The following is an 876,211-nucleotide window of genomic DNA, read 5'->3' as shown; positions in this document are numbered from 1 at the left end:
GCCGGCACCCTCATGGCCGAGGATCGCCGGGAACAGGCCTTCCGGATCGGCCCCCGACAGCGTGAAGTCGTCGGTATGGCAGATCCCCGTCGCCTTAACCTCGATCAGAACCTCGCCGGCACGTGGGCCTTCGAGCTGTACGGTCATGATTTCAAGCGGTTTTCCAGCCTGCACGGCTACGGCGGCGCGAACGTCCATGGTGTCTTCTCCGGGGTTTGTAATTTGAGCGTTTGGAATGTGGCACGAGGGGCAAGGCTGCCTCAAGAGACGGCCATCACCTGAGACAGGTCGATTGGATCACGAAAAGATGAGCGCCGCGGGTCTCACCGCGGCAGGATCAGCGGCACATGCGGCGAAGCGTCTGCGCGCATCTCGCCGGTGAGCCGCGGATCGTCGATCACCTCGACGAGGAAGGCATAGGGTTTGAAGCCCGACCGCTGGTAGAATCCGACCGCACCGGGATGGTCGAAATGGCAGGTGTGAACCCAGAACCGCCGGATCGGTTTCGACCAGGCATTGTCGATCGCCGCATTCATCATGATCCGGCCGGCGCCCTGGCCGATGGCGTCCGGAACGAGGCCGAAGAATACGAGTTCGCACTCGCCGTCCTTGCGGAAGTCGAGCTCCATCAGGCCGACACGCCGATCGCCGTCCCGCACGGTGTAGACCTCGACGGCCGGGTCATGGAGGATGGCGCGCAGTTCCTCGTCCGGCATGACGAGCCGCGACAGCCACATCCAGTCCTCGCCGATCGCGCGGAAAAGTGCGCGATATTCGCCAAGATCCGCATCCGTCCACCGTTCGAGGCGAAGAGCGGAATCCTCCGCGCGCACCGGCTTGGACGCCGGTCTTGTCAGCATTTCGAGGCAGGTGACGACATTGGCGAGCTTGCCGGCGGGCACGGCCGAATAGCCGAGGGGGAGGGGCGGGTTCACGGTATCCATGGCGGTCTTTGGAGCCGTTCCGCCTGCCTTAGTCAAGGGCCAAAGGCGCCTCAGGCGGCCCCGAAAAGCCTGTCGCAGGCATAGATCACGCCGCAGATGTGGATAGAAAGAGCGGCATAAAGCCCGAAACCGGTCATCATCCGTTCGGGACCGCTCATCGCATCCAGTTTTTCGCGTGGCTTGATGTTGGTGGTGCGGATGAGGCTCAGCAGCGTGAACACCGCAAGCGCCCCCAGCATGGCGGGAGCGGGCAGCCCGATTCGCCATCCCGTCGCCGCGACGACGAGTGCGATCCCGAAGCTTGCGAGGGTCAGCAGGGTACGGCTTGGAAAGAGCTGCCTGAGCACCTGGCCGCCGTCGAAGCGATGCATCGGCAGGAGGTTGAGCAGGTTGAAGGCGGAAAGGATCAACAGGAAGACGAGCAGCGGTCCGCTGCTCGTCGGCGCCATGATGCCGCCGTCGGCGGCCTGGTGTCCGGCAATCAGGATCGGCACGGCGAAGGCCGAGACGCCGGCGCCCATCAGCGCGCAGGTCGCGACTTCGAACAGGCTCGCATAGGGGCGGCCGCCGATCGCGATCCCGCCGAGCAGCGGCACAAAGATCATTCTCGCCTGGGCGTGTCCGAACGCTCGGTAGGCAACCATGTGGCCGAGTTCGTGAAAGACGATGACCAGGGTAAGGAAGACCGAGATCATCAGTCCGTTCCGGTCGAAGCCGAAGAAGGGCCAGAGCAGCAGGGTCGACAGCGTGGCGAGCGCCACCTGGCTCAAAGGATGTTCGAGACGTCCGGCAGCGGAGGGACTGCGGCCCTCGAGATGGTCCTCGAGCGCCTTCACCTCGCGCTTCAGCATGATGTAGCGGAAAAGCAGGAAGCCGAGGCCGTGATAACGGTCGGTTTGCTCGATCGCGACGGTCGATCCGTCTTCGGCCGGGCCGATCGTGCGAACCTCGCGATAGTTCGACCAGAAGCTCGCGTCGAGCGCGCTGTCCGCAACGATCCGAAGCTCGCAACGGAACTCGCCGTCGGCCTTCACGCCGGTCCGGTCGATGGCCATCGTGCGGGTGATCGGTCGGCCCGTCCGGTCGGGTTGCCGGTAGCTCAGCTCCAGCCTGTCGGGCGTGCCCTGGAGCGTGCGCACCGACAGCACCGACGGATGCCAGTCGGCAAGCCCGCCGCCCGGGCGGGTCATGTCCCAGATTTCTTCCGGGCGCTTGTCGAGGTGGCGCCTCACCGTGATGGTGCGGCGACCGAGCGGTGCGGCGAGCATCAGCCAGATCAGGCCGAGATTGATGCCGAGGAGAATGAAGGCTGCCTGGAATGTCGTCACGGGTGCACTCCCTTCTGCCACGGCTCTCCGGCGCTGCTCGCGTCGCTACGCGACCTTGTTTTCGTCCAGGAAGAGAGCGTCCGGCACCTGCAGCCACCGTCGCGGCGGCTCGACCGGCGTACCCTTGTCCGTTTCGCTCCGGCGGATGCCGTTCATCAGCGCGGTCCATTCCGGGTGACTGGAGCGCGAGGACGCGATCCGGTCGATTTCCTCGAGCGCCGCGATCTCGATCGGATAGAGGTCTATCCTACCCCGGTCGAACGCACTGCGCAGAATGCGATGGACATAGGCGAGTTCCGTCTCGCCGATCCCGCCATGCGGCAGACGATCGGCTGCAAGCGCGCCCCGTCCTTCGCTCAGCGCTACGCGCAATTGGTCGAGCGCCAGCACCTTGAGCGTCGGCGGCACATGGCGCGACACGTCCATGACATGCAGCACCACCGCCAGCTCGAGTTCGTCATGCACGACGCCATCGACCGAGAAGACCCGTTTCATCCAGTCCACGTTGAGGTCGTCCATCGAGCCGATCGGATAACAGCGGTCGACGATGAAACGCGTCAGCGACTCGACGAAGAAATCACGCCACTCCGGGCACTTTTCCGGACAGGAATTGTTGAGGGCAAGGAGGGTGACGACATCGTCGGGTGTCTGGATACCTTCGGGGAAGGTAAACTTGCGTAATAAGAATATGTCCTCGGCGGACAGCCTGTTCTTCCCGGCGACAACACATGCCGGAAAAGAGAGACGAAACTCGCTCATCTTTTTATCCCTGTTTCATCATGAAACTGGGACGAGTGTTATCCGACAAAGATTGCGTTTGTGCCAATTTTCCCGGTTAGCGTCGTGTAACGGGAAAGCATTGCATTTTAGCGTTCCTGGGCGCGACGATGCTCTCGCCAGAGAATGAAGAGGCCGGAGCCGACGATGATGCAGATTCCGACCCATTTCGACACGGTCGGGAAGTCGTCGAACAGCGCATATCCGAGAATGGTGGCGGCGATGATCTCGAAATACTGGAACGGCGCCAGAACCGACAGCGGCGCCAGGCGGAAAGCGCGCACCACCAGGAGGTGGGCATAACCGGAAATCGAGCCCAGGATCATCAGCAGCGCCAACGCGAACCAGGAAGAGGGAAGTGAAACAGCGAAATCGGTCTGGCCGGCGGCATTGCCGCCGAGGAGTACCGCGCCCATGAACAGCGTGCCACCGATCCCGGACATGGTCTGCATGGTGACCGGGGAGTCGGCTTCACCTATGGCGCGGTTGAGGAACATGTAGAGTGCGTAGAGGAAAGCGCAGGCGACGGGAAGGAGGGATGTCAGGCCGAACACCTCGTAGCTCGGCTGGATGACGATCATCGCGCCTCCGAAGCCGACGACGATGGCCGTCCAGCGGCGCCAGCCGACCTTTTCGCCGAGAAAGATCGCCGAAAGCGCGGTGAGTATGAAGGGCTCGACGAAGTAGATCGCGAAGACGTCGGCGAGCGGCATGTATTTGACGGCGGTGAAGAACATCAAGCTCGCCGCGCCGTGCAGCACCCCGCGCAACAGGTTTAGCCCCGGACGTTTTGCCGAAAGCGCCGAGCGCCCCTGCACGACGAGCAGGAACGGTACGATGCAGGCCACCTGGAAAAAGAATCGGTAGAAGTTCACCTGCCCCGGCGACATGCCCTCGACATTCGCCATGTACTTGGCGATCGCGTCCATCAACGGCAGGAACAGCATGCAGCCCGCCATCAGGGCCATGCCCTGCATCGGGTTTTCGGCGGTCGGTGCGCGGTGCTGGGTCATGCTGGGTGCCTTTAAACGGGAGGCTTCATGAAGCATAGGCGATGACAGCTATCAAGGGCCTCGGCGTCCCGGACGGTACGCCAGATCGGGAGGCGGGGAAGGCCGCGCCGGGCGTTGTCGTGAATCGAGAAGATACGATATATTTCCGCCGCTTCGGCGGCGTCATGCCATGGCGCGCGAAGGAGAGTCTCTGCCTCGCCTTCGCCATATGATCCGCCTAATCGCAAGGGTCTCGGCCACGCCGGACCCGCTGTCAGGTTTGGTTTTCGCGCGGTCGATGCGGAAGAATGGAGCAACCGGCATGGATACAGGCGATAGGAGCGGTCACACCTTGCGGCCCGATCTGGCGCGTCGAATGATCGACGCCAGTGATGACACGCTCGGTGGGCGATTGTCGGCCGCACGCGACGCGAGCGGCATCAGTCAGGCCGATCTGGCGAATCGTCTCGGCGTAAGGCGCGAGACGCTGACCGCCTGGGAGGCTGACCGCGCCGAACCACGTTCCTCGCGTCTCATCGATATCGCCGGCATCCTGGGCGTGTCGCCGATGTGGCTGATGACCGGCAACGGTCTCGGTCCGGCCGTCGAGGATGATTCGCTCCTGCTGGAGGCGATGCGGGTCGAGCTTGCCCGCCTCAGCGAACTGCACCATGAAACCGGCCGGCTGATCGACGGCCTGGCCCGCCAGATCGAGCGGTTCGAATCGGTGCGACTGCGGCGCTGACCGTTGCCGCCCGTTCTCAGGTTCCCGACACCGTTTCTTCGCGAACGGTCGGTCCGAAGACTTCCTCAAAGGATTCCCGAAGCCGAACATCCACATCCGGCATCATCACCAGCAGGCCGAGATCCACCAGGCTGGTGACGCCATAGGCACTGATTCCGCACGGCACGATTCCGGAAAAATGCGAAAGGTCCGGATCGACATTGATCGACAACCCGTGAAAGCTCACCCACCGCCGGAGCCGGATGCCGAGGGCGGCGATCTTTTCCTCTGCCAGGGAGCCGTCGGCGAGCAGCGGCTTTTCCGGTCGCCGCACCCAGACGCCGACGCGGTCTTCGCGCCGCTCGCCCTTGACGTTCATCTTCTCAAGGGTGCGGATCACCACCTCTTCGAGCGCGGCGACATAGGCGCGCACATCCTGCCGCCGCCGCTTGAGGTCGAGCATCACATAGGCAACCCTTTGGCCCGGGCCGTGATAGGTGTATTCGCCGCCCCGGCCGGTGGAAAACACCGGGAACCGATCGGGCTCGATCAGGTCCTTGGCTTCCGCGCTGGTGCCGGCGGTATAGAGCGGCGGATGCTCGAGCAGCCAGACCAGTTCGTCCGCCGTGCCGTCGGCGATCGCCGCCACCTCGCGTTCCATTTCTGCGACCGCTTCCTCATAGGGAACAAGGCCTTCGGATATCCGCCAGCGCACGGGCGGAGAGCCGGCAGAGGCAAACATTTCGGTAGTGAGGTCGGTGCGTTGCATGGGGAAAAGCCTTCTTTTCCCTCTACTTGGCAAGAAACTGGGGCCACTTCAAGGGGCGGGAATCCTTGGGCGTCAGGGCCTTCCGTAAACCTGGTGCGGGAAATCTCAAAAAACTGTCATCTTGGCCTTGTGCACCCGGAATGCTTTTGCTACATGCAGCCCCGCCGGAGCAATTCGGCGCTACCAAGATGCGGTCGTGGCGGAATTGGTAGACGCGCAGCGTTGAGGTCGCTGTGTCGCAAGACGTGGAAGTTCGAGTCTTCTCGACCGCACCATTCTTCCCTAGAGGAAGAATACGAAAGCCGGCTCGCCGAAAGGCAGCCGGCTTTGTCGTTTCTGGGATTCCCCGTTGTTGGACTTTACTCCGTATCCTTTGGAATATGCGCGTCGGCGCCGATCGTGTTGATCAGATTGCGCACGGTCGTCACTCCGCCAACGCCCAGCACCTTCAGCTCGATCATCCGCCGCTCTTCGGGCGTATCCACAGCGCCTCTCAAGGTCACGATATGACCGACGACGTGGAGGTCCATCGCCGAAAGCGTGGTTTCGGGGAAGGTCTCGAGCGCGGCATGGATATCCGCCTCGAGCTGGTCGCTAAGCTCGCGGTGGTCGGTCTCCGGCAGGACCGGGGAGGCGAGGGGAGCCTCGCTCCCGTCAGGTTCGGCCTTGGTCACGCGAAAGCCGCGATTGCGCTCGCGATCGAAATTGGCGTGAGTCTCGCCGTAGGCCGCGTTGGCAACAGGTTTTGCGCCAGCACCGGCGCCGTCGTCATAGGGCCAGCCGCCGTCGATGTCCCGCTGTTCAAAATCTCGGTAGTCCTCCTCTCGGGAAAACTCGTCTCGGTCGCGTGCGCCGTTGGTCATCATTGCTCCCTTCTGACACTGTTGCGTCGAAGGAAACGCGCAGGATCGGGTTTGGGTCCGAAAGCCTGCCGACGCGACGCTATTTGCGGCTCTTTTCCCATTTGCGGATCAGCCGGTCGCGTTTCAGCTTCGAAAGGCGCTGCAGCCAGAACATCCCATCCAACTGGTCGATCTCGTGCTGCATGCAGATCGCGGCAAACCCTTCGAGCTTTTCTTCATGGACTACGCCGTCGAGATCGCGGAAGCGGATGTCGACGGCGCGCGGCCGTGTAACGGTCTCCGTGGCGCCGGGCATCGAGACGGAGCCTTCCGTGTGCTCAATCGTCTCCTGCGACAGATTGAGGATTTCCGGATTGGCGTAGTCGCGCCGCCCTCCGTGTTCGGGCAGGTCGAGCACCACGAGACGGAGCGGCACCCCGATATGCGGCGCGGTAATGCCGACGCCGGGTGCCGCCCTGATCGTGTCGTGGAGGTCGTCGGCAAGGGCGCGCAGGGCGCCGTCGAACTGTTCCACCGGCTCTGCCGGAACCTTGAGGGCGGGGTCGGGGTAAAGAACGATCGGACGGACGCTCAAGGAGACCTCTTTCATGCTGTGGAGCGGGCAGGCGAAGCGATGGCGCAATCGAGGCTGGACCCGGCTTCGCCGATACGTTAGCAGGAAGCGTTCGTAATTGCATATCGATCGCTGCGTTGCGCTAGGCGGTTGTTGACAATGCGTTTTCCGGCGCCATTCTCGCTTGGGCGAAAGAGGCCGGCCAGAGATTTGATTTGGGCGAGGGCGCACGTATGACCGAGACCGGCGAAGACATCCGCGTTCGCGCTTCCCAGGAAGACGCCCCGGCGGACATCTATGCCGAGGACGGCTCGATTCGGTCAGACTTCCTTGCCCTTGTCGGTGCCGCGATCGCCGACCGCGATCTGCTTTTCCTCCGCCAGAACGTGGCGCGCCTGCACGAATCGGAGATCGGCGACCTGATCGAGGCGATCCTGCCCGACCAGCGTATCGCCATGGTCCGCCTGCTCGGCGACGACTTCGATCTGACCGCGCTGACCGAGGTCGACGAGGGGATCCGTCTGCAGATCGTCGAGCATCTGCCGAACGACCGGATCGCCGCCGCCATCGGCGATCTCGATTCGGACGATGCCGTCTACATTCTCGAGGACCTCGACCAGGAGGACCGGGACGAGATTCTCGCCCAGCTGCCGTTCACCGAACGGGTCCGCCTGCGCCGCGCCCTCGACTATCCGGAAAGCTCGGCTGGCCGCCGCATGCAGACCGAATTCGTCGCCGTTCCGCCCTTCTGGACGGTCGGCCAGACGATCGACTACATGCGCGACGAGGAAGACCTGCCGGAGACCTTTACCCAGATCTTCGTCATCGACCCGACCTTCAAGCTGCTCGGCACCGTCGATCTCGACCGCATCCTGCGCACCAAACGCCAGGTCAAGGTCGAGACCATCATGCGCGAGATGAATCATCCGATCCCGGCCGAGATGGACCAGGAAGAGGCCGCCCAGCTCTTCGAGCAGTACGACCTACTCTCCGCCGCCGTCGTGGACGAGAACGAGCGCCTGGTCGGCGTGTTGACCATCGACGACGTGGTCGACGTCATCCAGGAAGAGGCCGAGGAAGACCTGATGCGCCTCGGCGGCGTCGGCGATGAAGAACTGTCGGACAGCGTGGTGGAAACGTCGCGCTCGCGTGTGCCTTGGCTCGCGGTCAACCTGTTCACCGCCTTCGTGTCCGCCTCCGTCATCTCGCTGTTCGAGGCGACAATCGAGCAGGTCGTGGCGCTTGCCATCCTGATGCCGATCGTCGCCGGAATGGGCGGCAATGCCGGCTCGCAGACCATGACCGTGACCGTTCGGGCGCTCGCGACCCGCAATCTCGACATTCACAATGCCTGGCGCGTCGCCCGGCGCGAGGCAGGCGTCGGCCTGATCAACGGTGTGCTGTTCGGCTGTATGGTCGGCACGGTCGCCGGGTTCTGGTTTCACGACGTCTCGATCGGCGGCCTGATCACCACCGCCATGCTGATCAACATGTTTGCCGCCGCCATGGCCGGCATCATGATTCCGTTGCTGCTGCACCGGGCGGGCGCCGATCCGGCCGTATCCTCGGCCGTCTTCGTCACCGCGATCACCGACACGACGGGGTTTTTCAGCTTCCTCGGCCTGGCCACCTGGTGGTTCATGTCTGGCTGATGTGCGAAAAATTGACTTATACGTAAAAGTCAATATTATACCGTTTCCTAAATGAATCGGAACGGTTGTGAAGAAATATTACAGCATCACGGAACTGACGCGTGAATTTGGGGTGTCGACCCGGACGCTTCGTTTCTATGAAGACGAGGGCCTGCTCCATCCTGAACGCCGGGGTCGCACTCGACTTTACCGCGCCGCCGACCGGCGACTGCTGCAGGAAATCCTGCGCGGCCGCAGGATCGGTTTCACGGTAGCGGAAATCCGTGAGATCGTCCATGTCTACAAGGAACCGCCCGGCGAGATCGGTCAGTTGAAGCTGATGATGAAGCGCATCGACGAGAAGCGCGAGGAGCTTCGCCAGAAGCGCCGCGACATCGACGAGACCTTGACCGAGCTCGATCAGGCCGAAGAGGCCTGCCTGACCCGCCTGGTGGAAATCGGCGTCGGAACCTGATCCTGCTTCGTCTCAGAGCCAGCGCCGGGTGCGCTGGCAGTACTGCTCGAAATCGATCCCGAAACGGGCCAGCAGGTGCATTTCCTCGTTGCGGATGGCAATGTAGGTAGTGACCACTGCGGCCGCCAGCGCGGCGACGAAGAACCAGGCATTGCCGGTCAGGAAGCCGAAGGCGGCGGTCGCCAGCGTGTAACCCAGATAGATCGGATTGCGGCTGTAGCGGAACGGCCCGCAGGTGACCAGTCGCTGCGCGCCGCGATACGGCATGACCGTCGTACGGCACTCGATCAGCGTTTTCACTGCCCAGAGATCAAGCAGCACCGCGGCGGCGATCATCGTACCGCCGATGCCGAGGAACAGGTAGCTGCCCGGCATCATCGAGGGAAAAAGGCCGACGAAGCGGCCGGCGATGAGCGCGAACAGGATGGCCAGTCCGTAGAGAACGGGCGGCCAGGGGAAACTCAAGGGTTTCAACCGATAGGCATTCATGATCAGGTCCTGTCATTGACTGGTGGCCGAACACGCACGCGCAAGCTCTAGTACGCGCTCATCCTTATCCGGCAAGATTGCGCCAGACTGGAGAGGCGTCAGTAGCGACTGTTCCTGCAGGCGTTCGAGCGTGCAGGCGCAGAACCGGTTGCAGAGTGTCGTGTCCGACCCCTCGGCCAGGCAAGCTGCTTCGCAGCTTGTCAGGTAGGACTGCATAGGATCAGGTTTTTGTGGCGGTGCGATGATCGAGATCAACGCGACGATGCCGATCAGCACTGGCTGGTGGACAAGATAGACGAGAAGACTGTTGCGTCCGCCCCAGCGCAGCCAACGGGGACCGGCGGGAAGCCTGGCCAGCACATGCAGCCAGCCGCGAGAAAAGGCGAAGCGAGCGACGGCGACGCCCGCCAGCAGCGCTCCTGTCCAGGGTAGCAGCGGCACGTAGTCGTTGGAGCGCGGCAGGTTCTCCGACAACCCGACGAAGAGCAGCGGAGGAATGTCGAACAGGGGCGCATGGTAGACACTCGGCAGCGCCGCGGCGACGGCCGCGACGATCAGTGTCAACACTGGTGGTAGGCGGAGAAAGGCAAGACCGATCAGGCTTGCGGCCGCGATGCAGTGCAGGATCCCGAAGAAGATCCACCCGTCGCGTACGAAGAAGAAGGTTGCCGCACTGATCGCAAGCGCCGCCGCGACGATCACTCCGAAACGCTTGAAGAAGGCCTCGAAGCGGATCGTTGGAAAATGGGCGAGCACCAGGCTGAATCCGGCGAGGAAAAGGAAGCTCGAGGCGATCGATCGCGCATAGAGCTTCAGCCAGCCATGGGTCGCGGTGCCCGGGTCGAGGTAGCCGAAGAACTCGAAGTCCCATGTCAGATGGTAGGTCGCCATGGCGATGAGCGCGATGCCGCGCGCCGCGTCGAGCGCCCCGATCCGGGGCATCTTTGCTGTGCTCTCGCTGCTGTCGGGATGCGCCGCCACGCTTCTTCCTTCCGCTGTCCGTCTCGTCGTCGGTCCTGAATTCCGCCCCGTGCCAGACCGCGCAAAGGTGACCATTTCAAGGCGCGGTGGGGGGCGATTCGATCAGCGCCAGCCGGGCCTCGGAAAAGAACTGCCGGCGCAGCAGCACAATGAACACGGTCAGTGACGTTGCCATGAAAAGGTAAGGGCTGGCGAACCAGCCGAGATAGCCGATCGACATGAAGAGGGCGCGCAGTCCCGAATTGAAATGGCTCGCCGCGATGATGTTCATGCGGATGGCGAGTTCCGCGGCCCGGGCAGCCCCTTCCGGATCGCGCCGCGCCTCGTCCGCCATCGGCAAGGCACCGAAGAGGATGGTGCAGTAGTTGAACAGGCGATAGGACCAGCCGAACTTGAAGAAGGAGTAGCCGAAGATCGCGGTCAGAACGAAGACCTTGAGCTCGAAGGTCGTGCGGCCGCCCTGCACGATGAAGGGCAGGTCCTTGAATACGGCATCTACCTGGTCTGTGGCGCCCAGAAGCGCAAAACAGCCGCCGATCGCGAGAATGGAGGTCGAGGCGAAGAAGGCTGTTCCGTTCTGCAGGCCGGACATGATCTGCGTGTCGATCATCTTCAGGTCGCGGCCGAGCGAATTCATGATCCACTGGCGCCGCCGCTCTGCCATTGCCTGGGTCAGGCTGGTGCGGGCAAAAATGCGGCTTCGGCCGGTGATCCAGGCGAAGGCGAACCAGAGAACACCGAAGAGGCAGAGTGCGATGTAGTCGAGAATGGTCATGAATCGTCCCGGCGTTGCATCCGCATTTTTATGATGCGTCCTCGGTTTGCTCACAAGCGAATTAACCAAGACACAAGAGATTGGCCCAAAATGAGGCAGCGCTCCTCCGGCACCCCGTAAGTCTCGTCATCTTAAGTCATTGAAATTTCGAATATGTATGCGCGCATTGCATGGCTGATCGCCGGAATTGGCCACTCTTTTGCCATTTTTGCAGTTGCGAACCCGCGGCGATTTTAATAGATCGATGACACGAAGGCGGTCGGGGGACGGCTTTCTGCCAACAACGCTCAAACGGAGTCTTCATGGAAGACAGCATCCAGAAATCCTGCTGGAACGTGACTTTTCGTGCATTGATCGGTTTCGCCGGCATCCTCTGCCTGGCATACCTCATTGGCAGCATGTGATACGGGACGAACAGTCCTGACTTCCGACAGCGCGGGTCTTTACGGATCCGCGCTGTCGCCGTTTTGGGAGCGACGACGAATGTCGCGGCGATGAAAGCGGATGTCGGTTCGCCGCCGCATTCATGATACATGATAATTTAGCCTCGCGGCGAACAGGCGACACAAGGCGGATTTCATGTTCCTTTCGGTTTTCGACGTATTCAAGATCGGCGTAGGCCCTTCGAGCTCCCACACGATGGGACCGATGACGGCAGCGAACCGCTTTCTCGACCTCATTGCCTCCGACAGCTGGCCGCGTCCCCAGGGCGCCCATGTCGCGGCGCTCAAGGCCAGCCTTCATGGCTCGCTCGCTTATACCGGCATTGGCCATGGGACGGGCAGGGCGGTCATCATCGGTCTGACCGGCGAGGCGCCGGACCGCATCGATCCGGACAAGATGGACGCCATCATCGACGAGGTCCAGCGCACCCACCGCGTGGCACCTCCCGGTCATCCGGCCTATCACTTCAATCCGAAGGAAGACCTCGTCTTCGACAAGAAGGAGCCCTTGAAAGGCCATGCCAACGGCATGCGTCTGTCTGCCCTCGACAAGGACGGCCGTGTCCTCCTGACGACGATCTACTATTCGATTGGCGGCGGTTTCGTCGTCACCGACACCGAACTCCTCGCCATGCAGAAGAGCAAGAAGGCCACGAGCGCCACCAAGGTGCCCTATCCCTTCTCGTCGGCGAAGGAGATGCTCGACATGGCCCGCCGCTCCGGCCTGACGATCGCCCAGATGAAGCGGGCGAACGAGGAGGTCGTGATGGATCGCGACGCGCTCGACGCCGGCCTCGACCGGATCTGGGAGGCGATGAGCGGCTGCATCGATCGTGGCCTTAAGCAGGATGGCCGGCTGCCCGGCGGCTTGAACGTCCGCCGCCGCGCCCGCTCCATCCATGACCAGTTGCAGGAGGAATGGCGCTCCAATCGCCAGAACCCGCTCCTCGCCAATGACTGGCTGTCGGTTTATGCCATGGCGGTCAACGAGGAGAATGCGGCCGGCGGGCGCGTCGTGACCGCCCCGACCAACGGGGCCGCGGGCGTCGTGCCGGCAACCATCCGCTACTACCTGCACTTCCATCCCGACGCCGATCAGCAAGGCATTCGCGACTACCTGCTGACGGCCGCGGCCGTTGGCGGCATCATCAAGCACAATGCCTCGATTTCCGGCGCCGAAGTCGGCTGTCAGGGCGAGGTGGGCTCCGCCTCCGCCATGGCGGCAGCAGGCCTTGCGGCGGTGATGGGCGGCAGCCCCGAGCAGATCGAGAACGCCGCCGAGATCGCGCTGGAGCATCACCTCGGCATGACCTGCGACCCGGTCGCCGGCCTCGTCCAGGTACCCTGCATCGAGCGCAACGCGCTCGGCGCCGTCAAGGCGGTGACGGCCGCCTCGCTGGCGCTGAAGGGCGACGGCGAACACTTCGTCCCGCTTGATGCCTGCATCGAGACCATGCGCCAGACCGGCAACGACATGAGCGAGAAATACAAGGAAACCTCGCTCGGCGGTCTCGCCGTCAACGTCGTCGAATGTTGATGGCCAAGCCGCTATCGGCGCTTTGTCCTTGACGCCGGCGCCTCGCGGGCTATCACCAGAGCCATGACACTCAATCTGATCAAGCTCTGCGTTGGCGCCGACAGTCTCGACGATCTTCGCGAATGGGTGGCCGAACGCGCGCTGGTCGCGGTCGCTGCCGGCCTGCCGCCGCAGTCGAGCCATGTCACCCGCATGGTGCCGAAGCGGGCCGACGAACTGCTCGACGGCGGTTCGCTCTACTGGATCATCAAGGGTCAGGTCGCCGCCCGGCAGAAGCTTCTCGACATCAAGACCTTTACCGGCGGCGACGGGATCTCCCGCTGCGAGCTGATCCTCGGGCCGGAAGTGATCGAGGTGACGCCGGCACCGCGCCGCCCCTTCCAGGGCTGGCGCTACCTGGAACCCGATGCCGCCCCCCGCGACCTCGGCGCCTCCGGCGCCAATCTCGAGGAAATGCCGGAAGACCTCAAACGCGAACTCGCGGAACTGGGGCTGTTGTAGGGGCTGCGGCGGAGGCCGGCGAGGAACAGGGAAGAGGCATCCCGGAAGACGAGGATGGAGATCTCTCCCTGCTGCGAATGGTGTTGGGGCGGTCGATCGTCATCCTGACTGTACTGTTCTTGGCGTTCCATTCAGACGAGACACTCAAGAGTATGATCGTCATGATTGTCATTTCGCTGTGTTATGCAGGCTTTGCGCTCATGTGCAGGTGCGGCAAGAAGATCGGCATTCCGCCGCCTCAGGGCGGATATTTCTGGTTCAATATTCTCGTCGATTGGTTTTGGCGTGGGTTCCGGTCCCGGCCCAATTGAGCGCGCAACATTGTGCCTCAGCTGCCCGCAGGAGGACCTTGCTTCCAGCGTCACGGAATTCAGAGAGCCAGCCGGAAAACCCGAACCCTTGCAGATTGCCGCCCGTGCAGCTATCTGACCGCCCATGACGCTAGCACCGCTTTACACGCCGGGGACGAAGATCTTCGCCGTCGCCCCGATGATCGACTGGACCGATCGCCATTGCCGTTTCTTTCACCGGCAGCTAACGGGCCGCGCGCTGCTCTATACCGAGATGGTGGTCGCCAATGCAGTAATCCACGGCCAGCGCGACAAGCTGCTGGGGTTTGATGCGGCCGAGCATCCGGTGGCATTGCAACTCGGCGGATCGGATCCGCAAAAGCTCGCCGAGGCGGTGAAGATCGCCGCCGACTACGGCTATGACGAGATCAACCTCAATGTCGGCTGCCCCTCCGACCGCGTGCAGTCCGGCACGTTTGGCGCCTGCCTGATGCGCGAGCCGGAGACGGTGGCGGCCTGCGTGGCTGCGATGAAGGCGGTCGCGACCGTGCCGGTCACCGTCAAGTGCCGGATCGGCGTCGACGACCAGCAGCCGGAGACGGTGCTGCCGGACTTCCTCGCCCGGATGGTGGCCGCCGGTGCCGGCGCAATCTGGATCCACGCCCGCAAAGCATGGCTCCAGGGCCTGAGCCCCAAGGAAAACCGCGACATTCCGCCCCTTGATTACGGGCTTGTCCACCGGATGAAGCGCGAGAACCCGGACGTCTTTCTCGGCATCAACGGCGGAATCGATACGATCGAGACGGCCCTGGCCCATCTCGAGGTGATGGACGGCGTCATGCTCGGCCGCGCCGCCTATCACAATGCGACGCTGCTGACCGAGGTGGACGAGAAGATTTATGGCGCCGAAGCGAGCGAGCCCGACTGGGATGCGGTGCGCGACGCGATGATGGCCCATGCCGAGGCGCATATCGCATCCGGCGGACGGCTGATCCATGTCACCCGCCACATGGTCGGCCTGTTCCAGGGCTTTGCCGGGGCGCGGCGCTACCGGCAAATCCTCTCCTCCGATGCGACCCGCCGCGACGCCGGCCCGCAGGTGATTGCCGAAGCCTTCGCCGCCGTCGACATCGCGGGCGGCCCGAAGCTCGTGCCCGAAACCCGCCAGGCGGCGGTCTGACGGCCGGGCAGGGAGCCTGACACGGAGCCACGCCCGCCGGGACCTGGCGCGGGTTTCCTCCTCGCGACCATGGTGCCGCAGAATTCAGGGCCGGGGACAAGAAAATCTGTCTCCCATACGTCAGATGCATTCCGTAACGTCATGCCAAAAAAAGGCCGGAATGCAAAACGGCGCCCCGAGGGACGCCGTTCGAAAAATCATCGCCTTGGGGCGAACAGGCTCAGAAAGCCTGGATGTTGACGGCCTTCGGGCCCTTGCCCATGCGGTCCGGCTCGGTGTCGAACGAAACCTGCTGGCCGTCCTTCAGGGTCTGGATGCCCGAAGCCTGGAGAGCGGAGATGTGGACGAATACGTCCTTTGCGCCGCCTTCCGGCGTGATAAAGCCGAAGCCCTTGTCCTGGTTGAAGAATTTTACGGTGCCTTTGGTGGCCATGGGAGAGTTCCTTTTTCCCTTTTGTCGTTTGGTCCCCACGCCCGGCAGGCCGGAAGAGGGGGCGGCATGCCCTTCGCATAAAGGGCCAGTCGGAAGTCGCGATATCGGGGAAAGAACGTCTACAAGCGGGAGTAAGCCCCCAGAACCACAGCGCGTGGTCGATACAGTCGGTCCAGTCTCCGGGATCATTAGTGCCCGAACGGAAGAATCGGTAGAGCCTTTTTCCGAAAAAGGCAAGAGCCAAAGCCGGGTGAGTCGCGCTGGACCTGCAAGCAACCGGTTGAATCCCTTAAGATTTGGGGGCTGGCGTTTGGTTGCGGCGCAGCATGGGCTGGCGGGTCGTATACTGCGTGCCTCTCCTGTGGACGACGGCGAAAGCATGGCGGCCGTCATGTTTTGGACAAGTCCGCTTGTCACTTGAAGCGCGCCGCGCGACACTCTAGGACCGTTGCGGGGGCCCGTTTTGACATGCCGAGGATGACTGCCGCCGTGATCGATCCCTATCAACTGCTCGGGCTGGACCGTGATGCGGACGCCGCCGCGATCAAGGCCGCCTATCGCCGGATGGCCAAGACCGCCCATCCGGACGCCGGAGGCGATCTCGACGGCTTTGCCCGGGTGACGGCTTCCTACGAGCTGCTGAAGGACCCGGTGCGCCGCAAGGTCTATGACGACACCGGCTATGATCCGGCACTCGCCGACGCCGCCGACCTCAAGGGCCTGATGATGCTCGAGACGCTGGTCAACGACATGATCCTCGACGAGCGCGAGCCGGGCAGTTTCGACCCGGTCGCGGGGCTTCGCCGCAAGCTGACAGACGACCTATTGAAGGCCCGCTTCCACATTCTCGAGCTGGAGCGCCACCGCACCCGGGTCCGTCAGCATGCCGATCGCATCGGGCGGCGGCCGGAAAACGATGTGCTCGGCTCGATGCTGCGGGCCCGGGCGCAGTCGATCACCGATGCGATCCGCACCGCCGAGACACAGATCGAGGCGATCGAGCGCGCCTATGCCATGCTGGAAGGCTATTCCTACGAGCTCGAACCGCTCGCCGCGCCGAAGCCGGAAGCCGAGGCCGCCGAATAGGGCCGGGCCGGAACGGACGGGGCGCCGAAGCTGCCTCGTAAGTTTAAGTTTATGTGGCACCTTGCGGCGCCCCGTTCGGCTGTCTTTGCCCGCGAGGTTCGGTCTCTCTGCGGCGCCGGATCCTGCCGGGGATTTCTTGAGGCGGACCCGGTCTCTCGACCGGCGGACGCCCGCATACCCCCAACGATCCGGTCTTTGCCCATGTGACGCCTTCAAGACGCACCCGGCGCGCTGTCAGGGCCGGCGGGGGTTTTGGCCGTCGAGGCCTCGACCCATGCCCCAACGTCGCCAGGGGAAGACCATGTCTCGCGGACCCCGAAGGAGCCGGTCTGCGATCGCTCGAACCCCTCAGCGCCGATCCCGCCTTGCCGGGCACGATCTTACGGTTTACGGCCGCAACTGTTATGGCAATCTCGTTCCGAATACTGCCACACAACCTGAACTGGTTTCCTTGTTCGAACTATGGCTAGTTTCAGCGGCAAATGTCTGCACCAACGCGCACCATATTGGAGGCAGAAGCGTGAGCGACCAAAATAGGGCGGTCTAGATAGCTTGAAGGCCGGCCACGAGCGCATCGACCTGCCGTTGGATCTGTACCCGTGTAATCTGACGTCGTGTAACGATCATGCCCCAATAGAGGGATGCGGGTATCATATCCATCGCAAGGTCTCGGTCGATACCGACGGGCAGTTCGCCGCGGCCAATGGCCCGCTCGATCAAGCTCATTCCGCCGCGCCGACGCGATACGGACAGATCCTTCAATAGGGGCAGGAGCTCCGAGCCACGAGATGCTTCAGCATAAAGATCAGGAAGTATCTTGCGCACGAGGCGATGGCGCAGGGCACGCCTCAACATTAGCAGGTATGCTTGTAAGTCGTTCCTAAGTGTCCCGTAGTCGGCGACATCGGTCAGCACCATCCCGAACTTCTGCACCGCTTCGGCCGCAATCGCAACTTTGGAGGGCCACCGGCGATAGATGGCGGCCTTACCGGCTCCCGCACGCGCGGCCACTCTCTCCAAGCTCAGTGCGGCATAACCGTGAACGGCCCATTCCTCGAGAAATGCGCGCAGGAGGGAATCCGTTACTTCGTCACGCATAACGGCCGCGCCGCTCGGACGCCGTCTACTTTTTTCGTCGATACGCTTGCGTTCCATTCATTTCGCCCCATATTCGTCGAAACGGTATCGTTCCATCGATAAGGAGTAAAGCGGAATGTCCAGTTCTATCGATCAGTTTCCCAGTCTATCGGCGCTGTTGCGGCAAGCTCTGGGAGATGCCCTGGCGCCAGATGCGAAAACGCTTCTCGACATGTGTGCGGAGGACGTCGTGTTCGAATTCCCCTACCACCCACCTGGTTTCACGGGGCGTCTGGAAGGGCGAGCGGCACTCGAGGCCTATCTCCCGACAGTGTCGAAACTCATTTCGATTGAGTCCATTGCGCACCATCTGGCGTTCATTTCGGCAAGCGGCGACATGGCGGCCATCGAGTTCAGCTGCAAGGGTCACTCGCCCGAGACCGGTGCCCGCTATGATCAGCATTATGTGTCAATCCTCGAGCTTAGGGACGGTCGAATTGCTCGCTATCGAGACTACTGGAACCCGCTGATCGTTCTCTCTGCAATCGAGAGCGCGCCTTCGGCCGACACGCAGTGAGGGGACTTGATCATGTCAACGCAGATCCTCGTCATTGGCGGCAAGGGAAAGACGGGAAGGCTCGTCAGTCAGGAACTCCTCACCAGAGGCGCACGCACGAGAATTGCCACTCGTTCACCCTCAGGGGGCGATGATGTCGCCTTCAACTGGCAAGACCCTCGTTCAGCGGACGCAGCCTTCGACGGCGTAACTGCCGTCTATATTGTTGCGCCCACCAACAACAGCGACCACGGCACGATCGTGCCTCCCATTCTCGAGATCGCGCGAAAGCGTGGCGTCCAGCGTTTCGTCCTGCTCAGTGCGTCATCCCTTGAAGCGGGCGGGCCGATGATGGGGCAGATCCACGCCTATTTGCGCGATGAGGTTCCGGAATGGACCGTGTTGAGGCCCACATGGTTCATGCAAAACTTCTCGGAACAGCAGCATCTCGAGACGATCCTGAACGAAGACGCGATCTACTCCGCAACGGGTGCAGGTCGGATCGGTTTTATCGATGCGGCTGATATCGCGAAGGCGGCGGTCAGTGCTCTCCTGGCAGAAACTTCGTGGAACCGGGACTTTATTTTGACGGGCCCGGAAACCCTTTCGTATGCGGATGTTGCGGACAAGATCAGCGATGTGGTCGGCCGGGAAATCAAGCATATCATCCTGACCACATCCGAACTGGCTGAACGGTATGTAAGGGGTGGGCTAGACGAAGCCTATGCCAGAATACTCGCGGAAATGGATGCCCGAATTAGCGAAGGCAGTGAGGACCGGCTCAGCGATGGCGTGTTCGCTCTGACGGGTCAATCTCCTACATCTGCTTCTGAATTCATCCGCGCGCACAAAAACGCCTGGGCTCGCAAGCCAGAGCAGATTTGATGGAGGTGCACGATCTTTCCGTCACCCTCGCGCAGATCGATACGCCTCCTCAAGTCGAACAGATGCGTCAACCAGTGCGCCCAGCAGGAAGGATCTGAACCTATTGGGCGCGCTTGCTTCAGTCTTTGAGCTTTCAAGGTGAAACCCGCGTCGACTGGGATTGTCACCCGCTGGCCTATCGCGTCAATAACACGCCGAGCGAGACCGGCGAAAATACAATTGCCTACAATGCTCCATCTCTTTGTTTTCACGCAATTCCAGCAAAGCCGTTTCGCACTTTTATTGGAATCGCTTGTCTTACAAACTTCTTGCTTCTTCGTGAGATAAAGAAGCGCCGGAGAGGGTCGCCGCCTTCTTCCGGCGATGGGGGACGGATCGTGAAATGCGTGGCCGCCATTCTTGCGAATACCGGGCCGAGCTATAAGTGCTAGATTCTGTGGGTGAGGGGGTGTTTGGCCGCAGCCGATGCCCCCTCACCAAGTTCGCCAAGCCAATCGGCTTCGCCTCTTGGTGCGAACTATCCTCTCCCTCAAGGGGAGAGGAGGATGCCGCGCCGGCGGCGCTAGGCTTACTTCACCGGCTTCAGCGAACTGATGATCGCGCCGAGGTCGGCGGCGTGTTTTTCCTGTTCGCCCTTGGTGCCCCAATAGGTGATGACGAGCAGTTTGTCGGGCTTGGCCTGGACGATCGACAGACCGATCGAGACCGGGCCGTCGGCGTCGGTGCCGTCCCAGTCGAGATTGGCCATTTCCATGCCGTTCAGCGTGTCGTGGCTTTCCTTGAGCGACTTCTGGTCGACGGTCACGCCGTTTTCGCCGAGGAAGGCGGCGGCGTCCTCGATGACGGCCTCGGTGGTCTTGGCGTCGGCGACGTCGATGAAGAAGTAGACGGCGTCGTCCGGCGAGGTAACCTCGATGCCGGTATCGGTCTCACCGAGCTCCCAGCCGTCCGGAACGGCGATCTCGGCGACGGGCGCGTCGGACGGGAACTTGAGTGCGCCGGCTTCGGCTGCGGTGGCAAGTATCAGCGCGGCAAAGGCGGCGGTCAGCATGGACTTCATGATATTCTCCTGGATGGGGCCGAAACGGCCGTGAAACTGCGGCGGCAAGATTAGCCGCGAAGTTTTAAGGCGCGATTGCCGTAACGCTGGCGCGGAGAGAAAATCCAGTGCGATTTCTGGGGGAATCACGACGCGCGAGGAGCAGCGGCCTGACGACCCGGCGCGGTCCGGCAGGCCCGGGTCCCGACGGCGATCGCACGGTGAAGGCGACGATGCCGGAGGCACCCACGGAGATCCGGCACCGGCGCCTGAACGGGCATGCGCTTTCGCGCCGTTCTCAGGTCGCCGTCAGGAACAGCGACCAGGCGAGGAGTGTCAGGCTGAGGCCGGCAAGCCCGCCATAGAGCGCGCCCGGGCCCCGGCGGCTGCGATGCAGCAGCGCACCGCCGAAAGCGCCCAGCACGAGGCCGGGAAGGGAAGCGACCAGCACCATCATGGCGATGTCGGCGGCGGTAAACGGCGATCCGATATCCGACATCAGCGACCCGGCCGTCCGGTCTTGCCCTTGGTGCGGCCCTTGCGTTTCTCGTCGCCCGGATCCTCGTAGGAACCGGCGCCGGCCCGGGCGCGGATGATGGGGCGGGGATCGTCGGACGGCCCTGAGCGCGCGGTACCGCCCTCTGTCTTGCCGGCATCGCTGGCGGGGACCCCGGGCGGCTTCTCCGGGATCCGGCCGGTGACCGGTTTTTCGGTCCGTCCGACGGTCATCTCGTCCAGGCTATTTTTACGGAACAGCGAGGCGCGGGCCTCGGCGGCCTCCGCATCCTGTGGGGCGGGCGGGCGGCCCTCGAAGCGCGACCGGCCGGTCTTGGAACGGCTGGACAGCGACACGCGGGGCTCGCCCTCTCGCAAGGGGCGCACCATGTCGGTGCCCGGTCCCATGTCGTCGCGGGAGGGCTTTGCGAAGTAGGAGGCCTGGTCCGCCACTCTCCCCCCTTGAGGGGGAGATGTCGAGGCAGCCGACAAAGCGGGGTGATCTTCAGGTGTGTCGCCCTCAAGCGGGGAACCCGACCCGCGGCGCCCGGTCGGTTTGCCGTTGCCGCCTTCGATGGCCTTGGCCTCTTGCCTCGCCATCGGGTCGTCCATGGCTGCGAGCTCGACCGCCTTCAGGCGCTTGATTTCGTCGCGCAGGCGTGCGGCGGCCTCGAAGTCGAGGTCGGCGGCGGCGTCGCGCATCTGCTTTTCCAGCGCATTGAGATGGGCCTGGAGATTGCCGCCGACCAGATGGCCGCCATCGGCAAAACCCTTGCCGGCGACGCCGGAAATGTCGGCGCGCACATGGTCGCGTTCGTAGACCGAATCGAGGATGTCGGAGATCTTCGCCTTGACCGATTCCGGCGTGATGCCGTGTTCGGTGTTGTAGGCCATCTGCTTCTCGCGGCGGCGCGACGTCTCGTCCATCGCCCGCTGCATCGAGCCGGTGATCTGGTCGGCATAGAGGATGACCTTGCCGTCGACGTTTCGCGCCGCACGCCCGATGGTCTGAATAAGCGACGTCTCCGAGCGCAAGAAGCCTTCCTTGTCGGCGTCGAGGATGGCGACGAAACCGCATTCCGGAATATCGAGGCCTTCGCGCAGAAGGTTGATGCCGACCAGCACGTCGAAGGCGCCGAGGCGCAGATCGCGGATGATCTCGATGCGCTCCAGCGTATCGATGTCGGAATGCATGTAGCGGACCCGGACGCCCTGCTCGTGCAGGTATTCGGTAAGGTCCTCGGCCATGCGCTTGGTGAGCACCGTGACCAGAGTGCGGTAGCCCTTGAGCGCGGTTTCGCGGATCTCGCCGAGCACGTCGTCGACCTGGGTCTTTGCCGAGCGCACCTCGACCGGCGGATCGATCAGGCCGGTCGGGCGGATGACCTGTTCGGCGAAGACGCCGCCGGCCTGCTCCATCTCCCAGTTGCCGGGGGTGGCGGAGACGGCGACGGTCTGCGGCCGCATGGCGTCCCATTCCTCGAAGCGTAAGGGGCGGTTGTCCATGCAGGACGGCAGGCGAAAACCGTATTCGGCGAGCGTCGCCTTGCGGCGGAAGTCGCCGCGATACATGCCGCCGATCTGCGGGATGGTGACGTGGCTTTCATCGATGAAGATCAGCGCGTTATCCGGGATGTATTCGAACAGCGTCGGCGGCGGCTCGCCCGGCTTGCGGCCGGTGAGGTAGCGCGAATAGTTCTCGATGCCGGCGCACGAGCCGGTCGCCTCCAGCATCTCGACGTCGTAGCGGGTGCGCTGTTCGAGGCGCTGGGCCTCGAGCAGGCGTCCGGCCTTTTCGAGTTCGGCCAGGCGGGCCTTCAACTCGTCCTTGATCGACTTGATCGCGCCGTTCAGCGTCGGGCGCGGCGTGACGTAGTGCGAGTTGGCGTAGATCTTCACCGACTTCATGTCGCCGGTCTTCTTGCCGGTCAGCGGGTCGAATTCGGTGATCGCGTCGATCTCGTCGCCGAACATCGAGATGCGCCAGGCGGCATCTTCAAGGTGGGCCGGGAAGATTTCAATGGTATCGCCGCGCACCCGGAACGAGCCGCGGACGAAATTGATCTCCTGCCGTTTGTACTGCTGGGCGACCAGGTCGGCGAGAAGCTGGCGCTGGTCCAGCCTGTCCCCGACATTCATCTGGAAGGTCATGGCGGTATAGGTCTCGACCGAACCGATACCGTAGATGCAGGATACAGAGGCGACGATGATGCAGTCGTCGCGCTCAAGGATGGCGCGGGTGGCGGCGTGGCGCATCCGGTCGATCTGTTCGTTGATCGACGATTCCTTCTCGATGAAGGTGTCGGAGCGCGGGACATAGGCTTCCGGCTGGTAGTAGTCGTAGTAGGAAACGAAATACTCGACCGCGTTGTCGGGGAAGAAGTTCTTGAACTCGGAATAGAGCTGGGCGGCGAGCGTCTTGTTCGGTGCAAGGATGACCGCGGGGCGCTGCGTCTCCTCGATCACCTTGGCCATGGTGAAGGTCTTGCCCGAGCCGGTGACGCCGAGCAGGACCTGGCTGCGGTCGCCGGCATTCAGCCCCTCGACGAGATCCTTGATGGCGGTCGGCTGGTCGCCGGCCGGCTGGTAGTCGGACTGCATGCGGATGGCGATGCCGCCTTCCGACTTTTCCGGCCGGGCCGGGCGGTGGGGCGTCCAGATCTTGCCGTCCTTGAACAGCGGATTGCCGCTCTCGATCAGCTTCGACAGCGCGTCCACGGTCGCGGTAACCGCGCCGGGCGCCAGACTGGCGGCCTCCTCCAGCGAGACGTCCATACCGGCGACCGGGTTGAGGCCGGCGGCCGCACGGGTCTTCGGGTCGCTCGACGCGCCCATCGAGGTGCCGCGCGCCGACCGCGTCGCCGCGACCTTCTCTGCGTGCTTGCGGGCCTCGATCTCGATCTTCTTGCGGTGCTTGCCGGCCTTCGAGGCGATCTCGCGCTGGGTCTCGACGCTCGATGCCTCTGCCTCCGCCTCGAGCTGCTTCACCCAGTCGGCCACCGATCCCGACAGCGGCGCGCCGTCGAACGATGCCTGGGGAGCCTCCTCGAAACCGGGGGCGGCGGATGAATTTTTCGGTGCTTTGGCCATGCGGCGAATATGGAGAATCCGCTCTGCAAAGGAAAGGGGGCGCGGCCGGAAAACCGGAACGAAAAAGCAACGGGCCAGGGGTCAACTGACAGGATGGTGGCAGGAGGAGGACGGCCGGACGAGGCGGCGCGGGCTCAGGCGACCGCCTTGCGTTCGCCGGCTTCCTGGCGGTGACGGCCGATCCAGGCGATCAGGGCTTCGACGGGCATGGGGCGGGCAAAGAAATAGCCCTGGGCGACGCGGCAGCCGAGCATCTTGAGGATGGCCGCATCCTCTGCGGTTTCCACCCCTTCCACGACGATGTCGAGCGACAGGGCGTAGCCGAGCCCGACCAGCGCGGCGATGAGGTCCTGGTTGGGGCGCGAGGCCGCCACGTTGCGGGCAAAGCTGCGGTCGATCTTCAGGCGGTCGATCTTCAGGCTGATCAGGTAGGCAAGAGAGGAATGGCCCATGCCGAAATCGTCGACGGCGAGCTTATGGCCCGCGGTTTCGAGCCGTTTGAGCTGTTCGCCCGCGCCATCGGAGTCGAGAATGGCCTCCTCCGTGATCTCGATTTCCAGGCGTGCGGGGTTGACGCCGTGCTGGCAGGTGACCAGTTCGAGCATGTCGGCGACCGAATAGAGGGCGAATTCGCGCGGCGAGATGTTGAGCGCGACGGTGACGTCCGGCAGTTCGAGCGACGGCAGGCGGGTCAGCAGTTTGCAGACGGAGGCAGCGATGTGCGCCGTCAGCGTTTCGGCCAGATGCAGGGACTGCGCGGCGGTGATGATTTCCGGCGGCGACACGAAGCCGAGCCGCGGATGATGCCAGCGAACCAGGGCTTCGAACCCGGCAATCCCGTTGCTTTCGAGGTCGACCTGCGGCTGGAACCATGTCTCGATCGCGCCGCTACGGATCGCGGCTTCGAGATCCTGCTCGATCAGCCGCTGGCGTTCGGCGACTGCCTTGAGGTCCGGATCGAATTCCTGGATCTGGCGACGCCCCTTGCCCTTGGCTTCGTAGAGCGCCATGTCGGCGCTGGCGAGCAGGTCCTCGGCGCTGCCGGCATGATCCGGGAAGGTGGCCAGCCCGATGCTGACGCCGACGACCGATTGTGCGCCGCCGTAGGCGATCGGCTGGCGGCTGGCTTCGAGCATGGCGGCGGAATGGACGAGGGCACGTTCGCGGGCGTCGGTGCCGGACAGGATGACGGCGAACTCGTCCCCGCCGAGGCGGGCGGTCACGCCGTCGTCGCCGATGATGCGGCTGAGCCTCCGGCCCACTTCTGCGAGAACTGCATCGCCTGCGCTGTGACCGAGCGCGTCGTTGATCTGCTTGAAGCGGTCGAGGTCGAGGAGGAGGAGTGCGACATTGCCGCCATTTACCTGCGCGCCGGCAATCTCTCCGAGTAGACGCCCGTTGAAGTGCATGCGGTTGGCGAGCCCGGTGATCGGGTCGCGATTGGCGAGCACTTCGAGGCGGCTGTTCTTCTGCAGGATGTCGTCATTGGCGGTTGCGAGCGAATCGGCCAGGGCCGTCGCTTCCAGCTTGGCAAGTTCGTTGCTGACGAAGACCCGTTCAGCGGATAGGTTGCTGCGGACCATGACCATCATGAGACCGATGACGTTCAACACCATCACCGCCGCCGAGGGCCCACCCATGTCCGTGAGTGTGAAGATAACCGAAATCAGCACGGGCAGCGCGAACGCCATGGAAATCTGGGCAAAGCCCATGCCGCGGACCATCGATCCGGCCGAAATGCCGATCATCACCAGCGAGATGGTCGCGTCGCGTCCTGTCGCCTCGAAATCCGGAATGCAGAAGGGCAGGGCTGCCCAGGTAATGCCAGTCAGAAATGCCCCGAAGGAAACCAGGCGTAATGCGTAGTCAGGATGGCTCTCGACATAATTGAAGCGTCGAAGGCGGGCCGCGCTGAACACGCGGTAGGCCAATACGAGCGCGATCGTCGCGCTCCATGCGAGAAGGCCAGTCTGGAGGCCCCTGCTGATGGCAACGATGATCGAGGCGGAAAGCGAGATGGCGGCGTTGAAGACCAGGGTCGAACTCAGTCCTTGCAAGATGTGGCTCGCCTGCGCACGCCGGATCGCGGGCAGGAATTTCGAGTTGATCGGCAGGTCGTGTTGGTTCAACTGCAATATCCGATTGAAAATTGATTTGTCTGAAAGTGCAGGCTACTCCCATGCGTGAGGCTGTCATGATTATGATAAAATTCATTTAACGGCGCGGGAGGCGGCAAGAAATTGCCTCCTTGCCATGCAACTGCCTGCACCGGTGGTTGTGCAGAACGGTATCGAGCCGGTGCAGGACCACCGGGCGGGATTGGACGAGCGGGGCCGAATCCGGCATTGTCCGACCATTGTCAGCGGATTCGCCGCGGCTTCGGGCATGAGGTCCCGGTGTCGTCGGACCGCTTCGAGCTCAGGATATCTCCATGCCCACTTTCAGTCCCGCCGCGATCTGGCCGATCGTGCTTCTGTCCCTGTCCAACGTCTTCATGACCTTTGCCTGGTACGGGCATCTGAAGTTCAAGGGCTCGGCGATCTTCCTCGCGATCCTCGTGAGCTGGGGCATCGCCTTCTTCGAATACTGCCTGGCCGTACCTGCCAACCGCATCGGCGCGGAGGTCTATTCGGCCGCGCAGCTGAAGACGATCCAGGAGGTCATCACGCTGTTGGTGTTTTCCGGATTTTCGATCTTCTGGCTGAAGGAGTCGCTGACCATCAACCACTTCCTCGGGTTTGCCCTGATTGCCGGTGGTGCCGCACTCATCTTCAGGGCATGACCTGAAGTCGAGCGGACGCAGCTAGAGCGTATCAGCCGGCTTCTGCAGCAACGGCGTATGCCCGGGCCTGCCGTTCGAAGATGGCGAGCGGCACCGGCCTGCCGAAGAGGTAGCCCTGGAACTCGGCACATCCCGCCTCGCGCAGGAAGGCGAACTGCTGATCGTTTTCCACGCCCTCGGCCAAGACCCGAAGGTCGAGGTCCAGGCCGATCTGGATGATGCTCCTGATAAGGGATGCGCCACGGCCCTCGTCCAGGCATTCCTGAACGAAGCTGCGGTCGACCTTCAACTGGTCCAGCGGCAGGCGCCGGAGATAGCTGAGAGACGAGTAGCCGGTGCCGAAATCGTCAAGCGCAAAGCCGACACCGGCGGCGCGGAGCGCCGTCATCTTGCCGATGATTGGCTCCAGTCCCGAAATCACAACGCTTTCCGTGAGTTCGAGCTTGAGCTTGCGTGCATCGATACGGTTCTCACTGATGGCGTCGAGCACGGTGCGTTCAAAGCCGTCGAGCATGAACTGGCTGGCGCTGACATTGATGGCGAGAGTGAGCGAGGCGAGGGACGGCTCGTCGCGCCAGCTCGCCAGCGTGCGGCAGGCGTTCTTCAGTACCCATGATCCGAGTTCCGGCATCAGCCCGGCTTCTTCCGCCACCGGAATGAAGGCTGCCGGCGAGATGGTGCCGTGTTCCGGATGTTTCCAGCGCAGAAGCGCCTCCGCGCCGAGAAGCTTGCCGTCGGCCCCAACCTGCGGCTGGTAGAACAGTTCGAGCTCCTGATTTCGCAAGGCGGTCCGCAGATCCTGCACCATTCCCTGCTGACGCGCGAACTCTCGCTGCATCACGTAGATGCTGCCGCAGCAGAGAAGGGTTGCGACGGTCGCATTGATCCAGGTGCCGATGCCGCGCATTTCTTCGGGGATCGGCGAGGCGAACGGCAGGGCGAGGTGCGCGCTCGAAAAGGCGACGAAGGTCGCGAGGCATGCTACGACGAAGACGAGGTGCACCCGGGAGCGCTGTCGCATGTAGTTGATGTAGCCCAGGATGGCCAGCGAGGGCAGATAGAGGTGCGAGACGCGGGGCGAAACCTCGGTCGGGATGTCGAAGGTCGCGCAGAACCCGACGGCGAAGGCAAGGAAACCGAATTCGCAGACGAGAATTGCACCGGTTAGCCGGCCTGCCCGGGTAAGCATCCAGCCCGTCAGCCCGAGCAGGGCGAAAAGCACTTCTGCGAAGGCAAGTGGCCAAAGATGAAGCCAGGCAAAAAGGCCCGTCCAGAATACTCCGATGGTAAATCCGGCAACCGACACGACCTTGTAGGCATAGATCACCCGTTGATCATCGGCGTCCGTGCCAAGATCACCTGTTTTCTGTGGTCCGCCTTCCGTCAAGCTTTATCTCGCGCGCTCGGTCTTCGACTATTCTTGAAGGCTATATTAGAGTTGTGAGCTTAAAAAAATCCAACCACCCGAAAGAGGTAGACCTTGGTGCGCGCGACAGGCCGTTCAGGAGGAATGAGGTCGCCGGTCGCGCGACTGCGTCACTCGGCCGGCACCGGTGTCGGCTTGCCGTCGTGATCGAGCGCCACCATGACGAAGGTCGCTGCCGTGACCTTTTCCATGGTGTGGGTCAGGTAGCGCTGCGCCCAGACCTCGACGGACAGCGTCATGGAGGTGCGGCCGACCTTTGATATGTCGGTATAGACGCACAAAGTGTCGCCGATCTTGACCGGCATCGCGAAGGCCATCTCCTGGACCGCGGCTGTGACGACGCGGCCGCGTGCCCGTTCGGCGGCGCGGATGCCGCAGGCGAGGTCCATTTGCGCCATGACCCAGCCGCCGAAAATGTCTCCGGCGGCATTGGCATCGCCCGGCATGGCAAGGGTGCGCAGCGTCAGTTCACCCTTGGGTGTCGGCTTGTCGTTCATCTGCAATTTCGCTCGCTCGCTGTGGCTCTCGGGATTCGTCTGCCGGCGAGGCTAGGCAATTCAAGGCGGCGAGGCAACGGCCCCGGCGGGCGGCGGTCTCATCCTTCTGACTACCCAAAATTAGGGTATCGGTCTTTATCGATTTCGTAATGTATCAAATAGACCATTCCCCTCATAATTATCGGGGATTTTACGCCGTGAAGAATGTTGGCATCTCAATTCGTCTCTACCTGCTGGTGGCGCTGGCACTCTGCGTCCTTGTGGCGACACTCACCTTCAGCCTGTTCTACTCCTACAATTCGCTCGCTCAGGAGCGGCGGGCCGGGTTGGCGGCGATCGACCAGACGGCGCTTGCAGTCTTCGCCAGGTACCACAAGATGGAGCAGGACGGGGCGCTGACCCGCGATGAGGCGCAGGCCAAGGCCCTCGAAGTGGTCGGCGCCATGCGCTACGGCAAGGACGGCTATCTCTGGGTCAACGACATGACGCCGGTGATGGTCATGCACCCGATCAAGCCGGAACTGATCGGCAAGGACCTGAGCGGCAACAAAGATCCGAACGGCAAGCACATCTTCATGGAATTCGTGAAGACCGTGAAGGAAAGCAAGGAAGGCTTCGTCGACTATTACTGGCCGAAGCCGGGTTTCGAGGCGCCGGTCCTGAAATTCTCCCACGTCGTTGGTTTCGAACCCTGGGGCTGGATCGTCGGCACCGGCGTCTATGCGGATGACCTGGCTGCCATGTTCTACAGCAATGCCCTGTGGTTCGGTGCGATCATCGCCGCGAGCGTCGTGGTCATCCTCTTCTGCGCCTATGCGGTCGTCCGCAGCGTCGTGCAGCCGGTCAACCGTCTGAAATCGGCCATGGGCCGCATCGCCGAGGAAAAGGTGGACACGGAAATCGTCGACGCCGGCCGCCGCGACGAGATTGGCGGCATGGCCAATGCCCTCATCGTGCTGCGCGATTCCGTGCGTGACCGCATCACGATGCGGGGCCGTGAAGCCGAACAGCAGCAGCGCCTCGACGCCGAGCGCGAAAACAACGAGACCGTTCTGCGCAGCGCTTCCGAGCGGCAGAACTACGCCATCCACGAAATCGGCGATGCATTGGAGCGGCTTGCCCAGGGCGACCTGACGGTCCATGTCGGCGAGATCGGCGCGGAATACGAAAAGCTCCGTCGCGATTTCAACTCCGCGGTCGCCGCCTTGAGCAGCGTCATAGGCTCCATCCGCCAGACCAGCGATGTCGTCAGCGACAGCGCCGGCAATATCAGCGAGGCGACCAACAACCTGTCGCGGCGCACCGAGCAGCAGGCCGCGGCCCTCGAGGAAACGGCTGCCGCCCTCGATGAGATCACCGCGACTGTTCGCACCGCCTCGGAGCGTGCCAACGAGGCCCGCGACATGGTTGCCGCGACGAAGAAGAGCGCAAATCGTTCCGGCGACATTGTCCGCAACGCGGTGGACGCCATGGGGCGGATCGAAAGCTCGTCGAACCGCATCAACCAGATCATCTCGGTAATCGATGAAATCGCCTTCCAGACCAACCTTCTGGCCCTCAATGCCGGCGTCGAGGCGGCTCGTGCGGGTGAGGCCGGTCGCGGTTTCGCTGTCGTTGCCCAGGAAGTCCGCGAACTCGCCCAGCGTTCCGCCAATGCGGCCAAGGAGATCAAGACGCTGATCAGCGACTCCGCGGCCGAGGTCGGCAACGGCGTGGCGCTGGTGCGTTCGACCGGCGAGGCACTCGTCGAGATCGAGAAGCTGGTCAACCAGGTCAACGATCACGTCGACACGATCGCCACCGCCGCGCGCGAACAGGCGACCGGCCTGCACGAGATCAACACCTCGGTCAACCACATGGATCAGATGACCCAGCAGAACGCCGCCATGGTCGAGGAAACCTCGGCCGCCGGCCAGACGCTGGCAGAGGAAAGCCGGCACCTGCGCGAACTGCTGTCGCGGCTGCGTGTCGAATCGACGGCAGATGGGCAAGCGGGCCGTCGCGCCGCCTGAGGCGTAGGGCCGCCTAACGAGCAATGAAAAGGGCGCCGGCGGAGATCTCGGCCGGCGCCCTTTTCTGTCGGTCAGTCGTCGGGGAACGCCGTCAGCGGCAGGTCTTTGCCAGTGTCGCGATCGCTGCGCTCGACCCTTTCAAGGGGAAAGTGCGGGTTTTGTAGTTGTCGATCGGCGGTGCGATGGTGATCTGGTCGCCGCCCTTCAGCAACGCTGCGAGCGGGCCGGAGAGCGGCACCGGTGCGTAGAGGACGCCGTCCATAGCCTCATATTGAAAACGGGTGACGATCTTTGTCTCGCCGCCGCCGATGGTGAAATCGGCGCCCCATTCCGGATTGCCGTCGGGCGGATTGCCTTCCCCACCATCGTCGAAGCGCATCGCCAGCACGTCCTTGTCCTGGCATTGCAGGTAGAGCATCGGCTGGCGATCGTCGCCGGTGGCCGGATTGCAGATATGTGCAGTCATCGCTTTACCGCCCTCGACGTCCCAGATCTCCGCCTTCCAGGCGTCGCATTCGGCAGCAAGGGCCGGCGCCAGGGTCAAGAGGGAAAACAGGCTTGTCGCAAGGCATGTCCCGAAACGCATGACCATCTCCTTTTGCCGGGGCGTTTGACTTCGATCCAATCTAGGCGCGTCCGAACATGCTAGACAAGAGTGCACGCGGTCCCATCCGGCCGTGAAGTGACGGACAACACAGGAGCCAGACTATGCGCCGCATTCTGATCATTCAGGGGCATCCCGATGCCACGGAGCCGCATTTCTGTCATGCGCTGGCAGACGCCTATGCTGCCGGCGCGCTGGAGGCCGGACATTCCGTCGAGCGGCTGGATCTGGCAAAGATCAACATCGACTTCCTCGGCTCCCAACGGGAACAGGAACGCGGTGCCGTAGGCCCCGATATCGCAAGGGGGCAGGAAAGCATTTCAAGGGCCGAACACGTGGTGCTCGTTTTCCCGCTGTGGCTCGGCGGAGCGCCGGCGCTCGTCAAGGCTTTCCTGGAGCAGGTGCTGCGGCCGGGCTTTGCCTATGCAAGCGACGGCGGCCCTTTCAAGGGCAAGCTTCTGAAAGGCCGGTCGCTGAGGATCGTGATCACCATGGGCATGCCGGTCTGGTACTACCGTCTTATCTATGGTGCCCATAGCCTCAAGGCGATGAAGGTCGGGATCTTCGGCTTCGTGGGTTTCCGTCCGATCGCCGCGAGCCTCATTGGCAACGTCGAAGGCAAGAACCCGGCGCCGCGCAAGGACTGGCTCGCCCGCATGCGGGCGCTCGGTGCTGCGGCCGTCTAGGGTCAAAACTCAATCAGGACAGGTGTTCTGTTGGCCCGGATGGGATTGAAGGGAAGGGAACAAGCTCAAGGCAAGGCCGTGTGGCCTTGCCGAGCATTGTTCGCAATCAGGCTGCCCATCCGGGCCAACCCTTCGAGCACGCCACATATTGGGCCTGCGGGCGTCGGGAAGGTTTGAAAATGATCCGCATTTCCCGCACCTTTCCTTCTACTCAGACCCAAGATGCGGCGCGCAGAACGCCTATCCTGATTGAGTTTTGGCCCTAGGGCGGTGCGCCTGTCAGTAAAATCCAAACGAAGACTTAACGGCTTCACCCTAGTGTGATCGGGACGGGCGACGCGCGGCGGGCCCGCGGCGGAGTTTTTCGTATGGCGTCTTCAAACTTCCTGCAGCGTTCCGCGCTGGTGATCGTGCCGGCGGCAAGTCTCGTCTCCTGCGTTGGCGATGGGCTCGCCCCGCCTGCCGATGTCGGGTCTGCGCGTCCGGAGGTCACCTCGAGCCGCCAGTTGGAGGCGAGGGGGGACGAGATCGAAATCCTCGGCAGGGTCGGCGAGCCAGTCGCCTATGCTCCCGAGCCGGTCCGCAGAAGCGGAGCGGCAGTGGCGATCGACTATCTCGACACGCCCAATCTCGCAGGGCTGAACAGCCATCCCGACGCGGTCCAACCCTCAATGGTTCAGACGGACGCAGCATATGGCGACGCGGCACCGGCGACCGAGGCGGCCACGGCCGCTGCTCCGTTGTCCGCGACCGGTGTCTCCGAAATCCCGCCTGAAGGCGTGAACATGGATGCGGAGCTCGGGGTCTCCACGGAAAACGAGCTTGGCGTCGGATCGGCCGCGCCGCAGCAGACGGGCAAGCATGTGGCGCCGCAAATTCTCGTGCCGCAGGGTGCCATGGCGATTGCCGAAGGCGCCACCAGCCAGCCTGTGGTGGATGGGATCGGCACTGACAATCCCGTGCCGATCCTGCCGATGCCGGGCCAGGCGACCGATTCCGCCTACTGAGCATCCTCGGAAATGAAGCCTCCGAAATGAACAAAGCCGGCGCGAGCGCCGGCTTTGTCGACCGTATTGCGGTTGGACGGGGGTCGCCGCTGGCCGGAAAAGTGATGATAAAAAAGGGCTGCCTGAAAATCCTTGGATCCTGCGGCAGACGGGAGGAAAGCACCCGCCAGATCGCGAACGGGAGCGTACCGTAACGGCGCCCGCCATCCTTGTCTGGTCGGCACCATAGTCTAGAAACGTCATGGTTTGATGACAGCCGACCGGGACAAGCGTCCGCGGCCGCGAAGACCCAAGGACGAGCGAGCATGCCGCCGATTTCCGAACTCATGATGTTTGCCGGCCTGCTGGTGGTTGCCGGCGCTGTCGCCGGATTGCTGGCCGGCGTCTTCGGCATCGGCGGCGGAGCGGTGCTCGTGCCGGTCTTCTACCAGGTCTTCGGCGTGGCGGGCGTCGATCCCGCGGTCATCATGCATCTGGCGGTCGGTACCTCCACCGCGATCATCGTGCCCACCTCGATCCGCTCGTTCACCGCGCACAGAAAGCGGGGGGCGGTCGACACGGATCTCCTCAAGGGCTGGATCGTCGCCGTGCCGCTCGGCGCCGTGCTGGCGGCGGTGGTCGCCTCTCACGCGTCGAGCGAGATGCTGCGGCTGATCTTTGCGGTGATCGCACTGGTGCTTGCCGCGCGCATGGCCTTTCTCAGCAACCGCTTTCACCTCGGCAGCGAACTGCCCGGCGAGCCGGCGCGCTTCGTCGTCGGCACCGTGTTCGGGCTGATTTCGGGGCTAATGGGGATCGGCGGTGGGGTGCTGAACAACACCTTCATGACGCTCTACGGGCGCCCCATCCACCAGGCGGTCGCCACGTCGGCCGGCGTTGGCGTCCTGATCTCGATCCCCGGGCTGCTCGGTTATATCTGGGCGGGCTGGGGCGACAAGGGCCTGCCGGTCGCATCGACCGGTTTCGTCAACTGGATCGCTTTCGCATTGATCATTCCGATCGCCATGGTGGTGACGCCCTACGGCGCCAAGCTCGCCCACGCAATGAGCAAGCGCCAGCTGGAAACCGGTTTCTCGCTCTTTCTGCTGTTTGTTTCGCTGCGGTTTTTCTACAGCCTGTATGGGTGAGGGCGCGGCGAACCGGTGCCGGCCGCGGACCGGCGAACGAGCGGTCGAAGCCTCGCAGGGATCGATGCCGGGTTGCTGGGGATGGGTTTCGAGAGTTGACAGTTGCCGGAACTATCTTCGTGAAGCATTCTGTGCATTCACCGTCCAAAGGTCCTCGGATTCTGTAGGGTTGAGGGGATCTATCGCAAACCGTTGACGCAATTGCGATTTTTCAACGGGATAACAAACGAGTATCGGATCGTCGATCATGGAAACATCTCAACTGCATCGTGGGCGCCTCATCGACCACATCCAGCTCGTGGTGCGCGACCTCAAGGCCAGTCATGACTTCTATGCGGCCGTCCTGGGTGTGCTGGAGATACCTGTCGTCGGCACGGCGGATGACTTCTTCTGGGCTGACGAACTTGTCGTCTCTTCGGCAGAAAGTCCTGCGGCACTCGGTGTATTGACTGGGCGACACCACCTGGCCTTTCAGGCCAAGGATTGCTCGACGGTGGATGCTTTCTATCGCGTGGCGATGGAGCATGGTGGTCGAGACAACGGCGCCCCCGGCGAGCGGGCCTATCACCCCGGTTACTACGCGGCCTTCGTGCTCGACCCGGACGGCAACAACATCGAGGCGGTATATCATGGCGAGGCGCGGCGCAGTGCGCCTTCGGTGGTGATCGACTTCTAGCTCTTGCCCTGACGCGCCGCCCGAAAGCCGTGGAGGAGCCACCGGGCTGGTCGGATCGGGTTGCTCTTCTGCAGGGCCTTTGGCTTGGCGACCTGCCTCCGTCTTGCTTCGCGCCCTCGGGTTGTTCAGCCCGAAATCAATATGCCAGACTGGAAAGCCACTCGTGTCCTCGGCGAGGCCCCGAGCGCATCTTCTCGGGCACGAATCGGCGTCAGACGACGACGCCGGTCCGGTTGGTGGACATCGTCAGCTTGCGCTCGGCGCGTTCCTGCTGGGGCGAGCGGTTGTAGAGCTCGCGGTAGCACTTGGAGAAGTGCGAGGCGGAGACGAAGCCGCACGCAACGGCCACCTCGACCACCGGCATCGACGACTGGACCAGAAGGTGGCGCGCGCGGTCGAGACGGATCTCGAGATAATAGCGAGCAGGCGAGCGGCCCATTTCCTGCCGGAACAGACGCTCGATCTGGCGTCGCGACAGGCCTGCGTCGTCGGCGATCTCGAGCAGCGACAGCGGCTCGGCGAGATTGCTTTCCATGAGCTCGATGATCGACAGGACCTTGGAATTCTGCACGCCGAGACGGGCGCGCAGCGGCAGGCGCTGGCGATCATGCGGGCTGCGCACGCGGTCGGTCAGGTGCTGTTCGCAGACCCGGTTGACGAGGCCTTCGCCAAAATCCTGGCCGATGAGGTTGAGCATCATGTCGAGCGAGGCCGTGCCGCCTGCGCAGGTGTAGAGATTGCCGTCCACCTCATAGAGGTCGGCATAGACCTCCGCCTGCGGGAAGGCCTCGGAGAATCCGGGCAGGTTCTCCCAATGGATGGCGCAACGCTTGCCGTTCAGCAAGCCGGCCTGGGCGAGCACATGGGCGCCCGTACAGAGGCTGCCGACGGCGGCGCCGCGATTATGCGCCTCACGCAGCCAAGCATTCACCGACTTGTTGTGAAACTCTTCCACATAGATGCCGGAACAGACGATCACCATGTTGGGGCGGTTTTCGCCCGACAGGTAGCGGCGCTCGTCGGCCAGCGAGGAGTTGACCTCCATGCCGATGCCGCTCGACGAATAGACCTTCTGGCCGTCCGCCGAGGCGAGGCGCCATTCATAGGCCTGGTAGCCGAGCATACGGTTGGCGATGCGAAGCGTTTCGATGGCGCCTGCGAAGGGCAGGAGTGTGAAATGCGGTACAAGGAAGAATACCAGCGATCGTTTCTTGGTCGGCGCCTTGTTCATGTGCGATGCCTCGTGTTCCCGTGTTTGTGCTATTCCTTGCGTGGCAGGCGTCACTTGGATGTTCCTAATGCGACGCGATAATCCACATACACGGCAAGAAAAACACTTCGACAGCAAAAACGCGACGTTTTGAGGGCGCTTTCCTTATTGCGACCCGGACGAGAACGTCGGGGTCGCAATTGTTCCTTCATGGGATTGAAACCCATAAGGATTCTGTAACGATCGATACATACCGCTAAAATGCGGTAGCTCGTCGGTTTGCGACGCGGCCGCTGGGGCCGTGTCGCAAACGTGGTCAAAGGATATGCGGATTGCGGTCGGCGGAGGGCCAGCCGAGATCCTTGCGCAGGTCGAAGGGAAGGGCTTCGAGGGCGCGGGCATCGGCGCGGCGGGTGCGCCAGCGGCTAACCGCGTGGGCCGCGGTCATCAGGATGCCGAGCGGGTTGGCGACCCGCGGCATCCGGGGGGCATGCGAACTGATCCGGGTGTCAAATCCAACGAGTGTCATGGTTTCATCCTCTTGTCTTGCCCTTCGGGGCGCTTTCTATATGCGCCTCCCGAAATCATCATTCAAACGAATGTTTATGATGTTATTCATCAAGGATTGTGAATTGATGCGCAGCGCGCGGGTGTTCGCCGCTATCGAGTTGCGGCCAGCCGAGGTCGCGCTGGAGTGCAAGCGGCAGCGCGGACATTTCACGCTGCGTCCGAATGCGGGCACGGATGAGGCGTGCCCGCCTGAGCGGCTCGCGCATGGAGTGGAATGGTCTCAGTATCGCTGTGAACGGCATTGGTACCTCCCTGGTTGATCTGTTTGAAGATCGTCAGGGTGCGCTCGCATTGACATTCAATCAATCGAAATGATATCGTGCTTAAGTTCAATTTATCTGAATAGGCACGACGATGACCCTGACGATCCGCCAGCCTTTGCCGCTGCTCGACAACGACATTCTGCGGACTTTCGTGGCGATTGCCGAGACGGGCAGTTTCACGACGGCGGCCGACCGCGTCTTCCGCACGCCCTCGGCGGTTTCCATGCAGATCAAGAAGCTCGAGGAGCAACTGAACGCCACGCTCTTCCTGCGCGATGCGCGCTCCGTGTCGCTGACCGAGAGCGGCGAGACGCTGCTGCCCTATGCGCGTCGGATGCTGGCGCTGTCCAACGAGGCGGTCGGCCGTTTCCGCATGCCGGAAATGAAGGGCGTCGTGCGGCTGGGCGCACCCGACGACATCGGCGAACGCTTCATGCCGACGATCCTGCGGCGTTTCGCCGAGGTCTACCCCGCGATCATGGTGGACCTGACGGTCGACACATCGGGCCAGCTTCGCCGCCGGCTGCAGGAGCAGCGGCTCGACCTGACGCTCGTCAACTGCGCACCGGGCATGGTGAGCCACGAGGGTGAGGTGATCCATACCGAGCAGCTCGTCTGGGCCGGCGCCAAGTGCGGGACCGCCCATCTGCGCGATCCGCTTCCGGTGTCGATTTGGGAGGACGGCTGCTGCTGGCGGGCGGATGCACTGGCGCGGCTCGACAAGGAGAAGCGTCCCTATCGGATCGCCTATCTCTCCGCCCATACCATGGCGCAGCGCGCGGCGGTGATCGCCGATCTCGCTGTGGCGCCTCTACCGCGCAGCTACCTCACCGACGACATGACCGCGCTCGGCTCCAGGCAGGGCCTGCCGGATCTCGGCTCCTTCGAGGTGCGCCTGCTGACGGGAGCCGAAACCAGCGATACCATCCAGGCCGTCGCCGACAGCGTGCGCTTCGCTTTTTCCGAAATGATCGGCATCGCGGCCTGACACAGGCGGGAAGGGGAGCGGCGAGCCGCTCCCTTTGCCGGTTCAGCCGCCGAGTGTCTCGTAAAGCGCCTGGGTTTCTCCAAGCACCTCGTCGAGGGCCCGGCCTTCGCCATAGGCGGCGAGGTGAGCGGGCATTGCGACGCCTTCGGGCACATGCGGGCTGATCTCCGGCCGGCCGAGCACGGTCTTCACCGGGATCACACCCGCCCAGACCGGCAGTCCATAGTCCTCCTCATCGTCGCCGACGCCCTTGGCGCGCGCCTTGGCCGAGGCATCCTCGATCTGCATGCCGATCACCATGGTTGCCTTGATTTCCTGTGCGCGGTCGGGCCGCAGTTCCGCGCTGCGCCCGGGATAGAAGCGGTCGACGATGGCTTTCAGTGCCCGGGTCTTTTCTTCCGGCTGGTCGATGATGCGCGCGGTGCCGAAGCACATCGCCGAGCGGTAGTTGGCCGAGTGGTTGAATCCGCAACGTGCCAGGACGAGGCCGTCCAGGTGCGAGACGGTCAGGCAGACCGGTGCGCCCTTTTCCAGCTGCCGGAGCATGCGGCTCGCTGAGGAGCCGTGCCAGTAGAGCCAGTCGCCCTCGCGCCAATGGATGGTCGGCGTGCAGAAGGGCTGGCCGTCGATCACATACGAGACGTGACAGAGAAAGGCGCTGTCGAGGATGCCGTACACGGCATCGCGGTCATAGGTGCCGCGCTCATGCAGGCGCTTCACGCGGTTGCGGGGCGTGGTGGGGAAGGATTTTTCAGGCGTCTGGATCGTCATGCTTGCCTCCTTGGACGGGTTGAGGCAGAGCTACGCAGTTCGATTGGTTTTCAGAAGATCCAATTCCATGAAGAAAATACGGACCAATTATCCGGATTGGTCGGCCTCGGTTCCGATACTGCCGAAAGCCGGTCCGCGCCGGCTGGCGCTCTACCGCGAGCTCAGGCGGCTGATCGAGGCGGGGTCCATGCCGCCGGGTTCGAAGCTGCCGACGACGCGGGATCTCGCCGCCCGCTTCGGCCTGTCGCGCGGCGCGGCCGTCGCGGCTTACGAAATGCTGATCGCCGACGGATTTGCCGAGGCGCGCGTCGGTGCCGGCACCTATGTGGCAAACGAGGTGCCGGTTCTTGCAGCACCGGCGGCACCGGCGCTGCGCAACACGGCGGAGGAGGCGGGGCCGCTTCCCGGCGCGCTCGGTTGTTCGGCCGCCGACGAGCGAACCATCCAGGTCTTCCGGTCGCTCCTCAACCGGCACCTGATGCAGCCATCCTCCCGGCATTTCCACTATAACGAGCCGGCCGGCGATCGCGAGCTTCGTGAGGAGGTCGCCGCCTATCTGCGCGCGGCGCGCGGCGTCAACTGCTCGGCCGACCAGGTGGTGATGACCTCTGGCACCCAGCAGGCCCTCGATCTGGTGATCCGCTCGGTGCTGAAGCCCGGCGACCCCGTCTGGATCGAGGATCCCTGCTATCCGATGGCCCGGTTCGCCTTCTCCGCAGCCGGCATGCGGCTGGTCGGCGTGCCGGTCGACGAGGAAGGGATCGATCCGGAAAAGGGCATTGCCCGGGAGCCACGGGCCCGCGCCGTCTATGTTTCGCCGTCGCATCAGTTCCCGCTCGGCGTGACGCTCTCCATGCGCCGCCGCCTGGCGCTCATCGAATGGGCCAAGCGCAACGACGCCTTCATCATCGAGGACGACTACGACAGCGAATATCGCTTTGCCGGGCCGCCGCTCTCGTCAATGCAGGGCATCGATGCCGAGGGTCGGGTGATCTATGTCGGCACCTTCTCCAAAGTGCTGATGCCGGGCCTGCGGATCGGTTACCTGGTGCTCCCCTGGTCGCTGCGCGACACTGTCCTCGACGTGCGCCGGCGCACCGACCGCTTTCCCTCGACCCTTGCCGAGGGTGCGCTTGCCGAATTCCTGCGCGATGGGCATTTTGCCGCCCATGTGAAGCGGGCCAGGCGCCGCGTGAAACGCGCCCGTGACATGCTGGTGGAGGCGCTGGACGGCTCGGGACTGGATGTTACGACGCCGGAGCAGGGCCTGCATCTGGTCGCCGGCCTGCCGGCGGACGTGATCGACACGGAGTTTGCCACCGAGGCGGCGCGCGCAGGCTTCGGGGTGAGGGCGCTGTCGCCGATGTATGTGGAGGCCACGCCCCGCCGCGGCCTGGTGATCGGCTTTTCCGGATTTCCCGCCGAGGAGCTGGCCCGGGCGGCCAGCCGTTGGGTGAAGACACTGCGGCTTTAAGACAAGCCGCGGCCCTTAATCCCGGCTTCTGCGGCGCCGTCGGCCGCCGCCTTCGCCCCCGTCGCCATCCGCAAGGATCTTGCGCTCGGGGAGCGTCACCACGGCTGACAGCTTCGGGAAGGGATCGACCTTGTTCGGCATCGCCATCGCGTCGATGAATAGCTGCTGGAAGTTAGGTTCGAGCGCCGTCTCGATCTTTTCGATGACCCGTACCGTCTCCTCGATTTCCCGCCGGTGGCCGCGGTTTAAGAGCGCCATCAGCGCGCCGGTCCCCGCCGCGTTGCCCACCGCCTTGACCTCGGCGAGATCGCAATCCGGGATGAGGCCGAGCACCATGGCGTATTTCGGATCGATGAAGGAGCCGAAGGCGCCGGCAAAACGGATGGTGTCGACGCTTTCGACGCCAAGCTTTTCCATGAGCAGCTTGATGCCGGCATAAAGGGCCGCCTTGGCGAGCTGGATGGCGCGCACGTCGTTCTGCGTCACGGTGATCTTCTGCGCGCCGTCATGCAGCAGATAGGAGAAGGTGCGGCCATTCGGCAGGATGCGCGGGCTGCGCTCGGCCATGTTGCCGTCGACCACGCCGTCGGCCGAGATGACACCGGAGAGATACATTTCTGCCACGACCTCGATGATTGCCGAACCGCAGATGCCTGTGATGCCGGTCTTTTCGGCCGCCTCGGCAAAGCCCGCCTCGTCCGACCAGGGTTCGACCCCGATCACCTTGAAGCGCGGCTCAAGGGTGACTGCATCGATCCGGACGCGCTCGATGGCACCGGGTGCGGCGCGCTGGCCGCAGGAAATCTCCGCTCCTTCGAAGGCGGGGCCCGTCGGGGAGGATGCGGCGACCGTGCGGGCAGAATTGCCAAGCACGATCTCGGCATTGGTGCCGACATCGACGAGCAGCATCATGCGATCCTGGCGATGCGGACCTTCTGCCAGGGTGGCGCCGGCGGCATCCGCGCCGACATGGCCGGCGATGCAGGGCAGGAGATAGGTCCGCGCGCCGGGATTGAGGGCGAGCTCGATATCCTTCGCCTCGCAGGACACGGCACCCGACACGGCGAGCGCAAACGGCGCCTGGCCGAGTTCTGTCGGGTCGATGCCGAGGAACAGGTGGTGCATGATCGGATTGGCGACGAAGACCGAATCGAGAATGTCCGTGCGCGCGACGCCGCCCTCGGCGCAGACCTTGTCGGTCAGCTCCGAAACCGCCTGCCGAACCGCCTTCGTCATAGCCTCCCGACCGTCGGGGTTCATCATCACATAGGAGACGCGGCTCATCAGATCTTCGCCGAAGCGGATCTGGGGATTGGACGTGCCGGAGGATGCAACGACCCGGCCGGACAGAAGAGAGACGAGATGCATGGCGATCGTCGTCGATCCGATGTCGCAGGCAAGGCCATAGGCCTCGTTGTGCAGGCCGGGCCAGAGCGCGATGATGGTCGGACGCGAGGTCGGGCTGTCGCGGTGGATGGCGGCGGTCACCGACCAGTTGCCCTTGCGCAGGATCTTCTGGACCTCTGGTAGAAGGTGGGGTTCCACCTGAAGGTCGCCGTAGCCCCAGTCCTTTTCCAGCATGACCTTCATGCGATCGAGATCGCCGAGCGGCTTGTGCATGTCGGGTTCGTCGACCTCGACATAGCAGAGGTGGACGGCGGGATTGCGCTCGATCACACGGTCGCTGGCGGCCTTGCGCACCACCTGGGCGTTGACGACCGTATCCTGCGGCACGTCGACGACGAGATCGCCCTGGATCGAGGCCGAACAGGAGAGCCGTCGTCCTTCAGGGAGCGTGCGCACCTCGGCATAGCGCTTCTCCTTCGGGCCGACCGGGGAGATGTGGTCATTGGAGGAAACGATGCCATGCTTGGCGAAGTTGCCTTCCTGCACCTCGATCTGACAGCGGCCGCAGGTGGCGCGGCCACCGCAGACGCTCTCTACATAGACGCCGAGCTGGCGCGCGGCCTCGAGTACCGGCGTGCCGACCGGGAACCGGCCGCGTTTGCCGGAAGGCATGAAGAGGACGAGGGGATCTTTTTCGAAGGCGTCTGTCATGATCGATCTTTCCGGCGTCTTCAAGGAACGCAATCCAGATGTTGAAGGAGGTCGGCGGAACCCGTTTGGAGCGCCATGCGCCGGCGGGACCCGGGACGAAAGAGTGTTCCCGACGTGAAAAGATCACCCGTGAAACGTCAGCGGGTGATCCGTTGTCTAGCAAGGGGCAGCGGTCGCCGTCACTCCGTCGCAGCGCCGGTGCCGACGCGGGCGGCACGGCCGCCACGACGGCCACCACCGGCTGCGGCCGCGGCCGGAGCGGGCGCTGCGGCATGACCGCCTTCGGCCGGCTTGTAGTCGCGATAGGTCTTGATCCAGTTGTAGCAGTTCTCGTCGGTACCGTTCAGCACGTTGGCGGCGCGCACGGCCTCCATTTCCTGCGGACGGCAGGGGTTCATGATGGCGGACGTCATGCCGGCGCCGATGACCATCGGGATGAAGCCGGCATTGATGCCGTGGCGGTGCGGCAGGCCGAAGGAAATGTTGGAGAGGCCGCAAGTGGTGTTGACCTTGAGCTCCTCGCGCAGGCGACGCACCAGCGCGAAGACCTGCAGGCCGGCAGAGCCGACAGCACCGATCGGCATAACCAGCGGGTCGACCACGATGTCATACGGCTTGATGCCGTAGTCGGCGGCGCGTTCGACGATCTTCTTGGCAACCGCGAAGCGCACGTCCGGGTCCTGGCTGATGCCGGTCTCGTCGTTGGAGATGGCAACGACCGGGACGTTGTACTTGGCGCAGAGCGGCAGGATGGCTTCGAGCTTTTCTTCCTCACCGGTGACCGAGTTGATCAGCGGGCGGCCCTTGGCGACCTTGAGGCCGGCCTCGATGGCGGCGGTCACCGAACTGTCGATGGCGAGCGGGATGTCGACGAGGCCCTGGACGATCTCAAGCGTCTGCACGAGCAGGCCCGGCTCGGTCTCGTTCGGATTGACGGAGGTGACCCCGGCATTGATGTCGAGCATGGTGGCGCCTGCAGCGACCTGTTCGAGTGCATCCTTGATGACGGTTTCGAAATTGCCGGCCTGCATTTCGGCGGCGAGCTTCTTGCGCCCCGTCGGGTTGATGCGTTCGCCGATGACGCAGAACGGCTGGTCGAAGCCGATGATGATTTCCTTGGTGGCGGATGCGACGATGGTGCGGGTCATGGATGGTCTCCGGTCGGGCGCGAGGACAGAAGGTCTAACGCGCGGCAATATGGGTTACAAGTCTCGCTGGGCCTGCCGGGCCGAAGCCGGTCGGCTCTGCGTCGGCAAGTCTCGGGTCTCAATGCGGGTGCTGGGCGGCGATCCCGGCGAGCTGCTGCTGGTCTTCGACCTTTTCCTCGCGGATCTGCTCGAGACGCTCCGCAACCAGCTGGTCGACGGGGTTCGCCTCCCGCTTCCACGGCTTGCGGCCCTTGAGCACGCCGGATTCATGGACGATCTCGGCGACATACTCTTCCTGGCGGTAGGCCATGACGTGCATGCCGGAAACGCCCTCGATCTCCTTCACCTCGTTGATGATGTCGATGCAGAGCTGCTTGCCTTCCTTCTTCTGGTCCTCCGCGCCTTCGAGGCGCTTGATGACCGCGTCGGGAATATGGATGCCGGGCACGTTTGAGCGGATCCACTTGGCCGTCTTCGCGGACGCAAGCGGCCCGACGCCGACGAGGATGAAGCACTTTTCGTGCAGGCCGAGATCGCGAACCTTCTTCATGTATTCGCGGAACATCGGCACGTCGAAGCAGTATTGGCTCTGGACGAACTGCGCGCCGGCCTGGATCTTCTTGGCAAGTCGATAGGGACGGAAATCGTAAGGGGGCGCGAACGGATTGATCGCTGCACCGAGGAAGACCTGCGGCGGCGAGGTCAGCTTGCGGCCCGACCGGAATTTTGATTCGTCGCGCATGCTGCGCACGGTTTCGAGAAGCGACATGCAGTCGAGATCGAAGACCGGCTTGGCGCCCGGCTGATCGCCGGCCTGAACGCCGTCGCCGGTCAGGCACATGATGTTCTGCACGCCCATCGCCGAGGCGCCGAGCACGTCGCCCTGGATGGCGATGCGGTTCTTGTCACGGCAGGCGATCTGCATGATCGGCGCATAGCCCATGCGCGTCAGCAGCGCACAGATTCCCACCGACGACATGTGGCAGTTGGCACCCGAGGCATCGACAGCATTGATCCCGTCGACCCAGCCGTCGAAGATCGCCGCACGCTCGTACACGTCATGCGGATTGGCGCTGTCCGGCGGGTTGAGCTCGGCGGTGACGGCGAACTCGCCGCGGCGAAGCACGCGCTCGAGCCGGCCACGCGAGGAATGACCCGGAAGCGGATCGAGGGGCGCGCCGGGATCGTGGGGGTTGATATCGGGGCTCATGCTTTCGCGTCCTTAGAGAGAGTATCGCGGGCGGCAGCGGCTTCGGCCGTCACACGCAGCCAGGAAGAGGTTTCGCGCAGCGACTGGTTGACCGGCTTCTGCACCTTGAGGATCGCATCGCCGTTGGTCATGTTGCGCGATCCTGCCCAGGCCTGCACCCAGACGCAGGGCATGTCGGGCTCGACCTCGCAATGGCCGTTGGCGCGGACCCCGCCGCAGGGACCGTTCCTGAGCTGCTTCGGGCAGTTCATCGGGCAGGACATGCCGGTCGAAGACAGCACGCACTGTCCGCACATGCGACAGTCGAAAAGCAGGCCCTTGACGTTTCGCTCGACGAAGGTGACCGGCTTCTCCACGCGGTTGTAACCGAGCTTCTTCCACAGCGGATGCAGAACCAGGAAGGCACTGGCGAAGCGGTTGTAGAACCATTCGAGAAAGCGCGAATGGCGCACCGACCAGAGCCGGATCGTGTAGGAACGGCGGGCGCGGCGGTTTGGCGAGACGCCGGCGGGCGTGAAGGCGCCGGTCGCGGCCTTCTTTGCCGGAGCCGCATTGCCCGGACCGGGCTTTCCATCAACCATTTTCGCGACCTCCAGCGTGTACCAGCGCGACCAGCCGCGCCTTGTCGTAAGCGGATTCGAGTTCAGACGCCGCCTTGTCGGCTTCCGCCTCCAGGTCGTCGCCGACCGGTTCCGGATCGCCCTTACGCCACTCGGCCAGATAGTCGTCCGTCTCAGCCGCGCCCGAACGCATCGCGCACATGTCGATCGCTTCGGTGAAGCGCAGCGACAGTTCGCGCTTTGCGGATTTCCGGCCCTGCTTGATGATGACCTGAGCGGGTATATCCCGCCAGTAGACGATGATCCTGTCGGCCATCTGCTCACTCTCCCTTTTTAGTCACAATGCACATGGCGCAAGCGGCGGACTGCGCTTGTCACGACGTCGCACAGAGCAAAAAGCGACGTGGCCGAGATTTACCAGATGCGGCGGCGGATGCCGTTGGCAAGCCATGTCCAGATGCCAGGCGGAAAGCGCAGCGCGGACGGGCCTTCCGGCTGATACGGGGCAAGCCGGCCATGGACGGCGTCATCGACTGCCTGCAAGGTGATGTCGATCGCTGACACGGTCAGAAGCAGCGGATATGTCGCAATGAAGTCGCCGCGGTCGGGGAGTGTCCGCACCTCGTAGAGCGTGCCGCCCGTATCGGTGCCTTCGTCCACCAGATGAACGGTTGCACCGAAATTGGCGGCATCGTCCTCGATCAGCGACCAGTATCCGCCCATCTGTCCGCGATAGGCCGGGTTGATGCCGGCATGCAGGTTGAGAACGGGGCAGGGCATGGCCGCCAGTGTGGCACGATTCATGAGGCGGGTGCTGACAAGAAGAATAGCAGCCGGCTCGAGCCGCGCCACGAGAGCAGCGCAATCGGGATCGTTGAGGGAAGTGACTGGATGAACGGGCACGCCTGGGTTAACGACCGCCGACAGGCCGGCGGTTCGAAGGATCGCTGCTGTTCGCCGGCGGGCGAGCGGCCTCAGAAGCTTCGCCGCCGTCATCGTCGCCAGTTGGCCACAAGCGTTCACCCATCCGAGACGGCGGGCCCGGCGACGGAGGATCTCCGATTTCGATTCAGGTTCTTCCTGGATGACCTGGAGACCTGGATAGCGACGGGACAGCGCGTTGATGATGACCGCAGGATTGGGGCCGCCTGCGGTCATGACGACCACGGTTGCGGAGCTGGACGTCGCATCGGCCATCGGGGAAGTGCCTCCGGTCGTCATGGGGCGTCAGAAAACCATCAGCAGCACGGCGCTCGCGGTGTAAACCACGAAACCGGCCACAACGAGGGAGAGCAGCCCGAATGCGCAGCCGAGCACCACGCCGAGGCCGTCGCGCTGGGAATGGGCAAAGCCGATGACGGCCAGCGCCACGGCCGGGGGCCAGTTGCCGAGCGGTATCGGCAGGAAGATGACGAAGGCGAGGACTAGGGCCAGGAAGCCGATCACGCGTTCGGAGAACCGGCTGTCGAGGAACCAGAAGCGCGGCAGAAGCACGCGTTCGGCGCGGCGCAACCAGGGAACAAGCCGCTTGACGATTAGGTCGAAGGTCTGGTTTTCGACCCCATAATCGCCGATACGGCGGGGAAAGGAGACCCGGCCCTCGGCCGAGGCAAACATTTGCCAGGCGATGAAGATCAGCGGTAGGCCGAGGAAGAAGGTCGCGCCCGGCGGCAGGGGCACGAGGTTGGGAAGTGCGAAGACCAGCAGGAATGCCCCGAAGGAGCGGTCCTGCAGCGCGATCGCGATGTCGCGGATGGTCACCTTGCCGTCACCGGCGCGCGAGAGCTGAACGAGCAGATCGGAAAGCCGTTCGGGCCGCGCCCTGTCCTCGGCGATCGCGAAATTGTTGAGAACTGTCCCCATCCCATCGGTCATTGTCTTGAACCTTGTTCTTATGCCTCGACCTCATGCCCATCCTGCAGGTGGGGCATTGCGGAGGCATTAAAGAGGGTGGGCAAGCAAACGGAATTGAGAAGGCATGCTGAATGGCAGGTTAAGGGGACGCAGCGACGCCATGCCTGGCGTTTCCGCCGTTCGGCAGAGAGGGCGGCTGGAACGAAACGTCTGCCTTGTTTTCACCCCAAGCCGGTGCAATGGACGAAGACGTCTGATTTGTTCCATCGGGGAGATTCCACGTGCCTGCAAGACCTGTCCTGACGATCGCTGCCATGGGCCTCGCCCTGATCGCGCTTACCGCCTGCGGCAACACGATCCGCGGAATTGGCCGCGACATGGGCAATGCCGTCGACGCGACCCAGGATGCGGGCCGCAGCGTCGCCAATTCCGTGAATTAAGGAGCAGGGCGGGAAAGTGACCCGCTCGGGTTCGGCCTAGCCGAGTGCCTTCAACGCGTGATCGAGATCGCCGTAGCCGGTAAAGCGGTATTCGTAGTCGAGGCCGAGATAGTCGGCCGCCCATTTCGCCTTGTCCTGCAGCGCCTTGTCTTCGGTCTGGGCGAGGTAGACGATCTTCGTGTAGTTGCCGAAGACCATGTCACGCAGTTCGGGATGCTTGTCGAGCTTCAGCGGCTCGATGACGAAGGCTTCGAACTGGCGGGTGATGAGGTCGGTCAGGTAGAAGGCGGTGAACTCGGTCTCGCATTCGGCGAGAAACTTTTCCGTTCCCGTGAAGAACGCATAGCAGTGCGGCCCTGCGATCCGCTCTATGCCCTCTTCCTCGCAGATCTTGTCGATCTGTCCCTGGGTGCCGCATTCGGCATAGCCGATGAAGATTCGGCCATAGCCGGCGGCCCGGGCGGCGGCGATCTTTTCGTGCAGCGCCGGCGCGATCTTTTCCGGATAGACATGCCAGATGGCGGGAAGGCACTCGAGATCGATATGGTCGAGTCTGTTCGCGTCCCGGACGGCCAGGATCTCGCGGGCGATGGCCCCGCAGGCGATGATCTGAACCTTTTCGCTGTTCACGCGTTTCATCGTCGCATTCCCGACACGTTCCACGATCCCCGAGCCAAAACGGAGTTCTCAAGCATGACCACCCGGAAACTTTCCTTCGCCGTCGCGGTCCTCGGTTGCGCCTTCGCGCTCGCCTCCTGCGGCAACACGATCCGCGGCATGGGCAAGGACACCGCAAATGCGGTCGATGCGACGCAACAGGCCGGCCAGGACGTCGAGAACGCCGCCAACTGACGGTCGGCGTCGTCCACACCGTCGTGCTCCGTCGCCGGCCGGCGCATAGGTTCCGCCGAAATCTCTGCGGCGGACGTCTTTTCAGAAATTCACCGCCGGTCGCTTGAAGCGGCCGGCGGTGTCGTGACTAGGGCGTCAGGCGCGGGCCGCGAGGCTGTTGTGCTTGCGGGAGATGTATTCCTTCGCCGTTTCGACGGCGACGGCGGCATCGCGGCAATAGGCGTCGGCGCCGACGGCCTTGCCGAACTCTTCGTTGAGCGGCGCGCCGCCGACGAGAACGATGTACTCGTCACGAATGCCCTTTTCCTTCATCGTATCGATCACGACCTTCATATAGGGCATGGTCGTCGTCAGCAGGGCGGACATGCCGAGAATGTCCGGCTTTTCGCGCTCGATGGCTTCGAGATAGTTTTCGACCGGGTTGTTGATGCCGAGGTCGATGACGTCGAATCCGGCGCCTTCCATCATCATGCCGACGAGGTTCTTGCCGATGTCGTGGATGTCGCCCTTGACGGTGCCGATGACCATCTTGCCCTGCTTCGGTGCGCCGGTAGCGGCGAGCAGCGGACGCAGGATCGTCATGCCGGCCTTCATCGCATTGGCCGAAAGCAGAACTTCCGGCACGAACAGGATGCCGTCGCGGAAGTCGACGCCGACGATGCGCATGCCTTCGACGAGGGCTTGCGTCAGCACGTCGTAAGGAGCCCAGCCGCGGTCGAGCAGGATGCGGGTCGCTTCCTCGATTTCTTCCTTGAGGCCGTCATAGAGGTCGTCGTGCATCTGCTGCACGAGTTCGTCGTCAGAGAGTTCCGAGAGAATGATTTCGTCGTCTGACATTGGATGCTTCCCGCTAGCTGTTTTTTGCGATTCATGTCGCAGCCGACAAAGACTGCCTGATACGCAGTTAAACCTCAATATCGCTAAAATCTCTTTTCGAAAGCGACGTTGCCGTCGTGAAAAGCGACGGTGATGCGACAGTCGCAGATTGGCTCAATGTCTGTGTGGCGCAAGTGGTTGGCGCATTAAGGAATGTTTCACATCGGAATTCGAATAGCATATTGAGAATGAAGCAGCGCTCGACGCGCCGAAATTGAGGAAACGCACATGGACGACATCACAGCAGAATCGGGCGCAGGCGCAGGCCGTCGGGCACGCGGCGAGGGCAGGGGCGCGGCAGCTCGCAGGGCATCGCGCACGGGCGGCGGCGCCGGCCCGTCGATGCCTTACATCCAGCGCAAGATCAAGGTCTACGAAGTCCTCGACGAAGAAGGCCTCGAGATCATCGAGCGCAATGCCGACACCGTACTCGAGGAAATCGGCATCGAGTTCCGTGATGACGCCGAAGCGCTCGACATGTGGAGAAAGGCCGGCGCCGACGTCAAGGGCGAGCGCGTGCACTTCCCCAAGGGCCTTTGCCGCGAACTCCTGAAGACCGCGCCTTCGGAATTCACCTGGCATGCCCGCAATCCGGAACGCAGCGTGCGGATTGGCGGTAATGCCACCGTCTTCGCACCGGTCTACGGTTCGCCCTTCGTCCGCGACCTCGACGGCAACCGTCGCTATGCGACGCTCGAGGACTTCCGCAACTTCGTCAAGCTCGCCTACATGGCGCCTTCGGTCCATTCTTCGGGCGGCACGGTCTGCGAACCGGTCGACATCCCGGTGAACAAGCGTCACCTGGACATGGTCTATAGCCACATCAAATATTCCGACAAGCCGTTCATGGGCTCGGTCACCGCGCCGGAACGCGCAGAGGATTCGGTCGCACTCGCCAAGATCGTCTTCGGTGACGATTTCGTCGAGAACAACACGGTGATGCTGAACCTAATCAACGCGAACTCGCCGATGGTCTTCGACGAGACCATGCTCGGTGCCGCCAAGGTCTATGCCCGCCACAACCAGGCTTGCGTTCTCTCGCCCTTCATCCTGTCTGGCGCTATGAGCCCGGTGACGGTCGCCGGCACGCTGACGCAGATCCTGGCCGAAGTTCTGGCCGGCGCGTCCTTCACCCAGCTCGTGCGCCCTGGCGCTCCGGTTCTGTTCGGCACCTTCGCCGCCTCGATCTCGATGCAGTCGGGCGCCCCGACCTTCGGTACGCCGGAGCCTGCACTCGTGTCCTATGGTGCCGCCCAGCTCGCCCGCCGTCTCGGCCTGCCGTTCCGTACTGGTGGCTCGCTCTGCGCTTCCAAGGTTCCGGATGCCCAGGCAGCCCATGAAAGCGCCAACACGCTCAACATGACCCTGCTCGCCGGCACCAACTTCGTGCTGCACGCCGCAGGCTGGCTCGAAGGCGGCCTCGCAGCCTGCTACGAGAAGTTCATGATCGACCAGGACCAGCTCGGCATGATGCAGAAGATGGCCATGGGCGTGGATCTGACCGAAGACGGCCAGGCGATGGACGCCATCCGCGAAGTCGGCCCCGGCGCCCACTATCTCGGTTGCGCGCACACCCAGGCGAACTTCCAGACGGCCTTCTATCGTTCGGCCCTGGCCGACAACAACTCCTTCGAACAGTGGGAGATCGAAGGCAAGAAGCGCATCGAGGACCGCGCCAACACGCTCTGCCGTTCGTGGCTCGACAACTACGAAGCGCCCGCCCTCGACCCGGCAATCGACGAAGCGCTGCTCGCCTACATTGCGCAGCGCAAGGACTCCATGCCGGACGCCTTCTCCTGAAGGCATCCCGGTCCCGCCAGGGAGCAAGGCGGAGCGGACCAGGTGGCGGACATGATCCAGGAGTCGGTCTGGCGACCGCATTACAAATACGAGGGGCCGCGATGAGCGGCCCTTTGCACGTCGCGCACTGGCTTCAAGCCGAACTGGAACGGCACGGCCTGCATCTGCGCGGTATCGTCGATTTCGTCGACGGCGACGACGCGCCGAGGCTTGCCGACGGAGGCATGGCCCGACAGGTCCTGCTGATCGGCAATATCGGCGGCTCGCTCTGGGAGCCTTTCCGCGCATGGCGGTCGAAGCAGGCAGACCGGGGCGGCGAACATCCGCTGGACGCCTGGTCGAAAGAAGTGATCGGCGCCGTTGCCGGCACGTGCGGGGCGACGCCCTATTTCCCGTCCGACTCGCCCTACCAGCCCTTCCAGACCTGGGCGATGAAGGCGGAGGGCTTGCGCGCCTCACCGCTCGGAATTCTGATCCACCCGCAATATGGCCTCTGGCACGGCTACCGGGGCGCGCTCGGGTTCCCCGAGCCGCTGCCGTTCGATCGAACGGCGCCGGCGGCGTCTCACCCATGTGAGACCTGTGCCGAAAAACCCTGTCTGAAAACCTGTCCCGCCGGAGCTGTGACGACGGAGACATTCGACGTGGTTACCTGCCGCCGCCATCTGGCGACGAACGAGGGGCGGGACGGCTGCAGGGCGAAGGGATGCCTTGCCCGTGCCGCCTGTCCCGTCGGCTCTTCCTTTCGCTATCCGGAAGACCAGTTGCGCTTCCACATGGAAGCTCTTGGTCTTCCGTCCGGATAGCTATCGTCAGGCCGCCTTGGCGACTGGCGCCTTGCGTGCGGCAGCCGGGCGGACCGCCTTCTGCGGCATCAGCGCGACGATTTCGTCGGCAAGCCGCGCGGTATTTTCCAGAGCCTTCGACAGGTTCGAGACTTCGGCCGGGTTCATTGACTGCAGGAGACCGCCCTTGTCGAAGACGTCGCGATAGGCGGCGCGCTCGGCAATGGCCGTCGACAGGGTGGCAATGCCGCGGGCGGCGAGGAAATCCTTTGCGGCCTGCAGGGCGCGGGTGGTGACGGCGGCGTTGACGCGGGTGAGAACGATCGAGTGCGGAATGCGTACGTCGCACTTCTCGTCCAGTTCCTTCAGCAGTTCGAGCACTTCGGCGCCGCCATGGGCGTCCATGGCGCAGCCCTGGACTGGGATCATCACGTGGTCCGCAAGTCCGATGGCCTTGGCGAGCAGCGCATCATGGCTCGACGGGAGATCGACCAGAATGTAGCCGCCGCGCTTCTTGGCCTTGGCCGTCGCGGTTTCGATCGTCTCCTCGTTGACAGCGACGACGGAAATCAGGCTGCCTGCGCCGGCAATCGCGTGCCAGCGGCTGATCCAGCCGCGCGGGTCGGCATCGAGGATGGTGACGCGGTTGCCGCGACGGGAAAGCTCGCCGGCGAGGATGAGAGCTGCCGTGGTCTTGCCGGCACCGCCCTTGGTATTTGCAAACGTAATTACTGGCATAGCATGTCCTTCATGAAAAAAAGGTCTTGAGCCAAGTCATCGCTCTGCAGATGAAAGCGGCGAAGCATGCCGCGTGAGATGCATCCTTTGCAGTCGTGATTAACGAACGGTAAACAGAGTGTGCGAGCGTTAATGAATCGGCGTCCAAAACCGGTAGTTTAGCAAAGGTCGGTGATGCCGGCCGACTTCGTGACACTCATCACAGCGATGCCCTCATGCCCCTGCTTCCCCTGCTAATTTCTTTGATTTTCAGTGTCCTGCCATTGTCCATGGCTGTTGCGGCCGAGGCTTGCAGGGACGAGATCGTGGATGGTGCTCGTTACGCGATCTGCAGTTTCGAACCCGGTCCGGCGTTAAGAATCTACCATTCCGATTCGGAGGGAAAGCCGTTCGGCGGCTTCGATTCGCTCGCCCGGCAGCTCTGGAAAGAGCACCACACGCTGACCTTCGCGATGAACGGCGGCATGTATCATGACGACCTGTCGCCAGTCGGGCTTCACATCGAATACGGACGCGAGCAGGCACCGGTCAGTACGAAAGCCGGCTGGGGAAACTTCCACCTGCTGCCGAACGGGGTCTTCTACGTGAAGGACGGTCGCGCCGCGGTCGCCGAGACCACTCGCTACCTGAAACGTAATCCCGCGCCGGACTTCGCGACGCAATCCGGCCCGATGCTTGTCATCGGCGGCAAGCTGCACCCGAAATTCCTCCCCGACAGCGACAGCTTGAAGATCCGCAACGGGGTCGGCGTCGATGCAGAGGGCAGGGTGCATTTCGTCATCAGCCGGGATTGGGTGAACTTTCACCAGTTCGCCCGCCTGTTCCGAGACCGGCTGGGATGCGCCAACGCGCTCTATCTGGATGGCACCATTTCCAGCATGTTTGCCCCGGAACTCGGACGCAACGACCGCTGGATGCCGCTCGGGCCGATCATTGCGGTGATCGGCACCCGGCCGTGACCCACCCTCAGACGGCGGCCTTCGGATAGGCGCGGTCGAGACCGCCGGAGCGGGCGAGGCCGGCGCGGAAGGCCACATAGGCGGGATGCTGGCTTGAGCGGGCGGATTCCATCAGCCGGATCTGCAGACGCGAGGGCGCCACGCCGCCGAGCCACTCGCCGCAGCGTTCGAGCTTCAGCGAGTTGAGGAACCGCGCCTCCGATGCCCGGTCGAGATAAAGGTGCAGGCCTTCGAGCAGCGCGTCGTCCTGCATCGGATTTTCGAACATCAGCGAAAAGAAGCTCTGCTCGGCGGGGCCGAGAGCGGAGAGTTTGTCGGCGACGGTGTTCCGATCGGGAAATTGGGTCTGTGGCGCGGCCATGCTTTGATGCTCCCGTAGGCTTGAGCCACGGCAACGGGCCGCGGCGTTACTCAAAGCCGAAAAAGCAGGACAAGATTGCCTGAGCCTTGCCGTCTGGCAGAAGGCCGGCGCTGCGGACAGCGCCGGCTACGTCCGTGTATGTCAGCCGCGACGGCGCGTGCGGCGACCGCCTTCCTGGCTGCCGGATTCCGAGGCCGTCTTGTTGCGCAGCGGGCCGATGCGCTCGACGATCGTCTCGATGGTCGGGCGCGGGCCGGGCGTATAGCCGTCGATCGCCGAGCGCATGGCGGCGAGGTGGCCGCAAGACGTGCCGCAGCAGCCGCCGATGATCTTGGCGCCCGCATCGCGCGCCAGCCTGGCATAGTCGGCCATCAGCGGCGGCGTGCCGGAATAGTAGATTTCCGAGCCGCGGAATTCCGGGATGCCGCAATTGCCCTTGACGATGACCGTGGCTGCCGGATCGGCAGCGGTCATGTCGAGCAGGCTCGCCAGAATGTCGGAGGCCCCGACGCCGCAATTGGCGCCGACGGCGATCGGGCCGTTGCCGATGTCCTTCGCGACACCGTGAATGTCCTTGGGGTCGAGACCCATCATCGTCTTGCCGGCGGTGTCGAAGGATCCGGTATAGGTGTAAGGCATGCCGACCTTGACGGCCGCTTCGGCGGCCGCGCGAATTTCCTCCGGCGACGACATGGTCTCGATCCAGGCAACGTCGGCGCCACCGGCCTTGAGGCCTTCCATCTGCTCGACGAAGGCGGCAACCGCATCCTCGTAGCTCATGGCGCCGAGCGGCAGGAGAAGCTCGCCGGTCGGGCCGACGGAGCCGCCGACGATCACCTTGCGAGGCGCCTTGTCGGCGACGGCACGGGCGATCTCTGCCGCCTTCTTGTTGAGTGCGAAGACCCGGTCCTGCGCCTGGTGCAGCTTCAGACGATGGCGGGTGCCGCCGAACGAGTTGGTGAGGATGATGTCGGCGCCGGCATCGACGAAGTCCTGGTGGAGCTTGGTTATCTTTTCCGGCTGGCTTTCGTTCCAGAGCTCCGGTGCCTCGCCGGCCTCGAGCCCGACAGCAAAGAGATTGGTGCCGGTTGCGCCGTCGGCGAGCAGCACGCCCTTTTCGGCCAGGAGTTGGGAAAGCGGATTGGATGCAGTCGCCATGGTTCTGTCCTCGAATGATGTTCGAAGAGGGATATAAAGAATTCTTTATATGACCGCAACGGTTAAACACGACCATCGGCGCCGCTCACGCGCGTCGCCGATGGACAGATGTGGGGGAGGGGTGGGGCCGTCAGGCCGCCGCCACCGCCTCTTCATGGCTGGCGGGCGTCACCATGGCGGCGATGATCGTGGCGATGTCGACCCGCCCGACCGGCCGTCCCGCATCGTCCACGGCATGCGCCACCGTCTGGCGGGCTTCCGTCATCAGGCGTGCGGCCTGTTCGAGCACGCAGTCGGCGGGCAGTGCCATGCCTTCAGGGGCCGCTGCAATCGGCTTCATGATCGTGTCGACGCGGATCACGCGGCCGCGATTGACCTCCTTGACGAAGGCGGAGATGTAGTCGTCGGCGGGCGACAGCACGATCTCCTGGCCGGTGCCCTGCTGGATCACTTCACCGTCCCGCAGGATCGCAATCTTGTCGCCGAGCCTCAAAGCCTCGTCGAGGTCATGGGTGATGAAGACGACGGTCTTCTTCAGTTCCTGCTGCAGTTCCAGCAACACCGACTGCATGTCGACGCGGATCAGCGGATCGAGCGCCGAATAGGCCTCGTCCATCAGCAGGATGTCGGCGTCGTTGGTAAGTGCACGGGCAAGCCCGACGCGCTGCTGCATGCCGCCCGACAGCTGGTTCGGATAATGTCGTTCGAAGCCGGAAAGGCCGACGCGGTCGATCCAGTAGCGGCCCTTCTTCTCGCTCTCGGCACGGTCCACTCCCTGGATGTCGAGGCCGTAGACCGTGTTCTCCAGCACCGTGCGATGCGGCAGCAGCGCGAACTTCTGGAACACCATCGCCGTCTTGTGGCGGCGGAATTCCCGCAGTTCATCAGAAGACATGCGGCAGACATCGACGCCGTCGTAGAGCACCTGGCCGGCGGTCGGCTCGATCAGCCGGTTGATGTGGCGGATCAGTGTCGACTTGCCGGAACCCGACAGGCCCATGACCACGGTAATGCCGCCGGCCGGCATCGAGATATTGATGTTCTTGAGGCCGAGGACATGGCCATATTTGCCGTTGAGTTCGGACTTCGAAATGCCGCCCTTGACGGCGTCGATGAAGTCTTCGCCCCGCGGTCCGAAGATCTTGTAGAGTTCCTTGATCTCGATCCCGTGACTAGCCATGGATCACCTCCGTATGCTTCTGAAGTCGCTTGCCGTAGGCCTGGCTGGTCCGGTCGAAGATGATCGCGATCGCCACGAGTGCGAAGCCGTTCAGGAAGCCGATGGTGAAGAACTGATTGGTAATCGCCTGCAGCACGTTCTTGCCGAGGCCGCCGACGCCGATCATCGAGGCGACGACCACCATGGCGAGCGACATCATGATTGTCTGGTTGATGCCTGCCATGATGGTGGGCAGCGCGAGCGGGATCTGCACGTTGACGAGCTTCTGCCGCGGCGAGGATCCGAAGGCATCGGCCGCTTCGAGCACTTCACGGTCAACCAGCCGGATGCCGAGATTGGTGAGGCGGATCATTGGCGGAACGGCATAGATGACGACGGCGATCAGGCCCGGCACCTTTCCGATGCCGAAGATCATCACGACAGGGATCAGATAGACGAAGCTCGGCATGGTCTGCATGACGTCAAGTGCCGGATTAACTGTCGCCTGGACCCGGTCCGACCGGGCCATCAGGATGCCGATCGGAATGCCGATGACGATGGAGATGAGCGTGCAGACGGTGACCATGGCAAGCGTCACCATGGTGTCTTCCCAGAGCCCGACCGCGCCGATCAACGCCATGGAGACGGCCGTGCCGATCGTGATGCGCAGATTGCGGCTGGCAAAATAGACGACCGCCGTCAGGACGATCAGGAAGAGGATCCAGGGCGTATCGACGAAAAGGTCTTGCAGCCAGTTGAGGAACCATTGCAGCGGCTGGAGCGCCGTGTCCAGAATGTCGCCATAACTGCGCACGAAGGCCTTGAAGCCAGCGTCCACGGTCTTCTTGAAATCGCGCATGAGATTCTCGTCGATCGACGGAAACTCGCACAGCAATTGCGGCAGATAACCGCAAATGACAGAAGCCATCTCTATCCCCTTTGTTGAGCCCTGGTTCCGGCGCCGGCTTCACTTCAACGGGAGCCTTGCTCGCCGGAGGCATGTCTTGCCTGTCCGTCGGAAAAAAGAAGGCGGCGGGCACGAGCCCGCCGCCGTCCGGGGATCAGAGGCCTGCCTTTACCTTTTCGGCCACTTCCGGCGAGACCCAGGTGGTCCACATGTCGGCATAGTCCTTCAGGAAGTGCTCGGCGGCATCCTCGTTCGTGCCCTGGTTCTCGTCCATCCAGGCGAGAACCTTGCCGACCGTCTGGTTGTCCCACTTGCGGGTCTTCAGGTAGTCCATGGCGACCGCGTTGTTTTCGGAGAACTTCTTCGTGACCACGGTGAAGACGTCGGAGACCGGATAGGAGTTGACCTTCGGGTCGGCGCAATCCGGAACGGCCGTGCACTTGTCCCACTCGGCCTTGTCATGCTCGACGCCGAAGGACAGCTTGACCATCTCGTATTTGCCGAGGATGGCGGTCGGTGCCCAGTAGTAACCGAGCCAGCCGGTCTTCTTTTCGAAGGCGTTGGCGATCGAGCCGTCGAGGCCTGCGGCCGAGCCGGTGTCGATCAGTTCGAAGCCCTTTTCCTTGGCGCCGAGCGCCTTGTAGAGGTTGGCGGTCGAGATCTGGCAGTTCCAGCCCGACGGGCAGTTGGTGACAGCCGCCTTGGACGGATCTTCCGGAGCCGGGAACAGTTCCGGATGGGAAAGGGCGTCCTGTACCGTCTTGATGTCCGGATGCGCGTCGGAGAGGAACTTGGGGATCCACCAGCCTTCGACACCGCCGTCGCTGAGCAGCGGCGCAAGCTGGATCAGGCGGCCTTCGGCGATTGCGGCGTCGAGCGGCGTGCGCACGGCGTTGACCCACAGTTCGGGTGCGATGTCCGGCTCGCCCTTCTCGTTCATCGAGGTGAAGGTCGGCATGGTGTCGCCGGTGACCAGTGTCACCTTGCAGCCGTAACCGCTTTCGAGAATGATCTTGTCGACATAGGCGGCGACGCCGGCCGATGCCCAATTCATTTCGGCAATCGAAACGTCACCGCAATCGGCGGCCTGGGCGGAGCCGGCGACGGCGTAAAGGCCGGCGGCGAGGAAGGTGGATGCGAGAAGCTTCTTCATGTCTTTAAGACCTCCCAGTCTTAATTTGGCAGCGTTCTGGAATGGGCACGGCCGGGTTACTGCTGATCCCTGCCGCACCTATGGCGAAATTCGCTGGTTGCTCGTCGCATGCCCTTGCTCCGACTGAGCTTCCAAATGTCGATCGACTCTTGTCATTGAAGCAGCAAATCCCTGTGCGCCGCTCGCCCCTTATCGTGCCGATCGAAGATCAGCCTAAGGGTTCCGGCGGAGAAATCAACCTCCGGAACTGGGGCGGGCGTCGCGTGGAAGCGGTCGCAACCCTTTGTAACGCCTCATTTTGCTGCATTCGGGCCGTGAATGGACCGGGCCGGCGCCCAAAGCATGGGCGTTTGCTCTGGTGAGAAGGAGCCGGCCGGAAAATACCACTCCCGTACGAGACAAGCGCTGTCCCGTCCGCGCCATTTGGAGCGGTTCGCAACAGCGAGGCCACAATCTCGGATTTCGATGAATTTTTTTTGACGGGGAGAGCCGGAATAACACTCCGGTAAGAACTGACGGGCTAGAAAAGCCCCAACGGCGCGTAATTGCCGTCAGCGTTCCCGGGTTTGGTATTGCGTACCGGGGCGCTGTGTATTTCGCCCGAATGGGCATTCCATCCAGAACGATCGACGTCGGTCGGCGAGCCGCATCGGGCTCGCCACGAAAGGTCGCGGCCTTATTCGCCGATGCGGCGCAGGCGTTCCAGCACGGTGCTGCCGCGGCGAGGCATGAGCACTTCCCAGCGAGCAGTGGTTTGGGTTTTTGGCGCATTGCCGTTCCAGGCGATGTCGAGCCTATTGTGATTGCGAAGAATATACAGCATGGATTTGGCCTTCTGATCCCGGACACCCGTTTGCGCCGGTCGTTCGGCGGTTCAAATAGACCCGGCCGCGGTCCGCTGCAATGGGGCAAGTCGTCACGTTATGTCGCAAATGGACAAATAGTGCGAGGCGTTGCCGGGCAGGCTTGCGCAGGTGCCGGTTTGTGGCGAAAAAAGGGCGGAAATCGCGCGCCTGCAACGGTTTGACGCAGGTAAATTTGGAATGGGAACGACAATGACGAAAGCCGTGATGCTGCAGGGGACGGGCTCCGATGTCGGAAAGACGATACTCGTCGCAGGCCTTTGTCGGCTGGCGGCCAATCGTGGCCTGAGCGTTCGGCCCTTCAAGCCACAGAACATGTCGAACAATGCCGCGGTGGCTGATGACGGTGGCGAGATCGGCCGGGCGCAATGGCTCCAGTCGCTGGCCTGTCGGGTTCCGTCGTCCGTTCACATGAACCCGGTGCTCCTGAAGCCACAATCCGAGACGGGCAGCCAGATCATTCTGCAGGGCAAGGTGTTCGGACAGGCGAAGGGGCGGGACTACCAGAAGCTCAAGCCCCAATTGCTGTCCGCGGTCCTGGAAAGTTTTGAGACGGTCGGGAAGGGGGCTGATCTCGTCATCGTCGAAGGGGCCGGATCGCCGGCGGAAATCAACCTGAGGCCAGGTGATATCGCGAACATGGGTTTCGCCACGCGTGCCGGTGTGCCGGTAGTGCTGGTGGGCGACATCGACCGGGGCGGCGTGATTGCCTCGCTGGTCGGCACCCATACGATCCTTCCCGAGGAGGATCGCCGGCAGATCGTCGGCTACATCATCAACAAGTTCCGCGGCGATGCCAGTCTGTTCAATGACGGAATTGACGCGATCGGCGCCTTTACCGGCTGGCCCTGTTTCGGCGTCGTGCCGTGGCTGAAGGCTGCCGGACGACTGCCGGCGGAGGATTCCGTCGTGCTCGAGCGGCTGGCGAGCGGCGGAACGGGGGCCTTAAAGGTCGCAGTACCCGTCCTGTCGCGGATCGCCAACTTCGACGATTTCGATCCGCTCGCCGCCGAGCCGCAGGTGGAACTCGTCTATGTGCGTGCCGGAGAGAGTTTGCCCCCAGACGCCGGCCTGGTGATCCTGCCCGGGTCCAAGTCGACGATCGGCGATCTGCAGGATCTGCGCGCCAATGGCTGGGATGCAGACATTTCCGCCCATGTGCGCCGTGGCGGGCGGGTGATCGGCATCTGCGGCGGTTACCAGATGCTCGGCCGGACCGTTTCCGATCCGCTCGGGCTGGAGGGCGAGAGCCGTAGCGTGCCCGGCCTGGGCCTGCTTGAGGTGGATACCGTGATGGCGCCGGAAAAGACGGTGCGCAACAGCGTTGCGCGTTCCCTCGAATATGAATCCGGGCTTTCCGGCTACGAGATCCATCTTGGCGTGACGAGCGGGCCTGACTGCGAGAGGGCACCGGTGACGATTGATGGGAGGCCGGACGGCGCCCGATCGCTGGATGGCAAGGTAATGGGCACCTATCTGCACGGACTTTTCACCAGCGACGCCTATCGGGGGCGGCTGCTCGAAAGCTTCGGGATCGAGGGAGGGGGAGGTGACTATCGCCGGAGTGTCGAGGATTCCCTCGACGAGGTGGCGGCGGAGCTGGAGAAACGCCTGTCGTCGGATTGGCTGAAGGGGCTGTTGGGCTAGGGCGACATGAAGGGACGCGCCACTGCACGGCAGGGGCGATTTGGCGAAATCTTACCTCTGCGTCGCGACGTCGACCGGAGACGCCATCAGTTCGTTTTGGCCAAGCGAATTGTCGTTATACTTGAAAGCCAGGATGCTGAGCACCGAAGCGATGATGAGAATGAATATGGCGCGCATTGCTTTCTTGCTCCCGAAGCTCGCTGCTAGAACGAGATTACGGCAAAACTGGTTCCGCTTCGCCTAAACCATTCGGTAAAATCTGAACCGATCCCGTTTTATTTCACCGGGAACTGTCATCTTCAAGACGTATCGAGTTCTCTCGAAGAACAAAATCCGCCGTTTGTTGCATGATCGCTATAGAAGATGGTATTTCGGTACGCCGGCCGCAATAGGCGGCTGCAAAAGAAAGTTTCGTGCCGTCGGAGCGCGGAGGGCGCAACGCGGGTCCCGCTCCTGACGTGGAAGCGCACGTTGCTCGACGCGGTGCGCGACCCTTGCGTATCAGCTGGAAGGGGAACCGGCACCTGTCATCGGCAGAGGCGTTACCGGAGCGAACGAACCGGTTCCGACGCTTTCCGTTCCGTTACCGCTGATGAATAGGACCGAGAGCCCGATGGTGCGGGCGAAGGTGAGACCGCGTTCCTGGCCAAGAACCATCATCGCCGTTGCCCAGGCGTCGGCCGTCATGCAGTTGCCGGCAAGGACAGTCACCGAGGCCGGCGACGCGGCAAGCGGCATACCGCGGCGCGGGTCCATTGTATGGCCGAGGCGGCGGGTGCCGACCTGGACCCAGTGGCGGTAGTCTCCCGACGTCGCGACCGCGGTGTCGCTGAGTTCCAGGATGGAGTGCGGTGCCCGGCGGTCGGGGTCCGGCGCTTCCACCGCGACCGTCCAGGCGGTGCCGTCCGGCTGGCTGCCGAGCGCGCGCAATTCCCCGTCGATCGCCAGGAGGGCATCGTTGATGCCGAAGGACCTGGCGACGCGGGCAAGACGATCGACGCCATATCCCTTGGCAATGCCGCTCAGGTCGAAAACCATCGGTTCGCTCTTGCGGGCGCGGCCGCCTGCGCGGTCGAGTTCGAGGCACTCGTGGGCCGGCAGCCGCGGCTTTTCACGCGCGGCACGGATGCGATCTTCGTCGGCCGGATCCGCGCCGAAGCCCCAGGCGGTGACGGCATCGCCCATGCCGATGTCGAAGGCGCCGCCGGTTGCCCGCCCGACGTCTAGGCCGGCGGACAGCACCTCCATCAGCGGTGCCGGCAGTAAAACCCATTCGCCGGGGTCGGCCGCGCTCAGGCGGTTGAGGTCACTGTCCGGCTTCCACGTCGACATCTGGGCGTCGACTTCGGCGACGGCCGCCGCCATGGCGGCCCTTGCCGGTTCGGGATCGAACGCGGGCGGTGCATGGAAGAGGGCGGACCAGCGGGTGCCCATGGTCGGGCCGCTCAAAGTGTGACGGACGAGGTCAGTAAACGTCTTCGGCATAGCGTCCCTCCGCCTTCAGGGTGGCAAGGTTGGGGCCTTGTCCTGCCAGGATGTCGGTTAGTGCCGAGGCGACACCTGCGGCCATGTCGCGCCCGCCGCAGACCATGATCTGTGCGCCTTCCGAGACAAGGCGCGCGACGCGGGCGGCATCCCGGCGCAACACATCCTGCACATAGATCGGCGTTGCGCCACGGGAATAGGCCATGGTGACGGAGGCCAGCCGACCTTCGCTCTGCCAATTGGCCAGTTCTTCGGCATAGAGCGCGTCGCTCGACGGGTGGCGGGCGCCGAAGAAGAGGTGCATCGGCCGAGCAGCCCGGTTGTTTCGCGCAAAGCCGGCCAGCGGCCCGATCCCCGTCCCGGCACCGATCAGCAGAACGGGGCTCTTGCCCCGCACCGGCCGGAAACCCGGATTCGGACGCAGGAAGGCGTGAACGCTGTCACCGGGCTCCAGCATGGCGAGCCGTGTCGAGCATAATCCGCCCGGCTGCTTGCGGACGCAGATCTCGATGAAGCCGTCACTACTGCCGGAGGCGAGCGAGTAGAAGCGCGGCACGGTGGAGCCTTCGGGCACGATGCCGAGCAGGTCGCCCGCCTCGAAGGCCGGGAACGCCCGACGCGTCAGGCGCTGCCAGAACGAGGCCGCGGGCAGGGCGAAGCGCAAGATGGCCGTCGGTGCCTGGACTTCCGCGCCGTAGTCGCGGCGGGAGATGAGACGCAGTTCACGAGTCGAGGGTGCCTTGGGCTGATGGTTGAGCTCGAAGTCTGCCCCGAGAGCCTGGGAAAGCGTCCGGCCCCAGCGGGCGAAATCCTGCGGCGACTGGCGGTCGACAGTGTCCATCGCCAGGAACTGCTTCCAGCCCTTGGCCTCCGCTGCCCGTGCGACCTCGGCGGCAAAGCCGCAGAAGGCGGGGAAGTTGCGATCGCCGAAGCCGAGGATCGCCAATGAGGCGGCGGGCGCCTCGGGAAGAGCGGTGAGGCGATCGACAAAGCCCCTTGCGGAAGCCGGTGCCTCTCCCTCTCCATAGGTCGCGGCCAGCACGAGGATGCGGCGGGCCTTCGGCCACTGGTCGGGGGCAAAGGCGGCCATGGCGGCGCTGTGGACCCTGGCACCGTTCGCGGTCAGGGTTGCCTGAAGCGTATCTGCGAAACCCCACGTGCTGCCGCCCTCGCTGCCGACGAGGATGATTGTGTCGGCCTGATCGGCGGGAACGCGGCCGCTCGCCTGCTTGCGCCGGCCGGTGAGCCACAGGCGTATCCCGGTCCAGCCCATGACCGGAACGCCGAGGGCCGACAGTCCGAGAACAAGCCCGAGGATCGAGGCGCCCTGACCGGTGTGAAGGAGAGTGATTACGTCGCTCGCCCGCTGCCATGCGTCCGCATCGTTCCAGGCAATCAGCGCGCCGGTTCCCTGATCGATATAGCCCTCACCCCCGGTTGTCTTCAGCGTGAAGGCGTCGGTCTTGTCGCCGGCGACGGGGAAGGTCAGCGAGCGCAACGCGTTGACGGGGGTCTCCTGCAGGACTTCGATGTTCGCCGGCGGCTGACCGGTCCGGCCGCTCACATTGGTAGGGAAGGCGGGGGCGCCGGAACCCTCCGGCAGGAGGCCGAAGGTGCCGGCCGTCATCCAGAGCGCGGTGATCGAGGAGAGGGCAAGGCCCCACACCGAGAACCGCGCGAGGGCGGCGTGACGGCGCCCTTCGCCCTGGCCGCGAAGTGGAGAGAACAGCCGCTTCCAGCCTCCGGCGCGGCGCGCCAGAAGCGAGAGGCCGGAAAGACAGAGCACCAGCATCGCGGCGGCGCCCGCGGCAGTCACCATGCGCCCGCTGTCGCCGAGGAAGAGCGAACGGTGCAGGTTGGTCAGCCAGCGTTGCAGGGCCGGCGTGTCGGCGCTGCCGATCATGACGCCGGTCGCGGGGTCGATCGCGGCCGCGGTGGGCTGGTCACCCTCGTAGAAATAGGCCGTGATCTTGCCGGAGGGCGCCCGCCGGATCTGCTCCACCGTTGGCTGCTGCGCCTGCACGCGTGTGGCAAGCTCTGCCACGTTCATGCCGGCCGAACTCGGCGCGTTGATGGCCTCGTAGGCGGGATAGACCGACAGGACCGTTCCGCTCAGGGCGACGGCGCAAAGAAGGATTGCGCCGATCAGCCCCGGCCAACGATGAAGCGACCGGATCATGGTTGGTACCCTTCTCTGCTCAGAGGCCGTAGGTGAAGTCGGCGATGTAACGACTGCCCGAAACGGGCTTGCCCGCGCCGTCGGACGTCAAAGGAACGACGATTTCCGAGGGGCTGTCGCGCATGTCCTCGACGGCGGCGTCGATATGAAGTTCATAGCCGGCATCGAACAGCGCGTCGGCCAGGTCAAGCGTGATGGCGAGGCTGCGCCCGGCGCCGACGCTTGCACCGGTGATCCCGCTGATGTCCGACGTATTACCGCCAGAAGCCCGATACCAGCCGCTCAGGTGCTCGTAGTATTTGGCCTTGCCGCCGGCCATCCAGAGGCTGCCGGCATAGGCGCCGTTGGCATCGGTGACATAGTAGGCGAGATAGGCGCCGTCGCCCCCGTAGTTCTTGAGATTGGTCGTGAGCGTGACCTGCCGGGCAAACGCCATGCCCGGGAGGGTGAGCGCGGTCGTGACGGCGAGGGCTGCGAGAAGGGATTTCATTGTCTGGTTCCTTTTGTCGGATGAGTAGGATCAGTTGACCACGACCTTGGGCGTCGACCCTTTCAGGATCAGGCCGTTGTCCGGCGGCGTCACGGTGCCGGCGGGCGCCGGCGAATGCTGCTTGCCGCCACCCATCCCGAAATCGTCGTCGTCATCCTCGTCTTCATCTTCATCTTCATCTTCATGATCGTCGTCGTCATCGTGGTGGTCTCTCCGGTAGTTCGCACCTTCGAACTCGTCATCCTCGTCGGCGTCCACCGGGTGGACGAGAGTTCCGTTCGCCTGGATATCCAGTGCCGGAGAAACCAGCGATGAAAGGGGGGCGGCCCACGTTCCGAAGGCCGTGAGCATGGTGCCGGCGGTGAGGGTCGCCAGCAGAAGTCTGCGATGCTTTGTCATGATCTGGTTCCTTGTATTGGTGGTAGTCAAATGCCGGCCCTGGTTGATCGCTTGCTGACGGCCGGCGCCGATCTGCTTCAGCTTCCCGTCAGCCCGGACGAGGACGACAGGTTCAGCGATGGCCGTGTTCCGGTTCGTGCTCGATCTCGATGATCTGAAGCGTGGCGGGATCGATCTTTGCCTCGAAGCGCTGGCCGTTCGCGTCGAGGGCGTGAATCTCGTAACAGCCGTCGTCGATCTTGATGCGCTGCAGCCGCCAGCCGCGGGCTTCCGCCATGGCACGGACGGCCTCGCGCGGCTGCCAGGTCGCCATCGGAATGTTGCAGTCGTCCTCGGCCAGTGCCGTGCCTGTCAGAAGCGCGATCATCGTCGCCGTGAGAACCGTTCGCATCGCCATTGTCATTCCTCCATTCCGGATGACGTGAAGATAGAAACCCGAGGCTGACCGTTTCCTGACAATCGGTGCGACGTGGCTTCAGCTTCCCGTAAGGTGGCGGATCGACTAATGCTGACCAAGGAACACCGGGAGAAGCCGATGAGGGTATTGTTGGTCGAAGACGACAACGTGCTGGGCGCAGCCGTCCGCGACCAGATCGCCGGTGACGGACATTCGGTCGATTGGGTGACGCGGCTCGACCGCGCCGGCGATGCGCTGGCGGCTGCAGTCTATGACCTTGTGCTTCTTGACCTGATGCTGCCCGACGGGCGCGGCATTCCTTTTCTCAAGGCATTGCGTGGCCGGGGTGACGTCACCCCCGTCATCATTCTGACGGCGCTCGACCAGGTGTCGGATCGGATCGATGGGCTAAACGCCGGCGCCGACGATTATCTGGTGAAGCCGTTCGACCTCGACGAACTCTCGGCACGCATCGGCTCGGTCGCCCGGCGTTATGTCGGCAATCCCAACCCCTTGGTCACGCTCGGACCGCTGGAGGTCGATCTCGCGGCGCGCAGCATCCTCAACAATGGCAGGCCCGTTGTCCTGACCGCCAGGGAATGGGTGTTGTTCGAGGCATTCCTTCAGCGCCCGGGCCAGTTGCTGTCCAAGGCGCAACTCGAGGAGAGGCTCTATTCCTTCGGCACGGAAATCGACAGCAATGCGATAGAGGTGCATGTCAGCCGCCTGCGCAAGAAACTCGGCGCGCATGTGATCGAGACGGAGCGGGGTCTTGGCTACCGCCTGGGGCGACCATGAACTGGCCGCGCTCGCTCCAGGCGCGACTGGCGCTGGTGGTCGGTCTTTCGGTCACCGTCCTCTGGCTCGCCGCCGCCAGTATCACGGCAAACCGTCTAGGGCGGGAGATGGAGGAGGTCTTCGACAAGGAACTGGCCGCGACCGCGCAGCGCATCCTGCCGCTGGCGCTCCGCGACCTTCGTTTCCGCCGCGGTGATCACGGCGATGACGACGACGAGCGGGAAGAGCATGTCGGCCGGCTTCGCCCGTATGACGAGGCGGTGACCTATGTCGTGCGAGACGGAAGCGACCATGTCCTTCTTCAGTCGCAGGGCGCGGAAGACGTGAGCTTCCCGGCCTATGAAGCGCCGGGCTTTCGGCAGACGGCGACACATCGTCTCTATTTCGATGCCGCGCATGACGGTGACGTCACGATTGCCGTGGCGGAGCCGCTTGACCATCGCGCCGAGGTGTCGCGCAATATGATGCTCGGCCTTTCCCTACCGCTGGCCCTGGTCATTCCGATCAGCCTTGCCGCCATCGGATTCGCGACAAGGAGCGGGTTTCGGCCGGTGCGTCGGCTGAAGCAGGCGCTGGAAGCTCGGGGGCGGCAGGACCTTTCGCCCTTGCCTGATACCGGGTTGCCGCGCGAGCTCGAACCCATCACGGGTGCGATCAACCAACTGCTCGATCGGCTGAGGGCGGCCTTCGAGGCGGAGCGTAGCTTCGCAGCCAACGCTGCTCACGAACTGCGCACTCCGGTGGCCGGCGCGATCGCTCAGGCACAGCGCCTGCGGGCGGAGACGCAGGATACCGCCGCCGCTCGACGCGCCACCGAGATCGAGACGACGCTGAAGCGCCTGATGCGGATGTCGGAAAAGCTGATGCAGCTTGCCCGGGCCGAGGGCAGCCGCCTGCGGCTCGAGGCACCGTCCGACTTGCGGCCCGTCCTCGAATTGATCGTCGCGGATTTCTGCCGTTATGAGGCCGGAGCCGGAGCACGGCGAATCGATCTCTCGATGCCTCCAGAACCGGTTCTTTCTGATCTGGATCCGGATGCTTTCGGTATCCTGTGCCGGAACCTGATCGAAAACGCCTTGCGTCACGGCAGTTCGGGCTGCCCGGTCGAGGTGAGCCTCGATCGCGATGCCACCCTGGCCGTGAGCAATGACGGCGCCGCACTGCCGCCGGGGACCATCGAGAAGCTGACGCAGCGCTTCGAACGTGGAACGCAAAGCACGGAAGGCAGCGGGCTTGGCCTTGCCATCGTTAAGGCAATTACCGAGCGGGCCGGAGGACATCTCGCGATCACGTCGCCGGTGCCTGGAAACGAGGGCGGCGTTCGGGTGACTGTGCTCCTGCCCCGGGCTTCCTCGGGGCAGGCCTGACGTCTGCCGATATCGGTTTCGGCAAAGCGGTGAAAAGGCGGGTGCGTTATCGCGCGTGGGAATCGAAGATGGGCGGGACCTCGATCAAGGGCAGCGCCGTGCCGCCATCGTCGATGATCCTGAAGACGGACTGGAGCATTCCGCTGACGTCCTGGCGCACCATCTCGATGTTGTCGGCGAGCAGCGCGACGAATGGGTCCCAGTCGAAGCAGCCGATGACCGGTGGGTCGTCGCTGAAGTGATGCGAGCCCTTGATCCAGCGCATCACGCCTTCCAGCGAGATTGTCGAGTTGACAAACATGCCGCGGGGCAGGGCGCCTTCCCTGTCTGCAAGGGCCTGAAGCGCATTGACCGCCTTTTCCGGCGCATAACCGCAGGCGAGGATATGGCTCTCATCGACGGCGACGCCGAGCTCCTCGTGAGCCGTTCTGAACAGGCCCTAGAATTGTAGACGCCTTCTTCCCTAAATTTGAGGCAGGAAGAGCATCATGGGCAAAGCCAATTTCACCGAAGATTTCAAGCGAGACGCGGTGCGCCAGATCACGGAGCGAGGCTATTCGGTTGCTGAGGTTTCGCAGCGTCTCGGCGTCAGCCAGCATTCGCTCTACGAATGGAAGAAGAAGTTTGCCGCGCCGAACGCCAAGGGGATTGAAGAGGCCGAGGAGATCAGGCGGCTGAAGAAGGAGCCGGCTCGCGTGACCGAGGAGCGTGACATCCTAAATTGAAGCCGGACAAGCAATCGATCCAGTGAATCGATTGCCCGGCGGAACGCGTCCGCGTATTTCGCCAGGGATGCAAAGTGAAGTACGCGTTCATTGTTCTGCATCGGCAGCAGTTTTCGGTGCGGACGATGTGTGGCCTTTTGCGGGTTCATCCCAGTGGGTCTTATGCCTGGCTGAAGAACCCGTTGAGCAAACGGGCCAACGAGGACAAGCGATAGACTAATCTTCTTCTGAAGGCGTGGGAAGAGAGCGACAAGGTCTACGGTTATCGCAAGCTGCACGACGACCTTCTCGATCAGGGCGAGATGTGCTGCCCGAACCGGATCGCGCGTCTGACACGTCTCGCCGGGATCAAGGCTGAGATCGGCTATAAACGCCGTCCCGGCATCTATGGCGGCAGGCCTGCCGTCGCTATCGACAACACGCTCGACCGGCAATTTGAGGTCGCGGCTCCGGGCAGGGCCTGGGTCACGGACATCATCGACATCCGAACCTGCGAGGGCTTCGCTTACCTTGCGGTCGTCATCGACCTCTATTCCCACCGGGTCATCGGCTGGGCGATGCAGAGCCGACAAACCACCGACGTCGCGTTGCAGGCTCTGCTCATGGCGGTGTGGAGGCGAAAGCCGAAGGACAAGGTGCTGATTCCTTCGGCCCAGGGCTCGCAATTCACCAGCATCGACTGGGCCTCGTTCCTCAAGCACCACAATCTGGTTCACTCGATGAGCCGACGCGGCAACTGCCGTGACAATGCGGTGGCCGCGAACTTCTTCGATCTTCTGAAGCGAGAGCGAATACGCCGCAGGGTCTACCGCTCACGCGATGAAGTTCGCAAGGACGTGCTCGATTACATCGAAATGTTCTAAAACCCGAAACGTAAGAACGCCAGGAACGGGATGCTGTCGCCCTTAGACTTCGAGAAGCAGCAGAAAACCTAACCCGAGGCTGTCTGCGAAACTCGGGGCTATTCATGTGCTGAGTATTTGGCCAATCGCCAGATTGTTTGCTTCTGCACCCGATAGCGTTTGGCGACATCGCGATCCGTGAGGAACTGATCGGAGGATGTCAGGTCGCTATCTGGAGATGGCACGGATCGAACGCGGGAAGCCTGCTCGGTTACTGCAAGGGCAGCCCCCTCGGCGAAGGCAAACAAGTCTCCTTCGGCTTCAGTGCACCCCGACCTGGCGCGGGCATATGACCATTGCTATTGAGGCTTTTGAGGTATGTGGGGCCGCAGTTCTCTCATGCCGAGACATAGCTACACTCTTTCTCCGTCTCGCGGATTCAAAGTAGGTAGCATGTCTTGCGCTTCGCTCAGCTATTGCCGAGCCCTAACGTCCAATTGATGTTCGCATCAAACGCGAACAAATCAGAAACAGCAACATGCGGGAGCGAACGATTTCTCACCATCGCAAAATAATGACACGATGGGCCAGGTGATGGTCTGACCGCAGAATTAGGAGGAAATTTATCTAATTTCAGGGTGTTGTGAACGGATATGGCGGAAGAGGTGGGATTCGAACCCACGGTACGGTTTCCCGCACGCCGGTTTTCAAGACCGGTTCCTTAAACCGCTCGGACACTCTTCCGGTGTCCGCCTTATGCGCAATGCGCCGGCGCTTTGCAAGACGCATTTCGTTTGTGCGAGCAATGGGCAGGTGGCCGGATCGGACTGGCGAGTGCGTGGTGGTTACCTTGTTTCGCGCCTCAAGTTGAAGGCCCGGGCGCTCTTCGGTCTTTAGTTGTTTGTTAACCATGCCGCAAAGTAACCCAGATAGTTTGAGGCAAATGTTCGCAATTCTGCCATGTTGTGACCGCGTTGTTGCTTCGTAACAGGACGGTTGGTTGGTTGGGTCATGGGCTCGGTCGACGACGGCAGGGGAGCCGTGACCGACAGCATCGGCAGTGGGACTTATGAATTTCAAGGCAGGCGGCAGCACTCTGATCAACGGAGCCAAGTGGGTCGCATTGACGTTTTTGTGCGCGAGCCTGGCATCCTGCGCGACGACCGGCGGCAAGCCGGAAAAGAAGAAGCGTTCCAAGGAGTATTTTGCCGAATCCGAATACGGCGTGAAGGCGAGCCCGCGGCTGGTGGCGAGCGGTCCCGTGCCGAAGGGCGGCGGCCGCTACATGGTCGGCAAGCCCTATACCGTGAAAGGTAAGGTCTACGTCCCGAAGGACAATCCGGACTATGACAAGGTCGGCGTCGCCTCCTGGTATGGTTCGGCCTTCCATGGCCGGCAGACCGCCAATGGCGAACTCTACGACCAGCATTACCTCTCCGCCGCCCACCCGACCCTGCCGCTGCCGAGCTATGCGCGTGTGACCAACCTGACCAATGGCAGCTCGGTCATCGTTCGCGTCAACGACCGCGGACCGTTCCATTCCGATCGCATCATCGACCTTTCCAACAAGACCGCCGACATGCTCGACATGGCCCACAGCGGCACCGGGAAGGTCCGTGTGCAATATGTCGGTCCCGCCCGGATGGACGGCCACGACATGCCGTATCTGATGGCGTCTTACATCCGCAAGGGCGACCGTTCGCCGGTTGTTGATCCCGGCGGCCAGATTGCATCCGGCGTGATGGTGGCTTCCGCCGACAACAAGAGCCTGCCGGCTTCGCCAGACTACGCCCCGGCGACGATGACGAGCCTTGCCGGTCCGACGCCTTCCGCGGCCTATCCCTCGGCCGACAACGGTGTTGCCGCGACGGCTGCCGCCGCCTTCGACGGCATGGTGATCCTGCCGGAATTCGGCCCCTGGCCGACCGAGCGCCCGCTCGACGGCCACTATCTGCGCGTTCCGGCTGGCAGCGCCGTCTCTGCTTTTTCGGCAGAGCCGGTCGAGGCTCCCGCCACGCTTGCCTTTGACGCGATTATGGTGCGCAATGACGGCCTGACGGAGGCGTCGATTCTGTCCTCGGTCGCGCGCGGTGCCACCAAGCTGTCCGCGCGCCGATAGTATTCCGGACGATCGATCCGCCCGCGGCGGCAGCCGGTCACGCGGCGAGGAACCGAAATAGACCATGCGACATAGCCTTGCCCTTGCCGTCCTGTTCCTTTCCGTCATCTTTTCCCTTCCTGCCTTCGCCCAGAAGGCGCCTTCCGGTCTTTTCGAGACGAAGGCGCCACAGGTCCTGCTGATCGAAGCCTCGACCGGCACGGTCCTGCTCGCCAAGGGCGAAGAAAGGCCCTTTCCCCCGGCCTCTCTCGCCAAGCTGATGACGCTGGAAATCGTCTTCGACGCCTTGAAACGGCAGGAAATCAGCCTGGACACCGTCTATCGCGTCAGCGAGCACGCCTGGCGGACCGGTGGCGCCCCTTCGCGCACGGCGACCATGTTCGCTGCCCTGAATTCCGAGATCCGTGTCGAGGATCTGGTCAAGGGGATCGCTGTGCAGATGGCCAATGACAGCTGCATCATCCTCGCCGAGGGCATGGATGGCACTGAGGCGAAGTTTGCTGCCCGCATGAACGACCGTGCTAGGGCGCTCGGACTTGGCGGAAGTGCCTTTGCCAATCCGACGGGTCTTCCCGATCCCGGCAACAAGACGACACTCGCCGACATGATTGCACTCGCCCGGCATATTCAGTCGACCTATCCGGACTTCTACCGGCTCTTCGCCATTCCCGAGTTCGAATGGAACAAGATTGCCCAGCGCAACCGCAATCCGATGCTCGGCCGCAGCGCCGGTGTCGATGGCCTTGGGTCCGGCTTTGCAGAGGAGAGCGGCTTTTCCCTCGTCACCTCGGCGGAGCGCGACGGTCGTCGGCTGTTTCTCGCGATCAGCGGTTTGCCGTCGGACAAGGAGCGGACCGAGGAGGCGGTGCGGCTTCTCGACTGGGGTTTCAGCGCCTTCGAGATGCGGCACCTCTATGATGCGGGCCAGGCGATCGGGGCAGCCAGCGTCTACGGCGGTGACGCCGCGAAGGTCGATCTCGTCGCGGCTGGGCCCGTCGACATCTTCGTTCCGATCGATAATCCCGACAGGATCCAGGCGCGCATCGTCTATCGCTGGCCGCTGCGGGCACCGGTCGCCGCCGACGCCGAAATCGGCGTCCTCCAGGTCTCTTCGGGGGAAAGGCTGCTGCGCGAGGTCAAGCTGAAGAGTGCCGCGCCGGTCGGCGAGGGCACGCTGAGCCAGAAAGCGGGCGACGCGCTGTTCGAACTGCTGTTCTTCTGGCTGTGAACACCCCGATAGCGGTTTCGCGGGCGCGGTGAATAGGTTAAACAGGTCGAAAGACGTGGGTACAGTCGAAAAGGCGGGAAGACCAGGGTGTCGACGGGTGCGGGAATGTTCGTGACTTTCGAGGGAGGCGAGGGGGCAGGCAAGTCCACCCAGATTCGCCGTCTCGCCGACAGCCTGCGTCGCCAGGGCCTCGACGTGATCACCACCCGAGAACCGGGCGGTTCGGCGGGTGCAGAGGCGCTGCGCCATGTCCTGCTTTCCGGTGCGGCCGAGGACTACGGTATCCGCATGGAGGCCATCCTGTTTGCCGCCGCCCGTAACGACCATGTTGAGAGCGTGATTCGCCCGGCGCTTGCCAAGGGTTTCGTCGTACTCTGCGACCGATTCATGGATTCCTCGCGCGTCTATCAGGGCGCAACCGGCAATCTCGAACCGGAATTCATCGATGCGCTGGAGCGCGTGGCGGTCAACGGGGTCGTGCCGGACCTGACCCTGATCCTCGATCTTCCCGCGACGCTCGGGCTAGAGCGCGCCCGTGGTCGGTTGAGCGCGGAAGCGAACGGGCAGGGCGCTCCGGATCGCTTTGAGAAGGAAGAGCTCGATACACACGAGAAGCGCCGGCAGGCCTTTCTCGATATCGCATCTGCCGACCCGAAGCGTTGCCGCGTGATCGATGCACGCCGATCGGTCGGCGAGATCGCCGACGACATCCTCGACGCGGTTCTGCCGGTCCTGGCCGGCCGGAAAACGGCGGGCATTCCCAAAGCGGTCGGCGTGGAATGAGCGACGAACGACACGGAGTGCTGGACGGCGCGATCGCGCCTGCCTTGAACACACGCCTTTTCGGACACGAGGCGGCCGAGGATTTTCTCGCCCGCACCTATCGGTCAGGCAAGGGGCATCACGCGGTCCTGATTGAAGGACCCGAAGGGATCGGCAAGGCGACGCTTGCCTTCCGCTTTGCCAACCACGTCCTTTCGCACCCGGACCCGGCGAGCGCTCCCGACGTCATCGCCGACCCCGACCCGGCGTCGGCCGTCAGCCGTCAGATCGCCTCCGGGGCCAGTCACAACCTGCTCTACCTGTCCCGTCCGGTCGACGAGAAGACCGGAAAGGTGCGGACCGCGATAACCATCGACGAAGTCCGCCGCGCCGGCCACTTCTTCTCGCAGACCTCGGGCACCGGCAACTGGCGCATCGTCATCATCGACCCGGCCGACGACCTCAACCGCAACGCGGCGAATGCCATCCTCAAGATCCTCGAGGAACCGCCGAAGCGCGCCATGTTCCTGGTTCTCTCGCATGCACCCGGCAAGCTGCTGCCGACCATTCGCTCGCGCTGCCTGCCGCTGAAGCTTTCGGCGCTGTCCGACGACGCAATGCGCCAGGCACTGGCGCAGCTTGGCCTCTCGATTGCCGAGGCCCAGGCCGAAACGATCCTGTCTCTCTCGAAGGGCAGCGTCGCGCAGGCGCTGAAACTTGCGAACTACGGCGGCGCCGACATCATCGAGGCCTTCGGCAAGCTGCTCGGCGAGAGCGGGCCGTCGGCGCGCAAGACGATGTACAAGCTCGCCGATGCCTTGAGTGCCAAGGATAGCGACGTCGCCTTCGGCTTTTTCACCGAGCATCTGGCCGAGTTCCTGATGGAGCAGGCCCGGACGGCAGCACTTTCGGGTAATCTCCGCGCTGCCGATCACTATGCTCGGCTCTCTTCATCGATCACCGAGCAGCTCTCGGTGGCTGCCGCCTACAATCTCGACCGCAAGCAGACGATCCTCGACATCCTGACCGCTGTCACGGCATAGCATGTGGGCTTTCGAGGCGATGTTCGCCATCCGCGGGGCGCAAGGCAGGCTTCGAGAAAACGGCTGTTTCTAAAGACGCAAGAATGCTCTAAGAGCGGCATGACTTCATAAATGCGCAATCGACGCGGATCATAAGACCGACCATGAACGATACCTACTACATCACCACAGCCATCGCCTATCCGAACGGCAAGCCGCATATCGGCCACGCCTACGAACTGCTCGCGACCGATGCCATGGCGCGTTTCCAGCGGCTCGACGGCAAGGACGTCTTTTTCCTCACCGGAACGGACGAGCATGGCCAGAAGATGCAGCAGACCGCGCGCGCCGAAGGCATTGCCGTCGAGGATCTTGCCAAGCGCAATTCCGACGAGTTCCGCGAGATGGGCCGGCTGCTCAATTCGTCGAACGACGATTTCATCCGCACGACCGAGCCGCGCCACCACCAGACGGTGCAGGAAGTCTGGCGTCGCATGGCGGCGAATGGCGACATCTACAAGGACAGCTATGCCGGCTGGTATTCGGTCCGAGACGAAGCCTATTACCAGGAAGAGGAAACGGAGCTGCGCGCCGACGGCGTTCGCTACGGGCCGCAAGGCACGCCGGTCGAATGGGTCGAGGAGGAAAGCTACTTCTTCAGGCTCTCGGCCTATGAGGACAAGCTTCTGAAGCTCTACGAGGACCAGCCCGACTTCATTGGTCCGAACGAGCGCCGCAACGAGGTCATCTCCTTCGTCAAGTCGGGGCTCAAGGACCTGTCGATCTCGCGCACCACGTTCGACTGGGGCATCAAGGTGCCGGATGATCCGAAGCACGTGATGTATGTCTGGGTCGACGCGCTGACCAACTACATTACCGCGACCGGCTATGTTGAAGACGAGAACGGCCCGCGTGCCAAATACTGGCCGGCCGACGTCCACATCATCGGCAAGGACATCATCCGCTTCCACGCCGTCTATTGGCCGGCCTTCCTGATGTCCGCGGGCCTGCCGCTTCCCAAGCGCGTCTTCGCCCACGGCTTCCTGCTCAACAAGGGCGAGAAGATGTCGAAGTCGCTCGGCAACGTCGTCGACCCGGTCAATCTGGTCAACCATTTCGGCCTCGACCAAGTGCGCTATTTTTTCCTCCGCGAAGTCTCCTTCGGCCACGACGGCAGCTATTCGGAAGAGGGCATCGCGACCCGCATCAATGCCGATCTTGCCAACGGCATCGGCAACCTGGCGAGCCGCTCGCTGTCGATGATCAACAAGAACTGCGAGGGCAGGGTACCGACACCCGGTCCGCTGACAGCGGAAGACGAAGCGATCCTGAAGATCGCCGACGAGGCGATCGACATCTGCCGCGAGGAGATGGGCAAGCAGCAGATCCACAAGGCAGTTGCCGCGATCATCAACATCGTCAACGAGGCGGACCGCTATTTCGCCGCGCAGGCGCCGTGGGTGCTGAAGAAGACCGATGAGGCGCGCATGGGTACGGTGCTCTACGTGACGGCGGAAGTCGTGCGCCAGATCGCCACCCTCTTCCTGCCGATCATGCCCGCATCGTCGGCCAAGATCCTCGATCTCGTCGCCGTGGCCGAGGAAGACCGCGTGTTCGCCAAGCTCGGTGCCGCCGGGCGTCTGAAGGCCGGAACGGAGCTGCCTGCGCCGTCGCCGGTCTATCCACGCTACGTCGCTCCGGACGCGGCCAAGGCGTGACCGGCATGCTGATCGACACCCATTGCCATCTCGACTTCGCCGACTTCGACGCGGAGCGCGACGATCTGGTCGCCCGTGCCCACGGAGCCGGCGTTTCTCAGATGGTGACGATCTCGACGCGGGTGCGAAAGCTCGACACGCTGCTCGCGCTGACGGAGCGTTATCCCTCGGTCTTCTGCTCGGTCGGTACCCATCCGAACAATGCCAACGAGGAGCTGGACGTTACCGCAGACGACCTCGTTCGGCTGGCCGAGACCCACGACAAGGTGGTGGCGATCGGCGAGGCCGGCCTCGACTATTTCTACGACACGCAGACGCCCGAGGACCAGAAGACGGGCTTCCTGCGCCACATCGAAGCGTCACGGCGCACCCAGTTGCCGCTGGTCATCCACAGCCGCAGCGCCGACGAGGACATGGCGGCAATCCTGACGGAAGAAACGGGGAAGGGGCCCTTCCCCTTCATCCTGCATTGTTTCTCTTCCGGAGAGGCACTGGCAAAGACCGGCGTCGAACTCGGCGGTTATGTCTCCTTCTCGGGCATCCTGACCTTCCCGAAGTCCAGCGAACTGCGCGATATCGCCAAGGGGTTGCCGCTCGACCGGCTTCTCGTCGAGACCGACGCGCCTTACCTGGCGCCGAAGCGCTGGCGCGGGAAGCGCAACGAGCCGTCCTATGTGGTGAACACGGCCGAGATCCTGGCCGAGACCATGGGTGTCAGTTTCGACGAGATGGCGCGCATCACGACCGAAAATGCATTCAGGCTCTTTTCCAAGATGCCGAGGCTTTCTGCATGAGTTACCGGCAGCGCTTCACCATCCTCGGCTGCGCATCGTCTCCGGGCGTACCGCGCATCAATGGGGACTGGGGCGACTGCGATCCGAACAATCCCCGCAACCGCCGCACCCGGGCATCCTTCCTCGTGCAGCAGATCGCGCCTGACGGCGGTGTGACCACCGTCGTTGTCGATACCGGACCGGATTTTCGCGAGCAGATGATTGCGGCGCGTGTCGATCATGTCGATGCCGTCGTCTATACCCATGCCCATGCCGATCACCTGCACGGGATCGATGACCTGCGCGGCTATTTCGTCATGCAGAAGCACCGGATCCCGATCCATGCGGAACCGGCGACCATGGCCCGCATCCGGCAGGGTTTTGCCTATTGCCTCGAGACGCCGCCGGGCAGCAACTATCCGCCGATCGTCCAGCCCGTAGTGATCGAGGACCTGACGCGTCCGGTCGAGGTGACAGGGAAGGGCGGTATGATCCGCCTGCAGCCCCTGCTCCAGCAGCACGGCGACATCATCTCTTTGGGGCTCCGGATCGGCGATGTCGCCTATTGCTGCGACGTCAGCAATTTTCCCGAGGAGACCGTTGCGCGGCTTGGTGGACTCGACACGCTGGTGATTGACGCCTTGCAATACCGGCATCATCCGAGCCATCTTTCGCTCGAGCAGGCGCTCGGCTGGATAGACCGGCTGAAGCCACGCCATGCGATCCTGACGCATATGCATATTCCGCTCGACTACGAGACCGTGATGGCCGAGACGCCGCCGCATGTCGAGCCGGCTTACGACCAGCTGTCGTTCGAAGTTGTCGTTGGCGAAAATTAGTTCGAAGAAAACATCAAGAAACAATGGCAAGCCATTGTTTTATATAAAATTCGAGGAGAGGTGCCATGAACTGCATTTTCATCCAGGTACGCTGCCGTCCGGGCCGGACCTATGAGGTCGCGGACCGCATCTATGAAAAGGAAGTGGTTTCGGAACTCTATTCCACGAGCGGCGAATACGATCTGCTGGCCAAGATCTACGTTCCGGAAGACCAGGACGTCGGCAAGTACGTCAACGCGATCTTCTCCGACATTCCGGACGTCGACCGGACGCTGACAACGCTGACGTTCCACGCATTCTGATCCGGACCGTTGCGACGCCCAAGCCGGCATTCCTTCGAATGCCAGTGAATATCGAGCATGAAACGCCATCCGTCCGAAGCTTGATCGGAAACTCGAAATACAAAGTATCAGGGAGCATCCGCGAGTCCGTAGGTCTCCCCGTATATGTTCAAGTTCCATAATCTATATTATGCGATAATTGGATAAGCGTCCGGGCTTGGGGTCGCGGCAGCGCCCGGCCTCCGCACAGCGCTCCCCCACGACATCAGACGAGCCTCTGATCGTTGAGCAGATCCTCGGCCGTCTCCCGGTCCATCTCCATCACCTTGCGGCCGATCTCGAAGCTGAACCCGTTTCGCGCGAAGGCGGAAAACTCCTTGGCGTGGCGTTTCTCGTCGAATGCGACGTCAAGGCGTCGGAACGGTCCGAAAGCCCGCTTGCGGGAAAAGATCAGCGCCGCGATGAAATCGTCCGCCTCGGCCAGCGCACCGTCGATGATCTCGCGATCGATGCCCTTGTCCTTCAGCTTCCGGGCGATCACCCGCTTCGACTTTCCGCTGCGGGCCGACGACCGTGTGCGTATCTCCGCATAAGCCACGTCGTCGAGCGCTCGCATCTGTCTGCCGAACTCGACGGCTGCAGCGGAAAGCGCGACAATCTGTGCCTCGCTGATGTCCTCGAATTTCTCGCGCGCCTTTTTCGCGATGGCCTCGCCGAGCTCGCGCTCGCTCATCAACTTGCGCGCCAGACGGTATGCGGCGGAATTCCTGACCCAGCTTAGCATGCGCGGCGTCGGCTGGTCGGTGGCCGGCAGCAGGTCCTGTTCGTCTTCGGTCAAAGCGTCGTGGCCCTCGGTTCGACGGCGAGTCATCGGTCTTCACCTACCATGAAAGAAGGCGGGCTTTCCAATGGCATGCAAGGGCGTTCGGGCTGGCAAGTCTCTCCGCGGGAAATTATAATCGCAGTTGTAACCTGTGCTGCATAGCGACAGCTATACATTCTGATATTCTATATAAGCGAATCGACGACGCGAATGAAACGCGTAAAGGCGGAACCGAGTTCATGTATGAGCGAGAACAACTTGAAGTATGGGCCTTGCGTCGAGCTGAAGAGATAGTATTACGGGAAGGCGTCGGCCTGATGCAGGCGGCCCAATGGCTCGACAAGAAGATGACGGTCAGAACGTCGAAGCAACTCCGCAATGCGATCTGCAATTCACTACTCGAGGCCATGGCCCTGCCAAAGTTGCCCTCGCCTCCCGAGCAGAATTTTTCGCAACCCCGGATCGATATCGGCGCATAGAACCAGGCAGTCCTGCTAATCTTGCTTGGTGCCGATCAGGCCGCTGCCCTCAGACACCGGCGCCATGGCGAAAGCCAGCGCGGTGAACGGCAGGATGACCGCAAAGCTTGCGGCAATCCCGTGGAATTCCGCGATGGTGCCGAGCAGCGGAGGAATGCCGATCGTTGCGACAAGCATCACCAGGGACAGTGCGGCCAGGTTCTCGGCCGGCGTATTGGTGCTGCGCATGGACACGACCGTCGACACGGCCAGCGGATAGTTGAAGGCGACCCCGCTGCCGATCAGCGCGAGCGCGATCGCTGCGACCCATTGCTGCTCGAAATTGAGGATCAGCGCGAGGCCGGCTGCCACGGCGAGAGCCGAGGCCCGCAACAGCAATGACGGTCGAAAGAGCTCGCGCAGCCAGTCGCCGATCAGCCGGGTGATGCCCATTCCGATGGTGAAGAATGCAAACAGCAGCCCTGCCCGCGCCGGATCGGTTGTGATCCTGTCGCGGATCAAAAACATCCCCCAGTCGTAGATCGCGCCCTCGATGATGGCGAGGCCGAAGAGCATCAGTGCGACGAGCAGGATGGCGCGCGTCGGCCGCACGACGATGCGCGCGCGGGCCGCCGACAGGCCCAGACTGTCGTTTGGGACGTCGGGCGTGATCCGCAGCACGATTAGAGCAGACACGATGACGAAGATTGCGACGCCGCACAGGTGCTGGAAGGGCGTTGCCCCCTGCCCGGCCGCCCAGCCGGACGCCATCGTCCCGAACAACAAGCCGACCGACCAGAATCCGTGGCTGCGCGACAGCACCTTGACGCCCGTCGATTGCTCGATCCCGGTCGAGATCATGTTCTGCGCGACCTCGAGCATGGTGCGGATGAAGGCGAAGAAGATGAAGCCGCCGACGAAGCCGATATAGGGTATTACTGAGAGCAGCGGCGTGACGACCGCCAGGATTATCAGGCTGAAGGCAGCCGTCCGCCGCGGCGACAGCCAGTTGTTGACCTTGCCGGCGATCGGGAGTGCCAGCACCGTTCCGAGCGCACCGCCGAGCAAGGCGAGACCGAGCGTCGCCTTGTTGACCTGCATCGCGGTCTGGATGGCCGGAAGCCGCGTGAAGAGCGAGATGAACAGGATCGAATTGCAGAAGAATATCAACGCCGGAGGCGCGAGGATGGGCATATCGGGGGAACCGTTGAAAACTGGGAGACGGCAATCGGTGAATGTCTATTGCGTCGCACAAAGCTGATTGTCAGACAAGTCGACCTGCACGCTGCCCGGGTAGAAATCGAACACGTTTTGAGCGCTGGCTCGTTGACGATCTAGTCGTGATTGTTCGCAAAATGATGACGATTTGTAAGCATCCTGCGGGATTTCACAAACCGTGGCACTGAACTATGTGTTGGCCATCAGATTTGGAAAGGCCAGGACATGCTCGTCAATGGAAAATGGACTGCCGACTGGCAGCCGGTGCAGGCGACCGACGCCAAGGGCGGTTTCGTCCGTCAGACCTCGGGCTTCCGCAACTGGGTGACCGCCGACGGAGAGGCTGGCCCGACAGGAGCGGCAGGTTACAAGGCCGAACCCGGCCGCTATCATCTCTACGTGGCGCTGATCTGTCCTTGGGCTTCCCGCACCCTGATCGGCCGAAAGCTGAAGGGGCTGGAGGACGTGATCTCGGTCTCAGTGGTCCAGCCCGCGCTGACCGATTTCGGCTGGAGCTTTGGCGATTTTCCCGGCGCCGATCGCGATACCGTCAACGGCGCGACCTACCTGCACGAGATCTACACGAAGGCCGATCCGACCTACACCGGCCGCGCCACGGTCCCTGTGCTGTGGGACAAAAAGACCGGCACCATGGTCAACAACGAGTCCGCCGACATTCTGCGCATGATGAACTCGGGCTTCGGCAGCCTCGCCAGGAACGACATCGACCTCTATCCGGAGGCGCTGCGCGACGAGATCGAGGCGCTGAATGCCGAGATCTATCCGGCGCTCAACAACGGTGTCTACCGGGCCGGTTTTGCCACGACACAGGTTGCCTACGAGGAAGCGTTTGGCGACGTGTTCCGGATGCTCGACACGCTCGAGGCGCGGCTTTCCGACGGCCGGGACTATCTGAGTGGCGATCGCCTGACCGAGGCGGACATCCGTCTCTTCGTCACGCTGGTGCGGTTCGATGCGGCCTATCACGGGCTGTTCAAGTGCAACCTGCGCCGCCTCGCCGATTATGCGGCGCTTTCCCGCTACATGCTGCGCATCCTTGACCTGCCGGGCGTTCGCGAGACAGTCAGCATCCCGCACATCAAGCATGGCTATTACTCGATCAAGGCGTTGAACCCGACGCGCATCGTCCCCGTGGGCCCGGATCTGCCGGGCCTCTTCCCCGTCGAACTGAAGAGGGCATGACAATGGCCAATGCCACACGTCTCGTCATCTTTCTACATGGCGTGGGGAGCAGCGGAGCGGACCTGCTGCCGCTCTCCAACCTCTGGCGCGATGCCCTGCCCGGCACGGTCTTCGCGGCTCCCGATGCGCCGTTCCCCTTCCCGTATGGCATGGGTCATCAATGGTTCAGCATTGCCGGCGTGACGGAGGAAAACCGGCCTGAACGGATCGTGGCGGCCCGTCCCGAATTCGACCGCGTCATCAATGACATCGTCGCCGCGCATGGCTTTGCCGATCGGCTCGACCGGGTTGTTTTCGTCGGTTTTTCGCAAGGGACTATCATGGCGCTCGACGCACTGGTCTCCGGCCGCTGGCCCGTCGGCGCGATCGTCGGCTTTTCGGGCCGCCTCGCCTCGCCACCGCCCTATGCACCCCATGCTTCGACCGCATTGCTCTTGGTGCATGGCGAGGCAGATACGGTCATTGACGCTGGAGAGACGGCAAAGGCCGCAACCGCGCTGGAGGATACCGGTTTGGTCGTGGAACAGCACATGCTGCCCGGCCTCGGTCACACGATATCCGCCGAGGGCGCGCAGATCGCCGCAGAATTTCTGGCGCGCCAAGTCGGCTGACGCGCCACCCGGGCGCGTGGCCGGATCCTCAGATGGGATCGATGTCGCCGCGCGCCCACATTTCCATGGTTTCCGCCTTGAAGTCCTCGAAGCGACCTTCCTCGATTGACTTGCGGATACCCTGCATCAGCTCCTGATAGTAGGAGAGGTTGTTCCACGACAAGAGCATGCCGCCGAGTGCCTCGTTGGAGCGGACGAGGTGGTGCAGGTAGGCGCGCGAATAGTCGCGACTTGCCGGGCAGTTCGACTGCTCGTCGAGCGGCCGCATGTCTTCGGCATGGCGGGCGTTGCGGATATTGACCTTGCCGCGGCGGGTGAAGGCCAGCCCGTGCCGGCCGGAACGGGTCGGCATCACGCAGTCGAACATGTCGATGCCCTCTGCGACGGACTTCAGGATGTCGTCGGGCGTGCCCACACCCATCAGGTAGCGAGGCTTTGCGGTCGGAAGCACCGGCAGCGTGACGCCCAGCATCTTCAGCATGACCTCTTGCGGTTCGCCGACGGCGAGCCCGCCGACGGCATAGCCCTTGAGGTCCAGCTGCTTTAGCCCTTCGGCGGAACGGATGCGCAGGTCGGGAATGTCCCCCCCCTGGACGATGCCGAACATCGCCTTGCCGGGTTGCTCGCCGAAGGCGACGCGGCAGCGCTCGGCCCAGCGCAGCGACATTTCCATGGCGCGCTCAATCTCCTTGGGTTCGGCCGGAAGCGCGACGCATTCATCGAGCTGCATCTGGATGTCAGAGTCGAGCAGCCCCTGGATCTCGATCGAGCGTTCCGGCGACATGTGGTGCAGCGAGCCGTCCACATGGCTCTTGAACGTGACCCCCTGCTCGTCGAGCTTGCGAAGGCCGGAAAGCGACATGACCTGGAAACCGCCGCTGTCGGTCAGGATCGGATGCGGCCAGCGGATGAGTTCGTGCAGGCCGCCGAGGCGTGCAACGCGCTCGGGACCGGGGCGCAGCATCAGATGGTAGGTGTTGCCGAGGATGATGTCGGCGCCGCCTTCCCGCACCTGGTCGAGATACATCGCCTTGACCGTGCCGACCGTGCCGACCGGCATGAAGGCCGGGGTTCGGATCACGCCCCGCGGCATCGAGATTTCGCCGAGGCGGGCCTTGCCGGAAGTGGCTTTCAGGGTGAACTGGAACGTGTCATGCATCGGTTCAGATGTCTTTCCGGAACAACAGGCTGGAATCGCCATAGGAATAGAAACGATAGCCGTCGGCGATCGCGTGCTGATAGGCCGCGCGCATGGTGTCGAGGCCGGCAAAAGCCGACACCAGCATGAAGAGCGTCGATTTCGGCAGGTGGAAATTGGTCATCAACACGTCGACCGCCTTGAAGCGGTAACCGGGTGTGATGAAGATGTCGGTAGCGCCCGACCAGGCGAGGATTTCCCCCGTCTCTGAGGCAGCGCTTTCGAGCAGGCGCAGCGATGTCGTGCCGACCGAGACGATGCGCCCGCCCCGCGCCCTGACCGCGTTGAGTGCAGCCGCCGTTGCGGCCGAGACATGACCGATCTCGTGATGCATCTTGTGGTCGGCAGTGTCTTCTGCCTTGACCGGCAGGAAGGTGCCGGCGCCTACATGTAGGGTGACGAAATGGCGTTCGATGCCGGCCGCATCGAGCCGACCGAAGAGCTCGGGCGTGAAATGCAACCCGGCGGTCGGGGCGGCAACCGCTCCCTCCTCTCGTGCATACATGGTCTGGTAGTCGGATCGGTCCTTCTCGTCCTCGTCGCGCTTGGAGGCGATATAGGGCGGCAGCGGGATATGGCCGACCGTGGCGATCGCCTCGTCGAGGGCCGCGCCGGAAAAGTCGAAGCGCAGCGTTACTTCGCCGGCATCGCCCTTGTCCTCGACCACTGCCCCGAGCGTCCCGAGCAGGCAGGCATTGCCCGAATGCCCGAACTCGATGCGGTCGCCGACCTTGATGCGCTTGCCCGGTCGGGCAAACGCCTTCCAGCGGCTTGCGTCGGCCCGCATGTGCAATGTCGCGGAAACCGGCGTCCGTTCGGCGCCGTCGCGCAAGCGCACGCCCTCGAGCTGGGCGGGAATGACCTTGGTGTCGTTGAACACCAGGGCGTCACCCGCCCTGAGGAAAGAAGCGAGATCGTAGACGTGGCGGTCCTCGAACCGCGGGTCCGCGTCCGGCCGTACGACGAGCAGGCGCGAATGATCGCGCGGGCTCACCGGCCGCAGCGCGATGTTCTCGTCGGGAAGGTCGAAATCGAACTGGTCGACACGCATGGCTTCAGAGAACCCGGATCATGACGGCGCCGCTAATGAGGAGAACCGCGCCCGCGATCCGCCCGAGGCTCAGTTCGCGCACGGCGACGCCGAGAAAGCCGACGCGGTCGATCAGGAGCCCCGCCATCAACTGGCCGGTCACGGCAAACGCCATGACGGCCGCCGCACCGATGCGCGGGGTCAGCAGGATGGCGGTGGTGACATAAAGCGTGCCGAGCGCGCCACCGGCGACGTAGAGCCAGGGCGCCGGCGTCGCGAAACTCGGCATCCGGCCTTCGGCGCGTGCCATGACGACCGAAACGATCGCCAGGATGATCGCGCCGGCGAGGAAGGAAATGCAGGCGGCGGCGACCGGCAGGCCGAGGCCCCGGGCGAGTAGCGTGTTGATCGGTGCCTGGATGGCGATCGCCGCACCCGCCGCGATTCCGAGCAGTGCCCACAAGAAGGATGCCATGGTCATGTCCCTGCCAGATGGCCAAAAACGGAAAAGCCGCCAGCCCCTTTGCCGGGGCCGGCGGCATGGTGACGTAACCGTCGATCAGGCGTCGGCTGCGACCTTCATCGAGACGATCGAATCGGGATCGCGAACCGGCTCGCCCTTCTTGATCTGGTCGATGACGTCCATGCCTTCGATGACCTGGCCCCATACCGAGTACTGCTTGTTGAGCCACGGTGCATCGGTGAAGCAGATGAAGAACTGCGAGTTGGCGGAGTTCGGGTTCTGCGAACGGGCCATGGAGCAGGTGCCGCGCACGTGGGGCGTGGCCGAGAATTCAGCCTTCAGGTCCGGCTTCTGCGAACCGCCCATGCCGGCACGACCCGGGTTGAAGCTGTCCGAACCCTGCTTGCCGAACTGCACGTCGCCGGTCTGCGCCATGAAGTCCTCGATGACGCGGTGGAACACGACGCCGTCATAAGCACCTTCGCGCGACAGTTCCTTGATGCGGGCGACATGGCCGGGGGCCAGATCCGGGAAGAGCGCGATGACGACCTTGCCCTTGGTGGTTTCCATGATGACGGTGTTTTCCGGATCCTTGATCTCGGCCATGTTCTTGTCTCCTCTTTGGGGCAAAGGCCCGTTTCTTACTTCTTGCCGACGCTGACCTTGATCATGCGGTCCGGGTCGGAAACTTCGCCGTTGCCGCCTTCGCCACGCTTGATCTTGTCGACATATTCCATGCCTGCGACGACCTTGCCGACGACCGTGTATTGGCCGTTCAGGAAACCGCCATCGGCGAACATGATGAAAAACTGCGAATTGGCGGAGTTCGGGTCCTGCGAACGTGCCATGCCGATCGTGCCGCGTTCGAACGGCACGTTGGAAAACTCGGCCGGAAGATCCGGCAGGCTGGAACCACCGGTTCCGGCCGCGCTCGCATCAAAGCCGTTCTCCATGTCGCCATACTGAACGTCGCCGGTCTGGGCCATGAAGCCCTCGATGACGCGATGGAAGGCGACGTTGTCGTATTCGCCCTTGGTGGCCAGTTCCTTGATCTGGGCGACGTGCTTCGGCGCAACATCCGGCAGAAGCTCGATGACGACCGGACCGTCCTTCAGCTGGATGGTCAGATAGTTGTCGTCTGAAGCGGCGTTGGCCGCACCTGCGGTCGCGACGGCAAGGAAAAAGGCAGCGGCAATTTGAAAGAGTTTCATGATCGCTCCAAAGGCATCGGTGATGGTCAGCGTGAAAGCTTGGATTTCAGCGCCTGAAAGACGACGGGCGGCACGAAGGCACTGACGTCGCCGCCCATGGAGGCGATCTGGCGCACCAATGTGGCGGTAATGGGCCGCGAGGCCGTACCGGCCGGCAGGAAGATGGTCTGCAGGTCCGGTGCCATCTGGTAGTTCATGCCGGCCATCTGCATTTCGTAGTCAAGATCGGTGCCGTCGCGCAGACCTCGCACAAGGAGCGTTGCGCCGTTCCGCCGGGCCGCGTCGACTGCGAGGCCGTCAAAGGAGACAACCGAAACGTCGCCGGCGCGGTCAGGCAGGGTTTCGGCGATCGCCTTCTGGATCAACTCGGACCGTTCATCATAGCTGAACATCGGCGTCTTGCCCGGATGAATGCCGATCGCCACGATCACCTTGGAGACGACGTTCAGCGATTGAACGAGAACGTCGAGATGACCGTTGGTCATCGGATCGAATGAGCCGGGATAGAATGCGATCGTCATGGCAGCCCGATGGTTGTTTCGACGCCTTTTGTCATGGAAGAGCCGCTACCGCAAGTGATTTGGGCAGCTGCCGCCCCCCTCCCCGAAGATGAACGATGAATGAATGCGCCATTCAAGGCGGCTTCAGCGGCGTTGTTCCATAAGGGTGTCATCGGGGCAGGCAAAGATGCCGCCCCGTGGATGCAAGGGGATGATAATGCTCGCACTTCTCGCCATTTTCGCCGTCGGCGCCGCGCTCTTCACCGAGTTCGCGCTGCTTCTCGTTCGCGCCTACATCGAAACTGGCGAGCCGAACCGGCGCGAAGATGAACGCCAGATGAACGGAACGTTAAGGCGCGTTTCAGCTCGCCCCTATTAAAAACGATTTAATGACGCTGGAACGAATTCTCGTTCCGCGCATTCTGACGGCAGTGCCTGCCGTATTCCGAAAGGACGACTTCCATGCACGACAAGGTTACGATGATCAATCTGGTTTGGGTGGCGATGATGACGGCAATGCTTGCCACATCTGCGACCTTCTACATGAACGACAAGGCTGCAGCGAACTCTTACGGTCCTCCGCTGACTGCCCACTATCACACCTTCGGGCATTAATCGGACTTAAAAACTCTGACGCTATAAGACGTTCAACCGCTGGAGAAAGGAAGGAAGATCATGTTCATCACTTTGACGGTTCTCGCCGCCCTGATCAGCGGCATGTTTGTCGCTTCGGTTGCCTCGACGATCAGCGCGCTGCGGCGCGAGAGCGAGGATTTCAAGGCCCTGATGGAACGCCACAAGGTCTTCTGATGTGCGGCGGGTCGTATGGCCCGCTGAGATGGCTGCCTTCCGGCTCCTGATCGGGCCACCTGCCGCTCGTCTCGCCGATCAACGCCTGCATGCGACCGAAGATCGACAGGATCGTCCATTAAGAAACCCGCCGTTTCCGGCGGGCTTTTTTTATTCCAGTCTTCAGTCTTGCGAGGGGGCAGCGCTTTCGCCGCCATTGGTCGGGACGTCCTCGTCCGCCGGAGCCTCGGCATCGTCCTCGCCGTCCGGCTCGCTGATGCGTTCGACCGACACGACCTTCTCGTCCTTGGCGGTTGAAAAGATCGTGACACCCTTGGTGGCGCGGCTGGCGATGCGGATGCCGTCGACCGGAACGCGGATCAGCTGGCCACCGTCGGAGACAAGCATGATTTGGTCCTTCTCCTCGACCGGGAAGGCGGCGACCAGTTCGCCAATCTCCGCCGTCTTGGAGGTGTCGGTGGCGCGGATACCCTTGCCGCCGCGACCCGAGATGCGGAAGTCGTAGGACGACGAACGCTTGCCGTAGCCCCGCTCGGAAACCGTGAGCACGAACTGCTCGCGTGCCTTGAGCTCTTCGTAGAACTGGTCGTCGAGCTGACCTTCCTCGGTCACTTCCTCGCCGACAAGCGCGATGTCCTCCTCGTCGACGCCGCTGGCGCGGCGTTCGGCGGCCGAACGCTTGAGATAGGCGGCGCGCTGCCACGGCTCGGCATCGACATGGCCAAGGATGGTCATGGAGATGATCCGGTCGCCATCGGCGAGCGAGATGCCGCGAACGCCGATCGAGTTGCGGCCGGCGAAGACGCGGACGTCATCGACCGAGAAGCGGATCGCCTGGCCGAGCGCCGTCGTCATCAGCACGTCATCGCGTTCGGTGCAGGTCTCGACCGAGAGGATCTCGTCGCCCTCGTCCTCAAGCTTCATCGCGATCTTGCCGTTGCGGTTCACCTGGACGAAATCGGAGAGCTTGTTGCGTCGAACCGTGCCGCGGGTCGTCGCGAACATCACGTCGAGATTGTCCCAGCTCTTTTCGTCCTCCGGCAGCGGCATGATCGTCGTGATGCGTTCGCCGGGCTCCAGCGGCAGCATGTTGATCAGCGCCTTGCCGCGCGAGGTCGGCGTGCCGATCGGCAGGCGCCAGACCTTTTCCTTGTACACGATGCCGCGCGAGGAGAAGAACAGCACCGGCGTGTGCGTGTTGGCGACGAACAGGCGGGTCGCGAAATCCTCGTCCTTCATCGCCATGCCGGACCGGCCCTTGCCGCCGCGGCGCTGGGCCCGGTAGGTGGCGAGCGGTACGCGCTTGATGTAGCCCGCATGCGAGACGGTGACGACCATGTCCTCGCGGGCGATCAGATCCTCGTCGTCCATGTCCGGACCGCCTTCGACGATCTGGGTGCGGCGCGGGGTGCCGAATTCGTCGCGAATGGCGGTGAGTTCGTCCTTGACGATGGTCTGGATGCGCAGCCGCGACGACAGGATGTCGAGATAGTCGCTGATCTCGGCACCGATCTTGTTCAGTTCCTCGTCGATTTCATCGCGGCCAAGCGCGGTCAGGCGCGCGAGACGCAGTTCGAGGATGGCGCGTGCCTGCTCTTCCGAGAGGTTGTACGTCATGTCCTCGTTGATGCGATGGCGCGGATCGTCGATCAGGCGGATCAGCGCCTCGACGTCGTGCGCCGGCCAGCGGCGCTCCATCAGCTGCTCGCGTGCGGTCGCCGGATCGGGCGCACGGCGGATCAGGTTGATGACCTCGTCGATATTGGCGACTGCAATTGCAAGGCCAACCAACACGTGGGCACGGTCGCGCGCCTTGCGCAGCAGGTACTTGGTACGGCGGCTGACCACTTCCTCGCGGAAGGTGACGAAGGCGCGCAGCATGTCGAGCAGGCTGAGCTGTTCGGGCTTGCCCCCATTCAGCGCCACCATGTTGCAGCCGAACGAGGTCTGAAGCGGTGTGTAGCGATAGAGCTGGTTCAGGATGACGTCGGCATTGGCGTCGCGCTTCAGCTCGATCACCACGCGATAGCCTTCGCGGTCGGACTCGTCGCGCAGGTCGGAAATGCCCTCGATGCGCTTCTCGCGCACGAGTTCCGCCATCTTCTCGATCATCGTCGCCTTGTTCACCTGATAGGGGATCTCGGAGATGATGATCTGTTCGCGGTCGCCGCGCATCGGCTCGATACGGGCAACGCCGCGCATGATCACAGAGCCGCGGCCGGTCTCGTAGGCGGACCTGATACCGGAGCGGCCGAGGATCATGGCGCCGGTCGGGAAGTCCGGCCCCGGAATGATCTCCATCAGTTCCGGAAGCTCGATTGCCGGATTGTCGATCAGCGCGATGCAGCCGTCGATCACCTCGGTCAGGTTGTGCGGCGGGATGTTGGTCGCCATGCCGACCGCGATGCCGCCCGCTCCGTTGACGAGAAGGTTCGGGAACTTGGCGGGAACAACGACCGGCTCCTGCATGGTGCCGTCATAGTTCTCGCGGAAATCGATGGTTTCCTTGTCGAGGTCGTCGAGTAGCGAATGTGCGGCCTTCTGCAGGCGGCACTCCGTGTAACGCTGGGCGGCGGGCGGGTCGCCGTCGACCGAGCCGAAATTGCCCTGGCCGTCGATCAGCGGCAGGCGCAGCGACCAGTCCTGGGCCATGCGGGCGAGCGCGTCGTAAATCGCGGCGTCACCGTGCGGGTGATACTTACCCATCACGTCGCCGGTCACGCGGGCCGACTTCACATATTTCTTGTTCCAGTCGATCCCCATCTCACTCATCGAGAAGAGAATGCGTCGGTGAACAGGCTTCAGACCGTCGCGGACGTCGGGAAGCGCGCGGCTCACGATGACGCTCATCGCGTAATCGAGATACGACCGCTGCATTTCCTCCATGATGGAAATCGGCTCGATGCCTTGGGGGAACTTGCCGCCGGGAGTGTTTTGCTCAGTCAAATCAGGTCACGATCTTGGTTCGGAATCACTCGTCAGTTTATAGCCGAAAGGGGGAGAATGCGCCAATTTCGCGCCCCCTCGCGCAACGGTTATAAACAGCTCTTTTGCGGCGCTGGAAAGGCAAGCAGATCAAGAACTTGCAAAGGCGAAGCCGCTGGCATTTAAATATCGGCTGAATTGGGGGGAAGCCATGGCCGGCACCGATGTGATGATCAATGCCTTCACGACGCTACTCGTGACCGTCGACCCGCCGGGTCTCGCCCCGCTCTTCCTCGGACTGACCCAGGGAATGACCCGTGGCGAGCGCAAGCAGGTCGCCGTCCGTGGTTCTCTGATCGCCTTCGCCATCCTCGCCGTCTTCGCCCTGTTCGGCGCCGCGATCCTCGGCGCGCTCGGCATTTCGATGGGCGCCTTCCGCATTGCCGGCGGCCTGATGCTGTTTGCCATCTCGTTCGAGATGATTTTCGAGAAGCGCAACGAGCGTAAGGAAAAGACCACCGACGCGGCGATCACCAAGGACCACATCCACAATCTCGCGGTCTTCCCGCTGGCGATCCCGCTGATCGCCGGACCCGGTGCGATCTCGGCGACCGTGCTCATCGCCGGCACGATGGATGACGTGGTCGGCAAGGTGCAGTTGATCCTCGTCATCGGCGCCTGCGTCGCACTGGTTTTCTTGGCATTGACGCTCGCCGAACGGCTCAACCGGTTCCTCGGCGTAACCGGCCGGGCGCTGCTCACCCGGCTGCTCGGCGTGCTTCTGTCGGCGCTGTCGGTGCAGTTCGTGGTCGATGGGGTGAAGTCCGCCTTCGGCGGATGAGACCCGGCCGAATCTGGTTCGGCCGGATCGGTGGTTGTCAGTCTTCGAGGAAGGAAAGGAGCGTCGCATCGAAGCGATCGCTTTCTTCGAATTGCGGCGTGTGGGCGCTTCGGTCAAACATCCGCACGGTGAGCGCCGCAAAATCGTGCTTGAACGGTCGCCAGGCCTCTGGCGGCGCGATCAGATAGTCATGACTACCTAGGGCGAGAAGGACCGGCGCCTTCACGGCCCTGGCCAGCGCGTGCATGTCGAGATCGCGAAACACTTCGCCCCAGAGGTGATCGAAGCCGATGTCGTTGACGACGACATCCTGCCAAAGAGGGCTTGCGTCGAAGGCTGCATCGAACCAGCTGCGGGCACCCAGCCGGATCAGCAGATGCTTGAAGCGTTCGTTCGGCCGGGCCGCCATGTCAGTGCCGAGGCGTCCCATGTCGCGGGTGAAGACCGCCTTCCGCTCCGGTGGAGCCCGTTCTTCGAAGCGACGGTCGGCTAAGGCGGCCATTGCCGCGCTCTGGTTGGGCCCGGTTGCGACCATGACGACATGCGTGACACGTTCGGGATGGCGGCGGGCATATTCGAGCGCCATATAGCCGTGACCGGAATGGCCGAGGATGGCAAAGCGCTCAAGGCCAAAGGCGATGCGCGCCCGCTCGATGTCAGCGATGATCGTGTCGAACGCAAAGTCGCCTGGTTCGACCGCTCCATCGGCCGTGGCAAAGCAGCGGTGATCGACGAAATATAGGCGCAACGAACGCCGCAACGCCGGCGAGAAAGTGCGGGCATAATAGAGGCTGCTGCCGATCACCAGCAGGGACGGCCCCTCGCCTTCGATCTGGTAAGAAAGCGAAAACGCGCCCGAACGGATGGTGCCGCGTTCCACGCGGTCCGAGAAATGGTGTTCCATGATTGTCTTCCGTATGCGCCGGCCGGCGGACGCCTTCTGCGATCCGCATAATCCGGTCGTTGATCCTGGACATGCACCCGCCGTCGCAGCCGGAGAAGGCAGCGTCGTCTGCGGGCGGTTTCAAGGTCAACGTCGCTAACGGATCAGGCGCATGGCGGTCCCGGAAGTTGCTGTGAACGGCCCCGGCCCCAATGGCCGAGCGGACGGCAAGCCGACATGGATCAATATTAGCGTCGGAAGCAGACGCCGACAAGGTGGTCGCACGACTACACCACCGTGCAAGAGATCCAGCAAGGATGGTCATAGGAACACAGCCGCGCCCGGCTAGATCCGGTCGGGGCGAGCATCGCCCCTCGCCCTGGCTTCAACGCTGCGCCTTCAGGATGCGCTTCCAGATCGTGCCGCCGAGGAAGCGGTTGAAGACGATGAAATAGGCGATGATCAGGCCGAAGAGGACCACGGCGGGGAGCCCGTTCAGCTGGAAGCCGCCTTCGGTACGATCGCCCGTCACCGAGGCCACGGCAAAGCCCAGCACCAGAAAGGCGGTGACGAGATCGAGCAGGAAGGCCAGGATGATCCGCCAGCTAGCAGGGCCCGCCGTTTGCGTGGTGTCATTCATGGTTCATCTCCCCCTTTGTTCCCTTGCCCCCACCGACTGCCCGAACCGGCCTTGCCGCCCCGGAAACGCAAAAGCGGCGCCGCAGCGCCGCTGTCGATCAAAACGGGATGTCGTCATCCAGATCGCGCGAGAATCCGCCCGAAGGAGGGGCACTTGCGCCACCGCGCTGCGAACCGCCGCGCGAGGGAGTCGGCGCGCCATAGTCGTCACCGCCGCCAAAACCGCCGCCGAAGTCGTTGCCGCGCGATGCGCCGCCGCCCTCGCCGCGACCGCCCAGCATGGTCAGGTTGCCATTGAAACCCTGCAGGACCACTTCGGTCGAATACCGGTCCTGGCCGCTCTGGTCCTGCCACTTGCGGGTCTGCAGCTGGCCCTCGACATAGACCGTCGAGCCCTTCTTCAGATACTGCTCGGCCACCTTGCACAGACCTTCGTTGAAGATCACCACGGTGTGCCACTCGGTCTTTTCCTTGCGCTCGCCGGTGTTGCGGTCGCGCCAGCTTTCCGAGGTGGCAATACGCAGGTTGGCGATCGGTCGACCATCCTGGGTTCGGCGGATTTCCGGGTCGGCGCCCAGATTGCCGATCAAAATTACCTTGTTGACGCTGCCAGCCATAACTCTCACCCTGCCGTCGCCGGTCCGGCGACTTCCAAAATCACGATCGCGACACTTTAAACCAAGACTTCACCATGGTGCGCGGTTTATCCACGCCATCCACAGCGAAAAATGTTCTTTATTTGTTCTAGTGTTTCGCTAGGATGCTGTCAATAGAATCGAATTCATCCCCGAGAAACGGCTGAGGCGGCTCGACAGGGCGGTCGCCGTGACTAAATAAGGAGAGCTCTCCTCCCGAGCGCCCTTCCCTGAGAGCTTTGTCCAGTCGAGACCTGTCCATGAGTGAACTGAAGACCATTTCCATCCGCGGTGCGCGCGAGCACAATCTGAAGGGCATCGACCTCGATCTGCCGCGCAACGCGCTCATCGTCATGACCGGGCTTTCGGGTTCGGGAAAATCGTCGCTCGCCTTCGACACGATCTATGCGGAAGGTCAGCGGCGCTACGTCGAGAGCCTTTCGGCCTATGCGCGTCAGTTCCTCGAGATGATGCAGAAGCCGGATGTCGACCAGATCGAAGGCCTTTCGCCGGCGATCTCGATCGAGCAGAAGACGACCTCGCGCAACCCACGCTCGACGGTCGGTACGGTCACCGAGATCTACGACTACATGCGCCTGCTCTTTGCCCGCGTCGGCGTGCCCTATTCGCCGGCGACCGGCCTGCCGATCGAGAGCCAGACGGTCTCCCAGATCGTCGACCGCATCATCGCCTACGAGGAGGGAACGCGCCTCTACATCCTGGCGCCGATGATCCGCGGACGAAAGGGCGAGTACAAGAAGGAACTTGCCGAGCTGATGAAGAAAGGCTTCCAGCGCGTCAAGATCGACGGGCAGTTCTACGAGATCGCCGAGGCGCCGACGCTCGACAAGAAGTACAAGCACGACATCGACGTGGTGGTCGACCGCGTCGTGGTGCGTCCGGACATCGCCTCGCGCCTCGCCGACAGCCTCGAGACCTGCCTGCGGCTCGCCGATGGTCTGGCCGTCGCGGAATTCGCCGACAAGCCGCTGCCGATCGAGGAGACCGCCGCCGGTGGCTCGGCCAACAAGTCGTTGAACGAAACCCACGAGCGGGTGCTGTTTTCCGAAAAATTCGCCTGCCCGGTTTCCGGTTTCACCATTCCGGAGATCGAGCCGCGTCTCTTCTCCTTCAACAACCCTTTCGGCGCCTGCCCGACCTGTGACGGCCTCGGCTCGCAGCAGAAGATCGACGAGGCGCTGATCGTGCCTGAGATGCATCGGCGCCTGAATGACGGGGCGATCGCGCCCTGGGCGAAGTCGGCTTCGCCCTATTACAACCAGACGCTCGAGGCGCTCGGCAAGGCCTATGGCTTCAAGCTCTCGAACAAGTGGTCAGAACTGAACGAGGCCGCCCAGAAGGCGATCCTCCACGGAACCGACGAGAAGATCGACTTCCATTACGCCGACGGTGCGCGATCCTACACCACGACCAAGACCTTCGAGGGCATCGTCCCGAACCTCGAACGCCGCTGGAAGGAAACCGACAGCGCTTGGGCGCGCGAGGAAATCGAGCGCTACATGTCGGCGGCCCCCTGCCCGTCCTGCGCCGGCTTCCGTTTGAAGCCCGAGGCGCTGGCCGTGAAGGTGAACGGCCTTCATATCGGCGAAGTCACCGAGATGTCGATCCGCGTTGCTGGCGCCTGGTTCAAGGACCTGCCGGCAAAGCTGACCTCCAAGCAGAATGAGATCGCCGTCCGTATCCTGAAGGAGATCCGTGAGCGCCTGCAGTTCCTTAACGACGTCGGTCTCGACTATCTGTCAATGTCGCGCAATTCCGGCACCCTATCGGGCGGCGAGAGCCAGCGCATCCGGCTTGCGTCCCAGATCGGCTCGGGCCTCACGGGCGTGCTTTATGTTCTCGACGAGCCGTCGATCGGCCTGCACCAGCGCGACAATGCCCGCCTGCTCGACACACTGAAACACCTGCGTGACATCGGCAACACGGTGATCGTCGTCGAACACGACGAGGATGCGATCCTGACTGCCGACTATGTAGTCGATATCGGGCCGGCGGCCGGCATTCACGGCGGCCAGGTCATCGCGCAGGGCACGCCGCAGGACATCATGGCGAACCCGAATTCGCTGACCGGCAAATATCTGACCGGCGAACTCGGCGTCGGCGTGCCCGACAAACGCCGCAAGCCCAAGAAGGGCCAGCAGATCAAGGTGGTCGGCGCCAGGGGCAACAACCTGAAAAACGTGACGGCGGCGATCCCGCTGGGCGTGTTCACCGCCGTGACCGGTGTGTCGGGCGGCGGCAAGTCGACCTTCCTGATCGAGACGCTCTACAAGGCGGCCGCCCGCCGCGTCATGGGCGCGCGCGAAAACCCTGCAGAGCACGAGCGGATCGACGGCTTCGAATTCATCGACAAGGTGATCGACATCGACCAGTCGCCCATCGGCCGGACACCGCGCTCCAACCCGGCGACCTATACCGGTGCCTTCACGCCGATCCGCGATTGGTATGCCGGCCTGCCGGAGGCCAAGGCCCGCGGCTATCAGCCGGGGCGCTTCTCCTTCAACGTCAAGGGTGGGCGCTGCGAGGCCTGCCAGGGCGACGGCGTCATCAAGATCGAGATGCACTTCCTGCCGGACGTCTACGTCACCTGTGACGTCTGTCACGGCCAACGCTACAATCGCGAAACCCTCGACGTGACCTTCAAGGGCAAGTCGATCGCCGATGTCCTCGACATGACCGTCGAGGAAGGCGTCGACTTCTTCTCGGCGGTGCCGGCCGTGCGCGACAAGCTGCAATCGCTCTTCGATGTAGGCCTCGGTTACATCAAGGTCGGCCAGCAGGCCAACACGCTTTCCGGCGGCGAGGCACAGCGCGTCAAGCTCGCCAAGGAACTGTCGAAGAAGTCGACCGGTCGCACCCTCTACATCCTCGACGAGCCGACCACCGGCCTGCATTTCCACGATGTGGCGAAACTTCTGGAAATGCTCCAGGAACTCGTCAACCAGGGCAACTCCGTGGTCGTCATCGAGCACAATCTCGAGGTCATCAAGACCGCCGACTGGATCCTCGACTTTGGTCCCGAAGGCGGCGACGGCGGCGGCGAGATCGTCGCCTCCGGTACACCCGAGGACATCGTCAAGGAAGAACGCTCCTATACCGGCCAGTTCCTGAAGGAACTGCTGGAACGCCGGCCGGTGAAGAAGACCCAGGCCGCGGAGTAAGCGGCAACTATTTGGAGGGGAGTATGGCTGCAGGCACAATCCGCACCGGTATTGGCGGCTGGACCTTTGATCCCTGGGAGGGGACCTTCTATCCGGAGAAGCTGGCGAAGAAGCGGCAGCTCGAATTCGCCAGCCGCGAGCTGACGGCGATCGAGGTCAACGGCACCTATTATTCGAGCCAGAAGCCGGAGACCTTTGCCAAATGGGCGGCGGACGTACCGGAGGGCTTCGTCTTCTCGCTCAAGGCCAGCCGTTTTTGCACCAATCGCAAGGTGCTCGCGGAGGCCGGGCCGTCGATCGACAAGTTCCTCGGCCAGGGCATCGCAGAGCTCAAAGACCATCTCGGGCCGATTCTCTGGCAGTTCATGGCGACCAAGAAATTCGACCCTGCGGATTTCGAGGCCTTCTTGGCCCTGCTGCCCCGTGAACTCGACGGTCGCCCGCTGCGCCACGTGGTCGAGCCACGGCACGAGTCTTTCCAGGTCCCCGAATTCATCGACATGCTTTCCAGATACGGCGTGGCTGCGGTATGCGCCGATCATCACGACTATCCGATGTTCGCCGAGCCGACGGCCGATTTCGTCTATGCGCGGCTGCAGAAGGGGTCGGATGACGTGGCGACCTGCTATCCCGAACCTGCGATCGCGGAATGGGCGGGACGCCTCAAGACCTATGCCGAAGGCGCGCTGCCGCCGGACCTGCCCCGGATCGCGGGGGAGCGGTCCATCGAGGCCAAGCCGCGCGACGTGTTCGCCTTCTTCATCACCGGGGGCAAGGTCAATGCGCCAAACGGCGCACGGTTGCTGCAATCGAAGGTCGCCTGACGGGCTGGTCACAGCCAATCGGCGGTAAATTGTGACAATGGCGAATCTGGACTAGGTTTAGTCGCAGAGTCGACCACGTCCGCTGCCAAAGGATTGAAACTCGACCTCTTTTACCGGACCGGCGCAACTGCGCCGGTCGCATCGTCCGTCGTCGAGGTGTCATGTCAGGAATCGCTGTCTTCATCAATCTGGCCGGGGCGGTCGCGCTGCTCTTGTGGGCGACGCGCATGGTGCGGACAGGGATCGAGCGCGCCTATGGCAATGTCCTGAAAGAGCGCCTCCGCTCGGCGGTCAGCAATCGCTTCACGGCGGCGATAGCCGGGTTCTTCTTCGCCATCGCTTTGCAGAGTGCGACGGCGGTTGCGCTGATTGTCGCGTCCTTCGTCGCCGGCGGCTATGTATCGGCGGCAATCGGCGTTGCTACGCTGCTCGGAGCCGATGTCGGCTCAGCCTTCGTGGTCCGCATCCTGCGCTACGATCTGTCGATCCTCATTCCGGTCTTCATGCTGATGGGCACGATTGCCTTTCGCGCCTCGGAATCCCGCAACTGGCGCCAAGCCGGCCGCATTTTCTTCGGCCTCGGTCTCCTGCTTTTGTCGCTCAGGATGATCGGCCAGGCGTCCGACCCGCTCCGATCGAGCGAGATCCTGCCGCTCGTCTTCAACTATCTCTCGCGCGACTGGATTTCGGCCTTTCTGCTGTCCGCCCTGCTCGCCTGGGCCTTCCATTCGAGCGTCGCGACGATCCTGCTTTTTGCCTCGCTGGCCGACCGTCACCTCCTGCCGCCGAGCCTCATCATACCGCTCGTGCTTGGCGCCAATTTCGGGGCGGCCGTGATCGGCGCGATCCTCACCAAGAATGCCGAGGCCGGCGCCCGCATCGTGCCGCTCGGCAATGTCGTGATCCGTGGACTGGGCACGCTGGTCGCGCTCGCCCTGCAGTTCGTGTTTGCCGTCGATCCGCACCTCTTCGCCGCGGGGCCTGGCGATTCCGTGGTGATGATCCACTTGGCGATCAATGCCGCGGTCTTGGTCTTCGGCCTCCCCTTCAGCGGTGTCGTCTCCTCGATCCTCGAGAAGATCCTCGCGGACCCGCCCGTGGAACAGGAGAGCAGGAACAGGCTCTCCGCGCTCAACCCCGCCGACCTCGCCAATCCGCGCCAGGCAATCAGCAATGCGACGCGTGAGGTGCTGACCGTCTGCGAGAAGACGGAGGTCATGTTGAGTTGGATCTTCGAACTCTACGAAAAATGGGATCCGAAGAAGATGCAGCGGATCGCGGCGCTCGACGACGAGATCGACGAAATCCACCGCGACATCAAGTTCTATCTGGCGCGCATTTCCGGCAGCGAACTTGATCCCGCCTCTGCGGCCCAGTGTCAGAACCTCCTCGGAACGACGATCAAGATCGAACAGGCGGCCGACATCATCTCGCAGAACATGCTGACGCGCGCCCGTAAGAAACATGACCGCAATACCGCGTTCTCGCCCGAGGGCTGGGCGGAACTGACCGCCATGCACCACGAGGTGGTCAAGAATGCGAGGCTTGCCTTCAATCTGCTGGTCAACCGCGATGTCGAGCATGCCCGCCAACTGGTGGCCTGCAAGGAAGAGGTACGCAATCTCGTGCGGGTGAGCGAGGAACAGCATTTGCAGCGGCTGCGTAACGGCAATGCAGCGAGTTTCGAGTCGAGCTCGCTGCACATCGACACGATTCGGGATCTGAAAGAGATCAACTCGCTCTTCGCCTCAATCGGCTATCCGCTGCTGGAGAACGAGGGCATGCTGCGCGGCAGCCGTCTCCTCTGACGGTCCGTCAGGCTGTAGCTGCCTTTCGGCTCAGCCATTGCGGGTTGAAGACGTTCATCACCAGACCGGCGACGATCAGGGCGGCGGCCACCATGCGCAGCGGCCCGAACGCCTCACCGAGGAAGAGCGCCGAGGACGACATTCCGAAGACCGGGACCAGAAGCGAGAAGGGCGCAACGGTCGAGACCCCGTAGCGGCTGATCATCGCGCCCCAGATGGCGAATCCGAAGATCGTCGCGACATAGGCGACGAACAGCACGGCGGCTGCCCCCGTCAGACTGATATGGGCGATCGCCGCAAGGTCGCGATCCAGGCCTTCGAACAGAACTGATATGACGAGAAGCGGGATCGGCGGCACGAGGCTGACCCAGACCATCAGGTTGAGCATCGGCACGTTGCCGGCCTTCTTCATCAGCATGTTGGAAAAGGCCCAGGCGATTGCCGCGGCAATGGCGAGCGCAAGGCCCGTCAGCGTGAAGCTGCCGTCGATCGACGAGCCGATCAGTGCGATCCCGGAAAAGGCGATGGCCATTCCCCCGATCTGAAGCGGGCGCGGCCGGGCGCCGAAGACCAGAAAGGCGAGTAGCACGGTGAAGAAGGCCTGGGACTGCAGAAGCAGCGAAGCGAGTCCCGGCGGCACGCCGACCTTGATGCCGATGAACAGGAACGAGAATTTCACCACGCCAAGCACCAGCCCGATGCCGATGATGATGCGCCAGGAGACATCGGGTTTCGGGATGAAGAAGACTAGTGGTACGGCCGCAAACAGAAACCGCAGGGCCGAAAAGAGCAAAGGCGGGAAGTTGTCAAGGCCGAGCTTTATGACCACGAAGTTGAAGCCCCAGAGGGCCGCCACCAGAACAAGAAGTAGAATATGGACAGGCTTCACGACTCTCTCTCCAGCGTTGTGCTGCCTTGCGATACACCACCCCGGCCCGTTACGGGGAACGCATAGTTATGCACTAACGTTCAATACTTGTGATGAGATGCTCGGCCGTCAGTCCTCTGCCTGCGGCAAGGCCTGCCTTGCCGTGCAGGAAGACCCCGGCCGCGGCGGCCTCGAAGGCCGGCATGCCCTGGGCGAGCAATCCGCCGATCATGCCTGCGAGCACGTCGCCTGATCCTGCGGTGGCCAGCCAGGCGGGTGCGTTGTCATTGACGAGCGCCCGGCCGTCCGGCGCGGCGATGACGGTGTCAGCCCCCTTGTAGACGATGACGGCATGGGCGCGCACCGCAGCGGCCAGTGCCCGCTCGATCTTGCTTTGACGCTCATCCTCGGCAAGATCGGGGAAGAGCCGGGCGAACTCGCCCTCGTGGGGCGTCAGCACCAGCCGGACATCGCCGCCCGAGAAGGCGTCGAACAAGGCGTTCGGTTCATCACGAAAAGAGGTGATGGCATCGGCGTCCAGCACGGCCAGCCGGTCCTTCAATGCAAGCGCGAAGGCGCGCGCCGTTTCGCCGATGCCGAAACCCGGACCGAGCACGAAGGCGTTGTGCCGGCGGTCGTCGAGATAGACGGCAAGGTCGGAGGGATTGTCGATCGCCTTCAGCATCACGGCGGTCAATTGGGCCGCGTTTGTCTCAAGCGCTGCGGTCGGCGACGCGAGCGTGACGAGGCCGGCGCCGATGCGCAGTCCGGCAGCCGCCGAGAGCCGCGCCGCGCCGGTCGCGGTCGCCGGGCCGGAAAACACGGTCAGATGACCCCGGCGGAACTTGTGGCTCTCCAGCCCCTCGGACGGAAGTCCGCGCTGCCATTCGGACGGCGAGTTGGCCCGGACACATCCGGCCTCGCCGGCGACGATGCGCATGGGGATGCCGATGTCGTATACCTCGACGGAACCGCAGAGTTTCCGGCCCGGCAGCAGCACATGGGCCGGCTTGCGGGTCATGAAGGTGACAGTGTGGACGGCCGTGAAGGCGGCCCCGAGCACCCTGCCCGTTCGCCCGTCGAGGCCGGAAGGCAGGTCGACGGCGACCACTGGGATGCAGGCCCCGTTCACCCGCTCGATCACGTGACGGACGGCATCCGGAACTGGGCGGTCGAGGCCCGCGCCGAAGATGGCATCGACAACCACGTCGCCCGGCTGTGGCTGATAGGTGTCAAGATCAGCACCCTTAAGAGGACAATGCGCGAAGGCGGTTGCCGCATCGCCCTTCAGTCGCGACGGATCGCCGAGGCGGAAGACCGAAACAGCGGCGCCCGCCTCGCTGAGCGCCCGGGCCGCCACGTAACCGTCGCCGCCATTGTTGCCCGGCCCGCTGAGGACGACGAAGCGGCGGGCACCGGGAAAGAGACGCAATGCGGAGGCGCTGACGGCCCGGCCGGCCTTCTCCATCAGGCCATAGGAATTGATGCCCGACTGGGCCGCCGCATCATCGACCCGCCCCATCGCGGCGGGTGTGAGCAACCAGTTTTCGCAATCTTTGTTCATGGCCGCATCAAAGCAGATTCCGCCCTGTTGGGAAACGGAGGAGCATGCCTAAACGGCATGTGCACAAATGGTGTGCATTTGCACAAATTGGGCCCATCTATCGCCGACTAAATAATCGGCACAGATAAATCCGGCCGATTGCCTGCGACGAAAGAACCGAGCAAAAAAATCACAAAATCGATGAAATGGGCTGGAGTTTTGCCCGGTATTGCGCGAGATTTGCCTCGGCGGCTCGATTTTTTCCGATTTTCTTCCAAGTTCGGCGAGAAATTGGCACGTTACGTGCATCGGGGGAGCGAGCGGAATAACCGCCACAATGAGGGAAGCGGAGAGAAATTTTCTCATGAAAAAGATCGAAGCGATCATAAAGCCTTTCAAGCTCGACGAAGTGAAGGAGGCTCTTCAGGAAGTCGGCCTGCAGGGTATCACGGTCACGGAAGCCAAGGGTTTTGGTCGGCAGAAGGGGCACACGGAACTGTATCGCGGCGCAGAATACGTCGTGGACTTCCTCCCCAAGGTCAAGGTCGAGGTCGTCCTGGCGGATGAAAACGTCGAGGCCGTCATCGACGCCATCCGCAATGCCGCCCAAACGGGCCGCATCGGCGACGGCAAGATTTTCGTGTCTAACGTGGAAGAAGTCGTCCGCATCCGTGCCGGCGAAACCGGCGTCGACGCCATCTAATCGGCCCGCCCCCGTCGAGGGCCGGGACCTATAATCATCATCTCACTCAAGGAATTCGACAATGCCGACCGCAAACGACATTCTCAAGCAAATCAAGGATAACGACGTCAAGTTCGTCGACCTGCGCTTCACCGACCCCAAGGGCAAGCTGCAGCACGTCACCATGGACATCGCCTGCGTCGACGAAGACATGTTCGCCGACGGCGTGATGTTCGACGGCTCCTCGATTGGTGGCTGGAAGGCGATCAATGAGTCCGACATGGTTCTCATGCCGGATACCGACACGGTCCACATGGACCCGTTCTTCGCCCAGTCGACGATGGTCATCATCTGCGACATTCTCGACCCGGTCTCGGGGGAAGCCTACAACCGTGACCCGCGCGGCACTGCCAAGAAGGCCGAAGCCTACCTCAAGGCCTCCGGCATCGGCGACACCGTCTTCGTCGGTCCCGAAGCCGAATTCTTCGTCTTCGACGACGTGAAGTACAAGGCTGACCCCTACAACACCGGCTTCAAGCTCGACTCTTCCGAACTGCCGTCCAACGACGACACCGACTACGAGACCGGCAACCTTGGCCACCGTCCGCGCGTCAAGGGCGGCTACTTCCCGGTCCCGCCGATCGACAGCCTGCAGGACATGCGCTCCGAAATGCTGACCGTACTCGCCGAGATGGGCGTCGTGGTCGAAAAGCATCACCACGAAGTGGCGGCAGCCCAGCACGAACTTGGCATCAAGTTCGACGCGCTCGTCCGCAACGCCGACAAGATGCAGATCTACAAGTACGTCGTGCACCAGGTCGCCAATGCCTACGGCAAGACGGCAACCTTCATGCCGAAGCCGATCTTCGGCGACAACGGCTCGGGCATGCACGTTCACATGTCGATCTGGAAGGACGGTAAGCCGACCTTCGCTGGAGACGAATATGCCGGCCTTTCGGAAAACTGCCTCTACTTCATCGGCGGCATCATCAAGCATGCCAAGGCCCTGAACGCCTTCACCAACCCGTCGACCAACTCCTACAAGCGTCTGGTCCCGGGCTATGAAGCTCCGGTTCTGCTCGCCTACTCGGCCCGCAACCGCTCGGCATCGTGCCGCATTCCGTTCGGCTCCAACCCGAAGGCCAAGCGTGTCGAAGTCCGCTTCCCCGACCCGACCGCCAACCCCTACCTCGCCTTCGCTGCCATGCTGATGGCCGGCCTCGATGGCATCAAGAACAAGATCCATCCGGGCAAGGCCATGGACAAGGATCTCTATGACCTGCCGCCGAAGGAGCTTAAGAAGATCCCGACGGTCTGCGGTTCGCTGCGCGAAGCGCTGGAAAGCGTCGACAAGGATCGCAAGTTCCTCACCGCCGGCGGCGTCTTCGACGACGACCAGATCGACTCGTTCATCGAACTCAAGATGGCCGAAGTGATGCGTTTCGAAATGACCCCGCATCCGGTCGAATTCGACATGTACTACTCCGTCTAAGGGATTGGTTCGGTTCGCATATCGCGGATCGGCGATCTGAATGAAAGCCGGCGGTATCCCTTCGGGTGCCGCCGGCTTTCTCTTTCTGCCTATAATGAACTAGAAATAGCTATTTGTGAGTAATCAAAATTAGTTATGGCTGCTTCTTGAGGCGTTGCTTGAGCAGATTGAGGTATTCCTCGTTCGCATCCGCTTCTGCGGGCGGCTTGGCGGCGGTGCAGGACGGCTTGTAGTCGAGCGCCATGCCCGCCTTGACGCAGGTGCCGACCTGCCAGCCGGGCGGCAGGGCCGTCAGGTCGACCGACTTCCACTTCGGATGGCCCTTTTCCTCAAGTGTCGGCATGCCGTTGAGGATCAGACTGGAAAAGTCGGAGACCGAGCGGCAACTGTCGCGATGATAGGCATTCTTCTTCGGATCGTAGTCGTAGGTCATCAGCACGGCCTTCACGGCGACCAGGTCGACCGGTTCCTGCTGGAAGCTATAAGTCGTTCCGGCAACTGTTGCGGGCGTATAGGTCGCGAGCAGCGGTGCATCCTTGATCGGCAGCAGATGGAACTTCGAACCGTCGATCTTTGCATTGGCAAAGAGCGCCGCGGGCGCGCCGGCGACATAGAAGAACGCGTCGATCTCGCCTGCCATGAGCTTCGGCAGCGCCTCGTCCGGATTGATCGTCAGCCGCTCGGCGGCCTTGATCTGCAGGATGTCGAGCATCAGGGTGGCGGTGAGATAGGTCCCACTGTCGGCCTTGCCGATGGCGATCTTCTTGCCCGCCAGATCCTTGAGTTCGCTGATGTCCTTGCCGGCAAGAACGTGGACTTCCTCGTTGTAGAGCGGGAACATTATCCGGACCCCGCGCACCGCCTGCTGCACCTCGGGATCGTTCGCCTCAAAGGTCTTCAGATATTCGAGCACGTCGCTCTGCACGATGCCGAACTGGGTGTTGCGGCGGTTGCGCACGCCGACGAAATTCTCGAGAGAGCCCGCGCTTTCGACGACATTGAGGCCGAGGCCGCATTCCGCGCCAAGTGCTGCGATGTCCCGGCCGATGCGGATATAGGTACCGCTTGGGCCGCCGGTCATGATGTTCCGCTCGAAGCTGTCGGCGACTGCGGTGCCGGCAACGAGCAGCGTGCCGAGGACGCCGGCGAGGAGTTTCAGTCTGGTGGACATGGCGAGTTTCCTTTCGCTCAACAGCCGCTTTTCAAGTCGCGCATCAGGTTCCGCAGCGTCACGACCGGAACCGAACGGAACACCGCCTTGAGGCTCGTGGTCACGCATTGGCCGGAGACCAGCATCTCCTGCAGGCGGTCGCGGTCGGTCGCCGACAACCGGTCGATGCCGGGTGTCCGGTCAAGCGCACCGGCGACAAGATCGGCCTCACGGCTGGCGGTGTTCGCAGCCGGTGGGGTATCGGCACCCGTCGGGTTTTCATCGCTGCCGGCCTTTGGGCTCTGGCTCTCTCTGCTCTCCTTCTGCATCCGGTTCAGCTGGGTCTGAAGGTCAACAACCCGGGAGCGTTCGAGCGCAAGCGCCTTCTCCGCTTCCGTTTGAGCGTCCCTTGCAGCATCGCGTTGCCTGGAGAGTTCTTCGACGGAAGCCTTTTCCGACCTTAGCTGTCTCTGGGACTCCGCCAGGCGTTGCATCAATGACCCGATCTGGGCCTCTAGCCGTGGGATCTTCACCTGCCTCAGTTCAGCCAGTTCGGCCAACTCGTCTCTCGCAGCCATCTTTCGAAACGCGTCGCTCGCCGCGCGTCCCCGCTCGTCAGCCGCCCAACGAACCGCCTCGATCTCGGCTTCGAGTTCCCCAACCCGCTGCTTCTCGTTCGCGAGCTCAGCACTTGCCTGGGCCAGCTTCTCGGTCATTGCATCGAGTTCAGCGCTGCCGGCATCGTATGCGCCCTCAACAGGTGCCTGCTGCCGTGCCGTTTCGAGCGCTTGCTGCAACTGCCGCTCGCTTTCGGCAAGGCGGGCGTTGAGCTCGGTCACGCGCTGTTCGGCCGCGTCGAGCTGTCCGGTGTTCGTGCCGCCACCATAGAACAAGGCGCCGTAACCGGCCGCAGCCCCGATTCCGAGGCTCAGCAGCACCGCAATCAGTGTGCCGATCGGCGCTCCCCGGCTCCGCGTTATGCTCTGCGTATCCCTGCCCCACTGATTGCTCACGGCATCTCCCGTCCGGCGTGTGACCTTATGGGTTGGGTAGCGTGAATTCCGGGGGCGTGCAAGTTTACACCCGGCCGTACCGGGGAGAGGTTTTGCGGCTTTTCACGACGGGCTCGGCTTTGTAGTGTCGCGGTTACGGAATTCCCGCGATAGGCTCGCTCCACCCCTTGATCCGGCAGGTCGATATCCCTCCATGAAAGACAGCAATGCCACCGGTGCAGCCCCACGCACACTCGACTGGGTTCTCTTCCTGCTGGCGCCGGTGTTCTTCTCCTCGAACCTGATCTTTGGCCGTGGCATCACCGGCGATATCGCGCCCTTCACGACCGCCTTCATCCGCTGGGCGGGATCGGCGCTGGTGATCTTCCCTTTCGTCTATGCAGAGCGCGCGCTCTGCCTCGCCTTCGTCCGGGCGAACACGATGATCTGGCTGGTGCTCGGTATTCTCGGTATGGGGATCTGCGGTGGATTCGTCTATTGGGCGCTGACCATGACCACCGCTTCGAATGCCACGCTGATCTACACAACGTCCTCGCTGTTCATCATCCTGCTGCAGTGGATGTTTCAGGGACGCCGCATCGGCGCCGGGGAACTGGTCGGCATGCTGATCGCGTTCGCGGGCGTGACGGTGATCGTGCTGAAGGGCGAGCCGCAGGCGCTTCTCCACCTGCGTTTCAATCTCGGCGACTTCGGAATTCTCGCGGCGGCGGTTGCCTTTGCGCTCTATTCGCTGCTGCTGCGGCATCCAGCTGTCAAGGCGATGCCACCCATGCCGCTCTTCGGTCTTCTCTCCCTCTCCGGCGCGCTGGTCCTGCTGCCTCCGGCGCTGTACGAGGTGCTGACCGGCGGGCTCCTGCCCGATACACAAGACGACTGGGTGAAGCTGGCGGGCATCATCGCCTTCGCCTCGCTCGCAGCCTTCTACTGCTTCCAGCACGCCGTCCGTGTCTTCGGTCCGGCGATGGCCGGCGTGACGCTTTATCTGATGCCGCCGATGTCGATTGTCATGGCTGTTCTCTTCCTCGGCGAACGGTTCGAGACCTATCACGCGGTCGGGATCGTGCTCGTCATTGGCGGGCTTGTGCTTGCGACCGGACCCGGCCGAAAGGTCGCCGCTTCCACGGGTTGAGGCCTCTGCCTCTTGATGTTTCACGCCATCCTCCCCAGATTTATAGGGAAAGGAAGTGAAGCCATGAAACAACGCAACGCAAAATTTGGTATCGGGGAAGTCGTCAGACACAAGGTCTTTCCGTTCCGCGGCGTCGTGTTCGACGTGGATCCGGAATTCGCCAACAGCGAGGAATGGTGGAACGCCATTCCGGCCGAAGTGAGACCGGCCAAGGACCAGCCCTTCTATCATCTGCTCGCCGAAAATGCGGAAACCGAATACGTGGCTTACGTATCGGAGCAGAACCTGGAGAAGGACGAAAGTGACGAGCCGCTGCGCAATCCCCAGGTGCAGCAGATCTTCGTGCTAGAGCAGGCCGGCCACTACAAGCCGAAGGTCAACTTCGCGCACTGAAGACCGGCCGCCCGCCCCTGATCAACCGAAACGAAAAAGGCCCGCGTCGAACGCGGGCCTTCTTTCATTCCGAAACCTGCAGGGATCAGTTGCCCTGCTTGGCAGCGTTCTGGGCGTCGTTGATCGCCTTGTTGCGCTCTTCCTGTTTCTTCTGCATGGCTTCCTGCAGCAGGCGCTGGCGCTCTTCGGCCTGCGACTGGGACATCGCCTCGCCGTCATAAGCGCCGGTGAAGCCTTCCAGCGGGATCTTGATCGGGTTCGGAGCGCGGCGGAAGTTGATCGAGGTGAAAACGACCTCGTTGCCCTTCTTCAGGCTGGCGATCATGGCGTCGGTGAGCGGGATTTCAGCCGTGCAACGGTCGGGCAGGCAGACTGCGTAGTCGAGCTTGGTGCCCTTGGCGCCGTCGATCTGCATCATGATGCCCGGCGGGATGAGGCGAGCCGACGGAACGGTAACCTGCAGGATCTTGCGGTTGATCTTGCCTTCGACCGAGATCAGGCCGACGGCGGTGATCAGCTGGCCGTTCTGGGCAAGCTGCTGGTTCTGAACCACGCAGACATCGGCCTCTTCCTGCTTGCTGCAGGTCTTGAACCACTTGGCAGGACCGGGAGCGCCCGCTGCCGGGGCGGCTTCCTGCGCGCTTGCGACCACCGGGGCCGAAGCCGCGCCAAGGGTCAGAACGAGAGCAGACAGTGCAGTCCGCGTAGCTTTGGTTGCTTTGAACATCATAACCTAATCCGTCTCCTGAAAACCGATATCGAGGCAATTCCTGGCCGCGACATTTGCCGGTCGTGCTGGCCGTCAACTGTCGTTCAATTGAGGCAAATACATGACCTTGGTCACCCGGATCCCCTGTTACATCGCGAAGTCTGGAATATCCAGTCTTTCTTTGGGCGCAGCCGGAAGACGGTTACGTTTTTCCGCTCGCGATGTGTTGGTTTTATGGTGTTCATGATAGTTTCCGCCAGATTCTTCGGTAACCCCGGAAAGGAAACACCGTGCGACGTATCGCCCTCAGCCTCTTCTTCCTTGCCCAGTGCGGCCTGGCCTTCGCAGAACCGCTGCATGGCATCGCAATGCATGGAGAGCCGGCGCTTGGCGCGGATTTCAAGCATTTCCCCTATGTGAACCCGGCGGTGAAAAAGGGCGGCAAGATCAACTACGGTGTCGTCGGAACGTTCGACAGCCTGAACTCCTTCGTATTGAAGGGCATGCGCACCACGGCGCGCGGTGTCTGGGACCCGGAATACGGCAATCTGCTCTACGAATCGCTGATGACGCGCTCGAGCGACGAGCCTTTTTCCCTCTACGGTCTTCTCGCCGAGACGGTCGAATGGGATGAGGACCGCACCTTCATCCAGTTCAACCTCAATCCGAAGGCGCATTGGCAGGACGGCAAGCCGGTCACGCCGGAAGACGTGATCTTTTCCTTCAACCTGCTCCAGGAAAAGGGCCGGCCGCCCTACAACCGCCGCCTGACGGTGGTCGACAAGATGGAGAAGGTCGGGGAGCACAGCGTACGCTTCACCTTCAACGACAAGGCAAACCGCGAAACCCCGCTGATCATCGCCATGTCGCCGATCCTGCCTCAGCATGCGACCGACGCATCGACCTTCGAGCAGACCTCGCTCAAGATCCCGGTCGGTTCCGGCCCCTACAAGATCAAGTCGATCAAGGCGGGCGAGAAGATTATCTGGCAGCGTGACCCCAACTATTGGGGCAAGGATATTCCCGCCAAGGTCGGTTTCGACAATTACGACGAGATCTCGGTCACCTATTTCCTCCAGGATTCGACCCTGTTCGAGGCCTTCAAGAAGGGTGACGTCGACGTCTATCCGGAGGGAGATTCCGGACACTGGACGCGCGCCTATGATTTCCCGGCCGCCCAGAACGGCGATGTCGTTAAGGAGGTGTTCCAGCCCGGCCTGCCCTCCGGAATGCTTGGCTTCGTCTTCAATACCCGCCGTCCGCTCTTTGCCAATGACAAAGTCCGCGAGGCGATCTCGCTCGCCTTCGATTTCGAATGGGCCAACAAGAACCTCTATGGTGGTGCCTTCAAGCGCAGCCAGAGCTACTGGCAGAATTCCGCCCTCGGTGCCTTCGGCAATGCCGCGGACGAGCGCGAACTCGCCCTGCTCGGTGCGGCCAGGGACCGGATCGATCCGGCGATCCTTGCCGGGACCTATGCCATGCCGGTTTCGGACGGATCGGGTGCCGACCGCAAGATCCTGCGCGAGGCCGTTACGCTGCTGAAGTCTGCCGGCTACACGATCAACGGCCGCAAGATGGTCGACACGTCGGGCAAGCCGCTTGCCTTCGAGGTCATGACGCAGAACGAGAGCCAGGAGAAGATGGCGATCGCCTATCAGCGCGCGCTTGCCCTGATCGGCATCGACATGTCGATCCGCACCGTGGACGACGCCCAGTACCAGGCCCGCTCCAACAGCTTCGACTACGACATGATCATCAAGGCCTACACCTCCTCGCTTTCGCCCGGCGCCGAGCAGCTCAACCGCTGGGGCTCGTCCTCGCGCGACGCGCAGGGCAGCTTCAACTATGCGGGCGTCGCCGATCCGGACATCGACAGGATGATCGATGCGCTTTCCAATGCCCGTAGCATCGAGGATTTCCGGGCCGCGGTGCGCGCCTATGATCGCTTGCTCGTCGATGGCCACTATGTCGTGCCGCTCTACCATATCGGTGAGCAATGGGTCGCCCGCTGGAAGCACATCGGCCGGCCGGAGAGGTCGCCGCTCTATGGTTACCAGCTTCCGGTCTGGTGGGATGCCCGCACACAGTAAGGGCGGTCGCGGGGCGGTTCAGCAGGTAGTTACCTTAGCGTAACCGGTTGAAATCCGCCGCGATTGGCCCTACCTCGCAGCGCAACGCATCTCGGCGACCGGCCGACCGGAAAGGACAAGCACCATGGAACGCATCACCATCGACATCGTCTCGGACGTCGTCTGTCCCTGGTGCTATCTCGGCAAGGCGCGTCTCGATCTCGCCATCGCCGAAGTGCAGGACGAGGTGGGTGTCGACGTTAACTGGCGCCCATACCAGCTCAATCCCGACTACCCTGCCGAAGGCGTCGACCACCAGAAGGCGCTGGCCGAAAAGCTCGGCGGCAAGGACAACATGGACCGCGCCCATGCGCAGTTGCGCGAGATGGGTGTTGCCGTCGGCATTGCCTTCGACTTCGACGCGATCAAGGTCGGGCCCAACACGCTGGACGCCCACCGGCTGATCCACTGGGCCGGCGTCGAGGATCGAGAAATGCAGAACCGCGTGGTCTCCGCGCTCTTCAAGGCCAATTTCGAGGAAGGTCGCAATGTCGGCGACCGCACCGTCATTCTCGACATCGCCGAGGCAGCCGGTCTGGACCGGGCCCTGACGGATGCCCTTTTGACCGGCGATGCCGACAAGGCCCATGTCACCGCCGAAATCGAGGCGGCGAAGCAGATGGGCGTCAACGGCGTGCCGTTCTTCATCTTCGACCAGCAATATGCGGTAAGCGGCGCCCAGACGCCGGACGTGCTGGCCGGCGCTCTGCGCGACATTGCCCGCATGAAGGCGGAAGCGCGCTCGAAACTCAATTGACGTTGCGGCGCAACGCACCTAAGCACGAAAGATCCTTCCTCCCGGGATTCTCTTCTCATGCGCTCCGACCTCGTTCTTCGAGGCATCCTCATCGCCTTCACGGCCTTCGCCGCCTATGCCGTCTCGGATGCCTGCGTCAAACTCATCGAGGGGCGTGTCAGCCCCTATGAATCTGGCTTCTTCGGCGCCGTCTTCGGCATCGCCGCCCTGCCCTTCCTGATGAAGCGCGGCGATCGCTGGCAGGACATGTTCGCCACGACCAATCGCCCGCTCTGGCTGCTCCGCTTCTTTTCCGCTGGCGCCGGGATCATTGGCAGCGTGACGGCCTTCACCCATCTGTCGATGGCCGAAGCCTTCTGCCTGATCTTCCTGCTGCCCTCCTTCGTCACCATCATGTCGGTGGTTTTCCTCAAGGAACAGGTCGGCATCCGACGCTGGAGCGCCGTGATCGTCGGCTTTCTCGGTGTCCTCGTCGTGCTCCGGCCTGGTTTTCGCGAGCTCTCGATCGGTCATGTCGGCGCGATCTTCGCCGGGGTCAGCGGTGCGGTTTCCATCGTCATCTATCGCGCCATCGGGCCGAAGGAGAAGAACATTTCTCTCTATGGCGCCGGTTTGCTTGGAGGCCTCGTCATCTGCGGCCTCTTCATGCTTGGCGATTTCCGCCTGCCAAGCGGCGAGGAATGGCTGCTGCTCGCCGGTTATGGCCTGCTCGGAGCGCTGGGCAACGTATTACTGATGTATGCAGCCTTCTATGCGCCGGCCGCCGTGGTCGGGCCGATCCAGTACAGCCAGATGCTCTGGGGCATCCTCTTCGGCTACCTGATCTTCGGCGACCGCGTCGATCTGCCGATGGTCGCTGGCATCGTGCTGATCATCGGTTCGGGTCTGCTGACCATCGCCCGCGAGCGGACAAAGGGCGTGGCGCTCCCGCCGCCTGTCGCCGGGAAGGATGAGGCGGCACTGGCGATCAAGCCGGAAGACGAGGACCGGGACGACTGATCCGGGCACGGCTTTCAGGTCTGAGGGGCGCCGACCCCAGGATGACGCGCGATCCTACTTCGCCAGTTCCGCCAGCTGCGTCATCACCACCGCCGCGCCCTGCAGGCGCTTTTCGGCCGTCGGCAGATCGCGGGTCAGGAACACGCTCTGGTCGGGGCGGATCTTGGCCATGGTGCCCTGCTTGGCGATATAGCCGACGAGTGCCGCGGGATTGGGGAATTCCTTGTTGCGGAACTGCACGACGACACCCTTCGGCCCGGCCTCCAGCTTGTCGACATTGGCCTTGCGGCAGAGCGCCTTGATGTAGACCACCTTGAGGAGATGCTGCACCTCGATCGGCAGCGGGCCGAAGCGGTCGATCATCTCCGCGCCAAAGCCGTCGATGTCCTCGACCTCGGTGATTTCGCCGAGGCGACGATAGAGGCCGAGCCTGAGGTGCAGGTCCGGCACGTATTGATCCGGGATCATCACCGACGTACCGACCGAAATCTGCGGCGACCAGCCGGTATCGACGATCTCGTCGACGCCCTTCACCTCCGCCACGGCCTCCTCCAGCATGTGCTGGTAAAGCTCGAAGCCGACTTCCTTGATATGGCCGGACTGCTCCTCGCCGAGCAGGTTGCCGGCGCCGCGGATGTCGAGGTCGTGGCTCGCCAGCTGGAAACCAGCGCCCAGGGTATCCAGCGACTGAAGCACCTTGAGGCGCCGTTCGGCGGTGGTGGTGAGCACCTTGTTGACCGGAAGAGTGAGCAGCGCAAAGGCGCGCACCTTGGACCGGCCAACGCGGCCGCGCAACTGGTAGAGCTGTGCGAGACCAAACATGTCGGCGCGGTGCACGATCAGGGTGTTGGCGGTCGGAACGTCGAGGCCCGATTCGACGATGGTGGTGGAAAGCAGAACGTCATAACGCCCGTCATAGAAGGCGTTCATGATGTCTTCGAGTTCGCCGGCCGGCATCTGGCCGTGGGCGACGGCGACCTTCAGTTCGGGCACGTCCGACTGGAGGAAGGCCTGGATGTCGGCGAGGTCGGCAAGCCGGGGGCAGACATAGAAGCTCTGGCCACCGCGATAGTGTTCGCGCATGAGAGTCTCGCGGATGACCAGCGGATCGAACGGCGAAATGAAGGTGCGGACCGCCATGCGGTCAACCGGCGGCGTGGTGATCAGCGACAGCTCGCGCACGCCCGTCATGGCGAGCTGCAGGGTGCGCGGGATCGGTGTCGCCGAAAGCGTCAGCACATGCACGTCGCTTTTCAGCTCTTTCAGCCGCTCCTTGTGCTTCACCCCGAAATGCTGCTCCTCATCGATGATGAGCAGGCCGAGATTGGCAAAGGTGATGCCGGCGCCGAGAAGGGCATGGGTTCCGACCACGATGTCGGTCTTGCCTTCCGCGACTTCCTTCTTGACGAGGTTCAGCTCCTTGGTGCCGACGAGGCGCGAGGCCTGCTGAACCCGGATCGGCAGGCCCCGGAAGCGCTCGGAGAAGGTCTTGAAATGCTGGCGCGCCAGAAGCGTGGTCGGAACGACCACGGCAACCTGGATGCCGTTCATCGCCGCGACGAAGGCGGCGCGCAGCGCCACCTCGGTCTTGCCGAAACCGACGTCACCGCAGACGAGCCGGTCCATCGGCCGGCCGGCGCCGAGATCGCCGCGCACCGCCTCGATGGCGTTCATCTGGTCTTCGGTCTCGTCATAGGGGAAGCGGGCGGCGAATTCGTCGTAGAGCCCTTCCTGAGTGGTCAACACCGGCGCCGTGCGGGTCATGCGTTCGGCGGCGACCCGGATCAGCGCACCCGCCATGTCGAGCAGGCGCTTCTTGAGCTTTGCCTTGCGCATCTGCCAAGCGCCACCGCCCAGCTTGTCGAGTTGCGCGTCGGACGCCTCCGAGCCGTATCGCGACAGGAGGTCGATGTTTTCGACCGGCAGGAAGAGTTTCGCATCGTCGGCGTAGAGCAGTTCGAGGCAGGCATGCGGCGCGCCGGCGGCCTCGATGGTGCGCAGGCCCACGAAGCGGCCGATGCCGTGTTCGGCATGCACGACGATCGATCCCTCGTCGAGACCAGCGACTTCGGAGATGAAGTCGGCCGCGCGCTTGCGGCGTTTCGAGCGGCGGACCATACGGTCGCCGAGGATGTCCTGTTCGCCGACGATAACGAGGTCACCGGCCTCGAAGCCACCCTCGAGGCTGAGCACGGCAGTGGCCGCCTCGCCCTTCTTCAGGCTGTCGAGATCCTTGAGCGCGGAAACCGCCTTGAGGTTGGCAAGCCCGTGTTCCTCCAGCACCTGCAGCAACCGGTCGAGCGAGCCTTCGGACCAGCCCGTGACGAGCACTTTGGAACCCGATGCCCGCTTGTCGGCGATGTACTTGACGGCCTGGTCGAAAACGTTGACGCGGGTATTTCCCTCGCCCGTCTCCATCGCGGCCTTTGCCCAGCGCGGGCTCGGACGCGCAGAAACGTCGATCACCCTTCTGCTCTCGCCCTCGTGTTCGGCGAACGGGGTCAGCCGGACCGGCGCGCGTTCATCCAGCGCACGGCCGAATTCGCCGGAACCGAGATAGAGGCGTTCCGGCGGAACCGGCTTGTAAGGCGTACCCTGGGCGAGATGGCCCTTGCCGGGCGTTCCACTGTTGAGGCGCGCCTCGTAATAGTCGCGGATGAGCTTGGACCGCTCCTCGGCCGCTTCGCGCACCGTGTGGTCGGTGACGATCCGGAAACCGGCGAGATAATCGAAGGCCGTCGAAAGATGGTCGTGGAACAGCGGCAGCCAGTGCTCCATGCCGGCATAGCGCCGGCCCTCGGACACCGCCGAATAGAGTGCGTCGTCGCGGGTCGCGGCGCCGAACAGCGACAGGTAGTTCTTGCGGAACCGGCTGATCGTCTCGGGCGTCAGCGTCACCTCGCTCATCGGATTGAGATCGAGCGAACGCGCCTGGCCGGTCGTGCGCTGCGAGGCCGGATCGAAGCTGCGGATGCTCTCCAGCGTATCGCCGAAGAAATCGAGGCGGACCGGCTCCTCGGAGCCCGGCACGAAGACGTCGAGGATACCGCCGCGCACCGCGAATTCACCGACTTCGCGCACTGTCGCCACCCGTTCGAAGCCGTTGCGCTCCAGCCGTGCGGCAATGTCGTCCATGCGGACCTGATTGCCGGGTCTCGCGGAAAAGGCGAGGCTTTCGATGACCTCCGCCGGGGCAAGCCGCTGCAGCATCGCGTTGACGGTCACGAGTACGATCGCCGCATGCGGCTTGCGGGCATGGGCGATCAGCCCGGAAAGCGCGGCAAGCCGGCGGGCCGAAACGTCGGCCGACGGTGACACGCGGTCATAGGGAAGGCAGTCCCAGGCCGGCAGGGTGAGAACCGGGATTTCGGGTGCGGCGAAGGACAGGATCTGCTCGATGTCGGTCATGCGTTGACCATCCGACATCACATAGGCAACCGGCTGCCCCTCACGGGCGAGTTCGGCCAGCAGGAAGGCATCCATGCCGTCCGGCACCTGGCTGAGCGTCAGCGGGCTCGCCGATTGGCCGATCTTCCTGGCATCGAATAGCGAGATCATTCCGGACGTCCGAGGCTTTCCACGGTGACGGGCGAGAAGTCAGGGCGACAGGCGGCGATGCGCTCGAAAAGCGGCGTCTTCAGGTGATCCGGAACGGGTGCCGCGTCGGTGATCCACTTGATCAGGTCCTGATCCTCTTCGCTCATGATCCGCTCGAGTTCGTCGAGGGTTTCCGCGTCCATGGTCCCGATTTCAGCCTCGGCAAACTGGCCGAGGATCAGGTCCATCTCGCGAATGCCGCGATGCCAGCAGCGGAACAGGATGCGCCGGCGGCGCGGGTCGAGTTCTGCACTGCTGAGGGTCAAACCGGTCATGACGAAACACCTTCCTGTTGATGCGCCTCTATAGCCCCTCGATCGGGAAATGTCAGCCTTGCCAAGGCGGTAATTCTCGGGGCATTTTGCCAGCCATCATGCGGCCGACCGTTCTCGATCCCCTGTTCGCCTCCGTCGCTTCGCTTTCCGGCGTCGGGCCGAAGCTTGCCCAGTTGCTGGCAAGCCTGCTCGGCCGGGAGGATGTGGAGGATGCCCGCGTCGTCGATCTCCTGTTCCTTGCGCCTTTCCGGCTGATCGATCGCCGCAACCAGCCGGGGATCGCGCTTGCCCAGCAGGGGGCGACAGTAACGATCACCGGCCGCGTCGACCGACACCAGCCGCCGCCGCGCGGCAAGTTCAACCTGCCCTACCGCGTCTTCATCCACGACGAGACCGGCGAGCTGGCGCTGACCTTCTTCCGCGTCAAGGGCAACTGGTTGGAGAAGGCGCTTCCCATCGATGAGGAGGTCATCGTCTCCGGCAAGGTCGACTGGTTCAACGGCCGCGCCTCGATGGTCCATCCCGATCTAATGGTGAGGGCGAGTGAGGCGGAGAACCTGCCGCTGGTCGAGCCGGTCTATCCCCTGACGGCGGGGCTGTCCTCGAAGGTGCTGCGCAAGGCGGTCGAACACGCCGTCGAGCGTGTGCCGGAGCTTCCCGAATGGGCCGATCCCGCGCTTGCCACGCGCCAGGGCTTCCCGAGCATCCGCCAGAGTTTCCTCGACCTCCACCATCCGCGGGACGAAAAGGACATCGATCCGCAAGCGCCGGCCCGTCGCCGCCTAGCCTATGACGAGTTTCTGGCCGGACAGGTGTCGCTGGCGCTCGTCCGGCAGAAACTGCGCAAGGTACCGGGGACCCCGGTCAGGGCGACAGGCGAGGTCTCGGCAAAGATCCTTGCCGCCCTTCCCTTCACGCCGACGGCGAGCCAAACACAGGCGATCGCCGATATTCTGCAGGATATGGGTTCCGACACCCGCATGCTGCGTCTGCTCCAGGGCGACGTCGGCGCCGGCAAGACGCTAGTGGCCCTGCTCGCCATGGCCGCTGTGGTGGAAAGTGGCGGCCAGGCGGTGCTGATGGCGCCAACCGAGATTCTCGCGCGCCAGCATTACGCGACGATTTCGAAATTCGCCGCCTCCGCCGGCCTCCGTGTCGAGGTACTGACCGGCCGTACCAAGGGCAAGGAGCGCGACGCGATCACCGAGCGGATCGCTTCGGGCGAAGCGCAGATCGTGATCGGCACCCATGCCCTGTTCCAGGATACGGTCAACTACCGCAACCTGATGCTGGCCGTCGTCGACGAACAGCATCGCTTCGGCGTGCACCAGCGCCTCAGACTGACAGCCAAGGGGATTTCGCCGCACATGCTGGTGATGACGGCCACCCCGATCCCGCGCACGCTGGTCCTCGCCGCCTTCGGTGACATGGACGTCTCGAAGCTCACCGAGAAACCGGCCGGAAGAAAGCCGATCCAGACGGTGACGGTTCCGAGCGAACGGACTGGCGAAATCGTCGACCGGCTGCGTTCGGCGGTCGCCGAGGGCAAGAAGGCCTACTGGATCTGCCCGCTGGTCGAAGAATCCGATGTGTCAGACTTGATGTCGGCCGAAGAGCGTTTTGCCGTTCTTGAGAAGGCGATTGGTGCACCGATTGGCCTCGTTCATGGCCGCATGAGCGGTCCGGAAAAGGATGCCGCCATGCTCGCCTTCAAGAACGGCGAGACGCGCCTGCTGGTGGCCACCACCGTGGTCGAGGTCGGCGTCGACGTGCCCGACGCGACGATCATGGTGATCGAGCATGCCGAGCGTTTCGGCCTCGCCCAGCTACATCAGTTGCGCGGCCGCGTCGGACGCGGCGACGAGGCGTCGAGTTGCATCCTGCTCTACAGGGGACCGCTCGGCGAAACCGGAAGGGCGCGTCTCTCAATTCTTCGCGACAGCGAGGACGGCTTCCTGATCGCCGAAGAGGATCTGAAACTGCGCGGCGAAGGCGAACTGTTGGGAACTCGCCAGTCGGGCACGCCGGGTTTCAGGATCGCCAGCCTCGAGGCCCATGCGGATCTCCTGGAGATTGCTCGCAAGGATGCCGGCTATCTTCTCGAACGTGATCCGGATCTGACAAGCGAACGCGGCGAGGCCGTGCGCACTCTGCTCTACCTGCACCGCCGAGACGAGGCGATCAGGTTCCTGCGGGCGGGTTGACGGCCGCTTCGGCCTCTTCCGTTGCAGCTGTCTTATACTCCGGCGATACCAGACCCGCGGATATCAAAAGTTTCACGCCCTCTTCCGGCGACATGTCGAGCAGCTTGAGCTTGCTGCGCGGCACGAACATCAGGAAACCGGCCGTCGGGACCGGCGTCGGTGCGAGGAACACGGCGACCATTTCTTCGCCGTCCTCGCCGAGCTTCGCGGCGATTTCGCCCTTGGCATCGGTCGACACGAAGACCAGCGCCCAGGTGCCGGGGGACGGAAACTCGATCAGCCCCACCTTCTTGAAGGAGCTGGACTGCTCCTTGAGCACGGTTTCGAAGATCTGCTTGGTGCTCTTGTAGACCGTGCGCACCAGCGGCATGCGGTGCAGGATGGATTCGCTGTAAGAGACGATCGAGCGGCCGATCAGGTTCTTGCCGAGAAAACCGATCAGCGTAATGACGACGAGCGCGATCAGCAGCCCGAAACCCGGAATGGCGAACTGGAGATAGCTTTCCGGGTTGTAGCGGTTCGGAATGTAGGGTTTCACCCAGCTGTCGGCCCAGTGGATGAAGGTCCAGGTCAGCCAGATCGTGATCGCAATCGGCGCGCAGATGATCAATCCGGTCAGGAAGTTGTTTCGAAGCCGCGTCGCCAGGGAGAGCCGGTCGGGGTTATCGTCGTTCATTGCTCGCCGTCTATGTTGCGTCGCCGTAAAAACCCGGATGGAAGGCGACAATGCCGGACGGGGCCTTGCCGTGCAAGGGTAGAACCAGGAAAAACTCCGGCGGCACATCGGCGACCGAAAGCGAGGGATCGGCCACAAAGCCGAAGCGATTGTAGTAGGCCGGATCACCGACCAGGGCGACCCCGCTCGCGCCTCTGGCGGTGAGAACGGAAAGGCCTTCACGGATCAGCGACGAACCGATGCCGCCCCGCTGGCGCCCGGGCTTCACCGAGACAGGCCCGAGCCCGTACCAGCCCGTTTCGCCACCCGAGAGCGTCAGCGGCGAAAAGGCGACGTGGCCGACGATCTCGTTTTCGTCCTCCGCGACCAGCGAAAGCGTCAGAACACCGGCCTGCCGGAGACGCTCGATGATGCGCGGTTCCGACCCGTCGCTATAGGGATGGCCGGCAAAGGCGGCCGCGGTGATCGCGCCGATTGCGGCTTCGTCTCCGGGCGCTTCCGGCCGGATCCTCATTCCACGGTGACCGATTTCGCCAGATTGCGCGGCTGGTCGACGTCAGTGCCCATGAAGACTGCGGTGTGGTAGGCCAAGAGCTGGATCGGCAGCGAGAAGACCATCGGCGATATGATTTCGGCGACGTTCGGAAGCACAATGGTTGCCATGGTCTCGAGCTTGGAGGCGGCAGCTCCCTTCTCGTCCGTGATGAAGATGATCCTGCCGCCGCGGGCCGCCACTTCCTGCATGTTCGACACGGTCTTGTCGAAGAAGCGGTCATGGGGGGCGATCACGATGACCGGCATGTTTTCGTCGATCAGCGCGATCGGGCCGTGCTTCAGCTCGCCGGCGGCATAGCCTTCGGCATGGATATAGGAGATTTCCTTGAGCTTCAGCGCACCTTCCAGGGCGAGCGGATAGCTGGTGCCGCGGCCAAGATAGAGCACGTCCTTGAACTTCGAGAGGTCGCGCGCCAGCGCTTCCATCTGCGGCTGGATCGCATTGAGCACCTGGCTCATGATGCGCGGCATTTCAGCGAGGTTCTTCACCAGCTGCTTTTCTTCTTCCGCCGAGATCGTGCCGCGCGCCTTGCCGGCAGCGATCGACAGCGATGCCAAGACGGCGAGCTGGCAGGTGAACGCCTTGGTCGATGCGACACCAATCTCCGGACCGGCGAGGATCGGGAAGACGGCATCCGCCTCGCGGGCGATGGTCGACTCCTTGACGTTGACGATCGCGCCGATTTTCAGGCCCGCGTCATGGCAGTAGCGCAGCGAGGCGAGCGTGTCCGCGGTCTCCCCGGACTGCGAGATGAAGAGAGCGGCCTGATCCTTGGAGAGCGGCATTTCCCGGTAGCGGAACTCGGACGCCACGTCGATCTCGACCGGCAGCCGGGCATAGCGCTCGAACCAATACTTGCCGACGAGTCCGGAGAGATAGGCCGTACCGCAGGCGGAAACCGCCAGTCCGCGCAGGGATTTGAAATCGATGGCCGCGTCGACCGGTTTCACCTCATGGCTGTGGAAATCGACATAGTGCGACAGCGCATGGGAGATGACTTCCGGCTGCTCGTAGATTTCCTTTTCCATGAAGTGGCGGTGGTTGCCCTTGTCTACGACGAAGGCGGTCGCCTGCGAGATCTGATGAGGACGCTCCACGGGGTTGCCCGCATAGTCCATGATCTCGGCACCGCCTTTATGGATGATCGCGCAGTCGCCGTCCACGAGATAGGCGATCTCGTTGGTGAACGGAGCAAGCGCGATCGCATCCGAGCCGAGGAACATCTCGCCCTTGCCGAAGCCGACGGCGAGCGGCGGCCCGAAGCGGGCGGCCATGATCGTGTCGGGATCGTCGGCGAACATGACGACGAGCGCATAGGCGCCGGTCACGTCGTTGAGCATGGCGAGCATCGCAGCGCGGTTGTCGAGGCCCTGGCGGCGATACTTGGCGAGTAGCTGTGCGACGATCTCGGTGTCGGTCTGGGTGGTAAAGACCGCGCCTTCGGCCGTCAGCTTGTCGCGCAGTTCGGAAAAGTTCTCGATGATGCCGTTGTGAACGACGGCAACACCCTCGACAAAATGCGGATGGGCATTGGTTTCGTTCGGCACGCCGTGGGTCGCCCAGCGGGTGTGGGCGATGCCGATGGTGCCGGACAGCGGTTCGGAATCGAGCTTCTTCTCGAGATTGAACAGCTTGCCCTCGGCACGCCGGCGATCCATCACGCCGTCGTGGATCGTCGCGACGCCGGCGGAATCATAGCCGCGATACTCGAGCCGCTTCAGGGCTTCGACCAGACGGCCAGCCACCGGTTGATTACCGACAATACCGACAATACCGCACATAGAGTTCTCCGTCTGGCTTGGGTCTTCGGCGCCAGTCCTAATGGTTTTCGTGAGTTACGCAATCCGGGCCGCGGTCACATTCGATTTCTGAACGTTACGCAGTTGCAGCAAGTTTCACTTTGCGCTGCGGGACGCCTTGATTGCCTGGTTGCGGGCGCGAACATCCCTGGCCCGTCCGGCCTTGACCTCCTGGCGTGCGCGACCGAAGGCGAGTGCGTCGTCCGGCACGTCAGCGGTGATCACGCTGCCCGACGCAACGATTGCTCCGTCGCCGACCGCAACCGGCGCAACGAGCGAGGTGTTGGAGCCGATGAAGGCCCCCTCGCCGATTCGCGTCTCGTGCTTGTTCACGCCGTCATAGTTGCAGGTGATCGTGCCCGCGCCGATATTGGCATGGGCGCCGATGAAGGCGTCGCCGATATAGGTCAGGTGGTTGACCTTGGCGCCCTCGCCGATCTCCGCCTTCTTCACCTCGCAGAAATTGCCGACCTTGGCACCCGTCGCCAGGTTGGCGCCGGGGCGCAGCCGCGCGAAGGGACCGACGGTGGCACCGGCGGCGACATGGGCGCCTTCAAGGTGCGAGAAAGCGTGAATGACCGCACCGCCCTCGACGGTGACGCCCGGGCCGAACACGACATTCGGTTCGATCAGGGCATCCTGTCCGATCACCGTGTCGTGGCTGAGGAAGACGGTTTCCGGCGCGATCATCGAGACACCGGACACCATCAGTTCGTGGCGCCGCCGTTCCTGCCAGAGCCGCTCGATGAAGGCGAGTTCGGCGCGGTTGTTGCAGCCGGTCAGTTCTTCTTCCGGTGCGTCGACCGCAACGGTCCGGCCGCCGAGCGAACGCGCGATCTCGACGAGATCGGTCAGATAGTATTCGCCCTTGGCATTGGCATTGCCGATGCGTGACAGAAGATCGAGCGCCTTGCGGCCGTCGATCGCCATCAGGCCGCTGTTGCACCATGTCACCGCGCGTTCGGCGTCGGTCGCATCCTTCTCCTCGCGGATGGCGATAAGCTCGCCGTCCTTGACCAGCAGTCGGCCGTAACCGGTCGGCTTGTCGGTGTGAAAGCCAATGACGACGATGTCGTTGCCCTCGGCAAGCGCTGCGCGGGCAGACAGCAACGGACCCGAGGTGATCAGCGGCACGTCACCATAGGCAACGAGGATGTCGTCGTAGCCACGAGCGATCGCCTCGCGCGCCGCAAGCACGGCATGGCCGGTCCCGAGCCGCTCCGTCTGGACGAAGGGCGAAACGTTGAGGCCCTCGATGCTGCCGGCCTTGGTCACCTTCTCCGCATCACGACCGACGACCAGTGCGACGTCGGTGATGTCGGATGCCGCGATCGACGACATGACATGCGCGATCATCGGGCGCCCGGCGACCGGGTGCAGGACCTTCGACATCGAGGACTTCATACGGGTGCTTTCGCCAGCGGCGAGGATGACGGCGAGGCAGCTGCGGCTCATGGAGTCTCCGGAGATGAAATGGTGGTTCTTGAAATGTCGCTGTCTCTTATCAGCAAGATGAACGACGCCCAACAGCAAAAGACCGCCCGGAACGGTGCTCCATTTCAAAAAACATTGCAGGCGGAATTATTGTGATAACAGGTATTTGCCCGTTCGCGGCCGTAAAGGCCGACGAGACGCCGCGTTCCTACTTGTGCTGGGTGGCAAAGTTGGAGCGCGCCCGTTCACGGCCGACGAGAATGACCTTTTCCATGGCGGCGCGCGCAGCCGGCTGATCGCGTTTCTCGATCGCCTCGACGATCGCCAGATGGGTGGTCTTGACGTCCCGCGAGCGGCCCATGTCGACGGGGGCCGAAGAGAGCTTGAACGCCCCGACGAGCGCCGCCTTGATCAGGCTTCCAAGGGTGCTCATGAAGGGGTTCCCAGACGCATCGGCGAGCGCCATGTGAAAGCGCAGGTCGGCCATGGCCAGGCTCTCGACCGTATGATCCGGATTGCCGAGGTCTTCCGCCAGATGGCGCAGCCGCGCGATCTCCTGGGGCGTGGCTTTTTCCGCCGCGAGTGCCGCAGCGGCCGGTTCGAAAGCCAGACGAACCTCGTAGAGGCTGAGCAGGAAGTCTTCGCTCACACCGCATTCGAAGTGCCAGTTGAGCACATCGCCGTCGAACATGTTCCAGAATTGCCGGCTGGTGACACGGGTGCCTATCCGCGCCTTTGCCACCACCAGCCCCTTGGCCGCCAGGGTCTTCATCGCCTCGCGCAATACCGTTCGCGACACCTGGAACCGCTGGGCGAGTTCTACGTCCCCCGGAAGAACGCTGCCGACCGGGAATTCCCCGCAGACGATCGCCATGCCGATCTCGTCGACAACCTGCCCGTGGCTGGTCCTGGAGCCGGTAATCGTCACGGGTCGGAGCAGTTCGTTGGGCAAGATCGGTTCCCCTTCAATGCGTTATCCTGCGCCCCGGCGAGACAGGGCGAGAATGCCCTTTTGCAACAGGATGAAGGCAAACAACAGTAGCCCGATGAGGATTTTCGTCCACCAACTGGAAAGGGTTCCGTCGAAGGTGATGTAGGTCTGGATCAATCCCTGGATGAGAATGCCGATGAAGGTACCGGCAATGAACCCGGAGCCGCCCGTCAGCAGTGTGCCGCCGATCACCACGGCGGCGATGGCGTCGAGCTCGACGCCGACCGCCGAAAGCGGATAGCCGGCGGAGGTGTAGAGCGAGAACACGATACCGGCGAGGCCAGCAAGAAGGCCGGACAAGGCATAGGTCTGAATGGTTGTGCGCGCGACCGGAACCCCCATCAGCCGGGCCGTCTGTGCGCCCCCGCCGAGCGCATAGACATTCGCGCCGAAGCGGGTCCGATGGGCGATCAGGATGCCGATCAGGAAGATCGCGATCATGATCCCGCCGATCAGCGTAAGCCGCCCGCCGCCCGGCAGCTTGTAGAAGGTCTTGCGCATCGCCGCGTAGAACGGATGGTCGATCGGAATGCTGTCGATCGACAAGACGAAGGCCATGCCGCGTGCAAGGAACATGCCGGCCAAAGTCACGATGAAAGACGGCATTTCGAGATAGTGGATCACCGCTCCCATCAGCGCACCGAAAGCCGTCGTGATCACAAGGAGCAGAACGAAGGCCACCATCGGGTGAACGCCGGTGTTCTGGAGAAGTACGGCAAGGAAGACTCCGGCAAAGGCGATCACCGCCCCGACGGAGAGATCGATCCCACCGGACAGGATCACGAAGGTCATGCCCACAGCGGCGATCCCGAGGAAGGCGTTGTCGGTCAGGAGATTGCTGATGACCCGGGCCGAGAGCATGGCCGGAAACTGAAGCGTGCATATGGCGTAAGCGACGACAAAGATCGCCATCGTCGCCAGAAACGGCAGATAACGTGCGTTGAACCTCATGCCCTATTCTCCCGCACCGGTCGGTGCGCGACGCACGAAGCTCGCCACCTGCTGCAAGGCAGGCGACTGGATGACGAGGATGATCACGATAATGGCTGCCTTGATGATCAGGTTGAATTCCGGAGGGAAACCGGAGAGCAGGATGCCGGTGTTGATCGACTGGATGATAAGAGCCCCGAGCAACGAGCCGGCGATGCTGAAGCGACCGCCGAGCAGCGAATTACCGCCGACGACCACCGCGAGGATGGCGTCGAGCTCGAGCCAGAGGCCGGCATTGTTGGCATCCGCCCCCTTGATGTCGGCTGCGACGATGAGCCCGGCGATGGTCGCCGAGAGGCTGCAGAGCAGGTAGACGACGAGCAGTAGAACCGACGTCCCGACACCCGAAAGAGTCGCCGCCCGGCGATTGACCCCGACCGCCTCGACGAGCAGTCCGAGCGCCGTGCCACGAACCAGGATCGCAACGAGAGCGGCGAAGGCGATGAAGATCAGCGCCGGCATCGGCAAGAGGAACAGCGACCCGCTACCGATGAAGATGAAGCCTGGATCGGTGAAGGTGAGGATGGTCCCCTCAGTAATGAGCTGCGCGATCCCGCGGCCCGCTACCATAAGGACCAGCGTGGCGATGATCGGCTGGATGCCGAGAATGGCGACGAGAATACCGTTCCACAGACCGCATGCAAGGCCGACGCCAAGAACAAGCGCTATCGTGATGGGAAGCGAAAACCCTGCCGCAATCGCGGCCGCTCCCGCCGCTCCGGTGATCGCGATGACTGCACCGACCGAGAGGTCGATGCCCTTTGTCGCAATCACCAGCGTCATGCCGACCGCCAGCAGCGCCACCGGAGCGCCGCGGTTCAACACGTCGATCAGGCTGCCATAGAGACGGCCGTTCTGGATCTCGATATCGAAGAAGCCCGGAAAAGCGAGCACGTTGAGCAGGAGAATGACCGCGAGCGCGATCAGTTGCGGCGTAAGCCGGAGAAGAAGGGATCTGATCTTCTGCATCATGCCGGCTGTCCTTCGCCGCCCTGGCTGGCGATTGCCTCGACGATATGCGCGGTGGTCATGTCCGCGCCGCTCAGTTCCGCCACGTGCCGCCGGTCGCGCAGGACCACGACCCTGGAGCTGTAGGCCAGCAGTTCCTCCAATTCGGACGATATGACGAGGAGCGAGAGCCCCTGCGCGCAAAGTTGTTCGATCAGGCGGATGATCTCGGCATGGGCACCGACATCGATCCCACGCGTCGGTTCGTCGAGGATCAGGAATTGCGGATTGGTGGCGAGCCAGCGGGCGAGGATCACCTTCTGCTGGTTCCCGCCAGAAAGCAGGCGTATCGGCTTTTCACGATCGGTCGTGCGAATGTCGAGAGCGGCGATATAGCGGTCCGCGAGCTCTGCCTGTTCCCGTGCCGATATAGGACGAAGCCAGCCGCGCCGCGCCTGCAGCGCCAGCGCAATGTTTTCCCGGATCGACAGATCGCCCACGATACCGTCGGTCTTGCGGTCCTCAGGACAGAAGCCGAAACCCAGCCGGATCGCTTCGCGTGGACTGCCGATCTTGACGGCCTTCCCGTCGACTTCCGCCGTCCCGCTGTCGGAAGGGTGCACCCCGAACAGCGTCTCGGCGGTCTCCGTGCGGCCGGAACCGAGCAGCCCCGCCATGCCGACCACCTCCCCCGCCCGCACCGAGAGATCGAAGGGTTGCACGCGGCCTCGCCTACCGAATGCATCGAAATGGTAGCGAACCGCACCTTCGGACCGGTCTTTGCCGCTGTGGTTCTTCTCGACGGCCTCGAGCTCCCGCCCAAGCATCATCGAGATCAATGCCTTGCGTTCGAGCGACGCGGTTTCTCGCGTACCGACGAGGCAACCGTTGCGCAGGACGGTGACGCGGTCGGCCACTTCGTAAACCTGGCCAAGGAAATGTGTGATGAAGACGATCCCGAGCCCTTTGGCCTTCAGGTCTCGCATGATGCGGAAGAGCATGGCCACTTCCTGCGCGTCGAGGCTCGCGGTCGGCTCATCGAGAATCAGCACCTTGCCGGACAGATCGACCGCGCGGGCGATCGCCACGACCTGCTGGATCGCGACGGAAAATCCGGCGAGTTCCTGGCGGACATCAATGTCGATGCCATAACCGAGCAGCAGATCCCGGGCGTCCGCATTCATGCGCCGCGTGTCGATCATGCCGAGCCGTCGCGGCTGGCGGCCGAGATAGAGGTTTTCGGCGACGGTCAAGTTCCCGAGCAGGTTCACCTCCTGGTAGACCGTGCCGATCCCGAGCGTTTGCGCGGCACCCGTGTCCTTAGGATCGATCTCCCGTCCGTCCAGAAGGATCCTGCCCCCGTCCCGGCGATAGGCGCCAGTCAGACACTTCACGAGGGTCGATTTTCCGGCACCGTTTTCGCCAAGCAAGGCCAGGATCTCGCCTCGTCTCAGATCGAAATCCACGTGGTCGAGTGCTGTCGCGCCGGGGAAATACTTGCAGATCCCCGAGGCGGCCAGAATGGAATTGGATTGCTCCGTCATGCGCGCTCCCGCCTTCATCGCAACGCTTCTGCCGGGACCGCAGGCGCGGCTCCGGCAGGTCTCTGCAGCCCGGCCGCCCAACCGCCGAGGCGGTCAGGACAGCCGGGTCGAGGTGGTGCAAATCAGTAGCCGAGGCCCTTCTTCTCCTCGTAGACCTTCTGCGGATCGTCGGCCTGGGTATAGAGCTTCGATTCCGTCTGGATCCACTTCGGCGGCATGGTGCCGTCCTTCTTGAAGGCCTCCAGCGCATCGAATGCCGGACCGGCCATGTTCGGGGTCAGTTCAACCGTTGCATTCGCCTCGCCTGCTGCCATGGCGAGGAAGATGTCCGGAACCGCGTCGATCGAGACGATCAGGATGTCGGTGCCCGGCTTCAGGCCGGCTTCCTTGATCGCCTGGATGGCGCCGACGGCCATGTCGTCATTGTGGGCATAGAGCGCGCAGATGTTCTTGCCGCCGTCCTCGGCCTTGAGGAAGCTTTCCATGACTTCCTTGCCCTTCGTACGGGTGAAGTCGCCGGTCTGGCTGCGGACGATCTTGAGATTCGCCTTGCCGGCAATGCCTTCCTCAAAACCCTTCTTGCGGTCGATGGCCGGCGAGGAACCGGTCGTGCCCTGGAGTTCGACGATGTTGCAGGGCTTGTCGCCCACGGTCTTGGCGAGCCATTCGCCGGCAACCTTGCCTTCATGCACGAGGTCCGAGGTGACCGCCGTCATGTAGAGTTCCTTGTCCGAATCGACGGTCCGGTCGAGCAGGATGACGGGGATTTCGGCGTCCTTGGCTTCTTCGAGGACCTCATCCCAACCGGTAGCGACCACCGGGGCAACCAGGATCGCGTCGACGCCTTGCGCGATGAACGAACGCAGTGCCTTGATCTGGTTTTCCTGCTTCTGCTGGGCATCAGCGAACTTCAGATCGATGCCGCGCTTTTCGGCCTGCTGCTTGGTCAGCGTGGTTTCAGCGGCGCGCCACCCGGATTCCGAACCGATCTGTGAAAAACCGACGACGAGGCCCTCTGCATGGGCCGTAGCGAACATGCAGCCAGCAAGAATCGTGGCGCTGGCAAGCGCTTTAAAAGACTTCATGATTTCCTCCCTTGGTGTCACCTCCCGTGACAAAGATCATTAATCATACTATATGACTTTTGTAAACGCGGCTGCCGCGAGTTTCCGCGAAACAAACGGCAAAAAGAAAGGGCGCCCGAGGCGCCCTTTGCAGTACTTGAAGCTTCAGCTCTGATGGAATTATTGCGGCAGCTTGTCGTCGACGCCGGCGACATAGAAGTTCATGCCGAGCAGCGTGCCGTCGTCGGCCTTCTCGCCGTCCTTCAGCCAGTCCGAACCGTCCTGCTTCTTGATCGGGCCGGTGAACGGATGCAGTTCGCCCGACTTGATCTTGGCTTCGGTGTCCTGCGCAAGCGCCTTCACGTCATCCGGCATGTTGGTATAGGGCGCCATGGTCAGGATGCCGTCCTTAAGGCCGTCCCAGATCTGCTCGGACTTCCAGGTGCCGTCGAGCAGAGCCTGGGTACGCTTGATGTAGTAGGCGCCCCAGGTGTCGGTGATGGCGGTCAGCTGGGTTTCGGGGCCGGCCTTGATCATGTCGGAAGCCTGGCCGAAGGCCTTGATGCCGCGTTCCTGTGCAACCTGCATCGGTGCCGTGGTGTCGGTGTGCTGGGTAAGGATGTCGACGCCCTGGTCGATCAGCGCCTTTGCGGCGTCGGCTTCCTTGCCCGGGTCGAACCAGGTGTTGGCCCAGACGACCTTGACCTTGAAGTCCGGATTGACCGACTGGGCGCCGTGCATGAAGGCGTTGATGCCCATGACGACTTCCGGGATCGGGAACGAGGCGATGTAGCCCGCGACGCCCTTCTGGGACATCTTGGCGGCGATCACGCCCTGGATGTAACGGCCTTCATAAAAACGCGAATTGTAGGTCGCGACGTTGTCGGCAGCCTTGAAGCCGGTTGCGTGTTCGAACTTCACATCCGGGAACTTGGCAGCGACCTTGACGGTGGCGTCCATGAAGCCGAACGAAGTGGTGAAGATCAGCTTGCAGTCGGAACGGGCCAGACGCTCGATGGCGCGCTCGGCATCCGGACCTTCCGGAACGCTTTCGAGATACGGGGTTTCGATCTTGTCGCCGAAATGCGCCTGCAACTGCTGGCGGCCGATGTCGTGGGCCTGGGTCCAGCCGCCGTCGGTCGTGGTGCCAACATAGACGAAGCAGACCTTCGTCTTGTCTTCGGCATGCGCCGAGGCCGCGAAGCTGCCGAGGGCAGCGGCGCTTGCAGCAAGTGCAATGAGCATTTTCTTCATGGGAAACCCCTGTCTGGTTGTTGAACTGATTTTTGACTTCACCGGTCAGGCACGAACGGCTTGCCGAGCGAGGCCGGAGTATTGATGAGCGTCGTGCGGCGATTATGGGAAATAATCACGAGAACGACAATGGTTGCCGCATATGGCAAAGCCGAAAGGAACTGCGACGGCAGTCCGATGCCGAAAGCCTGCGCGTGGAGCTGGCCGATGGTCACGGCACCGAACAGGTAGCCGCCCGCCAGCACCCGCCACGGTCGCCAGGAGGCGAAGACGACGAGCGCAAGCGCGATCCAGCCGCGGCCGGCCGACATGTTTTCCACCCATTGCGGCGTGTAGACGAGCGAAAGCTGCGCACCCGCAAGCCCCGCGCAGGCGCCGCCGAACAGCACGGCCAGATAACGCGTCCGCACCACATGGATGCCGAGTGTGTGGGCAGAACCGTGATTGTCGCCGATCGCACGCAGCCTGAGGCCTGACCGGGTGCGGAACAGGTACCAGTTGACGCCGACGACCAGCAGGATCGACAGGTAAAAGACGAGGTCCTGGTGGAACAAGAGCTTGCCGACCACAGGAATGTCGGAGAGCAGCGGCACGTTGATCGGTTGCAGCTTGACGCCGGGAACGCCCACGAAGCTTTCGCCCATCATCCCGGAGACGCCGAGCCCGAGAAGCGTCAGTGCGAGGCCAGTTGCCACCTGGTTGGCGACCAGGGTCAGCGTCAGGAAGGCAAAGAGCAGGGAGAAGGCAGCACCGGCCAGGATCCCGGCCAGAACGCCGATGAACGGCGATCCGGTGATCTGCGACGTGGCGAAGGCACAGACGGCCCCGATGATCATCATGCCCTCGACGCCCAGGTTCAGCACGCCGGAACGTTCCGTGACGAGTTCCCCCATCGCAGCGATGACCAGCGGCGTGGACGCCGTGATGATGGTAAGAAGGATGGCCTCGATAATCATCGCCCGGCTCCTCCGAACAGAATGCGCCCCTTCCCGACCAGCACTCTCACTTTGTAGTGGATGAGCGTGTCGCAGGAGAGCACGAAGAACAGCAGCAGGCCCTGGAAGACGCGCGTCACCTTGTCGGAGACGCCGATCGACAGCTGAGCCCCTTCACCGCCGAGATAGGTCAGCGCCAGCACCAGGCCGGAACCGATGATTCCGAGCGGGTTGAGACGCCCGAGGAACGCCACGATGATCGCGGTGAACCCGTAGCCGGGCGAGATCGACGGTTGCAGGTGGCCGATGGAGCCGGAGACTTCGGAAATGCCGGCGAGACCGGCAAGCGCTCCCGAAAACAGCATGGAGAACCACACCATACCGCGCGAAGAAAAGCCGGCGAAGCGCCCTGCCCGTTCCGACTGGCCGAGCACGACAACCTGGAATCCCTTGAGCGTGTAACGCATCATGAACCAGACGCCAACGGCGGCAAGGATGGCGAAGGCAAAGCCCCAGTGCGCCCGGCCCGACGACAGCATTTCCGGCAGCACGCCCTCGGTGACGAAGGAGCGACTCTGCGGAAAGTTGTAACCTGCCGGGTCACGCCACGCCCCGCGGATCAGCCAGTCGAGGAAGAGCTGGGCGATATAGACGAGCATCAGGCTCGTCAGGATCTCGTTGGTGTTGAAGCGCGTCTTCAAGAGCGCCGGGATGGCCGCATAGAGCGCGCCGCCAACCATGCCCATGACGAGCATCAGCGGCAGCAGCAGCGGCGAATGCCATTCGTAGAACACGACCGGCAGGATCGAGCCTGTGATCGCTCCGACGGTGAACTGCCCTTCCGCGCCGATGTTCCAGTTGTTCGACCGATAGGCGACCGAAAGACCGACGCCGATCAGGATGAGCGGGGCCGCCTTGATCGCCAGCTCGTGCAGCGACCAGACCTCGAGCAGCGGCTCGATGAAGAAGCTGTAGAGGGCCTCGACCGGATCCTTGCCGAGCAGCGCGAACATGATGCCGCCGAAGATCACCGTCAGCGCCAGGGCGAGCAGCGGCGACACGACGGCGAAAAGGCCCGACATGCGCGGACGGCGTTCGAGTTCAATGCGCATCGGCAGTCTCCAGGCCATGCATGCCGCCCATCAGCAGCCCGATCTTTTCCCGTGTCATCGTCGACGCCGGATAGCTCGGCGACAGACGCCCCTCCGAGATCGCCGCGATGCTGGTTGCAACCTCGAAAATCTCGTCGAGATCCTGGCTGATGACCACCACCGCCGATCCCGCCCGTGCGAGGTTCACCAGCGCCTGCCGGATGCGGCTTGCGGCGCCTGCGTCCACGCCCCAGGTCGGTTGGTTGACGACGAGCACCGTCGGCTGCCGGTCGAGCTCGCGACCAACGATAAATTTCTGAAGATTGCCGCCGGAAAGCGAGCCCGCGGCCGGATCGAGACCGCTCTTTCGCACGTCCATCGCCTCGCAGATCCGCTGGGTCGCGGACCGCACGGTGTCGTGCCGGATGAGCTTCAGCCAGCCGCCGGCGAGGAAGGCCCGCTTGTCGGACTGGTTCCGCGCGAGCAGCAGGTTTTCCGAGAGCGGCAAAGCGGCGACCGCGCCATGACCATTGCGCTCCTCAGGCACGAAACCACCACCGAGCAGCCGCCGGGCGGTGATCCCGAGCGATCCGACCGCCTTGCCACGAATCTGCACCGCTTCATTGTCGTCGGCCGGATACTCGCCGGAGAGCGCATCGAAAAGCTCTCCCTGCCCGTTGCCGGCGACACCGGCGATCGCCAGCACCTCCCCGGCCCGCACCGTAAGTGAAAGGTCCTTGAGCGCGATGGCGAAGGGCGTGCGTGCCTTGAGGTCCAGCTTGCGCACCTCAAGCTGGATGTCGCCGAGCCCGGTCTCATCGTCACGCATGACGGATGCGACGTCCGAACCGACCATCATGCGGGCGAGCGATGCCGGCGTCTCGCCGCGCGGATCGCAGGCACCGGTGACCTTGCCATGGCGGAGCACGGTGGCGCGGTCGCAGATCCGCTGCACTTCCTCCAGCCTGTGGCTGATATAGAGGACCGAACGTCCTTCGGCCTTCAATTGGAACAGGGTCTCGAACAGGCGGTCGGCTTCCTGCGGTGTTAGCACCGAGGTCGGCTCGTCGAGGATGATCAGTTTCGGGTTCTGCAACAGCGCCCGCACGATCTCGATGCGCTGGCGCTCGCCGACCGAGAGATCCGCCACGTGCGCCGCCGGATCGAGCGGCAGGCCATAGGCTTTCGAAAGCTCCGCCGCCTTGGTCGCGATCTCGTCGATGGAGATATCTTCATCGAGCGCGAGCGCGATATTCTCCGCGACCGTCAGCGCCTCGAACAGCGAAAAATGCTGGAACACCATGCCGATTCCGAGACGGCGGGCGGCGGCTGGAGATACGATGTCGCGGACGCTGCCTTCCCAGGCGATCTCGCCGGAGGACGGCGCAAGAATCCCGAACAGCATCTTGACCAGGGTCGACTTGCCGGCACCGTTCTCGCCGAGCAGGGCGTGGATCTCGCCATGGCCGATCTCCAGATCGATCCCGTCGCAGGCGGCAAAGCTGCCGAACAGCTTGGTCAGGCCACGCACGGACAGGAGTGGCTTGTCACTCTCTGGTGTCACGTTCGGCACGGGTCCCCCTTTGCATCGCCGTCAAGGCGGCCGGGTCTTGAGCCCGGTCGAAAGCACAATTCATAACCCGTTTGCGGCATCGCACAATATATAGGCAAAGGTTTTTTTTGGTTTTGCGCAGCAAAGCGCAGGCCGTCAATCCCGTCGACCGAGTGCCGGGAGGAACTGCAGGACAGCGCCGATCGCATAGAGGTAGATACCGGTCAGGATAAAACCGATCGTCACCCAGAAAGGTGTCTGGAAATGCAGGAGCAGAGCATAGCCGCCGAAGCCGCACCACAGGAAGAAGACCGCGAGATTGAGGAGGCGCAGCCGCTTGACGCGCACCGGATGAAGAAAATGGATCGGCAGGAAGGTGAGCACGACCGATACCGTCACCACTGTCAACGCGGTCACGGCATCGGCATCGATGACGAACAGCGTGAACACGACCATGTTCCACACGACCGGGAAACCGGAGAAGAAATACTCGTCCGTCTTCATGCCCATGTCGGCATAATAGATGGCGCTCGACACCACGATCATACCCGCCGCGACGAAGGACCAGGGCTCGCCGATCATGCCGCTCTGGTAGAGTGCAAAGGCCGGCAGAAGCACGTACGTGACGTAGTCGATGATGTTGTCGAGCGTATCGCCCGACCAGTTCGGCAACACTTCCTTGACGCGCACCTTGCGGGCGATCGGACCGTCGATCCCATCCACGAGGAGTGCGAGCCCCAACCACCAGAACATGTCGACGAATCGACGCTCGGCGGCGGCGACGACGCCGAGAAAGGCCAGGAAGGACCCCGAGGCCGTCAGGATATGAACGGAAAAGGCGCGCATTTCCGCGTAAGGCACACGCCGATAATTGAAGATCTTCATGTCCCGATCGCGCCCCATTCGCAGCCTCGGCATTCGTATCGACCGAAACGGCGGTTTTTGCAACCGCCTCTTCGGTCGCCGAGCGATTTCGCCGCAACCATCGAGGTCATGGCTCAAGCCACCCCGCGCCAAATCGCCTTATGGATTTCGCCCGCCAACGGAACTAAATAGAGCCCAAACAGCATCGGGTGGTTGGCATGAAACATTTCGACATCGCGGTCATCGGCGGCGGCCTTGCAGGGTCCATTGCGGCGATTGCCCTTGCGCGCGGCGGGCGGCGCGTCGCCTTCGTCGCGCCACCGCTCCCCGGAACGGACCGTCGCACCACGGCCCTCATGGACCAGTCGATCGGAATGATGGAGCGGCTCGGTCTCTGGCAGGCGATCCAGCCTTCGGCGGCCGCTCTGTCGACCATGCAGATCATCGACGGCACGAACCGTCTTGTCCGCGCGCCGGTGGTACCGTTCCGCAGCGCGGAAATCGGGCTTGAGGCCTTCGGATATAACTTCCTCAACAGCGCCTTGAACGAGGCCCTGTCCGTCGCCGTCAAAGCCGAGCCGAACATTACGGCCTTTCCCGCGCTTGCCAGCGCGATCACGATATCGGCGGAGCAGGTCTCGGTCGCGCTCGCGGACGGGCAGACCATCGAGGCTGACTTCGTCGTCGGAGCCGATGGCCGAAAATCATCGGTCAGGGAAAGCGCCGGCGTGGGCGTCAAGACCTGGTCCTATCCGCAGACCGCCGTCGTCCTCAATTTTTCCCACACCATACCGCATCGGAACACCTCCACCGAATTTCACGGGGAAAGCGGTCCCTTCACCCAGGTGCCCCTGCCCGGCCTGCGCTCGAGCCTCGTCTGGGTGGTCGAACCGAAGGAGGCCGAGCGCCTTCTGGCGCTCACCACCGAGGAACTCTCCGCGGCAGTCGAAACCCGCATGCAGTCGATGCTTGGGAAGGTGACGGTCGAGGACGGCGTTCAGGCCTGGCCGCTCTCCGGCATGACCGCCGAACGATACGGCAAGGGTCGCGCCGCCTTCATCGGCGAGGCAGGCCATGCCTTTCCGCCCATCGGCGCCCAGGGCCTCAATCTCAGCCTGCGGGACATTTCCGCACTTGAGGAGATCCTGTGTGATCGCGAAGGCCGAGCGATCCCGGCCGACGCCGGCGATCGCTTCGACCGGATGCGGCGTGCCGACATCATCAGCCGCACCGCAAGCGTCGACCTCCTCAATCGCTCGCTGCTCTCCGGACTTCTGCCCGTGCAGATGCTGCGGGCCGCGGGTCTGCAACTGCTGTCCGCGGTTGCGCCGCTTCGCCATCTCGTCATGCAGGAGGGCGTTGCGCCCGGCCGGGCGCTGAAATCCTTCCCCGGTTTCTTACGGGAAAAGATCCGGCGGTAGGATGCCATTGGTGATCGCGTAGAGCAGGCCGGAAACCGAGAGCACCGAAAGGACCGTGGTGATCAGGATCGTCGCCGAGGCGCGTTCCTGCCAGACGCCGTATTGCTGGCCGATCACGAAGACATTGGTGGCTGTCGGCAGCGAGGCGAGCAGCACCGCGGTATAGATCCATAGCGGATCGAAATTGCCGACGAACCCCAGCACGACATAGACCAGCACCGGATGGGCCACGAGCTTGATCGGCACGATATAGCCGATCTCCACGGGGATGCGCTTCAATGGCCGGAGCGCCAGCGTGACGCCCATGGCGAACAGAGCACAGGGCGCCGCGGCCTGGGCGAGATAGTCGATGAGACGCTGCAGCGCGACAGGCGGCTCGAAATGCAATCCGGCCGCGAGGAAGCCGACGGCGGTCGCGATGATGAACGGGTGGTAGGTGATCTTCTTCAGCACATCGAGCGCGACGCGGCCGCGCGGCCGCTCTTCGCCGCCGGCAAAGGCCATCAGCGCAGGCGCCGCGATGAAGTGGGCGGCATTTTCGAAGCAGAAGATCAGTGCAACCGGAACCGCGGCAGCCTCGCCGAAAGCGAGAAGAGCAAGCCCCGGCCCCATGTAGCCGATATTGCCGTAGGCACCGGCCAGCGCTTGGATCGTGCAGTCCGCGATCGAGTTCTTGCGGATGAGCCGGCCGATCAGGAAGACCAGGAGGAAGATCGCGTAGGTCGCCGCGAGCGCCGCGGCGATGAAATCGATGCGTGTCAGCTCCTCGATCGGTGTGCGGGAGACCAGCTTGAAGAACAGCGACGGCAGCGTGACGTAGATCACGAAGAAGTTCAGCCAACCGAGCGCGCCCGCCGGCTGATGGGTGATGCGCCCGGAAATATAGCCGATCAGGATCAGGCCGAAGAACGGCAGGACCAGCGCGATGATGTCTCCCAAACCGCCTCTCCTCGATCCGCGGGGCGGGTCGTATGCGACCCTTTGCCTCCGGGCTTAGCCGATTTGGGAGAGGATTGGAAAGGTCTGCTGGAACCAAATCGCCATGTCGGCGACGAAACCGAACATGAACGCAAGGCCGGTCAACACAAGGAGGCCGCCCATCACCTTCTCGACCAGTCCCAGATGGCGCCGGAAGCGCGCGAGGAACCGCATGAATGCGCCGGAAAAGGCGGCGGCGATCCAGAAGGGAACCGCAAGACCAAGCGAGTAGACGGCAAGCAACATGGCGCCGTCGCCCACCGTGTCGCGCGAAGCCGCGACGCCCAGGATAGCGCCGAGGACCGGGCCGATGCAGGGCGTCCAGCCGAAGGCGAAGGCGAGCCCCATGACATAGGCGCCCGACAGCGTCGCCGGCTTTCCGCCACCGGAGATGCGCATTTCACGCGAGAGTAAGCCGATCCGGAAGACGCCGAGGAAATTCAGCCCCATCACGATGATGATCAAACCGCCGATCTTCGACAACAGGTCGAGATGCTGCCGCAGCAAAGTGCCGATGGTGGATGCGCCCGCGCCGAGCGCGACGAAGACAGTTGCAAATCCGAGCGTGAAGGCCAGCGCCGAGAGCATCACCGCCCGGCGGGCCCGATCGTCCTGCGTGGCGCCTGCCCCACCACCCCGGAACTGCTCGACCGAAATTCCCGCCATGTAACAGAGATAAGGCGGAACGAGCGGCAGGACGCAAGGCGACAGGAAGGACAGCGCCCCGGCGAGAAGCGCACTGATCAGGGAAATCTCGGCGATCGACACCAGTCTGCTCCTGTAACGGCGAATTGCCGCTTCTCTATCGCCTGCAAGCCATGCTTGCCAATCACCTTTCCGTAGCCTGCGACAAATGCGCAGACGCTGACATGCGGCACTGAATTTTTCGGTTGACCGGCCGAAGGCTCCTGCCTATGTAACGCTCACTTCCGCGGGCACCTCAAGGTTCCGCCTGGGAGAGCGTAGCTCAGCCGGTAGAGCAACTGACTTTTAATCAGTAGGTCCAGGGTTCGAATCCCTGCGCTCTCACCACCGACCCCCAATGTTTTCAGATATTTCCGGCCAATCCCTCACATGATTGTTGTGCGACTTGCGACTAGAAAAAGTCGCACGTGCGACTTTCGTTCGCTGCTTGTTCAAGAGCAGGTTTCCGAATACGCCTAGTCTGCTTGAGGAGGGAATCATGCTCGAAGCCATAATCGACTGGCCAGCCAGGCAGATAGGAAGCTTGATTCCGCTGGCGTACATCGTCGCGTCCATGACGGCATCAATCGGGACTGGGGCAATGATCGCGCGTAGGGTACCTCCCAAGGAGCTCCCGCAGTTCGGCGCTGCAATTGGCATTGCCGTCGGGGTCTATATCGCGGCCGTCCTGTGGCGTTCCCAGCACTGGGCCGCCATCGCCCTTCTAAGCAGCATGAAAGATTGACACTGCTATTGCCGTAAAGAGGTCAACGCCTCTGAACGGTTTACGCGGTCTTGCCATTGCCCATGTCATGATCAAAGCCATTGCCGTGGCCGTGAACCGACGATTTCTGCACTGCAAGCGCGACCGCTGCCTTAGCGGGAAGCAAAAGCAGTTCCGAGACAAAAATCGCAAAAAAGAACACAATCAGCGCCATTGGGCTGTTCGAGAGAACAACCATGACCGTGACGCGTGTGTATTCCAGAATCTCTCGACGATGAGGACCTGACACAGCTTTCGGCTCTTTCGATCCAGAAAGCAGGCTTCTTGCGCGCATCAAGATGGCCAGCGGCAAAATGAGCAAGGCGAGCGTCCATGCGGCCTTGGCGCTGAAGACCAGATCCAAAGAGTATTCGATCCAACGACGATCGCCGGCCGGCAGGTCTTTGTGCTGAAGAAGTCTCTCCGCGCGATCAATCAACTCCATCCGTGCCGGTTGAACAAACGCCGACAATCGGACACGCGCATATGCGTAGAGAGCAACGAAGGCTATCGTGACAAGGATGATGGAACTCGCACTCATTTCCTCTTCCCTTTCCCCAGCTTCTTTTGGCGGCGGCTTTCAAACTCGTGTTTCTGCTGTCCTATCGACTTGTCCTGCAGAAATCCAATCACAATCACTGCGACGACCCCGAATAAGAGCACACCGTCCGGATGATTAACCAGAACGTGCAAAAGAAACCTTAACAATCTGGATGCAAACAACAGAAGCACCCCGACGGCAGGCTCCTCTGCCAGCTCCGGAATGTCGGCGGCAAGCCCTCCCAGCAACCCCAGAAGGGTGAGAAAGCCCAGACACCAACCGAGCAATTTAAAGAGCACTCTAATATATGGCACTATTTCACCGAGAATCCATGGTTGCGGCCACAGATTCTACAATTGCGACAGTTGTGCAAGATGAACCTAGCGCGAAACTTGCAGTCGCGCCGTTTGTTCCACAAGCCTAAACCGCCAGCTCGGCATTGCCGCCGGCTTCGTACCACTCGACGAGTTTGCCGATCGCCGTCGTCGCCATTTCGGGATGGAGCGCCAGGTAGTGGCGCAGGATCAGTGTCGCACCCTGCAGGGAGTGACCGGAGACGGCGCAGATCTCGGGGAGCGTCAGGCCCGACATTGCCATCCAGGTGACGCCGGTCGAGCGGAAATCCTTCTCCTGGACGGTCGCGACCGTCGGAACCTGCTTGGCAGCTTCCGTGCGGATCTCGGCGAAGAGGTTGCGATAGGTGTAGTGGTTCCAGGGCGCCCACATCGCTTCGTTGAGATGGACAAACACCGACTTCAGATCCTTCGAGCGCCGACGCTCGGCCGCCTGGTCCCAGCGCTTTTTCAGCTCGGGCGCCACCGGCGCATTGACGATTGCGCCGGTCTTCTGCTGGCGGACCACGAAGCGGCCGTTGCGGATGGCGGACAGCTTCAGGGCCAGCCGGTCGGCCTGACGCTGGGCAGTCCAGACTCCGGTGTAGAAGACATCGGCCATGTCGGGCCGGCCGAGGCGCTCGGCGGCGTCGACCAAAGCGAGGAATTCGGATTTGGTCAGGAAGCGGGCCCGGGGCGGCGGTTGCTGCATGTCGAGATCGCGGGCGGGATTGAAGACCAGGCCGCGGATCTTGCCGGAGTTCAGACCCCACTTGATGGCAATGCCCATGACCGTCAGCACGCCGCGGGCCGTGGCAAGCCCCCTCTCCTTCCAGAGCTCCTCATAGAGCCCATAGCAGATCGGCCGATCGAGGGCGGCCACCTCGCAGGCCCAGAGATCCGGATCGTGCGTTTCGATGACGCGGCTCTTCTGGCGATAGTCCTTGATGGTCGCCGGCGCCTTGGCCTGCACGCGCGGGCTCTGCAGCCAGTCCTCGAAAAGGCGCGACAGCGGATAGACCGCACGGCGCACGGCCGCCGCAGCCTGGATCGGCGCATTGCTCGCCGATCCTTCCGGCTTCCTCGCCACGGATTTGACCGCCGGGCCGCGTTTGACCTCGTCCTGGGCAAGCGACAGGCAAAAGGCGTTGGACCAGTCCAGCGCCTCGCCCTGACTGAACCAGCGGCCATCGTCGTGGCGCAGGTCCTTGCCCTTGAACCCCTGTTCCCGCAATCCCGAACCGGGCTGGAAACGCGGACGGCCTTCACGCCATGCGACGTGCCGTATTTTCGGGGTGTTGGCCTTTGACATGGTTTCAACCTCAACAATCCATGAACCAATGCCGTCGCTTCTCATCGCGCTCGCAGACGCAGCCGTTCGGCTCTCCAGTCTTGAAACCGTCCGGCGAGATCCGCCAGCCGTGCTCGGTGCCGCAGAGGGCAGCCATATTGACTGCCTCCTCCACTTCTTCGCAAGCGAATGATGCTGGGACACATACCGACATGCTCAGCGCGCCCCGTTTCAGGAATACGACCTGGTCAGTTTTGCTCATGCCGTTCCCCACACCACCTCGCCGACACCCTGCTCTTTTCGTGGCGTGTCGATCTCAGTCCCTCCGCCAGATGTCAGCGCCTCGACCAGGCCGAGAATGTGGCGGCGCTGGATGGGATCTTCGATCCTGTCGAAGGCCTCGACCAGGCGTCGGGCCTGGGAAGAGAGCACCGGCAGCTGCGGCATGGGCAGGCCGTCGGTAAGCGCGCTGCCGGTACCGACGAACAGTGCCTCGAGCGGCACGGCAAGCGCCTTGGAGACGGCGACCAGCTTCGACCCGGAAACGCGGTTGGTGCCCTTCTCGTATTTCTGCACCTGCTGAAACGTTATCCCGAGAGCTTCGCCCAGCTTCTCCTGGCTCAGGCCGCGACGCTGGCGGAGGTTGCGGATGTTGGTGCCGATCGCCACGTCGTCGGGGTTCGGCTTCTTCGGGTTCTTGGCAAACTGCATGGGGTTTCTCCTCTTGGCGTGGTTGACATGAAGACAAAAAGGCCCGGCGGCGCGAACGCAATACATGCGCCGCCGGGCAGGTCGCGGGCCGACAGGGAGGTCATGGGCCCGGGGGATGGGGTTGCTGTCTCTCCAGCTGTCACGCCAGTTTCAGAACCGAGTTACCTGCGGTCGACGTCCACCGAACTGAGGCGGGCCGGAGATCCGCCGCGGCGTCTAACCGCCGTCCGGCCCGCCCTTCTGGCGCCGTGAAGACGTGCGCCGAAGCAGAAGGGGTTCACCCGCGAAAGCGAGCAGGAAGACCAGCGTCTGCGCCGCGATCAGCGGGACGACGATCACGACGAACTGGGACATGGTGACCGGCGGGACGGCGTCGATCCAGTCGAGGAGCGGTTTCAATTGAGCAGCTCCTTTTCGCGGGCAGGCCGCAGCGGAAAGCCGCGGAGCGTGTGCTCGGTGTCGCGTTCGCGGCAGAACATCGCGGCCTCGACGATCAAGCCGCAGCGCTCGGCCCGGAGATCGGCCGCACGGCTCAGCAGGTTTTCGAAATCGGCGGCGACATCTTCCGAGGCGGCGGCATAGGATTTCAGCGCGGCGAGAAGGCGGGCCGTCAGCTGGTCCTGGACCTCGCCGTCGGCCTCGATCTGCCGGATCAGTTCGCGGGGTGTCATCGAATGCGCTCCTTGAGCTTGTCCAGCGCCAGCTTGCCGGCCTGGGTGAGATTGAGCTTGCGGCCGTTTTCGGCAATGAGGCCCTTGGCACGCAGTCCCTGGATGGTTTCGAACTTGAACTGCTCGCTGCCGACCGCCCAGCCGCCGCGCCGCAGGGGCTTCTGGAAACGGAAATGGTCGATCGCGAGCACGGCTTCGCGCTGGCGAGGGGTCAGCGCCTTGAAGGGATCGGCGAGAGCGGGATTGTCAGAGAGGCTGGTCATCCCTCTGCCCTCGCATAGCGGGCGCGCAGGCGCTGGTTCTGGTTGGCGATCATGGTCGGAACGCGGGCGGCGGGCGCGGCGTCCTCGTCGAGGGCGCGGCCGTAGGTTCCGTCGATCCACTCTTCCATGCGCTTGCGCGGCCAGACCCAGCCGAGTGAAGACTTTTCCGGCATGCCTTCATCGCGTGAGAGCCGACGATGATGGCGCATGAACCAGGACGGGGTGCGGCCGGTCGCGGTGCTAAGCTCCTCGAGCGTTACGAATTTTTCAGATATGGACACGGATGCGTCTCCTGCGTGCAAATCAGATGCAGGATCACCATTGCCTTTTTTCATGTGATTTGCAAATGAAAATGTGCATACATGAAATTCGCTGTGACCAAATGCATTCGCTAAGTCGCTAAACGACTGTGGATAATGCGCAAATGGACATGGTGGCGATGCGGCCGTCCGGCCATCGGTCAAGGCAAGAAGTGGTTATGTGCCAAAAAAGGTCGTTTCAGTGACGAAGGTGGCAGCCGCCAACCACGACGCCCTTGATCACCACACTCTCGTCGTCGACGATTTCGGGCATGCCTGGCTCTCCGGAAAGCGCGGCGGTCAACAGGTAGGGCGTGCGATAGACGCGGAAGATCGTCTCGGCCGTGCCGCGCCGCCAGTCGTACTTCTGGGCACATACGGCGTCGCCGGATCGCGGCACCGCTTCCCGATCGACGACGACGATATCGCCCGGGTCATATCCGACGCCGGCAAGCGATCCGGTCTTCAAAACCCATAGATCTACGGCGTTCGAGCGGGCCACGACGGCGCGCAGCGCCTCAACCAGAAGGTCTTGAGTTGCTTCGGCGAATTCGAAAGGGGTGGCTTCACCTTCGCTGAAGATCGGAGCTTCCCTGGGGCGGGTGCGAACCTCGTAGGCCGGAACGCCGGTGGCGTCCTCGATCTTTTTCACGGTCCGGGAGGTCAGCGTGTGTCCGCCATCATCACGCGCACGGAAGCGGGTCAGAGTCGACGGGTTGAGCCGCGCCCTGCGAGCGATGTCCGTCAATGTGAGGCCGCTGGAAGACAGGATGTTCTCCAGCCAGGCCAACTGCTGTTCGCGCAGATCCGTCATGGGCGCGAATATCGCAGTCGCCGCCAAGATGTTCAAAACGCAATACTCCACTTGACTATGTGCAGCAAATCACATCTGCATGTGAAAACACAAGTGCCATGTGAAAATATGGATAGGAAAGATGCAGGTATCCCTCGAAAAAATCGACACCATGCGGGAGCGCCTCGGCGTTGCGCAGGTCGATCTTTGCCGCCGGGCTGACGTCTCGGAGAGCACTCTATCGCGTGCACGAAAGACCGGCCGGCCGCCGACCGGGCGCATTCTCCGCAAGCTTTCATCTGCGCTCGAGGCGATCCAGCGCGAGCGCGGCATCGCCATCGTCGACGAGGCCGGCCAATGAGACGCCCTGCCCTCGCGACCGCCGACGAAGCGGAAAAGATCATGGAGCTCTGGCGATCGCACGCCTTCGATACGCATGACATCGGCCGGATCCTCGACCTGCATGAAAGCGTGGTCGCCCGGACGATCCAGGCGGTGCGCGACATGGCCCGGATGATGGCGGGAGGGCGGACATGACCGCCATTGTTTCCATCGTCCTCTACGGCGTGGCATCGCTTTTCGCGTTCCTCCTTGGCTGGATGCTCCACGAAGCCGGTAAGCGTCATCTGGACAGAGCGGAGGCAATGATCATCGGCGCGACCTTCGCGATGTCCGTTCTGCTGTTCCTCCTCGCTCAGTTGCTGCAGGTGCGGCCATGAGCGAGGCCTATCTGATCGCGATCGGCGGCAGGGTTCCCGCCGACAAGGACGCCGCCCAGGCGCTTTATGCGGAGCTCATTGCCGACATCAACAGCGCCGCCACACGGTACGGCTGGGAGGGCGCGGACTTCGCCGCCTACCGGCTCGCAGACGGCCGCGTCTATCTCGAGGCCGTGCCCGGCCCGGCGCCGCTGACGCTGGAGCGGCTGAAGATCTTTCGTGACGAACAGCGGCAGCGCCGCGACGAGGAAGAAAGGCAGGTGGCGTGATGAATGCAGCAGCAAGACCTCCGATCAAGCTTGGCATCGGCGAGCCGCCGGAGCTCGCCATGATCGCGCTCGACGAGATCCGCGTCGATCAGAGTTACCAGCGGCCTTTGAAGCCGAAGCGCGTTGCGCAGATACTGCGCGACTTCACCTGGGCGCAGTTCGGCGCGTTGATGCTCGTGCGCCAGGCCGACGGCACCTATACCGTCTATGACGGGCAGCACCGCTTCGAGGCGGCGAGCAAGCACCCGCAGATCAAGGCCGTTCCGGCCGTCGTCGTCGAGATCGAACAAGGTTTCGAGGAAGCCGAGCACTTCCTCGGCGTCAACATCAACCGCAGCGCCATCTCCACCGTCGAGAAATACTGGGCGGGGATCGAGGCCGGCGACGGCGCGATGATGCGGATCTGCGCCGTTCTCGAGGAGGCCGGCTGCGAGGTGGTGCCGGCGGGCACCAAGTCGCCGGCGCCGAACCGGACGAGCTCGATCGGCGCGATCGGGCGGGCGCTGGACAGCTACGGCGACGAGGCAGTGACGGCGGCATGCCGCACGCTGACGACGGCCTGGTCGAAGGACAACGGCGCGCTCAACGGCACGATGATCCAGGCGCTGGCCCGGCTCTACCGCAACAACAAGGCGATCATTTCCGAGGAGCGGATGACGCAAAAGCTGACGTCGAAGGATCGCAAGATCCTGACGGCCGACGCCGAGGCGCTGCGCAAGATGGGCGGCGGCGATGCGCCCCTCGCTTTAGCGAAGGCCCTGGTCGAGATCTACAACAAGGGCCTGCAGACCAACCAGATCACGATCGGGGTGAAGGCATGAGCCCGGACCTCGACCGCATCGCCGACCTCGAGCGGCTGATCAGTGTCATCGACGAAGAGCTGGCGCATGCGCCGGCTTTCCCCGACTGGCACAACGGAGACACCTTCGACCAGCGCGACGCCGATCGCCGGGCCTATCACCAGGCCATGGACGCGATCGTCGAGCGGATCGTGAAGGGACACGGCGCCCGCTTCAATCCATCGGCGCATGGCGCCTCGACGCTCCGGATCGCCGGCATTCAATCGAGCTGCACGTCGGGGACTTCTGGCCTTCTGCGCAACTGGCAGGGCGCCGCACGCCGGCGGATCGAGAAACTGAAAGGCGGTGGGAAATGATGGAAACCCGCACCGCAGTGGCGAGGTTCTTTGTGCTGCTCGCCATCATCACGATCCCGGCCGGCATGATGCACCGCTACAGCGAGCTCTTCCGCGTGGAAGAGAAGCTAAAGGCTGATCGCGATCGGCAGAAAAACAGGAGCGCGACATGAGCAATGGCGTAGAAACCCGCTGGTGCCCCGAGCATTGGCTCGACGAAATCGTGCCGGCCCTTGTCGACGATCCGGCCGAGCTCGTCCATCTCATGCCGGACGGTCGATGGATCATGGTCGACGATGCGCTGTCCCTCGACGACACCGGGCACTTCTGCCGGGAGGAACTGACGCCCGGCCAGATCGTCACCTTCTGCGCTCACAGGAACTATGGCGACGCCACATTGACCATCGGGGCGGACCGCAGCCTTTCCGTCTCGCCAGCTGCTCCGGAAGACGCAACGCATTTTGCGCTCGCCGAGGGCCGCTGGGACGGCGGCATGTTCGACAGCGCGGCCGAGCTTGCCGAACGCGGCGGCGACGACTCGATCGACGGCATACCGCTTCCGGCGGGCGCTCATGAAATCACGATCTGGCACTGGTCGAACGGAACGCCTTTCCGCTTCGATCCGGTGGAAGGCAAGCCCGTCTTCCATGTCTCGGCGGGTGCATCATGACCGCCGCCGAGCGCGAAGAGCTGCGCCGGAAGGTGGCGGAGAGCCCGCGGCCCTTCGTGGCGGCTGGTGAAGTGATTGGCGCCATGGTCGCGGTCATGGAGGCGATCGGCGGGCCGATCGTGACGGCCGAGTTTCTGGCGCGCATGCACGACCATGTTCTCGCCCCCCAGGGGCCGGATCACAGCCTGACAGAAATCTGAGCATTCGGCCGGCCCTTGTCCGTTGTACCGGCCCCCTTCGACCACAGAGATGAGCATGCCGAAACGGACCTATCGCAAGGACGCCTGCGCCGAGCTCGCCCGCATCGAAACGAGGCGGGTCGAGCTGAAGATCTCCCATGAGGAGCTCTATCTCGCCGCCGGCATCGCGCGGGCGACCTATTATGCGATGCGGGCCGAGCGGCTCGCCTTTCCCCGCAAGCTTGCGGCTCTCCGCTACGGACTGAGGACGATCGAGCAGCGCCAGCGCAATGCCGAGCGGATCCTCGAGGCGGGTGAAGCATGAGCCGGGACAAGACACGGGCGGCCGCCCGCATCGCGCTTGCCGGGATCCGCGCGGCCGTTTCCGCCTCGATGATCCGGCCCGCCGATCGGCGCGCGGCCGAGCTCTACCTGCTGGTCACCACCTGCAACGTCAACCAGGTGCTCGCGGCCTCCGTCGCGGCCTGCACAAAACAGAACGTGTCGAAGCTTCTCGCCGCGGCCGAGGAACGCCGCGACGTCAAGGAATTCGACGATGCCATCAGCGCGATCGAGCGCGCGATCCTGGGAGAGTGAGATGGGCCAGAACAGATCTCCGGCCGTGATGGCCCAGCGCAGCGAGGCCCATGACAGCCTCGACGATTTTCCGACGCCGCCCTGGGCGACGCGGGCGCTGATCGAACATGTGCTGATCCCGGCCGGCCCGCGCACGATGCTGGCGCGATCGGTCGCCTGGGACCCGGCCTGCAATCGCGGCTTCATGGCGCGGCCGCTGGCTGAGTATTTCCGGGACGTCCGGGCGTCCGATATCGAGGACTACGGCTTTTCCGGCCACCAGGCGACGGTCGACTTCCTGTGGCCCGGCTCGTCGAATGATGTCGGCGGCGATATCGACTGGGTGATCACCAATCCGCCCTTCCGTCTTGCAGAACAGTTCATCGAGCGCGCTTTCGACCTCAACCTCGAGGGCTTTGCCTTCCTGATGCGGACGTCGTTTCTCGAAAGCGAGGGCCGTCATGCCAAGCTGTTTTGCCGCTTTGCGCCGACGATCGTCGCGCAGTTCTCCGAGCGGGTGGTGATGCACAAGGGCAAGGTCGTCGATCCGAACTTTGCCGTTCAGGTCCTGGACAAGAAGACAGGCAAGATGGTGTGGCGCAAGCCAAGCACCGCGACTTCCTACATGTGGTTCGCCTGGTTGAACGGTCGCACGCGGAACACGGAATCGAAGCTCGTCTGGATACCGCCCTGCCGCGAGCAGCTCGAGCGCGGCCGCGACTACCGTCCGGGAGCGATCGAATGAGAAAAACGACGCTCCGAAAATGTATTCTATGGCTGCTGCCTAATCTCGTGGGCGCTATCGCACCAGATCTGGCAGCGCGCGCGGAGAGCGCAGCCGGGGCGGCACTTGCAGCCTTTGGTCTTCCCTTCGTCGGAACGTTGATCTTCTTAGCCCTCCTGGACCTCTGGAGGCCGGAGAAATGAGCCGATTTTCCGTCGCAAAGGATCGCGTCGTCAGCGACCTCGAGGCGATCGTCGAGGACCTGCTGCAGGCCAGCCGAAAGTACCTGAAGGGCGGCACGTGGAACGTGCGCAATCCCTATCGGGCGAAATCCAAGGAAAGCCAGATGGTCGTCTGGACGCGCGGCGCGCGGCGCGGCGCCTGGAAGGATTTCGTGTCCGGTGAACAGGGCGACGCGATCGACCTCGTCGCCTTCGCGCTCACCGGTTTTGTCTCCGCCGACAGCCGCATGACGGCCGTCGCCTGGGTCGAGGACCGCTATGGCCTGAAGAGCATGGACCCGAAGCTGCGGGAAAAGGCGGCGGCCGAGGCGAAGAGCCGGAAACTCGCCTCCGAGGCCCGAGACGAGAAGCGCCGGACGGCGGCGCGCGACCGGTCGCGGAAATTCTTCTTTTCCTGCCGCGAGACGATCCTCGGCACTCCGGTCGACACCTATCTCGCCGGCCGCGGGATCGCCCTTGCCAGGGTGCCGGCGCTCGGCCGGTCGATCCGATTTCATCCGGCGGCCGAATATTGGCGCGACGAGGCGCGGCCGACCTTTCCGGCGATGATCTCCGCCATGGTCGACGAACACGGGAAGCCGGGCGCCAACCACTACACGTTTCTCAGCCATGACGGCCGAGCCAAGGCGCCGGTCGAAAAAGCGAAGATGATGTTTCCGGAAACGTCCGGCCTAGTCATCCGCCTCACCAACGGACCGAGCGGACTTTCGCCCGAAAAGGCGGCCGAGGCGGGGATCCGCGGGCCGGTCGGCATCACGGAAGGCATCGAGGACGGCCTGACCGGCGCGATCGCCGAGCCGGCGCTCAGGATGTGGGCCGCCGGATCGCTTTCCGGGCTGCTGACGGTGCCCGACCATGCGGCGATCTCCGCCTTCATCGTCTTCAAGGACAACGACTGGGGCAAGCCCCAGGCGACCGCGCTCTTTGACCGCGCGATCGCCAGACTGAAGAGCTTCGGGAAGCCGGTGGAAGTGATCGCGGTGCCGGCCGCCTGGGGAAAGGACCTCAACGACGCGATCAATTCAGGAGAATGGTGATGAATTCCGAACATGCCGCGCTGCTGCAGGACTACCTGCGTATGATGGAGCGCACACGCAGCGAGATAAAGGAGCTCCGCGCGACCATCGATCGCCTGGCTCCGAAAGCGGGCGCCTACGACCTCATCGCCCAGATCTTGGGACTTCTGCCTCGTCAGTCGCAGGGCTACGGCGAAGATTTGGTGTGGAAGCTCGATCAGAAGATCAAAGACGTCGAGGTTCTGATCAACCAGACCAAGGACGGTACGCTCGCCGGCGACGGCGCGCTCGGCGTCAAGACCACCGAAGGAGCTGCAGCATGAATATCGAGGACATCAACGCCGTGGAATTCGCGGCAGCCGTCGGTCACGTCACCGCCGGCCAGGCCTTCGGCATCCTTCAGCAGGGCGGCTGCTGGATCGGTCCGGACGTTGACGACGACGACCAGGAGGCGATCATCAAGGCCGCCATGGTGCTCGGCGAATATGTCTGCACGCGGACGCTCGTGCCCGGCCAGCTGATGACCTATGCCGCGATCGAGCGGTTGCGGACCGACGACGACGACGTCGACGTCCATCGCAACCGAGCGGGGGCCTATGAGCTCTTCACCGTGACGGCTGCCCATGCCTTCACGCTGATCACGAGAGAACAGCAGCGGCTCGCCGAGGAGAAGGCGCGGCAAGCGAACCTCGAGGCGGTGAAACCGATCCCGATCAAGGACACGATCTTCGCTCCTTACGGCACGCTCGACGAGATGGAGGACTACCAGAAGCAGTTCCTCGCCGACACCGAACGGGAACAGCAGCGTCTCCTCGAGGAGCAGCAGCGCGTCACGTCGATGGAAACGGACGACGGCAGGATCCTGATATCCGGCGGCCCGGTACCTGAACCGACCATGCCGGCAATGACGCTCGGCCAGGCCATCCCGACCACCAACGAGAGCGAGGACCAGCATGAAGAAGAAACTGCAGATCCGGGACAGGAAACTGGCAGCACGGGCACGACAGCTGAGGAGACACCGGAGGCTGTTCGCCCTGCAGGTGACGCGGGATCTGAACGAGCTGATCCGGAAGGGCTTCCGGCAGCAGACGTTTCGCCGGCTGGCGAAGCAGGGTCGCCGGCGGCGCTGCCGGGCGATGACGGCGCTGGCGAAGAAGGCGAGCGCAAGCCCGTGGAACAGGCACCGGTGACGGCCGAGGGCGGCGAAAAGCCGGCCAAGGGCAAATCAGCGAACTGAAATCGGTATCCGAAATGTCAACCGGAAGGCGGGTTTTGACCCGCTTTCCGGCAGGGGATGAAAAAAAATATGGTCAGCGAACAACAGCAGGACGGAGCGCGCAAGGTCGGCGGCCTGATCACCGGCGCCGTGAACCGCGTCCGTCTCGCCGAAAAGCGCCGTGCGGCGCCCTACCCATCCCCCGGCCAGGCGCTCGAGGGAATTCCGCCCGGAGAATGGCGCGAGGCCGGCCGTGTCGATTCGACGGGCTATCTGCCGGAAAACTGCCCGGTGCGCCCGCTCGGCTATGACGGGGAAAACTTCTTCTTCGAAGACACGATGGGCCAGGTGTTCAATACCGGCGACGGCGCGCTCGGCGTCGAGCGGATCCAGAAGCTCTTCGCCGGCCACGAGGATTTTCTGTATTGGGCCTGGCCGGCGAAGGAGCCGAAGAAGATGCGGGTCGATCCGAGCTTCAAGGCCGAGCGCGTGCGGCGCGATCTGTTTTCGGCCTGCCGGGAGCGCGGCGCCTGGACAATGACCGACATGGTGCGCGGCCGCGGCGCCTGGCGCAACGTCCAGGGCAAGCTGATCCTGCATTGCGGCGATCACCTGTGGGTCGACGGCGACATCGACGACACCGGCGAGCGCGACGGCTATTTCTACGCAAGGCGCCCGCCGAGCCTTGCGCCCTGGGCGCATCCGGTCGAGGACCAGGACAACCCCGTCCCGGAGATCTTCAGAATCCTGCGCACCTGGAATTTCGAGCGTGGGGATCTCGACGCGATGATCCTGCTCGGCTGGATCGGCATCGCCATGCTGGGCGGGGCGCTCGACTGGCGGCCGTCGATCTTCATCACCGGCGACGCCGGCACGGGAAAATCGGAGCTCATCGGCCGCCATGGCCTGTTCCGCGCCATCCTTGGACGCATGATGATCTCGACCACCAATGCCAGCGAGGCCGGCCTCTATCAGCTGGTCGGTCATGACAGCCTGCCGATCGCCATCGACGAGATGGAGGGCGACGAGGCTCCCGAGCAAACGCAGAAGATCATCAAGATGGCCCGCGACGCGGCGAGCGGCTCGGTCAGGATCCGCGGCGGCCAGAACCACAAGGGCGTCGAGTTCGAGGCACAGTCGAGCTTCCTGTTTTCAGGGATCAATCCGCCGCCCCTGCCCCCGGCCTCGCTGACGCGCATGGCGATCATCCAGCTCAGGCCGCTGAAGGTGACCAGCAACAAGGCGCCGACGATGAAAGCGGCCGAGACGGTCGGGCCCCGGATCCTGCGCATCCTCGCTGATCGCTGGGAGGATCTCGACTACCGGCTGGACGACTACTACGCGATCTTGCGGGAGGCGGGCCACAACAGCCGCGGCCAGAAGACGTTCGGTGCCTTCCTGGCGATGGCCGACGTGATGATCGGCGATCGCGGGCTCAAGGAACTGGGATTGCCGTGCGAGGAACGCGCCCAGTGGGGCGCATTGCTGAAGCCGCAGGACCTGCAGGAGCTCGAGGGCGCAGAGCCCGCCTGGAAACAGGCGCTGGATGCCATCATGACCAGCCAGATCGAGGCCTTCAGCGGCGGACAGCGGCGCACGGTCGCCCAGGAACTCGCCCGCATCAAGTCGAGCATGCCCGACGAGGAAATCAAGGAAGCGCGCAGCAAGCTCGCTGCGGCGGATCTCGGCATCATGGGCACGGATGATGATCCGATCCTCTGCATACCCAATGCCAGCCGTGTCATCGGCAAGGCGCTGCTAGACACGCCCTTCGGTGCCCGCAATGGCAATGGGCCGTGGAAGTTTGCCCTTCGACGAGGGCCGCCCGAGATCATCCTGCAGCCGGAGCAGGTCAAGCAGGGCATGACCGACAACAGGGTCAGCGTCGCCGGCCGGCAGACGCGCTGCATCTTCGTGAACCTCAAGGCCTATCGCGACTGGACCGCCTGACATGAGCGCAACTCACACGAGCCGAGGACCGCCATTTTGCGCGCTTTTGCGGCCGAGAACCCACACCCTGACCCTTCGCGCTGCGCGGAACCGCGTGGTTGACGTTTTGCGGCCTGGTGTAGGGTTTACCCATGGTCGCAAAGCCTGTGTCGCGTCTGTCTATTTGTCTAGGGAAGTGTCTAGGGCGAGTGGCAAGGCAAGTGACTGTAAACCTTCAGCAAATCAGCCTCCCTAGACGGATAGACAGTTAGACAGGCGAAAGCCTCACATATGCAGAGGCGTGCGCACGTATACGAGGGATGTAATTGTCTAATTGTCTAATCGTCTAAATGAATATGTAAGTCACTGAAATATAACAGTCTTTCACTTAGACGGTCGCTAGACAGCACCTAGACAGGTTCAAGCCGGAGCAAGGAATTAAATATTGGCGAACGGGTCGGAAAAGGATTTCCAGGAGCGCGCCGGCGGCGGATCCGGCGAGGCCTCAAGCGGCGGGTTCGACTGGCGATCGGACGCAGAGGCAAGCCTCGAGCGGCACGATCCGGGCAAGGCCGAGCGGCGGCGGGGACGGCCGAAGGGCGCGGGCAACCGCAAGACGGCCGCCTTCGCGGACTGGTACCAGGAGAAGGGCTTCAAGGATCCGCTCGAGGCGCAGGCCGAGTTCCTCTCCGCCGATCCCGTGGCGCTGCAGGCATGGTTCGCCGAGCACGAGCGGACGCTCAAGGCGATCGGCAAGGCGACCGGCCTCGCCGTCCCTGCCCTGGTCGACATCGTGAAAGAGCAGATGGCCTGCGCCCGCGATCTCGCGCCCTACCTGCACGGCAAGGCCAAGGTGCGCGAGGATGATCCGGACCAGCGCCTGCCGGTGCTGATCGTCAACCTGGGCACCAACCAGCTGGACCAGGCGCAGCAGGTCGCCCAGGCACGCGGCCTTTCGCTGGGACAGCCGCTCACGATCGATGCAAGCAATATCAATGGGTTAGCGATCATGCCGGGCGAAAGTCGCACGGCAGGAAGTCGCACGGAAGACAAAGGCGAGTGATTACAATGTCTTATGGATCGTTCCCGCTGATTGGATATCAGTCACTTAAACCCCCGGCTTGCGAGGGGGACCGGCCATTTTCGAGCGATCGACCTGGGCACTCCCAGCCCCAGGCGGCAGCCATGCCCCCCCGGCATAGCTCGCCCCCTGCCCCCCGGGCGGCCGGCCTTCCCCCGAAGGGGGGTGCCCCCCTCCCGGAGGGGCGGGCGCACGCGCACCGATCCGATTTCCGGCAAGGGGCCTATGCCCCGGATGGGATGCCCGTTTTGGGGCAGGATGCGCCGGACTTGCTCCACCTCCCAGGGGTCGGGGTTTGGGTGAATGAGCTCGCCGCGGTCCTCCCCGCCGGTTCCGGGTCGGGGTCCGGGACTTGTCAAATCGTGCGGCGTGTGATTCTGTCGGACGACTGCGGAGGCGAAAGCCCAGCCGGGGAACCCGGCCATACCGATGCTGCCCCACAAGCGTTGCGATGCGATACGAGGCGGTCCGCAGCTCTTCTCAGCCTTTCGAACGCACAACAGAAGCGGACACCTTCCGCCCTGCGGGCTCCAGGTGACATCAGCGGAGCCGGCGCGCCTGCGCTGATGCGCGCGCCGGCACTTCCGCGCGGCAAGAGGGCCGCGCGATGACCCAGCACCTGGTCGATATCGTCAACCGCGACGACATCAAGACGTACAACGACGCGGAGATGCGGGATCTCGTCGCCAAGCTCGAGCGATTCGAGGATTTCAACCCGTTCAACTACACGCCACCCGGGCCGGTCGCCCAGGAGTTTATCCTGTCGCCGCTCACCACGGCCTTCCTGATGGGCCCGCTGGGTGGTGGGAAAACCACGGCATGCGCTTTCAAGCGCATCTATGCCGCCACGCTCGCGCCGATCGCCTGGCACCCGGAAACCGGCAAGCCGACCCGCATGTGCCGCTGGATCGTTCTGCGTGACACCTTCCGATCGGCGGAAAAGACCGTTCTCGAGAGCTGGAAACAGTGGTTCCCCAAGACCTATCCGGGCTCGTCCTGGTCGGGCGGCAATGATCGGCCGGCGATCCACACGCTGCGCTTCATGGGCGAGGACGGGATCACGATCGAGGTCGTGACGGAGTTCGCCGGCCTCGGCGAGAATTCAATCGAAACCCTGATGAAAGGCCGCGAATATTCCGGCGCCTGGCTCAACGAAGCCGACACCCACGCCGCCGGCGCCCTCGACGATGCCGAGCAGCGCGTCGGGCGCTATCCCTCGGCCAAAATCCTGCTTTCCGAAGACGAGCTCCTCGAGCTCGAGCGCGTCATGGGCCGCAAGCTGGTCAACGGCCGCCGGCGTGCCCAGGTCATCGGCGACCTGAACGCCCCGACGCTGGACAATCACGTCTATGAAAAGTTCATCAAGAAGCCCACGCCCGATCGCCATCTCTTCCGGCAGCCTTCGGGCCGCTCGGCGGAGGCCGAGAACCGTTTCAACCTCGAGCCTGACTATTACGACAAGATCATTCGGAACCAGGAGGAGCACTTCATCAAGCGAATGGTCGACAACGAGTTCGGCTATTCCCGCCACGGAAAACCGGTCTTTGAGAGCTACCGGCGCGATCGCCATGTCGCCCGCTCGAGGCTGATCGTCAATGCCCGCCAGCAGCTGGGCATCGGCGTCGATACGTCCATGCATAGCCTTTCGCCCGCAGCCGTCTTCGGCCAGGTGCACAACCCCGGGCGCATCGCAGTGCTTCGCGAACTCTACATGGGGCACGGGGTCGGAACAGCGCGATTCGGCGAAGGCATCAAGGGCGTACTGTCGGAACATTTCTCGAATGTCGGTGCGATCCGTATCTGGATCGACCCGGCCGCCGAGTATGGCGCCGACAAGGAGGGCGGCCAGCTGACGGCGATCGAGATGCTCTCCGTGATCCTAGGCCTGCCGATCCTGATCCCGTTCAACGGATCAAACGAGCTCGGCATGCGCCTGGATGGCGTGAAGACCGAGCTTCGCGGCTACCTCGAGGCCGATACGCACCTGACCATTTGCCCGGAAGGCTGCCCGCTGCTGATCGAAGGTTTCGATGGAAAATACCGCTACAAGAAGCGGCCGGAGCATGCGTCGAACGAATATGACGAGACGCCGGAAAAGAAGCACCCCTGGTCTGACGTACACGACGGCCTGCAGTATCTGGTCGGCGGGATCCGCGGGCGTACCGCGATCATCCGCGCAGCCGGCGACGTCGATCGCCGGGAGGAGCGCGAGCCAAGATCGCGCCGCGACCGAAGCTCTCCGTGGGGTTCGGGGTCCTTCGATCCTCACAAGGCCGGCTGGTGATGGCCGCTATCACCGTCGGCAGCCCCGCGACAATCCTCGACATGGCTGAAATCCATGGGCCAATGTCGCCGCTGATGTGGGATGTCTGCCGAGAGATGCACCGCAACGGCCGAACCTGGTCGCTGACGATCGACGGCGCTCTTGCTGGTGTTTTCGGCACATACGAGGCCGATGGCGTTGCCGAGGCCTGGTTCAACATCCGGCCGGTCGCACGCGGCCATATGCTTTTCGTCTGCCGGCAGATCCGGTTGACCCTAGACGCCCTTGATTACCCTGAAATCGTGGTGTTCTGCGAGACGGAAGCCGGCCGGCGTATCGCCGCGCTCACGGGTTTCCACTTCGCCACCCATTTCGAGCAAAGGGAAATCTGGCGATATGGGAAATCTATTCGGCGGCGGCCAGCAGAAGAAGGCCCTGGCACTGCAAAAGCAGACGGCGGAACAGCAGCAGCGCCGGCAACTCGCGGATCTCGCGCGGCAGCAGGCCGAGACTGACCAGGCCGCGGCCGGAAAGACCGGCCGGCGCGCAATCGGCGGCCAGATGCTGACGTTCCTTTCCGGCGAAGGCGTCGACAAGCTCGGCGGCGCCTGATGTCATCCATCCCCGCCCTTACTGCACGTCGCAACGTCGCCAGACGCGAACGCGACAGCTTCAAGCCGCTGCTCGACGACGTCTATCGCTACGCAATCCCCTTCCGGAAATCGACGAGGGAAACAGGTCCGGCTGAAAAACGCGTCGACCAGGTCTTTGACCACACCGCAATCGACAGTGCCTTTCGCTTCGCCGGAAAGATGCAGCAGGACTTCTGGCCAGCGGGACAGGACAACTTCTCGATCGAGCCCGGTCCGATCGTGCCGCTCGAGCAACGCGACAATCTCAAGATACAGCTCGAACCGATCTCGAAGGTCTGCTCGGCCTTCTTCGAGGATGGTGACTGGGATCTCGCATTCCATGAGATGGCACTCGATCTTTGTGCGGGCACGGGCGCCATCCTGATGAACCCGTCGATCGAGCCGGAAGTCCTATGGGAACCGATCTCGGTTCCGACCGAGGAACTGCTCCTCGAGAGCGGCCCGAACAACAAGATCAGCGGCATCTTCTGGGATCGCAAGATGTCCGTTCAGGTGATGATGGACACCTGGCCGGAGGGAAAATACGCCCAGACACTCAAGGATCTCCAGAAGCAGAAGCCCGATACCGAGGTCGAGGTCCATGTCGACACCATCTGGGTCAGCAAGGAACGCCGCTGGCATATGATCGTCTGGTGCGACAAGCAGGACAAGATCGTCTTCCAGACGAAGAGCCGGACATGTCCCTGGCTTACTCCGCGCTATTTCCGCGTGCCAGGCGAAACCTATGGCCGCGGGCCTGCCATGCTGGCAATGCCGACCACGAAGACACTCAACACGGCAGCCCGGCTGCAGCTGCAGGCCGCGGCGATCGCCATGCTCGGGATCTACACTGCGGTAGACGATGGCGTCTTCAATCCGGATCTCGCCGAGGTGAGGCCCGGAAAGTTCTGGAAAGTCGCGCGGAACGGCGGTGCGATGGGGCCTTCCATCACGCGCTTTCCGGATCCCCGCCTGGACCTCTCCAACATGGTCCTCAACGAACTGCGCATGGGCGTCAAGGCGACGATGATGGACCAGAGCCTGCCCCCGGACGGCGCCGCCGTCCGATCGGCGACGGAAATCCTCGAGCGCGTCAAGCGCCTGGCATCCGATCACCTGGGAGCCTACGGCCGCCTGGTCAAAGAGGTAACGATCCCGGCCGTCAAACGTGTTCTCGAGATCGCCTACAACAAGGGCCTGATCAAGGACGACATACCGATCGACCAGCTGCTGGTGAAAATCCAGATCAAAAGCCCGCTTGCGATCGCACGAGAGGCTCAGCGCATCGAGAAGATCGTCCAGTGGCTGCAGATGGTCATCATGATCATGGCCGAACGATCGAACCGCGTCGCCCATATCGAGACAGCGCTCGCCGATATCGGCAGCCAGCTCGGCGTTCCGCGCAATTACATCGTCACGGCCGAAGAGCGCAAGACGATGGACCAGCGGGAACAGGACATGATGACCGCCCAGGCCTTGGCAACTGCCGCCGGCGCAACTCCAGGAGCCATCTGATGCAAGCCCAAAGCCTCGAGAGCATCATTTCCGGAGCCGCCGGCGGCGGTCATGAATGGTTCGACCAGGTCGATGCACGGCTCGGCTCGAAACTGGACCTGCAGCAGGCGAAAGAAAGCGAAGATGCCCGCGTCATTTCTGCCGCCTGGGCCCGTTTCGCCGACAGCGCCGACGGTCGCAAGGCACTGGAGCGCCTCTTCGACACAACGCTGCGCAGGACCGTCTTCTTCGTGCAGCTCGGGCTCGACGCCCAGTCGATGGCGGTGTTCGGCGCCTTTCGTGAAGGACAGAACGCGGTCGCATACGAGATTGCCCGGCAGATCGGCCTCGGCAATGCGGAGGCCGTGACGCCCCGCGAAACCTGAAGAAAGGCGTGAACGATGCATGAATTCCTGATGCGCCGCTTTGAGCGGCTTCTCGACGAGGGCGGCCTTGGTGGCGGCGGTGACGCCGGTACGCCCGATCCGAACGGCGGTACCGGTGGCGCCCAGGGGGGCGATGGCCCGAGCTGGAAAGCCCCCGACGGGATCCCGCCGGAACTGATCGGCGGAACGGCCGACGAAACGCTCACCAAGCTGGTCGGAGCCTATAGCGACCTGGACAAGAGGGCCAGCGGCCTGCGCGAGAAACTCTCAAAGCTCCCCTCCGCTCCGGCAAAACCCGACGAATATGCGTTCGCTCCGGGCGACGACCTCAAGGACTATTTCGGCGATCTGACAAAAGATCCCGTCTTCAACCAGGCAAAGCAGGCGGCCCACAAATACGGCATGAGCCAGGAGCAGTTTGCCGGCTTCATCAACGAAACCTTCGGTCCGCTGGCCAAGGAAGGCCTGCTGATCAAGCCCTATGACCCCCAGACGGAGGTCAAGGGCTACATGACCGCGACCGGCCTGGACGCAAAGGCCGCGACCGCCGCGCTCGATGCCAATCTCGTCTTCGCCAAAGGAATTTCCGAGCAGCTGCAGCTGCCCGAAACCCTCAAGGCGGACGCGCAAGCACAGCTGATTGCGATGACCGATACCGCCGTCGGCAATGCGCTCCTTTCGGCAATCTCGGCGCGCTTCAACGACATCGGGATCCGGGTCGGTGGAGAAGGCGGAGCCGCCGGGGAACTCACCGAAGCGGATCTGCGAAAGCTCGACGTCGACCCGCGCATCGATCCGCGCAACCGCGGGCACAAGGATCCCAATCAGCGCTATGACGAGGCACTGCGCACCCGATACGACGCTGCCTATCAGAAACTCGCCGCGCGCAAGTAGTTCTTTCGTGGTGATCAGAAGGGCCGGACCAGGTGTCCGGCCCTTCGCCCGTTTGGTTGACCCGATCCGCACGCGATTATCGTCGAGGCTAGCAACGGGTGGACCTGCAAACGCCCCGGCCTCTCCGGCCCGACCGGACCCGGGTGCTCCGAGCGGCCTCTCCTCCCCGGTGTCTTTCCCCAAATTCATCGGAGCTCACCATGACGCTTGAAGCAAACAACTGGTTTACCACCCAGTACGCCAACCGTGCGATGCACATCTACCAGGCCGAGGGCAATCGCCTCCGTCCGACCGTCACTCCGGCCGTCAAGTTCATCGGTTCGGAAAAGGCGGTGTTCTGGCTTGCCGGCAAGTCCAAGGCTGTCAGGAAGGACCGCCGCCAGCGCAACACCCCGTCCAATTCGCAGCGGAAGAAGTTCGAAGTAAACCTCGAGACCTGGACGGCGTTCGACGAAATCGAGGAATTCGACCTCGACCGCATGACCGTCGACGAAAAGGAAGTCGTTTATCAGTCCGGCGCCATGGCGCTGGGTCGCGCGACCGACATCGAAATCTATCAGAAGATGGCGGCCGCAAAGACCGTCGCCGATGTCGACTTCTCGGCCGCCGCCTTCAGCGCCGCCAATGCGCTGACGCTGTGCTCCATGCTGCAGAACGACAAGGTACCGTGGGACGGAAACGTCTATTGCGGGCTGCCGTCCCTGCAGTGGAACCAGTTCATTGCCAACAAGGTCGTGAACGATTCCGATCACGTCGGACCGGACATTCCCTTCGTCAAGGCGACCTCGACCCGCTTCTGGAACGGGGTCAACTGGTTCCTCTTCGTCGAGGAGGATGCCCAGGATCTCTACCCGGTCCCGGCAGCCAACAAGCAGGACCTCTTCATCTGGCACAAGTCTGCCATGGGCTGGGGTGCGCACACCGATCTGCAGGTCCGTGTCGACTGGGACAACCGCGAGGACGTCTGGACCGTCAACATGAAGGCCAAGGGCGCTTCCACCGCCCTCCAGGAAGGCAAGGGCGTCAAGCGATTCACGACGTCCAGCAACTCGGCGATCGCGATCGTCTGATCGATCAGGCCGGCGGACGGAAACGCCCGCCTCTCTCTTTCCGCTCAACAGGAGAATGAGCCAATGGCTTTTGACATCAAAGGCTTCCGCACCACGGATTGGATGCCGAACCCGTCCGGCGAGGCCGGCGCAAATCTCAATGTTCACCAGTATGTGACCAACGACGACACCGCGGCGGTCATCACGGCCGGATACTTCAACTCGATCTGGCGCCGCCTCAAGAAGGGCGATCATATCAACATGACGCTCGACCTCGACGGAACCGTCATGCGCCGCGATTACATCGTCACCGCATCTGCTTCCACCGGCGTCACGATCGCGGCGCAGAACGTCGCCTGACGTCCCTGCCCCGCGCAGCCGCCGCCGGATCACGCCCCGGCGGCGGCATGTCTTCTGGAGATCCCCGACATGGCGCTCATGACTATGGCCGATATCATCAATGCCGCCTGTGCCCGCATCGGTGAGGAGCCCGTGCAGGACTTCGCCGACGATCTCGGCGGCGGACAAAGCTCCCTGCTGATCTACGAGGAAACCGTCGATTTCAATCTCGGCCTGCAACCGTCCGGCTTCTTTTTTGCCCGCGAGGTGCGCCAGCTCTCCAAGATCGATGGCGCCACGCCGTTCACGGGCTACGAACATGTCTTCGACATCCCGCAGCCGGCTATCGGACCACCGGTTTTCCTGACAGACGATCCGAGCGACCCAGATCGCCGCTACGTCGACTTCATCCTTACCAACAACCAGGTGCATGCGGCCGACAACCCGCTTTACGCCATGGTCAAGTTCCGACCCGACCCGCATCGTTGGTCGCCAACCTTCCGCAGCGCAACCATTACCGCCATCGCCGGCCATCTCGCATTCGCCATCACATCCGACCGCAACCAGCGCTCGGATCTCTTGACCCTTGCCTATGGCACCTCCCAGGAGAACTATCGCGGCGGGATGATGCGCGCGGCCCTGAGCGAGGACGGCTTTGCCAATCCGAGCCGTTCGATCAAGGTCGACAATAATCCGCTCACCGGCGCCTGGAGAAGCTGATGTCCGCCCGTCCCGGTCGCACACAAGCTGCTTTCACCGCCGGCGAGCTGGACCCGCTCCTGCATGACCGCACCCAGCTCAAGTATTTCTCCACCGGCCTGAAGCACGCCGAAAACGTGGTCATCACGCCGCAAGGCGGCATGCGCCTGTCCGACGGGCTGCGGCATGTCGGCGACCTTGCGCCAGATGCCGACCGGATCTTTCCCTTCGACGCTTCCAACGGGGCGAGCTTCGACATGGTTTTCGGCGGTACCAATTGCCAAGCCTGGGATGCAACCGGCCTCTCCGCGAGCTTCACGGTCGCCGGCATCGCCAGCCTCCTTCCGGAGATGACCTATGCGCAGCGTTTTGACACGATGCTGTTGTTCCATCGGGACCTCGAGTCGAAACGGATCCGCCTGACGACGGGCGGATGGGTGGTCGACAACCTGCCCTATGCGAACCTGCCGCGCTACGACTACGGTGCGACCTACACTAATGGCGTGCCGGCGATCTGGCGGCTGGAATTCGTCGGTCTCGATACCGGATCTTCGATCTTCCAGCTCAAGGTTTCTCAGCAGGAGACCTTTTCCATCACGTACAACAGCACCATGTCGACGCTGGTCTCGTCGATCACGGCCGCACTCACTGACCTGCCGAACGTGGAGCCGGGCTTTTCCGTGGCCTCACCGTCTGGCAACGTCATCACCATCACGTTTAGCGGAACCGGAAACGAAGGCGACGGCTGGGCCGTGTCAGGCGAGGTTGTCAACAAGGCAGATGCGGCAATCGTGGCGTCGAAGACGCAAGTCGGGGTGCCGCCGGGTGAGGCCGTCATCTCGGCAACCCGCGGCTGGCCCCAATGCGGCGCGTTCTGGCAGCAGCGTTTGCTGGTCGGCGGCATGAAGGGGCTTCCCAATGCCTGGCTGATGTCGAAGACCGGCGACTACTTCGAGTTCAACGAGCGCTTTACCGAGGCGAACGGCCCCGCCCTGGTGCCAATGGACAGCGCCGGCGGCGAGACGATCGAGGCGATCGTGCCCTCCCTCAACCTTCTGATCTTCACCTCCCAGGCAGAATACTGGATCGCCGAGCGCGCGCTTTCGCGAACAGAGGCGCCGAACCACGTCCAGGCTAGCCGGCATGGAAGCAATCGTGGTCTGCCGGTCACAGAAAACGAGGGGGCCGCGATCTGGTGCCACAAGAACCGGTCGACGATCGGGGAATTGCGCTACACCGACGTCGAGGGAAACTTCGTCGCAACCGATATCTCGCTTCTGGCACCGCACCTGCTGCGCAACGTCCGCGACATGGCGGTCCGCCGCACCACGGAGAACATCAGCTGCAACCTGCAGGCCATCATTCTCGAAAGCGGCGAGGCACGCCTGGTCTCACTCCTGCGTGAGCAGGAGGTTACCGCCTATGCGCGCAGGACGAGCCACGGCCATTTCAAGCGCGTTTCGCGGAACGGCCGCAACGAACTCTCCTTCATCATGGACCGCGACGGCACGCGAACGCTCGAGCGCATGGAAACCGGCCTGCTGCTGGACGAGGCGATCGACATCACGATTCCGTCGCCCTCCAAAGAGGTCACCGGCCTTTCAAGGTTCAACGGCCGCGAGATCTGGCTGATCGGTGACGGCGACGTCTTCGGGCCCTACACCGTTTCCGGCGGAACCGTCACGCTGCCGAAGAGTGTTTCCGCGGTGACGGCCGGCACATGGAAGCCCCCGATCGTCGAGACCCTGCCGCCGCCACGGGACATCGGTCCCAACACCGTCCTCAAGCGGAAGGCGAGAATCCACACGGTGCATCTCGCCCTCGACGACACGACCAGTCTTGCGATCTCGACCAACGGCGGCGCACTGAAAGAGGTTGACCTCTTCCGCTACGGCGTTCTCGCGGATGTTCCGGAGTTGTCGCAGGGATACACCGGCGTCATCAAGATCAGCGGCCTGCGCGGCTATAGCGACGAACCTTTCGTCCGGATCTCCCAGCTGCGGCCCGGTAGACTGAACATCCGATCGATTACCGTCGAGACTGCACTCTAGGGAGATCCGAACATGGAACTGGCCGTCGCCGCGATCGGCAAGGTACTCGGAGGCCTTGGCCTCAGCGCCGGCGCCGCAGCCGGTGCAGGCGCCCCCCCCGCCGCCGCGGCGGCGACCGGAGCAGCGACCGGCGTGGCGAGCGTCGCGTCTTCCGGCGCACTCACCGCATTGCAGGGGCTTGGTGGTATCCTGAAAGTCCTGGGAACACTCGGCGCCGGCGCTGCCGCCGCCGCCGAAAGCCGCCAGCTGGCGGTCGAGGCGGACCTACAGGCCGGCCAGGAGGAAATCGAAGGCAAGCAACGGCAGAACCGGATTGGCCGCGAACTGGCACGCGTGCTCGGCCAGAACGATGTCACCTATGCCGCCGCCGGCATCGATCTTTCCGGCGGCATCGCCCAGAGCCAGGCGCAGACCGCCAAGGAGCGCGCGGCCTCGGAAATCACGATCGACCAGCGGGACACCGACTTCCGGCGAGCGCAGTATCGCCAGCGCGCCAGCGGCTATCGCCAGCGAGCGAAATCGCAAACGGGCGGCGCCCTGATCAGCGCGCTCGGCACGGCGGCAGAATTCGGCATGGGCTTGGCGGAGCGAGGCTGATGGTCAACAAGCAAGTGAGAAGCCCCGGCGCGATCCTGCGTTTCGAGCCGGAAGCACGCATTTCCCGCGATGTTCCCTCCTCGGCGGTCTACACCGGCCAGGCCTGGGAGGCCCTTGCCAGCGTGGCCGGCGGCCTCTCCCAGAAGCTCGGCCAGATGGCGGATCGGGCAGCCCAGCGCGAAGGACAAATGGCGGGCCTCACCGCCGGCCAGGAGGCGGGCGCGGCCTACCTGCAAGCGACGGCCGACACAGCGGCTGCAGCCGGTACCGCCGGGAAAGGCCCCTGGATAGAACAGGCGAAGGCGCTGCTTCGAAAAGAGGAAAGCTTTCGCGATTCGCCATACTGGGATGTGAACGCCCACCGTGTCGGCTATGGATCAGACACGACAGTCACTGCCGACGGCAAGGTCGTTCGCGTCACCCCGGGATTGAAAATCACCCGCGAAGATGCCGAGCGAGATCTCGAGTATCGACTGATGAAGCGCGAGGGCGCACAGGTGCAAAAGCAGCTGGGCGAGACCTGGAACAAGCTTAGTGACAGCGCTCGGGCAGGCCTTGCGAGTGTCGGTTACAATTATGGGTCGCTCCCAGATACAGTCGTTTCCGCCGCCAAGACTGGCGATCCTATGGCGATCGCGGATGCGGTTGCAGCGCTTCCTGCCAACAGGAAGCGCCGGCAGCGCGAGGCCGCACTCATCCGAGGCGGTGGCATGCCGTCCGGCGTCTCGGCAGAGATGACGGCTTCCATCACTCCCAACCAGCCGGCAACCGCGCCGGTTCAGGTCGCCGAGGTGCTGCCGACGGCGCCGCTGGCGCTTCGTCGCGATGGCACGATCCGCGGTGAGGCTTACGACGACGCCTACGCCAGCTCGTATTCCTGGCGCATGCAGCAGGGGATCTCGACCGAGCTCTTCAACGCTCACCAGCAGTTTTCCGAGGATCCGGATCAGTTCGCCGCGGCCGTCTCTGATATTCGCGCGAAATACGCCGCCGATCCAAATCTCTCCGACCCGCAGCTGCGCGAGGTGTTCGACAAGAGCTTCACCGAACGCTCGGAAGCCTATGCCCGCGACGTAGCGGCCAAGCGCGATCGACGGCTGCGGGAAGAGCAGCTCGTCACATTTGCCGAAGGCTATGACGCTCAGCGCATCGACATCGAGCGACAGGCGCAGGTGCTCGGCGCCAATCAGCAGGGCGACCATATCATCACCAGGCAGGTTGCACAGGCTGCAGCCCAGATCGACCGAGCAGCCGAACTCGGCACGATCACGCCGGCGCAGGCGGCCAAATACAAGGCCGAGATTGCCGAGACCGCTGCACGTGGTCGCGTCCAGGGTGTCTTCGAGGCCCTGCCGACGCCGGAGCAGAAAGAGCAGTTTGCGTTGACGCTCCTCGAGGAGTGGCGCGATGGCGAAGGCCCGCTCGCTGCCCTGCCCTTCGACACAGTTCGCGCCATGTCGGACACCTTCCGCCGCGATGCTCGCGAGCAGATCAACCAGCAGCGAGCGGCCAACAAAGCCGAAGTCTCGCGCCTGGCTGCACTCGTGGACGACGACGTCGCCTCCATCCAGGAGACAGGCAAGGGCCTTGACCCCTCCGCTGGCCTGACGCCCGAGCGTGTGCTCGAGCTTTCCGGGGAAGAAGGCCTGTCCAGCTGGCAGGCCGCGCGCGAAAAGGCCGGCCGGATCTTCGACGCTACCAACGGCATGGAGAAGCAATCAGCCGAGGATATCCTCGAGCGGCTGAACATCATCAAGCCGAAGCCCGGCACAGCGGGATATGCCGAGGCCGTCGAGGTCTATCAGCTTGCCCAGAAGAAGGCTCAAGATGTCCTCAAAGAGCGCCAGACGGACCCCCTTGGCCAGGCCGCGCGCGCCGGCGTGGTCGAGATCACCGCCATTGATCCGACGAGTGCGGACAGCCTCACCGCGACGCTGACGGAACGGCGCCAGGCGCAGACGGCGGTGGCCGGGCTCTATGGCCAGTCCGTTCCGGTCTTTCGTCCCGGCGAAAAGGAGATGCTCACCTCGGCGCTGGCCACCAATCCCGAAGCCCTGCCCGCCTTCGCCTTCACCGTCCGAAAGGTCTATGGCAAGGATGCGCCGCGCGTCATTGCCGAGATTTCAGAGGACGCGCCCGTCATCGCCCACGCCGCGGGCCTGTCGCTCGCTACCGGCGACAACAGCGTGGCGGCGGACGTCGCCAACGCGCTCGGCATGAAACGGGAGAAGCTCTTTACCGCCAAGATGCCGAGCCAGGGCGAGATCACCGCGTTTGCCTCGAGCCGTATCGGCGGCGCCTTCATGGCCGATCCACGCACCCAGAATGCCGTCATCCAGACGGCAGCGATCCTCTTCGAGCATGCCGCCAATTCGCAAGGGTTCGATCCCTCCGAACTCAAGACGGAAGGCAGCGTTGCACAGGCCGCGTTTTCGCGTGCGCTTGATCGCGCCGCCGGCGCCCGCTCGATCGGTGGCGTTACCTATGGCGGGATCGCCGAGGTCAATGGCGGATCGGTCATCGTGCCCGCCGACATGCCGAAGGACCGGCCGCAGGAACTCATGCGCAATCTGACCGACGAGCAGCTCGCAAAATTGCCGCCGATCGACAGCGGAGACTTCGACATCGATATCGCCGATATCCGCGGCGCTCACCTCGTTTCCGACGGCGACGGCATCTATCGCGTGGCGCTCGGGGATCCGCTTTCGGAGGATCCCCGCTACCTGGCGACGGCCGACGGCAACTACTGGCGGCTCGATATCCGGCAGCTCGAAATGATCTCGGCGCAGACCCCGGGCAATCCGCTCGGCTTCAGCGGATCGAATTTCAACCCGTTTGGATGGCAGCCCGGCCGATGAGCTTCTGGTACAGCGACACCAGCAACCAACGGCCAACGTCGATCGCACGCGGAAAGGCGACGCTCGAGGACATCTATGACGCCGCATCCGAACAGATGCGGCTGGTCGATAACCAGAACTCCGCCATCGAAGCCCTGACGCGCGCCTATGACGAGAGGATCAAGGCGATCCAGGCGGCCACCGGCGAAAGCCTCACCAACCCGATGCGCGAGGCGACCTCGAGCGCTGATCGCCAATACACCGAGCTTACCGCCGGCAGCACCGTCTTCATGCGTGACGCAGCGCCCGAGCTCGCCCAGCAGAAGGCCGCGCAGTTCAACACCCGCCTTGCGGAAATCGCCAGACGGTTTCCGGAAAAGGCCGCGATCATCGGCGCCGATCGACCGGTCGAACGGGACGCCGAGGCCCTTTCCCGGCATGCCGACGAGCGCCTCGGCAAAGCACTCGCCAGCCGCGACGGCATTGCGAAATGGATCCCGATGCTTGCCGGCGGCATGGTCGGTTCGGGCTATGATCCGATGCAGGTCGGCACCTGGTTCGTCGGCGGCGGCGCCGGTGGTGCGCGGACCGCAGCCGGCCGGATCCTGCAGGCGACGCTCTCCGAAGCGGTCGTCAACGGCCTCACGGAGGCGGTGCAGCAGCCACAGATCCAGGCCTGGCGACAGCAGGCAGGCCTGCCAAACGGGCCGGCCGAAGCCATAAAGAATGTGGCGATCGCCAGCCTGCTCGGCGGAACGCTTGGCGGCGGCTTCCAGACAGCCGGCGAAGGGCTCGCCAAGGTCATGCGCGCGATCGACCCGCCAACCGCAGTGCGCGCGATCGCTGACGCACCCGCGACGCGTCCCGAACTGCGTAGCGCGCTCAGCGGTGATGGTCGCGCCGCCGCCGAGCTTCTCGCCCCCGTCCGCGCGGACCTGCCGCCGGAGGCCCGCGGTGCGCTCACGGCGATCGAGCTCGACCGCATCACGGCGGACGCCCGGCCGGCATCCGCCTCGCCTTCCCTGCATGACAGCGCGAGCGCCCGTGCGATTGCCGCCGCCCAGGCGAACGCGCCCTTCTTCCATGACCCGGCGCCCGAGCAGATCGCCAGAATCGTCGACCAGCTCGTGCCCGAAACAACAAGGCCCTCCCGTTCCGCGCCAACCCAGGACACGCTCGAGCGCTTCCTGATGCGTGCCGGCGGCGTCAAGGACTTCAAGGGAGAGCTTGAGGCGATCGGCATGTCCAACCGTTCCGAGCGTTTTGTCGGAAAACTGGTGCGTGAGGACGGCATGCCTCTCGACCAGGCCCGCTTGCGCGCGGCCGAGGCCGGATATTTCGACAATCTCTACGGCACCCCTGAAGCCGCAATGGAAAAGTCGACGATCGCGGACCTCCTCGACGCGCTCGACAGCGGCGCTCGCGAGACGGCGCCCGTTCGCGACCCCGGCGACGGGCGCGCCTATGCCGAGAGCCTGGTGCACGAAATCGCCGCACGTGCGGGCCCGGCCGTTGACGATCACCTCATCCTTCAGGCAGCCGAACTCGCAAACGCGGAAGGTATCGCGCCGGCCGAGGCGCTGGACCGTGTTCTCATCGCCGACGACGCCAGGCGTTTCGCCGCGGAGAACGGCGGTGGATCCCAGAGCTGGTCGCCGTCGGATCGTACCGGCGGGCTCGACGATCCGCTCGGCTTTCCCGACGAGATGAGTTTCAGCCGCCAGGATCTCGCCGACCTCGAGGACGATATCGACATCCCCTTCTTCGATGACGAGCGCGCAGTCACCGGCGCGGAGCTCATCGAAGAAATCGAGCGACTGGACCATCTTTCGACCGTTGTGGAGGCCTGCCGCCTATGAGTTTCGCCGATTGCCTGCGCACTGCCGTCGAGGGCGGTGAACTGAAAGCCGAAGACGCAAAACGCCTCGAGCGCGACTTCAGACGTTTTCGCGACCGCTTCGCCAACAACAGCGAGACGATGGCCGATGCGGAGGCGAAAAAGGCGCTTGCCGAACTGCTGAAGGCGGAGAGTGCCCACCAGAAGCGCAAGGCGAAACTGTCGCTCCAGTCGATCAAACGGATCTCGGCCGACCTGTCGTCATACAAGAACCCCAAGGGTGAAGCCGACATCGCGGCCGCGGCGGTCGACCTGCTCGAGCATTTCGGGACCGCCCCCTTTGCTTCGGTCGAAGGGCGCCGCAAGGCGATTGTGGGGATGGCGCATGCCCGCATGGAAGATGCGCTCTATCACTTCCGGCGATCGGCGCTCGCCGGCGACCTGGCACGCCACAACAAGGCGGATCTCGACAACGTCTTGCGCGAAGCCTTCGGCGAATCGACGGGCGACACCAGCGCCAGACACTTCGCAAAGGTATGGGAGGACACCCACGAATGGCTTCGCCAGCGCTTCAACGCCGCCGGCGGCGCGATCGGCAAGCTCGAGCGTTGGGGACTGCCGCAGCACCATGACGCCCGCGCGTTGCGCAAGGCAGGGCTCCAGACCTGGAAAGACGCGATCAGGCCCCTGCTCGACGTTTCCCGGATGAAGCACCCGCTGACCGGCAGGGCGGTCGATCCCGGCGAGCTCGACGACATCCTCACCGAAATCTGGACCAATGTCGCAACGGAAGGCTGGGCCAAGAAGCAGCCCGCCCGACAGGCCTTCGGCCGTGGCTCGCTTGCCAATCAGCGCGCCGATCACCGATTCCTGATCTTCCGCGATGCCGACAGCTGGCTCGCCTATCAGCGCGACTTCGGCGGCGGCGGCGACGTCTTCGCCTCGATGATGGGGCACATCAACGCCATGTCCAAGGACATCGCCGCCATGGAGGTGCTCGGCCCCAATCCATCCGGAACGATCGAATGGATGAAACAGGCAGTCCGCAAACAAGCCATGCAGAAGGCAGCAGGCCAGAAGAGCTTGCTCGCCGGCAGTCCCGAAAGGGCCAACGACCTGGCGAACGCTGCGGAACGCAAACTCGACAGCCTCTGGGGCAGCATTCGCGGCACGCTCGAAACACCCGTCAACAGCAGTTGGGCTTCCGGCTTTGCTGCCGTCCGCTCGCTCATCACGGCGTCGGTTCTCGGCTCGGCCGCACTCTCGTCGCTTTCCGACATCGGCACGACGATGGTGGCCCGCTCCTTTGCCGGCATCGATGCAAAGGGCGCCGTCAAGGATATCGTCCAGGCGATGGGTTCCGTGACACGGAGAGAGGCTGTTGCCGCTGGCCTCATCCTCGACAATGCCATGCATGTGTTCCATGCCCAGGCCCGCTATGTCGGCACGCTTGACGGCCCCGGTTGGTCGAGCTTCATCGCCGATCGCGTACTCACTCTTTCGGGGCTCACGCCCTGGACGCAAAGCGCTCGCCACGCCTTCGGGCTGGCCTTCATGCGCACCGCAGCCGAGAACATCGACAAAAGCTTCGATCAGCTTCCCGCAGCCTTCCGCTCGACCTTCTCCCGATATGGTATCCGCGCGGGCGACTGGGACAGGATGCGCCGCATGCCGATGCACGACATGGGCAACGGCGTCAGAATCCTGCGCCCCCAGGAAATCGGAGAACGGCTCGACGAACGCCTCGCCGAGCGGTTCCTCGAGATGATCCAGTCGGAAACCGAATATGCAATCCCGAACGGCTCGCAGCGATCCAAGATCGCACTCGTCGACCAGAACCGCCCGGGCACGTTTCTCGGCGAGGTCGTCCGCAGCTTCGCCCAGTTCAAGAGCTTCGGCGCGGTCTTTCTCATCCTGCACGGCAGGCGCATTCATGGTCTCCTGCAGGGCAGCAATCCTGCCAAGGGTGCAGCCTATGCCGGATCGCTGTTGATCTCGACGACGCTGTTCGGCGCGATGTCGCTGCAGCTGAAGGGCCTGGCCCAAGGGCGCGATCCACAGAAGATGGATGCGACCTTCGGCGCGGCTGCCATCCTGCAGGGCGGCGGGCTCGGCATCTATGGCGACTTCCTGTTTTCGAACATCAACCGCCAGGGCGGCGGCTTTGCAACGACCTTCGGTGGCCCGGTTGTACAGCGCGCCAACGATCTGTGGAATCTGACGGCCGGCAATGTCGCCCAGCTGGCAAGCGGTGAGAAAACCCATTTCGGCCGCGAACTGGTGAAGTTCATGAAGGGCAACACGCCCGGCGGGACGATCTGGTACACACGCCTTGCCTGGGAACGGATCCTGATGGATCAGCTGCAGTTCCTCGTCGACCCGGAGGCCGACAAGGCGTTCAAGCAACGCCAGCGCTTTTTCCAGAAGGAATTCGGCCAGCACTTCTGGTGGCAACCCGGCCGCGTGACACCGCAGCGGGCGCCAAATCTCGGCGCCGCCATTGGCATCGGCGGCGGTTGACCCTACCAACCCCATGAAAAACTGACCCCGGATCAAATCATCATCCGGGGTTTTTCATGAGCGTCGTGCTCCCGATCGAAGACGACCCGCGCTTTCGGATCTACACCGCTTCCGAGGGCCAGAAGACATTCGCGATCCCGTTCCCCTTCCAGGACGATATCGATGTCGGGGTCTATGCCGACGTCGGTGGCGCCTGGGCGCCAATGCCACTATCAGATTATTCGATGACGGGCGCCGGCCAGCCCACGGGTGGAACGGTCACCCTGAACACTGGTCGTGCCAACGGCGACAAGATCCTCGTGCTGGGTGAGGCCGCCCTGGAAAGGCTGACCAGCATCGTCATTAACGGCCGGTTTTCCAGCAAGGCCAACGACGACGAGCTCGACCGCAATCGCATCATCCAGCAGGAAATCCGCCGCGATGTCGATCGTGCTCTCCGCGTCAAAATCGGCGGCGCACCTCTCGAACTCGTTGATGATTTCGAAGATGGTGACAGCCTCGCCTATTCGAACGGCCGCATTGGCAAGGGTCCCAACGTCCTTGCCGTCATCGGTGTAGAGCAAGCCGCCGCAGCATCGGCTTCGGCGGCGGCGGAATCCGCAGCGGCTGCGCTCACTAGCCAGAATACCGCTGCCATCTCCGCAGCTTCTGCGCAGGCATCCGTCAACAGCGCCGATGCAACTCTCATGTCTGCACAAGCACTCGTGGCCGCTGCGAGTGCCGGTTTCACTGGCTTCGATGACGGTATCGCCTATGACTTCGGCTCGATCGCAACTCCTATTACCTATTTTGACCAAGACTGGGGAAATCTCTGATGTCAACGCAGATCCAGCATCGTCGCGGCACCACCGTACAACATGCCTCTTTTACAGGTGCTGTTGGTGAAGTGACCGTAGACACGACGAAGAAGACCGTCGTCGTGCATGACGGCGCCACCCTGGGAGGAACACCACTCGCAAAGGAAGCAGATGTTGCGGCAAAGGCAGACGCCACGGCGACCGCTACGGCACTGGCGTCGAAAGCAGACGCGGCGGCAGTCGCCACGGCTCTCACGGGAAAAGCCGATGCCACTCCCACCGCGTCCGCACTGGCAGCTCGCGTCCGCACCGATACCAGTCAAGGCCTCACGGCTGCGGAGCAGGGGCAGGCCAGAGCCAACATCGGCGCGGACTTCATGGGAGGACTTCGCGACAAGCTGATCAATGGTAATGGGGCAATCAGCCAGCGTTCCTACGGCACGGTTGCCGACGACACCTACTGGTGCGATAGACACTACGTCCTTACCCAGACGGCGCCCATTACTCCTACACTAGTCGTCGACGTCGCAAACGGGCTTCCGAGCATGATGCGGCTCACGCAGTCGCAGGCGGCGGCCCAGCGCATGGGAAACGCCCAAATCGTCGAGGCATCGGTTTCAAAACCCATGCGCGGACAAACTGTCACCCTTGGAGGCAAGCTTCGTTGCTCGGCCGGGCAAGCCATCCGCTTCGCTGTTCTCGAATGGACTGGCGCTGCTGACGCGGTGACTTCGGACGTCATCAATAGCTGGACCAGCGGAACCTATACGGCCGGCAACTTCTTTCTTGCCAGCAACCTGGTCGTGGCCGCGGTTGGCGCCATTACGCCGACTGCCAATGCCATCGCCAAATTCGCTTTGACGGCTGCCATCAGTGCGGCATGCAACAACATCATCGTGCTCTACTGGACCGAAGGGACAGCCGCGCAGAATGTCACACTTGACATGGCCTGGGGGCTCGTCGAAGGCGACGCCAGCGTAGAGGACAACCCCTTCCGTCCGCGCCATCCGCAGCAGGAGCTGGCCTTGTGTCAGCGCTACTTCGAAAAATCTTACGATCCGCCGGTAGGTCCCGGAACGGCGACAACCACCGGGCAGAAGGTCGCAGTTCCTCCCGCCGGCGGCGTGTCGGCGCTGCGGATCCCGATAGAGTTCAAGGTGACGAAGAGAACATCGTCTCCAACGATTGTTGCCTATTCACCGTTCAATGGGGCCTCTGGCTTTGTCTACGACGTGGCAGGAGCGGCCAATCGCACCGCGGCGATCGACAGCATCGGTGCATCGTCTGCCAGCATCATGAACAATGTCACTACCACTTCCCAGGGCACACACAGCGTGCACTGGACAGCAGATTCGGAGCTTTGACCATGATCGTCCATGGATACACCGCAACCGGCGCAGTCGACGCGACAATTGATGGGCTGCGCATGGCTATACCCGACGACCCGTCAAACCGGCATCGCCGCATGATTGCGTCATGGGAAGCCGATGGAAATATCATCCCGCCCTACGTGCTACCGGCCGCCGTCTCCACCGATGTCAACGCCGAACGCGACCGCCGCATCCAGGCGGGCACGACGATCACCGTGACCGGCTACGGGCCGATCCCCCTCACCGGCCGCGAGCGCGACCAGATCAACCTGATCACGCTTGCGAGCCGTGCCCAGGCGATGAAAGCTGCTGGCCTGACCGCTGCTGGCATCGTGATCCGAGATCGCGACAACATCAACCATACCCTCACTCCGGATCAGATGATCGAGCTCGTTTCCGCCGGCACGGGTTGGATCGAGGCGACGATGAAAGTCTCGTGGGACATGAAGGACAGCGCCGGTGCCTTCCCTGACGGCATCCCGCCTAACTACACCGACGATTTGTATTGGCCGTAACGCCTCGCATTTGACGGCATCGGCAACCCTTTAGACTCGGCTCCAGTTCAACCACGGCTGGAGCCTTTTTCATGGCACGACTTCCGACGACAATTCCCGCGGCCGCCAAACACCTGCTGGCCTTCATCGGTGGAATCGAGGCGCCGCAGGGCCATGACACCATCTATGGCAACAACCAGCACAAGCTTCCCCGGCCGCTCACGACGATGACGATCGGCGAGATCGTCGACGCCCAGAAGTCCTGGACGCGGCGCTTCAAGAGCTCGGCCGCCGGACATTACCAGTTCATGCGCGCCACACTGCAGGGCCTCGCGAAGGAATATTCAGCGGACATCGACGGCAGCACGGTCTTCACCGCCGACATTCAGGACCGGCTCGGCTATGCGCTCCTTCTGCGTCGCGGCTTCGACGAGTTCATCTCCCGTCGCATTGGTCGCGTGGAATTCGCCAAGCGCCTTGCCCAGGAATGGGCAAGCCTGCCGGTGCTCGCCGACTGTCAGGGATCCGAGCGCCAGGTCACGCGCGGGCAGAGCTACTATGCCGGAGACGGCCTCAACAAGTCGCTCGTCAAGCCGGCTGCTGTCGAGGCCGCGCTCGAGCGCGCGCTCTTTCTCGCCTCACAGGACGACGTCCAGGCGGCCCCGACGCCGGCCAAGGTAGAGCCTGCAGCGCCAGCGCCGTCCTCTGCTCCGGTCACGCTGGAGCGCAAGCCCGTGACGGGTAACTGGCGCGATGTCCTTGTGACCGTTCTTTCGAAACTGTTCGGAGGAAAATCATGAGGATCCTGAAAGGCTTTCGGACCTACCTGTTCAACGCCATCGCCGCGATCCCGCCGCTCATCGTCGAATTCGCGCCCCTCCTCAACGCACCGGAGCTCCGCGCCGTGCTGCCTCCCCACTGGCTGCCCTGGTATTCGCTCGCCATCGTCGCGGTCAACATCGTGCTGCGCAGCGTCACGACCACGCCGCCGGGGAAGCGGCTGTGATCCGGGTCTACGCAGCGATCGGGATCCTGATCGGCGCCGGGCTCCTGCTCGGCGCCATCTATCAAATGGGCCGCGCCGATGAGAAGGCCAAAGTTGCGGCCCGCGACAACCGCGAGCTCGTCGAGCAGATCAAGGACAGGAGCCTCATCGATGACCAGGTCAACCGCATGTCTCCTGCTGATCTTTGCCGCGGCCTTGGCGGGTTGTACGTCGACGGGCAGTGTCAATGACGGCGCGGGCTATGCCCGCCTAACACCCAGCACGCAGACCCGCACCTTCATCGTCGCAAACGACCAGTCCTTTGCGCGTCAGGTCCTCGCTCACAATCTGCAATGCGATCGCGACGAAGCGTGCCGGAAGGGTCGATGATGGACGGAACCGCGATCATCCTCGAGCAGCTCAGGAACGTGCACGAACGCCTCGAGAAGATCGACCAGGCTGGATCGGAGCGGGGCCGCAGATTGTGGGAGAAGCTCAACGAACAGGACCGCGAACTGGTGCTGCTGGGGCATCGCTTCAGCAAACTCGAGGAGAGCGTCAACGGACAAGCTTCGACACTCGAGCAGTACCAGGACCTCAAGAAGCGAGCGGAAGGTGCCGGATGGCTGGGCCAGAAGCTGATTTGGATTGGCGCTTTCGTGCTCAGTGCGGCCGGCTGGATATACAGCAGCTGGAACACGATCGCGAGCGCTCTCAAATGGCTTGCAGGAAAGTGAGAGTATCTGTAAGAAACGGCGACTAAGTGGAAAAGTCGCACAAAGCTTTCCACTTAAGATCATGCAATGATTAGATGTTGAAATAACTTTTAATCAGTAGGTCCAGGGTTCGAATCCCTGCGCTCTCACCATTCTTGCCTCACAACTGGGATTCGAGCGGCAGCAAGCCGGTGACGGCGGCGACGAACCGACGCCACAGACTGGCATCGGGATCATGATCGCCAACCTGTCTGCCATGCTCTTCCGTCCAGACGATCCGGCCCGATTCGAGGGCGAGCCGATAGCTGTGCTTCGGGTCCGTATGGGTCGCGAACTCCCGTTCGAGCGCCGACGCAAGCGGTAGGTCGCGAAAGATCAGTCCCATCTCGGTATTGAGCGAAATCGATCGAGGATCGAAATTGAATGACCCGACAAACCCGGCGATGCCGTCGACCGTAAACGCCTTTGTATGCAGACTGGCACTACTGGACCCGAATAAAGAGAACCGGCGTGGCCCGCCATAGGGCCTGAGCTCGAACAGGTAGACACCGGCCGCGAGAAGATCCGGTCGATAAGGGGCGTAAGCGCCATGCACTGCCGCAACGTCGGTGGCCGCGAGGGAGTTTGTGAGGACCGAGACGGAAACGTGCCGCTCGGTCAGGCCCTTCAGCATAGCCATCCCTTCGTCTCCGGGGATGAAATACGGCGAGATCAACTCCACCGTCTGCGTCGCCGATGCAATCGTCGGCAGTATGGCTGTGTCGAGCCACCCCTGCTGGCCGACGCCCAGGACCTTTTCCGGCGGATCCGATACGATCTCAGCCTCGGCCGTCCAGTGAAAAGCAAATCGATCCGCCGAGGCGCGGGCCGCAGCCTCGTCATCTTCGAGTTGGGAAAGATAGGCATCCGCTTGCCGGCTGTGCGCAAGAAGATCGAGCCGGGCGCGCAGTCGCAACAGCCCCTCGCCGCGGCCGTCTGAAAGGCGCGCCACCGGAAGGACCACCGGGCTGTTCCAGAACCTGTCGAAGATCGACGCAGTCGACGTGACAACCGTGCCCACCATCAGGACGTCGAGATCACGAAAATTGGCGTCACGCGCGGCTCCGAAATAGGCATCGCCGATATTGCGTCCTCCGACGATGGCCAACCGGCCGTCTGCGATCCACGCCTTGTTGTGCATTCGGCGCGTGACGGTGACGAAACGCAACAGCATCTCTGCGCCTCGTCCAAGGGCTCCCTCCCGGTTGATGGCCGGATTGAACAATCGAACCTCGATGCGGGGATGGCTGTCGAGTGCGGCGAGCAGCGAATCGTCGCCACGAGTATTGATATCATCGAGCAATATGCGGACCCGGACGCCACGATCGGCGGCCGCCAATACCTCCCGCGTCAGGAGGCCGCCAGTCAGGTCGTCACGCCAGTAATAGTACTGTAGGTCGAGGCTGCGACCCGCCGCGCGGGCGGCATGCGCCCTGGCCGCGAAGGCTCCGACATCTTCGGCGATCAGCGCAAGTCCGTTCTGATCGGGGCGATCGTCTGCCATCCGACCGAAGACCCGATCGAGCGCCGTAACATCCGCGACCGGTGGAATTGACTCTGAGGGGCGCCCCCGGGCGTGCGCTGCAAATCGACCATAGGCATAGACGGATAGCCACGAAACGACTGCAATTAGGACGATGACGACAAGAAGGTATTTCGCGATCCGCAAGCGTGCATCTCCCCGTGATGTGGAACAACATCCCATGAACGCTGCTGGATGCCGACGGGTTCAGTGCGCACTTGAAAGAGGCCGGACAATCGCCCCGGATCAGCGGATTCCTCGGAGCGCGGCCGACGGTGTCGCACGCGTGACCCGCCATGCCGGATAGAGCGCGGCAAGCGGCCCGATCAACAGCACCCAGAAGAGGGCCTCCCCCACGATCCCGACGCTGAGGAAGGGTTCAAGCAGGCCGGCCGAAATGCGCAGCCACGAAACGAGATGCATGCCGGCGATCCCGAGACCCACGCCAATGAGGCTGCCGATAATGCACATCATCAGTCCCTCTACCACGACCAGCATGCGAATGCGCGCCGGGGTCCAGCCGATCGCAGCGAGAATACCGAACTCCTGCACGCGTTCCGAAACCGACATCAGAAGCGTATTGGCGACCAGGATGGACGAGGCGAGGATCATGATGAGCGAGACGGCGGAGGTGATCGCGTCCACGGTCTTCACGAAGTCCATATTCTCCGCGAACTCGGCGCTGTCGCTCACTTCGATCGTCGGCGAGATCGCCGAAAGCGCTGCCTTGATCGCCGCCGCCTTCTGCGGGTCGACGGGGCGTTCGAGCCGGATCTGCACCAACGACACGCTGGCGGGACGGCCCAGCAACGTCTGCAATCCCTTGAGTTTCGTAACCGCCACGTTCTGGTTGAACACGGAATCAGGTACGGAAATCCCGGTGATACGGTAAGGCTCGTACTGGATCTCGATCTCGTCGCCGACGGTCTTCCCCAGCGCCTCGGCGACGGTCTTGCCGAGCACTACGTCCCGATCGCCGAGCGGCGGCGTTCCCTGGTCGAGCCTGAGCGACTTCCAAAGGAAGCTTCCTTCCGGCCAGCCCGTCACGAAGATGTTTGCCTCGTCGCCGACCTCGGTGATCGACAGCACGATGCCGGCGGCCTCCTCGACGCCCGGAACGGCATCCAGTCTGGTCACCAGGTCTTCGGAGATCGAGCTGCTGACAAGGCTGTAGGTGCCGCGTTGGCTGGCCACATAGTCACCGCCGACGTCACCCACGCCCTGGGCGTAGCTGTCTTGCAGTCCGCGGGTCAGCCCGGTGAGCGCGATGAAGCTACCGACGGCAACCGCAATGCCGATGATCGTCAGGGTAGAGCGCAGTTTCTGCGAAACGAGGTTGCGGGCCGGAAGGGTAAGGATGTTCATGCGCTGATCTCCACAGCCTGCAGGCGGCGTGTATCCGAGACGATCTTGCCATCGACCAGTTCGACGCGCCGATCGCATCGCTCTGCTATGTCGCGGTCATGTGTGACGATCACCACCGTGATGCCGCCGTCGCGATGGAGCTCTTCCAGCAGCTTGACGATCTCGCCGCTTGAACGGCTGTCAAGGCTGCCGGTCGGCTCGTCGGCGACGATGAGTTCGGGCCGGTTGGCAAGGGCTCTGGCGATCGCCACCCTCTGCCGCTCGCCGCCGGAAAGCTGCAGCGGATGCTGGGTGCTGCGGCCGGAAAGCCCCAGCCGGTCGAGCAGCTCCTCGACGCGATCGCGGCGTGCCTTCGCCGAAACGCCCTGCCACAGCATCGCGAGCTCGATGTTCTCCGCAACCGTCAGGGAAGGGATCAGGTAGAAAGACTGGAAGACGAAACCGACACGCTCCGACCGCAGCCTGGCCCAGGCCGCCCTGCCCCTGACGGTCTCGCCGTCGAACAGCACGTCGCCGGTGCTCGGTTCTTCGAGCCCGCAGAGCACGTCGAGCAGCGTCGACTTGCCGCTGCCGCTCGGCCCTGTGATCCCGATATAGTCGCCTCGGTCGACCGAGAAGGATACATCATCGAGCGCTATGATGCGGCCGTTGTCATAGGTGCGCCGGCAGTTGCGAATTTCGATCAGTCGGGACATTCGGGAGATCTCAGTTCTGGCGATCAAGCTCGGTGCGCAGGCTCGCAGTCAGCGCGGCCAGCGATCCTCCGAGCGCCTTGAGGCGGGGAGCATAGTCGTCACGGCGGGCGACGGTCAGCGACGCGCCGTTTCCGGCGATGTCGAAGAGACAGAAGGAACCGCCGCAGGGCCGCATCTTCCAGTCGAGACGACGGGCGCTGCCGTCGCGCCGGATTTGCGAGGAAAGCACCACCACGTCCTTTGATCCGATCGGCTTGGCGCCTGAAATGCGCAGACGATCGTCCGGGCGGATGCGCCGGCCGAGCTCGACGGCCATCACGTCACGCAGCACGAGACGAAAATCGCGCCGTTCCGCCTCGCTGGCACTTTCCCATGCCTTTCCGGCGACCTTGCGGGCAATATCGCCGAGGTCGAGATAGCGCTCCAGCAAACCGGCGAGCCTTGATCGTGGGGCGCCCGCAGATGCGACCGTAGCCGCGTGGATCTTCTCTACGGCGGCAATTGCACCGTCCACGTTGGCGGCAATGGCGGGCTGGAAACCGAGAGAAAGCGAACTGCAAAGGACGGCAAGAACGAAGAAACGACCACAGGAGGAAACGATGCCCTTTGGTCCGGAGAAAAATGGCCTGAAATACATGGATGCCCCAGAAGACCTTCCGCCGGATGGATACGGAAACGCCTTCTCCCTACAAGTCCGAAAAACGCCCGGCACCCCACCCGCCGATGCGCTTGACATAATATGTGCGGGGCCCCTAATTCGCAAAGGAAAAGGAATGCCGTTGTTATTTTGCCTTAGGTCAAGACGTCTCGGCGCCATCTAATACTTTGGTTTGAAACTGGCCGAGGCCGACCCGGATCAGGCATGACTGACAACTGGAATGCTCCGATCACGGGTGCCTATTGCGAGCGGACGGGTCCGGAGTTCTGGGGCGAGCCGCTGAATTCTGCATCCAGCCTGCTTGTTGTCATCGTCAGCATCACAGCCCTCGTCTATGTCCTGCGCAAGCGCCGCGTGGCACCGGGTATCCTGGCCCTCATGGCCATGGCGGTCGCGATCGGCATCGGCTCCTTCCTCTGGCACACGTTCGCGACTCGTTGGGCAGAACTTGCCGACGTCCTGCCGATATGGGGTTTCGTCGCGGTCTACGGTAGCGCAATGATCTTCAGTTCCGTCCGCGCGCCCGTCGGCCCCATCGTCGCATTGGCCTTCGGCACCGTCGTCTTCCTGACCGGCGTCGCCTTGTCTATGAGCGAGACGCACATGCTGGGGGATACGGTCAGCGGCTCGACGCAATATTTGCCCGCACTGTTTGTTGTGATCGCCACAGGCCGCCTGCTCTGGCGCGAACGCCATCCGTCGATCCGCCTGATCGGACTCTCGGTCGCCATCTTCTGTCTTTCCTTCGTTTTCCGCAGTCTCGACATGCCGCTCTGCGACGTCGTCCCCATGGGCACGCACTTCCTTTGGCACGTCACCAATTGCCTGGCCTTCGCGGCGCTCCTGACGGCACTCGTGCGGTACCCTGGATCGACGGCCATGGACCACGACACAGGTCTCAAGGCGCCAAGCGAAGGCCGATGAGCCTACGTCCAAGCATTACCAAGATTTAACTTCGCTCAAAGCGCTTGCTGTGGGAAACAGGTCCAAGCGCAATCCTGCTGGTGGAGAAGGGTCCGCGCCAAAGAGCCCGATGGTCAGGATTTGACACGGGTCAATAACAACGCCTCGGTTTCGGTCGATACAAGACGAAACCGATGATCGAAGATGGACACGACATGACCAGCGACGCCGACAAGTCAACGCCAACTGAAACGAATGAACTCTCGAAGCTTCTTGCGTCCTCCCGCAAGAGCGACGGACGTTCCCGCTGGATATGGCGCCTCGGTGCCGCGGGCCTGGTTCTCGTCGCCGGCTATGCCTATTGGCTCTACGCGAGCCAGACGACGGCCTACACCTATTCCACTTCGGCGGCCAAGAAGGGTGCGCTCACGGTCATCGTTACCGCCACCGGCTCGGTCGAACCGACCGTTCAGGTAGACGTGTCCAGCGAACAGTCAGGCACTATCCGTGAAGTGCTGGTCGACTACAACAGTTCGGTGAAGAAGGGCGAGGTTGTCGCCCGGCTCGACACGGCGAAACTGGAAGCCACGGTCAAGAGCGCTGAGGCGAGCCTGCTCTCCGCCAAGGCGAGTGTCGCAAAGGCGGAAGCCGACATGCAGTCGGCCAAGGCCAGTTACGACCGTCTGAAGTCGCTGGTCAGCAGCCGGGTTTCGACCCAGCAGGAAATGGAGGCTGCCGGCTACACCTACGAGGCCTCCGCCGCAACCAAGCAGAGCGCCGAGGCCAATGTGCTTTCCGCCGAGGCCGAGTTGGAACAGGCCCGGCTGAACCTCACCAAGGCGACGATCCAGTCGCCGATCGACGGTATCGTGCTCTCGCGCGACGTCGATCCGGGCGCGACGGTCGCGGCTTCGCTCGAAGCGCCGACGCTCTTCAAGATTGCCGGTGACCTTCGGCAAATGGAGCTTCAGGTCGACATTGATGAAGCCGATGTCGGTCAGGTCGCCGTCGGCCAGAAGGCGACCTTCACCGTCGATGCCTTTGCCGACAAGCGGTTTCCAGCGGAAATCACTGCCGTTCGCTATGCCTCCGAGACAGTCAACGACGTCGTGACCTATATGGGCATCCTGACGGTGCAGAATGACCAGCTTCTGCTGCGTCCCGGCATGACCGCCACCGCCGACATCGTCGTCCAGTCGATCGACGGCGCCCTTCTCATCCCGAACACCGCATTGCGCTACACGCCGCCGGAAAGCCTGACCCAGAAGAGCTCCGGTAGCGGCATGTTCAGCCTCTTCCGTCCGCCCCGCCTGGGCTCCATCAGCGCGCCCGAGCCGGTGGGCAGCGAGCGCACGGTCTGGCTGATGCGCAACAACTTGCCGACGGCGGTCAACATCGAGATCGGCGCCAGCGACGGCCAGAACACGGTCGTCACCAAGGGGGACATTGCCGAGGGCGATCTGCTGATCACCGACGCCACCGAAAAGAAGGGCTGACCCTGATGGCCGGTCCTCCACTCATCGAGTTCCAGCAAGTCTCCAAGGTCTATGGTCGTGGCGAGGCCACGATCCGCGCCCTCGACCGCGTCGATCTCACCATCGAGAAGAATGAATTCGTCGCCATCATGGGACCGTCCGGTTCCGGCAAGTCGACGGCGATGAACATTCTCGGCTGCCTCGACGTGCCGAGTTCCGGCGAATACCTGTTCCAGGGTATCCGCACCTCCGAACTCGATCGCAGCCAGCATACCATGCTGCGGCGTCACATGCTCGGTTTCGTCTTCCAGGGGTTCAACCTGCTCGCGCGCACCTCGGCGATCGAAAACGTCGAACTGCCGCTCGTCTATCGCGGTATGGAAGCGCGGGAACGACGGCGGCTTGCGGCCATCGCGCTCGAACAGGTCGGCCTGAAGGGACGCGAGCATCATACGACCCAGGAACTTTCCGGTGGCCAGCAGCAGCGCGTTGCGATCGCCCGCGCCATCGTTACCAGCCCGGCCGTCCTGCTCGCCGACGAACCCACCGGCAACCTCGACACCAAGACCAGCAAGGAGATCATGGACCTCATCACGGGCCTCAACCGGGATCACGGCATCACCGTGATCATGGTCACCCATGAAGACGATATCGCTGCCTATGCCAAGCGTAACCTGCGTTTCGTCGACGGCCATCTGAGTTCCGACAGCCTGAACGGAAAGGCACCAGCCGATGTTCTTTGAAACCGTGAAGCTCGCGCTGCGGGCCATCAGTCGAAACATGCTGCGCTCCTTCCTTACCGTGCTCGGGGTCGTCATCGGCGTTGCGGCCGTCATCGCCATGGTGACGATCGGCAATGGCACCACCGCCCAGGTGACCGCCGAGATCTCCAAACTCGGCACCAACCTCCTCTTCGTCCGTCCCGGTCAGTTCGGCCCCGGTCGCGCCAGCGCCGATGCCAAGAAATTCTCGGAACGCGACGTCCAGGCCATCCACGACCAGATCTCCGGGCTGAGGGCAGTGGCTGGGCTCAACCAGTCGAGCCAGGTTGTCATCTATGGTGGAGAGAACCACCAGACGACCGTGATGGGGACGACCGGCGACTACTTCATCGCCCAGGATTGGACGATTGCCAGCGGCCGGTCCTTCCTGGTCTCGGAGGAACGCGGCGGCCAGGCCGTCTGCGTCATCGGCGAAACCGTGCGCAAGGAACTCTTCGGCTCGACCCCGGCACTTGAACAGAACATCCGCGTCGGCAGCGTCTCCTGCGAGGTGATCGGCACGCTCGGCAAGAAGGGTCAGAGCGGTATGGGCAACGACCAGGATGACATGGTGGTCATGCCGCTCAAGGTCTTCCAGCGCCGCATCGGTGGCTCCTCCGACGTGTCCAGCATGATCCTGTCAGCCGAGGACGGCGTATCGACGAGCAAGATCCAGGCAAATGTGGAACGGCTGCTGCGCGAACGCCGCAAGATCATCGCGGGACGCGAGGACGATTTCACGGTCAACGACATGACCCAGATGGCCTCCACGCTGACCGGCACCACCACGCTGATGACCGGCCTTCTCGGCGCCGTCGCCGCCGTCAGCCTGCTCGTCGGCGGCATCGGAATCATGAACATCATGCTCGTGTCGGTCACCGAGCGCACCCGCGAAATCGGCATCCGCCTGGCAATCGGCGCGCTGGAAAAACAGGTTCTCACCCAGTTTCTCGTCGAGGCGGTGACGCTCTCGCTGGCCGGCGGCATCATCGGCATCATGCTCGGCCTCGGCCTCGCCTATTCCGCCGTGAGCTACATGAGTGTGCCATTCGTCACCAGTCCGTCAGTTATCGTATTGGCCTTCGCCTTCTCTGCGGCGATCGGCATGGTCTTCGGCTATTTCCCGGCCCGCCGTGCAGCCCAGCTCAATCCCATCGAAGCACTGCGTCACGAGTGACAAGACTGCGGCGGCCATCGGCCGCCGCTTTGTCTTCAAAGGACCAGCCCTCGAAATTCACCACTACAAATTGCATTGATATATCACGCCGCCTTGCCATCGCGGATGCGACATGCCAAAGTCAGATATATCAGCGGAGGGCAGAATGAGCAGGATCACCGACTCGCAAAGTCACCTCGCCTATCTCGCGCTCGAAAGCCTGATCGTCACATTGAAATTGAAACCGGGCGCACTGGTGAACGAGAGGCAATTGATCGAACTCTCGGGTTTTGGTCGCACGCCCGTTCGCGAAGCAATCCAGAAGCTGGCCTGGCAGGGTCTCGTGGTCGTCCGCCCGCGCGTCGGCCTTCAGATTGCCGAGATCGAGGATGCCGACCACCGGTCGATCATGGCGGTACGGCTGAAACTCGAACCGCTTCTCGCACGCCTTGCGGCCGAAAACGCCGATCACGGCCAACGCGCCGCCCTGCTTGACTGTGCCACGGCCATGACGACGGCGGCGACGGCCGGTGATTTCGCGGCCTTCCTGGCCGCCGACAAGCGGTTCGACGAAACCATCGAGGATGCCTGCAGCAACCGCTTCCTGATCGCGGCGGTGGCACCGCTTCAGTCCCATTCCCGTCGCATGTGGTATGCGCGCGCAACGGCCGGAAAGATGGATCGCTCGGTCGCCTTGCATGTCGCTGTTATCCGCGCCATCCAGCAGGGCAAGGGCGACGAAGCGGAAACCGCCATGACGGCTTTGATCGGCTATCTCAGCGAGGCGTGAAGCCCCGACCGCAGACGCCCGTGAAAACAAAAAACGCCCGATCAAGGATCGGGCGTTCGTGTTTCCGCAAATCTCTGACCGTCAGCCGACGAAGGCCCGTTCGATGACAAATTCCGCCGGCTTGTTGTTGGCGCCTTCGGTGAGGCCCGCCTTTTCCAGCAGAGCCTTGGTGTCCTTGAGCATGGCCGAAGAACCGCAGATCATGCCGCGATCGACCGCCGGATCGAGCGCCGGAACGCCGAGATCGCTGTAGAGCTTGCCGTTCTCCATGAGGTCGGTGATCCGGCCCTTGAAAGGATAGTCTTCGCGGGTCACCGTCGCATAGTGCTTCAGCTTGTCACCGACGATCTCGGCGAGGAACTCATGGTTCTTGATCTCTTCGACGAGATCGAAACCGTACTGCAGTTCCGCAACCTCACGGCAGGTATGGGTCAGGATGACCTCTTCGAACTTCTCATAGGTTTCCGGATCGCGGATGAGGCTGGCGAACGGCGCGATACCGGTACCGGTCGAGAACATGTAGAGGCGTTTGCCGGGCGTCAGCGCATCGAGCACGAGCGTGCCGGTCGGCTTCTTGCGCATCAGGACCTTGTCACCGGGCTTGATCTTCTGAAGGTGCTGCGTCAGCGGACCGTCCGGCACCTTGATCGAGAAGAACTCGAGTTCCTCGTCCCAGGCCGGGCTCGCGATCGAATAGGCACGGTAGACCGGCTTGCCCTCGACCATGAGGCCGATCATCGCGAACTCGCCGGAGCGGAAACGGAATCCGGCCGGGCGGGTCATGCGGAAGCGGAACAGGCGATCGGTGTAGTGAGTGACGTCGAGCACCGTTTCGGCATAGACGCCTTCCGGCACGATCAGTTCCGCATTATCGGTTTTGACAGGAGCATTCATGCGTCTTGTGTTCCTATGGTCGCCAGAGAGGTTTGGCTCGCAGGCCTATACCGCAACTTTGAGGCCGGAAAAAGCGGACAATTCGCCACCTTCGGCGTTTCGCCCCACCCATCGGATGCCTGAAATGGCATCCGCCTTCCTTGACCTCCATCAAGTCGACGGAGATTACATATTATTTTTGCGATGTATTATGCGCCCTGACCACCGATGCGCCGCCAACTGAAACCGCCTGCCGCGGCGGATGCCTTGGCGCTCGGCTGGTAGCGCTGGGCAATTCCGGGCAGACGTCCGTCGGCGAGCCGCGCAAGCGCGACCGGATTCGTCACCGCAAAGCTCGTAAATCCTGTCCTTAGCATCAGCGGCACCTGGTCGATCAGCACGTCGCCGACGGCACGGACCTCTCCCTGATAACCGAGACGATCGCGGACAAGCGACGCATGGCTAAAGCCGCGCCCGTCGTTGAAGGCGGGAAAGCTGACGGCGATCAGCGCGATGCGATCGATATGGGGCGCAAGCTTCGTCACGTCGTCGGCCGGCTGGACGATTACGCCGAAGCCGCTCTCGTTGCTCTGCTCGGCGGCCGCAAGAAAGGTTTCGAGGCCAACGATGGCCCGTTCGTCCTCGCCTGCCTTGCGCTCTTCGGTCTCGATAACCCAGGCGTCGTTGTCGACGAAGCCGGACTGGTTCCAGATCTTGGTCATTTCATCTCTTCCTTAGGCCGCTTCCGCCGCCTGGCCGTAAAGGGCATCCTTGAAGGGCTTCGGTCCGACCCGGCGATAGGCGTCGAGAAAGGTCTCCTTCGGGTCCAAGCGCAGGCCGAGATAGGTATCGACGATCGTCTCGATCGCATCGGTGACCCGATCCGGCTCGAAGCCGCGGCCGATGATCTCGCCGATCGAGGTGTTCTCGTCGCCGGAACCGCCGAGCGTGATCTGGTAGAGTTCGGCGCCCTTCTTCTCGACACCCAGAAGACCGATATGGCCGACATGGTGATGGCCGCAGGCATTGATGCAGCCGGAGATCTTGATTTTCAGCTCGCCGATCTCAGCCTGGCGTTCCGGCGAACCGAAACGGGTCGAAATCTCCTGGGCGACCGGGATGGAACGCGCATTTGCAAGCGCGCAATAGTCGAGCCCCGGGCAGGCGATGATGTCGGTGATCAGCCCGGCATTGGCGGTAGCAAGTCCCGAAGCCTCGAGCGCCTGGTAGACGGCGTAGAGATCGCCGAGCGCCACGTGCGGCAGAATCAGGTTCTGTTCGTGGCTGACGCGGATCTCGTCGAAGGCCAGCCGTTCGGCAACGTCGGCGACGACGTCCATCTGCGCGTCACTGGCATCGCCCGGCGTGCCGCCGATCGGCTTTAGCGAGATGGTGACCATGCCGTAGTCAGGATGGGTGTGCGGCTGGACGTTCTGCGAGGCCCATGCGGCAAAGGCCGCGTCCGCCTTCTTGGCGCGGGCGAGCGCTTCCCAGCCCTCCGGCCGTTCCGGCAGCACGGGCGGGGCGAAGTAGGCCTCGATCGCGCGGATGTCGGCCTCGGGCAGCTTCAGCTCGCCGTCGCGGATATGGTCGAATTCGGCTTCGATCTGACGCGTCAGTTCCTCGACGCCCGTCTCGTGCACGAGGATCTTGATGCGGGCCTTGTACTTGTTGTCGCGGCGGCCATGCAGGTTGTAGACGCGAACGATCGCCGTCACATAGGTCAGGAGGTCGGCTTCCGGCAGGAAGTCGCGGATCAGCTTGGCAACCAGCGGAGTCCGCCCCTGCCCGCCCCCGACATAGACCGCAAAGCCGAGTTCGCCGGCGTCGTTCTTCTTCAGCTGCAGGCCGATGTCATGAACCTGGATCGCGGCACGATCCCGCGGCGCGCCGGTGACCGCGATCTTGAACTTGCGCGGCAGGAAGGAGAATTCCGGATGGACCGACGACCACTGGCGCAGGATTTCGGCATAGGGTCGCGGGTCGGCGACCTCGTCGGCGGCGGCACCGGCGAAATGATCGGCCGTGACATTGCGGATGCAGTTGCCCGACGTCTGGATCGCATGCATCTCGACGCTGGCCAGATCCGCAAGGATATCCGGTGTGTCGGAAAGCTTCGGCCAGTTGTATTGGATGTTCTGGCGCGTGGTGAAATGGCCATAGCCACGGTCGTAGCGGCGCGCGACATGGGCGAGCATGCGCATCTGCTTCGAGTTCAGCGTGCCATAGGGAATCGCGACGCGCAGCATGTAGGCATGCAGCTGCAGATAGACACCGTTCATAAGGCGCAGCGGACGGAACGCGTCCTCGGCGATCTCTCCGGCAAGACGGCGGTTGACCTGGTCCCGAAATTGCTCGACGCGAGCGGAGACGAAGGCGTGGTCGAATTCATCGTAGCGGTACATGGAATTCCTCAGGCGGCAATGAAGTCAGGATCGGCGAAACCATGGCCGTCCGCATAGGCGATGGTTGGGCCCTCGGCGCGGATGCGTTCGCGAAGGCGAAGTGGACGCAGCTTGCCGTCCTTTTCCTCGACCTCGATGACGTTGACATCGAGAACGACGTTGCTGGCAAAGGCCTTGCGGCCTGCTTCTTCGAGCGCGGCGACCGCTTCCGCATGACGGGCGACGAACGCCTCCTGCAGCCTTTCGGTCCACTGGCCGTTGGCGTCGAGCCAGACGGCAATGCCGTCACCCAGGCGATTGGCGGTCAATACTTTCTCTGCCATGTCATGTCCTCTCGAAAGGGGAAAGGCTGGCGATCTTGCCGCGCAGCGGTTCGGAACGGGCGAAGTTGCCGCCGGCGACGGCATCGCCGATGATCACCATCACCGGGCCCTTGAGTTCATTGCGGGTCTCGAGCGCCGGCAGCTCCTCGAGCGTGCCGTGCAGCAGTCGGCTGTCGCTGCGGCCGGCATTCTCGACCACGGCGACCGTGGTGTCCTCGGCCAGACCGGCATCCATCAGCCGAGTTGCGACAGAGGCCGCCACGCTGCGGCCCATGTAGACGGCAACCGTCGCGCCGGAAAGGGCAAGCCGCGCCCAATCCGGCAGCGTTTCGCCGTGCAGGTCGTGGCCGGTGGTGAAAACCAGAGACGAGGCAACGCCGCGCAGCGTGAGCGGCAACTCGAAATCGGCGGCAGCCGCCAGTGCGGAGGTGATGCCGGGCACAACCTCGTAAGCGATGCCCGCCTCGCGCAGCGCTGCCATTTCCTCGGCGGCACGGCCGAACACCAGCGGATCGCCGGACTTGAGGCGAACGACGCGTTTGCCCTCGCGTCCGAGTTCGACGAGCAGGTGGTTGATCTCGTCCTGCGACTTCGAATGGCAGCCCTTGCGCTTGCCGACCGGGATACGGGTCGCATCACGGCGCCCCATGTCTATCACGGCCTGCGGTACGAGCGCGTCATGGACGATCACATCGGCCTCCATCAGCAGGCGATGGGCGCGGAGCGTCAGGAGATCCTCGGCACCTGGCCCGGCGCCGACCAGGAAGACCCGACCGACGGAGCCGCTGGTGCGAGTGACCTTGAGGAGCCGGGTCGCGTGGCGACGCGCCGTGCTATCATCGCCGGCCTCGACGGCATCAGCCACATCCCCCTTGAAAAAGGCCCGCCAGAACAGGCGGCGGACCACACCGCGTGGCAGCAGGCTGTCAACCGCGGCACGATAGGCATTGGCAAGCCGTGCAAGGCGGCCGAGCGACTTCGGAAGCAGGCGGTCAATATCGGCACGGATCATCTGCGCGAGCACCGGACCGGCGCCCTCCGTGCCGATTGCAACGGCGATGGGGGCACGATTGACCAGCGCCGGCGTGTAGAAATCGCAAAAGTCCGGCTGATCGACCGCATTGGCCGGGACGCGGTGTGCCCGGGCGGCGAGAACGATGGTCCGATCCAGTTCCGCGTCACCGGTCGCAGCAAAGACGAGGACGGCGTCCTCGACCTGATGCGCGGCAAAGCTGCGGGCAATCGTCTCGACACCGTGCTCGGCCAGATAGGCGGCGTAGTCGGCATCCGGCGCATCCGCATAAGCAACGACGCGAGCTTCGGTGTTGCGCAGCAGGCGCACCTTGGCGAACGCCTCCGGTCCGTTGCCGAAAACGGCGGCAACGGCATTCGCGACCTTGAAGAAGGCCGGAAAGACCGAAAGTTGCTGTTCGCTCGCGCCCATGCGTGATTCCACTATTCCGAGGAGTGCCGCACTATCCTCTTTTGTCGCAAACGTTTGAAGAAACAGAAATCCGTGGCGGCCTTACCATGGATATTTCTTTGCTAGCCACAAGGCCAATTCGAGCAAATATCACCGTCCGGTACCAACCACCCGTTTCGCACTGCAAAAGCGCCGGGATAACCGCATCATCGGCATGTTTTGCCTTTCCGCTCGCAACGGCCAGACGCTAGGATTGCGGACCACCTCTGAAGGAGACCAACCTTGAACAGCCCCCTGCTGACGCGACGCCTGCTTGACGTCATCGAACACGACATCCTGCCGCTCACCGAGACGGGGGTCGCCGCGGGCAACAAGGTTTTCGGGGCGGCGATCCTAAGGAAGTCCGATCTGTCGCTGGTGCTTGCCGAAACCAACAACGAACTGGAGAACCCCTTGTGGCACGGCGAGGTTCACACGCTGAAGCGCTTCTACGAGCTTGGGGAACGCCCTTCCACGAAGGACCTGATCTTCCTCTCGACCCACGAGCCCTGTACCATGTGCATGTCCGCGATCACTTGGGCCGGATTCGACAACTTCTACTATTTCTTCAGTCACCAAGACAGCCGCGACGCCTTCGCCATCCCGCATGACCTGAAGATCCTCAAGGAGGTCTTCGGGCTGGAACCCGGCGGCTATCGCAAGTCGAATGCCTTCTGGAATGCGTTTGCCATTGCCGATCTTGTCGCGGTCAGCGACGAGCAGGAAACGCTCGATGCGCAGTCGCGCCGCATCCGCGCAGTCTATGACAGGCTCTCGGGGCAATATCAGTCCGGCAAGTCCGACAACGACATTCCCCTCAACTGAAGGGCCAAGACAGGAACTCCGCATGCAGCCCTCAAAGGACATTTCGCGCCTTCTCGAAATCATGGCGTCCCTGCGCAATCCGGAAACCGGTTGCCCCTGGGACATCGTCCAAACCTTCGAGACCATCAAGCCCTATACCATCGAGGAGGCCTATGAGGTCGCCGACGCGATCGAACGCAACGATCCCGATGACCTCTGCGACGAACTCGGCGATCTTCTCCTCCAGGTGGTCTTCCATGCCCGCATCGCCGAGGAAGCCGGGCTCTTCGCTTTCGGCGACGTGGTCGAGGCGATCACCGCCAAGATGATCCGTCGCCATCCGCATGTCTTTGCGGTGTCGGACGCCTCAACGCCTGAGGCAGTCAAGCTCCAGTGGGACGAAATCAAGCGGCTGGAAAAGCGGGAGCGGACAGAGCGCCGTACGGCCCGCGCTGCCGCTCTGGATCAATCCACGCCCGACGATCCGAAGGCCGGCCTCCTGGGCGGCGTCCAGCGCTCGTTTCCGGCGCTGACCGAAGCGCTGAAACTCCAGGAACAGGCGGCCAAGGTCGGCTTCGACTGGGCGGAAGCGGCTCCAATCCTCGACAAGATCGAGGAGGAGATCGCCGAACTGCGCGAGGCACTCGCCACCCGGCAACCGGAAAAGGTCAAGGACGAACTCGGCGACCTGATCTTCGCCCTCGTCAACATCGGACGTCATGTAGGCGCCGAACCCGAACAGGCATTGCGCGGCACGAACAGCAAATTCCGACGCCGTTTCAGATACATAGAGACATCTTTGGAAAGGAACGGAGAAGCGCTCCAGACAGCCGGGCTGGAGCGAATGGAGGCTCTTTGGCAGGAGGCCAAGAAGGACGAAGGATAAGGGCTCAGACCCCGCCCGTCGCTCGCCCCAGCTCGGGGGCAGGCAACGGTTTGGCGAGCAGGTAGCCCTGCCCGTATTCCACCCCGAGAGCCCGCAGCGCCTTGAGTTGCGCCTCCGTCTCGATCCCCTCGGCGACAATCTTGCAGGATACGTGACGCCCGAAGGCGACGATTGCCGCGGCGAGCGCCTGCCGCACCGGATCGGCCTCGATGGCACGCGTCAGGCTGATGTCGAGCTTGATGATATCCGGCCGAATGCTGAGAACATGCCGGAGGCTTGCATATCCGGAGCCGGCATCGTCCACGGCAATCCGTACGCCCCGCGCCCGGACCCTCGCAAGAGCCCGGAACAGGCCCTCATAGTCCTCGACATGTTCGTGCTCCGTGAGTTCCAGCACGATCCGCTCGAGCGGATACCCCTCCAGAACGGCCACAAGGTCGCTGCCGACAACGATCTTGGGGGAAATGTTGAGCGCGAGATACCGTCCCTCCTGCGCAACCGCAAAGAAATCGCGGAGGGCATTTCGCATCGCCGCGAACTCCAGCTCACCGCGCATGCCGGCCGCATCCGCATCGGCAAACCAGCGGTCCGGAGACTGTTGCGGCGGGCCGGCGAAACGCGCCAGCGCCTCCGCACCGACCACCGCCATGTCCTCAAGCCTGATGATCGGCTGGTAGATTATGTGCGGCCCGCCTGCCGTCAGCACGGCGGCGATCCGCGATCTGAGGCTCTCCTGGACCTTCTGCGAGGTGACCTTCGCCTCGACCTGCGCCGCCACTATGTCGGCCACGGCGCGCATCGTCTGCAGGTCCCTGACGCTCAGCGAGGTATCCGGCCACGAACTGAAGCAACAGAACGTGCCGTAGACGGTACCGTCGCTGAGACGAATCGGTACGCTCATATGCGAGCCGATCGGCAGCAGCGCGGTCTCCGGTATGTCGAGTGCCGCAGGAACGAGTGAGGTGTCGGGAATGAGTTCGGGAAGTTCGCCGGCTACCACCTTGCGGCAATAGCCCTCTTCCATCGATAGCCTGTGCCCGGCGCGGAACGGCGGCTCGGCGAGACTGGTGTCGACGTGACGGAAGACTCGTTCTTCACCCAGGAACTCCGAGACGAAGCCTATCTCCATGCCCAGATGCTGTCGCACAGCCTTGAGCGCGCTTTCGACCTCCTCGTCGTAGCGCAGCCTCTCAGGCTCCCCACCGCGCCAGCCCAGCGCGCCCACCAGAACGGATTCCTGTTGCATCAACCTCTCCGTGCAGTTGGAGAAATATAGATGCACAAATCAATTTTTTGGCAAAGGCGTTGCTTGGGGAAATTCGCGCCACAAACAAAAATTGCAAAAATATACCTGAGCAACTGCAATTGAACGCTGTACTGCGCCGTTGACGGCCGGGTTTTGGTACGGAAATGCCGAACGTCAATCGCTGATCACCACCAGATTGCGATGCACATACCGAATCACATCAACGGGAGCCCCCGGCAAAGTCGCGGAACGATTCTCGAAGCAGATGCATGGCCGGAGGGGGCGGCGGTCACGAACCGGGGACTTTGCACTCCGATCACGCCAACCTGACAGGCCTACCGCTCCCAGTCTTCCTTGTCCCGCGGCTTGCCGCCGCCGAGCTTGCGTTCGAGCTCGGTCGCCTGGCGATCGGTCAGGCGCAGGTCGAGACTGACGGAACCGTCCTCGTGATCCTCGCGCCCGTCGACGACGGCATTCTGATAGGCCCAGGACACAATCGCCTGCTTGTCGGCCGGGATCGTGATCGTCGCTTCGGTCAGGACACCGGAAAGTCGCTCCGAAATCACGTCGAGCAGCCTGTCGACGCCTTCGCCCGTGATCGCCGAAACGGTCAGGACGTTTTCGCGCGTCGCTGCCTTCTGCAGGAGCGCATCATGCGTCTCGCTCTCCAGCCGGTCGATCTTGTTCCATACCTCGATGATCCGCTCGGACTTTTCCTTGTCGTCGATGCCGAGGTCGGACAGGATGCGCAGCACATCGGCGGACTGGGCGGCGTTGTCCGGATCAGACATGTCCCGTACGTGCAGGATCAGATCGGCCTCGAGAACCTCTTCAAGCGTCGCGCGGAACGCCGCGACCAGATGCGTCGGCAGATCGGAAATGAAACCGACCGTGTCGGACAGGATCACGGTCCGGCCATGCGGAAGCTTCATCCGCCGCAGCGTCGGATCGAGCGTGGCGAACAGCATGTCTTCGGCCAAAACGCCGGCGCCGGTGATCCGGTTGAACAACGTCGACTTGCCGGCATTGGTATAGCCGACCAGCGCCACGATCGGATGCGGCACCTTGCGGCGCTTGGCACGATGCAGCTGGCGGGTCCGCACCACCTGCTCCAGCTCGCGCTCGAGCTTGACAATACGATCCTGCAGCAGCCGACGGTCGGCTTCGATCTGGGTTTCACCCGGTCCCCCCATGAAGCCGCCGCCACCGCGCTGGCGCTCCAGGTGGGTCCAGCTACGGACGAGCCGGCCCTTCTGGTAGTTCAGATGGGCGAGATCGACCTGCAGCGTGCCTTCCTTGGTGGAGGCGCGTCGGCCGAAGATCTCCAGAATCAGGCCGGTGCGATCGATGACCTTCGCGTTCCATGCCTTCTCGAGATTGCGCTGCTGGACAGGCGTCAGCGGATGATCGACGATAACGAGGCCGGCATCGTGCTCCTCCAGCTTTTCCGTGATCTCGGCGATCTTGCCGGTCCCCAGCAAGGTCGCCGGACGCGGCTGGTTCACCGGCACGATCAGCCCCTCGCCGACAGTCAGGTCGATAGCCCGGGCAAGGCCGATGGCTTCTTCGAGCCGGCTTTCGTTGGAACGGGTAACCGCGGCGACCACATTGTCGGTCGTGGCGGACGGTGCGTTGCGCGGCTGCTTCAGGACCGGAACGATGACCAATGCACGCATGTCATCCCGGGGCTTTTCGTCCTCCGGGATGATCGAATCGTTTTTCGTGTCTCGCGTGGTTATGGCTTCAATCCTGCGACGAAGAGGCTTCTTCGCTTTCGAACATCTGCATCGGCTGACCCGGCATTATGGTCGAGATGGCATGTTTGTAGACGAGCTGCGAATGCCCGTCGCGGCGCAACAGAACGCAGAAATTGTCGAAGGACGTAACAACGCCCGTCAGCTTGACACCGTTGATCAGAAAGATCGTCAGCGAAATCTTCTGCTTGCGAACGGTGTTGAGAAAAAGATCCTGCAGGTTCTGAGAACGTTCCGCCATGGCGCCGCTTCTTTCTTTTTTGCCGACAAATTGGTCGGTGTAATTATTGTTCAAGCTTATCAAACAGCTAAGGCTTTGTCCCTTGCAAGCCTTTCACCGTGAAGTTGGTATCAAATCGCCGTCTTTTCCGCAATGTCGAAAAAGGCGCTGCGAATTTTCTCGGAGAACGTGCCCGGATGGCCGTTTCCGATCGTCTTTCCATCAATTTCCACGATCGGGAAGCAGATGCTTGTCGCGGCGGTGATGAACACCTCACGCGCCCCCAGCATTTCCTCCCGCGAAAACTCCCGCTCGACGACCGGTATCGAAAGCGCCCTCGCCACGTCCATCAGCCCGGTTCGAGTAATGCCGCGCAAGATACCGTGTTCTGCCGGTCGTGTCACCAACTGTCCGTCTGCATCCACCATCCAGACATTGGTCGCGGCCCCTTCGGTCACCATGCCCCGTGCGTCGACATAGATCGCCTCCTGGGCACCGGCGTCCTTGGCCGCCTGGCGTGCCATGACATTCGGCAACAAACCTACGGTCTTGATGTCGACGCGGTCCCAGCGGTTGTCGGGGAGCGTGATGGCCTTGAGGCCGTTGGCATTCTTGGCCGCGATCACCTTGGGATCCGTACTCTTGGCGGTGATCACCAGCGACGGCGTGGTCTCGGCGTTCGGAAAGACATGATCGCGCCGCGCCACACCGCGCGTCACCTGCATGTAGAATAGGCCGTTGCGCACATGATTGCGCCGCGCCACCTCGCGGATCACCTGCACGAGGGCTGCCCTCGACATCGGCGGCGAGATGCGGATCTCCGTGAGCGAACGGTCCAGCCTGTCGAGATGCCGGGTCAGGTCGACGATCACGCCATGGCGGATCTCGCAGACTTCATAGACGCCGTCGGCAAACTGGTAACCGCGATCCTCGATATGGACACCGGCCGCATCGTGCGGCAGGTAGCGACCGTTGACATAGGCAATTCTCGGCATCGGAAACCCTTGCTGGCGAATTCTAGAAATATTGGATCGAGACCCGGAACATCTGCTCAACGTCGCGCACCGCTTCGGCGGTGGCGAAGAGGACAACGCGGTCCTTCGCCTTGATCTTCAGATCCCCGTCGGGCCGCAGCACATGCTTGTCGCGATAGATCGCACCGATGCGGATACCCGGCGGCAGCTTGAGTTCGCGGAACGGCACGCCGACCAGCGGCGAAGTCTCGAGCGCCTCGGCCTCGATCACTTCCGCCACGCCCTTCTGTACCGCATAGACCGAGCGGATGCGGCCCTTGCGGACGTGCTGGAGCACCCGGGAAATGGTGACCGCGCGAGGATTGATGTGGTGGTCGATCCCGACCCCATGGGTGAGATCCTGAAAGCTCGGATTGTTGATCAGCGCCATCCCCGACCTGCAGCCCATGCGCTTCGCCATCGCCGCGCTCAGGATATTGGTCTGGTCGCTGTTGGTCAGCGTGATCATCAGATCGGCATCCTGCACGTCCGCCTGCTGCAGGATATTCTGGTCGAGGGCGGAACCGTGCAGCACGATCGACTGCTTCAGCTTGTCGGAAACGACGACGGCACGATCCCGATCGCTCTCGATGATCTTCACCTTGGTCTTCGGCTGCATCTTTTCGATCTGGCGCGCCACGTAGTAGCCGATATTGCCGCCGCCCGCGATGATCAGCCGGCCGGCCTCCTGCTCCTCATGTCCGAAGAGGCCGAGGGTACGACGGATATGCTCGCGCTGGCAGATGACATAGGCAAGGTCACCGACAAGCAGTTGGTCCGTCGAGCGGGCGACCATGAGGCGACCGTTGCGATAGATCGCGGTAACTGTCGCCATCAGGTCCGGAAAGAGCTGGCTGAGCTGGTGCAACGGCGTGTTGACGACCGGGCAATCCTCCATGCACTCGATGGCGACCATCGCGATATGGTCGTCGGCGAAGCGGACGATATCGGTCGCGCCAGGGAAGGAAATGCGCCGTAGCACCATCTTGCCGACCTCGATTTCCGGGGAAATCGTCACGTCGATCGACATGTTCTGCTGGCTGAAGAGGTCGGAATATTCCGGCCTGAGATAGTTCTGTGCACGGATGCGGGCGATCTTGGTCGGGACCGAGAACAAGGCATGCGCGACTTCGCAGGCCACGATGTTGACCTCGTCGTAGAGCGTCACCGCGATGATCATGTCGGCCTGGTCCGCGCCCGCTCTCGCGAGCATGTCCGGATGGGCGCCATGCCCCACATAGCCGCGGACGTCGAGCGTTTCGGTGATGTGGTTGACCAGCGAAGCCGACGTGTCGATCACCGAGACGTCGTTGTCCTCCTGGGACAGGCGCTCGGCGATGCCGTATCCGACCTGTCCCGCCCCGCAGATGATGACTTTCATGATGGCTCTTTCAGCGAGTTGATGACAGGCGAGGAAGGTGTGTCCCCGCCCGCATGTCCTTATACGCCAAGCGACTTCAGTTTGCGATGGAGCGCGGAGCGTTCCATGCCGACAAACTCCGCGGTGCGCGAGATGTTGCCGCCGAACCGGTTGATCTGCGCGATCAGATAGTCCCGCTCGAACATTTCGCGCGCCTCCCGCAAGGGAAGCGTCATGATGTGGGTGTCGTTGCGGGCCGAAACCTTCGGCAGCATGTCGGAGAGATCCTGCGGCAGCATTTCCGCGGTGATCAGGGAATCGGCACTGTCGCTCTGTGCGAGGATCATCAGCCGTTCCATGTTGTTGCGAAGCTGCCGGATGTTGCCCGGCCAGTCATTCGCCTGCAGCACCGCCATGGCATCCTCGCCGATCCGGCGCGGACGAATGCCGGCCTGCTCCGAAATCTGCCGCATGAACATGTCGACCAGGAAGGGAATGTCCTCACGCCGTTCGGCAAGCGCCGGCACCTTGACCGGCACGACCGCAAGGCGATGGAACAGATCCTCGCGGAAACGGCCTTCCGCAATCAGGCTTTCGAGATTGTAGGCCGACGACGAGATGATGCGAACATCGACCTTGACCCGCTTCGAGCCCCCGACCCGCTCGAACTGCTGTTCCACGAGAACGCGCAGGATCTTGTTCTGCGTCTCACGCGGCATCTCGCCGATCTCGTCGAGATAGAGGATGCCGCGATGGGCCTCCTCGAGCGCACCGATGCGCCGCGGCTGCCCCGGCGTTCCTTCGGTCCCGAAGAGGGCGACTTCCATCCGATCCGGCGTGATTGCGGCCGCATTCAGCGCGACGAACGGACCGGAGGAGCGCGCCGAGCGCTTGTGGATCATCCGGGCGACGAGCTCCTTGCCCGACCCGGACGGACCGAAGATCATAATGCGGCTATTGGTCGGCGCCACCTTGTCGATCGTCTGACGAAGCTGCGACACGGCGACAGAGGTGCCGATCAGCTCCACGGCATCCCCGGTGCGTTTCTTGAGTTCCGTCACCTCACGCTTGAGCTTGGAGTTCTCCAGGGCCCGTTCGGCAATGAGGATCAGACGGTCGGCCTTGAACGGCTTCTCGATGAAGTCGAAGGCGCCGCGTTTGATGGCGGAGACGGCGGTTTCGACATTGCCGTGTCCCGAAATCATCACGACCGGAAGATCGGGATGGCGGGTCTTGATCTCGTCCAGCAGGGACAGTCCGTCGAGGCGGCTGCCCTGCATCCAGATGTCGAGGAAGACCAGCCGCGGCACGCGGTCCGAGATCGCCGCGAGCGCGCTGTCCGCGTCATGCGCAGTGCGTGTCTCGTGTCCTTCGTCACTGAGGATGCCGGAGACGATTTCGCGAATGTCTTCTTCGTCGTCAACGACCAGAATGTCAGAGGCCATGGACCTTTTCCTTGTTGCTTTCGTCCTCCATGGCGGCCGGCGTCTCGAGACGCGGAAGCACGATGCGGATCATCGCGCCCCTACCCCGGTCGAACTCCGCCGGTGCATCGTGCAATTCCAGCTGCCCGCCATGTTCTTCGATAATCTTCTTTACGATCGCGAGACCGAGGCCCGTGCCCTTGTCTCGCATGGTCATGTAGGGTTCGAGGATGCGGTGGCGGTTCTCCACCGGCAGTCCCCGACCATTGTCGATCACATCCACGACGAACCGGTCATGGTCCCGGTCGTAGCTGGACCGCACCAGTACTTTCCCGCCGTCCCCGAGCTCTTCGCGCGGCACGCCCTCGATCGCCTCGACGGCGTTCTTGATGAGGTTACCGACGGCCTGGCCGAGCATGCGCGCATCAAAGCTTCCCTCCAGCGGTTCGTCGCCGAACTCGCGCAGGAACGTCACGTCGTGATGCCCCATCTCGCGCAGGAAGACCGAATCGCGCAGGATGTCCCGCAGGTCGGACCGCTGCTTGGCCGGCTTCGGCATGCGCGCAAAGGCTGAGAACTCGTCCACCATGCGGCCGATGTCGCCCACCTGCCGGACGATCGTGTCTGTGCACTGGTCGAACACTGCCCGATCATCTTCAGCAATGTGCTTGCCGTAACGTCGCTTCAGCCGCTCTGCCGAAAGCTGGATCGGTGTGAGCGGGTTCTTGATCTCGTGCGCGATGCGCCGTGCCACGTCTGCCCAAGCCGTCGAGCGCTGCGCGATCACCAGATCCGTGATGTCGTCGAGGGTGATCACATAGCTGTCGGCCGAACCTCGGGTTTCCTCCCGTGTGACCTGCACGTTGAGCGTCCGCTCCTTGCCGTTGCGGATCAGGTTGATCTGCTCGCGGTACTCGCCGCGGTGACGCACGGCCGCCTCGGCAAGAACGCGATCGACCTCCGGCGCTACGGAAGCGAGCTTCTGCCCCATCAATTCTTCGGCCGGCACGGCCAGGAAGTATTCTGCAGACGGATTGACGATGGTGATGACACCGTCATCCTCGACGCCGATGACGGCGGCGGTCACGCCGGACAGCACGGCCTCGATGAAACGGCGCCGGTCGTCGACTTCGTCCTTCGCTTCGAGAATCTCATCGCGCTGGGTGCGGATCTGCGAGATCATCTTGTTGAAGGTCCGCGACAAGCTGCCGACGTCACCATCGGCAGCCCGCACCGGAACGATGACGTTCAGATTGCCGGAGGCGATACTGTCCGCCGCTCCGATCAGCAGGCGGATCGGCCGGACGATCCGGTCGGCGACGGCGATCGCCGTCCAGATCGCCGCGAGCAGCACGATCAGGGCAAAACCGAGATAGAGAACAGCAAACGCGATCTGCAGCGTGGTCCGTCCCGCCTCCATCGCCTTGTACTCGGCGGTGTTCTCCTCCATCAGCCGCATCGCGGCCATCACCTTCGGATCGACCGCGCGGATGGTGTAGAGGAACGTTCCGGAAATCGAATCGAGCTTGATGATCGCACCGACCAGGTTGGTGACGCCCGGCGGGATCAGGGTCGGTTGACCGGCCGCCGCGCTGTCGAGCGCATCCCGCGGAATGGCCGGCAAAGGCTTGTCTGTCGGGATGTCGGCCTGCGTGATCGCCGAACCGTCCTGACGGACCAGAAAGGCCCCGAGCAGCCCGCGTCCCTTGGCCTGACGGGTCATCAGCTGGACGAAGCCGGTTCGATCAAGGAAGTAGAGCGCCCGGTTGCGCTCGAGGTCGTTCGCCATGGAGACCGTCTGCCCCTGCAGATAGCTCGCATTCTCCATCATGTAGGCCTGAGCGATATTGCTCGATGACGAGACGATCGACTGGGTGCGCAGAGAAAACCAGCGATCGAGACCGACGTTCAGCGTGATGCTTGCGAAGATGGCGACGAGGATCGCCGGCGTGATGGCGACGATCGAGAACAGCACGACGATGCGCACATGGAGCCGCGCAGCAGCCCGTCCGCGGGTCCGAGCCTTGACGAGGCGCGTCACCTCGCGACCAATCAGGAACATCAGGCCGACGATGAACAGCGAATTGACGATCGCCGAGGCGACCAGGACGTTGGATGTCGGCTCGATTGGCGTCAGCCCGAGCAGAACCGGCAAGGTAAACACGGCGCAGGCCAGTGCGCCTGTCGCGAGCGCCAGCCCCGGAAGCGCGAAGGATGCCCGCCGGTCGTGCGCCGGCGCAGGATCGCTATCCGTAACGGATGCCGCCGCTCGCCTGATCATCAAAAAGAACTCCCGCGCTCCGCGCATGCCATGCAATTCCCGAATCAAGACGACGACGACGTCCGCGGGTCACGGCCTCGTGTCTTTTGAGCAACGCAATGTGGCGAAATTGCAACGGCGCAGAGGTGGTGTCAAGCCGAGCGCGAACTGCGATAAACCGAAACGCCGAGCTCCCGGATCTTCTTTCGAAGCGTATTGCGGTTCAGTCCGAGCAGGTCGGCCGCCTTGATCTGGTTCCCGCGCGTTGCGGTGAGCGCCGCCAGGATCAACGGATATTCCATTTCGGTCAGGACGCGCTCATAGAGCCCGGACGGCGGCAGACTGTCGCCGAAACTGGCGAAATAGGTCCGCATATTCTCCTCGACCGCCTGCGAAATGGTCATCGATCCGGCAGGAACGCCGGCCTTGGCGATCGGGCTGTCGGCGATGTCGGAACGCAGTTCCTGCTCGACGATCTCGCGCGAGATCACATCCTGCGGATAGAGTGCCATCAGGCGGCGGACCACGTTCTCGAGTTCGCGCACGTTTCCGGGCCATGAATAGGCCTTCAGCACCTCGAGCGCCTCATTGTCGAACCGCTTGAGGTCGAGCCCCTCCTTTTCACCCTGCTGAATGAAATGCCGCACCAGGTCCGGGATGTCCTCGGCGCGGTCGCGCAGCGGCGGAAGCCGCAGCGGCACGACGTTGAGGCGATAGTAGAGGTCCTCGCGGAAGAGGCCCTGGTTGATCGAGTGCTTGAGGTCCTTGTTGGTCGCAGCGACGATGCGCACGTCGGTGCGGATAGGCGTGCGTCCGCCAACCGTGGTATATTCCCCCTGCTGCAGCACGCGCAGAAGGCGTGTCTGGGCGTCCATCGGCATGTCACCGATCTCGTCGAGGAAAAGCGTGCCGCCTTCCGCCTGTTCGAAACGGCCGGTCGAGCGTGTCTGGGCACCGGTGAACGCACCCTTTTCATGGCCAAAAAGTTCGGACTCGATCAGGTCGCGCGGGATCGCCGCCATGTTGATCGCCACGAAGGGGCCGTTGCGGCGCTTGCCGTAGTCGTGCAGCGCGCGCGCCACCAGTTCCTTGCCGGTGCCGGACTCACCCGTGATCATCAGCGTCAGGTCCGTCTGCATCAGGCGGGCCAGCACGCGGTAAATCTCCTGCATGGCAGCCGATCGGCCGACCAGCGGCATGCCATCCTGCATGTCGTCATCGAGACGCGCTGGCTTCTTCTTTGGCTCGGCGAGCGCCCGGCCAATGATGGCGATGAGCTCGGTCAGGTCGAAGGGCTTCGGCAGGTAGTCGTAGGCGCCCTTCTCCGAAGCCTTGATGGCAGTCATGAAGGTGTTCTGTGCGCTCATGACCAGAACCGGCAGGTCAGGACGGGCCTTCTTGATGCGCGGCAGGAGGTCGAAGGCGTTCTCGTCCGGCATCACCACATCGGTGACCACAAGGTCTCCCTCGCCCGCGGAAACCCAGCGCCAGAGGGTTGCCGCATTGGACGTGATGCGCACGTCATAGCCGGCGCGCGTCAGCGCCTGGTTGAGCACGGTGCGGATGGCGGCGTCGTCGTCAGCGACGAGGATGGTGGCAGTCATCGGATGCTTCCTGTGGAGTTCGCCGGAATGGAATCGTCGAGCGCGATGTCTTTCGACACCGGCATCAGGACGCGGAAGGTGGTTCGGTTCGCCTGGCTGTCGCATTCCACGATGCCGCCATGGCCGTCGATGATCTTGGCGACCAGCGCCAGGCCGAGGCCGGATCCGTTGGTCTTGGTGGTGATGAACGGATCGAAGAGGTGCGGCAGCAGGTCTGCCGGCACGCCCGGACCGTTGTCATGCACGCAGAATTCGAGCGGCAAAGAGATCTTCTCTCTGGAACCGGCCACAGAAAGACGGATACCCGGCCGATAGGCCGTCGTCAGCTGGATCTCGCCGTCCGGGCGATCGCCGATCGCTTCGGCGGCGTTCTTAACGAGGTTGAGGAAGACCTGCACCAGTTGATCACGATTGGCATAGACCGGCGGCAGCGACGGGTCGTAGTTCTCGACGATGCGCAGGTGGCGCGCAAACCCCGCCTTGGCGATAGCCTTCACATGGTCGAGCACCGAGTGGATGTTGATCGCGACACGATCGACCGGACGCTCGTCGGAAAAGACCTCCATGCGGTCGACCAGCGACACGATGCGATCCGTCTCGTCGCAGATCAGGCGGGTGAGTGCCCGATCCTCGTCAGGAACGGAGGTTTCGAGCAACTGGGCTGCACCACGAATGCCTGAAAGCGGGTTCTTGATCTCGTGGGCAAGCATCGAGGCAAGTCCGGTGACCGATCGGGCCGCCGTGCGATGGGTGAGCTGTCGGTCGATCTTATCCGCCATCGAGCGCTCCTGCAGCACCACGACGACGTTGCCCGGCTGGCTCAGCACCGGCGCCACATAGAGGTCGACGAGCTTGTCCTGCCCAAGCCGTGGCGAGGAAAGATCGACCCGGTATTCGTTCACCGGTGCCCGGCGTTCACGCACCTGCTCGATCAGCGCCAGGAGCGGGCTGCCGAACGGAATGAAGGTCGAGATTCGGTGCCGGGCCAGATGGCTGGCGCTTGCGCCGAAAAAAGCCTCGGCCTCCCAGTTTGCGAAGGCCACGTGTCCGTCCGAATCGATCATGATAACCGGATGCTGGATGGCGTTGAGCACCGCCATCGCCAGTCCGCCGCCGCCTGCCTGCACCATCATGCTGCCTCCCGCCGGCCTTCGCCGTCCCGCATCGCATCCGCGATGCAGCGCGAAAACGTCCGCGACACGAAATCCGCGTCCTTCGATGTCATGATTTCCACTTTCCGAGCTGGCGGAACCGCCGGCGCAAAACGATCGAGATACCATCCGACATGCTTGCGCGCATGGCGCACGCCGACGTCACGGCCGTAATGCGCCATCATCATGTCGTAGTGCTCAGCGGCCAGATCGGCGATTTTGTCACCTTTCGGCCCGGCATCGCCTGCGATCCAACCCGCATGCCATGGGCGTCCCTGGCAGGCGCGCCCCACCATCACGGCATCGGCGCCCGAGCGCCGCCGGATTTCGTCGGCATCTTCCCGGCTTTCGACATCGCCGTTCGCCGCAAGCGGAACCGAAATCATAGAGCGGACGGCCGCGATCGCATCCCAGTCGGCACGCCCTTCGTAAAACTGCATCCGGGTGCGCCCGTGAATGGTGATCATCTTCACGCCGGCAGCCTCCGCCCGGGCCGCTATCTCCGGGGCGTTCAGCATGGTCTCGTCCCAGCCGAGCCGCATCTTCAGCGTCACCGGAACCTTGACCGCGTTGACCGTCGCCTCGACCAGCGAAAGCGCATGATCGGGATCGCGCATCAATGCAGAACCGGAATACCCGCCCGTCACTTTTTTCGCAGGACATCCCATGTTGATGTCAATAATGTCGGCGCCGTTGGCCTCTGCGATGCGCGCGGCTTCCGCCATCCAGTGCGCCTCGCGACCGGCGAGTTGGACCATGTGCGGAGTGAGCCCGGCCCCTTGCAGACGCGACCACGACTCGGCGGCGTTATGGACGAGTTCGCGGCTAGCCACCATCTCGGTCACGACGAGGCCGGCCCCGAAGCGCCACGCCATTTGCCGGAACGGCAGATCGCTGACGCCCGACATCGGCGCGAGGATCACGCGATTGCGGATCGCGACCGTTCCGATCTCGAAGGGCGAATTCAGCGCGTTTGAATACAATTGACTATCTTTCGGGCACTCTGAGTAACTGCACGATTTTTAGACACTAATTCCAGTCTTGCCAAGGGGGTATCCTGAGCCTCGCGACAAATTTCAAGCAACTGCTGGAAAATCGACGTTCGAGCCGATAGACCTCGCTTGCGAAATTCATGTGTCACGGACCGGAAGGCAAAATGCAGCAGGATGGCAGGACCTCGATCGGCATCATTGTTGTGGCCGCCGGCCGCGGCGAACGGGCCGGTACATCGGTAGAAGGTCCCAAACAATACCGGCGAATCGGCGGAAAGCCTGTGATCGCCCGCACACTCGAAGCCTTCCTCGCCTGGCAGAGAACGGCAACAATCGTCTCCGTCATTCATCCGGACGACGTCGCGCTCTTCGAGACGGCGCGCGGACAGGTAGAAGGCTCCGAAGGCGTGAAAACAGCCCTAGGCGGCAGCACCCGCCAGGCGTCGGTGCTCGCCGGCCTGCGCGCAATCGCGGGTTCGGGCGTCACGCATGTCATGATCCACGACGCGGTGCGGCCCTTCATTGATGAAAGCCTGCTGGACCGCATCGCCGCCGCGCTCGATGACGGCGAGACCTGCGTCCTGCCGGCCATGCCGGTCACCGACACGCTGAAACGTGGAACAGAGAACGGCCACGTAGCGGAGACGGTTTCCCGCGCCGGCCTGTTCGCGGCCCAGACGCCGCAGGCCTTCTCCCTGCCCGTGATCCTTGCCGCCCATGAGAGCGCAGCCGGAAGCGGCCGCTCCGACTTCACCGACGACGCATCGATCGCCGAATGGGCCGGGCTCAAGGTCCGCCTCGTCGAGGGCCTGCCGGAAAATGTGAAACTGACCCTGCAGAAGGACATCGCCATGGCCGACGCCAAGCTCTCCGCTCCCACTTTGCCGGACGTGCGGACGGGCAACGGCTATGACGTTCACCAGTTGGAACCCGGAGATGGCGTCACGCTCTGCGGGATCTTCATACCCCACGATCAGAGGCTGAAGGGCCATTCCGATGCCGACGTGGCACTCCACGCCCTGACGGACGCCTTGCTCGCCACCTGCGGCGCCGGCGATATCGGTGACCATTTCCCGCCCTCCGACATGCAGTGGAAGGGGGCACCGTCCCGCATCTTCCTCGAACATGCCGCAAGAATCGTCCGTGAAGCCGGTGGCACCATCATGAACGCCGACATCTCGCTGATCGCGGAAGCGCCGAAGATCGGCCCGCATCGCCAGGCTATGCGCGAGAAGCTCTCCGAGATCCTCGGCATTTCGCTGGACCGCTGCTCGGTCAAGGCGACGACCAACGAAAAGATCGGTTTCGTCGGGCGGCGGGAAGGAATTGCCGCAATCGCCACGGCGACAGTCGTCTATGGTGGCTCGGCATGAGCCTCTTCCCGCCCGACATCGAAGCTCTGGCGGCACGGATCATCACGAGCTTTGCCGAACGCGGTCTGACCGTCGCGACGGCCGAATCCTGCACCGGCGGGTTGATCGTCGGCGCCCTGACGGAGATCGCCGGCTCGTCTGCCGTCGTCGACCGCAGTTTCATCACCTATTCGAACCGGGCGAAGATGGACCTGTTGGGCGTGACCTCGGCCACTCTCGCCGGCTTCGGCGCCGTCTCGCGCGAAACGGCGCTCCAGATGGTCGCCGGCGCGCTGACACGGTCCGGGGCCGCCTTGGCTGTTGCCGTGACCGGCATTGCCGGCCCGGGCGGAGGCTCGGACGAGAAGCCGGTCGGCCTCGTGCATATCGCCGCGCGCTCGCGCCGCGGCATGCTCCTGCACAAGGAGATGCGCTACGGCGACCTAGGCCGCGAGGGGATCAGACTGGCGACCGTCAGGACAGCCCTGGAAATGCTGAGAGAGGCGGCCGGCTGACGCCTCAGGCCGCGGTGTAGATCTTGTCCGCGCGGGCCTCGAAGGCCTCGGCGAACATGCGGAAGGCACGGTCGAACATCGAGCCCATCAAGGCGCCGAGGATGCGGCTCTTGAATTCGTAGTCGATGAAGAAATGCACGAGGCAACCGCCATCCGCGGTTTCTTCGAAGCGCCAGCGATTGTCGAGATAGCGGAACGGCCCCTCGATATACTTAACGTCAATCACCCGTTCAGTCGGAACCAGGAGGACCTGGGTGGTGAAGGTCTCGCGGATCGCCTTGTATCCCACCGTCATGTCGGCAACCAGCAGCTCCTTGCCGTCGCGCTCGCGCCGCGAGCGGATGGTCAGAGCTTCGCAGAGCGGCAGGAATTCCGGATAACGGCCAATGTCGGCGACGAGCGCGAACATCTGTTCCGGGGAGTGTCTGACAGGGCGGCGGGTTTCGAACTGCGGCATAAGCCGGGATTAAGCCCGGACACCGGCGAGATCAAGCATGCAACGCATTTCCGCACGTGAATTCAGCACGACAACCGGGACATCGGGGCCATTGAGATCGATGTTTCGCACGAAAACCGGCCCGTGAACGCTCTCGAAGTTCCAGATATAGCGAAGAAACGCCCGGTCTGGCAGTTGTTCCGGACAGCCCGAGGCCATATCCGGACGGGTACGACCATAGGTCTTTGCGACCCGTGTCAACACGCCCCAAAGCGACAGCAGCCTTGGCATGCGCACCCAAATGACGAGGTCGCTGCGAGGCACGCGCAGATCAAAGCTTGTCGGATTGCTGCCATCCATGATCCAGCGTTCGCCGGCCACAGCCTCCGTAATCAACGCCCGCTGTTCGCCGCGCGGACGCGCCACCCAGCCCGGCAGCCAGAAGAACTCCTTGTCCATGGAGATGTAGCGCAAGCCGAAATGCGCAGAGAGTGCCTGCGACAACGTGCTCTTGCCGCCACCCGAACAGCCGACGACCATGACCCGTTGCGCCGCGTTCAGCACCTCGGCGGCAACCTCTATTCCCACGAAGTTCGGCATTTGGTGATCTCCTTGCAGGAGAAGAGGCCTAGCGCCGAAACATGACGGGAGTGCTATGCGCGGTCGCCGCGCAGTTTTTCCCGGTTCGCCTTCAACCTGGCGAAGTCGTCGCCTGCATGATGCGAAGAGCGCGTCAGCGGGCTCGACGACACCATCAGGAAGCCCTTGGCATAGGCGACAGTCTCGTAGGACTTGAACTCGTCCGGCGTGACGAAGCTCATCACCTGGTGATGCTTGCGGGTCGGCTGCAGATACTGCCCGATCGTCAGGAAGTCGACGTCGGCGGTCCTGAGATCGTCCATGAGCTGGAGCACTTCGTTGCGCTCCTCGCCGAGGCCGACCATGATGCCGGACTTGGTGAACATCGTCGGGTCGAGTTCCTTGACCCGCTGCAACAGCCGCACGGAATGGAAATAGCGCGCGCCGGGACGAACGGTCAGGTAGTTGCCGGGCACCGTTTCCATGTTGTGGTTGAACACGTCCGGCTTTGCCGCAACGACTCGTTCGAGCGCGCCCGGCTTCTTCAGGAAGTCCGGCGTCAGGATCTCGATGGTGGTTGCCGGCGAAGCCGCCCGGATCGCCCAGATTACCTTTTCGAAATGCTCGGCGCCGCCATCTTCTAAGTCATCGCGATCCACCGAAGTGATGACGACGTGGGAAAGGCCCATCTGCTTAACGGCCTTGGCGACATTTTCCGGTTCATCCTGATCAAGCGCGTTCGGCTTGCCGGTCGCCACGTTGCAGAAGGCACAGGCCCGCGTACAGATCTCGCCCATGATCATGAACGTCGCGTGCTTCTTGTCCCAGCACTCGCCGATGTTCGGGCAGCCGGCTTCCTCGCAGACCGTGACGAGCTTGTTGTCCTTCACGATCGAGCGGGTTTCGGCATAACCCTTGGAGGTCGGCGCCTTGACGCGGATCCACTCCGGCTTGCGCATCACCTCCGTGTCCGGCCGATGGGCCTTTTCCGGATGGCGGACGCGCTTGTCCTCGGGATTGGTCCTGTCGAGGATGGTGACCATGGTTCTACCTGCCTTTGCCGCCGTTCGGCGGCCTCACGAAAACTTAGCGCCGGATGAGCTTGACGGCGTACAACAAGAGGCACGAGCCGACGAAGCTGGTTAGCAGATAACCGAGCCAGTCGCCTTCGACGACGATGCCGAAGCGGCGGAACACGGCTGCGGCAAGCACCGCGCCGACAATGCCGATCACGATGTTCATGAATATGCCGAAGCGCATGTCGAGGAACTTGCCGGCGAGCCATCCCGCCAGGCCGCCAATGACGAGCGCCAGAAACCAACCAATCTCGAAAGCCATCTTGCGCGAACTCCCTCGCTGAAATCCGTCACCTATATAGGCGACGGATCCCGGTGTCACAACTCGACCTTAGGCGTTGAGCGCCCGGCCATAGGCATCCAGTACGCTTTCCTTCAGCGTCTCGGAAATGGTCGGATGCGGGAAGATCGTGTGCATCAGCTCTTCCTCTGTCGTCTCGAGGTTCATCGCCACGACGAAACCCTGGATCAGCTCGGTCACTTCCGCGCCGACCAAATGGGCCCCCAGCAGCTCACCTGTCTTCTTGTCGAAGATGGTCTTGACCATGCCCTGATCTTCGCCGAGCGCGATGGCCTTGCCATTGGCGACGAACGGGAAACGACCGACGCGGATGTCGCGGCCTTCCGCCTTGGCCTTGGCCTCGGTCAGGCCGACGGAAGCCACCTGAGGGTTGCAGTAGGTGCAGCCCGGGATCTTGGCCTTGTCCATCGGGTGAACGTTCGGCAGGCCGGCGATCTTCTCGATGCAGATGACGGCTTCGTGCTCGGCCTTGTGGGCAAGCATCGGTGGGCCGGCGACGTCGCCGATCGCATAGATACCCGGCACGTTCGTCTTGCCGTAGCCGTCGATCGCGATAAAGCCGCGATCGGTCTTCACGCCGACCGCCTCCAGCCCGATACCCTCGATATTGGCCTGCACGCCGACGGCCGAAATCATCCGGTCGGCGGTGATTTTCTCGATCGAGCCGTCCTTCTTCTCGACATGGGCGGTGATGGAATTGGCGCCCTTCTCGACCTTGGCGACCTTGGCCTCCAACAGGATCTTCATGCCCTGCTTGTCGAACTGCTTCTTGGCGAAGGCCGAGATCTCGGCATCCTCGACCGGCATGACCTGGCTCATTACCTCGACCACAGTCACGTCGACGCCCATTGTGCGGTAGAAGGAGGCGAACTCGATGCCGATGGCGCCCGAGCCCATGACCAGCAACGACTTCGGCATGGAATCGGGGTTCATCGCCTCGAAATAGGTCCAGATCAACTTGCCGTCCGGCTCGATGCCGGGAAGCGCGCGCGGACGTGCACCGGTGGCGATGATGATGTGCTTGGCGGTATAGGTGCCCTCGCCCAGCGTGTTCTTCGGCAAGGGCGCCTGCGGCTGGACGATCTTCTTGGTGGTCTTCGAAACCAAGACCTCGCCCGGCTTCGTCAGCTTGGCCTCACCCCAGATGATGTCGACCTTGTTCTTCTTCATCAGGAAGCCGACGCCGCCGTTCATGCGTTCGGCAATGCCGCGTGAGCGGGCGATGATCGCCTTGAGGTCGGGGGTCACCTTGCCTTCGAGCGTCAGGCCATAGTTCTTGGCGTGTTCGGCGAGGTGCAGGACCTCCGCCGACCTGAGCAGTGCCTTCGTGGGAATGCAGCCCCAGTTGGAGCAGATGCCGGCGAGGTGTTCGCGCTCGACGATCGCTGTCTTGAAGCCCAGTTGGGCCGCACGGATCGCGGCAATATAGCCGCCGGGGCCGGAGCCGATAATGAGAACGTCATAGGCATTCGACACTGGTCTTCATCTCCCTGTTTGACCGGTCCGGGCTCCGCCACGCGGCAGAGCCCTTCCCGAGAGATGAAGACGAAGGCGATCACGCCTTGGTCAGCATCCCGTAGATTTCGTCCTTCAGAACCATGCGCTGCTTGCGCATGGTCTCCATCTGCGTGTCGCCAACCGGTTCAACTTCGGTTTCAGCACGGTGAATGGCGCGGTTCACGTCGTGATAGTTGTCCATCAGCTTGGCGAAATGCGCGTTGCTCAGCTTGAGCTCGTGCATCTTGCCGACGTATTCCGGAAACTCCTGCGCCAGTTCGTGCGGGGTGTTCGACATTCGATATCTCCTCTGTTGTCGGTCGATACCTGCAGACTATTCACCCGAAAGCGACACTCCCTTGATCTTGATCAACTTTCTGCCGTCGCGATGTCAAATCCCGAGCATCATTCTGACGATCGGCTCAAGGCCGCGCCCGATCGCCCGTGTGTTCTCCGCATCGAGGTGGATCCCGTCGAGCGGGGAGGTTTCCGCAACCGAACCCGCATCGAAAAAACCACAGCCCGCTTCGTCCGCGAGGTCACCGTAGAAGCTCGCGAGCATCGCCGATTCATCGAGGGCACCCCGGAACATGGCCGCAAAATGGGCATTTGCCGTCTCAGAGATCGCCGGCGGCGAAACAACCAAGATTTCCGGGGGCTCGAAACCGAAACCCCAGTCGTGATGCCGGACAAGCTTGATCAGCCGATCCATGCCCTTGGTCGCCGCGATCGCCGTACCCGCGACACCGCGCTTCATGTCGTTGGTGCCGAGCATGATGATCACGAGATCCAGCGGCTTGTGGGTCTCGAGCACGCTCGGCAACAGCTTCACGCCGTTGCGCTCGCAATCGGCGAGATGGTCGTCATAGGCGGTCGTGCGACCGTTCAACCCCTCGGCGATCACCCTGACCCCGTGGCCCAATGCCTTCTGCAGGACACTGGTCCAGCGATCTTCATAGGCATGCCGACCCAGTTGCTCAGGGTCGTAACCCCAGGTCAGGCTGTCGCCGAAGGCAAGAACGGTCTTCATCGCGCCCGCCTTCCGCTCACACCAGCATGCCCATCGGGTTTTCGATGTAGCGCTTGAACGCGCCGAGCAGTTCGGCCCCGAGCGCGCCATCGACGCAGCGATGGTCGGTCGACAGCGTCACGGTCATGACATTGGCGATCTTCATCTCGCCGTTCTTGACCACGACACGCTCCTCGCCGGCACCAACCGCCAGGATGGTGGCATGCGGCGGATTGACGACCGCGGAGAAGCTCTTCACACCCATCATGCCCATGTTGGACACGGCAGTTGTGCCGCCCTGATACTCTTCCGGCTTCAGCTTCCGGTCCTTGGCGCGCTTGCCGAGGTCCTTCATCTCGTTGGAAATCGCCGAAAGCGTCTTGGTCTCTGCCTGGCGGATGATCGGGGTGATCAGGCCGCCCGGGATCGACACCGCCACGCCGACATCGGCGTGCTTGTGCTTCACCATTGCGCTGTCGGTCCAGGAGACGTTGGCGTCCGGAACGTCGCGCAGTGCCAGCGCCAGAGCCTTGATCACCATGTCGTTGACCGAAAGCTTATAGGCCGGCTTGCCGTCCTTTTCAGGCGCGGCGCCGTTGATCTGGCCGCGCAGAGCCAGCAGTGCATCGAGCTCGCAATCCACCGAAACGTAGAAGTGCGGGATGGTCTGCTTGGATTCCTGCAGGCGCTTGGCGATCGTCTTGCGCATGCCGTCGTGCGGCACGAGCTCGTATGAGCCTTCGGCGAAGTTCTTGAGAACAGCCTCGTCGGATGCGCCCTTTGCCAGAACCGGCGCGGGTGCGGCGGCCGGTGCGGCAGCAGCTGGAGCAGCCTTCGCGCCACCGGTTGCGACAGCCTTCTCGACGTCGCTCTTGACGACCCGGCCCTTCGGGCCGGAGCCGGAAACGGCAGAGAGATCGAGGCCGCTTTCCTTCGCCAGACGACGGGCCAGCGGCGACGCGAACACGCGGCTGCCATCCGACTTGGAAGGTGCCGGCGCGGCCGCGGCAGGAGCCGGTGCGGCTACAGGCGCGGGAGTGGCGGCGGGTGCCGGTGCTGCCACCGGTGCCGCTTCAGCCTTCGCCGGAGCGGCAGCACCGCCACCGGCGGCTGCGGCGGCCAGATCTTCACCGTCGGCGGCAAGAATCGCGATCACCGCGTTGACCTTGACCGCGTCGGTACCGGCCGGAACGACGAGTTTGGCGACCGTGCCTTCATCGACGGCCTCGACTTCCATCGTCGCCTTGTCGGTTTCGATCTCGGCGATCACGTCGCCGGACTTGACCTTGTCGCCTTCCTTGACGAGCCACTTCGACAGATTGCCCTCTTCCATGGTCGGGGAGAGTGCCGGCATCGTAATGTTGATCGGCATGTGCTGACCCTCCCGTTACTTGTAGCAGACGGTTTTGACCGCCTCGACCACTTCGCCGACATTCGGCAGAGCAAGCTTCTCAAGGTTGGCCGCGTAAGGCATCGGAACGTCCTTGCCGGCGATCGTCAGGATCGGCGCATCAAGGTAGTCGAAGGCCTGCTGCATGACGCGCGTGGCGATCTCGGTACCGACCGAAGACTGCGGATAGCCTTCCTCGACGGTGACCAGACGGCCGGTCTTCTTGACGGATTCGATGACGGTCGGCAGGTCCATCGGCCGGATGGTGCGCAGGTCGATGATCTCGACGTCGATACCTTCCTTGGCGAGCTCGTCAGCCGCTTTGACCGCGTAGGTCATGCCGATACCGAACGAAACGATCGTCGCGTCCTTGCCGACCTTGTGGATGCGCGCCTTGCCGATCGGCAGGACAAAATCATCGAGCTTCGGAACCTCGAAGGAGTGACCGTAGAGGATTTCGTTCTCGAGGAAGATGATCGGGTTCGGATCGCGGATGGCCGCCTTCAGCAGGCCTTTCGCGTCGGCGGCCGTGTACGGCTGGATCACCTTGAGGCCCGGGATATGGCTGTACCAGGCGGCGTAGTCCTGACTGTGCTGGGCGGCGACGCGCGCCGCTGCACCGTTCGGGCCGCGGAACACGATCGGAGCACCCATCTGGCCGCCCGACATGTAGAGCGTCTTGGCCGCCGAGTTGATGATCTGGTCGATCGCCTGCATGGCGAAGTTGAAGGTCATGAACTCGACGATCGGACGCAGGCCGGCCATCGCTGCGCCAACGCCGACGCCGGCAAAGCCGTGTTCGGTGATCGGGGTGTCCACGACGCGCCGGGCGCCGAATTCCTGCAGCAAGCCCTGCGTGATCTTGTAGGCGCCCTGGTACTCGGCGACTTCCTCACCCATGATGAAGACGTCCGGATTGGCGCGCATCTCTTCGGCCATCGCTTCGCGAAGCGCCTCGCGCACCGTCATCGTCACCATTTCAGTGCCGGCCGGCACATCGGGATCGGCAGCGACGGCTGCAGCCGGAGCCGCAGGCACCGGAGCGGAAGCAGTAGACGCGACCGGAGCCGGCGCAGCTTCGGTTGCCTGAGCGGGCACAGCCTTCGGAGCCACCGCGTCGGCGGCGCTCTCGCCGTCCTGAAGGAGCACGGCGATCGGCGTGTTGACCTTGACGTTCTCGGTGCCGGCAGCAACCAGCAGCTTGCCGAGCACGCCTTCATCGACGGCCTCGACTTCCATGGTCGCCTTGTCGGTCTCGATCTCGGCGATAACGTCACCGGACTTGACGGTGTCGCCTTCCTTCTTGATCCACTTGGAAAGCGTGCCTTCTTCCATCGTCGGAGAGAGGGCGGGCATCAAAATTTCGATCGGCATGGGTTCCCTCCCCGATTACAGCAGAATGTCGGTGTAGAGCTCGGAAACATCCGGCTCCGGATCGGCCTGGGCGAAATCGGCACTGTCGGCGACGATGTCGCGGACATCCTTGTCGATCGCCTTCAGCTCCTCCTCGCTCGCCCAGCCCTTTTCCAGGAGGCGGGCGCGCACCTGCTCGATCGGGTCATGCTCGGAGCGCATCTTCTGCACTTCGTCCTTGGAACGGTATTTCGCCGGGTCGGACATGGAGTGACCGCGATAGCGATAGGTCATCATCTCGAGGATGACCGGCCCCTTGCCGGAGCGGCAATATTCGGCCGCCTGTTCGGCTGCGGCGCGAACAGCGCGCACGTCCATGCCGTCGACCTGCAGGCCGGGAATGTTGAAGGCCACGCCGCGCTGGGCGAAATTGGTCTGCGCCGAGGCGCGCGAAACGGCAGTACCCATGGCGTAGCGGTTGTTTTCGATCACGTAGATGACCGGCAGCTTCCACAGCTCGGCCATGTTGAAGCTCTCGTAGACCTGCCCCTGGTTGGCGGCACCATCGCCGAAATAGGCGACCGAGATCTGGCCGTTGTCGCGGTAGCGGTTGGCGAAGGCGAGACCCGTGCCGAGCGAAACCTGAGCGCCGACGATGCCATGGCCGCCGTAGAAGTTCTTCTCCTTGGAGAACATGTGCATCGAGCCGCCCTTGCCCTTGGACAGGCCGCCACGACGCCCGGTCAACTCGGCCATGACGCCCCGCGCACTCATGCCGCAGGCCAGCATGTGGCCGTGATCACGATAACCGGTGATGACCTGGTCGCCATCCTTGAGCGCCATCTGCATGCCGACGACGACAGCTTCCTGACCGATATAAAGGTGACAGAAACCGCCGATGAAGCCCATGCCATAGAGCTGGCCGGCCTTTTCCTCAAACCGCCGGATCAACAGCATCTCACGATAGGACTTGAGCTCGGCGTCGCGATCGAACTCGACGATCGCTCCTTCAGTGAAATCCTTCTTGGCAGGCTTGGCCGTGGTCTTACGGCCGGAAGCAGTCGCGGATTTTCGCGGCGCCATTCATCCCTCCCTAGGGTTATGTCGGATCTTGATTGCGCAACAGAATAGGCAAGAAAAGGCGCGCGGGCAATGCTATAAATGCATGGCTCGCATTCAGGACAACCGTATGATTTTAAAAGGATCTTTTGAATTAACCTGATTTCGGTTAATCAGAAATAGCTATTAAAGATGACGATTTCATCCGGGCGCGACATATTGAGCTGATACCGCGCCTTCTCGTCGATCATGTCGCGCTCGAGCGAGCCGTCGCTCATCAACTCGACCTGTCTTTCAAGCTGCTTTCTATGCTTCACAAGCTCGGCAAGCTCTCCGCTTCGCGCAATGCGCTGCCGCTCGAATTCCTGCGCGGCCCTGAGGCCGTAGTCGCCGTGGACGGAATGATAGCCGAAATAGGAGAGAAAGGCGATGGTGACGGACGGAAGAATGAGGCGGCCGAATTTTCTCTTCTTATGATGCCTAGTCCACATACGCTGAACGCCTTGAAACGCAAAACTATGATTTCAAATTATCGGCGATTGCTTAACCGATCGTTGACCCTGATCGCATGCCAAAGAAAAAAGCCGCGCCCTCCGGGGCGCGGCTTCAAGATACGAAGAATTGCGTCGACGATCAGCCGCGCAGGATCGAGGTGCCGGCGTAGCGCGCCTGCGGTCCAAGGCCTTCCTCAATGCGGATTAGCTGGTTGTACTTGGCGGTACGGTCGGAACGGGCCAGCGAGCCGGTCTTGATCTGGCCGCAGTTGGTGGCAACGGCGAGATCGGCGATCGTCGAGTCTTCGGTTTCGCCCGAACGGTGCGACATGACAGCGGTATAGGCAGCGCGGTTGGCGGTCGAAACCGCGTCGAGCGTTTCGGACAGCGAACCGATCTGATTGACCTTGACCAGGATCGAGTTGGCGACGCCCATCTTGATGCCGTCGCGCAGACGCGAGGAGTTGGTAACGAACAGGTCGTCACCGACGAGCTGGACCTTGGAGCCGATCTTGTCGGTCAGGATCTTCCAGCCGGCCCAGTCGTCTTCCGCCATGCCGTCCTCGATCGAGAAGATCGGGTACTTGGCGCAGAGCTCGGCGAGATATTCCGCCATCGCGCCCGGCTCGAGCGTGCGACCTTCACCTTCGAGGACATACTTGCCGTCCTTGAAGAATTCGGTCGAGGCGCAGTCGAGCGCAATATGGACGTCTTCGCCCGGACGGTAGCCGGCCTTTTCGATCGACTTCATGATGAAGTCGAGGGCAGCCGGAGCCGATGCCAGACCCGGTGCGAAACCACCTTCGTCGCCGACATTGGTGTTATGGCCGTCGGCAGCGAGCTGCTTCTTCAGCGTATGGAACACTTCCGAGCCCATGCGAACCGCGTCGCGAATGGTTTCGGCGCCGACCGGCACGATCATGAATTCCTGGAAGTCGATCGGGTTGTCGGCATGGGCGCCGCCGTTGATGATGTTCATCATCGGAACCGGCAGAACATGGGCATTCGGGCCACCGACATAGCGGTAGAGCGGCAGGCCGGATGCTTCCGCGGCAGCCTTGGCGACGGCGAGCGACACGCCGAGAATGGCGTTGGCTCCGAGACGCGACTTGTTGGCCGTGCCGTCCAGCTCGATCATGATGTTGTCGATCTGGATCTGGTTCTCGGCATCGAGGCCGCCGATCGCGTCGAAGATCTCGGTGTTGACCGCTTCAACCGCCTTTTCGACGCCCTTGCCGAGATAGCGGCTGCCGCCGTCGCGCAGTTCGACCGCTTCGTGAGCACCGGTCGAGGCGCCCGACGGCACGGCCGCGCGGCCCATGCTGCCGTCTTCCAGATAGACATCGACCTCGACGGTCGGATTGCCGCGGCTGTCCAGAATTTCACGGCCGATGATGTCGGTGATTGCAGTCATGAGGGCCTCCCTGCTGCTGGGTGGGGATTGAGGATGGCCTGTCTTAATCGAAGACGCGGAAAATACAATGGCAGCGAGATGACAGAAGCCGAAAGGTCATCGCCGCCGTCGTCACCAACGCAAAACGCCGGCGCAAGCGCCGGCGTTCGTCCATGATGAAGTCAGCCTGTCCAGTTAAGCTCAGGCAGCCTTGGCGACAGCGTCGAAGGCCAGAAGCTTCTCCAGTAGGCGCTTCATCTGGCTGATCGGCACCATGTTCGGGCCGTCGGACGGCGCATTGTCGGGATCCTGATGCGTCTCGATGAACAGGCCGGCAACACCGACGGCAACAGCCGCGCGTGCCAGCGTCTCGACGAACTCTCGCTGGCCACCCGAGGAGCCGCCCTGGCCGCCCGGCTGCTGTACCGAGTGCGTTGCATCGAACACCACCGGCGCGCCGGTCGCAGCCATGATCGGCAGGGAGCGCATGTCGGACACCAGCGTGTTGTAGCCGAAGGACGCTCCGCGTTCGCACAGCAGCACATTCGGGTTGCCGCTGGCGTTGAGCTTGTTGAGCACGTTCTTCATGTCCCAGGGGGCGAGGAACTGGCCCTTCTTCACATTGATCACGCGGCCCGTCTGGGCGGCGGCGACCAGCAGATCGGTCTGCCGGCACAGGAAGGCCGGGATCTGCAGCACGTCGACCGTCGGCGCCACCAGCCGGCAGTGCTCTTCCGTGTGCACGTCGGTCAGTACCGGAAAGCCGTATTCCTTCTTGAGGTCGGCAAAGACCTCCATGGCCTTGTCCAGGCCGATGCCGCGTTCGGCCGAAAGGGACGTGCGGTTGGCCTTGTCGAAGGACGACTTGTAGACGAGCCCGAGCCCAAGTTCCCGGCAGATTTCGGAGAGTTGCCCGGCGATCATGAAGGCATGGTCGCGGCTCTCCATCTGGCAGGGGCCGGCGATCAGCGCAAAACGCTTCGAATTGGAGAAAACCGCCTTGGCGGCACCATCGCCGACGACGACTTCGGAATTGGTCTGAATGCTCATGAAACCTCCTCGAATGCGAAGGCCACGCCCTGCCCCGCCTCGTGCGGAACGATCAGGCGCGCGCCGCGGCGGCTGAATGCGACGCCATTATCAGCGAGCAGGCGCTCTGTCACGCCGATATCGCCGACGCGCACCATGACCAGCCGGCCCTTGAGTCCACGCCCGGCTCCTCGGGCGTCGATACCGAAATAGCCATCGAGCCCCTCAGGGGTGAGCGCCTCGACCTTCACATTCCTTGTCTGAAGCGCGATCCCGAAGGAGTGCGCCTCCACCGCGCGCTGTTCGAACACCTCTTCGAGCAGATACTGGAAATCGCTTGGGTTTTCCTCGACGAGCACGACCGCCGAGAGGCCGAGTGCGCCATTGGCATGCCGGGCCAGCGCGCCGCGGTCCGCGGGCAGCGGGTTCACCCGTTCGCAGGCGAACAGGAAAAAATCGGGAGCCCTGAGATCGGCGGCAAAGGCGAGCTTGAAACCGCCGAGAACCTCGGAGCCGTCGGCCATCTTGAACATGCGCTCGAAATGCAGCATCGGTCCGCCGGAAAAGCCTGCGCCGGCAAACCGCGCGTGATCGGCATCCGCGTCAACCGTCTTCACCACGATCGCGGAAAAGCCCTCCTGCCCGTTGCGGAAGCGGAACGCCTGATCCCGCGCGACGAACATGTTGCCGGCCCTGGCTGCAGCCTCGCATTCTTCGCGGCTACCGACGGCCAGCGGTTCGAGATAGGTGTCGTCCCCGAAGAAGACGCAGGCATTCTCCGTCCCGAACGGATGACGCGCATCCGGCGCGACCGTGAAGCCGAGCTGAGCAAACCGGGCGCGTGTCGCCTCGAGCGACGTAACCGGTAGGACGAGGTGGTCGACCGCTCCCACCGCATGCTGTTTGGATGTCATCGGGAATGCACTCCTTGCGCCTGACAGACCGTTCTTGCGACTACCTAATCACTCCCGCGCGTCGATGAAAGGGCAAGCACCGCTTCCTTCAGTGCGGCAATCTCGCTCCGGGCCGCCTGGAGCTCGATCAGCACCTGCTCATCGATCTTGTGGTGCAGCGCCAGCACCTCGATCTCCGCCTTCAGGTTTATCTCGTAGTCCTTGGCCGCCATGAAACGGTCCCGCGCCGCCTGCCGGTTCTGGCTCATCATGATGACCGGCGCCTGGATCGCCGCAAGCATCGAGAGCAACAGGTTGAGGAAGATGAACGGATAGGGATCGAGCGCATGCGTCGCCAGCACGACGGTATTGAGGATCACCCAGGCGACCAGGAAGGCACCGAACCCGACGATGAAACCCCAGGACCCGCCGACCCGGGCGATCGAATCCGCAAGTCGTTGCCCGGGCGTTGCGGCGGCGAGAAAATCCTCGCTTGCGTTCGTCGAAAGCACCCGCCGCTCGCGGGCCTTCTTGAGGACCCGGCGTTCCGCTTCGCTGAGCTCATGCGCAGCCTTGCCGAACACCTTCTTCTCGATATCGCCAAACATGTCTCACCGTCTCCGCTCTGCCGCACATGCGGACACCAGACCCCGGCCCCGTCATTCGATATGGGGACTGCCCTGTCAACGGTCGCATGCGTTGAGGCGGCCATTCCGCGGACCGGGCCTCCCGATAAAACACAAGATCTGACGGCTTCTTCACGTTTTTTTATCCCCTTGCGGAACACAAATGGAACAGATAGTGTATGTTCTGTATTTGTTTCACGAATGGGGCACCGCAACATGCTGACGCGAAAGCAACAGGAACTGCTTCTGTTCATCCACGAGCGGATGAAGGAGTCGGGCGTTCCCCCATCCTTCGACGAGATGAAGGATGCGCTCGACCTGGCCTCGAAGTCCGGCATTCACCGCCTTATCACGGCGCTTGAGGAACGCGGTTTCATTCGCCGTCTCCCTAACCGGGCCCGGGCGTTGGAGGTCATCAAGCTGCCCGAGGCCTATACACCGAGCCTCCAGCCGCGCCGCGGCTTCTCGCCGAGCGTCATCGAGGGCAGCCTGGGCAAGCCCGCCCCGGTCGCACCGCCGAAGGTCGCCGTAGAGGACGCCGCGAACTCCGTCAGCGTTCCGGTCATGGGCCGCATTGCCGCCGGCGTGCCGATCTCGGCCATTCAGAACAACACCCACGACATCACGGTTCCGGCCGAGATGATCGGTTCCGGTGACCACTACGCCCTGGAGGTGAAGGGTGATTCGATGATCGAAGCCGGCATTCTCGACGGCGACACGGTCATCATCCGCAATGCCTCGAATGCCAATCCGGGCGACATCATCGTTGCGCTGGTCGACGACGAGGAGGCGACGTTGAAACGCTTCCGCCGCCGGGGAGCGTCGATTGCGCTGGAGGCCGCGAATCCCGCCTATGAAACGCGCATTTTCCCGCCGGACCGGGTGAAAATCCAAGGCAAGCTCGTCGGCCTTATCCGGCGTTACCACTGAAGCGAGGGCGGGTCATCGAACCCGCCTTTTTCGTGGGAACGGGGAGCCGACTCGTCCTGCGTTGGCGGGAAGACAAAACGTTCCGTCCGCCAGTCATAGAGGCGATGCACGGTCCATGGCCGATTGTCTCCTCGTTCGATGGCGGAGGTGACCGACAATGTGCGGCTCCGCCGATTACCGAGCGTGATTTCGAGCGCGCCGGTCTGCCTGAGGGTTTCGGCTGTGAAAAGGTGAGCGCCGGATTGGCAGCGTTGAAATCCAGTCCGCCTCGCCGCGATCACGATATCCGCACTGTCACAGGCGCCCCCGACAAAGACGGGCTCCTCGACTGTCGCGATGGTCCAGCCGTTCTCGAGGACAGCGACGCACCATGACTTTCCCTCACAGGCGAACCGCGGGCCGGAGGCTTTTGCGAGTGCAGCCTTCATCCGCCTTTCGCCGTCTTCCAGATCCGCCTCCGAAAGTTGCGGTCTGGCCTTTGCCGGCGCTAACGCATCCTGCGCGGCCTTCGACCCGTCCTGCTTTTGGGTGGCTTGTCCAGAGGGTTGTTTGTCGCCGGCTTTGTCGAGGAATACCGGCGGCTCATGGCCCGAAAAGCCAAGTGCGGATTGCCACTGGTCGAAGATAAACGACGGAGGGCGGACGCGGTTGGTGGCAAGCCGACCTGGCTCCATCCACATCCCGACCAGGCGACCGTCCTCCGCCACATAAAGGTCGGCGACCGGTGGAAGCGGCGCGATGAGTACCGCGAGTAGGCTCGCCCCGAGCAAAAGGCTTCCGGCCTGCCGGAGGTGCGATCGGAGCAGCGTCAACATCAGCAGACCGAGGGAGGTCAGAGGCAGGAACCAGCCCGGCAGTCGCGAAAAGCGGATTGCGTCGTCCCACCCGGCAATCCACTCAGCGATGGCGATCACCCATTCGAGCCCCCACCCCATCACCCAGAGAAACGGCCCGTCGAGACCGAGAGGCATCAGCAGCATCGCCACGAGCCCTGCCGGCATGACGAGGATCGAGATGATCGGCATGGCCACGAGATTGGCTTCCAGGCTGTGCGGCGCCAGCCGATGAAAATGGGAAACGGCGAAGGCCGCGGTCGACAACCCGCCGATCAGGGAGGTTGCGAAAGCCCCCCCAAGAATCTTCCCGCCTGCTGCAAGCAAGGAAAGACCCGGTATCGCGAATGGCAGGGAGGGCTTGCGCGGCCGGCTGCGCCACGCGGCATAGCCGGCAATCAGACCGGCCGTCGCTGCAAACGACATCTGGAAACTTGGCCCCATCACCGCCGATGGGCTGACCACCAGGATCACGATCGCAGCAAGGGCCAGGTTGCGCAGGCTGATCGCCGGGCGATCGAAGAGCACCGCGACCAGCATGATTGCCGTCATCAGGAAAGCACGCACCGCCGAGACCTGGCAGCCTGATATCAGCAGGTAGGCGAAGGCGGCGGCAAGCGCGCCGAAGGCCGCGAACTTCTTGATCGGCATCGTTTGGGCAAGCCCTGGCAGGAGGCTGAGGATCTTGCGCAGGCCGACGAAGAAGATCCCCGCGGCCAGCGCCATGTTCAGCCCCGAGATCGCGGTGATGTGCGCGAGGCCCGAGAGCCGCAAGGCCTCTGTCGCGCCCTTCGACATCGAGCGGCGCTCGCCGGTGATGATCGAGGCGGCAAAGGCGCCGGGATCACCCGCAAGTTCCGTGCGGATGCGTGTCGAGATCCGATCCCGCAAGGAAAAGAGCACGCGGTCGGCCATTATCCAGAACCCCTCGTTGCTCGCCATCCCGGCCGCGCCGGCCTGAGCCGGGCCGAGAAAGAAGCCCACCGCTCCGATTTCGTTGAAATAGCTGGCGAAGGCGAAATCATTGAGGCCCGGAAGCGCCGGCCCGGAAGGCGGTGAAAGTCGCGCCCGCCCCCGGATCGCCTCGCCCAGAAGAGCCGGCCGGTTCGCGCCGCGTGCCAGGATAGAGATCCGCTCGGGCGGCCGCTTCAACCGTGGCTCGGCCGTTGCCGTCAGGCGGATCTCGTAGCGCCATTCGCCATTGGCCCCCGCCTCGCGCCTCTCGACGATACCCGTGACGATGGTCGTCACGCCGCTGTCGAGGATCGTCGTCCCCAGCCTGCCGGTCTCCATGGCGGCCAGCACCATGCCGGCAACCGGCAGGACCACGCACGCCAACATTCCGCGCAGTCGCGGCCGACCGGTCGCCGCGGCGAGAAGAAGGAACAAGAGTGCGGCCAGCAGTCCCGTCAGGACGCTGGTCGGAGGCGGCCGAGCGAGCGAAAACCAGGTAACCGCGCCGGCTCCGAGAAAGACCGGGACGAAATGAAAAAGATGGCCATGCTCCGCCTCACGCGCCAAGTCCGCCAGGAGGCCATACCAAAGCTGCGTCAGGCGTTCGGAGAGACGAGCACGGGGACCAGCGGTTCGCACGAGCGTGTTAGGCGAACCAGCACTCCGGCCAAAATATGCCGTCGGCTGCAGCGGCATCGCGCCCACCGCGTCGAGGTCATCCCGTCTTTCGGCAATCTCCACCAATTGCCTGCCCCCTGCCCCGCGCCGGCTGGCCGATTGGCGCCCCACGGTCCGCGCGTTCGCAACAGGAAATCTAGCAATTTTCACGAGCGCGACAAGAAGTTTTCCCGCATAAATTACTCAATCGATTAAATCTGAGACACCCTGCGCGACAGCCTTTTTCGCGACGCACAATTTGCCCTTTGGATAGCTTGGCATTAACTTCCGTATCATATAGCTACATGCCTACGCTTAAACCCAAGGGCGCCCTTTCGGACGCTCTCCCGCCAATTCCGGAGGATTAGCATGACGGACAAAAGCGCTTCTTTGAAACTCGGGGATAAGTCGGTCGATCTGGCCGTCAAGGCCGGCACCATCGGTCCTGACGTCGTCGACATCGGCGCCCTCTACAAGCACACCGGCGCCTTTACGTACGATCCGGGCTTCACGTCCACCGCGTCATGCGAATCCAAGATCACCTATATCGACGGCGACGAAGGCGTGCTTCTGCACCGCGGCTATCCGATCGAGCAGTTGGCCGAAAAGGGCGACTTCCTCGAAGTCTGCTACCTGCTGCTTTACGGTGAACTGCCGACGGCTGCCCAGAAGAAGGACTTCGACTATCGCGTCACGCACCACACCATGGTGCATGAGCAAATGAGCAAGTTCTTCACCGGCTTCCGCCGCGACGCCCATCCGATGGCCGTCATGGTCGGCACCGTCGGCGCGCTCTCGGCCTTCTACCACGACTCGACCGACATCACCGATCCGCACCAGCGCATGGTCGCTTCGCTGCGCATGATCGCCAAGATGCCGACGATCGCCGCCATGGCCTACAAGTATCACATCGGCCAGCCCTTCGTTTACCCGAAGAACAATCTCGACTACGCGGCGAACTTCCTGCACATGTGCTTCGCCGTTCCCTGCGACGAGTACAAGGTGAACCCGGTTCTGGCCCGCGCCATGGACCGCATCTTCATCCTGCACGCAGACCACGAGCAGAACGCATCGACCTCGACCGTGCGTCTCGCCGGCTCGTCGGGTGCCAACCCGTTCGCCTGCATCGCGGCCGGCATCGCCTGCCTCTGGGGCCCGGCCCACGGCGGCGCCAACGAAGCGGCCCTCAACATGCTGCAGGAAATCGGCACGGTTGACCGTATTCCGGAATACATCGCCCGCGCCAAGGACAAGAACGACCCGTTCCGCCTGATGGGCTTTGGCCACCGCGTCTACAAGAACTACGACCCGCGCGCCAAGATCATGCAGAAGACCATGTACGAGGTCCTGGAAGCGACCGGCCATTCGGACGATCCGCTGATGCAGGTCGCGCTCGAGCTCGAAAAGATCGCGCTCAGCGACGACTACTTCAAGGAAAAGAAGCTCTACCCGAACGTCGACTTCTATTCCGGCATCACCCTGCGTGCGCTTGGCTTCCCCACGACCATGTTCACCGTTCTCTTCGCGCTCGCCCGCACCGTCGGCTGGATCGCCCAGTGGAACGAGATGATCGAGGATCCGCAGCAGCGCATCGGTCGTCCACGCCAGCTCTACACCGGCGCACCGAAGCGCGACTACGTGCCGGTCGGCCAGCGCTGATCGTCTGACAGTCACGTCTTGATACTGAAAAAGGCCGACGGAATTCCGTCGGCCTTTTTCATGACTACGGACGGCACTTGACTACGTTCAGGGCATGTTTGCCAATTGCCGTCGGTAGATGACCTTCTCGATCTCGCTGACGAAGAGAAGACTGGAGCCCGCGAGCAGCAGCAACAGCCATTCGCTGAGCGTGATCGGGCTGATGCCAAGCAGGCTGTTGAGGCCAGACACATACATGGCCCCGAGGTGCAGCGCCTGTGACCCGAGCACTCCGATGAGGAGGAACGGGTTCGAAGCGAGCGACTGGCGGAACACCGAACGCCGTTCCGACCGGCTGTTGATGCACTGGAAGTTCTCGAACAGCACGAAGAGCACCAGCAGCAGGTTGCTCGCAGCCACATGGCTCATTCCGTTTTCGATCAGCCAGTAGAACAGCGCGAATCCACCGCCCCCCATGAGCAGCGTCGCCACGAGAATGCGCCGGACCATCAACCGGTCGAACAGCGATTCGTCGGGCTGGCGCACAGGGCGGCTGAGCTCGTCGCCCTCTGCTGCCTCGGTCACCAGCGCAATATCCTGCACGCCGTTGGTCACCAGATTGAGCCATAGAAGCTGCACGGCCGAAAGCGGCATCGGCGTGCCCAGAACCATCGCCAGCAGGAAGAGGAACACCTCCGCCGCGCCCGTGGAAACCAGCATGAAGACAACCTTGCGAATGTTGCTGTAGGCAACGCGCCCTTCGCGGATCCCCGCGACGATCGAGGCGAAATTGTCGTCGGTCAGGATGATGTCGGCGCTCTCCTTGGCGACGTCCGTTCCGGCCCGGCCCATCGCCACCCCTACATGGGCGTGCTTGAGTGCCGGTGCGTCGTTCACTCCATCGCCCGTGACCGCCACATAGTGACCGTTGCGAGCCAGGGACCGCACGATCGCAAGCTTTTGGTCGGGCTTCACCCGGGCAAAAACCCGGACATGGCGGGTGAGTTCATCGAGTGCGGTTTCGCCCGCATCGGCCGCTTCCGCCACAAGCTCTCCGGTCGCGACGTCCTCCGGCCGAAAATGCAGCCCCGCCTCGCGGGCGATCGCCGTTGCTGTCCGGGGGTCGTCGCCGGTGATAACCGCCACATCGATGCCGGCGGTCCTGCAGGCCGCCAAAGCAGCCGGCACCTCGGGGCGGATCGGGTCCTGCATCCCGGCAAGGCCGAGGAAAGTCAGGTCGAACAGCAGGTGGTCGCCATAGTCGCCCCTGCCGGAACGGGCCAGCCGTCCTTCGGCGAAAGCAAGAACACGCAAGCCGCTTCCGGTCATCGCATCCATCTGGCCACGCAGCAGATCGTGGTCGATCGGCACCGTGTGCTCGCCCACGCGCATTGTTCCGCACATCGTCCCCAGCATCTCCGGGGCGCCCTTGACGAAGATGTGCAGATGCTCTTCGTCAAGATGGAACGAGGCCGCATATTTCAGTTCCGGCTCGTACGGAATCCGCTTCTCAAGCCGATATTTCTCCAGCAGGTCCGCCTTTCTGACCCCGCCCTTGTGGGCGGCAGCCAGCAACGCGACGTCGACCGTATCGCCCATCGGGTCGAAGGCGCCACCATTGCCCCTGGACAGTTCCCCTTCGTTCGGCAGGCTCGCGGCCCGCAGCAGCAGTTGCACGGCCTCTGTCGGAAGATCGTGCACGCCGTCGCGGCTTCTGATACCCCCGGCGACAGGGTCGATGCCGGTGTCGAAAAGCCAATGGGAATCGTCCGGCAAACGAATGTCGGTGACCGTAAGTTCATTGAGCGTCAGCGTTCCGGTCTTGTCGGTGGCAATCATCGTGCAGGACCCGAGCGCCTCGACCGCGGGAAGGTGACGCACGACCACATTGACCTTCGCCATGCGCCGCATGCTGATGGCGAGCGCCACCGTGATGGCGATCGGCAACCCCTCTGGAATGGCGCTCACCGCCAAGCCGATCGACATCGTCAGCAATTCGCCAAACGCCATCTGTCGCCAGAGGCCCAGCGCCACGAGGAAGACGATCGCCACGCCGACCGCCACTGCAATCAGCCGGGTAAAATCCTCCATACGGATCATCAGCGGCGGCTTGGCGGTCGAGCGCTCCTGGATCGCCCCGGCAATGCGGCCGAGTTCGGTCCGGCTGCCGGTCGCCACCACTTCTCCCCGGGCCCGGCCGCGCGTGATCACGGTCCCGGCAAAGACCGCGTCGCCTGCAAGTTTCGCCACTGCCCGCGACTCCCCGGTATGGGCCGCCTCGTCGCATTGCAGCCCCTCTGCCGTCGTCACCCGGATGTCGGCCGGGACCCGCTCACCGGATTCGAGCATCACGAGATCGCCGGGTACCAACCCGGCCGCGTCGATGACCTGGCGCTCGCCGTGCCGGATCACGGTTGCATGCGGCTGCTCCAGCGCCCTCAGCGCCTCCGCCGACTTGCCGGCCGAAAACTCCTGGATCGCCCCGACGATGCCGTTGACGATCAGCACGACCGCGATGAACAGCGCATCGGTGATTTCACTGATCACGGTCGAGAGTGCGGCAGACGCCACGAGAATGTAAATCAGCGGGCTGAGGAACTGCAGGGCAAGAACCTTGAGGAAAGAGGGCGTTCCGACCACGGGCAGTCGGTTCTCTCCATATTTTTCCAGCGCCTGCCGCGCCTGCGCCTGCGTCAGCCCAGTCTCTGCCGTCCCGGCCGTCCCCAACTCTTCGACTGCGTCCGCCATTCCGCCCCACTCAATTCCGAACAATCGGTACACCTACCGCCATGGGGTTATAGGGCACGGCGCACGGACCGGACATTGCGAAATGTCAGGTCGGCGCCACAGGCGCTGCGCCCGGTGATCACCTTTTGGAGAGGCCGGAACTGGCTGTTCCGGCTTTTCGCCGAACATCCCTTCATTTCCGCAGCGGTTTGTTTTAAGGAACGTCAACCGCTTCGCTGGCCTGCGAAGAGCCGTAATGAGGTAATTGAGTTTCGATGTTGGAAGTTCTGAGAAAAGCCGCCCGCACCGTGGTCGCAAAAGTGCTGATGCTCCTGCTGGTCGTATCCTTCGGCGTTTGGGGCATTTCCGCATCCCTGTTCCAGTCGAACTCGGACGCGGTCATCACCGTCGGGGACCAGAAGATCTCGGTCAGCGAATTCAGCCTCGCCTATCAGCGCCAGCTCGCCGATCTCGGCCGCCGTTTCGGCACGCAGTTGACGAGCGAGCAGGCCAAGGCGCTGGGCGTTCAAAGCCAGGTCTATGCACAGCTTGCCGCCGGCGCAGCTCTCGACCAGCTGTCGCAGGACATGAACCTCGGTCTCTCCAAGGACCGCCTCGCCCAGCTGATCGCCGACGATCCGGCCTTCAAGTCGGACAACGGCCAGTTCGATCGCCAGCTCTTTACCGCCCGCCTGCGCAATGCCGGCCTGCGCGAAGACGACTATATCGAGGAACGTTCGAAGGTTGCGATCCGCAGCCAGATCGTCGAGGCAACCTCCGACGGCTTCATCGCTCCCAAGGTCCTGATCGATGCGCTGAAGGCCTACCGCAACGAAAGCCGCGACATCAACTACCTGCTGCTGACCAACGCGAACATTGATCCGATCAAGGCACCCGACGAAGCCGCGCTGAAGGCTTGGTTCGAAACGGTGAAGGCGCGCTACCGCGCTCCCGAATTCCGCAGCTTCTCCTATGTGAAGCTCGAGCCCAAGGATATCGCCGACAAGGCCGCGGTCACCGACGAGGCGATCCGTGCGGACTACGAGAAGCACAAGAAGACCTACGAGATCGCTGGCACCCGCACGATCGAGCAGCTGACGTTTGAAACCCGCGAAATGGCCGACGCCGCCGCGGCGGAACTGAAGTCTGGAACAAGCTTCGATCAACTGGTCTCCGACCAGGGCAAGACCGCCGGCGACGTGCTGCTCGGCGATTTCACCCAGGACAAGCTGCCGGATCCGGCCCTCGCCACGGCCGCCTTTGCCGTCGCCAAGGACGGTGAGACGACAGGCGTTATCGACGGCGCCCTCGGACCGGTGATCCTGCGCGTCACCAACATCAAGCCGGGGCACACCCGCAGCCTCGAAGAGGTCAAGGAAGAGATCCGTGAGGCGCTTGCCGAGAACGCCGCGATCGAGGACATCGCTGCCGTTCACGACCAGTTCGAGGACCTGCGGGCCGGTGGCTCCACTCTGGAGGACGCAGCAACCCAGCTCAAGCTGAAGCCCGTGACCGTCAAGGCGGCCGATCGGGACGGGAACGACGAGAACGGCGTTGCGGTCAAGGACTTGCCTGAACGTGCCGCCCTCATCGCGGAAGTCTTCGAAACCGATGTCGGTGTCGAAGCATTGCCCGTCAATATCGGCTCGGACGGCTATATCTGGCTTGAGGTGAAGGACATCGTTCCCGAACACGACCGCACCCTCGACGAGGTGCGTGAAAAGGCGACCGACGACTGGATCGCCGAGCAGCAGAAGACGGCGCTCGGTGTGAAGGCGGAAAGCCTGAAGAAGCGCCTCACGGATGGAGAGTCTCTGGAGACCATCGCGGGAGAACTCGGGATCGCCGTCGAGAGCAAGACCGGCCTTCGCCGCCAGTCCGACGATGCCGTGCTCGGTCCGGCTGCCATCGTCGCCGCCTTTAGTGGTCCGGTCGGCACGGTCGGTTCCGCACCCGGCGCCGATCCGGCAAGCCAGATCCTGCTCAAGGTTGTCGACGTCAAGGACCAGCCGCCGGCTGACGCCCTGGCCAACGACGACGCACAGGTCGCCGAGATCGCCAAGGCAGCCGGCGACGACATCCTCGACCAGATGGTCAGCCGCCTCCAGAACGAATACGGTGTGTCGATCAACCAGACGCTCGCCGAGCAGGCCATGGTCCGTTAACGCCGGGGGAAACGATGTCGGGGCTCAAGCCATATATCGCCAAGATTGCCGCGCGGCAGGCGCTGACGCGCCAGGAGGCCAGCGAAGCCTTTGATGTGCTCATGTCCGGCGAAGCCAGCATGGCCCAGATCGGCGGCTTCCTGATGGGCCTCAGGGTCCGCGGCGAAACCGTCGACGAGATCGCCGGCGCGGTCTCGACCATGCGCTCCAAGATGGTGGCCGTCGAAGCGCCGGAGGACGCGATCGACATCGTCGGCACGGGTGGCGACGGAACCAATACCTACAACATCTCCACCCTTGCCGCACTGATCGTCGCGGGCGCGGGCGTGCCCGTCGCCAAGCACGGCAACCGTGCCCTGAGCTCGAAGTCGGGTGCTGCCGACAGTCTTTCGGCCCTCGGCGTGCGGCTCGACATCGATCCGGAAACGATCGCCCGCTGTATTCGCGAGGCGGGGATCGGCTTCATGTTCGCCCAACTGCACCATCCGGCGATGCGCCATGTAGGCCCTGCCCGCGTCGAACTCGGAACCCGCACGATCTTCAACATCGTCGGCCCCCTTTCGAGCCCCGCCAACGTCAAGCGTCAGCTGTTCGGCGTCTATTCGCCCGAATGGCTCGTGCCGGGTGCGGAAGCCTTGCGCGATCTCGGACTGGTCAGCGCCTGGGTTGTCCATGGCAGCGGTCTCGATGAAATCACCACGACCGGCCCGACCCAGGTTGCTGCGCTGAAGGACGGCAAGATCACCACCTTCGAACTGACGCCGGACGATTTCGGCGTGCCGACTGTGGCGCTCGAATCCATCCGCGGCGGAGACGGCGCCGTCAATGCTGCGGCCCTGAAGGACGTACTGGGCGGAGCGAAGAACGCCTATCGCGACATCGCACTCTGCAACGCGGCCGCCTCCCTTGTTGTCGCCGGCAAGGCGGAAAACGTGCGCGACGGCATGGTTCTGGCGGCAAGGTCCCTCGACGAGGGCGGAGCGGCCCGAGCACTCGAAAAACTGGTCGCCGTCTCGAACCAGGATGCAGTGGAGAAAGCTTGAGACATGGCCGACATCCTCAAACGCATCGAAGAATACAAGCGCGAGGAAATCGCTGCGGCAAAGTCCGCGCGTCCTCTTGCAGAACTCAAGGCCGCGGCTGCCGACCAGCCAGCGCCACGCGGCTTCCATCGCGCCCTCGCCGATCGACGCGCCGCCGGCACCTTCGGCCTGATCGCCGAAATCAAGAAGGCAAGCCCGTCCAAGGGCCTGATCCGTCCCGACTTCGACCCGCCGGCGCTGGCTGCCGACTATGAGACCGGCGGTGCTGCCTGCCTTTCGGTGCTGACCGACACGCCGAGCTTTCAGGGCAAACTCGACTATCTCGTCCAGGCGCGTCAGGCCTGCAGCCTGCCGGCCTTGCGCAAGGACTTCATGTTCGAGACCTATCAGGTCTACGAGGCCCGCGCCTACGGTGCCGATTGCATCCTGCTGATCATGGCGTCGCTCAGCGACGACGAGGCAAAAATGCTCGAGGACGACGCATTTTCTCTCGGCATGGACGTGCTGATCGAGGTGCATGACGAAGCGGAGATGGAGCGCGCGCTGAAACTATCCTCGCCGATGATCGGCATCAACAATCGCAATCTTCGGACTTTCGAGGTCAGCCTTTCCGTCAGCGAGCGCCTTGCTCCGATGGTACCATCGGAGCGTCTGCTGGTCGGAGAAAGCGGCATCTTCACCTATGCGGACTGCAAGCGGTTGGAGGCCTGCGCCATCTCGACCTTCCTCGTCGGCGAGAGCCTGATGCGGCAGGCCGACGTCGCCGCCGCGACGCGCCTGCTGCTGACCGGTGAAACGCCCGCACAGGTTGCCTGATGAGCGGCCTGACCCACATCAGCGCTTCGGGCGAAGCCCACATGGTGGATGTAGGAGAAAAGGCCGAGACGGAGCGCAGCGCGACGGCCGAAGGTTTCGTCCGCATGGCACCGGCAACGCTGGATCTGATCCGCACCGGTAATGCGAAGAAGGGCGATGTAATCGCCACAGCCAGAATTGCCGGGATCATGGCGGCTAAACAGACCGCTAGCCTCATTCCGCTCTGCCATCCCCTGATGCTGACCAAGGTGACGGTGGATATCGCCGAAGATGAAGCCCTGCCCGGCCTGCGTGTCACGGCGACCGCAAAGCTCACCGGCAAGACCGGTGTCGAGATGGAGGCCCTGACCGCCGTTTCGGTGACCTGCCTGACAATCTACGACATGGCCAAGGCCGCCGATAAGACGATGGAAATCGGTGGGATCCGCCTTCTCGAAAAGACCGGCGGAAAGTCGGGCACCTTTCGTCACCCGGAGGCCGGCTGATGTCGCTCCTCTCGGTCGAAGACGCCCAGGCCCGGCTGCTCGGGGCCACCCGGCCGATCGAACGCCGTGAAACGATTGCGCTCGATCTTGCCGACGGCCGTGTTCTCGCAACCGACATTCGCTCACGGCTGACCCAGCCGCCCTTCGATGCTTCCGCCATGGACGGTTATGCGCTTCGCGCCGAGGACGCACCTCAGCCCGGAGCGGAACTCAAGGTCATCGGCGTGTCCGCGGCCGGCCACGCCTTCGACGGCACCGTCGGACCGGGCGAAACGGTCCGTATCTTTACAGGTGCTCCAGTGCCCGCTGGCGCCGACGCCGTCCTCATCCAGGAAGATGCCGAAAAACGCGATGACGGCGTGATCCGCACGACGTTCGCTGTGACCAAGGGACGACATATCCGCCCGCGCGGGCAGGATTTCGCAGAGGACGAAGTCGTTCTCCAAGCCGGCGACCGCCTCGATTTCAGCCGACTGATGCTGATTGCGGCGACGAACCATGCCACCGTCGACGTCTTCGAAAGGCCTAAGGTCGCCATCCTCGCGACCGGCGACGAACTCGTCCCGCCGGGCACCGATCCCGGTCCCTCGCAGATCATCGGCTCGAACACCTTCGCGATCGCCGCACTGGCGCGGCAGAATGGCGCCGAAGTGGTCGATCTCGGCATCGTCCGTGACGACCGCGCGGCCATCACCGCTGCGATCAGCAGGGCCCGCAATGCGGGCGTCGACGTGCTGGTAACCCTCGGCGGCGCCTCCGTCGGGGATCACGACCTCGTGCAGTCGACGCTTGTGGCCTCAGGGATGCGGCTCGACTTCTGGAAGATCGCCATGCGTCCGGGCAAGCCGCTGATGGTCGGTGAACTCGACGGCATGCATGTCCTCGGCCTTCCCGGCAATCCGGTCTCATCCATGGTCTGCGGCCTGCTCTTCCTGGAACCCCTGCTCGCCGTCCTCACGCGGCGCCCGCCATTGTCACGCCAGGCGACCGCCCGGACGGCGACCGTGCTGTCTGCCAACGACAAGCGGCAAGACTATCTGCGCGCCCGCCTCCGCCGCGCCGCCGACGGTACGCTGGTCGCCGAGAGTTATGGCAAGCAGGATTCTTCGATGATGAAGATCTTCGCCCGGTCGGACTGCCTCATCATTCGGCCGCCTCAGGCACCGGAAATGGCTGCCGGCAGTCTGACCCCGATCCTGCTGCTTCGCCCCGACATTTACTGAGAGCCAGCCGTTTTCCGCGGCCTCTTCACCTGCAGCCCACGCTCGCCGGTTTCCATGTCGCCCATCGCCAGAACCATCGCCCGGTGCCGGTTGGCGGAAGGCATTCGGCAAGTATCAGCAGACGGTGCGGCGATCCGAAGTGGGAAACATACTCCAAACGGCCAGATGGATCGAATCGACATTCGACCGTAATGTTAGCTGCGCGATCATTTAAAAATCGAAGCACATCAAGAACTCCATATTAAATCATCGGGACTATTCAATTACGAAACAGAATATATCTCGCACCAGCCGGTTTTGATATGCGTCATATTAGGAATATATTGAATTCAGACTTTCTAAAACGCTATCTGCGCGAACGTGGTGGCAACTTCGGCATGATCACCGCCCTTCTCCTTCCCGTTCTTCTGCTGGCTGCCGGCGGAGCGATCGATGCGGCCCGCGCCTTTGCGGAGAAGGAACGCCTGCAGGCACTGCTCGACAGCGCGGCGCTCGCAGCCGTCCGGGAGACTTCCGAGGAAGCCCAGATAGAGAAGATCAAGCAATTCCTGGCCAATGCCAGCGAAGAAGAGATCGACTTCGAGAAGCTGCTGAAGATCGCCCAGAATTCGGACGGAAGCCTGACGCTGGATTTTGACGGCGAAATCAAGACTCCGTTCCTGAGCCTTGTCGGCAAGAACAATCTCCAGATCGCCGTGCGTTCGACGGCGATCGCTACGAAAAAGACCGCCACGAACACCGGCTGCATCTATGTGCTCGGAAGCACGGGTCAGGACGTATTGATCAATTCCGGCGCAAACGTCTATTCCAAGGCCTGCACCGTGAACGTCCATTCCAAGGCCTCGCCGGCCTTCATCATGAATTCCGGATCGAAGATCGACACCGCCAAGTTTTGCGTAAAGGGCACCAACTACATCAAGAACGGCGGCACCCTGACGAACATGCAGGTCGGCTGTACGCCCGATGCCGATCCGCATGCCGGAAAGCTGCCGGAACCGACCGTCTCTTCGACCTGCACGACCAGCGGCACGAAGGACGGAGCCACCCAGTCGCTGAAACCGGGCGTCCACTGTGATGTCAACTTCAATGGTTCGCCGACCGTCACCTTCCAGCCTGGCCTTCACATCATCAAGGGTCGGATGATTATCAACAGCAATTCGACGGTGATCGCCGAGGGGGTGACCTTCTATTTCCCCGATGTCTACAGCGAGATCCGAATCAATGGCGGCGTGAAGTTCACCGGGACGGCCCCGACGAGCGGCACCTACAAGGGCATCCTGATGTACGAGAAGACCAGCGACGCCGCGAACAACGCCAACAAGCAGCAGTATATCTTCAACGGTTCGAAGGGCGAGATTCTCGAAGGAATCGTCTACCTGCCCAACCGGAACGTCACCTATAACTCGACGACCAACCAGGTGAACAAGATCTCGCTCGTGGTCAACCAGATGATCGTCAACTCGGCCAACTGGCTGCTCGAACCCTATGACGGCGGAGCCTCGGGCGCTGCGGGCACCGAAGGTGTGCGCCTCGTCAACTGACGGCGCAAGTCCGCGTCAACATCAGAAAGGGGACGGTCGATTTGACCGTCCCCTTTTTCATTGGCGACAAAGCGAGCGGTTGGCGCGGTCCGCCCGTTCTTCCGTCAGCCTTCCGGGCTGAGCGTCATCGACGTCCCGGTCGCTGCGAGGTTAAGACCGAGTTGGCCGGTCACGCTGACGGTCTGCAAGTGGATAGACCCGGCAGTTCCACCGACCAGCAGATTGGCGCCGATCCCGGCGCCGACGGTCGCCTCCGCACTCGCCCCCTGGTAGAGGCCGCCCAGCGATCCATGATGATAGCCCGCTGTCGGCGCAAACACCGCCCAAACGAGCTTCGAGCGGGTGGTGAAGCCGACATCGACGCCCATCTTGCGGACCACGCCGCTATAGCGGTCCAACGCCTCCCCACCCATGGCCGACGAGAAGACGCAGTCGGCCTGCTTGGCCGACCCCAGTACATAGCCGACGCCTCCCGCGATGTCGCAGGTCAGGTAGCCGATCTTCACACCGCCCACCCGGTCGCTTTCCTGATAAGTAGGAACCGGTTCGCGCGCCGTCACCGCATCCGCGGACACGGCCATGCCCGCCGATGTCAGCACCGGAAGAGCAGCGATTGCCATCGTAATTGTCTTCTTCATCCCTGTATTCCTTCTTGTCGTCTCGTTATCCGTCCGGGCCGGTTGGCCGACGCATAGGCGGACCTTGGTGAACGCACGTGGCGAAAGAATGATCCAATCGCGGCGGCACCGAGACCTTGACCGTTGCAGGCGTTCTCGCATCCTCGGAAGGGGGAAACGTTACAGACGAACGGTGGGCCAACGGACACAGGGACGACGCGGCGGCGTTCAGTCTTCACCGCCGGACCGTGATGCATTCAACACGCCAGCGGCGCTCCGATGATGTCGATATGGTTTCGGGCGCAGGCGGCGACCAGCAGGTTGATCATGGCGGGCGTCGGCGCAACGGACGGCGGCAGTTCCGGGCCGGGTGCAGATCGGCTGACCTCGCGCACCATGGTTTCGAAATCCGTCCCCCGCATCAGGGTCAGGCAACGGGCGCCGGCCAGACTTTCTACCCTGAAGGCATGCGGAACGCCTTTCGGCGCGAGGACGGTATCGCCAGCGTGGCCGACGACCTGCCGCCCGCCGACCTCAAACCGCATGACGCCGGCAAGAATGTGGAAGACCTCATCCTCGTTGTGATGCACGTGGAGCGGCGGGGCCTCGCCATACGGCATCCAGTGCTCGATGACCGAAAGGCCGTCCACGCCGCTCGCGGAGGCGAGCCGGATGGCGATCAGGGTATTGCCGAACCAGTAGAGCTTGTCTTCGGCCTTGATGTTTGTCTGTATGTTCATGTCGAAATCCTCCGTATCCTCAAGTTTGGAACGAGGTTCGACTAACGTTTCGCGTGCATTCACTCCAATCCAATGATCGTATAGACGGAATTCACGGGATGAATTTCAATGCACTCGACCTCAATCTGATCCGGGTCTTCGACGCACTGATGCACGAGCGCAGCGTGACCCGGGCCGGCGAACGCATCGGCCTGTCGCAGCCGGCGGTGAGCGCCGCACTGAACCGCCTGAGGCAGATCTTCAACGACGCCCTGTTCGTCCGCCAGGGAAACGAGATGCTGCCGACGCCGCTGGCAAGCCAGATGGGCGAGCGGGCGAGCGCGGCGCTGGCCGAAATCGAGGACATGATCCGCGGTGTCCGCGGTCTGGAGCTCGCGACGCTCGAACGGACCTTCTCGCTGTCGGGCGCGGACTTCTTTTCGATGCTGCTGATGCCGCCGCTCTCGCGCGCCGTGCGGCAGGAGGCACCTTGCGTCCGCATGCGCCTCCTGGACAGCGCGCGCGGCGACGTGGGGCGCCTGCTCGCCGAAAGCACCGTGGATCTCGCACTCGAAAGGCCGATCGACGTACCCGACTACGTATCGTCCACCAAGTTGTTCCACTCGCCATTCGTGATTGTCGGGGCAAAGGACAATCCGTCGCTAGCCTCCGTCGAACCCTGGCATCCGATGCCGATCCAGGTGTTCTCCGCCCTCCCTCACGTGTTGCGGTCCATCGACGGCAGCATGTCGGGGATGATCGACGAGGCCCTGGCCGCGTCTGGCCAACGTCGCAACGTCGTGCTTGCATTGCCTCATTTCCAGGCGGTGGCTCTTGCCGCAGCCGGCGGCGACATGATTGCGGCCTTGCCGGTGCAGTTTGCGCTGACCGTATGCGACGACTTGCAGCTCTCGCTTTACCTTCCGCCGATCCCGGTCCCAGCCGGAGCCGTCAACCTCTATTGGCACGCCCGGTACGACAAGGACCCCGCGCACAAATGGCTGCGCGAGGTTGTGACGAGGATCTCGAACGATCTGGGCTTCGCCAACTATGCGGCGCACGTGCCGGAGCACGCACGGGAGCTGCTTGGATAGCGGAAGGTCTGGCCGCCCGCAGGCAAGATCGGCTCAAACCAGCCGGCTCTGCTCCATTGCCGCGCCGATGAAGCTGGCGAACAGCGGATGCGGTTCAAGCGGGCGGGACTTGAGCTCGGGGTGATACTGGACACCGATGAACCACGGATGGTCAGGATACTCGACCGTCTCCGGCAGCAGGCCGTCCGGCGACATGCCCGAGAAGACCAGGCCACAGGTTTCCAGCCGGTCCTTGTAGTCGACATTGACCTCGTAGCGATGGCGATGCCGTTCGGAAATGTCCGTAGAGCCGTAGATCTCGGCGATCTTGGTACCCTTCTTCAGGGTCGCCTTGTAGGCACCAAGACGCATGGTACCACCGAGATCACCGGAAGCTGCACGCTTCTCCAGCTGGTTGCCCTTCATCCACTCGGTCATCAGGCCGACGACCGGTTCGCCGGTCTTGCCGAATTCCGTCGACGACGCTTTCTCGATGCCGGCCAGATGCCGGGCAGCCTCGACGACCGCCATCTGCATGCCGAAGCAGATGCCGAAATAGGGCACCTTGCGCTCGCGAGCGAACTGGGCTGCCAGGATTTTGCCCTCGGAACCGCGCTCGCCAAAGCCGCCTGGCACCAGGATGCCGTTGACCTTCTCGAGATACGGCGCCGGATCTTCCTTTTCGAAGACCTCCGACTCGATCCATTCGAGCTTGACCTTGACCCGATTGGCGATACCGCCGTGGTACAGAGCCTCGATCAGCGACTTGTAGGCGTCCTTGAGGCCCGTGTACTTGCCAACGATGGCAATGGTCACTTCGCCTTCCGGTGTACGGATGCGGTTGCAGACCTCTTCCCACTGGTCGAGGCGCGGCTTGGGCGCCGGCTCGATGCCGAAGGCGGCCAGAACCTCGTTGTCTAGGCCTTCCTTGTGGTAGGCCATCGGCACGTCATAGATGTTGGCCACGTCGAGCGCCTGGATGACCGCGGTCGGGCGCACGTTGCAGAACAGCGACAGCTTGCGCCGCTCGGCCTCCGGGATCTCCCGGTCGGCACGGACCAGCAGGATGTCGGGATGAATGCCGAGCGCCTGCAACTCCTTGACCGAGTGCTGCGTCGGCTTGGTCTTCAGCTCGCCGGCGGCCGGGATATAGGGCATCAGCGTCAAGTGGACATAGACGGCCGTGCCACGCGGCAGATCGTTGCCGAGCTGGCGGATCGCCTCCATGAACGGCATCGCCTCGATGTCGCCGACCGTGCCGCCGATCTCGCAGATCACGAAGTCATAGTCTTCGTTGCCTTCGACGACGAAGTCCTTGATCTCGTTCGTGACATGCGGAATGACCTGGACGGTCGCGCCGAGATAGTCGCCGCGGCGTTCCTTGTCGATGATGTTCTTGTAGATCCGACCGGTGGTGATGTTGTCGGTTTTGGTGGCCGAACGCCCCGTAAAGCGTTCGTAGTGACCGAGGTCGAGGTCCGTCTCGGCGCCATCGTCGGTCACGAAGACTTCCCCGTGTTGGGTCGGGCTCATCGTGCCGGGATCGACATTGAGATAGGGGTCCAGCTTGCGCAGACGAACGCGGTAACCCCGCGCCTGCAGCAATGCTCCGAGTGCCGCGGCCGCAATTCCTTTGCCAAGAGAGGAAACCACGCCGCCAGTGATGAATACATATCGCGCCATGGGAGTCACCGGATACCTTTTCGAAATCGATTCCGCCAGCCCCAAAGAAGCTCATCCCACTTTTTTTGTTAAGTGGGGCGGAATATGCACAAAAGAAAACCGGCGGACCCGAGAGCCCGCCGGAGCGAAGAGAGAAGAACCGATCAGTTGCCGGTCGGAACGGCGTTCGGATCGGCCTTGGGGGCGGCCGGCGCCGGTGCGGCAGCACCGTTGGCGGCGGGTGCCGTCGTCGTGGCCGGAGCAGCGCCCGGAAGCTGGTCGAGGACATTGCCCGAAGGTGCGGCGTTACCGGCCGGGATCCGGTCCAGGATGTCCGTGGGCTTCGCCTCATAGCGAGCCAGCAGGCCGAGGCCGAGCGATGTGATGAAAAACAGCGTCGCCAGGATCGCCGTGGTGCGGGTCAGCGCATTGGCCGTACCGCGCGCCGACATGAAGCCGGAACCGCCGCCGATGCCAAGGCCACCGCCTTCGGAACGCTGGATCAGCACCACGCCGACAAGCGCCAGCACGATCATGAGATGAATGACAATCAATACGGTCTGCATGGAACTTCCACCTGCCCGCTGAGGGCAAAATCAATCGGTTGGCCGCTCTTTACATGAGAGGCATCGGCAAAGAAAGACCCCTTCCCGCCTTTTCAGGCGGTGAGTTCTTCGTAAGCGCGGTATATGGCGAGGAAATCCTCGGCTTTCAAGCTGGCGCCACCGATCAGCGCACCGTCGACATTGGCAACGCCCATCAGTTCCTTGGCGTTCGACGGCTTCACCGAACCACCGTAGAGAACGCGCATTTTTGCGCCGGCGTCGCCAAAACGCTTGACGAGTTCGCCGCGCATGAAGGCATGCGCTTCGGCGACATCCGCGGCCGTCGGCGTCAGGCCCGTGCCGATCGCCCAGACCGGCTCATAGGCGATGACCGTGTTCTCCGCGGTCGCGGCATCCGGCACGGAACCGGCAAGCTGGCGCTTCAAGATGTCGAGCGTCTGGCCGCCCTTGCGTTCATCGGCGGTCTCGCCGACGCAGATGATCGCGGTCAGCTCGGCGGCATAGGCGGCCTCCGCCTTGGCCCGAACCAGATGGTCGGTTTCGGCATGGTCGGTGCGACGCTCGGAGTGCCCGACGATCACATGGGTACCGAAGCAATCGGCGATCATCTCCGCCGAAATGTCACCGGTATGGGCGCCCGCAGCCTTCTGGTGGCAATCCTGCGCGCCGATCGCCAGCGGGCTATCGTCGCAAAGGGCCGTCGCGACATAGAGCAGCGTGGCGGGCGGGCAGATCAGCGTTTCGACCTTCTCCGACAGCGGACCCTTGACGCCCTCTGCCATCGCCTTGATCTGGTCAAGCGAGGCGCGCGTGCCGTTCATCTTCCAGTTTCCCGCGACAAGCGGACGGACATTCGGTGTCGTCATGATCAAAACCCACCCCATCTTACGTTCGGCCGGACGTAGCAAATCGGCACGCCGATGGAAAGCGCAGGCGGGGAAATTTGCCGCCAAATCGGGCGATATGGTGAAAATCAGGCTCATATTTGCAGCATTTATTAGCGAATTCTGCTGCACAAGGCGATTCTACCCCCGCGCGAAAAGCCAATTGAGGATCTGCCGCCAGTCGCTCATACGCACCGGCGTGCCATGCGAACCCGTCTCGAACAGAGTGAAACGGGTCGGGTAGCCGGTCTTGTGGAGCCGCTCGTAGAGCGCGACCTGATCGGTCGCCGCATAGACGGTGTCGCGGCTGCCATGGGTGAAGGCAATCGGCAGTCTCGCCTTGAAGGCGGCGCTCTTCGTAAAATCCGGATCCGCGGCGCCGCCAAGGATGGCAAGCCCGGCGAGCTGGCCGACGGCGGCGACGTCTCGGGCAACGCCCCAGCAGATGAAACTGCCCATCGACGCGCAGGACAACACCACCGGCCGGCCCGGCGCCTGGCTGGCGGCATAGACGATCAGCGACGAGATCGCCGCCACACCCGACGCATCAAAAGACGAGACGGAGGGTGCATAGTAGACGCCGCCGCCCTTCACCGTGAGGTTCTTCAGCCGGTTGAAATTGCCGCCGAAGGAGAAGTCGTTGACTCCGAGACGCCGGTCGCCGCCCCGGCCGTGAATGAAGATGACGGTGAAAGCAGCCCCCTGCGCCGGCCCGACACGCGCCACGTCGAGAGGGCCGGAGGCGAGTTGAAGCGTTTCGTTGACCTGCTCACGCTTCACCGAGAGGTCGACATACTTCTGCTTGACCCTGCGCTCCGGGATCTGGTCGCGTCCGTTGATGTCGCGCAGTTCCTGGTAATCGATGATCTCGAAATCGCCCCCGTCGCGGCTTTCAAGGATCGCCGGCGCGGAAAAGAGCTCGTCCTTGAACGGCGCAAGCGCCTGGGCATCGGCCCGACCGGACAACGACGCCACGATCAGGGCGGCAAGGACGGCCGCGGCACGAAAATGAGCTGTGGACATCTGCATCGAAGCGGGGTCTCCTTCCGGTCGCAGCCTTGCCTTCGCCGGAACGGACACGCAAAGCTTTGACGAACCATACGCGGCAGCCTGCCGGCAAAGTCGCGCCTGCCCCGCCTTTCTGGCAATATCCCGGCGATTCGCAAGTGTGAATGGATCGCAAGCGAGATGGGGGCATGAGGCACTTGCCCCCGGCCAGGCGATCATGCCGATACAACGGACAGATTATTGAACGACACCATGGACGACAACGATCTTTTCGCCGGACTGCCGCTCGAACCGAAGGCGGCTGATAGCGACGTGCCCGCCGCGACACCGAAAGCCGAGCCCGCACGCCCGACGGCATCCCCTGCTCCGGCAGCATCGACCGCAGCGGCGGTTCCTGCCGCGCCGACCTCTGGCAGCGACGAATACGGCGCATCCTCCATCCGCGTCCTCGAAGGCCTTGAACCGGTCCGCATGCGCCCCGGCATGTATATCGGTGGCACCGACGAGAAGGCGCTGCATCACCTGTTCGCCGAAGTCATCGACAACTCGATGGACGAAGCCGTCGCGGGACACGCCAATTTCATCGACGTTCACCTGGACACCGCCGGCTTCCTGACGGTGACCGACAACGGGCGCGGTATCCCGGTCGAACTGCACCCGCAGGTTCCCGGCAAGTCGACGCTCGAAGTGATCATGACCAAGCTGCACGCAGGCGGCAAGTTCGACGGCAAGGCCTACGAGACGTCGGGCGGTCTGCACGGTGTCGGCGTCTCGGTCGTCAACGCGCTTTCGGACCTGCTCGAGGTCGAGGTCGCGCGCAATCGCAAGCTCTACCGTCAGACCTTCTCGCGCGGCGTGCCGCAGGGCGGGCTCGAAGAACTGGGCGAAGTCCACAATCGTCGCGGCACCCGCGTGCGTTTCCATCCCGATCCGCAGATCTTCGGCGACCATGCTAAATTCGATCCGGGCCGGATCTTCCGTATGGCGCGGTCCAAGGCCTACCTGTTCGGTGGCGTCGAAATCCGCTGGTCCTGCGATCCGGGAATGGTGCCGGAAGGTGGCGACATCCCGGAAAAGGCCGTCTTCCATTTCCCTGGCGGATTGAAGGATTATCTGGCCGCCACGCTCGGCAAGGAATTCACCGTTACGCGCGAAATCTTCTCCGGCAAGACGGAAAAGACGGGCGGTCACGGCGCACTCGAATGGGCGGTGACCTGGTATGGCGGCGATCCCGCGGTCCATTCCTACTGCAACACCATCCCGACCCCGGAAGGCGGAACGCATGAGGCGGGGCTCCGCATCGCGCTGCTCAAGGGCCTGAAGAACTATGCAGAACTGACGCAGAACAAGCGCGCCAAGGACATCACCACCGACGACGTGATGATTTCCGCCGTTGGCATGCTGTCGGTCTTCATACGCGAACCGGAATTCGTCGGCCAGACCAAGGACAAGCTGGCGACGACGGAGGCCCAGCGAATCGTCGAAAACGCGCTGCGCGATCCCTTCGACCACTATCTTGCCGACAACCCCAACGAAGCGGCCAAGCTGCTCGACTGGGTGATCGAGCGCGCGGAAGAACGCCTGCGTCGCCGCAAGGAAAAGGAAGTCAATCGCAAGACCGCCGTGCGCAAGCTGCGCCTGCCCGGGAAGCTCGCCGATTGCGCCCAGAACACCGCCGAAGGCGCTGAACTTTTCATCGTCGAAGGTGACTCGGCAGGCGGCTCGGCCAAGCAGGCCCGCAACCGCGCCAACCAGGCGATCCTGCCGCTGCGCGGCAAGATCCTCAACGTCGGCTCGGCCAGCCGCGAGAAGCTGATGGCCAACCAGCAGATCGCCGACCTCATCCAGGCGCTCGGCTGCGGGACGCGGTCGAAATACCGCGAGGAAGACCTTCGCTACGAACGCATCATCGTCATGACCGATGCCGACGTCGACGGCGCCCACATCGCCTCGCTGCTGATCACCTTCTTCTACCAGGAAATGCCGGAGCTGATCCGCGGCCAGCACCTCTATCTCGCAGTTCCGCCGCTCTACGTCATCCGCCAGGGCGCCAAGACCGTCTATGCGCGCGACGACGCCCACCGTGCCGAGCTGATGGAAACCGTCTTCAAGGGCAAGAAGGTCGAGATCGGCCGGTTCAAAGGCCTGGGCGAGATGATGCCCGCGCAGTTGAAGGAAACCACCATGGATCCGGCCCTCCGCACACTGTTGAGAGTGGCAATCGACGAGGTCGATTTCGAAGGCACGCGCGACGCGGTGGAGGCCCTGATGGGCACGAAGCCCGAAGCCCGCTTCCGCTTCATCCAGGATCAGGCCGCTTTCGCCGAGAACCTCGACATCTGACGCCGACGTGCGATTCTTAGGGGCCGTCGTCTCACAGAAAGAAGCAGGCGGTCGCAGTGTGCCGAACCGTTCGGTCGCACCGTAATGCCTCATCCGGCGCGCGTTGCGCCCGGAAACCCCACGCCCCATGAAACCAAGATTGGCCGATGATAGTTCGCCTTGCGACCAGTTTTGGCCGAACACCTGCAGCGATCGGGTTGTAAGGACCTCCCCAACGGGGGCAGCAGAACCAGGTCTGACCCGCGTGAACCGGTTCACACGGAGGCAGGCATGGGCACGACTGCAGGCGCGATCAGGTTGTGGATTCGCAGCCTGGGCCTTGCCCTGGGGCTTCTGATCGGCGTGGCCGTCAGCTCGGCAAGCTCTGCGGATAGATACGTAACCACACACGCCAACGAAGCCGTCTCTATCACGTTAGGCATGGAAAGCGACTGGTATCAGATCGACTACATTTACCCGGCCGACTTTCACGGCACCTTGGCGCCAGGCATTGCTATCGATGAAGACATCTACACGCCGAATACCAACTACATCGGCAGCGACAGCTACAGCTACAAGGTCACACGCCAGAACGGATCGACGTTTACCAGTACAGTCTACATCAGCGTGATCCCCAAGGTCACGTTCTCTGCGAGCACATGGGCAAACGCCACGAAGGGTGTCGCCTACAGCCAGACGGTTACCGCGTCGTTCACTGCGAGTTCGAGTGCCGTGACCTATTCTCTTTCCGGCGGCACACTGCCACCCGGGCTCAATCTTGACAGTTCCTCGGGCACCATATCGGGTACACCGACCGCGACGGGGAGCTGGACGTTCACCTATCAAGCCTTGAATGCCGCTGGATACTCGTCTAGCCAGTCGATGACGTTGAGAGTGGCCCCCTCCGCTTCCGATCTCTCTATAACCGTGGCGGCCAACAGCAGCAATAACTCGATCTCCTTCACTGTATCCGGAACCGAACAGGTCTCGACAGTGTCCACGGCAGGCCATGGTACGACCAGCCTCTCCGGCTCCACCGCCAGCTACACCCCAGCCGCCGGCTATTCCGGTGCGGACAGCTTCACCTACACGGTCACGGACAGCGCCTCGGGGCTTTCATCGACAGCAACCGTCTACGTAACGGTGACCGCGCCGACCTTGGTGATCACGCCGTCCGGTTTGCCGGATGGTGTTGTCGGCCAATCCTACTCGGAGCCTCTCGGCTATTCGCTGGGCGGGCCGCTCAATCGCTTCTGGATCGTTAGCGGCAGTCTCCCGGCGGGACTGAACCTGACAGATGGCGGGATACTTTCAGGAACCCCGACGCAACACGGAACGAGCTCCTTCACGGTCATTGTGCAGGACATCTACGGCGCGACAGGAACGCAGGGCTACGATCTTGTCGTTGCAATCGCGCCGCCCGTCGCCGGCAACGTCAATGCAACGGTCGCCGCGAACAGCACCAACAACAGCATCACCCTCTCGCTCTCCGGAGGAACGGCCTCCAGCGTCGCCGTCTCAAGCGCGGCCAGCCACGGAACAGCAACGGCCAGCGGCACGACAATCACCTATACCCCAACGGCCGGCTATTCGGGTTCGGACAGCTTTACCTATACGGCGACGAACGCCAGCGGCACCTCCACCGCCGCCACGGTGACAGTGACGGTCACCGCCCCGACGGTCGCCATCTCACCCTCCACGCTTCCAGCTGGCACCGCCGCCGTCGCCTATAGCCAGACACTCACCGCTGCGAACGGCACGGCTCCCTACACCTTCGCCGTGACATCAGGCTCCCTGCCCGACGGCCTGACGCTTTCCACCGGCGGCACTCTCTCCGGTACCCCCACGGCCGAGCAAAACGCGACGTTCACCGTGACAGCCACCGACCACTATGGTGCAGCCGGAGGCCAGAGCTACACGCTGGCGGTCGCCATCGCAGCGCCCGTCGCCGGCGATGTTACGACGACGGTCTCTGCCAACAGCAGCGGCAACAGCGTCGCCCTCTCGATTACCGGCGGAACGGCCAGCACCGTTGCGATTGCAAGCGCCCCGGGCCACGGTACGGCAACGGCAAGCGGCACCTCGATTACCTACACCCCGACCACCGGCTACTCCGGTTCGGACAGCTTCACCTATACCGCCACCAATGCCAGCGGCACCTCCGCCCCGGCCACGGTGACCATAACCGTCACGCAGCCCACCCTCGCGATGTCTCCGACCGGCACGCTGACGCTCCGCGCGGGCGAAGCGTCTTCCCAGACATTTTCTGCGGCCAACGGTACCGCACCCTACGAGTATTCGATGAGCGGCACCCTGCCCGACGGGTTGCTCTTCGATCCGTCGTCTGGAACGCTTTCCGGCACACCAACGGAAAACGGTAGCTTCGCGCTGACGGTGACGGCGACCGATGCCTACGGCGCATCGACGTCGGCAAGCATCACCCTCTCGGTCGATGAGGCCCTTCCCGTTGCTCCGACCGTGACGACGGCAACGGCGTCGGGCGGCACCGTCACCATCGACCTTACCGACGGCGCGACCGGCGGTCCGTTCACCGGTGCCACGTTGGTCTCGTTGTCGCCGCCATCGGCCGGCACCGCGATCATCACCCTCGGCGACACTGCCGCGTCGAGCGGACCTGCCGCCTTTGCAGCAGCGATGACGTCGGGGCGATATCGCCTCCAGTTCAAGGCAAGCCCGACCTACACCGGCACTGCTGTCGCCACCTACACGTTGACCAGCGCCGCCGGCACCTCCGCGCCCGCCTCGGTCACCCTCCTTGTCAGTGCCCGCCCGGTGCTGAACGACGACGCCGACATGGTCGGCCTCGTCCGGGCCCAGGCAACGGCGGCCAAGCGGCTGGCCGAGAGCCAGATCGACAATGTCGCGGATCACATGAAGTCACTGCGGGGCAAGGCATGCCTTGTGAACAACCTCTCCATCGCTCTCGGCGACGACGGTGACGGTGCCGCGCCAGTCAGCGCCAATGCCGGCTGCTCGCCGATCGCCAATGGTGATCTCGCCTTCTGGACGGCAGGATCGATCAGTCTCGGCGACAGCGAGACCCTGAATGGGGAAAGTGCCTTCGACTACGCCACCGTCGCGCTTACCGGCGGCCTCGACTACCGATTGACCGACACGGTCATCGGCGGCGTCGCCATCGGCTACGCGCGCGACCGGACCGATATCGGCAGCGACGGCACGACCAGCCGCAACAGTGCCATGAGCGCAACCCTATACGCGTTGTATCAACCCGGCGACGGGTTCTTCGTCGACGGCCTGGCCGGTGTCGGCCTCCTCGACTTCGATTCGTTGCGGATCACTGCAGAAAACGGAGCCGAGGCAGAAGCCGAAAGGACCGGCCGTCAGGTGTTTGCGGCCGTGACCGGTGGATACGACCTGAAAAACGGCGACCTGTCTCTCTCAACATACGGGCGGCTGTCCGGCTCGCGTTCGGTGCTAGACAGCGTGACCGAAACGGGTGCCGACTGGGAAAATGCCCTTCTGGGACGCCAGGAGATCGACAGCCTGACCGCGACGCTCGGTTTTTCCGTTGGCTACGACATCGACGTCGACGACTTGACCGTCACCCCCGAACTGACGCTCGATTTCTCGCATGACTTCCTCGACACTAGCGAGACGGTCGTCACCTATGCCGAGGACGGCTGGCCGATCGACTATGTCATCCCTGGGGAAAGCACCAGCCGCAACCGCGTGACCGTCGGCCTTGGCGTGACCGTCGCATCGGGCCGCGCGGCCACGCTCAGGGGCGGCTACAGCGCGACCATCGATCCGGGTGGCCTACAGAACCAGCGCTTTAGCCTCGACCTCTCGCGCCAGTTCTGACGCATGGTCTAAAGGGCGCTCATGCGCTCAGCCGCTTCTCCATGAACAGGCTGAGCGGATCGGGCTGATAGCTGCCGAAGGGGGCGATCTCGACATAGCCGAAGCGTCGGTAGAGGCCGATCGCCTCCGGCTGCAGCGTCCCCGTCTCCAGGCGGATAGCGGAGAAACCCAGTCTTCGCCCCTCCTCTTCGATGGCCTCCATCAGGAGCCGGCCAATCGATAGTCCACGGGCGGCGGGATCGACGAACAATCGCTTGATCTCGGCCGTGCCGTCCCCACTGGCAACGAGAGCGCAGCAACCAACGATTTCGCCGGCATGGCGGGCGACCAGAAAGGAGACCTCGGGTCGCTCGAGCGACGACACGTCGACCAGATGATTGCTCTCGGCCGGATAGAGGCTCGCCATATAGGCATCGGACTGCGTGAGCAGCCGCAACACGGCCGTTTGGCGCGGCGGTTCACGGGTGATGGATACGGACAAGGTGTTCTGCCTCTAGCTGGTGTCGGATCCGGTAACATTGGGGGCCCCGGCTTTGTTGCGTCAAGGACGCGATGCGCGTGTCTCCACCGTCTTGCTTTGGCTGCAATCCTCTGTTTCAAAAGGCTCCCGCCGCCATCCCAAGATCATCCGGACCGCCCCATGCAGACAGCGCTCATCGTAATGACCATCCTCGGTTGCGACGACACCGTCACCAACTGCCACTACGTCGCGACCGCCCAGGAGCACTTTGTCTCGGTCGAACTCTGCGACGCGGCATCCGAACGGGTCCTCGAAGGTTATTCGAGCGTCAGCTATCCGACGGTCGTCGCCGTCTGCCAGCCGCCGGAGGATAAGGCCGCGGAAATCCCCGCACCGCCCGCCGGCGCGCAGCTGCCTGCCGAAACGGTCCCGACGCCGGCGCCGCTCCCCGGCCCCGCCGCGACCCTGCCAGAGGAAGAACGCCAATCGCTGGCCGCGCGCGCCGTCTCGAAGATCCGCAAGGTTCTTCCCGACACGGACGACATCAAGATGGTGTTCGAGACCCCGCTGCATGTCGTCTCCGACAGCTATTCCTGGGTCGCCAAGAAAATCTCGCGCCAATAGGTTCCGTTCGCCTCAGGCGACGAGCGCAAGTCCGGTCGCGTAGTCCCGGGCACGGCGGCGTTCTTCCGCCATCGAGAGCTTCTCGACCATCTCCATGAGTTCTGCGGCAGCAGCCGACGGTGAGCCGAGGCTGCGTTGGCGTTCGATGAGCAGGGCCGCGATGTTGTCCAGCTCAGCACCGACCGAGGCATGCGCAGCATTCCGCCAGAGCATGACGGCCTCGACGAAGACCGCACTGACATCCCGGGCGAGCCCGATCGATTCGAGAAGAGCCCTGACCGCATGGAACCGGGCTGTCGCCAGGATCGAACGCACCCGTCGCTCTTCGAGACCCGACAGCGACACGAGCGCCGTGGCAAAGAAGTCGGTACGCCCGACGCAGAGTGCATGCATCAGGAAAGCCGGCGTCAGCCGACCGTCCGCGCGCAGTTGCTCGACGAGAGCCGGCAATTCGTCGGCGGAAATCGTGCCGAGGATCGCGATGGTCGCCGCGGTCCCTGCTTCGCGGGTAATCCGGTCGATGCGACGCGTGCCGATCGCCGCGCGCACCAGGCCGCAACCCGTCAGGGCTTCGGTGACGAACTGCACGAGAAGCTGACGAACGGGCGCCGGCAGGTCCTCGCGATCAAGCAGCAGCGCACGCACCTGCTCGCTACGACCATGACGCTCGGCAATGCGGCGCAAGGTCAGTCTGGCGATGGAGGCGCTGGCATTTTCAAGGAGTACGGCCACTTCCTCCGCATCCCCGACCTCGGCCAGGGCAGCGGCGACGCCCCGAGAGAGCGAAGGACGGGCGGCGATCAGTGCACGCGTCGCCGCGCTGCCGCGACCGGCAAGATCGACGAGATCCGAATCGGCAAGAACGGGAGAGTGAAGGATCGGCAGCGAGGCGATTTCCGGCTGGTCGTCGGCGAGCGACACCATGAGGGCCCGCGGCGCTTCAGAAGAAGACGCCAGCGCCTCGGCCAGCGCCATGCGCACACGGGGCGATGGATCGTCCAGCAGATAGGTCATCGCCACATGGGCCGCCTGCCGTTCGGCCGGCGCCATTGCGGATCTGAGGTAAGCGCGGGCCAACGCATTGGCTGCTCGCGCACGGTCCCCCGCCTTTGCCGTTTCCACCCACCGAAGAAAAGCCGCAACGATCACTTTGAAAAACCCAACCCGAGCGAGAAGTGCCACGCGTGGTCATGCGACCACGGTTTCACGCTAGCGGCAAAACGTTTAAGAATTGGTTCACCATATTCATTAACCGAGGGATACGCCCTTGCCCCGTCAGCCTGCACCGACCCTTTCCGGACGAGAGATCCGCGCAATCCTGCTGATAGAGGACGCCTCGGCAGCGTTGCCGGCTGCCGAAGGCCTTCAAGCCGTTGCAATTCCCGTGGGAGATGATCTCGATAGCTTCCGGCACGCAGCTGAAAGGCTGGCCGACCTTCGCGGTCAATCACCAGATACTGCGGGACTGATTCTCCTCAGCGCGGCGCTCGATCACGAAACGCTGGACACCTGTCTGCCGGTTGCGTTCGGCAAGCGGCCGGCTGGGGTCATCGTGACGGGTCTTTCGAACGGATCGGAATTGCAGCGCATCGATGTCGCCCTGTCGGTTGCGGAAGCCGTGGCCGGTCTCGAGGCGGGCATGACGGCCATCATCGGAATGTGCGGGGACAATGCCGCCGGCCTGCTCGCATCCTCCAGCTTTGCCGGAAAATCGCGGCGGCTGGCAGCGCTGGGCCGCAATACGGATCGCCTTGCCCAATCGCTTTTCTCCGACCGGCAGCATGAGCCTCTCACGGGAGGATTGACCGTGCTGGCTGCAGCCGCAGCCGGCGTTCCCGCCATCGACTGGCTCGATCCGAGCCTTTCCGGTGACGACCTGCCGGAGGCCTGCAACAAGGCCCGGGCAGACGGTTTTTCCGCCCTGCTGACGAGCAATCCCAGCCACCTCAGGTCAATCGCCGATGCCTATTCCTGATCGCGCACCACAGGCGCCTTGGGACGCAGTAGTTCGAAGACCGGCTGGATTTCCGCATAGTCCATATAGCCCATCCGCGTGACCGGCCGTGCCAGGGCCGCGTCAAAGCGACCTTCCCGGATGGCCCTTTCGTCGATGTGAATGCCGACCACCTGGCCGAACACCACATGACTGTCCGACAGCTCTCCCTCGATGGTCTTCAGCGTGACGATTTCGGTGACCCGGCATTCGAGCACCGCACAGGCCTCCCCGACATAGGGCGCCTCGACCAGCCGTCCGGGCATGCGCGTCAGGCCGGCAATCGCGAATTCGTCGGTTCCGTAAGCCACGGCCACCGAGGACGCGTTCATCTGCAAAAGCAGATCGGCGCTGACGAAGTTCGTCGTGAACGCGCCGGTCTCCTCGGCATTGCGCAGCGTGTCCTTGCGACCGCTCGACGAGAACATCACGATCTTGGGGTGATCGCTGACGGCGTTGAAGAAGGAATAGGGCGACAGGTTGAACGAACCGTTCCTGCCCTTCGTGCCAATCCATCCGATGGGACGCGGCGCGACGATCGCCTTGAACGGATCATGGGCCAACCCATGGCGATTGTCGCGCGTCTCGTAAAACATCAGGCCTCGCCGACCCAGGTCACGACATCGGCAAGCGCCGGACGCGGGCGCTCCGTGGCGGGGAAAGTCGTCGAACCGACATGGATGAAGCCCGCGACCTTCTCGCCCGGCATGACGCCGAGCAGCGGATAGGCACGCTCGTCATAGGCGAACCACTCGGTGAGCCAGTTCGAAACGTAGCCGACGGCATTGGCGGCCATCAACAGGTTGAGGCAGACCGCACCCGCCGACATCAGCTGTTCCCATTCCGGGATCTTCAAATGCGGGCCGGCCTTGCTGATCACGCCGATCACCACCGGCGCCCGGGTGAAGCGCGTGCGCTCCACGCTGATCATCTCTTCGGAGAGCTCCGGGTTCTTCTCCAGCGCCATGGCGAGAAGCGCCTCGCCGATCCTCACCCGCTCCTCGCCGCGATAGACCACGAAGCGCCACGGCGCCAGCTTGCCATGGTCAGGCACGCGCACGGCAAGCGTGAGAATCTCCTCGATCTCGGCGGTCGACGGACCGGGCTCGCACATCTGGAAGGCCGGAATCGAGCGGCGAACGGCGAGATAGTCGACGAGTTTGATATCATTTTTCATTTTCGAATACTTTCACGGCTGGTCTTGCGGTCACGACGTCTTGAAATTGCCATCGCATTCGGATTGAAGTTGCTGCCATTGGTGAGGAAGTCAACCTGTTGTGTCATTCATGAACGGCCATAAAAACACTGTCCGCTTCGTCTTCGTGGTGGTGTCGACGGTGATCGCGTTTGCACCTGCACGCGGCGAAGACGCCTTCAAGGCATTCAAGCAGCTCGACAGCTCCGTCAAGATGCCGAAGCTCAATGCGTTCTCGCCCAATCTCGGCGCTACGTTTGAGCAATCGACGGTGCGCAATGTGAGCCTCGAGGCCAAGCTCACCAATGACGGCGAACCGATGCAGCAGGGCCTGTCCTGGCGCGTCTTCAGCCCAATTCCCGGTGACGACGGCAAGCTTCCCTTGCTTGCAAGCGCAGAGGGCGGTTCCGCTGACTTCCAGCTCGAGCCCGGCGACTATTTTGTCAACGTTTCCTTCGGCCGCGCCGGCGCCACCAAGAAGCTGATGGTGCCGCGCGAAGGCGAAGTCGAAAAACAGGTGCTTGTGCTCGATGCCGGCGGTGTCGTGCTGAATGCCGTCTCCGGCTCCGATACCGGAATTCCGGCCAAGGACCTGAAATTCGACGTCTATTCCTCGGAAGTCCAGGACGACGGCGAACGGGGCCTCGTCATCGCCGACGTTGCACCGAATACCATCGTGAGGCTGAACACCGGCACCTATCACATCGTCTCCGAATACGGTTCGGTGAATGCGGTGGTGCGCGCCAACATCAAGGTCGAGGCAGGCAAGCTGACGGAAGCGACGATCCAGCACCGCGCCTCGCAGATCAACCTCAAGCTCGTCTCCGAGCCCGGCGGTGAGGCGATCGCCGACACCGCTTGGTCCGTCCTGACCTCGTCGGGCGACATCGTGGCCGAAAGCGTCAGCGCCTTCCCGGTCATGGTGCTGGCCGAAGGCGAGTATTCCGCCGTCGCCCGCAACAAGGACAAGATCTACCAGAAGGATTTTGTCGTCACCGCGGGCCGCAACACGGATGTCGAGGTACTGCTCACGCAGTGAGTAGCCGGCTCACAACGCCGGTTCGAGCTTCCTGAGCCGCTTGCGGCGGCGAACGGGCGCCATGGCGAAGACGGCGTCATAAAGTTTGAGCAGCAATTCCTTGCGGTCGCTGATCTGGCGCAGGTCATCCCAGCACATGACGGGACCGAGACGCGCGGTGATCGTCGAGCCCGAGAGACGACGGAACTCGCGAATCAGGAGCGAGATGCGCAGCGTCAGGGACAGCTTGCTGGCAATATGGAACAGCCGGCCGTTCTGCCCCTCGAAAAACACGGGAATGACGTTTGCTCCCGCCGACTGGATGAGTTTTGCCGGAAAGATCTTCCACGGCAGGTCTTCTGCGCGGCCGAAACCCTTCTTGGCGGTGGCGACACCGCCGGCAGGAAACACCACGATCGTCACCCCTTCCTTCAACAGGCGGACCGCTTCATGGCGGGTCTTCATGTTGATGGCCATCGCTTCCTTGGTCTCCTCGAAGGAGACGGCCAGCGAATAAGGCGCCATCTCCGGCACCTTCAGGAGTTCGTTGTTGATCAGCACCCGGAAGGGTCGCCCGAGCTGTTCGGCAAGGGCGAGCACTGCGATGCCATCACCGATGCCGAAAGGATGGTTTGCCACGATGACGATCGGGCCCGCGGGCAGTTCAGAGGGAGGCCAGTTGCCCTGGACGCTGAGCGTCACGTCGATGAGATCCAGCATCTTGCCGAAGACCCGGTCGGTCTTGCCGACGATGTCCTTGCGCCAGATGTCGTAGAGGCGCGCGAAACGGTCCCTGCCCGACAATCCCTCGATCGAACGGATGAACCAGCGCTTGAGGCGCGGGTCCCGCTCGTTGGCATAGGTCAGTTCTTCGAAACGCACTTGATCCCCCGCCGTCGACGCCGTCATCCTTCACGCTGGCGATCGCCGTATAACAACAAGATGACAGTAGTCTGACAGGGCCGGAAAGAACCGGCCCTGTCGTTGATGTGCATCAAGCCTTTGCTGCCCGGGCGGCAAGCCGGCGCTTCTGGTCCGGGGGCGTCGCCTCGAAGCTCAGCGAAGAGATCGCCTCGTCGAGCGTCATGGATACCTGGTCCTGGGAGCCCAGCCGGCGGATGTTGACGGTGCGCTCTTCCGCCTCGCGCTTGCCGCAGACGATGATCACCGGAACCTTGGTCACCGAATGCTCGCGGACCTTGTAGTTGATCTTCTCGTTGCGGAAGTCGGTCTCGACCTGCAAGCCAGCATCGCGCAACGCGTCCGCCACGTCCTGGCCATAGGCATCGGCCTCCGAGGTGATTGTCGCAACAACCACCTGCGTCGGCGCGAACCACAGCGGCATGTGACCGGCGAAGTTCTCGATCAGGATACCGAGGAAACGCTCCATCGAGCCGCAGATCGCCCGATGGATCATCACCGGCTGCTTCTTTTCCGAATTCTGGTCGATGTAGAAGGCACCGAAGCGTTCCGGCAGGTTGAAGTCGACCTGCGTGGTGCCGCACTGCCAGTCACGGCCGATCGCATCCTTCAGGGTATATTCGAACTTCGGACCGTAGAAAGCGCCCTCGCCCGGCAGGATGCCGGTCTTGATGCGTCCGCCGGACTGTTCCTCGATGGTCTTCAGAACCTCCATCATCACGGCCTCGGCGCGATCCCAGAGTTCGTCAGAGCCGACGCGCTTTTCCGGACGGGTCGAGAGCTTCACCACGACTTCCTGGAAGCCGAAGTCCTCGTAGACCGAGAGAATGAGGTCGTTGATGCGCAGGCACTCCGCCGCCATCTGCTCTTCGGTGCAGAAGACGTGCGCATCGTCCTGCGTGAAGCCACGCACGCGCATCAGGCCGTGAAGCGCACCCGACGCCTCGTAGCGATGAACAAGACCAAATTCGGCGAGACGCACAGGCATGTCGCGATAGGACTTCAGGCCATGCTTGAAGATCTGCACGTGACCCGGGCAGTTCATCGGCTTCAACGCGAAGACGCGCTGGTCGGCCTCCTCGTCGTCGGGATGGGTGAAGGCATGGGCGGATTTCACCGCGAACATGTTCTCCTGATACCAGCCCCAGTGACCGGAGGTTTCCCACAGCGACTTGTCGAGCACCTGGGGTGCGTTGACTTCCTGGTACGTCCCGGACAGCCGGCGACGCATGTAGGACGACAGCGTCTGGAACATGCGCCAGCCCTTGCCGTGCCAGAATACCACGCCCGGCCCTTCCTCCTGGAAGTGGTAGAGGTCCATTTCGCGGCCGATCTTGCGATGGTCGCGCTTCTCGGCCTCGGCGAGGACGTGCAGGTAGTTGTCGAGCTGTTCCTGCTCGGCCCAGGCCGTCCCGTAGATGCGGGTCAGCATCGGCCGGGTGGAATCGCCACGCCAGTAGGCGCCCGCAACCTTCATCAGCTTGAAGGCGGTACCGATCTGGCCGGTCGACGCCATGTGCGGGCCGCGGCAGAGGTCGAACCAGTCGCCCTGCTTGTAGATCTTCAGGTCCTGGCCTTCCGGGATCGCATCGACCAGCTCGACCTTGTAGGCCTCGCCCTTGTCGGCGAACACGTCACGCGCCTTGTCACGCGACCACACTTCCTTGGTGAAGGCGGCGTTCTTCTGGATGATCTCCTTCATCTTCTTTTCGATCTTCGGGAGATCTTCGGGCGTGAAGGGCCAGTCCTCGCGGGTGTCCGGATGGACGCGCTTGAAATCGTAATAAAAGCCGTTCTCGATCACCGGGCCGATGGTCACCTGCGTGCCGGGCCAGAGCTCCTGCACGGCCTCTGCCATGACATGCGCTGCGTCGTGGCGGATCAGCTCGAGCGCGCGCGGATCGGTACGGGTGACGATCTCGATGGCGCCGTTCTCGATCGGATCGGCAAGGTCGCGCAATGCGCCGTCGAGCGCGATGGCAACGGCCTTCTTGGCGAGCGACTTGGAGATCGATTCGGCGACGTCACGACCGGTGGTGCCGGCGGGAAACGCACGGACGGAACCATCGGGAAATGTAAGGGAAACGGATTCAGACATGGTTTGCTCCTTATCCAGTCCCGCCAACGAATGCGGGTGGTAAAAAAAGGCCGGCGCAGCCGGCTATCAACGGGCCGCGTGATAATCCGAAACAGCCTGTGAGTAAAGGTTTTGTTGACCCGTCACGCCGTCCAGAACTGCTTCGCCCCCGGCGGCAATTCCGCAAGCACCGCCTCGAACGCGGGGAGGTCGACATGGCGGCGCATCACAGCGGCAACGTCGGTGATCGCGGTATCCGTCGAGAAGTTGTGGTCGGGACGCAGCGCTTTGACCTCGCGGGTCATCTCCGGCAGCGTGCCGAACGGCAGGCGCGGCTCTTCGACGTCCCAGTCGCTGACGAACAACGCCCGAAGAACCGGTGGCAACATGTCGGCGAAGGCGAGAGCCTGCTTCGTCGTCAGCCGACGGCGGAACACCTGAAACACGCCCTGCAGCATCGTGTAGCTCTGATGCGTCGTCTGCAGCATCGAGGTATCGCGCAAGTCTTCCATGAAGGCATCGAAATCGCGTGACGCCTGTCGGTACTCCATCGGCATCGGCATGCTTAACGCTCCTCCGGCTAATGCCTTCGACCGATCCGCCAGAAGGACCACGGCGCCCACCAATGGGTGCCGACGGGCAGCACCTCAGGAACCGGATCGACGCCCCAGGTGCCCCCCGGCCCGCAGCGGCCGACGCGAAACAGCGTGAGCCAGCCGCCTGACCACAAACCGTGCCGCGCGATCGCTTCATAGCCGTATTCCGAACAGGTCGGCATGTGGCGGCAGGAATTGCCGATGAGACTGGACAAGGTCAGCTGATAGAGGCGGATGAAACCCATCCCGACGAGCCGTCCGGGCGTCTTGCGGAACGGCCCCGACCAGTTGCGCGATCGGGAAACGCGACGCGGATCATTCTGATGCCCGCATTCGGGAGCGTCGCACATCTCAACCCGCCACGGCGACGGCCGGGCTTCTTGCCTCGATCTGGTCGAGACAATCGACCACCGCGTCGAAGGTGAGCATGGTGGACGCGTGGCGCGCCTTGTAGTCCTTGACCGGCTTCAGGAACCGCATGTCCTCGAACCGACCCGTCGGCCCCTCGCCTCCCTCCTTCAGCATGGCGAGCATGTCCAGACGCGCCTGCCGGATCTCAGCCCCGGTGGCTCCGACCACATGCCGGGCCATTATGGAGGACGAGGCCTGACCGAGGGCGCAGGCCTTGACCTCATGAGCAAAATCGCTGACGCGCCCATCGGCCATCTTCAGATAGACCTTGACCCGCGACCCGCACAGCTTGGAGTGTTTCTCCGCGCTCGCATCCGCATCGGCAAGCCGGCCGCCGCGCTCGATATTGCCGGCAAATTCGAGAATTCGCGAATTGTAGATGTCGTCCATGATCGCTCTGGCACTCTCCCAAACGGTGCATACGCCGAATCTTGCGGCCGGATTGTCGCCGTAAACGCAACACTGTGTAGCGCCGTCGTTCCTTCACACTCGGTGAAACGCTATTATATGAGAGTTGAGAATTCGGTCCAAACAAAACAAGGGCAATCCCCCTCGTCGGATCGACAATCGCAAGAACGGGCTTGCCAAGATGACCCAAGTTACGCATTTACAGGCGGAAAAAGCCAAACAGTCGGTCCGCGACCCGAAGGACCGGGAGGCCACGAGAATGGATGCCATCGTGAACAAACTCGCCCCAGTCGACCAGCGACCGAGCCGCGAGGAAGCAGAAGACGCAGTCCGCGTGCTTCTGCGCTGGGCCGGCGACGACCCGGATCGCGAGGGCCTGCTCGACACTCCTAAGCGCGTGGCCAAGGCCTATCGAGAACTTTTCTCCGGCTATGACGCCGATATCGAGGATGTGCTGGGTACCACCTTCGAGGAGGTCGCCGGCTATGACGACATCGTCCTCGTGCGCGACATCCCGTTCTTCTCCCATTGCGAACACCACATGCTGCCCGTCATCGGCAAGGCGCACGTCGCCTACCTGCCGGACGGCCGTGTGCTCGGATTATCCAAGATCGCCCGAGTCGTCGAAGTCTTCGGTCGCCGACTCCAGACGCAGGAAGCCATGACCGCGCAGATCGCCGCCGCGATCGATGAGAGCCTGAGCCCGAAGGGCGTCGCGGTCTTCATCGAGGCCGAGCACATGTGCATGGCCATGCGCGGCGTCCAGAAATCGGGCTCCACCACCCTTACCACCACCTTCACTGGCCGGTTCAAGGACAACGCCGCCGAACAGGCACGCTTCATGTCGATGGTCCGCGGCCGCTGACGCTTTACCGAATGGAAACCCGATGGCCGTCGCTTTCGATCCGCCGCCTGCCGACAAGCACGCCCTCGAGGGCGCCGGTCCCTTCACACCGAAATTCGACGCCAACGGTCTCGTCACCGCCGTGGTGACGGACGCCCGTGACGGCGAATTGCTGATGGTCGCCCACATGAATGCCGAGGCTGTCGCGCTCACCCTCGAAACCGGTATCGCCCATTACTACAGCCGCTCGCGTGCGAAAATCTGGAAGAAGGGCGAAAGCTCCGGCAATCTCCAGACCGTGCGCTCGTTCCGCACCGATTGCGACCAGGATGCCGTCTGGCTGAAGGTCGAGGTCGCCGGCCACGATGCAACCTGCCACACCGGCCGCCGCTCCTGCTTCTACAGAACCGTCGAACTAAAGGACGGCCAAGCGGTGCTTGCAATCACCGACGACCACCGGCATTTTGATCCGGATACGGTTTACGGCGACGGCAAATAGGCAGGACGGCCCACTTTCGGACAATCTCCGTCCGGCCACTTAACGAATGGGTAAACATCCAGTGCGCTAAATGAGCTCTGGGAGTTGTTCAGCCATAAGGGTGTTGCGGAGATGCTGAACTGGAGTCTGAAGAATGCTGCGTCGGCCAAATCGTTGCAGCCTGCGGAGAACACGCCGGTGATCGGCCTGCCGCCCGAAAAAGAACCTGAAAAACCGAAGAAGACCAAGATCGCGTTGGCGCTTGGTGGCGGCGCCGCCCGTGGCTGGGCCCATATCGGTGTATTGCGCGCGCTCGACGAGGCCGAGATCGAAGTCGGCATGATCGCCGGAACTTCTATCGGAGCGCTTGTCGGCGGCTGCTACCTGGCCGGAAAGCTCGACGAACTGGAAGTCTTTGCCCGCTCGCTCACGATGCGCCGCATCGCCTCGCTGCTCGATCTGACGATCGGCGGCGGCGGATTACTCGGCGGAATGCGGCTTACCAAGCGCATGCAGGAACACCTGCAGGGCCTGATGATCGAGGATCTGCCCAAGCCCTTCGTGGCAGTGGCATCCGAGTTGAACAGCGGTCATGAAGTCTGGATCGACGGAGGTCACCTGATCACGGCCCTGCGCGCGTCCTACGCCCTTCCCGGCATTTTCGAGCCGGTGAAATGCAACAACCGCTCGCTGATCGACGGCGCGCTCGTCAATCCGGTGCCGGTTTCCGTCTGCCGCGCCTACGAACAGCCACTGGTCATGGCCGTCAACCTGCACTACGACGTCTTCGGGCGCTCTGCAGTGGTCAAGCACCGGGCGGGCGAACTGCGCGACGGGTCAAGCACCGAGGCACCGAAGGACCCCAACAAGATCGGCCTCACCGGCGTCATGGTGCAGGCCTTCAACATCATTCAGGACCGTATTTCGCGCGCCCGCCTCGCCGGCGATCCGCCGGATCTGGCTTTGCATCCCCGAGTCAACGAGATCGGCCTCTCGGAATTCCACAAGGCGGGAGAAGCGATCGAACGTGGCTACGAGGAAGCGAAGGCCCGCATCGGCGAGTTGAAGCGCATGCAGGAAGCTTACGCCCGTTGAACCCTTCAGCGGCGCCCCGTCGAGCGGCGGCGCAACTGACATGAAAACCGCGGGGTACGATCGACCGGACAAGCGTCTCCTGCGCCGCTCCACCCCGCAGGACGCCTCAGCCGGCGATGTAAGCCTTGATTTGCTCCGCCTCGGTCTCGATCTCGTGGATGCGGGATTTCACCACGTCCCCGATCGAGATGATGCCGCAAAGCTTGCCGTTGTCTTCGACCGGCACGTGGCGGAAACGACGGCTCGACATCACTTCCATCAATTCGTTGACCGTCGTTTCCTCGCGGCAGCGAAAGACGTTCGCGGTCATCATGGATGAGACCGGCTGATCGAGAGACGAAGAACCGGCCCGGCCGATCGCGCGCACGACGTCGCGTTCCGTGAAGATCCCGACGATCCGGCCTTCCATGCCCACGACCACGACGGCACCGATCTTGTGTTCTTCGAGCACGCGGGCGGCTTCGGCCAGCGTCACGTTCGGTCCAATCGTGACGACGCTGCGTCCCTTCACTTCGAGTATGCTTCTGACAGTCGCAGACATTTCGCTCCTCCTTCGCATTCATCCCGTTCGCGTCAAAGGCCCCATCCTCCATGTGGCCGCGACGCACGAAAATGGTGCCTGTTATCTCAGGAGATTGCAATATGCCGTTGTAGCGGCCTAACGGAGCCGGATTTCGCTGCGTATCGGATCGAACAGCGCGAAGAACAGGAAGCCGAACAGGAAGCCGCCGATATGGGCATCCCAGGCAACGGTTCCGGCAAAGTCGCCGAACAACGGCAAGCCGAGCGCGATGGCCACATTGCCGGCAAACCAGACGAGAACGAACACCCGGACCGTCTTCAGGGAAAGTGCTGCACCGATGGACAGTCGCGGCGGCTGGTAGCCGGCAAAGGACGGCAAGGCGCGCCCGGACAGGCCGATCGCAAATCGGCAGGCGGCCCCCATCAACCCCGAAACAACACCCGAGGCGCCGATCATGACGGTCGGCTCACCCCAATTGAAGGCGGCATGGAAAATCGCCCCGGCCGCCGAAGAGGTGATCCAGAAAATTGCGAACCGCAGGTTGCCGATGCGGCGCAGGACCGGCGTTCCGAACGCGGCAAGCCAGAGGCCGTTGAAAGCGAGATGTTCGATGCTGCCATGCAGGAACGAATACGTGACCGGGCTCCACAGCCACTCGAAACCCTGCTCGGAAAGTGGATAGACATAACGAACCGGCGAGAACCCGAAGGTGATGGCAAGCCACTGTGCGAGCGGCGCCGACAGCACGAGCGACTGAATGGCATAGATCAATACCAGCCCGCCGAGCACAATCAGGATACCGGAAGGCAGATTGAAGATCGGCTCCGCCTTGCGGGGATGAGGGGCGCCACCTTCGGCAGGGCCGTCGCCATCGGGCGACCGGGGTGGCATTTCATCCATGACTTCGACCTTCCTCGTATCTTCCCCGTGACATAACCCAGGGCCGGAACAAAAAAAAGCCGTCCGGGGCAAACCGGACGGCTATCGGGTCCCCCAGGTTTTAACCCGTACCCGAAAGTCTGCGCCGAAGGACAACCTTCGTGAAGTCATGAGAACGACTTGCCACATCGCGAAAATCCGCGCAACGCTTGGAAAGTATTAACCTTAATTGCGGTTCTTGAAGAACTTCCACCGGCGGCATGCCGCCTCTGATAAAACCATATGTTAACGGCTTGCCGCTAAGCATTTAACGATAGCCAAATATTTCAGAACCTGAATCATGTATTCAACTCAGGCAGCGCAGAACAGCGGTCTCGTATCCCCTGCACAAAGGCGGGCGTTCCAACGCGTCGCCGTCAATCTGCAGGGCCGCCTGATGCTGGCCAACTACGAGGAATATGTCTGCAAGGTCGTAGACATGTCGCCGGGCGACGTGCGCTTCGCCTGCGCCGGCTGCCCGCTGCCCAATGAACGGGTGATCGCCTATATCGACCATCTCGGCCGCGTCGAAGGCACCGTCCTCAAGCTGGTCGATGACGGCTTCGTGATGTCGATCAACGCCACGGGACGCAAGCGCGAGAAACTCGCCGCGCAGCTGACCTGGATTGCCAACAAGCATGAACTCGGCCTCCCCGAGGATCGCCGCCACGATCGTCTGACCCCGCGGAACACGCGGACCGAAATCCTCCTCGAAGACGGGCGCCGCTATCCCTGCCGCCTCATGGACCTGTCGCTTTCGGGTGCGGCCGTCGATATCGACATCCGCCCGCCGATCGGCACGGCCGTACAGCTCGGCAATATGCGCGGCCGTATCGTCCGCCACTTCCTCGAAGGCGTGGCAATCGAGTTCCTGACACTCCAGTCGCGGGAAGCGCTCACCGAGTTCCTGTAAGCCTGACGCCGGTCATCCGGCAGCCAATGCTATCACCGGAATTCGAAGATCTGCCGGAACACGCCCGGCGCGATGATCGACAACGGATTGATGACCAGTTTCGGCTGATCCGCAGCCCCCGTCAGCTTGAAGGTGATACCCAGCAGCCCGCGGTCCCGGCCATTGCCGAGAAGGATGCCGATGACCGGCAACTCGCCGAACAACCGGTTGAGGCCATAGGCCGGCATGAAGGTCCCGGTCATGTCGATCTGGCCACGGCTGTCGCGCACCAGTCCCTGGAACGTCGCCCCGACCTGCTCTCCCCGCACGATGCCATTGTCGACCCGAAGCGCGCCGTCGGAATAGACCAGCCGCGCAAAGGCCCGCTGGAACCGCGCCGAACTGACGTCGATGTCCTTCTTGACCGCGCTGTTCAGGCTCTGTCCGCCCGCGCCGGCCGGCGTGGTAACGATCGATTGCAGACGTTCTTCGTTCTCAACCTGAAAATTGCGGATGTCGAAGGAGCCGTTCCAGATGCCGTTGGCGCCTTCGGAAAGCTTGAGATTGAGCAGGCCGCCATTCATCCGGTTGTAGAGATTGACGAAACGCGCAAGCGCCCCGGCATCGCTGGTGGTCACGGAAACCTCACTCAGCCCCTCGGGGCGACGCAGCTTCGAAACGACCGCCTGGCCACTGTCAGTCACACCGGAAAAGTCGAGCGCCGTCGTCTTGCCGTCGCGCGATCCATAGACAATCGAAACACCCGACAGGCTGCGGTCACCGAAGCCCACCACGCGGTCGAGACGTCCCTGAAGCTTGATGCCAGGAGACTTGCTGCCGCCGTTCTTGGCCGCACCGTCGCCCGGCGATTTCAGCTGAGAAATCAGCGAGCGGACATCAGCCGACTTGCCCGACACCGAGACATCGTAGCCGCCCTTGCTCTGACGTATGACGAGCGCATAGTCGTCCGCCGGAGAGAGCCGCATCCGGGACAGATCGGCTGAAACAAGCCCGGACTTGCCGACAATCAGCTTGCCGACTGCACCGAAACCGTCGCCGGTCAACTCGAATTTGTCGATCGAGGTCTGGTCATCACCTTCAACGACCTCGAAGCTTGCCTTGGCAGGGATGCCCTGCCCCTTTGACCATCCGACCCAAGGAACGGTCAGTGTCGCACCGCGCATGTCGATCATCGCGGACTGGCGCTTGTCGTCGACCCGTGTCAACTCGACGGTGATCGGTCCATTGACTACATCGTCGAGACCGGGAACAAGCCGCCGCCGATCCTCGTTGTCGAGCTTGACCTTGACGACACGCTCCCGCTCCACCGGTTCATCCTTGTCGACGGGTTCGACCAGCCGGATGTCCATGGGCACGCCGTCGATATTCGCCTTGCCTTCCAGCCGTGCCGCTTTCGGATCGACGTCCAGCTTGCCCACGAGGTCGCTCACCTTTCGGTTGGCGAAGGGCTTGGCGACATCGACGTCGGCAAGATCCAGATGGGCGCTCCACACCGGCTCGGGCGGGTTCTGGTCGGAGATCAGGCCGAGCCGCACGGACGCGTCACCCTTGACGGCCCCGGAGAAATCCTCGACCGCAAATCCGATCCGCTCCAGTGCCCTGATGGGCTTGAAGGAAACAAGTTCGGCCACGGCGTCCGCCGCACCTGACACTGACACATCGATATCGGCCATCAGCGGCTTGACGTAGACATTCTCCAGAGCGAGTTGGCCGCGTTCGAGTTTCACCACGCGTCCGGACGGGAAATAGGAGGCAGCCGAATGAATCGTCGTCACCACCTTCTGGCCCGAGAGCTCGAAATGGGCATTGGTGTCGCGCAGCGGCGGGATGTCGCCGGTGATGTTCATCCGCGCATCGGCGATGTCGAAGCTGATCTTCAGTTCGTCCTCGTTGAGGTGCAGCGGACGCGGCTCGACGGTCAGCCGGTCCTGCGGGATGAAGACCGAGATCTGGCCGTTACTGATCGTGCCACCGAAGATGTTGGCAAGCACCCAGCGCCGCGCCTTGGACGCGATCCAGTAGGGCCACAGCTGCTTGACGACCGACGACTTCATGTTGCCGATCAACGCATCGAAGCGCACCTCCGGACCTGTCCCTACAAAACGGACGCCGAGCGAGGCATCCATCCTACCCTGCGGAGTCGACACCGTCAGGGTATCGAGCTGAAGTTCATGTGTGTCATTCATATATTTCCCGAAAGCTTTGAGAGAAAACGGAAAAGTTTCGTCGCCCGAGGCAGGAACAGCGGCCCGGCCCTCGCTGACGACCAGATCGATTCCGAACCCGGAGCTCGAATTCTCATTTCCGGGCAACCGATCGAGGTCGATCAGCCCTCCGGACAACGGCATCACCATAGGGCCGAACTCGGCCTTGGAATTGGCAAGCTCGAGCGTGTGCTTGTCGAAATTGTAGGATAGATTCAGCCGCGCACGGGTCAGGTCCTGGTCGTTGCCGTCGGCATAAATCTTGCCGCCAGCGGTATCGACGATGGCGCTCATGGCTGGCGCCTGGCCGCCGGCACCGCGTTTGGCGGAAATCGTTACCTCCGCGGACCCGTCGAGCCCCTGTCGGGGCGCTCCCGTCTTGTCGCGCTTCAGCAGGAAGGGTGTGAGGCGCACATCGGCGAGCCGCAGCGTAAAGGACTGGGCCTCGCCGCCACTGTTGGCGGTCAGAGCCGAGATTTCCGTCTGCTGGCCGTTCACGGACACCGCCCCGAAGAAGGACAGGGAATCATCCGCTCCCCGTTCCATGGCGAGATCATCGACCGTAATGGTCAGCGGACGTCCACCGACGCCCTTCGCGGCGATCGAGAGCCCGCCAACGCGCATCCGGTCCAGACCACCCTTGGCGATGAAGGCCTGGATCGTATCGAGCTCGAGGAAGGCCCGCTCGAGCGCCGTCGGGATCTTGTCTACCCGCAGCGTCGAGAGATCGATCGGCGGCCCGGACGGCAGGAGGTTGGCGTCGAGCGCGACACCTTCCGTGACGATCTCGCGAACCTGAAACTTGCCGCGAAACAGCGCCATCGGATCGAGTACCAGACCAACCGACTTCGTCAGCGCCAGCGGGCTTGCGCCGCCCTCGGGCACGATCGACACGTCGCGGGCTTCGACAGCCAGCTGGAAATTGTCCGAGAAGCGGATCGCGGTGCTGCCGACTTCTGCGCGAAATTTGGGACCGACGGCTGCGTTGAGAACGCTGCGTGCGCCTTCGGAAAGCGTCGAATCGAGCGCGCCGCTTTCGATGACCGCAAAGACGCCGCCGGAGACGACCACGGCGATCCCGACGAGGCCGACCAGATAGCGCGTGACGCGCCGGCCCCAGGACGACGGCGGAGGGCAATGGACGATCAGGGGATCATCGACGCGAGACGACGGTAGCTCGTGCAAGGGCACGATGTCCTGCCTGCGAAAACGTATCTTTTCGCCCCGGATTTCTCCCATCTGCCGGTGATTGTCTCCGTCGATCGATGCCGATATCACAGCCAGAGTGGACGGCTGCGTTGCGGACTATATATCGAAGGCGCGGATATTCATCCACAAAGCGGGCAAAAGAAAGGTTATCCCATGGCAGATTTGGCAGCGGGCGACATGGCTCCGGACTTCACCTTGCCGACTGGCGGCGGTGGCGAGGTCTCGCTTTCAGCCCTTCGAGGCGCCCCGGTGGTTGTCTATTTCTACCCGAAGGACGATACGAGCGGCTGCACGACCGAGGCACGCGATTTTACCGCGCTCGCCGATGAATTCGAAAAGGCAGGAACGAAAGTCATCGGCGTCTCGCCCGATTCGGTGAAAAGCCACGACAAGTTCGCCGCCAAGCACGGCCTCAACGTGCTGCTGGCCTCCGACGAGGAGAAGTCCATGCTCTCCGCCTATGGCGTCTGGAAGGAAAAGAGCATGTATGGCCGCACCTACATGGGTGTCGAGCGCACCACGTTCCTGATCGATGCGGACGGCCGCATCGCGGCCATCTGGCGCAAGGTCAAGGTGGCCGGCCACGCGGAAACCGTCCTCAACTCGGCACGCGCGCTGCGATGACCGGCAGCATCACGGGCCTGACGATCGGCTCGCTGCGGGGTGGCGCGACACGCGCCATCCGTTCCTCCGATCTCGAGGAAAAGACCGAACTGGCCCAGGAAACCGCGCGCCGATGGCACGAACGGCGCCTTTCGCTCCGTTCGCCCCTCGACCCGGAACTCCCCGAGCGCCCTGGCCGTCCCGCAAGGCCAGAGCTCGTGCCTCCGCGGGCAACCGAGAAGCGCTCTCTGCACACCCTGCCCGGCCGCATCGCCATGCTGCATGCGCTCGCCCATATCGAACTCAACGCCGTCGACCTTGCCCTCGACATCGTCGCCCGCTTTGCCAGCGAACCGGTGCCTCATTCCTTCTTCGACGGCTGGATGCAGGTCGCCTTCGAGGAGGCCAAGCACTTCCGCATGGTGCGCGACCGGCTGAAGGCGCTTGGGGCCGACTACGGCGACATGCCGGCCCATGACGGTCTCTGGCAGGCCGCCCACTCGACCCGCAACGACCTGACAGCCAGGCTCGCGGTCGTGCCCCTCATTCTCGAGGCCCGCGGACTCGACGTGACGCCGTCGCTCCAGGACAAGATGCGCGAGACCGGCGACATCGAAAGCGCCGACGTGCTGAAGGTGATCTACGAGGACGAAAAGGGCCACGTGGCCGTCGGCGCAAAATGGTTCCGTTTCCTCTGCGCCCGCGAGAAGAAGGACCCTGCCGCAACCTTCAGGGCTCTGGTCCGTGCGAACTTCCGCGGAGCCCTCAAGGCGCCGTTCAACGACGTTGCCCGCGCCGAGGCCGGCCTCACGCCGTCCTTCTACCGCTCGCTGACCTCGACAAGCAGCTGAGCACCGTTCCAAGTCCTTCAATTCACTCTAATTCAGCGAATATTAACCTTAACCGCGTGTAATCACGTCAGGTTTCAGTCGGATTCGGCTGAAGGCGTGATGGAGATACCCGTGGCGGGCAAGTCAACAAACCAGGTCTTTGGCAAGCGTCGGCAACAGCATGTTGTCATCCTGGCAAGCGGCGACAAGATTCGCCACATGACGATCCGCCCCTGGATGGCGGGCCTTGCCCTGTGTTTTGCCGGCATGATGGCGATCGGCTATCTCGGTGCGACCACCTATCTCGTCTTTCGCGACAACCTGATCGGCGCCTCCATGGCCCGCCAGGCTCGCATGCAGCACGAATACGAGGACCGCATCGCAGCCCTCCGAGCCCAGGTCGATCGCGTCACCTCCCGTCAGCTGCTTGATCAGCAAGTGGTCGAGGAGAAGGTCGAGAAGCTGCTCGAGCAGCAGATGGCGCTGACGACGCGCCACGGCCGACTGGGCGCGCTGCTCGACCGTGCCGAGGCTGCCGGCGAACTGCCTTCCTCCGGTCCCCTTCCCACAGTCAAGCCGAACACGGACAACCGTCAGGCAAGCCTTTCAAGCGGAGTCCAGGCGATCGAGAAACTGCTCGGCGGCAAGCCCGACACGTCGCAATCGAGCACCACTGCCCTCGGCTACGTGCCGTTGCAGGACACCGTTGCCGATCGCGCCGACCGGGTGTTCTCCCACATGACCCTGTCGCTGAAGGACATCGAACATGATCAACTCGAGCGTATCCAGCGACTCACCACCGGCGCCAGCGCCACCGCCGACGAGATTTCGGGCATTCTCCGCCGCAACGGCGTAGCGGTCAAAGACGAGATATCACTTCAGGACGGCGACGCGATCGGCGGGCCTTACATCGCGCCTCAGCCGTCCGAAGCCTTCAATGCATCGCTGAACGAACTGGACGCGGCGCTGAGCCGCCTTGAAACCGTGCGCGACACGGCCAAGCGCCTGCCCTTTGCAAATCCCGCTCCCGGCAAGGACATCACCAGCCGCTTTGGCAACCGACCCGATCCGTTCTTCGGCGGGCTCGCCATGCATGCCGGCATCGATTTCCGCTCTCCCGTCGGTGGCGAGATCCGCAGCACCGGCGCCGGCAAGGTCATCGCGGCGGGTCCGGCGGGCGGCTATGGCAACATGGTCGAGATCGACCACGGGCTTGGCCTCACCACCCGCTTCGGCCACATGTCGCGTATCCTCGTGAAGCTCGGAGACGAGGTCGCCAGTGGGGACCTGATCGGCCTTTCCGGAAACACCGGCCGCTCCACCGGGCCGCATATCCACTACGAGGTCCGCCGCAACGGTGAAGCGGTCGACCCCATGCACTTCCTCAATGCCGGGATGAAACTCACCAGCCTGATCGATTGACAGCAACCGCTCCGAGCCTAGACTTCCAATCCGGATCGGCGCCGGAGGAATCATGGAACCGCAGGCTCTGCTGGGATTTGCCCTTGCATTCTTTGTCTTCGCGGCCAGCCCCGGCCCCGACAACATGACCATCATCGCAAGAACGGTTTCCCATGGTGCAGCGTCCGGCGTAGCCTATGGCATAGGAACGGTGCTCGGCATCCTGATCTATCTCGCGCTTGCGGCCTTCGGCCTGTCGATCCTCGCCGAGGAGATGGGCTTCCTCATGAGCGTGCTGCGCTACGGCGGCGCGGCCTATCTCATATTCATGGGAATAAAGCTCTGGACTGCCGCGCCGGTCATACCCGAAACGACATCGCGGAAGCGTTCCGGCGACCTCGTGTCCGTCTGCCTGACAGCAGTCGCCCTCAACCTCGGCAATCCCAAGATGCCCCTCTTCTATCTGGCCCTCCTGCCGAACTTCGTCGGAACCGACTTCGGCTACGAAGCCTATCTCGCCCTCGCCGCGGTGATCATCGCCGTCGAGGCAATTGTCATCGGCACCCATGTCTGGCTGGCCGGACGGGCGCGGCAACTGTTGCGCACCCCGCGGGTTGTCAAAACCGTCAACCGTGGTGCCGGAGCGGTGCTTGCGGCAGCCGGACTTGCCGTTATTGCCACCCACCGCGGCAATTGATCCGTCTATTCACCCTTTATTACTGCAAATGCCGGGGTTTCCTTGACTTTCAAGCATTTTGGCACTATCCCGCGCTGACGTTAGCGCCCGCGTTCAGGGCGATTCAACAGTGTTCGCAAGAACCGGAACGGAAACAGATTCCCCTTTGACCACATTTGCTGACCTTGGCCTGAGCCAAAAAGTACTTTCAGCCGTCACCGACGCCGGCTACACCACGCCCACGCCGATCCAGGCCGGCGCCATCCCGCCGGCCCTGCAGCGTCGCGACATTTGCGGCATCGCCCAGACCGGAACGGGCAAGACGGCATCCTTCGTGCTGCCGATGTTGACGCTTCTCGAAAATGGCCGCGCACGCGCACGCATGCCGCGCACGCTGATCCTGGAGCCGACGCGCGAACTCGCAGCCCAGGTTGCCGAGAATTTCGAAAAATACGGCAAGAACCACAAACTGAACGTCGCCCTCCTGATCGGTGGCGTGTCCTTCGAGGAGCAGAACCGCAAGCTCGAGCGCGGCGCCGACGTGCTGATCTGCACGCCCGGCCGCCTGCTCGACCATTGCGAACGCGGCAAGTTGCTGATGACCGGTGTCGAGATCCTGGTCATCGACGAAGCTGACCGCATGCTGGACATGGGCTTCATTCCGGACATCGAGCGCATCGCCAAGATGATCCCGTTCACCCGGCAGACGCTGTTCTTCTCGGCCACGATGCCGCCAGAGATCCAGAAGCTCGCCGATCGCTTCCTGCAGAACCCCGAACGCATCGAAGTCGCGCCGCCGTCCTCGACTGCGAAGACGGTCACGCAGCGCATCGTCGCCGTTCACAACAAGGACTACGAGAAGCGTTCGCGCCTGCGCGACCTGATCCGTGCCCAGGACGACCTGAAGAACGGCATCATCTTCTGCAACCGCAAGAAGGATGTCGCCGACCTGTTCCGCTCGTTGGAGCGTCATGGATTTTCGGTCGGTGCGCTTCACGGTGACATGGACCAACGTTCACGCACCAACATGCTGGCGGGTTTCAAGGACAACCAGATCACGCTGCTCGTTGCCTCGGACGTCGCCGCACGCGGCCTTGACATTCCTGACGTCAGCCATGTTTTCAACTTCGACATTCCGATCCATGCGGAAGACTATGTCCACCGTATCGGTCGTACCGGTCGCGCCGGTCGCTCCGGCGCCGCCTTTACCCTTGTGTCGCGCGCCGATACCAAATATCTCGACGCGATCGAGAAGCTGATCGGTCAGCAGATCGAATGGCTCGACGGCGACCTTTCGACGCTCCCCGCCATGGCCGAAAGCCATGACGAGGGTCGCGGCAAGCGCGGTTCGCGCGACAAGGAGAAGGGACGCGAGCGCCGCGGCGGTCAGAAGTCTGAAACAAAGACCGAGCATAGCAAGGCTCGGGACGTCGAAGAGAGTGTTGTGGAAGTGGCAAGGACCGAAACAGTGACCAGCGAGCGCAAGGCAGACAGGCGGCCCAGCCAGGCCAACCGCAACACCAGGCCGAACCCTGCCAACGACGACCAGCGCGAGCGTCGCCGCAACCACTATCGCGATCACGACGACGGCCCGACCCCGGTCGGCTTCGGCGACGAAATCCCGGCCTTCATGCTGATCGTCGCAGCTGCCGCGAAATCCTGAATGGGTAAGCCCGGCATCAATTTTCCCGGTGTCGGCGTCGGGCTGGCGATTATGCGCGACGGCAAGCTTCTGCTCTGCCGCCGCCTGAAGGCGCCGGAAGCCGGGTTCTGGAACATTGTCGGCGGCAAGGTCGATCATCTCGAACCCGCCGAGACGGCGGCGCGCCGTGAGGCGGAAGAAGAAACCGGCCTCGCGATCGGCAGGCTCTCCTTCGTCATGGCGTCCGAGCAGATCATAGACGCTGACCGCCAGCACTGGATCTCCCTGCTCTACAAGACCGACGACATCAAAGGCGAACCGCAACTGACCGAGCCGGACAAGCTTGCGGAGATCGGCTGGTTCGATCTCGACGCTCTGCCGACACCCCTCTCAGCCTTTACCCACGCCATCCTTCCGTTTCTTCGCTGACGTCGGCGATCGCTGCGGCTTGACCTTGCCGGCCTCGGCCCGCAGGCCCGCCTCGAAGGCAAGCCGCGCCCATTTCACCATCTCGTCGGGATCATCCAGTGCATCTTCGGGCGTCGACCAGTAGGGCATGGCGACGGAGCTCTTGCCCTCACGCTGATAGACCCATTGACGCGCGCCGGCAGCCGAGAAGAGCGGCGCAGTTTCATCGTCGACCTTCAGCATGATTTCGTCGAACAGATAAAGCGCGAAGATGACGCCTTGGCAGTAGATGCCCTTGCCGCCGAACATCCGCTTGACCGTGACCGGGCCGAGCGAGGCAAAAAGATCCTCGATTTCGACGTTGTCCATCCTCTAACCCTTCAAGACGCCACCGGCCGCAACGATCGCCTCCGGCGTATCCACGTCGAGACGCGCAGCGGCGCCGATCTCGACGTCGATGACCGGAAGGCCGGCCGTCTCGATGATCGGCCGCGCACCGATGTCGCCTTCCAGCGCCTTGACCGCCTCGAAAGTCGAACGCGGCAGGATCACGGGATTGCCCCTTTGACCGTCGGCCACGGCACGCACGATGGCGCAGCCGCCGGATGTCCTAAAAGCCGAAACCAGGGCATCGAGATCCTGAACCGAGACCCCCGGCATGTCCGCGAGCATGACGAGCACGCCATCGACTCCGCCGGCATTGGCGGCACTGACGCCGGCCTTCAGAGAGCTTGCCATGCCGCTCGCATAGTCCGGATTGTCGATGCAGGCGACGTCCAGCCCCTCAAGACAGGCAGTGATCTCGGCGGCACGGTGTCCGGTGACCACGAAAACCGGGCCTGCATCGGCCTCCCGCGCGATGCGGGCCGAGCGGCGCACCAGCGGCTCTCCGTCGAATTCGGAGAGCAGCTTGTGGCGCCCGTCGTCGCCCATCCGGCTCGCCCGTCCGGCGGCAAGCAGGACGACGGCGACCCGGGTCGGATGCGGTTCGGACCCGACGAGTTCGCGTGGCAGCGGCCGGCTCGGAATTTCCATCAGCAATCCCCCCACGCCAAGTCCGGTCAATTCATGTCTCGTTGGGAACTCGCCCGCCAGCAATCGGTTCAGCACCCAGTCGAAACCGTTCTCCTTGGGCGAACGCGCGCAACCCGGCGCACCGATGATCGACACGTCTGCGGCATGACCAAGCACCAACAGGTTCCCCGGATCGACCGGGAGCCCCACCTGATCGACCACGCCACCCGCCATCCGGATTGATTCGGGGATGACGTCGGCTGCATCGCACATCGCCGATGCCCCGAACACGATGATCATCGATGGTTCGACGCAACGCCGCCCAAGTGCCGCCTCGATGGCGGATGCAACCGCTTCCGCCCGATGCGCCACCCGCTGCTCGTGAACGAGGCGACTTCCCGAAGCCGCCAACCGGTGTTCCAGCACGCGCGCCGTCTTGTCCATCACCGAAACCTTCAGCGACGGCAGTTCCGTGGCGATCAGGTGGACTGCATGCGTCCGATACGGCTTCAGCGCAAAGGCGTTGCCCTCGCAAAGGATCTGCCGCGCCGTCTCGACACTGTCGCGCCGTGCAGCGAGCGGAATGATCTTCACTGTCGCGACAAGGTCGCCGTCGCGCACGTCGCTGTGGTCGGCAAGCGTGGCCAGCGTGATCGCCGGATCGACGCGATTGAAACGATCGACGAGCAACCGATCCGCGACGAAGAGCCCGTTGCAGGTCGCATAGAAATTCACCCGTCCGGTCGAGGCCGGTGACAGACGCATATGAGCCGGATCGACAGCCGAAGCACAGCGGTCGGCCGCAGCGTCTTCACCGAGATCGTCATCCTCCATCCGGCAGGCAATCACGCTGGCGACACCGGCCGCCGTCAGGAGCGCGAGGTCGGGCTCTTGCAGCACGTGACCCTTCGCCAGCTTGCCCGACGGCAGCTTCACCGCATGGGCAAGAATGAGGCCTTCGGCATCGGCTACGGAAAACTCGCCGAAGATCATGCGGCAGCACTCCCCGCGCCGTCGAGCGAACGCCGGCGGAAAGCCTGGATGACGTCGGCGAGCACCGCGACCGCGATCTCGGCCGGTGTCGCTGCCCCGATGTCGATGCCGACCGGAGCGGAAATCCGCCCGATCTCCGCGTCGGAGAACCCCTTCGCCATCAGCCGCTCGACCCGCTTCGCATGGGTCTTGCGGCTGCCCAACGCCCCGACATAGAAACAGCCGGCCTTGAGAGCCGCTGCAATCGGGAAATCGTCGATCTTGGGATCGTGCGTGACGGCGACCAGCGCCGAGTAGCGGTCGAGCGGACGGTTCGAAAGCACGTCCTCCGGCCAGTCGGCCACGAGATCGACCCCTTCGAAACGCTCGGGCGTGGCAAAGGCCGTGCGCGGATCGATGATGGTCATGTCATATCCGGCGATCGCAGCCATTGGGTAAAGCGCCTGGCTGATATGCACCGCCCCGATCACCACAATCCGCGGCGGCGGCAGGTGCACGTTGAGAAAGACTGACCGCCCTTCGATCTCGACGGAGACGGACTTGCCGGAGCGGAAACGCCCAACAATTTCCTCGCCGAGCGACCCCGGCACAGTCTCTCCCTCGACCACGAGCCGGTCTCCGCCCTCGGCAAGATCCGTGACAAGGACAGCCGCTCTGCGTGCCAGCCGCGCCTCGTTCAGACGCTTGAGATTGTCAAAATCCATCAGCCGAGCCTTTCGACATAGACGCGGATCCTGCCGCCGCATGACAGGCCGACCCGCCATGCGGTCTCGTCGGCAACGCCGAATTCCAGCATCTTCGCCTGACCTGACTCCAGTACGTCGAGTGCCTCGGTGATCACGGCGCCCTCGACGCAACCACCCGACACCGAGCCCTCGAAATTGCCCTCTGCGTCGATCACCAGATGGCTGCCGACCGGGCGGGGCGCCGACCCCCAGGTCTCGACAACCGTCGCAATGGCGACGCCCCGCCCCTGCCCTTTCCAGTCCTCGGCAATGAAAAGTGGATCCCTGACCTGTGTGTCGGTTGTCACTGATACCTCCTGAGATCGTTGATCAGGCGCTGACGATCGCCGCCGTCGTCGGCCGTGCTGGACAATGCGGCGACCAGGTCCGCGAGCGAGTTGAGATTGTGCACCGGTCTCAACTCGTCGACATGCGGCAACATGGCCCGCACGCCCCGGGCCCGCGCCTCGAACCCCTCGAAACGCAGGAGCGGATTGAGCCAAATCAGCCGGCGGCAGGAGCGGTGCAGGCGATCCGTCTCGGCGGCAAGCAGCTCCGTCCCCTCGCGCTCCAGTCCGTCCGTGATCAGCAAGACGATCGCCCCCTGCCCGAGCACGCGCCGAGCCCATTGGTGGTTGAACTCCCGGAACGTCTCGCCGATCCGCGTCCCGCCAGACCAGTCGCGCACGACCCCCGTGCATTGGTCGATCGCCTCGTCCGGATCGCGATTGCGCATCTGCCGCGTCACGTTGGTGAGCCGAGTCCCGAAGAGGAACGTATGCACCTGTCGCCGGCGTTCGGTCAGCACGTGCAGGAAATGCAGGAAGATGCGCGTGTACTGGCTCATCGATCCGGAAATGTCGGCGAGCACGACGACCGGCGGCGGACGGCGGCGACGTTCGCGGTATTTCGGCAGTATCAGGTCACCGCCGGTGCGCATCGCAGCGCGCATCATGGCCCTCGCGTCGACATGGCGCGATCGAGGTGCCGGACGGTGCCGGCGGGTCGGAATGTCGTCGACCGGCATCGCCATGCGTTCGATCTGGCGCCGAGCCTCCGACAACTCGTCGGCCGTCATCTGGGCAAAATCGGTGCGGCGCAGCACCTCGCTGCCGGACACCGTCAGCCGCGCATCGATCTCGATGTCGGGCTCGTCGCGCTCGCGGCTGCTGCGATCACGGGCGGTGAACAGAGCATCGCTGACACGCGACGCGCCGGCCTTTGCCTTCTCGCGTTCGCTGCTGTCGAGCGCGACCGGCGACATCATCGCGATCATCTTCTCGACGAGGTCGCGCGACCGCCAGAACAGCCGGAATGCCTCGTCGAACACCGGCTGGTCCTCGTGCCGTTTGACGAAGATTGCCGAGAGCGCCGCATGGAATTCCTCGCGCGATCCGATCCCGATGACATTGACGGCGGAAATCGCGTCGGCCACAGCCCCCGGCCCCGGCTTCAGTCCCGCCTTGCGGAGCACGCGCCCGAAATAGACGATGTTGTCGGCGAGCCTTCCGTCACCGATCGGCGGCGACACGACGACAATGCCCTCCCCGGTCGCGGGCGTCTGCATGACCTAGCCCGCCGCCAGCAGTTCAGCCTTGACCTCGGCCAGCACCTTGTGGCCCTCGCCGCCCTGGATCCGCGCAATGTCCTCCTGGTACTTGAGGAGCGTGCCGAGCGTGTCGGCGATGGTCTCGGGATCCAGCGCCAGCCGGTCGAGCTCGGTGAGCGCGGTCGCCCAGTCGATCGTCTCTGCGATACCGGGGTTCTTGAAGAGATCGATCGTTCTGATCTTCTGCACATAGGAAACGATCTGGCGCGACAGCTGTTCATTGCAGCCCGGCACCTTCTTCCGGATGATGGCAAGCTCTTCTGCTGCCTTCGGATAGTCGACCCAGTGATAGAGACAGCGTCGCTTCAGCGCGTCATGCACCTCGCGGGTGCGGTTGCTGGTGACGATGACGATCGGCGGCTCGGCGGCCTTCACGGTTCCGAATTCGGGAATGGTCACCTGAAAGTCGGACAGGACCTCGAGCAGGAAGGCTTCGAAGGCCTCGTCGGTGCGGTCGAGTTCGTCGATGAGGAACACCGGTGCACGGCCCGGCGTCGATTGCAGGGCCTGAAGGACGGGCCGTCGGATCAGGTGCTTCTCGGAAAACAGATCGTGCTCCAACCTGTCCCGGTCGGAGATGCCTGTCGCTTCGGCGAGGCGAATTTCCAGCATCTGCGCCGGATAGTTCCACTCGTAGACGGCGGACGCGACATCGAGCCCTTCGTAGCACTGCAGGCGTATCAGCGGCCGGTCGAGCGCCGCTGCCAGCACCTTGGCGACCTCGGTCTTGCCGACGCCCGCCTCCCCCTCGAGGAAGAGTGGGCGCTGCATGCGAAGCGCCAGGAAAAGCACCGTCGCCAGTGGCCGCCCGGCCAGATAGTCGTGCCGAGCGAGAAGCTCGATGACGGCATCGATCGATGCCGGCAAGCCGGTTCTTGACGTTTCCGCCATTGTTCCTCCCCTTTATTGGAGAGGAGCTTACAGGGTGCGGTAGCCGCGGTCCAGATAGATGAGCGAAGCCTCCTGCCGGCCGAAATGCACGGCCTTGACCTCGCCGAAAAGTACAGTGTGCGTTGCTGTCACCTTCCGGTCGGTGACCCGGCAGTCGAACGACACGATCGCGTCGGAGAGCACCGGCGCCCCAGTCGAGAGCGTCTGCCATTTGCCGAGCGCGAAGCGATCCTCGACAGGAAGACCGCCGAAGCCGGCGAAGGCGTTGGCGAGCGCCTGATGATGCGCCCCGAGCGTGTTGAGGGCGAAGAACCCGCTTTCGAAAAAGACCGAATTGTTCTCGTTGTTGTTGTTGAGGCAGACAAGCAGGCTCGGCGGACGGTCGGAGACGGAGCAGGCTGCGGTAATGGTCACCCCCCGTCTGACGCCTTCGTAGTCGGTCGTGACGACCTGTACGTGGCCGGCATAGCGGCTCATCGCTTCCCGGTAGACGACGGGGTCCATCTGCTGCGAATTCAACACTCTCTTCTCCGGGGCGAGACCCGCCCAGTTGGCGCATTGCGCACCAATATGGCCTTCAAGGTTTACGTTTTCCACAACGCGGCTCAAATTTCGCCACGCCCGACGACATCGAATGACGTTGCCGGATCGATCCGCCTGCGGATAGGATGGCCTAACCGATTTGAGGAATGGAAGAAACCGCCGCGATGCGTCGTCCCCTGCTGCTCTCCGCACTGCTTGGCCTGGGCCTCGCGCTTCCTGCCTTGGCCGACATGCCGAAGGTCGCGCTGGTCGCCCCGCAATCGGGGCCGTTCGCCGCCCTTGGCAAGCAGATGCGCGACGGGGCGACGCTTGCAGCCGGCAAATCGGGCGTGGAAGTCGTCTCGATCGACGAGACCTGCGAGCCTGGCAGCGGCCAGGCGATTGCCAATCAGATCCTCGAAAAGGGGGCAAAGGCCGCGATCGGTTTCCTCTGCTCCGAATCGCTTGACGGCGCGCTCGCACCGCTCAAGGAGCCAGGCATCCCCGCCATCACCCTCTCCGTGCGCTGGAAGGGGATCATGGAGGATGCCCTGAAGAACGGCTGGCCACTCTTCCGTATGGCGCCATCCACGGAAGACGAGGCCGAGCGGCTGGCAGAGGTCATCCTTCGCGACTGGCCGGGCGCCGCTCTCGCCCTGATCGACGACGGCACCATCCACGGCCGTGAACTCGCCGAGGCGATCCGTGGCAATATCGAGACCCATGGCCTGAAACCCGCTTTCACCGACACCTTCCGCCCCGGCCAGGAGCAGCAGCTTTCCCTCGTGCGCCGCCTGCAGAAGGCCGGCGCCACCCACGTCTTCGTCGGTGGAGACCGCAACGACGTGGCGGTCATCGCCCGGGACGCCGCCGCCGAAGGGATCCCGTTGACGGTAATCGGTGGCGAGGCCATGAACGCCGCCGACATGCCGGTGCCGCTTGCGGACGGCACGCTCGCCGTCATCCTGCCGGACGGGACGGCCGAACCCGACGCGGCGGCAGCCGTGGCAGAGCTGAAGGCAGGCGGAATACAAGCCGAAGGCTATGTGCTGCCCGGCTATGCGGCGGTCACCGTCTTTGCCGAGGCTCTCGGCGCATCCGGAGCGCTCAAGATCCCGCTGGCCGAGGCTCTGGCCGATGCGCGTTTCTCGACCGTCATCGGACCGGTTTCCTTCAACGAAGGCCACGAACTCTCGGACAATCCGTATCGCCTCGCCGAATGGCGCGACGGACGTTTCGTACCGGTACCGCCTGCAGGTCAGTGATACCGGTCAGGATTGGTATGGCCAGAAGGCCTGTGTGAAGACGCCGCCGTCGACCCAGATGGTCTGGCCCGTGACAAAACCGGCATCCTCGCCTGCAAGGAAAAGCACCGGCCCGGCAATGTCTGCCGGCGTACCCACCCGCCGAAGCGGCGTGACCCGGCCCCAGGTTTCGGCGTAGTCCGGCGCCTCGGCCTTCGTGCGTTCGGTTTCGATCGCGCCCGGTGCGACGCAGTTGACGCGGATCCCGTGCGGCCCAAGTTCCACCGCCGCCACCTTGGTGAACTGCTCGATGCCACCCTTCGAGGCCGTGTAGTCGACCAGTCCCGGAAACGCCAGCTTGTTGCAGCCGGAGCCGATATTGACGATCGCCCCCCTCTTGCCGGCGGAAACCATGCGCTTGGCGGCTTCCCGGGTATTGAGGAAACAGCCGGTCAGATTGGTCCGCAGGACGGCATCCCAGCGCGCTTGCGTCAACTCGAGCAGAGGCGACCAGGTCTGGATGCCGGCATTGTTCACCAGCACGTCGGGCGCATCGCCGAACCATTCGGCAGCCTCGTCCATCAGCCGCCCCACGGCTGCTTCCTCCCCCACGTCGGAATCGAACGCCCGTGCCCGCCCGCCCGCGGCCGCGGCCTCGGCGATCGTCTCGGCTGCACCGGCCTCCTCGCGGAAATGCGTGAAGGCCACGTCATAACCCGCCGCGACGAAGGCCGTGACGAGATGCCGGCCGATGCCGCTGCTGCCGCCGGTGATGATTGCATGCCGTCCCATTGCCGTCCTCCCATGTCATCCGCGTCAAGAAGTGGCCAAGGATAAACCGGCGGTCAAGACGACAACGATCCGTTGCAGACCTTCGCAGTGTTGCCCGGGATCGAGTTGCGGTGCTATGGGCAGGCCAGAACGCGCCACAAACCGCTGGAAATCCGGAGCCTCCGCCATGAACCGTCCCCTTTTCATCGCCCCTTCCATCCTCGCCGCCAATTTCGCCAAACTCGGCCAGGAAGTGGCAGACGTCGTCGAAGCCGGCGCCGACTGGATCCATCTCGATGTCATGGACGGCCATTTCGTCCCGAACATTTCCTACGGACCTGCCGTCATCAAGGCCCTGCGTCCCTACACCAAGGCCGTGTTCGACTGCCATCTGATGATCTCGCCGGCCGATCCCTATCTCGAGGCCTTCGCCCATGCCGGTTGCGACGTCATCACCGTCCATGCCGAGGCCGGTCCCCATCTGCACCGCTCGCTGCAGAAGATCCGCTCACTCGGCAAGAAGGCCGGTGTCTCGCTCAATCCCGCGACCCCGGTTTCGGTTCTCGAACACGTCCTCGACGACCTCGACCTGATCCTCATCATGAGCGTCAACCCCGGCTTCGGCGGTCAGAAATTCATCCCCGCCGCCACCGCCAAGCTCGCCCAGGCCAACATGCTGATCGGCAACCGTCCGATCGATCTGGAAGTGGATGGCGGCGTGACGGCCGACACGGCCCCGCTCGTCACCGCGGCAGGCGCCAACGTCCTGGTTGCCGGCTCCGCCGTCTACAAGGGAGAAGGCGTTGACGACTACCGCAAGACCGTCGAAACTCTGCGCAAAGCCGCAGAAGAGGGACGCCGTTGATTGATTGCCGGACATGGTCGGTGGGACTGGCGACGATGCTCGTCGCCCTGCCGGCCATGGCGGCCGAGTTTTCCGAATTCCGCTCGCTCGGCTTTTCGAAGGACGGAAGCGTCTACGCCTTCGAGGAATTCGGCATCAGCGACAGCTCCGGGCTCGCCTATTCGAACATCTTCGCGATCGACACGGTCAAGGACAAGTTCCTGCCAGGTACCCCGATTCGCGTCGGCGTGGAGCGGGATACGGACAGCCTTGCGAAGGTCCGCAAGCTGGCGCTCGAGAAAGCCGCCCCCCTGATTGAAGAGAACAATCTGCTCGATCACCCCGGCCAGGTCGTCGCCTTCAATCCGATCAGCGAACTCGGGCCGACGAAGGATGAGCTCAAATACTTCGAGCATCCGGCAGATCCCTCCTTCGGCGAACCCTATACCCTGACGATCGAGGAATTCTTCGCGCCGCCGACCCGATACTGCGTGGACATGGTCGACACGCTGAAGGCCTTTCGTCTGCGCTTCAAAGTTAAGGCTGGCAAACCGGCAGACGATCTTGTTTACACCGACGGCCCGGAGATTCCGGAGAGCCGCCAATGCGTCGTGGGTTATCGGCTGGGCGGTGTCATCACCTATGCGGCAGAGGCGGGCCCAACCGTGCACATGGCCCTCGTCAACGTTTTGAGCATCGGCTATGAGGGTAACAACGGGCGCTGGATCGCCGTACCGGTGCATCCTTGACCGACGAGAACAGGCCGACACACTCAATTCGCCCGGGCTTACGTGGCCGGCTGGCGGCATCGCGCCCGCCGGCGCGCGACTGGATGTTCGGCGCGCTCCTTTGGGGCACTGCGATCGCGGTATCGATCCTGCTGCCCCACTACGGTGAGAACCGACTGCCCGAGAGCCACCGCGCCCTGGTCCTGGCCCTATACTTCGCCGGCGCGGTGCTCGGGTGGCTCTCAGCCCTTCCGCTGGTCCGCTTCTTCAGCCACGGGCAGGCCGCGGAAACCCGGTTCGCGGCAGCCTTCCTGCTTCTCGGCATCGGCACGGCCGGCTTTACCGCCCTGCTCTTCGCCCTTCATTATCGCCTTTTCTATTCCCAGTGGCACGAGCCGTTCGGAACGATGATCTGGCTGTTCCAGTTCGTCTTCACATCCGCAGCGGCCGTCTATCAGTTCGCGGTGCTTGGCATCCGACACTACCTGCCCTTCGGCCTGATCGCACTTCTTGCCGTCAGCATCCTCCATGCGCGGCGCAGCCGTTGAGATTAGCCGCCGTCTTTGCTAAAGCGACGCCAACTCCAGCCGCAAGGAAAGAAAGCCGATGATCCCGCGTTATTCCCGGCCCGAAATGGTCGCCATCTGGTCTCCCGAAACCAAGTTCCGCATCTGGTTCGAGATCGAGGCCCATGCCTGCGACGCTCTTGCCGATCTTGGTGTCATCCCGAAGGAATCCGCCCGGACCATCTGGGAAAAAGGCGGCGCGGCTGAATTTGACGTCGCGCGCATCGACGAGATCGAAGCCGTCACCAAGCATGACGTCATCGCCTTCCTCACCCACCTTGCCGAATTCATCGGACCGGACAGCCGTTTCGTCCATCAGGGCATGACGTCTTCCGACGTGCTTGACACCACGCTCAACATCCAACTGGTCCGCGCCGCCGACATTCTGATCGCCGACATGGACCGGGTCCTCGCGGCTCTCAAGACGCGCGCCTTCGAGCACAAGGATACGGTGCGCATCGGCCGCAGCCACGGCATCCACGCCGAGCCGACGACGATGGGCCTGACCTTTGCCCGCTTCTATGCCGAAATGACCCGCAACCGCGCCCGCCTCGTCGCGGCCCGCGCCGAAATCGCCACCGGTGCGATCTCCGGTGCCGTCGGCACTTTTGCCAATATCGACCCGCGCGTCGAGGAACATGTCTGCGAAAAGCTCGGCCTCGTTCCCGAACCGGTTTCGACCCAGGTCATCCCGCGCGACCGCCATGCGATGTTCTTCGCAACCCTCGGCGTCATCGCCTCCTCGATCGAAAACGTGGCGATCGAGATCCGCCACATGCAGCGCACCGAGGTTCTGGAGGCGGAAGAATTCTTCTCGCCGGGCCAGAAGGGCTCGTCCGCCATGCCGCACAAGCGCAACCCGGTCCTCACCGAGAACCTGACGGGCCTCGCCCGGCTCGTGCGCATGTCGGTCGTTCCGGCCATGGAAAACGTGGCACTCTGGCACGAGCGCGACATCAGCCATTCGAGCGTCGAGCGCGCCATCGGCCCGGACACCACGATCACCCTCGATTTCGCGCTGAACCGCCTTGCCGGCGTCATCGAGAAGCTGGTGATCTATCCCGAAAACATGTTGAAGAACATGAACAAGTTCAAGGGCCTCGTCATGAGCCAGCGCGTTCTTCTGGCGCTGACGCAGGCCGGCGTTTCCCGCGAGGACAGCTATCGCCTCGTGCAGCGCAATGCCATGAAGGTCTGGGAAAAGGGCGCCGACTTCCTCGAGGAACTGCTGGCGGACGAGGAAGTGCGCGCGGTCCTCTCCGAGGAAGAGATCCGCGAAAAATTCGACCTTGGCTACCATACCAAGCACGTCGACACGATCTTCAAGCGCGTCTTCGGCTGATCCTAGCCTCAAAACTTGCGACCGGCATGCGCCACGCCTGCCGGTCGCCTGCGGTCGGCGCCAACGGGGGGCGCTCAACCGCTTTCGGCCCGCCGCCCACACGCGGCTTCCCGGTGTTCATTGTCGTCGCCCGTCCGTTCCAATCCGATGCTAGACGTTGCTGACAAGGGTGTTCGAACCGGCAGATTATGCGGCAAGAAGACGTCTGACGCGAGCCCCCTGTTTCATCATGACCGGTGCCTGGTGCAACCCTCGTCAGCTGCCCCTTACATGAAGCGCCACGGAGTTTCGTTGCTGCAAAGCACAACGCGGCTCTTGACGGCAGACGCCCGCGACCGCAATTAAGGCAGCATGAAAGCATCTGACGCCGATATCCTGATCATACCGGGCTACACCAATTCCGGACCCGACCACTGGCAGAGCCGCTGGGAGGCCAGACTCTCGACCGCGCGTCGCGTAGAGCAGGCGGAGTGGTCGAAGCCGGTGCGCGAGGACTGGGTCAAGCGGATCGTCGAGGAAGTCAACGCCTCGACGCGTCCTGTCGTGCTGGTCGCCCATTCTCTCGGCGTTCCGACGGCCATTCACGCCGTGCCCGAGATCAGCAAAAAAGTCGCCGGCGCTTTCCTTGTGGCACCGCCTGATGTCGCCAACCCGGAGATCCGCCCGAAGCATCTGATGACCTTCGGCCCCTATCCGCGCAACCCGCTGCCCTTCCCGTCGATCACGATCGCCAGCCGAAACGACCCGTTCGGCACCTACGAGCACGCCGACGACATTGCCAACGCATGGGGTTCACTCCTGATCGACGCGGGCGAATCCGGTCACATCAATGCGGATTCGGGCCATGGCCCGTGGCCCGAAGGTACCATGGTCTTCGCCCAGTTCCTCGCACGCCTCTGAGCGAGGTAGTACACAACGTCGCAGCATGAACCTCTGCGGCGTAATTAAGCACAATTTAATTCTGCCTCACTACTCTGGCGCGATCTCGAAATTCGTTTTCGAAAGAACAGCCGTTGCACCCGAGTACAACCGAACAAGCCAGCCCAAAAGACCCTGTTCGCGACGATTTCAACGACCTACTGGCGATCCTTCCCCTCGCCAGTGCGGTCGTCGGCGCTGACGGTCGCATCCTCGGCTGCAACGATCCCTTCCTGGAACTCGTGGGAGCAGTCGCCGGTCTGGGCGAAATGACGTTCGCCGGCCTTCTCGACGGGTTGGAGCGCCCGACCTTTCAGGCGATCCATGTCGCGTCTCTTGCTGACGCGGCCTTGCCGCGCTCTCTCGAATTCGCAATCGGGCTCGACGACACCCGGCGCAGACACGTCATCGCCTCCATCAAACCCTTTCGTCCGACGACCACCCAGGCGCTCCCCTACCTTCTGATCCAGTGCACGGACATCCAGCCAATCCGCGACAGCGAGGCTTCCCTCGTCGAACGGGAGCGTCGTTGGAACCACGCGCTCGTGGGCTCGTCATCCGGCGTGTGGGACCAGCGAATGGATACGGGCGAAATGTCCTACTCCGACGTGTGGCGCTCGATCCGTGGCCTCGGCCCCGATGACCCGATCGCCGGCACGACGGAGGAATGGCTCGACATGGTTCATCCCGACGATCGGAGCCGCGTCCTGCATTCGATTGAGAGACAGAACGCCGGTGACCCGGAATACACGACATTCGAATATCGGGAGCGCCACAAGAAGGGACATTGGATTTGGATCGAATGCCGCGGCGCCTGCGTCGAATGGGACGACGAGGGCCAGCCGGTCCGCATCGTCGGCACGGACACCGACATTACCGAGCGCAAGGCAGCGGAGGAAACACTGGCCCGGATGTCGCGCCGCCTGAAACTCGCCCTGGACGCCTCCGGCATCGGCGTCTTCGAAGCCGACTTCAGTACCGGAATGTGCGAGTGGGATTCCGGGATGCGCGCCATTTACGGGCTCGACACCGATCCGCTCATCCGCATCAACGGCGAATGGGAAGACATGCTGCATCCCGATGACGCCGAGCGCGTGCAGACGAAGGTGAGCCGCCACGTCGAACAGTTGATCCCGTTCTCCGACGAGTACCGCGTCGTCCTGAAGGATGGCTCAACCCACTACATTCGCTCACGCACCCTGCCATTCATCGATGGCGATGGTCATCGCAAGATGGTCGGCGCCAACTGGGATATCACGGCAGACCTCGAACTCCGCAAGGAACTCGAGCGCGCCAAAACGCTGGCCGAGGCCCGGAACCGGGATCTCGAACAGGCCAAGGCGCGCATCGAACACATTGCCCTGCACGACCACCTCACCGACCTTCCCAACCGGCGCTATCTCGACGAGATGCTGGAGAGCCTGGATGGTGAGGGACGCGCGGACAAGGGTGGCCTGGCCATCCTTCACATCGACCTCGACCGGTTCAAGCAGATCAACGATACGCTCGGTCACAATGCCGGCGACGCGATGTTGAAGCACGCGGCGCGCATCCTGCGCGACAACGTTCGCGACGGTGATTTCGTCGCCCGCATCGGTGGAGACGAATTCGTCTTTGTCGCCCGCTTCGACGGCAACCAACACACGCTGACCGCCCTCGCCGAGCGCCTCATCAGCGAACTCCGCAAGCCGGTGGCCTACAACGGACAGGATTGCCGGTTCGGAGCCAGCATCGGCATCGCCTGCGACCGGACGGGCACGGTCGAACCGCGCCAGTTGCTGCTCAATGCCGACATCGCGCTATACAACGCAAAAAACAGTGGCCGCAGTCGTTACGCTTTCTTCTCCCGCGACAGCCACAGCCGGATGGTGGACAGCAAGAGGATCGCCGACGACATTCTGCGCGGCCTCGAACAGAACGAGTTCCTGCCCTTCTACCAGTTCCAGTTCGACGCCAAGACGCTGGATGTGAGCGGAGCCGAGACACTTGCCCGCTGGCGCCATCCGGAACACGGCATCCTCACTCCGGACAAGTTCCTCGCCGTCGCCGAAGATATCGGCGTGGTGGGAGAGATCGACGGTCTTATCCTCGAACGGGCGCTTGCCGACATGGCCCGCTGGGAGAAACTCGGGTTGAGCATCCCCAAGATCTCCGTCAACGTCTCCTCGCGGCGCCTTCACGATCCCGCCCTGAAGAAGAAGCTGAGCGCCCTCGACTTCGATCCCGGAACGGTCTCATTCGAACTGCTTGAATCGATCTTCCTCGACGACAACGATGATCAGGCGATCGACAACCTGCGTCACCTCAAGAAGATGGGCATCGATCTCGAAATCGATGATTTCGGAACCGGCCACGCCTCGATCGTCAGCCTGCTGAGACTGAGCCCGAAGACCCTCAAGATCGACCGCGAACTGGTACAGACCGTCCCTGGATCGCGTTCGCGCCGCAATCTCGTCGGCTCGATCATCGACATCGGCCGCTCGCTCGGTATTCGGGTTGTGGCGGAAGGGGTGGAAACGCCGGATCACGTCCGCATATTGCGGGGTCTCGGCTGCGATGTCTTGCAAGGCTTCGGCCTTGCCGTGCCAATGCCCTTCGAGGACACGGCCACCTTCCTGCGCGATGAAAGCTGGCGTAGCTGCGCTCTCTCGGCGTGACGAAAGGTCAGGACGGGCGCCGGACGGCGCCCGATCGCATCAAACCATAGGGAGGATCACTCGCCCTGGATCTGTTCCACGGCCTGGGCGAGGAACTCGATCATCTTGGCGCGGATCTCTTCTTCGGTGACCGAAATGCCGCCGGCAGCGAGGTCGCCGCTCAACTTGCGCAGCACGTCTGCGTCGCCGGCCTCTTCGAAGTCGGAAGCAACCACTTCCTTGGCATAGGCATCAACATCAGCCTTGCCGAGGAGGCTACCGGCCCACAGGCCGAGCAGCTTGTTGCGTCGCGCTTCCGCCTTGAAACGGAGTTCCTGGTCGTGCGCGAACTTGTTTTCAAAAGCCTTTTCGCGATCACTCATGCCGCTCATCTGCGTCTCCCAAAATATGCCGCCACCGTGCGGGTTTCGTTCACCCATTAATCAAAAGGCGGTACAAAGTGCAATGCAAACTTGGTCGATTCTCCAAGCGCGCCTACGGTTTGGACGATTTCGATCCGGGGGACAACTGTTGCATTGTGAAAACCGAGCTTTTCCGCTAAGGGACCGCTTCAATAGTCCACTTGCGTCCCCTCGTGTGACGCCAACAAGCAGAGAAAACCCGCCATGAACCGTCGCCGCCGTGTATACGAAGGCAAGGCCAAGATCCTTTACGAGGGTCCGGAACCAGGCACGCTGATCCAATTCTTCAAGGACGATGCGACCGCATTCAACAAGAAGAAGCATGAAGTCATCGACGGAAAGGGCGTTCTCAACAACCGCATTTCCGAATACATCTTCACGCACCTGAACAAGATCGGCATCCCCACCCATTTCATCCGCCGGATCAACATGCGCGAGCAGTTGATCAAGGAAGTGGAGATGATTCCGCTTGAGATCGTCGTGCGCAACGTTGCCGCCGGCTCGCTCGCGACCCGCCTCGGCATCGAGGAAGGCATCGTCCTGCCGCGCTCGATCATCGAATTCTATTACAAGTCCGACGCGCTCGCCGACCCGATGGTCTCTGAAGAGCACATCACGGCCTTCGGCTGGGCAAACCCCGCCGAACTCGACGACATCATGGCGCTGGCGATCCGCGTCAACGACTTCCTGTCCGGCCTCTTCCTCGGCATCGGCATCCAGCTGGTCGACTTCAAGATCGAGTGCGGTCGTCTCTATGAAGGCGACATGATGCGCATCATCCTGGCCGACGAGATCTCGCCGGACAGCTGCCGCCTCTGGGACATCGAGACCCGCGAGAAGCTCGACAAGGACCGGTTCCGCCAGGATCTCGGCGGCCTGCTCGAGGCCTATCAGGAAGTCGCCAAGCGTCTGGGCATCATCAACGAAAACGAGCCGCTGCGCGGCACCGGCCCGGTGCTGGTGAAGTAAGCGACCGACAAAACAGATCTACGGAGATTGAGAGTGATCAAGGCACGCGTGACCGTAACCCTCAAGAACGGCGTCCTCGACCCGCAGGGCAAGGCGATCGAAGGCGCGCTCGGCGCGCTCGGCTTCGACGGCGTCGGCCATGTCCGCCAGGGCAAGGTCTTCGACCTCGAGCTCGAAGGCACCGACAAGGCCAAGGCCGAAGCCGACCTCAAGGGCATGTGCGAAAAGCTCCTCGCCAACACGGTCATCGAGAACTATACTATCGCCATCGCCTGAAGCCAGGGGAGCGATGGTATGGCGGACGGCACCAGCGAATTGATGTATGAGCTTCTCAAGAAGCTCAATCAGCGCTTCGACAAGGTTGACCTCGCCATTGGTGACCTACGTTCCGACAACTTGACGCTTCGCGGCCAGATCCATCTCCTTCAAGGAGACGTGAACAATCTCCGGTCAACGATCGGAAGCATTGAGAGTCGCCTCGACCGCATCGAAAATCGCCTGGAGCTGCGGGAGCTCCAGGAAGCACAAGCAAGGTTTGAGCCCCACCCATGAAATCCGCCGTTCTGCAACTCCCTGGCCTCAACCGCGACCGCGACATGATCGCCGCGCTCACCAAGATCTCGGGCACGGCCCCGGTCACGATCTGGCAGACCGAGACGACGCTTCCGGATGTCGATCTGATCGTCATCCCCGGCGGCTTCTCCTATGGTGACTATCTCCGTTGTGGCGCGATCGCCGCGCGCATGCCGGTCATGCAGGCCGTCAAGGCGGCAGCCGAACGCGGAACGAAGGTTCTCGGCGTCTGCAACGGCTTCCAGATCCTGCTGGAAGCGGGGCTGCTTCCCGGCGCGCTGATGCGCAATTCCTCGCTGAAGTTCGTCTGCAAGGAAATCAAGCTTGAAGTCGCCAATGCCGACACCGACTTCACCCGCGCCTATGCCAAGGGCCAGATCATCCGCTGCCCTGTCGCCCATCACGACGGCAACTATTTTGCGGACACGGAAACCCTGAAGGCGATCGAGGGCAATGGCCAGGTCGTCTTCCGCTATGCCGAAGGAACCAATCCGAACGGCTCGATCAATGACATCGCCGGCGTGATGAACGAGAAGGGCAACGTTCTCGGCATGATGCCGCACCCCGAAAACCTGATCGAGGCTGCTCACGGCGGCAATGACGGACGTGGCATCTTCGCCTCGGCCCTCGACGTAATCGCTGCTTAACGGTTCGGATGATAGAGGACGGGCGCCCGATGAACGAAAAGCGATTCTGCATGCGCCCCTCCATTGTTCTTGCCGCCGCCGCCCTGACTGCACTTGCAGCCTGCCAGCCCAAACCCAAGCCGCAGCCGGCGCATGGCCAGTCTGCCCTTGACGTGATGGAGCGCGTTGCTGTCGGCGCCAACAACTGTTGGATGAAGTCAGGAGACCCGGCTTTCAAGGCCTATGCCATGGCGCCGGAGCTGAACTCCTTCTCCGGCAAGCCGCGCATTCTTCTGGTGCGCAAGGGAAGCCACGACATCCGGCCGCTGCTGGTCGTGCAGGCGGAAGGCCGCCCGGCCCGCCTCGACGCCTTCGGTCCGATGATGAGCGAACCGGTTGCGGGCCGCATCGCCGCCGATGTCAGCCGCTGGGCAAAGGGCGCGAAGGACTGCTGATCGCAGCTTGAAATTTGCGACCTTTTCTGGGCAAGACCCGGTCGCCATCGTCAAAATCATGTGATAGCGTCGCAACTCGGCTGAAACGAGTCCGGGTGAGTTTCCATGGATGATCGCATTGCATCCGTCCTGCGCAGCGTGGTTTGCGTACTGGGCGTCTCGGCATCGATGACATTTGCGCAAGGCGCGCTCGCTGCCGACTGGTCCATCAAGGAAGTCAGAGCTGGCGTGACGGGATCCATTCAGGCCCGCAGCACCTTCGAACCCGGTTTCTTTCCGACGGTGGTGCTCTTTTTCGATCCCCTCGAATCGGCAAACGCCTCGACCTGGCAGGACACGCTGATGCGGCCGCGCCTGCATGTCGGCGCCTCGGTAAGTACCGCTGGCGCGGCAAGCCAGGTCTATGCCGGCCTGAACTGGACCGTCCCTGTGACGGACCGCTTTTACCTGGACGTCGGCTTCGGCGGCACCGTGCACAATGGCGACCTCGAAGACGACGGCACCAGCGGCCCGAAGCTCGGCTGCTCGCTGTTGTTCCACGAATATGCCGCAGCCGGCTTCCGTCTCACCGACAAGCTCGACGTCGTCGCGACGATCGACCATTCGTCCAGCGCCAATCTCTGCGCCCCGAATGACGGCATCAGCCACGCTGGCCTTGCCCTCGCCTACAAGTTCTAGGCACTCAGCGCAGCAGCAGCCACGATTTCCGGGCCTCCTGTTCAGCGGCGACCCGGGTAAGGCCGATGTCGCGCAACTGCTCGTCGGTCAGTTCGCTGAGCGCGAGCCGTCCCGCCCGCTTCATCCGCCAATTCGAAAACCCATGGGTCATGCGCGCCCATATACCCTTGGGGCGCACCTCGGGCGACAGCATGTCGCCGGTGCTCCGGAACAGCGTCTCGCGCCGAAATCCATCCGGATAGATTGTATCAATTGCACCAAGATACGCTACTGAGTCGATCATATTGCACCCCTATCGCCAGTCGAATTCGTTGCAATGTCCGTAGCATTGACCAATCAATCCGGACAATGTAGTGAATTGTCATGATGACAAATTGGCTTCCTGACCTTTCCATGGGCAAAGGCCCGATCTATGTCCGCCTGGCCGACCAGATCGAGGCATCGATTGCCACTGGCACGCTCGCGGCCGGCGCCAAGCTGCCGCCGCAGCGCAACCTCGCCTTCGACCTCGGGATCACTATCGGCACCGTCAGCCGCGCCTATGCGCTGGTACATGAGCGCGGGCTTGTGACGGGCGAGGTCGGCCGTGGTACCTTTGTTCGCGACGGTCGGACCGCCACTCCGAACGGAGAGCATGACCCGGTCGCAGCCGCCCTCGTCGGCACGCGTTCGGTTTCGCCGCAACCGGGCAAGATCCGCTTCGACAGCACGGCCGCGCCCGATGTCGGCCAGGGCGAGTGCCTGCAGAGTCACATGGGCGCGATCCTGCGCGAACACCCGGTGGAGATCGCCAGCTACACCCGCAGCTTTCCCGATCATTGGTTCGAGGCCGGCGCACGCTGGCTCGCCAAGGGTGACTGGGCACCCCATCCGCAGGATATCGTTCCGACCCTCGGCGCCCATGCCGGCATCATGGCCGTCATCAGTGCCGTCACCTCTCCCGGCGATCGTGTGGTGTTCGAGCACCTGACCTATTCCCAGGTCAGCCGGGGCGCGGGCCTCGCCGGTCGCCGCACGACGCTCGTCGACAGCGACGAGCAGGGCATGCGGCCGGAGGACTTCGAGCGGGTCTGCGCCCAGCAGCATCCGAAGGTCGCCTTCGTCATGTCTTCCGCGCAGAATCCGACGCTTGCGACCATGCCGCTGGATCGCCGCCATGCACTGGTCGATATTGCCCGGCGCCACAATGTCTGGCTGATCGAGGACGATCTCTACGGCGCCATGTCGACGGAGCCCGCGCCGAGGCTTGCGGCGCTGGCGCCGGATCGCGTCTTCATGGTCGGAGGTCTCTCCAAGTCGGTCGCCGCCGGCATACGCGGCGGCTGGGTCGCCTGCCCGCCGCATTTCGCCCAGCGGGTCCGCATTGCCCACAAGATGATGACTGGCGGTATTCCCTTCATCCTGGCCGAAGTCTGCGCGCGCCTCGTTCTGTCCAGCGACGCCGCGCGCATCCGGGAAGCCTGCGCGGAGGAGATTGCGGCACGCGAAGAGCTGGCGCAGCGCCATCTTGCAGGCTTCGATTTCCGCTCGAACCCGGCCATTCCCTTTCTCTGGCTGGCGCTTCCCGATCCGTGGCTGTCGGTCACCTTCAAGAACGCGGCACTGGCCGAAGGCGTGCTGATCGACGACGAGGACGAGTTCAAGGCCGGCCGGTCGGAAAAGGTGCATCATCGCGCCCGTATCGGCTTCTCCGCACCTGAGCGGCGTGAAGAAGTTGCGAACGGCATGATGATCCTGCGCCGGCTTCTGGAAAACGGTGGCGCCGGCTACGACAGTGTCGCCTGATGGTGCATGTGGCGCTGCCGCAAGCCGATTTTGCCCCGTCTGTGACAAGCCGAATTTTCCTGTCGCGCCATGGCCTCACATGCGCTAAAGAAGCGCCGAAACCCCGATTTCCGGCAGGCTATCCAGGACCAGCGATGACGATCCCCAACACGATCCAGATCACCCCCGAACTCGTTGCCTCGCATGGGCTGAAGCCGGACGAATACGATCGGATCCTGCAACTGATCGGTCGCGAGCCGACCTTCACCGAACTCGGCATCTTCTCGGCGATGTGGAACGAGCACTGCTCCTACAAGTCTTCGAAGAAGTGGCTGAAGACGCTGCCGACCAAGGGGCCGCGCGTCATCCAGGGCCCCGGCGAGAACGCAGGTGTGGTCGACATCGACGACGGCGACTGCGTCGTCTTCAAGATGGAAAGCCACAATCACCCGTCCTACATCGAACCCTATCAGGGTGCCGCGACCGGCGTCGGCGGCATCCTGCGCGACGTCTTCACCATGGGTGCCCGCCCGGTTGCGGCAATGAACGCGCTGCGCTTCGGCGCTCCGGATCACCCGAAGACCCGTCACCTCGTCTCCGGCGTCGTCGCCGGTGTCGGCGGCTACGGAAACTCCTTCGGTGTTCCGACCGTCGGCGGCGAAGTCGAATTCGATGCCCGCTATAACGGCAACATCTTGGTCAATGCCTTTGCCGCCGGTCTCGCCAAGTCCAACGCCATCTTCCTTTCGGAAGCCAAGGGCGTCGGCCTCCCGGTCGTCTACCTCGGCGCCAAGACCGGCCGTGACGGCGTCGGCGGCGCCACGATGGCATCGGCCGAGTTCGACGAATCGATCGAGGAAAAGCGTCCGACCGTCCAGGTCGGCGACCCCTTCACCGAAAAGTGCCTGCTTGAGGCCTGCCTCGAGCTGATGCAGACCGGTGCCGTTATTGCCATCCAGGATATGGGTGCCGCCGGCCTCACCTGCTCGGCTGTCGAAATGGGCGCCAAGGGCGACCTCGGCATCGAGCTGGACCTCGACAAGGTGCCGGTCCGCGAAGAGCGCATGACGGCCTATGAGATGATGCTGTCGGAGAGCCAAGAGCGCATGCTCATGGTGCTCGAGCCCTCGAAGGAAGACGTCGCCAAGGCGATCTTCGTCAAGTGGGGCCTCGACTTCGCCATCGTCGGTTACACCACCGACGACCTGCGCTTCCGCATCATTCACCAGGGCGAGGAAGTCGCCAACCTGCCGATCAAGGAACTGGGCGACCAGGCGCCGGAATACGACCGTCCTTGGGTCGAGCCGAAGACCCCTGCTCCGCTTGCTGCGGACGCTGTCCCGGAAGCCGACGTCGCCGATGCGCTGGTCAAGCTGCTCGGCTCCGCCAACAACTCCTCGCGTCGCTGGGTCTACGAGCAGTATGACACGCTGATCCAGGGCAACTCGCTGCAACTGCCGGGCGGTGACGCCGGCGTAGTGCGCGTCGACACCCACCCGAAGAAGGCGCTCGCCTTCTCCTCCGACGTGACGCCGCGCTACGTAGAAGCCGATCCGTTCGAAGGCGGCAAGCAGGCCGTCGCCGAATGCTGGCGCAACATCACGGCGACCGGCGCCCTGCCGCTCGCCGCCACCGACAACCTCAATTTCGGCAACCCGGAACGCCCGGAAATCATGGGTCAGTTCGTCTTTGCCATCAAGGGCATCGGCGAGGCCTGCAAGGCCCTCGACTTTCCGATCGTTTCGGGCAACGTGTCGCTCTACAACGAGACCAACGGCCAGGCTATCCTGCCGACGCCGACCATCGCAGGCGTCGGCCTGTTGAAGGACTGGTCGAAGATGGCGCGTATCCGCTTCGCCGTCCAGGGCGAGGCGATCCTGCTTTGCGGCGCTCCGGCCAACTGGGGTTCGCATCTCGGCCAGTCGGTCTATCTCCGCGACATTCTCGGCCGCGTCGAAGGTCCCGCTCCGCATGTTGATCTCGCCCACGAGAAGAAGGTCGGCGACTTTGTCCGCGCCCTGATCACCGATGGCGTGGCAACGGCCGTTCACGACTGCTCTTCCGGCGGCCTCGGCCTTGCCATTGCCGAAATGGCGATCACCTCCGGCATCGGCGCCAAGCTGACGCAACTCAACGACGAGAATCCGATTGCCACCTTCTTCGGCGAGGATCAGGGCCGCTACGTGGTCACGATCCGGGAAGAAGACCTGGACATGGTGCTCGATCGTGCCAAGGAAGCCGACATTTTCGCCCCCTTCGTCGGCCGCACCGGCGGTAACGCCGTCGTGCTCGGCGAGGCTCGCCCGGTCGCAATTGAGGAATTGCGTTCGGCATATGAATCGTGGTTCCCTCGCTACATGGAAGGAAGCATCGCCTGAGGCGGTGCTTCACACAGGCAGGAGAACCCGACATGGCGATGAAACCCGGCGATATCGAAGACATGATCAAGGCGGGCATCCCCGGCGCGAAGGTGGTCATTCGTGACCTGGCCGGCGACGGTGACCACTACGCCGCAGAAGTCGTGGCCGAGGCATTTCGCGGCAAGTCTCGCGTGCAGCAGCACCAGATGGTCTACGACGCACTGAAGGGCAATATGGGCGGCGTTCTGCACGCCCTTGCCCTGCAGACCTCGATCCCAGATTGAGACCGTAAGGACGCGAGCATGGCCGACCTCATCAAAGAAGTCGTCGAAAACGTCGTCGAAGGGGTTCTGAAAGAGATCCTCAAGAAGACGACCGGGCGCAGCGCGACCCGCCGGAGCAAGCGCCAGACGCGCTCGGCCACAACCGGACGCTTCGTCAAGAAGACGAGCCGGCTCCGCAAGCCGGCCAAGAAGCAGACCAGCCGCCGGCGCACGGCGGCCAAGCGCAGCCGCCAGCGGAGCCGGTAAGCACAATCCGGTCGTCTCGCGTTTTTTGCGCTATGGCAAAGACGGCGCATGCTTGCTATCTAGAATGCAGGAACGAAACAGCGGCCCTTTAATCCGCATGTGAAAGGATATCCCATGAGCGCCCAAGATTTCATCGCCAATGAAGTGAAGACCAACGATGTGGTTCTCTTCATGAAGGGCACCCCCCAGTTTCCGCAGTGCGGCTTCTCCGGCCAGGTGGTGCAGATCCTCGATTACGTAGGCGTCGACTTCAAGGGCATCAACGTGCTCGCCGACGACGAGATCCGTCAGGGCATCAAGGAATTCTCGAACTGGCCGACCATTCCCCAGCTCTACGTCAAGGGCGAATTCGTCGGCGGCTGCGACATTGTCCGCGAGATGTTCCAGGCCGGAGAACTGCAAAAGCATTTCCAGGATCAGGGTATCGCCGTTCGCGGCGCCGCCTGACCGTCATCATCCGCGGTACCCGCGGGTCTCATCCGTTGAAGTTTTTTGAAAGGCGTTGCGTCGAGCAACGCCTTCTGTCTGTTTTCAGGTATTGAACAATGTCTACAACGTTACAGTCACCACCCGTCGGTTTGCGGGGAATGGGACGGGTCGAGTTCATCGCGATGATGGCTTTCCTGATGTCCCTCAACGCGCTCGCAATCGACATCATGCTGCCGGGCCTCCAGGAGATTGGCAGCGCTCTGAACGTGACCAATGAAAACCACCGGCAATACGTGGTTTCGGCCTACCTCATCGGTTTCGGTCTGGCGCAGCTTCTGTACGGGCCGATCGCCGACCGCTTCGGCCGCCGCAAGCCGATGCTGTTCGGTCTCGCAATCTATATCGTGTCTGCACTCGCAATGGTCATGGTGCCGTCGTTTGGCACCCTTCTGGTCCTGCGCTTCATCCAGGGCCTCGGTTCGGCGGCGACGCGTGTCATCACCGTCTCCATCGTCCGCGACGTCTACGGCGGCCGTCAGATGGCCGAAGTCATGTCGCTCATCATGATGGTCTTCATGGTTATCCCGGTCATCGCACCGGGCACCGGTCAGGTCATCATGTTGATGGGTCACTGGAACTGGATCTTCGTCTTCATGGCGGTCGCCGCAACACTGGTGAGCCTCTGGATGTTCGCTCGCTTGCCCGAGACCTTGGCGCCGAAGGACGTGCGGCCGTTCACTGTCTCCTCGATCATCGGCGGCTTCCGCATCGTCCTGACCGATCGCATCGCGCTCTGCTACACGATCGCCAGCACGTTCATCTTCGGAGCACTGTTCGGTTTCATCAACTCGGCACAGCAGATCTATGTCGGCATCTACGGCCTCGGCGTCTGGTTCCCGGTCGCCTTCGCGGCCGTGGCCCTGTTCATGTCGCTGTCTTCCTTCGTGAACGCGCGACTGGTCGGCCGTTTCGGGATGCGGCGCCTCTCCCATGCATCGCTGGTCGGCTTCATCGCCATCACCTTCGTCTGGCTGCTGGCCCAGGTGCTCGGCCCCCAGCCGATGCCGTTCGCGCTATTCATCACCTTCTTCGCCCTGGCCATGTTCCAGTTCGGGTGGATCGGCTCGAACTTCAACTCGCTGGCAATGGAGCCGCTGGGCCATGTCGCGGGTACAGCATCCTCGGTACTCGGCTTCATGGGCACGACCGGCGGATCTCTGATCGGAGCCGCGATCGGCCAGGCCTATAACGGCACGGCCTTGCCGATGGTCGCCGGCTATTTCACCGTTTCGTTGATCGGCCTGGTTTTTGTCCTGATCGGCGAACGCGGCGTCCTCTTCCGCCAGCAGAACCCGCGCGCCTGAAAAGTTATCCGCCGATGAAAAAGCGCGGGAACCACCGGTTCCCGCGCTTTTTTTCGTTGCCGCTTTGTCGGCGACTAGATCGTGAAGACCTTCTCGCGGAGTTCGGTCCAGCTCTCGCGGTCTGGCGCAAGCAACAAGCCGCCGTCGAAATTGTGTGGCAGGTAGGGCGACCCGTCGAGACGAGCCACATAGGCGCCCGCCTCCTGGGAGATCAGGGTGCCGGCCAGGTGATCCCAGGGCATCAGCTTCTTGTACATGAGAAAATGCAGGTGCCCGGCCGCAAAGGTGCGGTATTCGTGGGCCGAGCAACGATAGCTGGTGAACATGCGCACTTCGGCCAGGTTGCCGAGGATCTTGCGTTTGTTCTCGGTGTCCATGTAGGTCATCGCGGCAATGCCGACCATCTGGTTGAGGGGGACCGCCGGCGCGACCGCCATCTGCACTTGCGAACCGTTGGCACCGCAGAGCCAGGCGCCGGAACCCTTCTCCGCGATCAGCCAGTCATTGCCCATCGGATCGTAGATGATCCCGGCCACGGTCTCGCCCTTTGCCACCACGCTCAGCATGACGCCGAACAGCGGTAGGCCCGCGGCATAGTTGAACGTTCCGTCGATCGGATCGACGATCACGGCAAGCTCCGCATCGGCCAGTGTGTCGAGCAGTGCCGGATCGGCGGCGACCGCTTCTTCGCCGATGAAGACGGCATCGGGCATGATCTCGGCAATCCGTGCCCGGACCAGCCGCTCTGCCGCCTCATCGGCCTCCGTCACGAGGTCGATTGCATCCGTCTTCATGCGCACGTCGCCGTCACCGAGATTGCGGAAACGCGGTAGGATCTCCGTTGCGGCTGCTTCCTGCAGCGCATTGGCAAGCGCCGCGATGTCGAGTTCTGCCATTGTCAGCCGTCCTTTGTCGGAAGAAGGGAGGAAAAATCGAAAAGCCGGGGATCGAGCAGATGCGACGGATCGACATGGCCGAGCGCCCGCAGCATCGCGTCCTTGCGCCCGGGCATCCGGGCCTCGATGCCGGCCAGCATCTCCTTCATCGCATTGCGCTGGAGACCGTCCTGTGAACCGCAGAGATCACAAGGGATGATCGGGAACGCCATCGCCGCGGCGAAACGGGCAAGGTCCTCTTCGGCCGCATAGGCGAGCGGCCGGAGCACCATCAGGTCGCCCTCGTCGTTGAGAAGCTTCGCCGGCATGGCAGACAGGCGCCCGCCATGGAAGAAGTTCATGAAGAAGGTCTCCAGAATGTCTTCGCGATGATGGCCGAGCACCAGCGCATCGCATCCCTCCTCCCGCGCCACCCGGTAGAGGTTGCCGCGACGCAGGCGCGAGCACAGCGAACAATAGGTGCCCCCCGTCGGCACCTTTTCCTTCACCACCGAATAGGTGTCGCGATATTCGATCCGGTGCTTCACCCCGATCGAGGCTAGATAGTCCGGCAGCACGTCCTTCGGGAAATTCGGCTGTCCCTGGTCCAGATTGCAGGCGACAAGCTCGACAGGAAGCAGACCCCGCCATTGCAGGTCGAGCAGAAGGGCAAGCAGGCCGTAGGAATCCTTGCCGCCCGAAAGGCCGACCAGCCAGCGCTTCTGGCCCTTCAGCATGTCGAAGTCGGTGATCGCCTGCCGGACCTGACGGATCAGGCGCTTGCGCAGCTTGTTGAAGCCGACGGACCGCGGCGCGGCGGCAAAGACCGGATGGACACCGGCCGCATCGGCGGAAGCGTCATCCTCGTCTGTGGCGAGATCGGCGGCGAATTCGGCGGGCGAAAGGGTCATGGCATCAAGGCTCCACGGGCGCGCGCAGGCGCGCCCTGCCAATGCCCGGTTCATCCGCCAAGATCAAGCCCCGAATACCGACCAGCCGGTGCGGCTCGCCAGCATTTCGAGCGCAACGGAGCCCAGCGCCGAATTGCCGACCTTGTTGAGGCCCGGTGACCACACCGCGATCGACGCCTTGCCCGGTGCAATCGCCAGGATGCCGCCGCCGACACCGCTCTTGCCGGGCAGGCCGACATGGAAGGCGAAGTCGCCCGAACCGTCATAGTGACCGCAGGTCAGCATCAGCGCATTGATGCGCCGCGCCCGCTTGGGCGAGACGACCGAATAGCCACTGATCGGATCGGCACCCTTTGCAGCCAGGAACAGGCCGGCCCGCGACAGCTGGGCACAGGTCATCGACAGCGCGCACTGGTGGAAGTAGACGCCGAGAACATGGTCGACGTCGTGATCCAGGTTGCCGAACGACCGCATGAAATTGGCCAGTGCGTAGTTGCGGTAGCCGGTCTTCGTTTCCGACTTCGCGACGGCACCGTCGATGCTGATCGTCTCGTCGTCCGCGAGATAGCGGACGAAGCGCAGCACCTCGCCGATCGCCTCCTTCGGCTTGTGGCCGGCGAGCACCATGTCGCAGACGACGATCGCGCCGGCATTGATGAAGGGATTGCGCGGAATGCCGTGCTCGTGCTCGAGTTGTACAATCGAATTGAAGGCCGTGCCCGAGGGCTCGCGGCCGACACGCTTCCAGATGGCCTCACCGGCCTTGCCCAGCGCCAGCGTCAGCATGAACACCTTGGAGACGCTCTGTATGGAAAACGGCGTTGCCGCATCGCCCGCCGTAAAGACGTCGCCGTCCACAGTGGTGATGGCGATGCCGAACTGTTTCGGATCCACCTTGGCAAGCTCAGGAATGTAATCGGCGACCTTGCCCTCGCCGAGACGGGGTCCGAGCTCGCGCACGATGTCGTCAACGATCGCCTGAAGGTCCATATCCATCCTCTTGCAGCTCGATGCCGCACGACATAATCGCCGCGAAATGTTGCGGCGCAAATAGAAAAAGCCGCCCCGAGGGGCGGCTTTCCACAATCCGGTCTCGCACTGATTAGCGCGAGTAGAATTCGACGACCAGCTGCGGTTCCATGACGACGGCGTACGGAACGTCCGACAGGCCCGGAACGCGAACGAAGGTGGCAACCATCTTGTTGTGGTCGACTTCGATGTAGTCCGGAACGTCACGCTCAGCGAGCTGAACCGACTCGAGAACGGTGACCAGCTGCTTCGACTTCTGGCGAACTTCGATCACGTCGCCGGCCTTGCAGCGGTACGAGCCGATGTTGACCTTGATGCCGTTGACGGTGACGTGGCCGTGGTTGACGAACTGACGGGCAGCAAAGACGGTCGGTACGAACTTGGCACGGTAGACGATCGCGTCGAGACGCGATTCGAGCAGACCGATCAGGTTCTCCGAGGTGTCACCCTTGCGGCGGTTGGCTTCGTCGTAGGTGGCGCGGAACTGCTTTTCGCGCAGGTCGCCGTAGTAGCCCTTCAGCTTCTGCTTGGCGCGCAGCTGCACGCCGAAGTCCGAAAGCTTGCCCTTGCGGCGCTGGCCGTGCTGGCCCGGGCCGTATTCGCGACGGTTTACCGGGGACTTCGGACGGCCCCAGATGTTTTCGCCCATGCGGCGATCGATTTTGTACTTGGATGCAGCGCGCTTGCTCATCGCATTTCCTTTACAACAGGTTACACCAGTTTGTTGCCAAACTGGATCAAGGAAACACGCCCTCCTCTGAACTCCATTTTGGAAGCTCTGACAGGCCTCTCACATAAAGCGTATGGAAAGAGCCACGGGACATGTCAAAAGAAACACCGGGCGTTACGGCCCGGCGTTAGCGGGGTCATTAGCGGCAGATCACGCGAAAGTCAACGGCGGATCCTTGAACTATTCGAGCCAGCAACCATTTCCGGGAAACGCAGCACCGGGCCCCTCTGACGCGAGTGCCGGATTCCCGTGATGTCGGAGCTGCGATCAACAACCGTTCCGGCAAAGGAAACCCTTGATGGATTTTCTTTGGACAGACTTTCTGGGGACCGCCGTCTGGATGTGGCTCTCCTTCCTGGCCCTTGTCATCGTACTACTCGCTCTCGACCTCGGCGTCCTGCATAAAAAGAGCGCCGAGATCGGCATTCGTGAAAGCTTTCTCCTCTCCGCATTCTACATGTCGCTCGGTCTTGCCTTCGGCGGCTGGGTCTGGTGGCAGTCCGGCCAGCAGGCGGGCCTTGAATACCTGACGGGGTTCGTCGTCGAGAAGAGTCTGGCGATGGACAATATCTTCGTCATCGCCATGATCTTCGGCTATTTCGCCATCCCCCGCGCCTACCAGCACCGCGTTCTCCTGTGGGGCATTCTCGGCGTCATCGTGCTGCGCGGCATCATGATCGCTGCGGGCGCTTCGATCGTCGAGAACTATCACTGGGTTCTCTATATCTTCGCGGCCTTCCTGGTTGTCACTGGCATCAAGATGCTGCTGACGGCAGACAAGGAATATGACGTATCGAACAACCCCATCCTCGGCTTTCTGCGCCGACACCTGCCAGTCACTGAAAAGCTCGATGGGCATCATTTCTTCGTCAGGCGCGAGGATCTGATCACGGGCCGGATGAAGACCTATGTGACGCCGCTCTTCCTGGCGCTGGTCATGGTTGAGCTCGCCGACCTGGTCTTTGCCGTCGATTCGATCCCGGCGGTCTTTGCGATCACCACCGATCCCTTCATCGTCTACACCTCGAACATCTTCGCGATCCTCGGCCTGCGCGCGCTCTATTTTGCGCTCTCGGCGCTCATCCATCGCTTTACCTATCTGAAGTATGCCCTCTCCGTGGTGCTGATCTTCATCGGCTCGAAGATCTTCGTCGCCGACATGCTGGGTCTCGCCAAGATCCCGCCAGTGATCTCGCTCGGCGTCACCCTCGGTATCCTGGGTGCCGGCATCCTGGGCTCGCTCTGGGCAACCCGCGGCGAAGCCAAGGCCGCGGCGAAGGCTCTGCCGCAGGAATAGAGGCCGGCGAGGCGAGAACGGGCAAGAGACGACAAAGGCAGAGCGACTTCCGGGTCGCCCTGCCCTCATTCGAGGCGCGTTTATGGCCCGTTCGCATTCCACGTCGACCGACGATCTGCGACAACCCATTTCCGGAATGCCCCCCGATCGGTATAGCTGATGAGGCGCGCCCTCAGATCGGAGTTATCATGACCGATACCGTCCTCGACCGCCTTCTTCGCTATGTCGTCATCGACACCCAATCGGATCCCTCGTCCGACACCCAGCCATCGACGGAAAAGCAGAAGGATCTCGGCCGACTGCTGGTCGAGGAACTCCTGCAGATCGGCCTCGGCGACGCCCATATGGACGAGCACGGCAACGTCTATGCGACGCTCGCCTCCAACGTGGCGAAAGACGTGCCGGTCATCTGCCTGTGCTCCCACATGGACACGGCGCCCGATTTCACCGGCACCGGCGTGAAGCCACAGATCGTCCGCAACTATGGCGGCGGCGACATCCGGCTGATCGGAGATACAACCCAGGTGATCCGTGTCGCCGACCACCCCGAGCTTGCCGATCAGATCGGTCATGACATCGTCACCACCGACGGCACGACCCTGCTGGGCGCTGACGACAAGGCGGGTATCGCCGAGATCATGACGGCCATTGCCCGTCTCGTGGCCCATCCCGAGATCCCGCACGGGACCGTCAAAGTGCTGTTCACCACCGACGAAGAGATCGGGCGCGGCGCAGACAAGGTGGACCTGAAGAAGCTTGGCGCCGAATTCGGCTACACGCTTGACGGCAGTACAGTGGGCGAGATCGAGGACGAGACCTTCTCGGCCGACGGAGTGGACATCACCATCACCGGCGTCCCCATGCATCCCGGCACCGCCAAGGGCAAGATGGAAAATGCCATCAAGATCGCCGGCGCCATCGTCGCCCGGCTCCCCCGTGAGCTCGCTCCGGAGACGACGGAAGGGCGGCAGGGCTTCATCCACCCGACCGACATCACCGGTTCGATGGAAAGCGCAAGCCTTGGTTTCATCATCCGCGACTTTGACGATCAGGGCCTCGCCGTCAAGGAAGCGCTGCTCGCCGAGATCGCCCGGGACGTCCTGAAGGATTATCCGGGTTCCACTTTCACCTTCGAGGTCAAGGAGCAGTACCGCAACATGAAGGTCGTGCTGGATCGCCATCCCGAGGTGGTCGACAACCTCGTCGAGGCTGTGCGTCGCGTCGGCTTGGAACCGGTGCGCCACAGCATTCGCGGCGGCACCGACGGTTCACGCCTGTCCTTCATGGGCCTGCCCTGCCCCAACATCTATACTGGCGGCCACGCCTATCACTCGCCTCTCGAGTGGGTGAGCGTTCAGGATATGGAAAAATCGGTGCAGACCATCATCGAACTGGTAAAGGTCTGGGAGGAGCGCACGCCGGGCTAAGGCGGGAAATCCTCGAGGCGGACCAGGGCAAGGCGGACGATGACGGACAAGACGCTCGACTTCTATGCACGCAACGCCGAGACCTACGCGGCGCAGAGCCGGCCAAGTCCGCGCCTTGCGGCATTCCTTCGGCTGCTGGCACCCGAAAGCCACATCCTCGAACTCGGCACGGGCAGCGGCAGGGACGCCGACGAAATGCTGCGTGCCGGATTTCGCGTCGATGCGACAGACGGCTCCCCCGAACTCGCTCGTTTTGCCGAGCGTCTGATCGGCCAGCCGGTGCGCATCCTGCTGTTCACAGAACTCGATGCCGAAGGCGTTTATGACGCCGTCTATGCGAATGCCTCCCTGCTGCATGCGCCGCGCCACGAACTGCCTGACATCATCGACCGCATCTACAAGGCATTGAAGCCCGGCGGCCATGTCTGGGCAAGCTTCAAGGCGGGAGAGGCCGAAGGCGAAGACAGGCTCGGGCGCCGCTACAACTATCCGAGCCGGCTGGAACTCGAGGAGCTCTGGAGAACCAACGGACCCTGGGAGCAAATCCGCGTCGAGAGCTGGCAAGGCGGCGCCTATGACGGACAACCGACCGAATGGCTCGCCGTCATAGCCAGACGTCCGGCATAGGCAGGGACCAACCGGCGGCGGGCCTTATTCGGCTGCGTGCTGGCTACCGTCGTCCTCGACCGCATTCGGATCGCCGGGCGCCGTCTCGGCCTGAAGATCAGGGAACGCGACGATGCGCTTACCGGCGAAATCGGTGTGCACGATGATCAGGCTTTGTTCCTCGAAATACCCGAGCAGTCGGCGAGCCCGACGGGCCGAATGCGTGCCATAGGCCTTGGCGATGCGCTGGTCGGACGGACAGGCTTCGCCTCGGAGGGCCGCCTTCGCCATCAGCAGGAAGACGCCCTGAAGGTCATCGGAAACGCGTGCAGACAGCGAAAGCGCGGTCTGCCAACCCTCGCCCGCGGCGGTCTCCTCGTCGACGCCCGAACGGGCGATCGCCACCCGCCGGCGAAACTCGCCCATGGCCATCGGCGGCCCGGTCACACGCCGCATGCGGGCGCGCACCAGGAACTCCTGGTAGAGCACCGAATCGGTCCGGTAGGCAGCCTGAGGATCGCCGAGGATTTCGGCAAGGACCGCGGCGAGCCGCTCCTCGCGCTCCTCTGCCGACATTTCCGGTCCGCTTGTCCGGCTCTCGCCTGCTGCCGGCTGGCTTGCGACTGGCGTCGAGCGCGACAGTTCGGAGAGGATATCCGTCGTCGGGCGCGGTGCAGGCGGTGCACGCCTGACGATCGGCCGTGTGAATTCCTCGGGATCCGGCGTGAAGATCAGATCCTCGACATCCTGCGGGGCGTCCGGCAGCGGCATGAGCATCGGGCTCGATGAACGCGCGGAGGTCTCGACCGCGCCGATGACGATCGGCAACGGTCGGCGCGATAGGGCCGGGCCGAGCGCGACGAAATTGCCGCGCTTGAGGTCGCGGAACATTTCCGCCTGGCGTCGGTCCATGCCGAGCAGGTCGGCGGCACGCGCCATGTCGATGTCGAGGAAAGTACGACCCATCAGGAAGTTCGAGGCCTCGGCCGCGACGTTCTTCGCAAGCTTGGCAAGGCGCTGCGTGGCGATCACGCCGGCAAGTCCGCGTTTGCGGCCGCGGCACATCAGGTTGGTCATGGCGCCGAGCGACATTTTGCGCGCGTCTTCGGAAACGTCACCGCCGACCGACGGCGCAAACATCTGCGCTTCGTCGACCACCACGAGGACGGGGAACCAATATTCGCGCTCGGCGTCGAACATGCCGTTGAGGAACGCTGCCGCCGCCCGCATCTGCTGTTCGATGTCCAGCCCTTCGAGGGTGAGCACGCAGGAAACCCGGTGCTGGCGGATGCGGTTGGCGATGCCCGCCAGCTCGGCTTCCGTGCGCTCGCCATCCACCACGACATGGCCATAGCGGTCGGACAGGGTGACGAAGTCCCCTTCCGGGTCGATGATCACCTGCTGAACCCATTGCGCCGACTGCTCGAGCAGCCGCCGCAGGAGGTGGGACTTGCCGGATCCGGAATTGCCCTGGACGAGAAGACGCGTGGCCAGAAGCTCCTCGATATCGAGCTTGGCCGGCTCACCGCCCGACACCGTTCCCATATCGATTCCGACCTTCAACTGCCAACCTCTCCGATTCTCTGACCCTGGCCGCCCGCACATGCGCGAACCACCTCATTTCCTAGCAAAGACGCGAGGCCTTTGCGCTAGCCGAAATCGTTAACCCACAGGCGATTGGCCGCTCAGCCGACCGATTCGACCACCCGGGAGACCAGCAGCTTGTCGATCCGCCGGCCGTCGAGGTCGATGACCTCGAAGCGCCAGCCGTTGGTCTCGAAGCTTTCGCCGAGATCGGGGATCCGTTTGAGCTCGGCGATGACGAAACCGGCGACCGTGGTAAAATCCGGATCGTTCTCGACCGGAATGCGGATGCGTTCGACGAATTCGTCGATCGGCGTCCAGCCCGCCACCAGGTAGGAGCCATCCGCGCGCTGCACCACGGAGGGCTCCTCGTCCTCATGTTCCTGGAACACGCCGGTGATGGCCTCCAGAATGTCGCCCGAGGTGATGATGCCTTCGAAATGACCGTATTCGTCGTAGACGAGAACCATGTGCAGCGGCGTCTTGCGGATCGCCTGAATGACGTCCACCGCACTCGCCAGATCCGACACGATCGGCACTTCGCTCAGGTGTTCGCGGATGTCGAAGTCGGAACCAAGCGCGATCGCGTCATAGATCCGCTTGGCGAACAGCACGCCGATGATCTCGTCGGAATCGCCCGAACGCACCGGCAGGCGCGAATGGGCAGCGCTGCGCAGCTTGACGCGGATTTCCTCCAGCGTGTCGTCAACGTCCAGAACTTCGACATCGCGGCGCGGCGTCATCAGGCCGCGTGCCGTACGGTCGGCAAGCCGCATGACGCCCGAAATCATCGCCGATTCCTCGTTCTCAATGACGCCCGCACTCTGCGCTTCGGCGAGAACCGTCTTGATCTCCTCGTCTGTAACCGTTCCGGCGGAGGCGCCATGCTGACCGAGCAGCATCAGGAGTGCCCGGCCGGAATTGTCGAGCAGCCAGACGAGCGGTGCCGAGATCTTGGAAAGAACCAGCATGGGCGTGCTGACGCGTGAGGCGACCGCTTCGGGATTGCGAAGGGCGATCTGCTTGGGGACCAGTTCGCCGACGATCAGCGAAAGATAGGTGATGGCGACGACGACGGAACCGACGCCGAGTGCACTCGCCATGCCCTCGGAAAGGCCCTGCAACTGCAGCCAGGACGAAAGACGGGCACCGAGCGTGGCGCCGGAAAAGGCGCCCGAGAGCACGCCGACAAGGGTGATGCCGATCTGGACGGTCGACAGGAAACGGCCCGGCTCTTCGGCGAGCCGCATGGCGATGGTGGCGCCCCGGTTTCCCTGTTCGGCCAGCACCTTGAGGCGCGCCGTGCGCGAGGAAACAACGGCCATCTCCGACATAGCCAGAACACCATTCAATACGGTGAGAAAGGCAACGATCAAAATTTCAGTAAGCAAATGAGATCAGGGCTCCTGTGAACCGGCACCGTTCAGGCGTCGGGTAAAGACCTCTACCATGATTGTGCGTCGCTTTCCAAATACAAGGCACAGATTTAGGGAGCGATAGCCTTGCTCGGCAAGATCGTGGTGCTGAGGCCGAAACCCTGCATCAGGCGGCGGGTCGAGAAATCCGGGTTGCCGGAAGTGAAGACGGCGAAATCAAAACCTTCCGGATGTTCGGCCCCATCGACGAGCGGGACGAGCCGCCGCGCCTGCCGTGCAATCGCTTCCGCCGGGTCGAGCCAGTCGACCGGCCAAGGCGCTAGCTTGCGAAAGACGTTGGCGAGGAAGGGATAGTGCGTACAGGCAAGCACCACGATGTCTGTCCGCGCGCCGTCCTTCTCGACGAAGCAAGGGGCGATCTCGGCCAGCACCGCCTCGTCCGCCACCGACTCACCCCGGATATAGGCCTCCGCCATCCGCGCCAGGTTTTCCGAACCGACGAGCCGAACATGGCATTTCGCGGCAAAGGACTGGATGAGATCGCGGGTATAGGCACGCTTCACCGTTCCCGGCGTCGCAAGCACCGAAACGAGACCCGAACGGGTGCGTTCCGCGGCCGGCTTGATGGCCGGCACCGTGCCGATGAACCGCATGTCCGGAAAGGCATGGCGAAGATCCGTCCCGGCAAGCGTGAAGGCCGTGTTGCAGGCGACGATAACCGCCTCCGGCTGATAGGTGCGAAGCAGATCACCGAAGAGATCGAGGATACGCCGCCGGAGCGGCGCCTCTTCCCAGCCGCCATAGGGAAAGCCGGCATCGTCGGCGACGTAGATGAAGCCGCGCTCCGGCATCAGCACCCGTGCCTCGCGCAACACCGTGAGACCGCCGATGCCGCTGTCGAAAACCAGCACCGGCTTCAGTTCATTCCCCGTCTGCAGCATCATCCGCCCCGTCTGCCCCCTTGCCCGCGCCAGCCCCTGCGCTGCCGCGCGGATTCTTGCGGCTGTAACGGTCGAATGTGGCGAAAACCCCGCGAAGAATGCTGATTTCCTGCTCGGTGAAGGCGCGACGTGTCAGCACGGCGCGCAGATTGTCGATCATCTTCGGCTTCTTGCCTTCCGGACGGAAATAACCGCGCGCATCGAGCGCCTCCTCGACGAAATCGAACAGGCCGAATAGCTGCTCCTTGGTGGCCGGGCTCTGTTCGAGCGGCTGGAAGGCCACGTCGGTCAGGTCCTCGATCCCGGATTTCATCCACTCATATGACATCAGAAGCACGGCCTGGGCGATGTTGAGAGACGCGAAGGCCGGATTGACCGGAAAGGTCACGATCTCGTCGGCGAGTGCAACCTCCTCGTTGGTCAGGCCCCAGCGCTCGCGGCCGAACAGAATACCGGTGCCTTCCCCCGCCGTGAACTTCGCCCGCAACGTCTGGGCGGCAACGACAGGGGCACGGACCGGTTTGTAGCCGTAACGCTCGCGGGCCGTGGTCGCATAGACGAAGTTCAGGTCGGCGATCGCCTCCTCAAGCGTCTCAAAGACGCGCGTTCCGTCGATCACATGGTCAGCCTTGGCGGCAGCGGAACGCGCTTTCTCACTCGGCCAGCCGTCACGCGGATTGACGAGGCGCAGCTCGGAAAGGCCGAAATTGGCCATGGCCCGGGCGACCATGCCGATATTCTCGCCGAGTTGCGGCTCGACGAGGATGATCGCCGGTCCCTCGGCCAGAAGTACGCGTTCGCTGTTGGTGCCTGCCATTGTGTGCCCTCAAACGGAATTGCGGGCTCCCATTCGCACAAAATCGCTTAGACGCAAAGGGCAAGAGGCCTATTCCTCGTTGCCGACGCCCTTCACCATCATGTCGACGTTGTCCTTCACCAGCGAGGCAAAGCGTGCCTTCACGGACGTTTCGGGATCGCCGTTCTGGTAATCGCTGTTCCAGAAGTTGTCGATGACATAGCGCCCGTCTTGCTCGACGACATGGAACCGCAGCGCAGGCTGCGTCATATCGGGCTTGTGGCCCCAGCAGGAAGAAACGTCGAAGAAGACCTCCACCGGCACGACGGCGCCCTTCGCCTTGCCGGCGACGATCTTCAGGTCCTTCATCTCACATGGATCCTGGCTGACGACGACCTCGTCCTGACCGGTCATGACGCCCTGCAGGTCGAGCAGCTGGTCCGACAGCGCCGCCATGCGATAGACCTGCGAAAAACTCTTGCTGTAGATCGAGTTCAGCAGCACCTCGTCGAAATAGTCGGTCACCTCGCTGTTTCCCTCGATGCCGTCGGCGACCTTCATCAATGTCACCACCGGGTCCTGCGGCTGCCCGGCTTCCGCCAGGCCACCGATCAGCGCGAAGCCGAGCACAAGGACAGAAAGCTTCATGGATGGTCTCCGGCAGGTTGGGATCGTCTTCCTTTTGCCAGCGCTTCCAGTTCGGCGCGCAACGGCACGTCGTTGACGAAGTGGATGTCGTCAATCACGAAGCGCTTCTCGCCGACTTCGTCATCTTCCTGGACGAGCCGATAGATCACCTCTGTCACCTCGTCCTTGCCCTCGTATTCACCTTCATAGCACCAGTTACGCTTGAACCCGACGAGCACCTCGGTCGAGGCGCCCTTCACCTCCGGCTTGCCATAGACGACGTCCTTGGGCACGCAGCCGTCCTGGCCGCCGATCACCGGGTCATAATCGAGAAGCATGTTATCATGAGCTCGCTTGCTTGCCAGGAGCGCCGCACCATAGGCCTCGACAAAACCCTGGCTGAAATAGTTGAGCAGCATGCCGGCCGAAAAATAGTCGTCGTAGACGGCCTTCGCATTCGGCTCGACGCCGGCATTGTAGCTCGCCATCTCCATCAGCACCCGGACCGGATCGGCCGGCTCGTTGGCAAGGGCCGCGGCACCGGAGAGAAGGCAAAGCCCGCAGGCAGTCGCCAGGGTCTTGATCACCTTCATGGCGGGTTCCTCTTTCACTCGTTTCCAGCCGATGCCGCTCAATCGGCCGCGATCTTGCGGAGCTCGTCCTTGAAGGACTCGCCGGAATTGCCATCAACCACCACATAGAGATCGTCGATGACCGGACGCCCGCCTTCTTCCTGCACGTGGAAGATCAGCACCCTGTCTTCCTTGTTGGCGGGATCGTCACCCATGCAGGCCATGTTGTTGAAGAGAGCCGTGACCTGGCCGTCACCATCGTCCTCGACTCGGATATTCTCGAACGGGCAACCATCCTGGCCGCCGGCGATCGGATCGTAGTCGAAGGGAGAACCCGTCGTCTCGCCTTCAGGCGGGTCATAGGCGGGATGCTTCGATGCTTCGGCGTAGGCAGCCGCGAAATCCGCACTGAAGAGCCGGGCCAGGCGGTCCTTGCTGAAGACATCCTCGGAGGTCGGGTTCTCCGCTTTCCAGTTGCCGGCCGTCACGTCGATGACCTCCCTGACGGGTGCGGTCGGATCGGCTGCAAGGGCCGTACCCGCAGCAAGCATCAGCACGGCGGCGGCGACGAGAGACTTCATGGTCGTGTTCCTGGAAAAGAAGCGAATTCGTTCGGCGGCAATCTAGCCGAGACGGCCCAAACCACAAGGCGGCCGCAGGTTCCGGATGCGGCCAAAGTTGGTATGATTTTGTGAACGAAAAGGCATTACAGCGGGGGCTCGGTGCTTTGCGTTCCCGAAGCGGGATGCTATAGCCCAGCCATACGCAAATCAGGGACCCTCGTCCCTCCCCCTAGCTGCGAGGATACTCATGAACAAGATCAAGGTTGCCAACCCGGTCGTCGATCTCGACGGCGATGAGATGACGCGCATCATCTGGCAGTTCATCAAGGAAAAGCTGATCCTGCCCTATCTTGATCTGCAGATCGAATACTACGACCTCTCGGTCGAAAACCGCGACGCCACCAACGACCAGGTCACCGTCGACGCCGCCAACGCCATCAAGAAGCACGGCGTCGGCATCAAGTGCGCGACGATCACGCCGGACGAAGCCCGCGTCAAGGAATTCAACCTCAAGGAAATGTGGAAGTCGCCGAACGGCACCATCCGCAACATCCTCGGCGGGGTGATCTTCCGCGAACCGATCATCTGCAAGAACGTTCCGCGCCTCGTTCCCGGCTGGACCAAGCCGATCGTCGTCGGCCGTCACGCCTTCGGTGACCAGTACAAGGCAACCGACTTCAAGTTCCCGGGCAAGGGCACGCTGACCATCAAGTTCGTCGGCGAAGACGGCGAAGTCATCGAGAAGGAAGTCTACAAGGCTCCAGGCGCCGGCGTGGCGCTGGCCATGTACAACCTCGACGAGTCGATCCGCGAATTTGCGCGCGCCTCGATGATGTACGGCCTGATGCGCAAGTGGCCGGTTTACCTGTCGACCAAGAACACCATCCTCAAGGCCTATGACGGCCGCTTCAAGGACATCTTCGAGGAAGTCTACCAGACCGAATTCAAGGCCAGGTTCGACGAAGCCGGCATCATCTACGAACACCGCCTGATCGACGATATGGTCGCCTCGGCGCTGAAGTGGTCCGGCGGCTACGTCTGGGCCTGCAAGAACTACGACGGCGACGTTCAGTCCGACACCGTTGCTCAAGGATTTGGCTCGCTCGGCCTGATGACCTCCGTTCTCCTCACCCCCGATGGCAAGACCGTCGAGGCCGAAGCCGCCCACGGCACGGTCACGCGCCACTACCGCCAGCACCAGAAGGGTCAGGAAACCTCGACCAACTCGATCGCCTCGATCTTCGCCTGGACCCGTGGCCTCGCCCACCGCGCCAAGCTGGACGACAACGCCGAGCTCGCCCGCTTCGCAACGACGCTCGAAAAGGTCTGCGTCGACACCGTCGAGAGTGGCTTCATGACCAAGGACCTGGCGCTGCTCATCGGTCCGGACCAGCCGTGGCTCTCCACCACCGCCTTCCTCGACAAGGTCGACGAAAACCTGAAGAAGGCCATGACTGCCTGATCGCCATTCTCCACAAGCTCGAAAAACCCGGCCACCGCGCCGGGTTTTTTTATGCTGTCAAGAAATGACAACAAGTGACGCTAGACACGGAAGCCATGGGCGGATGCGGTTATGGTCCCGCGAGCGCCGCCAAGTATTGCGCAATTCAAGGAGGTCCCCATGTCCGAACTCGTCTTCTATACCCACCCCATGTCACGCGGCCGCATTGTCCGCTGGATGCTCGAGGAAATCGGCGCTCCCTACCGGACGGAAGTCCTGAGCTTTGGCGGCACCATGAAAGCGCCCGACTATCTTGGGCTCAACCCGCTCGGCAAGGTGCCGTCGATCAGGCACGGAGACACGGTCGTCACCGAGACAGCGGCGATCTGCGCCTATCTGGCGGATGCCTTTCCAACGGCTGGTCTGGCGCCCGCGACCGATGCGCGCGGCGCCTATTATCGCTGGCTGTTCTTCACCGCCGGGCCTCTAGAAACTGTCCTGACCAACCATGTGCTCGGCTTCGTCGTGCCGGACGAGCGCCGTACCATGGTCGGGTATGGGAGCAGGGACGCCATGCTCGACACGCTGGAGCGGGCCGTCTCGGCGACCCCCTACATCGCCGGCGACACGTTCAGCGCCGCCGATGTCTATGTCGGCGCGCAGATCGGCTGGAGCATGCAGTTCGGCTCCATCGAAAAGCGCCCGGCCTTTGTCGACTATTTCGCCAGACTGAGTGCCCGTCCGGCCCATGTCCGCGCCAGCGAGATCGACAATGGCCTGATCGCGCAAATGAAGACCGACGGCTGAAGCACCGGCCTTCTCTCCTCATTCGAGCGGCAGGCAGATCTCGGTCAAAAGCTCGGTCGGCGCCACCTCGCGCGGATTGTTGAGATAAATCTCGAACACCGGCCGGTCCGCGACCTCGCGACCGGAGTTGCGCAACCATTCCCCATAGAGCCAGCGATAGGCAGACCGCATATCGGCATAGGGGCCTTTGTGACGCAGCACCGCACATTGGCCGGGATCAAGAACGACGGTTTCGAGCGGCGGCGCTGTTTCCGTCGAAGCGTGATCGGTGAGACAGGCATAGGCGCGCAGATCCGCCTCCGCCACCCCCTCCGGATCGTCGAGATAGACACCGACCATGCGTCCTTGCGGATTGAACTGCTGGCGGGCGCACAGCGTGCCGATCAATTGCTCGAACGCCTTGCCAATGGCCATGTAGGAGCCTCGATGCGAAAGCGCGACGAGGGTTTGGGTTGGGAAATCTCTGATGGTCACGTCGAACATGCCTTGGTTCCTTTGCGAGTGCAGGGGATCGAAGTTCGCGTGGCTGCCCCTCTTGCGATAGAGCCCCGGCGGCAGGCCGTAGACGGATTTGAAGATCCGGCTGAACGACTGGACATTGGGATAGCCGCAGCGCCTGGCGATCACCGCGACGGCAAGCTCGCTTGAGGAGAGGTCTCCGGCGGCGCGGTGCAGTCTCAGGCGCTTGACCGTCTGGGCCGTGCTTTCCCCGTGCACCGCTTGATAGATGCGGTGCCAATGATAGGGCGACAGGCAGGCGATCTCGGCCAGGCGATCCATGTCCAGATCCTCGTCCAGATGCCCGTAGATATGGGACGACACCCGCCGCAGCCTGGCCTCGTAGGTCGCCCAGATCGCGCCGTTCTGCATGGAACTTCCTTTCCTCGATGTCGCCGTCGATGCAGAGGTACGGGAGCATGGATCGATTTGACAAATCCTGCGCTCTTTGGGCGCTGTCCGTCTCAGGATCCGCCGTTTGGACGCCGCCAAGACTCAGGATAAGACTGGAGGCGAGTTCAGACTGTATCCTCCGCAACCCGCCAGAGCGATCGCCCATGAGCCTCGACTTCACCCCGAAGACAGTCAGCGTCATCACCGAAGGCTACTCCGTTGCCCGTCTGCGGGCGGATGCACTTGCAGGCCTGACCGTCGCGATCGTCGCTTTGCCGCTGTCCATGGCGATCGCGATCGCATCCGGCGTGACGCCCGACCGGGGCCTTTACACCGCAATCATCGGCGGCTTCCTCGTCTCGCTTCTCGGCGGCAGCCGCCACCAGATCGGCGGTCCGGCCGGTGCATTCATTGTTCTCGTCGCGAGCACGGCGGCGCTCCACGGCATCGAGGGGCTGATCCTTGCGACGATGATGGCCGGCGGCTTCCTGATGCTTGCCGGCGCCCTGAAGCTCGGCGACTACGTCAAGTTCATTCCCTATCCGGTGACCGTCGGCTTCACGGCGGGCATCGCCGTCATCATCTTCGCCAGCCAGATCAGCGAACTCTTCGGCCTGAGCCTTGCGGTAAAGGAACCCGGACCGCTCATCGAGAAGCTACCGGTTCTGGCGGCCGCATTGCCGACCCTCAACCCGGCAGCCGCAGCGATCGCCGCCTTGACGGTCGGCCTCATCCTTCTGCTTCGCAAATTGCGACCGACCTGGCCCGGCATGCTGATCGCCGTCACCGTCGCGTCGGCCGCAACCGCGCTCCTCGGCCTCGACATCGCGACGATCGGCACGCGCTTCGGCGGCATCCCGCGCAGCCTGCCATTGCCACAAGTGCCGCATGTCACCCCGGATCTCGCGGTCGCCGTTCTCCCCGATGCGATCGCCTTCGCACTCCTTGGCGCGATCGAATCCCTGCTCTCGGCGGTGGTTGCCGACGGCATGACCGGCCGGCGCCACCGCTCGAACGTCGAACTGATTGCCCAGGGTGTCGCCAACATCGGCTCGGCACTGTTCGGCGGCATCTGCGTGACCGGCACCATCGCCCGGACCGCGACAAATGTCCGCGCCGGCGGCACGAGCCCGGTTTCCGGCATGTTGCACGCCCTGTTCCTCCTGCTGTTCATGGCGATCGCCGCGCCGCTCGCAAGCTACATACCGCTCGCCGCCCTTGCCGGAGTGCTGGCCATCGTTTCCTGGAACATGATCGAGCGCCCGGCCTTCGCCGCGCTCATCCGCTCGTCGCGCGGCGACGCCGTCGTCTTGCTCGTCACCTTCCTGCTCGTAGTGTTCCGCGACCTGACGGAGGGCATCATCGTCGGCTTTGTGCTCGGCGCCCTGCTCTTCATCGATCGCATGGGCAAGAGTGTCACGGTCGCCCAGCATGACGACGAGCCCGAACGCCCGCTCGACAACACCGATGCCGATACGGTGGTCTACCGTCTCGGCGGGGCCTTCTTCTTCGGCGCGGCCGCGACCGTGGGCGCCGTCCTCGATCGCATAGCCGACCGTTACCATCACTTCGTGCTGGACTGTTCCGGCGTGTCCTTCATGGATTCGACGGCCGCTAACGTCATCGCCGGCACGATCCGCAAGGCCCGCCACGCCGGGGTCACGGTCTACATTGCCGGTGCCGGCGTGGAATTGCGACGCATGCTGGAAACCCACGAGGTCAACGCTCCCGATGTGAACTTCGTCTCCACCATCGAAGAGGCACGGCGCCGAATTGCCGCCGCGCGGGGCTGATCGTCAGCCCGACATCCCAAAGCCGTGGATTGCATGTTGGTCATCAGGCAGCGCGCCTTCGCCGGTGCTCGCCTCGAAGGTGGTTGTGCGGTTTCGTCCGGCCCGCTTCGACGCATAAAGGGCACGGTCGGCGACGGCGAGCAGCGCACTCACGTCACGCACACCGCTGGCAAGCGGACAGAGGCCGACGCTGACCGTCAGCGACAATGCCTGGCCCTCCCACGCGATACGCATGGCGCCGACCGAACCGCGGATTTCCTCCGCCAGGGCCTCAGCCTCCCCGCGTGTTACCCGCGGCAGGTAGATCGCGAACTCCTCGCCGCCTATCCGCCCCAAGATGGCCCCAACGGGCAACATTCCGGACACCCTGCGCCCGAGTGCCGCAAGCGCTGCGTCACCGGCTCCATGGCCATGGGTATCGTTGAGGCGCTTGAAATGATCGACGTCGAGGAGCGCGAGCGCCCCTCCCGATCGGCTCGCGGCCGTTTGCTCGATAACCCGCGACAGGAAAGCACCGCGATTGAGCACGCCCGTCAACGAATCGATCTCGGACGCGATCTTGTAGCGGTAAGTTGCCCGTTCGCGGATCAGGGCGAAGACAGCCATGCCGGCAAAGATCGCATGCACGAAGAGTTCGAAGGTCACGATCGCGTTCCACGACGTGCGGCCGGCATCCAAGGCCGAGGTGAGCGGCTGGACGAACACCATGGGGATGCGGGCGAGATAGATGAGGGCGTGGCTGGCGAAGAAGCCCGCCACCAATGCTCGCGACGGAAGCGGCTCGGAGGCCCGGCCTGCCCATGCCGTCCGTGCGATCTCGAGGGAGTAGCCCGCGATGAGGAGCGAAATGGCAATCACGCGGAGATTGATGTCAGCGGAGAAGCGCGGAACGAACAGATAGGTCGCGATCCAGCCGGCCGCTCCCGCCAGCCCAAGCAGCAAGGAATACGGCTGCCGATCGAAGGCGCGGAAGCCGATCCACAGCAGCCCGACACAGGCCAGCACCAGCGCATTGCCGAAGCCATAGGTCAGAACGTCGGGGCCATGGTCGCGCATTGCCAGAAGCAGGACGCCGACCGCCCCGCACCAGAAACCGGCGGACCAGGAAGCCATTTCGTGACGACGGCGCTCGACCAGCCACACCGAAGTGATGAAGACGGCCACCGTCGTCCAGCCTGCGAAGAGGCAGAGCATGAGAGTGGGCAGACTGAGAAAACTTGCCAAGCGCCGGTCGTCCTCGGTGAAAACGCCCAACAAATTAGCAGGCAAGAATGAAGACTTCGAAAAAGCAAAAGCCGCAGGTGCGAGACCCGCGGCTTTCAGTGGACTTTTTCTTGCGTCGCCAGCCCCGACGTTACCGGGACATTTCCGAAGAACGACTTAGCCGGCCAGCGCCGCAGCCACCGCCTCGATCGCCGCATCCGCCTTGTCGCCGTCCGGACCGCCGGCCTGGGCCATGTCAGGCCGTCCGCCGCCACCCTTGCCGCCGAGGGCCGCCGAGGCAATGCGCACGAGATCGACGGCGCTGACCTTGCCGGTCAGATCGGCCGTCACCGCCACGACCGCGCTTGCCTTGCCGTCTTCGGAAACACCGATCAGTGTCACGACACCCGAGCCGAGCGAAGCCTTGCCGTCGTCCGCCAGGCCCTTCAGGTCCTTCGGATCGACGCCATTCAGCACCTTGCCGATGAACCGAACGCCGTTCACATCGCGGACCGCATCGTCGGCCGCTGCCTGCCCACCGCCCATGGCGAGCTTGCGCTTGGCGTCCGCCAGTTCGCGCTCCAGCTTGCGACGCTCGTCGACCAGCGCCTCTACGCGCGAAACGACGTCGGCCGGCTGGACCTTCAGCGCCGAGGCGAGATGCTTCACGCGCTCGTCCTGGTCGGCCAGGTAAGCGCGCGCCGCTTCACCCGTCAGCGCCTCGATGCGCCGGACGCCGGCCCCGACAGCGCTTTCGCCGAGGATGCGCACCAACCCGATGTCACCGGTCGCGTCCACATGCGTACCGCCGCAAAGTTCGACCGAGTATGGCTTTCCGGCCTTCGGCCCGTCGATCGCCGTTCCCATGGACACGACGCGGACCTCGTCGCCGTACTTTTCGCCAAACAGCGCCATCGCGCCCTCTGCGATCGCATCGTCGACGCTCATCAGGCGCGTGGTTACCGGCGAATTCTGCACGATGATGGCGTTCGCCATCTCTTCCACGACCTTGAGTTCGTCGGCGGACATCGGCTTCGGATGCGATACGTCGAAACGCAGGCGTTCCGGCGCGACCAGCGAACCCTTCTGCGCCACATGCGTGCCGAGCACTTCGCGCAGTGCTTCGTGGATCAAGTGGGTCGCGGAGTGGTTGGCGCGCAGCCTTGAACGGCGTTCATGATCGACGGCCAGAATGACCGCATCACCGACCTTGATCGTGCCTTCGGCAACCGTCGCAGCATGGACGAAGAGGCCTTCGCCCTTCTTCTGCGTGTCGGAAACACTCACCGATGCGCCATCGGTGGAGATGAGACCCGCATCGCCCATCTGGCCACCCGACTCGCCATAGAACGGTGTCTGATTGACGATGATCTGAACGGTCTCGCCCTTGGACGCGCTCTCGACGCTTGCACCGTCCCGCACGATCGCCTGGACCTGACCTTCGGCTGTCTCGGAGCTGTAGCCAAGGAACTCGGTCGCACCGTGCTTTTCCTTGAGCTCGAACCAGATGGTCTCGGTCGCCTTGTCGCCCGAGCCGGCCCAGTGCGCGCGCGCTTCGGCCTTCTGGCGCTGCATGGCGTCGTTGAAACCGGTGATGTCCACCCCGATGCCGCGAGCGCGCAGCGCGTCCTGCGTCAGGTCGAGCGGGAAGCCGTAGGTGTCATAGAGCTTGAAGACGGTCTCGCCGTCCAGGCTGTCGCCCTTGTGGAGATTGACGGTTGCGTCCGACAGCAGCGAAAGACCACGCTCGAGAGTCTTGCGGAAGCGCGTTTCCTCGAGCTTCAGCGTCTCGGCGATCAGCGCCTCGGCACGAACGAGTTCCGGATAGGCCCGGCCCATCTGCTGCACGAGCACCGGCAGGAGCTTGTAGATGATCGGCTCGCGCGCGCCGAGCAGCTCGGCATGGCGCATGGCGCGGCGCATGATGCGGCGAAGGACGTAGCCGCGACCTTCGTTCGACGGCAGCACACCGTCGGCGATCAGGAAGGCCGACGACCGCAGGTGGTCGGCGATGACGCGATGGCTGGCACGGCGCTCGCCTTCCGCCGGAACACCGGTCAGGTCGACGGACGCCTCGATCAGGGCACGGAAAAGATCGATGTCGTAGTTGTCGTGACGGCCCTGCAGCACGGCTGCGACGCGCTCGAGGCCCATGCCCGTGTCGATCGACGGACGCGGCAGGTTCACGCGCTCTTCCTTGGTGATCTGCTCGTACTGCATGAAGACGAGGTTCCAGATCTCGATGAAGCGGTCACCGTCCTCTTCCGGAGAACCGGGCGGTCCGCCCCAGATGTGGTCGCCGTGGTCATAGAAGATTTCGGAGCACGGGCCGCAGGGACCGGTATCGCCCATGGCCCAGAAGTTGTCGCTGGTCGGAATGCGTATGATGCGGTCGTCGGTCAGGCCGGCGATCTTCTTCCACAGTCCGAAGGCTTCGTCGTCGGTGTGGTAGACGGTGACCAGCAGGCGCTTGCGGTCGAGGCCGAATTCCTTGGTGATCAGGTTCCAGGCGAGCTCGATGGCGCGTTCCTTGAAATAGTCGCCGAAGGAGAAGTTGCCGAGCATTTCGAAGAAGGTGTGGTGGCGCGCGGTATAGCCGACATTGTCGAGGTCGTTGTGCTTGCCGCCGGCGCGCACGCATTTCTGGGCCGTCGCGGCCGTCGAATAGGGACGCTGCTCGAGCCCGGTGAAGACGTTCTTGAACTGCACCATGCCCGCATTGGTGAACATCAGCGTCGGGTCGTTGCGCGGCACGAGCGGGCTCGATGACACGGTCTCGTGGCCGTTCGCCTTGAAGTAATCGAGAAAAGTCGACCGGATGTCGTTCACGCCGCTCATGTCATGCCCTTCATTCAGGCCGGAATCCGGCCAATCCGCGAAAATCAATGGCTTTTATCGTTCGCCATTCCCCCTGTCCAGCCGCACGACGCAAAACCGGCCATACCTCTTCCGAGATATGGCCGGCAAAACTGACGAACTGCAGGAGCAACCGGAAATTTACATGTCGCCGCCGTCGCCGCCGCCGTCGCTGTCCGGACCGCCATTCTGCAGGAAGCGATCGGCAATCAGCCCGGCATTCTGGCGAAGCGCCATCTCGATCTCCTGCGCCAACGACGGATTGTCCCTGAGGAACAGCTTGGCATTTTCACGGCCCTGACCGAGGCGCTGGCTGTTGTAGGAGAACCAGGCGCCCGACTTCTCGACGATTCCGGCCTTGACGCCAAGGTCGACGAGTTCGCCGGTCTTCGACACGCCTTCGCCATACATGATGTCGAACTCGACCTGCTTGAAGGGCGGCGCCATCTTGTTCTTGACCACCTTGACGCGGGTCTGGTTGCCGACCACTTCCTCGCGCTCCTTGACCGCGCCGATGCGGCGGATATCGAGACGGACCGAGGCGTAAAATTTCAGCGCGTTGCCGCCCGTGGTGGTTTCCGGCGAACCGAACATGACACCGATCTTCATACGGATCTGGTTGATGAAGATGACCATGGTATGCGACTTCGAAATCGAAGCCGTCAGCTTGCGCAGCGCCTGGCTCATCAGACGTGCCTGAAGACCCGGCAGGTTGTCGCCCATCTCGCCTTCGATTTCCGCCCGCGGCGTCAGAGCTGCGACCGAGTCGACGACGAGCACGTCGATCGCACCCGAACGGACCAGCGTATCGGTGATCTCAAGCGCCTGTTCACCAGTATCGGGCTGGGAAATCAGAAGGTTCTGAAGATCGACACCGAGCTTGCGGGCATAGACCGGATCAAGCGCATGTTCAGCGTCGACGAAGGCGCAGATGCCGCCCTTCTTCTGTGCCTCCGCGATGGTCTGCAGCGCAAGCGTCGTCTTGCCCGAGCTTTCCGGTCCGTAGATTTCGATGATACGGCCCTTCGGCAGGCCGCCGATGCCAAGCGCGATGTCGAGGCTCAGCGACCCGGTCGAAACCGTCTCGATTTCGACCACGCTCTCGTTCGCGCCGAGTTTCATGATCGAGCCCTTGCCGAACGACCGTTCGATCTGCGAGAGCGCCGCTTCCAATGCCTTGCTTTTATCCACCGATTTGTCCTCTACGAGCCGCAAAGAATTTTGTGCCATCTGGTCCACCTTTAGGTTATTGAAGCCGCATAGGCAATGAAGCAGCCGATGGCGAATATGTACATGTTTTGTTCTCGTATGGCAAGCCCCGTGCAAACCAATGAAATAGCACGGGAATCCTATGCATGTTCTCGCTATGTCCGCATCGTGACGGCAGTTCCCCGTCCGATCTCGGGAATGGCAGGCTCGGGCGTCTTCCCGGCAATCGATTCGCTTCGGAACACCGGCTTGAAAGGGTGAAGATGAGCCTCGATATTCTCGTCCTCGGCGGCGCCCATATCGACCGCCGCGGGCGCATCGCGGGAGACACCCGCATGGGCGCCAGCAATCCCGGCGCCTGGATGGAGGAGCCCGGCGGCGGCGCCTTCAATGCCGCATCGAATCTGTCTCGTCTCGGGCGGAAGGTCCGGCTGGTTTCCCCGCGCGGTGGCGACTCCCAGGGAGAGCGGGTGGCCGCAGCCGCGGAACATGCGGGTATCGATGACTGCCCCCTCGTCTTCCTCGATCGCGCAACGCCGAGCTATACGGCGATCCTGGAGAACGACGGCAATCTCGTCATAGCTCTCGCCGACATGGCGCTCTACGACCTCTTCGTCGCGCGCCGGCTGCGCAGCCGTTCTTTGCGCGAAAGTCTCGATGCGGCGGGTCGCGTGCTTTGTGACGCAAACCTGCCGGCGGAGACCATCGCCACGCTGGCAGCCGGGGCCAACCATGCCTCAAAACCGATTGCCGCGATCGCCATCTCGCCGGCCAAGGCGGTCCGCCTTCGGGCCGCCCTGCCCCGGATCGATCATGTCTTCATGAATGCGGCCGAAGCGGAAGTGCTGGCCGGCGGGCGGGCAGAGGATCCTGCAGACTGGCCCGACCTCCTGCGCCGCGCCGGGCTTCGGGCCGGGACCGTTACCGCCGGAGGCCGCCCCACCATTGCCTTCGACGGGAAGGACATGGCCGTTCTTGCCCCTCCGGCTGTCGAAACGATCGCCGATGTCACCGGCGCCGGCGATGCCTTTGCCGCCGGCTATCTCCATGCCTCGATCGCAGGTGCAAGCCTTGCAGAAGCGCTGCGGATGGGCACCGCCTGCGCCGGCATCACTCTGGGCTCTTTTCTTGCGACGGACGAAAACCTGTCCGAGGAGCTGCTAAACGCGCGCTTGGCTCTTGTCCCGCAGGCAAAAATCCTGTCATGACATCCGCACGAGAATTCTGGACACACCCATGACCAAATCCATTTCGCCCCTGCTCCCGATCGTTTACTCCAGCGAAGTCGTCGCCGCCAAGGCGCGCAACGCCCCGATCGTGGCGCTCGAATCGACGATCATCACCCACGGCATGCCGTATCCCGGCAACCTGGAAATGGCGCGCAGCGTCGAGGCGATTGTTCGCCAGCAAGGCGCCGTGCCCGCGACCATCGCCGTTATCGAAGGCGTGCTGCATATCGGCCTCGAGCCCGACCAGATCGCCGCCCTTGCCCAGATGCGTGACGTCATGAAGCTGTCGCGCGCCGATATCGCCTTCGCCCTTGCCGAGCGCCGTACCGGTGCGACGACGGTTGCCGCGACGATGATCGCGGCCGCCCGCGCAGGCATCTCGGTGTTCGCCACCGGCGGCATCGGCGGCGTGCACCGCGGCGTCGAGGAAACGCTCGACATTTCGGCCGACCTCGAAGAACTCGCCCGCACGGCGGTGATTGTCGTCTCGGCCGGTCCCAAGGCCATTCTCGACATTCCGAAGACGCTGGAGGTGTTGGAGACGCGCGGCGTGCCGGTCGTCACCTATGACAGCGAAGAATTCCCTGCCTTCTGGTCGCGCAGTTCCGGCCTCGCCAGCCCCCTGACCCTGCCCAGCCCCGCCGCGATCGCCAATTTCCAGCGCATGCGCGAACAGCTCGGCCTCGACGGCGGCATGCTGATCGCCAATCCCGTCCCGATGGAAGACGAAATTCCGCGCGAGGAGATGGAAATCTATATCGGCCGGGCCCTTGCCAGTGCGGAGCGCGAAGAAATCAGCGGCAAGGCGGTCACGCCCTTCCTGCTTGACGCCATCTTCCATCTGACGAGCGGCCGAAGCCTCAAGACGAACATCGCGCTCGTCGAAAACAATGCGCGGCTCGCTGCGGAGATCGCCGTCGCGATGAACGGCTGAGCCGTTTCACGCAGGCCCAGACCGATCGCGGACCGGCTCTCCTAGCCGATGTAACCCATCCGCACCGCCTCGATCACGGCATGTTCGAGGCGGTCGGTGCCGAGCTTGCGGCATAGCGAACCGATCAGGTAGTTGATCGTGCGCACGGAGAGCGAAAGCCGTCGCGCGATCGCCGCGGAATCGTGGCCGGAAGCCGCCATCTCGAGACAGGTCATCTCCAGCGTCGAAATGCCGGTTCGCTGCCAACCCCGGCGCTTTTCCAGAACCTCCATCCGGTCCAGCAGATGGATCGCGAGAAAGTTCAACTCCTCCATCTCGGCCTGCGGCAACGGCTCGCGCGTTCCATAGACGCCAAGAATGTGCTTACGCCCATCGAGCGTTGGCAGAGAGAAATAGGCGCCGCGACTCATGTCGTGATCCGACAGCAGATCCATCAAGCGCCGAACCTGAGGAAAACTCTGCGCCTTCTGCTCAAGGTCGGCGACGCCCCACTGATAGGCCTGCCGCTCGCTGGCGGCCATGATGACGACCGGAGCAGGCGGCAGGTCTCCGATCGCATCAAACCCGTCGAGGAACGCCTCCGGAACGCTGTAGAGCAGCAGTTGCTGGCGCAGCGTTCCTGCCTCGACCAGCCGCGACAGGAAGAGCTTGTAGTAGAGAAATCCGAATTGGCCCAGCAGTCGGCTGATGGAGCCGGCGATATCGTTAAGGCAGTCGGCAGACTGGATACCAGCGAGGATCGCCCTGCCGTCTTCCTGCTTCAACCCGTAGTCGCCCATCGCGCCCCCGACCCACGTCGCGAATTGACATTCGTCACCCCACTACGCCCGCAAACGTTGCAAAAGTCAATTTGCGCTGTCGAGCATTTCGCGAACTGCAACAGCCAGTTGCTTCAGTGAGAACGGTTTGGGCAGGAATCCGAATTTCGCATCAGCCGGCAGGTTGCGGGCAAAGGCGTCTTCGGCATAGCCCGAAACGAAGATGAACTTAAGGTCGGGATATTTCTTCCGCAGTTCCGTAAGCAGCGTCGGACCGTCCATTTCCGGCATGACCACGTCCGAGACGACAATGTCCACCGCGCCGTCGAGCTCGTCCATGATGTCGAGCGCTTCGACGCCGGAACCCGCTTCATGAACTGTGTATCCTCGCGTTTCCAGCATGCGCTTTCCGCCACGGCGCACGGCCTCTTCATCCTCCACCAGGAGCACGACGGCCGACTTGCCGGTCAGATCGTCCGGCTCGCCCGACGGGGCATTCTCGGCCACGGCCGGTCCTGCCGCCTGCGGCTGGGCGCCGCCGGATGCCGCAACCGACGAAGCGGTCGCTGCGGTAACCGGTACGACCTCCGGAATGAAGCGCGGCAGGAAGATGCGGAACACGGTGCCCTTGCCGACTTCCGATTCCGGATAGATGTAGCCGCCGGATTGCTTGACGATGCCGTAGACCATCGCGAGCCCGAGGCCGGTACCCTTGCCGACTTCCTTGGTGGTGAAGAACGGCTCGAAGATCTTGTCCATGATGTCCGGCGCGATGCCGGTGCCGGTATCCTCCACCTCGACCAGCACCATCTCCTCGGCCGGAAGGCCGCGATAGTTGAAACGGCCCGCCTCGGCTCCGGAGACGTTGCGCGTGGTGACCGTGATGGTACCGCCGTTCGGCATGGCGTCGCGCGCGTTGACGCAGAGATTGATCAGAACCTGCTCGAACTGCGACAGGTCGGTCTTCACCGGCCAGAGATCACGGCCATACTCGACCTTGAGCTTGACATTGGTGCCGGAGATCAGCCGGTCGACCAGCATCCGGAGATCGCCGATCACGTCCGTCAGGTTCAGCACGCTCGGCCGCATGGTCTGCTTGCGCGAGAAGGCGAGCAACTGCCGGACCAGCACCGCCGCGCGGTTGGCGTTCCGCTTGATCTCCATCAGATCGGCAAAGCTCGCATCCGACGGCCGCGCCTGCAGCAGCAGGTGATCGGAAGAAAGCAGGATCGCGGTCAGCACGTTGTTGAAGTCATGGGCGATGCCGCCGGCAAGGGTGCCGACCGCGTTCATCTTCTGCGTCTGCGCCATCTGCGTTTCGAGCGCCTTCTGCTCGGTCACGTCGACGGCATAGACGATCGCCGCCTCTTCGGGCGCCTCGTCGCTCTGGTCGATGACAGCATTGACGTAGAAGCGGAAATGGCGCGTGTCGTTCTCCGGATGGCGGCTGTCGATCGGCGCGATGTCGACCTGGCGATCCTTGGCGGCCGAAAGCGCATGCTGGAAGCGCTCACGCTCGCTCTCGTGGAAGACAACGTCCAGCTTGCCGCCCCGATCCACGTAGTCGCGTCCGACAATATCGGAAAACAACTTCATGAACGGCGCATTGGTGCGCAGGATGCGTCCCTCGCCGTCGACTGAAGCGATCGCCATCGGCGTATTGTTGAAGAAGCGGGTGAACCGCATGGACGCGATCGAGGCCGACTGGTCGCTTCCACTTTCCTGGCGTGCGAGCACGATCGACCGGCTTTCACCCGGTGCGCCATCGCGTGCGGAGCGAACGCGATGGACGAGCCGGACCGGCAGGCTCTGTCCGTTGACCCGTCGCAGATCGAGATCGAGTGTCTCCGTCTTCGAAAGTCCCGGCTCTGCCTGAACCGAATCGATCAGCGCCATGCCCTCGCCGGCCACGAGATCGGCAATCCGCAACGACCCGGGGGTAAACTGGGTGAGATCGATGCCCAGCCATTCGGCGAGCGTTGCGTTGACATAATAGATCTCGCCCTTGCGACCGGCCGAGAAGAAACCTGCCGGCGCATGGTCCAGATAGTCGATCGCGTGCTGCAGCTCCTTGAAGAACCGCTCCTGATCATCGCGTTCGGAGGTGATGTCGTTGAGCTGCCAGACATGCAGTTTCCGGCCGTCGCTGCGCTCCCCGGGAAGCAGCCGGGCCTTCAGGCGGTACCAATGGGCGCCCGAACCGCTGCTGGTCAGATTGCCGAGCGGTTTCAGAAGCCGGAACTCCTCATAACCCTCGCGTCCGTCCAGAAGACCGTTGGTCAGTCGGTAAAGTGCCTCGCCCGACTCGCGATAACGCGACAGCAGCGCCTCGAGCGTCTGAACCTCGGTCGCCTTCGTGGCGCCCGTCATCCGCCCGTAGGCGGCATTGGCATAGACGACACGGCCTTCCGCGTCGGTGATCAGTATCCCCTCCGGCTGGTTCGCAAGGAAGCTTCGCGCCAGCGTGTCGGAATGCGACTGCGGCATCACTTCGACGAAACCGATCACCGCCGAGACGATGAAGAATATCCCCATCATCGCCAATATGCCGAGCAGGCCAAGCACGATCTCGTTGTCGAGCTGGTTTTTGAAGACGACGAAGGCGGCCGCGGCAGCCAGCAGCACGAGCGCCAGCAGGATGATCCGCAGAGCCGTTCCGGAACGGGTTCCGCGATCCACCAGAGGTCCTTCGCCGTCTGCGCCCATGTGCTGCTTTGTCATCTATGCCTCGTGCTGGAACCCTTTGAGCCCTTCGTCGCCGCCTGCGATCAATGAAGAGAATCGGGTGCTTCAATACTCTTTAGCAATTTGCAACAGCGTCAAAAAGCTCCGAGCCGCGGTATTGCGGGGCCTCGAGCCGGCAATCCCCATAGGTTTGCCGTATTTGACACCGATCATCCGGTCTTTTCGATGACGGATCGGCGTCGGCCGGTCTTGCTGCCCCGTGCCCGATTGCGAAAACCACCGTCTTCTGCCAGAAAGCGGAAAAAGGAGAGCGCGATATGATTGATGAACTGGTGACCGCCTACGGGAACCGTTTTCTGGTTGCAGCACTCGGCGTCAGCCTGGCACTCCTTTGCCTGTTCATCGTCCTGTGGCTCCTGAGAAACCGCGCACCCTCGCCCTTCGTTCGCGGCGGCCGAAACCGTCAGCCGCGCCTGCAGGTGCTCGACGCGGCAGCGGTCGACGCCCGCCGCCGGCTGGTGCTGGTGCGCCGCGACAATGTCGAGCATCTAGTGATGATCGGCGGCCCGACCGACATCGTCATCGAAAGCGGCATCGGCGATGAACGCGCCTATCTCTCCGCAACGACCGTGCAGTCCGCTCCGCTCCAGGTTCCCGCCGAGGTCGCCCCGGTCGCCGTCGCGGCACCGGTCGAAGCGCGCGCCCTGCCGCAACGTGAGGCGGCACCCGCAACGACAGCGCCGATCGAAGCTCCTGTGTCGGTCCGTCCGGCCACTGTTCCTGCCGCCACCCCGGCGCCGGCGCCGGTGCCGCCCCCCCTCCCCCCCCGCCCCCGGTGCAGCCTCCCGTAAGGGCAGAGACGCCTGCCGTATCGGCTACCCCGCAGGCGCAGGCGCGTCCGGTGACGCCTGCTCCGACACCCACCCCCGCATCCAATACTGAACTCCGCCGACCGGAGCCCGCGGCGATCGAACCGGCAATCGCGCAGCCTGCCGTACAGCCCGTCAAGGCCGCCCCCCCGATGAGGGCGCTCCCGACCGAGCCGGTTGCAGTCGCAGCATCGCGGCCTGTTGCAGAGCCGCCGAGGCCCGCAACTGCGACGCCCATTGCTCCGCTGCAACCGGAGAAGGACGTGGTGCCTGCTGCCCAACCCATGCCGATTGCCGCCGCACCGGCCGCTGTACCGACAGCGGTCACGCTGGCGCCTGCGGTCACAGCCCCGAGCCCCGTCACAGCAAGCTTCGCCATGCCGGCGGCGGTAACAGCATCGACAATCGCCGTGGCGCCATCCGAGACTCCGGCCGTTGCCGTCGCACCGGCGACCACCGGCAGCGCCGCCGACATTCTCGAAGCGGCGCGCCAGCGCGTGCTCCAGCCGGCGATGGTCGACGACCTTCTTGACGATGACCTCTTTGACGAGCCGCTGGACGAGGCGCCGCCGGCTCGTCGCTCCGGAGAGCAGAGCGAATTCGAACGCGTGCTGGAAGAAGAGATGGCACTGCATCTGGCGGCGAACGAGGCACCCGCGAAACCCGCCGCACCCGTTGCTCCCGTCCACCACGTTCTGCCGGAAACCCGCGCGGACCGCCCCGTCGTGCCGCCGGTTGCAAGCCCTGCCCACGCTGTCGATCCGACGCGGGCCGCCAAAGCCGAACCGGAAGAGCCGACCCTACAGAACGAGATTGCCCGCATCTTCGGGGAAATGTCGGCCGACCGTCACTGAGCCCGGAAGCGCGCGCCCGGGCCGCTTTGCGTCCCGGGCGGATCCAATAGCCCCACGCCCGGTTCTGAGGGACATCACGCACAAAACGAAAAATGCCGGCGCAAGCCGGCATTTTTCGTTCGACCTTTCGGCCGCCTCACTCTGTCACACGGCCCTCGAACGGGACCTATTCGTCGCGATAGACCTTCTCGCGGCGCTCGTGCCGTTCCTGCGCCTCGATCGACAGCGTAGCGATCGGCCGTGCGTCGAGGCGCTTCAGCCCGATCGGTTCGCCGGTTTCCTCGCAGTAGCCGTAGGTGCCGTCCTCGATCCGCTGCAGCGCCGCGTCGATCTTGGAAATCAACTTACGCTGGCGATCCCGTGCCCTGAGTTCGATGGCACGATCCGTTTCGGAAGACGCCCGGTCGGCGAGATCAGGGTGATTGGCACTCTCTTCGGCAAGGTGGTCGAGGGTCTCGCGTGCCTCGCGGAGGATGTCGTTCTTCCAGGCGATCAGCTTTGCGCGGAAGTAGGCCCTCTGGCTTGCGTTCATGAACTCATCGTCTTCCGAGAGAACATAATTGCTAAGATTGATCTTCTCACTCAACGCGAATCTCCTGAAGAACATCTCAATGGGCGGCTGTATATCCTTTCGAAAGGCGCGGTTCAAGCCTCCTGGCCGGTTTTAAGGCATTTTTAAATCTGTTACATTTTTTGGCTAAAAGCATATTTTTTCATCATTATTTCGAATGAGTGTCAGGCCATCGATCACGCGTCCGGGCGTGCCATCTGCGACTGTGGTCTAATCGGTTTATACGCCAGTTGACGGACATCCCCGACAACAGCTAGTTCAAAGGCTCGAAGCCCTGTCGCGGACATATCACCGGATGACCCTCCTGACCCCGCCTCCAGAACGCATTTACCTCATGAGGCACGCGAAATCCGGCTGGGCGCTTCCCGGCGCCAGCGATTTCGACCGCACCCTGAGCGATGCCGGCTTTGCCGAGGCCGAACTTGTCGCGACGACAGCCGCAGACCGCGGTTATCGCCCGGGGGTTGTGGTGTCCTCGTCGGCGGCGCGCTGCCGCCAGACGACCGAAGCCATGCGCCGGGCCTTCGGCGGCGCAGTGGAACTCCGTTTCGTCGACGACCTCTACAATGCTCCGGCTGATAGCTATGTCGACACGATTGCCGCTCTCTCCGGTTTCCCGTCGGTGATGATCGTCGGCCACAATCCGGCGATCGAGGAGCTCTTTGTGTCTCTGGTCGGCGCCGATGTCGCCAACCGCACCATTCCGGAGGGCTACCCGACATCCGGCCTCGCCGTGCTGGACCATGACGGCCCCGAGACGGAATGGCTGCTTCGCGATTTTCTCATCGGCTGATTCCCAGGCCCCTGCGACGATCGCGCCATCGCCTGTTCCTTTTTCCCGACCCGATCGCTTCCTATATGACGGGACGCTCACCATGCAGGGACGAATGAATTGCCGCCATCCTTGACCAGCTTCACCGACGAAGCCGCCATCGCCTTCGACAACATCGCAGACCGCGCAGCGAACCTCGTCAACCCGACGATCCGTCTCGGGGTCACGGGCCTGTCGCGGTCCGGCAAGACGGTCTTCATCTCGTCCCTCGTCCACAATCTGCTGCACGGTGGCCGGCTGCCGCTGTTCGAGCCTGTCCGCTCCGGCCGCGTGACGGCCACCCGGCTTGAGGAACAGCCGGACGATGCCGTTCCGCGCTTCCAATATGAAGATCACATTCGCGCGCTGGTCCAGGACCGCATCTGGCCGGATTCGACCCGGGCGATCTCCGAGATCCGCCTGACCATCGAATACAAGAGCGCCAGCGGCTGGAACCGGCTCTTTTCGCCGGGCCGCCTGTCGATCGACATCGTCGACTATCCGGGCGAGTGGCTGCTCGACCTTCCGCTGCTCGGCCAGGATTTCCGGCAGTTCAGCGACGCGACTGAACAACTTGCTCGAACCGGCATTCGCGCAGAACTCGCCCGTGACTGGCTGGAGCTCTCTTCCGCCATCGACATGGATGGACCGGCGGACGAGATGGTCGCCCGTCAACTTGCCTCGACGTTCACGGCCTATCTCCGGGCCTGCAAGTCGGACGAGCGTTCGCTGTCCACGCTGCCGCCCGGACGTTTCCTGATGCCTGGAGACCTCGAAGGCTCCCCCGCCCTTACCTTCGCCCCGCTTGTCGGCATGCCCGAAACACGCGCGCCGAAGGGCTCGTTGCGGGCGATGATGGAACGCCGCTACGAGGCCTACAAGACCGTCGTGGTCAAACCCTTCTTCCGCGAGCACTTCGCCCGCCTCGACCGCCAGATCGTGCTCGTCGACGCCCTCCAGGCCATCAATCGGGGCCCCGAGGCGGTTCAGGATCTCGAACGCGCTCTTGCCGACGTGCTGGCCTGCTTCCGCCCCGGCTCGAACAACATCCTGACCTCGCTCGTCCGCCGCCGGATCGACCGCGTGCTCGTTGCAGCCACGAAGGCCGACCATCTGCACCACGAGAGCCACGACCGTCTCCAGGCGATCACCCGGCGCCTCGTCGACCGCGCTGTCCACACCATCGGCATGTCTGGCGCCGGGATCGACGTCATGGCGATCGCTTCCGTGCGGGCGACCCGGGAGGCCAACGTCAAACGGGACGGCCACGACCTGCCGGTCATCGTCGGAACGCCGATGGAGGGAGAAAAGGTCGGCTCCGAGCGCTTCGACGGAAACCGCAAGACCGCCGTCTTCCCGGGCGACCTGCCGGAAAGCCCGGAAGCATTCTTCCGCTCTCTCGATGCGGGAGCAGCGCAACTCGACCTGCCGGATCTCGACATCGTCCGCTTCCGCCCGCCGCTGATCGAGGAGACGGGCGGCGGGATCACCCTGTCGATCCCGCATATCCGCCTCGATCGCGCCATGCAGTTCCTCTTTGGAGATCGCCTCGCATGACCAGGCCACCGAATGTTCCGGACACGACGGGACGCCGTCCCGCGTCCTTCACGGTTGAACCGGAAGAGGCACCCCAGGCCGCCCCGGCGAAGGCCCGCCCGCCGCAGAGCTTCGATGCCGGCATCGAGATCGTCCCCGACGAGGCCGATCCCTTCATCGGCGCGGATATCACGACAATCGAAGAGATGGCCGTCGCACGACCTCGGCGTCGCGGAATGTCCTTTGGCCGGATCGCGCTCGGGGCGTTCGGACTACTGCTCTCGCTCGCCGTCGGGCTGTGGATCGACAGCCTCATCCGCGACCTGTTCTCGCGCTCCGACTGGCTGGGTTATGCCGCGCTCGCCGTCCTCGGCATCGGTCTGGCCTCGCTCGCCGTCGTTCTCCTGCGCGAGGTGATCGGCCTCTACCGGCTGGAAGCAGTCCAGACCCTCAAGGGGGACGCGGAACTCGCCGTCGCAGAAGGCCGCAAGCCTGCCGCGCGCGCCGTCGTGCGGCAGTTGACGAAGCTTGTCTCCTCCAGGCCGGAGACCGCCCGCGGTCGCGCGACGCTGGAAGCAACCGAAGAAGACATCATCGATGCCCCGCAATTGATTGAGCTTGCAGAGCGCGAATTGCTGAGCCCGCTCGACATCCGGGCCCGGTCGCTGATTCTCGGCGCCGCGAAACGCGTGTCCGTGGTCACCGCCGTCAGCCCCCGTGCAGTGGTCGACCTCGCCTACGTGCTTTTCGAGGTTTTTCGTCTCGTCCGCGCCATGGCGGAACTCTATGGCGGCCGGCCCGGAACGGTCGGCATGCTGCGCCTCGTTCGCGACGTGTTCGCCCATCTCGCGGTCACCGGCTCGATTGCCGTCGGCGACGGCCTCGCGCAGCAGATCCTCGGCCACGGCTTGGCCTCCCGGCTTTCCGCTAGGCTCGGTGAAGGCGTCATCAACGGACTGATGACCGCCCGAATCGGCATTGCCGCGATGGATCTCTGCCGACCCCTGCCATTCAGGGCCGTGAAACGCCCCGGGATCGGCGATTTCGTCTCCGACCTTGCGCCGAGTGTGACCGGCAAGTCCGCAAGCCGCTCCGATTAGGGCCAAGTCCGGGCAAATCAGGCTTTTCCCCGTTGCCCGGCGCGGCTTTTGCGGCTACTGCAAGGATGCATTAACCATTCTCGCGTTACTTTGTCTGCGGATTTGTTGGTTGCTCGTACCAGGGTAAGTCGATGTCGTTTCGTTTCATTTCGCCAGTCGGTCGCATGGCCGCCGTGTCCGTAGCCGCACTCGTGGCCGCTGCGCCCGTCGCCGATGCCGCATCGCGCGACAAACGCTTCTTCGAATCGGTTGCCGGCGTGTGGAAGGGTCCGGGCGAGATCGTCGCCGGAAAGTACAAGGGAACGAAGTTTACCTGCAACCTGACCGGCCTGCCGTCTTCCGGCGGAGAAACCGGCCTCACCCTCGACGGCACCTGCCGCGTCGGTGTCTTCTCGCAGCCGATGAAGGCCACGATCGCCCAGGTCGGCGGCAACTATCAGGGCAAGTTCCTCGATGGCGCAGACGGTAAGGGCCTCGATATCGTATCGGGCAACGTCACCGGCGACCGCGCCGTCATGGGCATCAACCGCAACAAGCTGAACGGCGCCATGGTCGCCCGCCTGCAGAACGATAGCGCGATGAACATCACGATCTCGGTCAAGGTCGAGGATCGCATGGTTCCGGTGATCGGCCTTAAGCTCAACCGACAGGCGGATGCCTACGCGGTCGGTGCCGTCAAGAATTGACGTGCCTTCGAGCGGGCGACTTGCCCGCTCATTCTTGCACTGTTACGGAATGCCTCAGCCGCGCCACCAGTCGCGGCTTTCGTTTGCCACCTCGATGCCCGCCCGGTCGCTATCCGCCAGCCATGCGGATACCGTCCTGCCCTTGACCCGCATATCACCCTCGATATCGGCAAGCGGCATCAGCACGAAGGCCCTCTCCGTCATGCGCGGATGCGGTACCTTCAGCAACTCCTCGTCGATTGCCAGTCCGTCATAGGTCAGGATGTCGATGTCGATCGTCCGTGGCCCCCAGCGCTCGATGCGCACGCGCTTCATGTCGCGCTCGATGTCGAGGCAGGTTTCGAGCAGGACGATCGGCGCCAGCCGCGTTTCGATCGCCGCGCAGGCATTGTAGAAGTCGGCCTGGTCGGTCTTGCCCCATGGCGGGGTGCGGTAAAGTCGCGATACGGAAACGATGCGACAATCATCACGCTCGTCGAGGCGCCGCAATGCGCGCGCCATCGCAGCAACCGGATCCCCGATATTGCCGCCAAGCCCGAGGGTAGCCGGGCGCCACGCGCCCTCAACGGAAATGTTCAACACTCACCTGTACGTAGTCGAGAATGCCGGGGACAGGAGCGCTCGGCTTCCGGACGGTAATCTTGGCCCGCGGGATCTGTGGAAAGCGCAGGCAGAGTTCCTTGGCGATCGTCAGGGCGAGCGCCTCGATCAGCTGGTGCCGGCTGGTGGTCACCGTCTCCTCGATCACCTTGAAGGCAATCCCGTAGTCCACCGTTCCCTCGATGTCGTCCCCTTCCATCGCGGCACCGGCAGACACGTCGAATTCGGCATCGACATAGAAGCGCTGCCCGAGGAACTCCTCCTCGGGATAGACGCCGTGGCGGGCGAAGAACGCACAGTTCTTCAGCGTGATCGTGTAGACGTCGGTCATCGGCCCGGTTCCTCACCGCTTTCTTCTTGTGCGGCAATCATAGCATCGGCGATGGCGAGCGCGTCCCGGTTGATCGCGACATTGTGCACCCGGAAAACGGAGGCGCCCTTCATCCGCAGCAGAACGGTCGTCGCCGCCGTCGCGGCGTCCCGGTCTGCAGCCTCGCGCCCGGTCAGCGTCCCCAGGAAACGCTTGCGCGACGTGCCGACGAGCAGCGGATAACCGAGCCCGAACAACTCCTGCGTCCGAGCCATCAGCGCCATATTCTCCTCAACGGTCTCCTTGGCAAAGCCGAAGCCGGGGTCGAGAACGATCGTGTCACGACCGATACCGGCCTGCGCCGCAATCTCCAAAGACTTGCCGAGATAGTCGAACTGGTCCTTGATCACGTCGTCGAGCCGGTCACGGCCACGCCCTGTGTGCATGATGCACAGCCCCGCACCGGCGCTGGCAGAAACGTCGGCTATTTCGGGCTCCTTCTGCAGCCCGTAGACATCGTTGATGATATGGGCGCCCGCAGCGACCGCCAGCCGCGCCGTTTCGGCCCGATAGGTATCGACCGAAATCAGCGCATCGCTTTCACGCGCCAGCCGCTCGATCACCGGAAGCACCCGGTCCAGCTCTTCCGAGGCGCTGACCGGTTCGGCACCCGGACGGGTGGATTCCCCGCCTACGTCGAGAATGTCGGCTCCTTCGGCAACGCAGTACAGAGCGTGCGCGACCGCCTTATCGACACTGAAGTGGCGTCCGCCGTCCGAAAAGGAATCCGGCGTGACGTTGACGATCGCCATCAGCCGCCCCTTGTCTCCCAGAGCAAGGCCGCGACCATGGGCCACGCGCCAGTATCCGTTAATCCCGGTCGCCACGGCTCCGCCCCTTCCGGTCGAAAAAATTGCAGGTGCGATATTGCACTCGCAGTGGCTATGCCCCAAGGTCGCGGCGAATTCAACATTGCGGATACCACGAATGACGACTGCACGCCGCCTGGGCATCCTTTCCGTTGCCGCGGCCCTTCTGCTCACACCGGCAACGGATGGCCGAGCCGAAACCATCGTCCGAAAGTCCATCTCCTATTTCCAGATCAGTGGCACGACCGCGGATGATCTGGATCGCGAACTGTCGCATCGCGGACCGCAGACCCAGTCGAGCGGATCTCGCCATCCGGGCGCAACGCAGATCAAATTCGGCGGTGAACTCACCTATGTGCAATCGGACGGCCGATGCCGCGTCGGCGAAGCGGACGTGACGCTCGACATCCGCATCATCCTGCCGAGCTGGAAAAACCGGAAAAGGGCCAAGGGCGATCTGGCGCTCATCTGGGATGCGCTGTCGAGCGACATCAAGCGCCACGAGGAACGCCATGCCGAGATCGCCCGCCAGCACGCCAAGCAGCTCGAAAAAGCATTGAAGGCTCTGCGGTCTCAAAAGACCTGCGAGGCCATGCAGGAAAAAGTCGCCAGCACGACGTCGCAGATTATCGAGGCCCATGACAGGGCCCAGATGGGCTTCGACCGGGTCGAATCGGTGAATTTCGAGAACCGGATGATTCGCATACTGGAATACCGCGCAAGGCGCAGCACCCCCAAGAATTGAGGTAAAATTGCGCGCGGGAGTGTGGCTGCAAAGCCCCTGCCTTGCGCCAAACTTGCGTCGGATCCTGTGAATAAACGGCTATTTCTCGGCGTAGTACTTGCGCACAAACTGAAATACAAATGTCATCACATTCAGTTCACCGAGCGTTGACGGTTCCCCGAGTTCTCCCTGGCGCATCCAGGTGCCACAGGTGTTTCCTCCCTCGCCTGATATGGCGATGCGCCCTCCTGCCTCGCTCGTCGCTGGTCGAAGAGCGAGGCCTTTTTGCGTAGTGCGCTACGTCAGCCCTGCCGTTCGGGCACGTTGACCACCAGCCCGTCAAGCGCAGCCGTGATCTTGATCTGACAGGAAAGTCGGGAGTTCGGGCGCACGTCGACGGCAAAATCGAGCATGTCCTCTTCCATCGGCGACGGAGCCCCGACCTTTTCGGTCCAGGCCTCGTCCACATAGACATGACAGGTCGCACAGGCACAGGCACCACCGCACTCCGCCTCGATGCCCGGCACCGAATTGCGAACCGCGTTCTCCATGACCGTCGATCCTTCGTCCGCCGCGAGTTCGTAACGCGTGCCGTCGAAAGCGATGATGGTGAGTTGTGCCATGATTGAGGTGTCCAGACTTCGCCAATTGAAAAACCGGCGAAGTCATCACCCAAAACGTAAGGTCAGTCAACATTGACCGCTGCGAATTTACGGCCTTGCTGCTGCGATGCACAAGGCTGCGGCCGCGGCCTCAGCGGCAGAGCTTCAGGATGAAGTTTTCGGCCTCGATGACGCTTGCGGCGACCTGAGCGAGCTGGGCCGCATCCGGGCCGTTCTTCCCGGCAGCTTCGGCGGCGTTCGACACGCCATGGGCGCCGACCGCATCGGCAGCATTCTTCAGCCGTTCCGCGATGACGATCCGAGCGGCACCATCCGTCTGGTTGGCGAGAGCCTGCAGGCAACCGCGTGCCTGACGGGCGAAGATCTGCAGGATCTCGATCTCGACGGCCTTGTCGCCCTTGGTCTGGGTGGCGAGTTGGACGAGGTCGATGGGACGGGATTTCGAAGGGCAACGTCCGCCGTTGTTCTCGGGGGCTTCGAATGCGATGTTGAGCGCTGCCATGGGCCAATTTCCTTCTTATATGTTTTTTGGTGCCGTCATCCTTGACGCGGCGGCGTGGCTATCCGGTTAAATCCGGGCCCATTTGCGGCGAAAACCTTGAGACATGGTTAACGTCGGTTAAAACCATAATCCGTATGGATTTTCGGCGGCTAATTTAGTTTAAATACTGTTAACAACGAATGAGGGTCGTTAGGAATGAAGGACCCTCTTAATTGTGTCGGCATGCCGAATGTGTCACTACGGTACGGATGGTATCGGGCCAGGGTGGCAACCTTTGCCCGAAACCCGGATGATGATAAGGATTTAGCCGGATAGAACACGTCCGGCAGTGATCCAGGTCTGTATTCCAATGGGATGCTTCCTCTGGCGTGGCGGCAGGATGGAGCTCTTGAGTAAGGCGGTTCGTCCGAGCTCCGTTGCCGGCGGCAACGGGTCCGTGACTTGAACCTGCGAGTGAGTGGTAGCGAGGCGTAACCCTATGGCGAACAAGAAGACGGTCGAGTCGGTTGACGACAGCGCGTTTCAGGCTCTCGAAGCCGCGCTGAGGATCGATTTCGACGAACAGGAGACGCCGGCCTCGCAAAGGCAGGCGTCAGACGCATCGGAGGCCAAAGTGTCTGAGTCCAGCAACCAGCGTCCTGCAGCGCCCAAGAAGAACAACGATCGGCGCCCTGCCCGTGGCAGCGAGCTTGCCCCCGAGCCCGCGCCCCGCGCGCCGGCCTTCGAACCCGCCAACGACGCCTCGCGCCGCACCCCGGCCGCGATCATGAAGTCGCTTGAAGGCGCATCCATGCGCGCCGCGATCCGAAACGCATCGATCATCTCCGTACTGTGGGTACTCGGCGCCATCGGCATGACCCAGCTGCTCTATGGCAGCCAGATGTGGCAGTCACCGACCGTCGCCGACGTCGTCGCCACCCCCGGCGTTGTGGCCATCTTCGTCGGCACCGTCATTCCGGTCCTCTTGTTCTTCGCCTTCTCCATCATGATGGCCCGCGCCCACGACCTCCGGAACGCCGCCCGTTCTATGGCCGAAGTGGCGCTCCGCCTTGCCGAGCCCGAAACCATCGCCTCCGAACGAATCATGACGGTCGGCCAGGCCGTGCGTCGCGAAGTCTCGGCGATGAACGAAGGCATCGAGCGGACGATCGCCCGTGCGACCGAACTTGAAACCCTCGTCCACTCCGAAGTGACCGCGCTTGAGCGTAGCTACACCGACAACGAACTGCGCGTCCGCGGCCTTGTCCACGAACTCGGTTCCGAGCGCGATGCGATCGTCAACCATGCCGAGCGCATCCGCACTTCGATCGTCGGCGCCCACGACCAGCTCAAGGAAGAGCTGTCTCTCGCGACCGAAGAAATCGCCGTCCGGCTTGCGACTTCCGGCGAAGCCTTCGCTTCGCTGATCGATACCCGCGCCGCGGCCCTCATGGAAAAGTCGGATGCTGCCGCAACTGCAATCGGTAGCCTGCTCTCCAGCAAGACCGAGAACCTGGTCCAGACGCTCAGCGCCTCCGGTATTTCGCTTGCCAGCGAGTTCGACACCCGCCTGCAGCAGTTGACCGGGACTCTCGCCGAGCGCGGACGCGAACTGCTCGGCGAATTCGAGACCCGCGCCTCGACGCTCGATGCCAACACCGAAAAGCTCAACGCCGCCCTCAGCGAACGCGCCCGCCAGCTCAACGAGACGCTGGTCGAGCGCACCCGCGAGATCGCCGAACGCCTGACGTCCGGCGAACAGGGCATCACCAGTTCGCTTGACGACGTGCTCGCCAAGCTCAATGCGACGCTCGACGAAAAGGGCGCCACCTTCCGCCAGAACCTCCAGTCGAGCGCCGACGACGCGATCGTCGATCTCGACCTCCGGTCCGGCCTGTTCGAGGATCGCCTGCAGGCGACCATCGGCCAGGTGAACACCGCTTTCGACGAACGCGTAGCCGAATTCGCCAGCGCCTTCGACCAGCGCGCCGGCTCGCTCGACAGCAAACTCATGGAGAGCCTCGCCCGGATCAACGAGACCGTCAGCGGCGGCTCGGAAGCGATCGACGGCATCCTCAATTCCAGCATCGAACGCCTTGGCTCGACGCTCACCGATCAGTCCTTCGCCCTCGCGACGGCCGTCGGCACCGGCCAGGAACTGATCGACGACGCCCTGTCGAACCGCGCCCAGGAAATCGCCAATGCCATGGCGGCGCGCGCTCAGTCGCTGACCGAAAGCCTGGAACAGGCGGAGAAGCGTATCGACGCGATCATGGAAGAACGTGGCGGTGCGCTCTACAGCGCCCTGTCCGGCAACCAGAGCCGTTTCGAGGAAACGCTATCGACCCGCGCCGAGACGATCGTCAACGCGCTGTCGGGCAACCAGGAACGGTTCGCCGAAACCCTCGACGTCAAGAGCCGCGAAATTGCCGAGGCCCTCGCCGACGGCCAGCGGCGTCTCGACGAAACCCTGGACGGACGCGCTGCGGCGATCACCGGTGCCTTTGCCGGCAACCATGAACGCCTCGAAACCACCCTGGACAGCAAGAGCCGCGAGATCGCGGACGCCCTCGCCGAGGGGCAGCGCCGCCTCGACGAAACGCTCGATGGTCGTGCAACCGCCATCATCGACGCGCTGTCGGGCACCGAAGGCCGGCTCGCAAATGTCCTCGACCAGCGGACCGCCGCGATCGTCGAAACGGTGGCCGACGCCGACCGCCGCATCGAGTCGACCTTCAGTGAAAAGGCCGAAGCCATCCGCAGCGCCTACAGCGAGAACCAGGACCGGCTGGATCTCGCCCTAGCCGGCCATGCCGCCTACCTGTCGTCCACCCTCGAACAGGCCGGGGAGCAGCTTGAAAAGGCCCTTGGCGACGGAACCGGCCGCATCGGCCAGACCCTCTCTGCGGGTCTCGGCGACATCGACGGCAAGCTGTCCGACACCCATGAGCGCATCCGCGCCACCCTGGAAGAACGCGGCAACGCGATCGACCTCACGTTGCGCGCTGCCCACAGCCAGCTCGACGCCACGCTCGCCGAACAGAGCACCGCCATCGGCGCGTCGATCGCCGCAAGCGCCGGCATGCTCGAAATGTCGCTCGAAGAGCGCGAAGAAGCCCTGCGTCGCGTCATCGACGAGAGCGGCAAGACGCTCGACGAGCGCCTGCGCGGCACGGCCGGCACCCTTGCCGGCCAGTTCAGCGAGGCTGCATCCGAAATCACCCGATCCGCCGAGGACTTCTCCGGCCGCATCGAGCAGTCGGTTGGTGGCATGACCACGCGCCTCGACGAGACCAGCGCACGCATCGAGACCAGCCTCGGTACGCTCGAAGACCGGATCAAGAACGGCCTCGACGGTGTCGATATCCGCGTCGGCGATGCCGGCGAGAAATTTGCAAGCCGCCTGTCCGAAAAGATGTCCGACCTCGAGCGGGTCGGCACGGAAGCCGCCGACCGCGTCTCCCGCGTCCTCGAGGACGGGACCGCCCGCGTGGCGGAAACCTTCGAAGGCCGCACCGCCCAGATCGACGAGCGTCTGTCCACCATGGATCGCGCGCTCAACATTGGCCTCGACAACGTCAACCGCACGATCGAGGGCAAGGCCGCCGGCCTCGCCGCGGCCCTGCGCGGCGCCGTCGCCGACGCCGCCCGCGAGCTCGACGGCGAAGCCCAGCGATCGATCGAACTGCTCAACCAGAGTGGCACGCAATTCGCCGAACGGATCGGCGAGCGCAGCGCCGAGCTCAGCCGTGCGGTCGAGGAGCGGTCGGAGGATCTCGCCAGCCGCATCGCGGAAACCCAGAACCGCCTCGCCGGCCAGGCTGCCGCAGTCGCCCAGACCTTCTCCGAGGCCGGCGACGTGATCGCCAGCAAGGTCGCGGAAGCCGAAGCGATCGTCGGAAGCCAGATTTCGACCCTGACCGAGACCCTGTCGGAAGCCGGTTCGGCCCTTGAGGCCCGCGCATCGGCCATCCGGGAATCGCTTGCCGGCAACACGCAGGAAATCTCGTCCACAATGGACGCGGTGGAGAAGGCGCTCGAAGCCCGCGGCAACACCATCCGCTCGGTTCTCGACGACCGGACCCGCGAACTCAATTCGATGCTTGCCTCCCGGTCAGCGGAACTATCCCGCCTCATCGAGGAAAAGGCCGCCCCGCTGGTCGACACCTATGCAGAAACCGGCCGTGTCGCAGCCGAGCGCATCAGCGAGGCCGCTGCGCTGAGCGCCGAACGCCTGCGCGCCGAAAACAGCGCCATTGTCGATGCAATCGCGAGCCGCGCCGACAAGGCCGCCGAGACCCTCGGCCATGCCGAGGCGAGCCTCACCGAGTCCGCAAGCCGCCTGATCGACCGTCTGAGTGAAAGCAATTCCGGCCTTGCCTCGATGATCGAGCAGGTCGCCGCGAATATCGTGGCCGCCGACGGCCAACTCGGCCAGACGTCCGAGCGCTTCGCGGAGACCACCTCGAAGGCCGCCGATCTGTTGCAGACCTCGGGTCGTCTGCTCGACAGCAAGCTCGAGCGCCTCAACGCCGTCTCCGGCGAAACGCTGTCGCAGGTCACCTCGATCGTCGGGCGCTTCGGCGATCATTCCAAGGTCCTCAGCCAGGCTTCCGAACTCCTGTCGGCTGCCCAGTCGAACCTCGTCGGCACCCTTGAGGAGCGCCAGCAGGCCCTGCGCGATCTCGCCGTCGGCCTGGTCAAGCGTTCCGAAGAGATCGAGACGACGATGAAGGGTCTCGGCCACATGGTCGAAACCGCCTTCGAACGGGCCGAACAACGTTCCGGCCAGGTCGCCGGCAACCTTCGCCAGGGGATCCAGACGTCTTTCGCCGATATCGGCAAGATCCTCTCGGAGACCGAGAAACAGGCCCTTTCGACCGCCGATACCATGCGTGGTGCGCTGATGTCGGCCGGCGAGGATGCCAACCGCTCGATCGAAAAGACCCTTGCCGACGCGGAAAAGCGTTCGGCCGAGCTGGCCGATCGCCTGCGCGGCGGTCTCTCCACCTCGCTCTCCGACGTCGACAAGCTGCTTGGCGAGGCCGGCCGCAAGTCCGACGGCGCCGCCGCCCACCTGCGCGAAGCCATGCGCCAGGCGGTGGAGGAGGCTGTCAACCGCTTTGCCGGCGCGACCGACGAGATCCGCCGCTCCGCGCACGATATCCGCAAGGAACTCGACCTGACCCGCAGCGAACTGAAGCGTGGCGCCTTCGATCTTCCGGAAGAAGCCAAGGAAAGCGCCGCCGCCATGCGCCGGGCCGTGGCCGAGCAGATCAAGGCCCTGCAGGACATTTCCCATCTGGTCGGCCGTTCGACCCAGTCACTGGAGATTTCCGAGCCGGTCGCCCGCAAGCTCGTCGAGGCCAAGCCGGTCGAAGCACCGCGCAAGGCTCCGCCCGCGCCGGCACCGGCCGCACCCGTCGCCGCCGCAGCACCGGCGCCGCAGCCGGCCCCTGCCCGTCCGGCAGAACAACTCGGCCTTCGCGGTAGCCTGAACCCCACGCCCGCTCCTGCCGCCGCCCAGCGCAACGAATCCGGCGGCTGGATCAGCGATCTGCTGCGCGGCGCCTCGCGCGACGAGGAGAACGACGCGCCTGCCGCCGCTCCGGCCCCGCGTGCCCCCGCGCCGCGTCCGGCTGCCGAAGCCGCAGCTGCTCCGCGCCCGGCCGACAATCGTAATCCGCGTCACATGGTGGAATCGCTAAACTCGCTGTCGGTCGATATCGCCCGCGCCATCGACCACGACGCCTCGGTCGACCTGTGGCGCCGTTACCAGCGCGGCGAGCGCGACGTCTTCACCCGTCGCCTCTACACGCTGAAGGGTCAGCAGACCTTCGACGAGATCAAGCGCAAGTATGACCGCGAACCGGAATTCCGCGTCGCCGTCGACCGTTACATCGCCGACTTCGAGAAGCTGCTGGCCGACGTCGCCCGGACCGACCGCGACAAGACGGTCACTCAGTCCTACCTGACGTCCGACACCGGCAAGGTCTACACCATGCTGGCCCACGCCGCCGGACGGTTCAGCTGACAGCAGGCTCGGCGAACGAGCGTCGCCATCCGCAGGACCACGCTCAAGGAAATCAGACAAGAAAAACCCCGGCGCCTCACGGTGCCGGGGTTCTTTTTTGAGTGACGACGAAAACGCGGCCGGGAAACAGCGTTCCCGGAAAGCCAATCAGAGCTGGCTCAGGGTCCAGGTCACGATTTCGGCGCTAACACGTGCGAAGGCGCGATCCATGGCGCGGATGTAAGACTCGTTCGACGTGCCGGAGGCCGGCTCGGAGGCGCTGAACACCTTCTGCGCCTTGACCGTGCCGTTGCGGTCGTTGAGCAGCTTGACCGAGATCTCGACCACGCCACGGTCGGAACCGACGGTATCCACCTCGAAGGCCCGGATGTCGGTGATCAGCTGGAAGTCGATCGCCAGGCCCTGCCCGGGCTTGCCGACGCCGTCCAGCTTGCCCGTGTTCTCGAAGGTCTCGACGAGCTTCGCCTGCACCATGCGGGTCAGCTTGTCGCTCCACTGCGACTTGGACAGATAGCGGATTTCGGACGGAGATACGCGCACCAGCACCTGCTCGCTGTCGAGTGCCTTGAGCGCCGAGGGATCGGCGACCAGCAGTTGCCGATTGCGCGCCGACCCGCTGCTTTCGACCGTCGGCGAAGCCGTGATGTCGAAGGTGTCGTTCGGAGCCTTGGACGCACAGGCCGAAAGTCCCGCGAGCACCAGAGGCACCGCCAGAGCCGTCTTCACTGCTGTCATGCGACGCGCCGTCATAGCGGTTCCGCCCATCTTGCCCTTGCCCTTTCCCGTCATGGTCTTCACCGCCTGGTCCGTCCGTCATACTGCTTGACGGTGTCGCCACCGAACAGCAGCCGCTGCGGATCGCGGTCGAAATTGGTGATCGCATCGTTCAGCCCACGCACCGTCTGGCGGGTATCCGTCACGAGCGACTGGATGTCGCGCAGCCCGGTGTTCGAGAACCGCGCCAGATTGTCGGCGATCGGACCGATCTTGGCATTGAGGTTATCGGCCGCGCCACGGATCGACTGCAGGGTCTTGCGCGCCTCGACGCTGAGCGAGTCAGCCTCACCCGAACCGAGGAAGGAATCGACCTTCTTCAGGATGCCGTCCACCTGATCGGAAGCGTTGTTGAGCTTGTTGGCGAGCTGCGTGAAGTCGGTAATCGCCTGGTCGATGTCCTGCGTCCGCTCGCTGATGTTCTGGCTGAGATCCTTGAAGCTCTTGACCGCCTCACGCGCATCGCCGGACGCGGCCGAGACATCATCCATCACCTTGCCGATCTTCTGCTTGTCCACCGCAGCGAACACCTCGTCGACCTTTGCCAGCGTCTTGTCGGCATTCTCGCCGAAGCGCTGGAATGTCGCCGCGGTCTCCCGGAAATTGTCGATCGCCGGGCCGATCTTGTCGGAAGCGTCGGCAAAATTCCCGGTGAACTCTTCGGTGTTCGAGAGGATCTTGTCGATCTTGTCGGAATTCAGCGCCTTGAACAGGTCCTCCGCCGCCGCGAGCGTTGTGTCGAGACGCCCAGAGAGTCCCGAGACAGACTCGGAAAGCGCGCTGACGCTCTCCAGGAACTTGTCGATCCCTTCGGCATTGTCGGCCAGCGACTTCGAGAAGGTTTCCGCGTTCTTGACGGTATTGGTCAGCGGCTGGCGGGAATCGGCGATGAAGCCCTGCAACTCGCCGATCGCATTGTCGGCGCGCTGAAGGATCTTGTCCGCGGTCGCGAGCAGGTTCGTCACGCTCGACTGGTCGGCCAGGAGCACTGCTGGCTCGCCGCTCGATATCGCCTTGGCGAGAATGTTCTCGTCCGCTGCATTGCCACCCGAAAGCTCGATATAGGCCGCTCCGGTCAAGCCCTGGATTTCCAGCACGGCCTTGGTCGAGGTCGTGACCGGCGCGTCGGCGCGCACTTCGGTGAAGGCCACCGAGAACTGCGGATCCTGCTTGTCGATGTAGAGATTGCGGACGGAGCCGACCGCAATGCCGTTGAACCGCACCGGCGAGCCGATGCTCAGACCGTTGGCCGAGCCCGGAATGCGGATCGCCAGCGGGGCCATCGGTCCGCCCCTCCCGTACTCCGCCATCCAGTAGACGAAGCCGAAGGCGGCCGCGATGACCAGCATCGTGAAAAATCCGACGATCGCGTAGTTGGCTTTGGTTTCCATCAGTCAGTCACTTTGCCGGATGCCGCCGGATGACCCGGACGGGGAATGGAACGGGCGCGCTTGCCCCGGAAATAGGACTTCACCCACGGATCGTCGCAGGCGAGCATATCGTCTAAGCTTCCCTCGACCAAGACGCGCTTCTGCCCGAGAACGGCGATGCGGTCGCAGACCGAGAACAGGCTGTCGAGGTCGTGCGTGACCATGTAGACGGTCAGGCCGAGCGTATCGCGCAATCGCGCGATCAGTTCGTCGAACTCCGCAGCCCCGATCGGATCAAGTCCGGAGGTCGGCTCGTCGAGGAAGACGAGGTCCGGATCGAGCGCCAACGCACGGGCAAGCGCCGCGCGCTTGATCATGCCACCCGAAAGTTCGGACGGGTATTTGTCCGCAGCGTCCGGATCGAGACCGACGAGGTCGAGCTTCAGATAGGCCAGCTCATCCATGAGCCACTTCGGCAGATCGAGATATTCGCGCATTGGCAGCTGGATGTTCTCCTTCACGGTCAGCGCGGAAAAGAGCGCGCCGTGCTGGAAGAGAACGCCGAGACGCGTGTCGAGGTCCATCCGGTCCCGTTCGCCGACGGCATCATAGTCGGCGCCGAGGATCTGGATCGAACCCGAGCGGCGCGGCAGAAGCCTGAGAACGGTGCGCATCAGCACCGATTTACCGGCACCGGAGGCCCCGACGAACCCCAGGATTTCACCGCGATAGATGTCGAGGTCGAGATTGTCGAGCACGACCTTGTTGCCGAAGCCGACGGTAAGCCCGCGCACCGAAAGAACCGCTTCCCGCTCGCTTCCCTGGACATTGGTGGTCGTGCCTTCCAAGCCGTCCTCCTCAGAAATCGATGGCGGCGTAGAACATGGCAAACAGCCCGTCCACGAGGATGACGACGAAGATCGACTTCACCACGGAGGCCGTGACGTGACGTCCGAGCGACTCGGCGCTGCCGCCGACCTTCATGCCCTCGACCGCCGAGACGATGCCGATGATGAGCGCCATGAACGGCGCCTTGATCATGCCCGAGGCAACCGTCGAATAGTCGATCGCATCGTGCAGGCGGGTCGTGAAGACGTCGAAGGTGATGTCCGAATAGGTCCAGGCGACCACCGCCGCACCGTAAAGCGCTGCAAAGTTGGCAACGATGGTCAGAAGCGGCAGCGCAACCGTCAGCGCCACGAGGCGCGGAAAGACCAGGACCCCGATCGGATTGAGCCCGATGACCTTCAGCGCGTCGATCTCCTCGCGCATCTTCATCGAGCCGATCTCGGCCGTGATCGCGCTGCCCGAGCGGCCGGCCACCATGATCGCGGTCAAAAGCACGCCGATCTCGCGAAGCTGCAGGATACCGACCAGGTCGACGACGAAGACCTCGGCTCCGAAATAGCGCAGCTGGAAGGCACCCTGCTGGGCGATGATCGCGCCGATCAGGAAGGACATCAGCACGATGATCGGCACCGCCCTGACACCCATGTGGTCGAGCTGGGTGACGACCGAGGCGGGCGACACGCCACTGCCACGCCCGAGCTTCGTCTGTGCGCCATGCACGGCCGAACCGAGTACGAACATCATCGCAACCATGTCGCGCCAGAGTTCAACCACGGCCTCGCCAACCGGCGAGAAGATGCGCTGGAACAGGGGAAGCGGAGCACCGGGGCCGGCAGGTGTCTTGACGCTCTCCGGCAGGGCGCCGATCAGTTCGCGCATGTTGCGCGAGGCACCGGTGAGCTTGACGGGACTTCCCTCGGCCTGCCGGGTCGCCATGTAGCGACGCACGAGCCAGGCACCGGCGAGGTCCATATCGGAAACTGCGGAAAGGTCGATTTCGACCGGCGCATCGCCGGATGCGGGAACGAGGCGGCCGTTGCTCTGCAGGAGCGTCCCGAGGCTGTTGTTGCGCCAGGCGCCGGACAGCCGGATGCGATGCCCGTCGCCGGGCAGCTCGTCGATCTCGATCACAGCGCTTTCTGGGTGAATCGACTTCAAGGTCCTGACAACTTCCACGCTTGCGTGCCAGGTCCGGACATTCCGGCGCTGCGGCGCAAATCACTCGATGGCGCAGTATAGCCAGACAGACCGGCAAGGAAATCCTTCGGGCGGCGTTTATCCCGGGCCGTCACCCTCAAGCCACAACGAAAACTGGTCCTATCGGTCTGCGATCCGGTAAAATCCGTCTCACGCGGCCTGGACGTCTTCCTTCTTGGCAGCTTCGATGGCCAGCGGCAGCGAGACCGGCGGCACCAGGGCCGCAACCGGCTTTGCCGGCTTGGCGATCAGATGCCCCCAGGAGATCAGCTCGAAACGGCCGTCATGATGTTCCGCGATCGCCGTGCAGCTCTCAACCCAGTCGCCGGTATTGACGTAGTGGATGCCGTCGATGTCTTCCATCACCGCGTGATGGATATGCCCGCAGATCACGCCATCGACCTCGTTGCGGCGGGCTTCTTCCGCGACGACGCGCTGGAACTCGCCGATGAAGTTGACGGCCTGCTTCACCTGGAGCTTGGCCCAGGCGGAGAAGGACCAGTAGGGCATGCCGAGCCGGCGGCGGATCGCGGCCAGCGCAATGTTGATGTTGATCGCCATGTCATAGGCCCAGTCGCCGAGATAGGCGACGAGACGGGCGTTGCGAACCACGACGTCGAATTCGTCGCCGTGCAGGACCAGATACTTCTTGCCGTCTGCCGTCTCGTGGATCATCCGCTCGGCAACCTCGATGCCGCCGAAATGGGTGCCCGGAAAGCCGCGCAGGAACTCGTCGTGATTGCCCGGAATGTAGACGATCCGAGTGCCCTTGCGGGCCTTGCGGAGAAGCTTCTGGACGACGTCGTTGCAGTCCTGCGGCCAGTACCAGCTGCGCTTGAGGCGCCAGCCGTCGACGATGTCCCCGACCAGGAAGATGGTCTCCGCCTCATGGGTCCGAAGGAAGTCGATGAGAAAATCCGCCTTCGCCGCCTTGGAGCCGAGATGTACGTCGGAGATGAAGAGGGTCCTGAATTGCCGGATGTCCGTTTCACCAGTCACGGTCGTCGTCCTTTGCCGTCGTTTTCCACGTGCCTAAAATCAGACTCGTGTTTCAGCATGATGACAGGCGCGAATCATGGTCCGACACCGGAGGCGTCGCAACGATCTGGAGCGAAAAAGGGGAAGGCCCGGCTGACAGCACCTTTCCTTGTCAAGGCAGTCCGCGTCAACGGGCCAGAGCCGGCAGATCCGCCCCGGCGATCCGCCGGGCCTCTTCGCGCTCGATCCCGAGCGAGGTGAGGATCAGCTCGGCAATCTCGCTGCTCGCCTCGCGCCAGGTCTTGTAGCCTTCCTGGACGAGCATCATGCCCGACAGCGTCGCGCCGCCGATCATCGCCATCAGCGACGTCGCCTGCTCGGGGCGGATCGCGTAGCGGCCGCTCGAAATGCCCTGCATCAGGTCGTCCGCAGATGCGCTGGTGAGCAGCCCGCGCAGCGCCGTGTTGCTGAAACCGAAATGCACGATGAACCGGCCCCATTGCGGCTCCTCGTGGGCACGTCGGATGAAAAGCCGGATACCGCAGGAAAGACGGCAAGGCGGGTCGGTTATGTCGACCATGCTGGCCCGCACCCGATCCTGCATTTCGTTGGCGAGGTCGCCGGCGATCTCCTCGAACAGCGCGCCCGGATCGGGAACGGCACTGTAGACGGTGCCACGCGCCACCCCGGCCTCTTCGGCGAGATCGCTGACCGTCACCCGGTCCGCGCCCTTCCTGGCAAAGAGGCGCATGGCAGCTTCATGAATGCGGCATTTGGCGCCCGACATCGGCGGGGATCCTCTTAAAGCAGTCCCATAAATCGCGGAGGCTCCAAGCAACGTCCTGAAGCGGCGGCATGCACCGCGACACTGCCTATGTGTAGCAATGTCGCAGGCACCACACAAGCGTTGACAATTGAACACACGTGTTCAATATTGATCTGGAAAGCTCAGCACCTCGACATTTGCTATCGCAAACATCCTCCCATCGGCGCTGGGCCGGTTCAGACAGGAATTCAGGAGATCCCCCGTGAAGAAGATCGTTGTCATCGGAATAGTGTGTGCCGCCCTCGCCGGCTGCTCGCAGACCGCCCAGACCACCGCCTCCGCGCCCGCCGCGAAGCAGGCCGACTGCGAGGTCAAGCTGAACAAGGCACCGGCATCGTCGAAGTGCCCCAACTTCAAGTACAGCATGCGTTCGACCTCGCAGCCACCACTTATCTCGCCTGGTATCTGACGTCGGGACGGCACCGCCCCAAGACGACCTGATTCCGCGCCTACCGCCTCCCGAGCGGCGCGGAATTCAGCTCTCGGAAAACCGGCCCTCCAGCCGCTCCCAACGCCCTGCGCCCCACCGCGCCGACATCATTCCGTCAGCCTTGGCGATGACGCATAGCCGCCTTGCACCGGTCAAAATCACTTCCCCCCGACTTCTTTTCGTGTATTCAAGACATTCGATTTGGACGAAGAAGTTCGGTGGACTCGATGAATTCCCAAGACAAGAACAAGCCGCAACCGACGACCGCGATGGCGGACCTCGATGAGCAGGCGCTTTTCTATCACCGCTATCCGCGGCCCGGAAAACTCGAGATCCAGGCGACCAAGCCGCTCGGCAACCAACGCGACCTCGCGCTCGCCTATTCGCCTGGCGTCGCGGCACCTTGCCTTGCGATCCGCGACGAACCGGAAACTGCAGCCGATTACACCGCCCGCGGCAACCTCGTCGCCGTCATCTCCAACGGCACCGCGGTTCTCGGCCTCGGCAATATCGGGCCTCTCGCCTCCAAGCCGGTCATGGAAGGCAAGGCAGTTCTCTTCAAGAAATTCGCAGGCATCGACGTCTTCGACATCGAGATCGACGCCAACACCGTCGATTCCATGGTCTCCACCGTGTCGGCTCTCGAACCGACCTTCGGCGGGATAAATCTGGAGGACATCAAGGCTCCGGAATGTTTTGAGGTCGAGCAGCTGCTGCGCGACAAGATGAACATCCCGGTCTTCCACGACGACCAGCACGGCACCGCGATCATCGTCGCCGCCGCGATCCTCAACGGCCTCGAGCTGGCCGGCAAGAAGATCGAGGACGTCAAGATCGTCGCCTCCGGTGCCGGCGCGGCCGCCCTCGCCTGCCTCAATCTGCTCGTCACGCTTGGCGCGCGCCGCGAGAATATCTGGGTCCACGATATCGAAGGTCTGGTCTATGTCGGCCGCGAGACCCTGATGGACCGCTGGAAGTCGATCTATGCCCAGGACAGCGACAAGCGCGTGCTGGCGGAATCGATCGAGGGGGCAGACGTCTTCCTCGGTCTTTCCGCCGCAGGCGTGCTGAAACCGGAGCTGCTCTTGAAGATGGCGGAGAAGCCGCTGATCATGGCGCTCGCCAATCCGACGCCGGAAATCATGCCGGATCTCGCCCGCGCTGCCCGTCCCGACGCGATGATCTGCACCGGTCGCTCCGATTTCGCCAACCAGGTCAACAACGTCCTCTGCTTCCCCTACATCTTCCGCGGTGCGCTCGATTGCGGCGCGACCACGATCAACGAAGAGATGAAGATGGCGGCGGTGCGTGCGATTGCGGCACTTGCCCGTGAAGAGGTGTCCGAGGTTGCCGCCCGCGCCTATTCCGGCGAATCGCCGACCTTCGGTCCCAATTATCTGATCCCCTCGCCCTTCGACCCGCGCCTGATCCTGCGCATCGCACCGGCGGTCGCCAAGGCCGCCGCCGAGAGCGGCGTCGCACGCAGGCCGATCACCGACTTCGACACCTATCTCGACCAGCTCAACCGCTTCGTCTTCCGCTCCGGCTTCGTCATGAAGCCGATCTTCGCGGCCGCCAAGAAGGCGGTCCAGAAGCGGGTCATTTTCGCCGAAGGCGAAGACGAGCGCGTCCTGCGCGCCGCCCAGGTTCTGTTGGAGGAAAGCATCGGCAAGCCGATCCTGGTCGGCCGCCCGCACATCATCCAGAGCCGCCTCGAACGCTTCGGCCTTCGCATCCGCCCTGGTACGGATTTTGATCTGGTCAACCCGGAAGACGATCCGCGCTACCGCGAATATGTCGACGACTATTTCGCGCTGGTCGGACGCGCCGGCATCAACCCGGAAGCGGCTCGCACGATCGTGCGCACCAACAACACGGTGATCGGCGCGCTCGCCGTGCGCCGCGGCGACGCCGATGCCCTGATCTGCGGCGTCGAGGGTCGTTTCGACCGGCACCTGCGCGACGTGCGCCAGATCATCGGCAAGAAGCCGGGCGTCAGCTCGTTCTCCGGCCTCAGCCTGCTCATCTCGCAGCGTGGCGCGATCTTCTTCACCGACACCTTTGTCACCTACAATCCGTCCGCCGCCGAGATCGCCGAGATGACGGTGCTGGCCGCCGAGGAAATCCGCCGCTTCGGCATCACCCCGCGCGCCGCCCTCGTATCGCATTCGAATTTCGGCTCGCGCGATTCGGACAGCGCCCGCAAGATGCGCGAAGCGCTCCAGCTCCTCCGCGAACGCGCACCCGAACTCGAGGTCGACGGCGAAATGCAGGGTGGTTCGGCGCTCTCGGAATCGCTGCGCAAGCGCGCCATGCCGGACAGCGCCCTGACCGGCGAGGCCAATCTGCTGGTCTTCCCGAACCTCGACGCTGCCAACATTTCACTCGGCATCGTCCGCACGATGATGGACGCGTTGCATGTCGGCCCGATCCTGCTCGGCGCTGCCCTGCCGGCCCACGTGCTCTCGACCTCGGTGACCTCGCGCGGCGTCGTCAACATGGCGGCCCTGGCCGTCGTCGAGGCCCAGAAGTCGGAGTGATCCCTGAGCCTCGCGGGGCCTTGCCCCCCGAGGCTTCCTGCCGACCCGTCCGTTGCCGCGCGACGGACAATTGCTTCAGGCGCTGAAATACCCGCTGGACAGGACGTCGGCCGGCGCCCACTCTTGACCCCATGTTTTGCAGGGTTCCGGGAATGGCGAACCAGGGCGGCTACTTCGACGTGCTGGACTGGATGGGAAGCCAGAAAGCCTTGAAGCCACAGCTTTTCTTCAGAAAGGTGCAGGCGGCTTTCGGTATCGCGCACATCCTCTACATCGACGCGATTTCCTCGCGCGGCGGCATCAAGTCGCATCGGCTGCACCACACCTTCGGCCCCGCCGCAGTCCGCGACGCAAAGGCACTCGGTGCATCCCGCATCGAACCGCCTCTGCGCAAGGCGCTGGCCGCCGTCGCCCCGCTCGACTGGTCGCAGCTGGCGCACGGCTCGCCCGAGCGCGACGGGCTCGATGCGCTGGCGGCGAACCTTGGCATCCCCGCTTGCGGTGTCTCTTACCCCTTGAAATCCCGCGAAGGTCGCCAGGCCCTCTTCGCCATCCAGATCGACACCGACAGCGGCGACTGGAGCCGTTTCCGCAGACACCACGATCGCGACCTCCAGTCCCTCGCCATCGCCTTCCATGCCACACTGCTGCGCGCCGGTGGCGATCGCGTCGAGCATCTCGACACCCCGCGCCTCACGCGACGCGAACGCGAGACGCTCTACTGGTCGGCCGCCGGCAAGAGCTACTGGGAAATCGCCGTCATCCTCGGCATCAGCGAACGCACGGTGCGCTACTTCATGGCGAATGCCCGACAGAAGCTTGACGTCGTTTCCAACACGCAAGCCGTCGCGGAGGCATCGTGGCGCGGCCTGCTTCCCGGCCCGGAAATCCGCTGACCGCAGCACCGGCGTTGCCGCCCGCAGCATAATCAAAAATTGCATGGACGGCACCTGTCTCTACCGACAGTTTTATTTTTGCTGCCCTGCACCATCTTCCGGTCGCCACACGAACAGGGAGACTGGAATGATCAAGATCATCAATGGCGCCGGGCGCCACCGCCAACCACTGGAAATTTCTGCTATGCATCGGCTTCGCAAGCGTGTCTTTCACGACCTGCTCCGCTGGGACGTCAACGTCGTCGACGACTGGGAGATCGACCACTACGACGATGCCAATCCGATATACGTCCTCTCCTATTCCGACAGCGGCGCGCTGCGCGGGACGCTGAGGCTGCTGCCGACGCTCGGTCCCAATATGCTCGACGACACCTTCCCGATCCTGCTGGACGACCAGCCCGCCGTTCGACAGCACGGTATCTGGGAATCGAGCCGCTTCTGCATCGATCCTGACATCTCGCAGGATCGCGCCTCGAACCAGGTGACGATCACCGCCGCCGAACTGATGTGTGGCGTCGGCGAGCTTGGCCTGGCCTCTCGCCTCGACCGGATCGTCACGGTGACCGACGTCTTTCTCGAGCGCATGTTCCGCCGCATGGGTTGCCCCGGCGAACGCATCGGTGCGCCCCACAAGATCGGGTCTGTTCACGCCGTAGCGATTGCCTGGGAGGTTACCCCGCAACTGCTGGAGCGGATGAAGACGGTGGCCGGGATCGAAGGCTCCGTGCTCACCGAACCTCTGTCCGTCGAACAGGCACGCGCCGCCTGATCGCATCGACGGTCGCCGATGCCGAAAGACGACGGCGTCCGCCCGTTAACACAATTTCGTGTTCCCGGTTGGCGCATTGTGCTGTGCAAACTAATATGCGAGCACCTACAGGCACACGGGCGCCGCTTCGGCGCCGCGCAACGCCAATCGGGGATACGAATTGCACGATCTCAGGAGCCGACTGCCGCTGGCGCTTGCCGCTCTGATGTTCTGCCAGCCCGTGGCAGCGCAGACATCCGCCGTGTGCGAGAGCCTCAGGCTGCGCCTCTCTGCCGTCCCGGAGGTGATCGTCGACACCGCGGCCGTGCGGCGCTATTCGAGCGCCATCGCCCGACAGAACCTGGAGATCCGCAAGGTCCGCCAGGACATGCGAAGCCTGCGCTGCGACGGTTCGGTCGTGCAATATCGCGCCGACGGGACAACACAATGCGGCGAGCTCTCAGAGGCTCTGTCCCGCATGGAGACAAACAGGCAGGATCTCGCCGCAAAACGCGATGAGGCCGGCCGCGAGAGCATTGGCGAAAATCCTGCAAGGCTTCGGCTGCTTGCGGCTCTTGAAGACAATGGGTGCAACGCCGAGCCACCGCCGGTCGACGAGGCCGACTTGACGCCCCCCGGCGCCGAGGGACCGCAGCCCCTTGATCCGGAAAACACCGCCCGCTTCATGGCCCTTGCCGGCCAGGGCAACCTTCGCACACTCTGCGTCCGCACCTGCGACGGCGCCTTCTTCCCGATCTCGTCGGGAACCTCGCCGCTCAGCTTCCGCCGTGACGCGCAGGTCTGTGAACAGATGTGCCCGAACACCGAGACCGAACTCTTCTTTCACGCGATCAGTACGGAAGAATCGGCCGACATGGTCTCGGCCGAAACGGGAGAGCCTTATCGCAGCCTCCCGAATGCCTTCGCCTATCTCAACCGACAGAGCGGCGAGCAACCGGCCTGCGGCTGCGATCTCACCGCCTACTATCGGAAGATGCGCGGCACGGGCATAGCCGGCCAGAGCCATCCGGCCGACGGCAAGGCTGTGATCGAAATGGGTGGATCAGAAAGCCAGGCGAAGAAGGGTGTCAAACCGCCTGTGACTGCCGCGGAAAGACCGATCGAGGATCGAGTCTACGATCCGAATGCCGCCCATGTCCGCCAGGTCGGACCGACCTTCCTGCCCAAGGAAACCAGCAGCATCGACCTCAAGAACCCCGCATTGCCCGGCCCACAGCCCGTCCAGCAGTGACGGTCGGCCAACCCGCAGCGTTTGAAACGAGAAAGGCCGGCTTGCGGCCGGCCTCTCCTTGAGACTGCTGCGGTCCGATGGCCTCAGGCCGCGCGGGTCTGGGCCGTGCCGTAAGCGGACGCGCGGATCTCGAATTGCCGGACCTGCGCGAACAGGTCGTCGGCCTCCTGTGCCAGCTTGTGTGCCGAGGCGGTCGATTGCTCGACCATCGCGGCATTCTGCTGCGTGACCTGGTCCATTTGCGTGATGGCGCCGTTGATTTCCGACAGCCCGGTTGCCTGCTCGTGCGCCCCGGTCACGATGGCCCGGATATCGCTGTTGATCTCGGTGACGTTGGCCTGGATCAGGCTCAGGATCTCGCCCGACTGGTTGACCAGGGAGACGCCGGAGCTCACCGCCTCGCCCGACCGCGCGACGAGCCCGGTGATTTCCTTGGCTGCATTGGCCGAGCGCTGGGCAAGCTCGCGCACTTCTTGCGCAACGACGGCAAAGCCCTTGCCCGCCTCGCCCGCCCGGGCCGCCTCGACGCCGGCGTTCAGCGCAAGGAGGTTGGTCTGGAAGGCAATCTCGTCGATCACGCCGATGATCTTGCCGATCTGCGAGGAGCTCTCCTCGATCCGGCCCATGGCGGCAATGGCGTGGCGGACGATCTCGTCCGATTGTTCGGCCCGCCGGTTGGCTTCGCTTACCTTGCGGCTGGCGCTGTCGGCAATCGCGGCCGAGTTGCTGACGGTGGTGGTGATCTCGTTGAGCGCTGCCGCCGTCTGCTCGAGGGCCGCGGCCTGCTGTTCGGTGCGGCGTGCCAGGTCGTCGGAAGCCGCCCGCATTTCCGCCGAGCTGGAGCGGATCTCATGCGAGACGTTGGCGATGCCGGACATCGCTGACTGCAGCTTTTCGGCCGACTGATTGAAATTGAGCCGCAGGCGATCATATTCGCCCTCGAAGACCCTGGTGATGCGTGAGGTCAGGTCGCCATGGGCCAGACGATCGAGAGCCTCGGCCACCGTATCGACGGCGGTTTTCGTCCGGTTGAGCTCGGCTATGCGGTCGGCTTCGTTCATCGACTGGATCTCCGCCAGCCGTTCGCGATTGCGCTTGTCCTCGAGCTCGGCGTCACGGCGAGCGATGAGGTTTTCGCGGAAGTGCGTGAACGCCCGGGCGAGGTCACCGATCTCGTCGGAGCGCTCGGCTCCGGCAAGCTGCGCATCGATGTGGCCGTCCGCCAGACGGTTCATCGCGTCCGTTGCCCGGTCGAGCGGTGCAAGCAGCCTGCGCATCACGAAGAAGGCTAGGCCGGCACCGCTGGCGAGCAGCACGAGGCCGAGCGCGGCCAGAAGCGCGGCCATGGATTCCGCCTCCGCGCGCGCATTGGAGATGTCCGCCTCAGACTTCCTGATTTCCCTGTCGACGATGGCTGTGACCATCGAATGGGTTGCCTCGATCTCCTTCTGCAGGGCATCCGAGAAGCTGTCGAAATTGCCCATCAACTTGTTGCCCTCGGCCGGCCCTCCCTTGATGAAGGCATTGGCCATCTCGATGCCGGCCTTGTGGAAGTCCGCATAGCGATCCGCAAGAAGCTTCATGGCCGGGACGAGGTCAGGCGCTTCCAGGGCGACGGAAAGTGTATTGATGCGATCCATCAGCTTGGCCAGACGTGCGGCCTCTTCCTCGGCCAGTTTGAAGCCGTCGTCCAGGCCATCCTTCGCCTGGGTGGCGGAAATATCGGTCAGCGATTCCTGTGTGCTGACGATGGCAAGCTCGACCTCCTTCTGCGCGGCGATCAGGTCGCGCAGATAGACGTCTGCCTTACGTTCGGTCTCGTAGAGATCGATGACCGTTTCGAGTTGGTGCTGTCCGAAATAGTCGGAAATGGCGAGCACGGTGACGCTGACCAGGACGAGACCGCCGATCGCTGCGGGAACCGCTTTTCCGAGACGAATGTTGAAAAGCTTCATGAAGACCCCAAAGACAACAATGAAAAGGTTTGGCTCGCCGCTTCATCCGGCGCGAAACCTGCGTCATGCAGTCGAGGGAAACCCTGAGCATGGCCAGATTTAGCCATGCCGCCTTAATTTATGTTAAACACAACAGGTCCAGATCAGTATAAAGTAACTATACTTACGTTTCTCGGTCGAAGGCAGGCGAAAGAGGTGCTCCCCAGACCTCTCCGAAGACGAGATCCTCGATCGGCAAACGCTGCCGCCAACCCTTGAGCGCCAGTTCGGGCTGATCGTAGAGGCGATCGACATAGCCGACACAGAACCAGCCGATGACCTCGACATGCCCTGGAATGCCCAACAGCGCGCGAATGTCGTCCTGGTGAAAGATGCTGACCCAGCCGACGCCGACGCCTTCCGCACGCGCGGCAAGCCAGAGATTCTGCACCGCGCAGACGGTCGAATAGCTATCCATTCGCGGATTGTGGGTGCGCCCAAGCACCACAGGCCCGGCCCGCGTCGGATCGCAGGTCACGCATATGCCGAGCGGCGCCTTGCGGATGCCTTCGAGCTTCAGCCGCATGTAGCTGTCGCGCTGTTCACCGGAAAACATCTCGGCCGCCTCGTCATTGGCGCGGCAAAAGGCCCGCCACACCGCCTCGCGCCGCACCTGATCGCGCACCACGAGAAAGTTCCACGGCTGCATGAATCCGACCGACGGCGCATTGTGTGCGGCCTCCAGCAGGCGGGCGATCAGATCCTCGGGTAAGGGATCAGGCAGAAACTGGTCACGGACGTCACGACGGGTCCGGATCGCCTTGTAGACGGCCTCGCGCTCTTCGACGGAAAAGGCGCCGGCCCGGACGAGATGCTCGCTCGGTTCATCTTGCATCGTTTGTTCCCCAACAATGCTGACGACCGCCCGCCGTCCACGCGGGCAAAGCCTATCTTGCCAGGCCGGTCTTCTGACTGGGCTTCGGCTGGATCGCGCCGCCTTCCCGGCCTAAAGACCAGTGGCTCGGGTCGCAACCGACCCGTTCGCGCGCTCCATCCACCTCACAGCGTTGGGCACGTGCCGGATTTCCACCGGCTTCCCGATTCTCCCGCCGTTCGACACGCCGGGCACCTGACGGAATCGTTCTAGCGCAATCGTCGCGCGACACAAGCCGTCGCATGCGACATCGGCAATTCAGGCGACGGGGAAATACCGCACATAGGCAAACGCTTCCCCGTCCGGCGCCCAGTTCGGCACATTGATGGTGCCCTGACCACCGAACAGTTCGAACAGCGTCTCGATGTTCTGCCCGTCCGGGTCCATGAGGCGAAGCCGGACAGGAAGGTCCCGCGGATGGTCGAAAACCTCCGGATCATAGGAGAGCAGCAGCACCTTGTCGCCGTTCGGCGAAGGATGCGGAAACCAGTCGCCGAAACGGCTGTCGGTGATCCGCTCGGCCGCACCGCCGGACGCTGGCACCCTCCAGATCTGCATCCGCCCGGTCCGGCTCGAATTGAAATAGATCCATTTCCCGTCCGGCGAATAGTCGGGCCCGTCGTTGCGGCCCTCGCCGAAGGTGAGCCGCGTCTCCTCCCCGCCGTCGATGGAGATGGTATAGATGTCGAAGACATCGTCCCGAATGCCGCAATAGGCGAGCCGTGCCCCGTCCGGCGACCAGCCGTGCCAGTAGGAAGGCACGTTGCGCGTCACCTGGCGGGGCTCCCCGCCGCCTGCCGGTAGGACATAGATACAGGACTTGCCGTAGGCGACCTTGTCCGAAATCGCGATCTGCTTGCCGTCCGGCGAAAGGCCATGATCGTTGTTGCATCGCGTGGCGAATCCGGTGTCGATCAGCACCGGCTCTGCGCTCCCGTCCACCGGCAGGCGATAGAGTAGGCCGTCGCCGTTGAGGATCAGAAAGGCGCCGTCCGGCGTCCAGTTCGGCGCCTCGACGAGGCGCTCCGTCTGCCAGACGACGCGATGGCTGCGCGTGCGGATATTGTAGATTTCGACGGAGCTGCGCATCTTCCCTCCCGGAAACGCGCCGCCGGCCGCCTCAGCGGTCGCGGAAGCGATTGGTGATCGGATAGCGACGATCCCGGCCGAAATTCTTGCGGGTGATCTTCACCCCCGGCGCTGACTGGCGGCGCTTGTATTCGGCAAGATAAAGCAGATGTTCGACCCGGTGAACGGTGGCGACGTCGTGACCGCGTGCAACGATCTCGTCAACCGACATTTCCCGCTCGACCAGGCATTCGAGAATGTCGTCGAGCACCGGATAAGGCGGCAGCGAATCCTGGTCCGTCTGGTTCGGACGGAGTTCCGCCGACGGCGCCTTAGAAATGATGTTTTGCGGAATGACTTCACCAGAGGGGCCGAGCGCACCCGGCGGCACATGGCCGTTGCGCCAGGCAGCCAACGCATAGACCTGCATCTTGTAGAGGTCCTTGATCGGATTGAAGCCGCCGTTCATGTCGCCGTAGAGCGTCGCATAACCGACCGACATTTCCGACTTGTTGCCGGTCGTCACCACCATCGAGCCGAATTTGTTGGGGATCGCCATCAGAATGGTGCCGCGCGCGCGGCTCTGCAGGTTCTCTTCGGTGATGCCGCTTTCAGTCCCCTCGAACATGTCGGACAGCGCCGAGAGGAAACCTTCGACCGGCTCGGCGATCGGCACTGTGTCGTAGTGGCAGCCGAGCGCCTTGGCGCAGGCCGCAGCATCGGCAAGTGAATCCTGCGAGGTATAGCGATAGGGCAGCATGATCGTGCGCACCCGCTCCTCGCCCAGAGCATCGACTGCGATTGCCGCGCAGATGGCGGAGTCGATGCCGCCGGAAAGGCCCAGCACGACGCTCTTGAAACCGTTTTTGTTGACGTAGTCACGGAATCCGAGGACGCAGGCCCGGTAATCGGCCTCCTCCTTTTCCGGAATGCGCGACATCGGCCCGTCGCCGCACCGCCATCCGTCCTGCGCCCGTTTCCAGGTCGTCACGGACACGGTCGCCTCGAACTGACTCATCTGGAAGGCCAGCGTCTTGTCGGCGTTGAACGCGAAGCTCGCACCGTCGAAGACCAGTTCATCCTGGCCGCCGAGCTGGTTCGCATAGATCATCGGCAGGCCGGTCTCGATGACCTGTTTCAGCACGACCTGATGGCGCACGTCCACCTTGCCGCGATAATAGGGCGAGCCGTTCGGCACGAGCAGCATCTCGGCACCAGACTCGGCGAGCGTCTCGCAAACGCCGAGTTCGCCCCAGATGTCCTCGCAGACCGGGATGCCGAGGCGGACGCCGCGGAAGTTGACAGGCCCCGGCATCTCGCCGGCGACGAAGACACGCTTCTCGTCGAATTCGCCATAGTTCGGCAGATCGATCTTGTCGCGCGTCGCAATGATCTTGCCGTTGTCCAGGACAGCGATCGAATTGTAGCGGCCCTTGTCGTCCTGACGCGGGAAACCGATAATCACGCCAGGCCCGCCGTCGGCGGTATCAGCCGCCAGCTGTTCGACAGCCGAAAGGCATGCCTTGAGGAAGGCCGCCTTGAGAACGAGATCTTCCGGCGGATAGCCCGAGATGAAAAGCTCGGTGAAAAGCACGAGATCCGCGCCGTGGACCGACGCCTCCGCCCGAGCTTCCCTTGCCTTGGCAAGATTGCCGGCAACGTCGCCCACGGTGGAATCAAGCTGCGCGATTGCGATGCGAAGGGTGTCGGGTCGGGTCTGAATCTCGCTCATGTCCATCGTTTAGCGCGTGCGTCCGGCCTTCGCAACGGCGGGTATTCAAATGCCGCGTTCGCGGCGCCACAGCTGTCAAGGAAATGCGGGGAACAAAGACCGGTGCGCCATGGTTCATCTGGCGTTCATAACGGTTATGTGACAGCTATGCGAAACTTTTATGAAACCATCTTTTCTGCTGGAGAGCGAGTTGGCCGAGATTATCTCCGAGCCCCGAATGTCGGTTGAAGACGCCCCGAGCGGTGCCGCGTCCACGGCCAGGGTGACCGCGCTGCGCGGCTCCATGCGCATCGTCAACTCGTTGCTGCTGGCGCTGTTGACGATCATCGTAACCGAATGGCTGGCCCGCGGTACGCTGATCGACGTCTCCGACTATCTCCTGTCCTCTGCCCGCCCCGGAATGGTGGCGGTCGGCGTCCTGTTCCTGCTCTTCATCGCTGTAGACGCCGTCTTCGGCCGTGTCTACCAGTCGGCTCTCGTACTCGTGCCGCTCGCGATCCTTCCTGCCTTTCTGTCCATGCAGAAGCAGCAATATCTGTCCGACCCGCTCTATCCGAGCGACATGCTGTTCGGCCGCCAGATCGGCGAACTGGTGCCCGTCATGTTCGCGGCCCGCCCCTTCGCCTCCATCGGCCTCGTCCTCGGTGTGGTCGGGCTGTTGGCGCTGCTCGCCTATCTGCTCGTGCTCGGCCGCCGCCACTTCCCTTCGCTTTCGGCCCAGTCGAAGCTCGTCCGCCTCGTCGTGGCGCTTCCTCTGATCGGCGGCTTCCTGTCGCTGATGAACCCGAATTCCTTTTCCTACCTGCGCGACCGCCTCAACATCGTCCCCATGATGTGGGATCAGCAGGAAAACTATCGCCACAACGGCTTCCTTCTGGCCTTCGCCTTCAACGTGCCGATGGCCAATGTCCAGGCGCCGCAGGGCTACAATTCCGAGGTTATCGCCGACATCGCACCGGAACGCCTGCCGGCGAGCTTCTTCGGCGGTCGCAATGCCGACGTCATCATGGTGATGAGCGAGTCCCTGTGGGATCCGACCCGCATCACCAATGCGAAACTGTCGCCCGATCCGATGCCGACGATCCGTGCCGCGTCCTCGGGTAACCTGTTCTCGCCCGAATTCGGCGGCATGACGGCCAATGTCGAGTTCGAGGCGCTAACCGGCTTCTCCAACGCCTTCCTGCCCTATGGCAGCATTCCCTACCAGCAATATGTGCGCCGCCCCTTGCCGTCGCTGGCAACCTTCTTCTCGTCCAAGGGCTACACGACCCGCGCGTTCCATCCCTTCCAGAGCTGGTTCTGGAACCGCTCGAATGTCTATCGCTCGCTCGGCTTCGACAGCTTCCGCTCGGAAGAAAACATGCCGGTGTTGGACAAGCGCGGTCTCTTCGCATCCGACGATGCGCTGACGAAGGAAATCATCCGGTCTGCCGACCAGACCAAGGAACCCTTCTTCTTCTTCGCCGTCACCCTGCAGGGCCACGGCCCCTACGAGAAGAACCGCTACGCGAAGAACACGATCGGCATCGAATCGACGGCCCTTGCCCCGGAAAACCGCGACAGCCTCGCGACCTATGCGCAGGGCGTCCGCGAGGCCGACAGCAGCCTGAAGGCGCTGATGGACTGGGCCAAGAAGCGTCGTCGCGAAACGATCATCGTGCTTTTCGGCGACCATCTCCCGCCGCTCGGCAACGTATACACCGACACCGGCTACATGCCCGACGTGGTTGCCACCCGTAAGGCCCCGGTCAGCATCATGAAGCGGGAGCACGAGACCCCGCTTGTCGTCTGGTCATCCAAGCGCGGCGTCCAGAAGGACATCGGTTCTGTCAGCCCGTCGCAGCTGCCCTATTATGTGGTGCGCCTCGCCGGCTACCGTCACCCCTTCTACACCGGCGTTCTCGGCAGGCTGAACGAGCGCTATGCGGTCATCGATCGCCACCAGTTGATCGAGCGCGGCGAGCGCACCCATCCGGACTGGGCGACGAATGGCGAGCCGATCGACCCCATGATCCGCGACTACCGCTTCCTGCAACATGACCAGATGTTCGGCGACGGTTTCGGCACCGAACGCTTCTTCCCCGAGCAGGTCGAACGCACAGGCGCTGAAAGCTGACGGCGCCCCGCCGGCGGACCACAAATCGGTCATGGTTCGCTGGCACTAACCTTTCCATAATGTATGACTTGCGTGTGACGCGGAAACGCGCCATTGACACACTACGGATATGAATACCGTCTAGCGAGGGAAAGCCTCCTCCTTGGCCACCAGCTCCGCCGTTTCGCGGGCCAGGTCCTTCGACGGGCGAATATTGCTATTGAACACTTGAGCAGAGCGTGAACGAGCCATGCGGCCACTGACCCGCACCGAAATTGCTGCGCATCCCCTCTTCCCGACCATCGAGAAGCAGATCGCCGAACATCTGATCGGTATCCACATCCGCACACCGCGTCTGTCGCGGCTGAAGGCATCCCACCGCAAGTGGCTGATGACCCATTCCCTTTTTGCGCTCTCGCTCCAGCGTCGCGACGACGACCCGCTTTCGGGCCTCACCGCGACCCGCTTCGTTGAGATCGTCATGAAGCTCGGCGCCGCCAGCCGTAACACGGCGACCGGATTCCTCGCCGAGCTCGTCGCCTATAAGTTCCTCCGTGACATCCCCGACGTGCCCGACCGTCGCGTGCGCGTGCTGGAAACCACCGAGACCGCCTACGGCGCGATGAACGCCTGGTTCATGGGCCACATGGCCTGCCTCGACCGGCTCGACGGGGGCTCCCGGGAAGCCGCGTGCGCGGCCGACCCGCGTATCTTCCGCATCGCCCAGCCCTATGCCGCCGCCCTCCTCGTCGAAGATCCGACCTGGCGCGATCCCGCCGAGACGATCGGCCATTTTCTCTGGTCGGACCTCGGCGGCATGGTGCTGCACGACATGATTTCGCGCCTTCCGCAAGACAATGCCGGCCTCGAACGGATCGACATTGGTGCACTGTCGCTGACCGAACTCAGCGACAGCTACATGATCTCCGCAACCAATCTGAAGCGCATGTTCAAGAAGGCGGAAGCGGAAAGCCTGCTCGGCTGGCAACAACCGCGGCGACGCGGCACGCTGTGGCTTTCACGCCGTTTCGTGGACGACTATTTTGTCTGGCAGTCCGCCAAGTTCTATGGGCTGGAACAGGCGTTTCACCACGCGATCACCGAACTGGGTATCGGCATCCAGGCGGCAGACGCCGCCCCGAACGCTCAGACGTCGTTCGCCGCAGTGACCGGCGTTCCGGCCTGAAACTGCGGCAGTCCGTCCGCGATCTCGTAGAAATCGCCTTTGTCGGCGCAGTAGATGTGGTAGCCCGATCGGAGGCTGCTCGGCTGATCGAAGGCTCCGGCCATTACCGAGATGTAATCGTCCCCGCCACGACGCCAGAAGAGAGCGGATCCGCATTGCCGACAGAATCCGCGCTCAGCGTCTGGAGTCGCCCGATACCACGACACGGCCTCACTCCCTGAAACGGTGATCCGATCCAGCGGCACATTGGTCGCCGCATAATAGAGCCCAGTCTGACGCCGGCATTGCGAGCAATGGCAGTAGACAATCTCGCGTACGGGACCGACCGTCGAGAACCGGACCATCCCACAGAGGCACTTTCCGGTTCGCACCTGTTCCATTTTGCTGCTCTCCTCGCCCGATCGATGACGAACGGCAGAATGGGAGCGGTGGCACAGCCGGTCAATCTCAAATCATTGATCTGTCGATTGAGTTTTGCTGCAGAACGCAGGAACGGGCGCCCCGAATCAACCCTCAAATATGTTTTTTGGATACACGCGAAAATTGCCCTCAACAAAGTAATTAGACCTTAACAAATTGGTCATTTTATATATCGCTAAATTACATTTTAGGGAAGGGATCTTTGAAATGTTGGCAATGAGGCGCTTTCTGAACGATCATCGCGGCAGTTCCGCGATCGAATTTGCCATTCTTGCCCCCGTCTTCTTCATGGCCGTCTTTTCCATGATCGGCTATGGAATCTACCTGAGCGCGAGTCACGCGGTTCAGCAGATCACATCGGACGCCGCGCGAACGGCGGTCGCCGGTCTGGACGCTCGGGAGCGCCAGCAGCTTGCCGAAGGCTTCGTCCGCACCTCGACATCGGACTATGCCTTCATCGACGGCGAAGCCTTTTCCGTCTCGGTCAGCGACAATCCCAACAACCCGAACCAATTCACCGTCAGCATCACCTACGACACGACCAATTTGCCGGTCTGGCATCTCTACAGCTTCATGATGCCGAGCGACACCATCCAGCGTTACGCAACCATCCGCATCGGGGGTATCTGACATGCATGGTATCCGAACAGTCTTTTCGCGACTGAAGGCCGAGCAATGCGGAAACATCGGCGTGACAGCAGGGCTCGTGTCGCCGCTTCTGATCGTCACCCTTGCCCTTGGGGTCGACTACGGAAACCTTACCCTCCAGCAGAAAGAGCTACAGCAGGCGGCGGATCTCGCGGCAATCGTGGCCGTCTCGAACCTTTCCGATCCCCAGCGGGCCGCTTACGAACACCTCGCCATGAACGGGCTGGAAATGCCGATCGCCGGCAGCAACGGCATCCTGACGGCCGACGGAATGAAACCCCTCGACCTGGCCACCGACTATCCGCTCATTGCAACGGTGACGCCCGGTCGTTACACGGCCGATCCGGAACTTCCCGTCGACGCCCGCTTCGTCAGCACGAACACGGCACCGGATGCCGTCAAGGTACATATTGAGCGCGCCGGTAACCTCTACTTTGCCAGCGCCTTCGCCGATCCTCCCAGGATCTCAGCCGTCGGCACAGCCGCTGCGCACAAGATCGCCGCCTTCTCGATTGGAACACGCCTTGCGAGCCTGCATGACGGCATCCTGAACGCGGTGCTTTCAGGATTGCTGGGGACCAGCGTCGATCTCGACCTGATGGACTACCGCGCGCTCCTCAGTTCCGACATCGAGGTGCTCGGCACGATTGACGCCCTGGCTGCAGACCTCAACATGTCCGCACCCACCTACGATGACGTTGTAAAGACCGACATTACGCTCGGATCCTTCATTCACGCCATCATCGCTGCCAACCGCGTTGGCGCGCAGTCTTTGGCGGCGCTCAAGGAGCTCGAGAAAGCCGCCAACAGGACAAGCGTGAAGCTGAAGCTTTCGCGGATCCTGGATGCCGGGCCCTATTCGCAACGCGTCATCGGCACTGCGGACAATCTCGACGTCACGGTCGGACTGTTCGAAGTGGTGTCGGCCGCCGCCTCGGCCGCCAACGGCAAATCACAACTCGCCCTCGATCTCGGCCTCGCCGTTCCTGGCCTTGCCGCGGCGAAGCTTAACGTAGCCGTCGGCGAACCACCGGTGGAATCGAGCCATGCTGCCGTCGGCGGGGTGGGCACGACGGTTCGGACCGCTCAAACCCGGCTTTCGCTGGAACTGACCGCCGGAGGATCAGGCGCTCTTGCCGGTCTCAAGGTCCGGCTGCCTCTCTACCTCGAGGTTGCCCACGGAGAGGCCCGACTGGCCGAGATCCACTGCCGGGGCCAGAACGGCGATGCTGACGCCCGGGTAGAAGCCGTGCCGGGCGTTGTCGAACTCGCACTGGGAGACGTCGATACCCGCGCCTTCGCCAACTTTGGAACCAAGCCACGCGCTACCAAAGCGAAACTCGTGTCCTCCGCTCTGGTGAACATCGAGGGGATCGCCTACGGCAATGCGACCAATCTCGAAAAGAAGATGCTGACCTTTACGCCGACCGACATTGCGCAAAAGGAAGTCAAGACAGTCGCGACCAGCCAGACGCTGACGACGCTCCAGTTCTCCCTGCTGCGCAGCCTCGACGCAGACATCCACATTGCCGGACTGACGCTGGGCACGCCAAAGGCCGTCGCCGGAGCGCTCTCGGAAACACTCGCCAATCTCACGATCCCGGCAGACCTTATCCTCTACAACACGCTGCTGGCCTTCGGTATCCGGATCGGTGAGGCCGACATCCGCGTGAGCTATGCGAGCTGCCGCCAGCCGGTTCTCGTTCAGTAGGCAGAAATAGAAGAGGCCGGCGCGTGTCCGCACCGGCCTGCTTCAACTGCGCTTTGCTCTAGATCAGCCGTTCGCGACCATCATCCGCTTTTCGTCACGACCGCCCTTCATCCGCTCGGCGAGCAGGAAGGCGAGTTCCAGTGCCTGGTCGGCATTGAGGCGCGGGTCGCAATGGGTGTGGTACCGATCCTGCAGGTCGTCCGCGGTTACCGCGCGGGCGCCGCCGGTGCACTCGGTCACGTCCTTGCCGGTCATCTCGATGTGGATGCCGCCCGGATGCGAGCCTTCGGCGCGGTGGATCTGGAAGAAGCTCTCGACCTCCGACAGGACCCGCTCGAACGGACGGGTCTTGTAGTTGTTGAGTGTGATCGTGTTGCCGTGCATCGGATCGCACGACCATACGACCTTGCGGCCCTCGCGCTCGACGGCGCGGATGAGACGCGGCAGGTGCTCGGCAACCTTGTCGTGGCCGAAACGGCAGATCAGCGTCAGGCGACCGGCTTCGTTCTGCGGGTTCAGGATGTCGATCAGGTTCAGGAGGTCGTCCGCCTGCAGCGACGGACCGCACTTCAGACCGATCGGGTTCTTGATGCCGCGGCAGTATTCGAGATGCGCATGGTCGGCCTGACGAGTGCGGTCGCCGATCCAGATCATGTGGCCGGACGTCGCGTACCAGTCGCCCGAGGTGGAATCAACGCGGGTCAGCGCTTCCTCATAGCCGAGAAGCAGGGCTTCGTGGCTGGTGAAGAAATCAGTCTCGCGCAGGCTCGGATTGTTTTCCGGGGTAATCCCGATGGCCTTCATGAAGTCCATCGTCTCGGAGATCCGGTCGGCCAACTTGCGGTAGCGTTCGGCCTGCGGGCTGTCCTTGATGAAACCGAGCATCCACTGGTGAACGTTGTCGAGGTTGGCATAGCCGCCCATCGCGAAGGCGCGCAGCAGGTTCAGCGTCGCGGCCGACTGGCGGTACGCCATGATCTGGCGTTCCGGGTTCGGAATGCGGGCTTCCGGCGTGAATTCGATGCCGTTGATGATGTCGCCGCGGTAGCTCGGCAGCTCGACGCCGTCGATCTTCTCGAAATCCGACGAACGCGGCTTGGCGAACTGGCCGGCGATACGACCGACCTTGACCACCGGCAGCTGGGCACCGAAGGTCAGCACGACGGCCATCTGCAGGAAGGCGCGGAAGAAGTCGCGGATCGTGTCGGCGCCGTGTTCGGCGAAGCTCTCTGCGCAGTCACCACCCTGCAGCAGGAAGCCATTGCCTTCCGCCACGTTGGCAAGCGCCTTCTTCAGGCGACGGGCCTCGCCCGCAAAGACGAGCGGCGGATAAGACGCGAGCTGCTGCTCCGCGGTCTTCAAAGCCTCCTGATCCGGATAGGCCGGAACCTGCTTGATCGGCTTCTGTCGCCAGCTGCTCGGGGTCCAATTCTGTGCCATGATCGTCACCTGCTTTTCGAAAAAGGCGGCCTCCTCCCGGCCGCTTTGGATGGGGGCTTATAAACCCTAATATTTGCCTTGCAAAGCCGAAGTTGAAGAGCATCCGGCATCGATTCGAGACTTTCTGCCCCGCTGTCTCCCGGCCGCCCCAAAGTCGGCACCGCGGAGGCATCGAGGGGACAGGCAGCGACCACCGCGATGTAACCCGCTCTGCGGCGTGACGAACGCCATCTTGCATTTACATGAACGTAAACGTAAGAATTACGGCCTCGCAGGACTGTTGGACGGAGGAGGTTCGACAATGGAGACGAAGCCGGAGATCGAGCGCAGGGACATCCATTTTGCGGCGGCCGATCGTTTTCCGCTCGCCGGCACGCTGTTCCAGGGCACCGGCGACGGCCCGCTGGCCTTGATCTCCTCGGCCGCCGCGGTGCCGCGGGGGATCTATGCCCGCTTCGCCGAACATCTGGTCGCCCGTCACGGTTTCCGCGCGGTGCTGACCTACGACTACCGCGGCGTGGCGGCCTCGCGGCCACCGGTCGGGTGGAAGACCAAACCGAAGATGCTCGACTGGGCCGAAAAGGACCTGCCGGCCGCGCTTGACCGCCTGCAGGCGGTCGCACCCGGCCACCGCGTGGTCGGGATCGGCCAATCCTTCGGCGGCCAGGCCCTCGGGCTTTGCGGGCGCGCCAACCAGTTCGACCGCTATCTGATGGTCGCGGTGATGTCCGGCCACTGGGCCTATACCGACGAACCTTACAAGGTTTTTGCCTCGATGAACCTGGTCGGCGTGCCACTGGCACTCCTGACCGGCCGCGTCCCAGGCTGGATCGGCCTCGGGCAGACACTGCCAGGCACGGTCTTCCGCCAATGGGCCCGTTGGGGCCGGTCGCCCGACTACTTCTTCGCCGACCGGCGCATGGACGCCGTACGCCGCTTCGCCGAGGTGAAGACGCCGATCCTTTCGATCGGCGTGGCAGACGACCGATGGGGCACGCCCCGGGCCCAGGAGGCCATCCTCAAGGCCTATACAGGCGCCCCCGTGGAGCGACGGCGCGTCTCGCCGGCGGATACCGACGGACAGCCGATCGGCCATCTCGGCTTCTTCCGCCCAACCTTCCGCGACACGCTGTGGGAACCGGCAATCGACTGGCTGGCCGCCGCCTGACCCGCTTTAGCGAAGGCAAACTCCCTCGACCGGCGCCTGTGGATTGTTGTGCACGAAAGTCGCGACACTGGCGCCCTTTCGAAAATTGTCATACTCTAATTTTAGGCGCAGCCGAAAGGTTGCGCTCGCAATGCTTGTTACAAGCTTCGCGCCAGCCCCGGCCGCTACTGCGGACAGGACGAGGGATGTGATCCCCGTCACTCGGGCGCGGCATGAGGCGGCTCCCGCGTATCAGTAACGATCATGAGGATCCGTGTTATGGCGTATGATTGGAGTGGTGTTCGAACGAAGCGCATTCGCCGGCTGAAGATTGCCGTCGCGTCCTGTCTCGGACTTCTGGTGCTCTCCGCACCGGTTCTGGCTTTCACCTGAAATTTGTCGAACGCGTGATGGAACACCGACGGTGCTCCCGCGTTTCGGCCTTGTCGGATGGGCGGCCTTGCGCCGATCCGAGGTTCCTTCCGCATGAATTGCCCCGTCCACCGGACGGGGCATCTTTTGTTGGGCGCCCTGCCCTGCTGATCAGACTCGCTCGCCGTTGCGGATCCGATAGCTCGGGCTATACATGGTCACCAACTCTTCCGCAGCCGTCGGATGGACGGCCATGGTCCGGTCGAAATCGTCCTTCGTGCAGCCGGCCTTCAGCGTGATCCCGAGAATTTGCGCCATCTCGCCCGCATCGTGGCCGAGGATATGGGCGCCCACGACCTTGCGGTCGGCGGCGTTGACGATCAGCTTCATGATCGTCTTCTCCGCCCGGCCCGAAAGCGTCGCCTTCATCGGACGGAACTGCGCGCGGTAAATCTCGAGTTCGCCGAAACGCTTGGCCGCTTCCTCTTCCGAAAGGCCGACGGTACCGATCTCCGGCTGCGAGAAGACCGCCGTCGCGATCAGGTCGTGATCCGGTGACGTCGGGTTGCCCTTGTACTCCGTCTCGATGAAGCACATCGCCTCGTGGATCGCCACCGGCGTCAGCTGGACTCGGTCGGTGACGTCGCCGAGGGCAAAGATGCTCGGCACGTTGGTACGCGAATACTGGTCGACGACGATCGCGCCCCGTTCGTTGGTCACCACCCCGGCCGTCTCGAGTCCAAGCCCCTTGGTGAAGGGATCGCGGCCGAGCGCCAGCATCACCTGGTCGGAGACGAGTTCGCCATTGTTCTTCGTCCGGGCCACAAGCCGGCCGTCGTCCCGCTTGCTGACCTCCTCGATCAGTTCATGGCACAGGATTCGGATCCCCTTGGCTTCCATGGCCTCATGCAGCCCGCGGCGCATGTCATGGTCGAAACGGCTGAGGATCTCGGCACCGCGATAGATCAGCGTCGTCTCGACGCCGAGACCATGGAAGATGTTGGCGAACTCGACCGCGATATAGCCGCCGCCGGCGATCACGATCGCGCGCGGCAGTTCCTTGAGATCGAAGGCCTCGTTGGACGAGATGCACAGTTCATGGCCCGGCAGGGCCGCATGCGGGTTCGGTCCGTTGCCGACGGCAATCACGATCCGTTCCGCGGTGACGACCTGACCGCTCTTGACAAGGCGCACGCTGTTCGGTCCAGCGATCTCCGCACGGGTCTCGAAGATCTCGGCGCCGTTGTTCTCGAGCCCCTTGCGGTAGAGCCCTTCGAGACGGGTGATTTCCTTGTCCTTCGCCGCGATCAGCGTCGGCCAGTCGAATTTCGACTCGCCGACGGACCAGCCGTAGCCTGCAGCGTCTTCGAAATGCTCGTGAAACTGCGAGGCATAGACGAAGAGCTTCTTCGGCACGCAGCCGCGAATGACGCAGGTTCCCCCGAACCGGTATTCCTCGGCGATCGCCACCTTCTTGCCGAGCGAGGCCGCGACGCGCGCGCTGCGCACGCCACCCGACCCGCCACCGATCACGAACAGATCATAATCGAAATCGGACATGGAAACTCTCCTTGCAAATCAGCGGTGGGAACAACGGACCTGATATAGGGTGCGTCGCAACAAAAAGAAAAGCCCGGAACGATGTCCGGGCTCTGGGAATTGCAATCGGCCGAAGATTACGGCTTCGGGGCTTCCGCCGCCGGAGCCTCCGCCGCCGGAGCAGCCGGCTGGGCCGCCTGGACTTCCTTCAGCAGTGCGTCATTAGCCTGCTTTTCGAGATCGCGGGCAACGCCGGCGGTCCAGATGTCGGCAGCCTTGACCAGCTCGCGCGTGGCGATCGGGCCGTCTTTCAGAAGCTTCTTGCCGGCATCGCTGGTGTAGAACTCGGTCATCGCCTTGAGTTCGTCGATGGTGAAGGCCTTGGCGTAGACCAGAGCGGCTTCGCGCTCGAGGTCGCCACGGCGCGGCGCGAGTTTCAGTGCTTCTTCATCGACCTTGGACGCAATGGTGTCCTCAAGGTTCGGATAGGCCTGGATCAGCTGTACCTTCAGGCGCTCGGAAACGTTCGGCAGGATGTTGTCGAAACGGTCGGTCACACCGAGGGCCGCAATCGCCGCGCGGGCAGCCTGAACGTGCTCTGGCGGGACGTCCTGCGCCTGTGCGGAAAAGCCCGTGAAGAGGCCACCGGCAATGACGGTGACAGACGCGAGACGCGTCAAACCCGAAAATCCGATCATGAAATCCATTGCTCCTGTTTAGTTCTGTGCATGCATCACACGCGCACCCGCCGGACCGGCGATGATGGCGAGCGAGGCCAAGTTGATGAAAAGCCCGTGCTCGACCACACCGGGGATTGAATTGAGCGCGATCGCCAAGGCCTCTGCATCAGGAATGCGGCCAAAAGATGCGTCGAGAATGAGATGTCCACCGTCTGTCGTGAAGAGGCCGTCGCCCGACTCACGCAGCTTCATCTCGCCGGTCAGGCCAAGCCGTTCGGCGACCTTTTCCACGGCGATCCGCGTGGCCGCCTGGCCGAAGGGATTGATCTCGATCGGCAGGGGAAAACGGCCGAGCAGGTCGACGACCTTGCTCTCGTCGGCGATCACGATCATGCGTTCGGAGGCGGCCGCGACGATCTTCTCGCGCAGCAGTGCTCCACCACCACCCTTGATCAGGCGAAGCTTGGCATCGACTTCGTCGGCGCCGTCGATGGTCAGGTCGAGCTGCGGCAGTTCGTCGAGCGACTTCAGCGGCACCCCGAGTTCGAGGCAGAGGCGCGCAGTACGCTCCGAGGTGGGTACGCCTTCAACTTTGAGGCCTCCTGCCACCTTTTCGGCCAGCAGCCGGACGAACTCCTCCGCGGTAGAACCGGTGCCGATGCCGAGACGCATCCCATCTTCGACATGCTCCAAAGCCGCTGCTGCAGCCTTAATCTTCATTTCGCGGGCGTCCATGCGCCAAAAGCTCCTGTCCGTTTCGTCGTCGCCTGTTTACACGGCTCGCGGATCAAACGAAAGCCCCTTTGCGATACCCCTGTAGCGGTTGCCTTTTGCCGATCTTTCGCCTACCGCCGTTGGACGGCAACAAATTTCCCGACCGACGGAGACCACCCTTGACCGCTCCCACCATCGTCTTCGACCTCGACGGTACGCTCGTTGATACTGCGCCGGATCTCGTCGCCAGCCTCAACCACACGATCGCGGCGGCAGACCTCGCACCCGTCGGCTATGACGATCTGACATTTCTCGTCGGCCAGGGCGCCCGCGCGATGATCGCCCGCGCCTTCGCGCTGCGCGGCGCACCGCTCGCGGAAACCGAGATCCAGCCGCTCCTCGACCGGTTCATCGAGCACTACATGGCCGGCATGCCGGGAGACAGCCGGCCTTATCCAGGCCTCGTCGAAGCCCTCGACCGTTTGAAAGCCGCGGGCTTTCGCCTGGCCGTCTGCACCAACAAGATGGAATCCCTCGCCGTTCCGCTGGTCGAGAAGCTCGGTCTGGCACACCATTTCGCCGCAGTCGCCGGCGGAGACACCTTCGCGGTCAAGAAACCCGACCCGGGCCACCTGACGGCGACGATCGAAAAGGCCGGTGGCGACCCGCGCGTCGCGGTGATGATCGGCGACAGTGTCAACGACATCCTCGCCGCCCGCAATGCCGGCATCCCCTCCGTCGTGGTGCCCTTCGGCTATTCCGACGTGCCGGTCGCCGAGCTCGGCGCGGACCGCCAGATCGCCCACTTCGACGAACTGACCCCGGCATTTCTCAGCGACATGCTGCGGGCATGAAAAAAGGCGGGCCGCCAGGTCCGCCTTCTTCCACATCTATCGTGATCGCCGCGATCAGCTGCGCGGCGCACGCGCGTCGGTGATCGCCTTGAAGGCCTTGCGGGTATAGTCGTCGCGCCCGTAGACGTCGTCGAAATACTCGAGCTTCCCGTCCTTGTTCGGCCACGCCGTGAAGTAGGCGACATAGACCGGAAGCTTCTGCGGCACCTGCACGGCACGGTTCTGGCCGGAAGCAATCTGCTTGGAGATCTCCGCCGTCGTAGTGCCCATCACGGCCGCAGCCATCACGCGCGGCTCCGAAAGGCGCACGCAGCCATGGCTGAGCGCACGCATGTCGCGCTGGAAGAAGCTCTTCGAAGGCGTGTCGTGCATGTAGATCGAGTGGGCGTTCGGGAACAGGATCTTCAGATCGCCAAGCGCATTGTCGCTGCCCGGCGGCTGGCGCACGTCGACGCTGTGGGTCGTGTTCCAGTCGACCTGGCTCGACGAGACCTTGCGACCCTGGTAGCTCACCTCATAACCGAGACGATCGAGATAGGTCGGATCGGCCCTGAGCTTCGGCAGCATCTCGTTGACGATGATCGACTTCGGAACGCCCCAGTAGGGGTTGAACTCGACGGTCTCGATCTGGTCCTGGAAGAAGTAGGTCTGGTTCGACTTCGACCCGACCACGACCCGCATCGACAGCTGCTCGCGGCTTTCGTTGATGTAATAGGCGGTAAAGGCAGGCTGATTGATGAAGACGTAGCGCGAGCCGAGATCGTTCGGCAGCCAGCGCAGTTGTTCCATCGCGACGATCAGCTTCTCGATCTTCTCCGCATTGCTGTGGCCGGTCAGCGCACGGATGGTTGCCCGTCCGACGACACCGTCCGGTTTCAGGCCCTTCTCCTTCTGGAACGCCTCGACGACCGCAACCAGTTCCGGCGTATAGTCCGGCGTGCCGGCGTAGGCGGTCAGTACCGCGGAATGCTCGGTCTTCACCGCGTCGGAGGCCTGCGCCTTGATCGCGTTGATGATATTGGCGAGCTCCGGATTGCTCTGGCCGGGCTTCAGCAACGTGCCGTCCGCAATGCGGATCGCCGTCCCGGCTTCCGCCTCGGCAGCCCTCAGGCTTGCCAGCTCCGCCTTCATCGCCTGGAATTGGGCATTGTCCGGATCACGCGACCGCAGATAGGCGCCGACATCCGGGCTGAGCCGCACCATGTTGAGCACCGGCTTGAAGTTGACCGCCTTGCGTTTGAAGTCGTGATAGCCCGAGATCTTGTTGGGATCGACGCGGCCGCGCTCGGTATCGCCGACATAGGTCAGGACCTTGACCGACATGAGGAGCTCGAAACGGGCCAGTTCGCGCGACAGCTTGTCGGGATCGGCCGGATCGGCGGTCTCGTTCGGCAGGGCAATCGTGTAATCTTCGGGAGAGAGCCCAGAGGCGTCGACCGAACCGAAGGCGGCAAGCATCTGGCGGGCCCGTTCGGTCACGCCGGTTTCGCTGACCCAGATGAGCGGCTTGCCGTCCTTGTAATAGGCTTCGACGGCGCTCGCGATATCGTCGGGAGCACGGACACCGGCAACGGTGAGGAACCGGCGCAGCGGCGAGGCGTCCCCCGTCGGCGCAACCGCCGGATCGGCCGCCGGAACGACGATCGGCCGCGTGGCTTCGACCTTATAAGTGTAATAGCGCGGGCCGGAGACTTTCGGCAGCGGCTCGGGGTCGCCCATTTCCAGACCGCCCTGGGCCTGCGGCTCGATAATCGTGCTGATGCCGGGCTTCTTCTTCTGGGCACCGGGCCCGCCCCTCAAGAGATCGAGCAGCGTGGCGGACTGGGCAGTCTGAGGAAGGGCGCCGAGCGCCGTCACCGCGGCAAGCACTGCCGTCACCGCGATCTTGTTGTAGCTTTTCATTCTTGCTCTCGTTCCCGATGTGTCCTGTCGACGCGGTCGCCGCAAATCGGCGCGGCCTCTGTTGGCGCGGATCACTAGCCGATTGGCATATCATTGAAAAGTTGTCGCCGCTCGCCGGGACGCACAGCCGAATTTCAATTTTGCGTGAATCCGCAGGCGCCCGTCCTCGGACGCCTGCGGTGACTTTAATGAAAATATTCGCTAATTTTTCCTTAACCGCGAACAGCAGGCAGCCAGTCGGGAGGATTGCCCCCAGAGTTGAGCCGACGACTTTGCAGGGCAGCGTGCCAAATTTGACACGCCATTGGACCGGCAGGTCAGGATTTCTCGGACACCGTGTCCAGCAAGACGCGAGCGACGATCCAGGCCAGCATCATGCCCAGAAGCTGCGCCGCGACGAAAGGTGCGACATCGCCCGGGCGAATGCCGGCAAACGTGTTGGAGAAAGAGCGGGCCAGCGTCACCGCGGGATTGGCGAACGAGGTCGACGCCGTGAACCAGTAGGCTGCCGTGATGTAGAGCCCGACCGACACTGGGACGTGGTCGGGACGGAACCGGCGTGTCAGCAGAATGGTCGCGACCAACCCGAAGGTAGCGACAGTCTCAGAAAGCCATTGAGCGCCGCCGCTACGCACCTTTTCGGAGACCTGCCAGATGTCGAGATCGAACATCCCATGCGCCAGCCAGACGCCCGCGACGGCGGCAATCACCTGGACCAGGACGTAGAGGACGGCCTCACGCAGGGAGATCTCGCGCGCCAACAGCATGACGAGCGTCACCGCCGGATTGAAATGCGCCCCCGAGACCGGGCCGAGCATGGTGATCAGCACCACGAGCACGGCCCCGGTCGCCATGGTGTTGCCGAGGAGTGCGATCGCCACGTTGCCGCCCGACAGGGTTTCTCCCATGATGCCGGAACCGATCACCGTCGCAAGGAGTAACAGGGTCCCAAGCCCTTCGCCGAGGAGACGCGCCGTCAATGTCGATCGCATGTTTTCCGCCACCACTTCGCGCTCAGTTCTTCCGGCCGATATCGGATAGGCGCTGCTGCAGCGACAGCTTGTCGAGACTGGCAATCGGCAGATTGACGAAGATGGAGATGCGGTTGTTGAGCATGCGGAAGGCATCCGCGAACGCCAGCGCCTTTTCCGTCGCCGAACCTTCGACGGCTGCTGGGTCGGCCACTCCCCAATGCGCCGTCATCGGTTGACCGGGCCAGACTGGGCAGGACTCCGCCGCGGCGGAATCGCAAACCGTGAAGACGAAATCCATTTTCGGTGCACCCGCGACGGCAAACTCGTCCCAACTCTTGGAGCGCAGGCCGGATGTGTCATAGTTCGCCCGCTTCAGGAGTTCGATCGCCAGGGGATGAACCTCGCCCTTCGGATGCGACCCTGCGGAATAGGCGGTGAAACGCCCCTTGCCTTCGCGGTTGAGACAGGCCTCCGCAAGGATCGACCGGGCGGAATTCCCGGTGCAGAGGAAGAGAACGTTGAAATGATCCTGGGCCATGGTCAGTCCTTCAGCAACGACAGGTGATTTCTTCAAGGATAGGCCGGCAAATGTCGGGCGAACCGCCGCAACAATCTTCCAGCAGGAAAGCCATCAGGCCACGCATCGCCTCGAGGTCTGCGCGATAGCGGATGTGCCGACCTTCCCGCTCGCTGTCGACCAGCCCGGCATTGGCAAGAACCGTCAGGTTGGCCGACAGGGTATTGGCTCTAAAATTGAGGGCGGTCGCGATATCACCGGCGTTCATGCCCTCCGGCGCATTCCGCACCAGGAGCCGGAAGATGGCGAGACGGCCGTCATGGGCAAGCGCAGAAAGCGCATCGAGAGTCTGTTTCGTATCCATATTTCCAGAAATCATGAATAGTAGAAATTTTCAAGAGGTCAATTGGCCGCGAAATAACATGATATACCCAGTAAACTTTACATGGATTGCGGTTGCGCGCGGTCGATCGCGGACTAAATATTCTCTGGGCACGACAACTGAAAAGGCATGAACCATGACCAGCACCCGCACTGAGAGCGACACCTTCGGACCGATCGACGTGGCAGCCGACCGCTACTGGGGCGCGCAGGCGGAGCGTTCGCGCGGCAACTTCAAGATCGGCTGGGAAAAACAGCCGCTCGCGGTCGTGCGCGCCCTCGGCATCGTCAAGCAGGCTGCAGCCCGCGCCAACATGGCGCTCGGAGGCCTCGACCCGGCGCTCGGCGCGGTGATCGTCAAGGCGGCTCAGGAGGTGATCGACGGCAAGCTCGATGACCATTTTCCGCTGGTCGTATGGCAGACCGGTTCCGGCACCCAGTCGAACATGAACGCCAACGAGGTGATTTCCAACCGGGCGATCGAAATGCTCGGCGGCGTGATGGGATCGAAGAAGCCCGTCCACCCGAATGACCACGTCAACATGAGCCAGTCGTCGAACGACACCTATCCGACGGCCATGCACATCGCCTGCGCGGAGGAGATCGTCCGCCACTTGATTCCAAATCTGAAGCATCTGCACCAGACCCTTGACTCGAAAGCGAAAGCCTTCGCTCACATCATCAAGATCGGCCGCACGCACACCCAGGATGCGACACCGCTGACGCTTGGCCAGGAGTTCTCCGGCTATGCCGCGCAGGTCGCGTCCGCCATCCGGCGGATCGAACTGACGCTGCCGGGCCTCTATGAACTCGCCCAGGGCGGCACGGCCGTCGGAACCGGCCTCAATGCGCCGGTTGGCTTTGCTGAGAAGGTGGCCGAAGAGATTGCCGCCATCACCGGCCTGCCCTTCGTCACGGCCCCGAACAAGTTCGAGGCACTGGCCGCTCACGACGCGATGGTCTTCGCCCATGGCGCGATCAATGCCGCCGCGGCCGCTCTCTTCAAGATCGCCAACGACATCCGTTTCCTGGGGTCCGGTCCGCGTGCCGGTCTCGGCGAACTCGCCCTGCCGGAAAACGAACCCGGCTCGTCGATCATGCCCGGCAAGGTCAATCCGACCCAGTCCGAAGCCCTGACCCAGGTCTGCGCCCACATCTTCGGCAACAATGCCGCGATCACCTTTGCCGGCAGCCAGGGCCATTTCGAACTCAACGTCTACAATCCGATGATGGCCTACAATTTCCTGCAGTCGACGCAGTTGCTCGGCGACGCGGCCCGCTCCTTCGCCGACAATTGCGTGGTGGGCATCGAGGCTCGCGAGGACAACATCCGTAAGGGCGTCGAGAACTCGCTGATGCTGGTGACCGCCCTCAACACGCGCCTCGGCTATGACATCTGCGCCAAGATCGCCAAGACCGCCCACAAGAACGGCACGACGCTCCGCGAGGAAGCCGTCGGCGGAGGGTACCTGACCAATGAGGAGTTCGATGAATATGTGCGCCCGGAGCTGATGATTGGCCCGAAATGAGGACGCCCCTTAGCCGTCGTGCCTGTGGATGACCGGCCTGAAGCTGTGGATTAAGGCCGTGAGGCAGATTTATCGCTGTCTTCGCATAAGCTAATGTTCTCGCCATGCTTCAGGTCGCTCAACAACCACTGACGGTCTACCTCGATCCGGACACGGCAAGCCGGATCGAAGCGCTCGTCAGGAGCGGGCGCTACGCCAACGCCAGCCAGATCGTCCAGGAGGCTCTTGCCCAATGGCGATCCAACTGCGACCAGCACGAGTTCGAGCTCAAGCTCAAGAAAACCTACGAGACCGGCATGACGATAAGGGGCCGCGATCACGTCACGGCCGCGAGCTTCATGCGCTCGATGGGCGACATGGCCTGAGCGGACCGGCCCTGATACTGCCCCTGCTCCTTCCCCTTTAGGCTCATTGAAATTTAACTGCCGCCGCCGTAAACCACGGCCATCCGAAAACGTGCCTCCGAAAGGCTTTTGACTGATGGCCGCAGACCTTTTTCCTCTTGGCGAAGACAAGACACCCTACCGCAAGCTCACCTCGGACTACGTGTCGACCACGAACTTCAACGGCCAGGAAGTGCTGACCGTCGCTCCCGAAGGCCTGCGCCTGCTCGCCGAGACGGCATTCGCCGACATCAACCACCTCCTCCGCCCCGGCCATCTCAAGCAGCTCGCCTCGATCCTCGAGGATCCCGAAGCGACCGACAACGACCGTTTCGTCGCCTATGACCTCTTGAAGAACGCCAACATCGCGGCCGGCGGCATCCTGCCCATGTGCCAGGACACCGGCACCGCCATCATCATGGGCAAGAAGGGCCGCCGCGTCTGGACCGAAGGCGGCGACGAGGATTCGCTGGCCAAGGGCGTCATGGATGCCTACGAGCGCAAGAACCTGCGCTATTCCCAGCTCGCGCCGCTGAAGATGTTCGAGGAAAAGAACACCCGCAACAACCTTCCGGCCCAGATCGACCTCTACGAGGAAGGCGAGGACGCCTACAAGTTCCTGTTCATGGCCAAGGGCGGCGGCTCGGCCAACAAGACCTACCTGTTCCAGGGCACGCCTTCGCTGCTGACCCACGACCGCATGATCGACTTCCTCAAGGAGAAGATCCTGACGCTCGGTACCTCGGCCTGTCCCCCCTACCATCTGGCGATCGTCATCGGCGGCCTCTCGGCCGAGATGAACCTGAAGACGGTCAAGCTCGCCTCCGCCCGCTATCTCGACAGCCTGCCGACCGAGGGGTCCGAAAGCGGCCATGCCTTCCGCGACCTGGAGATGGAGAAGGAAATCCACAAGCTCACCCAGTCGCTCGGCGTCGGCGCCCAGTTCGGCGGGAAGTATTTCTGTCATGACGTGCGGGTCATCCGCCTGCCCCGTCACGGCGCATCGCTGCCGATCGGCCTCGGCGTCAGCTGTTCCGCCGACCGCCAGGCGCTCGGCAAGATCACCAAGGACGGCATCTACATCGAGCAGCTCGAAACCGATCCGTCCAAGTACATGCCGGAAATCGACGAGACTGCGCTGTCTTCCTCGGTCGTCAAGATCGACCTCAACCAGCCGATGAGCGCGATCCTCGCCGAACTGACCAAGCACCCGGTCAAGACGCGCCTGTCGCTGACCGGCACCATCATCGTCGCCCGCGACCTTGCGCATTCCAAGATCCGCGAGCGCCTGGAAAAGGGCGAAGGCATGCCCGAATACCTGAAGAACCACCCGGTCTATTATGCAGGTCCGGCCAAGACCCCGGCGGGCTATGCGTCAGGCTCCTTCGGCCCGACCACGGCCGGCCGCATGGACAGTTACGTCGACCAGTTCCAGTCCTTCGGCGGCTCGATGGTGATGCTCGCCAAGGGCAATCGCTCGCGTGCCGTGCGCGAAGCCTGCAAGAAGCATGGCGGCTTCTATCTCGGCTCCATCGGCGGCCCGGCAGCACGCCTGGCCCAGGACTGCATCAAGAAAGTCGAGGTCCTGGAATACCCGGAACTCGGCATGGAAGCCGTCTGGAAGATCGAAGTCGAAGACTTCCCCGCCTTTATCGTCACCGACGACAAGGGCAACGACTTCTTCCAGGAATTCAACCTGAGCTGAGCCGAAAAACGACCCGATCGACGACGGAGAAAGGCGACAATCCAATGCCGCCTTTCTCCGACGAACAGTATTCCATAGATAATTCATGGCGTTACAGGGCAAACGCACAGAAGATGAGAATATTTCCCAACGATTGTTCGGGCACGTGCATTAAACATTCCCAAATAATTTTGCTCTAATTAATCAAGAGGGTCATGGACCCAGACGCCAATTGGAGTTCGCCGATGAATACGGCACCGACACCGAAAGCCCAGGTCCCCGACATCGCGGCGCAGATCACCTACGCCATGCGGACCATGGGCGTTGCTCCGATCCCGCGCAATTACGAACTCTTCTACGAAGCCTATATCGGCTCCAATCCGACCCTGACCAAGGAGCTGGCAGCCCTCGGCAGCAAGGCCACCCAAGACGAACTCGACGAACTCGGCCGCCAGTATTTCGGCAACCACCAGAGCCAGGTCATTGAGAATGCCCACAGCAAGCTGATTGCCGAGCTTGACGGTCTCCTGCGCGTTCTCCAGCAGGAACAGACCTCGCTCGAAAGCTACAACAAGCTGCTCGGCGAAACCTACACCCGCATCAGCTCGAAGAGCCACACCAGCGCCGACATCCTGCGTAGCGCCATCAACATCCTGTCCGAAGCGACCGGCGACACCATGGCGCACGGCGAGAAGACGGTCGAGAAGGTCTCGCAGAAATCCCAGGAAATGGATCAGGTCCGCAAGGAACTGGACGAATACAAGCGCATCGCCAACACCGACTCGCTGACCCGCATCGCCAACCGCCGCGCCTTCGACGAGCGGCTTGCGGCCATCTATGATTCCGGCACCAGCGCCCCGCTCACCGGCCTCGTGCTGGCCGACATCGACAATTTCAAGAAGATCAACGACACCTACGGCCATCCGGTCGGCGACAAGATCCTCGCGACGGTTGCGACCGTCATCCGCGCCAACGTCCGCAAGGACTGCTTCGTCGCCCGCACCGGCGGCGAGGAATTCGCCGTGATCGTCGACGGAAACACGGCCGAGGAAGTCAACCAGATGTGCGAGCGCATTCGTACCGCGCTCGAGACGACGCCTTTCAAGAACTCGAAGACCGGCGTCAATTACGGCCCGATCACGCTTTCGCTCGGCTTCTGTATGGCCGGCGACGCGGAAGATCCGGGCGAACTCTATGCCAAGTCCGATATCGCGCTTTACTGCGCAAAGAATGCCGGCCGCAATCGCACCAAGATATACGAAGACGGCATGAAGAAGGACTTCACCAAGAGCTGGCTGATCTACAAGCGCTAGGGCCAAAGCTCAATCAGGACAGGCGTTCTGTTGGCACTCTAGCTGTTCCAGCAAAAGCCTGAACGGCGTGAAGACAGAGAGATAGAGCATTCAAGGCGACTGCGCTTTCGCCGGAAATGCTCTGGTTCTTCGGAGCACAACCGTTGGTCCGGCAATCTCCACTTTCTCGGATATCTTAGCGGCAGGCGGAAACACCGGCCGCCCTGGCAATCGCGACTAGTTCGGGGCGATACTCGAAATGCATGGTGTCATAGCGATACCAGCGCCCTCCCCAGATGAAGCCGAACCGCTCGAACGCCTCCACGATGGCCATCGGGATGCGGTTCGAGTGGGCAGGAACATGTCCCGGCTTGCCTCCCGACCAGACCCAATAGTCGGCATATTCCGTATTGAGATCGATGGCCGCGCCGAAGCTGTGCACCGACATGTTCGGCGCCTTCGCGACCTTGCGCCAGTTGAACGTACCCGCACTCGGAGAAACGTATTTCCCCACCCCGGGAATCGATTTCAGGGCCTCGCGGACCTGCCCGAGCGCAATATCCGCCCTTTGCCGCCTTGTCATCCGGACCACCGTTCCGAACCAATCGACATTGACGAGGGAACGCTCGACCTCCCTGGCAGACGCGCCGTAGAGACGCATCATCAACGGGTCGCTGCGTATGCGGCCAGGGTCGAAATTGACGGACGGCTTCGTTTCGCAGGCACCGACAGGATAATCCTGGGACAGGCTGTCCTCGACGTCTCCGGCGCCCAACTTGGCGAAATGGTCCTTCACCTGCCCGTCGTCGCTGAGGAGCGGAGCCCCGCCATCCCGGAAGACAAGCCGGCCATCCTCGATGCCGGCAGTTGTCTCCGGATAGGAGGCGACCAGAAGCGCAAGCTTCTGGTCTATCCTGAGTTCTCCCCCACGCGCCACGCCGACGCATGAGCAAAGAACTGTCAGAACCGCGACTGCGATCACGTTGAAATGTGTGTTGCCTGCCGTACCCATGGACCAACGCTGGCACAGCCGTTCAAGGGCGGCAAGGCCTTGGCACTGCTGCGAAACGCTTCGGCCTACCACATGGTCTTTGCGGCGCGTTCCGGCCATTCCCGATCATAGGTGGCCTTGTCGAAATCAGCCTTTGCCGCCTGCAGAAGATCTCCGGGAGTCGGCAGATCCTTCGGATCGACAAAATTGTCCGGGTTCCACAGGTCGGACCGGATGAGTGCGCGGGCGCACTGGAAATACACCTCATCGATCGTCACCAGCACAACGCTGCGCGGATGCTTGCCATCCATCTCGAAGCTCGCGAGCAGTGCCGGATTGACGGACACGACCGCCTTGCCGTTGACCCGCATCGCAGTGTTGGAACCGGGCACGAGGAACATCAGCGCGACACGCGGATCGCGCACGATGTTCATCAGCGAATCGATGCGATTGTTGCCACGCCAGTCGGGAAGCGCGAGCGTGCGCTCGTCCTCGATCTGAACCACGGACCCCCGGTCGCCGCGCGGCGAGCAGTCCAGCCCTTCCGGGCCGACGGTGGCGAGAGCGACGAAAGGAGAGGCCTCGATCATCAGCCGATACTCCGCCGTCAGCGCCGGCGTCACCTTGACCAGCGAGGCTTCGGTCACCCCCTGATAGATTTCCCGGAGCTGCTCGGGGCTGCGGATGATCGACATGCCGGTTCCTTCCTGTTGATGACCTGCGGCGCTCTACCGCAGGACGATATCAGAAGGATGACACGTTGCGCAGGCGGTCCGGGCCGTCAACCCGGGCAGCATTGGGTTCGCGAACCAGAAACGCCGCGACCTCGGCAATCACCTCCGGCGCACTGACGATCCGCCGATGCCCCTGCCCGTTCGCCCAATGGTGGCGGATATGGTCGCCGACGCCCCGGTAGCGCCGTGCATGTTTGGCGCCGACTTCCTTGTCGTCCTCGGCATGAACGACCAGAAGCGGCCGTGCCAGGCGTCTTGCGATCGGCACCCCGTCGAGCGCCTTGATACCGCAGCCGATCACACGCTCCGCATGGGCGGCCATCAAGCGCCGCACCTCGGGCGACAGGCCGACCATTCGCGAAAACCCGTCGAACACGTCCTCGATCTCCGAAGGCGAACCGATGACCGCCATGCGATCCGCCGCGAAGGCTGCGACACCCGGAAAGGCACCTCCCGATGCGGTCATCAGCGCGGCACCGCCGAAGGAGTGCCCGACGGCACCGTCGAACGGGCCGAACCGTTCTTCCACACGCGCGAATGCCCTCGCGGCAAGCAGCATGTCGAGACGGCGTCCGGCGGAGCGACCGTGCCCGGGCAGGTCGACAACCACCACCTCGGCGCCCGCCTCCCGCAGGCCGACCGCGAGTTCGGCCAGATACTCCGCACGCGAACCCCATCCATGAATGACAAGGATGCGCGGCGCCGAGCAATCGGGCGACAGGAGACGCTGCACCCCGACCTTCTCCGCACCCCTGCCGACAGTGAGCTTCTCCGCCTGGGACAGCAGCAGTGCACCCGAGGCGAAGGCGGATTTTGCCTTCCCGCCCTTCGGCCGGCGGGAAGGCGTCCGGCAGAAAAGCGCCCAGGCGGCGCGGCTCGCAACGGATGGCGACAGACTGGTCAGGGCGGAGAAACCGAATCGGGTGACCTTCGCGGCAAAGGATGGCATAGTCGGATTCCTATTTAATGTTCAATGATGAACAATAAAGTACAACGATGAACAAAAATCAAGCCCTGCCCTGGGACCATCCGCGTTTCAAGAGCTGGATCTCCGTCGGACGTGCCTGCCAGTTGATGCAGCAGGCGCTGACACGTGCGCTGACGTCGCTCGACATCAAGCCACCGCATCTCGACATCCTGGTGAACCTCTACCGCTTCGAGGGGATCTCGCAGCAGGAACTCGCCCGCAAGCTGCTCGTCGGCCGCTCGAACATGAGCATGCTGCTTCCGCAGATGGAAAAGCGCGGCCTGATCGAGCGGCGTGCCGATGCACGCGACAAGCGGATCCTTCGCCTGTTCCTGACCGAGAATGGCCGTGAGCTGACCCTCCGGGCCATGGCCATCCAGACCGAGCTGATCGAGCGCACCCTCTCGGCGACCCCGATCGAGGATTGCCTGCTGATGGCGACCAACATGGAAAAGCTGATCGCCCGACTGCAAAGCGAAGAGGCGACGGAGGACTGAAAGTCTAGGGCCGGTCAGCGCCGCCCGTCGCGGCTCAGGCCCTTTTCCGCCAGTTCGCGTTCATAGTCGGCGAATTTTGCCTCGCCGGTCTCCCCGAGTTCCCGAAGATAGTTCCAGGTAAAGATGCCTGTGTCATGACCATCGTCGAAGCCGATGCGGACGGCATAGTTTCCGGTCGGCACCACGGCAGCAATGGCCACATTGCGCTTGCCCGGCACGGTCACCTTCTGGCCCGGCCCGTGGCCCTGCACTTCGGCCGAGGGAGAAAGCACCCGCAGCATCTCCGCCGGAAGAGCTGCAACCACCCCGTCGTTGAAGGTGACCGACAGCGTTCGACGGTCCTTCGATACCTTCAATTCACTCGGCCAGAAATCGCTCATCGTCTTCCCCTGTCGTCTCACGCGCCGAGAGTTAGGCCCGCGCCTTGTGCAGCGCAAGACATTTTGCCGGGCGATCCGGCGCCCGATTGCTTGACGCGTGGGGCCACTGTGACCATTTTAGTGAAAAGTGGGAGGCTCAATTTTGACTTTCAACGCCGGGCCATGGCGAGACGCCGAGAGACTCGCACACAGTGACGCACCGATGGTCGACCCGTTCGGCCGCACGGTCAGCTATCTGCGTGTATCCGTCACCGACCGCTGCGATTTCCGCTGCACCTACTGCATGGCGGAAAACATGACGTTCCTCCCGAAGAAGGACCTGCTTAACCTCGAGGAACTGGATCGCCTGTGTTCCGCCTTCATCGCCAAGGGTGTGAAGAAGCTGCGCCTGACCGGCGGCGAACCGCTGGTGCGCAAGAACATCATGTTTCTCGTCCGCAACCTTTCGCGCCATCTTCAGTCGGGGGCGCTGGAAGAACTGACGCTGACGACCAACGGATCACAGCTCTCGCGTTTTGCCTCAGAGCTCGCCGATTGCGGGGTCCGGCGGATCAACGTGTCCCTCGACACGCTCGACCCCGACAAGTTCCGGACGATCACGCGATGGGGCGAATTCGACAAGGTGATGGAAGGCATCCGCGCGGCCCAGGACGCCGGTATCCGCGTCAAGCTCAATGCCGTGGCGCTCAAGGATTTCAACGAGCACGAGATCCCCGAGCTCCTGCGCTATGCCCATGCCAACGGCATGGACCTCACCCTGATCGAGACCATGCCCATGGGCGAAACTGGCGAGGATCGCACCGATCAGTATCTTCCGCTGTCCACGGTGCGCGAACGCCTCGAACAGACGTTCACCCTTGCCGACATCCCGCTTTCGACCGGCGGCCCCGCCCGTTATGTCGAGGTGAAGGAAACCGGCGGCAGGCTCGGCTTCATCACGCCGATGACACATAACTTCTGTGAAAGCTGCAACCGCGTCCGCCTGACCTGCACCGGCACGCTCTACATGTGCCTCGGCCAGGACGATGCGGCCGACCTCAGGACTGCCTTGCGGGCATCCGATGACGACGCCTATCTCTCGTCGGCGATCGACGAAGCCATCGCGCGCAAGCCCAAGGGCCATGATTTCATCATCGACCGCGCCCACCGCCGTCCGGCGGTGGCACGCCACATGAGCGTGACCGGCGGCTGACGCCGGCCCTCACCATCCTTACGCAGCGCCCCGATGCGGCGGCTGATGGCGCGTGGCGTCGCGGCCGATGCGGAACTGGTCGATCTTCGCCATCAGCAATTCCACCCGCTGGCGAAGGCCATGGATCTCGGCATTGTTCTCCTCGACCATGGCGGCGTTGCGCTGCGTGATGTGCTCGACATCCTTGACCGCGCGTGCGACCTCGTTGAGGCCTGTCGACTGCTGATGCGTGGCGGACGAGATCGTCTCGACCAGCTGCCGGACCTCCTCCACCTGCTCGATGATCGCCGTGAGCGCACCGCCGGTCCGCTCCACGAGCGTCACGCCTGAACGCACCTGGCTGCCGCTCACGGAAATGAGCTCCTTGATTTCCTTTGCCGCACCCGCACAACGCTGGGCAAGATCGCGAACTTCCTGAGCCACAACCGCGAAGCCTCGGCCCGCTTCGCCTGCGCGCGCCGCCTCGACGCCAGCATTGAGTGCCAGAAGATTGGTCTGGAAGGCGATTTCGTCGATCACGCCGATGATGGTCGAGATCCGCTCCGAGGACCGGCTGATCTCGCCCATGGCCTCGACCGCCTGCGTCACGATCACGCCCGACTGGCGCGCCTGTTCCCCGGTCCGCTGCACCGACTGGGCCGTGCGGTTGGCACCTTCTGCCGTGGTCCGAACCACATCGGCGAGCTGGTTCAGTGCACGCGCGCTCTCCTCAATCGCTGCGGCCTGTTGCTCGGTGCGGCGCGCGAGGTCATCGGCCGAGACCGCAAGGTTGCCGGTGCCGGCATTGATGTCGGCGCTTGCGGCACGGACATCGACTAGTGTCGCCCTCAGAGCCTCGGTCGCCCGATTGTAGGTCTCCGCCATAGCGACAAAATCGCCCGGCAGGTCGTTGCGCATCGCGCGCTCCAGATTGCCGGCGGCCAGCGCCTCCAGCACGTCGGAAAGGGCGTCCAGCGCCGCACGCTGTTCACTCTCGATCCTTGCGCGTTCCACCGCCCGCTGTTCGGCATCGCGCGCCGAAGTCTGTCGCGCCACGGTCGCCTCGTCCTCGAGCCGCCGGTTCTCGACCGCAGCGTCGCGGAAGACGGTGACGGACCGCACCATGTCGCCGATCTCGTCACCCCGTTCGCGCCCTTCGATCGGAACCTGAAGGTCGCCGCTGGCCAGACGCCCCATGACGTCGGTGATACGCTTCAACGGCGCGCGCAGCGTCTCGACGAGGAGCAGGCCGCCGACCACGGCGAGCAGCGTGCCGACCACCATCGCCAGAACGGAAATGCTGGCCGAGCGCTCGCTGTCGTCCTTGCCGATTTCCTGGGCATGGCTGACGAATTCGCGCAGCGACGCCATCGCCTTGCCGACATGGTCGCCGGCGACGGTGCGCAGCTGACGCCATTCCTCGGCGGATGTCATGAGGCTGGCGGACTGGCTGTCGATGGCGGTGGCAACGGGCTTCAGCTTGCCGGCAAAATCCCGCATCGTGCTGTTCTTCGCTCCGAGCTTGCCGATACTGTCGGCCCGTTCGGTAATTGCCGCGAGGTCGTCCAGCATCAGCTTGCGGGACGCCTCGTCGACCAAGCCGCGGAACCGTTCCGCGTGAAGGCTGAGGGCATCGATCGCAACGATCGTGGCTTCCACTTCGCTCATCAATTCCTTCTGTTCGGCCACCAGCTTGTCGAGACCGACGAAGCGTTCGGAAGCCGTATTGCTATTCTTGCCGGCCTGCTGGGCAAGCTTCTGCTCCATGGCCGCCAGCTCCGTGACGACCTGCCCGATGGCGATCGCCTTATCGATGTCAGTATGGGTGCCGTCGAGAACGGGACCGAGCTTGTCGGCAACGGCGGAGATCTCGGCGAGCGTCCTCTGCCCCTTGCTCGAAGCGATTTTGGTTGCCTTGCCAATCTCCTTGGTCAGCGCGGCGCCGTATAGGCGGGCCTGCGCGATCTGGTCGGCCGGCACGAACGACTTCTGCATCGCATCGCGCAGCTTGACGATGCGCTCGCCGACCGCCTTGAACGCCGAGGCGTCGAAGAGAAGCTCCTTGGCAAAGGATTCCTTGTCGGAAAAATCCTTGCGAACGAATTCGATCTGCTTGCTCAGCATGCCGCCTTCAGCGCGGACCGCCGCAAGGCTCTCGCCGATCGAGGCGTCGATCGCGTCCCGTTCGTTCTTGTTCGACCACATCCGGTCGAGTTCGCCGCGCATCCGGGCACCGAGCGAACGCAGGTCATCGAGGTCGGCCTTGGCCGCCTGCTTTGCGAGGATGCCGTCGAGGACCTCGAGCCCCTTTTCTTCGGAATCGACCGCTTTCACGAGATGAGAGCGGGTTTCCTCGGAGGGCTCGATGCTGAACTCCTGCAGCGCCACCTGCACCTGTTCCAGATCGCTGATATTGCCGATGGTCGCGCGCGTCACGGTCATGTGCCCGTTCAGCATGTTCGCGGTGTAATAGCCGAGCAAACCGACCCCGGCCATCAGGATGACGAGCGGTACCACGAACAGCAGCACCTTGGTGACGATCCTGCGGCTCTGCAGAAGACGGTCGATGAAACCCATGCGATCCTCGGAAGCAATCCGGCGAAGGCGCCCTGTTCATCAAGGACCGTCGGGAATCCATGCCGCCTCATGCGGTTTGGATAACTTCCAGCCTGGAGCTTGAACAATCGTTAAAAGTGTATCCCGGATCTGATATTATTCAGACAGTACTGATATGCGACACAACAAAGGTCGGCAGCCAGTAGGCGCCGGATCCCACATCGGCTAGAACGAGCCCCGCATTCTGGGAGATTCTTTGCCGATGGCCCTGTCCAACAATACCCGCGGCGCGTTGCTGATGACGCTGTCCATGGCCGGGTTCACCTGCAACGACGCCCTCAGCAAGGCGGTGAGCCCCCTGATGAACGTCGGACAGCTGATGTTGGTGCGCGGCCTCTTCACCAGCATCCTGGTCTTTCTCGTGGCGAGGCACCTCGGTGCGCTCGGTCATGTGCGCATGCTGAAGGACCCGATGATCGGCCTGCGGGTGCTCTTCGAGACGCTTGCCGCCGTCACCTTCCTCAGTGCGCTCGGCTCCATGCCGCTCGCCAATATCTCTTCGATCCTCCAGTCGCTGCCGCTGGCCGTCACTCTCGGCGCGGCGCTCTTCCTCCAGGAACCGGTCGGCTGGCGCCGCTGGCTGGCGATCGGCATCGGCTTCGTCGGCGTGCTGATCATCATCCGCCCCGGCCCCGACGGCTTCACCCTCTCTTCCCTTTATGTGCTGCTGAGCGTCTTCTTCGCCGCCGCGCGCGACCTCGTCACCAAGAAGGTGGACCCGGCCACCTCCTCGCTCGCGATCACGCTCTGCACGGCGACAGGCGTCACCATTGCAGGCGCCACCCTGACACCGGTCCTCGGCGGTTGGACGCCGCTGAGCGGTGGGACCTGGGCCGTCATGGTGCTCACGTCGCTGCTGATCTTTGTCGGATATCAGGGGATCATCATGGCCATGCGCACCGGCGAGATCTCCTTCATCGCCCCATTCCGCTATACCAGCCTGCTCTGGGCGGTCGCGCTCGGCATGCTCTTCTTCGGCGAGGTACCCGATGCCTGGATGGCGACGGGCGCAAGCGTGGTCATCGGCTCGGGCCTCTACGCCTTCTACCGCGAGAAGAAGCGGCGGGAAGAAGCGGCCCGGCTCGAAGGGAAAGGCCCCGTAATCTGATGAGTACGGCGCGTTTTCTCGACCGGCAAAGTCCGCCGCATGTGCTGAGCCTCGTCGCCGTCGCCGGCCTTTCCGCGCTGACGATGAACATCTTCCTGCCATCGCTCCCGGACATGGCGGCTCATTTCGGCGTAGACTACGCGACCATCCAGATCCTGATATCCGGCTATATCGCGGTGACGGCATTCGTGCAGATCGTGATCGGGCCTCTGTCCGACCGCTTCGGGCGTCGGCCGACCGTCCTTGCGGCGCTGGCTCTGCTGCTGGTCGCAACCGCGATGTGCATGCTGGCCGACAGCTTTGCCGTACTCGTGGCCGGCCGCCTCTTGCAGACCGCCGTCGTCACCGGCCTTGTGTTGTCGCGCGCCATCGTGCGCGACATGGTGCCGATGGAGGAAGCGGCCTCGATGATCGGCTATGTCACCATGGGTATGACCCTCGTTCCGATGATCGGCCCGACCCTCGGCGGTGTGCTCAACGATACCTTCGGCTGGCGGGCAAACTTCGCCGCCATCTTCATTCTTGGTGCAATTGTTCTCACGCTGGCCTGGGCCGATCTCGGGGAAACAAACCACAATCGCTCGTCGAGCTTCGCCCAGCAATTTCGGGCCTGGCCTGGCCTCCTCGCCTCGCCCACTTTCTGGGGTTATACCGCAACGGCAACCTTCACCTCCGGCGCCTTCTTCGCCTTCCTTGGCGGCGCCCCCTTCGTCGGGGCCACGCTGATGAAGATGAGCCCGAGCACGCTCGGCATGCAGTTCGTCTTCATCGCCGCCGGCTACATGGTCGGCAACTTCCTCTCCGGCCGCTATGCGAGGCGTGCCGGGATCTCCAACATGATGCTGGCCGGCGCGCTCGTGTCCCTCGCCGGCATAGCCCTTCCGGCGATACTCTTTGCTGTTGGCGCCGGATCGGCGGCAGCCTTCTTCGTGCCGCAGGTCATCGTCGGCTTCGGCAACGGCCTGACCCTGCCGAGCGCCAATGCCGGCATCGTCAGCGTGAAACCGGAACTCGCGGGCTCCGCCTCGGGCCTCGGCGGCGCGATGACCATGGCCGGCGGCGCGGCGCTCTCGCTCTTCGCCTCGTCGATCCTGACCGTCGAAAGTGGCGCGCTTCCCCTGATCGGGGTGATGCTCGTCTGCTGCGTTCTGGCCGTCGCCGCAATCCTCTACCTGCGCTACGCTGACCGCGACGCCAACTGACGAATCGGGCAAATGAGATGAGCACCAGGCCCCTGCATGCCCTGATCCTTGCAGGCGGCCTGTCCCGCCGCATGGGCCGGGACAAGGCGACCGTACTGCTCGGTCAAAAGACGATGATCGCCCGTGTCGCCGAGCGCCTCTCGCCGCAGGTCGCGTCGCTTGCGGTCAATGCGATACAACCACCGGACCCTAACCTCTCCCTTCCCCTCGTTTCGGACACCATTGCCGGACACGCCGGACCGCTCGCAGGCATTCTTGCCGGGCTGAAGCGGACACGGACAGAATATCCCGCCGCCTCCCATCTCCTGACGGTTCCGGCCGACACCCCTTTCCTGCCGGCTGATCTTGCCGACCGGCTCCACGCCGCCCTTGGAGGGCCTGAGGAGATAGCGCTCGCCGCGTCCGCCGGCCGATCCCACCCGGTCGTGGCCCTCTGGCCGCTTTCGATTGCAGCCGATCTCGAAGCCTGGCTCGCCGACCCCGCAAACCGGCGTCTGCAGTCCTTCATTGCCCGCCATGCGGCGACCGTGGTGGATTTCCCGCCGATTGAGACCGCCGCCGGACCGCTCGACCCCTTCTTCAACGTCAACACGCCCGACGATCTCGTCGCCGCCGAGCGTTTCCTCGAGGCCCTTGAAGCATGAACGAACGCCCGCGCATTTTCGGAATATCCGGCTGGAAGAACTCCGGCAAGACCGGCCTCGCCGTCCGCCTCGTCGAGGAGTTCACACGACGCGGCTACCGCATATCGACGATCAAGCACGCCCACCACGACTTCGACATCGACAAGGTCGGCGCCGACAGCTACCGCCACCGGCAGGCCGGCGCGCACGAGGTGGCGATCGTCTCCGGCACCCGCTACGCCATCATGCACGAACTGCGCGGGCGCGAGGAGCCGAGCTTCGAGGAAATCCTCTCGCGCCTCGGGCCCTGCGATCTGGTGCTGATCGAGGGCTACAAGCGCGAACCGGTGCCGAAGATCGAGGCCCGCCGCCTGGAAGCCAACAACCGCGAACCGCTGGCACCGAGCGATCCCCACATCGTCGCGATCGCCGCCGATCATCCCGTCACCGGGACGGAATTGCCCGTCTTCGATCTCGACGACACCGCGACCATCGCCGATTTCATCGCTGAGACCACCGGCCTTCCGGCACCACGCATGGACTGAATTCCGGCAAGGCAGACCGACAAACGAAAAGGCCGCCGGGTTTCCCCGGCGGCCTTCTCTTTGGATAGCAACCCGCTTAGCGGTTCGCGGTGGTGGCCGGACGAACCAGCGAGGTGACGCGACGGATCGCGACGCGGCGGTTCTGCTGCTCGGCTTCGGCCGTGCGAATCTTCAGGTAACGCTCGCCGTAACCCTGAACCGAGAGGTTTTCCGGCGGAATGCCGTAGACTTCGGTCAGGAGGTTCGCGACCGTCTCTGCGCGCTGGTCGGACAGGATCAGGTTCGACCGGTCCGAACCGACGGCATCGGTATGACCCTCGATCAGGAAGGTTTCACCCGGATCCTTGTCGAGTACCTTCTGCATCGCTTCGGCCACCTTGCGTAGCGTCTTGGCCTGCGCCAGCGGCACTTCGGCCGAGCCAGACGGGAAGGTGATCGTATCGAGGTCGATACGACGCACCTTGTCGCGCAGACGCGACGAGGACTTCACTTCGTCCATCGAATAGACGCGCTCGACACGTTCGACCGGCGGCTGGGCAAGGAAGTCGTAGTAGTCACGATCCGGAGCGCGCGAGGTCGTGACGATGTAGTCATCGACCGGCACGGTCAGGCGCATGGGCGGCAGGCTGTAGCCGACGTCCACATAGATGCGGGCCCGTTCGGAATCGGCCTCCGGCGAGTAGAGAAGCACATACTCGTCGCCATCCGAGGTGAAGCGCGAACGCAGGATGATGTCGCCATAGCGGTTGTAGATCGTAACCAGGCGCGAACCGTCGGCACGCTCGATCGTCTCGCGCACGCGGCCGCGGGGCAGTTCCTCGTAATAGGTCTCCGAGGCATCCCAGCGAAGGCGCGGCCGGTCGTCGCCACGAACAACCACCTGGTTGCCGATGTTGATGACCGTACGGTTATCGACCTGCTCGATGACACGAACCTGATTGACCTGGTTGATGTTCGTCACGTTGTTGGTCACGTTCGTGACATTGGTGATGTTCGTAACATTCGTGGCATTGGTCACGTTGTTGACGACCGTCGTCGGCACCTCGAAGGTGGGCGCGGCATCAAGCTGGGTGCCCTGCTCGGCGGCAAACGCCTGGATCACCTGCGGCTCGACCTTGGCTGCATCGGCCTGTGCGGCAGCGTCGCTCTCCGGAGCCGGCGCAACCTCGGTTTCGGCACGCAGTTGCGTGCGAACCTCGCGGGTTTCGGCGGAACCGGTGTTGTCGGCATCCTTGTCACTGTCGAGCACGGCACCGCCATTGTCGACCGGCAGGACGACCGTTTCTGCGGTCGCAGCCGGATCCTCGGCAATCTCCTGCTTCTGTTCTTCGGTCCGCGTATCGACGATTTCTTCGACCGGAACCTCGGCCGGCGGTTCTACGGCAGGAACCACCACTTCCTCGACAGGCTGCTGGTCAGCCGGCTGTTCGGTCGTGGCCTGATCCGGCGTGGCGTCGGGCGTCGTTGCGTCCTGGGTCGTGGCGTCCTGGGCGGGCTGTTCGGCCGGAGCCGCCTCGCCCTGCTGGGTCTGCTCGTCGGTCGGCGCGGTAACCGGCTCCTCCGCAGGCGCAGCCTGATCCTGCTGCTGTTCCTGGGCAGGTGCCTGTTCGGTCTGGTCGGCGGGCGCCGGCTCTTCTGCGGGCTGTTCGGCCGGCGCCTGTTCCTCTGCGGGCTGCTCGGCCGGGACCTGCTCTTCAGCAGGCTGCTCGGCAGGAGCCTCGGGTGCCGGGCAGGCATCGGCAGAAGCCGCCTGCGAACCATCGGCGCAAGTGACCATCTCCGGGGCCGGCTGCTGAGCCTCTTCGGCTGCCTTCTGTGCTTCCTCGGCAGCCTGCTGCTCGGCTGCCTGCTGGGCCTCTTGCGCAGCCTGCTGCTCGGCGGCGCGCTGGGCCTCTTCTGCAGCCTGCTGTTCTGCTGCACGCTGGGCTTCTTCAGCAGCCTGCTGTTCGGCTGCACGCTGAGCTTCTTCAGCGGCCTGCTGCTCCGCCGCACGCTGGGCTTCTTCGGCAGCCTGCTGCTCCGCCGCACGCTGGGCTTCTTCTGCAGCCTGCTGCTCTGCGGCACGCTGGGCTTCTTCTGCAGCCTGCTGCTCTGCGGCACGCTGGGCTTCTTCGGCAGCCTGCTGCTCGGCGGCACGCTGGGCTTCTTCGGCGGCCTGCTGCTCGGCGGCGCGCTGGGCTTCTTCCGCTGCCTGCTGCTCGGCGGCACGCTGGGCTTCTTCGGCAGCCTGCTGTTCGGCCGCACGCTGAGCCTCTTCCGCTGCCTGCTGATCAGCCGCACGCTGGGCGTCGATCGCATCGCAGGTCGCCTGATCGGCAGCCTGGCTGCCATCGCTGCAGGTCACCGTCGCATCCTGCGCGACAAGGATACCCACCGGCTCCGAAGTCCGGCTTTGGCTCACGCTTCTCTCGGTCTGCGTCACGGCGGATGCCGCGACCGGCTCTACCATGACGGCTGCCGACAGGACCGGCAGGGCTACGGTAGCGAACAGTTTCGATCTCAATCTCATATCCAATTCCTTGCGAAGCGTGGCACCATAACGATGTCGTTTTAGGAGCAGGTGATGGAACGGCTTTTTTGTGTCCGCCCCCTGTTCTGCCGCTCCCATTGCACAGAACGTATAAAGCGGCAAATTAACCTTGGCTGAACGAAAAAGTTTCATCGAATTTCTGCAATCCCCATCAGTATTGCATTTTCATGGCTTGCATTCGTAATCGCTAATTGACGCGATTTTTTTGTTCTAACGCGTGTTTGGTGTTGATTTTCCGGAAGAAAGAGTAGGAATATCGCCCCAGGTACGGCACGGAGGTGCCGCGCTTGCCCTGTTCAGCGCGGGGGACAAGACAACCGCGCGAACGACCAACAGAGAGGATCACATGCGTATCTCGACACGTTTCTTCGCCGCCGCTTCGATTGCCGCCCTGTCGCTTTTCGCCGGCAGCGCGATGGCGGAGGACAAGCTGATCATCGGCACGGAAGGCGCCTACCCGCCCTTCAACAACCTCGAATCGGACGGCTCGCTCGTCGGCTTCGACATCGATATCGCCAAGGCCCTTTGCGATGAGATGAAAGTCACCTGCGAATTCGTCACCCAGGATTGGGACGGCATCATTCCGGCTCTCCAGGCTAAGAAGTTCGACGCCATCATCGCGTCGATGTCGATCACGCCGGAGCGCAAGGAAAAGGTCGACTTCACCGACAAGTACTACAACACCGGCCCGGCGCTCGCCGTTGCGAAGGACTCCACGATCACCGGCATTGCCGACCTGAAGGGCAAGGTCCTCGGCGCGCAGTCCTCGACGACCCACGCCAACTATGCTGAAAAGCATGTACCCGACGCCGAACTGAAGCTCTACCCGACCACCGACGAGTACAAGCTCGACCTCGAAGGCGGCCGTGTAGACGCCGTCATCGACGACGTTGTCGTGCTGTCGGAATGGGTGAAGTCGGAAGCTGGCGCCTGCTGCAAGATCGCAACCGCCCTTCCGGCCGACGTTGAAATCAACGGTCCGGGCGCAGGCATCGCGGTCCGCAAGGGCGAAACCGCACTCGCCGAAAAGTTCAACGCCGCCATCAAGGCGATCCGCGCGAACGGCAAGTACAAGGAAATCAACGACAAGCACTTCGATTTCGACGTGTACGGCCAGTGATCCCCTGAAATCTGCAGACAAGCGATGGCGGAAGACTCGTTCTTCCGCCATTGTCATTTATGAGAAGACCGAAAATAAAAGATGCGGCACGAACCGCAGGGGGACATAGAGTATGAGCGGCGCACTTTCCGCCCTCGGCTCATTCTGGGCCTGGTTTCAGTATGCTTTCGATCCGTTGTGCGGACCGGTCGGGTTGTTCAACCTTCTCGGCAGCTCATCATTGGTCGCCTGCGGCGCGGGTTGGGGTGACGAAATCGCCTTCGGCGTAAAGATCACCATCTCGCTGGCCCTAGCGACCTTGCCCATAGGCTTGATGGTCGGTTTCTTCATCGCGCTTGCCATGCAGTCCGAGGAAAAGTCGCTGCGCATGGCCGGCGGCATCTACACGACCATCTTCCGCGGCCTTCCCGAACTCCTGACCCTGTTCATTGTCTATTACGGCGTGCAGATGGGCATTCAGGCGATCCTCGCCTGGTTCGGCAACGAGCAGCGAATCGAGATCAATGCCTTCACAGCCGGCATGATCGCGCTGTCCGTCGTCTTTTCCTCCTATTGCTCGGAGGTGCTGCTTTCGGCCTTCCGCGCCATTCCCAAGGGACAGTATGAAGCCGGCGACGCGCTCGGCCTCCATCGTGGCCGCACCATGCGCCTGATCATCCTGCCGCAGCTGATCCGCATCGCCTTGCCCGGCCTGGGCAATCTCTGGATGAACCTCTTGAAGGACACGGCACTCGTCTCGGTCATCGGGCTGTCGGATATCCTGCGCCAGACGAGTATCGCCACCAGGGTCAGCAAGGAGGCCTTCTTCTTCTACTTTCTCGCCTGCGCGCTCTTCCTCGCGCTCGCCGTCCTTTCCTCGATTGGCATCAGTATGATCGACCGTTGGAGCAACCGCGCCGGAGGTCGTCGATGAGCTACGCGACCAACCTTATCGAGCCTCGTCCGGCACCGCCGAAGGTCGCCTCCCGCATGAGCGGCTCGCGCATCATCGGCTTCATCGGCCTCGGGCTGTGGATCCTGCTCGCGGCTGCCCTCGTCTACATGATGGTCAGCAACTGGGACACCGACAAGTTTGTCAAATACGGTCCGCGTTATCTCTCGGGCCTCTGGGTCACGCTGACCCTCGTCGTCGTATCGATCACGTTCGGCGCCCTGCTCTCCATTCCGATCGCCTTCGCGCGCATGTCGAAGAGCCGCGTGCTGAACGTGATATCCTACGCCTATGTCTACGTGTTCCGCGGAACGCCGCTGCTCGCGCAGATCTACCTGATCTATTACGGCTTCGGCTCGTTCAAGGCGCAGATCGAGTCCGTTCACCTGTGGTGGTTCTTCCGCGAGGCCTGGTATTGCGCGCTGCTCTCGATGACGCTCAACACCGCGGCCTACCAGGCGGAAATTCTCCGTGGGGCAATCCTCAGCGTGCCGCGCGGCCAGTCCGAAGGCGCCATGTCGCTCGGCCTCAGTCCCTTCGTCACTTTCCGCAAGATCATCCTGCCGCAGGCACTGATCGTGGCGCTCCGCCCCTACGGCAACGAGATCATCCTGATGGTCAAGGGATCAGCCGTCGTCGCGGTTGTCACCGTGCTCGATCTGATGGGGCAGACCCGCTACACCTTCTCGCGCACCTTCGACTATCAGGCCTATCTCTGGGCTGCCGTCTTTTACCTCACCATGGTCGAAACCATGCGGCACATCTGGGCCTGGCTCGAGGCACGCCTCACCCGCCACCTGAAACGCTGAACCGGCACGGCGAGCACCCGGTCCGCCCGTGGCAGCACTCCGGTCAATCGACTGCCAAGCCATTGCAGGAAAAGAGCAATCCGCGCCCTCAAGGCGCAGATTAAATCTTCGTTAACCTTGCGATGTTTCCATTTCAGACAGGCCGCTCCCGTGGCGCGGCCGATCGGTCCGCCGAAGCGGAACACCGCCGGCTCCGGTCCTCTGGATAAGGGAACGAAGACGAGGTTGTCATGAACCACGAAATGGAACTGATGCTGAAAGGTTACGGCCTGACGACGGCGCAAATCCTCTACCGCTTGCCCGACCATCCCCAGTTGCTGCAGACCTATGTCTGGCAGCACTACGATCTGGCACCGGAATTCCCCGAGATGCGGAGCTTCCTGAAGTTCTGGCAGGACAAGCTCGACGGACCGCTGCACTCGGTCTGCTACGTCCACCGGAAGATGATCGGAGCCAATGAGTGGCGCTCGCTCAAAGGCGAATTCATCCTCCACTGAAGCGGAGCGGCCTCCCGGTCGGACAGCCGCATTGCCAAAAGCAACGCGACGCATTAGAGCCTGCGAAACGGCCACCGACAGGCGGCGGCCCGGTTATCGGAGTGCTCCACATGGCCAAGATCGACGAAGACGCGCTGGCGGAAGCGTATAACCGGGCACTCGCGCTCGAAAAGGCAGGCGACATCGACGCCGCCGTCAAGGCCTATGAAGAAGTGCTGGCAATCGATCCGGAGGACCACGGCGGCGCCTCGGTTCGCATCGCCTCGCTCGGCCGCGGCGATGCCCCGCCGAAGGCGCCCGACGCCTATGTCGAAACCCTGTTCGACCAGCACGCCGAAGCCTTCGAGGACATTCTCGTCGAACAACTGGGTTATGCGGTGCCGGTCATGGTCCGCCAGCGCATGCAGGCACTCGGCCTCGGCCCCTTCAAGCGCATGCTCGATCTCGGCTGCGGCACGGGCCTTACCGGCGGCACGCTGCGCGACATGGTCGACGACATCACCGGCATCGACATCTCGGAGAACATGGTCGAGATCGCCCACGAAAAGGATCTCTACGAGACCCTCTATGTCGCTGAGGTCGAAGACTTTCTCGAAGACAACGACGACGAACCCTTCGACCTCGTCACCGCGACCGATGTGCTCCCCTATCTCGGCGCGCTCGAACCGCTGTTCTTCGGTGCAGCCGAAAACATGGTCCAGGGCGGCATCTTCGCCTTCTCGTCAGAAACCCTGCCGGACGACATCCTCGCCGGACGTCCCTACATGGTCGGCCCGCACCAGCGCTTCGCCCATTCCGAGGCCTATGTCCGCGAACGGTTGGCCGCCACGGGCTTCGAGATCGTCGAAATCTCGGAGATCAACGTCCGCATGCAGGACGGAAACCCGACCCCGGGCCACCTGGTGATCGCGAGATTGAAGGGCTGAAGGCAGCGCCGTTCCGCTGGCACCCACACATCGGAACACTTCAATCCGCAACCATGACGCGATTGCGGTTCGTAGACGGACTGTCGTCCGCAACCTAAAATGTCCTCTTGAGTGTGGGAGGGCCGCGGAATGGACGTGTCTTCGTGGTCTGCATTGATTGCGAACGCATTCTGCACCCCGGCGGCGACGGTCAGCGTGCTGAGCAGGATCAACTGGCTCGCGCTCGTCATGGCGCTGATTGCGCCCATGCTGATCATCCTGGCCCGCCACGAGATACGCCTCGCCCGGCTGCGGCAAATTCAGGATTTCTTCCAGATCTTCGAAGTCAAACCCAAGCGGCAGGCCAGGAAAATGCCGAGCGGGGCGAATGTCGTGCAGCAGATCGGCGCCGGCGACGCGGACGCCGTCCCGCGCGAACTGGTCGCCAGAGACGCCGAGGGACCCGTACAAGAGCCGCTTCGCGATGGCCCCGATAACAAGAATCCGCCTCAGACCGAGCCCCACGGAAGATACAACGGCCTGGCCACCAACCCTTCCTTCGAGTTCGTGCGCTCCAAATACACTGCCGATATCGATATCCTCAAGGACGACAGAGAAGAGTTTCGGCACGCCTCCGAACAACGACGCCTCGAGCTCTACATCAAGGCGGCTCAGGCCCACCGGATCGCCTTCAGCTGGAGACTTCTCTTCTCCTCGATCGGTTTTATCCTCATCAGCTATTTCGGCTTTCACTTCCTCGGCCAGGCGATCGTCGGCGGGTTCCAAGCAGTGAATTCCTGCAAATTTCTCGCAGTCATGGGGTCAACTTCCATGCCGCAACGGCTGTATGTTATCGCTGCCCTGACCTTCCTTGGTGCCTACATAGCATCTGTCCGCTACCTCCTGAGCCGCTTGACGGTATTCGACCTGACTTCGAGCAGCATCTTGAGGGTAACCACGGAAACCGTGGCGTCTATCCTGCTCGCGATGGTTCTCTACGCTGCGTTCCCCAATCCGCTCCATGCCATCGGCACGGTGCTTACCGGCGATGCCACCAAATCGAACAACGGAATTTCCTTCCTGTGGCTCGGCCTCGCACCTTTACTGGGCCTGATGCCGCAGACGTCGACGAAATTCCTCCTCGTCAAGCTCCAATCGCTGGTGAAATGGATCAAGATGACGGATGACCGCTTCGTCGAGGTCACCAAGATCACCTCCCTTGATGTTCTTGACGGCATAGACTTCGAAACACGATTCCGCCTCGAAGAATGCGGGATATTCGACGTCCAGAACCTAGCCACTTACAACCCTATCCTCCTGCATGTCGAAACACCTTACGGCATCTATCAATGCATCGACTGGATTGGGCAGGCGCAACTGTGCCATATCGTCGGGCTGGAGCGCTTCATGCTGCTGCGCGAGATCAACATCCGCACGATCTTCGATCTCGAGCGCGCGATAGACAGCATCTACTCACCACCGCAATTCGATGACATCTACATGAGCATCCTGATGGCGCCGACGGATAACCTTCGCCGGATCGCCGATGCCGGAAAGGCACAGTTTCTAATCCGGGACAAGCAAGGCAGCCGGCAGGTATCGGTGGACGAGTACTGCAAGTGGGCAAGGGAACTTATAAGCACCAATCCGGAGCTCCTCTCGAACGCTGCCGAGCACCTGATGTGCTGGATCACGGACGATCTCCACGTCAGGCGGTTGCGGAGGCTATGGACCGACATTTCCGACAGCCTTGAACCGGGTTCTAACTACTTCGACGATTCCAGGCGCCACCCGCGCAATGCAGCGCTTTACGGGAACATACGGCAGAACGCACCCGCCACCGGGCTTGTTGCGGGGGACGGTATCTAGCCCCACGAACCAACCGAACTCCCGGCATCTTCGACCACAGGTTTCGCGTACCAGCCTTTTCCTCACCTCCACAATGTTCTAATCCTGCCAGCTCGAACGCACATGGCAGGAGACATAAGGCATGGCAAAGGTCGCATTCATCGGTTTGGGGGTCATGGGTTACCCGATGGCCGGGCATCTGAAGACGAAGGGCGGGCACGACGTCACCGTCTATAACCGCACCGCCACCAAGGCCGAGAAATGGGTTGTCCAGTTCGGGGGCAAGGCCGCTCCGACGCCGGCCGAAGCGGCCGCCGATGCGGATTTCGTCTTCACCTGCGTCGGTAACGACGACGACCTGCGCTCCGTCACGATCGGCGAAAACGGCGTGCTTTCGGGCATGAAACCGGGCGCGATCCTGATCGACAACACCACCGCCTCGGCCGAAGTCGCCCGCGAACTTGCCGAAGCCGCGGCTGCAAAGGGCCTCGCCTTCGTCGACGCGCCGGTTTCCGGCGGCCAGGCCGGCGCGGAAAACGGCGTGCTCACCGTGATGTGCGGTGGCGACCCGGCGACCTTCGACCGGGCGAAACCGGTGATCGACGCCTTTGCCCGCATGGTCGGCCTGATGGGTCCGGTCGGTGCCGGCCAGCTGACCAAGATGATCAACCAGATCTGCATCGCCGGCCTGGTGCAGGGCCTCGCCGAGGGGATTCATTTTGGCAAGAAAGCCGGCTTGGACATTGAAAAGGTTGTCGAAGTCATCTCCAAGGGGGCGGCCGGCTCCTGGCAGATGGAAAACCGATACAAGACGATGAACGAAAGCCGCTACGAGTTCGGCTTTGCCGTCGACTGGATGCGCAAGGATCTCGACATCGTGCTGACAGAAGCCCGTCGCAATGGCGCAAACCTGCCCGTGACCGCCCTCGTCGACCAGTTCTACGGTGAGGTCCAGAAGCTCGGCGGCAATCGGTGGGATACGTCCTCGCTGCTGGCACGCCTGGAAAAATGACGTTTACGCCCGCCTCCTCCGTCGAAGAGATCGTTGCCTTCCTGCGCACTCAGCGCAACGAGACCAACATCGCCGGCATGGGCCGATACGGCATCGTCACCGACACGGCGATCGGCATCGGAAACCCGGTCCTGCAGAAGCTGGCGAAGGAAGCGGGCGTCGACCACCGGCGCGCCATGGCGCTCTGGGACACCGGGATCCGCGAGGCCCGGATGCTCGCCATCTGGACCTTCGATCCCAGGGCGCTGTCCAGGGACGAGGTGATGCGCCTCGCCGACGACTTCAATTCCTGGGAGATCGTCGATACCGCAGCCGACCTGCTGACCGAAACGGAATTCTGGCAGTCGCTCATTGCGGAGTTTGCCGCCGATGAACGGGAATTCGTCCGGCGCACCGCCTTCGCAATGATCGCCGGCGCCTCCGTCCATCGCAAGAAGGAACCGGACGCGACCTTTGTCGGCTATCTTCCGCTGATCGAAGCCCACGCGACCGACCCGCGCAATTTCGTCCGCAAGGCCGTCAACTGGGCCCTGCGCAACATCGGCAAACGCAACCGCACCTGCCACGCCCCGGCCCTCGCGCTCGCCGAAAAACTGGCGGGAAGCACCGACAAGACGGCGCGCTGGATCGGCAAGGACGCCGTCCGCGAACTGACCAGCGTAAAGATCCTCAAGCGCCTGAAGCCCTGAGGATCTTGATCCCGCTCAGTCTTCCTGAGACTTCTGGTTGTCGAGGATCATGTAGTCGAGCGGAAGCTCGGTCGTGTACTTGATCTGCTCCATGGCGAAGGCCGAGGAGACGTCGCGGATCTCGATCTTGGCGATCATCCGCTTGTAGAAGGCGTCATAGGCCGCGATATCCGGCACGACGACGCGCAGCAGATAGTCGACATCGCCGCTCATGCGGTAGAACTCGACGACTTCCGGAAACTCCGCCACCACCTCCGAAAACCGCTTCAGCCACTCGATCGAATGGCTCGACGTGCGGATCGACACGAAGACGGTGACCTTGGTGTTCACCTTGGCCGGATCGAGCAGGGCGACCCGGCGGCGGATCACGCCGTCCTCCTCCATCTTCTGGATACGGCGCCAGCACGGCGTGGTCGAAAGCCCGACCTTCTTGGCAAGGTCGGCCACGGCAAGCGTGGAGTCTTCCTGAAGGATGCGGAGTATTTTTCGGTCGAGTCGATCCATGCCACTGCCTTTCGAATATTTTTCCTCATATAAAGCAAAATAACTTAAAGCAAAGAAAATCGTTTCATGCGCAGAGCGTTTTCACCTGCTTTTTCAGGATCGGCAGAACCTCCGCCTCGAACCAGGAATTGCGCTTCAGCCAGCCCGTGTTGCGCCAGCTCGGATGCGGAAGCGGCAGCACCTTGGGGCCATCCACATTGGCTTGCCAGTAGTCACGCCAATGCTCGACCGTCTCGGTCATCGTCCGGCGCCGGCGGCTTCCGAGGTGCCAGGCCTGCGCATACTGGCCGATAGCCAGGACGAGCTCCACCTGCGGCATGGCCGCCATGACCGCAGTCCGCCACTCGGGCGCGCATTCCCGTCGAGGCGGAAGGTCATGGCCGTTTGCGTCATAGCCCGGAAAACAGAATCCCATGGGCACGATGGCAAAGCGGTCTCGATCATAGAAGGTTTCCCGATCAACCCCGAGCCACTGGCGTAGCCTGTCGCCGGATGCATCGTTGAATGGCAGCCCCGTCTGATGAACCTTGAGCCCTGGCGCCTGGCCGGCGATCAGGACGCGGGCGCGGGTGGAAATGATCGCGACCGGACGCGGCTCGTGGGGAAGACGCCTCTCCTCTCCGCCAGCCGGACAGTCCCGGCAGATCCGGCAGGCGCCGATCGCCCGCCTGAGATCGTCCAGCTCATCGTCCGGCCCGTCATGCCTGTCGTTCGCCGGATGCATCACGCTTCCCGTCGACCCGGATCAGAGCGCCGCGCTCGGCCGGGCCTGAACGTCCCTGAACCAGCGCCACACATGGGTAAACTCGTCCGGACAGGTGATCCTCGCCGGCTTCATGAACTCGAAGGCGATCATCGCGGTGATGTCGGCGATCGTGAAGCGCGGCCCGGCGACGAAAGCCCGCCCCGCCAGTTCCTGATCGAGGAATTTCAGGAACTCCAGCGCCTTCGGCTTGTTCGCCTCGCCCCAGGCCGGCACCTGCGGCACCTCCCATTCGGCCATCGCCGGATGAAGGTGGCGGAAGGCCGCTGCGACCGGCGCGAAGAAGTGAAGCTCGGCGCGGCGGTTCCACATCTCGACGATCGCCTTGTCGGTCGCATCGACCCCGAAGAGCGGCGGCTCGGGCTGGATCTCCTCGAAATAGCGACAGATCGCCACCGACTCGCAAATCACCGTGCCATCGTCGAGCTCGAGCACCGGCAACCGCTGCAACGGGTTCTTCGCGGCGATCTCCGCCGACTTGTGCCCGAGCTTGCCCATGTCCACCGGCACGGTTTCGACCGTGATCCCCTTCTCCTTGAGGAACACCGTCACCCGGCGCGGATTGGGCGCGCGTCCACCATCATAGAGCTTCATGAAACCTCCCTCGTTTCCCTCAGTTGATACCAAGCCAACGGCGGAGCAAAGCGAAAATACCTGAGGCATGTTCGGTTTCCTCCATCCCGGCGCGATGGATGCGCCGCCAGTCCGACGGGCGATCGAAGGGTCCGGACCAGATGCCGAGCCCCTCCTCGCGGGCCGCCGCCTCCTCGCCACCATAATCGCCATAAGCGACGGCAAGGCCCTCGCGGACCATTCTGCCGTTGACGTCGAGACCGTCGATGACGCAACGCACCAGTCGCCGTCCATATCTGTCAACGCCACCGCCGCTACAGGAAAACGAAGGCTGCCCGACGAAGGCAGCCAGTCGCGCCCGAGCAGAAGAACCGCAAGGATCAACAGCAGGTTCCACGCCGCAGGTCTGACCGATCTCCGGCGCATCGATCCCCTCGAGACGGAAGCGCTGATCCCCCTGCGCGAGCGTATCGCCGTCCACAGCGACGAACCGTCCCGTCAGGTCAATGCGGTTGTCCCGGTCGAGCTTGGCGGCGATGAGAAGGGCAAGAAGAAGTGCGGACGCAGCAACCACGCCGTCGCGCAGAAGACGGAAGCTACGATTCACAATTTGGCCCATTTCGAAAATGAAAGCTTTGCGATCATGGCAAACAAAACCTTGTTCGGGAGTATCTTCTTAACAAATGGTCGTTAGTCTCGTCTGATCAGCGGCAAGCGATCTTTCGGGACATGAGTAACGGCGTAACCACCTCGACAGACAAGAACATCGTCGACCTTTCCCGCGGCCATCGCAACAAGGCCGTCGCGAAAGCCGTTCGCACGACGCGTGAACGCCTGCAATCAAATCAGTCCGGTTCCCTGCTTTTCGAAAGCGAGATACTCGGCATGCATCTTGGTGCCACGCTGCAGGGTGCCGCGGTGATGCCGATCATCATCCTCATGGTCAGCGGATTCGGCGCTTACATCAATCCCGACCCGACGTTGCTATTGTGGACGCTTGCCACACTCACCATCCACGCGCTGAACATCATCCTCGTCAAACGCGCCTCGCGGGTGGACCTTGTCGCAGCAAACCTCATCAGATGGCGGCGGCTTCTGTTGATCGGACAGGTCAGCATGGGCGCCTGCTGGGCGTTCTTCTCGCTGCAATCCTGCAATCCCTGCGGTGACACCTTCGTGTTCTACAAGGGCGCGGTACTGCTGATCGTGCTTTCGGTCACCGCCATGTCGAACATGCTGCTGCGCCAGGCGGTGCTATTCGGTTTCCTGCCGACGGTCGGCGCACTTCTGTTTACTGCGATCTCCAGCCGCCACATACTCGACATCGGCGTCACCGCCCTCTTCACGACCGCGCTGGTCTTTTTCATCTACATCACGAGCCGGTTGCACCAGGCCAATCTCAAGCTGCTCTCCTTCCAGAGCGAGAAGGACGACCTGATCGCCGAGCTCGAGGTCGCAAAATCCCTGTCGGACGAAGCCCGCCGCCGCGCGGAAGAGGCCAATCTCGCGAAATCCCGCTTCCTTGCCTCGATGTCGCACGAGCTGCGTACGCCATTGAACGCCATTCTCGGCTTCTCCGAGGTGATGGCGACCGAAGTGCTCGGGCCTCTCAACAATCCGCTCTACAAGGAATATTCCGGAGACATCCACCGTTCCGGCCAGCATCTGCTCGACCTCATCAACGAGATCCTCGACCTCTCCCGCATCGAGGCCGGCAAGTATGAGCTGAACGAGGAAGTCGTCTCGCTTCTCGATCTCGCCGAGGATTGCATCGGCATGGTCCAGCTGCGCGCCAAGGCGAAGAACATCTCGATATCCGAACAGTTCGAAGCAAACCTGCCTTCCGTCTGGGCGGACGAAAAGGCCATGCGCCAGGTCATCCTCAACCTGCTTTCCAACGCCGTGAAGTTCACGCCCCAGGGCGGCGAAGTGGCCGTCAAGGTCGGCTGGACGGCGGGTGGCGGCCAGTACGTCTCGATCCGCGACAACGGTCCGGGCATTCCCGAAAACGAAATCCCGGTGGTGCTTTCCGCCTTCGGCCAGGGCTCCATCGCCATCAAGAGCGCCGAACAGGGCACCGGCCTCGGCCTGCCGATCGTCCAGGCGATCCTGGCCAAGCACGGCGGCGAGTTCAAGCTGAAGTCCAAGCTGCGCGAGGGCACCGAAGTAATCGCCATCCTGCCGGCGCGCCGCGTTCTCGAAAGCCTTCCCGCGGTCACGGAAACCCACGCCGTCGAGCCGCGCAAGCGCCAGTTTGCCTGACCTCGGCGCGGCGTCGCCTTTTCTTTCGTGCGTCTGTCATCGATCCCGCATATCGTCGGCGAAAATCGACGGATTCGGGATCATCGTCATGACAAAGCATCTGGGCGCCCTGCTCATCTCCACCTCGCTCATCGCCGCACCGGCGATGGCAGCCGATGCCGCGACCGAGCTCACCGTCATGAGCTACAACATCTGGGGCGGCGGCGCGAACGAGGAGAAGGACGTCTCGGAGACGGCAGAGGTAATCCGCAAGGCCGGCGCCGACATCATCGGCATCCAGGAAACCAAGCCCGAACCCGACGTCTGCGACGCCGATGACTGCGTGCCGACCGGCCCGAGCGTAGCGAAGGATCTCGCCAAGGCGCTCGGCTTCTTCTACTACGAGCAGGAAAAGACCAATCCGGCGCTCTGGGCCAATGCCATCCTCAGCCGTTATCCGATCGGCAAGCCGACGGCCAACGACCTAGGCGTCGAGATCGACGTCAAGGGCCGCAAGGTCTTCGCCTTCAACGTCCACCTGACCGACTTCCCCTACCAGCCCTACCAGCTGCTCGGCATAGACTACGGCCCCGCCCCCTTCCTAAAGACGGCGGACGAGGCCGTCCAGGCTGCGGCAAAGGCCCGCGGTCCGGCGCTCGACCTGCTGATGAAGGATGTGAAGCAGGCCGAAAGCGCCGATGCGGTCTTCCTGTTCGGCGACTTCAACGAGCCGTCCTGGCGCGACTGGACGGAGGCCGCGGTCAAGGCTGGACGTCAGCCGATGGCGGTGAAATACCCTTCCGCCCTGCGGATCGAGCAGGAAGCGGGCATGACCGACGTCCTGCGCGCAGCCTATCCCGACGAGGTCGCAAAGCCGGCCTTCACCTGGACCCCGACATCGGAACCGACGGCCAAGGACGACCATCACGACCGCATCGATTACGTCTTCGGCCGGGCAAAGACGCTTGAGACGCTCAGCGTCTCGATCGTCGGCGAAAAGGCGCCCGAAGCCGATCTCATCGTGACGCCCTGGCCTTCCGACCATCGCGCAGTCGCAGCCCGGGTGCGTTTCTGACGGCTCAGAAGAAGACCACGGAGCCTGCGTAGAGCCCGTTTGCCACCAGCAGGCAGAAGACCGCGAAGGAACCGAGGTCCTTCGCATTACGGCCGACGGTGGAGATCTCCGGCGAGATGCGGTCGACCAGCTCTTCGATTGCGGTGTTGAGCGCCTCGACGCAGAACAGCACCAGCATCAGCACGACAAAACCGAGATATTCGGCGAGGCTCGCCCCGACGAAGGCAAACAGCGCCAGTCCTGCGGCGAGCGCCAGCAATTCGTGACGGAAGGCGGATTCGCCGATCAGCCGCCGGAAGCCTTGGAAGGAATAGCGGCCAGCCGCGAAGAAATGGGCGACACCCGTCTTCTTCTCGATCACGGACGCCGCCTCCTGGACCGTCTTTTCGCGTGGGTGATCAGTCATCGGTCTTGTTGCTAACCCCGGCGCTTTCGAAGGTCGCCATGCCGGAATGGCAGGCGGCCGCGGCCTTGACGATGCCGGCGGCAAGGGCGGCACCCGTGCCTTCGCCGAGCCGCATGCCGAGCGCCAGAAGCGGCGTCTTGCCGAGCCGCTCGATCGCCCTCAGGTGACCGGGCTCACCGGAGACATGGCCGATCAGGCAGTGGTCTAGCGCGGACGAATTGGCCGCCTTCAGGATCGCCGCAGCCGACGTCGCGACATAGCCGTCGATCAGCACCGGAATCTTCTGCATGCGGCAAGCGAGGATGGCGCCGGCCATCGCAGCGATTTCGCGGCCGCCAAGGCGGCGCAGGATTTCCAACGGGTCATCGAGATGGTCCTTGTGGAACTCGACGGCCGTCTTCACGGCATTGATCTTGCGCTGAAGAACATCACCCTCCGAGCCGGTGCCCGGACCGACCCAGTCTTCGGCCGTGCCGCCATAGAGCGCCAGGTTGATGGCCGCCGCGATCGTCGTATTGCCGATGCCCATCTCACCGATGCAGAGGAGGTCCGTGCCGCCGGCGATCGCTTCCATGCCGAACGCCATGGTCGCAGCGCAGTCGCGCTCCGAAAGGGCGGCCTCGCAGGTGATGTCGCCGGTCGGATAGTCGAGCGCCAGGTCGAAGATCTTCAGGCCGAGGTCGTAGGTCGCGCAGATCTGGTTGATCGCAGCACCGCCGGCGGCGAAGTTGTCGACCATCTGCCGCGTCACCGACGACGGAAAGGGCGTGATGCCATGCTTGGTGACGCCGTGATTGCCGGCGAAGATCGCGACCAGCGGGCGTGTCACGGCCGGCGGCCGGCCGGTCCACGCGGCCAGCCACATGGCGATCTCTTCGAGGCGGCCGAGCGCGCCCGGCGGCTTGGTCAGCTGCTGGTCGCGGGCACGCGCCGCCACGAGCGCCGCGGAATCCGGACCGGGCAGGTCGCGCAGCAGGGCGCGGAAATCGTCGAATGGCAGGCCGGTCACGGTCATGAGCAAGGCTTCCTTGTAATCTGCGTCGAAATCGGGCTTTGATGGCTCCTCTAATACTGACCGCGCCCGACCGCAACAACCCAAAAAGCGGTGCGGCCCGTCGTCTTTGAACCGGCCGCCTTTGAACCGGTCGTCTTTGAAATGGAGTGACTGATCCGATGGATTGGCGCGAATACCTGAATGATACCGCGCGCGCCGTATCGTTCCTTAGCCGCATTGCGGTTCCTGCCCGCTTTTTCGAAGGCCATGACGGCAGCCTCTCCCGCGGTGTCCGTGCCTTTCCGCTCGCCGGCGCCCTCGTGGCGCTGCCGCCGGCGGCAACCCTTTGCCTCATGCTCCTCCTCGACGCGAGCCCTCTTCTGGCGGCTTTCGCCGCGCTTGCGGTCCAGGCCGTCGTCACCGGTGCCCTGCATGAGGATGGCCTCTCCGATGCCGCCGACGGTCTCGGTGGTGGTCGCAACCGGGACCATATGCTCGAGATCATGAAGGACAGCCGGATCGGCTCGTTTGGCGCGGCGGCCTTGATCCTCGGTTACGGCCTCAGGGCTGCGGCCATCGCCGAGGTCGCCGGCAATCTGCGCCCGGTCGAGGTGGCACTCTGCCTCCCGGCGATCGCAGCCCTCAGCCGCGCCCTGATGATCTGGCACTGGTCGGCTCTGCCGCCGGCCCGCAGCGGTGGCGTCGCCGCTTCGGCAGGCGTTCCGCTGCGCGCCTCGCTGCATGTGGCGCTGGTTTCGGGCATTGCGATCACGGCGGCCCTCTTAGCCCCCACGGCATCGCTGTTCGCCTTCTTTATCGTTGTGCTCACCGCCGCCCTTTCCTGTGCCGCCTTCACCGCTCACGTCCGGCGCAAGCTGGAGGGCCATACCGGCGACACGATCGGCGCTACCCAGCAGGTGGTGGAGATCGTCGCGCTGGCCGCCCTTGCCATGGCGTCTTGACCAACCGATATAGAAGGCAGTCAACAAGGTTCGCCTGATGGAATCGCCCTGCATCCTCGTCTGCTCGATCGACATGAAGACCGGTTACTGTTTCGGCTGCGGCCGTACGCGCGACGAAATCGGCGCCTGGACGACCTATACCGATCAGGAACGGCGCAGCATCATGCAGAGCCTGCCGGAGCGGCTCGAAACCGTTGAACGCAAGCCCCGCCGGGAAACCCGCCGTACCCGCATGGCGCGGGAGCGCGAGACCGGCTGATGCGCCTCCTCATCGTCATTGCAATTCTGGGATTCGGCCTCGCGGTTCTGGTCGTCAATCACGACACCGGGCGGAGCTTCGGCATGGCGAACGACGAATTCGGCAGCTTGGTGAGCCTCCTGCCCTTTGCCGCCATGCTGGCCGTCGGCCTCATAGCCTCCCGCCGCTCGCTCGGCCAGAGTGCCCGTCAGCTTGCCATCTGGCTGCTCATCATCCTCGCCCTCGTGACCGGCTACCTCTATCGCTTCGAGCTTCAGTCGGTCGGCGATCGACTGCTGGCCGGCCTGGTCCCCGGCCGCGCCGTCGTCGTGACGACATCGGAAGGAACGGCGGAGGTCGTCCTGCACAAGGCGCTCGGCGGCCACTTCGAGACCACCGTCGACATCAATGCGGTGCCGGTTTCCGTGCTGATCGACACCGGCGCGAGTTCGGTTGCACTGAGCTACCGGGACGCGATGCGGATCGGCATCGATCCGGCCGGCCTCGCCTTCACCCGGACCATCATGACGGCGAACGGCCGTGCCATGGCGGCACCCGTCCGATTGAAGCAGATCGCCCTCGGGCCGATCCTGCGCGAAGACGTTGAGGCCGCCGTCATCGAGGACGGCAAGCTCGACCAGAGCCTGCTCGGCATGAGCTTCCTGTCGACCCTCGGTTCGCTGCAGATGCAGAGCGACGAGCTTCGTCTGCGGGACTGACCGCACCCGCTCAAGGGCGCAGCTTGTAGCCCGTCCGGAAGACGTAGGCGAGAAAGCCCAGGCAGATCGCCAGGAACAGTCCAATCATGCCGAGGCTGATCAGCGGATGCACGTCAGACACCTCGAAAAAGCTCCAGCGGAAACCGCTCACCAGATAAAGAACCGGATTGAAATGGCTGACCGTCTGCCAGAACGGCGGCAGCACGCTGACGGAATAGAAGGTCCCGCCGAGAAAGGTGAGCGGCGGGACGACCAGCATCGGCACCATGCTGAGCTGCTCGAAGTTCTTGGCCCAGATACCGATGATGAAACCTGCCATGCTGAAGGTGATCGAGGTCAGCAGCATGAAGAAGAACATCATCAACGGATGATCGATCCGCAGGTCGACGAAGAAGGCAGCCGTCGCCAGGATGATCAGGCCGATCATCATGCCCTTGGTCGCCGCCGCCCCGACATAGCCGATCAGGATTTCCGCCATCGCGACCGGCGCCGACAGGATCTCGTAGATCGTGCCGGTGAATTTTGGGAAATAGATGCCGCTCGATCCGTTCGAGATGCACTGGGTGATGAGCGTCAGCATGATCAGGCCGGGCGTGATGAACCCGCCGTAGCTCACGCCCTCGATCTCCTGCATGCGCGGCCCGACTGCCGCACCGAAGACGATGAAATAGAGCGCGGTCGACATGACCGGCGAGATGACGCTCTGCAGCAGCGTGCGGCGGGTCCGCGCCATCTCGTAGTAGTAGATCGCCTTGATCGCCTCGAAATTCATCTGCCTTCTCCGATCAGTGAAACGAAGATGTCCTCAAGCGAGGTCTGGCGCGTCGAAATGTCGGCAAAGCCGATGCCCGCGCTCTCGATCGCCGCCAGGAGCCGCGGGATGCCGCCGTGGTTGCTCTCCTCATCATAGTCATAGATCAACTGCTCGCCGCTCTCGCTGAGCGTCAGGCCCCATGGCTCGAGCGCCTCGGGCACCGACTGCAACCGCTCCCGCAACTCGATGATCAGCTGCTTGCCGCCCAGCTTGCGCATCAACGCATCCTTCTCCTCGACAAGCATCAGCCTGCCCCGGTCGATGATGCCGATTCGGTCGGCGATCTCCTGTGCTTCCTCGATATAGTGGGTGGTCAGGATGACGGTGACGCCCCCTGCTCTCAGCCGCTCGACGAGCTGCCACATGTCCTTGCGCAGCGCGACGTCGACGCCTGCCGTCGGCTCGTCGAGGAACAGGATGCGCGGTTCGTGCGACAGCGCCTTGGCGATCAGCACCCGCCGCTTCATGCCGCCCGACAGTTCCCGCAGCGCATTGTTGCGCTTGTCGAACAGCGTCAGTTCTCTCAGCACGCTCTCGATGTAGCCGGGCGCCGGCTTCTTGCCGTTCAGGCCACGCGAGAAGCTCACCGTGTTGACGACCGTCTCGAACATGTCGGTCGTCAGTTCCTGGGGGATCGGTCCGATCATCCCGCGGGTCTTGCAAAAGTCGCGGACGACGTCGTGACCGTCGACGGTCACGGTCCCCTCGCTCGGATTGGCGATGCCGCAAATGATCGAGATGAGTGTCGTCTTGCCGGCGCCGTTCGGCCCGAGCAGCGCGATGATCTCACCCTCCTCGATGTCGAGGGAAACGTTGTCGAGCGCCTTGAAGCCGTTTGCATAGGTCTTCGAAAGGCCGCGTACGGAAATGATGGGGGCCATGGCCGGGAAACTCCGGATGGAAGGAGGTTGCCAAGCCAATATAGGAAACGGCCAGCCATTTGCCAGCCGCAAGCCTCACAAGATCAAGGCCGCCCCGACGGGCCCACGTGCGCCGTCAGCTGGCGGCCGCCGCGAGCGTCAGAAGCGTGTTGTCGGAATAGACCCGGTTACGGCCGTAGCGCTTGGCCAGATAGAGGAACTGGTCGGCGGCGTTCAGGTAGTTGCTGAAATTCTCGATCCCGCCGATCTCGGCCACGCCGATCGACGCGGTGACAGTGAGATCGGTATCGTCGAGCGCCACATGCAGCTCGGCAATGCTCTGGCGGACCTGCTCGCAAAACCTGCTCGCCGCCTCGCTGTCCAGCCCGGCGAGCAGGATCCCGAACTCCTCGCCGCCGAGCCGGGCAAGCAGGTGATCGGTGTCCTCGATCATATGCGAGAGCCGGGTCGCCACCGCCTTGAGCACGCGGTCGCCGATCTCGTGGCCATAGGTATCGTTGAGCTTCTTGAAGTGGTCGATGTCGAGCATCGCCATGCTGCAGGCCTCGCCATGCTCGAGGCAGCTCGCCACCCTCGCCGGCCCCTCGTCGAAGAAGTGGCGACGATTGCGCAGGCCCGTCAGGTAGTCGCTGAAGGCCGCAAGGCGCAGCTGCCTGAGCTGCGTCAGCGTCTCGATGTTGTGGCCGATGCGGCATTGCAGTTCCTCGACCACGAAGGGCCTGTAGACGAAGTCGTTGGCCCCCGCCTTGAGGAAGCTCGCCGACAACAGCCGGTCGGCCGAAGACGATATGCCGATGATGCGCAGCTTGTCCGACGTGTGCTCGCGACGTATGCGCCGCGTCAGTTCGTAGCCGTCCATGTCGGGCATGTGGTAGTCGGTGATCACGAGGTCTATCCCCGGGTGTTTCACCAGCATGTCGAGCGCCTCGCTGCCGGTCGTTGCCTCGAAAACCTGGAACTGCTGCACCTGCAGCATGTCAACCAGCATCTTGCGCGCCGAGGTCACGTCGTCGACGAGGAGAACCCGCACATGACGATTGGCGAGGATCCGGTCGACGGTCTGAACCACCATGTCGACGGCACGCTCGTTATTCTTGATCACATAGTCCGCAACGCCGCGTTCGACGACGCGTTCACGCATCCGGCGATTGAAGTCGGCGGTAAAGACCACGGCCGGGATTCCCAGAGCAGCCACCTCATCGAGCACCTGGCCATCGGGCGAGTCCGGGAGGTTCAGGTCGACGACCGCGATGTCGAAGGGCTGATCGGCACACGCCACGGCCTCGCGGAACCCCCTGGTCGACCCGCAGTGGGTCGCACGAAGCCCATGTTCCTTTTCGAAGCGGTGGCAGAGCAGCGATGAAAACGTTCGGGAATCTTCGATCACCAGCACATGCGCCCGCTTGCGAGACGACGGGTTTTCCATCGGTTGCGGTTCACTCAGCACTGACATGGCAATTGCCTTCGGATGTTAAGGAAAATTCGAAAAAGTCTGGGCAAAAAAAAGACCGGAAGCAGGCTCCCGGTCGGCATTGCGTGTGTTCGTCGGATGCCGCCGGCTACTTTCGCGGCTTCGCCGCCTTGATCTGCACGAGGGTGTCCAGGTTCTGGTTCACACGGCAGTAGAATTCCTCGTCGATGAACGGCCGCAGCATGAAGTCGTTACCGCCGACCTTGAGGAACCGCGCCGACAGCAGCCGGTTCGTCGACGACGACACCCCGATGATCCGCAACTCATGCGAGCCACGCGCGCCGCGGATGCGTCGCGTCAGTTCGAAGCCGTCGATGTCGGGCATGTTATAGTCCGTGACCACCAGGCCGATGTCTGAATTCGCCTTGAGGATCTCCAGAGCCTTGGCGCCGCTGTCGGCCGTGCTGACCCGGAAATTGTAGCGCTTGAGACGGCTGGACAGCAGAGCGCGCGCGGTCGGACTATCGTCCACAATCAGCACGTGGTGCTGATGATTGGTGAGGAAACGGTAGACCGATTCCGCGAGCATCTCCACGGCGAAGATGTTGTCCTTCAGGATGTAGTCGACGATGTCCTTGGCGAGCAGCTTTTCACGAGTCTCGTCCTGGAAGGTCCCGGTGAAGACGACGGTGGGGATGTTCAGGTCGACCAGGTATTCCAATGCCTCGCCGTTTTCGGCGCCCGGGAGGTTGATGTTGGAGATTGCCAGCGTCACCGGCTCATCGGAAAGTTCGTTAGCCGCCTGCAGGTCTTCGAAGGTCCGGCAGATTTCGACATCGATCTTGAACAGCTCCTTCATGCGGGTACTGATCATCGATGTGAAGACGTTCGAATCCTCTGCAACAATAATACGAACGTCGGGAAATGTTTCCCCGGAATACTGCATCCCGGAAACGCCTAAAAATGCCATGACACGCCCTTAACCTGAGATAACTATTAGCATTTTAATCAAGATGACTTGCAGATCCGTTAATTGGCAGCGGGCGGATCGAAGCATCCAGATGTTAATCGCCACTGAAGGCCGGGCAGTCATTTCTGCCCCTTTTTGACAGATGCTTCTTCTGTCGCGCGATACCTGCGAAAAATCTGTCTACGAAGCAGAACCCGACCTTTGCCGAAGGGCAAAAAAGCAAAAGCGCCCGGCGGAACCGAGCGCTTCACGAAAAGCAGGAAGGGTAGACTGCCGCTTACTTGATCGTCGCGACGCCGTCCTTGATCTCGACGGTTTCACCACCCTCGAGCCCGATGCGGTCGCCGTTGGGGAGCGTCACGAAGCAGCCCGAAGGGCATATCGTCTCCGATGCGCCTGCATCGAGCGCCACTTCCATGCGGTTGCCGTCCTCGACCACCACCAGCACGACCGCCGAGGATCCGCCGTTGGAAACGGATGCTGCCAGGGCGCCGGTCGCGGCACCGAGAACCAGGATTGTCGCTGCCAGAAGCTTCTTCATGTGAATGCGGCGCCGTTGCGCCGTCCTCTTGTTGCGCCCTCGCCGTCGACCTGTCCCGGCCGATCGGCTCAAGCATGCCCCTCTTCTAATATGCCCCTGCTGAACCGGGGCTGAACATGTCGTTCATGGCAGGATCTTGTCATCATCCGGCTCGTCGCGCAAATCCGCCTTGTGCGTTCGGCCGCGCCCTGCGCCCTTCCCCCCAAATATCCGTCGCGCATCTTCATCGAGGTGGAGATGCACCTCCTGGTGCGGATAGGGCATCTGGATGCCTTCCGAGCGGAACCGCTCGAGGATCGTCACGCGAAGGTCGTTCTTGACGGGCAGGCCGCCCAACACGTCGCCGATGAAGCCGCGAAGCTCGAAATCGAGGGAGGACACGCCGAAGCCGTTGAACATCACCACCGGCTCCGGATTGCGCAGCAGGCCTGGATGCGCAAGCGCGATCTCCATAAGGAGCTCCATGACCCGGCGTGGGTCGCTGTCATAGGACACGCTGACCGGAACCTCGATGCGGCCGAGCTTGTTTCGGTGGGTCCAGTTGCCGACCGGCGCATTGATGAGCTCGGAGTTCGGCACGATGATCGACTGACGCTGGAAGGTCTCGATCTCGGTCGCGCGAACCGAGATCCGCCGCACGAAGCCCTCGGTCGTTCCAGTCGCCACCCAGTCGCCGACCTTGAAGGGCCGCTCGGCGAGCAGGATCAGGCCGGAGACGAAGTTCGACACGATGTTCTGCAGGCCGAAACCGATGCCGAGCGAGAGTGCACCGGCCACCAGCGCAAGGCTGGACAGGTCGATCCCCGCCGCAGAGATGCCGATCAGGCCGGCGATGCCCGTTCCGAGATAGCCGATACCGGTCTTGACCGAGTTGCGCACGCCGGCATCCACCTGCGAGCGGGCCATGACATTGCCGTCCAGCCACTTCTGGAACCAGCGCGTCACCACCAGTCCCAGGCTGAACAGCAGGATGCCGCCGAGGATGCCGAAAATCGAGATCCGGATGCTGCCGATATTGATCTCGGTGAAGATGTTGAACAGCCAGAGCTCGAGATCGCGCGGCTGGAACCCCCAGGAAATCAGGATCAGCGGAATGCCGATGACGAGCGCGAAGGCATAGATGAAGAGGCCGGCCGCCATGCCCGACTGATCGAGTGCCACAGGGGTGAGGTTGAAGCGCTTCTCCAGAAGCTTGCCGACCAGTGTCTCGCCGAAACGGTTGGGCGCAGAGATCGCCTTGCCGGACAGGATGCCGATATACATCGTCGCGACCACGGCGCCGGTCAGGATGATCTGCGTCGCCAGGAACCGCGCCAGTCCGACATAGCCGATGGCGCTGAGCAGGATGAGACCTACGCCCGTCAGCCGGAGCAGGATGGCAAAGGCCTTCGGCCAGGCCTTGCCGCGCTCCGTCGGATCGCCGCCAGCACTCAGGACCGGATGAAGGAAGGACACGATGAAGATCGTCAGGCCGACGACCACCGAGGATACGAAGCTCTTCATCACCGTGAGCACGACGGGCGAACTCAGCGTCTCGCTGACCGCCCCGAGCACATAATCGAGCCCGTTCACCACCGCCATGGTCATGACGGCGAAGTTGAGGTCGCGGGCGCCCTTGTTCGACAGCCGCACCAGCCGCCAGCTCGGGGCCTTCGGCGCCAGAACGGCCCGCGCCAGCATCGACACGAAGAAGACGAGACCAGCAAAACCGAACAGCGCGGAGGCGATCGGCGCGATGTCGGGCCTCAATACGTTGAAGGTATCGAGAAAGAAGAAACTCGTGATGAGGAAGGCGCCAAGGGCGAGCGCCGGCAGGATGGTCGACCAGAACGCGACGGAAAACCGGCTCATATAGGCCGGATCGCGATTGGCCGGATCGCGCCGGATCAGCGAACCGAACAGCCGGTATTCGGCATAGAGCAGGACGAGGGCCATACCGAGCGACAACATCACTGCGGTGCCGAGCGGCACGCGCTTGAACTTCCAGATGAAGGAGAACCAGCTGCCGAGCGTGCGCTGGAACTTCTCGACCTCCGCGGAAAGCGAATCGAACGCATCGTCGATGACGTCGCCGGAAATCTCGGTGTGTTCGAACAGTTGTTCAGTGAACAGCTGCCGACGGAGCCCGGTGATGTCGTCTGAAAGGTCCGAGGCACGGATCGAAAGGTCTTCCGCCTGTCCCGTCAGCGTGTTTATCTCGAGCCGCGTCGCATTGAGGCGTGCCCGCTCCTCCACAATTGCCGGCGCCTCCTCAGGCTGTCCTTCCGCGGGCTTCTCGCCGAGCTGCGAAAGCCGGGTCTTCACGTCGTTAAAGCGCGGCCTGAGGTCGACGGAAATCTTCAGGAGATCCCGGATCAACTGGTCGGTCTTGACCTTGATGTCGATCAGCGCCGCATCGTCGGACTTCCGGTCCTCCACCCCCTTCTGGAGCTGCTCGAATCGCTTCTGCGCGTCGGCGATATCCTGGGAGGCCTTTTCGACCACCTCGTCGCGCGGCGGCGCCGCCTCCTGGGTCTGTGCGAAGGCCGTCACGCCCCCGGTCACGGCAGGCGAAAATGCCAGAAGCGAAAGGAGGATAGAGGCGAAGAATCGGCGGGTGCGAAGCAAGATCTGTCCCTGCAATGTTTGAAATCGCGCGGACAATAGTTGCTGTTCTGGTCAAAAGAAAGAACGGCGGAGCGACCCGACCCGTCAAAACACATCGGCCGCATCCCGCGGGACACGGCCGAACCATTCTCAAGGCAAAAGCGAACTCAGGCGTTGGCCAGTTTCGACCGCAGCGCCTCGAAGCGCGCCAACTGGTCGGACAGAAGCGCCCTTTCGGCATCGCGCCGGACGAAGACCTTGAACATCGCCCAGCCGTCGGCGTTCATGAACCAGACAGAACAGGACCGCCGTCCGTGGAAACCCCGGTCGACGAAGGCGATCTGCGTGCAGCGCTCCTTGCGGATATGCCCGCCGATCGGGCTGTCGCCATGGATGTTGAACCATCCGTGACCTTCGCTGCCCTGCGGCAGCGCGCCTTCGACCTCCAGCACGATATCGTCCGTGTGGACGATCATCAGAATGTCGCCCCAGGACGACATGTCGTCCCAGATCTGCAGGAACTGGTCGGCCGGCACGACAACCGCCGCCCCCTCCGGCAGGATCGAGAGGATCTCCGCCGGCGTCACGTCCGCCTTGGCCGCGATCGCCTCGACGACGCCATCCGGCTTTTCGGCCAGCGCCGCCCGCGCCCGCTCGATGCGCTCGCTGCTGTTTGCCACAAGAGTGTCCGTCACCACGCGTTCCTCAGGCTGCTTCGTCGACGCGCTTGCCGTCGCGATCTTCGTGGATGATGACCTCGAAGCCCTCGAAATGCGGTCCCGAGAGATACTTGACCGTCGACTGGCCCGCGCGGGCATGGGCGGCGCGGAACTGTTCGGACTTGGTCCACGCCTCGAAATGCTCCTTGGTCTCCCAGACCGCATGCGATGCGTAAAGCTGGTGATCTTCTGCCTTGGGACCCTTCAGCATGTGGAATTCCACATAGCCCGGCACCTCGGCGAGACGGCCCTGGCGGTTGGCCCACATCGCCTCGAAGGCTTCTTCGTGGCCGGGAAGAACGCGAAAACGGTTCATCGCAATAAACATCGGAAATTCCTCTTCTTTCGATTGGCGGACCGGACCACCGACCTGTCCCGGCACCCTTGCGTCCCATCGACAGCCCCTTGATGGACGGCACGACGTGTTGCCTTCGTAATTAAACTTGTGCATTATAGTCAAGTTAATTGTCTCCCACGCGGGCGGCAGGACATTCGGAATTCTGCCGGCCGCGAATTTCACGCGTGCCGGCGTCTCCAATTTGAACAACAGGATACTCGACGCATGGATCTTCTGAGATCGCTGGGCACAACCGCCCGCCATTTTGCCGCCCCGCTGCTGATTGCCGCCCTGACCGGCGGCGCAGCATTCGCCCAGTCTCCGGCAACGGATGCCAAGCGGATCGTCTCCGTCGGCGGCACGGTCACCGAAGTCCTCTACGCGCTCGGCCAGGACGCCCGCATTGCGGCCGTCGACACCACCTCTGTCTTTCCGGCGGAAACGGCGACCAAGCCGAATATCGGCTATATCCGGCAACTGTCCGCCGAAGGCGTGCTGTCGCAGAAGCCTGACCTCATCATTGCGGAAGCAGGCGCCGGCCCCGCCGATGCGCTCGCCATCCTGAAAGCCAGCGGTATTCCCTTCGTGACGATTCCGACTCCACCCCAGGCCGAAGCCGTGCCTGACAAGATTCGCGCCGTGGGTGCTGCCGTCGGTAGGGCTGCGGAAGCAGAAACCCTCGCCCGCACGGTTGACGGGGAGCTCGCTGCCGTGAAGACCAGGATCGCTGCCCTCACTGTCCCGAAGAAGCGCGTGCTCTTCGCCCTTTCGCTCGTCAATGGCCGCGTCATGGCCGCGGGTGCGGATACCTCCGCCGACGCCATCATCCGCCTGGCCGGCGGCGTCAATGCCGCCGCATCGGTATCCGACTACAAGCCGCTGAGCGACGAAGCCGTCATCGCCGCCGCTCCCGAGGTGGTCCTCGTGATGAACGGCGGTGCCATGCACATGACCGCCGAGCAGGCCTTCGCGCTTCCCGCCCTGCAGGCAAGCCCCGCCGGCAAGGCCAAGGCCTTCATCGCCATGGATGGCCTCTACCTGCTGGGGCTCGGCCCACGCACGGCCAAGGCCGCCCTAGACCTTGCGGCTCAGCTCTATCCGGATGCCGTCAAGCGATGAACACGGTCGCCTTGCTCCTGGGGCGCCGTTCGGTAGCCGGGGATCGTTCGGGCCTCGGCTTCGCCGTCCTCGTGCTGCTGTCTCTCCTGCTGGCCGCGGCCGCCCTTGTTTCACTGATCAGCGGCCCGACCGGCGTCGGCCTCGGTGACTTCGTCGCCTATCTTCGCGGCGACGGCGCGAGCCTTGCGGCCCAGGACCTGGTGATCCTCGAGGCGGTCCGCCTGCCGCGCACCGCGCTTGGCCTTCTGGTCGGCGCCGGGCTCGGCGTCTCCGGCGCCATGATGCAGGGACTGTTCCGCAATCCGCTTGCCGACCCCGGCATCGTCGGCGTTACCTCGGGCGCCGCCTTCGCCGCCGTCTGCGCGATCGTGCTCGGCGGGACGGTCCTTGCCCCCGTCGCGGCGGTCTTCGGCACCCAGTTCCTGCCGGTCATGGCCTTTGCCGGCGGATTGCTGAACACCCTGCTGCTCTACGCCATCGCCACCCGCAACGGCCAGACCTCGACGACCGCGCTGATCCTCTCGGGGATCGCCATCGGGGCGATGAGCGCGGCAGCGACCGGCCTGCTGATCTTCATCGCCGACGACCGCGCCCTGCGCGACATCACCTTCTGGTCGCTCGGCTCGCTCGGCGGTGCGACCTACGAGAAGACCCTGGCAATCCTCCCGTTCATCCTCGCCGTCACGCTCATCATCCCCTTCGTCGCGCGCGGCCTCGATGCCCTCGTCCTCGGCGACGCTGCCGCCTTTCACATGGGCATCCCGGTCCAGCGGCTGAAACGCATGACCATCGTCGCCGTGGCCGCCGCCTGCGGCGCGACGGTCGCGGTCGCCGGCTCGATCTCCTTCGTGGGCATCGTCGTGCCGCATCTGCTTCGGCTTGCGATCGGCCCTTCGCATCGCTTCCTGCTTCCGGCTTCCGCGCTCGGCGGCGCCGCACTGCTGCTCCTTGCCGACAGCATAGCCCGCACGGTTGCCGCCCCCGCCGAACTGCCGATCGGCATCATCACAGCAATCCTCGGCGCGCCCGTCTTCCTGACGCTGCTGGTCGGGCGTAGCGGCCGTGCCGCGATGGAGGGTCTCTGATGATCACCGCAAGCCAGGTCACCGTGATCCGGGGCGGCCGCCCACTGATCTCCGAGATCGACATAAGCCTGCGGCCCGGCCGCTTCACCGTCGTCATCGGCCCGAACGGCGCCGGCAAGTCGACGCTTCTGAAGGTGCTCTCCGGGGAGATCACCCCGGACAACGGAGAGGTGAGCTGCCATGGCAAACCGCTCCGGCAGTTGTCGGCCCTCCAGCTTGCAGCCGATCGCGCGGTGCTTCCGCAGTCGACCGCCCTTTCCTTTCCCTTCACAACCCTCGAGGTCGTGCGCATGGGCGCGATCGCCCATGGCAGCCTCGATCCGTCACGCGCCGCACGCCAGGCCCTTGTCCGTGTCGGCCTCGAAGGCTTCGAGGCCCGGCCCTACCGGGCCCTCTCAGGCGGCGAGCAGCAGCGGGTCCAGTTCGCCCGCGCGCTTGCCCAGGTTCCGGTCGCGGTGGATCAGGGACGTGCCCGCGCGCTGTTCCTCGACGAGCCCACATCGAGCCTCGACATCGGCCACCAGATCGGCGTGCTGGAGATCGCCCGCGACTTCTCGCGACGAGGCGGCGCCGTTCTGGCGATCCTGCACGACCTCAATCTGGCCGCCGAATTCGCCGACCATCTGGTCGTGATGGACCGCGGCCGCATCGTGTCGGCGGGAAGCCCGGCCGCGACGATCAACGACGAGGTGATCGGCGAAGTCTACGGCATTCGCGGCGCTGTCGGCCGCCTGCCGCCCGGACACGTTCCCTACGTCCTGCCGCAGTCGCGGCTGTCGAGTGAGGCGAAAGCCGGCTAACGAGTTTATCCACAGGTTTCCACAGCCTGTGGACGGCTCACGGGGCGAAAAAACAGGAACACTGGGGGAACATTCGTCCAAAGTCGATGGAACAAAAGAAAAACATACGACAGGACTGCACCAAACTGGTGCTCTTGCCTGCAATCCACCGCGCAAATTTTGCTCAATTGTGCGTTTGACAGGCAATTCCGAGAAAAAATGACGGGCCGCCCAGCCGGCTGGCCGGGCGACCCGTGCAGAACGTGACCCGATTGCTCGCGGCCCGCTTGTTCGTGGCCCACTTATTCGTGGATCGTGTAGGAACCCATTTCGCAGAGGTTCTGCGTGTCTTCCGTCGTGTCGAGGTTCGAACCTTCTTCAAACTCGAAGCGCATGTCGTATTCGCACTGGGTGCGGCCGTCGGCGATCGTCAGCTTCACGGATTCGCCCGGCTGCAGGACGTGTTCGCCGAAGACATCGTCTTCCCAGTCATCGACGCCGACCGGCGAGGTGAAGAAACGCGTCAGGACGGAACCCGTGCCGTTGGTGAGCGTGAAGACCAGATCTTCGGCCTGCGCGGCAGTGGTGAAGAACGTGGCGGCCAGGAGACCGGCCGCGGAAAGGATATGTTTCATTGAAAAGCTAAGCTCCCTCACCCGATATTGGGCAGGAATCTTGATATCCGGCACGCCCCGGAAGTGACAATATCGTGATCGCGAAATTTCGCACGAGTGCCACAAAACGTCCGCAACCACAGACTGTCTGCGCAAGAAGACAAGATCGGCGAAGGAGGATGAAAACCCGGACACCGAACGGCGACGCCCGCTCAGGCGCCACATTAATAATCCGGCCTATGATATTGAAATGGTGGGTGATGTAGGGCTCGAACCTACGACCCGCTGATTAAGAGTCAGCTGCTCTACCAACTGAGCTAATCACCCGTTACATCGCCGTCTGGCGGTGTGACCGGGCGTATAAACAGGAACTCGGAGGTTGTCCAGCGCCGCGGCCAAAAAACTTTGATTCATTTTCAGAAAAAATTCGCAGAAGACAAAAAATCGTTTGTTTTCAAAGGTCCAGAATTCCGGAGGCGACGCGCACCGCCTGGCCGCCAATTCTTGCCCGGCTGATCTCTCCATCCTTGGCGTCGACATGCAGATGGATATAGGAAGGACGCCCCATCTCGACGCCCTGCTCCACCATCATCGGATGATGCCCGTCCGGCAGTCCGTCGAAATGATGGATCGCGCCGGACAGCGCCGCGACCGCCGATCCCGTCGCCGGATCCTCGGTAATGCCCATGTCGGGCGAAAACATCCGCGCATGGAACTTCGCGGAATGATGCACGCCGCCGCGGCAATAGACATAGGCCGACGTCAGGCTGCCCTCGCAGAGCGGCGCCGTCCGCTCCCAGAGCTGCGGATCGAAATCGATGCTCTCGACCGCATTCAGATTGTGAAGCGGCACGACGAGAAACGGAACGCCGGCGCCCCAGACGGAGGGCACGTGATTCTCGAAACCGATGTCGGTGACCTTCAGCGAAAGCGCGTCGGCAATCCCCTGCCTGTCGAGAGCGTAATCATAGCGCACCGACTTTTTCGGCAGGTCGAACTCGGCAAAGCCCGCCTCGCCGTCGCGTAGCCGCACGGCACAGCGCACCGGCCCGACATTTTCCTCGAGCACCGAGACGAGATCGAGCCCGCCGCTTTCGGTGCCGTAGGTCCGTTCCGCAAGCGCGACCGCGGTGCCGACCGTCGGATGGCCCGCGAACGGCAGTTCACGCGCCGGGGTGAAGATGCGGATCCTGGCGGAATGGGCGGGATTGGACGCACCTTGCACGAAAACCGTCTCCGACAGATTGATCTCCGCAGCGATCGCCTGCATCGCCTCGTTGGTAAGACCTTCGCCGTCGAAGATCACCGCCAGGGGATTGCCCGCAAGCTTGCGCTCGGTGAACACGTCGTAGATCGAGTAATTTCGCGCCAAAGATCCCTCCGCCGGCATATGGTTTTCGGCCGCAGACTGCCCGACCTTAAGCAATCGCGCAAGCAAGCGATATCAGTCGGCGTCGGCGAAGAACCACTCCAGCAACGGCAGCATGGGGCGACCGTAAGGATGGGCCGACGGATCGGCAGAGCGGATGGCGACCGCCCCGGCGATCTCCTTTTCCTCGTCGACCGCCATATGCGCGCCAATGCGGGCGAGCAGCGCATCCGCATTGAGATCGAAGTGGAAACGTCGCGCGACCGTGAGACGACCGCCGTCATAGCTGGCAAACAGTCGCCCGTCGGCCCGGGCCTCGCGGAGATCGAGGCCGGTTTCCTCGCGCACCTCGCGCATCATGTTGCCGCCGAGATCGCAATAGCCGTCAACGACGTCGTTCTGGTCGAGCGATCCGGCTGCGCAATAGACCTGGCCTGGATTGGCGGTATGGGCACCCATTTTCACGGCGATCAGCGCCCCGTCCGCCGAGACGATGACGGGATAGCCGAACACGTGGAAACCACCGACCTTGCGGTTCTGCTTGCGCCACCACATGAAGGTCGAGAACGGCATCATGAAGCCTTCCCCCTCGACGACACCGTCGCGGATGGCCAGCCTGTGCTGGAACACCATCCGCCCGTCGAAGAGTGCCGGATTGGCGGCGATCTCCGCTTCCCAGTTCACCGCCGCCGCCGCCCGGTGCTCGACATGCAGGGGATGGTCGCCCTCCAGCACCCGCAGCCTCACCGCATCGACAGGAAACATGCGGCGCTCGACGGTCAGGCCTTCGGGTCGGGGATCGGAAAACTCGGACATCAAAGCTCCAGCGTCATGACCACGGGGCAATGGTCGGAGGCTTTCGGCCGGTCCCAGCCGATCCGCGGATAGCGCTCCACCGCCTGCCCCGGCGGAAAGGGTGTGCGGAACGGCTGGCCGTTCCTGACGATTTCCGGTGCCCGACCCGCATTGCGCCGTGCGAGTGCCGGAGAGAGCCACACATAGTCCAGCTGGCAGAGATGCTGCTCTTCCGGGCCGCGTGAGTGATAGAGCGTCCAGCGGTCCAGCGGATCGCGGCGACGCATGACATTCTCCGCAAAGCCGTCGGCCGAAAAGACGTCGAGGGCGCTTGGAAGCCCGTCGCGATGGACGAAGGAATAGCCGTCGCGCCGATCGCCGATCACGTCGACGCGTTCCTGATAGTCGTTCAGGTCTCCACAGATGGCGAAATTCTTGTCCGCCGTCTGCCCCTTGCCGAACCTCGCCTCGATGATGTGGCGCACCGCCTTCGTCTCCGCTTCGCGCACCGGCATCGTGAAGCTGCGGCCATCGATCCCGTCGCGCCCGTTGGTCATCGATTTGAGATGCAGGACATAGAGCGCCAGGGGACGCCCGCCGACCTTCAGGTCCAGTTCGAGACAGTCGCGCTTGAAGATTTTGTCATCCGGCTTGGCGGTTGCCGAAAGCGCCGGCGTGAAGAGGTCAAGGTCGCGATAGGTGAGCGCCGCATGGCTCTTGATGTCGACGATCTCTATCTTCTCGCCGTCCCGGGTTTCGTCGCGCATCATCACGCCGACGTCGATACCGCGGCTGTCATTGCCCTCGACGAGATATTTGTGCCGATAGCCGGCCCCGACCATGCGGAAGAGATAACCGTATTCGAAGGCCTTGAGCGCCTCCATGTTGTCGATTTCCTGCAGGCACAGGATGTCCGCCGCCGCATCGGCGATCGCGAGCGCCGAAAGCTGGCGGGTGTCGTCGGTCGAGGAAACGATCCGGGCGGCTTCGAGCCGCTGGTAGTCCTGCTCGTTGCGCACGTCGAACAGCTGCATCACCCGGTCCTGGCGCAACTGGTTGCGATAACCGGTGAAATCGAACCGGGTCATCAGGTTCTCGATATTGAAGGTTCCAAGCCTTAGCACCATGATTCTCTACCTCGGTCGATCACCCCGAGACTAGCGACGCCACACCGGAGGTCAAAGCCCGGCGAAATACGACGGCCACCCGACACCCAAAAATCGTCCTTCCCTAACGCCCGGACGCCAGCCTATGGTCGCCGGAGAAACAGCATGACGGGGAACAACATATCCATGCGCCGCAGTCCTTCCATTCTTGCCTCCATCGCCATCGTCCTTGCCACGCTTGCCCCGGCCGCCGCCTCGGCCGACAGCTTCGGCGCAATCGCCTATTCCCCGGCCACCGGCGCAACCGGCTGGGCGCACTCCTTCCCCAACCGCAGCGGCGCCGAACGCATGGCGCTCGGCGGCTGCTCGAAAAGCGCCCGCGACTGCCGCGTCGCCATCTGGTTCAAGAATGCCTGCGGCGCCGTTGCGCGTGGTTCGGACGGCTGGGGCTCCGGTTGGGGCAATGACCGCCGCCGCGCGGAGCTCGAGGCGATCGGATCCTGCAACCAGTATACCGGCGGCTGCCGCGTCATTCGCTGGCAGTGCTCCGGCGCCCGATAGGCTGCATCAAAGCCGCCAGCCTGCGGTAATTGCAATCGAAAGGGTGTCGCCGGGCGCACAGGGTGCCCGGCTATAGGCACGCAGTATCTGGCCGTCGGCGAGCGCAAGACGCAGCGCATAGCGTTCTCCCTCGTAAAGCACGCCCTCGACCTTTGCCGCGATCCCCTCGCCGCCGAGCACGACGTCCTGAGGCCTGACCAGCACGTCCATTCTCTGTTCGGCCCCGGATGCGTTCGGAGAGCCGGCGAGCATCGCCCGAAATTCGCCCCACCCGAGCACACGGTCCGGGCTCTCCTTCGTCGGCAGCGACAAGATCGCCCCCTGCCCGATCAGCCCGCCGACCAGCCGCCCCTCGGGTCGCGCATAGATCTCGGCCGGCGGCGCCACCTGCAGCAGCCGCCCCTCCGACATTACCGCGACGTCGGTGGCGAGCGCCATCGCCTCTGCCTGATCATGGGTGACGTAGATCATCGTCGCGCCCGACCGCTGGTGGAATTCGCGGAACGTCTCTTCCATCTCCTGCCGGAGATGTCGGTCGAGATTGGCGAGCGGCTCGTCGAGCAGCACGACGTCGGGCGAGGTCACCAGGCAGCGCGCCAGAGCGACGCGCTGGCGCTGGCCACCGGAAAGGTCCGCGGGGCGCCGCTCCGCATAACTCTCCAGCCGCACTGCCTTGAGCGCCTCGACCACCTTTTCCCGGTAGCGCTCTCCAGTGATCCCCCGAACCTTCAGAGGATAGCCGACATTGTCGGCGACCGACATATGCGGCCACAGCGCATAGGACTGGAACACCATCGCCATGTTGCGGCGCTCGGGCGGCACCACGTTTTCCGCATCGGCCAGCACCCGCTCGCCGAGCAGGATGGAGCCGTCGCTCGGGGTCTCGAAGCCGGCCACCATGCGCAGCACCGTCGTCTTTCCACAGCCGGACGGTCCGAGCAGGGCGAGAAACCCCCCTTCGCGGATTGTCAGCGACACGTCGCTGACCGCCGGCCGCCCGGTCCCGTAATCCTTGGAGAGCTTGTGAAGGATCAGTTTCGCCACGGGACCACCCCTTTCGGCAGGCGCGCCGCCATCAGTTCGAGCAGCAGCATCAGGACCACCACCATCACCACCACCAGCACGGAGAGCGCCGAGGCGAGATCGTAGGAACCGCTGTCGTCGAGATTGTAGATCGCAACGCCGAGCGTCTGCGTGCCCGCCGACCAGAGCAGGGCCGACACCGTCAGTTCGTTGCAGGAGATCAGGAAAACCAGGATCACCGCCGCCCCGGCCGCCGGCGCGATCAGTGGCACGATGATGTCGAAGAGCCGCCTGTAGAAGCCCGCGCCGGAAAGCCGTGCCGCCTCCTCGAGCGCCGGGTCGAGCTGGCGAAGCGCGCTGACGATCGGTTTCAGCCCGACGGCAAAGAAGCTCGACAGATAGGCGACGAGGATGATCCAGATCGTCCCGTAGATCGTCACCCCGAGCAACGGGATGGGCGCGGCAAACACCAGCACGAAGGCAACCGATATGACGATCCCCGGCAGGGCGTAAGGGATCTCGATCATCGCCGAGAGCCAGGCGGCAACGCGGTGCGATCCGCGGGTCAGCGCATAGCCGGTCAACACGCCGATCACCAGCAGGCCGATCGCCGTCGTCCCGGCAAGGAAGATCGAATTGCCGAACGCCGTGCGCGTCGCCGTCTGGCGGAAGAGCACTTCTTCGTATGCCGAAAATGAAGCCGTCTTCAGCGACAGCACCACGCCGTAGGCCGGTACCAGCGAGGCCGACACGAGAGCGACGAAGGGGGCGATCAGCATGACGAAGAGCAGCGCCCACAGAAGAAGTTCGAGCGGCGCCCGCAGCCATCCGAGCCGGAAGGTCGCGGCCGCCCCGGAAAGACCGATGACCCGGTAGTCCCTGCCCTTCAACGCCAGTTCCTGGATCTGCAGCCCGGCGACCGCCATCACGCCGATCATCGCCGACAAGACCGCGATGTCGCCGAAGGTGCCGCCACCGAAGCTCGCCAGCCGCGAATAAATCAGCGTCGGCAGTGTGTAGATCTGCGCCGGCAGGCCGAGGATGGCCGGGATGCCGAAATTGCCGACCCCGGATACGAAGGCGATGGCCGCACCGGCGATGATGCCCGGCAGCGACAGCGGCAGGATGATGTCCTTGAGCACACGCCACGGCGAGGCACCGGCGAGTTTCGCCGCCTCGATGCCGTCACGCGGAAGGGAAAGCAGGCCGGCGCGCAGCGACAGATAGACCAGCGGAGAATGCTGGACGCCATAAAGCAGCGCGATGCCGCCGATCGAATAGAGCGGCTGGGCGCTGCCGATCGGCGGCGCGAGCCCAAGCGCCTTCAGCAAGGGGCTCGACGGTCCGGACATCCCGACCCAGGCGAGCGCCTGGACCTGCGGCGGGATCATCGTCGGCAGCATGAAGAGGAAGCTCAGAACCCATTTGCCCCGGACATCCGCGAGCGTGAGGGCGAGCGCGAACAGGCCGCCGATCGCGACGGCGACGATCATGCCGAGGAATGAGGTGGTGAGCGTGTTATAGGCCGCCGTCCAGACTGCGGGCTCGCCGAGCAGAGCGAGCGCCCTTCCCGACAGCACGGAGGAGAAGCCGGCCGCAAGCAGGCGCAGCAGCGGCAGTACGCAGAGGCAGGCGACAGTGACGACGATAAAGGGAAACAGCCAGCGGGGCTGGCTGTTTCCTTTCGCAGAGTGATAGGCCATGAACCGGTCGATCAGTTCGTGCCGAAAATGCCCGAGAAGGTCTTGAGGTCGTCCTCGGTCGCCTTGAGCGCGGCGGCGGCGTCGATCGGCAGGACCTTGATGGTGTCGCGGGCCGGGAAGCCTTCCGGAACCGGCATACCGTTGCGGGCCGGAATGTAACCGAGCTTGAGGAAGCCTTCCTGACCCTTTTCCGACAGCACGTAGTCGACGAACTTCTTCGCAGCTTCGGCATTCTTCGAGGTCGACAGGATGGCGACCGGCTCGGTGACGGCCGAAACGCCTTCGCTCGGGAAGACGAACTCGACCGGCGCACCCTTGGCCTTCTCGCGGATCGGCATGTAGTCGACGACGACGCCATAGGCCTTTTCGCCCGAAGCGACCGACTTCAACACGGCACCATTGCCGCCGGCGGCAATCGCGCCATTGGCCTGCAGGGCCTTGTAGTAGTCCCAGCCAAGGCTCGGCACGCCGGCAAGCGTCTGCGCGTGGATGAGGGCGGCACCCGAGGTCAGCGGGCTCGGCATGGCGACGAGGCCCTTGGCTTCCGGCTTGGCAAGATCGGCCCAGCTGGTCGGCTTCATCGCCGCCGCCGTGTTATACATGATGCCGGTGGTGATCAGCTTCGTCGAATAATAGGCGCCGTCGGCATCATAGAGGCTGGCATCGTAGTTTGCCGCTTCCGGCGACTTGTAGGCCATCAGCTGGCCGGCTTCCTTCATCCGCTGCAGCGTGACGGTATCGGCGATCAGCAGGAGGTCGGCGGCCGGATTGCCGGCTTCGATCTCGGCCATCAGCTTGGCCATGATCTTCGGCGTGCCGTCGCGCACCCAGTCGACCTTGATGTCGGGGTTGGCGGCCATGAAGCCGTCGACGGTCGCCTGCGCGTCCTCGTTCGGCTGGCTGGTGTAGAGCACCAGGTTTTCAGCATTGGCCGAACCGACCATCAGGCCGACGGTCACGAGTGCGGAAAAGGCGGAAAGCAGCTTTTTCATGAGCAAAGTCCTCGTCTTTCAAATGAGGACCGATCCATAACCATAGGCTGTTGACAGTGATGTGACAGCGCCGCCTGCAACTTCGGGAAGGAGAAATCGCACAAACACTCACGTCTATGTTGCGATGCAGCGACAACTCGGCCGAAAACGCTGACTTTTATGGGATGCCCCCGCATTTGGTTCCGCAAGGTTCATTGAAAATACACGGATTTCCTGCAATTCCGAGTTCACATCATTTTCAATTGACAAAGCGAAGAGCACCAGGATGAAGACAAGCGAAAATTGGCGCGCCCGGCTGCGCTATGAGTTCGACAAGAGCATGGCAGGCGGCGCGATCGCCCTTATCGGTTGGCTGGCGCTGATCTCGCTCGTGGTCATCTCGCTTGCCGGCGCCTTCCTGGCGATCACCGGCATCGCACCGGAGGGCGGCGAACCGGTAAGCTTCATCGAAGGCACATGGGAATCCCTGATGCGCACCTTCGACGCCGGCACCATGGGCGGCGACCAGGGCTGGGGCTTCCGCCTCGTCGCGCTGGTGGTCACGCTCGCCGGCATCTTCGTCTTCTCCGCCTTGATCGGCGTCATCAGTTCGGGCCTGGAAAACAAGCTCGACGAACTGCGCAAGGGTCGCTCGCGTGTCCTCGAATCCGATCACACCATCATCCTCAACTGGTCGGCCTCGATCTTCGATGTGATCTCCGAACTGGTGATCGCCAACCAGAGCCGCAAGCGTCCGCGCATCGTCATCATGGCGAACAAGGACAAGGTGGAGATGGAAGACGAGATCGCCACCAAGGTCGCGGACCTCAAGAACACCAAGATCATCTGCCGCAGCGGCGACCCGACGGACCTCTACGACCTCAACATCGTCAACCCGCACAGCTCGCGTTCGATCATCGTGCTTTCGCCCGAAGACGAGGACCCGGATTCGCAGGTCATCAAGTCCGTTCTGGCGCTCGTCAACGACCCCAGCCGTCGCCCGGAACCCTACATGATCGCCGCCGAGATCCGCGACACGCAGAACACCGAGGTTGCCCGCATCGTCGGCGGCAAGGAAATGCAGCTGATCCTCGCCGATGACCTGATCTCCCGCATCGTCGTCCACACCAGCCGTCAGTCCGGCCTGTCGGCAGTCTATTCCGAACTGCTCGATTTCGACGGCTGCGAGATCTACACGCTGGAACAGCCGGCCCTCGAGGGCAAGCCGTTTGCCGCCGGTGTCATGGCCTACGAGAACTGCACGCTGATCGGCCTTTGCGACCGCGCCGGCAAGGTTCATCTCAACCCGCCGCCGAACCGCGTCATCGAGCCGGGCGAACGCGCCGTCATCATCGCCGAGGACGACGACTCGATCAAACCGTGGGCGGGCGACACGCAGCTTGCCAAGGAAGCCATCCTGCCGCCGACCAAGCGCACGCTCGGTGCGGAGCGCACCCTCATCCTCGGCTGGAACCGCCGCGGAACGATCATTGCTACGGAACTCGCCCGTTATGTTGCACCCGGATCGCTGCTCACCATCGCGGCAAGCACGCCCGAATTCGAGGACGAGATTGCCGGTCTCGTCCTTCCGAACGGCAATATGACCGTCAAGCACCACGTCATCGACACGTCGAGCCGTGCGGCGCTCGATGCACTCAACATCCCCGCCTACGACCACGTGCTGGTGCTCGGCTACAGCGACCACATGACCATGCAGTCGGCCGACACCCGCACGCTGATCACGCTGCTCCACCTCCGGCGGATCGCCGAGGGTGCGGGCCTGCACATCAACGTGGTCAGCGAGATGACAGACGTCCGCAACCGCGAACTGGCCGAAGTGACCCGCGCCGACGACTTCGTGGTCAGCAACAAGCTTGTGAGCTTGATGCTCGCCCAGGCCTCCGAAAACGAGTTCATGGCCCAGATCTTCGATGAACTGCTCGACGAGGAAGGTTCCGAGATCTACATGCGCCCGGTCAGTGACTATGTCTCGATCGACCGCCCGGTGAACTTCTTCACCATCGCGCTTGCTGCCCTCCGTCGCGGAGAGATCGCCATCGGCTATCGCCGCCAGCGCGAGGACGACGCGGACGACCGCAATCTCGGCGGAGTCACCGTCAACCCGTCGCGTTCTGACATGCTGACTTACAGCGAGAAGGACATGGTCATCGTTCTCGCGCAAGACTGAGCGCTGGCTTTGACCGCGCAATTCGCACACCAACGGAAGGGCCCGCCTCGACGCGGGCCCTTCGCGTTTCCCCGGCAGACCTTGTCCTGACGACTTCCGGCGCCTAGATTGGGGACGATATCGTCTCCTACAGGATGTGTGCCGCCATGGATTTCCTCCCGAACGCAAAGCCCGCCCGCATTTGCCTCCGGAGACCCGATATCCATGTCCGCCACCATCACGCTTTCCCATCTCGGCTGGTCGACGCCTGACGGGCGCGCCCTCCTTTCCGACTGCAATCTCAGCTTCACTGCCGAACGCGCCGGCCTCGTCGGCCGCAACGGCGTGGGCAAGACCACGCTCCTGAGGCTGATTGCACAGGACCTCGTCCCTCACACCGGAACCGTTGCCGTCGGCGGTACCGTCGGTTGGCTCAGGCAATCGCTTGCGGCCGGCCCTGAAGAAACCGTGGCCGACCTTTTTCGCGCCCGGGAAGCCCTCGACCTCCTTCGACGCGCCGATGCCGGCGACGCCACCGCCGACGAACTGGCAGGAGCCGACTGGACACTCGAAACCCGTATCGAGACGGCGCTCGGCGGAATTGGGCTCGATGCCGAACCTCGGACACCGCTCGCCGCGCTGTCCGGCGGACAGCAGACCCGCGCCGCTCTCGCCGCCCTCGTCTTCGATGAGCCCGACTTCATCCTCCTCGACGAGCCGACCAACAATCTCGATGGCGAAGGGCGAAAGCGGGTGATCGAACTTCTGGCAAGCTGGCCCAAGGGCGCCATCGTCGTCAGCCACGACCGCGATCTGCTCGACACGATGGACGCTGTCGTCGAACTGACATCGCTCGGCGTGACACGCTACGGGGGCAACTGGAGCCTCTACCGCGAGAGAAAGACCCTTGAACTTGCCGCATCGAGAAAGGACCTCGACGAGGCGGAGCGGCGGCTCGATGACCTCGCCCACAGCGCCCGGCAGACGGCGGAACGCCAGGCCCGCAGGGATCGCCGCGGCAAGAAGAAGGCGCTGAAGGGGGATATGCCCCGCATCCTGGCCGGTGGCCTGAAGATGCGCAGCGAGGCAACGAGCGGCAAAAACGCGCGGCTGGCGGAAGACCGGCAATCCGAGGCCCGTGCTGCGGCAGACGCGGCGCGCGCCCGCATCGAAGTTCTAGCGCCGCTGTCGGTAACACTCGCATCGACCGGCCTCCCGGCCGGCCGCACCGTTCTCGAGGTTTCCGAGATAAGCGCCGGCTACGCGGCCGATGCCCCGATCCTGAAGAACCTTTCCTTCTCCGTCACCGGCCCCGAACGCATCGCGATCTGCGGGCCGAACGGCGCGGGCAAGACAACGCTTCTCGGCCTGATCAGCGGTCGCCTGGCGCCGTTGTCCGGCCATGTGAGCGTCGGGGTCGGCTTCGCCATGCTCGACCAGCAGGTCGGGCTGCTCGATCCCTCGACGTCGATCCTCGCCAACTTCCGACGCCTCAACCCGGGCGCCGACGACAATACCTGCCGGGCGGCTCTTGCCCGCTTCATGTTCCGGGCCGACGCCGCGCTGCAGACGGTCTCGGATCTGTCCGGCGGTCAGCGGCTGCGCGCCGGCGTCGCCTGTGTCGTCGGCGGAACGTCGCCGCCGCCACTGCTGATCCTCGATGAACCGACGAACCACCTCGACATAGACTCGATCGAAGCCGTCGAGGCGGGGCTGCGGGCCTATGACGGCGCGTTGTTGGTGGTGAGCCACGACACGGCCTTCCTGCAGGCGATCGGCATCACGCGGAAACTCGTCTTGCCGATGGAGAGCTCTCAGGTCTCATAGGTAGACGTGAAGAGGCCGTGTCATGCGCGGCCCCTTGCATGTTCAGGCCGCCGCCATCGCACTTGCCCCGCCGACCAGCCGGCCGAGGCGCTTGATGCCTTCGTCGATCATCTGCTCGTTGGCGCAGGAGAACGACAGCCTGAGCGTATTTGCGCCCGAGCGGTCGGCGAAGAAGGCCTGACCCGGCACGAAGGCGACCTTCTCTGTCTCGATGGAACGGGCGAGAAGCTCGGCGCCGTCGATGCCCTCCGGCAGTGTCACCCAGATGAACATGCCGCCCTCCGGCCGCGTCCAGACGGTGCCGGCCGGCATGTAGCGTTCGAGGGCCGCAAGCATGGCGTCCCGCCGCGCACTGTAGGCCTTGCGGATCTTCGCCACCTGCGCATCGAAATGACGTTCGGCGACATGGGCGATCGCGATCTGGTTGATCGACGAGGAATGCAGGTCCGCCGCCTGCTTCATCAGCACCAGCTTGCGGATGACCGGTGTCGCAGCAACGACGAAGCCGACCCTGAGCCCCGGGGCGAGCGTCTTCGAAAAACTCCCGCAATAGATTGTCCGCGTCTCCTCGATCGAGCCCTTCTCGGCGATCTCGAGCGAAAGAATCGGCGGCACCGGCTCGCCGTCGTAACGCAGCGACTGGTAGGCGGCATCCTCGATAACCGCGATGTCGAGTTCCTCGGCCAGCTTGAGCAGCCGCTCGCGCCCTGCCCGGTCGACCGTCTCGCCGGTCGGATTGGCAAAATCGGCGGAGAGATAGGCGAACTTCACCGCCCCGCCGAGGTTTTCGGCCGCCGTCCGGTAGCTCTCCGGCGTCCGGTTGCCGAATGTCAGCTGATCATAATTTGGCTCATAGGCGTTGAACGCCTGCAGCGCGCCGAGATAGGTCGGCCAGCTGACCAACGCCGTGTCACCCGGCGACAGGAACAGCTTGCCCAGATAGTCGAGCGCCTGCTGCGATCCGGAGGTGATGAAGATGTTGTCAGCGCTGCACGGCACGCCGATCTTGGCCATCTCGCCCTGCAGCCACTCGCGCAGCGGCTTGTACCCTTCGCTGACCGAATATTGCAGCGCCGCCTTGCCCTGCTCGCCCCCGAAGATGTCGGCATAGGCCGCCTTGAATTCCTCGTCGGGAAAGAGCGCCGGGTCTGGAATGCCGCCGGCGAACGAAATGATGTCCGGACGGTCGAGCAGCTTCAGCAACTCGCGGATTTCGGAAGCGCGCATCCGGCTCGAACGCGTGGCGAAGATATGGTCCCAATTCAGCATCGGCATTTCCTCGAATGGTCTTTTTGAATGCGTGAAGCTGACCACAGGGCACCCGATATGTCAACATTACTGACCTATCATGGCACGCAACAATTCCGACCTGAAGAACGCGGACGAGCAAGATCCGTTCAAATAGACACACGAAAACGAACACTTCGGTCGCGCGTGCCAAAAATGGTCAGATTTCACCCCTGATTTCCTGCCAAACCCTCTGAAACGGGAGGGTTTTGTTTAGAAATGCGGAATAGACAAAGAGCAAGAAGAGACCAACGACGCGATCTTATGTCAGCACCGCAAAATCCATTTCTGCAGTCCGTGATTGGCCGCGAATACGGCGCCGAACACTATTGCTGGTCTGTGCTCGATGATCTTTTCGCGATTTGGCCGCATGTCATGGCCGCCGTGGCCATCCTGCTGACGATCCTCAACACCTACCTCATGGGTCCGCCGGCCTATCTCACCGGCTCGATCTGCGCCCTCGCACTCCAGCTCCTGTTGCGCTACGTCCTTTATCGTGCCTATGTCCAGCGCGGTCCGAATGCCTCCCTCGACCGCTGGCTGGCGAACTTCTGGCTGGCCGCCGCAAGCTCCGGCTTCCTGTGGGGCCTGTGCCTCAGCCTGCTGCTCGTCGATGCGTCGCCCGAAGCGCGCGTGACGATCCTGACCGTTGGCTGCGTCATGATCCAGTCGGCCAGCTCACGCGCCTACATGGCGCCGCTGCCGGCGCTCTCCCAGTCGGCCCTGATGCTGTCGATGCTGCTCGGCATGACGGTCGCCCAAGGCGACTACCTGATGGTGCCGATCGCCGCCATGTTTGTGCTCTTCCAGCTCGCCTATCTCCGCCGCCTGATCAGCCTGCGTCTCGGCCAGATGGAAGCCGACGTGGAACGCACCCAGCTCCTCGGGCAGCTGGAAAGGACCAATACCGAGCTCCGCAACGCCAATGAGCGTCTCGCCCGCCACGCGCTGACGGACGGCCTGACCGGCCTGCCGAACCGCCGCCATCTCGACCGCAGCTTCGCCGAGCTTCTCGCCAACGCCAACGGGAGCGGCCTGCCCTTCTCGATCGTGCTGATTGACGTAGATCACTTCAAACGCTTCAACGACACTTACGGCCACCTCGCAGGCGACGCCTGTCTGACGGCAGTCGGCAAGGCGATGATCGAAAGCGGTGTGCGCGCGACAGACGTCATCGCCCGCTACGGCGGTGAGGAATTCGCCCTGCTGCTGCCGAACACCGATGCCCGCACGGCGCGGCTGGTCGCCGAGCGCATGCGGATCCTCATCGGCACGATCAATCTTTCTGAACTGCCCGGCAAGCCCGCTGCGATTACCGCGAGCCTCGGCATCGCCAGCAAGAAACACGACGAGGTCGCGACGGAGGAAGGCCTGCTGTCGCTGGCCGATGCTGCCCTCTACGCCGCCAAGGCCGAAGGCCGCGACCGCGTCCGCCATGCGGACGATGTAGTCCTCCAGGATCGCACCGGCCGTCGCCGCGCCTGAACGGACGCGAGGCGCCAGCACCGCATCGGACATCGGACCGGCCGCGCGATAGGTCTGGTGCCGGCAAATGCCATTCTGCTAGTGTCCCGGAGATCTCGTGAACGCCAGGGCCTCGCCATGCACAAGCTGCTTCTCTGCGGCCTCCTCCTTCTCACATCCGGCGGCCCGGCGCTCGCCGAATGCTTCGACGTCAGCAAGGGCGAACCGGAACGCCTGACCGGGCTTCTCACCCACCGCATCTTTGCCGGTGCTCCGAACTTCGAGGACGTCCAGAAAGGCGACACGCCCGAACCGGGTTATGTCTTGACCCTCGACGAAGACATCTGCCTGACCGGAGACGCCGACTTCGCCGATCCCTCCTATCGCTTTGGCGAAGTGCAGCTTGTCGAAACGAAGGAGACCGCCAGGGCCATGCAGGAACTGCGCGATGAGCGCGTGACCGTCAGCCTGCGCGATCCGATGCCCGCCATGACCGGCCACCACCACCGGCCACTTGTCGCCTGGGTGACCGCGATCAAGCCAGACGATGAGACTGCGGATCCGACGGCCGGCTATGGCACCGCTCAAACCGTGGTCGAGGCCTTCTACCGTGCCCTGGAAACCGGTGACGGCAAGCTCGCCGCCGGATTCGTCATCCCGGAGAAGACGCGGACCGGCCCATTCTCTCCAGAAGCGCTCGGCAGGTTCTACGGAAGCCTGTCCGAGCCCCTGAGGCTCCAGTCGGTGAAGGCCCTCGGCCCCGACCGGTTCGCCGTCCGTTACACCTTCACCAGCACCGCAGGACGATGCGACGGCCGCGCGACGGTCACCACGACCAAGCGCGATGGCCGTAACTATGTCCGCTCGATTCGCGCGGAAAACGGCTGCTAGGCCGTAACCCGACGCCCGACTTCACGCCGATCCTTGCCGCCAATCCGTCCGAAACGGAGCACGGTAAGCGTCTGCGCACCTCGTGCAATTGACAAATGCAAGAAATCGATGGCGTGCTAAGGGGCTCGATGCTCGCCGCCCTTTCCCTTGCGGGAGATCACCCGCACACCCTCTCGGGCGCCAGGAAGCCCGGCGACACGGGCTTTGCGTCCATCACGCCTCAGGGGCGACAAGAAGGGGGAAATGAAAATGCGAGGATTGGCTTTCTTCTGCTGTCTTTCGGCCGGGCTCTATGCGCTGGTCGGCATGACGCTCGGCATCTACATGGCCATCAGCCACGATTACGTTCTGGCACCCGCCCATGCCCATATCAATCTGCTGGGCTGGCTGTCGATGTTCGTCTACGGCTTCTTCTACCACGTGGTGCCGGCAGCGGCGGAACAGAGGCTCGCGCGGGTCCATGTCGGGCTGGCGACCCTTGGCGTCTGGTTCATCGGCCCCGGGATCGCGCTTGCCGTGCTCGGCAAGACCGAAGCACTGGCCGCGATCGGCTCGATCCTGACCATCGTCTCCATGCTGCTGTTCGTCGTCATCATCGGCGGCTCCCGTCGCCTCCCGGCCTGACCGAGCACAGCCCAAACGCAAGATCCCCGGCATTGCGCCGGGGATCTCGATAGCAAAGCTCAATTGGCAAGCCGCAACCAGTTGCGGCTCTTCTCGACCAGTCTGTTCTTGCCGATCCCGTGACGCCGAAGGCGCCCATGCCAGGATGACCGGGATCGGCAGGCCGCAATTAGTTGCGAGCCTTGTCGACCAGCTTGTTCTTGCCGATCCAGGGCATCATGGCGCGGAGCTTCGTGCCGACTTCCTCGATCTGGTGGCTGTCGTTCATGCGGCGGATACCCTTGAAGCGGGCAGCACCGGCGCGGTATTCCTGCATCCAGTCCGAGGTGAACTTGCCGGTCTGGATGTCGTGCAGGACGCGCTTCATCTCGGCCTTGGTCTCGGCGGTGATGATGCGTGGGCCGGTGACGTATTCGCCCCATTCTGCAGTGTTCGAGATCGAGTAGTTCATGTTGGCGATACCGCCTTCATAGATCAGGTCGACGATCAGCTTCACTTCGTGCAGGCACTCGAAATAGGCCATTTCCGGAGCGTAGCCGGCTTCGGTCAGGGTTTCGAAACCGGCGCGGATCAGCTCGACCAGACCGCCGCAGAGGACGACCTGCTCGCCGAACAGGTCGGTTTCGCATTCTTCGCGGAAGTTGGTCTCGATGATGCCCGAACGGCCGCCGCCGACGCCGCAGGCGTAGGAGAGCGCGAGTTCCAGCGCGTTGCCCGAAGCGTTCTGGTGAACGGCAACGAGGCAGGGAACGCCGCCGCCCTTCTGGTATTCGCCGCGAACCGTGTGGCCCGGGCCCTTCGGCGCGATCATGACGACGTCGAGGGTCGCCTTCGGCTCGATCAGGCCGAAGTGAACGTTGAGGCCGTGGGCGAACGCAATGGCTGCGCCGTCACGGATGTTGCCGGCGATTTCGCCCTTGTAGATGTCGGCCTGCAGTTCGTCCGGGGTCGCCATCATGATGAGGTCGCCCCACTTGGCGGCGTCGGCGACGGTCATGACCTTGAAGCCGTCGGCTTCGGCCTTCTTGATGGTCGGCGAACCGGCCTTCAGCGCGATCGCGACGTTCTGCGCGCCCGAATCCTTGAGGTTGAGCGCATGGGCGCGGCCCTGGGAGCCGTAGCCGACGATGACGACGTTCTTGGACTTGATGAGATTGAGATCGGCATCACGATCGTAATAGACGCGCATTGTATGTTCCTTCCCTATGCTTGTCGGTTGTGGTGAATGTCGTTTGCCGGCGAGCCGGAACGGGTGGTCCCGTCGCGACCGGCCAGAACCTTTTCCGTGCCGTGGAGGATCAGGAAGGCATTGACCGCCTTCTCCGCCCGGGCAGAGAAACTCTTCGTCTGCGGCTTGTCGCCGAGGAGCATGCGCACATGCATGTCCGAGACAATCAGGCCGTAGAGGGTCCGATAGGCGTCCTCGCCATCGGAAAAACGCAGTAGTCCGTCGCGCTGGCCGGCATCGAGCAGGGCGCGCGCACGACGATCGATCTGCCGGCGGCCGCGCTCCAGAAGCAGAGTGCCGAGCTTCGAACCGTCGCGATTGGTCTGGCCGATCGCCAGCCGGTTGAGCGCCAGCGACACGTCGCCGGCCAAAACCTCGAGCAGGTCATGAGCGAAAACTTCGAGATGTTCGGTGAGGCTCGGCGCGGTGAGCCGCTCCCCCGCCCGTTCGACGGTGCGCACCTTGCTCGCCTGGTAGGAGATCATCGCCGACAACAGGCCGTCGCGATCGCCGAACCACTTGTAGAGGCTTTCCTTGGAGCAATTGGCCGCTCGCGCAAGGCCCGCCGTCGTCAACGCCTTGTCACCGCCCTCGACGAGGAGCCTCAGGGCTTCGGCGAGTACGGCGCTCTGGCGCGGCGTGAATTCGGCGGTGGCGGTTTCGGTCTGCACGATCGACATCTCTCAAGTACCGTACGGTACGGTTCTGTTTAAAGATCGAACTCCGCCGCGTCAAGCGGTTTTCGCCAGTTTCGACGACAGACCGTTCACCCCCTCCCGAACCCCCATCACGTTTTATTGAAAGTAGTGATTCATAACTTTTTTCGCCATCGGAGACACGAAGATGAATATGTCATATCGCATTGATTTAGCTTGATTTTTATAGCCACTAATGGCGCGAGAAAAGATTGCAAGTAGTCGAACCATACAGTTCGATTGCGCGCAATTCGCTCTTGCATTCTCATTCGAAAGGGACCAAATACAGATCATCGAACCGAACAGTTCGATTGCAGACAACTGAAAATGCTGAAGGACTTTAATATGAAGATCGCCGTCATTGCAGCGATGGCAACCCTCGCAGCTGCCCCCGCCGTTTTCGCTCTCCAGCCGATCCCGGGCTCTATTACCTACAACGGCCATCAGGCCAAGCTCGAAAAGGCGCCCGTCGGCTCGAACTTCTTCCACACTTTCTACGGCCCGAACGGCGAGGAAGTGCGTGAAGTCTACCAGGTCAAATCGGACCGAACCGTAGAGCTAGTGTCGCGGGTATCCGTCGACAAGTAGCCGCCGCAAAAGCAGCAGGATGAATTCACCCTGCGACCACAACCCTAAGATGATTTGATGCGCATCCAGCCATCATAGAACGCAAGAAAACCCAGGAGACATACCATGAAGACCATCATCGCAACCACCGCAGTCGTCGCCGCCCTCGCCTCGTCCGCCTTCGCAGGCGAGCCGACCAATGGCCCCGACACCCGCAGCCAGTCGTCCTACGGCTACGTCGACAACACGACCGTCGGCTCGATTTCGGCCAACGGCTCGCACAAGTACGACGGCAAGAACCTCAATGCCATCTACGGCTTCGACAACGACCGTAGCGTCAACGTCGGCACGCGTTCCAGCCAGGAATAACCTGGTCACACCGGCGGGCGGGCACTGCCTGCCCCCGCACCCCAACCTGATTAAAAAGGACACACCATCATGAAGACCATCATCGCAGCAACCGCCGTCGTCGCCGCTCTCGCTTCGTCCGCCTTCGCAGGCGAGCCGACCAACGGCCCCGATCTCCGCGCCCAGTCCTCCTACGGCTACGTCGACAACACCATCGTCGGCTCCATCTCGGCCAACGGTGCACACAGCTACGACGGCAAGAACCTCAACGCCATCTACGGCTTCGACGGCGACCACGGCGTCTCGGTCGGCACGCGTTCCAGCCAGGAATAACCTGATCACACCTGCGGGCAGGCATAACCTGCCCCGCACCCCAACTGGATTAAAAAGGACAACACATCATGAAGACCATCATTGCAGCAACCGCCGTCCTCGCATCGCTCGCCGGCGCCTCGTCCGCCTTCGCGATCCAGCCGATCCCGGGCTCGATCACCTATGGCGGCCATCAGGCCCAGCTCGAAAAGTCCCCCGTCGGCTCCAACTTCTTCCACACCTTCTACGGTCCGAACGGTGAGGAAGTGCGCGAGATCTACAAGGTCAACGCCGATCACACGGTTGAACTTGTCTCGCGTGCCGTCGCGACCGACAAGTAATCGGTTACGATCTCTGCCAAAGGCCCCGAAGCGCAAGCTCCGGGGCTTTAATTTTGCGCAACGGGCCGTTGTGCCACTTTTGGCGTTTGGCCGCCGCGCGGTTCAGCGTTATGCATGGGCGACAACGCCTATGGGGATCAACCACATGCAGCCGCTCCGCCTTGCCATCGCCCTCAGCCTCTCGCTTCTTGCCGCTCCGCAGCTTTCCTTCGCCAAGGAAAACCGCTGCGGCTGGATCCAGAATCCGACCCCCGGCAACTACTGGCTGGACGACAGCGAAGGCATGTGGGTCCTGATGACCCAAGGCTCCGACGAGGAGCCGCTCGGCATGGAGAACTTCCCCGACATCTCGACCGGCGACTATGTCGCCTCGAACGGCAATTACGGCTACACCTGCGGCTGCATCCAGGCCGAAACCGAGCGCAATGCCGACCCGCAGGACAGCGCCGCCGGCCGCATCACCGCCATCTACGGCGTCAAGCTCCTGCCGCTCAAGAAGTGCCTCGCCGACGGGTCCCTTCCCAAACCCGAGTAAACCTCAGACCGCATAGTCGACCGGCACCGCCTCGCCGGACTTCAGCGTCTCCATCGAGATGAAGGCCGAGACGTCGAACAGCTCGATTCGCTTCACCAGGCGGCGGTAGACGACGTCGTAATGCTCGACGCGCGGCAGAACGATCTTCAGCAGGTAGTCGTAGGAACCGGTCAGCCGATGCGCCTCGACAATCTCTGGCAGATCGCTGATCGCGCGACGGAAGCTCTCGATCCATTCGTCGGAGTGATGCGCCGTCTTGACCAGGGCGAAGACCGTGGTGGGCACACCGACCCGCTCCCGGTCCAGCACGACGATCCGCCGTTCGATATATCCGGCCTCTTCCAGCCGCTGGATACGCCGCGAGCAGGCGGAAGCCGACAGCGCCACGTTTTCCGCCAGCACGGCGACAGGCACCGACGCGTCGCGTTGCAGTGCATCCAGAATCTTCCGATCGCGATCATCCAGCATTTCAGTCCCACTAAAAATAACTCTGACGCGCCATGGATGCACAATTTATCATTTTTGCGCAATTCGGCGGCGCGATTGTTGGGGCGAATTCCGAAAAACGCCGACCGATTGTCCGGTGGCTCGGCCATAATCCTCGCATTCGCAAGGGGAACAGAGATGAAGACAATCGGCCTGATCGGCGGCATGAGCTTTGAAAGCACCGCAGTCTATTATCGCATGATCAATGAGATGGTCCGTTCGGAACTCGGCGGCATCGCCTCGGCGGAAGTGCTGCTGCATTCGGTGAATTTCGCCGAGATCGTCGATCTGCAGAAGGCCGGCCGCTGGGATCTGGCGGAAAAGCGCCTCGCCGATTGCGCCCTCGGCCTGCAGAGGTCCGGCGCAGACTGCATCCTGATCTGCACCAACACCATGCATCTCGTCGCCGATGGCGTGGCCGCACCCCTGTCGATCCCGCTTCTCAACATCATCGACGAAACGGCAGCCGCGATCAAAGGTGCCGGTTTCCGCCGCCCCCTGCTGCTCGCCACCCGCTACACGATGGAACACGGCTTCTACACCGACCGCATGCGTGCCCTCGGCCTCGAACCGCTCGTTCCGGATGCCGATGACCGCACGATCGTTCACGACGTCATCTTCGACGAACTCTGCGCCGGCAAGGTCACCGAAACCGCCCGTGCCGCATACCTCGCCATCATCGACAAGGCCAGAGCGGCCGGCGCCGATTGCGTGATCCTCGGCTGCACCGAAATCTGCCTTCTCCTCGACCCCGATGCGCTGGCCCTTCCCGGTTTCGATTCCACCGCGATCCATGCTCGCGCCGCTGTTGATTTCGCGCTGAGGGCAGAACCGATGCGGATCGCAATTTAGTTGACCTAGTCAACCATATAATTGCGCAAAGCCACTTTTCCTGCTAGGAACGGACCAATCATGAGGTCCGTCCATGCTCGAAACCGTCGATCTTTCAACCATCGAATCCATGCGCGCCTTCAACCGGTTCTACACCGACCGGATCGGCGTTCTGGACCGCGCCTATCTGAAGGGTGACTACACGCTGACCGAGGCCCGCGTCGTCTACGAGGTCGGCGCCCGTGGAAAGGTCGCCGCCGTCGACCTCGTCCGCGACCTCCATCTCGATCCGGCCTATCTCAGCCGCATCCTCAGGAAATTCCGGGAACGGGGCCTCGTCGAGGTCGAACCCGATCCGTCCGATCGGCGCAGCCAGCGGCTCGCCCTGACTGCCGCCGGACGGACTGAATTCGAGGCCCTGGGCGAGCTTTCCCGCGACCAGTTGCGTGACATGGTCGCCGCGCTCGGGCCGGCGGAACGCGCAAGCCTGGTCGAGGCGATGGCGACGATCACCCGGCTGATCAGCCCCTCCTCCGCCAGTGCGACGCCGCTCCTCAGGCCACATAGCCCAGGCGATCTCGGCTGGATCATCCAGTCCCAGACGGAATTCTATGCAAATGTGCTCGGCTGGACCGGCAAGTTCGAAGCCCTGGTCAGCGATGTCGCGGCCCGTTTCCTGGAAAACTTCGACGCCCGGCGCGATCACTGCTGGATCGCCGAACGCCACGGCGTCCGCATCGGCTCGGTGCTCGTCATGGATGGCGGCGACGGCGTCGCCAAGCTGCGTCTGCTTTACGTCGATGAAGCCGCCCGGGGCCTGGGCCTCGGCAGGCTCCTGGTCGAGCAGTGCATCCGCTTCGCCCGCAATGCCGGCTATCGCCAGCTGACGCTGTGGACCAACGACGTCCTCGATGCCGCCCGCCACATCTACGTCTCCGCCGGTTTTCGCCTCGTCGCGGAAGAACGGCACAGGATGTTCGGACCGGAGCTGAACGGCCAGACCTGGACGCTGGATCTCTGAGCGTGAAACCTCAGCCGTTGCGTTCGTCGAAGCTCCGGCGGGCCTCCTTCACGGCGATGTAATTCGCCTCGGCCCAGTCGAGCAGTCCGCACAGCGCCTTGAACAGCGACTGGCCGAGATCAGTCAGCCGATATTCCACGCTCGGCGGTTTGGTCGGAAACACCGTCCTGAGCACATAGCCGTCGCGTTCCAGATCGCGCAGCGTCTGCGTCAGCATGCGCTGCGAAATGTCCGGCACGAGGCGGCGCAGCTCCCCGAAACGATAGGGCTTTTCAGAAAGCGCCAGCAGGATCAGCGTGGACCATTTTCCGCCGATATGGTCAATGACCGTGCGCACCGGGCAGTTTTCCAGCGACGGCCCGTCACCCCCATAGGCGGAGATCTTGGCGACAAATCCGGTGATGGCGACGGTCATGGCAGTTCCCGATTGGTAAGGTAGGCACCAAAAACTGCCTTCTTTACAGCGCTGCGTCAATTCCCATTTTAGCGTTACTCTCATTTTGAGAGCACGTATCTATTCGGCGGCACCCCCGCCCCATCGCTGAAGGGAAGTAACATGAGCAAGATCCTCGTCACCGGCGCTTCCGGCCATCTCGGCCGCCTCGTCATCCAGAGCCTTCTGGACGACCAGAAGGTCAGCCCCTCCGACATCGTCGCCGCCAGCCGCGACACCGCCAAGCTTGCCGACCTCGCAGCGAAAGGCGTCGACACCCGGCGCGCTGATTTTGACGATGCCTCGAGCCTTGCCAGCGCCTTTGCCGGCATCGACCGGTTGCTGATCATCTCCACTGACGCCCTCGACCGCCCGGGACGCCGCCTCGAACAGCACAGCGTGGCTGTTGCCGCCGCTAAGGCCGCCGGTGTCGGCCGCATCTTCTACACCTCGCTGCCGAAGGTCGAGACGAGCCTCGTCAGCTTCGCGCCCGATCACGCCGGAACCGAGCAGGCGATCAAGGACAGCGGTATTCCCTACACTTTCTTCCGCAACGGCTGGTACATGGAAAACCTGTTCATGAGCGTGCCGCAGGCGCTTGGCTCCGGCCACTGGTACTCGTCGGCGGCTAACGGTCGCAACGCCTATGTCGCCCGCGCTGACATCGCCGCGGCAATCGCCGGCGGCCTGGTTAAGCAGGAAACCGGAAACGCGGTCTACACGCTGACCGGGACCGTCGCGCTTTCGACCGAGGAAATCGCCGCCCTCGTCAGCCAGGTAACCGGGAAGCCCCTCTCCGTGGTTCATCTCGACGACGAACAGCTCGCCGGCGGCATGAAGGGCGCAGGCGTCCCGGAATTCCTGATCCCGATGCTGATTTCCTTCGAGGCCAATGCGCGCGCCGGCGGCTTTGACATCGTGACCGACGACGTGAAATCCCTTTCGGGCAAGACGCCGCGTGACATGAAAAGCTTCCTCGAAGCCAACAAGGCCGCCCTCGGCTGAGATTGAAGCGAAGATCGTCCGGCGCGGCTCGCGGCGCCGGACGTCCGTCAGACCGCCTGCCCGCAGGCCCGGCGGAAACGGCGCACCGTCTCGGCCATGCCGAATTCCAGCGCGTCGGCCGTCAGGCCGTGCCCGATAGACACTTCCGCAAGGTTCGGGATTCGTTTCATCAATGCCGGCAGATTGGCGACCGTCAGGTCATGGCCCGCATTGACCGCGAGCCCGACCGCAAAGGCAGCATCCGCCGTCCGTCCAAGCCGGTCGATCTCCACCTTGGCCCGTTCCGGATCGTCGAAGCAGCCACCATAGGGACCTGTATAGAGCTCGACCCGGTCGGCGCCCGTCTCGCGCGCCGCGTGCATCGCCTCGGCATTGCCGTCGCCATCGGCAAACAGCGAGACCCGCATGCCCTTGGCCTTCAACCGCGAAACCACGTCGGTGAGAAAAGACCGGTTGCCGGCGAAATCCCAGCCGTGGTCCGACGTCGCCTGGGTCGGATCGTCGGGCACCAGCGTCACCTGTTCAGGTTCGGCCGCCTCGCACAGCTGCAGGAACTCCTCGGTCGGATAGCCCTCGATGTTGAACTCGGCCTGCGGAAACGAATCGTCGATCAACGCTCTCAGCACCGGCAGGTCGGAAAAACGGATATGCCGCTGGTCCGGGCGCGGATGAACCGTAAGGCCGCTGGCACCCGCTTCGAGCGCGATCCGACCGAACTGCGCGACGTCCGGCCAGGGAAGGTCGCGACGATTGCGCAGCATGGCGATGGCATTGAGATTGACGGAAAGCTTGGCGGGCATCGACGGTCTTCCATGGGGTGGGCAACGGGGTCAGACCCTTCATTTAGGCGATCGCCACCGCGAAGGCCAACGAGAATCGCGCATGATCCCATTGACGTCCTTGATGGATCGGCCGCGATGCCGTCCGCTGGCAATCGCCCTCCTGAAATTGAGGGGATTGCTACAGATCTTGTGTGACTTTCACAACTTTTCGTTTGTGAGATCCGTCACGCTCGCTAGAGTACGCCATCCGAACCGATGCGCCGCCAGATCCGCGCTGCCGATGAACGGCCGGGCCGACTGGCCGGCCGGCCTCCCGCACTGGTAGCAGCAGAGCCGAATGGAGTTGCAATGTCCGACGTCAGGCGCATTGAAGGCGACAGGGTCAGGCTGGCGCTCGCGCGCATCCTCGAAAGCCAGACCTTCGCGCGGTCCGAGCGGCTGCGCGCCTTTCTGAAGTTCGTCGTGGAGATGGAACAGCTCGGGCTCGCGAGCCAGCTCAAGGGCTACACGATCGGCGTCGATGTCTTCAGCCGAGACGGCAGCTTCGATCCGGGCGTCGATCCGCTGGTCAGGGTTCAGGCAGGCAAGCTCCGCCGCCTCATCAACATGTACTATGCAGACGAAGGTCGCAACGAGACACTGCGCATCCGCATTCCGCTCGGAAGCTATGTGCCTGTCTATGAGACTGTCTCCGCCGTCCGGCGCCCGACCGATTCGGCCGGTGCGGCGCGGACGTGGACGAAGCCGGCCGCGCTTGCCGAACCGATCCATCTCGAATTCGACACGCAACCGGCTTCCGAACTGGCAACGCCGGGCATCTACGGACCGGACAAGGATTTGAACGGCCTGCCGCGCATCCAGATCGAGCGCGCGGGCGAAGGCGACTGGCGCGCCAGGATCTTCGAAAATGCCATCCGGCTTGCGTTCGAACACCTGCCCGGCTTCACGATCGCCCCCGCTCAATCGAAGTGCCGGGGCTCCAATCCGCACCTTGATTTCCATCTGACCGTCGATGCCGGCAACACCGACCGGCCGCTTGGCGCAACGCTCATGCATGCGGCGACAGGACAGCTCGTCTTTCACCGCACCCGTCCGGCGGGAACCGAGGGAAGCCGCCACATCGCGGGGTTTGCGCATCAGTTCATTGCCGAAACCATGACACTGAATGGAGAGGTCTACGCATTCTGCCGTGGCCGAGGTTTGTCGTCTGTCCTGATGGACTGCCTCGAAGCGACCTACCTGTACAAGCTGGAAAACTCGCATGACGCGTATCTCGAAGCGAGCCGGCATCAGCAGCGGCTTGCCCACCCCCGCAGGCTACCGGTCTTCATCACCGACCTGTCGGACCTGCTCGCCCTGACAACACGGGCTTTCTGATCGAAAACCTTAGACCAACGGCGATTTGCCAAACGCGGATAAGACGACTAATCTGGCTACAAGAATAAGCACAAGCGCAACTTCAAATGGCGCATGCAGCAAGAAGGGACGAGGCAGAAGCCGCAAAGGGGATGGCTTCAGGCTTCGAGGGGACGACAGCACAGGGCCACCAGGAAGGGACCGACAGACTCGCAGACCTGAAGACACGCTGGACAAGGGGAGGTCATGGCGGACGGATCGAAATATCTGCAGAGCGACGGCAATCCGGTCGACGGCATGCATGCCGCGGCCTTGTACCTGCCCGACATTCCCCTGCCCCGCGACCTGCCCGACGAGCCCATCGCGATCGCCGAAATGGCAGATCTCTTCGGCGTCACCCACCGCACCCTGCATTTCTATGAGGAGAAGGGCCTGATCGCGGCGAGACGCATCGGCCTGATGCGCGTCTACACCCATGCCGACATCACCCGAATGGCGCTTGTGAACGCCTGCCGCGAGATCGGCATGCCCGTCGCGGTGATCCAGGAGCTGATGGAAACGCTGAAATCGGCACTCTCGCCCCAGGAGGCCGAAGACATCTTCGAGACGGCCCTGCTGGCGCGGCGGCGTGAGCTGACCGCCGGTCTCTCCACCATTCACCGTCAATTGCAGCAGATCACCACTCTGCTGGCGCATGACACGGAGGACGATGACGCCGACGGCCGTGCAAGCCCGCGCCATCGAACCAATCTGACGAGCGACGAAAAGAGATGCCTGGAACTGATGGCGGAGGGCTACACGCCCCTGCGTCTCGCCCGTGCCCTGTCGATGACCAGCGCGGAAGTCGCCGATCTCGAGGCCGACATCATTGGCAAGCTCGAGGCGCATAACCGCTTCCAGGCGGTGGCCAAGGCGGTGTTGCTCGGGATCGTGGCGTCGTGACGTTCCGGCAACTTGAACTCTGTCAAAGATGACGGAGATTTAACGGGACTTTGCCCGGTTGCAGATCTAGCTGTGGGACGAACGCAACAAGAAAAGATGGTTCTCCCAATGCCTGCCTTCGTCTCCCGTTATGCAACCCCCTTCACCACCGGGCTTTTCCTCGTTTCCCTGATCTCCGGCATCGCCCTCTTCTTCCACTACGGCACAGCCGCGTTCCGCGAGATGCACGAATGGCTGAGCATGGTGCTGATCCTGCCCTTCGTGCTGCATGTCTGGAAGAACTGGCGTCCGTTCCTGATGTATTTCAAGAGACTGCCGATGGCGATCGCCCTTGCGGTGTCTCTGGTCGCCGGCCTCGTCTTCGCCTGGCCCGCCCTGACCGGCGCCGGCGCCGGCGGAAACCCGCAACTGGCAATGATCTCGCTTGTGACGCATGGAACACCCGCAACCGTCGCCCCGCTCGTCGGACAGACGGAAGACATGTTTATCGCCGCGCTGAAGGAAAAAGGCCTGACCGCCGCCGAGCCCGGCAAGTCGCTGGTCGACATTGCGACCGCCTCCGGCAAGGGCGAGCGCGACGTCGTCATGGCACTGATCACCCTGAAGCCGTAAGCCGCCTCGGAGCAACGGACGCTCACCGCACGATGGTGAGCGTCTCCGCCGCGCGGGTCACCGCCGTATAAAGCCACCGTTCGCGGGTGTCGCGAAACGCCCAGCTCTCGTCGAACAGCACGACGTCGTTCCACTGCGAACCCTGGGCCTTGTGCACGGTGAGGGCATAGCCGTAGTCGAATTCGTCGTAACGCTTGCGCGTCGACCACGGAATCTCCGTCTCGACATCCTCGAAGGCAGCCTTCAGCAGCTTGATCTTCGCCGCGCCGCGGTCCATGTCGTCGTCTTCCGGCTTGATCAGCAGGTTGATCCCCGGCTTCACCGTCTCGCGCGACGAGGTCATCACCTGCCAGAGCGAACCGTTGAGCAGCCCCTTCACCTGATCGTTCCTGAGGCACACCAGCTTGTCGCCGGCCTGCGGGTAGTCGACCGTGAAACCCTTGAGTTCTCTCAGCCGCTTGTTGTAGCGCCGCCGTGTCTTGTTGGTCCCGACCAGCACCTGGTCCGCTCCCAGAACCAGATCCTGCGTCACCTCGTTCTTGGAAATCACCTTGGCGGTTCCGTAGTCACCATACATGATCTCCTTGCCCTCACGCACATGCATGGCGAGCTGGATGATCGGGTTGTCGCGCGCCTGCCGGTGAATGTCCGTCAGCAGGTAGTCCGGTTCCTGGTCGGTGAAGAAACCGCCGCCCGACACCGGCGGAAGCTGCCCCGGATCGCCGAGCACGAGAATCGGCGTGCCAAAGCTCATCAGGTCACGGCCGAGCTGTTCGTCGACCATCGAGCATTCGTCGATGACGATCAGCGCCGCCTTGGCGACGGGGCTCTGCCGGTTGATCGCAAACATCGGCGCGATCGACGTCCTGCCGGTCTCCTCGTCCTCGACGGCTTCCTCGCCACGCGGCCGATAGATCAGCGAATGAATGGTCTTGGCGTTCGACGCGCCGCGCGAGCGCAAAACCTGCGCCGCCTTGCCGGTGAAGGCGGCAAACAGCACGTCGCCGTCGACATGCTCGGCAAAATGCTTGGCAAGCGTCGTCTTGCCCGTACCGGCATAACCGAACAGGCGAAAGACCGGCTGCTTGCCCTCCTTCAGCCATGTCGAAACGGCCTTCAGGGCTTCGTCCTGCTGGGGTGCGAATTGCATGCATCGGTGCTTGGCAGGATTCCCGCGCCTTGGCAAGGCGACGGCCGGATCTTGGGCGGGGAGAAATTTTCCGCAATGAAGGGAATAAACCGCCACCCTTCGGTGTCTAAGCTGCAGGTAGGATCGAGACGATGCCTGCCGCAACCCGGAGGAATATTCCCATGAGAACCCGCCTCGTCCTTTCGTCCGCCCTGGTAACGCTCGCCGCTCTTGCCGGCACCGCCTTCGCCGCCCCGGTCAAGACCGTCGACAGCGCCAAGGGCAAGGTCATCGCCGCCGAGAACGGCATGACGCTCTATACCTTCAAGAACGACAAGAAGGGCATGTCGAACTGCTACGACGCCTGCGCCCAGAACTGGCCGCCCTTCATCGCCACTTCCGGCGCCAAGGCGGACGGTGCATATTCGCTGGTGGACCGCAAGGACGGATCCAAGCAATGGGCCCGCAACGGCATGCCGCTCTACTTCTGGATCAACGACAAGAAGATGGGCGACGCGACCGGCGACGGCATGAAAGGTGTCTGGCATGCCGCAAGGCCCTGAGGACAAGGACCGCATGTCGGGCGCATCTGCGCCCGGCAGCGCCCCGTTCGAACGGGACATGCTTTCGCTGCTTCCGGCCCTCAGGCGCTATTCGCTCAGCCTCACCCGCTCGCGGGCCGAAAGCGACGACCTGCTCCAGGATTGCGTGGAGACCGCGCTTGCCCGCCAGGCGAGCTGGCGCGGCGTCAATCTGAAGGCCTGGATCTACACGATCATGACCAATCTTCACCGCAACCGCGCCGGCCGAAAGCGGCGGCATCCGGTCGTCGATCTGGACGAAGCGGCCGAAATCCCGTCATCCGCGCCCCCGGACGACCCGCTCGAACGCGACCGTCTGCGCGCCGCCCTTGATGGCCTTCCCGACGAGCACCGGGCCGTACTGATGCTGGTCGTCGTCGAAGGCTATGCCTATCAGGAGGTCGCCGACATGCTCGGCGTGCCGATCGGCACGGTCATGTCGCGCCTTTCGCGCGCCCGCGGGCGTCTGCGCGACGTGCTTGCGGAAAAGAATATCGTTGCCCTGCGGAGACCGAAATGACCGAGACCATGAAGACCGTCGACGAGAACGACCTGCACGCCTATGCCGACGACCGGCTGGACGCGGCACGCCGCGCCGAGGTCGAGGCCTGGCTCGCCGCGCATCCGGAAGACAGGGCGCGCGTCGCCGACTGGCAGGCCCAGAATGCCGCTATCCGCTCGCTTTTTCCCGGTGACGAGACCGCCAGCGAAGCCGATTTGGCACTCCTTTCCGGCGCCAGCCGTCCGGCAAGACCGCGCCGCCTCTCCGTCGCTACCCTTGCCCGCACCGCCGCCGCCATTCTCCTCTTTATCGGAGGGATCGGCGTCGGCCGGTTCGCCCCTCCGCTTTTCGATGCGGACCGGCCGACGCTCACCACAGCAACACTTTCCGACCAGTCGCATTCGGCCTTCCTCATCTATGCCAGCGACATCCGTCACCCGGTCGAGGTCGGCGCCGACCAGCAGGACCACCTCGCCACCTGGCTCGGCAAGCGCCTCGATCACCCGATGCGCATTCCGGATCTTTCGAACCTCGGCATGAAACTCGTCGGCGGTCGCCTGGTCCCCGTGAGCGGCCGGCCGGGCGCCCTGCTGATGTACGAGGATACCGCCGGAGAACGGATCACCGTGCTGGTCGGCCGCAACGACGAGAACCGCGAAACCAGTTTCCGCTATGCGAGCGATGACGGGCTGGAGACCTTCTACTGGATCGACGGGGCGGTCGGCTATGCCGTCACCGGGGAAATCTCGCGCGAGCGGATGCAGCAGGTCGCGGATGAGTGCTATCGTCAGTTCGACCTGTGACCGGCCGACACCGGCCCCGCGACGGAGAACAGACGATGACCTTCAGGCTCTATTACCATCCGCTCGCGTCCTTCTGTTGGAAGGTCCTGATCGCGCTCTACGAAAACGCCATCCCATTCGAGCCGGTGCTCGTCGACCTCGGCGACGAGACGTCCCGGGAAGACTTCCGCAAGGTCTGGCCGCCGATGAAGTTTCCGGTCCTCGTCGACACCGAGCGAAACGCCACCATCGCCGAATCGGCGGCGATCATCGACTATCTGGAAGCCTTTGCGAACCCAACTGCCCCGCTCGTTCCGAAAGACCCGGATCTCGCCTGGCAGGATCGCATGTGGGACCGGCTGTTCGACGACATGCTCCAGCTCCCCATGCAGAAGATCGTGCTCGACGTCTTCCGCCCCGCCGACGGCCATGACGCGATCGGCGTCGTCCAGGCCCGCACCGACATCGCTGCCGCCTATGCCTTCATGGAAACGCGTCTGCCGCCCGACGGCTGGGCCGTGGGCAAGGCCTTCGGGCTCGCAGACTGCGCCGCCGCGCCGGCCCTCTTCTACGCCGACACCGTCTGCCCGCTCGACGACACCACACCGAAGCTCAAGGACTATCTCGGCCGTCTCAAGGAGAGGCCTTCCTTTGCCCGGGTGCTCCGCGAGGCGGAGCCCTATTTCAGGATGTTCCCGCTCGATCCGAAACCGCGGATCTGAGCGTCAGCGCAGCGGGTCGTTGTCCAGCACGATCGGGCTGCCATGCGGCGTCGCCTCGGCCGCCCGCTTCCAGCTTTCCTGCAGGGCCAGCACCGTCTCCGGATCGGCGAGCCCCTTGGCCGCAAGCAGCCCGGTCAGGGCAGCGACCCAGCCGTCGAAATAGTCGGAACCGTCTTCGGCGCGCTCCGGCTTGTGCAGCTCGCTCGAAAGCGTTTCCGCCCATTCGCTCCAGCTGAACAGACCCCGTTCATGCAGGTGCACGGTCATCGCGAAGGCCTGTGCCTGCCAGGGCTCGCCGAACACCGGATCGCCCTCGACCGACTTCGGCAGTCCGGGCGAAGCGGCCAGCGGCGATGCGACCTCACACGCGCTCAAGATAGCTCTCCCAAGCGTCGATCGACACGGTCAGCGTCGGATCGGCGCCCTCGCCCCAGATCTCGCCGGCATCGAAGACCACCGTATAGACCCATTGGGGATTTTCGCCCCGCCCATGGGCGTTGTCGTCGGGAAAGACGAAGCTTCCCTGCACCGCCTCGACCACGCCCCGCTTGGCGCGGGCGTAACGCGGCAGCCGCGTATGGGTCTCGGGGTGGAAGTTCTTCGTTCTCACCACGTCTCCCGCGGCGAACATCGGCTCGGTATGGAGCGGCCGGTCGCAGGGTCCGCCGCGCGCCAGCACGTCCGCCACCATGTCGGCCTTCAGCACCCGCTTCGGCTCCGCGCTCTGGCGCATGGGACGACCGGTCTCCATCTCCTCGCGGGTGGCGAAGCGGTGCCGTTCGAGAAGCGTCTCGAGCGCCCGGATCCAGATCTCGTAGTAGCTGGCCGACAGATACTGGGCCGGTGGAATGTTTTCCCGCGCGTGGCGGCTCTCGTCGATGTTCCAGGCCCCGAAGGCACCGCAGGAGAGCGTCAGCCCGAGCGCCCGCTTTTCCCATTCGGCATGAAACAGCGGCTCGTCGGTTTCGGGCGCCACGGGGCCGAAACCCATCTGCCCGCCGAGGTCGTGCGGACCGTTCACTGGCCGTCCCCCGCCGGAAGCGCCAGCCCCGTGCCGATCATCGAATCACGCGTGACAAGCGCCGCAAGGGCCGCCTCGTCCCAGCCCTCGGTACCGGCGGGCCGTTCCGGAACCACGAGATAACGCAGTTCGGCCGTCGAATCCCACACCCGGATCTGCGTTTCCGGGCTCAGCGTCACGCCGAATTCGGAGAGCACCGCCCGCGGATTGATGACGGCGCGCGAACGATAGGCGGGTGCCTTGTACCAGACGGGCGGCAGTCCGAGCACGGACCAAGGATAGCAGGAGCACAGCGTGCAGACGACCATGTTGTGGGTGTCGGGCGTGTTGAACACCGCTCGCATGTGCTCGCCTTGGCGGCCGGTATAGCCGAGGCTCTCGATCGCCGCAGTCGCATCGACGCGCAGCCATTCGGCGAAGGCGGGATTGGTCCAGGCCTTCGCCACGACATGCGCGCCGTTTCTCGGCCCAACCTTGGTCTCGTAGGTCTCGACGATCGCGTCGATCGCCGCCGGGTCGATCAAGCCCTTTTCCGTCAAAAGGGTCTCGAGCGCGCGGACCCGGGCCTGCATGTCGGAATAGTGGTTGTCGTGATGGTGCTCATGGCCATGGCTGTGGTCATGCTCATGGTCATGACCGCCGTGGTCATGGTGATCGTGGCGATGCTCGGGCAATTCACTCTTCCTCGTCGTTGCCGCATAGTCTTATGCACGCCCCGCCGCTTAGCAATAGTGGAGAATTGACCTATTTGAGCATTGGCCACAGGCTGGCGACGAGCAGCACCGCCATCGTGATGTTGAACCATTTCAGCCGCACCGGCACGGACAGCCAGTCGCGCAGCACGGAGCCGAAGCCGGCCCAGGTCGACACGCTCGGCAGGTTGACCGCGGCAAACACCAGCCCGACGACAACGACGCTCCACAGGTAATGCGTCGGATCGACATAGACCGCCATCGCCGTCACCGCCATCACCCAGGCCTTGGGATTGACCCACTGGAAGGCGGCCGCGCCGAGGAAGGTCATCGGCCGGCCGCTGGTCTTGCCTTCGCCGAGCGTCCGGGATGATCCGATCTTCCAGGCGATGTAGAGAAGATAAAGCCCGCCGGCGATCTTCAGCGTCGTGTAGATGACCGGCACGGTCGCCAGCAACGCGCCGAGCCCGAGCCCGACGCCGATCAGCAGTGACAGGAAGCCGACACCGATGCCGAACATGTGCGGGATGGTCCGGCGGAAGCCGAAATTCACGCCCGACGCGAACAGCATCATGTTGTTGGGTCCAGGCGTGATCGAGGTCGCGAAGGCGAAGGTCACGAGGGCGGAAAGCGTTGCGGTATCCAAAAGTCTCTCTCCAGAAATTCGGCGCCAAGATAGTGACGCCGGCGCGCTTCGGCCACCGGAGTTTTGTCACCATGGCAATCGTCAAAGGATTGAAACCTAAGGCGGCTCGGCTAAGCTTGGGAACCAGCACCGACAAGGAACCATAATGCACGATCCGATACCGACCGTCACCCTGCCGAACGGCATCGCCGTCCCCGCGCTCGGGCTTGGAACATGGCAGATGGGCGAAACCCGGGCCCGCGCCAACGAGGAGATCGACAGCATAAGGCTCGGACTCGATCTCGGCATGACGTTGGTCGACACGGCGGAAATGTATGCGGAAGGTGGAGCGGAACTGATCGTCGGCAAGGCGCTCGAAGACCGCCGCGACGAGGTCTTCCTCGTCAGCAAGGTCTATCCGTGGAATGCCAGCCGCACCGGAACGATCGCCGCCTGCGAGGCCAGCCTGAAACGGCTCGGCACGGATCGTCTCGATCTCTACCTTCTCCACTGGCGCGGAGACCATCCGCTCGCCGACACCATCGCCGCCTTCGAGGAGCTGCGCGCCGCCGGCAGGATCGGTGCCTGGGGCGTCTCCAATTTCGACACGGCCGACATGGAAGAGCTCTTCTCCCTGCCCGGTGGCGAAAACTGCGTGGCCAACCAGGTGCTCTACAACCTCTCGCGCCGGGGCGTCGAATATGACCTCCTCCCCTGGTGCCAGTCGCATGGTGTCGCCCTGATGGCCTATTCCCCGATCGAACAGGGCCGCCTCGCCCACCATCCCGAGCTGATCCACATCGCCAAGGCCTATCAGGCCACCCCGGCCCAGGTCGCACTCGCCTTCCTCCTGGAGCGCGACGGCGTCATCTCCATCCCGAAATCGGCGAACCTCAGGCGCGTCCGCGAGAACCGCGACGCCGTCGACCTCGACATCTCCGAGGAGGACTGGGCCGTCCTCGACGCCGCCTTCCCGCCGCCGGACCGCAAGGTCCCCCTCGAGATGATCTGAGCCGCGGCGACGACAGCTTTGCCACCAAGGACAGGCGTTCCCAGCATAGGAAAAAGACGGCATGACCATTCTGGTTCTCGGTGCCACGGGCTTCATCGGACAGGTCGTCGCCCAGACCTTGAACGACGAGGGCCACGCCGTCACCGGCCTTGGCCGCGATATTGACCGCGCCAAGGCCCGCATGCCCGCCGTGGCCTGGATCAGCCGCGATCTCGCGCGTCTGCGCACCGCCTCCGACTGGCAGCCGCTGCTCGACGGCGTGACCGCCGTCGTCAACTGCGCCGGCGCCTTGCAGGACGGTCTGCGCGACGATCTCGCCGCCGTCCAGCGCGACGCGATGCTGGCGCTGCAAGCCGCGTGCGTGGAGCAGGCCACTCCGCCCATGATCGTCCAGATCTCCGCGCCGGAAGACCTCGCCGTCGCCGGGACCCGCTTCATCGCCACGAAACTCGAAGCCGATGCCGCCCTTTCCCGTTCCGGCCTGCCGCATGTGATCCTGCGCCCGACGGTGGTCGTCGGTCGCAACGCCTATGGCGGCACGGCCCTGTTGCGGGCGATCGCCTCGATGCCCCTCGTCCTGCCGCTCGTCGATGCCGACAGCCCATTGAATGCGGTTCATGTGTCGGACCTTGCCGCCGCGGTTTCGGATGCGATAGCCGGCCGCATCCCGAGCGGCAGCGATCTCGTCGTCGCCGGCCGACCGACGCGCCAGCTGGAGGAAATGGCGCGCTTCTACCGCGAATGGCTCGGGCTTCGACCGGCGCCGGTGCTTCGCCTTCCGGCCGTTGCGGCACGCCCGCTGTCCCTCCTCGCGGACCTTGCCGGCCGTCTCGGCTGGCGCTCGCCGCTGCGGTCGACGGCAACCGTCATCAGCGGCTTCGGTGTGTCCCCGGCGGATGGCAGGCAAACGCTCTGGACACCGGATCCACTACCCCGGCTGCGCCGCGAACCGGCCGCTGCGCAGGATCTCTGGTTCTCCCGTCTCTATCTCCTGAAGCCCCTTGTGATCGTCACTTTGGCCGCCTTCTGGATTCTATCCGGTGCCATCCCGCTCCTGAACCCCATGCCGGCAGCCGAGATGTTCGGCGAAGATGTGCCGCCGGCGCTCGCGCTCGCCGTCACCCTGTTCACCTCGGTGCTGGACATCGCGCTCGGACTGGCCGTCCTCGTCCAGCCGTATGCCCGCCGCGCCATGCTTGCGATGCTCGCGGTCTCGGTCTCCTATCTCGTCGGCGGTACCGTCATCCAGCCCGGACTGTGGCTCGATCCCTTGGGTCCCCTGGTCAAGATCTTCCCCTCGCTCCTGCTGACGCTCTGTGCGCTCGCCATCCTGGAGGACCGCTGACATGCTCGACGACCTGCTGCGGCTCGCCCATGTGATCGGCGCGGCGGTGCTGTTTGGCACCGGCGCCGGCATCGCCTTCTTCATGCTCATGGCCAACCGGACCCGTGACCCGCGGCTGATCGCCCATGTCGCCGGCACCGTGGTCATCGCCGACACGCTCTTCACCGCGACCGCGGCCGTTCTCCAGCCGTTGACCGGCGCCTGGCTGGCCCACCGGATCGGCTGGCCGCTGACGACCGGCTGGATCGCCCTCTCGCTCGTCCTCTATGGCGTGGTCGGCCTTTTCTGGCTGCCGGTCGTCTGGATACAGATCCAGCTGCGCAACCTGGCCCGCAATGCCGCAGAAGCGAACCTTCCGCTGCCGGAGCGTTATTATCGACTCTATCGCATCTGGTTCGCCTTCGGCTTTCCCGCCTTCCTGTCGATGATCGGCATCCTGTATTTGATGTTGATCCGCCCGGATCCCGTGCTCTAGGCCGTTGACAGAAAAGCGCCCTGCAGCCATTTAGGTAAAGCCCTAATTACCTTTTCGAGCCAATAAGGAATTAGGAGAATAGCTAATTAGTGACTTGGCGCACCCATCCGACGCACCAGAAAACCAGGGTATTGAAAACGTGAAGAAAAGTCGCCCGACCAAGGCCCCGCGGATCGACATGACGCGCGCGACACAGCAGGTCTTTCATGCCCTGGCCGCCCCGCCCCGCCGCGAGATCCTCAAGCATCTTGCCGCATCGGGCCTGACCGCCGGCGAGATTTCGTCGCGTTTCGACATGGCCAAACCCTCCATCTCGCAGCATCTGACCATACTCGAAACAGCTGGCCTGATCAGCCGCGAAAAGCGCGGCCAGTTCGTCCATTATGCCCTCGTCCGGCATACGCTCGCGGATGTGCTGACAGGCTTCATGGGTGACGTCGGCGCCCTGCCCCCGACGCCCGAACCGGTTCCCGCCACGGACCAGGAGCCCTCCGAACCCACCAAGCCCCCGCGCAAGACAAAAGCCGCAACGGCTGCCGATCCCGACGAAACATCCGAGGAAAAGCCGCTGCCGACCCAGATGTCGATGTTCTGACAAAACAGGACAGCAAGCCGTGACCGGCCAGACAAACGAATACGGGCGGCCCCATGAGCCGCCCGTTTGTTTTTCACGCCGTCGGTGACGGTGTCACATGCCCTGCGAACCGCGGTTCATCGCGGCGATGCCGGTGCGGCAGATCTCGTTGAGGCCGAGCGGCTTCAGGATCGCCACGAACTGGTCGATCTTCGACGACTTGCCTGTGATCTCGAAGATGAAGTGCTCGACGGTCGCGTCGACGACCTTCGCCTGGAAGGCGTCGGCAAGGCGAAGCGTCTCGGCCCGCATCTCGCCGGACGACACCACCTTGATGAGCGCCACTTCCCGCTCGATCGGACGCTCCTGGCCGAGATCGCGGGCGCGCACCGTCAGGTCGACCACCCGGTGGACCGGAATGATCCGCTCGAGCTGGGCCTTGATCTGCTCGAGCACGCTCGGGGTGCCGCGTGTGACGATCGTAATGCGCGAAAGATGGGCCTCGTGCTCGGTTTCCGAGACGGTGAGGCTTTCGATGTTGTAGCCACGCCCGGAAAACAGGCCGATGACGCGGGCTAGGACACCCGGTTCGTTGTCGACGAGGACCGATAGCGTATGGCTTTCGACGGCAGCGGTTTCCTTTGCGATGAAGTAAGCGGAACCGGTGGGCTGCTGATGTGCGTTCATGTGTCTCTTCCTGTTCCTGTCATCAAACCAGCTGGCGGCCCTTGGCGTCGATGGCGGTCGCGACCGCCTCGTCCGTGGCCTCGTCCGGCAGCAGCATTTCGTTGTGCGCCTTGCCCGACGGGATCATCGGGAAGCAGTTGGCCAGATTGGCGACGCGGCAGTCGAAGATCACCGGCTTCTTGACGTTGATCATCTCCATGATGGCATCGTCGAGATCCTCCGGCTTTTCGCAACGCAGACCGACGGCACCATAGGCATCTGCCAGCTTGACGAAGTCCGGCAGCGCCTCGGTGTAGGAATGCGACAGCCGGTTGCCGTGCAGCAGCTGCTGCCACTGGCGCACCATCCCCATGTACTGGTTGTTGAGGATGAAGATCTTGACCGGCGCATTGTACTGTACCGCGCAGGACATTTCCTGGATGCACATCTGGATCGAGGCGTCGCCGGCAATGTCGATGACGAGGCTTTCCGGATGGGCGATCTGCACGCCGATCGCCGCCGGGAAGCCGTACCCCATGGTGCCGAGGCCGCCCGAGGTCATCCAGCGGTTCGGCTGTTCGAAGCCGAAATACTGTGCCGCCCACATCTGGTGCTGACCGACTTCCGTGGTGATGTAGGTGTCGCGGCCCTGCGTCAGCGCCGACAGGCGCTCGATCGCATATTGCGGCATGATGACGTCCTTCGACGGCGTGTAGCCGAAGGAATTGCGCGCCCGCCACTTGGCGATGCTTTCCTTCCACTCGGCGGTCTGGCCGGCCTCGGGCTTGTTGGGCTGTGCCCGCCACAGGCGGACCATGTCTTCAAGCACGTGACCGACGTCGCCGGTGATCGGAATGTCGACGCGGACGTTCTTGTTGATCGACGACGGATCGATGTCGATATGGATCTTCTTCGAATTCGGCGAGAACGCGTTGAGGCGGCCGGTGATGCGGTCGTCGAAACGCGCGCCGATGCAGACCATGACGTCGCAGTCATGCATCGCCATGTTGGCCTCGTAGGAACCGTGCATGCCCAGCATGCCGAGCCAGTTCTTGCCGGATGCCGGATAGGCGCCGAGGCCCATCAGCGTCGAGGTGATCGGGAAATCGGTGAGGTCGACCAGCTCGCGCAGCAGCTTGGAGGCTTCCGGACCGGAATTGACGACGCCGCCACCCGAATAGATGATCGGACGGCGGGCATTCGCCATCAGCTCGACGGCGGCCCGGATCGCGTTGATGTCGCCCTGGACCTTCGGCTGGTAGCTCTTCTGGATCGCGTGGTTCTCCGGCGGGGTATAGGTGCCGGTGGCGAACTGCACGTCCTTCGGCACGTCGACCAGAACGGGACCCGGGCGACCGGACTGGGCGATGCGGAAGGCTTCATGGATGGTGCGGGCGAGATCGTTGACGTCCTTGACCAGCCAGTTGTGCTTGGTGCAGGGCCGCGTGATGCCGACCGTGTCGCATTCCTGGAAGGCATCCGAACCGATCAGCGGGGTCGGGACCTGGCCGGAAATGCAGACGAGCGGAATGGAGTCCATGAGCGCATCCTGCAGCGGCGTGACCGCATTGGTGGCGCCGGGGCCGGAGGTGACGAGGACGACGCCGACCTTGCCGGTCGAGCGGGCATAACCTTCGGCGGCGTGGCCGGCGCCCTGCTCATGGCGGACGAGGATGTGCTGGATTTCTTCCTGCTGGAAGATTTCGTCATAGATCGGCAGGACCGCACCGCCGGGATAGCCGAAAATGTGCTCGACCCCGTTGTCCTTCAACGCCTTCAGGACGATCTCGGCGCCCGTCATCTGATTGTCTTTGCCCGTCATGCTGTTTTCCATCTGCCTTTTGGATCGTGTTCAGGCTGCTCGCCCGGTTTTGGCCATAAAAAAAGGCCCCTTTGAGGAGCCTGTCATCTAGCGCATGGGTGGCTATCGCCGGATGGTTACACCATCCTGCCCATGCGCTTTCCCACCACAATAAGAACGATCGAATTTTTCATGGGAAGAATTGATAGACACAAATAGGGCAGGCGTCAACGCGCTCCTGTCCAAAAAACGGGCGATCTGCCCCGCCCGGATCAACAAGCGTCACAAAATTCACGTCGCGGCTATACCTCCTGTTAAAACCTGCCCGGTTAAACTGTCGCAGACACAAGGAGTGTGTTTTGGCCGACCATGATCTTCAGCCTGCCGTCAGCGCGGGCGAACAGGAACGCCGCGACCGGATGGCCGCGGGCAATCGCTTCCTCGGACGCGTCGTTGCCTGCAATGGCGCACGCGCCACGATTGCGGCTATCGCCGAAGGCGGAGGCACGGACCTGACCGAACTCTGGTCGGTCGGCCGGCTGATTTCGATCAGCGTCGGCGAAAACCGCGTCGTCGCGCTTGCCTACTCCATGCAGACCGGCACCAAGAACTGGGGTGAACACGACGACAACCGCATCCTGATCGAGGTCGAGCTGCTCGGCGAAGTCCACAAGGACCTCGACGGCTCGGAGCGTTTCTCGACCGGTATCTCGCGCTATCCCTATCTCGGCGCCATCGCCCACCGCATCCGCGCGGCCGACCTCCTGCGCATCTATGACATCCGCAAGGGCGACACCGCGGTCATCGGCAAGCTGACGCAGGACGAGTCGATCGACGCGACAATCCACGTTCCCTCGATGCTGTCCAAGCATTTCGCCGTGGTCGGCTCGACCGGCGTCGGCAAGTCGACCGCCGTCTCGCTGCTGCTGCGTAAGGCGATCGAGAGCGACCCGAACCTCCGCGTCCTGATCCTCGACCCACACAACGAATTCGCTGCCGCCTTCCCCGATCACGCCGTCGTCATCGACACCGATACGCTCGACCTGCCCTTCTGGCTGATGCGGCTGGAGGAGTTCGCCGAAGTGCTGTTCCGCGGACGTCCGCCGATCGCGGACGAACTCGACATCCTGCGCGACCTGATGCCGGAGGCCAAGCGCGCCTTCCGCGGCAACGAAAGCGCGCTGATGCGCCGCTCCGGGGACAAGAGCTCGATCACCGCCGATACCCCGGTGCCCTACCGCATGGCCGACCTTCTGGCGCTCATCGACGAGCGCATCGGCCGGCTTGAAGGGCGCGGCGAAAAGCCGATCCTGCGAGCGCTGAAGATGCGCATCCTGTCGGCGATCAACGATCCGCGCTACCACTTCATGTTCTCCAACAACACGATCAGCGACACGATCATGGAGACCATCGCCCATATCTTCCGCATTCCGGGAGAAGATCGCCCCATCTCGACCTTCCAGCTGGCCGGCATCCCGTCGGAAGTGGTGAACTCGGTCGCCTCGGTTCTCTGCCGGATGGCCTTCGAACTGGCGCTGTGGTCGAACGGCGCGATCCACATGCTGGTCGTCTGCGAAGAAGCGCACCGCTACGTTCCCTCCGACCCCAATCTCGGCTTCTTCCCGACCCGCCAGGCAATCGCCCGCATCGCCAAGGAAGGCCGTAAATACGGGGTCTCGCTCGGCATCATCACCCAGCGTCCGGGCGAACTCGACCAGACCATCCTGTCGCAGTGCTCGACGCTGTTCGCCATGCGGCTCGCCAACGACCGTGACCAGGAGATCATCCGCTCGGCCATCCCGGATTCGTCGATCTCCACCACAAGCTTCATCTCATCGATCGGCAACGGCGAGGCGATCGCCTTCGGCGAGGCAATCGCCGTTCCGATGCGCATGCGCTTCGCTCGCGTCGAGGCCCACCAGCTCCCGAAGGCCAACAGCGCGGCGGTCAAGGCCTCCGAGGAAAGCCCGGACACGGTCGACCTGCGTACCATCGTCAATCGCATGCGCGCCATTGCCGGTCCCGACATCTCGGCCTTCCAGCAAAGCTTCGAGAACGCGCAGCGCATGGAAGGCAACGACCCGCACGACGAGTTTCCCGACGACGGGACCGGCGACGATGATGCCTATTTCGAAACCGACGCGACGCCGCCCGCGGTCCACCACACCATGGAAGCCGATCGACGCCAGCCGGCCGAACCCTGGCGCACGACGCCACCGCCCGCGCGCCAGCCGCTCGACCCGGAACCCTCAGCCCCGACCGCCCGTCAGTCCTTCACCCAGGACCTCACGCCACCGATCGAACCCTATCGCCCGGACATGCTGCCGCGCTCGTCAGGTCTTCCGGAAGACCCCCGCTACGGCCGCCGTTTCGGCGATCGCACCGAAACCCCGCCGACCTCTTACGAACCGCGCCCCCAGCCGCAGCCGAGCTTCGCCGGCCAGGACCAGCCGGGCTCGATCCGTCGCGAACCGGGCTCGTCGCTCCGCGAAAGCATCCTGAGAAAGCCGCTGTCGAGCCTCTACCGCAAGGACTGAGCGCGGCAGCTCAGCCGATCCGCTCCCAGCTTTCGTCCATCTGGTTGCGAAACCATGTCATCTGCCGCTTGGCATATTGCCGGGTCGCTGCCGATGCCTGCGCGATCACCGCCTCGGGCGTCATCTCGCCCCTGAGCATCGCCGCGATCTGCGACACGCCGATCGCCTTCATCGCCGGCATTTCCGGGGCAAGGTCGAGCGCCAGCAAGGCCTCGACCTCCGCCACCGCCCCTTCGTCGAACATCGTCTCGAAACGGCGGTTGATCCGCGCATGAAGAAGCGCCCGGTCGGGCAGCACGACGATCTTGCGCGCCCGTTCCGGATCGACGATCACCGGCCCGCCGCGCCCCTGGAATGCGGAAATCGACCGCCCCGTCGCCTCCAACACCTCCAGCGCACGAACGATGCGTTGCCCGTCCTGCGGACCGAGCCGCTCGGCCACGGCAGGATCGCGCGCTTTCAGATCCTGGTAGAGCCCTTCCGGTCCTTCGGCGGTCAGTCGGTCCCGAAGCCGCTGACGGATTTCGGCCGGCACGGCCGGCATGTCGTCGAGGCCGCCGGTCAGCGCCTTGAAATAGAGACCCGTCCCGCCGACGACGACCGGCATCGCGCCGCGCCTCTTCATATCGGCGATCACCTCGTCGGCCTGCCGCAGCCAGTCACCGGTCGAATAGGCGGCTCCCGCCGGCACATGGCCGTAGAGGTGATGCGGCACGCCCTCCATCTCCTCCACCGACGGGCGTGCGGTCAGGACCCTGAGCGTGTCGTAGACCTGCATGCTGTCGGCATTGACCACCTCGCCGCCGTGACGCCTTGCAAGCTCGAGCGCCAGAGCGGACTTGCCGCTGGCGGTCGGCCCGGTTATCAGGATCGCGTCGATCTCGTTTCCAGGATTTTCCATCATGGCCTTCGTTGCCACGCTTCTCGCCAATCCGTCAAATCCGATCCTTCGCCCGGCGCTCGCCGAGCGCGCTGCCGAGACCCTCCGCGCCTCGGGCCTCTACTGGCTGGCCGACGGGATTGCCTGCGATATCGCCTTGCGGGATGGAACTGACGCTACGGAAGCCGATGCGACGCTGCGCGCCCTCGTCGCCGGGGAAAAGATCGACGTCGCCGTGCAGGACGCCGACAGCCGGCGCAAGAAATTCCTCATCGCCGACATGGATTCGACCATGATCGGCCAGGAATGCATCGACGAACTGGCCGCCGAAGTCGGCCTCAAGGACAAGGTGTCCGAAATCACCGCCCGGGCGATGAACGGCGAGATCGCCTTCGAGCCTGCCTTGAGGGAACGCGTCGCCCTGCTGAAAGGCCTGCCGATCAGCGTGGTCGGCGAGGTGATCGCCAAGCGCATCACGCTGACCGCCGGCGGCCCGGAACTGATCGCCACGATGAAGGCGAAAGGCTACTACACGGCCCTGGTATCCGGCGGCTTCACCGTCTTCACCGGACCGATCGCCGCCCGTCTCGGCTTCCACGAGAACCGCGCCAACATCCTTCTCGAAAAGGACGGTTTCCTCACCGGCGAGGTCGCCGAGCCGATCCTCGGCAAGCAGGCCAAGGTGGATGCGCTGGTCGACATCACCGCCCGGCTCGGCATCGACGCCGATGACGTCATCGCGGTGGGAGACGGCGCCAACGACCTTGGAATGCTGGAACTCGCCGGTTCAGGCGTCGCCCTGCACGCAAAGCCCTCCGTCGCCGCCCAGGCCCGGATCCGCATCAACCATTCGGACCTGACCGCCCTTCTCTACCTCCAGGGCTATCGCAAGACGGATTTCGTCACCCCCTGAAAGGGCACCGGGCGCCATGGCCACGATCCTCGAAACGCCCCGGCTGACCTTGCGCAACTGGTGCGACGACGATCGCGATCTCTTCCGCGAGATCAACCGCGATTCGACGGTGATGGAGTTCTTTCCGTTCCGCCGCTCCCATGAGGAAGCCGATCTGCTGCTCGACAAGGTCCGCCGCATGATCGACGAAACCGGTCTCGGCTTCTATGCGCTGGGATTGAAGGAGACGGCCGAACCCATCGGCTTCTGCGGCCTCTCCCTTGCCGGGCTGGCCCCGCTGTTTGCGCCGGATACGGTGGAGATCGGTTGGCGGCTGGCGACGCGCTTCTGGGGCAAGGGCTACGTGACCGAGGCGGCAACCGCCCTCCTCGCCCATGGATTCACGATCTTCCATCTCGACGAGATCGTCGCCTTTGCGGTTGATCGAAACAGACGATCGATCGCTGTGATGGAGCGGATCGGCATGCACCGCGATCCGGACGGTGATTTCGACCACCCGCGCGTGCCCGACAGCCATCCCCACCTCAAGCGTCATGTGCTCTACCGCATCGCTCCGGAAGTGCGTCAGCGCTGAACGAGCCGCAACAGCACACAGATCGCCGCCCGGTTGCAGTCCACGATAGGTACAGTGCAGATTTTCCTTTGAAATTCCGCATCTTGTTGGTTCATGCAACAAAAGCCGGTCTTCGGATTCATGGGCCTTTAAGTTCCTGCGATTATTCTAATACGCATGAAACCCAGTCTGTCCCGGCCCTTTGACATGCTTCGTTCTGCTGGCGGCGCCTTCCTGCGCCTCGGCGAGGCGGGACAGACGGAGTTCGAGGCGGGACGAATTCGCGCCGTGCGGCTCGCAGCCGTTCTACGCAACACCCCCTGGATGATGGCCGCAAACCTCGCCAATGCGGCGGTTGCCATCGTCGCCCTCGTCGACAATCCGATGCATTTCTGGGTTCTCGTCTGGGCAGCCATGGTGACGGCAATCGCTCTGCTGACCGGCCTCCGCTGGTGGCAGAACAGGAATCGCCCGGAACGCGAAACGGCCTCCCTGCGCGGCACCCGCCGCGCCGTCATCTTTGCCGTCGTCACCAGCGGATTGTGGGCCTGCCTGTCCGCGCTCTTTTACTATTATGCGACCGAACACCAGCGGCTCGTGATCATTGCGATCACCGTCGGCATGACCGGCGGCGGCGGCTTCGCACTCGCCACCATTCCACCCGCCGCGATTGCCTTCAGCGCGATCATGGGCATCGGCTCGGCCTTCGCCATTGCCGAGGTGGGCGAGGTGATCGGCCTCAACCTCTTCGCCCTTTACGTCGTCTATGCCGCCATCATCATCCGCTCGTCCTTCGCGCTCTGCGACAGCCTGACGATCCGTGTCCGCGCCCAGCTCGCCGCCGACGAACAGCGCGACGTGATCGGGCTGCTGCTCAACGACTTCGAGGAAAATGCCGCGGACTGGCTATGGGGTCTCGACAGCGACCTCCTGCTCCGGCGCGCGTCGCCACGGTTCTTCGAAGAGGTCTCAACGGGCGAAGACAAGGTCTATGGCCGTCCCCTCTGGGAAGTCATGCCGTTCATGGACAACGGCCGCCGCTTCCTCACAGATGTCCACGGATCCGACGAACTGCGCCGGATATTGCATGATCACGCACCTTTCCGCGATTTCGAGATCTGCGTGGTGCGCGATGGCGAGCTCGGCGTATGGTCGCTGAGCGCCAAGCCGGTCTTCGACGGCAATGGTGCGTTCGCCGGCTTCCGCGGCGTCGGCCGCGACGTGACCCAGGCGCGCGAGGCGCGCGGTCGCATCGAATACATGGCTCGTCACGACAGCCTGACGGACGTCGGCAACCGGGTCCTGCTCAACGAGGATCTCGGCCGCGCCCTTTCCCGTCTGGAGCGTTTCAACGAGGGCTTTGCCGTCCTCCTGCTCGATCTCGATCGCTTCAAGCAGGTCAACGACACCCATGGTCACGGCGCCGGCGACGAATTGCTGCGCGAGGTGGCCACGACCTTGAAGGCACTCTGCGGTGAAGGCGACACGATCGCCCGCCTCGGCGGCGACGAATTCGCCATCATCCGGGCCGTCAGGGATGATCCTCGCGCGGCAGCCGAACTCGCCGACCGCGTCGTCAACGCACTCTCCCAACCCTTCGTTCTCGCCTCGGGAACCGCACGCATCGGCGTCAGCATCGGCATCGCCTGCGCCCCGATCGACGGCCGGAACGCCGACACGCTCATTCGTCATGCCGACCTTGCGCTTTACCGGGCGAAGGGCGACGGGCGCAACCGTTACCGGTTCTTCGATACCTCTCTGGATGCGGCCGCGCGCCGTCGCAACGAGCTTGAGCAGGCACTGCGCGCCGCCGTTGCCGCCGACGCCCTTTCGCTTCACTTCCAGCCTCTGGTGGACAGCCGCTCCGGCGAGATCGTCTGCGCCGAGGCCTTGCTCCGCTGGAACCATCCCTCTCTGGGGTCCGTCAGCCCGGCCGAGTTCATCCCGATTGCCGAGGATATCGGTCTGATCGGCAGGATCGGCGCCTGGGTCATCCGCAAGGGCTGCGAGACCACCACAACCTGGCCCGACACCGTACGGCTCGCCGTCAACCTGTCGCCACGCCAGTTCGGCACGCCGGGCCTATTCACGATGATCGAATCAACCTTGCGCGAATGCGGATTGCCGCCGCACCGGCTCGAACTCGAAGTCACCGAATCCCTGCTGCTCAACTCGGACATCGCAGTTGAATCCACCCTCGCCGCCATCAAGGCGCTTGGCGTGCGCATCGCACTCGATGATTTCGGTACCGGCTACTCGTCGCTGAGCTACCTGCGACGCTACCGTTTCGACAAGATCAAGATCGACCAGTCCTTCATCTCGGACATCGAGACCAATGCCGACAGCAGGGCAATCGTTGATGCGGTCATCCGGCTCGGCCGGGATCTCGGCGTCTCCCTGGCGGCAGAAGGGGTGGAAACCCGTGGCCAGTACGAACTGCTGCGCCGCCTCGGCTGCGGTGAGATCCAGGGTTTCCTCGTCGGCAAGCCCATGGCCCCCGCCGATCTGGAACGGCTGATGGCTGCCGATCAGGCCTGGGACGAAGAAGACCGCATCACCGCCTGAGAGCCGAGACCGCTATTCGAGGGGGATCGCCACGTGGCGCAGATTGCCCTCGGCATCGGCGATCATCACATGCGCGCTGCGGCGCCCCTGGCTTTTCAGCGACGCGATGGTCTCACCGACATCTTCCGGCGCTTCCATGAACTCCTGCGCTACCTCGACGATCACCTGACCGGGCTTCAGGCCCTTCTCCGCCGCCGCCGACTCCGGCTTTACCGAGGTGATCACCACGCCCTCGACGCTCTCGGCGATCGAATAGGTCTTGCGGGCGGCATCATCGAGCACACCGATGCCCAGACCAACCGCTTCGACGGCCCGGACCCCTTCCTGGGGATCGACGGGCGACTGCTGCTCGCCACCGTCCTCCTCGGGAACCGCTTCCTCGCCGTCCTCGGGCGGCAGCACGTCGCTGCCCTCGCTTGCCGCGACCTCGGCCGCTTTGTCGTCCTCGAGCCGTCCGAGCTTGACCTTGACCGTCTCTTCCTTGCCGTCGCGCAGGATCTTGACCTCGACCTCCGAGCCGACCGCGCTCTCGGCGACTACGCGCATCAGATCGCGTGTCTCGTGGACGTCCTTGCCGTCGAAGGTGACGATGACGTCGCCGACCTTGATCGGCCCGTTCTCCACAGGACCGCCCTTGACGATGCCGCTCACCAGCGCCCCGCGCGCCTTGCCGATCTTGAGCCCGCCGGCCACCTCGTCGGTCACCGGCTGGATGCGCACGCCGAGCCAGCCGCGGCGCGTCTCGCCGAACTCGATCAGCTGCTTGATGACGTTTTCGGCAAGTTCCGTCGGCACGGAGAAGCCGATGCCGATCGAGCCGCCGCTCGGCGAGATGATGGCCGTGTTGATGCCGATCACCTCGCCCTTCATGTTGAACAGCGGACCGCCGGAATTGCCCTTGTTGATCGCCGCATCGGTCTGGATGAAATTGTCGTACGGGCCGGCATTGATGTTGCGGCCGCTCGCCGAGATGATGCCGACGGTGACGGAGCCGCCGAGCCCGAACGGGTTGCCGATCGCCATGACCCAGTCGCCGATGCGCATCTTGCGGGAATCGCCGAATTTCACCGCCGTGAGCGGCGCCGGCGGCTCGACCTTGAGCACCGAAAGGTCGGTCTTGGGATCAGTGCCGATCAGCTTCGCCTTCAGCTTCGAACCGTCCGGAAAGATCGCCTCGATGTCGTCGGCATTCTCGATCACGTGGTTGTTGGTGACGATGAAACCCTTCGGGTCGATGACGAAGCCCGAGCCCAGCGAGTTGACCTTGTTGTTGCCGCCGTCGTCGCCGCGGTTCTTGAAGAAGTCCTCGAACAGCTCCTGGAAGGGCGATCCCTCCGGCACCTTCGGTACCGGCCCTTCGCCTTCTTCCTTGACGCTCTGCGAGGTGGAAATGTTGACCACGGCGCCGAGCAGGCCCTGCGCGAGATCGGCGACCGACTCGGGTCCCTGCGCGAGAGCGGGCACCGGCCGGGCCAATGTTCCGAATGCCAGGGCCGTGCCGATCAGAAGCGCTGGAAGGAGCCTGCGGGACTGGGCGGTGGTCGGGGTCATGCGGTCTTCCTCTCGCGAACAGGCATGCTTTTTCGCCGAAGCATAAGGCGGAATGATGAAAGCGGAAATCAATTTCGCAGGAGCAGCAAGCCGGAAATCAGCCGCGCACCAGCCAGAACAGCCCGACGCCGAAGGTAACCGCGACGAGCCCCAGAAGACGCAGCTGTTCCGGCGGAATGCCGGGCAGAAGCCGCGCCATCTGGACAAGAAAACGAGGGGCCAGTGCATAGACCAGCCCCTCGATGATCAGGAAGAAGGCAAAACCTGCGAGCAGATCCGCCATGTCGCGCGTCAGTTCCCGGTTGCCGGAGCGGCCGGCGCGGTGATCGGCGGTACGCCTTCGGCGTTCTTGAAGAAGCGGAAGAACTCCGAGTCCGGCGAGAGAACCATGGTGGTCCCCTTGTCGCTCAGCGCGCCGGTATAGGCCCGCATGGAGCGGTAGAACTCGAAGAACGCTTCGTCCCGGGCAAAGGCCTCGCCGAAGATGCGGTTGCGTTCGGCATCGCCCTGACCGCGCAGGATTTCCGAATCGCGCTGCGCTTCCGCCTGCAGTTCGACGACCTGGCGGTCGGCGATCGCCCGGCGGCGCTGGCCTTCTTCGTTACCGCGTGCGCGGATCAGTTCGGCCTCCGCCAGACGCTCGGCCTTCATGCGGTCGAAGGTCTGCTGGGAGACTTCCTGCGTCAGGTCGGTGCGGCGGATACGGACGTCCGAGATGGTGATGCCGAGCGATTCCGCGTCAGTGCGCAGATCGTCGCGGACCTCCTGCATCATGGAGGCGCGTGCGTCGGAAAGGGCGGCCTCGAAGCCACGCAGACCGTAGACGCGACGCAAGGACGCGTCGAGACGGGTGGTGAGGCGCGCTTCCGCGGAATCCCGGTCACCCGAAACGGTCTCGCGGAACTTGCGGGCGTCGGTGATGCGGTAGACCACGAAGGCGTCGACCTCGTAGAACTTGCCGCCCGAGACCTGGACGCGGATGTTGTCGAGGTCGAAGCGAAGCGCCTGGTCCTCGACATACTGGACGCGGTCGGCATCGGCAAAGGCGAACGGCAGCTTGAAGTAGAGGCCGGGTTCGGTGTGGACCGCCTGGATCTGGCCGAAGCGCACGACGATTGCCTGCTGGCGCTCGTTGACGACGAAGACCGAGGAATAGATCAGCAGCAGCAGCGCGGCAAAGCCGATCAGGAGAGCAGCGAGACGGTTCGACATGGTCAGTTGCCTCCCTGCTGGGTCTGGCCCATGCGGCCGATCTCATTCAGCGGGAGATAGGGCACGACGCCCTGCTTCTCGTCGATGATGACCTTGTTGGAATTCTTCAGGACCTGCTCCATGGTTTCGAGATAGAGGCGCTTGCGGGTCACGTCCGGCGCCTTGCTGTACTGGTCGTAGATATCGACGAAGCGCTGAGCCTCACCTTCGGCCTCCTTGACGACGCGATCCTTGTAGGCGGCTGCCTCTTCGCGGATCTGCGCTGCCTGGCCTCGAGCCTGGCCGAGCTGCTGGTTGGCATATTTGTTGGCTTCCTCGACGAAGCGGTCCTCGTCCTGCTCGGCGCGCTGCACTTCGTCGAAGGCGTCGGCCACTTCGCGTGGCGGTGCCGCATCCTCGATGGCGACCGCGTTGATCGAGATGCCCGCGCCATAGGCGTCCATGGTGCCCTGGATGATGCCCTTCACGTCCGCCGCGATCTGCTGGCGGGCGTCACGGAAGATGTCCTGGGCGGGACGGCGGCCGACCACTTCGCGCATGGCACTTTCGGCGACCTGCTGCAGGGTGAGCTGCGGCGCCTCGATGTTGAACAGGAAGGCCTTCGGATCGCTGACCGTGAAGAGCACCGAAAACTGCACGTTGACGATGTTCTGGTCGCCCGAAAGCATCAGGCCGGCGCTCGACGACGACGATGCCTTGGCGCCGACATTCTGCTGCTGTTCCGTCACCTTGACGATCTCGACGGTTTCGAGCGGCCACAGGTGGAAATGCAGGCCCGGCAGCGAAACCTCGTCCTTCGGCTTGCCGAAGCGCAGCTCGACGCCGCGTTCGTCCGGCTGGACGGTGTAGACGGCCTGGATGGCCCAGAAGCCGATGAGCACGATGGCGAGCAGTGCGACCACGCCGCCGTTGAAGCCGCCGGGAACGATGTTCTTCAGCCGGTCCTGTCCGCGACGGATCAGGTCCTCGAGATCGGGGGGCGTGTTGCCGCCACCGCCGCCGCGCGGCCGGTTCGGCCCCTGCCCCCAGGGGCCCTGATTATTTCCACCGCCGCCGCCGCCCCATGGGCCGCCGCCGTTCTGATTGCTCCAGGGCATTCATACCTCTTTGACTGTTGTCTCTCCCGATCCGTTTGCAATGCCGGCAAGGGCCCTGCCCGGACGTCTGATCCGTTATAGGTATCGGCAGAAGGGCTTTCAACGGAAAGCACTTAACTTCTTCGAGAGTTCTGGGAAATAATACGTTATGTCGCGGCGCGGCGGCGATAGATCGCGTAGCGGGTCGGATAATTGTCCCTCTCGCCGGCGGGGACCGCCGTTTCCTCGACCTTTTCGAACACCGCCGGGTCGATCTCCGGAAAGACCGTGTCGCCCTCGGGCTCGGCCTCGACATGCGTGACGTAGAGCGTGTCGGCGAAGGCCATCGCCTGCCGGTAGATCTCGCCACCCCCGGCGACGCAGACTTCGCCGACATCGAGCTCTCTGGCGATCGCTCTGGCCCGCTCGAGACCCGCCTCGAGGCTGTCGACCACCTCGACACCCTCGGCCTCGATCTTTGCACCGCGGCTGATGATCACATGCGGCCGCCCCGGCAACGGCTTGCCGCCGACCGACTCGAAGGTCTTGCGCCCCATGACGAGCGGCTTGCCGAGCGTCAGCGCCTTGAACCGCTTCAGATCGGTGGAGAGCTTCCACGGCATGTCGCCGTCCCGGCCGATGACCCGATTCGCCGCCATGGCGACGACGATGACGATTTTCGGATCGGCCATGCCTGCTCTTCCCCCTGCCCCTTGGCCTCAGACCGCGATCGGCGCCTTGATGTTCGCATCCGCCTCGTAACCTTCGAGATGGAAGTCCTCGAAGGTGAAGGCGAACAGGTCCTTGACCTCGGGATTGAGCCGCATCACCGGAAGCGTCTTCGGGCTGCGCGACAGCTGCAGCTCGGCCTGTTCGAAGTGGTTGGCATAGAGATGCGCGTCGCCCAGCGTGTGGATGAAGTCGCCGGGCTTCAGCCCCGTCACCTGCGCCACCATCAGCGTCAGCAGTGCGTAGGAGGCGATGTTGAACGGCACGCCGAGAAAGATGTCGGCCGAGCGCTGGTAGAGCTGGCACGACAGCCGGCCATCCGCCACGTAAAACTGAAACAGGCAGTGACAGGGCGGCAACGCCATCTCGTCGACTTCCGCCGGGTTCCACGCGGATACGATGTGGCGCCGCGAATTCGGGTTCTTGGTGATGCTTTCGATGAGCTTGGCGATCTGGTCGATATGCCCGCCCTTGCCGTCCGGCCAGGACCGCCACTGCGCACCGTAGACCGGCCCGAGATCGCCGTTCTCGTCGGCCCATTCGTCCCAGATGGTCACGCCGTTCTGCTTGAGATAGGCGATGTTGGTCTCGCCCTTCAGGAACCACAGGAGCTCATGGATGATCGACCTGAGATGCAACTTCTTGGTCGTGGTGACCGGAAACCCTTGCGAAAGGTCGAAGCGCATCTGGTAGCCGAAGATCGATCGCGTTCCCGTCCCGGTGCGATCGCCCCGGTCCGAGCCTGTCTCCATCACGTGACGCAAGAGGTCGAGATATTGCTTCATGAGGGTGCCGCCGATTCCTGTTCGGCGGCAATGTAGCGCCCCGGGACGACAGAACCAAGCCGCCCGGGCGGTTTTCCAAGGTGGCGTCAGAGGTCGCCGAGCTTGCCGAGCTCCTTGGCCACCAGATAGTAGAAGGTCACCCGCGACTTGCTCTTGTCGGCCTTCATCGCGGCGCAGACCGCATCGACGGCCTTGTCGGCCGCCTCGCCGGTCACGCCGAGTTTCTTGCCGCACCATTTTTCCTTGACGCGGTCGAGTTCCGCCGGATCGGAGGCCGAAACCAGGGAGGAATCCCGGTTGCGAAGGGCGATGCCCAGGTGACGCACGATCTTGTTGACCACCGCCTCGTCGGCGCCGGCATCGTAAAGCTTCACATCTGCGAGATAGTCCGTCATGGCCTGTCCTTTCGCTCGGTTACGGGCGTCTCATGCGCGCCCGCTTGATGAGCAGAATGTGAGAGGCCGCCGGGGCCGTCAAGCGGCAGGGATCACGCAGCGCCGGCTGCGGGCGAGAAAACGCCGTCGCCAATTGCCTTTTCGCAAGGGACCGGTGAAGAAAATGGATGCCGGACCGTCCAGCGTCTGGCCCGAACGCGGAAGACAGTCGAAATGGCATGCAGATGGATGATGTCGGCGTTCGTGATGACGCTGCTGATGACGGCGCTTCCCGAAGCCCGCGCGCAATCGCCCGCCCCGGCCCATCTCCTCGGGGTTTGGCGCCTGGCCGGAGACGGCCTGGAGACCGCCTGCCGCGTGGAACTCGAAAGCGCCTCCCGCGCCGGCCTCTTCGCCGCACGGGCGGCAAGGTGCCACGGCCCGCTGGCGACCGTGGGCAGCTGGGCGCCCGACCGCAATGGCTTCGTGCTGTTCGACCGCGCCGGTCGACCGGTCATCAGCCTCACCCCTGCCCGCGGCCTGATGGCGGGCCGGCTGCCCGACGGCTCTCTCCTCGTCATGCGGCGGTCGAACGCGGGAAAGAACTGAGCTGCCAAATCTCTTCGATGACGCAACGATGACACCCCTTTTCATCGCCGGACGAAACACCTATATGTCTCTTGCCGGTCTTCGGGTCGGCTATGGCAATAAATGGTCGGTGTAATAAACCTATTGGACCCGGGGGCGGTACCCGGCGCCTCCACCAAAAACCGGTCGGCCTCGGAAGGCCGGCTTTTGATGGGGGCGAAATAGGATCGACAAGGGCGTAAAGATCGTACTTTTGCTCGGCATGATACCGCCGTTATCGGGTCACAAGTGTAGTTGCAAACGACAACAACGCTAAGGGTTATGCTCTCGCTGCCTAATGGCGGTGCGGGAAATCCGAACCAAGTCCTCTAGGTTAGCCCCTTGAGGCGGGGTCCGAAGGCACCTGGCAACAGAAGCCTTCACCTTCCCTCCTTTGCCTACCCACCTATCTGAAAATCATGTAATATGCCGGTCATGACTCGTGGCCGGGGGGCTTTCCCCGTGTCGGTCGCCATGGCATATAGCCGCGGCAAGACATGAAGCAAGAGAAAGACAGGATCATATGGGGCAGGACCATATTCGCTACGACATTCTGGCTCAGGACGCGCTGCGCGGTGTCATCCGCAAGGTTTTGACCGAAGTCGCTGCCACCGGTCGTCTTCCGGGTGAACACCACTTCTTCATCACCTTCCTGACCGGCGCGCCGGGCGTGCGCATCTCGCAGCACCTCAAGGCCAAGTATGCCGAGCAGATGACCATCGTCATCCAGCACCAGTTCTGGGACCTCAAGGTCACCGACAGCCAGTTCGAGATCGGCCTTTCCTTCTCCGACACCCCGGAAAAGCTGGTTATCCCGTTCAACGCCATCCGCGGCTTCTACGATCCGTCCGTCAATTTCGAGCTGGAATTCGACGTTCCGCTGGCGGACGAGGACGAGGAAGGCGCAGAGATCACCGCGTATCCGGTTTCGGCCGTCGAGCGCGGCGAGGAACAGACGGAAGCCAAGGCCGGCGACGAGGAAAAGAAGCCGGGCTCCGTGGTTTCGCTCGACGCATTCCGCAAGAAGCACTGATCCCGGACTTTTCGCGCGCCGCCGTCGGCGCGCCTCCGGGGATCGGGGAGACAGGCATCGAGGACAAGGGCCATGAGCGCAGACGTCGTCAATCTCCGCCAGTTCCGCAAGTCGAAGGCCCGCTCGGAAAAGGAAAAGCAGGCCGATCAGAATCGCATCACCTTCGGCCGCACCAAGGCGGAAAAGGAATTGACGCGCGCACTCAACGAGAAGGCCGCGAAATCGCTCGACCAGGGACGCCTCGACAAGCCCGAGGGTGAATGACCGGACGGGCAAAAGCGATTCCCGATCAAGGATCTGCAGGCGTTTTCGGAATCAGTTTGGCAGGAACCCGGTTCGCTTATTAAAGGCGGAGCTTCACGATGATCCGCAAGCATTCGATCACGCTGCACGGCCACCGCACCAGCTTCTCGCTGGAGGAGCCCTTCTGGCAGGAACTGACCATCATCGCAGCGGCCCGCACGATGCCGCTCGCCGCCCTCGTCGCAGAAGTCGACGAAGCACGCGATCCCCGCACCAACCTCTCTTCCGCCATTCGCCTCTACGTCCTGGCGCACCTCAAGGCAGCCGCCAAAAGCTGACCCAAAACATGACGAACGCAATCAATTATTAAAGAATTAGGCAGTACGCTACAGATGCCGGACGATAATTGTTTCGATGTCCATTTTTTATTTGAGGCGATGTAGCGCGTAACTGCCCTTCGAAACGCGCGCCTTGGCACGAAGAGCTCTTTTTAATAGGGATCCTGTTATGGTCAGCGCAGTTTCATCAACCTCTTCCACGACTTCGATCGACACGTCTTCGAGCGGGTCAAGCATTGCCGCTCTCAAGTCTTCCGTCGCCAAGTTGGAAAAGCAGATCTCCACCAAGGAAGAATCGCTCTCCAGCGCCGAAACAGCCGACGAGAAGAGTGAAATCTCCGAGGCGTTGACCTCGCTTCGCGCCGAACTCGCCAAGGCCCAGGCCGCTCTTACCGAGGCCCAGGCCGCAGAAAAGGCATCCGGAAAGTCCGAGACGCCGGAAGAGGGTGCGGCCGCCCTGTTGTCCGGCGAAAGCGAAACCATCGGCACCGGCAAGTTCGACGAGGAAACACCCTTCGGCGAGCGCTACACCTACGTCTGACCGCCGGATCGTCTTCTTGATGCCAGAGGCGGCCGGAAACGGCCGCTTTTTTTATGCGCGTTCGGCAGACCCGTCTCAGTTGACGCCCGGCACGCCTTCGAACGTCAACGGCGGCAGGGCCTCGCCGCGCGTCACGCCTTCGGACGGCGAGACGGGAAGCATCGGCCTCGGCGGGATGCTGTCGGTCGTGGTGGCCCGTTCCTCGGGCGTCTCCGGCGCCGGCTGCCCCGCATCCTCGGCGGCTCTCGCCCGCGCCTCTGCCTCGGCCTTCCGGCGGGCCTCCTCTTCCGCCGCGCGGCGCAAGGCTTCTGCCCTCAGCCGTTCTTCTTCGGCGCGCGCCGCCCTCTCCTGTGCCGCAGCAATGGCCCGCTGCTCCGCATTGAACCGGTAGAGCGCCGCCTCTCGCCTGAGCCGCTGCTTCTCCAGAACGTTGGACTGTAGCGTCTCGACGCGCCGGCGCTCCCGTTCGAAGGCCCGGAGCGAAAGGAAATTGGTGAGATCGCCGACATCGAGCCGACGTTCGGGCGCGCCGACATCCCCGGACAGCAGGATACGCATGGCCGGATCGGCCCCGGCCAGCGCCTCGTCGCCCGCCTTGAAACCGATGCGGATCTCGCCATCGGTCGCGCGCTTGCCCAGATCGACACGCAGCGCACCGTCGAGCTTCGCGGTGTCATTGGCCGCCGAAGCATTGGTTGCGCGGAGCAGTCCGTCGGTGATGTTGAACGGCAGCTCCACATTGGTGAACGTGCTCGGCGCTTCGACCAGCAGGGTTTCGACGAGTTCCTCGACGCGGGCGCCGGTGATCTCGCCCTTGACGTCGTCGGCCTTGGCGATCAGCCGCGGCAGGAGTCCGGTGTCGAACTGGTTGACCGCCAGCGCGCCGATCTTGATCGTGCCCGAGCCGTTCGTGCCCTTGAGCAGCTCGGCAACGCTCGAGCCGCTCGCCTCCGCGACCAGATCCGCGTCGAAGGCGCCTGAGAGCGCCGGCAGCCGCGCCGTGTCGCCGAGTTGCTTGGCCGCCGTCGCAAGGTCCGCCTGACGCAGGGCGAGACGGCTCTGGTAGAAGCCGCTCCCGTCGGTGTTGGCAAGCATCAGGCGACCGCTCATCTGCCCGCCCAGCCACTTGCCAGCCATGTCCTCGAAGGTCAGTTGCCCGCCCGCGCCGTTCAGCCGCGTCGTGAAGTCGGCAATCGAGCCGAGCGCACCCGGCGAGAAGCTCCGCACGGTAAGCGCCACGTCGAGATCGAAGTCGCTGCCGCGTTTCGGCAACGGTGAAGCCGACAATGAACCCGTCGCCGGATCGCTGACAGGCCCAAGAACGTTTTCGGCGAGCCAGGCAAGCTCGGCATGATCCATCGACAGCTGGCCGCCGAACTTCGGCACCGCACCCGTCCAGGTCAGCGAGAGCGCACCCGCCATGTGGTTTCCGGCGGCCTCCGCGTCGATTCCCGAGAGATCCGCCTTGCCGTCGCCGACCGTCAGGTCCCCCGAAAGCTTGGCGGGAAGGCCCGTGCCGCCCTGAGGCAGGACGATCCCGGTCATCACCAGATAAGGCTCGAGATCCGCGCTTTCGAGCTTGATCGCGCCACTGCCCTTGGGGAAGGTCGCAGCCGCAAGGTCGATCTTGCCGCGCGCCGAAAAGGACGTCTGGCCGGCCGCGAAGTTGACGACGGTATCCGCCGGCGCCGCACCGGCCGCGTTCACGCTGAGCTGGATGCGCCCCGGCTCGCCGCTGCCGATCGGCAGCGGATCGAGGCCCGCCTGGCCGAGCAGGATCTGCGAATCCGGATTTTCCAGTGTCGCCGAAAGCGTCATCTTGGCGTCGTCGCGTTTGGCGAGATTGCTGATGCCGTAGTCGAGACTGACCCGGCTGCCGTTCGCCGTGCCGGCGACCTTGGCTGCCATGCCGCCGCCCGCCGCCTCGCCGAAGACAAGGCTGGTGGTGAGGTTGCTGTCGCCATACCAGGAAGCGCTGTTGACGAAACGCGCGATCAGCGGATGCTTCGGCAGACGCTCTGCGAGCATGGCGAGGAACGGTCCTGGATCGGTCGCCGACAGCGCCACCTGCGCCTTGCCGGAGAGCGCCGGCAGCGCTCCCTTGACGGTGCCGCTCGCCTTGAGCGCCGTGCCCGCGAGGTTCGCCACGTTCAACCGATCGACGACGAACCCGCCCTCGTCGAAGGTGAATATGGTCTCGACCCCGCGCGCCTCCATGCCGTAGCCGGTCAGTCGCTCGACCTTGAGCCGCGTCGCGATGCGCTGGGCAAGCATCGCCTGTGCGGTATCCTCGCCGGCCACCAGCCCGGCAATCGCACGTGCCGCGTCGAGGTCGATCTCGTTGCCGGAAAGATCGATCGACAGCGCCGCCGACTTTTCATCGATCTGCTGGCGCTCGAGGCGGCCGTTGAGCTGGGCCGGGCCGATCGCCATTTCCAGCTTCTCGAACCGCTGGATCTGCCGGGTCAGGTTGACGGAAGCGGAAAAGCCCATCGACTTCAGCTGGCGGATCGCCGGATCGACCCCGCCCGAAATCCACGTGGAGAGCCCCGACGGCTGCGTCGAGGCGATCAGCAGGTCGCCGCTGAAGGACGGCGCCTCGGTCAGCACCAGACGTCCCTTCGCCTCGACCTGCGTGCGGCCCGGCAGGACGACAACGGCGCGGTCGACCTTCCAGGCGCCGCCATCGGGGCGGACGTCGAGCGTGATGTCGCGCAGCACGGTATCGCCGGCCACCACCGCGGGCAGCCTCAGCGTCGCGAGCCCCGGCACGTTGGGGATCGGGATCTCGGCCGCCATCGCGATCAGCAGGTCGAGCCGCTGGCGTACCGACCCGGCCGCATTACGCCCGGTCTTGCCCTGCTGGGTGTTGTTGGCGAGCCGGTTGACGTCGACCTGCTGGCCTTCCGCGGTCAGCAGGAATTCCGGATTGGCGCCGGTATCGAGTTTGGCCTCGCCGGTCACCACGTAAGGGTCGGCGACCTCGCCGAGTTCGAACCGGTAGGACTTCACCCCGATCCGCTCGTTGGTCAGCTGGAACTCACCCTTGGCGCGCGGCGGCGGCGTCTTGATGGCCTCGCCCTTGGCCGGCTTGGGGCTCTTCCACAGTGCGCTGAAATGGCCGTCATAACTCGGCCGGCCGTCCTTGAGGGCCAGCGTTCCGTCGAGTTCCACTTCGAACGGGCGCTTTTCCGGCAGCAGCCGCAGCCTCAGCGGAATGCCCTTGCGCCCGTCTTCCGGCTGCAGGCTGTTGAGACCGAAACGTCCGTCCTCCCTTTTGAGCACCGCGCGGCCGTCGACGGCCCAGGGTCCGGCCAGAGACCGCGCCGACATGTCGGCGTCGAGGCCGGTGATCTTGCGCTCCCGGCCGGTCTGCTCGTCGATGAACTCGATCTCGCCGCCGATCACGCTGACCTTTTCCAGCACGACGGTACGCGCCGGGATCTCGGCACTGCTGCCGCGCAGCCAGTCGAGCGTCCCGTCCTTGAGCAGCCGGATCCGCGCCCTCGGCTCCTCCAGCCGCATGTCGAAGATGCGCGCCTCGCCGGAGAGGAAAGGCGCAAGCTCGACATCCATCGAGAAGCGGGCGACCCTGACCAGCGGCTGGCCGTCCTTGTCGGTACCGACGGTGACGTCATGCAGGGTGACGGACGGGAAAGGCAGGAGCCGCGCATTGACCGCGCCCTGCACGGTCACCTTCTTGCCGAGGATACGGCTCGCCTGACTTTCGAAATCCTTTCGGAAGTCGGTCCAGTCGACGAAAAGCGGCGCCAGCAGCGCCCCGAACAGCGCTACGACGATGAGCCCGCCGAGGAAAACCAGTATGCGTCCGAGCACGTCCTGCGACTCCGTTCACTTCCGCCGCAAAGGTAATGCAAATCCCGGCGGGGGCAAGCCGCCGGTTGAGCGGTTCACAGGCGGAAGATCTTGCCGGGGTTAAAGATATTGTCCGGATCGAGGCTTTTTTTGATCGACCGCATCACCGGCAGCGCAGATCCCAGTTCCTGCTCGAGATAGCTCATCTTGCCCTGCCCCACCCCGTGCTCGCCGGTGCAGGTCCCTTCCATCGCCAGCGCCCGGGCATTGAGCCGCGCCATGAAGGCCTCGGTTCGGGCGATCTCTGCCGGCTCCTTGTCGTTGAACAGCAGGAGCACATGGAAATTGCCGTCGCCGGCGTGGCCGACGATCGTCGCCAGGATGCCGCTGTCGCGGATATCGGCCTGTGTTTCCGCCACGCATTCTGCAAGCCGCGAGATCGGCACGCAGACGTCGGTCGACAGGCCGTTCAGCTCGGGTGCCAGCGCCCGGCCGGCCCAATAGGCATTGTGGCGCGCCTTCCACAGCTGCGCCCGCTCCTCGGCATTGGCGGTATATTGGAACTCGTCCGCCCCGAATTCGTCGGCGATCTCCTTGAACTGCTCGGCCTGCAGCGCCACCGTCTCCTCGGTGCCGTGGAACTCGACGAACAGCGTCGGCTTCTCCGCATAGGAGAGCTTCGAATAGGCGTTGACCGCCTTCATCTGCATCTCGTCGAGCAGTTCGATGCGCGCCACCGGAATGCCGAGCTGGATGGTCATGATGACCGCGTCGCAGGCCGCCTTGAGGCTCGGGAAGGCGCAGACGCCGCCGCCGATCTTCGCCGGGATGCCCTGCAGCCGAAGCGTCACCGAGGTGATGATGCCGAGCGTGCCCTCCGCCCCGACGAACAGTCGGGTGAGATCGTAGCCCGCCGACGACTTGCGCGCCCGCTGCGCCGTGCGGATCTCCTCGCCGTCCGCCGTCACCACGGTCAGCGCCAGCACATTGTCCTTCATCGTCCCGTAGCGCACCGCATTGGTGCCGGACGCCCGCGTCGAGGCCATGCCGCCGATCGAGGCATTGGCGCCCGGATCGATCGGGAAGAACAGGCCGGTGTCGCGCAGATAGGTGTTGAGGTCCTCGCGGGTGACGCCCGGCTCCACCGTGCAGTCGAGGTCCTCGGCATTGACCGAGATCACCTTGTTCATCCGGCTGAAATCGAGCGAGATGCCGCCGGACGGCGCGTTGACATGGCCCTCCAGCGACGAGCCGGTGCCGAACGGGATCATCGGCACCCTGTGCGCCGCGCAGACCTTGACCACCGCCTTCACGTCCTCCGCCGTCTCGACGAAGACCACGCCGTCCGGCAGCTGTGCAGGCAGATAGGAGGTGGTGTGGCTGTGTTGCTCGCGGAAGGACTGGCCGGTCTGGAAACGTTCGCCGAAACTCTGCTTGAGGATGCCGACCACGGCCGCGATCCCCTCTTCGTTGCGGGTGCCCGCAACCACATCCTTCAAGGCCATGCGAAACGTCTCCCCGCCCTGCCACCTTGGCAGCATGCTAACCAAAACCGTGTCGAGCTATGGGCCAAGTCCATCCCGCTTGTCCAGTGCGAGACTATTCTTGGTAATGGTAATGCACAAATGCGCCCGTGGAGAGGCATTGCCGCACGAAACGGCCTTGGGCTAGATGGCGTCATGAGAACATTCCTCAAAAGTCTCGCGATCGTCCTCGCCCTCATCGGCGCTGCAAGCGGCTATGTCTGGCGAAACTACGATTCCGTGGCGACGATGATCCTCAGGCCCCAGACGGCGGCGGCCGGCAACATCTCCGAGCAAAGCTTCGGCCTCCTGACCGCCGACGGCAAGCGTTTCGCGCTGGACGATCTGGAAACCGCGCTTTCCACCTTCGAGCCGTCGGCCGATGGCGCGCCGCGCCCGCTGGTGCTGTTCGTCCATGGTTTCGGCCCCGATCCCGACGGCGAATTCGGCCTCTATACGATGGGCGAACTGGCGAAGGGCGCGGGCGCCGACGTCCTCATGTTCAATTGGCCGTCATGGATCTCGATGACCGAGTTCCCGGTGCTTAACGCCAAGGCGGCAAGCGAGCGTCTGATCACGTTGCTCCGAGACGTGGCCGGGCTGCAGGCGCCCGGAAAGACCTTGGCGGACAGGCCGGTGATGATCGTCGGCCATTCGATGGCCGGTGAGGTCTTCCGCTATGTCGGCGAGGCAGCACCGGATCTGCCCATGGGACTGGTTTCACGCATCCTCTTCGCCGTCCCGGAAACGGCGCTGCCCGGTCATCGCCTTTGGATGGAAAAGCTCGGCTTTGCCGACGAGGTCTTCGTCTTCGTCAATGCGGACGACCCCGCCCTTCAGGTGACCACGCGCATGTACAACACCGCGCGGCTCGGCCGGACGCTGACGAACCTCGACGGTTCGCCCGAACCGCTGGCGCAGAACGCCGACTACATCCTGCTCGACCCGGAAAGCTGGCGCCACTACTTCTTCGTCTCCGGCCAGCGCAGTGAGGCAATCGACCGGATCTTCGCCGACATCCTGAAGTTCGGTACGCCAGCCCTCAAGCATGACTACCTGCGACCCGAAGCCGCCGGCAACGTCTTCACGGTGGTCGGTCCCGGGGCCGAAGGCGGCTGACGCCCCTCAGTCGGTCTTCAGCGTCTCGCCGAAGAAATTCGTCAACCGGCGCCAGTGCCGCTCGGCACCGGCATCGTCGTAGACGCTGTGATCCGGCACACACCAGCCATGCGCCATGCCGACATAATTCTCCAGCACGAAGTCGACCTCCGCCTTGCGGAAGGCCTCGACGAAGCGGGCCGACTGCTCGGGCGGGAAGGATCCGTCCTGCCCTGCCGTGCCGACATATACCTTCGCCTTGATCGACTCGGCCTTCAGATGCGGGCTGTCCGGCTGGTCGCTTGCAAGGTTCCCGCCGTGAAAGCTCGCCGCCGCGACAATCCGGTCGCCATAGACCGCCGCCGCATTGAGCGCGCGGGCACCGCCCATGCAGTAGCCGACGACACCGATCGACCGCCTGACGCCGATCTCGTCCAGCGTGGCGATGAACGCCTCCCCATCCTTCGCGGTCATCGCCTGGCTCGTTCCGGTCATCATCGCCCGCAACTGCTTGGCGGAGGCATCGACCTTGAAGGCGGTGCGCGCATCGAAGGGGCCGTAGGGGGCGAAACGATAGAACAGGTCGGGCAGCAACACGGCGTAGCCCTCCGCGGCGAGCCGCGCGGCGATCCCCTCGAGCGCCGGCCGCGGCCCGAAGGCATCCATGTAGAGGATGACGCCGGGAAGCCTATCCTTCGCCCCGGCCCGCGGCGTGAAAAGGCTCGCCTCGGCGGAACCGTCCGGCATCTCGATGGTGATGTCGCGCCTGGTCGTGGTCATCGTCCGCCTCCCTGCCTTGCCCCTTCGGGAACAAGCCATTATTCGCCCGCTTCGATGGCCGCCGCAACCTCCATTTCCTTCTGGAGCCGCGCCTCTTCGTCCGCATGCGGCTTGGCGAAGCGCGCGAGCCCCAGATAGGCGAGCGGCGTCACATAGAGCGTCACCACGGTCGCGAAGCCGAGGCCGCCGACGATCACCCAGCCGAGCGCGATGCGGGCCTCGGCACCGGCCCCATGCGCCAGAACCAGCGGCACGCCGCCGAGGATGGTGGCGATCATCGTCATCATCACCGGCCGCAGGCGCAGGTTCGCGGCATTCTCGATGGCTTCCCGCACGCCCTGCCCGCGGTCGCGCAGCTGGTTGGCGAACTCGACGATCAGGATGCCGTTCTTCGCCATGATCCCGACCAGCATGACCAGCCCGATCTGGCTGTAGACGTTGAGGCTCGTGCCGGTCAGCAACAGCGCGAAGACCGCGCAGGCAAGGCCGAGCGGCACGGTCGCCATGATGATGATCGACGACAGCACGCTTTCGAACTGGGCCGCCAGCACGAGGAAGATGATCACGATGGCAAAGCCGAAGGTCGATCCCATGCCGCTGCTGTTCTCGTTGAGGGTCGCCGCTTCGGCGAGCGGCAGCAGCCGGGCACCGGCCGGCAGATGCGGCTCGGCGATCGCGTTCGCCTTTTCCAGCGCCGAACCGAGCGAAAGCCCCGGCCCGAGCCCGGCCGTGATCTGCACCGCGGCGAGCTGCTGTTCTCGGCCGAGCGACGGCGCGACCGCCTTTTCCTCGAGCTGGGCGATCACCGACATTGGCACGGTCTTGCCATCGGTGGTCTTGAGGAAGATGTTCTCAAGATCGGTCGGGTCGTCGATCGGCCGCGTGGTCGAGGTGAGTTTGACCGGATAGGCCTCGCCGTCGACAAAGACGTCGCCGATCGAGCGCCCGTCGAGCAGCGACTGGAGCGCCTGGGCGAGACCGGTGATGTCGATCCCGAGATCGGCTGCCCGCTCGCGGTCGATCGAAACGCCGAGCTGCGCCTGGCTGATGTCGTTCGACAGCCGCGGATTATCGAAGCTGCCGTCGGCTTCCAGATCGGCCACGACCTTGATCGCCGCCTCCGTCAGCTGCTCGTGGCTTGCCCCGACAAGCGCGAACTGCAGGCCGCTGCCGCCGCCGCGGATGCGCAGGCTGTTCGGCTGCATGGCCGTCGCGTTGACGCCGGGAATGCCCTGCGTGATGCGGCTGACGTCCTGCACGATCTGGTCCTGGCTGCGCTCCCGTTCGCCCCAGGGGGCGAGCGTCAGGACCATGAAGCCGCTGTTCTTGTTGCTGCCGAAGCCGGATATCGAGAACAGGTTTGCCACCTCGCCGCTGTCGCGCAGCGGCTGCATGGCCTCCTCGATCCGGCGCATCTGGTCCTGCATGTAGTCGAGGCTGACCCCCTGCGGCGCCGTCACGCGCACCATGACCGACGAACGGTCCTCGCGCGGCGTCAGCTCGTTGGTGATCAGCGAGAAGGCGGCAAGCGCGATCAGCGAAAACGCGACGGCGATCGACACCACCACCAGCGGTGCATTGAGGCAGGCGCTGAGCGAGCGGCGATAGAATGCGGCAAAGCCATCGCCGAAGCGCGCCAGTGGGCCTGTGTGATGTTCGACCGCATGGGCGGTCAGCATCCGCGAGGCGAGCATCGGGCAGAGGGTCAGCGCAACGATCGACGACAGCGTCACCGAGAAGGCGAGTACGAAGCCGAATTCGCGGAACAGGCCGCCCACCTGCCCGGGCAGGAAGGAAAGCGGGATGAAGACCGCGGCAAGCGTCGCCGTCGTGGCGATGACGGCGAAGAACACCTCGCGCGTGCCGAGCACCGCCGCTGCCCGCGGCCCGAGCCCTTGGCCCCGCCGGCGCACGATGTTTTCGAGAACCACGATCGCATCGTCGACCACGAGGCCGGTCGCCAGAACGATCGCGAGCAGCGTCAGGATGTTGATGGAGAACCCGACCAGGTAGACCGCCGCCAGCGTGCCGATCAGCGACACCGGCATGGTGACCGCTGGAATGATGGTGGCGCGCCAGTCGCGCAGGAACAGATAGATGATCCCGATGACGATCACCGCGGCGAGCGCCAGCGCATTCACCACCTCGTCGATCGAACCGCGGATGAAGACGGCGTCGTCGCTGGTGATGCGGATCTCGGTTCCTTTCGGCAGTTCGGCCTGCAGCCGCTCGACCATCGCCTTGACGCCGTTCGAGATGCTCAGCGTGTTCGATTGCGCCTGCCGGATGATGCCGAGGCCGATGCCGGCCTTGCCGTTCGAGCGGAGTGCGGTGCTGGAAAGGTCCGGCCCGAAGGTCACTGTCGCCACGTCGCCGAGCCGCACGTTCGGCCCGATGATCAGCCGGGTAAAGTCTTCCGGCGTCTTGAGGTCGGCGGTCGCCCGAACCACGATGTCCTGCGTCGAGCTGGTGATCGAACCGGCCGGCACGTCGAAGGCGATGTTGGACAGCGCCGAGTTGAGCGATGCGACGGTCAGACCGCGGCTTGCCAGCGCCGACTGGTCGACGTCGACCCGGAAGATCTTGTCCTGGTCGCCATAGAGTTCGATGTCCGCCACCCCGTCGACGGAGGCGAGGCGGTCGGAGATCTCGTTGTCGACCAGAAGCGTCAGGTCTTCGAGGTTCATCCTGTCGGAGGTGACCGCGAGCCGCATGATCGGATCGCTGTCGGAATCGGCTTTCACGATGCGCGGTTCGTCGGCATCGTCCGGGAGGCTGTTGGAAACACGCGAGATCGCATCGCGCACGTCGCTCGCCGCGACGTTGAGGTCCGTCGCATCGGAGAATTCGAGCGTCACCCGGCTGTTGCCGAAGGAAGAGGTCGAGGATATCGATTTGAGGCCTGCGACGCGCGCCACGGCCCCCTCGATCACGGTCGTCAGCTGCTGGTCGATGGTCTGCGGCGCGGCGCCGTCGAAGCTGGTGCGGACCGTGATCACCGGCCGGTCGACGTCCGGCAGTTCGCGCACTTCGACGCCGTAGAACGCCGCAAGTCCGGCGACCACCATCAGCGCATTGGTCACGGCCGCGAAGATCGGCCGACGGATGAAGAGAGCCGTGAAGCCGGTCTGCCCGTCGGGGGCGGCCTTCGCCACGTCCTTCTCGTCGGCGGGCACCGCGCCCTCTTGCCCTGAAATCCCGCTCATCGGCTCGCTACCGGTTTTTCGCCGTCGGCGGGCTTGGCACCCGCCTCGTCGCCCACCACCTGGACCGGTCGCCCGGCCCTGACACGCTGCACGCCTTCGGTAACCACGCGGTCGCCCTCGGCGAGATCGGCCTCGACCAGCACCGCATCCGGATTGCGCTGGATGATGCGGACGGGAACCTTTTCCGCCTTTCCGGCGGCAACCCGCCACACGAACGAGCCTTTGCTGTCCCACTGCACGGACAGCGGGTCGACCGCCGGATGGCGCTCGCCCTCGAAGGCCATCGTCACGTTGAACGCCATGCCGGCGCGCAGGTCGTCGTTCTCGTTGGCGATCCGCGCACGGATGCGCAGCGTTCGGCTCGCCTCGTCGATACGGTTGTCGACCGCCTCGACACTGCCGGAATAGAGCTTTCCGGGCCGGGCGACGGCGGTCGCCGTCAGCGGCTGGCCAACCTCGATGATCGGCGCGAAGCGCTCGGGCACCCAGAAATCGACGAGCAGTTCGGAGCGGTCGTCGACGGTCGCGATCGCCGTTGCCGTGGTGACGTTGTCGCCCGGATTGACCGTGACGATGCCGGCAACCCCGTCGATCGGCGAGACGATGTCGCGCCGCTTCAGCTCGAGTTCGGTCGAGGAGAGCGCCAGCTTGGCGCCCTCGAGCACGATCGCCGCATCGAAGGCGTCGATCCGCGAGGCGGCCGATTTTAGGTTCTCGTAGAGCTGGTTCTTCTCTTCGGCACTCTTCAGCGCCACCTGCGCCTGGTCGCGGGCAATCCGCTGCTCCTCGTTCTCCAGCCGGGCGATCACCTGACCCTTGGTGATCCGGTCGCCGGAGCGGATGGCGATTTCAGACAGCGTGCCGGAAACCTGCGGCATGATTGTCACCGACTGGATCGCCTCACCGGTGCCGAGCGCTGAAAGCCGGTCGTTGACCGTGCCTGTCGCAACCGGCTGCACCACCACCAGCGCCTGGGCGGCACCGCGACGATTGCCGCCCTGCCCCTGCCCTTGGCCCTTCCCTTGGCTTTGCCCCTGCGCTTGCCCCTGTGGCTGGCTTCCGCCCTGCCCGTTCGTGGCGGTGGCGGCGCCTTCCGGCTTGGCCGGCGAAACGAGCGCCACGATGCCCTCCGGAACGCCGATCCGGCGCAGCACGCCGTCGGCCCCCGGCACCAGCCAGGTCCAGAGAAAGACACCGGCGACGAGGGCCGCCACGCTGAGGGTCAACTGCTTCCAGAATGCCATGGAAAACTCCGGTCCGGCCGCAGGCGTCGCGGCTGGGAGGAAACGCGGCCTGAAACGGCTTCGGACAAAATGCCTGTCGTCGTCGCGGGCAATATTTCGCCGCAGGGCACAAACGGCAAGGCGGAAACAGCAACATTACGAAAATGTCATCCCGCACTGCTTTTCGCCGCCGTTCCTCCCTTTGGCGACCCGCCGCACTTCCGCTGTCCCGTCCCGCGCCACGCGAGCTTCCTGCGGATAGCCGCCTGCTCAGAATGAAAGGGGAACATCTTGACTCGCCTTTCGGGCTCGAATCACTACATTGAGCCGCATGAGTAACGGTTTCGACGACATTCCCTTCTTCGACGACGAAGAGCCCGCCCCCCGCAAGCCGGCCGAGCGCACCGCAAGGGGCAATGCCGCGTCATCCACCCCGGCGCCCGGCGGCCTCGGCATTGCCGCACGCGCGGTGGCCGCCCGCGACCAGGCCCGCGTGCCCGATTATCTCTCCGGCCTCAACCCGGAGCAGCGCGAAGCCGTCGAAACGCTGGATGGCCCGGTCCTGGTGCTCGCCGGCGCCGGCACCGGCAAGACCCGCGTTCTCACCACCCGCATCGCCCATATTCTCGCGACCGGCCGGGCTTTCCCCAGCCAGATCCTCGCCGTCACCTTCACCAACAAGGCCGCCCGTGAGATGAAGGAGCGCATCGGCCTGCTCGTCGGCAGCGCGGTCGAGGGCATGCCCTGGCTCGGCACCTTCCACTCGATCGGCGTGAAGATCCTGCGCCGCCACGCCGAAATGGTGGGCCTGCGCTCCGATTTCACCATTCTCGACACCGACGACGTGATCCGCCTGATCAAGCAGTTGATCCAGGCCGAGGGCATCGACGACAAGCGCTGGCCGGCCAAGCAGTTCGCCGCGATGATCGACGGCTGGAAGAACAAGGGCCTCGATCCCTCGCAGATCCCGGAAGGCGACGCCCGCGCCTTTGCCAACGGCAAGGGCCGCGAACTCTACGCCGCCTACCAGAACCGCCTGAAATCGCTCAACGCCTGCGACTTCGGCGACCTGCTGCTGCACCCGATCCGCATGTTCCGAGCCAATCCGGACATCCTCAAGGACTATCACCAGAGGTTCAAATACATTCTGGTCGACGAGTACCAGGACACCAACACGGCGCAGTACATGTGGCTGCGGCTGCTTGCCCAGCGGCCGCCGGGCGTGCCGCAGAATGTCTGCTGCGTCGGCGACGACGACCAGTCGATCTACGGCTGGCGCGGCGCCGAGGTGGACAACATCCTGCGTTTCGAAAAGGATTTTCCGGGCGCCAAGGTCATCAAGCTCGAACGCAACTACCGCTCGACCGAACACATCCTCGGCGCCGCCGGCCACCTGATCGCCCACAACGAGGGCCGCCTCGGCAAGACGCTCTTCACCGAACGCACCAGCCCGGACGACGAGAAGGTCATGGTCCATGCGGCCTGGGACTCGGAAGAAGAAGCCCGTGCCGTCGGCGAGGAGATCGAGCGGCTGCAGCGCGGCGATGCCGACGGCAAAAAGCATGCGCTGAACGACATGGCGATCCTGGTGCGCGCCTCCTTCCAGATGCGCGAATTCGAAGACCGCTTCGTGACACTTGGCCTCAACTACCGCGTCATCGGTGGCCCGCGCTTCTACGAGCGCCTCGAGATCCGCGATGCGATGGCCTACTTCCGCCTCGTCTGCCAGCCGGCCGACGACCTTGCCTTCGAGCGCATCGTCAACACGCCGAAGCGGGGCCTGGGCGACACCACCATCCGCGCGCTCCACGACTATGCCCGCGCCCGCGACATCCCCATGCTTGCCGCCGCGAGCGACCTGATCGAGACCGACGAGATCAAGCCGAAGGCCCGCAAGGCGCTGTTCGACGTGATTCAATACTTCAGACGTTGGTCGGAACTGCTTGAAACGACTCCGCATATCGAGCTCGCCGAACAGATCCTCGAAGAGTCCGGCTACACCGACATGTGGAAGAACGACAAGTCGGCCGAGGCCCCCGGGCGCCTCGAAAACCTGAAGGAACTCATCCGCTCGATGGAAACCTTCGAATCGATGCGCGGCTTCCTCGAGCACGTTTCCCTGGTCATGGATGCCGAGCAGAATGCCGACATGGACGCCGTGTCGATCATGACGCTGCATTCGGCCAAGGGACTGGAATTCGAGACCGTCTTCCTGCCCGGCTGGGAGGAAGGCCTCTTCCCCCACCAGCGCGCACTGGACGAAGGCGGCCGCTCGGGGCTGGAGGAGGAACGACGCCTCGCCTATGTCGGCATCACCCGGGCCAAGCGCCGCTGCCACATATGGTTCGTCTCCAACCGCCGCATCCATGGGCTCTGGCAGTCGACCATGCCGTCGCGCTTCCTCGACGAACTGCCCGTCACCCATGTCGAGGTCGCCGAAAGCGAACAGTCCTATGGCGGCTACGGGCGCGGCGGCTATGGCCAGTCCCGCTTCGACAAGGCCGACCCCTTCGCCAATTCCTACGAAACCCCCGGCTGGAAACGGGCCCAACAAAACAAGTCGGATGCCACCCGCGACAACTGGGGCACCCGCTCCGGCCACGCGGTCGAACGCATCGGCTACGGCGAAAGCGGCCCGCGCGGAAAAACCATCGACGGAGAACTGGTCGCCAAGTCGACGAGCCAGGAACCCTCGCGCTTCTCGGTCGGCGACCGCGTCTTCCACATCAAGTTCGGCAACGGCAACATTGCCTCGATCGAGGGCAACAAGCTCACCATCGACTTCGACCGCGCCGGCGAAAAGCGCGTGCTGGACGGGTTTGTCGAGAAGGTGTGAGGGGAACGCTCCCCGCTGATTGCCCGGCTACCCCCCTCTGCCCTACCGGGCATCTCCCCCTCGAGGGGGAGATCGATCATAACCAACCTCGCTCGCTCTTCGCGGAACACAACCGGGCTGGATGAAGGCGAATGCAACGTGTTGCCGCCAATCTCCCCCTTGAGGTGGAGATGTCACGAAGTGACAGAGGGGGGTGTCAGGCCGCAGCACCAGAGCGCGTGAAGCGGGGAGCCGATCAAGGTTCAACAGGCAATCGGAACAATCGAACGCGAGATCTTGGGTTACCCGAGGCGTCGCTGCCGAAAGCGGCAAGCGACCAAGCCCCCTCACCCCAGCGCTTCTTCCCCGCGATGCAGCCACATCAGTTCCATCTGCACGGCAGCCTGGAAATCCATGATTTCGGCCCGCATCTCTTCTTCGGGGCAACCGAGCGCCAGGAGTTCGTTGCCGAGCGCACGGCATGTGGTACGCCAGTAATCGACGGCAGCCGGTCCATGGCATTGATCGAGCTCGACGGCGGAGCGGCGAACGAGGTCGCGGCGGCTTGCGAGCGGAAAAAAGGCGATGGAAGGGGTAGCCTGGCCGGTCATGGCGTCATTCTTCATGCGAAACATCCTCACGTTACAAAACGTGTTTAGAATCAACATGGTTAACGTTCCGTTTCGGCACACGCCCAAGGCTCGCCAAAGGTGGCGGCGGACCGGCGGAAACGCCCCTCCGCGAGGATTTTGCGCCCGGTCCGTCAAGGTTTGCGGCAAGGGTTCTGCCACCTCCCCAGGCCCCGCCCAGTCGAACCGGAACCGACGATCGTACCGTTCCGGGCAACGGACGTGAAACATTCTAGTGCACCTCTAAATTAGTTCTTTACGCTTTCGCAATGTTCGGCTCGACGCCATCGGCGCGTCTGTCTAGCCTGCGATCATCTCACCTTGGAGGATTGCATGCGCCTGTCCCGTCTCGTCACCGCCTTTAGCCTTTCACTCGTCCTCGCCGCCTCGCCGCTCGCCTTCGGCGCCGCCGACTTTTCGCCTGAAGCCTTCGCCAAGGGGGGCAATGGTGGTGGTAAGGGCGGCGGAAACGGTGGTGGCAATGGTGGCGGAAACGGCGGAGGAAATGGTGGCGGCGGCGGCAAGAGCAGCAACTCCTCCGGCAACAGCGGCAAATCCAGCCAATCGGGGCGCTCGGCCGGCTCGTCCTCGAAGTCGCAGAAGTCGGCATCGACGACCGGAGAAAAGTCAGGCAAGAGCGGCAAGTCCAAGACCACCAAGACGGCCTCGGCCACCAAGACGACCGGCCAGAAGAACAAGCTCGCCAAGGCACCGGTGCCCACGGCAAAGCCCGCCGCCAAGCCTGCGGCCGAACTCGCCGGCCTGAATTCGCTGAAGCGCAACTACAAGGCACTGATGAACACCGCCGACCCGCGCATGAGCGCCATTTCGGCCTTTGCCAGCGCCTATGCCGCCTACGAGATGGCCAACGGCACGGCGCCCGCCGTCGACGATCCGGCACTCGGCGATGCCGCTCTGGAGGCGGCCCTCGCCGCTGCCACCAAGACCGGCACGATTTCCCCCGAGGCGCTCGCCTGGGCGAAGGAACAGCTCGGCGTCGGCACGGCCGTCGGCAAGATCGACCAGATCCGCGAAGCCCTTGCGGCAGAAGCGCCCGTTGCCGAAGAGCCCCCGGCCACCGACGACACCGCGACAACCGGTGATGGGACGACCGACGGCACCGGAACGGAGACGGCAACCGGATCGGATACCGGCGACACGGCAACGGGGACCGAACCCGTGGCGGAAACGGCCGACACGACGGACCCGACCGCCGATACCGGCACCACGGATACCGCCGCCGCCGATCCCGCCGCCGCGGACGGCACCGTCGACACGACGGAAACGGCTTCGACCACGCCGACCGAAACCACCGAGACGACGCAGACGACGGAGACTCCCGCCGAAACGCCGATCGTCGAAGAAACCTCGACCGAACTCTGAGCCGGCAAGCCTCCGGACGACAACGCCGATCGAGAAACCGGGCCGCAGCGGACAACCGCGCGGCCCGTTCCGTTCAGGCGCCGGGGCAGTCGGCCATCGACATTGCCGCCCGCGCATTCCCTTGTCCCGAACGCCGGCGAACAGGGGGAAGAAAAAACGTGAAATGCCAGCGGATTCAAGGTCACCGGCCGTCATTCGTCCCCGCCCCGCAGGATGCCGCCACACTTGCCTCGTCCCGCCATCGGTTACACCGGTTGCGTTGCCGGCGAGGCGGGACCGGTGCCCCGGTGTCGCGGTCGAAACGCGGACCGTTCCCCGGGGGCCGGGCATGAAGGGTCTCCATCTCGCCTGAAGGGCGGGACGTGCCTGTGGGGCACACATGATTGGACTGGCGACTGGCGGGGATCTCCCCGGCTTTCGTGGCGTCGCGGGATAAGAAGGACAAAAAGCCGCGAACGCAACCCTGGAAAAGGTGCCGTCATCCGCGCAGAGAGACAAAGTTTGCCCGGCAAAAGACACCGAACGGGACACGATCGGGTGTCATGTATTTAGCTTTAGTCGCGGCACGCGATCGTGTCCCGGCCGAACACCTCCCGAAAAGGGAGAGGACAGTAGAATCTGGCACACCACGGGGCGAAACCGCTCGCGTGAAGGCGAAGCCGTATGAAGCCCCTTGATCCGGGTCCCGCGCCTTGTCATCTTGCAGCGCACACCGACCATGAGGACGCGACCATGACCCGAGCCTTGCTGCTGATCGACATTCAGAACGGCTTCTGCCCGGGCGGCAACCTGCCCGTCGCCGACGGCGATGCGGTGGTGCCTGTCGCCAACGCCCTGATCGAAGGCGGCGGTTATGATCTGGTGGTCGCCTCGCAGGACTGGCACCCCGCCGACCACGGCAGCTTCGCATCGCAGCATCCCGGCAAGCAGCCCTTCGAAATGGGCGAACTCTCCGGCAAGCCGCAGGTCATGTGGCCCGATCACTGCGTGCAGGGCACGGTCGACGCGGCTTTCCATCCGGAACTGCTGACCGCCGGCTTCGCCTATGTCCAGCGCAAGGGCGAAAACCCGACCGTCGACAGCTACTCCGCCTTCCGCGACAACGACCGCGCAGCACTCACCGGCCTCGCCGACTACCTGAAGGGCGCCGGCGTCACCGAACTCGACCTGATGGGCCTCGCCACGGACTATTGCGTGAAGTTTTCGGCGCTCGATGCGGCCGAGATGCTGCCGGGCGTGACCGTGCGCTTCATCGAGGACGGCTCGCGCGGCATCGACCCGGACGGTGTCAGGGCGGCAATCGCCGAGATGAAGTCCGCCGGCGTCGCCGTGATCTCCAGCAGGGATGTGCTCGGCGGCTGATCCTCCGTGTGCCGGGGGCATCCTCCCGCACCGCACACACACCTCCTCTGGCCAATTGATTTCCCGTTCCATCCACGCTAGGGGACCGGCGCGCCATAAGGTATTGCGGAGGACCGATATGGAGACCGTCACCACCATCGCCGAGCTGCGGGAGAAGCTCGGCCCCTTGCGCCGGGCCGGTCGATCGATCGGTTTCGTGCCGACCATGGGTTACCTCCACGAGGGACACCTGACGCTGGTCGCCCGCGCCAAGGCCGAAAACGCGGTGAGCGTCGTCTCCATCTTCGTCAATCCGCTGCAGTTCGGCGCCAACGAGGACCTTGCCCGCTACCCCCGCGACCTCGCCCGTGATCAGGTCCTTCTCGAAGCGGCCGGCGTCGATTTCCTCTTCGCCCCCTCGGTCGCCGACATGTATCCGCGCCCCATGGAAACCGTCGTCGACGTTCCGAAGCTTGGTTCCGAGCTCGAGGGTGCCGCCCGTCCGGGCCATTTCGCCGGCGTCGCCACCGTGGTCACCAAGCTCTTCAACATCGTCCAGCCGGACGCCGCCTATTTCGGCGAGAAAGACTACCAGCAGGTGACGATCATCCGCCGTATGGTCGAGGATCTCGCCCAGCCGGTGCGCGTCGTCCCGGTCCCGACGGTGCGCGAGGCCGACGGTCTCGCCTGCTCCTCGCGCAATGTCTACCTGACCCCGGCCGAACGCACCGCCGCCGTGATCGTGCCGAACGCGCTTGAGGAGGCCGCGAGGCTGATCCGCGCCGGCGTCACGTCGACATCGGACCTCGAAGCCCGGATCACGGCCTTCATTCGCAGCGAGCCACTGGCCGAGCCGGAGGTCGTGGCGCTCCGTCATCCCGATACGCTAGAGGCGATCGAAACCGTCTCCGGCCCGGTCCTGCTGCTCCTCTTCGTGCGCCTCGGCCGAACCCGGCTCCTCGACAATCGCGTCATCGACATCTCTTCCGAAACCGGCATGGAGGCCGCCTGACCATGAGCACCCCGCCCCGCCAGAAGCGCCTTACCCCGGCCGACATCACCGCCCTGAAGGGCGAGCGCCCCGTCGTCTCGCTGACGGCCTACACGACGCCGATGGCACGCCTCTTCGACGTCCATTGCGACCTACTGCTCGTCGGCGACAGCCTTGGCATGGTGCTCTACGGCATGGACACCACGGTCGGCGTCACGGTGGAGATGATGATCGCCCACGGCCAGGCCGTCATGCGGGGCGTGGCCCGCGCCTGCGTCATCGTCGACCTGCCCTTCGGCTCCTATCAGGAATCGAAGGAACAGGCCTTCCGCACCGCCGCCCGCATCATGAAGGAAACCGGCTGCGACGGCGTCAAGCTGGAGGGCGGCAAGGAGATGGCCGAGACCATCGCCTTCCTCGTCTCGCGCGGCGTGCCGGTCTTCGGCCATGTCGGCCTGATGCCGCAACAGGTCAACACCTCGGGCGGCTATCGCTCCAAGGGCCACAGTGAAAAGGAAGCCGACAAGATCCGCCGCGACGCCCGGGCCGTCGATGCGGCCGGCGCCTTCGCCATGGTGATCGAGGGGACGGTCGAACCGCTCGCCCGCGAGATCACCGGCACGGTTGCAGCCGCCACCATCGGCATCGGCGCCTCGCCCGCCTGCGACGGCCAGATCCTCGTGTCGGACGACATGCTCGGCCTGTTCAACGACTTCAAGCCGCGCTTCGTCAAGCACTTCGCGGAACTTGCCGAGGTGATCTCCGGGGCCGCAGGAGACTATGCCGCGGAAGTCCGCGCCCGCACCTTCCCCGGTCCGGAACACACCTTCCAGGTCCGCCCCAAACGCTGATTGCTCCGGCCGATTCTGACATTGAACATCCCCGCCGGCTAAACCTGCGGCATAATCCCTGTGCTCGGATGAGGTACGGGATGTAACGGTTGTTTCCCTCTCCTCCCGGGAGAAGATGCCCGAAGGGCAGATAAGGCGGGGCGTTGCACGCCGGGCATCGACCAGGTGTCATGTCTGACCGGCAAACTGTATAGACAACGGCTCAGACAGCAATCGAAGGGACCCGCCATGCCGGAAATCGTCAGGATCGCCAATGACCGCCTCGTGGTCGAGGTCTCCGCCCTCGGCGCGGAAATGCAGTCGCTTGCCTCGTCGGACGGCCGCTCGTGGCTGTGGAACGGCGATGCCGCCTGGTGGTCCGGTCGCTCGCCGATCCTCTTTCCAATCGTCGGCAAGGCGCCCGGCGACAGGCTGACGGTCGACGGCCGGCAGGTCGAGATGGCCCAGCACGGCTTTGCCCGCCGCGCGACGTTTTCAATCGTCGAACAGGGCGCGGCACGCTGCTCCCACCGGCTTTCGGCAACGGACGCGACGCGCGCGGTCTACCCGTTCGAATTTGCCCTGACGCTTACCCATGCGCTCGATGGCGACACGCTCACCGTCGCAGCCGAGGTCGAGAACCGGGACGACAGCCCGATGCCCTTCGGCATCGGCTTCCATCCGGCCTTCCGGTGGCCGCTGCCGGGTGCCGACGGCAAGCCGCATGTCGTCGCGCTCGACAATGACGCCGAGCCCCGGCTTGCCAGGCTTGCAAACGGGCTTCTCGGCCCCGATCGCCTGCCCTCGCCCTTCTCGGGCGGCCGCCTCACGGTCTCGCCCGAACTCTTCGCGCAGGACGCCATGATCTTTCCCGAAGGTGCCGGCACCGGTTTGACCTACGGCGTCGACGGCGGCCCGAAGCTCCGTTTCCGTTTCGACAACCTGCCGAACCTTGCGCTCTGGACCAAGCCCGGCGCGCCCTTCCTCTGCATCGAGCCATGGCATGGCACGGCGGCGGAGATCGGCGCATCGAACGATCTGGCCGCGCGCCCCTTCACCGCGACGCTCGCACCCGGCCAGACGTCCCGTTTCGCGTTTGCGGTCGAGATCCCCGCCTGAGTCCGGCTTCAGCGCCCGACCGGCCGCTCCAGCTGGTAGATCGCGTCGCCGAGGCTGTCGACCTGACGGGCAAAGAGCGCCTGCGCATCGTGCAGGCCGCGATTGTAGAGAAGCGCACCGACCGTGCCGGCCATGAATGCAATCAGGCTCTCGGCCTCGAACCGGCCGAGCTCCAGATCATGTTCCGCCGCGACGTGCTGCTGGACGGATGACACCAGCACCGCCAGCTGTTCGGGAGAAAATTCCGGGCTCGCCATCGCCGCCGCTCCTTTCGTTCAAGAAATCCCCGCCGTCTTCGGCGAGGTTATGATGATGATCAACAGGGTGCGATCAAGCATCACGCTAATTGGTTTGTCTATCAGGGCCGTTTGCGGCAGTGAGGGGCGAACCACAACAGAGACGGACTGATGAACAGCGAATTTACCGATGGTCTGCGCGGCAGCACGCCGATCCTGGTATCGACCATCCCCTTTGCCGCGCTTTTTGGTGCAATTGCCGTCAGCAACGGCCAGACCGTCGCCGAGGCGACGCTGATGAGCGCCACCCTGTTTGCCGGTGCAAGCCAGCTTGTCGGCATCGAGCTCTTCGGCCATTCGGTACCGCTCTGGCTCGTGGTGATGTCGATCTTTGCCGTCAACTTCCGCCACGTCCTCTATTCGGCGGCGATCACCCCCTTCATCCAGCACTTTTCGCCGCTGCAAAAGGCGCTCTCGTTCTTCCTTTTGAGCGATCCGCAATTCGCCCAGACTCTGGTGCGCGGCGAGACGGGACAGAAGGTGAGTTTCGCCTGGTACATGGGATTTGCCACGACGATCTACATCGGATGGGTCGGCATCAGCGCGATCGGCGCCGGCTTCGGCAGCCTGATCGGCGACCCCAAGGCGCTCGGCTTCGACGTGCTTCTGCCGATCTATTTCATGGGCCTCGTCTTCGGCTTCCGCAAGCGCGCAAACTTCCTCGGTGTCGTCTTCGTCAGCGCAGTCGTCTCGGTGATCGCCCAGCAACTGGTCGGCTCGCCCTGGCATGTCAGCATCGGCGCGCTGGCCGGCGTCATCCTCGCCGCCCTGCTTCCGCCGGCCAAACCATCCGGATCCGTCGTCGAGGCCGGGGAGACAAAGGCATGAGCGAGCTCTTCACGCCCCACATGACGCTGCTGATCCTCGCCGGGGCCGCAGCCACCTATCTCACCCGGATCGGCGGCTACCTGCTGATCAGCCGGATGAAGACGGTGTCGCCGCGCCTCGACGCGGCGCTGAATGCCGTTCCCGCCGCCGTTCTCACCACCCTCGTCGCACCCGCCTTTTTCTCCGGCGGGCCAGACGTCAAGGTCGCGATGGCGCTTTCGCTGCTGATCGGCCTGCGTTTCAGCGCGATCCCGATGCTGCTCGGCGGCTGGGTCGCCGTGATGCTCATGCGCCAGCTGGTCGGCTGAACGGCTCGGTCGCCCGCGCAAGCCAGGCCTTCGCCTTCTCGTCATGCATCAGGGGCATCAGCTCGTCGCGGGTGCGGGCGTGATACTCGTCGAGCCAGCGCAGCTCCTCGCGGGTCAGAAGCTCGGTGACCACCAGATACTTGTCGATCGGGACATAGGTCAGCGTCTCGAAGCCCAGCATCGGCATGTCGCCGCCCTCGATCGCTTCGGCCTCGCGGACATAGACGAGGTTCTCGATGCGGATGCCGAAGGCGCCGGGGCGATAATAGCCCGGCTCGTTCGACAGGATCATGCCGGGCAGCAGTTCCTGCGTCGCGAGCCGCGAGATGCGCTGCGGTCCCTCATGCACCGAAAGATAGGAGCCGACACCGTGACCGGTCCCGTGCGCATAATCCGCGCCGGCCTTCCACAGCGCCACGCGCGCCAGCGGATCGAGATCGCAGCCGCGTGTGCCCTTCGGGAAGCGGGCCATGCTGATCGCGATCATGCCCTTCAGGACCAGCGTGAAGAACCGCTTGTGCTCGTCGGAAACCGCCCCGATCGCCACCGAGCGCGTGATGTCGGTGGTGCCGTTGACATATTGCGCCCCGGAATCGATCAGGAAGATCTCGCCGGAATTGAGCGGCCGGTCGGTCGTGGTCGTGGCGCGATAGTGGATGACCGCCCCGTGTTCGCCGGCACCAGCGATGGTGTCGAAGGAAATGTCCTTGAGCGGGTTCTGCATGCGCTCGCCGACCCGCATCCGCGCCGCCTCGAGCGCCTTGGCCGCGGCGATCTCGGTGATCGTCCCCGGATGCTGGTCGTCGAGCCAGGAGAGAAACTCGACGACCGCGACCCCGTCCTGCAGATGCGCCGCAGCCGAGCCGTTGAGCTCGACGTTGTTTTTCACGGCACGGGCGATCTTGGCCGGATCGGCGCCGTTGACCACGGTGCCGCCATGGCCGCGGATGAGTTCGACCAGGGCGAAGGGCGTAAGCTCGGGATCGACGAGCACGCGCTTCTGCTCGACCGCGAGTTTTTCCAGATGCGCGACCAGCAGACGCGGATCGATCTGCTTGCAGAGCTGGCCAAGATAGGCCTCGGCCTCGATGCCGGTCTTGCGCTTGTCGAGGAAGAGTTCGGCCGAGCCGTCGGCCCGGATGATGGCGCGCGCCAGCGGATGTGGCGTGTGCGGCACGTCGGCGCCGCGGATGTTGAAGATCCAGGCGATCGAAGAGGGATCGGTGATCAGCGCGGCGTCAATCTTCGCCTCTGCGAGGTCGACCGCGATTCGGGCGATCTTGTCCTTGGCCAGCACGCCGGAATAGGCGATCGACTGGATCGAAACCGCACCAAGCGGCTCGTCCGGGCGGTCGCTCCAGAGCGCATCGAGCGGGTTCGACGGCAGAACGACCAGGGTGCCGTCGAGATCGGTCAATGCCTTCTCGAGGCGCGTGACTTCCTGGCCGGTGTGCAGCCATGGATCGATGCCGAGGCGGAAACCCCGGTGGACGTTCTTCGCGATCCACTTGTGCGGCGGCTCGTTGACGAGATCGCCCGCGGTGAAGACCGCCGGATCGACCTGCTCGGCGAGCTGCGTCACGTAACGCCCGTCGACGAAGACAACGGCCTTGTCCGCAGTGACCAGCGCCATGCCGGCAGAACCGGTGAAACCGGTCAGCCACGACAACCGCTCGGCGGACGCCGGGACGTACTCGCCCTGGTATTCGTCGGCGCGCGGCACGAGGAAACCGTCGATGCCGAGCGCGGCAAACCGGGCCCTTAGCGCCTCGACCCGCTCGCGGCCGAACTCAGGAGTGGAAGTGACGTCGAAGGACTGGAACATGGGCGCGCTTTCGAAACTGGAATCTCACGGACGCCGTTATAGCAAGTCTGTCGAAGGGCGCATCAAATACAAAAGCCGGCGCCCGTCTTCGCACTGCACCATTTAAGCGGCATGACGCCCAAATTTTGCGCAGACGACCGGAAGAATTCGACAAAAACAGCCGAGCCATGCACAATTAGCATAACACCCATGTAGCACCCCCTCTGCCTCAAAGCGTTTGCGACCCCTATATTCGAACCATCGAACGGCCCATTTCGGACCGGACAAGGAACAAGACGATGGCAAACTCCTTCTTTCGCACCGCTTATCAGAATCTGATCGCCGCCCGCGAACGTCAGGCAAGCCGCTATGTCAACGGCGCGCTTCTGAGCCTTGACGACAAGACCTTGGCAACTCTCGGCACCACGCGTGACGAGCTGCGCAGCAAGGGTGCCCGCACGAGCATTTTCTGATCCGTCAGACGACGGTCGGAAGGGGCCAAGCACCCGATCCGTTACGCCTGCTCGACGCTCTCCTCCCAAAGCTCGCAGGCTCCAGATCAGGCAACTGATCCGAAAAAGGCGGCATCTCGCGATGCCGCCTTTTTCGTTACCTGCATTTCCCAGGCGTTATGCGCTCAACGCAATTGTGCAACGCATCATTGCATCGATCTTTTTTGGCCTGCTTCAGCCGCGCCTGAGGTGGATGGTGACCCAACCGTTCCGCCAGATGGTCTTCACATGGGCAAGCCCGGCACCGTTATAGGCCGCGATGACCTTCCAGCGCTGGCTGGCAAGAATGCCCGATAGAATGACCGAGCCACCCGGCTCCAGATGAGCGACCAGTTGCGGCGCCATCTTCATCAGCGGCCGCGCCAGGATGTTGGCGATAATCAGATCGAAGGGGCCGAATTCGGAAAAGGCGGTCGAATGGAAGCCGGGCGCCGTGCGGAACTCGATCCCGTCGACGATGCCGTTGTCTCGCGCGTTGTTTTCCGCGACTCGGGTCGCGATCGGATCGATGTCGGTGGCGAGGACAGGAATGCGCTTCAGCTTGCGCACCGCGATGGCGAGAACGCCGCTGCCGGTGCCGAGGTCGAGCGCCCTCGTAACCGGGCGGGAGCGGACCACGTCGCCGATCATTTCCAGACATCCGGCCGTCGTGCCGTGATGGCCGGTGCCGAAGGCCTGTCCAGCCTCGATCTCGATGGCGAGGTCGTTGACGCGGACCTTGTCGCGATCGTGCGAACCATGGACGATGAAGCGCCCTGCCCTGACCGGCTTCAGCCCCTCGAGCGACTTGGCGATCCAGTCGACGTCGGGGATCACTTCCCTCTCGATCGGCAGGTCGGGATAAGGCTCGGCCAGAAGCTCTTCGAGACGACCGCGAACCTCGTCCTCCTCGTTCGCCATCAGATAGACCGAAGCCTCCCAGACGTCGTTCTTCTCGTCGATCTCGGTGGTGGCGATCGCAAAGTCCTCTTCGCCGAAGCAGATCGTCATCAGATCGAGAACGTCCGATGCCTTCGCTTCGGTGGTCGTCACATAGAGGCGGATTTCACTCACGGTCGGTCATCCTGTCGAAATGGAAAATCCGGGCAAGGCCTTTTCGGCCGCCCTTTCGCAAGAGCCTGCGGTACAATGGCGCGGCGCGGAAGGCAACAGCCTCCGGCACTGCCGGGGCGTGATCACCCCTTCATCAGGTTCTCGAGCTTCTTGACGGCGACATCCGGGTTCTCGCCATAGGAGATCGTGCCGACGAAACGACCTTCCGCATCGAGCAGGAAGACCGAAGCCGTGTGGTCCATCGTGTAATCGCCGTTCGGATCCTTCTCGTCGAGTGGGATCTTCTTGGCATAGACACGGAAGCCCTTGACCACCTCGCCCACCTTCTGCGGATCGCCGGCGATGCCGATCACGCGGTCGGTGACGTTGGAGATATAGGCGCCGAGCAGCTCGGGCGTGTCACGCTCCGGGTCGACGGTGACGAAATAGGCCTGGAGCTTAGACTTGTCCGGATCGACCTGGGTCAGCCAGCCATTGAGCTCGAACAACGTGGTCGGGCAGACCTCAGGGCAATGCGTGAAGCCGAAGAACAGCGCCGTCGGCTTGCCACGAAAGGCTTTTTCCGTGATCGGCTTTCCGTTCTGGTCGACAAGCTCGAACGGCACGCCGAACGGTGCTTCCGCCATCTTGTCCTTGCTGTCCGTCACGGCGAACGTTAGCCAGCCCAGGACACCGGCAAGCACGATCACCGCCGCCCAAAGAATAATCCGCAAGGTCTTCATCAGTCGTCAAATCCTCATCGCGTGCCGGCGAGACGAAGCCGCCCGGCACTCAGTCGAGAGCCGTTAGGCCGTTCCGCAAGAAAGTGCAAATCAACAGCCCGTCATTCGCCGGGAGCGCGCGGATTTGTCTCATCCGCCCGCCCCTCAGAGACAGGAGGAAAGCCCGTTCTCGGCAAAGGTCAGGACGATGTCCGAGGCAAAGCGCAGCCAACCGGCAAAAACGAGACCGGACAAGAGAACCCCTGCCGCGACGAAGCCCGCGACAAGAAGATGGTTCGATGATTTTCCGGCGATCTGTTCCATGGCCCCTTTATAATAGCGCCCGCGCTTCAGCGGAAGGGAGAAGTTTTTCAGATACCCTCAAGAAATTTGATGAATTTCAATGATTCTTCTGCGAGCTTGGAAGCATTCTGAGTGAGTGACCGGCAGTCTTGGGAGGGACGAATGGGAGAGCAGGCAGTTCAAGGAGCCCCGCAGGCCAAGTTGCGGATCAATCCGCTCGGCATGAGCGACGTCACCGCCGCGCTAAAGGAAGGTTTTGCAGACTTCCGGCGCTTTCCCGCCTTCGGTCTGTTCTTCGGAGGCATCTATGCGCTGGGCGGCCTCTTCATTCTGGTGGTGCTCAGCCTCTACCACCAGCCGTGGATGATCATTCCGGTCGCCATCGGCTTTCCGCTCATCGGCCCCTTCGTCGCGGTCGGCCTCTATGAGGTGAGCCGTCGCCACGAACGCGGCGATCCGATCACCTGGCGCAGCGTGCTGACCGAGGTGTTCCGCCAGCGGGAACGCCAGTTGTCCTGGATGGCCTTCGCCGTCCTCTTCATCTTCTGGATCTGGATCTACCAGGTACGCCTGTTGCTGGCGCTGTTCCTCGGCTTCAAGATCCCGGCGACACTCGGCGCCTTCGTGACCGTCGTCACGACCACTCCGCAGGGCATGCTCTTCCTCGTCGTCGGAACAATCGTCGGCGCAGTCATCGCGACGATCCTCTTTTCGCTGACGGTCATATCGATGCCACTGCTGCTCGACCACGATCTCGATTTCGTCACGGCGATGCTCACCAGCATCCGGACGGTGAGCGAAAACATGCTGCCGATGCTCACCTTCGGGATCATTGTCGCCGTGATCGCCATTCTCGCCCTGATCCCGGGTTTCCTCGGGCTGTTCGTCGCCCTGCCCATTCTCGGCCACGCGACATGGCACCTCTATCGCCGCGCCATTGTCGTGGCCTGATCGCACGGGGGACCGAAGGCCGCTCGACGCTGATCCCGTCGCCCGGCCTTCCCCGTGGAAACCGACTCTGCCAGCCATATTATCCGTTGCTTAACCACTATTTGCGATCATTTACACGCGAGATGACCCTTTCGGTCAGCCGGACATAACGTCCGCCGGGACGCATTAACTCTTTCCTCGGGCCTCTGCATGCACACTGGAAGCGTCGACGCATCGCGTCGGCCGCATTGCTGGGCCATCGGGGAGGCGCATGCTACATTTCATATCGGGCAGTAAACTGTCGGTGCGCCAGCGTCTCATGACACTTGGTGCGGCGACCATGTTCGGCATCGGCTCCATGCTTGCGGTCGGCTGGTACGAGAACGTCCAGGTGGATGCGGCCCTCAAGCGCACCCTGGTCCTGCAGCAGGACGTCGAGCAACTCAATGAAATGCGGCTTGCCAATTCACGGCTGGTACTCGCCGCCATGGACAGCATCATCGACCGGATGGAAGGCAGTATCCAGCCGGAGCGCGTCGAGGTCATCACGGCGGCCGCCAAGATCCTGACCGACGGGGCGAGCGTGCTCAAGGGGATCGCAAGCGATTCCGGCAATGCGGCCCTGGTTGGAAGCTACGACGCCGACCTCGCGGAGACGCTGAAGGCGATCCAAGTCGATCTCAAGGCCCTCATCGAGACGGGCGCCGCAGACGCGGACTATGCGCGGATCGACGACATCATCGACGGTGCCGGCGAACGGCTGTCGGGCATGCTCGACCAATCCTCGACGCTCGCCGGCAACATGCTGGAAGAGCGCGTACAGGAAGCCACGTCGCGTACACGGCAGTCGCTCTACATCCAGCTCGGCCTCGGGATACTCGCCTTTGCGACCGTTCTGCTTCTCCAGTCGATCCATGGCAATGCCATCGTCAATGGCATTCGTGCCGTCCGCACCGCCATGCAACGCATCGTAGACGGCAACTATGACGCCGGAACCGATGCCATCGAACGCAGCGACGAGATCGGCGACATGGCCCGCTCGGTCGAGATCTTCCGCAATGCGGCGATCGACAAGCAGAACCTTGAAGCCTCCACCAGTGCCGCAACGCGCCGCAACGAACAGGAACGCGAAGAGCGCGCCGCTGCTATCGCCGCCGACAGCGCCGCGGTCAAGCGCGCCGTCGACCAGCTTGCCCTCGGCCTCAACCGCCTGTCCGACGGCGATCTATCGGTTTCGATCGCCGAACCCTTCCACGGCGACCTCGACCGCCTGCGCGTCGATTTCAACCAGACGACGGCAAACCTGAACCAGGTGATGCGCGAGATTACCCAGAACAGCAGCTCGATCCGCGCCAACGGCCTGCAGATGCGCTCGGCCGCCGACGACCTCGCCCGCCGCACCGAACAGCAGGCGGCTTCGCTCGAGGAAACCTCCGCCGCACTCGACGAGATCACCGCCACTGTCCGCAACGCCACCGAGCGCGCCGAAGAGGCGAGCCACATGGTCGACAGCGCCAAGGTCTATGCCGAAAAGTCCGGCTCCGTGGTCAGCAACGCGATGGCCGCCATGGAACGCATCGAGGACGCTACCGGCGAGATCGGCAAGATCATCAACGTGGTCGACGAGATCGCCTTCCAGACCAACCTGCTGGCGCTGAACGCCGGCGTCGAGGCCGCCCGCGCCGGTGAAGCCGGCAAGGGTTTTGCCGTCGTCGCGCAGGAAGTGCGTGCACTCGCCGGCCGCGCCGCCGAAGCCGCCCGCGACATCAAGACCCTGGTCGGCCGCTCCAGCGACGAGGTGAAGACCGGCGTCGAGCTGGTCACCGCCGCCGGTGAGGCGCTGCAGCGCATCGGCGACGACGTCCTGCACATCAACGAACACGTCAAGGCGATCTTCACCTCTGCCCGCGAACAGTCGGTCGGTCTCAGCGAGATCAATTCGGCCGTCGGTCAGATGGACCAGGTCACACAGCAGAACGCCGCCATGGTCGAGCAGACCAACGCGGCAAGCCATACCCTGGCCACCGATGCGGAGAACCTTTCCCGCCTCGTCGGCCAGTTCAAGATGTCCGGGGGTGACTTCGCCCCCGGTCAGCCGCAGGTGGCGACCGCCGCCTCGCTGCCAAAACCGTCCCCCGCGAAGACGCTCATCGACAAGGTCGCGGGGACCTTCAACCGCAATGTTGCCGCCCGTGGCGCAAGCCAGGGCGCGGCAGCCGAAAACTGGGAAGAGTTTTAAGACATGTCCAACGCAATCAAGCAGTCCGGCGCCTACCTCGAAATCGTGTCCTTCCACCTGGGCGACCAGGAATTCTGCATCGACATCATGGCGATCCGCGAAATCCGCGGTTGGGCCCCGGTGACTCCGATGCCGCATACCCCGCCCTACGTGCTCGGCCTCATCAACCTGCGCGGCGCGGTGATCCCGGTCATCGACATGGCCTGCCGTCTCGGCATGAAGATGACCGAGCCGTCGGAGCGTGCCGCCATCATCGTCACCGACATCGCCGGCAAGCTGGTCGGCCTGCTGGTCGAACAGGTTTCCGACATGATGACCATCAAGGGCGAAGACCTGCAGCCGGCCCCGGAAATCATCCCGGAAGCCCAGCGCGCCTTCTGCCGCGGTATCGTCGCCCTGGAAAAGTCGATGGTCTGCTTCCTCAACCTCGACACCGTCATCGCCGACGAGCTCGCTCAGGCCGCCTGACGGCAACGTCCAGACGGTACTCTTCCCTGTGACCGAAGCCCCGGACAGACCGGGGTTTCGGATCGCGACGTTGTGCCTAGCTAACATTCGTCGCCTCGCCGTCGCCGCACCACAGACACAGATACGCCTTCATTAAATAATTGTAATAATTATATTTTTTCCGAAAATCAGGAACCAGTTCGACTTCCCTGCGTTTTGCCTGGGCTCGTCAAGAGTGCTCATCAAGAGTGATTGAGCAGCCCCAAAACGAACAGGAGAAGACCATGAACAACGCGATCAGGATTGCCCTCGCCTCCGTCCTTGCGCTCGGCACCGTCTCCGGCGGCGTCGCGATGGCGCAGTCGGCCGTCGTCGCGGAAGACAATGTCACCGTCGTCCGCATCGACAGCCTCGACAACGGCAACGACCGGGATGAGTTCACCCGGCTCTCCAACCTCGCGACCGACCAGGCGGCCATGAGCGAGGCGCAGACGGCAGTGTCGGCCGATCCGATGCTGGTCGCGGCGCTCGAGGCCCAGAACGTCCAGCTGACCAATGTAGTCCACGTCCAGACAGCGGCCAACGGCGGCAAGGTCGTCTATGTGCGCTAAGCTCGCGCACCCCCGAAACGACTTGCTCTCCGGCCTCGAAAGAGACCGGAGCGCAACTGGTATTGGACTGCGGGGCCGAGCCCCTCTTGACAGGACATGGACAGGTTCGGACGAGTTTGGGGTGAAAGCCGTTCGAAGCCTGATGTCCGGGCCAATGTGCCAAATTTGAAAGCGGTGCGAAAGTGACCCCTCGCACATTCCGCGTCACAAAACCGTGCCGAGCCTGACCAAAATTGGGTGTTTCCGTGTTCACCGAAAGCGCGGCGCAATACGCCGCTGAAAAACCCCTTAACTTCCTAGGGGGTCAGGGTTTGCCCTCGGTCCAGGTGACCGGCTGGTTGAACAGCGGAACGGTCGAGATCGCCATCTTCGCCGAACCGTCAACCACCTGCCGCGAATGAATGAGATAGATCAGCGTGTCATTGGCCTTGTCGTAGATGCGGTTGACGACGAGCTGCTTCCAGATCAGCGACATCCCCTCGCGGAACACTTCCTCGCCTTCCTTGGAGAGATCGATGTCGCCGATCTCGATCGGGCCGGTCTGGCGGCAGGCAATCGAGTTGTTGGACGGATCCTCGAACCAGTTGCCCTTCGACAGGCGGTCGATGATCGATCGGTCGAAATAGGTGACGTGGCAGGTGATCCCCTTGATCTTCGGATCGGTGACCGCCTCGACGATGATGTCGTTGCCGACCCAGTCGACCCCCACCTCCCCCACCACCTCGGCACGGGCTGGCAGGACGAGAGCCGAAAGGGCGACGGCGGCAGTGATCAGCGTGGCACGAAACGACATGGCGAAATCTCCAAAGGACGACTGCACTAGAAATAAGCGCGGCCCGCGACCTTACAAGGCCGGGACGTTTCTGCGGATGCGCCGGATCGAACAGGCGTCGTAACCGCCCCGATAGAGACGGCCGGGGGTGAGCCCGATCCGCGCCGGCAGGTCGGTAATGTCATCCACGCCAGCGTCCCGGGCCATGGCGATCGTCGCAAGCGCGCAGACCCGCGCGTCGTCGGCCGCATTGTGGTGCATGAAGGAAATGCCGAGATGGGCGGCCAGGCTGTTCAGCCGATGGGAGCCGAGATCGGGCCACAGGCGCTGCGCCATCTTCACGCTGCACAGATAGGAAAGCTCCGGATAGGGCTGGCGGTAGTTGTCGAGGGCTGAACGCCAGACGGAGAAGTCGAAGGCCGCGTTGTGGGCGATCATCGTCGCACCGGCGAAATCGTCGGCGAATTCGTCCATCACCTCCGGAAACTCCGGCGCGTCCTCGACATCCTCCGGGCGGATGCCGTGAATCTGGATGTTGAACGGCGAAAAGCGCATGGTTTGCGGCCGGATCAGCCGCTCCTCGACACGGACGACCTCGCCGGCCTCGATCCAGGCGAGACCGACCGAGCAGGCGCTGCCGCGCTCTTCGCTGGCGGTTTCGAAATCGATGGCGATGGTGCGTCCGGAACGCTGATATTCGCTAGACATGAACTGCCAATAAGCTTCGAGGCAGATTCGGGCAATGCTGGGACGGAAGAATGCCGAAGATTGCGGGCTTCCATTGCGAGATAGACAATCCGGATGCCCCGGGAACGCCGCTGGTCTTCCTGCACGGCAGCGGGCAGGACGAGACTGCGTTGAAGGCCCTCGGCGGAAACGTATCGACTGGAGCACCGACCCTGCGGCTACGCGGCTCCGTCGCCTGGGAGGGTGGATTTGCCTTCTTCCGCCGGAGCCCGGATCGCAGCCTCGATCTCGCCGACCTGAAACACCAGGTCGACAAACTGGCAGTCTTGCTCGAAAACCTCGGCAGCCTGTTTGCGGGACGGCTTCCGGTGCTGGTGGGCTATTCCAACGGAGCCATCGCCGCAGCCGCGCTCGTGCGCCACAGACCTGAGTTGACGGCGGGCGCTATCCTGCTGCGCTCGCTGTCTCCCGACCCGTCATCGGCTTTTCCTACCTTGCCGAACTATCCGGTCCTGATCCTGACAGGGGCGACCGACAATCGCCGGGCACCCGGCGATGGCGCGATTCTGGCGGCGCAGTTTCATCAGGCGGGTGCAGCCACCGAGCATCACGTGCTGCCGTGCGGCCACGAATGGGAGGCGAGCGGCGCCGATTTCTCGATCATGCGCACGTGGCTCGGCAACGTGCCGGCCACATGGCCGCCCGCACTGTCGTCTGATAGCTGACCGGCGCATCGCCTGGCGCGCAATCCCCTGATCCGCCCCCGCCTTCACCATATCCCGCCTTTTCGGCCGCGCCCCCTGTACTTTCGGAGCTTTCGAGGATAGGAACGGCGCCAACATACCCGCAATCGGCGGGCGCGGCGCCTGAGCCCGCATCACCATCACATTCGAAAGACTGATCCATGACAGAATTTGACGGCATCGCAGCGCCGATCGCCGAGGCATTGTCCAAGCGCGGCTATACCACGCTGACTCCGGTCCAGCAGGCAATGCTCGACCCGGACCTCGCAGGCGCCGACGCCCTGGTGTCCGCCCAGACCGGTTCCGGCAAGACGGTCGCCTTTGGCCTGGCTATTGCGCCGACGCTGCTTTCCGGTGAAGACCGCTTCGGTCCGGCCGAAGCACCGCTTGCCCTCGCCATTGCCCCGACTCGCGAACTCGCCCTGCAGGTCAAGCGCGAACTGGAATGGCTTTATGCTGAAACCGGCGCCACGATCGCCTCCTGCGTCGGCGGCATGGACATGCGCAACGAGCGGCGCGCGCTGGAGCGCGGAGCCCATATCGTCGTCGGCACGCCGGGACGCCTGCGCGACCACATCACCCGCCGTTCGCTCGACCTCTCCAACCTCGCCGCCGTCGTTCTCGACGAGGCCGACGAAATGCTCGACCTCGGTTTCCGCGAGGATCTCGAATTCATTCTCGAGGCTGCCCCCGACGAGCGGCGCACGCTGATGTTTTCGGCCACCGTGCCGAAGTCGATCGCTGAGCTGGCCCGGAACTACCAGCGCAACGCCCGTCGCATCGCGACCGCGTCCGAGCAGAAGCAGCATGTCGACATCGAATACCGCGCGCTGATGGTCGCACCCGCCGACCGCGAGAACGCGATCATCAACGTGCTGCGCTACTACGAGGCGCGTAATACGATTGTCTTCTGTTCGACCCGTGCGGCGGTCAATCACCTCACCGCCCGCTTCAACAATCGCGGCTTCTCCGTCGTCGCCCTGTCGGGCGAACTCAGCCAGAACGAGCGGACCCACGCCCTGCAGGCCATGCGCGACGGTCGTGCCCGCGTCTGCATCGCGACCGACGTTGCGGCCCGCGGTATCGACCTTCCGGGCCTCGAGCTCGTCGTTCATGCCGACCTGCCGACCAATTCGGAAACGCTGCTGCACCGTTCGGGCCGCACCGGCCGCGCCGGGAACAAGGGTGTCTCGGCGCTTATCGTGCCCATGAGCGCGCGGCGCAAGGCCGAACGCCTGCTCGGCGGTGCCAATGTCCAGCCGACCTGGGCGCTGCCGCCCTCGGCCGACGAGGTTCTCGCCCGCGACGACGAGCGCCTGCTCGCCGACCCGGCGCTTTCGGAAGCCATCAACGAGGACGAAGCCCCCTTCATCGCGACCCTTCTCGCCACCCATGGTGCGGAACAGGTCGCGGCCGCCTTCCTGCGTCTGCAGCGCGGCAACCGCTCGGCGCCGGAAGACCTGATGCCGATCCGGCTCGACGCCGCCAGGAAGCAGCGCGAGCCGGCCTATGCCGATCCCTCCTCGCCGGTCACCAAGCCGCGCCAGGATTTCGGCCCAAGCGTGTGGTTCTCGCTTTCTGTCGGACGTCGGCAGAATGCCGAGCCGCGCTGGCTGATCCCGATGCTCTGCCGCAACGGCAACATCACCAAGAACGAAATCGGCGCCATCAAGATGCAGCCGGAAGAAACCTTCGTCGAGATCGCCGCCAGCAATCTCGACCAGTTCCTCGGCGCCCTTGGGCCCAACAGCCAGCTCGAACGCGGCATCACCGTCAGCCGGCTTGACGGCCAGCCGGACTTTTCCGCTCCGCCGAAGGAGCGCGCGCCCCGGCCGCCGCGCGACGATGCGGAGCGCAAGCCGTTCGGCGAGAGGAAGTCGTTTGGCGACAAGAAATCCTATGGCGACAAGAAGCCTTACGGTGACAAGAAGGCCTACGTCGAAAAGAAGCCGTACGCCGACAAGGCGCCCTATGGCGACAAGAAGCCGTACGCCGAAAAGCGCCCCTATGCCGACGACCTGAAACGGGCCGATGCCGAGGTCTGGGGCGATGCGCCGGCAAAGCCCGCGGGCGGCAATCGCGACTTCGACAAGCCGTTCAAGAAGAAGCCGAAGGCGGCGAACGGCGACAATGCCAGGAGCTGGGACAAGCCAGCGAAGCCGGAATGGACCGCCAAGCCGAAGGGCGAGAAGTCGGGATATGGCGCCAAGGGCGACAGGCCCGGCGAAAAGTCCGGTGACAGGCCCGCCTATGCCGGCAAGCCGAAGGGCAAGTTCGACGATCGCGGTCCGTCGACGGGTCCGAAGAAAAAGAGCTTCAAGCCGAAGGGCTGACGGACACTCCGTTCCCAGAAAAGGCCGGCCTGCGATCTGCGGGCCGGCCTTTTTGCTTTAAGACCCGCAAACGAGCCATCCGGCACCGGCCGATCACCCCGATGGAACAATTGCCCCTGAACCGCGTTGTCGAGCCGCGATTGGGGAGTGCGGTTTCATGACGTGGACGGCAGAGGGCAAGGAGCCCGACTTGCGGCAGACGGAAGCGGCGAGCACTTTCCTCACCGGGATCGGCCGCGGCATTGCAGGCGCGTTGCTGTTTGCCCTGCCCATGCTGATGACCATGGAGATGTGGGAACTCGGCTTCTACATCGCTCGGGAAAAGCTGCTGCTCCTGATGCTCCTGAACCTCCCCTTGCTCGTCATGCTGTCGCATCGCATCGGCTTCGAAGAAACCTTCGGCTGGCGCGAGGACCTTCGCGACGCGATCGTCGCCTACGGCATCGGCATCGCCGCCAGTGCGGCAATCCTGTTTCTCTTCCGGATTCTGATGCCAGACATGCCGGCGAACGAGATGATCGGCAAGATCGCCATCCAGTCCGTGCCGGCCAGCATCGGCGCGATGCTCGGCCGCAGCCAGCTCACTCGCGAGGAAGACGGCGACTGTGAAAGTCCGGATCCGCGGGAACTGAAGACCTCCTATGGCGGCGAACTGTTCCTGATGGCCGTCGGCGCCCTGTTCCTCTCGCTCAACGTCGCCCCGACCGAGGAGATGATCCTGCTCTCGTACAAGATGACCGCCGGCCACGCGCTGGCGACTATCTTCGTGTCGATCCTTGTGATGCACGGCTTCGTCTATGCGGTGTCCTTTGAGGGCGGTCACGAGTTGTCGCCGCAGACGCCGTGGTGGCATGCGCTGATCCGCTTCACCCTGCCCGGCTACCTGATCGCCCTGTTGATCGCGCTTTTCTCGCTGTGGATCTTCGAACGGCTGGGCGGGGCGGCGCTCACCCCGACGCTCTTCGCCGTCATTGTCCTGGCCTTCCCCGCCGCCGTCGGCGCCGCCGCGGCACGGCTGATCCTCTGAGGTGAACGCATGACTCAATCATCGCACGGCAGGCATACTGAAGCGGCGGAGCCGCACTGGTCCGAATGGCTCGTCGGCCTGCTCTCCGCGGGCCTGATCGTATTCCTCATCGGCTGGCTCGGCTGGAAGGCCGCAAGCGAGGTCGCCGAACCGCCGGAACTCTCGATCAAGGCCACCACCATGGAACCGGCCGGCAACGCCTTTCGCGTCACGTTCGACATCGAGAACGGCGCCAACACCACCGCATCGTCGGTGACCGTGCGCGGTGAACTGCTGCGTGACGGAGACGTGGTCGAAACGGGTGACATCACCTTCGACTATGTGCCGGCGGAATCGACCGCAAGCGGGGCGATCCTCTTCGTCAACGATCCGTCCGCCGCCGAGGTCCGGCTGCGCGCCGTCGGCTGGGCCGATCCGTGACTCTCGAGCTGGACCTGGTCTGGATCAGGCCGCCCGGCCGGCGGCGAACCGGAGACGGTCGAGCATCCGGGCAATCCCGTCGGCAAGGCAGATTGACGGCTGCAGACCGTGCGCCGCCTGAAGTGTGGTGTCACCACAACGGAAGAACACCCCTTCCGGCTTGTCGGAAAGGCCGACGATCCTCGGCTCCCAGCCGATCTGGCGGGCGACTTCCTGAGCCAGCGCGATGAAGGAGGTGGCGATCCCGGTCGAAAGGTTGAGGCTCGCACCCGTCGGCAGGCGATCGACCGTGCGCCAGACAAAGTCGACGCAGTCGTCGATATGGATGAAGTCGCGGCACTGGCGGCCAGACCCCCAGACGACGACCTCGTCACGGCCGGCCTCCGCCGTCAGCCGCTTGCAGATCGCCGGAAAGGGATAGGCGAGATCCTGGTCCTCGCCGTAGCCGCTGAACGGCCGATAGGCGACGGCTCGACCGCCATAACGCTCGACATAGAGCTTCATCAGGAACTCGCCGGTGAGCTTCGCCCAGCCGTAGCTGAGATCGGGAACGCCGAGCCCGTCCTCGAAGGAGATCATGTCCTCCGAAAGCATCCGATGGCCGACGGGGCCTTGCAGCGCGATCGGATAGGCGGCGCTCGAACTGAAGAACACCACTGTTCCCGGCCGTGTCTCGGCCGCCCATTTCCACATCAGCGCATCGACGGCCAGATCCTCCGCGACGCAGAGCGCCTGCGTTTCCAGCATGACGCGGCCACCGACCATTGCCGCAAGGTGGTAGACATAGTCGAACCGCTCCGCGGAACGGGCGAAATAGTCACGGCAGTCGGCTGCGACGAAGGTGAAATTCCCCTGGGGCGGCACGGGCCACCGGTCGGGCGGCAGGGCGCCCGTTCCCTCGACGAGGCTGTCGACGCAGACAACGTCGAGCCCCTCGGCCAAAAGCCGGGCGCAGACGTGGCGACCCACGAAGCCGGCACCGCCGGTCACCAATGCCCTCGCCATGCTTCCCCCTCCCCGGTTTGCGTCCTTGCGCCTGTCCGGCAAGGACATGGTCGCATTCGATGCTCTCTCTTCTCACGCAATTCCGGACGCAAAACCGCTTCACACTTTTGCTGGAATGGCTCTAGTGCAGCGACGCGCCGGTATGCCCCCTGTAGATGTCGAGAATGCGCTGCCGCCACTCGTCGGTCGACGGCGCGATCCGCTTGCCGTATTCGTAGGCGCCTTCGCTGAGGTGCCGGACCAGGTCGTCATTGTCCATCAGCGCGATCTTCTCAGCGAGCGAATCCGCATTGCCGCTCTCGAAGACCAGCCCGGCATCGTTGCGCGCCACCTCCTCGGCGATCAGTGCATTGCTGCTAACGATCACAGGAATGCCGCTCATCACCGCCTCGGCGGCGACCAGCCCATAGGGCTCCGGCATGCGCGACGGCATGACGAAGAAACGCGATTCCGCCGCCAGACGGTCCACCTCGCAGTCATCGAGCCAGCCCGGCACATGGCAATGCGGAAGCGCGTTCTGCATCTCCTTGAGCAGCGGTCCCCGCCCGATCAGCGTTGCCGGGCGGCCGGTCTTGTTGAGCGCTTCAGCAAGCGTCCGCACCCCCTTCTCCCAGGTCATCCGGCCGAGGAACAGCATGCGCTCGTTGCGCCATGCCCGCGCCGGCCCGCGCGTCAGCGGCTTGCAGGGCGAACGCAGCGTGCGGAAATGCCGGAGCGCGCCGCCGCTGAGATAGGGCTCCATGTTTTCATGCGCGAGGATGACCTCGACCCGGCCCCAGAATTCGTCGCCCGCCGATTGCTGCGTCAGCATCCGGCTGACGCGCCAGAGCTTGTGCAGGTAGTTGCGCTTGTCGCAGTTGCTGGTGAGGCAGCCGAGCGACATCGGCCGGTGGCCGCACACCTCGCCCGAGCGGAAATTGAGATATCCGCCGTTCGGGCAGGTCAGGAAGAAGTCGTGGGCCGTGACGATGACGCGTGCCCCATGCCGCGAAAGGGCATGAAAGATGGAGGGGGAGAGGATCTGCGACCAGCCGTGCACGTGAACGACCGTTTCCTCATCGCTCGCGGCCAGAAGATTGTCGAGCGCGGTATAGGCCCGGCGGTTGTAGTTGCGCTCCACGACGTCGCCCGGCTGCACCCCGTCGCGCAGCGGCCGCTCGCCGAGCGCCTCGACCTTCGCCCGCGGAAAGTTCTTGCGAACCTCCTCCCCGTCGTCCCCGACGAGCACCGTGCAGTCCATTCCCGCGGCGGTCGCCGCGTCGATGCACTGCATCGCCACCTTGGTTGCCCCACCGAGCACCACCGACACATCGTTGATTACTAAAAGCCGCATGTGCCGTCGTCCGGTGAATGGGAGAACCAACGACGGAGGCGCATCGACCGCTCTCGAGGCCTGCTAGCCCCCCGTTGTCACATCAAATTCACCGTCATTTCGAGGGTTAGATCAACCTGTCCTTTTGCACTATTCGGCACGACTTTCCGGCCAGTTTTCCACCAGACCGGGGGCGAGCGGACGGTGCCTCAACCGCTGATCAGCGCGAGCCATTCGTCCTCGTTCAAGACAGCGACACCGAGCTCCTGGGCCTTGGCAAGCTTGGAGCCGGCATCGGCCCCGGCGACCACGTAGTCGGTCTTCTTCGACACCGAACCCGCAACCTTGGCACCGAGGCTCTCGGCCCGGGCCTTCGCCTCGTCGCGGGTGAACTTTTCGAGCGAACCGGTGAAGACGACCGTCTTGCCGGCGACCGGACTGCCGGTCGCGGTGGGCACCTCTGCATCGAGCGGCGTGACCTCCTCCAGCAGCTTCTCGACGACCGCAAGGTTGCGCGGCTCCTTGAAGAACTCGACGATCGAGGTGGCGACCACCTCGCCGATGCCTTCGACGGCATTGAGGTCGTTCCATGCCTCGCCGTGAAGGGGGCCGGCCGCCTTCATCGCCTCGGCGAAGGCCGCGTACGAACCGTAGGAGCGCGCCAGGAGTTTGGCCGTGGTTTCCCCGACGTGCCTTATGCCGAGCGCGAAGATCAGCCGGTTGAGCGCGATCTCGCGGCGGGCGTCGATCGCGTCGAACAGCTTACGCACGCTGACACGGCCAAAACCCTCGATGTTTTCCAGCTTGGTGAGCGGCGAGGCTTCCTGACGGCGCTTGAGGGTGAAGATGTCGGGCGCCGTGCGGATACGGATCGCCTCGTCCTCGCTGTCGAAGAAGAAGTCGACCTGCTTGGTGCCGAGCCCCTCGATGTCGAAGGCATTGCGCGAGACGAAATGCTTGATGTGCTCCTTGGCCTGCGCCGAGCAGACGAAGCCGCCGGTGCAGCGCGTGACGGAATCGAGCTTGCCGGTCTTCTCGTTCTTCTCCCGCACCGCATGGCTGCCGCAGACCGGGCATTTGGTCGGGAAGATATATTTTTCCGCACCCTCGGGGCGCTTTTCCGGCACCACGTCGAGCACCTGCGGGATCACGTCGCCGGCCCGCTGGACGATCACCGTGTCGCCCACCCGGATGTCGTGGCCCTCCGGGCGGATGCGCTCGCCGGAATTGCCGATGCCCTCGATATAGTCCGCATTGTGGAGGGTGGCATTGGTCACCACGACGCCGCCGACGGTGATCGGCTCCAGCCGCGCGACGGGCGTGAGGGCACCGGTGCGGCCGACCTGGATGTCGATCGCCTCGACGGTGGTGAAGGCCTGTTCGGCCGGGAACTTGTGCGCCGTCGCCCAGCGGGGCGAGCGCGAGCGGAAGCCGAGACGCTCCTGCAGGTCGAGCCGGTCGACCTTGTAGACGACGCCGTCGATGTCGTAGTCGAGGTCGGCCCGCATCAGGCCGATCTCGCGATAGTGGTCGAGCACGTCCGCCGTCGACGTCAGCCGCTTCATCAGCGGATTGACCGGGAAGCCCCAGTCGCGGAAGGTTTCGACCATGCCCATCTGCGTGTCTGCCGGCATTTCCGACATCTCGCCCCAGGCATAGGCGAAGAATTTGAGATTGCGGCTCGCCGTCACCTTGGGATCGAGCTGCCGAAGCGAGCCGGACGCGGTGTTGCGCGGGTTGACATAGGTCGGCTTGCCTTCGGCTTCCATCTGGGCGTTGAGCGCCATGAAGGCGCTCTTCGACATGTAGACTTCGCCGCGGACCTCGACGACGGCCGGCGCACCGGCTGGAAGCGTGCGCGGAATCTCCTTGATGGTGAGGATGTTGGCGGTGACGTTCTCACCGGTGGTGCCGTCGCCGCGCGTCGCGGCGCTGACGAGCCGCCCGTTCTCGTAGCGGATCGACATCGACAGACCGTCGATCTTCGGTTCGGCGGTAAAGGCGATGGAATTGTCCGGCATCAGGCCGAGGAAGCGATAGACCGAGGCGACGAAGTCGGCGACATCTTCGTCGGAAAAGGTGTTGTCGAGCGACAGCATCGGCCGGGCATGGACGACCTGGGCAAACGTGCCGGACGGTGCGGCACCGACCCGCTGCGACGGGCTGTCGGCGCGGATGAGACCGGGAAAACGCGCCTCGATGGCATCGTTGCGCTGCTTCAGCGCATCATAATCGGCATCCGAGATCTCCGGCTGGTCCTTGCCGTGATAGAGCGTGTCGTGGCGGGCGATCTCGCGTGCCAGCCGTTCGAGCTCGGCTCTCGCCTGCTCCGCGGTCAGATCCTCGACTGAAATCATGCTCTCTGCCATCGCCCTACTCCGCATTCGACTCGTCGGTCTTAGCCGAAATTGACGCGGGGCAAAACCCGGACCGGGGACCGGTTCAGTCGAGACTGCGCGCGCCGAGATCGACGCGTGCGATCAGCGGCAGATGGTCGGAGGCCTTGCGCGCCAGCGGCGTGTCATGGACTGCCATTTCGGCAATCAGGTCGGACCGATTCGCCATGATCCGGTCGAGCGAAAGCACCGGCATCCGGGCCGGGAAACTCGGGATCGGCGGTGGTAATGGGCCAAACACCGATTCGAGCCGCGTGAGCGCCGAGCCAGGTCCAAGACGCCATTCGTTGAAATCGCCCATGAGAAGCGTGGGGCGCTCCTCGCGCCTTCCGATGATGTCGAGGATCATGTCCGCCTGCTGGCGCCGCGCCCAGCGCAGGAGGCCGAGATGGGCGGCAATCACCCGAAGCCCCTCGCGCGATTCGAGGTCGATCTCGGCGACCAGCGCACCGCGCGGCTCAAGCCCCGGCAGTGCCACCTGGTGCACGTCGCGCACGATCCCTTCGCGGAATAGGAGCACATTGCCCCGCCACCCATGCGACTTCGGCTTGGAGGCGACCGGCACCGGCATGAGCCCGGTCTCAAGCCTGAGCCGTGGAAGGTCGAGCAGGCCGGACCGTTCGCCGAACCGCTGGTCGGCTTCCTGCAGGGCAATCACGTCGGGGCCGATCTCGCGGATCACCTCGATGATCCGTTCAGGATCGAAACGCCCGTCCGTGCCGACGCATTTGTGGACGTTGTAGGACGCCACCAGCATGGAGCCGTGTCCGTCCAGCCGGATCGGCCTTTTCTCTATGGCACGGTTGGCCCTGTTCTTGAACGAGGCGAGAACCGCCGAGGCGAGATTACCGTTGGTCTTCGTCATTTCACTTCCATGCGGACGTCGCGAATGCCTTGACGATTCGAAGCATACGCCCGTGCCCGCCGTGTTTCATCGACCGAGATCAAGGATCTTCTGCATCGCAACAGATATCTTTCACAAATAAGGCGAACCGAGCCAGAGGACTCGGTCGAACAGACGCAAAACGAAGGGGCGGCGCCGAAGTTCCTCGAGCGTGACCGCCTCGGCACCCTCAAGGGCTGCGTCGATCCGCCTGTCGATGATCGAGACGAAAGCGGGATCGAAAACCTCGATGTCGATCTCGAAATTCAGCCGCAACGACCGCGAATCGAGATTGGACGAGCCGACGAAGGCCCATTGGCCATCGACGGTAATGAGCTTCGAATGGTCGAATACGCCGGGAGCCCGAAAGATCCGGCTGCCGTCCCTGATGATCTGGTCGAACTGCGCCGTCATGGCATGGCTGACGATCGCGAGGTTGTTCTCCGCCGGTGTGACGATGTCGACGGCGACGCCGCGCCGCGCAGCGGTTGCCAGCGCGCCGAGCAGGATGTTGTCGGGCAGGAAGTAGGGTGACATGATGCGGATGGAACTCTCCGCAACCGAAAACGCCCCCATCAGCACCTTGTGGTTCGTCTCGAGATTGGTGTCGGGGCCCGAGACGACAGTGCGCACGAAGCTCGGCGTGCCCGGTTCCGAAGCGATCGGTGCCAGGCTCCAGGCGGCCCCGTTCAACACCTCCCCCGTCTCGAAATGCCAATCCTCGGCCGCCACCGCGAAAATGTCGGCGACCGCCGGGCCGCTCACCCGGAAATGGGTGTCGCGCGCCGCAGCCTCTCCCTCGAAGGCCGAGCGGATGTTCATTCCGCCGACAAAGGCGGTACCGCCGTCGACCACGAGGATCTTGCGGTGGGTACGGAGGTTTGCGTAGGGGAGCCTGAGCCCCATGATGACCTTGCCATTGAAGGCCGCGACCTTCACGCCACCGTCCGCGAGATAGCCCATGATGCTGGGAACGCTGTAGCGCGCGCCGACGGCATCGATAAGCACCCGAACGGCGACCCCTCTCTGGTGGGCCGCGATCAGCCGGTCGGCGACGCGCTGGCCCGCCGGGTCACGGTCGAAGATGTAGGTTTCGAGAATGATGCTGCGCTCGGCGGCATCGATCGCCTCGCAGAAGGCGGCATAGGTCTCGTCGCCGGAGGACAGCATGTCGAGGCGGTTTCCCGAAGAGAGCGCATGCTTCGCCACGCGGTCGCCAAGCGTCTTCAGCCCCGCCATGCGCCGACCGAAGCGCATCTCGATCTCGTCGCGCGACACGCCGAAATGGGAGAGCGTACGCCAGAGCTCGTCGAGCCTGAGCGCGCGCCGCGAGATCATCGAGGCGCGGCGGATGCGGTTAATGCCGACGACCGCATAGATCAACGCACCGACCAGCGGCGACAGCACGATGATGCCGACCCAGCCGACCGCCGAGCGCACCTCGCGCTTCGTCATCGCCGCATGAACGGCGGCAATCGCGCCCAGCGTGACCGAAAGGACAGCAAGGATGACGGGCCAGTAGGCGGTCAGGGTTTCGTACATCGCGCACCGAGGGAAACAGGTTTCGGAAGGGAAAGCAATTGCCGGCCTCGATGAACGCGGTTGCCGGCCAAAAGGTCCCCGGCCTCAGTTTTCTCCGGCGAGAAGCCGGGCTGCGGCGGCGCGCGCCTCGTCGGTGATCGAGGCACCGGCGAGCATGCGGGCGATCTCCTCGCGCCGGTGTTCGGGCTCCATGGTCGCCACCCGGGTGGCGATCTTCTCGCCGCCCTCGCCGCTCGGCCCTTTCGAGATCAGGAGATGGGTTGCAGCGCGCGCGGCGACCTGCGGCGCGTGGGTGACGGACAGCACCTGCACCTTGGCCGAAAGACGCTTCAGCCGCTGGCCGATTGCATCGGCAACCGCACCGCCGACGCCCGTGTCGATCTCGTCGAAGACCAGCGTCGGTGCGGAACCGCGGTCGGCCAGCGCCACCTTGAGCGCCAGCAGGAAGCGCGAGAGTTCGCCGCCGGAGGCGACCTTCATGATCGGCCCCGGACGCGTGCCCGGATTGGTCTGCACGTGGAATTCGACGGTGTCGATGCCTTCGGCCGTTGCAGCCGTGGGATCGGCGGCCACCTCGACCATGAAGCGTGCCCGCTCCAGCTTGAGCGCCGGCAGTTCCGCCATGACCGCCTCGGAAAGCGCGGAGGCCGCATTCTGCCGCTTGGCCGAGAGCGCCAGGGCGAGATGATCGTAATGGGCCTTGGCCTCGACAACCGCGGCCTCCAGCGAACCGAGCTTTTCCTCGCCGGCATCGAGCTCGGCGAGATCGGCGATCATCTTCTCGGCCAGCGCCGGAAGGCCGGTGACCGGAACCGCATATTTGCGGCCGGCGGCACGAAGCGCAAAGAGGCGTTCCTCGACACGCTCGAGCTCGTTCGGATCGAACTCCGTGCGGCGAAGCGCGTTCTCCACTTCCATCTGGGCGTTGGAAAGATTGTCGAGTGCGGTATCGAGCAGCTGCACGGTGTCCTCGAGCAGGCCCGGCGCCTCGTGGCTCTTGCGCTCCAGACGGCGCACCAGCGAGGCGATCAGGGGCACCGGCGAGGCGTTGCCGTTGAGGAACTCGGAGGCCTCGGCGATGTCGCCGGCGATGCGCTCGGACTTCTGCATGACGGCGCGGCGCTCGGCCAGCTCGTCCTCCTCGCCGTCGCGCGGGCTGAGCCGTTCCAGCTCCTCGACCGAGGCCCTCAGATAATCGGCCTCGCGGGCGGCGGCCTCGACGCGGGCACGATGGGCCTTGAGCACGCGATCCGCCTCGCGCCAGCGGCGATAGCGCTCGCCGAGCGTGACGGCCTCGTCGGAAAGACCGGCAAAGGCATCGAGCAGCATGCGATGCGCGTCGGTATCGACGAGCGCCCGGTCATCGTGCTGGCCGTGGATCTCGACCAGCATCTGCCCCGCCTGGCGCATCAGCTGCACGGAGACCGGCTGGTCGTTGATATAGGCGCGGGTTCGTCCGTCGGAAGACTGGATGCGGCGGAAAATCAGGTCGCCGTCGTCATCGACGCCGTTGCCGCGCAACAACGTGCGGGCGGCATGGTCCATGCCGACGTCGAACACCGCCGTCACCTGCCCCTTGTCCTCGCCATGGCGTACCAGCGAACCGTCGCCCCTTCCCCCGAGGGCGAGCGACAGGCTGTCGAGCAGGATGGACTTGCCGGCGCCGGTCTCGCCGGTCAGCACCGAGAGACCCGCCTCGAAGGCAAGATCCAGCCGCTCGATCAAGACGATATCGCGGATCGACAGCTGGACCAGCATGGGACACTCATCTCATGACCAGGAAGGAAGGGTCAGCCACCAAGCAGAAGCGACTTGCCGGCCCTTGCGATCCACGAACCCGGGTTTTCGCGCGGCTGCAGGCCGCCCGTCTGCAGAAGCTTGTAGGAATCCGCATACCACTGGCTGTCGGGATAATTGTGGCCGAGCACGGCGGCAGCCGTCTGCGCTTCCTGCGCGACGCCCATCGCGTAATAGGCCTCGACCAGACGCGCGAGCGCTTCCTCGATCTGGTTGGTGTTCGGATACTTCTCGACCACGACGCGGAAGCGCGACACGGCGGCGAGATATTCCTTGCGTTCCAGATAGTAGCGGCCGACCTGCATTTCCTTGCCGGCGAGCTGGTCGCGGGCGAAGCGGATCTTGGCCTGGGCGTCCTCGACGTATTCGGAGTCCGGATAGTTGTCGACGACCTTCTGCATCGCGTCGATCGTCTGCAGCGAGCTCTTCTGGTCCTGCGTCACGTTGACGATCTGCTTCCAGTGGGAAAGACCGACGAGATACTGCACATAGGCAGAATCATCCGAGCGCGGATAGAGGTTCATGTAGCGGTTGCCGGTGGCGATTGCGTCGGTATAGCGCGCCATGCGGTATTTCACGAAGGTGCTCATCACGAGCGCCTTGCGCGACGATTCGGAGAACGGGTGCTGGCGGTCGACCGCATCGAACTTGCGCGACGCCTCGACCATGTTGCCCGCCTTGATGTTGGCGAGACCCTGGTTGTAGAGGACGTCCGGCGGATCGGTTTCGACGCCGAGCTTGGTAATATCGATATCGGGATCGGACTGGCAGGCCGCAAGCAGCGCACCGGATACCGTCATCATCACACATATACTGGCAATACGCGCGGCTTTATTCACAACGACCGACCCTAGATGACTCATTCAACAGTTCCCGATAGCAGCGCCGCTTGAAAAACAGTCGCTTTCAACACGCGTTTCTAGCCATAAAAGCGGCAGGAGAGCAACGCAATGATCGTGATTTAACGCATTTTTGTGGCGAGCCGGAAGGAAAAGCCTGAAATGGTCGATCGCTTGGCCGACCAGCGCCCGTCACCTCCGAAAGGCCCGGAGATCAAAAAAAGTGCCGGGAATCGCTTCCCGGCACCAGTCTGGAGGTAATTGGACCGATCAGGCAGACCAGGGCGCGAATTCCGGAACGTTGACCGCAACGAACTCACGTGCCCTCGCCTTCAGGCTGCGGGCGGGCGCCTCGACGACTTCATACGCGTCCCGGCTTTCGAGAAGCGCCTTCAAGGCGTTTGCATTGAGCTTGTGCCCGCCGCGATAGGAACGGTAGCAACCGATGAACTGGGCACCGGCAAGCGCCAGGTCGCCGACCGCATCGAGAGTCTTGTGGCGGACGAACTCGTCCTTGTAGCGCAGGCCCTCGACATTGATGACGGTGTGGTCGTCGGAAATGACGACCGAATTCTCGAGCGAGGAGCCGAGCGCGAACCCGGCGGCCCAGAGGCGTTCCACATCGCGCATGAAGCCGAAGGTGCGGGCCCGCGAAAGCTCGGTCTTGAAGCTTTCGGCGGTCAGGTCGCCGGTCCAGGACTGGCGACCGATCAGCGGGGTCTCGAAATCGATCTCCACCTCGAAGCGGGTGCCGTCATAAGGGCGGAACTCGGCCCAGGAGGCACCGGCCTCGATGCGCACCGGCTTGGTGACGCGGATGTAGCGGCGCTTGACGCCGAGACTGGTGATGCCGACCTGTTCGATCGCATCGATGAAGGCTTCCGAACTGCCGTCCATGATCGGCATCTCGGCGCCGTCCACCTCGATCACCAGATTGTCCAGGCCGAGCGCATAGATCGCCGCCATCACATGCTCGATGGTCGCGATCGAATGGGCCGGCGTGAAACCGAGTACCGTGCAGAGGTCGGTATTGCCGACCTGCGAGGAAACCGCCTTGAACTCCGTCGAGCTGCCATCCTCGTGCATGCGGACGAAGACGATGCCCGTGCCCGCTTCCGCCGGCTGCAGGTTGATCGTGACCGGACGGCCGGAATGGACGCCGATGCCCGTGATGCTAAGCGGTGCTGCGATGGTGGTCTGAAAACCCAGCAATGCGATTGCCATGAAATGCGCCTTTTCGGATGCGGTTCTTCCGATACCCTCGGGCATCAAGGCTGGAACCGCCTTTGTCTCTGCTGAAGGGGACCGGACGCGACGCATCCGAACCCAATTCCGATTCCATACATACGGACCGGCCGGGAACATTCCAAATCACTGTTTCTTTCGCATTGTAACGAAACCACCGCGTTGAAAATGCACGCGAAACGAAGCTTGTGCGAGACTTGCCGAAACGCAAAGAGCCCGGGCTTTTGAGGCCCGGGCTCTTGATCACAGAAAGCCTACGATCAGTTGGACTGGCGGCGAAGGAAGGCCGGGATTTCCAGCTGGTCGTCCTCGTGACTCGAACGCGACGGGGGCGTGGCGCGACCCTGGTCGTCAAGCTGGCCGCGACGCGGCGCATAGAGGCTGGCTTCCGGCGAAAGAGCGCGACGCTGCGGGGCGGCCGGAGCCGGTGCAGAGGCGTTCATATCGGCGGCGGGTTCTTCTTCCTGATGGCGGCCAAGCGAGTTGGTGATCCGCTTCAGGAGACCCATCGGACCGCGTTCATCCTGGGCAGCCGGGGCTGCAGCATGAGCGCGGTGGTCCATCTCGGCGCGCAGAACCGGCGGGAAGTCTTCCACCTTCGGCATGCGGACCGGCTCGACGGTCTGGCGAACAGCCGGGGCGACCGGTTCATGACGAACCGGAGCCGGAGCGACCGGTGCCTGCATGGCCGGTGCCGGGCGGCTCATGACCGGCGCCGGAGCGGCGACCGGCTCGACCGGCATGCGGACGGCTGGCTGTGCTTCGGCAACCGCCGGAGTAGCAAACAGCTTGCTCTGCGGGCGGAATTCCGGCTCGGCGACCGGCTGTGCGGTAGCGACAGCCTGACGAGCGATGGCGATTTCGAGTTCACGTTCCATTTCGGCTTCCGCCGAACGGATGGTTTCTGCCACCGGATCGATGGACTTGGGTGCCTGCGCCATTGCAGGCTGCACTGCGGCCGGAGCCGAAGCAACGGCCGCAGAAGGACGGATAAGGGGCTTTGCAGCCGGAGCTGCGTCGAAGCCACGGCCGGCAACCATGCCGGCGGCACGGTCGATGCCGGTCGCGACGACCGACACGCGGATGAGGCCTTCCAGCGCTTCGTCGAAGGTCGCGCCGAGGATGATGTTTGCATCCGGATCGACTTCTTCGCGAATGCGGGTTGCCGCTTCGTCGACTTCGAAGAGCGTCATGTCGCGACCACCGGTGATCGAGATCAGGAGGCCCTGTGCACCCTTCATCGAGGTCTCGTCGAGCAGCGGGTTGGCGATTGCAGCCTCTGCGGCCTGCATTGCGCGGCCCTGGCCCGAAGCCTCGCCGGTACCCATCATCGCACGGCCCATCTCGCGCATGACCGAACGGACGTCGGCGAAGTCGAGGTTGATCAGGCCTTCCTTGACCATCAGGTCGGTGATGCAGGCAACGCCCGAGTAGAGCACCTGGTCGGCCATGGCGAAGGCGTCCGCGAAGGTCGTCTTGTCGTTGGCGATCCGGAAGAGGTTCTGGTTCGGGATGACGATCAGCGTGTCGACCGACTTCTGCAGTTCCTCGATGCCGGCTTCAGCGAGACGCATGCGGCGCTGACCTTCGAAGTGGAACGGCTTGGTGACGACGCCGACGGTCAGGATGCCCTTGTTGCGGGCGGCCTGAGCCACGACCGGAGCAGCACCGGTACCCGTGCCGCCGCCCATGCCGGCGGTGACGAAGCACATGTGCGTGCCGTTCAGGTGATCGATGATCTCGTCGATGCATTCTTCGGCGGCAGCGCGGCCGACTTCCGGCTGGGAACCGGCGCCGAGACCCTCGGTGACGTTGACCCCGAGCTGGATGATTCGCTCTGCCTTGGTCATGGTCAGCGCCTGGGCGTCCGTATTGGCGACGACGAAGTCGACGCCCTGGAGACCTGCGGTGATCATGTTGTTGACGGCGTTACCGCCGCCGCCCCCGACGCCGAACACGGTGATCCGAGGCTTCAGCTCGGTGATATCTGGCTTCTGCAGCTTGATGGTCATTGTCAGTCTTCCTTCTTTTCTCCGGCCGCATCGCCACGCCGGCCATTTTCATTTCAACTCTTCGCTCCCGGCCGCTCTTCATTGAGGGACGGGACTGAACTCAAAAACTTTCCTTCAGCCATTGGCCCATGCGGGCAAAACGGCTGTTTCCGTTGCCGAAGGGGGAGAACAGACCACCCTGGCCGGCATGCGTTTCCTGATCGGCAACCTGCGGATAAATCATCAATCCGACTGCGGTCGAAAATGCGGGACCCTTGGCCGCGGCGGGAAGGCCGGCGACACCCATCGGGCGCCCGATTCGCACGTTACGGGCCAGAACGCGGCGAGCCGCCTCGGGCATACCGGTCAGCTGGCTGGCGCCGCCCGTGAGGACGACTCGCTTGCCGACGACGGGCGAGAAACCCGACTTCTGAATCCGATCGCGCAACAGTTCAAGAGTCTCCTCGATCCGGGCGCGAATAATTCTCGTCAACAGCGCCTTCGGCACCTGGACCGGCTGATCCCGGTCGTCCTCGCCGATCGGCGGAACGGCGACGATGTCACGCTCGTCGGCACCGTTTGCGAGAGCCGATCCGTGAACGACCTTCAGGCGCTCGGCATCCTCGATGCGGGTCGACAGGCCGCGGGCCAGATCGGTCGTCACATGATGGCCGCCGATGCTGATGGCGTCGGTGTGAATGAGCTTGCCCTCGGCGAAAACCGAGATGGTGGTCATGCCGCCGCCCATGTCGATCGCGGCGCAGCCGAGTTCGACCTCGTCGTCGACCAGGGCGGCAAGTCCGCTCGCATAAGGCGTTGCGACGACGCCCTCGACGGTCAGATGCGCCCGGTTGATGCAGAGTTCGAGATTGCGAAGTGCTGCGCGCTCCGCAGTGACCACGTGCATGTCGACGCCGAGAACGTCGCCATACATGCCGAGCGGGTCGCGGATGCCGCGTTCGCCGTCGAGCGAGAAACCGGTCGGCAGCGAGTGCAGTACGGCGCGCTCGTTGCCCTGGGACTGCTGGCCGGCGGCGACGAGGACCTTCTTGAGGTCGCCCGATTCGACTTCCTGACCACCGAGATCAATCGTCGCGGTATAGACGTCGGAACCGATGCGACCTGCCGAAACGTTGACGATCAGGCTCTCGACGGTGAGACCCGCCATGCGCTCGGCTGCATCGACGGCCAGCCGGACAACGCTCTCGACCGCATCGAGATCGGCGATCACGCCGGACTTGATGCCGCGCGAACGCTGATGGCCGATGCCGATCACTTCCACATTGTGGGTGCGGCCCGGAAGCACGGAGCTTTCCTTGCGCGGCGTCAGGCGGCCGATCATGCAGACGACCTTGGTCGAACCGATGTCGAGCACGGAGACGACATGGCTGCGCTTCGAAGACAGCGGCTTCATGCGCGGCAGACCGAAGTGGGAGCTACCAAACAGGCTCATATGTTCTGCCCCACCTTCTTGAGCATCTTGCGGCGCTCCTCGACGGCCGCCATCCGGCGCTCCTGGGCCTCCGGTGTCAGCTGGATCGTGGTGCGGTCGGGAAGACGCAGGTCGACGGCGGCGATGTCGCGCGAAAGAACCTGCTGCTCGGCATCGAGGCGCGATAGCTGCGCCAGCGCCTGGCCGACATTGTCTTCCGGCAGCTTGACGATGACACCGTTGTCGAGATGGATATCCCAGCGACGTCCCGCCACGCGGACAAAGGCCTTCACACGGGAAGCGATTTCCGGAAATTTCTCGAACTCACCCTCGACGGCGGCGGCAGCGGTTTCCGCATCGCGCCCGACGAACAGGGGAAGGCTGGCAAACTTGTTGTCGCGCAGCGGAGCAATCACGCTGCCCGAACGCTCGATGAGCGACAACTCGGTGCCGTGCTGCCAGATGCCGTAGGCCTCACGCTCACGCAGGACCACCTCGACGGTGCGCGGATAGACCTTGCGGACCTCGGCCGATTCGACCCAGGGAAGCTCAGCCAGAGCCTGACGGGCAGCAACGATGTCGAGACCGAGCAGGCTGCTCGATCCATCGAGGCCGAGCAGCTGAAGGATATCGATTTCCGACGTGTGCTGATTACCGGAGACACGGACATCTTCGATCGCGAAACCTGCACCCGTGGTCAGCGACTGCATGACCGCCTGACCATGACCGCCGGCGACGATGCCGTAAAGGACGACGGCGGAGCAGTAACCCGCAAGCGATACCTTACCCGTATGCGCCGGAATGGCGATACGGCCCGAGCAGAGACTGACGACGAACCGCACGACGCGGCGCATCGGACGGGGAAGAACACGTCCCTCCCCGACAGACATGGCGGCAGCGTCGATGCGCCCACCCATATCCGCTGATCTCTCGCCGTTCACCGCAAACAAGACGCGTCCTCCACCATCCACCGGACAAATTCACCAAAACCAAGACCGATGTGAGCGGCCATTTCAGGCACCAGCGAGGTCGGGGTCATGCCGGGCTGGGTATTGATTTCCAGCCAGATGAGCTCGCCATCTTCGGAGAAGCGATCGTCGTACCGGAAGTCCGAACGACTCACTCCGCGACAACCGATCGCTTGATGCGCCTTAAGGGCCAATGATTGTATTTTTTGGTAAATTTTCGGTGAAATTTCCGCAGGAAGTACGTGCCGGGAACCACCGGCGACATATTTGGAATCATAGTCGTAGAAGCTGTGCCCCTGAGGAACGATCTCGGTCACGCCGAGCACCGTGTCACCCATGACGCCGCAGGTCAGCTCGCGACCGGCCACATAGTGCTCGACCATCACGCGATCGCCATAGCGCCATTCGCTGGACGTCAGGGACTGGGGCGGATGCGCCATGTCTTCCCGCACGATGACCACGCCGAAGCTCGACCCTTCGCGAACCGGCTTGACGACGTAAGGGGGCGCGATCGGATGCTCGTTGCCGATGTCGAAACGGGAAAGGACGCGCGCTTCCGCAACCGGAATTCCGGCATTCGCGGCAACGATCTTCGCCTGCCCCTTGTCCATGGCGAGCGCCGAAGCGAGAACGCCGGAATGGGTATAGGGGATCTGCAGATATTCCAGAACGCCCTGAATGGTGCCGTCCTCGCCGAACGGGCCATGCAGCGCATTGAAGGCGACGTCCGGCCGCAGCTCCGACAACACCTGGCCGACATTGCGATCCACGTCGACACGCGTGACCCGGTAGCCCACACCTTCCAGGGCTTCGGCACAAGCATTGCCCGAAGAGAGGCTGACCGGCCGCTCGGACGAAAGACCACCCATCAGTACGGCCACATGCTTGTCACTCATCAACGTCCCCAAAAATCACCAGATCAAACACCGGACGTTTCGGGCAGCGAGTTCATGTTCGGCCGATCCCGTCCTTTCCTTAAGTTAAACGACATTAAGGTTAATGAAGTGTTTACTTTCATTAACCGGACCGCCCCGGCAGACGAAAAACCGCTGCTTTTCGCGCTGCTAAATCAGCTCTAACGAATTGAAAAAGTGAAGACTTCGCGCACAGTTCGCGGAACGGTGCTCAGGCGCGGCGCAGGGACGGGATCGCGTCGTTCAGCGCCTGGGGAAACGAGAGCGCACTCGGAGAAAGCGAGTCGATGTCACGATAGCGCACGATTCGATTGCGCCCGCTCGCCTTGGCGACATAGAGCGCCCGATCAGCTTCGGAGAAGATCTCGCCGAACGCCCGTCCGGCGACCACATCGGCGATGCCACCCGAAATGGTGACCCGTACCTGCCGTTCTCCTGCGGGAACCTTGAGAGCCATGATGCTCTCGCGAACATGCTCGACACGCAGCACGAGATCGCACGGCGGCTCCTCGGAGAGCACCGCGAACTCCTCGCCGCCGATGCGGGCGCAGATCTCGCCGCGTGAGAAGCTGCGGCGCATCACGTCCGCCACGGCGACGATGACGTCATCCCCGGCAGAATGGCCGAAGGTATCGTTCACCGCCTTGAAGCGGTCGATGTCGAAGAGCACGAGCGAGGCCTCCCCTCCGCTCGCCTCGAAGGCGGACTGGAAGGCGCGGCGATTGAGCAGGCCGGACAGCATGTCGGTCCGGCTGATGCGCTCGAACTCGGCCCGCGAGACGCCGAGATCGTAGATCGCAAAACCAACGACGCTGTAGGCGATGACGGCGACGATGAAGGAGACGGGCGGCGTAAGCACCGTGGCGATCACTAGGGCCGGAAAGAGGGCGTAGGGCAACAGGTCGAGAGCGACGAGCGCGAAATGGGCGCAGATGTTCATCGCATAGGCCAGCATGGCGATCTTTGCCGCCATCCAGATCGAACGCGACACCACGGCCCGCCGGCTCGCGAATTCGCCGAGCGAGAGCTGTCCGACGATCCAGTTTCTGGTCGCACTTCCCATGAAGCCACTCCTTGTCCCGGCGCAGGATAGGCATGCCCGCTTAACATTTCGTCGACCGGCCGTTCGAATCTCAAAACGTCCGGCATCTGTCCTTTCGCTGCAATCCTCCCTAGGATCGCGTCATGGATGCGGGAGGCAGGCGTGATCACGAGACGACAGATTTTGGGTGCAGGCGCCTTTGCCGCTCTGGGCATTGCGGGCGCAGCAGGCCGTCCGGCGAGCGCCGCAGGCGAGCGGACCGACGTGACCTTCCTCGTCATAAACGACGTGCATGCCTGCCGGATCGGCGACGCGCTGAGCCCCGGTTGTGCGACCGAGGGAAAGACCGATGCCAGCCTGCTGAAACACGTCGCGGCACTCAACAACGTGCATACGCTCCGCTGGCCGACGGAGATCGACGGCCGGCAGACGGGGCTCACCGGCGGTGGCGAGCCCATCACCAGCCCACGCGGTGTCGTCGCCTGTGGCGACATCACCGACGATGGCGGCGGGCAGACAGCGCTGCTCCGCGAAGGCGCCCAGCTCAGGCAGTTCGCCCAACGCTACGAGGAAGGCCCCGGGCCGGAACGAGTGAAGTATCCCGTCTATGTCGGCCTCGGCAATCATGACCTCGACCAGGACGGCAAGCCGCCGGAGGTGAACTGGTATCGCGACGAGCTGCGCGACTATGTGCGGATGAACCACAAGCCCAGCGTCTTCTTCAGGGCGCCCTACCCCGCCGACAATTATGACGAGGCCTCCGACAGCTACTCCTGGAACTGGGAGAAGCTTCATCTCGTGCAGTTGCAGCGCTTTGCCGGAGACACAGTAAAGGGAGCGGCGAGCGGCCTACCCTGGCTGAAGCACGATCTTGAGACCTATGCCGCCGACGGGCGCCCGGTCGTACTTTTTCAGCATTACGGCTGGGACACGTTTTCGCGCGAACGATGGGATCCGGCAAACCGGCAGTTCGACGAAACGGGCAGTGGCGCACCCCATTGGTGGAGCGACGCGGAGCGGCAGGCCTTCAGGGACGTGATCGCCGGCTACAACGTCGTAGCGCTTTTCCATGGCCACGAGCACGACACGCCGATGATCTACCAGGCGGACGGCCTCGACATCGTCAAGCCGACGGCCGCCTACAAGGGCGGCTTCGGCATCGTCCGGATCACCGACCGGTTCATGGACGTCGTGCTGGCCGAGGCATCGGACGACAAGGGCGGCATCAGGTTTCTCGCCGCCCATGGCAAGCCGCTGGGCTGAACCCTCAGGCGACGATCACTCGACCGTCGCTCCGAGGAAAGGCTTGACCTCGCGGCCGGGCATGAAGATGCCGAGGCGCTTGATCTCCCATTCCAGTTTGATGCCGGAATTCTCGAACACGCGCTGGCGCACCGTCTCGCCGAGATATTCAAGGTCATAGGCCGTCGCATGGCCGATATTGATCATGAAATTGCAGTGCAGCGACGACATCTGCGCACCGCCGATCATCAGGCCGCGGCATCCCGCCTGGTCGATCAGTTCCCAGGCCGAGTGGCCTTCCGGGTTCTTGAAGGTCGAGCCGCCGGTCTTTTCCTTGACCGGCTGTACCGTCTCGCGATGATGGCGCACCGCATCCATGTCGGCGCGGATCTTGGCCTTCTCTTCGGGGTAGCCCTCAAAGAGCGCGCTGGTGAAGATCAGGCCCTCGGGCGCGTTCGAATGGCGGTAGCTGTAGCCCATGTCGGCCTTGGACAGCACATGGCGATTGCCCTTGCGGTCGACCGCCTCGACCTCGACCAGCCGCTCCGACGTGTCGCCGCCATTGGCGCCCGCATTCATGAAGACCGCGCCGCCGATCGAGCCGGGGATGCCGTAGTAGAAGTGGAAGCCGCCGATGTTGTGGTCCATCGCCATCGCGGCAATGTGCTTGTCGGGGCAGATCGTTCCCGCACGGATGCGGTTATCGCCGGCCAGCTCGACCTGACCGAAGCCCTTGGCCGACAGGCGGATCACCACGCCGGGAATGCCTCCGTCGCGCACCAGGAGATTGGAGCCGACGCCGACCACGGTCAGCGGCACGCTTTCCGGCAGGAGCTTGAGGAAGGCGACCAGATCGTCGGTGTCGTGCGGCTGGAACATCAGCTCGGCAAGACCGCCCGCCTGGAACCACGTCACGCGGTCCATCGGCGCGTCCGGCGTGAGCCGCCCCCGCAACTCGTTGACACCCGGCCCCAGAGAGGCCAGCAGCTTTTCCCCATCAACCTGTTTCATCAAGACTTTCCCGAAAAAGCTTCCAGTTCGCGCGGCAGGGCTGCCGCCCACTGGGTAATGTTACCTGCACCCAACAGAATCACGAAATCACCCGGCTGCGCAATGCCCGAGACGATCGAGGCGAGCTGCTCGGGCGATGCCAGATAGCGGGCGTCGCGGTGGCCGCCGGAGCGGATGCGCTCGACCAGTGCTTCCGAATTCGCACCCTCGATCGGATCCTCGCCCGCCGCATAGACCGGCGCCAGCATCAGCGTGTCGGCATCGTTGAAGCAGTTGGCAAAGTCCTCGAAAAGGCTCGCCAGGCGCGAATAGCGGTGCGGCTGGTGCACAGCGATGATGCGGCCCTTGCAGGCCTCGCGGGCCGCCTTCAGCACGGCCTTGATCTCGACCGGATGATGGCCGTAGTCGTCGAACACCTGAACACCGTTCCAGGTTCCGGTCAGGGTGAAGCGGCGCTTGACGCCGCCGAAGGACGACAGGCCCTTGCGGATCGCTTCTTCGGAAATCTCTAGCCGGTTGGCGACCGCGATCGCGGCGCAGGCATTCGCCACATTGTGGCGGCCCGGCATCGGCAGCCGGAGATCCTTGAAGCTGAACACCCGGCCGGTGCGGCGGCGACGGATCTCGACGTCGAAGATCGAATGAGTACCCTCGAGGCGGACGTTCGAATAGCGCACGTCGGCCTGCGGGTTCTCGCCATAGGTGATGACCTTGCGGTCCTCGATCCGGCTGACCAGCGCCTGCACTTCCGGATGATCGAGGCACATCACGCCGAAGCCGTAGAACGGCACGTTCTCGACGAACTGGCGGAAGGCCGCCCGAACGGCGTCGAAATTGCCATAATGGTCGAGATGCTCGGGGTCGATATTGGTGACGATCGCCACTTCGGCCGGGAGCTTCAGGAAGGTGCCGTCCGACTCGTCGGCCTCGACCACCATCCACTCGCCCTCGCCCATGCGGGCATTGGTCCCGTAGGCGTTGATGATGCCGCCATTGATGACCGTCGGGTCGAGATTGCCGGCTTCGAGCAGGGCCGCGACCATCGACGTCGTCGTCGTCTTGCCGTGCGTGCCGCCGATGGCGATCGCATTGCGGAAGCGCATCAGCTCGGCGAGCATTTCTGCGCGGCGCACGATCGGCAGGAGTTTTTCGCGGGCGGCGACGAGCTCGGGATTGTCCTTCTTGATGGCGGTCGAGACGACCACGACTTCCGCGTCACCGAGGTTTTCGGCCTTGTGGCCGACAAACACCTCGATGCCCTTGGCGCGCAGTCGCTGGACGTTGGCACCGTCGGCCTGGTCCGAACCCTGGACCCGATGGCCGAGATTGTGCAGCACCTCGGCGATACCGCTCATCCCGATCCCACCGATCCCGATGAAATGGACCAGCCCGATCGACTTCGGCATTTTCATTGATTGGCTCCCTTCACGTGAGCAATGTCCTTGCCCGCGGCAATAGACTCAACAAGGTCCGCGAGCAAGCGCGTTGCATCCGGCTTGCCGGCCGTACGTGCCGCTTCCGCTTCCTTCGCCAGCCTCTCCGGCTCTTCCATCGCATGACCGAGCAGCTGAGCGAGGCGTTCGGGCGAAAGCTCGGACTGCGCGATCACGCTCGCGCCGCCAGCCGCCGCCAGCGCCGCGGCATTGGCGGCCTGGTCGTGATCGAGCGCATAGGGATAGGGAACGAGGATGGACGGACGGCCGATCACCGAGAGCTCCGACACCGTCGAGGCGCCGGACCGGCAGATGACCAGATGGGCGGCGGCTATGCGGGCCGCCATGTCGGTGAAGAAGGGAGAAACCTCGGCCGGGACGGCAAGCTTCTGATAGCAGGACTTGACCCGCTCCAGGTCTTCGGGACGCGCCTGCTGCGTGACCGTCAGGCGCCGGCGCAGCCCTTCGTCGAGCAGGCTTATCGCATTCGGCAGCGCAGACGAGAAGAACTGCGCGCCCTGGCTGCCGCCGAAGATCACGAGACGGAACGGATGACCGGGCTCGGAGGGCGAATACGGCACCGACGACGCGGCGATCACCGCGGGACGCACCGGATTTCCGGTGACCACGGTCTTGGCCGAAAACGTGCCGCCTTCCGGAAGGAAGCCGCCGGCAATCGCCTTGACGCGCGAGGCGAGCGCCTTGTTGGCACGCCCCATCACCGCATTCTGTTCGTGAAGAAGCGTCGGCACGCCGAGCCCGGCCGCGGCGAGAACGGGCGGCACGGTCGGATAGCCGCCGAAACCGATCACAGCCTTCGGTTTCAGGCTGCGCACGAGTTGTTTGGCCTGGCGAAACCCCTTCCACAACGCCCAAAGCGCCCGGGCGAGGGCCACCGGGTTCTTCGAGCCGATCGTGGCCGAGGCCACCGTGTGGATCGCCTCGGCCGGGAACATGCCGGCATAGCGCTCCGCACGGCTGTCGGTGACGAGATGGACCGAATAGCCGCGTTCGGCCAAGAGGTGGCCGAGCGCTTCCGCCGGAAACAGATGGCCGCCGGTACCGCCGGCGGCAAGCAGGATGATGCCTTTGCTCATGATCGCTTACTCCGCCGGAACGCCGTGGGCGGCGCGAAACAGTCTGCGCTCCTGAGCGCGTTTCTCCGGGCGACGACGCGTCAGCGCCAGAATGAAGCCCGCCGTCACGCAGATCGCGATCATCGACGAACCGCCGTAGGAGATCAGCGGCAGGGTCATGCCCTTCGCCGGCAGCAGTTCGAGATTGACGCCGATGTTGATCATCGACTGCACGCCGATCTGCAGGACGAGGCCGGCGACGGCGAAACGGTTGAAGTCGTTGCGTTCCCGGAAGGCGTGATTGAGACCGCGCAGCACGAGAAACGCGAAAATCGCGACGAGCACCATGCAGAAGATGATGCCGAACTCCTCGGCAGCGACCGAGAAGATGAAGTCGGTGTGGCTGTCGGGAATGATCCGCTTGACGACGCCCTCGCCCGGTCCCTGGCCGAACCAGTCCCCGCGAATGATCGCCTGACGCGCGGTGTCGACCTGGAAGGTGTCGCCTTCGCCGGTCAGGAATCGGTCGATACGGCCCGCCACGTGCGGCAGCGTCACGTAGGCGCCGAACACGCCGGCAATGCCGATACCGCCGAGCACCGTGATCCACAGCCAGGGCATGCCGGCCATGAAGAACATGCCGCCCCAGACGACGGAGGTGAGGATGGTCTGCCCGAGGTCGGGCTGCGCGATCAGCAGCGAGGCGACGATGCCGAACAGGATGATGGCAAAGAGATTGCCCGGGATTTCCGGCTGGCGCGCATGCTCGGCAAACAGCCAGGCGCAGATGACCACAAAGGCGGGCTTCATGAATTCGGACGGCTGGATGGAGATCCCTGCGAGCGTGATCCAGCGCCGCGCGCCCTTCACTTCGATGCCGAAGAACAGCGCGGCCACCATCATCAGCAACGAAACGGCAAGAATGACCATCGCGGTGCGCCGGACCTGACGCGGCGACAGGAAGGACAGGCCGATCATCACGCCGAGCGCCGGCAGCATGAAGGCCGCGTGGCGCTTGACGAAGTGGAAGCTGTCGAGGTTGAGCCGTTCGGCGACCGCGGGCGACGCCGCGAAGGAGAGCATGAAGCCGATCCCCATCAGGAGGATGAAGGTGATCATGAACAGGCGATCGATCGTCCAGAACCAGTCGGCGACCGGGCCTCTCTCCACGCGGCTTACCATGTCATTTGCCTCCTGTTGGCACGTCGACCAGCATCGTCACCCCATCAAGGTCCGCAACGTGGCCGACGAAGGCGTCACCGCGCACCTCGAAGTTCTTGTACTGGTCGAAGCTTGCGCAAGCCGGTGATAGCATCACGGCAACCGGATTATTCTCGATCGCGGCATCCGCCGCCGCATGGATGACCGCCTGGGCGAGCGTACCGGAGATTTCGTAAGGCACCGCATTGCCGAGCGTCGCGGCGAAGGCGGACGCGGCCTCGCCGATCAAGTAGGCCTTTGCGATGCGCGGAAAGAGTGGCCCGAGGCTCGTGATGCCGCCTTCCTTCGGAAGCCCGCCGGCAATCCAGTAGATCCGGTCGTAGCTCGACAGCGCAGGCGCCGCCGCCTCCGCATTGGTCGCCTTGCTGTCGTTGACGAAGACGACATTGCCGCGGCGGCCGACCGGCTGCATGCGATGCTTCAAGCCGGCAAACGAGGCAAGCCCCGCCCTCACCTCGTCGGGGGTCACGCCGACCGCGAGGCATGCCGCGATGGCCGCGGCTGCATTCTGGGCATTGTGGCTGCCGCGCAGCGTCTGGATGCCGTTGAGGTCGGCCAGAACAGATGTCGCGCCGCCATGGGCCTCGATGATCCGGTGTCCGTCGTTGTAGAACCCGTCGGCCAGCGGCTGGCGCTTGGAAATGCGCACGACCCTGGTCCCGGCCCGCTCGACGCGGTCGGCGATCAATTCACAATAGCTGTCATCCGTGCCGACGACGGCGGTGCCGCTTCCGGCAACCAGCCGTTCCTTGACGTCCGCATAGTGCTGGATGGTCCCGTGCCGGTCGAGGTGATCGGGCGTCACGTTGAGCAGGATGCCGGCCGTCGGATTGAGCGTCGGCGCAAGGTCGATCTGGTAGGACGAGCACTCGACGACGAAGAAGCGGCCGTCCTTCGGCGGATCAAGCGTCAGCACGGCGCGACCGATATTGCCGCCGAGCTGCGTGTCGCGGCCCGAGGATGCAAGGATATGAGCGATCAGCGCCGTCGTCGTCGACTTGCCGTTGGTGCCGGTAATCGCGATGAACGGGCAGTTCGGCGCAACCGCACGGCGTTCGCGCACGAAGATCTCGACGTCGCCGATCACCTCGACGCCTTCAGCCCTCGCAAGATCGACCGACCAATGTGGCTTCGGATGGGTGAGCGGCACGCCCGGCGACAGCACCAGCGTCGAAACGCTCTTCCAGTCGAGCGAACGGAGGTCGGCCGTGGTGATGCCCTCGGCGGCAGCCTTGGCGACGCTGTCGGGATTGTCGTCCCAGGCCAGCACCTCGGCACCGCCCGCAACCAGCGAACGGGCAGTGGCAAGGCCGGAGCCGCCCAGTCCGAAAAGAGCGACCTTCTTTGCCTTGAAGGTGGTGGCCGGGATCATCGCGCCCTCACCGCAGCTTGAGCGTCGAAAGGCCGAGCATGGCGAGACCGACAGCGATGATCCAGAAGCGGATCACCACCTGGCTCTCGGTCCAGCCGAGCTTTTCGAAATGGTGGTGGATTGGCGCCATCAGGAAGACGCGCTTGCCGGTCATCTTAAAGTAGCCGACCTGGATGATGACGGAGAGCGTTTCCATCACGAACAGGCCACCGATGATCGCCATGACGATCTCGTGCTTGGTGGCGACCGCCACCGAACCGATCAGGCCGCCGAGCGCCAGCGAGCCGGTATCGCCCATGAAGATCGCCGCCGGCGGCGCATTGAACCACAGGAAGCCGAGGCCCGCGCCGATCACTGCCCCTAGGACGACGGCGAGTTCGCCGGTTCCGGGCACGAAGTTGATCTGAAGATAGTTCGAGAACACGGCGTTACCGGCCAGGTAGGCGATGATGCCGAACGAGGCGGCCGCGATCATCACCGGCACGATGGCGAGACCGTCGAGACCGTCGGTCAGATTGACCGCATTGCCGGCCGAGACGATGACGAAACCGCCGAACACGACGAAGAAGAGGCCGAGGTCGATGCTGAAGTCCTTGAGGAACGGAAAGGCGATCGACGACCCGAAGGTGGAGCCCTGCGGACCGGACGTCAGCGCCGTGTGCATCATGAAATAGACGGCGATGCCGGCGATCACGAATTCGATGCCGAGGCGCGCCTTGCCCGAAAAGCCCTTCTCCGTCTGCTTCGTCACCTTGAGGTAGTCGTCATAGAAGCCGATCGCACCGAAACCGAGGGTGACGAGCAGCGTCGAGACCACGTAGACGCTGGAAAGGTCGGCCCAGAGCAGCGACGACACGACGATGCCGGCGAGGATCATCAGCCCGCCCATGGTTGGCGTGCCGGCTTTCTTGAAATGCGTCTGCGGACCGTCGGCGCGGATCGGCTGGCCCTTGCCCTGGCGCACGCGCAGCGATGCGATCATCGCCGGTCCGAACAGGAAGACCACCAGTGCAGAGGTCAGCAGCGCGGCCCCCGTGCGGAACGTGATGTAACGGAAGAGGTTGAAGAATTGAAAGTGGTCCGCCAGTTCCACAAGCCAGATCAGCATGGGAGCCCTTTCCAAAAGCCCGATTTAGTTGTGGCGCCCCGTGTCAGGGAATGCCGGATACTTGTCAAGAAGAGCTGACACGATCTTGCCGAAACCGAGCCCGAGAGACGATTTGACCATCACGACATCGCCCGGAGCCACCGATTCTGCCGCAAATCCTGCCAGTTCCGCGGTGGTCGGGCGGTATTCGACCTGCACGCTGTCCGGCAGGGAATCACGCAGCGCCGCCATTTCGGGACCGGCGAGCCAGACATGTTCGATGCCGGCGGCAAGCAGCGGGCCAGCCAGTTCGGCATGGACGCTCGGCGAGAATTCGCCCATTTCCAACATGTCGCCGAGCACCGCGATCCGCCGCCCCGTGCCCTCCGGCTGGGCCGCGGCAAGGACCGCTATCGCGGCACGCATGGAAGCCGGATTGGCGTTGTAGCTTTCGTCGATCAACGTGAAGCTGCCGCCCGAGATCGCCAGACGATGACGCGCGCCGCGACCCTTGACGGCCGAAAGCGTCGCCAGAGCCTCGATCGCCGCGTCGAGGTCGGCGCCGACGAGCGAGACGGCCGCAAGGACGGCCATGGCATTTTCGGCGATGTGCCGGCCGGGCGCCCCGACGACCACTTCGCGGATGTCGTCGTCGCGGCAGAACCAGACGGTCGAAAGCTCCGCGGCACCATCGAACTCGGCCAGCCGGAACTCGGCCTTGGCATGCTGGCCGAAGCTGTGGATGTTCTCGATCCCCGCGGCGAGAGCGGCCTGCTCGAGGAATTCGTACTGGCCGTTGTCACGGTTGAGGATGACGTCGCCGCCCGGCACGATCCCTTCGAAGATTTCAGCCTTGGCCGCGGCGATTTCTTCGAGGTTCTTGAAGTTGCCGAGATGGGCCGGCGCGATCGTGGTGATGATCGCCACGTCCGGACGCACCATGCGCGACAGCGGGCCGATTTCGCCCGGATGGTTCATGCCGATCTCGAAGACGCCATAGCGCGTGTCGACCGGCATGCGGGCAAGCGTCAGAGGTACGCCCCAGTGATTGTTGAACGAGGCGACGGCGGCATGCACCTTGCCGGACGGCGAGAGCGCCAGCCGCAGCATCTCCTTCGTCGTGGTCTTGCCGACCGAGCCTGTGACGGCAACGATGGTGGCCGAACTGCGCTCGCGTGCGGCGATCCCGAGTTTCTCCAGCGCGCCGAGCACATCGTCGACGACGATCATTGGTACGGTCAGGCGGCCGAGGGCGGGCAGCTTGGCTTCGGACACCACCAGCAGCGAAGCGCCGTTGGCGATCGCCAGGCTCGCAAAGTCGTGGCCATCGACCCGATCACCCTTGATCGCGAAGAAGGCCTCGCCCTGCGTAATCGTCCGGCTGTCGATGGATATGCCTGTGATCCCCTCGGGCAGCGACCCGAAGGGGCGGCCCGACATGGCTTCGATCATCTCCCGCGACGTCCAAAGAAAGGTCAATGTGCAAACTCCTCCAATGCCTTGCGCAATTCGGCATGATCCGAGAACGGCAGCGTCACCTCGCCGACCGTCTGGCCCTCCTCGTGCCCCTTGCCTGCAACGATCAGCGTGTCGCCGGCGGCGAGCATCGCCACACCGGCGCGGATCGCCTGCGCCCGGTCGCCGATCTCGATGCCCTTCGGTGCCGCCGCCATGATCTCCGAGCGGATCACCGCCGGCACCTCGGAGCGAGGATTGTCGTCGGTGACAATGACGATGTCGGCAAGCCGGCAGGCGATCTCGCCCATGATCGGGCGCTTGCCCTTGTCGCGGTCGCCGCCGCAACCGAAGACCGTGATGACGCGGCCCGTGGTGAACGGCCGAACCGATGTCAGCACGTTTTCGAGCGCATCCGGCTTATGGGCGTAGTCGACATAGGCAAGCGCGCCGTCCCTGGTCTGGCCGACCAGTTCGAGACGGCCGGACGCGCCGACCAGTTTTTCGAGCGCCTTCATCGCAACGGCGGCCGGAACACCGGTCGCGATCGCAAGGCCGGCAGCGACCAGCGCATTGGCGACCTGGAAATCCCCGGCGAGCGGAATATGCACCTCGTAGATCTCGCCGTCGTGATGCACTTCGGCGACCTGCTTGTGGCGGAAATGCTCGACCCGCTTCAGGGCGAGGAACGTTCCCTGCCGACCTACCGTCAGAACCTCGTGACCGGCCTCGGTGGCGACGCGGATCGCCTCGGCCGACCAGGCGTCGTCGGCGAAGATGACGGCCGGAGACCCCTTGGGCAGGAGCGTATCGAAGAGCCGCATCTTGGCGGCCATGTAGTCCTCGACCGTCGGGTGATAGTCCATGTGATCACGGCCGAGATTGGTGAAGGCGGCGGCCGAAAGCTTCACGCCGTCGAGGCGGCTCTGGTCGAGGCCGTGGCTGGAAGCTTCCATAGCCGCATGGGTCACGCCCTCGTCGGCAAGCTCGGCAAGCAGCGCATGAAGGGCGATCGGATCGGGAGTGGTCAGCGAGCCGTAGTCGTTGCGCGTCGGCGACACGACGCCAGTGGTACCGATCTGCGCGGCCGAAAGGCCGGCATGCGCCCAGATCTGCCGTGTGAAGGAGGCGACCGACGTCTTGCCGGCGGTGCCGGTCACGGCAACCATCGTCGCGGGCTGGCGGCCGTGGAAATTGGCGGCGGCAAGTGCAAGGAAGCGGCGCGGATTGTCGACGACGATCACCGGTACGGACGCCTCGACCGAATGGCTGGCGACGACCACGGCTGCACCGCGACCGACGGCGTCGGCAACGAAGGCGGCACCGTCGGCCTTGGAGCCGGACAGCGCGACGAACATCATGCCGGGCACGATCTTGCGGCTGTCGGCGGAAAGACCGGAGATCTCGATGGCGCCGACCGTCTCCCCGGCCCTGCCCACCTGCTCCTGAAACTCAACGCCCGCCAGATCCCGCACCAACATCGTTCATTCGTCCACTGCTGCGAGGCGACTACGGCGAATCGCCTCCTGAATTGAGGTTTGCTTTAATAAGAGACGAGCAAGGCAGAACCGTCTTCCCCGAATTTCGGTTCTACACCGAGAATTGCGGCGCTTCTGCGGATGACGTCGCCGGCCATCGGAGCGGCCGAGGTACCGGCAAGTGCCGCACCGTTGCCCTTGTCCGTCTTCGGTTCGTCGATGACGGTCAGGACGACATAGCGGGGATTGTCGATCGGGAAGGCAGCAAGGAAGGCGTTGAAGTTCTTGTCGCCGACATAGCGGCCGTTGACCACCTTGTCGGCCGTGCCGGTCTTGCCGCCGACGTTGAAGCCATCGACGCGTGCGTTCTTGCCCGACCCCTTCACCCCGTTCAACAGGAAGAGGTAGCGCATGTCCTTGCTGGTCGACGGCTGGATGACCTGGGTCGCGACCTGGTCCGCCTCTTCCTGCGTCCGCGGCAGGAATGTCGGGGGCACGAGCTTGCCGCCATTGACCAGTGCTACGCCCGCGACCGCGGTCTGCAGCGGCGTGGTGGAGACGCCGTGGCCGAACGAGATGGTGATCGAGCTGATCTTCTTCCATTCGCGCGGCTGGCTGGGCATGGCGACCTCAGGCAGTTCCGTCTTCATGCGCGTCGTCAGGCCGAGCTTCGTCAGGAACGCCTTGTGCGCTTCCGTTCCCACCATGTCAGCGATCTTCGCGGTGCCGATGTTGGAGGAGTACTGGAAGATCTCCGGCACGGTCAGCACCCGGTGCTTGCCGTGGAAGTCCTGGATGGTGAAGCCGCCGATACGGATGGGATAGCGCGCATCGACCGTATCGTTGAGCGTCACCTTGCCCTCGTCGAGCCCCATGGCCAGCGTGAAGGACTTAAAGGTCGAACCCATTTCGAACGTGCCGTTCGACATGCGGTTGAGCCAGCCTTCCTGGGCGCTGGCGGCCGGATTGTTCGGATCGAAATCCGGCATCGAGACCATGGCGAGTACTTCGCCGGTATGCGTGTCGAGGACCACGCCGCCGGCACCCAGCGCCTCGAACTTCGTGATCGCCTCGGAAACCACGTCGTGAAGAATGTTCTGCACGCGAAGATCGATCGACAGCTTGACCGGTTCGAGCGGTCCTTCGCTCGTCATGCCGAGGTCGCGCAGATCGGCCAGCCCCTGGTTGTCGATATACTTCTCCATCCCGCTCATGCCGTGGTTGTCGATATTGACGTAACCGACGATATGCGACGCGGTCGAGCCGCCCGGATAGAAGCGTCGCTTCTCCGGACGGAAGCCGATGCCCGGGATGCCGAGCGCGAGGATCTGGCTCTGCTGCTTCGGCGTCAGCTGGCGGCGCAGCCACTGGAAATGCGACTGAGGATTGGAAAGCTTCTTGTAGGTGCCCTTGATGTCGAGGTCTGTCAGCACGGTCGCGAGCTTCTCGACCGCTTCGTCCGGATCGACGATCTTGTGAGGCTCGGCAAACAGGGACACGGTGCGGATGTCGGTCGCCAGCACCTCGCCGTTGCGGTCGAGGATATCCGGACGCGACGCCATCAGGCGGTCGGCGGGCAGGATGCTCGACGTCACCTCCGGCTGGGCATAGCCGTACTGGACGAGACGACCGCCGATAATGGCATAGACGGCGGTGAAGCCGGCGATCATCAGGCCGACACGCCGGCGCGCCATTTCGGTCTTGCGCTTGCCGGTCCCCTTGAACGCTACGCCGTTCATGGTCGTTCCGCCGCGCTGCACGTCGGTCGAAAAATGCGCCCGGCTCTTCAACAACATGATTCGTGAGAGAAACGTCATCAGGGTTTCACCGATCCGGTTGTGATGAGATCCGAAACCGGATCCTTCGACTTTTCACCTTCGGCCACCTCGGGCTTCGGCACCTGGTCCTTGGGCATGGGCAGTTCGACCGGACGCGCCAGCTGTTCCGGCGCGGTCGGCTCGAGTTTCAGCTCCGCCGCATAGACCTTGGTCAGCCTCTCCAGACGGTTCGGCTGCGTGAGCAGCGCCCAGTCGGCCCTCAGCAGCTCGATCGTGTCCTTCTCAAGCTTGATCTCGGCCTCGATACGACGAACCTCTTCGAGCTTGTTGTCGGTGTGATGCTTGATCTGGTAGGTGACGGCCGCTGCCGCCGCCATGGCACCGATCATGACGATGTCGATGGTTCTCAGCATCGGTCAGGCTCCGATCTTTTCAAGGCTGGCGAGATCCGGAAGGTCGAAGATCGACATGTCGGCCTTTTCCGCCGGCGCATCCGTGCGCAGCCCGGCTCTGAGCTTTGCCGAACGAGCACGCGGATTGACCTCCGCCTCGGCTTCGCTTGCCGCAACCATGCCCCTGCCGATCGGCTCGAAGGTCGCCGGGCGCGTCACCGCCATCGGCAGGTGGCGCGAGCCCGAAGCCTTGCCGGAGCGCTCGGAGAAGAACTTCTTGACGATGCGGTCTTCCAGCGAATGGAAGGTAACGACGACCAACCGCCCGCCAGGTTTCAGCGCACGCTCGGCGGCAAAGAGCGCCTGGGCGAGCTCGCCGAGTTCGTCGTTGACGAAGATGCGAAGCGCCTGGAAGACCCGGGTCGCAGGATGGATCTTGTCCTTGGCCTTGCGCGGCGTGACGATTTCGATGAGGCCGGCAAGATCGCGGGTCGTCCGGAACGGTTCCTTGGCACGCTGCTTCTCAATCGCCCGCGCGATGCGGCCCGCCTGCTTTTCCTCGCCGAGAAAACCAAAGATGCGGATCAGGTCGCCGACCTTGGCGCGATTGACCACATCGGCCGCCGACACGCCTGAAGCAGACATGCGCATGTCGAGCGGGCCGTTCCTCTGAAAGGAAAAGCCGCGATCGGCCTCGTCGATCTGCATCGACGAGACGCCGATATCGAGCACCACACCGTCCAGACCACCTTCGGGGGCAAAATCGGCTAGACGCGAAAACTGCGTGCGATGAAGCTTGAGCCGACCACCGCTCGCTTCGACAAGCGCCTGACCGGCAGCGATCGCCGTCGGATCACGGTCGAGCGCGACCACCTCGGCGCCGGCCGCAAGGATGGCGGACGTATAGCCGCCCGCACCAAAGGTGCCGTCCAGGATAACCTTGCCGGACCGCGGCTCCAAAGCCTCGACCACCTCGGACAGGAGGACCGGAATGTGACGAACCGGTCCGCCATCGGCTTCAGTTGAACCTCCGCCTGGATTCGCCGCCATTCCGTTTCCCCGTCTTATGAAGGTTGCAGCCCTCGCAGTCTGCGCCCTTCCCTCGCCGCCGCCTGCGCCTCGTGAAAGGCCTGCGGCTGCCAAAGCTGAAAATGATCCGAACGCCCGACGAAGCAGACCTCCGTCGAAATCCCGGTGAAGTCCCGGATGAAATCCGTGACCATCAGACGCCCCTCGGCATCGAGTTTCATGAAGACGCCCCCGCCATGAACCAGCAGCGACATCTCGTTCCCGTCGATCGCGAAAGGATCTCCGGCCGAAATCTGCTTCTCGTAGCGCTCCAAGAGATCGGGCCCGCCGATGGTGATCGCCGGAAACACGAAGTCCTGGATGCAATAGAGCTCCTGTATATCCCGCTGCGCAAGCACGGAACGAAAAGCCGCCGGCACGGAAACCCGCCCCTTCGCATCGATCCTGTTTGTCGCATTGGACAGGAAGCGGTTCATGCCAGCCTACCGCGCCCCTTTCTGACGGAGAGCGGAAACCCCACCCCCGGAAACTGGAAATCAACCGAACCGCAGCACCCTCGAAAAGCTCCGGAACCGTCGCATGTTTCGCTGCGACCGATCCGCTTCCGACTGTGATTTCCGGAGCCTCGATCGGCCCCTCAACGGTACGATTATGGGATAACATGGGACTACATGGGCGTCAATGGGACAGAGGCTTCTGCACACCCCTACGGGATTCAAATATTGATAAGCGGTTAAGCTTAACAAATGGTTAGAAACGCCTGTCTCAGCAGCGCTTTTTCACCCTGTAGCTTGACCGAAGCTGGACTCCCGGAAAGAGAAATTCGCGGGGCTTTTCAGCATGTTGGATTCGTCGGCTGAATCGCGCCGATCGACTCTCATCGAAGGTCGGGAAAAATCGCCAGTTGGCCTGTAAGCCGGGTTCTGTATGGCTCCGGTTTCCCGGAACGTGGCAGCCATTCATCTGGGACAGCGTTTGCACGCTGCCTCACGCAACCCACCCGGATGACTGGCCCGGAAACAGGCTGTGGCACCGCTTGCGCGACACCCGCGTCATCCCTATTCGGTCTTGCTCCCGGTGGGGTTTACCGTGCCGTCCCTGTTGCCAGCGACGCGGTGGGCTCTTACCCCACCCTTTCACCCTTACCCTGCATGCAGGGCGGTTTGCTTTCTGTGGCACTTTCCCTGAGGTCGCCCCCGCCGGACGTTATCCGGCACCGTGTCTCCGTGGAGCCCGGACTTTCCTCACCCTACCGCCTTTCGGCATTGGTAGAGCGCGGCTGCCCGGCCAACTGGCACCGCGTCCTTAAACGAGCGGATCGGCGAAAGCCACCAAAAACGACCACCCGACCGGGCGTCGTCCCCGGATGGTGAACGGTCAGCGGAAGGAAGGTGCAAAAACCGCCCCGTAGGTCTCATCCAGGATCCGCCCGTCGATCAGCAATTCTGCCCCGAGCCGGCCGATTTCGTCGGAACTCTTCGCCGCCGCGCCACAGCCGCCGGTCAGCACGGAAATGCGCTCGCTGACCGCGCCGATCGCCGGATAGCTGCTCGGCGTGAACGAGGTGACGCAGGCGGCCATGGTGGGAGCAGTGCCGGCAAGGTCCGGGACCAGCCCTTCGACGATCCGCCAGAGATGGTCGCAGGTGCTCGCCCGGCCGCCGCTACGGAACCAGGCACGGACCTCCGGCTCGCTCGGCAGCAGCAGATCGTCCGGATCGCCGCCGATCTTCAGATAGGTCTTGCCGTCGGGATAGCGGACCGGCGGAAGCAGGTAGATGTGATCCGCAGGATCGTCGGGCTGATGGATGAGCGACGGCATTCCGCCGAAGCGGCCGAGATCGGCGTCGGGGATCTCGAAGAAGGCGACGGTGCGGGCATAAACCTTCAGATCAACCGGCCGCGGCAAGAGATTCTCCGCAATGGAAAAACCGCCCGCGGCAACCAGCACCTTGTCCGCCCTGAACTCGCGACCCTCGGCCGTCGTGACGACGGCACCGCCCGACGCCTCGCGAACGGTGACCACGGTCTCCGGGATGAGCATCGCACCCGCCTTCTTCGCCAGGATCGACTGCGCCTCGACCAGCCGGCGCGGATTGACATAGCCCGCATCGGCTGCCTCGAAGACGCCTTCGCAGGTCGTGCCGAAGCTGAAATACGGGAACCGTGCCGCCAGACCATCCGCGGCGAGGATCTCGGTCCGCGCCCCGACCCGCTCGGCCGCCGCGCAGATGTTCGCCACGTAAGGATCGCGCCCGCCCCGATCGGGCCCGACCATCAGGCAGCCCGCCTCGTGGAAAAACTCGACGCCACTCTCTGCGGCGATCTGCGGATAACGCGCGATCGAGCGCTTCGCCAGCAGCGCCCAGACCGGATCGGGATCTATCGTCCGGGTGATCCGCGCCTCGTCATAATGGCTGGCGAAAACGCCCTCGTGGCCGGCCGGATCCTTCGGCTCGTCCGGGCCGATCAGGGCCACGCCGTCGGTGACCGCGGCCAGATGGCGCGCCGCCGCAGCACCCATCATGCCGCGGCCGATGATGATGTATCTGAAAGTCTCGGCCATGCCGTTTTCCCCGTCGAAGCGCTCGGCAATAGCGATTCCCGATCAAGGCCTTGCCGGCAAGTGCGGAATCAGGACGAGAGGTACTGCGGCGCCAGTTCCGCGGCGAAATCGCCGTCCGACAGGCCGCCATCGACCAGCAGGCGCGCACCCAGTCGCCCGAGTTCGTCCGAGCACTTCGCCGCGACGAAGTTGCCGCCAGTCAGCACCGCGACATTGGGAGAGCGGGTGAAGCCGACATAGGGATAGGTGGTCCGGGTGAAGGAGGCGATGCAGGCGCCGCTGGTGGTCGCAACGCCGTCAAGGTCCGGCATCAGCGACACTGCGATCCGCTGAAGCTTGGCGGCCTCGTCGAGGTCGCCGTCGGAGCGGAACCAGTCGCCGATCGCACCGAGCGCGTCGAAGGCTGCCTTCTCGCTGTCGCCGCCGATCTTGAGATAGGTCTTGCCGTCCGGATAACGCACCGGCGGCAGGATGTAGACGAGATCCTCGTCACGCTCGGCAAAGACCACCGTCGACGGCATCGCCGAAAAGATCGCCTGGCGGGCCGCGTCGAGTTCGAAGAAGACGATCGTGCGCGCCGTCGCCCGCATGTCGACGGGCTCGGGCAGGAGCGAGCAGATATTGGTGAAGCCGCCAGCGGCGACGAGGACCCGCGCCGCCGTGTGGCAACGCCCCTCGGCGGTCCGGACTTCGACCCGCCCGTCAGCCTCCATGACGGAGACGGCCGTCTCGGCAATGATCGCAGCGCCCTGACGCTCGGCCATCAACGCCTGCGCCTTCACCAGCGCACGCGGGTTGACGTGGCCGGCATTGCGCTTTTCGTAGTAGCCGTAGTGGTCCTTGGGGAAACGCATATGCGGAAACCGGGCCGGCAGTGCCTCCGGTGCGATCACTTCGACGTCGAGGCCACGCCTGTCCGAGACCGCGACGGCGCGCGCCATGTAACCTTCGGCGCCCGGGCGCGGTGTGGAAAACAGGCAGCCGGCCTCGGTGAAGAAGGAGATGCCGCTTTCGCCTTCGAGTGCCGCATAGCGTTCGATCGAGCGCGATGCGAGCTGGCTCCAGACCATGTTGTCGTCAAAGGTCCGGGTTATGCGCGCCTCGTCGTAATGGCTTGCGAAGACACCCTGGTGGGCGACCCTGTCTGCCGGCTCGTCGGGTCCGATCAGCCCGACCCGCTTGCCCTCGAGCGTGAGGTGGCGGGCCGCCGCCGCCCCCATCATGCCTCGACCGATGACGATATACTCAAAATCCGCTGCCATGCCTGCCCTCGATTCTCGGGCGTCTGGATATCATGGCAACCGGGCGCTTGCACGCGGCCCGGTGTCGCGCCCCCCCCGCCGGGAGACCCGTCAGGAGGCGATCAGCGCCAGGACCTTGCCGCAATAGCGCTTGGAAACCGGGTTCATGCGCTTGGCACCATGGCCGGCATTGTATTTGAGGATCGTCGAGCAGGTCTGTCCGTCGCCGAGTTCGTGGGCAGCCGCCAGATACTTCATGCCGTAGCGGATGTTCGTTTCGGGATCGTAGAGGCCCTTGGCCGAACCGGAATAGCCCATCATCCGCGCCGTCGCCGGCTTGATCTGCATCAGGCCGATCTCACCGGCGCTGCCGCGGGCCTTCGGGTTGAAGTTGCTCTCAACGCGCACCACCGCATGGGCAAGCGCGACCGGAACACCGTAGGTACTCGCGTATTTGGAGATCAGGCCCGAATAGGGGCTCTTGGAGAAGGACGGAGCCGGGAAACCCGCATCGCGCTTCACGGTCTTCAGGGGCACCTTGAAGCTGGATTCGCCGTCGCCGGCAAAAGCCGAGACCGACGTGGACAAAAGCATAGCGAGGCATGCCGCAGCAGCAACAGTTCTTCTCATCATGTGAAAGGTAAGTCTCCGAACCAGAGGGGCTGGCAGTCGTCCTTCCTGTCGGACGGAAATCTTCCTCGTTCGCCTTGCCGCTAGGGCAAGGCGCCGCACAGGCCCTCATCGTTGATATTCGCGATCGCGTTCCGCAAAAGTGGGGAGCCCGCGTCGCCGTTCAGCCCGTCCTTTAGAACGACGAAATGGGGAATTCGTGTGGCGGTGCAACAAATTGGCCGTTCGCGCGTTCAAGGCGGCGTCAAAAGCGCAGCGCCTGGCGACGACATTTCAGCCGTAGCGCGGCAGCGAAGACAGCAGTCTGTGCAGGGTCTCGATCGTCGACATGTCCGCGATCCCGTCGACCCGTTCGGGCCGGAAATGGCGCTGGAAAGCGGCGACCGCGCCTTCCGTCTTGTCGGAATATTCGCCGGAAATTTCAACATCGTAGCCGTAGAGCGACAACATCGACTGCAGAGCCTCGACCGGCTGGCCGTGATCGCCCTTCTGGAAAAAACGCCCGCCCGAGACCGGCACCGGATCGACCCAGTGCCCGACGCCCGCGGCATGAAGCCGTCCCCAGGGGAAATTTTCACCCGGATCGACCTTGCGAACCGGCGCCACGTCGGAGTGCGCAAGGACCCGTTCGGGGGCGATTTCCAGCCTGCGGCCGCAATCGAGACACAATTCGATGACCGCGGCGATCTGCGCGTCCGGAAAGTCGGGCAAGCCCGCCGGATGCCCGGCATTGGCGATCTCGATGCCGATCGATCGCGAATTGACGTCGGTGTCGCCGGCCCAGAAGCTCCGGCCCGCATGCCAGGCCCGGCGCGTCTCCGGCACCATCTGCACCACGCGCCCGTCCTCGTGAACGAAGTAATGGCTCGATACCTGGCTGTCGGGATTGCACAGCCACGACAGCGCACCGTCATGCTCGGGCATGCCGGTATAATGCAGGATGATCATGTCCGGACGAATGCCGCCCGCACGTTCGCCGTGATTGGGGGAAGGCATCACGATGGCGCCGGGAAAATCGGCGGGAAAGCAAGTCATGCGGCGCGGCGTTCTTTCTCGATCGCCGAATAGGCGGCATTCAGTTTGGCCATGCGGTGATGGGCCACGGCATGGAACTCCGTCGGCACGCCACGGGCATGCAGCCGGTCCGGATGATGCTCGGCCGCGAGCGCGCGATACCGCTTGCGGATCGTCGCGAAGTCGTCAGAACGCTTGACCCCGAGCACGCCGTAAGGGTCGCCATCGAGCTGGACATGCCGCTCGACGATCATCTCGAACCGCTCCTCGCTCATGCCGAAGATCTCGGCGATGCGCGACAGGAAGGCCATTTCCTTCTCGTGGATCAGGCCGTCGGCGGTCGCGATGTGAAACAGCGCATCGACGATGTCCTCGAGGACCGGGCAGAAGTTGTCGCAGGTCCGGCACATGTTGGCGAGCTTCTCGGCATAGGCCTCGTAGCCGGCGACGTCCTGGCGCGCCAGATTGTAGAGCCGCGCAACGTTCTTCGCCTCTTCCTCGGGAAAATCGAAAATGCTGCGGAAGGCGTCGACCTCTGCCGTCGTGACGGTGCCATCGGCCTTGGCCATCTTCGCCGACAGCGCAATGATGGCGACGGAGAAGGAAACGCGCCGACGCGTCTCGGGATCGCCTTCGAAGACGGTTCGCACCGCCTCGACCATGCCCGACAGCACGCTGCCCGCCGCATCGCCGATGGCGCCCAGCAGCCGGTCCCACAACGATGCTATTTGTTCGCAGGCGAAATCGAAGATCATGAGCGAGATTGACCAAAAAACGCCGGGAAAAGCAAGAGAAGCAGGGACTGCGGCACATTAAACTTTATTCATTTTCGATTGTGAAAAGCTGAACGGCAGGCCTGCATCTCAGGGATTGATTGGACTATTCGCAACCGTCATGCGACCACGCCCGCGTCCTTTTGAAGCGGAGCATCGATGAAATCGGCAATCCCCTCGCCTGCGCTCGGCCTCGTCCTCGGCGCGATCGGCGTCACCATCTTCGGGTTGACCCTGCCGATGACGCGGATCGCGTTGCACGGCTTCTCGCCGCTCTTCATTACCTTCGGCCGCGCCGTGATCGCCTCGACCGCCGCCGCGATCGTTCTCTATTCGCTCGGCAAGCGCTGGCCGAGAGGCGCCTTTCCGACGCTCTTCCTCGCCGGAATGTGCCTCGTTTTCGGCTTCCCGATCTTTTCGTCGATCGCCATGCAGAGCCTGCCGGCCGCCCATGGCGGCGTCGTGCTCGGCCTCCTGCCACTCCTGACCTCGATCTTCGCCGTCATCGTCGACGGCGAGCGGCCGAGCCCGCTGTTCTGGCTCTGCGGGATCGCCGGCGCCGCACTCGTGGTCGCCTTCTCGGCCCGCCAGAGCGGCTTTCACCTCGAGGTCGGCGACCTGTGGCTGCTGGCCTCCGCCGTTTCGGCCTCGCTCGGCTACGTGCTATCGGCCCGGCTCGCCCGGCGGCTTTCGGGCTGGGAAGTCATTTCCTGGGCGCTGGTCGTCATGCTGCCGCTGTCGCTCGTCGGGGCGGTCGTCACCTTCTCGACCGGCGTCGACGCACCCGGTCCGGCCGCGATCGGAGCGCTCCTCTATCATGGCCTTCTGTCGATGTTCGGCGGCTTCATCTTCTGGAATGCGGGCCTCGCCATCGGCGGGATTTCGCGTGTCGCCCAGGTCCAGCTGATGCAGACTTTCGTCACCCTGCTGTTTTCCACAATCCTGCTCGGCGAGCACATCGGCATTGAAACGATTATATTCGCGATTGCCGTCGCATTCGTCGTCTGGCTGGGCCGAAAGGCCCGTATTTCCTGAACTTTTCGCTTTACAGGCCCCTTCGACTGTCGCATCCATTCGCGCGGAAAACGTCAAGTCAACGGCACCCCGAGCGGTCGCCGAAGGAGGATCGATGGCCAAACAAAAAGTTGCAATGCTGACCGCCGGCGGGCTCGCGCCCTGCCTCTCCTCCGCCGTCGGCGGATTGATCGAGCGCTACACCGACATCGCGCCCGAGGTCGAGATCATCGCCTACAAGTCCGGCTATCGCGGCCTTCTCATGGACTACAAGATCGAAATCACCAAGGAGATGCGCGAGAAGGCCCATGTCCTGCATCGCTATGGTGGCTCGCCGATCGGCAACAGCCGCGTCAAGCTGACCAATGTCGCCGACTGCGTCAAGCGGGGCCTGGTGAAGGAAGGCGAGACCCCGCTCAGGGTCGCAGCCGAGCGCCTGGCTGCGGACGGCGTCACCATCCTCCACACCATCGGCGGCGACGACACCAACACGACGGCAGCCGATCTCGCGGCCTATCTCGGCGCCAACGGCTACGACCTGACCGTGGTCGGCCTGCCCAAGACGGTCGACAACGACGTCGTGCCGATCCGGCAGTCGCTCGGCGCCTGGACGGCGGCCGAAGTCGGCGCCCGCTTCTTCGACCACGTTTCCAACGAACAGAGCGCGGCACCCCGCAGCCTCGTCATACATGAGGTGATGGGCCGTCACTGCGGCTGGCTGACCGCCGCCACCGCGCACGCCTACATCAATAGTACCCGCAACAACGAGTATATCGAGGGTATGATGATGAACACCGAGCTGAAGAACATCGACGGCCTCTATCTGCCCGAGACCCACTTCAACATGGAAGAGGAAGCCGCGCGCCTGCGCGAGACCATGGACCGCACCGGCTTCGTCACGCTGTTCGTTTCGGAAGGCGCCTGCCTCGACGAGATCGTCGCGGATCGCGAAGCCGCCGGCGAGGAAATCAAGCGCGACGCCTTCGGCCACGTGAAGATCGACACCATCAATGTCGGCAACTGGTTCCAGAAGCATTTCGCCAAGCTGCTCGATGCCGAGCGCTCGATGGTCCAGAAGTCCGGCTACTATGCCCGCTCTGCCCCGGCCAACTACGAGGACCTGCGCCTGATCCAGAGCATGGTGGACCTCGCCGTCGACAGCGCCCTCAACAAGGTGTCGGGCGTGACCGGCCATGACGAGGACCAGGGCGGCAAGCTCCGGACCATCGAATTCCCCCGCATCAAGGGCGGCAAGGCCTTCGACCTCAACACGCCGTGGTTCAAGGACGTGATGGATCACCTGGGCCAGAAATTCCATCCGGCTCATTGACGGATCGGGCGAAAGCTGGCTTGCTCGTCGAATGGAGGAGTGAGACTCATGTCATTCGAACACTGGCTGGCTTTCGCCGCCGCCTCGGCTGTCCTTCTGGCAATACCGGGCCCAACCGTTCTGCTGGTCGTGTCCTATGCTCTCGGTCATGGCCGCCGCACCGCGCTCGCGACGGTCAGCGGCGTGGTCCTCGGCGACGTCGTCGCGATGACCGCCTCGATCCTCGGCCTCGGTGCACTACTCGCGACATCGGCCGGCGCTTTCACCATTCTCAAGATGGTCGGCGCCGCCTATCTGGTTTTCCTCGGCATCCGTCTCTGGCGTGCACCGGTCGGCGACGGACCATTGGCCGATAACGACAACCTGCCGGAGGAAAAGCCGCTGCGAATCATGGGGCATGCCTTCGCGGTTACGGCGCTCAACCCGAAAAGCATCGTCTTCTTCGTCGCATTCCTGCCGCAATTCATGTCGCCCAAGCTGCCATTCCTCGATCAGATCGTGATTTTCGAGGGGACGTTCCTGGCGCTCTCGGCCTGCCTCAGTCTCTGCTATGTTTTCGCCGCCGATCGCGCACGGCGCTTCATTCGCAAGCGTTCCGTACGCCGTGTCGTCAATCGCAGCGGTGGCACGCTATTGATCGCCGCCGGGGCAGTAACGGCCGGTTACCGCAAGATCGCGGCTTGAACCAAGGTAAGCTTGCCGCAATTTAGCCTATCCATTATGACAACAGGACATTAACGGCGACAGGCAACAGCTTCCGCCGACGGGGATACTATTTGGGATGTCGGCATGATCGTCAAAAGAGACCGGAGACTTGAGCTGGGCCTCGCCTCCATTCTGCTCGCCGGCCTGAGTGCCTGCACCAGCGGCATGGAAGATGCGGCCAAGCAGGAGCTCAAGGCCAATCCGGTCGCAGGCACGCCCGCAGCCCAGATGCAGCAGCAACAGCAAGCGGCCGCCGCTGCCGCGAACGCCACGCTTCCCGCACCGGTGGATCCGAATGCCCCGGCGGAACCGGCCCCGATAGTACCGGGCACCGCGACCCCGGCTCCGATCCCGACCTTCAAGATCGTGGCTCTCGGCTCGGCCGCGGCCACTCCGACCGCCATGGCCATGGCTGCCGGCGAGGAAAAGGTGGCGATGCAGACTGCAGCGATGCCCGCCTCTCCCGATGCCGTGACCTCGCTGCCGATGTCGACCGACACCGCCGATCCGGCGATCCTGCCGCCGGAAGTGACGGTCGCCCAGACCATCGTGCCGACCGCCAAGCCTGCGGGTGCCGCCCTTGCCTATGCCGCTCCTTCGGCGACGACCTCTCTTGCGGCCCTCGACAACCAGTTTGACGTGTCGGCGCCTGCTGCCGTGCAGACGCTCGAACTCGAGGCGGACAAGCCGGAAACGACGGGCCCCACCGTCATCAATGCGCTGATCAAGAAATATGCGGCGATCTACCAGATGCCCGAGGCGCTGATCCACCGCGTCGTCAAGCGCGAGAGCACCTATAAGCCGACCGCTTACAACAACGGCCACTACGGCCTCATGCAGATCAAGTATTCGACCGCAAAGTCGATGGGCTACGAAGGCCCGGCCTCCGGTCTCTTCGACGCGGAAACCAACCTGAAATACGCGATCAAGTACCTGAAGGGCGCATGGCTTGTCGCCGACAACAGCCATGACCAAGCTGTCAACCTCTATGCGCGCGGCTACTACTACGACGCCAAGCGCAAGGGCATGCTGCACGTCCTGCAGCCCTGAGCACGCAGAGTCAGTTCTGCAGGGCTTCCGAAACCGCCTTCACCAGCCTTTGCGGGCGATAGTTCAGCTTTGACGGCGTAAGGCCGAGCCGGACGACGACGAGCCGTTCCGAAGGAACGATGGCGATAACCTGGCCGTCATGCCCCTGCAGCCAGAAGGTCTCGGGCTTCAGGCGAAAGCTCTCGTCCGCCTCGTCTCCCGGTCCGACATTCCAGGCCTGGATCTCCGTATAGAGACCGCCCGAGGCGGCGGTAGGTCGGCGCATCGCCGCGACGAAGTCCTCCGGCAGAAGGCGCGTGCCGTTCCATATCCCGTCATCGGCCAGCAGAAGACCGAAGCGCGCCCAGTCCCGCGCCGTCGCGTAGAGATAGGAACTGCCGACGAAGGTCCCGGCCGCGTCGGCTTCCAGGACAGCGCTCGACATGCCGAGCGGTCCGAACAGAGCGGCCCGCGGATAGCCGAGCGCCGTCGCGCGGTCGCCGAGCCGGTCCATCCAGATACGGGCGAGAAGCACGCTTGATCCGGAAGAATAGGAGAACTGTTGTCCGATCTCGTGGATGACAGGCTGGGCAGCGGCGAAGGCTGCCATGTCAGGTTCGAGGTAAAGCATGCGCGTGACGTCGGCGACGTCGCCATAGTCCTCGTTGAACGCGAGCCCGCTTTCCATCGCCATCAGATCACGAAGCCTGATCGCCTTGTGCGCCGGATCGGTCCAGCCCTCGAAAAGCGCCTGGTCATCGAGACCGATGCGGCCCTCCTGCACGAGGCGGCCGATCACAGCCGCGTTGACCGTCTTCGCCATCGACCAACCAAGCAGCGGGGTCGAAATGTCGAAGCCGTCGCCATAGGCCTCGCCGACGATCCGGCCGTCCTTGACGACCACAATCGCGCGCATCCCGGGGCCTCCGAGCGCCGGATCGGAAAGCACGGCGTGAAGCCGGCGATCGCCGACATCAACCCCCTCGCCTTCCGGCCAGGTACGGGTAGCATTGGCCGGCAGCGTTGCGGCCGCAGCCGGCTCCGCGATGGTGAGTGCCTTTTCCACGTCGCCGTCCGGAACGCTCGCGCAACCGAGGCCGTTGCGGTAGACCGCGGTTCCTGCGGCAAAAGCGCCGAGCATGCGGGCCGTAACGAGCCTGCGCTCCGGATCGACGTCCACAGTCACCAGCTTGAGCAGCGGGTGGCCAGGCGCCTGGACGTCCTGCGCCAACACCGCCTCCGCATCGCGCCCGGCGATGAAGACGTTGGAGCAGACGATCTTGGCGGCATAACCCGTGCCGACCCGCAGCAGTTCCGGAGGAGCCGCGGTCAGCCACAGAAACAAGCCGGCGACGACCATCACCAGCAGCATCACGAACCCGCGAACCAGTTTGACGAACAGCCGCATCCAAGCCTCCCCCGGTTGTCCTGCCCGCCCATGCAATCAGGATTTTCGACCGCCCGGAAGCCCATAAACGGGTCAAGTCAGAGCTTGCACACGGATTTCTCAGCCGGCGACAGCGAAACGCAGATTGCCCGGACGCTGCATCTCTCTGACCTTCGCCGGACTGACAGGCCGTGAAATCAGAAAGCCCTGCGCCTCCGATATGCCGAGCTTGCGGACGAAGTCGAGCTGGCTCTCCGTCTCGATACCCTCGATGGTCGTGTCGATCTGGAAGGTTTCCGAAAGCCGGTGGATCAGGTCGATCAGGCGAGCGTCGCGGTTGCTTTCCAGCATCTCCCGCGCGAACGACCGGTCGATCTTGAGCTGGTCCAGCGGAAAGAGCCTGAGATTGTTGATCGACGAGAAACCCGTGCCGAAATCGTCGAGCGCGACGCGGACCCCGAAGGCCCGCAGCTCCTCGAGGCTGCGGCAGACGAGATTGATGTCGACGGAGAACACCGCCTCCGTCACCTCGATCGTCAGCCGGCCGGGCGCCAGCCCCGTGCGTGCAAGGCAGGATTTCACATGGTCGACGAAACGGCGATCCTTGAACTGGTCGCCCGAAACGTTGACACCGACGCCCGTCGGCGACGGCCAGCGCGCCGCTTCCCGGCAAGCATGTTCGACCACCCATTCGCCGATCGCGTGGATCATCCCGGTCTTCTCCGCAATCGGGATGAAGACCTCGGGCGAGATCGTGCCACGCACGGGATGGCGCCAGCGCAGCAGCGCTTCGAAGGAGCGAAGCCGGCCGCTTTCGACCCCGATGATCGGCTGGTATTCGAGGTAGAACTCGTCGTCTTTCAGCGCGCGCGCCAGATCCCGTTCGATCTCGCTTTGGAGCAGCGCGGCCTCGGCCAAACTCTCGTCGTAGAAGCAATGGCTTGCCCCGAAAACTTCCTTGGCCCGATAAAGCGCAAGCCGGGCGCGCAGCAGAACGTCGGAAAGGACCCGGTCCTCCGGCGCGACCAGAGTAACCCCGATGCTCACACCGCTCACCACCCGGCCCCTGCCGAGTTCGTAGGGCGCAGCGGTCGCGGCCTCGAGATCGCGGCAGAGCGCGGCGACACCGGCATGATCCTCACCGGCGCCGACCAGCAGCACGAATTCGTCACCGCCGAGCCTGTAGAGCTTTCCGCGCACCCCTGCCGTCGTCGCGACGCGTTCGGCAAGGCTCTTGAGCAGCTCGTCTCCGGCCGCCTGACCCATGGTGTCGTTGACGAACTTGAAGCGGTCGAGATCGAGGACGAGCAGCGCGCACCGGGCAGAACCCGAGAAATCGTCCTCCAAGGCAACTCGGTTGCCGAGCCCGGTCACTCCGTCGCGCCGCGCGGCCATCTGCAGCGCCAGACGTCCCTCCTCCAGTTCACGGATCTGTTGCTGCAGATGGGCGCGATGGCGCTCTATCCGGATGGCAAACAGGCCCGCGGTCAGCGGCAGCGCCAGCATCGCCAGGCCGAGGGGATCGAACAGGAGGTCGGTGAAGATCGACGCCGGCTCGGGAGAGCGGGCAGCGGATAGAATGTATGTCATCGGCGCCAGCGCACCGAAAGCCGAGCCGGCGAAAACATATCGCCCGATGGAGCCCGACAGCAACGTACTTAACATCATGTTAATCGTCCCCGTAAACTTCTAAGAGAATTAGGGCGAAACCGATTAACGATCGGTTATCGCAAGCGCACAGGCCGCGTCATCAAACTGTAGCAGTGCCCGTCTAAATCCCGGAAACGCTCAACGGATGACGGATAAAGATGACCGACCTTGCACCCGATGCCGGCTTTCGCAGGAACCGCAAACTCAAGGACGCGCTGCTCCAGCACAAGCCGTTGACCCGGGACGGTCTCTCCGAGCGCCTGTTCGAACTTCTCTTCTCCGGCCTCGTCTATGCCCAGATCTGGGAAGACCCGGAAGTCGACATGCAGGCGATGGAACTCGCCGAAGGCCATTCGATCGTCACGATCGGTTCCGGCGGCTGCAACGCGCTGGCCTACCTGTCCCGCCACCCCTCGCGCATCGACGTCGTCGACCTCAATCCGAACCACGTGGCGCTGAACCGGCTGAAGCTCGCTGCCTTCCGCCACCTGCCGGATCACGCGACCGTCGTCCGTCATTTTGCCGCCGACAACAGCCGGACGAACAGCCGCAACTTCGACCGCTACATTGCGCCCTATCTCGATGCGCAGACGCGCGACTACTGGACCCGCCGCGGCCTCACCGGCAAGCGCCGCATCGCCGCCTTCAACCGGAACTTCTGCCGTACCGGCCTGCTCGGCCGTTTCATCGGCGCCGGCCACGCAATTGCCCGTCTTCATGGCGTGCGCCTCGACGAGATTACTCAAGCCCGGACGCTCCGCGAGCAGCGCCAGTTCTTCGACGACCGCATCGCCCCGCTGTTCGAAAAGCCGCTGATCCGCTGGATGACCAGCCGCAAGAGCTCGCTCTTCGGCCTCGGCATTCCGCCGCAGCAGTATGACGAACTGGCCAGCCTCTCCGAAGGCGGCACGATTGCCCCGGTGCTGCGCCACCGGCTGGAAAAGCTCGCCTGCCATTTCCCGCTGAAGGACAACTACTTCGCCTGGCAGGCCTTTGCGCGCCGTTACCCCGAGGCCCATGAAGGAACGCTGCCGACCTATCTCAAGGCCGAGAACTACGCGGCGATCCGCGCCAATGCCGAGCGCGTCACGGTCCACCACGCAAACTTCACCGAGCTCCTTGCCGGCAAGCCGGCGCTCAGCGTCGACCGCTTCGTTCTGCTCGATGCGCAGGACTGGATGAACGACGGCCAGCTCAACGAACTGTGGAGTGAGATCACCCGCACCGCCACGCCCGGTGCCCGCGTGATCTTCCGCACCGCAGCCGAGAAGAGCGTAATCGACGGTCGCCTGCCCGAGACGCTTGAAAGCCAGTGGACCTATCACGCCGAGCGCTCGGCCGAACTGAACAAGCTCGACCGCTCGGCCATCTATGGCGGCTTCCACATCTACGAGAAGACGGCCTGATGGATGCCGAAGCGAGCGGACAGGTGAGCCGACAGGCGATCGACGCCGAACATGCGGAGCGCATGGACAGCATGTACCGCTACCAGCGGCACATTTACGACCTGACCCGCAAATACTACCTGTTCGGGCGCGACCGCATGATCGGCCGGCTCGACGTGCCGCGTGACGGCACGCTCCTGGAAGTCGGCTGCGGCACCGGCCGCAACCTGCTGCTCGCGCATCGCATCTACCCGACCGCCTGCCTCTGCGGCCTCGACATTTCCGCCGAAATGCTGATCTCGGCGCGCGAGAATTTTCGCGGCAAGCCGGTCAAGCCTGAGCTTGCGGTCGCCGATGCCACCGCCTTCACGGCGGATGCCTTCGGTGTACAAGGCTTCGACCGGATCATGATCTCCTACGCCCTGTCGATGATCCCGGAATGGGAAAAAGCGATCGAGGCCGCGGTGGGGGCGCTGAAGCCCGGCGGTTCGCTCCATGTGGTGGATTTCGGGCAGCAGGAAGAGCTCCCCGGTTGGTTCCGGCGCCTGCTGCAATCCTGGCTCGCCCGCTTCCACGTCACGCCGCGCGCGACGCTTCGCGAAGCCCTTGAGGCTCAGGCGGATGCCGTCAATGCACGCCTAGAATTCGAGCCGATCGGGCGCGGCTATGCCTGGCATGCGATAATTCGCACCTGAACCCCACCGGCACAGTTGAAAATAACCGATATTTAAGGATGATGGAGGCAAAAGGAGGTTTGCGCCTCTTTTGTACTTGCGTGTTGCGCACCGTCACAGGGGCATAGTGTCGACTTCGATCTGATGGATTACCCATGCGGTGGCTTTTCCTTGCGCTCCTGCCGATAACGCTGTCCTTCAGCGGCTGCACCTCGGCCAGCTATGACCTGATGGAGACCGCCTCCATTTCGCAGCCGCGCTTCCAGGATACAGATCCGCAGGATTTCGGCGCCAACAACCCGAATCGCCACAAGGTCCACGGGATCGACGTGTCCAAGTGGAACGGTGACGTCGACTGGTACAAGGTGCGGAAATCGGGCGTCTCCTTCGCCTTCATCAAGGCGACCGAGGGCAAGGACATCGTCGACCCGCGCTTCGATGAATACTGGCGCCGCGCGGCCGCAGCCGGCATCCCGCACGCACCCTATCACTTCTACTATTTGTGCTCGACCGCCGACGAACAGGCCGACTGGTTCATCCGCAACGTGCCCAAGGCTTCGATGCATCTTCCGCCGGTGCTCGACGTCGAATGGAACCACACGTCGAAGACCTGCACCTACCGCCCGAGCGCGATGACGGTACAGGCCGAGATGAAGCGCTTCATGGACCGCATCGAGGCCTATTACGGCAAGCGACCGATCATCTACACCTCCGTCGATTTCCACCGCGACAACCTTGCCGGCGCCTTCCAGGACTATCACTTCTGGGTCCGCGCCGTGGCCCAGCATCCGGGCGAGATCTACCCGGATCGCCGCTGGGCCTTCTGGCAATACACCTCGACCGGCGTCATTCCGGGCATCAAGGGCGAAACCGACATCAACGTCTTCGCCGGCACGGAAAAGAACTGGAAGAACTGGGTGGCCGCGGTCTCCAGGAAGTGACGCCAGCGTCCGACGCGGCATGCTCCGCATCTTGCGGACACCGGCGACAAATTTCACGATCCGATCTCGCTTTGGCCAAAAAGACGGCCGATATCACTCCTCTCACGTATCGTCCCCGGCGTCGCCCGCCGGGGACGGTTTTCGTCAAGCCTTTCACGATGCCGACGCATCCGGCGCCTATGCCTGAGACGCCCGGATGCAGCACCAGAACCGCAAGGAAGATCAAATGAAATCCGTCTCGCGCCTCGCCATAGCCTTCACCTGCCTGCTGTCTGCCACCTCACTCGCCTCCGCGGCCGAATGCGGCGGCGATTTCAATGCCTTTCTCGAGGGCGTGAAGGCCGAGGCGGTTGCTGCCGGGGCTCCGGCCGATGCCGCCGATGCGGCGCTGGCCGGCGCCCAGATCGACCAGAAGGTTCTCTCCCGCGACCGTTCGCAGGGCGTCTTCAAGCAGACCTTCCTCGAGTTCTCCCAGCGCACCGTGAGCCAGGCCCGCCTCGACATCGGCCGCCAGAAGATGAAGCAGCTTGCCGACGTCTTTGCCCGTGCCGAACAGGAATTCGGCGTGCCGGCCGGTGTCATCACCGCCTTCTGGGCGATGGAGACCGATTTCGGCGCAGTTCAGGGCGACTTCAACACGCGCAATGCGCTCGTCACGCTGGCCCATGACTGCCGCCGTCCGGAGCTCTTCCGGCCGCAGCTCCTGAACCTGATCACCATGGTCCAGCACGGCGACCTCGATCCGGCGACCAACACCGGCGCCTGGGCCGGCGAGATCGGTCAGGTACAGATGCTGCCGAAGGATATCGTCGCCTTCGGCGTCGACGGTGACGGCGACGGTCATGTCAACGTCAAGAAGAGCTCGCCCGACGCCATCCTGACCGCCGCCAAGTTCATTGCCCATCTCGGTTTCCGCAAGGGCGAACCGTGGATCCAGGAAGTCACCGTTCCCGACAACCTGCCCTGGGAAAAGACCGGCTTCGACAGCGGCATGAAGGCCGGCGACTGGTTCGCGCTCGGCGTCAAACCGCGCGACGGGAATACCGCGAATGCCGGTCTCGAGGGCGAACTGCTGCTGCCGCAGGGCCGCAAGGGCCCTGCCTTCATGGCCTACCCGAACTTCAACATCTATCTCGAATGGAACCAGTCCTTCATCTACACGACGTCGGCCGCCTATTTCGCCACCCGCCTGTCGGGCGCCGAGCCCTACCTGAAGGGCAATCCGGAACCGGGCATCAGCGACGTCGAGATGAAGGCGCTGCAGACCAAGCTCCAGTCCAAGGGCTACGACGTCGGCAAGATCGACGGCATTCTCGGCGGCGGAACCCGCATGGCCATCCAGAAGGAACAGCAGCGTCTCGGCATGCCGGCCGACGGCTGGCCGACCCCGGCCTTCGTCGCCGCGTTCTGATTAGGCCCGGGAAGGCGGCACCCGCGTGCCGCCTTTCTCCATCCCGGTGCCCGAAACATCGGACGGCAAGTTTCGGGTGGCGAGGGAGACGGTGAGAACTTAAGCCTCGGGCCGACCAACCACGGAGTCTGCCTATGTCGACAGCCATTTCACCCCGCCTGACCATGAAGACCTGGTCGCTCCTGGCCCTGCTAGGCCTGATCTGGGGCGGCTCCTTCTTCTTCGGCCGCATTGCCGTTCCCCATGTGCCGCCCGTCACGCTCGCCTTCCTCAGGCTGTCGATCGCGGCCCTCGCGCTTCATCTCTACCTGCGTGGCAATCTCGGTCTTTATCCGGCCCTCAAAGCCCGCTGGCCGGCCTTCCTGGTGCTTGGACTGATCAACAACGCCATCCCGCATACGTTGATCTTTCTCGGGCAGACCGAGATCGGCGCAGGCCTCGCCTCGATCCTCAATGCGACCACGCCGATCTGGACGGTGCTGATCGCCAACCGCCTGACGGCGGACGAGAAACTCTCTCCCGCCAAGCTGGCCGGAACGCTTGCCGGCCTCGCCGGCACGGCGGTCATGATCGGTCCGAGCGCGCTGCAGTCGGGCAACGCACCGTTGTGGGCGATGACACTGCCGATTCTGGCGGCGATCTCCTACGGCTTCGCCGCCACCTACGGCAAGCGCTTCCGCGACCTGCCCTCACCGGTTACGGCCACCGGCCAGCTGACCGCCTCGTCGCTCATCATGCTGCCGGCGGCCCTGTTCTTCGATCAAGCCTGGCAGGTTCCCTTCCCGCCCCTGACCGCGGTCGCGGCCATTCTGGGCCTGGCGCTGATCTCCACCGCCTTCGCCTATATTCTGTTCTTCCGCATCATGGCGCTTGCCGGCGCGACCAACACGTCACTCGTCACGCTGCTCGTGCCGCCGAGCGCGATCCTGCTCGGCGTGCTCTTCCTCGGCGAGACCCTGCAGCTCACGGACATCGCCGGAATGGCGCTGATCGGAACCGGTCTCGTGATCCTCGACGGACGGCTTTTCACCCGGCAAAAGGCCGTCTCTTGATGCACCGGACATGACCCAAACCGCTGCAGGGAGCAACGGCGAACGCCCCCTGCAACTCACTTTTGTTAATCAACATTAATATCCGCTGATATTCGGCAAGCGGTTGATTTTTCTACATTCGCATAGCGGTGCGACAACTTATCCACTGCCCGGCGCTGCATTGCAGCACATTAATCGCTTTCCTTGCGACACAAAACCGACATATTATCTAACGGTCAACACAAGGAGGCAGACATGGGACTTACGAACTCTCTCAATGTCCTGATCGTCGGTGCGGCGTTTGTGTTTATTGCAACGATGCTGTTCATCTGAACAAGATGAGTTGAACAAGAGGCCATAAGGAACCGTAAGTGGTCAGGCCCAAGCCAGTTGAGCTTTCCAGTTTCAATGAAAGAGGCGCATGATCCGGTCCGGACATGCGCCTTTTTCGTTGTCCGGGCCGAAGCTCTGCCTCAGGCAGCAGCCCCCTTCGAACTGATCGCGTTCGGCTGGAGGCCGAGATTGGCAAGCGTAGCGATCGTCAGTGCCGAACGGTTCATCGAATAGATGTGGAAGTCCGAGATGCCGCGACGGACAAGATCCTCGATCTGTTCGGCCGCCACCTCCGCCGCCACCGCGGCACGCGCCCGCGGCTGGTAATCGAGACCGGCAAAGCGCTCGTCGAGGAAGGACGGAATGCTCGCCCCGCACATCGAGGCAAAGCGCTTGAGCTGCGTGAGGTTCTGGATCGGCATGATGCCCGGAACGATCGGAATGGAGATCCCGGCCGCCCGCACCCGCTCCAGGTAGCGCTCGTAGACGTCGTTGTCGAAGAAGAACTGGGTGAGAGCCCGGCAGGCGCCGTTGTCCACCTTGCGCTTCAGCATGTCGATGTCGGCGGCATCGTCCGGGCTTTCCGGATGCTTCTCGGGGTAAGCGGATACCGAGATCTCGAAATCGCCCAGTTCGCGCAGCCCTGCAACCAGTTCCGCCGCATTGGCATAACCGCCGGGATGGGGCTCATAGCGATTGCCGATCCCCCCTTGCGGATCGCCCCGTAGGGCGACGAAATGCCGGACGCCGACGGCCCGGAACTCCTCGACCACCCGGTGCACCTCCTCTTTCGTCGCGCCGACGCAGGTCAGGTGCGCGGCCGTGCGCAACGGTGTCTCGGCGATCAGCCGCCGAACCGTCGAAAGGGTCGGTTCGCGCGTCGTGCCACCGGCCCCATAGGTCACCGAGACAAAATCCGGGCTCCAGGGCTGCAGGTCTTCGACGGTCTTCCAGAGCTGGTCCGACATGTCCTCGGACTTCGGCGGGAAGAACTCAAAGGAGTAGCGCAGTCGTTCGCCACGCGCTTCTTTCCGATTGTCGACGGCCATTCAGATGCTCCCAGTCACGAGCGCCGGAGCGCGGTCTTCCGAAGCGGCGGGCGCGGATTGAAGGCGCGCCAGCCAGATGGTCACAGTCAGCCCCCGGCTCGCCGAGCCGCCGGGCGGAAGGTCGACGGTCCGCTCGACCGTCAGGCCATGTTTCGCCAGCCACTCCTCCATCGTCTGGTGCGAGAAGCCGAGGCGAAGGTGGGCGTGCTCGTCCCGGAGGAACTCGAGCGAATGCGGAGCAAGATCGACGATCGCCAGACGCCCGCCGGGCTTCAGCATGCGAGCCGCTTCGGCCAGTGCCAGTTCCGGATGAACGAGGAAGTGCAGCACCTGATGGATGATGACAATGTCATATTCATTGCCGTCGAGCGGCAGGTTCAGGATGTCGCCATGGCGGACGGATGCCTTCAGCACGCCGGCCTTGTCGAGGTTGGCGCGGGCGACGGAGAGCATGTCGCGGCTCGCATCGATGCCGGTTGCGCGGCGATAGCTGTTCTGCAGCAGTTGCAGGATGCGGCCCGTGCCGGTGCCGAGATCGAGAAGCGTCTCGACCTGTTCCGGCCCGATCAGCTCGATGAGCTTGGCCTCGACCGCCGCGTCATCGACATGGAGGCGCCGGAGTTCGTCCCAGCCGGAGGCGTTGCGCTTGAAGTATTCCTGGGCGCGCTCGGCACGGGCGCGCTTGACGGCGGCAAGGCGCTCGCCGTCGCGCAGCAGCACCGCATCGTTGTCGCAGGTGGCCGACAGAAGCGTGCGGGCAAGCCCTGCCGCGTCGCCTTCCTGCTTCAGACGGAAATAGGCCCAGGCGCCTTCCTGGTAGCGGTCGACCATTCCCGCTTCGGTGAGCAGCTTCAGATGGCGCGAGATGCGCGGCTGCGACTGGCCGAGGATGTCGGTCAGGTCGGTGACCGTCAGATCTCCGGCCGAGAGAAGGGCAAGCAGGCGAAGACGCGTCGGCTCGCCCGCGGCCTTCAGCAGCTCAACGAGGGCATCGACGCCGAATTTCATGTTTGTCGTCATTTCGAACCCAATCAAGATATAAAGATATCTTTATGTCGGTTCGAATTCTTGTGCAAGTAGCAATTTGGCCGGCAGTGGCGAAAAGCGTCGACGGCGATCCTGGACGCGCCGTCCCGAGTACCGCATGACGAACGGCAGCCTGGCAAGCCGGGTCACAAAAAACCCCGGCCGAAGCCGGGGTTCTGGAAGACTTGCCTTAGCGCGTCAGGCGCTTGTAGGCTTGGCTGCCCGGGTTCAGCGCATCGGGACCGAGGCGGCGGATCTTGTCCTGCTCATAGTCTTCGAAGTTGCCTTCGAACCATTCGACATGGCCGTCGCCTTCGAAGGCGAGAATATGCGTCGCCAGGCGGTCGAGGAACATGCGATCGTGGCTGATGATGATGGCGCAGCCGGCAAAGGCTTCCAGTGCGCTTTCAAGTGCACCCAGCGTTTCGGTATCAAGGTCGTTGGTCGGTTCGTCGAGCAGCAGAACGTTGCCGCCGGCCTTCAGCATCTTGGCAAGGTGGACGCGGTTGCGCTGACCACCCGAGAGATTCCCGACCTTCTGCTGCTGGTCGCCGCCCTTGAAGTTGAAGGCGCCGCAATAGGCTCTGCTGTTCATGTCGAACTTTCCGAGCTTGATGACTTCGGCACCGCCGGAAATTTCTTCCCAAACGGTCTTGTTGCCGTCGAGCGCATCGCGGCTCTGGTCGACATAGCCGAGATGCACGGTGTCACCGATACGGATCGTGCCCTCGTCCGGGGTCTCCTGACCGGTGATCATCTTGAACAGGGTCGACTTACCGGCGCCGTTCGGGCCGATGATGCCAACGATGCCGCCCGGCGGCAGCTTGATCGACAGGTCCTTGATCAGCGTGCGACCTTCGAAGCCCTTGGTGATGCCTTCCAGCTCGATGACCACGTTGCCGAGGCGCTCGGAGACCGGAATGATGATCTGAGCATCGCCGGGACGGATGTTCTCGGCCGCATCAACCAGCTGTTCATAGGCCTTGATACGGGCCTTCGACTTGGCCTGACGGGCTTTCGGGCTGGAGGCAATCCATTCCTGTTCGCGCGACAGGGCCTTCTGGCGACCGGCTTCTTCACGGGATTCCTGCTGCATGCGCTTGGCCTTGGCCTGCAGGTATGCGGAATAATTGCCTTCATACGGAATGCCACGGCCACGGTCGAGTTCGAGGATCCAGCCGGTGACGTTGTCGAGGAAGTAGCGGTCGTGGGTGATCATCATCACGGCGCCAGGATAGTCGCGCAGGTGCTTTTCCAGCCAGGCGATCGTCTCGGCGTCCAGGTGGTTGGTCGGTTCGTCAAGCAGCAGCAAGTCCGGCTGCGAGAGCAGCAGGCGGCAGAGCGCGATGCGGCGGCGTTCACCACCCGAAAGCACGGTGACGTCTGCATCCTTCGGCGGGCAGCGCAGCGCTTCCATCGCCATCTCGACCTGCTGTTCGAGGTCCCAGAGGTTCTGGCTGTCGATGATGTCCTGGAGCTTGGCGCCTTCATCGGCGGTCTCGTCGGAATAGTTCATCATCAGTTCGTTGTAGCGGTCGAGCACGGCCTGCTTGTCGGCCACACCTTCCATGACGTTTTCGAAAGCGGTCTTGTTCGGATCGAGCTGCGGTTCCTGCTCCAGGTAGCCGACCGTCGCACCTTCGGCGAGCCAGGCCTCGCCGGTGTATTCCTTGTCCCGCCCGGCAATGATGCGCAGAACGGTCGACTTACCCGCGCCGTTCGGACCGAGGATACCGATCTTGGCATCCGGGTAGAAGGACAGGTTGACGTTTTCGAGGATCTTCTTGGCGCCGTAGGACTTGTTCAGTCCCGACATGTGATAGATGAACTGGCGTGCCATCGTTGAATTGCTCCGCGGGCGTAAAGGGAATTTGCCCGCTATGTAGAAGAAAGCGGCGAAAGGGGCAATGCAGCCGACCGGTTTTTGTGAGGTGCCCCCCGACGGGGCGTGACGGCGTTACTCGACGGTCGCGTGATCGATGGCGAACAGGCGGAACGCCGAACGCCCTTCGCCGACCGGTGTCAGGCCAGGCCAGCCGCCGCCACCGGCAAGCGCCCGGAAGAGCGGCGCTCCCTCGCCTCCAGCCGGCAGAACCCGGGCGCAGACGGCGACATGGTCGAAGGGAGAAAGGGCTCTGCGCCGGACGTCCCCGTCCACGCTGGTGAGCGCCTCGTAGGTGCGGCGCAACCCCGGCGATGCCCGGTGGAACAGGATGCCCGAAACCGAAATCCCGGGCTGCATCCGCTCGGCAATCGCGATCCCGAGCCCCGGCGGAGCGAGAATCCGGGCGGAAGCGAGCCCGTCGAGCGCGGAGAGATCCGCCCCCTCGCAACGGTCATTGTTCATGAAGTCGACGACGTCGGGCCCGTCCGCAGGCCGGGACGCACCCTGCATCACGGCAACCGCCGCGGGGGTTATCGCCAGCAAAGCACCAGCCAGCAGGGCAAGTCGCCTCTTCCCGCCGATGCCCCACAGCCTCCCCGTCTCGACGGCGGCGGCCGGCAGGAACAAGGTCCCGAGCGCCACCGCGATCGGCGCATAGCGGAACATCGACAGCGCGAGCGCAAGCGCAGAGAGCGCCTGCCCATAGACGACCCAGACAACCCGCCCGTGACCATTCGCGTGACGCAAGAGGCGAAGCCCGGCAAGCCCGAGCACCGCCGCAAGCGCAGTGAGCCGCAGGACCTCGAGCGGCTGCTCGGCCCTCATCAAGGCAACAATACCGCCCTCCTGCAGAACACGCTCGAACCAAAAATGCGCCGAGACCGGGTCGATCATCTGGTACGGCCCGCCGAGGCACGCCCCGAAGAGATACGGAAGGCTCGCAACGGCCGGCAGTGAGAGGCCCACGATGGCGCCGAGACGCAAGCCGGGGCCGACCCGGGTCGGCAGGAACAGGATCACGGATGCGGCCAGGAGTGGCAGGACCGTCAGGACGAAGGCGAACGGCGCCGAGAAACTGTCGCAGGCGGTATCGAAAAGCCCTTTCACGCCAACGAAGGCGCCACCGAGCAGGACGGTCGCGGCAGCGCAGGCGATAAGGAAGGACAGCGTGAAATCCCTGCCCGGCCGGCCACGGACGCACCAATCGAGCACGACCGCCGCACAGCAGATAGCCACGAGCGGCAGGCTCTCGAGCCCGATCACCACGGAAGCGGAAGCTGCAAGCCCGGCGAGCCCTCCTCCGAGCCGATCGGCCCTGACGAGCCCATAGGAGAAGAGGGTCAAGGCGAGGATCTGCGCATTGTGGTGATCGATCCGTCCAGGCACGAATTCAAGGACCGCCGGTGCGGCAAGGATCAGGATGAGCGGGAGATGCACCACATGCAGGGGACCAAGACCCTCCCGCGCCAGACGATGCAGGATGGCGGCGACCAGTCCGCAGAACACGGCGAAGAGCATGGGCGGCCAGACCGCGAAGGCAAGCTGAACGGCCTCCGCCGGCCCAGTGAACAGCTCGCCGAGCCGCGCGAGGATGACATAGGGAAGATCCACAAGCCGCGACCAGGGCGAAACATAGGGGTCCGGCATCTGGATCCCGGCAAGCGTGCGGTCGAACCAGCGGCCGTCCTGTAACAACTGCCGGACCTCGATACCCCGCAGGGCATCGTCCACGTCGATCTTCTCGAACCGGCCGTCAAAACCGTCGAGCGCCATCTGGAGAAAGCCGACCAAAAGCAGGACGATCAGCGGCAATCCGCGGGAAAGCCCGAGACCTTTGCGATTGCCGACTTGCAAAACCATCAAGGCCCCCGTTCTATGACCCTGAAAGAGGCAGGGTCGCACAGGAAACTAGCCTCGGGCGGCTTAACGCCGCATAAATGGGGAAGACCACGGTCGGCGGTGGGTGTCCGCACGGGCGTGGCAAAGGGGGAAGTCATGTTTGCCGAGACCAGACGATTTTCGAGCCCGAGCGGCGCCTTGATCGCCTATCATCACCAGCGGGCGGAAGGAAATGCCCGCGGCATCCTGCTCGTCTGTCATGGCCTGATCGAACACTCCAAGCGTTACCGCGGCTTTGCCCGGGCGATGGCCGAGCGGGGCTTCCACGTCTTCGCCCACGATCATCGGGGGCACGGCGAGACACTAGCGGCAGACGCACCGATCGGCCGTTTCTCCGAGCGCAGCGGCGCTGTGAAGACGGTCCGTGACGTCAAGGCGATGCGCGACATGACGGTCGAGGAATATCCCGGCCTGCCGGTCCTGCTCTTCGGTCACTCGATGGGCGGGCTCGTCGCCCTCAACACCGCGATCAGCCATCCCGAGGCATTCCAGGCCGTCGCAGTGTGGAACTCCAACTTCAACCCTGGGCTCACCGGCCGCCTCGCCCAGGCGGTCCTTTCGATCGAACGGATGCTGAAGGGCTCCGACGTACCGAGCGCCATTCTGCCCCGCGCCACCTTCGAGGCCTGGGGCCGCAGCATTCCGGGGCACCGGACCCCGTTCGACTGGCTGTCACGCGACCCCGAAGAAGTGGACCGCTACGCCGCCGATCCGCTCTGCCGTTTTCCGGCCAGCGTCTCGATGTGGAGCGATGTGCTGGCGCTCGCCTTCCGCGGCAGCCGGTCCGCGCTGCTCGACTATCTTCCCCGCTCTTTGCCTATACATCTCGTTGGCGGCGGCAAGGATCCGGCCACCCGCGGCGGCCGCGACGTGCTCTGGTTGTCCGACCATCTGAAACGCCTCGCCTTCGGCAATGTCACGACCGTGATCTATGACGACATGCGCCACGAGACGCTGAACGAGATCGACCGCGAAAAGGCGATCGGCGATTTCTCGGGCTGGTGCGAAAAGGTCTTTCCCGCCGCCTGATGCGCGCCTCGCCCACCTGCCGGTTCGGCCCGGCATACGGGCTTGATATTCGCTTGGCGATGCCGAAACGGAATGATCCCATGAGAGAAATTCAAGTGTCTCCGAGGGGATAGCCCGCTATACAAAGACCATGAATCCATCCTCCGCGAGCCCCGCCACGACTGAGCCAAAGACCCGGATCCTGAACGGCCTCGGCCTGATGGTGATCGCGATGCTCGTCGCGCCCTTCATCGACGTCTTTTCCAAGCTCGCCACCTCGTCCGCTTCGCCGACCCTGATCACCACGGGGCGCTTCCTGTTCCAGGCGATCTTCATGCTGCCTTTTGTGATCATGAACGGCACATGGCGGGAATTTTCCTGGAGGCTGAGCGGTTACCACGCCATCCGCGCCGGAATTATCACGGTCTCGACGATCTGCTTCGTCGCAACGCTTGCCGTCATGCAGGTTGCCGATGCGGTCGCCATCTTCTTCGTCGAGCCGATCATCCTGACGGTTCTGGCCAGCGTCTTCCTCAAGGAGACGATCGGCTGGCGTCGCTACACGGCCTGCGCCGTCGGCTTCCTCGGCGCGATGATCGTCATTCGGCCGAGCTTCGAAATGGTCGGCCCCATTGCCGTTCTGCCGGTGGTCACCGCCTTCTGCATCGCCGTCTTCGCGCTGATGACACGCGCGCTCTCGCAGCGGGAAAACCCCTGGGCCATGCAGTTCCAGATGTCGCTCTGGGGATTGCCGATCTGCGGCCTGCTACTCGCCTTCGGCAGTGTCAGCGGCATCGATTTCCTCGAACCGTCCTTGCCGAGCGCAATGACGCTGACCTGGATCGCCTGCGTCGGCCTCGCCGCAGCCCTTTCCGGCATCCTCGCCGTCTACGCCTACCGGGTAGCGCCCGCCTCGGTACTCGCACCGCTGCAATATCTCGAGATCGTCTCCGCCACGCTGTTCGGCTGGCTGGTGTTCGGCGACTTCCCCGATCCGATCAAATGGCTCGGCATCGCCATCATCATCGGCTCGGGCCTCTACATCGTCTGGCGGGAGCGCCGCTTCTCCTCCAAGCCGGTTTCCGACAGCGAGCCCATCGCCCCATGACAGGATCACCCATGACAGAAAAGTCGAAGAAAAAGCCGCCGCTTGCCGGAATTCGCGTGATCGAGCTTGCCCGTGTTCTGGCCGGGCCCTGGGCCGGCCAGATGCTCGCCGACCTCGGTGCCGACGTCATCAAGGTGGAAAATCCGGAAGGCGGCGACGACACCCGCGCCTGGGGCCCCCCCTTCGTCGAAGGCAAAGACGGCGAGAACCTGTCGGCCGCCTATTACCACTCGACCAACCGCAACAAGCGCTCGATCGCCCTCGACTTCCGCTCCGGCGAAGGCCAGGAGATCGTCAGGCGGCTGGTCGCCACCGCCGACGTGGTCATCGAGAACTTCAAGCTCGGCGGCCTGAAGAAATACGGCCTCGACTATGAGAGCCTGAAGGCGATCAATCCGAAACTCGTCTATTGCTCGATCACCGGGTTTGGCCAGAACGGCCCCTATGCCGAGTTCGCCGGATACGACTACATCGTCCAGGGCATGTCGGGCTTCATGTCGATCACCGGCGAGCCGGACGGCCAGCCGATGAAGGCCGGCGTGGCGATCGCCGACATCTTCACCGGCATCTACGCCGTCACCGCCATCCAGGCCGCGCTGATCCATGCGATGAAGACCGGTGAAGGCCAGTTGGTCGACATGGCGCTGCTCGACGTGATGTCCGGCGTGCTCGCCAACCAGAACATGAACTACCTGATCTCCGGCAAGGCGCCGGTCCGCCTCGGCAATGCCCACCCAAACATCAGCCCCTACGAGGTCGTTCCAACGGCGGATGGCCACCTGATCCTCGCGGTCGGCAACGACGGCCAGTTCAAGCGCCTATGCACCATTCTCGGCATCGACGCCGTCGCAGAGGACGAACGGTTCGCCACCAACAAGGCGCGCGTCGCCAACAAGCAGGAAGTCCGCCGGATCGTGATTGCGGAAACACAGAAATGGTCCAAGCGCGACCTCTTGACCGCCTGCGAGACGAATGCCGTACCGGCCGGACCGATCAATTCGATTGCCGAAATGTTCGACGATCCGCAGGTCAAGGCACGCGAACTGCGCATCGAACTCGAAGATGCCGACGGCACCGTCATTCCGGGGGTAAGAACCCCGATCGTGCTGTCGGAGACCCCGCTGCGCTACGAGCGCCCCAGCCCGCGGGTCGGCGAACACCAACAAGAAATTCTCGCCGAACTGGCAGAGATCGAAAGGGAGAGAAACCAATGAAGAAGACTGGCGGGGAACTGATCGTCGAGGCTCTCAAGGCCAATGGCGTGGAACGCGTCTCCTGCGTGCCGGGGGAAAGCTATCTCGCGGTCCTTGATGCGCTGCGCGACAGCGGCATCGAGACGCTGGTCTGCCGGCAGGAAGGCGGCGCCGCGATGATGGCCGACGCCTGGGGCCGCCTGACCGGCAAGCCCGGCATCTGCATGGTGACCCGCGGCCCGGGCGCGACCAACGCCACCGCCGGCCTGCACATTGCCAAGCAGGATTCGATCCCGATGATCCTCTTCATCGGCCAGGTCGGACGCGACATGCGCGAGCGCGAGGCCTTCCAGGAAGTGGAGTATCGCCGCGCCTTCACCGAGTTTGCCAAGTGGGTCGGCGAGATCGACGACGCCCGTCGCATCCCGGAATTCGTCACCCGCGCCTTTGCCGTCGCGACCTCCGGCCGCCCCGGCCCGGTCGTGCTGTCGCTGCCGGAAGACATGCTGGTCGACGAGGTCGAGGCACCTGCCGCCAAGCCCGCACTCGAGGTCGAGGCCCATCCCGGCCCCTCGCAGATCGCCCGCCTCGGTGAAATGCTCGCCGCAGCCAAGCGCCCGATCGCCATCCTCGGCGGCACGCGCTGGACGAAAGAGGCGGTTGCCGATTTCCAGGACTTCGCCAACCGCTGGAAGCTGCCGATCGGTTGCTCCTTCCGCCGCCAGATGCTGTTCGATCACCTGAACCCGTCCTATGCCGGGGATGTCGGCATCGGCATCAACCCGGCTCTCTCGAGAGAGATCAAGGACGCCGACCTCGTGCTGCTGATCGGCGGCCGTTTCTCCGAGATGCCTTCCTCCAGCTATACGCTGCTCGACGTCCCCTACCCGTCCCAGACCCTCGTGCATGTCTTCCCGGACCCGTCCGAACTCGGCCGCGTCTATCGCCCGGATCTCGCCATCTGCGCCGCACCGGTCGAGTTTACCGGCGCGCTGAAGACGCTTGCCGCACCCAGAGATCCGGCCTGGGCGACCCGCACGGAAGCCATGCACGCCGCCTATCTCGCCTGGTCGACGCCGCCGACCCAGGGCCCCGGACCAGTCCGCATGGGTCCGATCATGGACTGGATCGAAGCCAATACCGAAAGGGACACCATCTTCACCAACGGCGCCGGCAATTATGCCACCTGGGTGCACCGGTTCCACCGCTTCCGTGACTTCGCAACCCAGGCCGCTCCGACCTCCGGCTCGATGGGCTACGGCCTGCCGGCCGCAGTGGCCGCCAAGGCGCTGCATCCGGAGCGCGAAGTCATCTGCTTCGCCGGCGACGGCTGCTTCATGATGCACGGCCAGGAATTCGCGACCGCCATCCGCTACGATCTGCCGATCATCGTCTGCCTGGTCAACAACGGCATCTACGGCACGATCCGCATGCACCAGGAGCGCGAATATCCGGGCCGTGTCAGCGCCACCGACCTCACCAACCCCGACTTCGCCGCCTTCGCCCGCGCCTATGGCGGCCATGGCGAAACGGTCGTGACGACGGAAGACTTTGCCGGCGCCTTCGAGCGCGCCCGCGCTTCCGGCAAGCCGTCGATCATCGAGATCAAGCTCGATCCGGAGGCGATCACGCCGATGAAGACCTTGACTCAGATTCGCGAGAAAACCTGACAACCCACTTAAATCAAAAGCAAAAAGGCCGGGATCGCTCCCGGCCTTTTCGTATTTCGAAAGACGACGCGCCGATCAGATGGCGGCGGTGACGATGAACTCGACCTTGTAGTCCGGGGTCGCCAGCGCGGCTTCGCTGGTGGCGCGTGCCGGCGGATTCTTCGGGTCGATCCAGGCTTCCCAGACGGCGTTCATTTCGCCGAAGGTCGACATGTCGGAGAGGTAGATGATCGTCTGCAGGATCTTCGACTTGTCCGAACCGGCGAGAGCCAGCAGGCGCTCGACTTCAGCCAGAGCCGACTTCGACTGTTCGGTGACGGAAACGCCGTCGCCGACCTGGCCGGCGAGATAAACGGTGTTGCCGTGAACGACAGCGCCGCTCATGCGGGCGCCCGGCTCGATACGCTTGATGGTCATGGAAAATACTCCTGTTTCATGGAAAGGCGAAGTGTCGATGGCGGCGAGCGAAGCGCTCAGCCGCGAAGATGCAGGCTCTTCTGGTAGGTCGCGGTCGAACGCGCCCCGGAGCGGCAATAGCCGAGCATCGGCCGCTCGAAATCGTCGAGCGCGTCCACCATGCCGGTCACAGCCTCGGGCGTCACGCCCATCGGGCCGACCGGCACATGGGCGATCTTGAGGCCAAGTTCCTCGGCGCGCGCAGCGATCTCGGCAAAAGTCGGCTGGCCGGCCTCTTCACCGTCGGGGCGGTGGCAGACGATGGACTTGAAGCCGAGCGCCTTGATGGTGTCGAGATCGGCAACCTGGATCTGGCCGGTTACGGAATATTCGTCGTCGATCTGCGAAATGTTCATTGGGCGCTCCCTGCTTTCGAGGGCCAAACATCTACGATGCGTGCAGGCGGGCGTCAATGACCGGAAAGCGCCTTCCCCTTCGGGGAACAGATCAAACGAAGGCGAAGGCCAGCGCGTATTCCCGGCTCTCGCCCGGCGCCAGATCGACGAGTTCGCCCCGCTCGGCAAGCTTGGCGCGCGGCTCCCAGCGATGGGAAACCGGCTCGATGCCGAGCACGTGGGCAGGCGCCGCCTGGTTGCGCCAGATCTGCAGGAAGGGCAGCGTATCGGTGCGGAAACGGACCTTCAGAGTCTTGCCACCGATCGCGGCGATCGGACCGAGCCGCGTCTCGGCCCAGCCGCCCTGGCCGGCCGGAACGCAGAAGACCCCGCCGTCGCCCTCACCGAAGGCCCAGGGCATGCCACCGCCTTCGAACATCGCCCCTTCGAGCCGCATGCCGTCGTCGAAGTGCCGGGCGCCAAGGTTCATATGATACATCAGCATCGCCGGAAATGCGGTAGCGCCCGTATTGGTGACGGTATCGGAGAGAAGCGTCTCGCCCGTCTCCCCGTCGATCCGCCAGCGCCGATCGAGCCGCGCCGCGCCGCCGTCGGCGAGACGGACATCGACGGTCGCCCGGCATTCGATCGCCTCACCGCTGCTGCTGAAGGCGATGTCGCGTGCAGGATGGGACGAAAACGAGCCATGAAGCGGATAGCGGCCAGCCTTGCCGTCGCCAATCGGCTCGGGATGGCGGATGTGATCCGGGCCGCAGGTGAAGAGAAAGCCCTCGAGCGAATGGTCGATTCGTGGATCGCCATCGTCGGGGATGGCCCGTCCGGGCGCGAGGTCGATACCGCCGACAATGCAGGCGCCGATATCCATGACCGAACTCTCGTCGAGCGTGAGCGCCGGCCCCTTCCCCGCGGAAAACTCCATCATCTGCCCGGCTTCCCCTCGCTATCAATCCCGCTCCGGCGGGACACCCGCCGCCATCAGCGTCTCGACGCCGGACAATCCGTCGTCGATTGCCTTGAGGTATGGCAAATCGAGCGTGCCATCAAGCCACGTCTGGTAGTCGCCGGCGCGCGCCTTGAGGATCGCGTAGTGCTCCGCGCCGGACCGGGTCAAGGAGAGCTGTTCGAAGCGCCGGTCATGGCTGTCGCGGCTGCGCTCCAGCCAGCGCCGCTCCTCGAGCGCCTTCACCGCCCGGCTGATCTTCGTCTTCGTCAGGCCGGAATGGCCGGAAATCGCCTTCGCCGTGGAATGGACCTTTTCGCCGAGCGACCACAGGACCTGCCACTCCGCCCAGGAAATATCATCGCCCTCGCCGCTGAAACGCATGAAATGGGCGCTCAGCCTCTCGGCCGCGCGGTTCAGCCGATACGGCAAAAAATCGTCAATCTCAAATCGATGTCCCATCGCCCCCCCTCAGACGATCCGGCGGAAAATCGCCCACCGGTCTGCTCCCCACGAAAATTTTGCCGCGCCTCACTCCTCAGAGGCCGCCTTAAGACAATATTCACCATGAATTCACCTTTTCCACATTAGTGTCAAATTTATCGCGTTTCTCGCGTGGACCAAAAAGGGGATTCGGGCCGTGGTCGATATGTTGAGAGCTGGATTGATTGTCGCGTCGCTTGCTGCATTGCAGGCCGGCGTGTCGACACCTGCCCTTGCCCAGAGTTACGGGAATCGCGGAGGCTCTACGCTTCTCGTCACCCCCGACGGCGACCTTCTCGACTACACGCCCGAGGAAGGCGAAGTCGTCATCAGCCGCGACCAGATGGGCCGGCGCGTGCTCATCGACCGCTACGGCAATGTCGTTGCGATCGAAGTCCCGGCAGAGACCTACTTCCCTCGCCAGCGCGAAGCACGCGCGACGGCCTATGACGACTACGGCGCCCCCGCCCCGGGCTGGGAGGACGACGGCATCGTGACCGGCGCCATCCCTTCGCCCGACGCGATCGATCGCCAGCCGCTCGACGAACCCCTGCCCGACATGCCGACCGGCGGCCCCGACCTCGCTCCGCCGACAGACCAGGCGCCGATGCGCACGGTCACGCCGGACATCCCGGTGAAGAGCAACCTGTCGCAGCTCGAAATCACCGCGCTGCAGGTCTTCCTCGACCGCGAAGGTGTTTCGCCAGGCGTGATCGACGGCAAGATGGGCCAGAACGTCAACAAGGCACTCGTCGCCTGGCAGCAGATGACCGGCGAGACCATCGATCCGAACAATGCGGAGGATATCCTCGAGCGCCTTCGCCTCTCGGGTGGGCTCGCGATCACCTCCTATACCATCACGCCCGGTGATGCCGCCGGTCCCTATGTCGCCGAGATCCCGGAAGACTATAGCCAGAAGGCGTTGCTGCCGTCACTGGCCTACACCTCGACCACCGAGATGCTGGCGGAAAAGTTCCACATGGACGAGGCCTATCTGCGCCAGCTCAATCCAGGCGTCGACTTCACCATCCCGGGCACCATCATCAAGGTGGTTGAACCCGGCCAGACCAAGAGCGGCTCGGTTGCCCGGATCATTGCCAACAAGGGACTGAAGCAGGTCTTCGCCTATGCCGAGGATGGCTCGCTAATCGCCGCCTACCCCGCCAGCATCGGCTCCGCCGACACGCCGTCGCCTTCGGGCACCGTGACCGTCGAGCGCGTCGCCCTCAATCCCGGCTACACCTACAATCCGAAGATCAACTTCCAGCAGGGCGCCAATGACAAGGTGCTCAGCATCCCGCCCGGCCCGAACGGTCCTGTCGGTACCGTCTGGATGGCACTTTCCAAGCCGACCTACGGCATACACGGAACCCCGGAGCCGTCGAAGATCGGCCGCACCCAGAGCCATGGCTGCATCCGTCTGACCAACTGGGACGCCACCGAACTCGCCAAGATGGTCAAGCCGGGCGTCACCGTCGAGTTTATCGACTGACGCTACCGCGTCAGGGCGCCGCGTACCGCACGTTTGTCTCCCCCGAATACGAAAGAGCCGCCGGATCGAGATCCGGCGGCTCTTTCGTTTCGCTGCTTGGGAGGAACGGGAGGATCAGGCAGCGTTACGAACGATGCGCAGGAACCGGCGCGGCTCCTGGCTGCGGATGACCTTGACCGGCAAGAGTCGCATGACTTCACCGGCAAAGGCCTGGGCATTCTCGCGGGCGCGGTCGAGATTGCTGACCTTGGCCGCATCCATGGTGTAGAGAGTGCCGCCACAGTCGAAGATCTCGCGGAAGGCGGTGCGTTCGACGATCGGCGTGTCGATGACATTGACGCCGCGAGCCGCAAGCAGCCCCTTGATCGTCAGGAGCGCGCGGGTCGTGACCATCGAGGTGACGCGCGTCAGCACGACGGAGTGTGCGATCTTCAGCTTGCCGGTATCTTCCATCAGCTTGATGAGGTCGAGGATCTGCGCGCCACCGCGCGCGTCCATCGCACAGCCCTGGACCGGGATCATGACATGATCGGAGAGCCCGATGGCAGTCGTGACGATGGCGTCGCGGGCACCGGCAAGGTCGATGATCGTATAGTCGGCGGAACGGGAGAGTTCGCGGATATGGCCCTGCAGCGAAGCAACGGAGACTTCCGAAATCACTTCGATATTGTGCTGCGGACCGGAAATGTCATGCCACTGGGAAATCCAGCGCTGCGGATCGGCATCGAGGATGGCGACGCGGTAGCCCTGGTGGGCAAGCTCGGTCGCAAGAAGGAGAGCGGCAGTGGTCTTGCCGGCACCGCCTTTGGCATTGGCAAATGAGATGACTGGCATGCAATTTCCTCGAAGGGTAGAACCGAGCCGATCATCGCTCTCGCAGGCACCCCTTGCTCATGGTGTCAGTAAATGCAGTATTACTAATCATGGTTAACAAACCGGAAAGACGGTGAGGCAGCCGCCTCCCCAAAATTTGGTAGGCGAGCCGCGCATCCCGCTGACACCAAAAGAGAAAAGGCCCGCGGCGAAAATCACCGCAGGCCTTGACGTTTGTTAACTCTCGACCCCTTTTCCGATGCCGGAGACTACGTCCGGACCGGGGCGCATGACCCGACATTTGCCGGCTGGACCCGCCCGGCCTTGAGGTCTTCAAGCCGCGGCATGGACGGATCAGGTCCGCCGATCGCAGCTTCGAATACGGCGCGATTGAGCTTCACCATACGGCCCGATGTGGTGAAACTGACCATCCCGTCGCGTCCGACATAGGCCTGAGACACACGCATGCGGCAAAAGAACCGCTTGTCACCTTTTGAGAGCACCCAGCCGAGCCCTCCCGACCGGCCTTGCCCCAGAGGACCGACCGAATAGCCCTGACCGGCGAGCTTGGAAAAACTCTCGGCGTTGGCGGACGCGGGAAGCGCTACGGTTCCAAGAAGCACGGCAGCAATACTGAGGATATGAAATCGCATGTGAAATACCTTTCGGATCGATCATAAATACAATTAATGCGTCCACCAGACAACCAATACACGCAATATACAAAAAGGCCCGGAACATTCCGGGCCTTTCCGATTCGCATTGAAGATTGGACGCCTCAGAAGCAGTCGTGGAACAGCTTCTTGGTGTTTTCCAGGGTGAGCTCGACCGGATTGCCGCCCGCGGTCGGATCAACGATGGCCATGGCGGCCATTTCGTCGATTCGGTCCGACTTGACGCCGAACGCCGTCAGGTTTTCCGGAACGCCGAGTTCGGTGCGCAGTTCGAGCACATAGTTATAGAACCCGTCGAAACCGCCCGAGATGCCGAGATAAGCGGCCGCACGGGCGATCTTGTCCTCGATCGCCGGGCGATTGAAGCGCAGCACCGCCGGCATGACGACGGCATTGGTCATGCCGTGGTGGGTGTTGTAGATCGCGCCGATCGGGTGCGACAGCGAATGGATCGCGCCGAGACCCTTCTGGAAGGCGACGGCGCCCATGGCAGCAGCCGACATCATGTTGGCACGGGCCTCGATGTCGGTTCCATCCTTGTAGGCGCGCGGCAGGAATTCCTTGACGAGACGCATGCCTTCGAGCGCGATGCCCTGGCTCATCGGATGATAGAAGGGCGAGGAATAGGCTTCCAGGCAATGGGCAAACGCGTCCATGCCGGTGCCTGCGGTGATCGACTTCGGCATGCCGACAGTCAGTTCCGGATCGCAGATGACGACGCCCGGCAGGAACTTCGGATGGTAGATGATCTTTTTGACGTGGGTCTTCGAATTGGTGATGACCGATGCGCGTCCCACCTCGGAGCCGGTGCCGGCCGTGGTCGGTACGGCGACGATCGGCGCGATGCCCTCGACGCTGGCACGGGTCCACCAGTCGCCGATGTCTTCGAAATCCCAGACCGGACGGGTCTGGCCGACCATGAAGGCGACGCACTTGGCAAGGTCGAGGCCCGAGCCGCCGCCGAAAGCGACGACGCCGTCATGACCGCCGTCGCGGAACGCCTTGATGCCGGCCTCGAGGTTGACGTCGTTCGGGTTCGGATCGACGTCGGCGAAGAGCGCACGGCCAAGGCCGGCTTCGGCAAGCACGTCGAGCGCCGTCTGGGTGATCTGCATCGGAGCAAGGCCGCGATCGGTGATCAGCAGCGGCTTCTTCATGCCGAGCGACTTGCAGGCGTCGGCCAGTTCCTTGATGCGGCCGCGTCCCATCTTGACGGCGGTGGGATAGCTCCAGTTTGCGACGATATTCATTTCGTGACCTTCTTGAGGTGGTAGGATTTCGGGCGGGTGAGGTTCTGGAAGCCGATGACCGAGAGCGAGCCGCCCTTGCCGGTTTCCTTGACGCCGGTCCAGCAAAGCGCCGGGTCGAGATAGTCCGCGCGGTTCATGAACACCGTGCCGGTCTCGATTTCGCGGCCGATGCGGCCGGCGCGCTCGGGATCCTGCGTCCAGAGCGATGCGGTGAGGCCGTACTGGCTATCGTTCATCAGGGTCAGCGCTTCGTCGTCGGTCTTGACCTTCATGATGCCAACGGCCGGACCGAAGGTTTCATCCTTCATGAAGGACATCGAGTGATCGACGTTGGTCAGGATCTGCGGCATCAGGTAGGCGTGCCCGTCATCCTGCGGGAAGAGCTTCGGATCGACATGCGTCTTGGCGCCCTTGGCGACGGCAGCGGAAATCTGCTCGCGCACATGCGCAGCGAAGCGGCGATGCGCCATCGGGCCAAGCGTCGTTTCCGGATCGAGCGGGTTGCCGAGCTTGTAGTTGGACACCCATGCGACGGACTTCTCGACGAAGCTGTCGTAGAGGCTCTCATGGACATAGATGCGCTCGATGCCGCAGCAGCACTGTCCGGAATTGTAGGTGGCGCCGTCCATCAGCGTATCGACGGCCGCATCCAGATCGGCGTCTTCCATGACATAGGCCGGATCCTTGCCGCCGAGTTCGAGGCCGAGACCGGCAAACGTGCCGGCAGCGGCGCGCTCGATCGAACGGCCGCCCTCGACGGAGCCGGTGAAGTTGATGAAGTTGAACTTGCCGGTGGCGATCAGTGCCGAGGTGGTGGCGTGGTCGAGGAAGACGTTGACGAAGACGTCATCCGGAACGCCGGCTTCGACGAAGGCGCGCACCATGCGCTCGCCGACCAGCAGAGTCTGCGTGGCATGCTTGATGACCACGGTATTGCCGGCCATTAGCGCCGGGGCGACCGTGTTGATCGCCGTCATGTACGGATAGTTCCACGGCGCGATGACGAACACGACGCCCTGGGCCTCGCGCTCGATACGGCGTTCGAAGGCGGCGCTTTCCTCGATGACGAGCGGCTTCAGCGCGTCGGCTGCGATCGAGGCGACATAGTTGGAACGCTCGTTGAAGCCCTTGTATTCACCGCCGTAGCGGACCGGGCGGCCCATCATGTGCGCGAGTTCGGGCACGACCTCGTCGGCCATCTCGTTGAGGCGCGCGACGCCCTTCAGGACGAGCTGGACACGCTCTTCGAGCGGACGGCGGGCCCAGGCCTTCTGGGCCTTGCGGGCGCGCGCGACCGCCTCGCTGGCGGCCTCGAGCGACATCGCGGGACGCTCGGCGTAGACCGATTGGTCGATCGGCGAAATGCATTTGATCATGGTCATTCTCAGTTGCTCCTTGAAAGCCTTGCTTGCCAGTAGCGCGAAGCGGGGCGCCGCACCATCTGCCAAGATGGCGCAACCGCCCCAGCCCGACCGGACGACGCCTCGGCGCGGCCCGGCCCTTGCTGGCACGAACGCCCTCCCCGGTCGAACCGCGAAGGGCCTTGAATCTCTCTTACCGTCAATCGCATGACAGGAATATCACCCGAAAGGGATAGACCGCCGGAAGGCCAGGCGCCGCCGGCGATCATGCCTCAGGCGCGTTCGAAACCGCGGGCCACCTCCCAGTCGGTGATCCTGCGATCATACTCTTCCTGCTCCCACTCGGCCGCACGTACATAGTGGTCGACGACATCGTCGCCGAGGGCGGAGCGCAGCATGGCCGAACCGGTCAACGCCTCGGTGGCGGCCCGGAGCGTGCGCGGGATCTCCCGCACGTCCTGCGCACCATAGGCGTCGCCGGTGAAGGCAGACTCCAGCGCCATCTTCTTCTCGATGCCATCGATGCCGGCCGCGATCAGCGCCGCCATGGCAAGATAGGGATTGAGGTCGGAACCGCCGACGCGGCACTCGACGCGGATGCCCTTGGTGCCCTCGCCGCAGAGGCGGTAACCGGCCGTGCGGTTGTCCTTCGACCAGATCGCCTTGGTCGGCGCAAAGGTGCCAGCCATGAAGCGCTTGTAGGAATTGATGTAGGGGGCGAGGAAATAGGTGATCTCGCTCGCATGGGCGAGCAGGCCCGCCATGTAGTGCTTCATCGTTTCCGACATGCCGTACTTGTCCTTCGGATCGAAGAACAGCGGCGTCTTGCCGTCGGCGGACCACAGCGACTGGTGGATATGCGACGAGGAGCCGGCGGCATTGTAGTGCCACTTGGCGAGGAAGGTGATCGCCTTGCCGCGCGTCCAGGCGATCTCCTTGCAGGCGTTCTTGATGATCACGTGCCGGTCGGCCATGGTCAGCGCATCGGCGTAGCGGACGTTGATTTCCTCCTGGCCGGCCGAAGCCTCGCCCTTGGAGTTCTCGACCGGAATGCCGGCGCCCTGCAGCCCCTTGCGGATCGCCCGCATCACGTCTTCTTCCTTGGTGGTCTGGAAGATGTGATAGTCTTCGTTGTACCCGCTGGCGAGCTGCAGGTCGCGGTATCCCGAGGCGCGCGCGTCGTCATAGGTCTGGTCGAAGAGGAAGAATTCGAGTTCGGTCGCCATGAAGGCCTTGAGACCCATGGCCTCGAGCCGGGCGACCTGCTTCTTCAGGATCGCGCGCGGCGAATGCGGGACGTCCGCGTGGGTATGGTGATCCTGCACGTCGCAGAGAACCAGCGCCGTGCCTTCCAGCCAGGGGACCCGCCTAAGCGTCGAAAGATCGGGCTTCATGGTATAGTCGCCATAGCCCTTTTCCCAGCTCGTCGCCTTGTAGCCGGAGACGGTTTCCATCTCCATGTCGGTCGCCAGCAGGTAGTTGCAGCTGTGCGTTTCCTCATAGGCGCTCTCGACGAAATACTCCGCCTGGAAGCGCTTGCCCATGAGCCGCCCCTGCATGTCGACCTGGCAGGCCAGAACGGTATCGATGCGCCCCTCGGCGACATCCTTTTTCAGTTCGTCGAATGTGTACGTCATTTGAGTAAGCCCGCTGATTATGGTTGTTTCAGGCACGCCGGCCTGTTTTCCCTTTGTTTTTTGATGCCCCGGCCGACTGACGGCCGGGGATAGTCTCACGGCTCTCGAGGCTTACACCTCGCCGACAGCCTTCTCGGCCGCCGCAATCTCGGCCTGACGCTTGGCCACTTCCGCACCGATCGGCGGGCCCTTGAAGCGCTTGTTTTCGAAAACGAGCCAGACGATCGCCGTCAGCACGAAGAAGCCGAGCGTGATGTAAAGCGCCCAGTCGTTCGGCGGCTGGATGCCGATGACGAAAATCACCGCCATGGACACAAGCGACAGTATGGCGACGATCTTGAAGCGTGCTGCCCCCAGATCCCAGGGACCCATGGCATGCCATTTCGGCGTGCCGTGAGCAAAAAGCCCCAGACCGATCGGCAGGGCAAAGGACAGGAACAGGAAGATGACCGTGCACGAGACGACGATCGCATAGGCGGACGCCTCACCGATGGTGACCTCCGACGTGCCCCAGACGAACAGCACCGAGAGCACGGCAGCGGTCCAGATGGCGGCGACCGGTGTACGGAATTTCGGGCTGACCTTGGCCAGCGCGCTGGAGCCCGGCAGGCCTTTGTCGCGCGAAAAGGCAAAAATCATGCGCGATGCCGAGGTGACCGTCGCCAGACCGCACAGGAATTGCGAGATAAAGATCGCGAGATAGAGCACGAACTTTACCGTCGGATTGACCTGGCTGTCCATCGCCCAGAAGAACACGTTCCAGCCCTGCTTGGCGGCGTCGTCCATGTTCGGGATCATCAGAACGAAGGAGCACAGCATAATGTAACCGAAGACCGATGCCCAAAGAACCGAGGACACCATTCCACGCGGCACGGAATGCTGGGCGCGCACGGTCTCTTCAGAGGTATGGGCCGAGGCATCGTAGCCGGTGATCGTATAGACCGGCAGCAGCAGACCGAGTGCGAAGACCCAGCCGCTCGACACCGACGGCCAGACATTGCCGCCGGCTTCACCCGAATAATTGCTGAGCGTGAAAAGCCGTGCGAACTCGTAGGACGGCGCCGATACCAGGCAAACGATTGTCAGACCGATGGCGGCCGCCAAGATGAGATAGCCCGACATGTCCGTGAGCTTTGCCGTCAGACCGATACCGACATGATTGATCAGAGCCATCAGACCGGTGATCGCACCGACGAAAAGAACACGCACCATAAGCGTATCTTCCATGCCGAAATAGGCACCGAATGCGCCGAAGAAGAAGTAGTAGGTGCCGACATTGATGGCGCCCAGAACGGTGATCAGGCCGAGCAGGTTGAGCCAGGCCGACAGCCAGCCGGTGAAGCGGTTGCCGAGGATCGAACCCCAGTGATAGAGCCCACCGGCCGTCGGATAGGCCGACGAGATTTGCGCCAGCGCCAGCGCAAAGAAACCGGACATCAGGCAGCCGAGCGGCCAGCCGATACCGATGGCAATGCCACCGGCGCCCGAAGTGGCCTGGGCCAGCGAATTGATACCGCCGGACATGATGCATATGATTGAAAACGAAATCGCGAAATTCGAGAACGAGCTCATGCTACGTTCGAGTTCCTGGGCATAGCCCATGGAGTGCAAGATATGCACGTCGTGTTTTTTGTCTGCTTCGGTATAATCTGACATGACGTCCCCCAATTAACCGATCGTCCGCGGGATTGCGGACAATTTCGTGTGCAGCGCTGCCGACAGAACCGGCAACCGTTACGCAGATCAACTGATCCCCGGGGTCTTTTTCTTTTCCTAGCGGTGGGCGATCGCCTTCACGATCAACTCCGCCAGATAGTCGGCCATGACCCCTTGGCCGACCTCATCTCTTATCAGGTCGTTTCTGACCTCGATCATTACGTTCAGCAGCCCGTGCGGCAGGGCATGCAGCCGCAGACTATGGGTTACGCCGTCTTCCGGCCCATAGGGCTCGTTGCGCCCGACATTGTACGAGCCTGCCTTGGCCGCATCGAGCATGCCGTCGGCGAGTCGGCTGTCACTGTCGTGCAGGATGCCGATTTCGACCTCCCGCTTCCGGCCCATATAGACCGGCGTGAAGCTGTGGACCGTGACCAGGACGGTTTCCTGCCCCCGCGCCATGCGCACGGCCAGAAGGTCCGAAATGCGGTCGTGAAAGGGAATGTAGAGGGCCGCGGTGCGAGCATAACGCTCCGCCGGCGACAGGCCGCAATTGCCCGGGATCTCGTAGATTTCGCTCTTTTCCGGCATCGCTCCCGGGGCTTCCGGCGGGCGGTTGCAATCGTAGACGAGGCGGGAAAACCGCTGGTGGACGAGTGGGCCGTCGAGTTTGGCGGAAAGCCGCTTGGCAACCGCCAGTGCGCCCGGATCCCATGCGATGTGGCTGACCAGAGCGTCATCGTCGAGGCCGAGATTTCCGGCACGCTCCGGCATGCGGCGGGACGCGTGCTCGCAGACGAAGAGGCAGATCCCTGCCCCGTCGGCATTCTCAACGGCGACGGCTTCGCCGTCTGCCTCTGTCAGGATGTCCGTCCTCAAGAGCATGCGGTATTTTCCCCCGCGCCTTCCGGCTTATCTTCTTGACGAAGAGAATTCTTCACGATTGCGGCAGTGTCAACCATGCCTTGAAAATTTCTCTTCAATTTTCGCGTTGACAGGATTGTGACAGCCACGTTTAACTTTGTGACAGGCCGGCAGAAGATCGGCCCAAGGGGAAAACAGACGTTGAAACAGGCGCCGAAAACAGTGTCGGACGTAATCCGCACCCATTTCGATGGGTTGACGCGCGCTGAGCGTCAGCTCGCGGAAAGCCTGCTCGACAACTATCCGGTATCCGGCCTCGGCTCGATCACCACGGTCGCCGACAATGCCGGCGTCTCGACACCAACCGTCGCCCGCATGGTCCAGAAGCTCGGCTACAAGGGCTATCCGGAATTCCAGGCGCATCTGCATCAGGAGCTCGAGGCGACGCTGTCCGGCCCGATCGCCAAGCACGACCGCTGGGCATCGAACGCGCCGGGTACCCATATCCTCAACCGCTTCGCAGAGGCGGTGATGAACAACATGCGGCAAACCCTGAGCGGGCTCGACACCGTCTCCTTCGACGGTGCCGCCCGCCTGCTCTCCGACCGCCGCCGCAATGTCTATTTCGTCGGTGGACGCATCACCGGGGCGCTTGCCGAATACTTCTTCACCCACATGCAGGTCATCCGCCCCAAGACGGCGTTGATGACGGCGAACACCAGTTCGTGGCCGCAAAACGTGCTCAACATGAGCGAGGGTGACGTTCTGGTGATCTTCGACATCCGCCGCTACGAGGCGGACATGGAGACGCTCGCCGCGGTCGCGAAGGCGAGCGGCGTCGAAATCATCCTGTTCACCGACCCGTGGAGTTCGCCGGTCGCCAAGCATGCAAGACACTGTTTCAAGGTCGATATCGAGGCACCCTCCGCATGGGATTCCTCGGTCGTCACACTGTTCGTCGTCGAAGCCCTGATCGAAGCCGTCCAAAGCTCGGCCTGGGATGAGACCCGCGAGCGCATGAATACGCTCGAAGGTCTGTTCGAACAGGCGCGGCTGTTTCGCAAGCCGCGCTGAATGCCATCGCATCGGGAGGTAAGAAGGAAAAGAGAACAGAAAAAGGGACTTGCTTGACGCCTGAAAGGCACTGAGCAGGAACCGTCACATAACTATCATGCAAGCTGAATATCAGTCCCGCATCGCTGCAAAACCAACAAGGAGAACTTCAGTGATTACGAATTTCCGCCGCATGCTCTCGCTGTCGACCGCAATGGTCGTCGCGTCCACCTCGCTCGCATTCGCTGAGCCGAGCGCCGAACTGGTCGAAGCCGCCAAGAAGGAAGGCATGTTGACCACGATCGCTCTGCCCCACGACTGGTGCGGCTACGGCGCCGTGATCGACGGCTTCAAGAAGAAGTACCCGGAAATCAGCGTCAACGAACTGAACCCGGATGCCGGCTCGGCTGACGAAGTCGAAGCCGTCAAGGCCAACAAGGACAACAAGGGCCCGCAGGCTCCGGACGTTGTCGACGTCGGTCTCGCTTTCGGTCCGCAGATGAAGGCCGAAGGCCTCCTGATGCCGTACAAGGTCTCGACCTGGGACGAAATTCCGGAAAACATCAAGGACGCCGAAGGCTACTGGTACGGCGACTACTACGGCGTCATGTCGATGATCGTGAACAAGGATCTCGTCAAGGAAACCCCGAAGGACTGGGCTGACCTCTTGAAGGCCGACTATGCCGGCCAGGTCGCTCTCGCCGGTGACCCGCGCGCTTCGAACCAGGCCATCCTCGGCGTTCTCGCCGCCGGCCTCGCTTCCGGTGCCAAGGCTGGCAAGGAAGCCGGCGAAGCCGGTCTGAAGTACTTCGCCGAACTCAACAAGGCTGGCAACTTCGTTCCGGTCATCGGCAAGTCCGGCACGCTGGCTCAGGGCTCGACCCCGATCGTCGTCGCCTGGGACTACAACGCCCTGTCCTGGAAGGACACGCTGGCCGGCAACCCGCCGGTTGACGTCATCGTTCCGGAATCGGGCGTTCTCGCCGGCGTCTACGTTCAGGGTATCTCGGCTTACGCGCCGCACCCGAACGCTGCCAAGCTCTGGATGGAATACCTCTATTCCGACGAAGGCCAGACCGCTTGGCTCGCCGGCTACTGCCACCCGGCCCGCTTCAACGCCATGTCCAAGGCCGGCAAGATCCCGCAGGCCCTGCTCGACAAGCTGCCGCCGGCCGCTGCCTATGAAAAGGCCTACTTCCCGACGCTCGAGGAAGTCGATGCCAACAAGGCTGCCGTCACCGGCGGTTGGGACAGCGTCGTCGGCGCCAACGTACAGTAATTAAAATGCTGTGAAATGCCGCCCCGGTCTTGAGGCCGGGGCGGCTTTTCTCTTCAATAGGATCCGCGCGCCAAAGCGTGGACGAGGGGACAAACTGGATGGCGTCTGACAGCACCACCACCGCACAGACCGCAGGCCTCGCGAAACGGCTGCCGCTCCACTGGATCGGCGTGGCCCCCTTCGCGGCCTTCACACTTCTTTTCCTGATCCTGCCGACGATGAAGATCGTGCTCGGCGCGTTCCAGAACGCCGACGGCGCCTTCACGCTCGAAAACATCGGGGGCCTGTTCACGCCTTCGATCCTCGCGGCCTACTGGATCTCGATCAAGATCAGCCTTGCCTCGGCCCTGCTCGGCTGCCTGATCGGCTTCGCCATGGCGACCGCCGTGATTCTCGGCGGACTGCCGCAATGGATCCGCGGGCCGCTTCTGACCTTTTCGGGTGTCGCCTCGAACTTCGCCGGCGTGCCGCTGGCCTTCGCCTTTCTCGCGACACTCGGCCCGATGGGCCTGGTCACCGTTTTTCTGCGCAGCAATTTCGGCTTCGACCTGCGCGCCCATCTCGGCTTCAACCTGCTTTCCTTCTGGGGACTGACGGTGACCTATCTGTTCTTCCAGATCCCGCTGATGATTCTCATCATCACCCCGGCCATCGACGGCCTGAAGCGCGAATGGAAGGAAGCCGCCTCGATCCTCGGGGCAACCAACCTGCAATACTGGCGCATGGTCGCCTTCCCGATCCTGCTGCCTTCGCTGCTTGGCACCATGGCGCTGCTGTTCGCCAATGCCTTCGGCGCCGTCGCCACCGCGATCGCACTGACGGGATCGTCGCTGAACATCGTGCCGATCCTGCTCTTCGCCCAGATCCGCGGCGACGTGCTCGGCAATCCGCATCTCGGCTACGCACTGGCCTTCGGCATGATCGTGGTGACCGGTGTTGCCAATGCCCTTTACATTTGGCTGCGCGCCCGCAGTGAAAGGTGGCTGCGATGAAAAAGATCTGGGCCTGGGGAGCGCTGGCGTTCGGCCTCCTCTACTTCTTCCTGCCGCTGATCGGCATGACCAACTTCTCGCTGAAGATGCGGCGCGGCGAATATTCCTTCGACGCCTATGCCAAGGTTCTCGGCGATCCGCAGTTCCAGCAGACCTTCAGCTATTCGGTCACGATGGCGCTGGTGACGATCGTCTTCGGCATCGTGCTCGTCGTGCCGACCGCCTACTGGGTGCGCCTGCGCATGCCCGGCTTGCGCCCTTATATCGAGTTCGTGACGCTGCTGCCGCTGGTCATCCCGGCGATCGTCATCGTCTTCGGCTATATCCGCCTCTACAACACCTCGAGTTGGCTGCCGCTGACCGGCACGCTGACGGGCACCAACCTGCTCCTGATGTTCGGCTATGCAACGCTTGCCCTGCCTTACATGTATCGTGCCGTCGACACGGGTCTGTCCTCGATCGACGTGCGCACGCTGACGGAAGCCGCCCAAAGCCTCGGCGCCGGCTGGGCGCGTATTCTGTTCCGCATCATCCTGCCCAACGTGCTGATCGCGGTTCTCTCCGGCGCCTTCCTGACCTTCGCCATCGTCATCGGTGAGTTCACCATGGCGGCGCTGCTCAACCGTCCGGCCTTCGGCCCCTACATGCAATTGCTCGGTGCCAACCGTGCCTACGAACCGGCAGCACTCGCCGTCATCGCCTTCGGCATCACCTGGGGATGCCTCGGCCTCATCCAGCTGGTCTCCCGTTTCCAGAAAACCACTCAACGCCCGGCCTGAGGACGACAGCAATGACATTCCTGACCCTGACCAACATCCAGAAGTCCTTCGGGCCGGTCAAAGTCGTCCACGACTTCAACATGGCGATCAACAAGGGCGAGTTCATCTCGTTCCTCGGACCGTCCGGCTGCGGCAAGACCACCATCCTGCGCATGGTCGCCGGCTTCGAGACACCGAGCGGCGGTACCATCGTCATCAATGACCGTGACCAGTCGAGCCTGAAGCCCAACCAGCGTAACATCGGCATGGTGTTCCAGGCCTATGCGCTCTTCCCCAACATGAACGTCTTCGACAATGTCGCCTTCGGCCTGAAGATCGCCGGCATCGGCAGGGCAGAGATCGAGAAGCGGGTGAAGGAGATGCTGGCACTCATCCATCTCGAACACCTGGGCGACCGCTATCCCTACCAGCTGTCGGGTGGCCAGCAGCAGCGCGTGGCGCTCGCCCGAGCATTGGCGCCGAAGCCGCAGGTGCTCCTGCTCGACGAGCCGCTGTCGGCGCTCGACGCCAAGATCCGCGTCTCGCTGCGCGAGGAGATCCGCCAGATCCAGCAACAGCTCGGCATCACCACCGTCTTCGTCACCCATGACCAGGAAGAAGCGCTCTCGATCTCCGACCGGGTCGTCGTCATGAATGCCGGCCGCGCCGACCAGATCGGCACGCCCTTCGAGATCTACAACAAGCCGGCGACGCGCTTCGTCGCCTCCTTCGTCGGCACGCTGAACCTGATCGAGGCCAAGGTCGTCGATCCGACGGAAAATTCGGTAGCGATCGGCGACCTCGTCGTGCGCCTGAAGGACAAGGTCGAGGCCGCCGCCGGCAGCACGGTTCAGCTTGCCATGCGTCCGGAAGCAGGCTCGCTGAACGGCAGCGCGAAGGGCGACACCACGCTGAGCGGTCCGGTCGTCTCCAGCCACTTCCTCGGCTCGGTCATCCGGACGCGCATGAACGTCGCCGGCAATATCGTGTCCTTCGACATGTTCAACGACCCGAGCATCACGCCTCCGGCCGTCGGCGAAACCGTCAATCTTCGGATCGACGCAGACGATCTTCTGGTCCTTCAGGCCTGACGCACGTCCCGGGGCTGCCAGTTGCCAAAGATAGGAAGTGCCGCAGTGCGCGGCACTTCCTCCTGAGTGTTCGCCCGGGATCAAATCGTCCCGAAACGATCCATTTTCTTTACCAAGTCGTGGGAGCATCCGGCCGGAAACAACAGCCGGGAATGACAGAATGGGGACCCGCGACAGAGACGATCTGCCGATGACGCCGCGGCGATTCATCGACGAGTTCATGCGGCTGAAACGGGGCTCGGTCACCCGGCGGCATTTTCTCGGCGTGACGGGCCTCGGTCTTGCTTCCGCCGTGATGGGCGGCACCAGCGGACCGTGGAACCGGCCGGTATTTGCATCGGAGCTCGGCGGCCAGGTCTCCGTGAACAGTTGGCCCAATTACCACGACCCGGCCACCTTCGAGGAATTCACCCGGCTGACCGGTGTCGAGGTACTGCTGACCGTCACCGGCTCGAACGAGGAAGTCCTGACCCGTCTGCAGATGGGCAGCGCCGCATGGGACCTGATCGTCCCGACGAACTACGTCATTTCGACCTATGCGGCCCGCGGCCTGATCGAACCGATCGATCTGTCCCGGTTGCCAAACTATGATCGAAAGACCCAGAACCCGCGCTTCATGTCCGCCGCCGAGATCGATGGCAAGACCTATGCCGTGCCGAAGAACTGGGGCACCACCGGCATGGCGGCCAATACGGACGAGCTGGACTCGATGCCCATCAGATGGCGGGAGTTCTTCCACCTCGCCATGACCGATGCCAGCGGCCGGACCATCGTCCACGACTATCAGCTGACGACGATCGGCAACGCCCTGGTTTCACTCGGCCATTCCTTCAACTCGGTAGACCCGGCCGAGCTCGCCCGGGCCGAAGCGCTCCTTCTTCAGGTCAAGCCGCATCTCTTCGCCATCGACAGCGACTACCAGCCGGCGATGCGTGCGGGCGACGCGTGGCTCACCATGTGCTGGACGGTCGACGGCCTGCAACTGAACCGGGACATTCCCGACATTGAGTTCACCCTCGGCTCCGACGGCGGCGAGATCTGGACCGACTACTATGCGGTCCCCGCCAGCGCGCCCAACAAGCCGGCGGCCTATGCACTCCTCGACTTCCTCATGCAGCCAGAGATCGCGCTCAAGGAACACCTGGCGACCGGCGCCCCGACGACAGACAGCCGCGTCATGACGCAACTGCCGCCCGAGATCGTGTCCAACCGGATCATCTATCCGAACGAGGCATCGCTCAGCCCGCTCGAATTCGGCGCCGCGGTCACCCTGACAGATCCCGGCCGCGCCGAACTGATGGCCCGCTTCAAGGCCGCCTGACCTCGTCGATCCGCCGACTGAACACCGACAAAATCCAGGACCCGAAAGCCATGGCCCCGCGCATCTCCGTCATCGACAGCATATCCGATCCCGGCAAGCCGGGGCGAGCCAACGAGGACCGATTGGGTCACAACGGATCGGCCGCCTTCGTCATCGACGGCGCGACCGGCCTCGGCGACAGGCAGTTCATGGAGGGCTACGGCTCCGACGCGGCCTGGATCGCGGAGTTCGCGGCCATCCACTTTGCCGAAAGGCTGAACCGCAGCGCCGACCCGAAGGCCGTGCTCAGGCAGGTTTCCGAAGAAGCCCGCGACGCCTTCATGGCCGCGGCCGGCGACCAGCCCCGCTACGCCTGGCCGCTCTGCAGCCTGACCGCCCTGCAGGCGACCGACACCGGCTTCCGCTGGTTCGGCCTCGGCGACAGCTGCCTGTATCTGCTTCATGACGACGGGCGCTCCGACTTCGTCATCCCGATCCCCGGCGCCTACGAATGGGAGCAACATCAGGCAGCACAACACATCGCCCGTGTCGGCGGGATCGGTGCCGCAAACATCGCGACGAGCGATCCGACAACCCTTGCAAATCTTCGCGAAGGCCGCGCCCGCCAGAACACGCCGGGCGGCGCGACCTGGACGTTCGGCATCGTTCCGGAGGCCGCGGATCACCTCGCGATGGTTGACGTCCCCGTTAAGGGCGGCGCCACTGCCCTCCTCTGCTCGGATGGTCTCGCCGACCTCGTCGCCCTCTACAAGCTCTACGACCCGGCCACGCTGATCCAGCGTGGAGCGACATCGGGGCTGAAATCCCTGGTCGCCGAACTCCGCCACATGGAGCGTGACGTCGACCCGGACGGCCTGACATACCCGCGCTACAAGCAGAGCGACGACACGACGGCGATCCTGCTCAGGCTGGAGGCGTAAAAGTAATTAGGAATCTGCCTCAATAACTTATCGGCGCAACCGGACTCTGTTTGTGAGCGGGTTCGTGCGGAGGGTGAGGCGTCTGGGTTTCCTCTGCCCCTCATCCGCCCTTCGGGCACCTTCTCCCCGCAAGCAGGGAGAAGGACGAACCCGCCGGCGCCGACCGTCATCTCTCCCCACTCGCGGAGAGAGAGCCAGAGTGAGGGGCAATCAGCCTCAGACGTCAGCCTTCGGCACATAGTTCAACACCGGCCCCAGCCAGCGCTCCACCTCACGCACCGCCATACCCTTGCGTGCCGAATAGTCCTCCACCTGGTCGCGCTCGACCTTGGCCACGCCGAAATAGTAGCTTTCCGGGTGGCCGATGTAGAGGCCGGACACCGACGAGCCCGGCCACATCGCCATTCCTTCGGTCAGCGTCACGCCGGTCGCCCGTTCCGCGTCGAGAAGCCTGAACAGCGTCGTCTTTTCGGTATGGTCGGGCTGGGCGGGATAGCCGGGCGCAGGACGGATGCCGGCATAGGCCTCGCCGACCAGTTCCTCGCTGCTGAAGCTCTCGTCCGGCGCATAGCCCCAGAATTCGCGCCGCACCCGCTCATGCATGCGCTCGGCGAAGGCTTCCGCAAACCGGTCGGCCAGCGCCTTCACCAGGATGGACGAATAGTCGTCGTTCGCCCGCTCGAAGCGCTCGGCGATGGCGACCTCCTCGAAGCCGGCCGTGACGACGAAGCCGCCGACATAGTCCGCGACCCCGCTCTCCTTCGGCGCGACGAAATCGCTGAGGGCGACATTCGGCCGCCCGTCGCGCTTCGACAATTGCTGGCGGAGCGTGAAGAGGGTCGCGAGCTCTTCGCCGCGCGTCTCGTCCGTGAACAACCGGACATCGTCGCCGACGGCGTTGGCCGGCCAGAAACCGATCACCGCCCGTGGCCGGAACCATTTTTCGGAGATGATCTTTTCAAGCATCGCCTGGGCATCGGCAAATAGCTGGCGGGCCGCCTCGCCCTGGGCCTCGTCCTCGAGGATCGCCGGATAGCGCCCCTTCAGCTCCCAGGTCTGGAAGAAGGGCGTCCAATCGATGTAACGGGCAAGCTCGCCAAGGTCGTAGTCTTCAAAGACCCGCGTCCCGGTGAAACTCGGCGCCACTGGCCGGTAGGCCGACCAGTCGAGCCGGACCGCATTCTCCCGGGCGCGCGACAGCGGCAGGCGCTGCTTTTCGGCTTCCGCCCGGGCATGCGCCTCGGCGACTTTCAGATACTCGGCCCGCACACCGTCGGCATAGGCCTGCCGGCCTTCCGGCGACAGCAGCGCGGACACGACACCGACGGCGCGGCTCGCATCGGTCACGTAGACTGCCTGCCCCGCCTTGTACTGCGGAGCGACCTTGACCGCGGTGTGCACGCGGCTCGTCGTCGCCCCGCCGATCAGCAGCGGAACGGAAAAGCCCTGCCGCTCCATTTCCGAGGCGACATGCACCATCTCGTCGAGCGACGGCGTGATGAGGCCGGAAAGGCCGATGACATCGACCTTCTCCTGCCTGGCCACCTCAAGGATCTTCGTCGCCGGGACCATGACGCCGAGATCGATGATCTCGTAGTTGTTGCAGGCGAGCACGACGCCGACGATGTTCTTGCCGATGTCGTGCACGTCGCCCTTGACGGTCGCCATCAGCACCTTGCCGGCCGACTGTCGTTCCGCGCCGTCGCCGTTCGCCCTCTTTTCCTCTTCCATGTACGGCAGGAGCACCGCGACCGCCTGCTTCATCACGCGGGCGGACTTCACCACCTGCGGCAGGAACATCTTACCGGCGCCGAAGAGGTCGCCGACGACGTTCATCCCGGCCATCAGCGGGCCTTCGATGACATGCAGCGGACGATCGGCCTTGAGCCGCGCCTCCTCCGTGTCGGCCTCGATGAACTCGGTGATGCCGTTGACCAGGGCGTGTTCCAGCCGCTTCTCGACGGGAAGCTCGCGCCAGGCGAGATCCTGTCCCTTTGCCTGCTTCTCGCCCGTGCCGCGATAGCGCTCGGCGATCTCCAGGAGACGCTCGGTCGCGTCGGTCCGGCGGTTGAGCACGACATCCTCGCAGGCCTCGCGAAGATCCGGATCGATGCTTTCGTAGACGGCGAGCTGGCCGGCATTGACGATGCCCATGTCCATGCCGGCCTGGATGGCGTGATAGAGGAAGATCGCATGCATCGCCTCGCGCACCGGCTCGTTGCCGCGGAACGAGAAGGAGAGGTTGGAAACGCCCCCAGAAATATGCACCAGCGGCATCTTCTGGCGGATCGTGCGGGCCGCCTCGATGAAGTCGACGCCGTAATTGTTGTGTTCCTCGATCCCGGTCGCAACCGCAAACACGTTCGGGTCGAAGATGATGTCTTCCGGGGCAAAGCCGGCCTGTTCCGTCAGCAGCTTGTAGGCCCGCTCGCAGATCTCGACCTTGCGTTCATAGGTGTCGGCCTGGCCCTGCTCGTCGAACGCCATCACGACGACGGCGGCACCGTAATTGCGGACCAGCTTGGCCTGCGCGATGAAGGCTGCCTCGCCTTCCTTCATGGAGATAGAGTTGACGATCGCCTTGCCCTGCACGCATTTGAGCCCCGCCTCGATGATCGGGAACTTCGAGCTGTCGATCATGACAGGCACGCGGGCGATATCGGGCTCGGCGGCGATCAGGTTCAAGAACTCGACCATCGCCTTTTCCGAATCGATCAGGCCCTCGTCCATGTTGATGTCGATGATCTGCGCGCCGTTCTCCACCTGGTCGCGGGCGACCACGAGTGCGGATGTGTAGTCGCCCGCGGTGATCAGCTTGCGGAACTTGGCCGAACCGGTGACGTTTGTCCGCTCGCCGACGTTGACGAAGGGAATGTCCCCGGTCAGCACGAAGGGTTCGAGGCCGGACAGCGACATGAACGGCCGATGCTCGGCTGGCTTGCGCGGCGACTTGCCGGCGACCGCCTCGGATATCGCCCGGATATGCTCGGGCGTCGAACCGCAGCAGCCGCCGACGACATTGACCAGCCCCTCTTCGACGAAGCCGGAAATCTGCCGGGCCATGTCCGCAGGGCTCTCGTCATACTGGCCGAAAGCGTTCGGCAGGCCGGCATTGGGATAGGCGCAAATGAACGTGTCGGCGACGCCCGACAATTCCTGCAAGTGCGGACGCATCGCATCGGCGCCGAGTGCGCAGTTGAGGCCGATGGTAAAGGGATTGGCATGCCGCACGGAATACCAGAAGGCCGAGGGTGTCTGGCCCGATAGGGTTCGGCCGGAGAGATCGGTGATCGTGCCGGAAATCATCACCGGCAGACGCACGCCCTTCGCAAGGAAGCGTTCCTCGCAGGCGAAGATGGCGGCCTTGGCGTTCAGCGTGTCGAATATCGTTTCGATCAGGATGATGTCGGCGCCGCCATCGATCAGCCCGTCGATCTGTTCGCCATAGGCAATCCTCAAATCGTCGAACGACACGGCCCGGAAGCCGGGATTGTTCACGTCGGGCGAGATCGACGCCGTGCGGTTGGTCGGCCCGATCGCACCGGCCACGAAACGCCGCCGCCCATCCTCACGCTCTGCCCTCGCTGCCGCGCGCCGGGCGACGATCGCCCCCTCGCGGTTGAGGTCATAGACCGCCTCCTCCATCTGGTAGTCGGCCTGGGCGATCCGGGTCGAGGAAAAGGTGTTGGTCTCGATGATGTCGGCGCCAGCCATCGCATAGCGGAAATGGATGTCCTCGATCGCATCGGGCTGGCTGAGGATGAGAAGGTCGTTGTTGCCCTGCTGATGGCAGGCACAACCGAGAAACCGCGAGCCCCTGAACGCGTCTTCGTCGAGGCCAAGGCCCTGGATCTGTGTTCCCATCGCGCCGTCGAGGATCAGGATGCGTTCGCTCGCCGCCTGACGCAGCGCCTCGAGCACCTCCGCCCCATCCCGGTGAGAGCTCCCGAGATCAAACAATCGGTCGAGCATGGCGGATCCTTTCCTGACAAATCACAACAAACTCGAAATCACATAAAGATATCTTTATGTCAACATGCCTTTATGTCGATCAAAACGACGCATTGCGAACAGCGTGCAGCGGTGGAGGAAGCGGCATGCCGCGGTGACAAGCCGCAGCTTTCCCGTTATGTTTTTTTCAAACGATTAGATAAAAACGGGAGGAAGATCATGACGGACGCCACGTCAGCGGCCCTGGCAGCACAATGGGCTGCCCGCCCCTATCACCGCAAATGGCTGCTGGACCAGGCGAACGGCCTGTTCGACTTCTTCCAGTACCGCAGCATCAACCCGAAGGGCGGCTTCTACGACCTCACCCGCGACGGAAAACCGCTGACCACCAACAACCCGGTCCGCGGCATCCATGCCAGCGCCCGGATGGTGCATTGTTTCGCGATCGCCGATCTGCTCGGCCGGCCAGGCGCCGCCGACCTCGTCGATCATGGCATGCAGTTTCTCTGGAACCGGCACCGCGACGAGGCAAATGGCGGCTATTTCTGGCAGGTCGACGACACCGGTGCGGCCGACGACAGCAAGCAGGGTTACGGGCACGCCTTCGTCCTGCTCGCAGCCTCTTCCGCAAAAACCGTAGGCCATCCACTCGCCGACCGGATGCTGGCCGACATCACGGAAGTGCTGGAGACGCGGTTCTGGGAGGAACGCCACGGCGCCATCGCCGAGGAATTTTCCGCCGACTGGCAGCCGGTCCCGGGTTATCGCGGACAGAACTCCAACATGCACCTGACCGAGGCGCTGATGGCCGCCTTCGAGGCGACCGGCGAACGCCATTATCTCGACAAGGCGACGAGCATTGCCGACCTCCTGATCCGCCGCCGCGCCGGCGAACAGGGCTACCGGGTACCCGAACATTTCGACGAGGACTGGACGCTCGACCGCATCTACTACCACCCCAACGAAATGTTCCGCCCGGCCGGCACCACCCCCGGCCACTGGCTGGAATGGGCCCGTCTTGTCCTCCAGCTCTGGGCACTGGGGGGCCGGACGCACGACTGGATGCCCGAGGCCGCACGCGGTCTGTTCTTCCAGTCGATGTCGCTCGGCTGGGACAAGGAAAAGGGTGGCTTCTTCTATACGCTCGACTGGGAAAACGTGCCCGACAAGAAGATGAAGCTGTGGTGGCCGCTCTGCGAAGGGGCTGCCGCCGCCCACTTTCTCAACCAGCACCTTGAGAGCGACTTCCACGAGGAAAGCTATCGCCGGATCTGGAGCTTCATCGCCAATCACAGCCTCGACCACGCCCATGGCGGCTGGCACGAGGAACTGACCGAGGACCTGCGCCCCGCCAACACGCTCTTCCCCGGCAAGGGCGACATCTATCATGCCCTGCAGGCCTGCCTCATCCCGCTCTACCCGGCAACCGGCAGCCTCACCCGGGTCATTCCGGCCGCGGGCGGCGCGGTCTGACCGGCCTCATTGCGAGGCTCTTGCAGAACCATGCCGGTCGGTCAGACAACCCGAGGCTCGGGGGCCGGCCGCAGCACCGCGTGCCGATACATTTCGACATGCGAAAATAACAACATAAAAACATAAGGTTGCCAAACGCCTCGATTCCCTAGCGAAATCTCGTGGTCACCGGATTTGTGACACATTTTATGTTGACTCTTTTAGTCACCTTTATGTAAGTCGCTCCCCGCGGCCGGCATCGGATCAGGGTCCGGCCGCAAGATTTCCTGGGGGCCATACGATCATGACAGCACAGCATGCCAGCCGCCGACGGGTGCCGAACCGCATCGCGCGCCTTCTCGCCGCATCCGCCCTTTCCTCGCTCCTCGCCCTGCCGGCCCTCGCCCAGCAGGCAACGAACACGGACCAGGGCTCGACCGTGCTGGAGGCCATCACGCTCAAGGTGCTCAGGCTCTGGGTGACCCTCGGTGGGGAAGCGGAGGCGGACACGGGCACGACGGTTATGGAAGGCGACGCGGTAAGGGCACTTTCCGTCGGCTCCGACGCCAACTCGGCCCTGAGGAACAACGCCAACGTTCAGTATCAGAACGCCGGTGACAACGATGCCGGTTCCGACAGCCAGGATATCGTCAACACCAAGCCGCAACTGCTGTCGATCTCCGGCGGCAAGGTCTACGAAAACAATTTCATGCTGGACGGCATTGGCATCAACACCGTGACCGGGACGGAGGAGCCTTTCGGCTCCAGCGGATATGGCTCGGATCTCGAAGGCTACGAGCAGACGCCGAACATCAACAAGATCTACGGCCTTCATCCCCAGACGGTCTTCGTGCCGGCTGACTTCGTCGAGGAAGCCACGGTCGTCGACAGCAATGCTTCGGCCCGCTACGGCGAGTTTCTCGGCGGCGTGGTCGATTACAAGCTGACGACACCGTCGACCGAGAAAGCCAGCGGGTCGGTCACTTTCGGCCTGACCGCGGACGAACTGACGACCTACGAACTCGGGACGATGGACGGCACGAACCCGCAGGATCTGCCGAAGCCCGGATACCTCAAATACAAGTCCGCGTTCCAATACAATCTGCCCGTGAACGACAGCTGGAGTCTTGTCGGCCAGTACAGCCGCACGGACGCAAAGAGCAGCAAGACGAAGGATGGGAGATACTATTTCGAAAAGGCGGATGACGTCTCTTACAACGAGTTTTACCGTCTCGCCAGCAAGCTTGAGACGGACTACGGCACGTTCACCCTGGATGGAAACTACAACAACTACAGCCAGAAATGGGACGCCTATTATTACGACGACCTGGTGATCGACCAGAAAACCCAAGGTCTTTCCACCCGCCTGCGTTGGGAAACCGATGTCGCGGGGATCGCTGTCGACAGCATCAACCTCAAGAACGTGAAGCTGGATAGCAGCCTTTTCTACAGCCAGTCGGACACCATCAACGACGGTGGCGAAAATGAAACCTATTACACGGCGATCGTCGCGAGGTCTTCTATATCGGTGACCAACCCGGCAAGCTGGTTCTACAGCACCGACCCGGACGTTCTTTCCTGGTGCCAGGTTCCGACGCTGACCACATGGGGGACGGCAGAGTATTGCCGGTCCGGTGGTTACGGATACAAGGAGACTGGACAGGAGGAGCGCGGCTTCAAGAGTGACATGACCGGTGACCTTCTCGCCGGCACGTTCGGCGCAGGTGTCGAGTACCGGGAGACCGATGCCTATCGTCGCGCCGAGGAATACACGCTGAACTCTGTCACCCGCTACAATACGACGGCTATCCCGTATGTCTGCGCCGACGGTGACGAGTCTTGCTCGGCCCAGCAATATGCTCGCACAAAAACAGTGACCCCCGCCTATGACAACGAGGCAGAGGTCGCCCATCTCGGCGCCTATGGCGAACTGGACCAGACCTGGGATTGGCTCAACATCCGCGCCGGTCTACGGATGGATTACGAAGATTTCTTCGACAATCTGAACCTTGCGCCGCGCACAGTCGCAACCATTTCACCGCTGGACTGGCTGTCGGTCTCGGCCGGCTACAACCGCTACTACTCCGCCGACAGCCTTTCCTATGCGCTGCGGGACGGCCAGCCTTTGGCGCGCGCCTATTCCCGCACGCACAACGCCGCGACCGGCGTGGTTGGCGACTGGACCGCCTTGGGAACTCAGCGCTACTACGCCTTCAGCGGTGCGGACGTGGATACACCCTACAAGGACGAATTCACCGGCTCTCTGAAAGCCCAGGACCCCTGGATCGAGGGTGAGTTCCGACTGCGCTATCTGCAGAGATATGGGCGCGATGAGTTCATTGCCGGGGACGGTGGGACATCGACGAACGTGACGCTCACCAACGGCGGCGAAAGCGAGTATCGCTCCCTGACCGCGGAATATGAAAAGGGCTGGGAGATTGGCCACGACAACCTCGACAGCGTTACCCTATTGGGCAGCCTCACCTGGTCGAAGCAGAAGACCACCACCGTCAGCCCATACTACAGCGATGACGTGAACTGGGTCTGGTACAACGACACATCCTACTCCCCGGCAGAATTCGACCGCGTCCTTGGAAACCTCGACATCCCGCTGCGCAGCAGGATCGATGTTAGCGCCAAATGGTTCGACGAACGTCTGACGACAGCCGTCACGGCAAACATTAACTTCCCCTTTGACGGGCTGCGCTCTACCGACACGGAATGCGTCGGCAGCGCATCGGCCACCGCCACATGCTCGGTACCGACCGGTTCCGAAGCGATCGGCAAGACCCACGACATATACGAGGAGTTCCGCTATGGCACGACGGTGACCGTCGACCTCAAGGCCAGCTACCAGCTCGCCAAGACGGAAAACACCTCATTCGACGTGGAATTGAGCGTCTACAACCTCTTCAACGAAACCGGCAACCGTCGGGCCAGCTACGACAATCCGTGGATCGTCGGCCGCACCGTCTGGCTCGGCGCAAAGGCGACTTTCTGATGCCCCGCATCCCAGAAATCCTCAAAACCCGCCCGGCAAAAATCGGGGGCCTCGCTTTCCTCGGCGCGTTCCTGTTGTGGCAGGCCGAGGCCTTCGTCGACCGGCAGTACAAGTCGGCCATCGTGTCCGCCTTTCCGGCCGATCCCGATGCTTCGGCGCTCGCAGCACTCAAGGAACGTTATGCCGGAAACCGTATCGACTGGCCGCAACCGGTGGTCCATGCGGACGCGGCGGTGAAGGAGATGGAAGCCCTGCCGCTGCCGGCCAAACCCGAAGGCACGCAATTGCTGAAGGTCGAACTGGGCCGGCAGTTGTTCGAGGATCCGGCTCTCTCCGCCTCAGGCCAGATCGCCTGTCAGAGTTGCCACAACCGCGAACTCGGCTGGGGCGACGGCCTGCGCACGGCGTTCGGCCATGGGCGCCAGAAGGGCAAGCGCAACACGCCCGCACTGTTCAACGCGGCCTGGCGGCCCGAACTCTTCTGGGACGGCCGAGCGGAAACGCTCGAGCAGCAGGCCGTGATGCCGATGACCGATCCCAAGGAGATGGCCGTCGAGGACCTAGATCAGGTGGTCGGCCGCATGGCCGGCGACACAGACTACCGGAAACGCTTCCGCGACGCGTTCGGCGACGAAGCGATCAGTCTCGAGCGGATCACCGAGGCGCTTGCCGCCTTCCAGGCGACCCTCGAGGAACGCACCGTCTTCGACCGCTTCCTCGCCGGCAACAGCGCGGCATTGAGCGACGAACAGGTCTGGGGCCTTCACCTCTTCCGCACCAAGGCCGGCTGCATGAACTGTCACAGCGGCCCGCTGCTGACGGACGACAAGTACCACAATCTCGGCCTCTCGCTGCTCGGCCGCCCGCTGGCAGACACCGGCCGCTATGCCATCTCGCAGGATATGGAAGACGTCGGCCGGTTCCGCACCCCGAGCCTGCGCCATGTGCGGGAAACCCGTCCCTACATGCACAACGGGCTCATCCGCGAACTGCCTCTCGTTGTCCGCTTCTATGAGGTCGGCGCCGGCAAGACGCAACCACGCACGGAGGCGGAGGCGGCAGATCCGCTGATGGTCCATGCCGGCAAGACGTCGGAGCTCATCACGCCGTTCACGTTGACGGCACGCGAACGCCAGGCACTCGTATCTTTCCTCGAAGCACTCTGACCCGGTCCAAACACATCGCCGGTCGCCGGGTCATTGCTTCGGCGGCCGGCCGTCCGATCGAAAACTCGCCGAGAAAGAGGTGCCGCCGGCCGTCGTTCCCTTGCAGCGGACAGTGACGGGTCCCCGGCCGGGATCGCCGAAAGCGCATGCCCCGTCGGCCGCCGAAACGGTCGGCTCGGCGTTCGCCACTCCTGTGTTGAAGATCACCCGGTCGAGCACGTAACTGCTGCGATCCCCGCCCTCACCCTTCCCCTTGCCGGAAAAGGTCAGGATCTGGTTGTCTGCAAGCATGAAATAGAAGCCGGTGCGGCCGTCGGAATAGCTGAGGATGCCGAGCTTCGCCCCGCAGCCGCCAGTGAAATCCCGCTCGCCAACGCTGACCCTCAGGCACTTGCCCGACAGTGCCTTGAAGCCGGTGAGCGCCGGTCTCTCGCCGGCCTGCCCCGGTGCCGCCACGCCAAGCAGAAAGGCAAGGCCCGCCACCGCAACCGACATCCGTCTCATAGGCATCTCCGTCGAATCCGGCGACAGACTGTCCGCTTGCAGGCAAGACTTCAAGAACTTGATCCGCGCTCCGATCACTCGGCTCTCGCCTCGACCAGAGTGCCCTCGCTCACCGTATCGCTCGGATGCAGGATCAGTGCATCCCCCTCCGACAGCCCGTTCAGCAGCTCGGCGGCCTCGTCATTCATATGCCCGATCTCGACGCGGACCTGCCGCGCCCGTCCGTCGCGAATGGCAAAAAGCGCCCATTCCCGGCCATTGCGGAAAAGCGCGCTGATCGGCACCTGAAGCACGTCTTCGCCCTGCCACAGCGTCATCCGCGCATAGACCCGGAAGCCGTGCCCCAACCGCGCATCCTTGTCCTCCAGATCCAAGACCAGATTGACGCGCTGCTCCTCGATGCCGAGCGCGGACACCTTGGTGAAGCCGGCCGGATCGATGCGGCGCACCCGCGCGGGCAGCACCCGGTCCCCACCCCAGTCGAAGACCTCCGCCTTCGATCCCGGCGCGATCCGCACGGCATCCGAGGACAGGAGGTCGACGGCCACCTCGATGTCGGCCGGATCGCCGATCTCGGCGATCCTGGTGCCGATAGCGACCGGCTGTTCGCTGCGGGCAAGCACAGACAGCACGACGCCGTCGACCGGCGCGGTCAGGTAGACGCAGCAGTCGCCGCTCGGGCGGGCGGCCTGATCGCTCGGCTGGATCAGCCGCGCATCGGCACTGGCAAGCTCCGCCTTGCGCAGTTCGATCGCCGCCCTGGCGGATGCGAGTTGTGCGTCGAGCACCTCGACATCGGTGCGCGCCTTTTGCAATGCGCTTTCCGCCAGGAACGCGGTGGTCGCCAGACGCTCCGCTCTCTGCAGGTTGTCGCGGGCGAGCGTGATGTCCGACTGCAGCCGCTTCAGGTCGATCTCCGCCATCGCCACGGCAGCGCGGGCAGCATCGCGCGCGGCGACCAGTTCGGCCTGGCTGCGGCTGTCGATCAATGGCGGATCGAGCGGATGAATCGCGGCGACCACCGTTATGTTCGCCTTGACCCGGTCGCCCTCCTCCAGCACGGTGCGGGCAAGATGCCCGGCGATCGGCGAAGAAACAGCATAGACGTCGCGCACCCGGGTCACGCCTTCTTGCGAAACCGTGACCCGCATGGCCCCGCGCGAGACGGATCCCACGTCGACGGGTTGCGGCTTTTCCCTGAGCGCATAGGCAAAGCCGCCGACCAGCACGCCCGCCGCCACCAGCAAAGTTGCCCGTTTCACCCATTTCCCCTGCATGAGATCTACTCCCTTGATTTCAGCACGGCGACGAGGTCCAGCCGGTCGATCCGCCGCCTGACGATCAGCGCGGACATGAGCGAGGCACCGAGGACGACGAGGCTCGAAATGGCCAAAGTCGATGAATTGATGACGAATGGAATGCGGAACAGATCGCTCGATATCCCGTCGATGACGAGCCTCGAAAAACCGATGCCGAGCAGAAGTCCGAGCGGCTGCGCGGCGAAAACTACAACGGCAAGCTCGGTCATCAGGACGTTCGACACCTCGGCCGGCGTGAAGCCCAGTACGCGAAGGCTGGCCAGTTCGCGCGCCCTCTCGGAGAGCTGGATGCGCGCCGAGTTGTAGACGAGCCCGAAGGCGACGATGACCGCAAGCGTCGTATAGACCACCTGGATCATCGCGATGTTCTGCTCGATGGTCGCGCGGAAACGGTCGCGCGACAGCCCGATCAGCATGGCAAAGGCAATCGCCGGGGTCTTCTTGATCTCGGCATAGAGCGCGTCCTTCTGCAGCATGTCGAGCGACACGCGTGCGCCGGAAATGCGCCGGCCATCGCCGACCAGCCGGTTGAGCGCATCGATGTGCATGTAGGCATCGATCCCGACCAGACTCTGGCTGATCCCGGTGACCGGAACGACGATCCGGCGGTGATCCTTTTCGACGAGCTCGACCTCGACCGTGTCGCCCACCCTGGCCCCGAGAGTGTCCGCAACCCGTCCGATCAGCAAGAGACCGTTCGGCGGCGGCGGAATGGGCCGCATGTCGGCATCCATGATTCGCCCGAGATCGGTGTTTTCCCCGACCCCGAAGATCGTCAGGTCCTTGCTGCGATGCCCGGCATGCAGCGTGACGGACAGTGCCCGGAAGGGTTCCGCTCGCATCACGCCCGGAAACTGGCGGACGGAATCGAGCGCCGCCATCGGCCGCTCGCGGTCGAAATAGAGGCTCGCGTCCTGCCGCTCCATGCGGAAGAAGATCTCCTCAACCATGTAGTGCACGGAATCGGCGGAAAACATCGAGACCACCAGCAGCGCCACCGAAAAGGCGATGCCCACAGACGTCAGTAGCGATCGGACCGGCGCACGGATGATCTGCCGGAAGGCCATGATGGTGAGCTGCGACACGAAGACGGAACCGCGCGCCCGGCCGAACAACGCCCGGAAACGCAGCGGCGCCGGCGGCAGCATGGCGACCGCGGCCGGCAGCGCAACCACCGACCAGATCGCCCGGATGGCGCCGACGAAGGCCGCCGCGACGCAGATGCCCGCCGAAATCGCATAGAGGTCGAAGCTCTCGCGAAAGATCAGGAAGGGAAAGGAGAAGAACCGGGCATAGAGTTGTGTCATCTCCCTCCCCGTCCAGTTGCCCGCAACAAAGCCGATTGCCACCCCGATCAGCGCGATCACCACGGTCAGCTTGATATAGTGGAGCGCCACCTCCGTCTCGCTGAAGCCGAGCGCCTTGAGCAGGCCGATCTGTTCGCGCTCGAGCGTGATTAGCCGCGTCAGGATCATGTTGACCAGGAAGGCCGCGACGAACAGGAAGATCGGCGGAATGATCGCCGCCATGGATCTGAGTTCGTCGAGTTCGTTGTCGAGGAAGGTATGCGAGATCTGGTCCTTGCGCAGATAGGCACCCCGCCCGCCATAGGGGTTGAGGAGCCCGTCGAGCGCGGTCTTGACGCTCTCCGGCTCTGTTCCCCGGAGCGTCATCAGCACCGCGTTGTTGAAGGCGTCGCCCATGTCGAAGATGCCTTCCAGCGCGTCGCGCGACATATAGAAGACACCGAAACGGCGCGGATCCGGCACCATGTCGCCCGGACCGATCGTGTATATATATTCCGGCGACAGGACGATGCCGGTGACCGTCAGCACCTGCTTTCGCCCGTTCATGATGGCGGAGAACCGGCTGCCCTCGGTCAGGCGATGCGCCTTGGCGAAGCTTTCGAGCACGGCCGCTTCCTGCGGCCGTCCGGGTTCCGGCAGGCGGCCGCTGCGGATATAGAGCCGGTTGACGGAGGGTTGGCCGCTGTCCGGCAGCGAGACCGCGACACCCGTCGCCGGCTCGGCCATGCCCTGCATGTCGAGCAGCACATATTCGACGATCCTGAGCTCCAGTCCGCCGACCCCTTCGATCGCGGCGATCCTGTCGCGCAGGTGAAGCGGCGCGCGATTGGCCTCGACGAAGAGGTTGGCGAAGCGATAACGGTCGTAGAAGACGCTGCGGGTTTCCTCGAGCGAGCGATAGGAACCGATCGCGATGATGATCGTCATGACGCCGCAGGCCATCACGAGCGCCACCGCCAGCACCTGCGCCCAGAGCCGGATGACGTCGCGGTAGAGTTTGCGGTCGAGCATCGACATGGCTACCAACTCACCGCGGAAGGAGGCAGACGCACGGTGTTCGTCGAGGCCTCCTCGATCCGCCCGTCGCGGAAGGAAAACACGCGGTGGGCGATCTGCCGGATCGCCGCATTGTGGGTGATGACCGCCATCGTCGTGTTGAATTCGGCGTTCACGCGGCAGAGCACCTCGAGTACGAGCACACCCGTCTTCGAATCCAGCGCCCCGGTCGGCTCGTCGCAGAGGAGCACGTCGGGACGCTTGACGATGGCGCGAGCGATCGCCACCCGCTGCTGCTCACCCCCCGACAGCTGCGCCGGAAAATGGTCCATACGCTCCTTGAGCCCCACCATTTCCAAAGCCTCGGCGGGATCCATCGGTTTCCTGGCGATCTCGGTCACCAGCGCCACGTTCTCGTAAGCCGTCAGGCTCGGGATCAGGTTGTAAAACTGGAAGACGAAGCCGACATGGTCGCGGCGAAACTTGGTCAGCTGGCGTTCGCTATACCCCGTCAGTTCATGATCGGCGAAACACACCCTGCCCGACGTCGCCCGGTCGAGCCCGCCCATGATGTTGAGAAGCGTCGACTTGCCGCTGCCCGACGGCCCGAGAAGAACCGCCATTTCGCCTTGCTGCAGGTCGAGATCGACACCACGCAGCGCGCAGACCTCGACGTCACCCGTCTGGTAGGTCTTCGTCACGCCATCGATCTTGAACAACGGTTCGGTCATGGTTCATTCCGTAGGATCGAAGCAACGATAGATTGCCGCACGCATCCAGGCCTTGACCGTTGTCAAACGCCCGACCAGCCGTTCAGGCGACCGGCATCGGTCAACCGTTCAAGTCTGCCGTCGATCCGGAACGACAGCCCCTCCGGCTCGAAGGCCATGCGGGCGACGCCATGGAAGATGTCGGCGACCACCCGTTCCGTCAGCCGCGAACCAAAACCGCGCCGCGTCGGCGCGACGACGGGCGGACCGCCCGCCTCCTCCCAGGCCAGGCTGAAACTGCCATCGAGGTCCAGCGACCAGCCGATCTCGATTCGGCCGTCCGGCGTGGAGAGCGCGCCATACTTGATGGCGTTGGTTCCGAGTTCATGGATGGCGAGAGACAGGCCGAGCGCCTGTTGCGCGGTCAAGAGCGCCGCCGGACCGTCCACGCGAAAACGATCGGTGCGGTCGCTGAGCGGTGCAAGGGCTGCCAGAACCACCTCCTCCAGCCCGGCCGGCCGGCCGCTGACCGAGGTCAGCATGTCCTGCGCCTTGGCAAGCGCACCGATGCGCGCCGACACGGACGCGAGCGCATCCGCCGGCGACGCCACGCCGCGCAGGCTCTGCGAAACGATCGACTGGGTCATCGCCAGGGTGTTCTTCAGCCGGTGCACGAGTTCCCGGTTGAGAAGCCGCAACTGCCCTTCGAGGTTCTCTTTTTCACGCAGGTGCTCCCGAACGGCGCCATAGGCCTCCTCGATCGCCCTGCGATCGGCGACGGCCTGCGTGGTTTCGGTGACGATATTGAGCAGACCGTGAACCCGTCCGTCATCGCCGAAAATCGGACTGTAGGAAAAGGTCCAGTAGGTCTGCTCCGGATAGCCGTTCCTGTGCATGACGAGCGGCAGGTCTTCTGCCCAGGTCGGCTCGCCCGAAAGAGCGCTGCGCACATAGGGCAGAACATCATCCCACACATCCGCCCACACCTCACGGAATGGTCGGCCGAGCGCATTTGCCAGCCTTTGTCCAAGCATCGGAACATAGGCGTCGTTATAGAACTTCACGAGATCGGGGCCCCACCAGAAGCACATGGGCTGGCGGGAGTTCAGCACGAGCCGGACGGTGGTCTTCAGCGATATCGGCCAGTCTTCGATCGGCCCGATCCCCGCCGCTCGCCAGTCGAACGCCCGGATGGCGTCCGCCACATCTCCGCCACCGGCAAGAAAATCCTCGGACGCGGCCTTTTGCCCCGACACAGGCCAGGCTTCATTCGCATCCAGATAAGCCATACCGCCGCGCTCCACATCTTGTCCGCAAAGTATTTCAGATCGCGACAGGGGTGGCAATCGGCGCTACATTGCCCATCGGCGGGAACTTTGCCCCGCCTCCAAGCCTTTGTCGGATCTCAACCTTTTCCCGGAGGGACCATGAAGCCTTACCTCGCAGCCGCCATCCTCTTCGCAGCCCCCGTCCTGACGCCATCCGTCGCCCTTGCCCAATCTCAAGACATCGCCCGAACCTGCGAGGCCGTCGCCCGCAATTTCGAGATGGTGAAAGCGGTGAAGGTCGGCATCGTCCAGTCCTTTCCCGAGCTCAAGCCGCCGGGCGCCCGCCTCACCTACTCGACCCGGCTCGACGCCAAGGACGAGGATATCGGCGACATGATCGAATGCCAGTTCAAGGAAGCGACCGCCCCGTTGACGCTTGTCCGCTTCTGCCTCGGCACCACCTGCTATTCAGCCGACGAAAAGAACCCCGAACACCGCCGCCGCTTCGAGGAGGCGCAGTCGCTTCTCGCCAGGGAACCTTGACGTGGGCTGACGCCTGCGGACTGGCCCGGTCGCCACCGTTCACTCGAGCAGAGACGACTTGCAGAACGCCCATGATCCGACTATGTCGCTATATACAGTCAACCTGTATATATCGACAACACCAAGGTGGAGGATCGATCATGTCGGCCGATAACAAAGAGGTGGTTCGCCGCTTCAACATCGAGGTCATTCAAAATGGGAGCGAAGCGGATTTTCACGCCTTGATGGCTCCGGACTTTGTCAATCATGCCGCACCGCAGGGAATGCCGAACGGTCCGGACAGCATGTGGCATACCTTCCAGAATGTCCTTCGCCCTGCTCTGTCGAACCTGGTGGTCACGATCCACGATCAGATCGCCGAGGGGGACAAGGTCACGACCCGAAAAACGATACGCGGAGTTCACACCGGCACCTTGCTGGGCGTTCCGGCGACGGGACGGGACGTTGCGATCAGCGTGATCGATATCGTACGCGTTCACGATGGCAGATATGTCGAGCATTGGGGCTTGAACACCCTGACGAATGTGCTCGCTTCATTGTCGAAAGCGTGATCCGACGCGCTAACACAGCCGTTCGACAATACGAATTGCCATTGCAAGCGTTCGTCGGTCCTCTTCGGACAACCGTTCCTCGATCAGGTCGGCAATTTGCGATGTTCGGGCTTCGCGGGCCCGGGACAGTTCCGCCCGCCCATTGTCCGTGATGGAAAGAAGCTGGCTGCGCCCGTCTGCCGGATTTGGCATCTTGCTGATCAGGCCTTCCGTTTCCAACTGCCCCGCCACCAGCCGCATGCTCTGATGTCTGACGTTGCGGCGCTCTGCCAGTTCGGCAACGGTCAATGGTCCCGCCCGATCCAGAAGCGACAGCGTCTCCGACTGCGATGTTGTCGGTGTATTTGCCTGCGTTCTCACGCTGCGAACGAATCTGCCCAGCGTGGCGCGGAGATCCTCCGCAAGCGCGAGCGCAGGGACATGTTCTTCGACGCAGGCCTCTTCGCTCGCCATTTTACTTCTCCGCCCTCGAACGAATGCAACGAACCTTCAATAGGCCGAGAAGAACGAAAACAGAAATGGTGGGCCCGGAGGGACTCGAACCCCCAACCAAGCGGTTATGAGCCGCCGGCTCTAACCATTGAGCTACAGGCCCGCCCGGCGCATTGCCGTTCGGGGCGGGCAATGGTCCCCGCACCGGTGCGGACCGCTCTAGCCCAAATTGCCACCAGCGACAAGCCTCTGCCGCAATGGCTTCACAATCACCGGTCATCAAGGCATGTGTAAGGGACGCCAATCTAGGAAAAACACATGCGCCACCTGAAGACCCCGAGGCTCGTCCTCGCCGCCGCCCTCCTTTCCGCCGTCGCCCTGCCGCTGCCGGCCCTCTCCGCCGAGCAGGAAAAGCGCGAGGCGACCATCATCGTTTCGGGCGAAGGCGAGGTCGCGCTCGCCCCCGACATGGCGATCCTGTCCTTGAGCGTCGTGCGCGAGGCGGAAACCGCCGAGGCGGCCCTGAAGGCCAACAGCTCCGCCATGGCCGATGTCATCGCCGACCTTCGGAAGAAGTCGATCGCCGAGCGCGACATCCAGACCTCGAACTTCTCGGTCGATCCGCTCTACCGCCAGGACAAGACCGGCGACGGCAATTACGAGGCGCCGGAAATCGTCGGTTACCGGGTCACCAACGGCCTGACCCTCAAGGTCCGAGACCTCGACCAGCTCGGCACCCTGATCGATGCAGCCGTCAAGCTCGGCGTCAACGAGGGCGGCAACATCGTCTTCACCAACGACAAGCCGGACGCCGCCGTCGCCGAGGCCCGCAAGGCCGCAGTCAAGGAAGCGATCGACAAGGCAAAGCTCTTGACCGAAAGCGCCGGGGTGAAGCTCGGCCGCGTCGTCGAGATCAGCGAGAACTTTGCCCGCCCGATGGCCCAGCCGATGTATCGCACGACCATGGCCAAGGAGATGTCGGACGCGGCGCCGCCGATCGCCGGCGGCGAAAACACCTATACGGTGACAGTCAACATCACCTACGCCATCGATCAGTAAAGGAATATCGCCGGCGGACCGGAAGGGCCGCCGGCGATATTCCCTGCAGGGAGACGCGAAAAAGGGGGCGCCGGATGGCGCCCCCTTCTTTTATCGTCGCGATCGCCCGCCGCCGATCAGTAGCGGATGACCGGGCAGCCGCGCACATTGGCAAATACCATGCGGTCGAAACCACCGTGACGGAAACCACCGACGACCACGCGCCGCGGCGTCACATCCTGCACGTGGGCGCGGCGAAGGCCGTTCCAGCGGGCCTTCTCGACGGCGTGGCCCGGGGCGCAGAATTCCGGACGGTGATGGCGGCGGCCATGGCCCCATTCCCCGCGGCCCCATTCTCCGTGTCCGGGGCGATAGTCCCTGTCATAGCCAGGACCGGCGCCACCGATATAGACGCCCCAGCCGAAATCGGCGCCCGCACTGGCGGTAGACATGGTGCCGACGGCAGCGGCAATGGTGACGAGGGCTGCGAGGCCAAGCTTCTTGAACAATGCGGTCATGGATCTTCTCCTCTTGGATGGTTCGGCGTTCGCCGGGAACACTTCCCGCTGTCCTCAGCGATTGGGAGGAGAATGCATCAGCCGGCCTGAATGGGATCAGAACCGGTCATTCACCGATCATTCATGGAGACTGCCACGTTCCGGCGGCAAAAGGCCTGTCAGCCGGCAAGATGCAGCACGACCTCGCGGCGATGCGGCCGGTCACGGTGCTCGAACAGATAGATCCCTTGCCATGTCCCGAGCATCAGGCGCCCGTCGGCGACCGGAATGCCGATCGAAACCTGCATGAGCGCTGCCTTGATATGGGCCGGCATGTCGTCCGGGCCTTCTTCGCGATGGGTGATCCAGCCCATCTGCGCATCACTCGCCGGCGGCACCAGGCGGCGGAGGAAGGTATCGAGATCGCGCCGAACGGACGGATCGGCATTTCCCTGGACGAGCAACGAACAGGAGGTGTGCCGCACGAAGACGGTGAGCAACCCCTCGCGGCACTGCCCCTCTTCGACAAATGCCGCCGCCTCCCGCGTGAATTCGTAAATACCCTGCCCCCGGGTTTCGATCGTCAATCGTCGCAACACGTGCACCTCCCCCGCAGGATTGGGCCGGCCAGCCGGGGCTGAACGACCTTAAACTTGACAATATTCAAGCAATTCGCCGGCAGGTACAACCATAAAGAATCACTCCGGTAAAACTACGACCATGAGTAAAAGAAAATCTGTAGAAATGTGCGCCCCGTCACGAAACGAGCGGACCGATATTCTATTCACCCAAAGAACTAGTTTAACCCGATAGAAAGAAGAGCATGTTTCCTATGTATATATATTGCAGAACATTGGACAGGCCGTTTCATGAAAACCATTTTGGAAAGACTTCAGGAAACCGACAGGTTGAGCGAACTCGACGCCTACAGTGTTTTCGGAACGCCGAGTGAAGACGACTACGATCACATCGTCCGCCTTACGGCAGAGCTTTTTGAAGCACCGATTGCCCTGATCAATCTCGTTGGCGGCACCGAAGTCTGGGTCAAGGCCCGGGTCGGCATCGATGTCCAGACGGTGCCCTGCGAACTGGCCTTCTGCAGCCACACGGTGCTCGGCCGGGAGCCGCTTGTCGTCAGCGACCTCACCACCGACGAGCGCTTTTCCTCAAACCCGCTGGTAACCGGCGAGGCGGGCTTCCGGTTCTATGCTGGCGCTCCCCTCACCTCGCCCAAGGGCCACGGCATCGGCACGCTCTGCATCCTCGACACCACGAGCCGCCCGGCACTGAGCGAAAAGCAGGAGCGGAGGCTGAAGGATCTCGCCCAGCTCGTCATGGACAAGCTCGACCAGCGTCGTCTTTCGCGGCTCGAGGTGATTGCCTCGAAGCTGATGTCGGCGACCTCGGACGCGGTCATCGTCACCGATCAGTCCGGCAATATCGCAGTGTGGAACCCGGCGGCCCAGTCGGTGTTCGGCTTTACCGACGAGGAGATGATCGGCCGGCCGCTCAACGAGATCATCGGCGGCATCGTCACCGATCCAGAACACTATGCCGCCGGTGGAGACGGCCTGCCCCAGGATCACCGCGTCGAACTGACGGCTAGCCACAAGCGCGGCCACGACATCATCGTCGAAGTGTCGGCAACCGCCTGGAAGGACGAACGCCTGCGGCTGTCCGGCCTCGGCGTCATCGTGCGCGACGTGACCCGCCAGCGCATGGCCGACCGTCGCATCGCCTTCCTTGCGCATCATGACGAGCTGACGGGGCTCGCCAACCGGAACAGCCTGCTCGACCAGATGGAAACGCTGCTGAAGCGCGAGACCGCGGAGAAGGAAGGCCTCGCCGTCATCTGCATCGATCTCGATCGCTTCAAGCTGACCAACGAGACCCTCGGCCACAGGGTGGGCGACGGCCTGCTGCGGCAGACCGGTGAACGGTTGCGCGCGATTGCCGGAGCCGATGATCTCGTCGCACGCCTCGGCGGAGACGAGTTCGCCATCGTCCGCCGTGGCGGGCACAACGAACTCACCCTTGCTCTGTTTGCCGAGACCATCCTCGCGGCCGTTGCGGAAACGTTCGAGGTCGAGGGACATCTGATTTCGACCAGCGCCAGCCTCGGCATCGCCCGGTTTCCCCGGGACGGGCGGGATTGCGACACGCTGCTCAATCACGCCGATCTCGCGACCTACCGCACTAAACTTGAGGGCCGCAGCGGCTACCACTTCTTCGAACCAGACATGGACGGGCAGACGCTCGCCAAGCGCGGCCTCGAGCGCGACCTGCGCGGTGCGCTGAAGCGCGGTGAGCTGGAGATCCATTATCAGCCGCAATACGACATCAAGACAGGTCGGGCAATCGGCGCAGAAGCGCTGCTACGGTGGAACCACCCGGTCCACGGCTATGTGAGCCCGGCCGATTTCATACCGATCGCCGAGACGACGGGGCTGATGATCGCGATCGGCAGCTGGGCCATGCACAAGGCCTGCCGCGATTTCGCCGCCGCGGCACCCGGCCTCCGGCTGGCGGTGAACCTCTCGCCGGCGCAGTTCCGGCGCGCCGACATCGTGACCCTGGTCCGCGACGCGCTCGACCGATCCGGCCTGCCAGGCAACTGCCTGGAGATCGAGATTACCGAATCGCTACTGATGGAGAAGGATGCGGGCACCCTCGATGCGCTGAAAGCGCTGAAGGCGCTCGGCGTCGGCATTGCGCTCGACGACTTCGGCACCGGCTATTCCTCGCTGAGCTATCTGCACAGCTTCCCCTTCGACACGATCAAGATCGACCGCAGCTTTGTCCGGGAAGCCGATACCAACCCCGATTGCGCGGCCATCCTGCAGGCGATCGCAGCGCTTGCCGCCGCACTCCACCTGACGACGATCGCCGAGGGTATCGAGACCGAGGCACAGCTCGCTCATGTGAAGGCACTCGGCTATGACTGCGGCCAGGGTTTCCTCCTGGCACGACCGGCTCCGATCGACCAACTGTCGTTCCGGGATTTCGCCACCCGATCGTCCGGCTGAATCCCGTCTTGTCTGCCCGAACCGAGTGAATAGTGGCCGGACGGTCTTTGCCGGACCGGCCGGAGGCGATAGTCTCCCCGCCGAAGGATGAGGAGACCCCGATGAGCCACGACAGAAACCTTCTCGAAACCCTGGCCGGCCAGGAAGCCGCCCTGACATTCAAGGCGTTTGACGAGACCGTTGCCTTCGTGATCGGCGAGCGGCTGACCCGGCTCGCGCGTGCCGGCGAATGCCCGGTCGTCATCAACATCCGCACGCCCGACCGGGTGCTCTTCCATGCCGCCCTGCCGGGCTCGTCGCCCGACAACGACCACTGGGCACGCCGCAAGAGCAATGTCACGCTGCGCTTCCACAAGTCCTCGATGCGCGTCGGCGAGAACTACCGGCTGAAAGGACGCGAGATCTGCGCCGAACTCGGCATGGATCCGCTCGACTACGCCAGCCACGGCGGCAGCTTTCCCGTGCGGGTTGACGGCACCGGCGTGGTGGCCGCGATCACGGTGTCGGGCCTCGCCTCCGAGGACGATCACGCCATGATCGTCAAGGTGCTGGAGGACTATCTCGGCGGCGACTGAGATCGCCGCCGCGCGTGCGGTCAGAGCGGAGTGGAGAGGTAGAGGCTGAGCCGGGTGAACCGGCCGTTTTCATGTTCGAAGACGAGCACGCAGGGCAGCGAGAAATCCTTTCCCTCGCCGGCGGCTCCCCCGTCCCGCCCTTCGATGGTGGCGTCGACCGCGCCCCGCGACCCCGAAGCCTCGGTCATCACCACACAATTGGCAAACGTGATGCCGTGACGCAGCAGGAAGGCCGACAGGCTGTCCCGCAGCGAGGACACGCCGATCACGCGCTGACCGTCCGGCATATCGAGTGCCGCGTCGTCATCGAAAAGCGCCTCCAGGGCATCGAACTCCCGCTGGTTGAGCACGTCGATCACCCGTGAGATCTGAACCTCTATCGCCATCCGTCTTCTCCCTGTCTCATTACCGTATCTCAAGCACTTAGAGCGGCCCGCTTCATCCGGCAATGGCGGCGCGCGCCCTTCGTCACGCGTCCCCGATCGGCAGCAGGACCTGACATGCAGCCTCCATGACCGCCCGATTGAGCGATCCGAGCGCTGCGGCGACCGAGCGGCTCCAGTGCCAGTGGAGCGGAACGTCGTAAGGGGCATCAGGGAGAAGCGGCACGAGCCTGCCGTCTGCGATCGCACCCGCGACCAGATGTTGCGGATTGAGGCCCCAGCCGATTCCGGCAAGAGCCGCATCGACGAAGGCTTGCGAGGAGGGCAGCCAATGGGTCGGCGGCACGATCCCGTCGCCGACATAGGCAGCACTCCAGCGCGCCTGGAGCGTATCCTTGGCATTGAAGGTGAGCGCCGGGGCAAGCGAGAGTGCCTGCACCGTCACGCCATCGGGGAACCAGCGGCGCATGAAGGCGGGGCTCGCGGTTGCGATGTAGCGCAGGCGGCCGAGCGGCCGTCCGTCGCACCCCTGCACGGGCTGGGCCGACCCGCTCACCGCGGCGCGAACCTCCCCGCGGCGCAGCCATTCCGCGCTGTGTTCCTGGTCGTCGAGCACGAGATCGAAAAGCCGGTCCGGGACCGCCGCCATCGCCGGAACGAACCAGGTCGCAAGGCTGTCCGCATTGACGGCGATGCGGATCGTCGGATTGGCGCCACTTCCCGATGTCGGCGCGAGATCGTCGCCGAGGGATCGTTCGAGGAGGGCCACTTCCTCGGCGTGGCGCGCAAGCCGCTGCCCCGTCTCTGTCGCGGTGCAAGGCTGGCCTCGCACCACGAGAACCGAACCGACCCGTTCTTCCAGAAGCCTGACGCGCTGTGAGATCGCCGATGGCGTCACGCCGATCCTGCGGGCCGCCTGTTCGAAACTGCCCGTGCGCAGAACCGCGACCAGGGCCTCCAGATGCGCATAGTCGAACATGAGTTAGATTTTCTTATGCAGATAAAGAAATTTTAGTTTTTCTAATTCGACCGGGCAGATTAGTCAAACGCGACAGGACCAGGAGACGTCATGCCCATCGCCGCCCCACCATTCACCGCAGCCATTGCCGGCTTTCTGCTCGGCCTCAGCCTGATCGTCGCGATCGGCGCCCAGAACGCCTTCGTCTTGCGCCAGGGGCTGCGCCGGCGGCACGTCTTCGCCATAGCACTCACCTGCGCGGCGTCCGACGCCCTGCTGATTGCGGCTGGCGTCGGCGGCCTCGGCCGGGCGATCGGCAACCTGCCATGGCTGATGCCGCTCCTGCGTTACGGCGGCGCGGCCTTCCTCGTCTATTATGGGTTCAGGGCACTCCGCTCGGCGATCCGCGGCGGCGAGACGCTGACCACCCACGGCGAGGCGGAGGAGAGCCTCGCGACGGCCCTCGTCACCTGCCTGGCGCTGACATGGCTCAATCCGCATGTCTATCTCGATACCGTCGTCCTCCTCGGCTCGATCTCGACCCAGTATCCCGGTCGCGGCCTCGCCTTCGGGCTGGGTGCGGCCACCGCCTCCTTCCTCTTCTTCTTCTCGCTCGCCTATGGCGCCCGTCTGCTGCGCCCGCTCTTTGCCCGCCCTGCATCCTGGCGCGTCCTCGACGCCCTCATCGCCCTCGTGATGACCTCGATTGCCGCCAATCTCGTGTGGATCGGCTGACGAACACCCATATCCGCCATGGCGTCGGGCATCCGTCAGTGCAATTCTGACCACCCCGCGCCTATCTGGATGCCGCCGATGTTTCTCACCAATCACGACATGGTCGACCTGATCGACTTCCGCCACGACCTTCACCGGCACCCGGAGATCTCCGGCGAGGAGGAAGAGACGGCCCGCCGTGTCGTCGCTTTCCTGGCTCCGCTGAAGCCGCAGAAGGTGTTGACAGGGTTGGGCGGCCATGGTGTTGCCGCCATCTTCGAAGGCGCAGAACCCGGACCGACGCTGCTCTTCCGCTCCGAACTGGACGCCCTGCCGATCGAGGAGAAGACGGGCGCGCCTTACACGTCGACGGTCGCCGGCAAGGGCCATCTCTGCGGCCATGACGGACACTCGACCACGCTCCTCGCCCTAGGTCTCGGCCTGTCGCGCCAGCCGCCGAAACGCGGCCGTGTCGTCCTGCTGTTCCAGCCGTCCGAGGAAAACGGCGCAGGCGCCGCCGCCGTCATCGCCGATCCGCGCTTCGGCGAGGTCAGGCCCCACCTCGCCTTCTCGCTCCACAACCTGCCCGGCCTTGCCCTCGGACACGTCGCCCTGAAGGCCGGCCCCGTCAACTGCGCCTCGCGCGGAATGCGCCTGCACTTCACCGGCAAGACCGCCCACGCCTCGCTTCCGGAAACCGGCACCTCGCCGATGGCGGCCATCGCAAGCCTGATGCCGGCGCTGACCGCCCTCTCCCGCAGCGCCCCGCCCGCGCTTGATTTCCGACTGGCGACCGTCACTCACGCCTGGCTCGGCGAGGAAGCCTTCGGCATCGCTCCCGGCGACGGCGAGATCTGGGTGACGCTGCGCACGCTCGTCGACGACCACATGGCCGCCCTCTGCGCCGAAGCCGAGGATCTGGCCCGGACGGCGGCCGCCGAAACCAATCTCGCGCTTGCGATCAGCTATGAGGACATATTCCTGCATTGCGAGAACGCCCCGGAAGCGGTCGATCACCTGGTTCGCGCCCTCGACGCCGAAGGTGTCATCCACGATGCCGGCACGCTCCCGATGCGCGGCTCGGAAGATTTCGGCCGTTTCCGCGCCATCGCCCCATCGGCGATGTTCTTCCTCGGCTCGGGCGAAAGCCACCCGGCCCTGCACAATCCCGACTATGATTTCCCCGACGAGCTGATCGCCATCGGCGCCCGGATTTTCACGCGCGTGACGCGCGACATTCTCGGATAGGCCGTCAGAATCAGAATTCGGGGAAACCGCGACGCTTCCATTCGCTTTTCGGCACCGGCCGGCCGACCTCGAAGGCGAAGTTGACGACGCGCGTGACATCCTGGTCGAGCTCGCAGCGGAACCGCAATTCGAACCATTGGCCGTCGGCGCGGAACGCAGCCCGCTGGACATCGAGCACGGTGCCCTGCTTGAGCTGGAAGGACGGCAGAAGTTCGAGCCCGTAGGGTCGGGCCGAATGGCGCAACTGTTCCCTCAGCTCCGTCACGCAAAGCTGGTCGGCGCGCTCCGGACGCGGGATGTCGGCCATCGCCGTCATCGCCGCCTGGTCGCCGGAGAGGTTTTCCGAATAGAGGGTCTTCACCTCCTTCAGCGGGCTCTGCGCCTTGGCGTCGGTCGGTTTCGCCGCTGAAGCTTGCGCAGCCGCGGCAGCCGGCTTTTCCGCTGGCGTCGCATCCGTGAGCGCGATCGACGTTTCGGCTGGCTTGTCCTTGAGGGCGACGCCGTCTCCGGCCGGACCGTCCGCCCCGGTATCGACTTCAGGCAGCGCGATGTCGTCCGGCAGCGGCTGGCCCTCCGGTGCCTTCGCGTCGGCGGTCTCGGGTGCCTCCGTCTTTGCCGCCTCGGGCGTCACCGGTGCACTTTCGGCCTCCGTTGGCGTCTCGGCCGGCGCTTCCGCCGCTTCGCGCGCAGCGTCGCCGCTTCTGTCCTCGCGCGGGCCGCTGTTCTTGTCGCCGAATTCGAAAACCGGGCTCATGCCGGGCAAGGGCTGCGTCTTGGCCTGCTCCTCGGCGGGCGGCTGCTCCGGTGGACGCTCCTGCGGCGTCGGGACCTTGTCCGGCGGCGGTGGTGGCGGCGGTGGTGGTGGCGGCGGGGGCTCGGCCTTCGCCTCCTCCTCCGCAGGCTTTTCCTCCGGCGGCGGCTCGGGCGTCTTCTCCTCGGGCGGCGGGACGATCTCCACCGCGACGCTCTCTTCCGGTTCCGGCTGTTCGATCGTTTCCGGCAAGTTCACGAAGAAGGCGGCAAAGACGACGAGGTGCAGCAGCAGTGAAACCGCAAACCCCTTGTTCAGCCTCTTCCAGCTTTTCGTGAAAATGTCTCGCATGCGGATGAACGGAACCCCGTGACGTCCCGGCTCATGTGGCGCCAAAAGGAGGCCGCATCAAGGGCGAAACGCAAGAAGGTGGCACGAGCCGGCGCGCGGACAACAAAAAACCCGGCGTCTCCGCCGGGTTTCTTTATCATGGAATGTTCCAAAGCCTCAGCTATCCAGGAACGAGCGCAGCTTGCGGCTGCGGCTCGGGTGCTTAAGCTTACGCAGCGCCTTTGCTTCGATCTGGCGGATACGTTCGCGGGTGACCGAGAACTGCTGACCGACTTCCTCAAGCGTGTGGTCAGTGTTCATGCCGATGCCGAAGCGCATGCGAAGAACACGCTCTTCACGCGGCGTGAGCGAGGCGAGAACGCGGGTCGTCGTCTCGCGCAGGTTCGCCTGGATGGCGGCGTCGATCGGCAGAAGCGCGTTCTTGTCCTCGATGAAGTCACCGAGATGCGAATCTTCTTCGTCGCCCACCGGGGTTTCGAGCGAGATCGGTTCCTTGGCGATCTTGAGGACCTTGCGGACCTTTTCGAGCGGCATGGCGAGCTTTTCGGCCAGTTCTTCCGGCGTCGGCTCGCGGCCGATCTCGTGCAGCATCTGGCGCGAAGTCCGGACGATCTTGTTGATCGTCTCGATCATGTGCACCGGGATGCGGATCGTGCGGGCCTGGTCGGCGATCGAGCGGGTGATCGCCTGCCGGATCCACCAGGTCGCATAGGTCGAGAACTTGTAGCCGCGGCGATACTCGAACTTGTCGACCGCCTTCATCAGGCCGATATTGCCTTCCTGGATGAGGTCGAGGAACTGCAGGCCGCGGTTCGTGTACTTCTTGGCGATCGAGATGACGAGGCGAAGGTTTGCCTCGACCATCTCCTTCTTGGCGATGCGCGCTTCGCGCTCGCCCTTCTGCACCATGTGGACGATGCGGCGGAATTCCGAGATCGAAATGCCGGTCTCGGTCGCCAGATTCTGGATCTCGCCGCGGATGTCGCGGATCGTCTGGTTTTCCTCGCGAGCAAAGTCCTTCCAGCCACGGGCCGAAAGGTTGCCGATCGACTTCATCCAGTTCGGGTCGAGTTCTGCGCCCTGATACTGCTCGAGAAACGAATCACGCTTCACGCCGTAGGATTCGGCAAGGCGCAGCAGGCGGCCTTCGTTCTGAACGAGGCGCTTGTTGATGTCGTAGAGCTGCTCGACGAGGCTGTCGATGCGGTTCTGGTTGAGCGACAACGACTTGACCGCGGTGATCAGCTGGTCCTTGAGCTCCTTGTAGCGGCGCTCCTGGCCCGAAGACAGCGTGCCGGTGCAGGCAAGGCGGGCTTCCACCTGCTGGTCCTGCAGCTTGCGCAGTTTCTTGTAGGTGTCGGCGATTGTGTCGAGGGTTTCCATGACCTGCGGGCGCAGTTCGGCTTCCATGGCCGCAAGCGACAGGTTGGATTCGTCCTCGTCCTCTTCCTCTTCCTCCGGCGGAGCACCGTCGCCGCCGACATCGGTGATGTCGTCGTCGCCGGACGGAGCAGGACGGCGCTTGGCGCGTTCCTTTTCCTTCTCTTCCGCCGCCTTGCGGTCGGCCTCGATCTTTTCCGGGCTCTGGAACTGCGGGGCAGCCTTCGCCTCTGGACCGGAATAGGTGGTTTCGAGATCGATGATCTCGCGCAGCAGCGTGGTGCCTTCGTTGAGTTCGTCGCGCCAGATGATCAGCGCCTGGAAGGTCAGCGGGCTCTCGCACAGGCCGGAGATCATCGTCTCGCGGCCGGCCTCGATACGCTTGGCAATGGCGATTTCGCCTTCGCGCGACAGAAGCTCGACCGAACCCATTTCGCGCAGGTACATGCGCACCGGGTCGTCCGTGCGGTCGGTCGGTTCCTTCTTCTTGGCAGTCGCAAGCTGGGTGCCGGAGGAAGGCGCAAGTTCGCCGCCGTCACTGTCGCCGTCGCTGTCGTCGTCGCTGTCCTCGGCCGGAGCCGCTTCCTCGGCATCCTCGTCCTCGATGACGTTGATGCCCATGTCGGAGAGCATGGCCATGGTGTCTTCGATCTGCTCGGAGGTCACTTCCTCCGACGGCAGAACCGAATTCAGCTCATCCATGGTGACGTAGCCGCGCTTCTTGGCGGCCTTGATCATCTTTTTGACCGCGTCATCCGAAAGGTCGAGAAGCGGACCGTCGGATGCGCCATCGCGTTCGCTGTCTGCTTCTTCGTTTTCTTTGACTTTGGATGCCATTTAATTCGTCGCTTTCCTGACGTCTGATCTTGTCCGCACGATGCGAAGCGGAGAGCGGCCCCAAGGGCCCCTGCCCGCTATGATGTCAATGACCTAACGGAATGGTGCTTAATTCCCGATTAACCAAGGGCCGCATCGCCGCCGCGCAAAACCCTCGTCTTTCAGAATGACCGGTCATGGTATTAGAGTTTCGCCTGAACGCACTTCACCCTTGTGTGTCTGTACTGGTGATTCCCACAATTTTCCCTGACGTCAAGCTCTTCCGGCACGATTGCCCGGGAAAATGGGAAAATTCTTAACGCGATTGGCTGTCTGGCCGCTGTTGGCAAATGTAGGAGCGCAACCGCCGGAAACAAGGGGCAATCGCCCACGAGAGCAACCGCCGACTGAGGCGAAGCTTTCAGCCGGTGACCGCTTCTGCGACAAGGGCAGGCTCGCCCCCCAACTTTCTCCCGGTCAGGAACCAGACCCGCATCGACCCCTTGCCCTTCACCTCGATCTCGCCACGCAGTTCGAAGTCGAAACGGTCCTCCAGGGCATGCTTCAGGCAATCCGCCACCTGGATGCGACCGGCAACGCCGTGTGATTCCATCCGGGCTGCCGTATTCACAGTGTCACCCCACACGTCGTAGAGGATCTTATTGATGCCGATGACGCCCGCCACCACCGGCCCGCTGTCGAGACCGATGCGCACTTCGACGGTCTCCCCGCACTCCTCCGAAATCTTCCGACAGCTGTCGAGGATGTCGAGCGCCATCGCCGCCACAGCCTCCGCATGATCTCTGCGCGGCTCCGGCAGCCCGCCCGCTACCATGTAGGCGTCACCGATGGTCTTGATCTTCTCCAGGCCATGCGCCACCGCCAGCTCGTCGAACCGGTGGAACACGCGACTGAGGAAGGTGACCACTTCGCCGGGCGTCCATTTCGCGGCCCGCGGGGTGAAGTTGACGATATCGGCAAAGAGGATAGTCGCTGACTCGATGTGATCGGCAAGCAGAACGCTGTCGCGGTGCTTGAGGCGGGTGGCGACCGCACGCGGCAGGATGTTTTCCAGCAGCTTTTCCGAGAAGCGATATTCCCGCTCAAGCGCGACCTCGGCCTGCGTCGCTTCCTGGAAGGCAAAGTAGACCGTCGTGAAGATCAGCAGGAAGACGAGGGGCACGGTAAGATAGAAGAGGATATCGAGGAAGGCCGGATCGACATGGAGAAACCAGGCCGGGCCGGTGAACAGCAGTTCGGTGGTCATGAAGGCACAGAGCGCGACCAAGGCCACCAGCGCCGACAAAAGCAGGCGGTCCGAGCCGAAGATCAGCATCGAGGCTGCCGCCCCCGGCAGGAAATAGAAATGCAGTCCGGACTCCCGTCCGAAGAAGAAGCAGTAGCCGAGGCCAAAGGTCAGCCATTCGAAGCAGAAGAACACGGCCGCGACCTGCGGACCGAATCGGTGCAGGGCCGGCGTCAGGGCATAGACGATGATCTGCGGTGAAAACGCGATGATCGCCGGCCACAGCGCCTCTTTGTCGTATAGCGCGTAAAGCAGGATATACGGCACGGCCATCAGGCCGACCATGATCGAAATGACGTTCGTCACGGCAAGTCGCCGGCGAATATGCGGCGGATAGCCCGAAGTCCCGATCCTCGCCACCCACCAGAGGAACGGCGGCAGACGCCACGGCGATCTCGCCTGGCGGTCGCGCTGCGGCAAAATTTCGATATCCTGCGACGACACGGCTGGTTCCGATGAGCGGTTGGCCTTGCTGAATGGAACATTCGGTGGCCGGCGGCAATCGAAATATTTCGATAGACCCTACGAGCTGTGACCTGTAGCGGCTCCCTTGACGCGCCCGGACATGACGCCGAAGCCGTCGATGATCGCTTCCTGGTTCTCCATCCGCGTGATCTCGAGCTGGACCTGATGCAGGGCGCCGATCAGCTGGCCGATGCGTTCGGCGTCGTCGCTTTCCGTCGCCTCCGCGACCTCCCGCTCGAGTTCGATCCGCTGGCGACGGAGCGCCTTCGAGCGCTTGTGCAGCGACAGGGCCTGGCGATAGCCTTCGCGCGCATCCTCGGCCGCGGCGATCTCGGTTGCCGTCCAAAGCCGCGCATTGCGGATCTGCTGGTCGAGCGCCTTGATCACACCGCCATGCCCCTGCTCCTCGAGACGCTGGAGCAGGATCTCGCGGGAAAGCCCGGCCCCGGCGCCGGCAGCGGCGGTCAGAAGCGACGACCACAGCTTCTGCAGGTCGCGGTGCTCGTAGTCGATCGCAGCGATCTCGTCATACTCGTCCTGCAGCAACTGCGGATGATTGACGACCGTCAGCGCCAGAACGCTTTCGCGCAGCGCCGGCTGGTCCTGATGACCCTTGACGAGCCCGGAGCGTGCAAGGCGGTCTGAAATCGCACCGCCGCCACCGGCGGACGGACCGGGCGCGCGCCCGCCGAACCGCCCCGGCCCGCTCTGCCCGCCGCGGCCACCGCGGTTGCCTGGCTCGAAGCCGCCGCGACGTTCGCCGCGGCCGCCCTGGCTGGGCTGGAAGAACGCATTCAACCGGTCGCGGACATCCTGCTGGTAGTGCCGGCGCACGTTTTCGTCCGCGATCACGGTGACCACCTGCTTCATCCGCGCTTCGAGTTCGGCGCGCTTCTCAGGCGTATCGAACGCGCCACCACCAAGCTCGCGCAACCACACCATCTCGGCAAGCGGTCGCGCCTCGGACAGAACCTTGTCGAACGGCGCGCGGCCGTCCTGCTTGACGAGGTCGTCCGGATCCTTGCCGTCGGGCAGCATGGCGAAGCGCACCGAGCGACCGGGTTTAAGATGCGGCAAGGCAAGGTCGACCGCCCGGAAGGCGGCGCGCTGGCCGGCGCCGTCGCCGTCGAAGCAGAGCACCGGAACCGGCGTGAGTTTCCACATCAGGTCGAGCTGGTTCTCGGTCAACGCCGTGCCGAGCGGTGCGACCGCGTTCTCGACGCCCGCCTGATGGAGCGCGATCACGTCCATGTAGCCCTCGACGGCAATGATGGTGTCCGCACCTCCGGCCCCCTGAAGCGCGCGCCGCGCACGGGAGAAGTTGTAGAGCACGTTGCCCTTGTGGAAGAGTTCCGTCTCGTTGGAGTTCAGATACTTCGCCATCGCGTCCGGCGACATCGCGCGCCCGCCAAAGGCGATCACCTTGTCGCGCGAGGAGAGAATCGGAAACATGATGCGATCGCGGAAGCGGTCGTAGGAGACGGGGATGTCCGGCCCGTGCACGACGAGCCCGCACGCCTCGATCTGCTCCTTGGGCACGCCCTTGCCCGCCAGGTGTTCCTTGAGCGCGTTGCGGCTCTCCGGCGCATAGCCGAGGCGAAAGGTCTCGATCGTCCGCCCGGTCAGCCCGCGCTCGCGCAGATAGGCCCGCGCCCGCGCGCCGTTTGCCGTCTGCAACTGATCCTGGAAAAACTGCGTCGCCAGTTCCATGACGTCCTGCAACGTGGTGCGTTCCCGCTCCCGCCGTTCCGCCTGCACGTCCGGCTGCGGCATGGAAACGCCGGCCATGTCGGCGATCTGCTGCACGGCCTCGGGAAAACTCAGGCCCTCGAGATCGGTCAGGAACCTGAAGTGGTCGCCGGACACCCCGCAGCCGAAGCAATGGTAGCGCCCCTTGCGATCCTCGCAGTGAAAGCTCGGGCTTTTCTCGCCATGAAAGGGGCAGCAGGCCCAGTAGTCACCCCGCGACGCATTGGTCTTCTTGCGGTCCCACGACACGCGCCGACCGATCACCGCCGAAATCGGCACACGATCGCGTATCTCGTCGAGAAAGTCGTTGGAAAAGCGCATGTCGGTCCCTGGATTGTCTTTTTCATATAGGCAGGCCCGGATCGAAGCGCCACGGATTTCGTCGCAAGCACCCGCTATTCACAGCCCGCATCAACGCGGTGCTGCGCCATTTCATCACCGAGCAGAAGCGCTCGAAAGGCTGAAACGCGAAACTCCGCCCGAAGGCGGAGTTTCTAAAATCGATAGGCCTGAGGCGAGCTTACTTCAGCAGATCCTTGACCAGGCCGGAGGCCTTGGCAAAGTCGATCTGGCCAGGATAACGCTCCTTGAGCGCATTCATGCACTTGCCCATGTCGCGCAAACCTTGCGCGCCGGTCTCATTGATCACCGACGCACACAACTCACGAACCTTCTCTTCGGAAAGCTGTTCCGGCATGAAGCTCTTGATGATGACGATTTCCTCGCGCTCCTGCTCGGCAAGCTCCGGCCTGCCGTTGTCGGCGTAGATCTTCGCCGACTCCTCGCGCTGCTTGATCATCTTCATCAGGATCTGCATGATTTCGTCGTCGCTGACCGGATCCTTTCCCAGGCCGCGATTGGCGATGTCTCGATCCTTGATCGCAGCCTGGATGAGGCGCACGGTCGAGGTGCGACGGACATCCTTTGCCTTGAGGGAGTCCTTCAGAACGTCGGCAAACCTGTCGCGCATCATGTCTCTTTCTCCTCGGAAAAACCGTTTTCGGGCTCGGTCAATTGTGGCTTTTCCTTGTCATTTCGGGCGAACTAATAACGAGCCCCCGAGTTCCGTGCAAATCAATTAGGCAACCCATTGAAATACATGGAGCTAAATTCCGCGCTTTCCACAGTGGCGAATTGACCTGCGGGATCGATCCGTCTATTTTCCGGCACCTGCACGAAAATTGTCATCAGGGGAAAAGCGCGCATCCTCGCGCGGCCTCGAACTGCGACATAAATGGCCCTGCGGCCCCGATCCTTCAAGGGCTCGGCGGCTTCCGGCCGAAGAAGGAACGAACATGACCGCGACAGCCCCCTGGACCACCCGCAAGCCGACCGCCCTCCTCGTTCTCGCCGACGGCACGGTAATCGAAGGCCATGGCATCGGCGCCACCGGCAAGGTTCAGGCGGAGGTCTGCTTCAACACCGCACTGACCGGCTACGAGGAAATCCTCACCGACCCCTCCTATCTCGGCCAGATCGTCACCTTCACCTTCCCGCATATCGGCAATGTCGGCACCAACGAGGAAGACATCGAAGACCTGACGCCTGCGGCCCGCCACGGCGCGGTCGGCGTGATCTTCAAGGCGGACATCACCGATCCGTCGAACTACCGCGCCGTCAAGCATCTCGACGCCTGGCTGAAGGCGCGCGGCATCATCGGCCTCTGCGGCATCGACACCCGTGCGCTCACCGCCTGGATCCGCGAGCATGGCGCGCCGAACGCGGTCATCGCCCACGACCCGAACGGCGTCTTCGACGTCGATCAGCTGAAGGCCGAAGCCAAGGCCTGGAGCGGCCTCGTCGGCCTCGACCTCGCCAAGGTCGCCTCCTCCGGCCAGTCGTCCCTGTGGGACGAAAAGCCGTGGGTGTGGAACGAAGGCTATTCGACGCTCGGCCCGGCCGACGCGAAGTACCATGTCGTCTGCGTCGATTTCGGCGTGAAGCGCAACATCCTGCGCCTGTTCGCCGGCCTCGACTGCAAGGTGACTGTGGTTCCGGCCAACACGAGCGCCGAGGACATCCTGGCGCTTTCGCCGGATGGCATCTTCCTGTCGAACGGCCCCGGCGACCCGGCCGCAACCGGTGAATATGCCGTTCCGGTGATTAAGGACCTGATCAAGTCGGACAAGCCGCTGTTCGGCATCTGCCTCGGCCATCAGATGCTCGGTCTCGCGCTCGGCGCGACGACGGAGAAGATGCACCAGGGCCACCACGGCGCCAATCATCCAGTCAAGGACTTCACCACCGGCAAGGTCGAGATCGTCTCGATGAACCACGGCTTCGCGGTCGCCTCGAAGTCGCTGCCGGAAGGTGTTGAGGAGACTCACATTTCCCTGTTCGACGGCACCAATTGCGGCCTGCGCCTCGCCGGCAAGCCGGTCTTCTCGGTCCAGCACCACCCGGAAGCCTCGCCCGGCCCGCAGGACAGCCACTATCTCTTCCGCCGCTTCATCAACATGGTGCGGGAGAACAAGGGTGAGCCGGCGCTGGCAGAGCGTTGATCCGACTCATACTTCAGCACTTGCGAAACGGCCCGGTCAAACCCGGGCCGTTCTCATTTCGAAGCGGATCCGATGGAAGAACCGCAGGCACAGCATGGCCGCCGCGGCGATCAGTCCGATCAGGAAGCCGAGCCAGATGCCGATTCCGCCGAAGCCGAGCGGAAAGGCGAGCAGCCAGGCCAGAAGGAAGCCGATCGGCCAGTAGGCAATCAGGGCCAGAACCATCGGAATGCGCGCATCCTTGAGCCCGCGCAGCAGGCCCGAGGCAATCGCCTGCAAGCCGTCGACCAGCTGGAAGATGCCGGCGATCACCACCAGCGGACCGGCAAAGGCGAGCACCGCCTCGGCATCCGGTGTGTGTGGGTTGATGAAGGCGCTGCTCAGCGTGATCGGCATGAAATAGAAGAGCAGCCCGCCGGTCATCGCGATCAGGCTCGCGATCGCAAGCACGGAGATCGCCGCGCGCATCAGATCCGCATAGTGACCGCGGCCGTGCGCCAAGCCGATCCGGACCGTTGCGGCCTGTGAAAGCCCGAGCGGAAACATGAAGGCGATCGAGGCGAGCTGCAGCGCGATGCCGTGGGCGGCCAGCTCGATGGTACCAATCTTGCCCATCAGCAGGGATGCGGCGGCAAACAGGCTGACCTCGGCGAGAACCGTGATGCCGATCGGCAGACCGAGATGCACGACCTCCCACAGCGCATGCCAGTCCGGCCGCCAGAAACGCACGAAGAGCTCGTACCGGCGCGTCTCCTCCCGCGTCTGGATATAGGCGACCATGAACAGGAAGCTCGCCCATTGAACCATGACGGCGACGATCGCGGCACCGGTCATGCCGAGCGCCGGAAACCCGAAGTGACCGAGGACCAGCGCATAGGCCAGCACGCCGTTCATCACCAGTACGACCAGCGTCACATAGAGAATGATCCCGGCGCGACCGGTCGCGCTGACCAGCGCGCGCAGCACCGCAAAGAGCAGCGCGGGCAACAGGCCGAACTGGACGATCTGCACATAGCCTGCCGCGAGCCTCGCCACTTCCGGCTTCTGGCCGAGAGCCAGCAGGATCGTCTCGGCATTGTAGAACAGCGGCGCCGTCAGCAGCGTATAGGCGATCGAAACCCAGATCCCCATGCGGATAGAGCGGCGCACCGACACCGCATCCTGACGGCCGTAGGCCTGCGCGACCATCGGCACCACGGCGATGGAAAAACCCGATCCGAAAATGAAGATGGTGAAGAAGAACTGGCCGGCCAGCACCATGGCGGCGAGCGCCTGCGCGCCGAGCTGCCCGACGATCACCACATCTGTCGTGTGGATGCCCAACTGTGCGAGCTGGGCGCCGATCAGCGGAATGCCGAGCGCGAGCGTGGCGCGGATATGCGAAGCCCAGCTTGCGGCCACGTGCCCTGCCCGATCGTGAGATACATAAGTAGACATGACGACTATCCGAGACGAAAAAAGCCGCTTCCAGGGAAGACTGGCAAGCGGCGTGCAATCCTGCATAGGAGAATCGTCCAGAGGCCGCAAGGCGGGATCAGCATCAAGAAATAAATATCGTCAAAGCTTCACTTTAATTGATGCGCACGCGTCTTATCTTCCCCGGACCGGTCCTGCCGGACAAAATCCACGAAGGCCCTGAGCGGCGCCGGCATCAACCGACGGCTGGGATAGTAGAGATAGGGCCCGAAAAATTCCTGGGTCCAGTCGGCAAGCACCGGCACCAGGGTGCCGCGGTCGAGATCGTCCTTCAGGAAGTCCTCGAAGGTGAAGATGATGCCGAGCCCGCTGCGGGCGGCGGCAAGCTCCAGATCGATGGATTCCGCCACGAGGCGCGGCGCCGGATGAACGGTGACGGTTTCGCCATCACGCTCGAAGCTCCAGGTGAGGACACGGCCGCTCGAGAAACGATGCAACACGGCGTCATGGTCCATCAGATCGCGCGGATGGGCGGGAGCACCCTTCCGAACGACATAGGAGGGTGCCGCCGCGCCGACATAACGCTGGCGGCGCGGCCCGATCGGGATGGCGATCATGTCCTGATGCAACGCCTCCTCGTAGCGAACGCCGGCATCATGTCCCTCGGCAAGCACATCGACGAAGGCATCGTTCACCGACACCTCCATGGTGATTTCCGGATAGGCGGCCAGGAACCGGCCGGCAATGTCGGGCAGAATGCAGCGGGCGACGATGCCCGGCACGTTGAGGCGCAACCGCCCGACCGGCCGGTCGCGCAGATTGTTGATCGCGTCGATCGCCGTCTCGATCTCGGCGAGGCTCGGACGCAACCGTTCGAGGAGCCGTTCACCGGCATCGGTCAGCGTGACGCTGCGGGTCGTGCGGTTGAACAGGCGAACGCCGAGATGGGTCTCAAGACGGCGCATCGCTTCGCTGAGCGAGGAGGCGGAAACCCCACGCAGTTTCCCGGCGGCCCGAAAGCTACGCAGCCGCGCAATCGTCGCAAAGGCGTCGAGGTCGGAAAGCGGCAAGGTCGACATTGTTCGAAAATCCAAACAGCCCGTTTCGTTTAAGGCGGATTATCGCACAAACGCTGACGACCTAGATAGTCCCCCGAGGCGAGTGGCTCGCCGCAATGTCTGAAAGGAGACGACAATGCAGACTGTGAAGCTCGGAAAGACCGGCCCATCCGTTTCCTGTTTCGGCCTCGGCTGCATGGGCATGTCCGGCATGTACGGCGAGAGCGACCGCGCGGAGGGTGTTGCAACCATCCACGCCGCGCTAGACGCGGGTGTGACGCTGCTCGATACCGGCGATTTCTACGGCATGGGGCACAATGAAATGCTGATCGCCGACGCCCTGAAAGGACGCCGACGCGAAGACGTCCAGCTAAGCGTGAAGTTCGGCGCCCAGCGCGATCCCTCGGCCGGCTGGATCGGCTTCGATGCCCGGCCCGCCGCCGTGAAGACGGCGCTTGCCTATTCGCTGCAGCGGCTTGGCACCGATTACATTGACATCTACCGGCCCGCCCGCCTTGATCCCAACGTGCCCATTGAGGAGACGATCGGCGCGATCGCCGACATGGTGAAAGCCGGCTTTGTCCGCCATATCGGGCTGTCCGAAGTCGGGCCGGAGACCATTCGGCGGGCCGCGGCGGTCCACCCAATCGTCGATCTCCAGATCGAATACTCGCTCGTTTCGCGCGGGATCGAGGAGAAGATCCTGCCCGTCACCCGGGAACTCGGCATCGGCATCACCGCCTACGGTGTCCTCTCGCGCGGCCTCATCTCCGGTCACTGGCAGAGCGGCAAGGCCGGCGCCGGCGACTTCCGCGGCCACGCACCCCGCTTCCAGGGTGAAAACGAGGCCCGAAACCTGGCCCTTGCAGCCGCCCTCGGCAGGGTCGCCAGCGCCAGGGGCTTGACGACGGCACAAGCCGCGATTGCCTGGGTCGCAGCCCAGGGCGAGGATATCGTACCGGTGGTCGGCGCACGCCGCCGCGACCGGTTGGCGGAATCGCTGGAAGCCATGGAGCGCACGCTCTCGTCCGAAGACCTCGCCGAGATCGAGGCCGCGGTGCCGAAGGGAGCGGCGGCTGGCACGCGCTATGCCGAAGCCCAGATGGCGCACCTCGACAGCGAAAAATGATACGGACATGCGAAAGGCCCGGGCAATGCTCCGGGCCTTTCCAGGTCTGCCGAGGATGGAACCCAACGACGGGGCCGTTCAGATCGATCCGGAAAACGTGTCGCAGGATGAGAACTTGCCGCTGTCAAAGCCACGCTTGAACCATTTGGCGCGCTGCGCCGAGGTGCCGTGGTTGAAGCTGTCGGGCACCACATAGCCCTGGCTGCGCTTCTGCAGCGTGTCGTCGCCGATCTGGTGCGCTGCGTTCAGCGCTTCTTCCAGGTCGCCCGCTTCCAGAAGCCCCTTCTGCTCGGTGTACTTGCCCCAGATGCCCGCAAAGCAGTCGGCCTGCAGCTCGACGCGAACCGACATCTGGTTGGCCTCGGCCTCGCTCATTGACTGACGCATCTGGTTGAACTTGGGCAGCACGCCGGTCAGGTTCTGTACATGGTGACCGACCTCGTGGGCGATCACATAAGCCTCGGCGAAATCGCCCGACGCTCCGAACTGCTGGTCGAGCTGCTGGAAGAAGTCGGTGTCGAGATAGACCTTGCGGTCACCCGGGCAATAGAACGGTCCGCTCGCCGAACTCGCCATGCCGCAGGCGGAGCTGACCTGACCGGAGAAGAGCACGAGCGTCGGCTCCTCGTAGGTCTCGCCTTCCGCCTGGAATATGCCGTTCCAGGTATCCTCCGTCTCGGCGAGCACGGTCCGCACGAAGGCGGTCATCTCGTCGGCAGCGGGCGACGACGGGCGCGTGCCGGTCGATTGCTCGTAGCCCGACTGCTGCTGCATCTGGCCTTCGCCGAGCAGCTGGAGCATGTCGATGCCCATCATCTTCAGCACGAAGTAGACGACGACGAGGAAGATGATCGTCCCGATGCTCAGCCCGCCGCCACGACGACCGCTGCCCATCGGGATCTGGATGCCGGAACGTCCGAACGGGTTGCGGCCCATGCCGCCCGGCCCAGCCGATGTCCCGCGACGGTCCTCGATGTTGTCCGACTGACGCCGACCCTTCCATTCCATGATGCACTTCCTCTCCGTCGCGTATGTTTGCCCGTTAACACCTTATAAGGCAAAGCGTTCCCGTCGGCCACGCAAATAAGGAACCGCTGAAGGCTGTCAACGCGGCACACAGCCGTTGGGCCCGCACCGGGGCGGACGCTCTCCATTCACCCGCGCTCAACGAGGCGGGCGCCGATCCTTCCAGGGCCGTGCCCGCTCCAGTTCTCCCGCGAGGCTGAACAGGGTCTCCTCGTCGGCAAAACGCCCGACGAAATGCATGCCGATCGGCAGCCCCTCCGGCGACCAGCCGAGCGGCACCGACATCGCCGGCTGCCCGGTGACGTTGAAGACCGGCGTCCACGGAATGAACTCGAAGGTCTGCGCCGCGAGCTGGTTGGCGATACCGAGTTTCTTCAGGAGCAAACCACCGCGGATATGCCCCATGAAGCGGATCAGCGTCTTTTCGATCGGCTTCGGCTGTAGCGCGCCGATCTTCACCGGCAGGCTGGAGAGCACCGGGGTCATCAGCACGTCATGCGTCTCGAAAAAACCAAGGATCGCACGGGCCGAGAGCTTCAGGTAGCGCAGCGCCGCGGCGAGCTCGGCGGCCGAGAAAGCCTGACCCAACAGTCCGAGGCCGAAGGACGAGGCATCGAAATCCTCCGGTCGAACCTTCCGGCCGGTGACCTGCGCCGTATAGTCGATGTCGGCCCGCAACTCGGCGGCCAGGACCGTCAGGAAAGCAAGGGCGAACCGCTCGCGCTCGACGGCAGGGGCCGCCTCGACCACTTCGTGGCCAAGGTCGGTGAGCAGTCGGACGCTGTCGGCAAAGGCCTGCCGCACCTCGGGCGCGACGGCCTTGCCGAGCATGGGCTCGCACGAAACCGCGATCCTCAACCGGCGCGGAGCCCGCCCGGACGCTTCAAGCCAGGATCCGGAGAACACCGGCAGCGGATGCGGGTTGCCGATATCCGGACCATGGGTCGCATCGAGGATGGCCGCGGAATCGCGAACGGAACGGGTCAGCACATGCTCGCCGGCGAATCCAGACCACGCCTCGCCGATGAACGGCCCGACCGGTGTGCGGCCACGCGTCGGCTTCATGCCGAACAGGCCGCAGGCAGAGGCGGGAATGCGGATCGAGCCCCCGCCGTCTCCTCCCGAGGCGAGCGGCACCATACCGGAGGCGACGGCGGCCGCGGAACCACCTGAGGATCCGCCCGGTGTCCGGCTCGTGTCCCACGGGTTGCGGGTCGGGCCGAACGCGTCCGGTTCCGTATAGGGCGTCAGTCCGAACTCCGGCGTGTTGGTCTTGCCGACGACGATCAGCCCGGCCCGCTTCCAGCGCTTCACCAGTTCGGTGTCGCCCTTGGCCGGGATCTTCGCCCAGAGCCTGTTTCCCTGCGACGTCGGAACGCCATCGACCTGGGACAGCAGATCCTTCAGAAGAAAGGGCACGCCGGCAAACGGCCCCTCCCCGAGCGGTCCCGCAGCGACGCGCCGCGCGTCGTCGAACATCGTCCGGATCACGGCGTTGAGTTGCGGGTTGAGCTTTTCGATCGCGGCGATGGCCGCTTCCACCAGTTCGACCGCACTCACTTCGCCGCGGCGCACTAGGTCGGCCAGTCCAAGTCCATCCTGCTCAAAATAGGAAGAATACATCGCAATTCCTTGTCCAGGGATTTGAATATTCAATCATAACGGCGAACATCCCGCCAAAACGCGAAGTAATACTGTCTCGCGGCACATCGGAACACCGCATTTAAACACCTGCTTAACCACCCAAGGGATAAGATTCCCGCGCATTGCATACCACGCCGCCGCTGCGTGGTCGCGTCCGCATTCGGCGGATGCGGGCGTTTCCCGGGAGGAGGACACATGCTTTTCAAATCGGCCACCGGCCGCAATATCTTTTCGACGGTTGCGCTTGGCGTCGTGACGACGATCGGCGTGGCAGCAACGCTGGCCACGATTTCCTATGAAAACATTCGCACCGCCAGCCTCAACGAGATGCGCGCGGCGGCCACGAAGGCGGCGGCAGAGATCGAAGCCAGCCTCGGCGACGGCCATCAGATGGTCCAGGGCGTGAAGATGTCGATCGTATCGCTCCGCCAGTCGGGCTCGGCGACGCGCGAGAACGTCATCGCCCTGATGAACACCACGCTCGAAGGTTATCCCGGTGCAATCGGACTTTCGACCGGCTGGGAACCGAATGCTTTTGACGGGAAGGACGCCGAATACGTGGGTAAGCCGGCCCATGACGGCACGGGCCGCTTCGTTCCTTATGTTTTCCGCGCCGGCAGCGAGATCAAGAGCGAGGTCCTCGTCGACTACGACAAGCCGGGGGCCGGCGATTACTATCAGATCCCCGTCAAGACCGGCAAACCGGTCCTGATGGAACCCTATGTCTATCCGGTCAACGGCAAGGACGTGCTGATGACCACGCTTTCGGTGCCGGTGAAGGAAGGCGACAAGACCGTCGCCTATGTCGGCGCCGACATTGACCTCGACAAGTCCGCCGCCGACCTCGCATCCAAGCGCCCTCTCGGCACCGGCTACATTGCCCTCCTGTCGTCAGCCAATGCCTTTGTCAGCCATCCCGACAAGGCCATCATGGGCAAGGCTCTGAAGGACAGCGGTGTCGACGCGAGCGCCTGGGAGGCCGCGCTGAAGGCGCCCGGCACCGCCCAGACGATCATCGAGCCGAACGGCGAGGAAAACCTTGCCGTCGCGATCCCGATCGAACCCTTCGAAGGCGCCGTCTGGAATGTTGTGGTCTCGGTACCGCGCGCCACCGTCTTCGCCGCCGTCAGCCAGGTCGTGTGGAACTCGGCCGCGGTCATCGGTTTTGCCACGCTTCTGCTGGTGCTCGCCGGCTGGCTGCTCGCCCGCCGCTTCATCGGCCGCATCAATCGGGTCATCGGCCAGACGATGCAGATCGCCGACGGCGGCCTCGACGTCGAACTGACCGATCGCGAGAAGACCGACGAACTCGGCGACCTCTCCCGTTCGCTTCAGGTGCTTCTCGAAAGCAACCGCCGCAAGGTCGAGCTTGAACACGAAGCCGAAGCCCATCGCGTACACGAAGAGCACGAACGGACCGAACGTTCCAAGGGCCACGCCGCCCGCGAGGAGGAAATCCGCTTCGTGGTCTCCGAACTCGGCGCCGGTCTCGCGCGCCTTTCCGACGGCGACATGACGGTCCGCCTCGAGCGGCCGTTCAGCGCTGCACTCGACTCGATCCGTTCGAACTTCAACGAATCGATCGAGAAGCTTCAGGGAGCGATGCTGTCCTTCCGCGAGAACGCTTCGACCATCGAGAACGGCTCGAACGAGATCCGCTCCGCCGCCGACGACCTGGCGCGCCGGACCGAGCAGCAGGCGGCATCCGTCGAGGAAACTGCAGCTGCCCTTGCGGAGATCACCCGTTCCGTCAAGGAATCGACCCAGCGCGCCGAGGAAGCCGGGATGCAGGTCAGCCGGACCAAGGAAGGCGCCGAGCGCTCGGGCGAGGTCGTCCGCACCGCGGTCGACGCGATGAGTGCGATCGAACAGTCGTCGCAGTCGATCTCCAACATCATCGGCGTGATCGACGAAATCGCCTTCCAGACCAACCTGCTGGCGCTGAATGCCGGCGTCGAGGCTGCCCGTGCGGGTGAAGCCGGCAAGGGCTTTGCCGTCGTCGCCCAGGAGGTCCGTGAGCTTGCCCAGCGCTCTGCCAATGCTGCGAAGGAGATCAAGGCCCTGATCACCGCCTCAGGGGACCAGGTCAAGCACGGCGTCCAGCTTGTCGGCCAGACCGGCGACGCCCTGCAGTCGATCGTCGCGGAGGTGCAGCTGATCAACACCAACGTGCAGGCGATCGTCCTGGCCGCCCGCGATCAGTCGACCGGCCTCAGCGAGATCAACTCCGCGGTCAACGTCATGGACCAGGGAACCCAGAAGAACGCAGCGATGGTCGAGGAGACCAATGCGGCATCGCACACCCTGGTGTCGGAAGTCTCCGCGCTGTCGGCCCGCCTTGCCCAGTTCAACCTCGGTCACGGCCACGCCGCCGCCGCGCGCCCCACGCTCTCGGCCGTCGCATCGGCTCCGTACCGCCCGGCAGTGGCGGTGGTGGCCAAGTCAGCCCCTGTCGCCTCGCCTGCCCGCGCGCTCGGCACCCGCCTCGCCGCAGCGATCGGCGCGAAGCCGGCCCCTGCGGCCAGCGACTGGGAAGAGTTCTGATCGGAACTGACGCTCCGCGTCAGCCATTGGAATGGCGGGCCTGGTGTCCGCCATTTCTTGTTTCCGGTGGAATCGGAAGCCCCTCGTGCAACGGCATTCGTGACTTCGCTCACATGCTCCCCAACTTTCCTGCAAAGCGCTCATTTATGGGGTTCCGCTCCGCAGAAGATTTCCCTATAAGCCGCTTCTAGCCTGAAATTACGCCATAACCTGCGCCCCGACCGGAGCTTGAAGCCCCGAGCCGGCTTTTCGCGCAGGCCGAAGAACGGATAGAACCATGCCGAAGCGCCAAGATATCAAGTCCATCCTCATCATCGGCGCTGGGCCGATCGTCATCGGCCAGGCATGCGAGTTCGACTATTCCGGCACCCAGGCCTGCAAGGCGCTGAAGGAAGAAGGCTATCGGGTCATCCTGGTCAACTCCAACCCGGCGACCATCATGACCGATCCGGGCCTTGCCGACGCGACCTATGTCGAACCGATCACCCCGGAAGTCGTCGCCAAGATCATCGCCAAGGAACGTCCGGACGCGCTGCTTCCGACCATGGGTGGCCAGACGGCGCTCAACACGGCCCTTTCCCTGAAGCGCATGGGCGTGCTCGACCGCTACAATGTCGAGATGATCGGCGCCAAGCCCGCCGCCATCGACAAGGCTGAGGATCGCGCCCTCTTCCGCGAGGCCATGGCCAAGATCGGCCTCGAGACGCCGAAGTCGATGCTCGCCAACGCCACCGACATTAAGGAAGCCGACCGCAAGACCCATGAGGCGGCCCGCGCCGAACTCAAGGCGAAGCTCTCGGGCGCCGATCTCGACAAGGCGCTGGACGCACTGGAAAACCAGTGGAACCTCGGCGAGAGCGACCGCAAGCAGCGTTATATGAGCCATGCCATGGCGATTGCCGCCCAGGCGCTCGACGTCGTCGGCCTGCCGGCCATCATCCGCCCGTCCTTCACCATGGGCGGCACCGGCGGCGGCATCGCCTACAACCGTTCGGAATTCTTCGAGATCATCGGCTCCGGTCTCGACGCCTCGCCGACCACAGAAGTGCTGATTGAGGAATCGGTGCTCGGCTGGAAGGAATATGAAATGGAAGTCGTCCGCGACAAGGCGGACAACTGCATCATCATCTGCTCGATCGAGAACATCGATCCGATGGGCGTGCACACCGGCGACTCGATTACGGTCGCCCCGGCACTGACCCTGACGGACAAGGAATACCAGATGATGCGCAACGCCTCGATCGCGGTGCTGCGCGAGATCGGGGTCGAAACCGGCGGCTCGAACGTTCAGTTCGCCGTCAACCCGAAGGACGGCCGTCTCGTCGTCATCGAAATGAACCCGCGCGTCTCGCGCTCGTCGGCGCTGGCCTCCAAGGCCACCGGCTTCCCGATCGCCAAGGTCGCCGCCAAGCTCGCTGTCGGCTACACGCTCGACGAGCTGGAGAACGACATCACCGGCGGGGCGACGCCCGCCTCGTTCGAACCGTCGATCGACTACGTGGTCACCAAGATCCCGCGTTTCGCCTTCGAGAAATTCCCGGGCGCCGAGCCGACGCTGACCACCGCGATGAAGTCGGTCGGTGAAGTCATGGCCATCGGCCGCACCTTCGCTGAATCGCTGCAGAAGGCGCTGCGCGGACTTGAGACCGGCCTGACCGGCCTCGACGAGATCGAGATCCCCGGCCTTGGCCAGGGCGACGACAAGAACGCCATCCGCGCCGCGATCGGCACGCCGACCCCGGATCGCCTGCGCATGGTCGCCCAGGCGCTGCGCCTCGGCATGTCGCCGGAGGAAGTGCACGAAGGCTGCAAGATCGATCCGTGGTTCATCGCCCAGTTCAAGGCGATCACCGACATGGAAGCGCGCGTCCGCGAGCACGGCCTGCCGGCCGATGCCGAGAACCTGCGCATGCTGAAAGCCATGGGCTTCTCCGACGCGCGCCTCGCCTCGCTCACCGGCAAGCGCCCGAAGGAAGTCGCCGAGCTGCGCAACAGCCTCCAGGTCCGCCCGGTCTTCAAGCGCATCGACACCTGCGCCGCCGAGTTCGCCTCGCCGACCGCCTACATGTACTCGACCTATGAGACGCCCTTCGTCGGCGCCGCACGCTCGGAAGCGCAAGTGTCCGACCGCAAGAAGGTCGTCATCCTGGGCGGCGGTCCGAACCGCATCGGCCAGGGCATCGAGTTCGACTACTGCTGCTGCCACGCCGCCTTCGCACTGAAGGATGCCGGCTTCGAAGCCATCATGATCAACTGCAACCCGGAAACCGTGTCGACCGACTACGACACCTCCGATCGGCTATACTTCGAGCCGCTGACGGCCGAGGACGTGATCGAGATCATGCGCGCCGAGCAGGAAAAGGGCGAACTGGTCGGCGTCATCGTCCAGTTCGGTGGCCAGACCCCGCTGAAGCTCGCCGAGGCGCTCGAAAAGAACGGCATCCCGATCCTCGGCACCGCCCCGGACGCGATCGACCTTGCCGAAGACCGCGACCGCTTCCAGAAGCTCCTGATGAAGCTCGACCTCACCCAGCCGAACAACGGCATCGCCTATTCGGTCGAGCAGGCCCGCCTCGTCGCCACCGAGATCGGCTTCCCGCTGGTTGTTCGCCCGTCCTACGTGCTCGGCGGCCGCGCCATGCAGATCATCCACAACGAGAGCATGCTGCAGTCGTACCTGCTCGACACCGTGCCGGGCCTTGTTCCGGAAGACATCAAGCAGCGCTACCCGAACGACAAGACCGGCCAGATCAACACGCTGCTGGGCAAGAACCCGCTGCTGTTCGACAGCTACCTGACCAACGCGGTCGAAGTCGACGTCGACGCGCTGTGCGACGGCGAGAACGTCTTTGTGTCCGGCATCATGGAACACATCGAGGAAGCTGGCATCCACTCGGGCGACTCGGCCTGCTCGCTGCCCTCGCGCTCCTTCAGCCCCGAACTGCTCGATGAACTGGAGCGCCAGACTAAGGCCATGGCCAAGGCGCTGAACGTCGGCGGCCTGATGAACGTCCAGTACGCCATCAAGGACGGCACGATCTACGTGCTCGAAGTCAACCCGCGTGCCTCTCGTACCGTGCCTTTCGTCGCCAAGACGATCGGTGCGCCGATCGCCAAGATCGCCGCCCGCATCATGACCGGCGAGAAGCTCGATGCGGCGATCGCCGCCTATGGAAAGAAGCCCGATCCGCGCAACCTGAAGCACATTGCTGTCAAGGAAGCCGTCTTCCCCTTCGCCCGCTTCCCCGGTGTCGACACGCTGCTCGGCCCGGAAATGCGCTCGACCGGCGAGGTCATCGGCCTCGACACCGATTTCGCGCTCGCCTTCGCCAAGAGCCAGCTCGGCGCCGGCGTCGAACTGCCGCGTGACGGAACGGTATTCGTCTCCGTCCGCGACGAGGACAAGGTCCGTGTCCTGCCGGCGATCAAGATCCTTGCCGAGATCGGCTTCAAGGTCATGGCGACCGGCGGCACCCAGCGTTTCCTCGCCGAACAGGGCATCGACGCGATCAAGATCAACAAGGTGCTCGAAGGCCGCCCGCATATCGAAGACGCCATCCGCAACCGTCAGGTCCAGCTGGTCGTCAATACGACCGACGGCAACAAGGCGATCTCGGATTCGAAATCACTGCGCCGCGCAGCCCTGATGCAGAAGGTGCCCTACTACACGACCATGGCCGGTGCGCTTGCCGCTGCCGAAGCCATCCGGGCGCTGAAGAGTGGCCAGCTTGAGGTCCGGCCGCTGCAGAGCTACTTCTGATCGTCGGCTCCACGGACTGAATTCGGAACCGGCCAATGACCCGCTCGTTGGCCGGTTCTTTGTTATCCACGATTGCAGCAACGCAGGCGAAATCTCACGGAACAATCTCGGCATGAGCGACCAGGAAAGCGTCGAAATCAACAACAGCCGCCTCTTCGAGGCAACCGTCGAAACGCTCTACGATGCCTTCGCGGATCCCGGCAAACTGGCCCTGTGGTGGGGACCGCACGGCTTCACCAACACGATCCACGGGTTCGACCTGCGACCCGGCGGCACCTGGCTGATCACTATGCAGGCATCCGACGGGACGGATTTTCTGAACCGCTCGACGTTCCAGACTGTCGAGCCGCTGCGCCGTATCGTCTTCCTCCATCACGAACCGCTGCACGTCTACACGCTCGAGATGACCTTCTCCGCCGAGGAAAGCGGCAGCCGCCTCGACTGGTGTATGCGCATGGAGCGGAACGACGAGACCCTCTTCCTCGAAAAATTCATCGCAGCTGCCAACGAGCAGAACTTCGAGCGGCTGGAAGCGGTCCTTCGCCAGGGCTGAAGCCTGCCACCATCGCTGGCGCGAGGAGGTCAGAATCCACCCCTCTTTCTTTCTGCAATTTTAACGCGATCACGCGATAAGCGGCCTCAACTGCCGAACCGGCAGTCTGTGGGCAACGAAGGTGGAACACTTTTCCAGGGCAAGAGGGATTTCCGACCGGTGACGGAACATGTTTCTCTTCGACGTTTCCCGATGATGGTGACGTTCGCCTGGGCTGCCCTTTTCTGCATCGTTCTCGCTATTTCGATAGATCTGGCCGACGGCCATCTGATCTACACGCTCGACGATCCTTACATTCATCTGGCGGTCGCGCGAAACATCCTGCTCGGCGGTTACGGCGTCAACGCCACCGAATTCTCCTCGCCCTCGTCCTCCATCCTCTGGCCTTGGCTCTTGGCCGTATCCGAATGGCTTGGGCTCGGCATGGCAGGCCCGCTGGTGATCAATGTCGCCGCCGCCATGGCAACGGTCTTTCTCTCGGCGCGCTTTCTCGTCAAGAACGGCATTGTCACCGGAGCCGGCTACCTCGGCATGGCCGTTTGCGGACTACTCCTCATCCTTTTGACGAGCAGCATCGCCCTGCCGTTGACCGGCATGGAACACTCGCTGCATGTCCTTGCCGTGGTCGCAACCATCGATGGCCTCGTCGATGCAGCGGAGGAACGAACCATCCCGCGGTACCTGACCCCGGCCCTTGTCATGATGCCCCTTCTGCGCTTCGAAGGCGCGGCTCTTTCCGGCCTTTCCATCATCGCACTCTGGTACTTCGGCAAGCGCCTCATTGCCGTTCGGGCGTCACTCGCAATCCTTGCCGCTGTCGGCGCCTATGCAGCCTTTGTCCTTCTTCGCGACCTGCCGTTCTTCCCTAGTTCGGTCCTGCTGAAGTCAAGCGCGGCCTCGACAGCTTCGGGCGACGTGCAGCCGCTCCGCGCGATCCTTCTGGAGATCAAGGCGAACCTCCGGCTGCGGGCAGGCTTCTGCCTCGTCCTGTCGGCTATGCTGCTCAGCCTCGCCGCCTTCGTCTTCCGGGACAGCAACCGGCGCATCGCCGTCGTCTATGCCGTGGCGGTGGCGGCAATCGGCGCCCACCTGCTGGTCGGCAAGATCGGCTGGTTCTACCGCTACGAAGTCTACGCGGTCGCCCTGGCCGGTCTGCTCCTGCTCGATGCCTGGCGCCGCCTGCGCGGAGCCAGTACACTCAGAAAGGCCGGCTCGGTTCTCCTGTTCCTGCTGCTTTCGACCATGTCGTTCAACTACGCCGTTGCGGCCGTAAGGACGCCGCTCGCGGCCAGGAACATCTACGAACAGCAGTACCAGATGCGCCGTTTCGCGCAGGAGTTCCACAGCGGACCGGTGGCGGTAAACGATCTCGGTCTCGTCAGCTACGGCAACGACGCCTACGTCCTCGACCTCTGGGGCCTCGGCTCCGAACCCGTCCGCCAGCTGAGGGCGGCGAAGAGCTTCGATACCGCGGCCATGTCACGGCTGATGCGGGACAACGGGGTCGGGCTGGCGATGATCTACGACAAATGGTTCAGGGAAATTCCTGCCGACTGGACCCGGGTCGCAACGCTGCGCACGGTCGACAACTATACCGCGGCAGAGGACACGGTCACCTTCTACATCATGCCGGAGGCCAATCGCGCGGCGGTCGAACAGGCCCTGTCTCGCTTTGCTGCGACAGTGCCAGCCCGCGTCGAATTCAGGCTCATCCCGCAGGGGCTCTAGCGTCGCGCCCGGCCGAACGCCCGGACAGCCGGAAAAGCACGGCTGTCGAAATGTCTGGATATTGCGCGAACCATTCTGCTATAGTCTGCCAATCGTTGATTTGAACTGGTTCCGTGGCTTCGCTTCGGGACCTGTTTTCTTTTATGTCCAGCGCCAAGCGGACATGAATGCGAAGGAAGAGGAAATGGTTGAAAAGGTACCGATGACGCAGAACGGCTTCAACAAGCTGCAGGAGGAACTGCGTTGGCGCCAGCAGGAAGAGCGGCCGCGCATCATCGAGGCGATTGCCGAAGCCCGCGCCCATGGCGACCTTTCCGAAAACGCCGAATACCACGCCGCCAAGGAGGCCCAGAGCCACAACGAAGGCCGGATCAGCGAACTGGAAGACCTGACCGCCCGCGCTGAGGTCATCGACCTGTCGAAGATGTCCGGTTCGACCATCAAGTTTGGCGCGACCGTCAAGCTGGTCGACGAGGACACCGAAGAGGAAAAGACCTACCAGATCGTCGGCGACCAGGAAGCCGACGTGAAGGCCGGCCGCATCTCGATCTCCTCGCCGATCGCCCGCGCCCTGATCGGCAAGGAAGTCGGCGACAACATCGAAGTCGTCGCCCCCGGCGGCTCGAAGGCCTACGAGATCCTCGCGATCCACTGGGGCTGATACCCAACCGGAAGGCCTTCCCTTGCTCTCGCTTGCCGATATCACGGTGATCGCGCCGCATTTCAAGCGGCGCCTTTCCGGCGTGACCTCGACCGTGATCCAGCTGATCCCGCAACAGCGGCAGATGGGGCGCGGTATCGTGACGCTCGGCCCCGGCCTTCCCGCTGGACTTCCGAAGATGCACTGGCGCCAGCTGCCCGGCCTCTGGCGCCGGCCGGCGGGCGCGCCGGTGCGCGTCTGGCATGCCCGGCGCAACAACGAGATGCTGTTCGGCATCCTGCTGCGAGACGTGTTGCGCATGCCGCTGAAGCTGCTCTTCACCTCCGCCGCCCAGCGGCATCACACCGGCTACACCCGCTGGCTGATCTCCAGGATGGATGCCGTCGTCGCGACAAGCGCCCGTTCCGGCTCCTTCCTCAAGGTGCCGCACACCGTCATCCGCCACGGGATCGACACGACGCTGTTTCAGCCGGATACCGGACCGTCCGATACGATCGCGGCAACCGGCCTGCCCGGACGTCACCTCGTCGGCTGCTTCGGCCGCGTCCGCCACCAGAAGGGCACCGATCTCTTCGTCCACGCCATGATCGAACTCCTGCCGCGTCATCCGGACTGGACCGCCGTGATCAGCGGACGGGTGACGGCCGAGCACCAGGGGTTTGCCGACGGCCTCAAGGCCGACATCGCGGCCGCCGGCCTTTCCTCGCGCATCGTCTTTCTCGGAGAGGTCGACGACATCAAGCAGTGGTACCGCCGCCTCAGCCTCTATGTAGCCCCCTCGCGCAACGAAGGCTTCGGCCTCACCCCCCTCGAAGCGATGGCCTCCGGCACGCCGGTGGTGGCCAGCGATGCCGGCGCCTATGCCGAGATGATCGTCGAGGACGAGACCGGCAAGGTCGTGCCCGCCGGCAACTATGAGCGGCTGCGCGACGCGATCGGCGACTGCATGGACAATCCCGACCGGACGGACAACTGGGGCAAGACATCGCGCACGCATGTGCTCTCGTCCTTCGGCCTCGAACGCGAATCCTCCGCACTCGAGTCGATCTATGACGGGCTGCTCGCGAAAGGCTGAGGCATCCGATGGACAAGGTTGAATTCATCTATTCTCAGCGCAATGTCCTAAAGCCGCTGCAGAGGGTTCTGGGCGAGCGGATGGATTGCGCGCCGTTCAAGCTGGCGGAGGGCTTGAAGGAACTGCTGCGCCGCAAGGGCCCTGCCGGCCTCATCAAGCTGTTCAGCGCCACGGCAACCGACATCCCCCTTCGTGACAGCATCGAACACAATTTCTTGCGCCGCCAGATCCGCTTCCCGGCGGTCTTCGGCAACCCCATCGCCGCCGTGACATACCGTGCGCTGATGACGCTCCGCGCCCGGCTCTCGGCGATCCTGATTGAGGCGCGGCTCGAAGAGCATCCCGACGCCACGGCTCTCGTCTTCAACGGTTTCATGATCCCGGCATCTTTGCTTGCCGCGGGTGCACGCCAGCGGGGACGATCCATGCTCGTCATGGAAAACGGCTTCTTCCCGAACACCTCCCAATGTGATCGCAAGGGCATCAACTTCGGAAGCACCCTGCCTCGCGACGCGGCCTTCTATCTCTGGGCAGCCGACCGCATCGGCGGCGAACTGCCGCAGAGCCTCACCCGGCGCGACACGAAGCAGAAGGGAGAGGAGGCGGCCGCCCTGCCCGGCTGCTACATTTTCGTGCCCTTCCAGGTCCCGAGCGACATGCAGATCCTCGAACACTCACCGTGGATCCGCGACATGCGGCATTTCTACGAGGTCCTGTTCGAACTGGCGGAACGATATCCGGAGCGCGAATTCGTCATCAAGGAACACCCGAGCTTCCCGCTGACGATCCGCGACAAGGTGAAGGCCCATCCGCGCATCCACTTTGCCAATCACAATGAAACCCGCAAGCTGATCGAGAACGCCGAAGCTGTCATCACCATCAACTCGACGGTCGGCATGGAAAGCCTGGTCCTGGCGAAGAAGGTCATCGTCCTCGGCGAAGCCCCCTACGGCATAGCAGACCTCGTGCTCCTTGCACCATCCATGCCGCAACTCGGCCGGGCGCTCGAGGCTCTCGACGACTGGAATCCCGACGAACGCCTGCGCGGCCTCTTTCTCCGCTACGTCTACAACGTCTTCCTGATCCCTGGAAAGCTGGAGGAGATTGATCCGGACATGATGGAGAAGGTGAGGATGCGGGCGTACGGAACGGATCTGCATTCCCGTCTCGTCGAGGAGTTCGCCGCCTTGAGCCGCTAGAAAACAGTGGGCAGCGGTCACCCGATGAGAGGAAACGGCAGCGGCCGCGTTCCGATCAAACCTCGACCAGCCCGACCTTCTTGACCTGACGGATCGTCAGCATGGTGCGCACGGTGTGGACATGCTCGTTGGCGGTCAGCACCTCGATCACGAAGTCCTGAAACCGGGTCAGATTTTCCGCAACGCAATGCAGCAGGAAGTCGCTGTCGCCGGACACCATCCATGCCTGACGAACCATCGGCCAGCTTTCCGTGGCGGCGGCAAAGGCCTTCAGATTGCTTTCCGACTGATGCTTCAGCCCGATCATGCAGAAGGCCACGAGATCGAAGCCGAGCTTCGGCGCATTCAGCATCGCATGATAGCCTTCGATGATGCCCGCCTCTTCCAGCTTGCGAACCCGCCTCAGGCAGGGCGGCGCCGAAATGCCGACCCGCTCGGACAGCTCGACATTGGTCATGCGACCGTCGCGCTGCAATTCTCGAAGGATTTTGAGATCGATGGCGTCCAGCTCGGCTCTCAACACGCTCAGACCTTTCGTGGCGGATGTTCCAGACTTCTAGCTGAATCGCCGGATTTGGCAATAATCTGTCCGTGGCGAGCACAAAAATTGCCGTGCGACGGATTGCCTTGTTGGTATTGCAATGCTGACCTTGAATAAATGCATGGACCAATCATAAATGAGGCTACAAAGAAGCGGCGCGCGATCTTATATCGCCCCCTCCCTTGCCCGCTTTGAAAGGAACCACCATGACCGCCCGCCACACCAAGGTGCTGATCATCGGGTCCGGCCCCGCCGGATATACTGCCGCGATCTATGCCGCCCGTGCGATGCTGAAACCCGTATTGATCGCCGGCATGGAACAGGGCGGCCAGCTGATGATCACTACGGACGTGGAGAACTATCCGGGCTTCGCCGATCCGATCCAGGGCCCGTGGCTGATGGAGCAGATGCTCAACCAGGCGACCCATGTCGGCGCCGAGATCGTCAACGATCTGGTGACGGAAGTCGACCTGTCGCGTCGCCCCTTCACCGCCCGGACCGATTCCGGCCAGGTCTGGACCGCCGACACACTGATCATCGCCACCGGTGCCAAGGCCAAGTGGCTCGGAATCGAGAGCGAACAGCATTTCCAGGGCTTCGGCGTATCGGCCTGCGCGACTTGTGACGGCTTCTTCTATCGCAACAAGGACGTCATCGTCGTCGGCGGCGGCAACTCCGCCGTCGAGGAAGCGCTGTATCTCTCGCACATCGCGAAGTCGGTGACCGTCGTCCACCGCCGCGACAGCTTCCGTTCGGAAAAGATCCTGCAGGAACGCCTGTTCGCCAAGGAAAACATCAAGGTGATGTGGAACACCGAGGTTGCCGAGATCACCGGTGCACCGGCAAAGCCGCCGATGCCGCCGTCGGTCTCCGGCGTCAAGTTGCGCGACACCCAGAACGGCGCCATCACCGAGATGCCGATCGACGGCGTCTTCGTTGCGATCGGCCATGCGCCGGCGGTCGAACTGTTCAAGGGCAAGCTGAAGCTCAAGCCGAACGGCTATCTGTGGACCGCACCCGACTCGACCGCGACGGACGTCGAGGGCGTCTTCGCCGCCGGCGACGTGACGGACGACATCTATCGGCAGGCCATCACCGCGGCGGGCATGGGCTGCATGGCAGCCCTGGAAGCCGAGCGCTTCCTGTCGGCCGCACCGGTCCGGGCCGAAGCCGCGGAGTAACGACATGAGAGGGGGCGGCATGCCGTTGGATTGGGACAAGTTGCGCATTTTTCATGCGGCCGCCGAAGCCGGGTCTTTTACCCACGCGGCCGACAAGCTGCATCTGTCCCAATCGGCGATCAGCCGCCAGGTCAGCGCGCTGGAACAGGATATCGGCGTCAAGCTGTTCCACCGCCACGCGCGCGGGCTGATCCTGACCGAGCAGGGAGAACTGCTCTACCGCACCGCCCATGACGTGCTTCTGAAACTCGAAACGGTCAAGATGCAGCTGACCGAGACGACGGAGAAGCCGAGCGGCAAGCTGCGCGTCACGACGACCGTCGGCCTCGGCCAGGGCTGGCTCACCGACAAGGTGCAGGAGTTTCTGCAGCTCTATCCGGACATGTCGATCCAGCTGATCCTCGATAACGAGGAGCTCGACGTGAACATGCGCCATGCCGACTGCGCCATCCGCCTTCGCCAGCCCCAGCAGTCGGACCTCATCCAGCGCAAGCTGTTCACCGTGCACATGCACGTCTATGCCGCCCCCTCCTACATCAACCGCTATGGCGAGCCGCAGTCGATCGAGGATCTCGACAATCACCGGATCATCACCTTCGGCGAACCGGCGCCGGGTTACCTTCTCGACGTCAACTGGCTGGAAGTCGCCGGTCGCACCTCCGACAATCCGCGTGTTCCCCATCTGCAGATCAACAGTCTGACCTCGATCAAGCGCGCCTGCCTGCTTGGAATCGGCATTGCCATGCTGCCCGATTACATCGTCGGCCGCGATCCTGGGCTCCTGCAGCTGGTAACCAGCGCCGATGTCCCCTCGTTCGATACCTATTTCTGCTATCCGGACGAGATGAAAAACGCCGCCAAATTGAAAGCTTTCCGCGATTTTATTGTCGCAAAGGCGCGAAACTGGAACTTTTAGTTCGAAAAGCAGGTCAAATCGTTAAGTCCTGCGGTCACTGCATGTCTGACATGCATAAAAAAGCATTGTTCACTGCACAAAAAACCACCATATCGCACACAGCTGATGCACATGGTGGCTTTTTCCTCCCAGTTCCACCGCAGCAGCTGTTCCCCTCTGGAGGTTTTTGACCTTCACAATTCAAAGGGCCCTGGAGCAATCCGGCGGCCCTCTTTTTTTGCTTTGCATCAATTCCGACGATGAACGGTCGGCCTGAAATTCCGCCGAAAAAAGTTCAGCATGGTGTATCAAAAATGAACACTTTTCGGTTTCCTTTAACGATGCGGCGAGTTGACGTGCGCCGTTGCGGCCATATGTGAAACGGGAAATGCCGTTTTGGACAATTGCAGATGAATCTCGACGAAACCCTCAAAGCGCTTGCGCACCCTGCCCGGATCGAAATGCTCGTATGGCTCAAGGATCCGGCCAAGCACTTTGACCACCAGCCGCAACCTCTGGAAATGGGCGTGAGCGCCGGCCAGTTCGAACGCTGCGGACTTTCCCAGTCGACGGTCTCGGCTCACCTCGCGACGCTTCAGCGCGCCGGCCTCATTTCATCGACCCGGGTCGGCCAGTGGGTTCTCTACCGCCGCAACGAAGATGTCATCGGCGCCTTTCTCAACGCCTTGAACAAGGTGCTCTGAGACCCCAGATGCAGTCTCCCGGCGCGCTCCTCCCACTTGGCGCCGGAAAGGAGATTTGCAATGACCAGCCTCTTCGATCCGATCTCCCTCGGACAGATTACCCTTGCCAATCGCATCGCCATGGCGCCGCTCACCCGCAACCGGTCGCCGGGCGCCGTTCCCAACGACCTCAACGTCACCTATTACGAACAGCGTGCCACGGCCGGCCTGCTGATCTCTGAAGGCACGCCGATCTCTCAGCAGGGCCAGGGCTATGCCCAGGTGCCCGGTCTCTATCTTCCGGAATCAATCGAAGGCTGGAAGCGGGTCACCTCCGCCGTCCATCACGCCGGCGGCAAGATCGCCGTGCAGCTGTGGCATGTCGGACGCGTGTCCCACACCTCGCTCCAGCCGAACGGCGGCCAGCCCGTGGCCCCGTCGGCGATCCGCGCCAAGTCCAAGACCTTCATCATCAACGATGACGGCACCGGGGCATTCGCCGACACGTCGGAACCGCGCGCGCTCGCAATCGAGGAGATCCCCGGCATTCTGGAGGATTATCGCCGCGCCGCCCGCGCCGCCATCGATGCCGGCTTCGACGCCGTCGAGATCCACGCCGCCAACGGCTATCTGATCGACCAGTTCCTGCGCTCGAGCGCCAACGCCCGCACCGACGCCTATGGCGGCTCCATCGAGAACCGCACCCGCTTCGCCGTGGAGGTGGTGGATACCATCGTCAAGGAGATCGGCGCCGGGCGTACCGGCATCCGGATCTCGCCAGTCACCCCCGCCAACGACATTTCCGACGCGGATCCCCAGCCGCTCTTCAATCTCCTGATGGAGAAGCTTGCGGCTTACGATCTCGCCTTCATCCACGTGATCGAGGGTGCGACCGGCGGACCGCGCGACAACCTCCCCTTCGACTGGGCCGGTCTGAAGGCTGCCTACAGCGCCGCCGGTGGCAAGGCCGCATGGATGGTCAACAACGGCTATGACCGCGAGATGGCAATCGAGGCGGTCGCCAGCGGCCGCGCCGACATCGTCTCCTTCGGCAAGCCGTTCATCTCGAATCCGGACCTCGTCCGCCGGCTGAAGGAAAATGCGCCTCTCAACGAGGCGGACCGTGCGACCTTCTATGGCGGCGGTGCCGAGGGTTACACGAACTACCCGAAGCTCGCCTGAGGCGACGTAAGCTCGCGCAATGAAACGCCCCGCGGTCGGCCCGCGGGGCTTATTGCCGTCAGGCACTCTTCTCCGCAGCGCTCGCAGAAAGCAGCCGAGGCGAACTGGCGACTTTGCGTTCCCCCGCCCCCTCAAGGCACCCCAGGCTTTCGAGCGTCACGCGGATCGCCTCGTCGATCGGCGTCCTCGGCTCTGCACCGAGGAATTCGACGAGCCGCGCATTGTCCATCCGGATCGCCTCACCCCAGAGGTAGCGCATTTCGAGGATCTCGCGGAAAAGCGGCACGAAGGGCGACGCCAGACGCGTCAGCCACCAGGGAAAGGCCCTGACCCGAAGGCCTGGCTTGCCGGTTACCCGCCGGATCGCATCGGCCATTTGCCGACCATCCGGGTCGTAGAAGCCGTCGATGTGGAAGCGAGCGAACATCGGCAATCGGTCCGCCTGGGCAATCAGTTGGACCATTGTCTCCGCGACGTCCGGCAGGTAGGCCCATTGATGTCCGACACCCCTGGCTCCCGGATTGCCGATAGACGACAGAGGCTTGCCGGGCTTCACGACGCCCTGGGCGAACCAGTTGTTGCCGGCGCCCGGACCGAAGAAGTCACCTGCCCTGACGATCAGGACCCGAACGCCTTCCATCGTCGCCGCTTCCAGGCGCTTCTCAAGCTCGACACGTATCCTGCCCTTCCGCGTGGTGGGGTTCTGCGCACTGTCCTCCCGCAAGATCGCAAAGGCATCCGGGCCAAAATTGTAGACGGTGCCGGGCATGACAATGCGGGCACCTGACGACTTGGCGGCGGCGATCGTGCTGTCGATCATCGGCAGAACCAGCTCTCCCCAATTGCGGTAGCCCGGCGGATTGACCGCATGGACGATGAGAGCCACGCCCCGAGCCGCGGCGATCACGTCGGCCGCTTGCATCACGTCGCCCTGTATCCACTCATACTGCGGCATCTTGCGTCTCATTTCCTCGACGCGGCGATGCAGAGCCCGTACCTCGTATCCGCGCCCAACGAGCTTTTCCGCCACCGCGCCGCCGACACCGCCGGTCGCACCGAGTATAAGTGCCACGGGCCGTTCGTGAATTTCTTCCGTCTGCATGATCTCGATCTCTCCATCACGTTTCGATGGCGAGAGTGTCGGCAATTTTTAAGCCATACGAAATTGCCAGAAATTCTCTTTCCGCTATACATATTTGTATGAACACAAGTATGAACTGGGACTACTATCGGACCTTTCTCGCTGTCTTGCGCGAAGGATCGCTGTCGGGCGCCGCGCGCAGCCTCGGATTGACGCAGCCGACGGTCGGGCGCCATGTGGACGCTCTGGAGGAGGCCAGCGGCGAGCCGCTGTTCCTGCGCACACCCAAAGGCCTGCTGCCGACGCCGACGGCGCTGACCATGCGCCCTCACGCCGAGGCGATGGCGGCGACCGCAGCCGCGCTCGAGCGCGCCGCCTCCGGCAGCGTCGATCGCATTTCCGGCACGGTGCGTATCAGCGCAAGCGAGGTGATCGGCATTGAGGTCCTGCCGCCGATCCTCGCCGATCTGCAGGAGCGACATCCCGGCCTGGTAATCGAACTCTCGCCCTCCGATGCCGTCGAGGATCTGCTCAACCAGGCGGCAGACATCGCGATCCGGATGGTCGAACCCGCGCAGGACGCCCTGGTCGCTCGCCGGGTCGGGTCGATCCCGCTCGGCTTCTACGCCCACCGGGGATACCTCGAAAGATACGGAATACCGCAGAGCCTCGCCGATCTTCGACACCACAGGCTGATCGGCTTCGACCGTCAGCTTGCCTATGTGCGCGCCATCCTGAACAACCGCCCGGACCTCGCCGAGGTGAATTTCTCGTTCAAGAGCGACAGCAATCTCGCCCAGTTCGCGGCCCTCCGGGCGGGTGCTGGTATCGGCATGTGCCAGGACGGCCTCGCCCGGCGCCACCCCGAGCTCGTCTCCGTCCTGCCCGGAGCGCTGGCGCTGTCGCTCGACACTTATGTCGTGATGCACGAGAGCCTGAGGACGGCACCGCGTTGTCGTGCGACCTTCGACGCGCTGTTGGCCGGCTTGCGCGACTACATGAAGCGATAAGGAGCAATCGATGAACGAACTGACACGCGCCGAACGCGACGCCTCTGAAGGAACCGGCAACCGACCCACCGGCGGCTTTGCGCCTCTTGTCCCGGAACTCGATGTCTCCAGCATTGAGGCGAGCCTGGCCTTCTGGTGCGGCGCCCTCGGCTTTCACATCGCCTACCAACGACAGGAAGCAAGGTTCGCCTATCTCGAGAGGCAGGGCGCGCAAGTCATGCTGTGTGAAATCAACGGCAACTGGCAGACGGCCCCGCTCCAGCGGCCGTTCGGACGTGGCGTCAACTTCCAGATCGCCACGGACGACCTTGATTCAACACTTGAAGCACTTCACAAACTGGATTGGCCACTCTTCGAAGAGCCCGCCGAAAGCTGGTATCGCGTTGGCGACACCGAGGAGACCGGTTCGCGGGAATTCCTTGTCCAGGATCCTGACGGCTACCTGATCCGGTTTTCCCAGTCGATCGGCAGCCGCGTCGTATCCTAGGCCGGCCGGTCGCCCGCTTCATAGTGATCGACGATCTCGACCTCGGGTCGGTCGCCGCCGTCACTGTATTCGTAGTGCCATTTGCCCTTTTCGTCCTGATAGCTGATCTTGACGGGCTCGTCGCCGACCTGCTGCTCCTGCATCACGATCCGTGCTGCCTCCAGGGCCTCGTCGTGGCTGGCGAAGCTTTCGGAATAGACGTTGCCGAGCCTGTAGGCCCATCCCCCGTCGTGGGGAACGATCTCGTAGGCAACCTTGATCATGATGTCCTCCTTTCATCAGTACGTGCGAAGTATCGCACCAAGTCCCCAAAACAGCAAACACGATCGGGCGGGGAACTGTTCCCGGCCCTTGCTCGTTTGCCGGCCTTCGGATTAAGAATTCCACGGGGCAGCCAGGGGAACGTCAGTGTTCAAAGAAGAAAAGATCCTTTTGTTTCCGTTCCTTCTGGCGATCGGCGGATTCAGTTTCGAACATCAGATCCTGGAGATGGGTGCGACGGTTTCACTCATCGCCGCGGCCATCCTGATCGCCGCGATCCTCGCCGCCTCGCTTCGTGTCGCCCATCATGCCGAAGTGCTCGCCCTGAAGGTCGGCGACCCCTACGGTACGATGATCCTTACCTTGTCCGCCGTCGCGGTCGAGGTCCTGATCCTGGCGATCATGATGAGCGACGCGGGCTCGTCTCCTACCCTAGCGCGCGACACGATCTATTCTGCCGTGATGCTGGACATCAACGGCATCCTCGGGCTTGCCGCCCTGCTCGGCGGGCTGAAGCACGGCGAGCAACCCTACAACGACGATTCGGGAAAGACCTACGGCGTGATGATCCTCACCGCCATGGGCATCTCGATGGTCGTGCCCGAATTCGTGCCGCGCGACCGCTGGCAGTTCTATTCCGTCTTCACCATCGGCGCGATGATCGCCCTCTACAGCCTGTTCCTGCGCATGCAGGTCGGCACCCATAGCTACTTCTTCAGCTACAGCTATCCGCGCGGCAAACGCCAGGACGCCGAGGAACCCGGTCATGCCGAGGCGACGGAACCGGCCGCCCGATCGATCGGCGTCATTCTCTTTGGTGTCGTGCTGATAGGCATCCTTGCCGAGTTCATGTCGAGCTTCATCAATACAGGCCTCAAGGACACCGGCGCGCCGATCGCCCTCACCGCCATCCTCGTCGCCGCGATCTCCGCCGGACCAGAGATCCTGACGGCGCTACGCGCCGCGCTTGCAAACCGCATGCAGGCGACTGTCAACATCGCCATGGGCGCCTCGCTTTCCACCGTCATCCTCACGGTCCCCGCCATGGAAGCGATCGCACTCTATACCGGCCAGCCCTTCGTCATGGCGATGACGCCGGTCCAGACGGTCATGGTTGCCATCACGCTGATCGCGGCGGCCATCAATCTCAATGACGGCGAGACGAACGCGATCGAGGGCATGACCCATTTCATTCTCTTCGCCACCTTCATCATGCTGTCTCTGATCGGACTCTGAGTTTCACATCGCATTCGTCAGCGGAACTTTTCCCGCCGCCTCGTCATTCCCCGGATGCCGATCCACATCTTGTCGGGTGCATCGCCGCATTCTCAACAAGATGACGGACCAGACATCCTCCCGGTCACCGGGGGGGCAAACTCGGGAGCCGAATCTTGAAGAGATTGGACGTTATCGATGGCATGCGGGGCTATTTCCTCGTCTTCATGCTGATCAACCACCTGGTCTTCGCCGGCGGCCTCTGGCTCGTCCAGATCAACCACCGCAACCTGGCCTTTGTCGAGGATGCGCAGGGCTTCGTGTTTCTATCCGGCCTGCTCACCGGCATGGTCTATGCGCGCAAGATGCTGAAGGACGGCTATGCCGTGGCACGCGACCGGATCTGGTCGCGGGTGTTCGAGCTCTATCGCTACGCCATGGGCATCGTCCTGGTGATCCTCGCCCTTCAGCTCGTGCTGCCGGGTGCGTCCGCCATCTGGACCAACTGGCTCGGCGGCACTCGGCTCGACGATCCGCTGCGATTGGCGGCGATCGCCGGCTTCCTGTTCCAGCCAACCTTCATGGACATCCTGCCGCAATACATCGTCTACATGTTCTTTGCCCCGGCGATCATCTGGCTCTGCCTCCAGGGCCGCTGGACGACCGTCGCGATCGTCTCGGCCCTGTTGTGGATGGCAGCCCAGCTCGGCCTCCAGCGCGCCCTCACCTACCCGGTGAGCGACTGGCTCGCCGGGGCGCCGGACAAGGAGGGCGTCCGCGCCTCCTTCAACCTGCTCGGCTGGCAGGTGGTCTTCTATGCCGGTCTGATCGCCGGCACGCTGACCTCGATGAAGAAAATCGAGTGGACCCGCGTCTTCGATCCGCAGAAGGACTTTCTCGCCAAGGCGTCCCTCGCCGTCTGCATCTTCTTCCTGCCGCTCCGTATCATGACCGCGCACCAGCTGATGCCCGGCATCGTGCTCGAAAAATTCGGTCTTATGGAAGTGCGCGCCGACTTCGGCCCGGTCTATCTCCTGAACTTTGCCGCCGTCGCCTATGGCCTCGCCTGGCTCCTGATTGCCGGCCCCCGCCACGAGAACCGGACGATCCGCCGGATCTCCGGCGGCCTGACGAACCTGTTCTCGCTGGGCTTCCTCCAGCTTCTCGGCCGCCATTCGCTGCAGATCTATGTCTGGCACGTGCTGATCGTCTACGCGGTCTTCTATCTCGACGGCCGCTTCGGGGAGTTTTCCCAGGCGACCAAGACGGTCATCGCCTTCGGCTCGCTGGCGCTGCTGAGCCTTCCGGCGCTCTGGCGCGAACGCAACCGCACCGCAACGCCGCCAAAAGCAGCACCTACCAAGCTGCCGCCAGTCATGAAGCCTGCGGCCACCTGATCAGTCTACGAATGCGCGAAACGAAAAGGGCGGGACCGCATGGCCCCGCCCTTTTCTTGTGCCGCGGTGATGCGACGGCCGCTTACTTGCAGGCCGCGCAAAAACGCTGGATGCGCTTGCAGGCTTCTTCGAGAAGGGCTTCCGACGTCGCATAGGAGATGCGGAAATTCGGGCCGAGACCGAAGGCCGAGCCGTGCACGACGGCCACGCCTTCGGTTTCGAGAAGCTCGGTGACGAAGTCCTCGTCAGTCTCGATGACCTTGCCCGACGGTGCGGTCTTGCCGATCAGGCCGGCGCAGGACGGGTAGACGTAGAAGGCACCTTCCGGCGACGGGCAGGAAATGCCCTTGGCCTGGTTCAGCATCGAAACGACGAGGTCACGACGGCCTTCGAAGATCTTCTTGTTGGCCGGAATGAAGTCCTGCGGACCGTTGAGCGCCTCGACGGCTGCCCACTGCGCGATCGAGCAGGCGCCCGAGGTTTGCTGGCCCTGCACCATGTCCATGGCCTTGATCAGCTCGATCGGGCCGGCCGCATAACCGATGCGCCAGCCGGTCATGGCATAGGCCTTGGAGACGCCGTTCATCGTCAGGGTGCGATCATAGAGCTTCGGCTCGACCTCGACCGGGGTCGCGAACTTGAAGTCGCCATAGGTCAGGTGCTCGTACATGTCGTCCGTCAGGATCCAGACATTCGGATACTTGACCAGAACGTCGGTGAGAGCCTTCAGTTCGGCATGGCTGTAGGCAGCACCCGACGGGTTGGACGGCGAGTTGAAGATGAACCACTTGGTCTTCGGCGTGATCGCCTTTTCCAGGTCGGCGGCGGTCAGCTTGAAGTTGTTGTCCTGCGTGGTCGCGACGAAGACCGGCGTGCCGCCGCACAGCGCCACCATTTCCGGATAGGAAACCCAGTAGGGAGTCGGGATCACGACTTCATCGCCCGGATTGAGCGTCGCCATGAAGGCGTTGAAAAGAATCTGCTTTCCGCCGGTGCCGACGATCGTCTGCTCGGGCTTGTAGTCGAGGCCGTTCTCGCGCTTGAACTTCTCGGCAATCGCCTTGCGCAGTTCCGGAATGCCCGAAACCGGCGTGTACTTCGTCTCGCCGCGGTTGATTGCGTCGATGGCGGCCTTCTTGATGTTGTCCGGCGTATCGAAATCAGGCTCGCCGGCGCCGAGGCCGATCACGTCACGGCCCTTGGCCTTCAGCTCGCGGGCTTTCTGCGAAACTGCGATGGTTGCGGAGGGCTTTACACGGGAAAGAGCGTCGGCGATGAATGCCATTGTGATTGTCCTGAAGCTGTTGATCGGCGGAACCTCGATCGGCCAAGGCCCCAGGTTCAAGTTCTATGGCGAAATCGCCTCCCCGTTTCAAGCGGAAAGCGCGGCACCGCAACAATCGCGATCATTTCATCTTTTAAGGTTTTCTTAATTCCGGGGTAATTGTTGCACGCTAAACTCGATCGCAACGCCCATGATGGGCAATCGAGACGCGAACCGATGACCACGAACAGCATCTACTCCCAGCTCGTGAAGCACGAAGGCGCCTGGTCGACGGCCTATGGCCCCTTTGTGCTGCGTTCCGCCCTCCAGCCGATTTTCCGCCGGCTGCCCGAGGGACATTACGATATTCACTGCTTCCAGGGCCTGGTTCGTGCCGAACGCAATGGCGAAGCCTATCCGCCCTCGCAGTTCTTCCCGCTCGTCGAACCACAGGATCTGCCTGGCATCGACAGCCTGCTGCGAAGCATTCACATCCTGAACGTCGGCCTGCTCGGCCGCAACCGTGCCTCGGTGCTCGTCAGCTTCCAGCCGATGCTCTACACCGGCACCCCGGAACTTCGCCACGAACTCGACCGCATGCGCCTCGCCGCCCACGAGGCCGGCATCACGCCCGACCGCATCATCTGCGACATCTCGGCGGCCAACGGCAATGTGAAGATCACCGCCCGCGCGATCGAGCAGTTGCGCTTCGCCGGTCTGCGCGTCTCGATGTCCAATTATGAGGCGAGCGAACACGACATCCAGGACATCCTGGCGCTCCGGCCGGACTTTGTCCGTTTCGATGGCGACTGGGTTCGCGATTATCTGCACAACTCGGCCGGCTTCGCGCTGCTGCGTGTCATCGTCCGTCAATTGCAGGAAGAAGGCATCGAGCCGATCTTCGAACGGCTGGAAGACACCTGGCAGGTCGACCTTTGCGCCGAGCTCGGCGTGACCCTGCTGCAGGGCTATGCGCTTGCCCGGCCGCAGATCGCCCCGACCTCGTTCAACGACGAGTTCCCGGAAATGCTGCTGCCGCCGGCCGCGCCCTTCACCCCGCAGGCGGAGACGGCGCCGGCCTATCAGCCACCGATCATGGCCCGCGCGGAACCGGCGCTGCGCCCGGTTCGGGTGTTCGGCAAACGGCGCTGATGCGCCACTCCGGAACAACCGGCAGCAGAAACCCCGAAAAGACTTCGATTTTCACAATAACGCCACGATAAATACAGTGTGGCGCCGCAATTCGGTCCCCGAGAAGTCTACAAGCAGGCTTCTTCTTCTCGCATTGAACTATTTTATTGCGAGGGGTATCCGATGTTTCTGGAAGACGAGAATGCCGCAACGCTGAAGTGCCTGCACCGGGTCGCCCGACATGGCCTGGTGGCACTGGCAGCCATCATCGCCTGTGTCGCCATGCTGATCGGCCTTGCCGTCACGGCCCATGCCGAGACGCCGCCACCGCAGGACGTCAAGTCACCCGCCCTTGTCCGGCCCAATGACATGAACATGGGCGGACTGCTGTTCCCCGCCAAGGAGCCGGGCTTCTTCGTCGAGGCGCCCCGCCTCAAGACGGACGTCGCGATCGAGGTGTCCGGACCGGTCGCCCGCGTGAAGGTGACCCAGCGCTTCCTCAACCCGTCCAAGGGTTGGGTCGAAGGCACCTACGTCTTCCCGCTTCCGGAGAACTCGGCCGTCGATGAACTGCGTATGCAGATCGGCGACCGCTTCATCGAAGGAAAGATCAAGCCGCGCGAGGAAGCTCGCCAGATCTACGAGCAGGCCAAGGAAGAGGGCAAGAAGGCCGCCCTGCTCGAGCAGCAGCGCCCGAACATCTTCACCAACGAGGTCGCCAATATCGGCCCGGGCGAAACCATCGTGGTCCAGATCGAATACCAGCAGACCATTCGCCAGTCCGGAGGCGAATACTCCCTGCGCTTCCCCATGGTGGTCGCACCCCGCTACAATCCGATGCCGATCGTCGAGGCGGTCGAGTTCAACGGCAATGCCGGCTTTGCCGTGCCGCAGGACCCGGTCGAAAACCGCGAAAAGATCGAGGCGCCCGTGCTCGACCCGCGCGAAAACGCGAAGATCAACCCGGTCGCCCTGACCGTGGATCTCAAGGCGGGCTTTCCTCTCGGCGAGGTGAAGTCCGCCTTCCACGAGGTCGCGATCACCGAAGACGGTGCCGAACACCGCCGGATCGCCTTGAAGACCGAGAGCGTGCCCGCCGATCGCGATTTTGAACTCACCTGGAAGGCCGCTCCCGGCAAGCAGCCGAGCGCCGGCCTGTTCCGTCAGGTGGTCGACGGCAAGACCTATCTTCTCGCCTTCGTGACCCCGCCCCAGACTCAGGTCGAGACACCGGCGGCAAACCGCGAGACCGTCTTCGTCATCGACAACTCAGGTTCCATGTCCGGCCCGTCGATCGAGCAGGCCAAGGAGAGCCTTGCGCTCGCCGTCTCGAAGCTGAAGAGCACCGATCGCTTCAACGTCATCCGCTTCGACGACACCATGACCGATTTCTTCGGCGGCCTCGTTCCGGCGAGCCCCGACAACCGCGAGAAGGCGATCGCCTATGTGCGCGGACTGACCGCCGACGGCGGCACGGAAATGCTGCCGGCCCTCGAGCAGGCCCTGCGCAACCAGGGTCCGCGCGCCGCCGACAGCCTGCGCCAGGTCATCTTCCTCACCGACGGCGCGATCGGCAACGAACAGCAGCTGTTCGAGGAAATCACCGCGAACCGCGGCGACGCCCGGGTCTTCACCGTCGGAATCGGTTCCGCCCCGAACTCCTTCCTGATGACTCGCGCCGCCGAACTCGGCCGCGGCACCTTCACCCATATCGGCTCGGAGACGCAGGTCGCCGAACGCATGGGCGAACTGTTCGGCAAGCTGGAAAACCCGGTGATGACCGACATCGCCGCGATCTTCGACGGCGCCGGCGCCCAGGACATCACGCCCGATCCGGTCCCCGACCTCTATGGCGGCGAGCCGGTCGTTCTGACGGCCGAACTCGCCGGCACGAACCCGACCGGCAAGCTCCAGATCGTCGGCAAGACCGGTGCGCAGCCCTGGCGCGTCGAGATGGACATTGCCAATGCCGCCGAAAGCGCAGGCATCTCAAAACTCTGGGCCCGCCGCAAGATCGACGACATCGAGGCGAGCGGCTACAACAGCGCCGATCCCGCCGCGACCGACAAGGCGATCGAACAGGTCGCGCTCGCCCATCACCTCGTGTCCCGCATGACCAGCCTCGTCGCGGTCGACGTCACACCGTCGCGCCCGAAGGACCAGCCGCTCGACCAGACCAGGCTGCCGCTCAACCTGCCCGCCGGCTGGGACTTCGACAAGGTCTTCGGCGAAATGCAGCCCCAGCCTGTCGGTTCCCCTGCCGGCGATCGCGCGATGAACTCGACCGTATTGCCGGAAGCCGCAGCCGCCGTCGAAAGCGAGATGGCTGCCGCCCCCACACCGGCTGTCGCCCAGCTGCTGGCCAAGAAGGCGGCGCCGCAAGTCGCCCTGCCCCAGACCGCGACGCTGGCCGATCAGCGCATCCTGCTCGGACTGATGATGCTGTGCTTCGCCGCAATGGCGGCGGGCGGGCTCGCCCTCTGGCGCCGCAGCCTGAAGGACCTCATGAGCGCCGCGGGGACACGTCGTGGCTGAGGATCGAAGGATCGAGATGCGCCGACCGCTCTGGAAGCGGCTCGGCCCGATGGAGAAGGCAATCGCCGCCGGTATAGCGGCGATTGCGGCCGGCGGTTTGTTTCTGATCGCCGACGGCCTCTATATCAAGGCGAAGGCCAAACTCTCGCAGGTGCTACTCGAGCGGAGCTTCGCCGCGGAACTGGAGGGGGCGGACAATGTCCGCCCCTGGCCCTGGGCCGATTTCGTCACCGAGGCCGAAATCAGCGCGCCGCGACTGAAGCGCTCGGCCGTGGTCTTGTCCGGGGCAAGCGGCGAGACGCTGGCCTTCGGCCCGGGCTTGCTCGCCGGCACGCCACGCCCGGGTGAAGAGGGCACGGCCGTGATCGCCGCCCACCGCGACACCCATTTCGCCTGGCTGAAGGACGTCAGGGCGGGCGACCGTATCGAAGTCCTGAGGCGGGACGGCAAGCGACTGACCTTCATCGCCGGCAAGGCCCGCATCGCCCGGTGGGACGAAAGCGGCATCGATCCGCACGCCTTTGGCCACAACCTGGCACTTTCCACCTGCTGGCCTTTCGACGCGAAGGAACGCGGCCCGCTCCGCTACATCGTGGAGGCAAGCCTCGCTCCGGACAGTGAGGTTGCAGCGGGCATGCTTGGTTCGACCCGCATCAACTGACGCCCGATAACGTCTTCGGCATTGCCAAAGATGCACCCTTGTCATTCCGGACCGCCTTCCCAAATAGTCCGGTAACACCAAGGGAGGCATGAGATGGTGAGTTTGACCGGCAGGCAAGGCAGAGGGCGTCTCGGCGTTCCGTTCCTGGGGCTCCTCGCACTTGCCCTTGCCGCACCGCAGGCAGGGGCAGCCGATCGCGTCGCCTCCAAAAAGGTCGAACTGGAGGTTACCCCTGTTGCCAGTGGCCTCGAGCATCCCTGGTCCGTCGAGGTCCTACCCGACGGCGCCTATATCGTCACCGAGCGTCCGGGCCGCCTGCGGATCATCCGCGACGGCAAGGTCGGCGCGCCGGTGACCGGCCTGCCGGAACTCTTCGTCGGCGGACAGGGCGGCCTGCTCGACATCGCCCTGTCGCCGGGCTTTGCCAAGGACCGCAAATTCTATTTCACCGCCTCCGTCCCCGGCGACGGCGGACAGGGCACGGCCCTGTTCGCCGCCAGGCTTTCGTCCGACGAGAGAAAACTCGAAGACGTCACCCGCCTGTTCGCCATGAACCGCTTCACCGGCACCGGTCAGCATTTCGGTTCGCGTATCGCCATCGCCGGCGATGGCAGCCTCTTCTTCGGCATCGGAGAACGCGGCGAGATGGAACGCGCCCAGGATCCCCGGGACCATGCCGGTTCGATCCTGCATGTGACACCGGAGGGAAAACCCGCAGCCGGCAATCCCTTCGCCGATGGCACCCGCGGCGCACCGGAAATCTGGTCGATCGGGCATCGTAACCCGCAAGGCATCGTGATCGACAGCGCCGACGGCACCCTCTACACCGTTGAGCACGGTGCGCGCGGCGGCGACGAGATCAACGCACCCAAGGCAGGCGCCAATTATGGCTGGCCGGCCATCTCCTATGGCAAGCATTACAGCGGAGCGGAGATCGGCGTCGGCCAGTCCGCCGAAGGCTTCGAACAGCCGCTCCATTATTGGGACCCGTCGATCGCACCCGGCGCCATCGATGTCTATCACGGCGCCATGTTCCCCGAATGGGAGGGCGATTTCCTCGTCGCGGCGCTGAAATATGAACTTCTCGCGCGGATCGACCGGGACGAGGCCGGCGCGATCACCGGCGAGGAACGGCTTTTCGACGGTACCTATGGCCGCCTGCGCGACGTCAAGGTCGCACCCGACGGCTCGGTCCTGCTCCTCACCGACGAGGAAGACGGCGCCCTTCTCCGCATCACGCGCGCCGCCGCCCCCTGACGCCCTGGGGCGTACCGTCGCCGCTCCTCCCCGGCTTGTCGCCGATGATGCGAGCTGATACCGCTCCCTCCTCATTTCGACCGTTGGGGGGAACCGACAGACCATGAGCCGCATCCAGGCCAACCTTCTGCTGCTCCTCGCGGCCGCGATCTGGGGCGGCGGCTTCGTCGCACAATCGGAAGCGATGGAATGGATCGGCCCGAACTGGTTCAACGCTCTTAGATTCGCGCTCGCGATGGTCGCCGTCATTCCCTTTGCGCTCCGCGAGAGCCGGAAGGCTGCACGCGCCCTCACCATCCGCGACTACGGCTGGTTCGTGCTCGTCGGCGCCTCGCTGCTGCTCGGCCAGACCATGCAGCAGATCGGCATCCAGTCGACGACGGTGACCAATGCCAGCTTCCTGACCGGCCTCTATGTCGTCCTCGTCCCTGTCATCGCCGTCGTGGTGCTGCGCCGCCGCCCGCATTGGATCATCTGGCCGACGGCATTCCTGACGGTCTTCGGCATCCTGCTGCTGAACGGCGGTTCGCTCTCCGCGCTGAGCAAAGGCGATATCCTCATCATCGTCTGCGCTGTCTTTCTCGCGATCCAGATCACCGTCACCCCGATCGCGGTCCGGGCCAGCGGGCGTCCTCTCGCCCTTGCCGCCGTGCAGTTTGCCGTCTGCGCCGGGGGTGCAGGTCTGGCTGCAGTCGCCCTGGAGCCGATCAGCGTCACCGCGGTCAGCGCCGCACTACCGGAAATCCTTTATGCCGGCCTCTTCTCCTCCGGCGTCGCCTTCGTCCTGCAGATCATCGGCCAGCGCTACACGACCGCGCCCCAGGCGGCGATCTTCCTGTCCTCCGAGGCGCTTTTCGGTGCGCTTTTCGGTGCGGTCCTACTCGCCGAGACGCTACCGGTCATCGGCTATGTCGGCTGCGGACTGATATTTTCGGCCATGCTGCTCGTCGAAGTGGTACCGGAACTGACCAGGCGGCGGGTCGTAACCGCCTGAGAACGTATTTCCGAAATGTCGAAAATACGCCAACTTTTCCTAAAGGGGGAAGGCTGCGACCAAAAAACTATATCGCTGGCGATGCAAGTTTCATCTGAAAAAGCAAAATATTTCGCAACCAGCACTTTTACCGGTCATTTGGGCCATTCCCGATGCGGCGCAGCTGGCAGCCCTTAGAAAACTTTCGCTTGCCAATTCTTAATAAACCTAGCAATCTTCGCGCGTTCGGGCAATTTGCGAGCACGGGAAGACCTTATAATACAGCGCACCGGAGACGCTAGAAGTTCCGGGCAGCTCAGCGGGAACATTGGCAAGTACATCGCTTGTAGAACGTTGACCTGCGGCAACTGGGACCCTTTCCTCAAAAGTCGAAATGCCTGTCGAGCACCCGGTAACGGGTAACATTGCAATGCTGCCCCGCCGACACTGGGCAGAGAGAAAAGGACCTGACGCATGGCCGAGACTGGCACTGTAAAATTCTTCAATACCGACAAGGGCTTTGGCTTCATCAAGCCCGATAATGGCGGCGCTGATATCTTCGTTCACATTTCTGCCGTCCAGGCTTCCGGACTGCAGGGCCTCTCTGAAAACCAGAAGGTCAGCTACGACACGGAACCGGATCGTCGCGGCAAGGGCCCGAAGGCCGTCAACCTGCAGATCGCCGGCTGATCTTCGCAATTTGCTTCGGCATACGCATTGCGGCCCGGCAGGTATGCCGGGTTTTTTCGTTCAGCTTCGGTTCAGCCTGTGGCCCATATCCTGCCGCTATTGATCGTTAACAAACGTCAAAGACAATTGCAGGTCACAGGAAGGCAGAGCCATGATGAACTTCGCGAAATATTCCCTGCTCGCGGCAGCGCTCGTAGCAGCACCGCTCGGTGCGTCGACGCAGGCCCAGGCAGGTGACTACTATCGCCGTCACCACAACGACGATGCCCTCGCAGCAGGTGCGATCGGCCTCGCGGCCGGCCTCGTTACCGGCGCCGTGATCGCCAGCCAGCCTCGCACCGTCTATGTGGAGCCGGAACCCGAGCCGATGTATGTCGAGCCGGAGCCCGTCTATGTTGACGAATACCCGCCGGCACCGCGCCCGGTCTACCGTTCGGTCGGTGTCGAGCCGTGGACTGCCGAATGGTATGACTACTGCGCCGCCCGCTACCGCAGCTTCAACGCCCGCAACGGCACCTATGTCGGTTATGACGGCCGCGCGCATTTCTGCACCGCAGGCTGAACCGGCCCCAGTTCAACGATCCCGGAGAATGCGCCGCAAGCCGGCGCATTTTTCGTTTCTGTCCCCCTGTAGCGGAATCAGAGACCGCGCAGGAAGGGGTTGTTGCGGCGCTCCTCGCCGATCCGCCCACCCGGTCCATGCCCGCAGATGAAGCCGACATCGTCGCCGAGCGGCAAGACCTTGTCCCGGATCGAATCGAGCAACGTCTGGTGGTCGCCGCCGGGCAGGTCCGTTCGACCGATCGAGCCGTTGAACAGCACGTCGCCGACATGGGCGAAGTTCCGCGCACGGTTGAAGTAGATCACATGACCGGGTGCGTGGCCGGGGCAGTGCAGCACCTCGAAGGCATGTTCGCCGAAGGACACCGTATCCCCCTCCTCCAGCCAGCGATCCGGCATGGCATTGCGAACCTTCATCGGTACGTTGAACATCTTCGCCTGCTGTTCCAGGCCCTGCAACAGCGGCAGGTCGTCCTTGTGCGGGCCGACGATTTCAAGGCCCAGCGCCTCCTTGAGTTCTTCGGCACCCCCGGCATGGTCGAGATGTCCATGCGTGAGCCAGATTTCCTTCAGGGTGATGCCGTTTTCCTTGAGCGTCTGCAGGATCACTTCGACATCGCCACCCGGATCGACGATCACGCCTTCGCGGGTTTCGGTGTCGAACAGGATCGTGCAATTCTGCTGGAAGGGGGTCACCGGAATGATCCCGGCCTGCAACTGTCCCATGGAAGCTTTCCTCGTTTTCACGTGATCTGCGCATACCATGTCCCGATCCAAACTCAAATCGCGGTAGAACCCGCGCGAAACTGTGCGATCCCGGTAATTTCGTTGGAGTTTTTCCCCGTCTGCGCTTAGTTTTGCCGCAAAACGGGCGCCGGTTCGAAAGCCGTGTCGCGCCCAGGGTTCAGGATTTGCGGCAGCCTTGGCCGCGGCAGGCCGAGATGGCCGCCGCGGCATGGCGCCGAAGGGACGAGGAATTTGCACGTGGCTCGACAGTCGGCGGGTAAGGCTGCCAGGAAAGACATGCCGGAAATGCCGGTCGTCGACGACAAGACCATCGATTTCGAAACGATAGAACTGCTGTTCTTCGCCTATCGCGATTTCGTTTCCGACCCCGATGCGATCCTTGCCAAGATCGGGTACGGCCGCGCCCATCACCGCGTGGTCTATTTCGTCAGCCGGCGGCCGGGCATGACGGTCGCCGATCTTCTCAACATCCTGCAGATCACCAAGCAGAGCCTGGCCCGAGTCCTCAAGGAACTGATCGATTCCGGATACATCCGCCAGATGGCCGGCCCCGCCGATCGCCGCCAGCGCCGCCTCTATCCGACACTGGCCGGGCGCGAACTGGCGCTGGCTCTGTCCGAGCCCCAGTCCCGGCGCATCGAAAGAGCGCTCGACGGCTTCACGCCGGAAATGCGCGAGGGGGTCCGCAGGTTTCTCGAAGGCATGAGCCGGCCCGATCCGAGTGCGGCCACCGAACAGGCCGGAGGCGACTGAGATGGCGAGGAAGATCTTCATCCCCGACGACGCGCCCCACCTTCTCGTCGTCGATGACGACACCCGCATCCGCGACCTGCTTCATCGCTACCTGACCGAACAGGGTTTTCGCGTGACCGTTGCCGCGGACGCGGCCGAGGCGCGGCGCAAGCTCGAGGGTCTGCATTTCGACCTTCTCGTACTCGACGTGATGATGCCGGGCGAATCCGGCCTGTCGCTGACGCGGAGCCTTGCCGCCGATAAGGCGATCCCCGTCATCCTGCTGACGGCCCGGTCCGAAGCGGAATCGCGCATTGCCGGTCTCGAAGCCGGCGCCGACGACTATCTCGCCAAGCCCTTCGATCCCCGCGAACTGGTGCTGCGGATCAACAACATCCTGAAGCGCAACCTGAACACCGACCAGCCGAAGATCGAGCAGGTCATGTTCGGGCCGTATAGCTTCTCCATACTGCGCAAGGAACTGAAGCGAGGGCCGGAGGTCATCAAGCTCACCGACCGCGAACAGGAGATCATGATGCTGTTCGCGACGCGGGCGGGCGAGACCATTCCGCGGCACGAACTGATCGGCAACGACACCGAGGTCGGCGAACGGACCATCGACGTCCAGATCAACCGCCTGCGCCGCAAGATCGAGGACGATCCGGCCAATCCCGTGTGGCTTCAGACCGTCCGCGGCATCGGCTACCGCCTGAGCATGGACTGACCGACCGGCACGCAAGGGAAGCGAGCGACGATGACGCTGTTCGACAGCATACGCAGGGACCAGGATCGCTCCTTCGCGGGGCTCCGCAGCCTGCCGCGCTGGATCCGGCATCGGCTGCCGACCGGCCTCTACGCCCGCTCGCTGCTCATCATCATCCTCCCCATGCTGATCCTCCAGACGGTTCTCGCCTCGGTCTTCATGGAGCGGCACTGGCAGATGGTGACGCAACGTATGTCGGGCGCGGTCACGCGCGACATCGCCGCCATCATCGCGTTGATCGAGGCCTATCCCGGAGAGAAGGACCTCCAGAACGTCGTGCGCATCGCCCGCGAAAAGCTGAACATGACGATCTCGATGGACCCGGGCGGCGAACTTCCCGCAGCAAGGCCCAAACCCTTCTTCTCCATCCTCGACCAGATCCTCAGCGACCAGATCGAGGCCCAGATCGGCAAGCCCTTCTGGATCGACACCGTCGGCGATTCCCGGCTGGTCGAAATCCGCATCGCCCTTGGTGAGGGCGTGCTGCGCATCTACGCCCAGCGCAATTCGGCCTACGCCTCGAATACCCATATCTTCCTGCTGTGGATGGTGGGCACCTCGCTCGTTCTGATCGTCATATCGATCCTCTTCCTGCGCGGCCAGATCCGACCGATCCTGTCGCTCGCCCGGGCGGCAGAGAGCTTCGGCAAGGGTCAGAAGCCGCCCGAGGATTTCAGCCCGCGCGGGGCCGACGAGGTCCGACGCGCCGGTCTTGCCTTCATCCTGATGCGCGAGCGTATCGAACGGCAGATGGAACAGCGCACCGCCATGCTGACCGGCGTCAGCCATGACCTGCGAACCATCCTGACCCGTTTCAAGCTGCAGCTGGCGCTCGCCGGCGACATCCCGGATCTCGAAGTGCTGAACCAGGATGTCGACGACATGCAGAGCATGCTCGAAGGCTACATGGCCTTTGCCCGTGGCGAAGCGGAAGAAGATCTCGGCAAGCTGCGGCTCGGCGAACTCTTCGACAAGCTCAAGGCCGATTTCGACCTGCACGGCAAGTCGCTCACTTACAGCATCGAGGGCGACGAGGAGATCGCGGTGCGGCCGAACGCCTTCACCCGCCTCGTCACCAACCTCGCCTCCAACAGCCGCCGCTATGCCGACCGGCTGGAGATCGAGGCGAAGCACAGTGCCAAATGGCTGACCATCGTGCTCGACGATGACGGCCCGGGCATCCCGCCCGATTACCGCGACGACGTGTTCAAGCCGTTCTTCCGCCTGGACGAGGCACGCAACCTCGATGCCTCCGGCACCGGCCTCGGCCTGGCGATCGCCCGCGACATCGCCCGCAGTCACGGCGGCAATGTCACCCTGAGCGACAGCCCACTCGGCGGACTGCGGGCCACTATCCGCGTACCCGCCTGACCACGAACGACGGGAGAGGTTACAGATGTCCACCGACTGGAACGCGCTTTCCTGGCTCAATCCGCCGCCGCTCTCCGAGATCACGACGGACGGCCTGCGCCTTGTCACCGGCAGCGAAACCGATTTCTGGCAGCAGACCTACTACGGCTTCCACCGCGACAACGGTCATTTCCTGCACAGGTCCCGCGCCGGCGACTTTGCGGCCGAGACACGCTTTTCCGGCCGCTATGAGACGCTCTACGACCAGGCCGGCCTGATGATACGGCACGACGCGCGAAACTGGATGAAGTGCGGCATCGAATACACCGACGGACAATGCCACCTCAGCACGGTTGTGACGGTAGATGGCCGTTCCGACTGGTCGGCCTTCGCCCTGTCGGGGCCGATCTCGGCCCTGAACCTGAAGGCAAGCCGCCTCGGCGATGCGCTCTTCGTGCAATATCGCACGGGGCCGGCCCTGCCCTGGCAAATGGCCCGCCTCGCAGGCTTCCCGGCGGAATTCGATCATCTGGATGTCGGCGTGATGGCCTGCTCCCCGCAGCGCGCCGGCTTCGAGGCGGTATTCCATCATTTCACGCTGGGCGATCCGGAAAGCCGCGACATCCACTGACGCCACGGCGAAGCCGTCACATCATCTTCCGGCCGTTCGGAACGGCCTGCTCGACGGCAGCGAGCACGATGGCACCCTCGGCATCGGCGAAGCCGAGTGTCAGAACCTCGGAACGGAAGGGACCGATCTGGCGCGACGGAAAATTGACCACGCCGAGTACCTGCCGGCCAACGAGGCTCTCCGGGCTATAGTGCACCGTAATCTGCGCCGAAGACTTCTTGACGCCGATGTCCGGCCCGAAGTCGATCTTGATCTTGATGGCCGGCTTGCGGGCCTCGGGAAAAGGCTCGGCCTCGATCACCGTGCCGACCCGGATGTCCACCTTCTCGAAATCCGCATAGCTGATCTCTGGCTGAAGCGCGTCCTGCCCGCTCATCCGGCCAGTTCCTCGGCCCGCACACGAGCCGCCTCGATCGCCTTGTCGAACAGCGGCTGCATTCCGTCATCCGCCATCAGCACCGAAAGTGCCGCAGCCGTCGTACCGGCTGGCGATGTCACGTTCTGCCGAAGCCTGGAGGCAGCGTCGGGGGACTGGTGAAGCAATTCACCAGCCCCCGCGACAGTTTCCCGTGCGAGGCGCATGGCCAGGTCCGCCTGCAGGCCCGCTTTGCGGCCCGCCTCAGCCATGCACTCCACGAGATAAAAAACATATGCCGGCCCACTTCCAGAGACGGCCGTCACAGCATTGATCTGGTCTTCGCTGTCCAGCCATTCGACCGGCCCCGAAACCTTGAGAAGACGATGGACGATATCGCGCTGTTCGTCATTGACCGCCGGGTTGGCGAAGGCCCCGGTCACGCCGCGGCCGATCATCGCCGGCGTGTTCGGCATGGCGCGCACCATGGCTGCCTTGCCGAGATGGGTCTCCATGAAGGAAAGCGTCTTGCCGGCGGCAACGGAGACCACCACGGTATCGGGCCCGACGAGCGGCTTCAGCGGCGGCAGGACGGCTTCCATCACCTGCGGCTTGACCGCGAGGAACAGGATGCCCGCCTTGATGTCGGCCGGAACCTCCTTCGAATAGGTTGCTCCCGCCTCATTGATCTGCGCCATCATCGATGCCGACGGACCCGGATCGACAACGGTCACCGACGATCCAGGCACGCCGCTCTTCAACCAACCGGAGAGCATGGCACCGCCCATGTTCCCCGCCCCGACGAGCACCACATGCCCCATCGTCGTACTGCTCATGCTCAAGCTTCTCCGGCCGTTTCGAAAAGGACGGCGTCCATTGCGCTCTTGGCGTCCATCCCCGACCAAACCACGAATTGGAAGGCCTGGAAATAGGCTTCGCAGGCATCAACCGCGCTCGAAAGCAGAACCTCGACCTGACGGTTGGTCGGCTCGGCCCCGCCGGCAAGCAGCAGGGACTGCCGGAAGATCACCACGTCCTCGTTGCGCCACAGGTCGAAATGCCCCATCAGCACCTGGCCGTTGATGAACGAAAGCAGCCGGATGACTTCGTTGACGCGGCTTTCCGGGATCTTGAGGTCGAAAGCCGATGCAAGATGCAGCGCTTCGAACTCCTCCATCCACGAGAAGGACACCTGGTAGTCCGCCCAGCGGCCCTCGACCGTCATGGCGAGTTCGTCTTCGCCGGAACGTTCGAACGACCAGTCATTGTTCGAGGCCACGAATTCGATCATGTCGACCGGGTTGGACTGTCGTTCGAATTCCAATTGCATCAGGCTCATGCGGCACCTTCTTGACCGGGATGAATGCGATATTCGAGTGGGGACACCGAAAGACACAGACAAATTTACCGGGAACAACACTGGGAATGATTCCCTTTGGACCCCAGGGTACAACACTCACCCTGCCCGAAACTTGCGTAGGTCCGTTTCGAATCATCATTTAAAATCAGTGTATAATGGCGAAGACCAAGTACCAGCCCCCGGCCCGCGTTTTGGCCGACACGTCTGTGGACAGCAGTTGCGGCAGCACCTGTGCACAAGCTCATAAGCGACTCTGCCGATTGGCTTTTTTCGCGTGGCCGGCATGTGGAAAAATAACATGTATGAAGGACGGCCAAGTCACCGCCGCCGTCATCCGCACCGACGAAAATGGCCCGATACGGAACACCGCACCGGGCCATCAAAAATCCGTGGATTCGCGACCGCGAACCTTGTCAGGCGGATCGGCGGATCCGCCGCATCGGTTCAGGCGGACTTGCCCTTGGCTGCGAGCTTCGCTTCGAGCGCCTCGATACGCTTCAGCAGCGCGTCGTTCTCGTCGCGGGCCTTGATCGCCATTTCGCGCACGGCTTCGAACTCTTCGCGCTTCACGACATCCATGCTGTTCAGCCAGCGTTCCGCCTGCGAATGGAAGGCCGTTTCCATTTCCTTGCGCACGCCCTGAGCCGCGCCGGCCGCATCGGTCATCAGCTTGGCAAATTCGTCCATTATACGGTTCGGGCCCGTCGACATGGCTTTGACTCCTCTTGCGTTCGATCCCTGGACGGCGTCCTCGGTGCTGGAATTTGAGGTAGGCATTCGGCCCGGTCGTTGCAAGCGATTTTCACGCGGCATCTTTTCGCACGCGGCAGCGCGCGAGACGATTCCATCTTGACCGTGCCTTTTCGGAACGCCATTTTCCGGCTGCATCAAAGAAAGAGCAACCTTGCCGACTGCCGCCGAATTCCTTTCCATACTGACGTTTCCGGCGATCGATCCGGTGGCCGTTTCGATCGGCCCCCTGGCGATACACTGGTACGGCCTCGCCTATGTCGCCGGCATCATGCTGGGCTGGTTCATCGCCCGCCGCATGCTGCTGAAACCGGGCCTCTGGCCGAACGACGCCCCGCCCTGCACCGCCGCCCATCTCGACGACTTCCTTCTCTGGGTGGCGCTCGGCATCGTACTCGGCGGCCGCATCGGCTACATCCTGTTCTACGATTTCGCCTCCGTCGCCGCGAACCCGCTGCGCGCGATCGAGATCTGGAACGGCGGCATGTCCTTCCATGGCGGTTTCCTCGGTGCCACGCTGGCAATGGTCTTCTTCGCCCGCCGTCATGCGATCCCGCTGTGGAGCCTGTTCGACATCGTCGCGAGCGTCGCCCCGCTCGGTCTCCTGTTCGGGCGCATCGCCAACTTCATCAATGGTGAACTCTGGGGCCGCCCCTCGGATGTGCCGTGGGCCATGGCATTCCCGACCGGGGGTCCCTTTCCGCGCCATCCGAGCCAGCTCTATGAAGCCCTGCTCGAAGGCCTGGTGATTTTCGTCGTGCTGCAGATCGTCGGCCGGGTCTTCCGCGGTTTCCGCTCCCCCGGCCTGGTCACGGGCTGCTTCGTCAGCCTCTATGCCCTGGCGCGCATCACGGTCGAATTCTTCCGCGAACCCGATCCGCAGCTCGGCTACCTGGCCGGCGGCTGGTTGACCATGGGAATGGTCCTGTCATTGCCGATGCTGGCCGTCGGCCTGTGGGCTCTCGTGCGGGCACGCCGCACCGCCACGCAGCCCACCGGACGAGAATGAGGAGGCGCCCGCGATGACGACTGCCCTCGCCCGCAAGATCAAGTCCCTGATCCTCACCAACGGTCCGATCAGCGTGACGGATTTCTTCGCCCTGTGCCTGGCCGATCCCGAACACGGCTACTACAAGACTCGCAATCCCTTCGGCCGTGCCGGCGACTTCGTCACCGCCCCGGAGATCAGCCAGTTGTTCGGCGAGATGATCGGCATCTTCATGGTCGTCGCCTGGCAGCGCCATGGCGAGCCGAAGAACGTGCGGCTGGTCGAGATCGGCCCCGGCCGCGGCACGATGATGGCCGACATGCTGCGCGTCGTCGCCCGCATCGCCCCGGCTCTCTACGAGACGGCCAGCCTTCATCTCGTCGAGACCAGCGCCTTCCTGCAGAACGTCCAGCGCGAGACACTGTCCGCCCATGGCGACAGGATCCATTGGCACGAGAGCTTCGACGAAGTGCCGGAAGGCTTCACGCTGATCGCCGCGAACGAACTGTTCGACGCGATCCCGATCCGCCAGTTCATCCGCACCGCGACCGGTTTCCGCGAACGCATGGTTGGCCTCGACGCCGATGGCGAACTCTGCTTTGCAGCCGGCGTCGCCACCCTCGACCCCGCCCTCCTGCCCCAGCGTCAGGAACTGCCGCCGGAAGGAACGATCTTCGAGGTGTCTCCCGCCCGCCAGTCCGTTCTGGTAACGCTCTGCGAACGCCTGCTCAAATGCGGCGGCAGTGCACTGGTCATCGACTACGGCCACATGGTCACAGGCTACGGCGACACGCTGCAGGCCGTGCTCGCCCACCAGTTCGATCCACCGCTTGCCCATCCCGGCATGGCCGACCTGACGAGCCATGTCGACTTCGAGAACCTCGCCCGCACCGCCATGGCGACGGGGGTGCAGGTCAATGGCTGCATGCACCAGGGCGATTTCCTCGTCGGCCTCGGCATCGAAGACCGTGCCGCCTCGCTCGGTCGCGGCAAGGACGAGAAGACGCAGGCCGACATCGTCCAGGCGGTCGAGCGCCTCGCCGGCGCCGGAGAGGGCCGCATGGGAGAACTCTTCAAGGTCATGGCGTTCTCGAGCCCCACCGTCGCGCTCCCGCCGTTCAAGGCGCCCAATTGACAGCCCCGGCGGCGATGCGCCAACATCGCCGCGGCTGAAATCGCGGAAGAATTCGTTTTTCCAGAGTGTTTTCAATTCTGACACGGTCGACTCGACCGGCGGCCCGCCGCTTCGGAGGCAGCGAATGCAAGATCATCCCACGCCCGAACCAATCACGAGCCCGCTTCTGGCCAATGCCACCGGCGACGGCATCCGCCATGGTTTCTTCACCCGCAAGGGTGGCGTCTCCGAAGGCATTTACCGGGGTCTGAATGTCGGTCTCGGTTCGAACGACGACAGGGACAACGTGCATGAGAACCGTCGCCGTGTCAGCGGCTGGTTCGGCCTTGGCCCGGAGAAGCTGGCCACGGTTCACCAGGTCCATTCCCCAGACGTCGTGGTGGTCGACGCCACCTATGACGGCAACCGCCCGACCGCCGACGCGCTGGTCACCGCCACGCCCAGCGTCATTCTCGGCGTGTTGTCGGCCGATTGCGGACCGGTGCTGTTCGCCGACGCGGAAGCCGGCATCATCGGTGCCGCCCATGCCGGCTGGAAGGGCGCGCTCGGCGGCGTGCTGGAAAACACCATTTTCGCCATGCAGTCGCTCGGCGCCCGTCGCGAAGCCATTACCGCCACCCTCGGCCCCTCCATCAGCGGCGCCAACTATGAGGTCGGCCCCGAATTCGTCGAACGCTTCCTCAAGGAGAACCCCGATTTCGAACGGTTCTTCTCGCCCTCGGCCAAGGCAGGGCATGCGATGTTCGACCTGCAGGGCCTGACGGTGAAGCGGCTCATCGACGCCGGCGTGCGGGCCGACAGCCTCGGCATCTGCACCTATGCCGATCCTGCCACCTTCTTCTCCTATCGCCGCACCACCCATGCCGGCGAACCCGACTACGGACGACAGATTTCCGCGATAGCCATTATGGAGGACTGACATGGCGCTGCATTTTGATGCCAGCGAATACGCCACGCGTCTCGAGCGGCTGACCGCCCGGATGGCGGAGGAAAAGCTCGACGCCATGCTGCTCTTCGCCCAGGAGAGCATGTACTGGCTGACCGGCTACGACACCTTCGGTTACTGCTTCTTCCAGACGCTGATCGTCAAGGCCGATGGCTCGATGACGCTTCTGACCCGCTCGGCGGACCTGCGCCAGGCCAAGCACACCTCCAATATCGAGAACATCGTGATCTGGGTCGATCGGGTAAACGCCGATCCGACCATGGACCTGCGCAACCTGCTGAGCGAGATGGACCTGCTGGGCGCGAAGATCGGCATCGAATACGACACGCACGGCATGACCGGCCGCGTCGCCCGCCTCCTCGATAACCAGCTTACCAACTTCTGCGAGATCATCGACGCATCCTACCTCGTCAGCGAACTGCGCCTGGTGAAGAGCCCGGCGGAAATCGCCTATGTCGAGCGGGCGGCGGCCCTCGCCGACGACGCGCTCGATGCGGCTCTGCCGCTGATCCGTGCCGGCGGCGACGAGGCGGCGATCCTCGCGGCCATGCAGGGGGCGATCCTGGCCGGCGGCGGCGATTATCCCGCCAACGAATTCATCATCGGCTCGGGCTCTGACGCCCTTTTGTGCCGCTACAAGGCCGGCCGCCGCACGCTCTCGGACAAGGACCAACTGACCCTCGAATGGGCCGGCGCCAGCGCGCACTATCATGCAGCCATGATGCGCACCATCATCGTCGGCGAGCCGTCCACCCGCCACCGCGAGCTCTACGCCGCCTGCCACGAGACGATCAAGGCGATCGAAACCGTGCTCCGGCCCGGCAACACCTTCGGCGACGTCTTCGAGACCCATGCCCGCATCATGGACGAGCGCGGATTGGCGCGTCATCGCCTGAACGCCTGCGGCTACTCGCTCGGCGCCCGCTTCTCGCCCTCCTGGATGGAGCACCAGATGTTCCACACCGGAAACACCCAACCCATCCTGCCCGACATGTCCCTCTTCGTGCACATGATCATCATGGACAGCGAACGGGATACGGCGATGACGCTCGGCCATACCTATCTGACGACCGCCGAGGCGCCCCGCCCCCTCTCCCGCCACCCGCTCGAGCTGCTGGCCCGCTAGCTCGGCCGTGTATCCCCGGGCGGGCGTCCGTCCTCCATGCCCGGGGCTCTAAGGAATTGATAGGATTTTAAGGTTATCCTCATCAAATCCACGGGAGGTGGCACGAGGACGGCAGGACGATGAAACTAACCCGAACTGCGACGGCTGGCCTGCTCGCGACGGCCGTGTTGACTGCCTGCAACACGCCCGAGACCAGCATGGTGCCGCCGATGGAAATCGGTGACGGCGGCCAGGCCGTGAGCGACAACGACCTGTCGCTGGCCCGCGGTCCGCAGGCGAGCTATGCCCAATCCTCGCCGGTCCAGAGCGCACCACTCGGCGAGCAGGGCTACTATCCCTCCGCACCTCAGAATACCCTCGAAGCCCAGGCCGCAGCACTCGAAAGCGGCCAGAACCCGGTCGCATCGGCTCCGCTTGACGGCGCGCTCGTCGGCGGCGCGCCACCGTCTTCGCTCGCCGCAGAGCAGCCGCGGATGACCGCGCAGGCCCCGGTCCAAACCGAGGAAACACTCGGGACACAGCCGGCCCCGACAGCACAGGTGGCCGAAACCCGGCAGGTCGCGGCACTACCGCCCGCCGCATCCGGCACGCTCCGCTTCCTGCCGATCATCGGCGCCCCGGTCCAGTCGATCACGCCGCTGTCGCGCCAGCTCGGCGCCGATGCCCGCGCCAAGGGCCTGACGATCAAGGGCTCGGGCGATCCCTCAAGCGAACACATTCTCAAGGGCTACCTTTCAGCATTCGGCGACGGCAGCGCCATCACCGTCGTCTATGTCTGGGACGTCCTCGACGCTACCGGCAACCGCCTGCACCGCATCCAGGGCGAGGAAAAGGTCCCCTCCGCCGCCAGCGATCCTTGGGCCGGCGTACCGGCCTCGCTCATGCAGCAGATCGGCACGAAAACGATTGCGGAATACATGAGCTGGCGCCAGGCCCACGGCGCCTGATCCACCGCGTTTACATTCTTTTCGCGAAAAAGGTCAGCATTCTCGCCAAACCTCTTGCATTCGAGGGGAAGGGCGCTAAAAAGCGCCCATCTCAGCATGACAACAGGCGGACCAAAATGAAGGTTTTCGCAGGTAATTCGAACCGGCAGCTCGCCGAGGCAATCTGCAATTATCTCAACGTACCACTCGGAAAAGCCAGCGTCAGGCGGTTCGCAGACCAGGAAATCTTCGTAGAAATCCAGGAAAATGTACGCGGCGAGGACGTTTTCGTCGTCCAGTCCACGGCCTTCCCGGCCAACGACCACCTGATGGAACTGTTGATCATGATCGACGCCTTCCGTCGCTCGTCGGCCCGGCGCATCACGGCAGTTCTCCCCTATTTCGGCTATGCCCGCCAGGACCGCAAGCCCGGCCCGCGCACTCCGATCTCCGCCAAGCTCGTCGCAAACCTGATCACCGAGGCAGGCGCCGACCGCGTTCTCACCCTCGACCTGCACGCAGGCCAGATCCAAGGCTTCTTCGACATCCCGACCGACAACCTCTACGCCGTGCCGCTTCTCGCCCGCGACGTCAAGGAACGCTACGACACCAAGAACGTCATGGTCGTTTCGCCGGACGTCGGCGGCGTGGTTCGCGCCCGCTCGCTCGCCAAGCGTCTCGACTGTCTGCTGGCGATCGTCGACAAGCGTCGTGACCGTCCGGGTGAATCCGAAGTCATGAACGTCATCGGCGACGTCACCGGCAAGGACTGCATCCTGATCGACGACATCGTCGATTCCGGGGGCACGCTCTGCAACGCGGCCGAAGCCCTTCTGAAGCACGGCGCGACCAGCGTCACGGCCTATATCACGCACGGCGTTCTGTCGGGCGGCGCGGTGACCCGCGTCACCTCGTCCAAGCTGCGCGAACTGGTGATCACCGATTCCATCCAGCCAACCACGGCTGTACAGTCGGCGCACAACATTCGTGTCCTGACGACGGCAAACCTGCTCGGCGAGGCGATCAACCGCACCAGCGCGGAAGAATCCGTTTCGAGCCTGTTCGACTAAGACAATTCGGCGGGCGGCCTGGTCGCCCGTTGCCCGCCTTGTGGCGGAACGTGTTGGGAGGCGCGGCGGCTTTCCCCGACATCCTTGGCCGGGCCTGCGCACGGCTCCATGAGAAGCTTTGGCAATGCTGCTACCACGGCGACGTCGGGGTGTGGCTTCGCCTCCCCAACCCTTCAGGCAGCCGCGCGCCCCATGTCCCTGACCGTCGACACGCTTCTCACAAATCCCGACCTTCACGAGGCGATCCGCGATCAGTCGCGAGCGCTGCTGTACATCCACGACACGGCCCCGCGTCTCGCCGCGGTGTTCGGCACTCACCAGCGCTGGCTGCTCGGTCATCTCGGCATGGCGATCTACTTTTCGGGCCTGGCGCGGAATGAGGCAGAACCCTGCATAGTGATGGCCAGCTTCTACGAGATGGCCACGCGCCACCGCATCTCCAGCGCCAATACGGCGGACGCCTTCGTCAAGGAAATGCTGGTCTACGGCATCGTCGAGCCGATCGTCACCAAGGACAAGCGCAGCCGCCCCATCAGGCCGGCACAGAAGACAATCATCGCCGTCGGAGAGTGGATGAAGATCCACCTGAGGACGCTCGACCGCCTCGACCAGGGACGCCGGCTCGAGACCTACGAGGCAGACCCGACGCTTCTTGCCCGCCTCCATCCGGCGATCACCGAGATCTTCCTGTCCGCCCCGGAAATCCGGACACCGCCGGAGACATTCACGCTCTTCACTTGGCTGAACAATGGCGGCATCGTCATGGACTGGTTGCTCGCGGGCATCGAACCCGCCGATCCCTCGGTGGAACGCGTCCCGACGCAGGTGAAGTCCGTGCCCCAGATGGCCGAGTATTTTCGCCTGTCACGGACCCATCTGACCCGCAAGCTGCGCGAGGCCGAGGCCATCGGCAGCATCGGCTGGGAAGGGCCGCGCGGCCGTTCGGTGATGTGGGTATCGAAGGAATTCCGCCGGGAATACGCCTACGCGCAGTCGGCCAAGCTCGCGATCATCGACGCGGCCTGCGAAGCGCTCGGCCTGCGCTGAACCCGATTGCTCAACGGCTAGGCAGCGGACAGGCCTCGCCGCCGGAAAACAGCCGTGAGCGCGTGAGAAAGCGGCGCTCCCGTCCGTTGTCGAGCGAGAACATGCCGCCTCGCCCAGGTACGACGTCGATGATCAGCTGGGTATGCTTCCACACGTCGAACTGCGAACCGCTGATGTAGAAGGGCACGCCGCCGATCTCGCCGAGTTTGACGTCGGTCTCGCCGACCCGATACTCGCTGGCCGGATAGCACATCGGCGAGGAACCGTCGCAGCAACCGCCGGACTGGTGGAACAGGATGTCGGGATGGTCGGCCCGGATTTCATCCAGAAATTCAAGCGCCGCCGGCGTGGCAATGACGCGCGGTTCCAATGACTGGCTTTCGTCCTTCATGTTTCCCTCCTCTTCCAAATGACGATCCCTCCCCCTGCGCAAGGCAGGGAGAGGGCGGGGAAAAAGCGAAGCGGGGGCATCGCTCTTCCCTGTGGAGAGGCCTGGATCAGAAGAAGCCGAGCGCCTTCGGGCTGTAGGATACCAGCATGTTCTTGGTCTGCTGGTAGTGGTCGAGCATCATCTTGTGGGTCTCGCGACCGATGCCCGACTGCTTGTAGCCACCGAAGGCGGCGTGCGCCGGATAGGCATGGTAGCAGTTGGTCCACACGCGGCCGGCCTGGATGTTGCGGCCGAAGTGGTAGCAGGTGTTCGCATCGCGGCTCCACACGCCGGCACCGAGGCCGTAGAGCGTGTCGTTGGCGATCTCGAGCGCTTCTGCCTCGTCCTTGAACGTGGTCACCGACACGACCGGTCCAAAGATTTCCTCCTGGAAGATGCGCATCTTGTTGTGGCCGCGGAAGACGGTCGGCTTGACGTAGAAACCACCGGAAAGTTCGCCCGGAAGTTCGTTGCGATAGCCGCCGGTCAGCACTTCCGCGCCTTCCTGCTTGCCGATGTCGATGTAGGACAGGATCTTCTCGAGCTGCTCGCCCGACGCCTGTGCACCGATCATCGTCGACATGGCGAGCGGGTCGCCCTGGATGACGGCTTCGACGCGCTTGATCGCCTTTTCCATGAAGCGGTCATAGATCTTCTCGTGCACGAGCGCACGGCTCGGGCACGTGCAGACTTCGCCCTGGTTCAGCGCGAACATCGCAAAACCTTCGAGCGCCTTGTCGAGATAGTCGTCGTCTTCGCGCATGACGTCTTCGAAGAAGATGTTCGGCGACTTGCCGCCGAGCTCGAGCGTGACGGGGATCAAGTTCTGGCTGGCATACTGCATGATCAGACGGCCGGTCGAAGTTTCGCCGGTGAAGGCGATCTTGGCGATCCGCGGGCTGGTGGCGAGCGGCTTGCCGGCTTCGAGGCCGAAACCGTTGACAATGTTGAGCACGCCTGCCGGCAGGAGATCGCCGATCAGGTCGGCCAGCACCAGGATCGATGCCGGGGTCTGCTCGGCCGGCTTCAGCACCACGCAGTTGCCGGCAGCAAGGGCCGGAGCCACCTTCCAGGCAGCCATCAGGATCGGGAAGTTCCACGGAATAATCTGGCCGACGACGCCGAGCGGCTCATGGAAGTGATAGGCGACGGTGTCGTGGTCGACTTCGCCGATCGTGCCTTCCTGAGAACGGACGCAAGCCGCGAAATAACGGAAGTGGTCGATGGCCAGCGGAATGTCGGCCGCCATGGTTTCGCGCAGCGGCTTGCCGTTGTCCCAGGTCTCGGCGCGGGCCAGCAGCTCGAGATTGGCTTCCATGCGGTCGGCAATCTTGTTGAGAATGTTGGCACGCTCGGTCGTCGAGGTGCGACCCCACTTGTCCTTGGCGGCATGGGCGGCATCGAGGGCGAGGTTGATGTCGTGTTCGTCGGAACGGGCGACGTCGCAGAGCTTTCCGCCGGTGACCGGCGTGGTGTTTTCGAAGTAGCGGCCGTTAACCGGATCGCGCCATTCGCCGCCGATAAAGTTGCCGTATTTCAGCTTGAACGGCGAGCTCGCGATCGCCTGCACTTGAATGTTCATGATGTCATCCTCCCTGGTGAAGGTCCCTCCAACGGACCGGTGAGAGGATGATTGCGGGCTTTCGGCTTGGGCGATAGACACCCGTTTTCATACCGCAGCGCACACTGTTTCAGTTATGCGACATATCAAAAAGCGCGGCCTATTGCAGGGAAAAGCGCTTCATCTTGCGGTGGAGGGTCGCGCGGCTGATGCCGAGGAACTGGGCCGCCTGCGAGACATTGCCGTTTGTGCGCGAGAGCGCGCGGCGCAGGGCAGCGCGTTCCGCGTCATCCAGATCCGACCCCGGCTCTCCCCTTCCCTCGCGCAGCGCGTCCGCCGCAGGAAGCCCCTGCGCGATGCGCTGGTCATCGAGCTTCAGGACGGCGCGAGCCGCCCTGGTGGCACCGAGGATGAGATCGTCGTAGTCGACGGCAATGAGTGCCGCGGTCGCCGCATTGGCAGTCGGCACCATGATGATGCGGGCGCTGGGGAAGGCCTGGCGGAACAAGGTCGCCTCGACGCGCGCGGCGACGTCCCGCACCGCCTGGGAAAGGATCGTGAGCGTCATGTCGTTCACGTCATTGCGGCAGGTCGAGATGTCGAGCGCCGCCGTCACCCGGCCCAGATGGTCGCGGATCGGTGCCGTGGCACAGGAGAGCTCGATATTGGAACTGAGGAAATGCTGGTCGCGGTGGATGATAACCGTCCGCTCGTCGGCAAGGGCGGTTCCGATGCCGTTGGTACCGACGCTCGCCTCGCTCCACACATTCTGTTGCCACAGGCCGAGCGCGCGGAACTCCGCATCGTCGCCCGCGGCGCCCCGCCGGTCCAGCACCACCCCATCGCGGTCGGAGAGCACGATGCAGCAGCCGGAACGACCAACGGTCTGGTAGAGACGGTCCACCTCGTCAGAACATGCCATGACGACGTGCTCCATGCGCTCGCGGGCCGAGCGGAACATGGATTCGTCGGCAATCACGGGCTTGCGGCCTTCCTCGGGCGCAAGCTGGTGGACATTGAGGCAGCGCCGCCACGAAGCGGCAATCGGCGAACTGGCGGCCGCAGAATTCTGAGACGCGGTCGCATAGACCAAGTCCGAATGGCTGGATTGCTGACGCATCTGCTCCTCCCAAAGCGATCATGCATGCGAAGGAGAAATCTTTCAATCACGATTATCTAAGACAACCGGCCAGCCACATCCATCGCGCCATATGTCGCACTTCTGCGACACATCGTTTGCAGCAACGTCCCCGCCTCAGGCCGCCCTCTTCTCCGATGGCCCGGAACCTTCGCTTTCGCCCACCGGAACCGTCGCCGCCGCCGGCTGCGGCCCGCGAACGAGCTCGTCAACCTCTGCCCTCGTCAGCGGCTTGCCATAGTAGAAGCCCTGCACCCCTTCGCACCCGGCATCGAGCAGGAAGTCGAGCTGTTCGGCATTCTCCACGCCCTCGGCGAGCACCGGAATGTCGAGGCTTGCCGCGAGGATCAGCGTGGAATGCACGATGGCGGCGGACTGGCGGCTGGTCACCACCTCGTCGATGAAGGCACGGTCGATCTTGATCTTGTCGAACGGAAACAGCTGCAGGGTCGAAAGCGATGAGTAACCGGTCCCGTAGTCGTCCATCGCGATCTTCACCCCGAGCGCCTTCAACTGTCGGATGACCTGAAGCGCATGCTGCTGGTCGGCGACGATGCCGGATTCGGTGATCTCAAGCTCCAGCCGGTGCGGCGGCAGGCCGGTCCGTTCGAGGATCTCTCCCACCAGTCCCGGAAGATTGTCCTTTGCGAGCTGTTGCGGCGCTACGTTTACGGCAAGCCGGAGCGGCCGCGCCCAGCTCGCGGCCTCCCGGCAGGCCTCCTCGAGCACCCACGCACCGAGCTTCAGGATGAAGCCGGTCTTCTCCGCAATCGGAATGAACTCGCTCGGCGGGACCCTGCCCCGGCCCGGATGGTTCCAGCGCAACAGCGCTTCGAAACCGACGATCTCGCCGGACTTCACGTTGTTCTGCTGCTGGTAGACCAGCTCGAACTCACCGCGCTCCAGGCCACTGCGCATCTCCATCGCAAGCGCATTGCGCTCGCGGGCCTGGCGGTCCATCGACATGTCGTAGAAGCAGATTTCGTTGGTGCCGGTCGCCTTCGCGCGATACATCGCGACGTCCGCCTGGGCGAGCAGGTCGTCGAGCGTTTCGCCGTTGTCTGGGTAGACCGAAATGCCGAAGCTCGACCCGACACTGACGGTTACGCCTTTCCAGACGATCGGCTGGGTGATCTCGCGAATGAAGCGCTGGGCGAGTTGCATCGCATCGCCGCGATTGAAGTAGCGCGTGGAGACAGCGACGAATTCGTCGCCGCCGGTACGCGCCAGGAATTCACCGTCGCGCAGCCTGGCCGACAGCCGCTGCGCAACCGTACGGAGCACATGGTCTCCGGCGGCATGCCCGTGGACATCATTGATCTCCTTGAACCGGTCGAGGTCGAAGGTGAGGATCGCCAGCTTCGCGATCTGGCCGTCGGGACGGACCAGCAACTGGGTGACATGTTCGAGGAAGCCGGTGCGGTTCGGCAAGCCGGTGAGCGCATCGTGAAGTGAAAGGTGCCTATAGCGCGCGAGGCTCGCCTGCGTGGCCTGCATGTCGATGACATAGGTGGTCGCGCCGAGCGTCAGGATGACGACCGTGATCGCCACCACCACGACGGTCATGATCCCCTCATTCAGGATATGAGAAGGCAGCGCAGCGCCCGGATCAGCAACGACGGTGACCGCGGTCATGCCGGTGAAATGCGTCGCCGCGATCGCCAGGATGAAACCCGCCGTGCCGCCGTAGCGGCAGAAACGCGTCACCGGCCGGGCGACCCTGTTGGTGGCAATGGCACCGAAGAGCGCGGCAAGCACCAGAGAGACCGCCACATAGGTCTGGTCCCACTCCAGATGCCCCTGAACCTGATAGGCCGACATGCCGAGATAATGCATCAGCGCTATGCCGAGACCGACCACTGCCCCGCCAGTCTCGATCAGCGGGCCGCGAGCCGTAAACCCCGCGATCGAGAAACCCGCAGCCGTCACGAACACGGCGCTTGCCAGTGAAACCAGCGTGACCATTGGCTCGAAGCCGACCGCGACCCCGGTTTCATAACCCATCATCGCGACAAAATGCGTGGTCCAGATCGAGCAGCCGCCGATCACGCTGGTCAACGCCAGCCAGCTGAGCCGCGCAACGCCGCGATTGCTTCGCGCCCGGCCGAACAGCCGCATGGTCAGCAGGGAGCCAAAGACGCAGATTGCGACGGCAGAAACGAGAAAGACCGGATCGTGATCGATCGCGATGCAGGTAAGGATGTTCAGCATTGGCTCCGGCCAGCGTATATTAAGGACTCCCCATATAACGAACATCAATTTCGAAAGGCTTGCGGCGAATGGTTACCGCTTTGCCTCTCGCACAATCCCGGCAGGGAATGGTATGGGCTTCGGTCTGCACCAGAACGGCGTCACGCGCGGATATCCGGAATATTGCCGGCAAAGCTTGCCTTTCCGGCCCTTCTGTTCTATAGCGCGCCCGTCCGTGTAGACACCCTTGGAGGCAACGCGGATGAGGTTCCTCAAAGAACCTCCGGTTTCGACGGACGCCAAGAAGGCGTCGGCGAGACTCTCCAAATAACATCGAAAGGTAAAGCCATGAGCCACACTTCTTACGAGCTCAAGGCCGAGGCGCGCGAACGGGTAGGTAAGGGGTCCTCCCGTGAACTTCGCCGCAACGGTTTGATTCCCGCTGTCATCTATGGTGACAAGCAGGCCCCCATTGCCATCTCGCTGGACACCAACGAAGTGACGAAGCGCATCCACGCCGGCGGTTTCATGACCACCGTCGCGGTGATCAACGTCAACGGCGAGAAGATCAACGTCCTCCCGAAGGACTACCAGCTTGATCCGGTCCGTGACTTCACCATGCACGTCGACTTCCTGCGCGTTTCCGCTGACAGCAAGGTCACCGTCGAAGTTCCGGTTCACTTCATCAACGAAGACAAGTCGGCCATCAAGATCGGTGGCGTTCTGAACGTCGTTCGTCACGAAGTCGAGCTGCACTGCCCGGCCAACGACATTCCGGAATTCATCACCGTCGACCTCGCCGGCCACAAGATCGGCGACAGCCTGCACATCTCGCATGTCAAGCTTCCGGCTGGTGTTACCCCGGTTATCGCCGACCGCGACTTCACGATCGCCACGATCGTCGCTCCGGCTGGTGGTGTAACCGAAACGGCCGAAGAAGCCTGATCGAATTCGACTGGATCTCAGTCGTTTGAGAATCCCGCCTCCCCGGAGGCGGGATTTTTTTGTCGCCTGCGGCATCATCCCGGCGAGAAGATTTTGCGCCGACGCTTTAGCCAGATTTAATAAATATGTGACAGCTTCCTCCTCGATTTGTTCGGCGTTGGGGAGCTTGGAGACTTGGCAGGAATCACGGGCCGTCAGAAAATTGATGGAGCCTTGGCGGCATGACTCGGTCGATCGAAAGCCGATTCCTGGCCATTGTCGCGATCATCGTCTTCATTCTGGTGGTGCCGCTCTTTGCCTTGTTCCTGACACTGTCGTCAGAACGCGCGGCCAAGGAACTGCAGGACCATGTCGAGATCCTGCTTGCCGCCAATTCTCAGGCCCTTGCCAAGCCGATGTGGGACTTCGACCGTGAAAGCGTCGAGCAGATTGCCGCCACCATCGTTTCGGCCAATGCCGTCAGCAAGGTTCAGGTGCGCGACGCCTCCGGCGGCATCAACGTCTCCATGCCGCCGCTGCCGAACTGGCCGAAGAACGGCGTCCAGTCGATGTCGCGCGAGATCTTCTACGAAGGCCTCGACGGCCCGAAGTCGGTCGGCACGATCACCATCTATTACGGCCGCTTCGACGCCTTCTCGTCGCTGCGCCATGCCGAACTGATCCTCATCGGCATCTTCATCGTCGCCGTTCTCGGCGTGGTCGCCGGCGCGATCTTCGGCAACCGTATCATGATCATCCAGCCGCTGATGAAGCTGACCGCCGCGATCGAGGCGACCCGCCAGCTCGGTTCGCGGCACCACGTGGACTGGAATTCCAACGACGAAATCGGCAGGCTGGCGAAGAGCTTCAACGCCATGCAGATCCAGCTGGAGCAGGAAGAGCGCGAGCTGAAGCTTGCCCACCGCCGCACCACCGACATCTACAACCTCACGCCCGCAATGCTGTTCTCGCTCGACGAGCACGACTGCATCACCGGCGTCAGCGACTACTGGCTGCTCGCGACCGGTTACGAACGCGACCGAGTGCTCGGCCGCCGCTTCGCCGACCTTCTCGACGAGGAAGCACGTACGGCCTATCTCGAGCGCAAGCATCGCCGCAATCGAGATCGGTCCGTTGTCGAATGCACGACGAAGTTCGTCTGCGCCGACGGCAGCCTGATGGATGTTCTCATCATGGAAGCAAGCAAGCAGGGCGCAGGCGGCGAAAATGCACTGTCCCTCAGCGTCATGACCGATGTCACGGCGCTCAAGCAATCCGAAGCCCGCAACCATCGCCAGGCCATCACCGACCACCTTACCGGCCTGATGAACCGCCAGGGTTTCGAGAATGCGCTCGACGCCGAGATCCGCAAGACCGATGCGGCCGGCGGGGAACTTGCCTGCATCTTCATCGACCTCGACCGCTTCAAGTGGATCAACGACAATCTCGGCCATCAGGCCGGCGATACCGTGCTGCGCCTGCTGGTCGATCTCATGGAACCGCTGCTCCCGCAGGACTCGGTCGCAGCCCGCCTCGGCGGCGACGAATTCGCCATCCTGCTGCGCTCGCCGAACGTCGAGCACGACGCCCTCGAGCTCAGCCACCGCCTGTGCGGCATCTTCGACGAGGCACTTCACGTGAACGGTGCAACCGTTCGCCTCAGCGCCAGCGTCGGTGTCGCGCTCTATCCGCGCCATGCGAGCAATGCCGCCGAACTGCTGCAGAAGTCGGACATGGCGATGTACAGCAAGAAGCGCGACGGCAAGAACGGCGCGGTGCTCTACGATCCGCTGATCCAGGACACCACCCGCCAGCGCGCCGAAATCGAGCGTGACATCGAGACTGCGCTTGCCGACGACTGGTTCGACGCCTATTTCCAGCCGATCGTCGATCTCGCCAGCGAAAGGGTCGTCGGCTACGAGGCGCTGATGCGCCTCGAACATCCGGAAAAGGGCACCATCCCGCCGGGTGAAATCATCACCGTCGCCGAAGAGACCGGCGCGATCATCCGCATCGGCAACTGCATGCTGGACAAGGCGCTCGCCAACCTGGTCCGCGTCTCGAAGGCGACAGGCGACAACGAAGCCTATCTGGCAATCAACTTCTCGCCCCTGCAGTTCGAGCCGACACTGCCGATCCGGCTTGCCGCGCTCACCACGCGCTACGGCATCGCGCCGCATCGCCTCGTCATCGAAATCACCGAGGCGACGCTGCTGCACGACAACCCGCAGATCCGCACCATTCTCGACGAATTCAACCGCTTCGGCTGCCGGATCGCCCTCGACGATTTCGGCACCGGCTATTCCTCGCTCAGCTACCTCAACCGCTTCCCGGTCGACATCGTCAAGATCGACCAGTCCTTCGTCCGCTCGCTCACTGGCGGCGAACCGGAACTGCGCCACAAGAGCCGGATGCTGGTCGAAGGCATCACCGCAATCTCCCACAAGATGGAATGCACGGTGGTCGCCGAAGGCATCGAGACGGCGGAGCAGCGCGACATCCTCGAACAGTTCGGCGTCGACAAGGGCCAGGGCTATCTCTTTGCCCGACCCCAGCCTGTCGCACGCCTCATCGAAGCAGCAGGTGAACAGGATCGCGAGAGCTCGGTCGCCTGAACCCCACGTCAGCATCAGGAAGGAAAGTGCATATGAAAGTCATCGCATTTCTCCTGTCGATCGGGCTGGCCAGCGCCGCCACCGCCGCCGACACCACCATCCATTTCACCACCGAAGACTATCCGCCCTACAATTTCCGTGAAGGTGGCGCCTATCATGGCGTCGGCTATGACCAGGTCGTCGCGCTGATGAAGTCCGTCAAGGCTGACTACACGGTCGAGATGATGCCTTGGGCGCGGGCGCTTTCGCTGGCCGAGAGCGAGACGATGTATTGCGTCTTCACGACCGCTCACATCGCCGAGCGCGACAAGCGGTTCAAATGGGTAGAGCCGCTCGCCGTCGACCGCAACGTGATGATCGCCAACAAGGCGTCGGGCCTCAAGCCGCGCACCGTGGAGGAAGCCCGCCAATACGTGGTCGGCACCCAGCGCAACGACTACACGCAGGACCTCCTGGAGCGCAACGGCTTCCCCAAGATCGACCTCGCGGCCGACCTGAAGCTCACCTTCAAGAAGCTGATGAGCGGCCGCATCGATCTCATGCCGATCTCGGAGAAGTACTACGAAGATCTGCTGGCCGAAGGCAATGCGATCGAGGCCCTGTTCGTGCTTTCGGAACAGAAGTTCTCGGTTGCCTGCAACAGCAACTTCCCCGATGCGCTGCTGGCCGAAATGCAGGCCGGCCTCGACAAGCTGATCGCCGACGGAACCCAACGCGAAATCTTCGTCAAATATGGCATGCCGCTCGGCCAGTGAGGCTTCCGTCGTCCGGGCGGGTTGACAACGCGCCCGTTTCGCTGTGCTGAGAGGGTCACGCGTAGAAATCGACGGACACGGGCTCATGATCATCATAGCGGGACTCGGCAATCCCGGGGCGAAGTACCAGGACAACCGCCACAACATCGGCTTCATGGCGGTCGATGCCATCCACCGGCGCCATTCCTTCTCGCCCTGGTCGAAGAAGTTCAAGGCGGAGATCGCCGAGGGCGAGATCGCCGGCGAGAAGGTGCTGCTGATGAAGCCGCAGACCTTCATGAACCTGTCCGGCGATTCGGTCGGCGAGGCCATGCGCTTCTACAAGCTCGGCCCGGCCGACATCGTCGCCGTGCACGACGAACTCGATCTGCCGCCCGGCAAGGTCCGCCTCAAGACCGGCGGCGGGCACGGCGGCCACAACGGCCTGAAATCCCTCGACGCCCATTGCGGCAAGGATTATCGCCGCCTGCGCCTCGGCATCGGCCATCCGGGCGACAAGGACCGGGTGCACGCCCATGTGCTCGGCGATTTCGCCAAGGTCGACCGGACCTGGCTCGACCCGCTGCTCGACGCCATCGCCGACAATGCCGACATGCTGGTCAAGGGCGACGACGGCAAGCTGATGAACAAGCTGGCTCTCGCGACCGGCGGCAAGGAAGAGGCGGAAAAGCCGGCTCAGAAGAAGGCCGGTGACGCGCCCCAGAAGACAGGCAAGTCGCATATCCATCAGGCCCGCAACAGCGCGCAGCCGAAGAAGCTGCCCGAGACGGGGCCGATGGCCGAGATGCTCAAGAGAATGTTCGGCCCGAAATCCGACTGATCCGACAACATCCGACGAAAACCCAAATACGGCAGGGCGCAGCCGCCCCTCGGCCGTCACCACCAGAATGAACCGAAGGCAGGAACCCATCATGGCGAACCACGACATCACCAACGACCTCGCCACCCTGCGCGACTATTGGCGTTACGCGATCTCGCGCTTCAACGCTGCCGGACTGAGCTACGGCCACGGCACGACCAATGCCGTCGATGACGCCGCTTTCCTCGTGCTCGACAGCCTCGACCTGCCGATCGACACGCTCGACCCCTTCCTCGACGCCAGGCTCCTGCCGGCGGAGCGCAAGCTGCTTGCCGAACGCATCGAGGCCCGCGTCACGACCCGCAAGCCGTCGGCCTACCTGACCGGGCGCTCCTACATCCAGGGCATGCGCTTCTTCGTCGATGAGAGGGTGATCGTTCCCCGCTCCCATATCGGCGAGATCCTGTTCAACGAATATGCCAGCGAGCTCGATTCGACTTTCCTGCCCGATCCCTATGCCGTGGAAAGCGTCGTCGACATCTGCACCGGTTCGGGATGCCTCGCCATTCTTGCGACCCGCTTCTTCCCCATGGCGACCGTCGATGCGGTCGACCTGTCGGCGGATGCGCTTGCCGTCGCGGAGAAGAATGTCGAGGCCTACGGCCTGCAGGATCAGCTGACTCTGCATCAGGGTGACCTGTTTGCCCCCCTCGCCGGCCGCAAGTTCGACGTCATCATCACCAATCCGCCCTATGTCGACCACGAGGCGCTCGACGCCTTCCCCGCCGAATACCGCGCCGAACCGGTGATGGCCCATGACGGCGGCGAGGACGGCCTCGACCTCGTCCGCACGCTGCTTGCGGAAGCCCCGAAGCACCTCAACCCCGGTGGCGGCATGCTCTGCGAAATCGGCCGCGGTCGCGACATCCTTGAGGCCGAATTCCCGGATCTCGACTTCCTCTGGGTCGAAACCACCGAGGAGGCCGACGCGGTCTTCTGGATCAGCGCGGAAGCGCTGGGCGTGAAGGCGAAGAAGGGCAAGTGAGGCCACGAAGGGGAGAGCGATCCGATGGCGGAGGAAATCTCGGTCCGCGCTTTGGACCAGGACGATCTTACCGGCCTGCTGGCGCTCTATCGCCAGCTCGTCGAGAACGATCTACCCCTCTCTCCGGTCTTGGCCGAGACACAATTCGCTGAAATACTCCGCCGTGACGGGATGACGGTGTTCGGTGGTTTCGCCGGCACCGTCCTCGCCAGCACCTGCACGCTGATCGTTGTGCCCAACCTGACGCGCGGCGGTATGCCCTATGCCTTCATCGAGAATGTGGTCACTGACGCCGGGCACCGGCGCACGGGACTTGGGCGGCGAACTGTCCAGGCGGCCATTGACGCCGCGCTCGCGGCCGGCTGCTACGCCGTTCGCCTGATGACCGGCGCAAAGCAGCCCGGCACTCTCGACTTCTACCGGAGCTGCGGCTTCGACATGACGAAACACGGGCTGGAGGTGCGCCGGATCCCATCCCGCTAGGCAAGGCGTCCCGTACGATGCGGAACAACGAAGGGCGCTTCTGCATTGAAATGCCCTGGAGGTTCCTCATGTACCTTGCCCTTTCGCCATTGCCCCTGCCCCGCCCCCTGAGCCGCAGGCTCGACGGACTGGTCCTCAAGCTCTCCCAGCCGCAGGGCATGACCTTCGACTTCACCACGCCGGCGGGGGAAGAAGCCCTGGCGCCTGCCGATTCGATCTCGTGGCAGGTGTTCAAGAATCCCGTGACGGTCTTCATCGGTGGGATCACCGCCGTGCTGCTCGAGCTCGCCGAGCCGCATGTGCGCGATGGCGTCTGGCAGCACAGCAGCTTCCGGGCAGATGCCCTGACCCGCATGCAGCGCACCGGGCTTGCCGCGATGGTGACCGTCTACGGTGCCCGCAGCAAGGCCGAGGTGATGATCGCCGGCGTCAACCGCCGGCATGGCACGGTGGCGGGCACGACAAGCGACGGACAAAGCTACAGGGCCGATGATCCGATCCTGCTCGACTGGGTCCAGGCGACCGCGGCCTTCGGTTTCATGGAGGCCTATCACCGCTACGCACGGCCCCTCTCCGACGCAGCCCGCAACCGCTTCCTTGCAGAGGGAAAGCCCGCAGCCCTCCTCTACGGCGCGACCAACGCGCCGAGCTCGGTCGCGGAAATGAACATGCTGTTCGAGGTGATGCGGGCGCGGCTGGTGAGATCGGACGTGGTGTTCGAGTTTCTCGACATCGTCGGCAAGGTCCAGGTCCTGCCACGCCTGTTTCGCCCCTTCCAGACGCTGCTCATTAAGGCCGCCGTCGAGCTGCTTCCGGGCTGGGTGCGCGACCGGCTCGGCCTCCAGCACGCCTTTCAGCTGACGCCGGCGCAACGCGCCATGGTGCGGGGAACCGCCTTCGTGGCCGAGCGGATCCTGCTGCCGTCCTCGGCGCCGGTTCAGGCCTGCAGGCGTCTCGGACTGCCCGACACCTATCTCTACCGCCGCACCGACACCTGAACGCTATTCCTCCGGCTCCGCGGTGAACATCAGCGGGAAGCCGGCCTCCTTGCCGAGATCGGTCGCCTCCTTCGCCTTCGTTTCGGCGATGTCGCGGGTGCAGACCACCACGACGGCGGTGCCGAACTTGTGGGCGGTCATCATCACCCGGTAACCGGTCTCCTCGCTCATCCGGAACACGGCTTTGAGCACCATCGTCACGAACTCCCGCGGCGTATAGTCGTCGTTGAGCAGCAGCACCTTGTAGAGCCGGGGCCGTTCCGGCTTCGGCTTGGTCACTGTCTTCGGCTTGAGAGCGGTATCGCTGTCCGTCATCGGAAACCTCGTCCGTCGATGACCCGGGCCGGCAGTCGCGAAGACCGGCCTCTTGTCATGATAAACCCAGAGCCTTCGTCCGTCGATCAGGCCAGGAACCGGCCGGTCTCCGCCGAAGACCTTGACCGCATGGCTCCTTTATCCCATACGCGTGGTCAACGAAAATTCCAAGCTGAGCAGGTATCAGAGCCATGGGCTTCAAATGCGGTATCGTCGGTCTGCCGAATGTCGGCAAGTCCACCCTCTTCAACGCGCTGACCAAGACGGCGGCGGCGCAGGCCGCCAACTATCCGTTCTGCACGATCGAGCCGAACACCGGTGAAGTGGCCGTTCCCGATCCGCGGATGAAGAAGCTCGCCGACATTGCAGGCTCCAAGGAAATCATCCCGACCCGCATCTCCTTCGTCGACATCGCCGGCCTCGTGCGCGGCGCATCCAAGGGCGAGGGCCTCGGCAACAAGTTCCTCGCCAACATCCGCGAAGTCGACGCCGTCGTGCACGTGCTGCGCTGCTTCGAGGATGACGACATCACCCATGTGGAAGGCAAGATCAATCCGGTCGGCGACGCCGACACGATCGAGACCGAGCTGATGCTCGCCGACCTCGAAAGCCTCGAGCGCCGCGTCGAGCAGACCCGCAAGCGCGCCACCGGCAAAGACAAGGATGCGACCGCCCAGCTGCCGGTTATGGAAGCCGTCATCAAGCTCCTGAACGAAGGCAAGCCGGCCCGCGTCCTCCTGAAGACGCTGGCGCCCGAAGAGATCGAGATCCTCAAGGGTCTGAACCTCCTGACCTCGCATCCGGTGCTTTACGTCTGCAACGTCGCCGAGGCCGACGCCGCAACCGGCAACAAGCATACCGAAGCGGTGGCAAAAATGGCCGCCGAACAGGGCGCCGAATGCGTCATCATCTCGGCCGCGATCGAGGCGGAAGTCGCCCAGCTGCCGGAAGAGGAAGCCGCCGAGTTTCTCTCCGCCCTTGGCCTCGACGAAGCCGGCCTCGACCGGCTGATCCGCGCCGGCTACCACCTGCTCGACCTCATCACCTACTTCACCGTCGGCCCGAAGGAATGCCGCGCCTGGACGATCGTGCGCGGCACCAAGGCGCCTGCCGCCGCTGGCGTCATCCACACCGATTTCGAACGCGGCTTCATCCGTGCCTTCACCATCTCCTATGACGACTACATCGCCTACAAGGGCGAAGTCGGCGCCAAGGAAGCCGGCAAGGGCCGCGACGAAGGCAAGGAATACGTCGTCCACGACGGCGACGTCATCCACTTCCGTTTCAACACCTGAAACCGGCTTGGCCGGACATCGGATACGGACAGCGACTGCCGCCCTTCACCGAAGAGGCGGCAGTTTTTCTTTGAGCGGCTGCGGAAGCCCCGACACGACGATCCGGCGGAACCACGGCCAGCCGACACCGATGGTCAGCACCACCAGCCCGACGATCAGGAGCGTCACGAAGATGTAGACGTCGAGTTCCATGTCGGCCGTCTCGAAGAGCTTGTAGATCGCGAAACCGAGCGACAGCAGCCCGGACGTCACGAACGCGCGTCGGTCGATCACCAGACCGATACCCATGAACAGTGTCACGATCACCACCACCATGAACGCCTCGCCGTTTCCGGCATTCTCCGGGAAGGTCCCCAGATCGCTGATGCCGCCCATGAAGACGAAGGACAGCATCGCGTAAAGAAGTGCCGGTGCCGCACCAAGATGCAGCCAGAACGCCACGTCCGAACTGCGTGTCTGCCGCGCGGGATCCCTGAGGTCGAAACTCAGCGCAAGCGCAAACAGGGCGAGCGCCGCCGCCAGGAGGATGACCGAGGTAAAAGTCGGGTGATTGAGGACGAAGTTCGCATCCCCCGTCGCCATCTGGATCAGATAGAAGATCAGGATCAGGCCGAGCGAACAGGCCGAAACGAAGAAAAGCGCCAGTGACAACGGAACCCGGTAGCGCCAGTGGAAGACCGCCAGAAGCACAGGGAATGGCAGGACATAGAACAGGGCATAGCCGATCGGGCTGAACCCTTCGCTGTCGACGTCGAGCGCGAAGGCTGTGACAACCGCGATCCACTGGACAAAGGCGACGGTGAGCGCAACGGCAGGAAGCGCGAGACGCTGGCGGCGCACCAGCACCTCGGCCAGTATGACGATGGCCGGCAGCGCCGCATAGAATGTGCCGACGCCCCAGATGCCGGCCAGAACGATGACGATGCCGATCGTGATGAGCACGTCGTGAAAGCCGCGCACGAAACGCGGGGTCTCGGTGTCGCCAACGGGTTCGCGGATGCCCTCGGCTGCCACGGATCGGCCTCGATCAATATAGACCAGCAGCTTCTCCGCCTGCGCCTCGGTAATGATACCCTCCCGGCTCGCACCGGAAAGAAGCCCCTTCAGATCGGAATCCACGAAACATACCCTCGTCAGCAATCAATGGACGATTGATACGCGTCTGGCATCATCGCGACCAGAGGTCGGGCACGAAATACCGTCGGAACGGTTCGAGGGCTTGCTCTCCGACACAAAAAGACCCGTCGACGGCAAGCCGACGGGTCCGGTCGAACGTGATTTCGTCGATTTCAGACCTTCTTCATCGGGCAGGTCGAGATGCCGAGGATCGAGTAGAGCGGGCAGGTCGAGAACAGGCCGGTGAGCAGCGGCACGATGCCGATCAACGCGAAGTAGCGCCACGGCGCACCCGGATAGATGAAGAACAGCGACAGCACGATGAGGCCGACGACGATGCGCAGGATGCGGTCGACGGATCCGACATTCTTGGTGAACATGACTTTTCCTTTCGGGCGAAAACGGTTGCGATACCCAAGCATAGCGAAAGCCCCGGCGCGTTCAGTGACTTAGTCACCGGCCGTAAGAGTTAGTCGGCACTCGCCATGCGCTGCAGTTCGCTCCGGTCCAGCACGCGGACATGGCCGCGTTCATTGGCGATCACACCCTTCGACACGAGCGCCTCGAGCCGGCGTGAAACCACCTCGCGGGCCGAGCCGATCATCACCGCCAGCTCCTGATGCGTGGTCTCGACCACGTTACCCGCCCCTACCCGGTCGAGCAGTGCCCGGGCAAGCCTCTGCTCGACCTTGACGAAGGCCACCTGCTCCAGCACGAACATCAGGTCGCCGAGACGCGAGGCAAAGGCGCGGAAGACGAAGGCACGGAAACTTGCGGACCGCGCGATCAACGTTTCGAACATCGCCGGCGGCACCATGACCGCCACCAGGTCCGTCTCGGCGATCGCCTCGCCGGTGTAGAGCGCACCACCCAGAACGCCGAGTGTGGTCTGCACGCACGTCTCACCCGGGGTGACGGCATAGAGCAGCAGTTCGCGCCCGCCCCGCCCGCTGAGATAAACGCCGATCCGGCCGGAAATCAGGATGACGAAGGCCTGCGCCTCGTCGCCCGGCCGGAACAGCGTGGTCCGATCGGGCACGTGCTGCGGCTTCAGCCCTTCGAGAGCCGCCCGTGCCTCCGCATCGAGGATCGACAGGAAAGGTGTGTGATCGATCCACCCGCCCATGGCTCCTCCTTGTCTTTGCCGTTGTCGGGCGCCATTCTGCACGGAAACGCCCGCAAGGAAATGCTGCATGCCATTGCCAAGACTCTATTTTGAGGATTTTACGGTCGGAAGGGTTTTCGAACTCGGACCAAAAACCGCAATCGCCGAAGAAATCATCGAATTTGCGAGGGAATTCGACCCGCAACCGATGCACCTGTCGGAAGCAGCAGGCAAGGCAAGCATCCTCGGCGGCCTCTCGGCCTCCGGCTGGCACACCAGCGCGATGTTCATGCGCATGATGATCGATTCCTATCTATTGGCGGCCCATTCAGAAGGCGCCCCGGGGATCGACACCATGGAATGGAAGAAGCCCGTGCTCGCGGGCGACACGCTGACCGGAAGCTCCACTGTCACCGCCGCGCGGCCGATGCGCTCGCGGCCCCATATCGGCATCGTCACCTTCGAACACCGGCTGGAGAATCAGCGCGGCGAAACCGTGATGCGCTCGGTCAACTCGGTGATGTTCCGCCTGCGTCCGCAGGAGAATGCCGCGTGAAGATGATCGAACTCTATCCAGCCGGCCACAGGGTCGAGACCGGCACCCGCACATTTACGGCCGACGACATCATCCGTTTTGCCGAGAAATTCGACCCCCAGCCCTTCCATACCGATCCCGAAGCGGCGAAAACCTATGTGTTCGGCGCTCTCTGCGCCTCCGGCTGGCACACCTGCGCCCGATGGATGCGTTGCTTCATCGACTTCTGGGGCAAGGAGGTCAAACGCCTCGCCGAAGAAGGCATCGCACCGCCCAAGCTCGGCCCCTCGCCCGGTTTCGAACAGTTGCAGTGGCTGAAGCCTGTCTATGCAGGCGACACGATCACCTATAGCCTCACCAGCGTCGAGAGCCGCCCGCTTGCCTCGCGTCCCGGCCTCATCCTGAACACCGGGATCGGCGAAGGCGTGAACCAGGATGGCGAGACGGTCCTGCGCTTCAGGACCAAGATCCTCGAATTCGAATAGGAGACGCACCCGTGAGCATCTATGATTTCCACGCCGTCGACATCGACGGGAAAGACCGCGATCTCTCGGAATTCGCCGGAAAGGTCGTGCTCGTCGTCAACACGGCGAGCGCCTGCGGTTATACGCCCCAATATACCGGCCTCCAGCATCTGCAGGAGACCTTCGCACCAGACCTCGTGGTGCTCGGCTTCCCCTGCAACCAGTTCGGCGGTCAGGAGCCCGGCAGCGAGGACGAGATCAAGGCCTTCTGCGACATCAACTTCAAGGTCGGCTTTCCGCTCTTCTCCAAGGTCGAAGTCAACGGATCGGGCGCCCATCCGCTGTTCAAGTACCTGACCCACGAGGTGCCCGGCATTCTGGGCACCGAGACGATCAAGTGGAACTTCACCAAATTCCTCATCGGCCGGGACGGTCAGCCGATCGCCCGATACGCCCCCGGCACGAAACCCGAAGACATCGCCAGCGACATCCGCAAGGCGATCGCAGGCTGATATGACCATGGCGCGCGACGGTTTCCGCATGCTGCCGACCCGCTATGCGGGTCTGCATGCCGTCGCGGCCACGAGCAGCCACAGCTTCCCGCGCCACACCCATGACGAATTCGGCATCGGTGTCATCACCGCCGGCGGCCAGCTTTCCGCGTCCGGCCGGGGCCAGGTCACGGCCGGTGCGGGAGACCTCATCACGGTCAATCCGGGCGAGGTGCATGACGGCCTGCCGCTCCGCGGCGAAGCGCGAAGCTGGTCCATGCTCTACCTCGACCCAAACCTGCTTGCCGCCGTTCAGGCAGGCCTCGGCGATGCAATCGGGACGTTCGAGTTCGAGCAACCGGTGCTTAGCGACCGTCCGGACACCGCCGGCTTCCTCTCCACCTTCGAACGCGTGACTACCCGGGATGAGACGGCCCGCGACATGGCGATCGAACAGGCCCTCCTCCGCCTCTTTGCGCCGCTCGCAAGCGGGAAGGACAGGAGAGCGGCCCACGGTCCCTCTCCCGGCCTTGGCCGCGCCCGTGCGCTGATCGACGACGATCCCTCCCGCGACACCTCGCTGGCGGATCTCGCGAGGGAAACCGGCCTCAGCCGGTTCCAGACGCTTCGAGCCTTCCGCGCCCTCACCGGACTGACGCCCCATGCCTATCTGCTGCAGCGGCGGGTTGCCGATGCGCGGCGTCGCATCGCCGGTGGAGCCTCGCTCGCGCTTGCCGCTGCAGAGAGCGGCTTTTCCGACCAGAGCCACATGACCCGGGAGTTCCGTCGGCGCTACGGCCTGACACCGGCCGCCTACAGAATGGCCTGCCTGTCCTGCAATTCCGTTCAAGACGCCTGAGCCGGCCCGGCGCAAACTTCCGCCGGTCATCAACAACCGGACAGGCCCATGCTCATCGAGTTCGTCGTCACATCGCTCATCGTCATCGCAACCCCGGGAACCGGGACGCTCTACACCATCGCCACCGGGCTCGCCCACGGCCGCGCCCCCGCATTGGTCGCGGCTTTCGGCTGCACGCTCGGCATCCTGCCCCACATGGCGGCAGCCATGGCCGGACTGGCGGCCGTGCTCGCGACGAATGAGGCCGCCTTCAACATCCTCAAATTCGCCGGCGCGCTCTACCTGATCTGGATGGCCATCAGCATCTGGCGCGACAGATCACTTCTGACGCCGTCCGGCGAAGCGCACAGGCGCGGCAGCATCGAAATCATCCGCCACGCGATCCTGATCAATCTGCTCAATCCGAAACTGTCGATCTTCTTTCTGGCGCTGCTGCCGCAGTTCGTCCATCAGGACGATCCCGACGCCCTCCCCGCAATGGCCGTCTACGGCCTTGCCTTCATGGTTATGACCTTTGCGGTCTTCGCCCTTTACGGGGTGTTTGCCGCCATGACTCGTGACCGGGTACTCTCCAGTGCCCGTCTCACCAACCTCATTCGGCGCGTGTTCGCGGCCGGCTTTCTGGCGCTTGGTGTCCGGCTTGCCCTTGCCGACAAATGAAGACAGGCCCGTCGAGGAAAAGACATCACGGAACAGTCAGCGCTCTCGGAAGTTCCCCTCAAGTGTTGAACAGAGGAGAGCAAGATGCACAAGGACAAGCGGCAGGAAGAAAAGGCCGCCAAGGGCGACCTCGATCATCGCATCATCGTGGCCGGGCCGGAGACCCGCGCCCGGGAGAGCGGCAAGAAGGACCCGCAACCGCCAAAGACCGTCGTCAGGAACGGTGACGAGAACGCCCCATCCGGCAAATAGGCCGGTAGTCGGAACTCAACAGTCTCACACTATCTGAGCAATCTATCGAACCGGGCCGCCGAACCGAGCCGGCGGCCCACTCTTGTTAGTGGCCTGAAAACTCGACGAGGGTGCGGACCTCGACGCCGAGAGCCTCGAGCTTCTTACGCCCGCCGAGGTCCGGCAGGTCGATGACGAAACAGGCCGACACGACGTCCGCGCCGATCTTGCGCAGCAGCTGAACCGCGCCGACCGCCGTGCCGCCGGTGGCGATCAGGTCGTCGACCAGGATCACCTTCTGGCCGGGTTCTACGGCATCCACATGCATCTCCATCTCGTCGACGCCGTATTCCAGGCTGTAGGCGATACTGACCGTCTCGTGCGGCAGCTTGCCCTTCTTTCGGATCGGCACGAAACCGGCCGAGAGCTGGTGCGCCACGGCGCCCCCGAGAATGAAGCCGCGCGCTTCCATACCTGCGATCTTGTCGATCTTCAGCCCGGCATAGGGCTGCACCAGTTCGTCCACGGCGCGCCGAAAGGCCCGCGGATTGCCGAGCAGGGTGGTGATGTCGCGGAAGATGATGCCCGGCTTCGGATAGTCGGGAATGGAGCGTATCGAGGATGCGAGCTCCAGCGCAAAGTTACTCATGGTCAGTCCACAATCGATTGGTGAGGGAGGAATTCGCCGACACTATCAAGTCCGGCAAATCGAGACCAACAAAAAAGGCGACCCGTGGGCCGCCTTCTTTCGTCTGGATGCAACGATCCGCGAAGGATCAATGCTCCTTGTTGGCGTAGACAGACTTCTTCGTCAGGTAGACGAGCGCGGTGAAGATCGCCAGGAACACCATCACCATGAAGCCGGTGCGCTTGCGCTCTTCGAGGTGCGGCTCGGCAGCCCACATAAGGAAGGCCGAAACGTCCTTCGCATACTGGTCCAGCGTCTGCGGCGTGCCATCGTCGTAGGTGACCTGATCGTCGGCGATCGGCGGTGCCATGGCGAGCGATGCGGAACCGGCGAAGTACGGGTTGAAGTGCGTACCTTCGGCGATGGCGACGCCTTCCGGCGGCTCCTGGTAACCGGTCAGCAGCGAGTAGATATAGTCCGGGCCGCCTTCCTGGTACTGCGTGAAGATATCGAACACGAAGGTCGGGAAACCGCGCTCGACGCCGCGCGCCTTTGCGATGAGCGAGAAGTCCGGGGGAGCCGCACCACCATTGGCTGCGGCAGCAGCCTCGGCATTGGCAAACGGAGCCGGGAAGTGATCGGACGGAACGGCCTTGCGGGTGAACATTTCACCATCGGCGTTCGGACCGTCCTGAACTTCGTATTCGGCCGCGAAAGCCTTCACCTGTTCTTCGGAGTAACCGAGGTCTTCCAGCGTGCGGAAGGCAACCAGGTTCATCGAGTGGCAGGCCGAGCAGACTTCCTTGTAGATCTTCAGGCCGCGCTGCAGCTGACCCTTGTCGTACTTGCCGAACGGGCCGGCAAACGACCATTCGACATTGTGCGGCTTGAAGATCGGATAGTGGCTGGCAGCAGCGGCGTGCTCGACGGCAGCAGCGAGGTCATGCCCCTCTTCCGCAGCTGCGGAAGAGGCACCGAGACCGGCCATGGCAGCGATCAGCGCGATGCTTGTAACAAGCTTTTTCATAGTGTTGATCCCTCTCTCGCGCACTCAGGCCTGGGTTGCGGCAGACTTGCCGCTCTTTTCGAGAACCGCCTCGGTGATCGAGTTCGGAATGCGGCGCGGGGTTTCGAAGAGACCCAGCAGCGGCATGATCACCAGGAAGAAGCCGAAGTAATAGGCCGTGCCGATCTGCGACAGGATGACGTAGAGGCCTTCTGCCGGGCGCGAACCGAGCCAGCCGAGCATGACGGCGTTGGCGACGAAGACCCAGAAGAACAGCTTGAACCACGGACGGTAGACCGCCGAGCGGACCTTCGAGGTGTCGAGCCAGGGCAGGAAGAAGAGGATGATGATCGAGCCGAACATCACCAGAACGCCGCCGAGCTTCGAGTCGATCGGGCCGACGTTGAAGGTGATCGCGCGGAGCATCGCGTAGAACGGCAGGTAGTACCATTCCGGAACGATGTGGGCCGGCGTCTTCAGCGGGTTGGCCATCGTGTAGTTGTCGGGGTGGCCGAGATAGTTCGGCATGTAGAAGATGAACCAGGCGAAGACGATCAGGAAGACCGATACGCCGAAGGCATCCTTGAGCGTTGCGTAAGGCGTGAACGGAACGGTGTCCGTCTTCGACTTGACTTCGACGCCGGTCGGGTTGGTCTGGCCGGTGACATGCAGGGCCCAGACGTGCAGGATGACGACGCCCGCGATCATGAAGGGCAGCAGGTAGTGAAGCGCGAAGAAGCGGTTCAGAGTCGGCTGGTCAACGGCGAAGCCGCCGAGCAGGAACTGCTGGATCCATTCGCCGACCAACGGGAAGGCGGTAAAGAAGCCGGTGATAACGGTCGCGCCCCAGAAGGACATCTGACCCCAGGGCAGAACGTAGCCCATGAAGCCGGTCGCCATCATCAGCAGGTAGATGACCACGCCGAGGATCCAGAGGATTTCGCGCGGAGCCTTGTACGAGCCGTAGTAGAGGCCGCGGGCAATGTGCAGGTAGACTGCGATGAAGAAGAACGACGCACCGTTGGCGTGCATGTAGCGCAGGAGCCAGCCGTGGTTCACGTCGCGCATGATCTTCTCGACCGAGACGAAGGCGACGGTGGTGTCGGCTGCATAGTGCATGGCGAGCACGACGCCCGACAGGATCTGAACGATCAGCATGACCGACAGCATGGCGCCGAAGGTGTAGGCATAGTTCAGGTTGCGGGGAACCGGATAGGCAACGAAGCTGTCATAGATCATGCGCGGCAGCGGCAGCCGCGCGTCGATCCACTTCTCAAGGCCGGTCGACGGCTGGTAACTGGAATGACCACTCATATTCTCTTATCCCCTCAACCGATCTTGATCACAGAATCGGAAACGAATGCAAATGTCGGAACGGGCAGGTTCTGCGGCGCCGGACCTTTGCGAATGCGGCCCGCGGTGTCGTAGTGCGAACCGTGGCAGGGACAGAACCAGCCACCGAAGTCGCCAGCCTGGCCGAGCGGCACGCAGCCGAGATGGGTGCAGACGCCGATCATGACGAGCCAGTTTTCCTTGCCTTCGCCGGCCGAGCGAGCGAGGTCGGTCGCTTCTGCGGCAGCATCGCCGTTGGCGTTGCGGGCAACCGGGTCCTTGAGGTCAGCGATCGCGACCGCCTTGGCTTCTTCCACTTCCTTTTCGGTACGGTTGCGGATGAAGACCGGCTTGCCGCGCCACTTGACGGTGAGCGACATGCCCGGCTCGACAGCAGCGACGTCGACTTCGATCGCGCCGAGAGCCAGAGTCGAGGCGTCGGGGCGCATCTGGTCGATGAACGGCCAGGCAACCGCAGCTGCACCGACGACACCGGCCATGCCGGTCGTCAGGTAAAGGAAATCGCGGCGAGTAGGCTCGCCCAAGGTTTCGCTATTCATCTCGTGCTCGCTCACGGTCAAACCATCCTCTTCGCGAATTCTGCGACACACCGCATTTCAAGGCGACGAGGATTGCATGCGCGGACACGATTGCGCCACAGATTCCCCGCCAATTTGGCGCGTTCTAAGCTTGATATTGAATTATGTCCAGTCTTCACAGGGGGATGAGGGCACAATGTCGCGGATTTATTCACGCCTCTTCGCCTGATTTTGCAGTGCCCTGCGGACTTGTTGCAACGCAAGTATAATTGCGGCATGGTCCCGCCTTCCGGGGACCGCCCCGCCCCATGGAATCGCGTTTGCATGAGAGACAGGCTTTCCCTCGTATTTTGCGTCCTGTTGTCTCTCGGACTGGCGATCGTCGGCCTCCGATACGTCACGGACTTCTGGCTGCTGTCCTTCTTCTTCAGCCTCCAGCCGCATATCGGCGTCGCCGCCGTCCTCGGCGCCCTCTTCTGCCTCGTGCTCCGGCGCAATATCTTAGGCTGGCTGCTGCTGAGCCTCGCGCTGTTCCTGTGCGGGCACGCCTTCTGGATGCAGCGGGAGTTCCTGCCTCCGGCGACCGTCGCCCCCTCCGACAGCACACCCTTCCGGATAATGAGCTTCAACATCCTCGGCGACAATTTCGCCAATGTCAGCCGCATCGTCGAGATGCTGAACGGTTCTGATGCGGATGTCGCCTTCGTCCTCGAGGCCGCTCCCCTCGAGCACCACCTGGAGGAGCTGTCGGCGGCCTTTCCTTACCGCATGGGCTGCGGCGCACTCGTCGATGGCTGCGACCTGATGATCCTGTCAAAGCACCCCTTCGAACAACCGGAATTCATGAGCCTCAGCGACCTGCGTTCCGACCGTTTTGCCATGGCGGGCATCCGCATCGGCGGCAAGCGCGTACAGCTCGCCGCAATCCACGTGACCAAGCCCTATTTCGACGACTACCACACCGAGGAACTGCGCCGCGCCGGCATCGAACTGCGCAAACGGGGCGGTCCGACGATCATCGCCGGCGACTTCAACTCCGACACCATCGCGCCCGACATGCAGCGCTTCCTGCGGCGCAATGCGCTGTGGGCCACCGGCCCGGAACCTGCAACCTGGCCGGTCGAGGCGGGCGTCTTCGGCATTCCGATCGACCACATCTATACGTCGGCGGACATCGTGCCGGTATCGCTGAAACGCATTGGCGACAGCTACGGCTCCAACCATTACGGCCTGATCGCGGACCTCGCAGTCGGCCCCTGAGCGTCGATCGGTCGCGCCGTCGCTATTCCGCCGCCTTGTCGTCGCTGTCCTCGTGTACCGCGAGGAAACCGCCGGACTGTCGGGCCCAGAGCTCGGCATAGAGCCCGCCCCTCTCGACGAGCTCGGCATGGGTGCCTTCCTCGATGATCCGGCCCTTGTCCATTACCACGAGGCGGTCGAGGGCGGCGATCGTCGAAAGGCGGTGGGCGATTGCCAGCACCGTCTTGCCCTGCATCAGCCGGTCGAGATTTGACTGGATCGCCGCCTCGACCTCCGAATCGAGCGCCGAGGTCGCTTCGTCGAGTACGAGGATCGGCGCATCCTTCAGCATGACGCGGGCGATCGCGATGCGCTGGCGCTGTCCGCCGGACAGCTTGACGCCACGCTCTCCGACATGGGCGTCATACCCCTTGCGCCCGCGCTGGTCCTCGAGCCGCTCGATGAAGTCGAGCGCCTCGGCCCTGTCGGCGGCCTTGTCGAGCATGTCCTGCGTCGCATCTTCACGGCCGAACACGATGTTGTCGCGGATCGAGCGGTGCAGAAGGGCCGTGTCCTGGGTCACCATGCCGATCTGCGACCGGAGGCTTTCCTGCGTCACCTTCGATATGTCCTGCCCGTCGATCAGGATCCGACCTCCCTCGACGTCATAAAAGCGCAGCAGCAGGTTGACGAGCGTCGACTTGCCGGCGCCGGACCGCCCGACGATGCCAACCTTCTCGCCGGGCCGGATCGTCAGCGTCAGATGGTCGATCGCTCCCCTCTTGCGCCCGTAATGGAAGGACACGTCCTCGAAACGGATTTCGGGGCTCGACACCTTGAGCGCGCCTGCACCCGGTTCGTCGACGAGGCCGATCGGCTTGGAGATCAGCTCGGCCGAGTTCTGGATCGTACCGATATTGCGCATGATGCCGTTGAGCTGGGTCATCATGCGGCCGAGCAGCATGTTGAGGCGCAGCACCAGGCCGAGCGTGAAGGCGACGCCACCCGCCGTGATCGCGCCGGCGAACCACAGATCCACCGAAAGCGCACCGATCATAACGATCATCACACCCGACAGGATCGCGAGCGATGCCCTCACCCCGGTCAGCAGACGCGCGAACGGCGTCAGCGTCGCCTGGAACCGGTCGAAACCGGCGCGGATGTAGTGGTCGTTCTGCTTTTCTCGGCCGAAGAGCTTGAGTGTCTGGATGTTCGAATAGGAATCGACCAGCCGACCGTTCAGCATGGAGGCGGCTTCCGCCGTCTCCTTGGCGTGATAACGGATGCGCGGCACGAAGATCCGGGCCAGAATGAGGAAGATGAAGATCCAAGTCGCGATGATCGCCGCAAGCCGCCAGTCGAGCTGCGCCACGAGCGCCATGGTAGAGACGGTGTAGATCACCATGAACCAGACGACCTGCAGCAGCGAGGTCAGGAGATCCCCGGTCGACTGGCCGGCCGACCAGACCTTGATGACGATGCGTCCGGAAAAGTCGTTCTGGAAGAAGGTGAGCGACTGCCGCGCCACATGCGCATGCGCCTGCCAGCGCACGAGGTTGAAGAAGTTGAGGACGATCACCTGTTCCTCGACAAGCGCGCCGATGGTGACCACCAGGAAGCGCCCGGCAAGCACGATCAGCGCCATCACCAGGAGTTCATAACCGTGGGCGGCGATGAGGCCGTCCCAACCGCCCTCCTTCGGCACCGTGTCGAGCAGGTCGACGAGCCGGCCGACGAACCAGAACAGCCCGGCCTCCAGCATGGCGACGGCACCGCCGAAGCCCGCCATCATCAGAAACGGCACCTTGGCCTGGCGAACATAGAACCACACGAAGGCCCAGGTTCCGGCCGGCGGACGAAGGTCGTCCGTCCGCGAATAGGGATCGATCCAGTTTTCAAAAAGGCGGGCGACGGAACGGAAGATCATGCCACCGGATATAGGCGGATTCTGCCACACGGCAAAGCGAATGTCGAGCGCTCGACACTACAATTGCGTCATGCTTCCGGGCAGTCGTTGCCGCTCACTGCTTGGAGAAGCGCGTGAGATAGATGCCGAAGAGAATGAGCGCGACACCGGCTGGCTGGCCGAGGTGAAAGACCGCTGTGCCCCGCAGGTAGTCGATCGCAAGCCCCGCGATCATCTGGCTGCCGATGATCAGCAGCGCCGACCGCGCCGCACCGACGCGCGGAAAGACATAGGACGAGATCGCCACGAACACCGCCCCGACCATGCCGCCGGTAAAGGCCCAGACCGGCACCTGTCCGAGCAGCGCCAGCCCTTCCCGCTCGAAGAAGACAACGAACACGCTGAGCAGCAGGAAGCCGATGAAGTGGTTCCAGAACGAGGCCCGGAACGCGCCGCGGTCCATCGTCAGCCGGCCGTTGATCGACCGGCTCATGCCGACGGCGGCACCGCCGGCCAATGCGATGAGCACAGATCCGAGCATGGTCACGCCCCTCCCGAATAGATGATCAACGCACTGCCCGCGACGACGCAGAGCGCTGCCGCGATGTCGAATCGGTTGAGCGCCCGCTTCGGCGTGCCAAAAAGCCCCCCAAGGTCGGACAGGAGGCCGAACAGGATCTGCCCGACCAGAAGCAGCGACAAACCGCCGGCAAGCGCGAGTTCCGAATTGACGGCAATCGACGAAAGGGCGACCGCGAAGGCACCGGGCGCCCCTCCCAGATAGGACCAGAGAGGCGGCCGCCCGCCCACCAGCCCGGCGCTCGAACCGCGACCGAAGAGCATCAGGTTGAGGCGCAGCAGGAAGAAGGCAGCGACGGCGCCGACCCCATGCACCACCCAGGACGCAACGAAGGGCGTCGAATAGCCTGCAAGCCCGCTGTTGATGGTGATCATGATCGCCAGCAGGCAACCGGCGAGCGCCGCCCAGATCCAATCGAGATAATGTCGCATGAAGCCTCGCTCAGCCGGTTTCCGTCCGGTCGGACGGCGAAGGCGCTGCATAGCCCCGCAGCGATGACGCGGCAATCGATTTATCGGCGACACCTCTGAAGGATTTCTGCACCCCGCTCATCGGGATGAGCCTCGGGGACATTGCAGGACCCCGAGACGGAAAATGGGGCCGCACGGCCCCATTCCCCAGTTTTGGCGATGGCAATCGGCCGGATCAGAACTCCGACCAGCCCTCGTTCGCCACGGCGGCATTGCCGTTGAAGGCGTTGACGAGCTTGCGCCCGAGCGCGCGGGCCGGAGAAACGGACGGACGCGAGGCCGCGCTCGCGGCACGCACCGGCGGCTGATAGGCTTGGGCAGCCCCTTCGCCAAGCTTGAACTGGGCGAGAAGTTCGGTGAGGGCCGCGGCCTGCTGGGCAAGCCCGTGGCTCGCCGCCGTCGACTGCTCGACCATGGCGGCATTCTGCTGCGTGCCCTGATCCATCGTGTTGACCGCGGTGTTGATCTCCATGAGGCCGGTCGACTGCTCGCGTGCAGAAGTGACGATCGCGCCGACATTGCGGTTGATCTCCTGCACTTCGGCGACGATCTTCTCCAGCGCCTTGCCGGTTTCGTCGACGAGCGACACGCCGTTGCGGACCTGTTCGCCCGACGTCGTGATCAGCGCCTTGATCTCCTTGGCCGCGTTTGCCGAACGCTGGGCGAGTTCGCGCACTTCCTGGGCGACGACGGCAAAACCCTTGCCGGCCTCACCGGCGCGGGCAGCTTCGACGCCGGCATTGAGCGCCAGGAGGTTGGTCTGGAAGGCGATGTCGTCGATCACGCCGATGATGTTCGAGATCTCGCCGGAGGACTTTTCGATCTCCTGCATGGCGGAAACCGCCCGACGCACGATCTCGCCGGAGGTTTCGGCTCCTTCCCGGGTCCGGGCAACGAGCTGGCCCGCTTCCTCGGCGCGAACGGACGAATCCTTGACCGCCGTCGTCACCTGCTCGAGCGCTGCCGCCGTCTCCTCGACGGAAGCGGCCTGCTGTTCGGTGCGTTTCGACAGATCGTCCGCAGCCGAGAGCATCTCACGGGCACCGGCATCGATCGCGCGGGCATTGTCGCCGACCGCGCGCATGGCGTCCTGCAGCTTGGAGACCGAATGGTTGAAATTGACGCGCAGCCCGTCGAGGTGGCCGGCAAAGGCCGCGTCGATCTTGACCGCAAGGTCGCCATCGGAGAGGCGCGCAAGCCCGCCCGCCAGCTGGTCGACGGCGAACTGGACCTCGGCCGCCTCGCGTGCCTTCTGCTCTTCGCGCGCCATCCGCTCCTGCTCGCTGAGACTGCGGTTCTGCTCCGCCTGGCGTTCGAGATTGGCGCGCTCGATGGCATTGTGGCGGAACACGGCGACGGCTGCCGCCATCTCGCCGATTTCGTCCTTGCGACCATCGAAGGGGATTTCGGCCGAGGTGTCGCCGGCCGCCAGATTGTTCATCGCGTGGGTGATGTCGGTGATCGGACGGGCGACACGGAAGAAGCTCAGGAGCGCTGCGGCCGCCGCAACCAGCGCGGCAAGAATCACGGAACCGATCGTCGCATAGATGGAAAAGAGCGAGACCGAGTCGGCATGCGCCATCGCCGCGTCCGTCGTGCTCCGGTTGAGTTCGACGATGTCGTTCATCCGCGCCGAGGCAGTCTTGGCGACGTCCGTCATCTTGCCGGTGAACAGGGCCTTGGCGCCGGCGATGTCCGCGGCAGCCTTGTGTTCGAGCAGTTCCGCACCGAGCTTGTCGTAATCGTCCAGGGCTGCCTTCAACCGGTCGAACAGCTCGACCGCCTGGGTGCGCGTGCCGTTGCCGGCGATCATGGCGCCGAAAGCGTCGAACGCTTCGCCGCGGGCGGCAACCGCACGGTTGAGCCCCTCGGTAAGCCTTGCCAGTTCGTCTGCATCGGCGGCGCTGAGAATGATCGCATAGTTGCGGCGGACTTCGGCGAACTGGGCGTTCATTTTCGCCACCGCCAGGGTGCGCGGCATGCGTTCGTGGCCGATGACATCGACCTGCTCCTTGACGTCGGAGATGAACTTGATGGCCATCACGCCCTGCACGATGCCGAGCGTCACGACGACCGCAAACAGAAGCGGCAACATGACTTTGATTTTGATGTTGGACATAACATTTGTTCCGGGAAGGAGAATCGGCATCCCAACGAACGCGGGCGGAAATGCCCTCGGAAGATCATCTTCCAAAAAATTAGGTCGGGTACTAATTAAGCTAAATTGGAACAAGTGAACGAAACCTTGCGCGCTGTGTCGTTTTGACACGTTGATTCTTACGGGCAAGCTTTCGCAGTTGCGAAGGCCGGGACTTGATGCAGTCCCGGCCAACGCTGCTTCAGCATTAAACGAAAGTCTTATTCTGCAGCTTCTTCAGTGGGTTGTTCGATCTGATCGGCCAGGAAGCCGCCTGATTGGCGGTTCCAGAGGTCGGCATAGACGCCGCCCCTGGCGACCAGTTCGCCATGCGTCCCGGTCTCGATGATCCGCCCCTTGTCGAGGACCACGAGCCGGTCCATCTGGGTCAGCGTCGACAACCGGTGCGCGATCGCGATCACCGTCTTGCCTTCCATCAGCGAGAACAGGCTTTCCTGGATCGCCGCTTCGACTTCGGAATCGAGCGCCGACGTCGCCTCGTCGAGGATCAGGATCGGCGCGTTCTTGAGGAACACGCGGGCGATCGCGATACGCTGCCGCTGGCCGCCGGAAAGCTTCACGCCGCGCTCGCCGACCTGTGCGTCGAGACCGGAGCGGCCCTGCATGTCGACGAGCCCTTCGATGAAGTCCCAGGCATTGGCCCGCTTCGCCGCCTCGATCACCTCCGCATCGCTCGCCTCCGGCCGGCCATAGGCGATGTTGTCGCGGATCGAGCGGTGCAGGAGCGAGGTGTCCTGCGTCACCACGCCGATCGAAGAACGCAGGCTGTCCTGCGTCACCGCCGAAATGTCCTGGCCATCGATCGAGATACGACCGGTTTCCAGGTCGTAGAAACGCAGCAGAAGGTTCATCAGCGTCGTCTTGCCGGCGCCCGAGCGTCCCACCAGGCCGACCTTCTCGCCGGCCGCGATGGTAAGCGAGAAGTCTTCGATCACACCCTTCGACTTGCCGTAGTGGAAGCGCACGCGATCGTAGACGATCTCGCCGTTCTCAACGGTCAGCGCCTTGGATGCCTCGGCATCGACGATGTCGTGCGGCTTGGTCATCATGCCCATGCCGTCATAGACGGTGCCGATCTGCTCGAAGAGGGCCGCGACCTCCCACATGATCCAGTGGGACATGCCGCTGATGCGCATCGCAAGGCCGATGGCGACAGCGATCGCGCCGACCGAGATCGACCCGCCGAGCCAGAAGGCGATGCTGAGGCCCGCGATTGCAAAAAGCGCAACCGCATTGTTCACGTCGACGGCGATGTTGAGCAGGGTAAACTGACGCATCTGCCGGCGGACGGAATCGAGGAAGGTGTCCATGCCTTCGCGCGCATAAACCTCCTCACGGCCGGAATGGGAAAACAGCTTCACGGTCGCGATGTTGGTGTAGCTGTCGACGACGCGGCCGGTCATCAGCGAGCGCGCGTCTGCCTGCTCGCTCGAAAGCTTGCGTAGCCTCGGCAGGAAACTCCCGAGGATCGTGATATAGAGCACGATCCACAGGACGAGCGGCACGGCAAGCCGCCAGTCGACGGATGCCACCAGCGTCACCATGGAGATGAAGAAGGTGATGGCATAGACGAAGACGTCGATAAGCTTCATGGCCGTTTCGCGCACGGCAAGCGAGGTCTGCATGACCTTGGTGGCCACGCGCCCGGCAAACTCGTTGGCGAAGAAGGTCATCGAGTGGCGCAGCAGGAAGCGGTGCATCTGCCAGCGGGCGATCATCGGGAAATTGCCGGCGAGCACCTGGTGCATGACCACGCTGTGAACGACGCCCACCAGCGGTAGGCCGATCAGCACCAGCGCGCCCATCCAGACCAGCCGCCCGCCCTCCGTCGCGAGGAAGGTGGTCGGGTCGGTCTTGGACAACCAGTCGACGATATTGCCGAGAAACTGGTAGAGCACCACCTCGCCGACCGCGATCAGGCCCGAGCAGAGCCCAAGCAGCAGCAGCCATGGCGCGGCGGACCGGGTATAGTGCCAGCAAAAGGCCACCAGCCCCTTCGGCGGCAGCGCCGGCGCTTCGGCCGGAAAGGGATTGAGACGGCTTTCGAACCACGAAAACATGGAAAGACTCCGGATAAAACGTGGCCCGCTCCAAATGATGGAACCGCGACGCGGATCCCGGCGGGCGAAAGATCAGATCTAAGGCCGCAATCCGGCCGCAGGGCGATTCAAGAAAGTCAGCTTGGGAAGAAAGGCGAAGTCGCCCTCACGCAGCCTGCAAGAAATGCGGGACCGGAAGGCGCGTCATACCATTTGATGTCATCGAAGCCTCCCTTGTTGCGTGTTGAAGATGATCGTCTTCTAGACCGACATTTCTGCCTTGAAAAGCGTCAAACCGGCAAATTTCCGTGATCGAACGCCTCTGTTGCCCGAAGACAACAACGCCCGGGCTGGTTTCCACCCCTTGAGCCGGGCCGCCACCCCGCGCTAGGAAGGGCGATGACCGCGCTTCGCATCGCCCTTTACCAGCCCGACATTCCCGGCAACACCGGCACGATCCTCAGGCTCGCCGCCTGCCTCGGCCTCGGCGTCGACATCATCGAACCCGCCGGCTTCGACATTTCCGACCGTAACCTCAAGCGCGCCGGCATGGACTACCTCGCGAGCGTCACGCTCCAGCGCCACGTCAATTTCGAGCACTTCGAGGAATGGCGGGCAGCATCCGGCCGGAGACTGATCCTGGCCTCGACCCGGGCAGCCATGCGCTACACCGAAGTCGCCTACCGCCCCGACGACATCCTGCTTTTCGGCCGCGAAAGCGCCGGAGTGCCGGACCATGTCCACGACCGCGCCGATGCCCGCGTCCTCATCCCGATGATCGAGGGCCAGCGCTCCATCAATGTTGCGATGTCGGCGGCGATGATCGCCGGCGAGGCCCTGCGGCAGACCACCTGACGGGAAAGACGTCCGACGGCTTTCTCTCCCGTGGCGGCCCTCCATCACCTGGACGTCGTCAAACCGCGCTAGAATGCAGCGGTCCGCCGCCGACACCCTTTGGTTACATCTGCAACTGCGGCATGATGCCCCCGGCCTCTCTCCGCATTTGCTAATTCTACCGATGGATGCTATGTTGCAACGCAGCAAAAACCGGGAGACGATCGATGTTCGAGACCGCATTCGCCCTGAGTTTGACCCAGTTTGCCAGGACGCTCAGCTTCCCCGAGAGGCTTCAGCACCGTCCCGCGCGCAATGCCGCGCTTGAGCCGTGGCGCCTGCGCAATACGGGTCTGGATGCCCTCTTTTATGACGTGCGGGCCCTCACCGCCGAAGAAACCTTCTACGTCAGCGACGCGCTGGCCTCGGAAGGCCTGATCATGATCGTCCCGCCGAGCGGCGGCCCGATGCTGACGCTGTGCGACAGCGTCGACGAATACAAGCTGCGCGGCGGCCGCGACGTGCATGCCATGGCGGTCGCAGGCGTCGGCGGTTCGGCGATCGGTGCCGCCGCCTTCGCCCGAAACGTCGCCGACGCGATCGGCGCACCCGTCGCCGCCGTCGTGTCCGGCTACGGCCTTGGCGATATCATCAACGAGACCATGGGCGGTTCCTTCTTCTTCGGCTGGCTCGGCCACATGCGCAACGACCTCGAGGTGATCGACGACGTCGTCGGCCGCCCGCGCCTCGGCGCCTATGAGGACCGCCACAAGCTGGCGCTGAAGCCCCATCCGAGCTGCCTCGACACCGACACGGTGGAGACCCTGCTCGCCGACCCGGATCTCTCCTTCACCCTGCTCGCCGGCCATTCCCGCGGCAATCGCGTTCTGTCCGAGGCTCTTTATTCGATCAAGGAAGAGGCGCCGAAGCGCATGCGGGCCTTGGCGCCCGGCCTGAAGATTGTCACCTTCGGCGGCCGCATCACCATGCCGCCGGATTGCCGAGACGTGGTGGATGTCATCGGCGAGCTCGACTGGTTCGGCGAAATGAACTCCCGGCCCCAGATCGACAGCGATATCCGCGTGCCGCTGGCCGGTCATTCGACCAACACCGACTTTGCCGCCTCGCTCCAGGTCACCCGTATCATCAAGGAGATCCTGGCCCGGGGCACAACCGCCGCTGAACCGCCCTCGCCCGAAGCCGTCCCTGGGCCGGTGGAAGCCTTGGTGACCACGCTCCCGGTCCCGGCGCCCGCAGACGTCGGCAAGGAAGTGGCGGAACCGGCCGCAGCCGCGCCACTGCCTGAAGTCGCCGGCACGCCCGAGCTTGCGGCATCACCCGAGCCGGAAGCCCCAGTGGCCGAAGTCGACGCGGAAACCCCGCAAGTCGTGTCGGAAGAGGCGGACGCCCTCGCCGCCACCCCGGCGGCCACGGCAGCACCCGTCGAAACCGCAGATGTACCGCCGCCGAGCGAAATCCTCGCACCCAGCGCGCCGATCCGCCCCGCGCCGAAGAAGTCTGGCATCGCACCACGCGGACCCTCCCGGCCGAAAGGCTCCGGCCGTCGCTGACCGCGACGGCCCTGCGGGCGGTGATCGCTTGAAAGCAGGAGTTGCGGCGATCTAGTCGGCCGAAGGCAGCCTGCGCATGGTGAACTCGATCCGGTCGCCATCGAGCTGGCGCCAGCTTTCCACTTCCGTCCAGTAGGCGGCCTTCGGAAAACTGTCGAACCATTCGCGTGCCTTGGCCCGCGCTTCATCTCGCGTGAGGCAGAAGGTCTCCCGGACGAAATGCGCGCCATCGCGCGCGCCCTTCGCCTGACGCTGCTGGGCGATCCGTCTCTTGAGGCCGTCCAGCGGCGGCGGACCCGGTATCTTCGTCATGAAACACCTCGATGCCCTCAAAATAGGGGCGCAGCCGCGGATTTGCGAGTCGAATCTGGGGGACGGCCCTGCCCTTCGTCTGGTTGAGGCGGGATCGACCTGCTAATTGCGGAATTTGAAAGAGGCGCCGAGTCGCCGTCCATGGGCCTAGCCCCGGGGGAAGGATGCAAAGACCTGATTTGCCGAAAGGCCTGCCGTTTGACATCGAGGACAAGAAGCTGGCCTCCCGCGCCTGGTTCGAGGGCCTGCGCGACACCATCTGCGCGTCCTTCGAAGCGCTGGAAGACGAGCTGACCGGCCCGCTGGCCGACCAGAGGCCCGGCCGTTTCGTCGGCAAGGACTGGCTGCGCGACGGCGGGGCCGGCGGCGGCGGGCGGATGTCGATGATGGAAGGCCGCGTCTTCGAGAAGGTCGGCGTCCATACCTCCACCGTCCACGGCGAGTTTTCGCCCGAATTCCGCAAGACCATGCCCGGCGCGGAAGAAGATCCCCGTTTCTGGGCTTCCGGCATTTCCCTGATCGCCCATCCGGTCAATCCGAACGTCCCGACCGTGCACATGAACACCCGCATGGTCGTAACCACCAGCCAGTGGTTCGGCGGCGGTGCGGACCTCACCCCGATGCTCGACCGTCGACGCACGCAGGACGATCCCGACACCCGCCTGTTCCACCGCGCGATGGAGATCACGTGCGGTCGCCACGCCGCCGTCGCGGACTATCCGAAATTCAAGGCCTGGTGCGACGAATACTTCTTCCTGCCCCACCGCAACGAAGCCCGCGGCATCGGCGGCATCTTCTTCGACTGGCTGCATTCGCCGGAAGAGGCTGGCGGCTGGAATGCCGACTTCGCGCTTGTTCAGGATGTCGGCCGCGCTTTCAACCTCGTCTATCCGAAGATCGTGCGGTCGAACTTCAATCTGCCCTGGACCGAGGAGGACCGGGACGAACAGCTCGTGCGGCGCGGCCGCTATGTCGAGTTCAACCTGCTCTACGACCGCGGCACGATCTTCGGCCTGAAGACGGGCGGAAACGTCGAGTCCATTCTCTCCTCCTTGCCGCCGGTGGTGCGCTGGCCCTGACGGCGTTCGCGTCCCGGGAACCGCTCGTCGATATCCACAGCCAGAAGCGTCACCTGGGCCGCAAATTGCCCCAAAGCGTCGCAGCCCGGGTGCGACATCGAATTGCATTTGGAATGTGGTTTTGCCGTGTTATCGTCTCGTCCGTTACGAATGGAGGAGATTGCGATGGCATACCCGAGCAGCATTCCACCCCACACTCCCGCTTCGACCGAGCGCGTTCTCAACACCCCCGAATTCATTGACAGGCTGGCAGAGGAACTGAGGGCATCGAGCGACGTCGACCTGCCCCACAGCTATTTCGTCGAACAGGTCCGGCTCGGCCTTGCCGATCACGACCTGACAGATCTGGCTGCGGCCAACGACGTCGAAGGCCTCTCCCGCAAATTCCCGCCACAAGCCAACGGTACGGTCTTCCGTGCCTGGGCCATGCCCGAGTAAAGCAATCCGCATCGCTCTAAAGCAGCATCAAGGACCGGCCTCACGGCCGGTCTCGACCGCTCCTGAGTTTGGCTGTTTTCGGCTTTCGTGATAGTCTCGCCATCGCTGTAACAAGTCGAAGAGGAGAACGACATGAAACAGTTCGAATGTGGTTCACTGGTCCCTGGCTGCCCTTGGCACACGCGGGCCGAGGAGGAAGCCGAAGTCGTCCGCCGTGCCGTCGAGCACATGCGGACCTCCCATGGCGAAACGGTCATCCGCGAAAACATGGTTGACAACATCAAGGCCCGGATCACCGACCAGGCAAACGCCGCCTGACATGCGACGGCGCCCCCGGCGCCGTCTGGAGAGCTGCCGAGCACAGACCTGCCGGCCCTGCGGGGACGGCAAACGAATTCTTCATTCGGCGCAAGGACTTATAGCGGCCGGATGAATCAGTTCCGCAAGCACTTGAATCAGTTTCTGATGAGATCCTGAAGCCGGGCGAGAAGCTTCGCCCGGTCGAAGGAAAAGTTCGAGTTGACCCATTCCTGTTCGAGCGCCTTCAGCGTCTCGCCGACGGCGGGACCTGGCTCGACGCCGCCCGCCAGGACGTCCGCCCCGCTCAGCGGGAAGACCGGGCGTTCAAACCGTTCGGCCCGCTGAAGCAGCACCGACAGCCTGCCCGCCTGCGCCATGGCCTTCGCATCGCCCTCGGCCGCCGCCCGGGCATAGGCCAGATCGATCTTCAGCGCGGTAACGATGCCCTCCTTGCCACCTCGATAGAGTTCCCGGTCGAAGGCGACGTCGGAGCCGTCCGGATTGGGCTTTGGCGCCCGGGCATAGCGATCGAGATAGGCAGCCTCCGCATTCGACAGGCGCAGCCGTTGCGCGAGCGCCGCCACCCGCTCGGCATCCTTCGGCACGATCGACGCCAGCCGCAGCAATGGATCGGGCCGCCAGCCGAGCGCCTGCTCGGTCGCCACCAGCGCCGGGATCGCGTCGATGCCCCACTTTTCGGTTTCCGGCAGGATCGCGGAGAGCACGCCCGACTGACGCATCCACAGAAGCGCCCGGCCGGGATCGCGTGCCGAGAGCAGCTTCTTGGTTTCGGCCCAGACCCGCTCGGCCGACAGCGTCGAGAGCTTGGAAACCGCCCGCGCGCAGGCCTTCAGGCCCGCCGCATCCGGTCGCCCGCCGCCATAGTGGGCGAAGAAGCGGAAGAAGCGCAGGACGCGCAGGTAGTCCTCGGCGATCCGCATTTCGGCGTCGCCGATGAAGCGCACGGTCTTCGTCTCGATGTCCGGCAGACCGCCGACGAGGTCGATCACCTGTCCGTCCGCGCCGGCATAGAGCGCATTGATCGTCAGGTCGCGCCGCTCGGCATCCTCCTGCCAGTCCTGCCCGAAGGCCACTTTGGCGCGCCGCCCGTCGGTTTCGACGTCGCGGCGAAGCGTCGTCACCTCATAACCCTTGCCGTCGATCACCAGCGTCACTGTGCCGTGGTCGATGCCGGTCGGCACGGCCTTGATGCCAGCCGCCTTCGCCCGTGTGACAACGGTTTCGGGCTCGAGCGTCGTCGCCAGGTCGATGTCGCCGACCGGCAGCCCCATCAGGCTGTTGCGCACCGCGCCTCCGACCACCCGCACCTCTCCGCCATCGGCGTTGAGCAGCGCGAAGAGCCGCTGCAGCCCCGGTTCGCGGAACCAGCTCTCGTTCGACAGGTCGGTCATGCATAGAGCCTTTCGTAAAGCGTCCGGATGATCCCGGCGGTAATGCCCCAGATATAACGTTCGCCGTAGGGCATCACGTAGAAATGCCGGACGATCCCCTGCCAGGTGCGGCTGTCGCGCTGGTGGTTCTCCGGGTTCATCAGGAAGGAGAGCGGCACCTCGAAGACCGCATCGACCTCTTCCGGATTGGGCGTGATGGTGAAGCCGCGCCGCACGACCGAGAGCACCGGGACGATGCGGAAACCCGTCCCTGCCAGATATTGCGGCAACCGCCCGACGGTCTCGACGAAATCCGGATGAAGACCGATCTCCTCCTGCGCCTCGCGCAGTGCGGCAACCTCGGGCGAAGGATCGCCATCGTCGATCCCGCCGCCGGGAAAGGCGACCTGGCCGGAATGCTTCCGGAGCTTCGCGGTGCGCTGGGTGAGGATCACCTTGGCCCCGTCCGGATCGTCCACCACCGGGACCAGCACGGCGGCGTCCTTCAGTTTCAGCCCCTCGACCTCGACGAGGCTTTCCGGGTTCAGCACATGGTCGCCATGGTCGCGCCAGGCATGTTCGATCGGCGCGCCGATCTGGTTCAGCGCCCGGTGGCGGAAGTCCGCGGCTGAGAAATCGGTAAAATTCATTGCGACAGCCGGTCCAGCTCGGCCGCCGGCATGACAGGGAAGAGCGCGCCGCCGGAGCGCACGGCGAACATCTCGGTTCCGTCGATCTCGACCGTCTCGCCGAGTTCCACGAGATCATACATCACGGCGCGCGTCACCAGCGCCTCCAGCCGCCCGCGAACATGCAGGTAAGGCTTGAGCTCGTGGTTCTCGCCATGGATCACGAAGCGCAGCGCATGGTCTGCTCCCGCCTCGACGAGGTCGCCGACATTGGTGCGGAAGGTGAGGACCTGCTCCCCGTCCCGCGCCGTGACACTCATCTCAACGGCGAGAAAGGGAGCGTCCTCGACGCGGATTCCGACTTTCTCCACAGGCGTGACGAGGTAGGTCTTGCCGTCGGCATCCTTGCGCAGCACCGTCGAAAACAGCCGGACCAGCGGCGCGCGGCCGATCGGCGTACCCATGTAGAACCACGTGCCGTCGGCGCGGATTTCCATGTCCAGATCCCCACAAAACGGGGGTTCCCAGCGATCGACGGGCGGCAGCGTCGGCTTGCCGCCGGCCGTCTGCGCCGCCGCGCGCGAAATCATCGCCGCCAGTCCGGCCGCATCCGTCGTCGCCTTCAGCGTCTCGCCTGCCATCTTTGCGTCCCGGTTGGTCCCTATTCGGTGTCGTGTCACGAGATAGTCATTTGAAACGCGCTTGTCAGCCGCCCTTTGGGGAATAAGTTAGGCCTGAGGGCCGCGGTCGGAAAGAGCTTCCGATTCGGCAGCGATGGCGAAACCAGATGGAGAAGACCATGGGCATGATGCCGACCCCGGATGCGGCGCTTGACGAGAAGGCGATCGTCGAGGCCGCCGAAAAGGCGCTGGCCGACATCGCCGCCGTCAGGCAGGCCGTGTCACGCGTGATCTTCGGTCAGGAAAAGGTCGTCGAGAACACCCTTCTCGCCATCCTGTCGGGCGGCCACGCGCTGCTCGTCGGCGTGCCGGGGCTCGCCAAGACCAAGCTCGTGACCACGCTCGGCACCGTACTCGGTCTCGATGCCAACCGCATCCAGTTCACGCCCGACCTGATGCCCTCCGACATTCTCGGCACCGAGGTCATGGACCAGGACGAGAACGGCCGGCGTTCCTTCCGCTTCGTCAAAGGCCCCGTCTTCGCCCAGCTTCTGATGGCCGACGAAATCAACCGCGCCAGCCCGCGCACGCAGTCGGCGCTCTTGCAGTCGATGCAGGAATACCACGTGACGATCGCCGGCCGGCCCTATGATCTCCCGGCCCCCTTCCACGTGCTGGCAACCCAGAACCCGCTCGAACAGGAAGGCACCTATCCGCTGCCGGAAGCCCAGCTCGACCGTTTCCTGCTGCAAGTCGACGTCGGTTATCCCGAACTCGCCGCCGAACGACAGATCCTGCTCGAGACCACTGGCGTCAGCGAGCAGAAGGCCGTGAGCGTCGTCGATGCCGCCCGCCTACTCGAAATCCAGAAGCTCATCCGCCAGATGCCGGTTTCCGACAGCGTGGTGGACGCCATCCTCTCCCTCGTCAGGTCGGCCCGCCCCGGCCACGGCAATGCGGATACCGACAAGTCCGTCGCCTGGGGTCCGGGTCCCCGCGCCGGTCAGGCGCTGATGCTCTGCGCTCGCGCCCGCGCCCTCTATGAAGGCCGCCTCGCCCCCTCGCTCGACGACGTCCATGCTCTCGCCGAACCCGTGCTCGAACACCGCATGGCGCTCACCTTCGCCGCCCGCGCCGAAGGCATGTCGGTGCGCGACGTGATCGCCAATCTCGTCAGGCAGGCGCGCGGCTGATGACCGGAAAGGCGATGCAACCGTGGCAAGCATAGGCCAGATCGTCGAGCAGACCTCCGCCAGCGACGCGCTGACACGCGCCCGCCAGCGTGCGGTTCTGGTGCCCGACTGCATGGTCGAAGCCCGCCGCATCGCCAACACGGTGATCGCCGGCTGGCACGGTCGCCGCAAGCGCGGCATCGGCGAGAATTTCTGGCAGTTCCGCCCCTATGCCGAGGGTGAGAGTTTCGCCCGCATCGACTGGCGTCGTTCGGCCCGCGACGACCACACCTATATCCGCGACCGCGAATGGGAGGCCGCCCACACCGTCTGGCTCTGGGCCGACATGTCCCCGTCGATGATGTACAAGTCGACGCTCGGCATGGTCTCGAAGGAAAGCCGTGCGCTGGTTCTGATGCTGGCGCTCGCCGAAATCCTGGCACGATCCGGTGAACGCATTGGCTGCCCGGGCGTGATGGAGCCGGTGGCCGCCCGCAACGCCGCCGAACGGCTGGCGACAGCAATCATACATGCGCCGCTATCCGACGGCCTGCCGGACACCACCATGATCCGCGGCACGAGCGACATCGTGCTGATCGGCGATTTCCTCGATGACGCCGACCGCATCATGGAAAAGATCGCGCCGCTCGCCCGCCGCGGCCTGCGAGGCCATGTGGTCGAGATCGCAGACCCCGCGGAAGAGACCTTCCCCTATTCAGGACGCACCGAATTCACCGATCCGGAAACCGGTGAAAAGCTTGTCTCCGGCCGCGCAGAGGGGCTGCGTGACGACTACCGCCGCGCCTATCTCGCCCGCCGCGAAAACCTCGGCGAACAGCTGCGCCGTCTCGGCTGGAGCTTCGTCCACCACGGCACGGACCGGCTCGCCTCCGAGGCGCTGGTCGCGGTCCACATGTATCTCTCCGGTACGCCGCCGCTCGTGAGCCGGAGCGTGCCGGCATGAACGCGCTCCCGATCGCCTTCGCCGCCCCCGCCGTGCTGATTGCCCTGGCCGTGCTGCCGCTGATCTGGTGGCTGCTGAAGCTCACCCCGCCGAGGCCGAAGAGCGAAGTCTTCCCGCCGCTGCGCATCCTCGCCAGCGTGTTGAAGCGCGACGAGACGCCGTCGAAGAGCCCGTGGTGGCTGACCCTGCTGCGCATGCTTCTCGCAGCCCTGGTGATCTTCGCCCTCGCCGATCCGGTCCTCAACCCGCGGAATGCCTCCCTTTCCGGCGATGGCCCGCTGGTGCTGGTCGTCGACAATGGCTGGGCCACCGTCTCCGACTGGGACCGGCGGGTTGCAACCGCCGAGGCGCTGATCGGCGACGCGAGCGAACGCGACCTGCCGGTGTCGATCGTCTTCACCGCCGATGCCTCCCACGACGCCGTGCCGGCCGGCGCGGCCAAGGCGCTCGAACGCCTGCGTGCGGCCCGGCCGAAACCGCTGCGTCCGGATCGTGCCCGGGCGATCGAGGCGACCTCCGCCGCCCTCGGCGGAACCCGCCCCGGGACGCTCGTCTATCTCTCCGATGGCATTGCCGCCGACGACAAGGAACGGCTGCTGTCCGACCTTGCAGCCCTTTCGCCGGCGCAGCTCCGGCTGATCGAGGGAGACAAGACCGCCGCGACTGCCATCACGGCGGCGGCCAACGGCGCCGATGCCCTGACGGTCACGGTCTCGCGACTGGATGGCGGCGAGGCCCGCAGCCTGATCGTCGACGCCCAGGACCGGCAGGGCCGCGTCATCGCCTCCGGCACCGTGAATTTCCCCGCGGACAAGACGCTGGCGACCGGCGAGGTCGCCGCTCCCTTCGAACTGCGCAACGACTTCGCGCGGCTCTCGATTGCCGGCCTTGCCAGCGCCGGTTCCACCCACCTGCTCGACGACGGTTTCCGCCGCCGCCGCGTGGCCTTGCTTTCCGGCGATGTCGGCGATGCCTTCCAGCCGCTGCTGTCGCCGCTCTACTACATCGAGCGGGCGATCGCCCCTTACGCCGACCTCTTGAAGCCGGGCGTGCCCGATCTCGCTGTCTCGATCCCGGAGATCCTCGCGCAAAAACCGTCCGCCATCGTCATGGCCGATATCGGCCGCCTTCCGGCCGACGTCTACGAACCGCTGCAGCGCTGGATCAACCAGGGCGGAACGCTGATCCGCTTTGCCGGTCCGCGCCTCGCCGCCGCCCCCGTCAACGATCCGCTGGTGCCCGTCATCCTGCGCCAGGGCGAACGCGAACTCGGCGGCGCGCTCTCCTGGGCGGAACCGCAGCCGCTTGCCGACTTCCCCAAGTTCGGCCCCTTCGCCGGCATGGCCCGCCCCGAAGGCGTGCTGATCAAGCGCCAGGTCCTGGCCGAGCCGACGCCGGATCTCGCCGAACGCACCTGGGCGAGCCTCGCCGACGGAACCCCGCTCGTCACGGTCAAGGAAAATGGTGCCGGCCGCGTCGTGCTCTTCCATGTCAGCGCCGAGGCGACGTGGTCGGACCTGCCGATCTCGGGCGAATTCGTCGAAATGCTGCGCCGGATCGTCCAGCTTTCCCGCGTCGGCACCGCCGCATCCTCGCCGGATGCCTCAGCCCGCGCGACGCTTGCCCCCTTCCGGCTGCTGGACGAACGCGGCGCCCTGATCGCCGATCCGGGCAATGCGCGGCCGCTCGACATCGGTCCGGCAAGGCCCGCGGCTGCCACCTTCGACAATCCGCCCGGCCTCTATGGCACCGAAGACGGATTTGCCGCGCTCAACCTGCTGCCCGCCGGCGCGGAGCTCAAGCCCCTGAACACCGAGGCCCCGATGGCGATTGCCCGTGAACCGCTCGTCGGTACCGCCGCCACCCCACTCAAACCCGCGCTGTTGAGCCTGGCCTTCCTGCTGCTCGTCGTCGACAGCCTCGTCGTGCTGTTCATGGGCGGAGCCTTTGCGCGGCTGCCGCGCCGCACCGCCGGGACCGTCGTGCTCGCCCTGGCGACCCTCAGCCTCGGCTTTCCCGCCGACCGCGCAGTGGCCGACGACGCAAAGCCCGGTGACGAGGTCATCTTCGAACGCCTCGACAACACCCATCTCGCCTATGTCGTGACCGGCGAGGACGAGGTCGACCGCCTCTCCGAAAACGGCCTGCGCGGCCTCACCGATTTCCTTACCTACCGCACCACGCTGGAACCCGCCCCGCCGGTCGGGCTCGACATCACCAAGGACGAGTTGTCCTTCTACCCGATCATCTTCTGGCCGATCTCGGCGACCGCGCCGATGCCGTCCGCCGCCGCGATCAGCCGCATCGACGCCTATATGCGCGCCGGCGGCACCGTCCTGTTCGACACCCGCGACCAGTTCTCGGCGCTTGGTGACACCGATGGGCCAAGCGCCAACGGCGAGCGCCTGCAGGCGATCCTCGCCAACATCGACATTCCGCCGCTGGAGCCGGTGCCCGCCGACCACGTGCTGACCCGCTCCTTCTATCTGCTGAGCAATTTCCCCGGCCGCTATACCGGAAGCCCGCTCTGGGTCGAGGCCCGCCAGGAAGCCAAGACCACCAACAGCGGTGTCGTCTCCTCCGGCGACGGGGTTTCGCCGATCCTGATCACCGGCAACGACATGCTCGGCGCTTGGGCGGTCGACGGCAACGGCGCCCCCCTGATGCCGACCGTGCCGCCGGACGAGACGCAACGGGAAATGTCCTTCCGCTCCGGCGTCAACATCATGATGTACATGCTGACCGGCAACTACAAGGCCGACCAGGTGCATGTGCCGGCCCTGCTCGAACGGTTGGGGCAGTGACATGACGCTCGAATTCGCCCCCTTCGTCCCGTGGTTCGTGCTTCTCGGCTTGGCACTCGTCGCGCTGATCCTGGCGACCGCGGGCTTTGCCCGCCGCATCCGGGGCACTGCGGTCCGTCTCGCCGCCTCGGCGGCCGTGCTCGCAGCCCTTGCCAATCCCCTGCTGATGCAGGAGGACCGCGAGCCGCTTTCCACCGTCGTGCCGGTTGTCGTCGACCGCAGCCAGAGCCAGGAAACGCCGGAGCGCGTGGCGATGACCGATGCCGCCCTTGCCGGACTGAAGGATCGGCTTTCGCGTTTCGGCCGCATCGAGCCGCGCATTGTCGAGGTGAAGGATCCGGCGACCTCCGACGCCCCCTCCACCCGCCTCTTTGAAGCCCTCGCCTCGGCCATCGCCGACGTCCCGCCCGCCAGGATCGGCGGCGCGGTCTTCCTGACCGACGGTCAGGTTCACGACATTCCGCAGAGTGCTGAAGCCCTCGGCTTCGACGCCCCCGTCCATTCCCTGATCACCGGTCGTGCCGACGAGTTCGACCGGCGGATCGAAGTGCTGCGCGCGCCGCGCTTCGGCATCGTCGGCGAGGAACAGGAACTGGCGCTCCGCGTCTTCGACGACGGCCGTCGCACCGACACGCCGGCAACCGTAACCGTGCGGATGAACGGCGAGGAGATCGCGACGCTGAACGCCGTCCCGGGTGCCGAGACGCCGTTCAGCTTCAAGGTCCCGCGCGGCGGCGCCAATGTGCTGGAGTTCGAGGTCGCCGCGACGCCCGGCGAAGTGACCGAGGTCAACAACAAGGCTATTCACCTGATCGAGGGTATTCGCGAGAACCTGCGCGTCCTGCTGGTCTCCGGCGAGCCCCATGCCGGCGAGCGCGCCTGGCGTAACCTGTTGAAGTCGGATGCCGCCGTCGACCTCGTGCATTTCACCATTCTGAGACCGCCGGAAAAGCAGGACGGCACGCCGATCAACGAACTGTCGCTGATCGCCTTCCCGACCCGCGAGCTCTTCGTCGAGAAGATCAACGACTTCGACCTGATCATCTTCGACCGCTACCAGCACCGCGGCGTGCTGCCGATTCTCTATTACGACTACATCGCCGAATACGTGAAGAAGGGCGGCGCGTTGCTGATCGCCGCCGGCCCCGAACATGCGAGCGAGGATTCGATCGCCATCACGCCGCTCTCCGCGGTCCTGCCCGCCGCCCCCACCGGCGAGGTGCACCAGGCGGCCTTCTATCCGCGCCTGTCCGACCAGGGCAAGCGCCACCCCGTCACCCGCGGCCTCGACGGCTCGACCGACGAGCCGCCGCAGTGGGGCCGCTGGTTCCGTAGCGTCGACGTCGACCCGCCGCGCGGCGAGACCGTGATGACCGCCGCCGACGGCCGCCCCCTGCTGGTCCTCGACCGCGCCGAGGAAGGCCGCGTCGCCATGCTTCTCTCCGACCAGGGCTGGCTCTGGGCCCGCGGTTTCGAAGGCGGCGGCCCGCATGTCTCGCTCTATCGCCGCATCGCCCACTGGCTGATGAAGGAACCGGAACTCGAGGAAGAGGCCTTGAAGGCCCGCGCCTCCGGCCGCACGCTCGAGGTGACCCGCCAGACCATCGGCGGCGATCCGGGTGTCGCCACCGTGCGCTATCCCTCCGGCAAGACCGAAGCGCTGCCGCTCGCCGAAACCGCCCCCGGCCTCTATCGCGCCGAAAAACGCATGGACGAGACCGGGCTCTTCACCATCTCCAATGGCGAGTTTTCCACGCTCGTCCATGTCGGCGCAGTCGATGCGCCGGAATTCAAGGCCATGGTCTCGACGCTCGACACGCTGAAACCGCTGGCCACGGAGACGAAGGGCCACCTCGCCCGCCTCGACGACGGCAATGGCGGCATCCGCCTGCCCGACATCCTGCCCGTGCGCGGCGCCGTCCGCCTCGCCGATGACAGCCGGCTCCTCGTCCGCCTGACCGACGAAACCGTGCTGAAGGGCGTCAACACCCTGCCGCTCTTTGCCGGCTTCGCCGGACTGGCGGTGCTGCTGCTCGCGATCTCGGCGACGTGGTGGCGCGAGGGACGGTAGCAGGATAGCGGCGCCTTCAGCCGACGTGCCGACAGATTTCGGCCGGTTTCAACGTCGCTCCGCGTCAGCCTGACTTTGGCGGCAATACCGCCCGGAAGTCGCCATCGAGCAGGTGCTGGAAGGGACGCGGCTGCAGTTTGCCCGGATTGGCATACGGATTTCCGAAGGCGAAGATAAAGAACAGGATCACGCCGGAATAGGCCCCGAACAGGCTGAGCAGAACGAGGTGTGTCCGAGACGGTCGATAGATGTAGAAGGCCGCAGAGACGATAACCAGGCCGATGAGCGCGGGCGCCCAGAACAGCCCGGAAAAACGGTTCATCGACGGCGCCTCGCGCAATTGCCGATATTTTGCAATCGCCGACGCCCTCTCCTTCATCCTCGCGCTGAGATAGCGCTCGCGTTCGCTGACCGGCGTGAGATCCAGGATGGTGTCATACACCCCCTCCCACGCCTGCCATGCCTTGGGCGAAAGCCCCTCATGGCGCGCCAGCCGGCCCCATTCCTCGTCGACGACCACGGCGACATAATGCGCAAGGCCCTGCTGGACCTCGAGCGTCACCGGCCCGCCATAGCGCCGGACGTCGTTGAAGACATCCGAGATCGCCACGGCCTCGTCGATCAGATTGGATCGAACCGCCTTGTAGTCGTCGAGTTCCTGGGCATAGACGAGGCCGAGGATGAGGCTGTGCAGCGTCGCCACCCGGACGGCGACGCTTCCGGCGACTTCCAGTGTCCGATCCCCCTCGTTGCCCGGATGCAGCAGCTTTCGCGCAACGAAATAGCTTGCGAGGACGATGCCGATGGTCAGGACGACGAACCCGATGCCGCTGGCCGCCGAAGTGAAATAGTCGATCAGTGTTTCCATGGCGGCAACATGATCGAAAGCTGATGAACGTTCAATGCCTGCAGATCATCGCTGGCGTGACCTTTCGCGATCATGTCGCCATGGGCGCCAAAAGTCTCGCCGGGTATGTTGAAAAAAGGTCAGCATAGGTCAGAATTGGAGTGGAGAGTGCCTCACGCGGCCACTCACACCTCTCGCTATTCTTCGTAAGGCTCGCAATGATCACTTATTGCTGCTGGAGTAATACCATGACAAAAGCACGGCTCAATGAAGGATCAAGTGGAACTTGGACGGTGCGCGACTCGCGCAGCGGGCATTTTGTAGAAGTGCGAGGTGCGAACTCCATGAAATCCTCTCAGTTGCCGCTGAAAGACAGCATCGACTTAACCAAGCCGATTGCCGAGCAGGTTCTCAAAGATCGGCCAACAAAGACGCCTACCCGACCCGCCAAGAGCTGAGCCGTGGCGGGCGCACTTCTCGACACTCACGCGCTCTACTGGCTGGTTACGGCCGCGAGCACACTGTCAGAGGAAGCCCTTGTGGCCATTGGTCAAAACCAGATCACGCAGACCCTTTACGTCTCCCCAATCACGGCTTGGGAGCTGACGATTGCATCTCGCAAACCAGTCCACAAGGATCCACCGAACCTCGGTGGAGGTTCCCCCTCAAAATGGTTCTCAGCCTCGGTGGCAGCTTCTGGAGCAAAGATCATCCCGATCCGACAGAAGATCGCCTGCGAGGCCGCTGCGTGGTTGACGTCACCGGGCATCGGGATCCGGGCGACTGTTTCTTGATTGCGACAGCCAGAGCGAAAGGAGTTCCGATCATTACGCGTGACACCATATTGCGGGAACTCGCGTCGCCTGACTATTTAGACGTCATCGTATGCTGACTCATTCGCTTCGCCGCGACTGTAATTCCTGGTTCCCCATGCCCAACGAACTCCCCCTCTCCGACACCGTCCCCGATGACGCCCGCGACGTGATCCGCAAGGGCATCCTCGACTTTAACACCGACATGCTCGGCCCGACCGACCGCAAGAACCTCTTCATCCCCCTGACGGACGAGGACGGAAAGGTCGATGGCGGCCTGATCGGCTATACCGGGCGCGGCTGGCTCTACACGGAAATGCTGTTCGTGCCCGAGCGCCTGCGGGGGACAGGCACCGCCGGGCGACTGTTGCAGGCGGCGGAGGACGAGGCGAAGGCGCGCGGTTGCAAGGGTGCCTATATCGACACGATCAATCCCGACGCCCGCCGCGCCTATCAGAGGCAGGGCTACGAGATCTGCGGAGCGATAGACAATTTTACCGGCGACTACGCGATCACCTGGCTCAAGAAGCTTTTCTGAGCGCGCCTTCGGCGGCCGCGGCCTTGGCCTCGTCAGCCCGCCACGCGATCACGCCGTTGAGACGTTCGTGCACGTCTTCGCCGAGCGGTACGACCAGAACCCGGGCCGGATCGACCGGGCCCGGAAACTCCAGCGCCTTCCAGGCCACCTTCTCGAAGCCGAGCGGCATGTAGTAAGGCGGATCGCCGATCAGGATGACGGCCTCGGAGCCCGCCCGCCGGGCGGCGTCGATGGCAATCCTGACCAGCTCGCGGCCGATGCCCCGGTTCTTGTGCGACGGCCGGACCGCCAGTGGTCCGAGCAGATGGCCCTTGACCGAACCAGCCGTCACCGGGGTCATGCGGACGGAAGCGATCGTCTCGCCATCGTCGGCGCAGATGAAGGAGAGGTGCCGGTCATGTGGCCCCTGCTCGCGGATCCGCGCAGCGGCGCGGGTGAACCGGCCGGGGCCGAAAGCTTCTTCGTTGATGTGCTCGATGACCGCGTCGTGCGACGCATCCTCGGTGAGGTAGACAAGGTCGTGATTTTTCATGGAATGACCGAACCAGAAGACAGACGTAGATATGGGTTCTCGATGACGCCGAAAGGGCGTTCGGGAAGCATCAGCGTCGTCGCAGGGTCCGTGGTGCGGTCATGAAAAAGGGTTATCCTTGTTAAGCGGGAATCCGGATAGCAGCATTTTTTCGGCCCGTCCAATGGAAAAACGCACTGTTCAATCATTCGCATCTCCCAATCTGGGCCGTGAGGCGTATGTGATTAGGCAGAAAATGAACACCAATGGGGAGAATGCCGATGGGCATGCTCGTTGAGGGCGTCTGGCACGACGTCTGGTATGACACGAAATCGACCGCCGGCCATTTCAAGCGTTCGCAGGCGCAGTTCCGCAACTGGGTGACCGCCGATGGCTCCGCCGGACCGACCGGCCGTAGCGGCTTCAAGGCCGAGGCGGGCCGCTATCATCTCTACGTCTCGCTGGCCTGTCCCTGGGCCCATCGCACGCTGATCTTCCGCAAGCTGAAGGGCCTCGAGGACCTGATCTCGCTCTCGATCGTCGATCCGCTGATGGTGGAAAACGGCTGGGAGTTCCACGACCGCGATGGCGCGACCGTCGATCATCTCTTCGGCTCGGACTACCTCTACCAGATCTACCTGAAGGCCGATCCGGCCTACTCCGGCCGCGTCACCGTGCCGGTCTTGTGGGACAAGCAGACCGGCACGATCGTCTCGAACGAATCGGCCGACATCATCCGCATGTTCAACACCGCCTTCGACGGCCTGACCGGCTCCGCACTCGACCTGTCGCCGCTCGCGCTGCGCGAGGAAATGGACGCCCTCAATGCCCGCGTCTACGACCGGGTCAACAACGGCGTCTACAAGGCCGGTTTCGCCACGACCCAGGAAGCCTATGAAAGTGCGGTCTATCCGCTCTTCGCCATGCTCGACGAACTGGAAGAACGGCTCTCCGGCCAGCGCTACCTGTTCGGCGACGCCATGACCGAGGCCGACTGGCGGCTGTTCACCACGCTCATCCGTTTCGATCCGGTCTATGTCGGCCATTTCAAGTGCAACATCCGCCGCATCGCCGACTATCCGACCCTTTCGGCCTATGTGCGCGACCTCTACCAGACGCCGGGCGTGGCCGGAACGGTCGACTTCCACCACATCAAGCATCACTACTACCGCAGCCACAAGACGATCAATCCGACCGGCATCGTACCCGCCGGACCGGAACTGGATCTCGACCGGCCTCACGGACGGGAAGGTCTCTCAGCGCAGGCGGACGTCACCAGATATCGGCAGGCGTAACCGTCCCGCTCAGTTCGAGCAGCCGTCGCCGCGTGGCGGCGGTCACCTCGTCCGGCAGATCGGCGGGATCGAAGAAGCCGCATTCGACGATCTCGCGATCGGCAAGGCGCGGCGCCGTCTGCACGACCTGAGCCTTGTAGAGCAGCACATGGTCGCGCTGGCTGATGCGGCTGTTGAAGTAGACATGGAAGAGTTCGGGCCGGGCGGTGAGCATCAGGTTCCCCTCCTCGCGCAACTCCTTTTCGAGCGCCTGAAGCGCGGTTTCGCGCCGCTCCACCCCGCCGCCCGGCATGTACCAGCCCGGAACATAGGAATGGCGCACCAGGAAGACCTTGCCCTCCTCGTTGAAACAGGCGGCCCGCACGCCGAGCGTCATGCCACGCGATACGGCAAAATAGCCGTGCAGAATCCGGACGAGCAGACTGCGTCCACCCGTCAGCCTCTCATCCCTGTCGCCCGACTGGCTCATTCTTCTTGCTCCTGTCGCACCGCGCCTTTAAGACAAGCGCCATGTTCAAGCTCGCGCATATATCCGACGTCCATCTGGGCCCATTGCCAAATCTGACGTTTCGCGAACTCGCCTCCAAGCGCATCACCGGATATGTGAACTGGCACCGTAACCGGCGCAAGCACCTTTTCGCCAACGCGCTGGACCTCGTCATCGAAGGCATCCGCGAACAGGCGCCCGACCATCTCGCCATCACCGGCGACCTCGTCAACCTCGCCTCCGGCATCGAGATCCGGCTTGCCGCCGAATGGCTGCGCCGCACCGGCGCGCCCCTCGACACCTCCGTCGTGCCCGGCAATCACGACGCCTATGTTCCCGGCGCCCACGACAAGGCGGTACAGGCCTGGTACGACTACTTGCGCGGCGACGACGACCCGCTGATCTGGAAGGAAGGCTACAAGCTCTTCCCCTATATCCGCCGGCGCGGCCCGGTGGCGATGATCGGCTGTTCCACCTCGATCGCCACGCCTCCCTTTTCGGCAACGGGCTATTTCAGTGCGCGCCAGGCGCGCGAAACCGTCGAGTTGCTAAAGGCAGCCGGCGAGGAAGGCCTCTTCCGCGTCGTCATGATCCACCATCCGCCGATCCGGGGTGCCGCGGCATCCCACAAGCGCATGATCGGCATCCGCCGTTTCGCGGCCGCAATCTCTTTGGGCGGCGCAGAACTCGTCTTGCACGGCCACACCCACCTCAACACCCTCTACTGGCTCGACAGTCACGGCAAGCGGGTCCCCGTCGTTGGCATATCTTCGGCCTCGCAGGGCCCGGGCGCCCACAAACCAGCTGCGGGTTTCAACCTCTTCTCGATCAGCGGCAAGCCGGGCGAGTGGCAGATGAAGTGGGACCGTTACGGCCTGTTCGACGCAGTGACCAAGCTGCGCCACGAACATCACCAGATGCTGATCGGCTAGCCACCGAGTCCGTTTCGCGCCCGGTGATAGGCGACGATCGCCTTCAGATTGTCGGAAAACACCGCTATCGCCGCCTGCGCCTCGCAGAGCCCGAAGCCCTTCCATCCCATCCGTTTGACCACGACCGGCTTGCAGATCCGGAAGAACACCGACTGGCCGAGCAGCGAAAACACCGTCAGCTCCAGCCCGGCGACGTTGTCCGGCCGGCCGACGGCTATGGCGAACAGTTCGCAGAAGCGGTCATGCAGGGGTTGCGCCATACGGTCATAGAGCAGCCCGTCGACCTCTCCCGGCATCACCAGTTCCCGCGTCATGAAATTGGAGATCTGGTCGGCGTCGGGTCGGGTCGAGCCGATGCGGATCAGGGTGCCGATCATGCCTTCGAGAAGGTTCAGTGCCTCGTCGGGCTTGAGATGGGGTGGCAGGGGCTGGCTGAAACCGGGGCCCAGCGCCTCGACGATGACCTCGATCACATATTCGACGCAGGCATTGCGCAGGCCCGGCTTGCCGCCGAAATGATAGGCGATGCTGCCGATATTGGCGGCCGCATGGTCGGCGATCTGGCGGGTCGATACCGCGTCATAGCCGTGGTTGCCGAAGAGCTCGAGCGCGGCAGAGACCAGCGACGCCCGCGTCGCCGCAGCACCCGATACCTGCCTGGCCATGAAACCACCCTCCCGAACCCTGATCAGTCGATTGATTAAGAGCACGTCCGAGGAAATTCAACTAGCCTTTTCGAGGGTTTGCGCCCACCGCCGGGTTAGTGTGAGGCCCGCCGGACACCCCGCCGGCAAGCCTTGAGAATCTTGATCCAAGTCAATGCTGCGCGGTCATTCGAAGCGCCTAATGTTCGCCGAGATGCAGCTCGCAGGTACAATGTCGGTGCGGGCGGCTTCGTTTTGTCGGCGCTTGTCTTCTGCGACGAGTGCCGGACACGACAACAGACATCAGGACAATACGAGAGGAGAACCATGGCGCACCAGGACGCAGAAAAGAACGCAACCCCGATTGACGGAAATGTCGTCACTGCCCTCCCCCCGGTTGTGGAATCCGGCCTTGCCGAGGAACGCAGCGCGGCCGCCCAGGAAGCCGAGCTGTCGGCCATGACCGAGATTGCTTTGGGAGCCGGCGGCGACGGTGAAATCAAGGCCGGGATCGAGGCGATCATAGACGGCGCCTCCCCGGACGACGCGAGCCGCCTGCGCAAGCAGCTCGGCCTGCCCAAGCCCTCGGGCCACCCCCGCGTCAGCAGCGACGAGCTCGCCGATGATTGGCGCGACGGCGGCTATCCGTTCAAGTACAAGATGCTTCGGCGCGACTACGAACACGAGAAGTTCGTTCTGCAGACCGAATTGCTCAAGCTTCAGTCCTGGGTGAAGGAAGCGAACCAGCGCATCATCATCCTGTTCGAGGGGCGCGATGCTGCCGGCAAGGGCGGCGCCATCAAACGCTTCATGGAACATCTCAATCCCCGCGGCGCCCGTGTCGTCGCGCTCGAAAAGCCGAGTGAAGTCGAGCGTGGCCAGTGGTATTTCCAGCGCTATGTCGAACACCTGCCGACGCGGGGCGAGATCGTGCTCTTCGATCGCAGCTGGTACAACCGCGCCGGCGTCGAACGGGTCATGGGTTTCTGCTCCGACGAGGAGTACCGTGAATTCCTGCGGCAGGCGCCGGAGTTCGAGCGCAATCTCGTGCGCAGCGGCATCCATCTCATCAAGTTCTGGTTCTCGGTGAGCCAGGACGAACAGCGCCGCCGTTTCAAGGAGCGCAAGGTTCACCCGCTCAAGCAGTGGAAGCTCTCGCCCGTCGACCTCGCGTCGCTCGACAAGTGGGACGACTATACGCGGGCCAAGGAAGCCATGTTCTTCCACACCGACACGGCGGATTCGCCCTGGCTGGTGATCAAGTCGGACGACAAGAAGCGGGCCCGGCTGAACGCCATGCGCTACGTGCTCCACTCCCTGCCCTATACCGGCAAGGATCCCGAGCGGATCGGAAGGGTCGACACGCTCTTGGTCGGCCGCGCCAACACCATCCACGAACGCGGCGAATACGTCTTCGGAACGAACTGAAGACCTGCCATGAAGAAGGCCGGCGGACGCACGCTGCATCCGCCGGCCGAAACATCTTGAAACCTTAGGGAACCGTGGTCGGGCAGCTCTCAGGCCGTCATTTCGCGGAGCAGGCTCGCGACCGCCTCAGGGCATTCGTCCACCAGCATGTGGCCGGCATTGGCGATCCGGGTCAGTGCCATGTTGGCCGGAAGCCGGTCTGCCTGTCCCGCCGGCAACACGCAGTCCTCCATCCCCCAGACGACGCGGATCGGCATGGTCAGGTTGGCCAGCGCCTCGAGCGGCAGTTCGCCCTGCAGCCGCTCGCCAGTCGAAGCGACATAAGTGATCGCATCGAAGATCCTGTCGAGCGCATCGCGCGATCCCGGCATGTGCCGAAGCCGCAGCATCTCCTCGATCATCTCCTCCGGCAGCCCGGCATTGAACCCGCTCATGACCTCGAGCGCCCGCACGAGGTCGATATGCGTCTCCGCCCTGGCATAATGGGCAAGCACCCGGTGGTTGATCGCCGATCCGATACCCCCGGGGGCAAGCAGCGTTGCGCTGAGAACCCGCCTCGGATCCTTGAGTGCGAGAAGCGCGGCGGTCGCGCCGCCGAGCGAGTGGCCGGCGACGTGGAAGGCCGTGACCCCACGCAGGTCGAGATCGTTGCGGATCGCCTTCGCCATCTTGCTGGCGCTGCCGATACCTTCGGCATTGAGCGAACCGGCATGCCCCGGCATGTCATAGGCGATGACCGGACGGCCAGCGCCCAGCCCCGCCATGACCTTCTGCCAGATGAAGGCCCCGCCGCCGAAGCCGTGCAACAGCACGAGCGGCGGTGTCGTTCTCACATCTCCGATCGCGACCGCGTGGAGCGCCATGGTTCAGGCCTTCTTCGCGCGGTCTTCGAGCACCCGGTTCGCGGCGGAGACAATCGCCTCCAGCGAAGCCGAGACGATGTTGCTGTTGATCCCGGCGCCGAACAGCTTGCCGCCCTTGTGCTCGACCTCGACATAGGCGATCGCCGATGCGTTCGAACCGTGCTGCAGCGAATGCTCGGAGTAGTCGGCGACCGACAGTTCGATGCCGAGATAGGTCGACAACGCGTTGATGAAGCCGTCGATCGGGCCGGTGCCCTTGCCCTCGATGCGCTTGAGCTCGCCACCGTCGGTGATCTCGGCCGCCACGATCCGCACGCCCTTCTGGTCAGAGCCGGCCGGATAGGTGTGGTGATCGACGAACTTCAGCCGCGCGCCGGGCTGGGTCACGTAGCGCTCGATGAAGCGGTCGTAGATGCGCTTCGACGGCAGTTCAACGCCTTCCTCGTCGGTGATCCGCTGGATGTCCTCGCGGAACTCGACCTGCAGGTTGCGCGGCAGGTTGATGCCGTAATCCTCCTGCAGGATGTAGGCGATGCCGCCCTTGCCCGACTGCGAGTTGATGCGGATGATCGCCTCGTAGGTCCGGCCGACGTCCTGCGGATCGATCGGCAGGTACGGCACTTCCCAGACCGGAGAGTTCGCCTTGCGGATCGCCTTCATACCCTTGTTGATCGCGTCCTGGTGCGAGCCGGAAAACGCCGTGTACACCAATTCGCCGACGTAAGGGTGGCGCTCCGGAATGGTCATCTCGTTCGAATATTCGTAGACCGCCTTGATCCGCTCGATGTCGGAGCAATCCAGTTCCGGATCAACACCTTGCGTGAACATGTTGAGGGCCAGCGTGACGATGTCGACATTGCCGGTGCGCTCGCCGTTGCCGAACAGCGTGCCTTCGACACGGTCGGCGCCGGCCATCAGGCCCAGTTCCGTTGCGGCGATGCCGGTGCCGCGGTCGTTGTGCGGATGCAGCGAGACGATGACGTTCTCTCGGTTGTTGATGTTGCGACACATCCATTCGATCTGGTCGGCATAGATGTTCGGCGTCGACATCTCGACGGTCGACGGCAGGTTGAGGATCAGCTTGTTGTCCGGCGTCGGCTTGATGATGTCGATGACCGCGTTGGAAATCTCCAGCGCCACGTCCAGCTCCGTGCCGGTGAAGCTTTCCGGCGAATACTCGAAGCGGAAACCGCCGCCGGCCTTGGCCGCCATGTCGGTGATCATCTTGGCCGCATCGACGGCGATCTGCTTGATGCCCGAGACATCCTTGCCGAACACGACGCGGCGCTGCAACTCACTGGTGGAATTGTAGAAATGGATGATCGGGCGATGCGCGCCTTCCAGCGCCTCGAAGGTGCGGGTGATCAGCTCGGGCCGGCACTGGACCAGAACCTGCAGCGACACGTCGGCGGGCACACCACCCTCCTCCACGCACCAGCGCGCGAAGTCGAAATCGGTCTGCGAAGCGGACGGGAAGCCGATCTCGATTTCCTTGAAGCCCATGTCGAGCAGCAGCTGGAACATGCGGGCCTTGCGGTCGTGGCCCATCGGGTTGACCAGCGACTGGTTGCCGTCGCGCAGGTCGACCGAACACCAGATCGGCGCCTTGGTGATGGTCTTCGACGGCCAGGTACGGTCCTTGATGTCGATTTGCGGATAGGGGCGATACTTCATCGCCGCCTCGGGCATGCCCACAATGCCGGTTCCGGATTTCATGCTCATGTCGTTCATCTCTTCCTCTTCCGCACCTGCCCGGCTCTTAGCGCATCGATGGCGCCTTGGCGACGGCAAATGCTGGCCTTTGGTCGGCCAAATAGTATCAGTCTACGGGATTTGCTTCGAGGAGCTGAGCCATGCGGCTATCCGGCCGCCGGGCGCTCCTCAAAGGACCCGGCAACCGCGGATAAGGCTAAGAAGAAGCGAGTTTGGCACCGACGCGACAAAACCGGCCGCCGGGCGGGCGGTCTTCAGGGTCGCAGCAATGGTCGAGCCGAAACGTGTCATGATGGCAAACAGATAACGCGCGACGATCGATCGCGCAAGTACGTTATTCGGCGGCAGCGATTGAAGGGTCGTCCAGCTTTTCTCCCAACCAGATTTCCAAGAGCTCGTCCGACGACAGCCCCAACTCCTTCGCCCGCCGTTCCAATCCAAGCATGGTCCCGCGCCTGACGATGACCGTCATCGCGACAGGTTCGAGATTGGGACGTGTCGCCTTGCTCCAATCCACATACTCGCTGATGTCTTCACCATCATCGAACTTGCGATCGAACTCCTCAGCGCTGATTTTCTTCATAACGACGCCTTTCCTGAACCCTCGCACGGCGGACCGAGATAATGCGGATCCGTTTTCCTCGTCGCACGTAGATCCCTGTCCAGAAGACACCCTTGATGCGGCCGATCAAGACTCGCCGCGGCTCCAGAACATGACCGGCGTCCACATCGATGCCGAAAAGGTCACACCTCAACTCGTGCGACGCCACGCAATCGATTCCGTGTTTCGCCCTGTTCGCCTCGCTCTTGGCGGGATCGAATTCGAACTCCATGCTCGATCAAAGCACGGCGACGCGCAAAATCGAGGGATCAACCCTTGCGCGAGAGCCGCAACAATCCAAGCATCAATCCGCCGGCAACCAGCCCCCAGAAGGCGCCGGAAATCCCGGCGAAAGAGACGCCGGAGGCCGTGATCAGGAAGGTGACGGCGGCGGCCTCTCGCGTCTCGACGTCCTTGAAGGCCGCGACCGCGGATCCGGAAAAGGCGCCGATCAACGCAAGCCCCGCCACGGCCTGGATGAGGATCGGCGGCGCCAGCGACACGAAGGCGGTGACGGCGCCTGCGGCAAGGCCGAGGATCACATAACCGACGCCGGCGATGATCGCGGCCCAATAGCGCTTGTTGCGGTCGGGATGGGCGTCCTCGCCCGCGCACATCGCCGCTGTGATCGCCGCAAGGTTGACAGCATGCCCGCCGAACGGCGCCGAGAGCAGCGAAAAGACGCCCGTCACCGCAAAGAGCGGGCCGGGATTGGGATCGTAATGGTTGACCTTCAGGACCGCGATGCCCGGAATGTTCTGCGACGCCATGGTGACGATGAAGAGCGGCAGCGCGATCGAGACAAGCGCCGGCAGCGTGAAGGTCGGCGCGACAAGTTCCATCGGCGGCGCGAGTGATGCCGCCCAGCTTGCCATTGCCCCGTCCGGCAGTTTGACGCCGAACACCATCACGATCACGAAGGCGGCAAGCGCCGCCGGGACCGCATAGAGCCGCTTGAACGCCAGCACCGCCGCCCAGGCGACAAGGATCGGCAGGCCGAGCTTCGGATCGAAGGCGATCGCCTTGAACGGGGCGAAACACAGGCCGAGGATCACACCCGACAGCATGGCATTGGCAAGCGGCGCCGGGATCGCCGCGACCGCCCGGCCGAGCGGCCGGAACAGTCCGGCAATGACGATCAGCACCCCACAGACGAGAAAGGCGCCGACGGCCGCGGCAAAGCCGCCTTCGACCGTGCCGGCGGTTGCCAGCAATGCCGCGCCCGGCGTCGACCAGGCGATCGACACCGGCAATTTCGTCCAGGCGCTCAGCACGATGGCGCACAGCCCCATCGACACCGAGAGCGCCATAAGGCCCGAGGCTGCCTCATAATCGGTCGCCCCGACGCCCTTCAAGCCTTGCAGCACGACGGCGAAGGAACTGGCGAAGCCGACGAAGGCGGTGAGCACGCCCATGAAAAGGTTTTGAGCGGAAAGATCTTTGAACATCGCGGGACTCGGCAATGGATGATTGTGAAGCAGCAACCTTCAACAGGCAGTTCATGTTTGGCAAGGCCGTCCGGGCCCGGTCGGGTACGCCAGACTAGGCCGGCAGCCTCCCCACGCTCGATTTCCGCAATCCGGCAATCATCAGCCCATAGATACATCCGGCAATCAGAATGAAGGCGGCGATTTGATAGGGTTCGACCCTGTCGCCGAGAAGGAGCGCCGACAGGACCATGGTCAACGCCGGCCAGGGCGTCGTGATCGAGCTGGCGAGCGACACGTCGATATGGCGGATGGCGTAGAACCAGACGATCAGCTCGAGGTAATAGACGAGCCCCATCGCCATACCGAAGAGCAGAAAGTCGCCGCGCACGAGACCGGTGGCAAATTGCTGCGGGTCGACGATTGCGAGTACGCCGCCGAGAAAGACGGCCGAGACGGCGACACGCAACAGCGTCACCTCGGCCGGCGTCACGGGCGTGCGACCCAGTTCTTCCCGGATGATCACGTGGGCGACACTCCACAGGAACGGTACGCCGAGTGCAAGCAGGAACCACGGAGAGAAGCCGTCGATCCGCCAGGTGCCGCCTGTCCCCAGATAATAGAGTGCGACCATCAGGGCAGCCGTGAGCAACAGCTCGACCATGGACTTTCGCCGCTTGAGGAAGAGGCTTTCCCACAGGATGGCAAAGACCGGATAGGCCTGCATGGCAATCGCCGCGCTGACGGCACCCGCCCGCTCGATGCCGAAGACGTAGAGGAAGGTCGAGAGCCCGAACATCGCCCCGGTGACCACCACCACGACCAGTGCCCGGCGTCGGGATGCCGTACCGGCCTCACCCGAAAGCAGCCGCGATGTCCCGCTTCGGCTTTCATGCGCGACGAGGGGAATGGCAAAGACGGTCTCCCAGACAGAGAGCCAGAAGGCGAAACCGAGTGCAGAGAAATCCGCCGGCCGGCTGTTCGACAGGACCGGCATGATGCCGAGAATACCGAGGCAGACGATGGCAAGGCCAATGCCGGTTCCGGTCTTGGATGCCGCCATAAGTGTGAGCGCCTTCAAAAGAGATAGATCAATGAGGGAGAAATTATACACACATACAACAACAGCAAGATCAGAATTGCCACCGTGACAAGATCACGGCGCGGGAGGCCGGCGAAATGGGTTTCAGGCGCCAGAGCACGACGGCCAACGAACGAGCAAAGCCGACAGACGTATCCCGCAGGCAGCCACGACACGCCTTCGCAGCGGCCGCCGCAAGGCGTATAGTCGCGCATTCGGACCCGAAAGCGAGGGACGGCCAATGACAGGTGACGTGAAGACGATCTTGATCACCGGCGCGACAGGGGGCATCGGCCGGGCGGTCTGCAGGCGGCTGGCGGCGAGCGGGCAGCGACTGATCCTCGCCGCACGGAACCAGGAGCGGCTGGACGCCCTCGCCCGGGAACTCGCAAACCATCACCCCCGGCACATCCCGCTCGCGGTCGACATGACGGACGAGAGCTCGATCGCCCGGTTCGGCGGAGCGCTGGACGAGCAGGGCATCGTCCTGGACGGCCTCGTGCTGATGCCGCCCCAGGCCCACAGCACCAACGATGCCTTGCCTGAGAGTGCCGCCTGGCGGACGCTTTTCCAGGATTGCTTCATCGGCCCGCTCGAACTCCTGAAGACCGCGGTTCCTCGCATGAGGCCGGACCCCGCGGCCGGCCGGCGTGCCAAGATCGTCATCATTTCCGGCATTTCGTCGGCGCAGGTGCTCGGCCACTACGCGACGTCGAACGTCCTGCGCTGCGCCTGGGTCGGCGAAGCAAAGACCCTCGCCTTCGCGCTTGGCGCCCGCGGCATCCATGTCAACACGCTGTCGCTCGGCGGAACGCTCTCCCCCTGGTACCGCGAGGGGATCGAGAAACGTGCCGCAGCAGCCGGCATCTCCTACGAGCAGCGTCTCGCCGAGGAGACCGCCAACGTGCCGCTCGGCAAGTACGGCGAACCCTCCGAGGTTGCCGTCGCGGTGGAGGGGCTGCTTTCCGCCTTTTCCGACCACATGACGGGCCTCAACATCATGCATGACGGAGGCTTCACCCGCTCCTACTGAGCCACGAAAAAACCCGCCGCAAGGGCGGCGGGTTTTCGAAGTACTCTCAGAGAGAATAAAGAGTCTCAGATATCCGACTGGCTCGTCACGATCTTGGAGACCAGGCCGTAGTCCTTGGCCTCTTCGGCCGACAGCCAGTAGTCGCGGTCGATGTCCTTGGCGATCTTGTCTTCCGACTGGCCGGTGGCCTTCGAGAAGATCTTGATCAGGCGCTGGTTCATCTTGATGATTTCGCGGGCCTGGATCTCGATGTCGGATGCCATGCCGCGGGTGCCGCCCGACGGTTGGTGCAGCAGGAAGCGGGTGTTCGGCAGGCAGAGACGGCGTTCCTTCGGCACCGACACATAGATCAGCGCGCCGGCGGAGGCGACCCAGCCGGTTCCGATGATCCAGACCTTCGGCTTGATGAACTTGATCATGTCGTGGATGGAATCGCCCGATTCCACGTGGCCACCCGGCGAGTTGACGTAGACGCGGATGTCTTCGTCGGATGCCGCGGCAAGCGCCACGAGCTGGGTGCAGACCTTCTGCGCCAGTTCCTGGGTGATCCCACCATAGATGAAGATCGAACGCGACTTGAAAAGGTTCGCTTCCGTTTCCTTGCCGAGCGGCAGTTCCTTGCTCTTGTCGTCTTCGTCTTCGTTCATCCGGATGGTCTCCACTTCGATTCGGTCTCCCGCACATAGTGCGACTCATGTCCTAAAACAATGCGGGGGAAAGGGGAAGGCTCCGAACCGGTGAACAGGGGGTTAGCGCGGCGGAGCTCAGCGCGGCTACCGCGAGATCCGCGTCGACAGGATGATCGAGGACAAGGTCCGCTCCACGCCCGCCAGTTCGCCGATGCGGTCGATGAGACGGTCGAGCTCGGCGATCGAGGGAGCGGCAATGATGGCGATCAGGTCGTAAGGGCCGTTGACCGAATGCAGCGCCGTCACCTCGCGGATCGCCGCAAGTTCGCCCGTCACCGCCGAAAGCGATTTCGGAGCGATGGTGATCAGCACATGGGCGCGGATCAGGTCGCGCAGATAACTGTCCGAAAGGCGGACGCCGTAACCGGCGATCACCCCTTCCCGCTCCAGCCGCTCGAGCCGGGCCTGTACGGTCGTGCGGGACAGCGACAGCCGCCGCGCCAGCGTGGCGACGGGCATGCGGGCGTTCTCGCCCAGCAGGGAAATCAGCTCGCGGTCCTTGTCGCTCAATTGCATTGTGGTCAATCCGTTCGGCAATTTGCCCAATATCATAAATCATTTTGAACATAACGCCACTAGGAATCGTCCATTCCCGTCGGCATCCTGTACAAATCTGACAAATTTCAAGAGGGGATATTTCCATGAAGGACATCGTCATCATCGGCGCCGGCAAGATCGGCAGCGCCATCGCGCTCATGCTTGCAGACAGCGGCTCCTACAGGATCACGGTGGCCGATCGCTCGGAGAGCCAGCTCGCCGCCGTCGAGCACCATCCGGCCATATCGACGGCCGCGGTCGACATCGGCAATGCCAATGCCCTCGATGCGGTCCTCGCCGGCAAGTTCGCCGTCCTCTCGGCCGCACCCTTTCACCTGACGGGCGCCATCGCCGAATCGGCTGCCCGCACCGGCACCCATTATCTGGACCTCACCGAAGACGTCGCCACCACCCGCAAGGTCGAAGCCCTGGCGAAGAACGCCCACGCCGCCTTCATCCCCCAGTGCGGCCTCGCTCCCGGCTTCATCTCGATCGTCGCCAACGACCTCGCCACCCGCTTCGACACGCTCGACAGCGTGCGGATGCGCGTCGGCGCGCTGCCGCAATATCCGTCGAACGCGCTGAACTACAATCTGACCTGGAGCACCGACGGCCTCATCAACGAGTATATCGAGCCCTGCGAGGCCATCGTCGAGGGCAAGCTGATCAATGTCCCGGCCATGGAAGAGCGCGAGGAATTCTCGCTCGACGGCGTCACCTACGAGGCCTTCAACACCTCCGGCGGTCTCGGCACACTCGCCAAGACGCTCGAAGGCAAGGTGCGTACCATGAACTACCGCACCATTCGTTATCCGGGCCACCAGGCGATCGTGAAGGCCCTCCTCAACGACCTCAACCTCAAGAACCGCCGCGATGTCCTGAAGGACCTGTTCGAAAACGCCCTTCCCGCCACCATGCAGGACGTCGTTGTCGTCTTCGTAACGGTCTGCGGCACCAAGGACGGTCGCTTCCTGCAGGAGACCTATGCCAACAAGGTCTATGCCGGAGTGGTCGGCGGCCGCCTGATGAGCGCCATCCAGATCACCACGGCAGCCGGCATCTGCACTGTTCTCGACCTGCTCGCCGACGGCAAGCTGCCGGCCAGGGGCTTCGTCCGCCAGGAGGAAGTGCGCCTGTCCGATTTCCTCGCCAACCGCTTCGGCCGCGTCTACGATCCGGAAGTAGCGCGCCTCGCCAAGGTCGGCTGACCAAAGGCTTCCACAGGCGACTCACGAAAATGTGTTCCGCGCGCTGATGAGGCGCGGGACACCGGGCAACGCCACGCAGAGCGAGCGGCATACCCCTTAAATTGCCGCATATTCATGAACTTGACACCCGATGCTGAACAAGATCCGGTGCTCGTCCGATCGGGCCGCGGCGCGTCGGAACGCCGCCCATCCCTGAAAAAGAGCCCTATTCCAGGCAAGAAAGTCCGGCGGCATGTTTCGGCCCCACGGCGTTAAAGAAACAGTGATAGACCTGCAGTAGAGACTGTTTCGCCGGAACGAACAGAGAGGTCGCAGGATTTGCCGGGGGGCTCCACAGACAGCAAGCGCATCGTGATCCTGTCGTCACATGCCTATCTGCCGACTGCCCGCAAGGCCAGCGTACACTTCGTTGCCGAGAACTGGGCGACCATGGGCCACCGGATCCACTTCGCGACCGTCGGATATAGTTGGCTCAGTGCTTTCAAGCGGTCGCACCGTTTCCACGCGCTTCGCAAACAGCAGAACAACCGCTTCACCCGTTACCGGGAGAACCTCCACGCCGGCTGCTACCTTCCCCTGATCCACGGGTTCAGCAGTTCCAACGCGCTGCTCAGGGAGCTCGGCCACCAGTTGATGCGGCGTTACGGCCGCCACTTGCCCGGCTTTGTCCTGGAGAAGATCAGGGAGGCCGACCTCGTGGTGATCGAGAGCGGCACGCCGCTCGCCTTCGTCGAACTGGTCCGCCGCGTCAATCCGTCGGCCCGCATGCTCTATTTTTGCCGCGACCTTTTGTCGAGCGTCGGCGCCTCGGACGTGCTCCGCGACATCGAGCGGCGTCATGTCGGCACCTTCGATGCGATCTGCGTGCCGTCGCGCCGGCTGGGAACGCTGCTGCCGCCCGGCGGCAAGGTGGTCTATGTGCCCCAGGGCGTCGACGGAACCGCCTTCGACGCGGCTGACGTCTCGCCTTATCCCGCCGGAAGCCGCAATGCCGTCGTCGCCGGCGACATGCTATTCGACCAGAGCGTGATCCTCGCGCTCGCCCAGGCAGCCCCCGAGGTGACGTTCCATCTTTTCGGCGTGCGCTGGAATGGTCCCGTACCCGGCAACGTCCGCCTGCACGGCGAACAGGGTTTTGAGGTGCTGGCCCCCTATATCCGTCACGCCGATTTCGGCATCGCCCCCTACTGCTACTCCGAGGGCAATGCCTATCTCGCGGAATCAAGCCTCAAGCTCCTGCAATACAGCTATTGCGGCCTGCCGATCATCCAGCCAGACACGATTGCCACCAGCCGCGGCAACGAGGTCTATTATCGTGCATCCGGCGAGGATAATTGGAGGGCAGTCATCGAACGCGCCCTTACGGCCCGCCACCCGTTCGGCGGCAGCGAGGAAATTCCCAGCTGGCGGACCGTCGCCGAACGGACCCTCGATAGCGTTTTCCCCTGACCATCGTCAGCAGTGGGTGATCAGCCGAACCGTCGAAAGCAGTAGCCGCCCCGGAAGCCCTGGCAGCCGCTGCGAAAGCGCTTGCGCGCCAGGCAGGATGGCATCGGCAGGCAGGGCTTTCAGAAGACGCAGCGCCGCTCCGTAGCACAGGGCACCGACAACGACGGCCGGTGCGATCCCGACAGGCGAGCCAATGGTCGCGATCACGGCATAGGCCGAGATGCCGCTAAAGAGTGCCGCGATAACCACGCGGCCGAGTGCCGCAACCATCGCGGAAAACTGGTGATGCCGCCACGCCGCCACGAGAAGAACGAAAAGACTGACGGTCTCGGTGAAGAGGCGCGACCACGCTGCCCCCTCGACCCCGCCAAAGGCGACCGCCGCACACAATGTGACCAGCGTGAAGACCCCCAGCCCCAGCGTGATACGCATCAGTAATCGGCCCTCGCCGATCGCCGCAAGGTAGGCCCAAGGCACGACCGCCAGACCCGTACTGGCAGAGGCGGCGAGCAGAACCATCCCCGGCAGGCGCGCCTCGTAGAACGCCTCCCCGAAGACCAGCGGCAGGAGCTCCGGCATCAGCGCCGCCCCGCCGAATGCGACCGGCAGAACCAGAACCGAGAACACGATCAGCGGCTGCCACGGCGCATTTGCCTTGTCTCCGGAAGACTCGTTTTGCGGTTCATCCTCCGATGCCCGCGAAAAGGCCACGACCAGCGGCGAGGAAAGCTGCATGGCCAGTTGCTCGACCAGCCCGGCAAAGACGATCGCCACCGCGAAGAGCCCCATGTCCGCGCTGGTGAGGAAGATACCCAGGACCAGATATTCGATGCGGGTCAGGGCGACGATGTTGACGAGGTCGCTGATCCACATGTCGCGGCCATAAGCCCGCATCTCCGGCGTCAGGGCAGCCGTGGACCGTGCGGCCCGTCGATCGACCAGCCGCGGCAGTTGTAAAACCTGCGGCAGGTAGCGGATCGCAACGGCGACGACCGCCCCGGTCACACCGAAAGACATGGCGCCGATCACCACCAACGGCAGCTGAAGGAGACTGCCAATCGCCGAATTGACGGCGGGCGTGACGAAATCGCCCCTCCCCCGCGCGGCCGCGATTGAAAAGGCCGAGAACGCATAGAACAGGAAGAGCACGGCCCCGGCAAAGCCAAGGCCGGCATCGAGCGGCGAGCCAAGCAAAGCAGCGTGCGGAAGCCAGAGCGCGATACCCACCACCACCACGAAGGCGACGAGCGGCAGTGTGAGGAAATGGCGGTAGGCGGCCCCGATCAGCAGCCGCTTCTCCTCCTCGAGAGAAAGCGCCGAAACATAGCGCAGAACAGTCTGCGGCACGCCGCGATCGGTCAAGGCCGAGAGCGACATCGCGGCCCAGAGCGCAAAGGCGACCAGACCGGAGCCCGACGGACCGAGGATGCGCGCCACCAGCACGGTCACCACGAGCCCGGCCGCCATCGAAACGACGGTCGAGGCGGCATTGAGAAGGGAGTGGCGCACGGTGCTGGGCATGCGGGAAATTTAGAGGGCAAAAGGTAACTTCACCTTAAACGCATTGCGGCATCTTCGGCGCAAACGGAAAGGACTGACGCAAACGTGACGGAAAGCGCGCAGCGAGAAAGCTTCATCATCCCCGGCAGCCTGAAAAGCCCGCTGGTCACCCGGCTGCGCAATCTGCTGTGGCGTATCCTGTCGCCGCTTCCCGACCGACCCTACCTGACGCTCAAGTATAGGGTCATCAAGGGCGAATGGCCGAACCTTTCCGACCCGAAGACCTTCAGCGAGAAGGTCCAGGCCCGCAAGCTTTTCGACCGCAACCCGCTCTATGCGACGCTGGTCGACAAGTTCGAGGCAAAACGCCATATCGCCGAGCGTGTCGGCGACGACCATGTCCTGCCCGCCGTCTGGGTCGGCACGGATCTGAAGTCCGTCGACTGGGACGCCATTGCCTATCCCGTCGTGGTGAAGCCGACCCATGCAAGTGGCCTCGGCCGCTTTCTCTATTCCCGCGCCGATGCCGACCGGTTGCTGGCCGACGACCCAGGTCCGGCCTGGCTCGCGGTCGATCACGCCCACTACAATCGCGAATGGGCCTACAGCCAGGTCCCGCCGCGGATCGTCATCGAGAAGATGCTGCTGATCGACGGCGCGGTACCGTGGGACTATCGCCTCTTCACCTTCAATGGCGTCGTCTCCCACATCATGATCGATATCCGCGAGGGTGAAAAAGGCTACTCCGCCACCTATTCCGCCGACTGGCAGAAGCTGCCCTTCTACGACCCGGACTATTATCCGCTCTATCCCGGCAACGTGCCGCGCCCGGCCAGCCTCGAACGGATGGTGGCGCTTGCCGAGGCGCTCGGTAGCAATCTGGATTTCGCCCGCATCGATCTCTATGCAGGCGGAGACCAGATCTATGTCGGCGAGATCACACTCTATCCCGGCGGCGGCTTCGAGCGCTTCGATCCGCCCGAATATGACCGGATCGTCGGCGACCGGTGGAAACAGCGCCTCTTCGGCGCCTGACGCCGCTCACGTCCCGCAGAAGGTCCGCTCCACCCGCTCGTCCGGCTTGGGCGGCACCTGGTAGTCGGCAAATTCGGCAATCTCGGCATAGGGTTTCTCGAGTGCCGCGTTGAGCCGGTCGAAGAAGGAAAAGTCGCCATAGGTGGCCGCCTGGATCGCTTCCTCGATGCGATGGTTGCGCGGGATGAGCGCCGGGTTCACCGCCTCCATCGCCGCCTGACGTTCTTCCGCCGTGCGCCCGTCTGAACCGAACCGCCCGCGCCAGCGCGCCAGCCAATCGGAAACGCCCCACTGTTCCTTGAAGTGGCGGAGGAAGATCGCCTCGTCCGCGCCGCCCGCAAGCTTGCCGAGTGCCCTGAACGTCAGCGTGAAATCGGCCTCGCCGTCATGCATCGACTGCAGCAGGCTGTTCACCAGATCGAGATCGCCTTCGCGGGCGTCCGCAAGACCGAGCTTTGCACGGAAAAGCGCAAGCCACCGCTCCTGGAACAGCTCGCCGAATACCACAAGCGCAGCATTGGCGGCCTCGACGCTCTCCTCCTCCCGCGCCGACACGAGCGGCAGCAGCGTCTCGGCGAAACGGGCGAGATTCCATTGGGCGATGCCGGGCTGGTTGGCATAGGCATATCGCCCCCGCTGGTCGATCGAGGAGAAGACCTTGCGCGGGTCATATTCGTCGAGAAAGGCGCACGGGCCGAAATCGATCGTTTCGCCCGACACCGCCATGTTGTCGGTGTTCATCACCCCATGGATGAAGCCGACCGCAAGCCAACGCGCGACGAGATCGGCCTGGCGCGCGGCGACTGCGCGAAGCAGCGCGAGATAGGGCTGTTCGGCGCCCTTGAGCTCGGGATAGTGCCGCTCGATGACGTGGTCGGCCAGCGCCCGGATGCCGTCGGCGTCACCGCGTGCGGCGAAAAACTGGAAGGTGCCGATGCGGATATGGCTCGCCGCCACCCGGGTCAGCACGGCACCGGGAAGCGCCGTCTCGCGATAGACCTGCTCGCCGGTCAGCACGGCCGCAAGCGCCCGCGTGGTAGGAATTCCGAGCGCCGCCATCGCTTCCGAGACGATATATTCGCGCAGCACCGGACCGAGCGCGGCCCGGCCGTCACCATTGCGCGAGAACGGCGTGGCGCCTGCCCCCTTGAGCTGGATGTCCCGGCGTTCGCCGTTCCTGTCGACCACCTCGCCGATGAGCATCGCCCGCCCGTCGCCGAGCTGCGGCACGAAGTTTCCGAACTGGTGCCCGGCATAGGCCATCGCGATGGCCGCTGCCCCCTCCGGCAGGCTGTTTCCGGAGAAGATTGCCGCAAGCCCGTCCTCGTCCGTGCCGCTGAAATCGAGGTTCAAGGCCTCGGCGAGCCCGGTGTTGAAGCGGATGAGCCTCGGCGCCTTCGCTCCGGTTGGCGTGACCGGTCGGTAAAACCGCTCGGGCAGTTTCTGATAGCTGTTGTCGAAGGCAAACATGGCTCGTCGCTCCCGGTTGTCGGCCGCTTGGCGATAAGCGGATATCTCATGACCAAATATGGGGCATGCGCCGCGCCGAGCAAGGAAAATTGACGAAGGACAGGATCGCCGGGGACGATGCCGGCCAAATATGGGTGTATCGCCGGCTTCGCCTTGCGGAGCGCGCGAGCACGCTTCTAACGTGCCGCGCGAAAACCGTGGAGCACACGAGCCGGGCGCCAGTCGGCTGCCTTCGGTCCGGTGGGGGCTCAAGGCCTACGGGGTTGAACGAAACATCGCAGCGTCACGCTGTTCTTGAGGGGTAGAACCGAGATGAAAATTCGCCTTGCCGCCCTGGCGGCCGTCGCCGTCGTGCTCGCCGGTTGCACGACCACCGAGGAAGCCAACACGGTCATCCAGTCACGCTGGGTCGGACAGCCGGTCGAACTCTTCTTCAGCCAGTATGGCCCGCCGGTCTCGCAGTTCCAGATGGCCAGCGGCAATGTCATCTACAGCTGGCGCGGCGGCGACACGACCCGCTACATCGCTCCGACCTATACAAGCCCGACCCCGGCACAGACCACGACCCGCACCGAGACGAAGGAAACCCAGCCCGGCGTCACCGTCACCAAGACGACGACCTACGGCGGCTACCAGCAACAGCCGCAGATGATCTCGCCGCCGCGCTATGAGGACCTGTTCTGCGAGCTGCAGATCACCGCCGATCCGCGCCAGACCATCGTCGCCATCCGCGCGACGAACGACACGGACGGAGAAGGCCTGAGCTTCTCGCGCTGCGCCGAGGTTCTGAACGCCCATCCGCAGAAATAGTCCTGCCCATGCCTGATTTCTTCCTTCCGCATGCCGGTGCGGAGGGAAGAATTGCCACGATCTGTCCCAAGGTACGAGGGCCGGCCGTGTCGCATGTGTCCCTCGCCGTGACGCGGACGCGTTAGTCAGCGCACCCGGCAAAAGGCCATAGTCCGGGCCATACGAGTTTTGCCGTGGACAGTGACATTCGCCTTACGATAGTTCTTTCCATCCGATATAGAGAGGGCCGGCGTGACTGATTTCCAGGCGCCGTGTCGACCAAAGAGAGGGACAAACATGCTCAAGAGACTTTCCATGACGGCTGCCATCTTCGCCGCAGCCACCGCCCCGGCCTTCGCCCACCTCAATCCCGAGGAACACGGCTCGCTGATGGCAGGCGTCTCCCATCCGCTGTTCGGGGCAGACCACATCCTGGCCATGGTCGCCGTAGGCCTCTGGGCCTCGCAGATCGGCGGCCGCGCCCTTCTTGCCGTTCCGGCCGCCTTCGTCGCCACCATGGCGCTCGGCTTCGCGCTCGCGGTAGTCGGCGTCGGTCTGCCCTTCGTCGAGCCGGCCATTCTCGCCTCGGTCATCGGCCTTGGCCTTCTGGTCGCCGCCGCCGTCCGCCTGCCGGTCGCAGCCTCTGCCGCCGTCGTCGGCCTCTTCGCCCTCTTCCACGGCCACGCCCACGGCGGCGAGCTCGGCTCGGCCGGCGCGCTTCAGTTCGGCCTCGGCTTCGTGCTGTCGACCGCGCTGCTGCACGCAGCCGGCGTCGGCCTCGGCGTCGCGCTCTCCCGCCTCGGCCCGCAGGTTACCCGCCTTCTCGGCGTGGCGACCGTCTTCGGTGGCGCCGCGATCGCTTTCGGCTGAGCCGCCAGAAGACAACATCATCCAACGACGACCGGCGGGTCTCACGGCCCGCCGATTTCTTTTTGCCGGATGGAAGAGCAGTTTAAACGATGGAGAGACGCGGCAGCCGTCGGTCAGGCCGGCCGGCCAGGAGACGATCGACCTCCTCGCCCGACAGCGGCTCGGAGTAGAGGAAGCCCTGCAGCTCGTCGCAGCCGATGCGCTTGAGGAACTCCATCTGCGCTTCGGTCTCCACGCCTTCGGCCGTGGTCCTCAACCCCTTGGCGCGCGCCAGCTCGACGATCGCCTGAATGATCGCCTCGTCACCGCGATCGGCCCCCAACCCCTCGACGAAGGACTTGTCGATCTTGATATGGTCCACCTCGGTCTCGTGCAGGCGGCCGAACGTCGAGAACCCGGTGCCGAAGTCATCGAGCGCGATGCCGATCCCGGCGGCCCTGAGTGCGCGGAGGTTGGCCGAGCAATCCTCGCACTCCTCCATCCAGGCGGTCTCGGTCACCTCCAGCTCGAGCCGGTTCGGCAGGAGCCCGGTGCGTGAAAGGATGCTCATGACGTCAACGGCAAAACCCGGGTCGCGTAATTGCACTGGAGAAACGTTGACGGCAACCGTCTCGAACGGCCAGCGGGCTGCATCGCGGCAGGCCTGCTCCAGAACGTATCGGCCGAGTTCGCGGATCAGGCCCGCCTCCTCCGCAATCGGCACGAAATAGACGGGTGAAATCATCCCCCGCGTCGGATGCTGCCAGCGTGCCAGCGCCTCGACACTGCCCATCTCCCCGCTCTCCGCGAGGTATTTCGGCTGGTAGAAGACCTTGAACTGGCTGAGGTCGGAAAGCGCCTTGCGCAGGTCGCGTTCGATTTCCGCCCGCTCGCGCACCAGCGCGTCCATGTGCGGTCCGAAGATCGAGTAGCAGCCTCGGCCGCTCGCCTTGGCGCTGTAGAGAGCGACGTCGGCCTTGCGGGTGAGTTCGGTGCGCTCCCGGCCGTGCTGCGGCGCGATGGCGACACCGACAGAGATCCCCACGAAGGCGGTCTGGCCGTCGATGTCGAACGGTGCCTGGATCGCCTCGACGATGGCCGTGGCAAGGCGTTCCACGTCGGCAAGGTCGTCATAGGGGATCAGCACGTTGAACTCGTCGCCGCCGATGCGGCAGAGCGCCGAATGGGGCGGCAAAAGCGCCTTGACCCGCTCGCCGACGCCGCAGATCACCCGGTCTCCTGCCTGGTGGCCAAGCGTGTCATTGATCGGCTTGAAGCGATCGAGGTCGAGATAGAGCACCGCGATCTGGCTAGCCGGTCCGCCGGCGTCCGCGAGCCGGCGATCGAGGATCGCCTCGAACGCCGCGCGGTTGAGCAGACCCGTCAGCGGATCATGTGTCGCGAGATGGCGGATCTTCGCTTCCTGGTCGCGATTGGCCTTGATGCGGCGGGAGAGCATGACGATGAAGATGGAAACCGCGCCGATCGCAATCGCCAGGATCAGAAGCAGCGCCGGCGTGATCGAAACGAGGAAGTCCAGTCCTGGACGGTAAGGCTCCCAGACGAGATATCCGATCACCCCGCCGCCGCTCGCCAGCAGCGGCAACCCGACGCTTCGACCTTCATCGCGGAAGACCGACGCGAAGTGCACGCTGTCGAAATCATACTTGCTCTCCAGTTCCCTCAGGAACTGGCCATCCAGATAGCGGACCGCTATATGCACGTATTCCTGTCCCGCGACCTGCTCGATCTCCCCGCTGTCGCTGACGATCGGCTTCAGGCTGATGACCGCCGGTCGCCCGTTGAGGATACGGAAATCGGCAACGCCGAAGGTCTGCAAGCCCTCCTCGGCCGCAACGTCGCTGCGCCGCAGCCCGTCGCGCAGGGCACCCAGCATCGGCGTGATCGTCAGACGGATCTGCGCATACTCCGTTACCGGTGCCTGATGGTGGCGCGAATAGGCATAGACTGGGTCATCGCCCGGCGACAGGACATAGGCCGCGTCGTGGCGGAAATAGGTGGACATCCATTCGCCGAGATTGGCGTTCGTCCATTCCTCCGCCTCAGCCCCGGGGAGGTCGCGCACATTGCTGATCGCATCGTCCCAGACGGTCACGCTCTCCTGATCATGGGCGATCTGGTAGCGGAAGCGGCCGATGACGTGGCGCGCCATGTCCTTCTGGCGGGCGGACGCGACCGCGTCGATGTTCCAGGTCGACCAGACGAGGAAACCATAGGTTCCCGCCGCCAGCACCACCATGCCGAGAAATGCGGCCGCGACCACCTTCAGGATGAGAAAGTCGGTCGATCGGCGAAAGGCATGTAGCGCCATGTTTCGTAAGCCTCTGTTCAAGTGCTCAAGCAATGTCACAGAGGCATTAACGCTGCGCTTCCCCTTAAGGTTTAAGTTTCACTAATGAAGGATATTCATCTACATCCGTCGCTTGTTCCGCGCCTTGCGAAGACGCGGCCAAGGCATTGTTTGGAAAGCGTTTCCCGACACGAACCTTTCATGCCTCAGCCCGGAGTCTTTCAAGGATCGCCGGCCAGCAAAAAGCGGAATCATTTGCTGAGTATTGCATACCAAACCGCTGATGCGACTCGCCTTTCGGTATCCGCCTCGGTGTCGCGGGATGCAGCCGTTCAGCCCCGGCCGCGATAGGTCGCCACGCCCTGTTCCGGAAGCCAGACGCCCGCCGGCGGCTCGCCGGTCTGCCAGAAGACGTCGATGGGAATACCGCCGCGCGGATACCAGTAGGCACCGATCCGGAGCCACTTCGGCTCGAGGAGCTCGATGATGCGCTTGGCGATATAGATCGAGCAGTCCTCGTGGAAGGCGCCGTGATTGCGGAACGCGAACAGGAAGAGCTTCAACGACTTCGATTCCACCAGCCAATCGCCGGGGATGTAGTCGATGACGATATGGGCGAAGTCCGGCTGGCCGGTCATCGGGCAGAGCGAGGTGAATTCCGGCGCGGTGAAGCGCACCACATAGTCCGTCCCGGCATTGCCGTTCGGCACGCGCTCGAGCACGGCGGTCTCCGGGCTGGTCGGCGCCTCGACGGTTTGCCCCAGCTGCGAAAGTCCCGATACGTCGGTCTTGCTCATCGTTCTATCCCTTCACCGTGACGGCCACACCATGGGCCTTTTCGCTTTCCGGCTCGACGTGAATGGTCACGCGCGCGCCCGGTAGCGCCGCCTTCACCGCGGCCTCGAGCCGATCGCAGATTTCATGCGCCTTGCCCACCGGCATGTCCGTCGGCACCACAAGGTCGAACGCGACGAAGGTCACCGCACCGGCCCGGCGGGTGCGCAGGTAATGCACGTTGATCGAGCCGGCGAGGTTGGCGGCGATCGCCGCCTTGATCGCTGCGTCCTCCGCCGGTTCGACCGCCTTGTCCATCAGACCGTCGACCGAATGCGAAATCACCTTCCAGCCCTGGAAGATGATGTTGAGCGCGACCAGGATGGCGAGCACTGGATCGAGGATCGCATAGCCCGTAATGAGCGCCAGAACGAGGCCGACCAGCACGCCGCCCGAGGTCACGACGTCCGACATGATGTGCTGGCCGTCGGCCGAAAGCGCCGGCGAACGGTGGGTCTTGCCGACCCGGATCAGCGTGATCGCCCACGCGGCGTTGATCGCGCCCGCCGCCGCATTGATGGCAAGGCCCAGCACCGGCGCATCCGGCATCTTCGGGGCGAAGAGACCATGATAGGCCTCGTTGACGATCAACAGCGCGGCGACGACGATCAGCACGCCCTCGAGAACGGCGGACAGGTATTCGGCCTTGTGGTGCCCGTAGGGATGGTCCTGGTCGGCCGGCTTCTGCGCATAACGGATGACGAAATAGGCGACGAAGGCCGCGATCACGTTGACCGTCGATTCCAGACCGTCCGACAGAAGGGCGACCGATCCCGTGACCCACCAGGCGACGAGCTTGAGCCCCATAACCCCGAACGACAGCGGGATGCCCCAGAAGGCCAGCCGCGCGACGATGCCGTTGCCATGTTCCGACATTTAGACATTCCTTGCAGATGCGAACGAATTGCAGAAATTCGAGCCCGAAAACGCGAAACCGCCGGCGCTCTCACAAGCGCCCGGCGGTTTCCTTTGGCCGGTATATGGACGACAATGCCCCCTTTGTCAAAGCAAGCGAACGCCCGGAACCACTCTGTCCACCGGTCGGGTCAGCGCGGCGTTTCGACCTCGATCGACGCGCGAAAGAGTGCGACGAGAAAGGCGACGCGCTGCTCTGCAATCTCGGGCGTCAGCGAGACATGCACGACCAGATCGACGCCGAGCGCGATCATCGTCTCCGCCATCAGCGCCGCATCATGGGGCTTCAGCCGGCCGCGCGCCGTCCAGTCGAGCAGGTCCCTTTCGAGATCCTTCTGGATGTCGGTCTTGCGATCGGCGAGATAGAAGATCCGCCGGAAGATGGTCTGGTTGCGGGCAATCAGCAGCGCGTTGTCCGGATCCTCGAGCGCGACCTTGGCCGCCAGTTCGAAGGGTGCCCCGATAAAGGCTTCGACGGACGTCGCCTCGCGCCGACTGGTGCGCAGGCGTTCGGCCAGCGGTTCCATGATCTCCGCGACCAGTGCCTCGAAAACCGCCTCCTTGTCGTGGAAGTAGTTGTAGAACGAGCCCGGCGCCAGTCCGCTGCCGCGCACGATGTCTCTGACCGTCGCGGCCCCGTAGCCGAGCTGCGACAGCACGGTCCGCGCCGACGCCAGAAGGGCGTCGCGGTTGGCCTTCTTGTTCTGGTCCCGCTTCGATTCGCTCACGCGGACGTTCTCCCACACTGCTTCGGCTTCGTGAAGCGAAAGCTAATTCATGCTAGCCGCCGAATAAAAATGACGCCAGCGTCATTTTTCAATTTGACACAGGCGTCATTTTTGTCGAACGTCAATCCCATGGGCACTTTGGGAGGAGGAACCCCATGACTGCAAAGCGTGTCGCCGTGATCGGCGCCGGACCGGCCGGTATCGCGGCCATCAAGAATTTCACCGATCTCGGTTTCGATGTCGTCGGCTTCGACCGCTGCCAGGGCGTCGGCGGCAACTGGCGCTTCGACGATCCGACCGGCCATTCGAGCGTGTTCGAAACGACCCACATCATCAGTTCGAAATACACCTCGTCCTATGAGGACTTCCCGCTTCCCGCCGATGCGGCCGACTATCCGTCGCATCGTGTGCTGGCGCGCTACTTCCAGGACTACGCACGGAATTTCGGCGTCACCGACCGGATCCGCTTCGAAACGGAAGTGGTCAAATGCGAGCCCGCCCCTGGCGACCGCTGGTCTGTCACCTGGCGCAGGACCGGGGATGACGGGACAACGACCGAGGTGTTCGACGCGCTCTGCGTCTGCAACGGCCACCACCACACGCCGCGCATGCCCGACTATCCGGGCACCTTTACCGGCAAGATGATGCATTCCCACGAATACAAGCGCGCCGCCCCCTTCGCCGACCAGCGCGTGCTCGTCATTGGCGGCGGCAATTCGGCCTGTGACGTGGCGGTCGAAACGTCGCGCGTCTCGGCAAAGACGGCGATCAGCTGGCGCCGCGGCTACTACCTCATTCCGAAGTTCATGCTCGGCCAGCCGGTCGACAAGCTGTTCTACCGCTTCACCTGGCTGCCCAAGCGCCTGCAGCTGGTGGGCCTGGAATTCCTGCTCAATCTGCTCCAGGGAAAAAACCGCGACATCGGTTTGCCGGACCCGGATCACCGCATCATGGCGACCCATCCGACGCTGAATTCGGATCTCTATCTCGCCATCCGCCACGGCAAGGTCCAGCCGAAGCGCGACATCCAGCGCCTCGACGGCAAGCGCGTCCATTTCGTCGACGGCACCTCGGAAGAGTTTGACGTGATCGTCGCCTGCACCGGCTATCAGATCACCCATCCCTTCCTCGACAAGGCCGTCATCGATCTGTCGAAGGCCCCGGTAAGGCTTTACCAGAAGATGCTGCCGGAGAAGCTGAAGAACATCTACTTCATCGGCCTGTTCCAGCCGCTCGGCTGCATCTGGCCCGGTGCCGAGCTCCAGGCCAAGCTCGCGGCGCGCCACCTGGCCGGCCTCTGGCAGCCCAGTGCACCGCTGTCGCAGCTGATCAATCATGAGCTTGCCCACCCGGATGTCGATCAGGTCAATTCCCCCCGCCACACCGTGACCGTCAACGACATGGCGTTCCGCAAGCGGCTGAAGGCGGATCTCGCCCGCTCGACGCCGGTTCCGGCCCGCCTCGGCCTCGCGGCCACTCGGGTCGAAGCGGCAGAATGAACGCCATCCTGAGCGAGACGCTTCGCGGTCCCGCCGGTTCCCTCGCCATCCGTCGCATGGATGCCAAGGGAAAACGGCGCGGCACCCTGCTCTTCATTCACGGCGCCTGGTCGTCCACCTGGTACTGGGAACCTCACTTCATGCCGTTCTTCGCCGCCTCGGGCTTCGATGTGGTGGCGCTCGACCTCAGGGGCCACGGCAGGAGCGACGGAGAGATCCGCTGGGCGACGATCGACGGCTATGTGGCGGACGCCGCCGCCGTTGCCGCGACGCTCGAAGATCCGGTCGTCGTCGGCCACTCCATGGGCGGCCTCGTCGCCCAGCATCTTGCGGCTCGCCATCCGGTCGCCGGCCTTGCGCTCCTCGCCTCCGTCCCGCCCTGGGGCGCCTGGTCGGCGCTGTGGCGCGTGGTCCGTCAAGACCCGGCAAAGCTTCTGGCCTGCACCCTCGCCTTCGACCTGAAGCCGATTGTTGCCGACGCCAGCCTGGCTCGCAGTCTTCTTTATTCCCGCTCTCCGGCGGAGAAGGATATGGATCCCTTCCTTCATCACCTCGGATCGGAATCCTATCTCGCCTTCCTGGGCATGCTGTTCCGCCATCCGCCGCGCCTGCCCGCCGGACTTCCCCGCTTCGTGCTCGGCGCCGAACGTGACAGGCTCTTCCCGGAGAAGACCGTTTGCGCCACCGCCCGCCGGCTCGGCGTCGAGCCGCGAATGGTCGCGGGCGCCTCGCACATGCTGACCGTCGAACACTGCTGGCAGGATGCGGCGGACGCCCTGCTCCACTGGCTGGAACGGGAGGTGCCGGCGGCTCGCGCCGGATCTCCCGCCGCCCACCGATGACACAAACTGGATGAGGAGTGAGTGACATGCGCAGGAAATCGATACTCATCACCGGGGCCGGCTCCGGCATCGGGCTTGAAACGGCCCTGCTCTTTGCCGGTAAGGGCTGGCTCGTCGGCGCCGCGGACATCGATGCCGCGAGCCTCGAGCGGCTTGCCGCCCGCGCACCGACCGGCGCGATCGTGCCGCTGGTCGGCGACGTCACCGACCGCGCCGCCGCGATCCGCATGACCGACACGTTCCTGGAGCACACCCTCGGCTATCTCGACGTCGCATTCCTGTCGGCGGGCATCCTGCGCATGGGTCCCTTCGTCGAGATCACCCCGGAGGACCATGCCCTGATCAACAGGGTCAACATCGACGGCATCCTGACCATGATCGGCGCCACGTTCGAAGCGTTGAAGAAGACGCCGGATGCCCATCTGATCAGCATGAGTTCGGCCTCGGCCGAATATGGCGTGCCGGAGCTTGCCGTCTATGCCGCCTCCAAGGCTTTCGTGCGCAGCCTGACCGAGGGCCTGGCGATCGAATTTGCCCAGCATGGCATTACGGTCAGCGCCATCACGGTCGCCTATGTCGCGACCCCGATGGTCCACGACGCCAAGGTGAAGTCACGCTCGCTGCAGAAGCTCGGCGTCAAGATCACCCCCGACCGCGTCGCAAGGACGGTCTGGCGCGCCGCCCACGGCCGCAAGCTGATGTGGCGCATCGGCCTCGACGCCAAGGTCCTCAACCTGGTCGTCCGCCTCTTCGGCGACCATTTCAGCATCATCGCGAGACGGCTGGGCGGGTATTGAGCACGGCCGGATGGCGAAAGGCCTCGACCTTTGACAATATTTGCCAATCTTTGCCATGCTGACGAAAAGGAGGCAGCCATGGCCACCATGAACGTATCGCTGCCGGACCCCATGAAGGAATGCGTGGACGCTCAGACGGACACGGGTCGCTATGCCAATCCCAGCGACTACATCTGTCACCTGATAAGACAGGACCGGGAGCGCGCCGAAAAGGTTTCGGCCATGCAACGCCTCGTCGATGCGGGCCTCGAAAGCGGAATTGGCAACCGTGACAGGGAAGAACTGTTCGACAAAGCAATGAGGCTCTGGGCAGGAGGGTCCTGAGCGCGTCGGCCGCCCTCACGCAGCGGGTCCGGGTCCGGCAAGCAGCAATATTGACTCAATTCGAGGACAGCAGCATGAAGCCCACCATTCCTCTGACGCTGAAGACGAAGATTAAACTTGTCCTGTTTGCGATCTTCCGGCCGCAACGGTTCGTCCAAGCGGAAATCCTCCACAATAGCCAGATTAATGAGGCCCATCTGAAGCGAGGTCCGGACCAATCACAGTCGCGAATTAATGCGGTCAGGTCGGCATTGTGGAACGCCCTCCAGGCATTCGCCATTTCCTGCACGACCGGAGCGGCTCTCGGTGCGTTAAGTTCCACAATATTGGGAAAACATATCGGGATTGCGACCACTGTCATAGTTTGCGGAACGGGTATTCTCCTCTGGGCAACCTTGGCGCTTCAAGGTTGGTCCATACAGAGTTTCAAAGGAGAAACACTAACCGAGCGCGTCAACCAGTGGATATTCCGAACACTATATTGCTTTGGAACATTCTTGATATGTTGGGGCACCCTTTGGTCGGTCGCTTGATCACGGGCAGACACCCTGCCCGTGATCAAACATATCAGGCCGCCTTTTCCTTGGCCCGCCGCGCCAGATGCGCGACCACGTTTTCGATCATCCGCATGCCGGCGTCCTGACCGAGCGTCATGATCGATTCCGGGTGGAACTGGACGGCCGCGACCGGTTCCTTGGTGTGCTCGATGCCCATGATCGTGCCGTCCTCGCTCTCCGCCGTGATCATGAAGTCGCGGTGCAGTGTCGAGGGATCGGCGAAGATCGAGTGGTAGCGGCCGACCGTCACTTCCTTGCCGAGCCCGGAGAAGACGATACCCGGTTCGAGCACGCGGATGCGTGACGGCTTGCCGTGCATCGGCACCGCAAGCTGGCGAAGCTCGCCGCCATAGGCCTCGGCCAGCGCCTGCAGCCCGAGGCACACGCCGAAGATCGGCAATTGCCGAGCCCGCGCCTTCTTGATTGTCGCCTTGCAGTCGAAGTCCGACGGCGAGCCGGGTCCCGGCGACAACACCACCAGATCGGGCTTCATCGTGTCGAACACCTCTTCCGGCACCGGCGTGCGCACGGTCGAGACCGTGGCGCCGGTCTGGCGGAAGTAGTTGGCGAGCGTGTGGACGAAAGAGTCCTCATGGTCGACCAGCAGGATCTTGACCCCCTGCCCCACCGCGGCGACCCCGCGCTTGGCCTTGCTGTCATTGCCGGTCTTGGCGTCGCGAATGGCTGCGATCATGGCGGATGCCTTCAGTTCGGTTTCGGCCTCTTCCTCTTCGGGGATCGAGTCGTTGAGCAGCGTCGCGCCGGCGCGCACCTCGGCAATGCCGTCCTTGATGCGCACGGTCCTGAGCGTCAGGCCCGTGTTCATGTCGCCGTTGAAGCCGACCATGCCGATCGCCCCGCCATACCAGGCGCGCGGGCTCTTTTCGTGCGCCTCGATGAAACGCATCGCCCAGAGTTTTGGCGCACCGGTCACGGTGACGGCCCAGGCGTGGGAAAGGAATCCGTCGAAGGCGTCCATGCCGTCGCGCAGGCGTCCCTCGATGTGGTCGACCGTGTGGATCAGCCGCGAATACATCTCGATCTGCCGGCGGCCGATGACCTTGACCGAACCCGGCTCGCAGACGCGGGACTTGTCGTTGCGGTCGACGTCCGAGCACATCGTCAGCTCGCTCTCGTCCTTCTTGGAATTGAGCAGCTTGAGGATCTGTTCCGAGTCGGCGATCGGGTCGTCGCCGCGCTTGATCGTGCCCGAGATCGGGCAGGTCTCGATGCGGCGGCCGGACACGCGCACGAACATTTCCGGCGAGGCGCCGACCAGATATTCCTGCTGACCCAGATTGATGAAGAAGGAATAGGGCGACGGATTGATTTCCTTCAGCCGCTTGGAGATCTGCGACGGCTTTGAATCGCAGCGCTCCATGAACTTCTGCCCCGGCACCACCTCGAACAGGTCGCCGCGGCGGAAGCTCTCCTTGGCCTTGACGACCAGCTCGGCATATTCGCCCGGACGGTGATCCCCGCGCGGCGGGATGGTGTCAGTATGCTTGAAGGGTTCCGGCGCGATCTCGCCCGACTTGCCTTCGGTCGAAAGCCCGCCCTTGGAAAAGTCGTAGTGATCGATCCAGGCCTTGGCCGAATAGTGGTCGACGACCAGGATCTCGTCCGGCAGGAAGAGCACCATGTCGCGCTGGTCCTCGGGGCGTGCGAGCGACAGCTTGATCGCATCGAACTGGAAGGCAAGGTCGTAGCCGAAGGCGCCGAACAGGCCGATCGAGGAATCCGCTTCCGAGTGGAAGAGGTCCGTGACGGCCCTCAGCACCGTGAAAACGGTCGGGATCTTCGAGCGCTCTTCCTCGGTGAACACCCGGTCCGGCTCGTTGACGACGAGATCGAGGCGGGTGGCGGTCGATGCCCCGAGCGTCAGGTCGGCAACGGCTTTCAGCTTCTCGGCGATAAAGGAGAGCAGCACCTCGCCGCGCTCGTTATAGGCCTCGATCCACACCTTGCGGCCGAAGGAGGAGATGCCGAGCGGCGGATCGATGATCGCCGTGTCCCAGCGCGTATAGCGGCCCGGATACTCATAGTTGGACGAGAACACCGCGCCGCGGCGCTCGTCCAGCCGGTCGACATAGCCGTTGATGGCATCGGCGTAAGGGGTGGGCCGCCGCTGCCGGGTGACGGTGATGCCCCCGCGCGTCTCGTAGGTCTCGCCACCATCGTCCCGAATGATCGTCGCCATGCTTCCGTTTCTCCGTTCTTCAAGGCCCTTGTCCGAGGCGCCTGAATACAAAAAAGCCGCCTCAGGATTTTCCGGGCGGCTTTGGGGTCACTTGTCTTTGGACATGACTGGTCAAGGCCGCGTTAGCGTGCCCACCACCAGTTACCGATGTTCAAAGACTTGATCATGAGCGATTTCATAACCCGGGGCGCCGAGTAGCGCAACCGGGAATCTTGGCGGGCAAAGCCGAATTCCGGCCTGACGGAATCGGGGCTTTTCCACGGGCCGCCACGCGCGTCGCGCAACCTTTCTGCCGCCGAAACGTTGCTCAGAAGTGCCCGATCCAACTGAAAGGCGGACAAATGGCGTCCAGGCTCGCTGCAGCCCTGCTCGGCCTCCTGATCCTCACCGGAGCCGCATTGCCGGAAAAAGGTCCTCTCCCGGACAGAAAACCGGCCGCAATCACCACACCATCCGGACCGGTCGAAGGGGAGACGATCCCCGTCCCCGACCCCAAACCGTCATCTGGCACGCCACCGGCAACTGCTCCGGCAAGGACTGAAACGAACCCCGCATCGCTGGAGCGCCCCCAGCCGCCCATCCCTGGACTTCGCAGGACGCAAGCCGCCGTTGAGACGCCGGTGATCGAGATCGAAAGGGAGGAGGAATTCCGCACCTGCCGCGCAGCGCTCGAGGCGCTCGGTACCGAATTCCGGATCGAGGCTCCGATCGATGACGGAAAGGGTTGCGGCATGAACCATCCGATCACGGTGACTGCGCTCCTGCCCGGCATCCGGATTGCGCCAGAGGCCACTCTCCGATGCGAGACGGCCCTCAAGCTTGCCCGCCTGACCCGCGACGTGATCCTGCCCGCCGCCCGCATCGCGCTCCCTGAAAAGGGCGATCTCACCGCCATCAATCAGGCCTCGGCCTATGTCTGCCGCAACCGCAACAGCGCCGAGACCGGCAAGATCTCGGAGCACGCCCGCGGCAATGCCGTCGACGTCGCGTCGCTGCAATTCGGCAAGGAGACCGTGCCGATGATGATCGCGAAACCGGAGGACGGCACCCTCGCCGCCGCCTTCCAGCGCAGCCTCAATGCCGCCGCCTGCCTCTATTTCTCGACGGTTCTCTCCCCCGGCAGCGACGAGGCCCACAAGGATCACCTGCATCTCGACGTGCTCGAGCGCCGGGACGGCTACCGCTACTGCCGCTGACAGACGAAGAAGGGCGACGCATCGCTGCGCCGCCCTGTCCTGTCGCGGTCCGAAGCCGATCAGAACTTCTGGATGAGCGAGATCTTGAACGTGCGTCCCGCTTCCGAATAGTAGTCCAGCGACTGCACGGTGTTCGAATTGCTCGGCACCGTATTCGGGTTGACGTCCTTGTTGGCCACCGCGTTCCAGTACTTTTTGTCGAACAGGTTGTAGACACCCGCCTGGATGCGCAGCCCCTTCACCTGTTCCGGCTCCCACCACGCGGTGAGGTCGACGATGCCGTAGCCGGGCGCGTCGAAGGTGTTGGCCTTGTTGTCGTCGCGCATGCCGGCCGAGGCGATCAGGCTGAGATCCGTACCCCAGGTCTCCTGCTGGTAACCCACGCCGACCACGCCCTTGAACGGCGCGACCGACCGTACGTAGTCGCCGGTTTCCATGTCCTCGCCATAGGCATAGGCCAGTGCTCCGTGCAGAACGAGGCCGTTGTCGAACTCCTTCTGCGCGTTGAACTCGACGCCCGAGATCTGCACCTTGTCGATGTTGACATTGCTCTGGACGAAGGCCGGATAGGACGGGTTGCCATAGGTCGTCTGGATATCGATGAAATTCCGGTAGCGGTTGTGGAAAGCCGCGACGCGGCCGGTGAAGTCGCCGGTGTCGAAGTTGGCGCCGATCTCGAAGCCGTTTGCCGTCTCAGGCTTCAGGTCGGCATTGCCGAGCACTGCATAGCCGGAGGCCGGGTTGGCGAAGTCGAGATAGAGTTCGTTGACGGTCGGGGCACGATAGGACATCGACCACTGGGCAAACAGTTCTACGGCCGGCGTCAGTTCGTAAGTCGCGAGAAGCTTCGGCGAGAAGCGATTTCCTTCGCTGCCGTCCGGCAGGCCGGTGACGGCATAGCCCGGATTTGCCATGTATGCGTCGGTGAGCTTGGGCTCGTAGCTGTACCAGTCGAAGCGGATCCCCGGCGTCAGGGCGAAGCCACTGTCGCCGAACGAGATCTTGTCGTCGACATAGATGCCGAGGCGCTTGCCGTCGACGTCGGGCATGTCGGACTGGTTGGAATGCAGGCTGCCGCAACCTGCCGTCACGGTGCCGAGCACGCAGGCATCGAGACCCGTCAGGTACTGTGAAGCGCCGAACACGGAGAAGTCGCCACCGACGGTAACCTCGTGACGAAGCGTGCCGGTGTCGAAGCTGCCGGTCATGGAACCGGTGACGCCGACCGCGTTATCCTCGACCTCGTTGTCGCGATACCATGGCCCGTTGAAGGTCCCGACGCGGGCGCCTTCTGCGCCGGCATTCTTGACCAGTCGCTGCCAGTAGACCGAGAACTGGGCGGAATCGATGACCGAAGCCTCGTCCGGGGAAAGGAAGCTGTAGTCGAGGGAGACGCGGTCACGCGCGGTATCGTCGAAGCCGCCGTAGTTGCCGACGGCATAGACGCGGCTCGAACCCGTCGTTGCGCCCTGCAACGTCTTCAGGTCGTTTTCGAAATCGCGGCGATAGCGCTCGGCGGTAAAGCCGATCGTATGACCGCCCTCCAGCTCGTGGCGCGCCTTGAGGAGCACGTTCGACTGGTCGTAGTCGCCGGGATTGGCTTCCGTCCGGGTCGGCCCGATCGTGTCGACATCACCCTGGTTCTGGACTTCGTGGCCCTTCTTGTAGGCGCCCTGGAAGAGCACGGAGCTGTTGCCGACCCGCTTGGCGACCGCAGCCGCGCCGCCGAAGCTGTTGTCCTCGCTGTCATAGGTGAGCTTGGCCATGCCGCCCCAGTCGCGGCCTTCCTCGATCAGGTCGTCTGGCTCCAGCGTCCGCAGCACGATGCCGCCGGCGAGCGCACCGGATCCGAGACGGCTGGAATCGGCGCCGCGCAGGACGTCGAGTGCGGAGATCGACGAGAAATCGAAGCTGTCGCTGCCGCCGTTGGCGTTCGTCGTCGTCGACGGTCCGCCGCTGCGCGCATCATTCGAAAGGTAGGGGATCGGGATACCGTCGATCGTCGTGACGACGCGGGGTCCGCCGAGGCCGCGGATCGTCACCCCGCCCTGGCTCTTCAGGAAGTCGACCCCGGGCTCCAGCGAACGCCCGAGATCCTGGAAGCTGTCGACCTGCTTTTCCTGCAGGTCCTCGGCCGTGGTCTGCGACACCAGCGGGCTGTCGGAGACGACCGTTTTCTGCACCCGCTTGCCCTTGAGGACGATGGGTGCGAGCTCGGTATCACCCGTTGCGGCCTGGCTGGTGGCGGTGGCGCTCTGCGCAAAGGCGCTCCACGACGGAGAGCAGGCGACGAGTGCCGAGCATGCGAGCAACAGGGGTCTGAAATGGCGGGAGGCCATGCAATATTTCCTTTCGACGGCCGCACGAAACCGTTGCCACGCGCATGAGCTCGCGACGGGAGGCCGTTTCCAAATGTGTCAAAACCGAGGCAAAGGGCGTTTGGCGCCCTCTTATTGCCGTCTATAAAACATGATTAAAGGAGTCAACATAATAAACATGATTTTTATAATCATGTATTCGGGAGTACCGACCACGATTGCGCGAAGGACACAGTCGGGCACGCGGTCGGCGCCCGTGGCACCGTCCACTGGCATCGGGAACGCCTGGCCACTGAAGTCAGAACAGTCCTTCGACGAAGCCGTGGTCGTTGAGGAAGATCCGCTCGGCCGAGGGTGAACTCGGCAGGCCCGGCATCGTCATGATGTCACCGGTGATCGCCACGACGAAGCCCGCGCCGGCCGAAAGCCGGACCTCCCTCACATGCACCACATGACCCTCCGGCGCGCCGCGCAGCGCCGGGTCGGTGGAGAAGGAGTATTGCGTCTTCGCGATGCAGACCGGCAGGTGGCCATAGCCCTGCGCCTCCCAGGAGGCGAGCTGGTCGCGCACGCTCTTCGCCGCGGTGACTTCCGCCGCGTGATAGATCTTCGAGGCGACGGTCTCGACCTTCTCGAAGAGCGACAGGCTGTCGGGATAGAGGGGGCGGAAGGCGCCCTGGCCTGAGTCCGCAAGTTCTGCGACCCGCTGCGCCAGCGCCTCGATACCGGCTGAACCGTCTGCCCAGTGCCGGCAGACGATCGCGTCGGCCCCGAGCCGCGACACATATTCCCTGACCGCGGCAAGCTCCGCCTCGGTGTCGGAGGTGAAGTGGTTGATCGCCACGATGACCGGCACGCCGAAGCGGCGTACATTGGCCACGTGTCGCCCGAGATTGGCGCAGCCGCGTGTCAGCGCCTCGACATTCTCCTGGCCGAGCTCTTCCTTCTTCACCCCGCCATTCATCTTGAGCGCCCGGACGGTGGCGACGATCACCGCCACTGCGGGTTCGAGGCCTGCCTTGCGGCACTTGATGTCGAAGAACTTCTCCGCCCCGAGATCGGCGCCGAAGCCGGCTTCTGTGACAACGTAATCCGCAAGCTTGAGCGCCGTGCGCGTCGCGATGACCGAATTGCATCCATGGGCGATATTCGCGAACGGGCCGCCATGCACGAAGGCCGGGTTGTTCTCGAGCGTCTGCACGAGGTTCGGCTGCATCGCGTCCTTCAGGAGCACGGTCATCGCCCCGTCGGCCTTGATGTCGCGGGCGAAGACCGGGCTCTTGTCGCGCCGGTAACCGATGATGATGTCGCCGAGCCGACGCTCCAGGTCGGCGAGATCGGACGCCAGACAGAGGATCGCCATGACTTCGGAGGCGACAGTGATGTCGAAGCCGCATTCGCGCGGAAAGCCGTTCGACACACCGCCGAGCGAGCCGACCATCTGCCGTAGCGCTCGGTCGTTCATGTCCATTGCCCGGCGCCACGTGATGCGGCGCACGTCGATGTCGAGTGCATTGCCCCAGTAGATGTGGTTGTCCACCATGGCGGTCAGCAGGTTGTGCGCCGAGGTGATGGCATGGAAATCGCCGGTGAAGTGGAGGTTGATGTCCTCCATCGGCACGACCTGCGCATAGCCGCCGCCGGCAGCGCCGCCCTTGACCCCGAAACAGGGGCCGAGCGACGGCTCGCGGATGCAGACCATTGCTTTGCGGCCGATCCGGTTCAGCCCGTCGACCAGCCCGACCGTCGTGGTCGTCTTGCCCTCGCCGGCCGGCGTCGGATTGATCGCGGTGACGAGGATCAGCTTGCCGTCGGGCCGCCCTTCCAGCGAACGGATGAATTCGGCCGAAACCTTCGCCTTGTCGTGGCCGTAGGGCACCAGTTGCTCGGCGGGAATGCCGAGCCGCGCGCCGATCTCCTGGATCGGCTTCTTGGTTGCCCCTCTTGCGATCTCGATATCGGACAATGCCATTTCGATAGTCCCTCCCCGTCGCTCTTTTTTCCGAGCATCCCCGCGCCTCGAAAGGATGGCAAGGTGGCCAACTGGTTATTTTTGGCACACCGCAAATCCGCTCCTGGGACAGGGCGACGCACCTGTTGCGCACAGGTTGAAATGTGAGATGATAATGCAATCCAGAGGAGAATGGAGAAGCAAGATGAATCTCGTAGTCTGCTGCGACGGCACCTGGAACACCCCCGACATGGTGGATCAGGGCGTCCCTACGCCAACGAATGTCTGGAAGTTTCACAATGCGGTCGCCCCGGAGGAAGCAAACGGCACGCGCCAGGAACGTTACTACCATCCGGGTGTCGGCACCGACGGCACCTGGTGGGACAAGCTCGTCGGCGGCGGCACCGGCCGCGGCCTCGATCGCAACATCATGAGCGCCTATCGCTGGCTGGCCGGCCTCTACAAGCCCGGCGACCGCATCTTCCTCATCGGCTTCAGCCGCGGCGCCTACACGGTGCGCAGCCTCGGCGGCATGATCTCGAAATGCGGCCTGCTCGACCTTTCTTCGGCCGTTGACGACGACAAGCTCTGGAAGTCGATCGAGGAGGTGTTTGCCGCCTACCGCGCCGAGGGGGCGAGCCCGATCAAGGCATCGAAGGCCCGCCCCTTCCACAACACGGCGGCCGGAGAACTCCCCACCAAAAAGACGCCCATCCATTTCATCGGCGTCTGGGACACCGTCGGCTCGCTCGGCATCCCCGACGACATGGCCTTCCTCAATCTGATCGACGACCCGGACGGCCACCGCTTCCACAATACGGCGCTGAGCGACATCGTCGCCCATGCCCGCCATGCGGTCGCCATCGACGAACAGCGCCAGAACTTCCTGCCGACGCTCTGGGACCCGAAGCCAGGCGCCGACTTGAAGCAGCTGTGGTTCCCCGGGGTCCACGGCGATGTCGGCGGCGGCTATGCCCAGACGGGATTATCGGACGGAGCACTGACATGGATGATCGAGGAGGCGCAAGCCGCGGGCCTCGCCATCCGCGGAAAGGCGCTGTCGCAGCTCGCCCCCGACCCCAACGACGTCCTGCACGATTCCGTCACCGGTCTGTTCAAGGCATTGAAGACGAGACCCCGCGCCGTGCCTTTGATCACAACCCGGCCGCGGTCGGCGGACATCCACGCCTCCGCGCTCGATCGCCACCAGGATCCGCCGCTCGACGCCGGCGACTACTGGACGCTGAAGCCACTGCCGGCGACCGTCGACATCTTCGCGCGCCAGCATTGGAACGCCACCGGTATCTTTCTGGAAAAGGGCAAGACCTACAAGCTCAGCGCCGGCGGCCAATGGATGGACGCCTCGATCAAGTGTGGTCCCGGCGGCACCGCGGACGGCAAGTTTGAACCCGCCGAGATCGCCCAGGTCGCCTCCTCGCTGTTCGGCAAGCTAGAAAACCTCACCAAGACCATCCTGAAGAACGAGCAGGTCGACTTCTGGTGGACCAAGCGCGAGGAGGACGAGGACTGGTTCTGCCTGATCGGCCTGATCGCCAACAACGAGCCGCCGCCGAAGAAGAGCAGCAGGAGCCGCGCCGTCGAACGCCTGCCGCACGAGGTCTTCCGCATCGGCGAAAAGGTGACGATCAAGCCGAAGGCCAGCGGTTACCTCTACTGCTTCGCCAACGATGCCTGGCATGCCTATGAAAACAATCGCGGCAGCGTGAGGCTCACCATCGATCCGACATGACGGAGAGTGCCCGAGGGCCGATCCAAGCCACCTGGGGCCCGGAAGCGAGCGGCAAAGGCCGGCAGACGGGCTTGCCGAGCGGCGAGCCCCCGCTTATGTCTGGCCCCAGACCGTCGAATTGCCTCTGGAGTCCCCGAATGAAATCCCTCGAATTGCTGGTTGAACGGATCATCCTGTCGAGCCGCTGGATCCTCGTCGCCTTCTATCTCGGCCTCGTCGCGGCCCTTGCGGTCTATGCGGTGTCCTTCGGCTACAAGTTCCTGAAAGTCGCCGGCAACGTGTTCAATTACGGCGAAGCGGAGATGATCCTCGCCATGCTCGGCCTGATCGACGCCGCGCTCGTCGCCAGCCTCATCGTCATGGTGATGATCTCCGGCTACGAGAACTTCGTCAGCCGTTTCGACGAAGCCGACGACGAGGTTTCCTTCCTCGGCAAGCTCGACGCGGGCAGCCTCAAGATCAAGGTCGCCTCGTCGATCGTCGCCATCTCCTCGATCCACCTGCTCCAGGTCTTCCTGAACGTGAACCAGTTCACCGACGGCAAGATCATGTGGCTGACGCTCATGCACCTCGCCTTCGTCGTCTCCGCCGTCATGCTCGGCTTCCTCGAGAAGTTGATGGCCAAGCCCAAGACGACCGACAAGCCCGAACGCGAGATCTGACCCGGCATAGAGCTCGCCTTGGCAACCGTTCAAATCCCTGCCTCGAGATGTATACTGCGTGACTATCGCCGAAAATTCTTGATCTGGTAGTTTACAATGAAAGAACTGGACAGGCTTGACCGCAAGATCCTCCGCACGCTGCAGCAGGAGGGTCGCCTCAGCAACATCGAACTCGCCGAACGTGTCAGCCTGTCACCCACGGCGACGGCCGAGCGGGTCCGACGGCTGACCCGTGACGGCTTCATCACCGGCTACATGGCGATTTTGTCGCCGGAGAAGCTTGGTCGCAACCTCCTGGTCTTCATCGAGGTCAAACTCGACCGCACCACCCCCGACGTCTTCGACGCCTTCGCCGATGCCGTCAAACGCTCCGACGACGTCATGGAGTGCCACATGGTGGCGGGTGGTTTCGATTATCTGGTGAAGGCACGCGTCGCCGGAATGGAGGCCTACCGCCAGTTCCTTTCCGAGGTTATATTGCCATTGCCGGGCGTACGCGAAACCCATACCTATGCGGTGATGGAGGAAGTGAAGACCGGTGCTGCACTACCGGTTTGATCACGCGTGAGTTGTCGAACCATGCTTTATTTACCACGCTGCGTGCATTTTTCGAATTCGAGTGAATTTTGGTCGTTCGACCAGTAAAAAAGTTCTGGCTTTTAAGTCCGACTGATATATTTGTTAACGATAACATACCAACAGCTATCAACTTTCGAAATTTCAATGATAATCGCGGAACGTCAATCGCTGCTGAGCGAAGAACTAGCGAGCAGCCAGACACGCGCCCAGCTCATGACGATCATGGCGAGGGTCGCCCGGGAATTCGGACTCGACCATGTCACGATCATGGCCGCTCCGAACCCGAACGACATTCTGATTTCCCCGCTCGTTCTGGAAAGCACCCTTCCCGCACAGTTTGCCCGCGAATTCGACAAGAACCACTTTCTCCGCAACTGTCCCATTCTTCCGCGTTTCAGCAATTCAATCCTGCCGCAGACCTGGCGCCTCGATGCCGAAGGCGAACCGGACAATCTTGAATGCCCGGCCAAGATGAACGAGCTGCTACGCCGCCACAATTTGCTGATGGGCATGATCTTTCCGATGAACTCGGTGGATTCCGGCCGCTATTTCATGCGCTACGACGGTGCGCGTACAAAGCTTCATCAGTCGGAAATGAACGAACTCGGCATGATCTCGCTACACGGCTTCGACATGTTCGACCGGATGCGGCGCGCCGAGAGCGTCGCGCCCAACGTCCTGTCCGCCCGCGAGCTCGAAGTGCTGCGCTGGACCGCCCAGGGCAAGACATCGGTGGAAATCGGCCAGATCCTCGCCCTGTCCGACCACACCGTGAACGCCTATATGACGAATGCCATCAAAAAGCTGGATTGCGTAAATCGAACACAGTTGGTAGCGAAGGCAATTCGTCTGAAGCTAATCAACTAGTTCCTGAAGCGGCACCGGCTCGTCCATCCGCGCGCCAGGGCGGAAAGAGACACCACATTGCCCCTCCGCTTCGACCAGCTGGATCACAAGGAATTCCAGGACTGCACCTCGGTCGGAATGACCGAACACGAGGTGGTCGAACTGGCCCAGTCCTTCCGGCTATACGGCTTCTGGCGGATCGATCTCGACAGCGGTCTGTTCTATGCCACTCCGGATGTCTTCCGCATCTTCGGCATGGAGAGCACTGACGGACGGGTCAACATGGTCGAGTTCCGCTCCCGCATCCATCCCGAAGATCTGCCGATGCTGATGGAGAGCTTCGAGCGCGCCTGCTCGCAGAAGCAGACCTATCACAACATCTATCGCGTCAAGCGCGGCGCCGACTGCTGGAAATTCGCCCGCACCGTCGGGAAATTCAGAAACAAGCCCGGCACCTCCGGCGAACTCGTCGGCGTCACCTACGAGTTCTTCGAGCGTCTGCGCACCGCAGCCTTTTCCGACGAGAACGAATGACGGCGAAGTGCGATCGGCCCGCCTGAGCGGGCCGACGAGCACGCGATGGCTCAGCGGTCCAGCACCGACCGCAGCTCCACCATGTTGGAGCGGACGCGCAGGATGTAGAAGCCCATCGTCGCAAGATGGGTCGGCATGATCCAGCCGTCTTCCGAACCGTTCGAGATGATCGCCGGCTGGATGCGCAGGGAGCCCTGCAGCTGCTTTTCCATCTCCGCCCAGACGGCAGTCAGGTTGCGCTCGCGGATCACGTCGACGAAGTCGGCGCGCACGGCCTGCAGCAGCGCATACTGGGCATAGAGCTGCCCGTAGGCGAACCAGAAGCGGTCGTCGGCACGCGTATCGAACCAGCCGGCGTTAAACTCTTCCGAACGGCGGCGAAGAATGTCGGATGTATTGCCGAGATCGCTCGCCAGGCGGTCGAGTAACTGCACGAGGTTGTCGGCGCGCGCGTCGAAGACGGCCGCGCAGGTTTCGAGCGACGAATTGAACTTGCGCCAGCTTTCGACCGCCGACCGATAATAGCTCGGGGTCGGCGTCTTGATGCCGATCGGGTTGGTGCCGAAATACCAGGTCCCCTCGTCAAACTGGATGTTGCCGCGCGCATCCTGCAGGTCATTGTTCATGCCCGAGGTGCCGCGCACGCGACCGAGATTGTCGGCAAGCTCGATCGCCACGCGCCGCGCCACCTGATTGACGCCGCGCTGGAATGAGGCCTTGTTGTCGAAGAACGGCGTGTGATCCCAGTCGACCCCGAACAGACCGATCTTGTAGAGCAGCGTCGAAGACACCCAGGCATTCTGGTTGACATTCGCATCCGTGAGATCGGCGACGACAGTGACGATCGCCGAATTCTGGCACACACCCGGCTTGGCGCTGTCCTGCTGGCCCGCGGCCACCCTGCGGTCGTTGAACTTGTAGGGCTGGGCGAATTCGGTGTTGAAACCGTACCAGAACTGCGTGCGCCAGAAGAACTGGCCATAGAGCGCGATCAGCACCAGGACCAGCAGGAGGATCGGTCCCTTGATCAGCCAGTTGCGCCGCTGGTACCAGCCATGCGCGGCCAGGAACGGCCACAGCACGGCGGCCACGGCCAGCCCGACACCCCGGCCGATCGCCGCAAAGATGCGCTGGAAGAACGCGATGATCGGATCAAGCATTGTCGTCTTCTCCTATGCCGTAGAGGCGTTTGCGGAAACCCGCCTTGTCCTGCAGATAGGTCTGCGACAGGCGCGATACAACGAATTCCCGGAACCCATCGCTAAACCCTTCGTAGGCATCATAAAAGCCCTGCTTGTCGAAAATGAAACGCGACACGAAGTCGAAGGGCGTCATCTGCGAGATCAGCCGGTTCGTCAGCCACTGGTCGGGATGGTCGGGCCGGGCCCGGATCAGGAGGAACCTGAGCGCCGGCGCGACCTCGGCGATGCGCAGGCTGCCGGTGGCGGCAATCGCGCGGGTCATCTCCTGGAGGAAGGGATAGGTCCCGTCCCTTGCCACGCTCTCCGCATTGCGATGCAGGAAAGTCTGCAGCCACACCGCGTCGACCTTGGAAAAATCCATGACCGGGTCGCTCACATAGGCAAGCCCGATGGCCGCCATTTCGGCACGCAGGGCATAAAGCCCGGAGTCTGCGACCCAGCTCGCCCGCGGCAGCTCGATCCGCCCGGTCTTGGCGAGGAAGTCGAAGATCTGCGCGGGGTCCTTGATCGAGATGTAGCTCACCTGCCACGGCCTGGACCTGCGGAAACCCGGCGCCGACGGGTCGCAGATCACCGTGGTCGCCTTGTCGTCGACGAACACATAGGTTCCGCCGAAATGATTGGCCCAGAAGGCATCGTGGCGGAAGACCAGCTTGTCCGGCACCAGCACGTTCTGCCGGATGTCGCCGGTGAGCCTGGCGAGTTCCACCATCCGGTTCAACAAGGCATCGTCGCGCCAGGCGTTCGGCTCGCTCTGCAGCCGGTCGGCAAGCTGCCTGAGCTCCCCCGCCTTGCCCAAGAGATCCTCCGCCGAGAGCACCCGGAACTGCACCTCGTTGATCGACAGCAGATCCTCGAGGCTCTCCACCGTCGCGACCGAATCCTCGATCTCCCCGTAGAGCGCGTCCTTGATCGTCACCGCGTTGATCGCCCGCGCATTGGCGGTGAAAAACTCGTGCATCAGCCCGGCAGTGTTGGAAAAGCTGGTGTGAACCACCGGAAGGCTCTCCTGCTCGGGCGTCAGAATGACGAAGCGCCGGTTGACCCGGTTCGGGTCGAGATAGTCCCTGTCGCCAAGCTCTGCCGCGATCTGCGGGGAAAAGCCGGTCATGTCGATATCGAATTCGGTGAGCGCCGTGGCCTTCAGCCCGAACCCGGAAAGCGCCTTGTTGTAGCGCGCCACGAGATGCGGCTCGGTGACGGCGAGCAGCCGGCCATAGATCAGTTCAGCTTCGAGGAGACGGTTCATGCCGACCACCTGCCCTCGCGCTTCATCGCCTCGATCTCGCCGATCGCCCGCTCGCGCTGCCGTTCGCGGCGGATGATCTCGGTGACCGCCGCCTCGTCCGACTTGTCGGCATAGCGGAACTCGCTGTCGGCATAACGATTCACCTCCTGGAGGATCATCTCCATGGTGACCGGCCCGCGAAGCTCGGAAATCATCGCCTTCTTCTCGTCGTAGCTCTTGTGCATGAACACCTCGGGCGCCCCGAACCATTCGTCCGGCAGCTCGACGTCCATCGCCCGCATCTTGACCGCGTCGGTGATGTTCTTGATCGCCCGGCCCGTGAAGCGCGGCTCGGCGAGCTTGATCTCGTGTAGGTAGCCGCCGATGTCGGCGATCGTCTCGATCTTGCCGTTTGCCTTCTCGTAGCGCTCCCAGACGGCGACCAGCCCGTCTTCCTCGGGCCGGTTGTGCTTGTCGTAGGAAACCCCGACGGCGCGCTTGATCTCCTGGTTGGCAAAGAGCTGATGCTCGCCGAGCGGGATCGAATGGTTCTTGCCGATCAGCAGCGCGAAAATGTCGATATAGTCTTCCTCGCTCTGCGGTCCGTCGATCAGCCAGCGCGCCCCGGCCCGTTGCCGCAGCGCATCGTCGACATTCTCCGGATAGTTGGAAAACATGCCGAAGGTGGCGTTGCCCCTGACCACCGTCGAGGCGCCGGCAAAGCTCTCCATCAGCACCGCCGTCACCTCGTGCTGACCGGCGGATGCCCGGTCGTCCGAACGCTTGGCCGCCACCTGGTCGACGTCGTCGATCGTGCCGAAGCCGATCACTCGCGGATTGATGACGTTGTTGATGAAGGCCTTGGCGTTCTGCCCGGATTTGCCCTGGTAGGACGAGATCTGGTCGACGCCGAAATTCTCGTAGTGGAAGGCGTAGCCGGCGACCTCGCAGTAGTCGTTGAGCAGGCCGGCGATCATCTGGATGAGGATCGTCTTGCCCGTTCCCGGCATGCCGTCGCCGATGAAAGTGAAAAGGAAACCACCGAGTTCGACAAACGGATTCATCTGCCGGTCGAAGTCGTAGGCCATCATCATCTTCGCCAGTTTCATCGCCTGGAACTTGGCGATGTGATTGCCGATGATCTCTTCGGGTTTCTTGAAGGTCATCACCAGCGGCTTGCGCCTGGCCCCCGGCGCCACGTCGAAGCCGTCCAGCGTGAAATCGTCCTGGTCGATGCGGATATGGTTCGCCTCGAAGGCGGCAAGCCCGGTGAAGCGCGCCTTGCGCGCCACCAGCCCGTCGATCGAACCCCGCGCGAAGGCACGACAACGCGCCGTGAGTGCTGCATCGTCGGCGGCACCCTTCACAACCGCGTCGAGCCCCGCGACCATGCTTTTCAGCGCATCCTGCGGCGTGTCGAACAGGAAGTCGGGCTCTGCCGTATCCTCGACCGGCTCGCCCTCCCCGGGCAGGGTCGACAGCAGGTAGGCGGAGAGCGAAAAGGCCGCGACATAGGCGGAAGCGGATAGCAGCGCCTTGAAGCGGGTCGCCTCCTCGCCCTGCAGCGGCGCCGAGATGTTGCGCGCCTGGAGCTGTTCGAGATCCGTCTGCCGGGCGAAGTCCTCACCGATCGCCAGCGCCACCTGGACGCCGCGCCGCACCCGGTAGAGCACGCTATGCTGGGCAGGCGTCATCAGCGGATCGCCGCTGCCGGTCGACTGCACGGTCTTCGAAAGCTCGACCTCGCGCGTGCGCCGGACGCCGCCGGTCGAGACCGTCGGCACGAAGCGCCGCCCGGTGCCGGCCAGTGCCGTGCCGCCCGCCCCCTCGCCCGGATCGAGCGCCACGAAGCGCGTCACCAGCCCCTGCGCAACGGCCAGGTGCTTGGCGATCTCGTCCTCGCGAATAGTCGTCAGGCCTGCATTCAATCCGTTGCTCATGACCTCAAACCTCGCTCACGACCTGATTGCCGGAAATGACGTGGACCTTGTAGTCGCCGAAGATCGCATTGGCCTCACCCGAGGCGTAGAGCGCCTGGTAGGCGTCGTGCGGCACCAGCGCATGCTTCTCGTAGGCCGACACTCCCATCCGCGCCGCTTCCAGATTGTTGGTGTCGATGTGGAATTCCTGGGTCGCCGGCGTCGAGGAGAAGAAGCCCTTGGTCGCCGGGCGCTCGGCCTTGGAAAAGACCTCCTGCATCGTCCAAGTCAGGAGCCAGGCATTTTCGGGCTTGCGGACCCGCGACAGGATCTCGTTGATCTTCGCATTGTTCTCGGTGATGCCCGCCGAATAAAACGGCCCGAGCACGATCCGCCGGAGCTGCTTCGGGTGAAGCGTCGGAAAATCCTTGTCCATGTTCGTCGCGATCGTCGCCGGCGTCAGCGAATAGGCGCCGTTCTTGCCGGCGAAATCGTCGAACTTCGCTGCAAGCTGCGGATTGAGCAACCCACCCACCGGCAGCGGAATGTCGACGTCCGGATTGATCTTGCCATCCTTGCCGACCAGAAGCTCGACGATGTTCTCCGAACTGTCCTCGATACCGGCGACATAGATCATCGGCAGGGTATTGGTTCCGTCGAACACCGCCCATGTGACGACGCAATACGGCCGGCCCGATTTTTCGCTGACGCTGACGCGAACCGTTTCCGGCAGGACGAAGGGCGAGAAGATGTCGCCCTTGCCGATCTGTTCGAGATAGATCCGCTCGGCCATCTGCGACTGCAGCGCCGACGGGAAGGACTTCGTCCTGAGGATGAAATCCGCCATCTCCGCGCGGATCGCCTGGGCGTCCGGAAGCGCCGCGAGCCGCTGGCCGGCGCTCAGCCGGTCGTTTTCCAGCTCCAGCACGTTCTGGAACACCGGAAAGCCGCTCTCGGCGCGCGAAATGCGGAACTGCTCGGTAAACCCGATGCGGTTCTCCCAGCAGGCGAACGAATTCTTCAGCCGCTGGACGTAGGGCAACAGCAATTGCCCGGCGAAGCCGCTGCCCGGCAGCGCCAGATCCGGGTTGGAGAGATAAGTCTCAAGTCCCCCGATCGCCGCCGCGATCGACTTGAAATACTGCGCAACGGGGCCACCCTTCTCATCGAGCATCGTCTGGCTTCTTCCCCTTGGTCTTCATCGGCCCGCTCGCGCCGGCTCACTTCGTCCCGATGAACGGCACGGCCGAACCCGGGATCATCGTCGTCGGCAGTTGTCCGTTCCACCGCTCCGCCGCCGTGAGCTCGATCAGCGAAGGATTGTCGCGAAGTGCGGCACCCTTCGCTCGGATCGCATCGGCCTCCGCCTCCCCGGCCAGCCGGGTTGCGGCCGCCTGTGCTTCGGCCTGGGCACGCACGGCGTCCGCCTGGGCATTGGCCTGCGTGACCGTGATCTGCGCCTGGACCTTCTCGCGCTCGGCATTCTGGCGCAGCTTCTGCACCTCGACCTCCGCCAGCATCCGGTTTTCGATCGACTGCTCGTAGGCGTCGGAGAAATCGATGTTTTCGATCTGCACGCTGTCGATCAGCACCGGCCCCTTGACGGAATCGCGAATGGCGGCCTCGGTCTCGGCATTGAGCCGCACCCGCTCCTGGATCGCGGTCACCGCATTGAACTGGCCGAACACGTTCTTCGCCTGCTCGAACACCCGCCGGTCGATCAACCGCTCGACCAGCCCCTCTTCGCTGCCGTAGTCGGCATAGATCCGCTCGACCTCGGCGGCAGGCAGCCGGTAGTTGACCGAAAGCGTGATCACCGCCGCCTGCTGGTCGCGCGAATAGGCCGGCACCGAATCGTAGATCTGCGCACGGCTCTGCACGCTGATCTTCACCACCCGGTCGAGGAACGGGATCTTGAAACCGAGGCCCGGCTCGGCCGTACCGACCACCGCTCCGGTCCGGAGAATGACCCCGCGTTCGCCCTGATCCACGGTGTAGAAGGATTTCAGGCCGAACATGACGAGAACCACGATGACGGCCGCGACCAGCAGCAGCCGGCCGAGCCGGCCGCCCGCTCCCGCTCCACCGTCACCGCCCGTTGCGGCGTTCAAGATAAATTTGGACATTCATTCCCCCGAGGAGAGACGTAAGGCCGCGACGCCCGCAGGACTGGCAGCGAAGGCTCGGCACTCCGGCCGGCCGGATACGGCAAGTTTCCGTTTCCGGCCGGAAGAGACCGCGCCGTGGCGTCAGGGCTTCACGTAGTTGGCGGAATTGTGCTTGTCGAGCACCGTCTGGAAACGCCGCGCGAAGGCCTCGTCGGCCAGCTTCTTGCGGCGCTGGATGTCCTGCGTCGCCAGCATGTTCTTCTCGTGCAGCTCGAGCAGGTCGCCGATATGCTTCTGCGCGGCGGCACCGACGCCGGCCATCGTTTCCTCCGCCGCGGTATCGACCTGGCTGCCGAGCGTGTTGATCTTGTGCGCCACGTCCTGCTGCGCCGCCGTCTTCAGCGAGTCTTCGAGCGCCTTGTAGAGCACGATGCGCTGCTCGGTATCTATGGTGAGCTTGTTGATGAGCGTGTTCTGCGCGGCGATCTGGTTGTTGAGCGAATCGACGAAGGTCTGGAACATCGAGGTATAGCGCTCGAGAGTCTGGCTCTCGGCCAGAAGCTCCTGCTCTTTGGCCTGCGCCTGGTTGTACTCCGTAGCAAGCTTCGAGCGCTCGCCTTCGAGCTCGGTGCGGGCCGACTGGTCGGTCGAGGCGGCAATCTTGTTTTCCAGGTCGAGCAGCATCGGATTGAGTTCCTCGATGCGCTTCTGCGTCGTCTCGAGGCCGGCAATCGTCATCTTGCGGCGCTCGATCACCTGGATCAGGCTCGCTTCGGACGTCTTGTAGCGCTGATCGAGCACCGAGCGCTGGTCCTTCAGGATACCGACGATGCTGTCCGACTTGGAGAGAAGTTCCTGCAGGTTGCCGGCCAGCGACATGTTGCGCACGCGATCGGTGCGCAGGCGCTGCGCCTTCTGCTTGGAGAAGATGCCGATGAACTTTTCATAGCCGGTATAGCTCTTCATGCTCTCGAATTCGGAGCCGAACACGTTGGTCGCATCCTCGAGCCCGATGATCAGGTCGGCGATGTTCGCCTCCATCACCTTCTGCTGCTTGATGACGTCCTCGATCCGGGCGTTCTCGATGTCGAAGTTCACGTCGCCGAGCTTGGTGTCAGCCTTGGCGAACTGGTCGAGCACCCCGCCGGACTGGTCCAGCTTGCTTTTCATTTCGTTGACGATCGTGCGGGTCTTCTCGATTTCGCTGTCGAAGGACTGAAGCGAGGCCATGCGGTCTTCTCCCTGTGCTGTCGCGGGTCACCGATCGCCTGTCGATCGGTCAGGTCGCCGCGACCTTATAACAAATGAACAAATTTAGAACCGGCGAGAGGCGCGCCGGGAAGAAAAATACAGACCTGATATGGAGGATCGCCACGCCCCTGCAAGATGGCGCAAATAAAAAACGGGCAGCGACGCACCTTGCGCCGCTGCCCGCCAAGAACAGCTCATGCGGAAGATCGATCAGTTGCCGCCGGCAGCCGGATCCTTCAGGTAGGCAATGATGTTGGCGATATCTTCCGGCTTCTTGAGGCCGGCAAACGCCATCTTGGTACCCGGAACCAGATCCTTCGGCTTCGGCAGATAGGCGGTCAGTTCTTCCTCGCTCCAGACCTTGCCTTCGCCGAACTTGGTCATGGCCGGAGAATACTTGTAGTCGGCAACCGAAGCGACCGGACGACCGACGATGCCTTGCAGGGTCGGACCGACCTTGTTCTTGGCTTCCGTCGCCGTGTGGCAGGCCATGCATTGCTTGAACACCTTGGCACCGGCCACCGGATCGCCGTCGGCGAAGGCAACGCCGGCCGGGATCATCATCGAGGCGGCAAGGATCAGACAGTGAAGTTTCATGAACGCTCCTTTGGAAATCGTCGCGCGCCGCGCGTGCGGCCCGTCCATTGGACAGAATAGACCATTCTAGCGTCCTTTGCCACGGGGCGACTTGCCGCGCCATTGACATCTGTCAAGCGACTTCAACGATATCAGGGACTTCCTTCCCCCAACCTCGACTTAAGGATCGGTTCGCAGAAAGATTTGACGAGTCGCAAACAGGGAGGGGAATGAGGCGCAAATGCAACGGGCAGGGTTGAATTTGTCCGTTATAGATTGTTGACTGGGAACTCAAAAAAAAGGGAGCCTCCAATGAACGCATCTGTATTTTACCGCATTATCCTTTCTTCGGCGGTTTCGGCCGTCGCCCTCGCAGCCGCTCCGGCCATGGCAGCCGAGCCCGAAAGCTGCTCCATCGTACGCTTCTCCGACGTCGGCTGGACCGACATCACCGCCACCACCGCGACGGCTTCCGTCATCCTCAAGGGCATGGGCTACGAGCCGGTCGTCACCGTTTTGTCGGTTCCGGTCACCTACCAGTCTCTGAAGAACAAGGACATCGACGTCTTCCTCGGCAACTGGATGCCGGCCCAGGAAAAGGACGTTAAGCCCTACCTCGACGAGAAGTCGGTCGATTCGACCGGCGTGAACCTCGAAGGCGCCAAATACACGCTCGCCACCAATGCCAAGGGCGCTGAACTCGGCATCAAGGACTTCTCCGACATCGGCAAGCACAAGGACGCTCTCGGCGGCAAGATCTACGGTATCGAGCCGGGCAACGACGGCAACCGTCTCGTCATGACGCTCATCGAGAAGAACGAGATGGGCATGGGCGGCCTCGAGCTGGTCGAATCCTCCGAACAGGGCATGCTTGCGCAGGTCGCACGCGCCGACAAGGCCGGCGAACCGGTCGTCTTCCTCGGCTGGGCACCGCACCCGATGAACTCCACCTTCGATGTCACCTACCTGACCGGCGGCGACTCGACCTTCGGCCCGAACTTCGGTGGCGCGACCGTCTACACCAACACCCGCGCCGGCTATGTCCAGGAATGCCCGAACGTCGGCAAGTTCATCACCAACCTCAAGTTCTCGCTCGACATGGAAAACCAGATCATGGGCAAGATCCTGAACGACGGTGAGGATCCGGAAAAGGCTGCGACCGAATGGCTGAAGGCCAACGGCGCTGCGATCGAGCCGTGGCTCGCCGGCGTGACCACCAAGGACGGCAAGGAAGCTCTTCCGGCCGCCAAGGCCTCGCTCGGCCTCTGAACGATCGTCGAAAGGGGCGGCTCGGCCGCCCCTTTCGATACCTGCGCCGCGCACATGGAGGAAAGGAGTGTGGCGCGCACTATCACCAGCTGTATGCACATGAATTCTGCCGCGGCTTTGCTTCGGCGAAGATGTGTCATATCGTCGATTTTCAGCTCTTAAATTGCGACGGGTGCGAACAACGTGAATTGGCTCACCGAAAACCGGATTCCGATCGGGGCTTGGGCTAAGTCCTTCGTGGACTGGCTCACCACCAATGGCGAGTGGCTCTTTGACCAGCTCTCCTTTCTCCTTTCCCATATCATCAACGGACTTCTGTTCGTTCTGCAGGCGCCGCATCCGCTGGTGATCGTCGCCTTTGCCACCGGCCTCGGTTGGTGGCTGCACCGCTCGCTGGGCACGGCGATCTTCACCTGTCTTGGCCTTCTTCTCATCATGAACCAGGGCTACTGGAAGGAAACCACCGAGACGCTGGCTCTGGTGCTTGCCGCGACCACCGTCAGCATGCTGGTCGGCGTGCCGCTCGGCATCCTCGCCGCCCGCCGCGCCTGGATCTATGCCGGCATGCGCCCGGTGCTCGACCTCATGCAGACGATCCCGACCTTCGTCTACCTGATCCCGGCCCTCATCCTCTTCGGCCTCGGCATGGTCCCGGGCCTGATCGCGACGGTGATCTTCGCGATCCCCGCCCCGATCCGCCTGACGCGCCTCGGCATCATTTCCACTCCGCCGTCGCTGGTGGAAGCCGCCCAGGCCTTCGGTGCGACGCCCGCTCAAGTGCTCCGCAAGGTCGAGCTGCCCTTCGCCATGCCGCAGATCATGGCAGGCCTTACCCAGACCATCATGCTGTCGCTGTCGATGGTCGTCATTGCCGCCCTCGTCGGTGCAAGCGGCCTCGGCGTTCCGGTCGTGCGCGCGCTCAACACCGTGAATGTCGCCAAGGGCTTCGAAGCAGGCCTTTGCATCGTCATCCTGGCGATCATCCTCGATCGCATGTTCCGCAGTTCTGAATCGGGAGACGACGCATGACCGACGCCGTCATTTTTGGAAATGTCGATATCGTCTTCGGCGATCATCCGGAGAAGGCGCTGGCCCTCGTCGACCAGGGCAAGACCCGCGACGAGATCGGCACCGAGACCGGGCTGGTGCTCGGCGTGGCCGGAGCCTCGCTCGCGGTCAAGGAAGGCGAAATCCTCGTGCTGATGGGCCTGTCCGGCTCCGGCAAGTCGACCCTGCTGCGCGCCGTCAACGGACTCGCACCCGTGGTGCGCGGCAATGTCAGCGTCAAGACCTCGAACGGCGCGGTCGACCCCTACCGTGCCAGTCCCAAGGCCCTGCGCGACCTGCGCATGCACACCGTGTCGATGGTGTTCCAGCAGTTCGGTCTGCTGCCCTGGCGCACCGTCGCCGAGAACGTCGGCTTCGGCCTCGAGCTTGCCGGCGTGCCGGAAGCCGAGCGCCGCAAGCAGGTGGAAGAGCAGCTCGAGCTGGTCAACCTGTCGAAATGGGCGAACCGCAAGGTCAACGAGCTCTCGGGTGGCATGCAGCAGCGCGTCGGCCTTGCCCGCGCCTTCGCCACCGGCGCGCCGATCCTCCTGATGGACGAGCCGTTCTCGGCACTCGACCCGCTGATTCGTACGCGTCTCCAGGACGAATTGCTTGAGTTCCAGTCGCGCCTGAAGAAGACGATCCTCTTCGTCAGTCACGACCTCGATGAGGCGTTCCGGATCGGCAACCGCATTGCCATCATGGAAAGCGGCCGGATCATCCAGTGCGGCACGCCGCAGGAAATCGTGCAGAATCCGGCCGACCAGTATGTTGCCGACTTCGTGCAGAACATGAACCCGATCAACATGCTCACCGCGCGCGACGTCATGCATCCCGGCGTAGAAAACGCCTCCGGCGCCGGCTCTGTCGCCGGAACGGCCCGGCCGGAGACGCCGCTCGTCGACATTCTCGACGCGCTGTCACGTCAGCCTGGCACAATCGGCGTCGTCGACAACGGCAACGTCATCGGGACGATTTCGGCCCAGGATGTCGTTTCCGGCCTGACCCTGCACCGTCGCAAGGCCTGAGCGGACATCCGCTCAGGGCCGGACGCAGCAAGGAGCATGCCATGACGGATAAGCCATCGGTCATCCGGGAAACCGACGAGGAGGCCCGCGCGCTTGCCCGTCGGCTCCTTCGATCGGCGCGCTACGTCTCCCTGGCCGTGCTCGACCCGCAGACCGGGTTTCCCTCGGTCAGCCGGGTCCTGCTGGGCACCGACACCGACGGCTCCGCCGTCATCCTGGTGTCGGGGCTCTCCGCCCATACCAAAGCGCTGAGCGCCGACCGGCGGGCTTCTCTCCTGGCCGGCGAGCCGGGCAAGGGGGACCCCCTCGCCTATGCGCGGCTGACGCTCCACTGCCTGGCCGAATCGGTCGAGCGCGACAGCGCCGATCATGCTCGCCTGCGCACCCGCTTCATCGCCCGCCATCCGAAGTCGAAGCTCTACATCGACTTCCCCGATTTCCGCTTCTTCCGCCTTGTTCCGCAGTCCGCCAGCCTGAATGGCGGCTTTGGCCGGGCCTACATCCTCGGCGGCGAGGATTTCCTCATCCCCCCGGCAATGGGGGGTGATTTTTCGGGGTGCGAGGAGCAGGCACTGCAAGATTTAGTGGCCCGCGGTCCGCAATATGCCCTCTCTATCGCCACGACCCAATGCGGTCAGAAACCCGGAAAATGGGCCATCTGCGGGGTCGACCGGGCCGGAATTGACCTAATTTGCGGCGATTTACTCGTTAGATACGAATTTGGGCATCTTATAGCGACACGGGCCGAACTCCCTTAAGAAATTCCTAATACAGCATACCCGGTACCTTAAATTTAGGCATATACAATTATCTTCGCGTTGTTACACTTACGTAATAGGTAAATTGACGGATTGCAGCCGGCGCCTTCCCCCCGATGGTGTCCGAGAAACGAAAGTTGAAATTATGAAAACCAAAGCATTATCCGAACAGTCCATTGCAGCAGCAGGCCTTCTTTCCGCCATGGCCAATCCCAAGCGTCTCATGATCCTGTGCAGCCTCGTCGAAGGCGAAGTTCCGGTCGGCGTTCTCGCCAACCAGGTGGGCCTAAGCCAGTCGGCACTGTCCCAGCACCTCTCCAAATTGCGCGCCCAGAAGCTGGTGAAGACCCGCCGCGACGCGCAGACGATTTATTATTCCAGCACCTCCGAATCGGTCATCAAGATCCTCGGCACGCTGGAAGATATTTATTGCGCGAACACCGCAAACAAGACCGCTGCCGCCTGATGGTAGCCGCCTCCGGGCGGTGACGAGGGCTCGGCCGGTTTCCGGTCCGGTTGTCTTGCGAGCGACGTTTTTTTGATCACGAAGACCAGGTTGTCCGGCCAGCAAATCCCCACTCTGCCGGCCGGACTTTTTGGTGAGGTTGAACCCCGGCGAACGGCGGTTCAGCTACCGACCGCCGCGCTGTCGTCGCGGCTCAGCACGATCAGCGAAGGACGTGCCGGCTGGCCTTGCTTGAAGTCGGGCCAGTTCGTGCCGGCATCGGTGATCGAGCTCGCATCCTCATCGTCCTCGAAACGCAGTTCGCCCGGATGCTGGATCGATACGAAGACCGATCGGGCGTCCGGCGTGAAGGTCGGCGAGCAGCATTCCGATCCGATCGGCGCGACGTAGAACAGCCTCGGCAGCGCCCGTCCCTCGCCCTCCGTATCCATGACGAACAGGGCATCGGCAATGCCCTCCGGCGGCGGGCCGTCGGTCGCCACCCACAGCCGCCCGGCCGGGTCAACCGACAGGTTGTCGGGATCGGTGAACCAGCCATTGGCCGAGGTCGCCGGGTGGAACAGGGCGCCGTCCTCCGCCACCGCCGGATTGCCGCACAGGACGAAGACGTCCCACCGGAAGCTCGCGGCGGCAAAATCGGACTTGTCCGGCCCGCCGGGTGGCACCAGTTCGAGCAGGTGGCCATGCGGATTGGGACCACGCGGATTGGCGGGGTTCACCTGCTCTTCCGCATCCCCCTCGCCCGCCGGCAACCGATCTTCGTTCTCCGTCATCGCGACATAGAGCTTGCCCGTTTTCGGATGAACCACGAAGCCCTCCGGCGCATCCATCGGCGTCGCCCCGAGCAGATCGGCGGCAGCCCGGGTGTTGAGCACCACGTCCGCCTGGCTGGCAAAGCCCGCCTCCGCCGTCAGCGGCCCCTCTCCAGCGATGAGCGGCAGCCAGGACATGGTGCCATCGCTCTCGAACCGGGCGACCGACAGCGTGCCGTTGTCGAGCAGGTCGCGATTGGCGGCACGGTCGTTCGGGTTCCACGGGTCGCGGGTGACGAAACGATAGAGATACTCAAAATCGTCGTCGTCGCCCATGAACACCACGACGCGGCCGTCCGGCGCCACGGCGCATTGCGCACCCTCATGGGTGAAACGGCCGAGCGCGGTGCGCTTCACCGGCTTCGACGCCGGGTCGAGCGGGTCGATCTCGACCACCCAGTCGAAACGCATCCATTCGTTCGGCTCTTCCTCGAAACGGAAACGTGGCTCGATCCGCCCGGCGCCGTAGATGTCGTTGTCCTCCTCGTCCCAGCCCTGACGTTCGACCAGCTCCTGATTCGGCAGCGTGGTGAAGTCGCCGGCAAAGACGTCCATCGAGCCTTCCTCGCCCGAAAGCAGAGTACCCCAGGGCGTGATGCCGCCATTGCAGTTGGAGATTGTGCCGAACACCGTCCTGCCCGTGGGATCCGCCTTGGTCTTGAGGCGATCGTCGCCCGCGGCCGGGCCGGAGATCGCCATTTCGGTGCCCATGTGGATGCGGCGATTGTATTGGCCGTCACGGACGATCTCCCACCGGCCATTGGCCTTCTTCACTTCGAAGATCGACAATCCGACCGACGCCATGACCGCACGGATCTGGTCCTCGGTCATCTTCTCGCGATAGTCGTCTGCCGTCAGCCCCGGAAACATCAGGAACGGCGTCGCATATTCGTGGCTGACGAGCATCAGCCCGTGCTCGGAGCCGGTCGAACCCGGCGGCAGCGGCATGTAATGCGTGAAGTCGTTGTTGTAGCCGAACTGGCGCTCCGCCGCCTTGCCGTCCAGCTTCGCCGGATCGAAGTCCGGGCTATCGACAAACAAGCCGTCACCCCAGCGCGCCAGGATCTGGCGGCTGTAGCCCGTCGGCCAGTGATCGTCCTTGTCACGAACCCTTGCAAGTTCGGTGAAGGTCGAGGTCGGCGCCGCGGCAGCACGCACCGTCTCGCCGAGCACCGGCAGGATGGCCGCGCTGCCGGCAAGCGCAAACAGGCCCTTGAGGACGCTGCGGCGCGCAATCCCCTCCGCGAGCACTTCACCATAGGTCTCTGCGAATACGCGACGCGGATTCGGCCGCGCCCTTGTCTTGCGACGATCAGACATAAGTTCTCCTGGGTAAAAATAGTTGTTTGGCTGAAATAAATCTGTCGGACCGATGTCCGGATGCTTTGCATGACCGACCATAGGTCGATCACACGAAGTCTTGATGACGGATTTTGAGGGAAGATACTTGGAACTCCGGGCCGGGCCTGGCCGCCCGTGCCGTGTTGCGCGCAATCATAACCGGAACCTCGGGCATCCATGATGTTTGTTGATGACGGTTGACGACCTTGGGTGCCCTGTTAATTTGGCGTGGTTTTTCTGGAATATCCGGCCCTGCGCCGCCAACCGGGAAATGGCCGCCCGCACCAAAACGGCCATGGAGAACTTTGATGTCCAACCGCCTGAATACCACGCCGAACGATCTGCGCGCCTTCTGGATGCCGTTCACCGCGAACCGTCAGTTCAAGAAGGAGCCGCGCCTCTTCGTCGGCGCCAAGGATATGTATTACACGACCCATGACGGCCGCCAGGTGCTCGACGGCACCGCCGGTCTGTGGTGCGTGAATGCCGGCCACTGCCGCCCGAAGATCACCGAGGCTATCCGCGAGCAGGCAGGCGAACTCGACTATGCGCCGGCCTTCCAGCTCGGCCATCCGAAAGCCTTCGAGCTCGCCAATCGCCTGGTCGACATCGCGCCGGAAGGCATGAACCACGTCTTCTACACCAACTCCGGTTCGGAATCGGTCGACACAGCGCTGAAGATCGCGCTTGCCTACCAGCGCGTGAAGGGTGAAGGCACCCGCTTCCGCCTGATCGGCCGCGAACGCGGCTATCACGGCATCAACTTCGGCGGCATGTCGGTCGGCGGCATCGTCTCCAACCGCAAGATGTTCGGCACGCTTCTGACCGGCGTCGACCACCTGCCCCATACCCACCTGCCAGGCAAAAACGCCTTCACCAAGGGCCAGCCAGAATACGGCGCGGAGCTCGCCGACGAGCTTGAACGCATCGTCGCCCTCCACGACGCTTCGACCATTGCCGCCGTCATCGTCGAGCCGGTTTCGGGCTCGACCGGCGTCCTGATCCCGCCGAAGGGCTATCTCCAGCGCCTGCGCGAGATTTGCACCAAGCACGGCATCCTGTTGATCTTCGATGAAGTCATCACCGGTTTCGGTCGCCTCGGTGCGCCCTTCGCCACCCAGTTCTTCGACGTCAAGCCGGACATCATCACCACCGCCAAGGGGCTCACCAACGGCGTCATCCCGATGGGCGCCGTCTTCGTCACCTCCGAGATCCATGATGCCTTCATGACCGGTCCGGAGCACATGATCGAGTTCATGCACGGCTACACCTATTCCGGCAACCCGATCGCATCTGCCGCCGGTATCGGCACGCTCGACACCTATCGCGACGAGGGCTTGCTGACCCGCGCCGCCGAGCTTGCCCCCTACTGGGAAGAAAAGCTGCATTCGCTCGCCGATTGCCCGAACGTCATCGACATCCGCAATATCGGCCTGATCGGCGCGATCGAGCTTGCCCCGATCGCCGGCGAACCGACCAAGCGCGCCTTCAATGCCTTCCTCAAGGCATATGAATCGGGCCTGCTGATCCGCACCACCGGTGACATTATCGCGCTCTCGCCGCCGCTGATCATCACCAAGGACGAGATCGACGAACTGTTCGACAAGCTCCGCAAGGTGCTGGTGGCGAACATCTGAGTTTGCCGATTTCCGGTGCAGCGACCGAAGGCCGCGTCCCGCGCGGCCTTTTTTCGTGGGTGAACTTTCGCTAAAGAAGAATGACTGGGACGAAACAATCGAACCCGAGCGGCGACAAACCGGCACAGATCGGAACGTTGCTCCCTAGGAGACAGACATGAAGTTTCAACTTCTCGCCGGCGCGGCGCTCGCCGCGCTTCTCGCATCGACAGCCGGCGCGCGCGCCGACATCGTCATCGGCCTGATCGCGCCGCTGACCGGTCCGGTCGCCGCCTATGGCGAACAGGTCAAGCACGGCGCCGAAGTCGCCGTCGAGGAAATCAACAAGGCCGGCGGCATCAACGGCGAAAAGGTCGTGCTGAAACTCGCCGACGACGCCGGCGAACCGAAGCAGGGCGTATCCGCCGCCAACCAGCTGGTCGGCGAAGGCATCCGTTTCGTGGTCGGCCCTGTGACCTCGGGCGTCGCCATCCCGGCTTCCGACGTCTTTGCCGAAAACGGCATCCTGATGGTCACGCCGACGGCAACCGCGCCGGACCTTACCAATCGTGGCCTCACCAATGTCCTGCGCACCTGCGGCCGAGACGACCAGCAGGCCGAAGTTGCGGCGAAATACGTGCTCGCCAACTTCAAGGACAAGAAGATCGCGATCATCAATGACAAGGGCCAGTACGGCAAGGGTCTGGCGGACGCCTTCAAGAAGACCCTCAACGAAGGTGGCGTGACCGAAGTCTTCAACGACGCGCTGGCCGCAGGCGACAAGGACTTCAGCGCGCTGACGACCCGCCTCAAGGCAGACGGCGCCGAGGTGGTCTATTTCGGCGGCTATCACCCCGAAGGAGGCCTGCTGGCCCGTCAGCTCGCCGATCTGGGCATCAAGGCGCTGATCGTCGGCGGCGACGGCCTGTCGAACAGCGAATATGCCTCGATCGGTGGCGACTCCGCCAACGGCACGGTCTTCACCAACGCCTCTGACGCGTTGAAGAACCCGGATTCGAAGGCCGCCGCCGACGCGCTCGCGGCGCGCAACATCCCGGCCGAAGCCTTCACGCTCAACGCCTATGCCGCCGTTGAAGTCATCAAGGCCGGCATCGAGAAGGCCGGCAGCGCCGAGGATGCGGAAGCCGTCACCACCGCGCTGAAGTCGGGCGAACCGATCGCCACCGCCATCGGCAAGGTCACCTACGGCGAGACCGGCGACCTCACCTCGCAGAGCTTCTCGCTCTTCAAGTGGGACGCCGGCAAGATCGTCGCCGCCGAGTAAGTCGGCCGAGACAATCGTAGAGACACGGAAAAGCGGCCGGAAACGGCCGCTTTTCTGCGTTTTGGGGAAAGCAACCCGCTGTCACGGCAGGCCTTGTGCCACGAGGGTTTCGGGCTTCAGAGCCAGCCGCGCCGCTTGAAGTAGTAGAACGGTCCAGCCGCGGACAGGACCATCAACAGGATCGCCCAGGGATAGCCGAGGCTGAGCTGCAGCTCGGGCATGAACTGGAAGTTCATCCCGTAGATCGAAGCGACCAGCGTCGGCGGCAGGAAGACCACCGAGGCCACGGTGAAGATCTTGATGATCTGGTTCTGCTCGAGATTGATCAGCCCGAGCGTCGCATCGAGCAGGAAATTGATCTTGCCCGACAGGAAGGCGGCATGATCCCCAAGTGACGAGGCGTCACGCTGCAGGAGCTTGACGATCTGGCGCACCTCCTTGGTCGGCTTGCGGCTCGGCGTCTCCAGTGCCGCGTGATAGGCAACCACCCGCGACATCGTCACCAGGCTTTCGCGCACGCTGCTGAGGACATCGCCCTTCTGGCCCAGCTGCTCGATGAGCGACTGCAGATCCTTGGTCTTCTTGGTCGAGGAAGACGACTTGCCGCGAAATACCTCGCGAGAGATCCCATCGACCTCGTTGCCGATCCGCTCGAGAACGTCGGCCATCCGATCGATCACCGATTCCATCACACCGAGCATCAGGTCGGCGCCGCTCGCATAGGCCTGCCCGTTGGCTCGCTGGGCCCGGTAGGCGAATGTGGTGAAGGGCTTCGGATCGGCATGCCTTACCGTGACCAGCGTCCCGCCCTTCAGGATGAAGGTGACCGGGGTCTTGATCGGCTCCTCCGCATCAAGATTGGTCAGCGCCGTCATGGTCATGAACTCCGCCCCGTCCTCCTGATAGAGCCGGGCGGAAAGCTCGATCTCCTCCATCTCGTCGCGGGTCGGGATCGATATGCAGAGCGCTGCTTCGACCTGCCGGGATTCGGCGGTCGTCGGGCTGATCAGATCATACCAGAGGACGGGTGCGACGGTTTCGGAAGCGACGGCTTCGGGTGCGTCCTGCAGGACAAGACGGTCTGCGTCGCGGCAATAGATGCGCAGCATGAAAAACTCCTTCGGGGCATTGGGCCCGTCCGGAGCGGGAACACGGGTTCTTTTACCGGACAGGAAGGCTGACGAGGGTCGAACTTCGACTATCGGGGTCCATTTTCGTGTTCCTTGAAAACGACGGCTGAAAGCGCCATCAGGGATCGGGGTGCGCCCAAAATGGCAATGGGTCAAGCACTTTCTTTCGCACCGCAACCCGGTGCGGCGGCGCATCTCTCAATCAGCAGAAGAGACTATCTTTCGCACCATGGCCCCGCCGTGCCATGTATCTGTCCACCAGCGACGTCCCACCCATCAAGCACCACCCGAGGACCCATGACCGTCATTGCATCCTGTCTCTACAAGGACGGACACAAGGTCCGCGACGTGCCTCTGTCCGAAGCGGTGCCCCCGGCCAACCCGGGCGAGTTCATCTGGATCGGTTTGCACGAACCGGACCAGGCGGAGATGGCGCTGTTGCAGCAGGCCTTCGGCCTGCATCCGCTTGCCGTCGAGGATGCGCTCAACCTGCACCAGATGCCGAAGGTGGAGGTTTTCGGCGAGCAGCTCTTCGTCTGCGCCAAATCCGCCAAGCTCGAGGGTGACCGCATCATCTATGGTCAGACCTCGACCTTCGTCGGCCCGCACCACATCCTCACCGTTCGCCTGGGCTCGGCCCGTGCGCACACCGAATTGCGGGCCCAAATTGAGGAAACCCCGCAATTCCTGCGCCAGGGGCCGGACTACGTCCTTCACGCCATCATCGACTTCCTCGTCGACGGCTATCTGCCGATCGTTCGCAAGATCGAGGACAATGTGCTCGACATGGAAAAGCACATGCTGGCCTCCTTTCTGGAGCGCGAACAGATCCGCCGCCTGTTTCGCCTCCGCCGGCAAGTGATCCTGTTCCAGCGCGTGCTGCTGCCGACCAGCGAGGTCGCAAGCAAGCTCGTTCATCTCGACCTGCCGTCGCTCGATCCGGAATCCAAACCCTTCTTCCGCGACGTGCTCGACCACGTGAACCGCGTGCAGGGAATGCTGACGAGCCTGCGCGAGATCATCATGTCGGTCTTCGAGGCCAGCAATCTGCTCGAGCAGCAGCGCCAGGGCGTCATCACCCGGCAACTGGCCGCCTGGGCTGCTATCCTTGCGGTACCGACCGCGATTGCCGGCATCTACGGCATGAACTTCGAGCACATGCCGGAACTGAAGACCGAATACGGATACTTCGTCGTGCTGGGAACGATCGCGGTCCTGTGCGGAATTCTCTATTGGCGCTTCAGGAAGGCCGGCTGGCTCTGATCTGCTCGGCGACGAACAGGCGGCAGACGTCATCCCCCTTCCCCCGCACCACGGTGGAAAGCTACACTCCCCGTCAACCGGAATCGGAGTGATCGCATGAGCAGTTTGGAAAACCGCATCGACCAGGGCGTTGGCCGCAAGCCTGCCGACATCGTGCTGAAGAACGGCCGCTTCTTCGATCTCGTCACCGGTGAACTGGTCGCCTCCGACATCGCGATTTGCGGCGACACCATCGTCGGCACCGGCGAAGCCTACGGAGGCCACGAGGTGATCGACCTTTCCGGCCGCATCGTCGTGCCGGGCTTCATCGACACCCATCTCCATATCGAAAGCTCGCTGGTCACCCCCCACGAGTTCGACCGCTGTGTCCTGCCCCACGGCGTGACGACGGTCATCTGCGATCCCCACGAGATCGCCAACGTGCTGGGCACGGAAGGCATCCAGTTCTTCCTCGACTCGTCCGAACAGACGATCATGGACATCCGCGTCCAGCTCTCCTCCTGCGTGCCGGCCACCCATCTCGAAACCTCCGGCGCCGACCTGCCGATCGAGCGTCTCCTGCCCTTCCGGAACCATCCGAAGGTGATCGGGCTTGCCGAATTCATGAATTTCCCCGGCGTGATCCACAAGGATCCGGTTGCGATGGCCAAGCTCGAGGCCTTCCAGGACGGCCATATCGACGGCCATTCGCCGCTTCTGTCCGGCCGCGACCTGAACGGCTATCTCTCGGCCCGCATCCGCACCGACCACGAATGCACCAATGTGCCGGAAGCCATGGAGAAGATCCGCAAGGGCATGCATATCCTGGTGCGCGAGGGCTCGGTATCCAAGGACCTGCACGCCCTGATGCCGATCCTCACCGAGCGGCTGTCGCCGTTCCTCGCCCTCTGCACCGACGACCGCAATCCGCTCGACATCGCCGAGGAAGGCCATCTCGACTACATGATCCGAGAGGCGATCAGAAACGGCGTCGAGCCGATCGCCGTCTACCGCGCCGCCTCAATCTCCGCCGCGCGCGCCTTCGGGCTGAAGGACCGCGGTCTCGTTGCCCCCGGCTGGCGCGCCGATCTTGCGGTGATCGACAGCCTGGAAAACTGCAAGGCGGAGATGGTCTTCTCTGCCGGCCGCCGCGTGACGAACGCTCTCTTCGCGACGCGCAAGCCCGTCGCCCCCGTCGGCCTCGACAGCGTGAGGGCACGCAACGTCAAGGCGGCGGATTTCGGCGTACCGGTCACCGAGAGCGAGACACCCGTGATCGGCGTGATGCCCGGCAAGATCATCACCGAACACCGCCGCTACCGCCTGCCGAGCAGCGGCAACCAGACTGCCGTCGACCTGGCAAACGACATCATCAAGGTCGCCGTCATCGAGCGCCATGGCAAGAACGGCAACCATGCCAATGGTTTCGTTCAGGGATTTGGCCTGAAGAAGGGCGCGATCGCCTCCACCGTCGGCCATGACAGCCACAATATCTGCGTGGTCGGCGTCTCCGAGGACGACATGGCGCTCGCCGCCAATCGCCTCTCCGACATCAAGGGCGGCTTCGTCGTGGTCGAAGATGGCAAGGTGACCGGCGAGATCGCCCTTCCCGTCGCCGGCCTGATGAGCCTCGAACCGTTCGAGACGGTCCGCGATACGCTGCATCATCTGCGACAGGCGGCCTATGCGCTCGGCACCACCTTGCAGGAACCCTTCCTCCAGGTTGCCTTCCTGCCCCTGCCGGTCATCCCGCACCTGAAGATTTCCGACAAGGGCATGGTCGACGTCGACCAGTTCCGGTTGATCGGGTGAGCGCCCCCCCGAATAGAAGAAGGCAGGGAAGTCTCCCTCCCCGCCTTGCCGTTTCGTATCGATCGACGCGCGTTCAGTGGCTGGCCGCAGCCGCTGCCCCGAGCCCGGTTTCCGAACGGATGAACTGGTCGCGGAAGCCGGCCTTGTCGAGGGCAGCGCGCGGGCTCTTGTCGGTGACCGAGAAGAACCAGATGCTGGTGAACGCGATCGTCATCGAGAACAGCGCATATTGTTCATAGGGGAAGATCGGCTTTTCGAAACCGAGCACCGCCACCCAGACCGCCGGCCCGAGCACCACGCAGGTGACCGCGCTGATCAGCCCGAGGAAGCCGCCGACAAAGGCACCGCGGGTTGTCATGTTGCGCCAGAAGATCGACATGAAGAGCACCGGGAAGTTGACGCTGGCCGCAAGGCCGAAGGCGAGGCCTACCATGAAGGCGATGTTCTGGTTTTCGAAGACGAGGCCGAGACCGATCGCAAGCACGCCGAGCACGAGCGTGGCGATGCGCGAGACGAGCATTTCCTCGCGCCCCGTCGCCTTGCCCTTCTTCAGGATGCGGGCATAGAGATCGTGCGAGACGGCGGACGCACCGGCCAGCGCCAGGCCCGAGACCACCGCAAGGATGGTCGCGAACGCAACAGCCGAGATGAAACCGAGGAAGACGTCGCCGCCGACGGCCTTCGACAGGTGGATCGCCGCCATGTTGCCGCCGCCGAGGATCTTGCCGGCAGCGTCCAGATAGGACGGATTGGCGCCAACGATGGTGATTGCGGAGAAGCCGATCATCACCGCGAGGATGAAGAAATAACCGATGAAGCCGGTTGCGTAGAACACCGACTTGCGCGCCGCCTTCGCATCCGGAACGGTGAAGAAGCGCATCAGGATGTGCGGCAGGCCAGCCGGACCGCACATCAGCGCAAGCCCGAGCGAAATCGCCGTCAGCGGATCGGAGATCGAGGTCGACGGGCGCAGGATCGCATCCTTGGCCGCATGGTTGTCGATCGCCGCCGACATCAGCGCGCTCGGGTCGAAACCGAAATGGGCGAGCGACAGCAGCACGAGGATGGTGCAGCCGGACAGGAGCAGCACCGCCTTGATGATCTGCACCCAGGTGGTGGCGAGCATGCCGCCGAAGGTCACGTACATCACCATCAGCACCCCGACGAGCACCACCGCATAGGCATAGTCGAGGCCGAACAGGAGCTGGATCAGCTTGCCGGCGCCGACCATCTGGGCGATCAGGTAGAAGATCACCACGGTGAGCGAGCCCATCGCCGAGAGCGAGCGGATCTTCGTCTGCTCGAAACGGTAGGACGCGACGTCGGCAAAAGTGTATCGGCCGAGATTGCGCAGGCGCTCGGCGATCATGAACAGGATCAGCGGCCAGCCGACCGTCCAGCCGACGGTATAGAACACGCCGTCGACGCCCTTGCCGAACACCATGCCGGAGACGCCGAGGAAGGCGGCCGCCGACATGTAGTCGCCGGCAATCGCAAGGCCGTTCTGGAAACCGGTGATGCCGCCGCCGGCGGTGTAGAAGTCGGAGGCCGAGCGCGTCTGGCGCGCCGCCCAATAGGTGATGCCGAGCGTGCCGAGCACGAACAGGATGAACATCGCGATCGCGATGACGTTGACCGGTTGTTTCTGGACGGCGCCGGCAATGGCATCGCCCGCGGCCAGCGCCGAGGTCGCAACAATGAGGCCGGCAAGCCCGGCGGAAAGAACGAGCGAAAGGCGCCGGATCATGCTTCGGCTCCCGCGATGACGGACTTAGCGATGGCATCGAATTCGCCATTGGCCCGGCGCGTGTAGATGCCGGTCATGACAAAGGCGAAGGCCTGGATGGCAAAGCCTGCGAGAAGCCCGAAGGCCCATTTCGAACCGCCGATCACCGGCATCGAGAACAGGTCGGGATTGAAGATCGCGATCGACACGAAGGTGATGTAGACGCCGAGAACGATGATCGACAGCATCAGGGAAAAGCGGTTGCGGCGACGCACCAGCTCGGCAAAACGCGGGTCGTTGGCAATCCTGTCATAGGCTATCTTCACGCACATCCTCCAATTCTGCGTATCCGACTGCCGTCATGCGGCAGTGCATCATGTTTCCTCGATGAAGAAAGGCAGCGTGCGTCTCAAGCCAGACTTAAGGCGTGAGACAAAAGTCGAAGCGGTGGCAGGAGACCTGCAAAGCTCTGATTCGACAGGGGTTTGAGGTCGCGATTGACGGCGACGGAGCGGCAGGGGATAACCAACCGGTCGCCCCTCACCCGGAACGATCGCCGCCGACACGATCCGCCATCCAGAAGGCCGAGCATGACCTCGAAGACCGAAGAGACCTCCTTTCGCAGCCGGCTGCGTGGCCTCTATTTCGGCGAGAACCTTTCGGCGATCCGCTTCCAGCTGACGCTCGCCGTCGTCGATCTCGTGATCATCGCCTTCTTCCTGTTCGGCCCCTATCTCAGGGACCGGCCGAGCTACCTGATCATCGACTACGCGATTGCGCTGTGGATTGCCGTCGAACTGGCGGCCCAGATGCTGACCTCGCGCAGCATTCTCCGCTGGCTCTCGCGTCCGATGACCTGGGTCGACCTCATCGTGCTCGGCACGCTGCTCTTTCCCCAGCTTCTGTTCAACTTCGCCTTCCTGCGCGCATTACGCATCTGGGCGATCGCCCAGCGGCCGATCTTCAAGGTCATGCTCCGACGCTTCGGCTGGGGGCACCTGACGGAAGTCGCAACGGCGGTCGTCAACTTCATCGTCTTCCTCTTCACGGTGACCGGCTTCGTCTACACCTTCTTCTTCTACCGGGAGGATGGCGGGGAAGGCTTCGTCGATGCCTTCTATTTCACCGTGGCGACGGTGACGACCACCGGCTTCGGCGACATCACGCTGCCGGGCACCTTCGGCAAGCTGACCTCGATCGTGACGATGATCATCGGTATCTCGCTCTTCGTCCGTCTCGCCCAGGCGATAGTCCGGCCCTACAAGGTGACCTTCCCCTGCCCGCAATGCGGGCTGCAACGCCACGACGCGGACGCGGTCCACTGCAAGGCCTGCGGCCACGTCCTGAACATTCCCGACGAGGGACTGTAGGGAGGGGCGTCCACCAAATCGATGCCTGTGAGTGGTCCGATTCTATCTAAGCCCGGCCGCCTGATCCTCAGATCTTCGCGCAAAAACCGTCGAGCGCGCCGAGCCTGATCTCGCCGTCGACCACCACCCCGGAAAGCCCCGGCATCACGACGGGCTCCTTGATCGTGATCCGCGACGGCAGCTTCACTGCTTGCGGTCCACGTCGGAGATTGAAGACGAAGAGCAGTCGGTCATCGCCCTTCTTGCGGGTGAAGGCGAGCACGTCCTCTTCGGTCTTCAGGAACTCCATTTCCCCGTCCCGGAGCGCGGCATGCGCCTTTCGGAAGGCGAGCGTCGTGCGGTAGTGGTCGAGCACGGAGCCGGACGTCTTCTCCTGCCTGTCGACGGCAAGCGCCCGGTGCTCGGCCGGAACCGGAAGCCAGCTCTTCTTCGCGGTGCTGAAGGCGGCGTGCTCCGTTGCCGCGCTCCACGGCATCGGCGTGCGGCATCCATCCCGGCCCTTGAAGGCCGGCCAGAAGCGGATCCCGTAGGGGTCGCGCAAATCCTCGAACTCAAGCTCCGCCTCGGGCAACCCCAGTTCCTCGCCCTGGTAGAGGCAGATCGACCCACGCAACGTAGAGAGCACGCTGATCGCGAGCTTCGCCACCGCCTCGCGCTCTTCGGCATTCTGCGCGAAGCGGCTGACATGCCGGTTCACGTCATGATTGGAAAAGGCCCAGCACACCCAGCCTTCGCTCACCGAGCCATGGAAGGCATCGACACAATGGCGGATATGGTTCGGCGTGAAGTCCGGCCCGAGAAGGTCGAAGGTGTAGCACATGTGCAGCTTGTCGCCGCCGGCGGTATAGGCCGCGACCGTCTTCAGCGAACGCGCGCCGTCGCCCACCTCACCCACCGTGGTTCGGCCGTCATAGCGGTCGAGCAGTGCCCTGAACCGCTTGAGGAACTCGATGTTTTCCGGCTGGGTCTTGTCATAGAGATGGCTCTGCATGCCATAGGGGTTGACGTCCGGCGCATCGAGCCCCGCCTCGTCGCTGTCTGGAGCGTGCGGCGGATTGTTTCGCAATTCCTTGTCGTGGAAAAAGTAGTTCACCGTGTCGAGCCGGAAACCGTCGACGCCGCGGTCGAGCCAGAACTTGACCGTCGCCAGCAGTGCCTCCTGAACCTCGCGATTGTGGAAGTTGAGGTCGGGTTGCGAGGTCAGGAAGTTGTGCATGTAATACTGCTTGCGCACGCCGTCCCATTCCCAGGCCGGCCCGCCGAACACCGACAGCCAGTTGTTGGGCGCCGTGCCGTCCGGCTTGGCGGCGGCCCAGACGAACCAGTCGGCCTTGGGATTGTCGCGGCTCGCCCGGCTTTCCTTGAACCAAGGGTGCTGGTCGGAGGTATGTGAGAGCACCTGGTCGATGATGACCTTGAGCCCCAGCCGGTGTGCCTCGGTCATCATCGCGTCGAAATCGGCAAGCGTTCCGAACATCGGGTCGACGTCGCAATAGTCCGACACGTCATAGCCCATGTCCGCCATCGGCGAGGTGAAGAAGGGCGAGAGCCAGATCGCATCGACCCCGAGGGCTGCGATATAGGGCAGCTTCTCGGTGACGCCCTTGAGGTCGCCGACACCGTCGCCATTGGTATCGAGAAACGAGCGCGGGTAGACTTGGTAGATGACCGCCCCGCGCCACCAGTCGGATGTCGTCTTGGGATGGCTGGCCTTGGTCGGGGCTTTCGTCATGGGCGTCCTCAACGGGAATCGTGGATCGGCAGGGTGTGGCTCAGAATATAGGCGCCCCATCGCCGGTGGCGAGCGATTAAATCGTCAGGGGCCGCGCGCACCCGCGCCGTCACGGGCCTGACATAAGGCTGTAACATTGGCCGCCCATAACCCGCAAAGGACAACGACGGCGCCCGTATCCCGGCATGATGAACCAACCGGCCGCGATCGGACCGCGAACAGCCGAGGGGCTTTCCCCGGCGACACCGGGAAGAATAGCGACAACGCCCATGCCCAAGATCGTGATCGTCACCGATGCCTGGCACCCGCAGGTGAACGGCGTGGTGCGCTCCATCGAGACCACCAACCGCGAGCTCGCTGCGATGGGGATCGACGTTGCGATGATCACGCCGCAGCCTTTCCCCAGCATCCCGATGCCGACCTATCCGGAAATCCGCCTGTCGCTCGCGCGCTACGGGCGTGTCGCGCGCATGATCGAGCGCGAGAAGCCGGACTACCTGCACATCGCAACCGAAGGTCCGCTGGGCCTGATGGCGCGCCGCTGGTGCCTGAAGCACGGCATGCCGTTTTCGACCAGCTACCACACCCGCTTTCCGGAATATGTCCAGAGCCGCGTGCCCGTACCGCTGTCCTGGCTCTATGCCTATGTGCGCTGGTTCCACAACCGTGGCGGCGCCTGCATGGTGGCGACCGAGAGCCTGAAGCGGGAGCTGGCCGGTCGCGGCCTCAACAATCTGTGCCTGTGGAGCCGCGGCATCGACACGGCCCTCTTCCACCCGCGTCCCCGCGCCGAAAACCCGTTCGGCCTTGCCCGCCCGATCTTCATGACCGTCGGTCGCGTGGCGATCGAGAAGAACCTGCCGGCATTCCTCGATCTCGATCTTCCGGGGTCCAAGGTGGTGGTCGGCGACGGTCCGGCCCGCACGGAACTTGAGGCCCGCTATCCGGGGGTGCTCTTCACTGGTGTGAAGTTCGGAGAGGATCTCGCCCAGGCCTATGCCGAGGCCGACGTCTTCGTCTTCCCCTCGATCACCGACACCTTCGGCAACACGATCCTCGAGGCGCTGGCCTCGGGCGTGCCGGTCGCCGCCTATCCGGTGACGGGTCCGGTCGACATCGTGCCGCCGGGCGGCAAGGCCGGCGTGCTCGATCAGGATCTGCGCAAGGCCTGCATCGCCAGTCTCGACGCCTCGCGTGAGGAGGCCCGCGCGGTTGCCGAGACTTATTCCTGGCAGGCCGCGACGCGGCAGTTCCTCGACAATGTCATGGAAGCAAAAGCGCAGGCGAAACGCCGGCGCCTGTCCTTGCGTCAGCCGACCCGACCGGCAGACGCCTGAGCGCGGTTGGTCAGCGCTTCTTCTTCCGGTTCTCGAACGGGTTGTCGCCCGCCTTGAAATGGATGCGGATCGGCACGCCCGGCATCTGGAAATCGGCGCGCAGCCCGTTGGTCAGATAGCGCACATAGCTTTCCGGCAAGGCATCGGCACGCGTGCAGGAAATCATGAAGGCCGGCGGACGGGCCTTAACCTGCGTCATGTATTTCAGCTTGATGCGGCGACCGGATACGGCCGGTGGCGGATGCTGGACCTGCGTGTGCTCGAGCCAGCGGTTGAGCTTGGCGGTAGAGATGCGGCGGTTCCAAACGCGGTCGGTGTCGATGATCGACTGCATCAGCTTGTCGAGGCCGTAGCCGGTCTGGCCGGAAATCGGCACGGCGCGAATGCCTCGGGCCTGCGGCAGCAGGCGCTCGGTCTTCTCGCGCAGGTCCGCAAGCACGGCCTGCGGCTCTTCCACCAGGTCCCACTTGTTGAAGGCGAGCACGGCGGCGCGGCCTTCGCGGATCACGAGGTCGACGATCTGCAGGTCCTGCTTCTCGAACGGAATGGTCGCGTCGAACACGATGACCACGGTCTCGGCAAAGCGGATGGCGCGCAGCGCATCGGCGACCGAGAGCTTTTCCAGCTTCTCCTGCACGCGCGCCTTGCGCCGCATGCCGGCGGTGTCGAACATCTTGATCGTGCGGCCGCGCCAGTCCCATTCGACCGAAATGCTGTCACGGGTGATGCCGGCTTCCGGGCCGGTCAGCAGACGGTCTTCGCCGAGAAAGCGGTTGATGAGCGTCGACTTGCCGGCATTCGGCCGGCCGACGATTGCAACCCGCAGCGGCTTGGTCTCGTCATATTCGGGCTCGATCTCCTCGTCACCCTCGCCGCCGACCTCCGCCTCGGAGACCCGGACGTCCGTCTCGGCCTCGTCATCCTCTTCGGGAAAGGCGCGTTCCTCGCCGATCGCCGCGACGATCGCATCGCGCAGGTCAATCATGCCCTGGCCGTGTTCGGCCGATACCGGAACCGGCTCACCGAGGCCGAGCGTGTAGGCGTCGTAGAAGCCGCTGTCGGAACCGCGCGCTTCGGACTTGTTGGCGACGAGAACCACGGGCTTTCCTCGCCGGCGCAGCATTTCGGCGAGTTCCTGGTCGACTGGCGTCAGACCCATCTTCGCATCGACGATGAAGAGCGACAGGTCCGCGTCGTCGATCGCCGCCTCGGTCTGGGCGCGCATCCGGCCTTCGAGCGTGTCGGGTGCCGCCACTTCGAGACCGGCGGTATCGATGATCGTGAACCTCAAATCGATGAGCTTCGCCTCGCCCGGGCGGCGGTCGCGGGTAACCCCCGGCGTGTCGTCGACGAGCGCCAGCTTCTTGCCAACCAGGCGGTTGAACAAGGTGGACTTGCCGACGTTCGGACGACCGACGATGGCGACGGTGAAGCTCATGGGGTTCCGTTTCCTTCCGGCGTTGCCGCCAACCTGCTTAAGACGCCTTGCCGGACGCCGTGATATTGTCGAGCATCATGCGGGCACGGCTCGCGACATTGCGCGGCGTCTCGGCATCTTCTGCGATCTGCTCGAACCATTCGCGCGCCTTTGCCATGTCGCCGGCCTTGTAGGCGGCAAGGCCCAGCGCCTCGCGGGCGGCATGACGCATCGCGTCGCGCGGCGTCGCCATTGCCTCGACCTCGGCCGAAACCTGCTCGTAGGTGCCGTTGTCGATCAGCAGCCAGGCGGCCCGCATGCGGGCAAGGTCACGGATCACGGCCGGAACAGAATTGTCCTTGCCGACCTCGGTGAAGGCCTTGATCGCGGCGGCCGGGTCACCCTTTTCGGCTTCGACGGTCGCCGAGCGCATGCGCGCCAGGACCGCATAGGCGCCGTAGCCGTCCTTTTCGAGGGCTGCGAGCGCGGCCTTCGCCTCGTCGGCCTTGCCTTCGTTGGCGAGCGTCAGCGCAGCGAGGAACTTGTCGCCAGCATCCGACGATTGCCCTTCGTGCCAGTATTCATAGCCGCGATAGCCGGCAGTGCCGAACACGATCAACACGGCAACCGCGATGACGACGCGACCGTAGCGCTTCCACGCATTGCGGAACTGGTCGGAGCGCAACTCCTCATTGACTTCGCGAATAAAGCTGTCGTTGTTGTCAACCATGAATGCTTCCGGACCGGCCGGCCTTTCGATGCGTCTTTGATGCGTGAGCGGCCTTCTACCCGATTTTTCCCCGCTTGTAAGGGGAAAACCGCGAGAAGACGCGTTGGTTTACATGGCGAGCGGCGCCACGCCGATCAAAAGCGTGTGCAGCTTGAAGATGAAGAGCGCCCAGAGTACCGCACCGCCGACGACGGCCATGAGGTCGTATTTCGCCGAAACGAAGGGTCGGGCAACAAGCGCACCCGCACGCTGGCGACGTTTCAGCGCGATGCGCACGATGACGCCCCAGGCGAGGAACGAGCCGAACAGCAGGATCGATGCCAGGTCGCCATTGGCGAGAAGATGCGACAGAGCCCAGATCTTCACCGAAAGCACCATCGGGTGCTTGGTCTTCGTCGCGATGTGACCCGCGGGGAGAAGCCCCGCCACCAGACAGATCGACGCGATCAGCATCAGCGTCACCGTGAGATGCGCCATGCCGGCCGGCGGGAACCAGATATCGACGACCGGCGCCTGACGCCAGCCATAGATCAGGACCACCAGCGACACGATGCTCGCAACGCTGTGAACGCCCTTCCAGCCGTTTTCGCCGAAACGCGCAACCATCGAACTGCGGAAACCCGGTGCAACGACGCGGATCATGTGCGTACCGATGAAGAGCACGATGCCTAGGAGAAGAATTGTCATGCGGCGGGACCCCGGTTGAAACTATCGTCCTCTGGCATAATGGCCCCGGAACGGAAATTCCAGTCCGTTCAAAGCTTCGCCGCATTTCGCTGACAGAAAACCGGCTTGATTTTTTCCAGGTTTTCCGATGACGCGTCCGCTTCTCCTTGCCGCCCTGTCCCTCCTCCTCGCGCAGCCGGCGCTGGCCGACCCGCCGCGCCCGCGCGCGTTCACGCCGAAGCAGTTGCTGATCGTCTCCTTCGACGGCGCCGCGGACAACGCGCTGTGGACGAAGAGCCGCGACATCGCCCGTCGGACCGGCGCCCGTTTCACCTATTTCCTCTCCTGCACGACGATGATCCCCAAGGCCGCCGCCAAGAGCTACAAGGCGCCCGGGATCAAGGCCGGCCGGTCGAATATCGGCTTTCCCCCGACCGTGGAGGACGTGGCCACCCGCCTCGACAACATCTGGGCGGCCCACCAGGAAGGCCACGAGATCGCCAGCCATGCCTGCGGCCATTTCGACGGTAAGGACTGGTCGAAGGCCGACTGGCTCGCCGAATTCTCCACCTTCGACAGTGTCCTCGCCGATGCATGGAAGGCGAATGGGCTTGAAGACCGGGAGCCGGCCGGCTGGTCGGACTTTGCCGCAAACGGCGTCACCGGTTTTCGCGCGCCCTATCTCTCGGCGCCCGACAGCCTCGTCGAGGCGGAAAAGGCCCATGGTTTTGCCTATGACGCGAGCCTCGTCACGCGCGGCCCGATGCTGCCGGAACAGGACGGCAAGCTCATGCGCTTCGGACTGCCCCTGATCCCGGAAGGCCCGCAGAACCGGCGGATCATCGGCATGGACTACAACCTCTTCATTCGCCATTCCGCCGGCATCGACAATCCGTCGCGCACCAAGGAGTTCGAGGCCCGCGCCTATGCCGCCTTCCGGGCCGCCTTCGAAGCCGAATACAACGGAGACCGGGTCCCCCTGCAGATCGGCCTGCATTTCGTCGAGATGAATGCCGGCGCCTACTGGCGGGCGATGGAACGGCTGGTGACCGACGTCTGCCGCCGCCCGGACGTCGCCTGCGTGAGCTATGCGGAGGCGAATGCCCTCCTCGCCGAGCAATCGGCCGGCCAGCGGTCCTGAGACGACGAAACCCTGAAAAGCCGCGCGGGGACATTTTTCGCCCGCCCCGGATTTTTCCGCCCGCATGATCAGCGACTTGGCAGAAAACGATCGACCGTCCCGTCCCCGCCCGGTCGTAGCCTGCCTATCCTGAACGGGTCATCGGACAGGACACCGGGTCGCGAACCGGCTTCCTCCTCCGCTTCGAGGCCCGGTGCCGGTGACGGTCGTGACGGGACAGGTCTTGCGGAAAACCGACGATCCTCCGCAGGCCGCAAAGGCTCCCGCAACGACTGGGGCAGGCGAATGCCTGATGCCACCCATTGAACGCAACCCGCCTGCCCCGCTCCTTCAAAACGAAGAACCGCGCCGGATTTCTCCGGCGCGGCTCGAAATGCTGCCTGACGGTCGGCGGGATCAGTCCTGGCTGACCAGCTCGCCATGCTCGGCCAGGTATTCCTGGTCGATTTCCGGCAGTGGCTCGTCGTCGATCGCCGCCTCGAAGGCGCGCAGGCGCTTGTAGATCGACAGCAGCTCGACGATCGTCGTCCACGAATTGACGAGATACTGGAAGGAACTGCGCACCTGATCGAACACGTTGTTGATCTGCGTCATCAGGCCGAGCGTCAGCTTGCCGGCGACGATCGACGGCACCAGCACGATCAGGCTGAACAGGTTGTCCGCCTGAAGATAGAAGATGCGCGCGACGTTGAAATACATGTAGTGGAAGTAGAGCCGGAAGTAGTTGCGGCGGACATTGTCGTAGAGCTCGGCAACCGTCAGCGGCTTGGCCCGGTTGGGGTCGTCCTCGCCATAGACCAGTTCCTTGCGGTAGGAGGCCTCGACCCGCTGGTTGCGGAACTCCAGTCCCGGCAGCTTGATCCCGACGACAGCCAGGAACACGGTGCCGAACACCGACCAGAAGATCGCCGCCCAAACGAGCGCATGGGGAACGTCGCCGATCAGCGGCAGCTCGGTGATGGTGGCGCCGAGCTTGAACAGAACCGGCAGGAAAGCGATCAGCGTCATCACCGAAGAGACGAGATTGACCCCGAGCGCCTCGACCGTGGACGAGAAGCGCATCGTGTCTTCCTGCACGCGCTGCGAGGCGCCTTCGATGAACCGCAGCTTCGGCCAGTGCTCCATGTAGTATTCGTTCATCGCGGTCCGCCAGCGGAAGATCCAGTGGCTGACGAAGAACCGGCTGAGCACGCCGATGGTGATCGCGACGAAGGCGATCCCGGCAAAACCCAGCATGCCCATATAGAGCTGGGCGGCTGTGACCGATCCCTTTTCCGAAAGCGCCTTCTGGATCATGTCGTAGAAGGGGCCGTACCAGGCGTTGATCGCCACCGAGACCTGGACGTTGAAATAGGTGGTGAAGATGATCAGCGCGCTGCCGAGCACCGACCACATCTGCCAGCGATGCGGGCTGACGATGAACCAGAAGGCGCTGAAGGCCAGTACGACGACGGTGTAGAAGATGTAGAACCACAGAAACGGCGTCGACCAGAAGATCGACACGCCGATCGGCGGCTCCTGGCCTTCTGCGAGCGGCGGCAGGCCGATCAGCGCGCCCCAATTGGCGGCGCCGGCATACCAGATCAGAATCGCGGCAAGCGACCAGAGAGCTGCGGACGTGAAGAACAGTCGCGGCTTGGGAAAGAAAGACTTGAACACGGGGATAGCTACTTTCTCGGCGGGGGACGGAAGGGCCTTGGAAACCCGGTCTTTGGGCCGAAACTAGGGCAGAAAAAAGCACCCAGCAATGCCATCAACCGATTGTGACGGTTTTGGTCCGTGTCAATTCACAGTTTCGAATGAAACCATGAAGCCTTGTCCGGCCTCAGGGTAGCCTGCGGGCCACCGGCAGGACGAGGAGCGCGCCTGAAAACAGAACGCCTGCCGCGACCAGGCTCGGCACGGTGAAGCCGCCCGTGCGTTCGGCCAGCACGCCGGCGATGAGCGGCCCGACGCTTTGGCCGATTCCGAAGGCGGCCGTCATGAAGGCCAGCGCCCGGCGCGGGCTCTGGGGCGACAAGGCCCGTCCCAGCCGCAATCCATAGGCCGTGATGATCATGAAGGTCAGCCCGAGCAGCGCCCCGCCGACCAGCGGCGCCGCCGGTGACGGAAGAACGACGGAGGCCAGCACCCCGGCGGCCTCGATCGTCAGCGCGGCGAGATAGGCACCGCCGAGGCCCAGGCGGTGCATCACCGGCCGCCACAGGAAGAGCGAGGCGGCGGCCGCAGAGCCGGCGACGAACCAGGTGAGGAACTCGATCGCCGCTCCCGCCGAACTCATGCGCGCCATGGTGACGATGAAGGTCGCCGTCACCACATAACCGAGACCGAACAGGCCATAGGACGCGGTGACGAGCACCACCGGCAAGCGGAAGACCAGCGGCGGCTCGCTCGACGACGGGTTCTGATGGACGGGCGCGGCCGGCAGCAGCCAGGCGACGACCGCGAAGGAAAGGAGGCTCACGCCGGCGCCGACGAACCAGTCCATGCGCCAGCCGAGCCCGGCGGCCCCGACCACGAGCACCATCAGCGAAGAGGCGGCAATCCCGATGCCGACACCGGCGAAATGCGCCGACTGCACCGCCTCGCTGCCGGCGCGCGCGGCATGGCCGAGCACGATCGAGGTGATAAAGATCATCGAGAAGGCGCTCGCCAGTCCGGCGAGAAAGCGCAGGATGACGAAGCCCGTCACCGAGCCGGCAAACCCCATGCCGGCGAGAAGTGCGGCGCTGAGGAACAGCGACAGGAGCCCGACGCCCCGTTCGCGGCCCGCCGCCCAGCCATGACCGCCGACGATCGCACCGGCCAGATAACCGGCAAAATTCGCCGCCGCGATCAGCCCCGCGTCGGCGGAGGAAAGACCGAGATCGCCCATCATGCCGGGCAGGATCGGCGTGAACGAGAAGCGGCCGAACCCCATGGCGGCCGCCATGCCAAGGCCTCCGGCAATCGCGGTGGAGAAGAGGTTCGGCTCAGTACGTGTCGGTGCGGGCATGGCAGCGCTTATCGCATCGCAGCATTAAACCCGCAAACCACAAAAACTGATCGCCGGGTTCACGGGTTGAAATGGATCACGCCACGCCGTCGTTACGCCCTCAGGGCAAGCTGCAGCTTGCTCCGGCCGCAAAAATCGCTAGTGGAGGGCAAACGATTTGAAGGAGCACCTCCATGAGCGACCTCACCCTGAGCCAGGCCATCGACAACGTCTATGCCTCACTCAACAACGACAACGAAGAGATCGACCTCCACATCGCGGCTCTCAAGGCGGCGATGGCCCGCGAAGGCGTGAAGGAAGCGGTGTTCGAGCCTTCGAAGCTCTTCCAGTCCAACCGCCAGGGCCGCAAGATCATGCAGTCCTACTTCAAGAAGCGCGGCGTGACGGTGGCCTTTTCCGCCTGAGACCGGCCGGCGCCCCATCGGGCGCCGCTGTTTCGCAGCCTCAGTCGATGAGCGTGAGGACGATCGGGCCGTTCTTCGTGACGACGATGGTGTGCTCGAACTGCACGGTCGGCGCCTTGGGCTCGCTGTAGAGCGTCCAGGGATCGTCGCCGTCCTCGGCCCACAGGCCGCCGAGCGACAGGAAGGGCTCGATGGTGAAGACCAGCCCCTCCTCCATGATCCGCGTCTCGTCGGGATCCGGCCAGGTGGAAAGCTCCTTCGGCTCCTCGTGCAGCGAGTGGCCGATGCCGTGGCTGGCGAGATTCTGAATCAGCGTGTAGCGGTTCTTCTTGGCAAATGTGCCGATCGCATTGCCGATATTGGCCATCGGCTGGCCGGTGCGCACCTGGTTGAGGCCCACCCACAGCGCGCGCTTGCCGTCGCGGCAGAGCTTCTCGATCTTCGGCTTCACCGGGGGCACGATGAACGAGGCACCGGTATCGCCGAACAGGCCGTTCTTCACGCCCGAAACGTCGATATTGACGAGATCGCCGGCCGCGATCTTTCGGTCACCGGGAATGCCGTGCGCGACTTCCTCGTTGACGCTGATGCAGGTGGCACCGGGGAACTGGTAGCAGAACTCCGGCGCCGACTGCGCTCCGGCGTCTTCCAGCACCTTGCGCCCGATCAGGTCGAGCTCGCGCGTGGTGATCCCCGGTTCGAGCGCCGCCCCCATGACCTTGACCGCCGTCGCACAAAGTCGGCCGATCTCCTTCAGCCCGTTGAGGTCGTCTTCGCTCGAAACAATCATCGTCTGTCTACCGGGCGTTCGCCCGCTCTTTCTTGTGATTTCGGAATGGCGGGTGCTTACGCCCCCGCTTCCGACGGGGTCAACGCCTTTCTGACCAGCGGCGCCACTTTTGTGCCGTAGAGCTCGATGCCGCGCATGATGTCGCGATGTGGCATCGGCCCGATCGCCATCTGCAGCAGGAAACGGTCATTGCCGAAGATCTTGTGGCTGGCGACGATCTTCTCCGCGACCGTTTCCGGATCGCCGACGAAGAGCGCGCCGCGCGGACCGCGGGCGGCGTCGAAATGGCCGCGATTGGTCGGCCCCCAGCCGCGCTCGCGGCCGATCCGGTTCATCACGGTCGCCTGCGGTTCGTAGAAGATGTCGGCCGCCTTCTCGCTCGTGTCGGCAATGAAGCCGTGCACGTTGATCGAGGTCTTCAGCAGCTTCGGGTCGACGCCCGCCTTGGCGCCGCTCTGCCGGTAGAGATCAAAGAGCGGGGCAAAACGGTGCGGCTCGCCGCCGATGATGGCGAGCGCCAGCGGCAGGCCGAGATAGCCGGCACGCGCCGCCGACTGCGGCGTGCCGCCGATCGCGATCCACAAGGGCAGCGGATCCTGCAACGGCCGCGGATAGACGCCGCGCCCCGCGATGGCCTTGCGCGTCTCGCCTTCCCAGGTCACCACCTCGTTCTCGCGGATCTCCATGAGCAGCTGCAGCTTTTCCGCAAACAGCAGGTCGTAGTCGTCGAGCTCGTAACCGAACAGCGGAAAACTCTCGATGAAGGAACCGCGCCCGGCCATAATCTCGACGCGGCCGTTCGACAGGAGGTCGACGGTCGCGAACTGCTGGAAGACCCGGACCGGATCGTCGGAGGAGAGAACCGTCACCGCGCTCGACAGCCGGATGTTCTTCGTCTTGACCGCCGCCGCCGCAAGAATGGTCGCGGGCGAGGACGCCATGTAGTCGGGCCGATGATGCTCGCCGAGCCCGAAGACGTCGAGCCCGACCTCGTCGGCCAGCTGGATTTCCTCCAGCAGGTCGTCGAGCCGGCGCTTCGCCTCGGCTCCCTTGTCGGCTGCATTCGGATCGACATCCGCAAAAGTGTAAAGCCCGAGTTCCATATCTGCCTTGTCTCCCTGAAACGTTGCAAACAGATAGCGATGCAAAGCGCCGGCGGCAAATGCCGCAAACGGTGACGCAGTGTTCGGCATTCTCCGCACGATCGGCGCGCGAGCCGGACAATGCCGAAATGGCAACACCCTGCTCGCCAAAAACCGGATTGCCAGCCTCGACGATTCGGGCATAACCTTTCCTGTCTACTGCGGCGCAACAGAACGCCGACCTGATCGGGAGAAGTCTTTCATGAACAGAACCGTCGTCGTCACCGGATCGACCAGCGGCATCGGACTGGCGATTGCCAGGGCGTTTGCCGCCCATGGCGACAATGTCGTGATCAACGGTTTCGGCGATCCCGGCGAGATCGAGGCGATCCGCCAGAGCCTGGAAGTGACCGGCAGCCGCGCGATCTACCATGGCGCCGACATGTCGAAGCCGGAAGAGATCGAGGACCTGATGGCAACCGCCGCCCGCGAATTCGGCATGGTCGACGTGCTCATCAACAATGCCGGCATCCAGCATGTTTCGGCGGTCGAGGACTTTCCGCCGGAAAAGTGGGACCAGATCATCGCCATCAATCTGTCCAGTTCCTTTCATACCATTCGCCTTGCCGTCCCGGCGATGAAGGAAAAGAAGGCGGGCCGCATCATCAACGTCGCCTCGGCCCACGGCCTGATCGCCTCCCCCTTCAAGAGCGCCTATGTGGCGGCCAAGCACGGGATCATGGGCCTGACCAAGAGCGTCGCGCTGGAACTTGCCGAATCCGGCGTGACGGTGAACGCGATCTGCCCTGGTTATGTGCTGACCCCGCTCGTCGAGAAGCAGATCCCCGACACCGCCAAGGCGCGCGGGATCACCGAAGCGCAGGTGAAATCCGAGGTCATGCTGAAGTTCCAGCCGACCAAGGAATTCGTCGCCGTGGAGGAAGTGGCGGCTGTTGCGATCTTCCTCGCCAGCGACGCGGCACGGCAGATCACCGGCACGCACATCTCGATCGACGGCGGCTGGACCGCTCAATAAAACCGGCCCGCAGGCCCGAGAGAAGACGATCCATGACCGATTGCATCCGTTTCGTCCTGAACGGCGAGGACATCGCCCTCCAAAGCGTGGATCCCACGGAAACGCTTCTGGATTTCCTCAGGCTGAAACGTCGGCTGACCGGCACCAAGGAAGGCTGCGCCGAAGGCGATTGCGGCGCCTGCACCGTGCTTGTCGGGCGGCTTGACGCCGGCCACCTGACCTACGAGACGGTCAATGCCTGCATCCGTTTCCTCGGCTCGCTCAACGCCACCCATGTCGTGACGGTCGAACACCTCGCCGGTGAAGGCGGCAATCTCCATCCGGTACAGCAGGCCATGGTCGACTGCCACGGCTCGCAATGCGGCTTCTGCACGCCGGGTTTCGTGATGTCGCTCTACGGCCTGTGGCTCTCCAACGGCCATCCGTCCCGCGCCGAGATCGAACGGGCGCTTCAGGGCAATCTCTGTCGCTGCACCGGCTACGAGCCGATCGTCAAGGCGGCCGAACAGGTGTCCCGCACCCGCCCGAGCGCGCTTTTCGATCCGCTCGAACGCGACCGCGCCAACATCATGGCAAGGCTGTGGAACCTGCAGCCCACCGAGACGATCACCGTTTCGAAAGGCGGGCGTCGCCTCGTCGTGCCGGCCTCGCTGACCGCCCTTGCCGACGTCCTTGCCCGGGAACCCGGCGCCACGATCGTCGCCGGCGCCACCGATGTCGGGATCTGGGTCACCAAGCAGATGCGCGAACTCGATCCGGTCGTCTTCATCAACCACCTCACGGATCTGCAGCATGTCGCCACCGACGAACGGGCGATCACGCTCGGCGCCGGGGTGAGCTATTCCAGGGCCTTCGACACGCTGCGCTCTGAAATCCCGGCCGTCGGCCGGCTGATCGAGCGGATCGGCGGCCAGCAGGTACGCAACATGGGCACGATCGGCGGCAACATCGCCAACGGCTCGCCGATCGGCGACACGCCGCCGGCGCTGATCGCGCTGGACGCGACGATCCGCCTTCGCTCCACCGCCGGCGGCCGGGAGATCGCGCTCGAGGATTTCTTCATCGATTACGGCAAGCAGGACCGCCGCGCCGGCGAATTCGTCGAATCGATCCGTATTCCAAGGCCGGAGCCCGGCAGCCATTTTGCCGTCTACAAGATCTCCAAGCGCCGCGACGAGGACATCTCGGCGCTTTGCGGCGCCTTCCATCTGACGCTCGGCGACGACAACACGGTTTCCCGCATCCGCATCGCTTTCGGCGGCATGGCCGGCACGCCGAAGCGCGCCCGCGCCGTCGAGGCGGCACTCATCGGCAAGCCCTGGACCGAGGCGACCATCGTCACCGCCCGCGACGCTTTCGACGAGGCCTACAAGCCCCTCACCGACTGGCGCGCCACCGCCGAGTATCGCAGCCTGACCGCCAGGAACCTGCTCACCCGCTTCTTCCTGGAAACCACCGGGACCCCGCAGGAACTGAAACGCTTTGCGGCGGAGGAGGCGTGATGGCCCTTTTCGATCGCTCCCTGAGTTTCACGTCGCGACAGCCCCTCACCCTAACCCTCTCCCCGCAAGCGGAGAGAGGGGACGAGGCCGGGGCACTGGCCGCGGTTGTCCTTCTCCCCGCCCGCGGGGAGGAGGTGGCCGGCAGGCCGGATGAGGGGCAGGAACGCCGAGGCAGGAATTTAAGCCATGCATAAGCCGACCTACGAGACCTACAAATATGTCAGCGGCCCGATGCACCAGCCGCTCCGGCATGATTCGGCACACAAGCATGTCGCCGGAAGTGCCGAATATATCGACGACATTCCAGAGCCTGCGGGCCTGCTGCACGGCGCGCTCGGCATGTCGGACCGGGCGCACGCGGAAATCCTTTCGGTCGACCTGTCGGCCGTGAAAACCTATCCCGGCGTCGTTGCGGTGCTGACGGCCGACGACGTGCCGGGGGTCAACGACGTCTCCTCCGGCGGTCGCCATGACGAGCCGCTGCTCGCAAAGGACAAGGTGGAGTTTCACGGCCAGCCGGTCTTTGCCGTGATTGCCGAAACCCGCGACGCTGCCCGCCGCGCCGCCCGGATGGCGAAGATCGAATATCGCGACCTGCCCTTCTGGACCGACGTCGATGCCGCCCTCGAAAACGACGCCCCGCTCGTCACGCCCGGCATGGTGCTCAAACGCGGCGAGCCGGAGACCGAACTCGACAAGTCCGAGCATCGCCTCAAGGGAACGATGCGGATCGGCGGCCAGGAGCATTTCTACCTGGAAAGCCACATCGCGCTTGCCATTCCCGGCGAGGACGACGAGGTGACCGTCTGGTCCTCGACCCAGCATCCCTCCGAGATCCAGCATATCGTCGGCCACGTGCTCGACATTCCGTCCAATGCGATCACCGTCAATGTCCGGCGCATGGGAGGCGGTTTCGGCGGCAAGGAGACCCAGGGCAACCAGTTCGCCGCGCTCGCCGCCCTTGCAGCCAAGAAGTTGAACCGCGCGATAAAATTCCGCCCCGACCGCGACGAGGACATGGCGCTGACCGGCAAGCGCCACGACTTCCGTATGGACTTCGACGTCGCCTACGACGGCGACGGCCGCATCCACGCACTGACCGCGAATTTCGCCGCGCGCTGCGGCTATTCGGCCGACCTTTCCGGCCCGGTGTCCGACCGCGCCCTCTTCCATGCCGACTCGAGCTACTTCTACCCGCATGTGAAGCTGACCTCGCAGCCCCTGAAGACTCATACGGTTTCCAACACCGCGTTTCGCGGTTTCGGCGGCCCGCAGGGCATGCTCGGTGGCGAGCGCATCATCGAGGAAATCGCCTACCAGCTCGGCAAGGACCCGCTCGAGATCCGCAAGGCGAACTTCTACGGCGATGTCGGTTCCGGCCGCAATGTCACGCCCTATCACCAGATGGTCGAGGACAACATCGTCGCCCGCGTCGTCGAGGAACTGGAGACCTCCTGCGACTACAAGGCGCGGCGCCGCGCCATCGTCGACTTCAACAGGACGAGCCCGGTGATCAGGAAGGGCATCGCACTCACCCCGGTGAAGTTCGGCATCTCCTTCACCATGACCGCCTTCAACCAGGCCGGCGCGCTCGTTCATGTCTACCAGGACGGCTCGATCCACCTCAACCACGGCGGCACCGAGATGGGCCAGGGCCTCTACACCAAGGTCGCCCAGGTGATTGCCGAGTGCTTCCAGGTGGATGTCGAGCGCGTCAAGATCACCGCGACGACGACGGCCAAGGTGCCGAACACCTCGGCGACGGCCGCCTCGTCCGGAACGGACCTCAACGGCATGGCCGCCTTCGACGCGGCCCGCCAGATCAAGGAACGCCTCGTCGCCTTCGCCGTCGAACACTTCAAGGTATCGGCGGATGAGGTCGTGTTCCTGCCCAACCGGGTACGGGTCGGCGCGGAGGAGATCCCCTTCCCGGACTTCGTCAGGAAGGCCTATTTCGCCCGCGTGCAGCTCTCCGCCGCCGGCTTCTACAAGACGCCGAAGATCCATTGGGACCGCGCCGCCGGCCGCGGCACGCCGTTCTACTACTTCGCCTATGGCGCCGCCTGCTCCGAAGTCTCGATCGACACGCTGACCGGCGAGTATCTGATGGAGCGCACCGACATTCTCCACGACGTCGGCCACTCGCTCAATCCGGCGATCGACATCGGCCAGATCGAGGGCGCCTTCGTGCAGGGCATGGGCTGGCTGACGACCGAGGAACTGTGGTGGGACGCCAAGGGGCGGCTGAGAACCCACGCGCCGTCGACCTACAAGATCCCGCTCGCCTCCGACCGGCCGAAGATCTTCAACACTCGGCTCGCCGAATGGTCGGAAAATGCCGAGCCGACCATCGGTCGCTCCAAGGCCGTCGGCGAACCGCCGTTCATGCTGGCGATCTCGGTCCTGGAAGCACTTTCGATGGCCGTCGCCTCGGTCGCCGACTACCGCCATTGCCCCCGCCTCGACGCCCCTGCGACGCCGGAGCGGGTGCTGATGGCGGTCGAGCGGCTGAAGGGGATGTGATGCAGTCCCCGGCGGATCACGACATGCTGCCCCTCCGGGATTCGGCAGCGCCGTCATTCATGGCCGCCGCTGCAGATTGCCCCTCATCCGCCTGCCGGCACCTTCTCCCCGTGAACGGGGAGAAGGCCGCGCTTCGCGGGCCCACCGCCATAGAAATCCCATTTGAGACGCCGTGCTTCCGAGCGTACCCAACGGTAAAGTCGGTGACTCGTTTGGCGGTGCCTCGCAGGGCCCAAAGAGCTCATGAACCGCTTCGGGACATCGGCGGCGAAGTGCCGAGGCATCCGGATCATCCCTTCTCCCCGTCGGGACGGGGAGAAGGTGCCGGCAGGCGGATGAGGGGCAGCTTCCGATGACGCCCCCCTCCCTTACCCACTTCCTCGCCGCCCACCCCAATGCCGTGCTCGTCGAGGTCGCGGAGGCGAAAGGCTCGACGCCGCGCGAGGCGGGTGCATTCATGGTCGTTGCGACGGACGCCCTTCACGGCACGATCGGCGGCGGTCATCTGGAATTCATGGCGATCGACCATGCGCGGCACATGCTGGCCTCCGGCGAACGGCAGGGCTTCCTCGACGTGCCGCTCGGGCCGGAAATCGGCCAATGCTGCGGCGGCCGCACCGGGCTTGCCTTCGACCGCCTCGATCCGGCCGCCAGTCAGGCACTTCTTGACCGGCAGGCAGCGATTGAACAGGCCCATCCCGACGTCTTCGTCTTCGGCGCCGGCCATGTCGGTCTGGCGCTCGCGGCTGCCCTTCGTCCTCTGCCGGTCAGCGTCACCGTCGTCGAGACCCGCGAGGCGCTCGAAGCTGCACTGCCGGACGGCGTGAAATTCCGCCGCGTCGCCATGCCCGAGGCAGAGGTTGAGGCCATCCGGCCGGGTGGGGCCGCCGTCGTGCTCACCCACGACCATGCCCTCGATTTCCTCATCACCCGCGCCGCCCTCGCCCGCCCGGATCTCGCCTATGTCGGCATGATCGGCTCGGCCACCAAGCGCGCCACCTTCGCAAGCTGGCTGAAGCGCGAGGGCGAAAACGCAAGCCTGCTCGATCGGCTCACCTTGCCGATCGGCGGCAGCACCCTGCGGGACAAGCGACCCACCGTGATTGCGGCCCTCGCCGCGGCGGAGATCTGCGTGAACGTTCTCAATTCATAACGCGCGAGGAACGGCGCGGCATGAGAAACGCGACCAGCAGGCAATCCTCAGATGCGAAACCGACCTGTTGAGGCCTCCTGCAGGGACGAATTCACCTGATCGTAACCGCAGGCCGAGGCCGTCAAGGCGAGCCTGCGCAGGAACCGCTACTCGAAAGTCGAGGCAACGCGGCTGATCGTCCCGCTCGTCGAATCCGCCGAGGCTGCCCATCGACCCAAGCCGCCGGGCTGACGTCCGAGCGCCCGGCCGCACGCGTTGGGCGTCAACCTTCTGCGCTCAGGCTCAAGCTAAATCTCCGCGTGAAGCGCCGGAATCAAAGCGTCAGAATCACACGTCAACCGACTGTCTTTATTTAACTTTCCTTACAACGGACCGGAGCGCATCCAGTCACCGTGGCGCCTTGCCGCGGACCAGTAGGCGTCGTTGCGGTTGAGCGACGGGCGACCGTCGACGAGACCCAGATCCTCCTTCACACCATCAGGAAGCGTTTCCGACCACATGTCGTCGCGGGCCAGAAGCCGGACAAGGAACCGGTTGAGGCCCCGCAGGGAAAGGCCTGGTGCAGGCCACAGATATCTGATCGCGGACACCATGTTACGTCTCCACTGCCCAATTCGACTTGATCATTGATGAGACGACAATGCCTCCAGTTGCCGGCCGAATCCAATTCAATTACGCTGGCGATCGATAAAGAGGGCTTATCCATGAAGTTGTCGAAACAGTTTCCTCTCAATGCGCTGCGCGTCTTCGAGGCGGTCGGCCGTCTCGGCAGCTTCACTCGCGCGGGAGAGGAACTGGGCATGACCCAGACCGCCGTGAGTTACCAGATCAAACTGCTCGAGGAGATGCTCGGCGAACTGCTTTTCACCCGCCAGGCACGTCAGATCGCGCTCACGGAAGTAGGCGAGCGCATGCTGCCGAAGGTCACGGAGGGGTTCGCGCTGCTGCGCGATGCGATGGCCCAGGCTGTCCGCAGTGCCGACGAGGTGCTCGAGATCCACTCGGTCCCGACCTTCGCCTCGCACTGGCTCGCCCGCACGCTCGGCAGTTTCCAGCTTGCCCATCCCCAGATCGCCGTTCGGCTCCTGCGCGGCAGCAAGCTGACGGATTTCAGCCGCGAGCCGGCGGACGTCGCGATCCGGATCGGCATCGGCCCCTGGCCCGGACTGGCGGCCCATCCGCTGGTCAGGCTCACCTACACGCCGATGCTGAGCCCAAAGCTGGCTGAGAGTATCGGTGGCGTGAAGGAACCCGCCGACCTTTTGAAACTGCCCTGGATCAGCGATGACGACGGTCGGTGGAAGCTCTGGTTCGAGGCCGCCGGCGTCGGCGTCGCGCCGAGCGGTGCCCGCCGGCTCAACGCACTCGGCGCGCTCGACCTCGAGGCGGGCGCTGCCCTTGCCGGCCATGGCGTCGCGATGCTCAGCCCCTTCTATGTGCAGGAGGAACTGGCGTCCGGCCGCCTGATCCAGCCCTTCGCTCTGAGCTGGCTCGACGAGAACAGCTACTGGCTCGTCTACCCGGAAAGCCGCCGCACGCTGCCGAAGGTACGCAAGTTCCGGGAATGGCTCGAAGCCACGCTGGCGCCGGAACGGCTCGCTCAAGGCCTTCAGGCGCAGTAGTGCCCCGCTCCGGCGGGAACAGGCAGAATTTCTCTGGATTGGCCGATCATCCGCCGTCCGGGGCTTCCCTTGACGAAGATTATTTTTCACAGTGCCAGGCTGGGGGAAGAAAGGGATCATCTCTGATGTATGAATACGCCATTGCCTGGGAATGGCTCTCCTTTGCGGTTCGCTGGCTGCATGTGGTGACCGCCATCGCCTGGATCGGCTCGTCCTTCTATTTCATCGCGCTCGACCTCGGCCTGGTGAGGCGCGACCATCTGCCGGTCGGCGCCTATGGCGAGGAGTGGCAGGTGCATGGCGGCGGCTTCTACCACATCCAGAAGTATCTCGTGGCGCCGGCCCAGATGCCGGAGCATCTGACCTGGTTCAAGTGGGAGAGCTACGCCACGTGGCTCTCCGGTTTCGCCATGCTCTGCGTGGTCTATTACGGCGGCGCCGACCTTTTCCTGATCGACCGCCAGGTGCTCGACCTCACCCAGTGGCAGGCCATCGGCCTTTCGCTCGGCTCGCTGGCGCTCGGCTGGCTGATCTACGACCAACTCTGCAAGTCACCGCTCGGCAAGAACATCTGGATGCTGATGGGCGTGCTCTATGTCGCGCTGATCGCCATGGCCTGGGGCTACACGCAGGTCTTCACCGGCCGCGCCGCCTTCCTGCATCTCGGCGCCTTCACCGCCACGATCATGTCGGCCAATGTCTTCCTGATCATCATCCCGAACCAGAAGATCGTCGTCGCCGACCTGATCGCCGGCCGCACGCCCGATCCGAAATACGGCGTGATCGCCAAGCAGCGCTCGCTCCACAACAACTACCTGACTCTGCCCGTCATCTTCTTCATGCTGTCGAACCATTATCCGCTGGCCTTTGCCACCGCCTACAACTGGGTGATCGCGGCGCTGGTCTTCCTGATGGGCGTCACCATCCGCCACTGGTTCAACACCACCCATGCCCGCAAGGGCCGCCCGCTGTGGACCTGGATCGCGACGACCGTCATCTTCATCGTCATCATGTGGCTCTCGACGGTCCAGAAAGCGCCGGTCGAGGACGAGGTTTCCGTCGCTCCCGCCAATCTGCGCTTCGTCGAGAATGCCCATTTCGAGGCCGCCCGCGACATCGTCATGTCCCGCTGCTCGATGTGCCATGCGGCGGAACCCGTCTGGGAGGGCATCGTCCGCCCGCCGAAGAATGTCCGGCTCGAGACCGATGCCGAGATCGCCGCCCATGCCCGCGAGATCTACATCCAGGCCGGCCGCAGCCACGCCATGCCCCCCGGCAACGTGACCGAGGTCGGCCCCAAGGAACGCGCCCTGCTCGTCGCCTGGTTCGAAAGCGCGGTATCCGGCAAGGCGGCCCAATGACCACAACCCTCATCCGCGGCCGGCTGCTCTCCTTCCTTCGCGCGCCGGAGGCGATCGACGACACGGGGAGTTACACCTATCTCTCCGACGGCGCCCTGCTCGTCACCGACGGTCGCATTGTGGCGATGGGCAAGCATGCCGATGTTAGCGCCGCCGCGCCGCAAGGCACGATCGAGATCGACCACCGCCCGCACCTCATCCTGCCGGGTCTGATCGACACCCATGTGCATTTCCCGCAGATGCAGGTGATCGGCTCCTATGCGGCCAACCTGCTCGAATGGCTGAATACCTACACCTTCCCCGAGGAATGCCGCTTCGTCGAGAGCGCCCATGCGGAGCGCATCGCCGGTCATTTCTTCGACGAGTTCTTCCGCAACGGCACGACCACCGCGGTCGCCTATTGCTCGGTGCACAAGACGTCCGCTGACGCCTTCTTCGCCGAGAGCTTGCGCCGCGGCAGCCTGATGATCGGCGGCAAGGTGATGATGGACCGCAACGCCCCGCAAGGCCTGCTCGACACGCCGCGGACCGGTTACGACGAGACCCGCCAGGTGATCGCCGACTGGCACGGAAAGGGCCGCAACCACGTCGCCATCACGCCCCGCTTTGCCATTACCTCGACGCCGGAACAGATGGCGATGACGCAGGCATTGGCGGAGGAATTCCCCGACCTGCACATCCAGACGCACCTGTCGGAGAACCGCGACGAGATCGACTTCACCTGCTCGCTCTATCCGCAAGCCAAGGACTATACCGACATCTACGCCCGCTACGGCCTGCTCGGACGAAAGAGCCTGTTCGGCCATGCGATCCACCTGTCGGACCGCGAGGCCGACGCCATGAGCGACGCCGGCGCGGTCGCCGTGCACTGCCCGACCTCCAACCTCTTCCTTGGCTCCGGCCTTTTTCCGATGAAATCCTACCAGCGCCGGCAAAAGCCGTTGCGGATCGCGGTGGCAACCGACATAGGCGGCGGCTCCAGCTATTCGATGCTGAAGACCCTGGACGAGGCCTACAAGATCCAGCAATTGCTCGGCGAGCGACTGAACCCGCTGGAGAGCTTCCACCTGATGACCCGCGGCAATGCCGAGGCGCTGTCTCTCATAGACCGGATCGGCACGCTGGAGCCCGGCACGGATGCCGATTTCGTCGTGCTGGACGCCGCCGCCACCCCGGCCATGCGGCTGCGCATGGAAACCGTCACCTCCCTTGCGGAGGAACTCTTTCTGCTGCAGACATTGGGAGACGACAGATCCGTCGTCGAAACCTATGTCGCGGGCAAGGCCAGCAAGCCGGCCACCGTCTGAGGGATTGATGCAGCACGGCTACTCCGGAACGCCCCTTGCCAGGAAGCTCGGTCTCAAGCCGGGCATGGCGGCATTGTTCCTCGACCTGCCGGAAAGCCAGCAGGACCTCGCCCGGACCGAGGGTCTGGAACGCGTCGCGACAAGCCTCGACGGCGTCGCAACACGGGAATTCGACCTGATCCATGTCTTCGAAACCGCCCGCGAACGCCTTGCCGATCGCCTGCCCGCCCTCCGCGCGGCGCTGAAGGCGGATGGCATGCTCTGGATCTCCTGGCCGAAGAAATCCTCCGGGGTGAAAACCTCGATCACCGAGGACGTGCTTCGCGAACTGGTCCTGCCGCTCGGGCTGGTCGACGTGAAGGTTTGCGCCGTCGACGAAATCTGGTCGGGACTGAAATTCATGTTCCGCAAGGAACTGCGCGCTATGCTCGCATGATGTCTGCCGGAAAAACACCATGAACATGTTTCTGAACCTCGCTCTCGGCACGGTGATGATCTCGCTCACCGTCGTCATCCACACCTTCGGATTGATGAGCGTCACCCGCGCGATGAGCTGGATCAGCGATCGCATCCGCCTGCACGGCCACCGCAGCCGCCTGATCGCGATGAACACGGTCGTGCTCGGCGTCTTTGCCGTTTTGACCGCGGAGGTCTGGCTCTGGGCCATATGCTACCGCCTGATCGGCTTCTTCGACAGCTTCGAGATCGCGCTCTACTTCTCGACCGTCACCTTCTCGACAATCGGCTACGGCGACGTCATCCCCCACCCCGAATGGCGCCTTCTCGCCGGCATGGAGGGCGTCGACGGCTTCCTGCTGATCGGCTGGTCGACCGCCTATCTCGTCGCCGCCGGCATTCGCGTCGGCCCCTTCCGTTCCGGCGAACATTTCTGACAAGGCTTGGCGAAATACTCCGGTTGGATGCGGGTTTGACAAACTACCTACTAGTTGGTAGACAAATTTCATGAGCAATCCCTCGAACACATCGGACCAGATTCTGCAGCATGCGCGCACATTGATCATCGCTGGCGGATATAATGGCTTCAGTTATGCCGACATCGCCAAAGTGGTCGGCATCCGCAACGCCAGCATCCACCATCATTTTCCCAGCAAGGCAGACCTGGTCCGCACGCTGGTTGCTCGCTATCGGCAGGAGGCGGAATCCGGATTGGCCGAACTTGAACGGCATATCGGGGATCCGCCGGGGCAATTGCGCGCCTATCTCGGCTATTGGGAAGCGTGCATCCTGGACAATACCGCTCCATTCTGTGTTTGCGCGCTGCTTGCCGGCGAAGCGCAGCTTTTGCCCGAGGAAGTCCACCTTGAGGTCAAGGCACACTTCCGAACTCTGTCGGCTTGGCTAACTCGCGTTATGGAGCGTGGCGCCGCACAAGACACGCTCTCTTTGAGCGCAACGCCGGAAGCGGAAGCGGAAGCATTCCTTGCAACGGTGCATGGCGCCATGCTGTCGGCCCGCGCCTATGGCAACCCCCGGATTTTCAGCATCGTGACCGGGACGCTTCTGCAACGGATCTTGCCCAAAGCCTGAATGAACCGACGAGACACATTTTTTCACCATCAAGCCTACCAATTAATAGGTAGACATTCTTAGCTCCGCAGCGTCGCTCCCCGGGGCAAATGAGCGGCACCTACAGAAAAGGACATCGACATGTTCGGAATCTCTCCCCTCGGATGGATACACACGCTCGGCAGCCTGCCGGCCATTCCCTTGGCCATCTATATGTTCGCGCGCTACGGACGGATCGCTCCGCGCACCACGGCGGGCGCGGTCTATTTTATCTCGATGCTGATCGGCGCCCTCACTGTGTTCTTTGTGGCCCACCAGGCAGCAGGCCCGGTCATCGGCGCGGTTACGCTTGTCCTGCTGCTGGCGGGCTATGGCGTCGGCCATGTCTCGGCATTGGGCAAGGCGGCGCGCTACCTGGAAACGATATTCCTCAGCCTGACGGCATTTCTGCTGATGGTACCGGCCGTCAGCGAAACACTTCGCCGCGTGCCCGACGGCCACCCCATCGTCACGGACCTGTCTTCGCCGATTCTCCTAGGCGCCCAGGCCGTCCTGGCCGCCATGCTGGTCGTGGGACTGACCACGCAGATGATCCTGTTGCGTCGCGAGGGTCGAAGCGTGAGCCGATAGGCGCAGCGGCACCCGCCACGCAAAGGCAACAGGGACAACAGGTAAAAAAACTTCACCTCCCACCTGTCGTCCCATTCACAAGCCTTCCGGGCTCGTGCTAGGTCTGCAGGACACACAGTTGCGGGACAGGTCCGATGGCAAATCCTCTCGAAATCTCCGATCTCAAGCGCATGGCGAAGCGCCGCGTGCCGAAACTGTTCTTCGATTATGCCGATAGCGGCTCCTATACCGAGAGCACCTACCGCGCCAACGAAAGCGATTATGCGCGCATCAAGCTGCGCCAGCGCGTTCTGGTCGACATGAGCGGCCGCTCGCTCGAAACGACGATGATCGGCGAGACGGTCAAGATGCCGGTGGCGCTCGCTCCGACAGGCCTCACCGGCATGCAGCATGCTGATGGCGAGATGCTGGCGGCAAAGGCCGCGGAAGAATTCGGCGTCCCCTTCACGCTCTCCACGATGAGCATATGCTCGATCGAGGATGTCGCCTCCGTCACCAGCAAGCCCTTCTGGTTCCAGCTCTATGTCATGCGCGACCGCGATTTCGTGCTGAACCTGATCGAGCGCGCCAAGGCGGCGAAATGCTCGGCCCTGGTGCTCACCGCCGACCTGCAGATCCTCGGCCAGCGCCACAAGGACCTGCGCAACGGCCTCTCCGCGCCGCCGAAGCTGACGCCCAAGCACCTCTACCAGATGGCGACCCGGCCGCGCTGGTGCTGGAACATGCTCCAGACCAACCGCCGTACCTTCCGCAACATCCACGGCCACGCAAAAAGCGTGACCGACCTCGCCTCGCTTAATGCCTGGACGGTCGAGCAGTTCGATCCGCAGCTGTCGTGGAAGGACGTCGAGTGGATCAAGGAGCGCTGGGGCGGCAAGCTGATCATCAAGGGCATTCTCGACACCGAGGACGCGAAGATGGCGGCGGCGACCGGTGCGGACGCGATCGTCGTTTCCAACCACGGCGGCCGCCAGCTCGACGGCGCCCATTCCTCGATCGCCATGCTGCCGAGGATCGTCGATGCCGTCGGCGACAAAATCGAAGTGCATCTCGACGGCGGCATCCGCTCCGGCCAGGACGTGCTGAAGGCCGTGGCGCTCGGCGCGAAGGGCACCTATATCGGCCGCCCTTTCCTCTATGGTCTCGGCGCCATGGGCAAGCCCGGCGTCACGAAAGCGCTGGAGATCATCGCCAAGGAAATGGACACCACCATGGCGCTCTGCGGCAAGCGCAAGATCACCGAGATCGACAGCGGCATCATCGCCGAGAACCCGTTCAAGGGGTGAAACCGAAGATCGGGGCGGTCGATCCGCCGCCCCGCGCTGCCGTTATCCGTTCTTGATCTCCATGAACCGGATGCGATTGTTGAACGGATCCGTAACCTCCACCTGAAGCCTTCCACCCTCGTCCTCGAGGCCAGGCTTCATGTAGCGGTAGTTCCGGGCGGAGAGTTCCCTGTGGAAGTCACGGATGCCCGTCATGTAGACGCACATGTTGCCGCCTGGCGTCGCGTCACCGGAATGCTCGGAGAGATGCAGTTTGAGCCCGGAGCGCGAGATCTGCATGTAGAGCGGGAAGTAATCGCCATAACGGTGCTCCCAGTCGACGGTGAATCCGAGAAAACCGATGTAGAATTCCTTGGCCTTTTCCACGTCGAAGATACGGACGATGGGAACCGCCGGTTCGAGCACGATATCCGAGGTCTCCCGGGCGGCGTTCTCCCGATCGATCTGGGCAGACAATATGTTCCAGTTTGCCAGCCCGAACTGGCTGGCGACGATCTCCAGCGCCTCGCTGTGGCTGATCGTCAGTTCGCGGGAGGCAAGGGCCTCCCGAAGGGCCTTGGCCATGGCCTTGGCATCGCGATGGTCGCGCATGTCCGTTTCCTTCGTCTCGGCAAAGACATCGTCGGCGTCCGCATTTCCAACGCCTTCGCCTGACGGTTGAAACGTTGAGCAAGAAGAAGTGGAGGTATTCGCCAGACCCTTTCGGGCGCGGACTGCGGGCCACCTCCGGCCAAGGCTCATGCTGGAGACAACCCGCAGCCTTTGCAAGCAATAAGAACGTTCATCGGAAGACGGTCCCGGCCTCAGGCTATCCAGCCCGTCGAAAGCGCGCTCACCCAGTCGGCCATGCCGTGCCGGCGGGCGAGTTCGGCCATGGCGAGATTGTCGTAGCGGACCTGACGGAAGGTCGGCTGCCAGCCGAGCGCCGTCTTTTCCAGGAGCGCATAGGCCGCAAACGGTGTGCCGGCCTGGGCCTTGTGGTAGAAGGGCACGTCGTAGTCGAAGCCGGGGCAGCCGACGCTGCCCGGATTGACGATCAGCCTTCCGTCGGAAAGCTGCACCGAGCGGGCGATGTGGCTGTGGCCGCACAGGATCAGTGGCTGCTCGATGCCGTGGGCCAGCGCCTCGATCGCCTCGAGTGGCTTCAGATGGAAGATGCCCTGTTCGTTGAGCGTCTCCATCCAGTAGGTGTTGTCGTCCTGAGGCGTCGCGTGGCAGAGATAGACCTCGCCACGATGGACAACGCTGAACGGCAGGCCGCGGATCCAGTCGAGCTGGTCGGCGGTAAGCTGCGCATAGGAGGGCCGCTCCCAGTCCCCCATCTCCTCCGGCGGGCGATCGATTAGCGCCCGATCGTGATTGCCCCTCACCGTCACCGCGTCGAGCGGGATCAGCAGGTCGGCCGTCCTGCCCGCATCGAGCGGTCCGGAGAAGCTGTCGCCCAGATTGACGATGTCCGAAATGCCCTGCGCCCGGATGTCGGCAAGGACCGCCTCCAGTGCAAGATAGTTCCCGTGCACATCGGCAATGGCGGCAAATACCTCTGCCATCAGCTGCCCCGATAGGTCGAGTAGCCGTAGGGCGAGAGCAGCAGCGGAACGTGGTAATGGGCGTCCGTGTCGGCGATGCCGAAGCGGATCGGGATCACGTCGAGGAACGGCGGCTCGGTCAGCGGCGCGCCCTTCTCCTTCAGATAGTCGCCGGCATGGAACAGAAGCTCATACTGGCCGATCTGGAAATCCGCATCCTTGAGGATCGGCCCGCCGTCGACCCGCCCGTCCGCATTGGTAAACACCGTGACGATCAGTTCCGCCTCTTCCCCGCTCATCCGCATCAGCTGGATCTTCATGCCTTCGGCGGGCTTGCCGAGCGCGGTGTCGAGGACATGGGTGGTGAGGCCGGTCATAGATGGGGCTCCAGGATTCGGTAGGGGCTTACGAAGAAATGTTCTTCGAGATTGTTGCCCGGCCCGTCTCGATCGACAACCAGAAAATCCGACACTTCACCGATTGCCATCAACGGATGATGCCAGACATTGCGCCGATAGTTCACGCCCTGGTCCGGTCGGGCGAGAAAGACCTGCGGACGGGCGGGCCTGCCGCCCTCGTCCTCCGACACCGCGACGAGAAAGGGACGCCCCGAGAGCGGCGAAAAACTCTGGCTGCCGAGCGGGTGACGCTCCATCATGCCGATCTCATAAGGGAAGGCGCGCGGCTGTCCACGGAAGATGTTGACGATCACCCGCGCCCCCTCGCCCACGACGTCGGGAGAAAAGAGCGCGTGAAATCGCTCGGTCGTACCGCCATTGATCAGACGCATGGTGGAAGGGTCGGCCTCGATCACCTCGCCGAAGGGCGCGAAGGCTAAGGCCGTAAGGGGCTTAACGGTAAGCAGGTCGGACAAGCGGGGTCACTCTCCTTGGATATGCGGGTGGCGCAGTTGATCGATCTGGGCGACGAGGGTTGGCAGATCACGGTGGACGGTGTCCCAGACGAGGCGCCAGTCGAGCGTCTCGTACTCGTGGACGACCACATCGTGCAAGCCTCTGATCTTCGACCAGGCGATCTCCGGATGCTCGGATACAACGTTCGGAAACTGCTCGAATATCCTCGACGCGGCAGCGGCAATCAACACAAAGCTCATGGCGACCGCGCGCTGTGTCAGGATGTCCCGCTCGAGCGTCTCCAGAGTCCGGCCCGCGACGAAGCCGATCGCCTCGGATGCCGCCTCCTGCATGTCGAGAAGATCGCCGAGGAACCGCTCCTCCCGGGTCATATGGCCACTGCCTCGGCCAGGATCCTGTCTCGAAGCCGGGACTTGAGGCCGCTCGAGGTTACGACGTCCACCTCACAGGCCAGCAATTGCTCCATTTCGGATTGCAGCCCGCCGAGATCGAAGAGGGTCATGCCCGGCAGCGCGTCAATGAGAATGTCGAGATCGCTGTCCGGTCCGTCTGCGCCCCGTGCAACTGAACCGAATACACGCGGGTTGGCCGCCTTGCGGCGGGCTGTCGCCTCGCGAATGGCCATTCTGTTGCGTTCCAGAACTTCTGACGGTCGCATGGCCCTGTCTCCTTCATCGCGATCATAGGCCAAAGCCGCCAATCGCGGAAGTCGCCGACGCGTTCCCCAGCCCAAACGAAAACGACGCCGGCTTTCACCGGCGTCGTCTTCAGACCTTGGGAGATCGTGGCAATCAGGCGGCGCTCTTGGCGTAATCGGCCGTCGGCACTTCCGAGATCGTCTTCAGAACCTGCGAAGCGATCGCATAGGGGTCACCCTGGGAGTTCGGACGACGGTCTTCGAGGTAACCGCGGTAGCCGTTGTTGACGAAGGAATGCGGAACGCGGATCGAGGCGCCACGGTCGGCAACGCCGTAGGAGAACTTGTTCCACGGAGCCGTCTCGTGCTTGCCGGTCAGGCGCAGGTGGTTGTCCGGACCGTAAACGTCGATGTGCTCTTTCCAGTTCTTCGCGAAGGCGGCCATGAGGGCTTCGAAATATTCCTTGCCACCGGTTTCGCGCATGAACTTGGTCGAGAAGTTGCAATGCATGCCCGAGCCGTTCCAGTCGGTGTCGCCGAGCGGCTTGCAATGGAATTCAACGTCGATGCCGTAAGTTTCGCAGAGGCGAAGCAGCAGGTAGCGTGCCACCCAGATCTGGTCGGCGGCCTTCTTGGAGCCCTTGCCGAATACCTGGAATTCCCACTGACCCTTGGCCACTTCGGCGTTGATGCCTTCGTGGTTGATGCCAGCCTCGAGGCAGAGATCGAGATGTTCTTCGACAATCTCGCGGGCGACAGCGCCGACATTCTTGTAGCCGACGCCGGTGTAGTACGGACCCTGCGGAGCCGGGAAGCCCTGTTCCGGGAAGCCGAGCGGACGACCGTTTTCATAGAAGAAGTATTCCTGCTCGAAGCCGAACCAGGCGTCCTCGTCGTCGAGGATCGTGGCGCGGGTGTTCGATGCATGCGGCGTGACGCCGTCCGGCATCATGACTTCGCACATGACGAGCGCGCCATTGGTGCGGGCCGGGTCCGGGTAGACAGCGACCGGCTTCAGCACGCAATCAGACGAGTGGCCTTCGGCCTGCATCGTCGACGAACCGTCGAAGCCCCAGAGCGGGAGCTGTTCGAGGGTCGGGAAGCTGTCGAATTCCTTGATCTGCGTCTTGCCACGCAGGTTCGCTACCGGCTTGTAGCCATCGAGCCAGATATACTCGAGCTTGTACTTGGTCATATTTGTCTCTCTTCAGTCCAGCGCCACAACCTGGGCGCAACAGAGGGGTGAATCTCCGGGTCGCCGGCGAGTCCCCGTTAAAGAAGCATGAAGCGTGCCAACTTCGCGATCGGCTGCCGGAAGCGAGACATTTTGGCGCAGCCGGAGCGTGCGCGCGCCGGTAAGGACGGGAATTTATTTAACAGATTTCGCTAACAATGGCGGAACATGACGCCCCTATGCCGTGTTTTCGGGCGGAGCACCCTGCTTGTGCAAATGATGAAATCACACGCAGACAAAAAACTGCAATATTAGTGCTCATATTTTAGGCATTTTGCACTTTTCATGTGCAAATCACTTTAACTTCTGGTACGAAAGGTAAATCGCGCCTTTGGCACGATGAACAAAGAGAGGCAGTAGCATGACGACGAACATGGTTCGGGAATCGGCGAAGATCTTAGAGTTCCCGGTTCGCAACATTCAGAAGCTGAGAGAAATGCGCGAGCGCGATGCCCGCCTGCACCCCGTGATCATCGAAAGCGGCTGCGGCAGCTGGTATCACGAGGAGGCCATTCGCGAGGCTGAAGAAGCGCGCAAGCAATAAGGCTGCGCGCCTCTCGTTCTTTGCCCTCAGGCCTTGCGGCCATAGAGGCGAAGACGCATGACGCCGCCATCCGGATGCATGGCGAGCCTGACATGGGTGACCGGGCCGATATCGGCGATCTTGTCGCCTTCATAGAGATGTTCCGCGTCCATCTGCATCTTCTGGCGCGAAAGGATTGGCTTCCACCCCTCCGAAGCCGCGATCTCCGCCTCGCTGAAGACGTCACCTGCACCCGGCAGATAGGCGCCGAGGATCTCGCAGGTATCCGGGAAATTCCCCTTGAAGAAATGCGTGTCGATCAGGATTCGGTCGACCCGGCCCGCATGGCCGAGCCGGATGATCGCCCAGTCGTGGCCAGGTCCGCGCCGGCGCTTGGTTTCCCAGCCGTCACCCATGTTGAGGCCGCGTCCCGGCGACAGGATCTTGTCGGGGTGACCGTAATGGGCATCCGACCAGGCAAGTGCCTTCGCACCGTGGAAGACATAGGCAAGGTCGATCTCCTCGTCGGCACCGATCTTCGACCAGTCGAAATGGGCGGCGCCATAAACCCTCAGGCGGGCAATGCCGCCGTCCGGATAGATGTGCAGGCGCAGATGCGTCCAGACCTTCGAACGGTCGGCATTGGCGAAGAAATGCTGGGCGCTCGGACCGAGCGGCGCCTTGGCGACGAGTTCGGTCCAGACGGTCGCCTCCGTCGGATCGCCGTCGTCGACGGCGGCAGCCTCGATCGAGCAGTGCGGCGGATAGTTGCCGGTGAAGAAGCGGGTATCGACGTCGAAGCCGAAGATGCGGCCCGGCATGGCAAGGCGGATCACCGACCAGTCATGGCCGGGCACGCGCTTGCGGCGGCTTTCCCAGCCGTCCATGTACTTGCCGTTGTCGTCGTAGAGGTCCGGATCGAATTCGGCAGGCGCATCGTTGAGCATCCGCTCCAGCGGCGCAAAGAATTCGTCCGTCGAGAAAAGGCCCTTCGCGCCCAGCCGGGCGGAAGCGAGGTTGACGGCGCCGGCGGCGAAATCCGGCAGGGTCACGGTGGAAATTTCGGGCATCTCAGTTCGTCTCCGGTAGCAGGCTTTCGAGGCGAAGCCGGGCGATCTTCTCGACCTGGGCGCAGGCGGTGTCGAATTCCTGCTCGCGGCCATTGCCGATGCGCGTCTCGAAAGCGGATAGAATGTCGTTCTTCGTCAGCCCCTTCACCGCGATGATGAAGGGAAAGCCGAATTTGTCGGTATAGGCGGAATTGAGCGTGGTGAAGCGTTGATGCTCGTCGGGCGAAAGCCGGTCGAGACCGGCACCCGCCTGTTCCTTGCGGCTGTCCTCGGTCAGCTCCCCAGCAATCGCCAGCTTGCCGGCGAGATCGGGATGCGCCCTCAGAACGCCGAGCCGCTCCCCGGACGAAGCCGCCCGGAATTTTTCCGTGAGCGCCGCATGCACGCCGGAGGCCGTCAACGGCTCCGCCACCAGGCCGGCGTCGAAGGCGCGCTCGGCGATGAAGGGCGAGTGTTCGAAGACGCCGCCGAAACGCGAGATGAAATCACTGCGATCCAGCATCAGATCGCCTCCGGCTTGTGATGCCTGTGCCAGTGTTCGGCGATCTCGATGCGTTTCGGTATCCACACCTTCTCGTGGCTGGTCACGTAGTCGATGAAGCGCGCGAGTGCCGCAGCCCGGCCCGGACGACCGACGAGGCGGCAATGCAGGCCGACTGACATCATCTTCGGGCTGCCGGCCTTGCCTTCGGCATAGAGCACGTCGAAGGCGTCCTTCAGATAGGTGAAGAACTGGTCGCCTGAATTGAACCCCTGCGGCGTGGCAAAGCGCATGTCGTTGGTTTCGAGCGTGTAGGGAATGATGAGGAACGGCTTGCCGTCGATACCCTTTACCCAATAGGGCAGATCATCCGCATAGGAGTCTGACGAGTAAAGGAAACCACCCTCCTCCATCACCAGCCGCAGCGTGTTGTCGGAGGGCTTGCCCTGATACATGCCGAGCGGATGGGAGCCGGTCAGCTCCTTGTGCAGCCGGACTGCCTCGAGGATATGCTTTCGCTCCTCTTCTTCCGGGAAGTCCTTGTATTCCAGCCAGCGATAGCCGTGGCTGGCGATCTCCCAGTCCGCTTCCTTCATCGCCGCGACGGCTTCCGGATTGCGCGCCATGGCGAGCGTCACGCCGTAGACGGTGACCGGTACCTTGCGCTCAGTGAACATCCGCCACAGCCGCCAGAAGCCGGCACGCGAGCCGTATTCGTAAATTGATTCCATGTTGAGATTGCGCTGCCCCGGCCAGGGTTGCGCCCCGACGATCTCGGACAGCAGGCATTCGGAGGCCTTGTCACCGTCGAGAATGCAACTCTCGCCGCCCTCCTCGTAGTTGACGACGAACTGCACGGCGACATGCGCGTCGCCGGGCCATTTCGGGTCGGGGGTGGTGCGGCCATAGCCGACGAGATCGCGCGGATAGGAAGTCTGCGGCATCAAATCACCTTGAAATCGGACGCCCGACGGTAAGCAGGCCGGCGTCCGATGTCGAGATGGAAAACCCGGATGCGGGCTGGGCCTCTCCGTCCGCCCGGGCCTCAGGCGATCTTGCGGGCGGCGACGCGTCCCATCGGATGCAGCGAATGGACCTGGAACGGAGCCCCGGGTTCGCGCTCGACGAACAGCGCCAGGTTGGCGACTTCGACAGGCTCTTCGAGCAGCGGCGCGAAATGGGCGCCGAGCGCGGCCTCGACACGACCGAAATCGCGGGCAAGCAGAGGCCCGGTCAGCGTCATGTGAAAGCGGAACTCGTCCATCACATAAGGATGGCCCCAACGGTGCAGGTTGGCGAATTGCGGCGCCGACAGCCCATCGGGATTGCGGCGCTCGATCTCCGCCTCCGTCAGTGGCGCACGGTAGCCGTCGAACTCCTGCACCACGGCCGCGGCGAGATAGTCGAGCGCCGGGCAACTCGCTGCCGGCATCAGTCCATAGAAATCGCCGAGGCGCCCGACTTCCAGGCGCGGGATCTCGAACGGTTCGAGCGTGCCGGCAAAGCGCATCAGCTCGCGCAGCAACGCCGCCTCGCTGCAATCATGATTGAGATGAAACGGCGCCTTGAGCGTCGCATGAAAACCGTAGCGGCGCGGCAGCGCGGTATGGAAGGCGATCTCGTGAATTCCGAGACCCCTGACAGCCGGATGCTCCACCGGCTCGCCGGAATAGACGCTGCGGCCGAGCCAGCTCGCCGCGGCCAGCGTCAGCGCGTCCCCGGACGGGGGCGTGAAATAGATGGCATAACGCATTCCGCACCTCGCTTTCTGGGGCAAGGCAATTTTAGCAATTGCCGTTATGCGAAGCAGTTAGGTGATTTGCGTGACAATATGACGAAGGGAGAAGAGGAAAGACCTCACGCGCTGCGTGCAGCAACCGCAATATGGTTGTCGAGGTGGAAGCCGGCAGGCAATGCCATGGCACGGCCTGCAACCACGCCCAGGGCCTCCGCGGCGAGGCGATGGGCGATCCCGAAGCTGACCTTGAAGCCGCCGGTGAGCGCGATGACGCGAGGATTGTCGGGATGAGGACCGACCATCGGATCGCGGTCGATCGCCTTGGGCCTGAGCCCTGCCCAACGCTCTACAACTTCGGCTGAACGCAGCGCCGGGGCGAGATCCATTGCCCGTCTGATCAGGTCTTCCAGCTGTCCGTCGGTGTCAAACGGCGCGTCGAAACGGTCCTCGCTGGTGCTGCCGATCGCAGCATAGCCGCCCTCATGCGGCACGACGTAAAGACCGTCGAGATAGAGAAGCGGCAGGTCCGGATCGATATCGCCCTTGAGCAGAGCCGCCTGCCCCTTGACCGGCTGGCCGAGCGGCTGCGCAAGCGGCACGCCGAGCGACTGCAGCAGCGGGAAGGCCGCGTGACCGGCGGCGAGGATGCAATGGCCGAAGGAGATGGTCTCGCCGTCGGCAAGCCGGGCCGTCGTTCCGGAAAGCGAGGTGAGCCCCTTGCCCTCCACAATCCGCACATGCCGCGCCGTGCGCAGTCGGCTCACGATCATGCCCGTCAGGCCACGCGGCGAAACACGGGCGGCAAACGTGTCGTGGACGAGACCGGAACCGCAAACCCCGGAGACCGGCCAGCCCGCGCCCGCCGGCGAGACGTCGAGCAACTGCCAGGCGAAACGGCGCTCCCCGACCCGCCAGTTAACCTCGGCTTCCAGCTCGTGGCGCGCGGCAATCTTGCGAAGATGCGGCTTCGGCAGCGGGATGATCCGGCCGGAACGGCGGTAGCCGGCCGATAGGCCGGTCTCGGCCTCGAGAGCACGGACCTCGTCTTCCAGCGAAAGAAGCGCGTCAAACTGCAGCTGCTTCTTGTCGTTCCATTTGTCCGGCATGTGCGGCATCAGCGCCCCGAGCAACCCGCCGCTCGCACCCCGGGCAAGCGCGCCCTCGTCGATCAGCAGCGTCTCTATGCCGAGGCGCTCCGCCGTCAGCGCCGCCCACAGCCCCATCACGCCACCGCCGACGACCAGAAGCTCGACGCGTGATTGACCGGCAAGCCGGCTGGCAGTATCCGCTTTCGTCATGGCACATTCCAATTCGACATTACCGGCCAATTCGACATCACCGGCCGATTCGACATCGTCTGCCGGCCCGGACAACCGGGAACTCACTTGGCGCGACGGCGATATGCCCTATTCGACCGCCTTTGACGACCACTTTTATTGCCAGACCGACGGGCGGCTGGAATGCGGCCACGTCTTCCTTTCCGGCAACGGGCTGCCGGAGCGCTGGCAGAGAGCCGGAACATTTCGGATCGGCGAACTCGGCTTCGGCACCGGGCTCAATGCCTGCGAGACGTGGCGGCAATGGAAGGAAACCCGGACGCCGGGCTCCCTGCTGCATTTCGTCTCCTTCGAACTCTACCCGATGAAGAAGGAAGAACTGTCGCGGGCGCTTTCCCGCTGGAGCGAGATCGATGCGGAACGGGAAGTGCTGACCGACCGGTGGCCGGAGGCGCCTTCCGGTATCGTCGACATCGAGCTCGATAATCAGACCCGCCTTACCGTCTGCTGCGGCGATGCGCTCGAAAGCCTCGGCCGTTCGGCCCTGGAATTCGACGCCTGGTATCTGGATGGTTTCGCCCCGGCCCGCAATGCGGCCATGTGGTCGCCGGAGCTGATGCAGCAGGTGCATGATCACACGGTGCCGGGCGGGAGCTTCGCCACCTACGCCGCTGCCGGCTTTGTCCGTCGCAACCTGATCGCCACCGGATTTGCGGTGGAGCGCCGCAAGGGCTTTGCCGGCAAGCGGGAAATGCTGTGTGGGTTGCGCCCCTCAGGCCCCGGTGCCGCCGAAGGCTGATCCGTCCCGAACCGGACGGCCCAGCCAGCGGGCGATCTTCTCCTCGAGCTGTTCCGGGCTGATCGGCTTCGACAGGTAGTCGTCCATGCCGGCGGCCAGGCAGAGCTCGCGATCGAGATCGAGTGCATGGGCGGTCACGCCGATGATCGGCACGTGCCAGCCCTCGCCTTCCGACCGTTCCGCCTCTCGGATCGTGCGCGCCGCCTGATGGCCGTTCAGCACCGGCATCGAGACATCCATCAGGATCACCCGCGGATTGAGCGACCGCCAGGCGTCGACGGCCTCCCGGCCGTTGGCGACGATGCGATAGGTCAGGTCGCTCGACTGCAGGATCTGCCGGAAGACGATCTGGTTGACCTCGTTGTCCTCGGCCACCAGCACGTCGCAGCTTCCCACCCCCTCAGACGGGCGTCGGATCACGGGGCTCCGGCCGGAGGGCTTCGGCTCGGCAGGAGCCGCGGCCGGGCGCAGCGGCTCCGCGGCAAGCGAAGGCTGGCTCGCCGTCACTGCGGAAACGCCGAGGCGCGCCGCCCGCACCACCTCGACGACCGCGCTGCGCAACAGATTGGCGCGCGCCGGCTTCATCAGATGGGCCTGGACGTTCAGTTGCTGGAAGATGCGCTCGTCGCCGACCATGTCCATCGATGTCAGGAACACCATGGCGATCTTCTCGAAACGACGGTCGGCGCGGATCGTGCGGGCGACATCGATGCCATTCATCTCCGGCATCTGGTAGTCGATGATCAGCGCGTCGACGGACAGTCCCACGCGATCGGCCTCTTCGAGGATCGCCATGGCCGCATGGCCGCTCTCGACGGCAAGACCGTCGAAGCCCCAGAGCGCAAGCTGCTCGGTCAGGATCCGCCGATTGATGTCGTTGTCGTCGATGACGAGGATCCGGGCACCCTTGACGTTGATCGGCAGCGGCTGGAGCTTGTTGCGCTCGTTGACGACCGCGAACGGCAGGCGAACGGTGAAGACCGAACCCTGGCCGAGGGTGCTCTCGACCTCGATATAGCCACCGAACAGGTCGACGAGGCCGGCGGTGATTGCAAGACCCAGCCCGGTTCCCTCGTGGCGCCGGGTCGAGGACGTGTCGACCTGCGAGAACTTGTCGAAGATCGAGGCCCGCTTTTCTTCCGGAATGCCGATTCCGGTATCCTCGATCCTCATGGTCAGCATGACTTCCGAGCTGTCCGACGGCGTGCTGGAAAGATCGATCAGCACATGGCCCTTTTCGGTGAACTTGATCGCATTGCCGACAAGATTGGTGACGATCTGCCGGAAACGGCCCGGGTCGCCGGACACCATGTGGCGGACCGTTGCATCGCCACGGACGATGAGCTCGATGTCCTTTTCTGCCGCCGAGGCCGAGAGCAACGTCGCGACGTCCTCGATCGCCTCGACCGGATCGAAGGCGGCCTTACGCAACCTGAGCTGTCCGGCATCGATCTTCGAGAAGTCGAGGATGTCGTTGATGATGGTCAGCAGCGCGTTGCCCGACTTGACGATGATGTCGACGAAGGTCTTCTGGCGGGTATCGAGCGGAGACTTGGCAAGCAGTTCGGCCATGCCGAGCACGCCGTTCATCGGCGTGCGGATCTCGTGGCTCATGTTGGCGAGGAATTCCGACTTCGCCTTGTCCGCCGCCTCGCTGCGGGCCAGCAGCACCTTCAGCTCTTCCTCGCGGCTCTTGATGTCGGTGATGTCGGTGCAGACCACCATCCAGTGGCCCCGGCCGCTCGCCGTCGCCTCCATCTGGATCCAGGTCTTGCCGTCGCTGAGGAAGGTGGAGGAAAAGCCCTTGCCCGAGCGGACCTTCTCCTGCCAGTCCCGCAGCACGGCCATCGGCTCGTCGCCGAAATCGCCCCGCTTGGCGCAATAGGCGAAGGAGGCATGCCAGCTTTGGCCGGTGGCCAGCATCGGCTGCGGCACGCCGAGCATGCGGGCGAAGGAATCGTTGCACTGGATGATGACGCCGTCCTCGATGACAACGAGGCCCTGTGACATGACCCGCGTGGCGTCCTGCATGAACTGGCCGAGCCGCTCCAGCTGCGCGCGCGCCTCGTTGATCTCACGCTCGCGCTGGTGGATCTCGGTCAGGTCGGAATAGGTGAGCAGGATCTTGTCGTCATGCAGCCGGGTGATGGTGGACAGCACATGCTTGCCGTCCTCATAGGCAAGCTCGCGGGCACTCGTGCCCTTCAGCGAGCGGAACTCGGCGACGCGTTTCTGATAGCCCGCCTCGAACTCCATACCCTGCCAGGCCCAGCCGCGCCGGTCGTTGACCTTGGCGTAGTCGTAGAAGCTCAGGCCTTCCATCTTCTCGTCGTCGGGCCAGCACCAGATTTCGCGGCATTTCTGGTTGGCAAACTCGACATGGAGGTCGCTGGTCAGGATCACCACGCCGACCGGCATGATACGCAACATGTTTTCGAGATCGCCGTAGAGCTCTTCGGCGTGCGCCTGCGCGGCCATCAACTCGCGCTCCCGCGCCTTCAGCAGCGACACGTCGGTGATCGAACCGACGAGATAGCGGTGACTGTCCGGCGTGACGATGCGATTGAGGCGGGTGATCACCGAACGGGTCACATCCTCCGCCATCAGCAGATCTTGAGCCCGCTCGATCGGTTGGCCGTCCTCCAGGAGCCGTAGATTGTCCTCGCGCAGCTGCGGACCGGAGCGCGGGAACATCTCCTCCTCGCGCATGCCGTAGAACTTGGTGCGATCCTCGCCCTGCAGCGCCTCGTAGGCCGCATTGGCGAAGATCAGCCGGCGATCGCTGTCGCGGATGAAGACCGGCACCGGCAAGTGCTCGATTGCCGCGCGATAGAGCACGCTTTCCTGCTCGCGCTGGTGCAGGTCGGTAATGTCGGAATAGGTGATCAGGATCTTGCCGGTGGCGAGGCGCTTGCCGCGAATGGCGAGCACCTTGCCGCAGCGGGTCTCGGCCCGCGTCGTGGTGATGTTGTCGCTGTCCTTGAGCGACCCGAAACGGCGCTCGAAGAGCATGTCCACATCCCGCTCGACATTGTCCGAGCCGCCGCGGGAAACAATGAAGGCCAGGAAGTCGCGATAGTGCCAGCCGGTCATGTCGATCGGCTCGTCCGCTTCCAGCATGGCGTAGAAGGCTTCGTTGGCATCCTCGATTACGAGGTTTTCGTCCAGGATGAGAACGCCGACCGGAAGCGAGCGGAGCAGGCTCTCGACATGCGCATGCAGTTGCTCCGCCTCGGCCTGGGCCGCGATGAGCTGCGCCTCGCGCGCCTTCAAGGTCGAGATATCCGTAACGGAACCGACGAGAAAGGGTTCGCCGCTCGGCGTGGCGATCCGGCTGGCGCGGGTGATGACCGGGATGCTGCTACCGTCCTCGCGGCGAAACAGGTCCTCCGTTTCGACGGTGCGACCGCTTTCGAAGATCCCGCGGTTCTCCGCATGATACTGCTCGCCCCGTTCCGGGAAGGCCTCGCGCTCGTCCTTGCCGATCAGCCGCTCGCGCGAAAGGCCGACGAGCTGCGAATAGGCGCTGTTGGCGAACACCATCCTGTGCGAGGCGTCGCGGACATAGGTGGCGACGGGCAGGTCCTCGAGCGTCGCCCGGAAGAGTTCGTTGGTGCCCTCGTCACCGGCGTCTAGGTCCGTCGCCTCGACCGATGCCTCGACCGATGCTTGGGCCGCACGGCCAGGATCGCGCGGCCGATCATCCGACGCGCGGCGCGGCACCTCCTCGAACATGCCGAACAGATAGATGGAATCGTCGTCGCCGAAGAAACGCTCGATGCGCAGCGGATAGCGGTCCGTGCCAAAGGGATCGAAGACAAGGGTGGTCTGTTCGTCACCGAAAACGACGACCTGGCGCTCGCGATCGTCGCGCATGTCACTGTCGAACCTGCCGGAAAGCTCGCGGTCAGTCTTGCCGGCAAACGCCTGCCGCTCCTGCCGGAAGAAGCGCGCATAGGCGTCGTTGACGGCGACGTACCGCAGCTCGCTGTCCTTGATGAAGGCGGGCACCTCCAGATCAGCGATCTTCTCGCAGGCTAAGTTGAGCAAATCGCCACCCGTATCCAATAGAATATATTCTACCCCCGAAAATGCTCTCGAATGGTAAACGCAAGGTAACCGCGGGTCCCGCAGCCGCTTCAAATTGCATTGGACCGCCGGTGCCCCGGTCGTCCGCGCTTCCGGCGAATCGCGCTCCTTATCGCGCCGCCGGGCCTGCCGATGTTCCAGTTGAGCCGGGCTTTCGTCGCAATTGGCTAGGACACCGGCACCGGAAACCTGCGTAGAATTCGATGTCGAAGTTGAAACAATGGATCGACCATGAGCGACATTACGCCTTCTGCCTTGCCCGAGACTGATAGCACCGGCGCGCCGTCGGAGCGCAGACGCCGCAGCGGCGGTCGTGGCGCCGAGCGTGTCCGTTTCTCCGATGGATCGAAATACCTGAACCTGGTCAATCGTCTGGCCCGCACCGAGCTACTCGATCCGGAAGCGCTTGAGGATATCCACCAGACATCGCTGACGGTTTTGGAAGAGATCGGCATGGACGTCATGCTGCCGGAGGCACGCGAGCGCATGCGGGCGGCCGGCGCCGACGTTACGGAGGGCACCGAGCGCGTGCGCTTCGACCGCGGACTGATCGAAGAGATGATCGCCTCGGCGCCCGGCGAGTTCACCATGCACGCCCGAAACCCGGCCCGCAATGTCCGGATCGGCGGCAAGAACCTGGTCTTCGCCCAGGTGGCAAGCGCCCCCTTCGTCGCAGACCGCGAGGGCGGCCGCCGCGCCGGCAACCAGGAGGACTACCGCAAGCTCGTGAAGCTGGCCCAGTCCTACGACGTCATTCATCTCACCGGCGGCTATCCGGTCGAGCCGATCGACATCCACGCCTCGGTTCGCCACCTCGACTGCCTCTCCGACATGGTCAAGCTGACCGACAAGGTCTTCCATTGCTATTCGCTCGGCCGCCAGCGCAATCTCGATGCGCTCGAGATCGCCCGCATCGGCCGCGGCATCTCGCACGACCAGCTCGACGCCGAGCCGTCGCTGTTCACCGTCATCAACTCCTCCTCGCCGCTGAGACTCGACGGGCCGATGCTGCAGGGGATCATCGAGATGTCGTCGCGCAACCAGGTCGTGGTGATGACACCCTTCACGCTGGCCGGTGCCATGGCGCCGGTGACCATTGCCGGTGCCCTCGTCCAGCAGAATGCCGAGGCGCTGTGCGGCATCGCCTTCACCCAGATGGTCCGCAAGGGCGCACCGGTGATGTATGGCGGCTTCACCTCCAACGTCGACATGAAAACAGGAGCGCCGGCTTTCGGGACGCCAGAATACATGAAGGCGGTGATCGCCGGCGGCCAACTTGCCCGCCGCTACGGCATCCCCTACCGCACCTCGAACACCAACGCCTCCAACACAATCGACGCACAGGCGGCCTATGAATCCGCCATGTCGCTGTGGGCGCTGACGCAAGGCGGCGGCAATTTCATCATGCACGCCGCCGGCTGGAGCGAGGGCGGCCTCACCGCCTCCTTCGAAAAGTTCATCCTCGACGTCGACATGCTGCAGATGGTCGCCGAATTCCTGAAACCGCTCGACGTCAGCCCCGATGCGTTGGCGCTCGACGCCGTGCGCGACGTCGGTCCGGGCGGTCACTATTTCGGCACGGCCCACACGCTCGCCCGCTACGAGAACGCCTTCTACAACCCGATTCTGTCAGACTGGCGCAACTTCGAGACCTGGACGGAAGCCGGCCGCCCGACAACCTACGACCATGCCAACCGCATCTTCAAGGAAACGCTGGCGCGCTACGAGCGCCCGGCGATCGATCCCGCGGTCGAGGAAGAGCTCGACGCCTTCGTCGCCCGGCGCAAGGCGGAAGGCGGCGTGGCGACGGATTTCTGATCCGTCAGCTTCGAAGGCCGGCGAGATAGGCCTGATAGGTCTGCTGCTCGCCGGGCTCAAACCGGTCGGTGAGCACCTTCCAGTCCTCGACCCGGTCGAGGCGGAAGTCGCGAAAGCCGTCGCGCATTTCGCACCAGGCGGTCATCACCCAGAGTGCGCCGAAGGCGCTTAGCCCGAGGGGCCAGACGACGCGGCGGCTGCGTTCGTCCTTGAGGGAGTGATAGGCGATCCAAACCTTTCGTTTTGCCGACAGCGCGGTGCGGATGTCGCCGAGGCACTCCGGCGGCACCGGCTGCGCGGCGGAGCGGAAGGCGTGGATCGGCGCGTCGACGAGCCGCCGGCCATGGCCGGGCGGCAGGATGGCGAGCATCTTGTCGCGCGCTTCGCGTGCCGCCTGGCCGAGCGTCGGATCCCCCAGCATCTCGACGGCCCTGAGGCCGAAGGCGAGCGCTTCCAGCTGTTCGAAGGTAAACGTCAACGGCGGCGCGTCGAAGGCCTCGCGCAGCATGTAGCCGACACCGCGTTCGCCCTCGATCGGCGCCCCGGACGCGATCAGATGCTCCATGTCGCGGTAGATCGTGCGCGGCGCGACCTCCATCAGCGCCGCAATCTCGGCCGCCGTCATCGCCCGCCCGGTGGCGCGCATCACTTGGATGATCCTGAACAGACGGTCGGCCGGCCTCATGGCATGCTCCCGAGATTTATAGTGGCCACAAGGCTGTCAGTAGCCCTGTGATAGGTCAAGCCCGTTCATCAGACAGGAGACCATCCCATGCCCCCTTCCACCATTCTCGAAGTCGTCATCTGCACGGTAAAGGACGATCCCGCCGCCGAAGCCGCGCGAACCGCGGCGATGCAGGCCGTGCGCCGCTATCCGGGCTTCATCTCCTGGCAGGCGCTCACCGCCCGCGACCTGCCGGGCACCATTGCCGACATCGTCGAGTGGCAGACCCACGAGGCCGCCATGGCGGCCGCAGAGAAAGTCCGCACCGATCCGGCCTTTGCCCCTTACATGCAGCAGATTGCCTCAGTATCGGTGATGGGACATTTCGAAACGACGAAAGCGATCTGAAACGACAATGGCCGAACAGCTCAAGCATCTGATCAATGAGGCGACCGCCCGCGACACGGCGGAGGCCATGACGCGGGCCTGGCCGGCCTTTTCGGCCACGGCCTTTCTCGATCACGTCCTGCCCCGCATCGGCGCGCTCGAACTCATGCAGCGCGGGCAGCTGATCGCCGACGGGCTTCGCCTCCACCTGCCGGAAGACTTTGCGCAGGCGCAGCCGATCCTCGCCGCCTGTCTGCCGGACAGAACCGGCAACGGCCTGCGCGGCTGGGCGTTGCTGTCGTTCAACCAGTACATCGCGGCAAACGGGCTCGGCCACCTCGATCTGGCGCTCGACCTCCTGAAGCGACTGACGCCGCATTTCACTGCCGAATTCGGCATCAGGCCCTTCATCCATGGCGATCAGGAACGCGCGCTCGCCGAGATCTCCGGCTGGACGAAAAGCCCTGATCCGCATGTCCGTCGCCTCGCGAGCGAAGGCACCCGCCCGCGCCTACCCTGGGCGATGCGGCTTCCCTCGCTCGTCCGCGACCCCGCGCCGATCCTGCCGATCATCGAGGCCCTCATCGACGACGGCGAGGACTATGTGCGCCGTTCGGTCGCCAACAGCCTGAACGACATCGCCAAGGATCACCCCGATCTCGTTGCCGATTTCGTCGAACGCCACATCGGCGATGCCTCGGCGAACCGGCGTTGGCTGCTGAAACACGCGTCCCGCACGCTGATCAAGAAGGGCCATCCGAAGGCGCTTGCCAATTTCGGCTTCGCGCGGCTCGAAACTGTCACGGCGACGCTCACGATCGCGCAAACGACCGTACCCTTCCCCGGCACGCTGGAATTCGAGGTCGCGCTTGAAAACACCGGCACGGCGCGTGAAACGGTAATGCTCGACTATGCCATTCATCATCGCCGCAAGGACGGCACCCTGTCGCCCAAGGTGTTCAAGGGAACGAGCCTGACGCTCGATGCCGGCGAACGAAAGGTCTTCGGCAAGCGCCATGCCTTGCGCCCGATCACGACACGAACCTATTACCCCGGCGAACATCGGCTGGAAATCGCCATCAACGGCGCGGTCCTCGCCGGCGGCGCCTTCGTTCTGGCCGGTGGGGAGCAACGGGGAGACGCGTGAGAGACCGATGTCGGATCATGAGATTCAGTTGACCGCCGAGATCGTCCGGTTCGACGGACCGCGCGGCTGGCATGCGATCTTTCTGCCGTCCGACGCAGCTGCCGAGATCCGCTTCTTCTGGGCAGACCGGGCCAATGCACTCGGTGCCATCACCGTATGGGCACGGCTCGGCGGAACCGAATGGAAGACATCGCTCTTCCCCGACAGCGGGAGGGAGACCTACATGCTCCCGCTCAAGGCGGCGGTCAGGCTGAGGGAAGACGTGAAGGAGGGCGACCGGGTCGCGCTGACCCTGAGGACGGGCCTGCGCCACGCCTGACGCGAAAAAGCCCCGGTCGGGGGTGCCGACCAGGGCCCTCTTCTCGGCCGTGTTCACACGGAGGCTACTCTCCCCGGCCGAAAACCAGCGCTCACTGGCTGCGTTTGCGGCCGGTCACCATGGCTCGCACGAGGTTCTCGCCGTGCTCGACGCTGGCCAGCACCACGCCCGCGACATGCAGGGCGATCAGGCCCAGCGCCACATTTACCAGGATCTTGTGGGTGTCCTCGACCCATTCGATGCCCCAATAGGCATCGGTCGTCATCATGTAGCCGGTCGTGGCAATGCCGCCGACCGTCAGGAGAAGGGCGATCACCATCGCTCCGCCGGCCGGATTGTGACCGATATAGCGCTTGGCCCGCATCCGGGCGGTGTCTGCCAGAAAAGACAGGACGGTTACCGGACTGTAGATGAAGTTGACGAAACGGGCGTGCTCGGAGCCGAAAAGCCCCCACAGCACCCGCATGGCGATCAGGCTGCCGATCAGATAGCCCGAGACGACATGCGCCGACTTCCACTCGTCGCCCGTGGCATAGGAAAAGGCAAAGAGCCCCACCAGCGACCAGTGAAAGAGTCTGACGAAAGGATCCCAGACTTTGATCCATTCCGCCCGCGTTTCGCGGGCGGAACGAGCGCCTTGCAGTTCCTGCGAGGCATCAGCCATCATTCGTCACCTTCGGCGCCGACCTGTTCGCCGGTTTCGGGATTGAAGATTGCCTCGACCTTCTTGCCGTCCTTGATGCCGTACACTTCATAGCAGCCGTCCTCGACCTTCACCTGGCGCACGTCGAAGCCCATGCCGGTGGCCTTGGCCTTCAGGGCGTCTTCGGTCATCCACTTGTCCTTCGGAGCGTTGCCACAGGACTGTTCACTCTCGGCGCGTGCTGCCGCGCCGAAAGCGACGGTTGCCAGGAGGGAAGCGAGAATGAGCTTTTTCATGAGACGTATCCTTCGTCGTTGCGGTCGCAGCAGGATTGCCGTCGACCGTTGACGCAGAAGCTAGCCGTCGCGGGCTGAGAGATAACTGACGAGGAATGTCAGCGAAATTTCAGCTTTGCCATGCTAATGAACGCGGATGACTTTCAGGGCAGCAAAGGGGTATCGACGGATCATGCAGGCAAGCATCTTGCCGGCAATGCTCGCCCTGTCGCTCGCCCAGCCCGCGGCAGCACGCGCCGACGACAACGACGATGACACCCACGAGGCCATACGGGCGGCCGTCGACCGGGGCGAGGCGAAACCACTCGCGGAGTTGCGGCGCATCGTCCTCAAGCGCATTACCGGAGAAATCGTGTCCGTGAAGCTAGACCGCGAGAAGCAGCAGCTGATCTACGAATTCCGCGTCTTGCGCGGCGACGGCCATGTACTCGAGGTGGAGGTCCAGGCTGCCACCGGCGAAATCCTGGAGATCGAGAACGAATAATGCGGCTGCTGCTGATCGAGGACGACCCGCTGATCGCGCGTGACGTGACCCTGCACCTCGAACGTGCCGGCTTTGTCGTCGTGCACGAGAGCGACGGCGAGTCGGGTTGGTTTACCGGAGACGAAGAGGATTTTGCCGCGGTCGTGCTCGACCTCGGACTACCCGGCATGGACGGCCTGACGGTCCTGAAACGCTGGCGCGCCGCCGGTCGCCAGATGCCGGTCCTGATCCTCACCGCCCGCGGCAACTGGCAGGAACGGGTCGAGGGCATCGACGCCGGCGCCGACGACTACCTGACGAAACCCTTCCAGATGGCCGAACTTCTCGCGCGCCTGAGGGCCATCATTCGCCGCAGCGTCGGCCAGGCCAGTCCCGTCCTGGAGCTCGGCGAGATCAGCATCGACACGCGCAACCGCACCGTCAGCCGTGCCGGACGTCCGGTCGACCTCACCCCGCTCGAATACCGCTGCCTCGCCCACCTCGCCCACAACCGCGACCGCAACGTCTCGCAGATGGAACTGACCGAACAGCTCTATGCCCAGGACTTCGAACGCGACAGCAACTCGGTCGAGGTGTTGATCGGACGCCTGCGCAAGAAGCTCGGCAAGGACACGATCTCGACCCGCCGCGGCTATGGCTACCGGATCGGCGGAGACGAGGCTTGAGACACTCGATCCGCGGCCGCTTCCTGATCGTTTCCGCGGCAAGCGTGCTTCTGGCGATGACGCTCGCCGCCTTCGTCTTCGTCTCGCTGTTCACCCGCAGCCTCGAACGTCGCATCGACGAGGAACTCGCCGGCCACATCAACCTCTTCGCCGGCACCCTGCAGTTTGCGGCGGATGGCACGCTGGAGAAGCCTGCCGGCCCCACAGACCGGCGCTTCGAGCAGCCCTATGGCGGCCTCTACTGGCAGATTGAGGACGACGTGAAGCATCGGCAGCTGCGCTCGCCCTCGCTCTGGGATTATGTTCTTCCCCTGCCCGACGATGCGCAGGAACAGGGCATCGTCCACCGGTACCGCCTGCCCGGCCCGGAGGGCGCACCGCTGATCGTCCAGGAGCGCAAGTTCATCTTCTCGTCCCCTGGAGGCGCGCGTCCGGTCAGGGTTGCCGTCGCGATCGACGAAAGCGTCGTGACCGAGGCCCAGCGCGCCTTCACCCTCGACGTCATTCCCTACATGGCCGCGCTCGCGGTGTTTCTGATTGCCGCCTCGCTCGCCCAGCTGACCTTCGGGCTGAAGCCGATCTCCTCGCTCAGCGAAGGCCTGAACCGCATCCGCGAGCGCAAGGCCGAGCGCATGACCGGCCGTTATCCGCGGGAGATGCAGGGTGTGGTCGACGCGGTGAACAAGCTGCTCGACGCCCAGTCCGAGATCATCGCCAAGGCGCGCGCCCGCTCCGCCGACCTCGCCCACGGCCTGAAGACGCCGTTGACCGTGGTGGCAAACGACGCGGAGACCCTGCGCGAGCGCGGCCAGACCGACATTGCCGACGAACTCACCCACCTTGCCTCCGTCATGCAGGCTCATGTCGAGCGCGAACTGACCCGCAGCCGGATCGCCGCAACCGCGGAGCTGCGCGGCTCCGATGCAGACGTCGCGACTGCCGTGGACAGGATCGTGCGGACGCTGAAACGAACGCCGCGCGGCGAGGAACTCGCCTGGACGGTGGAGGTGCCGCCGAGCGTCGTGGTCGGCGTCGATCCCAACGACCTCGAGGAACTGCTCGGAAACGTGATCGACAATGCCGTGAAGTGGAGCCATTCGGCGATCGGCATCGTGCTTCGCCGTCACGGCGAACGGCCCGTGCTGGTGATCGAGGATGACGGCCCGGGCGCCGATCCTGACGGCATCGAACAGATCATGGAGCGCGGCATCCGCCTCGACAGCCAGAAGCCCGGCACCGGGCTCGGCCTGTCGATCGTCAAGGACATCGCCTCCGTCTACGACCTCCGCGTGGCCATCGAGAATCGCGGCGGCGGCGGTTTGAGGGTTACAGTTACATTTTAGCCCGGCCGATGCCGTGGCGAACGACAGGATGCGGCGAGGACCGCGCATCCGGGAAGGACGACAGATCATGCATCATACCCGCCGCGACTTCTTGGAGGGCATCCTGGCTTCACTGGCGCTCGGCATGGCAGCCCCGGCGAGCGCCGCTGGTTCGGCACCCCTTTCTTTCCTTGTCGTCGGAGACTGGGGGGATGCCGGATCCCGTGAGACCGCTTCGGCTGTCGCCACCGCCATGGGAAAGATCGGCGAGAAGCATGCCGTCTCCTTCGTTGTCTCGACCGGAGACAACTTCTACGAAAGGGGCGTATCGAGTGTGACGGATCCTCTGTGGCAAAAGGCCTTCGAGGACATCTACACCGCCCCCGCCCTGCAGGTTCCGTGGTATGTGGTGCTCGGCAATCACGACTACAGCGGCAATACCGACGCCCAGCTCGCCTATACCCGCAAGAACAAGCGTTGGACCATGCCGGCGCGCTACTACAAGATCAGCAAGGCGCTGCCCGGCTCTGCGGCCGACTTCTTCTTCCTCGATACGCAGCACCTGAAGCGGGACGATTGGTTCGGACGCCTCTTCTCGGAAAAGCCTGACGAACAGCTGACGTGGCTGGAAGCCGAGCTTGCGGCGAGCACGGCCCGGTGGAAGATCGTCGTCGGTCACCACCCGGTTTTTTCCGGCGGAGAACACGGCGACAACGACGAGATGATCCGCAAGCTGAAACCGCTTCTCGACCGCTACGGCGTCGCCATGTACCTCTGCGGTCACGATCACGACCTCGAGGCAATCCAATCGGAAATGGTCGCCTATTTCGTCTCGGGCAGTGGCAGCCGTACACGTCCGATGCGCTGGCACGAAAAAAGCCTGTTCGCTTCCCCCGGTCCGGGCTTTCTTCTTATCGAGCTCAAGGCGAAGGGCGGCACCGCATCATTTTTCGACGACAAGGCGGCCCTGCTCTACAGCCGCGACCTCGGCATCTGAACCGTCCTCAACGGACGGCGAATGCGGCGCCCGTCAACGTCAATTGCCGCAACGCAAAAACATTTCCTTGACTTTCCAGCGCGAAAGGCCCATCTGCAGGTCAGCTTTCACCTTCCGGACGCCGCGTGAGCGTGCCCGCGATCGAACATGACGCGAAGAAGGATACAAAGCGCACGAAGAAATGGCTGTTATCACAGCCGACGCGCTGGAAAGCTTTTTCCAACTTACAAGTTCCCAATTCACGCGGGGTTCTTGACGCTACGAGGCAGGCAGATCGCAGGACGCGATTTGGCCCGATGCCGCGTGGCGCCCCGAAAAGGTATTAGAATTGACCAACTTTCATGAGCTTGGCCTGTCCAAGAACATTGTCGCCACCGTCGCAGCCATCGGTTACGAAACCCCGACCCCGATCCAGGTGAAGGGTATCCCGGTTGTGCTGTCCGGCCGCGACCTGATCGGTCTCGCCCAGACCGGCACCGGCAAGACGGCAGCCTTCGGCCTGCCGCTGATCGAGATGCTGCTCGCCAACCCGACGCGTCCCGACAACCGCACCACCCGCACCCTGATCCTCGCCCCGACCCGCGAACTGGTGAACCAGATCGGCGACAACCTGCGCGCCTTCATCAAGAAGACCCCGCTGCGGGTCAACCAGGTCGTCGGCGGCGCCTCGATCGGCAAGCAGCAGCTGCAGCTCGAAAAGGGCACCGACATCCTCGTCGCCACCCCGGGCCGCCTGCTCGACCTGATCGCCCGTAACGCCATCTCGCTGCGCGCCGTCACCTATCTGGTGCTCGACGAGGCCGACCAGATGCTCGACCTCGGCTTCATCCACGACCTGCGCAAGATCTCGAAGATGGTTCCGGCCAAGCGCCAGACCCTGCTGTTCTCGGCCACCATGCCGAAGGCGATCGCCGATCTCGCTGCAAGCTTCCTGACCGATCCGGTCAAGGTGGAAGTCTCGCCTCCGGGCAAGGCCGCCGACAAGGTCGAGCAGTATGTGCACTTCGTCGCCGGCCAGAACGCCAAGACGGAAATGCTGAAGAAGATCCTCACCGACAATCCGGACGGCCGCTCGATCGTCTTCCTGCGCACCAAGCACGGCGCCGAGAAGCTGATGAAGCATCTCGACATCACCGGCTTCTCCGTCGCCTCGATTCACGGCAACAAGAGCCAGGGTCAGCGCGAGCGCGCCCTGAAGGGCTTCCGTGACGGCGAGATCCGTACGCTGATCGCCACCGACGTCGCCGCCCGCGGCATTGACATCCCGGCCGTCAGCCACGTCTTCAACTACGACCTTCCGGAAGTGCCGGATGCCTATGTCCACCGCATCGGTCGTACCGCCCGCGCCGGCCGCGATGGCATCGCGATCGCGTTCTGCGGTCCCGACGAAGGCCGCCTCCTGCGCGACGTCGAACGCCTGATGGGCATCGACATCCCGGTCGCCTCCGGCGAGGCCCCGTCCAATCTCGCACGCCCGGCCCGCCCGCAGCGTCGTGGCGGCGGTGGCGGTGGCGGCAACAACCGCAACCATCAGGCCCAGGCCCAGGGCCGTCCCGACGGCCGCAAGAAGCATGACGGCGAAGGCCGCCCGGCCGGTGAAGGTCGTCCCGCAGGCAAGCCCGGCCACCGCAAGGGTGGCAACGGCGGCGCAGGCCGTCCGGCCAACGCCCACGGCAAGCCTTCGGGTCGCCCCAGCGGCAACCAGCAGCGCAGCAACCGTCGCCGCGAAGCCTGAGCCTGCCGGCCCGCGCACAGACCAGTCCAATGCAAGAAGGCGCGGCCCCGGCCGCGCCTTCTTCTTTTTCTGCGGATGGAAGCCGAGACGGCTTCAAGTGACTCGCCCCTGCGATCGGGTTAGTGTTAGTCACTGAAACGCATCCTATGGGTGCAGAAACCGATTCATCCGCGAAAGAGGTCAGCGATGAGAAGCTTGCCATTGCCCGTCGTTGTCCTGGTGGTTCTCGGACTGGTATCGTCGGCGGCCGCAGAATCGAGGATCGACATCCTGGAGATCTTCGACCAGTTCATGATCTCGAACGCCGTCGCATCAAGATGCGAGAAACCGGATGAGCAAAAGGCAGCAAAGTTCCTTGCGAACATGAATACCGTGCGAATCTTCGCCACGAAAAAGCTGATGCAAATGTCCAAAGACGCGACCGAGAAGACGATCGACAAGGCCGCCGTCGAACGCTACCGGAGGATCGACAAGGCGATTTCGGACGTCATTGCCAGGGAAGGCTGCGATGCCCCCCAGATCAAAGAAGCGCGAAAGCGCTTCGACGTCCAAGCCGAAATGAACCTCTTCGCCAATTCGAAGAGCAACTAGTTCTGCCTGGCCGGTCTGCGTGGCGGTCGGCGGAGAAAGGCAGGATCATTCCTTCGCTCCGACACCCCTTACCGTGATGTTCGGTCAGCCTTCCGGTTCGTCAGATAGACACCAGCCACGACGACCGCTGTTCCCAAAATCATCGACAGCGTCAGCTTTTCGCCGAAGAACAGGGCCGCCTCGAGGGCGGCGAGCGGCGGGACGAGATAGATCAGCGACGCCGCCTTCGACACGTCGCCACGCCGGATCAGGTAGAGCAGCAGAGCGATCGCGCCCATCGAGATACCGAGCACTGACCAGGCAAGCGCGGCGAACAGGCCGAAGACCCATTCCACATGCAGGTTCTCGAACGCCACGGCCGCCGGCACGGTGACGATCAGTGCGCCGACATATTGCAGCGTCGCGACAGCCCGCAGGTCCCCCTCCTTGAGGAAACGCTTCTGGTAGATCGTCCCGACGGTGACGCAGGCCATGGCGAGCACATTGATCGCCACCGCGTAGAGCGGGATCGCGCCGGCGTCGAGGGCAAGCACGTTCGGCAGCACGGCAATGGCGATGCCCGCAAAGCCGAGCACCAGGCCGAACCGCTGCGTGCCCGACAGGGCCTCGCCGATCAGGAAGGCCGCGGCGATGCCGGTCATCAGCGGCTGCAGGCCGGCGATGATGCCCGAGAGCGCGGCGGGAACGCCCTGCCCTATCGCCCACCACACCATGCCGAGGTAAAGGCCGTGCAGGAACATACCGGACACCACCGCATGGAGGACAGCCTCGCGGCTTCTCGGCCAGATGACCCCGCTGAAACGACAGACCAGGTAGAAGAGCACGACCGCGACGCTGTAGCGGAGCACCAGGAAGGTCAGCGGATCGGCGAAGAGGTCGGCATACTTGGCGACCACCCAGCCCGTTGACCACAGGACGACGAAAAGCGCGGGCGCAAGGCGATTGAGCAGCATGACGGTTTTCCCAATAAGCAAGGCTGTCGGAACACCTGCCGTCCGCCCGGTGACTCTCGTTAGTCGCGACAAAAGCGCGCGTCAAAGGACTTTTCCTGCAACCGAGGATCAAATCCGCTGAGCCACGGCGCGAGAAGATTTTTTTCATCGTTGTGAAAGTCTAAATTTTAGGCATCCTGAATGAACCCGATGCCATCAGCGAGGAAACATTCGTCAAGACCTGCCGCGCCGAACCAGCGGCTAACGGACTCGCCCCAAGAAGACATGCCGTATTTCTGAGCTATTGCCGCTTTTTCGCGCTGTATCGATGGGCCGAAAATCTGCATGCGGCGGCGTGCACGCTTCTTGCATTGGTAAATGCATTGTATTCAAATGGCAAAAAACAGGGGATGGCGCCGTTGGCATTTGATGAAATGATGAACGCGGACAGCAGTCCGCGCGTGCCCTACCAGAACTACCACGACTGGTACTCCCATCAGGATCCGGCCCGACTGATTGCAAAGTCCAGAGACGCGGAAAACATCTTCAGAAAGACCGGCATCACCTTCGCGGTCTATGGCCACGAGGACTCCTCCGAAAAGCTCATTCCCTTCGACATCATTCCGAGAATCATCTCCGGTCGGGAGTGGCGCCGCCTCGCCCAGGGGATCGAACAGCGTGTTCTCGCGCTCAACGCCTTCCTCGATGACATCTACCACAAGCAGGAAATCATCAAGGCCGGCCGCATTCCGCGCGAGCTGATCGAGAAGAACGTCGCCTTCCTGCCGGAAATGATCGGCTTCCGCCCGCCGGGCGGCGTTTATACCCACATCGTCGGCACCGACATCGTGCGCACCGGCGAGGACCAGTTCTACGTGCTGGAAGACAATGCCCGCACGCCCTCCGGCGTCAGCTACATGCTGGAAAACCGGGAAACCATGATGCAGATGTTCCCGGAGCTGTTCCAGCTCAACAAGGTGCAGCGCGTCGAGGACTACCCCTATCTGCTCCGCCAGTCGCTCGCCTCGCTTGCCCCTCCCGGCTGCAAGGGCAAGCCGCGGGTCGCGGTGCTGACCCCCGGCATCTACAACTCCGCCTATTACGAGCACTCCTTCCTCGCCGACATGATGGGCGTGGAACTGGTCGAGGGTTCTGACCTCCGCGTCATCGACGGCAAGGTCAAGATGCGCACCACCCGCGGCTACGAGGCGATCGACGTCCTCTACCGCCGCGTCGACGACGACTTCCTCGATCCGCTGACCTTCCGCCCCGACAGCTGCCTCGGCGTGCCCGGCATCATGGACGTCTATCGCGCCGGCAACATCACCATCGCCAATGCCCCCGGCACCGGCATTTCCGACGACAAGGCGATCTATTCCTACATGCCCGAGATCGTCGAATTCTACACCGGCCGCAAGGCGCTTCTCGAAAACGTGCCGACATGGCGCTGTTCCGAGGCCGACAGCCTGAAATACGTGCTGGAGCACCTCGAGGAACTGGTAGTCAAGGAAGTCCACGGTTCCGGCGGCTACGGCATGCTGGTCGGCCCGACCGCCTCCAAGAAGGAGCGCGCCACCTTCGCCGAAAAGCTGAAAGCCCGGCCGAACAACTACATCGCCCAGCCGACGCTCTCGCTGTCGACCGTGCCGATCCTGGTCAACAAGGGCATCGCGCCGCGCCACGTCGACCTTCGTCCTTACGTCCTCGTCTCCGACAAGGTGCAGATCATCCCCGGCGGACTGACCCGCGTCGCCCTGAAACAGGGCTCGCTCGTGGTCAATTCCAGCCAGGGCGGCGGCACCAAAGACACATGGGTACTGGAGGACTGACGGATGGTCATGCTCGGAAGAACCGCCAACGGCCTCTACTGGATGTTCCGCTACATCGAGCGGGCCGAAAATATTGCCCGCCTCGTCGACGCGGGCCTGCGCATGCAGCTCACCCGCAGCGCCGCCAATGACGACGACTGGGGCGCCGTGCTGATGAGCGCCGACGTGCGCGAGCCGTTTCTCGCAACCCATTCCAAGGTGACCGCCTCGGACGCCATCGACTTCCTGCTGCGCGACCTCGCCAATCCGTCGAGTGTGATGTCCTGCATCGAATCGGCGCGCAACAATGCCCGCATGGTAAGGACCGCTCTCACCCGGGAAACCTGGGAAGCCACCAACGAATGCTGGATCGAGCTCAAGCAGATGCTCGCCCGCAAGCTGAAATCGGCCGACCTTCCGGAGGTGATCGAAACGGTCAAGCGCCGCGCCGGCCTGATCCGCGGCGCCTTCCACGGCTCGATGCTGCGAAACGAGATCTACAACTTCGCCCGCATCGGCACCTTCATCGAGCGCGCCGACAACACCAGTCGCATCCTCGACGTGAAGTACTATGTTCTGCTGCCGGCGATCACCCATGTCGGCTCCTCGCTCGACAACATGCAGTGGGAATCGATCCTGCGCTCGGTCTCGGCCCACCGCTCCTACCGCTGGATGTATGACGGCGAATACCGCGCCGCCAACATCGCCGACTTCCTGATCCTCAACGGCCAGATGCCGCGCTCGCTTGCCTATTCCTACGAGAAGATCGTCAGCAATCTCGGCTACATCGCCAGGGACTACGGCGAGCGGCTGGCGGCCCACGACACGGCCGAGGCGGTGCAGAAGTCGCTGCATTCGACCACGGTCGGCCAGATCATGGACCAGGGACTGCACGAATTCCTCGACACCTTCATCGCCCGCAACAACAAGCTGGGCCAGGAAATCACCGAGGGCTATCGCTTCTACAGCTGAGGCGGGCGAGCACGGACAGAAGATCATGCGGCTGAAGATCACCCATACCACCCACTATCGCTACGAAGCGCCGGTCCTCTATTCGCTGCAACGGCTGAGGCTGACGCCGCGAAGCGGCCCCGGCCAGCACGTGGACAGCTGGAACATCACGGTCGACGGAGCAACCGTCGAGGCCGGCTTCAACGACCATTTCGGCAATCACGTGCACCTCGTCTCGACCGAGGGCGAAAGCCACGAGGTCTGCATCCAGGCCTCCGGCGAAGTCGTGACCGAGGATCTCGCCGGCGTCTACGGCCCGCACGTCGGCTTCACGCCGCTCTGGCTCTTCCTGCGTGACACGCCGCGGACCCGGGCAGGCAAGCTCGTCCGCGATCTGGTGAAAGGCCTTTCCGGCGAGGACCCTCTGTCGCGCATGCACGACCTCATGGAGACGCTCCACAAGGCGATCGCCTATCGCCCGGGCAAGACCGACAGCGAAACCACCGCCGAACAGGCTATGGAAGCCGGCCACGGCGTCTGCCAGGATCATGCCCATGCGATGATCGCGGCCGCCCGCGTCATGGCGATCCCGGCCCGCTACGTCTCCGGCTATCTCAAGATGGACGACGCGGTCGAGCAGTCGGCAAGCCATGCCTGGGCTGAGGTCCACCTGCCCGGCCTCGGCTGGGTCGGCTTCGACGCGGCCAACAACCATTGCCCCGATGCGCGTTATGTGCGGATTGCGACCGGCCTCTGCTATGCGGATGCAGCCCCCGTCTCCGGCATGCGGATCGGCGCGGCCGGCGAGGACCTCCGGGTCAGCGTGGTGGTCGAATCCCGCAGCCAGAGCCAGTCGCAAAGCCAGAACTGACCACGCGCCGGCCCCGGCCGGTACCCCTTTGCAGCCTGCTACCCTCTCCGACCAGACGACCGGGGTCCCGCAAGCCCGGCACCACATTGCCGTGCTCTTGTCGCCGCTCGGTGCACGGAGCGGCGGATGCTTTTCGGAAAATCAATCTTTCAGTCGGTCGTCGAGCGTCTTGCCGAAGAGGCCGAGGATGAAGCGGAGGAGCCCGGACCGCCGGTCTATCGGGTCTCCGGCCTCTCCGCCGGCTTCGTCGCGGAGAGCATCGACCAGACACCGGTCTCCGCCACTCTCATGGACGCCTATCTCGCCCTGATGCCGGAGGAGCGCGCCGTAGCGAACGAGCCGCCGGTGATCCCCACCCATCTGCTGCGCCTGACAATCGCGGAAATTGCTGAAGACCTCGGCATCACGGAAACCGAGGACCGGCAGAGCCTTGCCGAAAAGCGCCGCGCCTTTGCCCGCGACAATCACCCGGACCGTCATCCTGCGGATTTCCGCGACAAGGCGACCGCGCGCATGAAGATCGCCAACCTTCTGATCGACGAAGCTCTCAAGCGGTGCGGTTAGTCTCCGCTCAGTCGTAGAGACGGTCGAGCAGCGCGATCAGCTGGTCGCGGGCCTGCCGGCCACCGAGGCGGGCAAGAAGCCGCTCCTCGTGTTCCTGCCAGATCGGCATCAGTTCGTTGAGATAGGTCAGCCCGGCATCGGTGATGTGGAGCGACTGGACGCGGCGGTCGAGTTCGGACTTTCGCCGCTCGACGAAGCCCTTGGCCTCCAGGCCGTCGACGATGGCGACGAAGTTGGCGCGCTGGATGCCGAGCGCCTCGGCCACCTCGCTCTGCTTGGCGCCCTGATTGCGGGTGAGCAGCAGCAGCACGGCAAAGTCGGTCGGCCTCAGCCCCTTGGAGGAAAAGGCCTCGTTGAACGCCTGGAACACCGAAAGCTGCGCCCGCCGTAGACGATAGCCGACCGCATCCTCGATCAACGAATGATCGAGGCCGTCCGACACCTCCGCCGGCTCCGCGATGCTGTCCGTCGGCATGTTATGGCTGTTCATGTTTCAGTTTCCCCCGAATCGGCGCGCCGCCTCTCGTTTTGCAGTGCGAAATCACCGAATTTCGCGCATCCTATTATACCATTGCCCCTGCCACACAAGGGATCCGGGCACCAACAACGACGAAAGTCGACCATTTCGACGCTGATCGCCGTCGGAAAATTCCAACCTCGCCTTCGCAGGTGCACAAGAGACATCGCCGAGCCTGTCCGCACAGACCGTTGATGCGCGGACGGACAGACAAAAGCAGCCCGCAAGCCTAGTCTCGCCGATTGCACATTTTCCGCATTGATGCGGATCAAAGTCTGCGCTATGACCGCCGAACAGCTTAGGCGAGTCACAGCACGCGCCGCCGGATGCACCCGTAGCTCAGCTGGATAGAGTGTTGGATTCCGATTCCAAAGGTCACAGGTTCGAATCCTGTCGGGTGCGCCATTCTCAATATATCGAGGATATATATGCGAGCGTTGGTGCGGGGCGAAGGCAGCCTCGGGGCCGCTCGCCTGTGGTGCGTCTTCAAACCGACCTGACCGCCCGGAAGATCCACCGGGATCTCTTGTCGATGTGTGAACTTCGATGTGAAGCGCACCCGGCTGGGAGCGAAACGACAGTTCCCGTCTCGCTGGCAACCCGGGACCGCTTGCAAGCCCTCCAGATTCCTTCCACGCCGAGGCCAGCCGAAGACAATCATAGATAGCGCGGGAACCAAACGTGCCCGCCTGCGTTTTCCAGCATCTGGAAATGGAGGCTCTCTATGCGCGTTCTCGTCACTGGCGGTTCAGGATTCCTGGGGTCTGCTCTGATCCGCAGACTGCAAGAAAAAGGCCATGTCGCAATTGGCTTCAGCCGCAGACGGACGTCGAACGGAATCGTCGGCGACATCACCAACCCGGCCAGTATCTCGCAAGCAATCGAGGAATTCCAACCCGAGCTTGTATACAATCTTGCATCACAGACCGATCTTGCCGCCTTCGCTCCAGGCACGACCTACGACGCGAACACCGTCGGGGTCTCGAACCTGGTACACGCCGTGGCGCAGAGCGGTTGCGTCAGGCGGGTCGTCTGGCTGTCATCGCAACTCGTCAACCGTCCAGGCTACATCCCCACCAGGGATGACGACTACGACCCGGTCGGCGAATACGGGATGAGCAAGATGGAAGGTGAGAACATCGTCCGCGCCAATGACGGAGGCGGGAAGGAGTGGGTTGTCATCCGCCCCACCACTGTCTGGGGACCCGGCATGAGCCCCCACTATCTCAGGCTGCTGTCGATGATCCAGGGAGGTCTCTATTTCCACGTCGGGCGCAAGCCTGTCTACAAGTCGTATTCATATATCGACAACCTGACCCACCAATTGGAGGGCCTGGGCACGGCAGACCCGGCACTTCTGCACGGAAGAACGCTCTATGCCGCCGACAGCCAGCCCATAGAGCTAAGGGAATGGTGCGATGGTTTCGCACAACGGCTCGGCGCATCGATACCCACGTTGCCAAGGGCGATCGCAGTTTCCCTTGCCAAGGCCGGCGACATCGCAGCCCTCCTCGGGATGAGGAAGATGCCCCTCAACAGCACCCGCCTTGACAACATGCTGACGGAATACGTCTTCGATACCACGCCGATCGAAAAAATTTGCGGACCGAGCCGCATATCGAACCAGGAAGGCATCAGACGCACTGCCGACTGGTGGCTGGCTCAGCGTGATCAGAACCCGGTCACTAGGCCTGCCTGATGACGCCGACGGAGGCATGAAATCAGCCGGCCGCCGAAGCCTCTCCCGCCCCGCGTGCGTAGCGGCCGGGCGGTTGGCCGACGTGGCGGCTGAAGGCGGTGCTGAAGGTGCTGGCCGATCCGTATCCGACCCTTTCGGCCACTTCCGCGATGTCGACATTCTCCCGGCGCAGCAGGTCCTTTGCCAGCGCCATGCGCCATGCCAGCAGATATTCCATCGGCGGCATGCCGACATGGCGGGTGAAGCGCTCGAAGAAAGTCGATCGCGAGAGAGCCGCCTCCTTGGCGAGCTCGGTCATCGTCCAGGCGCGCGCAGGGTCGGCATGCATCTGCCGGATGGCTTCCGCAAGCCGATGATCCGCCAGTCCCCGCAGCAATCCCGCAGAAGCGTGCAGCGTCTGGCTGAGCCTCAGCGCCTCGACCAGCAGGATCTCGACGAGGCGCGACAAAACGAGGTCACGGCCCGGACGCTCGAGTGCCGCCTCCTCGATCAGGAACGCGACGAACGTCGACAGGCGCGAGACGCCACGCACATGCACCTGTTCGGGTAACAGCGACACCAGGAGATCGGCGTCCTCGCAGCCGAACACGAAATAGCCGCCGAGCAACCGGACACTCGGCGGCCCGTCCTGCCGGCCGTGGCGTACCTCACCCGTGGCGCTTGCCGCGACATGCGGATCGATGAAGTCCGGGACCACCTTCTCGAAGCCGGAAATCGTGAAACCCGGAGTCTTCGGCAGAAGCACGAAGTCACCCGCCTCGAGGGTCAGTTCCTCCTGACCATCCACCGCCAGACGACAGCTCCCCTCGATCACCACGGCAAAGCTCGGATGGCCGAACTCACCATAGCGCACGCCCCAGCGCCCCGCCCCGCTGATGCCCTTGGTGAACACGGTCCGCGGGCGCAGGAGACCGATAACATCTGAAAGAGGATCAATCATGTTCGGACGATAGCGAATTAATCGTGGACGTTCAATCGTAGAACGTCCGGTAATCAATCGCTAGTTTCGACCCATAGACACACGTCAAAGGAGACGAACCATGAAGACCATCTTGATTACCGGCACCTCATCAGGCTACGGCCTGGAAACCGCACGCCACTTCCTCGCCCGCCAGTGGAATGTCATTGCGACCATGCGGAACCCGAGGGAAGGCCTTCTGCCGGCCGCACCGAACCTGCGTCTGCTTGCGCTCGACGTCACGGACGAAGACAGCATCGCCGCGGCCGTCGAGGCAGCGGGTCCGATCGACGTGCTGGTCAACAATGCCGGCATCGGCGTCGTCGGCGCCTTCGAAGCGACTCCGATGGCCCATGTGCGGAAGATCTTCGACACCAATACCTTCGGCACCATGGCCATGGCGCAGGCCGTGATCCCCGGCATGCGCGAGCGTCGCTCGGGCGTGATCGTCAACGTCACGTCGAGCGTTACGCTGGCCCCAATGCCGCTCGCGGCGGCCTATACCGCGAGCAAGCAGGCCATCGAAGGCTTCACCGGCTCCCTCTCCCACGAACTCGCCCACTTCAACATCGGCGTGAAGCTGGTTGAGCCCGGATACGCGCCAACGACCCGATTTGCCCAAAACACCTCGGTGCGCGTCGAAGATCTCATCCCCGAAGCATACGCCGACTTTGCCGCTCCCATCTTCGCAGCATTCGCGGATCCGGCCCTTACCACCCGCGAAACCGACGTCGCAGAGGCGATCTGGGCCGCGGCGAACGACCTGACAGGAAAGCTCCGTTTTCCGGCTGGCGCAGACGCAATTGCACTGGCCAGGGCGGCGTAGGATCCGACCCCGTCCCGCCTTCCCGACGCGGCCGCCCGCTGTGCAGACTTTACTTCTGCTGAGTTCTGCATTGTGCTAAATTAGCACAACGCAGAACCCCTGCAGCGATACTCATGGTTTGCTGCCCAACTCCTGGGCCTGCCGATCGAATGCATTCAAGTCACCACCCCACGGGCCGGAGGCAACAATGACCGCGTTCAACATCGTCCGCTTCAAGATCAAGCCGGGCATGGAGGAGACCTTTCTCGCTGCCCACAAGAACATTGCCGGCGATTGGGCCGGCCTGCGCCATGCCAATATCGTCAGGACCGGCGAAGGCCGATACTGCATCGTCGCAGAATGGGACGACATGGACGTGCTCGCCGCCGCTCGGCCCCTGATGATCGCCACGCTCGACACTTTTCGGGATACGCTGATGGATCTCGGAGAAGGGCTCGGCGTTACCGACGCCGTTTCGGGACCCGTCGTATTGGCAGCCAAGTAGGTTGAAGCGCAGCGCAACCGCCAGGCCGGATTGGTCGATGGCTATGGCGCACGGCGCAGATTGCCCTCAGCGCAACCAAGGCCTCCCCCGCCGAGGCTGTTTCCCGGCTGGGAAGTCGCATCCCTCCCCTTGGGCGCTATGAGGAGCCTTACCCATACGAAGACGGCACCCCTCGAAAGGGTCGCCGCGATTTCTGGTGTCGACGTCAGGTGACGTGGCGGCGGGTTGCCCCGCCACCGGCATCAGATCGCCGTATAGCGTGCGATGATGGCAGCGGTCTGCTCGTCGTTCATCGCCTGAACCTGTGCAGTCGTGATCGCCTGGATCTGCGCAGTCGTCAGGGCAGCGATGTCACCGCTCGCCAGGCCGGCAATGGCCTTCGAGCTGATCGCCGCGATGTCGGCCGTGGAGAAGAGAACCAGGTCTGCCGTTGCCAGTGCGGCAATCGCTTCGGAACCGAGGGCCGCAACCTGCAGCGAGGTCAGAGCTTCGACCTGACCGGTGCTCATCGCATCGATCTGGGCCGTGGTCATCGCACCTACCGCCTTGACGGAGAGTGCAGCAACCTGAGCCGTCGTCAGGACAGCGACGTTTGCGGTGCTGAGCGATGCGACCTGCGTCGAGGTCAGCGCGGCAGCCTGGGCCGTGCTGAGGCCCGCGACCAGCGTGGTCGTCAGAGCGCCGACCTGGGTCGAGCTCAGCAGGGCAACCTGAGCGGAGCTCAGACCTGCCAGCTGTGCCGTCGTCAGGGCTGCGACGTTCGCGGTCGACAGACCGGCGATGGCCTTCGTGCTGATCGCCGCGATATCCGTCGAGGCGAAGGTGGCCAGATCATCGGTGCCGAGGGCGGCGATTGCTGCCGAACCCATGGCGCCGATCTGAGCCGTCGTGAGCGCACCGACCTGGGTGGTCGTCAGAGCGCCGACCTGGGCCGAGCTGAGGACGCCGACCTGAGCGGAGGTGAGACCCGCCATCTGTGCCGTGGTGAGCGCTGCGACATTCGCGGTGCTCAGAGCAGCGACCTGGCTGGTGGTCAGCAGACCGATCTGCGTCGAAGTCAGGGCACCGAACTGGGTCGTTGTCAGGGCACCGATCTGGGCAGAGGTCAAAGCACCGATCTGCGTCGAGGTCAGGCCACCGATCTGTGCGGTGGTCAGGGCAGCGACGTTCGTGGTCGACAGGGCGGCAAGTGCCTTGGCGCTGATCGCGGCGATGTCCGTCGCGCTGAAGGTTGCCAGATCATCGGTACCGAGCTGCGAGATCGCTGCGGAGCCGAGTGCAGCGATCTGCGTCGTGCTCATCGCATCGATCTGAGCCGTGCCGAGGGCGGCGAACTGCGTCGAGGACAGACCGGCGACCTGTGCGGTCGTCAGGGCCGCTATCTGAGCGGTGCCCAGAGCTGCGACGGCAGTGGTCGAAAGACCGGCGATCGCCTTGGCATTGATCGCGGCGATGTCCGCGGTCGAGAACAGCGCCAGATCGTCCGTGCCGAGAGCGGCCAGGTCTTCGGAACCGAGCGCGGCAACCTGTGCCGGGGTCAGCGCCTGGGCCTGAGCCGTGGTCAGGGCAGTGAACTGCGCAGTCGTCAGGGCGCCGACAGCCTTGGAGCTGAGAGCAGCAACCTGTGCAGTCGTCAGGACGGCGACATTGGCGGTGCTGAGAGCGGCAACCTGGGTCGAGCTGAGGGCTGCAACCTGCGTCGTGCTGAGGGCCGCGGCCAACGTGGTCGTCAGTGCGCCGATCTGTGTCGAGCTCAGAGCTGCGACCTGTGCCGAGGTCAGGCCACCAAGCTGGGCAGTGGTGAGCGCTGCAACAGCGGCGGTCGAAAGACCTGCCAGTGCCTTGGAGTTGATCGCGGCGATATCGGCCGAGTCGAAGGTCGCGATGTCATCCGTGCCGAGAGCGGCGAGCGAGGTCGAGCTCAGGGTTGCAAGCTGACCGGTGGTCAATGCGGCAACCTGGGTCGTCGAAAGCGCACCGACCTGAGCAGAAGTCATGGCACCCAAAGCCTTGGAGCTCAGTGCTGCGACCTGACCGGTGGTCAGGGCCGCAACCGCAGCGGTGCTGAATGCGGCAACCTGGGTCGAGGTCAGGGCAGCGACCTGCGTCGTGGTGAACGCGGCGACCTGGGTCGTCGTGAGAGCGGCGACCTGGGTCGAGGTCAGGGCAGCAACCTGTGCCGAAGTCAGCGCCGCAACCTGGGTCGCGTCGAACGAACCGATGGCGGCGGTGGTCAGGCCGGCAATCGCCTTGGCGTTGAGGGCGGCGATATCGGTCGACGAGAACGTGTCGATATCGTCAGCCATCAGGGCGCCGAGCTGAACGGAGGTCAGTGCGGCGAGCTGCGTGGTGCCGAAACCATTGATCTGTCCGGTATTGAAGACATCGATCTGGGTCGAGGTGAAACCGGAGATCGCCTTGGCAGTCAGGCTTCCGAGCTGCGTCGTCGTCATGTTCTGGAGCTGCGTGGTCGTAAGCGCAGCAGCCTGGGTCGAGGTCAGGGCCGCGACCTGCGTGGTCGTCAGCGCAGCCACCGCAGTGGTGGTGAGTGCCTGAATCTGGCCGGAGGTGAGAGCGGCGACCTGCGCGGAACCGAGGCCAGCGAGCTGGGTGGACGTCAGCGTTGCCACGTTGGCGGTCGAGAGACCGACGAGTGCCTTGGCGCTGATCGCGGCGAGATCTGTCGACGACAACGTAGCGACGTCGTCCGTGCCGAGGCTTGCGATTGCCGCAGAGCTCAGCGCACCGATCTGTGTGGAGCTGAAGGCCGCGAACTGCGTGGAGGTCAGGGCGCCGAACTGGGCTGACGTCAGGGCAGCGACCTGGCTGGTGGTCAGGACGGCAACCTGCGCGGTGGTCAGAGCGGCCACGGCTGCGGTCGAGAGACCGGCAACCGCCTTGGAATTGATCGCGGCGATATCGTCCGTCGAGAAGAGGGCGATGTCGTCCGTACCGAGAGCGGCCAGGTCTTCGGAACCGAGTGCTGCGACCTGGGCCGGGCTCAGAGCCTGGGCCTGGGCCGTTGTCAGGGCGGTGAACTGGGCAGTGGTCAGGGCACCGACGGCCTTGGAGCTGAGAGCGGCGATCTGGCCGGTCGTCAGGACAGCGACGTTGGCCGTGCTGATCGCGGTAACCTGGGTCGAGCTCAGGGCTGCGACCTGCGTGGTGGTGAGTGCAGCAGCTTGCGTCGTCGTCAGCGCACCGATCTGGGTCGAGCTGAGGGCTGCAACCTGGGCGGAGGACAGGCCACCGAGCTGGGCGGTCGTCAGGGCAGCAACGGCAGTGGTCGTGAGACCGGCAAGCGACTTGGCATTGATCGCGGCAATATCGGCCGAATCGAAGGTCGCGATATCGTCCGTGCCGAGAGCGGCGAGCGAAGTCGAGCTCAGGGTTGCGAGCTGACCGGTGGTCAGGGCGGCAACCTGGGTCGTCGACAGTGCGCCGACCTGGGCAGAGGTCAGTGCTGCGACTGCCTTGGAGCTCAGTGCACCGACCTGACCGGTGGTGAGAGCGGCGACGGCAGCGGTGCTAAGGCCGGCAACCTGGGTGGAGCTGAGAGCAGCGACCTGCGTCGTGCTGAGAGCCGCGACCTGCGTGGTGGTCATGGCGCCAAGCTGCGCAGAGGTAAGCGCAGCGAGCTGGGTAGAGGTCAGACCGCCGACCTGTGCAGTGCTGAGGGCTGCGACGGTGGCGGTTGCGAGACCAGCAACGGCCTTGGCGCCGATGGCAGCGATTTCAGTTGCGTCGAAGGTGGCGATGTCGTCCGTACCGAGGGCACCGATAGCAGCGGAGCCGAGCGTGCCGATCTGGGCCGTCGTGAACCCGGCGACCTGCGTCGTGGAAAGAGCGCCGATCTGGGCGGTCGTCAGTGCAGCGACTGCCTTGGAGCTGAGAGCGCCGATCTGGGCCGTCGTCAGGACGGCGACATTGGCCGTGGAGAGACCAGCAACCTGGGTCGAGCTGAGCGCTGCGACCTGGGCGGTCGAAAGAGCGGCGACCTGGGTGGTCGTCATGGCGCCGAGCTGGGTCGAGGTAAGGCCGGCGACCTGCGTCGAGGTCAGGCCTGCGAGCTGGGCGGTGGTGAGCGCAGCGACATTGGCGGTCGAGAGGCCGGAAAGGGCCTTGGAGCTGATCGCTGCGAGGTCCGTCGACGAGAAGGTCGCGATATCATCGGTGCCGAGGGCCGAGAGGGCCGAGGAGCCGAGAGCGGCGAGCTGGGTGGTGGTGAGGGCTGCAATCTGCGTGGTGGTCAGGGTGCCGATCTGGGTAGAGGAGAGCGCTGCGACCTGCGAGGTGCCCATTGCGCCGATCTTGGCGGCGTCGAGGACGGCAAGCTGGGTTGCGCTAAGACCGACAACCGCACTTGCGGAGACGGCGCTGAACTGGGTGGAGCTGAGCGCAGCGAGGTCGACCGTCTCAAGAGCGGCGACCTGCGTGGAGGAGAGCACCTTGATCTGGTCGGACGAAAGCGCCGCCATGTCTTCGGTGTCGAGAGCAACGATGGATGCCGTGGAAAGAGCTTTGACCTGATTGGCGGTCAGTGAAGAAATGATCGAGACCATAAACGCGCGCCTTTAACGTTTGCGAATTGCAGATGTCATTCCCCTGCCGGCGCGAAACGAAAGGCTCCAGGGCCTTCCCCCGCGACCTCAGGTGCATCCTGCACCTGCTGGCGGTATTTACCCGTCGGACATGCCATCATCGGCTTCGACCATTCGGGCGTCCTGGCGGACACAAATAACATGAGGTGGAACATGGCTCGCGAGAGCCGAACGCGGGAAGGCATCATGCATTCAGAGCGCGAACAGGCTCTGATTCCTACGCTTGCAGCGATGAAGATCTTGCCACAGCAAGACGTAATCACCAAGATCTGCCCCGACACACTCGAATGTCGCAACTTCGGCAGATGACTTGCGCTGATGTTTGTCTGGAAGGTTCTAATTTTTGGTTAACGGCAGGTCCCGAGAGTTGTAAATTGGGATAGGCAATCGCAAGAACTCTGCGTCGCCGAAAAGACCGGCGCACCACAAATCTGTACCGGCAAAGTAAAGACATTCCAAGGCCAAGCAGAAACCCCACAATTTCTGGGGAGGCCGCCAAACCGCATTAACGGCGGGTTAAGGCTTGCCACGTTTTGCGTCTTCATCCGACGCCAGTAGCCACGCCCCTACCGAGGAATTGACGGCATCGACAACGCCCCCCTTCTCCATGACCAGTGAGCAGCGGCGGGCTTCGCGACAAACGGCCCGGTGCGCGCAATGAGGCAAGCCCAAAGCAAGCTAGCACCTTTAGGGAGTGCGATAGCGTAGTTGCGTTCGTTTCAACTCGAGCCGTCAGGCCCCAAGTCGTGGAATGTCCTTGGTCATGAATAATATGTTCGCCTCAGACAGCATTGCGCTGTTCGCCTCCCTGCTGGAAAGGGCGCGAAACCAGCAATTGCCCCTCACCGAGCTGTTTCAGGTTGCCGAGACGCTGAGCGCCTCAGGTCAGAAGGCGCTTGCGGCCGAACTCTACAAGGTCTGGATCGCCTTCAACGAGGCGAGCCCCTTCCTGCATATCGTCTACTTCAACTATTCGGTGACGCTCCGGCAGATGGACGACATCCCCGGATCGATCCACGCGCTGCGCGCCTGCCTGAAGCTCAATCCCGATTTTGCCCAGGCGCACATCAATCTCGGCCGCGCCTACGAGGATTGCGGTCTCAATCTCCAGGCGATCCAGCAGTGGCGCACCTATGTGGACGCAACCGGCGACATCACCCCGGACCGGACCAGCCACCGCCTGATGACCCTCCAGCACATCGGCCGCGTCATGGAAGGCGCGGGCCTGCTCGAAGAAGCCGAGACCGCTCTCTGGCAGGCGATCGAGCTGCGTCCCGACAAGCCCGAATCCGGCCAGCATTGGCTGTCGCTTCGCCAGCACCAGTGCAAGTGGCCGATCATCGTCACTTCGGAACACGTGACCGGCCGGCAACTGGTTGACGCCATGTCTCCCCTGCCCCTCGGCTGCTACTCGGACGACCCGCTCTTCCAGCTGGCCAAGGCGAGCCGCTACATCAAGACCCTGGTCGGTCGCCCCGATCTCAGCGAATTCCCCCGCAAGGCCCCGCGCCAGAAGACCGGCACCGGGGAACGGCTGCGCATCGGTTATGTCTCGTCCGACCTGCGCGACCACGCCGTCGGATTCGCGTTGCGCGAGGTGCTCGAGCTTCATGACAAGGAAAGCGTCGAGATCTACGCCTATTATTGCGGCGAACCGCGCGTGAATGATGCCACGCAGGAACGTATCAAGCAGGCCGTGGATTGCTGGCGCGACATCGCGGCGATCGACGACGTTGCCGCGGCCCGACAGATCTCCGCCGACGAGATCGACATCCTGGTCGACGTCAACGGCTTCACCAAGCATGCCCGCACCAAGATCTTCGCCTACCGGCCGGCGCCGGTGAATGTCAGCTTCTGCGGTTATCCGGGCTCCATGGGCAGCCCCTTCCACCAGTACCTGATCGCCGACGAACAGATCGTCCCGCCGGAGACCGAGCTCTACTATTCGGAACGCGTCCTGCGCATCCCCTGCAACCAGCCGATCGACCGCAAGCGCGTCATCGCCGCCCCGCCGTCCCGGACGGAAGCCGGCCTGCCGGAGAATGCCTTCGTCTTTGCCTGCTTCAACGGCATGCAGAAAACCACCGCCGCCTGCTTTGCCCGCTGGATGGAGATCCTTGCGGCAACGCCGGGCAGCGTGCTGTGGCTGCTCGCCGGCGCCGAAGCCGTCAATCAGCGTCTGCGCGACACGGCCGCCCGCTACGGGGTCGAGCCTGAACGCCTGATCTTCGCGCCCAAGGCCGCGAACGCCCATCACCTGGCACGGATAGGCCTCGCCGACCTGTTCCTCGACACCTTCCCCTACGGCGCGCACTCGACCGCCGCCGACGCGATCACCATGGGCCTGCCGGTGCTGACCGTGCCGGGCAAGACGTTTGCCTCGCGCTTCTGCAGCAGCATCGTGGCCGCAGCCGGAATCCCCGAACTGATCTGCGAAACGCCGGAAGAATACCGGGAAAAGGCGATCGCCTTCGCCAAGGATCGACCGAGCCTCGCAGCCGTCCGCGCCAGCCTCCAGAGCCAGCGCGAGACCAGCGTCCTGCGCGACATCCCGGCACTGGTCCGGCGCCTCGAGGAAGTGTTCTGGCAGATCCAGGGCGAATGCGAGCGCGGCGAGATGCCGGTCCCGGATCTCACCAACCTCGACGTCTACTACGAGATCGGTGCAGAACTGATGCTGGAGAACCACGAGTTCGAGGACGACGCCACCTATCGCCGTCGCTATCGGGAAAAGCTCGCCCGCTGGAACGACCATTCGCCGCTTCCCTTCGACAAGCGCCTCTGGACCAGGGAAGGCGCCTGAGGCCGGACGAAGGGAACCCGAACGACCGGCATGCGCGACGTGCCGGTCTTACGCGATGTGACGATGCAACGACGTACAGGATAAATCTGGAATGCACGCCAAGGGAACGATTGCAGTGGTGGGGGCCGGCCTTTCGGGGGCGGTGATCGGGCGCGAGCTTGCGGAAGACGGCTATCGTATCGAGGTCTTCGACACGAGAAGCCACATAGCCGGCAACTGCCACACCGAACGGGACGATGAAACCGGCGTGATGGTTCATGTCTACGGACCGCACATCTTCCACACGGACGACGCGGAAGTCTGGGACTACGTCAACCGCTTCGAGACCTTCCTACCCTACAAGAACCGGGTGAAGACGACGAGCAAGGGCCAGGTCTTCTCGCTGCCGGTCAACTTGCACACCATCAACCAGTTCTTCGGCAAGACCTTCCGGCCGGACGAGGCGAAGGCTTTCATCGAGGAGCAGTCCGACAAGACGATCGCCGATCCCCAGACCTTCGAGGAGCAGGCACTGCGTTTCGTCGGCAAGGACCTCTACGAGGCCTTCTTCAAGGGCTATACGCAGAAGCAATGGGGTTGCTCGCCGACCGAACTGCCGGCCTCGATCCTCAAGCGCCTTCCCGTCCGCTTCAACTACGACGACAACTATTTCTTCCACAAGTTCCAGGGCATGCCGGAAAACGGCTACACCGACATGATCGGCCGCATCCTCGATCATCCCTCGATCACCGTGCATCTCGAAACCCGCTTTAGCCGCGACCGGAACAGGGAGTTTGCCCACGTCTTCTATTCGGGTCCGCTGGACGGCTATTTCGACTACCAGAGCGGCCAGCTCGGCTATCGCACGCTCGATTTCGAGCGTTTCACCTATGACGGCGACTACCAGGGTTGCGCGGTGATGAATTACGGCGACGTTTCCGTCCCCTTCACCCGCATCACCGAGCACAAGCACTTCTCCCCCTGGGAGGACCATGCCGGCTCGGTTTGCTACCGCGAATTCTCGCGCGAATGCGGCCGCGACGACATCCCCTACTACCCGATCCGTCTGGTGAAGGAGAAGGAACAGCTCGCCGAATACGTCGCCCGCGCCGAGAAAGAGGACTCGATCACCTTCGTCGGCCGCCTCGGAACCTACCGCTACCTCGACATGGACGTGACGATCCGCGAAGCGCTCGACACGGCTCGGCTCTATCGGGCGAAAACCGCCGAAGGCGCCACCATGCCGACATTCTTGCATGCACCTGTGTAAGGCAACCATGGCCGCCCGGACGGACGATTCGACCCTCAAGGTCCGTCTTGCGCCGGTGCCGGCCTGCCCGACCAACGCTCGCCCAAGGTGACCCATGAGCAATGAGACCATCCTTGTCGTCGGCGGTGCCGGCTATATCGGCTCCCACACCTGCCTCGCGCTTGCCGAGAAAGGCTATCAGCCGCTCGTCTACGACAACTTCTCCAGTGGCCACCGCGAATTCGTCAAATGGGGACCGTCCGAGGACGGCGACATACGCGACCGCGACCGGCTGCGCGAGGTCCTGGCGAAGCATAAGCCCGTGGCGGCCCTGCATTTCGCCGGCCTGATCGAGGTCGGCCAGTCTTTCAAGGAGCCGGAAGCCTTCTACGACGCCAATGTCGGCGGCTCGCTGACCCTTCTGCAGGCGCTGATGGAAGCTGACATCCGGTCCTTCGTCTTCTCCTCGACCTGCGCCACCTACGGCAAGCCCGAATACCTGCCGCTCGACGAGCGCCATCCGCAGAGCCCGATCAATCCTTACGGACGCACCAAGCACATCGTCGAGCAGGCCCTCCACGACTTCGACCTGTGCGGTCGGATGCGCTCCGTCATGCTGCGCTACTTCAACGCCGCCGGCGCCGATTTCGAAGGGCGGATCGGTGAATGGCACACGCCCGAGACGCACGCGATCCCACTGGCTATCGACGCGGCACTCGGCCGCCGCGCGGTCTTCTCGGTGTTCGGCGAGGACTACGACACCCGCGACGGCACCTGCATCCGCGATTACATCCACGTCAACGATCTCGCCGACGCCCATGTCCGTGCACTCGAATACCTGATGAATGGCGGCGAGACCGTCGCGATCAATCTCGGCACCGGGACCGGCACCAGCGTCAACGAGCTGATCGGGGCGATTGAAAACGTCTCCGGCCGCCCGCTGCCGGTCGCGCGGACAGAACGTCGCCCGGGCGATCCGCCGATGCTGGTCGCCAACAACGAGAAGGCGCGCAGCGTTCTGAGCTGGGAACCGAAACACGGCATCGACGACATCATCCGTTCTGCCTGGAACTGGCATTCACGGTTCAACGGACACGCATGACGACCGTCGCGATAAGCACGGTGCTCGACAAGATCCGGGTTGTGCGATTTTCCGCGCCGTCAGGTGGAAACCGTCACCGCGTCCGCAGATAGAGTGCCCGTCCGACCGCAGCGAGCACCGCAAGGCCGAAACCGAACACGGCACCGCCGAAGACGCCGGCCAGGAACAGGATCTTGCGGCTCGGGCCGTCGGGCGCCTGGGCCGGGACGGCCTGCGAGACGATCCGGACATTGCTCTCGTAGAGGTTCTTCTGCGCGGCGGTCTCTTCCGTGCGCTTCAGCACTGCCTCGTAGATATCGCGCGCCGCCTTGGCCTTGCGTTCCAGTTCGCTGAGCTCGATCAGGCTGCTCGAACTCGTCGCCTGGCTCGCCTTCTGGATATTGATCTGCTTCAGGAGGTCCGCCTCTTCCCTCTGCGCCGCCTGATAGGCGCTGCGGGAGGCGGCCACCATGCGGCTGAGCTCCCCACTGATCTGGTTCTTGATGTCGCCGAGCGAGGCCTGGGCGGCCTGGAGCTGCGGATGACGCGATCCGAGGCGCTGGGTGAGGCTGCTCACATTGGCAGACTGGGTGGCATACTGGTTCCTGAGATCCGCCAGTGTGCGCGAGGCATTGACGTTGCTCGGATCGGCGACCAGCACGTTCCCGATGTCGAGTTTGGATACGGTGTCGAGCTGGGCCTTGGCCGCAATCGTCTTGTGTTGCGCCGCGACGAGCAACTCGTCGAGCGACTGGAGGCGCGTATCGGCGATCATGTCGCCGCCCACCGAATAGAGATCGTTCTTGGCGCGATAGTCGCGGGCAGCGGCTTCCGCATCGATGACCGCCTGCCGAAGCGCGCCGAGCCGCTGCGACAGCCCTTCATTGGCCGTCTCGTAGCTGCTTTCGGCGTTGAAGCGGGCATCCTTGAGATAGGCCGTCACCAGCGCATTGGCGATATCGGCCGCCTTGTGCGGCTCGCCGGCCTTCACCTTGATCTGGAAGATGAAGGTGCCGTCCTGACGGCTTACCTCGATACGCTTCACCAGCGTTGCGAGCACCGTGTTGAAGTCGACGGCGGGATCTCCGGAGAGCTTTCCGAGGAATTCCGGATCGGCGCCGAGCTTCAGGTTCTTGGCGACGTCCTCCAGCACCGAGTAGGAGGTGATGATGCGCGTCTGACTGTCGATGGTCGCATTGAACACCTCCGACGAGATCACCTTCTCCTCGCTGACGACGTCGACCGCGAACTTTTGCGGATCGAAGTAGAGCGTCGCGGCGGCACTGTAGACCTTGGGCAGCAGAGAGGTCAGCGCACCGCCGACCAGCGCGAAGACCACTGCACCGGCAAGGACGGGCGTCCGATAGCGCCAGGCGGACGAAAGCACGAAGGCAAGGTCGAAGACGAAAGGTTCTTCACGGTTGGCCGGCCGCATGGTGCCAGGCGGCGGGCAGTCGGCCGGCCCCTCAGGATGGCAAGGTTCGGACGATCGCGACGGTTCGCCCGACGACCCGGTTCCCAAGGGGGCGGAGGAAGTCCGCTGTGCGGCAGCGTCATCCCTGGGCGCGCCGAGATAGCGACGCACACCGCAGTTCTTCCTGTCCTCCGGCTCTGAGAAATAATCGCCCACGCGTCTACAATCCGATGTCTGGCCGATATCCGGCCGAGTTGGTCGTCAGCTCCCGCTCCTTAGACAACTGCAGTCCCATGACGACATGGCACGGCACTTCGCCGAATCAATCGCGAGAGATCGGTTCCTGAACAAACCTTGAAACTTTATCGTTAATGAAGTCTTAGCCCCGACCCGGAATGACCGCGCAGGCCCCTGCCCCGGATCCTTTTGCCGAGAGTGCCGACTTGAGCGCCGAAAGCTGCTTGCGGTCGCCCTTGGCGGTCGGCTGGATGTTGTTGCCCTCGGTCGGCGGCCACCAGTCGCCGCCCGCCCAGTAGGTCCAGCCGAGCCAGACGTCGGAATCCGCACCGACCCGATCCGCCATTTTTTCGATCCCGGCGAGGCAGGCAGCCTCAGACGAACCGCCGAATTCGCCGAGGAAAGCCTTTTTCCCGTGTTTGCGCAGCCAGGCGGAAAGGTCGCCGATGGCCGCGACCGCCTTGTCGGCGTTGACGCAGGCCTCGTGCGTACCGGAGAAATCGGCGTCCATGTACTGATGGACCTCGAAGGCAAAGTTGTCGCCCGGATCCTTGACGCCGAGCATGACCTCGCTGTTCGCGCCCTGGCCGAGATCCGACTGCCAGCTCGCCACACCGCTCCAGTAGGTGCCCGGAACGAGGACGAGATTGCCCGCCTTCACCGCCCGGATGCCGGCAATCGCCAGATTGGCGGCATCAAGCCAGTCGCGCGGGGCGATGTCGTGGGGCTCGTTCATCAGGCCGAAGACGACGCCCTCCTCGCTGGCGAACTCCGCCGCCAGCCGGATCCAGAAATCGGCAAACAGCCGGGGCGGCAGGTCGCCTGAACCGAGCTTCAAATCGGCGTAATAACCGAAATTGTGCGGATCGAGGATCACCGTCTGACCGAGCCCGCGAAAGCTCGCCACGCTAGCCTTCAGCCGCTCCAGTTCGATTGCGTCGAACGGCTGGCCAAGGCTGGGCTGCAATCGCTCCCAGCGGAACGGAAGCCGGACCGTATCGAACCCCTTGGACGCGAAATAACCGCGGGTGCGCTCGGACGGATAGGTGAAGTTCACCCCCTCCTGCCCGTTGGCATCGCCGTATTCGGCCCCGGAAATGTTGACCCCGCGGAAACAGAGGTCGCCGCTCCCGGCCCGGGCCGCCGCCGGGCCGAACCCGAGACCAAGCATCACGGCGATGGCAGCGGTCCGATGGAGTGAAGGCAGCCGGATCCGGATCATCGCTGTTGCACCGTCAGGCGGACTGCGCCGGCACCGTGCGGGTGCTGCGACTGAAACGGACCGACGCGAGCAGCCTGCCGACCGGAAGCTCGAACAGATAATAGCTCGCAAGCCCGATCAGCGAGGACGCGATCATCATCGCGACGACGAAGAGCACGTCGCTCTGCAGAATGGGCATCACCAGCGGATAGATCATCCGCATGCCGGCCAGCGTGAAGGCGTGGGTGAGGTAAATCGAATAGGAAGCGTCACCCAGCACCTGCAGCCAGTGGAGCGAGCGGCGCTCGCGGACCTCGACCGACGTGGCCGCATAGACGACCAGGATCGAGGGTATGCCGATGGTGAAGAACCGCGGAAGGTCGATCTCAAGAAAATCGAGATAGAGCAGCGCGGCGAAACCGAACAACGCCATCACGCCGGCCGCCGCGACCGGCAGGCGGTGTCCCGTCTTGTAGAGATGGCCGAGGACGGCGCCAGCGACGAATTCGAAGATGACCGAGTCCCCGTAGAAGCGCCCGACCGTGAGATCCGGCAGGACCAGCGTGCAAACGAGGAAGATCGCCGCGATCAACGCAACCAGCCCGGCAAGCCGGAGCTGTCGCGGCAGCAGAAGGCAGAAGCCGAACAGCAGGTAGAAGAACATCTCGAAATTCAGCGTCCAGCCCGGAACTATAACCGGCGCGATCATCCGGCCTTCGGGATCGGCGGGATTGATCCACGGCAGGAAGGCGAGCGAGGCGAGGATATGCGGCACGTCGAACTGGGTCGACTTCAGGATCTGCGGCATGACGAAGGCGACAGTTGCGGCAAACAGCGTCATCGCCCAGTAGAGCGGCACGATGCGCCGGATTCGGCGCCACCAGAAGTCCCCGACGCTCATCGGCTTGTCGCAGGTGGTGATCCACATGACGAAGCCGGAGAGCACGAAGAAGAGGTCGACGCCGCTCTTACCGAAAAGATAGCCGTTCAGCCACGCGTCCGGTGCCAGCTTCTGAAGCTGCAGGATCGCATGGAAGTAGACGACGAGAAGGGCGGCGATCGCCCTGATATATTGCAGTTGAACAAGCATATGGGTCGTCTGGCCGTAAGATCTACGAGGCGCCGGGCCTTTGGCGGACAATAGTCCGCCGCCCGCAGCGAGGTCTTCAATGATCGCCGGGCGAAGTTAATTTAGTCTCACCCTCCGACGACTTCATGAAGCCGACGAGAAGCCACAGCAGGGCACCGACCTTGATGGAGAAGATCGCGTTTCCGCCGATCATCATGTTCATGAAGATGAAGATGGCGAGCGCATAGGCGCAGCGCTTCTGGTCGTCGGTCAAGCCCGCCGGGTAGAAGGTCACGAAGGCCCAGAACACGACGAGGCCGAAGACCGTGCTGGCATTGATGATGTAGATATAGCCGCTGTCGGCGAAGCTGCCGACCTCGCGCACCTGGAGGGCGAGAAGCGAAACGAAGTCGAGTTCGAAAAAACCTTTCATCGTCAGGACGATACGCCCGTCGAGCGTGTCACCGGAGGCATCCGGCCTGAGGAAATAGACGAGCGCTCCGGCCAGGATCACCGCCGGCATGATCAGCGGGCGAAGCAGGTTGCTGAGCTTCGGGAAGACGAAGAAACCGGCAAGGCAGAGAAGCGAGAAGAGCAGCATGCTCCGCGAATCGTTGGTGAGCAGGATCAGCACGATGGTCGACAGCATCAGGACGATGTCGGATCGGCGAAGCCGCTTGAACCGGCTGACCAGATAGATGTCGAGGACGCCGGAAAAATTGGCGAGCGACACCTGCTCGAGAAAGACCGAAGCCGTGCGGTGATCGCTGAGGCCGAACGAAAAACGCCCCGGGATCTTGACCGCGTTCTGGAAGATCTTCGATCCGCCGAACGAGATCTGCTCCAGGCCGCGCGTATTGGAAAAATAGAGGGCCGGATAGAACAGGTCCTCGTAGATCTTGGTGAAGAAGATCTCGACGACCAGAACGGCAAGCACGACCATGCAGACGAAGCGGAAGACAAAGGCGACCGTCGCCTCGTCGGTCATGCGTCCGAGTTGGCAGAAGACCGCGATGATCAGCACGTTGCGCAGGAAATCGACGAACAGCATGCCGTTCGCCACCGACATGTAGACGGTGACGATGCTGAAGAAGCCGACCAGGAAGACGATCGACAGAGCCTGCTGGGTGAATCCGCGATAGAGCAGGTAGAGCAGCGAAATGCCGAGCAGGCCGATTTCGGCCAGCGCCACATGGGCAAAGCCGAGTGGCATGACATGGGCGTTGATGATCGCGAGCAGACCGTTGTAGAGGGCTGCCGCTGGCACGACGCCACGCACCAGCAGGCCTTCCCGCCCGGCGGTTCGGGCAAGGCCATGGGGCTCAGAAGTTTTCCATGCGCCAGCGTCCATGGATCAGCCATAGCCGACTCGTGCTCGAAGTTGAAGGAGAGCCCTTGACTAGGACTAGGACTGGGACTGGAGAGTGACACGGGGCCAGGACACAGAGCCGTTCTTTATTGCCCCAGACGAGTGACGCATACCTGCGACATATTCGAGCATAAGCCCAAATTGCGGGCAGTTGTCTTCTGTTTCTTAAACGTCATTTAGGAATTTGCGCATATTCGGATTTGCATATGTAAATCATCTCGGAATGCGCCTCCCCATGATCCGTACCTTCTGCCGTCTCGTTCGCTCGAAGAATGGAAACTTCGGCATCATGACGGCGCTTCTTGCCGTTCCCCTGACCCTCGCGGCCGGCATGGCCCTCGACGTGACCCAGCTGCAGTTGCGGGCCATTCATCTCCAACAATCGATCGATGCCGCTGCACTGGCGCTCGCGGCGCAGCCGGATCTTTCCGACGCGGACGCAAAAACCTTCGCCGAGAACATGATCAAGGCCAACTTCAAGGAACTCGTGCTCAAGGTCGAGATCCAGCGCGGTGCCAATCAGACGACCCGAGTCGTCGCCAACAGCGCCCTGCCGACCACCTTCATGCAGATCGTCGGCGTGAAGGAAATGAACTTCGTTCGCGAAGCGACCGCCGGCATCGCCGAAACGAAATACGAGGTGGCCCTCGCCCTCGACACCACCGGCTCAATGGAAGGGGGAAAGCTGAGTGCGATGAAGGCCGCGGCGACGACGCTGATCGACGAACTCGATGCGCAGGTCACAAAGCCGGCAAACCTCAAATTCGCACTCGTGCCGTTCAGCACCTTCGTCAATGTCGGCCCGAGCTACGGCCCGCAGGTCGTACCGAATGTTTCCTTCTCCGCCGGCGCCTCCTGGCTCGACACCTACGGCGCCTCGCCCATGTCACAGTCGGACTTCGGCCCGAACGTCAGCCGCTTCATGCTCTACACCCATCTCGGCCACAGCTGGAAAGGCTGCGTCGAGACCCGACCGACCTATGGCGGCAAGAACTACGGTGTGCTGGACACGGCGCCGGATCCCAACATACCGGCGACACTCTTTGTTCCGGCCTTTGCCCAGGACGAACCGCCGTTCGCCTGGAACGGCTCCTCCTGGGACCTGCATGGCAATGACTACATCAACGACGGCAGCGCCGCGATCCGCACCCACACCTGGACCGAACGCCGCGTTCGCTACGGCATACCGGTCGACAAGACCGATAATCAGGTCACGCAGTGGAAGAAGGGCTTCCCCACCTGGACCAAGCCGACGCAGGACAACAGCTCGACCACGCTCTATTCGAACTACAAAGCCCACAAGGGACCGAACTTCCTCTGCGAGACACAGCCGCTGATGCCGTTGACCTCGGACTACGTCAAGGCCAAGGCTGCAGTCGACAGCCTCGTCGCTGCCGGCAACACCAATATTCTGGAAGGCGTCGCCTGGGGCTGGCGCGTTCTGTCGTCCGGCCTTCCCTTCGCCGAGGGCGGCCCGGAAAGCGACCCCAACCTCACGAAGATCCTCGTTCTGCTGACCGACGGAACGAACTTCTTCGGCGTCCTGAACAACAAGCTGAACTCGAGCTATTCGAGCTTCGGCTACCTGGTCGATGGCCGGCTCGACGGCATGACCTCGGGCAGCGAGGCGACCGCGACGCCGAAGATGAACGCGATGACGCTCGCGGCCTGCACCAATGCCAAGAGCACCGGCGTGGTGATCTACACGATCCTGCTCGAGGAGAACAACTCGACCACGAGCACCCTGCTCCAGCAATGCGCCTCCAAACCGGAATACTTCATCAACGTCCCGGACCGTTCCGGACTGCAGCAGGCCTTCGCCCAGATCAAGACGCGGCTGCTGAGCACCCGCCTGACCAACTGATCCGGCAAGGTTCCGGATCGTCGCATCCAACCGACCGTGCGGCAGGGGCGATGCGCCGATTGCCGCAGCGGCCGCTCACCGGTTGCGCCGGAGACGCGGTTGCGGCTAAGACGTCCTGAACGATTTCAGGACGACCCCGTGACGGAAGAAACGATCACCCTCTACGAGGCCATCGGCGGCGACGCGACCGTTCGCGCGCTGTGCCGGCGCTTCTACGAACTCATGGATACGCTGCCGGAAGCACAGCGCTGCCGCGCCATCCATCCGCCGGACCTCACCGGCAGCGAGGAAAAGCTCTACGAATATCTGACGGGTTACCTCGGAGGCCCCCAACTCTATATCGAGAAACGCGGCCATCCGATGCTGCGCCGCCGCCATTTCGTCGCCGAGATCGGCCCGGAGGAGCGCGATGAATGGCTGCTCTGCTTCCGCCGCGCACTGGATGAAACCGTCGAACACGAGAAACTGCGCGCCATCATCTGGGATCCGGTCGAAAAGCTGGCCCACCACATGCAGAACAAGGAATAACCCCGATGGCTTTCTTCGACCGGGCTCGGCCGCTGCTCCTTTTGCTGGCGGGAATGATCGGCGCGGCCGGCGTGGCGCTCGCTGCCGCCTCCACCCATCTCGGCGCGGAGAGTTTTCTAAGCCCCGCCTCGGCCATGTGCCTGGCCCATGCGCCGCCGATCCTGGCGCTCTATCTGGCCAACGACAAGGTTCGCACGGCAAGCCTTGCGGCGCTGGCTATGGCGCTCGGCACTGTGCTCTTCGCCGGCGATCTCGTTTCCCGCCAGTTTCTCGGCGCGAGCCTCTTTCCAATGGCGGCACCAAGCGGCGGAATGCTGATGATCGGCGGCTGGATCATCGTGGCCCTCGGCGCATTTCTTCCCGTTCGGGCCTGACCCACGGTCGTCAGTCGCTCAAGCGAGCGAGCGCAGCCTGCGACCGAAGAGCAGAACATTGCCATGCGGGTCACGGATATGGAAGCGCGTGACATCGTCCTCGTCCGCATCGAAGCCACTGACAGGCTCGACGCCGCGGCGACGGAAATCATCGAAGAGAGCGTGGAAGGCGTCGAGGCGGAAGAAGACGGAACTGTTCTCGCAGAGAGTCGGATCCTCGCACTGCCAGAAATGCAGTTCGAGCCGTCCGCGACGGACAACGAGATATTCGCCGCCCTTGTCGCTGACCTCGAATCCCAGCCGTCCGGCATAGAAGTCGCGCGTCTGCTGGAAATCGAGTGACGGCAATATTGGCAGCACTTCGACACGTCCTATGTCGACCCCGCTCTCCACGTTCATCGCGCGCTCTCCTCTCCGCTTCCTGCCGCCCGGGCAGGTTACGGAGACTCAACCGCGCTGACGCGATGCGTTCCGCTGCCACCGCGGCAAAGGGAAATCGATTATTTTAGCATCGCATCGCGAGGCCCCGACGTAAATGGGGCGATTGTGACGTTCGTGCAAGCCCGGCAGGCGGATGATTTCGGCACTCTTCGCGCGAACCGCCGCAACATCGTTCAAACGTTCGTGAAGCGCCGGGATCAGCCCGTCGCCGTTCTGCTGGGCGAGCTTGTGCAGGCCGACCAGCAGTGCCGGATCGATTTCGTCGTCAATCATGGATTGTCATTCCTTTCATTCAGCGTCTGCAGCGCCCGCTCGAGACTGGATTTCGAACCGTTGCGCAGCGGGATGAAGGTCTTGCCGAATTTCTTGCAGCCGCTCTTCACCCGCAGACACGCATCGTGGCTGATACAGTCGATGGGGCAGAAGACGCAGTCGACGGAGGGAAGGACAGTGTCGATGCGCGACACGGCCTCTCTCAGGCCGCCGTCGTGATGGATGAGCTCAGCCCCGAAATTGCTGGCGATCTGGCGCAGATGGGCGACCTGGCAGTCGCGTCCGCCGACATAGAGGAAGCTCCTGACGTCGACGCCCTGCCGACCGTCCGCCGAGCCCGCCGCCGGCTTTGCTCCACCCTTCTGTTCGTCGCGCTTCTTCTTCTTTGCCATGCCCGAAATGCTCCTTTCGCCGTCTCACCGGCAGCCTTGGAGTCGGACCCTACAAAACATGACAAAACGAGTAAAGTATATACCTGATAATTTTCCTCATATTTATCGCCAATGATGATTTCCGCCCGAATGGCCGGCGGGAGGAAAGCCGCCGGACCGCACGCGCAGGATGGGACGAGATCCCCTGCCCCACATGGCTTTGACCATGCTCGAATTTGAAACTTTTACCGTTTGATAAATTTTTTTTCCTGAGTTAGCCTGTCTGCAATCGCACCATAAAAAAGAGGGAACTTCGATGCGACGACTGGAACCGGGCCTGAAGGCCGGGCGGCTTGATGCTGCCGATTATGCGAAGAATTTTTCCGACCTCCACCCGCGCCTCGGCGATCATGAGGCGCTGGTTGCCTCCGACCGTTGCTACTTCTGTCATGACGCTCCCTGCATGACGGCCTGTCCGACGTCGATCGACATCCCGCTGTTCATTCGCCAGATTGCCACCGGCAACCCGATCGGTTCGGCCAAGACCATTTTCGACCAGAACATTCTCGGCGGCATGTGCGCCCGCGTCTGTCCCACCGAAACGCTCTGCGAGGAAGCCTGCGTCCGCAACACGGCGGAAGAGCGTCCCGTCGAGATCGGCCGCCTGCAGCGCTACGCGACCGATGTCGCGATCGATGAAGGCCGACAGTTCTATACGCCGGCCGCGGCAAGCGGGAAGAGGATCGCCGTCGTCGGCGCCGGCCCGGCAGGTCTCGCCTGCGCCCACCGCCTGGCGATGAACGGCCACTACGTGACGATCTACGATCACAAGGAGAAGGCCGGCGGCCTCAACGAATACGGCATCGCCGCCTACAAGACGACCAACGACTTCGCCCAGAGGGAAGTCGACTACGTCCTGTCGATCGGCAACATAGACGTCGTCAACGGCGAGATGCTCGGCCGCGACTTTACGCTGGCCGACCTGCAGTCGAAGTTCGACGCGGTCTTCCTCGGAGCCGGCCTCGGCAACGTCAACGCACTCAACATTCCAGGCGCCCATATCAACGGTGTCACAGATGCCGTCGAGTTCATCGCCAACCTGCGCGAAGCGACGAGCAAGGG

General features: G+C 63.4%; 834 protein-coding genes, 6 tRNA genes, 2 other RNA genes, 2 pseudogenes and 1 riboswitch (1 of these 845 only partly in view). Of the genes and pseudogenes, 417 read left to right on the top strand and 427 right to left on the bottom strand.

Features of this window, described 5'->3' with window-relative positions; translation table 11 throughout:
- The 5 genes from ACX93L_RS06755 to ACX93L_RS06735 form a co-directional block, all read right to left on the bottom strand.
- Positions 1–198: alcohol dehydrogenase catalytic domain-containing protein (locus ACX93L_RS06755; protein ID WP_459404110.1), on the bottom strand; the 198-nt coding region annotated here is incomplete at its 3' end.
- Between the two features lie 125 nt (positions 199–323).
- Positions 324–944, bottom strand: a complete 621-nt coding sequence (locus ACX93L_RS06750) for a GNAT family N-acetyltransferase (protein WP_459404109.1) — start codon at positions 942–944, stop codon at positions 324–326.
- Positions 945–994: 50 nt separating this feature from the next.
- Positions 995–2,272, bottom strand: coding sequence for a zinc metalloprotease (locus ACX93L_RS06745; protein ID WP_459404108.1), 1,278 nt, complete (start codon positions 2,270–2,272; stop codon positions 995–997).
- A gap of 45 nt (positions 2,273–2,317) precedes the next feature.
- Positions 2,318–3,031: a hypothetical protein gene (locus ACX93L_RS06740; RefSeq protein WP_459404107.1), complete on the bottom strand. Its 714-nt coding sequence runs from the start codon at positions 3,029–3,031 to the stop codon at positions 2,318–2,320.
- A 107-nt stretch (positions 3,032–3,138) separates the two neighbouring features.
- Complete coding sequence (locus ACX93L_RS06735; RefSeq protein ID WP_459404106.1) at positions 3,139–4,062, bottom strand: DMT family transporter; 924 nt, start codon at positions 4,060–4,062, stop codon at positions 3,139–3,141.
- Positions 4,063–4,417: 355 nt separating this feature from the next.
- Between ACX93L_RS06735 and ACX93L_RS06730 the strand changes: the two genes are divergently transcribed.
- Positions 4,418–4,786: a helix-turn-helix domain-containing protein gene (locus tag ACX93L_RS06730; RefSeq protein ID WP_459404105.1), complete on the top strand. Its 369-nt coding sequence runs from the start codon at positions 4,418–4,420 to the stop codon at positions 4,784–4,786.
- A 16-nt stretch (positions 4,787–4,802) separates the two neighbouring features.
- Here the strand turns inward: ACX93L_RS06730 and lipB are convergent, their stop codons facing one another.
- Entirely contained in the window at positions 4,803–5,534 is a 732-nt protein-coding gene (gene lipB / locus ACX93L_RS06725; RefSeq protein ID WP_459404104.1) for a lipoyl(octanoyl) transferase LipB, read from the bottom strand.
- A gap of 190 nt (positions 5,535–5,724) precedes the next feature.
- Between lipB and ACX93L_RS06720 the strand changes: the two genes are divergently transcribed.
- Positions 5,725–5,809: transfer RNA gene (locus ACX93L_RS06720), tRNA-Leu, on the top strand.
- Positions 5,810–5,893: 84 nt separating this feature from the next.
- Here the strand turns inward: ACX93L_RS06720 and ACX93L_RS06715 are convergent.
- Entirely contained in the window at positions 5,894–6,400 is a 507-nt protein-coding gene (locus tag ACX93L_RS06715) for a BON domain-containing protein (RefSeq protein ID WP_459404103.1), read from the bottom strand.
- Positions 6,401–6,476: 76 nt separating this feature from the next.
- A complete protein-coding gene (locus tag ACX93L_RS06710) occupies positions 6,477–6,971 on the bottom strand; it encodes a peptide deformylase (RefSeq protein ID WP_459404102.1) in 495 nt (164 codons plus the stop codon).
- Positions 6,972–7,183: 212 nt separating this feature from the next.
- Here ACX93L_RS06710 and mgtE point away from each other — a divergent pair, with 212 nt between their 5' ends.
- A complete protein-coding gene (gene mgtE / locus ACX93L_RS06705; RefSeq protein WP_459404101.1) occupies positions 7,184–8,602 on the top strand; it encodes a magnesium transporter in 1,419 nt (472 codons plus the stop codon).
- A gap of 67 nt (positions 8,603–8,669) precedes the next feature.
- Positions 8,670–9,056, top strand: a complete 387-nt coding sequence (locus ACX93L_RS06700) for a MerR family transcriptional regulator (protein ID WP_169588146.1) — start codon at positions 8,670–8,672, stop codon at positions 9,054–9,056.
- A gap of 12 nt (positions 9,057–9,068) precedes the next feature.
- Here the strand turns inward: ACX93L_RS06700 and ACX93L_RS06695 are convergent, their stop codons facing one another.
- The 3 genes from ACX93L_RS06695 to ACX93L_RS06685 form a co-directional block, all read right to left on the bottom strand.
- Positions 9,069–9,545, bottom strand: a complete 477-nt coding sequence (locus ACX93L_RS06695; RefSeq protein WP_459404100.1) for a methyltransferase family protein — start codon at positions 9,543–9,545, stop codon at positions 9,069–9,071.
- Positions 9,546–9,557: 12 nt separating this feature from the next.
- A complete protein-coding gene (locus tag ACX93L_RS06690; RefSeq protein ID WP_459404099.1) occupies positions 9,558–10,526 on the bottom strand; it encodes a heparan-alpha-glucosaminide N-acetyltransferase in 969 nt (322 codons plus the stop codon).
- 76 nt (positions 10,527–10,602) lie between these two features.
- Complete coding sequence (locus ACX93L_RS06685; protein WP_459404098.1) at positions 10,603–11,301, bottom strand: DUF599 domain-containing protein; 699 nt, start codon at positions 11,299–11,301, stop codon at positions 10,603–10,605.
- A gap of 579 nt (positions 11,302–11,880) precedes the next feature.
- Here ACX93L_RS06685 and ACX93L_RS06680 point away from each other — a divergent pair.
- The 3 genes from ACX93L_RS06680 (at position 11,881) to dusA (ending at position 15,252) form a co-directional block, all read left to right on the top strand.
- Positions 11,881–13,281, top strand: a complete 1,401-nt coding sequence (locus ACX93L_RS06680; RefSeq protein ID WP_459404097.1) for an L-serine ammonia-lyase — start codon at positions 11,881–11,883, stop codon at positions 13,279–13,281.
- A 63-nt stretch (positions 13,282–13,344) separates the two neighbouring features.
- Entirely contained in the window at positions 13,345–13,782 is a 438-nt protein-coding gene (locus ACX93L_RS06675; protein ID WP_459404096.1) for a DUF1489 family protein, read from the top strand.
- Positions 13,783–14,217: 435 nt separating this feature from the next.
- Positions 14,218–15,252, top strand: coding sequence for a tRNA dihydrouridine(20/20a) synthase DusA (gene dusA, locus ACX93L_RS06670; RefSeq protein ID WP_459404095.1), 1,035 nt, complete (start codon positions 14,218–14,220; stop codon positions 15,250–15,252).
- Positions 15,253–15,472: 220 nt separating this feature from the next.
- Here dusA and ACX93L_RS06665 read toward each other — a convergent pair whose 3' ends face one another.
- Positions 15,473–15,685, bottom strand: coding sequence for a cold-shock protein (locus ACX93L_RS06665; RefSeq protein ID WP_028735154.1), 213 nt, complete (start codon positions 15,683–15,685; stop codon positions 15,473–15,475).
- A 468-nt stretch (positions 15,686–16,153) separates the two neighbouring features.
- On the opposite strand from ACX93L_RS06665, the gene ACX93L_RS06660 reads away from it, so the two are divergent.
- Positions 16,154–16,771, top strand: coding sequence for a DnaJ domain-containing protein (locus tag ACX93L_RS06660; protein WP_459404094.1), 618 nt, complete (start codon positions 16,154–16,156; stop codon positions 16,769–16,771).
- 543 nt (positions 16,772–17,314) lie between these two features.
- Here ACX93L_RS06660 and ACX93L_RS06655 read toward each other — a convergent pair.
- Positions 17,315–17,926, bottom strand: coding sequence for a TetR-like C-terminal domain-containing protein (locus ACX93L_RS06655; protein ID WP_459404093.1), 612 nt, complete (start codon positions 17,924–17,926; stop codon positions 17,315–17,317).
- A 58-nt stretch (positions 17,927–17,984) separates the two neighbouring features.
- On the opposite strand from ACX93L_RS06655, the gene ACX93L_RS06650 reads away from it, so the two are divergent.
- Together ACX93L_RS06650 and ACX93L_RS06645 are read left to right on the top strand one after the other, a co-directional pair.
- Positions 17,985–18,425 carry a nuclear transport factor 2 family protein gene (locus ACX93L_RS06650; RefSeq protein ID WP_459404092.1) on the top strand — a complete coding sequence of 147 codons (441 nt, stop codon included), beginning with the start codon at positions 17,985–17,987 and terminating at the stop codon, positions 18,423–18,425.
- 12 nt (positions 18,426–18,437) lie between these two features.
- Positions 18,438–19,289 carry an ergot alkaloid biosynthesis protein gene (locus ACX93L_RS06645; protein ID WP_459404091.1) on the top strand — a complete coding sequence of 284 codons (852 nt, stop codon included), beginning with the start codon at positions 18,438–18,440 and terminating at the stop codon, positions 19,287–19,289.
- A 568-nt stretch (positions 19,290–19,857) separates the two neighbouring features.
- Here ACX93L_RS06645 and ACX93L_RS06640 read toward each other — a convergent pair.
- From ACX93L_RS06640 to ACX93L_RS06625, 4 genes are all read right to left on the bottom strand, one after another.
- Positions 19,858–20,349 carry a histidine kinase gene (locus tag ACX93L_RS06640; RefSeq protein WP_459404090.1) on the bottom strand — a complete coding sequence of 164 codons (492 nt, stop codon included), beginning with the start codon at positions 20,347–20,349 and terminating at the stop codon, positions 19,858–19,860.
- Positions 20,350–20,626: 277 nt separating this feature from the next.
- Positions 20,627–20,827, bottom strand: coding sequence for a hypothetical protein (locus tag ACX93L_RS06635; RefSeq protein ID WP_459404089.1), 201 nt, complete (start codon positions 20,825–20,827; stop codon positions 20,627–20,629).
- Entirely contained in the window at positions 20,827–23,913 is a 3,087-nt protein-coding gene (gene uvrB, locus ACX93L_RS06630) for an excinuclease ABC subunit UvrB (RefSeq protein WP_459404088.1), read from the bottom strand. Before uvrB ends, ACX93L_RS06635 begins: the two co-directional genes overlap by 1 nt.
- A gap of 134 nt (positions 23,914–24,047) precedes the next feature.
- The gene (locus tag ACX93L_RS06625; RefSeq protein WP_459404087.1) at positions 24,048–26,042 is read right to left on the bottom strand and encodes a putative bifunctional diguanylate cyclase/phosphodiesterase; all 1,995 of its coding nucleotides are present in this window, start codon (positions 26,040–26,042) and stop codon (positions 24,048–24,050) included.
- A gap of 302 nt (positions 26,043–26,344) precedes the next feature.
- Between ACX93L_RS06625 and ACX93L_RS06620 the strand changes: the two genes are divergently transcribed.
- A complete protein-coding gene (locus tag ACX93L_RS06620) occupies positions 26,345–26,695 on the top strand; it encodes a DMT family protein (protein ID WP_459404086.1) in 351 nt (116 codons plus the stop codon).
- 31 nt (positions 26,696–26,726) lie between these two features.
- Here ACX93L_RS06620 and ACX93L_RS06615 read toward each other — a convergent pair whose 3' ends face one another.
- Complete coding sequence (locus ACX93L_RS06615) at positions 26,727–28,022, bottom strand: putative bifunctional diguanylate cyclase/phosphodiesterase (RefSeq protein ID WP_459404085.1); 1,296 nt, start codon at positions 28,020–28,022, stop codon at positions 26,727–26,729.
- Between the two features lie 209 nt (positions 28,023–28,231).
- Positions 28,232–28,618 (bottom strand): acyl-CoA thioesterase, encoded by a 387-nt coding sequence (locus ACX93L_RS06610; RefSeq protein WP_459404084.1) that lies wholly within the window; start codon positions 28,616–28,618, stop codon positions 28,232–28,234.
- A gap of 197 nt (positions 28,619–28,815) precedes the next feature.
- Between ACX93L_RS06610 and ACX93L_RS06605 the strand changes: the two genes are divergently transcribed.
- The gene (locus ACX93L_RS06605; protein WP_459404083.1) at positions 28,816–30,630 is read left to right on the top strand and encodes a methyl-accepting chemotaxis protein; all 1,815 of its coding nucleotides are present in this window, start codon (positions 28,816–28,818) and stop codon (positions 30,628–30,630) included.
- Positions 30,631–30,721: 91 nt separating this feature from the next.
- On the opposite strand, the gene ACX93L_RS06600 is transcribed toward ACX93L_RS06605, so the two are convergent.
- A complete protein-coding gene (locus ACX93L_RS06600) occupies positions 30,722–31,216 on the bottom strand; it encodes a hypothetical protein (RefSeq protein WP_459404082.1) in 495 nt (164 codons plus the stop codon).
- A gap of 122 nt (positions 31,217–31,338) precedes the next feature.
- Between ACX93L_RS06600 and ACX93L_RS06595 the strand changes: the two genes are divergently transcribed.
- The 4 genes from ACX93L_RS06595 (at position 31,339) to ACX93L_RS06580 (ending at position 34,730) form a co-directional block, all read left to right on the top strand.
- Positions 31,339–31,920: an NAD(P)H-dependent oxidoreductase gene (locus tag ACX93L_RS06595; protein ID WP_459404081.1), complete on the top strand. Its 582-nt coding sequence runs from the start codon at positions 31,339–31,341 to the stop codon at positions 31,918–31,920.
- 368 nt (positions 31,921–32,288) lie between these two features.
- On the top strand, positions 32,289–32,927 hold the full coding sequence (locus ACX93L_RS06590) for a hypothetical protein (RefSeq protein WP_459404080.1): 639 nt from the start codon (positions 32,289–32,291) through the stop codon (positions 32,925–32,927).
- Positions 32,928–33,232: 305 nt separating this feature from the next.
- Positions 33,233–34,054: a sulfite exporter TauE/SafE family protein gene (locus tag ACX93L_RS06585; protein ID WP_459404079.1), complete on the top strand. Its 822-nt coding sequence runs from the start codon at positions 33,233–33,235 to the stop codon at positions 34,052–34,054.
- Between the two features lie 247 nt (positions 34,055–34,301).
- Positions 34,302–34,730, top strand: coding sequence for a VOC family protein (locus tag ACX93L_RS06580; RefSeq protein ID WP_459404078.1), 429 nt, complete (start codon positions 34,302–34,304; stop codon positions 34,728–34,730).
- 211 nt (positions 34,731–34,941) lie between these two features.
- Here ACX93L_RS06580 and ACX93L_RS06575 read toward each other — a convergent pair whose 3' ends face one another.
- Positions 34,942–35,961, bottom strand: coding sequence for a GlxA family transcriptional regulator (locus ACX93L_RS06575; protein ID WP_169588101.1), 1,020 nt, complete (start codon positions 35,959–35,961; stop codon positions 34,942–34,944).
- Positions 35,962–36,256: 295 nt separating this feature from the next.
- The gene (locus tag ACX93L_RS06570; protein ID WP_459404077.1) at positions 36,257–36,469 is read right to left on the bottom strand and encodes a hypothetical protein; all 213 of its coding nucleotides are present in this window, start codon (positions 36,467–36,469) and stop codon (positions 36,257–36,259) included.
- Positions 36,470–36,864: 395 nt separating this feature from the next.
- Here ACX93L_RS06570 and ACX93L_RS06565 point away from each other — a divergent pair, with 395 nt between their 5' ends.
- The gene (locus ACX93L_RS06565; RefSeq protein WP_459404076.1) at positions 36,865–37,761 is read left to right on the top strand and encodes a LysR family transcriptional regulator; all 897 of its coding nucleotides are present in this window, start codon (positions 36,865–36,867) and stop codon (positions 37,759–37,761) included.
- 42 nt (positions 37,762–37,803) lie between these two features.
- On the opposite strand, the gene ACX93L_RS06560 is transcribed toward ACX93L_RS06565, so the two are convergent.
- Positions 37,804–38,532 (bottom strand): pyridoxamine 5'-phosphate oxidase family protein, encoded by a 729-nt coding sequence (locus tag ACX93L_RS06560; RefSeq protein ID WP_459404075.1) that lies wholly within the window; start codon positions 38,530–38,532, stop codon positions 37,804–37,806.
- A 67-nt stretch (positions 38,533–38,599) separates the two neighbouring features.
- Here ACX93L_RS06560 and pdxR point away from each other — a divergent pair, with 67 nt between their 5' ends.
- On the top strand, positions 38,600–40,006 hold the full coding sequence (pdxR, locus tag ACX93L_RS06555; RefSeq protein WP_459404074.1) for a MocR-like pyridoxine biosynthesis transcription factor PdxR: 1,407 nt from the start codon (positions 38,600–38,602) through the stop codon (positions 40,004–40,006).
- 15 nt (positions 40,007–40,021) lie between these two features.
- On the opposite strand, the gene ACX93L_RS06550 is transcribed toward pdxR, so the two are convergent.
- The 7 genes from ACX93L_RS06550 to ACX93L_RS06520 form a co-directional block, all read right to left on the bottom strand.
- Positions 40,022–42,064: an ASKHA domain-containing protein gene (locus tag ACX93L_RS06550; protein WP_459404073.1), complete on the bottom strand. Its 2,043-nt coding sequence runs from the start codon at positions 42,062–42,064 to the stop codon at positions 40,022–40,024.
- A gap of 179 nt (positions 42,065–42,243) precedes the next feature.
- Positions 42,244–43,212 (bottom strand): methyltetrahydrofolate cobalamin methyltransferase, encoded by a 969-nt coding sequence (locus ACX93L_RS06545; RefSeq protein WP_459404072.1) that lies wholly within the window; start codon positions 43,210–43,212, stop codon positions 42,244–42,246.
- 118 nt (positions 43,213–43,330) lie between these two features.
- Entirely contained in the window at positions 43,331–44,422 is a 1,092-nt protein-coding gene (locus ACX93L_RS06540) for a methylenetetrahydrofolate reductase (RefSeq protein WP_459404071.1), read from the bottom strand.
- Positions 44,419–45,003, bottom strand: a complete 585-nt coding sequence (locus ACX93L_RS06535; protein WP_169588084.1) for a methylenetetrahydrofolate reductase C-terminal domain-containing protein — start codon at positions 45,001–45,003, stop codon at positions 44,419–44,421. Before ACX93L_RS06535 ends, ACX93L_RS06540 begins: the two co-directional genes overlap by 4 nt.
- Positions 44,996–45,298, bottom strand: coding sequence for a virulence factor (locus tag ACX93L_RS06530; protein ID WP_459404070.1), 303 nt, complete (start codon positions 45,296–45,298; stop codon positions 44,996–44,998). The genes ACX93L_RS06535 and ACX93L_RS06530 overlap by 8 nt, the downstream gene beginning before the upstream one ends.
- A gap of 98 nt (positions 45,299–45,396) precedes the next feature.
- Positions 45,397–46,179: a formyl transferase gene (locus tag ACX93L_RS06525; protein ID WP_459404069.1), complete on the bottom strand. Its 783-nt coding sequence runs from the start codon at positions 46,177–46,179 to the stop codon at positions 45,397–45,399.
- Positions 46,180–46,209: 30 nt separating this feature from the next.
- Positions 46,210–46,857, bottom strand: a complete 648-nt coding sequence (locus ACX93L_RS06520) for an exopolysaccharide biosynthesis protein (protein WP_459404068.1) — start codon at positions 46,855–46,857, stop codon at positions 46,210–46,212.
- A 293-nt stretch (positions 46,858–47,150) separates the two neighbouring features.
- Here ACX93L_RS06520 and ACX93L_RS06515 point away from each other — a divergent pair, with 293 nt between their 5' ends.
- Positions 47,151–47,276 carry an entericidin domain-containing protein gene (locus tag ACX93L_RS06515; RefSeq protein ID WP_169589604.1) on the top strand — a complete coding sequence of 42 codons (126 nt, stop codon included), beginning with the start codon at positions 47,151–47,153 and terminating at the stop codon, positions 47,274–47,276.
- Positions 47,277–47,312: 36 nt separating this feature from the next.
- Here the strand turns inward: ACX93L_RS06515 and ACX93L_RS06510 are convergent, their stop codons facing one another.
- The gene (locus tag ACX93L_RS06510) at positions 47,313–47,915 is read right to left on the bottom strand and encodes a DUF1638 domain-containing protein (RefSeq protein ID WP_459404067.1); all 603 of its coding nucleotides are present in this window, start codon (positions 47,913–47,915) and stop codon (positions 47,313–47,315) included.
- 54 nt (positions 47,916–47,969) lie between these two features.
- Here ACX93L_RS06510 and ACX93L_RS06505 point away from each other — a divergent pair, with 54 nt between their 5' ends.
- Positions 47,970–48,128, top strand: a complete 159-nt coding sequence (locus ACX93L_RS06505; RefSeq protein WP_169588074.1) for an entericidin domain-containing protein — start codon at positions 47,970–47,972, stop codon at positions 48,126–48,128.
- Positions 48,129–48,263: 135 nt separating this feature from the next.
- Here the strand turns inward: ACX93L_RS06505 and ACX93L_RS06500 are convergent, their stop codons facing one another.
- On the bottom strand, positions 48,264–48,965 hold the full coding sequence (locus ACX93L_RS06500; protein ID WP_169588072.1) for a corrinoid protein: 702 nt from the start codon (positions 48,963–48,965) through the stop codon (positions 48,264–48,266).
- A 267-nt stretch (positions 48,966–49,232) separates the two neighbouring features.
- Between ACX93L_RS06500 and ACX93L_RS06495 the strand changes: the two genes are divergently transcribed.
- Positions 49,233–50,804, top strand: a complete 1,572-nt coding sequence (locus tag ACX93L_RS06495) for a trimethylamine methyltransferase family protein (RefSeq protein WP_459404066.1) — start codon at positions 49,233–49,235, stop codon at positions 50,802–50,804.
- A gap of 101 nt (positions 50,805–50,905) precedes the next feature.
- Positions 50,906–51,610, top strand: coding sequence for a ferredoxin (locus ACX93L_RS06490; protein ID WP_459404065.1), 705 nt, complete (start codon positions 50,906–50,908; stop codon positions 51,608–51,610).
- A 6-nt stretch (positions 51,611–51,616) separates the two neighbouring features.
- On the opposite strand, the gene ACX93L_RS06485 is transcribed toward ACX93L_RS06490, so the two are convergent.
- Complete coding sequence (locus ACX93L_RS06485; protein ID WP_459404064.1) at positions 51,617–52,327, bottom strand: AAA family ATPase; 711 nt, start codon at positions 52,325–52,327, stop codon at positions 51,617–51,619.
- A gap of 215 nt (positions 52,328–52,542) precedes the next feature.
- Between ACX93L_RS06485 and ACX93L_RS06480 the strand changes: the two genes are divergently transcribed.
- Positions 52,543–53,286, top strand: coding sequence for a phosphodiester glycosidase family protein (locus ACX93L_RS06480; RefSeq protein WP_459404063.1), 744 nt, complete (start codon positions 52,543–52,545; stop codon positions 53,284–53,286).
- A 7-nt stretch (positions 53,287–53,293) separates the two neighbouring features.
- Here ACX93L_RS06480 and ACX93L_RS06475 read toward each other — a convergent pair whose 3' ends face one another.
- The 6 genes from ACX93L_RS06475 to ACX93L_RS06450 form a co-directional block, all read right to left on the bottom strand.
- The gene (locus tag ACX93L_RS06475) at positions 53,294–53,647 is read right to left on the bottom strand and encodes a hypothetical protein (protein WP_459404062.1); all 354 of its coding nucleotides are present in this window, start codon (positions 53,645–53,647) and stop codon (positions 53,294–53,296) included.
- Positions 53,648–53,788: 141 nt separating this feature from the next.
- Positions 53,789–54,805 carry a betaine--homocysteine S-methyltransferase gene (bmt, locus tag ACX93L_RS06470; protein WP_459404061.1) on the bottom strand — a complete coding sequence of 339 codons (1,017 nt, stop codon included), beginning with the start codon at positions 54,803–54,805 and terminating at the stop codon, positions 53,789–53,791.
- A 130-nt stretch (positions 54,806–54,935) separates the two neighbouring features.
- Complete coding sequence (locus ACX93L_RS06465) at positions 54,936–55,985, bottom strand: quaternary amine ABC transporter ATP-binding protein (RefSeq protein WP_459404060.1); 1,050 nt, start codon at positions 55,983–55,985, stop codon at positions 54,936–54,938.
- Positions 55,978–56,892, bottom strand: a complete 915-nt coding sequence (locus ACX93L_RS06460) for an ABC transporter permease (RefSeq protein ID WP_459404059.1) — start codon at positions 56,890–56,892, stop codon at positions 55,978–55,980. Before ACX93L_RS06460 ends, ACX93L_RS06465 begins: the two co-directional genes overlap by 8 nt.
- 133 nt (positions 56,893–57,025) lie before the next feature.
- Entirely contained in the window at positions 57,026–58,024 is a 999-nt protein-coding gene (locus ACX93L_RS06455) for an ABC transporter substrate-binding protein (RefSeq protein ID WP_459404058.1), read from the bottom strand.
- 676 nt (positions 58,025–58,700) lie between these two features.
- The gene (locus ACX93L_RS06450) at positions 58,701–58,847 is read right to left on the bottom strand and encodes a hypothetical protein (RefSeq protein WP_459404057.1); all 147 of its coding nucleotides are present in this window, start codon (positions 58,845–58,847) and stop codon (positions 58,701–58,703) included.
- Between the two features lie 232 nt (positions 58,848–59,079).
- Here ACX93L_RS06450 and ACX93L_RS06445 point away from each other — a divergent pair, with 232 nt between their 5' ends.
- On the top strand, positions 59,080–60,534 hold the full coding sequence (locus tag ACX93L_RS06445) for a cobyric acid synthase (RefSeq protein WP_459404056.1): 1,455 nt from the start codon (positions 59,080–59,082) through the stop codon (positions 60,532–60,534).
- Positions 60,535–60,585: 51 nt separating this feature from the next.
- On the opposite strand, the gene ACX93L_RS06440 is transcribed toward ACX93L_RS06445, so the two are convergent.
- From ACX93L_RS06440 to ACX93L_RS06415, 6 genes are all read right to left on the bottom strand, one after another.
- On the bottom strand, positions 60,586–60,711 hold the full coding sequence (locus ACX93L_RS06440; RefSeq protein WP_459404055.1) for a hypothetical protein: 126 nt from the start codon (positions 60,709–60,711) through the stop codon (positions 60,586–60,588).
- 324 nt (positions 60,712–61,035) lie between these two features.
- A complete protein-coding gene (locus tag ACX93L_RS06435; protein WP_459404054.1) occupies positions 61,036–62,019 on the bottom strand; it encodes an FAD:protein FMN transferase in 984 nt (327 codons plus the stop codon).
- A complete protein-coding gene (locus ACX93L_RS06430; protein WP_459404053.1) occupies positions 62,000–64,198 on the bottom strand; it encodes a PepSY domain-containing protein in 2,199 nt (732 codons plus the stop codon). The genes ACX93L_RS06435 and ACX93L_RS06430 overlap by 20 nt, the downstream gene beginning before the upstream one ends.
- 19 nt (positions 64,199–64,217) lie before the next feature.
- Complete coding sequence (locus ACX93L_RS06425) at positions 64,218–64,688, bottom strand: DUF2271 domain-containing protein (RefSeq protein ID WP_169588044.1); 471 nt, start codon at positions 64,686–64,688, stop codon at positions 64,218–64,220.
- A 30-nt stretch (positions 64,689–64,718) separates the two neighbouring features.
- Entirely contained in the window at positions 64,719–65,087 is a 369-nt protein-coding gene (locus tag ACX93L_RS06420; protein ID WP_459404052.1) for a hypothetical protein, read from the bottom strand.
- A gap of 112 nt (positions 65,088–65,199) precedes the next feature.
- Complete coding sequence (locus ACX93L_RS06415; protein WP_459404051.1) at positions 65,200–65,484, bottom strand: PepSY domain-containing protein; 285 nt, start codon at positions 65,482–65,484, stop codon at positions 65,200–65,202.
- A gap of 138 nt (positions 65,485–65,622) precedes the next feature.
- Here ACX93L_RS06415 and ACX93L_RS06410 point away from each other — a divergent pair, with 138 nt between their 5' ends.
- Together ACX93L_RS06410 and ACX93L_RS06405 are read left to right on the top strand one after the other, a co-directional pair.
- Complete coding sequence (locus ACX93L_RS06410; protein ID WP_459404050.1) at positions 65,623–66,282, top strand: response regulator transcription factor; 660 nt, start codon at positions 65,623–65,625, stop codon at positions 66,280–66,282.
- Positions 66,279–67,649 (top strand): HAMP domain-containing sensor histidine kinase, encoded by a 1,371-nt coding sequence (locus tag ACX93L_RS06405; protein ID WP_459404049.1) that lies wholly within the window; start codon positions 66,279–66,281, stop codon positions 67,647–67,649. Before ACX93L_RS06410 ends, ACX93L_RS06405 begins: the two co-directional genes overlap by 4 nt.
- A 46-nt stretch (positions 67,650–67,695) precedes the next feature.
- Here the strand turns inward: ACX93L_RS06405 and ACX93L_RS06400 are convergent, their stop codons facing one another.
- On the bottom strand, positions 67,696–67,950 hold the full coding sequence (locus ACX93L_RS06400) for a hypothetical protein (RefSeq protein ID WP_459404048.1): 255 nt from the start codon (positions 67,948–67,950) through the stop codon (positions 67,696–67,698).
- Positions 67,951–68,137: 187 nt separating this feature from the next.
- Between ACX93L_RS06400 and ACX93L_RS06395 the strand changes: the two are divergent.
- A pseudogene (locus tag ACX93L_RS06395) lies at positions 68,138–69,309 on the top strand (IS3 family transposase).
- 561 nt (positions 69,310–69,870) lie between these two features.
- Here the strand turns inward: ACX93L_RS06395 and ACX93L_RS06390 are convergent.
- Positions 69,871–69,960, bottom strand: a tRNA-Ser gene (locus tag ACX93L_RS06390).
- A gap of 325 nt (positions 69,961–70,285) precedes the next feature.
- On the opposite strand from ACX93L_RS06390, the gene ACX93L_RS06385 reads away from it, so the two are divergent.
- From ACX93L_RS06385 to ACX93L_RS06350, 8 genes are all read left to right on the top strand, one after another.
- Entirely contained in the window at positions 70,286–71,335 is a 1,050-nt protein-coding gene (locus ACX93L_RS06385) for a septal ring lytic transglycosylase RlpA family protein (protein WP_459404047.1), read from the top strand.
- A 64-nt stretch (positions 71,336–71,399) separates the two neighbouring features.
- Complete coding sequence (locus tag ACX93L_RS06380; protein WP_459404046.1) at positions 71,400–72,563, top strand: D-alanyl-D-alanine carboxypeptidase family protein; 1,164 nt, start codon at positions 71,400–71,402, stop codon at positions 72,561–72,563.
- A gap of 87 nt (positions 72,564–72,650) precedes the next feature.
- Complete coding sequence (gene tmk / locus ACX93L_RS06375) at positions 72,651–73,346, top strand: dTMP kinase (RefSeq protein ID WP_459404045.1); 696 nt, start codon at positions 72,651–72,653, stop codon at positions 73,344–73,346.
- Positions 73,343–74,368, top strand: a complete 1,026-nt coding sequence (locus ACX93L_RS06370; RefSeq protein WP_459404044.1) for a DNA polymerase III subunit delta' — start codon at positions 73,343–73,345, stop codon at positions 74,366–74,368. Before tmk ends, ACX93L_RS06370 begins: the two co-directional genes overlap by 4 nt.
- Before the next feature lie 143 nt (positions 74,369–74,511).
- A complete protein-coding gene (gene metG, locus ACX93L_RS06365) occupies positions 74,512–76,065 on the top strand; it encodes a methionine--tRNA ligase (RefSeq protein WP_459404043.1) in 1,554 nt (517 codons plus the stop codon).
- A gap of 5 nt (positions 76,066–76,070) precedes the next feature.
- Entirely contained in the window at positions 76,071–76,859 is a 789-nt protein-coding gene (locus ACX93L_RS06360) for a TatD family hydrolase (protein ID WP_459404042.1), read from the top strand.
- Entirely contained in the window at positions 76,856–77,677 is an 822-nt protein-coding gene (locus tag ACX93L_RS06355) for an MBL fold metallo-hydrolase (protein WP_459404041.1), read from the top strand. Before ACX93L_RS06360 ends, ACX93L_RS06355 begins: the two co-directional genes overlap by 4 nt.
- Before the next feature lie 65 nt (positions 77,678–77,742).
- Complete coding sequence (locus ACX93L_RS06350) at positions 77,743–77,979, top strand: Lrp/AsnC ligand binding domain-containing protein (protein WP_169587981.1); 237 nt, start codon at positions 77,743–77,745, stop codon at positions 77,977–77,979.
- Positions 77,980–78,223: 244 nt separating this feature from the next.
- Here the strand turns inward: ACX93L_RS06350 and recX are convergent, their stop codons facing one another.
- On the bottom strand, positions 78,224–78,829 hold the full coding sequence (recX, locus tag ACX93L_RS06345; protein WP_459404040.1) for a recombination regulator RecX: 606 nt from the start codon (positions 78,827–78,829) through the stop codon (positions 78,224–78,226).
- A gap of 191 nt (positions 78,830–79,020) precedes the next feature.
- Here recX and ACX93L_RS06340 point away from each other — a divergent pair, with 191 nt between their 5' ends.
- The gene (locus ACX93L_RS06340) at positions 79,021–79,260 is read left to right on the top strand and encodes a hypothetical protein (RefSeq protein WP_459404039.1); all 240 of its coding nucleotides are present in this window, start codon (positions 79,021–79,023) and stop codon (positions 79,258–79,260) included.
- A gap of 15 nt (positions 79,261–79,275) precedes the next feature.
- On the opposite strand, the gene ACX93L_RS06335 is transcribed toward ACX93L_RS06340, so the two are convergent.
- Complete coding sequence (locus tag ACX93L_RS06335; RefSeq protein WP_459404038.1) at positions 79,276–80,433, bottom strand: MFS transporter; 1,158 nt, start codon at positions 80,431–80,433, stop codon at positions 79,276–79,278.
- A gap of 249 nt (positions 80,434–80,682) precedes the next feature.
- On the opposite strand from ACX93L_RS06335, the gene ACX93L_RS06330 reads away from it, so the two are divergent.
- The gene (locus ACX93L_RS06330; protein ID WP_459404037.1) at positions 80,683–81,660 is read left to right on the top strand and encodes a glutathione S-transferase family protein; all 978 of its coding nucleotides are present in this window, start codon (positions 80,683–80,685) and stop codon (positions 81,658–81,660) included.
- 2 nt (positions 81,661–81,662) lie between these two features.
- Positions 81,663–82,271 (top strand): alpha/beta hydrolase, encoded by a 609-nt coding sequence (locus tag ACX93L_RS06325; protein WP_459404036.1) that lies wholly within the window; start codon positions 81,663–81,665, stop codon positions 82,269–82,271.
- A gap of 28 nt (positions 82,272–82,299) precedes the next feature.
- Here the strand turns inward: ACX93L_RS06325 and tgt are convergent, their stop codons facing one another.
- From tgt to coaD, 6 genes are all read right to left on the bottom strand, one after another.
- Entirely contained in the window at positions 82,300–83,430 is a 1,131-nt protein-coding gene (gene tgt, locus ACX93L_RS06320) for a tRNA guanosine(34) transglycosylase Tgt (protein WP_459404035.1), read from the bottom strand.
- Positions 83,431–83,434: 4 nt separating this feature from the next.
- Complete coding sequence (gene queA / locus ACX93L_RS06315) at positions 83,435–84,520, bottom strand: tRNA preQ1(34) S-adenosylmethionine ribosyltransferase-isomerase QueA (RefSeq protein WP_459404034.1); 1,086 nt, start codon at positions 84,518–84,520, stop codon at positions 83,435–83,437.
- 4 nt (positions 84,521–84,524) lie between these two features.
- Positions 84,525–84,974, bottom strand: a complete 450-nt coding sequence (locus ACX93L_RS06310; protein ID WP_459404033.1) for a DMT family transporter — start codon at positions 84,972–84,974, stop codon at positions 84,525–84,527.
- Positions 84,975–85,058: 84 nt separating this feature from the next.
- Positions 85,059–85,568 carry a peptidylprolyl isomerase gene (locus ACX93L_RS06305; protein ID WP_169587963.1) on the bottom strand — a complete coding sequence of 170 codons (510 nt, stop codon included), beginning with the start codon at positions 85,566–85,568 and terminating at the stop codon, positions 85,059–85,061.
- 35 nt (positions 85,569–85,603) lie between these two features.
- Positions 85,604–86,173 (bottom strand): peptidylprolyl isomerase, encoded by a 570-nt coding sequence (locus tag ACX93L_RS06300; RefSeq protein WP_459404032.1) that lies wholly within the window; start codon positions 86,171–86,173, stop codon positions 85,604–85,606.
- A gap of 26 nt (positions 86,174–86,199) precedes the next feature.
- Positions 86,200–86,694, bottom strand: a complete 495-nt coding sequence (gene coaD, locus ACX93L_RS06295) for a pantetheine-phosphate adenylyltransferase (protein WP_459404031.1) — start codon at positions 86,692–86,694, stop codon at positions 86,200–86,202.
- 196 nt (positions 86,695–86,890) lie between these two features.
- Here coaD and ACX93L_RS06290 point away from each other — a divergent pair, with 196 nt between their 5' ends.
- The 3 genes from ACX93L_RS06290 to ACX93L_RS06280 all read left to right on the top strand — a co-directional run bounded on the left by ACX93L_RS06290 (position 86,891) and on the right by ACX93L_RS06280 (position 87,483).
- Positions 86,891–87,052 (top strand): hypothetical protein, encoded by a 162-nt coding sequence (locus ACX93L_RS06290; protein WP_459404030.1) that lies wholly within the window; start codon positions 86,891–86,893, stop codon positions 87,050–87,052.
- An 83-nt stretch (positions 87,053–87,135) separates the two neighbouring features.
- Positions 87,136–87,288 carry a hypothetical protein gene (locus tag ACX93L_RS06285; protein WP_169587958.1) on the top strand — a complete coding sequence of 51 codons (153 nt, stop codon included), beginning with the start codon at positions 87,136–87,138 and terminating at the stop codon, positions 87,286–87,288.
- 60 nt (positions 87,289–87,348) lie between these two features.
- A complete protein-coding gene (locus ACX93L_RS06280; RefSeq protein WP_261345107.1) occupies positions 87,349–87,483 on the top strand; it encodes a hypothetical protein in 135 nt (44 codons plus the stop codon).
- A 162-nt stretch (positions 87,484–87,645) separates the two neighbouring features.
- On the opposite strand, the gene gyrA is transcribed toward ACX93L_RS06280, so the two are convergent.
- Complete coding sequence (gene gyrA, locus ACX93L_RS06275; protein WP_459404029.1) at positions 87,646–90,429, bottom strand: DNA gyrase subunit A; 2,784 nt, start codon at positions 90,427–90,429, stop codon at positions 87,646–87,648.
- A 190-nt stretch (positions 90,430–90,619) separates the two neighbouring features.
- Between gyrA and ACX93L_RS06270 the strand changes: the two genes are divergently transcribed.
- Entirely contained in the window at positions 90,620–91,249 is a 630-nt protein-coding gene (locus tag ACX93L_RS06270) for a MarC family protein (protein ID WP_459404028.1), read from the top strand.
- Between the two features lie 37 nt (positions 91,250–91,286).
- On the opposite strand, the gene ACX93L_RS06265 is transcribed toward ACX93L_RS06270, so the two are convergent.
- The 3 genes from ACX93L_RS06265 to ACX93L_RS06255 all read right to left on the bottom strand — a co-directional run bounded on the left by ACX93L_RS06265 (position 91,287) and on the right by ACX93L_RS06255 (position 93,388).
- Positions 91,287–92,153, bottom strand: coding sequence for an alpha/beta fold hydrolase (locus ACX93L_RS06265; protein WP_459404027.1), 867 nt, complete (start codon positions 92,151–92,153; stop codon positions 91,287–91,289).
- A gap of 364 nt (positions 92,154–92,517) precedes the next feature.
- Positions 92,518–92,772, bottom strand: a complete 255-nt coding sequence (locus ACX93L_RS06260) for a hypothetical protein (RefSeq protein WP_459404026.1) — start codon at positions 92,770–92,772, stop codon at positions 92,518–92,520.
- 97 nt (positions 92,773–92,869) lie between these two features.
- The gene (locus ACX93L_RS06255) at positions 92,870–93,388 is read right to left on the bottom strand and encodes a single-stranded DNA-binding protein (protein WP_459404025.1); all 519 of its coding nucleotides are present in this window, start codon (positions 93,386–93,388) and stop codon (positions 92,870–92,872) included.
- A 278-nt stretch (positions 93,389–93,666) separates the two neighbouring features.
- On the opposite strand from ACX93L_RS06255, the gene uvrA reads away from it, so the two are divergent.
- The 3 genes from uvrA to ACX93L_RS06240 all read left to right on the top strand — a co-directional run bounded on the left by uvrA (position 93,667) and on the right by ACX93L_RS06240 (position 99,220).
- Positions 93,667–96,588 carry an excinuclease ABC subunit UvrA gene (gene uvrA / locus ACX93L_RS06250; RefSeq protein WP_459404024.1) on the top strand — a complete coding sequence of 974 codons (2,922 nt, stop codon included), beginning with the start codon at positions 93,667–93,669 and terminating at the stop codon, positions 96,586–96,588.
- Positions 96,589–96,611: 23 nt separating this feature from the next.
- On the top strand, positions 96,612–97,412 hold the full coding sequence (locus ACX93L_RS06245; RefSeq protein ID WP_459404023.1) for a DUF72 domain-containing protein: 801 nt from the start codon (positions 96,612–96,614) through the stop codon (positions 97,410–97,412).
- Positions 97,413–97,573: 161 nt separating this feature from the next.
- A complete protein-coding gene (locus ACX93L_RS06240) occupies positions 97,574–99,220 on the top strand; it encodes a Na/Pi cotransporter family protein (RefSeq protein WP_459404022.1) in 1,647 nt (548 codons plus the stop codon).
- Positions 99,221–99,227: 7 nt separating this feature from the next.
- Here the strand turns inward: ACX93L_RS06240 and ACX93L_RS06235 are convergent, their stop codons facing one another.
- Positions 99,228–100,109, bottom strand: a complete 882-nt coding sequence (locus tag ACX93L_RS06235; RefSeq protein WP_459404021.1) for an EamA family transporter — start codon at positions 100,107–100,109, stop codon at positions 99,228–99,230.
- 73 nt (positions 100,110–100,182) lie between these two features.
- Complete coding sequence (locus ACX93L_RS06230; RefSeq protein WP_459404020.1) at positions 100,183–101,652, bottom strand: NAD(P)H-hydrate dehydratase; 1,470 nt, start codon at positions 101,650–101,652, stop codon at positions 100,183–100,185.
- A 343-nt stretch (positions 101,653–101,995) separates the two neighbouring features.
- Here ACX93L_RS06230 and ACX93L_RS06225 point away from each other — a divergent pair, with 343 nt between their 5' ends.
- Together ACX93L_RS06225 and glnA are read left to right on the top strand one after the other, a co-directional pair.
- Positions 101,996–102,334, top strand: coding sequence for a P-II family nitrogen regulator (locus tag ACX93L_RS06225; RefSeq protein WP_459404019.1), 339 nt, complete (start codon positions 101,996–101,998; stop codon positions 102,332–102,334).
- A 61-nt stretch (positions 102,335–102,395) separates the two neighbouring features.
- Positions 102,396–103,805, top strand: a complete 1,410-nt coding sequence (gene glnA / locus ACX93L_RS06220) for a type I glutamate--ammonia ligase (protein WP_459404018.1) — start codon at positions 102,396–102,398, stop codon at positions 103,803–103,805.
- Positions 103,806–103,938: 133 nt separating this feature from the next.
- On the opposite strand, the gene ACX93L_RS06215 is transcribed toward glnA, so the two are convergent.
- Both ACX93L_RS06215 and ACX93L_RS06210 read right to left on the bottom strand, forming a co-directional pair.
- Positions 103,939–104,976, bottom strand: a complete 1,038-nt coding sequence (locus ACX93L_RS06215; RefSeq protein ID WP_459404017.1) for a TAXI family TRAP transporter solute-binding subunit — start codon at positions 104,974–104,976, stop codon at positions 103,939–103,941.
- A gap of 17 nt (positions 104,977–104,993) precedes the next feature.
- The gene (locus tag ACX93L_RS06210) at positions 104,994–105,968 is read right to left on the bottom strand and encodes a hypothetical protein (RefSeq protein ID WP_459404016.1); all 975 of its coding nucleotides are present in this window, start codon (positions 105,966–105,968) and stop codon (positions 104,994–104,996) included.
- Positions 105,969–106,161: 193 nt separating this feature from the next.
- On the opposite strand from ACX93L_RS06210, the gene ACX93L_RS06205 reads away from it, so the two are divergent.
- A complete protein-coding gene (locus tag ACX93L_RS06205; RefSeq protein ID WP_459404015.1) occupies positions 106,162–107,097 on the top strand; it encodes a DMT family transporter in 936 nt (311 codons plus the stop codon).
- Between the two features lie 63 nt (positions 107,098–107,160).
- Positions 107,161–107,490: a heat shock protein HspQ gene (gene hspQ / locus ACX93L_RS06200; protein ID WP_459404014.1), complete on the top strand. Its 330-nt coding sequence runs from the start codon at positions 107,161–107,163 to the stop codon at positions 107,488–107,490.
- An 85-nt stretch (positions 107,491–107,575) separates the two neighbouring features.
- Here hspQ and ACX93L_RS06195 read toward each other — a convergent pair whose 3' ends face one another.
- The gene (locus tag ACX93L_RS06195; protein WP_169587928.1) at positions 107,576–108,220 is read right to left on the bottom strand and encodes an invasion associated locus B family protein; all 645 of its coding nucleotides are present in this window, start codon (positions 108,218–108,220) and stop codon (positions 107,576–107,578) included.
- 269 nt (positions 108,221–108,489) lie between these two features.
- Here ACX93L_RS06195 and ACX93L_RS06190 point away from each other — a divergent pair, with 269 nt between their 5' ends.
- The 3 genes from ACX93L_RS06190 (at position 108,490) to ACX93L_RS06180 (ending at position 112,087) form a co-directional block, all read left to right on the top strand.
- A complete protein-coding gene (locus ACX93L_RS06190) occupies positions 108,490–110,292 on the top strand; it encodes an extracellular solute-binding protein (protein WP_459404013.1) in 1,803 nt (600 codons plus the stop codon).
- Between the two features lie 124 nt (positions 110,293–110,416).
- The gene (locus ACX93L_RS06185; RefSeq protein ID WP_459404012.1) at positions 110,417–111,088 is read left to right on the top strand and encodes a DsbA family oxidoreductase; all 672 of its coding nucleotides are present in this window, start codon (positions 110,417–110,419) and stop codon (positions 111,086–111,088) included.
- 57 nt (positions 111,089–111,145) lie between these two features.
- Complete coding sequence (locus tag ACX93L_RS06180) at positions 111,146–112,087, top strand: DMT family transporter (protein ID WP_459404011.1); 942 nt, start codon at positions 111,146–111,148, stop codon at positions 112,085–112,087.
- A 54-nt stretch (positions 112,088–112,141) separates the two neighbouring features.
- Here ACX93L_RS06180 and mfd read toward each other — a convergent pair whose 3' ends face one another.
- Positions 112,142–115,645 (bottom strand): transcription-repair coupling factor, encoded by a 3,504-nt coding sequence (gene mfd / locus ACX93L_RS06175; RefSeq protein WP_459404010.1) that lies wholly within the window; start codon positions 115,643–115,645, stop codon positions 112,142–112,144.
- Positions 115,642–115,959, bottom strand: coding sequence for a succinate dehydrogenase assembly factor 2 (locus tag ACX93L_RS06170; protein ID WP_459404009.1), 318 nt, complete (start codon positions 115,957–115,959; stop codon positions 115,642–115,644). The genes mfd and ACX93L_RS06170 overlap by 4 nt, the downstream gene beginning before the upstream one ends.
- 98 nt (positions 115,960–116,057) lie before the next feature.
- Here ACX93L_RS06170 and recG point away from each other — a divergent pair, with 98 nt between their 5' ends.
- The gene (recG, locus tag ACX93L_RS06165) at positions 116,058–118,163 is read left to right on the top strand and encodes an ATP-dependent DNA helicase RecG (protein WP_459404008.1); all 2,106 of its coding nucleotides are present in this window, start codon (positions 116,058–116,060) and stop codon (positions 118,161–118,163) included.
- Here the strand turns inward: recG and ACX93L_RS06160 are convergent.
- The 14 genes from ACX93L_RS06160 to pcsA form a co-directional block, all read right to left on the bottom strand.
- Positions 118,141–118,839 carry a DUF502 domain-containing protein gene (locus ACX93L_RS06160; RefSeq protein ID WP_459404007.1) on the bottom strand — a complete coding sequence of 233 codons (699 nt, stop codon included), beginning with the start codon at positions 118,837–118,839 and terminating at the stop codon, positions 118,141–118,143. The genes recG and ACX93L_RS06160 overlap by 23 nt on opposite strands.
- A 10-nt stretch (positions 118,840–118,849) precedes the next feature.
- Positions 118,850–119,353, bottom strand: a complete 504-nt coding sequence (locus ACX93L_RS06155) for a GNAT family N-acetyltransferase (protein WP_459404006.1) — start codon at positions 119,351–119,353, stop codon at positions 118,850–118,852.
- Positions 119,350–121,176, bottom strand: a complete 1,827-nt coding sequence (glmS, locus tag ACX93L_RS06150; RefSeq protein ID WP_459404005.1) for a glutamine--fructose-6-phosphate transaminase (isomerizing) — start codon at positions 121,174–121,176, stop codon at positions 119,350–119,352. Before glmS ends, ACX93L_RS06155 begins: the two co-directional genes overlap by 4 nt.
- A 114-nt stretch (positions 121,177–121,290) precedes the next feature.
- Complete coding sequence (gene glmU / locus ACX93L_RS06145; protein ID WP_459404004.1) at positions 121,291–122,649, bottom strand: bifunctional UDP-N-acetylglucosamine diphosphorylase/glucosamine-1-phosphate N-acetyltransferase GlmU; 1,359 nt, start codon at positions 122,647–122,649, stop codon at positions 121,291–121,293.
- Between the two features lie 187 nt (positions 122,650–122,836).
- Positions 122,837–123,580: a FadR/GntR family transcriptional regulator gene (locus ACX93L_RS06140; protein ID WP_459404003.1), complete on the bottom strand. Its 744-nt coding sequence runs from the start codon at positions 123,578–123,580 to the stop codon at positions 122,837–122,839.
- 21 nt (positions 123,581–123,601) lie between these two features.
- Positions 123,602–124,570 (bottom strand): galactofuranose ABC transporter, permease protein YjfF, encoded by a 969-nt coding sequence (yjfF, locus tag ACX93L_RS06135; protein ID WP_459404002.1) that lies wholly within the window; start codon positions 124,568–124,570, stop codon positions 123,602–123,604.
- A 3-nt stretch (positions 124,571–124,573) separates the two neighbouring features.
- Positions 124,574–125,581 (bottom strand): ABC transporter permease, encoded by a 1,008-nt coding sequence (locus ACX93L_RS06130; protein WP_459404001.1) that lies wholly within the window; start codon positions 125,579–125,581, stop codon positions 124,574–124,576.
- Entirely contained in the window at positions 125,578–127,101 is a 1,524-nt protein-coding gene (gene ytfR / locus ACX93L_RS06125; RefSeq protein WP_459404000.1) for a galactofuranose ABC transporter, ATP-binding protein YtfR, read from the bottom strand. Before ytfR ends, ACX93L_RS06130 begins: the two co-directional genes overlap by 4 nt.
- Before the next feature lie 122 nt (positions 127,102–127,223).
- Positions 127,224–128,186, bottom strand: a complete 963-nt coding sequence (gene ytfQ, locus ACX93L_RS06120) for a galactofuranose ABC transporter, galactofuranose-binding protein YtfQ (RefSeq protein ID WP_459403999.1) — start codon at positions 128,184–128,186, stop codon at positions 127,224–127,226.
- Between the two features lie 159 nt (positions 128,187–128,345).
- Positions 128,346–129,419 carry a BMP family ABC transporter substrate-binding protein gene (locus ACX93L_RS06115; RefSeq protein WP_459403998.1) on the bottom strand — a complete coding sequence of 358 codons (1,074 nt, stop codon included), beginning with the start codon at positions 129,417–129,419 and terminating at the stop codon, positions 128,346–128,348.
- Between the two features lie 38 nt (positions 129,420–129,457).
- On the bottom strand, positions 129,458–130,375 hold the full coding sequence (locus ACX93L_RS06110) for an ABC transporter permease (RefSeq protein WP_459403997.1): 918 nt from the start codon (positions 130,373–130,375) through the stop codon (positions 129,458–129,460).
- Positions 130,372–131,466, bottom strand: a complete 1,095-nt coding sequence (locus ACX93L_RS06105) for an ABC transporter permease (RefSeq protein WP_459403996.1) — start codon at positions 131,464–131,466, stop codon at positions 130,372–130,374. Before ACX93L_RS06105 ends, ACX93L_RS06110 begins: the two co-directional genes overlap by 4 nt.
- Complete coding sequence (locus ACX93L_RS06100) at positions 131,456–133,018, bottom strand: ABC transporter ATP-binding protein (protein WP_459403995.1); 1,563 nt, start codon at positions 133,016–133,018, stop codon at positions 131,456–131,458. The genes ACX93L_RS06105 and ACX93L_RS06100 overlap by 11 nt, the downstream gene beginning before the upstream one ends.
- A 135-nt stretch (positions 133,019–133,153) precedes the next feature.
- Positions 133,154–133,882, bottom strand: coding sequence for a phosphatidylcholine synthase (pcsA, locus tag ACX93L_RS06095; RefSeq protein ID WP_459403994.1), 729 nt, complete (start codon positions 133,880–133,882; stop codon positions 133,154–133,156).
- Between the two features lie 197 nt (positions 133,883–134,079).
- On the opposite strand from pcsA, the gene ACX93L_RS06090 reads away from it, so the two are divergent.
- Complete coding sequence (locus ACX93L_RS06090; protein ID WP_459403993.1) at positions 134,080–135,282, top strand: UbiH/UbiF family hydroxylase; 1,203 nt, start codon at positions 134,080–134,082, stop codon at positions 135,280–135,282.
- Here the strand turns inward: ACX93L_RS06090 and ACX93L_RS06085 are convergent.
- Together ACX93L_RS06085 and ACX93L_RS06080 are read right to left on the bottom strand one after the other, a co-directional pair.
- Positions 135,259–136,221 (bottom strand): AEC family transporter, encoded by a 963-nt coding sequence (locus ACX93L_RS06085; RefSeq protein WP_459403992.1) that lies wholly within the window; start codon positions 136,219–136,221, stop codon positions 135,259–135,261. The two genes, ACX93L_RS06090 and ACX93L_RS06085, sit on opposite strands and share 24 nt — an antisense overlap.
- A gap of 54 nt (positions 136,222–136,275) precedes the next feature.
- Complete coding sequence (locus tag ACX93L_RS06080) at positions 136,276–137,028, bottom strand: cytochrome c biogenesis CcdA family protein (protein WP_459403991.1); 753 nt, start codon at positions 137,026–137,028, stop codon at positions 136,276–136,278.
- Positions 137,029–137,216: 188 nt separating this feature from the next.
- Here ACX93L_RS06080 and ACX93L_RS06075 point away from each other — a divergent pair.
- Together ACX93L_RS06075 and ACX93L_RS06070 are read left to right on the top strand one after the other, a co-directional pair.
- Positions 137,217–137,292: transfer RNA gene (locus tag ACX93L_RS06075), tRNA-Lys, on the top strand.
- Positions 137,293–137,443: 151 nt separating this feature from the next.
- Positions 137,444–137,689 carry a hypothetical protein gene (locus ACX93L_RS06070; RefSeq protein ID WP_459403990.1) on the top strand — a complete coding sequence of 82 codons (246 nt, stop codon included), beginning with the start codon at positions 137,444–137,446 and terminating at the stop codon, positions 137,687–137,689.
- Between the two features lie 40 nt (positions 137,690–137,729).
- Here the strand turns inward: ACX93L_RS06070 and ACX93L_RS06065 are convergent, their stop codons facing one another.
- From ACX93L_RS06065 to ACX93L_RS06025, 9 genes are all read right to left on the bottom strand, one after another.
- Entirely contained in the window at positions 137,730–138,248 is a 519-nt protein-coding gene (locus ACX93L_RS06065) for a hypothetical protein (protein ID WP_459403989.1), read from the bottom strand.
- A 420-nt stretch (positions 138,249–138,668) separates the two neighbouring features.
- The gene (locus tag ACX93L_RS06060) at positions 138,669–139,892 is read right to left on the bottom strand and encodes a tyrosine-type recombinase/integrase (RefSeq protein ID WP_459403988.1); all 1,224 of its coding nucleotides are present in this window, start codon (positions 139,890–139,892) and stop codon (positions 138,669–138,671) included.
- A 10-nt stretch (positions 139,893–139,902) separates the two neighbouring features.
- Complete coding sequence (locus tag ACX93L_RS06055) at positions 139,903–140,133, bottom strand: hypothetical protein (protein WP_459403987.1); 231 nt, start codon at positions 140,131–140,133, stop codon at positions 139,903–139,905.
- Entirely contained in the window at positions 140,130–140,582 is a 453-nt protein-coding gene (locus tag ACX93L_RS06050) for a helix-turn-helix domain-containing protein (protein ID WP_459403986.1), read from the bottom strand. Before ACX93L_RS06050 ends, ACX93L_RS06055 begins: the two co-directional genes overlap by 4 nt.
- A 216-nt stretch (positions 140,583–140,798) precedes the next feature.
- A complete protein-coding gene (locus ACX93L_RS06045) occupies positions 140,799–140,981 on the bottom strand; it encodes a hypothetical protein (RefSeq protein WP_459403985.1) in 183 nt (60 codons plus the stop codon).
- Entirely contained in the window at positions 140,978–141,253 is a 276-nt protein-coding gene (locus ACX93L_RS06040; RefSeq protein WP_459403984.1) for a hypothetical protein, read from the bottom strand. Before ACX93L_RS06040 ends, ACX93L_RS06045 begins: the two co-directional genes overlap by 4 nt.
- A complete protein-coding gene (locus ACX93L_RS06035; RefSeq protein ID WP_459403983.1) occupies positions 141,250–141,516 on the bottom strand; it encodes a hypothetical protein in 267 nt (88 codons plus the stop codon). The genes ACX93L_RS06040 and ACX93L_RS06035 overlap by 4 nt, the downstream gene beginning before the upstream one ends.
- Positions 141,513–141,797 (bottom strand): hypothetical protein, encoded by a 285-nt coding sequence (locus tag ACX93L_RS06030; RefSeq protein ID WP_459403982.1) that lies wholly within the window; start codon positions 141,795–141,797, stop codon positions 141,513–141,515. The genes ACX93L_RS06035 and ACX93L_RS06030 overlap by 4 nt, the downstream gene beginning before the upstream one ends.
- Positions 141,798–142,014: 217 nt before the next feature.
- Positions 142,015–142,629: a helix-turn-helix domain-containing protein gene (locus ACX93L_RS06025; RefSeq protein ID WP_459403981.1), complete on the bottom strand. Its 615-nt coding sequence runs from the start codon at positions 142,627–142,629 to the stop codon at positions 142,015–142,017.
- Positions 142,630–142,750: 121 nt separating this feature from the next.
- Here ACX93L_RS06025 and ACX93L_RS06020 point away from each other — a divergent pair, with 121 nt between their 5' ends.
- From ACX93L_RS06020 to ACX93L_RS05840, 37 genes are all read left to right on the top strand, one after another.
- Complete coding sequence (locus ACX93L_RS06020; RefSeq protein WP_459403980.1) at positions 142,751–142,969, top strand: helix-turn-helix domain-containing protein; 219 nt, start codon at positions 142,751–142,753, stop codon at positions 142,967–142,969.
- Complete coding sequence (locus tag ACX93L_RS06015) at positions 142,966–143,145, top strand: hypothetical protein (protein WP_459403979.1); 180 nt, start codon at positions 142,966–142,968, stop codon at positions 143,143–143,145. Before ACX93L_RS06020 ends, ACX93L_RS06015 begins: the two co-directional genes overlap by 4 nt.
- On the top strand, positions 143,142–143,327 hold the full coding sequence (locus ACX93L_RS06010) for a hypothetical protein (RefSeq protein WP_459403978.1): 186 nt from the start codon (positions 143,142–143,144) through the stop codon (positions 143,325–143,327). Before ACX93L_RS06015 ends, ACX93L_RS06010 begins: the two co-directional genes overlap by 4 nt.
- On the top strand, positions 143,324–143,596 hold the full coding sequence (locus ACX93L_RS06005) for a hypothetical protein (protein ID WP_459403977.1): 273 nt from the start codon (positions 143,324–143,326) through the stop codon (positions 143,594–143,596). Before ACX93L_RS06010 ends, ACX93L_RS06005 begins: the two co-directional genes overlap by 4 nt.
- Positions 143,596–144,417, top strand: a complete 822-nt coding sequence (locus ACX93L_RS06000) for a DUF6551 family protein (RefSeq protein WP_459403976.1) — start codon at positions 143,596–143,598, stop codon at positions 144,415–144,417. The genes ACX93L_RS06005 and ACX93L_RS06000 overlap by 1 nt, the downstream gene beginning before the upstream one ends.
- Positions 144,414–144,752 carry a hypothetical protein gene (locus tag ACX93L_RS05995; RefSeq protein WP_459403975.1) on the top strand — a complete coding sequence of 113 codons (339 nt, stop codon included), beginning with the start codon at positions 144,414–144,416 and terminating at the stop codon, positions 144,750–144,752. The genes ACX93L_RS06000 and ACX93L_RS05995 overlap by 4 nt, the downstream gene beginning before the upstream one ends.
- A complete protein-coding gene (locus ACX93L_RS05990; RefSeq protein ID WP_459403974.1) occupies positions 144,749–144,904 on the top strand; it encodes a hypothetical protein in 156 nt (51 codons plus the stop codon). Before ACX93L_RS05995 ends, ACX93L_RS05990 begins: the two co-directional genes overlap by 4 nt.
- On the top strand, positions 144,901–145,401 hold the full coding sequence (locus ACX93L_RS05985; RefSeq protein WP_459403973.1) for a hypothetical protein: 501 nt from the start codon (positions 144,901–144,903) through the stop codon (positions 145,399–145,401). The genes ACX93L_RS05990 and ACX93L_RS05985 overlap by 4 nt, the downstream gene beginning before the upstream one ends.
- The gene (locus ACX93L_RS05980; protein ID WP_459403972.1) at positions 145,398–145,601 is read left to right on the top strand and encodes a hypothetical protein; all 204 of its coding nucleotides are present in this window, start codon (positions 145,398–145,400) and stop codon (positions 145,599–145,601) included. Before ACX93L_RS05985 ends, ACX93L_RS05980 begins: the two co-directional genes overlap by 4 nt.
- A gap of 55 nt (positions 145,602–145,656) precedes the next feature.
- The gene (locus ACX93L_RS05975) at positions 145,657–145,905 is read left to right on the top strand and encodes a hypothetical protein (RefSeq protein ID WP_459403971.1); all 249 of its coding nucleotides are present in this window, start codon (positions 145,657–145,659) and stop codon (positions 145,903–145,905) included.
- Positions 145,902–146,177, top strand: a complete 276-nt coding sequence (locus ACX93L_RS05970; RefSeq protein WP_459403970.1) for a hypothetical protein — start codon at positions 145,902–145,904, stop codon at positions 146,175–146,177. The genes ACX93L_RS05975 and ACX93L_RS05970 overlap by 4 nt, the downstream gene beginning before the upstream one ends.
- 1 nt (position 146,178) lies before the next feature.
- Positions 146,179–146,901, top strand: a complete 723-nt coding sequence (locus ACX93L_RS05965; RefSeq protein WP_459403969.1) for a class I SAM-dependent methyltransferase — start codon at positions 146,179–146,181, stop codon at positions 146,899–146,901.
- Between the two features lie 178 nt (positions 146,902–147,079).
- Positions 147,080–148,159, top strand: a complete 1,080-nt coding sequence (locus ACX93L_RS05960; protein ID WP_459403968.1) for a DUF7146 domain-containing protein — start codon at positions 147,080–147,082, stop codon at positions 148,157–148,159.
- Positions 148,159–148,461 (top strand): hypothetical protein, encoded by a 303-nt coding sequence (locus ACX93L_RS05955; protein WP_459403967.1) that lies wholly within the window; start codon positions 148,159–148,161, stop codon positions 148,459–148,461. The genes ACX93L_RS05960 and ACX93L_RS05955 overlap by 1 nt, the downstream gene beginning before the upstream one ends.
- Complete coding sequence (locus ACX93L_RS05950) at positions 148,458–149,375, top strand: ICP22 family protein (RefSeq protein WP_459403966.1); 918 nt, start codon at positions 148,458–148,460, stop codon at positions 149,373–149,375. Before ACX93L_RS05955 ends, ACX93L_RS05950 begins: the two co-directional genes overlap by 4 nt.
- Before the next feature lie 69 nt (positions 149,376–149,444).
- Positions 149,445–151,304 carry a hypothetical protein gene (locus tag ACX93L_RS05945; protein ID WP_459403965.1) on the top strand — a complete coding sequence of 620 codons (1,860 nt, stop codon included), beginning with the start codon at positions 149,445–149,447 and terminating at the stop codon, positions 151,302–151,304.
- A 424-nt stretch (positions 151,305–151,728) separates the two neighbouring features.
- Entirely contained in the window at positions 151,729–152,346 is a 618-nt protein-coding gene (locus ACX93L_RS05940) for a hypothetical protein (RefSeq protein WP_459403964.1), read from the top strand.
- 625 nt (positions 152,347–152,971) lie between these two features.
- A complete protein-coding gene (locus ACX93L_RS05935) occupies positions 152,972–154,648 on the top strand; it encodes a hypothetical protein (protein ID WP_459403963.1) in 1,677 nt (558 codons plus the stop codon).
- Positions 154,649–155,023: 375 nt separating this feature from the next.
- On the top strand, positions 155,024–155,239 hold the full coding sequence (locus ACX93L_RS05930; protein WP_459403962.1) for a hypothetical protein: 216 nt from the start codon (positions 155,024–155,026) through the stop codon (positions 155,237–155,239).
- Positions 155,239–156,774, top strand: coding sequence for a portal protein (locus tag ACX93L_RS05925; protein ID WP_459403961.1), 1,536 nt, complete (start codon positions 155,239–155,241; stop codon positions 156,772–156,774). Before ACX93L_RS05930 ends, ACX93L_RS05925 begins: the two co-directional genes overlap by 1 nt.
- Entirely contained in the window at positions 156,774–157,139 is a 366-nt protein-coding gene (locus tag ACX93L_RS05920; protein WP_459403960.1) for a hypothetical protein, read from the top strand. Before ACX93L_RS05925 ends, ACX93L_RS05920 begins: the two co-directional genes overlap by 1 nt.
- 15 nt (positions 157,140–157,154) lie before the next feature.
- On the top strand, positions 157,155–158,033 hold the full coding sequence (locus ACX93L_RS05915; RefSeq protein WP_459403959.1) for a hypothetical protein: 879 nt from the start codon (positions 157,155–157,157) through the stop codon (positions 158,031–158,033).
- A 200-nt stretch (positions 158,034–158,233) separates the two neighbouring features.
- Positions 158,234–159,103 carry a phage capsid protein gene (locus ACX93L_RS05910; protein WP_459403958.1) on the top strand — a complete coding sequence of 290 codons (870 nt, stop codon included), beginning with the start codon at positions 158,234–158,236 and terminating at the stop codon, positions 159,101–159,103.
- 63 nt (positions 159,104–159,166) lie between these two features.
- Complete coding sequence (locus tag ACX93L_RS05905; protein WP_459403957.1) at positions 159,167–159,442, top strand: hypothetical protein; 276 nt, start codon at positions 159,167–159,169, stop codon at positions 159,440–159,442.
- Positions 159,443–159,511: 69 nt separating this feature from the next.
- A complete protein-coding gene (locus ACX93L_RS05900; RefSeq protein ID WP_459403956.1) occupies positions 159,512–160,141 on the top strand; it encodes a hypothetical protein in 630 nt (209 codons plus the stop codon).
- Complete coding sequence (locus tag ACX93L_RS05895; protein ID WP_459403955.1) at positions 160,141–162,171, top strand: phage tail protein; 2,031 nt, start codon at positions 160,141–160,143, stop codon at positions 162,169–162,171. The genes ACX93L_RS05900 and ACX93L_RS05895 overlap by 1 nt, the downstream gene beginning before the upstream one ends.
- 12 nt (positions 162,172–162,183) lie before the next feature.
- Complete coding sequence (locus tag ACX93L_RS05890; protein WP_459403954.1) at positions 162,184–162,768, top strand: hypothetical protein; 585 nt, start codon at positions 162,184–162,186, stop codon at positions 162,766–162,768.
- Positions 162,768–165,626: a hypothetical protein gene (locus ACX93L_RS05885; RefSeq protein ID WP_459403953.1), complete on the top strand. Its 2,859-nt coding sequence runs from the start codon at positions 162,768–162,770 to the stop codon at positions 165,624–165,626. Before ACX93L_RS05890 ends, ACX93L_RS05885 begins: the two co-directional genes overlap by 1 nt.
- Positions 165,623–167,464 (top strand): hypothetical protein, encoded by a 1,842-nt coding sequence (locus ACX93L_RS05880; RefSeq protein WP_459403952.1) that lies wholly within the window; start codon positions 165,623–165,625, stop codon positions 167,462–167,464. The genes ACX93L_RS05885 and ACX93L_RS05880 overlap by 4 nt, the downstream gene beginning before the upstream one ends.
- Positions 167,461–169,962 (top strand): hypothetical protein, encoded by a 2,502-nt coding sequence (locus ACX93L_RS05875; RefSeq protein WP_459403951.1) that lies wholly within the window; start codon positions 167,461–167,463, stop codon positions 169,960–169,962. The genes ACX93L_RS05880 and ACX93L_RS05875 overlap by 4 nt, the downstream gene beginning before the upstream one ends.
- 56 nt (positions 169,963–170,018) lie before the next feature.
- Positions 170,019–170,777, top strand: coding sequence for a hypothetical protein (locus tag ACX93L_RS05870; RefSeq protein ID WP_459403950.1), 759 nt, complete (start codon positions 170,019–170,021; stop codon positions 170,775–170,777).
- On the top strand, positions 170,777–172,123 hold the full coding sequence (locus ACX93L_RS05865; protein WP_459403949.1) for a hyaluronate lyase N-terminal domain-containing protein: 1,347 nt from the start codon (positions 170,777–170,779) through the stop codon (positions 172,121–172,123). Before ACX93L_RS05870 ends, ACX93L_RS05865 begins: the two co-directional genes overlap by 1 nt.
- Before the next feature lie 2 nt (positions 172,124–172,125).
- Positions 172,126–172,644, top strand: coding sequence for a DUF4376 domain-containing protein (locus ACX93L_RS05860; protein WP_459404155.1), 519 nt, complete (start codon positions 172,126–172,128; stop codon positions 172,642–172,644).
- Positions 172,645–172,715: 71 nt separating this feature from the next.
- The gene (locus ACX93L_RS05855) at positions 172,716–173,423 is read left to right on the top strand and encodes a hypothetical protein (protein WP_459403948.1); all 708 of its coding nucleotides are present in this window, start codon (positions 172,716–172,718) and stop codon (positions 173,421–173,423) included.
- Complete coding sequence (locus ACX93L_RS05850; RefSeq protein WP_459403947.1) at positions 173,420–173,629, top strand: hypothetical protein; 210 nt, start codon at positions 173,420–173,422, stop codon at positions 173,627–173,629. The genes ACX93L_RS05855 and ACX93L_RS05850 overlap by 4 nt, the downstream gene beginning before the upstream one ends.
- Positions 173,626–173,859 carry a hypothetical protein gene (locus ACX93L_RS05845; RefSeq protein WP_459403946.1) on the top strand — a complete coding sequence of 78 codons (234 nt, stop codon included), beginning with the start codon at positions 173,626–173,628 and terminating at the stop codon, positions 173,857–173,859. Before ACX93L_RS05850 ends, ACX93L_RS05845 begins: the two co-directional genes overlap by 4 nt.
- Positions 173,860–173,994: 135 nt before the next feature.
- Entirely contained in the window at positions 173,995–174,345 is a 351-nt protein-coding gene (locus ACX93L_RS05840; protein WP_459403945.1) for a hypothetical protein, read from the top strand.
- Positions 174,346–174,484: 139 nt separating this feature from the next.
- On the opposite strand, the gene ACX93L_RS05835 is transcribed toward ACX93L_RS05840, so the two are convergent.
- The 4 genes from ACX93L_RS05835 to ACX93L_RS05820 form a co-directional block, all read right to left on the bottom strand.
- Complete coding sequence (locus ACX93L_RS05835; protein ID WP_459403944.1) at positions 174,485–176,068, bottom strand: phospholipase D family protein; 1,584 nt, start codon at positions 176,066–176,068, stop codon at positions 174,485–174,487.
- Between the two features lie 63 nt (positions 176,069–176,131).
- Positions 176,132–177,250 (bottom strand): ABC transporter permease, encoded by a 1,119-nt coding sequence (locus ACX93L_RS05830; RefSeq protein WP_459403943.1) that lies wholly within the window; start codon positions 177,248–177,250, stop codon positions 176,132–176,134.
- A complete protein-coding gene (locus tag ACX93L_RS05825; protein ID WP_459403942.1) occupies positions 177,247–177,945 on the bottom strand; it encodes an ABC transporter ATP-binding protein in 699 nt (232 codons plus the stop codon). Before ACX93L_RS05825 ends, ACX93L_RS05830 begins: the two co-directional genes overlap by 4 nt.
- A 10-nt stretch (positions 177,946–177,955) precedes the next feature.
- Complete coding sequence (locus tag ACX93L_RS05820) at positions 177,956–178,582, bottom strand: ABC transporter substrate-binding protein (RefSeq protein ID WP_459403941.1); 627 nt, start codon at positions 178,580–178,582, stop codon at positions 177,956–177,958.
- Positions 178,583–178,807: 225 nt separating this feature from the next.
- Here ACX93L_RS05820 and ACX93L_RS05815 point away from each other — a divergent pair, with 225 nt between their 5' ends.
- The 5 genes from ACX93L_RS05815 (at position 178,808) to ACX93L_RS05795 (ending at position 183,688) form a co-directional block, all read left to right on the top strand.
- Positions 178,808–179,527: a ceramidase domain-containing protein gene (locus ACX93L_RS05815; RefSeq protein WP_459403940.1), complete on the top strand. Its 720-nt coding sequence runs from the start codon at positions 178,808–178,810 to the stop codon at positions 179,525–179,527.
- 173 nt (positions 179,528–179,700) lie between these two features.
- Positions 179,701–181,002: an efflux RND transporter periplasmic adaptor subunit gene (locus ACX93L_RS05810; protein WP_459403939.1), complete on the top strand. Its 1,302-nt coding sequence runs from the start codon at positions 179,701–179,703 to the stop codon at positions 181,000–181,002.
- 5 nt (positions 181,003–181,007) lie between these two features.
- Positions 181,008–181,724, top strand: a complete 717-nt coding sequence (locus tag ACX93L_RS05805) for an ABC transporter ATP-binding protein (RefSeq protein ID WP_459403938.1) — start codon at positions 181,008–181,010, stop codon at positions 181,722–181,724.
- The gene (locus ACX93L_RS05800) at positions 181,714–182,919 is read left to right on the top strand and encodes an ABC transporter permease (protein WP_459403937.1); all 1,206 of its coding nucleotides are present in this window, start codon (positions 181,714–181,716) and stop codon (positions 182,917–182,919) included. The genes ACX93L_RS05805 and ACX93L_RS05800 overlap by 11 nt, the downstream gene beginning before the upstream one ends.
- 154 nt (positions 182,920–183,073) lie before the next feature.
- A complete protein-coding gene (locus ACX93L_RS05795) occupies positions 183,074–183,688 on the top strand; it encodes a GntR family transcriptional regulator (protein WP_459404154.1) in 615 nt (204 codons plus the stop codon).
- A gap of 81 nt (positions 183,689–183,769) precedes the next feature.
- Here ACX93L_RS05795 and ACX93L_RS05790 read toward each other — a convergent pair whose 3' ends face one another.
- The 5 genes from ACX93L_RS05790 to cysG form a co-directional block, all read right to left on the bottom strand.
- Entirely contained in the window at positions 183,770–184,582 is an 813-nt protein-coding gene (locus ACX93L_RS05790) for a ferredoxin--NADP reductase (protein ID WP_459403936.1), read from the bottom strand.
- A gap of 188 nt (positions 184,583–184,770) precedes the next feature.
- The gene (locus ACX93L_RS05785) at positions 184,771–185,283 is read right to left on the bottom strand and encodes a DUF934 domain-containing protein (protein WP_459403935.1); all 513 of its coding nucleotides are present in this window, start codon (positions 185,281–185,283) and stop codon (positions 184,771–184,773) included.
- Between the two features lie 12 nt (positions 185,284–185,295).
- Positions 185,296–186,966 (bottom strand): nitrite/sulfite reductase, encoded by a 1,671-nt coding sequence (locus ACX93L_RS05780; RefSeq protein WP_459403934.1) that lies wholly within the window; start codon positions 186,964–186,966, stop codon positions 185,296–185,298.
- 8 nt (positions 186,967–186,974) lie between these two features.
- A complete protein-coding gene (locus tag ACX93L_RS05775) occupies positions 186,975–187,289 on the bottom strand; it encodes a DUF2849 domain-containing protein (RefSeq protein ID WP_459403933.1) in 315 nt (104 codons plus the stop codon).
- A gap of 1 nt (position 187,290) precedes the next feature.
- On the bottom strand, positions 187,291–188,733 hold the full coding sequence (cysG, locus tag ACX93L_RS05770) for a siroheme synthase CysG (RefSeq protein WP_459403932.1): 1,443 nt from the start codon (positions 188,731–188,733) through the stop codon (positions 187,291–187,293).
- A gap of 261 nt (positions 188,734–188,994) precedes the next feature.
- Between cysG and ACX93L_RS05765 the strand changes: the two genes are divergently transcribed.
- Positions 188,995–189,576: a deaminase gene (locus ACX93L_RS05765; RefSeq protein ID WP_459403931.1), complete on the top strand. Its 582-nt coding sequence runs from the start codon at positions 188,995–188,997 to the stop codon at positions 189,574–189,576.
- A 22-nt stretch (positions 189,577–189,598) separates the two neighbouring features.
- Positions 189,599–190,441: a nucleoside triphosphate pyrophosphohydrolase gene (gene mazG, locus ACX93L_RS05760; RefSeq protein ID WP_459403930.1), complete on the top strand. Its 843-nt coding sequence runs from the start codon at positions 189,599–189,601 to the stop codon at positions 190,439–190,441.
- A gap of 4 nt (positions 190,442–190,445) precedes the next feature.
- On the opposite strand, the gene ACX93L_RS05755 is transcribed toward mazG, so the two are convergent.
- From ACX93L_RS05755 to dusB, 10 genes are all read right to left on the bottom strand, one after another.
- Positions 190,446–191,687 (bottom strand): sensor domain-containing phosphodiesterase, encoded by a 1,242-nt coding sequence (locus tag ACX93L_RS05755; RefSeq protein ID WP_459403929.1) that lies wholly within the window; start codon positions 191,685–191,687, stop codon positions 190,446–190,448.
- Positions 191,688–192,022: 335 nt separating this feature from the next.
- Entirely contained in the window at positions 192,023–193,435 is a 1,413-nt protein-coding gene (gene hflX / locus ACX93L_RS05750) for a GTPase HflX (protein ID WP_459404153.1), read from the bottom strand.
- Positions 193,431–193,682, bottom strand: a complete 252-nt coding sequence (gene hfq / locus ACX93L_RS05745) for an RNA chaperone Hfq (RefSeq protein ID WP_169587849.1) — start codon at positions 193,680–193,682, stop codon at positions 193,431–193,433. The genes hflX and hfq overlap by 5 nt, the downstream gene beginning before the upstream one ends.
- A 110-nt stretch (positions 193,683–193,792) precedes the next feature.
- Positions 193,793–194,656 (bottom strand): D-amino-acid transaminase, encoded by an 864-nt coding sequence (locus ACX93L_RS05740; RefSeq protein ID WP_459403928.1) that lies wholly within the window; start codon positions 194,654–194,656, stop codon positions 193,793–193,795.
- Positions 194,657–194,678: 22 nt separating this feature from the next.
- Entirely contained in the window at positions 194,679–196,055 is a 1,377-nt protein-coding gene (trkA, locus tag ACX93L_RS05735) for a Trk system potassium transporter TrkA (protein ID WP_459403927.1), read from the bottom strand.
- Positions 196,056–196,114: 59 nt separating this feature from the next.
- Positions 196,115–197,479: a nitrogen assimilation response regulator NtrX gene (gene ntrX, locus ACX93L_RS05730; protein WP_459403926.1), complete on the bottom strand. Its 1,365-nt coding sequence runs from the start codon at positions 197,477–197,479 to the stop codon at positions 196,115–196,117.
- A complete protein-coding gene (locus ACX93L_RS05725; RefSeq protein WP_459403925.1) occupies positions 197,469–199,739 on the bottom strand; it encodes a sensor histidine kinase NtrY-like in 2,271 nt (756 codons plus the stop codon). The genes ntrX and ACX93L_RS05725 overlap by 11 nt, the downstream gene beginning before the upstream one ends.
- Before the next feature lie 131 nt (positions 199,740–199,870).
- On the bottom strand, positions 199,871–201,322 hold the full coding sequence (gene ntrC / locus ACX93L_RS05720; RefSeq protein WP_169587839.1) for a nitrogen regulation protein NR(I): 1,452 nt from the start codon (positions 201,320–201,322) through the stop codon (positions 199,871–199,873).
- Positions 201,319–202,455, bottom strand: a complete 1,137-nt coding sequence (locus tag ACX93L_RS05715) for a two-component system sensor histidine kinase NtrB (RefSeq protein WP_205927714.1) — start codon at positions 202,453–202,455, stop codon at positions 201,319–201,321. Before ACX93L_RS05715 ends, ntrC begins: the two co-directional genes overlap by 4 nt.
- Positions 202,452–203,456: a tRNA dihydrouridine synthase DusB gene (gene dusB / locus ACX93L_RS05710; RefSeq protein ID WP_459403924.1), complete on the bottom strand. Its 1,005-nt coding sequence runs from the start codon at positions 203,454–203,456 to the stop codon at positions 202,452–202,454. The genes ACX93L_RS05715 and dusB overlap by 4 nt, the downstream gene beginning before the upstream one ends.
- A gap of 173 nt (positions 203,457–203,629) precedes the next feature.
- On the opposite strand from dusB, the gene ACX93L_RS05705 reads away from it, so the two are divergent.
- Positions 203,630–204,838, top strand: coding sequence for a bifunctional 2-C-methyl-D-erythritol 4-phosphate cytidylyltransferase/2-C-methyl-D-erythritol 2,4-cyclodiphosphate synthase (locus ACX93L_RS05705; protein ID WP_459403923.1), 1,209 nt, complete (start codon positions 203,630–203,632; stop codon positions 204,836–204,838).
- A complete protein-coding gene (locus ACX93L_RS05700; protein ID WP_459403922.1) occupies positions 204,835–205,332 on the top strand; it encodes a CinA family protein in 498 nt (165 codons plus the stop codon). Before ACX93L_RS05705 ends, ACX93L_RS05700 begins: the two co-directional genes overlap by 4 nt.
- A gap of 4 nt (positions 205,333–205,336) precedes the next feature.
- Here ACX93L_RS05700 and ACX93L_RS05695 read toward each other — a convergent pair whose 3' ends face one another.
- The 15 genes from ACX93L_RS05695 to ACX93L_RS05625 all read right to left on the bottom strand — a co-directional run bounded on the left by ACX93L_RS05695 (position 205,337) and on the right by ACX93L_RS05625 (position 218,449).
- Entirely contained in the window at positions 205,337–205,789 is a 453-nt protein-coding gene (locus tag ACX93L_RS05695) for a type II toxin-antitoxin system RatA family toxin (RefSeq protein ID WP_459403921.1), read from the bottom strand.
- A gap of 9 nt (positions 205,790–205,798) precedes the next feature.
- Complete coding sequence (locus ACX93L_RS05690) at positions 205,799–206,368, bottom strand: P-loop NTPase family protein (RefSeq protein ID WP_459403920.1); 570 nt, start codon at positions 206,366–206,368, stop codon at positions 205,799–205,801.
- 53 nt (positions 206,369–206,421) lie between these two features.
- Positions 206,422–207,390: a lipoyl synthase gene (lipA, locus tag ACX93L_RS05685; protein ID WP_459403919.1), complete on the bottom strand. Its 969-nt coding sequence runs from the start codon at positions 207,388–207,390 to the stop codon at positions 206,422–206,424.
- A 43-nt stretch (positions 207,391–207,433) separates the two neighbouring features.
- Positions 207,434–207,685, bottom strand: a complete 252-nt coding sequence (locus ACX93L_RS05680; RefSeq protein ID WP_169587825.1) for a GlsB/YeaQ/YmgE family stress response membrane protein — start codon at positions 207,683–207,685, stop codon at positions 207,434–207,436.
- 69 nt (positions 207,686–207,754) lie between these two features.
- Entirely contained in the window at positions 207,755–209,200 is a 1,446-nt protein-coding gene (gene lpdA / locus ACX93L_RS05675; RefSeq protein ID WP_459403918.1) for a dihydrolipoyl dehydrogenase, read from the bottom strand.
- Positions 209,201–209,279: 79 nt separating this feature from the next.
- Positions 209,280–209,519 (bottom strand): YdcH family protein, encoded by a 240-nt coding sequence (locus tag ACX93L_RS05670; protein ID WP_459403917.1) that lies wholly within the window; start codon positions 209,517–209,519, stop codon positions 209,280–209,282.
- A gap of 93 nt (positions 209,520–209,612) precedes the next feature.
- Positions 209,613–210,251: an SGNH/GDSL hydrolase family protein gene (locus ACX93L_RS05665; RefSeq protein WP_459403916.1), complete on the bottom strand. Its 639-nt coding sequence runs from the start codon at positions 210,249–210,251 to the stop codon at positions 209,613–209,615.
- 16 nt (positions 210,252–210,267) lie between these two features.
- Positions 210,268–211,602 carry a pyruvate dehydrogenase complex dihydrolipoamide acetyltransferase gene (locus ACX93L_RS05660; protein ID WP_459403915.1) on the bottom strand — a complete coding sequence of 445 codons (1,335 nt, stop codon included), beginning with the start codon at positions 211,600–211,602 and terminating at the stop codon, positions 210,268–210,270.
- Positions 211,603–211,617: 15 nt separating this feature from the next.
- Positions 211,618–212,994, bottom strand: a complete 1,377-nt coding sequence (locus ACX93L_RS05655) for a pyruvate dehydrogenase complex E1 component subunit beta (RefSeq protein ID WP_459403914.1) — start codon at positions 212,992–212,994, stop codon at positions 211,618–211,620.
- A gap of 15 nt (positions 212,995–213,009) precedes the next feature.
- Positions 213,010–214,056, bottom strand: coding sequence for a pyruvate dehydrogenase (acetyl-transferring) E1 component subunit alpha (gene pdhA / locus ACX93L_RS05650; protein WP_169587813.1), 1,047 nt, complete (start codon positions 214,054–214,056; stop codon positions 213,010–213,012).
- 149 nt (positions 214,057–214,205) lie between these two features.
- Positions 214,206–214,523 (bottom strand): FtsB family cell division protein, encoded by a 318-nt coding sequence (locus ACX93L_RS05645; protein ID WP_459403913.1) that lies wholly within the window; start codon positions 214,521–214,523, stop codon positions 214,206–214,208.
- Between the two features lie 142 nt (positions 214,524–214,665).
- Positions 214,666–215,940 carry a phosphopyruvate hydratase gene (gene eno / locus ACX93L_RS05640; RefSeq protein ID WP_459403912.1) on the bottom strand — a complete coding sequence of 425 codons (1,275 nt, stop codon included), beginning with the start codon at positions 215,938–215,940 and terminating at the stop codon, positions 214,666–214,668.
- Between the two features lie 180 nt (positions 215,941–216,120).
- A complete protein-coding gene (kdsA, locus tag ACX93L_RS05635; RefSeq protein WP_459403911.1) occupies positions 216,121–216,969 on the bottom strand; it encodes a 3-deoxy-8-phosphooctulonate synthase in 849 nt (282 codons plus the stop codon).
- Entirely contained in the window at positions 216,966–217,862 is an 897-nt protein-coding gene (locus ACX93L_RS05630) for a VOC family protein (RefSeq protein ID WP_459403910.1), read from the bottom strand. Before ACX93L_RS05630 ends, kdsA begins: the two co-directional genes overlap by 4 nt.
- A 44-nt stretch (positions 217,863–217,906) precedes the next feature.
- A complete protein-coding gene (locus ACX93L_RS05625) occupies positions 217,907–218,449 on the bottom strand; it encodes a DUF1003 domain-containing protein (RefSeq protein WP_459403909.1) in 543 nt (180 codons plus the stop codon).
- Between the two features lie 234 nt (positions 218,450–218,683).
- Here ACX93L_RS05625 and lexA point away from each other — a divergent pair, with 234 nt between their 5' ends.
- Positions 218,684–219,397, top strand: a complete 714-nt coding sequence (gene lexA / locus ACX93L_RS05620; RefSeq protein WP_459403908.1) for a transcriptional repressor LexA — start codon at positions 218,684–218,686, stop codon at positions 219,395–219,397.
- Here the strand turns inward: lexA and ACX93L_RS05615 are convergent.
- Positions 219,388–221,925 carry a ComEC/Rec2 family competence protein gene (locus ACX93L_RS05615; protein WP_459404152.1) on the bottom strand — a complete coding sequence of 846 codons (2,538 nt, stop codon included), beginning with the start codon at positions 221,923–221,925 and terminating at the stop codon, positions 219,388–219,390. The two genes, lexA and ACX93L_RS05615, sit on opposite strands and share 10 nt — an antisense overlap.
- A 285-nt stretch (positions 221,926–222,210) precedes the next feature.
- Here ACX93L_RS05615 and gltA point away from each other — a divergent pair, with 285 nt between their 5' ends.
- A complete protein-coding gene (gene gltA / locus ACX93L_RS05610) occupies positions 222,211–223,500 on the top strand; it encodes a citrate synthase (RefSeq protein WP_459403907.1) in 1,290 nt (429 codons plus the stop codon).
- 87 nt (positions 223,501–223,587) lie between these two features.
- Here gltA and ACX93L_RS05605 read toward each other — a convergent pair whose 3' ends face one another.
- The gene (locus ACX93L_RS05605; protein WP_459403906.1) at positions 223,588–226,227 is read right to left on the bottom strand and encodes a cation-translocating P-type ATPase; all 2,640 of its coding nucleotides are present in this window, start codon (positions 226,225–226,227) and stop codon (positions 223,588–223,590) included.
- A gap of 254 nt (positions 226,228–226,481) precedes the next feature.
- On the opposite strand from ACX93L_RS05605, the gene ACX93L_RS05600 reads away from it, so the two are divergent.
- The 6 genes from ACX93L_RS05600 (at position 226,482) to ACX93L_RS05575 (ending at position 233,479) form a co-directional block, all read left to right on the top strand.
- Entirely contained in the window at positions 226,482–228,371 is a 1,890-nt protein-coding gene (locus ACX93L_RS05600; protein ID WP_459403905.1) for a peptidylprolyl isomerase, read from the top strand.
- 14 nt (positions 228,372–228,385) lie between these two features.
- A complete protein-coding gene (gene trpD, locus ACX93L_RS05595; RefSeq protein WP_459403904.1) occupies positions 228,386–229,414 on the top strand; it encodes an anthranilate phosphoribosyltransferase in 1,029 nt (342 codons plus the stop codon).
- A gap of 3 nt (positions 229,415–229,417) precedes the next feature.
- Entirely contained in the window at positions 229,418–230,230 is an 813-nt protein-coding gene (gene trpC, locus ACX93L_RS05590; RefSeq protein ID WP_459403903.1) for an indole-3-glycerol phosphate synthase TrpC, read from the top strand.
- Positions 230,230–230,715 (top strand): cyclic pyranopterin monophosphate synthase MoaC, encoded by a 486-nt coding sequence (gene moaC, locus ACX93L_RS05585; protein ID WP_459403902.1) that lies wholly within the window; start codon positions 230,230–230,232, stop codon positions 230,713–230,715. Before trpC ends, moaC begins: the two co-directional genes overlap by 1 nt.
- The gene (locus ACX93L_RS05580) at positions 230,715–231,938 is read left to right on the top strand and encodes a molybdopterin molybdotransferase MoeA (protein WP_459403901.1); all 1,224 of its coding nucleotides are present in this window, start codon (positions 230,715–230,717) and stop codon (positions 231,936–231,938) included. The genes moaC and ACX93L_RS05580 overlap by 1 nt, the downstream gene beginning before the upstream one ends.
- Positions 231,939–232,261: 323 nt before the next feature.
- Positions 232,262–233,479: a pilus assembly protein TadG-related protein gene (locus ACX93L_RS05575; RefSeq protein WP_459403900.1), complete on the top strand. Its 1,218-nt coding sequence runs from the start codon at positions 232,262–232,264 to the stop codon at positions 233,477–233,479.
- 104 nt (positions 233,480–233,583) lie between these two features.
- Here ACX93L_RS05575 and ACX93L_RS05570 read toward each other — a convergent pair whose 3' ends face one another.
- Entirely contained in the window at positions 233,584–234,117 is a 534-nt protein-coding gene (locus ACX93L_RS05570; RefSeq protein WP_459403899.1) for a DUF992 domain-containing protein, read from the bottom strand.
- Between the two features lie 236 nt (positions 234,118–234,353).
- Entirely contained in the window at positions 234,354–234,836 is a 483-nt protein-coding gene (locus ACX93L_RS05565; RefSeq protein ID WP_459403898.1) for a cupin domain-containing protein, read from the bottom strand.
- A gap of 98 nt (positions 234,837–234,934) precedes the next feature.
- Between ACX93L_RS05565 and ACX93L_RS05560 the strand changes: the two genes are divergently transcribed.
- Positions 234,935–235,909 carry a LysR family transcriptional regulator gene (locus ACX93L_RS05560; protein WP_459403897.1) on the top strand — a complete coding sequence of 325 codons (975 nt, stop codon included), beginning with the start codon at positions 234,935–234,937 and terminating at the stop codon, positions 235,907–235,909.
- 33 nt (positions 235,910–235,942) lie between these two features.
- Here the strand turns inward: ACX93L_RS05560 and ACX93L_RS05555 are convergent, their stop codons facing one another.
- The 4 genes from ACX93L_RS05555 to ACX93L_RS05540 all read right to left on the bottom strand — a co-directional run bounded on the left by ACX93L_RS05555 (position 235,943) and on the right by ACX93L_RS05540 (position 240,029).
- Positions 235,943–237,580, bottom strand: a complete 1,638-nt coding sequence (locus tag ACX93L_RS05555; RefSeq protein WP_459403896.1) for a CTP synthase — start codon at positions 237,578–237,580, stop codon at positions 235,943–235,945.
- A gap of 134 nt (positions 237,581–237,714) precedes the next feature.
- The gene (secG, locus tag ACX93L_RS05550; protein ID WP_459403895.1) at positions 237,715–238,116 is read right to left on the bottom strand and encodes a preprotein translocase subunit SecG; all 402 of its coding nucleotides are present in this window, start codon (positions 238,114–238,116) and stop codon (positions 237,715–237,717) included.
- 92 nt (positions 238,117–238,208) lie between these two features.
- Complete coding sequence (gene tpiA / locus ACX93L_RS05545) at positions 238,209–238,982, bottom strand: triose-phosphate isomerase (protein ID WP_459403894.1); 774 nt, start codon at positions 238,980–238,982, stop codon at positions 238,209–238,211.
- Between the two features lie 159 nt (positions 238,983–239,141).
- Positions 239,142–240,029, bottom strand: coding sequence for an alpha/beta hydrolase (locus tag ACX93L_RS05540; protein ID WP_459403893.1), 888 nt, complete (start codon positions 240,027–240,029; stop codon positions 239,142–239,144).
- Between the two features lie 231 nt (positions 240,030–240,260).
- On the opposite strand from ACX93L_RS05540, the gene parE reads away from it, so the two are divergent.
- Positions 240,261–242,351 (top strand): DNA topoisomerase IV subunit B, encoded by a 2,091-nt coding sequence (gene parE / locus ACX93L_RS05535; RefSeq protein ID WP_459404151.1) that lies wholly within the window; start codon positions 240,261–240,263, stop codon positions 242,349–242,351.
- A 270-nt stretch (positions 242,352–242,621) separates the two neighbouring features.
- On the top strand, positions 242,622–246,173 hold the full coding sequence (locus ACX93L_RS05530; protein ID WP_459403892.1) for a putative Ig domain-containing protein: 3,552 nt from the start codon (positions 242,622–242,624) through the stop codon (positions 246,171–246,173).
- Positions 246,174–246,192: 19 nt separating this feature from the next.
- Here the strand turns inward: ACX93L_RS05530 and ACX93L_RS05525 are convergent, their stop codons facing one another.
- Positions 246,193–246,654: a GNAT family N-acetyltransferase gene (locus ACX93L_RS05525; protein ID WP_459403891.1), complete on the bottom strand. Its 462-nt coding sequence runs from the start codon at positions 246,652–246,654 to the stop codon at positions 246,193–246,195.
- 159 nt (positions 246,655–246,813) lie between these two features.
- On the opposite strand from ACX93L_RS05525, the gene ACX93L_RS05520 reads away from it, so the two are divergent.
- The gene (locus ACX93L_RS05520) at positions 246,814–247,257 is read left to right on the top strand and encodes a hypothetical protein (RefSeq protein WP_459403890.1); all 444 of its coding nucleotides are present in this window, start codon (positions 246,814–246,816) and stop codon (positions 247,255–247,257) included.
- Between the two features lie 12 nt (positions 247,258–247,269).
- Here ACX93L_RS05520 and ACX93L_RS05515 read toward each other — a convergent pair whose 3' ends face one another.
- Positions 247,270–248,406 carry a DUF2336 domain-containing protein gene (locus tag ACX93L_RS05515; protein ID WP_459403889.1) on the bottom strand — a complete coding sequence of 379 codons (1,137 nt, stop codon included), beginning with the start codon at positions 248,404–248,406 and terminating at the stop codon, positions 247,270–247,272.
- A 118-nt stretch (positions 248,407–248,524) separates the two neighbouring features.
- Between ACX93L_RS05515 and ACX93L_RS05510 the strand changes: the two genes are divergently transcribed.
- Complete coding sequence (locus tag ACX93L_RS05510; protein WP_459403888.1) at positions 248,525–249,232, top strand: hypothetical protein; 708 nt, start codon at positions 248,525–248,527, stop codon at positions 249,230–249,232.
- On the opposite strand, the gene ACX93L_RS05505 is transcribed toward ACX93L_RS05510, so the two are convergent.
- Together ACX93L_RS05505 and ACX93L_RS05500 are read right to left on the bottom strand one after the other, a co-directional pair.
- Positions 249,223–249,846 (bottom strand): flavin reductase family protein, encoded by a 624-nt coding sequence (locus tag ACX93L_RS05505; RefSeq protein WP_459403887.1) that lies wholly within the window; start codon positions 249,844–249,846, stop codon positions 249,223–249,225. The two genes, ACX93L_RS05510 and ACX93L_RS05505, sit on opposite strands and share 10 nt — an antisense overlap.
- On the bottom strand, positions 249,846–250,427 hold the full coding sequence (locus tag ACX93L_RS05500) for a nitroreductase family protein (protein WP_459403886.1): 582 nt from the start codon (positions 250,425–250,427) through the stop codon (positions 249,846–249,848). Before ACX93L_RS05500 ends, ACX93L_RS05505 begins: the two co-directional genes overlap by 1 nt.
- 109 nt (positions 250,428–250,536) lie before the next feature.
- On the opposite strand from ACX93L_RS05500, the gene ACX93L_RS05495 reads away from it, so the two are divergent.
- Positions 250,537–251,484: a hypothetical protein gene (locus ACX93L_RS05495; RefSeq protein WP_459403885.1), complete on the top strand. Its 948-nt coding sequence runs from the start codon at positions 250,537–250,539 to the stop codon at positions 251,482–251,484.
- Between the two features lie 9 nt (positions 251,485–251,493).
- Here ACX93L_RS05495 and ACX93L_RS05490 read toward each other — a convergent pair whose 3' ends face one another.
- From ACX93L_RS05490 to ACX93L_RS05470, 5 genes are all read right to left on the bottom strand, one after another.
- Positions 251,494–252,345, bottom strand: a complete 852-nt coding sequence (locus tag ACX93L_RS05490; RefSeq protein ID WP_459403884.1) for a lysophospholipid acyltransferase family protein — start codon at positions 252,343–252,345, stop codon at positions 251,494–251,496.
- A gap of 112 nt (positions 252,346–252,457) precedes the next feature.
- Complete coding sequence (gene thrS / locus ACX93L_RS05485; protein ID WP_459403883.1) at positions 252,458–254,482, bottom strand: threonine--tRNA ligase; 2,025 nt, start codon at positions 254,480–254,482, stop codon at positions 252,458–252,460.
- Between the two features lie 122 nt (positions 254,483–254,604).
- Complete coding sequence (locus ACX93L_RS05480) at positions 254,605–255,024, bottom strand: DUF2267 domain-containing protein (protein ID WP_414901307.1); 420 nt, start codon at positions 255,022–255,024, stop codon at positions 254,605–254,607.
- 17 nt (positions 255,025–255,041) lie between these two features.
- Complete coding sequence (gene yidD, locus ACX93L_RS05475) at positions 255,042–255,407, bottom strand: membrane protein insertion efficiency factor YidD (RefSeq protein WP_459403882.1); 366 nt, start codon at positions 255,405–255,407, stop codon at positions 255,042–255,044.
- Position 255,408: 1 nt separating this feature from the next.
- A complete protein-coding gene (locus ACX93L_RS05470; RefSeq protein WP_459404150.1) occupies positions 255,409–255,861 on the bottom strand; it encodes an iron-sulfur cluster assembly scaffold protein in 453 nt (150 codons plus the stop codon).
- 274 nt (positions 255,862–256,135) lie between these two features.
- Between ACX93L_RS05470 and folE the strand changes: the two genes are divergently transcribed.
- The 3 genes from folE (at position 256,136) to ACX93L_RS05455 (ending at position 258,293) form a co-directional block, all read left to right on the top strand.
- On the top strand, positions 256,136–256,741 hold the full coding sequence (gene folE, locus ACX93L_RS05465; RefSeq protein ID WP_459403881.1) for a GTP cyclohydrolase I FolE: 606 nt from the start codon (positions 256,136–256,138) through the stop codon (positions 256,739–256,741).
- Between the two features lie 22 nt (positions 256,742–256,763).
- The gene (gene hisI, locus ACX93L_RS05460) at positions 256,764–257,219 is read left to right on the top strand and encodes a phosphoribosyl-AMP cyclohydrolase (protein WP_169587746.1); all 456 of its coding nucleotides are present in this window, start codon (positions 256,764–256,766) and stop codon (positions 257,217–257,219) included.
- A gap of 111 nt (positions 257,220–257,330) precedes the next feature.
- A complete protein-coding gene (locus ACX93L_RS05455) occupies positions 257,331–258,293 on the top strand; it encodes a patatin-like phospholipase family protein (RefSeq protein WP_459403880.1) in 963 nt (320 codons plus the stop codon).
- A gap of 106 nt (positions 258,294–258,399) precedes the next feature.
- Here ACX93L_RS05455 and ACX93L_RS05450 read toward each other — a convergent pair whose 3' ends face one another.
- Positions 258,400–258,834, bottom strand: a complete 435-nt coding sequence (locus tag ACX93L_RS05450) for a CBS domain-containing protein (protein ID WP_459403879.1) — start codon at positions 258,832–258,834, stop codon at positions 258,400–258,402.
- Positions 258,835–258,951: 117 nt separating this feature from the next.
- The gene (locus tag ACX93L_RS05445) at positions 258,952–259,716 is read right to left on the bottom strand and encodes a rhomboid family intramembrane serine protease (protein WP_459403878.1); all 765 of its coding nucleotides are present in this window, start codon (positions 259,714–259,716) and stop codon (positions 258,952–258,954) included.
- Between the two features lie 319 nt (positions 259,717–260,035).
- Between ACX93L_RS05445 and ACX93L_RS05440 the strand changes: the two genes are divergently transcribed.
- A complete protein-coding gene (locus tag ACX93L_RS05440) occupies positions 260,036–260,647 on the top strand; it encodes a PilZ domain-containing protein (RefSeq protein WP_459403877.1) in 612 nt (203 codons plus the stop codon).
- A gap of 32 nt (positions 260,648–260,679) precedes the next feature.
- Here ACX93L_RS05440 and ACX93L_RS05435 read toward each other — a convergent pair whose 3' ends face one another.
- Positions 260,680–264,036 carry a hypothetical protein gene (locus tag ACX93L_RS05435; RefSeq protein ID WP_459403876.1) on the bottom strand — a complete coding sequence of 1,119 codons (3,357 nt, stop codon included), beginning with the start codon at positions 264,034–264,036 and terminating at the stop codon, positions 260,680–260,682.
- 177 nt (positions 264,037–264,213) lie between these two features.
- Here ACX93L_RS05435 and bcp point away from each other — a divergent pair, with 177 nt between their 5' ends.
- The 6 genes from bcp (at position 264,214) to ACX93L_RS05405 (ending at position 269,641) form a co-directional block, all read left to right on the top strand.
- Positions 264,214–264,684 carry a thioredoxin-dependent thiol peroxidase gene (gene bcp, locus ACX93L_RS05430; protein ID WP_459403875.1) on the top strand — a complete coding sequence of 157 codons (471 nt, stop codon included), beginning with the start codon at positions 264,214–264,216 and terminating at the stop codon, positions 264,682–264,684.
- Entirely contained in the window at positions 264,681–265,514 is an 834-nt protein-coding gene (locus tag ACX93L_RS05425) for a ferritin-like domain-containing protein (RefSeq protein WP_459403874.1), read from the top strand. Before bcp ends, ACX93L_RS05425 begins: the two co-directional genes overlap by 4 nt.
- Before the next feature lie 111 nt (positions 265,515–265,625).
- Positions 265,626–266,915 carry a M23 family metallopeptidase gene (locus tag ACX93L_RS05420; protein WP_459403873.1) on the top strand — a complete coding sequence of 430 codons (1,290 nt, stop codon included), beginning with the start codon at positions 265,626–265,628 and terminating at the stop codon, positions 266,913–266,915.
- 52 nt (positions 266,916–266,967) lie between these two features.
- Positions 266,968–267,591, top strand: a complete 624-nt coding sequence (locus tag ACX93L_RS05415; protein WP_459403872.1) for a LysE family translocator — start codon at positions 266,968–266,970, stop codon at positions 267,589–267,591.
- Positions 267,592–267,736: 145 nt separating this feature from the next.
- On the top strand, positions 267,737–269,233 hold the full coding sequence (locus ACX93L_RS05410; protein WP_459403871.1) for a DEAD/DEAH box helicase: 1,497 nt from the start codon (positions 267,737–267,739) through the stop codon (positions 269,231–269,233).
- Positions 269,234–269,641 carry an NUDIX domain-containing protein gene (locus ACX93L_RS05405; protein WP_459403870.1) on the top strand — a complete coding sequence of 136 codons (408 nt, stop codon included), beginning with the start codon at positions 269,234–269,236 and terminating at the stop codon, positions 269,639–269,641.
- On the opposite strand, the gene ACX93L_RS05400 is transcribed toward ACX93L_RS05405, so the two are convergent.
- From ACX93L_RS05400 to ACX93L_RS05370, 7 genes are read right to left on the bottom strand one after another with little or no spacing between them, the layout of a single operon-like run.
- A complete protein-coding gene (locus ACX93L_RS05400; protein ID WP_459403869.1) occupies positions 269,603–269,989 on the bottom strand; it encodes a TfoX/Sxy family protein in 387 nt (128 codons plus the stop codon). The genes ACX93L_RS05405 and ACX93L_RS05400 overlap by 39 nt on opposite strands.
- Before the next feature lie 3 nt (positions 269,990–269,992).
- On the bottom strand, positions 269,993–271,627 hold the full coding sequence (locus tag ACX93L_RS05395) for an NTP transferase domain-containing protein (protein WP_459403868.1): 1,635 nt from the start codon (positions 271,625–271,627) through the stop codon (positions 269,993–269,995).
- Positions 271,624–272,331 (bottom strand): XdhC family protein, encoded by a 708-nt coding sequence (locus ACX93L_RS05390; protein ID WP_459403867.1) that lies wholly within the window; start codon positions 272,329–272,331, stop codon positions 271,624–271,626. Before ACX93L_RS05390 ends, ACX93L_RS05395 begins: the two co-directional genes overlap by 4 nt.
- A complete protein-coding gene (locus ACX93L_RS05385; RefSeq protein WP_459403866.1) occupies positions 272,331–272,660 on the bottom strand; it encodes an XdhC family protein in 330 nt (109 codons plus the stop codon). Before ACX93L_RS05385 ends, ACX93L_RS05390 begins: the two co-directional genes overlap by 1 nt.
- The gene (locus ACX93L_RS05380; protein ID WP_459403865.1) at positions 272,657–273,919 is read right to left on the bottom strand and encodes a vWA domain-containing protein; all 1,263 of its coding nucleotides are present in this window, start codon (positions 273,917–273,919) and stop codon (positions 272,657–272,659) included. Before ACX93L_RS05380 ends, ACX93L_RS05385 begins: the two co-directional genes overlap by 4 nt.
- 3 nt (positions 273,920–273,922) lie before the next feature.
- Positions 273,923–274,852 carry an AAA family ATPase gene (locus tag ACX93L_RS05375; RefSeq protein WP_459403864.1) on the bottom strand — a complete coding sequence of 310 codons (930 nt, stop codon included), beginning with the start codon at positions 274,850–274,852 and terminating at the stop codon, positions 273,923–273,925.
- Positions 274,853–274,879: 27 nt separating this feature from the next.
- A complete protein-coding gene (locus ACX93L_RS05370) occupies positions 274,880–275,329 on the bottom strand; it encodes a flavin reductase (protein WP_459404149.1) in 450 nt (149 codons plus the stop codon).
- A 212-nt stretch (positions 275,330–275,541) separates the two neighbouring features.
- On the opposite strand from ACX93L_RS05370, the gene ACX93L_RS05365 reads away from it, so the two are divergent.
- Positions 275,542–276,639: a branched-chain amino acid ABC transporter substrate-binding protein gene (locus ACX93L_RS05365; protein WP_459403863.1), complete on the top strand. Its 1,098-nt coding sequence runs from the start codon at positions 275,542–275,544 to the stop codon at positions 276,637–276,639.
- A gap of 6 nt (positions 276,640–276,645) precedes the next feature.
- Here the strand turns inward: ACX93L_RS05365 and ACX93L_RS05360 are convergent, their stop codons facing one another.
- Complete coding sequence (locus ACX93L_RS05360) at positions 276,646–277,410, bottom strand: SDR family NAD(P)-dependent oxidoreductase (protein WP_459403862.1); 765 nt, start codon at positions 277,408–277,410, stop codon at positions 276,646–276,648.
- A gap of 166 nt (positions 277,411–277,576) precedes the next feature.
- Here ACX93L_RS05360 and rpe point away from each other — a divergent pair, with 166 nt between their 5' ends.
- From rpe to ACX93L_RS05330, 6 genes are all read left to right on the top strand, one after another.
- Positions 277,577–278,254: a ribulose-phosphate 3-epimerase gene (rpe, locus tag ACX93L_RS05355; RefSeq protein WP_459403861.1), complete on the top strand. Its 678-nt coding sequence runs from the start codon at positions 277,577–277,579 to the stop codon at positions 278,252–278,254.
- A gap of 20 nt (positions 278,255–278,274) precedes the next feature.
- A complete protein-coding gene (locus ACX93L_RS05350; RefSeq protein WP_459403860.1) occupies positions 278,275–278,982 on the top strand; it encodes a DUF2259 domain-containing protein in 708 nt (235 codons plus the stop codon).
- An 83-nt stretch (positions 278,983–279,065) separates the two neighbouring features.
- Entirely contained in the window at positions 279,066–279,509 is a 444-nt protein-coding gene (locus ACX93L_RS05345; RefSeq protein WP_459403859.1) for a hypothetical protein, read from the top strand.
- A gap of 58 nt (positions 279,510–279,567) precedes the next feature.
- Complete coding sequence (gene purB / locus ACX93L_RS05340) at positions 279,568–280,869, top strand: adenylosuccinate lyase (protein ID WP_459403858.1); 1,302 nt, start codon at positions 279,568–279,570, stop codon at positions 280,867–280,869.
- 351 nt (positions 280,870–281,220) lie between these two features.
- Positions 281,221–281,769 carry an RBBP9/YdeN family alpha/beta hydrolase gene (locus ACX93L_RS05335; protein ID WP_459403857.1) on the top strand — a complete coding sequence of 183 codons (549 nt, stop codon included), beginning with the start codon at positions 281,221–281,223 and terminating at the stop codon, positions 281,767–281,769.
- 113 nt (positions 281,770–281,882) lie between these two features.
- Positions 281,883–284,444: a sensor domain-containing protein gene (locus ACX93L_RS05330; RefSeq protein WP_459403856.1), complete on the top strand. Its 2,562-nt coding sequence runs from the start codon at positions 281,883–281,885 to the stop codon at positions 284,442–284,444.
- A gap of 56 nt (positions 284,445–284,500) precedes the next feature.
- Here the strand turns inward: ACX93L_RS05330 and ACX93L_RS05325 are convergent, their stop codons facing one another.
- Positions 284,501–284,815, bottom strand: a complete 315-nt coding sequence (locus ACX93L_RS05325) for a DUF1476 domain-containing protein (protein ID WP_459403855.1) — start codon at positions 284,813–284,815, stop codon at positions 284,501–284,503.
- 234 nt (positions 284,816–285,049) lie between these two features.
- On the opposite strand from ACX93L_RS05325, the gene purC reads away from it, so the two are divergent.
- The 6 genes from purC to ACX93L_RS05295 all read left to right on the top strand — a co-directional run bounded on the left by purC (position 285,050) and on the right by ACX93L_RS05295 (position 288,146).
- The gene (purC, locus tag ACX93L_RS05320; RefSeq protein ID WP_169587700.1) at positions 285,050–285,814 is read left to right on the top strand and encodes a phosphoribosylaminoimidazolesuccinocarboxamide synthase; all 765 of its coding nucleotides are present in this window, start codon (positions 285,050–285,052) and stop codon (positions 285,812–285,814) included.
- Between the two features lie 33 nt (positions 285,815–285,847).
- A complete protein-coding gene (purS, locus tag ACX93L_RS05315) occupies positions 285,848–286,090 on the top strand; it encodes a phosphoribosylformylglycinamidine synthase subunit PurS (RefSeq protein WP_169587698.1) in 243 nt (80 codons plus the stop codon).
- Between the two features lie 18 nt (positions 286,091–286,108).
- Positions 286,109–286,366, top strand: coding sequence for a hypothetical protein (locus ACX93L_RS05310; RefSeq protein ID WP_459403854.1), 258 nt, complete (start codon positions 286,109–286,111; stop codon positions 286,364–286,366).
- Positions 286,363–287,034 (top strand): phosphoribosylformylglycinamidine synthase subunit PurQ, encoded by a 672-nt coding sequence (gene purQ / locus ACX93L_RS05305; protein WP_459403853.1) that lies wholly within the window; start codon positions 286,363–286,365, stop codon positions 287,032–287,034. Before ACX93L_RS05310 ends, purQ begins: the two co-directional genes overlap by 4 nt.
- Positions 287,035–287,084: 50 nt before the next feature.
- A complete protein-coding gene (locus tag ACX93L_RS05300) occupies positions 287,085–287,468 on the top strand; it encodes a hypothetical protein (RefSeq protein ID WP_459404148.1) in 384 nt (127 codons plus the stop codon).
- A 105-nt stretch (positions 287,469–287,573) separates the two neighbouring features.
- Entirely contained in the window at positions 287,574–288,146 is a 573-nt protein-coding gene (locus ACX93L_RS05295) for an acyloxyacyl hydrolase (protein WP_459403852.1), read from the top strand.
- A 4-nt stretch (positions 288,147–288,150) separates the two neighbouring features.
- Here ACX93L_RS05295 and ACX93L_RS05290 read toward each other — a convergent pair whose 3' ends face one another.
- Complete coding sequence (locus ACX93L_RS05290) at positions 288,151–288,429, bottom strand: DUF1127 domain-containing protein (RefSeq protein WP_459403851.1); 279 nt, start codon at positions 288,427–288,429, stop codon at positions 288,151–288,153.
- Positions 288,430–288,512: 83 nt separating this feature from the next.
- Here ACX93L_RS05290 and ACX93L_RS05285 point away from each other — a divergent pair, with 83 nt between their 5' ends.
- From ACX93L_RS05285 to ACX93L_RS05260, 6 genes are all read left to right on the top strand, one after another.
- Positions 288,513–289,931, top strand: coding sequence for an aminotransferase-like domain-containing protein (locus tag ACX93L_RS05285; protein ID WP_459404147.1), 1,419 nt, complete (start codon positions 288,513–288,515; stop codon positions 289,929–289,931).
- Between the two features lie 134 nt (positions 289,932–290,065).
- Complete coding sequence (gene purL / locus ACX93L_RS05280; RefSeq protein ID WP_459403850.1) at positions 290,066–292,288, top strand: phosphoribosylformylglycinamidine synthase subunit PurL; 2,223 nt, start codon at positions 290,066–290,068, stop codon at positions 292,286–292,288.
- Between the two features lie 32 nt (positions 292,289–292,320).
- Positions 292,321–292,554 carry a BolA/IbaG family iron-sulfur metabolism protein gene (locus tag ACX93L_RS05275; RefSeq protein ID WP_169587686.1) on the top strand — a complete coding sequence of 78 codons (234 nt, stop codon included), beginning with the start codon at positions 292,321–292,323 and terminating at the stop codon, positions 292,552–292,554.
- Positions 292,555–292,572: 18 nt separating this feature from the next.
- On the top strand, positions 292,573–292,800 hold the full coding sequence (locus ACX93L_RS05270) for a hypothetical protein (RefSeq protein WP_459403849.1): 228 nt from the start codon (positions 292,573–292,575) through the stop codon (positions 292,798–292,800).
- Between the two features lie 114 nt (positions 292,801–292,914).
- Positions 292,915–293,247: a Grx4 family monothiol glutaredoxin gene (grxD, locus tag ACX93L_RS05265; RefSeq protein ID WP_169587682.1), complete on the top strand. Its 333-nt coding sequence runs from the start codon at positions 292,915–292,917 to the stop codon at positions 293,245–293,247.
- A gap of 140 nt (positions 293,248–293,387) precedes the next feature.
- Positions 293,388–294,593 carry a multidrug effflux MFS transporter gene (locus ACX93L_RS05260; protein WP_459403848.1) on the top strand — a complete coding sequence of 402 codons (1,206 nt, stop codon included), beginning with the start codon at positions 293,388–293,390 and terminating at the stop codon, positions 294,591–294,593.
- A gap of 74 nt (positions 294,594–294,667) precedes the next feature.
- Here ACX93L_RS05260 and ACX93L_RS05255 read toward each other — a convergent pair whose 3' ends face one another.
- The 4 genes from ACX93L_RS05255 to rpsD all read right to left on the bottom strand — a co-directional run bounded on the left by ACX93L_RS05255 (position 294,668) and on the right by rpsD (position 298,099).
- Positions 294,668–295,489: an inositol monophosphatase family protein gene (locus ACX93L_RS05255; protein WP_459403847.1), complete on the bottom strand. Its 822-nt coding sequence runs from the start codon at positions 295,487–295,489 to the stop codon at positions 294,668–294,670.
- A gap of 2 nt (positions 295,490–295,491) precedes the next feature.
- Positions 295,492–296,379, bottom strand: coding sequence for a tRNA 2-thiocytidine(32) synthetase TtcA (gene ttcA / locus ACX93L_RS05250; RefSeq protein WP_459403846.1), 888 nt, complete (start codon positions 296,377–296,379; stop codon positions 295,492–295,494).
- Between the two features lie 63 nt (positions 296,380–296,442).
- The gene (locus tag ACX93L_RS05245; RefSeq protein WP_459403845.1) at positions 296,443–297,369 is read right to left on the bottom strand and encodes a glutaminase; all 927 of its coding nucleotides are present in this window, start codon (positions 297,367–297,369) and stop codon (positions 296,443–296,445) included.
- A 112-nt stretch (positions 297,370–297,481) separates the two neighbouring features.
- Positions 297,482–298,099 (bottom strand): 30S ribosomal protein S4, encoded by a 618-nt coding sequence (rpsD, locus tag ACX93L_RS05240; RefSeq protein WP_459403844.1) that lies wholly within the window; start codon positions 298,097–298,099, stop codon positions 297,482–297,484.
- A gap of 337 nt (positions 298,100–298,436) precedes the next feature.
- Here rpsD and ACX93L_RS05235 point away from each other — a divergent pair, with 337 nt between their 5' ends.
- The 3 genes from ACX93L_RS05235 (at position 298,437) to ACX93L_RS05225 (ending at position 301,489) form a co-directional block, all read left to right on the top strand.
- On the top strand, positions 298,437–299,435 hold the full coding sequence (locus ACX93L_RS05235; RefSeq protein WP_459403843.1) for a TerC family protein: 999 nt from the start codon (positions 298,437–298,439) through the stop codon (positions 299,433–299,435).
- A gap of 188 nt (positions 299,436–299,623) precedes the next feature.
- Entirely contained in the window at positions 299,624–300,862 is a 1,239-nt protein-coding gene (pepT, locus tag ACX93L_RS05230) for a peptidase T (protein WP_459403842.1), read from the top strand.
- Between the two features lie 39 nt (positions 300,863–300,901).
- Positions 300,902–301,489: a class I SAM-dependent methyltransferase gene (locus ACX93L_RS05225; protein ID WP_459403841.1), complete on the top strand. Its 588-nt coding sequence runs from the start codon at positions 300,902–300,904 to the stop codon at positions 301,487–301,489.
- A gap of 24 nt (positions 301,490–301,513) precedes the next feature.
- Here ACX93L_RS05225 and ACX93L_RS05220 read toward each other — a convergent pair whose 3' ends face one another.
- The 7 genes from ACX93L_RS05220 to ACX93L_RS05190 all read right to left on the bottom strand — a co-directional run bounded on the left by ACX93L_RS05220 (position 301,514) and on the right by ACX93L_RS05190 (position 307,945).
- Positions 301,514–303,031, bottom strand: a complete 1,518-nt coding sequence (locus tag ACX93L_RS05220; RefSeq protein WP_459403840.1) for a helicase HerA domain-containing protein — start codon at positions 303,029–303,031, stop codon at positions 301,514–301,516.
- 122 nt (positions 303,032–303,153) lie between these two features.
- Positions 303,154–304,428, bottom strand: coding sequence for a hemolysin family protein (locus tag ACX93L_RS05215; RefSeq protein ID WP_459404146.1), 1,275 nt, complete (start codon positions 304,426–304,428; stop codon positions 303,154–303,156).
- A 110-nt stretch (positions 304,429–304,538) separates the two neighbouring features.
- On the bottom strand, positions 304,539–305,369 hold the full coding sequence (gene murI, locus ACX93L_RS05210; protein WP_459404145.1) for a glutamate racemase: 831 nt from the start codon (positions 305,367–305,369) through the stop codon (positions 304,539–304,541).
- Entirely contained in the window at positions 305,350–306,186 is an 837-nt protein-coding gene (locus ACX93L_RS05205; RefSeq protein ID WP_459403839.1) for an RNA methyltransferase, read from the bottom strand. The genes murI and ACX93L_RS05205 overlap by 20 nt, the downstream gene beginning before the upstream one ends.
- A 69-nt stretch (positions 306,187–306,255) precedes the next feature.
- The gene (locus ACX93L_RS05200; protein ID WP_459403838.1) at positions 306,256–306,813 is read right to left on the bottom strand and encodes a hypothetical protein; all 558 of its coding nucleotides are present in this window, start codon (positions 306,811–306,813) and stop codon (positions 306,256–306,258) included.
- The gene (locus tag ACX93L_RS05195; protein WP_459403837.1) at positions 306,810–307,385 is read right to left on the bottom strand and encodes a hypothetical protein; all 576 of its coding nucleotides are present in this window, start codon (positions 307,383–307,385) and stop codon (positions 306,810–306,812) included. The genes ACX93L_RS05200 and ACX93L_RS05195 overlap by 4 nt, the downstream gene beginning before the upstream one ends.
- Before the next feature lie 38 nt (positions 307,386–307,423).
- Positions 307,424–307,945 carry a hypothetical protein gene (locus ACX93L_RS05190; protein WP_459403836.1) on the bottom strand — a complete coding sequence of 174 codons (522 nt, stop codon included), beginning with the start codon at positions 307,943–307,945 and terminating at the stop codon, positions 307,424–307,426.
- 229 nt (positions 307,946–308,174) lie between these two features.
- Between ACX93L_RS05190 and ACX93L_RS05185 the strand changes: the two genes are divergently transcribed.
- Both ACX93L_RS05185 and ACX93L_RS05180 read left to right on the top strand, forming a co-directional pair.
- Entirely contained in the window at positions 308,175–309,389 is a 1,215-nt protein-coding gene (locus ACX93L_RS05185; protein WP_169587652.1) for an NADP-dependent isocitrate dehydrogenase, read from the top strand.
- Between the two features lie 159 nt (positions 309,390–309,548).
- Positions 309,549–310,175, top strand: a complete 627-nt coding sequence (locus tag ACX93L_RS05180; RefSeq protein WP_459403835.1) for a glutathione S-transferase family protein — start codon at positions 309,549–309,551, stop codon at positions 310,173–310,175.
- A gap of 18 nt (positions 310,176–310,193) precedes the next feature.
- Here the strand turns inward: ACX93L_RS05180 and ACX93L_RS05175 are convergent, their stop codons facing one another.
- On the bottom strand, positions 310,194–311,045 hold the full coding sequence (locus tag ACX93L_RS05175; protein ID WP_459403834.1) for an AraC family transcriptional regulator: 852 nt from the start codon (positions 311,043–311,045) through the stop codon (positions 310,194–310,196).
- A 185-nt stretch (positions 311,046–311,230) separates the two neighbouring features.
- On the opposite strand from ACX93L_RS05175, the gene ACX93L_RS05170 reads away from it, so the two are divergent.
- Positions 311,231–312,859, top strand: coding sequence for a SulP family inorganic anion transporter (locus ACX93L_RS05170; protein ID WP_459403833.1), 1,629 nt, complete (start codon positions 311,231–311,233; stop codon positions 312,857–312,859).
- A 3-nt stretch (positions 312,860–312,862) separates the two neighbouring features.
- Here the strand turns inward: ACX93L_RS05170 and ACX93L_RS05165 are convergent, their stop codons facing one another.
- The 3 genes from ACX93L_RS05165 to recA form a co-directional block, all read right to left on the bottom strand.
- The gene (locus ACX93L_RS05165; RefSeq protein WP_459403832.1) at positions 312,863–314,083 is read right to left on the bottom strand and encodes a GGDEF domain-containing protein; all 1,221 of its coding nucleotides are present in this window, start codon (positions 314,081–314,083) and stop codon (positions 312,863–312,865) included.
- Between the two features lie 156 nt (positions 314,084–314,239).
- Entirely contained in the window at positions 314,240–316,900 is a 2,661-nt protein-coding gene (gene alaS, locus ACX93L_RS05160) for an alanine--tRNA ligase (RefSeq protein WP_459403831.1), read from the bottom strand.
- 159 nt (positions 316,901–317,059) lie between these two features.
- Complete coding sequence (gene recA / locus ACX93L_RS05155; RefSeq protein WP_169587641.1) at positions 317,060–318,148, bottom strand: recombinase RecA; 1,089 nt, start codon at positions 318,146–318,148, stop codon at positions 317,060–317,062.
- Between the two features lie 242 nt (positions 318,149–318,390).
- Between recA and ACX93L_RS05150 the strand changes: the two genes are divergently transcribed.
- Both ACX93L_RS05150 and ACX93L_RS05145 read left to right on the top strand, forming a co-directional pair.
- Entirely contained in the window at positions 318,391–319,335 is a 945-nt protein-coding gene (locus tag ACX93L_RS05150; RefSeq protein ID WP_459403830.1) for a carbohydrate kinase family protein, read from the top strand.
- 28 nt (positions 319,336–319,363) lie between these two features.
- Positions 319,364–320,290 carry a pseudouridine-5'-phosphate glycosidase gene (locus ACX93L_RS05145; RefSeq protein WP_459403829.1) on the top strand — a complete coding sequence of 309 codons (927 nt, stop codon included), beginning with the start codon at positions 319,364–319,366 and terminating at the stop codon, positions 320,288–320,290.
- Between the two features lie 41 nt (positions 320,291–320,331).
- On the opposite strand, the gene ACX93L_RS05140 is transcribed toward ACX93L_RS05145, so the two are convergent.
- Together ACX93L_RS05140 and cckA are read right to left on the bottom strand one after the other, a co-directional pair.
- Positions 320,332–321,069, bottom strand: a complete 738-nt coding sequence (locus tag ACX93L_RS05140) for a helix-turn-helix transcriptional regulator (RefSeq protein ID WP_459403828.1) — start codon at positions 321,067–321,069, stop codon at positions 320,332–320,334.
- A gap of 66 nt (positions 321,070–321,135) precedes the next feature.
- Positions 321,136–323,769 carry a cell cycle histidine kinase CckA gene (cckA, locus tag ACX93L_RS05135; protein WP_459403827.1) on the bottom strand — a complete coding sequence of 878 codons (2,634 nt, stop codon included), beginning with the start codon at positions 323,767–323,769 and terminating at the stop codon, positions 321,136–321,138.
- Between the two features lie 281 nt (positions 323,770–324,050).
- On the opposite strand from cckA, the gene ACX93L_RS05130 reads away from it, so the two are divergent.
- Complete coding sequence (locus ACX93L_RS05130) at positions 324,051–324,584, top strand: flagellar biosynthetic protein FliO (RefSeq protein ID WP_459403826.1); 534 nt, start codon at positions 324,051–324,053, stop codon at positions 324,582–324,584.
- 281 nt (positions 324,585–324,865) lie between these two features.
- On the top strand, positions 324,866–325,456 hold the full coding sequence (locus ACX93L_RS05125; protein ID WP_459403825.1) for a hypothetical protein: 591 nt from the start codon (positions 324,866–324,868) through the stop codon (positions 325,454–325,456).
- A 166-nt stretch (positions 325,457–325,622) separates the two neighbouring features.
- Here ACX93L_RS05125 and dksA read toward each other — a convergent pair whose 3' ends face one another.
- Complete coding sequence (gene dksA / locus ACX93L_RS05120; RefSeq protein WP_169587630.1) at positions 325,623–326,042, bottom strand: RNA polymerase-binding protein DksA; 420 nt, start codon at positions 326,040–326,042, stop codon at positions 325,623–325,625.
- A gap of 319 nt (positions 326,043–326,361) precedes the next feature.
- On the opposite strand from dksA, the gene ACX93L_RS05115 reads away from it, so the two are divergent.
- The 4 genes from ACX93L_RS05115 (at position 326,362) to ACX93L_RS05100 (ending at position 330,160) form a co-directional block, all read left to right on the top strand.
- Complete coding sequence (locus tag ACX93L_RS05115; protein WP_459403824.1) at positions 326,362–326,820, top strand: SixA phosphatase family protein; 459 nt, start codon at positions 326,362–326,364, stop codon at positions 326,818–326,820.
- Between the two features lie 99 nt (positions 326,821–326,919).
- Positions 326,920–328,395: a YcjX family GTP-binding protein gene (locus tag ACX93L_RS05110; RefSeq protein WP_459403823.1), complete on the top strand. Its 1,476-nt coding sequence runs from the start codon at positions 326,920–326,922 to the stop codon at positions 328,393–328,395.
- Positions 328,392–329,474, top strand: coding sequence for a YcjF family protein (locus ACX93L_RS05105; RefSeq protein ID WP_459403822.1), 1,083 nt, complete (start codon positions 328,392–328,394; stop codon positions 329,472–329,474). Before ACX93L_RS05110 ends, ACX93L_RS05105 begins: the two co-directional genes overlap by 4 nt.
- Positions 329,475–329,605: 131 nt before the next feature.
- Positions 329,606–330,160 carry a hypothetical protein gene (locus ACX93L_RS05100; RefSeq protein ID WP_459403821.1) on the top strand — a complete coding sequence of 185 codons (555 nt, stop codon included), beginning with the start codon at positions 329,606–329,608 and terminating at the stop codon, positions 330,158–330,160.
- 54 nt (positions 330,161–330,214) lie between these two features.
- Here the strand turns inward: ACX93L_RS05100 and folK are convergent, their stop codons facing one another.
- Genes folK through folP form a run of 3 tightly spaced genes read right to left on the bottom strand, consistent with a single transcriptional unit; the run spans position 330,215 to position 331,957 of the window.
- Positions 330,215–330,739 (bottom strand): 2-amino-4-hydroxy-6-hydroxymethyldihydropteridine diphosphokinase, encoded by a 525-nt coding sequence (gene folK / locus ACX93L_RS05095; protein WP_459403820.1) that lies wholly within the window; start codon positions 330,737–330,739, stop codon positions 330,215–330,217.
- Positions 330,723–331,091, bottom strand: a complete 369-nt coding sequence (gene folB / locus ACX93L_RS05090) for a dihydroneopterin aldolase (RefSeq protein ID WP_459403819.1) — start codon at positions 331,089–331,091, stop codon at positions 330,723–330,725. The genes folK and folB overlap by 17 nt, the downstream gene beginning before the upstream one ends.
- Positions 331,088–331,957, bottom strand: a complete 870-nt coding sequence (folP, locus tag ACX93L_RS05085; protein ID WP_459403818.1) for a dihydropteroate synthase — start codon at positions 331,955–331,957, stop codon at positions 331,088–331,090. Before folP ends, folB begins: the two co-directional genes overlap by 4 nt.
- Before the next feature lie 100 nt (positions 331,958–332,057).
- Between folP and ACX93L_RS05080 the strand changes: the two genes are divergently transcribed.
- Complete coding sequence (locus ACX93L_RS05080; RefSeq protein WP_459403817.1) at positions 332,058–332,684, top strand: DUF922 domain-containing Zn-dependent protease; 627 nt, start codon at positions 332,058–332,060, stop codon at positions 332,682–332,684.
- 281 nt (positions 332,685–332,965) lie between these two features.
- On the opposite strand, the gene ACX93L_RS05075 is transcribed toward ACX93L_RS05080, so the two are convergent.
- Both ACX93L_RS05075 and ACX93L_RS05070 read right to left on the bottom strand, forming a co-directional pair.
- Positions 332,966–333,286: a 2Fe-2S iron-sulfur cluster-binding protein gene (locus ACX93L_RS05075; protein WP_169587612.1), complete on the bottom strand. Its 321-nt coding sequence runs from the start codon at positions 333,284–333,286 to the stop codon at positions 332,966–332,968.
- A 130-nt stretch (positions 333,287–333,416) separates the two neighbouring features.
- A complete protein-coding gene (locus tag ACX93L_RS05070; protein ID WP_459403816.1) occupies positions 333,417–333,788 on the bottom strand; it encodes an Hpt domain-containing protein in 372 nt (123 codons plus the stop codon).
- A 478-nt stretch (positions 333,789–334,266) separates the two neighbouring features.
- On the opposite strand from ACX93L_RS05070, the gene ACX93L_RS05065 reads away from it, so the two are divergent.
- Positions 334,267–339,801, top strand: coding sequence for an apolipoprotein A-IV repeat region-like domain-containing protein (locus ACX93L_RS05065; protein WP_459403815.1), 5,535 nt, complete (start codon positions 334,267–334,269; stop codon positions 339,799–339,801).
- A 147-nt stretch (positions 339,802–339,948) separates the two neighbouring features.
- On the opposite strand, the gene ACX93L_RS05060 is transcribed toward ACX93L_RS05065, so the two are convergent.
- The 6 genes from ACX93L_RS05060 to ACX93L_RS05035 form a co-directional block, all read right to left on the bottom strand.
- Complete coding sequence (locus ACX93L_RS05060; protein WP_459404144.1) at positions 339,949–340,566, bottom strand: ABC-type transport auxiliary lipoprotein family protein; 618 nt, start codon at positions 340,564–340,566, stop codon at positions 339,949–339,951.
- Positions 340,567–340,595: 29 nt separating this feature from the next.
- Positions 340,596–341,966, bottom strand: a complete 1,371-nt coding sequence (locus ACX93L_RS05055) for an MlaD family protein (RefSeq protein WP_459403814.1) — start codon at positions 341,964–341,966, stop codon at positions 340,596–340,598.
- The gene (locus ACX93L_RS05050) at positions 341,966–342,793 is read right to left on the bottom strand and encodes an ABC transporter ATP-binding protein (protein ID WP_459403813.1); all 828 of its coding nucleotides are present in this window, start codon (positions 342,791–342,793) and stop codon (positions 341,966–341,968) included. The genes ACX93L_RS05055 and ACX93L_RS05050 overlap by 1 nt, the downstream gene beginning before the upstream one ends.
- A 10-nt stretch (positions 342,794–342,803) precedes the next feature.
- A complete protein-coding gene (locus tag ACX93L_RS05045; protein ID WP_459403812.1) occupies positions 342,804–343,952 on the bottom strand; it encodes an MlaE family lipid ABC transporter permease subunit in 1,149 nt (382 codons plus the stop codon).
- A 189-nt stretch (positions 343,953–344,141) separates the two neighbouring features.
- Positions 344,142–344,990, bottom strand: a complete 849-nt coding sequence (locus ACX93L_RS05040) for a UDP-2,3-diacylglucosamine diphosphatase (RefSeq protein ID WP_169587600.1) — start codon at positions 344,988–344,990, stop codon at positions 344,142–344,144.
- 166 nt (positions 344,991–345,156) lie between these two features.
- Complete coding sequence (locus ACX93L_RS05035) at positions 345,157–345,756, bottom strand: TetR/AcrR family transcriptional regulator (RefSeq protein WP_459403811.1); 600 nt, start codon at positions 345,754–345,756, stop codon at positions 345,157–345,159.
- Between the two features lie 241 nt (positions 345,757–345,997).
- Between ACX93L_RS05035 and ACX93L_RS05030 the strand changes: the two genes are divergently transcribed.
- From ACX93L_RS05030 to ACX93L_RS05010, 5 genes and pseudogenes are all read left to right on the top strand, one after another.
- Positions 345,998–346,204 (top strand): hypothetical protein, encoded by a 207-nt coding sequence (locus ACX93L_RS05030; RefSeq protein WP_459403810.1) that lies wholly within the window; start codon positions 345,998–346,000, stop codon positions 346,202–346,204.
- Between the two features lie 248 nt (positions 346,205–346,452).
- The gene (locus tag ACX93L_RS05025) at positions 346,453–348,765 is read left to right on the top strand and encodes an NADP-dependent malic enzyme (protein WP_459403809.1); all 2,313 of its coding nucleotides are present in this window, start codon (positions 346,453–346,455) and stop codon (positions 348,763–348,765) included.
- A 152-nt stretch (positions 348,766–348,917) separates the two neighbouring features.
- On the top strand, positions 348,918–349,661 hold the full coding sequence (locus tag ACX93L_RS05020) for a helix-turn-helix transcriptional regulator (RefSeq protein ID WP_459403808.1): 744 nt from the start codon (positions 348,918–348,920) through the stop codon (positions 349,659–349,661).
- 127 nt (positions 349,662–349,788) lie between these two features.
- Positions 349,789–350,430: an acyl-homoserine-lactone synthase gene (locus ACX93L_RS05015; RefSeq protein ID WP_459403807.1), complete on the top strand. Its 642-nt coding sequence runs from the start codon at positions 349,789–349,791 to the stop codon at positions 350,428–350,430.
- A gap of 205 nt (positions 350,431–350,635) precedes the next feature.
- Positions 350,636–351,373: pseudogene (locus ACX93L_RS05010) on the top strand (DUF2865 domain-containing protein); the annotation flags it as partial.
- A gap of 371 nt (positions 351,374–351,744) precedes the next feature.
- Here ACX93L_RS05010 and ACX93L_RS05005 read toward each other — a convergent pair.
- The 4 genes from ACX93L_RS05005 to ACX93L_RS04990 all read right to left on the bottom strand — a co-directional run bounded on the left by ACX93L_RS05005 (position 351,745) and on the right by ACX93L_RS04990 (position 357,329).
- Positions 351,745–353,616: a methyl-accepting chemotaxis protein gene (locus tag ACX93L_RS05005; RefSeq protein WP_459403806.1), complete on the bottom strand. Its 1,872-nt coding sequence runs from the start codon at positions 353,614–353,616 to the stop codon at positions 351,745–351,747.
- A 163-nt stretch (positions 353,617–353,779) separates the two neighbouring features.
- Positions 353,780–354,490: a 5,6-dimethylbenzimidazole synthase gene (gene bluB / locus ACX93L_RS05000; RefSeq protein WP_459403805.1), complete on the bottom strand. Its 711-nt coding sequence runs from the start codon at positions 354,488–354,490 to the stop codon at positions 353,780–353,782.
- Positions 354,491–354,536: 46 nt separating this feature from the next.
- A riboswitch (cobalamin riboswitch) is annotated at positions 354,537–354,743 on the bottom strand.
- Between the two features lie 44 nt (positions 354,744–354,787).
- Positions 354,788–355,618: a TolB family protein gene (locus ACX93L_RS04995; protein WP_459403804.1), complete on the bottom strand. Its 831-nt coding sequence runs from the start codon at positions 355,616–355,618 to the stop codon at positions 354,788–354,790.
- A gap of 31 nt (positions 355,619–355,649) precedes the next feature.
- A complete protein-coding gene (locus ACX93L_RS04990; protein WP_459403803.1) occupies positions 355,650–357,329 on the bottom strand; it encodes an NAD+ synthase in 1,680 nt (559 codons plus the stop codon).
- A gap of 217 nt (positions 357,330–357,546) precedes the next feature.
- On the opposite strand from ACX93L_RS04990, the gene ACX93L_RS04985 reads away from it, so the two are divergent.
- On the top strand, positions 357,547–359,445 hold the full coding sequence (locus tag ACX93L_RS04985; RefSeq protein WP_459403802.1) for an LTA synthase family protein: 1,899 nt from the start codon (positions 357,547–357,549) through the stop codon (positions 359,443–359,445).
- 229 nt (positions 359,446–359,674) lie between these two features.
- On the top strand, positions 359,675–360,610 hold the full coding sequence (locus ACX93L_RS04980; RefSeq protein WP_459403801.1) for a hypothetical protein: 936 nt from the start codon (positions 359,675–359,677) through the stop codon (positions 360,608–360,610).
- Here ACX93L_RS04980 and ACX93L_RS04975 read toward each other — a convergent pair.
- A complete protein-coding gene (locus ACX93L_RS04975; RefSeq protein WP_459403800.1) occupies positions 360,571–360,990 on the bottom strand; it encodes a GFA family protein in 420 nt (139 codons plus the stop codon). The two genes, ACX93L_RS04980 and ACX93L_RS04975, sit on opposite strands and share 40 nt — an antisense overlap.
- Before the next feature lie 247 nt (positions 360,991–361,237).
- On the opposite strand from ACX93L_RS04975, the gene ACX93L_RS04970 reads away from it, so the two are divergent.
- Together ACX93L_RS04970 and ACX93L_RS04965 are read left to right on the top strand one after the other, a co-directional pair.
- Complete coding sequence (locus ACX93L_RS04970) at positions 361,238–361,660, top strand: TadE/TadG family type IV pilus assembly protein (protein ID WP_459403799.1); 423 nt, start codon at positions 361,238–361,240, stop codon at positions 361,658–361,660.
- A 61-nt stretch (positions 361,661–361,721) separates the two neighbouring features.
- The gene (locus ACX93L_RS04965) at positions 361,722–363,389 is read left to right on the top strand and encodes a TadG family pilus assembly protein (RefSeq protein WP_459403798.1); all 1,668 of its coding nucleotides are present in this window, start codon (positions 361,722–361,724) and stop codon (positions 363,387–363,389) included.
- A 63-nt stretch (positions 363,390–363,452) separates the two neighbouring features.
- Here the strand turns inward: ACX93L_RS04965 and ACX93L_RS04960 are convergent, their stop codons facing one another.
- Positions 363,453–364,829, bottom strand: a complete 1,377-nt coding sequence (locus ACX93L_RS04960) for a class II 3-deoxy-7-phosphoheptulonate synthase (protein WP_169587573.1) — start codon at positions 364,827–364,829, stop codon at positions 363,453–363,455.
- Positions 364,830–365,130: 301 nt separating this feature from the next.
- On the opposite strand from ACX93L_RS04960, the gene ACX93L_RS04955 reads away from it, so the two are divergent.
- The gene (locus ACX93L_RS04955; protein ID WP_459403797.1) at positions 365,131–365,997 is read left to right on the top strand and encodes an alpha/beta hydrolase family protein; all 867 of its coding nucleotides are present in this window, start codon (positions 365,131–365,133) and stop codon (positions 365,995–365,997) included.
- Positions 365,998–366,519: 522 nt separating this feature from the next.
- On the opposite strand, the gene gor is transcribed toward ACX93L_RS04955, so the two are convergent.
- The 3 genes from gor to rpiA all read right to left on the bottom strand — a co-directional run bounded on the left by gor (position 366,520) and on the right by rpiA (position 369,302).
- The gene (gor, locus tag ACX93L_RS04950) at positions 366,520–367,908 is read right to left on the bottom strand and encodes a glutathione-disulfide reductase (protein ID WP_459403796.1); all 1,389 of its coding nucleotides are present in this window, start codon (positions 367,906–367,908) and stop codon (positions 366,520–366,522) included.
- A gap of 116 nt (positions 367,909–368,024) precedes the next feature.
- Positions 368,025–368,585 carry a DUF2059 domain-containing protein gene (locus ACX93L_RS04945; protein ID WP_459403795.1) on the bottom strand — a complete coding sequence of 187 codons (561 nt, stop codon included), beginning with the start codon at positions 368,583–368,585 and terminating at the stop codon, positions 368,025–368,027.
- 18 nt (positions 368,586–368,603) lie between these two features.
- Positions 368,604–369,302, bottom strand: a complete 699-nt coding sequence (rpiA, locus tag ACX93L_RS04940) for a ribose-5-phosphate isomerase RpiA (RefSeq protein WP_459403794.1) — start codon at positions 369,300–369,302, stop codon at positions 368,604–368,606.
- A 158-nt stretch (positions 369,303–369,460) separates the two neighbouring features.
- Between rpiA and gph the strand changes: the two genes are divergently transcribed.
- Positions 369,461–370,135, top strand: coding sequence for a phosphoglycolate phosphatase (gene gph, locus ACX93L_RS04935; protein ID WP_459403793.1), 675 nt, complete (start codon positions 369,461–369,463; stop codon positions 370,133–370,135).
- A gap of 54 nt (positions 370,136–370,189) precedes the next feature.
- Here the strand turns inward: gph and ACX93L_RS04930 are convergent, their stop codons facing one another.
- From ACX93L_RS04930 to ACX93L_RS04915, 4 genes are all read right to left on the bottom strand, one after another.
- Positions 370,190–372,037, bottom strand: a complete 1,848-nt coding sequence (locus tag ACX93L_RS04930; protein ID WP_459403792.1) for a L,D-transpeptidase family protein — start codon at positions 372,035–372,037, stop codon at positions 370,190–370,192.
- Positions 372,038–372,354: 317 nt separating this feature from the next.
- Entirely contained in the window at positions 372,355–373,029 is a 675-nt protein-coding gene (locus tag ACX93L_RS04925) for an aquaporin (RefSeq protein WP_459403791.1), read from the bottom strand.
- Between the two features lie 22 nt (positions 373,030–373,051).
- The gene (locus ACX93L_RS04920; protein ID WP_459403790.1) at positions 373,052–373,549 is read right to left on the bottom strand and encodes an arsenate reductase ArsC; all 498 of its coding nucleotides are present in this window, start codon (positions 373,547–373,549) and stop codon (positions 373,052–373,054) included.
- A 10-nt stretch (positions 373,550–373,559) separates the two neighbouring features.
- A complete protein-coding gene (locus tag ACX93L_RS04915; protein ID WP_459403789.1) occupies positions 373,560–373,892 on the bottom strand; it encodes an ArsR/SmtB family transcription factor in 333 nt (110 codons plus the stop codon).
- Between the two features lie 154 nt (positions 373,893–374,046).
- Here ACX93L_RS04915 and fumC point away from each other — a divergent pair, with 154 nt between their 5' ends.
- The 4 genes from fumC (at position 374,047) to ACX93L_RS04895 (ending at position 378,818) form a co-directional block, all read left to right on the top strand.
- A complete protein-coding gene (gene fumC / locus ACX93L_RS04910; RefSeq protein ID WP_459403788.1) occupies positions 374,047–375,438 on the top strand; it encodes a class II fumarate hydratase in 1,392 nt (463 codons plus the stop codon).
- Positions 375,439–375,542: 104 nt separating this feature from the next.
- The gene (locus ACX93L_RS04905; RefSeq protein WP_459403787.1) at positions 375,543–375,803 is read left to right on the top strand and encodes a ribbon-helix-helix domain-containing protein; all 261 of its coding nucleotides are present in this window, start codon (positions 375,543–375,545) and stop codon (positions 375,801–375,803) included.
- Between the two features lie 115 nt (positions 375,804–375,918).
- The gene (locus ACX93L_RS04900; protein WP_459403786.1) at positions 375,919–377,526 is read left to right on the top strand and encodes a fumarate hydratase; all 1,608 of its coding nucleotides are present in this window, start codon (positions 375,919–375,921) and stop codon (positions 377,524–377,526) included.
- 224 nt (positions 377,527–377,750) lie between these two features.
- The gene (locus ACX93L_RS04895; protein WP_459403785.1) at positions 377,751–378,818 is read left to right on the top strand and encodes a GGDEF domain-containing protein; all 1,068 of its coding nucleotides are present in this window, start codon (positions 377,751–377,753) and stop codon (positions 378,816–378,818) included.
- 175 nt (positions 378,819–378,993) lie between these two features.
- Here ACX93L_RS04895 and ACX93L_RS04890 read toward each other — a convergent pair whose 3' ends face one another.
- The 3 genes from ACX93L_RS04890 to ACX93L_RS04880 form a co-directional block, all read right to left on the bottom strand.
- Entirely contained in the window at positions 378,994–379,809 is an 816-nt protein-coding gene (locus ACX93L_RS04890; protein WP_459403784.1) for a M15 family metallopeptidase, read from the bottom strand.
- Positions 379,810–379,874: 65 nt separating this feature from the next.
- A complete protein-coding gene (locus ACX93L_RS04885; protein WP_459403783.1) occupies positions 379,875–380,483 on the bottom strand; it encodes a pyridoxamine 5'-phosphate oxidase family protein in 609 nt (202 codons plus the stop codon).
- A 49-nt stretch (positions 380,484–380,532) separates the two neighbouring features.
- Positions 380,533–381,471, bottom strand: coding sequence for an alpha/beta hydrolase (locus ACX93L_RS04880; protein ID WP_459403782.1), 939 nt, complete (start codon positions 381,469–381,471; stop codon positions 380,533–380,535).
- Positions 381,472–381,518: 47 nt separating this feature from the next.
- Here ACX93L_RS04880 and ACX93L_RS04875 point away from each other — a divergent pair, with 47 nt between their 5' ends.
- The gene (locus ACX93L_RS04875; protein WP_459403781.1) at positions 381,519–381,986 is read left to right on the top strand and encodes a MarR family winged helix-turn-helix transcriptional regulator; all 468 of its coding nucleotides are present in this window, start codon (positions 381,519–381,521) and stop codon (positions 381,984–381,986) included.
- Between the two features lie 14 nt (positions 381,987–382,000).
- Here the strand turns inward: ACX93L_RS04875 and ACX93L_RS04870 are convergent, their stop codons facing one another.
- Positions 382,001–382,366: a gamma-butyrobetaine hydroxylase family protein gene (locus ACX93L_RS04870; RefSeq protein WP_459403780.1), complete on the bottom strand. Its 366-nt coding sequence runs from the start codon at positions 382,364–382,366 to the stop codon at positions 382,001–382,003.
- Positions 382,367–382,568: 202 nt separating this feature from the next.
- On the opposite strand from ACX93L_RS04870, the gene moaA reads away from it, so the two are divergent.
- Positions 382,569–383,558, top strand: coding sequence for a GTP 3',8-cyclase MoaA (moaA, locus tag ACX93L_RS04865; protein WP_459403779.1), 990 nt, complete (start codon positions 382,569–382,571; stop codon positions 383,556–383,558).
- An 18-nt stretch (positions 383,559–383,576) separates the two neighbouring features.
- Here the strand turns inward: moaA and ACX93L_RS04860 are convergent, their stop codons facing one another.
- Complete coding sequence (locus tag ACX93L_RS04860) at positions 383,577–386,114, bottom strand: methyl-accepting chemotaxis protein (protein WP_459403778.1); 2,538 nt, start codon at positions 386,112–386,114, stop codon at positions 383,577–383,579.
- A gap of 241 nt (positions 386,115–386,355) precedes the next feature.
- Between ACX93L_RS04860 and ACX93L_RS04855 the strand changes: the two genes are divergently transcribed.
- From ACX93L_RS04855 to mobB, 4 genes are read left to right on the top strand one after another with little or no spacing between them, the layout of a single operon-like run.
- Positions 386,356–387,261 carry a DMT family transporter gene (locus ACX93L_RS04855; RefSeq protein WP_459403777.1) on the top strand — a complete coding sequence of 302 codons (906 nt, stop codon included), beginning with the start codon at positions 386,356–386,358 and terminating at the stop codon, positions 387,259–387,261.
- Positions 387,261–388,463: a multidrug effflux MFS transporter gene (locus ACX93L_RS04850; protein ID WP_459403776.1), complete on the top strand. Its 1,203-nt coding sequence runs from the start codon at positions 387,261–387,263 to the stop codon at positions 388,461–388,463. Before ACX93L_RS04855 ends, ACX93L_RS04850 begins: the two co-directional genes overlap by 1 nt.
- 17 nt (positions 388,464–388,480) lie before the next feature.
- Positions 388,481–389,107 carry a molybdenum cofactor guanylyltransferase MobA gene (gene mobA, locus ACX93L_RS04845; RefSeq protein WP_459403775.1) on the top strand — a complete coding sequence of 209 codons (627 nt, stop codon included), beginning with the start codon at positions 388,481–388,483 and terminating at the stop codon, positions 389,105–389,107.
- Positions 389,104–389,631, top strand: a complete 528-nt coding sequence (mobB, locus tag ACX93L_RS04840; protein ID WP_459403774.1) for a molybdopterin-guanine dinucleotide biosynthesis protein B — start codon at positions 389,104–389,106, stop codon at positions 389,629–389,631. The genes mobA and mobB overlap by 4 nt, the downstream gene beginning before the upstream one ends.
- Before the next feature lie 76 nt (positions 389,632–389,707).
- Here mobB and ACX93L_RS04835 read toward each other — a convergent pair whose 3' ends face one another.
- Complete coding sequence (locus ACX93L_RS04835; protein WP_459403773.1) at positions 389,708–392,140, bottom strand: OmpA family protein; 2,433 nt, start codon at positions 392,138–392,140, stop codon at positions 389,708–389,710.
- A gap of 367 nt (positions 392,141–392,507) precedes the next feature.
- Between ACX93L_RS04835 and ACX93L_RS04830 the strand changes: the two genes are divergently transcribed.
- The 8 genes from ACX93L_RS04830 (at position 392,508) to ACX93L_RS04795 (ending at position 399,972) form a co-directional block, all read left to right on the top strand.
- Positions 392,508–393,281, top strand: a complete 774-nt coding sequence (locus ACX93L_RS04830) for an ABC transporter substrate-binding protein (RefSeq protein ID WP_459403772.1) — start codon at positions 392,508–392,510, stop codon at positions 393,279–393,281.
- 112 nt (positions 393,282–393,393) lie between these two features.
- Positions 393,394–394,194: an ABC transporter permease gene (locus tag ACX93L_RS04825; protein WP_459403771.1), complete on the top strand. Its 801-nt coding sequence runs from the start codon at positions 393,394–393,396 to the stop codon at positions 394,192–394,194.
- Positions 394,191–395,021 (top strand): ABC transporter permease, encoded by an 831-nt coding sequence (locus ACX93L_RS04820; protein WP_459403770.1) that lies wholly within the window; start codon positions 394,191–394,193, stop codon positions 395,019–395,021. Before ACX93L_RS04825 ends, ACX93L_RS04820 begins: the two co-directional genes overlap by 4 nt.
- A 230-nt stretch (positions 395,022–395,251) precedes the next feature.
- Positions 395,252–395,518 (top strand): usg protein, encoded by a 267-nt coding sequence (locus tag ACX93L_RS04815; RefSeq protein ID WP_169587518.1) that lies wholly within the window; start codon positions 395,252–395,254, stop codon positions 395,516–395,518.
- Between the two features lie 110 nt (positions 395,519–395,628).
- On the top strand, positions 395,629–396,444 hold the full coding sequence (locus tag ACX93L_RS04810; RefSeq protein ID WP_459403769.1) for a methyltransferase domain-containing protein: 816 nt from the start codon (positions 395,629–395,631) through the stop codon (positions 396,442–396,444).
- A 129-nt stretch (positions 396,445–396,573) separates the two neighbouring features.
- A complete protein-coding gene (locus tag ACX93L_RS04805; RefSeq protein ID WP_459403768.1) occupies positions 396,574–398,292 on the top strand; it encodes a hypothetical protein in 1,719 nt (572 codons plus the stop codon).
- Between the two features lie 121 nt (positions 398,293–398,413).
- Positions 398,414–399,283, top strand: a complete 870-nt coding sequence (locus ACX93L_RS04800) for an NAD(P)-dependent oxidoreductase (protein WP_459403767.1) — start codon at positions 398,414–398,416, stop codon at positions 399,281–399,283.
- Entirely contained in the window at positions 399,280–399,972 is a 693-nt protein-coding gene (locus ACX93L_RS04795) for a DNA alkylation repair protein (RefSeq protein ID WP_459403766.1), read from the top strand. Before ACX93L_RS04800 ends, ACX93L_RS04795 begins: the two co-directional genes overlap by 4 nt.
- A 15-nt stretch (positions 399,973–399,987) precedes the next feature.
- Here the strand turns inward: ACX93L_RS04795 and ACX93L_RS04790 are convergent, their stop codons facing one another.
- The 4 genes from ACX93L_RS04790 to ACX93L_RS04775 form a co-directional block, all read right to left on the bottom strand.
- On the bottom strand, positions 399,988–400,476 hold the full coding sequence (locus ACX93L_RS04790) for an Lrp/AsnC family transcriptional regulator (protein ID WP_459403765.1): 489 nt from the start codon (positions 400,474–400,476) through the stop codon (positions 399,988–399,990).
- Between the two features lie 64 nt (positions 400,477–400,540).
- Positions 400,541–401,200 carry a uracil-DNA glycosylase family protein gene (locus ACX93L_RS04785; protein ID WP_459403764.1) on the bottom strand — a complete coding sequence of 220 codons (660 nt, stop codon included), beginning with the start codon at positions 401,198–401,200 and terminating at the stop codon, positions 400,541–400,543.
- 21 nt (positions 401,201–401,221) lie between these two features.
- Positions 401,222–401,833: a glutathione S-transferase family protein gene (locus tag ACX93L_RS04780; RefSeq protein ID WP_459403763.1), complete on the bottom strand. Its 612-nt coding sequence runs from the start codon at positions 401,831–401,833 to the stop codon at positions 401,222–401,224.
- Positions 401,834–401,852: 19 nt separating this feature from the next.
- Positions 401,853–402,431: a thermonuclease family protein gene (locus ACX93L_RS04775; protein WP_459403762.1), complete on the bottom strand. Its 579-nt coding sequence runs from the start codon at positions 402,429–402,431 to the stop codon at positions 401,853–401,855.
- 110 nt (positions 402,432–402,541) lie between these two features.
- On the opposite strand from ACX93L_RS04775, the gene ACX93L_RS04770 reads away from it, so the two are divergent.
- The gene (locus ACX93L_RS04770; RefSeq protein WP_459403761.1) at positions 402,542–404,074 is read left to right on the top strand and encodes a sensor histidine kinase; all 1,533 of its coding nucleotides are present in this window, start codon (positions 402,542–402,544) and stop codon (positions 404,072–404,074) included.
- An 88-nt stretch (positions 404,075–404,162) separates the two neighbouring features.
- The gene (locus ACX93L_RS04765; protein ID WP_459403760.1) at positions 404,163–405,128 is read left to right on the top strand and encodes an endonuclease/exonuclease/phosphatase family protein; all 966 of its coding nucleotides are present in this window, start codon (positions 404,163–404,165) and stop codon (positions 405,126–405,128) included.
- 4 nt (positions 405,129–405,132) lie between these two features.
- Here ACX93L_RS04765 and ACX93L_RS04760 read toward each other — a convergent pair whose 3' ends face one another.
- Positions 405,133–405,534: a diacylglycerol kinase gene (locus tag ACX93L_RS04760; protein WP_169587497.1), complete on the bottom strand. Its 402-nt coding sequence runs from the start codon at positions 405,532–405,534 to the stop codon at positions 405,133–405,135.
- Positions 405,527–406,549, bottom strand: a complete 1,023-nt coding sequence (gene cobT, locus ACX93L_RS04755; protein ID WP_459403759.1) for a nicotinate-nucleotide--dimethylbenzimidazole phosphoribosyltransferase — start codon at positions 406,547–406,549, stop codon at positions 405,527–405,529. Before cobT ends, ACX93L_RS04760 begins: the two co-directional genes overlap by 8 nt.
- A 158-nt stretch (positions 406,550–406,707) precedes the next feature.
- Here cobT and ACX93L_RS04750 point away from each other — a divergent pair, with 158 nt between their 5' ends.
- Genes ACX93L_RS04750 through ACX93L_RS04740 form a run of 3 tightly spaced genes read left to right on the top strand, consistent with a single transcriptional unit; the run spans position 406,708 to position 408,447 of the window.
- Positions 406,708–407,490 carry an adenosylcobinamide-GDP ribazoletransferase gene (locus ACX93L_RS04750; RefSeq protein WP_459403758.1) on the top strand — a complete coding sequence of 261 codons (783 nt, stop codon included), beginning with the start codon at positions 406,708–406,710 and terminating at the stop codon, positions 407,488–407,490.
- Between the two features lie 37 nt (positions 407,491–407,527).
- Positions 407,528–407,749 carry a DUF1289 domain-containing protein gene (locus ACX93L_RS04745; protein ID WP_169587491.1) on the top strand — a complete coding sequence of 74 codons (222 nt, stop codon included), beginning with the start codon at positions 407,528–407,530 and terminating at the stop codon, positions 407,747–407,749.
- Positions 407,746–408,447, top strand: coding sequence for a retropepsin-like aspartic protease family protein (locus ACX93L_RS04740; protein WP_459404143.1), 702 nt, complete (start codon positions 407,746–407,748; stop codon positions 408,445–408,447). The genes ACX93L_RS04745 and ACX93L_RS04740 overlap by 4 nt, the downstream gene beginning before the upstream one ends.
- A 10-nt stretch (positions 408,448–408,457) precedes the next feature.
- Here ACX93L_RS04740 and ACX93L_RS04735 read toward each other — a convergent pair whose 3' ends face one another.
- From ACX93L_RS04735 to ACX93L_RS04700, 8 genes are all read right to left on the bottom strand, one after another.
- Positions 408,458–409,219, bottom strand: a complete 762-nt coding sequence (locus tag ACX93L_RS04735) for an ABC transporter permease (protein ID WP_459403757.1) — start codon at positions 409,217–409,219, stop codon at positions 408,458–408,460.
- Positions 409,216–410,142 (bottom strand): ABC transporter ATP-binding protein, encoded by a 927-nt coding sequence (locus tag ACX93L_RS04730; protein WP_459403756.1) that lies wholly within the window; start codon positions 410,140–410,142, stop codon positions 409,216–409,218. The genes ACX93L_RS04735 and ACX93L_RS04730 overlap by 4 nt, the downstream gene beginning before the upstream one ends.
- Before the next feature lie 115 nt (positions 410,143–410,257).
- Positions 410,258–411,595, bottom strand: coding sequence for a diguanylate cyclase (locus tag ACX93L_RS04725; protein WP_459403755.1), 1,338 nt, complete (start codon positions 411,593–411,595; stop codon positions 410,258–410,260).
- A gap of 106 nt (positions 411,596–411,701) precedes the next feature.
- Positions 411,702–412,523 carry a response regulator gene (locus ACX93L_RS04720; RefSeq protein WP_459403754.1) on the bottom strand — a complete coding sequence of 274 codons (822 nt, stop codon included), beginning with the start codon at positions 412,521–412,523 and terminating at the stop codon, positions 411,702–411,704.
- A gap of 277 nt (positions 412,524–412,800) precedes the next feature.
- Positions 412,801–413,064 carry a hypothetical protein gene (locus tag ACX93L_RS04715; protein ID WP_169587481.1) on the bottom strand — a complete coding sequence of 88 codons (264 nt, stop codon included), beginning with the start codon at positions 413,062–413,064 and terminating at the stop codon, positions 412,801–412,803.
- 123 nt (positions 413,065–413,187) lie between these two features.
- Positions 413,188–415,671, bottom strand: a complete 2,484-nt coding sequence (locus ACX93L_RS04710) for a DUF3772 domain-containing protein (RefSeq protein WP_459403753.1) — start codon at positions 415,669–415,671, stop codon at positions 413,188–413,190.
- A 146-nt stretch (positions 415,672–415,817) separates the two neighbouring features.
- Positions 415,818–416,345: a heme utilization cystosolic carrier protein HutX gene (hutX, locus tag ACX93L_RS04705; RefSeq protein WP_459403752.1), complete on the bottom strand. Its 528-nt coding sequence runs from the start codon at positions 416,343–416,345 to the stop codon at positions 415,818–415,820.
- A gap of 10 nt (positions 416,346–416,355) precedes the next feature.
- Positions 416,356–416,697 (bottom strand): antibiotic biosynthesis monooxygenase family protein, encoded by a 342-nt coding sequence (locus ACX93L_RS04700; protein ID WP_169587475.1) that lies wholly within the window; start codon positions 416,695–416,697, stop codon positions 416,356–416,358.
- 234 nt (positions 416,698–416,931) lie between these two features.
- Here ACX93L_RS04700 and ACX93L_RS04695 point away from each other — a divergent pair, with 234 nt between their 5' ends.
- The 3 genes from ACX93L_RS04695 to ACX93L_RS04685 are packed head-to-tail and all read left to right on the top strand — an operon-like array spanning position 416,932 to position 419,710.
- A complete protein-coding gene (locus tag ACX93L_RS04695; RefSeq protein WP_459403751.1) occupies positions 416,932–417,825 on the top strand; it encodes a heme/hemin ABC transporter substrate-binding protein in 894 nt (297 codons plus the stop codon).
- Positions 417,822–418,910, top strand: a complete 1,089-nt coding sequence (locus ACX93L_RS04690) for a FecCD family ABC transporter permease (RefSeq protein WP_459403750.1) — start codon at positions 417,822–417,824, stop codon at positions 418,908–418,910. The genes ACX93L_RS04695 and ACX93L_RS04690 overlap by 4 nt, the downstream gene beginning before the upstream one ends.
- Entirely contained in the window at positions 418,910–419,710 is an 801-nt protein-coding gene (locus ACX93L_RS04685; protein WP_459403749.1) for a heme ABC transporter ATP-binding protein, read from the top strand. Before ACX93L_RS04690 ends, ACX93L_RS04685 begins: the two co-directional genes overlap by 1 nt.
- A 281-nt stretch (positions 419,711–419,991) precedes the next feature.
- Here ACX93L_RS04685 and ACX93L_RS04680 read toward each other — a convergent pair whose 3' ends face one another.
- The 5 genes from ACX93L_RS04680 to ACX93L_RS04660 all read right to left on the bottom strand — a co-directional run bounded on the left by ACX93L_RS04680 (position 419,992) and on the right by ACX93L_RS04660 (position 423,594).
- The gene (locus tag ACX93L_RS04680) at positions 419,992–420,324 is read right to left on the bottom strand and encodes a hypothetical protein (RefSeq protein ID WP_169587468.1); all 333 of its coding nucleotides are present in this window, start codon (positions 420,322–420,324) and stop codon (positions 419,992–419,994) included.
- A gap of 230 nt (positions 420,325–420,554) precedes the next feature.
- Positions 420,555–420,630 (bottom strand) — tRNA-Lys (locus tag ACX93L_RS04675).
- A gap of 127 nt (positions 420,631–420,757) precedes the next feature.
- Positions 420,758–421,675: a PhzF family phenazine biosynthesis protein gene (locus ACX93L_RS04670; RefSeq protein WP_459403748.1), complete on the bottom strand. Its 918-nt coding sequence runs from the start codon at positions 421,673–421,675 to the stop codon at positions 420,758–420,760.
- Positions 421,676–421,747: 72 nt separating this feature from the next.
- Positions 421,748–422,488, bottom strand: coding sequence for an NUDIX hydrolase (locus ACX93L_RS04665; protein WP_459403747.1), 741 nt, complete (start codon positions 422,486–422,488; stop codon positions 421,748–421,750).
- Complete coding sequence (locus tag ACX93L_RS04660; protein ID WP_459403746.1) at positions 422,488–423,594, bottom strand: endonuclease/exonuclease/phosphatase family protein; 1,107 nt, start codon at positions 423,592–423,594, stop codon at positions 422,488–422,490. Before ACX93L_RS04660 ends, ACX93L_RS04665 begins: the two co-directional genes overlap by 1 nt.
- Positions 423,595–423,738: 144 nt before the next feature.
- Between ACX93L_RS04660 and ACX93L_RS04655 the strand changes: the two genes are divergently transcribed.
- Positions 423,739–424,134 carry a DUF4189 domain-containing protein gene (locus ACX93L_RS04655; RefSeq protein WP_459403745.1) on the top strand — a complete coding sequence of 132 codons (396 nt, stop codon included), beginning with the start codon at positions 423,739–423,741 and terminating at the stop codon, positions 424,132–424,134.
- A gap of 6 nt (positions 424,135–424,140) precedes the next feature.
- On the opposite strand, the gene ACX93L_RS04650 is transcribed toward ACX93L_RS04655, so the two are convergent.
- The 3 genes from ACX93L_RS04650 to ACX93L_RS04640 are packed head-to-tail and all read right to left on the bottom strand — an operon-like array spanning position 424,141 to position 427,852.
- Positions 424,141–425,178 (bottom strand): ABC transporter ATP-binding protein, encoded by a 1,038-nt coding sequence (locus ACX93L_RS04650; RefSeq protein ID WP_459403744.1) that lies wholly within the window; start codon positions 425,176–425,178, stop codon positions 424,141–424,143.
- Positions 425,166–426,860: an ABC transporter permease gene (locus ACX93L_RS04645; protein WP_459403743.1), complete on the bottom strand. Its 1,695-nt coding sequence runs from the start codon at positions 426,858–426,860 to the stop codon at positions 425,166–425,168. The genes ACX93L_RS04650 and ACX93L_RS04645 overlap by 13 nt, the downstream gene beginning before the upstream one ends.
- An 11-nt stretch (positions 426,861–426,871) precedes the next feature.
- Positions 426,872–427,852, bottom strand: a complete 981-nt coding sequence (locus tag ACX93L_RS04640; protein WP_459403742.1) for an ABC transporter substrate-binding protein — start codon at positions 427,850–427,852, stop codon at positions 426,872–426,874.
- 265 nt (positions 427,853–428,117) lie between these two features.
- On the opposite strand from ACX93L_RS04640, the gene ACX93L_RS04635 reads away from it, so the two are divergent.
- On the top strand, positions 428,118–430,019 hold the full coding sequence (locus ACX93L_RS04635) for a CASTOR/POLLUX-related putative ion channel (RefSeq protein WP_459403741.1): 1,902 nt from the start codon (positions 428,118–428,120) through the stop codon (positions 430,017–430,019).
- A 204-nt stretch (positions 430,020–430,223) separates the two neighbouring features.
- Entirely contained in the window at positions 430,224–431,825 is a 1,602-nt protein-coding gene (locus ACX93L_RS04630) for an ABC-F family ATP-binding cassette domain-containing protein (RefSeq protein ID WP_459403740.1), read from the top strand.
- Positions 431,826–431,867: 42 nt separating this feature from the next.
- On the opposite strand, the gene ACX93L_RS04625 is transcribed toward ACX93L_RS04630, so the two are convergent.
- A complete protein-coding gene (locus ACX93L_RS04625) occupies positions 431,868–433,094 on the bottom strand; it encodes an aminotransferase-like domain-containing protein (protein WP_459403739.1) in 1,227 nt (408 codons plus the stop codon).
- 282 nt (positions 433,095–433,376) lie between these two features.
- On the opposite strand from ACX93L_RS04625, the gene ACX93L_RS04620 reads away from it, so the two are divergent.
- From ACX93L_RS04620 to ACX93L_RS04610, 3 genes are all read left to right on the top strand, one after another.
- Positions 433,377–434,597, top strand: coding sequence for a GGDEF domain-containing protein (locus ACX93L_RS04620; RefSeq protein ID WP_459403738.1), 1,221 nt, complete (start codon positions 433,377–433,379; stop codon positions 434,595–434,597).
- Positions 434,598–434,714: 117 nt separating this feature from the next.
- Positions 434,715–435,467, top strand: coding sequence for a hypothetical protein (locus tag ACX93L_RS04615; RefSeq protein ID WP_459403737.1), 753 nt, complete (start codon positions 434,715–434,717; stop codon positions 435,465–435,467).
- Positions 435,468–435,716: 249 nt separating this feature from the next.
- Entirely contained in the window at positions 435,717–436,091 is a 375-nt protein-coding gene (locus ACX93L_RS04610) for a hypothetical protein (RefSeq protein ID WP_459403736.1), read from the top strand.
- 169 nt (positions 436,092–436,260) lie between these two features.
- Here ACX93L_RS04610 and ilvC read toward each other — a convergent pair whose 3' ends face one another.
- Positions 436,261–437,280, bottom strand: a complete 1,020-nt coding sequence (ilvC, locus tag ACX93L_RS04605; protein ID WP_459403735.1) for a ketol-acid reductoisomerase — start codon at positions 437,278–437,280, stop codon at positions 436,261–436,263.
- Positions 437,281–437,294: 14 nt separating this feature from the next.
- The gene (locus ACX93L_RS04600; RefSeq protein ID WP_315853019.1) at positions 437,295–437,990 is read right to left on the bottom strand and encodes a TetR/AcrR family transcriptional regulator; all 696 of its coding nucleotides are present in this window, start codon (positions 437,988–437,990) and stop codon (positions 437,295–437,297) included.
- A gap of 369 nt (positions 437,991–438,359) precedes the next feature.
- Between ACX93L_RS04600 and ACX93L_RS04595 the strand changes: the two genes are divergently transcribed.
- From ACX93L_RS04595 to ACX93L_RS04575, 5 genes are all read left to right on the top strand, one after another.
- Positions 438,360–438,602 carry a hypothetical protein gene (locus ACX93L_RS04595; RefSeq protein ID WP_459403734.1) on the top strand — a complete coding sequence of 81 codons (243 nt, stop codon included), beginning with the start codon at positions 438,360–438,362 and terminating at the stop codon, positions 438,600–438,602.
- A gap of 105 nt (positions 438,603–438,707) precedes the next feature.
- Positions 438,708–438,950: a hypothetical protein gene (locus tag ACX93L_RS04590; RefSeq protein WP_169587431.1), complete on the top strand. Its 243-nt coding sequence runs from the start codon at positions 438,708–438,710 to the stop codon at positions 438,948–438,950.
- A gap of 69 nt (positions 438,951–439,019) precedes the next feature.
- Complete coding sequence (locus tag ACX93L_RS04585; protein ID WP_459403733.1) at positions 439,020–439,262, top strand: hypothetical protein; 243 nt, start codon at positions 439,020–439,022, stop codon at positions 439,260–439,262.
- Positions 439,263–439,330: 68 nt separating this feature from the next.
- Positions 439,331–439,582 (top strand): hypothetical protein, encoded by a 252-nt coding sequence (locus ACX93L_RS04580; protein WP_169587427.1) that lies wholly within the window; start codon positions 439,331–439,333, stop codon positions 439,580–439,582.
- Positions 439,583–439,727: 145 nt separating this feature from the next.
- Positions 439,728–440,117, top strand: a complete 390-nt coding sequence (locus tag ACX93L_RS04575; protein ID WP_459403732.1) for a DUF4087 domain-containing protein — start codon at positions 439,728–439,730, stop codon at positions 440,115–440,117.
- A gap of 3 nt (positions 440,118–440,120) precedes the next feature.
- Here the strand turns inward: ACX93L_RS04575 and ACX93L_RS04570 are convergent, their stop codons facing one another.
- Positions 440,121–440,585: an Lrp/AsnC family transcriptional regulator gene (locus ACX93L_RS04570; RefSeq protein ID WP_459403731.1), complete on the bottom strand. Its 465-nt coding sequence runs from the start codon at positions 440,583–440,585 to the stop codon at positions 440,121–440,123.
- Between the two features lie 156 nt (positions 440,586–440,741).
- On the opposite strand from ACX93L_RS04570, the gene ACX93L_RS04565 reads away from it, so the two are divergent.
- Both ACX93L_RS04565 and ACX93L_RS04560 read left to right on the top strand, forming a co-directional pair.
- On the top strand, positions 440,742–441,455 hold the full coding sequence (locus ACX93L_RS04565; protein WP_459403730.1) for an aspartate/glutamate racemase family protein: 714 nt from the start codon (positions 440,742–440,744) through the stop codon (positions 441,453–441,455).
- A gap of 73 nt (positions 441,456–441,528) precedes the next feature.
- Positions 441,529–442,455 carry a bifunctional helix-turn-helix transcriptional regulator/GNAT family N-acetyltransferase gene (locus ACX93L_RS04560; protein WP_459403729.1) on the top strand — a complete coding sequence of 309 codons (927 nt, stop codon included), beginning with the start codon at positions 441,529–441,531 and terminating at the stop codon, positions 442,453–442,455.
- A 10-nt stretch (positions 442,456–442,465) separates the two neighbouring features.
- Here the strand turns inward: ACX93L_RS04560 and ACX93L_RS04555 are convergent, their stop codons facing one another.
- Positions 442,466–442,870: a winged helix-turn-helix transcriptional regulator gene (locus tag ACX93L_RS04555; RefSeq protein ID WP_169587417.1), complete on the bottom strand. Its 405-nt coding sequence runs from the start codon at positions 442,868–442,870 to the stop codon at positions 442,466–442,468.
- Positions 442,871–443,011: 141 nt separating this feature from the next.
- Here ACX93L_RS04555 and ACX93L_RS04550 point away from each other — a divergent pair, with 141 nt between their 5' ends.
- Positions 443,012–443,893 carry an SDR family oxidoreductase gene (locus tag ACX93L_RS04550; protein ID WP_459403728.1) on the top strand — a complete coding sequence of 294 codons (882 nt, stop codon included), beginning with the start codon at positions 443,012–443,014 and terminating at the stop codon, positions 443,891–443,893.
- Positions 443,894–443,940: 47 nt separating this feature from the next.
- Here ACX93L_RS04550 and ACX93L_RS04545 read toward each other — a convergent pair whose 3' ends face one another.
- A complete protein-coding gene (locus ACX93L_RS04545; RefSeq protein WP_459403727.1) occupies positions 443,941–444,693 on the bottom strand; it encodes a pyridoxine 5'-phosphate synthase in 753 nt (250 codons plus the stop codon).
- A 330-nt stretch (positions 444,694–445,023) separates the two neighbouring features.
- Between ACX93L_RS04545 and ACX93L_RS04540 the strand changes: the two genes are divergently transcribed.
- The 3 genes from ACX93L_RS04540 (at position 445,024) to ACX93L_RS04530 (ending at position 447,585) form a co-directional block, all read left to right on the top strand.
- Positions 445,024–446,052, top strand: a complete 1,029-nt coding sequence (locus tag ACX93L_RS04540; protein ID WP_459403726.1) for a hypothetical protein — start codon at positions 445,024–445,026, stop codon at positions 446,050–446,052.
- Positions 446,053–446,277: 225 nt separating this feature from the next.
- Positions 446,278–446,973 (top strand): MerR family transcriptional regulator, encoded by a 696-nt coding sequence (locus tag ACX93L_RS04535; protein ID WP_459403725.1) that lies wholly within the window; start codon positions 446,278–446,280, stop codon positions 446,971–446,973.
- 108 nt (positions 446,974–447,081) lie between these two features.
- Complete coding sequence (locus tag ACX93L_RS04530; RefSeq protein WP_459403724.1) at positions 447,082–447,585, top strand: DUF4405 domain-containing protein; 504 nt, start codon at positions 447,082–447,084, stop codon at positions 447,583–447,585.
- Positions 447,586–447,607: 22 nt separating this feature from the next.
- Here the strand turns inward: ACX93L_RS04530 and ACX93L_RS04525 are convergent, their stop codons facing one another.
- Complete coding sequence (locus tag ACX93L_RS04525) at positions 447,608–448,735, bottom strand: ATP-dependent DNA helicase (protein WP_459403723.1); 1,128 nt, start codon at positions 448,733–448,735, stop codon at positions 447,608–447,610.
- Positions 448,736–448,896: 161 nt separating this feature from the next.
- Here ACX93L_RS04525 and ACX93L_RS04520 point away from each other — a divergent pair, with 161 nt between their 5' ends.
- Genes ACX93L_RS04520 through ACX93L_RS04505 form a run of 4 tightly spaced genes read left to right on the top strand, consistent with a single transcriptional unit; the run spans position 448,897 to position 451,301 of the window.
- On the top strand, positions 448,897–449,277 hold the full coding sequence (locus tag ACX93L_RS04520) for a COG4315 family predicted lipoprotein (protein ID WP_459403722.1): 381 nt from the start codon (positions 448,897–448,899) through the stop codon (positions 449,275–449,277).
- Positions 449,252–449,815, top strand: a complete 564-nt coding sequence (locus tag ACX93L_RS04515) for an RNA polymerase sigma factor (protein WP_459403721.1) — start codon at positions 449,252–449,254, stop codon at positions 449,813–449,815. The genes ACX93L_RS04520 and ACX93L_RS04515 overlap by 26 nt, the downstream gene beginning before the upstream one ends.
- Entirely contained in the window at positions 449,812–450,600 is a 789-nt protein-coding gene (locus ACX93L_RS04510) for an anti-sigma factor family protein (RefSeq protein WP_459403720.1), read from the top strand. Before ACX93L_RS04515 ends, ACX93L_RS04510 begins: the two co-directional genes overlap by 4 nt.
- A 35-nt stretch (positions 450,601–450,635) precedes the next feature.
- Entirely contained in the window at positions 450,636–451,301 is a 666-nt protein-coding gene (locus ACX93L_RS04505; protein ID WP_459403719.1) for a glutathione S-transferase family protein, read from the top strand.
- Between the two features lie 3 nt (positions 451,302–451,304).
- On the opposite strand, the gene ACX93L_RS04500 is transcribed toward ACX93L_RS04505, so the two are convergent.
- The 4 genes from ACX93L_RS04500 to ACX93L_RS04485 all read right to left on the bottom strand — a co-directional run bounded on the left by ACX93L_RS04500 (position 451,305) and on the right by ACX93L_RS04485 (position 453,660).
- Positions 451,305–451,676, bottom strand: a complete 372-nt coding sequence (locus ACX93L_RS04500) for a nitrile hydratase accessory protein (RefSeq protein ID WP_459403718.1) — start codon at positions 451,674–451,676, stop codon at positions 451,305–451,307.
- Positions 451,663–452,322, bottom strand: a complete 660-nt coding sequence (gene nthB / locus ACX93L_RS04495) for a nitrile hydratase subunit beta (protein WP_459403717.1) — start codon at positions 452,320–452,322, stop codon at positions 451,663–451,665. Before nthB ends, ACX93L_RS04500 begins: the two co-directional genes overlap by 14 nt.
- Positions 452,319–452,996 (bottom strand): nitrile hydratase subunit alpha, encoded by a 678-nt coding sequence (gene nthA, locus ACX93L_RS04490; RefSeq protein WP_459403716.1) that lies wholly within the window; start codon positions 452,994–452,996, stop codon positions 452,319–452,321. The genes nthB and nthA overlap by 4 nt, the downstream gene beginning before the upstream one ends.
- Before the next feature lie 70 nt (positions 452,997–453,066).
- Positions 453,067–453,660 (bottom strand): LysE family translocator, encoded by a 594-nt coding sequence (locus ACX93L_RS04485; protein WP_169587390.1) that lies wholly within the window; start codon positions 453,658–453,660, stop codon positions 453,067–453,069.
- Between the two features lie 142 nt (positions 453,661–453,802).
- Here ACX93L_RS04485 and ACX93L_RS04480 point away from each other — a divergent pair, with 142 nt between their 5' ends.
- From ACX93L_RS04480 to ACX93L_RS04465, 4 genes are all read left to right on the top strand, one after another.
- Positions 453,803–454,651: an aldo/keto reductase gene (locus tag ACX93L_RS04480; RefSeq protein WP_459404142.1), complete on the top strand. Its 849-nt coding sequence runs from the start codon at positions 453,803–453,805 to the stop codon at positions 454,649–454,651.
- A 61-nt stretch (positions 454,652–454,712) separates the two neighbouring features.
- The gene (locus ACX93L_RS04475; protein WP_459403715.1) at positions 454,713–455,996 is read left to right on the top strand and encodes an SDR family oxidoreductase; all 1,284 of its coding nucleotides are present in this window, start codon (positions 454,713–454,715) and stop codon (positions 455,994–455,996) included.
- Between the two features lies 1 nt (position 455,997).
- Complete coding sequence (locus tag ACX93L_RS04470; RefSeq protein ID WP_459403714.1) at positions 455,998–456,471, top strand: DUF2269 family protein; 474 nt, start codon at positions 455,998–456,000, stop codon at positions 456,469–456,471.
- 139 nt (positions 456,472–456,610) lie between these two features.
- The gene (locus ACX93L_RS04465) at positions 456,611–457,066 is read left to right on the top strand and encodes a metalloregulator ArsR/SmtB family transcription factor (RefSeq protein WP_459403713.1); all 456 of its coding nucleotides are present in this window, start codon (positions 456,611–456,613) and stop codon (positions 457,064–457,066) included.
- A gap of 93 nt (positions 457,067–457,159) precedes the next feature.
- Here ACX93L_RS04465 and ilvN read toward each other — a convergent pair whose 3' ends face one another.
- Together ilvN and ACX93L_RS04455 are read right to left on the bottom strand one after the other, a co-directional pair.
- Positions 457,160–457,732, bottom strand: a complete 573-nt coding sequence (ilvN, locus tag ACX93L_RS04460; protein WP_459403712.1) for an acetolactate synthase small subunit — start codon at positions 457,730–457,732, stop codon at positions 457,160–457,162.
- A gap of 22 nt (positions 457,733–457,754) precedes the next feature.
- A complete protein-coding gene (locus ACX93L_RS04455) occupies positions 457,755–459,533 on the bottom strand; it encodes an acetolactate synthase 3 large subunit (RefSeq protein WP_459403711.1) in 1,779 nt (592 codons plus the stop codon).
- A gap of 398 nt (positions 459,534–459,931) precedes the next feature.
- Between ACX93L_RS04455 and ACX93L_RS04450 the strand changes: the two genes are divergently transcribed.
- Positions 459,932–462,049: an ATP-binding protein gene (locus ACX93L_RS04450; RefSeq protein WP_459404141.1), complete on the top strand. Its 2,118-nt coding sequence runs from the start codon at positions 459,932–459,934 to the stop codon at positions 462,047–462,049.
- A gap of 10 nt (positions 462,050–462,059) precedes the next feature.
- Here ACX93L_RS04450 and miaA read toward each other — a convergent pair whose 3' ends face one another.
- Positions 462,060–462,953: a tRNA (adenosine(37)-N6)-dimethylallyltransferase MiaA gene (miaA, locus tag ACX93L_RS04445; protein WP_459404140.1), complete on the bottom strand. Its 894-nt coding sequence runs from the start codon at positions 462,951–462,953 to the stop codon at positions 462,060–462,062.
- On the opposite strand from miaA, the gene serB reads away from it, so the two are divergent.
- From serB to ACX93L_RS04430, 3 genes are all read left to right on the top strand, one after another.
- Positions 462,952–463,842: a phosphoserine phosphatase SerB gene (serB, locus tag ACX93L_RS04440; RefSeq protein ID WP_459403710.1), complete on the top strand. Its 891-nt coding sequence runs from the start codon at positions 462,952–462,954 to the stop codon at positions 463,840–463,842. The two genes, miaA and serB, sit on opposite strands and share 2 nt — an antisense overlap.
- Positions 463,843–463,858: 16 nt before the next feature.
- Positions 463,859–464,416 carry a GNAT family N-acetyltransferase gene (locus tag ACX93L_RS04435; RefSeq protein ID WP_459403709.1) on the top strand — a complete coding sequence of 186 codons (558 nt, stop codon included), beginning with the start codon at positions 463,859–463,861 and terminating at the stop codon, positions 464,414–464,416.
- 186 nt (positions 464,417–464,602) lie between these two features.
- Positions 464,603–466,960 (top strand): putative bifunctional diguanylate cyclase/phosphodiesterase, encoded by a 2,358-nt coding sequence (locus tag ACX93L_RS04430; protein ID WP_459403708.1) that lies wholly within the window; start codon positions 464,603–464,605, stop codon positions 466,958–466,960.
- Between the two features lie 12 nt (positions 466,961–466,972).
- Here ACX93L_RS04430 and ACX93L_RS04425 read toward each other — a convergent pair whose 3' ends face one another.
- The 7 genes from ACX93L_RS04425 to ACX93L_RS04395 all read right to left on the bottom strand — a co-directional run bounded on the left by ACX93L_RS04425 (position 466,973) and on the right by ACX93L_RS04395 (position 472,708).
- A complete protein-coding gene (locus tag ACX93L_RS04425) occupies positions 466,973–468,511 on the bottom strand; it encodes a Do family serine endopeptidase (RefSeq protein WP_459403707.1) in 1,539 nt (512 codons plus the stop codon).
- A 97-nt stretch (positions 468,512–468,608) separates the two neighbouring features.
- On the bottom strand, positions 468,609–468,794 hold the full coding sequence (locus ACX93L_RS04420; protein WP_459403706.1) for a DUF2065 domain-containing protein: 186 nt from the start codon (positions 468,792–468,794) through the stop codon (positions 468,609–468,611).
- Positions 468,795–468,802: 8 nt separating this feature from the next.
- The gene (gene hflC, locus ACX93L_RS04415; protein ID WP_459403705.1) at positions 468,803–469,723 is read right to left on the bottom strand and encodes a protease modulator HflC; all 921 of its coding nucleotides are present in this window, start codon (positions 469,721–469,723) and stop codon (positions 468,803–468,805) included.
- 2 nt (positions 469,724–469,725) lie between these two features.
- Entirely contained in the window at positions 469,726–470,820 is a 1,095-nt protein-coding gene (hflK, locus tag ACX93L_RS04410) for an FtsH protease activity modulator HflK (protein WP_459403704.1), read from the bottom strand.
- Between the two features lie 146 nt (positions 470,821–470,966).
- Positions 470,967–471,491, bottom strand: a complete 525-nt coding sequence (locus tag ACX93L_RS04405; RefSeq protein WP_459403703.1) for a dihydrofolate reductase — start codon at positions 471,489–471,491, stop codon at positions 470,967–470,969.
- Between the two features lie 27 nt (positions 471,492–471,518).
- Positions 471,519–472,313, bottom strand: a complete 795-nt coding sequence (locus ACX93L_RS04400; protein ID WP_459403702.1) for a thymidylate synthase — start codon at positions 472,311–472,313, stop codon at positions 471,519–471,521.
- Positions 472,314–472,399: 86 nt separating this feature from the next.
- Complete coding sequence (locus ACX93L_RS04395; protein ID WP_169587355.1) at positions 472,400–472,708, bottom strand: DUF2853 family protein; 309 nt, start codon at positions 472,706–472,708, stop codon at positions 472,400–472,402.
- A 213-nt stretch (positions 472,709–472,921) separates the two neighbouring features.
- On the opposite strand from ACX93L_RS04395, the gene ACX93L_RS04390 reads away from it, so the two are divergent.
- The 6 genes from ACX93L_RS04390 to ACX93L_RS04365 all read left to right on the top strand — a co-directional run bounded on the left by ACX93L_RS04390 (position 472,922) and on the right by ACX93L_RS04365 (position 475,469).
- Positions 472,922–473,296, top strand: coding sequence for an AprI/Inh family metalloprotease inhibitor (locus tag ACX93L_RS04390; protein ID WP_459403701.1), 375 nt, complete (start codon positions 472,922–472,924; stop codon positions 473,294–473,296).
- Positions 473,297–473,330: 34 nt separating this feature from the next.
- Positions 473,331–473,699, top strand: a transfer-messenger RNA (tmRNA) gene (gene ssrA / locus ACX93L_RS04385).
- Between the two features lie 138 nt (positions 473,700–473,837).
- Entirely contained in the window at positions 473,838–474,347 is a 510-nt protein-coding gene (locus ACX93L_RS04380; protein WP_459403700.1) for an SspB family protein, read from the top strand.
- Positions 474,348–474,419: 72 nt separating this feature from the next.
- On the top strand, positions 474,420–474,611 hold the full coding sequence (locus ACX93L_RS04375) for a DUF4169 family protein (protein ID WP_459403699.1): 192 nt from the start codon (positions 474,420–474,422) through the stop codon (positions 474,609–474,611).
- A 98-nt stretch (positions 474,612–474,709) separates the two neighbouring features.
- Positions 474,710–474,928 carry a ribbon-helix-helix domain-containing protein gene (locus ACX93L_RS04370; protein ID WP_459403698.1) on the top strand — a complete coding sequence of 73 codons (219 nt, stop codon included), beginning with the start codon at positions 474,710–474,712 and terminating at the stop codon, positions 474,926–474,928.
- 169 nt (positions 474,929–475,097) lie between these two features.
- Positions 475,098–475,469: a FlxA-like family protein gene (locus ACX93L_RS04365; protein WP_459403697.1), complete on the top strand. Its 372-nt coding sequence runs from the start codon at positions 475,098–475,100 to the stop codon at positions 475,467–475,469.
- Between the two features lie 75 nt (positions 475,470–475,544).
- Here ACX93L_RS04365 and ACX93L_RS04360 read toward each other — a convergent pair whose 3' ends face one another.
- Positions 475,545–479,306, bottom strand: a complete 3,762-nt coding sequence (locus ACX93L_RS04360; RefSeq protein ID WP_459403696.1) for an AsmA family protein — start codon at positions 479,304–479,306, stop codon at positions 475,545–475,547.
- A gap of 74 nt (positions 479,307–479,380) precedes the next feature.
- Positions 479,381–480,790: an FAD-binding oxidoreductase gene (locus ACX93L_RS04355; protein ID WP_459403695.1), complete on the bottom strand. Its 1,410-nt coding sequence runs from the start codon at positions 480,788–480,790 to the stop codon at positions 479,381–479,383.
- Positions 480,791–480,964: 174 nt separating this feature from the next.
- Between ACX93L_RS04355 and ACX93L_RS04350 the strand changes: the two genes are divergently transcribed.
- Complete coding sequence (locus ACX93L_RS04350) at positions 480,965–481,927, top strand: alpha/beta fold hydrolase (protein WP_459403694.1); 963 nt, start codon at positions 480,965–480,967, stop codon at positions 481,925–481,927.
- A 6-nt stretch (positions 481,928–481,933) separates the two neighbouring features.
- Here ACX93L_RS04350 and ACX93L_RS04345 read toward each other — a convergent pair whose 3' ends face one another.
- From ACX93L_RS04345 to ACX93L_RS04335, 3 genes are read right to left on the bottom strand one after another with little or no spacing between them, the layout of a single operon-like run.
- Positions 481,934–482,686 (bottom strand): dienelactone hydrolase family protein, encoded by a 753-nt coding sequence (locus tag ACX93L_RS04345; RefSeq protein WP_459403693.1) that lies wholly within the window; start codon positions 482,684–482,686, stop codon positions 481,934–481,936.
- A gap of 38 nt (positions 482,687–482,724) precedes the next feature.
- The gene (locus ACX93L_RS04340) at positions 482,725–485,841 is read right to left on the bottom strand and encodes an efflux RND transporter permease subunit (protein ID WP_459404139.1); all 3,117 of its coding nucleotides are present in this window, start codon (positions 485,839–485,841) and stop codon (positions 482,725–482,727) included.
- A gap of 47 nt (positions 485,842–485,888) precedes the next feature.
- Positions 485,889–487,136, bottom strand: coding sequence for an efflux RND transporter periplasmic adaptor subunit (locus ACX93L_RS04335; protein WP_459403692.1), 1,248 nt, complete (start codon positions 487,134–487,136; stop codon positions 485,889–485,891).
- 310 nt (positions 487,137–487,446) lie between these two features.
- Here ACX93L_RS04335 and ACX93L_RS04330 point away from each other — a divergent pair, with 310 nt between their 5' ends.
- Positions 487,447–489,951 carry an ATP-dependent helicase gene (locus ACX93L_RS04330; protein WP_459404138.1) on the top strand — a complete coding sequence of 835 codons (2,505 nt, stop codon included), beginning with the start codon at positions 487,447–487,449 and terminating at the stop codon, positions 489,949–489,951.
- A 326-nt stretch (positions 489,952–490,277) separates the two neighbouring features.
- Here ACX93L_RS04330 and ACX93L_RS04325 read toward each other — a convergent pair whose 3' ends face one another.
- Positions 490,278–490,556 (bottom strand): DUF6074 family protein, encoded by a 279-nt coding sequence (locus tag ACX93L_RS04325; RefSeq protein WP_459403691.1) that lies wholly within the window; start codon positions 490,554–490,556, stop codon positions 490,278–490,280.
- A gap of 336 nt (positions 490,557–490,892) precedes the next feature.
- Between ACX93L_RS04325 and ACX93L_RS04320 the strand changes: the two genes are divergently transcribed.
- From ACX93L_RS04320 to ACX93L_RS04300, 5 genes are all read left to right on the top strand, one after another.
- A complete protein-coding gene (locus ACX93L_RS04320) occupies positions 490,893–491,942 on the top strand; it encodes a hypothetical protein (protein WP_459403690.1) in 1,050 nt (349 codons plus the stop codon).
- A gap of 732 nt (positions 491,943–492,674) precedes the next feature.
- On the top strand, positions 492,675–493,304 hold the full coding sequence (gene pncA, locus ACX93L_RS04315) for a bifunctional nicotinamidase/pyrazinamidase (protein ID WP_459403689.1): 630 nt from the start codon (positions 492,675–492,677) through the stop codon (positions 493,302–493,304).
- Positions 493,305–493,422: 118 nt separating this feature from the next.
- Positions 493,423–494,295, top strand: a complete 873-nt coding sequence (panC, locus tag ACX93L_RS04310) for a pantoate--beta-alanine ligase (protein ID WP_459403688.1) — start codon at positions 493,423–493,425, stop codon at positions 494,293–494,295.
- A gap of 2 nt (positions 494,296–494,297) precedes the next feature.
- Positions 494,298–495,125, top strand: coding sequence for a 3-methyl-2-oxobutanoate hydroxymethyltransferase (gene panB, locus ACX93L_RS04305; RefSeq protein WP_459403687.1), 828 nt, complete (start codon positions 494,298–494,300; stop codon positions 495,123–495,125).
- Between the two features lie 228 nt (positions 495,126–495,353).
- Complete coding sequence (locus tag ACX93L_RS04300) at positions 495,354–496,223, top strand: aldose 1-epimerase family protein (protein ID WP_459403686.1); 870 nt, start codon at positions 495,354–495,356, stop codon at positions 496,221–496,223.
- Between the two features lie 8 nt (positions 496,224–496,231).
- On the opposite strand, the gene ACX93L_RS04295 is transcribed toward ACX93L_RS04300, so the two are convergent.
- On the bottom strand, positions 496,232–496,480 hold the full coding sequence (locus tag ACX93L_RS04295; protein ID WP_459403685.1) for a DUF2164 domain-containing protein: 249 nt from the start codon (positions 496,478–496,480) through the stop codon (positions 496,232–496,234).
- Between the two features lie 147 nt (positions 496,481–496,627).
- Here ACX93L_RS04295 and ACX93L_RS04290 point away from each other — a divergent pair, with 147 nt between their 5' ends.
- Both ACX93L_RS04290 and ACX93L_RS04285 read left to right on the top strand, forming a co-directional pair.
- On the top strand, positions 496,628–497,347 hold the full coding sequence (locus ACX93L_RS04290) for an AzlC family ABC transporter permease (protein WP_459404137.1): 720 nt from the start codon (positions 496,628–496,630) through the stop codon (positions 497,345–497,347).
- Positions 497,344–497,655 (top strand): AzlD family protein, encoded by a 312-nt coding sequence (locus ACX93L_RS04285; RefSeq protein ID WP_459403684.1) that lies wholly within the window; start codon positions 497,344–497,346, stop codon positions 497,653–497,655. Before ACX93L_RS04290 ends, ACX93L_RS04285 begins: the two co-directional genes overlap by 4 nt.
- Here the strand turns inward: ACX93L_RS04285 and ACX93L_RS04280 are convergent.
- The gene (locus ACX93L_RS04280) at positions 497,633–499,480 is read right to left on the bottom strand and encodes an aminopeptidase P family protein (protein ID WP_459403683.1); all 1,848 of its coding nucleotides are present in this window, start codon (positions 499,478–499,480) and stop codon (positions 497,633–497,635) included. The two genes, ACX93L_RS04285 and ACX93L_RS04280, sit on opposite strands and share 23 nt — an antisense overlap.
- 278 nt (positions 499,481–499,758) lie before the next feature.
- Between ACX93L_RS04280 and ACX93L_RS04275 the strand changes: the two genes are divergently transcribed.
- Positions 499,759–499,932, top strand: a complete 174-nt coding sequence (locus tag ACX93L_RS04275) for a hypothetical protein (RefSeq protein WP_169587314.1) — start codon at positions 499,759–499,761, stop codon at positions 499,930–499,932.
- Between the two features lie 213 nt (positions 499,933–500,145).
- On the opposite strand, the gene ACX93L_RS04270 is transcribed toward ACX93L_RS04275, so the two are convergent.
- The 3 genes from ACX93L_RS04270 to ACX93L_RS04260 form a co-directional block, all read right to left on the bottom strand.
- Complete coding sequence (locus ACX93L_RS04270; protein WP_459403682.1) at positions 500,146–501,024, bottom strand: 50S ribosomal protein L11 methyltransferase; 879 nt, start codon at positions 501,022–501,024, stop codon at positions 500,146–500,148.
- 122 nt (positions 501,025–501,146) lie between these two features.
- A complete protein-coding gene (locus ACX93L_RS04265; RefSeq protein ID WP_459403681.1) occupies positions 501,147–501,746 on the bottom strand; it encodes an SCO family protein in 600 nt (199 codons plus the stop codon).
- A gap of 144 nt (positions 501,747–501,890) precedes the next feature.
- Positions 501,891–502,049, bottom strand: a complete 159-nt coding sequence (locus ACX93L_RS04260; RefSeq protein WP_459403680.1) for a hypothetical protein — start codon at positions 502,047–502,049, stop codon at positions 501,891–501,893.
- Positions 502,050–502,190: 141 nt separating this feature from the next.
- Between ACX93L_RS04260 and ACX93L_RS04255 the strand changes: the two genes are divergently transcribed.
- From ACX93L_RS04255 to ACX93L_RS04240, 4 genes are all read left to right on the top strand, one after another.
- Positions 502,191–502,979 carry a DUF2189 domain-containing protein gene (locus ACX93L_RS04255; RefSeq protein ID WP_459403679.1) on the top strand — a complete coding sequence of 263 codons (789 nt, stop codon included), beginning with the start codon at positions 502,191–502,193 and terminating at the stop codon, positions 502,977–502,979.
- Positions 502,980–503,229: 250 nt separating this feature from the next.
- Positions 503,230–505,197: a methyl-accepting chemotaxis protein gene (locus ACX93L_RS04250; protein WP_459403678.1), complete on the top strand. Its 1,968-nt coding sequence runs from the start codon at positions 503,230–503,232 to the stop codon at positions 505,195–505,197.
- 3 nt (positions 505,198–505,200) lie between these two features.
- Positions 505,201–505,665: a chemotaxis protein CheW gene (locus tag ACX93L_RS04245; RefSeq protein ID WP_169587303.1), complete on the top strand. Its 465-nt coding sequence runs from the start codon at positions 505,201–505,203 to the stop codon at positions 505,663–505,665.
- 263 nt (positions 505,666–505,928) lie between these two features.
- The gene (locus tag ACX93L_RS04240) at positions 505,929–506,255 is read left to right on the top strand and encodes a hypothetical protein (RefSeq protein WP_459403677.1); all 327 of its coding nucleotides are present in this window, start codon (positions 505,929–505,931) and stop codon (positions 506,253–506,255) included.
- Between the two features lie 304 nt (positions 506,256–506,559).
- Here ACX93L_RS04240 and ACX93L_RS04235 read toward each other — a convergent pair whose 3' ends face one another.
- Both ACX93L_RS04235 and ACX93L_RS04230 read right to left on the bottom strand, forming a co-directional pair.
- Positions 506,560–507,048, bottom strand: coding sequence for a CreA family protein (locus tag ACX93L_RS04235; RefSeq protein WP_169587300.1), 489 nt, complete (start codon positions 507,046–507,048; stop codon positions 506,560–506,562).
- Between the two features lie 51 nt (positions 507,049–507,099).
- Positions 507,100–507,735 (bottom strand): 3'-5' exonuclease, encoded by a 636-nt coding sequence (locus ACX93L_RS04230; RefSeq protein ID WP_459403676.1) that lies wholly within the window; start codon positions 507,733–507,735, stop codon positions 507,100–507,102.
- A 50-nt stretch (positions 507,736–507,785) separates the two neighbouring features.
- On the opposite strand from ACX93L_RS04230, the gene ACX93L_RS04225 reads away from it, so the two are divergent.
- The 4 genes from ACX93L_RS04225 to ACX93L_RS04210 all read left to right on the top strand — a co-directional run bounded on the left by ACX93L_RS04225 (position 507,786) and on the right by ACX93L_RS04210 (position 512,237).
- Complete coding sequence (locus ACX93L_RS04225; protein ID WP_459403675.1) at positions 507,786–508,439, top strand: alpha/beta hydrolase; 654 nt, start codon at positions 507,786–507,788, stop codon at positions 508,437–508,439.
- 179 nt (positions 508,440–508,618) lie between these two features.
- Positions 508,619–510,790, top strand: a complete 2,172-nt coding sequence (locus ACX93L_RS04220; protein ID WP_459403674.1) for a DEAD/DEAH box helicase — start codon at positions 508,619–508,621, stop codon at positions 510,788–510,790.
- 157 nt (positions 510,791–510,947) lie between these two features.
- A complete protein-coding gene (locus ACX93L_RS04215; RefSeq protein ID WP_459403673.1) occupies positions 510,948–511,817 on the top strand; it encodes a TIGR02587 family membrane protein in 870 nt (289 codons plus the stop codon).
- Between the two features lie 9 nt (positions 511,818–511,826).
- The gene (locus ACX93L_RS04210) at positions 511,827–512,237 is read left to right on the top strand and encodes a hypothetical protein (protein ID WP_459403672.1); all 411 of its coding nucleotides are present in this window, start codon (positions 511,827–511,829) and stop codon (positions 512,235–512,237) included.
- A gap of 24 nt (positions 512,238–512,261) precedes the next feature.
- On the opposite strand, the gene ACX93L_RS04205 is transcribed toward ACX93L_RS04210, so the two are convergent.
- The 13 genes from ACX93L_RS04205 to ACX93L_RS04145 all read right to left on the bottom strand — a co-directional run bounded on the left by ACX93L_RS04205 (position 512,262) and on the right by ACX93L_RS04145 (position 529,624).
- Entirely contained in the window at positions 512,262–513,242 is a 981-nt protein-coding gene (locus ACX93L_RS04205; protein ID WP_459403671.1) for an NAD-dependent epimerase/dehydratase family protein, read from the bottom strand.
- Positions 513,243–513,363: 121 nt separating this feature from the next.
- Positions 513,364–514,575 (bottom strand): glycosyltransferase family 4 protein, encoded by a 1,212-nt coding sequence (locus ACX93L_RS04200; RefSeq protein ID WP_459403670.1) that lies wholly within the window; start codon positions 514,573–514,575, stop codon positions 513,364–513,366.
- Between the two features lie 188 nt (positions 514,576–514,763).
- On the bottom strand, positions 514,764–516,923 hold the full coding sequence (gene ligA, locus ACX93L_RS04195) for an NAD-dependent DNA ligase LigA (RefSeq protein ID WP_459403669.1): 2,160 nt from the start codon (positions 516,921–516,923) through the stop codon (positions 514,764–514,766).
- Positions 516,924–516,996: 73 nt separating this feature from the next.
- On the bottom strand, positions 516,997–517,815 hold the full coding sequence (locus ACX93L_RS04190; protein ID WP_459403668.1) for an endonuclease/exonuclease/phosphatase family protein: 819 nt from the start codon (positions 517,813–517,815) through the stop codon (positions 516,997–516,999).
- A gap of 111 nt (positions 517,816–517,926) precedes the next feature.
- Entirely contained in the window at positions 517,927–519,375 is a 1,449-nt protein-coding gene (locus ACX93L_RS04185; RefSeq protein WP_459403667.1) for a phospholipase D-like domain-containing protein, read from the bottom strand.
- An 84-nt stretch (positions 519,376–519,459) separates the two neighbouring features.
- On the bottom strand, positions 519,460–521,133 hold the full coding sequence (gene recN / locus ACX93L_RS04180) for a DNA repair protein RecN (RefSeq protein ID WP_459403666.1): 1,674 nt from the start codon (positions 521,131–521,133) through the stop codon (positions 519,460–519,462).
- Positions 521,134–521,165: 32 nt separating this feature from the next.
- The gene (locus ACX93L_RS04175; RefSeq protein ID WP_459403665.1) at positions 521,166–521,975 is read right to left on the bottom strand and encodes an outer membrane protein assembly factor BamD; all 810 of its coding nucleotides are present in this window, start codon (positions 521,973–521,975) and stop codon (positions 521,166–521,168) included.
- Between the two features lie 306 nt (positions 521,976–522,281).
- The gene (gene lpxC, locus ACX93L_RS04170; protein WP_459403664.1) at positions 522,282–523,235 is read right to left on the bottom strand and encodes a UDP-3-O-acyl-N-acetylglucosamine deacetylase; all 954 of its coding nucleotides are present in this window, start codon (positions 523,233–523,235) and stop codon (positions 522,282–522,284) included.
- A 281-nt stretch (positions 523,236–523,516) separates the two neighbouring features.
- Entirely contained in the window at positions 523,517–525,268 is a 1,752-nt protein-coding gene (gene ftsZ, locus ACX93L_RS04165; protein ID WP_169587269.1) for a cell division protein FtsZ, read from the bottom strand.
- 100 nt (positions 525,269–525,368) lie between these two features.
- The gene (ftsA, locus tag ACX93L_RS04160) at positions 525,369–526,700 is read right to left on the bottom strand and encodes a cell division protein FtsA (RefSeq protein ID WP_169587267.1); all 1,332 of its coding nucleotides are present in this window, start codon (positions 526,698–526,700) and stop codon (positions 525,369–525,371) included.
- On the bottom strand, positions 526,697–527,596 hold the full coding sequence (locus ACX93L_RS04155; RefSeq protein WP_459403663.1) for a cell division protein FtsQ/DivIB: 900 nt from the start codon (positions 527,594–527,596) through the stop codon (positions 526,697–526,699). The genes ftsA and ACX93L_RS04155 overlap by 4 nt, the downstream gene beginning before the upstream one ends.
- Positions 527,597–527,616: 20 nt before the next feature.
- Positions 527,617–528,543 (bottom strand): D-alanine--D-alanine ligase, encoded by a 927-nt coding sequence (locus ACX93L_RS04150; protein ID WP_169587263.1) that lies wholly within the window; start codon positions 528,541–528,543, stop codon positions 527,617–527,619.
- Between the two features lie 229 nt (positions 528,544–528,772).
- Positions 528,773–529,624: a GGDEF domain-containing protein gene (locus tag ACX93L_RS04145; protein ID WP_459403662.1), complete on the bottom strand. Its 852-nt coding sequence runs from the start codon at positions 529,622–529,624 to the stop codon at positions 528,773–528,775.
- A 141-nt stretch (positions 529,625–529,765) separates the two neighbouring features.
- Here ACX93L_RS04145 and ACX93L_RS04140 point away from each other — a divergent pair, with 141 nt between their 5' ends.
- The gene (locus ACX93L_RS04140) at positions 529,766–530,866 is read left to right on the top strand and encodes a metallophosphoesterase (RefSeq protein WP_459403661.1); all 1,101 of its coding nucleotides are present in this window, start codon (positions 529,766–529,768) and stop codon (positions 530,864–530,866) included.
- A 15-nt stretch (positions 530,867–530,881) separates the two neighbouring features.
- Here the strand turns inward: ACX93L_RS04140 and murB are convergent, their stop codons facing one another.
- The 18 genes from murB to ACX93L_RS04050 all read right to left on the bottom strand — a co-directional run bounded on the left by murB (position 530,882) and on the right by ACX93L_RS04050 (position 550,382).
- Positions 530,882–531,856, bottom strand: coding sequence for a UDP-N-acetylmuramate dehydrogenase (murB, locus tag ACX93L_RS04135; RefSeq protein ID WP_459403660.1), 975 nt, complete (start codon positions 531,854–531,856; stop codon positions 530,882–530,884).
- Positions 531,856–533,268: a UDP-N-acetylmuramate--L-alanine ligase gene (gene murC, locus ACX93L_RS04130; RefSeq protein WP_459403659.1), complete on the bottom strand. Its 1,413-nt coding sequence runs from the start codon at positions 533,266–533,268 to the stop codon at positions 531,856–531,858. The genes murB and murC overlap by 1 nt, the downstream gene beginning before the upstream one ends.
- A complete protein-coding gene (murG, locus tag ACX93L_RS04125) occupies positions 533,265–534,386 on the bottom strand; it encodes an undecaprenyldiphospho-muramoylpentapeptide beta-N-acetylglucosaminyltransferase (RefSeq protein ID WP_459403658.1) in 1,122 nt (373 codons plus the stop codon). The genes murC and murG overlap by 4 nt, the downstream gene beginning before the upstream one ends.
- A gap of 6 nt (positions 534,387–534,392) precedes the next feature.
- On the bottom strand, positions 534,393–535,547 hold the full coding sequence (ftsW, locus tag ACX93L_RS04120) for a putative lipid II flippase FtsW (RefSeq protein WP_459403657.1): 1,155 nt from the start codon (positions 535,545–535,547) through the stop codon (positions 534,393–534,395).
- Position 535,548: 1 nt separating this feature from the next.
- On the bottom strand, positions 535,549–536,958 hold the full coding sequence (murD, locus tag ACX93L_RS04115; protein ID WP_459403656.1) for a UDP-N-acetylmuramoyl-L-alanine--D-glutamate ligase: 1,410 nt from the start codon (positions 536,956–536,958) through the stop codon (positions 535,549–535,551).
- A 7-nt stretch (positions 536,959–536,965) separates the two neighbouring features.
- Positions 536,966–538,066, bottom strand: a complete 1,101-nt coding sequence (gene mraY, locus ACX93L_RS04110) for a phospho-N-acetylmuramoyl-pentapeptide-transferase (protein ID WP_459403655.1) — start codon at positions 538,064–538,066, stop codon at positions 536,966–536,968.
- A gap of 24 nt (positions 538,067–538,090) precedes the next feature.
- Positions 538,091–539,524, bottom strand: coding sequence for a UDP-N-acetylmuramoylalanyl-D-glutamyl-2,6-diaminopimelate--D-alanyl-D-alanine ligase (locus tag ACX93L_RS04105; RefSeq protein WP_459403654.1), 1,434 nt, complete (start codon positions 539,522–539,524; stop codon positions 538,091–538,093).
- Positions 539,521–540,981 (bottom strand): UDP-N-acetylmuramoyl-L-alanyl-D-glutamate--2,6-diaminopimelate ligase, encoded by a 1,461-nt coding sequence (locus tag ACX93L_RS04100; RefSeq protein WP_459403653.1) that lies wholly within the window; start codon positions 540,979–540,981, stop codon positions 539,521–539,523. Before ACX93L_RS04100 ends, ACX93L_RS04105 begins: the two co-directional genes overlap by 4 nt.
- Before the next feature lie 62 nt (positions 540,982–541,043).
- Positions 541,044–542,795, bottom strand: a complete 1,752-nt coding sequence (locus tag ACX93L_RS04095; protein ID WP_459403652.1) for a peptidoglycan D,D-transpeptidase FtsI family protein — start codon at positions 542,793–542,795, stop codon at positions 541,044–541,046.
- The gene (gene ftsL, locus ACX93L_RS04090; protein WP_459403651.1) at positions 542,795–543,169 is read right to left on the bottom strand and encodes a cell division protein FtsL; all 375 of its coding nucleotides are present in this window, start codon (positions 543,167–543,169) and stop codon (positions 542,795–542,797) included. Before ftsL ends, ACX93L_RS04095 begins: the two co-directional genes overlap by 1 nt.
- 3 nt (positions 543,170–543,172) lie before the next feature.
- Positions 543,173–544,198, bottom strand: coding sequence for a 16S rRNA (cytosine(1402)-N(4))-methyltransferase RsmH (gene rsmH, locus ACX93L_RS04085; protein ID WP_459403650.1), 1,026 nt, complete (start codon positions 544,196–544,198; stop codon positions 543,173–543,175).
- A 14-nt stretch (positions 544,199–544,212) separates the two neighbouring features.
- Positions 544,213–544,653 carry a division/cell wall cluster transcriptional repressor MraZ gene (mraZ, locus tag ACX93L_RS04080; RefSeq protein WP_459403649.1) on the bottom strand — a complete coding sequence of 147 codons (441 nt, stop codon included), beginning with the start codon at positions 544,651–544,653 and terminating at the stop codon, positions 544,213–544,215.
- Between the two features lie 420 nt (positions 544,654–545,073).
- An RNA gene (rnpB, locus tag ACX93L_RS04075) (RNase P RNA component class A) lies at positions 545,074–545,472 on the bottom strand.
- Positions 545,473–545,554: 82 nt separating this feature from the next.
- Positions 545,555–546,742, bottom strand: a complete 1,188-nt coding sequence (locus ACX93L_RS04070; RefSeq protein WP_459403648.1) for an FAD-dependent oxidoreductase — start codon at positions 546,740–546,742, stop codon at positions 545,555–545,557.
- A 68-nt stretch (positions 546,743–546,810) separates the two neighbouring features.
- The gene (locus ACX93L_RS04065; protein ID WP_459403647.1) at positions 546,811–548,004 is read right to left on the bottom strand and encodes an NAD(P)/FAD-dependent oxidoreductase; all 1,194 of its coding nucleotides are present in this window, start codon (positions 548,002–548,004) and stop codon (positions 546,811–546,813) included.
- 90 nt (positions 548,005–548,094) lie between these two features.
- A complete protein-coding gene (locus tag ACX93L_RS04060) occupies positions 548,095–548,616 on the bottom strand; it encodes a lytic transglycosylase domain-containing protein (protein WP_459403646.1) in 522 nt (173 codons plus the stop codon).
- Between the two features lie 270 nt (positions 548,617–548,886).
- Entirely contained in the window at positions 548,887–549,648 is a 762-nt protein-coding gene (locus tag ACX93L_RS04055; RefSeq protein ID WP_459403645.1) for an N-acetylmuramoyl-L-alanine amidase, read from the bottom strand.
- Complete coding sequence (locus ACX93L_RS04050; RefSeq protein ID WP_459403644.1) at positions 549,645–550,382, bottom strand: TerB family tellurite resistance protein; 738 nt, start codon at positions 550,380–550,382, stop codon at positions 549,645–549,647. The genes ACX93L_RS04055 and ACX93L_RS04050 overlap by 4 nt, the downstream gene beginning before the upstream one ends.
- Before the next feature lie 177 nt (positions 550,383–550,559).
- On the opposite strand from ACX93L_RS04050, the gene ACX93L_RS04045 reads away from it, so the two are divergent.
- The 4 genes from ACX93L_RS04045 (at position 550,560) to ACX93L_RS04030 (ending at position 554,499) form a co-directional block, all read left to right on the top strand.
- Entirely contained in the window at positions 550,560–551,435 is an 876-nt protein-coding gene (locus tag ACX93L_RS04045) for a DMT family transporter (protein WP_459403643.1), read from the top strand.
- A 94-nt stretch (positions 551,436–551,529) separates the two neighbouring features.
- On the top strand, positions 551,530–552,744 hold the full coding sequence (locus ACX93L_RS04040; RefSeq protein WP_459403642.1) for a pyrophosphate--fructose-6-phosphate 1-phosphotransferase: 1,215 nt from the start codon (positions 551,530–551,532) through the stop codon (positions 552,742–552,744).
- 48 nt (positions 552,745–552,792) lie between these two features.
- On the top strand, positions 552,793–553,428 hold the full coding sequence (locus ACX93L_RS04035) for a LysE family translocator (protein ID WP_459403641.1): 636 nt from the start codon (positions 552,793–552,795) through the stop codon (positions 553,426–553,428).
- Between the two features lie 105 nt (positions 553,429–553,533).
- Positions 553,534–554,499: a transglycosylase SLT domain-containing protein gene (locus tag ACX93L_RS04030; RefSeq protein ID WP_459403640.1), complete on the top strand. Its 966-nt coding sequence runs from the start codon at positions 553,534–553,536 to the stop codon at positions 554,497–554,499.
- A gap of 10 nt (positions 554,500–554,509) precedes the next feature.
- Here the strand turns inward: ACX93L_RS04030 and ACX93L_RS04025 are convergent, their stop codons facing one another.
- Both ACX93L_RS04025 and ACX93L_RS04020 read right to left on the bottom strand, forming a co-directional pair.
- Positions 554,510–555,886 (bottom strand): serine hydrolase domain-containing protein, encoded by a 1,377-nt coding sequence (locus tag ACX93L_RS04025; RefSeq protein ID WP_459403639.1) that lies wholly within the window; start codon positions 555,884–555,886, stop codon positions 554,510–554,512.
- 99 nt (positions 555,887–555,985) lie between these two features.
- Positions 555,986–557,533: a putative bifunctional diguanylate cyclase/phosphodiesterase gene (locus tag ACX93L_RS04020; RefSeq protein WP_459403638.1), complete on the bottom strand. Its 1,548-nt coding sequence runs from the start codon at positions 557,531–557,533 to the stop codon at positions 555,986–555,988.
- 140 nt (positions 557,534–557,673) lie between these two features.
- On the opposite strand from ACX93L_RS04020, the gene ACX93L_RS04015 reads away from it, so the two are divergent.
- From ACX93L_RS04015 to ACX93L_RS03995, 5 genes are all read left to right on the top strand, one after another.
- On the top strand, positions 557,674–558,921 hold the full coding sequence (locus ACX93L_RS04015) for a BtaA family protein (RefSeq protein WP_459403637.1): 1,248 nt from the start codon (positions 557,674–557,676) through the stop codon (positions 558,919–558,921).
- Positions 558,921–559,595: a class I SAM-dependent methyltransferase gene (locus tag ACX93L_RS04010; RefSeq protein ID WP_459403636.1), complete on the top strand. Its 675-nt coding sequence runs from the start codon at positions 558,921–558,923 to the stop codon at positions 559,593–559,595. The genes ACX93L_RS04015 and ACX93L_RS04010 overlap by 1 nt, the downstream gene beginning before the upstream one ends.
- Positions 559,596–559,729: 134 nt before the next feature.
- Complete coding sequence (locus ACX93L_RS04005) at positions 559,730–560,515, top strand: glycoside hydrolase family 25 protein (RefSeq protein ID WP_459403635.1); 786 nt, start codon at positions 559,730–559,732, stop codon at positions 560,513–560,515.
- Positions 560,516–560,741: 226 nt separating this feature from the next.
- Positions 560,742–561,926 carry a lytic murein transglycosylase gene (locus ACX93L_RS04000; protein WP_246701677.1) on the top strand — a complete coding sequence of 395 codons (1,185 nt, stop codon included), beginning with the start codon at positions 560,742–560,744 and terminating at the stop codon, positions 561,924–561,926.
- 134 nt (positions 561,927–562,060) lie between these two features.
- Complete coding sequence (locus ACX93L_RS03995) at positions 562,061–562,978, top strand: DMT family transporter (RefSeq protein WP_459403634.1); 918 nt, start codon at positions 562,061–562,063, stop codon at positions 562,976–562,978.
- Between the two features lie 452 nt (positions 562,979–563,430).
- Here the strand turns inward: ACX93L_RS03995 and metF are convergent, their stop codons facing one another.
- From metF to ACX93L_RS03975, 4 genes are all read right to left on the bottom strand, one after another.
- On the bottom strand, positions 563,431–564,339 hold the full coding sequence (gene metF, locus ACX93L_RS03990; protein ID WP_459403633.1) for a methylenetetrahydrofolate reductase [NAD(P)H]: 909 nt from the start codon (positions 564,337–564,339) through the stop codon (positions 563,431–563,433).
- The gene (locus ACX93L_RS03985; RefSeq protein ID WP_459403632.1) at positions 564,340–565,347 is read right to left on the bottom strand and encodes an ArsR/SmtB family transcription factor; all 1,008 of its coding nucleotides are present in this window, start codon (positions 565,345–565,347) and stop codon (positions 564,340–564,342) included. It abuts the gene before it with no gap.
- A gap of 208 nt (positions 565,348–565,555) precedes the next feature.
- A complete protein-coding gene (gene ettA, locus ACX93L_RS03980) occupies positions 565,556–567,205 on the bottom strand; it encodes an energy-dependent translational throttle protein EttA (protein WP_459403631.1) in 1,650 nt (549 codons plus the stop codon).
- Positions 567,206–567,322: 117 nt separating this feature from the next.
- Complete coding sequence (locus ACX93L_RS03975; RefSeq protein WP_459403630.1) at positions 567,323–569,110, bottom strand: hypothetical protein; 1,788 nt, start codon at positions 569,108–569,110, stop codon at positions 567,323–567,325.
- Positions 569,111–569,245: 135 nt separating this feature from the next.
- Between ACX93L_RS03975 and ACX93L_RS03970 the strand changes: the two genes are divergently transcribed.
- From ACX93L_RS03970 to ACX93L_RS03955, 4 genes are all read left to right on the top strand, one after another.
- On the top strand, positions 569,246–570,178 hold the full coding sequence (locus ACX93L_RS03970; RefSeq protein ID WP_459403629.1) for an alpha/beta fold hydrolase: 933 nt from the start codon (positions 569,246–569,248) through the stop codon (positions 570,176–570,178).
- Between the two features lie 130 nt (positions 570,179–570,308).
- Positions 570,309–571,265, top strand: coding sequence for a DMT family transporter (locus ACX93L_RS03965; protein ID WP_459403628.1), 957 nt, complete (start codon positions 570,309–570,311; stop codon positions 571,263–571,265).
- An 11-nt stretch (positions 571,266–571,276) separates the two neighbouring features.
- Positions 571,277–572,479 (top strand): succinate--glutarate CoA-transferase, encoded by a 1,203-nt coding sequence (gene caiB / locus ACX93L_RS03960; protein WP_459403627.1) that lies wholly within the window; start codon positions 571,277–571,279, stop codon positions 572,477–572,479.
- Positions 572,476–574,128, top strand: a complete 1,653-nt coding sequence (locus ACX93L_RS03955) for a thiamine pyrophosphate-binding protein (protein WP_459403626.1) — start codon at positions 572,476–572,478, stop codon at positions 574,126–574,128. Before caiB ends, ACX93L_RS03955 begins: the two co-directional genes overlap by 4 nt.
- A 75-nt stretch (positions 574,129–574,203) precedes the next feature.
- Here the strand turns inward: ACX93L_RS03955 and ACX93L_RS03950 are convergent, their stop codons facing one another.
- From ACX93L_RS03950 to ACX93L_RS03935, 4 genes are all read right to left on the bottom strand, one after another.
- Positions 574,204–574,545, bottom strand: coding sequence for a RidA family protein (locus tag ACX93L_RS03950; protein ID WP_169587182.1), 342 nt, complete (start codon positions 574,543–574,545; stop codon positions 574,204–574,206).
- 56 nt (positions 574,546–574,601) lie between these two features.
- Complete coding sequence (locus ACX93L_RS03945) at positions 574,602–574,940, bottom strand: protein tyrosine phosphatase family protein (RefSeq protein WP_459403625.1); 339 nt, start codon at positions 574,938–574,940, stop codon at positions 574,602–574,604.
- Positions 574,941–575,031: 91 nt separating this feature from the next.
- On the bottom strand, positions 575,032–575,862 hold the full coding sequence (locus tag ACX93L_RS03940) for an aldose 1-epimerase family protein (RefSeq protein ID WP_459403624.1): 831 nt from the start codon (positions 575,860–575,862) through the stop codon (positions 575,032–575,034).
- A gap of 21 nt (positions 575,863–575,883) precedes the next feature.
- Positions 575,884–576,342, bottom strand: coding sequence for a MarR family winged helix-turn-helix transcriptional regulator (locus tag ACX93L_RS03935; RefSeq protein ID WP_459403623.1), 459 nt, complete (start codon positions 576,340–576,342; stop codon positions 575,884–575,886).
- 187 nt (positions 576,343–576,529) lie between these two features.
- Between ACX93L_RS03935 and ACX93L_RS03930 the strand changes: the two genes are divergently transcribed.
- Complete coding sequence (locus ACX93L_RS03930) at positions 576,530–577,855, top strand: L,D-transpeptidase family protein (RefSeq protein ID WP_459404136.1); 1,326 nt, start codon at positions 576,530–576,532, stop codon at positions 577,853–577,855.
- 114 nt (positions 577,856–577,969) lie between these two features.
- On the opposite strand, the gene ACX93L_RS03925 is transcribed toward ACX93L_RS03930, so the two are convergent.
- From ACX93L_RS03925 to ACX93L_RS03895, 7 genes are all read right to left on the bottom strand, one after another.
- Positions 577,970–578,689 (bottom strand): ParA family protein, encoded by a 720-nt coding sequence (locus ACX93L_RS03925; RefSeq protein ID WP_169587175.1) that lies wholly within the window; start codon positions 578,687–578,689, stop codon positions 577,970–577,972.
- A gap of 248 nt (positions 578,690–578,937) precedes the next feature.
- The gene (locus tag ACX93L_RS03920) at positions 578,938–579,321 is read right to left on the bottom strand and encodes a hypothetical protein (RefSeq protein WP_459403622.1); all 384 of its coding nucleotides are present in this window, start codon (positions 579,319–579,321) and stop codon (positions 578,938–578,940) included.
- Between the two features lie 125 nt (positions 579,322–579,446).
- The gene (locus tag ACX93L_RS03915) at positions 579,447–580,592 is read right to left on the bottom strand and encodes an iron-containing alcohol dehydrogenase (protein WP_459403621.1); all 1,146 of its coding nucleotides are present in this window, start codon (positions 580,590–580,592) and stop codon (positions 579,447–579,449) included.
- On the bottom strand, positions 580,589–581,974 hold the full coding sequence (locus tag ACX93L_RS03910) for an aldehyde dehydrogenase family protein (protein ID WP_459403620.1): 1,386 nt from the start codon (positions 581,972–581,974) through the stop codon (positions 580,589–580,591). The genes ACX93L_RS03915 and ACX93L_RS03910 overlap by 4 nt, the downstream gene beginning before the upstream one ends.
- 251 nt (positions 581,975–582,225) lie before the next feature.
- On the bottom strand, positions 582,226–583,590 hold the full coding sequence (locus tag ACX93L_RS03905; protein ID WP_459403619.1) for a glutamine synthetase family protein: 1,365 nt from the start codon (positions 583,588–583,590) through the stop codon (positions 582,226–582,228).
- A 111-nt stretch (positions 583,591–583,701) separates the two neighbouring features.
- Positions 583,702–585,246 carry an amino acid permease gene (locus ACX93L_RS03900; RefSeq protein ID WP_459403618.1) on the bottom strand — a complete coding sequence of 515 codons (1,545 nt, stop codon included), beginning with the start codon at positions 585,244–585,246 and terminating at the stop codon, positions 583,702–583,704.
- 117 nt (positions 585,247–585,363) lie between these two features.
- Positions 585,364–586,131 (bottom strand): N-formylglutamate amidohydrolase, encoded by a 768-nt coding sequence (locus ACX93L_RS03895; protein ID WP_459403617.1) that lies wholly within the window; start codon positions 586,129–586,131, stop codon positions 585,364–585,366.
- 180 nt (positions 586,132–586,311) lie between these two features.
- Here ACX93L_RS03895 and ACX93L_RS03890 point away from each other — a divergent pair, with 180 nt between their 5' ends.
- From ACX93L_RS03890 to ACX93L_RS03860, 7 genes are all read left to right on the top strand, one after another.
- Complete coding sequence (locus tag ACX93L_RS03890; RefSeq protein WP_459403616.1) at positions 586,312–587,184, top strand: MurR/RpiR family transcriptional regulator; 873 nt, start codon at positions 586,312–586,314, stop codon at positions 587,182–587,184.
- A gap of 151 nt (positions 587,185–587,335) precedes the next feature.
- Entirely contained in the window at positions 587,336–588,442 is a 1,107-nt protein-coding gene (locus ACX93L_RS03885; protein ID WP_459403615.1) for an ABC transporter substrate-binding protein, read from the top strand.
- Positions 588,443–588,540: 98 nt separating this feature from the next.
- Positions 588,541–589,434, top strand: coding sequence for an ABC transporter permease (locus tag ACX93L_RS03880; RefSeq protein ID WP_459403614.1), 894 nt, complete (start codon positions 588,541–588,543; stop codon positions 589,432–589,434).
- Positions 589,431–590,213: an ABC transporter permease gene (locus tag ACX93L_RS03875; RefSeq protein ID WP_459403613.1), complete on the top strand. Its 783-nt coding sequence runs from the start codon at positions 589,431–589,433 to the stop codon at positions 590,211–590,213. Before ACX93L_RS03880 ends, ACX93L_RS03875 begins: the two co-directional genes overlap by 4 nt.
- Before the next feature lie 11 nt (positions 590,214–590,224).
- Positions 590,225–591,283 carry an ABC transporter ATP-binding protein gene (locus tag ACX93L_RS03870; RefSeq protein ID WP_459403612.1) on the top strand — a complete coding sequence of 353 codons (1,059 nt, stop codon included), beginning with the start codon at positions 590,225–590,227 and terminating at the stop codon, positions 591,281–591,283.
- A gap of 160 nt (positions 591,284–591,443) precedes the next feature.
- The gene (locus tag ACX93L_RS03865) at positions 591,444–592,604 is read left to right on the top strand and encodes an ABC transporter substrate-binding protein (protein WP_459403611.1); all 1,161 of its coding nucleotides are present in this window, start codon (positions 591,444–591,446) and stop codon (positions 592,602–592,604) included.
- A gap of 50 nt (positions 592,605–592,654) precedes the next feature.
- Positions 592,655–593,524 carry a protein phosphatase 2C domain-containing protein gene (locus ACX93L_RS03860; RefSeq protein ID WP_459403610.1) on the top strand — a complete coding sequence of 290 codons (870 nt, stop codon included), beginning with the start codon at positions 592,655–592,657 and terminating at the stop codon, positions 593,522–593,524.
- A 216-nt stretch (positions 593,525–593,740) separates the two neighbouring features.
- Here ACX93L_RS03860 and metH read toward each other — a convergent pair whose 3' ends face one another.
- Positions 593,741–597,496, bottom strand: a complete 3,756-nt coding sequence (gene metH, locus ACX93L_RS03855) for a methionine synthase (protein ID WP_459403609.1) — start codon at positions 597,494–597,496, stop codon at positions 593,741–593,743.
- Positions 597,497–597,694: 198 nt separating this feature from the next.
- On the opposite strand from metH, the gene ACX93L_RS03850 reads away from it, so the two are divergent.
- The 3 genes from ACX93L_RS03850 (at position 597,695) to ACX93L_RS03840 (ending at position 603,094) form a co-directional block, all read left to right on the top strand.
- A complete protein-coding gene (locus ACX93L_RS03850; protein WP_459403608.1) occupies positions 597,695–598,948 on the top strand; it encodes an AGE family epimerase/isomerase in 1,254 nt (417 codons plus the stop codon).
- Between the two features lie 283 nt (positions 598,949–599,231).
- Positions 599,232–601,928, top strand: a complete 2,697-nt coding sequence (locus ACX93L_RS03845; RefSeq protein WP_459403607.1) for a TonB-dependent receptor — start codon at positions 599,232–599,234, stop codon at positions 601,926–601,928.
- Complete coding sequence (locus ACX93L_RS03840; RefSeq protein ID WP_459403606.1) at positions 601,928–603,094, top strand: cytochrome-c peroxidase; 1,167 nt, start codon at positions 601,928–601,930, stop codon at positions 603,092–603,094. Before ACX93L_RS03845 ends, ACX93L_RS03840 begins: the two co-directional genes overlap by 1 nt.
- A gap of 30 nt (positions 603,095–603,124) precedes the next feature.
- On the opposite strand, the gene ACX93L_RS03835 is transcribed toward ACX93L_RS03840, so the two are convergent.
- The 5 genes from ACX93L_RS03835 to ACX93L_RS03815 all read right to left on the bottom strand — a co-directional run bounded on the left by ACX93L_RS03835 (position 603,125) and on the right by ACX93L_RS03815 (position 609,219).
- Positions 603,125–603,598: a hypothetical protein gene (locus ACX93L_RS03835; protein WP_459403605.1), complete on the bottom strand. Its 474-nt coding sequence runs from the start codon at positions 603,596–603,598 to the stop codon at positions 603,125–603,127.
- A gap of 74 nt (positions 603,599–603,672) precedes the next feature.
- Positions 603,673–604,860, bottom strand: a complete 1,188-nt coding sequence (locus ACX93L_RS03830; RefSeq protein WP_459403604.1) for an efflux RND transporter periplasmic adaptor subunit — start codon at positions 604,858–604,860, stop codon at positions 603,673–603,675.
- 20 nt (positions 604,861–604,880) lie between these two features.
- Positions 604,881–607,241 carry an ABC transporter permease gene (locus ACX93L_RS03825; RefSeq protein WP_459403603.1) on the bottom strand — a complete coding sequence of 787 codons (2,361 nt, stop codon included), beginning with the start codon at positions 607,239–607,241 and terminating at the stop codon, positions 604,881–604,883.
- A gap of 2 nt (positions 607,242–607,243) precedes the next feature.
- The gene (locus ACX93L_RS03820; protein ID WP_459403602.1) at positions 607,244–607,951 is read right to left on the bottom strand and encodes an ABC transporter ATP-binding protein; all 708 of its coding nucleotides are present in this window, start codon (positions 607,949–607,951) and stop codon (positions 607,244–607,246) included.
- Between the two features lie 62 nt (positions 607,952–608,013).
- Positions 608,014–609,219 (bottom strand): HWE histidine kinase domain-containing protein, encoded by a 1,206-nt coding sequence (locus ACX93L_RS03815; RefSeq protein WP_459403601.1) that lies wholly within the window; start codon positions 609,217–609,219, stop codon positions 608,014–608,016.
- 138 nt (positions 609,220–609,357) lie between these two features.
- Between ACX93L_RS03815 and ACX93L_RS03810 the strand changes: the two genes are divergently transcribed.
- Together ACX93L_RS03810 and ACX93L_RS03805 are read left to right on the top strand one after the other, a co-directional pair.
- A complete protein-coding gene (locus tag ACX93L_RS03810; protein WP_459403600.1) occupies positions 609,358–609,741 on the top strand; it encodes a hypothetical protein in 384 nt (127 codons plus the stop codon).
- 140 nt (positions 609,742–609,881) lie between these two features.
- Positions 609,882–610,292 (top strand): ester cyclase, encoded by a 411-nt coding sequence (locus ACX93L_RS03805; RefSeq protein WP_459403599.1) that lies wholly within the window; start codon positions 609,882–609,884, stop codon positions 610,290–610,292.
- Between the two features lie 9 nt (positions 610,293–610,301).
- Here ACX93L_RS03805 and ACX93L_RS03800 read toward each other — a convergent pair whose 3' ends face one another.
- Both ACX93L_RS03800 and ACX93L_RS03795 read right to left on the bottom strand, forming a co-directional pair.
- Positions 610,302–610,745 carry a MarR family winged helix-turn-helix transcriptional regulator gene (locus ACX93L_RS03800; RefSeq protein WP_459403598.1) on the bottom strand — a complete coding sequence of 148 codons (444 nt, stop codon included), beginning with the start codon at positions 610,743–610,745 and terminating at the stop codon, positions 610,302–610,304.
- Positions 610,746–610,811: 66 nt separating this feature from the next.
- Positions 610,812–610,887 (bottom strand) — tRNA-Ile (locus ACX93L_RS03795).
- A 155-nt stretch (positions 610,888–611,042) separates the two neighbouring features.
- Here ACX93L_RS03795 and ACX93L_RS03790 point away from each other — a divergent pair.
- The gene (locus ACX93L_RS03790) at positions 611,043–611,783 is read left to right on the top strand and encodes an SIMPL domain-containing protein (RefSeq protein WP_459403597.1); all 741 of its coding nucleotides are present in this window, start codon (positions 611,043–611,045) and stop codon (positions 611,781–611,783) included.
- A 116-nt stretch (positions 611,784–611,899) separates the two neighbouring features.
- On the opposite strand, the gene ACX93L_RS03785 is transcribed toward ACX93L_RS03790, so the two are convergent.
- Together ACX93L_RS03785 and ACX93L_RS03780 are read right to left on the bottom strand one after the other, a co-directional pair.
- Entirely contained in the window at positions 611,900–612,280 is a 381-nt protein-coding gene (locus ACX93L_RS03785) for a hypothetical protein (protein WP_459403596.1), read from the bottom strand.
- Positions 612,281–612,438: 158 nt separating this feature from the next.
- A complete protein-coding gene (locus ACX93L_RS03780; protein WP_459403595.1) occupies positions 612,439–612,858 on the bottom strand; it encodes a secondary thiamine-phosphate synthase enzyme YjbQ in 420 nt (139 codons plus the stop codon).
- Positions 612,859–613,128: 270 nt separating this feature from the next.
- Here ACX93L_RS03780 and ACX93L_RS03775 point away from each other — a divergent pair, with 270 nt between their 5' ends.
- Entirely contained in the window at positions 613,129–615,285 is a 2,157-nt protein-coding gene (locus tag ACX93L_RS03775) for a sensor domain-containing phosphodiesterase (protein ID WP_459403594.1), read from the top strand.
- Positions 615,286–615,386: 101 nt separating this feature from the next.
- A complete protein-coding gene (locus ACX93L_RS03770) occupies positions 615,387–615,860 on the top strand; it encodes a heme-degrading domain-containing protein (RefSeq protein ID WP_459403593.1) in 474 nt (157 codons plus the stop codon).
- Positions 615,861–615,880: 20 nt separating this feature from the next.
- Here the strand turns inward: ACX93L_RS03770 and ACX93L_RS03765 are convergent, their stop codons facing one another.
- A complete protein-coding gene (locus ACX93L_RS03765; RefSeq protein WP_459403592.1) occupies positions 615,881–616,246 on the bottom strand; it encodes a nuclear transport factor 2 family protein in 366 nt (121 codons plus the stop codon).
- 82 nt (positions 616,247–616,328) lie between these two features.
- Positions 616,329–617,222, bottom strand: coding sequence for a LysR family transcriptional regulator ArgP (locus tag ACX93L_RS03760; protein ID WP_459403591.1), 894 nt, complete (start codon positions 617,220–617,222; stop codon positions 616,329–616,331).
- 90 nt (positions 617,223–617,312) lie between these two features.
- Here ACX93L_RS03760 and ACX93L_RS03755 point away from each other — a divergent pair, with 90 nt between their 5' ends.
- The gene (locus ACX93L_RS03755) at positions 617,313–617,936 is read left to right on the top strand and encodes a LysE/ArgO family amino acid transporter (RefSeq protein WP_459403590.1); all 624 of its coding nucleotides are present in this window, start codon (positions 617,313–617,315) and stop codon (positions 617,934–617,936) included.
- A gap of 78 nt (positions 617,937–618,014) precedes the next feature.
- The gene (locus tag ACX93L_RS03750) at positions 618,015–619,163 is read left to right on the top strand and encodes an amidohydrolase (protein WP_459403589.1); all 1,149 of its coding nucleotides are present in this window, start codon (positions 618,015–618,017) and stop codon (positions 619,161–619,163) included.
- A gap of 10 nt (positions 619,164–619,173) precedes the next feature.
- Here ACX93L_RS03750 and ACX93L_RS03745 read toward each other — a convergent pair whose 3' ends face one another.
- The 5 genes from ACX93L_RS03745 to ACX93L_RS03725 form a co-directional block, all read right to left on the bottom strand.
- Positions 619,174–620,265: a DUF930 domain-containing protein gene (locus tag ACX93L_RS03745; RefSeq protein WP_459403588.1), complete on the bottom strand. Its 1,092-nt coding sequence runs from the start codon at positions 620,263–620,265 to the stop codon at positions 619,174–619,176.
- Positions 620,266–620,421: 156 nt separating this feature from the next.
- Positions 620,422–622,482, bottom strand: coding sequence for an RNA polymerase sigma factor RpoD (gene rpoD, locus ACX93L_RS03740; RefSeq protein ID WP_459403587.1), 2,061 nt, complete (start codon positions 622,480–622,482; stop codon positions 620,422–620,424).
- Positions 622,483–622,882: 400 nt separating this feature from the next.
- Positions 622,883–624,211 carry an adenylate/guanylate cyclase domain-containing protein gene (locus tag ACX93L_RS03735; protein WP_459403586.1) on the bottom strand — a complete coding sequence of 443 codons (1,329 nt, stop codon included), beginning with the start codon at positions 624,209–624,211 and terminating at the stop codon, positions 622,883–622,885.
- 78 nt (positions 624,212–624,289) lie between these two features.
- Positions 624,290–626,302 (bottom strand): DNA primase, encoded by a 2,013-nt coding sequence (gene dnaG / locus ACX93L_RS03730; protein ID WP_459403585.1) that lies wholly within the window; start codon positions 626,300–626,302, stop codon positions 624,290–624,292.
- A gap of 199 nt (positions 626,303–626,501) precedes the next feature.
- Entirely contained in the window at positions 626,502–626,951 is a 450-nt protein-coding gene (locus ACX93L_RS03725; RefSeq protein WP_459404135.1) for a GatB/YqeY domain-containing protein, read from the bottom strand.
- Between the two features lie 325 nt (positions 626,952–627,276).
- Between ACX93L_RS03725 and carA the strand changes: the two genes are divergently transcribed.
- Positions 627,277–628,482, top strand: coding sequence for a glutamine-hydrolyzing carbamoyl-phosphate synthase small subunit (gene carA, locus ACX93L_RS03720; protein ID WP_459403584.1), 1,206 nt, complete (start codon positions 627,277–627,279; stop codon positions 628,480–628,482).
- Positions 628,483–628,518: 36 nt separating this feature from the next.
- Here the strand turns inward: carA and ACX93L_RS03715 are convergent, their stop codons facing one another.
- Both ACX93L_RS03715 and ACX93L_RS03710 read right to left on the bottom strand, forming a co-directional pair.
- Positions 628,519–629,919: an MATE family efflux transporter gene (locus ACX93L_RS03715; protein ID WP_459403583.1), complete on the bottom strand. Its 1,401-nt coding sequence runs from the start codon at positions 629,917–629,919 to the stop codon at positions 628,519–628,521.
- 128 nt (positions 629,920–630,047) lie between these two features.
- Positions 630,048–630,977, bottom strand: coding sequence for a LysR family transcriptional regulator (locus ACX93L_RS03710; protein ID WP_459403582.1), 930 nt, complete (start codon positions 630,975–630,977; stop codon positions 630,048–630,050).
- Between the two features lie 115 nt (positions 630,978–631,092).
- On the opposite strand from ACX93L_RS03710, the gene ACX93L_RS03705 reads away from it, so the two are divergent.
- On the top strand, positions 631,093–632,085 hold the full coding sequence (locus ACX93L_RS03705; protein ID WP_459403581.1) for an aldo/keto reductase: 993 nt from the start codon (positions 631,093–631,095) through the stop codon (positions 632,083–632,085).
- A gap of 78 nt (positions 632,086–632,163) precedes the next feature.
- On the opposite strand, the gene ypfJ is transcribed toward ACX93L_RS03705, so the two are convergent.
- Entirely contained in the window at positions 632,164–633,093 is a 930-nt protein-coding gene (ypfJ, locus tag ACX93L_RS03700) for a KPN_02809 family neutral zinc metallopeptidase (protein WP_459403580.1), read from the bottom strand.
- A gap of 156 nt (positions 633,094–633,249) precedes the next feature.
- Positions 633,250–634,734: an amidase gene (locus ACX93L_RS03695; RefSeq protein WP_459403579.1), complete on the bottom strand. Its 1,485-nt coding sequence runs from the start codon at positions 634,732–634,734 to the stop codon at positions 633,250–633,252.
- Positions 634,735–634,950: 216 nt separating this feature from the next.
- On the opposite strand from ACX93L_RS03695, the gene ACX93L_RS03690 reads away from it, so the two are divergent.
- From ACX93L_RS03690 to ACX93L_RS03660, 7 genes are all read left to right on the top strand, one after another.
- The gene (locus ACX93L_RS03690; protein WP_459403578.1) at positions 634,951–637,299 is read left to right on the top strand and encodes a methyl-accepting chemotaxis protein; all 2,349 of its coding nucleotides are present in this window, start codon (positions 634,951–634,953) and stop codon (positions 637,297–637,299) included.
- A 277-nt stretch (positions 637,300–637,576) separates the two neighbouring features.
- A complete protein-coding gene (gene carB / locus ACX93L_RS03685; RefSeq protein ID WP_459403577.1) occupies positions 637,577–641,059 on the top strand; it encodes a carbamoyl-phosphate synthase large subunit in 3,483 nt (1,160 codons plus the stop codon).
- A gap of 112 nt (positions 641,060–641,171) precedes the next feature.
- On the top strand, positions 641,172–641,612 hold the full coding sequence (locus ACX93L_RS03680; protein ID WP_459403576.1) for an SRPBCC domain-containing protein: 441 nt from the start codon (positions 641,172–641,174) through the stop codon (positions 641,610–641,612).
- A gap of 159 nt (positions 641,613–641,771) precedes the next feature.
- On the top strand, positions 641,772–643,340 hold the full coding sequence (locus ACX93L_RS03675) for a hypothetical protein (RefSeq protein ID WP_459403575.1): 1,569 nt from the start codon (positions 641,772–641,774) through the stop codon (positions 643,338–643,340).
- 184 nt (positions 643,341–643,524) lie between these two features.
- Positions 643,525–644,001 (top strand): transcription elongation factor GreA, encoded by a 477-nt coding sequence (gene greA, locus ACX93L_RS03670; protein WP_169587025.1) that lies wholly within the window; start codon positions 643,525–643,527, stop codon positions 643,999–644,001.
- 22 nt (positions 644,002–644,023) lie between these two features.
- The gene (locus tag ACX93L_RS03665) at positions 644,024–645,076 is read left to right on the top strand and encodes a glycosyltransferase family 4 protein (protein ID WP_459403574.1); all 1,053 of its coding nucleotides are present in this window, start codon (positions 644,024–644,026) and stop codon (positions 645,074–645,076) included.
- Between the two features lie 8 nt (positions 645,077–645,084).
- A complete protein-coding gene (locus ACX93L_RS03660; protein ID WP_459403573.1) occupies positions 645,085–646,275 on the top strand; it encodes a capsular polysaccharide export protein, LipB/KpsS family in 1,191 nt (396 codons plus the stop codon).
- 55 nt (positions 646,276–646,330) lie between these two features.
- On the opposite strand, the gene ACX93L_RS03655 is transcribed toward ACX93L_RS03660, so the two are convergent.
- Positions 646,331–646,798, bottom strand: a complete 468-nt coding sequence (locus ACX93L_RS03655; RefSeq protein WP_459403572.1) for an Lrp/AsnC family transcriptional regulator — start codon at positions 646,796–646,798, stop codon at positions 646,331–646,333.
- Between the two features lie 224 nt (positions 646,799–647,022).
- On the opposite strand from ACX93L_RS03655, the gene trxB reads away from it, so the two are divergent.
- The 4 genes from trxB to ACX93L_RS03635 all read left to right on the top strand — a co-directional run bounded on the left by trxB (position 647,023) and on the right by ACX93L_RS03635 (position 650,757).
- Complete coding sequence (gene trxB / locus ACX93L_RS03650; protein ID WP_459403571.1) at positions 647,023–647,997, top strand: thioredoxin-disulfide reductase; 975 nt, start codon at positions 647,023–647,025, stop codon at positions 647,995–647,997.
- 19 nt (positions 647,998–648,016) lie between these two features.
- A complete protein-coding gene (locus ACX93L_RS03645) occupies positions 648,017–648,913 on the top strand; it encodes a LysR family transcriptional regulator VtlR (RefSeq protein ID WP_169587016.1) in 897 nt (298 codons plus the stop codon).
- A gap of 389 nt (positions 648,914–649,302) precedes the next feature.
- Positions 649,303–649,596: an ArsR/SmtB family transcription factor gene (locus tag ACX93L_RS03640; protein WP_459403570.1), complete on the top strand. Its 294-nt coding sequence runs from the start codon at positions 649,303–649,305 to the stop codon at positions 649,594–649,596.
- A 60-nt stretch (positions 649,597–649,656) separates the two neighbouring features.
- On the top strand, positions 649,657–650,757 hold the full coding sequence (locus tag ACX93L_RS03635) for an alkene reductase (RefSeq protein WP_459403569.1): 1,101 nt from the start codon (positions 649,657–649,659) through the stop codon (positions 650,755–650,757).
- A gap of 58 nt (positions 650,758–650,815) precedes the next feature.
- Here the strand turns inward: ACX93L_RS03635 and ACX93L_RS03630 are convergent, their stop codons facing one another.
- Positions 650,816–651,859 carry an NAD-dependent epimerase/dehydratase family protein gene (locus ACX93L_RS03630; protein ID WP_459403568.1) on the bottom strand — a complete coding sequence of 348 codons (1,044 nt, stop codon included), beginning with the start codon at positions 651,857–651,859 and terminating at the stop codon, positions 650,816–650,818.
- Between the two features lie 98 nt (positions 651,860–651,957).
- Here ACX93L_RS03630 and ACX93L_RS03625 point away from each other — a divergent pair, with 98 nt between their 5' ends.
- Together ACX93L_RS03625 and ACX93L_RS03620 are read left to right on the top strand one after the other, a co-directional pair.
- Positions 651,958–652,848: a LysR family transcriptional regulator gene (locus ACX93L_RS03625; protein WP_459403567.1), complete on the top strand. Its 891-nt coding sequence runs from the start codon at positions 651,958–651,960 to the stop codon at positions 652,846–652,848.
- A 10-nt stretch (positions 652,849–652,858) separates the two neighbouring features.
- The gene (locus ACX93L_RS03620; protein WP_459403566.1) at positions 652,859–653,335 is read left to right on the top strand and encodes a bleomycin resistance protein; all 477 of its coding nucleotides are present in this window, start codon (positions 652,859–652,861) and stop codon (positions 653,333–653,335) included.
- On the opposite strand, the gene ACX93L_RS03615 is transcribed toward ACX93L_RS03620, so the two are convergent.
- Positions 653,332–653,598: a DUF2188 domain-containing protein gene (locus ACX93L_RS03615; protein WP_169587004.1), complete on the bottom strand. Its 267-nt coding sequence runs from the start codon at positions 653,596–653,598 to the stop codon at positions 653,332–653,334. The two genes, ACX93L_RS03620 and ACX93L_RS03615, sit on opposite strands and share 4 nt — an antisense overlap.
- Positions 653,599–653,743: 145 nt before the next feature.
- On the opposite strand from ACX93L_RS03615, the gene ACX93L_RS03610 reads away from it, so the two are divergent.
- Together ACX93L_RS03610 and ACX93L_RS03605 are read left to right on the top strand one after the other, a co-directional pair.
- Positions 653,744–654,832, top strand: a complete 1,089-nt coding sequence (locus tag ACX93L_RS03610; protein WP_459403565.1) for a calcium:cation antiporter — start codon at positions 653,744–653,746, stop codon at positions 654,830–654,832.
- 155 nt (positions 654,833–654,987) lie between these two features.
- The gene (locus ACX93L_RS03605; RefSeq protein WP_459403564.1) at positions 654,988–656,208 is read left to right on the top strand and encodes an OpgC family protein; all 1,221 of its coding nucleotides are present in this window, start codon (positions 654,988–654,990) and stop codon (positions 656,206–656,208) included.
- Between the two features lie 82 nt (positions 656,209–656,290).
- Here the strand turns inward: ACX93L_RS03605 and ACX93L_RS03600 are convergent, their stop codons facing one another.
- Positions 656,291–657,493, bottom strand: coding sequence for a pyridoxal phosphate-dependent aminotransferase (locus tag ACX93L_RS03600; RefSeq protein ID WP_459403563.1), 1,203 nt, complete (start codon positions 657,491–657,493; stop codon positions 656,291–656,293).
- 216 nt (positions 657,494–657,709) lie between these two features.
- Here ACX93L_RS03600 and ACX93L_RS03595 point away from each other — a divergent pair, with 216 nt between their 5' ends.
- The 7 genes from ACX93L_RS03595 (at position 657,710) to ACX93L_RS03565 (ending at position 665,281) form a co-directional block, all read left to right on the top strand.
- Positions 657,710–658,624: an EAL domain-containing protein gene (locus tag ACX93L_RS03595; protein ID WP_459403562.1), complete on the top strand. Its 915-nt coding sequence runs from the start codon at positions 657,710–657,712 to the stop codon at positions 658,622–658,624.
- Between the two features lie 162 nt (positions 658,625–658,786).
- On the top strand, positions 658,787–661,138 hold the full coding sequence (locus ACX93L_RS03590; protein ID WP_459403561.1) for a marine proteobacterial sortase target protein: 2,352 nt from the start codon (positions 658,787–658,789) through the stop codon (positions 661,136–661,138).
- A gap of 16 nt (positions 661,139–661,154) precedes the next feature.
- Entirely contained in the window at positions 661,155–661,799 is a 645-nt protein-coding gene (locus ACX93L_RS03585) for a class GN sortase (RefSeq protein ID WP_459404134.1), read from the top strand.
- 93 nt (positions 661,800–661,892) lie between these two features.
- A complete protein-coding gene (locus ACX93L_RS03580; RefSeq protein ID WP_459403560.1) occupies positions 661,893–663,056 on the top strand; it encodes a PQQ-dependent sugar dehydrogenase in 1,164 nt (387 codons plus the stop codon).
- Between the two features lie 103 nt (positions 663,057–663,159).
- Positions 663,160–664,050, top strand: coding sequence for a DMT family transporter (locus ACX93L_RS03575; RefSeq protein ID WP_459403559.1), 891 nt, complete (start codon positions 663,160–663,162; stop codon positions 664,048–664,050).
- Positions 664,051–664,503: 453 nt separating this feature from the next.
- Positions 664,504–664,719, top strand: a complete 216-nt coding sequence (locus ACX93L_RS03570; RefSeq protein ID WP_169586990.1) for a cold-shock protein — start codon at positions 664,504–664,506, stop codon at positions 664,717–664,719.
- A 151-nt stretch (positions 664,720–664,870) separates the two neighbouring features.
- Positions 664,871–665,281 carry a BA14K family protein gene (locus ACX93L_RS03565; protein ID WP_459403558.1) on the top strand — a complete coding sequence of 137 codons (411 nt, stop codon included), beginning with the start codon at positions 664,871–664,873 and terminating at the stop codon, positions 665,279–665,281.
- A gap of 77 nt (positions 665,282–665,358) precedes the next feature.
- Here ACX93L_RS03565 and ACX93L_RS03560 read toward each other — a convergent pair whose 3' ends face one another.
- A complete protein-coding gene (locus ACX93L_RS03560) occupies positions 665,359–666,006 on the bottom strand; it encodes an MBL fold metallo-hydrolase (RefSeq protein ID WP_459403557.1) in 648 nt (215 codons plus the stop codon).
- Positions 666,007–666,264: 258 nt separating this feature from the next.
- Here ACX93L_RS03560 and ACX93L_RS03555 point away from each other — a divergent pair, with 258 nt between their 5' ends.
- From ACX93L_RS03555 to ACX93L_RS03540, 4 genes are read left to right on the top strand one after another with little or no spacing between them, the layout of a single operon-like run.
- Positions 666,265–666,780: a MarR family winged helix-turn-helix transcriptional regulator gene (locus tag ACX93L_RS03555; protein ID WP_459403556.1), complete on the top strand. Its 516-nt coding sequence runs from the start codon at positions 666,265–666,267 to the stop codon at positions 666,778–666,780.
- Position 666,781: 1 nt separating this feature from the next.
- A complete protein-coding gene (locus ACX93L_RS03550; RefSeq protein ID WP_169586982.1) occupies positions 666,782–667,483 on the top strand; it encodes a response regulator in 702 nt (233 codons plus the stop codon).
- A gap of 30 nt (positions 667,484–667,513) precedes the next feature.
- Positions 667,514–668,893 carry an ATP-binding protein gene (locus ACX93L_RS03545; RefSeq protein WP_169586980.1) on the top strand — a complete coding sequence of 460 codons (1,380 nt, stop codon included), beginning with the start codon at positions 667,514–667,516 and terminating at the stop codon, positions 668,891–668,893.
- 25 nt (positions 668,894–668,918) lie between these two features.
- Positions 668,919–669,503 carry a DUF1349 domain-containing protein gene (locus ACX93L_RS03540; protein WP_459403555.1) on the top strand — a complete coding sequence of 195 codons (585 nt, stop codon included), beginning with the start codon at positions 668,919–668,921 and terminating at the stop codon, positions 669,501–669,503.
- 16 nt (positions 669,504–669,519) lie between these two features.
- On the opposite strand, the gene ACX93L_RS03535 is transcribed toward ACX93L_RS03540, so the two are convergent.
- The 4 genes from ACX93L_RS03535 to ACX93L_RS03520 all read right to left on the bottom strand — a co-directional run bounded on the left by ACX93L_RS03535 (position 669,520) and on the right by ACX93L_RS03520 (position 671,929).
- The gene (locus tag ACX93L_RS03535) at positions 669,520–669,879 is read right to left on the bottom strand and encodes a tRNA-binding protein (protein ID WP_459403554.1); all 360 of its coding nucleotides are present in this window, start codon (positions 669,877–669,879) and stop codon (positions 669,520–669,522) included.
- Positions 669,876–670,694 (bottom strand): pyrroline-5-carboxylate reductase, encoded by an 819-nt coding sequence (proC, locus tag ACX93L_RS03530; protein ID WP_459403553.1) that lies wholly within the window; start codon positions 670,692–670,694, stop codon positions 669,876–669,878. The genes ACX93L_RS03535 and proC overlap by 4 nt, the downstream gene beginning before the upstream one ends.
- A gap of 2 nt (positions 670,695–670,696) precedes the next feature.
- The gene (locus tag ACX93L_RS03525; RefSeq protein ID WP_169586973.1) at positions 670,697–671,197 is read right to left on the bottom strand and encodes a type III secretion system chaperone family protein; all 501 of its coding nucleotides are present in this window, start codon (positions 671,195–671,197) and stop codon (positions 670,697–670,699) included.
- Positions 671,198–671,662: 465 nt separating this feature from the next.
- Entirely contained in the window at positions 671,663–671,929 is a 267-nt protein-coding gene (locus tag ACX93L_RS03520; protein ID WP_169586971.1) for an accessory factor UbiK family protein, read from the bottom strand.
- Between the two features lie 193 nt (positions 671,930–672,122).
- Between ACX93L_RS03520 and lgt the strand changes: the two genes are divergently transcribed.
- The 7 genes from lgt to ACX93L_RS03485 all read left to right on the top strand — a co-directional run bounded on the left by lgt (position 672,123) and on the right by ACX93L_RS03485 (position 679,206).
- Positions 672,123–672,977 carry a prolipoprotein diacylglyceryl transferase gene (gene lgt, locus ACX93L_RS03515; protein ID WP_459403552.1) on the top strand — a complete coding sequence of 285 codons (855 nt, stop codon included), beginning with the start codon at positions 672,123–672,125 and terminating at the stop codon, positions 672,975–672,977.
- Positions 672,978–672,990: 13 nt separating this feature from the next.
- Positions 672,991–674,091: a class I SAM-dependent methyltransferase gene (locus tag ACX93L_RS03510; protein ID WP_459403551.1), complete on the top strand. Its 1,101-nt coding sequence runs from the start codon at positions 672,991–672,993 to the stop codon at positions 674,089–674,091.
- Positions 674,092–674,215: 124 nt separating this feature from the next.
- Positions 674,216–675,010 (top strand): peptidoglycan editing factor PgeF, encoded by a 795-nt coding sequence (gene pgeF / locus ACX93L_RS03505; protein WP_459403550.1) that lies wholly within the window; start codon positions 674,216–674,218, stop codon positions 675,008–675,010.
- A 1-nt stretch (position 675,011) separates the two neighbouring features.
- Positions 675,012–676,163 (top strand): M24 family metallopeptidase, encoded by a 1,152-nt coding sequence (locus ACX93L_RS03500; RefSeq protein WP_459403549.1) that lies wholly within the window; start codon positions 675,012–675,014, stop codon positions 676,161–676,163.
- Positions 676,164–676,282: 119 nt separating this feature from the next.
- Positions 676,283–677,110: a hypothetical protein gene (locus ACX93L_RS03495; RefSeq protein ID WP_459403548.1), complete on the top strand. Its 828-nt coding sequence runs from the start codon at positions 676,283–676,285 to the stop codon at positions 677,108–677,110.
- A gap of 116 nt (positions 677,111–677,226) precedes the next feature.
- Positions 677,227–678,159, top strand: coding sequence for a ribose-phosphate pyrophosphokinase (locus tag ACX93L_RS03490; protein WP_169586962.1), 933 nt, complete (start codon positions 677,227–677,229; stop codon positions 678,157–678,159).
- A gap of 192 nt (positions 678,160–678,351) precedes the next feature.
- The gene (locus ACX93L_RS03485) at positions 678,352–679,206 is read left to right on the top strand and encodes a hypothetical protein (RefSeq protein ID WP_459403547.1); all 855 of its coding nucleotides are present in this window, start codon (positions 678,352–678,354) and stop codon (positions 679,204–679,206) included.
- 10 nt (positions 679,207–679,216) lie between these two features.
- Here ACX93L_RS03485 and ACX93L_RS03480 read toward each other — a convergent pair whose 3' ends face one another.
- From ACX93L_RS03480 to ACX93L_RS03465, 4 genes are all read right to left on the bottom strand, one after another.
- On the bottom strand, positions 679,217–679,597 hold the full coding sequence (locus tag ACX93L_RS03480) for a DUF779 domain-containing protein (RefSeq protein WP_459403546.1): 381 nt from the start codon (positions 679,595–679,597) through the stop codon (positions 679,217–679,219).
- A gap of 106 nt (positions 679,598–679,703) precedes the next feature.
- A complete protein-coding gene (adh, locus tag ACX93L_RS03475; RefSeq protein WP_459403545.1) occupies positions 679,704–681,218 on the bottom strand; it encodes an aldehyde dehydrogenase in 1,515 nt (504 codons plus the stop codon).
- A 139-nt stretch (positions 681,219–681,357) separates the two neighbouring features.
- Positions 681,358–682,317, bottom strand: coding sequence for a helix-turn-helix domain-containing protein (locus ACX93L_RS03470; protein ID WP_459403544.1), 960 nt, complete (start codon positions 682,315–682,317; stop codon positions 681,358–681,360).
- 135 nt (positions 682,318–682,452) lie between these two features.
- On the bottom strand, positions 682,453–684,546 hold the full coding sequence (locus ACX93L_RS03465; RefSeq protein WP_459403543.1) for a putative bifunctional diguanylate cyclase/phosphodiesterase: 2,094 nt from the start codon (positions 684,544–684,546) through the stop codon (positions 682,453–682,455).
- A 327-nt stretch (positions 684,547–684,873) separates the two neighbouring features.
- Here ACX93L_RS03465 and ACX93L_RS03460 point away from each other — a divergent pair, with 327 nt between their 5' ends.
- The 7 genes from ACX93L_RS03460 (at position 684,874) to ACX93L_RS03430 (ending at position 692,144) form a co-directional block, all read left to right on the top strand.
- Entirely contained in the window at positions 684,874–685,470 is a 597-nt protein-coding gene (locus ACX93L_RS03460) for a 50S ribosomal protein L25/general stress protein Ctc (protein ID WP_459403542.1), read from the top strand.
- Positions 685,471–685,691: 221 nt separating this feature from the next.
- The gene (locus ACX93L_RS03455; RefSeq protein ID WP_459403541.1) at positions 685,692–688,064 is read left to right on the top strand and encodes an EAL domain-containing protein; all 2,373 of its coding nucleotides are present in this window, start codon (positions 685,692–685,694) and stop codon (positions 688,062–688,064) included.
- A gap of 32 nt (positions 688,065–688,096) precedes the next feature.
- On the top strand, positions 688,097–688,819 hold the full coding sequence (locus ACX93L_RS03450) for a substrate-binding periplasmic protein (RefSeq protein WP_459403540.1): 723 nt from the start codon (positions 688,097–688,099) through the stop codon (positions 688,817–688,819).
- Between the two features lie 85 nt (positions 688,820–688,904).
- On the top strand, positions 688,905–689,639 hold the full coding sequence (pth, locus tag ACX93L_RS03445) for an aminoacyl-tRNA hydrolase (protein ID WP_459403539.1): 735 nt from the start codon (positions 688,905–688,907) through the stop codon (positions 689,637–689,639).
- Between the two features lie 91 nt (positions 689,640–689,730).
- A complete protein-coding gene (prmB, locus tag ACX93L_RS03440) occupies positions 689,731–690,663 on the top strand; it encodes a 50S ribosomal protein L3 N(5)-glutamine methyltransferase (protein WP_459403538.1) in 933 nt (310 codons plus the stop codon).
- A 24-nt stretch (positions 690,664–690,687) separates the two neighbouring features.
- Positions 690,688–691,146 carry a GNAT family N-acetyltransferase gene (locus ACX93L_RS03435; RefSeq protein ID WP_459403537.1) on the top strand — a complete coding sequence of 153 codons (459 nt, stop codon included), beginning with the start codon at positions 690,688–690,690 and terminating at the stop codon, positions 691,144–691,146.
- Positions 691,147–691,214: 68 nt separating this feature from the next.
- Complete coding sequence (locus tag ACX93L_RS03430) at positions 691,215–692,144, top strand: oxygenase MpaB family protein (protein ID WP_459403536.1); 930 nt, start codon at positions 691,215–691,217, stop codon at positions 692,142–692,144.
- Positions 692,145–692,147: 3 nt separating this feature from the next.
- Here the strand turns inward: ACX93L_RS03430 and clpS are convergent, their stop codons facing one another.
- Positions 692,148–692,459: an ATP-dependent Clp protease adapter ClpS gene (clpS, locus tag ACX93L_RS03425; RefSeq protein ID WP_169586936.1), complete on the bottom strand. Its 312-nt coding sequence runs from the start codon at positions 692,457–692,459 to the stop codon at positions 692,148–692,150.
- 191 nt (positions 692,460–692,650) lie between these two features.
- On the opposite strand from clpS, the gene ychF reads away from it, so the two are divergent.
- The gene (ychF, locus tag ACX93L_RS03420; RefSeq protein WP_169586934.1) at positions 692,651–693,754 is read left to right on the top strand and encodes a redox-regulated ATPase YchF; all 1,104 of its coding nucleotides are present in this window, start codon (positions 692,651–692,653) and stop codon (positions 693,752–693,754) included.
- 45 nt (positions 693,755–693,799) lie between these two features.
- On the opposite strand, the gene ACX93L_RS03415 is transcribed toward ychF, so the two are convergent.
- The 3 genes from ACX93L_RS03415 to ACX93L_RS03405 all read right to left on the bottom strand — a co-directional run bounded on the left by ACX93L_RS03415 (position 693,800) and on the right by ACX93L_RS03405 (position 695,996).
- Positions 693,800–694,873 carry a hypothetical protein gene (locus tag ACX93L_RS03415; RefSeq protein WP_459403535.1) on the bottom strand — a complete coding sequence of 358 codons (1,074 nt, stop codon included), beginning with the start codon at positions 694,871–694,873 and terminating at the stop codon, positions 693,800–693,802.
- 170 nt (positions 694,874–695,043) lie between these two features.
- The gene (locus tag ACX93L_RS03410; RefSeq protein ID WP_459403534.1) at positions 695,044–695,250 is read right to left on the bottom strand and encodes a YgaP family membrane protein; all 207 of its coding nucleotides are present in this window, start codon (positions 695,248–695,250) and stop codon (positions 695,044–695,046) included.
- An 89-nt stretch (positions 695,251–695,339) separates the two neighbouring features.
- Positions 695,340–695,996: a Crp/Fnr family transcriptional regulator gene (locus ACX93L_RS03405; RefSeq protein ID WP_459403533.1), complete on the bottom strand. Its 657-nt coding sequence runs from the start codon at positions 695,994–695,996 to the stop codon at positions 695,340–695,342.
- A gap of 67 nt (positions 695,997–696,063) precedes the next feature.
- On the opposite strand from ACX93L_RS03405, the gene ACX93L_RS03400 reads away from it, so the two are divergent.
- From ACX93L_RS03400 to ACX93L_RS03375, 6 genes are all read left to right on the top strand, one after another.
- Entirely contained in the window at positions 696,064–696,531 is a 468-nt protein-coding gene (locus tag ACX93L_RS03400) for a MaoC family dehydratase (RefSeq protein ID WP_459403532.1), read from the top strand.
- Positions 696,528–696,995, top strand: coding sequence for a MaoC family dehydratase (locus ACX93L_RS03395; RefSeq protein ID WP_459403531.1), 468 nt, complete (start codon positions 696,528–696,530; stop codon positions 696,993–696,995). Before ACX93L_RS03400 ends, ACX93L_RS03395 begins: the two co-directional genes overlap by 4 nt.
- Positions 696,996–697,006: 11 nt before the next feature.
- Positions 697,007–697,486, top strand: a complete 480-nt coding sequence (locus ACX93L_RS03390; RefSeq protein ID WP_459403530.1) for a glutathione peroxidase — start codon at positions 697,007–697,009, stop codon at positions 697,484–697,486.
- A gap of 7 nt (positions 697,487–697,493) precedes the next feature.
- Positions 697,494–698,324: an AraC family ligand binding domain-containing protein gene (locus ACX93L_RS03385; RefSeq protein WP_459404133.1), complete on the top strand. Its 831-nt coding sequence runs from the start codon at positions 697,494–697,496 to the stop codon at positions 698,322–698,324.
- Between the two features lie 48 nt (positions 698,325–698,372).
- Complete coding sequence (locus tag ACX93L_RS03380) at positions 698,373–698,984, top strand: LysE family translocator (RefSeq protein WP_459403529.1); 612 nt, start codon at positions 698,373–698,375, stop codon at positions 698,982–698,984.
- An 84-nt stretch (positions 698,985–699,068) separates the two neighbouring features.
- The gene (locus ACX93L_RS03375) at positions 699,069–699,236 is read left to right on the top strand and encodes a hypothetical protein (RefSeq protein WP_459403528.1); all 168 of its coding nucleotides are present in this window, start codon (positions 699,069–699,071) and stop codon (positions 699,234–699,236) included.
- A gap of 85 nt (positions 699,237–699,321) precedes the next feature.
- Here ACX93L_RS03375 and ACX93L_RS03370 read toward each other — a convergent pair whose 3' ends face one another.
- From ACX93L_RS03370 to petA, 4 genes are all read right to left on the bottom strand, one after another.
- Positions 699,322–699,864 (bottom strand): adenine phosphoribosyltransferase, encoded by a 543-nt coding sequence (locus ACX93L_RS03370; protein ID WP_459403527.1) that lies wholly within the window; start codon positions 699,862–699,864, stop codon positions 699,322–699,324.
- Between the two features lie 127 nt (positions 699,865–699,991).
- Positions 699,992–700,870, bottom strand: a complete 879-nt coding sequence (locus ACX93L_RS03365) for a cytochrome c1 (RefSeq protein WP_459403526.1) — start codon at positions 700,868–700,870, stop codon at positions 699,992–699,994.
- Positions 700,871–700,894: 24 nt separating this feature from the next.
- The gene (locus ACX93L_RS03360; RefSeq protein ID WP_459403525.1) at positions 700,895–702,163 is read right to left on the bottom strand and encodes a cytochrome b; all 1,269 of its coding nucleotides are present in this window, start codon (positions 702,161–702,163) and stop codon (positions 700,895–700,897) included.
- 14 nt (positions 702,164–702,177) lie between these two features.
- Positions 702,178–702,756: a ubiquinol-cytochrome c reductase iron-sulfur subunit gene (gene petA, locus ACX93L_RS03355; protein WP_459403524.1), complete on the bottom strand. Its 579-nt coding sequence runs from the start codon at positions 702,754–702,756 to the stop codon at positions 702,178–702,180.
- 288 nt (positions 702,757–703,044) lie between these two features.
- Between petA and ACX93L_RS03350 the strand changes: the two genes are divergently transcribed.
- Positions 703,045–703,980: an endonuclease/exonuclease/phosphatase family protein gene (locus ACX93L_RS03350; protein WP_459403523.1), complete on the top strand. Its 936-nt coding sequence runs from the start codon at positions 703,045–703,047 to the stop codon at positions 703,978–703,980.
- A gap of 22 nt (positions 703,981–704,002) precedes the next feature.
- Here ACX93L_RS03350 and ACX93L_RS03345 read toward each other — a convergent pair whose 3' ends face one another.
- The 5 genes from ACX93L_RS03345 to ACX93L_RS03325 form a co-directional block, all read right to left on the bottom strand.
- Positions 704,003–705,886: an ABC transporter ATP-binding protein gene (locus ACX93L_RS03345; protein WP_459403522.1), complete on the bottom strand. Its 1,884-nt coding sequence runs from the start codon at positions 705,884–705,886 to the stop codon at positions 704,003–704,005.
- 94 nt (positions 705,887–705,980) lie between these two features.
- Entirely contained in the window at positions 705,981–706,406 is a 426-nt protein-coding gene (locus tag ACX93L_RS03340) for a DMT family transporter (protein ID WP_169586904.1), read from the bottom strand.
- Positions 706,407–706,408: 2 nt separating this feature from the next.
- On the bottom strand, positions 706,409–706,876 hold the full coding sequence (locus ACX93L_RS03335) for a DMT family transporter (protein WP_459403521.1): 468 nt from the start codon (positions 706,874–706,876) through the stop codon (positions 706,409–706,411).
- 214 nt (positions 706,877–707,090) lie between these two features.
- Positions 707,091–709,034: a HAMP domain-containing methyl-accepting chemotaxis protein gene (locus tag ACX93L_RS03330; protein WP_459403520.1), complete on the bottom strand. Its 1,944-nt coding sequence runs from the start codon at positions 709,032–709,034 to the stop codon at positions 707,091–707,093.
- A gap of 239 nt (positions 709,035–709,273) precedes the next feature.
- Entirely contained in the window at positions 709,274–711,133 is a 1,860-nt protein-coding gene (locus tag ACX93L_RS03325) for an ABC transporter ATP-binding protein (RefSeq protein ID WP_459403519.1), read from the bottom strand.
- 378 nt (positions 711,134–711,511) lie between these two features.
- Between ACX93L_RS03325 and ACX93L_RS03320 the strand changes: the two genes are divergently transcribed.
- Both ACX93L_RS03320 and ACX93L_RS03315 read left to right on the top strand, forming a co-directional pair.
- Positions 711,512–711,967, top strand: coding sequence for a tRNA (cytidine(34)-2'-O)-methyltransferase (locus ACX93L_RS03320; protein WP_459403518.1), 456 nt, complete (start codon positions 711,512–711,514; stop codon positions 711,965–711,967).
- A gap of 206 nt (positions 711,968–712,173) precedes the next feature.
- Positions 712,174–713,517: a cell envelope biogenesis protein OmpA gene (locus ACX93L_RS03315; RefSeq protein ID WP_459403517.1), complete on the top strand. Its 1,344-nt coding sequence runs from the start codon at positions 712,174–712,176 to the stop codon at positions 713,515–713,517.
- A gap of 51 nt (positions 713,518–713,568) precedes the next feature.
- Here the strand turns inward: ACX93L_RS03315 and ACX93L_RS03310 are convergent, their stop codons facing one another.
- Positions 713,569–713,829, bottom strand: a complete 261-nt coding sequence (locus ACX93L_RS03310; RefSeq protein ID WP_459403516.1) for a hypothetical protein — start codon at positions 713,827–713,829, stop codon at positions 713,569–713,571.
- 164 nt (positions 713,830–713,993) lie between these two features.
- Here ACX93L_RS03310 and hemF point away from each other — a divergent pair, with 164 nt between their 5' ends.
- From hemF to ACX93L_RS03295, 3 genes are all read left to right on the top strand, one after another.
- A complete protein-coding gene (hemF, locus tag ACX93L_RS03305; RefSeq protein WP_459403515.1) occupies positions 713,994–714,908 on the top strand; it encodes an oxygen-dependent coproporphyrinogen oxidase in 915 nt (304 codons plus the stop codon).
- 165 nt (positions 714,909–715,073) lie between these two features.
- Positions 715,074–715,346 carry a hypothetical protein gene (locus ACX93L_RS03300; protein ID WP_459403514.1) on the top strand — a complete coding sequence of 91 codons (273 nt, stop codon included), beginning with the start codon at positions 715,074–715,076 and terminating at the stop codon, positions 715,344–715,346.
- Between the two features lie 132 nt (positions 715,347–715,478).
- Positions 715,479–715,664: a DUF1059 domain-containing protein gene (locus ACX93L_RS03295; protein ID WP_459403513.1), complete on the top strand. Its 186-nt coding sequence runs from the start codon at positions 715,479–715,481 to the stop codon at positions 715,662–715,664.
- A 137-nt stretch (positions 715,665–715,801) separates the two neighbouring features.
- Here ACX93L_RS03295 and ACX93L_RS03290 read toward each other — a convergent pair whose 3' ends face one another.
- From ACX93L_RS03290 to ACX93L_RS03280, 3 genes are read right to left on the bottom strand one after another with little or no spacing between them, the layout of a single operon-like run.
- A complete protein-coding gene (locus tag ACX93L_RS03290; RefSeq protein WP_459403512.1) occupies positions 715,802–717,058 on the bottom strand; it encodes a CCA tRNA nucleotidyltransferase in 1,257 nt (418 codons plus the stop codon).
- Complete coding sequence (locus ACX93L_RS03285) at positions 717,055–717,687, bottom strand: CoA pyrophosphatase (RefSeq protein WP_459403511.1); 633 nt, start codon at positions 717,685–717,687, stop codon at positions 717,055–717,057. Before ACX93L_RS03285 ends, ACX93L_RS03290 begins: the two co-directional genes overlap by 4 nt.
- The gene (locus tag ACX93L_RS03280) at positions 717,684–718,307 is read right to left on the bottom strand and encodes a DUF1285 domain-containing protein (RefSeq protein ID WP_459403510.1); all 624 of its coding nucleotides are present in this window, start codon (positions 718,305–718,307) and stop codon (positions 717,684–717,686) included. The genes ACX93L_RS03285 and ACX93L_RS03280 overlap by 4 nt, the downstream gene beginning before the upstream one ends.
- 158 nt (positions 718,308–718,465) lie before the next feature.
- Between ACX93L_RS03280 and ACX93L_RS03275 the strand changes: the two genes are divergently transcribed.
- From ACX93L_RS03275 to ACX93L_RS03260, 4 genes are read left to right on the top strand one after another with little or no spacing between them, the layout of a single operon-like run.
- Positions 718,466–719,479, top strand: a complete 1,014-nt coding sequence (locus tag ACX93L_RS03275; protein ID WP_459404132.1) for an AAA family ATPase — start codon at positions 718,466–718,468, stop codon at positions 719,477–719,479.
- 22 nt (positions 719,480–719,501) lie between these two features.
- The gene (locus tag ACX93L_RS03270) at positions 719,502–720,422 is read left to right on the top strand and encodes a DUF58 domain-containing protein (RefSeq protein ID WP_459403509.1); all 921 of its coding nucleotides are present in this window, start codon (positions 719,502–719,504) and stop codon (positions 720,420–720,422) included.
- Entirely contained in the window at positions 720,419–723,226 is a 2,808-nt protein-coding gene (locus ACX93L_RS03265; RefSeq protein WP_459403508.1) for a DUF4159 domain-containing protein, read from the top strand. Before ACX93L_RS03270 ends, ACX93L_RS03265 begins: the two co-directional genes overlap by 4 nt.
- A gap of 1 nt (position 723,227) precedes the next feature.
- Positions 723,228–725,297, top strand: coding sequence for a hypothetical protein (locus ACX93L_RS03260; RefSeq protein WP_459403507.1), 2,070 nt, complete (start codon positions 723,228–723,230; stop codon positions 725,295–725,297).
- A gap of 64 nt (positions 725,298–725,361) precedes the next feature.
- Here ACX93L_RS03260 and ACX93L_RS03255 read toward each other — a convergent pair whose 3' ends face one another.
- Positions 725,362–726,165, bottom strand: a complete 804-nt coding sequence (locus tag ACX93L_RS03255; protein WP_459403506.1) for a bestrophin-like domain — start codon at positions 726,163–726,165, stop codon at positions 725,362–725,364.
- Positions 726,166–726,392: 227 nt separating this feature from the next.
- Here ACX93L_RS03255 and ACX93L_RS03250 point away from each other — a divergent pair, with 227 nt between their 5' ends.
- The 3 genes from ACX93L_RS03250 to ACX93L_RS03240 all read left to right on the top strand — a co-directional run bounded on the left by ACX93L_RS03250 (position 726,393) and on the right by ACX93L_RS03240 (position 727,494).
- Positions 726,393–726,602: a hypothetical protein gene (locus ACX93L_RS03250; RefSeq protein WP_459403505.1), complete on the top strand. Its 210-nt coding sequence runs from the start codon at positions 726,393–726,395 to the stop codon at positions 726,600–726,602.
- A gap of 3 nt (positions 726,603–726,605) precedes the next feature.
- Positions 726,606–726,938, top strand: a complete 333-nt coding sequence (locus ACX93L_RS03245) for a PIN domain-containing protein (protein ID WP_459403504.1) — start codon at positions 726,606–726,608, stop codon at positions 726,936–726,938.
- Between the two features lie 136 nt (positions 726,939–727,074).
- Positions 727,075–727,494 (top strand): GNAT family N-acetyltransferase, encoded by a 420-nt coding sequence (locus ACX93L_RS03240; protein ID WP_459403503.1) that lies wholly within the window; start codon positions 727,075–727,077, stop codon positions 727,492–727,494.
- Here ACX93L_RS03240 and ACX93L_RS03235 read toward each other — a convergent pair.
- Positions 727,478–728,026 carry a GNAT family N-acetyltransferase gene (locus ACX93L_RS03235; RefSeq protein WP_459403502.1) on the bottom strand — a complete coding sequence of 183 codons (549 nt, stop codon included), beginning with the start codon at positions 728,024–728,026 and terminating at the stop codon, positions 727,478–727,480. The two genes, ACX93L_RS03240 and ACX93L_RS03235, sit on opposite strands and share 17 nt — an antisense overlap.
- Positions 728,027–728,286: 260 nt before the next feature.
- On the opposite strand from ACX93L_RS03235, the gene ACX93L_RS03230 reads away from it, so the two are divergent.
- Positions 728,287–729,300 (top strand): glutathione S-transferase family protein, encoded by a 1,014-nt coding sequence (locus ACX93L_RS03230; protein ID WP_459403501.1) that lies wholly within the window; start codon positions 728,287–728,289, stop codon positions 729,298–729,300.
- Here ACX93L_RS03230 and ACX93L_RS03225 read toward each other — a convergent pair.
- Positions 729,278–729,769, bottom strand: a complete 492-nt coding sequence (locus ACX93L_RS03225) for an NUDIX domain-containing protein (protein WP_459403500.1) — start codon at positions 729,767–729,769, stop codon at positions 729,278–729,280. The two genes, ACX93L_RS03230 and ACX93L_RS03225, sit on opposite strands and share 23 nt — an antisense overlap.
- Before the next feature lie 41 nt (positions 729,770–729,810).
- On the opposite strand from ACX93L_RS03225, the gene ACX93L_RS03220 reads away from it, so the two are divergent.
- Entirely contained in the window at positions 729,811–730,719 is a 909-nt protein-coding gene (locus ACX93L_RS03220; protein ID WP_459403499.1) for a metallophosphoesterase family protein, read from the top strand.
- Here ACX93L_RS03220 and ACX93L_RS03215 read toward each other — a convergent pair.
- Positions 730,716–731,384, bottom strand: coding sequence for a CerR family C-terminal domain-containing protein (locus ACX93L_RS03215; RefSeq protein ID WP_459403498.1), 669 nt, complete (start codon positions 731,382–731,384; stop codon positions 730,716–730,718). The genes ACX93L_RS03220 and ACX93L_RS03215 overlap by 4 nt on opposite strands.
- Before the next feature lie 306 nt (positions 731,385–731,690).
- Here ACX93L_RS03215 and ppk2 point away from each other — a divergent pair, with 306 nt between their 5' ends.
- Positions 731,691–732,791 carry a polyphosphate kinase 2 gene (ppk2, locus tag ACX93L_RS03210; RefSeq protein ID WP_459403497.1) on the top strand — a complete coding sequence of 367 codons (1,101 nt, stop codon included), beginning with the start codon at positions 731,691–731,693 and terminating at the stop codon, positions 732,789–732,791.
- Between the two features lie 89 nt (positions 732,792–732,880).
- On the opposite strand, the gene ACX93L_RS03205 is transcribed toward ppk2, so the two are convergent.
- The 6 genes from ACX93L_RS03205 to ACX93L_RS03180 all read right to left on the bottom strand — a co-directional run bounded on the left by ACX93L_RS03205 (position 732,881) and on the right by ACX93L_RS03180 (position 738,458).
- Entirely contained in the window at positions 732,881–733,654 is a 774-nt protein-coding gene (locus ACX93L_RS03205) for an alpha/beta fold hydrolase (RefSeq protein ID WP_459403496.1), read from the bottom strand.
- A gap of 3 nt (positions 733,655–733,657) precedes the next feature.
- Positions 733,658–735,376: a 2-isopropylmalate synthase gene (gene leuA, locus ACX93L_RS03200; RefSeq protein WP_459403495.1), complete on the bottom strand. Its 1,719-nt coding sequence runs from the start codon at positions 735,374–735,376 to the stop codon at positions 733,658–733,660.
- A gap of 325 nt (positions 735,377–735,701) precedes the next feature.
- A complete protein-coding gene (gene brnA / locus ACX93L_RS03195) occupies positions 735,702–735,950 on the bottom strand; it encodes a type II toxin-antitoxin system BrnA family antitoxin (RefSeq protein ID WP_459403494.1) in 249 nt (82 codons plus the stop codon).
- Entirely contained in the window at positions 735,931–736,200 is a 270-nt protein-coding gene (locus tag ACX93L_RS03190; RefSeq protein WP_459403493.1) for a BrnT family toxin, read from the bottom strand. Before ACX93L_RS03190 ends, brnA begins: the two co-directional genes overlap by 20 nt.
- Positions 736,201–736,237: 37 nt before the next feature.
- Positions 736,238–737,416: a benzoate/H(+) symporter BenE family transporter gene (locus ACX93L_RS03185; protein WP_459403492.1), complete on the bottom strand. Its 1,179-nt coding sequence runs from the start codon at positions 737,414–737,416 to the stop codon at positions 736,238–736,240.
- A 94-nt stretch (positions 737,417–737,510) separates the two neighbouring features.
- Positions 737,511–738,458 (bottom strand): DMT family transporter, encoded by a 948-nt coding sequence (locus ACX93L_RS03180; RefSeq protein ID WP_459403491.1) that lies wholly within the window; start codon positions 738,456–738,458, stop codon positions 737,511–737,513.
- A gap of 259 nt (positions 738,459–738,717) precedes the next feature.
- Between ACX93L_RS03180 and ACX93L_RS03175 the strand changes: the two genes are divergently transcribed.
- Entirely contained in the window at positions 738,718–739,509 is a 792-nt protein-coding gene (locus ACX93L_RS03175; RefSeq protein ID WP_459403490.1) for an SDR family oxidoreductase, read from the top strand.
- A gap of 65 nt (positions 739,510–739,574) precedes the next feature.
- Here ACX93L_RS03175 and ACX93L_RS03170 read toward each other — a convergent pair whose 3' ends face one another.
- Both ACX93L_RS03170 and ACX93L_RS03165 read right to left on the bottom strand, forming a co-directional pair.
- Entirely contained in the window at positions 739,575–740,156 is a 582-nt protein-coding gene (locus ACX93L_RS03170) for an ATP-dependent Clp protease proteolytic subunit (protein ID WP_459403489.1), read from the bottom strand.
- A 126-nt stretch (positions 740,157–740,282) separates the two neighbouring features.
- Positions 740,283–740,714, bottom strand: coding sequence for an Lrp/AsnC family transcriptional regulator (locus ACX93L_RS03165; protein ID WP_169586840.1), 432 nt, complete (start codon positions 740,712–740,714; stop codon positions 740,283–740,285).
- 125 nt (positions 740,715–740,839) lie between these two features.
- On the opposite strand from ACX93L_RS03165, the gene ACX93L_RS03160 reads away from it, so the two are divergent.
- Both ACX93L_RS03160 and ACX93L_RS03155 read left to right on the top strand, forming a co-directional pair.
- The gene (locus ACX93L_RS03160) at positions 740,840–741,943 is read left to right on the top strand and encodes a saccharopine dehydrogenase family protein (RefSeq protein ID WP_459403488.1); all 1,104 of its coding nucleotides are present in this window, start codon (positions 740,840–740,842) and stop codon (positions 741,941–741,943) included.
- A 351-nt stretch (positions 741,944–742,294) separates the two neighbouring features.
- Positions 742,295–743,392: a GumK N-terminal domain-containing glycosyltransferase gene (locus ACX93L_RS03155; protein ID WP_459403487.1), complete on the top strand. Its 1,098-nt coding sequence runs from the start codon at positions 742,295–742,297 to the stop codon at positions 743,390–743,392.
- 6 nt (positions 743,393–743,398) lie between these two features.
- Here ACX93L_RS03155 and ACX93L_RS03150 read toward each other — a convergent pair whose 3' ends face one another.
- Complete coding sequence (locus ACX93L_RS03150) at positions 743,399–744,913, bottom strand: lipopolysaccharide biosynthesis protein (RefSeq protein WP_459403486.1); 1,515 nt, start codon at positions 744,911–744,913, stop codon at positions 743,399–743,401.
- An 84-nt stretch (positions 744,914–744,997) separates the two neighbouring features.
- On the opposite strand from ACX93L_RS03150, the gene ACX93L_RS03145 reads away from it, so the two are divergent.
- Positions 744,998–745,927 (top strand): ATP-grasp fold amidoligase family protein, encoded by a 930-nt coding sequence (locus ACX93L_RS03145; protein ID WP_459403485.1) that lies wholly within the window; start codon positions 744,998–745,000, stop codon positions 745,925–745,927.
- Between the two features lie 6 nt (positions 745,928–745,933).
- Here ACX93L_RS03145 and ACX93L_RS03140 read toward each other — a convergent pair whose 3' ends face one another.
- The gene (locus tag ACX93L_RS03140; RefSeq protein ID WP_459403484.1) at positions 745,934–747,397 is read right to left on the bottom strand and encodes a protein adenylyltransferase SelO; all 1,464 of its coding nucleotides are present in this window, start codon (positions 747,395–747,397) and stop codon (positions 745,934–745,936) included.
- A gap of 312 nt (positions 747,398–747,709) precedes the next feature.
- On the opposite strand from ACX93L_RS03140, the gene ACX93L_RS03135 reads away from it, so the two are divergent.
- Complete coding sequence (locus ACX93L_RS03135) at positions 747,710–748,207, top strand: hypothetical protein (RefSeq protein WP_459403483.1); 498 nt, start codon at positions 747,710–747,712, stop codon at positions 748,205–748,207.
- Positions 748,208–748,483: 276 nt separating this feature from the next.
- Complete coding sequence (locus tag ACX93L_RS03130; RefSeq protein WP_459403482.1) at positions 748,484–749,056, top strand: HupE/UreJ family protein; 573 nt, start codon at positions 748,484–748,486, stop codon at positions 749,054–749,056.
- Positions 749,057–749,138: 82 nt separating this feature from the next.
- Here ACX93L_RS03130 and ACX93L_RS03125 read toward each other — a convergent pair whose 3' ends face one another.
- The 4 genes from ACX93L_RS03125 to ACX93L_RS03110 all read right to left on the bottom strand — a co-directional run bounded on the left by ACX93L_RS03125 (position 749,139) and on the right by ACX93L_RS03110 (position 753,823).
- Positions 749,139–751,367 carry a putative bifunctional diguanylate cyclase/phosphodiesterase gene (locus ACX93L_RS03125; protein ID WP_459403481.1) on the bottom strand — a complete coding sequence of 743 codons (2,229 nt, stop codon included), beginning with the start codon at positions 751,365–751,367 and terminating at the stop codon, positions 749,139–749,141.
- Between the two features lie 311 nt (positions 751,368–751,678).
- Complete coding sequence (queF, locus tag ACX93L_RS03120) at positions 751,679–752,143, bottom strand: preQ(1) synthase (RefSeq protein WP_459403480.1); 465 nt, start codon at positions 752,141–752,143, stop codon at positions 751,679–751,681.
- Between the two features lie 4 nt (positions 752,144–752,147).
- Positions 752,148–753,056 carry a cation diffusion facilitator family transporter gene (locus ACX93L_RS03115; protein ID WP_459403479.1) on the bottom strand — a complete coding sequence of 303 codons (909 nt, stop codon included), beginning with the start codon at positions 753,054–753,056 and terminating at the stop codon, positions 752,148–752,150.
- A gap of 170 nt (positions 753,057–753,226) precedes the next feature.
- Positions 753,227–753,823, bottom strand: coding sequence for a TetR/AcrR family transcriptional regulator (locus ACX93L_RS03110; protein ID WP_459403478.1), 597 nt, complete (start codon positions 753,821–753,823; stop codon positions 753,227–753,229).
- Positions 753,824–753,978: 155 nt separating this feature from the next.
- On the opposite strand from ACX93L_RS03110, the gene ACX93L_RS03105 reads away from it, so the two are divergent.
- From ACX93L_RS03105 to ACX93L_RS03085, 5 genes are all read left to right on the top strand, one after another.
- Positions 753,979–755,322 carry a flavin-containing monooxygenase gene (locus tag ACX93L_RS03105; protein WP_459403477.1) on the top strand — a complete coding sequence of 448 codons (1,344 nt, stop codon included), beginning with the start codon at positions 753,979–753,981 and terminating at the stop codon, positions 755,320–755,322.
- Positions 755,319–756,164 (top strand): alpha/beta hydrolase, encoded by an 846-nt coding sequence (locus ACX93L_RS03100; protein WP_459403476.1) that lies wholly within the window; start codon positions 755,319–755,321, stop codon positions 756,162–756,164. Before ACX93L_RS03105 ends, ACX93L_RS03100 begins: the two co-directional genes overlap by 4 nt.
- A 26-nt stretch (positions 756,165–756,190) precedes the next feature.
- The gene (locus ACX93L_RS03095) at positions 756,191–756,961 is read left to right on the top strand and encodes an SDR family NAD(P)-dependent oxidoreductase (protein WP_459403475.1); all 771 of its coding nucleotides are present in this window, start codon (positions 756,191–756,193) and stop codon (positions 756,959–756,961) included.
- Between the two features lie 78 nt (positions 756,962–757,039).
- Complete coding sequence (locus ACX93L_RS03090) at positions 757,040–757,285, top strand: type II toxin-antitoxin system ParD family antitoxin (protein ID WP_459403474.1); 246 nt, start codon at positions 757,040–757,042, stop codon at positions 757,283–757,285.
- A gap of 74 nt (positions 757,286–757,359) precedes the next feature.
- Positions 757,360–757,818, top strand: coding sequence for a hypothetical protein (locus tag ACX93L_RS03085; protein WP_459403473.1), 459 nt, complete (start codon positions 757,360–757,362; stop codon positions 757,816–757,818).
- 34 nt (positions 757,819–757,852) lie between these two features.
- On the opposite strand, the gene ACX93L_RS03080 is transcribed toward ACX93L_RS03085, so the two are convergent.
- Positions 757,853–760,042 (bottom strand): anthranilate synthase, encoded by a 2,190-nt coding sequence (locus tag ACX93L_RS03080; RefSeq protein ID WP_459403472.1) that lies wholly within the window; start codon positions 760,040–760,042, stop codon positions 757,853–757,855.
- Between the two features lie 341 nt (positions 760,043–760,383).
- Between ACX93L_RS03080 and ACX93L_RS03075 the strand changes: the two genes are divergently transcribed.
- Positions 760,384–761,238: an extensin-like domain-containing protein gene (locus tag ACX93L_RS03075; RefSeq protein WP_459403471.1), complete on the top strand. Its 855-nt coding sequence runs from the start codon at positions 760,384–760,386 to the stop codon at positions 761,236–761,238.
- 59 nt (positions 761,239–761,297) lie between these two features.
- On the opposite strand, the gene ACX93L_RS03070 is transcribed toward ACX93L_RS03075, so the two are convergent.
- Positions 761,298–763,577 (bottom strand): TonB-dependent hemoglobin/transferrin/lactoferrin family receptor, encoded by a 2,280-nt coding sequence (locus ACX93L_RS03070; RefSeq protein ID WP_459403470.1) that lies wholly within the window; start codon positions 763,575–763,577, stop codon positions 761,298–761,300.
- Positions 763,578–763,854: 277 nt separating this feature from the next.
- On the bottom strand, positions 763,855–765,528 hold the full coding sequence (locus ACX93L_RS03065) for a formate--tetrahydrofolate ligase (RefSeq protein WP_459403469.1): 1,674 nt from the start codon (positions 765,526–765,528) through the stop codon (positions 763,855–763,857).
- A 184-nt stretch (positions 765,529–765,712) separates the two neighbouring features.
- Between ACX93L_RS03065 and ACX93L_RS03060 the strand changes: the two genes are divergently transcribed.
- The 5 genes from ACX93L_RS03060 (at position 765,713) to ACX93L_RS03040 (ending at position 769,878) form a co-directional block, all read left to right on the top strand.
- Positions 765,713–767,257, top strand: a complete 1,545-nt coding sequence (locus ACX93L_RS03060) for a DUF2235 domain-containing protein (RefSeq protein ID WP_459403468.1) — start codon at positions 765,713–765,715, stop codon at positions 767,255–767,257.
- A 137-nt stretch (positions 767,258–767,394) separates the two neighbouring features.
- Complete coding sequence (locus ACX93L_RS03055) at positions 767,395–767,919, top strand: TIGR00645 family protein (RefSeq protein WP_459403467.1); 525 nt, start codon at positions 767,395–767,397, stop codon at positions 767,917–767,919.
- Between the two features lie 96 nt (positions 767,920–768,015).
- Positions 768,016–768,477, top strand: coding sequence for an Lrp/AsnC ligand binding domain-containing protein (locus tag ACX93L_RS03050; RefSeq protein WP_169586799.1), 462 nt, complete (start codon positions 768,016–768,018; stop codon positions 768,475–768,477).
- 165 nt (positions 768,478–768,642) lie between these two features.
- Entirely contained in the window at positions 768,643–769,365 is a 723-nt protein-coding gene (locus tag ACX93L_RS03045; RefSeq protein WP_459403466.1) for a helix-turn-helix transcriptional regulator, read from the top strand.
- A gap of 57 nt (positions 769,366–769,422) precedes the next feature.
- Complete coding sequence (locus tag ACX93L_RS03040) at positions 769,423–769,878, top strand: PAS domain-containing protein (protein WP_459403465.1); 456 nt, start codon at positions 769,423–769,425, stop codon at positions 769,876–769,878.
- 50 nt (positions 769,879–769,928) lie between these two features.
- Here ACX93L_RS03040 and ACX93L_RS03035 read toward each other — a convergent pair whose 3' ends face one another.
- The 7 genes from ACX93L_RS03035 to ACX93L_RS03005 form a co-directional block, all read right to left on the bottom strand.
- The gene (locus tag ACX93L_RS03035; RefSeq protein WP_459403464.1) at positions 769,929–771,038 is read right to left on the bottom strand and encodes a DUF2333 family protein; all 1,110 of its coding nucleotides are present in this window, start codon (positions 771,036–771,038) and stop codon (positions 769,929–769,931) included.
- Positions 771,031–772,329, bottom strand: a complete 1,299-nt coding sequence (locus ACX93L_RS03030; RefSeq protein ID WP_459403463.1) for a DUF6638 family protein — start codon at positions 772,327–772,329, stop codon at positions 771,031–771,033. The genes ACX93L_RS03035 and ACX93L_RS03030 overlap by 8 nt, the downstream gene beginning before the upstream one ends.
- Positions 772,326–774,248: an AAA family ATPase gene (locus ACX93L_RS03025; protein ID WP_459403462.1), complete on the bottom strand. Its 1,923-nt coding sequence runs from the start codon at positions 774,246–774,248 to the stop codon at positions 772,326–772,328. The genes ACX93L_RS03030 and ACX93L_RS03025 overlap by 4 nt, the downstream gene beginning before the upstream one ends.
- A gap of 4 nt (positions 774,249–774,252) precedes the next feature.
- Complete coding sequence (locus ACX93L_RS03020) at positions 774,253–775,401, bottom strand: hypothetical protein (protein WP_459403461.1); 1,149 nt, start codon at positions 775,399–775,401, stop codon at positions 774,253–774,255.
- A 46-nt stretch (positions 775,402–775,447) separates the two neighbouring features.
- Complete coding sequence (locus ACX93L_RS03015; RefSeq protein ID WP_459404131.1) at positions 775,448–776,245, bottom strand: prohibitin family protein; 798 nt, start codon at positions 776,243–776,245, stop codon at positions 775,448–775,450.
- A 231-nt stretch (positions 776,246–776,476) separates the two neighbouring features.
- Positions 776,477–777,565, bottom strand: coding sequence for a hypothetical protein (locus ACX93L_RS03010; RefSeq protein WP_459403460.1), 1,089 nt, complete (start codon positions 777,563–777,565; stop codon positions 776,477–776,479).
- Between the two features lie 231 nt (positions 777,566–777,796).
- The gene (locus ACX93L_RS03005) at positions 777,797–778,183 is read right to left on the bottom strand and encodes a c-type cytochrome (protein ID WP_459403459.1); all 387 of its coding nucleotides are present in this window, start codon (positions 778,181–778,183) and stop codon (positions 777,797–777,799) included.
- 291 nt (positions 778,184–778,474) lie between these two features.
- Here ACX93L_RS03005 and ACX93L_RS03000 point away from each other — a divergent pair, with 291 nt between their 5' ends.
- The 5 genes from ACX93L_RS03000 (at position 778,475) to ACX93L_RS02980 (ending at position 782,730) form a co-directional block, all read left to right on the top strand.
- The gene (locus ACX93L_RS03000; RefSeq protein WP_459403458.1) at positions 778,475–779,431 is read left to right on the top strand and encodes a choline ABC transporter substrate-binding protein; all 957 of its coding nucleotides are present in this window, start codon (positions 778,475–778,477) and stop codon (positions 779,429–779,431) included.
- Between the two features lie 183 nt (positions 779,432–779,614).
- A complete protein-coding gene (choW, locus tag ACX93L_RS02995) occupies positions 779,615–780,460 on the top strand; it encodes a choline ABC transporter permease subunit (protein WP_459403457.1) in 846 nt (281 codons plus the stop codon).
- Entirely contained in the window at positions 780,457–781,506 is a 1,050-nt protein-coding gene (choV, locus tag ACX93L_RS02990; protein WP_169586776.1) for a choline ABC transporter ATP-binding protein, read from the top strand. Before choW ends, choV begins: the two co-directional genes overlap by 4 nt.
- Before the next feature lie 41 nt (positions 781,507–781,547).
- Positions 781,548–782,264: a HugZ family pyridoxamine 5'-phosphate oxidase gene (locus ACX93L_RS02985; RefSeq protein WP_459403456.1), complete on the top strand. Its 717-nt coding sequence runs from the start codon at positions 781,548–781,550 to the stop codon at positions 782,262–782,264.
- Positions 782,265–782,409: 145 nt separating this feature from the next.
- The gene (locus ACX93L_RS02980; RefSeq protein WP_169586772.1) at positions 782,410–782,730 is read left to right on the top strand and encodes an ArsR/SmtB family transcription factor; all 321 of its coding nucleotides are present in this window, start codon (positions 782,410–782,412) and stop codon (positions 782,728–782,730) included.
- Positions 782,731–782,891: 161 nt separating this feature from the next.
- Here the strand turns inward: ACX93L_RS02980 and ACX93L_RS02975 are convergent, their stop codons facing one another.
- Positions 782,892–784,862, bottom strand: coding sequence for a PhoX family protein (locus ACX93L_RS02975; RefSeq protein WP_459403455.1), 1,971 nt, complete (start codon positions 784,860–784,862; stop codon positions 782,892–782,894).
- A gap of 88 nt (positions 784,863–784,950) precedes the next feature.
- On the bottom strand, positions 784,951–785,199 hold the full coding sequence (locus tag ACX93L_RS02970; protein WP_459403454.1) for a hypothetical protein: 249 nt from the start codon (positions 785,197–785,199) through the stop codon (positions 784,951–784,953).
- Between ACX93L_RS02970 and aptA the strand changes: the two genes are divergently transcribed.
- Together aptA and ACX93L_RS02960 are read left to right on the top strand one after the other, a co-directional pair.
- The gene (gene aptA, locus ACX93L_RS02965) at positions 785,192–786,520 is read left to right on the top strand and encodes an omega-aminotransferase AptA (protein ID WP_459403453.1); all 1,329 of its coding nucleotides are present in this window, start codon (positions 785,192–785,194) and stop codon (positions 786,518–786,520) included. The genes ACX93L_RS02970 and aptA overlap by 8 nt on opposite strands.
- Before the next feature lie 157 nt (positions 786,521–786,677).
- Entirely contained in the window at positions 786,678–787,784 is a 1,107-nt protein-coding gene (locus tag ACX93L_RS02960) for a branched-chain amino acid ABC transporter substrate-binding protein (RefSeq protein ID WP_459403452.1), read from the top strand.
- 116 nt (positions 787,785–787,900) lie between these two features.
- On the opposite strand, the gene corA is transcribed toward ACX93L_RS02960, so the two are convergent.
- The gene (gene corA / locus ACX93L_RS02955; RefSeq protein ID WP_459403451.1) at positions 787,901–788,893 is read right to left on the bottom strand and encodes a magnesium/cobalt transporter CorA; all 993 of its coding nucleotides are present in this window, start codon (positions 788,891–788,893) and stop codon (positions 787,901–787,903) included.
- Between the two features lie 318 nt (positions 788,894–789,211).
- Here corA and ACX93L_RS02950 point away from each other — a divergent pair, with 318 nt between their 5' ends.
- The gene (locus ACX93L_RS02950; protein ID WP_459403450.1) at positions 789,212–790,177 is read left to right on the top strand and encodes a magnesium and cobalt transport protein CorA; all 966 of its coding nucleotides are present in this window, start codon (positions 789,212–789,214) and stop codon (positions 790,175–790,177) included.
- 96 nt (positions 790,178–790,273) lie between these two features.
- Positions 790,274–791,968 carry an adenine deaminase gene (gene ade / locus ACX93L_RS02945; protein WP_459403449.1) on the top strand — a complete coding sequence of 565 codons (1,695 nt, stop codon included), beginning with the start codon at positions 790,274–790,276 and terminating at the stop codon, positions 791,966–791,968.
- A gap of 73 nt (positions 791,969–792,041) precedes the next feature.
- Here ade and ACX93L_RS02940 read toward each other — a convergent pair whose 3' ends face one another.
- Positions 792,042–793,715: a cation acetate symporter gene (locus ACX93L_RS02940; protein WP_459403448.1), complete on the bottom strand. Its 1,674-nt coding sequence runs from the start codon at positions 793,713–793,715 to the stop codon at positions 792,042–792,044.
- The gene (locus ACX93L_RS02935) at positions 793,712–794,020 is read right to left on the bottom strand and encodes a DUF485 domain-containing protein (RefSeq protein WP_205927699.1); all 309 of its coding nucleotides are present in this window, start codon (positions 794,018–794,020) and stop codon (positions 793,712–793,714) included. Before ACX93L_RS02935 ends, ACX93L_RS02940 begins: the two co-directional genes overlap by 4 nt.
- A gap of 264 nt (positions 794,021–794,284) precedes the next feature.
- On the opposite strand from ACX93L_RS02935, the gene ACX93L_RS02930 reads away from it, so the two are divergent.
- Complete coding sequence (locus tag ACX93L_RS02930) at positions 794,285–795,064, top strand: ion channel (protein ID WP_459403447.1); 780 nt, start codon at positions 794,285–794,287, stop codon at positions 795,062–795,064.
- A gap of 67 nt (positions 795,065–795,131) precedes the next feature.
- On the opposite strand, the gene bglA is transcribed toward ACX93L_RS02930, so the two are convergent.
- On the bottom strand, positions 795,132–796,796 hold the full coding sequence (gene bglA / locus ACX93L_RS02925) for a beta-galactosidase BglA (protein WP_459403446.1): 1,665 nt from the start codon (positions 796,794–796,796) through the stop codon (positions 795,132–795,134).
- A 185-nt stretch (positions 796,797–796,981) separates the two neighbouring features.
- Here bglA and ACX93L_RS02920 point away from each other — a divergent pair, with 185 nt between their 5' ends.
- Positions 796,982–798,133, top strand: a complete 1,152-nt coding sequence (locus ACX93L_RS02920) for a glycosyltransferase family 4 protein (protein WP_459403445.1) — start codon at positions 796,982–796,984, stop codon at positions 798,131–798,133.
- Between the two features lie 10 nt (positions 798,134–798,143).
- Here the strand turns inward: ACX93L_RS02920 and der are convergent, their stop codons facing one another.
- The 3 genes from der to ACX93L_RS02905 all read right to left on the bottom strand — a co-directional run bounded on the left by der (position 798,144) and on the right by ACX93L_RS02905 (position 800,967).
- A complete protein-coding gene (der, locus tag ACX93L_RS02915) occupies positions 798,144–799,571 on the bottom strand; it encodes a ribosome biogenesis GTPase Der (RefSeq protein WP_459403444.1) in 1,428 nt (475 codons plus the stop codon).
- Between the two features lie 37 nt (positions 799,572–799,608).
- The gene (locus ACX93L_RS02910) at positions 799,609–800,280 is read right to left on the bottom strand and encodes a tetratricopeptide repeat protein (protein ID WP_459403443.1); all 672 of its coding nucleotides are present in this window, start codon (positions 800,278–800,280) and stop codon (positions 799,609–799,611) included.
- Positions 800,281–800,388: 108 nt separating this feature from the next.
- Positions 800,389–800,967, bottom strand: coding sequence for an NnrU family protein (locus ACX93L_RS02905; RefSeq protein WP_459403442.1), 579 nt, complete (start codon positions 800,965–800,967; stop codon positions 800,389–800,391).
- A gap of 127 nt (positions 800,968–801,094) precedes the next feature.
- Here ACX93L_RS02905 and ACX93L_RS02900 point away from each other — a divergent pair, with 127 nt between their 5' ends.
- Complete coding sequence (locus ACX93L_RS02900; protein ID WP_459403441.1) at positions 801,095–802,087, top strand: polysaccharide deacetylase family protein; 993 nt, start codon at positions 801,095–801,097, stop codon at positions 802,085–802,087.
- A 396-nt stretch (positions 802,088–802,483) separates the two neighbouring features.
- On the opposite strand, the gene bacA is transcribed toward ACX93L_RS02900, so the two are convergent.
- Both bacA and ACX93L_RS02890 read right to left on the bottom strand, forming a co-directional pair.
- Positions 802,484–803,746, bottom strand: coding sequence for a bacteroid development protein BacA (bacA, locus tag ACX93L_RS02895; protein ID WP_459403440.1), 1,263 nt, complete (start codon positions 803,744–803,746; stop codon positions 802,484–802,486).
- Positions 803,747–803,912: 166 nt separating this feature from the next.
- Positions 803,913–805,082: a YbfB/YjiJ family MFS transporter gene (locus ACX93L_RS02890; protein WP_459403439.1), complete on the bottom strand. Its 1,170-nt coding sequence runs from the start codon at positions 805,080–805,082 to the stop codon at positions 803,913–803,915.
- Positions 805,083–805,255: 173 nt separating this feature from the next.
- Between ACX93L_RS02890 and ACX93L_RS02885 the strand changes: the two genes are divergently transcribed.
- Positions 805,256–805,486, top strand: a complete 231-nt coding sequence (locus ACX93L_RS02885) for a hypothetical protein (protein WP_459403438.1) — start codon at positions 805,256–805,258, stop codon at positions 805,484–805,486.
- 40 nt (positions 805,487–805,526) lie between these two features.
- Here the strand turns inward: ACX93L_RS02885 and map are convergent, their stop codons facing one another.
- Both map and ACX93L_RS02875 read right to left on the bottom strand, forming a co-directional pair.
- The gene (map, locus tag ACX93L_RS02880; protein WP_169586729.1) at positions 805,527–806,276 is read right to left on the bottom strand and encodes a type I methionyl aminopeptidase; all 750 of its coding nucleotides are present in this window, start codon (positions 806,274–806,276) and stop codon (positions 805,527–805,529) included.
- A 56-nt stretch (positions 806,277–806,332) separates the two neighbouring features.
- The gene (locus tag ACX93L_RS02875) at positions 806,333–807,379 is read right to left on the bottom strand and encodes an LLM class flavin-dependent oxidoreductase (RefSeq protein WP_459403437.1); all 1,047 of its coding nucleotides are present in this window, start codon (positions 807,377–807,379) and stop codon (positions 806,333–806,335) included.
- 241 nt (positions 807,380–807,620) lie between these two features.
- Between ACX93L_RS02875 and ACX93L_RS02870 the strand changes: the two genes are divergently transcribed.
- From ACX93L_RS02870 to xdhC, 4 genes are all read left to right on the top strand, one after another.
- Positions 807,621–808,394 (top strand): 3-hydroxybutyrate dehydrogenase, encoded by a 774-nt coding sequence (locus tag ACX93L_RS02870; RefSeq protein WP_459403436.1) that lies wholly within the window; start codon positions 807,621–807,623, stop codon positions 808,392–808,394.
- Positions 808,395–808,426: 32 nt separating this feature from the next.
- On the top strand, positions 808,427–809,896 hold the full coding sequence (xdhA, locus tag ACX93L_RS02865) for a xanthine dehydrogenase small subunit (protein ID WP_459403435.1): 1,470 nt from the start codon (positions 808,427–808,429) through the stop codon (positions 809,894–809,896).
- A 186-nt stretch (positions 809,897–810,082) separates the two neighbouring features.
- Complete coding sequence (gene xdhB, locus ACX93L_RS02860; RefSeq protein ID WP_459403434.1) at positions 810,083–812,419, top strand: xanthine dehydrogenase molybdopterin binding subunit; 2,337 nt, start codon at positions 810,083–810,085, stop codon at positions 812,417–812,419.
- 352 nt (positions 812,420–812,771) lie between these two features.
- On the top strand, positions 812,772–813,572 hold the full coding sequence (gene xdhC, locus ACX93L_RS02855) for a xanthine dehydrogenase accessory protein XdhC (RefSeq protein ID WP_459403433.1): 801 nt from the start codon (positions 812,772–812,774) through the stop codon (positions 813,570–813,572).
- 362 nt (positions 813,573–813,934) lie between these two features.
- Here xdhC and ACX93L_RS02850 read toward each other — a convergent pair whose 3' ends face one another.
- Positions 813,935–814,165: a hypothetical protein gene (locus tag ACX93L_RS02850; protein ID WP_459403432.1), complete on the bottom strand. Its 231-nt coding sequence runs from the start codon at positions 814,163–814,165 to the stop codon at positions 813,935–813,937.
- Positions 814,166–814,276: 111 nt separating this feature from the next.
- On the opposite strand from ACX93L_RS02850, the gene ACX93L_RS02845 reads away from it, so the two are divergent.
- The 8 genes from ACX93L_RS02845 (at position 814,277) to ACX93L_RS02810 (ending at position 821,305) form a co-directional block, all read left to right on the top strand.
- The gene (locus ACX93L_RS02845; RefSeq protein WP_459403431.1) at positions 814,277–815,194 is read left to right on the top strand and encodes a LysR substrate-binding domain-containing protein; all 918 of its coding nucleotides are present in this window, start codon (positions 814,277–814,279) and stop codon (positions 815,192–815,194) included.
- 125 nt (positions 815,195–815,319) lie between these two features.
- Positions 815,320–816,555, top strand: a complete 1,236-nt coding sequence (gene puuD / locus ACX93L_RS02840) for a urate hydroxylase PuuD (RefSeq protein WP_459403430.1) — start codon at positions 815,320–815,322, stop codon at positions 816,553–816,555.
- Positions 816,552–817,862 carry a guanine deaminase gene (gene guaD, locus ACX93L_RS02835; protein ID WP_459403429.1) on the top strand — a complete coding sequence of 437 codons (1,311 nt, stop codon included), beginning with the start codon at positions 816,552–816,554 and terminating at the stop codon, positions 817,860–817,862. Before puuD ends, guaD begins: the two co-directional genes overlap by 4 nt.
- Positions 817,863–817,869: 7 nt before the next feature.
- Positions 817,870–818,298 (top strand): hypothetical protein, encoded by a 429-nt coding sequence (locus ACX93L_RS02830; RefSeq protein WP_459403428.1) that lies wholly within the window; start codon positions 817,870–817,872, stop codon positions 818,296–818,298.
- A 19-nt stretch (positions 818,299–818,317) separates the two neighbouring features.
- Positions 818,318–818,755, top strand: coding sequence for a potassium channel family protein (locus tag ACX93L_RS02825; RefSeq protein ID WP_459403427.1), 438 nt, complete (start codon positions 818,318–818,320; stop codon positions 818,753–818,755).
- A 70-nt stretch (positions 818,756–818,825) separates the two neighbouring features.
- The gene (locus tag ACX93L_RS02820; protein WP_459403426.1) at positions 818,826–819,410 is read left to right on the top strand and encodes a TetR/AcrR family transcriptional regulator; all 585 of its coding nucleotides are present in this window, start codon (positions 818,826–818,828) and stop codon (positions 819,408–819,410) included.
- Positions 819,411–819,530: 120 nt separating this feature from the next.
- Positions 819,531–820,019 (top strand): hypothetical protein, encoded by a 489-nt coding sequence (locus tag ACX93L_RS02815; protein ID WP_459403425.1) that lies wholly within the window; start codon positions 819,531–819,533, stop codon positions 820,017–820,019.
- Positions 820,020–820,153: 134 nt separating this feature from the next.
- Positions 820,154–821,305 (top strand): alpha-hydroxy acid oxidase, encoded by a 1,152-nt coding sequence (locus ACX93L_RS02810; protein WP_459403424.1) that lies wholly within the window; start codon positions 820,154–820,156, stop codon positions 821,303–821,305.
- Between the two features lie 42 nt (positions 821,306–821,347).
- On the opposite strand, the gene ACX93L_RS02805 is transcribed toward ACX93L_RS02810, so the two are convergent.
- From ACX93L_RS02805 to ACX93L_RS02775, 7 genes are all read right to left on the bottom strand, one after another.
- Positions 821,348–821,896, bottom strand: a complete 549-nt coding sequence (locus tag ACX93L_RS02805) for a glyoxalase superfamily protein (RefSeq protein WP_459403423.1) — start codon at positions 821,894–821,896, stop codon at positions 821,348–821,350.
- A gap of 212 nt (positions 821,897–822,108) precedes the next feature.
- Positions 822,109–822,855 carry a metallophosphoesterase family protein gene (locus ACX93L_RS02800; protein ID WP_459403422.1) on the bottom strand — a complete coding sequence of 249 codons (747 nt, stop codon included), beginning with the start codon at positions 822,853–822,855 and terminating at the stop codon, positions 822,109–822,111.
- Complete coding sequence (uraH, locus tag ACX93L_RS02795; protein ID WP_169586708.1) at positions 822,855–823,211, bottom strand: hydroxyisourate hydrolase; 357 nt, start codon at positions 823,209–823,211, stop codon at positions 822,855–822,857. The genes ACX93L_RS02800 and uraH overlap by 1 nt, the downstream gene beginning before the upstream one ends.
- Entirely contained in the window at positions 823,208–823,708 is a 501-nt protein-coding gene (locus tag ACX93L_RS02790; protein ID WP_459403421.1) for an ureidoglycolate lyase, read from the bottom strand. The genes uraH and ACX93L_RS02790 overlap by 4 nt, the downstream gene beginning before the upstream one ends.
- 6 nt (positions 823,709–823,714) lie before the next feature.
- Positions 823,715–824,080 carry a HepT-like ribonuclease domain-containing protein gene (locus tag ACX93L_RS02785; RefSeq protein WP_459403420.1) on the bottom strand — a complete coding sequence of 122 codons (366 nt, stop codon included), beginning with the start codon at positions 824,078–824,080 and terminating at the stop codon, positions 823,715–823,717.
- The gene (locus tag ACX93L_RS02780; protein ID WP_459403419.1) at positions 824,077–824,367 is read right to left on the bottom strand and encodes a nucleotidyltransferase family protein; all 291 of its coding nucleotides are present in this window, start codon (positions 824,365–824,367) and stop codon (positions 824,077–824,079) included. Before ACX93L_RS02780 ends, ACX93L_RS02785 begins: the two co-directional genes overlap by 4 nt.
- A gap of 133 nt (positions 824,368–824,500) precedes the next feature.
- Positions 824,501–825,541, bottom strand: coding sequence for a glutamine synthetase beta-grasp domain-containing protein (locus tag ACX93L_RS02775; RefSeq protein ID WP_459403418.1), 1,041 nt, complete (start codon positions 825,539–825,541; stop codon positions 824,501–824,503).
- A 400-nt stretch (positions 825,542–825,941) separates the two neighbouring features.
- Here ACX93L_RS02775 and ACX93L_RS02770 point away from each other — a divergent pair, with 400 nt between their 5' ends.
- Positions 825,942–826,124 carry a DUF2735 domain-containing protein gene (locus ACX93L_RS02770; protein WP_459403417.1) on the top strand — a complete coding sequence of 61 codons (183 nt, stop codon included), beginning with the start codon at positions 825,942–825,944 and terminating at the stop codon, positions 826,122–826,124.
- Positions 826,125–826,150: 26 nt separating this feature from the next.
- Here ACX93L_RS02770 and alc read toward each other — a convergent pair whose 3' ends face one another.
- From alc to ACX93L_RS02745, 5 genes are all read right to left on the bottom strand, one after another.
- Positions 826,151–827,173: an allantoicase gene (alc, locus tag ACX93L_RS02765; RefSeq protein ID WP_459403416.1), complete on the bottom strand. Its 1,023-nt coding sequence runs from the start codon at positions 827,171–827,173 to the stop codon at positions 826,151–826,153.
- A gap of 1 nt (position 827,174) precedes the next feature.
- Entirely contained in the window at positions 827,175–827,675 is a 501-nt protein-coding gene (gene uraD, locus ACX93L_RS02760; protein ID WP_459403415.1) for a 2-oxo-4-hydroxy-4-carboxy-5-ureidoimidazoline decarboxylase, read from the bottom strand.
- Entirely contained in the window at positions 827,675–828,598 is a 924-nt protein-coding gene (gene puuE / locus ACX93L_RS02755; protein WP_459403414.1) for an allantoinase PuuE, read from the bottom strand. Before puuE ends, uraD begins: the two co-directional genes overlap by 1 nt.
- Before the next feature lie 101 nt (positions 828,599–828,699).
- Entirely contained in the window at positions 828,700–829,407 is a 708-nt protein-coding gene (locus ACX93L_RS02750) for a DUF1045 domain-containing protein (RefSeq protein ID WP_459403413.1), read from the bottom strand.
- Positions 829,408–829,511: 104 nt separating this feature from the next.
- Positions 829,512–830,690: an NAD(P)/FAD-dependent oxidoreductase gene (locus tag ACX93L_RS02745; RefSeq protein WP_459403412.1), complete on the bottom strand. Its 1,179-nt coding sequence runs from the start codon at positions 830,688–830,690 to the stop codon at positions 829,512–829,514.
- On the opposite strand from ACX93L_RS02745, the gene mnmD reads away from it, so the two are divergent.
- A complete protein-coding gene (mnmD, locus tag ACX93L_RS02740) occupies positions 830,689–831,468 on the top strand; it encodes a tRNA (5-methylaminomethyl-2-thiouridine)(34)-methyltransferase MnmD (RefSeq protein WP_459403411.1) in 780 nt (259 codons plus the stop codon). The genes ACX93L_RS02745 and mnmD overlap by 2 nt on opposite strands.
- Here mnmD and ACX93L_RS02735 read toward each other — a convergent pair.
- Positions 831,442–835,518, bottom strand: coding sequence for a PAS domain-containing protein (locus tag ACX93L_RS02735; RefSeq protein WP_459403410.1), 4,077 nt, complete (start codon positions 835,516–835,518; stop codon positions 831,442–831,444). The two genes, mnmD and ACX93L_RS02735, sit on opposite strands and share 27 nt — an antisense overlap.
- A gap of 270 nt (positions 835,519–835,788) precedes the next feature.
- On the opposite strand from ACX93L_RS02735, the gene ACX93L_RS02730 reads away from it, so the two are divergent.
- The gene (locus tag ACX93L_RS02730) at positions 835,789–837,375 is read left to right on the top strand and encodes a trimethylamine methyltransferase family protein (RefSeq protein ID WP_459403409.1); all 1,587 of its coding nucleotides are present in this window, start codon (positions 835,789–835,791) and stop codon (positions 837,373–837,375) included.
- A 4-nt stretch (positions 837,376–837,379) separates the two neighbouring features.
- Here ACX93L_RS02730 and ACX93L_RS02725 read toward each other — a convergent pair whose 3' ends face one another.
- Entirely contained in the window at positions 837,380–838,060 is a 681-nt protein-coding gene (locus ACX93L_RS02725; protein WP_459403408.1) for a helix-turn-helix transcriptional regulator, read from the bottom strand.
- 87 nt (positions 838,061–838,147) lie between these two features.
- On the opposite strand from ACX93L_RS02725, the gene ACX93L_RS02720 reads away from it, so the two are divergent.
- From ACX93L_RS02720 to ACX93L_RS02710, 3 genes are read left to right on the top strand one after another with little or no spacing between them, the layout of a single operon-like run.
- Positions 838,148–838,447, top strand: a complete 300-nt coding sequence (locus ACX93L_RS02720; RefSeq protein WP_459403407.1) for a hypothetical protein — start codon at positions 838,148–838,150, stop codon at positions 838,445–838,447.
- A 7-nt stretch (positions 838,448–838,454) separates the two neighbouring features.
- Positions 838,455–839,573 carry a DNA alkylation repair protein gene (locus ACX93L_RS02715; RefSeq protein ID WP_459403406.1) on the top strand — a complete coding sequence of 373 codons (1,119 nt, stop codon included), beginning with the start codon at positions 838,455–838,457 and terminating at the stop codon, positions 839,571–839,573.
- A gap of 7 nt (positions 839,574–839,580) precedes the next feature.
- Entirely contained in the window at positions 839,581–839,892 is a 312-nt protein-coding gene (locus ACX93L_RS02710) for a DUF1905 domain-containing protein (RefSeq protein ID WP_459403405.1), read from the top strand.
- Between the two features lie 91 nt (positions 839,893–839,983).
- Here the strand turns inward: ACX93L_RS02710 and ACX93L_RS02705 are convergent, their stop codons facing one another.
- Positions 839,984–840,556, bottom strand: coding sequence for a cytochrome b/b6 domain-containing protein (locus ACX93L_RS02705; RefSeq protein ID WP_459403404.1), 573 nt, complete (start codon positions 840,554–840,556; stop codon positions 839,984–839,986).
- Entirely contained in the window at positions 840,556–840,831 is a 276-nt protein-coding gene (locus tag ACX93L_RS02700) for a PepSY domain-containing protein (RefSeq protein ID WP_459403403.1), read from the bottom strand. The genes ACX93L_RS02705 and ACX93L_RS02700 overlap by 1 nt, the downstream gene beginning before the upstream one ends.
- A 172-nt stretch (positions 840,832–841,003) precedes the next feature.
- Between ACX93L_RS02700 and ACX93L_RS02695 the strand changes: the two genes are divergently transcribed.
- The 6 genes from ACX93L_RS02695 to ACX93L_RS02670 all read left to right on the top strand — a co-directional run bounded on the left by ACX93L_RS02695 (position 841,004) and on the right by ACX93L_RS02670 (position 846,625).
- The gene (locus tag ACX93L_RS02695; protein ID WP_459403402.1) at positions 841,004–841,315 is read left to right on the top strand and encodes a PepSY domain-containing protein; all 312 of its coding nucleotides are present in this window, start codon (positions 841,004–841,006) and stop codon (positions 841,313–841,315) included.
- A complete protein-coding gene (locus tag ACX93L_RS02690) occupies positions 841,315–841,980 on the top strand; it encodes a response regulator transcription factor (RefSeq protein ID WP_459403401.1) in 666 nt (221 codons plus the stop codon). The genes ACX93L_RS02695 and ACX93L_RS02690 overlap by 1 nt, the downstream gene beginning before the upstream one ends.
- Positions 841,977–843,323, top strand: a complete 1,347-nt coding sequence (locus ACX93L_RS02685) for a sensor histidine kinase (protein ID WP_459403400.1) — start codon at positions 841,977–841,979, stop codon at positions 843,321–843,323. The genes ACX93L_RS02690 and ACX93L_RS02685 overlap by 4 nt, the downstream gene beginning before the upstream one ends.
- Positions 843,324–843,390: 67 nt before the next feature.
- Positions 843,391–844,299 (top strand): purple acid phosphatase family protein, encoded by a 909-nt coding sequence (locus ACX93L_RS02680; RefSeq protein ID WP_459403399.1) that lies wholly within the window; start codon positions 843,391–843,393, stop codon positions 844,297–844,299.
- Between the two features lie 328 nt (positions 844,300–844,627).
- Positions 844,628–846,034 (top strand): DEAD/DEAH box helicase, encoded by a 1,407-nt coding sequence (locus ACX93L_RS02675; RefSeq protein WP_459403398.1) that lies wholly within the window; start codon positions 844,628–844,630, stop codon positions 846,032–846,034.
- A 291-nt stretch (positions 846,035–846,325) separates the two neighbouring features.
- Complete coding sequence (locus tag ACX93L_RS02670) at positions 846,326–846,625, top strand: hypothetical protein (protein WP_459403397.1); 300 nt, start codon at positions 846,326–846,328, stop codon at positions 846,623–846,625.
- Between the two features lie 68 nt (positions 846,626–846,693).
- Here ACX93L_RS02670 and ACX93L_RS02665 read toward each other — a convergent pair whose 3' ends face one another.
- Positions 846,694–847,575 (bottom strand): DMT family transporter, encoded by an 882-nt coding sequence (locus tag ACX93L_RS02665; protein WP_459404130.1) that lies wholly within the window; start codon positions 847,573–847,575, stop codon positions 846,694–846,696.
- 401 nt (positions 847,576–847,976) lie between these two features.
- On the opposite strand from ACX93L_RS02665, the gene ACX93L_RS02660 reads away from it, so the two are divergent.
- From ACX93L_RS02660 to ACX93L_RS02645, 4 genes are all read left to right on the top strand, one after another.
- Positions 847,977–849,386 carry a circularly permuted type 2 ATP-grasp protein gene (locus tag ACX93L_RS02660; RefSeq protein WP_169586655.1) on the top strand — a complete coding sequence of 470 codons (1,410 nt, stop codon included), beginning with the start codon at positions 847,977–847,979 and terminating at the stop codon, positions 849,384–849,386.
- A 9-nt stretch (positions 849,387–849,395) separates the two neighbouring features.
- Complete coding sequence (locus ACX93L_RS02655; RefSeq protein WP_459403396.1) at positions 849,396–850,337, top strand: alpha-E domain-containing protein; 942 nt, start codon at positions 849,396–849,398, stop codon at positions 850,335–850,337.
- Positions 850,338–850,362: 25 nt separating this feature from the next.
- Complete coding sequence (locus ACX93L_RS02650; RefSeq protein ID WP_459403395.1) at positions 850,363–851,187, top strand: transglutaminase family protein; 825 nt, start codon at positions 850,363–850,365, stop codon at positions 851,185–851,187.
- Positions 851,188–851,313: 126 nt separating this feature from the next.
- On the top strand, positions 851,314–851,751 hold the full coding sequence (locus tag ACX93L_RS02645; protein WP_459403394.1) for a hypothetical protein: 438 nt from the start codon (positions 851,314–851,316) through the stop codon (positions 851,749–851,751).
- 7 nt (positions 851,752–851,758) lie between these two features.
- Here the strand turns inward: ACX93L_RS02645 and ACX93L_RS02640 are convergent, their stop codons facing one another.
- A complete protein-coding gene (locus ACX93L_RS02640; protein ID WP_459403393.1) occupies positions 851,759–852,241 on the bottom strand; it encodes a MarR family winged helix-turn-helix transcriptional regulator in 483 nt (160 codons plus the stop codon).
- Between the two features lie 355 nt (positions 852,242–852,596).
- Here ACX93L_RS02640 and ACX93L_RS02635 point away from each other — a divergent pair.
- Both ACX93L_RS02635 and ACX93L_RS02630 read left to right on the top strand, forming a co-directional pair.
- A tRNA-Arg gene (locus ACX93L_RS02635) sits at positions 852,597–852,673 on the top strand.
- 319 nt (positions 852,674–852,992) lie between these two features.
- Positions 852,993–853,967 (top strand): NAD-dependent epimerase/dehydratase family protein, encoded by a 975-nt coding sequence (locus tag ACX93L_RS02630; RefSeq protein WP_459403392.1) that lies wholly within the window; start codon positions 852,993–852,995, stop codon positions 853,965–853,967.
- 22 nt (positions 853,968–853,989) lie between these two features.
- Here ACX93L_RS02630 and ACX93L_RS02625 read toward each other — a convergent pair whose 3' ends face one another.
- Entirely contained in the window at positions 853,990–854,907 is a 918-nt protein-coding gene (locus ACX93L_RS02625; protein ID WP_459403391.1) for an AraC family transcriptional regulator, read from the bottom strand.
- A gap of 100 nt (positions 854,908–855,007) precedes the next feature.
- On the opposite strand from ACX93L_RS02625, the gene ACX93L_RS02620 reads away from it, so the two are divergent.
- Both ACX93L_RS02620 and ACX93L_RS02615 read left to right on the top strand, forming a co-directional pair.
- Complete coding sequence (locus tag ACX93L_RS02620; RefSeq protein ID WP_459403390.1) at positions 855,008–855,751, top strand: SDR family oxidoreductase; 744 nt, start codon at positions 855,008–855,010, stop codon at positions 855,749–855,751.
- A 187-nt stretch (positions 855,752–855,938) separates the two neighbouring features.
- Positions 855,939–856,235, top strand: a complete 297-nt coding sequence (locus ACX93L_RS02615; RefSeq protein WP_459403389.1) for an antibiotic biosynthesis monooxygenase — start codon at positions 855,939–855,941, stop codon at positions 856,233–856,235.
- Between the two features lie 242 nt (positions 856,236–856,477).
- Here the strand turns inward: ACX93L_RS02615 and ACX93L_RS02610 are convergent, their stop codons facing one another.
- Complete coding sequence (locus ACX93L_RS02610) at positions 856,478–860,797, bottom strand: beta strand repeat-containing protein (protein ID WP_459403388.1); 4,320 nt, start codon at positions 860,795–860,797, stop codon at positions 856,478–856,480.
- An 802-nt stretch (positions 860,798–861,599) separates the two neighbouring features.
- Here ACX93L_RS02610 and ACX93L_RS02605 point away from each other — a divergent pair.
- The 3 genes from ACX93L_RS02605 to galE all read left to right on the top strand — a co-directional run bounded on the left by ACX93L_RS02605 (position 861,600) and on the right by galE (position 865,969).
- A complete protein-coding gene (locus tag ACX93L_RS02605; protein ID WP_459403387.1) occupies positions 861,600–863,639 on the top strand; it encodes an O-linked N-acetylglucosamine transferase, SPINDLY family protein in 2,040 nt (679 codons plus the stop codon).
- Positions 863,640–863,730: 91 nt separating this feature from the next.
- A complete protein-coding gene (glf, locus tag ACX93L_RS02600; RefSeq protein WP_459403386.1) occupies positions 863,731–864,888 on the top strand; it encodes a UDP-galactopyranose mutase in 1,158 nt (385 codons plus the stop codon).
- 94 nt (positions 864,889–864,982) lie between these two features.
- Positions 864,983–865,969, top strand: coding sequence for a UDP-glucose 4-epimerase GalE (gene galE / locus ACX93L_RS02595; RefSeq protein WP_459403385.1), 987 nt, complete (start codon positions 864,983–864,985; stop codon positions 865,967–865,969).
- A gap of 73 nt (positions 865,970–866,042) precedes the next feature.
- On the opposite strand, the gene ACX93L_RS02590 is transcribed toward galE, so the two are convergent.
- The 4 genes from ACX93L_RS02590 to ACX93L_RS02575 form a co-directional block, all read right to left on the bottom strand.
- A complete protein-coding gene (locus tag ACX93L_RS02590; RefSeq protein WP_459403384.1) occupies positions 866,043–867,383 on the bottom strand; it encodes a GumC family protein in 1,341 nt (446 codons plus the stop codon).
- Between the two features lie 358 nt (positions 867,384–867,741).
- Positions 867,742–868,821: a glycoside hydrolase family 5 protein gene (locus ACX93L_RS02585; protein WP_459403383.1), complete on the bottom strand. Its 1,080-nt coding sequence runs from the start codon at positions 868,819–868,821 to the stop codon at positions 867,742–867,744.
- 13 nt (positions 868,822–868,834) lie between these two features.
- The gene (locus ACX93L_RS02580; RefSeq protein ID WP_459403382.1) at positions 868,835–869,890 is read right to left on the bottom strand and encodes an acyltransferase family protein; all 1,056 of its coding nucleotides are present in this window, start codon (positions 869,888–869,890) and stop codon (positions 868,835–868,837) included.
- A gap of 76 nt (positions 869,891–869,966) precedes the next feature.
- Entirely contained in the window at positions 869,967–871,148 is a 1,182-nt protein-coding gene (locus ACX93L_RS02575) for a hypothetical protein (protein WP_459403381.1), read from the bottom strand.
- Positions 871,149–871,473: 325 nt separating this feature from the next.
- Between ACX93L_RS02575 and ACX93L_RS02570 the strand changes: the two genes are divergently transcribed.
- The 3 genes from ACX93L_RS02570 to ACX93L_RS02560 all read left to right on the top strand — a co-directional run bounded on the left by ACX93L_RS02570 (position 871,474) and on the right by ACX93L_RS02560 (position 874,004).
- Positions 871,474–873,102: a vWA domain-containing protein gene (locus ACX93L_RS02570; protein ID WP_459403380.1), complete on the top strand. Its 1,629-nt coding sequence runs from the start codon at positions 871,474–871,476 to the stop codon at positions 873,100–873,102.
- Positions 873,103–873,240: 138 nt separating this feature from the next.
- Positions 873,241–873,630, top strand: coding sequence for a group II truncated hemoglobin (locus ACX93L_RS02565; protein WP_169586621.1), 390 nt, complete (start codon positions 873,241–873,243; stop codon positions 873,628–873,630).
- A gap of 5 nt (positions 873,631–873,635) precedes the next feature.
- The gene (locus tag ACX93L_RS02560) at positions 873,636–874,004 is read left to right on the top strand and encodes a DUF423 domain-containing protein (protein WP_459403379.1); all 369 of its coding nucleotides are present in this window, start codon (positions 873,636–873,638) and stop codon (positions 874,002–874,004) included.
- An 18-nt stretch (positions 874,005–874,022) separates the two neighbouring features.
- On the opposite strand, the gene ACX93L_RS02555 is transcribed toward ACX93L_RS02560, so the two are convergent.
- From ACX93L_RS02555 to ACX93L_RS02545, 3 genes are read right to left on the bottom strand one after another with little or no spacing between them, the layout of a single operon-like run.
- Entirely contained in the window at positions 874,023–874,403 is a 381-nt protein-coding gene (locus ACX93L_RS02555) for a VOC family protein (RefSeq protein ID WP_459403378.1), read from the bottom strand.
- 48 nt (positions 874,404–874,451) lie between these two features.
- The gene (locus tag ACX93L_RS02550) at positions 874,452–874,718 is read right to left on the bottom strand and encodes a hypothetical protein (RefSeq protein ID WP_459403377.1); all 267 of its coding nucleotides are present in this window, start codon (positions 874,716–874,718) and stop codon (positions 874,452–874,454) included.
- Positions 874,715–875,110, bottom strand: coding sequence for a DUF2325 domain-containing protein (locus ACX93L_RS02545; protein ID WP_459403376.1), 396 nt, complete (start codon positions 875,108–875,110; stop codon positions 874,715–874,717). Before ACX93L_RS02545 ends, ACX93L_RS02550 begins: the two co-directional genes overlap by 4 nt.
- Before the next feature lie 295 nt (positions 875,111–875,405).
- Between ACX93L_RS02545 and ACX93L_RS02540 the strand changes: the two genes are divergently transcribed.
- Positions 875,406–876,211, top strand: the 5' portion of a protein-coding gene (locus ACX93L_RS02540) for an NAD(P)-dependent oxidoreductase (protein ID WP_459403375.1). The gene runs 556 nt beyond the window's last position; the window shows 806 of its 1,362 coding nt (coding positions 1–806); its start codon is at positions 875,406–875,408; the stop codon falls past the right edge of the window.

The sequence above is a fragment of the Rhizobium sp. CAU 1783 genome, from assembly GCF_054551725.1.
The sequence above is the reverse complement of the archived record's forward strand: the minus strand, read 5'-3'. Positions and strand labels throughout refer to the sequence as shown.

What these genes read in the sequence shown, in the direction of transcription:
- ACX93L_RS06750 (WP_459404109.1), bottom strand. Translation starts at nt 944, where the DNA reads ATGGATACCGTGAACCCGCCCCTCCCCCTCGGCTATTCGGCCGTGCCC.
- ACX93L_RS06740 (WP_459404107.1), bottom strand. Translation starts at nt 3,031, where the DNA reads ATGAGCGAGTTTCGTCTCTCTTTTCCGGCATGTGTTGTCGCCGGGAAG.
- ACX93L_RS06735 (WP_459404106.1), bottom strand. Translation starts at nt 4,062, where the DNA reads ATGACCCAGCACCGCGCACCGACCGCCGAAAACCCGATGCAGGGCATG.
- ACX93L_RS06730 (WP_459404105.1), top strand. Translation starts at nt 4,418, where the DNA reads ATGATCGACGCCAGTGATGACACGCTCGGTGGGCGATTGTCGGCCGCA.
- lipB (WP_459404104.1), bottom strand. Translation starts at nt 5,534, where the DNA reads ATGCAACGCACCGACCTCACTACCGAAATGTTTGCCTCTGCCGGCTCT.
- ACX93L_RS06715 (WP_459404103.1), bottom strand. Translation starts at nt 6,400, where the DNA reads ATGATGACCAACGGCGCACGCGACCGAGACGAGTTTTCCCGAGAGGAG.
- mgtE (WP_459404101.1), top strand. Translation starts at nt 7,184, where the DNA reads ATGACCGAGACCGGCGAAGACATCCGCGTTCGCGCTTCCCAGGAAGAC.
- ACX93L_RS06695 (WP_459404100.1), bottom strand. Translation starts at nt 9,545, where the DNA reads ATGAATGCCTATCGGTTGAAACCCTTGAGTTTCCCCTGGCCGCCCGTT.
- ACX93L_RS06685 (WP_459404098.1), bottom strand. Translation starts at nt 11,301, where the DNA reads ATGACCATTCTCGACTACATCGCACTCTGCCTCTTCGGTGTTCTCTGG.
- ACX93L_RS06680 (WP_459404097.1), top strand. Translation starts at nt 11,881, where the DNA reads ATGTTCCTTTCGGTTTTCGACGTATTCAAGATCGGCGTAGGCCCTTCG.
- ACX93L_RS06675 (WP_459404096.1), top strand. Translation starts at nt 13,345, where the DNA reads ATGACACTCAATCTGATCAAGCTCTGCGTTGGCGCCGACAGTCTCGAC.
- dusA (WP_459404095.1), top strand. Translation starts at nt 14,218, where the DNA reads ATGACGCTAGCACCGCTTTACACGCCGGGGACGAAGATCTTCGCCGTC.
- ACX93L_RS06665 (WP_028735154.1), bottom strand. Translation starts at nt 15,685, where the DNA reads ATGGCCACCAAAGGCACCGTAAAATTCTTCAACCAGGACAAGGGCTTC.
- ACX93L_RS06660 (WP_459404094.1), top strand. Translation starts at nt 16,154, where the DNA reads ATGCCGAGGATGACTGCCGCCGTGATCGATCCCTATCAACTGCTCGGG.
- ACX93L_RS06655 (WP_459404093.1), bottom strand. Translation starts at nt 17,926, where the DNA reads ATGGAACGCAAGCGTATCGACGAAAAAAGTAGACGGCGTCCGAGCGGC.
- ACX93L_RS06650 (WP_459404092.1), top strand. Translation starts at nt 17,985, where the DNA reads ATGTCCAGTTCTATCGATCAGTTTCCCAGTCTATCGGCGCTGTTGCGG.
- ACX93L_RS06645 (WP_459404091.1), top strand. Translation starts at nt 18,438, where the DNA reads ATGTCAACGCAGATCCTCGTCATTGGCGGCAAGGGAAAGACGGGAAGG.
- ACX93L_RS06640 (WP_459404090.1), bottom strand. Translation starts at nt 20,349, where the DNA reads ATGAAGTCCATGCTGACCGCCGCCTTTGCCGCGCTGATACTTGCCACC.
- ACX93L_RS06635 (WP_459404089.1), bottom strand. Translation starts at nt 20,827, where the DNA reads ATGTCGGATATCGGATCGCCGTTTACCGCCGCCGACATCGCCATGATG.
- uvrB (WP_459404088.1), bottom strand. Translation starts at nt 23,913, where the DNA reads ATGGCCAAAGCACCGAAAAATTCATCCGCCGCCCCCGGTTTCGAGGAG.
- ACX93L_RS06620 (WP_459404086.1), top strand. Translation starts at nt 26,345, where the DNA reads ATGCCCACTTTCAGTCCCGCCGCGATCTGGCCGATCGTGCTTCTGTCC.
- ACX93L_RS06610 (WP_459404084.1), bottom strand. Translation starts at nt 28,618, where the DNA reads ATGAACGACAAGCCGACACCCAAGGGTGAACTGACGCTGCGCACCCTT.
- ACX93L_RS06600 (WP_459404082.1), bottom strand. Translation starts at nt 31,216, where the DNA reads ATGCGTTTCGGGACATGCCTTGCGACAAGCCTGTTTTCCCTCTTGACC.
- ACX93L_RS06595 (WP_459404081.1), top strand. Translation starts at nt 31,339, where the DNA reads ATGCGCCGCATTCTGATCATTCAGGGGCATCCCGATGCCACGGAGCCG.
- ACX93L_RS06590 (WP_459404080.1), top strand. Translation starts at nt 32,289, where the DNA reads ATGGCGTCTTCAAACTTCCTGCAGCGTTCCGCGCTGGTGATCGTGCCG.
- ACX93L_RS06585 (WP_459404079.1), top strand. Translation starts at nt 33,233, where the DNA reads ATGCCGCCGATTTCCGAACTCATGATGTTTGCCGGCCTGCTGGTGGTT.
- ACX93L_RS06580 (WP_459404078.1), top strand. Translation starts at nt 34,302, where the DNA reads ATGGAAACATCTCAACTGCATCGTGGGCGCCTCATCGACCACATCCAG.
- ACX93L_RS06575 (WP_169588101.1), bottom strand. Translation starts at nt 35,961, where the DNA reads ATGAACAAGGCGCCGACCAAGAAACGATCGCTGGTATTCTTCCTTGTA.
- ACX93L_RS06570 (WP_459404077.1), bottom strand. Translation starts at nt 36,469, where the DNA reads ATGACACTCGTTGGATTTGACACCCGGATCAGTTCGCATGCCCCCCGG.
- ACX93L_RS06565 (WP_459404076.1), top strand. Translation starts at nt 36,865, where the DNA reads ATGACCCTGACGATCCGCCAGCCTTTGCCGCTGCTCGACAACGACATT.
- ACX93L_RS06560 (WP_459404075.1), bottom strand. Translation starts at nt 38,532, where the DNA reads ATGACGATCCAGACGCCTGAAAAATCCTTCCCCACCACGCCCCGCAAC.
- pdxR (WP_459404074.1), top strand. Translation starts at nt 38,600, where the DNA reads ATGAAGAAAATACGGACCAATTATCCGGATTGGTCGGCCTCGGTTCCG.
- ACX93L_RS06550 (WP_459404073.1), bottom strand. Translation starts at nt 42,064, where the DNA reads ATGACAGACGCCTTCGAAAAAGATCCCCTCGTCCTCTTCATGCCTTCC.
- ACX93L_RS06545 (WP_459404072.1), bottom strand. Translation starts at nt 43,212, where the DNA reads ATGACCCGCACCATCGTCGCATCCGCCACCAAGGAAATCATCATCGGC.
- ACX93L_RS06540 (WP_459404071.1), bottom strand. Translation starts at nt 44,422, where the DNA reads ATGAGCCCCGATATCAACCCCCACGATCCCGGCGCGCCCCTCGATCCG.
- ACX93L_RS06535 (WP_169588084.1), bottom strand. Translation starts at nt 45,003, where the DNA reads ATGGTTGATGGAAAGCCCGGTCCGGGCAATGCGGCTCCGGCAAAGAAG.
- ACX93L_RS06530 (WP_459404070.1), bottom strand. Translation starts at nt 45,298, where the DNA reads ATGGCCGACAGGATCATCGTCTACTGGCGGGATATACCCGCTCAGGTC.
- ACX93L_RS06525 (WP_459404069.1), bottom strand. Translation starts at nt 46,179, where the DNA reads ATGGCCGATGCGACGTCCAGCTCCGCAACCGTGGTCGTCATGACCGCA.
- ACX93L_RS06520 (WP_459404068.1), bottom strand. Translation starts at nt 46,857, where the DNA reads ATGACCGATGGGATGGGGACAGTTCTCAACAATTTCGCGATCGCCGAG.
- ACX93L_RS06515 (WP_169589604.1), top strand. Translation starts at nt 47,151, where the DNA reads ATGGGCCTCGCCCTGATCGCGCTTACCGCCTGCGGCAACACGATCCGC.
- ACX93L_RS06510 (WP_459404067.1), bottom strand. Translation starts at nt 47,915, where the DNA reads ATGAAACGCGTGAACAGCGAAAAGGTTCAGATCATCGCCTGCGGGGCC.
- ACX93L_RS06505 (WP_169588074.1), top strand. Translation starts at nt 47,970, where the DNA reads ATGACCACCCGGAAACTTTCCTTCGCCGTCGCGGTCCTCGGTTGCGCC.
- ACX93L_RS06500 (WP_169588072.1), bottom strand. Translation starts at nt 48,965, where the DNA reads ATGTCAGACGACGAAATCATTCTCTCGGAACTCTCTGACGACGAACTC.
- ACX93L_RS06495 (WP_459404066.1), top strand. Translation starts at nt 49,233, where the DNA reads ATGGACGACATCACAGCAGAATCGGGCGCAGGCGCAGGCCGTCGGGCA.
- ACX93L_RS06490 (WP_459404065.1), top strand. Translation starts at nt 50,906, where the DNA reads ATGAGCGGCCCTTTGCACGTCGCGCACTGGCTTCAAGCCGAACTGGAA.
- ACX93L_RS06485 (WP_459404064.1), bottom strand. Translation starts at nt 52,327, where the DNA reads ATGCCAGTAATTACGTTTGCAAATACCAAGGGCGGTGCCGGCAAGACC.
- ACX93L_RS06480 (WP_459404063.1), top strand. Translation starts at nt 52,543, where the DNA reads ATGCCCCTGCTTCCCCTGCTAATTTCTTTGATTTTCAGTGTCCTGCCA.
- ACX93L_RS06475 (WP_459404062.1), bottom strand. Translation starts at nt 53,647, where the DNA reads ATGGCCGCGCCACAGACCCAATTTCCCGATCGGAACACCGTCGCCGAC.
- bmt (WP_459404061.1), bottom strand. Translation starts at nt 54,805, where the DNA reads ATGGCGACTGCATCCAATCCGCTTTCCCAACTCCTGGCCGAAAAGGGC.
- ACX93L_RS06465 (WP_459404060.1), bottom strand. Translation starts at nt 55,985, where the DNA reads ATGGCTAGTCACGGGATCGAGATCAAGGAACTCTACAAGATCTTCGGA.
- ACX93L_RS06460 (WP_459404059.1), bottom strand. Translation starts at nt 56,892, where the DNA reads ATGGCTTCTGTCATTTGCGGTTATCTGCCGCAATTGCTGTGCGAGTTT.
- ACX93L_RS06455 (WP_459404058.1), bottom strand. Translation starts at nt 58,024, where the DNA reads ATGAAGAAGCTTCTCGCATCCACCTTCCTCGCCGCCGGCCTTTACGCC.
- ACX93L_RS06450 (WP_459404057.1), bottom strand. Translation starts at nt 58,847, where the DNA reads ATGCTGTATATTCTTCGCAATCACAATAGGCTCGACATCGCCTGGAAC.
- ACX93L_RS06445 (WP_459404056.1), top strand. Translation starts at nt 59,080, where the DNA reads ATGACGAAAGCCGTGATGCTGCAGGGGACGGGCTCCGATGTCGGAAAG.
- ACX93L_RS06440 (WP_459404055.1), bottom strand. Translation starts at nt 60,711, where the DNA reads ATGCGCGCCATATTCATTCTCATCATCGCTTCGGTGCTCAGCATCCTG.
- ACX93L_RS06435 (WP_459404054.1), bottom strand. Translation starts at nt 62,019, where the DNA reads ATGCCGAAGACGTTTACTGACCTCGTCCGTCACACTTTGAGCGGCCCG.
- ACX93L_RS06430 (WP_459404053.1), bottom strand. Translation starts at nt 64,198, where the DNA reads ATGATCCGGTCGCTTCATCGTTGGCCGGGGCTGATCGGCGCAATCCTT.
- ACX93L_RS06425 (WP_169588044.1), bottom strand. Translation starts at nt 64,688, where the DNA reads ATGAAATCCCTTCTCGCAGCCCTCGCCGTCACGACCGCGCTCACCCTC.
- ACX93L_RS06420 (WP_459404052.1), bottom strand. Translation starts at nt 65,087, where the DNA reads ATGACAAAGCATCGCAGACTTCTGCTGGCGACCCTCACCGCCGGCACC.
- ACX93L_RS06415 (WP_459404051.1), bottom strand. Translation starts at nt 65,484, where the DNA reads ATGGCGATGCGAACGGTTCTCACGGCGACGATGATCGCGCTTCTGACA.
- ACX93L_RS06410 (WP_459404050.1), top strand. Translation starts at nt 65,623, where the DNA reads ATGAGGGTATTGTTGGTCGAAGACGACAACGTGCTGGGCGCAGCCGTC.
- ACX93L_RS06405 (WP_459404049.1), top strand. Translation starts at nt 66,279, where the DNA reads ATGAACTGGCCGCGCTCGCTCCAGGCGCGACTGGCGCTGGTGGTCGGT.
- ACX93L_RS06400 (WP_459404048.1), bottom strand. Translation starts at nt 67,950, where the DNA reads ATGTTTGTCAACTCGACAATCTCGCTGGAAGGCGTGATGCGCTGGATC.
- ACX93L_RS06385 (WP_459404047.1), top strand. Translation starts at nt 70,286, where the DNA reads ATGAATTTCAAGGCAGGCGGCAGCACTCTGATCAACGGAGCCAAGTGG.
- ACX93L_RS06380 (WP_459404046.1), top strand. Translation starts at nt 71,400, where the DNA reads ATGCGACATAGCCTTGCCCTTGCCGTCCTGTTCCTTTCCGTCATCTTT.
- ACX93L_RS06370 (WP_459404044.1), top strand. Translation starts at nt 73,343, where the DNA reads ATGAGCGACGAACGACACGGAGTGCTGGACGGCGCGATCGCGCCTGCC.
- metG (WP_459404043.1), top strand. Translation starts at nt 74,512, where the DNA reads ATGAACGATACCTACTACATCACCACAGCCATCGCCTATCCGAACGGC.
- ACX93L_RS06360 (WP_459404042.1), top strand. Translation starts at nt 76,071, where the DNA reads ATGCTGATCGACACCCATTGCCATCTCGACTTCGCCGACTTCGACGCG.
- ACX93L_RS06355 (WP_459404041.1), top strand. Translation starts at nt 76,856, where the DNA reads ATGAGTTACCGGCAGCGCTTCACCATCCTCGGCTGCGCATCGTCTCCG.
- ACX93L_RS06350 (WP_169587981.1), top strand. Translation starts at nt 77,743, where the DNA reads ATGAACTGCATTTTCATCCAGGTACGCTGCCGTCCGGGCCGGACCTAT.
- recX (WP_459404040.1), bottom strand. Translation starts at nt 78,829, where the DNA reads ATGACTCGCCGTCGAACCGAGGGCCACGACGCTTTGACCGAAGACGAA.
- ACX93L_RS06340 (WP_459404039.1), top strand. Translation starts at nt 79,021, where the DNA reads ATGTATGAGCGAGAACAACTTGAAGTATGGGCCTTGCGTCGAGCTGAA.
- ACX93L_RS06335 (WP_459404038.1), bottom strand. Translation starts at nt 80,433, where the DNA reads ATGCCCATCCTCGCGCCTCCGGCGTTGATATTCTTCTGCAATTCGATC.
- ACX93L_RS06330 (WP_459404037.1), top strand. Translation starts at nt 80,683, where the DNA reads ATGCTCGTCAATGGAAAATGGACTGCCGACTGGCAGCCGGTGCAGGCG.
- ACX93L_RS06325 (WP_459404036.1), top strand. Translation starts at nt 81,663, where the DNA reads ATGGCCAATGCCACACGTCTCGTCATCTTTCTACATGGCGTGGGGAGC.
- tgt (WP_459404035.1), bottom strand. Translation starts at nt 83,430, where the DNA reads ATGCATGACACGTTCCAGTTCACCCTGAAAGCCACTTCCGGCAAGGCC.
- queA (WP_459404034.1), bottom strand. Translation starts at nt 84,520, where the DNA reads ATGCGTGTCGACCAGTTCGATTTCGACCTTCCCGACGAGAACATCGCG.
- ACX93L_RS06310 (WP_459404033.1), bottom strand. Translation starts at nt 84,974, where the DNA reads ATGGCATCCTTCTTGTGGGCACTGCTCGGAATCGCGGCGGGTGCGGCG.
- ACX93L_RS06305 (WP_169587963.1), bottom strand. Translation starts at nt 85,568, where the DNA reads ATGGCCGAGATCAAGGATCCGGAAAACACCGTCATCATGGAAACCACC.
- ACX93L_RS06300 (WP_459404032.1), bottom strand. Translation starts at nt 86,173, where the DNA reads ATGAAACTCTTTCAAATTGCCGCTGCCTTTTTCCTTGCCGTCGCGACC.
- coaD (WP_459404031.1), bottom strand. Translation starts at nt 86,694, where the DNA reads ATGACGATCGCATTCTATCCCGGCTCATTCGATCCGATGACCAACGGT.
- ACX93L_RS06290 (WP_459404030.1), top strand. Translation starts at nt 86,891, where the DNA reads ATGCTCGCACTTCTCGCCATTTTCGCCGTCGGCGCCGCGCTCTTCACC.
- ACX93L_RS06285 (WP_169587958.1), top strand. Translation starts at nt 87,136, where the DNA reads ATGCACGACAAGGTTACGATGATCAATCTGGTTTGGGTGGCGATGATG.
- ACX93L_RS06280 (WP_261345107.1), top strand. Translation starts at nt 87,349, where the DNA reads ATGTTCATCACTTTGACGGTTCTCGCCGCCCTGATCAGCGGCATGTTT.
- ACX93L_RS06270 (WP_459404028.1), top strand. Translation starts at nt 90,620, where the DNA reads ATGGCCGGCACCGATGTGATGATCAATGCCTTCACGACGCTACTCGTG.
- ACX93L_RS06265 (WP_459404027.1), bottom strand. Translation starts at nt 92,153, where the DNA reads ATGGAACACCATTTCTCGGACCGCGTGGAACGCGGCACCATCCGTTCG.
- ACX93L_RS06260 (WP_459404026.1), bottom strand. Translation starts at nt 92,772, where the DNA reads ATGAATGACACCACGCAAACGGCGGGCCCTGCTAGCTGGCGGATCATC.
- ACX93L_RS06255 (WP_459404025.1), bottom strand. Translation starts at nt 93,388, where the DNA reads ATGGCTGGCAGCGTCAACAAGGTAATTTTGATCGGCAATCTGGGCGCC.
- uvrA (WP_459404024.1), top strand. Translation starts at nt 93,667, where the DNA reads ATGAGTGAACTGAAGACCATTTCCATCCGCGGTGCGCGCGAGCACAAT.
- ACX93L_RS06245 (WP_459404023.1), top strand. Translation starts at nt 96,612, where the DNA reads ATGGCTGCAGGCACAATCCGCACCGGTATTGGCGGCTGGACCTTTGAT.
- ACX93L_RS06240 (WP_459404022.1), top strand. Translation starts at nt 97,574, where the DNA reads ATGTCAGGAATCGCTGTCTTCATCAATCTGGCCGGGGCGGTCGCGCTG.
- ACX93L_RS06230 (WP_459404020.1), bottom strand. Translation starts at nt 101,652, where the DNA reads ATGAACAAAGATTGCGAAAACTGGTTGCTCACACCCGCCGCGATGGGG.
- ACX93L_RS06225 (WP_459404019.1), top strand. Translation starts at nt 101,996, where the DNA reads ATGAAAAAGATCGAAGCGATCATAAAGCCTTTCAAGCTCGACGAAGTG.
- glnA (WP_459404018.1), top strand. Translation starts at nt 102,396, where the DNA reads ATGCCGACCGCAAACGACATTCTCAAGCAAATCAAGGATAACGACGTC.
- ACX93L_RS06215 (WP_459404017.1), bottom strand. Translation starts at nt 104,976, where the DNA reads ATGTCCACCAGACTGAAACTCCTCGCCGGCGTCCTCGGCACGCTGCTC.
- ACX93L_RS06205 (WP_459404015.1), top strand. Translation starts at nt 106,162, where the DNA reads ATGAAAGACAGCAATGCCACCGGTGCAGCCCCACGCACACTCGACTGG.
- hspQ (WP_459404014.1), top strand. Translation starts at nt 107,161, where the DNA reads ATGAAACAACGCAACGCAAAATTTGGTATCGGGGAAGTCGTCAGACAC.
- ACX93L_RS06195 (WP_169587928.1), bottom strand. Translation starts at nt 108,220, where the DNA reads ATGATGTTCAAAGCAACCAAAGCTACGCGGACTGCACTGTCTGCTCTC.
- ACX93L_RS06185 (WP_459404012.1), top strand. Translation starts at nt 110,417, where the DNA reads ATGGAACGCATCACCATCGACATCGTCTCGGACGTCGTCTGTCCCTGG.
- ACX93L_RS06180 (WP_459404011.1), top strand. Translation starts at nt 111,146, where the DNA reads ATGCGCTCCGACCTCGTTCTTCGAGGCATCCTCATCGCCTTCACGGCC.
- mfd (WP_459404010.1), bottom strand. Translation starts at nt 115,645, where the DNA reads ATGATCTCGCTATTCGATGCCAGGAAGATCGGCCAATCGGCGAGCCCG.
- ACX93L_RS06170 (WP_459404009.1), bottom strand. Translation starts at nt 115,959, where the DNA reads ATGACCGGTTTGACCCTCAGCAGTGCAGAACTCGACCCGCGCCGCCGG.
- recG (WP_459404008.1), top strand. Translation starts at nt 116,058, where the DNA reads ATGCGGCCGACCGTTCTCGATCCCCTGTTCGCCTCCGTCGCTTCGCTT.
- ACX93L_RS06160 (WP_459404007.1), bottom strand. Translation starts at nt 118,839, where the DNA reads ATGAACGACGATAACCCCGACCGGCTCTCCCTGGCGACGCGGCTTCGA.
- ACX93L_RS06155 (WP_459404006.1), bottom strand. Translation starts at nt 119,353, where the DNA reads ATGAGGATCCGGCCGGAAGCGCCCGGAGACGAAGCCGCAATCGGCGCG.
- glmS (WP_459404005.1), bottom strand. Translation starts at nt 121,176, where the DNA reads ATGTGCGGTATTGTCGGTATTGTCGGTAATCAACCGGTGGCTGGCCGT.
- glmU (WP_459404004.1), bottom strand. Translation starts at nt 122,649, where the DNA reads ATGAGCCGCAGCTGCCTCGCCGTCATCCTCGCCGCTGGCGAAAGCACC.
- yjfF (WP_459404002.1), bottom strand. Translation starts at nt 124,570, where the DNA reads ATGAGGTTCAACGCACGTTATCTGCCGTTTCTGGCGACGATGGCGATC.
- ACX93L_RS06130 (WP_459404001.1), bottom strand. Translation starts at nt 125,581, where the DNA reads ATGATGCAGAAGATCAGATCCCTTCTTCTCCGGCTTACGCCGCAACTG.
- ytfR (WP_459404000.1), bottom strand. Translation starts at nt 127,101, where the DNA reads ATGACGGAGCAATCCAATTCCATTCTGGCCGCCTCGGGGATCTGCAAG.
- ytfQ (WP_459403999.1), bottom strand. Translation starts at nt 128,186, where the DNA reads ATGAAGTCTTTTAAAGCGCTTGCCAGCGCCACGATTCTTGCTGGCTGC.
- ACX93L_RS06115 (WP_459403998.1), bottom strand. Translation starts at nt 129,419, where the DNA reads ATGAAGAAAATGCTCATTGCACTTGCTGCAAGCGCCGCTGCCCTCGGC.
- ACX93L_RS06110 (WP_459403997.1), bottom strand. Translation starts at nt 130,375, where the DNA reads ATGATTATCGAGGCCATCCTTCTTACCATCATCACGGCGTCCACGCCG.
- ACX93L_RS06105 (WP_459403996.1), bottom strand. Translation starts at nt 131,466, where the DNA reads ATGCGCATTGAACTCGAACGCCGTCCGCGCATGTCGGGCCTTTTCGCC.
- pcsA (WP_459403994.1), bottom strand. Translation starts at nt 133,882, where the DNA reads ATGAAGATCTTCAATTATCGGCGTGTGCCTTACGCGGAAATGCGCGCC.
- ACX93L_RS06090 (WP_459403993.1), top strand. Translation starts at nt 134,080, where the DNA reads ATGAAACATTTCGACATCGCGGTCATCGGCGGCGGCCTTGCAGGGTCC.
- ACX93L_RS06070 (WP_459403990.1), top strand. Translation starts at nt 137,444, where the DNA reads ATGCTCGAAGCCATAATCGACTGGCCAGCCAGGCAGATAGGAAGCTTG.
- ACX93L_RS06065 (WP_459403989.1), bottom strand. Translation starts at nt 138,248, where the DNA reads ATGAGTGCGAGTTCCATCATCCTTGTCACGATAGCCTTCGTTGCTCTC.
- ACX93L_RS06060 (WP_459403988.1), bottom strand. Translation starts at nt 139,892, where the DNA reads ATGTCAAAGGCCAACACCCCGAAAATACGGCACGTCGCATGGCGTGAA.
- ACX93L_RS06055 (WP_459403987.1), bottom strand. Translation starts at nt 140,133, where the DNA reads ATGAGCAAAACTGACCAGGTCGTATTCCTGAAACGGGGCGCGCTGAGC.
- ACX93L_RS06050 (WP_459403986.1), bottom strand. Translation starts at nt 140,582, where the DNA reads ATGCAGTTTGCCAAGAACCCGAAGAAGCCGAACCCCGACGACGTGGCG.
- ACX93L_RS06040 (WP_459403984.1), bottom strand. Translation starts at nt 141,253, where the DNA reads ATGACACCCCGCGAACTGATCCGGCAGATCGAGGCCGACGGCGAGGTC.
- ACX93L_RS06035 (WP_459403983.1), bottom strand. Translation starts at nt 141,516, where the DNA reads ATGACCAGCCTCTCTGACAATCCCGCTCTCGCCGATCCCTTCAAGGCG.
- ACX93L_RS06025 (WP_459403981.1), bottom strand. Translation starts at nt 142,629, where the DNA reads ATGACGGATCTGCGCGAACAGCAGTTGGCCTGGCTGGAGAACATCCTG.
- ACX93L_RS06020 (WP_459403980.1), top strand. Translation starts at nt 142,751, where the DNA reads ATGCAGGTATCCCTCGAAAAAATCGACACCATGCGGGAGCGCCTCGGC.
- ACX93L_RS06015 (WP_459403979.1), top strand. Translation starts at nt 142,966, where the DNA reads ATGAGACGCCCTGCCCTCGCGACCGCCGACGAAGCGGAAAAGATCATG.
- ACX93L_RS06010 (WP_459403978.1), top strand. Translation starts at nt 143,142, where the DNA reads ATGACCGCCATTGTTTCCATCGTCCTCTACGGCGTGGCATCGCTTTTC.
- ACX93L_RS06005 (WP_459403977.1), top strand. Translation starts at nt 143,324, where the DNA reads ATGAGCGAGGCCTATCTGATCGCGATCGGCGGCAGGGTTCCCGCCGAC.
- ACX93L_RS06000 (WP_459403976.1), top strand. Translation starts at nt 143,596, where the DNA reads ATGAATGCAGCAGCAAGACCTCCGATCAAGCTTGGCATCGGCGAGCCG.
- ACX93L_RS05995 (WP_459403975.1), top strand. Translation starts at nt 144,414, where the DNA reads ATGAGCCCGGACCTCGACCGCATCGCCGACCTCGAGCGGCTGATCAGT.
- ACX93L_RS05990 (WP_459403974.1), top strand. Translation starts at nt 144,749, where the DNA reads ATGATGGAAACCCGCACCGCAGTGGCGAGGTTCTTTGTGCTGCTCGCC.
- ACX93L_RS05985 (WP_459403973.1), top strand. Translation starts at nt 144,901, where the DNA reads ATGAGCAATGGCGTAGAAACCCGCTGGTGCCCCGAGCATTGGCTCGAC.
- ACX93L_RS05980 (WP_459403972.1), top strand. Translation starts at nt 145,398, where the DNA reads ATGACCGCCGCCGAGCGCGAAGAGCTGCGCCGGAAGGTGGCGGAGAGC.
- ACX93L_RS05975 (WP_459403971.1), top strand. Translation starts at nt 145,657, where the DNA reads ATGCCGAAACGGACCTATCGCAAGGACGCCTGCGCCGAGCTCGCCCGC.
- ACX93L_RS05970 (WP_459403970.1), top strand. Translation starts at nt 145,902, where the DNA reads ATGAGCCGGGACAAGACACGGGCGGCCGCCCGCATCGCGCTTGCCGGG.
- ACX93L_RS05965 (WP_459403969.1), top strand. Translation starts at nt 146,179, where the DNA reads ATGGGCCAGAACAGATCTCCGGCCGTGATGGCCCAGCGCAGCGAGGCC.
- ACX93L_RS05960 (WP_459403968.1), top strand. Translation starts at nt 147,080, where the DNA reads ATGAGCCGATTTTCCGTCGCAAAGGATCGCGTCGTCAGCGACCTCGAG.
- ACX93L_RS05955 (WP_459403967.1), top strand. Translation starts at nt 148,159, where the DNA reads ATGAATTCCGAACATGCCGCGCTGCTGCAGGACTACCTGCGTATGATG.
- ACX93L_RS05950 (WP_459403966.1), top strand. Translation starts at nt 148,458, where the DNA reads ATGAATATCGAGGACATCAACGCCGTGGAATTCGCGGCAGCCGTCGGT.
- ACX93L_RS05945 (WP_459403965.1), top strand. Translation starts at nt 149,445, where the DNA reads ATGGTCAGCGAACAACAGCAGGACGGAGCGCGCAAGGTCGGCGGCCTG.
- ACX93L_RS05935 (WP_459403963.1), top strand. Translation starts at nt 152,972, where the DNA reads ATGACCCAGCACCTGGTCGATATCGTCAACCGCGACGACATCAAGACG.
- ACX93L_RS05930 (WP_459403962.1), top strand. Translation starts at nt 155,024, where the DNA reads ATGGGAAATCTATTCGGCGGCGGCCAGCAGAAGAAGGCCCTGGCACTG.
- ACX93L_RS05925 (WP_459403961.1), top strand. Translation starts at nt 155,239, where the DNA reads ATGTCATCCATCCCCGCCCTTACTGCACGTCGCAACGTCGCCAGACGC.
- ACX93L_RS05920 (WP_459403960.1), top strand. Translation starts at nt 156,774, where the DNA reads ATGCAAGCCCAAAGCCTCGAGAGCATCATTTCCGGAGCCGCCGGCGGC.
- ACX93L_RS05915 (WP_459403959.1), top strand. Translation starts at nt 157,155, where the DNA reads ATGCATGAATTCCTGATGCGCCGCTTTGAGCGGCTTCTCGACGAGGGC.
- ACX93L_RS05910 (WP_459403958.1), top strand. Translation starts at nt 158,234, where the DNA reads ATGACGCTTGAAGCAAACAACTGGTTTACCACCCAGTACGCCAACCGT.
- ACX93L_RS05905 (WP_459403957.1), top strand. Translation starts at nt 159,167, where the DNA reads ATGGCTTTTGACATCAAAGGCTTCCGCACCACGGATTGGATGCCGAAC.
- ACX93L_RS05900 (WP_459403956.1), top strand. Translation starts at nt 159,512, where the DNA reads ATGGCGCTCATGACTATGGCCGATATCATCAATGCCGCCTGTGCCCGC.
- ACX93L_RS05895 (WP_459403955.1), top strand. Translation starts at nt 160,141, where the DNA reads ATGTCCGCCCGTCCCGGTCGCACACAAGCTGCTTTCACCGCCGGCGAG.
- ACX93L_RS05890 (WP_459403954.1), top strand. Translation starts at nt 162,184, where the DNA reads ATGGAACTGGCCGTCGCCGCGATCGGCAAGGTACTCGGAGGCCTTGGC.
- ACX93L_RS05885 (WP_459403953.1), top strand. Translation starts at nt 162,768, where the DNA reads ATGGTCAACAAGCAAGTGAGAAGCCCCGGCGCGATCCTGCGTTTCGAG.
- ACX93L_RS05880 (WP_459403952.1), top strand. Translation starts at nt 165,623, where the DNA reads ATGAGCTTCTGGTACAGCGACACCAGCAACCAACGGCCAACGTCGATC.
- ACX93L_RS05875 (WP_459403951.1), top strand. Translation starts at nt 167,461, where the DNA reads ATGAGTTTCGCCGATTGCCTGCGCACTGCCGTCGAGGGCGGTGAACTG.
- ACX93L_RS05870 (WP_459403950.1), top strand. Translation starts at nt 170,019, where the DNA reads ATGAGCGTCGTGCTCCCGATCGAAGACGACCCGCGCTTTCGGATCTAC.
- ACX93L_RS05865 (WP_459403949.1), top strand. Translation starts at nt 170,777, where the DNA reads ATGTCAACGCAGATCCAGCATCGTCGCGGCACCACCGTACAACATGCC.
- ACX93L_RS05860 (WP_459404155.1), top strand. Translation starts at nt 172,126, where the DNA reads ATGATCGTCCATGGATACACCGCAACCGGCGCAGTCGACGCGACAATT.
- ACX93L_RS05855 (WP_459403948.1), top strand. Translation starts at nt 172,716, where the DNA reads ATGGCACGACTTCCGACGACAATTCCCGCGGCCGCCAAACACCTGCTG.
- ACX93L_RS05850 (WP_459403947.1), top strand. Translation starts at nt 173,420, where the DNA reads ATGAGGATCCTGAAAGGCTTTCGGACCTACCTGTTCAACGCCATCGCC.
- ACX93L_RS05840 (WP_459403945.1), top strand. Translation starts at nt 173,995, where the DNA reads ATGATGGACGGAACCGCGATCATCCTCGAGCAGCTCAGGAACGTGCAC.
- ACX93L_RS05835 (WP_459403944.1), bottom strand. Translation starts at nt 176,068, where the DNA reads ATGGGATGTTGTTCCACATCACGGGGAGATGCACGCTTGCGGATCGCG.
- ACX93L_RS05830 (WP_459403943.1), bottom strand. Translation starts at nt 177,250, where the DNA reads ATGAACATCCTTACCCTTCCGGCCCGCAACCTCGTTTCGCAGAAACTG.
- ACX93L_RS05825 (WP_459403942.1), bottom strand. Translation starts at nt 177,945, where the DNA reads ATGTCCCGACTGATCGAAATTCGCAACTGCCGGCGCACCTATGACAAC.
- ACX93L_RS05820 (WP_459403941.1), bottom strand. Translation starts at nt 178,582, where the DNA reads ATGTATTTCAGGCCATTTTTCTCCGGACCAAAGGGCATCGTTTCCTCC.
- ACX93L_RS05815 (WP_459403940.1), top strand. Translation starts at nt 178,808, where the DNA reads ATGACTGACAACTGGAATGCTCCGATCACGGGTGCCTATTGCGAGCGG.
- ACX93L_RS05810 (WP_459403939.1), top strand. Translation starts at nt 179,701, where the DNA reads ATGATCGAAGATGGACACGACATGACCAGCGACGCCGACAAGTCAACG.
- ACX93L_RS05805 (WP_459403938.1), top strand. Translation starts at nt 181,008, where the DNA reads ATGGCCGGTCCTCCACTCATCGAGTTCCAGCAAGTCTCCAAGGTCTAT.
- ACX93L_RS05800 (WP_459403937.1), top strand. Translation starts at nt 181,714, where the DNA reads ATGTTCTTTGAAACCGTGAAGCTCGCGCTGCGGGCCATCAGTCGAAAC.
- ACX93L_RS05790 (WP_459403936.1), bottom strand. Translation starts at nt 184,582, where the DNA reads ATGAATGCTCCTGTCAAAACCGATAATGCGGAACTGATCGTGCCGGAA.
- ACX93L_RS05785 (WP_459403935.1), bottom strand. Translation starts at nt 185,283, where the DNA reads ATGACCAAGATCTGGAACCAGTCCGGCTTCGTCGACAACGACGCCTGG.
- ACX93L_RS05780 (WP_459403934.1), bottom strand. Translation starts at nt 186,966, where the DNA reads ATGTACCGCTACGATGAATTCGACCACGCCTTCGTCTCCGCTCGCGTC.
- ACX93L_RS05775 (WP_459403933.1), bottom strand. Translation starts at nt 187,289, where the DNA reads ATGGCAGAGAAAGTATTGACCGCCAATCGCCTGGGTGACGGCATTGCC.
- cysG (WP_459403932.1), bottom strand. Translation starts at nt 188,733, where the DNA reads ATGGGCGCGAGCGAACAGCAACTTTCGGTCTTTCCGGCCTTCTTCAAG.
- mazG (WP_459403930.1), top strand. Translation starts at nt 189,599, where the DNA reads ATGCAGCCCTCAAAGGACATTTCGCGCCTTCTCGAAATCATGGCGTCC.
- ACX93L_RS05755 (WP_459403929.1), bottom strand. Translation starts at nt 191,687, where the DNA reads ATGCAACAGGAATCCGTTCTGGTGGGCGCGCTGGGCTGGCGCGGTGGG.
- hfq (WP_169587849.1), bottom strand. Translation starts at nt 193,682, where the DNA reads ATGGCGGAACGTTCTCAGAACCTGCAGGATCTTTTTCTCAACACCGTT.
- ACX93L_RS05740 (WP_459403928.1), bottom strand. Translation starts at nt 194,656, where the DNA reads ATGCCGAGAATTGCCTATGTCAACGGTCGCTACCTGCCGCACGATGCG.
- trkA (WP_459403927.1), bottom strand. Translation starts at nt 196,055, where the DNA reads ATGAAAGTCATCATCTGCGGGGCGGGACAGGTCGGATACGGCATCGCC.
- ntrX (WP_459403926.1), bottom strand. Translation starts at nt 197,479, where the DNA reads ATGGCCTCTGACATTCTGGTCGTTGACGACGAAGAAGACATTCGCGAA.
- ACX93L_RS05725 (WP_459403925.1), bottom strand. Translation starts at nt 199,739, where the DNA reads ATGATCAGGCGAGCGGCGGCATCCGTTACGGATAGCGATCCTGCGCCG.
- ntrC (WP_169587839.1), bottom strand. Translation starts at nt 201,322, where the DNA reads ATGACTGCCACCATCCTCGTCGCTGACGACGACGCCGCCATCCGCACC.
- ACX93L_RS05715 (WP_205927714.1), bottom strand. Translation starts at nt 202,455, where the DNA reads ATGATGGTGCAGGCAGGCGGCGGCGGACTGGCGATGGCGGTGCTCAAC.
- ACX93L_RS05705 (WP_459403923.1), top strand. Translation starts at nt 203,630, where the DNA reads ATGCAGCAGGATGGCAGGACCTCGATCGGCATCATTGTTGTGGCCGCC.
- ACX93L_RS05700 (WP_459403922.1), top strand. Translation starts at nt 204,835, where the DNA reads ATGAGCCTCTTCCCGCCCGACATCGAAGCTCTGGCGGCACGGATCATC.
- ACX93L_RS05695 (WP_459403921.1), bottom strand. Translation starts at nt 205,789, where the DNA reads ATGCCGCAGTTCGAAACCCGCCGCCCTGTCAGACACTCCCCGGAACAG.
- ACX93L_RS05690 (WP_459403920.1), bottom strand. Translation starts at nt 206,368, where the DNA reads ATGCCGAACTTCGTGGGAATAGAGGTTGCCGCCGAGGTGCTGAACGCG.
- lipA (WP_459403919.1), bottom strand. Translation starts at nt 207,390, where the DNA reads ATGGTCACCATCCTCGACAGGACCAATCCCGAGGACAAGCGCGTCCGC.
- ACX93L_RS05680 (WP_169587825.1), bottom strand. Translation starts at nt 207,685, where the DNA reads ATGGCTTTCGAGATTGGTTGGTTTCTGGCGCTCGTCATTGGCGGCCTG.
- ACX93L_RS05670 (WP_459403917.1), bottom strand. Translation starts at nt 209,519, where the DNA reads ATGTCGAACACCCCGCACGAACTGGCGCAGGAGTTTCCGGAATACGTC.
- ACX93L_RS05665 (WP_459403916.1), bottom strand. Translation starts at nt 210,251, where the DNA reads ATGAAGACCGTTCTTGCCTTCGGCGACAGCCTGACCTGGGGTTACGAC.
- ACX93L_RS05660 (WP_459403915.1), bottom strand. Translation starts at nt 211,602, where the DNA reads ATGCCGATCAACATTACGATGCCGGCACTCTCCCCGACCATGGAAGAG.
- ACX93L_RS05655 (WP_459403914.1), bottom strand. Translation starts at nt 212,994, where the DNA reads ATGCCGATCGAAATTTTGATGCCCGCCCTCTCTCCGACGATGGAAGAA.
- pdhA (WP_169587813.1), bottom strand. Translation starts at nt 214,056, where the DNA reads ATGGCGCCGCGAAAATCCGCGACTGCTTCCGGCCGTAAGACCACGGCC.
- ACX93L_RS05645 (WP_459403913.1), bottom strand. Translation starts at nt 214,523, where the DNA reads ATGTGGACTAGGCATCATAAGAAGAGAAAATTCGGCCGCCTCATTCTT.
- eno (WP_459403912.1), bottom strand. Translation starts at nt 215,940, where the DNA reads ATGACTGCAATCACCGACATCATCGGCCGTGAAATTCTGGACAGCCGC.
- kdsA (WP_459403911.1), bottom strand. Translation starts at nt 216,969, where the DNA reads ATGAGCATTCAGACCAATTCCGAAGTCGTCGTCGGCGATGGTGCCGCC.
- ACX93L_RS05630 (WP_459403910.1), bottom strand. Translation starts at nt 217,862, where the DNA reads ATGACATCCAAACAGCATGCGGTGGGAGCGGTCGACCACCTCGTCCTA.
- ACX93L_RS05625 (WP_459403909.1), bottom strand. Translation starts at nt 218,449, where the DNA reads ATGTTTGGCGATATCGAGAAGAAGGTGTTCGGCAAGGCTGCGCATGAG.
- lexA (WP_459403908.1), top strand. Translation starts at nt 218,684, where the DNA reads ATGCTGACGCGAAAGCAACAGGAACTGCTTCTGTTCATCCACGAGCGG.
- gltA (WP_459403907.1), top strand. Translation starts at nt 222,211, where the DNA reads ATGACGGACAAAAGCGCTTCTTTGAAACTCGGGGATAAGTCGGTCGAT.
- ACX93L_RS05605 (WP_459403906.1), bottom strand. Translation starts at nt 226,227, where the DNA reads ATGGCGGACGCAGTCGAAGAGTTGGGGACGGCCGGGACGGCAGAGACT.
- ACX93L_RS05600 (WP_459403905.1), top strand. Translation starts at nt 226,482, where the DNA reads ATGTTGGAAGTTCTGAGAAAAGCCGCCCGCACCGTGGTCGCAAAAGTG.
- trpD (WP_459403904.1), top strand. Translation starts at nt 228,386, where the DNA reads ATGTCGGGGCTCAAGCCATATATCGCCAAGATTGCCGCGCGGCAGGCG.
- trpC (WP_459403903.1), top strand. Translation starts at nt 229,418, where the DNA reads ATGGCCGACATCCTCAAACGCATCGAAGAATACAAGCGCGAGGAAATC.
- moaC (WP_459403902.1), top strand. Translation starts at nt 230,230, where the DNA reads ATGAGCGGCCTGACCCACATCAGCGCTTCGGGCGAAGCCCACATGGTG.
- ACX93L_RS05580 (WP_459403901.1), top strand. Translation starts at nt 230,715, where the DNA reads ATGTCGCTCCTCTCGGTCGAAGACGCCCAGGCCCGGCTGCTCGGGGCC.
- ACX93L_RS05570 (WP_459403899.1), bottom strand. Translation starts at nt 234,117, where the DNA reads ATGAAGAAGACAATTACGATGGCAATCGCTGCTCTTCCGGTGCTGACA.
- ACX93L_RS05565 (WP_459403898.1), bottom strand. Translation starts at nt 234,836, where the DNA reads ATGAACATACAGACAAACATCAAGGCCGAAGACAAGCTCTACTGGTTC.
- ACX93L_RS05560 (WP_459403897.1), top strand. Translation starts at nt 234,935, where the DNA reads ATGAATTTCAATGCACTCGACCTCAATCTGATCCGGGTCTTCGACGCA.
- secG (WP_459403895.1), bottom strand. Translation starts at nt 238,116, where the DNA reads ATGCAGACCGTATTGATTGTCATTCATCTCATGATCGTGCTGGCGCTT.
- tpiA (WP_459403894.1), bottom strand. Translation starts at nt 238,982, where the DNA reads ATGACGACACCGAATGTCCGTCCGCTTGTCGCGGGAAACTGGAAGATG.
- ACX93L_RS05540 (WP_459403893.1), bottom strand. Translation starts at nt 240,029, where the DNA reads ATGCAGATGTCCACAGCTCATTTTCGTGCCGCGGCCGTCCTTGCCGCC.
- parE (WP_459404151.1), top strand. Translation starts at nt 240,261, where the DNA reads ATGGACGACAACGATCTTTTCGCCGGACTGCCGCTCGAACCGAAGGCG.
- ACX93L_RS05530 (WP_459403892.1), top strand. Translation starts at nt 242,622, where the DNA reads ATGGGCACGACTGCAGGCGCGATCAGGTTGTGGATTCGCAGCCTGGGC.
- ACX93L_RS05520 (WP_459403890.1), top strand. Translation starts at nt 246,814, where the DNA reads ATGCAGACAGCGCTCATCGTAATGACCATCCTCGGTTGCGACGACACC.
- ACX93L_RS05505 (WP_459403887.1), bottom strand. Translation starts at nt 249,846, where the DNA reads ATGTTTTACGAGACGCGCGACAATCGCCATGGGTTGGCCCATGATCCG.
- ACX93L_RS05500 (WP_459403886.1), bottom strand. Translation starts at nt 250,427, where the DNA reads ATGAAAAATGATATCAAACTCGTCGACTATCTCGCCGTTCGCCGCTCG.
- ACX93L_RS05495 (WP_459403885.1), top strand. Translation starts at nt 250,537, where the DNA reads ATGAACGGCCATAAAAACACTGTCCGCTTCGTCTTCGTGGTGGTGTCG.
- thrS (WP_459403883.1), bottom strand. Translation starts at nt 254,482, where the DNA reads ATGTCTGAATCCGTTTCCCTTACATTTCCCGATGGTTCCGTCCGTGCG.
- ACX93L_RS05480 (WP_414901307.1), bottom strand. Translation starts at nt 255,024, where the DNA reads ATGCCGATGCCGATGGAGTACCGACAGGCGTCACGCGATTTCGATGCC.
- yidD (WP_459403882.1), bottom strand. Translation starts at nt 255,407, where the DNA reads ATGTGCGACGCTCCCGAATGCGGGCATCAGAATGATCCGCGTCGCGTT.
- folE (WP_459403881.1), top strand. Translation starts at nt 256,136, where the DNA reads ATGGATGCCATCGTGAACAAACTCGCCCCAGTCGACCAGCGACCGAGC.
- hisI (WP_169587746.1), top strand. Translation starts at nt 256,764, where the DNA reads ATGGCCGTCGCTTTCGATCCGCCGCCTGCCGACAAGCACGCCCTCGAG.
- ACX93L_RS05455 (WP_459403880.1), top strand. Translation starts at nt 257,331, where the DNA reads ATGCTGAACTGGAGTCTGAAGAATGCTGCGTCGGCCAAATCGTTGCAG.
- ACX93L_RS05450 (WP_459403879.1), bottom strand. Translation starts at nt 258,834, where the DNA reads ATGTCTGCGACTGTCAGAAGCATACTCGAAGTGAAGGGACGCAGCGTC.
- ACX93L_RS05445 (WP_459403878.1), bottom strand. Translation starts at nt 259,716, where the DNA reads ATGGATGAAATGCCACCCCGGTCGCCCGATGGCGACGGCCCTGCCGAA.
- ACX93L_RS05440 (WP_459403877.1), top strand. Translation starts at nt 260,036, where the DNA reads ATGTATTCAACTCAGGCAGCGCAGAACAGCGGTCTCGTATCCCCTGCA.
- bcp (WP_459403875.1), top strand. Translation starts at nt 264,214, where the DNA reads ATGGCAGATTTGGCAGCGGGCGACATGGCTCCGGACTTCACCTTGCCG.
- ACX93L_RS05425 (WP_459403874.1), top strand. Translation starts at nt 264,681, where the DNA reads ATGACCGGCAGCATCACGGGCCTGACGATCGGCTCGCTGCGGGGTGGC.
- ACX93L_RS05415 (WP_459403872.1), top strand. Translation starts at nt 266,968, where the DNA reads ATGGAACCGCAGGCTCTGCTGGGATTTGCCCTTGCATTCTTTGTCTTC.
- ACX93L_RS05405 (WP_459403870.1), top strand. Translation starts at nt 269,234, where the DNA reads ATGGGTAAGCCCGGCATCAATTTTCCCGGTGTCGGCGTCGGGCTGGCG.
- ACX93L_RS05400 (WP_459403869.1), bottom strand. Translation starts at nt 269,989, where the DNA reads ATGGACAACGTCGAAATCGAGGATCTTTTTGCCTCGCTCGGCCCGGTC.
- ACX93L_RS05395 (WP_459403868.1), bottom strand. Translation starts at nt 271,627, where the DNA reads ATGATCTTCGGCGAGTTTTCCGTAGCCGATGCCGAAGGCCTCATTCTT.
- ACX93L_RS05390 (WP_459403867.1), bottom strand. Translation starts at nt 272,331, where the DNA reads ATGGATTTTGACAATCTCAAGCGTCTGAACGAGGCGCGGCTGGCACGC.
- ACX93L_RS05380 (WP_459403865.1), bottom strand. Translation starts at nt 273,919, where the DNA reads ATGCAGACGCCCGCGACCGGGGAGGGCATTGTCGTCGTGTCGCCGCCG.
- ACX93L_RS05375 (WP_459403864.1), bottom strand. Translation starts at nt 274,852, where the DNA reads ATGGCGGAAACGTCAAGAACCGGCTTGCCGGCATCGATCGATGCCGTC.
- ACX93L_RS05370 (WP_459404149.1), bottom strand. Translation starts at nt 275,329, where the DNA reads ATGAGCCGCTATGCCGGCCACGTACAGGTCGTCACGACCGACTACGAA.
- ACX93L_RS05365 (WP_459403863.1), top strand. Translation starts at nt 275,542, where the DNA reads ATGGAAGAAACCGCCGCGATGCGTCGTCCCCTGCTGCTCTCCGCACTG.
- ACX93L_RS05360 (WP_459403862.1), bottom strand. Translation starts at nt 277,410, where the DNA reads ATGGGACGGCATGCAATCATCACCGGCGGCAGCAGCGGCATCGGCCGG.
- rpe (WP_459403861.1), top strand. Translation starts at nt 277,577, where the DNA reads ATGAACCGTCCCCTTTTCATCGCCCCTTCCATCCTCGCCGCCAATTTC.
- ACX93L_RS05345 (WP_459403859.1), top strand. Translation starts at nt 279,066, where the DNA reads ATGTTCGGCGCGCTCCTTTGGGGCACTGCGATCGCGGTATCGATCCTG.
- purB (WP_459403858.1), top strand. Translation starts at nt 279,568, where the DNA reads ATGATCCCGCGTTATTCCCGGCCCGAAATGGTCGCCATCTGGTCTCCC.
- ACX93L_RS05335 (WP_459403857.1), top strand. Translation starts at nt 281,221, where the DNA reads ATGAAAGCATCTGACGCCGATATCCTGATCATACCGGGCTACACCAAT.
- ACX93L_RS05325 (WP_459403855.1), bottom strand. Translation starts at nt 284,815, where the DNA reads ATGAGCGGCATGAGTGATCGCGAAAAGGCTTTTGAAAACAAGTTCGCG.
- purC (WP_169587700.1), top strand. Translation starts at nt 285,050, where the DNA reads ATGAACCGTCGCCGCCGTGTATACGAAGGCAAGGCCAAGATCCTTTAC.
- ACX93L_RS05310 (WP_459403854.1), top strand. Translation starts at nt 286,109, where the DNA reads ATGGCGGACGGCACCAGCGAATTGATGTATGAGCTTCTCAAGAAGCTC.
- purQ (WP_459403853.1), top strand. Translation starts at nt 286,363, where the DNA reads ATGAAATCCGCCGTTCTGCAACTCCCTGGCCTCAACCGCGACCGCGAC.
- ACX93L_RS05300 (WP_459404148.1), top strand. Translation starts at nt 287,085, where the DNA reads ATGCGCCCCTCCATTGTTCTTGCCGCCGCCGCCCTGACTGCACTTGCA.
- ACX93L_RS05295 (WP_459403852.1), top strand. Translation starts at nt 287,574, where the DNA reads ATGGATGATCGCATTGCATCCGTCCTGCGCAGCGTGGTTTGCGTACTG.
- ACX93L_RS05290 (WP_459403851.1), bottom strand. Translation starts at nt 288,429, where the DNA reads ATGATCGACTCAGTAGCGTATCTTGGTGCAATTGATACAATCTATCCG.
- ACX93L_RS05285 (WP_459404147.1), top strand. Translation starts at nt 288,513, where the DNA reads ATGACAAATTGGCTTCCTGACCTTTCCATGGGCAAAGGCCCGATCTAT.
- purL (WP_459403850.1), top strand. Translation starts at nt 290,066, where the DNA reads ATGACGATCCCCAACACGATCCAGATCACCCCCGAACTCGTTGCCTCG.
- ACX93L_RS05275 (WP_169587686.1), top strand. Translation starts at nt 292,321, where the DNA reads ATGGCGATGAAACCCGGCGATATCGAAGACATGATCAAGGCGGGCATC.
- ACX93L_RS05270 (WP_459403849.1), top strand. Translation starts at nt 292,573, where the DNA reads ATGGCCGACCTCATCAAAGAAGTCGTCGAAAACGTCGTCGAAGGGGTT.
- grxD (WP_169587682.1), top strand. Translation starts at nt 292,915, where the DNA reads ATGAGCGCCCAAGATTTCATCGCCAATGAAGTGAAGACCAACGATGTG.
- ACX93L_RS05260 (WP_459403848.1), top strand. Translation starts at nt 293,388, where the DNA reads ATGGGACGGGTCGAGTTCATCGCGATGATGGCTTTCCTGATGTCCCTC.
- ACX93L_RS05255 (WP_459403847.1), bottom strand. Translation starts at nt 295,489, where the DNA reads ATGGCAGAACTCGACATCGCGGCGCTTGCCAATGCGCTGCAGGAAGCA.
- ttcA (WP_459403846.1), bottom strand. Translation starts at nt 296,379, where the DNA reads ATGACCCTTTCGCCCGCCGAATTCGCCGCCGATCTCGCCACAGACGAG.
- ACX93L_RS05245 (WP_459403845.1), bottom strand. Translation starts at nt 297,369, where the DNA reads ATGGACCTTCAGGCGATCGTTGACGACATCGTGCGCGAGCTCGGACCC.
- rpsD (WP_459403844.1), bottom strand. Translation starts at nt 298,099, where the DNA reads ATGAGCAAGCGCGCTGCATCCAAGTACAAAATCGATCGCCGCATGGGC.
- ACX93L_RS05235 (WP_459403843.1), top strand. Translation starts at nt 298,437, where the DNA reads ATGGATTTTCTTTGGACAGACTTTCTGGGGACCGCCGTCTGGATGTGG.
- pepT (WP_459403842.1), top strand. Translation starts at nt 299,624, where the DNA reads ATGACCGATACCGTCCTCGACCGCCTTCTTCGCTATGTCGTCATCGAC.
- ACX93L_RS05225 (WP_459403841.1), top strand. Translation starts at nt 300,902, where the DNA reads ATGACGGACAAGACGCTCGACTTCTATGCACGCAACGCCGAGACCTAC.
- murI (WP_459404145.1), bottom strand. Translation starts at nt 305,369, where the DNA reads ATGCTGCAGACGGGGAATGAACTGAAGCCGGTGCTGGTTTTCGACAGC.
- ACX93L_RS05205 (WP_459403839.1), bottom strand. Translation starts at nt 306,186, where the DNA reads ATGGCAGGCACCAACAGCGAACGCGTACTTCTGGCCGAGGGACCGGCG.
- ACX93L_RS05200 (WP_459403838.1), bottom strand. Translation starts at nt 306,813, where the DNA reads ATGAAGCTTTCTGTCCTTGTGCTCGGCTTCGCGCTGATCGGTGGCCTG.
- ACX93L_RS05195 (WP_459403837.1), bottom strand. Translation starts at nt 307,385, where the DNA reads ATGAAGGTGATCAAGACCCTGGCGACTGCCTGCGGGCTTTGCCTTCTC.
- ACX93L_RS05190 (WP_459403836.1), bottom strand. Translation starts at nt 307,945, where the DNA reads ATGAAGTCTCTCGTCGCCGCCGCCGTGCTGATGCTTGCTGCGGGTACG.
- ACX93L_RS05185 (WP_169587652.1), top strand. Translation starts at nt 308,175, where the DNA reads ATGAACAAGATCAAGGTTGCCAACCCGGTCGTCGATCTCGACGGCGAT.
- ACX93L_RS05180 (WP_459403835.1), top strand. Translation starts at nt 309,549, where the DNA reads ATGTCCGAACTCGTCTTCTATACCCACCCCATGTCACGCGGCCGCATT.
- ACX93L_RS05175 (WP_459403834.1), bottom strand. Translation starts at nt 311,045, where the DNA reads ATGCAGAACGGCGCGATCTGGGCGACCTACGAGGCCAGGCTGCGGCGG.
- ACX93L_RS05170 (WP_459403833.1), top strand. Translation starts at nt 311,231, where the DNA reads ATGAGCCTCGACTTCACCCCGAAGACAGTCAGCGTCATCACCGAAGGC.
- alaS (WP_459403831.1), bottom strand. Translation starts at nt 316,900, where the DNA reads ATGAGCGGCGTGAACGACATCCGGTCGACTTTTCTCGATTACTTCAAG.
- recA (WP_169587641.1), bottom strand. Translation starts at nt 318,148, where the DNA reads ATGGCACAAAATTCTTTGCGGCTCGTAGAGGACAAATCGGTGGATAAA.
- ACX93L_RS05150 (WP_459403830.1), top strand. Translation starts at nt 318,391, where the DNA reads ATGAGCCTCGATATTCTCGTCCTCGGCGGCGCCCATATCGACCGCCGC.
- ACX93L_RS05145 (WP_459403829.1), top strand. Translation starts at nt 319,364, where the DNA reads ATGACCAAATCCATTTCGCCCCTGCTCCCGATCGTTTACTCCAGCGAA.
- ACX93L_RS05140 (WP_459403828.1), bottom strand. Translation starts at nt 321,069, where the DNA reads ATGGGCGACTACGGGTTGAAGCAGGAAGACGGCAGGGCGATCCTCGCT.
- cckA (WP_459403827.1), bottom strand. Translation starts at nt 323,769, where the DNA reads ATGACAAAGCAGCACATGGGCGCAGACGGCGAAGGACCTCTGGTGGAT.
- ACX93L_RS05130 (WP_459403826.1), top strand. Translation starts at nt 324,051, where the DNA reads ATGATTGATGAACTGGTGACCGCCTACGGGAACCGTTTTCTGGTTGCA.
- ACX93L_RS05115 (WP_459403824.1), top strand. Translation starts at nt 326,362, where the DNA reads ATGAGGCACGCGAAATCCGGCTGGGCGCTTCCCGGCGCCAGCGATTTC.
- ACX93L_RS05105 (WP_459403822.1), top strand. Translation starts at nt 328,392, where the DNA reads ATGACCAGGCCACCGAATGTTCCGGACACGACGGGACGCCGTCCCGCG.
- ACX93L_RS05100 (WP_459403821.1), top strand. Translation starts at nt 329,606, where the DNA reads ATGTCGTTTCGTTTCATTTCGCCAGTCGGTCGCATGGCCGCCGTGTCC.
- folB (WP_459403819.1), bottom strand. Translation starts at nt 331,091, where the DNA reads ATGACCGACGTCTACACGATCACGCTGAAGAACTGTGCGTTCTTCGCC.
- ACX93L_RS05080 (WP_459403817.1), top strand. Translation starts at nt 332,058, where the DNA reads ATGACGACTGCACGCCGCCTGGGCATCCTTTCCGTTGCCGCGGCCCTT.
- ACX93L_RS05075 (WP_169587612.1), bottom strand. Translation starts at nt 333,286, where the DNA reads ATGGCACAACTCACCATCATCGCTTTCGACGGCACGCGTTACGAACTC.
- ACX93L_RS05070 (WP_459403816.1), bottom strand. Translation starts at nt 333,788, where the DNA reads ATGGCAGCGCTCAACATCGCATTCGAAGCCCCCGAGAACAACGGCGGA.
- ACX93L_RS05065 (WP_459403815.1), top strand. Translation starts at nt 334,267, where the DNA reads ATGGCGAACAAGAAGACGGTCGAGTCGGTTGACGACAGCGCGTTTCAG.
- ACX93L_RS05060 (WP_459404144.1), bottom strand. Translation starts at nt 340,566, where the DNA reads ATGGGCGGAACCGCTATGACGGCGCGTCGCATGACAGCAGTGAAGACG.
- ACX93L_RS05055 (WP_459403814.1), bottom strand. Translation starts at nt 341,966, where the DNA reads ATGGAAACCAAAGCCAACTACGCGATCGTCGGATTTTTCACGATGCTG.
- ACX93L_RS05035 (WP_459403811.1), bottom strand. Translation starts at nt 345,756, where the DNA reads ATGTCGGGCGCCAAATGCCGCATTCATGAAGCTGCCATGCGCCTCTTT.
- ACX93L_RS05025 (WP_459403809.1), top strand. Translation starts at nt 346,453, where the DNA reads ATGAATTCCCAAGACAAGAACAAGCCGCAACCGACGACCGCGATGGCG.
- ACX93L_RS05020 (WP_459403808.1), top strand. Translation starts at nt 348,918, where the DNA reads ATGGCGAACCAGGGCGGCTACTTCGACGTGCTGGACTGGATGGGAAGC.
- ACX93L_RS05015 (WP_459403807.1), top strand. Translation starts at nt 349,789, where the DNA reads ATGATCAAGATCATCAATGGCGCCGGGCGCCACCGCCAACCACTGGAA.
- ACX93L_RS05005 (WP_459403806.1), bottom strand. Translation starts at nt 353,616, where the DNA reads ATGAAGCTTTTCAACATTCGTCTCGGAAAAGCGGTTCCCGCAGCGATC.
- bluB (WP_459403805.1), bottom strand. Translation starts at nt 354,490, where the DNA reads ATGCAAGATGAACCGAGCGAGCATCTCGTCCGGGCCGGCGCCTTTTCC.
- ACX93L_RS04995 (WP_459403804.1), bottom strand. Translation starts at nt 355,618, where the DNA reads ATGCGCAGCTCCGTCGAAATCTACAATATCCGCACGCGCAGCCATCGC.
- ACX93L_RS04990 (WP_459403803.1), bottom strand. Translation starts at nt 357,329, where the DNA reads ATGAGCGAGATTCAGACCCGACCCGACACCCTTCGCATCGCAATCGCG.
- ACX93L_RS04985 (WP_459403802.1), top strand. Translation starts at nt 357,547, where the DNA reads ATGTCGGTTGAAGACGCCCCGAGCGGTGCCGCGTCCACGGCCAGGGTG.
- ACX93L_RS04980 (WP_459403801.1), top strand. Translation starts at nt 359,675, where the DNA reads ATGCGGCCACTGACCCGCACCGAAATTGCTGCGCATCCCCTCTTCCCG.
- ACX93L_RS04975 (WP_459403800.1), bottom strand. Translation starts at nt 360,990, where the DNA reads ATGGAACAGGTGCGAACCGGAAAGTGCCTCTGTGGGATGGTCCGGTTC.
- ACX93L_RS04970 (WP_459403799.1), top strand. Translation starts at nt 361,238, where the DNA reads ATGTTGGCAATGAGGCGCTTTCTGAACGATCATCGCGGCAGTTCCGCG.
- ACX93L_RS04960 (WP_169587573.1), bottom strand. Translation starts at nt 364,829, where the DNA reads ATGGCACAGAATTGGACCCCGAGCAGCTGGCGACAGAAGCCGATCAAG.
- ACX93L_RS04955 (WP_459403797.1), top strand. Translation starts at nt 365,131, where the DNA reads ATGGAGACGAAGCCGGAGATCGAGCGCAGGGACATCCATTTTGCGGCG.
- gor (WP_459403796.1), bottom strand. Translation starts at nt 367,908, where the DNA reads ATGTCCGATTTCGATTATGATCTGTTCGTGATCGGTGGCGGGTCGGGT.
- ACX93L_RS04945 (WP_459403795.1), bottom strand. Translation starts at nt 368,585, where the DNA reads ATGATCGGATTTTCGGGTTTGACGCGTCTCGCGTCTGTCACCGTCATT.
- rpiA (WP_459403794.1), bottom strand. Translation starts at nt 369,302, where the DNA reads ATGGACGCCCGCGAAATGAAGATTAAGGCTGCAGCAGCGGCTTTGGAG.
- ACX93L_RS04930 (WP_459403792.1), bottom strand. Translation starts at nt 372,037, where the DNA reads ATGAAAAGCTACAACAAGATCGCGGTGACGGCAGTGCTTGCCGCGGTG.
- ACX93L_RS04925 (WP_459403791.1), bottom strand. Translation starts at nt 373,029, where the DNA reads ATGCGATCGACATTGACGGCGCGTCTCCTCGGCGAAGGGCTTGGGACC.
- ACX93L_RS04920 (WP_459403790.1), bottom strand. Translation starts at nt 373,549, where the DNA reads ATGGCCCAGGATCATTTCAACGTTCTCTTCCTCTGCACCGGGAATTCC.
- ACX93L_RS04915 (WP_459403789.1), bottom strand. Translation starts at nt 373,892, where the DNA reads ATGGATACGAAACAGACTCTCGATGCGCTTTCTGCGCTTGCCCATGAC.
- fumC (WP_459403788.1), top strand. Translation starts at nt 374,047, where the DNA reads ATGACCAGCACCCGCACTGAGAGCGACACCTTCGGACCGATCGACGTG.
- ACX93L_RS04905 (WP_459403787.1), top strand. Translation starts at nt 375,543, where the DNA reads ATGCTTCAGGTCGCTCAACAACCACTGACGGTCTACCTCGATCCGGAC.
- ACX93L_RS04900 (WP_459403786.1), top strand. Translation starts at nt 375,919, where the DNA reads ATGGCCGCAGACCTTTTTCCTCTTGGCGAAGACAAGACACCCTACCGC.
- ACX93L_RS04895 (WP_459403785.1), top strand. Translation starts at nt 377,751, where the DNA reads ATGAATACGGCACCGACACCGAAAGCCCAGGTCCCCGACATCGCGGCG.
- ACX93L_RS04890 (WP_459403784.1), bottom strand. Translation starts at nt 379,809, where the DNA reads ATGGGTACGGCAGGCAACACACATTTCAACGTGATCGCAGTCGCGGTT.
- ACX93L_RS04885 (WP_459403783.1), bottom strand. Translation starts at nt 380,483, where the DNA reads ATGTCGATCATCCGCAGCCCCGAGCAGCTCCGGGAAATCTATCAGGGG.
- ACX93L_RS04880 (WP_459403782.1), bottom strand. Translation starts at nt 381,471, where the DNA reads ATGCCATCCTTTGCCGCGAAGGTCACCCGATTCGGTTTCTCCGCCCTG.
- ACX93L_RS04875 (WP_459403781.1), top strand. Translation starts at nt 381,519, where the DNA reads ATGAACAAAAATCAAGCCCTGCCCTGGGACCATCCGCGTTTCAAGAGC.
- ACX93L_RS04870 (WP_459403780.1), bottom strand. Translation starts at nt 382,366, where the DNA reads ATGAGCGATTTCTGGCCGAGTGAATTGAAGGTATCGAAGGACCGTCGA.
- moaA (WP_459403779.1), top strand. Translation starts at nt 382,569, where the DNA reads ATGGTCGACCCGTTCGGCCGCACGGTCAGCTATCTGCGTGTATCCGTC.
- ACX93L_RS04860 (WP_459403778.1), bottom strand. Translation starts at nt 386,114, where the DNA reads ATGGGTTTCATCGACCGTCTTCTGCAGAGCCGCAGGATCGTCACCAAG.
- ACX93L_RS04855 (WP_459403777.1), top strand. Translation starts at nt 386,356, where the DNA reads ATGGCCCTGTCCAACAATACCCGCGGCGCGTTGCTGATGACGCTGTCC.
- ACX93L_RS04850 (WP_459403776.1), top strand. Translation starts at nt 387,261, where the DNA reads ATGAGTACGGCGCGTTTTCTCGACCGGCAAAGTCCGCCGCATGTGCTG.
- mobA (WP_459403775.1), top strand. Translation starts at nt 388,481, where the DNA reads ATGAGCACCAGGCCCCTGCATGCCCTGATCCTTGCAGGCGGCCTGTCC.
- mobB (WP_459403774.1), top strand. Translation starts at nt 389,104, where the DNA reads ATGAACGAACGCCCGCGCATTTTCGGAATATCCGGCTGGAAGAACTCC.
- ACX93L_RS04835 (WP_459403773.1), bottom strand. Translation starts at nt 392,140, where the DNA reads ATGAGATTGAGATCGAAACTGTTCGCTACCGTAGCCCTGCCGGTCCTG.
- ACX93L_RS04830 (WP_459403772.1), top strand. Translation starts at nt 392,508, where the DNA reads ATGCGTATCTCGACACGTTTCTTCGCCGCCGCTTCGATTGCCGCCCTG.
- ACX93L_RS04825 (WP_459403771.1), top strand. Translation starts at nt 393,394, where the DNA reads ATGAGCGGCGCACTTTCCGCCCTCGGCTCATTCTGGGCCTGGTTTCAG.
- ACX93L_RS04820 (WP_459403770.1), top strand. Translation starts at nt 394,191, where the DNA reads ATGAGCTACGCGACCAACCTTATCGAGCCTCGTCCGGCACCGCCGAAG.
- ACX93L_RS04815 (WP_169587518.1), top strand. Translation starts at nt 395,252, where the DNA reads ATGAACCACGAAATGGAACTGATGCTGAAAGGTTACGGCCTGACGACG.
- ACX93L_RS04810 (WP_459403769.1), top strand. Translation starts at nt 395,629, where the DNA reads ATGGCCAAGATCGACGAAGACGCGCTGGCGGAAGCGTATAACCGGGCA.
- ACX93L_RS04805 (WP_459403768.1), top strand. Translation starts at nt 396,574, where the DNA reads ATGGACGTGTCTTCGTGGTCTGCATTGATTGCGAACGCATTCTGCACC.
- ACX93L_RS04800 (WP_459403767.1), top strand. Translation starts at nt 398,414, where the DNA reads ATGGCAAAGGTCGCATTCATCGGTTTGGGGGTCATGGGTTACCCGATG.
- ACX93L_RS04795 (WP_459403766.1), top strand. Translation starts at nt 399,280, where the DNA reads ATGACGTTTACGCCCGCCTCCTCCGTCGAAGAGATCGTTGCCTTCCTG.
- ACX93L_RS04790 (WP_459403765.1), bottom strand. Translation starts at nt 400,476, where the DNA reads ATGGATCGACTCGACCGAAAAATACTCCGCATCCTTCAGGAAGACTCC.
- ACX93L_RS04785 (WP_459403764.1), bottom strand. Translation starts at nt 401,200, where the DNA reads ATGCATCCGGCGAACGACAGGCATGACGGGCCGGACGATGAGCTGGAC.
- ACX93L_RS04780 (WP_459403763.1), bottom strand. Translation starts at nt 401,833, where the DNA reads ATGAAGCTCTATGATGGTGGACGCGCGCCCAATCCGCGCCGGGTGACG.
- ACX93L_RS04775 (WP_459403762.1), bottom strand. Translation starts at nt 402,431, where the DNA reads ATGGGCCAAATTGTGAATCGTAGCTTCCGTCTTCTGCGCGACGGCGTG.
- ACX93L_RS04770 (WP_459403761.1), top strand. Translation starts at nt 402,542, where the DNA reads ATGAGTAACGGCGTAACCACCTCGACAGACAAGAACATCGTCGACCTT.
- ACX93L_RS04765 (WP_459403760.1), top strand. Translation starts at nt 404,163, where the DNA reads ATGACAAAGCATCTGGGCGCCCTGCTCATCTCCACCTCGCTCATCGCC.
- ACX93L_RS04760 (WP_169587497.1), bottom strand. Translation starts at nt 405,534, where the DNA reads ATGACTGATCACCCACGCGAAAAGACGGTCCAGGAGGCGGCGTCCGTG.
- cobT (WP_459403759.1), bottom strand. Translation starts at nt 406,549, where the DNA reads ATGACCGTGACCGGCCTGCCATTCGACGATTTCCGCGCCCTGCTGCGC.
- ACX93L_RS04750 (WP_459403758.1), top strand. Translation starts at nt 406,708, where the DNA reads ATGGATTGGCGCGAATACCTGAATGATACCGCGCGCGCCGTATCGTTC.
- ACX93L_RS04745 (WP_169587491.1), top strand. Translation starts at nt 407,528, where the DNA reads ATGGAATCGCCCTGCATCCTCGTCTGCTCGATCGACATGAAGACCGGT.
- ACX93L_RS04735 (WP_459403757.1), bottom strand. Translation starts at nt 409,219, where the DNA reads ATGAATTTCGAGGCGATCAAGGCGATCTACTACTACGAGATGGCGCGG.
- ACX93L_RS04730 (WP_459403756.1), bottom strand. Translation starts at nt 410,142, where the DNA reads ATGGCCCCCATCATTTCCGTACGCGGCCTTTCGAAGACCTATGCAAAC.
- ACX93L_RS04725 (WP_459403755.1), bottom strand. Translation starts at nt 411,595, where the DNA reads ATGTCAGTGCTGAGTGAACCGCAACCGATGGAAAACCCGTCGTCTCGC.
- ACX93L_RS04720 (WP_459403754.1), bottom strand. Translation starts at nt 412,523, where the DNA reads ATGGCATTTTTAGGCGTTTCCGGGATGCAGTATTCCGGGGAAACATTT.
- ACX93L_RS04715 (WP_169587481.1), bottom strand. Translation starts at nt 413,064, where the DNA reads ATGAAGAAGCTTCTGGCAGCGACAATCCTGGTTCTCGGTGCCGCGACC.
- ACX93L_RS04700 (WP_169587475.1), bottom strand. Translation starts at nt 416,697, where the DNA reads ATGTTTATTGCGATGAACCGTTTTCGCGTTCTTCCCGGCCACGAAGAA.
- ACX93L_RS04695 (WP_459403751.1), top strand. Translation starts at nt 416,932, where the DNA reads ATGGATCTTCTGAGATCGCTGGGCACAACCGCCCGCCATTTTGCCGCC.
- ACX93L_RS04690 (WP_459403750.1), top strand. Translation starts at nt 417,822, where the DNA reads ATGAACACGGTCGCCTTGCTCCTGGGGCGCCGTTCGGTAGCCGGGGAT.
- ACX93L_RS04685 (WP_459403749.1), top strand. Translation starts at nt 418,910, where the DNA reads ATGATCACCGCAAGCCAGGTCACCGTGATCCGGGGCGGCCGCCCACTG.
- ACX93L_RS04680 (WP_169587468.1), bottom strand. Translation starts at nt 420,324, where the DNA reads ATGAAACATATCCTTTCCGCGGCCGGTCTCCTGGCCGCCACGTTCTTC.
- ACX93L_RS04665 (WP_459403747.1), bottom strand. Translation starts at nt 422,488, where the DNA reads ATGTCCGAGTTTTCCGATCCCCGACCCGAAGGCCTGACCGTCGAGCGC.
- ACX93L_RS04660 (WP_459403746.1), bottom strand. Translation starts at nt 423,594, where the DNA reads ATGGTGCTAAGGCTTGGAACCTTCAATATCGAGAACCTGATGACCCGG.
- ACX93L_RS04655 (WP_459403745.1), top strand. Translation starts at nt 423,739, where the DNA reads ATGACGGGGAACAACATATCCATGCGCCGCAGTCCTTCCATTCTTGCC.
- ACX93L_RS04645 (WP_459403743.1), bottom strand. Translation starts at nt 426,860, where the DNA reads ATGGCCTATCACTCTGCGAAAGGAAACAGCCAGCCCCGCTGGCTGTTT.
- ACX93L_RS04640 (WP_459403742.1), bottom strand. Translation starts at nt 427,852, where the DNA reads ATGAAAAAGCTGCTTTCCGCCTTTTCCGCACTCGTGACCGTCGGCCTG.
- ACX93L_RS04635 (WP_459403741.1), top strand. Translation starts at nt 428,118, where the DNA reads ATGAAGACAAGCGAAAATTGGCGCGCCCGGCTGCGCTATGAGTTCGAC.
- ACX93L_RS04630 (WP_459403740.1), top strand. Translation starts at nt 430,224, where the DNA reads ATGTCCGCCACCATCACGCTTTCCCATCTCGGCTGGTCGACGCCTGAC.
- ACX93L_RS04625 (WP_459403739.1), bottom strand. Translation starts at nt 433,094, where the DNA reads ATGCTGAATTGGGACCATATCTTCGCCACGCGTTCGAGCCGGATGCGC.
- ACX93L_RS04620 (WP_459403738.1), top strand. Translation starts at nt 433,377, where the DNA reads ATGTCAGCACCGCAAAATCCATTTCTGCAGTCCGTGATTGGCCGCGAA.
- ACX93L_RS04615 (WP_459403737.1), top strand. Translation starts at nt 434,715, where the DNA reads ATGCACAAGCTGCTTCTCTGCGGCCTCCTCCTTCTCACATCCGGCGGC.
- ACX93L_RS04610 (WP_459403736.1), top strand. Translation starts at nt 435,717, where the DNA reads ATGCGAGGATTGGCTTTCTTCTGCTGTCTTTCGGCCGGGCTCTATGCG.
- ilvC (WP_459403735.1), bottom strand. Translation starts at nt 437,280, where the DNA reads ATGCGCGTCTATTACGATCGTGATGCCGATCTCAATCTCATCAAGTCC.
- ACX93L_RS04595 (WP_459403734.1), top strand. Translation starts at nt 438,360, where the DNA reads ATGAAGATCGCCGTCATTGCAGCGATGGCAACCCTCGCAGCTGCCCCC.
- ACX93L_RS04590 (WP_169587431.1), top strand. Translation starts at nt 438,708, where the DNA reads ATGAAGACCATCATCGCAACCACCGCAGTCGTCGCCGCCCTCGCCTCG.
- ACX93L_RS04585 (WP_459403733.1), top strand. Translation starts at nt 439,020, where the DNA reads ATGAAGACCATCATCGCAGCAACCGCCGTCGTCGCCGCTCTCGCTTCG.
- ACX93L_RS04580 (WP_169587427.1), top strand. Translation starts at nt 439,331, where the DNA reads ATGAAGACCATCATTGCAGCAACCGCCGTCCTCGCATCGCTCGCCGGC.
- ACX93L_RS04575 (WP_459403732.1), top strand. Translation starts at nt 439,728, where the DNA reads ATGCAGCCGCTCCGCCTTGCCATCGCCCTCAGCCTCTCGCTTCTTGCC.
- ACX93L_RS04570 (WP_459403731.1), bottom strand. Translation starts at nt 440,585, where the DNA reads ATGCTGGATGATCGCGATCGGAAGATTCTGGATGCACTGCAACGCGAC.
- ACX93L_RS04565 (WP_459403730.1), top strand. Translation starts at nt 440,742, where the DNA reads ATGAAGACAATCGGCCTGATCGGCGGCATGAGCTTTGAAAGCACCGCA.
- ACX93L_RS04560 (WP_459403729.1), top strand. Translation starts at nt 441,529, where the DNA reads ATGCTCGAAACCGTCGATCTTTCAACCATCGAATCCATGCGCGCCTTC.
- ACX93L_RS04555 (WP_169587417.1), bottom strand. Translation starts at nt 442,870, where the DNA reads ATGACCGTCGCCATCACCGGATTTGTCGCCAAGATCTCCGCCTATGGG.
- ACX93L_RS04550 (WP_459403728.1), top strand. Translation starts at nt 443,012, where the DNA reads ATGAGCAAGATCCTCGTCACCGGCGCTTCCGGCCATCTCGGCCGCCTC.
- ACX93L_RS04545 (WP_459403727.1), bottom strand. Translation starts at nt 444,693, where the DNA reads ATGCCCGCCAAGCTTTCCGTCAATCTCAATGCCATCGCCATGCTGCGC.
- ACX93L_RS04540 (WP_459403726.1), top strand. Translation starts at nt 445,024, where the DNA reads ATGTCCGACGTCAGGCGCATTGAAGGCGACAGGGTCAGGCTGGCGCTC.
- ACX93L_RS04535 (WP_459403725.1), top strand. Translation starts at nt 446,278, where the DNA reads ATGGCGGACGGATCGAAATATCTGCAGAGCGACGGCAATCCGGTCGAC.
- ACX93L_RS04530 (WP_459403724.1), top strand. Translation starts at nt 447,082, where the DNA reads ATGCCTGCCTTCGTCTCCCGTTATGCAACCCCCTTCACCACCGGGCTT.
- ACX93L_RS04525 (WP_459403723.1), bottom strand. Translation starts at nt 448,735, where the DNA reads ATGCAATTCGCACCCCAGCAGGACGAAGCCCTGAAGGCCGTTTCGACA.
- ACX93L_RS04520 (WP_459403722.1), top strand. Translation starts at nt 448,897, where the DNA reads ATGAGAACCCGCCTCGTCCTTTCGTCCGCCCTGGTAACGCTCGCCGCT.
- ACX93L_RS04510 (WP_459403720.1), top strand. Translation starts at nt 449,812, where the DNA reads ATGACCGAGACCATGAAGACCGTCGACGAGAACGACCTGCACGCCTAT.
- ACX93L_RS04505 (WP_459403719.1), top strand. Translation starts at nt 450,636, where the DNA reads ATGACCTTCAGGCTCTATTACCATCCGCTCGCGTCCTTCTGTTGGAAG.
- ACX93L_RS04475 (WP_459403715.1), top strand. Translation starts at nt 454,713, where the DNA reads ATGACCATTCTGGTTCTCGGTGCCACGGGCTTCATCGGACAGGTCGTC.
- ACX93L_RS04470 (WP_459403714.1), top strand. Translation starts at nt 455,998, where the DNA reads ATGCTCGACGACCTGCTGCGGCTCGCCCATGTGATCGGCGCGGCGGTG.
- ilvN (WP_459403712.1), bottom strand. Translation starts at nt 457,732, where the DNA reads ATGAACGCACATCAGCAGCCCACCGGTTCCGCTTACTTCATCGCAAAG.
- ACX93L_RS04455 (WP_459403711.1), bottom strand. Translation starts at nt 459,533, where the DNA reads ATGACGGGCAAAGACAATCAGATGACGGGCGCCGAGATCGTCCTGAAG.
- ACX93L_RS04450 (WP_459404141.1), top strand. Translation starts at nt 459,932, where the DNA reads ATGGCCGCGGGCAATCGCTTCCTCGGACGCGTCGTTGCCTGCAATGGC.
- serB (WP_459403710.1), top strand. Translation starts at nt 462,952, where the DNA reads ATGGCCTTCGTTGCCACGCTTCTCGCCAATCCGTCAAATCCGATCCTT.
- miaA (WP_459404140.1), bottom strand. Translation starts at nt 462,953, where the DNA reads ATGATGGAAAATCCTGGAAACGAGATCGACGCGATCCTGATAACCGGG.
- ACX93L_RS04435 (WP_459403709.1), top strand. Translation starts at nt 463,859, where the DNA reads ATGGCCACGATCCTCGAAACGCCCCGGCTGACCTTGCGCAACTGGTGC.
- ACX93L_RS04430 (WP_459403708.1), top strand. Translation starts at nt 464,603, where the DNA reads ATGCTTCGTTCTGCTGGCGGCGCCTTCCTGCGCCTCGGCGAGGCGGGA.
- ACX93L_RS04425 (WP_459403707.1), bottom strand. Translation starts at nt 468,511, where the DNA reads ATGACCCCGACCACCGCCCAGTCCCGCAGGCTCCTTCCAGCGCTTCTG.
- ACX93L_RS04420 (WP_459403706.1), bottom strand. Translation starts at nt 468,794, where the DNA reads ATGGCGGATCTGCTCGCAGGTTTTGCCTTCTTCCTGATCATCGAGGGG.
- hflC (WP_459403705.1), bottom strand. Translation starts at nt 469,723, where the DNA reads ATGTCGAACCGTCTCGCTGCTCTCCTGATCGGCTTTGCCGCGCTGCTG.
- hflK (WP_459403704.1), bottom strand. Translation starts at nt 470,820, where the DNA reads ATGCCCTGGAGCAATCAGAACGGCGGCGGCCCATGGGGCGGCGGCGGC.
- ACX93L_RS04405 (WP_459403703.1), bottom strand. Translation starts at nt 471,491, where the DNA reads ATGGCCGATCCGAAAATCGTCATCGTCGTCGCCATGGCGGCGAATCGG.
- ACX93L_RS04400 (WP_459403702.1), bottom strand. Translation starts at nt 472,313, where the DNA reads ATGAAGCAATATCTCGACCTCTTGCGTCACGTGATGGAGACAGGCTCG.
- ACX93L_RS04395 (WP_169587355.1), bottom strand. Translation starts at nt 472,708, where the DNA reads ATGACGGACTATCTCGCAGATGTGAAGCTTTACGATGCCGGCGCCGAC.
- ACX93L_RS04390 (WP_459403701.1), top strand. Translation starts at nt 472,922, where the DNA reads ATGGCATGCAGATGGATGATGTCGGCGTTCGTGATGACGCTGCTGATG.
- ACX93L_RS04380 (WP_459403700.1), top strand. Translation starts at nt 473,838, where the DNA reads ATGGGGCAGGACCATATTCGCTACGACATTCTGGCTCAGGACGCGCTG.
- ACX93L_RS04375 (WP_459403699.1), top strand. Translation starts at nt 474,420, where the DNA reads ATGAGCGCAGACGTCGTCAATCTCCGCCAGTTCCGCAAGTCGAAGGCC.
- ACX93L_RS04370 (WP_459403698.1), top strand. Translation starts at nt 474,710, where the DNA reads ATGATCCGCAAGCATTCGATCACGCTGCACGGCCACCGCACCAGCTTC.
- ACX93L_RS04365 (WP_459403697.1), top strand. Translation starts at nt 475,098, where the DNA reads ATGGTCAGCGCAGTTTCATCAACCTCTTCCACGACTTCGATCGACACG.
- ACX93L_RS04355 (WP_459403695.1), bottom strand. Translation starts at nt 480,790, where the DNA reads ATGGCCTTGAAGGATGTGGTTGCGGGCACCCGCAACGAAGAGGGGATC.
- ACX93L_RS04350 (WP_459403694.1), top strand. Translation starts at nt 480,965, where the DNA reads ATGAGAACATTCCTCAAAAGTCTCGCGATCGTCCTCGCCCTCATCGGC.
- ACX93L_RS04345 (WP_459403693.1), bottom strand. Translation starts at nt 482,686, where the DNA reads ATGACCACGACCAGGCGCGACATCACCATCGAGATGCCGGACGGTTCC.
- ACX93L_RS04335 (WP_459403692.1), bottom strand. Translation starts at nt 487,136, where the DNA reads ATGGCATTCTGGAAGCAGTTGACCCTCAGCGTGGCGGCCCTCGTCGCC.
- ACX93L_RS04330 (WP_459404138.1), top strand. Translation starts at nt 487,447, where the DNA reads ATGAGTAACGGTTTCGACGACATTCCCTTCTTCGACGACGAAGAGCCC.
- ACX93L_RS04325 (WP_459403691.1), bottom strand. Translation starts at nt 490,556, where the DNA reads ATGAAGAATGACGCCATGACCGGCCAGGCTACCCCTTCCATCGCCTTT.
- ACX93L_RS04320 (WP_459403690.1), top strand. Translation starts at nt 490,893, where the DNA reads ATGCGCCTGTCCCGTCTCGTCACCGCCTTTAGCCTTTCACTCGTCCTC.
- pncA (WP_459403689.1), top strand. Translation starts at nt 492,675, where the DNA reads ATGACCCGAGCCTTGCTGCTGATCGACATTCAGAACGGCTTCTGCCCG.
- panC (WP_459403688.1), top strand. Translation starts at nt 493,423, where the DNA reads ATGGAGACCGTCACCACCATCGCCGAGCTGCGGGAGAAGCTCGGCCCC.
- panB (WP_459403687.1), top strand. Translation starts at nt 494,298, where the DNA reads ATGAGCACCCCGCCCCGCCAGAAGCGCCTTACCCCGGCCGACATCACC.
- ACX93L_RS04300 (WP_459403686.1), top strand. Translation starts at nt 495,354, where the DNA reads ATGCCGGAAATCGTCAGGATCGCCAATGACCGCCTCGTGGTCGAGGTC.
- ACX93L_RS04295 (WP_459403685.1), bottom strand. Translation starts at nt 496,480, where the DNA reads ATGGCGAGCCCGGAATTTTCTCCCGAACAGCTGGCGGTGCTGGTGTCA.
- ACX93L_RS04285 (WP_459403684.1), top strand. Translation starts at nt 497,344, where the DNA reads ATGAGCGAGCTCTTCACGCCCCACATGACGCTGCTGATCCTCGCCGGG.
- ACX93L_RS04280 (WP_459403683.1), bottom strand. Translation starts at nt 499,480, where the DNA reads ATGTTCCAGTCCTTCGACGTCACTTCCACTCCTGAGTTCGGCCGCGAG.
- ACX93L_RS04275 (WP_169587314.1), top strand. Translation starts at nt 499,759, where the DNA reads ATGGCAAACTCCTTCTTTCGCACCGCTTATCAGAATCTGATCGCCGCC.
- ACX93L_RS04265 (WP_459403681.1), bottom strand. Translation starts at nt 501,746, where the DNA reads ATGAAGACCTTGCGGATTATTCTTTGGGCGGCGGTGATCGTGCTTGCC.
- ACX93L_RS04260 (WP_459403680.1), bottom strand. Translation starts at nt 502,049, where the DNA reads ATGGAACAGATCGCCGGAAAATCATCGAACCATCTTCTTGTCGCGGGC.
- ACX93L_RS04255 (WP_459403679.1), top strand. Translation starts at nt 502,191, where the DNA reads ATGGGAGAGCAGGCAGTTCAAGGAGCCCCGCAGGCCAAGTTGCGGATC.
- ACX93L_RS04250 (WP_459403678.1), top strand. Translation starts at nt 503,230, where the DNA reads ATGCTACATTTCATATCGGGCAGTAAACTGTCGGTGCGCCAGCGTCTC.
- ACX93L_RS04245 (WP_169587303.1), top strand. Translation starts at nt 505,201, where the DNA reads ATGTCCAACGCAATCAAGCAGTCCGGCGCCTACCTCGAAATCGTGTCC.
- ACX93L_RS04240 (WP_459403677.1), top strand. Translation starts at nt 505,929, where the DNA reads ATGAACAACGCGATCAGGATTGCCCTCGCCTCCGTCCTTGCGCTCGGC.
- ACX93L_RS04235 (WP_169587300.1), bottom strand. Translation starts at nt 507,048, where the DNA reads ATGTCGTTTCGTGCCACGCTGATCACTGCCGCCGTCGCCCTTTCGGCT.
- ACX93L_RS04230 (WP_459403676.1), bottom strand. Translation starts at nt 507,735, where the DNA reads ATGTCTAGCGAATATCAGCGTTCCGGACGCACCATCGCCATCGATTTC.
- ACX93L_RS04225 (WP_459403675.1), top strand. Translation starts at nt 507,786, where the DNA reads ATGCCGAAGATTGCGGGCTTCCATTGCGAGATAGACAATCCGGATGCC.
- ACX93L_RS04220 (WP_459403674.1), top strand. Translation starts at nt 508,619, where the DNA reads ATGACAGAATTTGACGGCATCGCAGCGCCGATCGCCGAGGCATTGTCC.
- ACX93L_RS04215 (WP_459403673.1), top strand. Translation starts at nt 510,948, where the DNA reads ATGACGTGGACGGCAGAGGGCAAGGAGCCCGACTTGCGGCAGACGGAA.
- ACX93L_RS04210 (WP_459403672.1), top strand. Translation starts at nt 511,827, where the DNA reads ATGACTCAATCATCGCACGGCAGGCATACTGAAGCGGCGGAGCCGCAC.
- ACX93L_RS04205 (WP_459403671.1), bottom strand. Translation starts at nt 513,242, where the DNA reads ATGGCGAGGGCATTGGTGACCGGCGGTGCCGGCTTCGTGGGTCGCCAC.
- ACX93L_RS04200 (WP_459403670.1), bottom strand. Translation starts at nt 514,575, where the DNA reads ATGCGGCTTTTAGTAATCAACGATGTGTCGGTGGTGCTCGGTGGGGCA.
- ligA (WP_459403669.1), bottom strand. Translation starts at nt 516,923, where the DNA reads ATGGCAGAGAGCATGATTTCAGTCGAGGATCTGACCGCGGAGCAGGCG.
- ACX93L_RS04190 (WP_459403668.1), bottom strand. Translation starts at nt 517,815, where the DNA reads ATGACGAAGACCAACGGTAATCTCGCCTCGGCGGTTCTCGCCTCGTTC.
- ACX93L_RS04185 (WP_459403667.1), bottom strand. Translation starts at nt 519,375, where the DNA reads ATGTACGAAACCCTGACCGCCTACTGGCCCGTCATCCTTGCTGTCCTT.
- recN (WP_459403666.1), bottom strand. Translation starts at nt 521,133, where the DNA reads ATGCTGGTCCAGCTGTCGATCCGCGATATCGTCTTGATCGAGCGGCTG.
- ACX93L_RS04175 (WP_459403665.1), bottom strand. Translation starts at nt 521,975, where the DNA reads ATGATGACGGTATCCGGTGCGCTGCTTGCGGCCTGCCAGTCCGATCCC.
- lpxC (WP_459403664.1), bottom strand. Translation starts at nt 523,235, where the DNA reads ATGGCAATCGCATTGCTGGGTTTTCAGACCACCATCGCAGCACCGCTT.
- ftsZ (WP_169587269.1), bottom strand. Translation starts at nt 525,268, where the DNA reads ATGACCATCAAGCTGCAGAAGCCAGATATCACCGAGCTGAAGCCTCGG.
- ftsA (WP_169587267.1), bottom strand. Translation starts at nt 526,700, where the DNA reads ATGAGCCTGTTTGGTAGCTCCCACTTCGGTCTGCCGCGCATGAAGCCG.
- ACX93L_RS04155 (WP_459403663.1), bottom strand. Translation starts at nt 527,596, where the DNA reads ATGGGTGGGCGCATCGACGCTGCCGCCATGTCTGTCGGGGAGGGACGT.
- ACX93L_RS04150 (WP_169587263.1), bottom strand. Translation starts at nt 528,543, where the DNA reads ATGAGTGACAAGCATGTGGCCGTACTGATGGGTGGTCTTTCGTCCGAG.
- ACX93L_RS04145 (WP_459403662.1), bottom strand. Translation starts at nt 529,624, where the DNA reads ATGGGAAGTGCGACCAGAAACTGGATCGTCGGACAGCTCTCGCTCGGC.
- murB (WP_459403660.1), bottom strand. Translation starts at nt 531,856, where the DNA reads ATGAAACAGGTTGATGGGGAAAAGCTGCTGGCCTCTCTGGGGCCGGGT.
- murC (WP_459403659.1), bottom strand. Translation starts at nt 533,268, where the DNA reads ATGAAAATGCCGAAGTCGATCGGGCTGGTCCATTTCATCGGGATCGGT.
- murG (WP_459403658.1), bottom strand. Translation starts at nt 534,386, where the DNA reads ATGAGCAAAGGCATCATCCTGCTTGCCGCCGGCGGTACCGGCGGCCAT.
- ftsW (WP_459403657.1), bottom strand. Translation starts at nt 535,547, where the DNA reads ATGGTAAGCCGCGTGGAGAGAGGCCCGGTCGCCGACTGGTTCTGGACG.
- murD (WP_459403656.1), bottom strand. Translation starts at nt 536,958, where the DNA reads ATGATCCCGGCCACCACCTTCAAGGCAAAGAAGGTCGCTCTTTTCGGA.
- mraY (WP_459403655.1), bottom strand. Translation starts at nt 538,066, where the DNA reads ATGCTGATCTGGCTTGTGGAACTGGCGGACCACTTTCAATTCTTCAAC.
- ACX93L_RS04100 (WP_459403653.1), bottom strand. Translation starts at nt 540,981, where the DNA reads ATGTTGGTGCGGGATCTGGCGGGCGTTGAGTTTCAGGAGCAGGTGGGC.
- ACX93L_RS04095 (WP_459403652.1), bottom strand. Translation starts at nt 542,795, where the DNA reads ATGACGTTTCTCTCACGAATCATGTTGTTGAAGAGCCGGGCGCATTTT.
- ftsL (WP_459403651.1), bottom strand. Translation starts at nt 543,169, where the DNA reads ATGCTGAGAACCATCGACATCGTCATGATCGGTGCCATGGCGGCGGCA.
- rsmH (WP_459403650.1), bottom strand. Translation starts at nt 544,198, where the DNA reads ATGGCGGCGAATCCAGGCGGAGGTTCAACTGAAGCCGATGGCGGACCG.
- mraZ (WP_459403649.1), bottom strand. Translation starts at nt 544,653, where the DNA reads ATGAACCGCTTCCTGTCCAATGCGACAAACAGGATCGATGCGAAGGGG.
- ACX93L_RS04070 (WP_459403648.1), bottom strand. Translation starts at nt 546,742, where the DNA reads ATGGCCGAGACTTTCAGATACATCATCATCGGCCGCGGCATGATGGGT.
- ACX93L_RS04065 (WP_459403647.1), bottom strand. Translation starts at nt 548,004, where the DNA reads ATGGCAGCGGATTTTGAGTATATCGTCATCGGTCGAGGCATGATGGGG.
- ACX93L_RS04060 (WP_459403646.1), bottom strand. Translation starts at nt 548,616, where the DNA reads ATGATGAGAAGAACTGTTGCTGCTGCGGCATGCCTCGCTATGCTTTTG.
- ACX93L_RS04055 (WP_459403645.1), bottom strand. Translation starts at nt 549,648, where the DNA reads ATGACTTGCTTTCCCGCCGATTTTCCCGGCGCCATCGTGATGCCTTCC.
- ACX93L_RS04050 (WP_459403644.1), bottom strand. Translation starts at nt 550,382, where the DNA reads ATGATCTTCGATTTCGCCTGCGAACAAATAGCATCGTTGTGGGACCGG.
- ACX93L_RS04045 (WP_459403643.1), top strand. Translation starts at nt 550,560, where the DNA reads ATGAAATCGGCAATCCCCTCGCCTGCGCTCGGCCTCGTCCTCGGCGCG.
- ACX93L_RS04040 (WP_459403642.1), top strand. Translation starts at nt 551,530, where the DNA reads ATGGCCAAACAAAAAGTTGCAATGCTGACCGCCGGCGGGCTCGCGCCC.
- ACX93L_RS04035 (WP_459403641.1), top strand. Translation starts at nt 552,793, where the DNA reads ATGTCATTCGAACACTGGCTGGCTTTCGCCGCCGCCTCGGCTGTCCTT.
- ACX93L_RS04030 (WP_459403640.1), top strand. Translation starts at nt 553,534, where the DNA reads ATGATCGTCAAAAGAGACCGGAGACTTGAGCTGGGCCTCGCCTCCATT.
- ACX93L_RS04025 (WP_459403639.1), bottom strand. Translation starts at nt 555,886, where the DNA reads ATGCGGCTGTTCGTCAAACTGGTTCGCGGGTTCGTGATGCTGCTGGTG.
- ACX93L_RS04020 (WP_459403638.1), bottom strand. Translation starts at nt 557,533, where the DNA reads ATGATGTTAAGTACGTTGCTGTCGGGCTCCATCGGGCGATATGTTTTC.
- ACX93L_RS04015 (WP_459403637.1), top strand. Translation starts at nt 557,674, where the DNA reads ATGACCGACCTTGCACCCGATGCCGGCTTTCGCAGGAACCGCAAACTC.
- ACX93L_RS04010 (WP_459403636.1), top strand. Translation starts at nt 558,921, where the DNA reads ATGGATGCCGAAGCGAGCGGACAGGTGAGCCGACAGGCGATCGACGCC.
- ACX93L_RS04005 (WP_459403635.1), top strand. Translation starts at nt 559,730, where the DNA reads ATGCGGTGGCTTTTCCTTGCGCTCCTGCCGATAACGCTGTCCTTCAGC.
- ACX93L_RS04000 (WP_246701677.1), top strand. Translation starts at nt 560,742, where the DNA reads ATGAAATCCGTCTCGCGCCTCGCCATAGCCTTCACCTGCCTGCTGTCT.
- ACX93L_RS03995 (WP_459403634.1), top strand. Translation starts at nt 562,061, where the DNA reads ATGTCGACAGCCATTTCACCCCGCCTGACCATGAAGACCTGGTCGCTC.
- metF (WP_459403633.1), bottom strand. Translation starts at nt 564,339, where the DNA reads ATGGCCGTCGACAATCGGAAAGAAGCGCGTGGCGAACGACTGCGCTAC.
- ACX93L_RS03985 (WP_459403632.1), bottom strand. Translation starts at nt 565,347, where the DNA reads ATGAAATTCGGCGTCGATGCCCTCGTTGAGCTGCTGAAGGCCGCGGGC.
- ettA (WP_459403631.1), bottom strand. Translation starts at nt 567,205, where the DNA reads ATGGCACGCCAGTTCATCTATCACATGTCGGGACTGAACAAGTCCTAC.
- ACX93L_RS03975 (WP_459403630.1), bottom strand. Translation starts at nt 569,110, where the DNA reads ATGGTTTTGCAAGTCGGCAATCGCAAAGGTCTCGGGCTTTCCCGCGGA.
- ACX93L_RS03970 (WP_459403629.1), top strand. Translation starts at nt 569,246, where the DNA reads ATGTTTGCCGAGACCAGACGATTTTCGAGCCCGAGCGGCGCCTTGATC.
- ACX93L_RS03965 (WP_459403628.1), top strand. Translation starts at nt 570,309, where the DNA reads ATGAATCCATCCTCCGCGAGCCCCGCCACGACTGAGCCAAAGACCCGG.
- caiB (WP_459403627.1), top strand. Translation starts at nt 571,277, where the DNA reads ATGACAGAAAAGTCGAAGAAAAAGCCGCCGCTTGCCGGAATTCGCGTG.
- ACX93L_RS03955 (WP_459403626.1), top strand. Translation starts at nt 572,476, where the DNA reads ATGAAGAAGACTGGCGGGGAACTGATCGTCGAGGCTCTCAAGGCCAAT.
- ACX93L_RS03950 (WP_169587182.1), bottom strand. Translation starts at nt 574,545, where the DNA reads ATGACCATCAAGCGTATCGAGCCGGGCGCCCGCATGAGCGGCGCTGTC.
- ACX93L_RS03945 (WP_459403625.1), bottom strand. Translation starts at nt 574,940, where the DNA reads ATGAACATTTCGCAGATCGACGACGAATATTCCGTAACCGGCCAGATC.
- ACX93L_RS03940 (WP_459403624.1), bottom strand. Translation starts at nt 575,862, where the DNA reads ATGATGGAGTTTTCCGCGGGGAAGGGGCCGGCGCTCACGCTCGACGAG.
- ACX93L_RS03935 (WP_459403623.1), bottom strand. Translation starts at nt 576,342, where the DNA reads ATGGGACATCGATTTGAGATTGACGATTTTTTGCCGTATCGGCTGAAC.
- ACX93L_RS03930 (WP_459404136.1), top strand. Translation starts at nt 576,530, where the DNA reads ATGTTGAGAGCTGGATTGATTGTCGCGTCGCTTGCTGCATTGCAGGCC.
- ACX93L_RS03925 (WP_169587175.1), bottom strand. Translation starts at nt 578,689, where the DNA reads ATGCCAGTCATCTCATTTGCCAATGCCAAAGGCGGTGCCGGCAAGACC.
- ACX93L_RS03920 (WP_459403622.1), bottom strand. Translation starts at nt 579,321, where the DNA reads ATGCGATTTCATATCCTCAGTATTGCTGCCGTGCTTCTTGGAACCGTA.
- ACX93L_RS03915 (WP_459403621.1), bottom strand. Translation starts at nt 580,592, where the DNA reads ATGAATATCGTCGCAAACTGGAGCTATCCCACCGCCGTCAAGATGGGA.
- ACX93L_RS03910 (WP_459403620.1), bottom strand. Translation starts at nt 581,974, where the DNA reads ATGACCATGATCAAATGCATTTCGCCGATCGACCAATCGGTCTACGCC.
- ACX93L_RS03905 (WP_459403619.1), bottom strand. Translation starts at nt 583,590, where the DNA reads ATGACGTACACATTCGACGAACTGAAAAAGGATGTCGCCGAGGGGCGC.
- ACX93L_RS03900 (WP_459403618.1), bottom strand. Translation starts at nt 585,246, where the DNA reads ATGTCAGATTATACCGAAGCAGACAAAAAACACGACGTGCATATCTTG.
- ACX93L_RS03895 (WP_459403617.1), bottom strand. Translation starts at nt 586,131, where the DNA reads ATGCTCTTGAGGACGGACATCCTGACAGAGGCAGACGGCGAAGCCGTC.
- ACX93L_RS03880 (WP_459403614.1), top strand. Translation starts at nt 588,541, where the DNA reads ATGGCGTCTGACAGCACCACCACCGCACAGACCGCAGGCCTCGCGAAA.
- ACX93L_RS03875 (WP_459403613.1), top strand. Translation starts at nt 589,431, where the DNA reads ATGAAAAAGATCTGGGCCTGGGGAGCGCTGGCGTTCGGCCTCCTCTAC.
- ACX93L_RS03870 (WP_459403612.1), top strand. Translation starts at nt 590,225, where the DNA reads ATGACATTCCTGACCCTGACCAACATCCAGAAGTCCTTCGGGCCGGTC.
- ACX93L_RS03865 (WP_459403611.1), top strand. Translation starts at nt 591,444, where the DNA reads ATGGGGACCCGCGACAGAGACGATCTGCCGATGACGCCGCGGCGATTC.
- ACX93L_RS03860 (WP_459403610.1), top strand. Translation starts at nt 592,655, where the DNA reads ATGGCCCCGCGCATCTCCGTCATCGACAGCATATCCGATCCCGGCAAG.
- metH (WP_459403609.1), bottom strand. Translation starts at nt 597,496, where the DNA reads ATGCTCGACCGATTGTTTGATCTCGGGAGCTCTCACCGGGATGGGGCG.
- ACX93L_RS03850 (WP_459403608.1), top strand. Translation starts at nt 597,695, where the DNA reads ATGACGGACGCCACGTCAGCGGCCCTGGCAGCACAATGGGCTGCCCGC.
- ACX93L_RS03845 (WP_459403607.1), top strand. Translation starts at nt 599,232, where the DNA reads ATGACAGCACAGCATGCCAGCCGCCGACGGGTGCCGAACCGCATCGCG.
- ACX93L_RS03840 (WP_459403606.1), top strand. Translation starts at nt 601,928, where the DNA reads ATGCCCCGCATCCCAGAAATCCTCAAAACCCGCCCGGCAAAAATCGGG.
- ACX93L_RS03835 (WP_459403605.1), bottom strand. Translation starts at nt 603,598, where the DNA reads ATGAGACGGATGTCGGTTGCGGTGGCGGGCCTTGCCTTTCTGCTTGGC.
- ACX93L_RS03825 (WP_459403603.1), bottom strand. Translation starts at nt 607,241, where the DNA reads ATGTCGATGCTCGACCGCAAACTCTACCGCGACGTCATCCGGCTCTGG.
- ACX93L_RS03820 (WP_459403602.1), bottom strand. Translation starts at nt 607,951, where the DNA reads ATGACCGAACCGTTGTTCAAGATCGATGGCGTGACGAAGACCTACCAG.
- ACX93L_RS03815 (WP_459403601.1), bottom strand. Translation starts at nt 609,219, where the DNA reads ATGGCTTATCTGGATGCGAATGAAGCCTGGCCTGTGTCGGGGCAAAAG.
- ACX93L_RS03810 (WP_459403600.1), top strand. Translation starts at nt 609,358, where the DNA reads ATGAAGCCTTACCTCGCAGCCGCCATCCTCTTCGCAGCCCCCGTCCTG.
- ACX93L_RS03805 (WP_459403599.1), top strand. Translation starts at nt 609,882, where the DNA reads ATGTCGGCCGATAACAAAGAGGTGGTTCGCCGCTTCAACATCGAGGTC.
- ACX93L_RS03800 (WP_459403598.1), bottom strand. Translation starts at nt 610,745, where the DNA reads ATGGCGAGCGAAGAGGCCTGCGTCGAAGAACATGTCCCTGCGCTCGCG.
- ACX93L_RS03790 (WP_459403597.1), top strand. Translation starts at nt 611,043, where the DNA reads ATGCGCCACCTGAAGACCCCGAGGCTCGTCCTCGCCGCCGCCCTCCTT.
- ACX93L_RS03785 (WP_459403596.1), bottom strand. Translation starts at nt 612,280, where the DNA reads ATGACCGCATTGTTCAAGAAGCTTGGCCTCGCAGCCCTCGTCACCATT.
- ACX93L_RS03775 (WP_459403594.1), top strand. Translation starts at nt 613,129, where the DNA reads ATGAAAACCATTTTGGAAAGACTTCAGGAAACCGACAGGTTGAGCGAA.
- ACX93L_RS03770 (WP_459403593.1), top strand. Translation starts at nt 615,387, where the DNA reads ATGAGCCACGACAGAAACCTTCTCGAAACCCTGGCCGGCCAGGAAGCC.
- ACX93L_RS03765 (WP_459403592.1), bottom strand. Translation starts at nt 616,246, where the DNA reads ATGGCGATAGAGGTTCAGATCTCACGGGTGATCGACGTGCTCAACCAG.
- ACX93L_RS03760 (WP_459403591.1), bottom strand. Translation starts at nt 617,222, where the DNA reads ATGTTCGACTATGCGCATCTGGAGGCCCTGGTCGCGGTTCTGCGCACG.
- ACX93L_RS03755 (WP_459403590.1), top strand. Translation starts at nt 617,313, where the DNA reads ATGCCCATCGCCGCCCCACCATTCACCGCAGCCATTGCCGGCTTTCTG.
- ACX93L_RS03750 (WP_459403589.1), top strand. Translation starts at nt 618,015, where the DNA reads ATGTTTCTCACCAATCACGACATGGTCGACCTGATCGACTTCCGCCAC.
- ACX93L_RS03745 (WP_459403588.1), bottom strand. Translation starts at nt 620,265, where the DNA reads ATGCGAGACATTTTCACGAAAAGCTGGAAGAGGCTGAACAAGGGGTTT.
- rpoD (WP_459403587.1), bottom strand. Translation starts at nt 622,482, where the DNA reads ATGGCATCCAAAGTCAAAGAAAACGAAGAAGCAGACAGCGAACGCGAT.
- dnaG (WP_459403585.1), bottom strand. Translation starts at nt 626,302, where the DNA reads ATGCGCTTTTCCAACGACTTTCTCGACGAGATACGCGATCGTGTGCCG.
- ACX93L_RS03725 (WP_459404135.1), bottom strand. Translation starts at nt 626,951, where the DNA reads ATGCGCGACAGGTTTGCCGACGTTCTGAAGGACTCCCTCAAGGCAAAG.
- carA (WP_459403584.1), top strand. Translation starts at nt 627,277, where the DNA reads ATGACCGCGACAGCCCCCTGGACCACCCGCAAGCCGACCGCCCTCCTC.
- ACX93L_RS03715 (WP_459403583.1), bottom strand. Translation starts at nt 629,919, where the DNA reads ATGTCTACTTATGTATCTCACGATCGGGCAGGGCACGTGGCCGCAAGC.
- ACX93L_RS03710 (WP_459403582.1), bottom strand. Translation starts at nt 630,977, where the DNA reads ATGTCGACCTTGCCGCTTTCCGACCTCGACGCCTTTGCGACGATTGCG.
- ACX93L_RS03705 (WP_459403581.1), top strand. Translation starts at nt 631,093, where the DNA reads ATGCAGACTGTGAAGCTCGGAAAGACCGGCCCATCCGTTTCCTGTTTC.
- ypfJ (WP_459403580.1), bottom strand. Translation starts at nt 633,093, where the DNA reads ATGGAATGGAAGGGTCGGCGTCAGTCGGACAACATCGAGGACCGTCGC.
- ACX93L_RS03695 (WP_459403579.1), bottom strand. Translation starts at nt 634,734, where the DNA reads ATGTATTCTTCCTATTTTGAGCAGGATGGACTTGGACTGGCCGACCTA.
- ACX93L_RS03690 (WP_459403578.1), top strand. Translation starts at nt 634,951, where the DNA reads ATGCTTTTCAAATCGGCCACCGGCCGCAATATCTTTTCGACGGTTGCG.
- carB (WP_459403577.1), top strand. Translation starts at nt 637,577, where the DNA reads ATGCCGAAGCGCCAAGATATCAAGTCCATCCTCATCATCGGCGCTGGG.
- ACX93L_RS03680 (WP_459403576.1), top strand. Translation starts at nt 641,172, where the DNA reads ATGAGCGACCAGGAAAGCGTCGAAATCAACAACAGCCGCCTCTTCGAG.
- greA (WP_169587025.1), top strand. Translation starts at nt 643,525, where the DNA reads ATGGTTGAAAAGGTACCGATGACGCAGAACGGCTTCAACAAGCTGCAG.
- ACX93L_RS03660 (WP_459403573.1), top strand. Translation starts at nt 645,085, where the DNA reads ATGGACAAGGTTGAATTCATCTATTCTCAGCGCAATGTCCTAAAGCCG.
- trxB (WP_459403571.1), top strand. Translation starts at nt 647,023, where the DNA reads ATGACCGCCCGCCACACCAAGGTGCTGATCATCGGGTCCGGCCCCGCC.
- ACX93L_RS03645 (WP_169587016.1), top strand. Translation starts at nt 648,017, where the DNA reads ATGCCGTTGGATTGGGACAAGTTGCGCATTTTTCATGCGGCCGCCGAA.
- ACX93L_RS03640 (WP_459403570.1), top strand. Translation starts at nt 649,303, where the DNA reads ATGAATCTCGACGAAACCCTCAAAGCGCTTGCGCACCCTGCCCGGATC.
- ACX93L_RS03635 (WP_459403569.1), top strand. Translation starts at nt 649,657, where the DNA reads ATGACCAGCCTCTTCGATCCGATCTCCCTCGGACAGATTACCCTTGCC.
- ACX93L_RS03630 (WP_459403568.1), bottom strand. Translation starts at nt 651,859, where the DNA reads ATGCAGACGGAAGAAATTCACGAACGGCCCGTGGCACTTATACTCGGT.
- ACX93L_RS03625 (WP_459403567.1), top strand. Translation starts at nt 651,958, where the DNA reads ATGAACACAAGTATGAACTGGGACTACTATCGGACCTTTCTCGCTGTC.
- ACX93L_RS03620 (WP_459403566.1), top strand. Translation starts at nt 652,859, where the DNA reads ATGAACGAACTGACACGCGCCGAACGCGACGCCTCTGAAGGAACCGGC.
- ACX93L_RS03615 (WP_169587004.1), bottom strand. Translation starts at nt 653,598, where the DNA reads ATGATCAAGGTTGCCTACGAGATCGTTCCCCACGACGGGGGATGGGCC.
- ACX93L_RS03600 (WP_459403563.1), bottom strand. Translation starts at nt 657,493, where the DNA reads ATGGCATTCATCGCCGACGCTCTTTCCCGTGTAAAGCCCTCCGCAACC.
- ACX93L_RS03595 (WP_459403562.1), top strand. Translation starts at nt 657,710, where the DNA reads ATGACCACGAACAGCATCTACTCCCAGCTCGTGAAGCACGAAGGCGCC.
- ACX93L_RS03590 (WP_459403561.1), top strand. Translation starts at nt 658,787, where the DNA reads ATGTTTCTGGAAGACGAGAATGCCGCAACGCTGAAGTGCCTGCACCGG.
- ACX93L_RS03585 (WP_459404134.1), top strand. Translation starts at nt 661,155, where the DNA reads ATGCGCCGACCGCTCTGGAAGCGGCTCGGCCCGATGGAGAAGGCAATC.
- ACX93L_RS03580 (WP_459403560.1), top strand. Translation starts at nt 661,893, where the DNA reads ATGGTGAGTTTGACCGGCAGGCAAGGCAGAGGGCGTCTCGGCGTTCCG.
- ACX93L_RS03575 (WP_459403559.1), top strand. Translation starts at nt 663,160, where the DNA reads ATGAGCCGCATCCAGGCCAACCTTCTGCTGCTCCTCGCGGCCGCGATC.
- ACX93L_RS03570 (WP_169586990.1), top strand. Translation starts at nt 664,504, where the DNA reads ATGGCCGAGACTGGCACTGTAAAATTCTTCAATACCGACAAGGGCTTT.
- ACX93L_RS03565 (WP_459403558.1), top strand. Translation starts at nt 664,871, where the DNA reads ATGATGAACTTCGCGAAATATTCCCTGCTCGCGGCAGCGCTCGTAGCA.
- ACX93L_RS03560 (WP_459403557.1), bottom strand. Translation starts at nt 666,006, where the DNA reads ATGGGACAGTTGCAGGCCGGGATCATTCCGGTGACCCCCTTCCAGCAG.
- ACX93L_RS03550 (WP_169586982.1), top strand. Translation starts at nt 666,782, where the DNA reads ATGGCGAGGAAGATCTTCATCCCCGACGACGCGCCCCACCTTCTCGTC.
- ACX93L_RS03545 (WP_169586980.1), top strand. Translation starts at nt 667,514, where the DNA reads ATGACGCTGTTCGACAGCATACGCAGGGACCAGGATCGCTCCTTCGCG.
- ACX93L_RS03540 (WP_459403555.1), top strand. Translation starts at nt 668,919, where the DNA reads ATGTCCACCGACTGGAACGCGCTTTCCTGGCTCAATCCGCCGCCGCTC.
- ACX93L_RS03535 (WP_459403554.1), bottom strand. Translation starts at nt 669,879, where the DNA reads ATGAGCGGGCAGGACGCGCTTCAGCCAGAGATCAGCTATGCGGATTTC.
- proC (WP_459403553.1), bottom strand. Translation starts at nt 670,694, where the DNA reads ATGAGCAGTACGACGATGGGGCATGTGGTGCTCGTCGGGGCGGGGAAC.
- ACX93L_RS03525 (WP_169586973.1), bottom strand. Translation starts at nt 671,197, where the DNA reads ATGAGCCTGATGCAATTGGAATTCGAACGACAGTCCAACCCGGTCGAC.
- ACX93L_RS03520 (WP_169586971.1), bottom strand. Translation starts at nt 671,929, where the DNA reads ATGTCGACGGGCCCGAACCGTATAATGGACGAATTTGCCAAGCTGATG.
- ACX93L_RS03510 (WP_459403551.1), top strand. Translation starts at nt 672,991, where the DNA reads ATGACGACTGCCCTCGCCCGCAAGATCAAGTCCCTGATCCTCACCAAC.
- pgeF (WP_459403550.1), top strand. Translation starts at nt 674,216, where the DNA reads ATGCAAGATCATCCCACGCCCGAACCAATCACGAGCCCGCTTCTGGCC.
- ACX93L_RS03500 (WP_459403549.1), top strand. Translation starts at nt 675,012, where the DNA reads ATGGCGCTGCATTTTGATGCCAGCGAATACGCCACGCGTCTCGAGCGG.
- ACX93L_RS03495 (WP_459403548.1), top strand. Translation starts at nt 676,283, where the DNA reads ATGAAACTAACCCGAACTGCGACGGCTGGCCTGCTCGCGACGGCCGTG.
- ACX93L_RS03490 (WP_169586962.1), top strand. Translation starts at nt 677,227, where the DNA reads ATGAAGGTTTTCGCAGGTAATTCGAACCGGCAGCTCGCCGAGGCAATC.
- ACX93L_RS03485 (WP_459403547.1), top strand. Translation starts at nt 678,352, where the DNA reads ATGTCCCTGACCGTCGACACGCTTCTCACAAATCCCGACCTTCACGAG.
- ACX93L_RS03480 (WP_459403546.1), bottom strand. Translation starts at nt 679,597, where the DNA reads ATGAAGGACGAAAGCCAGTCATTGGAACCGCGCGTCATTGCCACGCCG.
- adh (WP_459403545.1), bottom strand. Translation starts at nt 681,218, where the DNA reads ATGAACATTCAAGTGCAGGCGATCGCGAGCTCGCCGTTCAAGCTGAAA.
- ACX93L_RS03470 (WP_459403544.1), bottom strand. Translation starts at nt 682,317, where the DNA reads ATGCGTCAGCAATCCAGCCATTCGGACTTGGTCTATGCGACCGCGTCT.
- ACX93L_RS03465 (WP_459403543.1), bottom strand. Translation starts at nt 684,546, where the DNA reads ATGCTGAACATCCTTACCTGCATCGCGATCGATCACGATCCGGTCTTT.
- ACX93L_RS03460 (WP_459403542.1), top strand. Translation starts at nt 684,874, where the DNA reads ATGAGCCACACTTCTTACGAGCTCAAGGCCGAGGCGCGCGAACGGGTA.
- ACX93L_RS03455 (WP_459403541.1), top strand. Translation starts at nt 685,692, where the DNA reads ATGACTCGGTCGATCGAAAGCCGATTCCTGGCCATTGTCGCGATCATC.
- ACX93L_RS03450 (WP_459403540.1), top strand. Translation starts at nt 688,097, where the DNA reads ATGAAAGTCATCGCATTTCTCCTGTCGATCGGGCTGGCCAGCGCCGCC.
- pth (WP_459403539.1), top strand. Translation starts at nt 688,905, where the DNA reads ATGATCATCATAGCGGGACTCGGCAATCCCGGGGCGAAGTACCAGGAC.
- prmB (WP_459403538.1), top strand. Translation starts at nt 689,731, where the DNA reads ATGGCGAACCACGACATCACCAACGACCTCGCCACCCTGCGCGACTAT.
- ACX93L_RS03435 (WP_459403537.1), top strand. Translation starts at nt 690,688, where the DNA reads ATGGCGGAGGAAATCTCGGTCCGCGCTTTGGACCAGGACGATCTTACC.
- ACX93L_RS03430 (WP_459403536.1), top strand. Translation starts at nt 691,215, where the DNA reads ATGTACCTTGCCCTTTCGCCATTGCCCCTGCCCCGCCCCCTGAGCCGC.
- clpS (WP_169586936.1), bottom strand. Translation starts at nt 692,459, where the DNA reads ATGACGGACAGCGATACCGCTCTCAAGCCGAAGACAGTGACCAAGCCG.
- ychF (WP_169586934.1), top strand. Translation starts at nt 692,651, where the DNA reads ATGGGCTTCAAATGCGGTATCGTCGGTCTGCCGAATGTCGGCAAGTCC.
- ACX93L_RS03410 (WP_459403534.1), bottom strand. Translation starts at nt 695,250, where the DNA reads ATGTTCACCAAGAATGTCGGATCCGTCGACCGCATCCTGCGCATCGTC.
- ACX93L_RS03405 (WP_459403533.1), bottom strand. Translation starts at nt 695,996, where the DNA reads ATGGGCGGGTGGATCGATCACACACCTTTCCTGTCGATCCTCGATGCG.
- ACX93L_RS03400 (WP_459403532.1), top strand. Translation starts at nt 696,064, where the DNA reads ATGCCATTGCCAAGACTCTATTTTGAGGATTTTACGGTCGGAAGGGTT.
- ACX93L_RS03385 (WP_459404133.1), top strand. Translation starts at nt 697,494, where the DNA reads ATGGCGCGCGACGGTTTCCGCATGCTGCCGACCCGCTATGCGGGTCTG.
- ACX93L_RS03380 (WP_459403529.1), top strand. Translation starts at nt 698,373, where the DNA reads ATGCTCATCGAGTTCGTCGTCACATCGCTCATCGTCATCGCAACCCCG.
- ACX93L_RS03375 (WP_459403528.1), top strand. Translation starts at nt 699,069, where the DNA reads ATGCACAAGGACAAGCGGCAGGAAGAAAAGGCCGCCAAGGGCGACCTC.
- ACX93L_RS03370 (WP_459403527.1), bottom strand. Translation starts at nt 699,864, where the DNA reads ATGAGTAACTTTGCGCTGGAGCTCGCATCCTCGATACGCTCCATTCCC.
- ACX93L_RS03365 (WP_459403526.1), bottom strand. Translation starts at nt 700,870, where the DNA reads ATGAAAAAGCTTGTTACAAGCATCGCGCTGATCGCTGCCATGGCCGGT.
- ACX93L_RS03360 (WP_459403525.1), bottom strand. Translation starts at nt 702,163, where the DNA reads ATGAGTGGTCATTCCAGTTACCAGCCGTCGACCGGCCTTGAGAAGTGG.
- ACX93L_RS03350 (WP_459403523.1), top strand. Translation starts at nt 703,045, where the DNA reads ATGAGAGACAGGCTTTCCCTCGTATTTTGCGTCCTGTTGTCTCTCGGA.
- ACX93L_RS03345 (WP_459403522.1), bottom strand. Translation starts at nt 705,886, where the DNA reads ATGATCTTCCGTTCCGTCGCCCGCCTTTTTGAAAACTGGATCGATCCC.
- ACX93L_RS03340 (WP_169586904.1), bottom strand. Translation starts at nt 706,406, where the DNA reads ATGCTCGGATCTGTGCTCATCGCATTGGCCGGCGGTGCCGCCGTCGGC.
- ACX93L_RS03335 (WP_459403521.1), bottom strand. Translation starts at nt 706,876, where the DNA reads ATGCGACATTATCTCGATTGGATCTGGGCGGCGCTCGCCGGTTGCCTG.
- ACX93L_RS03330 (WP_459403520.1), bottom strand. Translation starts at nt 709,034, where the DNA reads ATGTCCAACATCAAAATCAAAGTCATGTTGCCGCTTCTGTTTGCGGTC.
- ACX93L_RS03325 (WP_459403519.1), bottom strand. Translation starts at nt 711,133, where the DNA reads ATGTTTTCGTGGTTCGAAAGCCGTCTCAATCCCTTTCCGGCCGAAGCG.
- ACX93L_RS03320 (WP_459403518.1), top strand. Translation starts at nt 711,512, where the DNA reads ATGACCGCGCTTCGCATCGCCCTTTACCAGCCCGACATTCCCGGCAAC.
- ACX93L_RS03315 (WP_459403517.1), top strand. Translation starts at nt 712,174, where the DNA reads ATGTTCGAGACCGCATTCGCCCTGAGTTTGACCCAGTTTGCCAGGACG.
- ACX93L_RS03310 (WP_459403516.1), bottom strand. Translation starts at nt 713,829, where the DNA reads ATGACGAAGATACCGGGTCCGCCGCCGCTGGACGGCCTCAAGAGACGG.
- hemF (WP_459403515.1), top strand. Translation starts at nt 713,994, where the DNA reads ATGCAAAGACCTGATTTGCCGAAAGGCCTGCCGTTTGACATCGAGGAC.
- ACX93L_RS03300 (WP_459403514.1), top strand. Translation starts at nt 715,074, where the DNA reads ATGGCATACCCGAGCAGCATTCCACCCCACACTCCCGCTTCGACCGAG.
- ACX93L_RS03295 (WP_459403513.1), top strand. Translation starts at nt 715,479, where the DNA reads ATGAAACAGTTCGAATGTGGTTCACTGGTCCCTGGCTGCCCTTGGCAC.
- ACX93L_RS03290 (WP_459403512.1), bottom strand. Translation starts at nt 717,058, where the DNA reads ATGACCGACCTGTCGAACGAGAGCTGGTTCCGCGAACCGGGGCTGCAG.
- ACX93L_RS03285 (WP_459403511.1), bottom strand. Translation starts at nt 717,687, where the DNA reads ATGAATTTTACCGATTTCTCAGCCGCGGACTTCCGCCACCGGGCGCTG.
- ACX93L_RS03280 (WP_459403510.1), bottom strand. Translation starts at nt 718,307, where the DNA reads ATGGCAGGCGAGACGCTGAAGGCGACGACGGATGCGGCCGGACTGGCG.
- ACX93L_RS03275 (WP_459404132.1), top strand. Translation starts at nt 718,466, where the DNA reads ATGGGCATGATGCCGACCCCGGATGCGGCGCTTGACGAGAAGGCGATC.
- ACX93L_RS03265 (WP_459403508.1), top strand. Translation starts at nt 720,419, where the DNA reads ATGAACGCGCTCCCGATCGCCTTCGCCGCCCCCGCCGTGCTGATTGCC.
- ACX93L_RS03260 (WP_459403507.1), top strand. Translation starts at nt 723,228, where the DNA reads ATGACGCTCGAATTCGCCCCCTTCGTCCCGTGGTTCGTGCTTCTCGGC.
- ACX93L_RS03255 (WP_459403506.1), bottom strand. Translation starts at nt 726,165, where the DNA reads ATGGAAACACTGATCGACTATTTCACTTCGGCGGCCAGCGGCATCGGG.
- ACX93L_RS03250 (WP_459403505.1), top strand. Translation starts at nt 726,393, where the DNA reads ATGACAAAAGCACGGCTCAATGAAGGATCAAGTGGAACTTGGACGGTG.
- ACX93L_RS03240 (WP_459403503.1), top strand. Translation starts at nt 727,075, where the DNA reads ATGCCCAACGAACTCCCCCTCTCCGACACCGTCCCCGATGACGCCCGC.
- ACX93L_RS03235 (WP_459403502.1), bottom strand. Translation starts at nt 728,026, where the DNA reads ATGAAAAATCACGACCTTGTCTACCTCACCGAGGATGCGTCGCACGAC.
- ACX93L_RS03230 (WP_459403501.1), top strand. Translation starts at nt 728,287, where the DNA reads ATGGGCATGCTCGTTGAGGGCGTCTGGCACGACGTCTGGTATGACACG.
- ACX93L_RS03225 (WP_459403500.1), bottom strand. Translation starts at nt 729,769, where the DNA reads ATGAGCCAGTCGGGCGACAGGGATGAGAGGCTGACGGGTGGACGCAGT.
- ACX93L_RS03220 (WP_459403499.1), top strand. Translation starts at nt 729,811, where the DNA reads ATGTTCAAGCTCGCGCATATATCCGACGTCCATCTGGGCCCATTGCCA.
- ACX93L_RS03215 (WP_459403498.1), bottom strand. Translation starts at nt 731,384, where the DNA reads ATGGCCAGGCAGGTATCGGGTGCTGCGGCGACGCGGGCGTCGCTGGTC.
- ppk2 (WP_459403497.1), top strand. Translation starts at nt 731,691, where the DNA reads ATGGCGCACCAGGACGCAGAAAAGAACGCAACCCCGATTGACGGAAAT.
- ACX93L_RS03205 (WP_459403496.1), bottom strand. Translation starts at nt 733,654, where the DNA reads ATGGCGCTCCACGCGGTCGCGATCGGAGATGTGAGAACGACACCGCCG.
- leuA (WP_459403495.1), bottom strand. Translation starts at nt 735,376, where the DNA reads ATGAGCATGAAATCCGGAACCGGCATTGTGGGCATGCCCGAGGCGGCG.
- brnA (WP_459403494.1), bottom strand. Translation starts at nt 735,950, where the DNA reads ATGAAGAAAATCAGCGCTGAGGAGTTCGATCGCAAGTTCGATGATGGT.
- ACX93L_RS03190 (WP_459403493.1), bottom strand. Translation starts at nt 736,200, where the DNA reads ATGGAGTTCGAATTCGATCCCGCCAAGAGCGAGGCGAACAGGGCGAAA.
- ACX93L_RS03185 (WP_459403492.1), bottom strand. Translation starts at nt 737,416, where the DNA reads ATGTTCAAAGATCTTTCCGCTCAAAACCTTTTCATGGGCGTGCTCACC.
- ACX93L_RS03180 (WP_459403491.1), bottom strand. Translation starts at nt 738,458, where the DNA reads ATGGCGGCATCCAAGACCGGAACCGGCATTGGCCTTGCCATCGTCTGC.
- ACX93L_RS03175 (WP_459403490.1), top strand. Translation starts at nt 738,718, where the DNA reads ATGACAGGTGACGTGAAGACGATCTTGATCACCGGCGCGACAGGGGGC.
- ACX93L_RS03170 (WP_459403489.1), bottom strand. Translation starts at nt 740,156, where the DNA reads ATGAACGAAGACGAAGACGACAAGAGCAAGGAACTGCCGCTCGGCAAG.
- ACX93L_RS03165 (WP_169586840.1), bottom strand. Translation starts at nt 740,714, where the DNA reads ATGCAATTGAGCGACAAGGACCGCGAGCTGATTTCCCTGCTGGGCGAG.
- ACX93L_RS03160 (WP_459403488.1), top strand. Translation starts at nt 740,840, where the DNA reads ATGAAGGACATCGTCATCATCGGCGCCGGCAAGATCGGCAGCGCCATC.
- ACX93L_RS03150 (WP_459403486.1), bottom strand. Translation starts at nt 744,913, where the DNA reads ATGCCCAGCACCGTGCGCCACTCCCTTCTCAATGCCGCCTCGACCGTC.
- ACX93L_RS03140 (WP_459403484.1), bottom strand. Translation starts at nt 747,397, where the DNA reads ATGTTTGCCTTCGACAACAGCTATCAGAAACTGCCCGAGCGGTTTTAC.
- ACX93L_RS03135 (WP_459403483.1), top strand. Translation starts at nt 747,710, where the DNA reads ATGAAAATTCGCCTTGCCGCCCTGGCGGCCGTCGCCGTCGTGCTCGCC.
- ACX93L_RS03130 (WP_459403482.1), top strand. Translation starts at nt 748,484, where the DNA reads ATGCTCAAGAGACTTTCCATGACGGCTGCCATCTTCGCCGCAGCCACC.
- ACX93L_RS03125 (WP_459403481.1), bottom strand. Translation starts at nt 751,367, where the DNA reads ATGGCGCTACATGCCTTTCGCCGATCGACCGACTTTCTCATCCTGAAG.
- queF (WP_459403480.1), bottom strand. Translation starts at nt 752,143, where the DNA reads ATGAGCAAGACCGACGTATCGGGACTTTCGCAGCTGGGGCAAACCGTC.
- ACX93L_RS03115 (WP_459403479.1), bottom strand. Translation starts at nt 753,056, where the DNA reads ATGTCGGAACATGGCAACGGCATCGTCGCGCGGCTGGCCTTCTGGGGC.
- ACX93L_RS03105 (WP_459403477.1), top strand. Translation starts at nt 753,979, where the DNA reads ATGACTGCAAAGCGTGTCGCCGTGATCGGCGCCGGACCGGCCGGTATC.
- ACX93L_RS03100 (WP_459403476.1), top strand. Translation starts at nt 755,319, where the DNA reads ATGAACGCCATCCTGAGCGAGACGCTTCGCGGTCCCGCCGGTTCCCTC.
- ACX93L_RS03095 (WP_459403475.1), top strand. Translation starts at nt 756,191, where the DNA reads ATGCGCAGGAAATCGATACTCATCACCGGGGCCGGCTCCGGCATCGGG.
- ACX93L_RS03090 (WP_459403474.1), top strand. Translation starts at nt 757,040, where the DNA reads ATGGCCACCATGAACGTATCGCTGCCGGACCCCATGAAGGAATGCGTG.
- ACX93L_RS03085 (WP_459403473.1), top strand. Translation starts at nt 757,360, where the DNA reads ATGAAGCCCACCATTCCTCTGACGCTGAAGACGAAGATTAAACTTGTC.
- ACX93L_RS03080 (WP_459403472.1), bottom strand. Translation starts at nt 760,042, where the DNA reads ATGGCGACGATCATTCGGGACGATGGTGGCGAGACCTACGAGACGCGC.
- ACX93L_RS03075 (WP_459403471.1), top strand. Translation starts at nt 760,384, where the DNA reads ATGGCGTCCAGGCTCGCTGCAGCCCTGCTCGGCCTCCTGATCCTCACC.
- ACX93L_RS03070 (WP_459403470.1), bottom strand. Translation starts at nt 763,577, where the DNA reads ATGGCCTCCCGCCATTTCAGACCCCTGTTGCTCGCATGCTCGGCACTC.
- ACX93L_RS03065 (WP_459403469.1), bottom strand. Translation starts at nt 765,528, where the DNA reads ATGGCATTGTCCGATATCGAGATCGCAAGAGGGGCAACCAAGAAGCCG.
- ACX93L_RS03060 (WP_459403468.1), top strand. Translation starts at nt 765,713, where the DNA reads ATGAATCTCGTAGTCTGCTGCGACGGCACCTGGAACACCCCCGACATG.
- ACX93L_RS03055 (WP_459403467.1), top strand. Translation starts at nt 767,395, where the DNA reads ATGAAATCCCTCGAATTGCTGGTTGAACGGATCATCCTGTCGAGCCGC.
- ACX93L_RS03050 (WP_169586799.1), top strand. Translation starts at nt 768,016, where the DNA reads ATGAAAGAACTGGACAGGCTTGACCGCAAGATCCTCCGCACGCTGCAG.
- ACX93L_RS03045 (WP_459403466.1), top strand. Translation starts at nt 768,643, where the DNA reads ATGATAATCGCGGAACGTCAATCGCTGCTGAGCGAAGAACTAGCGAGC.
- ACX93L_RS03035 (WP_459403464.1), bottom strand. Translation starts at nt 771,038, where the DNA reads ATGCTTGATCCGATCATCGCGTTCTTCCAGCGCATCTTTGCGGCGATC.
- ACX93L_RS03030 (WP_459403463.1), bottom strand. Translation starts at nt 772,329, where the DNA reads ATGAACCGTCTCCTCGAAGCTGAACTGATCTATGGCCGGCTGCTCGCC.
- ACX93L_RS03025 (WP_459403462.1), bottom strand. Translation starts at nt 774,248, where the DNA reads ATGAGCAACGGATTGAATGCAGGCCTGACGACTATTCGCGAGGACGAG.
- ACX93L_RS03020 (WP_459403461.1), bottom strand. Translation starts at nt 775,401, where the DNA reads ATGCTCGATGAGAAGGGTGGCCCCGTTGCGCAGTATTTCAAGTCGATC.
- ACX93L_RS03015 (WP_459404131.1), bottom strand. Translation starts at nt 776,245, where the DNA reads ATGTTCGGCCTGAAATCCTTCTACACCGTGGATCAGGGCGAACGCGGG.
- ACX93L_RS03010 (WP_459403460.1), bottom strand. Translation starts at nt 777,565, where the DNA reads ATGGCCTCGCTTCAGTCCTTCGACAGCGAAATCGAGAAGACCCGCACG.
- ACX93L_RS03005 (WP_459403459.1), bottom strand. Translation starts at nt 778,183, where the DNA reads ATGAAACTTCACTGTCTGATCCTTGCCGCCTCGATGATGATCCCGGCC.
- ACX93L_RS03000 (WP_459403458.1), top strand. Translation starts at nt 778,475, where the DNA reads ATGAACGCATCTGTATTTTACCGCATTATCCTTTCTTCGGCGGTTTCG.
- choV (WP_169586776.1), top strand. Translation starts at nt 780,457, where the DNA reads ATGACCGACGCCGTCATTTTTGGAAATGTCGATATCGTCTTCGGCGAT.
- ACX93L_RS02985 (WP_459403456.1), top strand. Translation starts at nt 781,548, where the DNA reads ATGACGGATAAGCCATCGGTCATCCGGGAAACCGACGAGGAGGCCCGC.
- ACX93L_RS02980 (WP_169586772.1), top strand. Translation starts at nt 782,410, where the DNA reads ATGAAAACCAAAGCATTATCCGAACAGTCCATTGCAGCAGCAGGCCTT.
- ACX93L_RS02975 (WP_459403455.1), bottom strand. Translation starts at nt 784,862, where the DNA reads ATGTCTGATCGTCGCAAGACAAGGGCGCGGCCGAATCCGCGTCGCGTA.
- aptA (WP_459403453.1), top strand. Translation starts at nt 785,192, where the DNA reads ATGTCCAACCGCCTGAATACCACGCCGAACGATCTGCGCGCCTTCTGG.
- ACX93L_RS02960 (WP_459403452.1), top strand. Translation starts at nt 786,678, where the DNA reads ATGAAGTTTCAACTTCTCGCCGGCGCGGCGCTCGCCGCGCTTCTCGCA.
- corA (WP_459403451.1), bottom strand. Translation starts at nt 788,893, where the DNA reads ATGCTGCGCATCTATTGCCGCGACGCAGACCGTCTTGTCCTGCAGGAC.
- ACX93L_RS02950 (WP_459403450.1), top strand. Translation starts at nt 789,212, where the DNA reads ATGACCGTCATTGCATCCTGTCTCTACAAGGACGGACACAAGGTCCGC.
- ade (WP_459403449.1), top strand. Translation starts at nt 790,274, where the DNA reads ATGAGCAGTTTGGAAAACCGCATCGACCAGGGCGTTGGCCGCAAGCCT.
- ACX93L_RS02940 (WP_459403448.1), bottom strand. Translation starts at nt 793,715, where the DNA reads ATGATCCGGCGCCTTTCGCTCGTTCTTTCCGCCGGGCTTGCCGGCCTC.
- ACX93L_RS02930 (WP_459403447.1), top strand. Translation starts at nt 794,285, where the DNA reads ATGACCTCGAAGACCGAAGAGACCTCCTTTCGCAGCCGGCTGCGTGGC.
- bglA (WP_459403446.1), bottom strand. Translation starts at nt 796,796, where the DNA reads ATGACGAAAGCCCCGACCAAGGCCAGCCATCCCAAGACGACATCCGAC.
- ACX93L_RS02920 (WP_459403445.1), top strand. Translation starts at nt 796,982, where the DNA reads ATGATGAACCAACCGGCCGCGATCGGACCGCGAACAGCCGAGGGGCTT.
- der (WP_459403444.1), bottom strand. Translation starts at nt 799,571, where the DNA reads ATGAGCTTCACCGTCGCCATCGTCGGTCGTCCGAACGTCGGCAAGTCC.
- ACX93L_RS02910 (WP_459403443.1), bottom strand. Translation starts at nt 800,280, where the DNA reads ATGGTTGACAACAACGACAGCTTTATTCGCGAAGTCAATGAGGAGTTG.
- ACX93L_RS02905 (WP_459403442.1), bottom strand. Translation starts at nt 800,967, where the DNA reads ATGACAATTCTTCTCCTAGGCATCGTGCTCTTCATCGGTACGCACATG.
- ACX93L_RS02900 (WP_459403441.1), top strand. Translation starts at nt 801,095, where the DNA reads ATGACGCGTCCGCTTCTCCTTGCCGCCCTGTCCCTCCTCCTCGCGCAG.
- ACX93L_RS02890 (WP_459403439.1), bottom strand. Translation starts at nt 805,082, where the DNA reads ATGCCCGCACCGACACGTACTGAGCCGAACCTCTTCTCCACCGCGATT.
- ACX93L_RS02885 (WP_459403438.1), top strand. Translation starts at nt 805,256, where the DNA reads ATGAGCGACCTCACCCTGAGCCAGGCCATCGACAACGTCTATGCCTCA.
- map (WP_169586729.1), bottom strand. Translation starts at nt 806,276, where the DNA reads ATGATTGTTTCGAGCGAAGACGACCTCAACGGGCTGAAGGAGATCGGC.
- ACX93L_RS02875 (WP_459403437.1), bottom strand. Translation starts at nt 807,379, where the DNA reads ATGGAACTCGGGCTTTACACTTTTGCGGATGTCGATCCGAATGCAGCC.
- ACX93L_RS02870 (WP_459403436.1), top strand. Translation starts at nt 807,621, where the DNA reads ATGAACAGAACCGTCGTCGTCACCGGATCGACCAGCGGCATCGGACTG.
- xdhA (WP_459403435.1), top strand. Translation starts at nt 808,427, where the DNA reads ATGACCGATTGCATCCGTTTCGTCCTGAACGGCGAGGACATCGCCCTC.
- xdhB (WP_459403434.1), top strand. Translation starts at nt 810,083, where the DNA reads ATGCATAAGCCGACCTACGAGACCTACAAATATGTCAGCGGCCCGATG.
- xdhC (WP_459403433.1), top strand. Translation starts at nt 812,772, where the DNA reads ATGACGCCCCCCTCCCTTACCCACTTCCTCGCCGCCCACCCCAATGCC.
- ACX93L_RS02850 (WP_459403432.1), bottom strand. Translation starts at nt 814,165, where the DNA reads ATGGTGTCCGCGATCAGATATCTGTGGCCTGCACCAGGCCTTTCCCTG.
- ACX93L_RS02845 (WP_459403431.1), top strand. Translation starts at nt 814,277, where the DNA reads ATGAAGTTGTCGAAACAGTTTCCTCTCAATGCGCTGCGCGTCTTCGAG.
- puuD (WP_459403430.1), top strand. Translation starts at nt 815,320, where the DNA reads ATGTATGAATACGCCATTGCCTGGGAATGGCTCTCCTTTGCGGTTCGC.
- guaD (WP_459403429.1), top strand. Translation starts at nt 816,552, where the DNA reads ATGACCACAACCCTCATCCGCGGCCGGCTGCTCTCCTTCCTTCGCGCG.
- ACX93L_RS02830 (WP_459403428.1), top strand. Translation starts at nt 817,870, where the DNA reads ATGCAGCACGGCTACTCCGGAACGCCCCTTGCCAGGAAGCTCGGTCTC.
- ACX93L_RS02825 (WP_459403427.1), top strand. Translation starts at nt 818,318, where the DNA reads ATGAACATGTTTCTGAACCTCGCTCTCGGCACGGTGATGATCTCGCTC.
- ACX93L_RS02820 (WP_459403426.1), top strand. Translation starts at nt 818,826, where the DNA reads ATGAGCAATCCCTCGAACACATCGGACCAGATTCTGCAGCATGCGCGC.
- ACX93L_RS02815 (WP_459403425.1), top strand. Translation starts at nt 819,531, where the DNA reads ATGTTCGGAATCTCTCCCCTCGGATGGATACACACGCTCGGCAGCCTG.
- ACX93L_RS02810 (WP_459403424.1), top strand. Translation starts at nt 820,154, where the DNA reads ATGGCAAATCCTCTCGAAATCTCCGATCTCAAGCGCATGGCGAAGCGC.
- ACX93L_RS02805 (WP_459403423.1), bottom strand. Translation starts at nt 821,896, where the DNA reads ATGCGCGACCATCGCGATGCCAAGGCCATGGCCAAGGCCCTTCGGGAG.
- ACX93L_RS02800 (WP_459403422.1), bottom strand. Translation starts at nt 822,855, where the DNA reads ATGGCAGAGGTATTTGCCGCCATTGCCGATGTGCACGGGAACTATCTT.
- uraH (WP_169586708.1), bottom strand. Translation starts at nt 823,211, where the DNA reads ATGACCGGCCTCACCACCCATGTCCTCGACACCGCGCTCGGCAAGCCC.
- ACX93L_RS02785 (WP_459403420.1), bottom strand. Translation starts at nt 824,080, where the DNA reads ATGACCCGGGAGGAGCGGTTCCTCGGCGATCTTCTCGACATGCAGGAG.
- ACX93L_RS02780 (WP_459403419.1), bottom strand. Translation starts at nt 824,367, where the DNA reads ATGCGACCGTCAGAAGTTCTGGAACGCAACAGAATGGCCATTCGCGAG.
- ACX93L_RS02775 (WP_459403418.1), bottom strand. Translation starts at nt 825,541, where the DNA reads ATGACCAAGTACAAGCTCGAGTATATCTGGCTCGATGGCTACAAGCCG.
- ACX93L_RS02770 (WP_459403417.1), top strand. Translation starts at nt 825,942, where the DNA reads ATGACGACGAACATGGTTCGGGAATCGGCGAAGATCTTAGAGTTCCCG.
- alc (WP_459403416.1), bottom strand. Translation starts at nt 827,173, where the DNA reads ATGCCCGAAATTTCCACCGTGACCCTGCCGGATTTCGCCGCCGGCGCC.
- uraD (WP_459403415.1), bottom strand. Translation starts at nt 827,675, where the DNA reads ATGCTGGATCGCAGTGATTTCATCTCGCGTTTCGGCGGCGTCTTCGAA.
- puuE (WP_459403414.1), bottom strand. Translation starts at nt 828,598, where the DNA reads ATGCCGCAGACTTCCTATCCGCGCGATCTCGTCGGCTATGGCCGCACC.
- ACX93L_RS02750 (WP_459403413.1), bottom strand. Translation starts at nt 829,407, where the DNA reads ATGCGTTATGCCATCTATTTCACGCCCCCGTCCGGGGACGCGCTGACG.
- mnmD (WP_459403411.1), top strand. Translation starts at nt 830,689, where the DNA reads ATGGCACATTCCAATTCGACATTACCGGCCAATTCGACATCACCGGCC.
- ACX93L_RS02745 (WP_459403412.1), bottom strand. Translation starts at nt 830,690, where the DNA reads ATGACGAAAGCGGATACTGCCAGCCGGCTTGCCGGTCAATCACGCGTC.
- ACX93L_RS02730 (WP_459403409.1), top strand. Translation starts at nt 835,789, where the DNA reads ATGAGCGACATTACGCCTTCTGCCTTGCCCGAGACTGATAGCACCGGC.
- ACX93L_RS02725 (WP_459403408.1), bottom strand. Translation starts at nt 838,060, where the DNA reads ATGAGGCCGGCCGACCGTCTGTTCAGGATCATCCAAGTGATGCGCGCC.
- ACX93L_RS02720 (WP_459403407.1), top strand. Translation starts at nt 838,148, where the DNA reads ATGCCCCCTTCCACCATTCTCGAAGTCGTCATCTGCACGGTAAAGGAC.
- ACX93L_RS02715 (WP_459403406.1), top strand. Translation starts at nt 838,455, where the DNA reads ATGGCCGAACAGCTCAAGCATCTGATCAATGAGGCGACCGCCCGCGAC.
- ACX93L_RS02710 (WP_459403405.1), top strand. Translation starts at nt 839,581, where the DNA reads ATGTCGGATCATGAGATTCAGTTGACCGCCGAGATCGTCCGGTTCGAC.
- ACX93L_RS02705 (WP_459403404.1), bottom strand. Translation starts at nt 840,556, where the DNA reads ATGGCTGATGCCTCGCAGGAACTGCAAGGCGCTCGTTCCGCCCGCGAA.
- ACX93L_RS02700 (WP_459403403.1), bottom strand. Translation starts at nt 840,831, where the DNA reads ATGAAAAAGCTCATTCTCGCTTCCCTCCTGGCAACCGTCGCTTTCGGC.
- ACX93L_RS02695 (WP_459403402.1), top strand. Translation starts at nt 841,004, where the DNA reads ATGCAGGCAAGCATCTTGCCGGCAATGCTCGCCCTGTCGCTCGCCCAG.
- ACX93L_RS02690 (WP_459403401.1), top strand. Translation starts at nt 841,315, where the DNA reads ATGCGGCTGCTGCTGATCGAGGACGACCCGCTGATCGCGCGTGACGTG.
- ACX93L_RS02680 (WP_459403399.1), top strand. Translation starts at nt 843,391, where the DNA reads ATGCATCATACCCGCCGCGACTTCTTGGAGGGCATCCTGGCTTCACTG.
- ACX93L_RS02670 (WP_459403397.1), top strand. Translation starts at nt 846,326, where the DNA reads ATGATCTCGAACGCCGTCGCATCAAGATGCGAGAAACCGGATGAGCAA.
- ACX93L_RS02655 (WP_459403396.1), top strand. Translation starts at nt 849,396, where the DNA reads ATGCTCGGAAGAACCGCCAACGGCCTCTACTGGATGTTCCGCTACATC.
- ACX93L_RS02650 (WP_459403395.1), top strand. Translation starts at nt 850,363, where the DNA reads ATGCGGCTGAAGATCACCCATACCACCCACTATCGCTACGAAGCGCCG.
- ACX93L_RS02645 (WP_459403394.1), top strand. Translation starts at nt 851,314, where the DNA reads ATGCTTTTCGGAAAATCAATCTTTCAGTCGGTCGTCGAGCGTCTTGCC.
- ACX93L_RS02640 (WP_459403393.1), bottom strand. Translation starts at nt 852,241, where the DNA reads ATGAACAGCCATAACATGCCGACGGACAGCATCGCGGAGCCGGCGGAG.
- ACX93L_RS02630 (WP_459403392.1), top strand. Translation starts at nt 852,993, where the DNA reads ATGCGCGTTCTCGTCACTGGCGGTTCAGGATTCCTGGGGTCTGCTCTG.
- ACX93L_RS02625 (WP_459403391.1), bottom strand. Translation starts at nt 854,907, where the DNA reads ATGATTGATCCTCTTTCAGATGTTATCGGTCTCCTGCGCCCGCGGACC.
- ACX93L_RS02620 (WP_459403390.1), top strand. Translation starts at nt 855,008, where the DNA reads ATGAAGACCATCTTGATTACCGGCACCTCATCAGGCTACGGCCTGGAA.
- ACX93L_RS02615 (WP_459403389.1), top strand. Translation starts at nt 855,939, where the DNA reads ATGACCGCGTTCAACATCGTCCGCTTCAAGATCAAGCCGGGCATGGAG.
- ACX93L_RS02610 (WP_459403388.1), bottom strand. Translation starts at nt 860,797, where the DNA reads ATGGTCTCGATCATTTCTTCACTGACCGCCAATCAGGTCAAAGCTCTT.
- ACX93L_RS02605 (WP_459403387.1), top strand. Translation starts at nt 861,600, where the DNA reads ATGAATAATATGTTCGCCTCAGACAGCATTGCGCTGTTCGCCTCCCTG.
- glf (WP_459403386.1), top strand. Translation starts at nt 863,731, where the DNA reads ATGCACGCCAAGGGAACGATTGCAGTGGTGGGGGCCGGCCTTTCGGGG.
- galE (WP_459403385.1), top strand. Translation starts at nt 864,983, where the DNA reads ATGAGCAATGAGACCATCCTTGTCGTCGGCGGTGCCGGCTATATCGGC.
- ACX93L_RS02590 (WP_459403384.1), bottom strand. Translation starts at nt 867,383, where the DNA reads ATGCGGCCGGCCAACCGTGAAGAACCTTTCGTCTTCGACCTTGCCTTC.
- ACX93L_RS02585 (WP_459403383.1), bottom strand. Translation starts at nt 868,821, where the DNA reads ATGATCCGGATCCGGCTGCCTTCACTCCATCGGACCGCTGCCATCGCC.
- ACX93L_RS02580 (WP_459403382.1), bottom strand. Translation starts at nt 869,890, where the DNA reads ATGCTTGTTCAACTGCAATATATCAGGGCGATCGCCGCCCTTCTCGTC.
- ACX93L_RS02570 (WP_459403380.1), top strand. Translation starts at nt 871,474, where the DNA reads ATGATCCGTACCTTCTGCCGTCTCGTTCGCTCGAAGAATGGAAACTTC.
- ACX93L_RS02560 (WP_459403379.1), top strand. Translation starts at nt 873,636, where the DNA reads ATGGCTTTCTTCGACCGGGCTCGGCCGCTGCTCCTTTTGCTGGCGGGA.
- ACX93L_RS02555 (WP_459403378.1), bottom strand. Translation starts at nt 874,403, where the DNA reads ATGAACGTGGAGAGCGGGGTCGACATAGGACGTGTCGAAGTGCTGCCA.
- ACX93L_RS02550 (WP_459403377.1), bottom strand. Translation starts at nt 874,718, where the DNA reads ATGATTGACGACGAAATCGATCCGGCACTGCTGGTCGGCCTGCACAAG.
- ACX93L_RS02545 (WP_459403376.1), bottom strand. Translation starts at nt 875,110, where the DNA reads ATGGCAAAGAAGAAGAAGCGCGACGAACAGAAGGGTGGAGCAAAGCCG.